We start from the raw sequence: 648,198 nt of genomic DNA on the forward strand, positions 1-648,198 counted from the left end.
AGCGCAACAGCATGATTGGCGAGTTGCTGCCACATCGCTGGACGCCGCCAACCGCGTCACCCTGACTGTCACCACCACTGCAGGGCCGCGGTCAATATGGGTTTGCCGCGCGCTTACCCATTACTTTCTTCACCCTCACGCTATGGCATGAGCTCGAACTGACCAACTTAAATGTTTTATTCTGGCGACTTGAAGGCGGCACAACACTTCGAATGGAACGGGTGTGTTTGCTTGGCTGCTTTTTTTTCAGTAGTTCACTGTTGGCATTCTGGTGGCCCAAGAGAGGCGCTGGCTTACTCGCAACTGTAAGCATGTTGATTATTCTGGCGTGCCGCGAAACTGCACTCTTCAGACCATTTTCTGCGCTATTACTTCCACTGATCGTTATTTACGTCGCACAGAAATGGGCATTCTTTTTGCGGGCACTTATTCCTCGTCACGATCTGTCCTATGGCATCTATCTCTACGCCTTCCCGGTCCAGCAAGCAACTGCTTCAATGGGTTTCGTTGGACCACATTATTGGCTGATTACGCTTATAGTCTCCATTTTGGCGACAGTGGGCTTAGCTTACCTGTCGTGGATACTCATCGAGCGCCCCGCGCTCAGTCTGAAAAGACGTTTCGTTTAGTCACTTTCTAGTCAGATCCAATGGACCCTTATGATTCATCAAGAAAAGGCTGTGTGATGAAAAGTACATTGTTTATCACGGCAGAGAAAATCAGCGTAGATAAATACAGTGGATCGTAACTCTAAGTAGACTAATGGCCAGATTCTTTCGTGCGAACGAAATCAACGCATGTAGAGACCTCGCATGCTTAATGTGCTGTAGCAGCTGAATCCAATTTCAATGGAACAAACACAACACCGACATACTCAGCGCCTGTCGCAGGTTGATGCGTTACGCGGAGTGGCGGCGCTTGCCGTTGTACTTTTCCACTACACGACTCGCTTCACCGAGCTTTACCAGCCTGGCTACGTCCCGCTATTCTCGGTTCCCTACGGCTATTACGGCGTCAATCTTTTCTTCATCATCAGTGGTTTCGTGATCTTCATGACTCTGGAGCGCACCACGCGACCGATGGACTTTGTGGTGTCGCGCTTCAGCCGTCTGTTCCCGAGCTACTGGATTGCGATCATCTTGACGTTTGCGGTGACGCATTGGCTTGGGTTGCCAGGCAAACTGGTGGACCTTGGGCCAGCGATGGCCAACGTTTTCATGATTCACAGCATTTTTGGTGTGCCGCATGTGGATGGCGTGTATTGGACGCTGGAAGTAGAAATGCTCTTCTATGTCGGCATGTTCACCCTGTTTCGCCTAGGGTGGCTCGACAAGATCCATTGGGTGCTGCTCGCCTTTTTGGCGCTGCGCCTGCTCTACGTAATTATGGCAAAGGGTTTTGGTATCGACTTGCCATGGATCGCCTACAGGTTACTGATCCTGCAGTACATCCCGTGGTTCACCCTGGGCATTTGTATCTACCAAGTCACTCTACGGAAGAAAGAAATGTCCAACCTGCGGCCGCTGTTGACCGCTGCCGCTGCCGTGCTGACCCTTGCAATCGCGGAGTCGGCGCTTGTTGGGGGACTCGCCCTTGCGTTTGGATTGCTGGTTTACGCCGCCGCGCTTGGCCGCTTGCGGATGCTTGACACCCGCGTGTTTCTTTGGTTGGGGGCCATCTCTTATCCTCTTTACCTCATTCACGAAAACATTGGGTGGAGTATTCAGTTGCAGGCGTTGGCGCATGGCATCCCCTTTGAGGTGACCGGCTTGTTGGCGCTGGTCTTCAGCTTGGCAAGCGCCACGGCGTTGACACGCTGGGTTGAGCAACCCGCCCTGCGCTGGATCCGAGCACGCTACCGTGAGCGCAAGCATCCATTGGCAGCGTAGTGCCGCATGTTCAAGCGCCTGTTGCTCATCTTTTTTCTTGGCGTGGCGCTGCTGGTTGCCTACAGGGGCTATCGCCACCACCAACTTCAGAATTCACTCGATACCAGGCTTTCGTCAATAGTGGCCCCCTGGCCAGAGCAAGTCGTGGACTGCGCTCCATTGATACAGCAGCGACCATTGATTTTGCTGGCGATTGGCCAATCGAACGCGGCCAACCACGGCACTTTGGTCAAGTCCAGCGATGCGCCGATTGCAATGGTGGTTGGCGCTGATTGCGTGGTGGCTGATGACCCCTTGCCAGGGGCAACCGGCACGGGCGGCAGCATTTGGCGTCACTTGCCAGCGATATTGAGCCAAGGGCTTGCCGGGCGCAAGGTTTTGCTCTCGGTTCTGGCCGTCGACGCCACCACCATCAATGACTGGACCAAGCCTGGCAGCAGATTGGCCAGTCGCCTCGTCGATCAGGTCCAAGCCCTGCAACAACGTGGCCTGAAGCCAGACTTCGTGCTCTGGCAGCAGGGCGAGGCTGATGCCCGCATCAACACCGGAAGCGTCGAGTACCAGCAAGGACTTGCCAGGCTTGCAGCCTTGCTAGATAAGGCCGGCACGCAGGCGCCTGTGATGCTGGCTCGCTCAACCGTGTGTCGCGCGCCGCCCCATGCGGCCATCCGGTCTGCGATTGAGCAAGCCACTGCTGCGGAGGGAAACCCCCGTTTCGTATTGGGCCCGGATACCGATTTGCTGCTCGGTGATGCGTATCGCAGCGACGGTTGCCATCTGAACGAAGGCGGTTTGAAACTTGCTGCAGAGGCATGGGCAGCGGTGCTCAACCATCGACTCAGAGTTCAGGGAAAATGAAACTTAGTATCAAGCAATCTCCCTGTGACATATCAAGCTTAGCCAGGATTCCCGCCTGCACCGGCAACGACAACGACAGCAACGTTGAATTGCCCGTTGTTTTGACATATCATGATTTTTTGTTGTAACTAAACGGGGTTGCGTACATGGGCAAGCTTTTAACGGCGCAAATATGATCACCACTTATAGCTACGCAGGCAGGGCGCCTTGTAGCTTCAACGTCTGCCAAATTGGGGCCAACCTGGGCTTCTACCTTCGCGGGACGAGCACCCCTACTGTCAACGCCACATTGAAAGCCGGTTGGGCGGCGGCTGAGTAGGTAGCCTGTGCGCCGCAGCCTGTGTGCAATCCAGATTCAAAACCCAGTGTTGGTCCACTGGGTTTTGTTATTTCCACAAAGCAAGTCACACAATCGATGCGCAGTTCTGGCAGATTCTTAGTTGCTTGGTTAGCCTACATCACATTCGTGGTGTATGGCAGCCTGCTCCCATTCGACTTCCATCCCCTGTCGCTTGATACTGCACTTGAGGCATTTCGGCACATTCGGTTTTTGAGGCTCGGCATCGAGTCTCGGGCGGATTGGGTCGCCAATGGCGTGCTGTACGTACCGGTTGGACTGGTCACAGTCAAGCTGTTGATCAATGTATTTAACGGCCAGGCACGGTCGTTGGCGGTCGCGCTGGCGATCGCCTTTGGTGCTGCGCTGGCCTTTGCCGTTGAATTCACACAGCTATTTTTTCCAGCGCGCACCGTCTCGCAAAACGATCTGATGGCCGAATGCATCGGAACGGTCATCGGCGCGCTGGTTGCGCCAGCGCTGGCGCCTTGGGTTGATCGTCTGCTGGGCGCTTGGCAAAGTGGTGGCCAGCGGCTCGCACAGCGCCTGCTGGAGGCCTATGCCCTGGTGTATTTTCTGCTTTGCCTGTTTCCCTACGACCTGCTGTTATCGGCGCAGGAGTGGCAAACCAAGCTCGGTTCTGGCCAATGGGGCTGGCTGCTGGCTGACTCCTCGCTGCGGCGCGGCTGGGTGGCCGGTTTACTGCTGGGTGTAGAGGTGCTGTTGGCAGCACCCTACGGCGTGCTGTTGGCGTCGCGACGCGGGGCACGGGGCCGCGGTGTGGGCGTCTGCCTGGTGCTCGGTTGTGGCTTGGGATTGGCGATCGAGGTGGGGCAACTGGCCATGGCCTCAGGCATCACGCAGGGCGCGTCCGTGATCACCCGCGGAGTGGGCATGGCGCTGGGCGCCTGTGTTTGGCGAGCGTGGGTTGGCCGCGGCATTGCCCCGCTCCAAAAGGCAGTGGGTCGCCATGCATTTGTGCTGGGGCTGGCCTACTTGCCTGTGTTGTTAGGCACTAACGGCTGGTTTGCCCATGCTTGGATTGACATGGCGGCCGCTTCGGAAAAGTGGGCGGTACTGCACCTCATGCCGTTTTATTACCACTACTTCACGACCGAGGCCTTCGCGCTGTTCAGCCTTGGCAGTGTGGCGCTGATGTACCAGCCGGTAGCGGTGATCGGCTGGTCGCGGCAATGGCGACCAGCCACCACATTGGCAACGGTAGCAGCCCTGGCATCGGTGGTTGAGACGGGCAAGCTGATGCTGGAGGGACTGCACCCGGACCCAACCAATGTCATCATCGCCGCGGCCGCCTGCTGGGTCGTACTTCGTCTACTGGCGCTTATCGAACATCCTCCTGCGGCTGCGCAACAGCGTACAAGCCCGGTGCAGCTATCGCGCGATGTGCTGCCTGCAGGCGCAGGGACACCAGCTTGGCCAGCTTGGGCGTTGACGGCGCCCACTCTGACATTTGCGGCGCTGTCGGCCTGGTGGCTACCGTCTTTCGCGTGGTTCGTGCTGGCGGTCTTGACGGGCGCTGCTGTCCTGGTGTGGCGACGACCCGTGCTGGGGCTGGCTCTGGTACCAGCGGCACTGCCAGTATTTGACCTGGCACCTTGGACCGGACGGTTCTTCTGGGACGAGTTCGATCTGCTGATGCTGGTGGTGCTGGCCATTGGCTGGCAGCGCACCCAACCGCCACGACGAGGTACCGCGCGCGGACTGGCACAGCTCCAGGCGGTATTGCTGGCGTTGTTTGGCGTGAGCCTGGCCACCAGTGCATTGCGGGGTCTGATGCCCTGGCAGTGGCCTGACGTGAACAGCTTTATCAGCTACTACAGTGGGTTCAATGGTCTGCGCATCGCCAAGGGCGCCGTCTGGGCGGCTGGCTTCATTGCGTTGTACCGACGTTTGAATCAGCCTGATACGGACAAGCAGCGCGTCTTCGCGTGGGGCATGAGCATCGGCCTGTTGTTGACGGTGGCTGTGGTCGTGTGGGAACGACTGGCCTTCGTGGGCCTCTTTGACTTCAGCGCTATCTACAGAGTCACCGGGCCGTTCTCGGCGATGCACACCGGGGGCGCTTACATCGAGTGCTACCTGGCAGTGGCAACCGCCTTCCTGCTGTGGCTCGTTCTGCGAACACCGCGCCCGCAGTGGCGTTGGCTGGGCGCGCTGTTGGTGCTGGGCGCCGCCTACGCATTGATGGTGACCTACTCGCGTAACGGGTACGCGGCGTTGCTCATGGTGGTGATGGTCATGCTTGGCGCCACGTTATTCCGGCCGGAGAGTGACAGGCCTACAAGTGCCAGGCACCCACGTTTGACCGCGTCGCTGGTGGGAATCTCGATCGTGGCGGTGGCCACGCCGGTGTTGCTGGGCCCATTTGCGTTGCAGCGGCTAGCTCAGGTTGGACGCGACCAGGCCATTCGGGTTGCGCATTGGCAAGACGCCCTGCAAATGCGCGACAACGACTGGTCTACAACCATATTCGGCGTAGGCCTGGGACGCTTTCCGGTCACCCACTATTGGCGTAGCGCAGAACCGGTACACGCTGCGCCCTATGGCCTCGCCAACGACAAGACAGGACCCTTTCTGCGCTTGGGAACCGGCGCGGCGGTTTATATCGAGCAGTTCGTCAAGGTCAGGCCGGGTGAGCGCTACCGGCTGTCGCTGGACCTTCGCTCCGATAGCACTGCCACGCTCGGTGTGGCCCTGTGTAAAAAATGGATGCTGACGTCAGCTGCCTGCACTGGCCTCAAACTGGATGCCAATGCATCCCCGGGGGGCTGGCGCCATGCCAATGTGACTATGAGCACTGAGCGCTGGCCACCGCAGGCGTGGTACCGCCCCCCCCCCGTCAAGCTGGCGTTCTTCAACAGCGGCGGCCCGAGCTCGGTCGACGTTGCCAATATCCGGTTTGAGACCGAAGCAGGTTCGACTCTGTTGACCAATGGCAGTTTTCAAGCCGGACTGGACAACTGGTTCTTCAGCACCGATGTCGATCCTCCTTGGCACATTCACAGCCTGCCAGTGACGATACTTTTTGAGCAAGGTTGGCTGGGTTTTCTGGCTGGGGCGGCAGCGATGGCCATGGCCATCGGCGTAGCCGCATTGCGAACTTGGCGCGGCGATCCCTTGGCAGCGCCGGTACTTGCCGCCTTGCTCGCCATGATGGTGTCGGGTGTTGCCAATACCTTGATTGATGCACCAAGATTCCTGACCTTGCTGCTGGTTCTGATGTGGCTGGGCAGCCAAGAAAACATCCGCAAGTCCGACCCGGCCAGGACTCAGCGGACAAAGGGGTGAAGCCATGAGGTATTTTGCCGCCTGGTTTTTCCTGTTGTCGATGTTTTGGCCTCTGGTGAGCCATGGTGCGCCCCCGGACCCATCATCAGTCACAGCATCCGTGATTCGCGTCGGCCCCAAACACGCTATCAAAACAATAGCTGAGGCTGCTCTTATGGCGAGGGCGGGAGCCACTATTAATGTTGATTCTGGCGTTTACACCGGTGACGTAGCAGCGTGGACAAAAGACCAGCTCACATTGCGGGCAGTTGGTGGGCGCGTCAAGCTAGTTGCCGCTGGCGCGGCCGCTGAAGGCAAGGGCATTTGGGTCGTTCGCGCCAAAGGCATGCGAGTGGAGGGCTTTGACTTTGAAGGCGCAGCGGTACCCAGCCGTAACGGCGCGGGCATCCGTCTGGAGACAGGCTCGCTGCATGTGAAAGACTGCAGCTTCAAATTCAACGAGATGGGGCTACTCACCAACAACGAGCCCAACACGGTGCTGGAAGTAGAAGACAGCGAGTTCGCCTACAACGAGCGGCCTGATGGCCACAACCACAACCTGTATGTGGGGCAGATTGCACGCTTGTCCGTCAAAGGCAGCTACTTTCATCATGCGCGTACCGGCCACCTGCTCAAGAGCCGTGCTGCGCTGAGCGACATTTACAACAGCCGATTGGTTGACGGGGAAGGTGGCACCGCCAGCTATGAGCTGGAGTTCCCCAATGGCGGCGTGGCCAACTTAGTGGGCAACGTCATTGGGCAAAACACCACCACAGAAAACCCGATCCTGATCTCCTTTGGGGCTGAGGGCTACAAGTGGCCACGCAACGCGATCTATCTGCAGAACAACACGCTGATCAACCCCCTGCCCCGCGGCGGCACGTTTTTGCGCGTGGTGACGGGCGCGGACTCTATACGGGCGATGAATAACCGTCTGCTGGGTTCCGGCACGCTTGAATCCGCCGGTCCGGGCGAGTACAGGAACAATGTCTCGATTGATTTGCGCGACTACCCGCAGGCGACCGGTCGCACCACGCATAATTCGGGAGCGTTGCAGCGCGTAGCGCCGCCCTCCCCAAATTGAATTCAAAATAACCACATGCCCGTGACCGAATCATCCCTGACCCTTGGCTCTCCTCGGTTTTCTGATGCTCGTTTGGCCAATCTGACAAGCAGCCAAGGGGTACTTGCAAGCTGGCGTGAAGCATTCACTCAGAATGGCATAAATAGCGTCAAGGGCGTGACTGGCGACTTCGCTGTGGGCCTGCGGGAGCCCGGCGGTCGCACCTTTCTGGCCGTGGACCGCTTTGCAATACAGACCCTTTGCTACAGTGTGGTGGACGGCCAGTTGCGATTTTCCGCTCGCGCCGATGAGCTGGCTGATGCCAGCACCGAGATTGACCCGCAGGCGATTTTTGACTACCTGTACTTTCACGTCATCCCTTCGCCGCGCACCATTTACAAAGGCATTTTCCGGCTGCCGCCAGGCCACTACGCATTGTTTGAAAATGGGCGACTTACTGTCGCACCGTATTGGATGCCGGCCTTTGACGAGCAGCGAGGTGCCTCTTTTGATTCACTAAAAGATGAATTCCGCCAACTGCTGCAAGACGCTGTAGCCACCCAATTGGATGGTAGCAAGCCCGCGTGTTTTTTAAGCGGCGGCACTGACAGCTCTACCGTGGCCGGCATGATGGCCCGCGCCAGTGGCAGCCAAGCCGCCAGCTACTCCATTGGCTTTGATGCCCAGGGCTATGACGAGATGGATTTTGCCCGCCTAGCAGCCCGTCACTTCAAGACCGAGCACCACGAGTATTACGTGACGCCTGACGACCTGGTGCGCAGCATCCCTGCCATGGCGGCCCATTTTGACCAGCCCTTTGGCAACTCTTCCGCCCTACCCGCCTACTACTGCGGCAAGATGGCGCGAGAAGACGGCGTGAGCAAGCTGCTGGCCGGCGACGGCGGCGATGAACTTTTTGGCGGCAACTCCCGCTATGCCAAGCAGCGGGTCTTTGGCTGGTATGAGCACGTACCAGGCTTCCTGCAAAAGGGCCTGATGGAGCCACTGCTGGGCACCCGTGCTGCGGCGGCTTTTCCGCTGACGCGCAAGGCGGGCAGCTACGTGGAACAAGCCCGAGCCCCCATGCCGGACCGGCTGCAAATGTACAACCTGATCATGCGGCTCGGGGTGAGTGAAGTGCTAACACCGGGCATGATGGCGCAGATTGACACTCGCCTGCCTCTGCAATTGCAGCGTGAGGTCTGGCAAGCAGCAAGCGGCTGCAGCGCGCTCAACCAGGAACTGGCCTTTGACTGGCGCTTTACCCTGGCCGAGAGTGACCTACCCAAGGTGGTGGGCGCCACCAGGTTTGCGGGGATTGGCGTTGGCTTTCCGATGCTGGACGATCGGCTGCTCGCCTTCTCGCTGAAGCTGCCCACTGCATACAAACTCAAGGGTTTGAAGTTGCGTTGGTTCTTTAAAGAGGCGCTTCGTGGCTTTCTGCCGGACGACATTCTCACCAAAAAGAAACAAGGTTTTGGCTTGCCGTTTGGCGTGTGGGCCAATCAGACGCCAGCACTCAAGGCGCTGGCGAGAGACTCGCTGGAAAGCCTGGCCGCACGGGGTGTGGTGCGGGCCGACTTCATTCAGACCTTGCTGAACGAGCGACTCCCCGAGCACCCGGGCTATTTTGGTGAAATGGTGTGGATTTTTATGATGCTAGAGCAGTGGCTTGCGGCCAAGGCGCCGCAATTCACTCTGAATCAAAGTTAAGTCCCTATGCACCAGGAACAAAGCATGGCGCACCAATCTGAAAGACTGTCGCACTTTGCGGTCGCAAGGTATTTGTCAATTTAGTGCTGATTTTGGTTGCCAATGGTTCTGGCAACGCCGCAAAGGTGGCCACCAATGCGTCAACGATATACCGGCCATATCCCATTGCAGCGGGCACCAGTTCGGCGCCGCGCACAAGACACGGTGACGACTGACGCTTCGACCAACGTGAATCCTCAGGTGCACCCCAATCAGCAGTTTGAGGGTCCATTATGGCAAACGCTTGCTTCACATTGGTCACCTCCTTGGATGGGGGATTAGTCGGACTTACCTTGCTCTCCAACAACGCATCCAGATCGGACAACGACATCATTGACGGCCGCTGCACGTGCAGCTGGCCCAGTGCTTTCTGATAGATCTCAGCACGCACAGCACCTGTCCCTGCAAACACAACAGCATCCGGGTGCAATTCTGCAAAAGCCACGCTGGCCCGAGAATTGGCGGTAAACGACTGCACCGCCTGCTGCTCAAACGCCGCTAACACAACACCACCAACAATTACCGATCCAATCAGCGCAACCTGAAACTTACGATTCAAACTTGATATGAAATATGCAGAAAATAATATCAGTGGGGCAACAAATATCAGCATGTAGTTGACTTGTTTCAGCGAAAGCATCGAAAGCAAAACAATAAAACCAAAAGCCCATAAAAAAATAAATCCCTCAGACGTTTTCATTACCGGGCTAAACTTATTTTCTCTCAAAGCTAAGAAAACCCCACCCAAAGCAAGATAAAACAAAAGAAATGTATGCTTAATATCTATTAAGAGATATAAAAAATAGAATTCCGGGGGCTTCTTTTCTGCAGCCGATAAGCTATTTGCACGACCAAAACTATTAAAACTAACAGATAACAAATAAAATGGATTATCATAGATTATCCACATTAGAAGACAATTTAAGAGTACAACAATCAAAGCGCCAAGGGCCATCCAAAACCAGCGGATATGCCAGCGGTGAGCCAGCAGCAAATATGCACCAAGCAGTGCTATAGTCAAATAAAACACCGCATCTTTAACCCAAAAGATGCTACCCACTGAAATACCAGCTAACAAATATAATGCTGCAGAGTTCTTTTTCTCAGCCATCCAGACTGCAATAAAGCACAGACTTACGAAAAACGCCAAGGGCGCATCCGCCATCAATCGGCCAGCATAATGAACATGAAGTGGCAAAGCAGCAAGCAAGAGTCCTGCAACTAACGCAGGCTTCACACCCCACATATGCTTTGCGGCCAAACAAACCAATATTACTTCAGTCAAAGAAGTTAATAAACTCCAAAAATTGGCCGCGAATTCTGAAACACCAAAAAATTTTAAAAATACGGCAATCGGTATATTTACGCCGTAGCGAATCGAACCAATATAGTCAGAGCGCTCCCAATTTCCATCCTGTATGCTTCGAGCCATCTGAAAATAGGTGACTTCATCAGATCCATAAAATCCGGTAAAAAATACCAATCGCAGAATAAGTGCAAAGATTACTATGAGGAACAGGATTTGAAAGTCTTGCCTAGTCCAACGTGGGGCGGTTTCAAATTCAGGTACGGCGGCGCTGTAATTCATCTTAATTCAACGTTTCAAGAATCGTCTGCATCACCTCAGCCTGCTTCTCCTCCAACCCCACCCACAGCGGCAACCGCACCAAGCGGTCACTTAAATCACTGGTGACAAACATATCGCCGTGCGTGCGTGCTGCCTGCTGGCCAAACGGTGAGCTATGCAAAGGAACGTAGTGAAACACAGCACCAATGCCCGCATCCTTGAGCCCGCTGATAAACCGGGTGCGATGAGCCAAGTCTGGCAACAGCAAGTAGTACATGTGCGCGTTGTGCGTGCAACCTACGGGTATCACCGGGCGGCGCATTTTGCCGGCCGCTTCGGCCTGGCCCAAAAAGCGATGGTACGTGTCCCAAATATCGAGCCTGCGCCGGGTGATGGCATCGGCCTCGTCCATTTGCGCCCACAAGAAGGCTGAAATCAATTCACTGGGCAAGTACGACGAGCCACAATCAACCCACGTATATTTGTCCACCTGCCCGCGGAAAAACTGGCTTCGGTTGGTACCTTTTTCACGAATGATTTCGGCGCGCTCTACAAAGCGCGGGTCATTGATCATCAGCGCCCCACCTTCACCAGAAATGATGTTCTTGGTTTCGTGAAACGAAAATGCCGCCATGTGGCCGATGCTGCCCAGTGGTCGGCCTTTATAGCTGGCCATTACGCCCTGAGCGGCGTCCTCAATCACCAGCAGCGAATGTCGCTTGGCAATATCCATGATCACGTCCATCTCACAACCCACACCGGCGTAATGCACCGGCACGATGGCTTTCGTTTTGGGGGTAATGGCGACCTCGATCTTGGTCTCGTCAATATTGAGCGTGTCGGGTCGAATATCCACAAAAACCGGCACCGCCCCACGCAACACAAAGGCATTGGCAGTAGACACAAAGGTATATGACGGCATGATGACTTCATCACCCGGCTGAAAGTCTGCCAAGATGGCGGCCATCTCCAGGGCAGCAGTGCATGAATGCGTAAGCAGCGCCCGCTGAGAGCCCGTGCGCGACTCCAGCCAGCCTGCACATAGTTTGGTAAAATCTCCGTCACCCGCCAGATGGCCTTTGGCATGCGCCTGGGAGATGTACCAGAGCTCTTTGCCAGTCATGTAAGGTTTGTTGAAAGGGATATTCATAGCTTTGATCCTGTAAGCGATGGTGGTGCAGATATGAAATTGAAGACCCAAAGCTTTTGAAGCAAAAATAACAAGACGGCCGTTGCAAGTATTAACAAACCTTGGATGATCTGATGTGGATAACCAAAGTGATCAACCAGCACGAATAACCCCACCAAGTTAAAAAGGTATCCTATTCCGTGGGCTATGCAATAGCGTACAAAAGCTGGTGTTTGCGCGCCCTGATGCTTAAAAGTCCAACGTTTATTGAAGAAAAATGTCTGGCCCACACCAACGGTGTAAAGCAAAGTCATTGCCAGTTTTGATGCCAACCCAATTTGCGTCAAGGCAAGATAGGCCAGATAAAGGACAGCATTGGAAACTAGGCCAACCACAGCATATCGAACCAACTGACTTATGGCGTGCGCATTCATTCTTCCTGTACCCAATGAAAAGTCATCATTGGCGGTGGAAACTTGAACCCCAGTCGCGCGTAAAGGTTGAGCACACGGTGATTCCTGGCAACGATGCTGGTTTCCACCCGCTTTACCCCTTCTGACCGGGCATGTTCCAACATCGCCTGCCACGAACGTTTGCCGTAGCCTTTACCCTGTGCCTCTGGTGCAACCGCGTTCAGATGCCAATAACATGTGCCGTTGGCAAGATTTTCTGTTACAAAGAAAGCAATGACCGACAGCCCATCGCGCACAACATACAACCGCTGGGCTGGGTGATTTGCTGCGCTACGGACCCAGTTTTGATAGCGTTGGTCACCCAACGTTGCGGACAGCCTGGGGTCGACATGAAAGCGTTCATTGCGAAAGGCAACGCCCGCAATGGCTATCACGGTGGACATGTCTGCCGATTCAGCGCGCGCAACCGTCAGATCATGCCCACTGAATGGGGCACAAGTTTGTAACCCATTCAATCCTGGGTGGTAAATCATCTCAATGAATTTGAAACCAATGCTCTCCAACAACATCGATTCACGGAGCCGTTCATGCGACAAACGGCAACTGACCAACTTACTGCCAGATGCATCCAGTGCACGCTCAAACTGCTCAATGGCATCGGCTGCGTTAGGGCCACGCACTTCAATGCCGGTGATCTGCAACACGGGATAGCCAAATATCACGCTATCCCACGGTGCCTCCGTCCAGGTCAAACTGAGATCAGCGGTGTCGATGAAACCGGTTAGGTCGCGAACACTGGCCTTGGAATCAATGCTGATTGACATAGCTGTTCAACGGCATTTGAATTTGTGCAGTGTCGTGCAATAGGGCATAAGGGGGCCGCTCCATTGACCTGAAGTGCATACGCGCTAAGTATTCGCCAAATATGCCCAACGTAAAGAGCTGTACACCCGAAAAAATAGAAATCATCGACGCGAGAAAGGCGAACCCGGGGACACTGCTGCCGTGAACCAAGTAATTGAAAAGCACGTACGCCAATATCAGAAAACCCATAAAGCCAAACCCAAGCCCCAGCACACTGGCGATTTGTAGTGGCAGTGTTGAAAACCCGGTCATCATGTTGATGGCGTGGGTGATCAACTTTTGCAGGCTGTAACCAGAGTCGCCAACAGTGCGCTCGTCCTGACGCACGTTGACCGCCGCAAAAAGCGTGGTGCCCCAGGTTAACAACACATCAATATTGACTGTGGGGCTACGGTAAGCACTAAACGCATCACGCAGGCGGGTACGAAAAAGCCGGAAGGCGCTGACCTTGCTGGCTGATTCCATTCCCATTGCACCTTGAAGCGCAAGTTTGGTGATACGTGACGCTTGGTTACGAAAAAACCCATGAGTTTCGTTTTGTGGCGAGCCATAAACAACGTCATGGCCTTCTTCCAGCTTTGCCAGAAGCCTGGGTATTTCTTCAGGCGGGTTTTGCAGGTCATCGTCAATGGTGACGATCAACTCACCATTCGCTGCCCGAATGCCGCAAAGCAGGGCATTGTGCTGGCCATAGTTGCGAGCCAGCTTCATGCCGCGCACACGGCTGTCCTGCTGTGCGAGCTGTTGTATGACCGGCCAAGAGCCGTCGCCCCCGCAGTCTTCAACCAAGATGATCTCGAATGACGGCTCGACGGGTTCCAGTGCAGCCACCAAACGGCGGTGTAACTCGGGCAGCGTAGCCTGCGAGCGGTAGACGGGGATGACGACAGATAGACGAGTGGACAAATCAGCGCCTCGTAGGTTTTACATACTACTTTAAGCGATTCAGCCCGATGAGGCTATCCCCCGTTTGGGGGATATCAACCACTGCATTGCAGCATTAAATATTAACAAAATCATGCTTTAGCCCTTATTCAATGGGCGCAAGCAGCTATGTATTTAATAGCACATTGGTCATCAGCCGGGCGCCAAAGCGAATCTTGCCTTTGTCCCAAGGGGTGAATCGGGGCAGTTGAAACATATCGGTACCCGGTCTGGCCGCGCCCCAATGCGTGCTGACTGCGGCGTCAAACTCCAGGCCGCGCACCACCGCAACTGTTTGTGGGCTGTAGTCGTCCCCTGGCTTGCCGTTGGGATACGCAAACAGACCTATTCGTTCACCCAACAATTGCTCAAGAAACTCTTTGCTACCTTTGATTTCGTCTCTGGCCTGCTCATCACTTAGGCGTGCCAATATGGGGTGAGATACGGTATGGGCACCAATCTGCATGCCAGCTTGGCGCATGGCTTTGACTTGGGCTGAGGTCATCATCAAATCATTAGCCGGGGTTACCTGGGCCGCATCGGCGATGCGGTGCGCAGCTACCAGGCGCTCCGCCACGGGCAGGTATTTGATTTTGCCGATGATGGCGCCTATGGCGGCGGCTTTTTCGGCAGGCGTGTTCACGGAAAAGCACCCAAGTTGGTCCAATTCAAGCATGCTGGCCTTGGTGTGTCGCACGGATTCAATCACCGTGTCATTCCACATGCGGCCGCCGTCCAAAAAACCCGTGGCAATGAAAAAGGTGGCTGGCAAGCCGTGCTTATTAAGAATGGGCAGGGCCACGGCGTGGTTGTCTGCGTAGCCATCATCAAAGGTGATGCAGGCGGCGCGCGCTGACAATGTGCCCGCCTTCAGATGTGCGACTGCAGCATCCAGCGGCATCACGTTGAACCACGACTTGAGCCAACTACACACCGCATCGAAACGACGAGCATGCATTTCCTGGGGAAAGATGGGGTCTGGCTCGGCAAACACTCGATGAAAAATGAGAATGGAGAGGTGCCCTCGTCGACCCTCAGGGGAACTGACACGCAGCAAGGCCTTGATCAACACTTCATTCGCCCTTTCTTGGCTGGGTCAGCCCCAGCACGGTCATCCATCGTGGTGACTCAAGCGGCTCTGTCTTCCAGCTTTGCTTTTCAACCCAGACCCTCGTTAGCACGACCATGGCCATGATGTTGTACGGCAAATCGAAATAGGCCAAGTTCAGGAAAGCGCCGCCAACCGCATAGCCCGCTAACGCAACTTGACACATAGCCCCAAGGTCTGCACACCATTTGGCCTCTGGTACAAGGTTCTTATGGGTGCGCAGCCACCCCGCCGACCGCCAAGTGGCTATCCAGATGCCAAGGAAAAATGCCAACCCGATAAATCCGTGATTGCCCAATGGTTGAAAATAGATGCTGTGGGCGACGAGAACACTGTCCGGATTAGGAGAAAATTTGGCGGCTAACTCCCGCGTTGCAGCGTTGAATCCGACACCCAAAGGGTAATGCAGGGCAATGTTCCAAGCCATCCACCAAGCGCCGATTCGCCCCATGGCTGACCCGTCGTCTTCATAAGTTCGCATGGTTTCCATCCGCGCCGTCCACTGATCCGGCATAAAGGCGATGAGTGGAATCGCCACGGTGATCAATATGATGCCGATTCGCAACTTGTTTGCACCCCGCAACCACAAGGTAACCGCCATTGCAGCGATGGCTAAAAAGGCCCCACGCGATTGAGAGCCCAGTGCCGAAACCGCACACAAGAGCATCACAACCGTCAAGGCAAATCGACCGCGCCAAGACTTAACTTGTAGCTGCAAAAAACGTAGCAGCGGGATGGTCATCACCAATGCCAATGCAAAAGCATTATTGTCTTGAATGAATGAGCCGGGCGGACCCCAAACGCGGCCACCGCCACCAGCGAGCAAGGTGTATACGCCTCCTTTGGCTCCGAGCAAAGCCAGAGATCCCGCACAAACCGCAGTTAACGCCATGATGTGCTGCCTGCTATGCAGCAGCATGAAACCGACAAGCAACATCCCATCAATCTTCATGACTTTTTTCCACTGCTCGTAGTCACCGGCCACATTAAGACCCAGCAGCCATGAGAGCGTCATCCACGCCATAAAAACCACAAGCCAAGTCACAGGGCTACCTTTGAATGGTGACGCACGCTCCCGGGTCCAGAGTAATCCCAGTACAGTGCAACTAACCGCTAGAGCGGCAAGTGGCGCACTGTAAGCAATTCCATAGGTATAACGATGCGGGTTCATGATGCTAAGCCAGGTCCAAAGTATTACCCCGGTCCACGGCCACCTGATGGCTGCAACACACCACGGCAGCACAATGCTGAGCAAGAGAATGTCGCGCATGAATCAGCCTCGGTTTGAGCCAGCCACATGACTGATGATGTAACGGAATTTGCCAGACTTCTCTGCCGGAATGCTGTCCACTTGCTTAACCTCGATTTGAACCGCTGCGCCTAGCCGCTTCTTGAAGCCATCCACAATCAGCTGAGCAGATGCTGGGCTAAAAGATGCATCAGCCACTAACAGCACGCGCGTGAGCTCAAGACTTTCCTGCACAACTTTGAAAGACTGCATACCCGGCAGGTCGCGCAGAATATAAACGAGCGAGAGGCCGTGCATCACGGTGCCGTCGGCCGCCACCACAAAGTCGGTGGTTCTGCCCTGAATCTCCTTGAGCAAGGGCAAGCCACGACCACACGCACACACACTCGTATCAAGAATCCCAATGTCACCGGTGCGGTATCGGATGAAGGGAAAGTCGTTGGTACCCAGGTGAGTGACAACAATCTCGCCGGCCACCCCGGGGAGCTGCACTTCACCCGCATCATTAATGATTTCGACAATCAAGTCATCAGCGGTTATGTGCATACCGCCTGCTGGGCACTCGTGAGCAATAAACCCTGCATCTCGCCCGCCGTAGCCATTGGCCACCGGGCACCCGAACACCTGAGTGATGATGGCGCGCTGATCATCGTACAGCCGCTCAGAAGTCACGAACGCCACCTTTAGCCCAAGGCCATTCAACGCCACACCGCGCTTTTGCGCATGGCGGGCAATGTGGCTTAACGCAGAGGGGTAGCCAAACAGCATTTTGGGGCGCACCGAACGAATGGTGGCAATGAATTGATCGAGCTTGGCCTCTGACATCTCGAACGCAGGTAGAAGCTGCGTTCGCAGCAACTTGTCGCGCCAGGCTTTGATGTGGTCTTGCTTGCCCAATTCGATGGGTGAACCCCAGACGACGACCTCTGGGTCGCCTATGTCGACACCCCACCATCTGGTGGCACGCCACTTGGCCGCCACGTCGTGACTGACGCGCTTCTTTCCGATGAAGAAGATGAGCGGCTCACCGGATGAGCCGCCAGTGTTGTAGCGAGCAAGGTTTTGGGCCCGCGCATGCTTGAGGGCTTCGGTATTGGCGCGAATGACGGACTTGGTGAGAAACGGCAGGCGCTGCAGGTCGGCCACACTGGTCACCGCGCTTGGATCGAAGCCGGTGGACTGAAACAGCTCTCGATAGTAAGGGACATGTGTGCCCACATCAACCAGCAACTCACGCAGGCGCGCGGATTGGAGCGCGGCACCCTGGTCACCGGGCAACCACTGCGCCTGCTCCATTTGTCGGCGCACTTCAACGCTGTCGTGCCCCTTGAGACGCTCATGCAACGGAAACAACAGCGAAGAGACGAATTCAGTGTATAGACTCATGGCGTGCCGATAGATGTTGGCTGGGCGCCGGTGATGGCCTGGCGGTAAACGTTTGCGAGCAGAGGCGCTACGCGCGCCCAAGTGTAGCGCTGCACTTCAGCCAAACCAGCGTCCGACAACTGGCGCCACAGATCATCACTTTGCAGGATTTTCAGACAGGCTGCCGCCATGGCCTGTGGGTCGGCGGGTGGCACCAGCAGCGCGGTAACACCATCTTGAACGATATAGGGCACGCCACCCACGTTGGTAGTGACGACGGGTACGCCACTGGCTAAGGACTCCAGAACCGAGTTGGGCATGTTGTCGGCAAGGCTGGGATTGAGCACAATGTCTGCGGAGCGGTAGAGTGCCGCCATGGCATCGCGATCAAGACGACCGGCAAACCGCACGACATGGGCCAGACCCAATTCCTCTACCAATTGCTTGAGATAGTTAGCATGCGGGCCACTGCCAGCAATGGTTAGCTGCGCGCTCGGATATTGCGACAGCACGATTTCGAAGGCCCGCACGGCCGTCGCATTGTCGTAAAGCGGCTCCAGATTGCGGGCCACCACCAGGTGGGCGGAACCAGTGCATCTGGCACTGCGGGGATGAAACCGTGCCAGGTTGATGATATTCGGCACGATAGCCGCAGGCATGCCATGGTGTGCAAACACCTCCTGCAAAAATGCAGACGGAACGATAAGCCAGGCAACGCGGCGCATGGAAAATCGCACCAGACCTTGTGAACGGGACAGGAATTGCTCGGCCTCACCACCGCGATAGTTCACTACCACCGGCACACTCCGAAACCGGGCCATCCAGATGGCAGGTACGGCAAAGAGGTGCCAAGCCCAGCCTGAATTCGCCATGAGATGCATGACTTGGGTTTGACCCAGGGTGCGCCAGAGTGACCACAAATAAGGCACTAGCCTGAACACTGCACGCACAGCGGGGATCCGCCCAACCCATTCGGGGCGATAAGGTGCATTGGTTTGGACCAGGGCGACATTGGCCTGTGCAGCGCGCAACAACTCCGTCAACTGACGGGTTTGGTTCGCCATGCCTCCAGCAGGTGGTGGCAGTGGCCCCACAACAACAAGCTTGCCGAACTGACTCAGGTCGAGCTTCTGCGGTAGCTCAGCCATGCAACTGCTTGAGCCCACTTTTGCGACGACGCAACTGCACCCAGCACACCAATGCACTCAATACGCCCAAGGGCACTGTTACCAAAACCACAAACAATTGCCAGCGCAGGCGCCGCAAAGACTCGTGAGCAGCACGATTCTCTGAACTCGACAAAATCACCATCCTGGGCATTACGCCTGCCACGATCCCACCCAACTGCTCCAATGAACGCGACACTTTGCCCGGCTCATGCACTAACCAAGTCCGGTCGTAAGCAAAAACATTGGTGCCGCGCCATCGGTACCATTCCGACAGCCCCCGGCGATAATAGTCCCAAGCCTTTGCCTCAATGGCGAAGCGACGCGCCTCCGCCCCTTCATACAAGGGCCGCATCCGCAAGTCCTTGGACTGCCCCAGCAAAGCGCGGCGAAATTCAAACGCGGACAAAGGCCTGCCATCCTCCAGGACAAAGTAATTGTTAATAAAGATGTCCACCAATTGCCATGCTTGTACTTGCCGGTTCCAGATCTCGACCCAGATGTGGCCATGGCCGCCAAAGCCGTCAAAAGAAAAGGCCCAGGGCCGGGTGGTTATGCCTGCAACATTCGCAAGGCCAATGAACACATCCACAAAATCGCCGCAATAGCCTTCACCGTGCTTAGTGATGCGCCGGTAGGTGTCCAGCAAATCGGACTGGATAGCGCCACCCGTCGGGACCGGAACACCGCCCAGCAAGTGCTTACTGATGGCAAGAACGCGGTCCCAATCGTTGGGCATCGATGCCAAACCCATTTGCTCGACTGCAGTTACAAACTCCGGGTAGGGGTCAGCACGGTCTAGCTTGAACTCTGGCGGGAAACTGGGCGGAGCCCAATCTTGCGCCGCGTCGAACCGATCATCGAGTAGCAAGGCATTGCGCATGCGCACCAACTCGGTCGAACTTGTCATATAGGGCGCGAGCGACAAGGCTGCCAACATCACCAGCGCGAGGCTCAACCAGAGCCCCCTGCGCCATCGCTTTTGTGGGTCAGCGGCCTTGTCGGTGGTCACCAGCAGAGTCCTTCGACCTCGGATTTGAAGTCAGCAACATTCGGTAGGTTGACCAGGTCCAGGAGGTACTGGTCCGGTCGCGCCAGTTCGGCAACTTGCTTGGCGACATCGGCGCCCGACAAACCCATAACCAGCAGTTCAGAACCAGCAATCACTTCAGACAGATCTGCTTTAAGCATTTGACCAATGTGTGGAAGGTGCTTTTCAACAAAGCTGCGGTTGGCGCCCAGCAGGCTGGCCAGGTGGACCTCGGGGTCGTAGATAGACAGCTGCACGCCCTTGCCGATTAACTGCTCAGCCAGAGTTACCAACGGACTTTCCCGCAAGTCGTCAGTACCCGTTTTGAAAGACAGTCCAATGAAGCCAATTTTGCGCTTGCCTCTGGCTAGCAGTTTGCTCAACGCCAGATCCAGATGCTGACGGTTGGACGATAGAATGCCCGCCAGCATGGGCAGCTCCAGATCGTGGGTCTTGGCCAGATAGGTTGTGGCACGTAAATCTTTGGGCAAACAGGAACCGCCAAAGGCAAAACCGGGCTTGAGGTACGCCTTGGAGATGTTGAGCTGGGTGTCCTGGCACATCAGGTCCATCACCTCGAAAGGATCGACGCCCAATGCATCGCACAGGCGGGCGGTCTCGTTGGCGAAAGTAATTTTGAGCGCATGAAAATTATTACAGCTGTATTTCATCATCTCCGCCGAACGCACCGAGGTGGGCAGGAACTTGCAGGGCAAATGGCCGAACAGGGCTTGTAGCCGCTCCACCGGATAGGCGTGGTTGGCCCCTATCACCGTGAATGGTGGCTTGTCGTAGTCGCGTATGGACGAGCCTTCACGCAAAAACTCGGGCTGAAAGCACAGAAAAAAACCCTCACCATCTATCTTGCCAGATGCCTCCTCAATAATGGGGCGTAACACGTCTTCCACGGAGCCCGGCACCAGGGTAGAGCGGAACACCACCACATGCGGAGCTTGCTTTTGGCCGATGGCTTGGCCAATTTCGGCTGCGAGGCGCAGGATGGCGCCCTGGTCTTGGCTGCCATTGGCGGCAGACGGCGTGCCCACGCAGATAAGCGAAATTTCGCTGTCTTGCACGGCCTGCTGGGCATCACTGGTCACGGTGACACGGCCACTGGCGGCAACCTGTGCCATCAGCTCGACCATGCCTTCTTCCACCACCGGCGTTTTGCCGGCCTTGATTAACTCCAGCTTGGCGGGTTCGATGTCGACACCAATCACCTCATGCCCATCGCGCGACAAACAGGCCAGCGAAACGGCGCCGACATAGCCCAAGCCAAAAATACTGATCTTCATGCAACACCTCTTTTTTTATTATCAAAGTTTTTCACCGCCCGGGCAATGATGCCGTCCAGGCGATCCATGGAGCGCGGCCATGCGTGGTGGCTAAGCATGCGCGCCCGCCCAGCTTGGGCGAGCCGCTCGCGCTCTTGCGGGTCTTCGGTAATCCGAAAGATGGCTTGAGCGTATTCCTTCGCTGTATCACCCACCAGAAAATGACTTTCTGCCTGCGCATCCACGCCACCGGCCGCGATGGTGCTGGTAACCACAGGCACGCCCATGGCCATGGCTTCCAGAATCTTGTTTTGTGTGCCACGCGCAATATTAAGCGGCGCCACCATCAGGGCCGACTTTCGAATGAACGGGCGCACGTCGGGTACCGAGCCAGTCACGGTGACGCCGGGCAACTCGCCGAGCCTTCGCATGGCGGGCGACGGGTCAGCCCCGACGATCAGCAGCTTCATTTCGGCGCGGCGCGCCTTGATGAGGGGCCAGACCTGCTCGCAAAAGCGTGACATGCACTCCTGGTTGGGGTAGTAGTCCATGCGACCAATAAAGCTGATGGTGTCTGCGTCGTAGCCCTCGGTGCCAGGGCTGAAGAAGTCGGCGTCGACGCCATTCGGAAACCAGTCGGTGTCGGCACCCGTGCCATAGGCATTGAGCGTTTCCCATTCGGCACGCGTGGTGGCTGTGCACAGGTCAAAACGCCTGGCAAGGCGCTTCTCGGCGGCCAGCATCTTGTAGCCCTCAAAACGATAGCCCAGCGACAACGGAAACGGCTTGTAGTTGGCATATTCCAGCCACTTTTGGGAGTCCATGTCGCCAAAATCCAGAATTTTCGGAACATTGGTCACATGCTCAACATACTGGGCAACGGACGAGCAGTGCACAAAGATCAGGTCCCATGATTGGCTGTCCAATAGTTGTTGAACGCGCGCCTTCAGGTCTGGGGCGTAGAAAAACCCCATGGACGAGGGCGTCCGCACGGGCATGCGCACGACCATACGCAAGGCCTGAATGGGCCCGTGTACATGCCCCATATGAAAGGCGGCGCAATAGGGTGAGATGCCCTGCCCTTCAGCCGCCTCGGCCGCAGAGCGGGCCAGGGAACAGACCGTCACGTTGTGGCCATGGTCCGTGAGGTGGCGGATCATATTAAACGGCCGGATCTTGCCCCCGCGCTTGGGCGGAAAGGGAAAGCGGTGGCACAGGTAGAGAATATTCATGCGATGTAGGTCTTCAACTCAAGGGCTACATCGCCAGGCTCGCGCCCGTCGAGGTAGACGCGACTCCAGATTTCCAGGTTCATCAGGGCCAGCAGGGCATCGGTACCATCGATGCGGTTGGACTCGTGGTCGGCCATGAGGGTGGTCACCACCTCTGGCCGGAACAAGCCTCTTGCACGCACCACTTCAGGCGCCAGCAGTTGGCGCAGCAGAGGGGCCAACTCACGCTTGAGCCAGGCGCCCATGGGGGTGCCGAAGCCGCGTTTTTTGCGGTTCAGGATGTCGTCGGGCAGCATGTCGCCCAACGACTGCTTCAATATGTGTTTGAGGCGACCCCCTTTGACCTTGATGGCACTGGGCATGGCGGCGGCAAGCTCCACCAGATTGTGGTCCAACAAGGGCACGCGGCATTCCAGCGATACCGCCATGCTCATCTTGTCTGTCAGCATGAGCAGGTCATCAGGCAACTGCGTCTCGGCATCCACCGCAAACATGCGGTTGAGTTCGTCTTGATTGCCTGCGCTGGCAAACGCGGTAGCCAATGGATCTTGGTCTGGTGCCACTGACTTCAGCATCAGTTGCGAAACTATGTCAAGCCCCAGCACCTGCAGATAGCTGCGATAGCGGTCATCCGGGTTCATACTGGCACTGGCAACAAAGCCCTTGGCCAGGCGCAAGGTATTCAACAGGCCTGAATGCCGGTCAGCAGGCAGACGTTGTGCGGCTGCAGAGACCATACTTCTCAGCCAGGTTGGCAGCGTATTGAACCGCTTGGCATAGTGGCCGCCCAGATAGCGGCGGTAGCCACCAAACAGCTCATCGCCCCCCACACCAGAGAGGATGACCTTCACGTCCTGCCGTGCAAACTGCGACACCAAGTAGGTGGTGATAAAGGCGGTGTCGGCCAGCGGCTCGTCCATGTGCCAGAGCAGTTGCGGCAACAAGCCGACCACATCGGGCTTGACGACAATCTCACGATGCTGGGTACCAAAGAGCTGGGCCACCTGGCGCGCATAGGGTAACTCGTTGTACAGAGCCTCGGCCTCGCCGCCCTCAAAGCCAATGGAATAGGTGCGAATGGGCTGCTGCGAATGCCGGGCCATGTAGCCCACCACGGCGCTTGAGTCGACGCCACCAGAGAGAAACGCACCAATCGGCACATCGCTGACCATTTGCATGCGCACCGACTCTTCTAACTGGGCACGTACCCCCTCCACCCATTGCTGCTCGGACCAGCCATGCTCAATGCGCGAGGGGAGGCGCCAGTAGCGCCACTCGCGAACGTTGCCATCTTCTACGGCAAGCAGCGTGGCGGGCGGTAGTTTGCGGATACCTTTGAAGATACAGCCGGGAGCGGCCACGTACCCCAGATGCAGGTAACTGGCGACAACGCTGTGATCAAGTACAGGCTTTACGCCCGGGAGCGCCAGCAGCGCCTTGGCCTCGGTTGCAAAGGCCAGACGCTGGCCGTCTTGCAGCACGTAAAGCGGCTTGACGCCAATGCGATCTCGGCCAATGAGAAGGCGGCGACGGCGTGCGTCCCACAAGGCGAAGTCGAACATGCCATTGAGGCGGTGCACAAACTCATCGCCTTCGGCATCGTAGAGATGAAGCAACACCTCGCTGTCAGAACCCGTCTTGAAGTGGTAGCCCTTCGCCTGCAATTCGACGCGCAATTCGCGGTAGTTGTAGATCTCGCCATTGCAGACCAGCCAGAGGCTGCCATCGTGGTTAGACAAGGGTTGATGGCCGCCCGCGAGATCAATGATGGACAGGCGACGCATGGCGATGCCGCAGGCACCGTCGATATGCATGCCCTCGTCGTCCGGCCCCCGGTGCCGGGTAACGTTCCCCATGGCGGACAGTAGGCTGGGCTCAACTGCCTGACCGTCCAACCTGTAAATACCATGAATACCACACACGATGGATGTACCTCAGGCTCGGATTGTTTGGGGCTGATAGCGGGCCAACGCCCGCTCGTACACCCCGCTGTAGCGGGCCACACTGGACGTCCAGGTACGCTCGACTTCCACAAAACGGCGCGCTTGCAGACGTATTTCCGGCCAGCGCTCGCGCTGACCCAGTACGTCTTCCAACGCCGTCTCGAGCGCCGAAACGTCGCCCGCCTTGAACAGAAAACCCGTTTCGCCATGGCGCACCAACTCACGATGACCACCCACATCGGAGGCAACGAACATGCGGCCCTGGGCCATGGCTTCAAGTGGCTTCAGCGGCGTGACCAACTCGGTCAGCCGGATCGGCAAGCGGGGATAGGCCAACACGTCAATAAGCTCGTAGTAGCGTTGTACCTGATGGTGTGGCACACGGCCGGTAAAGATGACGCGATCTTGCATGCCATCAGCCGCGACCTTGGCGCGCAGCGCGGCATCCTGCGGGCCACCGCCGACCATCAGCACGCGCAGATTGGGATGCCGCGGAAGCATGCGGCGTGCCGCCTCCAGCAACAAGTCCAACCCCTCGTAACCATAGAAGGATCCGGCAAAACCCAGCACCATGGCGCCGTCCAGGCCCAGTGTGTGACGCAGCTGCGCATCAGGTTCAACGCCGAACTTGAACACCGAGGCATCGACTGCATTGGGAATCACGGTGATACGGTCTGACGCAATCCCACGCGCTGCGATATCGCCCCGCAACCCTTCACAAATCGTAGTAATCTGGTCGGCGCGGGCCAGTGCAAACGATTCCAGCGCGCGCGAGGTGCGGTAGCGCAGGCTGCCTTCGGTGGTCGTGCCGTGATCCACCGCTGCGTCCTCCCAGGAGGCACGCATCTCATACACCACGGGCAGACGCTGCTGGCGCCCCACCCACAAGCTGGGAAAAGCATTGAGAACCGGTGAATGGGCGTGAATCAGGTCTGGCTTGGTGACACGCACAACCTCGGCCAGTCGTTTGGCTGTCAGTCGCATCTGCATCAACAAGCCTGTGCCGGGTGGGCTGGGTGTACGGTAGAAATGCCAGCCATCCACCTCCTCTTCGGGCACGCTGCAATTGATTTGCTTGGGGCTGGTGAGATGAAATGTTTCCCACCCGAGCTTGCGTTGCTCCCGCAAAATGGACAAGGTGCGAAAGGTGTAACCGCTGTGGAGCGGAATGGAATGATCGAGAACGTGGAGTATGCGCGTCATGCGGGCTCCCCCGCTTCCATGACATTGCGCAGAAAAGCCTCAAACATCAGTAGCGTCCAGATCGAGGCACTATAGTCACGCGCACCAGTGTTATGGGCGTCGATCAGATGCTCAAGATAGTTCCGATTGAACCAACCGGTGGCAGCCAGGCGCGGCCCCAACAAGGCATCGCGTACGCGCTGTTTAAGCGGGCCGCGGAACCAGCGCGCCAAGGGTACCGAAAACCCCATCTTGGGCCGATAGAGCACATCGTTGGGCAAGTAAGGCTCCATCGATTTCTTGAAGATGTATTTGCCTTCCTGCCCTTTGATCTTGTGGCTGGTGGGCAGGGTGGCGAGCCAATCGATCAACTCATGGTCCATTAGCGGCTCGCGTACTTCGAGCGAATGGGCCATGCTGGCGCGGTCTACCTTGGTATTGATGTCGCCCACCAAGTAGGTTTTGTAATCGAGGTATTGGATCAGTGCCAGGGAATCATCTGTGCCGGCGTTGGCAGCATGGCGGTTGAAGACTTCCTGAGCGTTATAGCCGGCCAGTTCGGTCTTGAAGCGGTCGCTGAACAAGGATTCGCGCATGGGGCCGCGCAGAATGGACACCGAGCTGAAATACGCCTCCACCGAACTGCGTGCCAACCCCTCAAACGTGGTCTTGGCGCGAAACATACGCGGCGCCCAGTCTGCCTTGGGGTAGAGCTTGCCCAAGACACCAAAGAGCGGCCGGCGCAGGCCCAGTGGTAAAGCGGAGCGCATGCGGTCTTCCATCAAATGCATACGGTAGCGGCGGTAGCCGCCAAGGGACTCATCGCCGCCATCTCCGGAGAGTGCCACGGTGACGTGCTTGCGCGCGAGTTGGCAAACACGGTAGGTTGGTATGGCGGAACTGTCGGCATAAGGCTCGTCGTAAAGGCGGGCCAAAGTGTCGATCAAATCGAAGTCGTCGCTCTTGACGGTATCAACGCGGTGGTTGGTGTGGTAGCGGTCGGCCACCATCTTCGCAAATTCGGACTCATTGAAGGCAGGGTCGTCAAAGGCCATGGAGCAGGTGTTTACCGGTTCGCTTGACAAGCCTGCCATGACGGCCACGACTGCGCTGCTGTCGACGCCGCCCGATAGAAATGCCCCCAGCGGAACTTCTGCAATCATACGCAGACGCACCGATTCCTTCAGACGCTCAACCAGCTCGGCTTGCGCATCGAGCTCAGAAATAGGGTTGTCAAGGCTAAAGCGTACATCCCAATACGCCACAGGCTCAGGGATTGGTTGGCCACGCCGAATAGTGAGTGTGTGGGCTGGGGATAGCTTGCGAGCTTGTTTGAAAATGGTGCGCGGCTCGGCCACATAACCAAACGCAAAATACTCCTCTACAGCCAGGGGATCAATATCACGCTTGAGGCCGCCATGCGCCATGACCGATTTGAGTTCGGAGCCAAACAGCAGAGTACCGTCGTCCAGCAGCGCGTAATACATGGGCTTGACGCCCATGCGGTCGCGCGCCATGAAGAAGGTTTGTTCATTGCGGTCCCACAAAGCAAAAGCAAACATGCCGCGAAAGCGCTTGACACAGTCTGCGCCCCACGACTCCCACGCGTGAACAATTACCTCGGTATCACTCTTGGTATGAAACACATGACCCAACTCCTGCAACTCGGGGATGAGTTCCAGGTAGTTGTAGATTTCGCCATTGAACACAACCACCACCGAGCCGTCTTCGTTAAAAAGCGGCTGTTGGCCAGTCGCGATGTCGATGATGGACAAGCGCCTGTGGCCCAGGCCTACGCCAAGCTCGATATGCAGGCTGCCTTCGTCAGGGCCGCGATGCAACTGTGAGTCATTCATGCGCTGAAGCACTGCGCGGCTTATGTCGGGGCGCGTGCCACGTGTGTCAAAAATTCCGGTGATTCCGCACATGGTGTGTCTTTATAGAAGAAGCTGTTTCAGCCCTTGGGCTGAGGGCCGCCAACGCGGCGAAGCTGATCGTCGTAAACCCGCTGGTAAGTGGCAACCATGGCCTGCATACTAAAGCGCGCCAATACGCGCTGGCGGCCAGCTAGACCCATGCGCTTGGCAACGCCCGGATCGGTAGCCAGTTGCACAAGGCACCGTGCCAAAGCACCAGGATCAGAGGCGGGCACGATAAAGCCAGTTTCACCATCGACCACCAGATCAGCACTACCCCCAACGCGCGTAGCGATAACGGGCAGAGCCGTGGCCATTGCTTCTAGAATGGTGTTGGAAATGCCTTCGGCAAGCGAAGGTAAAGCAAAGCAGTGGAGCCCACGCATGACATCGGGAATGTCGTGACGCTCGCCGGGCAACCAAGCCAAGCCGGCCACACCCGCCCCATCCAGAATCGTTTGTACCTGGGTACGCAGCGGCCCGTCGCCCACGATCACCAGGCGCATGCTGGCTTTGAGCGCGGGTGCCAACTGCAACGCCAATACAAAAGCCTGTGCCAACAGCGTTTGGTGCTTAACGGGTTGCATGCGCCCTACCGTGCCCACCAGCCAATGCTCTACAGGGTTGAACGGGCAACCTGCTATCGGCTGAACACCGGCCTCTGTGGGTGTGAAACGGGCAGTGTCAACGCCGTTGCACGCCTCGGTGATGCGTGGCAGTGGCACATGCACCTTACAAACCAGATAGTCGGCCAAGTCGCGCGAAAGAGCCAAGTAGTGCTGAACAAAGGGCTTATAGAAACGGCGGATGCGCTGATAGGTGACGTTGCTGCCATCCAGGTCGCCCATATCGCGCCCATGCTCGCCATGAATGCGCACCGGCACACCTGCGAGCCACGCTGGCAATTGAACTTCAAGTGCAGCGAGATTGCGGCTATGCACAATGGCCGGTCGCAGCTGGCGGAACATTTTGTACAGCTTCGGAAACTGCCAGAAGCCCTGCCCAGGTGGCTTGTGCAAGGCAATGAATTCGACGTCGCGGCGCGTGATACGTCGTTTGAAATCGGTCACATCGGTCAGCGCCAAAACAACATGCCGATAGGCGCTAGCAGGCATGTTGTTGATGAGGTTAACCACGCCGTTTTCCAGGCCACCGGTGTCGAAGCGGTACATCACATGCACAACTACGGGGCGGGTGTCAGGCGGCGCGGTCAAGACCAAAAACCATGAGCAGCACTACAGGCGCCAGAGCTTGTAGCCCGCACCAGTAATGGCAGACTGATCAAACGCCGCCTTCACATCGATGAACGCCCCACCCTTGACCAGCTTCTTGCCAAAGTCTTCCACTGACAACAATGCGTACTCGTTATGGGCCACCGCGGCCACAATAGCGTCAGCGCGGGGCAGGTCATCCCAAGTATGCAGCTTGACACCGTATTCGTGCATGGCCTCGTCAGCTTCCGCCTGGGGGTCAGTCACAAATACTTCAACACCATAGGTATTGAGTTCATGAATAATGTCAATCACCTTGGAGTTGCGCAGATCGCCACAATTCTCCTTGAAGGTAAGCCCCAGCACGTTGACCTTGGCTCCCTTGATGTAGCTTCCCGACGCAATCATGTGCTTGATGGTTTGCTCGGCAATGAACTTGCCCATGCTGTCGTTGATGCGCCGACCGGCCAGAATAACCTGCGGGTGGTACCCAATCATGTCGGCTTTGTGAGTCAAGTAGTACGGGTCCACACCAATGCAGTGACCACCCACTAACCCGGGCTTGAACTTCAGGAAGTTCCACTTGGTACCGGCGGCTTCCAAAACTTCAGTGGTATCGATATCGAGCTTGTCAAAAATGATCGCCAACTCGTTCATGAGCGCGATATTGAGATCACGCTGGGTGTTTTCAATGACTTTAGCGGCTTCTGCAGCTTTGATGCTCGACGCGCGGTGCACGCCTGGCACGATGATTTTTTCATACAACTGCGCCACACGTTCCAGCGTGTCCGGGGTGTCGCCAGAAACGATCTTAAGAATCTTGGTCAGAGTGTGCTCTTTGTCGCCAGGATTGATGCGTTCGGGCGAGTAGCCGACATAAAAGTCCTGCTTCCACTTGAGGCCCGATTCGCGCTCAAGCACCGGGATACACACCTCTTCAGTAGCGCCAGGATACACAGTGGATTCGTACACCACAGTCACCCCTTTTTTCATGTGGCGGCCGACGCTGGTGCTGGAGCCGATGAGGGGCCTGAAGTCAGGAATGTGCGCGTTATCCACCGGCGTAGGCACTGCCACAATGATGATGTCGGCTTCAGCCAGCAATGCAGGGTCTGACGTGTAAACGGCTAACGTGGCGGCGGACATCTGCTCGTCTGCCAACTCACGGGAGGGGTCAACACCCCGCAGACACGAGTCGACCTTGGACTGAGAGATATCGAACCCAATGGTTTTGACCTGCTTGCCAAACTCCACCACCAACGGCAAACCAACATAGCCCAGACCGATAACAGCAACTACGCTCATACATTGACCTCCCTATCCAAATATTTAATACGATTGTGCCTTACGACAAAAGCCTTTCGACATACCAATCCATGGCCTCTACGACCCCATCTCGAATGCGGTGGCTTGGCTCGTAACCCAACAGAGTGCGCGCCTTGGAAATATCGGCTAACGAGTGCCGTACGTCGCCCGCACGAAAGTCCCGATACACCGGGCAGTAACCCTTCAGGTGCGGAAACTGCGGCTCCAGCTTTGCACGCATGGCTTCGAACAATTCGTTGAGAGTGGTTCGGTCACCCACCGCAATGTTGTAGATCTGATTGGTGGCCTCTTCTGATTCCACGGTAGCAGCCAGCAAATTGGCCTGAACGGCATTGGCGATGTAACAAAAATCACGACTGGTCTCGCCATCACCGTTGATCCACACCGGCTCATTTTTAATCATGGCGGCTGCCCATTTAGGTACCACCGCAGCATAGGCGCCATTGGGGTCCTGTCGGGGACCAAAGATATTGAAGTACCGCAGTCCAATGCACTTGAAACCATAAGCCCGGGCAAATACATCGGCGTATTGCTCGTTCACGAGTTTGGTTACCGCATAGGGAGACAGCGGTTTACCAATGCGATCTTCCAACTTGGGCAGACCTGGATGGTCGCCATAAGTGGAGCTGGACGCAGCGTACACAAAGCGGGTAACCTTGGCATCACGGGCGGCAACCAGCATGTTCAAAAACCCGCCAATATTGGTGGCATTGGTGGTTATGGGGTCATCCAGAGAACGGGGCACACTGCCTAGGGCCGCCTGGTGCAGAACGTATTCAGCTCCCGCGCAAGCCTTGCGGCTGTCATCAAGGTTGCGAATGTCCCCCTCTAGGAAGCTGAAGCGAGCCCATTGCTCAGGAGCGACGGCTGCCTCAACCTGGTCAAGATTGGCGCGATGGCCGGTGGCAAAGTTGTCCAAGCCAACCACTGTCTGGTTCAGTTTGAGCAAGGCTTCGAGCAGGTTGCTGCCAATGAAACCCGCCACACCGGTAATTAGCCAGTTATGTGGCTCCACGAGCAGCCGGGCCTGAAGGCGATCAAACGGTGATTGAGCCATCATGACAGCCATTTCCACAGGTCGGCGGCAATGCGTTCACCGGCATGGCCATCCCAGAGTTCGGGCACGCGGCCTTTTTTCCCCCGTCCGCCAAGAATGTCGGCAACCGCATCCAGAATGGCTTTTTTGTCACGACCCACCAGCGTGTTGGTGCCCTGCGAAATGGTGATGGGGCGCTCGGTATTTTCGCGCAGCGTGAGGCACGGTACGCCCAGCGCAGTGGTTTCTTCCTGCAGGCCGCCCGAATCGGTAAGCATCAGGGTTGCTCCAGCCATCAAACCCAGCATTTCAAGATAGCCCTGAGGTGGCAAGAGCACCATCCGCTGGGGATTGATCAGCTTCATCAAGCCAAAGCGCTCGATGTTGGCCCGCGTGCGTGGGTGCAAAGCAAAGACCAAGGAAACTTGCGCGGCAACTCCGCCAAGCACAGCCAATAAGTCCGACAGGGTTTGTGCATCATCAACATTGGATGGACGGTGCAAAGTAACCACCCCGTAGCCATTGTTGCCATCCAGCATGGCGGGATCCATGGCATGGTTGATCAATGTTTGGTGTGCGTCAACCGCCTTGGATTTACTGTCCAGCAAGGAATCGATCATGACGTTACCAACGAAACAGACGCGCTCTTCGGCTATGCCTTCACGGGCCAGGTTGTCGGCCGCGCTGCGCTCGGTGATGTACAGGCGGTCTGAGATTTGGTCCGTGAGTATGCGGTTGATTTCTTCGGGCATGGCCCGATCGTTGCTGCGCAGGCCGGATTCAACATGGGCTACCGGGATACCTTTTTTGGTAGCCACCAACGCGCAAGCCAAGGTGGAATTGACATCACCCACAACCAGAACACAGGAGGGCTGATGGGTGTCGACCACTGGCTCGAAGCGACGCATAACCTCTGCAGTCTGGACTGCGTGTGTGGCCGAGCCGACCTCCAGATTTATATCGGGATGGGGTAGGCGAAGATCTTCGAACAGGCGGTCGCTCATGTCACGATCGTAGTGCTGCCCTGTGTGGACAAGCAGCATGGGGATGGGCGGCACGTGCAAAGCCATAGCACGAAGAATAGGTGCCATTTTCATAAAATTGGGTCGCGCGCCGACGATGCAAATGACAGGTCTCATGCTTTTCTTTATTCCACGATGAATCAACTATTTGACTTTAGCATTGCGCAACAGCGCCTCGATGACTGATGTGTTGGCCTGCATAAATGCAGCCAAGGTCGCCTCGCCCAGTCCATCATCCCCCTTGGGTGCATAGACAATAATGACGGCGGAGTCGTCACCCCGTCCCAGCAAACTGTTCAGGGCCGTGTAGGCTTTGGCCAAAATGTCGCTGGATGTCAGAGTGCCGTTGATCCAGTAGATGTGCCAAACTGTGAGGCGCTCGTCTACTACTTGTCCGGAGTGTGCTGATTTACGCAACTCGGCCGTCCGCACTGCGATGCTTCTGTCAGGCAGATCCACTACGCGGCTGCCGCCGAGTAACGGTGTCCACTGGGTATCATTCGTCTTTGCGAGAGCGTTTTCTGAACTGACGAGTTTGCGGTGAGGTCCTTGGTGGTGATAGAAAGCCAGGTACAGCCCGACGGACTGATCGCCCAATGTGTATCCCGTCTGGAATTGAGCCGACGGATTTTGAAACGCCGGCTGCCAACCCAAACCCGGCGCAACCGAGGCAGTCCAACCCTGCGACAAAGTTTGCGGCACAGCCAGTTGCGGAGTGGCGGTAGTGCTATCCGACTGGTCTATGACTCGAAGGGCAACACGGGGTAAGACCAGGATCACAAGTAGCAGGGTTGCTAACAAACCATACTTAATGGGCGAAATGGAAGGCGACGCCGCGGGTACCTTGGCATTGACTGCTGTGATCTCGGGTTCGGGTTCAGACCAGCGAGAACCGATCATAAACATCAGCAGGATGACAACACCAAAGAAAACCCATCCATAAATCAGGTGATCTACCCCCGCGGCGAGCTTGTTGCCGGAAAGGTGCCCCAACAGCACAATCAGATACGCACGCAACCAGTTGGCAACGATCGGAACAACCAGGGAGACTGCGATAAAAACGACCCTTCTGCTCGTGGACTGGTAGTTCAGATACGCGAACAAAGTACCCACGGTCAGCGAGGCAATGAGGTAGCGCACACCGCTACACGCTTCTACAACTGACCAGTTGCCCGAAGGGATAACAAACTGCAAGCCCTCTCGAAACACGGGTATGCCGGATAGGCGCAGCGCCAGCACCGTGAAATCGGCCGTCCACACCATCAGTTGCGGCATCGCGAACTCGCCAATAGGAACGGCGAAGAACAGGAACGCCAGCGGGAAAGCAATCGCGCGGGCTACTGACACGCCCAGTAAGGCAGGAACCAGCAGGACAACCATGCTGACAAAGGCTATCTGCATCACGGCATCAATGGCCGCCAGATCGCCCAACAACCAAGCGAACGCTGCGCCTGTTAGCAGTAGAAAACCCACAGCACTGGGTTTGGGCGTGAGATGTCTCAGCGCCTGCCGCTGTCGCCAAATCAGCCAGACAACAATGGGGGGAACAACAAACCCATGAGTAAAAGTTTCAGATCGGCTCCAGATCAAGACTATTGCTTTGGCTGTGTCAAAGTAAAGGAACCCAAGACAGGTCAGAAACAACAGAAACACAGGGGAGACGAACCGCCATTGGTGACTTGAAGGAGTACTAAGGGAGGTGTTCATGGCGCATTGTGCTGATTTGATGTGACGATCAATACGACCCGCTCGACCCGTTCAAACAGATCAGTCGACGCACCAGGAAAAGCAGATTACCCATTGCTGCAACTAGCCCAGATTTCGCACAACAAATGGCCCCAGCCAGTTGGCTAGGGGCAAGGGCATGCGTCGCCACATGCTGATCATGAGTTTGTACTTGGCGTTGTTGGGGTTGTTTTGCGGAATGGAGTCTCGCTTGTACAGGCAGTATTCGTAATGCAGCGGCTTGGGCTCGAAGCCCCAATTTTTCTTGAACGCATAGGGCCCGGTGCCCTGCTTGCTGCGCCCATAGTCAAAAACCTTGAGGCCTCGGGAACAGGCACGGCGCATGAGTTCCCAGTACTTGAAATCATTGGCCGCAAGGTCGCGAGCAGCCTCATCGTCGCCCGCATAGTAGGGGAGGACTTCGTCACGAAAATAGAAGCTCAATACGCTACTCAAGGGGCGACCATCGGATGTGGTGATGGTCAGTACTTCACAGTCCGCACCAAACTCCTCCTGAAGTGCCTTGAAGTATTTTTTGGGCATAGCTGGTGTGCCATGGCGGTGAACGTTGTCTGCGAAAAGTGCAAAAAAACGGTTCACGTTCCCATCAATATGGCTCACAAGTCCATTCTTGATACCCTTGCGCACCATGGCCCGTTGCTTGCGCGGAATGGCCAGCATATTGGCCTCTTCTTCAGCCAGGATTTCTTTACGGAAGGTGACATAAAGATCCTGCGTAGGCCAGTCGGTGTGGCGAGAGTTGACATTGCGTAGCTCGAGGTGTGCAACATCCAGCCGCTTCGCAATTTGCTGCGCCTCTTGCTCCAGCGCGTCCGCCGCCTCCGCATTGATTGCGGCAACGCCGCCATACACAGCAAACGGCAACCCCGTCAGTGACGTGCCAAAAAGCCAACTGTTGATATGCCCCAAGGGCAACACGCCCTGGATGCATCCGTCAACCATGGCGTAAAGAAAATAAGTGTCGTGCTTGTATATATTGCGCACGATGTTCTGCCAGCCAGCACGGTGGAAAAACGTGGCGGTCGGGCAACCCATTACAAACGCGTCCCATAACGCAGCATTCACGCTGTCATGGGGATCCAATCGTCTAATTGACAGCCCCTGCAGGCTAGGAAAGTCGGACATCGTGGGCCAGTTTATCCAAGAAGGTTTGATCCATGCGACCCCACTTGAAGTCTTGCAGCAATTGATTCAAACGCCCTTCCATACGGTCAATGTTGACGTAATGGCGGAAGCGGGTTTTTTGGCTTATACCTTCAATGCGGGGCTGCTCGGTGTCAATTTCCCAAGGGTGAAAATAGAAAATTCCCGATTGCTGGTCACCCGTATTCACGCGATTCAGCATCCAGCGCGAAAGTGCATAGGGCAACAGACGAAAGTAACCGCCGCCACTGGATGGAAAGTTACGACCAAAAGCCCGCAGGGTTGTGATGGGTATCTCTAGCAGGCCCGGACGCACTTCGTAGGAAAAACGGGGCGAGTCTGGCATGCCATAGTGGTCATGGGCAATGGGGTAAATGCTGGAACTGTAGCGATACCCGGCGCGTAAAAGGCAATCAAAGGCCCAGAGGTTGTTGGACCCTATTGAGAAGCTGGGCGCACGGTAGCCTTTGACCTCTTGCCCAGTAATATCTTCCAGGATAACTTTGGCAAGCTGAATGTCGGTAAAAAACGCTTCTTCGGTCTGCTCGCTCGCGCGTTCATGACCGTAACCGTGGCTGGCAATCTCGTGTCCTTGCACCGCAATTTGCCTGACCAAGCCCGGGTAACGTTCTGCAATCCAGCCCAGTGTAAAAAAAGTAGCCTTGGTGTTGTGGCGTTCAAGCATCTCCAGAATGACCTCCACATTGTGCTGCACCCGACACTCACGCGTATTCCACTCGGAACGAGCGATGTGCGGAGCAAACGCAGACACCTGAAAGTAGTCTTCCACGTCGATGGTCAACGCGTTAGTAATCATGGATCGGACTGCGGCGGCGGCTTGGCAATAGCTGAAACAAGCTTTTGTAACATGACAAGCACTTCGAGGTTGATGCGTTCCAGACGCAACACACTTTTCTCGAGGCGGCGCATTCGGCCATCGTATTGTTCGGCTCCCAGCCCTCGAATCTGACTGGTGATACTTTCCGCCACACCGGGCGCCAAGTGCAGCTTGGTGAGGTCGATATCCACATCACCGCCTGCTGTCAAGCTGGGGAAAACCGAGTCCTCCCATGGGGCACTGTCGCGAGTCGACGCGGTAGCTGCTACGGCGGACTCGCCCTGTATTTCATTGACCACTTCGTTGACGTCGCCACTGCCAAAGGCATCTTTGCTTCCCAAAAAGCCCAGCAGCAACAATCGATCACAAATCAGGTTGATGCGCCGCGGTATTCCGCCGGAAGCCTTGAAGATTGCCTCGTAGGCAGCGCTGTCGAAAGAAGGGCGCCCGTTTGACCCGACACAATGCAGGCGATGCTCAATGTAGCCTTGAGTTTCTTCAAGGTCCATTGGGCCCAAATGGCAAGTGGCAGTGACGCGTTGGCGGAGCTGCTGCATAGACGGACTTTGCAAAATCGCCCGAAACTCGGGCTGCCCCACCAGAAAAGTTTGCAGCAACGCTTGTTGGCCGTACTGAAAATTGGACAGCATGCGCAACTCTTCCACAGCCCGCGGGGTCAGATTTTGAGCTTCGTCCACAATCAGCAGGCAGCGCTTGCCCTGACTGGCCTGACTCACCAAAAACGCCTCCAGCGAGAGCAGTACATCGGCTTTGGAAAGGTCTTTGACACGGACCCCAAACGCGGCCCCGACCAGGCGCAAAGTATCCTCTGCATCAAGCTGGGTGGTAACAAGGTTGGCCGCCAGCACCTTGTCGCGATCAAGGCTAGCCAGCAGGCCCCTTACCAGGGTCGTCTTTCCCGCGCCGACCTCTCCAGTGATAACAATGAAACCTTCGTTTCTTTGCACACCGTATTCGAGGTAGGCACGCGCACGCTTGTGCTGCTTGCTCCCGAAATAAAAGCTAGGATCCGGATTGAGCTGAAAGGGCTTTCCGCTCAAGCCATAAAAAGCTTCATACATGGGCTAAAACTGCACGTTAAGACTGCCTGTAACGGCATTTTCGACATAGGAAGACACGCCACCATCAGACTCCACACGTCGCACACCGACAGTTGCGCTTGAATTTTTCCCCACCTTGCCGGTAACATTCAAGCTAAGCAAGCGCAACCGCGATTCTTGCAGGCTGGTCGACCCGGAAGTGTTTTGCTGGGATAGCAGCGCGCCAAGAGAATAGTCAGGAGTAAGACGGTGCGTCAGATTGGCGCTCAGGCCTTGCTGGCGCACCACGTTGGAGGTGTTGAAATCGTCCGCACCGGTGGAAACAGTATCCAGCCGGCTGCTCTCGCTTTGTGAAGCAATGAACGTAACAGTGCTACGCACTCCCAACAGCGCAAAAGACAAAGCCTGACGACGCTGCAGGGAAACAGCCGATGTCAAGAAACCCAAGGGGACAATGGTGTTGGGTGCCAATTGATTGATCTGCAAATAGGTATTGACCAGTTGTGCAACCAAAACAGGATCGGCCAGTGGCAATTGCGCTGAGAATTGCCTAAAAAACAAATCGTACAACGAACCTACTACGGCCTGCCCACTTTGAATGGGAGTGGTCGAGACGTCTTTGGAGTCAGTGAACGACCAGGCTGTGCGTGGTGTGCGGTGTTCAAAGCTCAAATTGTGGGCCGTGCCAAACGACCGCTGGTCTACTGAACCAGAGAGCCGCGTCGCCTCTGAAGGCCTCCAGCCGAAGCCCCAGCCACTCGTAGCGTAGCTTTCCTTGTTGAGGCTGGTGTAGTTATTGGCCTCACGCCCCACCCTCGCATTCACTGTCAGCTGGGGAGTTATGCCATAGGTCAAACCGACATTGGCGCGTTCACTTTCTGTAGGACGCCCGTTACTGTAGTCCACAATTTGTCGACTTGCATCAGCGGTCCATCCCAAATCTTTAAACGCGCTTGCGCCGCTCACGGAGCCGCTACCGTCAGTCGTACCAACCCCCGAGGCAACAGCAGAATTGGAACTGGTAACCGACCGACTGAACCGGGCTTGGTAATTTGCATTGCTGCCCAAACGACCTTGTATATACGGTGAAATCCGATAGCTTGAAACCTCAGCCCGATTGGCATTGATGGAGGTGTTATCTACCGATTGCAAGCCAAAAGCTGAAACAGACTGCTGCGATATGGAAGCGCTGAAATCCATAAAGGCAAAATTGTCAATGGCCTCCACGGTTCCGGACGAGCTGAGCGCATTTTGAGATCGCGCAGGCGCCGTCGACTGGGCATAAACTATTTGATTCAATGCATAGTCCAGATATGCCTTGACGCGTGCACCTTGCAAATCGACCCGGATACCCGGACTCACTTCGGTGATTTGCTCCGATTGGGCGCCCGTGCTGCTTAAGCGAACGTTGTCCGTCAAGGTTTCTGTAACGGATACCCGCGGGGTGACCGTCAACAGTTGCTTGGGCCCAGCAGCAGTCTCTTGCGCCTGGGCAGCGGCTCCCACCCATGAAGAACCGACAACCAACGCCACCGCCCAAGCACGATCAGACCCGCTGTTCGTTTTTTTCATACCCGTACCCATATCCAGAGCCGTAACCATAGCCATAACCACCCTTGAAGGATGTATTTGCCTGATTCAGAAGCATCAACTTGACCGGGCATGCCTCAATCGTGGCCAGAGCGTGGTGAACATCGGACTGCAACGTCTGTTCCGCCCGAACCACCATCACTATTTGACCCATGTGCGAGGCCAAGACTCGAGCTTCGGTGGTTAACAGCAGAGGAGGAGAGTCAAAAATTATGATGCGGTCAGAGTAACGTTTACCCATGTCTTCAACAAGCCGCGTCATTGCATCACTGGCGAGCAGTTCTGTGGCGCGTGGATGTGGCGTGCCACTTGGCAGTACCGTAAGCTTGTCAATATTCGTTTTCAGGAGCACATCGGATAGATCGAGTGTTTCGTCCTGAACGAGATCAAGCAACCCTCGGGAAGGCTTCAAACCCAGAACACTGAGCACGGAAGGCCGGGCTACGTCAGCATCTACCAGCATGACCGTGTAGTCCAACTCTGTCGCAATGCTCAAAGCAAGGTTAATGGCCGTAAAGCTCTTACCCTCCCCGGGCAGGGCGCTGGTCACCATGATCAAGTTGCCGTTGGCAATGACCGATGCCCCTTTGCCCATCGCGTTGGAGATGAGCGGCCGCTTGACCACGCGAAATTGGTCCGCGATCTGGGAACGTGGTGCATTCGGCGTCACAATTCCCGCCGCAGCCAGTGCATCGAGGTCGATCTCTACATTGCGAGACACTGCAACCGGTCGCGCTTCTTCAGGCTTTGCAGTTGCCACGCCCGCGACCTCGACCCGTGAAACTGCTGGCGCGCCGAGAGGCATTTCAACCCCCGCGCTGCGTAGTTGCTCAAGGCGTTGCGCCGCTTGCTCAATCAAGCTACTCATATTGATTCATCCTGCCAGCCCCGATAAAAGTGCGACCACAGCCATCCCGATGGCAAAGACGCCAACAAGCCCTCCTGTTGCCGCCAAAAACTTCTTCAAGTCAGTCTTCCTGGCACGCGCTGCTGCTTCATCTATCACCATTGTGACCACGCCAAGCGACGGCAAGCCGACCGAAAGACTCAATGAACGTGCATCGTGGTACACCGCTCGGAGTTGGCTCATGACAAAAGTTGCACCGAGGCCCGCACCTATCGCAGCCAAAAGAGCCAAAGGTAGCAATAACAACCGATTGGGCGCAACCGGCTTCGGTGATGCGCGGGGCGGATCAATTAAACGAAAGTCCGCCACGCCTGCCGCGCTCTCGAGGTCACCAGAGAGAGACGCCGACTCCCGCCGGGAGACCAAATCGTTGTAATTCTTTTTATTGATGTCATAGTCGCGATTCAACTGGGAATACTCAGCCTCAAGTTGAGGCGCAGACTTAAGCAGTCCGCGCGCTCTTGCGTAGCGTGACTCATACTCGCTGACCCTCGCACTCAAAGAGGCCACCTGAACCTCGGCGGTCGCCAGCATGCGGCTCAACTCCTGCATCGCAAGATTATCGTTACCAGAGGATGGCGACGGATTTGCCATGGCCTGCTTGCGTAACTCTTGAACTTCCTTACGTTTTTGATCCTCCAGGTCTTTAATCAGTTTCCGGGCGCTCACCACATCGGGATGCTGGTCTGTAAAACGCTGCAGCAGTCCGTCAAGATTGCGCTTTTGTGCATCGATACGTCCATCAAGCTCCGGCGTGGAAATGACGATGGCCGACTCCTGCAGAATACTACGCGTTGCAACATTCCCACCGCCCGTTTTTTCTGCGAGCAGCTGTTTCTTTGCAGCGTCACGCGCGTTGACCGCTTCCCGCAATTCAAGTTGAGCCTGGCTCAACTGGACGCCAACGGAGCCAATCTGGTCAACAATCCCCTTACCCTCTCCGACCTGCGCTTCAATATTGCGAAGCTTGAACTCTTTCAGCCGCGTTTCCGCTTCCTCAAGTTTGGTTTCGTAAGTCTTAATCTGCTCATCGATAAACTTCTTGGCAGTATCCGTATCTTTGCGGGTATCACCCAAACTGGATTCCACAAAAATGGAGACAAGCGACTGAATTACACGCTTGGCTCTATCCGGACTCGTGTCCCGGTATGACAATATATAGAGGTTGTCGCGGCCTACATTCTTGATTTCAAGCGACTTCATCAAATCGTCAATCAGGGCGTCCTGAGCAGTCTTGGACTTGACCCCCAAATCCAGATCGGCCATCCGCACCAATTTTTCAACATTGGGGCGACTGATCAACGTGCGGCTGAGCATCACCACTTGCTGCTCAACGTTTGGCTGCACTGCCAACCCGGACATCAATGGCTTCAGAATAGACTGGGTGTCTACAAAAATACGGGCCGTTGCCTCATATTTGTCCGGCACTACAAGCACAACAACCGTTCCGATAACGGCCACAATCCAGGCGACCAGAAGGCCAGCCCAGCGGTGCTTCCACATGCCCCGGATAACGGTGTACAACTGACTGACTAGCTCATCCATCGAATAGTCTCTTTTTGGTTCACAAAGTGGGGCTCTTCAACACCCGTTTTAGGCGTTGCGGCCGGCAGAGAAAAACTGCGATTAGAACCAGCCTTGCGGGATGATGAGAATGTCGCCCGGCTTCATTTCCACGTTGGCAGAAATATCGCCGCGCTTGATCAAATCTTTGATCCTGACCGAATAGCGCTTGTCGCCTTCAGCAGCGCGGGTGATGGATGCCCCATTTCCGTCAGCGAAGTCAGTTAAACCACCGACAGCAATCATTACATCCAGCAAGGTCATGTTCTGCTTGTAAGGCAATGCCTGCGGCTTGGCGGCCTCTCCAACAACGCGAATCTGCTCACTGTAGGGGCCGACAAAGGCTGTGACGATTACCGTTACAACGGGGTCCCGAACAAACTTGCCCAACGCCTTTTCAACTTCACGGGCAATCTCAGTGGACGTCTTGCCCTGAGCCACTAACTCGTCGACCAGCGGCGTTGACACTTTTCCGTCAGGACGAACCGGAACCGAAAGAGAAAGTTCGGGGTTGCGCCAGACAATAATATTCAAGTTGTCGCCGGGTCCAACGATGTAGTTGTAGTCCGGCGTCGCCGCAAAAGTCGGCGCAGCGCGCAGAACCGCCGAGTTCCCGGCACATCCGACCACAAGGCCAGCCAACAAACCGAAAGCAGCCCAACGGGATGCGGTTTTGACAATGGTGTAAATGGCTTTCAAAGCGTATCCCCTGTACAAGTTGCATGCAATTTTTTTCTACACGTTGGATGAATATAGCGCATTTGAATGACGGCCAACGCAAAAATCCTTGCGATGCCGCAAGGCCCTGAACGATCTAAATGCCAATTTCAGAATCTAAAATGAGGCCGATATGACAAAGATTTTGATCGTGTGCACTGCCAATATCTGCCGATCTCCGATGGCAATGACAGTAGCAACAACGATGGCAAAAGAAGACCGTCTTACGCGCAAAATTCAATTTGATTCGGCGGGCACGCACGCGCCACGCGTGGGGCAAACGGTGGATGCAAGAGCAATTGCCAGCTTGGTGCAAAGAGGATATACACCAGGGCGCAACCAGTCGCGCCGGATTGAACCGCGCGACTTCAACGACTTTGATCTGGTTTTGGCAATGGACAGCGACAACCTCTCCGCCTTGAAAAGAATCTGCCCCACTGAACATGCGAACAAGCTGAGGCTTTTTTTAAGCTTTTCACCAGCCCTTGACGTGACCGAGGTTGCCGACCCTTATTTTGGCAATCTGGCAGGCTTTGAACGGGTACTGGACTTGTGTGAGGCCGGCGCACGCGGCTTGATCCATCACTACTCCACCCGGTAGTCGCGGCCATACCGTTAACGCTTAGGGCCGCCACGCAAGACAGGTCGAATGAACTTCAGCAAAAGTTGCTGCAAGGGATTGGCGTTGCCAAAGGGCCGCCAAGTGAATTTAAGCTTCTGGTGATAGGCGTCAAAATGCATCCCCCAAGGCGCGGCCTTGACGTCACCCCTGCCCAAGAGAACCTTTAAAACAGAAGCACCCATCACCCCAGCGCAGAGGTCGCAGGCCATGATGGTCGACGGCCCCCTCTTCTCCTGAAAATTCACAGCCTCCGGCGCCACCAGATAGTCGCGATTCAGCATGGAGGGGGACAGCCCCGCAATGAAACGGGCATATTGCTCCTGCGAATCATGCCCCTCCCATCTGAAATAGTCTTCAGCGCTCATTCCGGTGGGCGAGAAATACAAGAATGCAACGCCAATACCCAGGGGCGCCGCCGTGAGCACCGGAATGCCTTTTTCGCGGCACTTGGCAAAGACCATGCGGCGTGCTGGCAAGGCGAAGAAGTCCAGCCCATCCACATAAATATCCACGCCATTCAGAAACTCATCGACATTGTCGGACTGAACCCCCTTTGGAAACAATCGCAAGTCAGTCTCTGGATTAACGTCCTTGGCCATTTGAGCCATGATGTCAATTTTGGGCCGTCCCATAAAGGGCATGAAAGCACCGGCTTGGCGGTTGATGTTGTGCACATCGAAATCGTCGAAGTCTGCAATGTTGAAATGGCTGATGCCAAGCCGACTGAGTGTTAACAAATGCGCCCCACCCACGCCACCAAGACCGGCAATGGCGATACGCGCATTGCGCAGCTTGGTTTGCTCGGGTTCGCTGACCCAGCCAAAGTTGCGGGAGAAAGCGCGGGAGTAATCAAACACCGGCAACATGGCCATCGGATAATTCCATTCTTGTCAAATTTACTGCGTTGATCGTGACGAGAAAACAGGCGGCGACAACAACTGTCGTGAAATATAACGGGATTACCGCAATCACGAGGCCCCAATTCTGATGCAAAAAATACGTCGATTTCTTTTACAGGATCGATCTGCCCGGCGAGCAAAATGATCGCAACTCGTTGATTTTTAATGAGATAAGACTTCTGGCATACAACCTGCTTTAGTGAAAGCATTCGAGGTAACTCGGAATTAGTAACCCCTCACTTAACGGAGTGTCATCATGAAAAAATCACTTATCTCCCTTGCGGCGGTGGCAGCTCTTGGGCTGACCGCAGCCGCATCTGCACTTGCAGCGCCTATCACGCTGAATAACGGCATAGACGTCAACACCATTCTTTTCCCCGCAAATGGCAGTACGAAAACTGGTGCTTTTGACGAGTTGGGCTACAGCGGAACCAAGGCAACCTCAATTTATTTGGGCAATCCAGCCACCGCGGGTACAGTCGTAATTGATACCAATATCACTAGTGTCATGAACTCCTACGGTTTTTCCGCAGGTGCGAAGACGGCTGTGGCGGGAAACACATTGAATTTTGCATATCCAATTGTTCCAGGCGGGTTGAATATTGATACGCTCAACACACCTACTGATGGCAATGGATTTACACAAGGACAAACCTCACCAACCTACGGAACCCTCGGCGCTTGGGGCTTGACCTACCAGTACAAGATCAATGGTGTCTCGACTGGAACGAGTGTTCAATTTACGTCAGGCTATTTTGATGTGTTCTATGAAAACGGTGGCGCTTCCAAACAAGTTGCGCGCTTGAACGTCAAAGGATCAAAGCTGGATCTAACTAATCTCGCAGTTTTCGGCACGGTCTCATTTGACTTTGATGGCAATGGATCGGACGACTCCGATGCTTTTTCGCAAAACTTCTGGGCGACCGCAGCTGACAACAAGTCTTTCTACCAGGCTTGGTTGCTGGATCCCAATGCTGTGCAATGGGCACTCGACACGAACGTGAATCCTCCGATTCCAACCACTGATTTGTTGTGGGTGTCCCCAACGGGAGCTTTGATTCGCCAGTCCACTTCGGATGGTAGCGTTGCGTTCAATATACCTGAGCCAGGTTCCCTTGCTTTGTTGGGTCTTGGCTTGGCCGGTCTAGGTTTGGCGCAGCGCCGCCGTCGGGCAGCTAAATAATTAGTTGGCTTGACTAGCCGTTTGAGGCCCGCTTCGGCGGGCCTTTTTGTTGGTAATTCGGGCCTGAATGCAGTCCGACTGGATTCAAACCTGGGCATCCGAAGGGATGAAACCACCTCCTTCACCCAACATCGGTCTGCAGGAATCGGAGACTTGTTGCCTTAACAATCTATGGTTGGCGACTACCCTGCAAACCGTCCCTCCAATGCCCGCCTATAAATAACTGAGAACTGCACACAGGGGTGCTGCAGCCCAGTATGTCTCAGGAACTCTGGAAAGCACAGACGGTATTTGTGCAGTCAAATGGACAAGCACTTTGGGGAAAGGCCGTCAAAAATAATACGCTCCGAGTACCTGCATCACTCGGCGGTCTGGCAATACTCCGAACTCACTATCGGCGCTACCAATATTCTGCTGATACTGAAGCGTGAGATCGAATTTTGGCCAGTGATGACGGAGTTCGACCCACGCCAATTTGCTGTTGTCGACGGCGTTGACGCGCAGATAAGCAGTTAAATCCAGGTCCTTAAGCCACAGTGCTTTTTGGGTGACGTAAACCAAGTAGGCGGCCCGAGGAGCCAGCTCCTGCAGACGCAATGCTTCACTCAGATAGGCCAACTGTGTCGTTGGTAGGCCTCCTAGCGCTGCCCAGCCTGATTGATCGAGCCCGAATCCGTTGTACTGGTATTCGGCGGTAATGGAGGTTTTTCCCATTGTCGTGTAAGTAACACCGCCTACAAAGCGGTCCCCTGTCACCCGGTTGGTCGACGTGCCCAGTACCCGGCTGAGCAAGTCGATCTCGCTGCCATGCGTCCATTCCAGGTGCGCTACGGCTGCATCCGACAACAATGCTGTCATGTTCGCGCCAAAGGTCGGCGACACAGCGTCTTGCGAATAGAGCAAAACCTGGCTGTTGACGTTTTGGGAAATCTGGGTGCCGAGTGTGAACAAAGCCCGGTCGCGGTTGTTGGTGGACCCCAGATCAAGATTCCAGCCTTCGGCACTGGGGCGGTCGGCCAACTTGGGCGAGTAGGCCGCTGAAAACGAACCGCCATTCCACAAGCGTTGAGCGCGCACCATCACCGAACCGATCCGATTCTGCCGCAGAGCGAATGGGTCGGCGCTGGTGATGACTCTTAAACTACCATCACGGAAAAAGTCTGTTGGGTTGTACCCATAGCCGGGCCCGTTACGCAGATTGATGCGCCCAAAATCGACCACGTTATCACCGCCGTCGGGCTGCCAACTCAGGTAGGCTTCGCGCAGGCTGTTGACCGGCCCATCTGCCCCCACGGCGGCCGGGTGAATCGCATCAAGGCGATCTGAGAATACCGCACGCAAACCGGCTCCGATGCGCTCGGAATACATCAGGTCAACCGAAGCGCGCCGGGTGTCCACGCTGTCTGGCAGGTAGCGTTGGCTGGCGTTGCCAACGGCGCCTTCAATGAATATTTTGGTGCTGTTCGATAACTCGAATTTTTCGGCTGGCGCACTCTCCAGGCTGAGTGCGTCTTCTTGTGCATGGGCAACGGATACTGATAGCACCAAAGACACAGCTGCGGCAAGGCACGGGTAGTGAGGAGAGCGACGGGAGTATTGGGGCATTGGTTTAGTCCGGTTGAAACCGAGGCAGGTAGTCCCGCTGCATCCAGGTTTCAGGAATGGTGCGTGCGGCGTAATCTGAAAAACGCATAAGCGTGACCAACTGCGGGTTGAGGCCGTCAATGATCACGGACTCCGTTGGACGCTCGGCGCCCAGTTGGGTCTGAAATTTCCGGTAATAAACGGTCTTGAGCAAACGCGACGATTCCGCGAAAAAGCGTGCCTTGATGGGTCGGCTATTCTCTGCATCAACCCACATTTCCACGCTGGCATAAGTGACATCGGGCGTTGCCGCCGTCAAGGCCAGTTTGTATGCCTTGCGCGTTCGTCGCTCCCCATCCTGCACGTCTTCTTCACCCACCAGGGCAGGTTTGTAATCCTTACCCAGATTTACTGTGGCTACATCGCCGTTGGACGCCTGCCCAAGCAAGCGCTGTTGCGGCGACAGGCGAACGCTGGCTTTGTTGGTGGGGTCATAGAACCACATATCATTTCCGTTTTTCAGCATCAGCTTGCCAGCATCCCGCGCTGGCAAAACAAACCGGACCAAACTGGAATACTGCCCCCCCTGCTGCTGCAAACGGGAGTAGCTCGTCAGCGTGCTGGTATCAACCTGCTTGCCATTTTGAAATTCAGTGAGCGTGACGGTCACGCTGAACGATCGCCCCGGATTGCGAATGGCATCACTGGCAGCAAGGATGTCGTCCGCGCTGGGCGCGGACCGTGCCGCACCACACCCCAATAGAGCTGAAATCAGAAAGAGCAAAATTGATTTCATGATGGCCGCATCTCCTAAAGTCAAACGTGGCGAAGTGCCTCAACCACGTCCAGCCGCGCAGCCCGGTACGCTGGCCACCATGCAGAAATGGTCGCGATACAAACAAGACCCATCGTGGTCCCAAGAATCATGCCGGTTTCACCCCAGACCGCCACAGTGAAAGGCATGGGCGCTACGCTGGCCGGCGGTAGCCAGAGGATCCCGGATTGATTGATCACCGCTGACAGCACAAGTGCCAATACCGCACCGAGCAACGCACCAGCCAAGCCAAGCAGTGCGCCTTCGGCCACGAACAGTTTCAGAATGCCGCTGCGCCTCAAACCCATGGCGCGCAGGGTGCCAATTTCGACGGTGCGCTCGACAACGGTGGTATTCATCGTATTGCTGACCGTGAAGAGGACGATGCCTCCGATCAGCAGAAAGACGAAACCGAAAATAGTATCAAACATCAACATGGTCTGAACAAAGAAAGGATTCAATTCCCGAAAGTCGAGCACGGCAAGTGGCTGGGTGGCTGAGATGCCTGCCAAGAGGGTCACCAGTCGGGCGCGAGCGACCGGAATCTGGTCGGAGTGGCGCAACTGGATCATGATGGAGGTGGCTTTGGGTGGCGCCGCCCCGTAAACCAACTGCTGCAATTTCGCAAGATGCATGATCATGGAGACTTCATCAAGCTCTTTGATGCCCTGGTCTTCGGCTCGCACTACGGAGAGAGACGTCACATTCGGCGCGCCGCGGGCGTTCACCACCAACACCTCGATCTTGGGCACAACGGTTCCTGGCACTGCCAAAGTTGCAGGCGCCTCTTGCAAGCTGAGTTGTGCAATGTCATCGGGCAGTGCCGCACCACTCGCCGTTGCTTGTTTTTCTGGTTTGGGGCAGCGCTCGATCTTCAATGCTTCGCATAACTGCAACACTCGCGCAACGCCTGTTCCGACCACGGCAGCATCCGCAGGAGCGCCCTCCATTGCGGAGATCGGTGCCGAGCTGCGAAGCCCAAAGTCATTCCAGCGGCGCATGCGGTTGGTGTCTTCTGCAACAAATCCATTGCCGATTACTGTGCGCGACACGCTAGCCGCGTAGTTTCCGGCGATACCGCCGAACTGCAAAGCGGGCGTCGCAACGAGCACTATGTCGCGCAACACTTCGTCTTTCTGGATCGCCTCCAGGATTTTTTTATAGTCCGTAATTCCATAGGCCGTTGGGTTACCGCTGCCATACAGGTAAAAGTCCCGATGCTGTATTTGGAGGTGGCCGTCTTTTCGCACATGGGTCGTGTGCATTTCGTAGCCGATGTTGATTTTGAACCCGCCAAACAGAAGAATCGCAACCGAACCGATCGCCATCGCGAGCAGTGTGGCCAATGACCGCCGGCGGTTCCGCAGCAAATTGCGGAGGGCCAAGTTGAAAGTCATCATGACGCGGCCTCCATCCCTTTACGGCGAGTTCCCTGAATCAACCCGTCCTTCAGGAAAATGGTGTCATCTGCGGCCTTGAGAACTTCTGGGTCATGGGAGGAAAAAATAAATGAAACGTGATATCGATCCACCATGCGCCGCATCAGGGTCAGGATGGCCGCTCCAGTTTGGCTGTCCAGGTTGGCAGTAGGTTCGTCGGCAATAACCAGCTTGGGTTTGCGGGCCAGCGCTCGGGCAATCGCAACGCGCTGACGTTGGCCTCCCGACAATTGGCCGGGAAGATTCTTGGCCTTGTCACCCAGGCCCACAGCATCGAGAAGTTTGGGTACACGCTCGCCCCGCTTTTTTGCCGAAACGCCCGCAAGAAGCAATGGATATTCGATGTTTTCGTAGGCACTCAGAACCGGCAACAGATTGAAGTTTTGAAAAATGAATCCGATATTTTTCGCGCGGAAGTCCGACAACGCATCGTCGGTCAAGTCACCGACCCTGCAATCGGCCACTATGATCTCGCCTTTGTCCGGCTTGTCAATGCAGCCGATCATGTTGAGCAGCGTTGTCTTGCCGCTGCCGGATGGGCCCAACAGCACAGTAAAGCAGGCTGGGCGGACAATGACATCGACCCCTCGAATCACAGGAACGCTGATTGAATCCAGATGGTAGGTTTTTTCGACCTGCGTGAGAACAGCCACAGGAAGGGGATTGACCGTCTGTTTAGCACAATTTCCCGTCACCGCTGTCCCCCTGTTGAATCACGACCGCACACTGCCCGATTATTACCCCATCCGGGTTAAGTTGGTTTGGAAATCGGGTGAACGGCGTCAACTGGCCATTTACACATCAAATCAGGCTGTAGCCCCCGTCAATTGTGCGCTAGACGCTACTATTGTTATAGCAAAGTTCAATCAAACCCAGAAAGCAAAAAGCCCATCGCAATGGACGGGCTTGGTGCATATTGGGCCATATGGAGCGGGAAAAGAGGCTCGAACTCTCGACCTATACCTTGGCAAGGTATCGCTCTACCAACTGAGCTATTCCCGCATATGGATCAAAGAAAAACCCATCAAAAAGATGGGTTGATCAATTTGGTGGCCTGGGGCGGAATCGAACCACCGACACAAGGATTTTCAATCCTCTGCTCTACCGACTGAGCTACCGGGCCTGAGCCTGAAATTATAGCAGCAAGAACCGCACTATCTGCGATTTGCCAGTCAGATACCGTTCCTTTTGCCGCGGGTCAGATCCACGCCAAGCTGCTTAAGCTTCCGATAGAGGTGGGTGCGCTCCAACCCGGTCTTTTCAGCCACGCGCGTCATTGATCCATTTTCCTTGGCGAGGTGATACTCAAAGTATGCTTTTTCAAACTCGTCACGTGCTTCGCGCAACGGCTTATCGAGCATAAAGTTCTGACTGGCCTGGAGCCCGGTATCCGCAATCCCTGCAGCAACCGACTGCACCAAGGTCACTGTTTCAATTGAGGAAACTGACACAAATGTCTCCAGCATTGGCATCGGCTTGCGCAAACTTCCGCGTGCGAGGCCCTGCTCGACCGCTTTCAACAGTTTTTGCATCGTAATGGGTTTCTCCAGAAACGCCATTGCCCCGATCTTGGTCGCCTCTACTGCTGTGTCGATGGTGGCGTGGCCGCTCATCATGATGACCGGCATCGTTAGTACACCGGTGGACGACCACTCCTTCAGCAGCGTCACCCCGTCGGTGTCGGGCATCCAGATATCCAGCAACACGAGGTCTGGACGCTCACGCAACCGCGCAGCCCGTGCCTGCGCCGCATTTTCCGCAAGTTCTACCGTGTGACCTTCGTCGTTCAAAATTTCCCAGAGCAGGTCACGAATACCGTGCTCGTCGTCAACAACCAGAATGTTTGCCATGGTGTACGCATTACCCCTTAGATGCCATTGCTTGCGCTCAAGTCTGAGCGCTGTTATCCGCGGCCAATGATAACGACACTTGTGCACCCGCCACGACGCCACCCACCATGCGATTGGCGATGTCTACGCGCGAGCCGTGTTCGTCAGCAATTTTCTTGACGACTGCAAGCCCCAGACCAGTCCCTTTGACTTTGGTCGTGACGTAGGGCTCAAAAGCACGTTTAAGAATATGGTCCGTAAAACCAGTCCCACGGTCCAGCACGCTAAGGCGAACACGCCCTGTATTCTTTTGCCATTGGGTGCGCACGATCACTGCGCGATCTTCCATCGAAATGGCATTGGCAGACTCCGTGGCATCCTGGGCGTTTTGTAATAAATTGTGTATGACTTGGCGCAACTGGTGGGCATCTCCCATCACTAAAGGGCACGCAGCATCCAGCTCCAGGCGCACGGGTACCGCCGTACTGCCAGCATCATAAAGTTGCACGACATCCTGCACCATCGCATTGAGATCCAACGGCACCAGTTCTGCTGCGGGCAAGCGGGCGTAGTCACGAAACTCATTGACCAGCCGCTTCATGGCGTCCACCTGGTCGACGATTGTTTTGACGGATTTGGTCAGTATGGCTTGATCGGCCGACTCTAATTTTCCGTTCAGTTTCATTTCCAATCGCTCGGCGGATAACTGGATGGGCGTGAGGGGGTTCTTGATTTCATGGGCGAGACGCCGGGCCACTTCACCCCAAGCCTGCGCCCGCTGCGCTGAGACAATTTCTGAAATATCGTCAAACACAAGCAATCGCGCACTGCCAGGCAACTCAGCCCCACGCGCAACCAGTGTGAGCGCGCGACCAAACGGGCCATGCGACGAGGCCCCATTACCCCCCAGCTCGAAGGACTGCTGCCAATGATCCAGGCCAAGCTCTGCACGTTGCGTCAAAAAATCAGCAAACTGTAATTGCACCGCGCGTCCAAAATCCTGCAGACCTTCAATGTTCGACAACAATTCCCCCTCATGGACGACGAGTGGAACCCCCAGAATACGGGTAGCACCGGGGTTAGACGACCGTATTTCACCCCGCTCCCCCAGCACCAGCACGCCGGCGGTCAGGTTATCGAGGATGGTCTGCAGGTTGGCCCGCGCAGCATCAACCTGCTTCATGCTGTTTTGCACGGCTTGGCGCGCGTCTGCCAGCTGCTCTGTCATGGAAGCAAAAGCGCGGGTCAAGCCGCCCAGTTCGTCCTTGCCTTTCATGGCGAGCTTGGGCGTAAAGTCTCCGGCAGCGACTTGGCTGACACCCTCGGCAAGCAACAGCAGTGGTCGGGCAATCTGGTTACCCAGAATTACAGCCAGCAGGATGGCGCCAAAAACCGCCAGAAACAAGCTGAGAGTCAGCGTTCCAATGTACATGCGCTTGAGGCCTTGTCGACCCAATGCCCGCTCTTGGTATTCGCGATTGGCACTTTCAACCGCCAGTGCATTTGCCACAAGATTAGGAGGCAGAGCCTTCGAAACCAACAAGAATCGTGCATCGGCAGTCAGTCCCAACGCCGTGCTCGAAATAGGCATCAGAACTTTGATTCGGGCATTCGCTACCGCTCCCGGAACGATATCCTCGAGACCTTCAACCCAGGACAACACCCTGTCACTCCGCGCCGAACGAAATTGACTGGTTGACGGCTTGTCTGGGCTCAGCTGCAAGCGTGATTGCCCGGCACTGGCGATCAGCTTGCCCGACGCTCCCCACACCGTGAGGTCAGCCGCACCCAGCTGATCTACCAGCCGGTCCAAAAGCAGTCCGGTTGTCGTATCTGGATTCTCTGAAATTTGCGAGGCTGCAGACCGCGATTTTCCGATCAGGTCATTGGAAAGGGTGTCCAGCGTTACCCGCCCAAGGTTCAATCCAGCTTCCAGTGCACCTTCAACCTTTACGTCAAACCATGTTTCGATGGAGCGGGACACAAATTGGTAGGACACCACATAGATCAACAAACCGGGCGCAAAGCCAACCAATGCAAAAATGGTGGCCAGTTTGACAAGTAATCGACTGCCGAACTTGCCTTCGCGCAGACGGACCAGCAATCGGTAACCCACCCACACAATTGCAAAAAAGAGGAGCGAAGCGACTACGACATTGATGGCAAAAAGTCGTGCGTAGTTGGCCTCGTACATCTCCCGGTTATTGGTTGCCTGCATCAACAGATACAACAGAACGAACCCAATCACCACCATGGTTATCGCCCCGACAGAAATAGCCCAACGCGTGGCGCGGGAACTATGCCGAACTGCGGCCGTGCGGGGAGGCTCGGGCGTCATTTGACAGAGCTCAAAGACAGCGGTGCAATGACCGTTGCGGCTAGATCCCAGTCGGATTGGCCCAGGGTTCCAATTTGAAACGGCCTGGGCAATTGGTTGAGATCAAGCCGAAACCGGAACTCCACCTTGTACTTAATCGACAGGTCCAGTTCAGATGCGTCAGCAATCTTCCAGCGTGATACCCGCTTGATAGCAGCAAGTGCCTGCGCCAACGTGTCATAGCTTTGGTTGAGGGCAAGGCCCAGCACAGCGTCTCGACCTGCGCCAGTCGCAACATTCAGTCGCCACCGGCGGGTGAGTGGCTGGTAGGCCAGCCGCATGTGGCGCTCCGCGCTACCCACCTGTTTGTCGTACCAGTACCACCGTTCGCGAAGAAGGCTCGTCTCTGTCACAAAAAACAGGGGTACCCCCTTCACAAGGGCGTCTTCAACTACCGTGGGAAGTTCAAAAAGAACCTGCGCGGAAACCAAAATATCATCGTCCGAACGCTCAACCTTGAACTGGGAGATTTCAGTGACGTTCTGGGCCTGTGCATGGACGGCCCCGGCCAATATCCCCACAATGCAGAACAAACGGATGGCCCGGTCAAGCCATCCGTTTTTGCAGCAGTGCGTAATAAAAGCCATCATGATCAGTACGCTGATTGTCCGGGACGACACCCGCTTTGGCGCCATTTTGGGGCATTAAATGCCCCGGTGAAGGCAGCAAAACTGCCTCGGTGTTGTGCGCAAGGAACGTTTGAACCTGGTCTTGGCCTTCGGCGAGAAACAGGGAGCAGGTGCAATACAGCAATCGGCCGCCCGGTTTCAACAAAGTCCACAAGGTCTTTAACATTTGTTTTTGTAGCGCGGCCAGCTTCGCGATATCGGCTTCACGGCGCAACCAGCGCACGTCCGGGTGGCGGCGAACAATACCGGAAGCGGTGCAAGGAGCATCCAGCAGGATGGCGTCAAACAGCTGCCCGTCCCACCAGCCCTGCGGACGTGACGCGTCTGCGGCCAATACGTGGGCGTGAAGCCCAAGACGACCAAGATTCTGCGTAATCCGCACACAACGCTTGGGATCGATATCGAGGGCGCTCACATCACACTCCAACAACTCAAGCAAGTGCCCTGTTTTGCCCCCCGGCGCGGCGCAAGCGTCCAGAATACGAAGGGCTGAGCTTGTTGTCAGGCCATCCAGCAGGAGGGGCGCTGCAATCTGGGCAGCCGTATCCTGCACAGATACCATTCCCTGATCGAAACCAGGTATGCGCTGCACAGGTATGGCCTTATGCAAAACAACCGCGCCGCTGACCTCCACATGGGCGTCAATGCCAGCCTGCGTCAGCTGGGTCAAATAGTTCGCCTGGCTGGTTTTACGTGCGTTGAGGCGCAGTGTCATTGGCGCGTGGGAGTTCGATGCGTCCAAAATCTCACGCCAACGCGTGGGGTGTTCGTGCTGCACGCGCTTGATCCACCACAGCGGATGATTCCAGAATGCAACGGGATCCGAGTCGGTCGCAGCAACCAGGGCCGCGCGCTCGCGCAGAAAACGTCGCAAACAGGCATTCAGAAAGTTCGCCTGGGCCTTGGTCGCCGCGCCTCGCTTAGCCGCCTCCACCGCCTGGTTGACCAAGGTGAACATGTCATAGGGTACATCTGTGTCACGCCACGCCAGCGCGAGTGCAACACACAGGAGCGCATCAGCCGCTGGAGGTGGTAATTTGGTCGCCAGCTTCTTCCGGAGTGCTTCAGCGCGCCCCAGATTGCGCCAAACATAAAACGCGAGTGCCTGCACACCAGGGCGCAGCTCGGCAGATACGTCCTCTATGGCAGCAGTACCAGACACGCCGTTGCGCACGGCTTGAATAACGGTGGCTGTGGCCTGCAACTGGCGCCACAAAGGTATGGTTTGTTCAGGGTAATTCATGGTGCTTTCACAACAAGCCTGCGGGCTTGAAACCCAAAATGCCGACAATGAGTCGAGCTGGGAATTGGACAATAGCTTCGTTGTATTTAGTCAAAATCTGATTTAAGCCACCGCGCGCGGTTTGCACCTTGACCGTGGCGGCGTCCCATTGCAACTGCATTGCTGCGGGCACTGCGGGTCCGACCAAGTCCGCGGGTACTTCGCGTAAATTCAGCCATCCGTTTTGGACCGCATCGAACGCTTCTGAGACAAAGGCAAGGGGCTCAGGCGACAACGGTGTGCTCTTGGCGTCCTTTAGCGCGTGGTCCAGCGTATGCAAGAGGGTGAGCATTTGCGCCCACTCAGGCGGCAAATGTTCAGCCACGGGTGCTGTCGCCACACCGGGAACAGCGAGATGCGCACTGACCAGCTCGCCATACTGCTTCATGTGTTTTTCGACCGACCCCAATGCGGCAAATCCGCGCGCGCGCATACGCATCAGCCGGTTATATACGCCAACGCCCCAAAAAATGGCCAGCGCCAGCAAGATCCAAAGCAACACGGAACCGCTCATGACTTTCCAATAAAAAAACCCCAAGCCCCTCGTGAAACGGGCTTGGGGCGCTACGTTTAGTGTAGCAGTTTGAGCTTACTCGCTGGCCGACCCGTCGCCGGTGGGCTCCTCGCCAACCGTCTCGGTCTCGCCCGCCAACTCAGCAGCTTCTGCATCGGCGATAGCCCGACGCTCGGCATCATCCATGCTCTCGCGCACTTTGCGGGCTTCATGGTATGCCAAACCGGTACCTGCTGGAATCAGCCGGCCGACAATGACGTTTTCCTTCAAGCCGCGCAGCTCATCGCGCTTGCCCATGATGGCCGCCTCGGTCAGCACACGGGTCGTTTCCTGGAAGGAAGCGGCGCTGATAAAGCTGTCAGTGGACAACGAAGCCTTGGTGATACCCAGCAGCAGGTTGGTGAAGGTGACTGGAATCTTGCCTTCACCGCGCAGTGCGTCGTTGGTATTGAGCATTTCAGAGCGCTCAACTTGTTCACCATTGATGTAGCCGGAGTCGCCTGCATTCTCGACCACCACACGGCGCAGCATCTGACGAACAATGACTTCGATGTGTTTGTCGTTGATCTTCACACCCTGCAAGCGATACACGTCCTGAACTTCGTCCACGATGTATCGAGCGAGTTCCTCGGAACCCAGCAAGCGCAAGATGTCTTGCGGGTCGGCAGGTCCGTCCACAACGCTTTCGCCCTTGTTCACAACCTGGCCTTCGTGGACCAGAATGTTCTTTTCCTTTGGAACCAAGTCTTCCCAGACCTTGCCATCCGGATCTGTGATCTGCAGGCGAATCTTGCCCTTGGTCTCTTTACCAAACGACACGGTACCGGTGATTTCAGCCAGTGTTCCCTTGTCCTTGGGGGTACGGGCTTCAAACAACTCGGCCACACGCGGCAAACCACCGGTAATGTCACGGGTTTTCTGACCTTCGATTGGAATACGGGCCAGCACTTCGCCTGGGCCCACATCCATACCGTCACGCACCTGCACCAGCGAACCGACAGGGAAGCCAATGGTCACCGAGTGATCGGTTCCAGGAATCTTCACCTCGTTACCAGACGCATCAATCAGCTTGACCTGTGGGCGAACGATCTTGGTAGCGCCACGGCGCTTGGGATCGATAACCACCATGGTCGACAGACCGGTAACCTCGTCCACCTGCTTGGCAACAGTCAAGCCCTCTTCCACATTCTCGAAATGTGCCTTACCGGCAAATTCGGTAATGATGGGACGGGTCAGCGGATCCCAGTTGGCAAGAATGGCACCCGCCTTGACGGCCTGGTCAACCTTGACATTCAGAATCGCACCGTATGGCACTTTATGACGCTCGCGCTCGCGGCCATGCTCGTCGTGAATGACGATTTCACCGGAACGGGAAATCACCACCAACTCCTTCTTGCTGTTGGTCACATAACGCATCGTCGCGTTGAAACCAATATTTCCGTTGGACTTGGCTTCCACACTGGAGGCGATAGCTGCACGTGAGGCCGCACCACCGATGTGGAACGTACGCATGGTCAGCTGGGTTCCAGGCTCACCAATGGACTGGGCAGCGATCACACCGACGGCTTCGCCGAAGTTGATCAAACCACCACGGCCCAAATCGCGTCCGTAGCACTTGGCACAAATGCCAAAGCGGGTTTCACAAGTCAATGCAGTACGGACTTTGACTTCGTCAACACCGGCGATTTCCAGCATGTCGATCAGGTCTTCGTCCAGCATGGTTCCGGCATCCGCCAGCACCGAACGGTTCTCTGGGTGCAACACGTCATCGGCAGCGGTACGACCCAAAATGCGGTCGCGCAGTGATTCAATCACTTCTCCGCCTTCAACGATCGCGCGCATCAGGTAACCGGCATGGGTACCGCAATCCTGCTCAGTAACGACCAGATCCTGGGTCACGTCGACCAGACGGCGCGTGAGGTAACCGGAGTTGGCTGTCTTCAACGCCGTATCCGCAAGACCCTTACGCGCACCGTGGGTGGAGATAAAGTACTCCAGCACGTTCAGGCCTTCGCGAAAGTTCGCGGTAATAGGCGTCTCGATGATGGAGCCGTCCGGCTTGGCCATCAAGCCCCGCATACCAGCCACCTGGCGAATCTGCGCGGCAGAACCACGGGCGCCGGAGTCGGCCATCATGTAGATGGAATTGAACGACTCTTGCTGCACCTGGTTGCCATGGCGGTCAGTTACCATCTCTTTGGACAGTTTGGCCATCATCACCTTGGACACTTCGTCGCCCGACTTACCCCAGATGTCCACCACCTTGTTATATCGCTCGCCGGAAGTCACCAAGCCCGACACATACTGCTGCTCAATTTCCTTGACCTCGCGTTGCGAGCGGGCAATGATTTCATGCTTTTCGTCAGGTACCAGCATGTCGTCAATACAGATCGAGATGCCGGCTTTTGTAGCCAGACGGAAACCCGCCTGCAACAGCTTGTCGGCGAATACGACCGTATCCTTCAAGCCGCACTTGCGGAACGACACATTGATCAGCTTGGAGATTTCCTTCTTCTTCAACGCCTTGTTGATGTTGGAGAACGGCAAACCCTTAGGCAGAATCTCGGAAAGCAGCGCACGGCCTGCAGTGGTTTCCCACAACTGGGTGGACGGTGTCAGCTCGCCGGTTTCCTTGTCTTTTGTGTATTCCGTCAAGCGCACGTTGATGCGTGCGTTCAACTCGACCTCACCTGCATCAAAGGCGCGCTGAACTTCGCCGGTATCGGAGAAGATCAGACCCTCGCCCTTGCCATTGATACGCTCGCGGGTTGTGTAGTACAGACCCAGCACCACGTCTTGCGAAGGAACGATGGACGGCTCGCCGTTGGCAGGGAACAAGATGTTGTTGGATGCCAGCATCAGTGTGCGGGCTTCCATCTGTGCTTCTACCGACAGCGGCACGTGAACAGCCATCTGGTCACCGTCGAAGTCGGCATTGAATGCCGCGCAAACGAGAGGGTGCAACTGGATGGCTTTGCCTTCAATCAGGATGGGCTCAAACGCCTGGATCCCCAACCGGTGCAGCGTAGGCGCGCGGTTCAGCATGATCGGGTGTTCTTTGATGACCTCTTCCAGAATGTCCCACACCACGGGCGTGCCGGATTCAACTTCCTTCTTGGCGGCCTTGATGGTGGTCGCAATGCCCATCGACTCAAGACGCGCAAAGATGAAAGGCTTGAACAACTCCAGCGCCATCAACTTGGGCAAACCGCACTGGTGCAGCTTGAGGGTTGGGCCCACGGTAATAACCGAGCGACCCGAGTAGTCGACGCGCTTACCCAACAAATTCTGACGGAAACGACCGCTCTTGCCCTTGATCATGTCGGCAAGGGATTTGAGCGCACGTTTGTTGGCACCCGTCATGGCCTTGCCACGGCGACCGTTGTCCAGCAAGGAGTCCACGGCCTCCTGCAACATGCGCTTCTCATTGCGTGCAATGATTTCAGGCGCTTTCAGTTCCAGCAAACGGCGCAGACGGCTGTTGCGGTTGATGACGCGACGGTAAAGATCGTTCAAATCGGAGGTTGCAAAACGACCGCCGTCCAGTGGAACCAGCGGACGCAAGTCCGGTGGCAGCACAGGCAACACATCGAGCACCATCCACTCGGGCTTGATGCCCGATTTTTTGAAGGCTTCCAGCACTTTGAGGCGCTTGGAGTTCTTCTTGATCTTGAGCTCGGAACCGGTCAGGTCGTTGCGCAGACGCTCTATCGAGCCATCAATGTCAATGCTTTGCAGCAAATCCTTGATGCCTTCGGCGCCCATCTTGGCCTGGAATTCGTCGCCATATTCCTTGAATTTGGCGTCATAGTCGTCCTCAGACATGATGCTGAATTTCTTCAGCGGTGTCATGCCGGGATCGGTCACCACATACGCTTCAAAGTACAACACGCGCTCGATATCGCGCAGGGTCATGTCCAGCACCAGGCCCAAGCGGCTTGGAAGGGACTTCAGGAACCAGATGTGGGCACATGGTGCAGCCAGATCAATGTGGCCCATGCGTTCGCGACGCACCTTGGTCTGCGTGACTTCAACGCCGCATTTCTCACAGATGACACCGCGGTGCTTGAGGCGCTTGTACTTGCCGCACAGGCATTCGTAGTCTTTGATAGGTCCAAAGATCTTGGCGCAAAACAGACCATCACGCTCTGGCTTAAACGTGCGGTAGTTGATGGTTTCAGGCTTGCGCACTTCGCCGAAAGACCATGAGCGGATCTTTTCGGGCGAAGCCATGCCAATCTTGATGGCACCGAAGTGCTCATCGGGCGTGAACTGCTTGAACAGGTCGAGTAATGATTTCATGGGTTAAATCCTTTTCTTGTTCGCGATCAGCTACGCTCAAGTTCAATGTCGATGCCCAAGGAACGAATTTCCTTGACCAGCACATTGAACGACTCTGGCATACCGGCTTCGATCGAGTGTTCGCCCTTGACGATGCTCTCGTACACCTTGGTTCGGCCCTGCACGTCATCTGATTTGACGGTGAGCATTTCCTGCAGGGTATAGGCAGCGCCGTACGCTTCAAGTGCCCACACCTCCATCTCGCCAAAACGCTGTCCACCAAACTGTGCTTTACCACCCAACGGCTGCTGGGTAACCAGGCTGTAAGGCCCGGTCGAACGGGCATGCATCTTGTCATCGACCAAGTGGTGCAACTTCAGGAAGTGCATGTACCCAATGGTCGTGGGGCGCTCGAACGGTTCACCCGTACGACCGTCAAACAGATTGGCCTGCGTGCGTGCAGCCGTCAAGCCCTTGGCTTTGACAATATCTTCGGGGTACGCGAGTCTTAGCATGCCGCGGATCTCTTCTTCGGAAGCACCGTCAAAAACGGGAGTCGCAAAGGTTGCACCGCCCGATAGATTGGCTGCCATCTCGAAGACATCGATGTCGCTCAGCTTGGCGAGCTCTTCCTTGCGGCCGGAACCGTTGTAGAGATCTTCCATGAAACTGCGCAGTTCTGCCACTTTCGCCTCCGCCTGGAGCATGTCCCCAATGCGCTGGCCAATGCCCTTGGCAGCCCAGCCCAAATGCACTTCCAGCACCTGACCCACGTTCATACGTGAAGGCACACCCAGCGGGTTGAGTGCAATGTCGCATGGCGTGCCGTCGGCCATATAAGGCATGTCTTCGACCGGAACGATCTTGGAAACCACACCCTTGTTGCCGTGACGGCCAGCCATCTTGTCACCCGGTTGCAAGCGTCGCTTGACAGCAATGTAGACCTTGACCATTTTGAGAACGCCCGCAGGCAGTTCGTCACCTTGTGTCAATTTCTTGCGCTTCTCTTCAAAAGCGAGGTCAAAGCTGTGGCGTGTCTGCTCCAGGGAGTTCTTGATGCTCTCCAGTTGGCTCGCGACTTCGTCCTCGGCAGGGCGGATATCAAACCAGTGAAATTTCTCCACTGAAGCGAGATAGGCCTTGTCAATTTTTGTACCCTTGGCCAGCTTCTGAGGACCACCATTGGCCACCTTGTCGCTCAGCAACTTCTCGATACGGTCAAACGCGTCGGCTTCCACGATCCGGATTTGATCGTTCAGGTCCAAACGGAAACGCTTGAGTTCGTCGTCAATAATTTGCTGAGCGCGGCGGTCACGGGTGATCCCTTCACGGGTAAACACCTGCACATCGATCACGGTGCCTTGTGAACCTTGATCCACACGCAGAGAGGTGTCCTTCACATCGCTGGCTTTTTCGCCGAAGATGGCTCGCAGGAGCTTCTCTTCGGGAGTCAGCGTGGTTTCACCCTTGGGCGTGACCTTGCCAACCAGCGTGTCACCAGGCTGCACTTCTGCACCCACGTAAATGATGCCGGATTCGTCCAGGCGATTCAGCTGCTGCTCGCTCAGATTAGGGATATCACGGGTAATTTCTTCGGCACCCAGCTTCGTGTCGCGCGCCATGACCACCAACTCCTCGATGTGAATCGAGGTGTAGCGGTCTTCGGCAACCACGCGTTCGCTGATCAAAATCGAGTCTTCGAAGTTGTAGCCGTTCCATGGCATGAACGCAACCAGCATGTTCTGACCCAGAGCCAATTCACCCAGATCGGTGGAAGCGCCGTCGGCAATCACGTCGCCCTTGGCGAGCATGTCGCCCTTTTTGACGATAGGACGCTGGTGGATGTTGGTGTTCTGGTTGGAGCGTTGGTACTTGATCAGGTTGTAGATGTCCACACCGACTTCGCCAGCCTGCGCTTCTGCGTCGTTGACCCGGATCACGATACGGGTGGCATCGACATAATCGACCAAACCGCCGCGGGTCGCAGTGACGACCGTCCCGGAGTCAATGGCGGCAACGCGTTCAATACCCGTACCAACGAATGGCTTTTCCGGACGCAAAATCGGGACGGCCTGGCGGGACATGTTGGCGCCCATCAAGGCGCGGTTCGCATCATCGTGCTCGAGGAATGGCACCAGCGATGCGGCAACCGACACGATCTGCGCAGGAGACACGTCCATGTACTGCACGCGCTCGGCGCCCACCAGAATGGATTCGCCTTTTTCACGGGCAGACACCAGGTCGCCGGTCAACTTGCCGTCTTTGTCCAGAGCCGCATTGGCCTGTGCAATGACGTACTTGCCTTCTTCAATGGCGGACAGGTAATCAATCTGGTTGGTTACTTTGCCATCACCTACGCGGCGATACGGTGTTTCGATGAACCCATATTCATTCAAACGCGCATACAGAGCCAACGAATTGATCAGTCCGATGTTCGGACCTTCAGGCGTCTCAATAGGGCACACACGACCGTAATGGGTCACGTGCACGTCACGGACTTCAAAACCAGCACGTTCACGGGTCAAACCGCCCGGGCCAAGAGCCGAGACGCGACGCTTGTGCGTGATCTCGGAAAGCGGGTTGGTCTGGTCCATGAATTGGGACAACTGGGATGCACCAAAAAACTCTTTCAGTGCGGCAGAAATCGGCTTGCTATTGATCAGATCGTGGGGCATCAGCGGCTCTTGCTCGGCCTGACCCAGACGTTCCTTCACAGCCTTCTCGATACGCGCCAGACCCGTACGGTACTGGTTCTCGGCCAACTCGCCAACGCAACGCACACGGCGATTGCCAAGGTGGTCGATATCGTCAACATCCCCGCGTCCGTTGCGCAGGTCTACGAGAATCTTGACCACGGCCAGGATGTCTTCGTTAGCCAGCACTTTAGGGCCGGTGGATTCAGAGCGACCCATCTTGGCGTTGAACTTCATGCGCCCCACACGCGACAGATCGTAGGTGTCCGGGTTGTAGAACAGGCGCTGGAACAGGGCTTGAACTGCATCTTCTGTAGGTGGCTCACCTGGGCGCATCATGCGGTAGATGGCAACCCGTGCGGCAAACTCGTCTACGGTTTCATCGGTACGCAGAGTCTGCGAGATGTAGGCGCCTTGATCGAGTTCGTTGGTGTAGATGCAGGGGAGGTCCTGCACACCAGAAAGACGGAGCTTCTTGAGCAGTGCCTCAGTCAACTCTTCGTTGGCCTTTGCCACGATCTCACCGGTGTCACCATCGATGATGTTACGAGCCACGACTCGGCCGACCAAAAAGTCTTCTGGCACGCTGATATGCGTGGTAGCAGACTGCTCCAGTTCGCGGGTGTGGCGTGCGGTAACGCGTTTGTCCTTGGCGACCACCACCTTACCGCTCTTGTCGGTAATGTCAAAACGTGCTACCTCACCGCGCAGACGCTCAGCCACAAACTCCATCTGGGCCCCGCTGTCCATCAGGCGGAAGTTGTCGTTGACAAAGAAGTTGGCAAGGATCGACTCATTGGTCAGGCCGATGGCTTTGAGCAAAATCGTAACCGGCATTTTGCGGCGACGGTCAACACGGAAGTACAGCAAATCCTTGGGATCGAACTCGAAATCGAGCCATGAACCGCGGTAAGGAATGATACGAGCGGAGAACAGCAACTTACCCGAGCTGTGGGTCTTGCCCTTGTCGTGTTCGAAGAACACGCCAGGAGAACGGTGCAACTGGGACACGATCACGCGCTCAGTACCATTGATGATGAAGGAACCCTTGCCAGTCATCAGAGGCACTTCGCCCATGTAGACTTCTTGTTCCTTGACCTCTTTGACCACCTTGTTCTGGGAAGTCGACGACTCGCGGTCATAAATGATCAGTTGCACCTTGGCGCGCACAGCCGAGGCAAATGTCAAGCCACGGGTCTGGCATTCACGCACGTCGAAGCCTGGCTTGGCGAGGTTGTACTCAAGGTACTTCATCTCCACAAAACCATTGTGCGAAACGATGGGGAATGCGGCCTCAAAAGCGGCCTGCAAACCTTCAGCGGTTCTCTTCTTCGGAGCGACATCTGCCTGCAAAAATGCGGTGTACGCATCTTTTTGCATTTGCAGCAGATAGGGAATTTCAAGCACGCTATCGCGATTACCGAAATTTTTGCGAATGCGCTTGCGTTCAGTGTATGTATAAGCCATTAGATCTCCGGGCAAAGACTGAGGAATCCTGGGGGTCCTAGGCGACTGTCGCGCTGAGCATCACACTCAACTATTCTTGGCGATTGGCCACTACCAATCACTGGCGGACGGTTGCGCATTGCACACAACCCGTACCAAGGCGTCTTCTGCAGTCGGGGTCAGAAGACACTAAAAAGAAGTGAAACCACTACTTTTTGGTGTGCACTAACAACATGTCCACAAGCGGGAAAGGCTGGGAGCCCTTTGGGAGCTCCCAGCCCAATCACACGAGGCGATTACTTCAGTTCGACCTTGGCACCTGCGTCGACGAGCTTCTTCATTGCGGCTTCAGCGTCAGCCTTGGAGACGGCTTCTTTGACAGCCTTTGGAGCGCCGTCAACCATGTCCTTGGCTTCTTTCAGACCCAGACCCGTGATTTCGCGCACGGCCTTGATGACGGACACTTTGTTAGCGCCAGCTTCCAGCAGAACGACGTTGAATTCAGTCTTCTCTTCCACTGCAGCAGCGGCTCCGCCACCTGCAGCAGGTGCAGACATTGCTGCAGCGCTTACGCCAAATTTCTCTTCGATGGCTTTCACCAGGTCGTTGAGTTCCATGACCGTCATGCTGTCCAGCGCGGTCAAAAATGCGTCTTTATCGAATGCCATTTTTATTTCCTAACAATATTGGTTACTACAGACAGGAGGCTGTTACGCCTCAACTGCCTCTGCGGGTGCAGCTTCTTCTGCTGCACCAGCGCCTCTTTGTTCCGCCAGCGCCGACAGCACACGTGCCGTACGGGAGATGGGGGACTGCATCAAGCCCAACAACATAGCCAACAACACTTCCTTGGAAGGGATGCTTGCCAATTGCTTAACGCCGTTCACGTCCAGAACTTTTCCACCGTATGCGCCAGCACGGATCACCAACTTGTCATTGGTTTTCGCGAACTCAGCCACCACTTTTGCAGCGGCTACAGCATCTTCGGAAAAGCTATAGATCAGAGGACCGGTCATCTGGTCGGCCACAACGTCAAATGCGGTACCGGCAACAGCGCGGCGAGCCAAGGTGTTTTTCAACACGCTCAGGGTCACACCACTGTTACGCGCGGCAGCACGCAATTTGGTCATGTCAGCGACCGTGATGCCACGGTATTCCGCGATCACGAGCGTTTGAGCTTTAGCGGCGAGGCCGGTCACATCACTGATGACCGCTTCTTTCTCACTGCGATTAAGACTCAAGGTCTACTCCTTTAAATCGCGCCTTGCGACTCTCGTCACGCGGCGCACACATTGCAGCGACCAACTGTTTGAAGGAACATGTTCCATCTGCAGCGGGATCGCCATCTGCGTTGGCGGCCTTTCAGGGTGAATCCCCAAAAGTCTGATTAAGCGCAGCGAGCTGCGCACCAACGGTCTTGGATGACCTGCGGGAGATTTAAAACCCCAACAGCCCACCACATCGGACACCCTTTGCAGAGCATCCAAATTCTCTATTACGCCGTGATGGACTGAAGGTCCACGCGAACGCCCACACCCATGGTTGACGAAACGGCAACCTTGCGCAAATAAACACCTTTGCTGGAAGCTGGCTTGGCTTTGGTCAACGCATCAACCAATGCAGCCAGGTTGCCCTGCAACTGTGCCGACTCAAACGAGCGACGGCCAATGGTGGAGTGAACAATACCGGCCTTGTCGACGCGGAACTGAACCTGACCCGCTTTGGCGTTCTTGACAGCTGTAGCAACATCCGGCGTAACCGTTCCAACCTTTGGGTTAGGCATCAAACCGCGTGGGCCCAAAATCTGACCCAGCGTACCCACAATGCGCATGGCATCAGGAGCAGCAATCACGATATCGAACGGCATGTCACCGGCCTTGACCATCGCAGCCAAGTCATCCATACCGACGATGTCAGCACCGGCGGCACGGGCTTCATCCGCCTTGGCACCTTGTGCAAACACCGCGACACGCTTGGTCTTACCGGTGCCATTTGGCAGCACAACGGCGCCGCGGACGACCTGGTCAGATTTCTTGGCGTCGATGCCGAGTTGCACAGCCACGTCAATCGACTCATCGAACTTGGCAGTAGCAAACCCCTTGACCAAGCCGAGCGCATCGCTCAACGGGTACAGCTTGTTGCTATCAATCTTGCCTTGCTGGGCTTTTTGTTTTTTGGTGAGCTTGGACATTTAAACGCCCTCCACATTCACGCCCATCGAGCGGGCTGTACCAGCGATCGTGCGAACAGCAGCGTCCAGATCGGCCGCAGTCATGTCCTTCATCTTGGTTTTTGCAATTTCTTCGAGCTGAGCCCGGGTGATCTTGCCGACCTTGTCTTTCAGGGGATTGGCAGAGCCCTTGTCCAGCTTGATCGCCTTCTTGATCAAAACGGTCGCAGGCGGCGTCTTGATGATGAAGGTAAAGCTCTTGTCCGCATAAGCGGTAATGACCACCGGCAACGGCAGACCGGGCTCGACACCTTGCGTCTGCGCATTGAATGCCTTGCAGAACTCCATGATGTTCAGGCCACGTTGACCCAAAGCTGGGCCGATGGGGGGGGATGGGTTGGCCTTACCAGCTGGCACTTGCAGCTTGACAAAACCGACGATTTTTTTCGCCATGATTTCTCCTTGCGGGTATTAGCGCATTGGCATTGCACAACGCAGGCCGCAGCTCCCCGGGGTTAACGACTCTTGAACTTGTTTCGCACCGAGTCGGGAAGCGCGAAACCAAAAACCAAACTGACTGTGTGAAACTTACGTTTTCTCTATCTGGGAAAACTCAAGCTCGACAGGAGTCGAACGCCCAAAGATGGTCACGGCGACGCGTACCTTGCTCTTTTCGTAATTCACATCTTCCACGGATCCGTTGAAATCCGTGAATGGGCCTTCCTTGACACGCACGAATTCGCCCACAATAAATTCCACCTTGTGGCGCGGCTTCTCTGTGCCCTCCTGCATTTGACTGACGATTTTCATCACCTCAGCCTCAGAGATCGGTGCTGGTCGGTTTTTTGCACCACCGACGAAACCGGTTACCTTATTGGTGTGCTTGACCAAATGCCAGCTGTCGTCATCCATCACCATTTCCACCAGCACATAGCCTGGGAAAAATTTACGCTCAGTCGTTTTCTTCTGACCGTTTTTGATTTCTACCACTTCTTCCATGGGAACAAGGATGCGGCCGAACTTGTCCTGCATGCCAGCCCGGGCAATACGCTCAAGGATATTGCGCTCTACCGCTTTTTCCATGCCGGAATAAGCATGCACCACATACCAACGCAAGTCGGGATTTACTGGAGTAGCCGGCACCTGTTCAGCTGAGGGGGTATCTACAACATCAGTCATTATTTTTTCCACCCCAGAATCAAATCGTAAAAAAGCCACTCAAGCGTCTTGTCCGTCAACCAGAGGAACAAGGCCATGATCAGCACGAATCCAAACACATAGACCGTAATCTGGATTGCTTCCTTGCGTGAAGGCCAAACCACTTTTTTGACTTCGCGCCACGCATCCCGGCCAAATCCGACCAACTGCTTTCCGGCCTCAGATGAAAAGAAGACTCCTGCAGCAGCCAACAGGCCCGCAATAAGCGCACCCCACTGAACGAGAGGCCCCTGCTTACCCAGCAGATAGAAGGCAGCCAACGCAGCCACCACCAAGACGGAGGCAGTAGCCAACTTGGCTTTGTCTGCGCCCGTATTGACGGTTTGAATTTGTGACGTGGCCATAATTTGTGTAATTCGCGTTTCTAGTTCAATTCAAACCTACCAAGCTCTAGACGCCAAAGCCCGCTACAGCGTAGCGGGCCTGAGTGCCACCAGTTTCAGACCAACTGGTTGGCAGGGGCAGTAGGAATCGAACCTACAACCTTCGGTTTTGGAGACCGACGCTCTGCCAATTGAGCTATACCCCTACAACTTCTTACGCAATGATTTTGGCAACCACACCGGCACCAACCGTACGACCGCCTTCGCGGATCGCAAAGCGCAGGCCTTCTTCCATGGCGATCGGGTTGATCAGCTTCACCGTGATCGACACGTTGTCACCCGGCATCACCATCTCTTTGCCCTCTGGCAACTCGATCGCACCTGTCACGTCCGTTGTACGGAAGTAGAACTGGGGGCGGTAGTTGTTGAAGAAAGGCGTGTGACGGCCACCTTCGTCTTTGGACAAGACATAGATCTCGCCCGTGAAGTGGGTGTGGGGCTTGATGGAGTTGGGCTTGCACAGCACTTGGCCGCGCTGCACATCTTCCCGCTTGGTGCCGCGCAGCAAGATGCCGACGTTGTCGCCCGCTTGACCTTGGTCGAGCAGTTTGCGGAACATTTCGACGCCGGTACAGATGGTTTTCTGGGTGTCAGAGATGCCGACGATTTCGATTTCTTCGCCGACTTTGACAATACCGCGCTCGATACGGCCAGTCACCACGGTGCCACGACCGGAGATCGAGAACACGTCTTCGACGGGCATCAGGAATGCGCCATCCACTGCACGCTCAGGCATGGGGATGTAGGTGTCGAGTGCTTCAGCCAGCTTCATGATGGCTTCTTCACCCAATGGACCCTTGTCACCTTCGAGGGCGAGCTTGGCGCTGCCGTGGATGATGGGGGTGGAGTCACCTGGGAAATCGTATTTGTCGAGCAGCTCGCGAACTTCCATTTCAACGAGTTCGAGCAATTCGGCGTCATCCACCATGTCGCACTTGTTCAGGAACACGATGATGTAAGGCACGCCAACCTGACGGGCCAGCAGGATGTGCTCGCGGGTCTGGGGCATAGGGCCGTCAGCAGCGGAGCAAACCAGGATCGCGCCGTCCATCTGGGCAGCACCGGTGATCATGTTTTTCACATAGTCAGCGTGTCCTGGGCAGTCAACGTGGGCGTAATGGCGATTCGCGGTTTCGTACTCGACGTGGGCGGTGTTGATCGTGATGCCGCGGGCTTTTTCTTCCGGTGCTGCGTCGATCTGGTCGTAAGCACGGGCGGTGCCGCCGAACTTGGCCGCCAACACGGAAGTGATGGCTGCAGTCAGCGTGGTTTTGCCGTGGTCAACGTGGCCAATAGTGCCGACGTTGACGTGGGGCTTGGTACGCGTGAATTTTTCTTTTCCCATTTTGAACTCCGCTAAATGACGAAAAACAAGAGACGACTAATGCGTCAAATCAAAACTGGTGCCCTTTGCGGGAATCGGACCCGCGACCTCCCCCTTACCAAGGGGGTGCTCTACCACTGAGCCAAAAGGGCATTAAAACATTCACAACAATCCAACAACAAACCAACTGTGGAGCGGGGTAGGAGAATCGAACTCCTCGCTTTAGCTTGGAAGGCTAAGGTATTACCACTATACGAACCCCGCATAGGCTCAACCAAAAACAGTTAACTCATCACTGGTGGAGAGGGCTGGATTCGAACCAGCGTACTCGTAAGAGGGCAGATTTACAGTCTGCTGCCATTAACCACTCGGCCACCTCTCCTAAGGTGAACCCCGGATTATGCCACCGTTTTGCGGGTCTGGCGATCGGGCCGAAAACAATTACCAGTCCACGGACGTTTCGCCAGACTGTTTCAGCCATGCATTGGCTTCGCGGAAATGTCCGCACCCGATAAAAGGTTGTGGCGGGCGCAGGGCGGAGAGTGGGGAGGGGTGATTGGCCGTCAACACTTTGTGATTTCCTGCTGCTGCCTGTACTTGCCCCGCCATTTTCTGCGCGTGTGCACCCCACAGCAGAAAAATCACCGGGTTTCGATTGCCCAGAACGGCCTGAACCATCGCGTTGGTGAGCGCCTCCCAACCTTGATTGGCATGGCTGGCCGGCAGCCCTCGCTCCACCGTCAGGCATGCATTGAGCAACAACACGCCTTGGTCGGCCCAATTGACGAGAGATCCGCTCGCGGGCAAAGGCTTTGGCGGAGCGCCGGGATAAGCCTGCGCCGCCTCCTGCGCCAACTCCTTGAAGATATTGCGCAGGGATGGGGGTAACCGAAGCCCCGGAGCCACGGAAAACGCCAGGCCTTCGGCCTGCCCCGGACCATGGTACGGGTCCTGCCCCAGAATGACCACCTTGACACGGGACAGCGGCGTCAGCGCCAGTGCCCGCAATGGCTGTGGTGGGTAGATGACGGCCCCGGCAGCCAGGCGCTGGCGGATGAAATGACCCAACTGCTGTCCCGCCGGGCCCTTCAGGAACAGGTCAACCGTGGGCTGCCAGTCCGGGGCAACCCTCCAGCGTTGCGGCTCCCACTCGGTCAAGCGGGCCCCAGAGGGATCCGTCGAACCCACGATTTCAGCCAAACAACTCAGCCAAAGCCAGGCCCGGATCGGGCGCGCGCATGAACGCTTCGCCCACCAGGAAGGCGTTGACCCCGGCCGCCCCCATGCGCAGTACGTCTTCGCGGGTCTGAATGCCGCTTTCGGTCACCAGCAGGCGATCCGCAGGAACCAGCGTACGCAGAGCCAGCGTGGTGTTCAGCGACACCTCAAAGGTTTTCAAATTGCGGTTGTTCACGCCAATCAAGGGGGTTTTGAGCTTCAGCGCCCGCTCCAGCTCCGGCTGGTCGTGCACCTCCACCAGGACCGCCATATCCAGGCTGCGGGCGATGGCTTCCATGTCCTTCATCTGCGCGTCATCCAGGCAGGCGGCGATCAGCAAAATGCAGTCCGCCCCCATGGCGCGGGACTCGTAAATTTGGTAGGGGTCCACCATGAAGTCTTTGCGCAGCACCGGCAACTGACACGAGGCACGGGCCTGCTTGAGAAAGTCAATCTCGCCCTGGAAGAACTGCACATCGGTGAGCACCGACAAGCACGCGGCACCATTTTCGGCGTAGCTCTGCGCAATGTCAGCCGGGATGAAATCGGCACGCAGCACGCCCTTGCTGGGGCTGGCCTTCTTGATTTCAGCAATAACCGCCGGGCGACCTGCTTCGATTTTGGCGCGCATCGCGCCGACGAAATCGCGCGTGAGCACCCGCGACTCGGCATCCGAGCGCACCAAGGCCAATGACTTGCGTTTGAGCGCGGCTGCCACCTCTTCTCGCTTGACGGCCACAATTTTGTCCAGAATGTCACTCATGATGCGGGAGCTCCTCGGAGCCATTTTTTAAAATTTTGATGAAAACGCGGTGCATGACCAGCCCCACGAAGATAAAAATAACCGACACGCCCAGTGCAATCCAGGTGCCGGAGTCTTGCCAGATGCCCGACACGTCAGACTCCGCCCAGTGCGTGCGACTGGGCGATCAACTGCTCCAGTTTGGCCTTGGCTGCTCCTGATTCGATAGCTGCTCGCGCAAGCTGGATGCCGGCTTCCATGCTATTGGCTACATTGGCCGCGTAGAGCGCAGCGCCGGCGTTGAGCAGCACAATATCCTTGGCCGGGCCAGGCTGGTCGTTCAGCACCCCCAGCAACATGGCTTTGGAGTCTTCTGCCGTTTCCACTTTCAAGGCGCGGTTGCTGGACATCACCATTCCAAAGTCCTCCGGATGCACTTCGTATTCGGTGATCTCGCCATTTTTCAGCTCCCCGACCAGGGTAGCGGCACCCAGCGACACCTCGTCCAACCCATCGCGGCCGTAGACCACCAGAGCGTGTTCGGCGCCCAGGCGCTGCAGGGCGCGTACCTGAATGCCGACCAGATCGGCGTGAAACACGCCCATCAGGATGTTGGGAGCACTGGCCGGATTGGTCAGCGGCCCCAGGATGTTGAAGATGGTCTTGATGCCCAGCTCACGACGTACCGGGCCGACATTTTTCATGGCGGGATGGTGGTTGGGCGCGAACATGAAGCCCACCCCCACCGTTTCGATGCATCGGGCAATGGCCGCGGGCGACAGATTGATGTTCAGTCCCAGCGCCTCCAGCACATCGGCGCTGCCGCTTTTGCTGCTGACACCCCGCCCGCCGTGCTTGCTGACCTTGGCCCCCGCTGCAGCGGCCACAAACATGGAGCAGGTGGAGATATTGAAGGTGTGCGAACCATCGCCACCGGTGCCCACAATATCCACAAGATAGGTTTTGTCGGCCACGTCCACCTTGGTGGAAAACTCGCGCATCACCTGGGCTGCGGCGGTGATCTCGCCAATGGTTTCCTTTTTGACACGCAGACCGGTGATGAGTGCTGCCATCATCACGGGTGACATCTCGCCCGACATGATTTGCCGCATGAGGTGCAGCATTTCGTCATGAAAAATTTCGCGGTGCTCGATGGTGCGCAACAGCGCTTCCTGGGGGGTTATCTTGCTCGCCTGGGGCATATCGATGATTCCTTAAGTACCTGGATTGTCGGTCAGGGCCAACTTGACGCCAAAGCCGATGAACAGGCAGCCAGCCAGGCGCTCCAACCCCTGCAGCCGGCGCTGGACGGCACCCATCCGGGTCGCCATCCAGGCAGCGACCAGTGCCCAGCCGATATTGACCCACAGACCATTGAAATTGAACAGCAGCCCCAGCAACAGGAAGGCCAGTGCCTTCTGCTCCACCTCGGGCGCGATGAACTGGGGCACAAAGGCCAGAAAAAACAGGGCCACTTTCGGGTTCAGCGCATTCGTCCAGAAGCCTCTAAAAAATATGCCTTTCAGGTCGCTAGCCCCGGTATTACCTGCGGGAGTAGCTTCCAAATTGATAGCAGATGGCGTGCGTGCCAGCAACATGCGCAGACCCACATAAACCAGGTAGGCGGCCCCCGCCCACGTGAGAAGGGTGAAGGCGGTGCTGGAGGCCGCCATCAGGGCGCTCACGCCCAAGGCGGCGGCAAAAATATGCACAAAGCAGCCTGCGGTGATGCCCAGTGCGGCAATCACGCCCGCCCTTGCGCCTGAACGCAGGGCGTTGGTCACGATGTACAGCACATCCGGCCCGGGCGTAAGGTTCAGCAGCAAGCCCGCCGCGATAAACAAAAGCAATTGATCCAGAGGCATGGTCAGGACACAGCCTGAAAAAACCCGCGAATGGCGGCCACGGCGCGATCGATCCCGGCCTCATCCACATCCAGGTGCGTCACAAAGCGCAGTCGGTACAGGCCGGTGGCCAAAATGCCGCGCGCGGCCAGGTGCGCCAACAGGCCGGCCGACTGCGCGCGTGCGGCTCCGGTCAAGTCGACAAACACGATGTTGGTGTGCGGCACTTCCACCTGCACGCCTTCCAGTCCACCCAGGCCATCGGCGAGCCGACGCGCCCGCGCATGGTCATGGGCCAGACGCGCAATATGGTGGTCCAGCGCATAGCGGGCCGCCGCCGCCAGCATGCCCGACTGGCGCATGCCACCGCCCGCCATCTTGCGGATGCGATGGGCACGGGCGATGAAGTCGCGGCTGCCACACAGCGCCGAGCCCACCGGTGCGCCCAAGCCTTTGCTGAAGCACACGCTCACACTGTCAAAGCATTGGGCGATGCGCCGGGCTTCCCGCTGGATGGCACTTGCTTCTAAATTGATACCTGCCTGTGCCGTGGCCGCATTGAACAGCCGTGCCCCGTCCAGATGGCGACTCAAACCCTTGTTCAGGGCCAAATCGGTGGCGGCCTGAATGTAGTCAAAAGGCAGCAACTTGCCACCGAGCGTGTTTTCCAGCGTCAGCAGGCGGGTGCGGGCAAAGTGGGCGTCGTCGGGCTTGATGGCCGCTTCAATGTCGGCCAGGGCCAGCGTGCCGTCGCTCTGGTGGTTCAAGGGCTGCGGCTGCACGCTACCCAATACGGCGGCACCGCCGCCTTCCCATCGGTAGGTGTGGGCCATCTGACCCACGATGTATTCGTCACCGCGCTGGCAGTGCGCCATGATGGCGCACAGGTTGCTCTGCGTGCCGGTGGGCATGAACAGCGCGGCTTCAAAGCCCAGCATCTGCGCGATCTGGTCTTGCAATGCGTTCACGCTGGGGTCGTCGGCAAACACGTCATCACCCAGGGGGGCTGCCATCATGGCTGCGCGCATGGCGGCCGTGGGTTGCGTGACGGTGTCACTGCGCAGATCAACTATTGTGGTCATATTGGCCTCTAGCCCCCGTAGATACTGCACAAGCAGCTATTTAATTTATAGCAAAAAATTCTTCAGCATGGCATGGCCGTGCTCAGTGAGGATGGACTCAGGATGAAACTGCACCCCCTCCATGCGCACCGCTTCGGGCAAACCGGTGTGGCGCACGCCCATGATTTCGCCATCAAGGGTCCAGGCGGTGATTTTCAGTTCCTTGGGGCAGGTCGCGCGCTCGATCGCCAGCGAATGGTAGCGGTTGACGGTGAACTTTTCTGGCAATCCGGCAAACACGCCCTCCCCGGTCGTGGTGATCACACTGGTCTTGCCGTGCATGAGTTGCTGTGCCCGCACGATCTTGCCGCCGAGTGCCGCGCCGATGCTCTGGTGCCCCAGGCACACGCCCAGAATGGGCAGCTTGCCAATAAAGTGCTGGATGGCGGCCACCGAGATACCCGCCTCGGCCGGTGAGCACGGCCCTGGCGACACCACCAGCCGGTCGGGGTTGCGCGCGGCAATGCCCTCGACGGTGATTTCATCGTTGCGAAACACCTCGACTTCGGCACCGAGTTCACCAAAATACTGGACGATGTTGTAGGTAAAACTGTCGTAGTTGTCGATCATCAACAACCGGGGTTTTGCGGCGCTCATTCCAGTCCCTCCTCAACCAGTTCGCTGGCACGCAGCAGTGCGCGCGCCTTGGCCTCTGTTTCTTTCCACTCCAGCTCGGGCACGCTGTCGGCCACCACGCCGGCAGCCGCCTGCACATACAGAGTCTGGTCCTTGATGATGCCGGTGCGGATGGCAATGGCCACATCCATATCACCGGCGTAGCTGAGGTAGCCACAGGCACCGCCATAGAGGCCGCGCTTGGTCGGCTCCAGCTGGTCAATCAGCTCCATGGCATGCACCTTGGGTGCGCCAGTGAGGGTGCCCGCAGGAAAGGTGGCCTTGAGCACGTCCATGCTGGTCATGCCGTCCAGCAGGGTGCCTTCGACATTGCTCACGATGTGCATCACATGGCTGTAGCGCTCCACGCAGAATGCATCCGACACCTTGACACTGCCAATCTTGGCGATGCGGCCAATGTCGTTGCGCGCCAGGTCAATCAGCATTACATGCTCAGCGCGCTCCTTGGGGTCGTTCACCAACTCCACCTCGGCGGCCTTGTCGAGCTCGGGCGTCGCGCCACGGGGGCGGGTTCCGGCCAACGGGCGAATGGTTACCCTGGTTTCCAGGGTTCCGTCTACATTGACCTGCTCCTGGCGCACCAGAATCTCCGGGCTGGCGCCCACCACATGGAAATCTCCAAAGTGGTAGTAGTACATATACGGGCTGGGGTTGAGCGAACGCAGCGCACGGTACAGGCTGAGGGGTGACTCGGTGTAGCGCTTCTTGATGCGCTGCCCCACCTGCACCTGCATGAAATCGCCTCCGGCAATCAGCTCCTTGGCACGCTCTACGGCGGCAATGTAATCCGCCTTGGCAAAGTCACGCTGGGCGGGGTAGCCCGGTGTCGGCTTGACGGCCGGAATACTGACGGCCTGCGCCAGCCGGTCCTTGAGCTCCCGCAGGCGCCGCTTGGCCCGCGAGTAGGCCTCAGGCTGTCCGGGGTCGGCGTACACAATCAAATACAGCTTGCCCGACAGGTTGTCAATCACCGCCAGTTCTTCACACTGCAACAGCAGAATGTCGGGGCAGCCCAGCTCGTCGGGCGGACATGTGGCTTCGAGCTTCTTTTCGATGTAACGCACCGCGTCATAGCCAAAGTAGCCAGCGAGCCCACCGCAAAAGCGCGGCAAACCGGGGCGCAGGGCCACTCTGAATCGCTTTTGGTAATCGGCAATAAAGTCCAGCGGGTTGGCGCTGGATGTTTCCACCACCACGCCGTCGGTCACCACCTCGGTGCGGGCGTCCTTGCCAAAGCCACTGGCACGCACCAGTGTGCGGGCGGGCAAACCAATAAAGCTGTAGCGACCAAAACGCTCGCCACCCACCACCGACTCCAGCAAGAAACTGTATTTGCCGGTATCCAGGTCATCCACGATGGTGGCACCGGGCATGTGGGCCAGCTTGAGATACAGGGACAGTGGCGTCTCCAGGTCGGCAAACGCCTGGGCCATCAAAGGAATGCGATTAAAGCCTTGTGCGCTTAACGCCAGGAATTCTGGTTCAGAGATCACGGGTATTTACCTCTCAATGCGCAGTGGCCGCCGGGGCCACCAGCGCCTCATGGGGGAAGACGGGGTGCGCGCAAGATGTCGGAAAGGAAGTCCGTGCCGCTTGACCGCGCAAAACTCACCAGGGAGCCGCGCATTGCCGTCTGGTGATCAGACGTGGCGCGCAGCAGTGAGCTCAGGCATGACAGTCGGCGTACGCCAGGGCCAAGCCCCCCGGTCGCTGCAACCTGTAATGCTGATGTAGTGGATAAACATGGTGCCAGTGTAGCAAACCTGAAGACACCCGCTGCCGGCAAACCCACGCAGGCTTCCCTGTCGGTACTCTCGAAAACCCGCATACACAGCGCCTGGGAAAAAGTGCAAAATAGCGACTCAAAAACGAACGACCGTTCTTTTTTTTAATCCGGGAATACAACATGCAATTGAAGAAACACCTTCTCACTGGCTCCCTGGCTCTTTGTCTTAGTGGGGCCGCTTTGGCCGCCCCCATGGAAATCAATGGCGTGAAAGTGGAAGACAGTGCCGTGGTGGCCGGAGCCAAACTCCCGCTCAATGGCGCAGGCACGCGGTACAAAGGTCCTTTCAAGGTGTATGTTGCCGAGCTGTATGCGAGCAAGAAGGTGTCTTCGCTGGATGAGCTGGCTGGAGCCCAAGGCCCCAAGCGCCTGACTATGACTTTTGTCCGGGACATTGACGCCGGCGCCTTTGGCAAGCTGATGACCCGCGGGGTAGAAGACAACGTGCCCAAGCACGAAATGTCCAAGCTCGTCCCCGGCCTGATCCGCATGAGTGATGTCTTTTCAGCCAACAAGCAACTGGTCGTTGGTGACGTCATCACACTGGACTGGATTCCCGGTACAGGAATGGTCGTCACGGCAAAGGGCAAGGTCCAGGGAGACCCCTTCAAGGAGCCCGAATTCTTCAAGGCCATCATGTCCATCTGGCTGGGCCAGGTGCCGGCGGACTTCAAGCTCAAGGACGCATTGCTCAGCGTCAAATAGTCGGCCAGAACCCTGAAGGCCACTAGTCGGCCCAGGGGATCTCCGCCAAAGAATCAGCAAAGGCGTCTGCATCCACCGCGTGCACCGGTTGTCCGTGGTTGTAGCCATACGTGACCATCAACACCGGACAACCTGCAGCGCGCGCAGCCAGTGCATCGTTGCTGGAGTCGCCCACCATCAAGGTGCGCTCTGGCAACGAGCCCAGTAATTCACAGGCCTTCAGCAGAGGCATGGGGTCGGGCTTCTTGCGCTCCACCGCGTCGCCACCCAGGGTGACTTCGAAGAAACCATCGAGCGCCTTCATGCGCAACAAGTCCTTTGCAAAAGCGGTCGGTTTGTTGGTGACGCAAGCCAGCCGCAAACCCATGGACTGCAGTCGTATCAACCCCTCCAGCGCGCCGGGGTACACCTGCGCATACTGGCCGTTGATGGTTCGGTAATGCAGCTGATAGCTCTGCCATGCCTTCTCATAAATTGCTATGAATTGTGTAGCTGCCAGCGCAGTATCCACGTGGGCTAGAAGGCTTTTTATCAGATGTTCGGAGCCACGCCCCACCAAGCGCTCCACGACGTTGCGTTCCACCACGTAGTCCGCAAATGGTGCAGGCAGGTCATGCAGCATGCGCTGCAATGCCACGACAAAGTCACCCAGGGTGTCGACCAGAGTACCGTCCAGGTCGATGATGGCAGCGGAAAATTTTTGCGGGGAAAAAGTCATGGCGTTGAAATGAGAGGGGGGCTGCAATAGCAAAAAAACAGGGGATGGAAAGTAGTTGACCCAAATCAATACCGCCTGGGCGCAGCACCTTAGGATGCATCCCTTTACGACAATCTAAGGGTTTTCCATTATGTCCATTGAACTGTACCGGGACAAAACCCATGCGTGTCTGATGTTCACTGACCTCATTGACGGGTACGGAGAAGCGGTACAGGCCAACCAGTTCCTGATCATGGACGGCGATACCGGTGCCATCATCGACCCGGGCGGCAACCTGGCGTTCAACGAGCTTTTTTTGGGCATGTCACGGCACTTCGCGCCGAACAAACTTTCCTACATTCTCGCCTCGCACGCCGATCCCGACATCATTGCGTCGCTGGATCGCTGGATGACATCCACCCCCGCCAAGCTGGTTATTTCCAGAATATGGGAGCGTTTTGCGCCCCACTTTACCAAGGCCGGAAAAACCGAAGACCGGGTCATTGGTGTTCCGGATGCGGGTGGAAAGCTGGCCTTGGGCCACCATGAAATCTGGTTGCTGCCAGCGCACTTCATGCATTCTGAAGGCAACTTTCATTTCTATGACCCCGTAAGCCGCATCCTGTTCACCGGCGACTTGGGCGCCTCCATGACCACCGGGCAGCAGGCCCAGCAATTTGTCACCGACTTGAAAGCCCACATTCCATTAATGGAAGGCTTCCACCGCCGCTACATGGTGTCCAACAAGATCCTGCGGCTCTGGGTGCGCATGGCCCGTCAGCTGGATATATCCATGCTGGTTCCCCAGCACGGCGCACCGATCGTGGGACCTGTGGCCATTGCGCAATTCTTTGAGTGGATTGAGTCCCTGAGTTGCGGCATCGACTTGTTTGATGACCGGGCCTACCAACTCCCCACCTTGAAAATCGATCCCCTGCGTGGCGCAAAGCCGGCCTTGCACGCGGTCAGGGCGTGAACACCGTCGACTGCACCCAGTCCACCAGCGCTTCGGCTTCGAGGGGTTTGCTGTACAGGTAGCCTTGTCCCTTGTCGCAGCCCAGCGTCGCCATGAGCACGGCCTGCTCGGCTGTTTCAATGCCTTCGGCCACAGTTCCCAGCCCCAAGGTCTGCGCCATGCGGATCGTGGCCTCGATCAGCACGCGCCGGTAATCACTGCTTTGCGCGAGACTGACAAACGAACGGTCAATCTTCACAAAGTCCACCGGCATTTCATGCAGGCACGACAGGGACGAGTAACCCGTACCAAAGTCGTCCAGCGACAGCGCCACGCCGAGCGCCCGCAGTTCATGCAGCGTGTGGATCACCCGCTCGTCCTGCGCCGCCAAGCTCTCGGTCACTTCCAGAACCAGTTGGCCGGAGGACATTCCGTTGGCGCGCAGCGCATCCTGCACTTGCCCAACCAAACCGGGCAGGTGCAACTGGGCCCGAGAGAGATTCACAGCAATGGAGGGCGGCGCCGCACTGCCCAGAACAGTCTGCATGGACGCAAATGCATGGCAAGCCGTTTGCAGCACAAACTGTCCCAGCGCACCAATCAGACCGCAGTTCTCGGCAACGGGAATGAACTCCACTGGCGGCACCAACCCGCGCTGGGGATGGCGCCAGCGCATCAGCGCCTCCAGGCCGCCAAGCGCACCGGTAGCCAGATCAACCAGCGGCTGGTAGACGACAAAAATCTGATGCTGGTCCAGCGCTTGGCGTAAATCGTTTTCCAGCGCGACTGAGGCGTTGACCATCTGACGCATGGACGGATCAAACAGGACATAGCGGGCACGGCCCGTGCGCTTGGCCTCGTACATGGCGATGTCCGCGTCGCGCAGCACGCTGTCGGCGTCCTCCGCGGCGTGGTTGCTGGTGACAATACCGATGCTGACAGTTGACGTCACCTTGCTCAATCCAATGGTGTAGGGCATGGCCAGTACATCCAGCAATCGTCCGGCTACGATTTCCGCCTCCAGATCCCCCCGAATATCGTCCAGCAGCACGACAAACTCATCCCCCCCTATCCGCGCAGCAAGGTGGGAAAAATCACTGGTCTGCATGAAGCTGTCACCGGGACGCATACTGTCCTGCAATCGCTGGGCAATCTGGCGCAGCAACTCGTCTCCCACGCTGTGACCCAGTGTGTCATTGACCTGTTTGAAGCGGTCAAAATCCATGAAGAGGACGGCAAAGTTATAGCCAGGCGCTGAACGACCCCGCTCAATGGCGGCATTGATCCCGTCCAGAACCACCGTACGATTGGGCAACTGAGTGAGGCCATCGGTTCGGGCTGCCGCACGCAGCTGCTGCTCCATCACTTTTTGCGCCTGCACGTCCATGGCAACACCCGCCATATGCAATGCCCGGCCATCTGCCGAACGGTCCACAGCGGTACCGGCAAGCATCATCCAGACCCACCGTCCATTGCCATGGCGCAGGCGCACCGACATCCGAAGGGGCGCTGCCGGATCGCGCAAATGCGCCGTTACCGCGGCAATCCAGGGTGCAAAATCATCCGGGTGAATGAGGGCATTCCAGTCTCTTGCTGTCATGGCCAGTTCGCGTCTCTGGTAACCCATGATCTCCAGCATGCGACTGTTGCACTGCATGGTGCCGTTTTCAATGTCCCAGTGCCAGATACCCAGACCCGCACCTTCCACCGCCAGCTCCAGCACCTGCTGCTGCGCACGCACGTCGGTCAGGTCGGTCGCTACCAGAACCCAGCCAGACAAACCGCCCGCATCGGTAAAAATCGGTTGCACGTCCACCAGGGCCCAACGCCGCTCCCCGCCGGCCGCGCTGATCTTGATTTCCCGCTTGAGGCCGCGACCCTGCTGCACCGCTTCACCAAACGCCTCAAAGGTGGCAGGGTCCGCACTCCCTTGCCTCAAAAGGTCACCAAACCGCTGCCCCAAGGCCTTGTCTTCGGGGTAGCCCATCATCTGGGTAAACGCCTCGTTGACCCACACCACACGGCGCTCGGCATCGGCCAGCACGACCGCGTTGGAACTGCGCTCGGCCACCAGCGCGAGGCGTTTGAGGCGCATCGCCTGGCGCGATAGCGCAAGGTGCTGTCGACGCACCGCACGTGCCGTGGGCTCCACCACCGCCAGAGCCATCAGGAGCAGGAAAACCAGCGCAATGCCGACCTGCACCCGGATTTGCCGTGCCGCGGTCATGCTACGGGCCTGCGCTGCCGATTGCACCTCCAGCACGAGCACATCAATCGATATGAGGGTTGTCTCCAGGTCATTGTGCAACGCCTGAGTCGCCCGCATCAGGGCGCTTGTATCAGTGCGGTCTGGCTGCGACAGTACGGCCTGAGCGCGGCTCCACAAGTGCGCGCGGCTCTCTTGCCAGACCTTCAACGCACTCTGGAGGCTTGTGGGCGTATCTGACTGCAATGCTGCCTGGGTTTTGAGCAAGGTTTCCAGCCGCATGGCCTCTGATCTGGCAAGTTCAAGACTATCGCTCAACGCACTGCGACGCTCGTCACTGTCAAAGTCTGGAACGGCCAGCATCACGGCCAGGGTGCCCATGCGCTGGCTCAGGGTGCTCTGCTCGGCAGCTACCCGAATGATCTCCACATCGACTCGGCGCACGACCTCCGCCTGCTCGGAACGCCAAGCCTGAACCAATGCCAGCCCCGCCACCAGGCCCAGCATGGTGTACATGGCGATTCGGACCCACCGATAGGCGGCGTCATCCCCCTGCATGCGCACCAGAAGGCGGCGCAAAAGACCCGGACTTGCCCTCTTTCGGGTTGAAGTCAGGGCTTTCCCCGGAGTATCGCTGCCAATGGCAGCCTCATACGCATCCAGCCCCACATGCGACGTCGGAATATTGCCCGTGTGGTCGATTGGCATGACTGGCTTGCGCTGTGCCTGGGGTGGCGACGCTAATTTTTCAGCGCCAGCCGCATGGCGTCCACCACACTCTTGTAGTCCGGCTTGCCAAAAATGGCGCTGCCCGCGACGAAGGTGTCGGCCCCGGCATCGGCCACACGGCGGATGTTGTCCACCTTGATGCCGCCGTCCACCTCCAGGCGAATGTCCTTGCCGCTGGCGGTAATGCGTTTGCGCACGTCTTCGATCTTGCGCAGTGCCGAGTCAATGAAACTCTGTCCGCCAAAGCCCGGGTTGACGCTCATGATGAGGATCAGGTCAATGTCATCAATCACCCAGTCCAGCACATCCAGTGGCTCTGCGGGGTTGAACACCAGCCCAGCCTGGCAGCCCTTGGCCTTGATGGCCTGAATGCTGCGGTGCACATGGCCCGAGGCATCCGGGTGAAAGCTGATGAGGTCAGCCCCTGCATCGGCAAAAGCACCCGCCAGCGCATCGACGGGCGAAATCATCAAGTGCACGTCAATCGGCACGGCTACACCCGCAGCGGTTTTGGCGTGCGACTTCAGGGCCTGGCACACCATGGGGCCGAAAGTGAGATTCGGGACGTAATGGTTGTCCATCACGTCAAAGTGAATCCAGTCGGCCCCAGCAGCGATGACATTTTTCACCTCTTCGCCCAGTCGGGCGAAGTCGGCAGACAGGATGGAGGGGGCAATTCGGTACGTCATGGCGGGGGGCATTCCAGAGAGGGGTGGGAGATGGGGCATTTTCGCAGGTAGCATTGCGGAATGTCCAAGTATCAATTATCCGTGGAAGTTGTGCCCCAGTACCTGCACGACCAGTCCAACCCCGAACAAGACCTGTATGTGTTTGCCTACACCATCACCATCACCAATACCGGTGAGGTGCCGGCACAACTGATCTCGCGCAACTGGAACGTCAACGACGCCAACGGCCACACCGAAAAGGTCAAAGGCCTGGGCGTGGTGGGCCAGCAACCCCTGCTCAAACCCGGTCAGGCCTTCGAGTACACCAGCGGAACCCGCCTGCGCACCCCCACGGGCACCATGCACGGCAGCTTTTTCTGCGTGGCCGAAGACGGCGAGAAGTTCGACGCCGACGTCCCCATGTTTGTTCTTGATGCGCTCAGCGGCGATTCCAGCGCCGGCGAAAGGCGCACACTGCACTGATGACTTCTCCTTTTGAATCCCCCCCGGATCTGGCCGTTCTGCTGGACGCTCTGGATCCCGATGCCGATCTGGTGCACCGGCACTTGTGGCTGATTGCCCTGCTGGACTGGATTCGCGGCAACGGCAAATCGGCCCCGGCGGCGGCGGCCCGCGTCGATATGATTCTGGACGTTCTGGACGCGCGGCCCCACACCAAGGCCCGGCTGCAGCGCTGGTGGCGCAAGCTGATCGACACCGTGGACGGCACCATCCTGTTGTCCGACTATGGATTTGCCTCCCGCAATGCCTTTGTCAGCGAATTCGTGGAGCGCCTGCACAACAAACTGCTGCCCGCCACCCCGGAAACCGCAGATGCCTCCGAGCTGTTTGCGCTGGTGATGCCGACCGAGCTGGATGCCCAGTGGGTATCCGCCCTCGCACCCGTCACGCTGGAGCGCCTGGCCCAGTTGCTAACCGCTGCGTCCAACGAAGGTGCGGCACTGAACGCCTCCCACCTGACCTACTGGCAAAGCGCCTTGCTGGAAGCCATCACGTTTTGCACCAGCCAGATCAGCGCAGCCGGGTTTTCCCCTGAAATACGCCTGCGCATGAGCACGCCGGCACGCGCCTCCGGGCCGTTTCACACGCTTTCTGCCGATTTTGATGCGGTGCGGGATGCCTGGCTGAGCGGCCAGGGGCTGGATGAAGCGGCGCAGCGATTTCGAACCCAGCTGGATGCCTGCCGCCAAGCGGCGTCCTCGGTCTACACCCACCTGGACGCCCACGGCATTTCGCTGGATCTGGTGTTTCGGCTGCGCCAATTGCGTGCGCGGGTGCTGCGCATTCGCGCCCTGCTGGACTGTCTGCTGAATGACCCTGCCCACGCCCACTGTGCCCGGCTGTTCTCCCACCTGGCCGCTGTCGGCCAGACGCAGCGCAGCCTGGGCGCGCTGGTGACGGCCAGCACCTCGCTACTGGCAGCCAAAGTGGCCGAGCGCAGTTCGGAAACGGGCGAACACTACATTACCCGTAACCGGCAAGAGTACCGCACCATGCTGGGACAGGCCGCTGGCGGCGGTGCGTTGACGGCGGTGACCACGTTGCTGAAATTTGCGGTCATGGCCGTGGGCTTGTCGGCGTTCTGGTACGGCTTCTGGTCGGGCGTGGTGTACGCCGTCAGCTTTGTCGTCATCCAGTTGCTGCACTTCACGCTCGCCACCAAGCAGCCGGCCATGACAGCGCCTGCCATGGCCGCCAAACTCAAGGACATTGGCGACTCCCAGCAGCTGGGCGCCTTTGTGGACGAGGTCACGCATCTGGTGCGCTCGCAGGTGGCCGCCGTGCTGGGCAATGTGGCGGTCGTTTTTCCAGCCATCGTCCTGTTGTCATTCATCATGCAATATGTCAGCGGGCAACCCATGATCAATGCGGCCGACGCCGAGCATGTACTGCACTCGCTGGACCTGTGGGGGCCCTCCGCCCTGTTTGCCGCCTTCACCGGCGTGCTGCTGTTTTCCAGCAGCATCATCGCGGGCTGGGTGGAAAACTGGTTTGTGCTGCACCGGCTGGATTCGGCGTTGCGCTACAACCCGCACATCACCCGGCGCCTGGGTGTGGCACGGGCAGACCGCTGGGCGCACTTCATGCGCCACAACATATCGGGCTTCGCCTCGAATATTTCACTGGGCTTCATGCTGGGCCTGCTACCGGCCATCTTCGGATTCTTCGGACTGGCCATGGAGGTGCGGCACGTCACCCTCTCCTCAGGCCAGCTAGGCGCCGCCTGTGCCAGCATGGGCTGGGACATCGTGCGCAACCCTGCACTGTGGTGGGCGGTGGCCAGCATCCCGGTGATCGGTGCGCTAAATCTCGGGGTCAGTTTTTACCTGGCATTCCGGGTCGCCCTGCAAGCCCACAGCGTGTCCGGCCTGGGCCGTGCCCGCATACGTGGCGCAGTCCTCCAGCGCCTGTGGCAAGCACCCATGAGTTTTTTGTGGCCCGCTCATATGAGCGACACTGACACGAGATGATGGGCGAATTTGAGCTGATCGATCGCTACTTCACACGCCCCACACGCAAGGCCGTGCTGGGCATCGGGGACGACTGCGCCCTGCTGCAGCCAGCCCCCGGCATGCACCTGGCCATATCCACCGATATGCTGGTGGCGGGTCGGCATTTCTTTGCCGATGTAGCCCCCCGCACCCTGGGCCACAAGGCGCTGGCGGTCAACCTGAGCGATCTGGCCGCCTGCGGTGCGCGGCCGCTGGCCTTCACGCTGGCGCTCGCACTGCCCGACGCCACGGCCCAGTGGCTGGAACCTTTCTCACAAGGCCTGCTGGCACTGGCCGATGCCCACGACTGCGAACTCATCGGCGGTGACACCACCCAGGGGCCTTTGAACATCTGCATCACCGTTTTTGGCGAGGTGCCCGCAGGCGCTGCCCTGCTGCGCAGCGGCGCCCGGGCAGGCGACGACCTGTACGTCAGCGGCACGCTGGGTGATGCGCGGCTGGCCCTTGAAGCACTGCAAGGCACGCACCCGCTACCGCCCGAAATGCTCGCGCAAGCCCGCCTGCGCCTGGAGCAACCCACACCCCGCGTGGCGCTGGGTCTTGCCTTGCGTGGCGTTGCCAGCGCGGCGGCCGATGTGAGCGACGGCTTGCTGGGCGACCTGGGCCACATCCTCGACAAATCGGGAGTAGGGGCAACAGTTCATACGCAATGCACTATCAATTTGATAGCTGCCAGCGCATATCTTGCGCGGGCCAGTGGCATTTTTAACTCGTATCTTGATGAAAAACGCGTTCTGCAATGCGTGCTGGCCGGGGGCGATGACTACGAACTCGTCTTCACCGCGCCACCGTCGCACCGCGACGCAGTTCAGGCGGCCGCCCAAGCGAGCGGCACGGCCGTCACCCGTATCGGACAGATCGACCGCGCGCCCGGATTGCGCCTGGTCGATGCCCAGGGCGCCGAGGTAGCGAACACCTTCACGTCCTTTGATCACTTTGCCCCATGAGCAAACTCTCCCTTACCCGCGACAAAATCTACAAAACCGTAGCCCGCCAGTTGCACGGCGTGGTGCCCTGTTGGGTGTGCGGCCTGCACGTGGAGCCGGTGGATGCCACGCTGGAACACATGCAGCCCCTGAGCGAAGGTGGCAATAGCCACGCAGAAAATCTGGCCATCAGCCATGACCAGTGCAATAACCAGCGGCATATCAAAAGCGCGACAAGGGTCTGAAAACGCCGCCGATAATTCCCGCATGAACGACCCGTTTTCCTCCCCCGTTACCGTGTTTCCCGCCGACCCCGGGCAACCGGTGCCGGTTGTGCGCCCTTCCGTGCGCTTCCTGTTTTCGCACCCGGCCCACTTCCTGGCGCTGGGTTTTGGTTCGGGCCTCTCGCGTCTTGCGCCCGGTACCTCGGGGACGCTGTGGGCGTGGATTGCCTTCATTGCGCTCTCGCCCTGGATGAACGATGCCCGCTGGGCGATGCTGATTGCCGCCTCCCTGCCCATCGGCTGGTGGGCTTGCAGCGTCACCGCCCGCAACATGGGCGTTCTGGACCCCGGCAGCATCGTGTGGGACGAGGTGGTGGCCTTCTGGCTGGTGCTGTGGCTGGTCATGCCCGCCGGGCTGGTGGGGCAGGCACTGGCCTTTGGCCTGTTCCGTTTTTTTGATGCGGTCAAACCCGGCCCCGTGGGCTGGGCCGACGCGCTGTACCACGACCTGGACCCGGCCACCGACCCGGCCGCCTGGCGCAAGGCCGGCTTTGGCATCCTGTTCGACGACTTGGTGGCCGCCGGCTGCACCCTGCTGGTGGTAGCCGTGTGGAGGTTTGTGTAATGCCATCGAGGGCGGGCAGACTGCTATCAAATTCAGAGCTGTCTGCGCAATTCCTGTGCGGGCTATTGGCCGATTGGATGATGAAAAAGCAATGCAAGCTGGCTACCGCCGAAAGCTGCACGGGCGGCCTCATTGCCGCCGCCTGCACCGATCTGGCGGGCTCCAGCAACTGGTTTGAACGCGGCTTTGTGACCTACTCCAATGAAGCCAAAACCGAGCTGCTGGGCGTGGACGCTGCGCTGATCGAACGCGTGGGCGCCGTCAGCGAAGAAGTCGTGCGCGCCATGGCGCAAGGCGCCGTGCAGCACTCCCGTGCCCAGGTGGCCGTCGCCGTGACCGGCGTCGCCGGGCCCACAGGCGGCAGCCCCGCAAAGCCGGTAGGCACCGTGTGGTTTGGCTGGGCCACGCCCGACGGGGTTTTCAGCGAAGTGCAGCACTTTGATGGCGACCGCGCCGCGGTGCGCGCCGCCACCGTGGTCCATGCTTTGCAGGGCCTGTTGACCCGGCTTTCTACTGCCGCATGAGCGCAGATTTCTGGGCAGGCTTTGCGACGGGTCTGGCGCTGATTGTGGCGATTGGTTCGCAAAACGCCTTTGTGCTGCGCGCGGGTCTGCGGCGTGAACATGTGCTGCCCATTGTCCTGTTTTGCGCGCTGTCGGACGCCTTGCTAATCCTGGGTGGCATTGCCGGCGCAGGTGCGTTGATTCGCGGCAATGACGTGTTGCTGGACCTTGCGCGATGGGGCGGCGCCTTGTTTTTGGCCAGCTACGGTGCACTGGCCCTGCGTCGCGCCTGGAAGGGCGGGCAGTTGCAGGTGGAAACGGCTACCAGTACAAGCCTGGCGACCGCACTGGCAGCCTGCTTTGGCTTCACTTTCCTCAATCCCCATGTTTATCTGGATACCGTCATCCTGCTCGGCTCCGTGGCCAGTCAGCGTGCCGACCCCGGCCAGTGGGTGTTTGGTGGGGGTGCATGCCTGGCAAGCGTGCTCTGGTTTTCAGCGCTGGGTTTTGGTGCCCGGCTGCTGCAGCCGGTATTCGCAACCGCCACGGCCTGGCGAGTGCTGGACGGCGCCATTGCCGTCATCATGTTCGCCCTGACGGCCTCGTTGCTCATGCGCGGATGAAGTCTTCCAGCCGCCGCCGGGGTGCAGGTTCCACAGCGGGTGCATAGCCCACACGCGCCCACATCTGCACCGTCTGATCGGGGGGCGTGACGCCCAGCAGCGCATGGATGTCTGCATAGGGTTGCGCCTGCTCCGGGTACTCCTGCAGCGCCTGTGACAGCGGCTGCATGCCCAGGCCCTGCGCCGTGGCTGCGAGCTGCACCCGCGCGTAGGCACGGCCGGCATGGATCTGCGTCACCCGGTCATTGCCCTGGGTCACCATCCACACAAAGCCAGGCGTGGCCTCCAGCTTGTTGCCAAAGTCCTTGATCTGGCTGGTGGTGGCGTAGGCATCGGGCGCGGGGGCCTTGCTGCGGTCAAACAGGCCCAGCTTGTCCAGCGCCACGACCAACGGGTCTGTCAGCGACAGGCCATCGCGGTGTTGTGCAATCTCGCCAGCGCCCACGCGCAGCACCTCAAAGGACTCCATGACGGTGCGCGGTGTCGTGAGCTCGATGCGCCAGGCCTCGGCAGCAATGACACGGTGCACAGCCAGAATCTCGGGCTGCTCCAGTCCAGCCACCCCCAATTGCACGATGGAGGGGTCCACGCTGGTGGCCATTGCATCCCAGGCGGCTTTTGGCACGGCACGGGCGATGTCGTAGCCACTGCGATTCGTATGGCGTTTGAGGATTTGCGCAAACAGCGGGTCTTTGCTGACGCCGGCGTCGGGCGTCAGGCGGACCTGTGCCACGGGGCGCGTATCGAGCTTTGCGGGGCCAAAGCTGCCTTGCGGAAACAGGCTAATCTCCGCCCGCAAACCACGCTCGCGGGCCGCCAGGTCCAGCAATTCCAGAAACGTGCCATGGCTCATCATGATCTGGCGCGACAGCGGGTCGGTCTGCGGCAGCAGGCGCTGCAAATCGCAATACAGGGAGATCTCCCCGGGCGTTCCGAGGTCGGCAATCCACGACTGCAAATTGTGCGAGTGCGGCGCAAGGATGGCGTAGCTCAGCAGCCATCGGCGCATATCGCCGTCGGCAGCGAGCGCACTTGCGGGGCCCTGCCACGCCTCAATGGCCTCCGCGGGCATGGAAGAACTGCATCCGGCCATCCCTGCGGACGAGACGACAGCGGCTGCCGATACGGCACCACCCCCGACAAGGCGAATGAAGCGACGGCGTTGCATGGGTGCTCTCCTAAAAAGATTCATTGCACTGCAGTGACAGGCCTTTGTCCTTGCGCCAGCGCAAGGGGCGTTGCAGAAGGCAGCAGGCCCAGACCGCCCAAAGCGGCCTCAGCTGCGACAGCCAAGTGCGTATGCGGCTCGGTGCCCATCAGCGCGGTCAGCTTGTCATTTGCCAACGCGTGGGGCGTGTCCCACAGGTAGCGCATTTCCAGAAGGGCGGCCCAGGTGGGCACCAACCATGCACTTGCGCGGATCAAGGCCCAGGGCAGCCGTTTGAATGTGATGTGCGCACCCGGCCTGACCCAGCCTTGCGACCGCGCCACCGGGTCGAGCGCATCCAGCCATTGCTGACCGGTGAGCCGGTAACCCGCAAAGTGGAAGACCTCAAAAGGCTTCAACTCCGCGCGTTTTTCGGCTACGGCCACAAAGGTGCGCGCCAGATCGGGCAAATAGGCCCAGGCGGTCGCAACGTCCTTGCGGCCGGGATAGGTGAACACGCCCTTCTGGATGTCCTTGACGATGACCGAATCAAACCAGGTGCCTTTGCCACTGCCAAAGAAGTCGCCGGCGCGGATGACCACACCGCGCACCCCGGAGCGCGCCAGCTGTGCCTCCATCGCAATGCGGATATGGCCTTTAACCGTGCGCGCTGCCTGGGGCGTGTCTTCCCGCAACACGGAGGGCATGGACTCGCCAAAGTTGTAGATATTGCCGGGCACCATCAAGGTGGCGTTGAGCTTGCGGGCAACGGCAATGGCCGCCTCCATCATGACCCCAACCTGTGCGCGCCATGCCTTGTGGGTATACGCAGGATTGAGCGCATGCACCACCACACTGGCACCCTGTGCCGCCGCCGCCAGTGCGGACGTGTCCGCCAATTCGAGATCCAACCACTCCACAGGCGCGTTGGCCAGCACAGAAGCGCCGGGGCGGGTCTGGCCCAGCACACACCATCCGGCATCGGCAAAAGCGCGTGCCGCCGCCATTCCAAAACGTCCGCGGGCTCCCAGAATCAGAACAGTTGTCTGCATGCTTGCACTCCTTAAGGTTGATTGGTGGATGCATTGTGAAAACAATCGACTTGCACCACAATTGCATAAATCTTCACACCAGTTATGCAAATTTGAATATCTTTGCAAAGCCGTTCATGCAACACCCATTCGACTGGAGCCTCGCCCGATCCTTCCTTGCTGCCCTGGACCAGGGCAGCCTGCTGGGTGCCGCGCGGGTGCTGAAAACCAGCCAGCCCACGGTGGGGCGGCATATTGCCGAACTGGAGAGCCAGCTCGGCGTGGTGCTGTTTGAGCGCACCGGGCGCGGGCTGGTGCCTACCGCTACCGCTCTGCAGTTGGCTGACGCGGCGCGCGACATGGAAGCCGGTGCCCTGCAACTGGTACGAACGCTTTCCGGCGTGCAGGAACAGGCAGCAGGCACCGTCCGCATAACGGCCAGCACGCCGGTGGCGGTGCAACTCATGCCGCCTTTACTCGCGCGCATGCGCCAGGAATTGCCAGACATCCAGGTGGAGCTGGTGTCCAGCAACCAGGTCAGCAACCTGTTGCGACGCGAGGCCGACATTGCCGTGCGCATGGTGCGCCCCGAGCAGTCGTCTTTGATCGCCAGGAAGATCGGCAATGTGGGCCTGGGCGCCTACGCACACCGGAGCTATCTGGCGCGCCGCGCACCTTTACGCAAGCCGACTGATCTGCTGACTCACGACCTGATTGGCAGCGACACAGACCCGGCCATCTTGCAGGGGTTCCAGGCTATGGGCTACCCCGTAACCCGCGAGGCCTTCGCCCTGCGCACTGACGACTTCATCGTGCAATGGCAGGCGGTGCGCGCTGGCCTGGGCGTGGGCTTTGTGGCCGACTACATGGCGCGCACCGATCCCGATGTGGTGCGTGTGCTGCCCGGTCTGCTGACGATTCCGGTGCTGCCCATGTGGCTGGCCGTGCACCGCGAGATACGCACCAACCGCCGCATCCGGGCGGTCTACAACTTTCTGGCAGATGCCCTGCCGCACCTTATTTAGGAATCCATCCTCATGCTCTCGTCCATACCACCCGGCGGACTCGCCGTCGTCATCGGCGCCACGGGCGGCATTGGGGCAGCCCTGTTACAACAGCTGCAGGGTGACGCCACGTTTGCCGACGTTACAGGCCTGTCACGGAGCAGCGCGCCGCCGCTGGACCTGCTGGATGAAGCCTCCATCGCTGCTGCTGCCCGCTACGTGGCAAGTCAGGCTGCGGATCAGAACAGGCCTGTGCGCCTGATCATTGACGCCACCGGCACGCTGCACGGCAACGGCCATCAGCCCGAAAAAAGCTGGCAGCAACTCGACCCGGTGCACATGGCGCAGTCCTTCGCCGTCAACGCCATTGGCCCGGCTTTGCTGATGAAACATTTTTTGCCTATGCTCCCGCGTCAGGGCAAGGCCGTGTTTGCCACGCTGTCGGCCAAGGTGGGCAGCATCGGTGACAACCGGCTGGGCGGCTGGTACAGCTACCGCGCCAGCAAGGCCGCCCTGAACCAGCTGGTGCACACCGCGGCCATTGAGCTGCGCCGCCGCCAGCCGCTGGCGCTGTGCGTCGCCTTGCATCCCGGCACGGTTCACACCGCCTTGTCGGGGCCGTTCGCCAAAACCGGACTGGATGTCGTGACGCCAATGCAAGCGGCGCAGCGCCTGCTCGCCGTGCTGGAGGGAATGAACGCAGACGATTCAGGCGGATTCTTCAACCACGATGGCGGTGCGCTTCCGTGGTGACCCTGCTCACGCGCCATGGCACTTCTTGTATTTTTTCCCGCTGCCGCAAAAGCACGGGTCATTGCGGCCCGGCGTGTCTGCGCGCTTGAGCGTCTCCACGCGCGGGCCAATGCCGCGCCAGATTTCACGCAAATCGTACACCGACCAGACGGCATCGGCGAAGGCATTCAGGCGGGCCTTGCTCATGGTCGGCGGGCCGTCTTCGCTAAAGGGTGACAACTCGGGCTCGCCCTCGTCGTCTTCGGTCATGGCCACCATGGCCTGCAAGGCCACGTCGTGCCATTTGGCTGCTTTTTTGTCGCTGGGCTCGGCCCATTCATCGGGCCAGGCCTCGACGGCATACATGAAGCCCAGCGCCCACACCTGGCCAAAAGACGGAAGCGCCTCGTCTGGCAGATCTGCACGCTCGGCCTCGGACAACTCGGCCATGGCGCCCCGAACGTCCATCACTTCAGGGTGGTACGCGGTGTCGTCCTCCAGCGACTCAATGGGGGTGTCCAGCGCGGTGAGGACCTCGGTCCAGCGCTGGTTCCAGATGTCCATGAATCGCTGTTTCTGGGCTTCGTCGGCAAATGAGCCTTCCCCCGGCTCAGCGCCCTCACCGCCCTCGCCCAAAGCCAGCAGCACGTCAAAGTACTCGGTGGGCGGTATGGCTTTGCGGCAGCAGATCAGTGCGGCCATGAAGCCTTCACAAAACTCCCACTGGGGGGTCTCGTCGTAGCGGGTGCGCAGGTCATCCAGGATGGCGTCGATTTCATCAAACGCTTCAGAAGATAGGGGTTCAGTGGTCATATCAGGTTCTATCGTAGCCAATGGGGCCGTGTAAACCCCATTTTGCCCTGTCGGCTTTGACGGTATCGTCAGGCGTCAGGAGCACGCGCACATGCTGAACTATCTCGATACCCTTTTCCCGATTCGCTACACCGCCATGGGCCTTTGCGTTCTGGGGCTGCTACTGAGTCTTTTCAGCCTGGTAGCGTTTGGCGCAGGGGCGCTGGTCTTCCTCCTGTGCGCCGTGCTGGTCGGCGTGGGCGTGTATGACCTGCGCCAGAGCAAACGCTCCATCCTGCGCAACTACCCCATCATTGGCCATATCCGCTTCATGCTGGAATTTGTGCGGCCCGAAATTCGCCAGTATTTCATTGAAAACGACAACGAGGCAACACCTTTTTCGCGCGCCCAGCGGGTCCGCTACCGCGCAACCCTACAGCGCCAGCATCTTCAACATATCAGCCATGAGCTTTGGTGCCCTGAGTGCCAACGCGATTCTGGCCCTTAACGCGGGGGCCAAGCGCGGCGGCTTCATGCACGACACGGGCGAAGGCTCGATCTCGGTCCACCACCGCGTGCATGGGGGTGACCTGGTCTGGGAAGTGGCTTCGGGCTACTTTGGTTGCCGCAACGACGACGGCAGCTTCAACCCCGAAAAATTTGCTGCCAACGCGCGCGACCCACAGGTCAAGATGATTGAGATCAAGCTTAGCCAGGGCGCCAAACCGGGACACGGTGGCATGCTGCCCGGCCCCAAGGTGACGGCGGAAATTGCCCAGGCGCGCGGCGTGCCCGAAGGGGTGGACTGCGTGTCCCCCGCATCGCATAGCGCATTTTCGACGCCCACCGAGATGATGCACTTCATCGCCCGCTTGCGCGAGCTCTCGGGCGGAAAACCCACCGGCATCAAGCTGTGCATTGGCCATCCGTGGGAGTGGTTTGCCATGGTGAAGGCCATGATGGCCACCGGCATCACGCCTGACTTCATCGTGGTGGACGGCGCCGAAGGCGGCACGGGCGCTGCCCCCATGGAGTTCACCGACCACGTGGGCTCACCGCTGCAGGAAGGGCTGCTGCTGGTCCACAACACGCTGCGCGGTGTGGGCCTGCGCGAGCGCATCAAGATTGGCTGCGCCGGCAAGGTCGTCACCGCCTTTGACGTGGCCCGCCTGATGGCGCTGGGCGCCGACTGGTGCAACAGCGCGCGCGGCTTCATGTTTGCACTGGGCTGCATTCAGGCCCAGCATTGCCACACTGGCGCCTGCCCCACAGGGGTATCGACGCAGGACATCACGGCCCACCACATCGTGCGCCGCGGTAATGATCACAAGGTCCGCTCACTGGCGCAGTTGATCCTCACCCAATTGCAAAACGGCGCGTTGCTCCATGATGATTTGCGCAAACTGCCAATGATTTACCAGCACACCTGGCCGCTGGCGCGCGCGGAGAGTTTTGCCTTGGCCGCTGCCTGAGCTGTGTGCGCCCGCAGGCGCATTTACGCTATTGTTTTGATAGCTGCCTGCGCAATAACGCCGAGGGCCAACAGCCTTTTCTTCATGGAAGTAACGGCTTTGTCCTTGCTCAGCAGCATGACCTGGTGCGCCACAGCCAGGTCAATGAAAACCTGGTCATCCGGGTCTTTGCAGACAGCGCTGGCGCGGGGTGCAGCGTCCACCATGTGCACCAACTTATCAAACTGCGCCAGCACGTCGGCCGCACTGACCGCGTAAAACGCCATGCGCGGAACGAGGTGGGCGTAAGTCAGTACCCGCTCCAGTTCATCCCGCATGCGTGGGGTGGCAATCCAGCGCAGGTGCCCGCTGTCGAGGGCTGCCCGCAATGCGTGGGTGGCGGGGTCGCTGAAGATGAACAGGTCGAGGACGATGTTGGTGTCCAGGACAATACCCGGCGTGGCGGCTTCAGGCACCACGGTCAATGTGCTTGCGGTAATCGCGCGCGGCTTTGGCCTTGCGGTCGGCGCGTTTCTTGTCTTCATGGGCCTGGTTGCCCGTTGCGCCACTTTTGGGAGCGGATTGTTCAACGCCCGCACCCGCATCACCCACGGGCTTGGCGCGGGCCGCGCCCTTGACCATGTCGAACTTGAACATGCGGCATTCAATCGGGCCGTTCCACATCGGCACGCGGCGGGACTCTTTCAGGCGCATCTTGCTGGGCAATTTGAGGTCGGGCGTGAGGATCCAGCCGGTCCAGCCCGAGAAGTTTTTCTTCCAGTGCGTGGCCAGCTGGCTGAAGAATTCGCCGCCGTCTTCGGTATGCGCCTGCTCGCGCGCACCCGCACCAGCAATACCGCCGACTTCAATCCGTTCGCCGTAGGGCGGGTTGAGCAGCATCACCCCAGGCAACTCGGTTGGTGGCATGCGCTGCAGCGCATCGCCACCGCGAAACTCGATGACGTCGGCCACGCCGGCACGCTCGGCATTGCGCTGGGCAAAATCGACCATACGGTGCGACACATCGCTGCCGTAAATCAAGGCGCTTTGACCTGCAGCCGGCTTGACGACTGCGTCAGCCGCTTCTGATTTGATAGCAGACCAGACGTGTGCCTGAAACGGCAAATATTTCTCGAAGGCAAAGTGGCGCAGCGAACCGGGGGCGATGTTGCAGGCAATCTGCGCGGCCTCAATGGCAATGGTGCCGCTGCCACAGCAGGGGTCATACAGCGGCAGCAAGTCGCCATCGCCATCAGCCCAGCCACTGGCGGCAATCATGGCCGCGGCCAGGGTTTCTTTCAACGGCGCCTCGCCCTTGTCTTCGCGCCAGCCGCGCTTGAACAGGGGTTCGCCCGAGGTGTCGATGTAGAGCGAACAGGTTTCGGTGGTCAGGTGGGCGTAGATGCGCACGTCAGGCCACTGGGTATTGACATCGGGGCGCACGCCGTGGGCCTTGTCGCGAAAGCGGTCGCACACCGCATCCTTGATTTTGAGCGCGGCAAAATTCAGGCTGGTGAGCGGGCTGTGCTGCGCCGTCACTTCGACCTTGATGCTTTGTTTGGGTGTGAACCAGACCTCCCACGCCACATCGGCCGCCGCCCGGTACAGGTCCTGTTCGCTGCGGTAGTCGGTGTACGACAACTGCACCAGCACGCGCTGCGCCAGGCGGCTGTGCAAATTGAGCCGCATGGCGTCGCGCCAGGAGGCGCGGGCCATCACGCCGCCACGGCGCGTGAGCAGGTCCTCACCCTTCAAACCCGTGAGGTCGTGCACCTCGGTGGCCAGAAAATCCTCCACGCCCGCGGCGCAGGGGAGAAAAATTTGGAGTTGGTTCATAGGTCTTTTCTCAGCGACGCGGGCGCAATCTTGAGCCCTTCGCGGTATTTGGCTACAGTGCGGCGGGCGCAATCAATTCCCTGCTCTTTGAGCATCTCGGAAATCTGGTTGTCGCTCAGGGGCTTTTTCAGGTTCTCGGCACTGATGAATTGTTTGATGAGGGCGCGCACCGCCGTGCTGGAGGCATTGCCACCCGATTCGGTGCCCAGCCCCGAGCCAAAGAAATACTTCAGCTCGAATGTGCCAAACGGCGTGGCCATGTATTTGGCGGTGGTGACCCGGCTGATGGTGGATTCGTGCAGGCCCAGCTCATCGGCAATTTCACGCAAAACGAGGGGGCGCATGGCCAGTTCGCCGTGGGTGAAGAAGCTCTTTTGCCGCTCCACGATGGCCGTGCTCACGCGCAGGATGGTGTCAAAGCGTTGCTGGATGTTCTTGATGAACCAGCGTGCCTCCTGCAGGCGCTGCTGCAAGCCGGCGTAGCTGGCGGCGTCTTTGCCACCCCGGTGGTTGCGCAACACATTGGCATAAATATCGTGCACCCGCAGCTTGGGCATCACCTCGGGGTTGAGCATGACGCGAAACTTGGGCGTCATGCCCGGGCTGGTCTTCGCCACCGGCAGCACCAGCACGTCGGGCACCACAATATTGCGCTCCACATCCACAAAACGCCGCCCCGGCTTAGGCTCCAGCCGGCTAATCAGGGCAATCGCGTCACGCGTCTGCGCATCGGTGCCGCCGCAGCGCTGCATCAGGGTTTTGACGTCCCGGCGGGCGAGCAAGGTCATGGGCTGCTCACAGATGCCCAGGGCCACCGCCAGTACGGCCCGGCGTTCCGGCGACTCCGATTCCGCTTTGGCCAACGCCATGAGCGCGCGCAACTGCAGACGCAGGCATTCACCCAGGTCGCGTGCGCCCACGCCTACGGGCTCCAGGCTGTGAAGCAGGCCCAGTGCCACGGTGAAGTGGTGCACCAGGTTTTCGACCTGCTCTTCATCGTCCCCGGCCAGCCCGCGGGCCAGCTCTTCCAGTGGCTCTTCCAGGTAGCCATCGTCATTCAGGGACTCGATCAGAAAGCGCAGCGCGCCGCGGTCTTCTTCGCTCAGGCGCAGCCGCAATGCCTGGCGATGCAGGTGCGATTGCAGGGACTCCTGTGAGCGCGCCAGCTCGGTGGCATCCACGTCTTCGCCATCACCCAGGTTGTTCGCTTTGGCCTTGGCGTCGGTGCCCCATTCGCCATCGTCGGGTACCAGCTCGGTCGTGCCGTCGCCATCCCAACTGGGCTCATCGTCCGAAGACAGCGGCGTCGCTTCATCGTCTTTTGTGCTGCTAGCCCCCGTGGAATCTGCGTACTCAGCTATCGAATTAGGAGCATGCTCCATCTCGCGCTCCCCTTCGCTCACGGGCGTGTCGGCCTGGGGCAGACCGAAATCCTCACGCGGGGCCTCGTCCTGGGTTAACTCCAGAAACGGGTTCTCGTCGAGCATCTGCTCCACTTCCTGGCTGAGTTCCAATGTGGAGAGTTGCAACAAGCGGATGGACTGCTGCAACTGGGGCGTGAGCGCCAGATGCTGGGAAACGCGCAGTGAAAGACCGGGTTTCATTGCGCTGGCCTACATTTTGAAGTGTTCGCCGAGATACACGCGACGCACATCGGCGTTGTTCACGATCTCGGTCGGGGTGCCTTGGGCCAGCACCACACCTTCGCTGATGATGTAGGCGTGGTCGCAAATACCCAGGGTCTCGCGCACGTTGTGGTCGGTAATCAGAACCCCGATGTTGCGGGATTTCAGGAAATTGATGATGCGCTGGATTTCGATCACGGCAATCGGGTCAATACCGGCAAAGGGCTCATCCAGAAGAATGAAACGCGGACGTGTCGCCAGTGCGCGGGCAATTTCCACCCGGCGGCGTTCACCACCCGACAGGGCCAGCGCTGGCGAATCACGCAGGTGCTCCACCCGCAGGTCTTGCAGCAGGGCGGTCAGGCGCAGCTCAATCTCGGGGCTCTTGAGCGGCTTGCCTGCGTCATCGAGCTGCAACTCCAGCACGGCGCGCACGTTGTCTTCGACATTGAGTTTGCGAAAAATAGAGGCCTCTTGCGGCAGGTAACCCAGGCCCAGGCGCGCGCGGCGGTGGATGGGCATGTGCTCAATGCTTTGTCCGTCAATGGTGATTTCGCCCGCGCTGGCGCGCAGCAGGCCCACAATCATGTAAAACGACGTCGTCTTGCCCGCCCCATTGGGGCCCAGCAAACCCACCACTTCGCCGGTGCGCACGGTCAGGGAAACATCCTTGACCACCTGGCGCTTGCCGTACGACTTCTGCAGGTGCCGTGCTTCAAGCCGGCCAATGGCGGTGTCCGGCCCGGTGTCAGGGGTGCTTTCTGCGAATGGCTCCAGTAGCGCGGTCACTTGGGCGCGCCCCCCAGGGTGGTGGTGGAGCGCAGCGGGGGAATCGGCGTGGCCGGAGTGGGGGCCGCGGCGGCCCCCTCGGGTTTGGGTATCAGCATGGCGCGCACACGGCCGCTGGGCGCTGCACCGGCGGCCTTGCTGGCAGAACCATCCACAGTGAACATATCGGTGAGGTTTTCATAAACAATCAGGCCACCGGTGATTTCGTCACCCACCGTGGTGCCACGCAGGCGGCGTAGCAGGGCTTTCTTGATGAATTTGACCGTGTCTGCGCGGCTGTCGTACTCAATGGATTCGCCCTCGCCTTCAATGTATTCCTCCAGCGCCTCCCGCTTTTGACGGAAAAAGGCCAGCTTGTCGGCCGTGCCCGTCACCACGCCAAACTGGTAGCCCTCAGGGTCTTGGCGCACTTCAAGCCGGGCGCCCCGAATCACGATGGTTCCTTTGGTCAGGACGACATTCCCCGTAAACAGGCTGACCTGCTTCACGTCGTCGTACCGCAGCGCGTCCGCCTCAATGTTCATGGGCTTGCTGCGGTCCGCTTTTTCGGCCCACGACGAGGGCGCAAACCCGATACAGGTCGCCAGCAAAAACAGGAATAAATAGATGTTTTTCATAAAGGCACGAAACTTGCTCGAAAAGAGCTGTTGCCATTGTACTGAGAGCATGGCACGAATTGCGAGGCCGTCACGCTAATCTCACCCGTTGTGGCGGCGTTACGCAATAATTGCGTCGAAATGGCTCCAAACGCGTTTTTCAGGCTCGTCCGGCACCGTGCGCTTGTGATGCTGCTCTGCTGGCTGTGCAGTGCGGCAGTGCAGGCTCGCGAAGTGCGGGTGGGCGTCTATGCCAATGAGCCCAAGATTTCTCTGGGCGCCGATGGCCAGCCCTCCGGGATTTTTGGTGATTTGCTGCGCGAGATAGCCCGGGATGAAGACTGGACGCTCGTGCCGGTCGTGTGCGAATGGCAAGCCTGCCTTGAAGCGACGCAGGCGGGCCGCATTGATCTGATGCCCGATGTGGCTTTCAGCGAGCAGCGCGCCCAGCTATTCGATTTTCACAAGACACCGGCACTGCACAGCTGGTCTCAGCTATACCAGCGCAAGGGAACGGACATCCGGTCGCTTCTGGACCTGCAAAACTTGCGGGTTGCCGTTCTGCAAGGGTCCGTTCAGCAAGAGCACCTGGCCAGCCTGCTGGCCAGCTTTGGGGTTGCTGCGCAATGGGTGCCTGTTGGCAGCCTGCCCGACGGCTTCGCCAAAGTCGCATCGGGACAAGCAGACGCCGTGGTCGCCAACCACCAGTTCGGCGAGCTCCAGGCGCCGCGCTACTAGCTGGTGGAGACACCCATCATGTTCCAGCCCAGCCGCTTGTTTTACGCTGCGGGCAAAGGCCGCAATGCGGACCTGCTGGCTTCTATCGACCAGCATTTGCAGAGCTGGCGCGACAAGCCGGGGTCGGCATATTTCGACGTGTTGGCACGCTGGGGTGGCGAGCCGCCCCGCACGCTGGTCCCTGCCGCCTTGTGGTGGACCCTGTCGGCCGTAGGCGGATTACTGATGTTCGCAGTGGGATTTGTATTGCTTTTGCGCCGCCGGGTCGCTGAAAAAACCCGCGGACTGCGGGAGAGTGAAGACCGACTCGCCACCATCCTCAATAGCGTCGAGTCCCATATCTACATCAAAGACCCGGACCTGCGCTACACCTACGCCAACAGCAGGATGTACGAAGCCACCAACCGCTCCGAGGCGGATGTCGTGGGCCATGGAGATGCCGACCTGTTTGATGCCGCCACCGCAGAACAACTGCGCCGCAACGACCTGCGCGTGCTGGAGCGCGGCGAACGGGTTTCTGACGAGGAAATCGTCACCACCCAGGACGGCGCAAGCTCTCGCACCTACCTTTCAGTGAAACTGCCGCTGCGCCAGGCCGATGGCCGCATATATGCACTGTGCGGCATCTCCACGGACATTTCCGAACTCAAGAGAAACCGCGAGGCCATTCACCAACTGGCGTTTTACGACCCGTTGACCCAGCTTCCCAACCGCCGCCTGCTCATGGACCGCATGCAGCAAACCCTGGCAGCACACGACCGAACCGCACACGACGGTGCCTTGCTGTTCATTGACCTGGACAACTTCAAGGCCCTCAACGACACGCTGGGGCACGACATGGGCGACTTGTTGCTGCAGCAGACCGCCAAACGCCTGAAGGAATGCATCCGGGAACAGGACACTCTGGCCCGGCTGGGCGGCGATGAGTTCGTGGTGATGCTGCACGACCTGAGTCCCGATCTGCAGGAAGCCGCCCGCCAGGCCAACCTCGTAGCCCAGAAAATCGTCGTATCGCTCGCCGATCCCTATGTGTTGGGCAATGTGAACCACCAGAGCACGGTGAGTGTGGGAATTGCGATGTTCTCAGACCCCCACAGCACACTGGAAGAACTGCTCAAACGGGCCGACCTCGCCATGTACCAGGCCAAGACCGACGGACGCAATACCTTGCGCTTCTTCAACCCGGACATGCAGGCCCAGATGTCGGCCCGCGTGGCCCTGGAGGCGGATCTGCGCGAGGCGCTGGCCCGAAGAGAATTCCTGTTGCACTACCAGCCCCAAGTCGATAGCCAGGGCCGCCTGTTGGGAGCCGAGGCACTGGTGCGCTGGGCGGCCCAGCCGGCCATGGTTCACCTGTACATCTCGGTCAATGTGAGCGCACGGCAGTTCCGGCAACCTGATTTTGTGCAGGAGGTGCTGGATGTGCTGTCTGAAACGGGAGCGGCACCGTCGCAACTGGAGCTGGAACTGACGGAGAGCCAGTTGATTGACGATGTGGCGGGCGTCATCAGCAAAATGAATGCGCTGAAAGAGCGGGGGGTGCGCTTTGCGCTGGACGATTTCGGCACCGGCTATTCCAGCCTGAGCAACCTCAAACGCCTGCCGCTGGACAAGCTCAAGATTGACCAGTCGTTTGTCAGTGACCTGCTGAGTGATCCAGACGATGCCGCCATTGTCAAAACGGTTGTTGCGCTGGGCCGGTCGCTGGAGCTGGAAGTCATCGCCGAAGGCGTTGAAACCGGCGCGCAACTGGAGGCGCTTCGGGAGTTGGGCTGCCTGCAATACCAGGGCTACTTGCTGGCGCGCCCGGGTCTGGCTGAGGCGCTGGAGCGCTGGCGCATGCCCGATCAGACGGCCCTATCGGGCTGAGAGATACAGCTCCGCCAGCCGCGCCTGCTGCAGGGGGCCCAGCCCCAATGTCTGCTCCATATAGCGCGGTATACCCCCAAAATCTGCATCCACGGCATTCCATGCTGCCTGCAGAAAAGCCGCTTGCACGCCCCACAACACGTTGAGCACTTCCTGCGGCGCCTGCGTGGCGGGGGCATGGGGCACGGGATAGAAGTCGTTGCTCAAAAGGTAGTCCTGCATGACCACCGGACGCGGCACGCCCAGGGCCAGCAAAATCAGCGCGGCAGCGAAACCGGTGCGGTCCTTGCCGGCGGTGCAATGAAAGACCAGCGGCGCATCGTGCTCCAGCAAATGGCCAAACAGCGCGGCAAAGCGCGGGGCGTTGTCGTGCACAAACGCGCGGTAGGTTTGCTGCATCAGCCCCACCGTGTCCGAGGCCGTCAGCGGTTGCCCGGCTTCCATCCGGGCTTGAATCGCCTTGAGCACGGTGGGTTCCACCGGCAAGGAGTGCACGGCCACGCCAGGCAGCGCGCAGGCCAGCGGCGCGCGCTCTGCCACGCCCCGAAAATCGCACACCCGCGCCAACCCCAGGGCGGCCACCGCCGCCGTGTCAGCCGCCGTCAGATCAGCCAGATGGTCGGACCGGAAGATGCGGCGCCACACCACCGTGCGCCCGCCATGACCCGTGTAGCCACCCAGATCGCGGAAATTGGTAGCGCCAATGAGGTTGAGGGAGCGGGTAGGCGTGGTCATAGCTCAGCCACCTCGCCACCCAGGTCGCCTGCAATCAGCTTGAACTGCTCCAGCGCGGCTTGCAGGTCTTCCACAATCTCTTGTGCAATGACGGCGGGCGCGGGCAGGTTGTCGCTGTCAGCCAGTGAATCGTCCTTGAGCCAAAAAATATCCAGACTGGCTTTGTCTCGGGCAATCAGCTGGTCATAGCTGTACATGCGCCAGCGGCCGTCCGGGTTTTCGGCGGACCATGTCGCCTGCCGCAGGTTGCGATTGCCTGCGTTGTACAGCGCCACAAACTCATTCAAATCATCACGGCGCAGCGGGCTGGTCTTCAGGGTGAAGTGCTTGTTGGTGCGCAGGTCGTAAATCCACAGCTTCTTGGTCCATGGGGTTTCGGACGCGCCCTTTTTTTCCAGGAACAACACATTGGCTTTGACACCCTGCGCGTAGAACAAGCCCGTTGGCAAACGAAGCAGCGTGTGCACATCACACTCGTGCAGCAGCTTCTTGCGAATGGTCTCGCCCGCGCCGCCTTCAAACAGCACGTTGTCGGGCAACACCACGGCGGCGCGGCCGTGGGTCTTGAGCAGGGTCTTGATGTGCTGCACAAAGTTGAGCTGTTTGTTGCTGGTGGTGGCCCAGAAGTCGTCGCGCTCAATGGTGTCTTTCTCGGTGCTGCTGCGGCCGTCTTCGCCCATGATGACGGTGCTGCTCTTCTTGCCAAACGGCGGGTTGGCCAGCACCACGTCAAAACGCTCGCCGGGGTCGGCGGCCAGTGCGTCGCCCACCACCACGGGCACCGATTTTTCAGAGCCAATGCCGTGCAACATCATGTTCATCGCACACACACGCGCCGTGGCCTGCACCAGCTCGTAGCCGGTGAAGGCCTTTTCTTTCAGGTGCTTGAGCTGGTCACGCGTCAGGCTTTTGTTGTGGCCGGTAATAAAGTTGTGCGCGGTAAACAAAAAACCGCCAGTGCCGCACGCGGGGTCGCAAATGGTCTCGCCGGGTTGCGGCGCGGTGCAGTCCACCATGGCCTGAATCAGCGCACGCGGCGTGAAGTATTGGCCTGCACCGCTCTTGGTGTCTTGCGCGTTTTTCTCCAGCAGGCCCTCGTAGGCGTCGCCTTTTACATCCGCACCCAAAATAGTCCACGTCTCGGCGTCGATCAAATCGACGATCACGCGGCGCAGTTTGGCCGGGTCCTGAAACTTGTTTTGTGCCTTGCCAAAGATCAGGCCTAGCGTGCCTTTCTCCTGGCCCAGCTTTTCCAACGCGTGGCGGTAATGGTCAAACAACGCGTCGCCGTCCTGCGCCAGCAGCGTGGGCCAGGCGTAGGCGGCGGGCACGATGCTGACCTGGTTGTAGGGTGGCGCGCTGCGCTCGTCGGCCATCTTGAGGAACAGCAGGTAAGTGAGCTGCTCCACATAGTCGCCATAGCTCATGCCGTCGTCGCGCAGCACGTTGCAGTAGTTCCAGAGCTTCTGGACGAGGGAGTTGGTGGTGGTGTTCATGGGTGTTCTATAGCTCGGAAATATGTGTAAACCGTTGCAATACCAGGCCGGTGCGTGTGCTTTGTGAAACGATGCCGGGCAGCACGTTGGTGAAATCCGTGTGCCGCAAGATGCCACTGAGCGTTTGCGCAACAAAGTCGCGCACATCAGGTGGGGCGGAGGTTAGCTCGCTGATCAACTCTTCGCGCCCGTCCACCACGGTGATGACGTCTTCCAAATCGTGGCTAAGGTAAACGTCGTTGTTACCCCGGTCTTTAAATGCCTCCAATTTGGTGGCCATAAAGTACGGTGCCGAAAGGTGCCTTAGCTGCAGGCCCGAAGGCAAAGTAGCCATAGCTGCCGCTTCAAAACCCGGCTTGTACCAGCGGTTGGCGAAACCCAGCACCCGCTCATCGAGCGGAACCAAGTCGAGCTGCATGCCATTCCAGTACCAGCGGAACGGCGGCGTATTGTCCGCCATGGTTTGCTTGAAGCCTTGCTCCATCAACTGCGCAGCCAACGCGTGGTAGCCCACCAATGAAGCCACTTCCACGATGGCGTCCACGTCCTCTGTGGCTCGTGCGTCCGCAACCAGCGTCTGTGTAATGAGTAGCCCAGTGGCACAGCCGCCCACAAACACCACTTGCTCCCGCAGCGCGCCCATCGCGTGAGCAATGGAGGTAAGCAATTCAATGTTCGGATTAGCCATGCATGGGCCTCTCGAGGGGTTTGGGGCCGTCTGGGTAAATCAACAGCGGCAGCCGCTTGAGCGCCATGCCGCGTTCACGCGCACGGCCTACACGCAAGGCATCAAACAAGGCCAGCATTTCGTACAACTTCGCATCTTGCATGGCTGCAAACGGCACGCTGGGGTGCAAAGGCTCCACACCCTGCCCCCGCACCGCCCCATTGGGATGCGGCCACACCCAATCGTCCGAACCCGGGGCAAACACACCCGCAAAAGCCGGCGCGCTGTGGCTGGTGGGCACCCCAACGGAGACAGGCAGCTTGTCCGCCGGGAAAGCATATTTGGCCCCGTGCACTGCAAACTCAGCCAAGTTACGACTATTCACGCGTACCGGGTTGTCGGCGTTGGTGGCCATCGCCGCCTTGGCCCGGCGGGGTCTGGCCTGCACGCGATACACAGCCACGGCCTCCTGCACTCCCGGCGCAGCCTCGGGCGGTGGAGCCAGCAAGGCGGTATCAACCAGCAGCCCCGCCTGCAACCCGCGCTTGATGCAGGCATGCGCCTCTGAGACGCTAATGCCCAGCTCCTGCGCCAGCCGTGCATACGTCCAGCGCTGCTCACCCCAAGCCACAAGCTTGAGGGCTACCAGGAAATCTTGTGGTTTGAGTTGCATTTACATTCAGTATTCGTGAATCGCGAATACTGAATGTAAATGAATTGCCTTGTAAAGGCAAGTTCTGAATGGAACAGGCCTCTAGCCCTCGTATTCATTGCGCAAGCAGCTATAACTTTTGCAGCAACCCCAAGGACAGCGGATGCCTGAACAAGGCATCCAAAGTCAAAATAGGGCAGCCACTGGCCTGCTCAAACTCTTCGGCAATGGCCAGCAGGTCCCTGTCGCCAGACACCAGCACTTGGGCTTTTCCCGCCACGGCGAGGTGCATAAAAGGCTCGTCGAGCACATCGCGGCACGCGGGCACCAGGGGTGGCGGTTGGGGGATGCGCACTGTCTGGGTGTAAGGCAGGTAGTCGGCTAGCAACTCATCCTGCTCCGCTTGGGACAGGCGAAACTTGGGGTAGGACAACACCCGCACCAGCTCTTGCACCGTGGCGGTGCTGGCCAATGGCAGCAGCGCACCCTTCTGCCAAGCGCGCCGCACCCGCCCTGCTGCCCCGCCGCCGAATACCAGCGCGGACAAAACCACGTTGGTATCCAGCACCACGCGCACAAGCGCGCTCATGCTTTGGACTGGGCCTTTTTGGCAGCCGCCTTCTTGGGCTTGGCAGGCTCTAACGCATACGCAGCCACCGGCTCGGCGGCCATGGCTGGTGCGGCTTGCGGCGCTCTGGCCCAGGCCACGGCGTCGGCCATGTCGGCATCTGTCAAATTCAGCTCCGCCAACTTGGCCCGCACCGCGTCACCGCGCTGAATGCGCACGGGCGTGAGGATGATCTGCCCTGCCCGGGCCTCTACATCAAAGTATTCCGTGGCACCCACGGCCTGCGTCACGCTCTTGGGCAGCGTGAGCTGGTTTTTGGAAGTGATTTTGGCGAGCATGGCATTTGGTGCAAAGTAAGGATTCCTTACTTTAGCCAAATACATGAACGCAGGCAAGTTATGAATGAAATTGGCCTCTAGCCCTCGTACTGATTGCGCGAGCAGCTATCAAACCAGTAGCAAAAGTCAGCCTCGCGCCCGGATTACCAGCTCGTCGTAGCCGGTTTGCACATCCGACTCGCGGGTGAACTGCCAGTCGGGCAGCAGGGCCAGCAGCACCTCGGCCGTGGTGAGCACGATGCAGCCCGGCGCCACATGCCCGCCCAGCACCTGCCCGGTGGCGGTGGAGATGGCCATGTGCATGTGGGAGACGGTTTTGTCGCCATCCACCGCCACCGTGCCCGAGAGGGTGAGGATCTCCATGCTCTCCGTCAGCCGCGTGGGCTGCGCCGCCCCCGCCAGGCGGATGCCCGCTGTGGACAGGCTACCGATGCCGGACAACACAAAGGCAGCGTGGCAGTTTTGGGCTTGGACTGCGGCTTCCAGGGCAGCGCGTAGATCTTGGCCGGGGGTGAGGCGGATAGGGAAAGTCTTCATAGATTCCATAGTAAATCAGCCTCTAGCCCTCGTGGAATGTCCGCAAGCAGCTATGAAAACAGAAGCAAGTTATTTGGGATAAGTCACCACTTTTCCCAGCACTTGCACCACACCCTTGTCTTGCAGTTTCTGCACCATGGCTTCGGCATCTGCACCCGTGCTGTTCTTGTCCAACATGGGCTTTAGCGCATTAAGAAGTGACTTGAGCTTAGCGGGCGCCTTGTCGCCCATTTTGGCCAGGCCCTTCGTAATGCGGTCGAGCAGCTTGGCTTCGGGTGTGGTTACAGGTTTTGGGGCGGACTTTGGTGGCTTTGCAGGCACCACTGCTTTCGCTGGCTTGGGCTTTGCGACTTTTTTTGCAGCTGCCTTTTTGGCGGGCGGCGCTTTCTTGGCTGCGGGTGCCTTTTTGGCAGCTACCGCTTTGACCGGTGTTTCGGGCTTGGGTGCAGCCTGCTTTGCCACCGCCTTTTTCACCACAGCTTTCTTGGCTACCGCCTTCTTGGCTGCCAGCGGCGGGGCCGCTTGCGCAGCGGGTTTCACTACAACTGCCTTTTTGACAGTGGGCGCCTTGTAGCCAACACGGCGGGCACGGAACTTGAGCATGCGGGCGTGCGCCAGCATGGGGTCGTAGCCGCGGTCGTTGGCTACCACCACCAGCTCGGCGTCCGGGTGCTTGGCCGCCACGTAGCCCAGATAGAACGCCACATGGAAGTCCAGCGCATTGGGCCCCTGGCCCGAGCGCGGCACCAGCGTGACCCGCTCATGGCTGGCAGCGAAAGCCTGCGCCTGCTTGGCCTGGTGCGGGCCATGGAACAGCCATACATCGGTAAACCCCGGCGCCAGTTTTGCCAACGCCTCCAGAGACGGCTGGACGTTTGCATAGTCCACCAAAGCGTGCAACTCTTTCATGCTCTTCCTCCCAGAAGAAATAGGGCTCTAGCCCCCGTAGTTATTGTGCAAGTAGCTATCAAAACAGAAGCAGATTTGAAGTCGAAATTTGCGACCTCAAACGACTATCACCTTGCGATACGCCTGATCAGGCCGATTCGGCACATCCGGGAAGCGCAGCTCCAGCAGCCCCTTCTTCACCATCCCGCCAAGAATGCGGCCCTGCAAGTTTTCCGCATCGCGGTTCAACAACGTGGCCAAATCCTTGGACGTGAGCCACCGGCTATCGCACAGGCGCATAACCAAAGCCTGCATTTCAGCCGCAGGCAGCTTTCCTTTGAGCCGGGCTGGTTCCGCCAATGACAGGAGTTCCGGGGGCAAATGAGGGGAGTTCGCCGTCAAATGAGGGGAGTCCCCGCCCAATTGGGGGGAGCTTTGAGGGAAGTTCTCCTCCAAATGAGGGGAGTCCTCGCCGGATTGGGGGGAGTCCTCCGCCACACGGTAGCTGGCCCAACGCCGCTGGTTTTGCTGCGTCAGCAGGCCATCGCGCACCAGGTTTTGCAACACGCCAGTAATGTCTTTGGAGTGCTCACCGGTGATTTCCTGCATGCGGCTGTTGGTAACACTGCCTTCCACCTGCGCCGTCACCACCGCCTGCACCGCTGTCTTGTCCAGCTTGGCAAACCGGTCGCCAAAGCGCAACCGCAGCGCCTGGTCCACCTCGTCGGGGATCAGGCTGACCATGGGCAGCACCAGCTTTACCCGGTCGGGCTGCAAAGATTCTTCCAGCCGGGGCGAGCGCCAGTGCTGCGCGCGCCAACCGGCGCGAATCTTGTCCATGCCCGAGCCCGCCTTGTCGCCGCCACCCATAAGCTGGAACAGCATCTGCAAACTCTTGTTGCGGCACTCACTTACGCCGCCTTGTAGCAACTGCACCCTTGATACCAGCAGCGAGCCGGGGTTGGACAACTCGATCCGATCCGGATAGCGCTCAATCACCACGCCACCCTGCCCGCGATGGTCCGCGTGCACCAGCGCATTGACCACCGCCTCGCGCAGCGCCTCATGCACGGCAGAATCGTCCTTGCGGTACAGCTCGCGGTCCAGTTGGAAAGGCATTTTCAAGTCGCCCGACAGGCGCTGCATCACCCGTAGATAAAACTGGAACAGGTTGTTTTCCCAAGTGCCATCGGGCACCACGCGGTCGGTCCAGCGCACGGCAGGGTCGTCGGACAGGCGCTCGCGGTAGTCCACATGAAAGGCCGGCAGTGCATCGCGCAAGGCTTCAAACCGGCCAAACATCAGCAAGCCCGCCACAGTAGCACCTTCAAAACCCGTGGCGCGGTCACGCCGCAAGGCGCTCAACTTGGTGAGCAGGGGCGCATCGTCCAACAGCAGCCACGGATGGTCTGGCGCGCGGGAGGCAAAGCGGTTGCGGTACTGCTTAACCGTCTCAGGGTCAAAGTCTGGCTGGCCAAAGCGCTCCACGATTTGTGAATCTGCTGGCGTGTCAGACTGGTCGGCCAGCATGCGGCGCACCTCGTCATCCGAGCAGCGGTAGTCGCCCTCTTCCGCACGGCGGTAGGTGCCCGTCATGGGGTTGGGCCCCACAAAAACCGGGCGCTGCAGCCGCGAGGCACGCGGCACATTCACCGCCACAAACTGGCGGCCCTCGTCTTCCACCGTGCGCACATCGTCATCGCGCAGCAGATTGGCGCTGACCTTGTGCCGGTCATTCAACTGGCCCCACAGCACGTTGCGCAACTGCGCGGCATCGGGCACGCCCTCCCACACCAGGCCGGTGGGCTTTTCGGCCACGCCCAACACGATGGTGCCGCCCTGGGTGTTGGCCATGGCGGAATAGGACTCCCAAAAACTGCCAGGCATGCCACCGCGCGCCGACTTGAATTCGGTGTCGATGCCCTCGGTGCTGGACTGCAGGGCGGAGAAGAGGTCAAGCTGGCGCATGTTATTTCTTCAATGATTTCTTTGCCGTTTCACGAGCTTTGACGAAAAAGTCCGGATCTTGCTTCACACGCTCAAACATCCAATCCACAAAGGCTTGGCTGTATTGCGCTGGTGAACCAGCAACTTTCCCTTGATAAAACCACTCTGCTCGCTTTCTAACGCCATGAACTTTATTAACACATTGGATGTCATGCGTATTTGCGGTAGCAGCGCCACCAAGGGCAGTCGTCAGAGCAGCCAACAACTCCTTTTGACGGTGAGGATGGCTAACACTGGGGTCTTTTGCAACTTGTACGACCGTGGCAGACGTGCCCTTTTCGCCGGTGCTGAGGACAATATCTGCGTCACCAGGTTTCTTCGTCAGAACCAGCTTGTATTCCACGCCGATTGAAAACTCCGGCGATCGCTGTAGCGTAGTGAACTCGGCTTGAATCTTCTTCTGCATTTGAGCAAGGTATGCCGCCACATCTTTACCAAGGCGGCGCTTCACAGCAGGACTACCCAAATCAAAACTGCCAGGTGACAGGTCGTACACGATCGTCATCATCCCAACTGTGACTCGATCAGAAAGTGATATTCCAAACCATTCGTTCAATTTCTTGTGATAGTTGATCACGCAAGCCTGAAACAACAGAAGCACATCGTTTGGCACCTCGCTGATGACGAAATGCATTGCTTCATCACGAAGATCTGCCACTACCTCAAGGTTTCTGCGAAGTGCTTCTTTCTCATTGGGAACCACCTTGATCAAGGCATCACGCAAAGAAATGGTGCGCTTGGGCTCCCCGCGCTTAGTCTTGTAATAGATCGCGTCCCGAGAAGTCTGCACATCCAATACCCGAGCTTTCAGAAGCAACTCCCATGCATTGCAGATGAGGTGTGTGAAGCTCTCAACACGATATTTGATTGACAACCTATTAATGGTTTCAAGGGCAAGCACATACGCATCGACACTCTTTTCGACCAGTTGGCCCTTTAGTCCCGAGCGCCCCTTGCGACCTTTCATCTTCGATCTCCAGAAAAAGCCTTTGCCAGCGTCGCCTGCCGCAGCGCCTGCGCGCGCTGGAGGTTGGCGTCGACCTCGGCTTCGACTTCGCGGATGATGGACAGGTGGCGATCGACTTCGGCGACGATACGCACCTGTTCCGCGAGTGGCGTAACAGGGATAGGCATTGGACGCACGTCGCCAATATTTACTCCCTTGACAGCAACGCCTCGGGCAACCTGTTTGAAATAGCGTTGCGCATCCTCCGACCGGAGAAACGCTGCAACAAATCCAGCGTTGTATTCATGACTCACGGCGATACGCGCGGTATCTTGCGTGATGTTGCCGCCATCCAGCAGAGGCGGCACAACCGCGACACGGCCATAGGTCCCGCGGATTGACAAAAGGATATCGCCAGTCCTCAAAGAAGCGCGTGCATATTGGGCAGCAATCTCACGTGACGTCCTATGCAATGCGTTCAAATCAATCGAATCGCCGCGCATGTCACGAACTTTGACAAAAAGCACCCCGTCTTCCAAGTTCTCTTTAGGCATAAGAATGCCGTAACAAATAACCCGATTTGCATCAGTTATTGTTTCCAGAGTAGTACTCGACCAACCCTCCGGCAAAGGAAAATTAACGCCGCCAGCTGCATTCACCGGGTCTGCATACTTGCCGCGCCCTTTCCACGATCCACGCCGCTCCTCAAGAATCCGATGCAAAAGCTGCTCGCCGGTTTCGTAGGTGCGACCTTCGCGGCGGGCCAGGGTGGCTTCGGTTTCTACGAGGCGGCCTTCGACGGCGGCTTTGAGGACGGAGGCTTTGTAGCGTTTGAGGTTGGCTTTGACCCGCTGGAGGTTGGCGACGGCTTCGTCGAGGCGGGAGAACTGTTTTTCGAGTTCGGCGACGATTTCGCGCTGCTCATCCAGCGGCGCCAGCGGGAAACGTGCCTGCTGAAACTTGCCTTTGTTGACGATTGGGATGGTGGTCGCCGACGACTCGCCATACAGCCATGGCTTCAACGTCTGCGCGTAATAGAAACCGAACTCGGGAACCACGTTCTCGTTGAACACCACGGCATTTATCTGTTGATTGAACGCCACGGGAACTTTGGCAATGCCGGTCTTGCCTAGGTTGCCAATGCAGGAAACGAGCACTGCTCCAGCTGGAACTACGCGAGCCTTTCCCATTGCTTGGGGCGCGAGGCCACTTGGAGCGGAGCGGATGCCACGATCTACAAGCTCTGTGGGTTTGACGAAGGGAATTGCGTCGCCATAGTTATCGGAATCGGCTGTCGGCGGAGTATTTCCAGTGATTACTTTGCCAACATCTGCAAGCGTCACCCATTTCCAAGCCGACCGCGAACGCGCGGGCGCTGCAACGGTTTCACTCACGCCGCCAACTCCCGATTCAGTTCCTCAATCACCTTGGGCAGTTCCGCGCCAAAGAGCTGGTGCACCTTGCCCAGGCCGCCTTGGGCGTTGAAGGGGGCGTATTCAAAGTCGTCTATTTCAATGCCGAGGTTGGCGGCGATGTGGTCGCGGATCATTTCTAGCCAGTGTTGTTGTTCTTGGGTGAACGGGTTGTTGTCTGTCTGCTGGTGCTGGGCCAGCCAGGCCTTGAAGTTGGCCTGCACGCGCTCGGGGTAGGGCACCAGTTCGTTGGTCTGCTGCATGGCAAAGCGCACCAGGCTGACCAGGTCGGTGAGCAGGCGGCGCTGCGTGGCGCCTTTGACCTTGTCTTTGCGCAGGGTGGCATAGGCCTGCCACAGGGCGGTCTCAAAGATGTTCAGCGGAGGGGCGTGCAGGGCATCGGCCAAGGCTTGCACGTCTGCAAACTTGAGCGGCGCGCGCGTGGGGCGGCTGTACAAAATTTGCAGGGCGGTGATTTCGTCTTTGTGCTGGGCGATGAACTGCTCAAAGCTTTGCACCAGCGTGGTGGCCCTGTCGCTGCCTTCGCTAAAGCCGGCGTGCAGCAGGCTATCTTGGGTGACCACGTCGATCACCAGGTCTGCCTTCTGCTTCATTTTTAATAGCTGCTCGCGCAATGCTGGCGAGGCGAAGGGCCGGGTTGCCTCGCTTAACAGCCCTTCGACAAGCCCAGGGCGAGCGGCATTGTCGGGAAAAAGATCGGTGGCATCGTTCGCTACGTTCAGCGCGGCCACCAAGCCACGGGCCAGGTCACGCAGGGTTTTGCCGCCACTCAGTTCGATCACCTTGGCTTGGTCGGCATCGCTGGCGTCGCGGTCCAGCCGGGCCAACCTGGCGGCAATGCTGCTCAGCACGTCGTCTTCCACATTGCCCAGGCTCACGGCTTGCAGCAGTTTGTCCAGGGGCACACTCTTCTTCTGGTCCATGGGGCGGCTGTCGGTTTTGTCGCGCTCGCACACGCCCACGGCGTCGACGATGACAAAGTGGTCTTTTTTGACGCCCTCCCCCGGGTTGACGGCCGCCAGGTCGGTGGAGTTGCAGATGCGCACGCCCCGGCCTTTCATCTGCTCAAAGAAGCTGCGGCTTTTGACGCTGCGCATGAAGGCAACGATTTCCACTGGCTTGATGTCGGTGCCGGTGGCGATCATGTCCACGGTGACGGCCACGCGGGGGTAGTAGCTGGTGCGGAAGTCTTTAATGAGTTGCTCGGGGCTGGTGCCTCCACCCTGGGCACTGCGGTAGGTGATCTTTTGCGCGAACTCGTTACCCCGGCCAAACTCTTCGCGCAATATCTCCACAATCTTTTCGGCGTGGTTGTCGTCTTTGGCAAAGACCAAGGTCTTGGGCAGCTCTTGCCGCTGGGGGAAGAGGTCTGCCTGCCAGTTGTCGCGCAGTGTGCGCACCACGGTGCGGATTTGGTCGGGCGTTTGCACGGCGCGGTCTAGCTCGGCGGGGTCGTATTCAAAGTCTTCGTCCAGCTGCCAGGCGGTTTTGCGGCGGGTGGCTTTGTCTTGCGTTTCCAGCCAGTAGCCTTTGTCGACCTTGGCACCGGCCTCGGTGATCTCGGTTTTGATGCGGTACACGTCGTAGTTCACGTTCACGCCATCGGCCACGGCCTGGGCGTGGTCGTATTCCATCACCAGGTTTTGGTTAAAGAAGCCAAAGGTTTGTTTGTTGGGCGTGGCGGTCAGGCCAATGAGATACGCGTCAAAGTACTCCAGCACCTGGCGCCACAGGTTGTAGATGCTGCGGTGGGCCTCGTCCGTCACCACGATGTCAAAGCTCTCGATGGGGATGGCCGGGTTGTAGCCAATGGGCTCGGGGTCTTTGAACAGGGTTTCGATTTTTTCGGTGGATTCTTCGTCAGCCTCTTCAGCCAGCTCGCGCCCCTTGAGCATGCTGAACATGCGCTGGATGGTGCAGATGACCACGCGGGCGCTGGTGTCGAGCTGGTTGCCCTGCAGGTGCTGGACGATGTATTCCTCGCCAAACTTGTAGGCGTTGTAGGGGCTGGCGTAGGCGTCAAACTCTTTTTTGGTTTGGCGGGCCAGGTTGCCACGGTCCACCAAAAACAGCACGCGGCGCGCGCCGCCAAACTTGATGAGTCGGTAAATGAAGCCAATGCTGGTAAAGGTTTTGCCGCTGCCGGTGGCCATTTGGATGAGGGCCTTGGGTTTGTTGGCGGCCAGGCTTTTCTCCAGGTTGGTGATGGCGCTGATTTGGGCGGGCCACAGCGCATAGTGGGCGCCGCCGCTGCCCCATTCCGTCACCAACTTGGGCATGCTGCGCATGCGGGCCAAAAAAGTGCCTGCGGCTTCCTGTGCGGTATTGGAAGCCGCTGCGGTCGGCAAATACGCCAGCCACTGCACCAGCAGCTCGGGGCGGAAGAAGGCGAAAACACCTCGGGCACGCGGCTCGGGGTCCAGGCCGTTGGTGAAATGGGTTTCTACCCCCGTGGATTCCCACAGAAAGGGCATGGGCCTGCGCCATGCGGGCAAGGTGGCGGGCAGGCCCTGGGCGTAGCGGCCCGACTGCACTTCGACGCCGGTCAAAGTAGCTCCCTCTTTTTTGGCCTCGATCACGCCGCAGGCTTTGCCGTTGACATACAGCAGGTAGTCGGCAAAGCCAAAGCCGTTGTTCAGGGGGAATTCGCGGATGGCCACGCCCACAGCCGCATGGATATTCGCATCCGACACGCCGCAGACGTGCCAGCCCGCCTGCACAAGCAGTGCGTCGATGCTGACTCTGGCTTTTTGCTCTGGCGTCAATGGCTTCTCCCTGCGCAGCATTCTAGGTTACAAGCCAAATTCGCCCTGAGCCCCCGTGGAATATGCGCCAGCAGCTATGTTTGTTATAGCAAGTTACAGGATTCTGAGCGCCAGGAATGCGCTAACCGGTGGCTGCCAGCGCGGTCGTAAGCTGCTGTGGTGATTGCGCTTATGGCCTAATAGCGGTTTTCCACTCTACAGCCGAGAAATTTCATGGGCAATCAAATCGTTACCGAAGCAGACCGCAAAGCCACTCCCGCACCCAAGCCAATGCCCGGCGTGGCGTTGACCACCGGTGGTCGCGGCCAAAAGGTGAGCCTTGAGCGCGGCACATCGACCCGCAGCAAGAAGAACCCCGGCAAGCGCTCCAAAAAAGGCGGTTAATCGCTTAGTTGGGCGGAATCGGGGCTTGCTCATAGCGGTCCCGCCCGCTCTGCTTGCCATGCAGCAGTGCTGCATCGGCCCGGCTGACCGCTGACACCAACGTGTCCGTTGGGCTCACCGGTGTCACACCGGCGGTCACCGTCATGGACAACTTGGCGCCACCGCCCATCAGCATGGGATGCGAGCGCACCTCGTCCAGAATACGCTGCACCACTGCCTCGGCTTCATGCCCGAGCAGCAGAAACAAAAACTCCTCACCTCCGTAGCGCACACCGATGTCGTTGTCGCGCAGGCAGCCTGTCATCAGTTTGGACAGGTGCTGCAAGGCTTTGTCGCCTACCGGATGGCCCCAGGTGTCGTTAACCACTTTGAAGTGATCCACGTCCACCATCGCCAGGTGCAGGGGAACAGACTGGCGGGCGGCGTCTTTCTGGCGAATCTGGAACGCATAGTCCAGCCCATTGCGCAGTGGAAGTCCGGTCAGCGCATCCATTTGCAAAACGGATTCGGCCACGCGCTGGCGCAAAACGTTCAGGCAATCAACCATGGTGGTCTGCGCCGCTTCATAGGTCTGCAAGTCTTCCACCCGGGCAGGCAGGCCGCGCGATGCCTGCTCGCAAAGCATCCGAACGGCATCGTGCATGGCACGATGGTGGTGCTCAACGTCACGGGTTGTCTTCGGGTCAAAACCGGTCAATGTGGCTCTTTCTGCCACGAGCCATTTCCCGAATTGGCAATGCTGGTGGGCCTCCAGATGCAATATGTCGTCGCCCGGCGGATCGCGCAGCAGGGCACACCGCAGGAGGCGCTGGTTCCAGGCCAGGTGGTCCTGAATGCCACGGTCAATTCCGGCAAGCAGTTTTTTGAACTGGTCCTGCTGTGTCGCTAACTGGTTTACAAGGTCCATGAAACTTCCTTCGCCGCCAGTTTAGTTAGCTAAAAGGAATGCGCAAGCGGATCCCGTCACGAAACACGCAGATTGGTCTTGCTAACCTAAACCGGCTCGCAGAGTCGCTGATTTGACTGGCGTTCTGCACGCATGCGGATCAAATCCGTCGTCTCGACCCGCCCAAACCTGAACACCATGACACCTGCATCCACTTTTCCCGTGCAATCCGAGCAGGACATTGAGCGCCTTGAGCAGATACCGCTGCGAGAGGCGATTCCCAGCAACAGCACCTATGAGCTGATCAGCCGCTCGGCGCGCGCCCGCCCGGACCACCCGGCACTGACCTTTCTGCACACCGGCAACCCCGACGACACACCCACCCGGTGGAGCTACCGCACCTTGCTGGAGGGCATCCACCAGACTGCCAACCTGTTGCACACGCTGGGCATGCGCCATCAGGACGTGGTGGCGGTGATGCTGCCGGGCGGGCTGGCCTACCACCTGGCCTTGTGGGGAGGCGAGGCGGCAGGCATTGTCCAGCCGCTGAACCCCATGTTGAGCGACGACAAGCTGCTGTCGCTACTGCGTGCCAGCGGCGCGCGTGTGCTCATGGCACATGGTGCAGAAGACGACAGCGGCATGCTGGCCAAGGCGATGCGTCTGAAGGCGGCATTGCCGCAACTGAGCACCGTGCTGCTGGTCAGCCCCGATGGCCAGGCGCTGCGCCATGACGGACCACTGCCCGACGGCGTATGGGACTTTCACGCCATGCGCGCCAGTCAACCCGATGACCGACTGGTGAGCCAGCGGAGCTTTGCTGCCACCGACATTGCCGCCTACTTTCACACCGGGGGTACCACGGGTGCGCCCAAGCTGGCGCGGCACAGCCATGCGGCCCAGGTGTTCACCGCGTGGGCGAATGCCGCGATGCAGGGCTTCACGCCCGACGATGTTCTGATCAACGGCTACCCACTGTTCCATGTAGCGGGGGTGTTGCCCGGCTCACTGTGTTCACTGGCGGTGGGCATGGAAACCGTCATTCCTACCGCATCGCTGTTTCGCAACCGGGAGGTCATCCAGAACTACTGGCGACTGGTCGAAAAATACAAAAGCACGCTGGTGTCTGGCGTGCCGACTGCGCTGGCCGCGTTGGCTGCAGTGCCGCTGAACGGTGCAGATATATCCACCGTGCGTTCGGTTCGCACCGGCGCTGCACCCTTGCCGCCAGAGTTGGCCGCCCGCTTCAAACGCCAGTTTGGCCTGCAAATCAATGAGAGTCTGGGTATGACGGAGATGGCGGGCTTGTCCACCGTCGCACCCCCAGGAGGGAATGCACCGGCTGGCTGCGTCGGCTGGCGGCTGCCCTACACACAAATCCGCATTGTGGCACTGGACGCCAATGGCGCACCAACGAATAAGGACCAAGGCATTGGGGAGAGCGGCATGGTGCTGTTCAAGTCGCCCAACCTGTTTTCAGGCTACCTGGACGCGCAAGAGACCGCCCGCACGTTCACGCCCGACGGCTGGCTGATCAGTGGCGACCTGGGCTGGCAGGATGCGCAGGGGCGCTTGCACCTGTCGGGCCGGGCCAAGGACCTGATCATCCGCGGCGGCCACAACATCGACCCCAAGGTCATTGAGGACGCACTGGGTGCGCACCCTGCGGTAGACCTGTGTGCCGCAGTGGGGGCACCCGACGCCTATGCGGGTGAGCTGCCAGTGGCGTTTGCGTCGTTGCGCCCGGGTGCCACAGCCACCGAGGCAGAGCTTTTGGCATTCACCGCTGAACGGGTGGATGAAGCACCTGCCCAGCCCAAATCCATCACCATTTTGGCGCACATGCCGGTGACCAATGTGGGCAAAATTTACAAGCCAGAGCTGCGCACCATGGCCACTGCAGCGGTGGTGCGGACGATGGTGAACCAGGTATGCGATGGCCTGGCAATTGCCAAGGAGGCTCGCCCTGAAGTGCTTGCTGTGGCGGACACCCCCGTGCGCGTGATGCTCGACCTGCAGCGTCAGGGTGCGTCGCTGGCAGCTTTGGAAAAACAACTCTTGCCACTGCTGTCCGCGCTGCCCGCTCAGGTTCTGGTGGAGCATGCGGTCACCTAGCGCCGGCGGTGTACGATTTCGGGTAACGCGCCCGTTCCGAAGGGCGCGAAAAGAGGTTATGCACATGCATCCGAATGAACAGACTCTTGCGCGGCTTTACACCGCATTCGCCAAGCTGGACGCTGACGCGATGGCCCTGTGCTACGCCGATGACGCGACCTTTGACGACGAGGCTTTTTCACTGCGCGGCAAGCGGGAGGTCATGGGCATGTGGCGCATGCTGACGGACGCAACGCGGGCCAAAGGTCTGAGCGACTGGGACCTGCAATTCAGCGACATTCATGCGGATGCCGCCACCGGTCAGGCGCACTGGGATGCACACTACCGCTTCAGTACCACTGGGCGCCAAGTGCTTAACCGCATTGATGCGCGATTTACCTTCAATAGTCAGGGCCTGATCCAGACCCACCGCGACCGCTTCAATTTCTGGGCGTGGTCACGCCAGGCACTGGGCATGCCAGGATTGCTGCTTGGCTGGACCCCGTTCTTGCGTAACAAAGTGCGGCAAACCGCGGGCGCCAATCTGAAGAAATATCTGACTGCGCGAGGGGGCGTATGAGCTGGTTCGAGGGCTTTGAAACACGCAGGCTGTCCGTCAATGGCGTCGACAGTTTCATCCGCTTTGGGGGCAACCGCAATAAGCCAGCGCTGGTGCTGTTGCACGGGTTTCCGCAAACCCAGGTGATGTGGCACCGGGTTGCGCAACAGCTGCGCGACGACTACTTTTTGGTAATGCCTGACCTGCGAGGCTATGGTGATTCGTCTCACGCACCCGGCTTGCCCGACCACAGCAACTACAGCAAGCGCGCAATGGCCTCTGATGTGGTTGCGGTGACCCAGGCGCTGGGCCTTGACGCATTTTTTCTGTGTGGCCATGACCGGGGCGGCCGGGTCGCGCACCGACTGGCGGTTGACCACCCACAGCGGGTCAAGAAACTCTGCGTGATTGACATTGCGCCGACGCTCGACATGTACGCCCGAACCGACATGGATTTTGCGCGCGCCTACTACCATTGGTTTCACCTGATTCAACCCAGTCCGTTGCCCGAGAACATGATTGGCGGCAACGCAATGGCGTACCTGCACAACAAGCTGGGGGGCTGGGGAACGGGTGGCATGGCGCACATTGAACCGCAAGCCCTGGCCGAATACGAGCGCTGCTTCTGCACGCCTGAAGCCATCCACACGGTCTGTGAAGACTACCGCGCCAGCGCAGGCATTGACCTGGAGCACGACCGCGAAAGCCGTGCACGCGGTGACAAGATTGCCTGCGACACGCTGGTGCTGTGGGGCGACCGGGGCGTGGTGCAGCGCATGTTCAAGCCGGTTGCGCTATGGCAGGCGCAATGCGCAGGCACCGTGACCGGAGAGGCCGTGCCCGCCGGTCACTTCATTCCAGAGGAGCTACCTGAATTGACGGCCACTGCGCTGCGCACTTTCATGCGCTGACACGGCATGGCAGAGCGGCTAGCGTCCGGCGCGGGCGTCTGCCACCAGCGAATCCACCACCTGCAGGGCGCGCTCCATGCTTTTGGCAATGGAGCCGTCGGTGTAAAACCGGCCGGCTACGCCCAATGCGGGTACGCCTTCCACCTTGTAGGCGTTTTGCAACTGGGCTGCGCGCGTGGCCTTCGTAGCGACAGAGAACGAGTTGAACTGCTCGGTGAACTTGGCCTTGTCCACGCCTTGTTTGCCGACCCATTCAATGATCGCATCGGCCTTGGCGAGGTTCAGCTTTTCAACATGGATGGCCGCAAACACTTTGGTATGCAGCTTGTCGACGAGGCCCATGGCCTCCAAGGTGTAATACAGGCGTTGTTGCGGCACAAAGCTGTCCTGAAAGGACACGGGAGCCCGTCGGAACGCCACGTCTTTGGGAAGCTTTTTGACCCATGCGTCCAGCGTAGGCTCAAACACGTTGCAATGGGGGCAGCTGTACCAGAAAAACTCCACCACTTCAATCTTGCCCGCTGGTGCTTCAACCGGCGCACGGGGGTCAAGAACCTGGTAATCGGTACCGGCCTGAGGCTTCTTGGCCTGCGCGTGGGCCAGGGGCGAAAGCAAGGCGGTGGAGGCTAGTGCAACGCCTGCAGCAGCCTGGGAAAACTCACGACGTTTCATGTTCATGCAAAACTACTCCAAATGTTTTTCTGTGACTGTTGCGCGCGGAAGAAAGTTCCCGCGTGATGCCTGTACCCCGCGATCTGCGTTAGCGCTGCACACGCACCAGGGAGGTTTCCAATCCGGCCTTCGCCAGTTTTTCCTTGGTGCGCTCGGCCTCATCCTTATTGCTGATAGGCCCCACCCGCACGCGGAAAACCGTACGCCCGGATTGCTCGCGTTCCGAAATTTTGGTCTCTATCCCGCTGAGCGACAGCTTGGCGCGCTGGCTCTCGGCATCTTCAGCCGTCCGGTAAGCCCCCAGTTGCACGAAGTACAGAAACGGCTCAGCGTCGGCCGCGGCTGACTTGGCCTTGGCCAGATCACCCAGCGGGTCAGCTGACACCGCCGGTTTGGACTCGGCTTTTGCCGCCGCTTTGGAATCGGCCTTGGTCGGCGGAGTCACGGCTGGCGCGGCGGGTGTAACTGCCACATCTGGCACGGCAGGTGGCGCTGCCTTGACCGGGTTTTTGCCATACAAGGGCGCATTCGGATCCCAGTCTTTGTTCTTCTTGGCCTCCGCTTCGTCCTTGTCCGCAGAGCGGCTTTGCCCTTTGTTCATGAATGGCACCGGAACCTTGGTGATGTAAACCGCCACGGCCAGGGCCATTGCCAGTCCGACCACTACCCCAATAATGAAACCCAAAAAGGTCCCGCCACGCTGCTGCTTCATGCGCTGCTTTCTTGATTGATTGATTACATTTTTTGCGGGGCACCAACGCCCAGCACGGCCAGACCATTGTGCAACACCTGCGCAGTCGCAGCGACCAGCGCCAGGCGGGCCAGCTTGACCGTTTCGTCGTCCACCAGAATCCGCTCGGCGTCGTAGTAGCTGTGATAGCAAGCGGCCAGTTCGCGCAGATAGAAGGTCACATCATGTGGTGCAAAGTCAACCGCTGCCGCGGTGAGCATTTCAGGGTATTTGGCCAGCAGCAGCATGAGCGCCTGCGCCTGTGGGCTTTGCAGGGGCGACAGATCCACCTGCAGCAACGCAGTGGCATCGCCACCCCACGCGGCCAGCACCGAGCAAATTCGCGCGTGCGCGTATTGCACGTAGTACACCGGGTTGTCGTTGTTTTTGGCGACCGCCAGATCCACGTCAAACGTGTATTCCGTGTCAGGCTTTCGGCTGAGCAGGAAGAAACGCACAGCGTCCTTGCTGGTCCACTCGATCAAATCGCGCAGGGTCACGTAGCTGCCGGCACGTTTGGAAATTTTGACCTCTTCCCCACCCCGAACGACACGCACCATGGTGTGCAACACGTAGTCCGGGAAGCCTTGCGGAATGCCCAGCCCCACCGCCTGCAACCCGGCACGCACGCGGGAAATGGTGCCATGGTGGTCCGTGCCCTGAATGTTCACCACCTTGTGAAAGCCACGCTCCCACTTGGTGATGTGGTACGCCACATCAGGCACGAAGTAGGTGTAGGTGCCATCGCCTTTGCGCATGACGCGGTCCTTGTCGTCGCCGTATTCGGTCGACTTGAGCCACAAAGCGCCATCCAGCTCGTAGGTCTTGCCGGCGTCGTGCAGCTTTTTCACCACGTCATCAACCTTGCCGCTGAGATAAAGACTCGATTCCAGGTAATAGTTGTCAAATTGGACGGAAAACGCTTTCAGGTCCAAATCCTGCTCGTGGCGCAGGTAGGCCACAGCGAACAGGCGGATGTCGTCCAACGCGTCCACATCGCCCGAAGCAGTGAACTCACGGTCGTCTGATTTGACCGTCTTCCTGGCCAAAAAGTCGGCGGCAATGTCGGCAATGTAGTCGCCGTTGTAAAAGCCTTTGCTCAGCGGATTTTCCGGGTCGATGGGCCAGCAGTCGTCACCCGGTTTGAAGCCTCGGGCCCGCAGCTGGGTGCTGGTAGCCAGTGTGTTGATTTGCACGCCGGCGTCGTTGTAATAAAACTCGCGACACACCTCCCAGCCCTGCGTCTGGAACAGGCTGCAAATGGCATCGCCCAAAGCCGCCTGACGGCCATGGCCCACGTGCAGCGGGCCGGTGGGATTGGCAGAGACAAACTCCACCATCAGGCGCTGGCCACTGGTGGGACGCGACCCAAACTGTACCCCCTGCCCCAGGACCTCACGCACCACCTGTTGCTTGCTTTCCGGCTTCAGGCGAATATTGATGAAGCCCGGGCCTGCAATCTCCACAGACTCCACCCAGCGCTGGAATGCGCCCTGGGCCATTAAATCGGCACACAGGTTTTCGGCCAATTGGCGTGGGTTGAGCTTGAGCGGCTTGGCCAGTTGCATGGCGGCGGTGGTCGCCAGATCACCGTGGGCGGCGACCTTGGGCGACTCAAAGGCCGCTTTGGCGCCCGCACCGGGTGACAGTTTTTCGAGGGAAGCGCTCAGGGCTTCAAGGAGTTCGTTTTTTACAGACAGCATGCAGGGATTTTACGGGGCGCAGGGGCCGGTCATCCAGATTGTCATTTGGGGCGTTGTGTGTTTGAATTCCATGGGGATTTTTCCGCAACGGCGGCTTGACTGCCACACACTTGATAGGACAACCGATGAAAAAACTGTTTACCTTGCTGGCTTTGGGTCTCTCGCTGTCGTTGGGTGCTGCGCACGCTGCAGATGCGCCCGCTGCAAAAACAGCACAACAATCCAAGATGACGACTTGCAACAAAGATGCCACCGGCAAAACCGGTGACGAGCGCAAAGCCTTCATGAAGGAATGCCTGAGCGCCAAGACAGCCGCTCCGGAAACACAACAAGGCAAGATGAAAACCTGCAATGTCGATGCCAAAGGCATGAAGGGTGACGAGCGCAAGAAATTCATGAGCGAGTGCCTGAAGAAGTAAGCATTCAGTGCGGCGCTCAGGCTACCGCCACAGCGCCGCCACAATACCCGCAAACAAAGCAAACCCGACCCAGTGATTCACCCGAAAGGCTTTGAAGCACCCCTCGCGCGACCGGGTCCGAATCAGCCAGCCGTGCCACACCACCTGTGCACCCGCAGCCGCCACACCCAGCCACCACCAAGGGGCGTGAACCAGTGGCGCAACCACCGCGCTCCACACCAGTAAATACGTACCGTAAAACGCCAGCACCGCCGGCACATCCCAACGGCCCAGCGTAATGGCCGAGGTCTTCATGCCAATGCGCAGGTCGTCGTCCCTGTCCACCATGGCATATTCAGTGTCGTAGGCCAGCACCCAGAACAGGTTGCCCACCAGCAAGACCCACGCCTGTAGTGGAACATGCCCCCCCACAGCTGCATAGGCCATGGGTATGCCAAAACTGAATGCAACACCCAGCACGGCCTGGGGCATGGAGACAAAGCGTTTGGCATAGGGGTAGATCAGCGTAACCGCCAAGGCGGCAAACGACCAGGCTACCGTCGCCGCATTGGTGGTCAGCACCAGTGCAAAGGCCACCAGCGCCAGCACAGCGCCGAACAACAGCGCCTCGCGGGCCGACACGGCGCCCCGGGTGACCGGCCGCTGGGCCGTTCGCTTGACGTGCTTGTCAAACTCGCGATCGGCCACGTCGTTGATACAGCAACCCGCACTGCGCATGAGGATGGTGCCCAGCGTGAACACCGCCACCAAATGCCAGCCAGGGAAGCCGCCTGCGGCCAACCAGAGCGCGCTCAGGGTCGGCCACAGCAACAGCAGCCAGCCCGCCGGGCGATTCCAGCGGATGAGATCAAGATAAAGGGTTAATTTAGGCGGCACGAAACGCTATGATTTCAGTAGCTGCTAACGCTATAGGCACGGGGCCTGGCGGCAGATTTAGTATCAATTTACGACAGCCGGTCCACGCCGGGCAATTCGCAGGCATAGATCGCATTGCGCAGCGCTGCGATCGCTTCGTAGCGGGTGAAACTGCGGCGCCAGACCAGTACGACACGGCGGGAGGGCGGCTCACCGCCAGGCCCGTCCTCCACCGGCAAGTATTTCACCAGGGAATCCGCCTTGCGCCGCGTCTTGGTCGCCAGGGCATCCGCAGGGACACTCAGTCGCGGCACCAGGGTAATGCCCATTCCGGCCGCCACCATGTGCTTGATCGTCTCCAGCGACGATCCTTCAAAGCTCTTGCGAATGCCTTCGGTGTCGCTGGAAAAACGGGCGAACTCGGGACACACTTCGAGCACGTGGTCGCGAAAACAATGCCCGTTGCCCAGCAGCATGGTTTCTTTTTTGAGCGCTTCGGTGGTCACACTGGTGCGCGCCGCCAGCGGATGTTGCATGGGCACGGCAGCCAAAAAGGGCTCGTCGTACAGCGGCGCCGAGGCCAGACCCGTGTCGGGAAAGGGTTCCGCGAGGATGGCGCAATCAATCTCGCCGGTGCGCAGCATTTCCATCAGCTTGACGGTGAAGTTCTCCTGCAGGATCAGCGGCATCTGCGGCGTTCGCTTGATTACCTGGCGCACCAGGTCGGGCAAAAGGTAGGGGGCAATGGTGTAGATGACGCCAAGCTTCAACGGCCCGGCCAGCGGGTCCTTTCCGCGCTTGGCAAGATCCTTGATGCTGGCGGCCTGCTCCAGCACGCTTTGGGCCTGGCGCACGATTTCCTCACCCAGCGGGGTGACTGTGACCTCGTTGGCGCTGCGCTCGAAGAGTTTGACGTCCAGCTCCTCTTCGAGCTTCTTCACCGCCACCGACAAGGTGGGTTGCGACACATAGCAGGCCTCGGCTGCCTTGCCAAAGTGCCGCTCACGCGCCACGGCGACGATGTATTTGAGTTCGGTCAGTGTCATGCCAGTGCCTTCAAGGTAAGCGTCATGTTATCGCGGCGGCCAGCCGTTTGATCCAGACCAGCCGGTCTTGCGCGGGCGCCCCCAGGAGGATGCGAAACGCCACCAATTGCGGGGACTCGGGCGTCCAGGACTCATCCCGAACGGCCACTTCCAGCTCGGTGCTGAGCGCATTCAAACGGCCCCCCTTGAGGCTGCCGTGAAAGGTGCGCCGCCCCCCGTGCAGGGTAACCTGACCGGCCGGATCCAGGTCAACAAACCATTCAATCTGTCCGCGCGCGTCGATGCTGACCTTTGAGAATGCGCCGGTAAAGCCCGCGGCCTGGCGCCACAGGGCAATCTGTTTCGCCGCCCGGGCTTCGCGTTCAGCCTCGCTGAGGACCACAGCCGGGTCGTCCAACCCCAGAGCAGCATTTGCCGCTGCCGCTGCCGCCCTGGCTTCGTCTTCCGCACGTTGGCGCTTGTCCTGAACGTCAGCAGCCAGCCGACACTCGACCTTGGCAATCCAGTCGTGCATGCCGTTGGCAAAGCCTGCAAATTCCCGGGCGATCGGGTCGGGCACATGGTCCAGCCGCAATTCTGAGCGCTCGGAAGCCGCGTGGCCTCTTGCCTGCTGGGTCAGCTCGTCGGAGGTTTTGAAATAGACCGTGCTGAAACCCGTCTCTTTTGGTTTTTCCTCGCCCCCGACCGCACCCAGAGTACGAAAAACTTCCATTCGCAAACCTACTGCATCGAACGTGACCGTCTGCGCACCCGTTTGCACCTGCTCATCGCCTCCAGTCAGAGGCTGACGCACGTAATGGCCGCCCTTGGTCTGCACCACCAGTTGCTTGGCGCTTGTGCGTGACTCCACCGAAAAACGGTGCGATTGAAACCGCAATCCGCCAGGCACGCTGCTGACACTGGTACGCAGCAGGTACGCCTGGTACTCAATAAACAGGTACACGCTCCCACCCACCGCACAGGCGCCTGCCAAGCTCCACCACAACAGTGGAAAAAATCCCGTCATCGCCATGCATCAAGCCTTTAAATATTCTGATTTTGTGCCCAGCCAGCGCTGCACGTGCTTTTCAGCCAGCGTGGGGTGGTGATCCAGCATCATGGGCGCCTCTTTGCGCGCCCACTCCAGCAATTCGGTGTCGGTCGCCAGATCGGCAAAACGCAACATGGCTTCACCGCTTTGGCGAGCGCCTAAAAACTCACCGGGGCCACGTATTTCCAGGTCGCGCCGGGCAATCTCAAAGCCGTCATTGGTTTCCACCATGGCCCGCAAACGCTCGCGCGCCGTCTCGCTCAGGCGCGGTGCATCACCCGTGGAATACAGCAACACGCAGGCCGATGCCGCAGCGCCCCGCCCCACCCGGCCGCGCAACTGGTGCAGCTGGCTCAGGCCGAAGCGCTCGGCGTGCTCGATCACCATCAATGAGGCGTTGGGCACGTCCACGCCCACCTCAATCACCGTGGTGCTCACCAGCACCGCCAGGTGGCCTTGCACAAAGGCGGCCATAACAGCCTTCTTTTCATCGGGCGGCATGCGCGAATGCAGCAGGCCCACTTGCGCTTTTTCACCGTTGGCCATGGTCACATCATGCACGGCATCGCTGAGTTCGCCATGCGTCTGGGTGGCATTGGTCAGGTCCAGCGCTTCGCTTTCTTCAATCAGCGGGCACACCCAGTACACCTGCCGGCCCTGGGCGATCTGGGCGCGAATGCGCTCCACCACCTCGTCGCGCCGCGCCTCGTTCACCACCTTGGTGACGATGGGTGTGCGCCCGGGCGGCAGTTCGTCCAGGGTCGATACATCCAGATCGGCGTAGTAGCTCATGGCCAGCGTCCGCGGAATCGGCGTGGCCGTCATCATCAGCAAATGCGGCTCCATGCCCTCGTGGCGCAGCTTGCTGCGCAGGGCCAGGCGCTGCGCGACGCCAAAGCGATGCTGCTCGTCAATGATGGCCAGCGCCAGATTGTGAAAATGCACCTTCTCCTGAATGATGGCGTGCGTGCCCACCACCAGCTTGGCCTCGCCGCTCTCGATCAGCGCCAGCATGGTGCGCCGGTCTTTGGCTTTTTGCGTGCCCGTGAGCCAGGCGGTGGTGATGCCCAGCGGCTCCAGCCAGCCCAGCAACTTGCGAAAATGCTGCTCGGCCAGAATTTCGGTCGGCGCCATCAGGGCGCACTGCCAGCCCGCGTCCATGCAGATGGCGGCGGCCAGTGCGGCCACCACCGTTTTGCCGGCGCCCACGTCGCCCTGCAGCAGGCGGTGCATGGGAATGTGGCGGGCCATGTCATTGGCAATCTCGGCGCCCACGCGGCGCTGCGCGGCGGTCAGGCCAAACGGCAAGGCCGCCAGCAGGCGGTTGTGCAGCGAACTTTTGGGCTCGGGGAACGCCATCTTGAGCACTGGGGCGCGCAGCGCGGCACGCGCCCGGCGCGACATCAGCTGCGAGAGTTGCTGTGCCAGCAGCTCCTCGGCCTTCAGGCGCTGCCAGGCCGGGTGGCTGTGGTCTTGCAAGGTGTCCAGCGACACATCAGGCGTAGGGTGATGTAAAAATGATAGCGCCTGGCGCAGTGTCCATAGGGGGTGCGAGCCAATTCCATTACCAAGCTGGCTCAAATCGCCTGGCGCAAAGGTATCCGACAGCTCGGCCTGCGCCAGGCCCGCCAAGACGGCCTTGCGCAAGTAAGGCTGGGCCAGACCGGCCACGGTGGGGTAAATGGGCGTGAGCGCGGTAGGCAGGTCACCCCCGGCGGTACGGAAACTGGGGTGCAGCATGGTCCAGCCCAGAAAGCCGCCTTTGGCCTCACCCCGGGCCCGAATCCGGTTGCCCACGGCCAGCGCTTTTTGCTGCGAGGGGTAGAAACTGAAGAACCGCAGGGTGCAGGTGTCGGTGCCGTCGTTCACCGTCACGATGAGCTGGCGCCGGGGGCGAAAGCTCACCTCGCACGCGGTCACTACGGCTTCAATCTGTATGGTGTCGCCCTCGCGGGCATCGCCCAGCCGGGTGATGCGGGTTTCGTCCTCGTAGCGCAGAGGCAAGTGCAGGGCCAGATCAATGTCACGCTTGAGGCCCAGTTTCTCCATCGCCTTTTGCGCCGGGCTCTTGGGCGCAGGCGTAGCCGCAGGAACTGCAGCGGCTTTGGCCGGGGCTTGGGCGTGTGACGGGGCGGACGGCGTGGGCATCAGGTGATTTTGCCCGTAGTTGGGCCACGCAACTGCTCGCCCTTGGGGTTTGGGCCGACAACCGATTTGCGGTAACCGTATGAGGGCGTCGGCCCAAGCCCCAAGGGCAGGCCACACGACACCCATTTACTATCAAATCCATAGCTGTCTGCGCAATCTACACGGGGGCTACAGGCCCAAATGACTCTAATTTTTTTGCACCACCGGCACCCCGATCACGCCATCCACCGATAATCCATAACTTTCCATTGGAACGGGTCCGTCCGGCCCTCAAGCAGCATGCGCACTTATCACTTAAGCGACTTCGACTTCGAACTCCCCGAAACCCTCATTGCCCAACACCCCGCCCCCGAGCGCAGCAGCTCGCGCCTGCTCGATGGCACCGTCACTGACACAGCGCCCATTGACCGCATCTTTCGCGACCTGCCTGGCCTGCTGAAAGCAGGCGACCTTCTGGTATTTAACGACACCAAAGTGCTGAACGCCCGCCTGTTTGGCGAAAAGGCTACGGGCGGCAAAGTGGAGTTGCTGGTGGAACGCGTGCTGGGCGGCAACCAGGTAGCCGCCCACATGCGGGTCAGCAAAAAGCCCGAAGTGGGCGCCACTTTGAAGCTGGTGTGCGCCCCCGGCCACGCCGATGGCCTCTGCGCCACCATGCTGGGCCGCTGGCCGGATGCCGACGGCCCCTTGTTCCGTTTTGTGCTCAGCAACGATGCCGGTGACGACCCTTACACCCTGATGGAAACCCACGGCCACGTGCCGCTGCCGCCCTACATCACCCACACCGACTCGGCAGAGGACGCACAGCGCTACCAGACCGTGTTTGCGAAAAACCCCGGGGCGGTAGCCGCCCCTACTGCCGCGCTGCATTTTGACGAGGCGCTGTTGGCGCAGCTGGACGCCATGGGCGTGCAGCGGGCGCATGTGACGCTGCATGTGGGTGCCGGCACCTTTCAGCCCGTCAAGACCGAAAACCTGGCCGAGCACCAGATGCACAGCGAGTGGTACGACGTGCCAGCAGCCACCCAGCAGGCCATTGCCGCCTGCCGCGCCCGCGGTGGCCGCATCGTGGCCGTGGGCACCACCACCGTGCGCACATTGGAGAGCTGGGCGGCCACCGGAGTCGCCACAGGTGACACGCGTATTTTCATTACCCCCGGGTTTGAATTCAAGTTGATTGACCTGCTGATCACCAACTTTCACCTGCCCAAATCGAGCCTGATGATGCTGGTGAGCGCGTTTGCAGGCTACGAACCCATCAAGGCTTTGTACCAGGCCGCCATTGCGCGCGGCTACCGTTTCTTCAGCTACGGCGACGCCATGTTGCTGGCGCGCCAACCTTAGAACCCCCATGCTGCAATTCGACCTCCTCAAAACCGACCCCGCCCGCGTAGGCTATGACGGCACCCATGCCCGCCGTGGCACGCTGACTCTGAACCATGGCGTGGTGCAAACACCCATCTTCATGCCGGTGGGCACCTACGGCACCGTCAAGGGCGTGATGCCGCGAAGCCTGGAAGAAATGGGCGCGCAAATCATTTTGGGCAACACCTTCCACCTGTGGATGCGCCCCGGACAAGACGTGATGGCCAGCTTTGGCGGCCTGCACGCATTCGAGAAGTGGAACAAACCCATCCTCACCGATTCGGGCGGCTTCCAGGTGTGGTCGCTGGGCGAGATGCGCAAGATCAGCGAAGAAGGCGTCAAGTTCGCCAGCCCCGTGAATGGCGACAAGCTGTTTTTGACGCCCGAGATCAGCATGCAGATCCAGACGGTGCTCAATAGCGACATCGTCATGCAGTTTGACGAGTGCACGCCCTACGACATCAAGGGCCACATCACGACCGAACGCGAAGCGCGCAATTCGATGGAGCTGAGCCTGCGCTGGGCCAAGCGCTGCCAGACCGAGTTTGCCAATCTGGAAAACCCCAACGCGCTGTTTGGCATCGTGCAGGGCGGCATGTTCGAGAACCTGCGCCAGGAGTCGCTGGACCACCTGGTGGAGATGGACTTCCCCGGCTACGCCGTGGGTGGCGTCAGCGTGGGCGAGCCCAAGGTCGAAATGCTGCGCATCATGGCGCACACGCCGCACAAGCTGCCAGCGCACAAGCCGCGCTACCTGATGGGCGTGGGCACGCCTGAAGACCTGGTGCAGGGCGTGGCCGAAGGCGTGGACATGTTTGACTGCGTGATGCCCACCCGCAATGCGCGCAACGGAACCATCTTTACCCGCCATGGCGACCTGAAGCTGCGCAACGCGCGCCACAAAATCGACCCACAACCGCTGGACCCCAGTTGCACTTGCCACGCCTGCGCCGGCACATCGGGCGTGTCATGGGACCAGGGCGGACGCGAGGGCTTCAGCCGGGCCTACCTGCACCACCTGGACCGCTGCGGCGAAATGCTGGGGCCCATGCTGGCCACCATCCACAACCTGCACTACTACCTGAACCTGATGCGCGAGGTGCGCGAAGCGCTGGATACAGGCACCTTTGGCACGTTTCGGACGCAGTTCAAAGCCGAAAGAGCCCGGGGCATTTAGCCGGTTACCCCGCTCAGCCGGCTGTTTGCGTCGCATGGGGAAACGAAGTAGCATGCCCCCACACAGGGGGTTGAATGAACCGTCCACACGAGGAGTTGCTGGCTTGCGCCGTTGACGCGATCTTGTCCAACATTTGCGTACTGGACGGCGCGGGCAATATTGTTGCCGTCAATCAGGCGTGGCGTGACTTTGCATCGCGCAATAATGCGGCCGTCAGCGACGGCTTCCTTGGCGAAAACTACCTCACCCTGTGTGATGCGGTCGTGGGCGATGACGCCCCCGTAGCGGCGGCAGTAGCCGCCGGAATTCGCGGAGTCCTGCGTGGCGACATCCATGAATCCTCACACAACTACCCGTGCCACAGCCCCAGCGAGCAGCGCTGGTTCAGCGTGCGGATCACCAAATTTCAGGGCGATGACCCCCACGTGGCGATCTCGCACGTCAACATCACCGACCTGATGCAGGCGTCAGTCGTCAAGGACGCCCACCAGCAGAAGCTGCTGCGGTTGCAAAAACTTTATGCAGCCATTACCGAAGCGGACCAGGTCATTTACCAGTCCAGCGACCTGCCTGTGTTGTTCACGGAAATCTGCCGCATTGCCGTGGATCTGGGGGGCGTGACTATGGCGTGGGTGGGGGAACCCAACCTGGAGACCGAACGCATTGTTCCGGTGGCCAGCTACGGAACCGGTCGGTCCTATTTGGACGGTATTTTCATCTCCACGCGGGCGGATGCCCCCGAGGGGCTAGGCCCCACGGGAATCGCGTTTCGGGAAAATCGGACCACGATCAACCAGAACTTCCAGGTCGACGCCAACATGCAGCCCTGGCACGGACGCAGCACGCCTTTCCATTGGCAATCGCTTGCCGCGTTTCCGGTGCGCCGCGCTGGAGCGGTTATTGCCGTGCTGGTGGTGTACAGCACCGAGGCCAACGCCTTCGATCAGGACGAGGTCCTCCTGCTGGAAAAGTTGAGTGCCAACGTGAGCCAGGCCGCTGATGCCATTGCGATTGCCCAGCAGAAGCAGGTCCTGGAGCAGCAGCTCAAGCAATCCGAGGAAACCTACCGCACCTTGTTTGAGACCGTGCGCCAGGGCGTCGTGTTTCACGACAAGGAGGGAAAGATCATCGCCGCCAATCCGGCGGCCGAATGCATTCTGGGCCTGTCGTTGAAGCAGATGCAGGGCCGGACGTCGATGGACCCGCGCTGGGGCACGATACGGCCTGACGGATCGCCCTTCCCCGGCGAACTCCACCCGGCCATGCTGGCGCTCAAGTCGGGGCGACCCGTGTACGGCGTGGTGATGGGCATATCAAAACCCCAGGCAGCCGACGTCGTATGGATCAACATTCACGCGACGCCCATCTTCGCAAAGGGCACGGACGCGGTGGAATGTGTGTACGCGGTGTTTGACGACATCACCGAGACAGTGCATCTTCAACGCGAACTGGAAAATCAGGCCAACCGCGACTTTTTGACCGACGTCGCCAGCCGCCGTTATTTTTTCACCCTGGGCATTCAGGAATTGGCCCGTGCCGAACGCTATGCCAGCGATGTCTCCCTGCTGATGCTCGATATTGACCATTTCAAAGGGGTCAACGATACGTATGGCCACGCCGCAGGGGACCTGGTACTCAAGGGCGTGGCCCAGCTGTGCCAAGAGGCGCTGCGCGAGGTGGACGTTCTGGGCCGCATTGGTGGCGAGGAGTTTGCAATTTTGTTACCGCAGACGTCCGGCGAGGTCGCGCTTGAAGTGGCAGAGCGCATTCGCCAGGCCGTGAAGAACGCCGGCATCCGCATCAGCACGCAGGCCGACGCCCCCCCGATTCACGTCACGGTGTCCATCGGGGTGTCGACCCTGGGGACTGCGGGCATTACCCTCGACGGGCTGCTGCAGGCTGCGGACACCGCGCTATACCAGGCCAAAAAGTCGGGGAAAGACAGGGTGTGCTGTTCGTTTGACAGCGCGACTTACGCGGTAAAAACCGTCAGCACCCCGGTATAGCCATACAGGTGGTGGTGCGCTATTTCGCCCGCAGCGAAGAACCCGACCAGCGGCACATCGCCCAAGGCGCGCCGCAGCAATTGCAGTTCGGCACTGGTCCCACCAAAGTGGGGGCCACCGCGACCCGTGCAGCTCACATACACAGCGCCCGCAATGCGCCGCGCCGGGTGCGGAGCCGATTCCAGCTCAGAGGCCTGTAGCGCATGCGCGGTTTCCAGCGCCTGCTCCTGTGGCTCCAGTTCCTCACGGATTTCTGCACAAATGCGGGTCAGATCCGCGCGGGCGGCCTGCATGCTGCGCTGGCAAAACACCAGTTGCGCACCCACGTCCACCCGGTCGGCCACAGCCACTCCCCGGCGGGCGGGATCCAGTCCAATAATGTGGCGCACGACGACATCGTCACCAAAATTGCCGGTGTTCCGAATGGCCGTGCTTAGCGTCGTTGGTGCGTCGTCGTCCTGAGGCCGCACAAGGCCCACCAGCGTCGCACGCACCGCTTCCAGTGCTTCCTGAGGCTTGTCCAGTGACACTGAAAGATCGCCCAGCATCACATCCAGGGCGGGCACGCCATCCAGTGCGATCACCAGATTGTGGTCCGCCTCGGTCACCACCCGCACTTTGGAAACCGGCATGCAGCCCTGGGTCACTCGGGACACCAAGCCGATACCCGGGCCAAACGCTACCCCACTCAGGCCACCACTAAAAACGCCACTCGCCGCTCCGTGGCCGCGAATGTTGCCGTCGCCACCGACCGCAAACTGGAGTGCCTGGGTACGGCTGCTCGAAAGCCCGCCAAACAGATAACCGGAATCGGTCCGGGCCGCCATTTCGTCTATGAGCTCCCCCAGATCGGCCGTTTCCGGATCGGCGTGAACCAGCGCTGTGTGGGCTTCAAAACCCAACCCCAAAGGCGCGATGCCGGAGAAAACACGGTACTGGTCGGTCGGCAACTCCAGCAACATGAGGGCCATGGCGGGCTCGTCCCAATACTCCACGTTGTTGGACACAATGCCCACGCCCACCGTGCCAGACCAGTCCGTCACCAACGGCAATTCCGCCTGCAAGTGTTCCAGAATGTCCGGTGCGGCTCCCGCGTAATGATCGGTCATGTAGAGCAGCGCCAGCGTGGGCGACTGCGCGTAGCCATGCAGCGCCATCTGTGCGCGCAACTGCGCCAGGACCAGTGCAGCCGCCATCTGCCACTGCGGATGGGTGGCGTGCGCGTAGGGAAACAGCTTCATAACCGCACCATCGACTGCGTTATCCTGCGCACCTAACGGCTGCGCGGAGCGGTTTTGCGGGCAGCGGGTTTGGTGGCGCGCTTGACTGCACCGGTTGCCGCTTTTTTACCCGCTGCTTTGGCGGACTTGATGGCCTCTTTGGCCATGCCGGTTGCCATGTGCCTCGTGGCATCGACCGCCGTCTTGGCGGTTGCCTCTTTGAAAGCGCCCGCCGCAATCTGCTGGAATTGCTGGGTCAAGGCACCCCACAAATGCAGGGGGTCCACTATGGCGCCCACGCCGGCGGCCGCCTTGCCCACGGCGGCACCCGCACTGGTGGTGCCGGAGGCCACGTCGGACACCGTCTTGGCAGCAGACGCGGCCCTGTCGGTCACGCTCTGCACACCGGAATAAATGGAGTCAGCTGCCTTGAGTTTCAGGGCGTTGGCTACATCACCGATGTTGAAGTTCATGCCCTTGAGCGTGGCCAGCGTCATTTTTTGTACTTCCAGTGCCTGGATGGTGGCACCCAGCGCGCGGGAGTTTTGCTCCAGCCAGAAGTGCACCGCCTTGAGTTCGTCAATGCGCTTTTCCAGTTCGTCCACATTCAGCGTGGGTGCGACCCAATTGCCCAGATTGGGCATTTGCGGAATGTTGGTGCTTGCACCCTTGGCCAGATTTTGCAAAAAATCAAAGCCAGGGACATATTTGCCAAAACCGGTGGTGTCTGCGTCACTCATTTTTTCGCTCCAATGGAGGTTGTCAACTCTGAACGATTAACAGCTTACTCCAATGTGGCGAGGCTGGCGAACACGGATCAATGGTTGTGTTCGCCCATGCCCATACCAGCCGCGCCGGCCGGTGCAGCAGTGGCCACCGGCACCTTGATTTCAGTCTTGGTCTCCACGCCTTTGGCATCCTTGAAAATAAGGGTCAGTGGGATGGTTGTGTCTTTCTTCAGGTCCGTTTTCAGGTCCATCAGCATGACGTGGTAGCCCCCGGGTTTGAGTTCAACGGCTTTGCCTGCGGGCAAGTCCAGGCCACCTTGCACAGCGCGCATTTTCATGACGTCGCCGTCCATTTTCATTTCGTGGACTTCGACCACACCGGCTACGGGGCTGGCAACAGACACCAGCTTGCCCCCCTCTTTGGCGGTGAGTTTCATAAAGGCGCCAGTGGCCCTTTGGCCCTGCACAGTGGCGCGTGCCCAGGCGTCTTTCACGTCGATCGTCTGGGCAGACACAACACCTGCGGACAGGGCGAGGATGGCAGCAATGGCTTTGAGTTTCATGGTGTTTCCTTGGTTAAAAATAATTTCAGTGCGTGTTTTGCGAGGGACATGAATGCCCAGCTCGTCCAGCAATGCGGCTGGAGAGTGCCTGTCGCTATGAATTGAATAGCAAAATGTGTTTCATGATTTTCCTGAAAAGCAACGACAGATTCGGCTCCCCGCCCCCTGTGAAACAGGCGACGGGCGCAACAGAATCCAATACAACGAAGGATCAGGAAAACGCAGGAGGCCCGCGCGCCGGCAGGGGCGCAGCGGTGCGCGCAGCAATGTGCGCGGCGGGAATGCCCAGCAGGGCATAGGAAAGGGATTGGTACACCGCAACCCGTGCGTTGACGGCGGGCGGCGGCGGTGCAGCCATGGGCGCGCACAGCGGGCAGTCCATGGTCTTGCTGCCCGACTCGCTGGTGCTGCCGTCATCGGCCTTGACGAGCACCTTCATGGCGCCGGAGCCCGAACAGACCAGCAAAATATCCTGGGGCTTGACGATGGGCGAGGCCACTGCAACGCCCAGCGACAGCACAAACCACGCCAGCACGAGGCGGGACAGGAATGTGAAATGGCGCAGGGTTCGCATGGCCGCATTATCCGCGATGCAGTTAGCATTGGCCCATGCAAAGCCTGTTTCACTTCGCTTTTAACGTCACCGACCTGGATGCGGCGCGCCGTTTTTACGGTGGCGTTCTGGGCTGTGCCGAGGGCCGCAGCACGGACACCTGGGTCGATTTCGACTTTTTCGGCCACCAGATCTCGCTGCATCTGGGTACTCCATTCAAGACGGAAAACACCGGCCATGTCGGCGAGCACCTGGTGCCCATGCCCCACTTTGGTCTGGTGCTGGCGCTGCCTGACTGGCAGGCGCTGGCGGCGCGGCTGGAGGCGGCAGACCTCTCCTTCATCCTCAAACCCCAGCTGCGATTTGAGGGACAGCCAGGTGAGCAATGGACTATGTTTTTTTGCGACCCGTCGGGTAATCCGATCGAGATCAAGGGATTCCGGTCGCTGAACACGATTTACGCAGCCTGAGTCGGCCTGAACAGCGCCTGACCCCCAACCACCATGATGAATTACACGTTCTTGTCGGCCACCATTTTGCTGGTCCTGATTACCGACCCGGTCGGCAATATTCCCATATTTGCCAATGCACTGAAGCACGTGGCGCCCGAGCGGCGGCCACGGGTCATCCTGCGCGAAATCCTGATTGCCTTCTTCCTGCTCCTGACTTTCATGTTTGTGGGTGAGAGCTTTTTGCGGGTGATGAACCTGAGCGAGCTGGCCCTGCAGATTGGTGGCGGGGTCATCCTGTTTCTGATCGCCTTGCGCATGGTGTTTCCGCCGCCGCAAACCGTCGAAACCGAAACATGGGAAGAGCCCTTGATCGTGCCCCTGGCGGTACCCGCCATTGCCGGGCCGTCCGCGCTGGCTACGGTGTTGCTGCTGGTGTCCCAGCAGCCGGAGCGCCGCATGGAGTGGATTGGCGCGCTGTGCGTCACCATGCTGATCAGCGCCGTGGTGCTGGTGTCAGCCGAGCGCATTCAGCGCATCATCGGCACCCGCCTGGTCACCGCGGTTGAGCGGCTGATGGGACTGGTGCTGGTGTCGGTGGCGATTGAAATGATGCTGCGCGGCGTCAAGACTTTTGCATTGCAACTGACGCGCGGCTAGGCTTTCCCGGAGGTGCCGGGCACCACTTCCTGCTCAATGGCGCCAAAAATGCTGTGGCCATCGGGGCCTTTCATCTCGATGCGGATGGTGTCGCCATACTGCATGAATTCGGTGCTGGGCTGGCCATCCTGGATAGTCTCCATGGCCCGCTTCTCGGCGATGCAGCTGTAGCCTTTGGGCCACTCGGTACGGGCTTTGGCACCGACACCTTTTGTCACCCCCTTGTTGCTGACCGTACCGGAACCAATGATGGAGCCCGCCCGCACATTGCGCGTTTTGCACAGGTGGGCGATCAGCTGGCCAAAATGAAACGTCATGTCCGGCCCGGCATCGCACAGGCCCACCTTGCGGCCATTCCAGGTGCTTTGCAGCGGCAGGTGCACGCGTCCTTTGACCCAGGCGTCGCCCAGTTCATCCGGGGTCACCGCCACGGGACTGAAGGCGGTGGCGGGTTTGCTCTGGACGAACCCAAAACCTTTGGCCAATTCAGCAGGAATCAGCTTGCGCAGGCTCACGTCGTTGGCCAGCATGATCAGGCGAATGCCGTCCAGGGCACGGTCGGCCGGGCAGCCCATAGGAATGTCACCGGTCACAACGGCCACTTCGGCCTCAAAGTCAATGCCAAAGTCCACGCTCGCGCACACCACCGGGTCGCAGGGTCCCATCAGGTCATCGCTGCCGCCCTGGTACATCAGCGGGTCGGTATAAAAACTCTCGGGCACCTCGGCCCCCCGGGCCTGGCGCACCAGCTCCACGTGGTTGAGGTAGGCCGAGCCGTCGACCCACTGGTAGGCGCGTGGTAGCGGCGCCATGCATTGCTGGGGATCGAACGGGAAGGCGTGGCGGGCGCGCCCATTGTTCAGGGTGTCGTACAAATCCTGCAACTGGGGCGAAAGGTAGTTCCAGTCGTCCAGCACCTGCTGCAGGCGGTTTGCAATATTCGAGGCGTAATGGGCCTGGCTCAGGTCGCGGGAGACCACGACCAGCTGGCCGTCGCGGGATCCGTCTTTGTACGTTGCGAGTTTCATGGCGGAATTGTCGCTCTGATTTAAACTGGAACTGTTGCACCGGGATTGACTCCCACCGCCAATGCCACTCCAGCCCCCCAACCCAATCCCACCTCGACCGCCCAGGACACACCGCCACCCCTTGCGGATGCTGACCCTGCTGACGGCAGCCGTGTTGCTGGCGCACTGGGCACTGCTGCACGGAGCGCCGCTGGCAGTCGCTACGGTCGAGAGCCCGAGTTCGGAAGCCACACGACCCTTCATCACCCGCACGATCACCGTGCCAGCGCCTGTAGTCGAGGAGATCAAACCCAGGAAGGAGCCCGCCCCAGCCACACGGCCACGGGTGGTGGCTACCAAGGCATTGCCGCTGCGCCCTCAGGCGCCGCCACTGGAGGCAACCTCTGAATCAAATGGGCCTCTAGCCCCCGTTGATGTTGCGCAAGCAGCTATTGAAACCATAGCAACCAACCCGGAGCCCGACCCGACACCCAAGCCACCTGCGGCCCAAGCGGCGCGCAACTACGCCTTTCCGGCGTCAGCCCGCCTGAAGTACGACATCAAAGGGGAGGTCAAGGGCTTCCCCTACTTTGCCTACGGTGAGTTGCTGTGGCGGCAGGACGGCAAAACCTACGACGCCCGGATGGAGATCAGCCACTTCCTGCTGGGGTCGCGGGTGCAAACCAGTACGGGCCAACTCACACCCCATGGCCTGGAGCCGATCCGTTTCGGCGACAAGGTTCGCAGCGAAGTGGCTGCCCACTTTGATCACATCCAAAACAAGGTGAGTTTCAGCGCCAACACACCGGACGCCCCCTTGTTGCCTGGCGCGCAGGATCACTTGAGCGTTTTCATGCAGCTGGCGTCGATGCTGGGCGGTGCGCCGGGAAGCTTCCCGAAAGATACGACACTGCCTTTTCAGGCCATTGGGCCCCGGTCGTCCGAATCCTGGGTTTTTCTTGTCGGCGAGCTGGAAAACCTGTCCCTGCCCGGCGGGGAAATCAAGGCACTCAAGCTGTCACGCCCTGCCACTGGCGAGTTTGACCCCAGGGTAGAAGTCTGGCTGGCCCCGGATGTGGGCTACCTGCCGGTGCGCATCCGGCTGACCCAGGGCAATGGCGATTTTGTCGAGCAACAGTGGAGTGCCACCCAGAAGCCCTAGCGCATCCCTTGAATTACCGCCAACCGCAACCAAGTGATCTACAAGCCCTATCATTCAGCACCATGCACACGCTCTACGATTCAGAAACCTATTCCGTGACCCACATGCTCGCCAACGCCGAGTTGGACGGTAAAACGGCGGTGGGCGCGCACAAGACCGTGCAGTACCCCGGCGGCGTACCGTTGATGGCGCGCCATGGTTTCGAAATCGTCGACAAGCGCTCGGGCAAAGAGGTGTACCTGGATGGCTCCTGGGCCGAATTGTTTCAGCAGCACATCATGGCCTGGCAGGTCAACACGCCCACCCAGGAAGAGGTTGAAGACACGCTGGAGCAGTACGCCGAACTGGCGCAGAACCCGGTGTTGGTCCACTAAGACTGCGCCGTCTTGCGGGCACTGGGTGCCGCTGTCTTGACTTTCGTCAAAGACAGATGCGCATCCCACGCGCATGATGACTCCAGAAACACCAAGGAGTCGTCACCATGAACAAACAACAAGCCGCACCCTACCAACATCAACTGCTGGATTTGCGCGCAGCGTTGCTCTCACAGATTGCCGAGCAGCGCGGCGGAGTGGTCAGCCGTGCAGACGTGGCCGCAGAGCATTTTGGCCGGCCGGAAGACTCCAGCGCCCAGCTGGCCACGGAGCGTGAACTGGAATTTGCGATGGGCGAGCGCGAAACAGCCGAGTTGGGTGCCATTGACGCTGCGTTGGCCCGCATTGAAGCAGGCACTTATGGAGATTGCACCGATTGCGGCGTGCATATCTCGGCCGCGCGCCTGCATGCCACGCCCGAGGCCCCCCGCTGCATTCCCTGCCAGGAAAAGGTTGAGCAGCACAGTGCCGCCTGACCCGTCCTTACAATTTTCAACCTTTTAAAAAGACCTGCAATGAGTACTTTTCACGCCGTCGTCTGGATGGACCATTCCGAAGCCCATGTGGTGATGTTTGACCGCGAGCACATGGAGACCCAGCGCATCAAGTCCCGCAGCCACCACAAGCACCAGGGCAAGGCCGAAGACAGCGCCCCTTTCTTTGCGGAAGTGGCCAAGGCGCTGGTCGGCACCCACGAAGTTCTGCTCACCGGCCCCGGCTTGGCGCGCAACCAGTTTCGGGACTGGTGCACCAGCCACCAGACCGCGGTTGCGGCCTGCATTGTGGACTCGGTCACCGCCGACCACCCGACGGATGGCCAGCTGGTCGCGCTGGCGCGCCAGTATTTCAAGAAATTTGACAATATGGCGGCCGACCCGTCCATGACCTGAGTTCAGCAGACTAAACCCTGAAGGGGCGACGATTGGGGGTGCCTATGCTGCGACAATTGGAGCACCATGAGCAAGACCTACGTTCTCACCCTTTCGTGCCCTGACCGCCTCGGGCTGGTTCACGCCGTATCCGGCTTCCTGCTGGAGCGAAACGGCAATATTGAAGAAGCTGCGCAATACAACGACCCGGATACGGGTCTGTTTTTTATGCGCGTGCAGTTCACCTGCGTGCGGCTGACCCATGAGGACCTGCGCGCCCAACTCGGTTTTTTTGCCAAGCCGTTCTCCATGCAATGGAGCTTGCATGCCACCGCGCTGCCCATGCGCACCGTGTTGATGGTGAGCAAGGAAGGCCATTGCCTCAACGACCTGTTGTTTCGCTGGAAGAGCGGGCTGCTGCCGGTCGACATCCGTGCCATCATCTCCAACCACCGCGAGTTCTACCAGCTGGCCGCCAGCTACAACGTGCCGTTCCACCATATTCCGGTCAGCAAGGATGCCAAGGAACAAGCCGAAGCCCGGCAATTTGAGATCATCGAATCCGAAGGCGCAGAACTGGTGGTGCTTGCCCGCTACATGCAAATTTTGAGCGACAACTTCTGCCGCAAACTGGCCGGCAAGGCCATCAACATCCACCACTCATTCCTGCCCAGCTTCAAGGGTGCCAAGCCCTACTACCAGGCGCACGACCGGGGCGTGAAACTGATTGGGGCTACCGCCCACTACGTGACGGCTGACCTGGACGAAGGCCCGATCATTGAGCAGGATGTGGCCCGGGTGGACCACAGCAAAACGGTTGAGGATCTGACGACCCAGGGCCGCGACACCGAAAGCCAGGTACTGGCCCGGGCTGTCAAGTGGCACAGCGAGCACCGCGTGCTGCTCAACGGCCACAAGACCGTTATTTTCAAGTAGGCAGTTCGTTGCGGTTGGCCATCTGCTCACCCAGACGGATGGATCGGGCTTCCGCCCACGCGGGGTTGAATGCCATTGACCCTTTGGGGAACAACATGACTACGGTAGAGCCGAGCAAGAAGCGGCCCATCTCTTCACCCTGACGCAAGTTCACGGCGTCGCCGCTGTAGGTCTTCTCCCAGATTTTCCCCGGACGCGGCGGGTTCACGACGCCGTGCCATACCGTCGCCATGCTGCCCACGATGGTGGCACCCACCAGGGTCAGCACAAAGGGGCCGTGGGCTGACTCGAACACACAGACCACCCGCTCGTTGCGGGCAAACAAGCCCGGTACGCCACGCGCTGTGGTCGGATTCACCGAGAACAGGTCGCCGGGCACGTAAATCATGCGCGTCAAACGACCGTCGCACGGCATGTGAATCCGGTGGTAGTCCTTGGGACTCAGGTACAGGGTGGCAAAGTGGCCATCCTGAAACTGCGCCGCCAGCGCGGCATCGCCACCCACCAGCGCCGTGGTGGAGTAATGGTGGCCTTTGGCCTGAAAAATCTGGTCACGCTCAATCCGGCCGAACTGGCTGATGGCCCCATCCACCGGGCAAATGAAGTCGGCTGGCGCCAGTGGCCGCGCCCCATTTTTTAACGCGCGGGTGAAGAAGTCGTTGAAGGTGGCGTAGCTGGCAATGTCAGGATTGGCCGCTTCGGCCATGTTGACCTGGTAGCGCTGCACAAACCACTGAATCAGCGCTGTGGTCCAGCGGCCCCCACGGGCGCCGGCCACTTTGCCGGCAAAAGCAGTCAATGCCTGTTTGGGAATTAGGTACTGCGGCAGTACCGCTAGGGTGTCAGACAAGGCATTTCCCGGTAGATTGTGAAGAGATTGGAGGGGCGGCCGATTATAGTGAGCGCATGACCGCTGCCCGCATTCCCCCCATCCAGTGCCTGTTGACCTTTGAGGCCCTGGCCCGCTTGCGCAGCGTCACGCAGGCCTCAGAGGAACTGTGCGTCACGCCCAGCGCCGTGAGCCACCGCGTCAAGCAGCTGGAGCAAATCATCGGCACCAAGCTGTTTGGTCGCGCTGATTTTTCGCTCACCACGGAGGGCAGCGAATACCTGGCCCATGTGCGCCAGGGCTTGGCCATCCTGCAAAAATTCCCCAGCTCAGCCGCAGCGCCGGGCAAGCGCAAGCTGCGACTTGCCGTCACCCCCACCTTTGCACGCTCCATTCTGATTCCGCGGCTGCGCCAGTTCACGGATGCGTACCCCGAGATTGACCTCACGCTGCAGGTATCCATTCCCTTGCTGGACGTGGTGGCCGAAGATGCCGACCTGGTTGTTCGCTTTGGTGCCGGGCGCTACGCTGACATGGAGCACATATGCCTGTCCAAGGACGAGGTGACACCACTGGCCTCACCTGCCTTTGTGCGTGAACGGGGTCCGTTTGAGGTGCCACAGGATCTGGAGAACGTGCCCTTGCTGCGCAGCCCGCTGGAGCCGTGGCGCACCTGGTTTGCGGCCAATGCGCTGGACTGGCCGGAACCCATTGACGGTTCGCAGTTCAACGACATCGGACTGATGTGCGACTGTGCAGCGGCCGGCATGGGTGTGGCGCTGGTTCGCCTCAAGCTGGGAGCCCCCTGGCTGGAGAATGGATCACTCGTTCGCCTGGGCACCAACGAACTGTTTGGGCGCAGCATACCCAGCCCACATGCCCATTACCTGTGCTGGCGCACCGGCATGATGGACCGCTGGGAAGTGGCCGCGTTTGCCGACTGGCTGAAAAAAGCGGTGATCTGAACCGGGAAATTTCACAAGGGCGAATAAGTTTCTTCACGCCACGACAGAGCCGTTTGCCGTAAAGTGGCGTCATGAATGCAATAACCACTTCTTCAGAAGCCTCCTTGCTACAAAAAGCAGAGCTGCAGGCGCAGGTAATACGGGGGCTAGAGGCCCATTTGCCGAAACATGCGCTACTCTGGAACACAGAGGACACCACTCCTTACGAATGCGATGGTCTGACCGCCTACCGCGAGCGACCACTGGTGGTGGTTTTGCCCGAGACCGAAGCGCAGGTGGCGGCCGTGTTGCGCACCTGCCATGCCATGGGGGTGCCGGTAGTGGCGCGCGGTGCAGGCACCGGCCTGTCGGGCGGTGCCATGCCGCACAAGATGGGCGTGACCCTGTCCCTGGCACGATTCAACAAGATTGTGAAGATCGACAAACGCAGCCGCACGGCGGTGGTGCAGTGCGGCGTACGCAACCTGGCCATCAGCGAGGCGGCGGCGCCCTATGGGCTGTACTACGCACCCGACCCATCGAGCCAGATCGCCTGCACCATTGGCGGCAATGTGGCCGAAAACTCGGGTGGCGTGCACTGCCTGAAATACGGGCTGACACTGCACAACGTGCTGAAGGTGCGTGGCCTGACCATCGAAGGCGAAGAAATTACGTTTGGATCGGACGCGCTGGACAACCCCGGCTACGACCTGCTCAGCATCGTGGTGGGCAGCGAAGGCATGCTGGCCGTCACGCTGGAAGTCACCGTCAAACTCATCCCCAAACCCATGCTGGCGCGCTGCATCATGGCCAGCTTTGACGACATGCGCAAAGCCGGCGATGCAGTGGCCGCGGTGATTGCCGAAGGCATCATCCCCGCCGGCCTGGAAATGATGGACAAGCCCATGACCGCGGCGGTGGAAGACTTTGTGCACGCGGGCTACGACCTGACGGCCGAGGCCATTTTGCTGTGCGAGAGCGATGGCACACCGGAAGAGGTGGAGGAAGAAATTGGCCGCATGAGCGACGTGCTGCGCCGCTATGGCGCCACCGCCATCGCCGTGAGCCAGAACGAGGCCGAGCGCCTGCGCTTCTGGAGCGGCCGCAAGAACGCCTTCCCCGCCAGCGGGCGCATCAGCCCCGACTACATGTGCATGGACTCCACCATTCCCCGCAAGCGTCTGGCCGACATTCTGCTGGCGATTGCGGAGATGGAGAAAAAATACCAGTTGCGCTGCGCCAACGTGTTTCATGCGGGCGACGGCAATCTGCACCCGCTGATTCTGTTTGATGCGAACGACCCCGACCAGATGCACCGCTGCGAGTTGTTTGGTGCCGATATTCTGGAAACCAGCGTAGCCATGGGCGGCACCGTAACCGGCGAGCACGGTGTGGGCGTGGAGAAGCTCAACAGCATGTGCGTGCAGTTTTCAGCGGAAGAAAACGCGCAGATGTTTGGTATCAAGCGCGCGTTTGATACCCAAGAGTTGCTCAACCCCGGCAAGGTGATTCCTACCCTGCACCGCTGTGCCGAGTACGGCAAGATGCTGGTACGCGGGGGCAAGATCAACCACCCGGACCTGCCCCGGTTTTAGCCCGCCATGAACGGCCTGCGCGGCTTGGCCTGGCTGCTGGTGTTGCAGTCACTCGGTGAATTGCTGGCGCGCGGTCTGGCCCTCCCGTTTCCCGGCCCGGTCGTGGGCATGGTGTTACTGCTGCTGGCCCTGCGCTGGCCTCTGGTGCGAGAGCCGATAGCCGCCTGTGCCGACTTTCTGCTGGGCCATCTGTCCTTGCTGTTTGTTCCCGTGGGGGTGGGCGTGATGACGCACCTGGCGCTCGTCAGTCAATACGGCGGGCGCATGCTGCTGGTGATTGTGTTGTCCACCTGGATCGGACTGGCCGTCACCGCGCTGGTGTTGTTCAGGCTCAGCCCTTCCCCGAAAGCGGACGATGCCCCGCTTCGTTGAACTCTGGGTCTACCTTTCCGCCACACCCCTGTTTGGCCTGACGGCCACACTCGCGGTCTACGTATTGGCCCAGGCGTTTTACGCGCGCGTACACCAGGCACCGTGGGCCAACCCGGTGCTCTGGAGTGTGGTGCTCATCGCCAGCGCGCTGCTGCTCACCGGTGTGCCCTACCCCACCTATTTCTCCGGTGCGCAGTTCATCCACTTCCTGCTGGGCCCAGCCGTGGTTGCACTGGGCTGGCCGCTCTGGCAGCGCCGCGCGGAACTGCGCCAACGCTGGGGGCGCCTGTTGCTCGCCTCTCTGGCTGGGGGCGCTGCGGCTAGCGGTTCGGCATTGGCGCTGGGCTGGGCCTTCGATTTGCCCGCTGATGTGGTGTTGTCGCTGGCGCCCAAATCGGTCACCGCCCCCGTGGCCATGGGCATTGCCGAAAAAATTGGCGGCATACCGGCGCTTTCCGCCGTATTTGCCGTCATCACCGGTCTGGTGGGTGCGCTGAGCGGCAAGTACCTCTTTGGAGTTCTGCGCATTCCGATGGATACCGCCGGCTGGACCGCGCGGGGCTTTGCCCTCGGCACGGCCGCCCATGGCATCGGCGCGGCAAGAGCCATGCAGGTCAACGCCGATGCGGGCGCCTACGCCGGCCTGGCACTGGGCCTGCAGGTCGTGCTGGCCTCGGTGCTCATGCCCTTGATCTTCCGGTGGTTCTGATCAGCCGGGGACGAGGATATGGTCCAGCGCAGCGGCGAGCTGGGCCACGGTGCGGTCCACGTTGTGCAGCTTTTCCAGCCCGAACAGGCCGACCCGGAAGGTCATGAAGTCGGCAGGCTCGTCGCACATCAGCGGCACGCCGGCGGCCGTTTGCAGGCCTTGGCCCAAAAATTTCTTGCTGGACTGAACGCCCGGGTCTTCGGTGTAGCTCACCACCACGCCTGGCGCCTGGAACCCCTGGGCCGCGACGCTGCGGATGCCCTTGCTTTCAAACAGCGCACGCACCTTGCTGCCCAACTCCATCTGCTCGGCACGCACCTTGTCAAACCCGTAGTTGCGCGTCTCCTGCATCACTTCGCGCAGGCGCGTCAGGGCATCGGTAGGCATGGTGGCGTGGTAGGCGTGGCCGCCAGCCTCGTAGCTCTCCATGATCTGCAGCCACTTCTTCAGGTCACAGGCAAAGCTGGTGCTGGTGGTGGAGTCAATAGCCGTGCGGGCGCGCTCACTCAGCATCACCATCGCACAGCAGGGCGATCCGCTCCAGCCTTTTTGCGGCGCGCTCACCAACACGTCCACACCCGTGGCTTCCATATCCACCCACATGGCGCCCGATGCAATGCAGTCCAGCACCAGCAGGCCACCTACGGAATGCACCGCATCCGCTACGGCGCGCAGGTAATCGTCGGGCAGGATCATGCCCGCTGCGGTTTCCACGTGGGGTGCGAACACCACCGAAGGCCTTTCGTGCAGGATGGTGGCAACCACATCTTCAACCTGGCAGGGCACCCACGGCGCCTGCTTCTCGGAACCCACGCGCCGCGCCTTGAGCACAGTGGAATGCGCCGGAATGCGGCCCAAGTCAAAAATCTGCGTCCAGCGGTAGCTGAACCAGCCGTTGCGAATGACCAGCACGTTTTTGTCGGTCGCAAACTGGCGGGCCACCGCCTCCATGCCGAAGGTACCGCTACCGGGCACCAGAATGGCGGATTGGGCGTGGTATACCTCTTTGAGAATGCTGGAGATGTCCTTCATCACGCCCTGAAAGCGCTGGGACATGTGGTTCAGGGCCCGGTCGGTGTACACCACCGAAAATTCGAGCAGCCCATCGGGGTCAATTTGGGGCAATAGGCCGGGCATCGTCATCTCCTGTTGTTATGGATGTTCAAAGCAAGGAAGTCAGCTTAGCATGCACCGCCAACCTTCATGACAGGCTTTTTCGGCGGTTATTTGCGGGGAGCTTGCAGCCGGAAATTCGCCAGCGCCTTGGCAAGGTCTTCGTACTCTTCACAGGACTTGCTGCCGCAGATTTTCTCCAACTGCACCAGATGCTTCTGCGCCTCGTCAGGCTGGTTGTCCATCAGATACGCCTCGCCAATGTACTCGTGGGCACCCTTGTGATTGGGGTTCAGCTTGAGGGCCATCTGGTAGCACTCGAACGCTTTGGGCAGATTGGGCTGGGCCTGCTTTCGGTAGCTGTAGCCAAGCAAGTTATAGGCATCGGCGTTGCGGGGCTCGTCCCGCACCATCTGATTCAGCAGGCCGATGGCCTTTGTCCAATCTTTCGCATCCACGGCCGCGCGCGCGGCGACCAAGGGGGAGGCCGCAGGGCGGGCCGGCTCAAACACGATAGTGTCTGCGGCGAATACGCTGAACGCTGCGAATATCAACCCGGCCAATACAGACTTTTTCATGGGGGACTCCTTGTTCGGAAATGCGCGTGCCTGGCAAGCATACCCAGGTGTCACAGGCGGGCATGGCCCACGACAAAAAAACCCTTACTTCTTCGGAACCCGACGGATCAACCCTTCTTGTGTGACGCAGGCGACCAACCGCCCGTCGCGGCTGAAGATGCTCCCGTGGTTCAAACCACGCGCATGCCCGGCGACCGGGCTTTCGCACACGTACAGCAGCCAGTCGTCTATCCGGAAGTCATCGTAAAACCACATGGCATGGTCCAGACTGGCAGTCACCATGTCCGGCTGGTAGTAGCTGGCGGCATGCGGGCGCAGGGACGTTCCCAGCAAGCCAAAGTCCGAAGCGTAGGCGAGCAGACACTTGTGTAGCGCCTGGTTGCCCGCTACCGGGCCGGCTGCACGAAACCAGATGTGCTGGCTGGGCGCTGACTTGCCGGGATTGAGGTGGTCCACCGGGTCCACCGGGCGGATTTCGATGGCAAGGTCCGGGGTGACACGGGCTGAAGGCTGTGACGGAATCAACTCCGGAACCGGGCGCGAACTCCTGACAGCCACCGCCAGCGACTCGGGTGACGGCACATCAGGCATCACCGCCTGGTGCTCAAAACCCTGCTCATCGGCCTGGAAGGAGGCCGACAAAATGAGAATGGCCTTCTCGCCCTGCGAGGCGACGACCCGGCGCACGCTGAAGGTGTTGCCGTCGCGGATTCGGTCCACGTGGTAATGAATGGGGGCGAGCGGGTCGCCGCCCCGGATGAAATAGGCGTGCAGGGAGTGCGCATCGCGCTGTTCACAGGTATTGCCCGCTGCCACCAAGGCCTGACCCAGAATATGCCCGCCAAACAGGTTGCGAAATCCCAGGTCCAGGCTTTGCCCGATGAAATGATCGGACGTGAGGCTTTCGAGGGTGAACAGGCCCAGCAGCTGCTCCAGCGCAGCAGGTGTGTGGGTCGTTGAATCGGCGCGGGCCTCGGCGTGTTTCTGCATGGGTATTTCAGTCTTTGGAAGCGCTCTATTGTCGGTCACTCTCAAAAACCAGCGACGCCGCGCCCAGGTCTTCCAGCGCGGTACCGACCGACTTGAAAACGGTTCGCTCACTTGGTGTCTGGCGCCCCACCACCGTACCGCGGCACAGGTCTGCCAAGGTGCCAAGCACATCGGTTTTCGAAATGACACCACGGGACAAAGGCCCGAGCAGGTCGCCGCTTTTTAGCAGTGCTTCGTCGGTATCCACAAACAGTCTGGCGCCTGCGAAGCAGGCATCGTCGGCCTCACGCATGGTGGGCGTGAAGCTGCCGATCAAGTCCAGATGGCTGCCTGCCTGCAGCCAGCTTCCCTGAATGACGGGCTCGGTGGCCAAGGTGGCACAACTGATGATGTCGGCCTGTGCAACCGCCTCGGCCAGGTGGCTGGCCACGCTGGCAGACACGCCCGCAGCACGCCATTGCGCCACCAGCGCTGCCGCCTGCGCCGGGTTACGGGCCCACACCTGAACCGTTTCAATGGGCAACACCTGACGGTAGGCGTGCGCAATGAGGGCCGCAACGCGCCCTGCGCCCACCACCAGCAGGCGCTTTGAATCGGGTCGCGCCAGACTGGATGCTGCCAGTGCCGATGCGGCGGCGGTGCGCCGCGAGGTGATTTCGTTGCCATCCATCTGGGCCAGTGGTTCGCCGGTCCGCGCATCAAACAGCACATACGTCGCAAACAAGCCCGGCAACCCCCGGGCGGAATTGCCAGGAAAGATGTTGACCGTCTTGATTCCCAGATAGCCGTCGGGGCGCCATGCCGGCATGATCAACACCGTACCCTGACTGCCATCAGGAGCCGTCAGGGTGTGGGTGTGGCGCAACGGCACTTCGCAGCCTTCCACAAACATGCGGCGAAGCGCGTCGATCAGACGGTCAAAGGGCAAGGCGGACCGGGTATCGGTTGTGTTGAAAACTTTCATGCGTGCGCCAGGCCTCACCAGGTGTCGATGCTGAAGCGTCCGCCCCCATCGACCGTGGCGCTCACCCGTCCAGCCTCCAAGCCCCGCACCAGCCAGGCACGCGTGTGCGCCGGGTCAATCACGGCATCAATCTCCAGCGTGGCGGCCATGTTCATGGCGCTGCCGTTTTCATATTGGCGTGCCACCAGCTGGTCATAAAGTGCCTCGCGTTGTGACCCTTCCGACGCCGCCTCCAGCTCCTTGCGAAAGCCCAGGCGCACGGCGCCTTCCAGCCCCATGGCGCCAAATTCACCGGTCGGCCAGGCCACGGTGAACAGCGGGGAATGAAAGCCGCCCGCCGTCATGGCCATGGCACCCAAGCCGTAGCCTTTGCGCAGAACCACGCTCAAAAAGGGCACGCGCAAATGCGCAGCGGCAATGAACAGGCGGCTGACATGGCGCACCTGCGCCGTGGCCTCGGTGTCCGGGCCCACCATGAACCCCGGGGTATCCACCAGGCTCACCATGGGCAGGCGGTGGGCGTTGCACAGTTGCATGAAGCGCGCCGCCTTGTCCGCCGCATCGGCGTCGATGGCGCCACCCAGGTGCATCGGGTTGTTGGCCAGCAAGCCGACCGGACGGCCTTCAATGCGCGCCAGCGCGGTGTGAATGCCCTTGCCAAAACCCGTGCGCAGTTCCAGCAGTGAGCCCACATCGGCCATGCCTTGCATGGCCACGCGCGCGTCATACACACGCAACCGGTTCTGGGGCACCACGTCGCGCAGGGCGTTGGCGGGCGGTGGCGTGAAGTCGGCGGCCATGCCCTGGAAAAATGACAGGTAGTGCTTGGCGGCAGCGACCGCCTGCGCTTCGTCGTCCACCAAAATATCAATCACCCCATTGCCGTGCTGCACGCTGGCCGGGCCAATCTGTTCGGGCTTGAAAACACCCAAGCCCCCGCCCTCCACCATCGCCGGGCCACCCATGCCGATGTTGCTGGAGCGGGTGGCGATGATCACATCGCTGCAACCCAGCAGCGCGGCGTTGCCGGCAAAGCAGCGCCCCGCCACGATTCCCACCACCGGCACCTGGCCGTTGAGCCGCGCATAGCTGGCAAAGGTGGCCACATGGAGCCCCGCCACGATGGGCATGTCCACATCCCCAGGCCTGCCGCCACCGCCTTCAGCAAACAGCACCACCGGCAATTTGTTTTGCAGGGCGATACCGAGCAGGCGATCGGTCTTCTGGTGGTTGCGCATGCCTTGCGTGCCCGCCAGCACGGTGGCGTCGTAGGACATCACGGCCACTTGGGCGCCGTTGATGCAACCCAGCCCGGTGACCATGCCATCGGCGGGGGTGTTCTGAATCAGGTCCGCCTCGGTGCGGCGGCTGCGCTGGGCAGCGACGGCCAAAGCGCCGTATTCAATGAAGGTGTCGGCATCGCACAGGTCGGCGATGTTTTCGCGCGCGGTGCGCAGACCTAGGGCATGGCGCTTGGCTACGGCCTCAGGGCGGCTGGCGTCCTGGGTCAAGGCTTCGCGCTGCTGCAGGCGCTGCAGGTCGGCGCGCACGGTTACAGGGCCAGAATCCTGGGCGGCGTCAGCGCGGGCAGGCGCAGGCTCCTCTACAGCACTATTTTGAGCATTTTCGGCCTCCAGCCCCCGTGGATGCTGCGCGAGCCGCTCCGAAATACATAGCAAATCACCTTGGTGCACCATGTCGCCCGCAGCAAACAGCAGCTCGGTAATGCGCCCAGCGGCTTCGGCACGGACCTCGTGCTCCATCTTCATGGCTTCCAGAATCACGACGACATCGCCGGCGTTCACCGTTGCGCCGGGGGCTATCAGCCATTGAACAATCTGGGCCTGCAGGGGGGATCGAATGGGGTGCATGCGGGCATTGTGCGGCAGGGTGGGCACACCCGGCGTCAAGCCGGTGACAGAACGGCAGGAAATCCAAATTACGGGACAATGCCGGTATGCAACATGTTTCCCTGATTGAACTCACCCGCGGTGGCACGCTGGAGAACCAGCATTTTGGATCGGTGGCCGTGGTCAACACGGCTGGCAAGCTCGTCGCTCAGGCCGGTGATCCGAACTGGTTGACTTTTACCCGCTCCACGCTCAAGGCACTGCAGGCCCTGCCGTTTATGGAAGCCAATGGCCCGCAGCACTTTGGTTTCACGACCGCTCAGGTCGCCATGCTCTGCGCCAGCCACAACGGCGAAGACATGCACGTAACGCAGGCGGGCGACATGCTCGGCAAGGCTGGTCTCGGCACCCGCGCATTGCGTTGTGGTTGCCATGTGCCACTGCAATTCACCTTCTTTGAACAGTCCGCGCCACCAGGTGCCGTGTTTGACGAACTGCACAACAACTGCAGCGGAAAACATGCCGGTTTCTTGGCCCACTGCGTGCAGCACGGTCTGCCGCTGGAAGACTACATTGCCCCCGCACACCCCCTGCAACAAGCCATTCGCCGCGATGTAGCCCGCGCCGTCGGCATGGAGGCAAACGCCATGCCAATGGGCATTGACGGCTGCTCGGCACCCAACTACGCCATGCCGCTTGCGCGCCTTGCCTATGGCTACGCACGCTTGGCCAGTGGCTTGCGCGACAGCGAATTTGGCAACAGCTTTGCCCAATTGAGCGAAGCGATGACCAGCCATCCGGAACTGGTCAGTGGCACGGGCCGCAACGACCTGGCGTTCATGCAGGCAGGTGGCGGTGACTGGGTCAGCAAAGTCGGCGCAGATGGCGTGCAGGTGGTGGGCAGCAAGAGCCGCGGCGAGGCCTTTGCCATCAAGATCATTGATGCCAACAAACCCGCCTTGTTTGCCGCCAGCGTTGCCGTCATGGACCAACTGGGCTGGCTGAACGGCGCGCAGCGCGACGCACTGGAACCTTGGCGCGCCCAGCCTTTGATCAACGCACGCGGCGTGCAAGTGGGCGAACGCCTGCCGGTTTTTACATTGCAGACGCACTGAGTGTTTTTGCCTTTTTAGCGATTCACCATGAACAACAAAATCAGCCTGATTGGCGCCCCCACCGACATTGGTGCAGGCACCCGCGGCGCCAGCATGGGGCCCGAAGCCCTGCGCGTGGCCAACATCGCCAGCGTTTTAAGCAGCCACCGACTCGAAGTGCTGGACCGGGGCAACGTAGCCGGCCCCGCCAACCCCTGGCTCCCACCTGTCGACGGCTACCGGCACCTGGCCGAAGTAGCTGCCTGGAACCAGGCGGTGCATGACGCCATGTATGCCGAGCTGACGGCGGGGCGTCTGCCCATCTTGCTGGGCGGCGACCACTGCCTGGGCATCGGGTCAATCAGCGCCGTGGCCCGCCACTGCCGCGACACCGGCAAGAAGCTGCGCATTTTGTGGCTCGATGCCCATGCCGACTTCAACACCAACGCCCTCACCCCCAGCGGCAACATCCACGGCATGCCGGTGGCCTGCCTGTGCGGCTTTGGCCCGCGCGAGCTGACGGAGATCGGCGGCCAGGTACCTGCCATTCAAGCCAAATGGATTCGCCAGATTGGCATTCGCAGCGTGGACGAAGGCGAAAAACGCTTTGTGCACGAGCAGGATCTGGAAGTATTTGACATGCGCTACATCGACGAGATGGGCATGCGCGCCGCCATGGAGTTGGCGCTGGCGCTGGTGGATGCCAACACCCATTTACATGTGAGCTTTGATGTCGATTTTCTGGACCCCGACATCGCCCCCGGCGTGGGCACCACGGTGCGCGGCGGCCCCAACTACCGCGAGGCGCAGTTGTGCATGGAGATGATTGCCGACACCGGCCGCCTGGCCTCGCTGGACGTGATGGAACTGAACCCCGCGCTGGATGAGCGCAACCGCACCGCACAGGTGGCGGTGGACCTGATTGAGTCGCTCTTTGGCAAGAGCACGCTGATGCGCAAATAAATTTTAGAACCCTTACAGAACCTTTGGAACCTTTGGAACTTTTGATATGAAAACCCTCGGCACCCCCCTGTCCCCCAACGCCACCAAAGTCATGCTGCTGGGCAGCGGCGAACTGGGAAAAGAAGTCCTGATTGCGCTGCAGCGCCTGGGCGTGGAAACCATTGCGGTGGACCGCTACGAGAACGCGCCCGGCCAGCAAGTGGCCCACCATGCGCGCACCATCACCATGAGCGACCCGGCGCAACTCAAGGCGCTGATCGAGGCGGAGAAGCCCGACCTGGTGGTACCCGAGATTGAAGCCATCGCCACCGCCATGCTGGAGCAGCTGGAAGCCGCTGGCACCGTGCGCGTGATCCCCACCGCCCGCGCTGCGCGCCTGACCATGGACCGCGAAGGTATCCGCCGCCTGGCCGCCGAGACGCTGGGTTTGCCCACCAGCCCCTATAAATTTTGCGACTCGCTGGCCGAACTGCAAGCCGCGATTGACGGCGTGGGCGGCAAGCCGGGCATCGGCTACCCCTGCATCGTCAAGCCGGTGATGAGCAGCTCGGGCAAAGGCCAGAGCAAGATCAGCGGCCCGGCCGACGTGCAAAAAGCGTGGGACTACGCCATGGCCGGTGGCCGGGTGAGCCATGGCCGTATCATTGTTGAAGGCTTTATTGACTTTGACTACGAAATCACCCTGCTGACCGTGCGCGCGAAAGCCGCTAGCGGCTCCGTAGAAACCCAATTCTGTGAGCCCATTGGCCATATCCAGGTCAACGGCGACTATGTAGAAAGCTGGCAACCCCACCCCATGCACCCCGCTGCGCTGTTGCGCGCACAAGAAATTTCCAAAGCCGTCACCGACAACCTTGGCATGGGCCTGGACGGCCAATCCACGGGCTTGGGCCTGTTTGGTGTCGAGCTGTTCGTCAAGGGCGACCAGGTGTGGTTCAGCGAAGTGAGCCCGCGCCCGCACGACACCGGCATGGTGACGATGTGCACGCAATTGCAAAGCGAGTTTGAGCTGCACGCCCGCGCGATTTTGGGCCTGCCCGTGAACACCGCGCTGCGCAGCCCCGGCGCCAGTGCCGTGATCTACGGCGGTGTCGACGCACAAGGCATTGTGTTTGACGGCGTGGCCGACGCCCTGCAAGTGCCCAACTCCGACATCCGCCTGTTTGGCAAGCCCGAAAGCTTTGTCAAACGCCGCATGGGCGTGGCGCTGGCGTTTGATGCCGATGTGGAAGTGGCGCGCACCAACGCCAAGCTGGCGGCGTCCAGGGTGAAACCCCGCGTGGCATAGACAAGTGGGTGACAGTGCTGAACTTCCTGATTCGTTAAGGTCCAACTTTCAACTACGCAGGAACTCCACCCCATGTCTCCACTACAAGCACTGCTCGGGTTTGCCGCTTGGACATTGCTGCTCATTGCGGCCGTCTTTCTCTATCGGGGCCTGAAATTCGTCACCGGTACGCCCATCAATCACTGGCCGCGGGGTGCCAAACCAGCTGACGACGCAGCACTGGTCAAGCGCATAGAGGACGCACATGCCAATTGCCTGGAGAACCTTCCGGTGTTCGCCGTGATCGTGCTCGCTGCAGCTGCCATGGGTCGGCTGGATGCCATTGCCCTGCTGGCTCCCTGGGTGCTGTACGCCCGCGTTGGGCAGACCGCGGTTCATTTGCTGGGCGTTGGACAGCTCCATGTGCTGGTGCGCGCCAGCTTCTGGAGCGTTCAGCTGGTACTGTTCTTCTGGATGCTGCTGAAACTGCTGGCCTGACTACTTCAGGACAGCGGAATAGCCCGCGTCTCGCCGTGGCGCATCAGCCAGACAGAGTCCTGCGGCAAGCCACGCGCACGCAGGGCAATGGCCAGATCACGCGGCGGGTGGTCAAACGCCTCTTGCGTGAGCATGAAAGTGCCCCAGTGCACGCCCATGGCCTGTTTGGCTTCCACGTCCAGCATCAGCTGCACCGCGTCGGCCGGGTTGACGTGCATGTTTTTCATGAAGTCACGCGGCAAATAGGCGCCTATGGGCAGGGCCAGAAAATCCACCGCGCCCAGCCGTGCGCGGATGGCCTTGAAATCGGCGCTGTAGCCGGTATCGCCGGGGAACAGAAACCGCCAGGGCTCCGCCTCTTTGCGGTTCCACTCCAGCAGGTAGCCACCCCATAGTGATGCATTGGTGTCCCAGGGTGTGCGCCGGCTCCAGTGCTGCGATGGCGTGAAGTGCAACTGCAACCCGTCGTTGATATGCGCCTGGCCCCACCAGTCGAGTTCGGTCACGTGGGGAATGTTGCGCGTATCGAACCAGGGCTTCAGGCCAAGGGGTACAAAGAATCGCGGCTGATGACCCGCGGCCATAAGCCGCCCAATCGTGTCGTCGCACAGGTGATCGTAATGATTGTGGGAGATCAGTACCACGTCGATGGGCGGCAGTTCCTCGGGTGTTAGCGGAGCCGGTACCCGGCGCGGTGCGCCAAAGCGGCCATAGGGCCCGGCAAAGCCTGCCAGCGTGGGGTCCAGGAGTATGTTCAAGCCACCGACTTGCAACAGCATGGACACATGCCCCAGCCAGGTCATCACCGGGGCCGTTTGCCGCGGCGCGAGGCGCGCGTGGTCTACCGGTGTCACCCATTCACGGGCAAATGCCGCATAGCCTCCCGCTGGCTCGGCCAAGGGTTTGAAGTCGCCGCGCAACGAGCGCCAGACCATCTCGTACCAGGGAAAATCTCCAATGACAACACGGGCGTCACTGTTGCCAAAGCCCCCCTTCCGATGGTGCGCAGGTTTTAGATTCAAAAAGTTTCCCAATCATCATCGCCACCTCGGCCCGCAGGCTTGGGTGCGGCGGCCTTGGGTGCGGCCAGTTTCGGCGCGGGCGCCCCCACTCTTGGGGCCGTGCGGGCGGGCGCAGCGACTGCTTTTGCCGTCGTTTTGAATACTGGGGGCTGCGCCCGAACGGGTGCCTGAAAGCTGGGCCGTGCGCGTTGCCCTTGCTGTGCACCCTGACCATCGCCCGCAGTGAACACCGCAACCGTTTGCACCAGCTCTTGCGCCTGCGAATTCAGGCTGCTGGCAGCGGCTGCCATCTGCTCTACAAGCGCGGCATTCTGTTGGGTCGCCTGGTCCATCTGCGTGACGGCTTCTCCCACCTCAGCCACGCCGGCAGCCTGTTCACTGGTAGCCGCACTGATCTCACCCATGATGTCGGTGACACGGCGAATGCTGCTCACCACCTCGGTCATCGTGGTGCCCGCCTGGCCCACCAACACGGTGCCCTGCTCCACCCGCTCCACGCTGGCGCCAATGAGGCTCTTGATTTCCTTGGCCGCTTCGGCGGAGCGCCCGGCCAGTGATCGCACCTCGGATGCCACCACCGCAAAACCCCGGCCCTGCTCACCCGCGCGGGCGGCTTCGACCGCTGCGTTCAGCGCAAGAATATTGGTCTGAAAGGCAATGCCATCAATGACGCTGATGATGTCTGAAATCTTGCGCGACGACTCATTGATGCCCTGCATGGTCTGCACCACCTGGGCCACCACATCGCCACCCTTGGCGGCCACCGCGCTGGCGCTCATGGCCAGCTGGTTTGCCTGACGCGCACTCTCCGCCGATTGCCGAACCGTGGTGGTCAACGCCGTCATGTTGCTGGCGGTGCGCTGCAGGTTGCTGGCCGTCTGCTCGGTTCGGTTGCTCAGATCCTGGTTGCCGCTGGCAATTTCGGAGCAAGCCACCTCAATGCCTGAAGCGCCCGTACGCACGGTCGACACAGCCAACTCCATGCGACTCAAAGTGGACTTCAATGCATTGCCTCCCTCGGTCGCGGTGACCACACCGGCCACATTGAGCGAGATACCGTCCGCCCGGTTGACGCTGGCCACCAACTGCCCCAGCTCATCGCCTTGTTGTGCCGCACGATTCATATTGATTGCCAGCACCACCTCCACGCCAGCCTGAATAACTACATACACCGCATGCAGCACGATGACCATGAAATCTGCTTGCGTGGTGCAATAGAAGCCCCAACCGGCCGCCTGCATGCGGTCGAACGCAACATGGTGCACCGCAATCAGCGCGGCTCCAAAGACAATGATCTTCCAGTCGAGATACACCAGCAGAAAAGCCAGCACCACGAATACCCCGAAGTGAAGCTCCAGCATGCCCCGTGCCAATTGAATTTGAAGCGCAACGAACGCCACCAACACAAAGGTCAGCACATAGCGGCTGACCTGGCTGCCACTGCCAGCCGAGTACCCCACCCCCGCCAGAACCAGCAACGCCGCAGCAGCGCCTAACGCCAAGCCTGAATCAACAAACTGCAATCCCAAAATAACGCTGGCGATGGCACTTAAGCCAATGGCTACCAGCAGTACCCGGTCGCCCAGTAGGGCGCGCGCAGCCGCTCCGTTGGTGATTTTTTGTTCTGACATATCTACTCCGAATAACACGGGTTTTTTGCAACATAGCAGGAAAAGTTTACCCCCGAACGCGGGCTGTAGGGTACGTAAATTCCCCTAGTGGAGGCGGCCGCCCTCCAGGCGGAATACCGCCACGGCTTCAGCCAGGCGATGGGCTTGCTCGCGCAGACTTTCCGCTGCGGCGGCAGACTGCTCAACCAGCGCCGCGTTTTGCTGTGTCATCTGGTCCAGCTGACTGACCGCCGTATTGACTTCACTGATGCCTTCCGACTGTTCTGCTGCGGCTGACGAAATCTCGCCAATAATGTCCCCAACACGTTGAACCGAGCCCACGATTTCGTCCATGGTGGCACCCGCATTTTTTACCAGCGTGGCACCGGACGTAATTTTGTCCACCGAAGCGGTAATCAGCGTCTTGATCTCTTTGGCCGCTTCGGCACTGCGCTGTGCCAGACTGCGCACTTCACTGGCCACCACGGCAAAACCCCGCCCCTGCTCCCCAGCGCGCGCCGCTTCCACGGCAGCATTGAGCGCCAGAATGTTGGTTTGAAAGGCAATGCCATCAATCACACTGATGATGTCCGCAATCTTGCGCGAGCTGTGGTTGATGTCGTCCATGGTGGCAACGACCTGCCCGACCACGGTGCCGCCACGCGCGGCGACTTCTGCTGCCGACGCCGCCAGCTGATTGGCCTGGCGAGCGGAGTCTGCAGACTGTCGCACGGTAGCGGTCAGCAACTCCATGCTGGACGCCGTACGCTGCAGGTTGCTCGCCGTCTGTTCGGTGCGCACGCTCAGATCCTGGTTGCCACTGGCAATCTCGGAACTGGCGGTACTGATGCTGTCCGCAGACGACCGCACCTGTGACAGGGCGCCCTGGTAACGCTGGCGCAGGCCTTCGACCTCTTGCACCAAAGCGCCAATCTCATCACGCCCTGCGGACTGGAAGGAATGCGTCAAGTCACCGTCGGCAACTGCCTTGACCACGGTCGTCAACTCGCTCAAAGGTTGGCTGACCGTGCGCCGGACCACCAGGAAGATAGCGGCTCCCAGCAACAGCACCGCCACCGCCATGAGGCCCCAGATAACGGCCATATTGGTCCAGTGCTGCCGGAGTGACTCGGACCGGGAAACCTCTGCCACCACCCACCAGTTGCCTGTTTTGACCTTGCGTATGACCGCCCATTTCCCGGAGGATGCAGGGTCCAGCAAGGACGTGGCATTGTCAACGTAGCCGTCCGTGGATGCAGCCATGGCGCCCAGGAAGTCAACAGCCTGCGGAAAGGCCTCGGTCACCTTTTTGCCTTTGGCTGTGGGGTGGACCACAAAGACTGCATCGGCAACCGCCGCGCGCGGGTCAAGCACATAGACACCGCCGGTTTCAAAGAAACGGGTCTCGGCGACCTGCTTGTCCAGCGCCGCCTGAAAAAGGGAAATGTCATTGCCGACGAAAAGAATGCCGACAATCTTCCCATCCGCGTTCTTGATGGGCTCGTAATGGGTCATATAGGGTTTGCCAAACAGCGCGGCGCGCCCGGTGTAGGGCTGCCCCGCCAGCATGAGCTTGTAGGCCGGGTGGGCGTGATCGAGCACGGTGCCCATGGCGCGCTCGCCATCCTGCTTCAAAAGGGATGTCGTGACGCGCAGAAAATCATCGCCTTTTTTGACAAAAATCGTTCCCACGCCGCCCGTGTTCCGGGTGAATTCGTCCACCGGTCCGAATTGGTTGTTGACTGCAACGCCATAGCTCTTGAGCTCGCCGCTCGCCTCATCGAGCGACATGGTGGCTTCATACGCCTGCTGAAGGGTCTTGAACGACCGCTTGATCAGCTCGCGCGCCGTGGCATCCGTCGCGTCCACTGCATTGGCGATGCCTTGCACCTTTTCGGCCACGGCGTCCTGAACCTGCTGGCGCGCAGTTCGCCCGGACACCACACTGATACCAATGGCCAGCAGCAAGAGCACCGCCGCGATGATGCCAATGGACAGCAAAGCCAGTTTTCGTGCAACCGACTGGCTTTGGGTGGGGTTATCTTGCATTGGCAGGCCTTTAAATCCGTATTTTTGGTGCGACCGCCAACCGGATGGAGACGGACGCTGTTCCTTTTACGACAGCTTAGCATTGCGCGACGGCGGTAGATATCAGGAAAAGCGCGGGGTTTTGGTGTGAATACTGCGGCCAGCTTCTTGCGGTTATGAACCAACCGCATGAACCCGCCCTGACCGGGCTGTGTCGCATTGGGGCCACCGGCTAACCGAAGGCCCCGATACCATTTATGTTTCTAAACCACCCGCCGGACCGCCGGTCACGAGGAGTTGCCCATGCATTCGTTCCGCTTTCTCAAACCCCTGCTGTGTGCAGCCGCCTTCACGGTGGCCACTGCCTGTGGTGCCGCCGAAACCGTCAAGATCGGTTTTATTGACGTGCTCTCGGGCCCCTTTGCGCTGACCGGCCAAAACTCGCTCAAGCAACTGCGTGAAGTGGTTTTGCAGCTCAACGACAAAAGCGCGGCCACAGATCCGAAGTTTGAAATCGTGCCGTTCGACAACAAGGGCTCACCCCAGGAGAGCGTCTCGGCCCTGAAGTCGGCCTCGGACCGGGACATTCACTTCATCACCCAGGGCGGTGGCTCGGGTGTTGCCCTCGCACTGGTGGAGGCACTCAACAAGCTGGGAGACCGGGAGCCGGACAAAGCCACCGTGTTTCTCAACTACTCGGCCATGGACCCGTCCCTGACCAACGACCGTTGCAGCTTCTGGCACTTCCGCTTTTACCCGTCCAGCGAGATGAAGATTGAGGCGCTGACCACCTACCTGAAGGACAAGCCCAACGTCAAGAAGGTGTACCTGCTGAACCAGGACTACACCCATGGCAAACAGGTGTCCAAGGCGGCGAAGGAATATTTGGCACGTAAGCGTCCTGACGTGCAAATTGTTGGTGATGATTTTGTGCCGATCGCCCAGATACGCGACTTTGCTCCCTACGTGGCGAAGATTGCCGCATCAGGCGCCGACACGGTGATCACCTCCAACTGGGGTAGCGATCTGACGCTGTTGTTCAAATCCGCGCGCGACTTCGGCCTGAACATCAACTTCTACACCATGAATGCCAACAACCCCGGAACACCCGCCCAGATGGGATCCTGGGGCGCTGACAAGGTGGGAGTGATCTGGAACTGGGGCCACAACGCGCCCACACCGGAACTGGAAAAAATCTACGTGGGTTACAAGAAAAAGTACAACGAAGACTTCATCTTTGCAGCCCACTGGAACACCATGAACATGCTGCTGGAGGCGATGCGCAAGGCCAAGTCCACCAACCCCAAGCAGGTGGCATTCGCACTGGAAGGCATGAACTACAAGAGCCCGATCGGCGATGTGCAAATGCGCAAGACCGATCACCAGTTGCTGGCGCCTTTGTTTCTCGGCGTCTGGGCCAAGCAGGGCACCAAGGGCGTGAAATACGACGCCGAAAACACCGGTTATGGCTTCCGTTCGGAAGTGGTCTGGGATTCGTACATCAGCTCCCAACCCACCTCGTGCCAGATGAAGCGGCCCTCGTAACGTCCTTGTAGCGCCCATCACCGTGCCAATCAGGTTGCGGTTGATGTCGATGTTGCCCGCATGCGCGGCGGTCTGATTTGCTATGGATTTGGTAGCTGCTTGCGCAGTCTGCGCCGGGGCTACAAGCACTTTTTACTCTGACTGGAGGTGCTCGATGTGCATGTGAAGGGCGTCAAACGCCTCCCGCCCAATCACCGGACATGCGTCGGTTGCCAGATCGGAGCCCGCCCCACACGAGGGGCTGGCACCTTTTATGGGCGGGTGTCGCGCAGGGGACTTTTCAATTTGCCGCGCAAAGCCTATAAAGCGGGACGCAGCAGTGCGAACCCCAAAAAAAACCAGGAGACAACGTCATGCGTATTTCAACGCGCCCGATCGCGCCCGGCCTTTTGCTTTCCGCGAGCTTCGCGGTATTGACAACCTTGAGTCCGCTGGTTGTCCAAGCGGATTCGCCCTCATCGGGCGTGCGGGTGAAGTTCGAAACCGGCGACCTGGCCGGCAGCCCTTTCCCCAGCGACCGCTACACGCAGCGCGACTGGGGCAACCGCAGCTATCGCCGCGTGAACCTGCCCACGCCCGATTGCGCCGTGCGGGTGAGCGACTGCGAAGACATCGCGGTCATCAACGGCCTCGACGGGTTTTCCACCCAGCCGCGCATTACCGTGCCGTTCACGGGCGCTATCGACGTGAACAGCGTGACGAGCGACACGGTGTACCTGCTGAACCTGGGCGACGTGCTGACGGCGCGCGGCTTCGGGCAAAAAGTCGGCATCAACCAGCGCCTGTGGGACCCGGCGACGAACACGCTGGTGTTCGAGCCCGATGAGCTGCTGGCCGAGCATTCACGCTATGTGCTGATTGTGACCAGCGGCGTGCGCGATGCCAGCGGCAAGCCAATCAAGCGCGCGCATCTGGATGACGACGACAGCGACGAGGGCGCGCGCAGCCTGCGCAGCCAGGGCAGCGACGAATACCGCCGCGAGCTGCGCGATGCGTCGCGCCTGCATCGGGGTGCGGGCCGCGTCACGGCCGCCACGGTGTTTACCACACAGACGGCCACCAGCGACCTGGCCAATATCATGCGGCAGATCAAGGCCAGCACCCCTGCAGCCGCCAGCTTCATGATTGGCACCTCGGGCGGTGCTGCAGTGCGAGCGGTATTTCCACTGGCCGGCCTGCAAGGCGTTCAGTTCAATCGCCAGACCGGCACGGCGCCGGCTTTCACACCTGGCTTTTTGCCGACGCCGGCGCTGAACATCGTGCCCGGCGCGGTCGCGCAACTCGCCTATGGCAAGTTCAGCTCGCCCAGCTATCTGACGACCGGCCAGTTCATTCCCGCCACGCCCACGCTCAGCGGCAGCCCGCGTGCGCAGGGTAGCAACGACATCATCTTCCAGCTCTTTGTGCCGGCGGGGATCAAGCCCGCGGGCGGCTGGCCGGTGGCGATTTTCGGCCACGGGTTCACCGACAGCATGTATGGTGCGCCGTGGACAGTCGGCTCGGTATTTGCCTCGCAAGGCATCGCGACGCTGGCGATCAATGTGGTCGGCCACGGTGGCGGGGCGTTGGGCTCGCTCAATGTGCTGCGTACGGTTGGCGCACCGGTCAGCGTGCCAGCGGGCGGGCGCGGTTTTGACCAGGACGGCAATGGCACCATCGACAGCACCGAGGGCGTGAACGCCGCGGCGCCGCGAACCATTATCAGCAGCCGCGACGGCCTGCGTCAGACCGTGATCGACCTGATGCAGCTGGTACGCGAGGTGGAGGTCGGCATGGACATCGACGGTGACGGCACGCCCGACCTGAACGCGCAGCGCATCTATTACGCGGGCCAGTCGTTCGGCGGCATCTACGGCACCAAGCTGCTGGGGATCGAACCCAACATCAAGGCCGGCGTGCCGAACGTGCCCGGTGGCTCAATCGCCGAAGTGGCGCGACTGGGCGCGTTCCGCTTCCTGACGGCTGCCGCCCTGGCGACGCGTCAGCCACAGTTGCTGAACCTGCCGCCCACACCGGGCGTGCCAGTGCCGTTCAATCTGAACTTCAATGAAAACATGCCGCTGCGCGACCTGCCGCCGGTTGTCAACAACGTGCCGGGTGCCACCGCCATTGCGCAGTTCCTCGACCGCTCCGAGTGGGTGCAGCAAAGCGGCAACCCGGTGTCGTACGCGCCGCTGATCCGCAAGTCGCCGCTGCCGGGCAGCGCGGCCAAGCCGGTGATCGTGCAGTTCGCCAAGGGCGACGTGACGGTGCCCAATCCGACCACCAGCGCTATCCTGCGGGCCGGTGCGCTGCAAGACCGCGCCACGCTTTTCCGCAATGACCTGGCCTTTGTCGCCAGCCCCGGCGTACCGAAGAACCCGCACACATTCCTGACAAATATCGGGATACCTGCTTCGGCACCCTACGCCATCGCCGCCCAGCAGCAGATTGCCGCGTTCTTTGCCAGCAACGGCGCGCTCACCATCGACCCGGATGGTCCGGGAGCATTCTTTGAAACGCCAGTCGTGCTGCCGCTGCCAGAAAGTTTGAGCTTCATTCCCTGAACGGGGGGCCAGCGTGAGATGCCGCCACTGCGGCAGCCCGTGGTTAACTCAATGCTGCGCTGCAAGCAGCGCCGCGTTACCCCCGGCTGCCGTGGTGTTCACCGTCACCGTTTGTTCCGCACAGAAGCGATAGAGGTAGTGCGGGCCACCGGCTTTGGGGCCGGTACCTGACAGGCCTTCTCCGCCAAAGGGCTGCACACCCACCACGGCACCAATCATGTTGCGGTTGATGTAGATGTTGCCCACCTGCGCGGCGGCAGCCAGAGCTTGGGCTCTGGAATCAATGCGGGTCTGGATGCCCAGGGTGAGGCCGTAGCCCAGCGCGTTGACCTGGGCAATCACCTCGGCAGGGTCACCACTCCAGCGCACGATTTGCAGCACCGGTCCGAAGATCTCGGCCTTCACGTCGGCGATGCTGCGCACTTCAAAAGCCTGTGGCGCGATCAGATTGGGCACGGGCCCCACCATGAAACTTGCTATTGAATTAGTAGCTGCTTGTGCATTTTCCACGGGGGCTAGCAGTGGTTTTGCCTCTGCATGGAGCCGCGCAATGTGGCGCTGGATGGTGTCATACGCCTCCACGTCAATCACCGGGCCGACATCGGTTGCCAGGTCAGCGGTGTCGCCCACTACCAGCTCAAGGGCTGCGCCCTGCAGCATCGCGATCACGCCATCGGCAATGCCTTCGTGCACGCACAGCAGGCGCAGCGCCGAGCAGCGTTGTCCGGCCGAGCGAAAGGAACTTTGCACCACCGCATCCACCACCTGCTCGGGCAGGGCGGAGGAGTCCACCAGCATGGCGTTAATACCGCCGGTCTCGGCAATCAGCGGCACGATAGCGCCGTCTTGGGCGGCCAGCGCCCGGTTGATGATTTTCGCGACCTGCGTGGAGCCAGTGAACACCACCCCGGCTACACCGGGCTGCGCCACCAGCGCCGCGCCCACGGTTTCGCCAGCGCCGTGCAGCAGCTGCAGCGCGTCAACGGGCACGCCTGCTGCGTGCAGCAGTTGCACCACCATCTGCGCGACGCCAGGGGTTTGTTCGGCGGGTTTGGCCAGCACGGTGTTGCCGGTAGCCAGCGCGGCGGACACCTGGCCGGCAAAAATCGCCAGCGGAAAATTCCATGGACTGATGCACACCCACACGCCGCGGGCGGTGAGCGACAGGGTATTGGTCTCACCGGTCACGCCCGGCATCGCCAGGGGCTGCATGATGCGCTGGGCTTCATCGGCGTAGTAGCGCAAAAAGTCGACCGCCTCACGCACTTCGCTCACGGCGTCGCCCCAGGTCTTGTGGGCTTCTTTGACCAGCACGGCGCAGAACTGCGGCGTTTGCGCCAGCAAGGTGTCGGCGGCTTTGCGCAGGATGGCGGCGCGCTCGGCCACAGCGGTCTTGCTCCACTTTTGGTAGCTGCTTGCGCAGGCGGAATAAGCTTTGGCGATGGATTGGACATCAAACTCGGGCACCACGGGTACGGCTACCGACTCGCACGCCGCCAGGAGTGGCGCACGCATGGCCGGTACGGTCAAGTCCAGCCCGGTGCTGTTTTTGCGCGCACCAGTATGCGTGCCAAAGAGGTCAACCGGCAGCGGCAGGCTGGGGTGCGGCTCCAGGCGCAGAGGTGAAATCAGCAGCTCCTGCATGCCCACCGATTCGTCCGCCAACTGGTGCACAAACGAGGAGTTGGCGCCGTTTTCCAGCAGGCGGCGCACCAGGTAGGCCAGCAGGTCTTTGTGCGCGCCCACCGGGGCGTAGACGCGGCAGGACACCAGCGGATTCTTCAGCACTTCGCGGTAGACGCCTTCGCCCATGCCGTGCAGGCGTTGCAACTCAAATGGCGCGCCGGTCTTGGCGCCCATTTGCAAAATGGCGGCAATGGTGGCGGCGTTGTGCGTGGCGAACTGCGGGTAGATGGCGTCGGGCGCCTCCAGCAGCGCGCGGGCGCAGGCCAGGTACGACACATCGGTGTGGTGCTTGTGGGTGAACACGGGATAGTGGGGCAAACCCATCTCCTGGGCGCGCTTGATTTCAGCGTCCCAGTACGCACCCTTGACCAGGCGGCACATCAGGCGCACCTGGTAGCGGCGCGACAGCGCGGTGACGTGGGCAATGAGCTCCAGCGCCCGGCTCTGGTAGGCCTGCATGGCCAGACCCAGGCCACGCCACTGCGGGCAGTGCTGGGCCACCCGGCGGATCAGTTCTTCCAGTACCTCCAGCGACAGCTCCAGGCGGTCGACCTCTTCGGCGTCGATGGTGAGGTTGATGTTGGCGGCAGCGGCGCGCTGGCACAGGTCCCACACACGGGGTACCAGCTCATCCATCACGCGCTGGCTCTGCGCGTCTTCATAGCGCGGGTGCAGGGCGCTGAGCTTGATGGATATACCGTCATTGACCTCGATAGCCCCCGTATTGCTTGCGCGAGCAGCTATGGAATCAATAGCATCGGTATAGCTTTTCAGGTAATGCCGCGCATCGTTATCGGTGCGGGCGCCCTCGCCCAGCATGTCGTACGAGAAGCGCACACCCAGGCGCTTGCGCGCAATGTCGGCCTCCTGCTGTGCCTCTTTCATGGTCTGGCCCAGCACAAACTGGCGACCCAGCAGCTGCACGGCGCGCAGCGTGGCGGCCACCACCGTTCGGGCACCCAGCTTGACCAGGAGGCCGGGTTCGGCTTGCGGGCCTGCGCCGGTCTGCGCGTCAGGCAGGAAGTGCTTGGACATGGCAATGGCCGTGCTCGAAAGACGCGCCAGCACCTTGTCGCCACTGCCATCAAAGTCGGCGCGGCCCAACTGATCGGCAGTGAGCGCAATGGCGGTTTCGGCATCGGGCACGCGCAGCAAGGCCTCAGCCAAACGCATCAGGGCCAAGCCTTCGGCGCTGGAAATCGGGTATTCCTTGAGCAGGCTTTCCATGGCCCAGAACGGCGGCGGATTGTCGCGCACGGCTTGTACCCAGGGAGCAGCCACGCGAGCGGCCGCGGCCCAGTCCAGCGTATGGCGGACGCTTTGCAGGCGATCCGCCACCACATCGGCCTCGGGACGGTAGGGAAACGGCAGGCGCTGGACGACGGTCATGGTGGGCTCCAAATAATTGCCTATGTTCTCGCAAGCAAACCCTTATATTTCACTAAAATTAATCTTCGAACTAGATACTTAGTTGGTATTTACGCGATTCAATCCTTGAAACTGCGGGCGACCCCTACGGACAGCGGAAGCCGCCAAGACACAGACAAATGTAAAAAAATGTAATTGTTGCGCATGCAAACCCTGACCCCCTCCCTGGACCGCATCGACCTGAAAATCCTCACCTGCCTGCAAGAGGACGGCCGCATCTCCAATATCAAGCTCGCAGAAACCGTCACCCTGTCCCCCACCGCCGTGCTGGCCCGTGTGGCACGGCTCACCAAAGACGGCTACATCCTGGGCTATGAGGCGCGGCTCAACCCGCTGAAACTGGGCGCCGGAATGATGGTGTTTGTGGAAGTGTTGCTGGACCGCACAACCCCCAATGTGTTTGAAGCCTTCAAGGCGGCGGTGCAGGTGCGCGACGAAATCATGGAGTGCCACATGGTGGCGGGCGGCTTTGACTACCTGCTCAAAACCCGCATGGCTGACATGGAGGCCTACCGCGCCTTCGCCGGCACCGTGCTGTGGCAGTTGCCCGGCGTGCGCGAGACCCGCACCTATGCCGTGATGGAAGAGGTAAAGAACACGACCCGACTGGCCTTGCGGTAGATACAAACCCTTTATTGGGAGGGTCAGCAATCAGTCAGAATGGCGGTCATGATTACTCGCCGCCAATTTTCTCTCTCCACCGCAGCCGTCGCCCTGGGTGGATTCCCGGCTGTTCACGCACAGTCCGACAAAATCATTCTGGGACAGTCGGCCCCCTTTACCGGCCCCACCGCGCAGCTGGGCATCCAGTTTCATGCGGGTGCCAAGCTGTACTTTGACCTGCTCAATGCCGACGGCGGAGTGGGTGGCCGCAGTGTGGACATCCGGCATCTGGACGACGGATATGAACCCGATCGCTGCGCGGAGAACACCCGCAAGTTCATCGACGACGAAGTGTTCAGCCTGTTTGGCTACATTGGTACGCCCACCAGCGTGGTGGCCCTGCCACTGGCCACCAAGGCAAAGATGCCATTCGTGGCACCGTTCACAGGCGCAATGGCGCTGCGTGCCCCCCTGAACCGCTACGCCTTTCATGTGCGCGCGTCGTACAACGACGAGACGGCACTCATCGTCAAACACCTCACCAACCTGGGGCTCAAGAAGATTGCGGTTTTTCATCAAAACGATGCCTATGGCAAGGCGGGCCTGGACGGTGTCACGCTGGCTCTGGCCGCACTGAACCTCAAGCCGGTAGCCACCGCCACAGTGGAGCGCAACTCGGTTGATGTTGCCAAGGCAGTAGAAGCCATCAATGCCGCAGCACCAGATGCCGTCGTGCAGGTTGGCGCTTACAAGGGATGCGCCGCCTACATCAAGGCGGCGCGCGCAGCTGGCTATGGCGGCGTGTTCTACAACGTGTCATTTGTTGGCACACAGGCCCTGTCCGACGAGCTGGGGAAAGCCGGGGCTGGCGTGGTGGTCTCTCAGGTAATGCCCTCGCCCTACAACAACACCCGCGCCGTCACGCGTGAATTCAATGAGGCGGTGCGCAAGACCAATGGCGCCGTGCAGGTCAACTTCTCCAGCATGGAGGGGTTTGTGGCAGCCAAAGTCATGGCCGAAGGCCTGCGCCGCGCGGGCGGCAGGGGCGGGCGCGAGGGTTTGATCAGCGCGCTGGAGAGCGTCTCCAACCAGTCTTTTGGCGGATTCCAGGTGGACTTTTCACGCACGGATCACGTGGCCTCCAGTTTTGTCGAGCTGTCCATGCTGACCGGTGACGGGCGGGTGCGCACCTGAGTCTGAACCCCGTTATTTCCATTCATGAACCAGGAGGCGCCATGCAACTTCGATCGTTCATCACCACGGTGGTACTGACTGCCAGCGCAGCCTGCGTTAGCGCACAAACCATGAAACCCGGGCTGTGGGAGATGACCAGCCAAATCCAGGGTGGCTCGGGTGCGTCGGCCAACGCCATGGCGGAGGTGCAGAAGCAATTGGCCAACCTGCCCCCCGATCAGCGCAAGATGATGCAGGACATGATGGCCAAACAGGGCGTTCAAATGGGCACGGCACCGGGCGGCGGCGTGGCGGTCAAGCTGTGCATGACGCAGGAGATGGTGGACCGCAACGAGGTGGCTACCCAGCAGGGTGACTGCACCCAGACCACGGCGCCGCGCGTGGGCAACACCATGAAGTTTTCATTTGTCTGCACCAAGCCACCCGGCAGCGGCGAGGGACAAATCACGTTTGCCAGCCCCGAGGCCTACACCATGAAGATGGTGGTCACCAGCACCGCCAAAGGCAAAGCCGAGACCATGGACATGCAGGGCAGCGGACGCTGGCTGACGAAAGATTGCGGCAACATCAAACCGCTGGTGATGCCGAAAAAATAGACGGAAGCCGTCAGCGCGCCGGGTAGGTGCGCGCACCGAAGATGGCGCTGCCCACACGCACCAGGGTGCTGCCCGAAGCAATGGCGGCGTCCAGGTCGCTGCTCATGCCCATAGAGAGCGTGTCCAAAGGCAGGCCCGCCTGGTTTACTGCATCAAACAGGGCTCTAGCCCGCGCAAACACTGCGCAAGCAGCTACAAAATCAGGAGCAGGCTCGGGAATGCACATCAGGCCGCGCAACTGCAGGCGGGGCAATGCCGCCACCGCGCGCGCCAGCTCCAGCGCATCGTCAGGCACCACGCCAGATTTGGTGACCCCTCCATCCACATTGACCTGAATGCACACCTGCAACGGTGCCAGATGCGCAGGGCGCTGCTCGCTCAGGCGCTGGGCAATCTTCAGACGGTCGACCGTGTGCACCCAATCGAAATGCTCGGCCACCAGCCGCGTCTTGTTGCTTTGAATCGGGCCAATGCAATGCCACTGCAGTGGCAAGTCGTGCAATGCGGTGATTTTGTCCACCGCTTCCTGAATGTAGTTTTCGCCAAAAGCAGTCTGGCCTGCCGCATGGGCCTGGGCCACCGCGTCGGCACCGAATGTCTTGGAAACGGCGAGCAGCGCCACGGCGTCAACCGGTCTGTTGGCCTGTGCACACGCCTGTGCAATGCGCGCGCGCACGTCTTGGAGATTGGCTGCAATCATGGTCATAATCTGTCAAGCGTAACAAACAACGACCAACCCTGAAGAGGACTCCGTGGACATTACCCAATTGCTGGCTTTTAGCGTCAAGAACAAAGCCTCGGATTTGCACCTCTCGGCCGGGTTGCCACCCATGATTCGTGTACACGGCGACGTTCGCCGCATCAACGTGGAAGCGCTGGACCACAAGCAGGTTCATGCCATGGTGTACGACATCATGAACGACACGCAGCGCAAGCACTACGAAGAGTTTCTGGAGATTGACTTCTCGTTTGAAATTGATGGTCTGGCACGTTTTCGGGTCAATGCGTTCAACCATAACCGCGGTGCGGGTGCCGTGTTCCGGACCATTCCCAGCAAGATCCTGTCGCTGGAACAGCTCAATGCCCCCAAGATTTTTGCCGACCTGGCGTTGAAGCCGCGCGGCATGGTGCTGGTGACGGGCCCCACGGGCTCCGGCAAATCCACCACGCTGGCGGCCATGGTCAACTACCTCAATGAAACCGAGTTCGGTCACATCCTGACGGTGGAAGACCCGATCGAGTTCGTTCATGAATCCAAAAAGTGCCTGGTGAACCAGCGCGAGGTCGGACCGCACACACTGAGCTTTGCCGCCGCCTTGCGGTCGGCCTTGCGTGAGGATCCTGACTGTATTTTGGTGGGCGAAATGCGCGATCTGGAGACCATCCGCCTGGCCATGACCGCGGCTGAAACCGGCCACCTGGTGTTTGGTACCTTGCACACGTCCAGCGCTGCAAAAACCATCGACCGGATCATTGACGTTTTCCCGGCGGACGAGAAAGAAATGGTGCGGGCGATGTTGTCCGAATCGCTGCAGGCGGTCATCTCCCAGACCCTGTGCAAAACCAAGGATGGCCAGGGCCGCGTGGCCGCGCACGAGATCATGCTCGGCACCAGTGCCATCCGCAACCTGATCCGCGAGGCCAAGGTCGCGCAGATGTACTCCAGCATCCAAACCGGCAACAGCGTCGGCATGCAGACGCTGGATCAAAACCTGACCGACCTGGTCAAGCGCAACATCATCAGTCCTGCCGAGGCCCGCAGCAAGGCCAAGATTCCTGAAAACTTTCCTGGTTAACAGAGGCGCACATGAAAGGAATTCTTGCACTCCTCCGGGCCAAGATCGGGCCCGCGGCCAGACCGGACGAAGACACCACCGACACCACGCTGTTCGCCTCCGCCTTTGCCGGCCAGGGGGTCAACCCTTCACTGCTGATGCCCTGGGATGCCCGGGCGGTGGAAATCGGCGCCGCACGCATGAGCCCCAGTCAGGGCGTAAAAATGATGCAGAAGCTCTGGATCAAAGACCGCTTCATGAGCCAACTGGATGGCAAAGCCGTTCTGAATCTGCAGCGTTTCTTTGAATTTGCGAGCGTGCCATCCGGACGCGATGTGATTCGCCAGGATGAATACGGCAATTACATGATGGTGCTGTTGGCCGGCACCATGCACATCGACCGGCGCCAGCCCTGGGGCGAGAATCTGCGACTGGCCGAGTCACATCCCGGTGATATTTTGGGAGAAATGTCCTTGCTCGACAGCGGCATCCGGTTCTCCAGCTGCACCACCATTACGGACTGCAAGATCGCCATCCTGAGTGCCAGCGCCATGGATGAAATGATGGAGGCCGAACCCCTGCTGGCTGCCAGCCTGGTTGCATTGCTGGCACGCAAGTTGTCGTTGCGATTGCGCGCTGTCAGCGCACGGCTGAGCGACCCCGGCGTCACCCCATAAATCAAGCGCAAGGACTAATCCATGGAACGCGACCAGGCAACGAAATTCATCAACGATCTGCTCAAGCTGATGGTCAGCCGCAATGGCAGTGACCTGTTCATCACGGGTGATTTTCCGCCCGCCATCAAGGTGGATGGCAAGGTGACGAAAGTCTCACCCCAGCCCTTGAATGCGGCGCACACACTGGCCCTCGCGCGCTCCATCATGAGCGACAAGCAGATCGCCGATTTTGAGCGGACCAAAGAAAGCAATTTCGCCATTTCTCCACCCAACGTGGGTCGTTTTCGGGTCAACGCCTTCATCCAGCAGGGCAAGGTAGGCATGGTGCTGCGGGTCATTCCGGCCATCCTGCCCACGATTGACGGTCTGGGTGTGCCCCAGATTCTGAAAGAGATTGCGCAGTCCAAACGCGGCTTGTGCATCATGGTGGGCGCCACGGGCTCGGGCAAGTCGACCACGCTGGCGGCCATGGTCGACTGGCGCAATGAAAACTCCTACGGACACATCATCACGATTGAAGACCCGGTGGAATTTGTGCACATGCACAAGAACTGCGTGGTGACCCAGCGCGAAGTGGGGCTGGACACCGACAGCTGGGAGGCGGCTCTCAAGAACACGCTGCGTCAGGCACCCGATGTGATCTTGATGGGCGAGATTCGCGACCGTGAAACCATGGAGCACGCCGTGGCGTTCGCAGAAACCGGTCACCTGTGCCTGGCCACACTGCACGCCAACAGTGCCAACCAGGCGCTGGACCGCATCATTAACTTCTTCCCGGAAGAAAGACGCAGCCAGTTGTTGATGGACCTGTCGCTCAACCTGAAGGCGCTGGTGTCACAGCGGCTGATTCCCAAGCAGGACGGCAAGGGGCGCTCCGCAGCGGTGGAGATCATGATCAATTCGCCGCTGATATCGGACCTGATCTTCAAGGGTGACGTCACCGAGATCAAGGAGATCATGAAAAAGAGCCGCCAGGCCGGCATGCAGACCTTTGACCAGGCGCTGTTTGACATGTACGAGAAGCAGATGATCACCTACGAGGACGCGCTGCGCAACGCCGACTCCCTGAACGACTTGCGCCTGCAGATCAAGCTCAACAGCCAGCGCGCCAAATCGAGTGATTTGAGCGCCGGTACCGAAAACTTCGCCATTGTCTAAACACTTTCCACTCACTCCATGTCCAGCACCAACCCCAAAACATACGAAGCCACCCCTCCTTTGACCGTCGCCTTTCTGGGCTTGGGCGTCATGGGTTACCCCATGGCGGGCCATCTGGCGCTGGCAGGCCACCAGGTTACGGTGTACAACCGGACTGCTAGCAAATCAATAGCATGGTGCGCAGAATACACGGGGGCTAGCAGCACAAAAGGCGCGCATTCGCATGCCGCAACGCCCCGACTGGCCGCACACAACGCCGATATCGTTTTTTGCTGCGTAGGCAATGACGCTGACTTGCGCAGCGTCACGCTGGGGCCAGACGGCGCGTTTGCCGGCATGAAGCCCGGTGCCATTTTTGTCGACCACACTACGGCATCCGCCAGCGTGGCCCGCGAGCTCGGCGCCACCGCGCAGCACATGGGTCTGCAGTTTGTGGATGCGCCGGTTTCCGGTGGCCAAGCGGGTGCGCAAAACGGCATGCTGACGGTGATGTGCGGCGGCAGCAGCGCTGCGTTTGGCGTCGCGCAGCCGGCGGCCATGGCATTCTCGCGGGCCTTCACCTTGCTGGGCGAGAACGGCGCGGGTCAGCTGGCGAAGATGGTCAACCAGATCTGCATTGCCGGGCTGGTGCAGGGCCTGAGCGAGGCCGTCGCCTTTGGGCAGCAGGCCGGGCTGGACATGAACCAGGTGCTGGACGTGATTGGCAAGGGTGCGGCCCAAAGCTGGCAGCTCGACAACCGCGGCAAGACCATGGTGGCTGACAAATTCGATTTTGGCTTCGCGGTGGACTGGATGCGCAAAGACCTCGGGCTGGTGCTCGACGAGGCCAAACGCAACGGTGCACGCCTGCCGGTGACCGCACTGGTAGACCAGTTTTACGCCGACGTGCAGCACATGGGCGGCAACCGATGGGACACTTCAAGCCTGATCAAGCGGCTGAAGTAAAAAAGCCCCGATCGTTGATCACACCCCGCTCACCACCGCATCCAGGGCTGCAACAATTTCACTGGCTTGGGCCTTGGCAGATCCCGACTTTCTCTTGAGCAGTTTTTTGTCAAGCGGTGCCGCTTCGTAAGGTATCAGCATGAATGTTTGGCCCAGTAAGCCAATCATGGGGCACAGTTTGCGCGGCACCTTGCTCGCTGGAAGTTGCGTCACTGACATCGGCATAACCATACGGGTCGGGAGAGAACCCAGCAATTCGCTTTGAATGTCGACGACGTAAGGGTAGATGTCCCGCATGCGGGGACTGGGGTTTTGGTAGATGTCGTATTGCACTTACCAGACCCGCATGTCATCGCACCACAGGCCATGCTTTTCAAAGCGTGCATTCTGCTCACTCAACCACTCCTGGTGATCCCGCTCAAATTGCCGCTTTTTTTGTGGAAGCGCCAAATTTGCGGAAGTCAGGGCTTCGAATTGTCGAAGCGACAAAATCACCGTGTCGATACGACCGTCCTTCTCTACAAAGACGGGTTCAGACTTGGCGCTGGCACAAATGGCACCAAACCGGTTTTTTGCTTCAGTTGCGGTAACTTGCATTGGGTTCTCCCCGTTCCGTGATTAGCCATTTTAGCTAATAAAAAAGGCCGCAACCTCAGGAAGAACCCGGATTACTGGGTGGTATTTATTTGCTGGTGGCAGCCGGTTGCGCTTGCGGCAACTGGCGCGCCAGCTCGTCTTCGCTGATGATTTCCATCACGCGCACGACGCGCTGCACGCCTGAAATGCCGCTGATGATTTCGGTCGCCCGCGTGGCTTCGCGTTGCGTCACCCGGCCCATCATGTAAACGGTGCCTCGTTCGGTGGTGATCTTGAAGGAATTGGAAAACAGGTCTTTGGCATCCAGCAGCGAGGCTTTGACTTTGCCAGTCACCAGGGTATCCGACGAGCGCTGCGTATAGTTGGACACGCCCATGATGGCCAGTTCGTTCACGATAACGCGCACGTTCTCGACACCGGAGACGATTTGCTCCACCAACTGCTTGTCCTGCGCACTGGGTACTTCGCCCGTGATCAGTACCTGGCGGTTGTAGCTGGTGATATTGACGTGCGCGCGCTCACCCACGTTCTCGCGAACGCGGTTGCTGGCCTTCAGCTCGATGCCTTCATCCTCCACCACCGCGCCTGAGGTACGGCGGTCGGTTGCGACCATTCCGCCGACGACTGCGCCACCCATCACCAAAGGAAAGCAAGCCGTCAGACTCACCACACTGCCGGCCAGTACCAGCGCAAGGCCTGCGCTTCGCAATGAAATACTCATGTGTTGGATTCCTGTTCGCCCAATAGCTGGGCATCGACCGCATCACAAATGCAATGCAAGACCAAAAGGTGTACTTCCTGAATGCGTGCAGTGCGCTCATGCGGCACACAAATATGCACATCGGTGTCGCGCAGCACCTGCGCCATCTTGCCGCCACCACGCCCGGTCAAGCCTACCACCACCATCTCACGCGCATGCGCTGCTTCAATGGCCGCCAGCACGTTGGCTGAGTTGCCGCTGGTGGAAATCGCCAGCAGCACGTCGCCGGGCGAGCCCAGCGCCCGCACTTGGCGGGAGAAGATGACGTCAAAGCTGTAATCGTTGGCAATGGCGGTGATGATGGAGGTGTCGGTGGTCAAGGCGATGGCCCCCAGCTCGGGGCGCTCGCGCTCGAAACGGCCAACAAATTCAGCGGCAAAATGCTGGGCATCCGCAGCCGACCCGCCATTGCCACACGCCAGCACCTTGCCGCCGCTGGTTACGCATGCCAGCATGGCCTGCACCGCAGCCGCTATGGGTTTGCTCAAGACTTGCGCCGACTGGTATTTCAGATCAGCGCTGTCGATAAAGTGTTGTTGAATTCGTTGTTCCAGCATGTCTTGGATGATACCGCGCTGCAGCAAACCAGGGTGAATGACCTAAATTCGCTAATAAGCGTCAAAGGCGGCCTGCAACCACTGCACCCCGGCGGCTTCCAGCACCACCACATCAAACCGGCAAGGCGGCAGCGCGGGCAGGCGCATCAGGTAGTGGCGTGCTGCAAAGATGATGCGCCGCTGCTTGATGCCGCCCACGCTGGCGGCGGCCCCTCCGTGGCGCGCCGATGCGCGTTTGCGCACCTCCACAAACACCGTGGTGCCGTCGGGCGCACGCATGATGAGGTCAATCTCGCCGCCGCCGCGCCCGGGGGTCCGATAATTGCGCGTTATCAACCGCAGGCCCTGCGTCTGCAGATACTGCAGGGCCTGGTCTTCAGCGGCGTCGCCTACCTGTTTGGTTGTTAGGATTCCCATATGAGCGCTCTATTTACTTCCGCCTTGGCCGCCTCAGCCGAGGCTGCGTCTGGTCAGCATTATCCGCAGAGCACGCTCTACGTCGTAGCCACGCCGATTGGCAACCTGGCTGACATCAGCTTGCGCGCACTGCATGTGCTGGGTTTGTGCGACGCCATCGCTTGCGAAGATACACGCCACACCCAGGCTTTGCTGCGGGCGTACGGCATTGACAAAAATTCAAGCCAGCTCATTGCTGTGCACCAGCACAACGAGGCGCAGGCCGCTCACACAGTGATCGATCACCTGCGACAGGGCCAGCGGGTGGCCTATGTCAGCGACGCCGGCACACCCGGCATCAGTGACCCCGGTGCGCGCCTGGTGGCGGCCGTGCATGCGCAAGGATTACGGGCGCTGCCGTTGCCCGGGCCGAGCAGTGTGACAACCTTGCTGTCGGTAGCAGGCATTGCCGAGGACGCCTCACACTCTGGAGGCTTCGTGTTCATCGGGTTTTTGCCCACCAAATCCGGAGAGCGCGATAAGGCCGTACAGGTTCTGGCAACCCAGGAACGCGCGGCAGTGATGCTGGAAGCGCCCCACCGCATCGAAGCGCTCGCGCGGGCATTGGCGGTGCTGGGGCCACGCAAAGTCACCGTGGGCCGTGAACTGACCAAGCAATTTGAAGAAATTGCCACTGTCACCGCGGAAGGACTGACCGCTTGGCTGGATGCGGACGCGAACCGGCAGCGCGGCGAATTTGCACTGGTGCTGCACCCTGCGCCACGAGCAGAACAGAGTGGCCCCGACACCCGAATTTTGAAGCTGCTGCTGGAACAGCTACCACTCAAAACGGCTGTCAAACTGGCCGCCGACATCACCGGAGAGCCACGCAATATCCTTTATGAGTTGGCGCTGGCCGTTAAGGGCGCAGGGGCGGACTCTGGGGCTGTGTCGTCATAACCCTGCACGCATACCCTCAACACGGTTTTGATCTGGTCCACATCACTGGCCTGCGCGGCAGCCAGCAAGGTGTCGAGGTGCTGCTGGAGCACGGGCCACGCCAGAAAATCTTCCTGGGCTTTCATGATGCGGCGGTGGGCGGTGGGCGTGGGGTTATCGCCAATCAATAGCTCTTCGTAGAGCTTCTCGCCTGGGCGCAAGCCCGTGATTTCGATTGCAATGTCACCGTCAGGCGAGGCTTCGTCGCGCACTTTCATGCCGGACAGTTCCACCATGCGGCGGGCCAAGTCCACAATCTTGACGGGCTCCCCCATGTCCAGCACAAACACTTCGCCCCCCACGGCCATCGCCCCGGCTTGCAATACCAGCTGAGCAGCCTCGGGAATGGTCATGAAATAGCGGGTTACGTCGGCATGGGTAACCGTCAGCGGGCCACCCACGGCTAACTGGCGACGAAACAAAGGCACCACACTGCCGCTGGAACCCAGCACATTGCCAAAGCGGACCATGCCGAAGCACGTGCTGGATTGCGCGGCCAGCGCCTGCAATACCAACTCGGCCATGCGCTTGCTCGCGCCCATGACATTGGTCGGTCGAACGGCCTTGTCGGTTGACACCAAAATGAACTGCGAAACGCCGCTGTCCATGGCCGCGCGGGCTATATTCAGCGTGCCAAACACGTTGTTGACAATGCCCTCAGCAGGGTTGCTCTCCACCAGCGGTACATGCTTGTAGGCCGCCGCGTGGTACACCGTGTGGGGGTGGTAAATGCGGCAAATCTCAAACATGCGCACCAGGTTGGTCACGCTGCCGAGCAAGGGCACCAGTTCGGCATCCAGGCTCTTGACTTCGCATAGACCCTGCAATTCCTGGTGAATGCTGTACAGATTGAATTCACTGTGGTCCAGCAGCAGCAGTTGGCGTGGTCGCTGTGCCAGGATCTGGCGGCACAGCTCGCTGCCGATGCTGCCGCCGGCGCCGGTAACCAGCACCACCTTGCCCGCCAGATTGCGCGCAATCAGTTCGGTATTGGGAGGCACGGGCTCCCGGCCAAGCAGGTCTTCAATATCCAGTTCCCGAAAATCCTGTACCGTGACGCGGCCACTGGCCAGGTCAGCCCAATCCGGCAAGGTGCGGACATGCACCGGCAGCGCCCGCAAATTCCCCAGAATTTCGTTTCTCCGGGCCCGCGTTGCACTGGGCAGCGCGAGGACAATATCGGTAACCCCCTGGTTTGCAACCATGTCGGGCACGCGAGATGGGGAGAAAACCGCAACGCCATTGATACTGCGCCCTATTTTCTTGAGGTCATCGTCAACAAAACCCAGCAGGGTGAACTGCCTGGAGACACCCATGGCTGTTGCGGTTTGCACGCCCGCAGTACCTGCGCCATATATGAGAAGTATGCCTTCGGCATTTGCGCGCGAGCCACTTATGTCAGCCAGCCAAAATCGGGCGAAAGCACGGCTCGCCCCAACCAGCACCAGAAAAATGAGCGGCTGCAACACCCCCATACTGCGCGGCACGCCGGGCCATCTGTGCCAAAACAAAACTGCTGTCAACAACCCTGCATACAGCGCTACCGCGCGGCCAGTTGCAACCAAAGCCGCCTGCCCGGTATAGCGGAAGATGGCGCGGTAAAGCCCAAACCGGATGAATATCGGCACTGCCAGTAAAGGGCACAGCCCATAGAGCCACCACTGCGCTCCGGTTGGAACATTCAAGGCATCGAGCCGCAGCGTAAAAGCCAACCAAGTGGATAGCAGTGCCAAGACCACATCCAACACCACTACCACCGCGCGCTTGACTGCGCGCGGCCATTTTAAAACCCAACTTTGCATTTAGCTCCCTTGATTCGCGTCAGTGGGTGATCGCGAATTCTTCTTTTGTTTTACCCTGTGCCACCAGAGCCGACAACCACCGTGGCATGAGCCCGCGACCGCTCCAAAGCTCGCCATTGGGGCCGCGAAATTTTGCAGCGGCGGGGCTTGACGTCTTGACCTTGCCTTTAGTCTTGCGAACACTGGCGCCTGAACCCTGCAAGTCTGACACTGTGATACCAAACGCTTGCATCTTGGCCTGAATCTCTCGCACCGTTTTGTCGAATTCTTGGGCTTTGATCTCGTCAGCCTGCTTTTGCAATGCTTGAATCTGATTCTGGATATCAATTAATTTGTTCATGGTGAATGTCTGAGTTGCAATTTGTAAAATAAGATTAAATTCCCTGACCAGCGCTGCCATATTCTTCTGGCAGTCATTTAATGCGTAACATTATCCCGTCGAATGACCTTCAAGGCAGTCAGAAATAATATTTTTATATCAAACCAAAAAGATTGATTGCGCAAATACTCAACATCCAATGCGACCTTTTGCGGAATAGGAAGCTCATCACGCCCATTAATTTGTGCCCATCCCGTTAAGCCCGGCACCAATTCATGAACGCCCTGTTGCGTGCGCAGCGCAATCAAGTCATTTTGATTAAACAGCGCGGGCCGGCAAAACTCATGTCGCCCATTAATATGCTCCACAACTGAGGCAACTCATCCAGACTGCTTTTACGCAGAAAACTGCCAATAGGAGTTAGATAAGCATCTGGGTCTGCCAACAAGTGCGTGGCAACAGCTGGGGTACCTACCCGCGACAAACAGCTTGTCAGATACCAACTTGGTGGACCCATGCAAATTGACGGGGCTGCTCGCCTTGTCTGTTGAAAGCGCCACAACCCGCTTGATTCCTTTGTCGATGCAGGCATCAATCAGATTCATTGCGCCATTGATATTGGTCTTTACGCATTCAAAAGGGTTGTACTCGGCTGTGGGAACAATTTTTGTTGCAGCCGCGTGAACGACATAGTCCACGCCATCAAGCGCGCGATGCAGGCGCTCTTTGTCACGAACATCGCCAATAAAGAAACGAACCCGCTTATCGCCTTGAAATAGCTTCGCCATTTCCCACTGTTTCATTTAATCACGCGAATAGATGATGATTTTCTATGGGTTGTATTTCCCAAGGGTCATAGGCACGAATGTGTTGCCAAAGGAGCCCGTGCCGCCGGTAATTAGGATAACTTGATTGGTAAGCATAAAGATTTGAATTCGAATGTGGTTTTCGAAACCAAGCAATAGTGAAGAAATTCAGGAAACATTTATGCCCTGTAGGGGCCACAAATTCAACTCAATGCGGCGGCTAACCGACGGCACTTCTCAGCCATTCGCGCATCTTGAGTAGCGCGTCTCCAGGCTTGCCGCACAAACACCCACAGCAAAAGCACAAAACCTGAGGCTATGGCCGCCAGCGCAGCAATCAATCCCTTTTTAGGCGAAACGGGCTCAGTGGGCAAAGTGGGCGGCTGCTTGACTACATCACGACTCAAGCCCTGCAGCTCCCGCGGAATGCTGAGCACATCACCAAGGTAGCGCGACTGCAACTCACCCAAGCCAACAAAAGATGTACCGGCTTCGCCGCGTGCGAGGGGCTTATTGAGGCTGGCTGCGCCCCCGGCATCCAGCCGGCTAATAAGTCGGGTAACTGCGTCCAACGAAGTCTGGGCGTAAGACAGGCGCTTTGCAAGGTCTGCCCGTGCTTGCTCGCCTGGCACAGTACTTTTAAGCCAGGTATCAATCACTGCATTGGCGATGGTTTGCGCTTGTGCCGGCGAATGGGCCGTCACATCCAATCGCAGGAGGCCGTCTTTGCCCACCGCCGCCTTGATTTGATTGGCAAGCCCGACGCGTGCAACTTGCGTGGAGCGCCCTTCGGACAGATTTAAAGACTCGATGATGGAGTCCAACACCAGCGGTGAAACCATCATGGCAGCTGCAGCCTGCGTCGCAGCCGCAGCCGCAGTAGCAGTTGGCAGGGCCAGAATTGCCTGGCTGGTGTAGCTTTGTGGCACAAGGTACGCGCCAGCCAACGCCAGCAAACCAACCAGAATAGGCCCAAAGATCAACAGCTTGAGGTTTTCGGCAACCACAAGCAACAAATCCAACACACTGATTTCACTCTCTTCTGCATTCATCTGTTAGCTTCCCTGTTTGCCCCCGAGTTTAACCGGGCGGTCATTTTAGAGACGCAGCCCACCAATCCTGCCAAGTTAGGAAGCTCAACCTACACAGAAAACCCCTTCACGCGTAAAGTCTCGCCCATACATTGTTTTGCACCCGGCAACAGTGTGAAAACCCTAATTTTCTGGAGCATCCCATGGTCAAAAAACTGCAAAAAACCAAATCACCCAAAACCGCCAGCGTTCACCTGACCGGCTCGGTGAAGGACTCGGCCCAGCAAATCTGGCAAGCCGGCTTGGGCGCATTTACCCGCGCGCAGGCTGAAGGGTCCAAGGCCTTTGAGTCTTTGGTCAAGGAAGGCGTGAGCATCCAGCGCAAAACCCAAGCCGCTGCGGAAGAGAAAATTTCCGAGGCGACCAGCAAAATGTCGACCATGGCTACCGACATTTCATCCAAAGCCTCCGGCCAGTGGGACAAACTGGAAAACATTTTTGAAGAACGCGTTGCCAAGGCGCTGAACAAGCTGGGCGTTCCTTCTGCCAAAGATGTCAACTCCCTGATCTCGCGGATTGAAGAGTTGAACAAGGCCGTGCAGAAATTGTCGCCCAAGGCACCCACCCCGAAAGCACCTGCAAAAAAAGCAGCCGCACCGAAGGCCGCCGCTCCAAAGGCAAAAGCAACAGCCAAGGCAGCGACACCCAAAGCCAATAAAGCCAAGGTTGCTGCGCCCAAGCCAGCCGCCAAAGCTGCTGCAAAACCAGCGGCAAAGCGTGCCGCTCCGGCTCGCAAGGTTGCGGTCGCCGCCGCTTCAGAGCCCGCAGCTCCCGCGCAGGCCTGATGACCATATTGGTGGTCACACCGCAAAGGGGCGCTGAGGCGCCCTTTTTTTGGCCTGCTGCAATGCAACAAAAAACCCTACCGGGCCACTCTACACTTTACGACTATGAACGCTAATACAAATACTCCACCAAAGATCGCCTTGGCGTTGGCTGGCGGGGGGCCTTTGGGCGCGATTTATGAAGTAGGCGCCATGTGCGCGCTGGAAGAATCCCTGCACGGACTGGACTTCACCAAGCTGGACCATTACGTTGGGGTGTCGGCTGGCGGCTTCATCGTGGCGGCATTGGCCAATGGCATGTCACCACGCGAGTTGTGTGCGTCGTTCATAGAGAACGACAGCGAGCCCTCGGAAACGTTCGATCCATCGTGGTTGATGGAACCCGCCTATGGCGAATTTGTCCGGCGCGCAATCATGCTGCCAAGCCTGGTGCTGTCCGTCTTATGGCACGTGTCTTTGGGTCGCAAGTCCATGCTGAGCGCTCTGGAGCAGCTTGCCCCGGCTTTGCCCACGGGTGTGTTTTCGAACAAGCAAGTCGACACCCAGTTGGCCCGATTGTTCAGCCGCGATGGCCGAACCAATGATTTTCGCAAACTCAAAACCAAACTGACCTTGGTTGCCACCAACCTCGACAGCGGAGAGGCAGCCCCCTTTGGGCGCCCCGGATGGGACCACGTTCCCATCTCGCAGGCTGTGCAGGCCAGCTCGGCCTTGCCCGGACTTTTCCCGCCCGTTGAGATTGATGACCAGTATTACGTGGATGGGGCTTTGAAAAAAACCATGCACGCGTCCGTTGCACTGGACGATGGTGTTGATCTGATGATTTGCCTGAATCCGCTGGTGCCGTTTGACGCAACTTCGCCCCAGGTGGCCAAGGTGATGCAGCGGGACTTGCCCACCCACAAGCGCGAAATCCCCCGCATTGTCGACGGCGGCCTGTCGGCAGTGCTCAGCCAGACCTTCCGGTCCATGATCCACTCCCGCCTGGAGCTGGGCATGAAGCACTACGCGCACAGCTACCCCCATACCGACATTATTCTGATCGAGCCCGATCACCGAGACCCCGAGTTGTACCTGGCCAACACCTTCAGCTATGCCCAGCGCCGCCACTTGGCCGAGCATGCTTACCAGCAAACGCGCCAGATGCTGCGCTCTCGCAAGACCGGCCTGTCGGCCAAACTGGCGCGCCACGGCATCAGCCTGAACCATGATGTGCTGGACGACCCCAAGCGGCATTTGTCGGCGCCTGCCAAGTCGCCGACCCGGTTGGGCCGTGCCATTGCGACGCTGCAGGAGGTCATGGATGACCTGGATGATGCGGTAAAAACCGCCGCACATCAGCGGGTTCATTGAGTAGCACCCATGGTTAAAAAAGCACCCCGCCGCACGGCTGAACGCATTCTGGAGGTGACGCTGGAGTTGTTCAACCGGTTTGGGGAGCCCAACGTGTCCACCACGCTGATTTCTGCCGAATTGGGCATCAGCCCCGGTAACCTGTACTACCACTATCCGGCCAAAGACGAACTGATCAACTCGCTGTTTGACCGCTATGAAAAGGCGCTCAACGAGTTGCTCAATGCCAGCGACAGCGTGCGCGATGTGGAGGATGCCTGGTTTTTCATGCACACCCTGTTTGAGTTGATCTGGCAGTACCGGTTTTTGTACCGCGACCTGAATGATTTGCTGAGCAAGAACCGGCGGCTGGAGACCCATTTTCAGTGGGTGTTGAAAAACAAGACCCGCTCGGTCAAAGCGCTGCTGGACAGCATGAGCCGCGCTGGAGCCATTCAAATTGATTCCCGCGAGGTGGAGCCTACCGCCACCAGCATGGTGGTGGTGTTGACCTACTGGCTGAGTTTTGAGTACGTGAAGGACCCTCGCAACGCATTGGAGCCAGCGAGCGCGCAAGCGGCCCTGATGCGGGGTGCCCACCATGTGCTGAATTTGCTGGTGCCGTATCTGGAAGCCAGTCAGCGCACCCACCTGCTTAATCTGGCAGGCGCGTACAGCACGCCGGCCGCACCCTGACCCACAACATGCACACCACGGCCCCATGGACTGCGTTTGCCCACGCCGGCGACTTTCCGTTTGATGCGGACAGCGTCTTGGCGCAATGGGCGCAGCTGCATGCGGGTGACCAGGAACCATTACCCCAGGATCCCAAGGTCCTTGCCGCCTGGGTACTGTTTCATCAGGGTGCTTTTCAGAATGCCGTCGAGGCCGGGTTGGCGGCTGGACCCGCGGGTATGACGGTCGCCAACAAGGCCACCTGCATCTACGCCAACTATCTTGAACCCAAAGAAAGAACCCGGCTTGATCTGTTTTTGCAAGTTGCGGAGCGCGCTGCGGCGCAAGCCCTGGCAGAGCCCGGCAATGCCAACGCGTTCTACTGGCAGGCCTATGCGCTGGGCCGCTACAGCCAGGGCATCAGCGTGGCCAAGGCGCTGGCGCAAGGGCTTGGAAGCACAGTCAAATCCACGCTGGAGGTAGCGATTCGCCTGCAACCCAACCACGCCGACGCCCACATTGCATTGGGCGCATTCCACGCCGAGGTCATCGACAAGGTAGGGGCGCTGATTGGCAACATGACGTACGGCGTCAAAAAAGACGCGAGCCTGGGGCTTTTTCAGCGGGCGCTCACTCTGACACCGCAATCCGCCATCGCCAGGATCGAATTGGCCAACGCCCTGGTGATGCTGGAGGGTGACGACCGCGTGGCAGAGGCGACGGGCTTATACGAACTGGCCGCAGCCAGCAAGCCGTTGGATGCCATGGAGCGGCTGGATGTGGCGTTAGCCCAGACCGAACTGGCGGATTAGGCGGGCTCTCCCCACGGCAGCATCAGGGTCACCGTCGACAACCGGACGAACTCGGGCTCGAACTTGTCGATGATGTTTTGCGGGTCCGGGCACAGGGTGGCGTCGGACACCACGCCAAACTGGACACCGCCGCCGTAGCTGAGGATAGAAACGCCCAGCCCCACGGTTCCGCTTTGTGGCACCCAAACCAGGTTTTCCTCTACGGTTGAGCCGCACAGTTTCAGCTTTTCGCGGGGGCCCGGCACATTCGTCATCACGGCAGTCGTCTTTTTGGAAAACAGGCCCAGCATGGCATCCTGCAAGGGCTTCACCAGCATACCGGCCACCGCCAGCAAGCCAAAGGCAAGCAAGGGCTGCATGCTGCCCTTGAGCCCTTGCATGCGCCGGCGCACTTCATACACTCGCTCAATCGGGTTTTCGATACCCAGGGGCAGCACCAACGGAGCCAAGCCGAACTGGTTACCCAACTGGTAAGCCTTGCCAGCGGCGCGCAGGTTCACCGGGACCATCGCACGGATCTCCTTGCCGTCTACGGAGTCACCATGTTCCTTCAAGTACGCGCCAATGGCGCCGGCGACACAGCTGAGCAGCACATCGTTGATGGAGCAGTTCAACGCCTTGCCCACCGCCTTGACTTCGGCGAGTGGAATCGGTGGACACCACGCCACGCGCTTGGTGCGACCCGGAACCCCCTTGAGGCGGGTCGGCGAGTCGTCTTCCATCAGCGCCAGCGCAGCCATGTCAGTGACCGCCCGGTAGGCCAGTCTGGCCAGGTCCGCCGTACCATGCAAGCCCTTTTCCATTCCCTTTTGCGGCTCCATCAGCAAGCCCATGGACCGCACCGCACCTTCGCCCGCGGCGCCCAGCGCTTTGACCGTCATATTGGTGAAGGGCTTCAAAAGGGAGTCGGCCACCCACTCCTCAGCACCTTCAAGTCCCTCTCTATGTGCTGCGTGGTGCGGCCGCTCAGGGGGTAGCGCCCCACCGTCCACAAGCGACTGGGTCACCTGCACCAAGGCGATGCCGTCGGCGATGCAATGGTGGATACGCACCATCATTGCCGAGCCGCCCTTGTAGTGTTCAACCAGATGGAATTGCCACAACGGGTACTGTTTGTCCAGTGGTTGCATGGTCAGCTCGGCCAGACGGTCCTGCAGAGCCTCCTGCTCCCGACCGGCAGGCTTCTTCGGAAGCTTTTCAATGACCAGGTGGTTTCCCATGTCAAACGCGGGGTCGTTGATCCAGGTGGCCCCAACCGGGTCTTCTACCGCGCACTGCATAAAGCGCGGGTACCTGAGCAGGCGCTCCTGAATACGCTGGCTCAGATCGTCGTAGCGAATGCCGGGCTTAACAACCCAGACACCCACAATCATCATCAAGTTGGATGGTGAATCCATGCGAAGCCAGGCCGTGTCGACCTTGCTCATGCGTTCGCCGTGCAAACCCAGGGCGCCCACTACCGCGTCGGTCACGCCCTTCTGGATCACCTGTGCGGTGGTTTGGTGTGGGATTTTTGGCGCAACTTTTTTGGCTCTGACTCGGGTAACCATAAAGACTCCATGAACACGGATTCCTGATTTTGCAGGCAAAACGCACCTTAAGATACGGGGAAAGTCCCCTAACCCAAACGGAGAGCCCCATGGCCAATCTGAAGAAGCAATTCGAAGCCGCTGTCGCCAATTCCAAGAATCTGACCGAGCGCCCTGACAACAGCACCCTGCTCAAGATTTACGCCCTCTACAAGCAGGCTAGCACCGGTGACAACACAGAAAAAAAACCCGGATTCACCGACATGGTGGGGCGCGCCAAGTGGGATGCATGGAACGGCTTCAAGGGCATCAGCACAGACGATGCCATGCAGCAGTACGTCGACTTGATCGAATCTCTGAGCTAACGAATTCTTGCGCTAGCGCGGGGCCAGCAAGTCGTCGAGATTTTTGACGATTTCGGCTTCAATCCGGGCTTTGAACGCACCGAGCAAAAAGCCCAGTCTGGCGTCCAGATCAAAATGGTCGGGCGTGACGTGCAAAGTGCCGCTGACCCCCGAGCGCGTGAAGGTGACATGATCCGCCTTGGCACCTTTCTCGTAGCTGCACTCCATACCAAATTCTTCTTCCACCTGCGCCGCCCAGGCGAGTGCAATTTTTCGTGCGGCAGCCAGGCTAAGGGAATGTTCACGTCGAATGTGAAGGTTTGCCAATGTGATACTCCAGTGCTATTCTTGTTTGCATGCTCTACAAATTCAAATCCCAGGCCGCCGGTGACATCATCATGCTGGAGACCAACGGTCGCCAATTGTTGAAGATCATCGGCAAGGACGATGAGGCAAGCCTGATTAAGGGTATTTTGCTACCAGAGCAGATGTCGGCTGCGGTTGCTGCGCTGGAAAGTGCCATTGCAACAGAGGAATCAACCCTTCAGCAGCGCATCAAAGAGGCGCAGGCCGCCGGAGAAGTTGTGCCCCGGCCCGAGGCCATCACCTTGCGCCAGCGTGCCGTGCCATTCATTGACATGATTCAGCGTTGCCACAAGGCGCAAAAAGAGATCGTCTGGGGGGTGTGAACCCCCGCCGATCGCCATTCGCGCAATGTCAGTCGGCGTAGACGCCGGCCGCCTTGATGATCGGGCTCCATTTCGTAATTTCCGCCGCGACAAACTTCTTGTGCTCGGCCGGCTCCATGCGCTTGTCGGTCATCACCACGGCGCCCAGCGCTTCCTCTTTCTTTATGAAATCCGCATCTTTCAGGGCTATTTTCAGAGCCGCGTTCAGCTTGGCCAGCACCTCAGGCGGGGTTCCCTTGGGTGCATACAAACCATGCCAGACCGATACTTCAAAGCCCTTAAGCCCAGAACCCTGCAGAGTGGGTAAATCCTTCAGTGCTGGCGTGCTCAGTGGCTTGGCCGTGGTCACAGCGTAGGCGGTGACCTTTTTGGCTTCAATCTGCGACGACGTATTGGTAGTTTGGTCGCACATCAAGTCGATTTGCCCGCCAATCAGGTCGGTCATGGCGGGTGCAGTTCCTTTGTAGGGCACCGTGGTCATCTCCACCTTCACGGCATTCTGAAACAGCAGCCCACACAGATGGGAGGCAGACCCGACGCCGGCGTTGCCCAGATTGATCTTGCCCTTGTTCTGATCGATCCAGACAACCAGCTCCTTGAAATTTTTTGCAGGCAGGGAGGGGCGTCCAATCAGGGTCATCGGCACTTCATTGATCATGCCCAGATATTCGAAATCGTTCTCCACCTTGAACGGTATGTTGCGCACCAGCGTAGGCATGGTGGCCATACCGATATGGTGCAGCAACAACGTGTAGCCGTCCGGTGCGGCCTTGGCCACCTTGTTGGCCGCGATGGAGCCGCCAGCGCCCGCCGCGTTGTCCACCAGAATAGTGCCGCCTCCCAGGGGCTTGCGCATGGCCTCTGCCAGATCGCGGGCAACCCGGTCGGTCGGTCCACCCGCAGCAAACGGCACGACGATGGAAATGGGTTTGGACGGATAGGTGTCTGCGTGGGCAAACACGGCAGAAACGGCGGCAACAACAACGAGTAATTTTTTCATGAAAGGATCTCTAAAGAATAGGACCCTCACAGTCTATCGGCAACCCCCTTTCCGAGCATGGCGGAAACTACCTAGGAAGCCCCTCCATCGCGTGTATGGCGCTACTGCTACTTGTAGCTTCGGGCGTCTTCAATGACCTTGCCGTCATTCGGCAAACTGCCGGGAGCCAGAATTTCGACCTGGCCGCGCAATTTGGTTACATCGCGAATGGCTTCACCGATACGGGCTGAAAGGCCCTCCGTGTCACCGGTCGCTTCTACCTTCAGGGTCATGATGTCATTGGCCATTTCTCCGCTCACCACCAGGCGCGCGCGCGCGACATCGGAAAAACGCTTGACGATGTCATCCACCTGCTTGGGGTGGACGAACATGCCCCGGATTTTGGTAGTCTGGTCCGCTCGGCCCATCCAACCCTTGATACGGGTATTGGTTCGCCCGGTTGGGCAATGCCCCGGCAAGACGGCCGACAAGTCACCCGTGCCAAAACGGATGAGCGGGTAGCCGGGGCTGAGCGTGGTCACCACCAGTTCGCCGACCTCGCCCTCTGCCACCGGGTCGCCGGTTCCGGGGCGGACGATTTCAACAATCACGCCTTCGTCCAGCACCAATCCCTCACGGGCCGATGTTTCATAGGCAATCAGGCCCAAGTCTGCCGTGGCGTAACACTGGTAGGCGTCAATGCCGCGTGCCAAAAACCAGTCGCGCAAACTGGGGGGAAAGGCTTCGCCGCCAAACATGGCCTTGGTCACGCTGGGCAAGGCCACACCCATCTCGGCGGCCTTGTCCACAATGATTTTCAGAAAACTGGGGGTACCGATGTAGCCGGCCGGTTGCAGGTCGCGCATGGCTTGCACCTGTTGCTCGGTCTGTCCGGTGCCACCGGGAAACACGGTGCAGCCCAATGCATGCGCGCCGGTTTCCATCATGGAGCCTGCGGGTACAAAATGGTAGCTGAAGCTGTTGTGAATAAGCTCACCCGGGCGAAAGCCGGCCGCATAAATGGCCCGTGCCATGCGCCAGTAGTCACGACCCATGCCTTCGGGCTCGTAAATCGGTCCCGGGCTGGCAAACACGCGTGGCATGGCTGCGCCAAACCCCAAAGCACTGAACCCGCCGAACACATTGCCTGCGGCCACTGCACCCAACGCACCATCCCGGGCCGCCTGCTGGCGTTCCTGCAACTCATGCTTGCGGATGACAGGCAACTGGGCCAGCGCAGCCCGGCTCACCACCTCAGCCGGGTTGACGCCTTGCAGCAGGTCGGCAAAGGCCACGCTGTGGTTTTTGGCGTGCGCTACCTGGGCCGGCAATGCCGCCATCAGGGCCGCTTCGCGCAGCGCAGGGGTTCGGGTTTCGAGCGCGTCAAACGCAGAAGTCATGCGGGCCTCCACAAGCCAAGTCAAATGCTATAAAAACAATAGCTGCTTGCGCATATTCCATGCGGTCTACAGCCATAAAAGACATTAAATAAATAGATCAGGCAAGCCAGCGCTTGCGCCGCTTGTAGCTCTTGACGTCTTTGAAACTCTTGCGCTCGCCACCGCCCACGCCCAGATAGAACTCTTTGACGTCTTCGTTGCTGCGCAGGTCTTCGGCAGCGCCGTCCATTACCACCCGGCCGGATTCCATGATGTAGCCGTAGTCGGCGTATTTCAGGGCCATATTGGTGTTCTGCTCCGCCAGCAAAAACGTGACGCGTTCTTTGGCGTTGAGGTCTTTCACAATCTCGAAAACCTCTTCCACGATCTGGGGAGCCAGCCCCATGGAGGGCTCGTCCAGCAGCACCATGGTGGGGTTGGCCATCAGGGCACGGCCAATCGCGCACATCTGCTGCTCGCCGCCCGAGGTGTAAGCCGCCTGGCTGGTGCGCCGTGTTTTCAGACGCGGAAAGTAGTTGTAAACCTTCTCCAGATTGGCAGCCACTTCACCGCGGCTCTTGCGGGTGTAGCCGCCGGTCAGCAGGTTTTCTTCAATGGTCAGGTGGGCAAAGCAATGCCGCCCTTCCATCACTTGCACCACGCCGCGCTGCACCAGGTCGGCAGGCGAGAGGTTTTCAATACGCTCACCCCGCAGCTCGATCGAGCCTTTGGTCACCTGGCCGCGCTCGCCCGCCAACAGGTTGGAAATGGCACGCAGCGTCGTGGTCTTGCCGGCGCCATTGCCACCCAGAATAGCCACGATGCCGCCCTCAGGCACCTGCAGCGACACACCCTTGAGAACCAGAATGACGTGGTTGTAAATGACCTCGATGCCATTGACGTTGAGAACAATTTTTTTAGGTTCCATTTGCATTACCTTGTGACCAAATGAAAGGCTCGCAGTGCGACCCTTTCATTTGGCGGCTCTTGCGAGAGCCGCTACCCGGTGGCAAGCCGGGCGTGTGCTCAATCAGGACTGGCAATCCGCAGGCGTGCGGGGTGTCAGCTTCTTGTCGGTCGCGTACTTGGCGGCAGTAGCCTTCACCAATGGCTTGATGATCTGCTCGTCACCCTGCAGCCAGTCGGACGTGAACTTCCAACCCTTGCCATCCCACGTATGGATACGTGCCCACGATGCACCCATGTGGTCTGCACACGAAGTGCTGATGGGGCGCATGACGCCAGCAAAGCCCAGGGCATCGAGTTTGGGTTGGGTGAGGTTCAGGTTTTCCAGACCCCAGCGCACTTGTTCGCCGGTCATGACCTTGCCCTTGCCGAAGCGTTCCTGGGCCGCGCGAATGCCTTCAATACCCAGCATGGCGCTCATGGCTCCGCGCATGTACAGCACTTGGCCGACTTCGTCCTTGGGTCCGGTGCCCTGGCCCTTGTCGTGCACCATGGACATCACGTCTTTCACCAGTTTGGACTGGGGCTCTGCACCGTGTTGCATGGTGACCGCGTTGTAGCCCTTGGCACCCTCGGCCACGTCCTTGACGTCTGGCTCCGCACCGGCCCACCACACGCCATACATCTTTTCGCGGGGGTAGCCGGTGGCTTGCGCTTCCTTGATGGCAGTGGAGTTCATCACGCCCCAGCCCCACAGCACGACATAGTCAGGCTTGGCTTGGCGCACTTGCAGCCAGGTTGCTTTTTGCTCTACGCCAGGCGCAGTCACCGGCAGCATTTGCAGGGTAAAGCCATGCATCGCTGCGCGCTCTTGCAGCAGGGGAATGGGCTCTTTGCCAAACGGGCTGTCGTGGTACACCAGCGCAATTTTCTTGCCCTTGAGCTTGTCCAGTCCGCCTTCTTTTTTGCCGATGGCCTGAATGATCGCGTCGGCTGCCACCCAGTAGGTACCAGCGATGGGGAAGTTCCACTTGAAAACGGATCCGTCCGCGCTTTCGCTGCGGCCATAGCCAACCGTGACTACGGGAATCTTGTCAGCAGGCGCCTTCTCGGTGATGGCAAAAGTGGCACCGGTCGACAAAGGCTGTACCAACGAGGCGCCCTTGCCCTTGAGACGCTCGTAGCATTCCACGCTGCGGGCAGTGTCGTAGCCGGTCTCACACTCTTCGTAGGAAAGTTTCACGCCGTTGATGCCGCCGCGGGCATTGGTCAACTTGATGTAGTCCACATAGCCGTTGGCCCATGGCACACCATTGGGCGCATAAGGACCGGTGCGGTATGACAGCACGGGAAGGAATTGCTCTTTGGCTTGTGCGAATGCCGTGCCTGTGACCAGGACCGAAGCACCAGCTGCCACCAGGGCGGTTGCGAGTACGAGTTTGCGAAGCTTCATTTGTCTCTCCTGTTAATAAATATGGAAGCGCGAAAAAAAACCAGCTGTCGATGCAGCGATCAGTGCGGGAAAGGCCACAGCCGCAGCTTTTGTTTACCAATGGACCACAGCTTGGCCAAACCATGGGGCTCAACGATGAGGAACCAGACTATGAGTCCACCAAAAATCATGAGTTCCGCATGGGATACACCGGCCGTTGAAATTTCAAACCCCAGCATAGTGGCCAACGCCGGCAAAAACTGGCTGAGGAAAATGGGCAGCAACACGATGAAGGCGGCGCCAAAGAAGCTGCCCATGATGGAACCCATGCCCCCAATAATGACCATGAACAGCAGCTTGAACGACTGGTCTACCGAGAAGGCAGCAGGCTCCCACGCACCGAGGTAGATAAAGGCCCACAGGGCACCGGCAATGCCCACAATAAAAGAGCTGACCGCAAAGGCGGTGAGCTTGGCGTACATGGGGCGAATACCGATCACCGCAGCCGCCACGTCCATATCGCGAATGGCCATCCACTCGCGCCCCACGGCACCGCGCACCAGGTTCTTGGCCAGCAGGGCGATGACCGCCAGCAGCGTCAGACAAAAAAGGTATTTGGCCAGCGGGCTATCCAGAGACAGACCAAACACCTGCAAGTTGGACACGGACACTGAGCCGGACGGCGAGTAGTTGGTGAACCATTGAATCCGCAAGAACATCCAGTCCGCGAAGAACTGCGCGGCCAATGTAGCCACCGCCAGGTACAGGCCTTTGACCCGCAAGCTGGGTAGACCAAACAAGATACCAAACAGCATGGCGCAGATGCCACCGAGAATCAAGGCGACGATCAGCGGAATGCCCTCCACGCGCACAAAAAAGTTGTAGGCGGAATAGGCTCCCACCGCCATGAAAGCGCCCGAACCCAGCGAAATCTGGCCACAGTAGCCGACCAGAATATTCACGCCGATGGCGGCCAGCGAAAAGATCAGGAAGGGAATCAGGATATTGGTCAGCCAATAGTTACTGGCAAGGGCAGGCACCGCGACAAACGCAACGGCCAGCAGAGCATACAAAGCCATGCGGTCCTGCGCGATGGGAAATATCTGCTGGTCCGCGCGGTACGTGGTTTTGAATTGACCGTTTTCTCTGTAGAACATGTTTCTTCTCAATCAGTTGGAGGTCAGACGCGGTCAATGATTTTTTCGCCAAACAGGCCTTGCGGACGGATCAGCAAAAACCCGAGCGCCAGCACATAGGCGAACCAGATTTCTATACCGCCGCCCACAAAAGGCCCGAGGTAGACCTCAGACAACTTCTCGCCGACACCAATAATCAGGCCACCCACAATGGCACCCGGCACCGAAGTCAGGCCACCCAGAATCACCACCGGAAGCGCGCGCATGGCCACCGTGGTCAAAGAAAACTGTACGCCCAGCTTGCTGCCCCAAATCATGCCGGCGACCAGCGCCACCACACCGGCGACGCACCACACAATGACCCAGATGCGGTTCAGCGGAATGCCAATGCTTTGTGCCGCCTGGTGGTCATCGGCCACCGCCCGCAGAGCACGGCCGGTTGCGGTTTTCTGAAAGAACATGCTGAGCAGCGCAACCAGTGCAGCGGCAATGACGGCGGCGTACAGGTCTTCCTTGTTGATCAGGATGCCGCCTTCAAACGCACGCTCCAGAATCAGCACCGGATCTTTGGGCATGCCAATATCGATCTTGTAAATGCTGTTGCCGAAAATGGTCTGGCCCAGGCCTTCCAGAAAGTAGGTGATGCCCAGCGTGGCCATCAGCAGCGTGGTGCCTTCCTGGTTAACGAGGTGGCGCAGCACCAGGCGCTCAATCACCCAGGCGACCACAAACATCACCACGCCCGCACCAATGAAGGCCAGCACGTTGGCAATCAGCGGGTCAGAAATTCCCGTGAGAGCGGGAATCCACTCGGCCAGGCGCGCCATGGCCAATGCCGCAAACAGCACCATAGCGCCCTGTGCGAAGTTGAAGACGCCGGATGCCTTGTAGATCAGCACGAAACCCAGTGCGACCAGTGAATACAGCATGCCGGCCATCAGGCCGCCCAGCAGTGTTTCCAGAAAAAATGCCATCTCAATAGTCCTTTAGTGGGAGGTACCCAGGTACGCGCTGATCACGTCCGGGTTGTTGCGCACTTCATCAGGCGTTCCGTCACCAATTTTTTTGCCGTAGTCGAGCACCACCACGCGGTCAGAGATGTCCATCACCACACCCATGTCGTGCTCGATCAACACCACGGTGGTTCCAAACTCTTCGTTGACGTCGAGCACAAAGCGGCACATGTCCTGCTTCTCTTCCACGTTCATGCCGGCCATCGGCTCATCCAGCAGCAGCACTTGCGGCTCCATGGCCAGTGCGCGTCCCAGGTCGACCCGCTTTTGCAGGCCGTAAGGCAACTGGCCGACCGGAGTTTTGCGAAAGGCCTGGATTTCCAGAAAGTCGATGATGCGTTCCACCGCCTCGCGGTGCATGATTTCTTCGCGCTCCGCCGGACCAATACGAATCGCCTGCATCAGGATGTTGCTTTTGATCTTGAGGTTGCGCCCGGACATGATGTTGTCCAGCACACTCATGCCCTTGAACAGCGCCAGATTCTGGAAGGTGCGGCCAATGCCCATCACGGCCACCTGGTGGCTGTCCATGTGCTTGAAGGTCTGCCCCCGAAAGCTGATGGCACCCTGCTGCGGCGTGTACACGCCATTGATGCAATTCAGCATGGAGCTCTTGCCGGCACCATTGGGCCCAATGATGGCGCGCACTTCATGCTCGCGCACATCAAACGAAATATCGGTCAGTGCCTTGACGCCACCAAAACTCAAACTGATGTTTTTGACGTCCAGAATGACGTCGCCAATTTTCTTGCTCATGCTGCCACCTTCACCGGCGCAAATGTCTTTGCGTCGTCAATCTTCAAAGTGGCGCTCACCTTGCCGGTGCGCCCGTCTTCAAACTTGACCTGGGTTTCAATAAACTGCGATTTTTTGCCGCCATACAGCGCATCAATCAACTCGAGGTACCGTTCAGCAATGAAGCCACGGCGAACCTTGTTGGTGCGGGTGAGCTCGCCGTCATCGGCATCGAGCTCTTTGTGCAACACCAGGAAGCGGCTCACCTGGCTACCCGCCAGCAGCGCGTCTTCGCTCAAATCGGCGTTGACCTTTTCCACACATTCTTTGATGAGCTGGTAGACCTCGGGCTTTTGCGCCAGATCGGTATAGCCCGCATACGGCAGGTTGCGCCGCTCGGCCCAGTTGCCCACGGCATCAAAGTCGATATTGATCATCACGCACACCTGATCGCGGCCATCACCATAGGCCACCACCTCTTTGATGTGCGAGAAGAACTTGAGTTTGTTCTCCACATACTTGGGCGCGAACATGGCGCCGTCGTTGGTACCGCCCTTGATACGGCCCACGTCCTTGACGCGGTCAATGATCTTCAGGTGACCATGGGCGTCAATGAAACCGGCATCGCTGGTGTGGTACCAGCCTTCCGCGGTCAGCACCTCGGCCGTGGCCGCCGGATTTTTGTAATATTCCTTAAGCAGCCCGGGTGACTTGACCAGAATTTCACCGTTGTCGGCGACCTTGATCTCCACACCTGCGCAGGGTACACCCACGGTATCCGCGCGGGCCTCGTGGTCGGGCTGCAGGCACACAAACACAGCGGTCTCGGTCGAACCGTAGAGTTGCTTCAGGTTGATGCCGATGGAGCGGAAGAAACTGAACAGGTCCGGCCCAATGGCCTCACCCGCCGTGTAAGCCACCCGCACGCGGCTCAGACCCAGGTTGTTGCGCAGGGGACCGTACACCACCAGGTTACCCAGCTGGTAGAGCACGCGGTCCATGAACGCAATGGACTTGCCGTCCATCAGCGTGGGACCGACGCGCTTGGCGACATCCATGAAGTAATGGAAAACGCCGCGCTTGATGCGGGACGCATCTTCCATGCGAATCATCACACTTGTGAGCAAGCCTTCAAACACGCGGGGTGGCGCAAAGTAGTAGGTGGGCCCGATTTCCTTGAGGTCGATCGTGACCGTGGCGGCCGACTCAGGGCAATTCACCACGTAGCCGCACGCCAGCCACTGTGCGTAGCTGAAAATGTTTTGCCCAATCCAGGCCGGCGGCAGGTAGGCCAACACCTCTTCAGCATGGGTAAGGTGATCAAACGCGGCCCCTACGCTGGCACGGTTGAGCAGCGAGTTGTGCGTGTGCACCACACCCTTGGGGTTGCCGGTGGTGCCCGAGGTAAAAAACATGGCGCCCACATCCGAGGGCTGAATCTGCTTGACCTGGTCAGCATAAAAATCCGGATGAACGGCAATAAATGCACGCCCGGAACCCAGAAGCTCATCCAGCGCAGCCAGGCCCGATTCGTCGTACTGGCGCAAGCCACGCGGATCGTCAAAGTAAATGTGCGTCAGCTGCGGGCAGCTCTCGCGGATTTCGATCAGCTTGTCGACCTGCTCCTGGTCTTCCGCAAAGGCGAAGCGGACCTCGGCATTGTTGATGGGGAACACGCACTCGGCCGCGGCGGCGTCCTGGTACAGCGGCACAGGGATCGCACCCAGTGATTGCACGGCCAGCATGGTGGCGTAAAGGCGGGGCCGGTTGGCCCCCACCACCACCATGTGTTCACCACGGCGCAGGCCGGCCTGGTGCAGGCCTGCGGCAAGTTGCTGCACCATGGTCGCCAAATCGGCCCAGGACAGCGACTGCCAGATGCCGTATTCCTTCTCACGCATGGCGGGCGCCGTCGGGCGCTGACTGGCGTGCTTCTGAAGTAATTGCGGGAAAGTCGTTTGCATTCCGGTTCCTTGTCACCTTTGCGTAACCCTGTTGCCGTGCAGCAGGGTTTTGTATGGCGTGATTATTGATCTGGCATTTGACGTCAAGTTGTCGTTTGGACGACAATTGAAATCTTTCCGAATAGGTGTTTTCCCTTCACTTATACGCAACTTACAGCCAACGCCATGCAATCTGATTCCGCACTCCACCAGCGCCGACGCAGTCTGACGGTGGCTGAACTCGACGCCATTCCCTGGATCCACCTGCTGTCACCCGCTGAACGGGAAAGGGCGGTGGATGACCTGAAAATTGCAGATGCCGACCCTGGGGATTACATCTGTCGCACGGGCCGCCCAGTCACCTATTGGTTTGGCGTAGTGGATGGCCTGCTCAAGATGAGCAGCGACAACGCCGAGGGTCAGACCATGACCTTCACCGGAGTGCCCCCCGGTGGCTGGTTTGGCGAGGGCACGGCCATGAAACGCGAAACCTACCGCTACAACATCCAGCCCCTGCGCAAGAGCCGCGTGGCAGGTCTGCATGTGGACACGTTTCACTGGTTGCTGGACCACTCGATTGGCTTCAACCGCTTCGTGATGAACCAGCTCAATGAACGGCTGGGGCAGTTCATTGCTGCCCGCGAGATTGACCGCATGACCAACCCCGACATCCGGGTGGCGCGCAGCTTGGCGTCCTTGTTCAACCCGGTTCTCTACCCGGGCGTAGGTGAGGTGCTGCGCATTACGCAACAGGAGCTAGCCTATCTGGTGGGCCTGTCACGCCAGCGCGTCAACGAAGCCTTGACGGCACTGGCTGCACACGGCGCGATACGGGTGGAATATGGCGGCTTGCGGGTACTGGACCTGCAGGCACTGCGCAGCCATATCTTTAAATAAAATAGGCCTCTAGCCCTCGTCGATATTGCGTAAGTAGCTATATTTTTAATAGCTTACTGAAGTGCATCCTGCACGGGAAGATGCTGTTCGAGCCGGGCAGCAGGCGATGAGTTGCACAAGGGGCCCGCGCGTTTACCGAATCAAATTGATTAAACGCAAGGTACCTCGGCAACGGTGGATTTAGTATTTTCATACGGTTAGGGGTGACTGCCTGTCTTGGCTTCAATCAGGGAGAATCGTTACATGAAGATTGTGTACTTGGCTATCGGCCTGTCGCTGCTGTGCGGCACTGCTTATGTATCCGCAGCTGGGCCCACATATGTCGAAGGCGAGACGATTTTTGTGGAAACTGGAGTCGAAGCGCCTGATCGTGCGCCGACTTGGTACGCATCCATGGTGGCCAAGCCCTATGCGCCCGTGTTTGAAATGCTGGCCACGCAAGGCACCCAGGGCCGCTACTCTCCCTATACCTATCCGGTCACACTCAAAGACCTGGTCCGGTTCCATGGACACGATTGCGAAGGCACTACCACGGCAGCCAATTCGGCTTGGGTCGCGTTTAAGATCCTTTTTCCAGACGGGATCATTGACCGTAGCGTACTCTGGGGTATCAGCGGCGAATCACCTTGCTGGTCGGACGCAGTCGCCTTTCTCACCGGCGCTCGCCTGCAATACGGAAACCTTGGCTACTTCAAGGACAAACTTTACAGCCATGCCATCGTGCTCTACCGCGAGGACACCCAGATGGCCGTTCTGGCCACCTGGAAAGAAGGCATCAACAACATCCCGGGCGAGCCGGTGATGCTGCCCGGCAAGACCAGCTGGACGCCCAAGATCACGATGAAAGAAGTTGAGGCGCTGAAGGCCGTCGTCAAACAGGCCGGTGGTACCCCGACGCCTTATCAGGTGGACCTCATGCGATTCCAGCAATGGGCCCACATCAACGACATCCTCGACCGGCCGCTGCAGGAGAGCGACCAAGCGAAAGTCATAGAAAATTTCAAGTGGGAGGACTGGATCGATCCTGCTAAGGTGATTGAAAAAACACACACGCGCAGCGACGTGCGGCTCAAAAACTACCCCTACCGTGGCAGTCCTGTGGAGGGGCCGACGTAGCGTAGCTGCGATGGGTATTTTTCTTAACCCACTCGCGCTTTTCAGCGTCGCCCGCCGCCCGGGTTTGCTCGAATATACGGACTAGGTGCGTACGAAGTTCAGGCATGACGCGCTAGCAATCCTAGGTGGGTAGGAATATTGTGCACGTTTTGACGATTAAAAAGGCCACGTCTCCGTAGAAACGTGGCCTGTGTGAATCAACTAATTAGGCAGCCAGTAGTAATCTCTCATGCATTACTGCCCGTCCAGATGCCTGCCTCAAGTCAGCAGCCTCCACGGTGGACACACCGATGGTGTTTCCGTCAAGGCTAAGAAATTCGACCTCATACGCGTCGCCTTTTCCGTACGTGTGTACCACGATACCAACATCGCCCGGCTCCAAGCCAAGGCTGGGCAAGGCGCTCTTAAGCACCACCTGTGAATGTTCATCAAACATATTCAACTCCTTCCCGGGTAAGCTGTAACAAATCGAACTTCCTCTTGGCCCTCGTCCTGTATCCACACAGCTTTAACGATGGGTCGAGGATTCCGACCATCAGGGGTACCCAACCCACCGATGACAATGTACTTCGTTCCGTACTTTGACGCAACAGTCTCGGATACGGGCAACGTTTGCGCCTGCTCCATCAAAGCGTTGTAAAGCAGCTCCCACTTTTCTAGCGTAAAGCCGAAATTGTAGAAAAAGTGGGCTTTGCCATGACTCTTGTCAGGATGCAGCAGATATTCCAGCAACTTAGCTGGGTCGATTCGCCTCTCTTGAGGGAGGCGCAACTCACTCATATGGACGTCCTTTCAAAATATCGAGGGCTAAAGCCCTTCTGTAACAGGACCTCCAAGGGTATAGGGACGTCAGCAAAACTCATACTCGTTATGAACCGCTATGAAGATATCCAGCTTGTCCTGCAGCTTTGGGAGGGACTTCGTGGTTGTCCAGGTCTTGCGTGCCATCACTGCGATGCCTGCACGAATCTTCGCGCACGTGTGATTAAGCCGGAACATCGGGTCAAAGGAACCTGTGGCCTTTGACCGCTTGCTCGAATCGACCACGGCGTGCGGTATCGTGGCGGCGATAAGCTTTGGGTAACTGGTAGCCTTGTCACACGAGACTACGCAAACCTTTTTGGCTGCCCTGGACGCCTCGGTCAAGGCTTTGCGACAAGCCAAAGGAGACTCATTCATGGTCCAGCTGTATTTGGACCTGCCTTTGACCGCCAGATGTCCATTGGAAGGGATTTGCCCCACTTTCATAGACAGAATTTCCCCGGTCTTGCCCCGCACAACCATAGGGATGGTCACTGCTTTAGACCGTGCGTGAACGAAGGTGACCATTTCATCGAACTGCATCCACCCTGTGGAGAGCCTGCCCTCGTTCAGCGCCTGTTCGTGGGCTAATCGTGCCTGCTCAGCCAGCCAGGTGCATCGAGCTTTAATGGTGTCGTACGACACATGCAGCACGCGAGCGCAACCGCGCATTGTGACCCCTTCGCAAAGTAGCCTCGCAAGGGTGCCGTTGATGTCGGGGCGCTTCTGGCCGCATTCTGGAGCAAGGCTTTGGTCAGAGAAGACACGACCGCAGCCCTTGCACTCGTATCGGCGAATTGGTATGCCGGCCTGGAGCTTCGTTGAGTAGGCGCCTCTGCGCCGAAAAAATCCCTCATGCAAACCTTTGTGATAGGTGCAAATTTCATTGGGGCAATATTTCGGGTCGTTGCTCACTGCATGATTTTACGCATTTTTAAGCACCTGAAGAGCCTAATGGATACATAACATACTGATTTTTAAGGGATTCTCTGGTTTTCCGCTAGAAATTTCTGCACAATATTCCTACCCACGTAGCTAGCAATCGCTGCATTGCGAATCAGGGGTGTGGTTTCGCATCCGCGCCAAGGCGGCCTGACGCCGGCAGCTTGACAGCCCGCAATCTGTCAACCGTGCCAACGTCTAAAGTAAAGTCGTAACCAAGTCCATTGCGGTTCACCGTTGTCGGGTGTATCGCGCTGTATTTGCCGCTACGTTATTCCATCCTCTACGGAGGTCCCAAATGAAAACCAGAATTTATATTCCCACGACCTTGGTGTTGGCAATTGGAATGGCCCTGAGTGCATCCACTTATGCGGCGGGAGCTGGGGCCGCAGGCAGTGCGGGAACGGACGGGGATGGTACGCATGACCCGTTGCTGCGTGTCCGGCTGGCCGGTGAAGTTAAGCAGGAGCAACCTATTGCCAATGGCCTGTCCAATAAAACGTTTGTATTGTCCTGGCTGGCAAACCCACCCGTTGGCGTTGATGCGCTATCGAAATTGGTCACCAGGCCGGTATAAAGTGCAAAGTATCCATATAGTTCAAACCATGAATTGCCTTACTTCTGCCTGGACAGCGCATGAGTCCGAGTTGCGCGGCTGGGCGCGCAAGCGTTTGCACAACACGGCTGAGGCCGACGACCTCTTACAAGACATTTTTCTCAAGTCCTTGCGCCAAGGTGAGCGGTTTTGCTCCGTGCAAAACGCCCGTGCCTGGCTATTTGAGGTAGCACGCAACACCCTGGCTGACCATCTGCGCGTGTCACGGGAAATGGTAGAACTGCCGGACGATCTGGCCGAATCGGAGATGGATATTGACGCTGTGGACGGCCTGACAGCCTGTCTTCCCCGTGTGCTCTCTGAGCTGAGCCCGCAAGACCGCGATGCCATCACCCAGTGTGATTTGCTGGGTGTGCCACAGGCCGACTTTGCCGCAGCCCATGGATTGAGCCTGACGGCAGCCAAGTCCCGCATTCAGCGCGCACGGCAGCGCCTCAAACAACACATGTCACACGCTTGCCAGGTGCAGTTGAACGATACAGGCAAGGTATCGGACTTTGTGCCGCGCAAGTGACGCTATATTATTGATAGCTACGTGTGCAGTGTCCACGCGGGCCAGTGGCATTTTTTATGGAATTTTTGAGAATTCACGCGTCTTTTCAGTGTTTCGTTCGTCTCCACTGATATGAACACCCTAGTCACCCCGCAGAAATCCTGGCCCCTGCGCCAGCCCATTGTCTTTTTGGTATTGGCTGCCATCGCTTGGTTGTTGCTCTACCAGACGCTGATCCCGGCCTCCGAGGTGCTGGTTTCCGCTCTGCCGGTAAACCGCGCCAGCCACTTGGGCGGTGCCCTGCAGTTCTTCTTTTATGACACGCCCAAGGTCTTGATGCTGCTGACCGGCGTGGTGTTCGTCATGGGCATGGTCAACAGCTACTTCACCCCAGAGCGGACGCGTGCCTTGTTGGCCGGGCGGTCTGAGGGGGCGGCCAACGTGATGGCTGCCTCATTGGGCATCGTCACCCCGTTTTGCTCGTGCTCGGCGGTGCCGCTCTTTATCGGCTTTGTGCAAGCCGGTGTGCCGCTGGGGGTGACATTTTCGTTCCTGATCTCGGCGCCCATGGTCAATGAAGTAGCGCTCACGCTGCTGTTTGGCATGTTTGGCTGGAAAGTCGCACTGCTGTACTTGAGCCTGGGTTTGAGCGTTGCCATTGTGGCCGGCTGGATCATCGGCCGCCTGAGAATGGAAGCCTATCTGGAAGACTGGGTGCGCGACATGCCCAAGATGTCAACCCAGTTTGAAGAAAGCGGGGCCACACTGGCCGACCGCATTCAGGGTGGCTTTGCGGCGGTACGCGAAATTGTTGGCAAAGTCTGGCCCTACATTTTGGTGGGCATCGCAGTCGGCGCAGGCATTCACAGCTATGTCCCAGAAGACTACATGGCCAGTTTCATGGGCAAGGACGCCTGGTGGTCGGTGCCGCTGGCCGTCATCATTGGTGTGCCTTTGTACAGCAATGCAGCCGGCATCATCCCGATTGTTCAGGCACTCCTGGCAAAGGGTGCAGCCTTGGGCACGGTGCTGGCGTTCATGATGAGCGTGATTGCATTGTCCCTGCCCGAGATGATCATCCTGCGCAAGGTACTCAAAGTGCGCTTGATTGCCACCTTTGTGGCCGTCGTGGCCAGCGGAATTTTGCTGGTGGGCTTTGTCTTCAACGCTGTTTTGTAACCAGGAATTGACTTCCATGCTGAAACTCATCCGTCCATTGCTTTTCGTCGGTTTGGGGATTGCCCTGCAGGCGCAAGCCGTAGAGATCATCTTCAAACCGGTAGCCCCAGACGTCTATGCCTACATCGGCGACATCGAAGGCCGCACCTATGACAACGAAGGTCTCAACGCCAATATCGGCCTGATCGTGACACCGGTGGGCGCGGTGCTGATCGACAGCGGCTCCAGCTTTCAAGTGGCAGGCAAGCTGGAGGCCGCCGCCCGGCAAGTCACCCCCCAGCCGATCAAATGGATTATTAACAGCGGAGACCAGGATCACCGCTGGCTGGGCAACGGTTACTTCAAGGCCAAAGGCGTTGAGATCATCGCCCACCAGGATGCACAGGCGGACATGGGCGCCCGCGCCGCCGAGCACCTGCAAGGCCTCAAGGTATTGAAAGAGCGGCTGGACGGCACGGTGCCCACCCTGCCTACGCGCTTTGTCACTGAGCCCGATACCCGGCTGGAGTTGGGAGGCACAGTCATTGAACTCAAGCACCGCCATGGCGGGCATACACCGGGCGACACCCTGGTGTGGTTACCGCAAAAAAGCGTTCTTTTCAGCGGAGATGTGGTCTACGTGGAGCGCGTGCTGGGTCTGCACCCCGTCAGTAGCACGAAAAACTGGCTGGAATCGTTTGTAGTGATTGATGCACTCAAGCCGAACATCATCGTGCCCGGCCATGGCCAAGTCACCAATCTGGCCACTGCACAGGCGCAAACGCGTGACCTGCTGCTGGCCCTGCGCGCCCACATGAAAAAAGCCGTGGACGACGGCGTGGACATGAGCGCTGCGGTCAGGAGTTTTAACGCCACACCATTTGCCCATCTGAAGCACGCTGAGGTATGGATTCCACAACTGGCCAACCAGGTTTATCTGGAAGTGGAGCGCGAATAGCGCTATTTTTTGAAGCTGCTGCGTCTTTTAGGGGACTTTGCCGTCTTCACTCACAAGGACTACCAATATGAGGTGGCTCACTTACCAAACCAAACTCTTGGAGATTTTTCATGACTGTTAATCGCGCTGTCAGTATTTTTGCTGGATTCATGATCATGGCCAGCCTCGCGGCGGCTCACTTCAGTGGTCAGATCAATCTGGCTCAGATGAGCTGGCTATGGCTGACCGCCTTTGTCAGTGCCAATCTGTTCCAGATGGGCTTCACGGGTTTTTGCCCCGCTGCCAAAATTTTTGCAGCCCTGGGCCTGAACAGTGCCGGCGCCAACTGCTCAACCGACAGCAAAGTCGGCAAGTGCTGCTAAGGTTTTAACCCCTCACAAGGAAACACCATGGACATCAAAGTTCTCGGCACAGGCTGTGCCAATTGCAAAACCACCATTGCCCTCATTGACCAGATCGCCAAGGCCAAAGGTGTGGAAGTCAAACTCGAAAAAGTGGAAGAGCTGCGCGACATCATGGGTTACGGCGTGATGAGCACGCCCGGTGTCGTGATCAATGGCAAGGTTGTGCATGCCGGTGGCGTGCCCAGTCGGGACAAGATCGAGCAATGGCTCGCGGCTTGAATTAGCCCCCCTGCTACTTGAATTTCAAAAGGAAATAACCATGCTTGCAGAAGCGAAAGAGGTGTGCCCCACCACCGCCCGTCGGCTGACCAATGAAGGTGCCCTGCTGGTTGACGCGCGTGAGTTGAATGAGGTTCAGGCGCTGGCGTTTGACGTTCCCGACGTTGTGAATATCCCATTAGCGGAACTGGAAACCCGCTGGAACGAGCTGCCCAAAGACCGGGAACTGGTAATGGTGTGCCAGGAGGGAGGACGTAGCCTGAAAGCCACTTATTTCATGCAGTACAACGGCTACACCCAGGTGAGCAATATGGGTGGCGGCATTTTGAAGTGGATGCAAAAAGGCTTTCCGGTCATTGGCAAGCGTGCAGAAGTGCCAGCTTGCGCCACTGGATGCTGCGCGCCTGCAACTGCATCCAGCGCCGCATCAGGCTGTTGCTGAGACTCCGTCGCCGATGCAGCAACCCGTCACCCGGGCAGCCTGATGGCGAACCCCAAAAAACTGCGGCTGGAGGTTCCCCTTCTGCTGCCCGATATTCCCAATGCAAGGGACCATTGTGTCCGTTCGTTGATTGCTGCACTCACTGGGCGCACCGGCATCTCTGAGGCCCATGTGGTGGAGGAGGCCGGTAGCTTGGCGCAGCTTTGCATTCACTATGATGCCGGCGTCATTCCATTGGGGCGGGTGCGGGAGCTTGCGCAAAGCGTGGGGGCCGAAATCACCGGGCGTGTGGGCCATCTGATCCTGCGGACAGACGAAACCTTTGACGCACGCGAGGCCAGTAGCCTGGGCGCTGAAGTGCGCAAAATTGAAGGGGTTGTGGAGGCTGAGGTGGCTGGTTCCGGCGTCGCTCGACTTGAGTTCGATCGCCACCTTGTGACTGAGTTCACGCTACTGGCCAAACTCGCTGAGCTGGGAATTCGTCCTGTGGCGCCGATCGCTGAGGCAACGCATGCCCATGATGAACATGAACATGCGGGACTGTTCGGAGAAAAGTCTGAACTGGCATTTGCGCTGATTTCGGGCCTTTTGCTGGTCAGTGGCTGGACTTTGGGCTGGCTGTCGCATGCGCCAGCTTGGGCGGCGACGGCTTGTTATGTTGGCGCTTATGGTTTTGGCGGCTTTTTTATACTGATCGAGGCAGTAGAAAATCTACGCGCCCGTCGTTTTGAAATCGACACTCTCATGCTGGTAGCGGCAGCCGGAGCTGCTGCGCTGGGCCAGTGGGCAGAAGGTGCCTTACTGCTGTTTCTGTTCAGCATCGGGCATTCGCTGGAGCACTACGCCATGGGCAGGGCGCGGCGCGCCATCGAAGCGCTGGCCGAACTCGCGCCCGAGCGGGCGATGGTGCGCCGCAATGGGAGCACAGTAGAAGTGCCCGTGGCGGAACTGGTGGTTGGCGATGTGGTGGTTGTCCGCCCGAATGAGCGCTTGTCTGCCGATGGGCTGGTCGTGCTGGGCCATACCAGCGTGAATCAGGCACCCGTAACCGGTGAGAGCGCGCCGGTGGACAAGAGCGCGGTTGAAGACCCTCAGGCAGCACTTGCCGCAATAGCTCAGTTTGACCGAATGGAGGCGAAGTTTCGGGTGTTTGCCGGAACGATCAACGGCGCAGGCGCTATCGACGTCATGGTGGCGCGCCCAGCCAATCAGTCCACCATGGCGCGGGTGGTCAAGATGGTTACCGAAGCACAGGCCCAGCGCTCGCCCATGCAGAGTTTTACCGAGCGCTTTGAGAAATGGTTTGTGCCCGCAGTGTTGGCCATGGTGGGCCTATTGCTGTTTGCCTGGGTGGTGGTGGACGAGCCCTTTGCTGCCAGCTTCTACCGGGCCATGGCGGTGCTGGTGGCGGCCAGTCCATGTGCGTTGGCGATCTCCGTGCCCAGCGCCGTACTCAGCGGCATTGCGCGCGCAGCCCGTGGTGGTGTCCTCATCAAGGGCGGCGGCGCGCTGGAGAACCTGGGCACCTTGAGCGCCATTGCATTTGACAAGACAGGCACCCTCACCGAAGGCCGGCCGCGCCTGACCGACGTTGTGACGGCCGAGGGGGCTACCGAGCAGGAACTGCTCAACCTGGCACTGGCGGTGGAGCAGCTCAGCGACCACCCTCTGGCCAGCGCTGTGGTAGCTGGCGCGCGGGAACGCCTGGGCGCATCGGCCGAGGCGCTGGCAGTTACAGACATTGAAAGCGTCACCGGGAACGGGGTAAAGGCGCGCATGGGGAATGACGTGGTGTACCTTGGCAAGCCGGATCGCGTGAGTGCAGACAGCATGACTTCACCCTTATCCAGTCTCATGGTGGCCAACAAACGCTTGATTGAGACTGGACGCACCACCATGATCGTACGACGCGGCGATCGCTACCTAGGCGTGCTGGGTCTGATGGATACACCGCGTGTCGGCGCGTCCGAGGTGATGGCTGAGTTACGCGCACTCGGCATAGAGCGCCTCATCATGATTTCCGGCGACAACCAGCGCGTGGCCGAGTCAGTGGCCCGGGAAGTGGGCCTGACCGAGGCCCAAGGTGATTTGCTGCCAGAGCAGAAAGTCGAAGCCATCCAGAAGCTGCGTGCAAGTGAGGGTAAAGTAGCGATGGTGGGTGATGGGGTGAATGACGCACCCGCCATGGCCAACGCGACCGTGGGTATTGCCATGGGCGCTGCGGGCTCCGCCGTCGCCCTAGAAACGGCAGACGTCGCCCTGATGGCCGACGACCTGGCGCAGCTTCCCTTTGCGGTCGGACTGGCGCGCCAGGCGAGCCGCATCATCCGGCAAAACCTTTGGATCAGTCTGGGTGTTGTGGCATTGCTAGTGCCTGCCACGTTGTTGGGATTGAAGATGGGAGCGGCGGTGATCTTTCATGAAGGCTCGACGCTAGTGGTGGTAATCAATGCGCTGCGTTTGCTTGGATACAAAAAATCATAGAACTAGGGTCGAACATTCTGACTGTCCGCATCGGGTCGGTTGTTCGCGTTCACGATACAAAGTTGGGTGACTGCAAACGCAGCATCGCAGTCATAAAAACTACGGCGACGAGCCCCCGCAAAGGGCTCCACAGTTGCCAGTCCCAAGCCGAACGAACATCGATAGCACGGATTCAAACACACTCCTCCCGGCCCAACTCCCGTCCAGAAAGGTAGGCGGGGAGGTTTGCGGGCGCGGGCTCCATTCGCGGTTGCCACAGAGCATGCGCGCCAGCCACGGCGTTCACGCAAAACCATCCGCCCGGCAGTAACAGCCGCCCGCGCGGTGAGCCGGAGAACGCAAACCCCGCCGCCTGCCTTGTGCACAGGGCCACCCGCAGCGGGCTCTAGGTATCCAATCGGCACCCAGCCCCCGTAAAATATGCGCAAGCAGCTACAAAAGATATAGCAAATGACCACTCCTCCCGACCACAACAAACCGCCCTCCACTTTCCGCCGCGCGGCACCCCCGCCCGGACGCGCACCGACAAGCCGCGCCGCCATTCCCGCCGGGCAAGCCAACACGGCGGCCATCGGCCCCAATGGCACCATGCGCCTGAACAAACGCATGGCCGAGCTGGGCCTGGCCTCGCGCCGCGAGGCCGATGAATGGATTGGCAAGGGCTGGGTCAAGGTGAATGGCACAGTAGCTGAAATGGGCATGCAGGTGCGCCCGGACGCGCGCATTGAAGTGAACAAGCAGGCGCAGGGCCAGCAGGCCAACCAGGTCACCGTGCTGATCAACAAACCCCTGGGCCTGGTCAGCGGCCAGGCCGAAGACGGCCACGAGCCCGCCATCACCCTGGTGCAGCCGCAAAACCGCTGGAGTGAGGACAACGCACGCTTCTTCTTCCACCCCAGCCAGCTCAAAAGCCTGGTGCCCGCCGGGCGGCTGGACATTGACTCCACCGGCCTGCTGGTGCTGACGCAGGATGGCCGTGTGGCCCGCCAGCTGATTGGCGAAGACGCGGTGATGGAAAAAGAATACCTGGTACGCGTGGTCTACACCGGCACCGAAAATGCGGCGGCAGCCCTGTCGGCGGCGGCCACCTATGGCGGCAAGGTCACCCAACTCAGCCGCATTGACGATGACGACCCCATCAGCACCGATGTGCAGTCGGTTTTCCCGGCCGACAAATTGCGCCTGCTACGCCATGGCCTGAGCCTGGACAACCAGCCCCTCAAACCGGCCAAGGTGGAGTGGCAAAACCCCGAGCAGTTGCGCTTTGTGCTGACCGAAGGCAAAAAGCGCCAGATCCGCCGCATGTGCGAACTGGTGGGCCTCAAAGTGGTGGGCCTGAAACGCGTGCGCGTGGGCAATGTGATGCTGGGCAACCTGCCCGTGGGCCAGTGGCGCTACCTGGCACCGCACGAAAAGTTCTAGAACCATCCTGCAGCGAGGACGTCCATGCCAAAGAAGCCCATCAAGCCCCACAAGCACCTGCACCCGTCCGACGTGCGCGCGGTGGTCCAACTGGCCACGCAGGCGACCCAGGGCGTGGCTCGCATGGCCGAAGGGGTGCATCAGTCGATCTGGAGCACGCTGGGACTGCCCGGCGGCCCGGACCAGACGGCCCGTGGCCTCACCGGGCTGGTGTACCGCACCGTCAACGGGGTCACCCAACTGATTGGCAAGGGCGTGGAAGCAGCCCTGATCCGACTTGAACCCTTGCTGGGATCGGCGCTGGACACGCCCGCCGGAACGCCCCAGCGCGAAGCCTTTGTGGCTGCACTCAACGGCGTCATGGGCGACCACCTGGCCGAGACCCACAGTCCACTGGTCACCCGCATGACGCTGCGCTACCAGAACCAGGCACTCGACTGGCAGGCGCCGACGCCACTGCCCGCGGCTACCGGAAAAGTCCTGCTGCTGATCCACGGTCTGTGCATGAATGACCTGCAGTGGCACAACCCGCCCAGTGGCAACGACATCCCGGCGGTGGACCACGGCGCGACGCTGGCAGACAGTCTGGGCTACACGCCCATTTATGTGCGCTACAACACCGGCTTGCACACTTCGCAAAACGGCCATGAACTCAGCGCCCAACTGGAGCAACTCGTGGCCCACTGGCCCGTGCCGTTGACGGAGATCACCGTCGTCGGCCACAGCATGGGGGGCCTGGTTACGCGCAGCGCCTTCCACTATGCCAAGCAGGATGCGTTGCGCTGGCCGCAGTATGTGAAAAACATCGTGTTTCTTGGCACGCCCCACCATGGCGCGCCGCTGGAACGGGCGGGCAACTGGGTTGACGTGATTCTGGGCAGCACGCCCTACACCAAGCCACTGGCCAAGCTGGGCCAACTGCGCAGTGCGGGCATCACCGATTTGCGTTACGGCCACGTGCTGGACGTGGACTGGGAGGGCCATGACCGCTTTCACCGCAAGCCCGACAGCCGCCAGCCCCTGCCCCTGCCAGAAGGGGTGAATTGCTATTGCGTTGCGGCCACCACGGCCTCCCAACCCGGCACGCTGGCCGACCGGCTGATAGGCGACGGCCTTGTGCCACTGAAGAGCGCGCTGGGACAGCACGAAGACCCACGCCGCCAACTGGAGTTTGCCCCCGAATCGCAGTGGATCGCCTTCAGCACCAGCCACATGGCACTGCTCAGCAGCGCCGGGGTGACGCGGCAACTGGTGGCGTGGCTGACGCCTGCGGCTGCCGCTGCCTCTTGAAATAGCATCTCTTCGCCCATAATTGAAGGCTTCGCGCGTCGCCTGCTTGGCGCGCTGCATTTGTTTTTATTGAAGCTTTACCGAAAGACTCCATTTCCCATGACCAAGCAAACCCTTTCCTTTCAAGCCGAAGTCGCGCAGTTGCTGCACCTGGTGACGCATTCGCTGTACTCCAATAAAGAAATTTTCCTGCGCGAACTGATTTCCAACGCGTCAGACGCGTGCGACAAACTCCGCTTTGAGGCCATCAACGACAGCGGACTGTACGAGACCGACTCCGAACTGAAGGTCAAGGTCACGTTCGACAAGGACGCCAAAACACTGACCATCACCGACAACGGCATCGGCATGAGTGCACAGGAAGCTATTGACCACCTGGGCACCATCGCCAAGAGCGGCACCAAAGACTTTGTGAGCAAGCTCAGTGGTGACCAGAAGGCCGACTCGCAGCTGATTGGCCAGTTTGGCGTGGGCTTTTACTCCGGCTTTATCGTGGCCGACAAGATCACCGTCGAATCCCGCCGCGCTGGCATGCAAGAGACGGAAGGCGTGCGCTGGGTCAGCGGTGGCGCGGGCGACTTTGAGGTGGACACCATCACCCGAACCCAGCGCGGAACCAGCGTGACCCTGCACCTGCGCGAAGACGCCATGGACTATGCGTCGGCCTGGAAGGTCAAGGGGATTATCAACAAATACTCCGACCACATCAGCCTGCCCATCCTGATGGAAAAGGAAGAGTGGAAAGACGGCGAGCTGATCAACGCCAGCGACGAGCAAGGCGGCCGCCAGCCCGGTGGCATGGTCAAAACTGGCGAATGGGAAACCGTCAACAAGGCCAACGCCATCTGGGCGCGCGCCAAGAAGGACATCAGCCAGGAACAGTACGACGACTTCTACAAGCAGATCAGCCACGACTTTGAAGCGCCGCTGGCCCACACCCACAACCGCGTGGAAGGCAGCACCGAGTACACGCAGCTGCTGTACATCCCCGGCAAAGCGCCCATGGACCTGTACAACCGCGAAAAATCTGCGGGTGTGAAGCTGTACGTCAAACGCGTGTTCATCATGGACGACGCCGAGGCGCTGTTGCCCACCTACCTGCGCTTTGTCAAAGGCGTGGTGGACTCCGCTGACCTGCCACTGAACGTGAGCCGCGAGCTGCTGCAGGAGAGCCGCGATGTGAAAGCCATCCGCGAAGGTTGCACCAAGCGCGTGCTGGGCATGCTGGAAGACTTGGCCGCGCACGACAAGACACCGGAAGCGGCTGCAGACGGTGTTACCGATGTCGTCAGTGCGGAAGACAAAGCGGCAGCGGATGCAGCCATCGGCAAGTACTCACGGTTCTATTCCGAGTTTGGCGCTGTGCTCAAGGAAGGCCTGGGCGAAGACTTCGGCAACAAGGAGCGTCTGGCCAAGCTGTTGCGCTTTGCCAGCAGCACCACGGATTCCGTCAGCGTGAGTTTTGCCGACTACAAAGCCCGCATGAAAGAAGGCCAGGAAGCCATCTACTACATCACGGCCGACACGCTGGCGGCAGCCAAAAACAGCCCCCAGCTGGAAGTGTTCAAGAAAAAGGGCATTGAAGTGCTCTTGATGACGGACCGCGTGGACGAGTGGGCATTGAACTACCTGCAGGACTTTGACGGCACGGCGCTGCAGAGCGTGGCCAAGGGTGCGGTGGATCTGGGCTCATTGCAGGACGAAACCGAGAAAAAGGCCGCCGAAGAAGCCGCAGAGACCTTCAAGCCCCTGCTGGCCAAGCTGAAGGAAGCACTGAAAGACAAGGCCGAAGATGTGCGCGTGACCACCCGCCTGGTCGATAGCCCTGCCTGCCTGGTAGTGCAAGACCACGGCATGAGCACCCAGCTGGCCCGCATGCTCAAGCAGGCCGGCCAAGTTGCACCCGAAGTGAAACCTGTGCTGGAGGTGAACGCCGAGCACCCGCTGGTCAAGAAGCTGGACGGGTCGGTGCACTTCAACGACCTGGCGCACATCCTGTTTGACCAGGCTTTGCTGGCCGAGGGCGGCATGCCCGCGGACCCGGCGGCGTATGTGAAGCGGGTGAATGCCTTGCTGGTTTAGTTGTAGCTATTGAAACAGGTGCGCTCTAGTCGGTGTTGACATCGCTGGAGCGCCGTTTGCTTGCACGCTGCAATAACAGGGTGACCAGCACGGTTGCCGCCGCAGAGCTTGTCAATGTGGGCGAGGCCGTCAACAGGTGGGCCAGCCCATTGATCGCGTCGCCGCTCACTTGCAAGACATAGTCCACCAGCGTCACCACGTCACCCGACTGGATGTTTTGCACCTCATCGAGGGGAACGCTCTTGTCAAGCCAGTTCCCCCTGGACAGGACCTTTGCAAAGGCCCCATTCGCCACTGCGGCGATGGACAACAGTCCGAGGGGTCTGAGCAAATGCTCCAGCAGTTTTCGTCGGGTCGCGGGCGGGGCTGACTCATAGACTCTGCCGACCAACCGGGACAGGATACGGCTGCGCACACTGACGTGCGCCGTCGCATAGACCTCCAGAATCAATTGCTCGACGGGAACCAGCGGTTTACTGTGTGTAGTCTGACCGGATGGGTCGCTGCCTGTATCGGATTGATGCATGGGGGTTCTCCTTCTTGCCGGGGAAAGCCACAGTGTGTGCCAGGACATGTAAACGAATTGTGTACTTCGTGTTAGCAGACGTAATCCAGCGCTCAAAATTTGCTGGGTTTTGTGCGCCACGGCGTCAAAAGCGCTCTACTATTGATAGCTGCCCGCGCAGTCCCCACGGGGGCAGCGGGCATTTAATTGTTGCGAGGCACCGATGAACTCCTTTACAGCGTCCTACCTGTCCACTTTCTGGTCCCTCCCCGTGATGGAGGTGAATTTGCTGGTGTTCCTGAACCTGGCGGGCGCCCTGCTTTTGGGGCTGCTGGTAGGGTACGAACGGTCCTACCACGGGCGGGCTGCCGGCATGCGCACCTACGGCATTGTCTGCATGGCCTCTGCCGCATTGACCGTGCTGGCTGGTTACCCCGGCTTCTGGTGGGGCGGCGCGGCGCACGGCATGGCGCCGGTGGACCCCACGCGGGTCATCCAGGGCATCGTGACGGGCGTGGGTTTTCTGGGCGCGGGCGTCATCATGCGGGAAGGGCTGAACATCAATGGTCTGACGACCGCCGCGTCCATCTGGGCCTCGTCAGCGATCGGCGTGATGGTGGGAATCGGCTTTTTTGGGGCCGCCATTTTGCTGTCGCTGCTGTCGGCCTCGTTGATGATGTGGGGCCCCAAGCTCGAAGCCCGGCTGCCCTCACGCCGCGCCATGGGCGTGATGCTGAATTTCAAGGCGGACTTTGAGCCCAGCGAAGTGGTGCTCAAGAAGACGCTGCGCCACTGGGGCTACGTGGTGGCCGAAGGCGCACTCAACATCACCAATAACAACAACACCGTGAGCTGGCATTTCGTGATGGTGGCGCGCACAAGCCGCCCATTGATCAACTCGCTGTTTGAACTGTCTCGCCAACTGCGGATGGTCGATGGTGTTGCCAACCTGCAGATCAGCCACGCGCGCAATTAGTTCTGCTCCACCACCTTGACCAGTTGCCCGGCGTTGGGCTCGCCGCCGCTGTAGTAGCCATTGATCAGGCGCAGCTGTTTTTCGGGGTTTTCAATGGGCGAGGTTCTCGCCAGTTCGGCAAAGCCGCCCCGAGGGTAAGGCACCGTCCTGAGCACCCAGGGGCGAGCCGCGTTGCGGTCTTGTGCCGTCATGGCGCGAAAGCTGCCTTCCGCCTCCCGCAGCGCGGCGCGTGCACGTTGCAGCGCCTGCGCATCTTTGGCACCCCACTGCAACAGGTATGAGTTGGTGCCTGGCCCGGTAACCACAGTCGCCTCCACGGACTGCGCCTGCCCCTGTGCGTTCTGGCGGGTGCCCGCAAAACGCGTAGCCTGAAGGCCATTGATCACCGCGGACTCGGTACGCCCATCCGTAGGCTTCAGCAAGGTGCGGATGATGGCCGCAGGGTCGCGCCCCGCCTGGGCTGGCACCACACGCACCACCAGCATCGCGTCCCCGGCGGCATTGACCACGCCTAGCTTGTCGGCGTCATTCTGGATCTTCCAGCCCGGAGGTGCCGTCAGTGCAAATCCCATTGGCCCATGAAAAAAGTTGCGCCCCCGGGTCAATCCCTGCCCCGCACTTTCACCAAACGCAATGCCTTGAATCGCCTTCTGGTAGCGGACCCGGCCCTCGTCACTGTAGTTGCCTTTGTTGTACTGGCTGGCCAGCTGCGTAATGGTGCTCAGCCGCTGGTCATTGGACGGATGGGAAGCCAGCCAGCCACCCTGCGCAGGTGCGGGTCGGCCTTCGGCCTGGGCCAGATCGGCTGCAAAGCGCTCCTGGTCTTTGAGCACCTTGATTACATCAATCATGTTGCGCGGGTCAAAGTTGATGCGGGAGAGGTATTCCGCGCCCAGGGTGTCCGCCTGAAGTTCCTGGTCGCGTCCATACGAGGCGATATACCCGGCTGCCACGGATTGCGACACCTGCCCGGCCAGTTGGCCCGCACCACTCAGGCCCTGGCTCTCCAGTACGGCACCGAGCACGCTGGCGGCAAAGACGCCCAGCCCCGCATTCTGTTCACTGGTGGCGCGCTGGGCACCGTGCCGCGCGGTGACATGGCCAATCTCGTGGCCCACAACGCCCGCCAGGTCCGCCTCGCTATCCATATAAGCCATGATGCCGCGCGTCACGTACACGTAGCCACCCGGCAGCGCGAAGGCGTTGATTTCCGGGCTGTCGAGGACCGTGAAATGCCACTGCAACTGTTTGCGGTGCGAGAAAGACGCCAGGCGTTGCCCCACACTGTTCACATAGGCCTGAACGGTGGGATTGTTGTAGGCGCCGTATTCCTGCAGCACTTGTTCATGCTGCCTTTTCCCCTCGGCGATCTCGGCGCCTTCGTCCATCACCGTCCGCTCGGCCTGCCCCGTGACCGGGTTGACCACCGTGGTGCCGCAGCCCGACAGCAACGCGGCTGCCAGCATGGAAGTAGCAAGAAGGGTACGCATACGAACTCCTGGAAGAAACCATGAAAAGTGGCCCGATTCTAGGGCCGCACCGCAGGTGGTATGGGCACTATGATTGCGCTATTTTTAACGGCAACTCCGAGTTTCAGCAAGGCCCTGCATTGGACGCAAGCAAAGACTATTTCAGTGAACGCGACACCATGCGGTACGCCGGCTTGCATCTGCTGGTGGACCTGTGGGGTGCCGTACGGCTGAATGACTGCGCCTGGATTGAGGCGGCACTGCGCGAAGCGGCAACGGCCGCCGGTGCGACGGTGCTACACGGTCACTTTCATGTTTTTTCGCCGCATGGGGGCGTGACCGGTGTGTTGCTGCTGGCGGAGTCGCACATCTCGATCCACACTTGGCCCGAACGTCAGTTTGCAGCCATTGATCTCTTCATGTGCGCACAGTGCGATCCCCGGGATGGGCTACCCGCGATTCAGCGCCTGTTTCAGCCCGAGAGACTGTCAGTCCAGGAAGTGCGCCGTGGCCTCCTGCCCTGACCCCAAAACCGCGTAAAAAGGGGTCGGCCCGATAATCGGAAGATGACTACCTCGACACCTACGCCTTCCGCTGCAGAAGCGCCCACCAAAAACAGCTTTGCCACACTGGCTCTCAACCCGGCCGCCCTGGCCAATTTGCAGCAACTGGGCTACCTGGAAATGACGCCCATTCAGGCCGCCAGCCTGCCCATTGCCCTGGCCGGCAAGGACCTGATTGCGCAGGCCCAAACCGGCAGCGGCAAAACCGCCGCGTTCGCGCTGGCGCTCCTGGCCAAGCTCAACCCCCGCTGGTTCGCCGTGCAATCGCTGGTGCTGTGCCCCACCCGCGAGCTGGCGGACCAGGTCACAGTAGAAATTCGCCGTCTGGCGCGTGCCGAAGAAAACATCAAGGTGGTGACGCTTTGCGGTGGTGTGGCCCTGCGTGGCCAGCGCGCCTCGCTGGAGCACGGTGCGCACGTGGTGGTGGGAACGCCAGGGCGCGTGATGGACCACCTGGAGCGTGGCTACCTGACGCTCGAAGGACTCAACACCCTGGTGCTGGATGAAGCGGACCGCATGCTCGACATGGGCTTTTTCGACGACATCGTCAAGGTCGCCAAACAGTGCCCTGCAGAGCGCCAAACCCTGCTGTTTTCGGCGACCTACCCCGAGGGTATCGAGAAGCTGGCCAACCAGTTCATGCGCGACCCCCAGCGTGTGGAAGTGGCACCGCCCAAGACCGAGGCGCTGATTGAGCAACGCTTTTATGAGGTGACCCGCCCCAACCGTCTGCATACCGTGGGCCAGCTGTTGCGCCACTTTCGCCCGGTGAGCACCCTGGCGTTTTGCAACACCAAGCAGCAGTGCAAAGACCTGGTGACCCTGCTGCAAGAGGAAGGCTTTTATGCGCTGGCGCTGTACGGCGAGTTGGAGCAGCGCGAGCGCGACCAGGTGTTGGCGCAGTTTGCCAACCGCAGTTGCTCGGTGCTGGTGGCCACCGACGTCGCATCCCGCGGGCTGGACATTGCGCAACTGGAGGCGGTGATCAACGTGGACATCACCCCCGACCCCGAGGTGCACGTGCACCGAATCGGCCGCACCGGACGGGCCGGGGCCACGGGCCTGGCGCTCAGCCTGGCCATCCTCAATGACATGGGCCGGGTGGGCAAGATAGAACAGTACCAAAACCAGCCCTCAACCTGGTACCCGCTGGACACGCTCACCGAGACCAGCACCGAACCCTTGCTACCCCCCATGGTGACGCTGCAGATTCTGGGCGGACGCAAAGAGAAGATTCGCCCCGGCGATGTGCTGGGCGCGCTGACCAGCGAAGAAGGCGGTCCGGCCTACACGCGCGAGCAAATCGGCAAGATTCAGGTGACCGAGTTCTGTACCTTTGTGGCCGTGGCGCGCGAAGTGGCCAAAGCCGCCTGCGCCAAACTCAATGCCGGAAAAATCAAAGGCAAGAGCGTACGTGTGCGGCTGATGACCGTGGCTGATAACGCCGGATAACGCATGCCACTGGCAGGCGTGTAAGGCAAACACCTACGCGCTTTCCATCCTTTTGCTGACTCCAGTTTCTGAGGTTCATGGCTACAGTTGATTCAAGCGCCAAAGCATTCTTGCAAGGCACCGATTCCACTGGAGAAGCACCATGAACACAATCGCACTGTCCCTCAATCCCTTCAGCCTGATGATGGAGCCCGAGCTGGTATTGCAAACCATGGAGCGCTCGCAGCAACTGCGCGGCCTGCGCCGCCACAAGCTGCGCCCGCTGGACAAACCCCTGATCCCCTACACCAAGGAAGCGCTGGCCAGCCGTGCCGCCTTTGACGCAGCCATTGATGCGGATGATCTGGAAGACCTCGCGGATGCGCATTTGCTGAACTGACGCTTAGGGCAGCAACTTGCCCCAAGTTCCGACGTTGTAGACGTTCGGGTAGCCGTTCTTCTTGAGCATCATTTTTGCCATGCCACTTCGCGTTCCGCTGGCACAGCAGAGAACCACGGGCGAGGACTTGGGTATCTCACCCAGTCTGCTCCCCAGTTCCTGCAGGGGAATGTTGATGGTTCCCGGAGCATTGCCGCTGGCAAACTCCCCCGCGGACCTGACGTCCACAAAGATTGCGCCATTCTTCTTGAGTTCGGGCAGCATGGCGACGACTCTTTTTGAATTCCACCACTTGTACGCAAACCATAGACCCAAGGCCATGAATGGCCAATAGTTTTCAAAAAATCCCGGTAAATTCATAGAACTCCTTGTCAGACTGAACCGCTGAAGCAGCGGTGAATGGGTGAAGCCACACCCGCACCAATATACCCCATAGAGTATATTTTAGCTTTTCGCGACACCTCGGCCTCCGCTGCGCTGCATATCCAGGTCAATCCCCGGATAATTCCCCCTTCAGCGAAGGAACCCTCTGCTATGCGCCCCCTGTACCGCGACTTTGAAACCCAGGCGCAAATCGACGCGCAATACAACCCTTCGCTGGCGCTGCCCGACCCCACCGCCCCGGGTCGCCATTTCGCAGCCCAGGCCCAGCGCGCCCGGGAACAATTGCGCTGTGTGCTGGACGTGCCTTTCGGCCCCACGCGCGAAGAAACGCTGGACATCTTTCCCGCCGATGTACCCAACGCACCGGTTTTTGTATTCATTCATGGCGGCTACTGGCGCGCGCTTTCCAGCAAGGAGTTCAGTGGCGTGGCACTGGGCCTGCAGCCCCTGGGCATCACCACCGTGGTCATCAACTACGCCCTGTGCCCAAGCGTCAGCATTGACGAAATCACCCGCCAGGCACGTGCGGCCACCGCCTGGGTGCTTCGCAACATTGCCCAGTACGGCGGCGACCCGGCCCGGGTTGCCATCGGCGGACATTCGGCGGGCGGACATTTGACCGCCATGTGTTTGCAAACCGAGTGGGAACGCGACTATGGCCTGCCGCAAGACCCACTGGCCGGCGCCATTCTGGTGAGCGGTCTGTATGACCTGGCGCCCCTGCGTTACAGCTACCTGCAACCCATGATCCAGCTGGATGACGGCATCATTCGCCGCAACTCGCCCGCTTTTCAGGTGCGCCCGTGTGCCACGCCGGTGTGGATCACGTGGGGTGGTGCAGAAAGCACGGAGTTTGAGCGCCAGGCGCAGACGCACTATGCGGCCTGGAAGGCTGCGGGCAACCACGCCCAGCTACTGGACCAGCCGGACGCCAACCACTTCACCGTGATTCATGGATTCGAGCACTCCAGCAGTGCGCTATGCCAATGGCTGGCCCGAACGCTGCAGGCCAAAACACCGGATTGATCGGGTCTGGCCGCTACGGTATGGCGGAAACTACCGATTGGGTTCATCGGTGATTTGCCGCACAATGTCCCCGCCCCGCGCACACGCAGGCAGAAAAGGGACACCCCATGCATACCACGACATCGACTTCTCCAGCTGAACCGTACCGGGACCGCAAGCGTTACGCGTGGCTGCTTTCCATACTGGTCCCGTGCACGGTGGGTTTTGGCCCCTTGCTAATGCTGGCCACCGGCGACCCGCGGGCCTTGTGGATTCCGGTGGCTTTTTTCTACGTGGTCGCCCCCATGCTGGACTGGCTGATGGGCGAGGATCGCAGCAACCCGCCCGAAAGCGCCGTTCCCGCACTGGACGCCGACGTGTATTACCGTCGCGTCACCTACCTGCTGGTACCGGTGCTGTGGGCGGCGTTCATCTTCAGCGCCTGGTTTGTCGTGCACTTCAACCTGCCATGGTTCGGCGTACTGGCCATGATAATGATCACCGGTTCGGTGGGTGGCTTCTGCATCAACCTCGGACATGAGTTGGGGCACAAAAATACCCCGCTGGAGCGCTGGCTGGCCAAGATCGTCCTGGCTCCCACGGCGTATGGACACTTCTTCATCGAACACAACCGCGGCCACCATCGCGACGTCGCCACACCCGCAGACCCCGCGTCGTCCCGCATGGGGGAATCAATTTATCGCTTTGTTCTGCGCGAGATGCCGGGCGCCTTCAAGCGGGCGTGGAAGCTGGAGTCGGATCGCCTGCGTGCCGCTGGGCAACCGGTGTGGTCGTTGCAGAACGAAATTCTGCAACCGGCCCTGATTACGCTGACATTGTGGACGGCGCTGACCCTGTGGTTGGGCGTGCAAATTCTGCCGTTCCTGGTCGTGGCGTCGTTCTGGGCCAATTTCCAGCTGACCTCGGCGAACTACATTGAGCACTATGGCCTGCTGCGCCAGGAGCGTTCGCCCGGCAAATACGAGGTGTGCCAGCCCTACCATTCCTGGAACAGCAACCATATCTTCTCCAACTGGGCGCTGTTCCATTTGCAGCGCCATTCCGACCACCATGCCCACCCGCTGCGCCGCTACCAGTCATTGCGGCACTTCGACAATCTGCCCACATTGCCAAGCGGCTATTTCGGCATGTTCACCATTGCGTACTTTCCGCCGCTATGGCGCTACGTCATGGATGAGCGCCTGCTGGGGGTGGTGGGGCGCGACGCGTCGCGCATCAATCTGGATCCGCGCCAACGCAGCGCGTTGATTCAGCGCTACCATTTGCGAGACAACGCCGCTTGACCGCCTCCCGATCGCCCCTGAACGCATGTCAATCAAAACAAGTCTGATGCCCCCGGTGATGGAGTTCCTGCTCTCGCCAGGGCGTTTGCAGCGCCAGCGTGACACGTTCGAAAAGCGGCGCGCTGCACGGTATGAAGCCCCGATCGTTCACTACTTCCATCAGCCTGGCGACCCCTACAGCGCGTTGCTGGCGTCAGTATTGCCACAGTTTCAGTCACGCTACCGGGTCACAGTGCAAACACACATCGTCAGCCCGCCCGGCGATGCGGCGGCTCCCGAGCGCGCCAAGCTGGAGGCCTACAGCCATCTGGACGCCGCCCGGTTGGCTGCGCACTACGGTTTGCAACCCAGCCCCCATGCGCCTATGCCATCACGCGCCAGCGAGGCGCGCGAGGACGCCGACCGCTTGCGCCAGAAACTGGGCCACTACCTGGGTGCGATGCTGTACTACGGTGGCGAATGGTACTGGGGCGTAGACCGGCTGCATTACCTCGAATCGCGTCTCCAATCATTGGGCCTGCAGACGCAAGGCGTGAGTGGCTGTCTGCTCCCGCCCGGCGCGGACCTGGGTCAACCGGTGGCGTTGAGCAACCCGCCACCCATTGATTTTTTCTTCTCATTTCGCAGCCCCTACTCAGCCATCGTTGCACCGCGCGTATTTGAGCTGGGGCGTCTTACCGGAGCCGAAGTTCGCTTGCGCTATGTGCTGCCCATGGCGATGCGAGGGCTGCCGGTGCCGCGTGAAAAGCGCTTGTACATCGTGCACGACACTGCGCGCGAGGCGCGCCTTCGCGGCATCCCGTTTGGCCGCATGAACGACCCCATCGGCAAGCCTACCGAGCGGGGTCTGTCGCTCATGCCACTGGCAATCGCCAACGGCAAAGGCACGGCTTATGTGCTGTCGTTCATGCGTGGCGTGTGGGCACAGGGACTGAACGCCGGCAGCGATCGGGACCTGAAAAGCATGGTGGAACGCGCTGGCCTCAGCTGGACGCAAGCCCAGGAAGCCCTGCGTGACCCAGCATGGCGGGTGACCGCTGAGAACAACCGTGAAGAATTGTTTGCGCTGGGATTGTGGGGAGTCCCCTCGTTCAAGGTGGACGACACCGCCGTGTGGGGCCAGGACCGCCTCTGGGCGGTGCAAGAGGCTTTGCTACGATCATTGGATAAGAATTGCGCCTCCAGCCCGCGTCCAATATGCGCCGGCAGCTATTAATAACGTAGCAAATAGAGTCTGGCGCAAGGCCTCAGGGCAAAGTCCAATAGCGCTCAGCCAGCGCCAGGAAGCCCTCTACCGGCACCGGGGCTCCCAACTCGTCACTTAACACGGCAGCCACCGCCGGAGCCGCGGCTGCAGCGGCACGGGCGTCCAGAAACAACAGCCGGTTACGGCGGGCCAGCACATCTTCCAACGTGCGGGCGTACTCAAAGCGTGCGGCAAAGCGCACCATGGCTTCCGTCAGGTGGGGCGCCAGCAGGGTGGTGACGCCGGGTAGCTGGCTCAGCAGTGGCTGCTCTTGGCCATACAAATGCGCACCCGGTGGCTCGCTGATGGGGGTAGTGGGCGCACCGGCCATGGGTGCGCCCACCAGGCGGTGGTGCGCCGTACTGGAGGCGGGCAAGCCCGTCAGCAAACCGGATTCCTGGCATTTGTCCAGAACGTCCTCGGCCATGGCGCGGTAGGTGGTCCATTTGCCTCCAGTCACGGTCACGAGGCCGGACTTGCTGACCGCCACCGTGTGTTCACGGCTGATGCCCTTGGTGCTGGAGCCGTCATCCTCGGCGGGCTTGACCAGCGGACGCAAGCCCACCCAGACACTGCGCACATCTTGGCGCTGCGGCGCACGGCGCAAATACCGGGCTGATTCGTCCAGGATGAAAGCTACCTCTTCGGCAAAGGGCTCGGGTTCAAAAGCGAGGTCTTTGCGCGGGGTATCGGTGGTGCCCAGGATGACTTTACCCAGCCACGGAACGGCAAACAGCACCCGGCCATCCGCGGTTTTGGGAACCATCAACGCGTGGTCTCCAGGGAGAAATGCGCGGTCCACCACCAGATGCACACCCTGACTGGGCGCGACGATGGGCGTGCTGACCCGCCCGCAGGCCTGCCCATCGAGCTTGCGCAGGGCATCCACCCACACACCGGTAGCATTGACCACACACGATGCGCGAACCTCAAGCGCTTGACCGGACTCGGTGTCGCGGCAGTGCACCCCGGCCACACGACCCGATTCGTGGATCAGGCCGACCGCCTCGCAATAGTTGACCAGCAATGCACCGTTGGCAGCCGCTGTGCGGGCCAGCGTGAGCGCCAGTCGGGCGTCATCGAACTGCCCATCCCAGTATTTCACCCCTCCCCACAAGTTGTGCTCGTTGACCGCGGGCAGGCAGGCGCGTGTGCGCTCGCGGCCCATGAACTCGGTTGGGCCCAGCCCGGCCTTGCCCGCCAGAACGTCATAGGCTTTGAGGCCTACGCCATAGAACGGGGTCTCCCACCAGTGGTAGGACGGCATGACGAACGGCAGGCGTTGCGCCAGATGCGGCGCATTGTTCAGCAGATTGGTGCGCTCGTGCAGCGCCTCGCGCACCAGCGAAATATTGCCCTGTGCCAGGTAGCGAACGCCACCGTGCACCAGCTTGGTAGCACGGGAGGACGTGCCCTTGGCGAAATCATGGGACTCCAGCAGCACGACGCTCAAACCCCGCAACGCGGCGTCCAGCGCCACCCCCAGACCGGTGGCCCCACCCCCAATAATGGCGAGGTCATATTGACGCGGCTGCGCCAACTGCGCCATCAAAGCCACGCGGTCGGTTCGTAATGGTTGGGAAATATCACGCATATCTTCAGGTGGACGGTCCAGAGCCCTGCTCTGGAAGATCCTGCACAGTTAGTGGATACGCCAGCGCACGCCAACGTACCGCATTGGTTGAATCCGGCCGCCCCATGTGCGGCAGCCGGAGCCTCTCACCCAACCCGAAGGTCAGCGAACTTTGCCATCCTTCCAGGCTTGCAGCAGTTTGTCGTAGGCCACGGTTTCGCCCTTGGGCTTCTCGTTCGCCAGCTTCTTCCACGGTGCGTGTGAATCGCTCAGCATCTTGGCAGGATCTTGCTTGGGCGCGAGCTTGGGTGCGCAATGCGTCATGCCCGCGCGTTCCAGCCGCGCCATGACCTGATCCATTTCCTCGGCCAGGTTGTCCATGGCAGCCTGCGGAGTCTTCTCGCCCGTCACGGCTACTGCCACGTTCTTCCACCACAGCTGGGCCAGCTTGGGATAGTCAGGAACGTTGGTTCCAGTCGGCGTCCAGGCCACGCGGGCCGGACTGCGGTAGAACTCGATCAGGCCACCGTATTTGTTGGCATTTTGCGTGAAGTAGTCGGCGCGGATGTCACTGTCACGAATGAAGGTCAGACCCACAATGGATTTCTTGAGTGACACCGACTTGCTGGTGACAAACTGGGCATACAGCCAGGCTGCAGCGGTCTTGTCTGCATCATGGCCCTTGAAGAAGGTCCACGAACCCACGTCCTGGTAGCCGTTTTGCATACCCTGTTTCCAGTACGGTCCGTTGGGGCCTGGGGCCATGCGCCACTTGGGTGTGCCATCGTCGTTCACCACAGGCAAGCCCTTCTTGACCATGTCGGCCGTGAAGGCGGTGTACCAGAAGATTTGTTGTGCGATCTGGCCTTGGGCGGGCACAGGGCCGGACTCGCCGAAGGTCATACCCATGGCTTCTTTGGGTGCGTACTTCTTCATCCAGTCGATGTACTTGGTCAGCGCGTAGACGGCGGCTGGCGAATTGGTGGCGCCACCGCGCGAAACGGATGCACCCACGGGAGTGCACTTGTCGGCGCCCACCTTGATGCCCCATTCATCCACGGGCATGCCATTGGGAATACCAATATCCGCGGTACCTGCCATCGACAGCCAGGCATCGGTGAAACGCCATCCCAGCGAGGGGTCTTTTTTGCCGTAGTCCATGTGGCCATAAATGGGCTTGCCGTCGATGGTTTTCACATCCTCGCTGAAGAAAGCGGCGATGTCTTCATAGGCAGACCAGTTTTGCGGAACGCCCAACTCGTAACCATACTTGGCCTTGAACTTGTCCTGCAAGTCCTTGCGCGCGAACAGGTCGGCACGGAACCAGTACAGGTTGGCAAACTGCTGGGTGGGCAACTGGTAGAGCTGGCCATCGGGTGCCGTGGTGAAGCTGGTGCCGATGAAGTCTTTCAAGTCAAGAGTAGGGCTGGTGTATTCCTTGCCCGTGCCCTTCATGTACTCGGTCAGCGACATGATCTTGCCGTAGCGGTAGTGCGTGCCGATCAAATCGGAGTCAGAGATCCAGCCGTCATAGATGCTTTTGCCGGACTGCATCGAGGTTTGCAGTTTTTCAACCACATCGCCTTCCTGAATGATGTCGTGCTTGACCTTGATACCGGTGATCTCTTCAAACGCCTTGGCCAGCGTTTTGGATTCGTACTCGTGGGTCGTCAGGGTCTCGGATACGACCGAGATCTCTTTCACGCCCTTCGCTTGTAGCTTCTTGGCAGCGTCCATGAACCACTTCATTTCGGCCAGCTGCTTGTCCTTGCTTAGCGTGGAGGGCTGAAATTCGCTGTCGACCCATTTCTTGGCCTCCGCTTCACCCGCATGAGCGAACTGACCGGCAGCCAGAGCCGCCGCCAGCGCAATCGCTGTGTAACGCATCTTCATAACATGTCTCCTCAAGTGCACATCCCCGGTTTTAGTAAAAGGTGTCCGGCTCCGGGGAATGGTCGAGCCGAATTCCTGCATGCGTGTCAGCCCTTGCTCATGATCAGGGCCAGTAGTCCCATGGAGAGCACAAAACTGATCCATACAGAGGGCTCTGCCTCCAGTTGCAGCAGCTCTGCCAGTCGGGCGCTGATTCCCACAAAAATCAGGTTCAGGTAGGCGGCTGCCAGCAAACCCACAAACAGTCGGTCGCCACGGGTTGTCTTCATGGGAAGAAAGCCACGCCGCTCCACCGTAGGCGAACGAATCTCCCACACCGTCATGCCGACCAGCATCAGCACAATGGAGATAAAGAACACGGCAACGGGCAAAGTCCAGGCCATCCATTCCAGCATGTCAAACTCCTTAAACACGGCCCATCGCGAAACCCTTCGCGATGTAATGGCGAACAAACCAGATGACGATGGCACCCGGCACAATGGTCAGCACGCCGGCAGCCGCCAGCGTGGCCCAGTCCATGCCGGAGGCTGACACGGTGCGCGTCATCGTGGCCACGATGGGTTTGGCATTCACACTGGTCAACGTGCGCGCCAGCAGCAATTCCACCCAGCTGAACATGAAGCAAAAGAATGCGGCTACACCCACACCGGCTTTGATCAAGGGCAGGAAGACCGTCAGGAAGAACCGGGGAAAGGTGTAACCATCGATGTAGGCCGTCTCATCAATCTCGCGTGGAATACCGCCCATGAAACCTTCCAGAATCCAGACCGCGAGGGGCACGTTGAACAACAGGTGCGCCAGGGCCACGGCAATGTGCGTGTCCATCAAACCCACCGTGGAATAGAGCTGGAAAAACGGCAGCAAGAATACGGCGGGCGGCGTCATCCGGTTGGTCAGCAGCCAGAAGAAAACATGCTTGTCACCCAGGAAGCGGTAGCGCGAAAAGGCATACGCAGCGGGCAACGCGACCGACACGGAAATGACGGTATTGATCGCCACATAAATCATGGAATTGATGTAGCCCGAGTACCAGGAAGGATCGGTAAAGATCGTCTTGTAGTTGCCCCAGGTGAAGTGCTGTGGAAAGAACGAAAAACTCGACAGAATTTCTTCGTTCGTCTTGAAGCTCATGTTGATCATCCAGTAGATGGGCAACAACGCAAACACCAGATACAGCGCCAGAAAAATGGTGCGCTTGTGAAAGCGGTTTTCATGCATGACCGGTCTCCTCGGCATTTTGGGTGCCCACGCTTTGCATCCAGTTGTAGAGGATGAAACACATCAGCAAGATGATCAGGAAATAAATCAGGGAGAACGCTGCAGCGGGCCCCAGATCAAACTGGCCTACGGCTTTTTGCGTAAGGTACTGGCTCAGAAAGGTGGTGGCATTTCCCGGGCCACCACCGGTCAGCACAAAGGGTTCGGTGTAGATCATGAAGCTGTCCATGAAGCGCAACAGAACACCAATCACCAGCACGCCGCGCATCTTGGGCAGCTGGATGTAACGAAAGACCGCGAACTTGGAGGCGCCGTCAATGCGGGCCGCCTGGTAATAAGCATCGGGAATGCTGCGCAGCCCGGCAAATCCGAGCAGGGCCACCAGCGGCGTCCAGTGCCACACATCCATCAGCAGCACGGTCAACCAGGCGTGGGTCGCGTTGCCGGTGTAGCTGTATTCGAACCCCATGCGGTGCAGCATGACGCCGAAGAGACCAATATCACTGCGGCCAAAAATCTGCCAGATGGTGCCCACCACATTCCACGGGATCAGCAGGGAAAGCGCCACCAGAACCAGCACGGCCGATGATTTCCAGCCCTGCGCCGGCATCGACAAGGCCAGCAGAACACCCAGTGGTATCTCGACGGCCAGAACCGCGAGTGAGAACAGAATCTGGCGCCACAAGGCGCTGTGTAACTCTTCGTCGCGCATCACCGCTACAAACCATTCGGTGCCCACAAATACCCGCCGCTCTGGCGAAATAATGTCCTGCACCGAGTAGTTCACCACCGTCATCAACGGGACGATGGCAGAGAAGGCCACGCACAAGATGACGGGCAGAATCAGAAACCAGGCTTTCTGGTTCACGGGTTTGCTGATGGCACTCATGGCACGAGTTCCTCATTTTTATAGAAACAGGTGTGGGGACCCAAGATCTGTAGCCACACGTTGGATCCCTCCTCAAGGCCCGTCATGTCGGGACTCAGGCGCGCCTTGACGACGTGACCGTCCACAGCAGCAGTCAGCATCAGGTGGGTACCAATATCCTGCAGCTTGGTCACGCTGGCAGAGACCGCGCCCGGCGCAGCCTGTGTGCTCACCTCCACGTATTCCGGGCGAATGCCCAGCTTCAATGGTCCTGCAGGTACATTCAGGCCGGGTGCCAAAGGCAGCAACTGGCCGGCTACCGCCAAACCGGTTCCTGATTTTTGAACAGGCAGAAAATTCATGCCCGGCGAGCCAATGAAATGCCCCACAAAGGTGTGCTCGGGGCGTTCGAAGAGCGCATCGGCCGGACCGATCTGCACCGCCCGTCCCCGTGTCATCACCACCACCTGATCGGCAAACGTCAAGGCCTCCACCTGGTCATGGGTCACATAGATCAGGGTCAACTTGAGTTCGTGGTGAATCTGCTTGAGCTTGCGACGCAGTTGCCATTTGAGGTGCGGGTCAATCACCGTCAGCGGTTCGTCGAACAGCACCGCAGACACGTCAGAACGCACCAGCCCCCGGCCCAGGGAAATCTTCTGCTTGGCATCGGCGGCCAGCCCTGCGGCGCGCTGATTCAGCTGCCCGCTCATGTCCAGCATCTCGGCAATTTCGCCCACGCGCTTGCGAATCTGGTCCTCTGGCACCTTGCGGTTGCGCAAGGGAAATGCGAGGTTCTCTGCGACTGTCATCGTGTCGTAGATCACGGGAAACTGGAACACTTGTGCAATGTTGCGTTCTTGTGGGCTGTGGCGGGTCACGTCCCGCCCGTCAAACAGCACTTTGCCCTCGGAGGGCACCAGCAGACCCGACATGATGTTGAGCATGGTGGTCTTGCCGCAGCCTGAGGGTCCCAGCAAGGCATACGCGCCGCCGTCTTCAAATGTCATCTTCAGCGGCAGCAGCGCGTAGTCGCTGTCCTGGGTCGGATTCGGCCGGTAGGCGTGCGCCAGATCAAGTTCTATGCGGGCCATCTTTAGTGTCCTGGAGTTCGCGATGGGGCCACCAACAGGTCCCCGCTGGCATCAAATAAATACACATGGGACGGACTGAAATGAAGCGCAATCGGCGCACCTAACGCAAAGTAATGGACGCCGGTCAGTTGGGCCACCATATCGCCCACCGGGGTGTGCACATGCACAAACGTGTCCGAGCCGGAAATCTCCGCCAGCTCGACGGTTCCGGACAACGCCACATCCCCCGGGTGCGCCTGCACCCGCAGGGCACTGGCCCGCAAACCCAGAGTAACTCCGGGGCCCGCTGGCTTGGCGACGCCACTCCAGCCCGGCACAGGACAATCCGGGCCGCCCCGCAGGCGCACACCCTGTGGTGATAGATCTCCGGGCACCAGGTTCATGGGAGGGTCGCTGAACGCACGCGCGACGCGCAGCGAGAGTGGTCGATGAAAAACCTCCGCGGTCGGGCCGTACTGCAGGAGCTCACCACCGTCCAGTACTGCCGTGTAGCCGCCCAGCAGGAGCGCTTCACCGGGCTCGGTCGTGGCGTACACCACGGTGGACTCCCCGCTGGCAAACAGCGCCGAGAGTTCCTCGCGCAGTTCCTCGCGCAACTTGTAATCAAGATTGACCAGGGGCTCGTCGAGCAGCATCAAGGGCGCTTTCTTGGCCAAGGCACGCGCGAGTGCCACGCGCTGCTGCTGCCCGCCTGAGAGTTCTGCGGGCAAACGGTCCAGAAACATATCGATATGCAGGCGAGTGGCGATTTCGCGTACGCGCTGATCAATGTTCGCTTCGTTTCGCAGGCGTAAAGGCGACGCTATATTGCGCGCTACGGTCATTGAGGGGTAGTTGATGAACTGCTGGTAGACCATGGACACATCGCGCTTGCGCACGGGCACACCTGTGACGTCTTGGCCATCCACTCGCACGCGACCTTCCGTCGGGGTATCCAGACCCGCCATGATGCGCATCAAACTGGTTTTACCCGCCTGCGTTGCACCCAGCAGCACGGTCACTGCACCGCCGTGCAAGGCAAGACTCATGGGGTAGAGCCAGGTTTCGGCACCCACCGTCTTGCTGACGCCATCCAATACCATCTGCATCTCACTGCCTTTCGCCCTGTTTGCCACCAATTTCGAACACAAGCCTCTTCGTTATCTTTCTATTATTGTTCTTTTGTTTTCTTTTTTGATTATGGTTTTCCCTTAATAATTTCCTTTTGATTCGATTTAAAGTCTCCTACCTTTGCCATCCTCCTGCGCGCGCCATGAACTTCAACCCCCGCCAACTCAAATTGATTGACGCCGTCCGTGCCCGAGGCTCCGTCACGGTGGAGCAGTTGGCTGACGAACTCTCGGTCACCCTTCAAACCGTGCGCCGCGATGTTCAACGGCTGGCGGAAGCCGGAACCTTGACGCGCTTTCACGGCGGTGTGCGCGTACCCAGTTCCACCACAGAGAACATCGCGCACCCCCAGCGCCAGGGGTTGCATGCTGAAGGCAAGGCCCGAATAGCACGGGCCGTCGCGCGGCAGGTACCCAATGACTGCTCGCTGATACTTAACATCGGAACCACCACCGAGGCCATTGCGGAAGCATTGCTGCACCACCGCAGCCTGCGCGTCATTACCAACAACCTGAACGTGGCTGCCATCCTGAGTCGCAATGCCGGCTTTGAAGTGATCGTGGCAGGCGGCGTGGTCCGCGCCCGTGACCGCGGCATCGTGGGCGAAGCGGCGGTGGACTTCATTCGCCAGTTCAAGGTGGATATCGCGCTGATCGGAATTTCAGGCATCGAATCGGATGGCTCGCTACGGGACTACGACTTCCGGGAAGTGAAGGTGACGCAAACCATCATCGAACATGCACGCGAAGTCTGGCTAGCCGCCGATACCAGCAAATTCAACCGGCCTGCCATGGTGGAAGCGGCCACCTTGTCGCAAATTGACCGACTCTTTACCGATGCCACGCCGCCAGACCCCTTCCCGGCCTTGCTGGAGGAAGCGAATGTCCGCCTGGATGTCTGCCTGAATTGACTTCCTCACCCTCCTCTTAGACGGAAGCCCCCATGACTTACCTGCTTGCCCTTGACCAGGGCACCTCCAGCTCGCGCAGCATCGTGTTTGACCCGCATGGAACCATCGTCGCGCAGGCCCAACTGGAACTGCCCCAGATCTATCCCCAGCCAGGGTGGGTGGAGCATGACCCCATGGCGATCTGGCGTACCCAACTGGCCACGGCACGTGAGGTGCTGGTCAAGGCCCAACTGAACGCGCGGGACATTCACGCCGTCGGTATCACCAACCAGCGCGAGACCACGGTGGTGTGGAACCGCAAGACCGGCCAACCCGTACACAACGCCATCGTCTGGCAAGACCGGCGGGCAGAGCCCGCCTGCGTCCGCCTGCGCGCCGATGGCAAGGCAAATCTCATTCAGGCGAAAACCGGCTTGCTGGTAGATGCCTATTTCTCGGGCACCAAGCTGCAATGGATTTTGAACAATGTCCCCCATGCGCGCGCGCAGGCTGAAGCGGGTGAACTCGCATTTGGCACCGTCGACAGCTGGCTCATGTGGCAACTCACCGGTGGTAGCGATGACAGCACGCGCGGCCAGGCGGTGCACGCAACCGATGTGAGCAACGCCTCGCGCACCATGCTGTTCAATGTGCACACCAACCAGTGGGACGCGGAACTGATGCAGTTGCTGGACATTCCTGCGAGCCTGATGCCGCAGGTGCACCCCTCCAGTGCGGATTTTGGAAGCGTGAGGGCTGACGTGCTGGGCGCACCGATTCGCATCGGAGGCGTGGCAGGCGACCAGCAAAGCGCCTTGTTTGGTCAGGCGTGCTTTCGCGCCGGCATGGCCAAGAACACCTATGGAACCGGTTGCTTCATGCTGATGCACACGGGCGAGCGGTTTCAGACCTCCCGCAACGGACTGCTCACCACCAGCGCCGCGCAACCGGGAAGCACGCCCGAGTTCGCCATGGAAGGCAGCGTCTTTGTGGGTGGGGCCGTGGTGCAGTGGCTGCGCGACGGCCTGCAAGCCATTCAGGCCAGTGGTGAAGTGCAGGCCCTTGCGCAGAGTGTTCCTGACTCTGGCGGGGTAATGATGGTGCCGGCCTTCACCGGGCTGGGCGCCCCCTATTGGAATCCTGAAGCCCGTGGCACCATTACCGGCATTACCCGGGGAACCACGGTGGCCCACATTGCGCGCGCGGCGCTGGAGAGCATCGCGTTTCAAAGCGCTGCGCTGCTGGACGCCATGAGCCGCGACGCGGTGGCCAATGGCGGCCGTGCAGTCAATGAATTGCGCGTGGACGGAGGGGCCTGCGCCAATGACCTGCTGATGCAGATGCAGGCCGATTTGCTGGGCATTCCGGTGGTGCGCCCCGCTGTCATCGAGACCACGGCGCTGGGCGCCGCCTATCTGGCCGGACTGGGAACCGGGCTGTACGCCGGCACCGACGAACTGAGCGCACAGTGGCGCGCCGAGCGGACCTTTCTGCCAACCATGCCGCGCAACAAAGCGCTGGAGCGCATGGCCGAGTGGGAGCACGCGGTGCGCAAGGCCACGGCCCCGTAACCCCAGCCCCCGTCGATGCTAGCATCGACGGGATGAACTTCTGGCCCTCCAGCGCCTTTGGCCAGCTCACGCGCAACCCGCGCGGGTGGCTTGAGCCCACTGACAACTACCTCCGTCTTTTTCTCGCACGCCCCGAATTGGCTCTGGTGCCGGAGTCCTGCGTGGCCGAGATCGCACTGCACCATGCGCTGATCGCATCGCCCACACGCCCGGTGCCCACTGAGGACCTCCATGCGCTGGAAGATGCAGATGCGCGCGACAACTACGCTGTGTATTTGCGCTTTCGTGACGCACTGGTGCAGGCGGGGTCTCTGGAAGCCTACTACCTGAGCCTGGTACGTGGCGGCTCCATCACCATTCCACCGTTGTTCGTGGATTTGATGGTGCAGGCGATCTTGCGCAATGTGCTGGACGACACGAATGACGCCTTCGAAGTGCGCGCCGCAGAAATGCTGTTTCGTCCCCAGCGCATCTCGGTTCAGGACGGACAGGTTCTGAGTGGTGACCGCGCTGTGCTGGACCTGCTGACCGAAACAGGCGGCCTCGGGGAAGTCGGCCGCCTGCTGGTGCAAAGCAATGCGCCACTGGCCGCCATCCATCTGGAGGTGCTGACTACGGACAACATGCACCGCTACTGGGAAGCCAATGAACGCCACAACTTTTTGCTGGACCTCACGCATGAAGTCAAACAGGACCTGAGACACGGACTGGTCTTCACCATGACGCGTGCACGCTCCGGTCTGACAGCGCTGGCCCAGGTACTGGAGAAATGGATTTTCCATTTGCTGGGGGTGCAGGTGCACATCAAACCCGAGCAAAAAATTGACGACCCGGCGTGGCGATGGCATGTCGGACTGGATACCGAATCCAGCGCCATCCTCAACGATCTGTACGAAGACCGCCCGGTGGAAACCAGTCGCATGCAACGCATGGTCAGCCTCTTCAGGCTGGAGTTTGAAAACACCGCGGATATGCGGGCCGATGTGGCCGGTAAACCGGTCTACCTCGGACTGACCATGGATGCCGACAAGGTGGTCCGCCTCAAACCGCAGAACCTTCTGATTAATCTGCCGCTGGGCAAGGCGATGTAGCCGCCCTGCCCAGGCGCATCACATATTGCGACGGTACTGCCCACCCACTTCAAACAGTGCATTCGTAATCTGGCCCAGCGAGCACACGCGCACAGCATCCATCAGCACCTCGAACACGTTCTGGTTGTCGATGACGGCCTGCTGCAACCGCTTGAGCGCTGCGGGCGATTCTGCGGCGTGCCGCGTGTGAAAATCTTCCAGACGGTGCAACTGACTTTGCTTCTCGTCATCGGTGGAGCGCGCCAGTTCCAGCTTGTCCATCACCTGATCGCCATGCGGGTTGCGAAAGGTGTTGACGCCGATGATGGGCAGCTCGCCGGTGTGCTTGAGCATCTCGTAGTGCATGGATTCATCTTGAATCTTGCCGCGCTGGTAGCCGGTTTCCATGGCACCGAGCACACCACCGCGATCGGCTATTGCCGTGAACTCGGCCAGCACGGCTTCTTCCACCAGTTCCGTCAACTCTTCGATGATGAACGCGCCCTGCGACGGATTCTCGTTCTTGGCCAGGCCCCATTCGCGGTTGATGATGAGCTGAATCGCCATGGCACGGCGCACCGAGTCTTCGGTGGGCGTGGTGATGGCCTCGTCAAACGCATTGGTGTGCAGGCTGTTGCAGTTGTCGTAAATGGCGATAAGCGCTTGCAACGTCGTGCGGATGTCGTTGAACTGAATCTCCTGCGCATGCAGACTGCGCCCGCTGGTCTGGATGTGGTATTTAAGTTTTTGTGAGCGCTCGTTGGCACCGTATTTCTCCTTCATGGCCACCGCCCAGATGCGGCGTGCCACCCGGCCCATTACGGTGTATTCGGGGTCCATACCGTTGCTGAAGAAGAAGCTCAGGTTGGGCGCAAAGTCGTCGATGTGCATGCCGCGCGCCAGATAGGCTTCGACAAACGTGAAGCCGTTGGACAGCGTGAACGCAAGCTGGCTGATGGGGTTGGCCCCGGCCTCGGCAATGTGGTACCCGCTGATGGACACGCTGTAGAAATTGCGCACATTGTGGTGCACAAAATACTGGGCAATGTCGCCCATCACCTTGAGTGAAAACTCGGTGCTGAAAATGCAGGTGTTCTGGCCCTGGTCTTCTTTCAGAATGTCGGCCTGCACGGTCCCGCGCACATTGGCCAGCACCCATTCACGGATTTTGGCGGCCTCGGTATCCGTGGGCTCGCGGCCATTGTCTGCCTCGAATTTTTCCAGATTCTGGTCGATGGCCGCGTTCATGAACATGGCCAGGATACTGGGCGCCGGGCCGTTGATGGTCATCGACACGCTGGTGGCCGGGTTGCACAAGTCAAAGCCGCCGTAGAGCACCTTCAGGTCGTCCAGCGTGGCAATGCTCACGCCGCTGTTGCCCACCTTGCCGTAGATATCCGGGCGCACATCAGGGTCGTTGCCGTACAGCGTGACCGAGTCGAACGCGGTGCTCAGGCGCTTGGCCGCCATGCCGGAGGACAGCAATTTGAAGCGCTTGTTGGTACGAAAGGCATCGCCCTCCCCGGCGAACATGCGTGTGGGGTCTTCGCCCTCGCGCTTGAAGGCAAAGGTGCCTGCGGTGTAGGGGTAGCTGCCGGGCACGTTGTCGAGCATCAGCCACTTCAGAATTTCGCCGTGGTCCTCATACTGCGGCAGGGCCACTTTGCGAATGGTGGTGCCGCTCAAGCTCTTGGTGGTGAGTGCGGTGCGGATTTCCTTGTCGCGGATTTTCACCACGTATTCGTCACCGGCATAGGCTCGCTGCATTTCCGGCCACTGCGCCACCAGTTTTTTGGCAGACGGGTCTTGCGTTTCTTCACGTTGCACCGCGAGGTCAATCGCCGCTTCCGCGGCACGGGCCTTGCCGGGCTTGCCCACTTCGAGCATGGCCGCCGCCGCACGCAACTGCTGAATCTCACGCGCCAGGCGGGACTGTGCCCGGGCATGCTGCTTGTAGCCGCGCACGGTGTCGGTAATTTCGGCCAGGTAACGGGTGCGTGCTGCGGGCACCACCGGCGTCTGGTTGGAACTGAATCGCACCGTCACTTTGGGCAACAGGCCACTTGCGTTCACCGGCAAACCCAATTCCTGCAGGCGGGCCAGCAGGGCCTGGTACAGCGCGGTCACGCCATCGTCGTTGAAGCGCGCCGCCATGGTGCCAAACACCGGCATCTGGTCGGCAGGCGTGTTCCACGCCTCTTTGTTGCGCTGTACTTGCTTGGACACATCGCGCAGCGCATCGCTGGAGCCCTTGCGGTCAAACTTGTTGATGGCGACGAACTCGGCAAAGTCCAGCATGTCAATTTTTTCCAACTGACTGGCGGCGCCAAACTCCGGTGTCATCACATACATGGGCACGTCCACATGCGGCACGATGGCCGCGTCGCCCTGGCCAATGCCCGAGGTCTCGACCACGATCACATCAAACCCAGCCACCTTGCAGGCGGCAATCACATCGGGCAGGGCCTTGCTGATTTCGGAGCCAAAGTCCCGTGTGGCCAGGCTGCGCATGAACACGCGCTGACCCGAATCGTCGGCGCTGGTGCGCGGCGTTTGCGTCCATGGACTGATAGCGTTCATGCGGATGCGGTCACCCAATAGTGCGCCACCGCTCTTGCGCCGTGACGGGTCAATGCTGATAACCGCAATGTGCAGCTGGTCACCCTGGTCCAGCCGCAAACGGCGAATCAGCTCGTCGGTCAGTGACGACTTGCCCGCACCGCCGGTGCCCGTGATGCCCAGAACCGGTATTTTTTTGATAGCAGCTTGCGCACGCAGGGCGGGGCTTAGCGGGTGATTTTCTCCCAAAGCTTCGAGCCCGGTGATGAGCTGGGACAGGGCGCGCCAGGCGCCGGTGCTGTGGCCGCCAATGCCATCCAGGGCGGTGGGAGCCAACTGGGTGAGGTCGGTGTCGCAACGCATCACCATCTCACCGATCATGCCGGCCAGTCCCATGCGCTGGCCGTCCTCGGGGCTGTAGATGCGGGTGACACCATAGGCCTGCAGCTCGGCAATTTCGCTGGGCACAATGACCCCGCCGCCGCCGCCAAACACCTGGATGTGCGCGCCGCCCCGGGCTTTGAGCAAGTCCACCATGTACTTGAAATACTCGACGTGACCACCCTGGTAGGAGCTGATGGCAATGCCCTGCGCGTCTTCCTGCAAGGCGGCCGTCACCACCTCGTCCACGCTGCGGTTGTGCCCCAGGTGAATCACCTCGGCGCCCATGCCCTGCAGGATGCGGCGCATGATGTTGATGGCCGCATCGTGCCCGTCAAACAGGCTGGCAGCGGTTACAAAACGCACCTTGTGGGTGGGGCGGTAGTTGGCAAGGGCCTTGTAGTCAGCAGAGAGGTTGGTCATGGCAGAAGCTTTCAGCGGTTTGTCTCAGGATTTTTGTTGGAAGAAGATCAGTCAATGGTGAGTCCGGCCTGTGCCGGATCGTCGGGTGGATAGCGCAGGTCCAGTGACTGGAGCTTGTCGCGCACCAGCGTGGCGATCATCAGGTTGCGGTGCGTTTTTGATTCGGAAGGCACCACCGTCCACGGTGCCCAGGGCGTGCTGGTGGCACCCAGCAGCCCCGCATAGGCTTTCTGGTACTCGGCCCACTGTTTGCGCACCTGCAGGTCACCCATGCTGAACTTCCAGCGCTTGGTCGGGTCGTCCACCCGCTCCTGCAGCCGTCTGCCCTGTTCTTCAAAGCCGATATGCAGCATGAATTTCAGGATCACGGTACCCGTCTCGGCCAGCATGCGCTCAAAATCGTTGATGTGGGCGTAGCGCTGGCGGGTCTGCTCGGGCGTGACCCAGCCGTTCACCACGGGGACAAGCACGTCTTCGTAATGGCTGCGGTTAAAGATCTTGGTCTCGCCTGCCGCGGGCATCTGGTGGTGAATGCGCCACAGGTAGTCGTGCGCGCGTTCGTCTTCGGTGGGCGCCTTCCACCCGACCGCGTGCACCCCCAGTGGGCTGGTGCGGCCAAACACCGAGCGAATGGTGCCGTCCTTGCCGGCGGTGTCGGTGCCTTGCAAAACCACCAGCAGCTTGTAGCGCTTGTCGGCCCAAAAAAGATTCTGCAGCACATCAAGCTCCATGGCCAATGCATCCACAGTCAGTCTGTCCTGCACTTTGTCCTTGCCAGAGAATGGCTTGGCGGACGGGTCCAGCGCGGACAGCAAAAACGGCTTGCCATGCCCCTCCATTGACGGCTGCCACGGCTTGAGCAGGGCTGCGCTCTGCTTCGCGCCATTGGCAGGGGAGGAATCTTTCGGCATGACGAACCTTTCAGTTGACGTTTACGTAAACGTCAACATTATCACCGCACTGCGGTCCAAAGCACAGCCCCAACGGGATCTCCCATAAACTACCCTCGTATTGCATCGGGAGTTGAGGCAACCCCCATCACTGCACGCACTGCCACCCGCGAGGAAACCATGCAACCCATTCAGCTTTTTGACCAGGCATCGAGCACCTTCACCTATGTGTTGTTCGACGAAGTAACGCGCGATGCCGTCATCATCGACCCCGTGGATGACCAACTGGAGCGCGATCTCGCCACCCTTCGGCAGTACGGGCTCAGGCTGCTGTGGACAGTCGAAACCCACGCCCACGCCGACCACATCACCAGCGCCGCACAGCTGGCTGAGCACACCGGCGCGAAAACGGCCGCCCCCCAGGGCTGCGGCATTGACACCGCCGCCATGCAAATTGCCGATGGCGACATCCTGCGTTTTGGCGACGAAGCGCTCAGGGCCTTGCACACGCCGGGGCACACCAGCGGCAGCATGAGCTACCTGTGGCGTGACCATGTTTTCACCGGTGACACGCTTCTTGTCAATGGCTGCGGCCGCACCGATTTCCAGTCCGGCAGTGCCGAGGCTCTGTACGACAGCATCACCCAGGTTCTCTTTGCGCTGCCCGATGCCACCACGGTGTGGCCGGGCCACGACTACCACGGGCACACCCATTCAACCGTGGGCGCCGAGAAATCAGGCAACCCGCGGATAGCCGGCAAGACGCAGGCGGAATTTGTCGCCATCATGGCGGCCCTGAACCTGCCCAAACCCAAGCGGATAGACGAAGCCGTACCCGCCAACCGGGTATCCGGTGTGCGCCACGATGCGGGCGGCGGTGATGCGCAAACGGTGCTGCCGGCATCCGGCTACGCGGGTGATGTGTCAGCCACTCTGGCCTGCGCCTGGTGGCAGGCCGGCGACGCCGTACTGGTGGATGTGCGCTCGGATGCCGAACGCGAATGGGTCGGGTTTGTACCCGGCGCGGTCGCATTGTCCTGGAAGCAATGGCCGGGCATGGCCATGAACCCGTCATTTGATGAAAACCTTCGCGCAGCCGTTCCTGCCGGGAAAAAAGTGGTGTTGCTGTGCCGCAGTGGCGTGCGGTCCATCGCGGCCGCCAGACGCGCGACCGCACTGGGCATGGAGGCCTACAACATCCTCGAAGGTTTTGAAGGCGACCCTGACGCCCATGCGCACCGCGGTGCCAAGGGTGGATGGCGCATGCGTGGCCTGCCGTGGCGCCAGGGATAATAGGCACCCATGACCTTTCTTGCCCTGGACATTGGTAATACCCGCCTCAAGTGGGCACAGTACGCATCCCCCCAAGCCGACGCGCCCCTGCTGGCCCAGGGAGCCGAATTTCTGGAAAACATCGACAAACTGGCAGAAGGCGCCTGGAGCGGCCTCACTGCACCGGCACAAGTGCTGGGGTGCGTGGTCGCGGGCGATGCCGTCAAGCGCCGTGTGCAAGAGCAAATGGAATTATGGGATGTGGTGCCCCAATGGGTGGTTGCCAGCGAAGCCGAAGCGGGATTGCGCAACGGCTATGACCACCCTGCCCGCCTCGGGGCCGACCGCTGGGTTGCCATGATTGGCGCCTACCACCGCATGCTGTCTCAAGGTGCGCCGCGACCCATGGTGGTCGTGATGGTCGGTACAGCCGTCACCGTGGAAGCCGTGGACACCAATGGCAAATTTTTGGGCGGCTTGATATTGCCCGGCCACGGCATCATGCTGCGCGCCCTCGAATCCGGTACAGCCGGTCTGCACGTGCCCACGGGCGAAGTGCGGGAATTCCCCACCAACACCAGTGACGCGCTCACCAGCGGAGGCACCTATGCGATTGCCGGGGCGGTGGAGCGCATGGTGCAGCATGTGCGCGCCCATTGCGGATCCGAGCCCAAATGCATCATGACCGGTGGTGCCGGCTGGAAAATGGCTCCCAGCATGGCAGGGCCGTTCGAGCTGGTCGACAACCTGATTTTCGACGGCCTTCTGCACATGGCCAAAGGCCGGTTCGCCTCCTGATCCAGCGCCCGCGCCCTGCGTCTTTACATATCCAGGAGCTGGGAAAAGTCCGTGTTGCTGGAGCGGGCGTTCTCATTGCCCAGCACCGCACTGGACTCAAACGTGTGATCGATAATTCTGGCGTCGGTTTCGCCCGGCAGGGTGCCTTTGACGATGGCGCGGTCCACCATGCGCATCAGCATGGTTCGGGCCACCTCAGGGGACTCTCCATGCAGATCGAAGGTCGCATTGATGACCAGACGAACCGTGGTCAGGTCCGTCGGGCGCTGCGGACTGCGCCGCACAATACCGCTGTCCTGAAGCACTTCGCCATCGGCGCCAATGAACAATATCCGCGATGCCACTTTGGGCGACAAAACGTGGGACAGTCCCTCCGCATTGACCACCAGCATCGTGCCATTCTCAAAGTCACGCGACCAGGCGGTCTTGCCTCCCTGAAAGCCACGGATGGAAAAACCGTATTCCCGCGGCGACACGAAGAACCGGCCCGTGACATCGACGGACGGGTCGTCAATTTCCAGGTCATCGTGGACAAAAGTGAATCGGTCACTGCCGGGCGGATTCGACCTGCGGACAGCGGTGGGCAGGCCCGTCGCTTTTTCGCGTGGATTCAATTCGCTCCAGTTGGTCATCGACTGCTCCCTTTTGCGCTTTAAAAGCCCATCATACTAAGCTGCAACGGGCACAGCGAGCCATGCCTCCGCAAGGCGAACCCAATAGGTCGCACCCAGGGGAATCAGCTGGTCATTGAAATCGTAGCTGGGGTTGTGCAGCATGCACGGCCCACCGCCAGGACCACCACTGGCATCGTGCGTGCGGTGCGCGCCATCGCCATTGGCAATGAAGCTGTAACAGCCCGGCTTGGCCATCAGCATGTAGGAAAAATCTTCGGCGCCCATGGTGGGATCCTGCGGGTCCACATGGTCCTCGCCCACAATGCTGGCCATGACCTTGCGGGCAAACGCAGCCTCGTGGGCAGAGTTGATGGTGGGCGGGTAGTTGCGCGCAAATTCGAAAGTGCAATCCATGCCAAAAGCGGTAGCTGTGTGGTGGGCCATCTCGCGCATGCGCTGCTCGATCATGTCCAGCACCTCAATCGTGAAAGTACGCACCGTACCCTGCAACTCGCAGCTGTCGGGAATGACATTGGTAGCCTCCCCCGCGTGAATCATCGTGACCGAGATCACACCCGCATCAATAGGCTTCTTGTTGCGGCTGATAATGGTCTGGAACGCCTGCACCATCTGGCAGGCCACCGGCACCGGGTCCAGCGCGAGGTGCGGCATGGCCGCATGGCCGCCCTTGCCACGAATCGTGATTTTGAATTCGTTGCTGGATGCCATCACCGGCCCGGCACTGGCGGCGAACTTGCCCACCACGGAGCCCGGCCAGTTGTGCATGCCAAAGACGGCTTGCACGGGAAACTTTTCGAACAACCCGTCCTTGATCATTTCGCGGGCACCGCCACCACCCTCTTCCGCTGGCTGAAAAATCAGGTACACGGTGCCATCAAAATTGCGATTCGTCGCCAAGTGCTCGGCCGCAGCCAGCAGCATGGCCGTGTGGCCATCGTGGCCGCACGCATGCATCTTGCCAGCGTGCTTGCTGGCATGGGCAAAGGTGTTGAACTCCTGCATGGGCAGTGCATCCATGTCGGCCCGCAGGCCGATCGCGCGGTCTGATGTGCCCGCCTTGATTGTGCCCACAAGGCCCGTGGTGCCCATGCCCCGGTGCACGGGAATGCCCCATTCGGTCAATTTAGCCGCCACCACATCGGCGGTGCGGACCTCGGCAAAACACAGCTCGGGGTGCGCATGCAGGTCGCGGCGAATGGCAGCAATAGCCGGTGCGGCAGACACCAGCGCCTCGATCAATTTCGGTTTTATGGCGTTCATGTCTCCATATTACGCTGCAGGCTTTACCATTGTTGGCATGAATGATTCCACTGTGATTGGCGCCTGCCCCCACGATTGCCCGGACACCTGCTCCATGGTCACGACCGTACAGAACGGCATTGCCATCAAGGTGCACGGCAACCCGGCCCACCCCCACACCGACGGCGCGCTGTGCACCAAGGTGTCGCGCTACACCGAGCGCACCTACCATCCCGAGCGCATCCTGTACCCGCTCAAGCGCACTGGCCCCAAGGGCTCAGGTCAGTTCGAGCGGGTCAGCTGGGACGCCGCGCTGACCGACATTGCGTGCAAGCTCACGTCCATCGCCGCACGCGGACCAGACGCCGCGCAGGCCATTCAGCCCTACAGCTACGCAGGAACCATGGGCCTGGTGCAGGGCGAGAGCATTGCGGCGCGCTTTTTCCACACTCTGGGCGCATCCCTGCTGGACCGCACCATTTGCGCCGCTGCTGGTGGCGAGGGCATTACCCAGACGCTGGGTGGCAAGGTGGGCATGCGGGTGGAGTTTTTTGCCGAAGCCAAACTCATCCTCATTTGGGGCAGCAATTCCATTGCCAGCAATTTGCACTTCTGGCGCTATGCCCAGGTGGCCAAACGCAACGGCGCCAAGCTGATCTGCATCGACCCGCGCAAGAGCGAAACGGCCGACAAATGCCACGAACACATTGCCTTGCTGCCGGGTACCGACGCCGCGTTGGCACTGGCGGTGATGCACCAGCTGATTACCCACCATTGGCTGGACCTCGAATACCTTGAAAAGTACACCCTGGGTTGGGACGCCCTGCGCGAGCGCGCCCTGCAATGGCCGCCCGAGCGCGCCGCCGCAGTGTGCGGTATTGCGGTGGATCAAATCCTGTCTCTGGCCCGTGACTACGGCGAATGCGGCCAACGCGGCGAGCCTGCCGCCATCCGCATGAACTACGGGCTGCAGCGCGTGCACGGAGGCGGCAACGCGGTGCGCGCCATTGCCAGCCTGCCCGCACTCATTGGCGCCTGGCACCACCGCGCGGGCGGTGTGCTGCTGTCCAGTTCAGGCGCCTTCCCGGTAGACAAAGCCACCCTGCAGCGTCCTGATTTGCTGGCGGGCCGCACGCCGCGCACCGTCAACATGGCCACCATTGGCAACGACCTGCTGCGCCCCGCCTCGCCCGAGTTTGGCCCGGCCATTGAAGCGCTCATTGTTTACAACAGCAACCCGGTGGCTATCGCGCCCGAGTCCAGTAAAGTGGTGGCAGGCTTTGCCCGGGAAGACCTGTTCACCGTGGTGCTGGAACACTTTCAGACCGACACTGCCGACTACGCTGACTACATCCTGCCGGCCACCACGCAGCTGGAGCACTGGGATGTGCACTCCAGCTACGGCCACACGGACGCCCTGCTCAACCGCCCCGCCATTGCGCCACTGGCTGAGGCCAAGCCCAATACCCAAATTTTTCGCGAACTGGCTGCCCACATGGGCTTGACCGACGCCTGCTTTGCCGACGATGACGAAGCGCTATGCCGGATGGCCTACGGTACGGCGGTCGATTTTGGGCTGCTGCTGAAGCAGGGCTTTACGACCCTTGCGCAGGCAGAAGCGCCGTTTGCGCAAGGAGCATTCCCCACCCCCTCCGGTCGCTGCGAGTTTTTCAGCGTCCGCCTGGCCGCGCAGGGACTCGACGGCCTGCCCAGCCATGTACCCAACCACGAGGCACCGGGCACCAGCACCGCCTACCCGCTGGCCATGATCTCGCCACCGGCCCGCAACTTCCTGAATTCAACCTTTGTCAACGTCAAAAGCCTGCGCGACATCGAAGGAGAACCGATTCTGGAAATGCATGCCGACGACGCGCTGGCCCGCAGCATTGCTTCAGGTGATGTCGTACGGGTGTTCAACCCGCGCGGGGAGTACCGCTGCAAGGCCATCGTGTCTCAACGCGCACGCGCTGGCGTGGTGAACGGTCTGGGCATCTGGTGGCGCAAGCTGGGGCTCGATGGCACCAACGTCAACGAACTGACCAGCCAGAAATTGACCGATATGGGCCGGGGACCTACGTTCTATGACTGCCTGGTGGAAGTCGAGCGGTCCGCGTCCGAATGATGCGGGCGGAGATCCACGACAGGGCTCCTTAACTGAACAAGGCCCGGCAGGTCAATAACAAACCGGAGGGCGACGTCGGCCGGTCTGCTGACACCGCAGGCAGAAATGAGCGACAGCTTCGCGTCACGGGTGGCGGCCGCAGACCGCGCTTTGCTGCCTCGCATGGCGACTGCAGCGGCAAGAGCCTGGTGAACCGGACCGATTTCGATCCCGTTTCGCACCGCGACCATTCCATAGATCAAATCACACAGCGGTTGTGGAATCAGATCCCGCGCGGCCATCAAAGCCGCTACGAAGTTCAGTGATGACTTGGGCAATTGATCCACCCGAATCTGCAATGTGCGAAGCAGCGGGTGTGAGTTGATGCCAAAGTGCATTTTGCTTGTATCAGGCGTCATACCCAGCCCCCTATGGTTTCAGTTTCTGCAGGTGACAGATTCATGACTGGAGTTGTCCCCTATTTCGCCGGGCTACTTGTTGACGATTCGCAAATAACACCATCCCCCCTATAATAATGACCAACTGGTCAGCAAAACGCCGGCCTGTTTTGTTCTACGCACACATTCCCCCATGAGCGACGCCACACAAGCCCCCACACCCCTCACGGCGACCCCCTTGTTGCCTGCCTCCCCAGCCGCCCGCCCCAACAACCGCGCCCGGCTGATCGTGCTGGTAACCGTGCTGGCCATTGGTGGCTGGATGGGCTGGAAGTGGTACTGGGCACTCTCGCACATCAGCACCGACAACGCCCAGGTGGACTCGCACATCGTGCCGGTGCTGCCCCGCGTAGGCGGTTTTGTGGCCGAAGTGGTGGTGCAGGAACACCAGAGTGTGAAAGCCGGTGACCTATTGGCCCGCATTGACGACCGCGACTACCGCGCGCGACTGGCCCAGGCCGAAGCCGACCTGGCGTTGGCCATCGCCGGTGCCGGCAGTGCCCAGCAAACCGGCCAGGCCGGTGCCCAGGTGTCTGCCGCCCGCGCCAATGCTGCCGCGGCGCGCTCGACCGTTGAACAGGCGCTGGCCAATGCCGACAAAGCCCAAAAAGACCTGGAACGCATGCGCGATCTGGTGGCCCAAAAGATGATGTCGCCCCAGGCGCTGGATGCCGCGCAAGCCGCTGCCCGTGCGGCCTTGGCCCAGGTAGAAGCCAGCAAACAAAGCGCCAACTCCGCCGGTGACCAGATCACCGCCAGCAGCGCCGCGCTCACCGCCGCACAAGCCAAGGTGGAAGCCGCCCGCGCCGCGCGCGACCTGGCTGCCAACCAGCTGGCCGACACGCGCATCGTGGCCCCCACCAGCGGCGTGGTGGCCGCCAAAAATGTGGAGCCCGGCCAGCTGGTGCAAGCCGGCCAGCCCCTGCTCTCCGTAGTGCCCCTGGCCGACCTGTGGGTCACGGCCAATCTGAAAGAAACCGAACTCAAGGATGTGAAGCTTGGTGCTGCTGCCCGTGTCGAAATTGATGCGTATCCAGGCCTGGAGGTGCAAGGCAAAGTGGAGTCCATCAGTCCGGCCACTGGTGCCCGCTTTGCGCTGCTGCCCCCCGACAACGCCACCGGCAACTTCACCAAAGTCATCCAGCGGGTGCCTGTGCGCATTCGCATCCAGCAGTCCGAGGATGCGACACGCGTGCTGCGCCCCGGCATGAGCGTGACCGTGGTCATCACCACCCGCTAACCTGCCCAGGCCCGCGTGAAACCGCTCGTTCCTTCGCTGCGGCGGGTTCAAACCGCCGAAGAAATTTACCGTGCCCGCATCATCATTGCGCTCACGGTCACGCTGGCCGCCGTGCTGGAGCTGGTGGACACCAGCATCGTCAACGTGGCCATTCCGCACATGATGGGCTCGCTGGGCGCCACGCTGGACGAAATCACCTGGGTGTCGACCGGCTATGTGGTGGCCAATGTCATCGTGTTACCCATCTCCAGCTGGCTAGCCAACTGGTTCGGGCGGCGCAACTACTTTGCGCTGTCGATCATGCTGTTTGTGTTCTCCAGCTTCATGTGCGGCAATGCCGACACGCTGGGCGGCCTGGTGTTCTGGCGCATCGTGCAAGGGTTGGGTGGTGGCGGGCTGATCTCGACCGCGCAGGCCACGCTGTTTGAGACTTTTCCGCCCGAAGAGGCGGGCACGGGCATGGCCATCTTTGGCCTGGGCATCATGACTGGCCCGATGCTCGGGCCCACGCTGGGCGGCTACATCACCGATGCGGCCTCATGGCCGTGGATTTTCTACATCAACATTCCGCTCGGCGCCATCTCGCTGTTGCTGGCGCTGATGTACGTGCCCGAGCAGAAATTTGGCAGTCGGGCCGAGGAAGTGGACTTTGGCGGCCTGCTGCTGCTGACCATTGCCATTGGCTGCCTGCAAACCATGCTGGAGCGCGGCGGCAAGCTCGACTGGTGGGACTCGCGCGAGATCGTTTTCTATGCCGTGACCAGCGTCAGCGCCATGGGCCTGTTTGTGTGGCAAGAGCTGCGCCATCCGCATCCGGTGGTGGATCTGCGCATTCTGAAAAACAGCCAGTTCGCAGTATCGCTGGTACTGAGCTTTGTGGTGGGTGCAGCGCTGTTCAGCACGGTGTTTATCTTCCCCGTGTACGTGCAGACCTTGCTGGGATTTACCGCATGGGAAACCGGCATGGTCGTGCTGCCGGGCGCCATTGCCTCGGGCGTCACCATGGCGCTGATGGGCAAGCTGATGCCCAAAATCCGCTTCGACCTGCGGCTGGTGGTGGTGGCCGGCGCGTTGGTGTTTGCCTATTCGATGTGGGCGCACTCCTTGTTCACCATTCAATCGGGAACCGACGACTTCTTCTGGCCCATGGTGCTGCGCGGCATTGGACTGGGGCTGGTATTCATTCCGCTCAACAACATGGCGCTGGGCAACCTGCCGCCCCAGCAGATTGCCCCGGCCAGCGGCCTGTACAGCCTGCTACGCCAATTGGGCGGCTCAGTGGGTATTGCCATGTCGGCCACGCTGTACGCACAGTTTCAGGAAACCAACCGCGGCGAGTTGCTGCGCCACGTGGGCCAGTTCACCGACGCAGCCACCTACCGCTTGAGCCAGCTGGAGCACCTGATGCTGTCGCACGGGTTCAGCGCGCAGGTAGCGCACCAGAAAGCCCTGATGCTGATGGACGGCATGCTGCGCAAGCAAGCCGCCATGCTGGCGTTCGAGCGGCTGTTTCTGGCGTTTGGCGTGATGATGCTGGTGGCCCTGCCCCTGTTGCTGGTCATGCGGCGCCCGCGCATCAACCGCCAGGGACCGTCTGGCGACCATTGAGGCCGGTCGTTCACAATCAAATCAGCCTGTAGCCCTCATGCAATATGCGCAGGTAGCTACTAATTTGATAGCGAATAAAACCCGGGACCATCCAAGGCTGCAAGGCGATGGCATGCTAGTTGCGTAGTTGACCTCACCCCGACTGTGAAGATGCTTCATGCAGAACGACTTTCCCCTCCCCCTCGACACTTTTTTGCCCTACATGCGCGATGTCATTCGCTGCGAGCAGTCTTTGCATGAGCTCAACCTCATGTGGCGCATGATTGAGTCATCCGCCAAGATGAACTGCCCGGTGGAGGCCAAAACCATACTGCCCACCATGGCCGCGACGCGCGCGGGCTTCAACCGGCTGGAGAAGGAACTGGTCTCCAGCCTGGTAAGCGAAAAAGTGTCCAACGCACTGGACGCCATTGGCACCAAGGCCCAGTACGTGATTGACATCGTGGTGCGCAATCTTTTTGAGCGCACGGCCGACGTCGGCTTTCTGGCGACCGACCGCGAGCTGTGCGCGTTCGTGGCCGGTCTGCACGACGCGCCGGATGCCATCCGGCTGCGGCTGCGCGCCTACCGCAGAAAATACACGGTCTACGACGAGATCATCCTGCTCGATACCGCGGGCAATGTGCTCGTCCAGATTGACGAAAGCACACCGATAGAAGGCAGCGTGGACCCGCTGATTGCCCAGGCTCTGGCGAGCGACACTTATGTAGAAACCTTTCGCTTCACCGACCTGCGGCCGGGCAAGTCCAAATCACTGATTTACGCGCGGCGCATGCTGCACCCGGATACCGGCGCAGTCGTGGGTGTGCTGTGCCTGTGCTTTGGTTTTGAGGAAGAAATGGCGGGCATCTTCCGCTCACACCGCGACCCCGAAGGACGCTCCAACATGTTGCTGCTGGACGCACACAACCGCGTCATTGCAAGCGCCGACACCGGCTGGATTGCGCTCGACGCCGTGGTGCCGGTCAACCGCACGGCCAGCCCGCAACTGATGGTGTACGGAGGGCGTGAATATCTGGTGCGAACCTTTGCCGCCGAAGGCTACCAGGGCTATGGGGGGCCGCAGGGTTGGCAGGGGCAGGTCATGCTGCCAGTGGAGCTGGCGTTTTCCGGCCGTGTGCGCAACACGCTGGCCCAGCTCGATCCGGCCGTGGCCAATGGTCTGCTATCGCACGCGAGTTCCTTCAGCCCGCCACTGTTTGAGATCATGACCGCCACCGAAACCATTCAGCGGGTGGTCTGGAATGGGCAGGTGATTACGGCTGGGCAGCCTGGCGAGCGACAAAAGTTGAAATCGATTCTGGAGCAGATCAGTGAGACCGGCACGCGCAGCAGTGAACTGTTTTCGCAGTCCATCCGCGACCTGTACGAAACCGTGCTGGAATCCAGCCTCAGCCACGCCGAGTTTGTGTCGCGTCTGCTGGTCGACCTGCTGGACCGCAACCTGTACGAGCGCACCGACGATTGCCGCTGGTGGGCGCTCACGCCCGAGTTGCGAAGCGCCTTGGCCGCACCCTTGCAGACCGCCGACAGCGTGCGGCGCATCACCGGCATCCTGGAATACATCAACAAGCTCTACACCGTCTACACACGCATCTTTGTGTACGACCAGGGCGGTGTGATCCTTGCCAGCACGGGCCCGTCGTCCGGGGCCGCGGCCGATGGGGGCGTAGTGGGCCAGTCGGTGGATGCCGCTACGTTGAACCAGGTGCTGGCCTTGCCCACCGAGCAGTCCTACCATGTCACGCCGTTCCAGGCATCGCCGCTGTATGGCAGCGAGCCCACCTACATTTACCACGCAGCCATCCGTGATCCGGCAGACGAGGCGCGTGTGGTCGGGGGCATCGGCATTGTGTTTGATTCGTCGCCTGAATTGCTGGCCATGCTGCGCGGGGCCCTGGAAGACAAGGCCGGCGTCACCGCCTTTTATGTGGACCGCAATGCCAGCATTCTCTCCAGCACGGACCCCGCCAAGCTAGTGGGTACCACGCTGGAGCTGCCCGCCGATCTGCTGGCCCTGGCCAACGGCAGCAGCGTCGCCCGCACCGTGGTCTACGACGGGCACTACACCATACTGGGTTGCTCCGTATCCAGCGGCTACCGCGAATTCAAGGTCACAGATGGCTACCGCGAAGACGTGCTCTCGGTGGTCATTACCCAACTGGGGGCCGTGCAGGAGGGCGCCACAGGGCACCACGCCGCCTTCGCTTTGGCAGACGATTCGCCCCCTGCTGGCGGGCACGAATTTGCCACTTTTTACAGCGCAGGTGCACTCTTCGCCCTGTCAGCCGAGCATGTGCTGGAGGCAAGGCCCGCCAGTGAAATCACCCACGTCAGCACGACCGATCGCCCGGAGCGCATCGGCATGCTGGTTCCGCGGAGCAACCCCTCCGAGCACCCGCACCCGTTTGTCTGGGCCTACGATCTGGGTTTTTTGATTCATGGCAAGCGGTCGACCGTGGATGGTCGAAGTCAGGTCATCATCGTGCGTTACGGCATGCACACCATTGGACTGCTGGTCGATGCGCTGCACGCCGTACCCGAGTTCAGTGCGCCGCACATCATGCCGTCCCCCTTCGCCGGCCAGGCCCATGGACAGCTGGTGCCCCGGTTGATCAAAGCCAATGGAGGCACCCTCTTGATCCAGGAAATCGATGTTGAAAACTTGGTTGAGGTTCTGACGGGACAGCGCACCCCCATGAAGGCGCTCAGGGTGGCCTAGCAGGGTTGCACCCTTTCAGTGCAGCGCACCAATACAATCTACCCGAACATGGACATAGCACCCACATTGCGGCTCTCACTGGAGTCGGCACCCGCAACCGATGCGATCGAAAACGCGGCGGGCTTCGGTCGCTGGTGGCTCGACGGACCGACCGCCCAAATGGGGGTGTCGGGCGTGGCCGCGCGATTTCTGGATGTCGATGTGGGGTGGCACGCTTCACTTGAAGCGTGTTTTGCGCAAGTCGTGCCTGAAGACATGCTGATGTTGAAAGTGGCCCTGGAGCGGCGCGACGCGCCAGGGGTTCCGATCGATTGCGAATTTCGCATCATCAATGAAGTCGAGGGTTTGCGCTGGCTGCGCATCAAGTCGGTATTGGCAAATCCATCCAGCGCGGGAATGCCCCTGGTTCACAGTGGCGTGCTGACGGACATTACGTCCTCCAAACACGCGGCCATGCGGGAGCGGTTCAGTTTTGAGTCGACGCAACTCGTCATTGGAACGCACAGCGAGACCGAAGCGGTCATCCAGGTGATTCAGCTCGTGTGCGAGAACCTGGGCTGGGAGTGGGGTGCCTACTGGTCGATGGAAGCAGATTCGAGGGGCCTACACCAACTCGCGTGCAAGCACTATTGGCACACACCGGACCCATCTCTCAAGGCGTTCACACAGGACAGCTGCTCAATCACAATGGCGCCGGGTGAAGGCCTGGTCGGTGAAGTCTGGTCCAGTGCACGAGCATGCTGGGTAGAGGACGCACCCAATGACCCCGGCTTCTTGCGCCGCAAGAGCGCGCAGGGAAGCGGTCTGCAATCGGGCTACGCATTTCCGGTCTCGTATGTCACGGCTGACGGCCAGCGCCATAGCCCGGGTGTGCTGGAATTTTTCAGCAGCCTGTTTCGCCAGCGCGAAGCGCAATTGCCCAATTTGTCGGCATCGATTGGCAGCCTCATAGCGCAAACCGTCCAGCGTCTTGAACAGCAAGCGTACGTCCGCCATCTTGCGCAGATCGATGACCTGACCGGTTTGAACAACCGGGGGCATTTCCACCATCTTCTGGAAGCGGCCTGTACGGGCGCCACGGCGTCGCAGGCATCGTTTGGTGTGCTGTATATCGATCTGGACCGCTTCAAACCCATCAACGATGCCTTCGGCCACGATGCCGGCAATGGGGTACTGCACGCGTTCGCGCAGCGCCTGCTCGCGCTGGCGCCCAAAGGCTGCCATGTGGGTCGCCTGGGGGGCGATGAGTTCGCGATCCTGACGGCGCCCATGACCGGATCCATCGTGCAACTGCGCACGCTGGCCGAGTGTGTGTTGCAAGCTGCGCTGACGCCATTCCAGTTTGAAGGGCACACGCTGACGGTCTCAGCGAGCGTGGGCATCAGCATGTTTCCGGTGAACGGGTGTACCGCGCAGGCACTTTTACGGGGTTCGGACGCGGCGATGTACCGCGTCAAGCAAGGCGGACGCAATGCTGTGGGATTTCTGAACAGCCTGTCCAAAGCGATGGATGTGCAGCAGTCGTCAATGGCACGACAACTGGCGATGGAAGCCGAGTTGCATCGCGCCTTGGTCGACGATGAATTTTTCCTGGAATACCAGCCCGTGTTTGACTGCAGCCGTGACCGCATGGTCGCAGTCGAGGCCTTGGTTCGCTGGCGTCGGCCCAACGGCGAAGTCGTCCGCCCCGATGTGTTTATTCCGATCGCAGAGCAGAGTCACCTGATTGTGCAGATTGGGCGCTGGGTGCTTGAGCATGCCTGCCGCGACTTGGCCTTGCTGCACGCATCAGGGTTTGCGCACTTGCAGCTCAACGTCAACATGGCCGCATCCGAATTCATCACCGCCAGCTTGCCGGACGAGTTGGCCGCCGTGGCGCACGCATCTGGCATTCCATCGCATTGTCTGTGCCTTGAGTTGACGGAAAGCATGGTGATGAAGGAACCCGATAAAGTGATTCCGGTAATGCGCCGATTGCGCCAACGCGGCTTCAAGATCAGCCTGGACGATTTCGGCATGGGACATTCATCCCTGTCGCGCCTGAAGAATCTGCCCATCACTTCGCTGAAGATCGACAGGTCCTTTGTCAGCGGCCTGCCGCAGAATTTGGGCGATGGCGCCATCGTGCGCACCATCCTGGATCTTGGAAAGCACATGAAGCTGCAGGTGGTTGCCGAGGGTGTGGAAACAGATGCCCAGATGAGCTTCATGCTTCAGTTCGGCTGCAGCCTCCTTCAAGGTTTTTTGCTGAGCCGCCCCATGCGCCTTGCCGCCCTGATGGAGAGGAACAAAAAACCCGCGTCAGTTGCCTGATCGCGGGTTTCGTTGGCCCCGCTAGCCACGGGAAGTTGCTACTAAATAGATAGCTGCTAACGCATATTACACGGGGGCTAAAGGCACTGTTTGTTTAGAACAAGGCTAGTGCACCACCATCAGGGTGAACGGGTACACATAGGCCTGCAGCGTCACCAACACACCGACCAGACAGGCCAGTGCGATGGAGTGGAAGAACACAAAACGCAGGATGTCGCCTTCGTGGTTGAACCAGCGGGTGGCGGTGGACGCGACCACAATGGACTGCGCATCGATCATCTTGCCCATGACGCCGCCCGAGCTGTTGGCGGCACCCATCAGGTTAGCGCTCAGGCCCAATTGCTCAGCCGCGACCTTTTGCATGCCGCCAAACAGCACATTGGATGCGGTGTCCGAGCCGGTCATGGCTACGCCAATCCAGCCCATCAGGGTACCGAAGAACGGGTAGAACACGCCGGTGTTGGCAAACGCCAGGCCCAGCGTGGTGTCGGTGCCCGAGTAACGGGTGAGTGTGCCCAAGCCCAGCATCAGCACGATGGTGATGAGCGAGTAGCGCACCAGCCACAGGGTGCGAACGAAAGTGCGCACAATCTCGACCACCTTGTATTTCATCACCAGCGCACCCACGATGGCGGCCAGCAAGATGCCGGTGCCGGTGGCAGACAACAGGTTCAGCGTGTAAACCGCGGCTTCCTTGGTGGGTTTGGTGACGACGGGCGCCACTTTCTCAATCATGTTGTGCAGTCCGGCCATGGGAAAGGTCGGTGCATAGAGGCTGTTGAGCCAGGCTTTGACCGGTGGCAGGCCCCAGATGAAAACGAACACAGTCAGGATGACCCAGGGCGTCCACGCGCTGATCAGGGCTGCGCGCGAGTGGATGACGGTCGCGACTTCGGGCTTCGCGTCGCCGCCATCGTGCTCGTGGCCCTTGAGCGAGGTGGAGCGCCAGATGGTCTTGGGCTGCCAAACACGCAGGAAAAGGACCAGGGCAACCATGGAAACGATGGCCGCAATGATGTCCACCAACTCAGGGCCGATGAAGTTCGACACCAGGTACTGCGGAATGGCAAAAGACAAACCGGTCACCAAAATGGCCGGCCAGATTTCCATCATCGCCTTGCGACCCGCAAACGCCCAAATCAACCAGAACGGCACCAGGAGTGAGAAGAAAGGCAACTGGCGACCGATCATGGCAGTCACTTCCATCAGGTCGTAACCGTGCACCTTGGCCAGCGTGATCACCGGTGTACCCAAAGCGCCAAAGGCGACGGGCGCCGTATTGGCAATCAGCGACAGACCCGATGCGGCCAGCGGTGAAAAGCCCAGGCCGATCAGAATACCGGCGGTCACCGCGACAGGGGTGCCGAAGCCCGCAGCGCCTTCAAAGAAAGCGCCAAAGCAAAACGCAATCAGCAGCAGTTGCAGGCGGCGGTCTGCAGTGATACCCGACAAGGAGTCCTGCAACACCGTGAAGCTGCCATTTTGCTCGGCCAGCTGCTGTAAGAAAATGATGTTGAGCACAATCCAGCCGATAGGCAACAGGCCGGTGAAACCACCGAGCAAAGCGGCCTTGCCCGCCATTTCAGCCGGCATACCGTAAGCCAGCACCGCAATCGCCAATGCGCTGATCAAGCCCAGCCCCGCCGCAATGTGCGCCTTGATGTGCAAAAAGCCAAGGCACACCAGCATGACCACCACCGGCACAGCAGCCAGCAAGGTGGAAATGATCATGTTGCCGAACGGATCGTAGATTTGTTGCCAGATCATGTTTGTCTCCAAAAATTGTTGTTTCCCTGTTTGTGACGATCACCTGACGCGCCGCACCGAGCCCGCAATGTAAGCAAGTGAGATCGGTCCCAAGTTGAAATGAATGGGGGGAATATTGAAAAAATATCCCTCTCCAACGAGAGTCCATCCCTAACGGTGACGCGGGGCAGCATTAGCGTCAGCCTTTCGCAAGCCTTGCGGCCGGAATGCGCTGGGCGCGTTGGCGCTGCGTGCCATGTCTGAGCGCAAGCGTCGTGTTTACGGTTCGCAGTAGACTGCGGCCACGTCCATCTTGGCGTCGAACACTCTTCTTGAGAGACCTCACATCATGACCACCAATCGCAGAACCTTTGTCATTCAATCCCTCGCTGGTGCAGGCCTTCTGGCTGCAGCCACGCTGAGCACCCAGGCGCAGGCGCAAGCCGCATTGCTGGAATCTGACCCGCAAGCCAAAGCACTGGGCTACGTCGCAGACGCTACCAAGGCCGACAAGGTCAAGTTCCCCAAGTACGCGGCAGGCCAGGCATGCACCAGCTGCGCATTGTTCCAGGGCAAGGCGACTGACGCGGCAGGTGGCTGCCCGCTGTTTGCCGGCAAGCAAGTAGCTGGCAAAGGCTGGTGCAGTGCCTACGCCAAGAAGGCTTGATAGTTAAACCTTAGTACTGCCCATGTGCCCGATAAGTCGCGCGACTTACGGGCATGTTCACCGCTGCCAGGCAACCCACCCGGCCAGCCGCTCAAAAGCCATGTCCACGGTTACCGCCAGGAGGCCGACCAACACCGCGCCCTGAATCACATACGCGGTGTTGAAGCCGCTCAGGCCCACAATAATGGGCGAGCCCAGTGTTTTTGCGCCCACGGTGGAGGCGATGGCCGCAGTACCGATATTGATGATCACGGAGGTACGAATGCCTGCCACCCACAACGGGAGTGCCAGCGGCATTTGTACGCGCCACAGTAATTGGGCGGGCGTCATTCCCATGGCCTGGGCCGACTCGTTCACGGGCTTGGGGACGGACTCCAGCCCCGCAATAGTGGACTGCACGACCGGCAAAAGCCCGTAGAGCGCCAGAGCGATCAGCGCCGGTAACTCACCAAACCCCACTACGGGCACTGCGACCGCCAGCACGGCGATGGGCGGGAAGGTTTGCCCCATAGACACAATAGCTTCCACCAACGGACGAAATGCCCGACCTGCAGGGCGCGTGACCGCAACACCCGCCGCAATGCCCACAACCACTGAAAACGTGCTCGATGCCAGCACCAGCCAGACGTGTTGCCACAGCAATTCAATAAACGGCTCCTGCCGGTAAACCGGCCTGTCCAGCTCCGGAAACAGCGCAGCAAACCACCCCTGTGAATGCGGCAGCCACAAGGCCAAAACCAGCAGCAGGGCCACGGCCCACATCAGTCGGTCACACAGCACGCGCCTGGTCCGAGAGGCCCCGTCTTCGCTGGGTTCAGCCATGGCGCACAGGCAACAACAAATCAGCGGCCTGCACGCTGCCCACCACACGCCCGTCGCGATTGCACACGCCCAGCACCGCCACTCCGGCCGCAGCCATGCAGGACACCGCTTCCCGCACGGTGGCGGTAATCGCGATGCTGGGCGCGTCGGGCGCTGCGGGTGCGCTGCCGACATAGGGCTCAATGGCGCGCAAGGACAAGAGCTTGATGCCCCGGTCGGCACGCCCGATGAAATCGGCCACAAAGTCATTGGCCGGCTTCGACAGCAACTCCAGCGGCGAGCCGACCTGCACCACGCGCCCCCGGTCCAGCACCACGACTTTGCTGGCCAATAGCAGCGCCTCGTCAATATCATGGGTGACCAGCACGATGGTCTTGCCCGAATTCTCGTGCACGCGTTTCATTTCCAGCTGCAAGGCGGCTCGCGTCACCGGGTCCAGCGCGCCAAACGGTTCGTCCATCAACAGCACTGCGGGGTCTGCTGCCAGCGCGCGCGCGACCCCCACCCGCTGCTGCTGACCGCCCGAGAGCTGGTGCGGGTAGCGCGTGCGAAAGATCGCGGGATCCATGGCGAAAAGCGTCAGCAACTCCGTCACCCGCTGGTCGATGCGGCTGCGCTCCCAACCCAACAATTGAGGCACGGTGGCAATGTTGCGCTCAACAGTCCAGTGCGGAAACAGGCCGACCGACTGAATCGCATAGCCCATGCGTCTGCGCAAGTCGCGCACGTTGAAGCTGTAAATCTCCTTGCCTTCGAACAAAATGCGGCCCGAGTCGTGGTCCAGCAGACGGTTGATCAACTGCAAGGCCGTCGTCTTTCCCGAGCCGGAGGGACCAATCAGCACCACAAACTCCCCGCGCGCGATAGTCAGGTTCAAACCATCGACGGCCTTGATGCCGTCATACGACTTGCTGATATTCTGGAACTCAATCACGCGACAGGCCCCTTCAACACGGCTGAAAGCGCCTTGAACATCCCATCGGCCAGCACCGCGAGCACGACAATGGGCACCACGCCGAGCAACACCAATTCATTGGCTCCACTGAAGAGTCCCTCGAACATCAGGGAACCCAGACCGCCAGCACCCACCAGGGCCGTCACCGCAGCCAGTCCAATGGTCTGCACCACCGCGGCACGCAACCCCAGTAGCAAAACCGGCAAGGCCAGTGGCACCTCCACCCGCCAGAAGATGGCACCGGCTCCCATGCCCATTCCGCGTGCAGCCATCTTGACCGCCCCCGGCACCTGCTGCAACCCGGCGACCGCAGATCGCACCACAGGCAAGAGGGAATACAGGAACAAGGCCAGAACCGCGGGTGCGAGCCCCACGCCGCGGATGCCCGCGCGGCCGAGCAGGGGGTAGCTCTCTGCCATCCAGGCCAAAGGCGCCATGAAAAGGCCAAAAAGGGCAATGGAGGGAATGGTCTGTACCAGGTTGAGGAATGGAAACATCAGCGAGTGCACGCGCGCGTGGCGGTAAGCAGCCCAAGCCAGCGGCAAGCCCAACAGCACAGTCGGCACGATGGCGGTGGCCACAATTTGCAGATGCCGCAGAACCGCAGTGGCAAACACATCGCTTCGGTTGGCGTATTCCTTCAGGATGGACAGTTCATCGCAATACCCCAGACCAACGACGCTCGCCATAGGGACTGCAACCGACGCCACCAGCGCCATGCGCGGAAGGAAACCGATCTGCAATCGTTCCACCGCATCCAGACACAGAAGCCAGGACAGGGCGAACAGACTCCAGAATCCCGCGCCCAGCGCGGTGCGTGCCAGTGGGGACTCCGTCAACGCTGTGGCGCTGGCGTGGTGGCCCGCAAGCCAGACAAGCGTCGCCATCCAGACGGCGGCAATCCCGACTACGCCCCAATGAACCCAGCGCCGTGCAGACCCAAAAATAGCCGCGACCATTGCCGCAACGATGAGCACGACCCAACCCGCTGGGAAAAGGCCCCTTGAAGGAGTTTGCAGCAATTCCGCCAGGTAGACCGGGTCACCCGACACGAGCCGGTTGGGGGCGACCCGTAACAGCGGAAGGGCCAGTGCGGCCCATAGGCCCAACACGTTAATCAGCGCCAGAACGGGATTGAAGCTCACATCATTCCCATCACGCCCTGCGCCAAGCTACTTGATAAAACCCTTGGAACGCAGGTAATCGCCCGCGACTTTCTTCGGGTCCTGTCCTTCCAGCTGGATACGCGCATTGAGTTGCTGCAAAGTAGGCCCATCCAGCGACTTGAAAATCGGCGCCAAAATTTCGGCAATTTTGGGTTGCCGCTTCAAGGCCTCTTCGCGAATCAGCGGGGCCGGTGCATAGACGGGCTGCACACCTCGGGGGTCTTCCATGATCAACAAGCCCAAGGCCGCCAGCGGACCATCGGTACCGTAGGCCATGGCGGCGTTCACGCCTGACGTCTTTTCGGCAGCGGCCCGTATCGTGGCCGCTGTGTCACCCCCTGCCAGTACCAGCGTCTGTTCAGGACGCAATTTGAAGGCGTAGGCCGACTGAAAAGCGGGCAAGCCATCCGGGCGTTCCATGAATTCCGCGGAAGCCGCCAGTTTGAAGGCGCCGTTACCCGCCACATAGCGGGAAACGTCATCCAGCGAACGCAACTTGTTGGCTGTTGCCACATCTTTACGCACGGCAATGGCCCAGGTGTTGTTCGCATTGGCGGGCTCCAGCCAGACAATTTTGTTGCGTTCAAAGTCCATTTTTTTCGCCAGCTCATAGCCTGACCGCAGGTCTTTCCAAGCCTTGTTACTCTCATCACCCAGCATGAAGGCGCCGTTGCCGGTGTATTCGGGATACATGTCAATCTCGCCGGCAAGCAATGCCGTTCGAACCACTTTGGTGTTGCCCAAGGAGACGCGGTTTTCGGTCTTGATGCCGCGGGCTTCCAGCGCCAGCACCATCACATTGCCCAAGAGCTTGCCCTCGGTGTCGATTTTGGAGCCGATGCGTATCGGGCTGACTTGCTGGGCATGCAGCCCCAGGGCCAATACGGAGCCCGCCAGCACCAGAAACGCGCGTTTTGAAAAGTGTGTCATGTCAATCCTTTGTGCATACAAGGCAACAGCATATTCCAGGATTCAACTTTGGGTTGACCCAAGGACTAATCGAGAGGTGTCCAGTCCAGCAACTCCGACAGGCGACGCACGACCCAGACTGCCTCGGTTCCACTAACCCCTGACTCAACACCATTCAAGCCTTGAAGGCATCGCTGCAAAACTGCGTCTTCAGTGATGCCCAAACCAAATAACTGGTCTTTGGCCGTTTCCGTGAGCATGCACGCAAGGTCTTCGCAGAATTCATAGCGTTGCGCGATGACTGCCCGCGACGCGTTGGGCTTTGAGCGCCCGGGATCCAGGTACAAAGCCACAAACGAATGAGGAATTTCTATCTGGTTGTCTTCTGACATGAAATGAAATGGTGCGGCTGGCGGGGATCGAACCCACGACCCTTGGCTTCGGAGGCCAATACTCTATCCACTGAGCTACAGCCGCAAACCGAAGGCTACATTGTAGGTGCTTTCAAAGAGGTGACCGCTATAATCGGGCGCTGATTCCGAAGCCCCCGACTTTTTGAGGACACCATGAGCGACAACAGCCCCGCAACTGTTCACGATGAGGACCATACTGGCCCCATCAAAAATCCCAAGCAATTGTTGCTGGCAGTATTTTTCTCTTTTGTTATTCCAATTTTCATCATCATTGGCCTGGTTTATTTCGTCACCTCGGCCAACAAGCCAGCTGCCGGTGCTGTAAACCCTGAAAAGGACATCGCAGAGCGCATTCAAAAGATTGGTATGGTCGAAATACGCGACGCCAATCGTGAAATGAAAACCGGCGAACAGGTGTTCAATGCCCAGTGCACGGCCTGCCACACAGCCGGCGTAGTGGGCGCACCCAAGTTTGGCGATGCAGCCGCTTGGGGCCCCCGCATCAAGACGGGCTATGACGCATTGTTGAACTCTGCACTCAAGGGCAAAAATGCCATGGGCGCACAAGAAGGCGGAGATTTCAGTGACTTTGAGATTGGTCGTGCCGTGGTTTATATGGCCAATGCAGGTGGCGCCAAGTTTGCAGAACCGGCGAAACCCGAAGCAGCGAAATAGTTCGGTAAATTCACTCCCAAAAAAGCCGGCGACTTACACCGGCTTTTTTTGTGCGTGCAGGGAAACCGGGCTGGTGACATACCCATAGATTACAGACAAATCACTGCGCTGTATTTCTTCCACCGCCCACTGCCCAGAATCTACCGCCACGACCGCCAGCACCATGTCCTGCGTGTGCACAAGACCCAAGCCCAATGGAGTTTCCAGATACAGCCACCCAAACTCGTCCATCAGGCATCGCGTGCAAAACGTAGCTTGGCCAGAGTGGGCTCGCAACGAAAAATCGGGCTGCACGCGCCATACCCAGGGTGTCGCCTCCAGTTCCACGTAGACCCGCTGCGGGCCATTCTGAAAGAACCACTGCCCACGGTCGTCGCACGCGTAATTGCGCTGGATGAAGTCAATGAGTTTTTCGTGCTGCAGCAACGAGCCTTTGGCACCAGGCAGTCCGCTCGCAAAAGCGCCCAGCGCCTGCACGCGGTCGTCGCGCATGTACCAGTTGCCCCGCGCATCCAGCCCCAGCCAGCCATAGCAGTCGGGCACATTGGACCATTTGGCCATGGCTTGTTTGACGATGTCGTCCATGGTTCTAATCCACTGTGGCGTGTATGGGGCGGGCAAACTGCATCAGCCAGCCCCCCACCGCTTCGGGCATGGCGCGGACACGGCCCGGCGGACGACCATGGGGAAAGCCAAAGTGTCCCCCGTGCGCGGGCTGCCACAGTGTGACATGCCTGCCCACTTCATGCGGGGCGGGAAGGCTCCACGCCGGCACAAAGGGGTCGTTGAGGGCATTGACCACCAGCGCAGGAATCCGGATGCGATGCAGGTGCGGCCGGGCGGATGCCCGTTTCCAGTAGTCCTCCGTGTTCTTGAAGCCATGCAGAGGTGCTGTGAACAGGTTGTCAAACGCGTAGAGGTCTTTGACAGCCATCAGGGCATCGCGGTTAAACAGTCCGGGATGCTGGGCGAGTTTTCTCAGCGCCTTGGGCTTCATGGTGTTCAAAAACATGCGGGTGTAGACCTGCCGGTTGAATCCGCGGCCAATGGCATGGCCGCCTGCAGCCAGATCAATCGGCGAGCTGACGGCGGCAACGGCCGAGACGACCCGAGCGGCTTCCTCACCCATTTCCTGCGCCCACCGCAGCAACGCATTGCCCCCCAGCGACACACCCACTGCGACGATCGGGCCGGTATGCATTTTCCGAAAGCGCTCCAGCACCCAGCCAATCTCCTCAAAATCCCCGGAGTGGTAGGCGCGCGGTCCCAGATTGAGTTCGCCACTGCAGCCCCGAAAGTGCGGCACGGCAAAAGCCATTTTGTGTTCGCGGGAAAAATCGGCGAATGCTTCTGCGTAATGGCTCCCCGACGATCCTTCGAGACCATGGAACAGTACCAGCAGTACCTCGCCCGGAGGGCCGGCCAGCCAGTCGACATCGATGAAATCTGTATCCGGGGCGGTCCACCGCTCACGGCGATACACCGGCTGCGGACCAAACACCCGGCGTGCGTACAGGGCAGGCCATATCGTCTGCAAATTGCCGCCGGGCAGCCAGGAAGGCGCTATATATTTCATAGCTTCTCACGCAGACTGCATGGGGGCCAATGGCACTTTTGACTCAATGCAACACCTGCGTAGTCTGGTTGACCTCCTGGGCCTCGCTCTCGTCACCAGGGCTTGCGTGGTGGACCACCATCCTCCAGCCCTGGGGTGTCTTGTGGTACACGTTGGTGGCCTGTACGTAGGCTTGGACCGGGCCCTCTGGCGTCATGACCTCGACCCGTTCCAGCAGGTTATGCACCGCAGCAGCAAGAGAATCGATACGGCGTATCGACTCTGGCCGTGCCAGTATCGCTCCGCCATTGGAAAACATGGCGTCAAAAGCCGCACGGACCGCACTGAAGCCCACCACCCGCGGACCGCCGGGATGAATGCAAACGACGTCGTCTTCATCCGCCCAGCAGGCCATTAGTTTCTCAATATCCGCCGATTGCAGCGCTTCGTAAAAGGTGGCTTCCACCTCATCCGGGGTTCCACCGAGGGTGGCGACTTGCTGGCGTGCTTTGGGCATGGGTTCTTTGTAGGGGTCGCGGAGTGGATCATTTTGCCGTGTTTGGCGGCGGACGCGTCCCCATGTATGCTAGCGTGGTCATATTTGTGGGAGATCAGAATGCAAAAGTGGATTTTGGCTTTGCTGGCGGCACTTGCCCTGACGGGCTGCGGCTACAACGATTTTCAGCGGCTGGACGAACAAAGCAAGTCCGCATGGAGCGAGGTGCTGAATCAGTACCAACGGCGCGCCGACCTCGTGCCCAATATTGTGGCCACCGTGAAGGGGGAAGCGTCCTTCGAGCAGGACACCCTCACGAAGGTCATCGAAGCCCGGGCCAAGGCGACATCCATTCAGGTTACGCCAGAGACGTTGAACAATCCCGAGGCGTTCCAGAAGTTCCAGGCGGCCCAGGGTGAACTCAGCAGTGCGCTGAGCCGCCTGATGGTGGTCAGTGAACGCTATCCCGATCTCAAGGCCAACAAGGGATTCAGCGACTTACGGGTGCAACTGGAAGGGACTGAAAACCGCATCACGGTGGCACGCAATCGCTACATCCAGACCGTGCAGGAATACAACGTACTGGCACGCAGTTTCCCCACCAACCTGACGGCGATGGCCTTCAGTTATCAGCCCAAGCCGGCCTTTTCTGTCCAGAACGAGGCGGCCATTTCGTCACCACCAGTCGTCGACTTCAACAAGAAGTAGGCACCCCGTGCTGTTTCGCTGGCTTTTCACACTGCTTTGGATGCTGGCTACTTCGGTTGCCAGTGCGCAGGGCGTGCTGCCGGTTCCACCCCTTACCGGGCACGTGATTGACGGAACCGGCACGCTGAATGCGGATCAACGGCAATCTCTGGAAACCAAGCTCTCATCGTTCGAAGCCTCCAGTGGTTCCCAGGTTGTCGTGCTGATGGTTCCCACAACCCTGCCAGAGGACATTGCGAGCTACGCCAATCGCGTGGGCAATGTCTGGAAGATTGGACGCAAGGAGATCGGTGACGGGCTGTTGCTGATTGTTGCCAAGGACGACCGCAAACTCCGCATTGAAGTGGCGAAGTCACTGGAGGGTGCCATCCCCGATCTGGCCGCCAAGCGGGTCATTGACGACGCCATCACCCCGCGATTCAAACAGGGCGACTATGCCGGTGGTCTGGACGCCGGTGCGGAGCAAATCATGGCGCTGATAAGGGGTGAAGCGCTGCCTGCGCCGGCCCAGCGTGTGAACGGCAGAGGAGCCATCGCTGGTTTTCAATGGCAGGACCTCGCCATCTTTCTGTTTTTCGGTGTGCTTGTTGTCGGATCGATTGCCCGCCAGGTCGCAGGCAACAAGCTGGGTGCTTTTTTAACGGGCGGTGTCGTTGGAGTAATCGCAATGGTCATGACCGCAAGCCTCTGGGTTGCCATCCTGGCAGGCGTGGTGGCCGTGGTCTTCGCATTGGTCTCCGGCATGCGGGGAGGCCGCGGCGGGCCGGGCGGCATGGGCGGCTTTGGTGCGGGCGGCGGATCAGGCTGGGGTTCCGGTCGCGGTGGCGGCGGAGGCGGATTTAGCTCTGGCGGTGGCGGCAACTTTGGCGGCGGTGGCGCGTCAGGGAATTGGTAATGATTGAGCAGCTCAAACGCGTTTTCAAACACCGGTGGACGGACGATTCGGCTCGAACGATTCCGCCTGCCATGGTCGAGCGCCTCATGCACAAGGTGGCTGCCAGCGAAACGCGCCATAGCGGCGAAATCCGCATTTGTATTGAGGCTGGCTTACCCAATAGCTACTTGCTGCGAGATGAACCTACGAGCACACTGACACGCCAACGTGCAGTGATGCAATTTGGCAAGCTGCGGGTGTGGGACACCGAGCACAACAATGGCGTACTGATCTATCTTTTGCTGGCGGAGCATGCGATTGAACTGGTAGCGGACCGGGGACTCAACCAATACGTATCAGCCGTTGAGTGGCATGCCACGGTGACGCGCCTGGGTGCATCCATGCGTGCCGGCCGCATTGAAGAAGGCCTGAACCAGGCCCTGGAAGATGTTTCAGAGCAGTTGATTCGGCATTTTCCCGTGCAGCCCGGAGACGCGAACGTCAACGAGTTGCCTGATCGTCCCAGTTTGTCCTAGAAAAGCAAAAGCCGCCCTAAGGCGGCTTTTGTGATCCGCAAATTGCGGTTTACCGCTTTTGGCGGTACTTGCGCAATGCCGCAATCTGAGCAGCCATCAGAGCCAGTTCAGAGGTCGCCTTGGCCATATCAATTTCGCTTTTGGCGTTCTTGAGGGCCTCTTCCGCGGCCGCTTTGGCGGCATTGGCTTTCTCGTCATCGAGGTCTTTGCCGCGAACCGCTGTATCCGACATTACAGTCACGCAGTTGGGTTGCACTTCCAGAATGCCTCCGGCCACGAAGACAAATTCCTCGGTGCCGTCAGCTTTTTCGATGCGCACCGAACCGGCCTTGATGCGGGTAATCAGTGGCGTGTGGCGGGGGTAAATGCCAAGCTCTCCAGCCTCTCCAGGAAGGGCCACAAACTTGGCCTCACCGGAGAAGATGGACTCTTCTGCACTAACCACATCAACATGGATGGTGGACATAGGGTTTCCTTTTGCCGTTCAGGGACAGTCCGGCGATTAAACCTTCTTGGCCTTTTCGATGGCTTCGTCGATCGTACCGACCATGTAGAAAGCCTGCTCAGGCATGTGATCGCACTCGCCGTTCACAATCATCTTGAAACCACGGATGGTTTCCGACAAGGGAACATATTTGCCAGGCGAGCCGGTAAACACTTCAGCCACGTGGAACGGCTGGCTCAGGAAACGCTGGATCTTGCGGGCACGTGCCACAGCCAGTTTGTCTTCTGGAGCCAAGTCATCCATACCCATGATGGCGATGATGTCGCGCAGTTCGCGGTAGCGCTGCAGCGTACCCTGCACGGCGCGGGCTGTGTTGTAGTGGTCTTCGCCCACCACGTTAGGAGACAACTGACGGCTGGTCGAATCCAGTGGGTCAACCGCAGGGTAGATACCCAGCGATGCGATATCACGGGACAACACCACAGTGGAATCCAAGTGCGCAAACGTGGTCGCAGGCGATGGATCGGTCAAGTCATCGGCAGGGACGTAAACGGCCTGGATCGATGTAATGGAGCCCACCTTGGTCGACGTAATACGCTCTTGCAAGCGACCCATCTCTTCAGCCAGTGTAGGCTGATAACCCACGGCGGAAGGCATACGACCCAACAAAGCGGACACTTCGGTACCGGCCAGTGTGTAGCGGTAGATGTTGTCCACGAAGAACAGCACGTCCTTGCCTTCGTCGCGGAACGACTCGGCAATGGTCAGACCAGTCAACGCCACGCGCAGACGGTTGCCTGGAGGCTCATTCATCTGACCGTAAACCATGGCCACTTTGGATTCTTCGAGGTTCTCGAGGTTCACCACACCCGAGTCAGCCATCTCGTGATAGAAGTCATTACCTTCACGGGTACGCTCGCCCACACCAGCAAACACGGACAAGCCACTGTGTGCCTTGGCGATGTTGTTGATCAATTCCATCATGTTCACGGTCTTGCCCACGCCGGCACCACCGAACAGACCCACTTTGCCGCCCTTGGCGAACGGGCAAACCAGGTCAATCACCTTGATGCCGGTCTCCAGCAGCTCTTGCGAAGGGCTCAGCTCATCGTAAGCGGGAGCTTTGCGGTGAATGGGCATGGTCAACTCGGCGCTGACGGGACCGCGCTCGTCAATGGGCGCACCGAGCACGTCCATGATGCGGCCGAGGGTTGCCTTGCCGACGGGAACCATAATGCCTTGGGCCGTATTCTTGACGATCATGCCGCGACGCAGGCCGTCGGATGAGCCCAAAGCAATGGTACGCACGATGCCGTCACCCAATTGCTGTTGCACTTCGAGAGTCAGCGTAGAGCCATCCATCTTGAGCGCGTCATAAATCTTCGGCATCTGGCTGCGTGGGAACTCCACGTCCACCACGGCACCGATACACTGGACAATTTTTCCCTGAACGCCTGCGTTCACATTTGCTTGAGCCATTACGTTTGCTCCAAAAATAAATTCATTTAAACCGCTGCACGTGACCCGGGGGTCACACCGCTGCTGCACCAGCCACAATTTCCGAAAGTTCTTTCGTAATTGCCGCTTGCCGCGTCTTGTTGTAGATCAGCTTGAGCTCGGCAATCACATTGCCGGCGTTGTCGGTCGCAGCCTTCATGGCCACCATGCGCGCCGCATGTTCGGAAGCCATGTTTTCAGCAACCGCCTGCAGCACCAGTGCCTCGGCATAGCGCACCAGCAACTCGTCGATCACTGTTTGCGCGTCCGGCTCGTAGATGTAGTCCCAGCCAGGCTGCGAACCACTTGCCTTGGTCTCTGCCTGCATTTTTTCTGCAGACAGGGGCAACAATTGCTCGACCACAGGCTCTTGGCGCATCGTGCTGACAAACTTGTTGTAGCAGAGGTAAACCGCAGAGACTTCACCCTTGGTGTAAGCATCGAGCAGCACCTTGACAGGGCCAATCAGCTTGTCCAGGTGTGGTTTGTCACCGAGGTGGGTGACGTGGGATACGACTTTTGCACCGATACGGCTCAAAAACCCCAGCCCTTTTCCACCGATCGCAACCGACAGCGGTGATTTGCCTGCGCTTTGAGTCTCGCGTAACTTCAGAGTTACGGCACGAAACAGGTTGGTATTCAAACCGCCACACAAGCCCTTGTCTGTCGACACCACAATGTATCCCACTGACTTGGCGTCGTGGGCTTTCATGAATGGATGAACATACTCGGGGTTGGCTTTACCCAAGTTGGCGGCGATGTTACGAACCTTTTCGCTGTAAGGACGGGCAGCGCGCATGCGCTCCTGTGCCTTGCGCATCTTGGACACGGAAATCATTTCCATGGCCTTTGTGATCTTCTTGGTGTTTTCCACCGATTTGATCTTGGTGCGTAGTTCCTTGCCTGATGCCATATTTGCCCCTTTTGCTTAAAGTGATTCGTGACTCTGGATGGAGACGGTGATGTCTACGGAATCAGAATCAGGCAAATGACTTTTTGAAGGCCGTCGTAGCAGCGGTCAATTCGGCTTCAGCCTCTTTGTCCATCGCCTTGACAGCTTCCAGCTTGGCCAACAGGGCAGCGTGCTTGTCTTTCAGATAGCCGTGCAAACCATGCTCAAACGCCAGAACCTTGTTCACTGCGATGTCATCCATGAAACCCTTGTTCACTGCGAACAGTGTGGATCCCATCAGGCTGATTGGCAGCGGGCTGTACTGTGCTTGCTTGAGCAACTCAGTCACGCGGGCACCACGATCGAGCTGCTTGCGGGTCGCTTCGTCGAGGTCAGAGGCGAACTGGGCAAAAGCAGCCAATTCACGGTACTGGGCCAAGTCGGTACGGATACCACCAGACAGGTTCTTGATCAGTTTGGTCTGAGCGGCGCCACCGACGCGAGAAACCGAGATACCGGCATTGATAGCGGGGCGAATGCCGGCGTTAAACAATGAGGTTTCCAGGAAAATCTGACCGTCCGTGATCGAAATCACGTTGGTTGGCACGAAAGCAGACACGTCGCCAGCTTGCGTTTCAATGATTGGCAACGCAGTCAACGAACCGGTCTTGCCTTTGACTTCGCCTTTGGTGAAGTCTTCAACATACTTTTCGTTCACGCGTGCGGCACGCTCCAGCAGACGGCTGTGGAGATAGAACACATCGCCAGGATAGGCTTCGCGGCCTGGTGGGCGGCGCAACAGCAACGATACCTGGCGGTAAGCGACCGCTTGCTTGGACAGATCGTCATACACAATCAGCGCGTCCTGGCCACGATCACGGAAGTACTCACCCATGGTGCAGCCGGAGTAGGCCGACACGTACTGCATGGCGGCCGATTCAGACGCGGTAGCAGCCACCACAATGGTGTACTCCATCGCGCCGGCCTGCTCCAGGGAGCGCACCACGTTCTTGACGGAAGAAGCTTTTTGACCGATAGCCACGTAGATACAGGCTACGTTTTGGCCCTTTTGGTTGATGATGGCATCAATCGCCACAGCCGTTTTACCGGTCTGGCGGTCACCAATGATCAACTCGCGCTGACCACGGCCCACGGGCACCATGGAGTCAATGGACTTCAGGCCGGTTTGCATGGGCTGATCAACCGATTTACGGGCGATAACACCAGGCGCGACTTTTTCGATCACGTCGGTCATCTTGGCGTTGATAGGGCCCTTGCCATCGATAGGCTGACCCAGTGCGTTCACCACGCGGCCAAGCAACTCAGGACCAACCGGCACTTCCAGAATACGACCCGTACATTTGACGGTATCGCCTTCCGAGATGTGCTCGTACTCACCCAAAATCACGGAACCGACGGAGTCGCGTTCCAGATTCAAGGCCAGACCGTAAGTAGGCAAACCGTCGCTGCCAGCCGGGAATTCGAGCATTTCGCCCTGCATCACGTCGGACAAACCATGAATACGGCAAATGCCGTCGGTCACGGACACAACAGTGCCTTGATTGCGGATGTCTGCGCTAGCGGACAGTCCTTCAATACGGCTCTTGATCAGTTCAGAAATTTCTGCTGGATTGAGTTGCATGACTCTTTCCTTCTTTCGTTAAATTAGGCCAACAACCCAAGGCAATGCCTTCAGGCTGTGAGGGCTACTTTCATTTGTTCCAGACGGGCTTTGACAGAGGTGTCAAGCACCTCGTCACCGACCACCACGCGAATGCCGCCAATCAGCTCGGGTTGCAGTACAACCGATGCGTTTAGCTTGCGGCCAAAACGCTTTTCGAGCATGACAGCCACTTCAGCCAATGCCGACCCGTCAATAGGGAAGGCGCTGTACACCACTGCATCAGAAGATCCGCTTTGGGCGTTCTTCAATGCGCGAAACTGGGAAGCAATTTCAGGCAGCGCGTTCAGACGGCCGTTTTCTATGACGGTGCGCAAAAAGTTTTTGGCTTTCTCTGGCAACGCCGTTTTCGTAACGGAACCGATCAACTCAAAGACCTGATCGACCGTTACCTTCGGATTGTCAGCAAACTGCAGCAATTGCGCATTGGCGGCAATCGACCCCAGCTCGTCAACCCAGACAGCAGCAGACGACAGCTTAGCCGCCGAAGCCTTGAAAAGCGCTTCGGCGTAGGGCCGGGCAATAGTGGCAAGTTCAGCCATGGTGACCCTTTAAAGCTCAGTCTTCAGCCGGCCAAGCAGCTCGGCATGAACGCCAGCATTGACTTCCTTGCGGAGAATCTGCTCAGCACCCTTGACCGCCAGTGCGGCAACCTGCTCGCGCAGTGCCTCACGGGCCTTGACCGCCTGCTGGTCGGCTTCCACCTTGGCAGCAGCGATGATCTTGTTGCCTTCTTCAGTGGCTTTGGCCTTGGCCTCTTCCACCATGGCCTGACCACGACGCTCTGCATCTGCCAGACGCGCAGCGGTTTCGACGCGCGATTTGGCCAGTTCGTCTTCTACGCGCTTGTTGGCAGACGAGAGCTCGGAGCGGGCTTTATCAGCCGCTGCCAGTCCGTCAGCAATCTTGCTGGCACGCTCATCCAATGCTGCCGCGATAGGCGGCCACACGAATTTCATCGTGAACAACACAAGCAATGCGAAGACGATGGCTTGCGCCACCAATGTTCCATTAATGCTCACAGTAGATCTCCCTCAACGAGGCGTTGTGGATAGGTCTTACTTGACCAGGCGTGCGATTTGAGCCAGGAACGGGTTAGCCGTTGCGAACCACAAAGCGATACCGGTACCGATAATGAAAGCCGCGTCGATCAGACCGGCCAACAAGAACATCTTGGTTTGCAGTTCACCCATGAGTTCGGGCTGACGCGCAGCGGACTCAAGGTATTTGCTACCCATGATGCCGATACCGATACAAGCGCCCAATGCGCCCAGACCAATGATCAGGCCAGCAGCCAAGGCAACAAAACTAATGACTTCCATGATGACTCCTTAAGATACTAAAAAAGAAAACAAAAACAACTCAAAACAAACTCAACCAAACCGAAACTCAATGCGAGTCATGCGACTGACCGATATACACCAGCGTCAGCATCATGAACACGAAAGCCTGCAGGGTAATGATCAGGATGTGGAACACTGCCCACGCCCAGCCCGCCACCACATGCAAGAGCAACAACATCAAACCCGAAGGCTCGAATGAAAATGCCCAAGCGCCACCCAGCAGGGCAATCAGCATGAACACCAACTCACCAGCGTACATGTTGCCAAACAGTCGCATGCCGTGTGACACGGTCTTGGCGACAAATTCGATCAACTGCATCGCAAGATTCACGACACCCAGAAGCACGGCAAAAATCGGGTTCTTGCTGGTACCAAACGGAGCCGATACCAACTCATGCGCCCAGCCGCCAACACCCTTGATCTTGACGTTGTAAACCAGGCAAACCAGCAGCACCGACACTGACATACCCATGGTGACGGACAGGTCAGCAGTAGGAACGCTACGCAAATAGGCATGCTCCGGGTCATGACCGGCTGCTTCAAAAATCAGGGCCCAGATGGACGGCAGCAAATCGAGCGGCAACAAGTCCATCGCGTTGAGCAGGAAAATCCAGACAAAAATCACCAGCGCCAGCGGAGCAACCAGCTTGCGGCTTTTGGCATTGTGAACAATACCCTTGGCTTCCGACTCCACCATTTCAACCAGTATTTCTACCGCAGCCTGGAAACGCCCTGGCACACCTGCAGTCGCTTTGCGCGCAGCGCTCCACAACAACAGGCAACCCACGACACCGATGACGATGGAAAAGAACAAGGAATCGATATTGAAGACCGAAAAGTCAACAATTTCTGTTTGCGGCTTGTTTTGCCAGTGAGTCAGGTGGTGAACAATATATTCACTGGCTGATGGTGCATGCGCTTCTGCGGACATATATAACTCTTTCAAGCTCTCAAATCTGTTTAGGCTTGGGGCGCATCAACAGCGCCAGCCAATACATTTTTAAAGTCACAAACAGGCCAGCCAACATGGCCAACCAGCTCAAATCCGGGATCAGGCGCGGTGCAGCAACAATCATTGCGACACTCACCGCCATCTTTACCGCTTCCCACACAAAAAATCCGAATCCTGCGGTTGCAGCATTCAACGAAGAAAACTGACTCATCAGGCCCCGGGCAAACAACGCCGCCGGGATTATCACCGCAATTGCGCCGTAAGCCGCCGACCAACCCACCACCGCCTTGCCTGAAACACCCCAGGCAACCAGCGCGACCAACAAACCCGCCACGCACTGCAAACCCACAACCGACCAAGGCGACAAGGCTGGGTCGCTTTGACGCAACGCCTGCGCTTCTTGTCGCGTCAGCCGCTTGATTTCCGGCTCTTCGGACTTATCTGTATCAAAACCGTGTGCAAGCGCCATTATTGACATCTCAAATTACAGCCAGGTTACAGAAGGGTTACGGTCAGCAACCGCTACAAAGCCTTCGATTATACGTAGAAACCCGCGTCCGCCAGACAACTTCTTGGTAGAAGTTGATGGAATATCCCACAGCGATAATCAGCCCATGACATATCTGCCGCCCTTGCCGTGTTATCTCAATGGCGAATTCACGCCGCTTGCGGATGCCAAAATCAGCGTCATGGACCGGGGCTTCATCTTCGGCGATGGCGTGTACGAGGTGGTCCCCGTCTATGCCGGTCAGCCTTTCCGGTTTTCACAGCATATGGCTCGGCTGAAACGAAGCCTGACCGAACTCCGCATACCCAACCCCCTGTCCGCTGCGCAATGGCAGGCGGTTATATCCCGATTGATCGCCAGCTACGCCGAGTCGATGGGAATGGAGGCCCAGCGCACGGATCAATTGGTCTATATCCAGATTACCCGGGGCGTTGCCTTGCGCGACCACGCAATGCCTGCGCACATTACGCCCACGGTCTTTGCCATGACCAACCGAATGCCGGTATCAACTGTCGAGCAGCGGGCGAACGGTGTGGCGTGTGTCACCGCCGATGATTTTCGCTGGGAGAAAGCCCATATCAAGAGCACCAGCCTGCTGGGTGCCGTGTTCGCCCGCCAGATCGGCGTCGATGCCGGCGCAGTGGAAACGGTGATGTTTCGGGGCGATTGTCTGAGCGAAGCGGCCACCAGTAATGTGTGGGTGGTCAAGAACGGCGAGGTGCTGGGCCCGCCCCCGGACAATCTGGTCCTGGAGGGCATTCGCTACGGACTGATAGCGGAAATCTGCCAGGAGCTGGGCCTGCCCTTTGCGTTGCGCCGCCTCAGCCGTGGCGAAGTGGAGTCAGCAGACGAACTGCTGCTTTCCAGCGCCACCAAGGAGGTGCTGGCCATCACCCTACTGGATGGAAAGCCCATTGGAACGGGCCGTCCTGGCCCCATCTACCACCAGCTGTATGCTGCCTACCAGGCGGCAAAACAGCGGCCAACCGAATCATGAACAAATGACAAGCTCCCCACCACCGCTCCCCCCTTCGCCCGACTCCCCCGCGCCGCGCAAGGACTCGCTCATTGAATACCCTTCGCAGTTCCCCATCAAGGTCATGGGCCTCAAGGTGGACGGGTTGGTGCAGGCCATCACCCACGTGGCCCACCAGTTTGATCCGGCTTTTGATGCGACCACCATCGAACTGCGCGAGAGCAAGGGCGGGAAATACCTCGGCATCACCATCACCGTGACAGCCACCAGCCGCGAGCAGCTCGACGAGCTCTACCGCACGCTCTCCACGCATCCGATGGTGAAAGTGGTTTTGTAAAGCGCACGAGAGATACCGCCATGCCAATGGACATTCGAGCGCTGGGACGCGTGGACTACCTGCCCACCTACGCGGCCATGCGGGAATTTACAAGCCAAAGAGGCCTGCAGCCCCCGTCGGATATGCCTGACCAGCTATGGATTTGTGAGCATCCGCCAGTCTATACACAAGGCCTGGCGGGTAAGGCTGAGCATATTTTTCTGCCCGGAGACATCCCGGTGATTCAGACCAACCGGGGCGGGCAAGTGACCTACCATGGCCCGGGGCAGGTGGTGGCGTATCCGCTGATCGACCTCAAGCGCGCAGGCTATTTCGTCAAGGAATACGTGTACCGCATTGAAGAAGCCGTCATCCGCACGCTGCTGCACCTGGGGGTGACCGGCCACCGGGTCACGGGCGCACCGGGCGTTTATGTGCGGCTGGACGACCCCACCGGCCATGCGCCGCTGGAACGGAACAACGGGCCCGAGCCCGACTTTTCGGGCCTCGGCAAGATCGCGGCGCTGGGTATCAAAGTCAGCCGCAACTGCACCTACCACGGGGTCGCGCTGAATGTGGCCATGGATCTGGAACCCTACTCCCGTATCAACCCTTGTGGGTACTCCGGACTGCAGACGGTGGATCTTTCTACAATCGGGGTCTCCGTTGGCTGGGATGAAGCCGCCCACGTTTTGAGCCAAAAGCTCGCAACCTACCTCGCGCCGTGACCCCGTGCGCACCGTTCACACCATGAGCCAAAACCACGACACCCCCACCACCAGCCCCACCGTGCGCGAAGCCCAGTCGCAGGCGGACTACAACCCGTCTGCCAAACAAAAGGCGGGGGCCAAGCTGTCGCGCATACCGGTCAAGGTGGTGCAGGGCGAGATTCTGAAAAAACCGGACTGGATCCGCGTCAAGGCGGGCTCGCCCAGCACCCGCTTCTACGAGATCAAGGAAACCCTTCGCGCCAACAAACTGGTCACGGTATGTGAAGAGGCCAGCTGCCCCAACATTGGCGAATGCTTTGGCAAGGGAACGGCCACCTTCATGATCATGGGTGACAAGTGCACCCGCCGCTGCCCGTTTTGCGATGTGGGCCACGGCCGCCCCGACCCACTGGATGTGATTGAGCCCGAAAACCTGGCCAAGACGATTGCTGCGCTGAAGCTGAAATACGTGGTGATTACCAGCGTGGACCGCGACGATTTGCGCGACGGTGGCGCCCAGCATTTTGCCGATTGCATCAACCGCATCCGTGAGCTGTCTCCCACCACACAGATCGAGGTGCTGGTGCCCGATTTCCGTGGCCGTGACGACCGCGCGCTGGGCATCCTGAACGCCGCGCCGCCTGACGTGATGAACCACAATCTGGAGACCGCACCGCGCCTCTACAAGGAAGCCCGCCCAGGCTCTGACTACCAATTCAGTCTGAACCTGCTCAAGAAGTTCAAAGCCCTGCACCCCGGCGTGCCCACCAAGAGCGGCATCATGGTCGGACTGGGTGAAACCGACGAAGAGGTGCTCCAAGTGATGCAGGACATGCGCGACCACGGTATCGACATGCTCACCATCGGCCAGTACCTTGCCCCCAGCACCAGCCACCTGACGGTGAAGCGCTATGTGCACCCCGACACCTTCAAGATGTTCGAGAAGCGCGCGTACGAAATGGGCTTCAGCCACGCCGCCGTGGGCGCCATGGTCCGCTCCAGCTACCACGCGGATCAGCAAGCCGAAAATGTGCTTCGTTTTTGATAGCGGCCTGCGCAATTTCTACGGGGCTTAGAGCCTGATTTGATGCATAAAGATCCAGATACCAAACATCTCTGGTTCAACCCCAACCGACTGGAAGATTTCACATCCGAGGCGACCTGGGAGCGCGGAAGGTTTCTCTACGCCTCCCAAAAAGTGCGGGATCTGCGAATTGCGCCGCAGACCGACCATTGGCTACTGCAAGGCGATGTGCAAGGCAGTCAGCGCATGCCCTACCAGCTGTCCATTGAACTCACCCTGACAGCGGACGGTGAAATGGATACCTGGGACAGCGATTGCACCTGCCCGGTGGGCTACAACTGCAAGCACGGCGTCGCCCTGACCCTGAAGGCGGCATACCAGGGCCTGCACATGCTCGGGGCCGATGCTGCTTACACAGCCGTGCGCAGCGCCTCGCGCACCCCTCCCACGCCCGAAGAACTGGAAGCATCCCGCAAAGCAGCCCAGGCCCGCGCAGACGAAGTTGACCGCCAGCAGGCTGAGGCCCAGCTGCTCAACTGGTTTCATGACCTCGACCGCGCGGGTGGCAAACACACGCCGGCCACCGACAGCGCGCGCAGCCCGAGCCGCCCGGAGCAGTACCTTTTTTTGCTGAAATCTGCGGGGCCGCGGACACAACCCCAGCAGTTGCAACTGGAAGCGGCCGTGTCGTACCCGAAGGCCGGCGGTGGCTGGGCCAAACCCAAGTCGGTGCGCACCCAGCCCCACCCGGGTCTGCCCGTCTATGACCAGGCCAGCGATGCCGACCGCGAGATACTGCAACTGCTGCTGGCCATGCCGAACAACAGCCACAGCTACTACTCGGCCTACAGCGGCAGCCCCAGCGCCATCCTGCATGGCCAGATCGGCTTGCTCGCTTTGCAGCAGGCCGCCCAGACGGGCCGCTTGTTCGCGTGTGATGCGGACGGCAACCCCGGCCCCGCCATCCAGTGGGGCCCTGCGCAAACGCTGGACTGGAGCTGGCACGAGGTGGCTCCCGCTGCCGGTGGCGCAAAGGGTTCTGGCGACTCGGGCGACACGCGTGGCTGGGCCTTGCGCGCCAAACTGCATGCCAGCAACGACGCCAAGCTGTTCCTGAACACCCCAGCGCTGTATCTGGACATGGTGCACGGCCAGTGTGGTGCGGTTCATGTCCCCGGCATTCCCGACGCCCAGCTCGCGGTGCTGCTCAAGGCGCCGCCGTTCAAGCCGTCGGCTCTGGAAAAGCACCAAGTGCATCTGATGCAACGGCTGGGCCATCTGCCCCTGCCGCCGGTGCTGCAAAACCTGACCCAGATCACGGGCGTTGCGCCAAAAGCCTGCTTGCATTTGTCGCCTAACCCGCCAGACCTGGTACCCCAGCGCGGCCTCATCCAGGCGCAGCTGTGCTTTGACTATGCCGGGCACCGTGGCTGGTGGGCCGGGCAAGGTACTTCGGTCGTGGTGGAGAGCCCCCAAGGCCGGGTGCTATTGCAACGCAACACCGAGGCCGAGCTGGTCGCCATCACCCGACTGATGGAGTTGGGCCTAAAGTCCAGCGACGATGGCCGGTTCAGCCTGCAAGGCAATGGGTCCAAACAGACCTGGCCGTATTGGGCGGACCACGATTACCGGGCCCTGCGCGATGCCGGCTTTACCGTGACGCTGGATGACCGCCTGAAAGGCTGGATCACCCACGCCGAGGCACTCCGGGTACAACTGCAAGGCCATGACACGGAAGACCAGGCCACCTCCCCGTGGTTTGACCTGTCACTGGGCATGGAAATCAACGGCCAGCGCCACAACATCCTGCCCTGGCTACCCGACCTGATTGCAGCAGCCGCCACCGGTCCGCTGGATCCGGACACCGGCCAGCCCAACATTCCGCCGTTTGTGTACCTGCCCGCCTTGGGCGCGCAAGGCTTTGTCCGCCTGCCGACCGATGCCCTCAAGCCCTGGATGGTCGCGCTGCTGGAGCTGGTGGGCGACCGCACCCACGACTTCACACAGGAGAGCCTCAAGCTGTCGCGCATGGACGCGTTGCGCACCAGCGCCTCCTTGGGCGAAGGCGCCGTATGGGACGGCGCGCAGGCGCTGCGAGGCCTCGTTGAACAACTCCACGATCACACGGAGATGGTGGAGGTGCCCGTGCCCGCCAGCGCGCAGGCCAGCCTGCGGCCCTACCAGCAGCAGGGCGTCAACTGGCTGCAGTTCTTGCGTGCCCACAGCTTGGGCGGCATATTGGCCGACGACATGGGCCTGGGCAAAACGCTGCAGACGCTGGTGCACATCCAGATTGAAAAAGACGCCGGCCGCCTCACGCACCCGGCGCTCATCATTGCGCCGGTCAGCCTGATGGGCAACTGGCGGCGCGAAACCGAGCGCTTTTGTCCGCAGCTGCGCGTGCTGGTGCTGCACGGCAAAGACCGCCACGAGGTGGCAGACACCATGGGCGAGCACGACATCGTGGTTGCGCCCTACTCGCTCCTGCAGCGCGACCGCGACCGCTGGCTGGAGGCGCAATGGCACCTGGTGGTGCTGGACGAAGCGCAAAACATCAAGAACGCCAGCACCCACGCCGCGCAAGTGGTCGGCCAGCTGAAAACGCGCCACCGACTGTGCCTGTCGGGCACACCCATGGAAAACCATTTGGGCGAAATCTGGAGCCTGTTCCATTTTTTGATGCCGGGGTTTCTGGGCAGTCAGGCGCGCTTCAAAGAGCTGTTTCGCAACCCCATCGAGAAGCTGGGCGATTCGGAGCGGCTTACCCAACTGCGCGCCCGCATCACGCCCTTCATGCTGCGCCGCACCAAGGCAGTTGTGGCCGACGAATTGCCGCCCAAGGTGGAAACCGTGATGCGCGTGGAGCTGTCGGGCAAGCAGGCCGACCTGTACGAAACCATCCGTCTGGGCATGGAAAAGTCGGTGCGCGAAGCGCTCAACACCAAAGGCCTGGCCAAGTCGCAAATCACCATTCTGGATGCGCTCTTGAAGCTGCGCCAGGTGTGCTGCGACCCCACCTTGGTGAAGCTGGAGGCGGCACAAAAAGTCAAAGAGTCTGCCAAGCTGGAGCAGCTGATGGAGATGCTGCCCGAGATGGTGGCAGAGGGGCGGCGCATTTTGCTGTTCTCGCAGTTCACCAGCATGCTCACCCTGATTGAGGCCGAGCTCAAAAAACGCAAGATCGGCTGGGTCAAGCTCACTGGTCAAAGCCAGAAGCGGGACGAGTTGATTGCGCAGTTCACCAGCGGCCAGGTGCCGATATTCCTGATCAGCCTGAAAGCTGGTGGCGTGGGCTTGAACCTGCCGCAAGCCGATACCGTTATCCACTATGACCCGTGGTGGAACCCCGCCGTCGAAGCCCAGGCCACCGACCGCGCGCACCGCATTGGCCAGACGCACAGTGTGTGGGTGGTGAAGCTGGTGGCACAAGGCACGATTGAGGAGCGCATTCTGGCCCTGCAAGAGCGCAAAGCGGCGTTGGCGGATAGCATGTATAGCGGAGCGGCGGCACGCAAGGAGCCGCTGTTCAACGAGAATGATCTGGCCGAGCTTTTGAAACCCTTGGGGTAGCGTGGCAGTATATTTATGCCAAATCGGCCGCTAGCCCCCATGCGCTATGCGCAAGCAGCTCCTGTTTTTATAGCACTAACTCCTAGGTTTCACCATGTACCAAGCAGCCCCCCAACGTTACGACACCATGCCCTACCGCACCTGCGGCAAGAGCGGCCTGAAACTGCCCGCCGTGTCCCTGGGCCTGTGGCACAACTTTGGCGATGCCACGCCCATGGAGACGCAGCGCACCATGCTGCGTACCGCGTTTGATCTGGGCATCACCCATTTCGACTTGGCCAACAACTACGGCCCACCCTATGGCAGCGCGGAAACCAACTTTGGCGAGCACCTGCGCCGCGATTTCAAGCCTTACCGCGACGAGCTCATCATCTCCAGCAAAGCGGGTTGGGACATGTGGCCCGGACCCTACGGCCAGGGTGGCGGCTCGCGCAAGTATGTGCTGGCCAGCCTGGACCAGAGCCTCAAGCGCATGGGCCTGGACTACGTGGATATCTTCTATTCGCACCGCTTTGACCCCGACACCCCTCTCGACGAAACCATGGGTGCGCTGGCCAGCGCCGTGCAGCAGGGCAAGGCGCTGTATGTGGGTATCAGCAGCTATTCAGCCACCAAGACGCGCGAGGCTGCGGCCATCCTGCGGTCCATGGGCGTGGCACCGCTGATTCACCAGCCGTCCTACAGCCTCATGAACCGCTGGGTGGAAGAAGATTTGCTCAATGCGCTGGACGATACCGGCATGGGCTGCATTGCATTCAGCGCGCTGGCGCAGGGCCTGCTGACCAACAAATACCTCAATGGCATTCCGGCCGATTCCCGCATCAACCGCCCCGGTGGCGGCTCCCTGAAGGCAGAGCACCTGAATGCGCAGAACATCAAGCATGTGCGCGCGCTCAACGACATCGCCATGGCGCGCGGCCAAAGCCTGGCCCAGATGGCCACGGCCTGGGTGCTGCGCGATGCGCGCGTGACATCGGCGCTGATCGGCGCCAGCCATCCGGAGCAGATCACCGAACTGGTAGCGGCCATGCAAAACCTGCATTTTTCCGCCGCCGAGTTGGCCGCCATCGACCAGCATGCCGTGGACGGCGGTATCAACCTCTGGCAACGCCCGTCAACGGACCAGCGGCCGGGCTGATCAGGCCTTGTCGGGTGCCATTTTCTCCCAGGCGGTAATAGCTTCGGCGGCATACATCAAGGCTGGGCCACCGCCCATGTAGACACACACCGACAACATTTCTTCCAGTTCTGCACGCGTGCATTCCAGCCGGTGCAGGGCCTTAACATGAAAGCCAATGCAACCCGAGCAGCGCTGTGTGACGCCAATGGCCAGGGCTATCAGCTCTTTTTGCTTGGCGCTCAGCACACCATCGGTGATAGCGGCGCGCGCCAGTTGGCCAAAGCCCGCCATGGCATCCGGCTGGGCCTTGCGAAAAGGTGCCAGACTCTCGTTGATATCCTGAATCAAACCACTGTGATCAAACGTACTCATTGCCCATCCTTGTGTTGCGCCGCATGCAAGGCTGCAGCGTGAAAGCCAATCTCTATGCATTGGGTGCCATCGCGCTGTGGGCCACGCTGGCCGCCTTAAGCGTGTCGCTCACCCATATCCCGCCCTTCCTGCTGACGGGTCTGGCATTGCTGATCGGTAGTGTGATCGCACTGCCCCTGTCCGGGTTTGACCTGCGTCAATGGAGAATCCCGGGAACGACGCTGGCGCTGGGTGTCAGCGGCCTGTTTGGTTATCACTTCCTTTTTTTCATCGCGCTGCGCAATGCCCCTGCCGTGGAGGCCAACCTGGTCAACTATCTGTGGCCCTTGCTGATGGTGGTGCTGGCGCCGGTGTTTCTGGCGGGAACGCAGCTGCGCACCGTGCATGTGGTGGCCGCGCTGCTGGGTTTTGTCGGCGCAGCCATCGCCATTCTGGGTAGCCAGGGCAGTGGGTCAGCGGGCACGCCTGGCCTTGCGGGCTGGTCCTGGGGTTTCCTGCCTGCCCTGGCATCGGCGTTTATTTGGGCCAGCTATTCGCTGCTGTGCCAGCGCGTCAAGCCATTCCCGACAGCCGCAGTTGGCCTGTTTGGGCTGGTCTCAGGCTTGCTGTCTCTGGTTTGCCACTGGGCACTCGAACCCTCTGTGGTCTTGAACGGACGCGACTGGCTGCTGATCAGCGTCCTGGGGCTGGGTCCGCTGGGCGCTGCCTTTTTTCTCTGGGACCAAGCGCTCAAGCGGGGCGATGCCCGCCAGATTGGCATCCTGAGCTACCTGACGCCACTGGCCTCAACCGCACTGCTGATGGCAGTCAATGGACGCGCCTTCACCTGGAACATTGCGCTATCTGCTGTCATGATCATCGGAGCAGCACTTTTGGGTACGCGGACCCGCTAACGCATTCAATACGGCTCAGGGCGCGCCATCAGCATAAAACTGACCTGTAGCCCGCGTATGTATTGCATTAGCTGCTCCTGATTTGGTAGCAGCCAGAGGGCCAGCAACGCGAAATGCTAGGTGGCCACCATGGCAAATGCCGGGTCTTCCGCCTCCAGGACCCGCTTTGCCCACGGCACCAGCTTGGTGGTATCGGCCCGCAGGATTTCCTGTTTGACCGCCAGAATCTGCGCCGGATGCATGGAGAAACTGCGCAACCCCAAGCCCAGCAACAGGCGCGTCAAACTCACGTCCCCGGCCATCTCACCGCACACACTCACGGCCTTGCCTTGCGCACGGCACTCGGAAATGGTGTCGGCTACCAGGCGCAACACCGCGGGGTGCAGGGGGTCGTAGAGATGGGCAACTGACTCGTCTGCGCGGTCAATCGCCAGGGTGTACTGAATCAGGTCGTTGGTGCCGATCGACAGGAAATCAAAGTACTTCAAAAACAGCCGCAGGCTCAAGGCAGCCGCAGGAATTTCGATCATCGCCCCAATCTTGACCGGACCGTAGGCCACGCCCCGGTTGTCCAGCATGGCACGCGCATGGTCGATATGTGCCAGCGTCTGGCGAATCTCGCGCGCATGGGCCAGCATCGGCACCAGCAAGTGGACTTGGCCGAAAGCGGCCGCACGCAATATGGCCCGAAGTTGGGTCAAGAACATGGCGGGGTCGGCCAGGCTCCAGCGAATGGCGCGCAAACCCAAGGCGGGGTTCAGGTGTGCGTCGTCGCGCAGGGCTACGTCCAGCGGCTTGTCCGCCCCCACGTCCACGGTGCGAATGGTAACGGGTAACCCTTTCATGCCTTCCACCGCGGACTTGTAGGCCTGAAACTGCTCCTCTTCGTCAGGCAGTCGGCCCTGACGCCCCATAAACAAAAACTCGCTGCGAAACAGCCCGACACCCAAGGCACCTGCCCGGAGTGCGCCCGGTGCATCGTCGGGCATCTCGATATTGGCAAGCAGTTGCACTTTTTCACCATCCATGGTGACCGCAGGCGTGTGCAGCAGGCGCTGCAGGCGTCCCCGCTCCAGTTCCAGCTGGCGTTGCTTGAAGCCGTACTCGGCCAGGATGATGGACGAGGGGTCGACTATTACCACCCCGGCATCGCCGTCGATGATGACCCAATCGTCCTGTCGCACCAGCTGGCTGGCAAGCCGCGCACCAACTACTGCGGGAATGTCCATGCTGCGGGCAACGATGGCGGTGTGGGATGTTTTTCCGCCCACATCGGTAATGAAGCCGGCAAACACACTTTGCTTGAACTGCAGCATGTCGGCGGGCGACAGGTCGTGGGCGATCAGAATCAGCGGGACATCCACGGTATCGTCGAGCAGCAGGTCTTGCTGCGACGGTTTGCGCGACGGGCGGTGACCAGGGGGGTGTGCTGCGATCGGCGACCCGGTCCCCTTCATCGCACGCAGAACCCGCTCGGCAATTTGCTCCAGATCGGCCTTGCGCTCGCGCAGGTACGCGTCTTCCATCTCATCAAACTGGCGGGCAATGATCTCAAGCTGGGTGGTCAGCGCCCACTCGGCGTTGTACAGGCGATCTGTAATCCAGTGTTTGACTCCGTTGACGAGTTCCTGATCCTGCATCAGCATGAGGTGCACGTCCAGCAGAGCGCTGAGCTCATGTGGCGCCTCTTTGGGCCCCATGCGGGTGATGGTTTCCTGCAGCCGGTGAATTTCGTCTATGACGGCGTCACGCCCTGCGCGAACCCGGTCGATCTCTGCGTCTACTTCATCTGCTTTGATGAAATAGTGCGCCACATCGACGCGACTCGACGCCACCAACACGGCCCGCCCGATGGCAATGCCGCGGGAGACTGTCAGGCCGTGGATCGCAAATGTCATTCACCTTCACCAAATTTGTCAGCAATCAAAGCCAGCAATGCATCCATAGCTTCCTGGGCGCGCTCACCCTCGGTATCCAACTCCACCTCAGACCCAAGTCCCGCTGCCAGCATCATCACGCCCATGATGCTCTTGGCGTTGACGCGGCGTTCGCCCTTGGCTATCCACACCTCACAAGGAAAACTGCCTGCGAGTTTGGTCAGCTTGGCCGACGCCCGGGCGTGAAGGCCCAGTTTATTGTTGATGGTCGTGGTTGTTTTTATCATGCGGTTTTCTAACCTGGTTTTGTGGAGCCGTCACCGCGACTTGCATGATGCATTGCGCGCCACCGGCAAGCGCCCGTGTTACCAGCACATCCAGTGGCTCCTGACGGTAATTGACAGTGCGCAGCAGCATGGGCAGGTTGACACCGGCCACCAGCTTGGAGTGCGTTCCATCCACCACTTTTTGGGCAACATTACAGGGGGTAGCGCCGAACATGTCGGTCAACACCAAGGTATTGGGGGTGTTGAGTTCGGCCAGAAGAATTTGCGCGGCCGCACGGGAGGCGTCGGTCGGTTCGTTGGGGTGAACGTCCAAGGCCAGAACACCGCTGGCTGCATCCGGGTACACATGCAACACGCAGGCGCGTAAAGCGCTGGCAAGCGGTGCGTGGGCGATGATGAGGATGCCGGTGTTCATAGATTGTCAGAAGATCATTATGGCTTTTTTGTCAGGACAAGACACGCGCAAGTACCGATGCAGCACCAGCCAAACGACACGCGGGTATTTTCACTGGAGTCTGAGTTCTGAAAACAGGGTTTCTGTCATGTCGGTTGTGAGCCGCGGCGCATAGACTGCGATGTGAAAGACATCAGCCCCGGATGAGAACCAGAGAAGGCGAGCCTGCAAGGCGTCACCGTTGGGTTTTTGCCCTTGGGCCTCTACCATCACGGGTTCAATGCCTGGGGTCGTCGCCAGTGGCCCAGCCGCCGACTTTCCGGCAGTGGCAGCCGGATTGGTCCCCGCAAAAGCGCGCTCATCCGCTGCAGTGGCCCGCATATTTTCCAACGCTGCCACTCGCCATGCACGTAAGACAGCGCCGACCTGTGTCGGGTCTTTTAACCGGGTGTGGCTGACGGCGAACAGCGCGCCAGACGATTCACAGCCAATCATGTCCAGCGCCACGTCCTGCGAAGCCAGATGAACATTTCGCTGGCCTTGGTCGGGTTTGCACGGTAGCCAGACGGCTAACCGATCCAGACGTACTTCGCGCCAATTCAGCGCCGGACTGCAGGCTGCCATAACAACAACCGCAGCGCCAATAAGCTTGCGCAGCCTCACTGTAGCGCGCCAAAAACCTTGGTCAGAATGGCGCTCCCGTATGCCACCGGGTTTTGGCGAATTTTCTTCTCTTCTTCTGAAATCATGAAAAACAGTCCGTCAAGGGTCTTTCCTGTGACGTATTGCTGAATATTTGCGTCTTCTTTTTTGACCAATCCGAGTTCTGCGGCCTTGCCGGCCAATTGGTTGTATTTGTCCGCCAGCCCCACCTTTTCAGTGGCCTTGGTCACCACGGGCAGGAACTTGGTTGCGAGCGCAGGGCGCGTTTTGGATGCGAAAAACTCGGTCACCGCGGTATTTCCTCCCGCCAAGATGCCTTTGGCGTCGGTCACGCTCATGGTGCGAACTGCATTGACCAGCAGGTCTTTGGCCATCGGCACAGCGGACTCCGCGCCCCGGTTCATGGCGGTGATGAGTTCGTCCACACGGGCACCCTGGCCGAAAGTACGCATCAGATTGGCAGCATCGTTCAGGTAACCAGGCAAAGGAATGCGAACTTTTTCGTTTCCCAGGAATCCATCAGGAGCGCTGAGGAGACCGACGGCTGACAGCGCCCCTTTTTCGAGAGCAGTTTTGAGTCCCCTGGATGCATCCGCATTGGAGAGGTCAGCAAGTGTCAACGCATGCGCCTGGCGCAGCGCGAGAGCCCCCAACAAGGCCACCGCAGACAGGGAAACAGAATTAAACTGGCGACGATCCATGAATGGCACCTTTTTATGAAACAAAAAATAGTCTGGGCCGCCATCGTAGCGTCTTGCGCGGTGCTGGCTGTCACTTATTTATGGAGTGGCAACACGGTTGCTCCTGCTTCCACTTTTGTGTTGCTGGATGGTTCCAAAAAGCAGACGGCTGATCTGAAGGGTCGGGTCACGCTGGTGAATTTCTGGGCAACCAGTTGCGTGACCTGCGTGGCGGAAATGCCCAAAATTATTGCCACCTTTGAAAAATACAAAGGCATGGGTTATGGCACCCTTGCGGTAGCCATGGACTACGACCCCCCTAGCTATGTCGTCAACTTTGTACAAACACGCAAACTCCCATTTGACGTCGCCATTGACAACACGGGGTTGGTCGCAAAATCATGGGGCGATGTGAAGCTGACGCCAACGAGTTACTTGGTCAACAAACGGGGCGAGATTGTCAAACGGTACGTTGGCGAGCCCAACTTTGCTGAATTGCACCAGTTGATTGAGAAGCTGCTGCAGGAGTCCTGAGCGTATGCGGGCCTCTGCTCAGGCCAGCCGGCCGCGCCTTGTCTATCCGTCAAATGAATAGGAGACAGACGGAGTAAGGGACCTCTTTCGGCAATACGCACAATCCCTCAAGGTTGACTGGTGTTTTCAAAATTGTGCACATGAGCTCCAGACGCTTCCAGGGCAATATCGCCCGCCTCGGGGTGCGCTGGTTGCTGCAATGGTCCAGGGCCACATGGCGGGTTGCTGCGCCATGCGCCCGTTGGTTAACGTGAACTATCCCAACGCATGCGAGATGAAACGGCTGTTCGTTCGAGCAAACTACCAACGACCGGGCTTAAAAGACATGCCGCCGTATTACTTCAATCCGATTGGAGGAGCCCACTACATGAAAGCGGACTTGTGGGCGGTTGATGCCATTGGCTGGCAACCGCCATTGCGTTGGGCGTTCAGGCCTTCACTTGACCCAGAAGCGTCGTCGCATCACTGACCTCAAATTTACCCGGGCCTTCAATGTTGAGCGCCACAACTTTTCCATCCTTCACCAGCATGGAATAGCGGTTGCTGCGCAAGCCCATGCCGCGGCTGGTCAAATCCAGCGTCAAGCCAGTCGCTTGCGCGAAAGCGGCACTTCCATCAGCCAGCATACGCACTTTTCCGTCTGTCTTCTGGTCTTTTGCCCAAGCACCCATGACGAATGCATCATTGACACTGACACACCAGATCTCATCAACGCCGGCAGCGCTGAAAGCTGCGGCACTGTCGACGTAACCCGGTACATGTTTTGCCGAGCAGGTTGGCGTGTACGCACCAGGCAACCCAAACAATGCAATGGTCTTTCCAGCCGTAGCACGGGTCACGTCGACAGGATTGGGGCCGATGCTGCATCCGTTTCCTTCCACCTCCACGTACTCCATCAGAGTTGATGCGGGAAGGGTGTCGCCTACTTGAATCATATTCGCTCCAGAAAAATCGTTTTCACAAATAAAAACGGCTCACAATTGTGAGCCGTTTTTTAGAGACCTACGGCCTGAAAGGTTGAACCCTCTCAGACAGCAATAGCCTTTTGAACCAAACGGGTAGCAACCCAATTCTTGGTCTTGGAGATCGGCCGGCTTTCGGTGATCTCGATGGTGTCACCCATTTTGTACTCGCCCTTTTCGTCGTGGGCGTGGTACTTGCTGGATTTACCAACGATCTTGCCGTAGAGCTCGTGTTTGACACGACGCTCAATCAACACAGTGACCGTCTTTGCACGCTTGTCGCTGACCACCTTGCCAACCAAGGTGCGCTTGAGGGATTTTTTAGCTTCCGTCATTTATCGCTCCTTATTTGGCGGATTTGTCGGCGCTTTGCTTCTCGACAAGAATAGTCTTGGCGCGAGCAATATCACGGCGCGCAGAGCGCAGCAAAGCGTTATTGGTGAGTTGTTGCGTGGCTTTCTGCATACGCAGGCCAAAGTGTGCTTTTTGCAGCGCTTTGACTTCCGTCTTCAGACCATCAACGTCTTTTGTGCGCAGTTCAGTAGTTTTCATTGCTTCAATCTCCTGATTACTGGCCAATCATGCGAGCCACAAAAGTGGTACGCAAAGGCAGCTTGGCCGCAGCCAAACGGAATGCCTCGCGCGCCAACTCTTCAGTCACGCCGACGATTTCAAAAACGATCTTACCTGGCTGAATTTCAGCCACGTAGTACTCGGGGTTACCCTTGCCGTTACCCATACGCACTTCAGCAGGCTTCTGGGAAATTGGCTTGTCAGGGAACACACGGATCCATATACGACCACCACGCTTCACGTGGCGGGAAATTGCACGACGTGCAGCTTCAATCTGACGGGCCGTCAGACGACCACGATCCGTGCATTTGAGACCGAAGTCACCGAATGCGACCGAGCTGCCTCGGGTCGCAATACCGGTGTTACGGCCTTTTTGCTCTTTGCGGTATTTCCGGCGAGCGGGTTGCAACATAGTTATTCTCCTTTGCCGTCAGCTGTTGCAGCTGGCGCGGCGACTTTGCGTACGCGCTTAACGGCGGGTTGATTGGCGTCAGCACCAGATGCCGCAGCCGGCTTGTCACTGCCATCGGCCGGTGCCGTATTGCCGCCAACGGGGCGACGATCGCCACGTGGTGCAGGACGGTCCGAACCAGGGCGAGCGCCGCCACGGTCATCACGGCGTGGGCCGCGAGGACGACGTTCTTCTTCAGCGCGGGGCTCAACAGTAGCAGGCAGATCATTACGACCCAACGTGTCACCCTTGTAGACCCAAACCTTGACACCAATGATGCCGTAGGTTGTTTTTGCTTCAGAAGTACCGTAGTCGATGTCCGCACGCAAGGTGTGAAGTGGCACGCGACCTTCGCGGTACCACTCGCAACGAGCGATTTCAATACCGTTCAGACGGCCAGACGACATGATCTTGATGCCGAGGGCACCCAGACGCATGGCGTTTTGCATGGCGCGCTTCATGGCACGGCGAAACATGATCCGCTTTTCGAGCTGCTGCGTAATCGAATCGGCAATCAGCTTGGCATCGATTTCGGGCTTGCGCACTTCTTCGATGTTGACCGCGACAGGAACGCCCAATTGCTTGGTCAGTTCGCGCTTGAGGTTCTCGATGTCTTCGCCTTTTTTGCCGATCACAACACCCGGGCGAGCCGAGAAAATTGTGATGCGGGCATTCTTGGCTGGACGCTCGATGAGCACCTTGGAAACCGAAGCATTTTTCAGCTTGAGCTTCAGGTATTCACGAACCTTGATGTCTTCTGCCAGCATGCCGGCAAAATCTTTATTGCTGGCGTACCAGCGTGAAGACCAGTTACGGCTGATTGACAGACGAAAGCCGGTGGGGTGGATTTTTTGTCCCATATCTTCCTGGCCTCTTTCAGTTACCAACCGTCACGTACACATGGCACGTGGGTTTTCTGATTTGGTTGCCGCGGCCTTTGGCGCGGGCCGTGAAGCGACGCAGCGATGCACCTTGCTCGACGTAGATGGTTTTCACCTTCAATTCATCGATATCTGCACCGTCATTGTGCTCAGCGTTGGCAATGGCGGACTCCAGAACCTTCTTGATGATCACAGCAGCTTTTTTCTGCGTGAACTGCAAGATGTTCAAGGCTTGATCCACCTTCTTGCCGCGAATCAAATCCGCGACCAAACGGCCTTTGTCGACCGATAAACGAACGCCACGAAGGGTTGCACGAGTTTCCATGGTCACCTCCTTATTTCTTTTGGACTTTTTTGTCCGCAGGGTGACCCTTGAAAGTACGGGTCAGAGCGAACTCACCCAACTTGTGGCCAACCATTTGATCGGTGATATAGACAGGTACGTGCTGCTTGCCGTTGTGAACAGCAATGGTCAAGCCGATGAAATCGGGCAGGATCATGGAGCGGCGCGACCAAGTCTTAATCGGCTTTTTGTCCTTGGTAGCAACGGCCTTTTCGGTCTTGGCTACCAGGTGATGGTCAACAAAGGGACCTTTTTTGAGAGAGCGAGTCATTTACGTTCCCCTTACTTCTTGCGACGCGACACGATCATGACCTGCGTGCGCTTGTTGTTACGGGTACGGTAACCCTTGGTGAGATTACCCCAAGGATCGACTGCATGACGGCCTTCACCAGTCTTGCCTTCGCCACCACCGTGCGGGTGGTCAACCGGGTTCATCACCACACCGCGAACGGTTGGGCGAATACCCATCCAGCGCTTCACACCGGCTTTGCCGAGTTGACGCAGGCTGTGCTCTTCGTTGGCGACCTGGCCAATGGTTGCGCGGCAGTCAATATGAATCTTGCGAACTTCGCCAGACCGGATACGAACCTGAGCGTATGTGCCTTCACGTGCCAAAAGCGTTGCAGACGTACCCGCCGAACGGATCATCTGGGCACCCTTGCCAACTTGCAACTCGACGCAATGGATGATGGAACCCACTGGAATGTTGCGAATCGGCAGTGTGTTTCCAATGCGGATTGGCGCTTCGGAACCACTCATGATCGATGCACCGACTTCAAGGCCACGGGGGGCAATGATGTATGCGCGCTCGCCGTCTGCATAACACACCAAAGCGATGTGCGCGGAACGGTTAGGGTCATACTCGATACGCTCGACTTTTGCAGGAATGCCATCCTTGATGCGACGGAAGTCAACCACACGGTAGTGGTGCTTATGACCACCGCCTTTGTGACGGGTAGTAATGTGCCCGTTGTTGTTACGACCGGCATGCTGGAATTGTGGCTCCAACAACGCTGCGTGCGGTGCACCTTTGTGAAGGTGGTCCCGCGAAATCTTCACCATGCCACGACGGCCTGGTGAAGTAGGTTTCATTTTAATAACAGCCATGATTAAGCAGCCTCCCCGCCGAGGTTCAGCTCTTGACCCGGCTTGAGCGTCACATATGCCTTACGGACATTGTCGCGACGACCCACCGATTTGCCAAAACGCTTGGTCTTGCCCTTGGTGTTCATTACGGAAACACCCTTGACTTCAACCTTGAACATCAATTCCACAGCGGCTTTGATTTCATACTTGGTCGCGTCCTGCAGCACCTTGAAGGTCACTGCATTGCTTTTCTCTGCGACCATGGTTGCCTTTTCAGACACGATGGGTGCAACGAGAACCTGCATCAGACGGCCTTCGTCAAACTTGGAAAGATTAGGACCGTGGCTCATGCGAACATCTCCTTGAGTTTGTCCATTGCAGCCTTGGTCACCAAGACCTTACGGTAATGCACCAGCGACACCGGATCGGCGTAACGGGGCTCAACCACAAGAATGTTGACCAGATTGCGGGAAGCGAGGTACAGGTTTTCATCAACCTCGTCAGCAATCACCAAAACCGACTGCAAATTCATGGCTTTGAACTTGTCTGCCAATGGCTTTGTCTTCGGAGAATCGACTTTCAGCGAATCAACAACAGCCAGACGGCCTTCACGGGCCAACTGGGACAAGATGGCCGCCATACCGGCACGGTACATCTTCTTGTTGATTTTCTGGGTGAAATTCTCATCAGGCATGTTCGGGAAAATCCGACCGCCTCCGCGCCACAATGGCGACGAAGTCATACCGGCACGGGCACGGCCCGTTCCCTTTTGCTTGAAAGGCTTCTTGGTTGAGTGCTTGACCTGCTCGCGATCCTTTTGAGCGCGAGTGCCTTGACGGGCATTGGCCTGGAAAGCAACGACCACTTGGTGGACGAGGTCTTCGTTGTAAGCACGACCAAACACGGTCTCAGGAGCTTCGTATTTCGAAGTGGCCTGACCTTGGTCATTCAGGAGTTCGAGCTGCATCAGTTCGCCCCTTTCGCGGTTACGCTTTTAGCTTTGACAGCTGGACGCACGGTGACAAAACCACCAGCCGAACCAGGGATAGCACCCTTGATCAACAGCAATTGACGGGCTTCATCGATACGGATGACGTCCAGATTTTGCGTGGTGACTGTATCAACACCGAGGTGTCCGGTCATGCGTTTACCTGGAAACACGCGACCGGGGTCCTGCGCCATACCAATTGAGCCAGGCACATTGTGCGAACGGCTATTGCCGTGCGACGCGCGCTGCGAGCTCATATGGTGGCGCTTGATGGTGCCGGCGAAGCCTTTACCAATGGAAGTACCTTGCACATCCACCTTCTGACCAACTGCAAAAACCGCAGACACCGGAACAACAGAACCAGCTTTGTACTGGCTTGCTGCGTCGGCAGTGATACGGAATTCCTGGATGATTTCACCAGCTTCAACACCTGCTTTTGCGAGGTGACCAGCGATCGGCTTGGTAACACGCGAAGCTTTTCGCGAACCAAATGTCACCTGCAAGGCAACATAGCCGTCGTTCTCCTGGGTTTTTATCTGTGTCACCCGGTTGTTCGACACATCTACCACCGTAACAGGAACTGCATCCCCGTCGTCAGTGAATAGGCGCATCATGCCAACCTTGCGACCCAGCAACCCTAAGTGATTGCTAAGACTCATTATTTTCTCCGTAACTCTCGCCGCTGCAACTTCAATTGGCTGCTGCGTTTTTACCGAGAGACTGTTAATAAAACTTCATGGAAAATGATTGCTCAAATTCAATGAAGCCTGCGAGTATAACGCGAGCCTGCTAAATATGCAAGCCACGCCTCACACTCAACCCATGGACATCCGCCACCCGAAAGGGCTACGAATGTCACTCATCACTTACTGCAGCTTGATTTCGACGTCGACACCGGCGGGCAGGTCGAGCTTCATCAGTGCATCCACTGTTTTGTCAGTAGGATCAACAATGTCCATCAGGCGCTGGTGCGTCCGAATTTCAAACTGATCCCGACTGGTCTTGTTCACGTGGGGCGAACGCAGAATGTCAAAACGCTTCATGCGGGTTGGCAAAGGCACGGGGCCCTTGACAATCGCGCCGGTACGCTTTGCGGTGTCCACAATTTCAGCGGCCGATTGGTCGATCAATTTGTAGTCAAATGCCTTCAGGCGGATGCGGATTTTTTGTTTGGTAGCCATGGTAATTCCTTGGTTTAGTGCGAATTACGCAATGATTTTGGCAACCACACCGGCACCAACCGTACGACCGCCTTCGCGGATCGCAAAGCGCAGGCCTTCTTCCATGGCGATCGGGTTGATCAGCTTCACCGTGATCGACACGTTGTCACCCGGCATCACCATCTCTTTGCCTTCTGGCAACTCGATCGCACCCGTCACGTCCGTTGTACGGAAGTAGAACTGGGGGCGGTAGTTGTTGAAGAAAGGCGTGTGACGGCCACCTTCGTCTTTGGACAAGACATAGATCTCGCCCGTGAAGTGGGTGTGGGGCTTGATGGAGTTGGGCTTGCACAGCACTTGGCCGCGCTGCACATCTTCGCGCTTGGTGCCGCGCAGCAAGATGCCGACGTTGTCGCCCGCTTGACCTTGGTCGAGCAGTTTGCGGAACATTTCGACGCCGGTGCAGATGGTTTTCTGAGTGTCAGAGATACCGACGATTTCGATTTCTTCGCCGACTTTGACAATACCGCGCTCGATACGGCCAGTCACCACGGTGCCACGACCGGAGATCGAGAACACGTCTTCGACGGGCATCAGGAATGCGCCATCCACTGCACGCTCAGGCATGGGGATGTAGGTGTCGAGTGCCTCAGCCAGCTTCATGATGGCTTCTTCACCCAATGGACCCTTGTCACCTTCGAGGGCGAGCTTGGCGCTGCCGTGGATGATGGGGGTGGAGTCACCTGGGAAATCGTATTTGTCGAGCAGCTCGCGAACTTCCATTTCAACGAGTTCGAGCAATTCGGCGTCATCCACCATGTCGCACTTGTTCAGGAACACGATGATGTAAGGCACGCCAACCTGACGGGCCAGCAGGATGTGCTCGCGGGTCTGGGGCATAGGGCCGTCAGCAGCGGAGCAAACCAGGATCGCGCCGTCCATCTGGGCAGCACCGGTGATCATGTTTTTCACATAGTCAGCGTGTCCTGGGCAGTCAACGTGGGCGTAATGGCGATTCGCGGTTTCGTACTCGACGTGCGCGGTGTTGATCGTGATGCCGCGGGCTTTTTCTTCCGGTGCTGCGTCGATCTGGTCGTAAGCACGGGCGGTGCCGCCGAACTTGGCCGCCAACACGGAAGTGATGGCTGCAGTCAGCGTGGTTTTGCCGTGGTCAACGTGGCCAATAGTGCCGACGTTGACGTGGGGCTTGGTACGCGTGAATTTTTCTTTTCCCATTTTTCAATTCTCCAAAAGAGCATTTCCCGTGTGTTGATTTAATGTTTGCACGATGTTGCTGATTCGCCCCGCACGGGAACAGGGCGGCACACCGTCGCAGACAATTCTGTTTACTTGGCGCGTGCAGACATGATGGCTTCAGACACGTTACGCGGAGCTTCCGTGTAGTGCTTGAATTCCATCGTGTAGGTCGCACGGCCTTGCGACATCGAGCGCAGAGTTGTGGAGTAGCCAAACATTTCGGACAATGGAACTTCAGCCTTGATAGCCTTGCCGCCACCGACCATGTCTTCCATACCCTGAACCATACCGCGACGCGAGGCCAGATCGCCCATCACGTTACCCGCGTAGTCTTCTGGGGTCTCCACCTCAACGGCCATCATGGGCTCAAGAATGACGGGGCCAGCTTTACGGCAACCTTCTTTGAAGCCAAAAATGGCAGCCATCTTGAACGCCAATTCGTTGGAGTCCACATCGTGGTACGAACCGAAGTGCAGAGTAACCTTGACGTCAACGACGGGATAGCCAGCCAATACACCTTGCGTAACCGCCTCGTTGATACCTTTTTCAACCGCAGGAATATATTCCCGTGGCACGGTACCACCCTTGATGGCGTCAACGAACTCAATGCCCTTGCCTTGCTCGTTGGGCTCAATCTTGAGCACCACGTGTCCGTACTGGCCCTTACCGCCAGACTGACGCACGAACTTGCCTTCGGCATCTTCAACCGTCTTGCGAATGGTTTCGCGGTAAGCGACTTGGGGCTTGCCCACGAGCGCCTCGACACCGAATTCGCGCTTCATACGGTCAACAATGATCTCCAGATGCAACTCGCCCATACCAGCAATCAGCGTTTGGCCAGACTCTTCGTCGGTCTTGACGCGGAAAGAAGGATCTTCCTGCGCCAGACGCTGCAAAGCAATGCCCATCTTTTCCTGGTCAACCTTGGTCTTGGGTTCCACGGCCTGGGTGATCACGGGCTCAGGGAAAATCATGCGTTCCAGCGTGATAAGCGCTGTTGGATCGCAAAGGGTTTCACCCGTGGTGACGTCTTTCAAGCCCACGCATGCAGCAATGTCACCGGCGCGAATTTCGCTGACCTCTTCCCGGTTGTTGGCGTGCATTTGCACGATACGTCCGATACGCTCTTTTTTGCCACGTATCGGGTTGTAAACGCTGTCGCCCTTCTGCAGAACGCCGGAATACACGCGCACAAAAGTCAACTGACCCACAAACGGATCGGTCATCAGCTTGAACGCCAATGCGGAGAATTTCTCGGAGTCGTCCGCTTGGCGAACCACGGGCTGGTCATCTTCGTCCAGACCCTTGACTGGAGGGATGTCAACGGGCGATGGCATGAATTCAATCACCGCATCCAGCATACGCTGAACACCCTTGTTCTTGAACGCAGAGCCACAGTACATCGGCTGGATTTCACTGGCGATGGTGCGGGTACGGATACCGAACTTGATCTCTTCTTCGGACAAGTCGCCTTCTTCAAGGTACTTGTTCATCAACTCTTCAGACGCTTCAGCCGCAGCTTCCACCATCTTTTCGCGCCATTCCTTGGCCAGCTCGACCAGCTCCGCAGGAATTTCCTTGTAGTCAAACAACATGCCTTGCGACGCCTCATCCCAGATGATGGCTTTCATCTTGATCAGGTCAACCACGCCGGTGAAGTTCTCTTCAGCGCCGATTGGGATAACCATTGGCACGGGACTAGCCTTCAGACGCAGTTTCATCTGGTCAACGACCTTGAAGAAATTCGCGCCCGTACGGTCCATCTTGTTGACGAAGGCCAGACGCGGCACTTTGTATTTATTGGCTTGGCGCCAGACAGTCTCCGACTGTGGCTGTACGCCGCCCACGGCACAGTACACCATGCAGGCACCGTCCAGCACGCGCATGGAGCGCTCAACCTCAATCGTGAAGTCAACGTGTCCCGGGGTGTCGATGATGTTGATGCGGTGCTCAGGCAGGGACTTGTCCATGCCTTTCCAGAAACAGGTGGTCGCAGCAGAAGTGATCGTGATACCACGCTCTTGCTCTTGCTCCATCCAATCCATGGTGGCCGCGCCATCGTGCACTTCACCAATTTTGTGGTTCACGCCGGTATAGAAAAGAACGCGCTCGGTGGTGGTAGTCTTACCAGCGTCAATGTGAGCCGAAATACCGATATTGCGGTAGCGCTCAATGGGGGTATGGCGAGCCATGATGGATCCTTAGATGTTCTGTATGTTCTGATTGCCAGAACGCAAAGCCTCAGCGGCTTCACGATCCTGACGGGCGGGGCCTTTGTGGGGCCCGCGCCAGTACCGCATTTAGAAGCGGAAGTGGGAGAAGGCCTTGTTGGCTTCTGCCATGCGGTGAACTTCGTCACGCTTTTTCATGGCACCGCCACGGCCTTCAGTAGCCTCCAGCAACTCATTGGCCAGACGCTGGGCCATGGACTTCTCGCCACGCTTGCGAGCGGCTTCCTTGATCCAGCGCATGGACAAAGCCAGGCGACGAACGGGACGCACTTCAACGGGCACCTGGTAGTTGGCACCACCCACGCGGCGGGATTTAACTTCCACCATGGGCTTGACGTTGTTGATAGCAACCGTAAAGGCCTCAACAGGGTCTTTATCAGGATGCTTTTTCTCAATCAGTTCCAGCGCACCGTAAATGATGCGCTCTGCAACTGCTTTTTTGCCGCCTTCCATGATCACGTTCATGAATTTGGACAGCTCGATATTGCCGAACTTAGGATCCGGCAGGATTTCACGTTTAGGGACTTCGCGACGACGTGGCATTTTTTCACCTCATATTGCTTCAGTTGGCATCTTTTCAGACACCGCGAGAGTTATTAAAAACCCCCACTTACTCGACCCACACAGACAATTCCGCGCTTCGGGTCACTACGCCGATTCACCGCGCCACGCGGGAAACAGCACCGATTGATCTCAACAAACCAGGGCTTATTTGGCCTTTGGCTTCTTTGCACCGTACTTGGAGCGCGACTGCTTGCGGTCTTTCACGCCTTGCAAGTCGAGCGAACCACGAACGATGTGGTAACGCACACCGGGCAGATCCTTGACACGACCGCCACGAACCAGCACCACGCTGTGTTCCTGCAGGTTGTGGCCTTCGCCGCCGATGTAGGAGATAACCTCAAAACCGTTGGTCAAGCGCACTTTGGCAACTTTACGCAGGGCGGAATTGGGCTTTTTAGGCGTTGTGGTGTACACACGGGTGCACACACCACGACGCTGCGGAGAGTTCTGCATAGCAGGGCTCTTCGACTTGATCGTCTCGACCTCACGGCCTTGACGCACTAGTTGATTGATGGTTGGCATGTAAAAACGTCCCTAAACGTTTGATATCTAAAACGAAAACGTGAATCCCCTCGGAAATTCCGAAAAGCCTTCTAATGTATCAGATCAAGGGTTTCCCCGCAATACCTGTCGCATGGGCTGTTGATTTCCGTCGATCAGCGGATCCACAAGCGCAGAGCGTCCCAGGCTCGACCCACAATCCCGGCCTGCTCCACTGCTTCCAGTGCCAGCAGAGGAACTTCCGCTACGGTCTGCTCACCCGACAGCACCTTCAGGGTGCCCAGTTGCTGCCCCTTGGAGAAAGGTGCCACCAAAGGCTCGGATCGCACCACCTGGGTTTTGAGTTTGCCCGCGCTACCGGCAGGCACTGCCACCACAATGGCCTGAGGCCGCCCGAGCTTGACCACGGACGAGGCACCCTTCCATACGCTCGGAGTGACGACCGCCTGCCCTGCATCAAAGAGTTTTACCGCCTCAAAAGCGGTAAAACCCCAATTGAGCAATTTCTGGGATTCATTGGCCCGGGCGTTTTCGTTGGCGGTTCCCAACACGATGGACAACAGGCGACGGGTGCCGCCCACCGTGGGCGAGCCGGCGGGCACGCCAGGTGCGGCCAAGTTGGGGAATTCGCGTTTGGCCGTTGCGACCATGCAATATCCTGCAGCTTCAGTAAACCCGGTTTTCAAACCGTCCACCGTGGGGTCACGAAACAACAGCAGGTTGCGATTGCTGTCGTTGGCCGCCGGCGTGCCGGGATAACGGTATTTCTTGATGGCGTAGAAACCGACGTAGTCGGGAAAGTCGGCCATCAGGCGGGTCGCAAGGATGCTCAAGTCACGCGCAGTTGTGATGTGACCCGCTTCTGTCAACCCTTCGGGATTCCTGTAACCCGTGGATTTCATGCCCAGAACCTTCGCCTGGTCGTTCATCATCTGCACAAAGCGCTCGGCAGAGCCCCCCACCCCTTCGGCAAGGGCCATGGTCGCATCGTTGCCGGACTGCACGATCATTCCCTTGATCAGGTCTTCGACAGGCACCTGCATTTTGGGATCGATGAACATGCGCGAACCGGGCATCTTCCACGCACGCTCGCTGACCGGAAGGGTTTGCTTCAGATCCAGCTTTTTGCTGCGCAAGGCGTCGAACACCAGATACGCCGACATCAGCTTGGTCAGCGATGCGGGCTCCACCGGCATATCCATATCCTTGGAAGCCAGAATCTGGTTGGCAGTTACGTCCAGTAACAGATAGGCGCGTGCGGCAATTTCCGGCGGCTGCGGGGCTTGGGCAGCCACCGAAAAACAGACGGTGGCCATTAGGGCTGCAAAAAATGATTTCATGGGTTGGGGGTAGTCGTCGATCACTTTCAGGGGATCGGCTGGGGGCAAGCGGATGGGCTAAGAAGTAGAGAGTGATCGTGCATTCAGGTGGCGCACCACCAAACTGCGCAAAAGAGGTAATTGTCCATGAAAGAAGTGGGCAACTCCGGGAATTACGGTTACAGGGAGTGTCTGAGGGCGCGCCCAGTTCAGGACGTCGGTCAGCGGCACTGTGTCATCCAGCTCTCCATGCAGTACCAGCGTCCGCTCGTGCAATGCGAGCGGAACGGGGGCTACCTCAAAACGGGTCGCAGCGGTGCCTACAAGAACCAGCTGACGGAGGGCGCGCTCAGCCCCGAGCGCAGCAGGAGCGTGGCTGGTCACAAACGCACCAAACGAAAAGCCGGCCAATGCCAAGGGGACCGTCCCATTCTCGGTGCTGTGTGCAATGACGGCCAGCAAGTCCTGCAGTTCACCGCGCCCGGCGTCATGAACGCCTTCGGTAGCACCTACACCGCGAAAATTGAACCGCACCGCACGCCAGCCGCACTGCACAAAGGCACGCGCCAGGGTTTGCACCACTTTGTTGTCCATGGTGCCGCCAAACAGGGGGTGCGGATGGGTAATAATCGCCACGCCTTGCGCAGTGACCCCCTGCGCAAGAGTCGGCGCATCTTCCAGTGCCTCGATAGAGCCAGCCGGGCCCTCAATGGTGAACTTGCGCGTCTGGGAATTCATGAACTAGCGGCCGACATTGGCTGGCGTCAGCAAACGCTCCACCACGGTACCGTTCTTCAGGTGGGACTCGACAATCTCATCAATATCTTCTTCATCGACATAGGTGTACCAGACACCTTCGGGGTAGACGACTGCAATGGGACCTCCGGCGCAGCGGTCCAGGCAACCGGCCTTGTTCACGCGCACCTGGCCGGGACCGGCAAGACCCGCTTCCCGGACACGCTGCTTGCAGCGGTCGAACCCCTCTTGCGCACGGTGCTGGGCGCATGACTCTTCGCCGTTCTTGCGCTCGTTGAGGCAGAAAAAGATATGTCGCTCGTAGTACTGGGGAATTGGGGGGAGTTTTTCGGTCATAGGGGGATTTTAGTTTTTTGCGTCACGGACCCAGATGAGCGACAGGACGTAGACCAGCGCAGCGTAGGGCCACAGCCAGCCAAGCCATTGGGCCAAGCCATGGAAACGGATGAATCTTCCCTGTTCCCATGCCTGAAGAGTCTGGGCAAAGTAAGGACTCTCGGGAGCCTGATTCAAAACACTCAAATAAATACCCAAAGCCAGCAGCAACAGGGCGGCACTGGTCCGCCAAGGGACAAATGCCATTGCCACGGCCAACAAAGTGGCCCCGGCCATACCGATTTGCGCAGGCAAACCCAGCCAAGCCCAAGCATGTGCAGGCCCCCAGCTCAGCGCCGCAGACAGTGCGCTGACCGCAAGACCTACAGCAAGCGTCATCAGCACAAACAACACACGCCGAAAGGGTGTCCGGATGACACAAAATCCCAACAGGCAGGGGATAAGCAATCCGAGCAGAACACACACCATCTCGGCACCGGGAACCAGGGGCTCCAACGCCGTAGTGCGCGCAGGAAGCCACTCCAGAAAGGGCGTTCCCTCCAGTTGGGCTCCCAGCGCTTCTTCAAGGCGCTCCAGAACCTGCCCCAGCCCAAACGGCACGGCAGCCGGAAAAAGCAGGGCCACTGGCCAGGTGGCCAGCAGCACAATGCCACCTCGAGAATGCGGTACGAACCAGCGCGCCCGAATCCGGCTCCAGCGGTCTATAGCCCCCAGTTTCTCCAGCATCAGTGCAGAGACTGCACCTACACTGGCCCCCAGTGAATTGAGCAACAGGTCTTCCCGGGACGAAACCCGCACCGGCAGGTAGCTTTGCAGGCCTTCCATGACCAGGGATAGCAGTGCACCCGCCAAGGCCGCCAACAGGATGGCATGGCGCACCCGACGGGTTCGCAGCGCGCTGAGCGCGAGTAGTCCGCCCAGAGGTATGTAGCCCGCGACGTTGATGGCAACATCAAAGCCGGTCCAATAGCGGGGCCAGGGGCCCGTCAGAAAAGACCATGGATCAATTCCCTGGTCACGCCAATCCGTAAACGGATACAGGCTGGCATACACAATAAGACCCGCATACATGAGGGCCAGTGGCCAAGCTGCCGTTTTGTGCATCCAGGCTTCTTTCAGAAGGGCTTGACCACCACCAAAATGACGGCCGCCACCAACATCAATACCGGAATCTCATTGAACCAGCGAAACCACACGTGGCTGCGGGCGATGGCATTGGTTTCGAATTTTTTCAACATGACGCCGCAGGCATGGTGGTATCCCAGCGACAGCACCACGACGCCCAACTTCGCGTGCAACCAGCCGTTGCCAGGGCCGCTGCCGATGCCATAACCCAGCCACAGCCAAAGGCCCAGCCCCACGGCAGGGACCGCCAAAATGGTGGTGAAACGCAACAGCTTGCGTGCCATCAGCAGCAGGCGCGCACGTTCGGCGTCTGATCCGGCAGGAACCATCGCCAGATTGACATAGATACGCGGAAGATAAAACAGACCGGCAAACCAGCTGGCGACGAAAACGATGTGGAATGATTTGACCCAAAGCATGCCGGCAGTTTAGGCCAAAAAAAACCCCAGCACGGAGCTGGGGTGGTAAGCCTATTTGCTGTCACACATCAAGGCTCCGCTCAGGGAGGAAAAGCGGAAGGTAGCAAGCTACCCGGGGATGAATTTACCAAGGTTACAGCGCTGTGACAAGAAGAATTTAGAAATATTTTGAAATAAGGCACAATTTTCCCCATGACGCCTTACGCCCCCTACCCCCTTGGTCGCCCCCGCCGCCTGCGCCGCGACAGCTTTACCCGAAATCTCGTGCGCGAAAACACGCTCACGGCCCACGACCTGATTTATCCAGTATTCGTGGTGGACGGCCAGGGCCAGCGCGTGCCCATTGGTTCGATGCCCGGCGTGGAGCGACTGAGCCTGGACCTGCTGCTGCCGGTGGCAGAAGACTGCGTGAAGCTGGGAATCCCGGTTATGGCCCTGTTTCCGGTGGTGGACCAGTCGCTCAAAACATACGACGGCAAAGAAGCCATGAACCCCGATGGCCTGGTGCCCCGGGTAGTGCGGGCGCTGAAAAAGGAATTTCCCGACTTGGGCGTGATGACCGATGTGGCGCTGGACCCGTTTACCAGCCACGGCCAGGACGGCCTGCCCGACACCCGCCCCGAGGAAAACGGCTACATCCTGAACGACGAAACCATCGCCGTGCTGGTGCAGCAGGCGCTGACCCAGGCCGATGCCGGCGTGGACATCGTCGCCCCCAGCGACATGATGGACGGCCGCATTGGTGCCATCCGTGCCGCGCTGGAGGCCAAGGGCCACATCCACACCCGCATCATGGCCTATAGCGCCAAGTACGCCAGCGCGTTTTACGGCCCGTTCCGCGATGCGGTGGGCTCCGCCAGCAACCTGGGCAAGAGCAATAAAAAGGTCTACCAGATGGACCCGGCCAATACCGACGAGGCCCTGCGCGAAGTGGCCATGGACATTGCCGAAGGCGCTGACATGGTCATGGTCAAGCCCGGCATGCCCTACCTGGACGTGGTGCGCCGCGTCAAGGACGAATTCAAGGTTCCCACCTTTGCCTACCAGGTCAGCGGTGAATACGCCATGCTGAAGGCCGCCGCACAGAACGGCTGGCTCGACCACGATGCGGTGATGATGGAAAGCCTGCTGGCATTCAAGCGTGCCGGGGCCGACGGTGTGCTCACCTACTTTGCCCGTGATGCCGCCCGGTTGCTACAAAAATCATAGCCCATGCGCATCTTCAACATCCAGACCAGCAGTGTGACCGAAACCCAGGACCTGGAGGCGCTGACCCACGGCGGCCTGCCGGCCCAGGGCTTTGTATGGGTGGCCTGCGCGCGGCGCGAGTTTGAAGTGCTGCAAACCCAGGTCCAGACGATGCTGCAAGCCCTGTGTGGCCAGCAGCTGGTGGATCTGCACATCTCCGACCTCATCAACAACCAGTTGCCATCGCACTACGACTACACCTCGCAATACGATGTGCTGGTGTTCCGCCGGCTCGCCGCCGGCAACAGCCCCACCGATCTGGAAAACCCCGGCCAGCCCCTGCACCACGCGCCGCAGCGGGGCGGTCCGCCGATTTTGCGGCGCATTGACACCAGCCCGGTGGGCTTTGCTGTCTTTGACCGCGTGCTGCTCACGGTGCACCCCACCGATTGCGCGGTGCGCGATGCCTATGCGAGTAAGCTGCTGCAGGCCGCCACCGTCGAATCCCGGGCGGTGGGTGCGCGCATGCCGGCCAGTCCCGCTGATTTGATGTTGCGCATCATCAACCAGATGGTGGACGGCTTTCTGGAATTACGCCGTGAACTGACCCACCAACTGGACCACTGGCAAACGGAACTGATCAACCCCAAAACCCGTTTCAACAACTGGGGCGCGCTGCTGGAAGCGCGGCTCTCGCTGCACCACCTGGACGAAATCTGCGAAGACCAGCGGGCCTCCCTTCAGGACTGGACTGAGGCCCTGAAAACCTGGCCCGACGCGGACACCCCGGCAGGCCAGCGCGAGCGCGATTTGCTGCAGGTGCGCAGCCGTGATGTGCTGGAGCACATTGAGCGCGTGGTGCACCATGTGCGCCGCCTGGAGCAAAGCGCGGAAACGGCAGTGCAGATGCACTTCAGCGTGCAGGGCAGCCGCACCAACGAGATCATGCGCACGCTCACCGTGCTGACCGCCATCTTTTTGCCGCTGAACCTGATTACCGGCTTCTTCGGCATGAACTTTGACGCCTTGCCCTTGATACACCAGCAGACCGGTCTGTGGATTGCCATGGGTTTTATGACGGTGATTGCATCCGGGCTGGTGGTGCTGTTCTGGCGCAAGCGCTATCTGGCCCGCTCCACCCGTTAGACCGGCAAGCTGAGTCAACCGGCCAAACCGGGGCTACACAAAGGGCGCGCTGAGCGCTTCGCTGGCCAGTACGCGCTGCACCGCGGGTCGGGCCAGCATGCGCTGCAGATAGGGTCCGATGTGCAACCTGGAACGCGCCGGGTCGCTGGAAAAATTGCGAGTCCATCGGCACAGGGTGAACACATAGGGGTCCAGTGCACTGAATGAATCGCCCATGAACCACGGGCCGCCGTGCCGCGCAAGTTCCGCGTCCAGCTGGTCAAGCAAGTTGGAGACCCGGGTTTGCGCATGCGCCTTGACTTCTATCGCACCACTGGCGTTGCCCTCGTTCACCCAGCGCTCAGGATAAAAATAAATGATCAGCGTGCTTTGCAGAGTGTTGGTCAGCCAAACCAGCCATTTGTAAAACTGGGCTCGCTGCACCGTTCCCACGGAAGGGGCCAGCCCGGCGTGTGGTTGGGTGTCGCACAGGTGGAGGCAGATGGCCGCGGTCTCGTACAGCACCAGGTCACCGTCGGTAAGCGCGGGCAGCAGGCCGTTCGGATTCAATTGCAGATAGGCTGGCTCCTTGTGGGCATTCACGGTGCGGTCCACCAGCACACGCTCGAAAGGAACGCCCAACTCTTCCAGCAGGATATGGGGAACCATGCTGGCAGTGCTGGGGTAGTAGTGCAGTTGAATCATGCTCATTTTTCCAAAAGCGGCAGGCCAAAGAGGGCGGCGCCGCTATTCCACGCAATGTTCCGGGCCACGTCCGGTGGCAAATCACCCAACCAGGTGCGGTAACCTTTCATCAGGTCGTCGTAATACAGCCAGCGCTGGTTGACCCAGGTGTCCGAGCCAATCAGGAAGCGGCCGGGGTACTTGAGCAGCAGCGTGCGCCACTCGGGACACAAACGCTCTGCACCCTGGGTGTCGGCGCAGGTCAGACCCGGGCGGTAGGACAGTTCTCCCATGAGCAAGGGGTATCGGGCCAGCAGCGCATCGACCCGGGCCACCGGCGCCCCGCCAATACCCGTGTGCGCCCAGATGAGCCGCGTTTTCTGGCCCCTGGAAGGGGTGTTGGCCATCAGCAGGTCGATGGCCACATCGTCCACGTGGGCCAGCACGGCCAGGTTTTTTTCCTCGGCAAACACCATCAACTTTTTGGCGACCGCTCCATTGGCATTGGCACTGTCGTACAGGTGAAACTCGCCTATTCCCTGGTACGGGCCGCTGGCCGTGCCCTTGGCGAATTCGGTTTGCACCAGGTCGTAAATGGACTCATCCCTGAACCAGTTGTCGTAGTCGGCCCGGTTGCGGTACAGGCGGATGAAGGGAACCACCGTGACGTCGCGTGCAGTCGAGGCCAGCCGTTTCGTGCCGTCATTGGGACGGGAGTTGGAGACGATGGCCCGCACGCCATTGCGTTGCATGCGCGCCAGCACGTCGCTGACCGGGTGCGGGCCGGCCTGGCCGTTCCAGGCCTCTTCGTTGTAGTGCAGGTGCGCGTCCAGCAGAGGCCCGGTGTAGTCGGCAGCGGTGGCCGGCAGCACGCATGCTACACAAATGATAGCTTCTTGCGCAATGAATACGGGGGCCAGCGCCAGAAAATCCTTCAAACCTCGAACCCCTTGCTGCGCCGCCACGGCATTACCCCAGGTGCTGGGCAAAGAACGCCAGCGTGCGTTCCAGCGCCAGTTGGGCGGCTGGCGCGTTGTATGCACCCCGGTGGTCGCAATTGAAGCCGTGCGAGGCCTTGTAGATTTCCACCTGCACGCCGGGCTGCGCCGTTTGGAAGGCCAGCGCACCATCCAGCGGAATGGACTGGTCCTGGTCCCCAAAGTGGACCAGCACCGGGCATAGCGGCACGCGCGCCACCTCGGCAGCCATGGTCATGCCGCCGCCATAGTAGGGCACGGCCGCACTGATGCCGGTGAGCGTGCACGCCGCACGCCAGGTGAGCAGGCCGCCCCAGCAATAGCCCACCACACCCACCTTGCCAAACTGCGCGGCGTAATGCACCGTGGCCTGAATGTCCTGCAGAACACCGGGCGCAGGCAGCGCCTCGACTGCGGCCTTCAGTGCGACTCCCGCACTGATGTCGTCCGGCGTATAGCCCAGCTCGACATCGGCTTGGACCCGGTGGAAGGTGGCCGGTGCAATGGCCAGGTAACCCTGCGCAGCATAGCCGTCCGCTACCGTACGGATGTGCGCATTGACGCCAAAAATCTCCTGCAACACCACAATGGCGCCTTGGGGCTGGCCCGCCGGTTTGGCGACGTAGGCGGGAAAGGAAAAGCCGTCGGCGGCAGTGAGCTGCAAGGCAGTTGTCATAAAAATCCTTTAAATGAAATGAATACCCAGGCGCTAAACGAAGTTCAAACGGTGCTGAACAAAGTCGAGCCGGTCCTGGCCCCAGAAAATCTCGCCGTCGACCACATAACTGGGCGCGCCGAACACACCGGCGTCCATAGCGGCCTGGGTGTTGGCTTCGTAGCGCTGCTGCACCGCTTCGCTGCGTGATTCGGCCAAGCGCCCGCCGTCCAGGCCATTCTCCGTCAGCAGCGCAGCCAACGTGGAGGCATCGGCAATGTCGCGCTGCTGTTCCCATACAGCGGCAAACACGGCGCCACTGAGCCGCATGGCCGCGTCTACTCCATCCTGCAGATCAACGGCAATGATCAGACGCGAAGCGTCGTCCCCCACCACCGGAAAAAACGTAGGCTGCACGTGCAGCGGCAGATTCAGCGCGTCCCGAAACCGGGCCAGCTCCACCAAGCGATAGGCCTGGCGCTGCGGGGCACGCTTGCCCAGAGGCAACCCGCCCGAGACCGCAAACACCTTGCCAAAGTCCACCGGAAAGATGCGCACGCTGGCACCGGCAGCACGCGCCATGGCCTGAAAGCGCGCATGGCCCAAATAGGTCCAGGGGCTTTGCGGTGTGAAATAGTAGTCAACGGTCGTGCTCACAATGTCTCCTTGTTTTGGGGTTGCAGCGGGGCCGGGTTGCACGGTGGTGTATCGTTCCGCTCGCCCCTGTTTTTAACCCGAATCCCCAAACCGTGCAGACCCCGATCTCCATGAACCCATGAACCCTATCGTCCTGATCACTGGCGGCTCGCGCGGCATAGGTGCTGCCACCGCCCTGCTGGCGGCGCAGCATGGCTACGGCGTGGCGGTGAATTACACCGCCAATTCGCTCGCGGCCGATGAGGTGGTGCGCCAGATCCGCGCAGGCGGAGGCACCGCCATCACGGTGCAGGCCGATGTGGCCGTCGAGGCGCAGGTGATGGCCATGTTCGAGAAGATCGACGCCAAGCTGGGCACCCTCTGCGCGCTGGTCAACAACGCCGGCGTGGTAGATGTGGCATCCCGGGTTGATGCAATGGACGTGGCGCGACTCAAGCGCATGTTTGACACCAACGTGCTGGGCGCGTTTGTCTGCGCCCGCGAAGCGGTCAAGCGCATGAGCACCCGGCATGGCGGTGTGGGCGGCACCATTGTCAACGTATCCAGTGCGGCCGCCCGCCTGGGTGGTGCCGGGCAGTATGTGGACTACGCCGCCAGCAAGGGCGCCATTGACACCTTCACCGTGGGTCTGGCCAGGGAAGTGGCCACTGAGGGCATTCGCGTCAATGCAGTGCGTCCAGGCATCATCGAGACCGACATCCACGCCAGTGGCGGCCAGCCCGACCGGGCGCGCCAGATGGCACCGCTAGTGCCCATGCAGCGCTCCGGCACTGCACTGGAAGTGGCCCAAGCCATCCTGTGGCTGATGGGCGCGGACTCCAGCTACACCACCGGCGCCATGATTGATGTGGCCGGTGGCCGCTGAATGGCGACTGAATCGCTACGTTAAAAGGCAAACCATGGATTTCAAACCCCTCATCACGCTGCTGGCCATCGTGAACCCGCTGGCCATCGTGCCATTTTTCATTCACTACACGCACGGCTTTTCACGCGAGCAGCGCCAGCGGACCATTCTGATCTCATCGTTCAGCTGCTTTGTGGTGATTGCCGTCTGTGCGCTGGCAGGGCTGCATATTCTGGAGTTTTTTGGCATTTCGCTGGCCAGCTTTCAGGTGGGCGGCGGCATGCTGCTGCTGACCTCCGCGCTCAACATGCTCAACTCCCGACCCGCCGAGGCCAAGACCACCTCGCACGAGCTGGAAGACGGCGCAGAAAAAGCGGCTATGGGTGCCAGCATTGCCGTGGTGCCGCTGACCATTCCGCTGCTCACGGGTCCGGCCACCATGTCCTCCGTCGTGATCTATGCGGAAAAGGCCAAGACCTTTCTGCAACTAAGCACCCTGGTAGGTTATGGCGTGGTGATTGCACTGGCCACGGCCCTGTGCTTCGCAATGGCACAGCCCATTGCGCGGGTACTGGGAAAAACCGGTATCAACGTGATGACCCGGCTGATGGGGCTGATACTGGCCGCACTGGCGGTGGAAGTGATGTCGGACGGGCTGGTCAAGCTGTTTCCGGCCCTGGGGCGCTAGGCCTGCGCCCCTTCAGCGTTCCGTGCCGGCCGCTTCCACTTGCTGCACCCAGGCATCGATTTCCCCAATAGCGGCGTCGGCTGCCGCGGTCAGTGCGCGCACGCCGCCTGCCGCGTCTGCGCTGGCTGCGGGTCGCGTCACCACAAAGCTGCGCTGGGCCAGCAGCTTCTCGCCGACCGCACCCGCCTGACCCAGGGTCGCACGCACACGCAGCAACCCTCTGCTCTGGTTGGGCGATTCGAATAACTGGCTGAACTCTTCCAGCTCCACGCGCAAAACCATCACTGGCACACGCGCTGCCGCGCCTTGCGCCGGGTTGAGCACGGTGCGGCGCTGCCCCAGTTGCTCGCGCAGCCGTTGGCGCATCAGCTGGGCCGGCGCCATGCTCCAGCGGGCCTGCGCATAGGCGCTGAGTTGCTGGGTTTCGGTGTAGGCCAAGCGGTAGAGCATGGCCGAGGTGTCCAGAAATGGGGGCGCCTCCACATCGGCGACCGCCAGCGTGGGCAGAGGCGCCATGCGGTTGGCGGCGACCGGCGCCACCGGGCCAGGCCCAAAGTCATAGGCCAGCGGGCGCACCGGCGTCTTCAGCACCGAGCAGGCCGACAGCCCGGCAAAAATCAAGACAAATAGGCCTCTAGCCCCCGTAGATACTGCGCAAGCAGCTATTGATTTCATAGCATCTTTCAAGAATTCAGACGGACGATTCATCGGCCACCCGGGGCAGCAAAGCCGGGCTCACCGGGGCCAGGGGGTGCCGTGCCCCGGCCCAGAATCAGCGACTGCGGGTTCTCGTTGACGGCGTCGGCGGCGCGGCCCACCTGGCGCACCGCACGGGCGGTGTCATCCACCGTGCGATTGAGGCGGGGAACCAGCGAGGCGCTGAGCGTCTGCCCGGTAACCACCAAGGCCTCGGTGCCCTGGGCAATCTTGTCCAGCGTGCCGCCCGGCTCCGCCATGCGGCTGGACATGCGCTTGAACGCGTCGGCGGAGGTTCTGGCGGCATCCGCACTGTCGCCCAGCCGCACTGACGTGGCCTGCATGCTCTTGAGCGTGACGCCTGCGTCCTGCACCAGTGCCGGCAGGTTGGCCTGGTCCACCTTGCGCACCAGCTGGTTGATGCTGGCCGCCGCCTGGCCCAGGTTGCCCACGGCGTCCATCAGCTGCTTCTGGTTTTGCTCGGCCAACAACTGGTTGGCGCGGCGGCTGGCTTCTTCCATCTGGGTCAGCAGGCTGGCCCCCTGATCGGACAGACGGGAGAACAGGCCCGGCTGCATGGGTATGCGTGCCGGCTTGGCGGCGTTGGTAGCCAAAACTTCGGTCGACTTGCCTGAATCGTCGAGCTGAAGGAAGGCCAGGCCGGTCACCCCCTGAAAGCCCAACGAGGCAAAGGTGGACGGGGTAATGGGCGCGCTGTCATTGACACCAATGCGCACCAGCACGTTGCCTTTTGCCACGGGGTCCAGCCCTATGGATGTGACGCGGCCGACCAAAACGCCTTTGTAACGCACGCCCGCCTGCGGCTGCAGGCCGGTCACACCTTCGCGGCTGGAGAGCTCGAACACGCGCTGCTCGGCCGTGTCGCGGGTCAGCCAGACGGCCAGCGCCACCAGCAGGGCGGCGACCGCCACCACAAAGGCGCCTGCGGCCATGGCATGTGATTTGTTTTCCATAGGTTTCTCTTTTTACACGGCACCGGGGGGCTGGCGCAACAATTCCATGGCGCGAAGGCCCCGGCCACCCAGAAAAAATTCGCGCACAAACGGATGTTCAAAGCCGATCACATCCGCAATGGGTGCATCCACAATCACATGCTTGTCGGCCACCACGGCCACGCGCGTGCTGAGTTCGTAAATGGTGTCCAGATCGTGCGTCACCATCACCACCGTCAGGTCCAGCTCCTGGTGCAAGGAGCGCAGCAGAGTGCAAAAAGCATCGGCGCGGTCGGGGTCCAGTCCGGCGGTGGGTTCGTCGAGCAACAGCAAGGGCGGATCCATGATCAGGGCCCGCGCCAGCGCCACCCGCTTGACCATGCCGCCCGACAAATCGGCCGGCATCTTGTGCGCATGGGCAGGGTCCAGCCCCACCATCTGCAGCTTGACCATGACGGCATCGCGCACCAGGTCTTCGGGCAGGTGGCGCAGCTCGCGCAGCGGAAAGGCAATATTCTCCAGCACGGTAAATGCGGAGTACAAGGCGCCCTGCTGGAACAGCATGCCCACCCGGCTGGCCGCACCGGCACGCGTCAGCTCATCTGCAGGATGCCCCAGCACGGTGACACTGCCGCGCGTGGGCGTCTCCAGCCCCAAAATCTGGCGCAACAGCACCGTCTTGCCGCCGCCCGAGCCCCCCACGATCGAGAGCAGCTCACCCTGCGCAATGGTGAGGTCCAGGTCCTGGTGCACCACGGAATCCACGCCCGCTGTGCGGAATACGGACCACAGTTTTTTGATTTCAACGACGTTCATATGCCAACGTTCTTGAACACGACGGCAAACAGGGCATCCACCAGAATGACCATGGTGATGGAGGTCACCACCGATGCCGTGGTGCCCTCACCAAGGCTCTGCGTGTTGGGCTTGATACGCAAGCCGTAATGGCAGGCGATCAGCGCGATCAGGAGCCCGAAGACGGCCGACTTGCCCACCGCCAGCCACAGGTTGGACACCTCCACCGCCTTGGCCAGTGCGGTCACAAAATAGGCGGGAGTAAGCCCCATGACCAGGTCGGATGCCAGCATGCCCCCCAACAAGGCAGCCACCGTCGTCCATACCGCCAGCAAGGGCATGGCCACCGACATGGCGATGGCGCGTGGCATCACCAGCCGGAAACCGCGCGGGATACCCATGACCTTCATGGCATCGAGCTCTTCGGTCACCCGCATCACGCCAATCTGCGCGGTGATGGCCGAACCCGACCGGCCCGCAATCAGAATGGCGGCCAGCATCGGTCCGAGCTCACGAATCAGCGCCATACCCAGAATGTTGACGATGAAGGCATCGGCCCCAAACTGGCGCAGCTGCTGCGACATCAAATAGGCCAGCACCACGCCAATCAAAAAACCCACCAGTGCGGTTATCGGCAATGCCGTGGCACCAATGCGGTACAGATGGCCTGAAATGTCGCGCCACGGCGCCTTCTCCGGCGCACGCCACAGGCGCAGGTTGTCGATCAGCAGTTGCCCGAGCAGTCGCAGTGCATCCGCTACGTGCCCTTCAATGCGGTAGACCCAGACGCCAAGCGCCAGCAAAAGACCCCAAGCGGTCTGGCGGCCACGCGGCGGCGGCGCTACCGAAAACCGCGCAACGCGCTCCAGCACGGCGCGCTGGGCTGGCAGGGTGTGCACCTCGCTTGGCCATTGGCGCCCCCAGGTGTTCCACAGGAGCTGTGCACCCGTGTGGTCCAGACGCTGAATCTGGCGCAAATCCCACGGACCAGCCGTGCCTGCACCCCGCAACCCCTGCAGAGCCTTCTGCACGCCCGCCCAGTTTGCCGGGTCTGCCAGGTCTGCAGCACCCCAGCGGCCGAGCAGCACCGCGCGCACGCCGTCGGCTGCGTTCTCGATTGCAATGCGGGGCTGGGAATCCTCCACGGTCGGGTGTCTTTCAGAATTTGTTGCCCGCATGGTACCCGGTGCTGCACAGGGAAAATCAGCAGATTGCCCGCCGCGCCGGGTACCGCCCGTCAATATGACCGCACAGGATCAGTTCACAACCGACCAGCCACCGATTTTTCCTGTGCTGGTCAGCAAGTTTTCATGGAACCAGGCATCCAGCTGCTCAGAGTCCATGGCGCGGGCATAGAGCCAGCCTTGTGCGTAAGTCACGCCCAGCACGCGGAGATAGTCTGCCTGCTCCTGTGTTTCAACGCCTTCGGCAACCATCTGCAAATCAAGCTCCTTGCCAATGCTGACCATGGCACGCAGAAGCGCATGGGCCTTGTCGTCCTTGCCAATGGGGGAAATGAACGAGCGATCCAGTTTGATCATCGTGAGCGGGAGACTGTGCAGGCGGGAAAGGGACGAATACCCGGTACCAAAATCATCCAGATGAACGCCAAAGCCCATTTCACGGCACTTGGAAATGAACCGCATGGATTCGTTTTCGTTGTGCGCAAGGCAGCTCTCGGTCAGCTCGATGTCCAGTAGCCCATCGGCCGTTTGTTGTGCCGCTTCCAGGCATGCGAGCAGCCCTTTGTCGTTCAGTTGCCTGGCGCTCAGGTTGATGGCGACGCGAACACGGCGTCCACGCGATGCCCATGCAGCAGCATGCTTTGCTGCAGTGTCGATGACCCATCGACCGAGGGGAATAATCATCCCATTGACTTCTGCCCGGCCAATGAATTGATCTGGATTGATGTTTCCACGCGCGGGGTGTTTCCACCGCAGCAGTGCCTCCACACCCTCGGCCATGCCGTTGGCCATCAATAGTTTGGGCTGGTAATGCAACTCGAATTGCCCCGAATCGAGCGCGGCGCGAATATTGTGATCGAGCCAGACATGCGTCTGAAGCACCAGATCCATCCACGAATCAAATTCACAAACACAGCTACCCCCGATGCGCTGTGCTTCGTGTAAGGCGACGTCAGACATTCGAAACAGCTCGTCAACACGGGTCGAGTCCACGGGGTATTTGGCAACGCCAACAGACAGGGTGACATAGACGTTCAGCGCTTCGTAGTGAAGCGGCGATGCCAAGGTTTCAAAAATTCCGCTTGCCATTTGCGTTAACGAAGTTGCATCGCTGCGGCTCTCGACAAGCACCGTGAATTCAGCGCCCGTTCCGCGCGCGACCTCGCCAGACTGTCCGGCAAACCTGGCAATGACCTTGCCCACTTCGGCAATGACCGCATTTCCGCCTGCCGGCCCCAGGTTGTCATTGACCAGCTGGAATTCATCCAGATTGATCGTCATCAGGGAAAACGCTGCTTTACGTTCCAGCAATTCTTCCATCCGTACACGCTGTGCATGCGCGCTGCGCAGGCCAGTCACTTCGTCGTGGTAAACCAGTTCACGTAATTTTTCGTCGGCCCGCTCAATCTGGCGCAACTGCCCCGACAACAGACCATGAGAGCGAAAGAATCCGACAAATAGAACCATGACCCCAATCAGGGCAAAGGGAATGCCGAGCAGTTGCCGCTGGTCTTCGACGCCAACGCCAAGAACATGAATGGCAATGCAGGTCAGGGGGTAAGAAAACAAGGCAATCGCTATCGGCAGATAGCCGGCCTCGGGTGCTTTTCGATGCAGCATGAGGCAATACACCCCACCGCTGCCAATGACGATTGACAGTATCAAATCAGTGGCCCACCGCGGCCCACCGGCTACCCAGATCAAATTGGTCGTGAAAATCTGCAAAATCACCGCGCTCAGCAATCGCTTCCATGGCGTGCTGCCCTGCGCAATAAAGTTCAATAGCCCAACGATCAGGCAGGAGACTGCCAGCAGTGCCGGCACCACTACGACCAAAAATGGGACCATGAAACCCCGGTAGACAAAGTGGCCATAGACCGCGGAGGTGAACCAGGCAAAGCCGCCCAGCACCATCGCAAGCGACAGCAAGCCCGTACTCGGGCTGTGGCCAATCAGCCGCAGGCGTGAAAACGCCCACGCAAGGAAAAAAGCGATGCAGCTTGACGCGATTGCCACACCGTCAAAAAAGTTCAAGTTTGTGAGCGTCACAACGATTCTGTGAAATGCCTGGTTAGAGAGAATGGGTGGCCGAACGACAGCTTCTGAATATTTTGGATAAATGTACAGGAAAGAACCAGGCGCAAAATAGCGATCAGGAGACTCCATGAACAACAACGCCAGCCCATCCCCCACCTTCTTATCCACCGCCGAGTTATCGGCAGAACAACGCGGCCCCGTTTTGTGGCTGACCATCACCCGCGAAGAGCGGCGCAATGCCATGAGCCACACTGTGCTTGCTGGCATGGCGCAGGCCATCAGCGCGGCGCAGATCCGGCGCGACATCCGCGCCATCGTGATCACCGGCGCGGGCAGCAAGGCGTTTTGCGCCGGGGCTGATTTGCAATCGGCCAATGCCTTCACCACCGACTACTCCGAACCCCACGGCCACCTGGCACAGTTGCTGCGCGTGGCCAAGGCCAGCCATGTGCCACTGATTGCGCGCGTCAACGGCGCCTGCATGGCGGGCGGGATGGGGCTGATGAGTATGTGCGACATGGCGGTCGCGGCCAGCCACGCCGTATTTGGCCTGCCCGAAGTCAAAGTGGGCGTTTTCCCGGCGCAGGTGCTCAGCGTGTTGCAGCATTTGATACCCCGGCGCAAGCTGGCCGAGATGTGCCTCACGGGCGAGCCCATCACCTCGGCGCAGGCGCTGGAATACAACCTGGTGAACTACGTGAGCGATGCCGATAGCGATGTCGATACGAAGCTGCAATGGCTGCTAGACCGCATGCTCGATAAATCGCCCGCCGCCATTCGACGGGGTCTGTACACCATGAAGAAGGTGGAAGCCATGGCGTTTGAAGAGAGCATGGCGTTTACCGAAAGCCAGATTGCCCTGTTCACCCTGACCGAGGACGCCAAAGAAGGCCAGAAGGCGTTTCAGGAGAAGCGCAAGCCGGTGTGGAAGGGTCAGTAAGGTCCGTGCACCCGACTGAAAGGCTGCGTCATTTGCCCTGCACCACGCGAACGTGCGCCCGCTTGAGCGCCTGGTAGATACGCATGCGCCGGACCAGCGGCCACCAGTCGTAGAGAAAAATCTGCAGTGGCCGCCACATGGCAACCCAGCCAACAATCGTCAAACTTTCGCGCGCGATGGTGAAGGCGGTACCCTGGCCCAGCTGTGCCATGCCGTCCGCAGCAATCAGGCACACGGCAACGAATACAAAACCGATCAGCAGGCTCGCCCTGCCCTGCCTGAAGAGATCAGCGAGGTCGCCCCGCACGCGGTCTGCCTTGTAGGAATAATGGTTGTGAACCGCCTCGGTCACCAGCGCGCCGGGGTCGCCTTCGGCAGGAAGGTGCTCCAGGTGGATCGTGAGATGCAGGCGGCTGTCGGTGGGCAACCCCATTGCCCAGGTCTCGATGAACGCTTCCGCCTCGCGGTCCAGGTCTTTATTCAGAAAGGGCGTTGGGTCCATGGAGTTGAACAACTGCCCGAGTTCGCGCACGCGAAGCTCCAGGTGGTGAACGGGGGAGGATTTTTTTGTCATGGTGCCACACGAAGCCGCCGCCACGCCTTCTCCAGTTCGACCGCCGCATAGACAAACAGCGAGGCGGTCAGGCAAATCACCAATTCGGGCAGGCTGAGCGGCGCGGTCTTGAATATCGGGTTGAGCACCGGCACGTAGATGGTGGCCATTTGCAGCACAAAGGTCAGGAGCACGGCGCCCAGCAGAGGACGGTTACTGGCCACACCGATGCGCCACAACGGGTCCTGCTCGGACCGTATGGCCATGACGTGCGCCATCTGCGACAAAGTGAGCACGGTGAACACCATCGTCTGCCAGTGCGCATGCCCCGTTGAAATGGCCCAGGCCTGCACGCCCAGACACAGGCCACCGATCAGCAGGCCAATGCCCAGAATGTGCTGCCACATGCCGTTGGCAAACAGATTCTCGGTCGGTGGCCGGGGTGGGCGCTGCATGATGCCGCGCTCGGCGGGCTCGGCCGCCAGCGCCAGACCCGGCAGCCCGTCGGTGACCAGGTTGACCCACAGAATGTGGATGGGCAACAAGGGAATCGGAAGCAACAGAAGCGGCGCGAGAAAGATGGTCCAGATCTCGCCAGAGTTGCCGGTCATGGCGTAACGCACAAACTTGCGGATGTTGTCGTAAATGCGCCGCCCCTCGCGCACGGCACCCACGATGGTGGCGAAGTTGTCATCCAGCAGCACCAGGCTGGCGGCCTCGCGGGCGACGTCCGTGCCGCCCTTGCCCATGGCGATGCCGATGTCGGCCCGCTTGAGAGCAGGGGCATCGTTCACGCCGTCGCCGGTCATGGCGACACATTCACCCTGGGCTTGCAGAGCCAGGACGATACGGATTTTTTGCGCCGGGTCTACGCGGGCGTAGACGCGCACGCGGCGCACCTTTGCCATCAGGGCCTCTTCGTCCAGGCTTGCCAGATCGGCGCCAGTGAGCACCGGTGCCTGTGCGTCGTCCACGATACCCAGCCGATGCGCAATGGCGCGCGCGGTGGCGGGGTGGTCGCCGGTAATCATCACCGGCGTGATGCCTGCCGCCTTGCATTCAGCCACCGCCGCCGCCGCCTCGGGGCGCGGCGGGTCCATCAACCCCACCAGCCCGATGAAACACAGATCGCTCTCTACCGCCCCGATTTCGCCGCCCGCCTCGGGCAGATGTTCATGGGTTCGCCGGGCTACCGCCAGCACCCGCAGTCCCTGCGCGGCCAGCGCCTCGGCACGTGCCAGCCAGGCAGCGGCGTCAAGGGGGTGTGTTCCGCTCCCATGGGCTTGCTGCCATTGGGTGGTGCACACGGGAATGACGGACTCGGGTGCGCCCTTGGTGTAGGCCACAAAGCCCTGTTGCGTGCGGTGGAAGGTGGTCATGCGCTTGCGCACCGCGTCAAACGGCTGCTCCAGCACCCGGGGCCACTCGGCGTCCAGCACGGCTTTATCCAGCCCCGCGCCAGCGGCTACATCGGTGAGAGCAGTTTCTGTGGGGTCGCCTTGCCAGCTGCCGTCCTGCGACCGGGTGGCATCGTTGCACAGAGCAATCCCGCGCAGTAGTTCGGTGTGGGCGGCCTGACTGGCATCGGGTGGCGCCAGGCCCGGCGTCCAGGCGGTGCCATCGCCATCTCCGGCCACCAGGCACTCGGCCTGCATGCGGTTCTGCGTCAGCGTGCCGGTTTTGTCGGAGCAAATAGTGGTGACCGAACCCAGCGTTTCAACCGAGGGCAAACGGCGGATCAACGCGTTGAACGACACCATCTTGCGCGCGCCCAGCGCCAGCAAAACGGTAACCACGGCAGGCAGTGCCTCCGGAATGGCGGCCACGGCCAGGCTGATCGCCACCAGAACCATTTGCAGGGGAGCCTCGCCGCGCAGCACACCCACGACAAAAATCACACCGCAAATCGCCAGCACCGCCAACGCCACCCGCTTGCCAAACGCGGCCAGGCGCAGTTGCAGGGGCGTGCTGCGGTTGTCGTCCTGCTCCAGCAAGCCCGCCACCTTGCCCAGCTCGGTGGCCCTGCCGGTGGCCACCACCAGCCCACGGCCGCGTCCGTGGGTAGCCGTGGTGCCCTTGAAGGCCATATTGAGCCGGTCACCCAGCGCGTGCACCGTGCCCATGAGTACGCCAGCGTGTTTATCCACCGTGACTGACTCGCCCGTGAGGGCCGATTCATCCAACTTGAGCTGTGCAATCTCGATGAGCCGCAGATCGGCCGGCACCTTGTTGCCAGCCTCCAGCAACACAATGTCACCCGGCACCAGCACATGGGCTGGCACCTGTTGAACCTGACCGCTGCGCAGCACCGTAGCCTGGGCTGCTGACAGGCGCTGCAGCGCAGCCAGCGCCTGGTCGGCACGCCAGGCCTGAATAAACCCAATGACCGCATTGAGCAGCACGATGACCAGGATCACGAGGGTGTCCACCAGATCGCCCACCACGCCCGAAATGACAGCCGCCGCGATCAGCACCAGGATCATGAAGTCGCTGAACTGGTCCATCACCAGGGACCACACGCTGCGGCCTGCACTGGTCGGCAGCTGGTTGGCGCCATGCTGGAGCGCGAGGTGGGCAATCTGGTCCTCGCGAAGACCCTGCTCCGGGTCCACACCGTGCGCGCGGGCAAGCTCACGGGCATCACGCAGGTGCCAGTCATCGGGCATCTGTACTTTGGGTGGGGGTGACTTATTCGCCATACAGATAGAGAACGTAGGTGTTAAGCAGGTACATGGCCACCAGCCCCAAGCTGACCCAACCTACGGCACGCAGCACGCGGGAGGAAGGTTTGAAGAACAGACCAATCGTGGCCAGGCCGGTCATGATGATGGCGGAGCCTGCGGTGACGGCATGCACCATGGACACATCGACTAGCAGCGAACCGGGGCTGTAAAACAAGTCGTCCACCGCGATGATCGCCACATTGAACAGGTTGCTGCCCAGGAGGTTGCCGATGGCCATATCCAGCGCGCCAATGCGCAGGGCCGACAACGTAACGGCCAACTCAGGCAAGGATGTGATCAACGCAACGAATAGGCTGCCTACAAAGGTCCGGTTCCAGCCCATAGCGGCGGCCATCGCAAAACGGGTCACGGCCTGTCGCAGTGGGGGGATGGATTCTCCCAACGCATCGACCACCGGCACCGCATGCGCACGTTCATAGGTGAAGACAGTGCGCATGGCCACCATGTACAACAACAGCACGGGTGTACCCAGACCAAAGCCCATTTGCGGTACCGAGGCGCGCAGTCCGCCACCCAACGGCACGATCTGACTCATCAGTAGGTTGACCAGCGTAAAGCCTAACATCACCACACCGAACGCTGCGGCCAGCACATGCCCTTGACTGGCGCGGCGCCAGACCGGCTCTTGCCGATAAATGGAATCGATGATCACCAGAAAAACCAGATTCACCACACAACTACCCAGCGCATCACCCACCGCCAGATTCGGCGCATGGGCAAGCGTGACGCTAGTGATACCCGTAGCCAGTTCGGGCAGGGATGTGACGGTAGCCAACAACGCCATTCCAATCCAGCTGCCAGACAAGCCTGTACGCTGCGCGATGGCATCGCCATATCGCGAAAGCTGATAGCCAGCCAGGCCAATCAGGAGGGCGCATAGGCCAAATTGCAGCCAAATACCACTGACGCCATTCATTGCGTGACCTCTCAAATTAGGGCAAAGGGCCACAGCCTGCGGGCGTTCAGCCCCTTGCCAAGGGCGAGCCCCTGCAGGTTACCATGGCACCCTCGCAACGGAGCACGTAATGCATACTGACATGATCCACATCATTGGCGCCGCTCTTTTTGGCGTGGCGCTGCTGCATACGTTTGGCGCCAAGTATTTCGAAGTATTGGCCCACCGCCACCCCAAGCACGCGGGCCTGCTGCACCTGCTGGGCGAAGTGGAAGTGGTCTTTGGCTTCTGGGCATTCGTCCTGATAGCAACCATGGCCGTGGTCGCTGGCCCCAGTCAGGCCATGGACTATGTCGAATCGCGGCATTACACCGAGCCCCTGTTTGTGTTTGTGGTGATGGTCGTTGCGGCATCGCGGCCGGTGCTGGAAGCCGTTCGACAACTGCTGGGCGCGCTCGCGCGCTACATACCGATACGCACACCTGTCGTGCTGGTTTGGCTCGGCTTGGCAGCGGTTCCCCTGATGGGGTCATTGATCACAGAACCCGCTGCCATGACACTGGCCGCGCTAATGCTGGCGCCGCAGATCTTTCGACCCGGCATCCCCGAACGCCTCAAGTACGTGGCTCTTGGCGTGCTCTTCGTCAACGTATCCGTGGGCGGAACGCTGACTTCGTTTGCGGCACCCCCGGTACTGATGGTGGCCACCACCTGGAACTGGGACTCGGCCTTCATGGCCAGCACACTGGGGTGGAAGGCGGCTGTCGCCGTAGTCATCAACGCCACCGGCATTGTGGCGCTGCTACGCCCCCACATCACGGACACCAGTGCGGCGACCAAAGCGCTGGCTGGGACGCCAGTGCCCTGGTTTGTGAGCCTCATACACCTCATCTTTCTGGGAGGGGTTGTGGCATTGGCCCATCACCCTGTTCTGTTCATCGGACTTTTTTTGTTCTTTCTGGGCTACACGCAGGCCTACGTGCGCTTTCAAAGTCCGCTCATCCTGAAAGAAGGATTGCTGGTGGGGTTTTTTCTGGCAGGCCTCGTGGTGCTGGGTGGCATGCAACAGTGGTGGTTGCAGCCTATCGTTTCCAGCCTCGAACCCACCGCCCTGTTTTTTGGCGCGACCGCATTGACCGCCATTACGGACAACGCGGCGCTCACCTACCTGGGCTCGCTCATTGAGGGCATCAGCGACACGTCCAAATACATGCTGGTTGCGGGCGCCGTGGCGGGTGGTGGACTCACCGTGATCGCCAACGCACCCAATCCGGCAGGCGCCGCCCTGCTCAAACTGGGCTTCAACGATGGCTCCATCGGCGCAGGGGGACTTTTTCTGGGTGCCCTTCTGCCCACTTCAGTCGCCATCGTCTGTTTCCTTCTTTTGTAAAGCTCCTTCCGGCCCCATCGCATCCACACCATTGAACTGAAAACAGAAGAATGACCGACACCACTTTCGACTACATCATCATCGGCGGCGGCACCGCAGGCAGCTTATTGGCCAACCGCCTGAGCACCGATGCCTCCAAGCGCGTCCTGCTGATCGAAGCCGGACGCAAAGACGACTACCACTGGATTCACATCCCCGTGGGCTATCTGTATTGCATTGGCAACCCGCGCACCGACTGGCTCTACAACACAGAGCCCGATGCGGGGCTGAACGGCCGCTCCCTGCGCTACCCGCGCGGCAAGACACTGGGCGGCTGCAGCAGTATCAACGGCATGATTTACATGCGTGGCCAGGCCCGTGACTACGACCAATGGGCCCAGCTGGTGGGCGACGCCAACTGGACCTGGGACAACAGTCTGCCCTACTTCAAGTTGCATGAAGACCATTACAAAGGGGCCAACGCACTGCACGGCGCACGCGGAACGGCACCGGCGCTGATGCAGGACGGCAACACTCTGTACCGCAAACTGCTGCGCCACCACAATGCGGGCGGCGAATGGCGGATCGAGAAACAGCGTCTGCGCTGGGACGTGCTGGATGCCTTTGCACAGGCTGCCGTGCAGGCCGGGATACCCGCTACCGATGACTTCAACCGCGGCGATAACGAAGGCGTGGGCTACTTTGAAGTCAACCAAAAAGCGGGTTGGCGCTGGAACACAGCCAAGGCTTTCTTGCGCCCCACCTGCTATGCGCGGCCCAATTTCGAGTTGTGGACCAGCGCACAGGTTGCCAAACTGTTGATTGAACCCAGCGACACGGGTGCACCCCTGCGATGCACCGGTGCCCAGGTGTGGGACGGGCACGAGATGGTCCACGTCACGGCACGCCTGGAAGTGATTGTGTGCGCCGGTGCCATTGGCTCGCCACAGATTCTGGAGCTATCGGGCATTGGCTCCGCGCAACGTCTGCAAGCAGTGGGCGTGCCGGCGGTCAAAGACCTGCCCGGTGTGGGTGAGAATCTGCAGGACCACCTTCAGATTCGCGCAGTGTTCAAGGTGCACAACACGCCCACGCTCAACACGCAAGCCAACTCGCTATGGGGTAAGGCAAAAATTGGCCTTGAATACGCCTTCAAGCGCACCGGCCCCATGAGCATGGCGCCTAGCCAGCTGGGTGCCTTTACCCGCAGTGATCCAGCCCAGCCCTACCCCAACCTGGAATACCACGTACAACCACTGAGCCTGGAGGCTTTTGGGCAGCCGCTGCACAGCTTCAACGCCATGACGGCCAGCGTGTGCAACCTGAACCCCACCAGCCGGGGCACGGTGCACATCAAGACTGCGCGCTTTGAAGATGCGCCCGCCATTGCGCCCAACTACCTGAGCACCGACGTGGACCGCAAAATTGCGGCCGACTCGCTGCGTGTGACACGGCGCATCATGGCGCAGCCAGCCCTGCAGAAGTACCAACCCGAAGAATACAAACCCGGACTGCAATTCCAGACGGATGCCGAACTGGCGCAGTTGGCGGGCGACATTGCGACAACGATCTTTCACCCGGTTGGCACGACCAAAATGGGACGCGAAGAAGATGCCATGGCGGTGGTCGATGCACGACTCAAAGTGCATGGTGTTGCAGGCCTGCGGGTGGTAGATGCCGGGGTGATGCCCCTGATCACCAGCGGCAACACCAACTCGCCGACGCTGATGATTGCGGAGAAGGCGGCGCAGTGGATCGTGGAGGATGAAATTCTCAGATCAAAAAGCGCTACGTAGAGGGTAAATCCTTAGACGAACGCGGGCATTCCTCGGGTACAGTCCTTTCACTTTACGCGAAGCGGCAACTGCGAAGCGACTGAAGGAAGAGAAGCCGAGGAGATGGCTAACGAAGACCAATAATATCTGCATCCGCCAAGAGGTGCAGTTCCAAAAAGCACTGGCTGGTCCAGTGCTTTTTTTATGCCTGCGCGCAAGCGACACACACCGGTGACAACCCCTCTAGGCGGCCTCGCTGTCTTCCACCATGTGCTCAAAAGAGGATGGCTCCGGCAACAGTGTGTCCAGCGTCCGCGTCACGCGCAGCAAACGCGGATCGTCGTCCGGGGCTTCGTCACAGGTGTCATTGAGGCAAAAGAAAGGCAGCTTGCCAAATCGGCTACGCAAGGTATCTAGCTGCTGCCTGGCCATACGGTCGCCGGTGCTGATGTGCAACGGGTCCAGAACGATTTGCTCGGCATACCCGGTATGCACCATCCAGCGCGGCACCAGATCGGATACGAGGGGCGGACTGCGCCAGGACCGGAACGCGGTGGAACGCACGTGCGCAAAGAGTTCGGACGCCAGAGCTTCCAGCTCATACATGGCGCTTTTGAGCATGGGCCTGGGTGCGTGCGAGTACACCCGCGGGTCGTGGCGGTACTCGGGGTAACGCTGGGTCATCCAGTCTTTTGACAGGATGGACGCATTCACCAGCGCAGTCTCCTGGGGCTGCAGGCAGGCGAATTCAGGCAGCATGTCTGATTGCGCAAACACCTTCAAACGGTTGCCAAACCACCACGCAGGATCGACCGTGGCCCCAAAAAAAACATCATCATTCAAATACAGGTATCGCTCGGACAAACCGGGAATACGGTGCAGATAGGACTCAATGTTTCCAGAATCAAACACGGCGCCGGCCGATGGCGGAATCAGGGCTCCATGGTCCACAACCGTGATCCGCCGCGACGGTTGCAACCAATGCGGTACCTGCCCATCGGTGACGATGTAAACATGCCCATGATCAGGGAAGAAGCGCTCTAGCGCACGCAAATTGAACAGAAGTTCGCCGTTGTCACGAAAGCGCCCGGCCGCGTTGCCAAATACGGCCAATTCGTTCGGATTCCGCTCACTCCACGCGCGGTACGCACGCTGCCGCTTTTTTTGCCAGACGGCGTCAGAACCGTCGACCCAGAGGTAGACGATATCGATCTGGTCCGGATTGTCTGGCGCAACGCGCATGGGTGTTCCCTTGGCTAATCGGCGAATTATCTCTAACCGGGGCCGCTTTCACGCGAGCGCGTTTGCTTGCCCTGACATCGCACTGCACCTTTCCCGTCCAAAGTCGAATGAGACAATGGTTCATGGAACTACTTTTTGCGTCACTGGCCTCGTTGATGGCAGGCTTTGTAGACGCCATCGTCGGCGGGGGCGGACTGATTTTGGTACCGGCACTGTTTGCCATTTTTCCAACGACCCACCCGGCCACGCTGTTTGGCACCAACAAGGGCGCCTCCATCTGGGGAACCGGCATGGCCACCGTGCAATACAGCCGTCGGGTCGATATGCCCTGGCATGCACTGGGGCCTGCGGCACTGGCGGGCTTTGTTGCATCGCTGGGTGGTGCGTGGCTGGTGACGGTGATATCCCCTGAGTTTTTGCGCAAGGTGCTTCCCGCTGTGCTGCTTGCGGTATTGGTCTACACCCTGGCCAAGAAGGAACTGGGGAGACACCATGTTCCGCGCTTCGCCGGTACGCGTGAGGCGCTGGTAGCCAGCGGCATCGGTGCGGTGATTGGTTTCTATGATGGATTCTTCGGACCGGGCACGGGCAGCTTCTTTGTTTTCTTGATGGTGCGTGTATTGGGCTACGATTTTCTGCACGCGTCGGCCAGTGCCAAGCTGCTCAACACCGCAACCAACCTGGCGGCGCTGCTGCTGTTCACCCTGAAAGGCCATGTGTGGTGGCACTTCGCGCTGGTCATGGCAGTGGCCAATGTCGTGGGCAGCCTGGCGGGTACGCACCTGGCACTCAAGCACGGCACGGGATTTGTTCGCTGGGTATTTATTGCCGTTGTCAGCGCTCTGATTCTCAAGACTGGCTACGATGCCTACCTGCGATGAACGCTATGGTTTTAATAGCTGCTTGCGCAATATCTACGGGGGCTAGCGGCCTGCTTTGCCTGAAGTCGCCGCACTGACGGCAGGTACCGGTGCGGGTGCAGCAGCCGCCCCACGCGGCCAAGGCACTTCCGCAGCAAGACGGGGTTTGCCCATCGGCGCAGTCGCTTGGCCTTTGCTCACGGCAATCAGGTCTTCCGCATTCGGGTATTGGCCCAACAGCCAATAGTCAAAGGCGCGTCGTGCAATGGGTGCAGCCGACGTGGAACCAAAGCCGGCATTTTCCACAATGACTGCCAGCGCGATTTTTGGATCTTCCGCGGGCGCAAACGCGATGTACAGTGAATGGTCGCGCTGGCGTTCTTCCATCTTGGCCGCGTTGTATTTTTCCTTTTGGTTCAGGGACACGGCCTGCGCTGTTCCGGTCTTGCCCCCGCTGAGGTAGCCCGCACCGGCAAACACCCGGGCCGACGTGCCCTCCTGCGTCACGCCCACCATGGCGCGTCGAATGATGTCGACATTTTCGGGTTTGAAACCCAGGTCTTCCGGTGCTGCCGGAGGCACCGGTTCCCGCACGTGGGACGTGGCGTCTTGTGTGGCGATCACCAGTTGCGGCTTGTGTTTGACCCCGGCGTTAGCCAGCGTGGAAACCGCCTGGGCCAGTTGCAGCATGGTGAAGCTGTTGTAGCCCTGGCCGATGCCCAGCGAGATGGTTTCCCCTGCGTACCATTTTTGCTGCTCCGGGCGTTTGTAATACTTGCGCTTCCATGCCTGGCTGGGCAACACGCCACGCACCTCGCCATTGATATCAATGCCTGTGATCTGTCCGAAGCCGAGCGGCTTCATGAAGTCGTGCATGGCATCCACGCCCAACTCATTGGCCAACGAGTAGAAATAGGGGTTACTGGATTCGACGATGGCGCGGCGCATATCCATGATGCCGCCCTTTTCATTTTCCGGACTGCCAAAGCGGTGGCCGCCAAACATGTAAAAGCCAGGGTCGTTGATCAGCGTCGTGGCCGAGCGGGTTCCCGTCTGCAATGCTGCCAGGGCCATGAATGGCTTGTAAGTGGAGCCCGGAGGGTAGGTACCCCGCAAGGCACGGTTCAGCAAAGGCTTGTCCAGGGACTCGTTGAGCATCTGCCAGTTTTCCTGGTCAATGCCTTCGACAAACAGGTTGGAGTCGAAGGTGGGTTTGCTCACAAAGGCCAGCACCTCACCGGTCTTGGGGTCCAGCGCCACGAGCGCGCCACGGCGATCGCCAAACATGTCTTCAATCAGCTTTTGCAACTTGATGTCAATCGACAGCACGACCACATTGCCGGGGGTGGACGGATTGCTGGCAAGCTTGCGCACCGCTCGGCCACCCGCCGAGGTTTCGATGCGCTCCACACCGGTGATGCCATGCAACTGGCTCTCAAAACTCTGCTCGACGCCGAGCTTGCCCATGTATTCCGTACCACGGTAATTGGCCTGGTCGTCGTCGTCCTCGATCTTCGCTTTTTCGGCCTGGTTGATGCGTCCGATATAACCAATCACATGGCTGGCCAGCTCGCCGTACGGGTAACTGCGAAACAGCCGGGCCTTGATCTCTACGCCGGGAAAACGAAAACGCTGCGCGGCAAACCGGGCTACTTCCGTATCCGTCAGACGGGTGCGAATCGGCAGGGACTCAAAGCTTCTGGATTCTTCCATCAGCTTCTTGAAGCGCCTGCGGTCGCGCGGGGTGATATCCATCACGCTGGAAAGATCGTCCAGCGTCTGCTCCACGCCGCCCGTTTTTGATGGCGTTATTTCCAGGGTATATGCTGAATAGTTGCTGGCCAGCACCACGCCATTGCGGTCCAGAATCAGCCCCCGGTTGGGCACGATGGGGACGATGGATGTGCGGTTGCTCTCGGCCTGCGCACGCAAATCATCGTGGCGTATGACTTGCAGGTAGGTGAGGCGCAGCGCCAGCAACACGAAGCACGCCAGCACCACCACGCTCACCACATAGACACGGGTACGAAAGCGCGCCAGATCGGCTTCGACGTTGCGTAGTTCAGTCATCCTACAGAGGCCGGTTGGCGTCTGGATTCGGCGCCCGCAGCTGGGGTGCCAGCAGCACAATACTGGCCACGGGCCACAGCACGGCTTCAATCACGGGTGCCAGCAACATCAACAGGCCGGGAAACGTGCCGCCGCCGACCATGCCCAACGCCAGCTCAACCGCATGCGCAGCAACGAACAAGGGGAGCACCTGCGCGGCCTGCGAAGGAACCGTAAACCACAGCAACCGCCGGTGGATGGTGATGGCCAGAAAGCTCAGCACCGTGTAGGCCAAGGCATGTTGCCCCAACAAACCACCCTGATGCACATCCAGCAGCAAACCAAACACAAAGGCCGTCACAATTCCGACCCGCAAGGGCTGGTGCACAGCCCAAAAGACCAGCACCACGGCCAGAACATCGGGAGTCCAGGCGGCGCGCCCCCAGAGGCCCATGTTTTGCACCATGTTGAGCAACAGGGCAACCAGCAGGCTACCCCAGACAAACAGGGGGTTGGCTGGCAACAGCAACTGCTGACCGGGCCGCATGATCATGAGGATGACTCCGTGCGCACAGAGCAAAAGCGCGAAGCACTCATTTCAAGGTACCTCGTTTGGACGGCGCGGCTGGCAAGTCAGCCGGTGGCCGTGCCGGGATCTGGGTGGACAAGGGCTCCAGCACCATGACATGCCCTGAACCAGAAACCAACGCCAGCGGAACGCAATAAATGCGGGCGAACACCGCGTCAACGCGGCGCTCCACTTTCTCGACTCGCGCGACAGGAAGACCGGGTGGATACACGCCGTCGACGCCACTGGTTGTCAACAGATCGCCAGCCGCCACATCGGCGTTGGCCGCCATGAAGCGCAACTCCAGAGCGTCAGCATGCGTGCTGATATCGCCAAAAGCCACACCCCGCGCGCCGGTTCGGGTGTTAAGGACCGGAATGGCGTGGTCCCTATCGGTAATCAGGGTCACCTCGCTGACCAATGGATAGACCCGGGTGACCTGCCCGAGCACACCGGCCTCATCGAGAACCGGAGAACCCAAACCCACCTTGTCCGCCATGCCTTTGTCAATGAAGACTTTACGACTGTAGGGGTCGGCTGCGTCGTAAAGAACTTGCGCCGCCATACCGGGAGACTGCAAACGCTCCCGCAATCCGAGCAGCTTGCGCAACCTCGCATTTTCCAGCGACAGTTGCTCCACCTGATTGGCCCGTTGCGATTGCAAATTGCGCTTTGTCAGCGCCTCTTCCTGAACCGCCTGGGCGGCGGTCATGGAAGAAAAATACTGGCTTCCGGCCTGGATCAGGACTACCGGACGCAGCGCCAGCCACTGCACTGGGTAAAGTACGGTAGCCAGTGCCACACGCAAGGGCTGCATGACCTTGAACCGCGCGTCCGCCACCATGAGCAAGAGTGCCAAAGCGCTGCACACGGCCAGTTTTGACAGGGCCGAAGGCCCTTGGCGGAAAAAGGGAGGCGGCGCTCTGTCCAGCGTACCAAGTGGCATCGCTGATTCCGACGATTATTCGCTGGTGAAAATGGAGCCCAGACGCTCCATCTGCTCCAGCGCAATGCCGCAACCGCGCACCACACAGGTCAGAGGATCTTCGGCCACCAGCACCGGCAGGCCTGTTTCTTCAGCCAGCAGACGATCGAGGTCGCGCAACAGGGCGCCGCCACCGGTGAGCATCATGCCGCGGTCGGCAATGTCAGCACCCAACTCTGGCGGGGTCTGCTCCAGCGCGTTCTTGACCGCGGAGACAATGTTGTTCAGCGGATCGGTCAGCGCTTCGAGAATTTCGTTACTGGAGATGGTGAAGCTGCGTGGCACGCCCTCGGACAGGTTACGCCCGCGCACTTCCATTTCCTTGACCTCGGAGCCGGGGAATGCCGATCCGATTTTCTTCTTGATGGACTCTGCCGTGGGCTCACCGATCAGCATGCCGTAGTTGCGGCGGATGTAGTTGATGATGGCTTCGTCAAACTTGTCGCCGCCCACGCGGACAGACCCTTTGTAGACCATGCCGCCCAGGCTGATGACACCCACCTCGGTGGTGCCGCCGCCAATGTCGACCACCATGGAGCCGCTGGCCTCCGATACGGGCAGGCCGGCGCCAATTGCGGCGGCCATGGGCTCTTCAATCAGGTACACATCACTGGCACCCGCGCCCAACGCGGATTCACGAATGGCACGACGCTCAACTTGGGTAGAACCGCAAGGCACGCAAATGATGATGCGCGGACTGGGGCGAAAAATGCCGCGCGGATGCACCATCTTGATGAACTGCTTGAGCATTTGCTCGGTCACCGTGAAGTCGGCAATCACGCCGTCTTTCATGGGGCGAATGGCTTCAATATTGCCGGGGACCTTGCCCAACATGGCTTTGGCTTCCTTGCCGACGGCCTGAATCGTCTTTTTACCCTGGGGTCCGCCTTCGTGGCGAATGGCGACTACGGAAGGCTCATCCAGAACAATGCCCTGTCCGCGCACAAAAATCAGGGTGTTGGCTGTACCCAAGTCAATCGCCAGATCGGTAGAAAAATACCGACGAAATGCACCAAACATCAAAATTCCTCTCGGGCACAACAGGCACTTCGGCCAGCCATCACCACAGTTTTATCGTTAAAAATCGTAAGATTAGTGTCAAGTTTCGGGTTTTTGCGAGACTTGGACCAAAGGCAGGATAATAACCGATTGCCTGTGAATAACCCGCCCAGAAGAGCGCGTTCAGGCTCGATTTACCTTTGGTTTCAACTCTAAACGCACCATGTCCCTGACATCTACCGATATCGCGCGCATTGCCAATCTGGCGCGCCTGGAACTGCAGCCCGCCGAGAGTGATCGTCTGCTGGGTCAAATGAACGATTTTTTCGCGATTGTGGAGAAGATGCGGGCAGTGGACACCACCGGCATCACGCCGCTGGCCCACCCCGTCGTCGTTCTGTCCGACATCGCATTGCGCCTGCGGGAAGACCGGGTGAGTGAGCCCAATCAACGCGAAGCCAACCAGCGCAGCGCGCCAGCGGTGGAGCGCGGGCTCTTTCTGGTGCCCAAGGTGATTGAATAATTTAAAAAGCACACGATGACGTCCTTCAAAACCACTGACTCCCAGGACCTTCACGACCTGAGCGTCCACGCATTGACCGAGGCGCTGCGCAGCAAGCAGGTTTCGGCTGTTGAACTTGCCAGCCACTTTTTAGAGCGAAGTCGCGCCCATTCAGACCTCGGCGCGTATGTCGAGATCCAGGAAGAAACGACGCTGGCGCAAGCACGCGCGGCTGACGCCCGCATTGCCAACGGCACAGCCGGGGTACTGGAAGGGATACCCATCGCCCACAAGGACATCTTTGTCACCAAAGACTTTGTTTCGACGGCTGGGTCACGCATGCTGAAGAACTACCACTCGCCCTTTGATGCGACCGTGGTCGCCAATCTGGCCGCGCAGGGCGTGGTCACACTGGGCAAGCTCAACTGCGATGAGTTCGCCATGGGTTCGAGCAATGAAAACTCGGCGATTGCGCCCGTCGGCCACAGCGCAGTAGAGCCCGTGCGCAACCCGTGGAACCTGGACCGTGTCCCCGGTGGCTCGTCCGGCGGTAGCGCCGCCGCCGTCGCAGCGAGGCTCGCGCCAGCCGCGACCGGCACCGATACCGGCGGCTCCATTCGCCAGCCCGCCGCGTTTTGTGGCATCACGGGCATCAAGCCTACCTATGGCCGTGCATCACGCTACGGAATGATTGCCTTTGCCTCCAGCCTGGACCAGGCAGGCCCCATGGCCCGCTCGGCGCAGGATTGCGCCATGCTGCTCAGTGCCATGTGCGGCCCGGATCTGGACCGTGACTCCACATCCCTTGATGTGCCCGCTGAAGACTTTTCACGGAGGCTATCGGACTCCCTCGAAGGCCTGCGTATTGGCATTCCCCAGGAGTTTTTTGCGGACGGCTTGTCGAGCGACGTGCGAACCGCCATTGATGCGGCTCTGAAAGAATACGAAAAGCTGGGCGCCAAGCTGGTGCCCATCAGCCTGCCGCGCACCGAGCTGTCGATCCCCGTGTACTACATCATTGCGCCCGCAGAGGCCAGCTCCAACCTGAGCCGTTTTGATGGCGTCAAGTTTGGCCACCGGGCCGAGAAATATACCGACCTGTCGGACATGTACAAAAAGACCCGCGCCGAAGGTTTCGGCGACGAGGTCAAGCGCCGCATCATGATTGGCACCTATGTGCTGTCACATGGCTACTACGACGCCTATTACCTACAGGCACAAAAAATTCGCCGCATGATTGCCGACGACTTTCAGAACGCCTTCCAGCAGTGCGACGTGATTGCCGGCCCCGTGGCCCCCACCGTCGCGTGGAAGTTGGGCGAAAAATCAAACGATCCGGTGGCCAACTACCTGGCCGACATCTACACCCTGCCCGCCTCGCTGGCAGGCCTGCCCGGCATGAGCGTGCCGGTCGGTTTTGCGCAGAATGCCACCGACAAAGGCATGCCGATTGGTATGCAACTGATTGGCAATTACTTTCAAGAAGCCAAGCTACTCAACGCGGCCCACCGCTTCCAACAAGCCACGAACTGGCACGCACACACGCCGGAGGGCTTCTGACATGAGCGAGACCCTGAACACATTTGAAGCACAGCAACAGGGCCGCCCAACGGGCCCACTGGTGTCAGGCTATGAAGTCATCATCGGCTTCGAGACGCACGCCCAGCTGTCCACCGCGAGCAAGATCTTCAGCCGCGCATCCACCGCGTTTGGTGCCGAGCCCAACACCCAGGCCTGTGCCGTGGATTTGGCATTGCCCGGCACCTTGCCCGTCATGAACAAAGGCGCGGTAGAGCGCGCCATCGAGTTCGGGCTGGCCATTGGTGCGCACCTAGCCCCGGTCAGCGTTTTTGCGCGCAAAAACTACTTCTACCCCGATCTGCCCAAGGGCTACCAGATCAGCCAGTTTGAAATCCCGGTGGTGCAAGGCGGCAGCGTCGAATTTTTCATGCCTGAAGTGAAAGGCGTGGCCGAGAAAAAATCGGTGCGGCTGGTGCGTGCCCACCTGGAAGAAGACGCGGGCAAATCGCTGCACGAAGACTTCATCGGGCAAACGGGTATTGACTTGAACCGCGCAGGCACGCCCCTGCTGGAGATCGTGACTGAGCCCGACATGCGGTCCTCGGTTGAAGCGGTGGCCTATGCTAAAGAGTTGCACAAAATCGTGACCTGGATCGGCATCTGTGACGGCAACATGCAGGAAGGCAGTTTCCGCTGCGACGCCAATGTATCGGTGCGCAAGCCCGGTGATCCGCTGGGTACACGACGCGAAATCAAGAACCTGAACAGCTTCAAGTTCATGCAGCAGGCTATCGACTATGAAGTTCGCTGGCAGATTGAACAGATCGAAGACGGACATGCGATCCAGCAGGCTACCGTGCTGTTCAACCCCGACACGGGTGAGACCCGCGCCATGCGCAGCAAAGAAGACGCCGCCGATTACCGCTACTTTCCTGACCCCGATCTGCCTCCGCTATGCATTTCAGAGCAGTGGATCGAGCAAATACGGGGGCTAATGACCGAATTGCCGCGTGTGATGGCGACGAGGTTTGCAGCGGAGTATGGTTTAAGCGAATACGACGCAACGCTTCTAACTCAGTCCAAAGAAATGGCCAGTTACTTTGAAGCGACTGCACAAGCAAGCGGCCAGCCCAAACTCTCTGCAAATTGGATATTGGGCGAACTCAGTGCTGCCTTGAACAGCGCCAACCTCGCGATTCAGCACTCTCACGTTGACTCAATGCAACTGGCTTCAATCATCTCAGCGGTGTCGATGGGCGACGTCAATGGATCAGGCGCAAAAGCGCTTTTCAAGGAGCTGTGGACCAACGAAAAAGAACGGTTTGATGATGCGGTGCAAGCATTCGAAAGAATACTGGCTGCCCAAGCGCAGATTAAACGTCTAATTCGCGAAAACGACTTGGGCCAAATGAACGACACCGGCGCACTCGAGAAAATCGTAGAAGAAGTGATCGCCGCCAACGCCAAGAATGCGGCCGAATTCAAGGCGGGAAACGAGAAGGCGCTCAACGCGCTGGTCGGCCAAATCATGAAAGCCAGCAAAGGCAAGGCCAACCCGCAACAGGTCAACGACCTGTTGCGCAGCAAACTCTCAAACTGAGCTAGCGGGCGGGAGACGGTGAAATCGTCGTCCAAAGCTGGCGCAGGCGAACCAGTTCGTCGTCAAAGCGCACATTGACACGGCGAATCTCGCCTTCCTGCTCGGCGATGAACCGCTTCTGCACGGCCTGACTCTGGATATTCTCGTCCAGCTGACGTCGCACATAGGCCGGCGCTTTGCTGGGGTCCTTCTTGTAGAACTCCATCTCTTCGTCGATTCCTACGCGCTGGCGGCCCAGCTCTTCGAGGCGATTGGTCGCTGCTTTAATAACCACGGCAATCTGGGCCAGTGCTTCCGCGCGCTCCTGATCGTGAACTGCCCGGTTGGGATAGCGCGTGAGCAAGGCCCGGTCGCGCCGCTTCTCCTCCGCCACGCGTCCGCGGTCTTCGATTTGCCGTTTCTCTTTCTGCTCGAGCTGGGCCTGCTCCTGCGCCGTCAGTGTGGGCCCAACCTTGGTCTTGACGGTGCCGCTCGGGTTCAGTACCTTTTGCTCACGATCCGTGCACTCAGGAATCGGACGATCTGCCGTCAACTTGCGTCCTTTGGCATCCACACAGGTGTAAACCCCCGAAATGACCGGCGAATTCTGTGCCCACGAAGCCACGCCCGCGCTGGTCAAAACCAGTAGGGCGCATGCTGAACCGATAATATTGATTTTCATTCTCACCCTTCATCAACACCGTAGCGCTCGCGATAGGCCAGCACGCGCTGGTGCTCCTGCCCGGAAGAACCTCCACCGCGCTTTTCCAGATAGTGCATTAAATCGCCCAGCTTCGCAATTGCGCAGACCGTCAAGCCCAGCTGGCGCTGCACATACTGAACCGCGCTGTAAGGGACATCCTCGCCATTTTCGGTCGCTTTTTCCTGTCGATCCAGGGCAATCAGCACCGCGTGGGGCGTCGCACCCGCCGCCGCAATGATGGCGATGGACTCTCTCGCAGCAGTTCCTGCTGACATCACGTCATCCACAATCAACACACGTCCCTTGAGCGGTGCGCCCACCAGTGTGCCGCCCTCCCCATGGTCTTTGGCTTCCTTGCGGTTGTAGGCAAACGGCACGTTGCGCCCGCGGCGCGCCAATTCCACCGCCAGGGCGGCACCCAATGGGATGCCCTTGTACGCGGGGCCAAAAACCATATCGAACTCAATGCCGCTGGCCAGCAGCCGCTGCGCATAAAATTCGGCCAAACGCCCCAGCTTGGCACCGTCGTCAAACAGGCCAGCGTTGAAAAAGTACGGGCTGATACGACCCGCTTTGGTCTTGAACTCACCAAAGCGCAGCACCCCGCATTCCACTGCAAATTCAACAAACTCCAGGGCTAAAGCGTCATGCTGAGGGTCTTGGTCCGACATGGGGAATTTCCTTGTTTAAGTTAACCAGCCTGAATCTCAATGGCATCCGCTCCGCCACCAGCAAAGGACTGGAAGCCTGGCTTGCGCAGGCACAGCCTGATTGTATTTGCGTGCAAGAGGTGAAGGCACAGGCCACCGACATCGCCGGGCGTTTCGAACAATTGTCCGGCCTGCACGGACACTTCCACTTTGCAGAAAAGAAAGGGTATTCGGGCGTTGGCATTTACAGCAAGCGCACGCCCAGCGATGTCATTGTTGGCTACGGTTCGCCAGAGTTTGATGCCGAGGGGCGATACGTGGAACTTCGCTTTGACACCCCTTCTCGCAAACTGTCCATCATCAGCGCGTACTTCCCCAGCGGCTCATCGGGTGAAGAACGCCAATTGGCCAAGTTCCGGTTTTTGGCGGAATTTCAGCCGCACCTGGCGGCGCTCAATTCGCAACGGGAGTTCATCCTGTGCGGCGACGTCAACATTGCGCACCAGGAAATGGACCTGAAAAACTGGAAAGGTAACCGCAAGAACTCCGGCTTCCTGCCGGACGAGCGGGGTTGGATGACCCGTATGCTGACCGAACACCAATTGGTGGACGTGTACCGCCATCTGGAACCTACTGCCACTGAAGACTGCTACACATGGTGGAGCAATCGGGGCCAGGCGTACGCCAAGAACGTAGGGTGGCGGCTGGATTACCACTTGGCGACTGCGGAGTTGGCGTCGACCGCAAAGTCAGTCAGCATCTACAAGGCCGAAAAGTTCTCCGACCACGCACCGATCTCCATCGACTACGACTTCAAGTTCTGATCGGTTTCTGTCGCGCAGCGGTCAGATCAATACAAGCGGATGGCCGTATCGAAGGTCCAGGTCCTGCGGATTTCTATCACGTCAAACTCGCGAGCCAGACCCGGCGAGAACTGGGCATAGGGCGCCTGGCTTTGCACGATACGACGTATCGCTTCGTCAATTCCCGCCACGCCGCTGGAGCGAACAAATGTCACCGACTCGACGGAGCCGTCGCTTCGGAGTGCCACGGTCACCAAGGGATCGGCGTGAGGTTGCTTCGCCGCTTCTCGAACCATGTCAATGGTCATGTTCAGCTGGAACTTCCGGCCCCAGGCTTCTGCATACAGGATGAGTTCGGAGTTGGCGTCGGTGCGACCGAAGAGCCTGCCTCGACGTGCGCTACTCGACGTGGCGGGTAGCAGGGGTGACGGGGGCGCTGCAAGCGAAGCCGCTTCACGCCGGGCGGCCTCTTCATCCAACTGTCGTCCCATCGCCCGGCGTGCTGCATCGCGTCGCGCCTCCTGCTCCTCCCGTGCCGCGACTTGCCGCGCCGCCGCCTGACGAGCGGCCTCCAGGCGCTCAGCGTCCAGACGCGCCGCCTCGCCCCGTTCAATTTCCTGGCGGGCGGCCACCTGTCGCACCGCCTCTTGCTGAGCGGCCGCCTTCCGTTCCGTCTCAAGCTGCTTCGCAAGATCAAGCTTGGCCGTTTCAACAGCTCGCTCTTGTGCTTCCGCGTAGATCTGCGATTGCGCTGCATCGCCCGCATCTCGAGACGCCGGCACCGCGGTCTCTGCAGTCGACGCGGTCGGCGCTACAGCGATCACGGGCATCGGTGCCGCCGGAGCGACAGGGACGACGGGAACGACCAAGGCCGCAGCGTCGGACCGCTCCAATGCAATTACTTCCGGCCGAGGGACTGACGCGGGCGCTACATCACCCGGCCCATCCGCGAGCAACGGCACGTTCGCAGAGACCACGCCGGACACACTCTTGTCCATTGCATTGCCCGCTGCGGTTGGCTTGTGATTTTCCAGCGGCTCGGCGCTGGCAGTCATCGTAGGCTCGCGTACGATCACGGCCACTTTCTGACGCGGAGCCAGGGATGGGAACACGGATGGCATCAAAGCCAGCCCACCGACAATTGGCGGCTCAGTCGATACTGCATCAGCGGCGGGGGCCTGTGCCGCAATGAGTACCACGCGCAGATCGGGCACCTCAATGCGTCGATCTTGCCATGGGAAGCCAAAGCCCGGAAAGCCCAATCCCTGGCCGCCAAAACTCAAACTCAAGAGAAGCGAGTGAATCAGCAGGGAGAGCAACAACGCAGCGCTCAGTCGCCAGCGCTCACGGTGAATCGAATGACTCCGCCGCGGAGTGCCGCCTGAGGCCCCCGCAGCGTTGGAACTTGTGGAACTCAAGTACGCTCCGACGTCGATACTCGACCAATGCCGCTGGCAAGGGGCACGATGAATCCGTACACAGCACGCCAGCCGAGATGACGAGCCCGCCCGCCAGAGCCTTGCCAAAACACCTCAGGTAGATCCGTGAACTTCATCAAGTCCATTCTCCTCCATACACCCATAAGACTCGGTGTTCAATTCCCGCGGTTCCGAAAGTGCGGTCGCGCTTCGACCGGACCCAGGCAGTTCACGCCCGCGGCGGCCACCACACTGCCCCCGCCCACAACTCGACCCCGATCGTGGCGGGCACCTGCCCGTCGGCTGACTGGAAACTACAAGCTGGCTTGAAAGAAGCAGTGCATGGTGCCCAAACAAGCGAGGCACGCCGGGTTAGCTGAAAACGCCGCCGTACTCTTTGCGCAGGTCGCCTTTTTGGACCTTGCCGGTACCGCCTACTGGCAACGCATCCAGAAAGATGACGTCATCGGGCACCCACCACTTGGCAACGCGCTCGGCCAGGAAGGCCAGCATCTCTTGCTTCTCCACACTCTGCCCTGGCTTGCGGACCACAAACAGCAGCGGGCGCTCATCCCACTTGGGATGCTTGACGCCAATCACTGCGGCCATCGCCACGGCCGGGTGGGCGATAGCGGCGTTTTCCAGGTCGATGGAGCTGATCCATTCGCCACCGGTCTTGATTACATCTTTGGTGCGGTCGCGGATCTGCATGACGCCATCGGCATCAATCGTCGCGATATCTCCAGTGGGAAACCAGCCGTCCACCAGTGGGGAGCGCTCACCCTTGTAGTAGGACGCCAGGATCCACTGCCCGCGCACCATCAGTTCACCCTGTGCCACACCATCGCGCGGCAGCGTGGCGCCCTGCTCGTCCACCACCTTGATTTCTACACCAAACGCGCTCTTGCCCTGCTTGGCCAGCAAGGCATGCTTTTGCTCTGGCGTCCAGTCCTTGTGTTTGGGCATCAGGGTGCCCATGGTACCGATGGCTGTGGTCTCCGTCATGCCCCAGCCGTGGCGCACCTCCACATCGTAGGTGTCCATGAATTTGGCAATCAGTGACTTGGGCATGGCCGAGCCGCCCACGCCGGTGCGGCGCATGGTGCTAAAGCGCAAACCATGTTGTTCCACATGGGCCAGCAACGACAGCCAGATGGTCGGCACACCGGCGCTGACCGTCACGCGCTCGGATTCCATCAATTCGTACAGGGACTGCCCATCCAGGCGCGGTCCCGGCAAAACCAGCTTGGCACCCGCAATGGGCGCCGCGTACGGAATGCACCAGGCATTGATGTGAAACATGGGCACGACCGGCAAGATGGCCTCATCGGCTGACAGCGACAGAATACCCGGCAGGCACCCCGACATGGCATTGAGCACAATGGAGCGGTGTGAATACAGGGCCCCTTTGGGGTTGCCGGTGGTGCCGGATGTGTAGCACAGTGCGGCACCGGTGCGTTCGTCAAACTCGGGCCAGTCAAACTGCTCGCTACACGGTGCAATCAAGTCTTCGTATGACATCACATTGGCGACGCCCTCAATGGCGGGCATGTGGGCCGCCTCCGACAGACACACCCAGGCGCGCACCTTGGGGCAGTGGGCCGCAATGCCCTTGATCAGCGGCGCAAAAGTGGCGTCAAACAGCATCACGCTGTCCTCGGCGTGGTTGATGATGTAGATCAGCTGCTGCGAGTGCAGGCGCGGGTTGCAGGTATGCATGACCATGCCGCTGCCCGAGACCGCGTAATACGCTTCCAGGTGACGATGGTTGTTCCACGCAATGGACCCTACCGCGCTCCCCTCTTCCAGACCCAAAGTGGTCAGGGCGTTGGCCAACTTTCGGGCCCGCGCCGCACATTGGGCATAGGTATAGCGGAACAAGGGACCATGGGTCTCTCGGGAAACAACTTCAGCGTCGCCAAACTGGGCGGCAGCGTGTTCGATCACGCTGGATAAAAGCAAGGGGCGGTCCATCATGAGGCCGGGCTGTAGCATGGGATATTTCTCCTGTTTGTTATGGGTAGCGAACGCGCGTGGTCGTGGTGATTATTGTGGAGCAAATGCGGCCAGACGTTTGCCCATTTCTACCCCCAGCGCTTGCAGGCCACTCATGGGGCGCACCATGACCTCGAATTCGACGATTTTTCCATCCGCATCGAACTGAACCATGTCGATTCCCTTGAGCATCTTATCGCCGACGTTGGCACTGAATTCCAGCACCACACTGAGGCCATCGGCACTGGCCAGTTGGCGGTGGTAGGTGAAGTCGCTGAACACAGCCATGACGGTGTTGAGGATCAGTGAAACCGCCTTCGCGCCGGGATAGGGCTTGTACGCCATGGGGGAACGAAAAACGGCATGCGGGTGCAGCAAGGTGCCCAGTTCGCTCAGATCACGCCGGGCGACCATGGCATGCCACTGTTCAAGGGTGGCCAATGCGGCGCTCTGGAGTGGGGGGTTGGGATGCATGTGTGTTTCTCCTGATCGGTTTTCGGGCGGGCGTTACAGCGCGACAGCAAGTTCAGTGCCCTGCTTGATTGCCCGCTTGGCGTCCAGCTCGGCGGCGACATCGGCGCCCCCTATCAGGTGAACGGCGCAGCCTGCGGCGACCAACTCGGCTTGCAAAGCACGCTGTGGCTCCTGGCCTGCACACACCACCACGGTGTCGGCGGGTATGACCATCTCACGATCGCCCACGGTGATGTGCAAACCCGCTTCGTCGATCTTGCGGTAGGTGACACCTGCCAGCATTTCGACCTGGCGGTTTTTCAGGGATGTACGGTGAATCCAGCCGGTGGTTTTGCCCAGTCCGTCGCCCACTTTTTTCGCTTTGCGCTGCAGAAGATAAACCTTGCGTGGACTTTTTTCAATGTGTTCGGGGGTCAGGCCACCACGGGTGGCGTAGCTGGTATCCACACCCCACTCAGCGAAGAACTTGGCAGGGTCCTGGCTAGGGCTGGTGCCACTGTGCAGCAGGTATTCGGCCACATCAAAGCCAATGCCGCCGGCACCGATCAGCGCCACGGTTTTGCCCACGGCGCATTTGTCGCGCAGCACATCGAGATAGCCCACCACCTTGGGGTGGTTGATGCCCTCAATGTCAGGCGTGCGCGGGCTCACGCCGGTCGCCAGCACCACATGCGCATAGCCGCCGGCAGTGAGCTCCTGCGCGGTGACGCGGTGGTTCAGCGCCAGCTTGACGCCCGTGAGTTCGATCTGGCGGCCAAAGAAACGCAGAGTTTCAAAGAACTCTTCCTTGCCCGGAACCTGTTTGGCAATATTGAACTGCCCGCCGATCTCGGATGCCGAGTCGAACAGAGTCACCTCGAATCCGCGCTGGGCGGCGGTCGTGGCGAAGGCCAGGCCTGCGGGGCCCGCACCCACCACAGCGACGCGCCCGCGGGTGGCCGATGGAATGATGTTGAGCAAGGTTTCGTGACAGGCACGCGGGTTCACCAGGCAGGAAGTGATCTTGCCGCCAAAGGTGTGGTCCAGGCAGGCCTGATTGCAGCCGATACAGGTGTTGATCTCGTCGGCTTTCCCTTGCGCTGCCTTCTGGATGAACAGGGGGTCCGCCAGAAACGGCCTCGCCATGGACACCAGGTCGCAAAAGCCGTCCGCCAGCAGTTGCTCGGCCACGTCAGGGGTATTGATGCGATTGGTGGCGACCAGCGGAATACCCACCTTGCCCATGAGTTTCCGCGTCACCCAGGCAAACGCTCCGCGCGGCACCTTGGTGGCAATGGTGGGAATGCGTGCCTCGTGCCAGCCAATGCCGGTGTTGATGATGGTGGCGCCCGCCGCTTCCACCGCTTGGGCGAGTTGCACCACCTCCTCCAGGGTCGAACCCCCTTCCACCAGATCCAGCATGGAGAGGCGGTAGATGATGATGAAGTTCTGGCCCACGCGCGCACGCGTGCGGCGCACGATCTCCACGGGAAAGCGGATGCGGTTTTCATAGGATCCGCCCCACTCGTCGTCACGGTGGTTGGTGCGCGTAGCAATGAATTCGTTGAGCAGGTAGCCTTCGGAGCCCATGATTTCCACGCCGTCGTACCCTGCGGACTGGGCCAGTGCGGCGCAGCGCACAAAGTCGTCAATGGTCTGATGAACCTCTTCGGTACTCAGGGGGTTGGGGCGAAACGGGTTGATGGGCGCCTGCAGGGCGCTGGGGGCCACCAGTTCGGGATGGTAGGCGTAGCGGCCAAAGTGCAGGATCTGCATGGCAATCTTGCCGCCCGCGTCGTGCACCGCCTGGGTTACCACGCGGTGCTTTGCAGCCTCTTCCTCGGTGGTCATGCGGGCGCCGCCGGGCATGGGGCGACCCCGGTCGTTGGGGGCAATGCCGCCGGTCACGATCAGACCGACGCCACCGCGGGCGCGCTCGGCGTAAAACGCAGCCATGCGGTTGAAACCGTCTTTGGCCTCCTCCAGCCCCACGTGCATGGAGCCCATGAGGACGCGGTTGGGCAAGGTAGTAAAGCCCAGATCAAGCGGGGCCAACATATGGGGGTAAGCGGTCATGGATAACTCCTCAAAAAGGGGGCAAAACAGCGCGACTATGCAACCAGTTGCAGCACTGTATGGCATATCGGATATTTATGCAACTGGTTGCATAGTTTGATGCCTGCACGTAGACTCCCACCATGTCTTTGTCGCACGCCGTGCTTACCTCTCTGCTGGAAAAATCTTCTTCCGGGTATGACCTCGCGCGTCGTTTCGACAAGTCCATCGGCTTCTTCTGGCACGCCACGCACCAACAGATTTATCGGGAACTGGGCCGCATGGAGGCCGCCGGCTGGATTGAGTCCAGCAGCGCGCCTGACGCGGGCAAAACGCGCAAGCGCATGTACCGAGTGCTGCCGCTGGGTCAGCAAGAACTGTTGCGCTGGGTGGCTGAGCCGTCTGCGCCGATTGATCTGCGCGACGAGTTCATGGTGCGCCTGCGCGCCGACGCTGCGATGGGGCCGCTGGGGCTGCACGTGGAGCTGCAACGACGCATTGCCCTGCATCAGGAAAAACTGCAGACTTACCGCGCGATTGAGGCGCGGGACTTCTCCCAGGAGCAAGTCCTGTCCCGGGAGGCCCGCATACACCACATGATTCTCAAAAAAGGCATCTTGTACGAGGAGGCCTCCATCCAGTGGGCACAGGAAATGTTGCCGATTCTGAGTGGGCCATGAACCGGTCTAACGGGTACGCGCCCGCTCGTACAAGGGCATGACGCGGGGCAAATTGGCCTGAATATCGGCGATGCGGGTGGCGCCAGCCGGGTGGGTAGACAGCCATTGCGGAGGCGCCGAGCGGTTGGCTGCTCCCATTTTTTGCCACAGGGTGACACCGGCGCGGGGGTCAAACCCGGCGCGGGCGGCCAGTTCCATTCCCACCAGATCCGCCTCGGACTCATCGGTCCGGCTGAACTCCAGCGTCAGCAGTTGGGCGCCATAGTGGGTCACGGTCTGTCCTACCTGCCCCAGGCCCAGCACCTGGCTGAGCAAATTGGCACCGATGCCGGTAGCGGCGTTTTTGCCCATGCGCTCACGCGCGTGCTCCCGCAAAGCATGGGCGATTTCGTGACCCATGACCATGGCGACTTCGTCGTCAGTCAACTTGAGCTTTTGCAGGATACCGCTGTAAAAGGCAATCTTCCCGCCCGGCATGCAAAAGGCATTGATCTGGCTGGAACCAATCAGATTGACCTCCCAGCTCCATTGCCGGGCACGGGGATTCCATTCCGCCGTAAACGGAATGATTTTGCGGGCAATGCCGCGCAGGCGTTGCACCTGTGCGTTGTCCTTGGGGCCCAACGCATTCTTGCTGGCCGCCTGGCTGAGCATCTGCGCATATTGCTGCGAGGCCGATTGCTCCACCTGATCAGCCGAAACAAGGTTGGCAAAAGCCGAGTTGCCGCCCACGTCCACCCCGTCACGCGCCTGGACAGGCGGCACCCCACTCAACAAGACGAGCACGAGCAGCAGCTGGGGCAGCACCCATGCCTCGGGCTTCTTTGGTTTGCAGACAGACTCAGACTTCATCACGGTATTATTCCTCTATGACCACACCAACGCACGGCACGGCTCCACCGGCTGACAAGCCCACCTGGATTGCCACCCTGAAGGTGTACCTGGAGCCCGCATCCCTGCGCATGCTGTCACTGGGATTTTCAGCCGGACTGCCCTTGCTGCTGGTGTTTGGCACCCTGAGCTTCTGGCTGCGCGAAGCGGGCATTGACCGTACCACGATCGGGTTTTTGAGTTGGGTGGGCCTGGCTTATGGCTTCAAGTGGGTGTGGTCACCCCTGGTGGACCGCATGCCCATCCCGGTTTTGACGCGCCTGCTGGGGCGGCGGCGCAGCTGGCTGCTGCTGTCGCAAGCGGTCATCATGGCTGCGCTGGTGTTCATGTCCCTGAACGACCCCAAGCTGGCGCTGGCGCCCATCGTGTGGGGTGCACTGGCGGTGGCCTTTGGCTCCGCCACGCAGGACATTGCACTGGACGCCTTTCGCATCGAATCGGCCAGCAACGAACGCCAGGCCGCGCTGGCTGCCACCTACCAGACGGGCTACCGCCTGGCCATGATCTGGTCCGGTGCCGGCGCACTGTGGATTGCCGCCCGCGCTGAAGTGCCCAATGCCGTCGCTGGCGCGGCCGCCGCCTACCAGCAAGGTGCCTGGCAAACCGCCTATTGGGTGATGGCCGCCAGCATGCTGCCCGGCGTTTTGACCGTGTTGTTCTCGCCAGAACCCGCCCAGCGGGCCATGCCTGCCGCCAAAAACGCCGCAGACTGGATACGCGGCGCGCTGGTGGAGCCGTTTTCCGAATTCATGGGCCGCTACCGCTGGCACGCGGCGCTGATTCTGGCGCTGATCGCCACCTACCGCATCAGCGACGTGGTAATGGGCATCATGGCCAATCCGTTTTATGTAGACATGGGGTACACCAAGGACGAAGTGGCCGCGGTGACCAAAATCTACGGCGTGGTCATGACCCTGGCGGGTGCCTTTGTGGGTGGCGCCATGGCCATGCGCATGGGAGTGATGCGGGTGATGATGCTGGGCGCGGTGCTGAGCGCGGCCACCAACCTGCTCTTTGCCTGGCTGGCGGGCCAGGGACATGACGTGCATGCCCTGATTTTTGTGATCTCAGCCGACAACCTCGCCAGCGGGATTGCCTCGGCAGGCTTCATTGCCTACCTGTCGTCCCTGACCAATGTGAATTACTCCGCCACCCAGTACGCACTGTTCAGTTCCATGATGCTGCTCTTGCCCAAGTTCGTGGCGGGCTACTCCGGCGTGTACGTGGACCATTTCGGCTACAGCAGCTTCTTTACCGTTACCGCCCTGCTCGGCGTTCCGGTACTAGGGCTGGTGTGGCTGACTTCCAGGATCAAATAAGCACCTGGCCCACGTAGAATACGCGCATCTAGCTATTTATTTGATAGCAAAATTGCATTTACCCAACTTTACCGTGGCTTCAAGTGCCGCGCATATGCCTGGCAACGGGCAGGGATAGACTGTGCGCATGAGCCAACACCTATTGATGATTGAGGACGACGCCCGCCTGGCCGCCATGGTGGCGCAATACCTGGAGCAGTCCGGCTACACCGTGAGCTGCGCAGGCGACGGCCTGACTGGGTTGGCACAACTGGGCAATCCCGCCAATGGGGTGGCCATCGATCTGGTTCTCCTGGATTTGATGCTGCCCGACATTGACGGGCTGGAAGTGTGTCGCCGTATCCGCGCACTGCCCAACAGCCAGGCGCAGGTGCCGGTCTTGATGCTCACCGCCAAGGGCGATGCCATGGACCGCATCATCGGTCTGGAGATTGGCGCCGACGATTACCTGCCCAAACCGTTCGAGCCCCGGGAGTTGCTGGCGCGCATCCGCGCCGTACTGCGCCGCCGTGGCGAAGGCCCGACGCCCGACAGCAAGTCGTTGCACTTTGGCTCGCTGGAGATCGACCGTGATGCACGAACCGTATCGGTCAGTGGCGCGGTCTGCGATCTGACCTCATATCAGTTTGACCTGCTGGTTGCGCTGGCTGAACGGGCCGGGCGGGTGCTGACCCGCGACCAGATCATGGAAGCCGTGCGCGGCCGGGAGCTCGATGCATTTGACCGGTCGATTGATGTGCACATGGGCCGTATCCGCGCCGCCATTGAAGTCGACCCCAAAGCACCCAAACGCATTCTGACCGTGCGGGGTGTGGGCTACGTTTTTGCCCGGCAGCAAGACTGACATTGTCCAGTCCACGTTGACCCATGTTCTTCCAGAAACTGTATGTGCGCATCTGGCTGGCCGTCGTGCTGGCCGTGGCCGTGCTCACGCTGATGGTGGGCTGGGCCTGGCGCATGGCGGCCGATCCGCCGTTGCGGGAAGTGGTCGTGCGCAACGAAACCGGTGAGGTAATTGGCAACGGCCTCGTTCGCTTGGGGCACCCCAATGGAGCACCCGGCGGCCACGTGCGCGAAGGCCCGGAATTTGAGGTGCGCATGCATGACGGACAGACGATGCACCTGCATCTGCCCCGGTCGCCGCAGTCGTCATGGCGCGCGCCATTCGGTTTTTTCTGGACGCTTGGCCTGGTCGGAGTGGCCGTGGCGCTGGGAACCTATCCCATCATTCGTCGACTCACCCGCAGGCTGGAGGTCCTCCAGCACAGCGTGGAGCAATGGGGTGACGGCAACCTCAGCGTGCGCGTGCCGGTAGCAGGGAATGACGAGGTCGGCTTTTTGGCCAGTCGCTTCAACCACGCAGCGCAGCAAATTGAAACGCTGGTGAAAGCGCGCGACGCCTTGCTGGCATCACAAAAATCGCTGTTGGCCAACGCCTCGCACGAATTGCGTTCGCCGTTGACACGTATCCGCATGGGCCTGGAATTCATGGGCGGTGCGCGCGACACAGCATCCGGCCAGGCAAAGGATGAAATTGCCCGCAACATTGGTGAGCTGGATCAGCTGATCGAAGAGATCCTGCTGGCAAGCCGCCTCGATGCCAAAGAGGCGGATCTGGGCACGATCGAACCGGTCGACCTGATGGGCTTGACTGCGGAGGAATGCGCGCGCACGGGCGTCGCACTGGATGTGCAGATTGCCGGTGGCGAGCTCCTGGTACCGGGCGTCAGCAAGCTGCTGCGCCGTGCAGTTCGCAACCTGCTGGAAAACGCCAGTCGCTATGGCCACGGTGACGCCACCCTGACGCTGACCCAGGAGCGCCAAGTCGCGGTCATCCGGGTGTGCGACAACGGCCCCGGTGTGCCTGCTGCATACCAGGATCGCATATTTGAGCCCTTTTATCGCTTGCCAGGCGCATCCGAGCGCGATGGCGGAGTGGGTCTGGGTTTGGCCTTGGTGAAATCCATCGCTTTGCGCCATGGTGGCTCCGTCGGCTGCAATAACCAGCCCCAAGGCGGCGCGTGTTTCGACATTCGATTGCCCATGGCGGCCTGAAAACGCTCTCAGGGCGTGGCTTTGAGAAACACATCCCGGTCTGGAGCGAAATTCGCATGCAAGGGCAACAAGGCACCCCCCAGTGCCCGTGCGTCAGAACCCACACTCCCGGCAATCACCCGGGTTGGCCACAGGCCCTCCCAGTTGTACCGGCCCAGTGCGTCATTCGTTCTTGCGATCAGGCGTTGCAGCATGGTGATGCTGAATGAGCCGTCAATGACCACCGCCCCCACATCCAGAAACGCAGTCCCACTCACTACACACTGGGCCAGTCCCAAGGCGGCGCTGGCAATCCATTCATCGGTTTGCGCCAGATAGGGCGGCGACAGGGCACGGTCATCGTAGGCCGCGCTGGGCTCCAGCCCCACGCTCTTGAATCGCTGCTCCAGCTCCCACAGCGAGGCATGGGCAATCAATTGCTCTGGGGCACCGCCCGTGCCGCTGGCAACTTGCAGCGGCAACGAGGCCACGGCCCCCGCGTTGCCGTGCACACCATCATGCAGATGAGAATTGATCACCAGACCGCCACCCACAAAAGTATCGACAAACAGGTACAGAAAACTCTTCAGGTCGCGGCCACGGCCCGCCACCAGCTCGGCAATACAGGCCGCAGAGGTGTCCTTCACGAAACTCACCGGCGTGTCGGTCATGGCCTGCACTTGCGCGCAGAGGTCGATCTGGTTCCAGTGGTCGGACGTGGCCTGCGAGAGGCCCAGCATCTTGTGCCAACCGCCCATGTTGAACGGGGCGGCAACGCCCACACCCACCAGACGCGATCCCAAGGCCCCCAGCCCCGCCTGAATGGCATGCATCCGCGTGCGGATGACGGGCAGAAGAGTCTGCGCGTCAGGGAAGTCATAGTTCAGGGTTTCACGTTTGCGCACGGCGCCGGTGAAGTCAACCAGCAGCCAGTCCGCACTGCGCCGCCCGATCTTGATTCCCAGAGAGAAGGCCCCATCCGGATTCAGCGCCAGTGGCACCGAAGGCTGACCAATGCGCCCGCGCACAGGGTCATGGCGAATGAGCAATCCGTCGTCTTCCAGCCGCGTGGTGATCAGGCCGATGGTTTGGGCTGTCAGTCCTGTCAGCCGGGCCAATTCTGCTTTGGGTACGCTGCCATTGAGCCGAATGGCCTGCAACACCACGCGCTCATTGAATTGCCGCATGCCCACATGGTTGGAACCGCGCGGGCGCAGCAGTGTTGGCGAGACCATTTCAACCCGTGGTGGCGAGGGGGGTGAAACAGCGGGTGTGGGATCGGCAGAGGTCATGGTCGGAGATTTTCACCGATCACGCCCTTTCGCAGTACGAAGTTACCAAATGGCTGCAGCTCGCCAGTGATGACGATTCCAAACGCCTTGCGCGCGCGCTCGTAAAACGCGTACCGCTCAATGGGCTCTGCCGACTGCTCTGGCAAAAAAAACGGCTCCACGTGGGCCAACACCTCACGCTGCAATGCGGAGCGGTAGTCCGCCGGGGTGTCACTGACCTGCATGTACCCCACCGGGTGGCGCTCGTCTGCCACCAGTGGCAAAACCGATGTAATGGCCTGAATGGCGCGCAGCATGCCAGTGCCCGGCAGGCGCAGCAAAGGCTTGCCCGCTGCCAACTGGACCGCTGTGAAATTGGCGTCCACCAGCACCAGACTGTCATCATGACCCATCTCCATCAGGAGTTTGAGCAGATCGGGCGTCAGCAGGGGGTTGATGCCTTTAAGCAAGGGCGTTCTCCGGTAGCTCTTCCACCGTCTTGGCGCCCGTCATCACGGCAACGGTATCGCTCATGCTGATGTATTTGGGGTTAACCACCGCGGCGCGCTTGCCCAGACGGGCGATGTGGATGCGGTCTGCCACTTCAAACACATGGGGCATGTTGTGCGAGATCAGCACCACCGGCAGTCCCTTGTCGCGCACCCGGCGAATCAACTCCAGCACCATGTTGCCTTCCTTCACACCCAGCGCTGCCGTGGGTTCATCCATGATCACCACATGCTGCGCAAAAGCTGCCGCTCGGGCCACGGCCACGCACTGGCGCTGGCCGCCGGAGAGCGTTTCCACCGCCTGCGTCATGGAACGAATGCCGACCTTGAGGTCGTTCATTCTTGAGATGCTCTCTTCCAGCATCTTCTTCTTGTCCAGCAGGCGCAGGAACTGACCCATGAATCCGGGGCGCAGCAACTCGCGGCCCATGAAGAGGTTTTCCGCAATCGTCATGGCGGGAGCAACGGCCAGATCCTGGTAGACGGTTTCGATGCCGGATCGGCGTGCGTCAATGGGGCTGCGGAAATGAATCGGCTTGCCATCCAGCAGAATCTCGCCTTCGTCAGGAATGGTGGCACCTGACAGGCACTTGATCAGCGAGGACTTGCCCGCGCCGTTGTCGCCAATGACGGCCAGAATTTCACCGGCGCGCAACTCGAAGTCCACACCGTCCAGGGCCGTCACCTGGCCATAGCGCTTGACCAGGCCTTTGGCCTGCATCACGATTTGAGGTGTTTTCGGGCTCATCAACGGACTCCCTTACGCGACATTTGATCAGTGGCCACAGCCAGAATCACCAGAATGCCGGTGACCAGAATTTGATACACAGACGACACTCCCATGAGCGTGAGGCCGTTGCGGAACACGCCCACAATCATGGCGCCCACCAGGGTACCCAAAATGATGCCGCGCCCGCCGAACAGGCTGGTGCCGCCCAGCACCACGGCGGTGATGGCGTCCAGATTTTCGGTTTGCCCCGCGTTGGGGTCACCGGCGCCGGTGCGCGCTACCGACAAAAGCGATGCAATGCCATAGAACACGCCAGCGAGCACATACACGCCCAGCAGGACGCGGTCGGTCGGGATGCCGGTGAGGCGCGTTGCTTCCGGGCTGTTACCCACGGCATAGATATGGCGGCCCGGCGCGGTTTCCCGCAGCCAGAGCCATGTGACCAGATAGAGCGCCAGCATCAGCACCACGCCGTAGGCAATCGAGGTACTTCCCATCTTGAGGGTGTTCCCCAGGAAGGTCATGCCTTCGGGGATGTCCGTCACCGTTTGCGACTTGGAGTAGAGCTGCGTGATGGCAAATGCGATATTGAGGGTGCCCAGTGTCACGATGAACGGTGGCAGCTTGATGCGCGTCACCAGCAGGCCATTAAGCAAGCCGAAAAGGGTGGTCGCCGCGATGCCGCAGGCAATGGCCACAGGCGCGGAGAGCCCGTAGTCGGCAGCGAACTTGGTCATCACAATGCCGCCCAGGGCCATCACCATGCCACACGACAAGTCAATACCGGCGGTCAAAATGATCAGTGTCTGGCCGATAGCGATCACACCGACCACCATGACCTGCTGCAGGATCAGCGAGAAATTCTGGGGCGACAAAAACCGGTCGCTCTGGGTTGCAAAGAAGATGCAGGCCAGCAGCAGGGCAATGAAGGGGCCCAGCGTTGCGATGGGCGGGAGCTTGAGAGTGGACGTGTTCATGTCAGATCATGGCTCGTTGAGGGGGGAGTCCGGTGGACCGTCGCAGCGCCCCCGTTTAGGAGGCGCCGCATATCAAACTTACTTGTTACCCCAGCACAGGTCGGTGCCGGTTTTCACGTCTTTGCTGTCCACGCCGGGCATGGATTTGGCGGCAATCAGGGTCACACCCGTATCGGTGTAGCCGCTGACCTTTTTGCCGGTCTTGGCGTATTCCACACCCGCGGCTACCCCCATGGAAGCCATCTTCAAGGGGTATTGCTGCGAGGTTGCGGTGATCACGCCAGCGCCCACGTCCTTGATACCCGCGCAGCCGCCGTCCACCGACACGATGACCACATCTTTCTCTTTGCCAGCGGCCTTCAAAGCCTTGTAGGCACCGGCTGCTGCTGGCTCATTGATGGTGTACACCACGTTGATACCAGGGTTCTTTTGCAAGCAGTTTTCCATACCGGTCTGGCCCTTGGCTGCGTCGCCAAAGCTGTCCGCCATGCAGACCACTTCGGATGGTTGCGCCAGGTCGTTGCTCTTGGCGTCCAGCGATTTCAGGCCATAGCCCTGCAGGAAACCATTGTGGCGCTGTGCTCCCACGGGGTGGCCCGGGAACAGGTCGAGCGTAGCAATCACGGGCTTCTTGCCGCCCAGAGCTGCTTTGGCGTATTGTCCAATCAGCACGCCGGCCTTGAAGTTGTCGGTAGCAAACAATGCATCCACGGCGCTGACCGGATCCGTCGGGCTGTCCAGCGCGATGACCATCACGCCTTGGGCTTGCGCTTTCTTGATGGCGGGGATGATGGCTTTGGCGTCGCTGGGGGTGATCAGGATCGTCTTTGCTCCTGCTGCAATCATGTTTTCCATGGCAGTGATCTGGCCAGCGTTGTCGCCGTCCATTTTGCCTGCGCCGCTGAGTACTTTGGCACCCAGTTTCTTGCCTTCGGCTTCGGCACCTTCCTTCATCTTCACGAAGAAGGGGTTGCTGTCGGTCTTGGTGATCAATCCGATCACGGGATCAGCAGCAAATGCGCTGGACGCAGCCAGTGCCAGAGCGGTCAAAGTCAGTACGGTAGCTTTTTTCATCTAGTGTCTCCTAGGAGGATATCCAATCAGGTTTTGCTTGTCAGGTGCCTTGGCCCCTGGGTTTTTACGCTTTACGTCTTAGCGTGGCTGAACTATAGTTGGAAACTACTTACTAAATCAAGTTGCTTTAGTTATGGAAAACCCTAATATGACACAAAATAAATCGCTTCTACAAGTTGCCACCGCTGGCGAGGCCTTGATCGACCTGATTCGCAACGCTGACGGCCGTTTTGACCCGTGCCTGGGCGGTGCTGTCTACAACCTCACGCGCGCTCTGGCGCGCCAGGGGGTCGAAACGCTTTATCTCAACCCCCTTTCACGCGACCGCTTTGGGCGCCAGCTGGAAGCCGGCTTGCGGGAAGATGGCGTGCACCTCGCGGTCCCGACCCCGGTATCGCAAGTGACGTCTCTGGCAGTGGTGGGCGTCAATGCAGAAGGGCACCCGGACTATTCCTTTTACCGCGAAGGAGTGGCTGACCGGGCCACCACGGCAATCGATATGGTGCAAGCCTGCGCGCAGGCCGAGTCCCTGTCGGTGGTGTGCACGGGCGCGCTGGCTTTGTCCCCCGACGACGCTGCGACCTACCTGCCGTGGTTGTCCGCACAGCGCCAGGCTGGGCGCACGGTGGTAATTGATGCGAACTTGCGACCTTCCGTGATGCCTGACCTCGATCTGTATCGCCGCCATGTGCTCTCTGCGCTGCACTATGCAGACATCATCAAGGTGAGCGATGAAGACCTGGAGTGCCTGAACCTGCCAGGGGCCAACGCCATCGAGCGCGCCCGCTATTTGCTTCGCCACAGCAGCGCACACTTCGTGGCACTCACTCGCGGAGGCGATGGCGCCAGCCTGCTGACCCGTCACGGACAGATTTTTCATTCCCACGAGACCGAAAAAATCGCGGTGGTTGACACGGTGGGCGCGGGCGACTGCTTTTTGGCCGGACTGGTTACTGCATTGCTGGAAAGCACACTTCCCCGGGGCTGGGGTTCTGCCGAAGTGACCGCCAAACAGGCCTATGACCTGCTTTGCAATGCCATCGCCAGTGCCAGCATTTGCGTCATGCGCCGCGGCTGCGTGCCACCCACGCGAGACGAAGTGCGGCGGCGGCTGGGCAGCACCGCCCTGGAATGTACGCAAGGCATTTTCTCACCTGCCGCGCCATGACATTGCCCCCCGAGTGCCTGGTTCGCACACAGCAGTTGATTGCGTCCGGCCAACGCAAAATCCTGGGCATTGTCGCGCCACCCGGAGCCGGAAAATCGACGTTGGCGGCCACTTTGGCGTCGGCCTTTGCGCAGGACACCTGTATCGTGCCCATGGATGGATTTCATCTTGCCAACACCGAGCTGGCTCGTCTTGGCAAAGCCGCACGCAAGGGTGCACCCGATACCTTTGACAGCGCCGGCTATGTCGAACTGTTGCGCCGTATCAAAACGCAGCAACTCGGTGAAACCATTTACGCCCCGGAGTTCCGGCGCGAATTGGAAGAGGCTGTGGCAGGCGCCATTGCCGTGCAAGCCCACATTCCGTTAGTCATTGCGGAGGGCAACTACCTTCTGCTGGAGGACGCGCCCTGGGCCCAGATTCGCGGCGTTCTGGATGAAGTCTGGTACCTGGAAGTAGATGGTGCGGTGCGTCTGGAGCGGCTGTTGAACCGACACATGCACTTTGGTCGGAGCCGCGAACAAGCCCTGGAGTGGATTGCCCTGACTGATGAGCCGAACGCACGGCGTATTGAAATAACGCGCCATCGCGCCGACCTGATAGTTAAAGTCAATGAAGATTCGGTAGACCTCACAAATATCAAATGACTTCTTTGCGTTTTCGCAAAAAAATGTCCCAAATTCACCCGAATGGGGGATACCGCGAAAGCCGCAAACCCCCTACAGTACACCCAGCTGCTGTCACAGTTCACAAGGATCGAAGCCAAACCAGCCAATAGGTTTGCTTCAACAGGTTCCAACGACGTCCCTTCGGGGACTTTTATAAAGCCACCCTCGGGTGGCTTTTTTTTGTCTGCCTGTCGACCGGTCTAGCGACCCGCCTTGAAGTTGGTAAAAGTGCGGGTCTGCACCTTGCGCACTGCCTGCGGCAAGGCATCGGGCGCCACCATGGTTTTGGTTGCGGCAGCATCCAGGAAAATGGTCTTGTTCTCCGCGACATCCTTTTTCACGAACTTCAGAGAAGCCGCGTTGGGGTTGGCATAAAACACCTTGTTGGTCAGCGAAGCATGCACTTCAGGGCGCAGGATGTAGTTGATGAACAGGTGGGCGTTCTCGACGTGCTTCGCATCCTTGGGAATGGCCATAGTGTCAAAGAACAACGTGGCGCCCGTCTTGGGCACTAGCGCCTCAATCACGACAGGGGTCTTGCTCTTGGTCTTGGCCTCTGCCGCACGGCTGCGGGCAATGTTGATATCACCCGAGAAACCCAAAACCAGGCAGGTAGCACCGCTGGCCATTTCCTCAATGTACCCGGACGACGAGAAGCGCGTCACATAGGGGCGAATCGCCTTGAGCACGCCAGCCGCCGCCGCGTAGTCGGCCGGGTCCTTGCTGAATGCGGGCTTTCCGGCATACATCAACGCCGCCGGAATCACCTCGGAGGCCGAATCCAGCACGCTCACTCCGCAGCTTTTGAGCTTGCTGACATACTTGGTGTCAAACAGCAGGCTCCAGGCGTTCTCCGGCATCGGCATGTCGCCCAGCGCGGCCTTGACCTTGTTGACGTTGATACCTACCGTCACATAGCCCCACAGCCAGTCCACCAGGTATTCGTTGCCCGGGTCCACCTTGGCGAGTTGCTCCAGCAAGCCCTTGTCCAGGTTGCCCCAGTTAGTGAGCTTGCTGCGGTCCAACTTCTGCAGCAGGCCGCCTTCAATCTGCGTTTTGGCAAAGTGCGAACCGGGCACCACGATGTCATAACCCGAACGGCCCGCCACCAGCTTGGCGTGCAGGATTTCGTTGTTGTCGTAGTTGTCGTAACGGACCTTGATGCCCGTCTCTTTCTCGAAATTCTTGATCGTGTCTTCGGCGATGTAGTCCGACCAGTTGTAGATGTTGAGCTCCTTGGGCTCGGCGGCGTGCGCGCCGACGGCGGCTAACACGGCACTCGTGACGAGCGCCAGGGAGACGCCTAACTGTTTCAAACTCTTGGCCATGGGAATCAGTCCTTTCGGTCGGGTTGGTAAAAACAACGGGCAGCTGCCCTGCGGGAATCGACAAAATGATAGCAAAGCGGATGCGGGTTGCGAACTTCATGGAAAAAAAGGCCGTAGCCCCCGTCGCTACTGCGCAAGGAGCTATAAAAAATGTAGCACCCGCTCCGGCTTGATATCCACCAGGCACCGCGTGTGGCCCAGCGGGCACTCCCGCGCAAAGCACGGTGCGCAGTCCAGCGGTGGCTGGTAGTCTGGGTCATTTTTGAGCCACAGTACGTGGGCTTGCGGACTGAGCGGCGGCGTGTGCAGCGGGCTCGATGAGCCGAACAAGGCGACCTGGGGTACACCAAAAGCCGCCGCAACGTGCATCAGACCCGAGTCATTGCTGACCATGGCCTTGGCAGCAGAGATGGCAGCCAGTGCCTTATCCAGCGACGTGCGCCCTGACCAATCCAGGCAGTGCCCGCCCTGCCCTGCATTCGCCGCATGGGCAATTTCGGCGCACAGCGCGGCCTCTTTTGCGGAGCCCAACAGCACCACAGGAAGGGGCAACTGCCGTGCCAACTCAGAAAAATGCCGTGCGGGCCAGCGCTTGGCCGGGCCGTATTCGGCACCCGGTGCAAAAACGTAGTAGCGGGCGCGCTCCAGCTGCAAACCCGCCAACACGCCGTCCACACCCGATGCGCCCAGATGCAGCTGGGGGCGGTCGTTGGCCACATCGCTCTCGCCGCTCAACGCAGAATAGAAAGCCACCATGGGCGGGCGCTGGCCTTTGGGCGGGTTTGGCAGGCGGTGCGTGAGCACCCCCACGCGCGCCTCACCCCGGTAACCCACCCGCTTGGGAATGCCCGCCCACCAGGGCAGCAACGCGCTTTTCAAGGAATTCGGGCAGACATAAGCCGTGTCGAACTGCCCACGCAACTGACGCGCCAAGGTTCGCCGGGCACCCCATTGCAGACCGCCATGGGCAAACGGCAATGCAATCACCGCAGCCACCTGGGGCATGGCCCGGTAAACCGGGGCCACCCAGGGCAACGCAGCCACCGTGAGGGTTTGGCCCTGCGCGTGCAGGCGCCGCATGAGCGGCTCGGTCATCACCGCATCCCCAATCCACTGGGGGGCAATGACCAGTGCCGAGCGTCGTTGCAAGGTCAATGCCCTGCGAAGTGCTCGCCGTCCTTGAGTTTGTACACAGTGCCGCAATACGGGCATTTGGCCTCACCCGTGTGCGCCACATCCAGGTACACCTTGGGATGCGTGTTCCAGGTTTGCATGTGAGCCAGCGGGCTGGGGCAAAACACACCACCCTGGTGGTTCAGGTCTTTGGCCAGCAGTTCAATCGGTACTTGTGTCATGGGTATCAGACTTTGGTGAGCCAATGGGCGTACTTGGGGTTGCGGCCGTTGACGATGTCAAAAAACGCCGCCTGGATTTTTTCGGTAATGGGGCCGCGCGAGCCGCGGCCGATTTCAATGCGGTCGAGTTCGCGAATCGGGGTCACCTCGGCGGCGGTACCGGAGAAAAACGCTTCGTCGGAGATGTAAATCTCATCCCGGGTGATCGGCTTTTCCTTGAGCTCGATGCCCAGATCCTGGCAGATTGCGAAGATGGTGTTGCGCGTGATGCCGTTGAGCGCACCCGCGCTGGAGTCGGGGGTGTAGACCACGCCCTTGCGCACGATGAACAGGTTTTCGCCTGCGCCTTCCGAGGCAAAGCCTTGTGGGTCCAGCAACAAGGCTTCGTCATAGCCCTCGTCGGTGGCTTCCATGTTGGCCAGGATGGAGTTGGTGTAGTTGCTCACCGCCTTGGCGTGGATCATGGTGATGTTGACGTGGTGGCGGGTAAAGCTGCTGGTCTTGACACGAATGCCGCGCTTCATGCCGTCCTCACCCAGGTACGCACCCCAGGTCCAGGCCGCCACCATCAGGTGAATCGAGTTGCCCTTGGGGCTCACGCCCAGCTTCTGCGCGCCGATCCATGTGAGCGGGCGAATGTAGCCGCTCTCCAGATGGTTTTCACGCACCACGGCGATCTGGGCGTCCATCACCTCTTGCGGGGTGAACGGAATTTTCATGCGCAGGATTTTGGCGCTGTTGAACAGCCGCTCGGTGTGCTCTTCCAAGCGAAAAATCGCTGTGCCATTGACCGTGTTGTAGGCGCGCACTCCCTCAAACGCGCCGCAACCGTAGTGCAGCGTGTGGGTCAGCACGTGAATCTTGGCATCGCGCCATTCGACCATCTGGCCGTCCATCCAGATTTTGCCGTCGCGGTCAGCCATTGAGGGAGGTAGGGAGCTCATCGATTGTGTCCTTGGGGTCGTGGTCTTTGAAATACCGATTTTACGGCTGGCAAGGATCGGCTTCTGGGTCAACCAGAACTCTTCGCGTCAGGGACGCAGCAATTCCCACTGGGCGAGCGCGCCCCGGGCGAACATGCAGCGCACCCGCACGTTTCCGCCATCGGTCCATTGGTAGACCTCGGGGTCGCCGTTCGGTGGAGAAACACATTGCCCCAGCGCGCGGGTAAGGGCCAGCACCTGCAACAGGGTCATGCCGCGCTGCAAGCGCGCATGGAGCATGACAGCGCTGGTGACCGAACCCACCGGGCGACCGGCCGTACGCCGCAAGACCAGCAGCATGCGGGTCATGTGCAGCAAAACCCACATCACCAGGCCGCCAGCCGCCAAGGCAACGCCGCCCCAGCCATAAGAGCGATAACCGAGCACCGCCAGCGCGACGGCAACCAGCGCTGCACCGCCCTGCGCAACGACAGGGTTATTGCGAAAATTCAGAAAAGGCACGGGTTAAAACGTTTCCCAATCGTCATCACCCTTGCTGCCGCTCGCCTTGGTCGACGCGTGGTTGAGGGCAGGTGTAGCCACCTTGGCATGCAGAACCGGCGCCATCGGGTGTGCAAGGGCTGGTTTGCGTGCGGGTGCTGGCATCGCCTTGGGACGTGCAGGGGAAGCCACTGGGCGGGGAGCTACACGGGGAGCGGCCCGCTTCGCCGCAGGCTTCGGTGCCCGCACGGCACTGGAACCGTCGAGCTTGAAGGCAGCCACCACGCCGGCAAGACGGTGCGCCTGATCTTTCATGCTGGTTGCGGCGGCGGCGGACTGCTCCACCAAGGCGGCGTTCTGTTGCGTCATCTGGTCCAACTGGCTGACTGCCGCGTTGACTTGCGCGATGCCGTCAGCCTGTTCGGACGCAGCCGCCGTGATTTCGCCCATGATGTCCGTGACCCGCTGCACCGAACTGACGATTTCCGTCATGGTCTGCCCCGCTTGCGCTACGAGTACAGATCCGCCTTCCACCTTTTCGACGCTGCTGTTGATCAGCAACTTGATTTCCTTGGCCGCATCCGCCGATCGGCCCGCCAGACTGCGCACTTCGCTGGCGACCACCGCAAAGCCCCGGCCTTGCTCTCCGGCGCGCGCCGCTTCCACGGCCGCGTTCAGCGCCAGGATGTTGGTCTGAAAGGCAATGCCATCAATGACGCTGATGATGTCGGAAATCTTGCGTGAGCTGACGTTGATGTCGTTCATGGTGGACACCACCTGGCTCACCACCGTGCCACCCCGCTGCGCCACCTGCGCAGCCGAAGCGGCCAACTGGTTGGCTTGCCTTGCGGAATCCGCGGATTGTTTGACGTTGGAGGTGAGCTCCTGCATGCTGGATGCGGTCTCTTCCAGGTTGGCCGCAGTTTGTTCGGTGCGCGCCGACAGGTCGTTATTGCCTGCCGCGATTTCCTCACTCACGTCCGCAATGCTTTCCGTACCCTGGCGCACATCGGCGACCAGATGCACCAGCTGATCCCGCATGTGGGCGATCGCGCGCATCATGTCACCAAACTCGTCACCCCGACTCACCTCCACCTTGACGCTGAGGTCACCACTGGCAATGGTTTCAGCCACGGTGATGGCGTCACGCAAAGGCTGTCGAATCTGCTTGATGAGAACCCAGTTGCCCAGCACCAGCAGGAGAAGCAGCGCCAGGACCAACCCACGGGTCAACCAGTTATTGACAACGCGCTCCGCCTGGAATTCGTCGGTCATGCGCGCGTTGGCACCCTTCTGCAAATCACTGAATTCCTGCAGGGAACTCACGTACTTGTCCACCATAGGCTGCAAGTTGGACTTGAGCTCAGCTGCCGCTGCAGCCTGGTCGCCGGCACCCTTGAGTTCGCGTACCTTGGCCAACGACACCAGCGCCAGCCGCCGCTCCTCGGCGATACGGTCAAACAGCGTTTTTTCGGGTGCATTCAGCCCAATGGCTTCAACCTGCTTCTGGATCTCGGTAATCCGCGCACTGGTAGCAGGTATCTGCGCCTTGAACAACTCATCGACAGCGGGGTCCGGGGTCGCCGCGCTGGCAATGATTCGCGTCAGCTGGGTTTCCACCAAACCTGACCATTGAAGGGACAAATTGGTCTTTTTGCTCTGGGTCTCAAAAGCCAAGTCGGCGCGTGATTGCACCGCACTGCTTCTCTGAGTGGCAAACACCAGGGTAAAGACCAGCAGCGCCATGACAACGCCAATAAAGAGCCACAGCTTGGCCCCCAACGAAAGATTTGTGCTTTTCATAATATTCAATGCCAGATGGAGATGCATATTGAAGCATACGCAGGTCAGCGCCGAGGCGCAAGCACAAGCCGGCCGGGACTTATCCCAGCCCGCGCACTACTTCCATGGCCTGCTCCACCCGCTCCACCGCGTGAATGGTCAAGCCCTCGATGGGCTTCTTCGGCACATTGGCTTTGGGCACCACGGCCACACTGAACCCGAGTTTGGCCGCTTCTCTGAGCCGCTCCTGCCCGCGCGGCGCGGGGCGCACCTCGCCCGCCAGACCCACTTCTCCGAAGGCAAAAAAACCCTTGGGCAGGGCCTTGCCGCGCAAGCTGGACGTAATGGCCAGCAGCACAGCCAGGTCTGCTGCGGGTTCGCTGATGCGCACACCGCCGACCGCATTGACAAACACATCCTGGTCCATGCAGGCCACCCCGGCGTGGCGGTGCAGCACAGCCAGCAACATAGCCAGCCGATCCTTGTCCAAGCCCACCGAGAGGCGTCTGGGAGAAGGTCCGCCACTGTCGACCAGCGCCTGTATCTCCACCAGCAGTGGGCGCGTGCCCTCCAGCGTAACCATGACGCAGCTTCCAGGCACCGGTTCGCTGTGCTGGCTCAGAAAAATAGCACTGGGGTTGGAGACGCCCTTGAGCCCTTTCTCCGTCATGGCAAACACGCCAATCTCGTTGACTGCGCCAAAACGGTTCTTGATGGCGCGCACCAGGCGAAAACTGCTGTGGGTGTCGCCTTCAAAGTACAGCACGGTGTCGACCATGTGCTCCAGCACCCGTGGCCCGGCCAGCGCACCCTCCTTGGTCACATGCCCCACGAGCACGATGGCGGTTCCACTGGACTTGGCGCAGCGGGTCAGGTGCGCCGCGCATTCGCGGACCTGCGCTACGGAGCCGGGAGCGGAGGTGAGTTGGTCGGAATACACGGTTTGAATGGAATCAATCACCGCCACATCGGGTTGCAGCGTCTCGATCGTGGCGAGTATTTTGTCCAGTTGAATTTCTGCCAGCACCTTGACTTGCGAGGCGTCCAAACCCAATCTGCGCGAGCGAAGGGCCACCTGCGCGCCGCTCTCTTCTCCTGTCACATACAGGGTGGACTGGCCGCTGCGCTGCAGGGAATCCAGCGCCTGCAGCAGCAGCGTGGATTTGCCGATTCCGGGGTCGCCGCCAATGAGGACCACCGCGCCTTCGACCATGCCACCACCCAGGACCCGGTCCAGTTCATCCTGGCCGGTGGGCGTGCGCTGCACATCCGTGGCATCAATATCCGCCAGCGTGGTCACTTCAGCCGTTTTGGCGAGCGACTGAAACTGGGAGGTATAGCGGTTTTTGGTGGGTGTAGCCGTCTCGGCAACCGATTCCACCAAGGTATTCCAGGCACCGCAACTGGGGCACTTGCCCAGCCATTTGGGTGTAATGCCGCCGCACTCGTTGCAGGTGTAGATCGTCTTTTCTTTGGCCATAGCCTGATATTACTGTATAAAAATACAGATCAATCCAGAAAACCCGGCAACACAGGCGGCAGGACGTTCGCCCAATTACCGAGGGATTCGGTCTCGGGCCCGGCGAACCTTGTCGGCATTCACCACTACCCGCACCGCCTCAAAATTGAGGGGCGCCTGAATCGCGTAGGCGGCACCGGAGGTGTTCTTCGCCGTATAGCTCACGATGGGCATACCCACCTTGTCCACAATGCTCACCACCCAGGGGGTGTTGGCGCGCTCACCGCGCTGCACTGACACCGCAGTCTCGCCATTGACCAGCATGACGTAGCTCCCCGGCGGGTAAAAGCCCGCCGCCTGCGCCATGGCCGATCCCACACCCACGGCATCGCCCGATGCGCCCATGACCATGGATTTGACGGCTTTCACAGGCGAAAGCGACGCACGGGATTTGCGGGCGGCCATTTTGGCCACAAAACTGTCCGCCATGGCCAGAATACGCCGGGATGCCAACGTCCGTGGAGCGGCCTCAGGGGAGTCGGGGTCATGGTGCCACCGCACGATGTCGATCTGGTCGGCGTCATCAACGTCAAATCCACTCAGAATTTCCGCGCTCTTTTGCGGATGTTCCTGTATCAGCGTGCGCTGCCAATCGGTCGGGTCTGCACTTTGGCGGGTCAGGCTGTCCTGGTCTCTCGCCATGCCAATGTTCATGGTCAGGGCCGCATTCATGAGGGACTGCCGCTGCAAACTGTCAATCCCGACCTTTTGGGCTGTCAGCTCGCACACCACCGAACACAATAAGGCGTGCGTGGCGCAATAGCCCAGCGCGTTGTCTGCCAGTGCCTGGAACAGACAGAACAAACTGTCATCAGGATCTTTACGCAACAGTTCCAGGGCTTTCTTCTCGATGTTGGCAAGCCGCTGCAAGGGACTGATGGCGAGACCGCCCTGGTACAGAATGCCCCGGAGCATTTCCTGCAGGTCAAGCCAGCCCCCGCTGAGTTGCTCGGCGGTGACGTAGTCGCGTTGCAGTATGGCGCTGGGCATCGGAGCGCGCGCAATGGTTTGCAAATCTACCCCGTCGCGCAGCATGGCATGCACCATGCGTTCATAGGCACGCTGCCAGGCCTGCGCGTCTTCCGGGGTTGAGGATGCATTGTGGGAATGCAGCCGTTCCCGGTGCTGCTCAGACACCACGGCCTGGCCACGGCGCAACAGCAATTGCCCCGTCGGACTCCACACATTGACCGGCAGTGGCTTGCCCACTTCCAGCATGGCGACCGGGATCGGGTGGTACTTCACGCTGACACCTCCACAGGCACACGGGTCGCCAGGGCGCACATCAGCTCATAGCCCACGGTCTGGGCACTGGCCGCTACTTCATCAATAGACAGGACTGCACCATTGGCTGCGATGCCCCACAGCGTAACGTCACTGCCGGGACCGGCCAATGGAACGGGCCCCAGGTCCACCGCCAACATGTCCATGCTGACGCGCCCAAGCGTACGTGTCCGGACGCCGTCCACCAGTATGGGCGTGCCCGTGGGGCAAATGCGGGGGTACCCGTCGGCATAGCCGCAGGCCACCACACCAATGCGCATCGGCTCCTGCGCCACAAATGATGATCCATATCCGACACTAGCCCCCGTATTGATTGCCTGGACTGCTATGATTTTTGTAGCAAGCGTCATGGCGGGCTGCAGCCCCCAGTGTGCCGCCGTGTGCTCGGGGAAATCCGGTGCGCTGCCGTAGATGGCAATACCCGGGCGAACCCAGTCCGACACCACCAGGGCCTCGGGGTGCTGCGCGGCCAGCGTCGGGTCGACCGGGAACCGCAACGTGGCCGCACTGTTGCTCAGGGTCCGCTCACCCGGCAGATCACGGGTCACCGCCGCAAAGACCGCCATTTGCGCCGCCACCCCTTTGGGGCCATCGGCATCGCTGAAGTGGGTCATCAGCGAGATTTCGTCCACTTGTGGCAACGCATTGAGCCGGGCCCAGGCGGACCGGTAACGGTCCGGGGCGAAGCCCAGACGGTTCATGCCCGAATTCATCTTCAGGAATATGCGGTGCGGCACATTGGTCTTGTGCGCGGCCAGCATGTCGATCTGGGCATCGCAGTGCACGGTGTGCCACAGGTCCAGACGGGAACACAGTTCCAGGTCACGCAACTCAAACGCGCCTTCGAGCAACAAAATGGGCCCGCGCCAGCCCAGGTCGCGCACCCGCTGCGCCTCCGCCAGATCCAGCAGCGCAAAGCCATCGGCGCCCCGCAGGCCTTCAAAAACCCGCTCGATTCCGTGCCCATAGGCGTTGGCCTTGACTACTGCCCAGACCCGGGCATCCGGCGCAGCACGGCGGGCAAGCTCCAGATTGTTGCGAAAGGCCTGGGTATGGATGGTGGCGAGTATGGGACGGGGCATGGCGGTATGTGGGATCAATGGGCTGGACGGATTTTGACACTGCCCGGCATGCTATAACCGCAGCACGTTTGGAGACACCCCACAATATTCGACGCATTAGCCACACTAGTGCGCGCACCCCTCACGAATGAAACGCGGTTTTTACACCATCATGTCAGCGCAGTTTTTTAGCTCGCTGGCAGACAACGCCCTGTTTGTGGGGGCTGTTCAATTGCTGCGAACCAGTGGCGCCCCTGAATGGCAGCAGGCAGCGCTGGTGCCTATGTTCGCCTTGTTCTATGTGGTGCTTGCGCCGTTTGTCGGGGCATTTGCCGACGCCATGCCCAAAGGCAAAGTCATGCTGTTCAGCAATGGCATCAAGGTGGTAGGCTGCCTGATGATGCTGTTTGGCACTCACCCGCTCATGTCGTACGCCATTGTGGGCTTGGGGGCCGCGGCGTACTCGCCGGCAAAATACGGCATCCTCACCGAGCTGCTGCCCTCTTCCCAGTTGGTCAAGGCCAATGGCTGGATTGAGGGCCTCACCATCGCATCCATCATCCTGGGTGTGTTGCTGGGCGGGCAATTGGTGAGCCACGCAGTGTCAGCACGGCTTTTGTCGATCGACTTTCCATTTTTTACGACCAGCATTGACACCCCCCCAGAGGCGGCCATCAGTGTGCTGATTTTTGTGTACATCCTGGCAGCCTGGTTCAACACCCGCATTCCAGCAACCGGCGTGCCCATGCGCCCGCTGCCCAAACACCTGATCACCTTGCTGCCTGACTTCTGGCACTGCAACCTGCGGCTGTGGCGCGACCGCCTGGGTCAAATCTCTCTGGCCACGACGACGCTGTTTTGGGGCGTCAGCGGCAATCTGCGCTACATCGTGCTGGCCTGGGCGGCAGCAGCCTTGGGCTACAGCGTCACACAGGCCTCCGCCTTGGTGGGGGTGGTTGCCATTGGCACGGCCGTTGGGGCAGTTGCTGCATCCATGCGCATGCGGCTGGACCAGGCCACCAACGTGATGCCACTGGGCATTGCCATGGGCGTGCTGGTGATCCTGCTGAACTTCATTACCAACGTGTGGGTTGCAGCGCCGTTTCTCGTGCTGCTGGGCGGTTTGGGCGGTTTCCTGGTGGTGCCCATGAATGCGCTGCTTCAACACCGGGGCCACAATCTGATGGGCGCAGGACGCTCCATTGCAGTTCAGAATTTCAATGAGCAGGCATGCATCCTGGGCTTGGGTGGCTTCTATGCCCTGTCCACTGGCATGGGCCTGTCAGCCTTTGGCGCCATCACGGTCTTTGGCGTGGTGGTCGCCGGGTTCATGTGGGTCATCAAACGCTGGCACGCGCGCAATTGCGTCGACCATGCCGTAGAAGTGAATCACTTGCTGGACATTGCCCGCAGCGACAACCTGCACGGTTAAGACAGCGTTTGCGGATGCCGGCCCCCGCTGAGGCCGGGCATCCACTCAGGCAAGGCTGCGCAAATAGCTGCGCCATCCACCAAAGTGGCTGATGTCCTGCGCGTCGGCTGTTGCATAGACTTCACAAACAAAGCCCTGCACCTGGGTGCCGTCTTCCAGTGCAACCATGCCAATGCCCAGGGGCGCGGGTATGCCCGCTACAAACGAGCCGAACTCCCGGCCTGGCAACTCCCAAACCTCCAGTTCGATAGCGGTACCGCCGCCGTCCACCCGCACCATACCGGGCCGCTTGGGTGGCCCGCCGGGCAATGCGAACAATTTGTAGCACGGCGCACTGCGCACTGCACGCACCAGCCGGGCACCGCGCTGGGTCAACTGGCCATTCAGCGGAAGTCCGCTCAAGTGCGCGCCACACACCGCCACCTGCACCAGACCCGAGGGGAATGGCGTGGCATCCGGCGTGGCGCTGGGCAACCGGTGCGGCGCGTGCGATGTAGCACCCACTGTCGGCACGGTGACGGCATGCAGACGCGCGGCCAGCGACAGCAAGGGCAGATCCTGACCCGCACGCGCCACCAGTGTCACACCCCAGGGCATGTGGTCCATGGCTGCGGTCATCAAGCCCGTGGGCACGGCAATGGCGGACAGGTCCAGCAAATTCACATGGTTGGTGTAGTGGCCCAGATTGGAGTTGAGGCGAATCGGATCGGCCTCTACGGCCTCAATGGTGTAGACCGTGCTGGCAGTGGGGGTGACCATGCAATCGATAGTGTCCCAGACCGTGCGCGTTTGTCGCTCCAGGTCCTTGAGCCGGTACAAAGCGGCAAAGGTGTCAGGCGCTGAGATATGAATGCCTTTTTCGGTGATGGCGCGGGTAACCGGGTGCAGTGCTTCTGGCTTGGCCTCAATAAAGGCCCGAATAGCCTGGTAACGCTCGGCCACCCAGGGACCTTCGTAGAGCAGGGTCGCCACCGCGCGGAATGGCGTGAGGTCGACCTCCACAGGTGTCCCGCCCAGCGCGCACAAGTGCGCAACGGCCTGCGCAAACTGGGCCGGACCCTCGGAGTTGCCATGGAACTCCAGATCCACCTCGCGCGGAACACCAAACCGGAACGCACCTGCTGCGCCAAAGTTAGTCCCATGCGGCGCCAGGTTGCGCGAATACGCATCCTGCGGGTCTTCTCCCTGCGCAGCTGCCAGCACGGCGGCCGCATCGCCTGCAGTCAAGGCAAACACCGACACCGCATCCAGCGTACGACAAGCCGGCACCACCCCGGGTGTAGGGATACGACCGCAGGTGGGCTTCAGGCCCACCAGATTGTTGAACATCGCGGGCACGCGGCCTGAACCTGCGGTGTCGGTGCCCAGTGAAAAACTCGCCAACCCCAAGGCTACCGAGACGGCCGAGCCGGCCGAAGATCCGCCCGACACATATTTGGGGTTGATGCTGTTGCGGCATGCGCCATAAGGCGAGCGCACGCCGACCAGGCCGGTGGCAAACTGGTCCAGGTTGGTCTTGCCCACCGGAATGGCGCCAGCGGCTATCAAGCGCTGCACCACGGTGGCACTGACCTCCGGCGTGTAGGCAAACTCCGGACACGCCGCGGTGGTGGGAATACCCGCCAGATCAATGTTGTCCTTGATTGCAAACGGAATGCCATACAGCGGCAGCGTCGCCGGGTCGCGCCCTTCCAATGCAGCGGCATAGACGCGCATCTCGTTGAGCGACAGGCGCCGGATCCAAATATGGCGATCCAGTGCGGCATCTTCCCGCTGCATCTCTGCATCAAGAAGCGCTACCAGTTGCACAGGTGTCAGGCTGCCATCCAGGTAACGGGCCCGCAGGGCGGGAATGGAAAGATCAAGTCGCATCGTCATCTCCTGGTTCAAAGTAGGTTTGCGTGGAATTCACGGGGTTTAGCGCATCAATACCAACGGCTGCCCGGCAGTCACCGACTGGCCTTCGACACAGAGCAACTGTTCTATGCGGCCATCGCAGTGGGCGTGCACCGTAATTTCCATCTTCATGGATTCAATGACCAACAGTGCCTGCCCGGCCTTCACCTCGGCGCCCACGGCCACCTGCACAGCCCATACGCCGCCCGACACCTGCGACGCAATGACCTCGCCGTCAAACGCCTGGGCCGCCGCGTTGCGGGCCACGGCATCGTCGTCGGTGCCGACATCGGGCGCCTCCGAGACACCGGCAATACGCCAGCGTTCGCGCTCTGCCTCAAAGGCCGCCTGCTGACCCTGCTTGAAACTCTGGATGGAAGCCGCGTTGTCATCGAGAAAGCGCTGGTAATCCGACAGGCGGAATACGCCCTCTTCGATGCGCAAGGACGCGCGCCCGGCAATGAAGTCCTTGCGGTACGCCAGCAACTCCTCTGCCCCCATGGGGTAGAAGCGAATCTGGTCAAAAAATTGCAGCAGCCACGGCTTGCCCTTTGTGAATTCACGGGTCTCACGCCAGCGGTTCCACATCTGCGCGGTGCGGCCGACAAACTGGTAGCCGCCCGGGCCTTCCATGCCGTACACACAGAGGTAGGCGCCACCAATGCCCACTGCGTTTTCAGGGGTCCAGGTGCGTGCCGGGTTGTATTTGGTGGTAACCAGCCGGTGGCGCGGATCCAGCGGTGTGGCAACGGGAGCCCCCAGGTACACGTCGCCCAATCCGAGCACCATGTAGCTGGCGTCAAACACGATGTCATACACCGCCTGGATATCGGGCAGGCCGTTGATTCGGCGTATGAACTCAATGTTGCTGGGGCACCAGGGGGCATCGGCGCTAACCGATTGCATGTACTTCTCAATCGCCAGCTTGGTGGCGGGGTCGTCCCACGAAAGTGGCAACCACACGGTGCGACTGGGCACTTCAATATCCTGCGCCGCGCTCAGCCCGGCTTGCGCCTGCAGCAAGCTGTCCATCAGGTGGGGCAAGGGCAGCGTCATGGGGTCATAGTGCACTTGCAGCGAGCGGATGCCGGGCGCTAAATCAATCACACCCGCCAAGTGGCCTTCATCGCGCAGGGCCTGCACACGCACCATCAGGGCGTGCACCAGAAAGCGCAGGGTCAGATCCAGCTGGAGCTCGCCAAATTCAATCAATACGTAGGCATCACCCGCGCGGCGGAACACGACCTCGACCCCCTCGCCCCCTGCGGCCACCCGGTGCAGTACCGGGCCGTCCTGCGGCTGGCTCGTAGCAACCCCGAGAGCCGATGGAATGGCTTCAACGCGCACCGGAACCGCCAGCGCTGCCTGCTGGGTCTTCGCCATGGCCACCGCCTCATCGTGACGCAGTGGAACAAACCGCACGGTGTTACCTGGCGAGAGTTGGCCGAGCTTCCATAACTCGGCCTGCACCACGGTGGCCGGGCAGACAAAGCCGCCCAGACTGGGACCATCCGGCCCCAGAATCACCGGCATGTCACCCGTGAAGTCAATCGCGCCAATGGCATAGGCGTTGTCGTGGATGTTGGAGGGGTGCAGACCCGCCTCGCCTCCATCGCGCCGGGCCCACGTCGGCTTGGGGCCAATGAGTCGCACGCCGGTGCGGCTGGAGTTGTAGTGCACCTGCCAGTCCGTCGCAAAAAACATCTCGATATCGGAGGGCGTAAAGAAATCGGGCGCAGCGTGCGGCCCGATGAGGACGCCAATATCCCAGTGACTCTGGTAGGTGGGCACCAGACCGGCCGCAGTCGGAGCCTCCATGACCGGCAGGTCCATCGCCTGACCCACATGCAGTACATCGCCCGCGCGCAGTACACGCCCGCCATGGCCGCCAAACTGACCCAGGGTGAAGGTCGATGCGCTGCCGAGATAGCTGGGCACATCCACCCCGCCGGCAACGGCCAGGTAAGAGCGGCAGCCCGCGCCCGTGACGCGGCCTATGCGGAGCATCTGACCGGACTGAACGGTGAATGCGCTTGCCAGGGGAACGGGGGCGCCATCGAGCGTCAGCTCCATCGGCGCACCGGCAACGGCCAGTGTCATCGCACTACGAAAACTCAGGGTGGGCCCAGCCACCGTGATCTCGAGCGCGGCATCGCCCTCGCGGTTACCCACCAGCCGGTTGGCCAGGCGCAGCGCCAGACTGTCCATAGGGCCCGACGGCGGAACGCCCACCGCCCAGTAGCCCAATCGTCCCGGCCAGTCTTGTACCGAGGTTTGCACGCCGGGGCTGAGCACGTCAATGGCATGGCTGGGCGCGACGAAGGTCGACAAGCTGCGCGTGGTGTGCTGCCCTTGCACAAAGGGTGCAAAGTGCATCACGGAGCGCAGGTAATCGAGGTTGGACTCCAAACCGGCGATGCGCGTGTCCACCAGGGCTTGCTCCAGCTTCAGAAAGGCCTGCTCACGGTCGTCACCATGCGCAATCAGCTTGGCCAGCATGGGGTCGTAATGCGCGGTGACTTCGGTACCCCGTTCAATCCAGGTGTCCACCCGCAGGTTGGACGGGAAATGCACGTCCGTCAGCAAACCAGTGGATGGCTGAAAGTTCTTGGCCGGATCTTCGGCATACAAACGGGCCTGCACCGCGTGGCCGCGTGACACGATTGTCAAAGTGTCCAGCGGCGGCATATCGCCCGCGGCGAGCCGCACCATCCATTCCACCAGATCCACGCCGGTAACCGCCTCGGTCACGCCGTGCTCCACCTGCAGCCGGGCATTTACTTCCAGAAAGTAGAACTCCTGCGTCGCCGCATCCACCACGAACTCTACGGTGCCCGCCGAGCGGTAGGCCGCCTTGCTGGCAAGCGTGCGGGCCGTGTTCAGCAGCGCTTGGCGAACCTCTTCACGCAGATGGGGTGCGGGTGTTTCCTCCACCACCTTCTGGTTGCGCCGCTGCAGCGAGCAATCGCGCTCACCCAGCGCCAGCACCTGGCCGGCGCCGTCGCCAAAAATCTGCACCTCGATATGGCGGGCATCGGTGATGTAGCGCTCCAGGAAAACACCCGCATCGGAGAAGTTGGACTGCGCCAGGCGGCGCACGGAATCGAAGGCCGCGCTGAGATCATCCGGATGGCAGCACATCTGCATGCCAATCCCGCCCCCGCCTGCACTGCTCTTGAGCATCACGGGGTAGCCGATGATTTCTGCCTGCAGCAGCGCGGTATCGAGGTCCGCCAGCAAGCCGGTGCCGGGCAACAGCGGTACACCGGCCTCCATTGCCAATGCCCGCGCCGTGTGCTTCAGGCCGAAGACCCGCATTTGCTGGGGTGTCGGCCCGATAAAGGCCAGTCCGGCAGCCTCGCATGCCTCCACAAACTGCGCGTTTTCCGAGAGAAAGCCATAGCCAGGATGAATAGCCTGTGCTCCGGTAGCCAACGCCGCCTCAATGATGCGGTGCATGGCGAGGTAGCTGCCCGCTACGGCCGCCGTACCTACGCAAACCGCCTCATCCGCCATGGCGACGTGGGCCGACTCGGCATCGGCATCCGAATAGATGGCGACCGCCCCGACACCCATCTGGCGCAGGGTGCGGATGATGCGGCAGGCAATCGCACCGCGGTTGGCAACAAGTACTTTTTTGAACATGGTCAGCTCAGTGCAAAGAGCAGGTCGTCCTGCCGTTCAAGAAATAAGCGCCGGCCGTCCGGCACTTCGGGCCCTTTCAGGCCGGGTCCCAGACCAGGCAGCGCACCGGCGTCGGGTTGTAGGCGTTGCACGGGTTGTTGAGTTGCGGGCAGTTGGAGATCAGCACGATCACATCCATCTCCGCGCGCATCTCGACGTACTTTCCCGGGGCCGAGATACCGTCTTCGAACGTCAGGCCGCCTTGCGGTGTGACCGGAACATTCATGAAGAAATTGATGTTGGATGCGATGTCGCGTTTATGAAGGCCATACGGGTTGTGGGCAATGGCCGCCATGAAGTTGTCGCGGCAACTGTGCATGGTGCGCTTCTCCAGCGCATACCGTACGGTATTGCTTTCGCAGGAGCAGGCACCGCCCAGCGTATCGTGACGCCCGCAGGTATCGGCCACGACGGTCAGCATGGGCTTGCCTTCGCTCGACATCAGCGTGGTTCCCAAACCCAGATACAAAGCGCCTTGCGCCTGAATGGTGTGCGTCAGGCTGTAATGCTCTTCGGGATCGTGGGCATTGAAAAATAGCGTGTCGACAGCCTGGTTTCCTTCCAGATCGACGATGCGGAAAATCTGTCCTTTGGACAGGCGCTGCATCCAAGGCTCACCGGCTGGAACGATGGCGTCCACGGTGGCGTGCGCCGGGTCAAGCGCGCTGGTCTGGGTAATGGCAGACATGGTGAATTCCTTGGGTAATGGAGTCGAAAGAATCAAACGTGGATTGGCGCGCCGGTTTACAAAAACCAGCGTTCGGTGTTGATGAAGCCACGGTCGTTTTCGGGGCAGGACAGGCGACATACATCGCTGGCACCGGCGGTGCCCGAGCGCCAGGCGGTCAGGATCACCGACCCAGGGGCATAGAGAGGCGCAGGGTCCAGCGGATGGGGTGCTGCGGACAGCACCACCAGCACATTCATCTCGAAACGCAGGTCCACATGGTGGCCGGGCTGGCGGTGGCTGGTGTCGAACTGCAGCTTTCCTTCTGCATCGGCCGTGACCTTGCTGAAAAAGTTGACGTTGGCACCGACATCGCGGCGGCCCAGACCCCATTTGTTGAGTTCCACCAACAAGCCATCCTGAGCGCTTCGGAACATGCCGTTGCGGTGCTCCTGGTAGCGCGCTTCGCCATATTTTTTCCGAACGCCTTCGGCATCGAGCACGCCGGAAAAAGTGTCATGCCAGCCACAGGTATCCTCCGGAATGGAGCACAGCACGCGACCCATGTCGGAGTAGCACACATGGCCCGTAGTGAGGAACGCGGTGTGCTGTGCCTTGAGCGTGTCGGGCATGTTGTAACGCTCGGTCTTTTCTTCCTGATTGAAGAACAGGGCCGCCACATTGGCACTGCCACTCAGGTCGGTCAGTCGCAGGGTGTTTCCGCGGCGCAGGATGCCCGACCAGTGACACCCACCGGGCAAGGCTTCCTCCCACAGCACACGGTCTGGCGCGAAGGTGGACGAAGTCTCGGGCACGGCCGCACGGGCCATTGGAGGTAAATTGGCGAAAGACGTTTGCATGGCGGTATCGCTTAAATGAGTGGATGAAGCAGGTGGCAATCGGCTCAGACCGCTGTGCTCTGCACATTGAGCTTGTCTAACATGTCCAGGTCGGTAGTGATGCCGGTGCTTTCACGAATACGCGCCAGAATCTCGGCGCGCAATTCGCGAAAGGGAGTCGAGTACTTCATGTCCTGGGTGCGCTGGGCAGGCAGGGGCACCGGAAAAATGCTGTGGATGCGGCCCGGACGCGGCTGCATGAGTACCACGCGCTGACCCAGGTACACCGCCTCCTCCACGTCGTGCGTCACAAACACAATGGTGGTTTTCTCGACCCGGTGGATGTGCAGTATCAGGTCGTGCATGACCTCACGCGTCTGCGAGTCCAGCGCGCCAAACGGCTCATCCATCAGCAGAACTGACGGACGGCCCATCAACGCACGGGCAATCGCCACGCGCTGCTGCATGCCGCCCGACAGCTGGTTGGGATAGGCGTTGCGCACCTTGCTCAGGCCGATCAGGTTCAGCAAGGCGTCGGCACGGCCCGAGGCGGCCTCCACATCGGACGAGGTGAGGTTTTCGCGGTTGATCTGGAGCTGCCGGCTGAACTTGATGTTGTCGATCACACTGAGCCAGGGATACAGGCTGTAGTGCTGAAACACCATGGCCCGGTCTGCGCCCGGGCTGTTGATGCTCTTGCCGTCGCACAACACCTCCCCGCTGGTGCGGTACTCCAGCCCCGCCAAAATGCGCAGGAGTGTGGACTTGCCGCAACCGGATGCGCCAACCAGCGTGATGAACTCGTTGTCTTCAATGCTGAGGTTGACGTTGTCGAGTGCAGGCACCGGACTGGCCGCGCGCTCAAACACCTTGCCGACATTTTGGATACTGACTTTGGACATGATTTACCCTCTCGCTTGTGCCCAGGGATAGAGCCGCCGGTGTAACCAGCGAAAGCCCTGATCCATCAACAGACCAATCACCCCGATGAGGATGATTCCGCCAAAAATAGTGTCGGTCTTGAGGTAGCGCTGCGCCTTCAGAATGGCGTAGCCCAGACCGGAGTTGGCAGCCACCAGTTCGGCCACGACCAGGTAGGTCCAGGCCCATCCCATGGTGATGCGCAAGGTATCCAGAATGGCCGGGCGGGCCGACTGCGCCAGCACCAGGCGGATCATCTCGAAGCGGGTGGCACCCATGGTGAGTGCCGCTTCAATCTGCGCCATGGGAACCAGGCGAACGTTTTCCGCCACCATCAGCACCATCTGGAAAAACGTGCCGATGAAAATGATGGAAATCTTGGCGCTTTCTCCAATACCCAGCCACAGCATCACCAACGGAATGAACGCCACGGCCGGCATGTAACGGATGAAATCAGTCAGCGGCTCCAACAGCGCTTCCACCGGGCGGAATGAACCGATCAACAAGCCCAGTGGCAAGGCCAGCACCGCGGACAGTGCAAACCCGGCGGCAACCCGATAGATGCTGATGGCCGCGTCGCCCAGCAAGTCATCCTCGAACAGCCAGGACACCAGGCGGGTGAACACCTTGAGCGGCCCCGGCAAGAAAACGGGATCGACCCAGCCCGACGCGGAGAAAAGCGCCCAACCGGCAAAAGGGAGGAACAAGCCCAGAGCGGCAAACATCCAGTACTGCCGACGGGACAGCTGGCCGGCGATGCGCCAGATGCCCGGTCGTGCGGGCGGCGAGGTGGGGTCTGACATGGGCGGGCTCCAAAAGTAAAAGGACCAAAGCAAGAGAGGACGGCGCAGCGCACCATCTTCTCCCGGGCTTTTGTCCCTCCGTGGAGCCGCATTGAATGCGGCCGACAGCTCTCGGACCAGACAGCGCCATGCAACATGGCACCCGGAACCCTAGCGGTCTAGCAAGTCAAGCGATGTGCGGTGCACGACGCCCTCTCTTGTATGAAACTACGCAAGTTCGGTGCCAGAAAATTCGCGTTAAAGTGCACCAAAGTGGTGTGGTCGCACGTTTTCCGTGCGAATGGGCTCATAGCGTGGCATCCATGCAGGTCCACTCGATGATCTGCCACGCGGTGCCGGAAAAACACCCCTCGGCGATCACCCCCGATTTCCCATCCCGCTGCAGCACACAGGGCAGGCTGCGGCCCTCCCGCTCCGGCAGGGTCGAATGCCCAATCGTCCAGCAACCTGCATCCAGTTTGCCAACCGAGATTTCAAAGTCCAGCAGCTCCTGCGCCATAGCGGGATGGCGGGCGACCACGCTCGCCAACGACAGGCCGGCTTCCAGTCCTTGCGGCCAGGCCACGGTCCGGGGACGCACATGCATCAGGTAGCGCCCGGCCACCAGCACCCGCTCCCGGGTATCACCACCCGTGCTGTCCACGCCGCCCAGCACGATGGTTCGACCCGTAGAGTCCGGCAACCGTTCCCAGACTTCCAGATACGTCGCGTGCACGCCCGTCTCAATGACGCGCTCTGGCGTTTCAAACACCATCACACCCGCGTCGACTTCCGCACGGGGTGGTTGAAAGTCCAACTGGCGATGCCAGGTACACACCTCGCCTGGCGCGTCCTGCGTCACTTCTGTCACACCGCAGAACCCCTGCTGAGATGACAGCATTTCCAAGGTCGGCATGCTGCCATGCCGGGCCGACGCGGGAATGCGCAAATCGGCATGCCAGGCACTGGTCTGCATCCAGCACACAAAGGTGCTTTCATCGCGCAGCGTCGGGGTCTCCAGAAGTTTGCGAACCCAAAGCCCTCGGTAGTGATCCGGCACGGCCGTCATTCGCAAGCCAGCGGAAAAGGTGGCAAGGAGCGATAGAACGCCATGTCATGGTTCGGCCAGATCTGCGCACCGGTCTCCAAAGCCAACGCCTTGAGTTTGCGGATGCTGTCTATTGCCTGCTGCTCGCGCCCCTGCCACAGGGTGCCGGGCGCCACTTCATCGTCCAGGTTCTCCTGCAGGTCCGCAGCGTCGCCCGCCAGCAAAACGGGCGCACCCTTGGGCAATTCGATCAACATGGACATATGACCGACCGTGTGCCCGGGTGTGGCAATCGCCTGCACGCCGGGCAGCAGCGTGTATTCGCCGTGTTGCAGGCGAAACTGCAGGGGCGCACCCGCGTCGTCGATGAGGTCATCGCCGAACACGGCTCCGTCTGCACCGCTGCGCGCGACCTCCATTTCATCCCGCTGCACGTGAATCTCGGCGCCACAACCACAGCGCCGCAACTCCTTGAGGCCGCCCGCATGATCAAAGTGCAGGTGGCCGATAAAGATCACGTCCACATCGGCGGCCGTGAGCCCCAGGCGCGCGAGATGGTGGGGAATGTGTTGCTCTTCGCGCATTTCAGGCGCGCCCAGCGGGAACACGGCCGGATCGTAGTAACGGGCACGCGCCACAGGGTCGCTGATCTTGGCGTGGTCACAGCCCACGTCATACAGAATGCGGCCGTTCGAAGTTTCAAGCAGATAGGCCAGTATCGGCGCCTCAATCTGTTCACCGCGCCCGCGGTTGAACGTGGAGATCGATTTGTCGTAGCGGTGCGTTGCCGTCAACAGCGGCCACAATTTCTTAACCTGGGTCATGCGATGCCTTGGTGGGTAGATGCCGCCCGCAGGGCGGCGAGCAGTTGATCCGTTGTGACCACAGAGCCGAAGATTCCGCCCTCGACACCCAGCATGGCCAGTGCGGGTGCCTGCATCGCCGGGTCACTCGCGGCGGTGGCGTCACCCACCGTCATGCAAGCATACCCGCGGTCCACCGCTTCGCGCAACGTGGAGTGCACGCACACCTCGGTGGTCACGCCGCACAGGATGAGCTGGCGAATTGTGCGGTTGCGCAACACCTGGTCCAGATCGGTCTGGTGAAAGGCGCCATATCCCGGCTTATCGATGACCACTTCACCTGCGACGGGCTGCAATTCATCCATGAAGTCATGGCCATACTCGCCGCGTATCAGCAGGCGCCCCATCGGCCCGGTGCTGCCAATGGCCGCGCCCGCCCTCAGGCTGCGACGCATCTTCTCGGGCGGGCAATCGGAAAGATCAGGTCTATGGCCTTCACGCGTGTGTACCACGGGCATGCCCGCTGCGCGCGCCGCATCCAGCAGACGGCGTATGCAAACGATGGGCTGCGCCAACCGCGCCACATCCAGCCCGGCGCGCGCTGCATAGCCTTGCGGACTGCAAAAATCACGCTGCATGTCAATCACCAGCAGCGCCGTCGTTGTCAGATCCATCGGACCGTCAGGGTGCTCCACCATCGCCCGACCTTAACGAAAGCCGGTTTTGATCGCCTGTGCAATGCGTACAGACACTTCCTGCGCCAACAGGCGACCCTTGTCGGCGTCTGAACCCCTTGCCGAAGACAGCACGCCGGACGGCGGAACCCAGTCCGTGCGTGTGGGGTACAGGTCATAAGGTGGGAAGTCGGCCGGGCCATCGTCGGGAATCAGGTCCAGGCGCACCAGCGAAGGGTGGTAATGCAGCATCATGGAAGTCTCCAGCACCGCTGCGTGCTCCAGCGCAAACCCGGGAAAGCCCTGTGGAAAAACGTCCGCCAGCGTTTCGGGTGTCATGAAGTCCCAGTATTCCAGACGCATGACTTCCAGTTGCGTGCCGGGGCCGGCATCGCGCAAGCCCAGGTCAATGCCTTCAATCAAAAACCACTGGTTTTCATAGTGCCCATTCACGATCACCAGCTTGGTAACACCGTGACGCGCAAACTCGCGCACGGCATCGCGCACCGAGCCAATCAGCGTGGCGGCGTCCACACTGGTAGTGCCGCAAAAATGCTGACCCCCACCGCATTTGGGTTGTGACTTGTAGCCATAGGACAGCGTGGGTGCGACCAGTCCGCCCACACGGGCTGCCGCATCAGCAGCCACCGCAGCCGACAGCAAGCCATCCGTGCCCAACGGCAGGTGCGGACCATGCTGCTCCAGCGCCCCCACGGGCAGCAGGATGGGCGGCTTGTCAGTCGCCATGCGGGCCTGGTAATCCAGCCAGGACAGTTCGTTCATCCATACGGTACTCATGGTGCTTCCTTCATTAAAGTGTTTGAAGACGGCGGTGCGCCCGTGTCCGTTGCCTCGATCAGGGCGGCGCAGGCAATCAGGGCACCGCCTACCCATTCCATGGCGGAGAGTTGACCGCCTCCCCACCAGGTGGCGGTCAACACGGCCACCAGCAGCTCCGCCAGCATGACCACGCCCGCGCGCCCGCTCTCCATGTGGGTGACGCCAAATTGCCAGGTGGCCGTGGCCAGCAGCATCCAGCCAAAGCCGTAGGCCAACACCGCCAGTAAGACCAATAGTGAAACGGCAGGAATGGCAGCACCCTGGCCCAGCGCCCAAGCGGCCGACAGCACGCCACAGCCCAGAAAAACGGCAGCCGTCTTGGAGCGGATCGGAATGGACTGCCCGGCGCGCGCGATGACGTTGTTGCCCGCAAACGCCAGTCCTGCGGAGAGCGCCAACAGGTCGGCAACACTCAGCGCAGTGGCCAATGCCTTGGTGCCGCCCAGCACCAGCCAGAGGCCGGCAACGGCCACCGCCACAGCCGCCTTGCGCCGCGCACCTACCCGCTCGCCCAAAAACAACCAGCCACCCAGAACGGACCACACCGGCGAGAGGTAAAACAGGAACATCACCCGCACCACATCGCCCAGCATCAGGGCGTTGACAAACGAGGTGTTGGCCCACCCACCCACCAGCGCCAGCGCCACCAGCAGACCGGCTTGCGGCCGCCACGCGGCCCGCTCACGCCAGAGCAGTACGGAAAGGGTCAGGCCTACCGGTCCATACACCAACAGGGATAAAACCGGGCCTGCCAGCCCCACGCCCACAAACTGCTTTAAAGGCCACCAGGACAGCCCCCACAAGGACGAGGAAAACAGGAGCACCAACAGAGGCAGTGCAGGTGATCGGACAAGCGTGGGCGATACAGACATGAAAATTTCAATTCGTACCGAGTCAAGGCATCACCGAGCCACCGTTGGGGCCCAGCACTTGCCCGCAATAGAAGCGCGATAAATCAGACGCCAGAAACAACGCCGTGGCCGCAATCTCCTGCGGCTCGGCAACGCGGTGTTGCGGAATATCCAGCTCTTTGGCCATCCATTCGGGGCTCATGGCCTCCAGCGACACCATGGCTGTATTCACCGGCCCCGGTGCAATGGCGTTGACGCGGATCGCTGGCGCAAACTCACGCGCCAGGGACCGTGTGAGACCGAGCACACCGGCTTTGGCCGCGCAATAAGGCGCGTATTGCGCGCGACCCAGCACCGCGAGATCAGATGCGATGTTGATGATCACCCCCGCCTTGCGTGCCACCATGGCCGGCAGGAAGGCGCGTGAGGTCAGAAATACCGATTTCAGATCGGTCGACAGCATCCGGTCCCAATCGTCTTCGGTGGTTTCCAGAAACGGTTTTTCCTGGATGATTCCGGCGTTGTTGACCAGCACATCCACCAGCCCACAGTCCCTCTGAATCTGTTCGGCCATGCGGGCTACATCGACGGCCCGACTCACATCGGCCTCAACAGCCCACGCCCGTGCGCCCAAGGCTTCAATCTCTTGCACCGCCTCACGCGCCTGTCCCTCACGGCCCAGGTGGTTGATGATGACCTTCGCACCCGCCTGTGCAAATGCCAGGGCAATGGCCCGGCCAATGCCGGTACTGGCACCGGTGACCAGGGCGGTGCGTCCGGCCAGCGACAGGGCCCATGCGGCGGCCATCAGCTCATTACCTCGCCGTTACTCACCACGATGGCCTGACCGGTCAGCGGCGCGGCGTCGGCACTGGCCAAAAACAGGTAGATGCCCGTTATGTCCGCTGGCGCCAGCATGCTGGGCAAAGCCTGCTGCGACAGCACCTCGCGCTCAATCTCGGCTTCGCTGCGCCCTTGCTGCTGCGCCATGCTGGCCAGCGAACGCATGGCCGCATCGGTGCGAATCCACCCCGGGCACACGGCATTGACGCGAATGCCGCGCCCAGCCAGTTCAAATGCCAGCGAACGCGTGAGCCCGATCACCGCGTGCTTGCTGGCCACGTAGGCCGAGAAGTCGGCAACACCGGTCTTGCCCCAGATGGAAGACTGGTTGACGATGCTCGAGCCGAACCGCATCAGCGGCAACAACGCACGCGTCAGGCGCACCATGCTGACGACATTGTTGTCGAGCAGGCTGGCCCAACGCGCGGTGGCATCGGGGGCACTGCTGTCCAGCGGCGTCGGGTACTCCGCACCGGCGTTGTTAATCAAACTGTCCACCGAACCCCACTGACTCTGCAAACGGGCGGCCAGTGCGGCCACCTGCGCGTCATCACCCAGGTCACATACAGCCGTGTCCACGTCGGCATGCGATGCCAGTGCATCGGCCACACGTTGCAGCGGTGCGGCATCGCGGTCCAGCAACATCAGGCGTGCGCCCTGCTGCGCGAACGCGTGCGCCAGCGCACTGCCAATGCCGCCGCCCGCGCCGGTGATCACCACGGTTTTGCCGTGCAAGGCGTAGCTGGATTTCAACTTACACCGCCGTGAGAAACGACACACCCACGGCGCCGACAAAGCCATCGGCGCGCCCGTTCACGCCTGCAGGCTGAACCACACCGTAGTCACCGGACAGCACGCGTTTGACCCGGTTGATGTGAAAGCTGTGCAGCAACTCGCGCACCGTGATCACCTGCGCACAGGCTGCAGGGTAGAGCTCGCGATGGAAGGCCGGCAAACGATGCCACGGCGCCGTAGGCCGCTCATGGTGCGCATTGTGGTAACCAAAATTAAGCAGGATCAGGTTAAGCACCGTGCTGCCGAGGCTGAATATGTCGCTGTAGGTATTGGCTTGCTCATAGGCGCGGTCGCGCACTTTGTCTGCGGGAATCGGTGTTTCGTCCAGGATCGGATACGCATCGTAGGTGTGCTGGAAGCAATCTGCAAAACGCAAGGCGGTGACAAAAACCAGGTAGGCACCAAAGTACAACAGCAGCGCCTTGGGTGACCACCAGCCCAGTGCCGCCCACGCCGTCAGGCGAACCGCGGCAATGCCCAGCACCCGGCCCCTGGCAGCGCTCTTTCGGTCATCGCGAAATGGCAGCACCACCACAAAGGCACGCATCAGAAATTCCACAACGGGAATGTAGGCCCACTCCAGCGCCAGCACCGTGTTGCGCACCCAGGCCGGTGCGGCCAGCAGGTAGGCGCGCACATCAAACGTGATCACATCTGCGCGTTCCACATGGTGGCGCATGTGCTTGCGCCGCAAGTCCGCGAATCGGGCATAACAGCTGCCATTGATCCAGCTCATCAGCGTTCCCCAGCGCTCATTGGCCGCTGGGGTCTTGAAGATCGCGTAGTGCGCAAACTCATGGATGAAGTAAGCCGACCAGATCAGGGTCTGCGCCACCATCACAAAGCCCAACGCATTCAGGGCCCCGTGCGACGCACCGAGCAGGGCCACACCGCCCGCGTAGCCGAGCACTGTAAAACCGATGTCCGCCACGTTGGGCCACATACCGTCGGGGTAACGAAAGATTTGCGCCATCATGCGGCCCTCGAATGAAGGACTCGGCGCTGCAGGCACCGAGTCGGTTGGATTACTTCTTGGTCAACGCGGTCACGAATTGCGCGTCAAATGTGGCTTCGGTTGCCGGGATCGTGGTGATCTGGCCCTTTGCCTTGAGCAGCTGGGAAATGATCTCGCCGCTGGCGTAGTAGGACGTGGTTTCCTTGGCTTTTACGAAGGCCTTGGGCATCTCGGCCAGCGGGATGTTGTACACACCGGAGAGTTGCTCTTTCACCTCTTTGGGTGTCACGCCCATGAACTTGCCAATGATCTTGGCAGACTCATCGGGCTTGGCCTTCATGTAGGCCAGGCCATCCAGATAGGCCTTGATGATGCCGGCGATCTCGGTGGGCTTGGCCTTGATGACCTTGTCGTCAAACACCATCACGTCCGCGATCAGGCCCGGGGCATTCTTGGAGGAGTACACCACCTTGAACTTCTTGCCGCCGCCCTGGCCCAGAATCTGGGAAAGACTGGGCTCGTAGGTCACGCCAATGGGCATCTGGCCCGAGGCCATGGCAGCCGGCACGGCTTCGGGCGTCATGCTGACGGCTGTGATGTCCTTGTCCGTCAGGCCATTGGTCTTGAGGGCATAGGACAGCAAAAAGTCGGACGGCGACAGCGGATTGAAACCCACCTTCTTGCCCTTGAAATCCTTGACCGTCTTGATACTGGCGTCCGCCACGATGGCATCGCCTCCATTGGAATAGTCAATGGGCATCACCACTTTTTGCATGGTTCCGCCAGCGACCTGACCCACCACCTGGTCATAGGTCAAATGGCCGCCATCAATGGCGCCCGAGGCGATGGCCGGTGGAATCAGCGCGGGGTCGGTGAAGACCTGCAGGGAGACTTTGAGGTTGTACTTCTTGTACATGTCCAGCGCTTCGGCCACGTAGAAAGGACCGTAGCCGATCCAGACCACCGTTCCGATTTTCATCGACGTGGGGCCCGCAGCAAAGCTCGAAGCCGCCACAAGGGACACTGCCAATCCCACGGCGGGCTTGAACAGACGGCCCAGCAAAGACTGGGTGTTGGTGAGGGAAAAACCTGATGAGTGCATGGCGAGGCTCCTGAAGTAAATGACGGGCGCAGGAAGAGACGATTGGTACATCGTTCTCCCGGGCTTTTATCCCTCCGTGGAGCCTCTTGCGAGGCCGGAGCACTCTCGGACCAGACATCACACGAATTCACTATTCGGCGACCGGAACCCTAGTGCCCCTACGCTAGCGCGTTCATGCCTCTATGCACAAATCGCCCTTCTTGCGAAAGTGGAGCACGCAAAACGCGTGCCAGTGTTTTGAGTTCCAAATGGCTTCTGCATGAGCCATTGCGCACCAACACCAGCCGTCATGCCTCGAAATAGTGCACTCACAAGAATGCAGGTAGGCCCACCCGTGCAAATGGCTTTTACTGCTGTTACTGTCGCCATTCAAACCACTTTGCACCAGGGACTGCCCATGACCACTGTCTACGACTTTGAAGCGCTCACCATCACCGGCCAGTCTGTGCCGCTTGATCAGTACAAGGGCAAGCCCCTGCTGATCGTCAACACGGCGAGTGCCTGCGGCTTTACCCCGCAATTTTCCGGACTGGAAGAGTTGCACAAAACCTACGGCGCCAAGGGCCTGGTCGTGCTGGGCTTCCCGTGCAACCAGTTTGGCGCGCAAGACAAGGGCAGCAACGATGAGATTGCCGAGTTTTGCCAGCTCAACTACGGCGTGAGTTTTCCGATGATGGCCAAGATCGACGTCAACGGCAGTGGTGCCCACCCGCTGTACCAGTGGTTATCCAAGGAAGCACCAGGCTTGCTGGGCTCCAAAGCCATCAAATGGAACTTCACCAAGTTTCTGGTGGGCCGCGATGGACAGGTCATCAAGCGCTACGCGCCGACCGACACCCCGAAGAGCATGGCCCAAGACATTGAGGCGGTACTGGCCGACTGATCCGCCGCAGGCGGGTCGCTCAGGCCACCCCGGCAAGAGCTGCGTCCAGCACTTCGACCCAGTGCCGGACCGGCGTATCGGTGCCACTTTGCAAATGGGTGATGCAGCCGATGTTGGCCGACACAATCACTTCGGGATGCAGTTCGTTCAGGTGGCCGAGCTTGCGGTCGCGCAACTGGTAGGCAATTTCGGGGTTGAGCACACTGTAGGTTCCGGCTGAACCGCAGCACAGGTGGGCTTCGCACGTCGCGGTGCGAATGCTGAAGCCCAAGGCACCCAGGTGCTGCTCCACACCGCCTTTGAGTTGCTGGCCGTGCTGCAAGGTACAGGGCGGATGAAACGCGATGGGGGTGGACCGCTGGGTCACCCTGTCGACCAGACCCGGGAAGGCCGCTTTCAATGCGGGTACGAGTGCAGGCAGCAGTTCGCTCAGGTCTTTGGTCAGCGCGCTGATACGTTGAGCCTTCTCTGCGTAGAGCGCATCGTCCTTCAGGATATGGCCGTATTCCTTGACCGTCACACCGCAGCCCGAGGCATTCATCACAATGGCTTCCACGCCGTTTTGCACATGGGGCCACCACGCGTCGATGTTGGCGCGCATCTCGGCCCGTCCGCCATCCTGGTCGTTCAGGTGGAACTTGACCGCGCCGCAACACCCCGCCTTGGGCGCGATCACGGCCTGAATTCCCGCCGCATCCAGCACGCGGGCCGTTGACGTATTGATGTTGGGTCCCATGGAGGGCTGCGCGCAGCCGGCCAGCATGAGCATCTTGCGGGCGTGTTGCCGGGTCGGCCAGGCGCCTGCGTCCTGCTTGGCAGGCACTTTGTTTTTCAGGCTCGCAGGCAGCAGGGGGCGCACCAATTGCCCCATCTTCATGGCCGGACCAAACAGGGGGGATGGCAAGCCTTCTTTCAACGCCCAGCGCACCGCGCTCTCCATGGCGGGACGCTGGACCTTGGCGTCCACCAGCTTGCGGCCAATGTCGATCAGGTGCCCGTAGTCGACCCCGCTGGGGCAGGTGGTTTCACAGTTGCGACAGGTCAGGCAACGGTCCAGGTGCAGCTGCGTTTTGCGGGTCGGTGTTTCACCTTCGAGCACCTGTTTCATCAGGTAGATGCGCCCACGCGGGCCATCCAGCTCGTCGCCGAGCAGCTGATAGGTGGGGCAGGTCGCAGTGCAAAAACCGCAGTGCACGCATTTGCGCAATATGGCTTCGGCGGCCATGCCGTCGGCCGTGTTCTGGTATTCGGGAGCGAGCTTGGTTTGCATGAATGGGGTGTCTCAGATCGCTTCGAGCAAGCGGCCAGGGTTGAAGAGCCCCTGGGGATCAAACGTCTCTTTGAGGCGGCGTTGAATTGCTGACTCTGCCGAATTTTGCAAAGAAAATAGGCCGCCAGCCCCCGTGGATGTTGCACCAGCAGCTACAAAAAGTGTAGCGTGACCGCCATTTTCGCGCGCCAGCGCCTGCAGCTTGGAGGCCGCATCGACCGGTGCCCACAGCCAGCGCAGCCCGCCGTGCCATTCCACCAGTTGGGGCCAGGGCAGATTGAAGGCTGGCGCAGTTTGCGCGACGCTTAAGCGCCACAAGGCCAGGTCACTGGCGGGCTTCGCCACGAAAAAGGGCAATTGCTGGTTGCGGCACAAGGCCCAGTCACCCTGCGCCTGTGGATTGTCCATGCGGGTGCCCGTCTGCTCGGCCAGCATCTTCTGGCACGCGGCCTCCACCGCAGCCACTGCGCCGCGCAGGCGCACAAACAGCAACTCACGCCCCCCTTTTGGAGCCGTGGTATCGGATTCGTCACAGACCCAGCAACTGGCATTGAGCGGCAGCGGCTGGCCACCCCAGGTGTGCAGTTGCTCCAGTGCCTGTGCCTGCGGCATCTCAAACACCAGCGTGGCCTCGGCAGGTGCCACAGGTAACACTTTCAGCGAGATCTCGGTCAACAGGCCCAAGGTGCCCATAGCGCCCACCATCAGGCGCGACACGTCGTACCCGGCCACATTTTTCATGACTTGGCCGCCAAAGGTGAGTGCTTCGCCACGGCCATTGATCATCTTCAGGCCCAGCACGTAATCGCGCACGCCGCCGACACTGGCGCGTGCGGGCCCCGACAGTCCGCAAGCCACCATGCCGCCCACGGTGGCACGCGCGTTGCCCGACCAGGCAAAGTGCGGGGGCTCAAAAGGCAGACACTGCCCTTTTTCAGCCAGCAAGGCTTCCAGCTCGGCCAGCGGCGTTCCCGCGCCAGCGGTGACGACCAACTCGCTGGGCTCATAGCTGACGATGCCGCTCAGGCCAGTCGTGTCCAGCACCTCACCCTGTGGGCTTTGGCCGTAAAAGTCTTTACTGCCACCGCCCCGGATGCGCAGAGGGGTGCCGTCGGTCATCGCCGCGTGAATGCGGTCGGTAATGTGAAGAAGCGAAGAGTCCATGGTTTGCATGGTTGGGATGGTAAGGGGCTGCGTCACAGGCCGCGTGAATTTTTTGAAGCACGCTGCCTCAAAAATTTACTCAACGAAGAAATTGACCGGCAAACCCGCCACATCCACCCGCATGGAGAACACCGCGCCCGAGAGAGGAAACTGCTGCAATTCGGCGGCGCTGCGTCCATGGCGCGCGGTCGTAATAAAGAGTGTCTTCAGGTCTTCTCCGCCAAAACAGGGCATGGTGGGGCATTGCGCGGGCGTGGGGTACTCGGCCAGCAACGCGCCGCTGGGCGCAAACTTGCAGATGCGGCGGCCTTCGAACATGGCGCAGTAGTAGTTGCCTTTCACATCCACCGCGGCGCCATCGGGGCGTCCGCGGTAATCCGTCTGCTCGAACTGCCACAGTGCCGGCTTGGGGTCGAACTGCTGAAAATGGCGGTGTGCCGACACCGCGTTGTCCATCACGTCATAGGTCCAGGCGTGCACCACATGGCTGGGGGTGTCGGCCCAATACACCGTGCGGCCATTGGGACTCCAGGCCAGGCCATTGCCCGTCAACGCATGGTCAGCCATGCGCTGGATAACGGGCGCGCGGCCCTGGCGGCAGTCGATGGAATACAGGGCCGCGCTGCGGTTGACCTTGGTTTCGTCAATCGTTCCCACCCAGAAGCGGCCCAGGGCATCGCACTTGCCGTCGTTGGCGCGCACGGTGGCGGGGTCATACGGCAAGGTGGCGACATGCTGCAGGGGGCCACCCCATTCGCGCGCCCGGAACACACCGTGGCGCAAGGCCATCACAAGGCCGCCGCTGGCTGCCGGTGCAATGCAACCCGGCTCGGTCGGCATATCCCACGACTCTACGGACCCCATCGCCACGTCAGCGCGCAGAATTTTTTTACCGGGAATATCTACCCAGTACAGCATGCGGTCCTGCGGATGCCAGAATGGCGACTCACCCAGTGCGTACGTAAGCGGGCTGAAGGTTTGCCAGCTCATGGGGCACGCTTCACTTCAATGCGCATTTCGCATGAAAAAGTCTGACCGGGCTGCAGAATGCACACGCCCAGATCCTGCGCACTGGCGCCGGTGCGGGCCATCAGGTGGAGTGCGTTATTGACATGGCTGACCGGCTCGATGGCAATGTCGCCACGCTCCGGTGTGGTGAACACCACCAGACGACTCAAGTTGGAGCTGACATGGGTGTGCAGGACGTGATCATGCAGGTGCAGCACCCCGCTCCAGCCATCAAAACAATGGTCCACCGCCAAGGTGCCGCAGTCAGTGTTGAGACCCGGGTTGGCAACACGCTGTGTGGGCAATTTATCCGCACCCATTTCCCAGCGGCCCGTGGAGTCAAAGGCAATATGGCTGTTGGGGCGTTTTTCAAAATAGGGATGCCAGCCCAGCCCCACCGGCGCCGACACGGCGGACTGGTTGGTGATGCTCAGACCCATCTCCAGCGCGTTACCACTCAGTTTGAAGGCCTGCGAGCTGTCAAAGTCAAAGGGCCAGGCGGTATCGGCCTTGTGCTCGTAGGACAAGAGTGCAAACCGGTCATTGGATTCCAGCACCGCCCAGGGCCGCTCCCAACCCACACCGTGGATGGCATGCGGCTCGGGCTCAAAATTCTTGACCAGCGGGTGGTCGGTACCCTGCCACTGCAGGCTGGCATGCCCCACCCGGTTGGAAAACGGCACCAGCGGATAACTGGCCGACTGGCGCACCGAATGCAGGTCCTGCGCGCGGGTGGAGTGCAGCACAGGATCACTGCCCAGCCACAAACCGGCAATGCAGCCGCCCAGCTCGGGTTTGATTTCGCAGAGCAGTTCATCACAGCGCAGGATCAGCGGGGAAGTCATGGTGAAGGGTCTCGGTTGGGGCATTCCGGCGGGAACGCACTGCACAAGTGAAATTGTGCACCGGGATTACCAAAAAAAAAGGCCCGGAAGAACCGAAGTTCTACCGGGCCCCCGCAGGAACGCAGTCTTAGCGGTTGTAAGCGGTCTCGCCGTGTGACGTGATGTCCAGGCCTTCGCGCTCGTCTTCTTCGCTCACCCGCAGGCCGATGGTCAGGTCAACCAGCTTGAACGCAATGACCGACACCACACCCGACCACACGATGGTCGTCAGCACGGCTTTGGCCTGGATCCACACTTGTGCGCCGATGGAGTAATCCGCAGCAGTGATGCCGGTGGCAGTAACCCAATCCGCCACGTAGCCCGGGCCACCCAGGGAAGGCGATGCGAACACGCCGGTGAGCAAGGCGCCCACGATACCGCCGACACCGTGCACGCCAAACACGTCCAGCGTGTCATCCGCACCCAGCATCTTCTTCAGACCCGTCACACCCCACAGGCAGGCAAAGCCACCCACTGCACCGATGACCAGCGCGCCGCCGATGCCGACGTTGCCGGCAGCCGGTGTAATCGCAACCAGACCGGCCACTGCACCGGATGCAGCACCCAGCATGGAAGCCTTGCCTTTGTGCAAGGACTCACCAATCGACCAAGCCAGCACAGCGGCAGCGGTAGCACCAAAGGTGTTGATGAACGCCAGAGCAGCGAAGCCATTGGCTTCCAGAGCGGAACCGGCGTTGAAACCAAACCAGCCCACCCACAACAGGGACGCACCGACCATGGTCAATGTCAGGCTGTGAGGCGCCATGGATTCTTTTCCGTAGCCGATACGCTTGCCAACCATGTAAGCACCCACCAGACCTGCAACGGCCGCGTTGATGTGAACCACGGTACCGCCAGCAAAGTCCAGCGCGCCCGACTGCCACAGGTAACCGGCAGTGGCATTGAGCTTGTCGACCACTTCCTTGCTGGTGTAGGCATCAGGACCCGCCCAGAACCAGACCATGTGCGCAATGGGCGCATAGCTGAAGGTGAACCACAGCACCATGAACATCAGCACCGCGGCGAACTTCATACGCTCGGCGAATGCACCCACAATCAATGTGCAGGTAATTCCGGCGAACGTGGCCTGGAAGGCGGCAAACACGATCTCGGGAATGACCACGCCCTTGCTGAAGGTAGCTGCATTGGCGAACGTGCCAGCCGCGTTGTCCCAGATGCCCTTCATGAACAGCCGGTCAAAGCCACCGACGAAGGCATTGCCCTCGGTGAAGGCCAGGCTGTAGCCATAGATGAACCACAGCACCACGATCATCGAGAAGGTGACCATGACCTGCATCAGCACGGACAGCATGTTCTTGCTGCGCACGAGGCCGCCGTAGAACAGAGCCAGGCCAGGCACAGTCATCAGAATGACCAGCAGGGTGGAAACCATCATCCAGGCGGTGTCGCCTTTATTCGGGACGGGTGCAGGTGCTGCAGCGGCCGGTGCAGCTTCAGCTGCGGCGGGTGCTGCAGCAGCCATGGGTGCAGCAGCGGGGACAGCCGCGTCTGCGGGTTTGGCTTCGGCGGCAGATGCGGTTGCCGCTGGAGCCTCCGCAGGAACCGCGGTTTGCGCCAGTGCCAGGGAACCTGCGGTCAGGATGCCCCAACCCAGAGCGAGGGATACGAGTAGTTTTTTCATGATGTTTCCTGAGTCTTGATCAGTGGGATGTCACAAGGCTTCGTTGCCGGTTTCGCCGGTGCGAATGCGAACAACCTGCTCCAGGTTGTAGACAAAAATCTTGCCGTCTCCGATCTTGCCGGTGCGCGCTGCACCTTCAATGGCTTCGATCACGCGTTCCACCAAGGCGTCGTCAATGGCCGCCTCGATCTTGACTTTGGGCAGAAAGTCCACCACGTATTCGGCACCGCGGTACAGCTCGGTGTGTCCTTTTTGACGACCGAAGCCCTTGACTTCAGTCACGGTGATGCCTTGGACGCCAATACTGGACAAGGCTTCTCGCACCTCATCGAGCTTGAACGGTTTAATAATGGCCGTTACGAGTTTCATGTGTTCACCTCAGCTTATGAATAGTGGGTTGCAGGCACCAGATCTGACTGATCTGCTTCTCCAGTAGATCGGGAGATATTTCGAATAAGCATGCTCCGTGCCAACTGCAATTTGCCAACCACATCTCTTTCTGTCCACCAACAAACTGCGGCTTGCGTTAAGATAACTGTATAAAAATACAGCATGCACCTTGCTGGTGCTTTGCATTCCTGTGCACCGCAATATTGCGCACCGTTTTTGGGAGAGTTGTGAATGAGCTTATCTTTGGTGCAGAGTCGCGCTCTGCTGGGACTGGAAGCCGCCAAGGTCACCGTCGAGGTGCATCTGGCCAACGGATTACCCAGTTTTACCCTGGTCGGCCTCGCGGATGTGGAAGTGAAGGAAGCCCGCGAGCGGGTGCGCTGCGCCATCCAGAATGCGGGCCTCACCTTTCCCCACAACCAGCGCATCACCGTGAATTTGGCCCCGGCCGACCTGCCCAAAGACTCCGGCCGGCTGGATTTGCCGATTGCGCTGGGCATCCTGGCGGCCAGTGGCCAGATCGACGGGACGCGCCTGGCTGACTACGAATTTGCGGGGGAACTGTCCTTGTCGGGCGAACTTCGCCCGGTGCGCGGCGCCTTGGCCACCGCCCTGGCCTTGCACACCGGCAAGGTGGTAACCCGCCTGGTGCTGCCGCCCGGCAGCGCCGAAGAAGCTGCCCTGGTGCCCGGCTCCCATGTCTACCGTGCCCGGCATCTGCTGGACGTGGTGCGCCAGTTTGTGCCCGCAGGCGCCTCGCAAGACACGCTGGCGGCGATGGGCCTCCATGAGGTCAACCCTGCAGATGACGGATGGGCACGGGTATCCCAGGTGCCGCCCGTCGCGCAAGCGCATGGGGCCGATATGGCCGACGTCAAAGGCCAGGCCGCTGCCAAACGCGCACTGGAGATTGCCGCCGCCGGCGGCCACAGTGTGCTGCTGAGCGGGCCACCGGGCTCGGGCAAGTCCATGCTGGCCCACCGTTTTGCGGGCTTGTTACCCACCATGTCGTGCGATGAAGCCCTGCAAAGTGCGGCTATTGGATCCTTGAGTGGCCGGTTTTCCATCGCGCGCTGGGGGCAGCGCCCCACCTGCAGCCCCCACCACTCGGCCAGCGCCGTGGCCATGGTGGGCGGCGGCTCCCCACCCCGCCCAGGTGAAATCTCGCTGGCCCACCATGGGGTCTTGTTCCTCGACGAAATGCCCGAATTCCCCCGCGCAGCGCTGGAGGCTTTGCGTGAGCCGCTGGAGACGGGCACCATCACCATCTCCCGCGCGGCACGGCGCTCCGAATTTCCCGCACGGTTCCAGCTGATTGGCGCGATGAACCCCTGCCCGTGTGGCTATCTGGGCTCCACCAGCCATAGCTGCCGCTGCACACCCGACCAGGTGCACCGATACCAGTCCAAGCTCAGCGGACCTTTGATGGACCGCATTGATTTGCATGTGGAAGTGCCCGCCTTGCCCAGTGCCGAGCTGTTGAATGCCCCACCGGGCGAGTCCACTGCCGGAATCCGTGAGCGCTGCACCGCGGCGCGCCAGCGGGCGCTGGACCGGCAAGGCAAAACCAATCTGGCGCTTCAAGGCCAGGAGCTGGACCTGCATGTGTTGCTGGACGACGCTGCCGCCAAGTTCTTGAACGTGGCCGCCGCCCGGCTGGGTTGGTCGGCCCGCGGTACGCACCGAACCTTGAAGGTAGCCCGCACTATTGCGGATCTGGCCGGGGCACAACACACCCAGGTGAGCCATCTGGCCGAGGCGATGCAATACCGCAGAACATCGGCACGGCCTTTATAAATGCTACTAATTTAATAGCTGCTTGCGCATATTCCACGGGGGCTAACGGGTGATTTTGCTTGGATAATCTCCATAATTGACCCGTACCCATGCCCATGCAAGACACCCCAAGCACCCCCTACAACCCGCGCCTGGTCGGCTGGCTGTCGCTGGGGCAGCTCATCAGCTGGGGCAGCTTGTTCTACACCTTCACCCTGATCATGGGGCCGGTGGAACGCGAGCTGGGTCTCAGCCGGGCGCAGTCCTCCCTGGCGTTCAGCCTGGCGTTGCTGGCCGAGGGGCTGATGGCTTACCCGGTGGGCCGCTGGATTGACCAGGGGCATGAGCGCAAGGTCATGACCGCCGGGTCAGTGCTGGCCGGCCTGTGCCTGCTGGCCCACGGCTGGGTGAGCAACCTGGCCGGGTTCTACGCCGTGTGGCTGGGCCTGGGTGTTGCCATGGCCGGCGTTTTGTACTCGCCCGTATTTGCGGTGGTCACTCGGCGCTTCCCCGGCGACTTTCGCCGCGCCATCATCACCATGACGTTTCTGGGCGGGCTGGCCAGCACGGTGTTCATTCCGTTAACCGCCTGGCTGATGAATGCCACCGGCTGGCGCCATGCGCTGGGCTACCTGGGCGTGCTGCATCTACTGGTGTGTGCGCCGCTGCATTTCTTGAAACTGCGCAACGCGCCCCGGCGCCGCTCCGCGCCCGCGCACGGCGGCACGCAAACCGCATCCAGGCTGGCACACCACGTTTTTAGCGCACCGTTTCTGTTCATTGGTGCCTTTGTGGTGCTGATGATGGCCGTCACCGTCGCATTGCCCGCCCACATGGTCAGTCTGCTGCGTGAGCACGGCCTGAGCGAGGCCTGGGTGATTGCGCTGCCCGCAAGCATTGGAGTCATCCAGGTACTGGGGCGGTTGTTGCTGTATTTCTTTGAGCGCCATGTTGATTTGCACCTGGCCAACCGGCTGATCCCCGGTCTGATTCCGCTGGCACTGGTGGCTTTGCTGGTGGCGCCCTGGGCCGGGAGCGCCCACATAGCGGTGGTGCTTCTTTTTGTCGTCTTGTGGGGCACCGGCAATGGCATGCTGACCATCGTCAAGGGCAGGGCGATTGCCGAATATGTGAACCGCGAGCATGTGGCCTCGCTCAATGGGGCGCTGGGCGTGCCCCTGGCGCTGGCACGGGCCGCCGCACCGCTGGCCTTGGGCTTGCTCTGGAGTCCGCAGGGCGGCTACACCCCAGGCTTGTGGATGCTGCTGGGCCTCAGCGTGCTGGGAGTGGCGGCGCTGACGCTGGCACAACAGTTCTCCCAGCGCACCCGGTTGCTACAAAAATAGTAGCTGCTTGCGCATATTCCACGGGGGCTGCAGCCCTTATTTATCCTTCAATGGCACGCCCATCTGCCGCAGATAGGTCAGTACATCACGGCTGACTTCACCGACGGCGCGGGCCTTCTCGGCCATTTCGGCGGCACTGGCCGTCTGGCCCAATGCCGCCAGTGACACGGCCGAGCCCAGCAGCCAGCGCTGCTCGTCGGGACGGGATTGCAAGGCCATCATGTACGCGTGCACGCTTTCCTGGTGGCGCCCCAGGCGCTGCGCCGCGTTGGCGCGAATCGCCCACAAGTCAGCCGGGTTGCCCAGCACCGGCTCCAGGCGACCGAGCAAGTCGGCCACGGCGCCATAGCGGCTCTCAGTCAGCTGCATTCTGGTGAGTTCCCGCACCAGAGACAGCAGCACCGGGTTACCGGCCTGGCTGGTACCGGCTTTGACAGATCGCTCTGCTGCGGAGACCGATTGCTGCATCAAGTCGAGCGCCGTGTCGCGGGACCCGGAATTCCACAGGCTCTGTGCCTGGGACAGCGCATCGCTGCCCGCCTGTTGCTGGCGTTGCGCCGTTGGCACCGTTTCAGCGGAGGCTGTGGTCGCCGTCACCTGTGGGGCTCTGGAGGACGCTACTACAGCGGGTGTGGGCGCCACAGATGGAGCTGCCGGGGCCGGGGCCGGGGAGGGCGATGGCGTTCGCGGCAGGTTGCGCAGCCCCAGCCTGGAGTCCATGCGCAGAGCCATAGGCTGCGAAACGGCCGCCACAGCAGAGGCGAGCGACTGGGAAGGGGTTGGGTCTGCTGCAGCGGGTGGTTGACTCTCTGGCGCGGAAGCTTGTGCTGCCGGCACGGATTCTGGTGCTGAAGCAGCCACGACTGCAGGCGCTGGAACCGTGGCGGGCGACACGGTGTTCGGAGTAGGTGCCTCCACGCGCGCAATGGACACAACGGGTTTCTGCCAGTACCACCCAGCGGCCGCGAGCACAGCCACCACTCCCAGCAACGCAACCCAAAGCCACCGCCGAGTGCCTGGCTCACCCTTTGGGGCAGCAAAATTCGGTGCTACCGGCGCGGTGCCGCGCTGCAGCGCCGCATCGGCCAAGGGAGCAGCGGCCGCAGCCGGGAACGGGCTGGCCGCCTGGCGCTGGTCCAGATCCCGCAGCATCTTGTTGATCACACTCACGGCTTGCTCCTTGGACTGCTGCCCACCACGACTTCAGCCCGGCCGCGCTGCCAATGCCGCAGGTTCCAGGACTGCCGAAACCGCCGCCACCAGGGTGCGGGCGCCGCCACGCCGGGCGTATCTTTTGCGGCCAGGCGCACGTGCTGGACCGTGACGCGGTGCACATTCTCGCCATAGGCCAGCATCAGGCATTTATGGGCCAGCACATTTACCAGGCGCGGCACACCCGCGCTGAAGCGGGCAATGGCGGCTGCAGCGGCGGGTTCAAAAATCTGGATATCGGTGTTGGCGTCCACGGCGGCCGTCGTCAGGCGGTGGGCCAGGTACACCGGCACGCGGTCGGCGTGCATCGGGCCCAGGTACTCGCTGAAGGTAATGCGCTGCAGCAACTGGCGGATCTCCGGGCGTGCCAACTTGTCGTCCAGCTCAGGCTGCCCCAGCAAAACCAGTTGCAAGAGCTTGCGTTTTTCGGTTTCCAGGTTGGACAACAGGCGCAAACTCTCGACGGTGCGCACCGGAATGGCCTGCGCCTCGTCGATACAAACCACCACACGGCGCCCGGCCTCGACATGACGCATCAGGCAATCGCGCAAGGCGGTGTGCACCCCGTGGCGACTGACGGGCGGCGACAGCACAATGTTCAACTCGTGGGCCAGTGTCATCAGCAGGTCATCGGGCCCCATGTCCGGGTTGGGAATGTAGGCCGTGACGCACTCGCCCTGCAGCGTCTTGAGGAGCTGGCGGCACAACACGGTCTTGCCGCACCCCACCTCACCCACAATTTTCAGGAAGCCTTCGCCACTGCGCAGCGCCACCAGCAGGGTGTTGAGCGCGGCCTGTGCGCCCTCATGCGGATAGAAAAAGGCGGTGTCCGGCGTGATCGAGAACGGGGCTTCACGCAGCGAGAAATGCCCCAGATACATTATTTGGCAGTGCCATCCAACTGGATGACGCGGGCGCGGGTGGCGTCCATGTCGTCCAGTGCTGCGCGTGAGCGGCGATTTTGGGCTTCCCAGTCTTCGGCAGTGCGAATGATGGTGGGCTTGAGCAACACAATCACCTCTTTCTTGCGCCCCATCACCGCCTTGTTGCCCAACAGCGCGGAGAAGAAGGGCACGTTGGTGGAGCCTGGCAAGCCGGACGACGTGCGGCTGGATTCCGCCTGCATCAGGCCGCCGATGGCCACGATACGGCCATCCGGAATGCGCACCATGGTGTCGGTCTCATTGACGTTGCTGGAGGCCAGAGGCAGCTTGTAGTTGCCAATGCTCCCCAGGTCAATCTGCTTGCTTTTTTCGGTGACCGTGGTCACGGAAGGGTGCACATGCAGGGTCACATTGGTGCCTTCGTCCACCTGGGGTGTGACGTCCAGCGAGATACCCGAGAAGAACGGCGTGAGTGTCACCGTCGGCAAAGTCGTGGTGCCTGCGGCGGTGGACGTGCCACTGGACACCGTTCCCCCGGACACGCTGGTCACGAAAAATTCATCGGTGCCCACCTTGAGCACGGCTTTCTGGTTGTTCAAGGTGGCTACGCGCGGGCTCGACAGGGTCTGCACGTCGCCTTGCGTCTCCAGGAATCCCAGCACGGCGGCAAACTGGCTGGTAGCCAGTGCCAGGCCAAACAGGCCTCCACCCGTGGCAACCCCGGGGAACGGCACAGCGCCCGACAGTACCGTGGTACCACCCTGCAGCAAGGCATTGGTACTGGCCACAGCGCTACCCAGCACACCGGCGGCCACAGAGGTCGTGCCTTCCACGTTGAATGCAGCCCAGTTCACGCCGCTTTGATAGCCGTCGCGCAGTTCCACTTCAACCACCTTGGCTTCGAGCATTACTTGACGCTCCACGGCAATTTGGGCCGCCTTCAGGAATTTGTCCACCTGACGCAACTCTTCCGGCATGGCGCGCACGGCCATGATGCCCGCCTGCGGGCTGGTAATCACGCTGCGACCCGGCCCATCGCCCACCAGGCCGCGCACGGCGCCAGAGAGCTCGGACCAGAAATCGGTCTTCGATGTTGTGGAAACCCGGCTGTTCTCGGGTTGCGCGGAGGTGGTGCTGGTTGGCGCAGTGGTTGTGCCGGTTGTGGTGCTTTGCAAGCCGGCGCCCGAAGACACCCGCGTTTCACTCGAGCCCACACGCTGGGAGTTGGGGTAGTTGACGGTGAACACGCGCGTCTGCAGCGTGGGCGCGTAAATGGTGATGCGGCGGCCTTCAATCTTGAAGTCGTAGCCATACACGTCGCGAATGGCTTCCAGCGCCTCGGTAACCGTCACGCCCCGCAGCGTGACCGACAGGGTGCCAGCGACGTCCGGGTGCATCAGCATGCTGTAGCGGGTATCGGCCACGATAGCCAGAAACACCTCACGGGCCTGCGCGTTGTTGACCAGCAGATCCAGCCGCGGTTCCGGCGGCGGTGCAATGGCTTTGGGGGCCGGCTCGGCCAATGCCGCACTGACACTCGCAGGCACCGCAGCAGGCGCTTTGGCTGCGGGCGGGGCCAGATCGGCGCGCACGGAGGCCATGACATCAGGCGTACTCAACGGCCGGTCGCTCGCGCAGCCGGCCAGCAAGCCCACACCAAGCAAAATGCAGGCACTGGAGCCTGCCCATGCGCGGCGGATAGCGGCGTCACCCGACACGGCGGGGGAGAACAGTTCATTCATGGTGCGATTGCCTTCTTCAAATTTTTGGCGGCTCTGGGCGCGCTGGCGGCACGCGCGGGTGCGGCCACAGGGGCCGCCACGGTGCGCTGGATGCCGGCAAACCGGGGTATTTTTTTCAGTCCGCTGCTGTCGCGCAACCAGACTTCGGTTTCGGTAATGCGATCGACACGCTGCTGCCCCACTTTTTGCCCGGGTGCGTACAAACGGGTGCCAATAACCAGAAACGGTTTCCCATTACGTACCACCACGGCCATTCCGTCCGTTCCCAGGGGCGATTGGGGCGCTGCCCCACCGCTGGAGACACTGGCTTCAGGCGGCGGCTGGGTCGGGTCGCGCTGGGCATGAACCGGCAAGGACGCACAGGCCAGCAACAGCGCCAAAGCGGCAATCCACATCGGCACAGACTGACGGCTCTTCACGGCTGGACTCCCACCACGTAGACCTGCAGCGTCAACTCAGGCGGCTGCTTTTCGCTCTTGAGTTGCAGGGCGCCCCAACGCAGGGCTGGCAGCGCAATCTCCAGGGTCTTCACATACCGGACCAGCTCGGGATACGGCCCCGCCACCCTCAATTCCATTCCCCGCCTGGACAAACCGGTTGGCGCAGCAACGGTTGCCGGGGCAACCGGGATCGCAACATCCTGCTTCAGGGTGCCAGTACTCAGCAGGGTCAGCCCCTCCTGTCGCCGCAAAAACTGCACCAGTACTTGCTCCAGAGCAGGCCCACCATCGGCAAGCGGCGCCACCTCTTTGATTTCCTGATTGACAGCTTCCAGCCGCGCATTGGCGGCCGCAATGTCGTCCCGCACGGCCTTGCTGGCGTCTAGCGGCTGGGCGGTTGACTTGAGCTCATCACGCAGCCGGCTCAACTCGGTTCCCTGCGCGGCAAATCGCTGCGTGGCCTGCTGGTGCGCCACCTGCGCGGGCGACAACCACAGCACATCGGCCAGTGCCATACAAACCACGATCACTGACAAAAACAAAAAGGCCCGCTCGCGCAGACTCAGTGCATCAATACGAACCACCTGCTGCTGCCACCATTGCTTCATGGCTTGCTCCCTGGCGCACCGGGCGCTTTGGCTGCATCCACCGGCGGTGGCTCGACGCTAACCAGATTGAACGACCAGACAGGACGCACCGGTGTGGCGGGAGCCGAAGCTACAGAAACAGCCCCTGGCAACCGAACCGGGGCCACAGTCGCACTTTCGACCTTGACGGTGGCCAGCTTCAAGCCCTGCATTAGCGGGCTGGCACCCAGTTTGGCCACCCAATCGTTCAGGGCCGCGGGCTCCAGCGTGAACCCGGACACCTCAAATCGGCCGCCGTCCACACGCACCTCGCTCACCCACACCGGAGCCGGAATGCTGCGTGCCACCCATTGCAGACGATCCGAATGAGCCCAGCCGGGTCGCGAAATGCCCTGCTGCAGGGCCGCCAGCAACTGCTCACGCTGAATCACGGCGGCACGCCGATCCTGCAACTGGACCATCAATGCCGCATCCACTGGCGCCGCGTTGGCACGGCTGCGTTGAATAGCCGACTTGAGACTTTCGACTTCACCCGACTGGACGCCCATGGCCTGGCTGAATCCGATGCTGGCGCGCTGCAGGTTCCAGACCCACGCAGCGCACAAAATGCCGCCCAGAACCACGAACACACCCATTGCGCTGACCATGGTGTGCGCCGAAAAGTAACGCTTTTGCGTTAGCAGGATCGGTGAACAAAGATTGATTTGCTGGGCCATGGTCGCTCGGCTTACAGTTTTCGGCTCTCGGTGCGCAAGAGCACACCCAGGAGAGGCAGGCATAGAGCCCGGTCACCAGCGGCTGCCGCCTGCAAACCGGGAAACTGGGTGTCCATATCCATGGCCGACACCGATTGCCCCATCTCTCGGCTGAGCCAGCCCGCCAGCTCGGCCGAACGCTCCCCGGCAAAGACGCGCAATCCGCCCAGCGGCATGCTGGACCAGGACCGGTCCCACAAATCCAGCGAGCGCTGCACTTCAACCAGGAAACGCTGCGCGCGATCGCTCTCCGCAGGAGCGCCCGTCGTACCCGCATGGATCGCCTGCGTGGCGGTGTAATCGTTTCCGTACGACACCCCGCCCACGTTGTAGTCGGGCACATATTCACCCACGGGCATGAACGTGTCGCCAGCCACCGCAGCATGGTCCAGACTCCATTGCATGCCCATAAAGCCCTCGGGCAGCTCCAGCCTGCGGGTGTAAAACAACTCTTCATTGGCGCTGATGGTCAGAACCGCCTGGCGGTCATCTGCAATAACCAGGGCGGCGTCGGCGCGCTCCAGACGGCCATCGCGGCGCGCCAAAACGCTTTGCAGATTGCGCTGGGCCGTCTCCTGAATGTCGATGACGGTAATCGGCCAGTCCATGGACTTGCCCAAGTCAAGCACCTCACGCACCACTGCCGTCGCCGCAGTCACAACAAACAGATGGGGTGTTCCTTTTTGCTGGCCGTCGCCCACGCGCATCACATCGAGCGTCAGGTCGTCCAGGTGGGTATCCACCATTTCGCGAATCTGGTAGCGCGCAGCCGAGCGCAACTCTTCTGGCGCAACCGGTGGTGCGTCAATCTGCAACAACTGGTACTGCTCGGGACGCAACATGACGCATGCGCCGTACCCCTTGAGGCCCAAAGCCTGCAGGCGGCGCACGAAATCGTCCATGCTATCAGCGCCCTGGCGCTCCACGCCCATCTGCCGCACTTCAAAGAGTCCGTCCAAATTGATGCGCGCGCGTACGAACGCGAATGTCTTCCCCGACCAGGACACGATGAGCTGGTCTTGCGACGCCTTGCGTTTCCAGGGCCAACGCATGCTTAGCCGTGCGCTCGCGACGGGGTGAGGCCAGTGGTGGTGCTTGCTTCAATCATGGATGGGGTGACGGGAGAATTGTCTGCTCTCATTTTAATAGCTGCTGGCGCAATCATGACACCGATCTACGGCCTATCGTGCATTGTCCAACAATTCCGGGAGATTCAAGCGTTTAGTAGTTTTCACGGCGGTAAATCAGAGGGCTTTTGTACACGCCAAAGGTGGCTCGGGCAGATGGGTTACCCACTGTGCCGGTCCAGTTGTATTGGAGCCAGGGCGCATTAGCGGTCGTGGCCACGCCTGAATAGCCGGTGCCGGCATTGACGGTCGTGCATGCGCTACCCGTGGCGGTGGCACCCAGGTTGAGTGTGAGATCGGCCCAGCCGGCATTGCCGGTGCCCGGCTTTGAAAGCGTGACCGTCGGCGATGGATTCGAACCCGCAACCGAAATTGCAGTTTCGCAAGCTGCCAGATTGTTTTTTGCACTGATTGGAAAAACGAACGCGAAGTTGCCAGCGGTCAGCACGGTGCAGGTATCGACACCCGTTCTCCAGCCGGAAGTGGGCGCGGAGTCGTAGTACTCAATACTGGTCAGCACCGGCAACGCAAGCATTTCCGAGCCGTAGGCATTTGCCAGACGAATTCGGCCACTGCGTATTGCCGCAGTGCCCTCGGTAAACCCGGTTGAGCCTACCTCGCCGTCACCCGCACGCAGTGTCAAAGTGACCGGCGCGGTCTGTTTGCTGGTAAATGTGAAAGTGGGCGCGCCAGTGGCGCTGCCAACAACAAATGACGCAGCTGCAATGGTATTGTTCGTCAAGGCACCGGTCGCGGACGCACTGGCATCGGTCAGGGCAACCAGTCGAGCGAAGTCCCCTTTGTAGTTTGGCGTGACCGCGGAAACACCCGCGCCATCCATGGCCTTCACCGTCACCATTGCAATGGGCTGCCCCGAGTAAGTGAACGCACCGCAGCCTTGCATGGTGACGGCCGTCGTGAAATTTTTGGGCGAAAATCGCCCGAGAACCGCACTTTGACCCGCGACCGTTTGCAGAAAGTAACTGGCAGTGGCCGAAATTCGCATCGCCCCGGCTTGCGTCCAACTCTGCACAGCATTGGTGCTGGTCCCTGCGGCCAAGGTGGTCGTGACGGTCGCCAGGGCCCCTGCGCTCCCGCCCACAGGCCCTACCAGTGTCGGGCTGAGAGTCACCGCACCCGCGTAACTGGGTGCCACCGGGTTGTCAGTCAGATCGGCATCGCCATCCACTGTCCACAGCGCAGCCGTGACCGTATTGGAAAAGGCCCCTCCAGCCGAGGCCACCCTCGCATCACCACCGGCTGAGGCGTCGCATGCGGCCGACGGAAAACTGACGCAATTCGTTTGCGTTGCAACAGAAGCCCTGACCGAATTGGCGGCTACTCCAAAGCCCACGGGAACCGCCGTCACGCCAGTAGTACCGGCTAGCGAAAGAGCGGCAGTCGTACTGGTCGCTGGTACATCAAGGGTTGCCTTGAGCGTGAACTGTCCGGTGTCCATGTGCTTGAGCCACAAGGCTGTGGTTGCAGTGGCATCAAAGTTCAAGCCGGTCACGTTGTCGGAACCAGGCAAAGCTTGCGGGGTCGTTGCGTAAGCTCCAGCGGATGCATTGGCAACTTGCGGCGCACCACCAACCGTGACCAACCCAGAAATGGATGTTGCAGGGAAGCTGACGGGGGTGACAGGAGTGCTCCAGACTTTGAGGCCCGTGGAGCCGAGGTTTTTCACCGGTATGCAGGCTGCGCCCGGCGTTGACCCCGAGGACTGTACGGCCTGTACCGCCACCGCGAGGGGTTTGCCACCGGTGATGACGCCCGAACTGGGTACCGTCAACAGGAGGCCGCCATTGGCCGACGTCCAGTTACAGGAGCCACTGACGCCGCCAACAATACATTTGGTTGGGTTGGGAATGGCGACAGGCACGCCCGTACCTGCAGCACCCAGGGTGGCCGTGCCAACCGCTGCGTAAAACGTCTTGCTTGCGCTGGATTGTCCATTTCCGATCGTGATCGCTGCCCCCCCTGACGTGGGATCCCAGACGACGGCCGCACCCGAGGAAGACAGCGTGGCTGTCAATCCTTGCGTGTATTTGGTAGTGCACGCTGCATTGGCACACGCCACCAGAGTCATGGCGCTGGGCGCACAAGAAATGCCGGCCCAGACGGTGGACTGGAGCTCCAGGTGGTCGATGGTGAAGGTGTTGCACGCATTTGCAACGGTGCTGGCCGCCAGCACCTGTCCTTGCAGCAGCTCCGAGTTGTAAAAACGAAGCTCGTCAATCGTGCCGTTGGCCGAGTTCAACGTGCCCTTGGTGCCAGTAAAGCCGGATGGGTTGTCACCCGCATAAACGTAGTCCAGCGCTGCTAGATTGCCTGCGGATGAAAAAGCGCTGATTGTTGGAGCGCCCCCATTCACAAAAATTTGCAAATGATCACTGTTTGCAGCGGGCAAGGCATTGAAATTCCACGAAATCGCAATGTGTACCCAGGTATTGGCGGCAAAGCCTTGGGCCGCAGTCTCCACCGACCTGGTAACACCGGCACTATCCGTGACCTGAAAGTACAGTGTGCCCGTCGCAGTCTTTGTCAGATAGAACCAGTTTCCGTTGATCAATGTGGCATCCAGCAATTGCGCTGCGGGCCCTGTGTTCCAGGCAGCATTCGAATTGAACCAGAGCATGGCCGTGCCCTGACCTGTCATGTTGATGCCTGCGTCAGAGAATCTCAAACCAGTCTGAATTGCGTCAACCGTTGCACTCGTATTTGCAGGGATAGATGCGCCCCTGCACACCTTGCCAGCGGCGGTTTCTTGGGCCGCACCCAATGCCGTCCCGTGCAATAGCTTGATCCCCGAATCAGTAACCTGACCGGCACCCGACGGGGACCAGGCACCCTGCTCAAACCGATATTCCGCCAGCGGAGGCACCGAAGGCACATAAAACAGAATTGCCGCAGGAGCTCCGGGTTCTGTGGCGGCACCAAAGGTCAGCACGTCGTAGTCGGTCGTCGTCAGCTGCCAACCAATCTGGGCTTTTCCGGTACCCCCGTGAACAATGCTTTTGTATTGGTAGATAAAGGTGCCGTCTTCGTTGAGGATGATCTGAAAAGTGAAGGACCCACTCGTATTTGAGGCAGTCACCCACTCTGGCACATTGACCCAGCTCACCACAAATTGCCGGTTGGGTGCAGTTCCGAGGCTAGCGTAAGTTATGTAGCAAGTTGCAATGCTGGCACAGGACGTCTTACTTGAGGCAGCAGGGTAGTTGGGTTTATCCACCAGATTGGTGGGGTCAAGGTCCACACCAAATGCCTTCATCGTGTTGTTCACACTGGCATTGGGGTAGGTGTAGGTATAGGTTTGCGGGGGTCCAATACCTGCAGTACCGCTCGTGCAGTTGGCGTTGTTAAATTGCACCCGCCCGTTGGACTCGATCCGCAGCGAGTTGTAGTTCGTCGCGCCATAGAGGAAGTTCCACCCGATAGGAATCACTTCGCTAATGGTGTCGTCCAGTGTGGGCACCGCCGTACCACAACTGGTGAACTTATAAGGGACAGTGTTGTACCCCACTTTGGTGTGACCTACAGGGTCGATCCAGTTGTAGGTAGTACTTGAGTTGATATAGGTCGCAGCGTGCAGGCTGGGAACCCAACATGCCAGCCAAAGCCAAAAGAGCCCAGCCAGCCAACGCAGAAATCGTCCGTGACAAAGAGCCGACTGTTTCACTTCTATTTCTCCAAGGATGCTGACACGCTACGCTCGACAAATCCAATGCCCCCCACACCCCCTGCAGAAGCCGCTACGGCCGTCAGTTGGAAAATCTTGGGTGATGCAGCCTCTTCCGCATAAGTCTGCATGGTGCAGGTGATCGCCACTGAGAAGCCATCAATTGTCAAAGTGGTTGGCGAAGCCGGGCAGGCCGACGCAGCTACGGCACTGGAACCCCCCCACTCCAGCCCGGCCCGCGCGGCCCAGTAGGCGCGTGAACCCTGCACATCCTGCGCTGAAGTCAGCTGCTGCGTGTTGGAGAACGTAACCATGAACGCCCCCAGGGCGGCCAGCACCACCACCAGAAAGACGGCGACGATGGCAGCAAAGCCTTGTTGGCGGGCGCGCGGTGTCTTCATGGCGTGTTATTCACATGCACTTCATGCTGCAGCGTGACCGTTTCGCTGCTCTCCGTCATTTGTAGCACCATGCGCACCAGAGCGTTGCGCTGCAGGTCGGAGCCGGTGTAGTCAAAATTGCAGCTTGCGTTGCGCGCCAGAACGGACCCGGTTGCGAGACAGCTCGTTATGGGGAAGCTCGTAGATGCTGTGCGGTGCAGATCGCCGCCGCTGCACACATAGGCCACAGCGATCTCATTAGCCGGCAGCACATGAAAACGGTTGCTGCCTGAGGCCAGCGGAAACTTCTTGCTGTTGATGGCAATGGTGGTCTCGGGCGGCACACCGGCCTCGGAAGGCGCTGGCGCAACGACCGCCGAGGTGTTGTCCTGACTGTAGGCATCAGACCCTGTGATACCCAGGTTGTAGACCACGATCACATCGCCAACACTGATGCGCTGGTCTGCAGGCAAGGCCGCATTGCTGCCCAGCATGTTGAAGCTGGTATCCGCCGCGCTGAAGTTCAGCCCCGCAGCGGTGTCATCCGCCCGATAACGCCCACCGGTTTTGGTGGGCATAAATTCCAGGCACTGGTTATTGGGTGTGCGAATGCTGTTGGGTAGTGCCTTGCGAATATCGCGGCCCATGCGGCGCACGGTAGTGTCGGCTACATCGGTGAGCGCGGCGCGCCGGGCACTGGCAATGTAGGCATCAATAGGCCCGCGCATGAAAACCGCCACCATGCCGCCAATTGCACCCAGAATGACGATGACCATCACCATTTCAATCAGGGTAAAGCCGCGCTGGCGGTTCATGGTTTGCATGGCTAGTAGTTGCCGCGGTAACCCGAGAGGCTGACCGTGCCGCCGGAGCTGGTCACGGAAACAGTTACTTTTTTGGAGGTAGTACCTCCCAAATCCGTATTCGTCACTACGGTCACGGCAGGCGCAATGTTGTAATTCTCTAGCCCCACCACCGTAGTGCCAAGCACATCCTTGATGCCACCACTAGTTGTGTAACCAGCATATTGGTCCACATCGTCAAACTGGGCGCGCACCGTCCCTGTATCACCGCCTGCAGGATTTGCATATTCCTTGAGCAAAATTTCTTCCAGCAAGGACTCTGCAATGGCAATGGCCTGCTTGCGCACCATCGGGTCTGCGCTGGATTTGACGACGGTGTTGGTGACCGAAAGAATACCCGCCAGCCCCGCACCCACCACCACGATGAAGATGATGACTTCGATCAGGGTGAACCCCCGGTGGCGCTGTCTATTCATGGACATAGCCCGTGGCCGTTTCCACCGTGATGGATTGCGCAGCACCCGTAACCTGGATTGTTTGTTTGCCCACGGCCGCGCCTGCGCTGGTGATGGGCTGGCCCAGTCCGTCAAAATTGAATGCTGCCGGGGTCGATGCGTACGCCACGCCTGACTTCGCCGTGACCGTGACCGGGGTATCGCCTTTCGGGCCCTTGAGGGCTCCAGCCGCGGCGCAATCAAACGTTGCTGGGGCGGACGCAATGGATACCGTGACTGCGTTGGAGCCAAAGGTCACGCACACGGTGCGCCGCTGGGCGATGGCTGTTTTCTGCGCGTAACGCAAATACGCCAGCGTTTCGTCATGGAAACCCCGTGCGTTGAAGTCGTTGCTATTGAAAATGCGCGGCGCAGCCACGACCGCCAGCACACCCATGAGAACGATCACCATGATCAGTTCGATCAGCGTGAAGCCCGACTGAAAAGCAAAACGCGAGGGTTTCATGAAGAAAGCCTCGCGTTCCATGGGGGTGATATCACAAGTTGTCAGTTACACCAGTGTATCGAACCTGTGGAACTAACAAAGCTAAATGTTACTAATTGCCTGCGCCGACCACTTCAAAAGTCACGGCCGTTGTTGGGGTATATCCCGAGAGAGTTAGCGTGCAAGTTTTGGTTAAACCGTTGGAAGCCGGGACTGCTGCCAACTCGGATGTAGCAGCCGCTGAGTATCCAGCAGGCCAAAGGCCACCGCTCAATGCTTGCTTAATGGTATCGCACGTATTAACGATCTTGCATTTGGCAGGAGCGCTTGCAGCCGTAGCAATCGAACAGCCAGCGTAATTGATAGCTGATGCAGAGGCAGCAGCACCTGCAACACCCTGCATGGAAGCAAGCTGCGCATCCCCCTTCAAGTCAACAAACTTAGGGATCGCTACCGCGGCCAGCACGCCGAGGATCACGATGACCATGACCAACTCAATCAGAGTAAAACCACGTTGTACTTGTTTCATTTCATCTACCTTTAAATTTCGGGGTTCACCGCGACTGGCGGTTTCACCAGGCTCCAACGGCACATTATTCACAATACTGTGCGCAAATTTTAGTCTTATGACATCGCGCTGTGCGTGAACTTTACGCGCTAAACGTATGAATTAGTTCACATATTGGCTGCAAATCTGGCCTTTGGAGCTAGCCACTCTTGCCCATGGCCGCCTGTCCCATGTTCCACAAGGGCAGGAAAACACCCAACGCCAACAACAAAACCAGCACGGCGATGACGGCCAGCAAGATGGGCTCGATGGCCGCCGACAGACCCTTGATGCTGTAGTCGGTGTCGCGCTCGTACATCTCGGCAATCTCAAACAAGAGCGAATCGAGCTCCCCGGTTTCTTCTCCCACCGAGATCATTTGCAGCACCACCGGCGTAAACACGCCTGTGGCTGCCGCGCAGCGCGAAATGCTCTCGCCACGTTCAATGCCGTCGCGCATTTGCTCGATGCGGCTGCCGATATAAGTGTTGTCCACCGTCTGCGACACCACCGTGAGCGCCTGCACCAGCGGAACGCCGCTTTGGCTGGAAAGCGCAAAGCTGCGTGCAAAGCGGGCCAGGGTGGCCTTGAGAATGATTTCGCCCACAATAGGCAGCTTGAGCTTGCGGGCATCCCACCGGTAGCGGCCCTCCGGTGTGCGCAAATAGCCCCGAATCAACACCACCGAGACAAATGCCAACGCCACCAGCAAGGGCCACCAGGCCAGCATCCAGCTGGAAAAGGCCAACAAACCGCGGGTAATCAGGGGCAGCTGGGCATTGAAGCCAGCAAACACTTTGGCAAAGACGGGAATGACGAAGATGTTGAGAATGACCACCGCAACGGCCATGGCAATCATCACAAAGATGGGGTAGCGCATGGCCTGCTTGATGCGCTCGCGCACATCGCGCTCAAACTCCATGTGCTCGGTCAGGCGCAAAAACACTTCAGTCAAACGGCCGGTCATCTCGCCCACCCGGATCATCGAAATATAGAACGCACCAAACAGCTCGGAGTGGCGCGCCAGCCCGGCCGACAGCTCACGCCCCTGATCCAGGCTGGAGCGAACGTCTTTGAGCATCTCCACCATGGCGGGCTTGGTGGCCGATGCCTGCAAACCTGCAAAGGCCCGCAAGATGGGCACACCGGCTTTGTTCAGGGTGTACATCTGGCGGGAAAAGACCATCAGATCTTCGTCCACGATGGGTTTGCGGGTAAGCCGCGCAAGCCAGCCCTCCGTTTGTGTATCCGTGGTCACTTTGGCCAACGCAATGTGCACGGGCGCCACGCCGATGGACAACAACTGGTCGGCTACGCCGCCTTCGGTCATGGCATCGAGCTGACCCTGAACCACCTCGCCGCGGTTGTTACGCCCGCGCCAGTCGTAGATTGCCATGGCGGGTTAATCCTGCGCGTCAGAGTCTTCGATGTCGAAACCGACGCGCAGCGCCTCGGCCATCGACGTGCGCCCCTGGCGCACCAGCTCCAGCGCGTGGTAGGCCATGGTGTGGCCCTTCATGCGGTCTCGCGCGGCGCGCATGAAGGCAGCAGGGTCAGAGTGCGAGGCGGCCTGCGTCAGCACCGCATCCATCTCCAGCAACTCATACACGCCCTGACGACCCGAATAACCGGTTCCATTACAGGACGAGCATCCACGCCCCCGCTTGGGGATCACCGTTTCACCGGCTTCCAGCAAAGACTGCAACCAGGACTCTTCTTGCGGTGAAGGCGCATGTGGCTCGGCACACTCCACACAATTCAGCCGCACCAGGCGCTGGGCAATAACGGCCTGCAGCGACGTGGACACCATGAAGGGTGGCACACCCATGTCCAGCAAGCGAAACGGCGTGCTCATGGCATCGCGGGTGTGCAGGGTGGACAGCACCAGGTGACCCGTGATGGCTGCACGCATACCAATCTCGGCTGTTTCAGCGTCACGCATTTCACCAATCAAAACCACATCCGGATCCTGGCGCAGCACGGAGCGCAGCACCCGCGCAAACGTCAGATCGATCTTGTCATTGACCTGCACCTGGGTGAGGCCCGGCAGGCGGTACTCAATAGGGTCTTCAACTGTAATGACTTTCAACTCGGTGGCATTGATTTCCGCCAGCGCGGCGTACAGCGTGGTGGTCTTGCCGGAGCCCGTGGGTCCCGTGACCAGCACCATGCCCGCGCTACGGCCCAAAATCTCCCGAAACCGCGCCAGCATGTCGGTCGGCATGCCAATGCTGTCGAGACGGCGCATGCCGGCGCCCTGGTTGAGCAGACGCATGACCGCAGATTCGCCATAGGCCGTGGGTAGCGTCGACAGGCGCACATCAATCGTGTGGTCTTTCAGACGCACGCTGAAGCGACCGTCCTGCGGCAGGCGCTTCTCGGAAATATCGAGTCCCGCCATGAGCTTGAGCCGCTGGGCCAGTGCGGCACCAATGCGCTTGTCGGCCTGGGTCTGGGTTTGCAGCACGCCGTCCACCCGCACACGCACCTGCAGACCCGCCTCTTGCGGCTCGATATGCACATCCGACGCGCCCACCTGCATCGCATCTTCAAACAGGGATTGCAGCAGGCGCACAACGGGCGCGCCTTCAATGCCGGCGGAGGCAGTGAGTTCGCCAAAGTCGACAGTGTCACCGAGGTCTTTTTCCAGTGCGCGGGCCAGGCCGCTGATCTCTTCGGTACGGCGGTACAACCGGTCAAACGCGAGGGCCAGCTGGCTCTCGGGCACCGCAGCGATGCCGATGTTGCGTTTGAGAATGCGGGTGAGTTCGTCAAAGGCGAATAGATCCAGTGGATCGCCCAGCGCCACCAACAACGTGTCGCCCTTGTCCTCCAGCACCAGCGCCCGAAAGCGTCTAGCCGCTGATTCGGGCAGCAGCTTGACGACTTCAGCGCGAAAGGGGAAGGTCTTGAGGTTGACAAACGGAATACGCAACTGGCGCGCCAGGCCGTTGGCCAGCAACTCTTCCGTGATGATGCCGGTCTCAATCAGCAAGCGGCCCACTTTTTTGCCGGTGGTGCGCTGCAGTTCCAGCGTTTGCTGCAGTTGCTCCTGGGAAATCAGGCGTTGCTGCACCAGCACGTCGCCCAAGCGCAGTTTCTCGGGGCGGCCTGGGGCCGGTCGCGGCGCGTCCGGCGCGGCGGGCGCTGCAGCTGCCATGTTCATGTCGGGCTCCTGTGCCTGATATCAATTGTTACGACAGGGCCACTCCCGTGGCGCAACAAGTACTTCGCTTTTGAGCGCAACGTTCAAGAACAATTTGCGGCCGTCACAGCGGCATTGCTATAGGTTGGGACAGCGCCCACCACAGCCGTAGTTGTGTAGGTAATGGCGCAAGCCGCATGTGTTGCATCCGGCGTCACCGTGAAAACGGTGGCAGACGTTGCAACGGGCACATAGTCTGGCAACGCTACACCGGCCGTTGTGGCCAGACCCGCGGCGTAGCCGATTGAGGCCAGTGCAGTGGTGGGGTAACCGTTTGCCATCACAACAGTGTTCCCGTCCATAGTCACCGGACTACCCGCAGCCAATTGTTGCGTCAGCTGAACGGAATGGGCGAGAACTGCCGCCGCTTTAATAGAAGCAAGTGCGCCATTCATCTTCGCAATTCTGGCGTCCGCTTGCAGTGCGACAAATTTGGGCAAGGCGATAGCGGCCAGTACACCGAGGATGACGATGACCAAAACCAGTTCAATCAGGGTAAAACCTTTTTGCTTGCCAACCATCTTTGTGTTCATTTGAACTCCATTGCGTAATTATTGGGTGCCGTAAATGTCCCAGAAGCGGCATTTCTGCTCGGTGCTCACACCAGTTTCGCATTATGGGCCAGTGGCGAAGCTTCTCAAATACGCGGGCAAATATCCGCTTCTTCCGGCTTTCGTTTAGAGATTCGGCGCCAGCAAGCGCTGCAACTCCGTCTGGTTCAGGTTGCGCCGTTTCGCAAGATCCTGCACCTGGTCATCACCGATCTTGCCTACGTTGAAATAGGTGCTGTCGGGGTGCCCAATGTAGAAGCCGCTCACACTGGCGGCGGGCGTCATGGCCAGGCTTTCGGTTACGCCCATGCCGATTTCTTCGCAACGCAGCAGGGCAAACATGTCTTTCTTGACGCTGTGGTCCGGGCACGCCGGGTAGCCGGGTGCCGGGCGAATGCCCTGGTATTTTTCGGCGATCAGGTCCCCGGTCTCCAGGGCCTCCTGCGGCGCATAACCCCACAGGTCCGTGCGCACGCGGTGGTGCAGCGCCTCGGCAAAGGCTTCGGCCAGGCGGTCGGCCAGCGCCTTGAGCATGATGGACGAGTAGTCGTCATGGTCATCCAGAAAGTACTTTTCCTTCTTCTCCGCGCCAATGCCGGCCGTTACGGCAAACATGCCGGCATAGTCCTTCGCCACACCGTGCGGCGCCACAAAGTCAGCCAGGCAGCGGTTGGGCATCATGACGCCGTCAATCACCTGCTTTTGCGTTTGCTGGCGCAGGCCATACCAGGTCATGGCGCGCTCGGTGCGGGTCTCGTCGGTATAGAAAGCAATGTCGTCATCGTTCACCGCGTTGGCCGGGTACAGGGCCACCACTGCATTGGCAGTGAGCCAGCGGCCTTCAATCAGACGCTTGAGCATGCGCTGGCCGTCGGCATAGACGCGCACCGCCTCTTCTCCGACCACCTCGTCTTTCAGAATGGCCGGGAACGGGCCTGCCAGATCCCATGTCTGGAAGAACGGGCCCCAGTCGATGAACTTGGCCAATTCGCTCAAGTCAAAATTCTTGAACACCCGGCGGCCAATGAATTTGGGTACCGGTGGCGCGTAGTGGCTCCAGTCCACCACGGTCTTGTTGGCGCGGGCCTGCGCCAGCGGCCAGATGGGTGTCTGCTTTTTGTTGGCATGCTGGTGGCGCACGCGCGCGTAATCCGCATTGATCTCGCCAATGTACGCGGCCGCCTGGTCGCTCAACAGGCTTTGCGCCACGCTGACGCTGCGCGACGCGTCCGGCACATAGACCACCGGGCCTTCGTAGTGCGGGGAAATGCGCACGGCGGTGTGCACGCGCGAGGTGGTGGCACCACCAATCAGCAAGGGGATCTTCTTGATGCGGAAGTAGTCGTCCTTTTGCATCTCGCCCGCCACATACTGCATTTCTTCCAGACTGGGGGTGATCAGGCCGGAGAGGCCGATGATGTCGGCACCTTCGACCTTGGCGCGCGCCAGAATCTCGTGGCAGGGCACCATGACGCCCATATTGACGACGTCAAAGTTGTTGCACTGCAGGACCACGGTGACGATGTTCTTGCCGATGTCGTGCACATCACCCTTGACGGTGGCAATCACGATCTTTCCTTTGGTGCGCACATCGCGCCCCGCGGCTTCATCCAGTCGCTTTTCTTCTTCAATGTAGGGAATCAAATGCGCCACGGCCTGCTTCATGACCCGCGCGCTTTTCACCACCTGGGGCAAAAACATCTTGCCCTGACCAAACAGGTCACCCACGATGTTCATGCCGTCCATGAGCGGACCTTCGATCACATGCAGAGGACGGCCACCCGTGGCCAGCACCGCCTGATACGCCTCTTCGGTGTCTTCGACAATAAAGTCGGTAATGCCGTGCACCATGGCGTGGCTCAGTCGCTGACCTACGGATGCGGGCGCCTCGGCAGTACCGCGCCACTCCAGCTTTTTGCTGTCGTCTTTGGCGCCGCTCTTGGCGGTGTCGGCAATCTCGACCAAACGCTCGCCGGCGTCGGGTCGGCGGTTCAGCACCACGTCCTCGACCCGCTCGCGCAGTTCGGGCTCCAGCGCGTCGTACACCCCCACCATGCCGGCGTTGACGATGCCCATGTCCATACCGGCCTTGATGGCGTGGTACAAAAATACCGTGTGAATGGCTTCGCGCACCGGGTCGTTGCCGCGGAATGAAAAGCTCACATTGCTGACGCCGCCAGAGACTTTAGCCCCCGGCAGATTGGCCTTGATCCAGCGCGTGGCTTCGATAAAGTCGACCGCATAGTTGTTGTGCTCTTCAATGCCGGTGGCAATGGCAAAGATGTTGGGGTCGAAGATGATGTCTTCTGCGGGGAAGCCGACCTCGTCCACCAGAATACGATAGGCGCGCTCGCAAATTTCGGTCTTGCGCGCGTAGGTGTCGGCCTGGCCTTTTTCATCAAACGCCATCACCACGGCGGCGGCACCGTAGCGGCGCACCAGCTTGGCTTGCTGCTTGAAGGCGTCCACGCCCTCCTTCATGCTGATGGAGTTCACGATGCCTTTGCCCTGCACGCAGCGCAGCCCGGCCTCAATCACGCTCCATTTGCTCGAATCAATCATCACCGGCACGCGCGAAATATCGGGCTCGCTGGCGATCAGGTTCAGGAAACGCACCATGGCGGCCTGGCTGTCGAGCATGGCCTCGTCCATGTTGATGTCGATGATTTGCGCGCCGTTTTCCACCTGCTGGCGAGCGACGGCCAGAGCCTGCTCAAAGTCGCCATTCAGGATCATGCGGGCAAAGGCTTTGGAGCCCGTGACGTTGGTGCGCTCACCGATATTGACGAACAGGGATTGTGCGTCGACGATGACCGGCTCCAGGCCGGACAGCATCATGGGGAGAACCATAGGGTTGGACATGGGATTGACCTGTTCAGCAGCCATCAGGCGGCTTCTTTGTAGAAGAAATTGCGCTGCAGTGAGCGCGCCGCGAGCGGAGCCACTGCCTGGCCGATGGCACCAATGTGGTCGGGCGTAGTGCCGCAGCAGCCACCCACAATGTTGACCAGTCCCTCGGCGGCAAACTCGCGCACTAGGCGCGCAGTCACATCGGGTGTTTCGTCAAAGCCAGTATCGCTCATGGGGTTGGGCAGACCCGCGTTGGGATAGCAGCTAATAAAAGTGTCCGGCGCCACGCGCGCCAGTTCCTGAATGTAAGGGCGCATCAAGGCCGCACCCAGCGCGCAATTCAGTCCAACGGCCAGGGGCCGTGCGTGGCGCACGCTGTGCCAAAACGCCGTGACGGTCTGGCCACTCAGAATGCGCCCGGACGCATCGGTCACGGTGCCGCTGATGATCAGGGGCAGGCGCTCGCCCGATGCCTCGAAGTACTCGTCAATGGCAAACAGCGCGGCTTTGGCGTTGAGGGTGTCAAAAATGGTTTCCACCAGCAGCACGTCGCTGCCACCTTCGACCAGGGCCTTGGTCTGGTCGTAATAGGCGGCGCGCAACTCTTCAAAGGTGACATTGCGTGCGCCGGGGTCGTTGACGTCAGGGCTGATGCTGGCGGTTTTGGGCGTGGGGCCCAAGGCACCGGCGACCAGGCGCGGTTTGTCGGGGGTGGAGAACTTGTCGCAAGCGGCGCGGGCCAGTTTGGCGGATGCCAGGTTCATCTCGATAGCCAGATCGGCCATGTCGTAATCGGCCTGGGCTACCGTGGTGGCACCAAAGGTGTTGGTCTCGATCAGGTCGGCGCCAGCAGCCAAGTAGGCTTCATGGATGTCGGTGATGACATCGGGGCGCGTGAGGCTGAGGAGCTCGTTATTGCCTTTGATGTCGCGGTGAAAATGCGTGAAACGATCGCCCTGGCTGAGCGGCCCGGTATAGCCCGCGCCTCGGTACTGCGCTTCGCCCAGCTTGAAGCGCTGAATCATGGTGCCCATGGCGCCATCCAGAATGGCGATGCGTTGGGCCAGAATGCCCGGCAATGCCTGACCGCGGGTGTAACGGGCGGCAGAGGAAACAGCAGAAGAAACGGGATTCATGGAAGCGGCTCACCTTGTAGTTTGAACAAGTGAGCGCAGTTGACAAACCCAAGCCTGGTGGCCTTTGGAATCTGCTGAAAAACAGGTCCTGGCCGCTGCAGCGCTCCTTGGGAAGCCGCTATTTTAATGCACTCCACCAATCGGCGTTCGCCACCGCTTTCGCCAGGTCGCGCCAGGACCGGTGGCGACTTGCCCGACAATAGAGGCCTACCGTGAACGGGCGCCGGCTCGTTTAGCATCATTTTTGCCTCTAGCCCCCGTAAACACTGCGCAATCAGCTACTGTTTTGATAGCAAACGACTCTTCCATCTCCAGCCAGACCTGCCACTCCATTTTGGAAGAGGTGTTTGGCTACGCGCAATTCCGCGGCCCGCAGCAGGCCATCGTGGAACACGTTGCCAACGGCGGGGACGCGCTGGTTCTGATGCCTACGGGGGGCGGCAAGTCGCTGTGCTACCAGATTCCCGCCATTGCCCGGGAGCGCGAGGGGCTGGGCCTGACCATCGTCATCTCGCCGCTGATTGCGCTGATGCACGACCAAGTGGGCGCCCTGCACGAGGCGGGGGTGAGTGCGGCCTTCCTCAACTCCACCCTGAGCAGCGAAGAGGCCTACCAGGTCGAGCAGCGCATGCTGCGCGGCGAGATCACGCTCTTGTACGCCGCGCCTGAGCGCATTACGACGCCCCGGTTTCTGGCCCTGCTCGACTCACTGTATGACCGCCACAAGCTGAGTCTGTTTGCCATTGATGAGGCCCACTGCGTGAGCCAGTGGGGCCACGACTTCCGGCCGGAATACCGCGCGCTGACCGTGCTGCACGAGCGGTATGCCGGCGTGCCACGCATGGCATTGACGGCCACGGCCGACGACCTGACGCGCGAAGACATTCTGGAGCGCCTCCAGTTGCAGGATGCGCGGGCCTTCGTCAGCAGCTTCGATCGTCCCAACATCCGTTACAGCATTGTCGAAAAGACCGATGGCACCCAGCAGTTGCTACGCTTTATTGCCCGCGAACACGAAGGCGATGCGGGCATTGTGTATTGCCAGTCGCGCAAGAAAGTGGAGTCCATCGCCCAGACGCTGGTGGACGCCGGTATCAACGCCCTGCCCTACCACGCTGGGCTGGACAGCAAGCTGCGCCAGAACCACCAGGACCGCTTTTTGCGCGAAGAAGGTGTCGTCATGGTGGCGACCATCGCCTTTGGCATGGGCATCGACAAGCCCGACGTGCGCTTTGTGGCCCACCTGGACATGCCCAAAAACATTGAAGGCTATTACCAGGAAACCGGGCGCGCCGGGCGCGACGGCCTGCCTGCGAATGCGTGGATGGGGTATGGGCTGCAGGACGTGGTGAACCAGCTCCGCATGATTGACGAAAGCCCGGCGGGGGAAGAATTCAAACAGGCCCTGCGCGGCAAGCTCGACGCGCTGCTGGGTCTGGCCGAAGCCACAGACTGCCGCCGCGTGCGCTTGCTGGCCTATTTCGGCGAAGCCAGCCAGTCCTGCGGCAACTGTGACAACTGTTTGAATCCCCCAGCGGTGTGGGACGGCACCGATGCCGCGCGCAAGCTGCTCAGCACCATTTACCGCATTCAGCAGTCCAGCGGTATGTCGTTTGGAGCCGGGCATGTCATGGACATCCTGCGCGGCAAGACTACCGAAAAAGTCACCCAGCATGGGCACCAGGCCCTGAGCACCTTCGGCATTGGCGCCAGTTTTACCGAACTGCAGCTGCGCGGCGTGTTGCGCCAGCTCATTGCCATTGAAGCCGTTGCCGTGGATGCACAGGCCTACAACACCCTGCAGCTCACGGAGCAATCGCGGGCGGTTCTCAAGGGTGAGGTGGTGGTGCAGTTGCGTGAGTCAGTGTCGGCGCCTGCGGATCGCAAGCGGCGGTCCGGGGCCGGATCTGCGGTGGTCAAAGCCCCTATCGCGCTGGATGGAGCGGGTCTGGAGCGCTACTCCGCTTTGAAAGCCTGGCGCGCCGACGTAGCGCGAGAGCACAATTTACCGGCGTACGTGATTTTTCATGACGCCACGCTGGCTGCAATTGCCAAGCGAGCCCCGCAAACTCTGGATGACCTGCAGGGCATCAGCGGAATTGGCGCCAAAAAACTGGAAGCCTACGCGCAGGAAGTGTTGCGCGTGGTATCTATCGACTGATTAGTGGCGCTGGAAGCAGCTCTCGTAGGACATGGCTGCACCACTCATGGTGTTCTGCAAGCGCGCAAGGGCGCGGCTGTGGCGATCGCCACCGGTTTTGTCGGCCACATGCTTGCGGTGGTACTGGACCAGCGCATGCAGTTTGGTGCGACAAGCATCCAGAACACCTGCAAAATTGAGCGCAATGTAGGCCGAGTGGTCTGCATTGGTATGGCGGAACTCGTCGGCCCAATAATCAAACAATTGGCCTTTGTAGGTACCTTTTTCAGGGACTTTTATCGTTTCTTTGTGCATATCAACTGGTCAAAATGAAAGAAATAGATACTTTCAAAGCCGTTCAGTCTCTTTTCCAACGAGCTGGCGCTTTCGGGCATCTGCTGCGCTATATGACGGCCGGCGCATCCCGGCGGTTGACAAAGGTCATAAATAAAACGAAGTGACTTAACCGTCGATTGACTGGTTCACTGCAAAAACCCCATGCCGCGGGCTTCCCTTACCTCCGGTTTGATACGGTGCTCCGCCTCCAGCTGGTCCAGATATTCGTCCGCCTCCAAGGTGGCATCCAGTATGAGTGCCTGCCGTTTGACGGCGGCAAAGTCACCCAGACAGAGCTGATCCAGGGCGGCCAACCGGGTTTTCAGGTCTGAATGCAGGCCGGACATATCGCCAGCGCAGGCCTCGGTGACAAACAAGGCTTCCCGCTGCGTCCGGGTCAGCGGCTTGAACTGAATCTTGAAGGTGAACCGGCGCAAGGCCGCCTGGTCAATGCGGTCCATCAGGTTGGTGGTGCAGATGAAAATACCGTGAAAACGCTCCATGCCCTGCAGCATTTCGTTCACCTCGGTCACTTCGTAACTACGCTGGGCACTCCGGCGGTCCTGCAAAAAGCTGTCGGCCTCGTCCAGCAGCAACACTGCGTTCTCGGTCTCGGCCTCCCGGAACATGGCGGCCATGTTCTGCTCGGTCTCACCGATGTACTTGCTCATCAGATCGCTGGCCTGGCGCACGATGAGGGGCTGGCTCAGGGTAGTGGCGATGTGTTCGGCCAAAGCGGTTTTTCCGGTGCCCGGAGGGCCGTAAAAACACAGGGTTCCATGGCCGCGCGACTGCAGCGCCTGCACGATGCGGGGGATCTCAAAGCGGCTGGCTACATTCAACAGCGCCGGATCGTAGCGGGTGACGGCCTGCTGGCGTGCACCGTCCAATGCCCGGTTACCCAAGGCCAGGTCGGCATTTTTGAGCTGTCGCTCGATCAGGCCTTCCAGTCCCTCGTTCTCGGGCTTGAGAGAGGCCAGCCCCGCAAAACGCACCGCGGTGCGGATTTGCGCCGGTGTCAGCCCCTTGCGCCGGGTCAGCCGCGCCACGAACGCGTCTGACACCGGCACCCCCGCCAATGTCTTGCGCACCAGTTCTTCGCGCGCGCCGGGCGGCGGCGATTTCAGCTCCAGGTGGTAGGCAAAGCGGCGGCGAAAGGCCGGGTCAATCTGCTCAATGCGGTTAGTCACCCAGATGGTGGGCACCACGTTGGACTCCAGCACCTGGTTGACCCATGCCTTGCCGCTGACACTGCTGTTGGGCGGCGCAGCGGCGGCGTCCGCACGGGCCATCCAGTGTGCCGCTTCGCTGGACAGCGGGGGAAATACATCCTCCACCTCGTCAAACAAGAGCGCCGCCTGGGCGCTGCCCTTGAGGAACACCTGAGCGATTTGCAGCGACCGGTACCGGTCCCGACCGCTCAGGGAGTTGCCATCGCGGTCGGCGTACTCCACTTCAAACAGCTCCAGGCCCGCGGTTTGCGCCACCACCTTGGCCAGTTCGGTCTTGCCGGTTCCCGGCGGGCCGTACAGCAACACATTGATTCCCACTTCCTTGCGCGCCACGGCATGGGCCATCAGGGTGCACAGCACCTGCGCGTCTTCGGCGACAAAGGCGAAGTCGTCGAGCGCGAGGGTGCTCTTCGTCGACAGCCGGGTGAACACCGCCATCAACTCGGCTTGGTCGCGGTACTGGCGCATCAATACGGGGGGAAGCTTCTCGCTGACTTTCATCAGGTCAGCCAGGTCGGTAATATTGTGCTCGGATATCAGGTTTTCGACCAAGCCGATGCGCTCCAGCCGGGAGCCGGCGCGCAACGCCTCGGCTACCTGCTCGGGGTTGACGCCCGCCACCTCGGCAATGGCGGCGTAGGCTTCGGGAGCGTTGTTGACCTTGAACTCAACCAGAATGCTGCGCATGTCGCGCTGGTAGCGGGCCAGCGTGCCGTACAGCAACAGCGCGCGCTCGGCCTTGTTGAGCTGCAGCAGGCCCGCCAGCGCGTTGATGTTTTTCTCGACCAGCGTGGACTGCCGCTTCAAGGAGTGGCTCAGCCAGTCACCGGTTGCGGACAGGACCGAGATCAGGTCCTTGGGCTGGTCTTTGGCGTATTCATCCAGAAAAAAATACAGCGTGGCTTCGTCATACGGGCCACGCCACACTCCGTAACGCGCCAAAAAATCCGTAGCACCCAGTGCATCGTGACCGCGCCAGAGTTCATTGCCAGCGCAGCGGCGCGCCAAAAACTCCCGCAAGCGGGCCAAAACCGATACCGGCCACACGAGGTGCCGCCCAGCCAAACCCACAATGCCATTGAAATCACGGCGCACGTTCAGGCTGGCGCCCTGGCGCGCAGCCAGGGTGAGCACGAAGTGTGAACACATCAAGTCCAGCACCGGCGCTTCGAGCAGACCGGGCGAAGGGATCAAGTGCCCCTCAAGGGGCTGCAACAACGAACGCTTGGCCATCCAACGCCTCCAGCACAGTTGTGTGACGCATTCACCATACCGCAGACTGGCGGAAGATGGAAGCATTGGGGGGAAAGATTTACCCCAAACCGGATGACAATGGCGCCATGGTTGAATACAACGACATCGTCCTGGCCGCACAACGGCTGCACGGGCACCTGCTGCAAACACCCTTTGTGGCATCCAAGACGCTCTCCGACATCACGGGGGCACACGTCTTTCTGAAGTTTGAAAATCTGCAGTTCACCGCCTCGTTCAAGGAGCGTGGTGCCTGCAACAAACTGGCCCAGTTGACCCCCGAGCAATCGGCGCGCGGCGTGATTGCCATGAGTGCTGGCAACCATGCGCAAGGAGTGGCATATCACGCCCAGCGCCTGGGGCTGCATGCGGTCATCGTCATGCCGCGCTTCACACCCGGCGTGAAAGTGGAGCGGACGCGGGGCTTTGGTGCCGAGATCATTCTGCATGGCGACACGCTGGACGAAGCCCGCAGCCATGCCCTGGCCGTAGCGGAGCAACGACAGCTCACGTTTGTTCATCCCTATGACGATGCTGCCATTGTGGCTGGCCAAGGTACGGTCGCCCTGGAAATGCTGCAGGAAGTGCCTGATCTGGACACGCTGATCGTGGCAGTGGGCGGCGGGGGCCTGATTGCCGGCATGGCCACCGTGGCCAAGGCACTCAAGCCTACCATTGAGGTGGTGGGTGTGCAGACCGTGCGCTTTCCGGCGATGTTCAACGCAGTCAAAGGCACCCACCTTGCGCAAGGTGCCAGCACCATCGCCGAAGGCATTGCCGTGGGCACCCCCGGGCATATTCCGCTGGACATCATCCGCCGCAGGGTGGACGACATGGTGCTGGTGGACGAAGGTGACATCGAGCAGGCTCTGGTGATGCTGCTCGAAGTGGAGAAAACGTTGGTGGAAGGCGCGGGCGCTGTTGGCCTGGCAGCTTTGCTGAAATACCCGGAGCGCTTTCGAGGCAAGCGCATCGGCCTGGTGCTGTGCGGCGGCAATATCGACCCTCTGCTGCTGGCAGCCATCATCGGACGCGGCATGGTGCGGGCGGGGCGTCTGGCGCGCATTCGCGTGGGTGCCCGCGATATTCCCGGTTCGCTGGCGCAGATTACCGCCACCGTGGCAGAAGCGGGAGCCAACATCGATGAAGTGCACCACCAGCGCGCGTTCTCGGCGCTCTCCGCCCAGAATGTGGAGATTGAACTGGTCATTCAGACCCGCGGGCATGCCCATGTGGAGGATGTTCTGGGCGTCTTGCGCAAGGCCGGGTTTGACGCACAACTGGTTTAGGCGGGCTTGTAGGTAAAATCAGTCTCAATAATCCAAGTCATTACCAGAAAGCTCTTCATGTCCGCACCCACCCCCCACACGCCTGACCACGAAGTTGATGCGGTTGAGGCAGTTTTGCCCATGATCCCAATCGTGCTGCCAATCGTCGGCGGCGTACTGATGTTTCTTCTGGCGTTTATCGCCGTCTCAATGGCCTGAGGGTTACCCCGAAACCGCCCACATCAGGTTCGCAAGGGCATGATGTGAATGGCCTGCGGTGCAAAACGCACCGCCAGCCGGGAGCCCGAGCCCACACCCATGGCGCGCAGGTGCGCCGTCGACAGCGTCAGCGTGAGACGCTCCGACGGCAGGTTGTTTGGTACCAGCGTGCACAAGCTTGTTTCGCCGAGTTCCAGTACCTCCCGCAAATTGCAGTCCAGCATATTGACCGGCTCTGCCACTGGCACATTTCCCGAGGCTGGGACGGCTGTTGGCCACGGCATGACTTCCATGGATTCTCCGGCCAATACCCATCCCACTTCGACCCCGTCATCAATGCGGCTTTTGTCAACCGTGTGGAGCACCAGGGTTTGGGCTTGCGGGTCTGCCGGATGGCCTGACCAATGCAGGGCGCCCCAGCCGGTCTGCGTCTGGTGGAAGCGCCCCTTGAACAGATTTTGAATGCCCACCAACTGCGCCACGCGGGCGTTGCGCGGCTGGGAAAAAACCTTGGCGGGCGTGCCATTCTGCAGCGTGGTCCCCGCATCAAGAATCACCACCCGGTCGGCCAGTCGACGGGCTTCCAGCAGGTCGTGGGTTACCAGCACCATGGGGGTCGACACGTGCTGGCGCAAGGCAGCCAGTTCTCGGTAAAGGGTTTGACGCGTGGGTGCATCCACCGCAGAAAAGGGCTCATCAAGCAGCAGGACACCTTGTCCGGCCACGCCCTTTGCTGCGGTGTTTTGCCCTGTGCGCTGCGGCATTTGAATGCGCATCAACGCGCGCGCCAGCGCGACGCGCTGCTGCTGGCCCCCCGAGAGTTGGGCTGGCAGGCGCCGCTCAAGACCGGCCAGCCCCAATCGTTCGAACAGCGCCTTGATTTGTGCGTTGTATTGGCTTCCAGCCCCCGTGGATGCTGTGCCAATTGCTACGTTTTCCATAGCATTCAAGTGCGGAAACAGGGCGTAGCTCTGAAACACCAGGCCCGCTCGCCGAGCCTGGGGTGACCAATCAATGCCGCGATCACTGTCAAACCATGCGTCCTGGCCCACCCGCACTGACCCGCGCACGTGGGCGCCCTTCAACAGGCCGGCAACCGCACGCAAGACCGAGGTTTTACCGCTGCCCGACGGGCCCACGAGCGCGACGAGCTCACCCGGTTGGCAGTCGAAGGTGGCCTCGAGCGGAATCGCTCCGCTATTGTGAAGTTGAACCTGGAGAGCAGGCATGGCGCTGGCGCCGGCGGGCTAGTGCGTGACCGGTGTGCGCCGGTCGGTAGCAAACACCAGCGCCAGCGCCAGCAATGAAAGTCCCACCAGCGCCAGCGCCATGGTGTGGGCACCGGCAAGGTCAAAAGCCTGCACACGGTCATAAAGGGCGATGCTCAGCGTTCGCGTCTCCCCGGGAATGCTTCCTCCGACCATCAGCACCACGCCAAATTCACCCAGCGTGTGAGCCAGCGTGAGGGCGGCGCCAGCTACGAGGCCCGGCCATGCCAGTGGCAACTCAATCTTCAGGAACGTGCGCCATTGGCTCAGACCCGACACCCAGGCCGCCTCGCGCAGCGTGTGGGGTATGGCGGTAAACGCACGCTGAATGGGTTGAACCATGAAAGGCAGATTAACCAGCACACTGGCCAGCAGCAGCCCTTCAAAACTGAATACCAGGCGCAAATTGGCATGCTGGACCAGCCAGGCGCCCAGCGGCGAGGCTTGGCCCAGGGTCAGCAGCAGGTAGAACCCGATGACGGTCGGCGGCAGCAGCAGGGGCAGCATCAGCAGTGCTTCGGCCAGCGGCCGCCACCGGCTGGGAGTCAGCGCCAGCCAACGCGCAAGCGCCACCCCAACCGGCAACAATAAGAGGGCCGTTAGCGTGGCCAGCCAAAGTGATACGCGTGCAGCTTGCCAATCCATAGGGCGATTATGGGGGCGGAACAAATCCGTACTCGGCCAGCACCGCGCGGGCTGCGGGCTGCTGCAGGTACGCATAGAAGGCAATGGCTGGCGCCCTGGCGGATTGGAGCAAGACCATGCGCTGGCGCAAGGGTTTGTGCAAATGCGCAGGCAAGGCGACGTAGCGGCCTTGCCCTTTCAATTCGGGCGCCATCACCAGCGACAGGGCGGTAATGCCCGCCTGGGCAGCGCCAGTTCCCACAAACTGCGTGGCTTGGGCGATGTTGTCACCGAGCACCAGTCGGGGTTGAACCAGGCTCCAGAGGTTCAGGGTTTGCAGCGCCTCTCGCGCAGCCCTGCCATAAGGCGCATGGTCAGGGTTGGCGATGGAAAATTTGTGGACTTGATCCCAGTCCCGGCGCAGGCCCAGCAACTGAACGTCCGGCTCGACCGACACGCCCGGGGCAATGTAAAGAGCGAGCCGCCCGAGGGCATACAAAACGCCCGTATCGCTGGCGCGCGTCACCCCCGCCTTGGCCAATTGCAGCACCAGATCCTCATCGGCAGACATGAAGATGTCGGCCGGCAGTCCCTGTTGAGTTTGACGTGCCATGTTGCCAGATGAACCATAGCTCACGTCAATGGCCTGGCCGGTTTCTCGTTGGTATTGGTCTGCAATGCGGGTTAGTGCGAACTTCAAATCGCTTGCCGCCAGAATCTTGACGGCGCTCGCAGGGCCTGGTTGCGCCACAACACCTGGCGGCACCAACCAAGGCAACGTCCACGCGGACAACACGCCCCACCGCAGCCAACGCCTTCTTGATTGCATAAACCTATGCATGTTTTGCATAACTTTCGAGGGTAATTCGTTGGTAACTTCGGTACGAGTTCATAAAATGGCCATCCTGCCCGCATTGTCGTTGAGGCAAGTTCATGTTGCAGCATCCGCAAGGTTTGGTGGAAACCGTTTTCTCAAAGTCAAAGCACTGCTTTCATTTTGAAAAGACGATTTTCAAACTAGGAGCTTTTTTATGAACTCACCCGTCATGCAGGGATTGAATCTCAATACCCCCAGCTATGTCAAAAATCCCAAGCTGATCGCATGGGTCGCCGACATGGCGGCCCTGACCAAGCCCGACACCATTTACTGGTGCGATGGCTCGGACGAAGAATACCAGCGCCTGTGCCAACAGCTGGTCGATGCGGGAACTTTCAAAAAGCTCAACGCCGCCAAACGCCCCAACAGCTTCCTGGCCTGCTCCGACCCCAGCGACGTGGCCCGCGTGGAGGACCGCACCTACATCTGCTCCGAGAAAAAAGAAAACGCCGGCCCCACCAACAACTGGATGGCTCCCGCCGAGATGCGCACATTGCTGCAAAGCGGGCAGGCTGACGGCACACCCGCCCTGTTTGATGGCTGTATGAAAGGCCGCACCATGTATGTGGTGCCGTTTTCCATGGGCCCACTGGGCTCCCACATTGCCCACATCGGTATCGAACTGAGCGACAGCGCCTATGTGGCCGTCAACCAGAAAATCATGACCCGCATGGGCAAAGCCGTGTTTGATGTGCTGGGCGTAGACGGCGCCTTTGTGCCCTGCGTGCACACTGTGGGCGCACCGCTGGCGGAAGGCCAGGCCGATGTGAAATGGCCTTGCAGCAAGACCAAGTACATCGTGCATTACCCCGAAACCCGTGAAATCTGGTCGTATGGCTCCGGCTACGGCGGCAACGCCCTGCTGGGCAAGAAGTGTTTTGCACTGCGTATTGCGTCCAACATGGGCCGCGATCAGGGCTGGCTGGCCGAGCACATGCTCATCCTGGGCGTAACCAACCCCCAGGGCAAAAAGTACCACGTGGCAGCGGCGTTCCCCAGCGCCTGTGGCAAGACCAACTTCTCCATGCTGGTGCCACCAGAAGGCTTCGCCGGCTGGAAGGTCACCACCATTGGTGACGACATTGCCTGGATCAAGCCGCACGCTGACGGCAAGATGTACGCCATCAACCCCGAAGCCGGTTACTTTGGTGTGGCCCCAGGCACCAACATGCACACCAACCCCAACTGCATGCGCTCGCTGGACAAGAACGTCATCTTCACCAACGTGGCCCTCACCGATGACGGCGATGTGTGGTGGGAAGGCATGGAAAAAGACGGTGGCGGCGTGCCCGAGCACCTGATCGACTGGCAAGGCAAGGACTGGACACCAACAATAGCCCGTGAAACCGGTGCCAAAGCGGCCCACCCCAACTCCCGCTTCACGGTGGCTGCGGGTAACAACCCCGCACTCGACCCCCAGTGGGACGACGCCAATGGCGTAGCCATCGACGCGTTCATTTTTGGTGGCCGTCGCTCGACCACCGTGCCGCTGGTGACGGAGGCGCGCAACTGGATGGAGGGCGTCTACATGGCAGCCACCATGGGTTCTGAGACCACCGCAGCAGCTGTAGGCCAGATGGGCGTGGTGCGCCGTGATCCGTTTGCCATGCTGCCCTTCTGCGGCTACAACATGAGCGACTACTTCCAGCACTGGCTGGACATGGAACACAAACTGGAGAACCTGGGACACACCCTGCCCAAGATTTTCTGCGTGAACTGGTTCCGCAAGGGTGACGATGGCAAGTTCGTCTGGCCCGGCTACGGCGAGAACATGCGCGTGCTCAAGTGGATGATCGACCGTCTGGAAGGCACGGCCAAAGGCAGCGAGAACGGCTTTGGCGTGAGCCCTGCCTATGAAGAAATCACCTGGACGGGCCTGGACTTCAGCAAAGCCCAGTTCAACAGCGTGACCAGCCTGGACAAAGACGCGTGGAAGCAGGAGTTTGTCCTGCACACCGAGCTGTTCAACCAGTTGGCGTACCACTTGCCGCAAGAACTGGCAGAAACCAAAGTTCGGCTCGAAGCCCGGCTGACCGCTTGATGCGTGGGGGCTCACTGCCCCTTCGCCCCAAGAAAAAAGCCATCGTCAAGGTGGCTTTTTTCTTGTTGAACAAAACGGGGTTCAGTCTTCGCGCTCGCTGCGCAGTACGGCCATCTGAATGTCACCCATGATGCGGGAATCGCGCTGGGCCAGCTGCCACATGGCTTCCTGCGCGCGCTGCTCAGAACGAACGCGGGACCAGCGCGCCAGCGCTACGGCAACCGAGTTGCTCAGTTGGCGCAAAGGAGGCGCCAGCAAAGCCAGTGCGGCAAACGTCACCGTCCACAGTCCGACCCAGACCACCAGCAGGTGGCCATCGGCCCACGTTTCGATCAACTGATCCGCCACCACCATCAGCGCCGCCACGACCGCAGCCAGCAACATGCCGGCCAAAGGCTTGGCGCTGTCAAAGTCGGACAAAGCAGGCCGCTTGCCCGCGGTGCTGCCGGTGCGCTGGGTTGCAGCATCGGACCGGGCGAAGTATGACGGGGCAAAACGTGTCATGGCAAGCTCCCTGGACAGGTTGATGGAGGATGGATTACGGCTATACATGCGCACGATACTAGGGTTTTTACTAATACGATTCAACTTTATGTTGGTGATGCCACCCATTCACCCCGTTTATGATGACGTATGCCTCCCGTTTCACTTCGTACGCTGGATCTGAACCTGCTCAAGGTCTTCGATGTGATCATGTCTGAGCGCAGTCTGACCCGCGCTGCCCACCTGTTGTCGCTGACCCAACCGGCGGTGAGCAATGCGCTGCGGCGCCTGCGCGAAACACTGGGCGACGATTTACTGGTTCGAAACGGGCGTTCTCTGGAGCCTACCGCGCGGGCCCGGGAACTGTGGCCCCCCGTGCGCGCGGCGCTGCAACAGTTGCAGGCCTCCCTGGCGCCCAGCCGCTTTGAGCCCGCCAGTGCCAACACCACCTTTGTGCTGACCATGGCCGATGCCACCGCCGCCGAGCTGATGCCCGGACTGGTCGGAGTGATCACCGCCCAGGCGCCCGACGTCTCCCTGCACGTGGTCCCGCTCACCACGCGGGACCCGCGCCGCTTGCTGGACGAGGGACACGCGGATCTGGCGATTGGCAATTTCCCTGCCGTGCTGGCCGATCTCACGGCGCGCGCCCAAACGGGCGAAGCGGTTTCGTATTTGCACCAGCGCTTGTTTGCGGGTGATTACGTTTGCGCCATGCGCAAAGGTCATCCACTGGCCAGCGGCCCCCTGACCCTGGACCGCTACTGCGAAGCCCGCCACATGCTGGTGAGCTTTTCAGGCCGCCCCTTCGGCTTTATTGATGGCGCACTCGCGTCCCTGGGGCGTACCCGGCGGGTGGTGCTGACGGTGAACCAGTTTTTCACCGCCGGCAAAGTGGTCACGCATTCCGACCTGCTGACGGTGCTGCCGCGCCACTTCATTGCGGTAACGGGCTTCGCCAGCCAGTTGGTGCTGCGCGAGTTGCCCTTTGCAGCCCCACCGATTCAGGTAGACGCCCTGTGGCATGTACGCCATGACGACGCCAGCGCCCATGTGTGGCTGCGCTCGCAGATTGCCGCCCTGGCCGCCCAGGCGTTCGGCACATGAAGATTCAACTGCTGTCCGACCTCCATCTGGAGGCGCATCCCCACTGGGTGGCACAGCCCCTGCCGGGTGCCGACCTGCTGGTGCTGGCGGGCGACGTGGGCTCCTACCAGACCGGCTCGCAGCTCACCGACGCCGATTTTGGACTCGGCCGGTTTTCCCCGAAAGCCGGCTGGCCTACACCGGTGCTCTTCGTGCCGGGCAACCATGAATACGATGGCATGGACTTTGATGAGGCCCATGCCCGCCTGCGTGCAAGCTGTGAGCGGCTGGGCATCCTCTGGCTGGAGCGGGAGACCATCGTCCTGGATGGCGTGCGCTTGGTGGGCACCACCCTGTGGACCGACTTTGACGCCCTCTCGGACGCCAGCACACTGGCACAACAGCTCAAAGCCCGCGACAAGGCTTTTCGCGCGGCCAACTACTACCTGCGCAAAACCCTCACGACCCGCAACCAGGAACCGTTTCTGGCCGAACAGGTGCGGGCACAGGCATTGGTGTGCCAGGATTGGCTGCGCGACGCGCTGGCCGTACCTTTTGACGGACCCACCGTGGTGGTGACCCACTTCGCACCCAGCTTGCGCAGCGCCGACCCCCGCTATGGCCAGGTGCCCGGCACCGCCGGGTTTTGCAACGCGTTAGACGACTGGTTGCCACAGGCCCAACTCTGGCTACACGGCCATCTGCACGCCCCCAGCGATTACCGGCACAACGGGTGCCGCGTGGTGGCCAACCCGCTGGGCTATGCGCGCAAAAACGAACAAGTCACCTTTCAGCCCGACATGTTGATTGAAATTGGCCGATAGCCCCCGTGGAATATGCGCAAACAGCTACTTATTTGATAGCAATTTGTGTTGGAGCCTGATCGGCGGCCACGCGCATGAAGCTGGCAAAGCGTGGAATTCCTCCGTCCGTCAGACCCCTGAACCGGTAGGTCACCACCGATCCAAGGGCTGGCGGGTCTTGCCGCTGCGCATCCGTGAAACCCGTACCCAGCTTGAAGCGCCGCGCGGGTTGTCCTTGTGCAGCAGGCAGTTCGACCAGCAAGGCCCCCAGCTGGCCCGCGTATTTGCCTTTGCCAGCGATGTGCCCAACCACAGTTGCTTCGCTGTCCTCGTGGGTTTTGAATTTGAGCAGATCGCCATTGCGCTGCGCGGTGTACAGCGAGGCCCCGCGGTGCAGGGCCAGACCTTCGCCACCGGCCTTCACGGTGGTGCCGAGCAGGCTCTGCAAAGCGCCGTGGCTGGCGACCTTGGTCTGGGAAACGGCCAGCACCCATGGCTGGTTAATCCGGCTGACCTGCGTGTGCAAGACCGCCAGGCGCGCGGTGAAGTCTCCTCCCTGTGCGGGCAGGTCGAACACCATGAAACGCATGACGCGCCATGCCGCGTCGTCGGGAACCTGCATGCGCACAGTAGAGACGGCTCTGGCAAACTGCGCACGCCCGGCCCACAACTCGCCATCCATCGCAACCCGGGGCCAGCCCGCGGTAAACCAGGCGGGCACGGCAATGCGCTCGCCGCCCCGCGTCAGCAGTTGTTCCCCATCCCAGTACCCGCGCACGCCATCGTATTTTTCACTGACCCAGTAGTCGGACAGCGGTACGCCCGCGTGGTACACCTTGGCCAGCATCAAGGGTGGCGCCTCCGAGGCCGCGACCGGCAAGAGGGGTGTGAGCAGGCCGGCCAGCGCGAGCATCAGATACAGCGTGCGGGCGCGCAACGGATACGCGACGGGATTTTGCAGGGGCATGGCAGGGCCTGTTGAAAAGGGGTTTCAATTGAACCGCTCAAAGTATGCACCGCCGGTCAGTGGGGCCCGCGTTTTTTGATATAACTCAATTCGCAGCCAGCGTGCTTCGTTACACTGCCACCACACATTGAGGAGTGCACCATGAAAATTCTTCTGGCCGTAGACGGCAGCCCGTACAGCAAGAAAATGCTGGCCTACCTGATCACCCATGAGAGTCTGTTCAACCCGGGCAACGAGTACACGCTGTTGACCGTGCAGCCGGCTCTGCCGCCCCGGGCACGCGCCGCGGTGGGCAAGGAAATCGTGGACCAGTATTACGCTGACGAAAGCGAAAAAGTACTGGCACCCATCGCCAAATTCCTGCTGCGCCATGGCGTCGATGCGAAGAGCAGCTGGAAGATCGGCCCTGCCGGTGCAACCATCGCCAAGATTGCGACCGACGGCAAATTCGACATGGTGGTCATGGGTTCACACGGTCACGGTGCCGTGGTCAACTTGGTGATGGGCTCCGCAGCCACGCAGGTGTTGGCACACTGCAAAGTGCCGGTTCTGCTGGTTCGCTGAAGCGTTAGCGCGCGTTCAGCCCCTCAAAGCAGGTAGACATCACCAGGTCCACGATTTGGGCGTCGTCATGCAAACCGCCCATTTTCAGGAATTCCAGCACCGGGTCGCAGGCCCGGGCATACAGGGTGTAGAGCACGGCAATGGCCGGTAGCGCGGGGTTGATGGCGCCCTGCGCCTGGGCGGCCTCGATCCACGCACCCAGACGGTCACTGATGTCCATCAGTCCGTCCATGTAATCCTTGTTACCCATCAGCGTGGCACGCAGCGTGGAATTCTGGCTGGGCAGCGACGGCATTTCGCCCGCCAGCTTCAGCTCCATGGTCCAGCGAACCACCGCACGCAGGTTTTCCAGCGGTGGCGCCTGCTCAGGCAGGCTCGACAGGTAGTCCTGTGCGCGGCGCATGACTCCCACCATGGCGGCGGCGGCCAGGTCTTCCTTGCTGGAAAAGTGCTTGTACAGGCTGGCTTTGGCGATGCCGACGTTGGCGGCTACTTCGTCCACCGTCATGGCTTCAAAGCCTTTTTCGGCCAACAAGCTGTTCACAACGCGGATGATGGCGTCCTCGCGGGCCTGGAGCATTTGCTCTTTAAAAGAGATTTTGACGACATTGCTGGATTTCATGGTGCTATTTTAGCCCCTGCCGTCAATAAATAGATAGGGAGGCCAATTCATGACCGCACAGTTTTTAGCGCCAACGCTGCGGCGCCTGCCAACGCCGCCGTGAGCCGGTCAATGACCGCAGAGTTCAGGTTCCAGCAATGCCAGTACAGGTCCACCGGCAAGGTCACGTTCGGGGCCAGATTGACCAGCACGCCGCTGTCCAGCAGGCTGCGCACCTGCAACTCGGGCACGACACTGGCGCCCCAGCCGGCCAGCACCGCGCGCACCTGCCCCTCGGAGCTGGGTACAAACCGCTGACTCAAGGTCACCCGCCGCAACCCACTGGCGCGGCTCACGAACTCGGCCTGCAGATCGTCTTTGCGGTTGAACGCAATGAAAGGAATCTCGCGGAAGTTGTGTTTGTTCAGCCCTTGTGGGCAACGGTCGGCGGCATACGACGCGCTGGCCACCGCCACGTACGGCATGGCCCCCAAAGGCAACACCTTGCAGCCGCGCAAGGCCTGTTTGAGTGTGGTGACGCAGCCCAGAACCAAGCCTTCGCGCAACCACTCGTGGGTAAAGTCCTGATCATCCGTGATTATTTCCAGGGGTAAGCCTTCACTAACCAATGGACTCAATGCGGGCAGCACCCAGGTGGCAATGCTGTCGGCGTTCACGGCGATGGAGATGCGGTCTTCCTCGCCCACGGCACCAACGCCCGGCGTCAGGTCCCGCAAGTCGGTGTCCAGGTCGGCGCGCAGCAGGCGCATCTGCATGGCGTGTTTGATCAGCAGGCGCCCGGCCGAGGTGGGCTTGACGGGGCGACTGCGCACCAGCAGGACGGTGCCCACCTGCGCTTCGAGCGCACGCAGGCGCTGCGAAACTGCGGACTGGGTGACCGACAGGCGCACGGCGGCGCGCTCGAAGCCGCCCTCTTCCACAATGGCGGCCAGGCACTCCAGGGCGTCGCTATCAAAGGTTCGGAAGGCTCGCATCTTTATTAGTTTACCTAATGTTTTCGCAAACTATGTAATCCTGCTTTTATTCAGTACCGGTTTCCACCACACTGCGCTTATGAAAATTATTGTTTTGGGCGCAGGCATCATTGGCATCAGCACGGCATGGCATTTGGTAGAACGCGGGCATGACGTCACGGTCGTCGACCGCCAGCCCGACGCGGCGCTGGAAACCAGCTTTGCCAATGCGGCACAAATATCGGTCAGCTACTGCGAGCCGTGGGCCAACCGCGATGCGCCGCTGAAGGCGCTCAAATGGATGTTCAGCAAAGAGGCGCCTCTGTTGTTTCGCCCCCAGTTTCCGCTGGGCGAGGGCTGGCAGCAATACCGCTGGGGACTGCAATTCCTGGCCAACTGCAACGACACGGCTTTTGAGCGCAACGTCCAGCAGCTGGTCGCTCTGGGTGCCTACAGCCATGCCGCGCTCAAGGAGGTGGTGGCCCGCACCGGCATCGACTACCAGCGCCTGGAACGCGGTATTGCCCACTACTACACCGACCAGAAATCCTTTGACACCGCTGGCGATGCCGCCGCACTCATGCGCAAATACGGCGTAGCGCGCCAGGTCGTCAGCAAAGACGAACTGCTGCGCATTGAGCCGGCCCTACGCTCGTTTGCGGACCGCATCGTGGGCGGCACCTTCACCCCGAGCGACGAATCGGGGGATGCCCGGGTGTTTACGCAGGAACTGGCCAAGCGCTGCGCCGAGAGCGGCGTGCAATTCCTGTACAGCCACGACATTGAACGTCTCGACGTGACCGATAGTGCTATTAAATCAGTAGCTGTTCGCGCACTGCCCACGGGGGCTAGCGGCCAAAATAGCCCTGGAAAATCTCAACAGCTTCATGCCGACCAAGTGGTGGTCGCCTGTGGCTCCTACACTGCGCCGCTGCTGCGCACGGTAGGCGTTGACCTGCCCATTTATCCCGGCAAGGGCTATAGCGCCACCTTCAAGATATTGCGTCCTGAGCGGGCGCCCATGGTTTCCACGATTGACGATGAAAAGAAAATCGCCATCAGCCGCCTGGGCGATCAGCTGCGCGTGGCGGGCACCATTGAAGTCGGCAGCTACGACTTGACGCTGGATTCCTCCCTGGCGCGCGCGCGCTGCCAGATGCTCTCCAACCGCATCGAACAGGTACTGCCCGGCGTGTGCGACACCCGCAACGCGGCGCAAGGGGGCACCCCCAACTACTGGACCGGCCTGCGACCCGCAACACCGACCAACATTCCCTACATCGGCAAGACCCGCGTGGGCGGCCTGTGGGTCAATGCCGGCCACGGCACACTGGGCTGGACACATGGTGCGGGTTCTGGCAAAGCGCTGGCCGAGCTGATCAGTGGCAAGAAGCCGGAAATGGCTTTCAGTTTCTACGGCACCTGAAGTTACCACCCCGTTTCAGGCGAAATACCCGTGCAAATCGGCTGACGGGTCCTATACTCTTTTGGCGGGTTCGTCTGGCATCTGACCGAGGGCCGCAGATCAAGGGAGTCCCGTGTCACCAACCCATCAATTACACCTGCTTGCCGGGGCGCTGTGCTTCACGGTTTGCTCGGCCATGGCACAGGACAGTGTCATTGGTTACGTGAAGACCACGCAGGCCAACGCCAGCCTGGTCATGGGCAGCGAGCAGGTTCTAGCAGAGCCCGGTATGCCGCTCATGCGGGGCCACGTATTGAAAACGGGTAACCCCGGCAGCATGGGTGTGACCCTGAAGGACAACACGCAGCTGTCCATAGGGCCGGATACCGAGCTGGCCCTCGACAGCTATGCTTACTCGCCCGGCAAAGGCGACCTCAAATTGAACCTCAATGTCTTCAAAGGCTCGCTCTACTATGTGTCCGGCGTTATCGCCCGCCTCAAACCGGAAGCTGTTTCGATCAAAACGCCGACTGGACTGATTGGCGTGCGTGGCACCCGGTTTCTGGCCAAGGTTGACCCGCAGGATCAGGAATGAGCACCCTCACCATGCGCCGTGTGGCCGAGATCGCAGCCGTGCTGGCTTTGACAGGGTGTGCCGTCCCGCAGTCCTATGTCGTCTTGCTGGGCAATGATGATGGTACGGTCGGCAAAGTGAGTGTGACCGGAAGCAAAGGAAGCACACTGCTGGAGCGGGCACAGGAAGCGACCTTTGTCGCGGCAGATCCAGGCACCTCATTTGACGCCACGAGCGAACAAATTCAGAAGGATTTTGGTGCGGCTTTGACTGCCAGCCCCCCCAAACCGGCCCGTTTTTTGTTGTATTTCCAGGCTGGCGGGGCCAATCTCACGCCGGAGTCAGAGGCTGAGCTGGCGCGCGTAAGGGCTGAAATTGGAGCGCGCGAGTCCCCGGATATATCGATCACCGGACATACTGACACCATGGGAGACAGCGACGTGAACGAACAGCTCGGTATGGAGCGTGCCCGCCAGGTGGGCACCCTCCTGACAGGCCTCAACCTCACCGTCGACAAAGTGGCGATTGAATCCCACGGCGAGAAGAACCTGCTGGTGGCCACCCCGGATAACACCGACGAGCCGCGTAACCGGCGGGTTGAAATCACCGTCCGTTAGCGGGCTACTTCTGATCCAGCACCACCAGGTCACCGGTCTGGCCCTCACGCAAACGGGCGAGATGCATGGCCGCCAACTTATCGGTTGGGTGCTGGCCCAGCAGTACTTCAAACGCCTGCACCGCCTGCGGCGCACCGTGTTGCATCAATGCATAGGCGTCCGTGTACGCGGCTTGGTAGGCTCCGTCGGTCGGTGCCGTCGCAGGATCCAGTGGCTCAAACACCATCAACGGGTGTAATTTACCCTTGAGCACGAGTCTTCCAATCGGGCGGGCGGATGCTCCGGGGCACGCACTCAACACGGCAGCCGACATGCATATCCGGGTACCCAGGTGCCGGTTCGCCCCCCTCCAGCCGTGACGCCGTGTTGACTGCGTCACCCAGGGCGCGGTAATCAAACATGGTGGCCCCACCAAAGTTGCCCACGATCACCTCGCCCGTATGCACACCCATGCGGGTCTGACCAAAAGCAATGCCCCTGGCATGAACCTCACCGGCGTATTGCTGGGCGAAACGCTGCATTTCCAGTGCACATTGCAACGCCCGCCGGGGATGGTCGGGCTGCGCAAGCGGGGCAGAAAACACAATCGCCAGGCTGTCGCCCACAATGCGGTCCAGCGTACCCTGGTGTGCAAAGGCAATGGCAATCATGCCCTCGAGATAACCATTGAGGAGTGCGACCGCCTGGCTGGGGTCCAAGTCCTCCATCAGGTGCGTGAAGCCTTCCAGGTCGGTGAAGACAAAGCTGCAGTGCTGGCGCCGCCCGCCCAGTTGCAGTGCATCGGGATGCGCCATCAGGTGGTTCACCAGGTTGGGAGAAACATAGCGCGAGAACGCCTGCTTCACCCACCTCTGACGCTGCTCTGCCCGCACGTGGTGCACAACGCTTGTCATAACAAAGCTCAGAAGCAGCGCCATGCCCGGCATAACCGGATCCAGCAGCAGGCCGCTTGAGGAGAACGCGCTCCAGGCGACCCCGCAGACCCATGCAAGAAGCAAAATGGTCAGCGCCGCCGACTGCAGTGCCCGTCCCCGCAGGGCCACCGCGCCAACAAGCAGCCCACCGAAAATTATTCCGGTCAACTCGACCATTTCGGCCCAGGCCGGGCGTTTAAGGCCCCCGCCCGTCAACACCTGCTCAAGTGCCTGCGCATGGATTTCAACCCCTGGAATCACCGTGCCCAGCGCGTTGAAACGCAAGTCCATCAACCCCTGCGCAGATGTCCCCACCAGCACGATATGGCCAGCCAGTTCTGAAGCCGGCACCACGCCGGCCAGCACTTTCCAGGCCGGGATATACCGCTGGGGAGCGGGCCTGGAATAGTGAACCCAGAGCTCGCCTTGCGGGGTGATTGGAACCACCAGCGAGCCGATGCGCAAGGCCTCCAGCCCCTGGCTCGCGGTGGCCACGGTGGTGATGTTTTGTGACCCTTGCGCCACACGCAAGGCTTCCGTGGACAAGGCGGGTAGCAGCGTGTCTCCCTGCCGCACGAGCAACGGCACCCGACGGATCACGCCATCGGCATCCGGCACAAAACTCAGCGCGCCATAGCCATCCGCGGCTGCCTCCAGCGCAGGAAGCGCAGTCACGCTGCCGGTGAACGCCGAGACAAAGGGCAGTGCCGGCGCATTGAGCGTGACAAAACGCGCTTTGGCCCGCGGTGGCTCCGCCGGCCCGCGCACCTGCCGGTCCAACGCAAAGCCCAGCACGACGCGCCCGTTCGCCACCACACCAGCCAACACGGCGTCATGGTCGGGTAGACCGCTGATTTCACGGGCGATGTCGGCAGGGGGTTGCCACAATGCCAGCATGGCGGCGGGTGAGGTGCGATCGGGCTCGGCAAACACCATGTCAAATGCGATGGCGGTGGCCTGGCTTTTTTGAAGCACCGTGGTCAGTTCAGCGATCCGGGTGCGAGGCCACGGCCATTGGCCCAAACGCCGCAGGCTCTCGTCATCAATGTCGATAATCCGAACCGGTGCGGGCTGGTACGCGCGCGGCTGCCAACGTTGAAACTGGTCAAACACGGCATGGCGAGCGGTTTGCACCACCAGCGGATCCCACAGATAGGCGAAGGCGACCAAGGCCACCATGAGCACCGGAACAAGAAGTCCCGCAGCCCGCCTAAGCCGCTCGGTCCGCATGAGAATCAGGCCGCAACAGGCCCCAAATAGACGCTGATGTCAATGGCATCTATCTGCTCGGGCAGCATGAACTTTTCGGCGTACTGCAAATACACGCCCGAGGTCAGAAACAGGTCAAACAGGTCTGCGTCAATCTGGCCACTGACCTTCATCGCGTGGAGAATGCCCAATGATTCGGAGAATTTCTTGGGTTGCTTGTAAGGCCGGTCCGCTGCCGTGAGTGCCTCGAAAATATCCGCAATCGCCATGATGCGGGCGGGTACCGAGAGCTGCGCCGCAGACAAACGCCGAGGATAGCCGGTGCCATTGAGTGTCTCGTGGTGCGTGCCCGCATATTCGGGCACCCGCTTGAGCGAATCCGGAAAAGGCATGCGCTCCAGCATCATGATGCCGTGAATCATGTGCTCGTTGATCTTGAAACGGTCTTCGGCTGTGAGCGTGCCACGCCGAACCAACAGGTTGTAGATTTCACCCAGGTTGTACAAATGCTCGGGGACTTCCACCTTGAAGCCAAAACTCTCGTTCAATACATCGGCCGCGCCACGTGCAATCAAATGGTGGGGCTTGTCGTCCAGAAGCCGCTCCCGCGCGGGAACCGGCACAGCAGGCTCTCTGGTACGCAGGAACATTTCTTCATTCGACAAGCCGAGCTGGTCATCAAAATTGCGCAGCCAGGGCGTCTGCCCAATCTGCCGCACCCGCGCCATCTGCGCGTCGCTCATGGACTCGGCACCGATATTGCACTGCGCGATGAAGGCAAAGTCCTCCAGCAACTGCGCCTTGCGACGCGAGAAATCTGCGTTCGCGGTCGCCGCCTGGGCTTTGTCAGAACGGGCCAGCGCCTGCAGCCGCTCGATCTCCGCATCCCGCAGCAGGACTTCAAACCGCATTCGTATCTCGTGGATCCGGTTGTAAATCGTCTCCAGTTTGGTTGCCTTGTCGATTACATATTCCGGTGTGGTGATTTTTCCGCAGTCATGCAGCCATGCACCGACCCTGAACTCGTGCCACTCGTCGTCCGACTTGAAGCTGAAATCAGCCAGGGGACCCTGCGTTGTGACGCACGCCGCTTTCGCCAGCATCAGCGCCAATTCCGGCACGCGCTCGGAGTGCCGCCCGGTATAAGGGCTTTTGGCATCGATCGCGGTCGCAATGGTGTGGATCAGGCTTTCCATGAACGCCTTGCGTTCGTCGATCAAGCGCAGGTTCTCATAGGTCACAGCAGCCTGTGCCGCCAGCGCTTCCACCAGACCCACCAGATCAGGGTAAAAGGGAATGATTTCGCCGGTTTCGGGGTCCTTGCAATTGATGAACTGCAAAACGCCCACCACTGCGCCCCCACGTGCTGCCATGGGAACGGTCAGCATGGAGACCGTTCGGTAATGCGTTTCCGCATCAAACCGCTTGGTTCCAGACACGTCGAACCGGGTTTCCTGGTAAACATCGTCAATCAGCACCGAGGTCCGGTGCGTCACCGCGTGGACCGCGATGTAATGGTCGTTGGTACCGCCACCGACCGGATCAACCAAGGGAAGTTCAAAACTCGGCAAGGCATCGCCACGCGTTCTCATCGTGAACCGCAAAGTCTGGTGGTCGGTGAGCAAATAGAGCGTTCCGGCATCGCAGTTGAGCAAGCGCTGCCCTTCAAAGAGCGCATGGTGGAACAGCCGGGAAATGTCGTGGGTGGCCGCCATCAGCAAGCCGTTTTCGATCAGGGTGTCGAGCTTGGCCGTCCGTATCTTGACCTGCTGGGTGAGATTCTGGTTGACGGCCTGATGGGCTGCGTAACTGGTGCGAATGGAGAGCAGGTTTCTGGCCCGAAGTGCCGTTTCTACGGCATCAATTGGTTTGTTCAGGTAATCGTTGGCGCCTGCAGCAAGGGCGGCATTGCGGGTCTCGCTGGCCTGCGTGGCAGTGATGACGAGAATCGGCAACTCTGCGGGTGAAAAGCGCTTTCGCACCTGACATATGACCTCCAGCCCGCTCATGTGCGGCATATTCAGGTCCAACAGCAAGAGGTCGTATGCACCCTGCTCGAGCGTCGGCATGACTTGCCGGGGATCCATCAGGGCGATGACGCCGGTGTAGCCTATCGACTCCAGCAAGTCCTTGGCAAGCGTGGCGTCTGCCGTCGAGTCATCGCATACCAAAATACGGCAATGCACATGGTCAGGAAACTTCAGATTCTCGATGTCTGTCGTCATTGCGATTCCGGTTCTTGGAGCAGGCGCACACAAGATGTGAGACGCGACGGCTGCAGAGTGGTGGACTAAACCCGCAAGATGGTAGCACCGCTTTGACTGGCGGAGGTGACCGTTACCGCTCCTGTGCGACTGTGCGTTTGCTCAAGACAATCCTGAAACGCCCGGGTCGCCCGGGCTGGCTGGGGCGTGCGGCGGGAAATAGCAAAAAACCGGCATTCGTAGTGAAACAACGCTGGCTGAACGGTCCGCATCTGCCCCAGACGCACGAAGCTTTCGGCGTAGTGGTCCGGCAAAAAGCCGAGGAACTGGCCCGACAAGATCAGCGTGGCGATGGACTCCTGATCAAACCCCGTGGCCGCCCGTGTCAAGCGCACGCGCTGGGTGATCTCCATATTGGGTGAGTGGTAGCCCAGGCCTGCAAACCGGTGTGCGCTCAGACCATCCCAGTCCAGCGGCGCCTGAACGTAAGCAAACAGCGGATGGTCCTGACCGCAATACAGATTCATGGCCTCGTCAAACAGTGCGGTGTATTCCAGAAGGTCCGAATTTCGGTGCCCGGGAATGATGCCGATCTGGTAGACACCGTCCAGCACGCCGCGCTCAATCGCAGTCAGTGTGCCCACATGCAGGTTCAGCGCCACATCGGGAGCCAGGCGCGTAAACAGGGCAATGGCTTGCGCAATATGCGAGGCCGGGTTGCTCGCGGTTTTATCGAATACCGCAACGTTGAGTTGCCCGCCCATGCGTTGGTGTATTTCATCAACGCCGCTGCGAAAGGCATCGGTGGCCACCATCAACTGGGTGGTTTGTGCGTAGATTTTTTCACCCTCCGGCGTGAGCGAAAAACCCGCACGGCCCCGCCGGCACAAGGTCAGGCCCAAACGGGTTTCCAGGTCCTTGATGTGGCGGCTCACGGTGGAGGTGCCAATGTTGAGTTCCAGCTCGGCCGCGGCCATGCCGCCGCAGTCCACCACCGCACGGAACACGCGCAGCAGGCGCAAGTCCATGTCGCTGATCTGACCCAGCACGGCGCGACTTTTTACTTTCATAAATTGGCAACTGAATAGTGATATTTGTAGCTATATAAGAGTAACAGAGCCGCCCACAATAGCCTATTCATCTTTGGAGAACCGCATGAAGCGCAATGACACCCCCTCTTCGCACCCCGTGACCAGCACTGACGCGTTCCCCAAGGATGCTGCCTGGCTCGAATCACACTGGATGCCGTACACCGGCAACCGCAACTTCAAGGCGTCGGCTTCCAATGGTTCGCGCATGATCGTCAGCGCCCAGGGCGCCTACCTGACCGACAGCCACGGCAAAAAGATTTTTGACGGCCTCTCGGGCCTCTGGACCACGGGTCTGGGCCATGGCCGGCGGGAAGTCGCCGAGGCGATCGGCCGCCAGGCCGCCACACTCGACTTCTCGCCCGCCTTCCAGTTTGGCCACCCGCTGTCGTTCGAGTTGGCCAACAAGATTCGCGACCTCACACCCGAGGGGCTGGACTATGTGTTTTTCACCGGCTCGGGCTCCGAGTCGGCCGACACCTCCTTGAAGATGGCCCGCGCCTACTGGCGTGCCAAGGGCCTGGGCACCAAGACCCGACTGATCGGGCGCGAAAAGGGATACCACGGCGTCAACTTCGGCGGCATCTCGGTCGGCGGCATGGTCGGCAACCGCAAGGCCTTTGGCCAGGGCATCGAGGCCGACCACCTGCCCCACACCCAGCCGCCAGCCGGCTCGTTTTGCAAGGGCATGCCGCCCACGGGGAAGGAGCTGGCCGACGAGTTGCTCAAACTCATTGCACTGCACGATGCCTCCAACATTGCGGCCGTGATCGTCGAGCCCATGTCCGGCTCGGCCGGTGTGGTGGTGCCGCCGGTGGGCTATTTGCAGCGCCTGCGCGAGATCTGCACCGCCAACAACATCCTGCTGATTTTTGATGAAGTCATTACCGGCTTTGGCCGCATGGGGGCTTACACAGGCGCTGCCGCCTTCGGCGTAACCCCTGACATCATGAACGTGGCCAAGCAAATCACCAACGGCGCGCAGCCGCTGGGCGCGGTCATCGCCAAGAAGGACATTTACGACACCTTCATGGACCAGGGCGGACCGGAGTACATGGTCGAATTTCCGCACGGCTACACCTACTCGGCGCACCCGGTCGCCTGCGCGGCGGGCATTGCCGCGCTGGATGTGCTGGTCCAGGAAAACATGGTGGAGCGCGCGGCGGCCTTGGCCCCGTATTTTGAAAAAGCCGTGCATAGCCTGCAGGGCGCCCGGCATGTGGCCGACATCCGCAACTTCGGTCTGGCCGCCGGTTTTACCATTGCGCAGGTGCCCGGCGAGCCCGCCAAGCGCCCGTATGAAGTGGCGATGCGCTGCCTTGAAAAAGGTTTCTATGTGCGCTATGCGGGTGACTGCATTGCGCTGGCGCCGCCCTTCATCAGCACACCAGCCGAGATCGACAGCCTGGTCAACGCCTTGGGCGAATCCCTGAACGCCAACGACTGATTCGCCACCCAACAGGGGCGCCCCCATGCGCGTGGGCGCCCACAAGGGATAATCGGTGCCACATGGCACTTATTACTTTACTTGACGCCCAGCTGGCTTTTGGGCACGTTGCCCTCCTCGACCACGCTGGTTTTTCACTCGAAACCTCGGAACGCGTTGGCCTGATTGGCCGCAACGGCGCCGGAAAATCTTCACTCCTCAAAATTCTGGCGGGTATGGAAAAGCCCGACGACGGCAGCCTGCAGGTGCAAAACAACACCCGCATCGCCTACGTGGCGCAGGAACCCCAACTCGACGCCGATGCTACGGTTTTTGTAGCTGTCAGCGCAGGTCTGGCGCGGGTTATATCCCTGATTGATGAATATTCGCAGGGCCATGGCGATCTGGACGCCATGCAAAGCGAGATTGAGGCGCTGGACGGCTGGAACTGGGAGCAACGGGTCACCGAGACCCTGCACCGCCTGCACCTGGACCCTGAGGCGATTGTCAAAACCCTCTCTGGTGGTACCAAAAAGCGCGTAGCGCTGGCGCAAGCCCTGGTGGCCCAGCCCGACGTGTTGTTGCTCGACGAGCCGACCAACCACCTGGATCTGGACTCCATCGAATGGTTAGAGGGCCTGCTGGTCGAGTTCAAGGGCAGCATCATCACCATCACCCACGACCGGACCTTTCTGGACAAGGTGGCCACCCGCATCGTCGAGCTGGACCGCGGGCTACTGCTCTCCTACCCCGGCAACTTTGCCGCCTACCTGCTGCAAAAAGAAGAGCAGATGGCGCAAGAGGCCGTCATCAACGCCCGCGCCGACAAGCTGCTGGCGCAAGAAGAGGTGTGGGTGCGCAGGGGCGTGGAAGCGCGTCGCACCAAGGCGCAGGGGCGCATCAACCAGCTCGAAGTGCTGCGCGCCACGCGGGAAGCGCGCCGCGAAGCCGTGGGCAGCGTGAACCTGGACGTGTCCAGCGGCGCCTCCAGCGGCAAGCTCGTGTCGGAGCTCACGCATGTGTCCAAAACTTTTGGCGAGCGCTGCATCGTGCGCGACTTTTCGGCCACCATTTTGCGCGGCGACAAGGTCGGCCTGCTGGGCCCCAATGGTGCCGGCAAGACCACCCTGCTCAAGCTGATTCTGGGCGAGTTACAGCCTGATCCCGCGCCCGCCAACGCTCCCAAACCCGAACCCGGCCACAGCCCCTGGGGCAGGGTGCGCCTGGGCTCCAGCGTGACGGTGGCCTACTTTGACCAGATGCGCAACGCGCTGGACCTGGACGCCACACTGGAAGACTTCATCAGCCCTGGCAGCGAATGGATCGAAATTGGCAACCAGAAGAAGCACGTCAAGAGCTACCTGGCCGACTTTCTGTTCTCCCCGGCCCGCGCCAACTCGCCAGTACGCAGTTTGAGCGGTGGCGAGCGCAACCGCCTGCTGCTGGCCCGCCTGTTTGCTAGACCCGCCAACGTGCTGGTGCTGGACGAGCCCACCAACGACCTAGACATTGACACGCTGGAACTGCTGGAAGAACTGCTGCAAAACTACGATGGCACCGTGTTCCTGGTCAGCCACGACCGCACCTTCATGGACAACGTGGTCACCAGCACCATTGCCTACGAAGGCGATGGCCGCTGGCGCGAATACGAAGGCGGCGTGAACGACTGGCTGACGCAGAGCAAGCGCGCCAACGACATCGCCAAAGGCAAGGGCCAAAAAGGCTCCAACCCCTTTAACTACGGGCGCGACCAGCTATCAAAAAATGAGCAGGCTACAACCCCGGCGAGTGCTGCAACCCCAGCCGCAGCACCGGCAGTCAAGGCGCGCAAGCTCAGCTTCAAGGAGCAGCGCGAACTCGACAGCCTGCCCGAATTGATCGCCTCACTGGAAACCGAGCAGCAATCGATTGCAGAAGCTCTGGCCGATGGCAGCCTGTTTTCCAGCGACAACGCACGGGCCATGCAACTCAGCAACCGCAATGCGCAGATTGACGACCTGCTGTTGGCTGCGCTGGACCGCTGGGAAGCCCTGGGTAAGTAACCGGGCGAACCGCGCTTACAGCCCCCACCCGTCGGGATCCATCCAGGCGGGATCGGGTTGCCAGGTGGCCACCCAGGCGGGCAGCTCCCCGGCCGGCATGGGGCGCGCAATACCGTAACCCTGGGCCAGTTCGCAGCCCAACGACAGCAGCATCTGGCCATGGGCTGCTGTCTCGACACCTTCGGCGATCACCTTGCGCCGGAAGGCGGCGGCCAGCCCGATGACGCCCCGCACGATGGCCAGATCGTCCGCGTCGGTCAGCATGTCGCGCACAAAGCTCTGGTCCACTTTGAGCAGCTCGGCTGGCAGGCGTTTCAGGTAGGTCAGCGACGAGTAGCCGGTGCCAAAATCGTCCAGCGCAAAGCGCACCCCAATGGCCTGACAGGCATACATGATCCGCGAGATGTGGGCCATGTCTTCCAGTGCGCTGGTTTCCAGAATTTCCAGTTCCAGGCTACCCGGCGACACCGTGGGATGGGCCGCCAGCAGCGCGCTCAGCCGGGTGGAAAATCCATCCTGCTGCAGTTGCAGGGCACCGATATTGACGCTGACCGGCATGTCCAGCCCCAAAGCGCACCACGCAGTCATCTGCAACAACGCGGCATTGATCACCCACTCGCCCACTTCCACACTCAGCAAGTGGCCCTCCATGGCGGGTAAAAAGGCCCCCGGCGCGAGCAGGCCGCGCTCAGGATGTTGCCATCGGATCAGCGCCTCTGCACCGATGACCACACCGGTGCGCATGTTCACCTTGGGCTGGTAGTGCAGCACAAACTCCTGCCGATTCAGGGCGCGGCGCAGGTGTTCAATGTCCTCCCGCTGGGTTTGTACCGCCACGTCATGGGCGACATCAAACAGGTGGTACCGGTTTTTGCCTGCCTGTTTGGCCTGGTACATGGCCTGATCGGCATGGCGCAGCAACTGGTCAGCGCCTGCCCCGTCCTGGGGGTACAGCGTGACGCCCACGCTGGCCGATACCTGCAGCTCCACATCGCCCATTGAAACCGGATCCGCGGCGGCCTTCAGCAGCCGCTGCAGCACCGGCTCACAATCCCGGTTGTGTTCCAGATCGACCAACAGGGCCACAAACTCGTCTCCCCCAATGCGGGCCAGCGTGTCGCCCTCGCGCAAGGCCGCCTTCATGCGGCGGGACAAGGCAATCAAGAGCTGGTCACCCACCTCGTGGCCGTGCGCATCGTTCACCGCCTTGAAGCCATCCAGATCCAGAAAAGCCACCGCCAGCGACTGATTACGCCGCTGGCTCTGCAGCATGGCCTGCTGCAAGCGGTCGGCCAGCAATACGCGGTTGGGCAGACTGGTCAGCGCATCGAAGTGGGCTATGTGTTCCAACTGGCTCTGGTGTTCCTTCATCAGCGTGATGTCGGTGAACAGCGCCACGTAATTTTGCAATGCACCCGCCGCATCGCGCACCACGCTGATGGTCACGGTTGCTGCATAGACCTCGCCGTTCTTGCGGCGATTCCAGACCTCGCCGTCCCAATAGCCCTTTTCGTCCAGCACCTTCTGCCGGTTGGCGAAAAAATCTTTCGAGTGCCGGCCCGAGTTGAGGAGCTGGCGCGGGTTCTGGCCCACCGCTTCGTCGTGGCTGTAGCCCGTAATCAGGGTGAACATGCCATTGACATCCACAATGTCACCCTGGGGATCGGTAATCACCACACCCTCCCTGGCATGGGTGAAAACACTGGCCGCCAGCTGCTGTTTGCTCTCCGCGGCCTTGCGGGCGGTGACATCGGAATGGGTACCCAGCATCCGCAGCGGTTTGCCCGCCGCATCCCACCCGATGAGCTTGCCTTTGGAAAGGACCCAAATCCATTCATTGTTGCGGGTGCGCTGGCGAAACTCCATCCGGAATTCCGCAATTTCACCGGCAAGGTACCTGCGCAAATGCGCAACGGCACCCTCACGGTCCTCCGGATGCAGGCGCGCCGTCCACGCAGCATAGGTTTCATGAAAACCGTCCGGTGAATAGCCCAGCATGCTGGCATATTCCGGACTGACGATGGCCACCCCCGTGCGGATGTTGAGGTCATAGGTGCCATGGTTTCCCGCAGCGAGCGCCATGCGCAATCGCTCTTCATTGACAACCAGGGCCTGCTTGGCCCGCTGGCGCTCCTGGGCTTCTTGCTCCAGCAAGGCGTTCGCGGCATTGAGCCGCTGGTAAGGCACGTGAATGTTGTCGACAAAAATGCTTTGGTAGACAAACCAGTAGGCAATGACTTTGTAGATGTGGCCCAACAAATTGAAGATGTCGGAAACATCCGAGTACAGCGTGAAAAACAGCTCGCTCAACGCCATGGTGCAAACCGCAGCAAACAGTCCCACCACATCGTAGGGTTGCACGGTGCGCATATTGCGCAAAAAGAAGAAGGCCGCGCCCAGGAACAGGGCAACAAGGAAATATTCGAACACCACCTTGAATGGGGTCAGCCCTTGTCCGGTAACAAAAGTGCGGGGCAGCCAATCCGTTTGAAACAGCCCGATCCAGGTTGTCAATGCAACCAGCACCAGCACGCCGAGCACGCCCCACCACCGGATTGACTCCTTGTTCAGCGGCCGCCATGGCAGCACCGCCACGGCCAGCAGGCCACAGGCAGACAGCAGCCGGGCTGCCAACCAGAAGTTAATGGCTTTCTCGGGGCTGCTCGGCGTGACAAAGTCCGGCATGCCCGCGTAGCCGATGGTGTGCAGAAAATCCAGCAGGGCGACACCCAGAAAAACGCAGGCTAACAGCAGCAGGTTACCGGGCCGCTCTCGGGAGTAAGCACCCCAGCCTACGCTAAACACCATCATCGACACGACAATGGCGCCGGTTTCCATCACGGTGTGCAAAGGCACATAACCCGCGATGCCTTTGGCCGCCTGTACTGCAGGCGCCAACCAGCTGATGGCCAAGACTGCACTTAAACCCAGCAACAACCACAAAACAGGTCGGAGCCGGGTTTTGTAACTGGGGTGAAGTTTCATGGCTCCGTGCCTCCCGCATATTTGCGCAGTGTTGCGACCAGATCATCCAGATTGAACGGTTTGCCCACATGGTCGTTCATGCCGGCTGCCAGGCATTCCTCGCGGTCAGACGCCATGGCGTTGGCTGTCATGGCGATGACGGGCAGCGTAGTCAGCCCCAGCTCCTGGCGAATGGCGCGGGTGGCCGCAAAGCCGTCCATCACCGGCATTTGCACATCCATCAGCACCACATCAAAACCCGACGGCGCGGCGGCCACTGCAGTGACGCCCAGTTGCCCGTTGTCTGCCATGGTGACCAGCGCGCCTTCTTTCATCAGAAAAGTTTTTGCGACCAGCTGGTTGATCATGTTGTCTTCCACCACCAGCAAACGCAGGCCGGCCAGACGCTGTGGCCGGCCGGAATTGGCAGCCGTTGAAGGCAACGGCGCCTCTGCGGGCGCGTCAGCCACCGCAAAACGCAACTGGAAGTAGAACCGGCTGCCTTTGCCTAGTGTGCTGTCCAGCATCAGCTCGCCGCCCATCAGTTCCACCAGCCGCCGGGATATGGCCAAGCCCAGGCCGGTGCCGCCAAAGCGGCGCGTGGTGGACGCTTCTGCCTGCGAGAAACCGTTGAAAATAAAGGCCTGGTTTTCAGGCGCAATACCGATACCGGTGTCCTGCACCGAGAACTCAAGCAGCGTGTCAACTGCCGTACGCTCCACCATGCGAACCCGCACGACGACCTCGCCCCGGTGGGTGAACTTGATGGCATTGCCACCCAGGTTGATGAGCACCTGCTGCAGGCGCATGTCGTCACAAAGAATGCCCACTGGCACGGACCGACTCAGATCCAGACGCAAGGTAATGTCTTTGGTGCCCATGTTGGCAGACAAAACCACCGACACATCGCGCAGCAGCTTTTCTACCCGGAACGGCCGGGGGTCCAGCGTCATTTTCCCGGCTTCCACTTTGGAGAAATCCAGAATGTCGTTGAGCAGCCCTAGCAGCGACTTGGCAGCGCCATCGGTCTTGCGCACGTAATCGAGTTGCAGCGCTTCCAGTTCTGTGGTTTGCAGTAGCGCGAGCAAGCCCAGAATGGCATTCATGGGCGTGCGGATCTCGTGACTCATATTGGCCAAAAACTGGCTCTTGGACACATTGGCCAGTTCGGCTGCTTCCTTCGCCGTTTTCAGCGAGCCCTCAATGCCTTTTTGCCCGGTGATATCGGTCCGGATCGTGATGTACTGGACCTTCTGGTGGTCATCGCCCTGCAACGGGACGATAGTGGCATTGACCCAATACAGCGCCCCGGCGCGATTGCGGTTGCAGATTTCGCCATGCCAGACACCGCCTTCAGAAAGGGTTTTCCAGATGCCGTCGTAGAAAGACTGCGGATGGAACCCGGAGCGAATCTCGCGCTGGTTGCGGCCCAAAACTTCATCAGAACGGTAGCCACTGATCTGGCAAAACTTGTCGTTGGCGTAGGTAATGACACCATCGGCATCGGCAATGCTGACAATCGCATGCTGGTCCAGGGCAAATTTCTGTTGGTCCAAAGCCCGGCGTGATGATTCGCGCTCCTGCACCAGGACAGCCGTCTGGTTGAACATCTCCACCACGCGCCGTATTTCAGTGGGCGCATCGTTGGGTATCAACTCGCGGGCATGGAGGGTACCTTTGCCCAGCGCTTCCACCAACCTGCGCAACTGGTCCAGGCCGCCCAACCAGCGCACCAGCAGAAACCGCATCAGAACCAAGCCCCCCACCAGGCTCAACAGCCCCAGGCTGAGTGCCCATACCAACAGCGACCAGAGCTCGCCTGCCACGTGGGGGGCATCAAACTGCAGCCGCAAAATGCCGTAATCCTTGCCGCCCACCGACACCGTGCGATTGACGTCATACAACTGTTTCTCTACCCAGGTGACCAGCCTGCGCGGAGGCGCTCCGCTGACGGGTGTTCGGCTCTCTGCACGGATGGTTCCACCACCCACATCGATAAACGAGGCGGTTGCGAACATCGGCCCCAAAACGGCTTTGTCCAGCGTTTTGCGAACGGTGTCGTAGTCGCCAATCACCACGCTGTCCTGCACGGCCTGGGCCACCACCTCGACCAGCATGACCGATGCCAGTTGCGGGTCCACCACCTCCTGCTCGTACTCCCGCCTGAGAAAAAGCGCGAGACCCACGCCAACAAACACGACCAGGGTCACGCTGTACAACAGGTAAACCCGGTTGGTCAGTGACGCGGGCAGCAGGCGCCCGAGAATACGTACAAGTGCGGTCATCTGGACTTAGCGCAGATTCGCTGGCGCAGTCTGGTAGAAATTGCGATAGGCGCTGTACTCGGAACCGTTGGACGCTGCGAATGCGGTGGTGGAAGGCAAGCGGACGAGGGCCGATGCGCGGGCCAGAATGTTTTGGCCCTGCGGGTCCCGGGCCATCTCCAGGAACGCACGGCTCACCGCCTGCAAATCCTTGTCCGGCACCTTTTTGGAGGCCATGAGGGCCAGGTCGTGCAGTGGCTCGGACTCCCACAGTACCCGCACTGATCTATTTTCGCGTTTGGTCCAGCCCTCTGTCAGTTGCGAGTTGGCGCCTACCGCTTTGACCCTGCCGCTGGCCAGTTGGGCAAATGCGCCATCCATATTGCCGGCAAACACCACCTGCACCGGAATCTTCCGGTTGACCAGGTGGGCGTAGGGAAACTTGTACGCCACCAAGGCCTCGGGACCCGCAAAGGCCATGGGCTCGTTGGCCAGTTGCTCCAGTTTCTGGATGGGTGAGTCCGCCAGCACCACGATCTGGCTGTGCAATGGCGGCGTCTGGCGGCGACCAAACACTTTCCAGCCCAGGCTATCGCGATCCGGGCTGAACAGATGATTGGAGAACACAAACTCCACTTCATTGGCAAGCACATAGGCTGTGGTGTCCGCCGAAGTCCGCCCAATCTTGAGTTGGAGCTTGATGCCGCTTTTGGACGACACGTAGTCGATGATCGGGTTCCAGTAACTGGCGGTCAGTTCAATACCGTACTGGTTGACGGGCGAGAAACGGTAGACCCCGTTTTCCTGCGCGTAACCGGACCCCGCACATGCCAGGGTTGCCAAAGCCAGCACGCTGGTCGTGAAATGTCGTCTGTTCAATGTCATGTTGCGGTTTCCAAAAGAAGTGTTTTGCAGTGTGCCAATGCGGTCTCAAAATCCAGCGCGGCCATGGCCGCATTCAGCGGATCCATCACCAGCCCTATCGATGCGGCGTGAAATTGCCTCAGGCGCGCGTGGGCGTCGAGGGCCACCATATCAGAGGCCTGCAGCAAGGCGATCAGCGCCTCCAGGTCCAACGCCAGTTGCGCGCGGTCAAGCGCCGTTGCGGCGCCGGGTTTCTCCGTTGCGACGGTCTGCACCGGGCCATACCGCTGCAACACGGGCTGCAAGCTTTGCGCCGTTGCGTCGACTGCTGCGTTGACTTCCTGCATCAGGGCCGCATGGTCGTGCGCCGCCACGCCTTCCTTGGCGCGTTGCTCCAGCTTTGCTGCAACCGCAGACAGATGGCGAGCGCCAACCGTGGCGGACAAGCCCTTGAGGGTGTGCAGCACGCGCGCGACCTGCTCCACGTCATTTGCGGCCAGCAAACCCTGCAACTGTCCGGGCACGCTGGCCATCTCCGTGACAAAGGCATGCAGAATGTTCGCGTAAAGGGTGGTGTCGCCACCGACCCGCTGCAGCGCACCGGGCACGTCCAGCTCGCCAGGCTGCGGCTCGGGTTGGGCCACCGCAGGCGCCATCAGCGCAACGGACATTGCAGCCCGGCGGCTGAACCGAAGCAAGGTAGCGACCAGATGATCCAGTTCGAAAGGCTTGCCCACGTGATCATTCATGCCGGCGGCCAGACAGGCATCACGGTCCGACGCCATGGCGTTGGCGGTCATGGCGATGATGGGCAACTCGGTCAGCCCCAATTCTTCCCGAATTGCGCGCGTGGCCGTGTAGCCGTCCATCACCGGCATCTGGATATCCATCAGCACCGCATCGAAGCCGGGCTGTGTGCCGGATACCGCGTCCACCCCCAGCTGCCCGTTGTCGGCCAGGGTCACCTGGGCACCCTCTTCCGACAGCAAGCCTTTGGCCACCATCTGGTTGATCTTGTTGTCTTCCACGACCAGCACGCGCAAGCCCTGCAAGCGACGGGGCTTCGCAGTCGCCACCCGTGCAGCAGGGCTTTTGCCAGATGCCGCCAGAACCGCGGCGGCGCGGGCATCCATCACCGAGTCCAGCAGCATGGAAGCCGTTACCGGCTTGACCAAATAACCGTTGAGCGTGGCCTGCTCCTGCGCAGTGCGCTCGGCCATCATCTCGCGCCCGTGCGCCGTGACCATCATCACCAATGGCGGCGTGCCGGAGGTCGTTGCCAAGTCACGGATTTGCTGGCTGGCCTGCCAGCCATCCATGCCGGGCATTTGCCAGTCCATGAAGATCGCCTGGTAGGGCCGACCCGTGGCCGCACTGGCTTGCACCCGCTCAACCGCCTCGGCACCGCTGGCCACCACGTCGGCCTGCCAGCCCAGCGACTGCACCATGCTGGTCATCAGGTCGCGGGCGACCGCGTTGTCATCCACGATCAGCGTGCGCAGTGCATGGGTTTGCTGCAGGCGCAAGCCGTGCGATGGCTCGGCCGGCATCTCGGCCAGTGCAAGGCGCAGCTGGAAATGGAATGTGCTGCCATGGCCCAGCACGCTGTCGAGTCTGAGCTCGCCACCCAGCAGAGTCACCAGACGGCTGGAGATAGCCAGCCCCAGCCCGGTGCCGCCAAAACGCCGCGTGGTGGAGGCCTCAGCCTGCGAAAAACCACTGAAAATGTGCCCCTGATTTTCGGGTGCAATGCCGATGCCACTATCGCGCACCGAGATCTCCAGCAGCACGTCGTCATCCGTACGTTCCAGCACCTTGAAGCGCACGATCACTTCACCTTCGCTGGTGAACTTGATGGCATTGCCACCCAGGTTGATCAGCACCTGCTGCAGGCGCATGTCATCACCCAGCAGACTGCGCGGCATCGCCGGGTCCACGTCAAACAGCACTTCAATGGACTTGTTGCCTGCGTTGGACGACAGGATGACCGACAGGTCCCGCAGCAGCTTATCAACCCGGAACGGCCGGGGGTCCAGCGTCATCTTGCCGGCTTCCACTTTCGAGAAATCCAGAATGTCGTTGAGCAAGCCTAGCAGCGAGCGCGCAGCGCCTTCGGTCTTGAGGGTGTAGTCAAGCTGGCGGGCGGTGAGCTCGGTGTTTTGCAACAGCTTGAGCATGCCCAGAATGGCGTTCATGGGCGTGCGAATTTCGTGGCTCATGTTGGCCAGAAACTGGCTCTTGGAACGCGAGGCTTCTTCGGCCGTCCGGGTTGCCTGAACCAGTTCGGTGATATCGACCCGAAAACCTACGGTAAGGCCCTCTTGCGTACGGCGCTCTACGACCCGCAGAATCCTGCCGTCCTTGAGCTCCTGCTGCATCCGCGAAATCCCCTGCCGGTGCAGGGCCAGTCGCTCCTGAATCCAGGCCTCCCCCCGGTTTTCGGCTGCGGAATACTGCGCGTGTTCGACACCGAAGCGGATGATGTCTTCAAAGGTATTGCCGGGCACCAACATGTCTGCGCTGGCCGGATAAAAGTCCCGGTAGCGCTGGTTGCACATGAGCAACCGGTCATCGGCGTCATACAGCACAAAGGCGTCGTCCAGGGCTTCAATGGACGAGCGCAACACATCCTGGGAGCGGCGTGCTTCCTCGCTGGACTGCTCGGCGCTGGCGAGGGCGTCGCGCAGCTTGCCTTCACTGCGGCGGCGCTCGCTGATGTCCACATAGGTGGTAATGAATCCGCCACCTGGCAGGGGGCCCCCCCGAATCTCCAGAGGCATGCCATTGGGCCGGTCCCGCTCGAACATATGGGGAGCGGGATGGCGCGCGCGCTCGACAATCGTTGCGACCAGTTCGTCAACAGGCCCGCTGCCGTATTCGCCGCTTTCTGCGTTGTAGCGAATGATCTGCTCGAACGTTGTCTGCGCCCCGGTAAACAAGCGATCCGGGAGATTGAGCAAGCTTCGGAACTGCGAATTTTGTGCCACCAGCATCAAGTTGCCATCAAAGACACTCAGGCCGCACGGCAGGTTCTCCAGCACGTTGGCCATCAACTCGTTGCTGCGGCGCAGCTGCGCGTCCAGTGCGCGTCGCTCAGTGATGTCCTGAAAGATGCCGGTGAGCTTGGAGGGCTTGCCATCTTGCATGGACACGGTGCAGGTAGTGCGTACGTCGATCCTGCGGCCCTTGGTGGTCAGGGTTTCCAGCTCCAGGTCATAACCCACGCCGTGCTCCACGGCGGCCTGCAGAGCAGCGTTGAGAATGCGCCGTGACTCCGGTAGAAAGTAGTCCACGCCCGCGTCCACTGTGGGGTTGAATTCCTCAGGCGTGGTCTCGTGGATGCGGTAGGTCTCGGCGGTCCAGAAGAGCTTTTTGGTAGCGAGATCCAGCTCCCAGCCACCCAGTTTGGCGATGGACTGCGAATACTCCAGCAAGTCGGTGCTGCTGCGCAAGGCCTCTTCGGCCTTTTTGCGCGCCGTGATGTCGGTGGGTATGGAGATGTATTTTTCTATTCGGCCATCGGCGCCCACAAAGGGCGCCAGCATGCTGTCGACCCAATAGAGCGATCCATCTTTGGCCCGGTTGCAGATTTCGCCGTGCCACGATGCACCGCTGGCAATGGTTTGCCACATTTCCACCCAGAATTCAGGGGGTTGAACACCCGAGTTGACCAGACGGTGGTTGGCACCCACAAGCTCCTCGCGGCTGTACCCGCTGATGCGGCAGAACGCGTCGTTCACTTCAGTGATCCTTCCTGCACGATCCGTCATCGACACGATGGCATGCTGGTGCAGCGTTTGCAGCAGCGCGTGCGTGTCCCGCAGGGCCGCTTCAAGCTTCAGCTGGCTGCGTTTCTGGTCTGAAACATCCGAACCCACTTCCATGAAGCCCACCAGGGTGCCCGCTACATCGTGCGTGGGCTGCACTTCAGTGTCCTGCCAGTATTCGTGTCCGTCTTTGGCGCGGTTGATCACCTCCACCCGGCACGCCACACCCGCCTCGGCCGAACGGATCAGGGTTTCGATGGCGGCCGGGTCGGTCTTGCCGCTGCCCAGCAAGTCGCCCGGTGAGTGGCCGCGCGCCTCTTCCAGGGTGTAGCCGCTGATGCGGGTAAATCCGTCGTTGACCCAGGTGATTTTCAGTTGGGCATCGGTGATGACCACTGCGTTGGAAGTGGTTTGCACCACGCGGGCCATGGTGTCCAGCTCGGCGGTCATGCGCTGCGCCAAATTTTGCGCACGCACACGGCCCGAAGCCAGCAGCCACACCGCCAGTGCCATCAGAAAACTGGCCAACACGCCGCCGATACCCATGAAGGTGACACCGGAGTAGTCGGTCGCCGCATCAAATGCCGGGGTGGTACCCAGCCGCAGTGCCAGATTCGTACCGCCCGCAGTGAAGTTGCGGGTTGTCTGATGCCGCTGGCCGGCAAACTGCTCAGGTGTCAGCGTGCCTGTGGCGCCGGCCAGATGGTTGTCGGAATCAAAAAGCAGGTTGCTGGCCTGAGTGGTATCGCCCTGGAACAGCTCGATATCAATGGTGCCGTCGGCGACCCCGTCCACGCCCTTCATCAACTCGGCCGTGGCGATGGGCGCGTACAGCAACCCCGCCAGTGCAGCGGCCCGCTGGGCTGGCGTGGCGGGATCGGTCCCGGGCCGGTAGATTGGAAGATAGTAGAGAAAGCCTAGGGCCTTTTTGCCGTCCTGAACCAGGGTGATGCTCCCGGTCAGAGCGGGCTTCCCGGTGGCAACCGCGCGCTCGGCACCCTCGCGGCGCACCGGCTCCTGGCCCACATCAAAACCCCATGCGGCTACGTTGTCAGCCAGCGGTTCGAGGAATTTGATGACAAACAGGTCTGGCGCATTGCCACTGGTGCGCACGCTGAAGTAGGGGGCATCGTCCGCACGCTCTGCGGCTACAAATTGTTCCAGCTCGGAACGCTGCACCCGTTGGATAAACCCGAACCCCCGAATGCCGGGGAATTCGGAGGGGAGGTCCCTGGAATCCACGTAGGCCCGAAACTCGCCGCGTTCCACGGATTTGCTGGCGGCATAGACACCGGCGGCACCCCGCAGACCGTACAAGGGTTGCGTAAATCGGCGTTTCACCTCGGTCTCGATGCGTTCGGCGCCCTGCTCAAACCGGGTCTTGCCGAGTGTCTGAACTTCGCTCTGCTGCCATACCACGCCACCCGCGGTCAGCACCAAGCCCACCGCTTGGGCTATCGCAGTCAAAAGAACAGGCGACTTGCGTGGGTTGCGCGCATTGTCCGGCGTGGCATTTTTCCCGGAAATCACCACGCGGGAGATCGCCATGCAGCGCCAGTAGACCAGGGGCCCAGCCAGCAGGATCAGCATCACGACGTCAATCAACCCACTTGTCAGGCCTCTGGCTCCAGGGGCCAGCGCGGGCAGCAGCAGCATGACCAGCACCTCGGCCAACGCCACGATGGCGAGAATTTCGACAAAGAGCCGAATGGGAATACTGCTTTTCTTCATGCCACCGTGCTCTCGGTTGCTGCGCGGCAGAGCAGGTGTCTGGCGCAGGGTAGTCGGCCTGTCAGGCTTGGAAAAGCATGATAAGCGACTTGCTCTGCGTATTAACCCGAATGATGGGCGGTCATTTCTCGGCTTCAGGGGCTAAAGCACCCCGCCTTCGCGCAGTGTGGCAATGCGCTCGGCCGACAGGCCTAGCCCCAGCAATACCTCTTCGGTGTGCTCACCCAGCATGGGCGGCGCGCGGCGCAGCACCGGCGGCGTGTCCATCAAACGCAGCGGGCTGGCAACAGTTGCTATGCTTTCAATAGCTGTTTGCGCAACAACGGCGGGGGCTAGAGGCTGATTGAGCTTCAAACCACGGGCCAGGACCTGGGCATCGTCAAACGCCTGACCGATATCGTTGATGGGGCCACACGGCACGGCCTTGTCTTCCAGCAGCGCCACCCACTGGGCGGTGGTGCGGGTGCGGGTGATGGCCTCCATGGCCGGAATCAGAATCTCGCGGTGTGTGACGCGCAAGGTGTTGCTCGCATAGCGCGCATCGGCCGCCCACTCTGGGCGGTCCACCGCCGCGCAAAAACGCGCGAACTGGCCGTCATTGCCAATGGCCAGCAGCATGGAGCCGTCTTGGGTGGGAAAGTCCTGGTAGGGCGCCAGGCTGGGGTGGCTGTTGCCCTGGCGTTGCGGCACCTTCCCCGAATTCAGAAACCCACCCGCCTGGTTGGCCAGCGTGGCCATGCCCACGTCCAGCAAGGCCATGTCAATCTGCTGGCCTACACCGGTGCGGTGGCGCACTTCAAGCGCCGCAAGGATGGCGCTGCAGGCGTAGACGCCGGTAAACAAATCCGTCAGCGCAACGCCCACGCGCAGCGGGCCGCCGCCGGGCACGTTGTCGGGGCGGCCGGTGATGCTCATCATGCCGGTCATGGCCTGGATCATCAGGTCGTAGCCCGCACGCTCGGCATAGGGGCCGTCTTGCCCGAAGCCGGTGACCGAGCAGTAAATGAGGCGCGGGTTGAGCGCCTGGAGGCTCGCGTAGTCCAGCCCGTAGTTGGCAAGACCCCCGACCTTGAAGTTCTCCACCAGCACATCGCTCTCCAGCGCCATCTGGCGAATCAGTGCCTGGCCTTCGGGCTGGGCCATGTCGATGGTGATGGAGCGTTTGTTGCGGTTGCAGGCGGTGAAGTAGGTGGCCTGGTTGGTGTCGTTGCCGTGGGCGTCCTTGATGAAGGGCGGGCCCCAGTGGCGGGTGTCGTCGCCCGCGCCGGGGCGCTCGACCTTGATGACGTCTGCACCCAGGTCGGCCAGCATCTGGGTGCACCAGGGGCCGGCCAGAACGCGCGACAGGTCTAGCACTTTGATGTGGGGCAGGGCGGCTTGTTTTTCGGTCATGGGGTTCCTTCTTTCGATCTGCTGTTTGTGCCTGCCACGGGGGTTCAGGCCGGGGTTCCTCAACCTGTCAAAGGCCCAGAAATCGGGCCCCCGGCCTGAACCCCCATGGCGAATAGCGACGCACTTTTTTACGCAGCACCAAAGCCCATTTGATTTAACTAGTCTTGCCTTGCCTTAATTCGCAAACGCCGCAATCCCGGTCTGTGCACGGCCGAGAATCAGCGCATGGATGTCGTGCGTGCCTTCATAGGTGTTCACCACTTCCAGGTTCACCAAATGCCGCGCCACGCCAAACTCGTCCGAGATACCGTTGCCACCCATCATGTCGCGCGCCAGGCGGGCAATGTCGAGGGACTTGCCGCAGGAGTTGCGCTTGAGGATGGAAGTGATTTCGACCGAATCGGTGCCCTCGTCCTTCATGCGGCCCAAACGCAGGCAGCCTTGCAGGCCGAGTGCGATCTCGGTTTGCATGTCGGCCAGCTTTTTCTGGATCAACTGGTTGGCCGCGAGCGGGCGGCCGAACTGTTTGCGGTCCATGGTGTACTGGCGGGCGCGCAGCCAGCAGTCTTCGGCAGCACCCAATGCTCCCCAGGCAATGCCATAGCGGGCGCTGTTGAGGCAGGTGAACGGGCCCTTGAGGCCGCGCACTTCGGGGAAGGCGTTTTCTTCAGGGCAGAACACGCCGTCCATCACGATTTCGCCGGTAACGGAGGCGCGCAGACCGACCTTGCCGTGGATCTCGGGGGCAGAGAGGCCCTTCATGCCTTTTTCCAGCACAAAGCCGCGAATCGGGCCGACCTGACCGCCCTCGCTCACCTCTTTGGCCCAGACCACAAACACGTCGGCCATGGGGCTGTTGGAGATCCACATCTTGGCGCCTGACAGCTTGTAGCCGCCTGCCACCTTGTGGGCGCGGGTGGCCATGGAACCGGGGTCGGAGCCGTGGTCGGGCTCGGTCAGGCCAAAGCAGCCAATCCACTCGCCGGTGGCCAGCTTGGGCAGGTATTTTTGGCGCTGGGCTTCGGTGCCAAATTCAAAGATCGGCACCATCACCAGCGAGCTTTGCACGCTCATCATCGAGCGGTAGCCGCTGTCGACGCGCTCCACCTCGCGGGCAATCAGGCCGTAGGCCACGTAGTTGAGGCCGGGGCCGCCGTAGGCTTCGGGGATGGTGGGGCCGAGCAAGCCCAGTTCACCCATTTCGCGGAAGATGGCCACGTCGGTCGTGCCTTCGCGAAAGGCCTTGACCACGCGGGGTTGCAGCTTGTCCTGGCAGTAGGCGGCGCTGGCGTCACGCACCATGCGCTCGTCGTCGCTGAGTTGGCTGTCGAGCAGAAAGGGGTCTTGCCAGTTGAAAGTTGCGTGGGCCATGAAAAGTCTCCGGGTGTGAGCGTTGGGGGGAAGCAGCCAGACCGCTATGGTAGCCCCCGGCATACGGCTTTGACAAACGACTTGTTTGCACCCAGTTATTTGATTTACGCATGTGTAAACTTCCGAAAGCAGGGCATTCTTGGCCATAAAAAGTGGCATTAGCCCCCATAGCCAATGCGCAAGCAGCTATTAATACCATAGCTATTTTTCTGACAGTCAATTTCAGAATGTGTATATTTGGCACACCATGCGCAGAAAAATACCCTCCTTGCAGGCATTGGCCTGCTTTGATGCCGCCGCCCGCCACCAGAGCTACACCCGTGCAGCGCAAGAGTTGTCGCTGACGCAAAGCGCCATTTCACGCCAGATTGGCGCGCTGGAGGCCTACCTGAGCGTGCCCCTGTTTCGCCGCACGCGCCACGGCGTGGTGCTGACAGATGCGGGCAGCCAGTACGCGCGGCAAATCGCCCCGCGGTTGCAGGCGCTGGAGCGCGACACGCTGGATGCCATGTCGGGCCAGGGCGCTGGCGGCGCCATTACCCTGGCGGCCGTGCCCACCTTTGCAGCCCGCTGGCTGATTCCGCGGCTGCCCACCTTTCGCGCGCGCCACCCGGATGTGGTGGTACACATCGAAACACGAACCCGTCCGTTCATGTTCTCCGACTCGGAGTTTGATGCGGCACTGTATGCGGGCACCCCCGCGCAGACTGCCCATTGGGCTGGTACCCGCGCAGTGGCCCTGATGCCCGAGGTGGTCATACCGGTGTGCGCACCTGCGCTTTTGCAGGGCAAGCCCGTTCTGGATGCCGCCGCATTGGCCGGTATGCCCTTGCTGCAACAAAGCACCCGACCCGAGGCCTGGCGCCTGTGGTTTGAGGCGGCCGGCCTGGGTGATGACATGGCCGCATCTGCCGCTCTCGCGGGGCCGCGTTTTGAGCAGTTTTCCATGACCGCCGCGGCTGCGGCGTGCGGCTTGGGCGTGGCCCTGGTGCCGCGATTACTGATTGAGGCCGAACTCGCGCGCGGCGACCTGGTGGTGGCCAACCCGCTGGCGCTGCCCGACGAACGCTACTACTACCTGGTGCAGCCCGATGGGGTGGTCGCACAACCGGGAATGCTGTTCTTCTCAGCCTGGCTGGCGGAGGCGAGCCAGGGCGCCTGACGCTACGCCGCAGCGACCACGGTGTTGCGACCCCGCGCTTTGGCCTGATAAAGGGCGGCGTCGACCCGCTGGTACCAGGCAGCGGTGTCTTCCTCTGGCCGCAACTGCGCCACGCCAAAGGATGCGGGCAGGCTGATGGTGGCGCCGCCTTCCTGCAGTTGGGTGTCCGCCAGAGTCTGGCGCAATCGCTCGGCCAGCAACAAGGCGCCGGCCTGGTCTGTCATGGGCAGCAGCACCAGGAACTCCTCGCCGCCAATACGGGCCAGCAAGTCGCCTTCACGCAACACACCCGTGACCGCACGGGACGCGGCGCTCAGGGCCCGATCCCCTACAGGGTGGCCGTATTGATCGTTCACCCGCTTGAAATGATCCAGGTCCAGCATGACGATGGACACGGGCGTGCCGTGGCGCCGCAGGTTGGCGACGTGACGGTCCAGCAGCTCAAAGACGTACCGGCGTGAGTAGGCGCCCGTCAGGGGATCTATGGTGACCAGCTGGTTGAGCTGGACCATGGCCTGTTGCAGATCGGCCCGGGCCTCTGTCAGCAAGCTGACCAGCGCCTGGTTTCGCGCCGTGGCATCCAGTTGCAGAACCATTTCCCGCTTCAGATCCCTGGCATACGTCACCTGCACGGCGAACATGACGAGCCAGCCACCCATGATTTGAAGACCCACCGCGTTTTCCGACCAGGCAATCTGCGCCAAAGGGGGCAGGAGCAGACCCAGTGAAAAAAAGAAGTTTGCACGTCCGACGGGTGACACCACCATCATGGCAATGCCTGAAACCCCCACCAGCACACACAAATTGAGCACATAGAGAAGGAAATGTGCGTCAGACCAAACGAACCAGACGGATGCGCTCCAAACCAGCCCGGAGACAAGTGTTGAAAAAATCAGGGCCTGGGTCCACGGTTGGGCCTGCGCCCCGTGGCCCTCGGCTGTGCGATGGCGGTGACCAATCCAGACCACGCTGAGCTCGAAGACCACCATCAAAGCGACCCAAGCCACGGCCCGCTGCCAACCGGTCGAAAGATAAATGATCCACCCAATGAGCGCGATTCCCAGGGGGGAGGACCGTGCTGCTCCGACCCAACGGTCCCGGAAAACACGAAAACGCTGCGCCCGAACCTGGTCTGCGATAGCGGCTTCGTTCAACTGAAAGTCGCTCATGCTGCTGGTGTCATTCATGCGCTGCGGTCAACTGCCCTCCAGCGCGCCACGTAACGTGCAAATTAATTCGGCACGGCTTATATGGCTTGATTATTGACGATTAAGCACGGCGCCCACGGCTGACGGGTCGTGGTGGCGACCCGTTTTAACCGGAAATCAGGGCTGACGCACGATCACCGGCTGCACCTGAAAAAGCGCCTCCGATGCAGGGTCCACCGTCACCTTGACCCAGTGCAGCGACGGGCTGCCAAAGGTTTGCACCCGGGTCAGGTTGGGCAACAGCTTGGTGGGGCTGTAAAGCGGCTTGTCCATCTTGAAGAAGTGCGTGTCACCGTGCACCAGCATCACCTGCCCGCCAAACTGCTCAGTCTGGCGGATGATCTGGGAAATGAAGTTGCGGTAGCCACTGAAGCCGGGCTGCAGGCTCTCATCCACCTCTTCGGTTTCGGGCAAGTCAAAGCCGGGGTCGGCCTGGAACACCAGCACCACGCCCCGCGCGTCGGCCTTTTTGGCGGCGGCAAAGGTCTGCTCCAGCCAGCTCACGTTGGCAGCGTCGCGCTCCAGGTATTCGGCGTTGGAAGCATCGCACTGGGCGGTGTCACGGGCGCTCTTGCTCGTGCACTCCTTCGCATTCAAAATCACGTTGTTGTTGCTGCCGGGCACATTGAAGCCCGCAAACACCACGCTGCCGTGGCTGAAGCGCGTGTTTTCCACATACTTTTCGCCCAGCTTGCCCTGGTGCTCCAGCGGCATCTGGGTTTGGCCCAGGCTGCGCTCGGTCGGGAACATCACGCGGCGGATGTGGGCCAGGCGCTCCAGGCCATTGAAGCCGCCGTTGTTCAGGCGGTGGCAATCGGTCCATTCGTTGTCACCGGGAATGTAGACCACGGGTTTGACCATGCTGCCAAACATGGTGAGGGCATCGGTGTAAATGCCATCCGTGCATTGGGAGCTGCCGTCCTTGATGTCGCCGTCATACAGAGAAAACGCGATGTCCGACTGGTTGATGCTTTTCAGGACGGCGGGCAGCTTGGGGTCGTCACCGGCTTTTTTGTAGGGCATGTCGCCCCACAGGCCAAAGGAATACGCCGATGCAGACCCCGATGGGGTTGACGCGCAAGAAATCAGACTGAGAGCCGCAAAAACCGTCGTCAAGCTACGCAAAAACATGAAGTCACCTCGCATACACACAAGCCAAAAGGGTTTACGGTATCCGCTGCGTGTGACAGCGGGATGACGAAGGGGCTTGCGGTAGACCTCTTCGGATAAACCCCTAGTTACAAACTGGCACTGGTATTGCTAGCATTCACTCCAGAAGTTGACTAAACGGTCAGATTTTTTCAATCAGGAGTAGTCCAGTGCCCACCTCTCTCCAACCGGACGTTCGCCCCGGGCGCCTCAGCGCCGCCGAATATGCCCTGCGTTTCGCCGACGCATCCCCCCGCCTGACCCATTCGCAAGCCCTATTGGAGGCCGAGCGCTGCCTCTACTGCTTTGACGCACCCTGCGCCATCGCCTGCCCCACCAGCATTGATGTGCCCAGCTTCATCAAACGCATTGGCGACGAGAACCTGCGTGGTGCGGCCCGCACCATTTTGGAGTCCAACCCGCTGGGCGGCATGTGCGCGCGGGTGTGCCCCACCGAGAACCTGTGCGAGGCGGTGTGCGTGCGCAACACGCAGGAAGACCGACCGGTCGCCATCGGCCGGCTGCAGCGCCATGCGGTAGACGCCCTGATGGAAAGCGCCAGGCCGCAGATCTTTACCCGCGCTGCCGCCACCGGCAAAAAGATCGCCGTGGTGGGCGCAGGCCCTGCCGGCCTGGCCTGCGCCTACACGCTGGCACGCCATGGCCATGATGTGCAGGTGTTCGACGCAAACCCCAAAGCCGGCGGTCTGAATGAATACGGCTTGGCCAGCTACAAAACACCGGACAACTTTGCGCAAGCGGAAGTGCAGTGGCTGCTGGACATCGGCGGCATCACCGTGCGCCACAACTGGAAACTGGAAACCACCGAACAACTGGAAACCCTGCGCAAAAACTACGGCGCGGTTTTCCTGGGCATGGGCCTGTCCACCACGCAGGCACTGGGCATTCCCGGCGAGGCACTGGCGGGCGTGCAGGACGCCGTGGACTTTATCGCCACCCTGCGCCAGACCGAAGACCGCGCCACCCTGCCTATCGGGCGGCGCGTGGTGGTAATTGGGGGTGGCATGACGGCCGTGGACGCGGCCGTGCAATCGAAACTGCTGGGCGCCGAGACCGTGCACATGGTGTACCGGCGCGGACCCGAAGGACTGTCCGCCTCCACGGCCGAGCAGGAGTGGGCGCAAACCCATGGCGTGACGATTCACTACTGGCTGGCCCCGGTAGAAATTGTGGGAACCGGAAACCATGCCAACGCCGTGCGCTTTGCCCGCCAGACCTTCGCCAACGGTACGCTCAGCCCTACGGGTGAGACAGAGGTGATGGAAGCCGACATGGTGCTCAAAGCGATTGGCCAACAACTGGGCAACCCGGTGCTGGCGCACGCCGGTCTGGCGCTGGAGGGGGGACGCATTGCCACCGACGCACAAGGGCAAACCAACCTCCCGGGTGTCTGGGCCGGTGGCGACTGCCGCGCCGGGGGTCTGGACCTGACGGTTGAAGCGGTCGAGCACGGCAAGCAATCCGCACTGGCCATCCACGCACACCTCTGTGCACATTAAGACATTCGGAGCACACCATGGCCAATCTGCAAACCACTTTTGCCGGCATACAAAGCCCCAACCCTTTCTGGCTGGCGTCTGCGCCGCCCACCGACAAGGCCACCAACGTCAACCGTGCGTTTGAAGCCGGCTGGGGCGGCGTGGTCTGGAAAACGCTGGGTGAAGCCGGTCCACCCGTCGTCAACGTGAATGGCCCACGTTATGGCGCGCTGCTCACCCCCGACCGCCGCTTGATGGGCTTCAACAACATTGAACTCATCACCGACCGCGATCTGGAAATCAACCTCAAAGAGATCATCCAGGTGAAGAAGGATTGGCCCGATCGCGCCATGATCGTGTCGCTGATGGTGCCGTGCAACGAGCCTGCCTGGAAAGCCATTCTGGAACGCGTGGCCGACACGGCGGCCGACGGCATTGAACTCAACTTTGGCTGCCCGCACGGCATGAGCGAACGCGGCATGGGCGCGGCGGTGGGCCAGGTGCCCGAGTACATCCAGATGGTGACCGAGTGGTGCAAGCAGCACAGCAAGTTGCCGGTGATCGTGAAGCTGACGCCCAACATCTCTGACATCCGCCTGCCCGCACGTGCGGCCAAAAAGGGCGGGGCCGATGCGGTGTCGCTCATCAACACCATCAACTCCATCATGGGCGTGGACCCCGCCACGCTGACCATGAGCCCCTCCACCGGCGGCAAGGGCTCGCACGGGGGCTACTGCGGCCCCGCCGTCAAGCCCATTGCCTTGAACATGGTGGCGGAGATTGCGCGCGATCCGCTCACCGCCGGTCTGCCCATCAGTGGCATTGGCGGCATTGGCAACTGGCGCGATGCACTGGACTACATCGCGTTGGGCTCCGGCACGGTGCAGGTGTGCACCGCCGCCATGGTGTACGGCTTCAAGATCGTGCAGGAGATGAGCGACGGCCTGTCCAACTACATGGACGAAATGGGCTTCACCAGCGTGAGCCAGATCGTGGGCAAAGCCCTCCCCACGGTTACCAACTGGCAGTACCTGAACCTGAACCACATCAGCAAGGCCGTCATCAACCAGGACAGCTGCATCCAGTGTGGGCGCTGCCACATTGCCTGCGAAGACACCTCGCACCAGGCCATCACGTTTCAGAAAGATGGCAAGCGCCACTTCGAGGTCAAAGAAGACGAATGCGTGGGCTGTAACCTGTGCGTGGTGGTGTGCCCCGTGCCCGAGTGCATCTCGCTGCGCGATCTGGCGCCGGGTGAAAAAGACTTGCGCACCGGCCTGCTTGTGAGCGATAAATACGCCAACTGGACGACCCACACCAACAACCCGATGCGGGCTTGATCAGGCCGCGTTTCAGCATCAAAATGGCCTCCGGACCCCGATTTCATTGCGCAAGTAGCTATTATTTTAGGAGCAGACATGACCACTCTCTTGATTCGCGGCGGCACCGTCGTCAACGCCGACCGCGCTTTTCTGGCCGACGTCATCACCCAGGATGGCAAGATTACGGCAGTCGGTGACAAGCTGAGCGCCCCCGCAGGCGCCACCGTGGTGGATGCGGGCGGCCAGTACGTCATGCCCGGCGGCATTGACCCGCACACGCACATGCAGTTGCCGTTCATGGGCACCACCACCATGGACGACTTCTACACCGGCACGGCGGCGGGTCTGGCGGGCGGCAACACCACCATCATTGACTTCGTCATTCCCAACCCGCAGCAGTCGATCATGGAGGCCTACCAGACCTGGCGCGGCTGGGCCGAAAAATCCGCCAGCGACTACAGCTTCCACGTCGCCATCACCTGGTGGGACGAGACGGTGAAGCGCGACATGGGCACCCTGGTGCAAAGCGAGGGCATCAACAGCTTCAAGCACTTCATGGCCTACAAAAACGCCATCATGTGCGACGACGAAACCCTGGTGAACAGCTTCAAGCGCTGCATGGAGCTGGGCGCGATGCCCACGGTGCACGCTGAAAATGGCGAGCTGGTCTTCCTGCTGCAAAAGGAAGTGGCGGCCATGGGCATCACCGGACCCGAAGGCCACCCGCTCTCACGCCCGCCCATGGTGGAAGCCGAAGCCGCCAACCGTGCCATCGCCATTGCCGATGTGCTCAATGTGCCCATCTACGTGGTGCATGTGAGCTGCATTGAAGCGGCCGAGGCCATCGCCCGCGCCCGCATGCGTGGCCAGCGGGTGTACGGCGAAGTGCTGGCCGGCCACCTGGTGATTGACGACAGCGTGTACCGCCACCCCGACTTTGCGACGGCTGCCGCGCATGTGATGAGCCCGCCGTTTCGCCCCAAGGGAAATCAGGAGTTTTTGTGGCGCGGTCTGCAAAGCGGCAACCTGCACACCACGGCCACCGACCACTGCACGTTTTGTGCGGCGCAAAAGGCGGCAGGCAAAGACGACTTCAGCAAAATACCGAACGGCTGCGGCGGCGTGGAAGAACGTCTGGCCGTGATCTGGGATGCCGGTGTCAACACCGGGCGTTTGACCCCTTCAGAATTCGTTGCCATTACGTCGGCCAACACCGCGAAGCTGTTCAACATCTATCCGCAAAAAGGCAGTGTGTCGGTAGGCGCCGATGCCGACCTCGTGGTGTGGGACCCGGCGGGCACGAAAACCTTTTCCGCCAAGACGCAGCACAGCAAGGGCGACTTCAATATCTTCGAGGGCCGCACGGTCAAAGGCACCCCCAGCCACACCATCAGCCAGGGCGAGCTGGTATTTGTGCAAGGCGATTTGCGCGCGGTGCAGGGCAAGGGCCGCTATCTCAAACGCCCGGCATTTGGCTCCAACTTTGCGGCCAACAAATTGCGCGCAGAGACACTGGCACCCACCGCTGTTACCCGTTAAGTTATTTGCATTCAGGAGTTCACCATGACCACCGCAACCGCCATCGATATTGAAAACGTCCGCATCAACGGCGAACGCCTCTGGGCATCGCTGATGGAGCTGGCCAAAATTGGCGCGACGCCCAAGGGGGGGGTGTGCCGCCTGACGCTGACCGACCTCGACAAGCAGGGCCGCGACCTGGTGCTGGGCTGGGCCAGGGAGGCGGGCATGAGCGTCACCATCGACAAGATCGGCAACGGCTTCATGCGCCGCGCCGGGCGCAACAATGCCCTGCCCCCCATCGTGACTGGTAGCCACATCGACACCCAGCCCACCGGCGGCAAGTTCGACGGCAACTACGGCGTGCTGGCCGGCATCGAGGTGGTGCGCACGCTGAATGATTTGGGTATTGAAACCGACGCACCCATCGAAGTGGCCTTCTGGACCAACGAAGAAGGCTCGCGCTTTGTGCCGGTGATGATGGGCTCTGGCGTATTTGCCAAGGCCTTCACGCTGGAGCACGCCTATGCCGCCACCGACACCGAGGGCAAGACGGTGAAAGGCGAGCTGGCACGCATTGGCTACATCGGTGCGCAGGAGCCGGGCGACCACCCGATCGGTGCGTATTTCGAGACCCACATCGAACAAGGCCCGGTGCTGGAAGACAACGACAAGACCATTGGCGTGGTGAGCGGTGTGCTGGGTATCCGCTGGTTTGACTGCACCGTGACCGGCATGGAAGCCCACGCCGGCCCCACGCCCATGGCGCTGCGCAAGGACGCACTGCAGGTGGCCACGCACATCATGCAGGAGACGGTGGCGGCAGCCCTGCGCCACCAGCCGCATGGTCGCGGCACCGTGGGCATGGTGCAGGTGTTTCCCAACAGCCGCAACGTGATTCCGGGCCGGGTGAAGTTCAGCATCGACCTGCGCAACGCCACCGACGCGCTGGTGGACCAGATGGCCGACGAGGTGAAAGCCTTTGCCGCCAAGGCGGCCAAAGACAGCGGCCTGGATGTGAAGATTGAAATGGTGTCGAGCTACCCCGCGCAAATTTTCCACAGCGACTGCGTGGACGCCGTGGCGCGCGCCGCGAAGAAGCTGGGTTACTCCAACATGCCGGCTGTGTCAGGCGCCGGACACGACGCGGTCTACATGGCCAAGCTGGCACCCAGCGGCATGATCTTCATCCCCTGCAAAGACGGCATCAGCCACAACGAGATTGAAGATGCCAAGCCGGAACACATCACCGCCGGGTGCAATGTGTTGTTGCATGCGATGCTGGAGCGGGCTGGCCTCTAGCCCTCGCCAAATATTCGCAGACAGCTCCTGATTTGATAGCAAACCAGAAGCTCAACGCTTGAAGCAGTCGTGGGCGTGGTCGTTGACAATACCCACCGCCTGCATCCAGGCATACACAACGGTAGGGCCGACAAACTTGAAGCCGCGGCGCTTCATCTCTTTGGATATCTGCTCGGAAAGCGGCGTGGTTACCACCCGGCTGTGGCCATCTCCTGTGAGCACTTTGCCGTGGGTGAAGGACCAGCAGAAACCGTCAAAACTTTCACCCTGCTTTTGCATCTCCAGGTAGATTTGCGCTCCGCGGATCGTGGCCTCAATCTTGGCCCGGGCGCGGATGATGCCGGCGTCCAGCATGAGGCGCTCGATGTCCTGTTCATTGAAACGGGCCACCTGCGCCGGATCAAACCCGGCAAACGCTTTGCGAAAGGCCTCGCGCTTGCGCAGCACCGTGATCCAGGACAGGCCGGCCTGAAATCCTTCCAGCATCAGCATCTCCCACAGCATGCGTGAATCGTGCTGTGGCACACCCCACTCGGCGTCGTGGTAGGCCTGCATGAGCGGGTCGCTTTGGGCCCAATTGCACCGTATTGGCAGGTGGTCTTCTTTCATGGTCTGGCTCCGGGTTTTGGTTGGATCGGTTCGCCATAATGCAGCATGCGAACCCTTCTGCTGTGTCTGGTCATCTGGTTTGCACCTTCGCTGCACGCGCAGGTGCAAAACCAACCCCTGCTCATTGGCGCGGAGGACGACTGGGCGCCTTTTTCAAGCGCGGAAAATGGACAGCCCACGGGCATGGCGGTTGACATTGTTCGTGCCATTTTTGCCGATGCCAATATCCCCATCAAGCTGGTTTCCGTTCCCTATGCCCGGTGCATGCGTGAAACCAAGTCCGGGCGATTGGCAGGCTGCTTTGATACGCTGCCTGACGCACAGATGCTGCGCGATTACCTGTTTCACGCCAAGCCGCTTTTTTCTGATCCGCTGCTGATTCTGGCCCGGGCCGACAGACCGGTTGCCTCGGTGCAGGTGCGGGATCTTGAAGACACCCGCGTGGTGATCACCCATGGCTACAGCTATGGGGATGAATTTGAAAACAACAACAAAATTCAGCGGATCGAAGGCGTGGCCGATATCAGCAATCTGCGCATGCTGGTTGCGGGTCGTGCTGACTACGCAATCGTTTATCAGCGCATCTTGCGGCACCAGATGCGGAACAAGGGCCACGATCTTTCCGGACAGCTGAAAACCGTGGGTCAACTGTCTGACGCCAAGCTGTACCTTTCGTTTTCACGCAATTGGGCCGATATGCCAGGTGTCATTGAGCGATTCAATGCAGCCCATGCCCGCCTGGCGCGCAATGGCGCTATCGCGGCCATCCATAAGAAGTGGGACTGAGCGGCAGACGAGTCAGGTGCCTGCAGGCCAACCCTGTGCCAATGCAAAAACCGAATTGGGCACGGTGGGCCGCTGCACCGTCTGCTTGGGTTTCTGGAATACGCCCTTTTGGGGGGTCTTGCGTTCCTCCGCCTGAAAACCCTTGGCCTGTTGCTCGGCCGCCAGGCTCTGCAGGCTGATGGTCTTCATGTAAGCCACTACGGTGGACTGCAGTGCGTCCCACAAATCCTGTGTCATGTCCTGGGCACTTTGCGAGCTTTCGCGTTGCGTCCCTGTGCCCGTGCCACGGTCATCGGATGGGTCTTCAATCGCGCCGATGATGTCGGCCACGGTAATGGCAGCAGCACTCTTGGCCAGCGCATAACCGCCGCCCGGGCCACGGGTGCTTTCCACCAGCCCCCGCTGACGCAGGCGGGCGAACATCTGCTCCAGATAGGACAAGGAAATTCTGTGGCGCAACGCAAGGTCCACCAGCGGCACGGGGTGGGAACTTTCGCGCGAAGCCAAGTCAATCATCGCGGTAATGGCAAATCTGCCTCGGGTACTGAGTCGCATGGTGGTCTCTCCTGTCAGGTAAGCACGTGGGTGCTTATGAAGAACCAACTATAGGCATTGCTTTCCTTCGCGTAAATTCGTATTTATTACAATTTAACTTCGGAAAAAACGAAGGATTACACATGAACTTCAAACATTTGCACTACTTCTGGGTCACCGCACGGGCGGGCGGCGTGATGCGTGCAGGCGAGCAGCTGCACACCACGCCGCAAACGCTGTCGGGCCAGATCAAGCTGCTGGAAGACTGGCTGGGGCGCAAACTGTTCCAGAAAAGCGGGCGCAACCTGGAACTCACGGACGACGGCCGTCTGGCGCTGGGCTATGCGGACCAGATATTCGCCCTGGGAGCGGAGCTGGAAACCGCGGTCCGCCAGGCCCACGGTGGCCAACGTGTGCTGAATTTTCGGGTGGGCGTGGCAGATTCGGTGACCAAATCAGTGGCGTACCGCCTGCTGGAGCCGGCGTTAACCGTAACCGAGCCGGTGCGGCTGATTTGCAGTGAAGGCAAGTTTCCGGATCTGGTGTCGCAACTGGCACTGAACCGGCTGGATCTGGTGATTGCAGATGAGCCCATGTCGCGGCGCATCAGCGTCAAGGCGTTCAATCATTCTTTGGGCCGCACGGCCATGAGCTTCTTCTGCGCTCCCGCCTTGAGAGTGACACTGCAGGGCGATTTTCCGGCCTGCCTGAACGACAGCCCGATGCTGATTCAAGGCGCGCAGGCGTCTGTGCGCCAGCAACTGGAAGGGTGGCTAACCCGGCACCAGATTCACCCCCGGATCATTGGCGAATTTGATGATGGCGCGCTCATGACCGCATTTGGACGTGAAGGGCGCGGCGTGTTCATGGCGCCGACCGTCATGGAAGCGGAAACGGTCGCCCAGTTTGGCGTGGAAGTGATTGGCCGCACCGATGAGCTGGTGGAGGAGTTCTTTGCCGTATCGGTCCAACGGCGCATTACACACCCTTGTGTTGTGGCTATTACTGACGCAGCGCGCGGCCAACTTTTTGGTTAACAACGACAATCGCCGCTTCATTCATTTTTGCAACCCCGAGGCCACCCATGTACGACGTTGTCAAACTCACTCACCTTGTAGCCGCCATCTTCTGGATGGGTGGTATGGCCTTCATGCTGCTGGCGCTGCGCCCTGCGGCGCTTGCCGTGATGGATCCGCAATCCCGCGCACGGCTGATGGGTGCGGTATGGCAGCGGTTTTTCCTGATCGTGATCGTGTCCATCGTGGCGCTCTTCACGACCGGTACCAACCTGTACACCACCGCGTTCCGTGCGGCCAAGGCCGCCACCGGATCAGGTAGCGTACCGCTGGGATGGAATCTGATGCTGGGCATCGGCATCGTCATGATGCTGATTTTTGGTCATATCTATTTTGCAGGTTTCCGGAAATTCAAACGCGCCGTGGCGGCAGCCGAGTGGCCCGTGGCGGCCAAGGCAGCCGCACAGGTTCAAACCCTGGTGTTGGCCAACTTTGTGCTGGGCTGGCTGGCCATCGCTGCAGTGCGGTTGGTACGATGAAAGCGCCGGTTGTCATGGCCGCCTTGTGCGCGGCCACCTTCACGGCACAAGCCCAAGACAGTGGCCTGCCTTTATGGGAAGCCGGCGTGGTGGGCGGCACGGTATCCACGCCGGCCTATCCCGCGTCGGCGGACCGTGCGGTCCGTTCGTTGGTTCTGCCGTTTTTTGTCTACCGCGGTGAGGTGCTGCGGGCTGACCGGGGTGGTCTGGGTGCGCGTCTGGTACGCAAGGATGATTTTGAATTCGATGTCGGATTTGCGGCGTCTCTGCCCGCGAGCTCCAATGACATTGCGGCACGCAAAGACATGCCGGATCTGGGCACACTGATCGAGTTTGGTCCCCGCCTGAAAATGACGCTGGCCAGCCCGACGCCCACCAGCAAGATCCGCCTGGAACTCCCCATTCGCACGGTGCTGGAATTTAACAACGGTGTGCGCCAGCAGGGCACCGCGTTTGAACCCGAACTGGTGCTGGAGTCCCGCGACGTGGGTGCGGGGTGGAGTGCCTCCGTGAGTGGAAGTCTGGTTTTTGGCGACAGCCAGCTGAACCAGTACTTCTACGGTGTGGCGGCCCCCTACGCTACGGCCACAAGGCCTGCGTACGATGCGCAAGCGGGGCTGATCACCGCCCGGTTAACGGTGAACGCCTCCAAAGCCGTCACACCGGATGTGCGGGTCTTTGGTTTTGTCCGCTATGACAATTACAGCAGCTCAGCCAACCAGGCCAGCCCGCTGTTCCTGCAGTCCAACGGCACGTCTGCGGGGGTGGGGCTGACATGGACCTTGGGCCGATCCGAGCGGCGCGCCCAGAACTGATCTGTAGCCCAGGCGGCGTGTTGCCGCCTACAGGCCGCAGCCCCGCAAAATCAGCGACACCACATGCTCGGTGGCCCGGGTATGGTCGCGTGCAATCAGCGCCTTGCGCCCCAGCACCGCACACACCTGCACATCAAAATCCGCATAGGTTTGCGTGGCAGCCCAGATCGTGAAGAACAGGTGCATGCTGTCCACGGGTGCCATGCGCCCCGCATCAATCCAGCCCTGCACGACCGCCGATTTTTCCAGAACCATCTGGCGCAGCTCGGTACTGAGCAGGCCATGGACAACCGGCGCTCCATGTAACAGCTCATTGGCAAAGACCTTGGAGCCATCGGGGCGCTGGGCGGACAGGGCCATCTTGGCCCGAATGTACTGCTCAATGGCCGCACGCGGATTGGCATCTTTAGTGATGCCGTGCGTGGGCACCAACCAGTCATTCAGAATGCGCGCCAGTACCGCGCGGTACAGCACGTCTTTACTCCCAAAATAATAGTGGAGATTGGCCTTGGGCAAACCACTGGCTGTTGCGATAGCCGCCATGGTGGCGCCGCCAAAACCGGCACGGGCAAACACTTTTTCTGCGGCACCCAGAATCCGCGTCTCGTTCACCTTGCGGATCTGGCTTTTGGATCCATCGTCCTGTGACTCCTGCTGTTCACTGGCGGAGAAGAGGGGTTTCAGTTTCTTCATGAAAAAAGATGGGAAGGGGTCGCACCCGGAAGGACGCGACCCCATTCAAGCACTTACTTGCTGGCCGCTTCCCACACCACGTGCGACATGGCGGCTTTACCCGGATCCTTCTTGATCACGGGCGAGCTGCCACCGGCCAGCAGCACCTTGATCGTGCGCTCATAAGCGGCAGGTTCCAGGTAGCCAATTTTTGCAGTGCCCGCATTCGTGATCAACTTGGCAACGTTTTCCATCTGGCGCTTTTGCACCTTCATGGTGGCGCTGCCCGAGGTGTCGGCGGCGACCACCGCTTTAGCCGCTTCCTCGGGATTTTTAACGGCGTCATTCCAGCCCTTGAAAGTGGCTTTCAAAAACTTGCCCATGCGTGCCACAAAGGCGGGGTCTTTCAGCTTGGCTTCCATCACATACAGACCATCTTCCAGCGTGGCCACGCCTTCTTTTTCATAGAAAAAGGTGACGAGATCACTCTCCTTGACGCCCGCATCCACCACTTGCCAGTATTCGTTGTAAATCATGGTGGAAATACAGGCGGCCTGGTTTTGCAACAGCGGGTCGACGTTGAAGCCCTGCTTGAGGATCTTGATGTCGGAATCGGTCTTGTAGCCGAGCTTGCTCATCCAGTTGAGGAACGGGTACTCGTTGCCGCCGTACCAGACGCCCAGAGTCTTGCCCTTGAGGTCTTTCGGACTCGCCACACCACTGGACTTTTTGCAGGTCAACATCAGGCCGGACTGGTTGAACACTTGGGCAATATTGACCAGCGGAACACCGGCTTCGCGGGAGGCCAGGGCAGAGGGCATCCAGTCGACGATCACGTCTGCGCCATTGCCGGCAATCACCTGCGCGGGAGCAATATCCGGGCCGCCGGGCTTGATGGTGACGTCCAGACCCTCAGCCTTGTAGTAGCCCTTGGCCTGCGCCACGTAGTAGCCCGCAAACTGCGCCTGGGGCAGCCATTTGAGTTGCACGGTTACTTTGTCAGCGGCATGCGCGGTCATGCCGCACACGGCCACGACAGCGGCCAGCACGGTTTTACTGAGCTTGAAAGAACGGGTCATGAAACACTCCTGGAGGTTGAGGAAAGAACAAAACTGCGGGGCACTACTTGCCACGCACCGACGGATGCCAAAACGCCGCGCGGCGCTCCAGCTGCACCAACAAGGCATAGGCCAGCGACCCGGTGACCGCAGCCACCACAATCGCGCCCCATACCAGCGACATATTCATGCGAGCGGCTTCGGTGGAAATGCGGAACCCCAGCCCCACGGTGGGTGAGCCAAAAAACTCGGCCACGATGGCGCCAATCAACGCCAGCGTGGCATTGACCTTGAGCGCGCCAAACATGAAGGGCGTGGCCGCTGGCAGGCGCAGCGACCATAGTGTGCGGCTGTAGCTGGCTGCATAGCTGTGCATCAGCTCACGCTCCAGCTTGCCCGAGGCCTGCAGGCCTGCCAGCGTGGACACCAGCATCGGGAAGAAGGTCATCAGCACCACCACCGCCGCTTTGGATGGCCACTCAAAGCCAAACCACATCACCGCAATAGGCGCTACGGCCACCAGCGGCACGGTGCTGGTCAGCGATGCCAGCGGCAGCAGGCCACGTTGCAGAAAGGGCAAGCGGTCAATGGCGATGGCAACCAGAAAACCCAGGCCACTGCCCAGCACCCAGCCAACCACCACGGCTTTCAGCACCGTCTGGGTGAAGTCGCCCCACAGCTTGGGGTAGTTCTCCAGCAGGGACTGCGCGATCAGGGTGGGTGCCGGCAACAGCACACGGGGCACTTCAAACGCCACCACCAGCACCTGCCAGAAGTACAGCACCCACAAACCAAAAAGGCCGGCGGTGAGCACCCCGTCAAAACGCGGACTCTGGATCGCCGCGACACGCCGAATGGTCCACAAGGCGGCTCCCGCCAGCGCCCCGATCAGCAGCCAAAACAGCGCAGTTGGCGGGCTATCGCCTTGAGCCGCGGGATGCAGCAACAACAAGCCGGCGGCGACAGCCGACACAACGACGGCCATCAACGTTGTGGTGCTGGACTGCCCCAATGAGGGAGAGGAAGAGGGCTTCATGGCTGCCTCCGGTGGCGCAACACTACGCGCTCCACAGCCGCCACCAGGGTGGTCAGCACCAGGCCCAGCAGCGCCGACATCACCAGTGCAGACCAGATCGCCAGGGTGTTGCCGTAGTACGAGCCGGTCAATAGACGCGCACCCAGACCCGCTGTGGCACCGGTCGGCAGCTCGGCCACCATGGCCCCCACCAGACTGGCAGCAATACCCACCCGCAATGCAGGAAACAGAAACGGCAGCGCGGCTGGCAAACGCAGCATCCACAGCGACTGCCAGCGTGATGCGGCGTAGGTGTGCATCATCTCGGTCTCAATGACCTGAGGTGAACGCAAGCCCTGCACCATGGCCACCGTGACCGGGAAAAAACTGAGGTACATGGCAATCACGGCCTTGGGCGCAAGGCCCGACAAACCCAGACTGCCCAGAATCACCAGCACGATGGGAGCAATGGCCAGCACCGGCACGGTTTGCGACGCCACAATCCAGGGCAGCAAAGCGCGGTCCAGCGTGCGGGAGTGCACGATCAACACCGACAACAACAAGCCCAGCATCGTTCCCAGCACGAAGCCCACCAGGGTGGTCTCGCCCGTCACGGCCACGTGGTAGAGCAGGTTGCGGGGAGAATCAACCGGCCAGTCCACAAGGCTGGACCAGAAGTCCAGCGCAATCTGGTGCGGCGCCGGCAACACCGGGCGTTCCATGTTCATCGTGGCCGCAAAGAGGTCTTGCCAGTTCCAGGGTTTGTCCAGCGGGTCGAGAACGCGTTCAATGGCACCGGGGGCGTTCATGGCCCAGGCCCCCGCGTACCAGAGCAACAGCACCGCCAACAACATGACCGCCACAGGCAGCGCCTGCTCCCAGAAACGGGAAGCGCGTAAAGTCCGCACCGGTTTACGCGTGGTGGCCATCGGCAAGCGCCTCGCGCACCGCGTGCGCCACATCCATGAAAGCCTGCGTGTCACGCAAGCCCAAATGCCGCTCATCGGGCAACGGGGATTCAATCACTTTGACAATGCGACCGGGGCGCGGCGACATCACCACAATGCGTGTGGACAGGTACACGGCTTCGGCAATGGAGTGCGTCACAAACACCACCGTGCGGCGCTCGCGCTGCCACAGCTGCTGCAGCTGCTCGTTGAGCCGGTCACGGGTAATTTCATCGAGCGCGCCGAAGGGCTCGTCCATCATCAGAATGCGGGGCTCGAACGCCAGTGCACGCGCAATCGACACCCGCTGCTGCATGCCACCCGAGAGTTGCCACGGGTATTTGCCCTCAAAGCCCGTCAAGCCCACGCGAGCCAACTGCTCCAGGGCAATGGAGCGGCTCTGCGCGGCCCCACGCCCCTGAATCTGCAACGGCAGCATCACATTGCCCAACACCGTACGCCACGGAAACAAGGCGGGAGCCTGAAACACATAGCCATAGGAGCGGGCCATGCGGGCCGCGTGCGGGCTCACGCCATTGACGAGCACAGCGCCATCACTGATTTGCTCCAGATCGGCAATCACGCGCAGCAGCGTGGTCTTGCCACAGCCGGACGGGCCGATGAGCGATACGAACTCGCCTTCGCCGATTTGCAGGTCGATATTGCTCAGTGCCTGCACCGGCGTGTCTGCGGTCTGGTAAATCACACTGGCGTTGCGAACCTCCACCGCAAGCCGCGCCCCGGGTGATCCAGAGGAAGGGAGGGTAGCGGGCTTTGTGGCGCTTGGAGGGGTATTCGCTAGGGCGGAATTCATGAATTAAAAAGCTAACCGATTGGTCAAGTTATTGTAGATGTGCATGCGAGTTTCGTGCCAGAAAAAATCTGCGCATCCGGATATACCCTTGCCCGGCTACTGACCGTCTATCCGCAATTGAAGCGCCTGGTAGGCCGGCAAGCGGTTGCCGCCCAGCGCTATTGCTTTTGAAATGGCCTCTGCAGCCTCTTTGCGCTTGCCCTGCTCCAGCAGCACTTGCGCCAGATTGTTCCAGCTATCTGCAAAATCCGGATGCACTTGCACAGTGCCACGGTAGGCCGCAACCGCTGCATTCAGATCACCCGCCGCATAGGCGGTGTTACCCGCGCCCAGCATCAGAACGGGTTGGTCCGGCCACTTCTGGAGAGCCGTTGCGTAGGCGGTCCGGGCAGCGGCCGGGTTGATGCGTTCAAGCGCGGCCACAGCCCGCGCAAACGGTTCGGGCTGTGCCGTTGCGGGCAGCCGTGAGGGTGACAGAGCCACGGCGGCCCAGTAGTCACCCCGTGCCCAGGTGCGCTCAAACGCAAACAGTGACATCTCCAGACGGGGCGTTCGCCCGGAGTGCAGCATCAGCAGGTTGCGGTCCCGGTCAAAACCGGTCACCACAGCGTAGTGCCACACCGGATAGACCGGAAAGGAAAGGTTCTGAAACACCAGCACCGGGTTGCCCGCTGCCACTTCGCGCAACACGGCTTCCACGGTTGGCGCCAGGGGATAAGCCGGCAAGCCCTGACGGCGGATGGCCACCAGCATCTCGACCTGTAAAGAGCCTTTGCGCCCTGGCACATAGACCTGGTCCACCAGCTGGTCCGGCAAAACCCGCACGCCCGCAGTTTGCAGGACCATGGCCAGGGAGGCCGGGCCACACTCGTAATCTTCCTGCGGAAAGAAGGGTACGTTTTCCACCTCGGCATGGTTCGGCAGGTCCGCAGGCCATTGCTGGGACAGCGCGCCCACCTGTTGCGTGGCGCAGCCTGACACCACGAGCGCCGCACAAACAAAAACCCCCGCCAGGGCGGGGGCAGCAAGACGGCGCCAGAAGCGACTCATCGAACCGATCGGGTGAACGGGAAGACTTTGGTCAGACCGAGAATATCGGTCACCAACAACACGATGAAGATGGTGAACAGGACACCCAGAATATCGCCGCCTGCAGGGGCCTGGTCGATACGGCCAGCCAGCTGCGCGACCTCGGTGTCCGACATGGCATTGACGCGTTCCAGCGCGGCATCGCCATTCACGCCCTGGTCCTGCAGGGTCTGGCGCACATCGGCACGGCTCAAAAAGGTGGTGACACGTTCGCGGCTGGAGGTTTGGGCCGCGGAAGACAGCACCTCGTCGGTGGATACGATACCCGCCTGGGCCGTCAGGGGCAGGCCCATGGCAGTGCAGGAAACAATCAGGGCAGAGGCAACAAGGCGTTTGAAAACGGTCATAAGTTCAATCCAATAAGTGTGCCCCAGTGTAGGGGACGATCGCGAGTTGGGTCAACCCGGATTACAACTGGTCACCATGGCATTGCGGCCCTGTGCCTTGGCCTGGTAGAGCGCGGCGTCTACGCGCCGAAACCAGGCGCCCACATCTTCTCCGCGGCCCAGTTCGGCCACCCCAAAGGAGGCTGGCAGATAGATGTGGTCGCCGCCTTCTGAAACGAACGTGGACGAAAGTGTCACACGCAGGCGCTCGGCCAGCAGAGTGGCGGAATCCCGGGGCGTCATCGGCAGCAGCACCAAGAACTCCTCACCCCCAATACGGGCCAGCATGTCGCCGTCGCGCAACTGGGCGGCCACCGCGCGCGATACCTCCTGCAGGGCCCTGTCGCCTACCGGGTGCCCATGCCGATCATTGATCGATTTGAAATGGTCGAGGTCAAACATGATGATGCACACAGGAGCGCCGTGGCGCACCTTGATGGAGACTTGCCGTTCCAGCTGAGCGAAGATGAACCGGCGGCTGTAGGCACCCGTCAGCTGGTCCTGGGTGACCATCTCATTGAGTCGACCCAGCGCCAATTGAAGCTCCGCGTTGCGGGCCGTGACCTTGGCATTGGTTTTATGCAGACTGCCCCGCGCCTGTGACAGCAGTTTGACCAGAGCTGCGTTGCGCACCGAGTTGTCGAGCTCGCGAAACAACTCCTGCTCCAGCTGCCGCGCATACCCGATCTGAACTACCAGCAGCCCGACCAATCCCACTGCAACATAGCCACCAATCGGGTTGTTGACCAGCGCCAATTGCACCAGAGGCGGCAGAAAAATTCCACAGGAAAACAAGACCGACGCACTGCGAAACGGCGACATGGTCACCAGGCTGATACCGGCCACGCTGACCAGAATCGTCAGGCCGGCAAGGTAAAGATCCAGCCGCCCGTCGGCCCAGAGGAACCACAAAGAGAAACCCCACACCAGACCGGCGAAGCCCGCGGCACTTATCTGGGCTCTGGCCCATTGGCGCGCATCTTCGTGTCGGAATACGCTGAGCCGATACCGGTAGCCAATCCCGGCAATAGTGAGTTCGATGGCAGTTGCCAGACCCACCCAGATGGCCGCATTCCCCCAACCCGCCACGTTGACCTGAATCCACCCGAGCAGCAGTATGGCCAACGGCGAAAGCAGTGCCCCCGTTACCGAGCGGTTGTGAAACACCCGCGTGCGCTCGGCCAAGACCTTTTCCGCAATCGATGCCTCATCCAGATCTATATCCGGTGCGGGTTCAACGACGGGAAATCTCTTTCGATCCATTGCTTCCTAGGGGAATAGCCTCCCAAAGGGGCTACTTTATCAGCGCAAAAAGATCTATTTGACCATTTTTTCACGGTTTTAGCGAGAAAACAGACCCCGTGGGCTTTACATGTACGCAGATACCAGCCGTTGCTGCGCAAACGCCACGTACCAGTCCAGGCAGGCCGGGTTGGCCATGGCGTCCTTGTTGACCACCTTTTCCAGCGGCTGGCCCAGCAGGAGTTTCTTGATGGGCAGCTCCTGTTTTTTGCCGGACAAGGTGCGCGGGATCTCTGCCACCTGAAAGATGGCATTGGGTACGAACCGCGGGCTCAGGGCGACCTTGATGGCCTCGTTGAGTTTGGCCTTCATGGCCTCGTCCAGCACCACGCCGGCACGCAACACCACGAACAGCGGCATGTAGCTTTCACGCCCCAGGTATTCCAGATCCACCACCAGGCTGTCCATAACCTCGGGCAGCACTTCGACTGCGCTGTAGAGCTCGCTGGTACCCATGCGCAGGCCGTGGCGGTTGATGGTGGCGTCGCTGCGGCCAAAGATCACGCAGCCTTCGCCGCCACCTTCTTTGGTGCCCACGCGCAGCCAGTCGCCGTGACGCCAGACGCCGCCGACTTCCGGGCCCAGGTCGCCACCGCCCGGCTTGCGACCGTGGCCGGGGGGGTACATCTTGAAGTAGCTGGACAGGTAACGCACGTTGTCGTGGTCGCCCCAAAAGAAGAGGGGCATGGACGGAATCGGCTGGCTGCAGACCAGCTCGCCCACGTCACCCAGCACCGGCAGGCCCTGCTCGTTCCATGCTTCGACCGCACAACCCAGCAATCGGCATTGCATGACACCAGGCTCCTGCGGCAACTCGCGGTTGCCGCCAATGAAGGCACCACAAAAGTCAGTGCCACCCGAGATGTTGCACCACCAGATGTCACGCTGGGCTTCGCTGCGGGCGATGCGCGCAAACTGCTCCGTCCCCCAGGCCTGTGCCTCCGGTGAAAGGGGAGACCCGGTGGTGCCCAGCGCGCGAATGGCAGAGAGGTCGCCGCAGGTGGACAAATCCATGCCCGACTTGAGGCAATTGGCAAAGAAGGCAGCGCCCGCGCCGAAGAAGGTAACGCCGGTTTCACCCGCAAAACGCCACAAGGTGGTCCAGTCGGGATTATCTTTGGTGCCGCCGGGGTTGCCATCAAAAATCACGCAGGTGGTGCCGTTGAGCAAGCCGGCCAGCTGCGCATTCCACATCACCCAGCCGGTGGAGCTGTACCAGTGGAAGCGCTCACCCCAGCTGTTGGGCTCGTAGCTGCAGCCAATGTCGTTGTGCAGGGTCTTGAGTGCCAACGCCACCAGCACTGTGCCGCCGTGGCCGTGCACGATGGGCTTGGGCAAACCGGTGGTACCACTGGAATAAACAATCCACAGCGGGTGGTCAAACGGCAGCCAGAGCGGCTCAAACGCCACAGTATTTTTATCATTTCGGCCTGTAGCTCCCGTGAAATCTGCGCAAGCAGCTATGAAATCAGGAGCATTTTGTGCCGCACGGGTGGCTTGGACCGTTCCCAGGTTGTCATGCAGGATCACATGCTGCACCGTCGGCAGGGCGTCCACCAACTCCTGCACCACGGCCAGGCGGTCAAAGTCACGCCCACCGTAACGCACGCCGTCGCAGGCAATCAGTACCTTGGGCTCAATCTGTTTGAAGCGGTCCAGCACGGCGTGGGTGCCCATGTCGGGTGCGCAAATACTCCACACCGCGCCGATGCTGGCCGTGGCCAGAAATGCCACCATGGCCTCAGGAATATTGGGCAGGTAGGCGGCGACCCGGTCGCCGGGCTGCACGCCCTGGTCCAGCAGGTGCAGCGCCAGTGAGGCAACCTGGCGGCGCAACGCGGGCCAACTCAGCTCGCGGTGTTCCCCTTTTTCATTGCGGCTGATGATGGCCTGAAACCCCGCCGCGTCGGCCGGGACCACATGGCGAAACACCTGCTGCGCGTAGTTGGCCTGCGCGCCCACAAACCACACCGCACCGGGCATGGCGTTGCGCGCCAGCACCGCGGTGTGCGGCGTGGGCGACTGCATGCCGAAGTAATCCCAGATGCTCTGCCAGTAGGCATCCAGGTCGGTGATCGACCAGCGCCAGAGGTCGTTGTAGGTCTCAAAGTGCAGACCCCGCGTATCGCGCAACCAGTTCTGGTACAGGCGGATTTGGGGAACGTAGGGGGCCGGCAGTGTCTCGTGCATAGTGCTCTCTTGGGTGGCTTTTTTTGCAGCCATGAGCGTAGCAGTGTCACACGCGCGGGTCTGGCGGGCGCGCACTCAGGTGACACGCCCGTCCACCAGCTCAATCATGCGGTCGCAGCGCGCGGCCAGGCGCGGGTCGTGGGTGACGATGAGGCAGGCGCTGCCATGGTCGCGGTTGAACTCGCGCAGCAAGCCAAACACCTCGTCAGCCGATACGGTGTCGAGGTTGCCCGTGGGCTCGTCGGCCAGGATGAGACGCGGTTTGAGCGACAGCGAGCGCGCAATGGCCACGCGCTGCTGCATGCCGCCCGAGAGTTCACCGGGGCGCTTGTATTCCGATCCCTGCAGGCCGACGCGCGCCAGCAACTCCAGCGCCATGGCCTCGGACTCGGCAGTCGCCGTGCCGTGCGCAATCAGGGACGGCAGCAACACGTTCTCCAGCGCGGTAAACGCGGGCAGCAGGTGGTGAAACTGAAACACGAAACCAATGGTGGCGCCGCGCAGCGCGGTGAGGCCTGCGTCATCCAGCGACTGGGACTGCTTGCCCGCAATCGTCAGCGTGCCGGCGGTGGGCGGCTCCAGCAGGCCAATGATGTTGAGCAGCGTGCTTTTGCCCGAGCCGGATGGCCCTTTGAGCGCGACAAACTCGGCCTCCTGCAGTGCCAGCGTGATGCCGTGCAGCACCTCGGTCTCCACCGGGGTGCCTACGTTGTAGCTCTTGCGAATGTCGTCGAGCTGCAGGATGGGACTGTGGTTCATGCACGAATCGCCTGCACCGGGTCCATGCGCGCCGCACTGCGGGCCGGCACCACGGCCGCAGCCAGGCCCACACCACAGGCCACGACGGTGGCCAACCCCACCAGCACGGGGTCCAGCTGGGCGGCAAACATGGCACTGCCGTCCGGGCTTTTGAACACATGGGAGAACACCACCAGCAGGGCATAGGCCAGCAGGGAACCCAGAACCGAGCCCACCAGCCCCACCAGGCCGCCCTGCAGTAAAAAGATCGCCATGATGCGCCTGCGCCCCGCGCCCATGGCCCGCAGGATGCCGATCTCGCGCTGCTTTTGTACCACGCTGACCACCAGCACACTGGAGATGCCCAGCGCGACGATCACCACCACGAAACTGCGAATCAGGTTGTTCGACACCGTCTGGTTGGCCAGCGCGTTGAGCAGGCCCGAGTTGGTCTGCATCCAGCTGTCGACGGTCAGGCTGGTCTGAGCGCGCAGGGTGTCGGCAATGGTGTTGGCACCAAACAAGTCCTTGACCGTGAGGTCGATGTTGGACACGCCCCCCGGCAGGTCCAGCAGCGTCTGCGCCAGCTTGAGGGTGACGAACACCCAGCGGCGGTTGAGGTCGCGGTTACCCATGTCAAACAGACCGGTGATGTCCAGTGTTTCGCTGCGTCCATTGGCGGTGGTAACGCGTATCTTGTCGCCCACGGTGACGCCCAGGTCGGCCGCCAGATCGGTGCCGATCAGGGCGCGCGTGCCGGTTATCTCAAAACGCCCCCGCGTCATGTAACTGTCCATGCGCACCACGCGGCGGTAGGCATCGGGCTGCACCCCCAGCAAGGCCACGCTTTTGCTGCTGCCGCCCCGCGCGGCAAACGCAGGGCCGGTGACCACAGGCGACACCGCCAGCACACCGGGTGTCGCCCCGGCGAGCGCGGCCACGCTCTCCCACTGGTCAACCGAACGCAGGCGCTGGGCGCGCGGCTGCACCACTGCCGCCACGGCCTGGTCGGCCTTGGGCGCCAGCACCCGCTGGGTGACTTCTTCCAGCGGACGAATCACCACATGGGCCTGCGAGCCCATCACCCGGTCGATGATGGTGCTCTGCAGCTGGTTGATCAGCTGGGTCAGAAAAATGATGACGGCCACGCCCCCGGTGACGCCGGCCAGAATCAGCGCGCTCTGCATGCGACCTTCGCGCAGGAAGCGCAAGGCCACAAGCAGTTCAAAAGGCATCCAGCGGGCCCAGGAACTGACGGCGGGGCGATGGCGGGAAGAGGACATGGCGAAGCGCAGCGGGCTCAGCGCGAAATGAACGAAGGCACTTCAAACCCCTTGCCAACGGCGGCGTCGGGGCCCCGCCGCACCCGGTCGCCGGCCAGCGCTTTCTCGGTCTGCAGAATGGCAAAGTCCCCCGCTTTCAGACCCTCGGCAATCTCCACCGAACCCACGCCATGCAGACCCAGCTTCACCGGCGCGCGGACCGCGCGACCCTCCTGCAGCAACAGGACCCACGGTGCTCCGCGGTCGGCATCCCGCACGGCCGCCGACGGCAGCACCAGTGTGCTGTCCCGCCTGCCGCCTATCAGCTCCACCGACACCGTCATGTCCGGCTTCAAAAAGGCCGGGGGCGATGGCACGTCCAGGCGCACGTCCACCGAGCCGCGCTGGGGGTCCACCACCGGCGCAATGTAGCTCAGCTTCGCATCAAAGGGCTGGCCTGGAAACGCGTCCACCACCGCACGCGCAGCCATGCCCAGGGTGAGCATGCTCAGGTGTTTTTCGTCCACCGCCGCGTCAATGCGCGGGTTGCCTTGGGCTGCGAGCGACAGCAGCACCCGCCCCGGCTGCGCCATGCTGCCGGGCTCCACGCTACGGGCCAGCACCACCGCATCCACCGGGCTGGTGATCTGCAATCGGTCCAGCCGTGCCGCCGCGGCGTCGACCGCACCTTGCGCCTGCGCCACCCGGCTGGCCGCCAATGCCGGCTCAACCCCCCGTGTTTGATTGGCTTGCGCCTGCACCCGCGCCGATTCCAGCGCGCTGCGTGCGGTGTCGAGCGCACGCCGGGCGTCATCGAGTTTTTGTTGGGAAAAGAAACCTTGTGCCACGAGGTCCTGTGCCCTCTGGTGTTCACGGTCGGCCGACTGAAAAGCCGCCTGCGCCTGCACCACGGCCTGGCTGGCCACCGGCGCTGACACGGTGGCTTGCTGGACCGCCCGTTCCCGGGTCTCGACCAGCGCCGCACGCGCCTGGGCGAGCGCCGCCCGGGCTTCGGCGTCCTGCAAGCGCACCAGCATGTGGCCGGCCTTGACCCGGTCGCCTTCGCGAACCCGCACCTCCAGCACGGTGGCAGTCACGTCGGCACCCACGTCCATGCGGGCAGGGGCGTTGAGTCGCCCCGTGGCGGCGATTGACTGGACGATGCCGGTTTGCGCCACGGTCGCCACCTGCACCAGCGTGCCACGCCGGCTGTTGACCACGACGGCCGCGACGACGATTGCGACCAGCACCGCACCGGCGGCCCATTTGAAATGCACTTTCATGGGTGCAGATTAGCAGGGTCTCGCGCGGCTCACTTGACGCATATCAAGCGCGGTGGAACGAGGTATAACTTCAGGAAAACAAACTCAAAACCCAACGAAAGCGCCCACGCACATGTCTATCTGGAAGAAACCGATTTCGGTTGAAGAACTCAACCGCATCAGCGCCAACACCGCGTTCACGCACCTGGGAATGGAGTTTCTGGAAGTGGGTGACGACTTCATCAAGGCCCGCGTGCCCGTGGACGAGCGAACCCGACAGCCCTATGGCCTGCTCAACGGCGGCGTGAGCGTGGTTCTCGCCGAAACGCTGGGCTCCTGCGGTGCGGCCTACTCCAGCCCCGAAGGCTGGCGCGCCGTGGGCCTGGACATCAACGCCAACCACCTGCGCGGCACGACCAGTGGCTGGGTCACTGGCACCACACGCCCCGTCCACATTGGCCGCACCACCCAGGTCTGGCAAATCGACTTGCACAACGATGCGGGAGAGCTGACCTGCGTCTCGCGCATCACCATGGCGATGCTGGCGCCTAGATAGTAGCCAAATAGGCCTCTAGCCCCCGTATTCATTGCGCAGGCAGCTATTGATTTTGTAGCGAATTCACATTGTTCGGTGCATGGTGCGCCCACCCCCGCACCATGCAGTCACAACGAAGGGTATCTAAAGCCCCGGGAAATTACTCAGCCGCAGCCTGCGCCATGCGTTCGCTCTTCCAGTACACATCGTCACCCACCGTGCCATCCGTGCGGTGACGGTTCAACACCCTGGACAGCACAAACATCAGGTCTGAGAGGCGATTGAGGTACTGGCGCGGCGTGTCCTTCAACGCTTCTTCGTTCCCCAGCGCGACGACCGCGCGTTCGGCTCTACGGGCAACCGTGCGGCACACATGGGCTTGCGACGCGGCCCGGGTACCAGCCGGCAGGATGAACTCCTGCAGGCGCGGCAAGTGTTCATTGTGGGCATCCAGAGCCTCGTCCAGCGCCATCACGGCTTCCGGCTTGAGCAACTCATAGCCGGGGATGGACAACTCACCGCCCAGGTTGAACAGCTGGTGCTGAATCTCCACCAGCAGCGTGCGCACGGGCTCAGGCATGTCCTCACACAGCAGCACACCGATGTGGGAGTTGAGCTCGTCCACCTCACCCATGGCGTGCACGCGCAGGCTGTTTTTGGAGACCCGGGTGTTGTCTCCCAGGCCGGTGGTGCCGTTGTCCCCGGTGCGGGTGGCGATTTGTGTCAGGCGGTTGCCCATAGTGGTGCTCCAGGGAAGGACATTGGAAGAGCGCTATCGTAAACTGCAGCCCATTACCCCTGTTGAAGTACCCCCATGAATACCCTTGCGACGCCCTTGCATTTGCTGCCTGCCGTGAACCAGCGTGCGACTCCGCCCGAACTGGTTGCGGCCCTGCAGGCCCGCCTGGGCGATCGCTGCACGACGGCTCTGGTGGTGCGCGAGCAGCACGGGCGCGACGAATCGTCGTTCGATGTGCCGCCCCCCGGAGCGGTGGTATTCGCCCAAAGTTCAGCAGAAGTCGCCTTTGTGGTGCAGCAGGCCGCACGTTTTGGCGTGCCGGTGATTCCCTTTGGTGTGGGCACCTCGTTGGAGGGGCACCTGCTGGCCGTGCAAGGCGGCATCAGCCTGGACGTGAGCCGCATGAACGAGGTGCTGCGCATCAACGCCGAAGACCTGACGGTGACGGTGCAACCCGGCGTGACACGCAAGCAACTCAACGAAGCCGTCAAATCGACCGGTCTTTTCTTCCCGATTGACCCGGGTGCTGACGCGACTTTAGGCGGCATGGCGGCCACGCGCGCCAGCGGCACCAACGCCGTGCGTTATGGCACCATGCGCGAAAACGTGCTGGCACTCGAAGTGGTGACAGCCAGCGGCGAAATCATTCGCACCGGCACACATGCCAAAAAGTCGTCCGCAGGCTACGACCTGACGCGCCTGATGGTGGGCTCGGAAGGCACGCTGGGCGTGATCACTGAAGTCACGGTCAAGCTCTACCCGCTGCCCGAAGCGGTGATGGCGGCCACTTGCTCATTTGCGTCGCTGGCCGATGCGGTCAACACCACCATCCAGATCATTCAATTGGGCGTACCGATTGCACGGTGCGAGTTGCTGGATGCCAACACCATTCGCATCGTCAACCAGCATTCCAAATTGAGCCTGCGCGAGGGCGCCATGCTGCTGATGGAGTTTCACGGCTCCCCCGCCAGCGTGCAGGAGCAGGTGGACACCGTGCAGGCGATTGCCAGCGACTTTGGCGGTGAAACCTTTGAGTGGGCCAAAACCCCTGAGGAGCGCACCAAGCTCTGGACCGCGCGCCACAACGCCTACTTTGCCGGCGTGCAGTCGCGCCCGGGCTGCCGGGCCATTACCACCGACACCTGCGTGCCAATTTCGAAACTGGCCGAGGCGCTGCTGGACTCGGTGACCGAGGCGCAGGAATCGGGCATTCCCTACTTTCTGGTCGGCCACGTGGGCGACGGCAACTTCCACATGGGCTACCTGATTGACCCCACCATTCCAGCCGAGCGCGAAACGGCCGAGCGGCTCAACCACCAGCTGGTGGAGCGAGCACTCGAGTTGGGAGGCACCTGCACCGGTGAGCATGGCGTGGGCCTGCACAAGATGGACTTCCTGATGGATGAGACGGGCGCAGGCGCGGTGGACATGATGCGCACCATCAAGCGCGCCTTGGACCCCCTGAATATCATGAATCCGGGGAAGATATTTTTGCTATAAAAATAATAGCATTCTGCGCATACTGGGCGCGGACTAGCGCCTGAACTAGCTTAAATCTGCAACGCAGACTCCGGCCTACAGCTCGGCGTGGTCTGCAATGGCGTTGGCCATGTATTCCATCTTGCGTTGCATGTCGGAGTCCGTATCGGCATGGCGCCGTGCAATGCTTTCAAATTCATCCTGAATTTCGATGAAGGCGTCGACCATGTCCGGGTCGAAATGTGCACCGCGCTCGCCAAAGATCACCTGCACGGCCTTGTCATGCGGTACGCCTGCCTTGTAGACCTTGTTGGAGATGAGTGCGTCGTACACATCGGCAATGGCCATGATGCGTGCGGAGACCGGAATCCGTGTGCCCGAGAGGCGCTGGGGGTAGCCGCTGCCATCCCATTTTTCCTGGTGTGACAACACCAGTTCCTTGGTGATGGCCAGAAGTGGCGAAGGCCTGCCCAGTGTTTTTTCGGCGCGCACAATGGCTTCAAAACCAATGGTCGTGTGGGTGCGCATGATGGCCACTTCATCGGGTGTCAGACGCCCCGGTTTCAGCAAAATCCGGTCCGGGATGCCCACGGAACCCATGTCATAGAGTGGCACGCTGGTGCACAAAACGTCAATCGTCTCCGGGCTCAGGACGTCCGTGAACGCGGGGTTGCTGCGCAGTTTGGTAGCCAGTGCGCGCACATAACGCTGCACCCGCAGAATATGGCTCTCGGTGTCCGACTCCCGCTGCTCGGCCAGGGTCGCCATCGCAAACACCACTACCTGCTGCGCGTGCTGGATTTCAGCGGGGTCGGTTGGTACGTGGATTGGTGCGTCGGGCGGTGGCGAATGGGGGGATAGCATGGTCAAGCTCCAGAAGACGTTACCAAGGGGGCGCGGTACAGCCACACCATTTTGCCACCGGGCGCGCGGTATTGGGCGGTTGGCTTCAGTGTGGTGGCTTCAAATTCCAGACTGACCAGCCAGGCACCGGCGCGCAACTCGGCACGGGCTTTTTCCGCGGCGCGGCCCATGCTCTCGGGCCGTTGAAACAGGTACACCAGGTCGTATGCAGACCAGTCTTGCTGCCAGATGTCACCCTGACGCACCCGCGCCCACGGGCAGCGCAGGGCACACAACCAGCGCAAGGGCCAGCTCCACTCCAGCCCCTGCAGGCGGACTTGCGGGTAGGCGCGGCGCAAGGCGGTCAAGCCATGGCCGAGACCGCAGCCGGCATCGAGCACCAGCGCGCCGGGTGCCAGGGTGGCATGGTCAGGCAAGCTGTCCAGGGCCTGCGCGGGGGTGGGAAACAGAGGTGCGTCACGCCAGGCGTTGATGGGATAGACCAGCAGCAGCAAGGCCAGTGGAACCAGCCATGCCCACGCAGGCAAGGTGGCAACGCCGGAGACCGCCAGTGACAGCGGAAACCCCGCTCCAATCATGAGGCGCCGCCACCAGGTTTGCCCCAACAAACTCCAACCTACGCCCAGAACAGATGCCGAGGCCACCGCAGGCAGAATGCCCATACCCGCACCCGATAGCAGTGCGAACAAGCCCCAAGCGCCGCCCCACGCCAGCAATGCCGGGGCGGGCCAAGGTAAGCGCAACGCCATGCTCGCGATTCAACCCGTGTTCAGCCGCCGAACAGGCCACGAAACAGGTTGACCGGATTGACCGGCAAGGTAGAACGTGGCTTGGCAGCTTCCTCCGGGGCCGTCTGGTTTTCAGGCGTCGCAGCGCCGGTTCCCTGCGGGCGGTTTGACGGCTCTTGCCCCAGCATCGCCATCGTGTGGGACTTGACCCGCAGGCGCACCGACCATTCAGGCTCCCACGGAGTTTTGGGGTTGATGGAGCGCGGGGGGTAGGCCAAGTTGTGCTCGCCCCCATAGGCCATCATGCGGACAAAGGCGGTCCCGGCCTGCCCGCCCAGAATCCCCTTGGGGATGCTGCATCGCGTCACGTCCGCACCGAGCAGTATTTTGTCGCGTGTCCAGCGCTCGATGCTGCTGTTGGACAGGTAGTCAAACAGGCCCATGCCCGAATCACTGCTTTCGCTGCTGGACCACAAGATGACGTCATCGCCCTGCGTGGCCATGGCGTGCAAATAGTAGGCCCGGGCATTGGCCACACGGCCCCAAGTCAGGGCAATGCTGTCCTGCAAGGACCCACGGCTTTGCAAATCAATGGCAGACATGATGTCCTGTGGGCCAGCCAGGCTGAACTTGAAAGAGTCAGGAATGCCTTCCCCAACAATTCGGTGGTCCCCCACGAGTGAGCCGTCTTTGGGCAGAGTCTTCTGCTCGCGCTCATTGGGATAGACATCGTATCCCGGCTTGATGCGTGCGCCACGATCGGCCGCATACCGGCCGGAGAAGGCGGTGCCAAAAGCCTGCATATTGCCGCTGCTGAGTGGGGTGAAGTCCACTACGCGGGGTTGACCAGGACGCACGGATTCACCGCACCCCCAGTACATCAGGAGTCGGCCTTTGGGAGGCTCATGGTCATTGGAGTACTCGCCGGGCTCACGCCCTGCGGACTGCTCCTGCTTCAGCGGCACCAGCGGCAGGCTTTCGCCCATTCGCATGCCGGTTGGTATTTGCTGCACAGCCTCCACCCCTGGCTTGTGGCTGTTCCACAGGGCGATATCCACAATACGGGGCGGCGTGACGTGCAGACTGCGGGCGTCACCATAGTGCGCGGGAGGGCTCGGGATTTCCATCTCGGGCAACCCGGCGATACCCCCGGTAGACACATCCATCCACAACTGCACTTTGGCGGGCTTGACCACTTGCGTTTGGGCCTGTGCCGTGTTCAAGGCACACAGGACCGCAACCGCGCAAAGCATGGAAACAGACATCGGAACGGTCACCACGGGAAGACTGACAGCCATAAACTCTCCTGATTGGGACATGCCCCACTGTAGGCCAACGCGGGGCCTACCGGCAAGTCGCCAGATCAATTGTTGGAAGGGTTTAGCCTGCGCGCAAGCGGTCAATCAGGCCATTGAGCTCGTCGAGCGAACCAAACTGGATCACCATTTCGCCCATGTCCTCCATGCGCCCTGCCCGTTTGACCCGTTTCTTGATGTGGATTTCGACCTGCGCCATGAGCAAATCGGACAATTCTTCCTCCACCCGCTTGAGGTCGCGGGACTTCTCTTTTTTGGGCTTGGAGGAGGTGAGCGTGAATTCGGCACCGAGTTTCTTGACCAGGCTCTCGGCTTCGCGCACCGACATCTTTTTGGCAATGATCTGGGTGGCCGCCGTGATCTGGGTGGCGCGCTCCAGGGCCAGCAGGGCGCGGGCATGGCCCATATCCAGATCACCGGCCATCAGCATGGTCTGCACGGCCTCGGTCAGGTTCAGCAGGCGCAGAAGATTGCTGGCGGCGCTGCGCGACCGTCCCACCGCCTGCGCCGCCTGCTCGTGAGTGAGCCCAAACTCTTTGATCAAGCGCTGCAGGCCGTGGGCTTCTTCCAGCGGGTTGAGGTCCTCCCGCTGCATATTTTCAATCAGCGCCATGGCGGCGGCGGCCTCGTCAGGCACGTCGCGCACCAGCACCGGAACACGGTCGAGCCCGGCCAGTTTGGCCGCACGGAAGCGGCGCTCACCGGCGATGATCTCGAACTTGCCTGTGTTGGGACCCTGCGCCAGTTTGCGCACCAGAATCGGCTGCATGATGCCCTGGGCCTTGATGCTCTCGGCCAGTTCATACAGCGCGCCCTCGTCCATGTGGGTACGGGGTTGGTACTGACCCGCCACCATATCGTCAAGCATCAAGGTGCTGGACAGACCCGAGTTGGCTTCGGCAATCTCTGCTGGCGCGCGGTCTTTGACCTTGGGGCCCAGCAGTGCTTCCAGACCCATTCCCAGGCCCTTGGGTTTTTTGGTAACCATTGCTTTTTCTTTCTTTACTTCGCTAATTTCATCAAGATCGCGTGACCATCGGGCCAGTCGTCCAGACCGGATTCAGCATTGATATGTCCCGCGGCACCGCAGTCCACCCACTCGGAGTTCCAAGCGCTGGCGAAAGCTTGCGCACGCGCCAGGCTGCAATAGGGGTCGTTGTGACTGCCCATCAGAACACTTTGGAAGGGCAGTGGTTTCATCGGTATCGGCGCCCAACTGGTAAGCACCGGGCGCAGTTCTTCCCGTTCAGCATCGCCCGGGGCCACCAACAGCGCGCCTGTGACCAGATGGGTGTTGCGCGAGTGCGATGCCCAGGCTGCAGCCAACAAGCAGCCCAGGCTGTGTGCCACCAGAATGCTGGGGCCGTCCTGCGCCAGCAGCACCTCTTCGAGGCGAGCAATCCAGTCGCCCCGCAGCGGGCGCATCCAGTCGTGCTGGTCTACGCGCACATAGCCGTGCAACACCTCCCAGCGGCTTTGCCAATGATCTGGGCCGGAGTTTTGCCAGCCTGGCAGGACGAGAACGTGCGGAGGCTTCATTTACATCGCCTTGATGCGGTCCACCATCTCTTGCGCAAACATCACAAACGCCTGCGCTCCCTTGGAGGATGGGTCGAACACCACACCTGGAAGCCCATAGCTCGGAGCCTCTGCCAGCCGCACATTGCGGGGAATCACGGTGTTGAACACCTTGTCACCAAAGTGGGTCTTGAGTTGGTCACTTACCTGCTGCTGCAGCGTGATGCGGGGGTCAAACATGACGCGCAACAAACCAATAATTTGCAGGTCGTCGTTCAGGTTGGCCTTGACCTGCTTGATGGTGTTCACCAGATCGGTAAGCCCCTCCAGCGCGAAATATTCGCATTGCATGGGCACGATGACCCCATGGGCGCAGCAAAGACCGTTGAGCGTGAGCATAGACAGGCTGGGCGGGCAATCGATGAGCACAAAGTCGTACGCGTCGCTGACCTCGGCCAGTGCCAGCTTGAGGCGCTTCTCGCGGCGCTCCACTTCCACCAGTTCCACCTCGGCCCCTGCCAGTTCGCGGTTGGCACCCAGAATATCGTAGCTGCAGCCGCCCTCCTTCAATTTGTCGCTTTGCACGCGGGCCTCGGCGATAGACGCGGATTCGAGAAGCACGTCATACACCGTCAACTCCAGCTTGCGCTTGTCGACCCCGGAGCCCATGGTGGCATTACCTTGCGGATCAAGATCAATCATCAGCACCCGCTGCCCCACCTTGGCCAACCCAGCCGCCAGATTGACGGTGGTAGTGGTTTTGCCGACGCCACCTTTTTGATTGGCAACACAGAAGATTTTGGCCATGGAGTGCTAATTAGGAGAAAAATGGAAACCGTTCAAGGGCCGTGTTTCACGTGAAACCAAATCAGGCGTCATGCTAGCGCGAGACGGCTAGCTTGATGCCGAAACCAATCAGGAACAAGCCCGCCACTTTTTCAAGAATACGAGAAACCAGGGGGTTGGCCCGCACGCGCTCGGCCAGAAAATGGGTCAACAAAACAGCGATCAATCCATACACAAAGGTCAGGACTGCAATCGTCGCCGCCATGAACGCGTAGGTGGTTAGCCCCTGCTGGCGAACCGGATCGACAAACAACGGGAAAAACGCCATATAAAACAAAATGGCCTTGGGGTTGAGCAAGGTAATCATGAGTGCCTGGCGCAAGTAATGGTGCGGCTTGATGTGCAGCACCGGCGCGGAACCTGGCTTGGCCAGCAACATTTTGCCGCCCAGCCACGCCAGATAAACGGCACCCAACCACTGCACCGCATGAAAAGCATCGGGGTAGGCACTGAGCAAGGCCGCCACACCGGCAACCGCAGACCACATCAAGACCTGGTCACCCAGTATCACACCCAAGGTTGCCGCCAGTCCACCCCGGATGCGACCCTTGCTGGTCGAGGTAATCAGCGCCAGGTTTCCCGGACCGGGAATCAGCAGAAATACGATGATGGTGACAACAAACGTGCCGTAGTCGGTGACGCCGAGCATGGGGGTTCCTTGGAGCTTGGCCCGGAAAGCCTTCCAGACGCAAACCGCAAGTTTACGTCACCTTGCTGCGCATCCAGACAATGCAGCGCTCGGCATCCAGGCCGGGCACAAGCAGCTGTTCCACGTGAAACACCTCTACGGCGCCCGGCACCATGGCCATCTCATCGGCAGGATGCTTACCCTTCATGGCCATCCAGATGCCCTGCCCGCCCAATGCTGCACCCGACCAGCGCGTGAAGTCCGCCAAGGACGCAAAGGCCCGGGAACTCACCACGTCGTACGGCTCCGTGAGGGACTCCACCCGCGCATGCAGACCCCGCAAGTTGGGCAACTTCAAGCTGGCCGCCACTTGCTGAATAAATGCGGCCTTTTTGGCCACCGTGTCCACGCAGTGCACCGTGATATCAGGGCAGCAAATGGCAATCACAATCCCCGGCAAGCCCGCACCCGACCCGACATCCAGCAATCGACATGCTACCGCCGTGTCCACAGACGGAACCACTGCTTGCAACGCCCTATTGACCAATTGCTTTCGCAGCGGCACCACCACGGCCAGGCTGTCCAGCAAATGGTGCGTGAGCATCTCATTGGGGTCACGCACCGCCGTCAGGTTGTAGACCTTGGTCCACTTCTGTATCAAGTCCAAATAGTCCAGCAGGCGGTTAACCTGGGCGTCGTCCAGCACAAGCGCCAGGTCAACCAGGCCTTGACGCAGCCCCAACTCCAAAGGGCGCATCAAACAATCACCTCGCCAGCAACCGCTGGATTACCCACAAATCCGCGGAAGTTACCTTTTTTCAAATGAATCAATAGCAGCGAAATGGTGGCTGGTGTAATGCCTGACATGCGGGAAGCCTGCCCCAGAGTTTCAGGCCGCTGCTTACTCAAACGCTGGCGCGCCTCGATGCTGAGAGCGGTCACCTGCAGGTAGTCCAGCTCGTCCGGCAGGCGCAGGTTCTCAAAATGCGCCGAACGCTCCACCTCGTCGCGTTGACGATCGATGTAGCCGGAGTACTTGGCGGCAATCTCCACCTGCTCCACCACGGAGCCCACGAACACATTCTGCGCAATGGCTGCAGCACGGGCCACACTATCGGCAACCACCTCTGTTTCACGTGAAACACCTGGCACGACAGGCAACTCCGGGCTGGCGTAGCGCCCGCCATCCAGCGACATCAATGCCGCGTACACAATATTGGGACGCCGCAACAAATCCGCGAGGTTGTATTCGTGCTCAATAGTCTTACCCAGCACGCGCTCCGACTCAGCCGCCGCCAGATTTTTCGGACTGACCCAGATGGAGCGCAGTCGCTCTGTTTCACGTGAAACAGCATCGCGCTTGCGGCAAAACGCCTCCCAGCGCGCATCGTCCACCAAGCCCAGCTTGCGACCCGTTTCGGTCAAGCGGGCATCGGCATTGTCCTCGCGCAGCTGCAGCCGGAACTCCGCCCTGCTGGTGAACATCCGATACGGCTCCGTCACACCCTTGGTAATCAGGTCGTCCACCAGCACCCCCAGATAGGCCTCGTCACGCCCGGGAACCCATGTGTCCTGCCCCCATGCAGGAGAGCTGGCAGCAGAGGCACCGGCTTGCAGCGCGGCGTTCACTCCCGCAAACAAACCCTGGGCAGCCGCCTCTTCATACCCGGTAGTGCCGTTAATTTGTCCAGCAAAGAACAGCCCATTGATCTGCCGGGTTTCAAAACTGCTTTTGAGCGCGCGCGGGTCAAAGTAGTCGTATTCAATGGCGTAGCCCGGCCGCAGAATGTGGGCGTTCTCCAGCCCCGCCATGCTGCGCACCAGGTCGTACTGAATATCAAACGGTAGGCTGGTACTGATCCCGTTGGGGTAGTACTCGTTGGTGGTCAGGCCTTCGGGCTCCAGAAAAATCTGGTGACTGTCCTTGTCGGCAAACCGATTGATCTTGTCTTCCACGCTGGGGCAATAGCGCGGGCCTACGCCTTCGATCTTGCCGGTGAACATGGGGCTGCGGTCAAACCCGCTGCGAATGATGTCGTGCGTGCGCTCGTTCGTATGGGTAATCCAGCACGGCATTTGCTGCGGGTGCATCTCCACGCGGCCCATGAAGCTGAACACTGGCATGGTGGAACTCATCCCGCCGGGCATGCCATCGCCGGGCTGCTCCTGGCATTTGCTGAAATCAATCGAACGACCATCCAGCCGCGGTGGCGTACCGGTTTTCAGTCGCCCCTGTGGCAGCTTCAACTCCTTGAGTCGTGCACTCAGACTCACCGCCGGTGGGTCTCCTGCCCTGCCAGCCGCATAGTTGTTCAGGCCCACGTGGATCTTGCCATCCAGAAACGTGCCCGCCGTGAGCACCACGGTCTTGGACCGAAACTGGACGCCCACCTGCGTGACAGCGCCCACCACGCGGTCGCCCTCCACCATCAGGTCATCCACGGCCTGCTGAAACAGCCACAAATTGGGCTGGTTCTCCAGCATGCGGCGAATGGCGGCCTTGTACAAAACCCGATCGGCCTGCGCACGGGTGGCACGCACTGCAGGACCCTTGCTGGAGTTGAGGATGCGAAATTGAATGCCGCCTTCGTCTGTCGCCAGGGCCATGGCGCCACCCAGCGCGTCCACCTCTTTGACCAGGTGGCCCTTGCCAATTCCGCCGATAGAGGGGTTGCAACTCATCTGCCCGAGGGTCTCGATGTTGTGGCTGAGCAGCAGGGTTTTGCAACCCATGCGGGCAGCCGCCAGTGCAGCCTCGGTTCCGGCATGGCCGCCGCCAACGACGATGACGTCAAAAATCTGTGGGTAGAGCATGTGGCGATTTTACCGGGCACCCCGATTTAGGGGGCAGGAATGAGGACAATGGGTGCTATGAAGCTATTACTCTTTGCGGGGAGCACCCGCCAAAAATCGTTCAATCGCCAACTCGCGCGCGCCGCCGCCGGGATGGCGACCCAAGCAGGAGCTGACGTCACGCTGCTCGAATTGTCCGACCTGGACATCCCGATGTACAACGCGGACCAAGAAGCGCAGGGCACACCACCCGACGTGATGCGTCTCAAGACGATCATGGAAGCGCACCCGGCCTGGATCATCTGCTCCCCAGAGTACAACGGCAGCTACACCGCCTTGCTCAAGAACACCCTCGACTGGGCCTCCAGCCCGGTGAAGGGTGATCCGGTTTGGGGTGACGGCAAAAAACCGTTCACAGGCAAAGTGGTGGGGCTACTCAGCGCGTCGCCGGGGGGCCTCGGAGGCTTGCGATCGCTCAGCCATCTGAATCCCCTCCTGATGGCGCTGCAGTGCTGGGTCTGCCCGCAACAGTTTGCCCTGGCCAAAGCCGGCGAAGCCTTTGATGCCCAGGGAAGCCTGCAAGGCGAGGCCAGCCGCAACGGGGTCCAGGCCGTTGTCAGTCAGGTCCTGTGGGCAGCCGGCCGCCTCAGTCACTGACCGGCGAAACGGGGCACTGCGCTGCCCGAAATCCCGTCACGCCAAGGCGCCGCGCAATTCCAGCTCGGCCAACGACGCGATCTCGATGCGGCCATATCCCAGGGTCACGACGCCATCGCGTACCAGAAGCTTCAGCTCTTTGGAGAGCGTCTGACGGGTAATGCCCAGCATCATGGCCAGTGCTTCCTGAGATACCGCAACACCCGCCCTGGCGTCTGGCTCCATGGCGGAATCACCGCGCACCAGAGCCAGCAGACGCCGTGCGATGCGGGTTCGAGTTGAACGCAGCATGGCATCCTCTACCAGCCCATAGAGCCCCCGCACCCGGATACACAGCAAGCCAGCAATCGCCCGCGCAAAGGGGGGGCGTTGCATCAGCCGATCAAAGGCCGAAGCACTGATCAACAACACTTCGCAGCCCACCATCGCCGTCACATCGTGCGGCCTTGGAAAACCATCCAGTAGCGACGACTCACCAAACCAGTTACCGACCTCCATCATCGACAGGATTCCCTCGCGGCCATCTTCCCCCAGCGTAGACACCTTGAAGGCACCCTGCACCACGCCGAAAAATCCGCCGGTAGTGTCACCCTTGCGGTACAGCATCTCGCCCGCTCCCACACGGTGCAACTCTGCCGCCGCCAGCATCGCCCGACGTTCCGCTATAGGTAAGGCACCAAACCACGCATTTCTGGAAAGGGTCTGCAATAGTTCGGCTTTTGAGTAAGTCATCCATTTCCTCTCAGTGATTACCCTAAATTGTAAATTTATTAACAGTTTAGCAGCAACCAGACGGGTAAGGTAGGCCCACCAAATACAAGGAGTCCGCGCATGAACATCCCATCTCTCAAAGACCAGGTCAGCCCCGAAGAGTGGCAATTGCGGGTTGATCTGGCCGCCTGCTACCGCCTGGTGGCGGCCTATGGCTGGAGCGATCTGGTCTTTACCCACATCAGCGCCCGCATCCCCGGCCCCGAGCACCACTTCCTGATCAACCCCTACGGGCTGATGTTCGACGAAATCACCGCCAGCAGCCTCGTCAAAGTGGACCAGCAGTGCAACAAGCTGATTGAGTCGCCCTTCCCTGTCAACCCGGCCGGCTTTGTGATCCACAGTGCGGTACACGAGGTACGCGAAGACGCTGGCTGCGTTTTGCACACCCATACCCGTGCCGGTGTGGCCGTCAGCGCCCAGCAATGCGGTGTGCTGCCCATCAGCCAGCAGTCCACCTTTGTGCTGGGATCGCTGGCGTACCACACCTACGAAGGCGTCGCGTTCCGTGACGACGAAAAGCCACGCCTCCAGGCCGATCTGGGCAATGCCAACTTCCTCATGTTGCGCAACCATGGCTTGCTGACGGTGGGCAAGACCATTGCTGATGCCTTTCTGGCAATGTACACATTTGAGTCCACCTGCCAGATCCAGATTGGTGCGCAGGCGGGTGGCGCGTTGACGCAGGTTGACCCGCGTATTGTCCAAGGCGTGGCGGAAGCCATGCGGGTGCAGACCGGCGGACTCGGTGGCGCGTTTGCCTGGCCCGCACTGATCCGCAAGGCGGACCGCCTGGACACCAGCTACCAGACCTGACCCCCTGTTTGAGGCCCTGCCCATGCCCGCTATCCCGATTCGCAAAACAGCGCCTGCTGACAACAGCCGCAATGACCTGGAAGAAACACTGCAACTCCAGCGCAATGCATTTATGGCGCACCCTTCCCCCAGCTTTGCTGAACGCAAGGCGGACCTGCTGGCGTTGCAACGCTTCGTTCGTGACCACCGCGACGCCCTGATCGAAGCAATCAATCTGGACTACGGAAACCGGTCACGGCACGAAACCCTGTTTGCCGAGATCTTCAGTGTGATCGACGGCGTGCAGCACACCATCAAGCACCTGAAAAGCTGGATGAAGCCGCAGCGCCGCAGCGTCGACCTGAAGAACTTCATGGGGGCGACCAACAAGGTCATTCCACAGCCACTGGGAGTCGTGGGGGCCATCATTCCCTGGAACTTTCCGATCTGGACCAGCTTCAATGGCCTCATCTGCACCTTCGCAGCGGGCAACCGGTCCATGGTCAAAATGTCCGAAAATTCGCGGCACACCGCTGCGTTACTGATCGACAAAATACCCCACTACTTTCCCAGAGAGAAGCTGGCCTTTTTCGACGAAACCGGCGGTGTGGGCATCGCGTTCTCGAAACTCAAGTTCGACCACCTGATCTTCACCGGTTCGGGTCAGACCGGTCGCTCGGTAATGGCCGCAGCCGCAGCCAACCTGTGTCCGGTAACGCTTGAACTCGGCGGCAAATCTCCAGCCGTTATCTGCCATGATTTCCCCCTGCGCACTGCTGCTGAACGGCTGCTGTTTACCAAATGCTTCAACGCGGGTCAGGTCTGCACTACGGTCGACCACCTGTATGTGCCCCATGAGAGGATCAATGAATTCGTGACGCTTGCCAAGGAGATCGTGACGGGCCGTTATCCTGCCCTTGGCAGCGTGGACTACAGCTCCATCATTGATGCACGTTCTTTCGATCGCATCACGGCTGCCCTTCAGCAGGCCGAGTCAGGTGGCGCCACGCTAGTCCCCCTCATTCCCGGCAAACCCTGGGATGCCAGCACGCGCAAGATTGCGCCGCACATCGTGCTCAACGCACCGGTCGACTGCGATTTGCGAACACGCGAGATTTTTGGCCCGGTGCTGCCCGTGATTGGATACCAGCATGTGGACGAGACGATAGACGCCATCAACGCGGGTCCCCGCCCCCTGGCCTTCTATCCGTTTAGCAACAGCAAGCAACAAATCCATCATCTCATCACCCATGTGATGTCCGGTGGGGTGACCGTGAACGACAGCCTGCTGCACACGGCTCAGCATGACTTGCCGTTCGGCGGCGTAGGCGACAGCGGCATGGGCCATTACCACGGCTACGAGGGCTTTGTCACCTTCTCCAAAATGCGTCCGGTCTTCTACCAGGCGCCGTTTAGCGCAGTGAAGTTTCTCTGGCCTCCCTACGGCAAATTCGCCACCAAATATCTCGACTTTCTCACCAAATAAGAACCTATGAACTTGCAAGAATTTGACTATGTGGTCGTCGGCGGCGGCGCCGCAGGTTGTGCGGTGGCGGGGCGTCTCAGTGAGGATCCGGATGTGTCCGTCTGCCTGCTCGAAGCCGGCAAGCCTGACACATCGGTCTTCATCCACGCACCACTGGGTTTTGCCGCCACGGCGCCCCTGAAGATCAACAGCTGGGGCTACGAGACGGTGCCGCAACCCGGGTTCAATGGCCGCCGGGGTTTTCAGCCGCGCGGCAAAGTGATGGGCGGATCGAGCTCCATCAACGCCATGGTCTACACCCGCGGCAACCGCAACGACTACGACGGCTGGGCTGCCCAGGGCAACACCGGCTGGAGCTTCCAGGATGTACTGCCCCTGTTCAAGCGTTCTGAAAACAACGAATGCTTTGGCGCCACCGACTACCGCGGCGTTGGAGGACCCTTGAATGTCAGCTACCTGCGCAGCCCCAGCATCCTCAACGAGGCATTCATCCAGGCATGTGAACAGCAAGGCATTCCCCGCACCCCCGATTACAACGGCCCCCAGCAGTTTGGTGTGGCACCGGCGCAGGTCACGCAAAAGAACGGCGAACGCTGGAGTGCCGCCAAAGGCTACATCACGCCCCACAGCAGCCGCCCCAACCTGCGCATCATCTCCGAAGCACACACCAGCCGCGTGCTGCTGGACGGCAAGCGGGCCACGGGCGTGGAGTACCTGCAGGGCGGGAACACACAGCAGGTCAAGGCACGCCGCGAAGTGATCCTGAGTGGTGGCACCTTCGGGTCACCCCAGTTGCTCATGCTGTCCGGCATTGGCCCGGCAGCGCATCTCAAACAGCATGGCATCCCCGTAGCACATGAACTTCCGGGTGTTGGTCAAAACCTGCAGGATCACCTCACCACCGTGCTGATCTACCGCACCCACCGTGTGGACGCCACGCTGGGCGTTTCTCTTCGAGGCGGCTGGGCACTGATCAAGTCCATTTTTGAGTGGCGTAACAGGCGCACCGGCTTGGTCACCACCAACGTGGCCGAAACCCAGGGCTTCATTTCCACCGAAGGCAACCAGGAACACCCCAATATCCAGCTGGCGCTGTGCACCGGCATTGTGGACGACCACACGCGCAAGACCCACCTGGGCCATGGCTACACCTTGCATGTCACCCTGATGCGCCCCAAGAGCCGCGGCTCGGTCACCCTGGCCAGCGCCAAGCCCACCGATGCCCCCTTGATCGACCCCGCGTTCCTGCAGCACCCGGACGACCTGGCCACCCTGATCAAGGGCACGCAAATGGGCTACGACATCATGGAGTCGGCCGCCCTGAAGCCCTACCGCGGCAAGATGATGTACCTGGTGGAGCGCAACAACGTGGCGCAGATCGAGCAGTTCTTGCGCAAGAACTCCGACACCGAGTACCACCCCGTCGGTACCTGCAAAATGGGCCCCATCAGCGACCCGATGGCCGTAGTAGACGCCACGCTGCGCGTGCATGGCCTGCAGGGCTTGCGGGTGGTGGACGCGTCCATCATGCCCAACCTGGTGAGCGGCAACACCAACGCGCCCACCATGATGATTGGCGAAAAGGCGGCTGACATGATCAAGGCCGGGGTTTAAACCTATGCAACTGCATGCGGCGGCAAATCCCGCTAGCATGCAGTTCCATTTTTTCAAGCATTCCCTCACCCATGAATCTCTATTACTCCCCCGGCGCCTGCTCACTGTCCCCTCACATTGCACTGCATGAGTCCGGACTGGCCTTTGAAGCCATCGCCGCACCCACCAAAACCCACAAGCTGCCCGACGGCACCGACTACTACACCGTCAACCCGCTGGGCTATGTGCCCTTCCTGACGCTGGACAACGGCAAGAGCCTGCGCGAAGGTCCGGCCATTGTTCAGTACATTGCCGACCAGGTTCCCGACAAGCACCTAGCCCCTGCCAATGGCACGTTTGAGCGCTACCAGTTGCAGGAATGGCTGACTTTCATCGGCACCGAACTGCACAAAACCTTTTCACCCCTGTTTGTACCGACCACGCCAGCAGAGACCAAGTCAGCATCCATGGAGCGATTGCAGTCGCGTCTGAAATGGGTCGATGGCGAACTGTCGGGCAAGCAATATCTGATGGGCAACACCTTCACCGTCGCCGATGGCTACCTGTTTGTAGTGACCAACTGGGCTCAATATGTGGGCCTGGACCTGAATGGCTACCCCAATCTGGTGGCCTTCCGCGCCCGCGTCGCGGCGCGTCCTGCCGTTATCGCAGCCATGAAGGCTGAAGGCTTGATCAAATAGCCACGGCGCCCCCTGCATTTGGGTCAGGGGGCAAAAAACATCTTGCCGCTAAACCCCTCGCCGCGGACTATTGCGGCGTGCCACTGCGCTATGATTTGTGACATTGGTTCATCTCACCAGCAGAACTGCAAAGTAGGCAGACAGAGCGGAGAACAACATCACGACGCAGCAGCCGTTGGCGCCGCACACCGGTGACGAAGAAGCCTACAACCCAGTGACCTGGGAGCCCTCGATCGCCTTCGTTAAATACGCGATCTGGGCGATTCTGGTCAGCTCGGTGCTGGTCTCGCTGACCATGTACTACATGGTACCCACCATGAAAGATCGCGCTTCATGGACCGTACCCATGGTCCTGGTGGCTCTGGCCGGTTGGTATCTGTTACGGCGCGGCAACCTTCAGGCGGCCATTGGCGTTCTGGCGATTGGAATGTGGGCCTGCGTTGCCGCAATGGTCATTTTGGGCGGTGGACTGAGTGCGCCCGCCCACTATATCTTCCCGCTCATTATCTTCATGATGGGATGGCTGGTCAGCACCAAAGCAGCCGTTATCACCGCTGGGCTGACTTCGGCCCTCACCATTGCCGTAATCATGATGGGCGAGCGCGGCACCCTTCCCGAGTCGCCGGTCTCCCCGCCAGCACTCCAAGGCCTGATTCAAATATGCGTATTTGTCACGGCAACAGTTCTCGTCCACTCGCTGGTGCGCGCCTACAAGAAACGTCTGATGGAAGTTCACGCGACCAACATTGGTTTTACCCAGCGCACGCGCGACCTGGAAATTGCCAAAGCCGAGTTGCACCAGGCCCAGGCCCAAGCCAAGGTGGGAAGCTGGATCTACACCGTGGCGACAGACACCATGCAATTGTCCGATGAAGCCTGCCGCATATTCGGCCAGCCCATCGGAACCACCCTCAATCGGGAGACGTACCTTGAGCTGAGTCCTCCTGAAGACCGCGAAGCCTTGCAGATCAATTGGCGAAACGCGTCAGAAAGCCAATCCATTTTTGAGGACGAGCACCGCGTTCTGGTGAGCGGCGCCATCTTCTGGCTCCGCCAGAGAGCTGAATTCGAGCTTGCACGCGACGGTAGCATCACGCGCGTTTTTGGTATCGCACAGGACATCAACGAGCGCAAACTCGCGGAGCTCAGCCTGCGACAATCCGAGAAAAAATTTGCTACCGCGTTTCAATCCAGTCCGGTAGCTGCCTCCATCGCCACCTTGCAGGAAGGCCGCTTTGTGGAGGCCAACGACAAGTACGAACGCGATTTCGGTTGGGCCCGTGATGAGCTGATCGGACGGACTACGGGTGACATCAACCTGTGGCCAAGCCCCGACGTGCGGGAGCAATGGGCTGTCGCCCTCCAAGCCCATGGCAGCATCGTGGACTACGAAACCACCTGGATCCACAAAAACGGCGAGCGACGCAGCGTCAGTATTTCGGGCGAAATCATTGACTACGCCAGCACCCCCTGCATCCTCGCCTACATCACCGACATTACCGAACGCAAGGCCGCAGAAGAACAAATTCAAAGCCTGGCATTCTTCGACTCTCTGACCAGCCTGCCCAACCGTCGCCTACTGATGAACCGGCTCGAACAGGCCCTGGCGTCGACCCACCGAGATCAACGCCATGGCGGGTTGCTGTTCATCGACCTTGACAACTTCAAAACCCTCAACGACTCCCATGGGCATAACAAGGGCGACTTGCTGCTGAAACAAGTTGCAGACCGGCTAAGCGCCTGTGTGCGTGAGGGCGACACCGTGTCACGCTTGGGTGGCGATGAATTTGTGGTCATGCTCAACGGCCTCAGCGAAGACCCGCTGCTGGCAGCCAGCCAGGCGGAAATGGTGGCTGAGAAGATTCTGGTCAACCTGAACCAGCGCTACGACTTCATCGATTTCCAGTACCACAACACCCCCAGCATCGGCGTGACCCTGTTCGGCGAACAGGAGGAAAGCCTCGATGAGCCCTTAAGACGGGCAGATGTCGCCATGTACCAGGCCAAAGCTGCCGGGCGCAACACCATCCGCTTTTACGACCCCCAGATGCAGGCTGCCGTCTCCGCACGGATGCAGCTGGAGACGGATCTGGCGTATGCCGTTCGTCAAAACCAGTTTCTGCTGCTGTACCAACCCCAGGTCAATGCAACAGGATGCGTTACCGGAGCAGAGGTGCTGGTGCGATGGCAGCACCCTCAACGCGGGATGGTTTCCCCGGCCGAGTTCATCCCTGCCGCGGAAGAGACCGGTCTTATCCTGCCACTGGGCGCATGGATTCTGGAAACTGCCTGCTCTCAATTGGCAAGCTGGGCAGACCAGCCAGCCTTTGAGCCCTTGAACATCGCCGTCAACGTGAGCGCGCGCCAGTTTCAGCAAGTCGATTTTGTGCCCCAGGTTCTCGCGGCGCTGGAACGTACCAACGCCAATCCCAAGCGCCTCAAGCTGGAGCTTACCGAAAGCATGCTGATCGACAACGTCAGTGCGGTCATTGAAAAAATGACGGTACTGAAAGAGCATGGAGTCGGTTTCTCGCTGGATGATTTCGGCACAGGCTACTCCTCCCTGTCCTATCTCAAACAGCTGCCCCTTGATCAGCTCAAGATCGATCAAAGCTTTGTGCGCGACGTGCTGACCGATACGAATGACGCGGCCATTGCCCGCATGGTCATTGTCCTGGCCGAAAGCCTCGGACTCACGGTGATTGCGGAAGGTGTGGAGACCATCGCACAGCAAGAACTCCTTCTGAGCCAGGGCTGCAAGAATTTCCAGGGCTACCTCATCAGCCGTCCGGTAGTCGTCGGGCTTTTTGAGGACTTTGTGAAGTCCCGCGCGTGAGCTAGCCGGGTTCCTCCCCGCATGGTGTTTGGAGCGCTTTCTGCTGCCATGCCAGCACAGCGCCAACCCACAGGGCGAATGCGGAGAACACCAAGCCGCGAGACAGTCCACCAGAGCCATCAGCGATCCAGCCCACGATGGTGGGCCCAATGATTTGCCCCGCCGCAAACACCGCCGTAAACGCGCTGATGCCTGATGCCCATGCGCTGTGCGGCAGGTTGTGGCGCACCAGGGCCGTAGTCGACGCCACCACCGACAGAAACACCCCGCCAAACAAAAGGCCGGACGCCAGCACCACGGGCCAGGCCTGTGTCAGCGCGGGCAATACCGTTGCCAGGCCCAGCAGCGTATTCAAAATGGCCAGGGCGCGGCCATTCTTGTAGCGGTCCAGCAGCCCCGCCCAAATGCGGGAAGACGCCACCACCGCCACGCCCAGCAGGCCATAGAACACCGTCACCGCCAGCGTGCTGCTGCCCCGCTCCCGCAGCAACGCCACCACAAAGGTCATGTAGCCGATGTAGCCCACACCAAACATGGTGTAGCCCGCCAGACTGAAGCCAAACTGCCGCCATCGAAAGACGACGGACGCAGCATCGGTTGCGGCAACCGGTGGTGCCCACTGCGCCATCACGCGGGCGGGCCACAACAGCACGGCACTGGCAAGCCCGCACACCAGCGCCAGGCTCCACCAGGCCCAGCGCCAGCCGTGCAGCGAGCCTTGCGCCAGATCCAGCACCCACGGAACCAGACCGGCCGAAACGACGATGCCCAGCCCGGTGCCACCGTAATACAGGCCAATCAGGAATCCACCCCGGGCCGGGTCGCGGGCGCCCAGGCGCGTAGCCATCAAGCCCCCGGCAATGAAGACCAGCGCACTGGCCACCCCCGCCAGCAGCCGCTGCAGCAGCAAGGGCTCCGCCGAAGTAAAAAATCCGCTCAATCCCATGAACACGCTGGCCAGCACCGCACCGGACCACAACAGGGTAGAAGCACCTACGCGCCGCAACAGCCAGGGCGTCATCAGCGCACCCAGAAAGTACCCCAGCGCGTTGGCCGTGTTCATGGCGCCTGCCTGGGTATAGGACCAACCCAGGTCAGCGCGCATGGCTGGCAGCAGCAAGCCGTACGCAAAACGCGTAATGCCCAGAGACACCGCAGCACCCAACGAGAGCGCCAAGGCTAATTTCCACAAATGTCGCGCAGGGGTCAGCAAAAGGGCATCCTATTGAATCGATTGCCTTGCATTTTGCGGTATCAGCAGCAGATACAAACATCCACTATCAAAACACCTTTCCAATGACCACTTTGTTTGATCCCATCCAGGCCGGCCAACTGTCCCTGGCCAACCGTGTCGTCATGGCGCCGCTCACGCGCAACCGCGCGCCCGACGCCATCCCCACCGCACTCATGGCCGAGTACTACACCCAGCGTGCCACGGCAGGGCTGATCATTACCGAGGCCACCGCCATAAGCCACCAGGCACAGGGCTACTCGGACGTACCCGGGCTGTACGGAACGGAACAGCTCGACGGCTGGAAACAGGTTACCCATGATGTGCATGCCGCGGGCGGCAAGATTGTGGTGCAGCTCTGGCATGTGGGCCGCGTGTCGCACACCGACCTGCAGCCCGATGGTGGACGCCCGGTGGCTCCCTCGGCCATCGCCGCCAAAACCAAGACCGTGTTGATCAAAGACGGGGTCCCCGCCTTCGTGGACACCTCCATGCCCCGCGCGCTGACCGCCCGGGAGCTGCCCGACATCGTGCACACCTACCAGGCGGCCGCCCGCAACGCCGTGGATACCGCCGGCTTTGACGGCGTGGAAATCCACGGTGCCAATGGCTACCTGCTGGACCAGTTCCTCAAAAGCAATTCGAACCAGCGCACTGATGACTACGGTGGCAGCATGGAAAACCGGGCGCGATTGATGCTCGAAGTGACCCGCGCAGTCACCAGCGCCGTGGGCGGTGGACGCACCGGCATTCGTCTCTCCCCGGTGACGCCGGCCAACGACGTGCACGATTCCGATCCACAACCCCTGTTTGAGTATGTCGTGCGCGAGCTCGCGTCCCTGCAACTGGCCTACATCCATATCATCGAGGGCTCCACTGGCGGCCCACGCGAGTTGCCTGACCGCCCGTTCGACTACAACGCCCTGAAGACCGCCTACCGCGATGCCGGAGGCAAAGCGGCCTGGATGGTGAACAACGGATACGACAGGGAAAGCGCCGAGCAGGCCGTCCATGCCGGTGCCGACCTGGTTGCGTTCGGCCGCCCCTTCATTGCCAATCCGGATCTGGTGGAACGCCTGCGTCGCAATGCACCCCTCAATGCGCCCGACAAAACCACCTTCTACGGCGGTGGCGCCAAGGGTTACACCGACTATCCGGTGCTATCGAAATAATAGCTACTCGCGCACAATCGGCGGGGGCCAGGTGCCGATTTGGCATCAAACCTTCCGCCTGACGACTTGCTGACGAACGGGCATTCTTTCCGGATAAGCAGCCTTGCTCCGGCTCCGCTGCGTGCATAGACTGGAAGGCTTAAAACAAAGCTGGGCACAGACCATGCAAGACATGAAACGTTGGATCATCGCAATGGCGGGCGCGGCCACCTTGGCTATGGCACTGCCTGCGCTGGGGCAATCGGCGCCCAACCTGAAAATTGGGGTCATCGGTCCCTTCACTGGACCCTCCTCCGACTTCGGTCTGCAAATGCTGCAGGGCGTGCAGCTGGCGACGGACGAAATCAACGCAGTGGGCGGCTACATGGGTCGCCAACTGACGCTGGTGGTCAAGGACGATCAAGGCAACCCGGACGCCGGTCTCAAAGGCTCCCAGGAACTGGTGGCTGAAGGCGTAGCCGCCACACTGGGCTTCTGCAATACCGGCGTGGCACAGAAGTCACTGGAAGTGTTTCAGAACGCCAAGTTGCCACTCATCATTCCGTGCGCCACGGGCACGCCGCTGACGGCCAAGTTCCCGGCACCTGCCAGCTACATCTTCCGCACCTCGGCGCGCGACTCCATTCAGGCCCCGTTCGTGGTGGACGATATCCTCGCACGCGGCTGGACCAAAGTGGCCATTTTTGCCGACACCACCGGCTATGGTGAGGCGGGCCTGAAGGACGTCGAAGCCGCACTCGCCGCCAAAGGAATGAAAGCGGTCTACGTGGCGCGTTTTGCGCTAGGCGTAAAAGACCTGCGGGAGCCGTTGCAGGCCGCGCGTGATGCGGGTGCAGACGTGGTGTTCAGCTACACCGTGGGCACCGAGAATGCCGTGATCGCCAATGGCCGCAAAGAGTTGAAGTGGAAAGTGCCCCAAGTGGGGCCCTGGACACTCTCGTTCCCATTCTTCCTCAATGGCGCCAAAGATGGGGCAGAGGGCGCACTGATGGTACAAACCTTCATCGGCGAGCCCAGCAACGAACGCCGCGCAGCGTTTTTGACGGCGTACAAGCGCAAGTTCAACAAGCCCATGGCGGTGCCTATGGCGGCCGCGCAGGCATACGACAGCACCTACCTGCTGGCGTTTGCGATGTTCAGCATTCGCGATGGCAACCTCTCTGGCGCTCCCATCAAGGCGGCGCTGGAGAACATCACGCGCGTGTACTACGGGGTCGTGGGAACCTATGACCACCCGTTCACCCTGGACGACAAGGACGCCATCACCCAGAACATGCTGGTCATGGGCAAAGTACAAAACGGCAAAGTTACGTTCGCGCACCCCGAGGATGCGAAACGCAACCTGGTTGTTCAACGCAAGAAATAAACCACCCCGGACGACAGCGCCTCAACCGGGTCAGGCGTCACCCAGCCCGATAGGGGCAGGTGCCTTCATCACAATGCGGGTAAACAACCGGTCGTAGGCGGGGTCAGGCGGATATTTGCCAGTCAACGGGTCGCAGTTTTTCTCAAAGGCCGAGTCCAGCTCCGTCCAGTCCGCTTCGGACAGCACCTTTTCAGCCTCGGGGAGGATCACCGTTTCTTCCAGGCGCATGTGGTCCTGGTAGAAGGTCACATAGCGACTGCACTGCTCCGCAAAAGGCGCCCTGCGGGACTCGCCCAACAACTCCCACGCAAGCAACAAATGCTGCAACTCCCGCACCGCCTTTTCGCCGTTCATGTGGTCCCGGTCCAGATGCGCCACGGCCTCGGCCAGCCCGGGTGCAGCGCGGAGCACGCGCGGAAACAGCAACTCGGTCTCTTTGGTGTGGTGCAACCGCTCCGGAAACTCGTCGATGTAGAACAGCATGGCACGCAGCACGTCAAAGAACTGCTGTGGGTTGTCGCCCGGGCCTCTCTCCACCATCATGCGCATGGATTGCAGCATGGCGGCGAGCGACGCGTGCTCGTCACGGATGATTTGCAGACTGGTATGTTTCATGGCGGTCTCCGTAATATTTCTTTGAATGAAGACCCAAGAATGCCCACGCGCAGCCTTCCAGGCCATGACACAGGTCAAGTTGTTGGCAATTAATCCCGAGCAGCGAAGCACCCGGAACGCCGGTGTGGGCATGTCGCAGACAAGAAAACGAGCCCCAATGTCGATTTGATCAATTTTTTTTGGCGAAAAAAATCCGAGAATTCACCCCACTGCCACATCTTCTGGCGACTCTTTTTTTGCAATGAAAGGTACACCATGCCCGAATTCACAGCCGCTGCCATGCGTTCCCAGGAAACACTGGTGAACGACATCAAATCCATCATCACCGATGCCGAGGACATACTCCATGCCACGGCGGACCAGACCGGCGAAAAAATCGCGAGTCTGCGCGCCCGCGTTCAAAACCGCCTCAAGGATGCCAAAACCCGGCTGGTTGCGGCGGAAGCCGTGCTGGTAGACAAGACGCGGGCCGCGGCCCGGGCTACCGATGCCTACGTACACGAATCTCCTTGGCAGGCCGTGGGCGTGGGCGTCGGGGTCGGGTTCCTGTTGGGATTTATCCTGGGCCGTCGCTAGGCTCTTGCTCTGGATATAACCCGCATGAGTGACCCCTCGGCCCGCCCGGGCGCTTTTGGCGCCGCCCGGGCTCAAATCGTCACCCTTCTGGCGTTGTTACAAACACGGCTGGAATTGCTGGGCAATGAAATCGAAACGGGTCGGCTCAACGCGATGCGCCAGTTCGTGCTGTCGCAGGCGCTCCTGTTCTGTGCTGCATTGGCTGTGCTGCTGACGGTTGCCGGCCTGGCGCTCGTATTCTGGGAACAGCGCGTAATCGTGGTGGCAATTGCAGGTGCGCTGGCGTGGGCGCTTGCCGTGTACTTTTATATCGCCATGCGCCAAAGTGCCGAGAAAAAGGATCACCTGTTTGCCTCCAGCCTGGCCGAATTGCAGGAAGACCTGCGCCAACTCAAAGCCGCAACGGGCCATGGACCAGCGGCTGATTGAACTCCATGTGCAGCGCGGGCGCCTGCACGAGCGCATCGGCGCGCAACGCGCCCAACTGGCACGCGAGCTGGCTCCCTTGACCAACACCCTGCACGCGCTTGACCGCGCGCAAGCGGGCTACCACCGAGTGCGGGCATGGATGGCAGAGCATCCGGTGGCCGCTACCGCAATTGTCGTGGCACTGGTCGTGTGGCGGCCGCGTGCGATCGTACGGTCTCTGCGCTGGGGGCTTTCAGCCTGGCGCCGCTGGCACCATGTGCGCAGCTGGATGCCTTAGCTTTCAAGCACCCGGCGGTTTCCAGCGCTTGAGCAACAGTGCGTTACTCATGACACTCACCGAGCTCATCGCCATGGCCGCACCGGCCACCACCGGGTTCAAAAAGCCCAAAGCCGCCAGGGGAATACCCGCCACGTTGTAGGCAAAGGCCCAGAACAGGTTTTGCCGGATTTTCGCTACGGTCCGGTCCGAAATATCCAGCGCCGCGGCCACCAGCGCCACGTCACCGCGCATCAGCGTGATACCCGCTGCGTGCATGGCCACGTCCGTGCCGTTGCCCATGGCAAGGCCCACATCGGCGGCAGCCAGCGCGGGGGCATCATTCACACCATCACCCACCATGGCCACCACGTGCCCGCCTTCTTTCAGTTTCGCCAAATGCGCGGCCTTGTCGCCCGGTAGCACTTCTGCCATGACCTCGCCGTCTTCCGGGCGCAGCCCCAGGCGTCGCGCCATGGCTTCTGCCGCACCCCGGTTATCCCCGGAAATCATCACGGTCTTGATGCCGCGTGCCCGCAACGCCGCCAGCGCCTCCTTGGCGCCGGGCTTGGGCTCATCACCAAAAGCCATGAGGGCTCGCAAGGTGAGGCCGGCGGTGGTGCGCTCGGCCATGGCCGATACCGTCGCGCCCTGTGCCTGCAACTCGGCAGACCGGGCTGCCAGCGCACCCAGCGAAACGCCCAGCTCGTCCATCCAGCGCAGGCTGCCAATCAGGTAGCTCTTCACCCCGACCTCTCCTTCGCTGCCCCGACCGGGCACGGCGCGCACGTTGTCGGGCGCCTCAAACACAAGGTCCTTTTCCTTGGCCGCCGCCAAGGTCGCGCGGGCCAGCGGGTGCTCGCTGCCGCTCTGTAGACTGGCGGCGATGCGCAGGGCCACATCCTCACTCAAGGCCTCGGCTCCCGCGGCGCTATCGGCAAGCACCAGCGCAGTCAACCGGGGCTGGCCCAGCGTCAGGGTACCGGTCTTGTCAAAGGCCACGATGTCCACCTTGTGCGCCAACTCCAGTGCCTGCGCATCCTTGATCAAAATGCCGTATTTCGCCGCCACGCCGGTGCCCGCCATGATGGCCGCGGGCGTGGCCAGCCCCAAGGCGCAGGGGCAGGCAATCACCAACACCGCCACGGCATGGATCACCGCCGTCTCGAACGCATGGCCGGTCAGCCACCAGCCCAACAGCGTCACGATGGCCAGCACCAGTACCACGGGCACAAACACGGCGCTGACCTGGTCCACCAGGCGCTGGATCGGCGCCTTGGCCGCCTGTGCATCTTCTACAAGGCGGATGATGCGCGACAGCACCGTCTCGCTGCCCACCGCGCCCACCTGCAGCACCACACGGCCCTCGCCGTTGATGGAGCCACCGGTGAGCTTGTCGCCGGCATCCTTGGCCACCGGCAGAGGCTCGCCCGTCAGCATCGATTCATCCACCTGCGTATGCCCTTCCAGCAGCGTGCCATCCACCGGAAAGCGCTCGCCGGGCTTGACCACCAAGCGGTCGCCCACCAGAACTTCGGCCACCGGCACATCCACCTCACCATCCAGTCCAATCAAGTGCGCCACATCGGGCCGCAGCGCGTGCAGGGCACGAATCGCCGCCGTGGTCTGGCGCTTGGCGCGGGTCTCCAGCCATTTGCCGAGCAGCACGAGGGTGATCACCACCGCCGAGCCTTCAAAGTACAGGTGCACCATGGCACCCGGCTCGGCCGTAAGCCACAACCACATCGACAGCAACCAGCCCGCCGTGGTACCGATGGATACCAGCAAATCCATATTGCCGGTGAACGCTTTCAGGGCATGCCAGCCAGCCTTGTAAAAACGCGCGCCCAAAATGAACTGCACCGGCGTCGCCAGTGCAAACTGCATCCATGCGGCAAGCATCCAGTGCTGGCCAAACAGGTCACCAATCATGGGCAGCACCAGCGGGGCCGACAGCAGCAGGCCAATAGCCACCGGCCCAAAGCCCGCCCAGGGCGAGGCGTCTTCCACGGCGTCCATTTGCTCAGGGCTGCGCGGCTCGTAACCGGCATCGCGCACCGCACGGCGCAACCGAGCCTCCATCTGTTCGCCACCGGCGAAGGTGATGCGGGCCGACTCGGTTGCCAGGTTGACAGTGGCGTCGGTCACGCCGGGTACTTTTTTCAGCGCTTTTTCCACGCGGCCTACGCAGGACGCGCACGTCATGCCGCCAATACCAATGTCGAGTGCCGGAGCGTGGGGCGCCGTGTTGATTGCAGTAGTCATGGGGTGTAGCCTAATCGTTCCCACCGTGGCAAGGTCAAGACGTACTTGACTCTCCCGCCGTGGCAAGGTTCAGACTATGCTCTTGAACTCACTACTTAACCACCACTACCACAAGGATTTCTCATGAACCAGACCTTCACTGTTACCGGCATGACCTGCGGTCACTGCGAAAAAGCCGTCACCCGCGCGGTCAAACAGATTGATCCGCAAGCGGAGGTCAAAATCGACCGTGCACAGAATCTGGTGCAGGTCGAGTCCACACAGGCCCGTGACGCGCTGGCCAAAGCCATCGCCGAAGAAGGCTATGCCGTCGCGGCCTGACACGCAGGGCGCAGGAGCCAGCGTCACCATCGGCGAAGCCGCCCGACAGTCCGGCGTGTCGGCCAAGATGCTGCGCCACTACGAATCGCTGGGACTGCTGGCCAATGTAGCCCGCACGGACAGCGGCTACCGCCTCTACACCGCGGCCGACGTGCATACGCTGCGCTTCATCAAGCGCAGCCGGGATCTGGGATTTTCGATGCTGGAGATTGCAGAACTGGTGAACCTGTGGCAAAACCACAGCCGCGCCAGCGCAAGCGTCAAGCAAATCGCGCAAAAGCACCTGGAAAGTCTGGCGCAACGCATTGAGGGCATGCAGGCCATGCAGCGCTCGTTGCAAACGCTGCTGCAACACTGCCACGGCGACGACCGGCCCGACTGCCCGATTCTGGATGACCTCTCCGGGGTCTCCAAACGGCTTCCATGATCGACCCCGCCCATTTGTATCCTGCCTTGGGACAGGTTGTTCCCACGCTGGCGGACGCGGGCCCCTGCGCCGCCCCCATGACCGTACCCGCAGGAACGGTTCTGTTCGATGAAAACGCACCGTGCCAGGGCTTCCCGATGGTGCTGGAGGGTGAAGTCAAGGTATCGCGCCACTCCAGCGACGGCCGCTCGCTGGAGCTGTACCGCGTCGTCCCCGGCGAGCTGTGCCTGGTCTCCAGCGCCAGCCTGTTTCGCAGCGCCCCGCTGTCGGCCCACGGCATCACCACCCGCCCGACCACATTGCTGCTGATTCCACCGACTGTTTTCAGGCAATGGCTCGAAACACCGGCGTTTCGCAATGGTGTGCTGGGGCTTTTCGCGGAGCGCATGGCCGACCTCACTGGCCTCATCGATGCGGTCGCCTTCCAGCGACTGGACCAGCGTCTGGCCGCGGCCCTGCTGGGCCGTGGGCAGAACCTGTCACTGACCCACCAGGACCTGGCGGATGAACTGGGTACGGTGCGCGAGATCGTTTCCCGCCTGCTGCGCCGCTTTGAGCGGGAAGGCTGGGTCGAACTGTCACGTGAACGCATCCACATCCACAACAGCACGGCCCTGCGCGCCGTCGCGGCGGCCCTGCCAGCCTGAGCCCGGTTACCTGGGCTTGACTGTGTGACCCAAGTCACAGACCATCCGGTAGCCAACGCGTCCAATACCTCCATCAACCACTTATATCCAGGAGTCAATCATGAAAACCAATGAAGGCACTATCGATCGGGCCATGCGTGTCATCGCGGGACTCGTCCTGATCGGGCTTACGCTCACCGGCAATATCGGCGTTTGGGGCTGGATTGGCATTGTTCCGCTGGCCACTGGCGCACTGGGCTGGTGCCCTCTGTACAGCATGCTGGGCCTCAACACCTGTCCGATGAAGTGATAGGGGCTTTTCGCAAATGCTATTATTTTGATAGCTACTTGCGCATATGAAACGGGGGCTACGGCCCCTTTTTGCGTTTATGTAAGGCATTGTTACGCGCGTCATCGCCAGGCAGCCGCTTGCGTTAAAGGGTGACAAACCGCTACGTTTAGTGGTACGGGCTCAGGCCCAACCAAACCATGGCAGCTTCACGCTCACGCATTCTTCTGACCCCGGCGCCTGCGCAAACCGCACACCGTGTTGGTACTTTGGTATCCCTGCTGGCCCTCACGGCAGGCCTCCTGGCGCTGGCGCCGTCCGCACGGGCAGACGATATGAACACCATCCTGGGTGGTGGTGTGGGCGCGGCGGCCGGTGCGGTGCTGGGTCAATCCATGGGCGGCAGACAGGGCGCCGTCATCGGCGGAGCCCTGGGTGGTGCCACCGGTGCCGCCGTCACCACCCGGGGTTCAGGCCAAAACGGCGCCATTATTGGTGGTGCAGTGGGTGGCGCGGCCGGTGCGGCCGTTGGCGGCTCTGCGGGCGGGCGCAATGGCGCCATATTGGGCGCGGGTGTGGGCGGTGCCGCCGGTGCCACTATTGGCAAAGGTGTGACGCAACAGCGGAGCGGCGGCTACGCCGAGGCGCGAGACCCGCGCTACCAGACCACCTACCGTCCTGAGCCCGTATATGTGCGTCAAGGCTACGAACGCCCTGGCTACGACTATGGACGTGACGACCGACACGGATGGCGGGATGACCGCCGCCATGACAATGGCCACCATTACGGTCACGGCAAGCACCACGACCGGGGCGATGAGCGCGGCCGTGATGGCTACCGCGACTAGGTCCTAACGTTCCTCAGGTGGCGGCCATTTCGCCACCGAGGGCTTCCAGCAAATCCGGAATCAGCTTGCGCAGCTCACCTGTGGCAATGGCCACATCGGCATCAAAATTGTCGTCCTTGGTATCCCCCGGGGACGCTGCATTGCCTTCAAACACCGTCTCCAGAAACGCGATCTTCTTGAGCTGAAGCGCCTCGGTCAGCACGAACGACACCCGGTCTTCCCAGGTCAGCGCCAGGCGCGTGGGCACTTTGCCCATGGCGATGTGCTGGCAGACCTCATCGGTATCCAGCGCGTGGCGGGTGTAGCGCACCACCGCCTTGGACTCGTCGGACGCCTTGAGCTCGCACTCTCGGTCCACGCTGAAACCGGGCGGCGCTTCCTTGGTGGATAGCCAGGTCGACATGGCCGCTGCGGGCGAAACCTGGGTGTTGATCAACTGCACGGCCAGGCCGTCGATGGCCTTGACCAGCCAGGTGGTTACCTCGTCGGCCTTGGCCTGGCTGCCTGCATCGGTCAACAACAAACCGGCAGCCGGGTCCACCCACACCTGCACGCTCGACTGCTTGGTAAACGCCATCGGCAACAGCGCCAGCCGGGCATCATCAGTAAGCTCTTTTTTCTCTTTCTTGCCGGGCTTGCGCCCCGTGGTGGCCTCAATGTGATCGAGCTGGTCCTGCACCTTGCGCTTGACCACCGAACCGGGAACCACCTTGACTTCCATCATCAGCTTCAGCAGCCACTGCCCGCCCACGACTTCTACCAGCGGGCCATTGGCGTGGCCACGGGGTTCCAGCCAGCCGACGGATTTTTCCTGCGAGGCACCGCACTCCACAAAGCGTGCGGTCTCCAGCGCGCCTTCCAGCGTCGCCACCTCGGTTGGCCAGGCGGACACGACGCGGTACATCATCAAATTCTTGAACACTTGCTTGCCTTTTGCTAATGGTTTTCTTGGGGTTGAGGACTGTATTGTCAACGCAGGGCGAAGCGTCTTTTTTCACGCAACTTTACAAAGCCTCATACAGGCGCAATAGGTCCGATACACAAGGCGCCCACACTTGCATCCAAGCCTGAACGCGATTCCCGCCTCAGACCCCACCCTAAAAGGAAGTTACATGAAACCCGTATTCAAATCCCTCATCGTTGCAGGCTTGCTGGCTACGGCCGGACTGGCTGCTTTCTCCCAGCCCATGATGGGCGGCGCTGGCCCCATGGGCTATGAAGGCGGCATGGGCATGCACGGACGGCAAGACCCCGCCAAAATGGAAGCCTGGATGGCCAAGCGCAGCACCGAACTCAAAGCCAAACTCAAAATCACCGCCGCACAGGAAGGTGCCTGGACCGCATTCACCGCGGCCATGAAGCCACCCGTTGGCATGCTGGAAAACCGTGCGGATCGCGCCGAGCTCGACAAGCTCACCACACCCGAGCGGATTGACAAAATGCACGCCCTGCGCACCCAGCGCATGGCCGACATGAGTACCGCCATGGACAAGCGCGAAGAAGCCACTAAAACCTTCTATGCCACGCTGAGCGCCGAGCAGAAAAAGACGTTTGATGCCGAGCACGCCCGCATGGGCGGCTACCGTGGTGAGCACCACCGCGGTTGGGGTCGTGGCGACAGCAGCAGCACCGAAAAGCCCGCTGCCAAGTAAGTAAGGTCAGGCCAGCAGCGTCTTGAGTTCGCCGCTGGCTATCAGTTTCTTCACATCGTCAGCACCCCCGACCAGGGTGCCTTTGACAAACACCATGGGAAATGTGGGCCAGCCGGTCCACATTTTCAGTGCGTTGCGCTCGCGCCAGGTGTTCAGGTAGCTGCCGTAGTCCAGGTCATGGTGCGCAACACCGGCGGCGTCCAGCAGCTTGCGGGCTTTTTTGGGAAACGGATTAAGCCCCATTCCGACCACCACGACCGCATGCTTGGCCACGGCCGCCTGCACTTCTTTCACAATCGCCTGCTGGTGATTGGCCACCCGCTCGCGGATGGCGGGGTGGATACTGAATTCGCTGAGAACGGGACGCGGCATAAGGTGCCTCCTGATAAATCAAAGTGTCCATTATGGGCAGACACCGTAAAAACCCGCCCTCTTGATTGAGATCAAGGCGATATAGTGGTTCACGACCTACACTGCGCTGCGGAAACGCCCACTATCCATGTCAAACAACTCCGCGACTCTCCCTACAGTGCGCACCGTCACTCTCATGCACCCGCTGATCTGGCTGGTAATGGGCGCACGCGATACGGTCCGCGCAGGGTGGATCAGCCTTGCACATGGCCTGGTTCTGGCGATCGGCGGTGCAGTCATCGTTGCCATGGCACACGACCGGTTCTGGTTGCTCTCCGGGGCCCTGTCCGGCTTTCTGGTGATTGCGCCAGTGCTGGCCACCAGCCTGTACGCCCTGAGCCGCGCCCTGGAGCGCAATGAGGAGGCCAATTCCAGCGTGGTCGTCAAAACCTGGCTCAACTGGCAGAACAGCCACTTCAACAAGTGGGGCAACGACTACTGGTGCATGGTGCAATTTGGTGCCCTGCTGGCGTTGGCCGCCACTGGTTGGGTGTTGACCTCGGCCGCCCTCATCACCCTGCTGGCACCTGCGCCCATTCACACGCCGCTGGACTTTGTGCACCACGTCGTGCTGGCCCGAAACGGATACCTGTTTGAACTGTGGCTGGCCCTGGGCGGCGTCATGGCTGCACCCCTTTTTGCCTCCAGCGCCGTGGCCATGCCCTTGCTGCTGGACCGGCGTGTCACGCTGATGCAAGCCGTGCTGACCAGCTGGAAAACCGTATTGACCAACCCGATCCCTATGGGCCTGTGGGCTGCGATCATCATGATTTTTACCTTGCTGGGATTGGGCTCACTGCTGCTGGGGCTGATTCCCGTCATCCCGATGCTGGGCCATGCCAGTTGGCATGCTTACCGTGATCTGGTGGATGCGTCTTCCCTGCCCGCGCGCGAAACCCTGGACGGAAAACGCTGATGTTTGGATACTCGGAAGAACAGATTGCGGGCTTTGGCCTCACCTTCGGGGTGGGCGGCTTCATGCTCTACATGCTGTTCATTATTGGCCACCTGGCTTGGGAATCCAAGGCCGGGAAATTCGGCACATTTGTGATTTTTCTCGGGCTGGCATTCGGAATGGTGGGCTTTGTAGCGAAGTTTGCCATCCAGTGGTATCTCGACCGGTAGACTTCATCCAAACGGCCGGATGCCAATGAGCAGGCCGTGCAGTAAAAACGCAAAAGCGCCCCAGGCACCCAAGCCCACCAATACCGTCGTTACCGTTCCGGTCGATGTACCCGCCGGGTAGACCGTACCGTTGATGCGGTCACGTCGGCGCGCCGCGATGAAGTCCAGCACACCCCAGGCCAGAAACGAGCCAAAAAGCAGCACATGGGCCACGCTTCCGGTGGCCAGCAAATGCGCCAGTGCCCACGCCTTGACGCCCAGCACCATGGGGTGGTGCAGACGCGCCTTGATGGCGTTACGCGGCACATAGGCGGCTGCCAGCAACACAAATGCAACCAGCGTCAGTAACGAGGCAGCGTGGCGCATGCCCACCGGCGGTATCCACAGCATGACCGGCTTTTCACGCGCCAATCCGAAGCCCCAGACGATGAGCGCAAAGCCCAGCAAGGACAGCAGGGAATACACACTTTTGTAGGCCATCTCGCCCGAGCGCTCCAGCATGTGTGTGCGCCAGCCATCGGCCACGATTCGCACCGAATGCACGCCAAGAAAGAGGATGAGTCCGAAAATCAAATATTGCATGGTGGTATTCCCTTCAGGCGCCCAGCACCCGGTTTTTGCCCGCGCGCTTGGCCAGATACATCGCCTGATCGGCCCGCTTGATGGCATCGGCCCCCGACTCATTGGCCACGAGTTGTGCCACACCTGCGCTGAACGTGATCAGCACTTTTTCTGCTCCGGACAGGAAGAATTTTTTGGTCAGCTCACGCTGCAGACGGGTCATCGCCTCAATGCCCTTGTCCAGTGGCGTGTCAGGCAACAGGATCACGAATTCTTCCCCGCCATAGCGGGCCAGAGTGTCCTGCGGCCGCATGCACCCGCGCGCCACCGTCGCCAGGTGGGTCAAAGCCGCATCCCCCGTCGCATGCCCCAGTGTGTCATTGAGCTTCTTGAAGTTATCGATGTCCAGCAAAGCCATGCACAGCGGGGACTCTTTGCGACGCACGCTGGACAGCTCGCGGTCCAGCGCTTCATCCAGACCTTTGCGGTTGAGCGCGCCGGTCAGTGTGTCGTGACGCGCCTGGGTACTGACCCGGTCCAGCTCCTGGTGCAGTTTAGTGAGCTCGGCATCGGTATGGCTGGCGCGCTCCCGCATGGCCTGCAGCTCGTCGCTGGTCGACTGACTTTGATGGGCCATATGGCGCGTAGCCCCCACGACTTCCTTGAGCACCGGCGCAATTTCTGCCATGGTCTTGGCCTGCTCGATCTGGCGGGCATTTTCTTCGAGCTTTTCGTGAAAACTGCCGGTGGACCGGGCCATGTCAGACAGCCGGTCAATAAACGTGGCCAGCATCTGGCGCATCTCTTCCTGGGCCAGAAGCGCGCGCTCCTTGGCTTCTTTTTGCTTGAAAATAACGTCCTTCAAACGGCTGGCCACATCGTCCAGGCGTCGCAGCGACAAAGGCGGTGTGGAGGCGGTCATCAAGGCATCCATCTGCCCTTTCATCCATTGCTCTTCCAGACTCAACTCGCCAATATTCTCAAACACCATGTGCAGCAGGTTGAGCAGTGTTTTCTTGATCTCGGCCTGGTCTTCTGCGGCAAAAGACAGGCGGTGGCTGTAATTGGCCAGCATCAGCTTGACAGAAGCCACATCGGCACCGGGCTCGCGCAAGGCCTTGAGCAAACTGTCCGTCTGCTCGGCGAAGCGGGGGTCATCCGTTCCCAGCGCGGGCTGTGCATGTTCAATCAGCCGGCCAATCTGGGCCAAAAATTCAGTCGTTAATGCGGGGGCGCTGGCGCCGTTAACCGGCGTGCCGGCCAAGGCAGCGACCGGTGAACCGCCAGGGCCGCTATCGGTGAGCGGAACAAATCCGCCATAGGCTACCAATGCCGTCTTAACGCCCTCCCAATTCAGGCGGTCAATCGCGTATTCCATCAGACTGCGCTGCTTTTGCTGGCCTGGCGTTTTTGCAGGCAACGCTTTGGCGATGTCGCGCAAGGCATCCGCCGGGAACAGCGGCGCCTGAGGAATGCCCGCTATTTCGTTGTAGAGCGTCTGGTAGTTGATGGGGGTCGGGGGCAGCTTTCGAACGGTCAGCTGCTTCAGCGTTTCACGCGCGATTTCAAACGGTTTCTTTTCACTCATCACCACAGTACCTGCTATACATTTAATAGCTGCTTACGCAGTATTTACGGGGGCTAAAGCCTTATTTAACCACTAAATTGTGAAACAGAGCTACCCGGCATTCATGGCAACGCCAGGAACACCTTGAACGCATCCACGGTTCGTTGGGCGTCTTCCTCATGGGGAACATGGCCCAGGTCCGCAAACACCACCAGTCTGGAGCCGGCAATATCGGCCTCAAACCGCTGGGCGTTCTGGGGTGGAATCAAGCGGTCTTTGGCACCCCAGAGTATGAGCGTGGGTACCTTCAGGGTCTTGATTGTGGCCTCGTCACTGCTCAGTACCTGCTCAAACCGCTTGCCCAACGCCTGACGGTTCCCGGCACGCAAGGCCATGTCGTAGTAACGATCCACCAACTCGGGCGTTACCCTGGACGGATCGCCATACACATTGCGCAGACTGCTCTGAACCACGCCGCGCGGCAATACCTGCCTCATCACCTCGCGCAACCCCGGTGTTCGCGCAAGCCAAAAACCAAGGGGCACCGACTTCGACTTGAACGAATAACCCGCTGCGTCAATGAGCACCAGCTTGCTGACCCGCTGGGGCATGGCTGCAGCCGTCTCCCATGCGATCTGGCCACCCAGTGAATTACCCGCCAGCACAAAGGTTTTGACGCCCAGCGTATCCATGACGGCACCGACAAAGCGCACATAAGCGGCCATCGAATAGTCGTTTTGCGGGTCTGGCCCGGTCAAACCGAAGCCCGGCAAGTCAAAGCGAATTACCCGGCGCTGGCCCGTCAGACTGTGTGCCCAGCCATCCCAGGTGTGCAAACTTGCCGATGTTCCATGTAACAAAACAATGGGCATGGGGTCGCTCCTTGGACCCTCATCGCGCACATGCACCTGCATTCCATTGACCGCCACAAACCGCGATGGAGCCTGTGCCCAGCGTATGGACAACTGCTCAACCGATTGATCAGGCGCCCAGGTGGCGATCACGCCCGCCACCGCAAAAACCAGACATGCAACCAAAAGCACGACAAAGAGGCGGAGAATGAGTTTCATGGCTCTGGACTCTACACGCGTCTTTTCGGACTTTGTCAAAGAATAACTCTGTGCATAGTTCTGGCATAAGACACTAGTTATCCACAGGATTCGTCAAAAGGTCAAAGTTGTTCATTTAAGCGGTACACCACCGACGCAGGGTGGCGCACAGGGGTCAAGCATACGCAAGTACATGATCCATAAGGAATTAATGGACTTATCCACAGTTTTCTGCACCCTCTATCTACTACTACTATCTTATAAATAAGAAAATAAGAGATAGAGAGCAACAAGCCTTCTTCCGAAAAAAAAATTGTGGCGGGTGTTGCATCGCGACTCGACGGGAAAAGAAGCAGCCAGCACCGCGTGTTTCTTCGCCGCAATCAAGTAAGATTTGCGGATACCCGGAGCACCGTCATGGCATTTACTGTCATCTTGCTGATCCCTATCTGTCCTTTCCTGCCCTTTTTTCCTTCATGCCATCCCCTCAAGCAGGTTCTTCCACCGGCCCAGTGCCTGCATCGTTTGAAATCAAAAGCGCACAGTTGCCTCTGGTGGCAATGCTGCTGAAAACCAGCGACTGGAATGTGCTGACGGCGGATTTGTTGCGCCAACATGGTCCCGACGGCGAAAGCCCTGATTTTTTTGACCACGACGCGTTGGTGATTGATTTTTCGCAGCTGGATGCGCAAACGCCGGTTTCCGACATCGTGCCTTTGCTCAAGGTGCTTCGTTTGTGTCATCTGATTCCGGTTGCCATGCGGGGTGCAAGCCCCGACTGGATGGCGGCGGGTCTGGCGGTGGGCCTGGTGGAAGCCCCAGTCGAAATCCACCGGGCGCGGTCGGCTGCTGCGGTTACCGTGCAGGAAGTGGAACGGGAGGTCGTTCGCGAAGTGGTTCGTGAGGTTGCGGGTCCGACCACCATGGTGGTGGACAAACCCTTGCGATCCGGTCAGAAAATCTATGCGCGTGGTGGCGATCTGGTCGTGCTGGCCATGGTCAACCAGGGCGCAGAGGTGGTGGCGGATGGCAATATCCATGTCTATGCCCCGCTACGGGGAAAAGCCATGGCCGGTGCGCGTGGCAACACCAACGCCCGGATTTTTTCCCTGTGTCTGGAACCTGAATTGATTTCCATCGCCGGTGTGTACCGCACCAGCGAAAACCCTTTGGCACCGGAGGTGCGCGGCAAGGCGGCCCAAGTCCGCCTGAGCAACGACGGGCAGGACAAACTGCTCATTGAAGCTTTGAAAACCTGATTAGAAAGAAGTCTTATTTATGGCAAAAATCATTGTGATTACGTCTGGCAAAGGCGGCGTTGGCAAGACCACCACCAGCGCCAGTTTTGCAACCGGACTGGCCCTGCGCGGCCACAAAACTGCGGTGATCGACTTTGACGTGGGCTTGCGCAATCTGGACTTGATCATGGGTTGCGAGCGCCGCGTGGTGTACGACCTGATCAACGTCATCCAGGGAGAGGCCAACCTCAATCAGGCCCTCATCAAGGACAAGCAGTGCGACAACCTGTTTGTGCTGGCTGCCTCCCAAACCCGCGACAAAGATGCATTGACGCAAGAAGGCGTTGAAAAAGTGCTGAATGACCTGGGTGCGATGGACTTTGAATACATCGTTTGCGACTCCCCTGCCGGTATTGAAACCGGTGCTTTGATGGCCATGCACTTTGCCGATGAAGCGCTGGTGGTGACCAACCCCGAAGTGTCCTCGGTACGCGACTCAGACCGCATTCTGGGCATGCTGGCCAGCAAGACCAAGCGTGCCATCGAAGGCTTGGACCCGATCAAGGAGCATTTGCTCATTACCCGCTACAACCCGGCGCGTGTGGACCAGGGCCAGATGCTCTCGCTGGACGACATTCAGGACATTTTGCGCATCAAGCTCATCGGGGTCATCCCCGAGAGCGAATCGGTGCTGCAGGCGTCGAACCAGGGCGTTCCTGCGGTGCATATGCAGGGCAGCGACGTGTCAGAAGCCTACAAGGACGTAATTGACCGGTTTTTGGGCGACGAGAAGCCCATGCGCTTCACCGAAGCCCCCAAACAAGGGTTGCTGAAGCGTCTCTTTGGAGGGAAATAAGACCATGTCCATTTTCTCTTTTCTGCTCGGCGAGAAAAAGAAAACCGCCAGTGTTGCCAAAGAGCGTCTGCAAATCATTCTGGCGCACGAACGCAGCGGGCGTAATGCGGCTGAGCCGGATTACCTGCCGGCATTGCAGGCGGAGCTGGTCGCGGTGATTTGCAAGTACATCAAGATCGACCCCAAGGACATCAAGTTGAATCTGGAGCGCCAGGACAACCTGGAGGTTCTGGAAGTCAAGATCGAACTGCCGGACGCACGGTAGACCGTTCGGACAGAGCACCGCGATAAGACAAACAACCCCGCGGGTTCAGGACCTATCATTCAACCATGTGGATCGAGACGCTTGGCGCTGCCCGCGACATGGGGCGCCTCAATGAAATAGCCGGCGTGGCCATTCGCCATGGCTTTGGCGACAGCGTGCGCCGCATGGGTCTGGCTGACAAGCTGGCACGTGCAGGCCATGCCCTCAAATGGGATCATGCAGCTGACCTGGCACGCCTGCAGCCGCCGGTGCAAGTGCGACTGGCTCTGGAAGAACTGGGGCCTACCTTTGTCAAATTGGGCCAGATTCTGGCGGGTCGTGCCGACATCTTTGGCGCCGAGTGGATTGCCGAATTTGAAAAACTCCACAGCCACGTGCCGCCCGTGGCCATGGATCTCTTGCGACCCCAGTTGCGCGAGGATCTGGGCGCGGAACCCGAAGACATTTTTGCCCGTTTCGATGTGGAACCACTGGCAGCAGCCTCCATAGCGCAGGTGCACCGGGCACAGCTGAAGGACGGGGCGGAAGTGGTCGTGAAGATCCGCCGACCCGGTATCACCGAAATTATCGAGGCGGATTTGCGTTTGCTTAATCGGCTCGCGGCGCTTGCCGAGGCCGAAATGCCCGCCCTCAAGCCCTATCGGCCTCAGCTGCTGGTGCGTGAGTTTGCAAAATCCTTGCGCCGTGAACTGGACTTGGCTACCGAGTGCCGCAGCGCGGAACGTATCGCCGCCAACATGGTGGCCTTGCCCCACATCGTGATACCTAGGGTGTACTGGGCCCACACCGGCCCGCGGGTCAATGTGCAGGAATTCATTGGCGGAGTGCCGGGAGGCGAGCTTGATCAGCTGACCTTAGAGGCCGGTTTTGATCGCAACCTGCTGGCCCAACGCGGTGCCCAGGCGGTGCTGAAAATGATTGTGGAGGACGGTTTCTTCCATGCCGATCCGCACCCCGGCAATGTGTTCTACCTGAGCGGAAATCGCATTGCTTTCATTGACTTTGGCATGGTGGGCCGCTTGTCCGACCGGCGTCGGGAAGAACTGCTCCAGCTTCTGCTGGGCCTGGTCGAGCGCAATCCGCAGACCGTGGCCGATGTGTTGCTGGACTGGACCGGCGACGACCATGGCGTCAACCTTTCGCAGCTGGAAGCCGAAATCGAGACCTTTGTGGACCAGTACCACGGCACGCCGCTGGCCGAACTCAGCCTGGGTCAAATGCTGTTGGACGTCACTTCCATTTTGCGGGACCACCACCTGGGTTTACCGTCCGACCTGGCGCTGTTGATCAAGGCCTTTATCTCGCTCGAGGGCATGGGCCGCGGGCTGGACCCCGGCTTTCACATGGCCACCGAGGCCACCCCCATGCTGCACCAGGTGGTGCGTGCGCGCTACCAGCCCCAGTTGCTGGCTACCCGAGCCTGGCAAACCCTGCGTCGCACACTGGCGGTGGCCGAGCAACTGCCGCACGATCTGTCGCGCCTGCTGCGCAATGCACGACGGGGTCGTGTGCATGTGGGCATTGAGCTGGCGCACCTCAAGCGCGTCGGCGACCAGATTGACCGGGCGGCCAACCGGCTGGCCATGTCCCTGGTCATTGCTGCGCTGATCATCGGTTCATCCATCGTCATGAACGTTCAGGGTGGGCCCACCCTGTTCGGTCTGCCGCTGTTCGGATTTTTGGGCTTTTCAGGGGCCGTTTTAGGCGCGCTCTGGCTGGTTCGGGCTATCTGGCGCAGCAGCCGCGCAAACACCATCGACGACGAGGATCGCTGAGAAAAGACTCAGGCCCTGACCAGCCGCAGGTGCGTGATCTCGGAAGGCGCGCCAAAGCGCTTGGGCGGCCCCCAGTAGCCGGTACCCCGGCTGGTGTACACCCACAGTGCTTCCAGCTTGTGCAGACCGGCAGTAAACGGCTGTTGCAGTTTCACAAAATGCATCCAGGGCCAGAACTGGCCGCCATGGGTGTGGCCTGATAGCTGCAGGTCAAACCCTGCTTTCGATGCCTCTGCAGCGCTGCGGGGCTGGTGGGCCAGCAACAGCTTGAAAACCGCATGGTCCGGTGCATTGGCCATTGCCGCATGGGGGTCACTTCGGTGGGCTTCATCAAAATGGTGCGCGCTGAAATCAGCCACACCCGCCACCACGATCACGGCGGGCTCGGGGTCCTGGGTGTCGGTGCTGTGGTGAATCAGCACATGCTCGTTCATCAGTACCTGAATACCCAGCCCGCGCAATACGTCAATCCAGCCGTGCGCGCCCGAGTAATACTCGTGGTTTCCGGTCACAAAAAACGTGCCATGGGTGGATGCAAGCTGTGCCAGCGGCGCCACATGGTGGCCCAGTTCACGCACGCTGCCGTCCACCAGATCACCGGTGATGGCGACCATGTTGGCGTTCAGGCTGTTGACCCGGTCCACAATGCGCTGCACATACTGCGTCTTGATGGTGGGCCCGACATGGATGTCGCTGATTTGTGCCACGGTAAAACCATGCAAGGCCTCTGGCAGGTTGGTGATGGGAACGTCCACCTGCACGACTGTGGCGGTGCGCCGTGCGTTCCAGAAACCCAGCACGGTCAACAACAGGCCCACTGCGGGCAAAGCCAGCGCAGTGTCCACCCGCAGCGCGGGAATGGACACGACGGCGGGCCAGATCCAGTCAATCGCCAGCGCCAGCAACAACAGCACTTCCCGCAGCACCGTCAACACAAAAAGGGTGGAAAAAAGGCCCATGCACAGCAAGCCCACCCAGGTCAGTACATCGGCCAGCGGCGGCTTGGCGACGCGGCGCGCCAGCACGCCCATGGGTACGAGCACGGCAGAGATCAGCAGCACCGCCCACAGGGCAAGCCCCAGCGGGGCGTAAACGGCAAATAAATCGGGCGCTACGCGCCAGCCCACCAAGCCATGCAGCAGCAGGGAAAAAAGCAAAACAGGGACCAACGCCATAAAAAAGTTCGCGCACCAAAGGTGCGCGACAAAGCCTCAATGAACATACATGGTGGGAGAGTACGCAAGATCAATGCCCTGAATCACATCAGGGCTTAAGGCCCTACAGATGACACATCAGCTGTTGTGACCCCACGAGCCCCCGTGCGTCAAAACTCTGTTCGATAAATTCGGCATGGGTCTGATGAAGGGCGATCACGCTGCAAGCGCGTGTGCCGTAGTCGGGAGAGGCGATAAAAGCCGCCGACAAGATCCGCTCCAGCGCCTGCGGCACACCGGTTTGCGGCAATGCAGCGTCCGCTGCCATGGCCTTGTCGTGCAGTAGGGGCAGCAGGCTTTGCGGGTCGGTCGCCTGGCGATCCACCTGCGTTTGCAGGCGGGCCTTTAACTGCGTGAGCTTCGGCCAAGGTGTCTGAAAGTCGGCATTCGATACCCCGCCTACGCCGGCTTGCAGGGTCAACACTTTGGCGCCCCGGCTTTCCAGCCCCAGTAGCTGCTTGCCATCGAACACCAGCAGATTGAAGGGGTTGTAGTCGCCCGCATGCTGCGCCAGCTGCTCCAGGTAGTCCCTGGCGTCCAGGTCGCTTTGCAAAAACCCCGCCACCAGTTCACCGCGCGAGGGCGTGTTGGTGCGCGCAGGTACTACCGTGCGGTAGTTGGTCAATGCGGCCAGCCGCCCACTTTGGCTCAGGCCCAACCACGTGCCCCCGGCCTGCAAGTCCTTGCCAGCCAATACGGCAGCTCCGTCCCGGGTGGGCTCCCACCAATGCACCGGCGTTGCCGTCCGGGCGTAAAACTCGTCGCGGTTGCCCAGCAGCAGCAACGGCGTGGCGCTGTCAGGCTGCCAGTTCCAGGCAATCAGGCACATGCGGGTCAGCCCCCGCCCGCCGACACCGTCAGATCGGTCTTGACCGCCACCTGGCGCAGTACAAAGCTGGAGTGCACGCCGGTTACGCCCTCTATGCGGGTAAGCTTGTTGAGCAGCAGCGTCTGGTAGTGGTCCATGTCGCGCACGGCCACCTTGAGCTGGTAGTCGGCGTCCTGCCCGGTGATCAGCAGGCACTCCAGCACCTCCGGCTGCAGACCCACCTGCGCCTCAAAGTTGGCAAACCGTTCGGGCGTGTGCAAGTCCATGGAGATATGGATCAGTGCCATCAGGGTCAGGCCCAGTTTCTTGGCGTCCAGTTGCGCGCGATAGCCCATGATCAGGCCCGACTCTTCCAGTGCCCGCACCCGGCGCAGGCAGGGCGAAGGCGACAGGCCAATGCGGTCCGCCAGGTCCTGGTTGTTGATGCGGCCATCCTGTTGCAGCACCTGCAATATTTGCTGGTCATACCGGTCAAGTTTCATATTTATGCCAATATTTGCATCATTAAAAGCAGAGTATGCCAAATAGTCTGAAATGATGGGCAACAACGCAATCATCTGCCGGCACGCCTGACTTACACTTGTTTCACCTGTTACCCACAGCCCAAAGCAACACCGGCTACCCGCCACCGTTGCGCAGACCGGCCCCACAAAGGCTGGCATTGCAAAGCCCAACCCCGGGCGCATAAACCGCCCGGGGTCATGTCTTTTCCTCTTTTACGGACCTGGTTCATACTGCAGCCATGCTCCACGAACCCCGCCTCACCCAAGCCCTGCGCACCCTGCTCAGGGCCCACCGCGTTGCCGCTCTGGGCACGCTGGGCGGCGATGGCCTGCCCTTCGTCTCCATGGTGCCTTTTGCGGTCGACCCGGAGGCTGCTTGCATCATCATCCACGTCAGCGCGCTGGCGCCGCACACGCGCAATCTGCAGCAGTCGCCTCGGGTCTCGCTGCTGGTCATGCAGGCGGAAGTGGCGGGGGAACCCGTGCATGCCCTGCCCCGCGTCACGCTGGAAGGAACGGTCACCGCGCTGGTGGTGGACAGTGCGGGATGGCTAAGCGCCCGTAGGGCTTACCTCGCGCGCTTTCCCGAGGCCGAGCCGATGACGCAGCTGGGAGACTTCATGTTTGTGGGCATTGCGCTAGCCGGTGCCCGCCAGGTAGCCGGTTTTGGCGCCGCACGCTCGCTGGACGCAGAGGCGGTGGCGCAAGCCCTGCGCTAGGCGCTTTCTACAAACGCCACCACCATACGGGCGATGTGCTCGCCTTCGTGGCCCAGCGTCAGGCTGTTGACACTGGCGCTGTATTTTTCTTCACCCAGCAAGTCCCTCCGCTTGTCGATCAGGTAGGCGCTCAAACTGGTCTCGAATTCAGGATGTGGCTGGATGCAGAACACCTCCTGCCCCACCGTGAACGAGGCCACCGGGCAAAACGCGCTGCTGGCCACCAGCGTGGCGCCGGGTGGCAGTTCAAACACCTGGTCCTGGTGGCTTGCCAGCAGCGAAATCTCGGTGCGGTCAGCGGAATGCGGCAGGTCAGGCCGGTGCCAGTCGTAGGTCATGCGGCCTGCGCCCCAGCCTTGCGGTGCACGCCCCACCGGAGCCCCCATACACAAGGCAATCAGCTGGTGGCCAAAGCACACGCCCACCATCTTTTTACGCGCCTGCAATAGCTGGGTGACTTGCCTGCGCAGCTCCACTACCCAGGCTTCGTCCGAGAACGAATCCGCGCGGCTACCCGTCAGCAACACCGCATCAAAGTCGTCAAAGGAAACCGGGTATTGCCCCCGCTGGGTGTTGAACACTTCGGTGGTCCAGTTGGCACCGACCCGCTCAAAGAGGCGAATAAACAGATCGCCAAAGCTGGAATAGGTGGTCGCCAGGTGACCTTCAAGAATGTCGTTGTCAAGAATGCAGATTTTCATTGCTATAAATTTAGTAGCGGCTTGCGCATGATTGGCGGGGGCTGGGTGCCAATATACATGGGTAAAAGTGAAGAATTGCCAGTAAAAAACAGAGGAGTAGCCCGCATCCTGACCTAGTCATCGAGATTGCTGCGCTGCTCGCTGCATGTGGTGGCGACTCCGCTCAACGAGATTCCCCAGCTGGGTTATTGATGAGCAACACTTTCAACCGCCTTTCAATCGTTCCAGCGTTTCCAGAACCGCGAGATCCTGGTTGCGGCCAACCGTTTTTTTGTTGATCTTGAAGTCTTCAATGGCAATAAAACCCAGCTCGGCCCGGTGGATAGCCGAGTTGGATAACCTGGTTGGGGGATGTGAAATCTTCCTTGCGAATGCCCAATGCACCAAAGCCAAATTGCCCTAACGCGGTCAGAAGCCGGTCCGCATTGTCGGGGTCTACGCCCACCCAGAAATCCAGATCGCCGGTGTAGCGGGGATGCCCATAGGCCGCCAAGGCGTAGCCGCCCACGACCAAATACTCAACCTTGTTTGAGTTGAGTAATGCGGCAAACTCTTTGAAGTCGGATGTCAGCATCGGGCTGCCCTGCAATAGGTTGGTGGCGCAACGCCTCCAGCGCGTCAATGCGCGCCTGCACAGGCTGCGTTGGCCAATAGGCGACGTCAGCTACCTGTTGCGCAGTGTGCAAAGTGGTTCGGGTTGCGGTGCGTTGCATGGTCAGACTCTACACCCGCCGCGCCCGCACTGCCGCAGCCAGCTGCTCCAGCACCGGCACCGTTTGCGCCATGCTGATGCAGGCGTCGGTCACCGACACGCCATGCTTGAGCGGCACGCCGGGCACGATGTCCTGGCGACCTTCGTTCAGGTGGCTCTCGATCATGATGCCGGTGATGCGCGCCTCACCCGCCGCAATTTGTGCCGCCACTTCGCCCGCCACCACAATCTGGCGCTGGTGCTGCTTGCTGCTGTTGGCGTGGCTCACATCAATCATCACCTGCTCGCGCAGGCCTGCGCCTTTGAGCAGCGCGCAGGCAGCATCCACATCGGCCTTGGCGTAGTTGGTTTGCTTGCCGCCGCGCAAAATCACGTGGCAGTCGTCGTTACCCCGGGTCTCGAAAATGGCGGCCTGGCCCATCTTGGTCATGCCCATGAAGGCATGCGGTGCCTGTGCGGCTTGAATTGCGTCTGTGGCCACCTTGATGCCGCCATCGGTGCCGTTCTTGAAGCCCACCGGGCACGACAGGCCGCTGGCCAGCTGGCGGTGGCTCTGGCTCTCGGTCGTGCGCGCGCCAATGGCGCCCCAGCTCACCAGGTCGCTGATGAATTGCGGTGACAGCAGGTCCAGAAACTCGGTGCCCACGGGCAGGTCAATCGCCAGAATGTCCAGCAGCAGCTTGCGCGCCATCTCCAGCCCCTCGTTGATGGCAAAGCTGCCGTCCAGCATCGGGTCGTTGATATAGCCCTTCCAGCCGACGGTGGTGCGGGGTTTTTCGAAATACACGCGCATCACCACCAGCAGGTCGTCCTTCAGGGCGTCGGCCTGGGCCTTGAGCTGCCACGCGTAGTCCATGGCCTGCTCGTGGTCGTGAATGGAGCACGGCCCCACCACCACGATCAGCCGGTCGTCCTGACCATGCAGAATTTTGGAAATGGCCGCGCGGCTGCTTTCCACCAGCGCCTGCGCCTCTTCGGGCACTGGCAGCCACTCTTCCAGCAGCGCGGGGGTAATGAGGGGCCGCACCGCGCCGATACGCGTGTCGTCAATGCGGGTGGTGTCCTGGGTGGTAAGTTCGGTTTTCATCACTATGAATTTTATAGCAGCTTGCGCAAGTTACACCTACCGCCCTTTGCGTATCCGCAATGACAAAGCGTAGCCACTGCGCCTAATATGCACAAGCGGACGTTGCCTTGAAGAGCAACGCGCGGGTCAAAACGTTGGACGGGCATCAGTACAGGAGGAAATCATGAGCGAAATCATCAGATTGGCAGAAGAGCACATCAAGATGTCGGAGTTGAGTCTTCGTCACATTGACGAAATGATGGCGCGAGCCAACGAGTCACGCGCAAAAACCCCGATAGCTGCCGATGTGGAGGCGCAACTTGCGCAGGCCCGGCAAGACCGTGACCGGATTGCCCAACAACTCACCGATATGCGTGAAAAGCCCCCGCAAGACGCGTCTGATCTGGCCAAACGCGGCGAGGGGCTGAAAGGCCTGTTCGAGGCCGTGGGCCTGCAGCTTGAACAAGCGTTGGGCGCCATTTTTCCGCAAGGCGGCCGCTAGGAAGCCTGCGGAAGGTGCTTTTATTGACCAGCCAGCTCGTGGCGGTCGGCAGCGCAATACAGATCCTGCGCAAAGCGCGGGTCGGTCCTGTATTGCTCGTCGGCAAAGGCGCGCAGTTGCGCAGCCTCTTCAAACACCGTGAGAACGCGAGGCTCTGCCTTGTTGCGCTGCGTCGTTGCTGCCCACAGGGCGGTTGCCAGCCGGTGAATGGCCGTGCCGAGCTCGTGAAGCGCTGCGCCGACGTTGTTGGGCTGCGTGGTGGCGAGGGGGGATGGGTTCAGAGTCGCGGTTGTCATAACAATTTCTCCTTCAGAAGTGAGTTATGTTGCACTGCAGTATAGGGTAAACCCTAGGTTTTTGCTTGGGGTGAGGGAAATGCCACGGGGCGAGTCGGCTTAACTGCGTTGTTTTGCTATTGATTTAGTAGCTACTCATGCAGTTTTGACGAGGGCTAGGCGTTGATTTGATTGATAACTACCGCACCACAGTCTGTGATGAACCCAGGCAAAGCCCTGGGTTGCAAATAGAAAGTGAAAACTGTTCAAGCGTGGGACGTGACGCTGTCACCCCATTGGGACATTTGACGCGGCTACGGATGGCGTACTGACCTTTCTACGCCTGGCATACTGAAACCTCTTACCCGAGGGAGCACTATGGCCACAGAAGCCACCGCGCGCGTGAACTGGACGCGGCCACAAACGTTGGCGGCACTGCATATTTATTTGCAGTTGTCCTTTGGCCAGCTGCACCAGCGCAACCCCAAGTTGATTCAGCTCGCGCATTGGATTGGCCGCACGCCCGGGGCCATCGCACTCAAGCTGGTGAATTTGGCCAGTCTTGATCCCGTCATCGTGGCCAGCGGTCGCAGCGGCATGGGCAATGCGTCCGCGCTTGACCGCCAAATCTGGGACGAGTTGCAGGGTAATTGGGATACGGTGGCGCTTGCCGCTGCCGCCGAATACGAGCATCTGGCCCAAAGCAATGGTTTGCAGGCAGACCAAGACCTATTGGAAGAAGCGCAAGCGTCTGTAGATGTTTCTCCTTTGGAAGAGGGAAGAACCCGTAGTGCCACCGTGCAGGTTCGCGTCAATCAAGCGCGTTTTCGTAAAGCAGTACTCACCAGCTACAACGCCACGTGTTGTATCAGCGGCCTCCAAAACGAAAAACTGGTCATTGCGAGTCACATCGTTCCATGGAGTACCGACACAAAAAATCGTCTCAACCCACAAAATGGCCTTTGCTTGTCTGCGTTGCATGACCGGGCCTATGACCAAGGATTGATTACGGTACTGCCCGATTTCACCGTGCGCGTTTCGCCCCAACTGAGAGCCAAACCAAGCGACAGCTATATCTCCGAAAGCCTGCTGCGGTTCGATAGGCAACCCATTCGCTCCCCGGAGCGATTCGGTCCTACCCCTGCATTTCTGGAATGGCACGCGCGCCGTTTCGGGTTCCTGGTTTAAGCACCGGCGAACTCAAATTGCTATTATTTCAATAGCTGCTTGCGCATATTCCACGGAGGCTAGAGGCCTATTTGCTGTTAAACAAGTCAAATCAAGTCCACATTGCGGCTATCGGAAAAATCCCCCGCTGGACACGACCCGGAACAGCGGAGTAAGATTATTTTCCCCAGACGTTGAGGCGTGTCATGGCAGACATCTTCATGAGCTACACCGAGAAGGACCGCGACGCGGTGAGTCGCCTCGCTGACATGCTCAAGTCGGTGGGCTGGTCGGTGTGGTGGGATCGCCGAATTCCGGCGGGGCAGACGTGGCGCAGCGTGCTGGACAAAGAGTTGCAGGGCATGCGCTGCATGGTGGTGCTCTGGTCCACCCACTCGGTGGAAAGTGAATGGGTGTCCGAAGAGGCCGCTGAGGGCCGAAACCTGGGCCGACTGGTGCCCGTATCCATCGAACGGGTGCGCCCGCCTGCCGGGTTTCGCGAGATTCAGGCCGCAGACTTGGTTGACTGGGATGGCTCGCGCGATTTCATTGGCCTGCAGCGCTTGATCGAAGACCTCGAACGCATGATCGGCAAGCCCGGTGCGCCACTGCCGCAAGCGAAAGCGTCGACACTGCAACCCGACGAACTTCCCCCATACATTGATCCGGTTGATTCCAAGGCACCGCCGTACGGCGGATCACAGCCGCTTGCGACAAAAGCCCGCCGACTGTTGCCGTGGGGCGCTGCGGCGTTGGCCGTGTCAGTTGCTGCGGGTGTCTATTGGGGTGCATCGCAACGCCGCGTGACGCCAACACCACCGGTTGCGCTGCCCGCTGCTCTGCCTCCTGCTTCCGCCGCCAAGCCTGCCACCGCGGCGGTAGTGGCTCCGGTACCCCGTGGTGATCCCGTTAAACCGCCGGAAAAACATACGCAGGTGGGTGTCAAAAAGCCGCCGCTGAAAACCTCCGCACTGGATGCCCGCTGTGCCGCTTTGACGGAGCGGGTGGCGCTGGGCGAGGCCTTGTCCAGCGAGTCGCAGTTGTTTCTTCGCAAGGAGTGCCAGCCATGAAAACGCCCTACTGCCGTCTCGTCCGTTTCCCGGGCGCTTGCCTGGTCGCGGCTGTTGCTTTGAGCGCTTGCAGCGGTTTGCAGGCACCGCTGGTACCGATGGCACCGCCCGCGCCCTCGGCGGCGCCCGCAGCAGCGGCAGCCCCGGTCGCACCCGTCGCCGCGCAACCTGCGCCACCACCACCGCCACCGACGCTGTCTTACGACCAGGCGGTGCTCAGTGCCGCAACCACCCTGCTCAAGAACGCGCAGCTGGCGCCAGACGGTACGGCGGCTAAGCCCCGCTATGCCGTGGTGATCGATCCGCTGGTGGATGGCATGACCGGAGCCCAGTCCACGGCCACACGGGCGATGGGCGAGCGGCTTGCGGCACTGATCCGCACGCAATATCCGCAGTACGAGGTTCAGCCGTTTTCAGCCGCCAATGTTGCACGCAGTCCGCTGGTTCTGATTGGCACGTTCACGGGCGTGAACGCGCAGCGGCAGACCGCAGGTGCGCGGGAGGCTTACCGCATCTGCTTTGCGCTGGCGGACCTGAAAACCGGCAAGCTCGTCAGCAAAGGGCTGGCTTTTTCTCAAACCGAAGGGGTGGACACGACACCGTTGGCCTACTACCGTGATGCACCCGCCTGGACGGAAGACCCCGCCACGCTGGGCTACATCCGTACCTGCCAGGGCACGAAGGCGGGCGACCCGATCAACCCGATGTACATCGAGCGCATCGTCGCGGCAGCGCTGGTGTCCGACGCCATCGAGGCGTATGAAGCAGGGCGTTACCAGGAGTCGCTCGACCTCTATGCCGGCGCGCAGCGCACCAGCGCGGGTGACCAGTTTCGGGTGTACAACGGCATTTATCTGGCCCACTGGAAGCTGGGAAACCGCGACAAGGCCGACGCCGCGTTCGGGAAAATTGTTGACTACGGCCTGGCGCACCAGCGGCTGGCGGTCAAGTTCCTGTTTCGCCCGGGCTCCACCGCTTTTGCCGCCGACCCGAAGTTGACAGGGCCTTATACCGTGTGGATCCGGTCCATTGGCACGCGGGCCGCAGCGACGAAGGCCTGTCTGGAAGTCAGCGGCCACACCAGCCCCACGGGCCCGGAGCCACTCAATGAGCGGCTTTCGCAGTTGCGCGCGGAATATGTGAAGGGGCTGCTGGAAGCCAGCGCACCGTCGCTTGCCCAGCGCACCATCGCCAGCGGCATGGGTTCGCGCCAGACGATGGTGGGCACCGGGCGTGACAACGCCTCTGACGCCCTTGATCGCCGGGTGGAGTTCAAGGTGATTGGCTGCTGAGGCACACCGGTTTGGGGGAGAATCCATAAAACCCTGAAACTGCCATAGTCAACACCATGATTCTCAACGACGATTTTTCACTGCGCTGCGTGGTCGATAGCGCGCAGATGCCTTGGCAACCATCCCCCTCGCCGCTGGTGCAGCGTCGGCTGCTGGCGCGCAACGGCGATGAGGTGGCACGCGCCACTTCGGTCGTTCGATACGAACCGGGGGCGCAGTTCGATTCTCACCTGCATGCGCTGGGGGAAGAGATTTTTGTGATGGACGGCACGCTGAGCGATGAAGCGGGCGATTACGGCCCTGGCACCTACATCAAGAACCCGCCAGGTTCCAGCCACGCACCTTTTTCAAAAGACGGCTGCACCCTGTTTGTGAAATTGCGGCATCTGGACCCCCAGGATAACGAACGCGTGGTCATCAACACCCGGACCGAGACCTGGTTTCAGGGAATGGTGCAGGGGTTGACCGTGTTGCCGCTGAGCGAGTTTGGCACCCAGCACACGGCAATGGTGCGCTGGGCCCCTGGCACGTTTTTTAACCCGCACCGGCATTTTGGTGGTGAAGAGATACTCGTCGTGGAGGGTGTTTTTTCGGACGAATACGGCAACTACCCGGCAGGCAGCTGGATTCGCAGCCCCCATCTCAGCCAGCACCAGCCCTTTAGCCGCGAAGGTTGCCTCATTCTGGTGAAAACCGGACACCTTTTATGACAGATTCACCCAAACGGGTGATGGACACGCTTGCCTAAGCCCATTAACGTTGTGCCCGTACTCGAAAAATCAAAGAGTTAATCGACAAAGGGTGGTCATGTTCAAGTTTTCCCGGTCCAGTAAAGAGCCATCGCCATCCCAGTTTGCCAATAGCGCGTTGAACAACTCAGTCAGTTCCAGCCTGGCCACCACAGACATTCGGCGGGAGTTGGTGCGGGTGGCATTCAAGGACACCATGCGTATTACCGGGGTGCCGTTGAAGTGGCTCGATTGCAAGGTTATCTACGTACCGGCAGCGGGCGGTGGCGAGCGCATTCAGGTCCATCTGGTGATCAGGAAATGGAGTGGCCACCTGCTGCGCTACGCGGTCGCTTTTGAAAAACAGTTGGCGCTGTGTCTGGACCGGTATGAGCCCCATGAGGACCACTCAACGGTTGAGTGGGTCTGGAAGTTCGCGGAAGATTGCGAATGCCCGTTTCCCGCCATGCCCCCTGCGGAAGAGTGGGCGCAGAAAGACGCCAGCAGCCAGGACCGCAAAGCCGCCCCGGCTGCGCGGCTCAAACCCATGCCTCGAACGGCTGCGACGGCCACGAAAGCAGAACCCGCGAGGGAATTCGACCTGCGCGATGTTTTTTCCGATCTGAGAGCCGAGGACTTGGGACCGCGCTGAAATTGCTGTCATGCGGCATCCGCGACAATCGTCGCAATGAATGACTCTTTGCGTCTCTGGTTTCGACTGGTGCCGGCCTACGCTGCCGGCTATTTTTTGTCTTATGGGCTGCGCAGCGTCAATGCGGTCATAGCGCCCGAGCTGATGCAGGAGCTCAGCATCACCGCCGCAGGGCTGGGCATGCTGACCTCTGCCTATCTCCTGGTCTTTGGACTGTTTCAATTGCCGCTTGGTCTGTTGCTGGACCGTTTTGGCCCGCGCCGCGTGGAAGCAGTGCTCTTGTTGGTGGCCGCCGCAGGGTGCGCCCTGTTCGCCGTCGGCACAACGCTGGAAACACTGGCCGTTGCCCGCGCGCTGATCGGGCTGGGTGTGTCAGCCTGTTTGATGGCCAGCTTCAAGGCGTTCAGCCAGTGGTTTCCCGCGGAGCGCCTGCCATCGCTTACCGCCACGATCATGGTGGCGGGTGGTCTGGGAGCGCTATCGTCCAGTATTCCGGTTGCAGCCGCGTTGCCGGTGTTTGGATGGCGTGGCGTGTTCTTTCTGGTTGCCGGGCTGCTGGTGCTGACTGCCGGGTTTCTGATGACCGTGCCGGACAAAACCGGGGGAGCGAATCGCGAGACCTTCGGCCAGCAGATTCGCACGCTCGGTGGCATCTACGGCAACCGTGTTTTCTGGCGTTTTGCCCCGCAAGGCTGCCTTACCGGTGGCGGATTCACGGCCATTCAGGGCCTCTGGGCGGTGCCCTGGCTAATGGAGGTGAACGGCGCCACGCGCGCGGATGCTGCTGGCATTTTGTTTCTGCTGGCGCTGGCCATGCTGTCGGGCTTTTTGTTTGTTGCGACCTGCTCGGGCTGGCTGGCCCGTCGCCACATCACTCCCATGATGCTGCTGACGGCCGGCATGGGCCTGGCTCTGCTGGTGGAGCTGGCCATTATTTGGGGCCTTGCCCCGCCGGTCTGGCTGTGGCCCTTGCTGGGCTTGTCATTCAGCTTGGGCAATATTGCGTATTCGCAGCTGACGGCGGCATTTCCGATATCGCTTTCGGGCCGGGTCAATACCGCCCTGAACCTGATGGTGTTCATTGGTGCATTTGGTCTGCAATGGGGCATTGGTGCCGCAGTGGATGCCTTTGCCACCCGCGGAATGGTCCGGGCTGATGCGTTTCGGGCCACGTTTGGCGTGTTGCTGGCAGTGCAAGTGCTCGCGTTTGTGTGGTTTTTGGTGCCTGTGAAGAGGGTGAAGTCATGATTGTTCGCCCCCGCCCCCACTGGATTCGACTGCTGTTTGTGCGCCGTGGCTCGCTGGTGCACCGCATCGTTGGCCAACAGCTGTTTATCTTTGCGCTCTCCGTTGCCGTGGTCATGGCGCATGGCCAGCTTTTTCTCTGGAAGGTCACCCTCAACTCCAGTCCTTTCTCGCTGATGGGCGTGGCGCTGGCCATTTTTCTGGGGTTTCGCATCAACGCCAGCTACGACCGCTACTGGGAGGCGCGCAAGCAGTGGGGCAGTGTGCTGGTGGAGGCGCGCAATCTCAGTCGCCAAGCCCTGACCTTGATTGCCGCCGGGCGTGATGTGCGCCCCTTTGTACTGGGTCTGGTGGGCTTTGCCACCACCATGCGCAACCAGTTGCGCGGCCAGCCCAGCACCGTGCAAACCGAGGGCTTGCTGCCTGACGACCTGCGCGCGCAACTGGCGGGTGCCCGCTCGGCCCCGACGCTGGTGTTGTTGTGGCTGGGCCGGTGGTTGCAGGAGTGCCGTCAAAACCAACAGCTGGATTCCACGCTGGCGCACAAGATGGAAGGTTCGCTCGACGGCCTCTCCCTGGCGCTCGGGAGTTGCGAGCGCATTGCCAACACGCCCTTGCCCTTCACTTATTCGGTCATCCTGCACCGCAGCGCCTACCTGTATTGCACGCTGTTGCCCTTCGGACTGGTGGACACGATTGGCCTGATGACGCCCTTGGTAGTGACCTTTGTGTCCTACACCTTCTTCGCGCTGGAAGCCTTGAGCGACGAAATTGAGGAGCCTTTTGGCATGGCCGCCAATGATCTGGCCCTGGACTCCATGGTGGCCGGCATCAACGCCAGTCTGCGCGAGATGCTGGGCGAAACGCCGCCCCCTGCTCCAATGCCGGATGCGAACTTTGTGCTAACCTGAGTCGGGTCGGCGGACCCTTGGTTTTCGGGTGGTTGAAGTAGCGCTTTCTTGCGTAAATCGGGGTTGACAGAGTCAATTTTCTGCCAGGATACTGGCAGTTGTTGCGTCCTGTCAGATCTTCTTCCGTTCAACCTTTTGTTAGATCGCCATGAAACAAGTTGTCAGCATCAGTCTGGGCTCCAGCAGCCAGAATTTTGATTTCACTACGGACTTGCTTGGCGAAAAGCTGCATGTGCGCCGCATCGGCACCGACGGCAGCACGGCGACAGCCATCAAGCAGATCAGGCTGTGGGACAAAAAGGCTGCGGCCATCGGTTTGGGGGTTCTCAAGGACAGCTACAAGGTGGGTTCGCGCCGCTTTATTGAAAAAGACAGCGCACGCCTCAAAGCCGTAGCCACGCATGTGCCGGTTACCACGGGCGGGCGCTTGGGCGACATTTTTCAGGAGTGGGCGGTGCGCCACGCCCAGACGCAGCTGGGGCATTTCTTCACCAATGCGCGGGTCCTGTTTTTTTCAGGCATGACGGACTACAAGCTGGCGCTCGCCATGGCGGAGTACTCCAGTAACTTGCAGTTTGCCGACCCCCTTCTGCAGTTGGGCGTGCCCAAAATGCTCACCACACTGGATGCATTGAACCTTTACGCCACCGGCGCGCACTACGTCAAGGACTGGACCCTGCCGTCGGCCATGCCATCCGGTCCGGTCAAGGAGTGGACGCGCTTTGTCCTGCGCAAAGCCATGCAGAAAGCGTCCGTCATCGTGGCGCCAGTGCATGAGCTGGACGACTTTGGCCTGGAAGAGCTGGCGGGAAAAACCATCATTACCTCCACCGTGAATGAGGAACGTGTTGCCCAGTTGCGGGACAAGGGCGTGGCCACCATCGTCGACGGTTCGCCCTTTATGCATGGCCATGTACTGGGTGCCAACCTGCTGGACGCCATGATCATTGCCGCGATGGGCAAAAAACCGCAAGACATTCTGGAGGACGACTATCTGGAAATCATCACGGGGCTGCAGTCCGAACCGCGCATCATCCACCCCAATGGTTTTCACCGGATCAACCGCTTCGCGTTTGTGATTCACCCGCTGTCTCAGGAGTATTTCAAACAAGTCAAACCCATTGAGTTGCTGTCGCAAGTGTCACCGCCGGTGTTCATGAACTCGCTGGAAAAAGTGCTGGCCTATGCCCCTCCTTTTGTGTACTCACGGGTTACAGGTATTCAGTCGCCGACCGGCGTCGAGGCGGAAGGCTGGCTGATTTCGGTGGGCGGTACACCCAGGGAGATCATGGCCCACGACCCCGAGTTCACTTACCGTCGCCTGCTGGACGCCGCGGCAATGGCCCAGCGTCTGGGTGCACAGATCATGGGGCTGGGTGCATTTACCAAGGTGGTCGGGGATGCCGGGGTCACCGTGGCCAAACGCTCGCCGCTGCCCATTACGACCGGCAACAGCTACAGCGCGTCAGGTGCTCTCTGGGCCGCACACGATGCCCTCCTGCGCATGCGCCTGCTCCCCGCTCCCAAGGGCAAGGGGCGAGTCAAGTTCAAGGCCATGGTGGTGGGTGCTACGGGCGCCATTGGCTCGGTATGTGCCCGGCTCATGGCCCGCGTGGCGCAAGAGGTGTACCTGGTGTCGCCCGAAGCGGCCAAGTTGCTGGCGTTGAAGGAATCCATATTGAAGGAGTCCCCCGACGTCAAAATTTTCCTGTCGGCGCACGCGGACAGGGACATTGCCGAGATGGACATGATTGTTACTGCCACATCCGGCGCCGGGAAAAAAGTGCTGGACATCATGAAGGTAAAACCGGGATGCGTGATCACCGACGTGGCGCGCCCTCTGGACCTGCCGCCTTCAGAAGTGGCCAAGCGCCCGGATGTGCTGGTGATCGAATCCGGCGAGATTCAGTTGCCGGGCGATGTGCACATGAAAAACATCGGTCTGCCCAAGGGGGTTGCCTATGCCTGCCTGGCCGAAACGATTGTGCTGGCGCTGGAAGGCCGGTTTGAAAACTTTACCGTGGGCCGCGCCATTGAGTGGGAGAAAGTGCGCGAGATCTACCAGATGGGCTTGAAGCACGGCATGAAACTGGCCGCCATTTCAGGTGTGAACGGCCCGTTCAGTGACGCCGACATTGAGCGTGTACGGCAACTGGCTCTGGCAGCGCGCAAGACCGCACACGGCACCAAAGCGACGCCAGCCAAAAAACCCATGCCGGTGAAGAAGGTGGCTGCAGCCTCCAGAAAAGCGGTCGCCTGACGCGTTTTTCGCAGACGTGTTACATTTACGGGTTCGCTTTTGGCGATTGGCCGCATCCCCGCATCTGTGCAGGGACGCAAACACCCCCGGCAGAGGGGTTGCCAGTCCAGCCCCTCAATAGCGTTCACGCTACCCATCTCACGGCGTAGTGGCTTTTTCCCTCTGTATACGACGCCCCTGCTATGGCGCGTACCCTGACTCTCCGTTTCATGTGAACGGGCCGTCAGGATGATTGGATGGGTACCTCGGCATGAGGGCATGCCAATTTTGCTTTCGGGCGCTACGAGCCAAACTGCTCCCGCCCAGTTAACTTTTTAATGATTTTTACTACAACAACAAAACAAACGCCCATCACAATGGGTAAATACCGCATCGCAGCCTGCCCCCGTCAACTACCATGTGGGCAGTTTGCCGCACAGGTCTCCATTGCCAGCGGCCGCGGCAGCGCGTCCACCGACCGTGTGATGCGTTTCCACGATGAATTTCCCTCGCATGACGCAGCAGCGCGTTATGCCATCGCACAGGGCATAGACTGGGTGCGTGACGTCACGCGCCCTCAATGACAGTTACTTTTACAGGAGTTACACCATGGCCAAAGAAGACCTGATCGAGATGATGGGCGTAGTGAATGAAGTGTTGCCCGACACGCGTTTTCGGGTAACGCTGGAAAACGGACACCAGCTGATCGCCTATTCCGCTGGCAAGATGCGCAAGAACCACATCCGCATTTTGGCGGGTGACAAGGTATCGCTGGAACTGTCGCCCTATGACCTGAGCAAGGGGCGTATCAATTTCCGCCACATCGAAGGCCGCGGCCCGATGACTCCACGCCGTTAAGACCCGGTCTTAACCCCGTCGATCGGAAGGTCGGCGGAATGCATCATTTGCCCAGTTTTCGGCGCTCTGGTCGTTCAGTTTGAACGTCGGGGCTACCCGGATTTGCGCCAGTTGATCGCCAGCGGCGTCACACGCCGTTAGCAGTGCGTAAGGATCATCGTCATCCGGGATGATGTCCAGAGTGACGTGTAGCGCGGCACCGTTCACTTTGATATGGGCGCTTTTGTGCAGTTGGGCATGCAATTGCTGCTCGTGTCGCCGGACGATCTCATTGGCCGTTTTTACCCACGTATAAAACGCAGCCGAATCGAGTGGTTTCGGGTTCTTCTTGTCGCGACCCATGGTCCAGGCCGCCACCAATGCGGGTTCGGCCTGGCCGTCCATCAGCATCTCAACCGCCCAGCCGTCATCCTCTTCGTTTTTGATGACCCGAGCGGTCCAGCCATCATCCTGCCACAGGCGCGGTTCCTGAATCACAGCAGACGCATCGTTTTGGCCGCAGCGCGCAGTTCGCCTCTGAAGTCGGGGTGTGCGATCGAGATCAGTGCCTCGCAGCGCTGGCGGGCGGTCTTGCCCCGCAACTGGGCGACACCGTGTTCGGTGACCACATAGTTGATATCGTTTTTGGTGGTGCTCATGTGCGTGCCCGCAGACAAGGTGGGCACGATGCGTGAGATGGTGTCATGCTTGGCCGTAGAAGGCAGAACAATGAACGCTTTGCCTCCATTGGAGCGGTTGGCGGCCCGCACGAAGTCCGTTTGCCCTCCCGTGCCTGAATAGGGTGCCGAGCCCAGGCTCTCTGACCCGCATTGGCCCATGAAGTCAATTTGCATGGTCGCGTTGATGGCGTGCAAATTGTCGTTTTTCCCCGCCAGGTAGGGGTCGTTGGTGAAATCGACCGGGTGCATTTCGATCGACGGGTTGCGGTGCAGGAACTGGTACAACTTTTTGGAGCCCAGCGCAAAGGTGGCCACCATCTTGCCGGGCAGATAGTTCTTTTTCCGGTTGGTGACCACACCCGCTTCCACCAGACTCATGATGCCGTCGCCGATCATCTCGGTGTGAACGCCCAGGTCGTGCTTGTCGGTCAGTTGCATGACGACCGCATCGGGAATACCACCGTAGCCGATTTGCAGCGTCGCACCATCAGGAATCATGTCGGCCACATACCGCCCGATGGCTTCCTGCACTGGACCAATTTTGGGAAGTCCGACTTCAAGAATGGGGTCGTCGCTCTCGGTCAGCGCGGCGATCTGCGAAATATGGATGTGGCAATTGCCGTTGGCAAACGGGACATTCGGGTTGACTTCCAGCACCACAGCACGCGCTTTTTCGATCGCGGCCATGGTGTAGTCAACGCCCAGTGACAAAGAGAAGTAGCCATGCTCGTCCATCGGCGACGCCATGGAAAAAACCACGTCAGCCGGAAGTAGATGACGACGGAGCAAATCCGGCAACTCGGAAAAATTGGCGGGAATGAAGTCCGTCCAGCCTTCCTGACCACCTGCCCGCGATATACCGCTGAAAAAATAGGCAATGTGGCGAACGCAATCGGTCGTTTCGGGGTCGAAGTAGTCGTATTTGCGCACCGGCAATATCTGGGAGACGCGCACATTGCGGAAATTGCGTCGCGCATCTGACAGTGCTGTCAGCAATGCCGGCGTCTCGCCCACTGCCGTGGGAACCACAATCGTGTCGCCGTTGCTGATGACGCCAATGGCATCAGCAGCGGACATGCACTTTTGTTTGTACAGCGCTTGAATAGACACTGTCTTAGACGTCAATGTTGCCGGCTCTAAGCGCGTTCGCCTCGATGAATTCACGGCGGGGCTCCACCTCGTCGCCCATCAGCATCGTGAACACGCGGTCCGCTTCAATCGCATCGTCGATCTGCACCTTCAGCAAGCGGCGCACGGTTGGGTCCATGGTGGTTTCCCACAGCTGGGAGGGGTTCATTTCACCCAGCCCTTTGTAGCGCTGGCGGCTGGTCGCGTGCTCCGCTTGAACAATCAGCCAAGCCATCGCTTCGCGGAAGTCGGACACTTTTTCTTCTTTGGCCCGTTCGCCTTCACCGCGCATCACGCGGGCACCTTCGCTGAGCAGGCCCTTGAAGGTGTTGGCCGCTTCGGCCAGCGCAGCATAGTCGGAACCATGCACAAAGTCCTGCGTCAGCACGCTGCTCTTGACGTTGCCGTGGTGGCGACGGCTGATGCGCAAAATGGGTTTGTCGGTACGCACGTCGAACTCGCCAGCCACTTCGGCGTCAGGCAAGCGGGCTTGCAGGGCGGCAGCCGATACTTCGGCATCCGCCACGGTATCAAGATTCAGGGCCACGCCATCTGCCACCGAGCGCAAGGCTTCGGCATCCATGAAGTTTTTCAGACGGGCAATGACGCTTTGTGCGATCTGGTGTTTGCGCGCCAACTCGGCCAGCGTATCTCCGGCAATAGTGGTGCCATTGGGGCCACCCGTGAAGACGGAGGCATTCACCAGGGCAATGCGCAGCAGGAAGCTGTCGAGTGCGCCACCATCCTTGAGGTACAGCTCTTCCTTGCCAGCCTTGACCTTGTACAGCGGAGGCTGCGCAATGTAGATGTGGCCACGCTCCACCAGTTCGGGCATCTGGCGGTAAAAGAAGGTGAGCAGCAGTGTGCGGATGTGAGCGCCGTCAACGTCGGCATCGGTCATGATGATGATGCGGTGGTAACGCAGCTTGGCGACATTGAAGTCGTCATTGCCCGTAGTGCCGCCGGCCTTGCCGATGCCGGTGCCCAGTGCGGTGATAAGCGTCAGGATTTCGTTGCTGGTCAGCAGCTTTTCATAACGGGCTTTTTCCACGTTCAGGATCTTGCCGCGCAGGGGCAAAATAGCCTGGAACTTTCTGTCACGGCCTTGCTTGGCAGAGCCTCCGGCGGAGTCGCCCTCGACGATATAGATTTCGCACATCGCCGGGTCTTTTTCTTGGCAGTCAGCCAGCTTGCCCGGCAGGCCCATGCCGTCGAGCACGCCTTTGCGCCGCGTCATGTCGCGGGCCTTGCGGGCGGCTTCGCGGGCGCGGGCGGCTTCGATGATCTTGCCGACGATGATTTTGGCGTCTGCCGGGCGCTCTTGCAGGTAGTCAAACAGCAGCTTGCTGACAATGTCTTCCACCGGGCCGCGCACTTCGCTGGATACAAGCTTGTCTTTGGTCTGGCTGCTGAATTTCGGCTCAGGCACCTTCACGCTAAGCACGCAGGTCAGGCCCTCGCGCATATCGTCGCCCGTGACTTCCACTTTGGCTTTTTTGGCGATCTCGGAGTCGTCAATGTATTTGTTGATGACGCGGGTCATCGCAGCGCGCAGGCCGGTCAGGTGGGTACCGCCATCGCGCTGGGGGATGTTGTTGGTGAAGCACAGCACCTGCTCGTTGTAGCCGCTGTTCCACTGCATCGCCACTTCGACGCCGATGTTGGTTTGCTGGTCGCTCTGCCGATCGCCCATGGCGTGGAAGATGTTGGGGTTCAACACCGTCTTGCCCTTGTTGATGAAGTTCACAAAGCCCTTGACGCCACCGGCACCCGAGAAGTCGTCTTCCTTGCCGCTGCGCTCGTCCTTGAGCCGGATCTTGACGCCGTTGTTCAAAAAGCTGAGTTCGCGCAGGCGCTTGCTCAAGATCTCGTAATGGAAATCCGAGTTGGTTTGAAAGATCTCCAGATCGGGCGAAAAATGCACTTCGGTGCCGCGCTTTTCGGTATCGCCAATGACCCGCATGGGGGAGACTTCAACGCCGTTTACGGTCTCTATCAGGCGGTTTTGCACGAAGCCTTTACTGAACTCCATGACGTGAACCTTGCCATCACGCCGGATGGTCAGGCGCAGCATTTTGGAGAGGGCGTTGACGCAACTCACGCCCACACCGTGCAAGCCACCGGACACTTTGTAGCTGTTTTGATTGAACTTGCCGCCTGCGTGCAACTCGGTCAAGGCAATTTCAGCGGCCGAGCGCTTGGGCTCGTGTTTGTCGTCCATCTTCACGCCGGTGGGAATGCCGCGTCCGTTGTCCACCACGCTGATGGAATTGTCGGAGTGGATGGTGACCAGAATGTCGTCGCAATGGCCCGCCAACGATTCATCAATGGAGTTGTCCACCACTTCGAAGACCAGGTGGTGCAAACCAGTGCCGTCGGAGGTGTCGCCAATGTACATTCCGGGTCGTTTGCGCACGGCCTCCAGTCCTTCCAGAATCTGAATAGAGCCTTCGCCGTAAGCCTCGGATGCACCCGCCTGATGCGCATCAATGGTGGGCTGAAAGTTGGAACTCTCAGCACCACCCTCGCCAGTGCGTACGGCTTCGCCACTGGTTTCTGTGGGCAGATTGGGTTTGTTTTCGTCGGTCATGGCTAACTTCTCTCGCTAAATCTCAAACTCTGGAATGACCAAACCCCCGAAGACCGGGGGTTTGCGTCATGTGGCGCTACTGTTTTGGTAGCATTAAATTCTCATTGGCATCACCACGTACTTGAACGTGGCGTTGTCGGGAATGGTGAAAAGGGCGGAACTGTTGCCGTCAGACAACTCCAGCTTTACCATTTCCTGGCTCATATTGGTGAGTGCATCAATCAGGTACGTCACGTTGAAACCAATTTCAATGCTGTCGCCGCCGTAGTCAATATCCAGCTCGTCCACGGCTTCTTCCTGCTCGGCGTTGTTGGACGCGACACGCAGGGTGCCGGGGTCAATGTTCAGGCGAACACCCTTGAACTTGTCGCTGGTCAAAATAGCAGTGCGTTGCAGCGTGGCCAGCAAGGCGGCACGTCCGAGCGTGATGCTGTTTTTGTGGTTTTTCGGGATGACCCGGTTGTAGTCAGGGAACTTGCCTTCAACCAGTTTGGTGACAAATTCCATGCCGCCAAAAACGAACTTGGCTTGGTTGTTGGCGAATTGCATCTCAATCGCGCCTTCGGCATCGGACAGCAGGCGCTGCAACTCGACGACGGTCTTGCGCGGCAAAATAACTTCCTGTTTGGGCACTTCGACGTCCAACGTGGCAGACGCAAACGCCAGTCGGTGACCGTCTGTTGCAACCAGGCTTAACTGCTTGCCTTCGGCTACAAACAAAATTCCGTTGAGGTAGTAACGGATGTCGTGAACGGCCATGGCGAAAGACACCTGGCTCAAAAGGCTCTTGAGCGTTTTTTGCGGTACGCTGAACACGGGGCCAAAGTTGGCAGATTCTTGCACCAGCGGGAAGTCCTCAGCCGCCATGGTTTGCAATGTGAACTTGCTCTTTCCACCCTTGAGAATGACCTTGCTTTGGCTGGATTCCAAAGACACGGTTTGGTCCGCAGGCATGGTGCGCAAAATGTCGATGAGTTTTCGTGCACCGATCGTGCTGGTGAAGTTGCCGGTATCGCCGCCGAGTTCCGCTGTTGTGCGGATCTGGATTTCGAGGTCGCTGGTCGTGACTTGCAGGGAGGTTCCCGTTTTGCGCACAAGGACGTTGGCCAGAATGGGCAACGTGTGACGGCGCTCAACAATTCCGGCTACGGATTGCAGAACCGAGAGAACCTTGTCCTGCGTTGCCTTCAATACGATCATGTCAACCTCTTATAAATATCTGTCGTTTGAATCGGTAGCCAGCAGCTCCGATTTCTGGTCAATCCAGCCATTTTCCCAGTTTTATTCACTACTTTTGGTGCTTTTGCGTTTTATTCCTCGTCAGCCTTTGAGCGTTTGCTCCAGCACATGCAGTTGCTGGTTGAGCTCGGTCATCTGCTGGCGTTCGCCGCCAATTTTCCGAACGGCGTGCAAAACAGTGGTGTGGTCCCGCCCGCCGAACAATTCTCCAATTTCTGGAAGACTTTTTTGTGTCAGTTCCTTGGCAAGGTACATGGCAATCTGACGCGGCCGGGCAATGCTGGCCGGCCGCTTTTTTGAATACATGTCTGCGACTTTGATCTTGTAATAGTCTGCGACTGTCTTCTGGATGTTCTCCACAGAAATCTGCCGGTTTTGAATGGACAGCAGGTCCCGAAGTGCCTCGCGGGCCAGCTGGATGGAGATTTCTTTCTGGTTGAAACGCGAATAGGCCAGTATCTTGCGCAGCGCACCTTCCAGTTCCCGCACGTTCGAGCGTACGTTTTTTGCAACAAAAAAAGCCACTTCTTCAGGCATTTCAGAGCCTTCGACGCGCGCCTTGTTGATCAAAATGGCGACCCGCATTTCCAACTCAGGCGGTTCAATAGCCACTGTCAGCCCGGAGTCAAAACGGGAAACCAGGCGTTCATGGATGTCGGTTAGGCCCTTTGGGTAGGTGTCGCTGGTCATCACGATGTGTGATTTCTTGGCGAGCAGCGCTTCAAAGGCGTTAAAAAACTCTTCCTGGGTCCGATCTTTGTTGGCAAAAAATTGCACATCGTCAATCAGGAGCAAATCCAGTGAGTGATAACGGTCCTTGAATTCGTCAAAAGTCTTGCGTTGGTAGGCCTTAACCACATCTGAAACAAACTGTTCCGCATGGATGTAGAGAACTTTGGAGCCAGGCTTGTCCACCAGCAGTCGGTTGCCCACCGCGTGCATCAGGTGGGTCTTGCCCAAACCGACACCGCCATAGATGAACAGCGGGTTGTAAAGATGCCCTGGCATGGTCGCTACATGCATGGCGGCTGCGCGTGCCATGCGGTTGGCCGTGCCCTCCACCAAGGTCTCAAAAGTGAGCATCGGGTTGAGGCGATTTTTGGGTAGGCCTGAGGGAGTGGATTCACCTGGGCTGCTACTTTCCTCCGTCGGAACCATTTCAGCGGCAGGAAGTGTAAAGGTACTTCTGACAGCGTTTTCTCGCGGAGTGATCGCTAACTCAACTTGCACGGACTGGCCATACATTTTTTCCAGCAAGGCCGATATACGACCGCTGTATTGGGCGCGAACCCAGTCCAGTTTGAACCGATTTGCGACAAAAATCGTTACTTTGGAAAAGTCTTCCTGCACCTGGGCGGTGAGGGGTTTTATCCAGGTGTTGAACTGCTGTTCCGGCAGCTCTTGGGCGAGCTGGTCGACACAGCTTTGCCATAGACTTTGGCCTATGTCATGGCTGGGTGACATGGCTTGTTTGGGTAGGGGTCCCTCGGACATTTTCTTTTCAGCTTCTGTGGATAGTTATAAATTGCTGTGTCGTCAATTGTAATTTATCAAACGCTTATCCACAATTTGGAACGGAATGCCCAAGTTACAGCGATACGCCGCATTTCCGACGTAAGGTGTTGCCGTGATTCAGAAAATTTGCGATAATCGACGGTTCCCCTGATTGTGATCGGGGTGATTTGACTGAGGTCCGCATATTTAAAGCTGCTGGATCTGAACTGAGCCCATTAGGAATTTGACATGAAACGCACCTACCAACCCTCCAAAATCCGCCGCGCACGTACCCACGGTTTCCTGGTTCGCATGAAAACCCGTGGCGGCCGCGCCGTGATCAATGCGCGCCGCGCCAAGGGCCGTAAGCGTCTGGCTGTCTAAGTTCGGATTTCGGGCGAACGCCATCAAGCCCACCGCGAGTCTGCTGGTGTGCTGCTTTGCTGTTCTCCAAATGGTGTCCTGAACCGTGCAGCGATTGAAGACGCGCCCACAGTTTCAGGCTGTTCTGGCTGGAACTACGCTTGCCAGAACGGCGCATTTTGCTCTGCATTGTTGTGTGCTGGAGCAGCCCGTGGCGATGGTGAATAAGACTGTGCTACCCGCCTTGTTCCCGGTTCAGGGTGTCTGGTTGGGTGCCATGGTCCCCAAACGCTGGGCCAAGCGTGCCGTAACCCGCAATGCCATCAAACGCCAGATTTACAACGTGAGTGCTGAATTTGAATCTGCCTTGAATGATCGCGCGCATCTCGTGCGTTTGCGTTCGGGTTTCGATCGCGCCCAGTTTGTCAGCGCCACGTCGGAGGCGTTGAAATCGGCTGTGCGTGCCGAGTTGGTGCAATTGTTTTCCCGTGTCAAAGCACCTGTTGCATCATGATGCGTGCGTTCCTCATGGGTGTCGTCAAGGCTTACCGACTGGTTTTGAGTCCCTGGTTGGGATCCTCTTGCCGGTTTGAGCCTACTTGCTCGGTTTATGCGTTGCAGGCACTGCAGGCCCACGGGGCGGGTGCCGGTAGCTATTTGACCGCGTCGCGTATCCTGCGTTGCAATCCCTGGTGTTCCGGTGGACACGACCCCATACCGGCCAATCCTCCCCGGCTGTTTACCCGGCTGCTCTCTTCTCCCTCTGAAAAGAAACCTTCATGAACGACATTCGCCGCACCATTTTGTGGGTGATCTTTGGCTTTTCCATGGTTTTGCTGTGGGACCAATGGCAAGTGCATAACGGAAAGAAAGCCACTTTTTTCCCAAGCCCAGCCCAGCAGACGACGCCTGCTGCGGTCAATGTGCCCGCGGTGGTTTCCGGCGGACCGGACTCCAGTGTGCCCAGCGTTGGCGGTCAGCCTGCTCCGGTTGCAGCGGTGCCTGTTGCGCCAGCCGTTGCCGCTGCTCCCAAAGAGCGTTTCGAGGTAACAACCGACGTGCTGAAGATGACGTTCGATACCGAGGGTGGGTCCCTGGTCCGCACCGAGTTTCTCAAGCATTCCGATATGGCGGACAAATCCCGCAATTTTGTTTTGCTGGATGACAGCAAGGAGCGCATTTATCTGGCGCAGACCGGTGTGATTGGCGGCGGTGCCGCGGGCGTCTTTCCGAACCACAAGACCCCCATGACGGTGAGTGGTGCACGTGCGCTGAAGGACGGAGAGAACGAACTGGTCATCAAGTTCACCTCTGCGGATGTCGGCGGCATCAAACTGGTCAAGACCTACACGATTCGTCGCGGTGCGTATGACATGGCGGTCAAACATGAGTTGACCAACGTCTCATTGGCTCCTCTCGCCCCTCAGCTGTACCTGCAACTGGTGCGTGATGGCAACAAGCCACTGGGCGAGTCGTCGTTCTACTCCACATTTACCGGGCCCGCGGTCTACACCGATGCCAAGAAGTACCAAAAAGTGGAGTTCAGCGCAATCAAGAAGAAGAACGCAGACTTTGAGAAGCAGTCTTCGAACGGTTATGTCGCGATGGTGCAGCATTACTTTGCAAGCGCCTGGATGTTGCCTGAAGGCGTACAGCGTACGATCTCCCTGGATGCGGTGGACATCGGCTCTACGGTTGCAGATTGCTGCTATCGCGCTACGATGATTACTCCGGTTGACGCCATTGCGCCCGGCGCGACCAAGGCGGTTGACGCCAAGTTCTTCGCCGGCCCACAAGAAGAGAAGATGCTGGAAGCCCTGGCCCCTGGTCTCGAACTGGTCAAGGACTATGGTTGGCTGACCATTCTTGCCAAGCCCCTGTACTGGTTGCTCGACAAGCTGCACAGTTTCATTCAGAACTGGGGTTGGTCCATCGTGGCACTGGTGGTGTTGCTCAAGGCCGCTTTTTACTGGCTCAACGCCAAAGCGTATGCCAGCATGGCCAAGATGAAGGCGGTCAATCCGAAGATCACCGAAATGCGGGAACGTCTCAAAGACAACCCGCAGCAGATGCAGCAGGAAATGATGCGCATCTACCGCGAAGAGAAGGTCAACCCCATGGGTGGCTGCTTCCCGATCATGATCCAGATTCCGGTGTTTATTGCGCTGTACTGGGTGCTGCTCTCCAGTGTGGAAATGCGCAATGTGCCGTGGATCTTGTGGATCAAGGACTTGTCTTCGCCTGATCCGTTTTACATCCTGCCGCTCTTGATGACAGCCACGTCCATGCTGCAGACGGCTTTGAACCCCGCGCCACCGGATCCTATTCAAGCGAAGATGATGTGGTTCATGCCACTGATCTTCAGCGTGATGTTCTTCTTCTTCCCGGCTGGCCTGGTGCTGTACTGGATCACGAACAACACCCTGTCCATTCTGCAACAGTGGGTCATCAATACCCGCATGGGCGTGCCGCCGCAGTTCAATCTGCCGAAGTTTCGGTAAGTAATCCACAAGGGCCGCTGATTGCGGCCCTTCACCATTGGGCCTTGTGTTTCCACTATGTTGACTCGCCACAGCCAACCCATTGCTGCCATCGCCACCGCGCCTGGGCGCGGGGCGGTGGGTATTGTGCGTATCAGCGGCAAGAATCTGGGCGGACTGGTGTTGCAGCTGTTCGGCCGAACCCTGCGTCCGCGCGAGGCGACCTACCTTCCTTTTAATGATGGCTTGGGGGTGCCCATTGATCAGGGTCTCGCGCTGTTTTTCCCCGGCCCCCACTCGTTTACGGGCGAAGATGTCCTCGAGCTTCAGGCCCATGGCGGTCCCGTGGTGCTGCAGTTGCTTCTGGCGCGCTGCCTGGAAGCCGCGCATCAATTGAATCCGGTTTCCGGAGTGGCGTCATTGCCGGCGTTGCGCATCGCCCAGCCCGGAGAGTTTTCCGAGCGAGCCTTTCTGAACGACAAGATCGACCTGGCGCAAGCCGAAGCCATCGCCGATTTGATTGACGCCAGCACGGAGGCCGCAGCGCGGAGCGCCACACAATCGTTGTCTGGTGCTTTTTCGCGTGAAATCCATACCTTGCGCGACGCGCTCATCCACTTGCGCATGTTGGTGGAAGCAACCCTGGATTTTCCGGAAGAGGAAATCGACTTCCTGAAAAAAGCCGATGCCCAAGGGCAGCTGGACCGGTTGCAGGAGGCGTTGCGCACCGTGATGCAGCGGGCGTCGCAGGGCGCGTTGTTGCGCGAAGGCATCATCGTGGTGATTGCCGGGCAGCCGAACGCGGGCAAGTCGTCCTTGCTTAACGCACTGGCCGGTGCCGAACTGGCCATCGTGACGCCGATTGCGGGAACGACCCGGGACAAGGTGCAACAGACGATCCAAATCGAAGGGGTACCAATCCATGTGGTCGATACCGCCGGTTTGCGCCCCAGCGAGGATGACGTTGAAAAAATCGGCATTGCACGCGCCTGGGAAGCCATAGAAAGCGCGGATGCAGTCTTGTTCTTGCACGACCTAACGCGTTCAGATGCTATGAATTACATAGCTGCTGACGCAGACATTACGGGGGCTATCGCCCTAAAACTCTCAAAGAATGTTCCCGTGATTGATGTGTGGAACAAGGCTGATGCGGTCGCGGTTGCCAATAGCACTTTGCCCCGCCCCGGCATCACGCTGTCCGCCAAAACGGGAACCGGGCTGGATCAACTGCGGCGCATCCTGCTGGAGACCGCGGGCTGGCAGGCCTCCACCAGCGGCATATTCGTTGCCCGTGAACGACACATCCAGGCGCTGCGCCGGGTAGATGGGCATTTGATGGAGGCCGCCGGCCATTTGGCGGCACAAGCCCAGTCTCTGGATTTGCTGGCCGAAGAGCTGCGGCTGGCGCAGAATGCCTTGAGTGATATCACCGGTGAGTTCACGTCGGATGATCTGCTTGGCGTGATCTTTTCCAGCTTTTGCATTGGAAAATAGCCTGCAGTACACTGTTTTTTTCGTTGGCTTCGAAAGCAATAAGCATGTCCCTTTTCAACTGGTTTTCAAAAGCACCGCAAGGCAAATACTGCGATGCGGCAGTGAGTTCGGGTCTGGGTCACATAGACCCCACGATTCCGCTGAGTACCTCCCCGAGGGGACGGGTGAGAATGCCGGCTTCTGCGCCAGGCAGTGCAGCCAATCGCAAGGGCGAGCGTCTGGAGCGGCGGGAGCAACTGTACGGCGTGGTACGTGAATCCCTGACCGGCGCGGGGATATTGTCGTCGAGCTACAAGTTCAAGGTGCTGTCGCTGGACTCGCGCGGCCGGCAGTATTTGATCATGATGGACATTGCGCGCCACTATCTGGGTGAAACGACCCGCTTGGCTGAAATTGAAGGCTTGATCGCACAAAGCGCCAAAGCGCGTTACGACATCCTGGTGACGGCGGTTTACTGGCGGGTGAACGAGCACGTCACGGCAGGACTGACTCGCATGTCCGCTCCGGCGCCGCTGAGCCATGGCCCCTCCACCGCAACACCCCAATCACCTCACGAACCACTGCTACCCGATGAGGTCGCCGCGTTCAAACAAGCACTGGCATCGGTAGCTTCAGCGAAACCAACACCAACACCATCACCGGAGCTGGCTGCGGTTCATGTGGTCCGTCCAGGCCGGAACAGCCCCGCGTCCTATCCGGTTTTTGCCGATACGGAACTCGAAGAGCGCCCATCGCCTTTGAGTGGCACCCAGTACGGTGATTTGAACTAGGTTCCGCTGAAATCGACCAGCGTAAACAGCGGCAACCCGGAATCCCTGAGTTTTTGCGAACCACCCAACTCGGGCAGGTCAACAATGGCGGCACCTTCCATCACGTGGGCACCGAGTTTCTCGAGTAGCCTTCTGCCCGCCATCATGGTGCCGCCTGTCGCGATCAGGTCATCAATCAACAGCACGCGGTCACCGGCTTTGACCGCATCGGTGTGCAACTCGACCGTCGCACTTCCGTATTCGAGCTCGTAAGTTTCTTCTACGGTCGTGAAGGGCAGCTTGCCTTTCTTGCGAATGGGCACAAAACCGACGTTGAGCTCATAGGCGACAACGGCCCCCAGAATGAAACCCCGTGCATCCAGACCCGCAACCACGTCCGGGCGCATCGCAGGGTCCATATACCGGTGGACAAAAGCATCGATGAGGATGCGAAACACCTTGGCGTCCTGCAATAGCGGTGTGATATCGCGAAATTGCACACCTGGCGCCGGCCAGTCAGGTACGGTGCGTATGTGGTCTCTTAGGTACTGATTGACGCTGAGGTGCTGCATGGATGAACCACAAAAGAAGGGTCGAAAATCGGATTGGACTGCCATTGTGCCCTTAGGCCGCGCTGGCTGTCGCTAGCTCTTGAGCAATTTGTGCTCGGCGACCGCCAGTGCTTCGGCCTTGCCAGAGAGCACCAGGATGTCGCCACTTTCCAGCACGGAATCATCTGAGGTGAGCGCACTCTTCCCGTTTCCGTGCCGAAGGCTGACGACACGCACGCCCAACGCGTGCAAAGCAAAAGACCGCAGCGGTCGCCGGGCGGCGTTGGAACCCGCGGGCAAGGTGACGGATGCAAGCCGTTCATGCTGGAGTTCGTCTGCAGAATCGTCGTCAGAGCCTCGAAAAAAACCGCGTAGCAGGTTGTACCGCGCGTCGCGCTGGTCCTGAACAATACGAATCACCCGGCGCATGGGGACGCCAACCAGGGCCAGCGCATGGCTGGCCAGCATCAGGCTGGCTTCAATGGCTTCGGGCACCACCTCGGTTGCGCCGGCCTGTCGGAGCTTCTCCAGATCCACGTCATCAATAGTGCGAACCACCACCGGTACGTTGACCGCCTGCTCGTGGGTGTGGTGCAGTACCCGCAGGGCATTCGCGGTATCAAGGTAGGTTATTACTACAGCGCTCGCACGGTGAAGGCCGGCTGCCATCAAAGCCTGAAGACGTGCGGCATCGCCGTACACCACGGAGTGACCGGCCGCAGCAGCATGGCGGACGCGGTCGGGGTCCAAGTCCAGTGCCATGTAGGGAATACTTTCGGCTTCAAGCAGGCGCGCCAGATTCTGGCCGCATCGGCCGTAGCCGCAAATAATCACATGTTTGTCGGCATTGATGGCCTTGCGCGCGATGCTCGTCATCTGGACTGATTGCATCAGCCAGTCGCTGCTCACCAGCCGCATGACGATTGTGTTGGTGTAGAGAATGACGAACGGGGTTGCCAGCATGGACAAAACCATGGATGCCAGGATGGGGTTGAACAACTGAGGGGGTACGAGGTTGTATTGGCCCGCAAGCGTGAGCAGCACCAGACCAAACTCGCCCGCCTGCGCAAGGTACAGGCCCACGCGCAGGGCCACGCCCATGGATGCACCAAAAGCCCGTGCGAGGGCGGTGATCAGCGCAAGCTTGAACGCCAGCGACAGCGTGAAGAGCAGAAGCACCAGGGGCCAGCGTTCCAGAACCAGGCGCCAGTCGAGCATCATGCCAATGGTGATGAAGAAAAGGCCAAGGAGCACGTCGTGAAACGGCCGGATATCGGTTTCGACCTGGTGCTTGTATTCGGTCTCTGAAATCAGCATGCCCGCAACAAAGGCCCCCAGCGCCAGCGACAGGCCGGCGTGTTCGGTCAGCCAGGCCAAGCCCAGCGTAATGAACAACAAGTTAAGCATGAACAGCTCATCGCTTTTGCGCCGCGCCACGATCGTGAGCCACCAGCGCATGACTTTCTGCCCGCCAGTAAGCAATACGCCCAGCAGCACAACCGCCTTGAAAAAAGCCAGCGCGAGCGCCGGCAGCAGGTTCTCCGGGGCGGCACCCAGTGCGGGAATCAGCACCAGTAGCGGCACCACCGCCAAATCCTGAAACAGCAGAATACCGACCACGCGTTTGCCGTGTTCGGACTCTAGCTCCATCCGTTCTGCGACCAGTTTGATCACGATGGCCGTGCTGCTCATGGCCATAATCCCGCCGAGTGCTACCGCCACCTCCCACGACACGTTCCACCAGGCTGGCAATACCAACCCGAGCCCCAGAGAAGCCAGTGTGGTTAGCAGCACCGTGAGCGCTACCTGAGACAAGCCCAGTCCAAACACGTGGCGTCGCATGGCGCGCAATTTGGGAAGGCTGAACTCCAGCCCGATGACAAACATCAGAAACACCACACCGAATTCCGCCAGGTAGCGGATGCCACTGGAATCCTGAGCAAGCGCCAAGGCATTGGGTCCAATCAGAATCCCCACCACCAGATAACCCAGCATGGGCGGGAGCTTGAAAGACCGGCACACCACTACCCCCAGCACAGCGGCCATCAGGTAGAGCAGTGTGATTTCAAGACCGGTCATGCCAACATACTAACAATGCTTGTGGTGCTCTATAAAATACGCGCATGACCCATCAAGTACCGACCAATTCAGTCGCCTCAGCCCAACGTGCCATTGCGCTGGCGCATGAGACATTTGATATTGAGGCAGCCGCTGTGTTGGGACTGAAAAGTCGCGTGGGGGCAGCCTTTGCCCAAGCGGTCTTTATGATTCTTGCAATCCAGGGCCGCGTTGTAGTGATGGGCATGGGGAAAAGCGGTCACATTGGTCGCAAGATCGTTGCGACCCTCGCGTCTACCGGCACACCAGCCATGTTTGTGCACCCGGCGGAAGCCAGCCACGGAGATTTGGGCATGATCACCGCAGCAGACTTGGTGCTGGCGATTTCCAACAGCGGTGAATCCCAGGAAATGGCGGCCATCCTGCCAGTCCTCAAGCGACTGGGCGCGCCGCTGGTTGCCATGACGGGCAATGCCGAGTCCACCATGGCCAGGCATGCGGACCTCTGGCTTGACAGTGCCGTCGACAAAGAAGCCTGTCCATTGAATCTGGCGCCTACCGCAAGTACGACCGCGCAGTTGGCGCTGGGCGACGCGTTGGCCTTGGCGTTGCTGGACGCGCGAGGTTTTCGCGCGGAAGACTTCGCGCGGTCCCATCCGGGTGGGGCCTTGGGTCGCAAGCTGCTGACCCATGTAAGCGACGTGATGCGCACAGGGGATGCTGTTCCGCGGGTGCTGCAAGACGCGAGTTTCAGCGCCCTGATGCGCGAGATGAGCGCCAAGGGACTGGGTGCAACGGCGATCGTGGACAACACGAACCATGTGCTTGGCATTTTTACCGATGGCGATTTACGGCGCCTGGTGGAAGAGGGCATCGACTTGCGTGCCAAAACAGCGCAGGAAGTCATGCACCCCGCACCCTGCACCGTCGATGCGAAAGCACTGGCCGTCGACGCTGCTGATCTGATGGAGCGCAAGCGCATTACCAGCGTGCTGGTGGTCGACAACGAAGGCCGTTTGTGCGGCGCACTGAACAGCAACGATTTGATGCGCGCGAAGGTGATTTGATGAAACCGGTTATCCATTTCGATCCGGCGCTGTTGCTGCTGGCACAGGGCGTAAAGGTTGCCTTCTTTGATGTCGATGGTGTGTTGACCGACGGCGGGCTGCTTTTCTCCGAGGCGGGTGAAACCCTGAAGCGCTTCAACACCTTGGACGGCCATGGTCTCAAGCTGCTGATGCAGGCGGGCATTACGCCAGTGGTTATCACCGGGCGTGACTCCAAACCTTTGCGGGTACGACTGCAGGCACTGGGCATCGAACATGCCCATTTTGGAACCGAGGACAAACGCCCTGCGGCCGAAGACACGCTCCAGGCGCTCGGACTGGACTGGACTCAGGCCGCTGCCATGGGGGACGATTGGCCGGACCTTGCGGTGATGCGACGTTGTGCTTTTGCCTGCGCCCCAGTCAATGCCCATGTGGAAGTGCTAGCGGCAGCGAACTACGTCACCAAAGCGCGCGGGGGCTATGGAGCCGCACGCGAGTTCTGCGACATTCTCATGGTTGCGAGTGGTCGTTACGTTAACTTGCTGGAAAAGTACACCCAGTAATGGCAATCCTCAAAGATGCCTGGGACCGGTTTCTGCTGTATCTGCCTGTGGCGTTCATGGCCTTGCTGGCATTGGGCACATATTGGCTGGTTCGCAGCGCTCCCCCCGTCAGCGGACCGCTGGTTGAGAAGCCGCTCAGTCACGAGCCCGACTATTTCATGGAAGGGTTTTCAGTCAGAACGTTCGATTCGGTCGGCCGTATCCGAACGGAAGTGGTGGGCGAGAAGGCCCGCCACTACCCGGACACCCAGTGGATGGAGATTGACAGTATCCGGATCCGCTCGTTTGATGAAAAAGGCCGCCTGACCACCGCTACGGCCAACCGGGGGCTGACAAATGAGGATTCTTCTGAGGTGCAGTTGCTTGGCAACGCTATCGTGGTGCGTGAGGCTGATGCAGGCAATCGTGCTCAAGCGGCGCCCCGCATGGAATACCGGGGTGAGTTTCTGCATGCCTTCATGAAGACGGAGCAAGTGAAATCACATAAACCTGTTGAATTATTGCGAGGTAACGATCGTTTTACCGCCGACAGTCTGGACTTTGACAATGTGGATCAGGTCTTGCAGTTGCACGGGCGTGTGAGAGGTACTCTGGTTCCCGGCAACAAATGATCTTTCGTGAGAGGCATCCATGTCCAAGCTGATATTCATCACCGGCGCCTCCAGCGGTATTGGCCAAGCGATGGCATGGCGTTTCTACCAGGCGGGCTATTCTCTGGCGCTGGTCGCCCGGCGCACACAAGAAATGGAACAATGGGTAACCCAGCGCGGCGTCACCGCAGAACGCCATCAAATCTATAGTGCCGACGTGTCCTCCATTGACAGCATCGTCGCGGTAGCCCAACGGTGTCTACAAAACCAGGGTGTGCCGGATGTGGTCATTGCTTGTGCAGGTGTGAGCATTGGGATGGATACCGCTGAGCGGAGTGACCTGGACGTGATGGCGCGCACCTTTGCGACGAACAACATCGGAATGGCCGCGACTTTTCATGCCTTCATTGATCCTATGGTTCAGCGAGGTTCCGGGACCTTGGTGGGTATTGGCAGCGTAGGCGGCATCCGTGGATCGCCAGGGCACGGCGCCTATTGCTCCAGCAAGGCGGCTGTGATCAGCTACTGCGAAAGCCTGCGCGGCGAGTTGCGTCCGAGCGGCTTGAAGGTCGTTACGATCTGCCCGGGGTACATTGATACGCCCCTGACTGAAAAAAATCGCTACACCATGCCGTTTTTGATGCAGCCAGATGTCTTTGCTGACAAAGCATTTGCCGCAATCGAAGCGGGTGCAACCTACCAAGTGATTCCCTGGCAGATGGGCTGGGTTGCCAAGTTGATGCGCGCACTCCCCAATTGGGTGTTTGACAAGGCGTTCGCGGGTCGGCCGAGAAAGCGGCGAAGCAACGAGATTTGAGTCGCACCAAATGGGCCCAGCTATTGTATTTTGGCTTGATCAGGCAACAAAAAAGGACCCGAAGGTCCTTTTTTTGATTGGGGAATTACCCCGGTAGCTGCTTAGTAGCTGCTACGGCCACCGCCGCCGCCGCCGTAACCACCACCACCGCCGCCGCCGCTACGGCCGCCGCCAGCGCCGCCGCCGTAACCGCCGCCACCGCTACGGCCGCCGCCAGCGCCGCCGCCGTAACCGCCACCACCGCCGCCACCGCCGCCAGCACCACCACCGAAGCCGCCGCCGCCAGTGCGGGGAGGACGTGCCTCCATTGGGCGAGCTTCGTTAACGACCAAACCACGGCCGCCGAACTGTTGACCATTCATACCGTTGATGGCAGCTTGTGCCTCAGCGTCGCTACCCATTTCCACAAAGCCGAAGCCCTTGGAGCGGCCGGTGTCACGTTCCATCATGACTTTGGCGCTGGTAACGGTACCGTGTGCTGCAAACGATTGCTGCAGATCTTCGTCACGGAAAGAATAAGGCAGGTTGCCTACGTAAAGTTTGTTGCCCATGTAAGGACTCCTCAAAATAACTCAAAACGCGATGGAGTCCAAACCCGCAATCAACAAACCAATGAAGACTTAAAGCAGACGCGAAACTGGCAAATCACCGCAAACCCGCATCACCGAACTTCCGGCAATACAACTGCATTATGCGGCAGATTGAAAATTATTGCCAATAATTTATTTTTGATGGCTTTTTATCGCGCGCCGAAGTCACTTTTCCGCCGTAATTGCGCATCGGAGTGCGGGTTATTTTGCGGCCAGGAGCTACGTGAAATTGAAAAGAGGAAGCATGGCTTGTAAGAATGCTGCCTGTACCCTGACTAAACCGCAACCAGCATGGCGGCGCATGACTTGCTCCTGCTCCCTGGTTGTTTATCAACTTGTCCAACTAAGGAGTTCTCCAAATGAACCAACGTGCAATGATTGCTGCAACTGCAGCTGCGGTGATGTCCCTGTCCATGATGGCGGTGCCCGCTGCCGCACAGGAAAAAGAGAAATGCTTTGGTATCGCCAAAGCAGGCCAGAACGATTGCGCTAGCATCTCCGGCGCCCATTCCTGTGCGGGCCAGTCCAAAGTGGACATGGACAAGATGGAATGGAAATACGTGGCCAAGGGCACTTGCAAAGACATGAAGGGCCTCTCGATGGACGAAGCCAAGATGATGAAGAAGGGCTAAGGTGGCCGGCATCGGTTGGCGCCACCCGCATTACGGCGAACTGCTTGAGCGGCGCCCGGGCCTTGATTTTCTGGAAGTCCATTCCGAGAATTTCTTTGCCAGCGGCGGGGCGGCGCTGGCTGTGCTGGAGCAAGGGCGGGCGCACTACCCCATCAGCCTGCATGGAGTGGGCTTGTCGCTGGGATCGGCCGTGGGGCTGGACCCGTGGCATCTGGATCAGTTGGCCAAGCTGGTGGAGCGCATCGACCCGGTGCGTGTGAGCGACCATGCCTCGTTCGCCCGTGGCCATTTTCAGGGCGCCGTGGTGCATGCGGCAGATCTGCTGCCTTTGCCCTTCACCACAGAGGCACTGGATGTACTGTGTGCCAACGTGGGTCAGGTGCAAGATCGCCTGCAACGCCCGATCCTGGTGGAGAACCTCTCTGCCTACCTGACCTGGAATGCCTCGGACGAAGAACAGGCGTGGTCAGAGACCTCATTTCTAGCGGAACTGGCGCGTCGTTCCGGCTGCCAATTGCTGGTGGACGTGAACAATATTTACGTCAACACCCTGAATGCCCAAAGAGACGGGCGCGTGACCGATCCCGTGCGCTGCTGTCGTGATTGGCTCGATGCCATTCCTGTGGGTGCCGTGGGTGAGTTGCACCTGGCCGGACATTGCCATGTGAGCGATGCGCATGGCGTCATCGTGATCGATGACCATGGCAGCCGCGTGTGCGATGCCGTCTGGGATTTGTACCGGCATGCCGTACACCGCTTCGGTGACGTGCCCACGCTCATCGAATGGGACACGGCTATTCCCGCACTCGACGTGCTGTTGGACGAGGCCAGCCGCGCGCGCACCGTCTGCGCTGCTGCCTTGGCGCAGGCGTCCGCATGAGCGCCCTGGCCATTCAGCAGCAGGCCTTGCTGAATGCGCTGTTTGCCAGGCCTGCTGCAAATGCTATGAAAACAATAGCTGCTTGCGCAATGGATACGGGGGCTAGAGGTCTGAAAGCCTATCAAACCAATGGCCACATGCTGGCTGAACGCGCTTTGCAATCAGCCTACCCGGTGCTGGCGCAGCTGATGGGGGAGGAGAGTTTTGCCGACCTGGCCCGCGCCCTGTGGCATGCGCAGCCGCCCGTGCTGGGTGATGTGGCCTGCTGGGGCAATGCCCTGTCTGAATTTGTGCGAAGCAGTGCGCAGTTGCAGGACGAGCCCTATTTGTCCGATGTGGCCGCAATCGAATGGGCGCTGCACCGGTGTGCCACCGCCCCTGACGCAGACCTCCAATTGCACACGCTGGCCTTGTTGACCACGGTGGATCCGGCTGATCTGCAATTGAAGCTGACTCCGGGTTGTGCGGTGTTGCGCAGCCCCTGGCCAGCCGCCAGCGTTGTGGCGGCTCACCTGTATGAGTCCCCTTCCTTTGCAGAGGTTGGTGCCTTGTTGCGTGGACCGGTTGCACAGGACGCTATTGTCTGGAGGGACGGATTCCGTCCCCGGGTGCGCGTGGCACGGGCGGGTGAGGCGGACTTTTTGGCGGCGCTCTTGCTGGGTCGTTCGTTGGCGGACGCACTCGATGCCTCTGCGGCGCTGGAATTCAGCGCCTGGTTACCCCTCGCCGCGCAAAGCGGTCTGATATCCGCGGCCATTCACTCCCCCTTTTCTCTCTCCTGACAGGACCTGTCCCATGGCGATTTCCACCACCCCGACAGGGCTTCGGCCCCCACGCAATTTCTTCATGCGCTTGCTGCACGGCTGGGACAGGCTGGATCGCCTGCTGGACGCTCTGCAGCCGTTGGCCAGTTTGCTGGCCCGTCTGTACGTGGCTCAGGTTTTCTTTGCTTCAGGGCTTACCAAATTGCGCGATTGGGACATCACCTTGTCCTTGTTTGCCGACGAGTACCACGTGCCGCTCCTGTCGCCAGCCGTGGCGGCCGCCATGGGGACTGCGGGCGAACTGGTTTTGCCTGTTTTGCTGATACTGGGTCTGGGTGGGCGTTTTGCTGCGCTGGGGCTCTCGGTTGTCAATGCCGTGGCCGTAATTTCCCTGAGCGAAATCGCACCCGCTGCCCTGCAGCAACATGTCACCTGGGGTGTGTTGTTGGTGGCCTTGGTGGTGTTTGGTTGCGGTTCGTGGGCCGTCGACCCTTACTGGCGCAGGCGGCTGGCGTGAAGTGGACAGGGGGTGCGAAAATGGGGCCATGCCCAACACACCTCCGCAATTGCCATTTCAACCCCAGCCGCCCAAGCCAGTTCCCCAGGCCCGCAACCCCTTGCACGGCCTGACGCTGGAAACCATCGTCACCGCGCTGGAGGCGCACTACGGTTGGGCCAAGCTGGGGGAGCTGGTGCCGGTGCGTTGCTTTACGCACGAGCCCAGCGTCGGATCCAGCCTGAAGTTTTTGCGCAGGACTCCGTGGGCGCGCGAGAGGGTGGAGGGGCTCTACCTGTTCATGCAGCGCGAGGCCCGCCGCGCCAAGTCCAATCCAGGTAACTGAGCCCCTTCGAGGCGGAGTCAGCGGCGGTAGAGGCGCTCCATATCGGCTGAAAAATGGGCTGCCAGGTTGTTACGCTTGAGCTTGAGCGTGGGCGTCATCAGTGTGTTTTCGCCAGTCCAGGGCTCCAGTGAGAGGGCAACGGCGCGCGGCTGTGCATAGTGCGGAAACCCACGAGTCAGTTCGCGAATGCGTTGCAAGGCGGCTTCGCGTGCGGCGGGCGCCAGCAGGCTGTCGCTGGCATGGGGGTCCAGATGCAGTTCTTCGGCCATGCGCTCCCATCCGGATCGGCCCAACACCACAATGCAGCCGATGAACGGCCGGTTGTCGCCAAATGCATAGGCCTGTTCGAACAAAGGGTCGCTGGTGATGGCGAATTCCAGATCAGCCGGTGCAATCTTCTCGCCAGTGGAGGTCACAATGATCTCCTTGATGCGGCCCAGTATGCGAATCCGTCCGTTCTCGATGGCCGCCTGATCGCCAGTGTGTAGCCAGCCGTCGATGAAAGCCGCCGCGGTGTCGGCTTCACGCTTCCAGTACCCGCGCATCACGCTGCGGCTGCGCACTTGCAGCTCCCGGTTATCGCCAATCCGGACGTCTACCCCTGCCAGCGGCCGGCCAATGGTGGCCGGGTCGTTGTCATCGAGTCCGTTGACAGCCACTACGGGTGACGTTTCCGTCATGCCGTAGCCCTGCAGAATGGGCAAGCCCAGACCCAGAAAACAATGGGCGATGGGCTGCGACAGTGCGGCCCCACCGCTGACCGCCACGCGCAGGCGGCCGCCAAACCGTGCCAGCAGTGGCGTGGCCACCAGCCTGTTGAGCAACGGCCAAATCAGCGCATCGAGCAGCGCGGGCGTGTGGCCATCTACCGGCAAATGCTGCGTGCGGCAAAAGCGCCTCCAGCCCACGGCCTGGGCCCACTGGAACAGCTGCGATTTCAGTATCGAACCAGCCAGCATGCCTTTGAGTGCGCTGTAGACGCGCTCGTAGATGCGCGGCACAGAAATCAGGACGGTGGGCCGCACGGTGATGAGGTCTTCGGACAGCAGCGCGACGGAGCGCGCATACGCCACGCAGCAGCCCGCTGCGATGGGCAGGTAGTAGCCGGCGGTGCGCTCGAACGTGTGCGACAAGGGTAGAAACGACAAAAAAACGTCTTCGGGCACAGGGGCCACGCGCTGCAATGTGGCCTTCACGTTCTCCAGCACATTGTCATGCGTGAGCATCACGCCCTTGGGCTTGCCGGTGGTGCCTGATGTGTACACCAGAGCAGCCAGCTCGTCGTGTGCAGGCCCTCGTACTGCGGGTGGTCCATTGCTCGCGGCTGCGGATGAGGCCAGCCAGTCGCACCAGGAGACCACGGATGGCGCGCTCGCGCAAGCCAGTGCCTGTGGCATGGGTTCTGTGATCACCACCTGTCGCAGCGAGGGCAGCGGTACACCGGTGGAGGCAATGGCTTGCCACTGTGCCTGCGACTGTGCGAACAGCACTGAGGTGTCACTGTCGCTCAGGATGTAGGCAATGCTTGCCGGGTTGTCCAACGCGTGCAGGGGCACGGGAACACAGGCCAGCGCCAGCGCAGCCTGGTCGATACAGACCGCGTCCATGCCATTGGGCAGGAGGATGGCAATGCGCGCTTGGCGCGGCAGCTGCAGGTGATCCAGAGCGGCCATCACACGCTCTACGCGTGCGCTGGTCGCTTTCCACGATATATGGGTCCAGCTTCGGGTGGCTGGGTCGTACGCCTGGTACGCGTCAGCCTGCGGCGTTTGGGCCACACGCCATGCAAAGAGTTCAGCCAGGGTGTGAATGCCATCCAGTGGCTGCGAACGGCGGTTGACGGGAAAAGGTTCCATGAAGCAGGTGCAGCGCGACGCTTACCAGTTGGCTTCGCGCTCCGGCGTGGCACTGATTTTGTGGATGGACAGGTCAGCGCCGTCATACTCTTCTTCCTGGCTCAGGCGCAAGCCGGTGGTTGCTTTGAGAATGCCGTACACCAGCAAGCCACCCAGCACGGCCCAGACGACGCCCATGGCGGTGCCTATCAGCTGGGCACCCAGCGAAACGCCGCCCAGACCACCCATTGCTTTGCTGCCAAAAATGCCGGCGGCCACGCCCCCCAGTGTGCCGCAGAGCCCGTGCAGTGGCCACACGCCCAGCACATCGTCAATCTTCCATTTGTTTTGGGTCAAAGTGAACATCACGACAAAAATGGTACCTGCTGCAGCGCCCACCACCAGTGCGCCCAGTGGATGCATCAGGTCGGAGCCCGCACACACCGCCACCAAGCCTGCCAGGGGGCCGTTGTGCACAAAGCCAGGGTCGTTTTTGCCAGCCACCAATGCGGCCAGCGTGCCGCCGACCATGGCCATCAATGAGTTGACGGCCACCAGACCCGAAATCTTGTCCAGCGTTTGTGCACTCATCACGTTAAAGCCAAACCAGCCCACGGTCAGTATCCAGGCGCCCAGCGCCAGAAACGGAATGCTCGATGGCGGGTGGGCCGAAATGGCGCCATCCTTGCGGTAGCGATTGCTGCGCGCGCCCAGCAGGATCACCGCCGGCAGGGCAATCCAGCCGCCCACGGCATGCACCACCACGCTGCCGGCAAAGTCATGAAACTCTTCACCCGTCAACGCCTTGATCCACGCTTGCACGCCAAAGTGCTGGTTCCACATGATTCCCTCAAAGAAGGGGTAAATGAAGCCGACGATGATGGCGGTTGCAATCAGTTGAGGCCAAAAGCGCGCGCGTTCTGCGATACCGCCCGAAATAATGGCGGGAATGGCTGCCGCAAACGTCAGCAGGAAGAAGAACTTCACCAGTTCGTAGCCGTTTTTGGCCGCCAGCACCTCGGCGCCCACAAAGAAGCTGGTGCCATAGGCCACGCCGTAGCCCACCATAAAATACACCACCGTGGAGACCGAGAAGTCCACCAGAATTTTGACCAGCGCATTCACCTGGTTCTTGCGCCGCACGGTGCCCAGTTCCAAAAATGCAAAACCGGCATGCATGGCCAGCACCATGATGCCGCCCAGGAGAATGAACAAGGCGTCTGCGCCCTGTTTAAGTGCTTCCATGTGAACCTCTTTATTTAAAATGCTGTGTATTGGTGCAATTTTGATGAGATTTTCAAAATTGCACCAAATACAAGCAAGAAATGCGCCAAAAGAGGACAAAGACGCCCTTCGTGGGGTCAACGTACAATGCAAGTTGTCATTGGGGAGTAGCCGCCCTTCTTCATTGAGAGGGGCTTGCGTCAACAGACTTGTTTTGTCACTGCGTGACCAACATGGCGCAAGCAGGGTTCACGAACGTGAATCTTGGCGAGACCTTTGGCTGCACGCCTCCGATTCAGGCCGGGGGTGTCGTGCAGTCATTGGTTTGTCCCCGGCCGGAGATTTTCATGGAAGCATTCCTCGTATCAACCGGTATCGTCGCTCTGGCAGAGATGGGCGACAAAACCCAACTCCTTGCCCTCATTCTGGCGGCGCGCTTTCGCAAGCCCTGGCCCATTGTTCTCGGCATTCTGGTGGCCACCATTGCCAACCATGCTCTTGCCGGTGCCGCGGGCGCCTGGGTAACCACGGTAATGGGCCCGGATGTGCTGCGTTGGGTGTTGGGCGCCTCATTCCTTGCCATGGCCGCGTGGATGCTGATTCCCGACAAGATGGACGACGAAGAGGCCTCGGGAACCCCGCGTTTTGGCGTGTTCGGCACCACCGTCATTGCGTTCTTCCTGGCGGAGATGGGCGACAAGACCCAGATTGCCACCGTCATGCTGGCAGCGCAGTACCACGCTTGGGGTTGGGTTGTAGCAGGCACCACGCTGGGCATGATGCTGGCCAATGCGCCAGTGGTCTGGCTAGGCGACAAGATCACCAAGCTGGTGCCGCTTCGGGTGGTGCATGTGGTCTCGGCCGCTATTTTTGCGGTGCTGGGTGTTGTCGCGCTGTGGCCGCAGTCCTGATTGGGCCAAAAGTAATGGCGTTGCTATACTTCTGGCAGCGCCAATTTGCTCCAGCTTGCGGGCGCTTTATAAATACAGCTAAAGACGGACCGACACCAGCACCCGGCCTCGTTTTTTAGCGACGCCGGGTTTTTTATTGGGTTTGAGTTGGGAATTCCGTTGACCATGCCATTGATCGCAACACCGCAGTCCATGCACTTCGACGCCCCTTTGCCTTTGCAAAGCGGCGCATCGTTGCGCGACTATTCGCTCAGTTTTGAGACCTACGGCACGCTCAATGCGGATCGCTCCAATGCTGTGCTGGTCTGCCATGCCCTGAATGCATCGCACCACGTGGCGGGTGTTTATGCGGGGCAGGACAAATCCGAAGGCTGGTGGGACAACATGATCGGGACCGGCAAGCCCGTCGACACCGACCGCTTCTTCGTGATTGGCGTCAACAACTTGGGCTCCTGCTTTGGCTCCACCGGCCCCATGCACCCCAATCCGGATGCGCCCGCGGGCAGCGGACGGGTCTATGGCGCGGATTTTCCGGTGGTTACCGTGGAAGACTGGGTGGACGCCCAAGCCCGTTTGCTGGACGCGCTCGGCATCCAGACGCTGGCGGCCGTGCTGGGTGGGTCGCTGGGCGGCATGCAGGCCCTGAGTTGGACGCTGCAATATCCCGCGCGGGTGCGCCATGCCGTGGTGGTCGCCAGCGCGCCCAACCTGACCGCTGAAAACATTGCTTTCAACGAAGTGGCACGCCGCGCCATCGTGACTGACCCCGATTTTCATGGCGGACATTTTTACGAATTTGGCACGGTGCCCAAACGTGGTCTGCGCATCGCCCGCATGATTGGCCACATCACGTATTTGAGTGATGACGTGATGAACGAAAAGTTTGGACGACAGCTGCGCGAGGCCGTTCTGGAGAGCGCCACCGGTTACCGGTATTCCACGCAGGACGTGGAGTTCCAGATCGAGAGTTACTTGCGCTACCAGGGCGACAAGTTCGCCGAATACTTTGACGCCAACACCTACCTGCTGATTACCCGCGCGCTGGATTACTTTGACCCGGCCCGCGCCTTTGGTGGTGACCTGAGTCAGTCGCTGGCCCGGGCGACCTGCAAGTTCTTGCTGGTGAGCTTCACCACCGACTGGCGCTTTGCACCCAAGCGCAGCCGCGAAATCGTCAAGGCCTTGCTGGACAACAAGCGCGACGTCAGTTACGCCGAGATCGATGCGCCGCACGGACACGATGCATTTTTGCTCGATGACCCCCGTTACATGGGCGTAGTGCGCTCCTATTTTGATAGCATTTCCAAATCCATGGAGGCCGCCGCATGACCGACATCAGCACGATGGAAGCGTTGGCCCGGTTGGTGCCCCCAGGCTCGCGGGTACTGGACCTGGGGTGTGGCGACGGCGCCATGCTGGCCTACCTGCAGCAAACGCGCGGCTGCACCGGCTATGGTGTGGAGATTGCCGATGCCAATGTGCTGGCGTGTGTGCAGCGCGGTGTCAACGTCATCCAGCTCAACCTCGACGAAGGCTTGGCCATGTTCGATGACGCCAGCTTTGATGTGGTGCTGCAGATCGACACACTGCAGCACCTGCGCAACGCCGAAGTCATGCTGCGCGAGACGGCGCGCGTGGGCCGCGTGGGCATTGTTGCCTTCCCCAACTTTGCCCACTGGCCCAACCGCCTGAGCGTGCTGCGCGGGCGCATGCCGGTCACGCGCCGCCTGCCTTACCAGTGGTATGACACGCCCAACATCCGCGTGGGCACCCATGCCGATCTGGCGGCACTGGCCGAACGCACCGGGCTGCAGGTGCAAGACAGCTTTGGTCTGCAAAACGGCAAGGTGGTGCGCTTTGCACCGAACCTGCTGGCGGGAACATCGGTTTTCCAGTTGACACGCTAACGCCCGTTTGCATGTCGCCCGGTGGCGGGGGCGTGTAGGTCGTGCTACATTGCGGCCGTCGGGGTGTCAGCTCCCCGGCATCGGGCCCAACAGGGCTCCAAGACGGTGTCCCGTCCAATGGCTGCAACCTTCAATGGACTCATCATGGACACCACAAAACCGTCTGCCGTTTTCACTTCACTGTCGCCTTTGCCTTTCGGCTGGTCGCCTGCCGAATTGTCCGAACAACTGCAATCCGATGCGCCGGCGCTGGTCATTGACGTGCGCAAGAATGAAGCCTTTCTGGCATCGACCTACGCGCTGCCTGGCGCGTTGCGGCGCGACCCCCAACGGGTGGAGCACTGGGCGCTCACTTTGCCGACTGCACGCACCGTGCTGGTGGCTTGCGTGCACGGGCACGAGGTTTCGCAAAACACTGCGGCTGCCTTGCGCCAGCACGGCATCCACGCGCAATTCCTGGAGGGTGGCATCGAGAATTGGCGGGAGCAGGGTCTGCCGGTGTTCGCCAAGGCAGCGGACAGTGCCACCCGCTGGGTCACCCGCGAACGACCCAAGATTGACCGCATAGCCTGCCCCTGGCTGGTCCGCCGCTTCGTGGATGCGAATGCGCAGTTTCTGTATGTACCGGCCGCGCATGTTCAGGCCGTTGCCGCGGCGGAACAGGCCACCGCGTATGACGTGAATGCAGCAGTGGCCGATACACCATTTACCCACGACGGCGCGCTGTGCAGCTTGGATGCCTTCATCAAAATCTACCGACTTGGTGGGGACGCCGCGTTGGCCCGGCTGGCGCACATCGTGCGCGGTGCGGACACCGACCAGCTGCAGCTCGCGCCGCAGGCGGCGGGTTTGTTGGCGCTGTCATTGGGCATGTCGCGCAGCCATGCCGATGACCACGCCATGCTGGATGCCATGATGCCCGTCTATGACGCGCTCTACACCTGGTGCCGTGATGCCGTGGCCGGTCAGGACGAACCCCATAACTGGAAGCCCGCATGAGCACACAACCCTCCGCAGAACCCGTTGCTTTTCGGGATGCCTTCCGGTTCTGGCTCAAGCTGGGCTTCATCAGCTTTGGCGGCCCGGCGGGCCAAATTGCCATCATGCACCGCGAGCTGGTGGAGCAAAAACGCTGGATCTCCGAGGCGCGTTTTCTGCACGCGTTGAACTACTGCATGCTGCTGCCGGGCCCCGAGGCGCAGCAGCTGGCCACCTTCATCGGCTGGCTGATGCACCGTACACGGGGCGGCATCGTGGCGGGGGTTTTGTTTGTGTTGCCGTCCTTGTTCATTCTGATTGCCCTAAGCTGGATTTATGTGGCCTTTGGCAACGTGCCGTGGGTGGCCGGGCTGCTCTACGGCATCAAGCCTGCTGTGGCTGCGATTGTGTTGCAGGCAGTGCACCGCATCGGCTCAAAAACATTGAAGAAACCTGCGGTAGCCCCCGTATTGTGGGCGGTTGCAGCTATGAGTTTCATAGCAATTTATGCGTTTGACGTACCATTTCCATGGATTGTGTTGTGCGCGGCAATCGTGGGCTGGTTGGGGTCGAAGTGGGTGCCTGCCCAATTTTCGGGCGCTGCGGGCCATGGTGCCGCCAAGACCCTTGCGCTGGCCCCCGGCGAGCGCGACTGGGTGATTGGCGACTACACGCCCACGCCCGAACATGCCCGTTTCAAACCGTCCCGCCTGGCCACCGTGCTGGCCATCGGCTTGGCGCTGTGGCTGCTGCCTATGGGGCTGTTGGTCGCTTGGCAAGGCTGGCACGGCGCGCTCACGCAGATGGGCTGGTTTTTCACCAAGGCCGCATTGCTGACCTTTGGTGGTGCCTACGCCGTGTTGCCCTATGTGTACCAGGGCGCGGTGGAGCAGTTTCAGTGGCTCACCGGCTTGCAGATGATCGATGGCCTGGCGCTGGGCGAAACCACGCCCGGCCCACTGATCATGGTGGTGGCGTTCGTGGGCTTTGTCGGCGGCTGGACCAAGCAGGTGCTGGGGCCGGAGGCGCTGTTTTTGGGTGCGGCGCTGGCGGCTACCGTGGTGACCTGGTTCACCTTTTTGCCCTCATTCGTGTTCATTCTGGCGGGTGGGCCGCTGGTGGAGTCGACGCACGGCAAGCTGCAATTTACCGCGCCGCTGACGGCCATCACTGCCGCCGTGGTGGGTGTGGTCGCCAGTCTTGCTCTGTTTTTTATAGCGCATATCGCAATTCGGACGGGGACTACCGGCCCATTTGTTTCCCAACTGGACTGGGTGGCGCTAGCGATTGCTGCAGCCGCAGCCCTTTCACTGCTGCGCTACAAGCAGGACGTGATACCCGTCATTGCGGCGTGCGCGCTGGCGGGTCTGGGCGCCCGGTTGCTGGGCTGGGCGTAGCCGGGTCCCGTTATTGGGGCACAAAGCCGCTGGATTTGATGATGCGTGCCCAGGTATGGCTGTAGGCCTGTTCGCGTGCCGTGAGTTGCTGGGGTGTCATGTAGCCCACGGTCAGGCCCATGGCGGTCAGGCGGTCATGCACCTCCGGCAGCGCCACCACCTTGGCCAGAGCCCCGGAGATGCGGTCAATGGTGGCTTGTGGCGTGCCCGCCGGGGCGAAGATGCCGTAGTAGGGCAGGTCTTCAAACCCGGGCAGACCCAGTTCCGCAAACGTGGGTACCTCGGGCAGCAAAGCCTGGCGTGTTTTGCCCATGACGGCCACAACACGGATTTTTCCGGCCTTGTGGTTCTCGATGAAGTCGGGAATGGAGCCGGTGCCTGCGGCAATCTGGTTGCCCAGCATGTCGCCCATCATCGGGGCGCTGCCGCGGTAGGGTGCGGATTGTAGGTCCAGCTTATATTTCTCGCCAATCACCTTGACCAGAAATTCGGGCACCGAGGCCGGCGCGGGCACGCCGACCGTGCCTTTGCCTGCGCCCTGGGTGCGCACCCAGCCCACGTACTCGTTCATGGATTTGGCCGGCGTGCCGCCCGATAACGCCAGCGCATTCACGAAGGTGGCAAAACCACCCACCGCGACAAAGTCACGCGCCGGATCAAAGCCCGGGTTCTTCACCACCAGCGGCAGGATCGAGATGGTGTGGTCGTGCGACAGAAACAGCGTGGTGCCGTCCGCGGGGGCCGCCTTGAGCGTCTGCGCCGCAATCTGGCCACCCGCCCCGGCCTTGTTGTCCACAATGACGGGCATTCCCAACTGGTCCTTGAGCTTGTCGGCCAGCGTGCGGGCAATCGCGTCGGTTCCACCGCCAGGAGGAAAACCCACCATCAGTTTGATGGCGCCGGTTTGTGCCTGGGCCAGGCTGCCAAGGCACAGGGCGGAAAGGGCAAAAAGGGTGCCCGTGGAAAGGGTGGCGCTGAGGGTGCGCCGCAGGCGGCTGGGGAGCGAGTGGGTCATGGCGAAGTCCGGAGAGTTGAAAGTGAAGTGGTGAATGGCGCCACTTTATCAACCTTTTTTCGGTGTTCCCGCGTCCCTCGCCCCCCCTCGCCCCTTTGTGCCTCCATATGCCCCTTTACGCCCGGTGTGGCGCCAGCGTCTTGGCGTAGAGCGATGCCCCGGTCAAGTCCTTCAAGGTGACCGTCATGGCGTGGGTCCTGGCATCAATGTCCACCTGGCCAAAGAACTGCAGACCTGCAGTGGGCGCGGTGTTTTGCTCTTGCGGGGCTTTTTGGTACACGACCTGCATGCCAAAGGTGGCATCGGTTTTGTTGGGTCCGAAGCTGCCGGCATTCAAGGGGCCGGACACAAATTCCCAGAACGGATTGAAGTCGCTGAATTGCGCGTGTGCCGGGTCGAAGTAGTGGGCAGCGGTGTAGTGCACATCGGCCGTCAGCCACACGACGTTCTGGATGCCCGCGCGTTTGATTTCCCGCAACAAGCGGGAAATTTCAATTTCACGTCCCAGCGGAGGGCCATCGTTGCCATTGGCAACGGCTTCCCATTTGTCGCGTCCTTCGGCATCTTTGCCGTCGGCCACGTGCAGGCCAATGGGCATGTCGGCGGCGATGACTTTCCAGACCGCTTTGGAACGCTTGAGGCCATCCAGCAGCCAGGCAATCTGCGGGCGGCCCATGAAGGCGCTCTCCGAAGTCTCGGCGGTCTGCAGATTGGCGGAGTTGGGGCCGCGGTAGCTGCGCATGTCCACCACGAACATGTCCAGTAGCGGGCCCTGCGGCAGGTGGCGGTACACCCGCTCGCTTTCTACATCGGCCGTGCGGCGCAGCGGGGCATATTCGTGGAATGCCTTGGTGGCACGCGCCACCAGCAGGGGTACGTTCTTCTCGGTGTAACGCTTGTCACCGCTGACGTCCTTGGAATCGGACCAGTTGTTGCTCACTTCATGGTCGTCCCATTGCCAGATCTGGGGCACGTCGGCACCCATGCGGCGCACGTTGGCATCCATCAGGTTGTAGCGATAGCGCCCGCGGTATTCGTTGAGGGTCTCGGCCACTTTGCTTACTTCTTCGGTCACCAGGTTGTTCCAGAGGGTGCCGTCAGCCAGCTTGACCTGTGCTGTGATCGGGCCGTCGGCGTAAATGGTGTCGCCGCAGTGCAGAAAGAAGTCCGGGTTGACCTTGCGGATCCGCTCATAAATCTTCATGCCACCCCAGGCTTCGTTGATGCCCCAGCCTTGCCCCGCAGTGTCGCCGCTCCAGGCAAAGCGCACATCGCGCAGCGCTTTGGATCCGATGGACGCGGGCAGGCGCAGGTGCCCCTGCATGGCTTCGGACAGCACACGTTCGTTGTGCAGGTCCTGCAGTACGACGCGGTAAAAAATTTCCTGCCCGGCGGGCAGGCCGGCAAGATCGAGGCGTCCGGTGTAGTCGGTGTCTTCCATCAGATACGGGCCACGCACGCGGGTGGCGTTGGCAAAGCTGGCGGTGGTGGCCCACTCGACCCAGAGGCGTGCCGGGCGGTCGCTGCGGGTCCAGATGAGGGCGCCATCGGCTTGGGGGTCGCCGCTCTGGATGCCATGGGCCATTTGCGGACGCATGGCGTCGCGGGTGATGAGGGCGGGGGCGGTTTGGGCCAGTGCGATGGCGGGAGCCACCATGGCTGCGCTGCCCAAAATGGAGGTGGTGCTGAGAAAATTGCGACGATCCATGAAGATGCTCCGGTGGTCAAAGGATGTCGGCATTGCAAACCATCTGCGTGTCAGGCGTGTGACGCATCCGGCAGGGGTTGGCCTGGATGCAGCACGGGTGCTGACGGCGGGTTCCTGGCGTGGCATGATGCTGGAATGCCCGCCATCGTGACGTGACCGTGACGCGATCGTGGCGTAAAGGAGCCCCACGTGAATGACCGTATACCCCCTTCCGTGCTGAACGAAGCACACATCCTGAGCCAGGTCAGCCAGCTGTGGGATGACCAGATCGTCCCCCAGCTGGAGGACTACATCCGCATCCCCGCCAAGTCCCCCCTGTTCGATACCGACTGGGCTGCCAACGGTTACATCGACACCGTGGTGCGCAACACCGCGGCGTGGATCGAGGCGCAAAAAGTCAGCGGCCTGACGCTGGAAATTGTTCGACTACCCGGACGCACGCCCGTGCTGTTCTTTGAAGTGGCCGCTACCAAGCCCCAGTCCACCCAAACCGTGTTGATGTATGGGCACCTGGACAAGCAGCCCGAGTTTTCCGGCTGGCGCAACGATCTGGGTCCCTGGACGCCTCACATGGAAGACGGCCGCCTGTATGGCCGTGGGGGCGCCGATGATGGCTACGCGGCTTACGCCGCCATCGCCGCCATTCAGGCACTCAAAACCCAGAACGCACCCCACCCGCGCATCGTCGGCCTGATCGAGACCTGCGAAGAAAGCGGCTCTTACGACTTGATGCCGTACATCGACGTGCTGAAAACCCGCTTGGGTGAGGTGGCGCTGGTGGTGTGTCTGGACTCGGGCGCGGGCAACTACGACCAGCTGTGGATCACCAGCAGCTTGCGTGGCATGGCCAGTGGCGTGCTGAAGGTTGAAGTTCTGACCGAAGGCGTGCACTCGGGTGACGCCAGCGGACTGGTGCCATCGAGCTTTCGCATCATGCGCCAGGTGCTGGACCGCCTGGAAGACAGTGCTACCGGCCGCCTTCTGCCAGCCAGCTTTTATTGCGACGTGCCGCCGGACCGGATGCGCCAGTCGCAGGCCACCGCCGACATTCTGGGCGACGAAATTTACAAGCGCTTTCCCTGGGCGCACTACGATTGCGGGGGCTCCACCGCATTCGCCTTGCCGACCACGACGGACCCCTTGCAGGCCTTGCTCAACCGAACCTGGATGCCGACCTTGAGCGTGACCGGAGCGGATGGTTTCCCCGAGCTCAGGAATGCGGGCAATGTGCTTCGGCCGTACACCGCGTTCAAGCTCAGCTTGCGCCTGCCTCCCTTGGTGGAAGCCGACGTGGCGGTGCAGCAACTCAAGGCCCTGCTCGAGGACAACGCACCCTACCAGGCCCGCGTCACGTTTGAAGGCGCTGCCGGCGCGACCGGGTGGAATGCCCCCGACACCGCACCCTGGTTTGAGGCCGCCCTGAATGAAGCGTCGCAGGCGCACTTTGGCGCACCCTGTGGTTACATCGGTCAGGGCGGAACCATTCCCCTGATGAATATGCTCTCCCGGGGTTTCCCGGCGGCGCAGATGATGGTGTGTGGGGTGCTCGGGCCCAAAAGCAATGCCCACGGTCCTAACGAGTTTTTGCATGTTCCGTATGCGAAGAAGCTGACGGCCGCTGTGGCGCAGGTCATTTCCCGTTTCCCCTGAAATCAGGACCTTGTTTTCATGACTTCTGAAGCCAGACTCTCCATTTTTACCGCCAACGATGGCGACAACATCGTCATCCATGATTGGCCGCTTGAAGAGGGCGCTGCGATGCGGGGTGTCGTGATTCTGGTGCACGGCCTGGGCGAACATGCCGGACGCTACAACGATGTAGCCGAGCAACTCAATCAATGGGGTTTTGCGGTGCGGGGCTATGACCAGTGTGGCCACGGCGAGTCGGGTGGTGATCGTGGCAGCCTGCCATCCGATACGCGCCTGCTTGATGATCTGGCGGACATCGTGGACGGTATCCGGGCCCGTGTGGACAAGAAGATACCGGTGATTCTGCTGGGTCACAGCATGGGCGGCCTGGTGGTGGGCCGGTTTGTGTCCCTGGGCATGCGTCCGGTGGACGGCCTCATCATGTCCTCGCCGGCGCTGGACCCGGGTTTGAGCGCGTTCCAGAAGTTTTTGGTGGCCGTGTTGCCCAAATTTGCCCCGAATTTGCGAGTAGGAAATGGCGTCAAGCCGCAGTTCATTTCGCACGATCCGGCGGTGGTTGCCGCCTACCGCAATGACCGCTTGGTGCACGACCGTATCTCGGCCCGATTGGCCCGATTCATTGCCACAGCAGGGCCTCAGACCGTGGCATTGGCCAGCCAATGGAAGGTGCCGACCCTGCTGATGTACGCGGGGGACGACCGCTTGCTCAACCCACAGGGCAGCCGCAGTTTTGCCGCTGCAGCCCCTAAAGAAGTGGTGACTGCCGTGTGTTTCGGGGCGCTGTACCACGAGATATTCAATGAGCGCGACGCCGAGCCGGTGTTTGCCACCCTCAAGCGGTGGCTGGACCAGAAATTCTGAGCTACGAGCGCTTGGCGCGCTGATTCATGGCCAGCCAGCCCAAGGCAAGAGCGGTCAGAGCGACCGGGACCAATGAGCCCCAATTCAGCATCGACCAACCCCGGGTGGTGACCAGGGCACCGGATGCAAACGAGGTCAGTGCCATGACCGCAAACACACAAAAATTGATGGCGGCCTGTGCGCGGTCTTTTTCCTCGGGTCGGTAGGCGCCCAGAGACAGGGTGGTGCTGCCCGTGAACAGGAAATTCCACCCTACGCCCAGCAGAAACAGCGCGATCGCAAACTGGTGCAATTCCACTCCGGTCAGCGCAATAGCGATACAGGCGAGGTTGAGCAAGACACCCACCCCCATGATCGGCAAAGTGCCAAAGCGTTTGATGAGGTTGCCGGTGAAAAACCCCGGCGCAAACATGCCAATCACATGCCACTCCAAAACGAAGGCTGCGTCGTCAAAAGACAACCCGCACTGTTGCATGGCCAGGGGTGTGGCAGCCATCAACAGGTTCATCACGCCATAGCCCAGCGCCGCGCTGGCGCAGGCGACCATGAAGACCGGCTGGCGCATGATGTGCGACAAGGGTCGCCCGGTGTTGCCGCTCTTGTGTTGCACGGGCTGCGCGGGAAACTGGATGAAGGCCATCAGCACCATGGCCACCAGTGCCACGGCGGCTAGCGCGACATAGGCGCCGGCAAAGGGCGTCGCCATCAGCCCGCGCGACTGGGCGGCCAGATTGGGTCCGGCAATGGCGCCAATCAGCCCACCCGCCAGCACCAGTGATACGGCTTTTTCGCGGAAAGCAGGCAGTGCCAGTTCCGCGGCGGCAAAGCGATAGAGCTGCCCGTTGGCGCTGTAATAGCCAGCCACCACCGTGGCACCCACCAGCAGCCAGAAGTTGTGGCTAGCTACTGCCCAGGCGCCCACGCAAGCCGAGACAAGGGCAACGGCCAGCCCGATCTGAAACGAGGTACGCCGCCCAAAAAGCGACTGGGTGCGCGCCACCAGCGGCGTGCTCAATGCGCCACCCACCACATAGCCCATCACGGGCAGGGTAGACATCCAGCCAAAGGGAGCAAGACTCAGCCCTACCAATCCGTTGATGGCGATAAAGGTGACGTTGTTGGTGAGGAAAAGGCCCTGACACAGGGCGAGCAGCCAAAGGTTACGGTTCATGCCCGCAGTTTAATGGGCCGCTCATGCGCAACTCCGGCTTCCTGCAGGCGCTGCATCAGCTCCTCCACGGCTGGCAGCATTTGCCAAGACGGGTCAGCGGGGTCATGTCGTTGCAGCGCGTCGGCAGAATGTTGAAGGGGCCTCACCATGAAGGCGTAGCGCGCGGTGATTTCGGGGTCGTCCAGCAGTTCGAGAAAGCGCAGATGGATGTACAGCGCGAACAGGTTCTTGGTGTGATGGGTGCCGATGCTGGTGCCACCCACATGCATCACCGGCGCATTCTCCTTTTGTGGCTCGAAGCGCAGCTTCAGGCCCTCTGCCAGGCCCACCGCCAACAGCACATGCAGCGTGTCAAAGAACGCGTGGTAGTCCTTCAGGTAGCTGCGCGGGCCGAGCCCCATGCGGGCCAGTGGCGCGGCCACCTGGGGCGGTGCACTACGGTACTGGCGGGCATCGATGCGCCAGTTCTGCATCAGCGTGCGCAGCGCCTCTGTGTTGAAGTAGAGCAGATGGGTCAGCGGATAGGTCAGGCCGGTGCGCTGGCTGCTCTGCGGGAATACGCCGACCATGCATTCGTCGCGGGTCGCGCGCAAGCGCAGCAGCAGCGTGGGATCGAAAACATAGGCATCGTGGTCGATGACTCCAAAGTCACTGCGGTGGTGGGTCAGCAAAAAACTCAGCAATTCGCCATGCGGGGTGCTGGAGGCGGGAAGCGTTGCCAGCACGAACAGCGGTAGTCCGGGAAACCGCTGGTTCAGCAGCCGACGCTCCCAGGCTTTCGCGCCATTGGCCAGCAACACCAGTTGGGCCTGACCTTGCACCAGCGCCAGGCAAGGCAACAGAAAATGCAGGGTGTGCGGCATCACGATGACCACCAGCCGCGGCAAGGGGCTGGTGGGTATCTGATCCTGGAAGGCGGCGAAGCGCGCCACGTTGCGTCGGCCGTTCAGCCAAGCCACGTTGGCTCGCTGGGCGACCACACGCCAGCCGCGCAGCGCCACCGCGGCTGGCAACTGCAGCAGCACTGCGTTGGCCACCGATTGGCCACGCTGGCGCATCGGGGCCAGTGCAGCACGCAACTGGCGAAGGTGGGCGCGCAGCCAACGCACGGGCTGCATCGCTTCAAGCGCCGGTGGCGGCCTTCTTGCGTGCAGGCGCCTTTTTTGCGGCGGCTTTGGGTGCCGAGGTTTTGGTGGGTGCTGCCTTCACGGCTACCGGTTTCCTGGTTGCCGGTTTAGTAGGCTTGGTTGTGCCTCCGCCGGTCCAGGTCAGGCGCGCCTTCCTGGCCAGCGCGACCACCTTGGCGATGTCTTCATCGGTATACACGCCCTTCACGCCCGAGATGGCGGCGAGTTTCATACCGTGTTTGAGGCCGAGCTTGTAGATCTCCTTGACCTTTTCCCACTCGGTGTCGCGGCCCACGGTAAAGACCTCAAAGCGGCCTTCGAGCGCCAGCACAATGGTTTCTGCCAGGCAGGCGTATATGACGTTCGGCGGCAGGCCAATGCTCTTCATTCCCTTGACCTTGGTGGGCAACTCGATCTCGCCGGATTCGATCACCAGTACATCGGGGCGCTTCGCCACATCGGATGCAGGCAAGTCAAGCGGGCGGGCCACGTCGGTAATGACGCAGCCGGGTTTGACCTTCATGATGTCGAGAATTTCTTTGCCCGCGCCGGAAGTGGACGTGACAATCATGTCCATTTCCGAAAGCAGGGAGTTGTAGTCGATGGTGGTGAAGACTTTGGCGTCAGGGGTCTCTGCCAGGATGGAGGCCTTGAGCTCATCCAACTTGCTCAGGGTGCGCCCCGCCAGATAGACCTCGTCGAATGACATGGCCAGCAGCCGCGCACTGACCGAGCCAATAGAGCCAGAGGCGCCAATCACCATGGTCTTGGCTGCAACCTTTTTGTTGTGTTTGTTGATGGTTACCAAGCCCATGCGGCGCATGGCATCGGCTGCCGCCCACAATGCGCCCGAGGCCGAGTAGCTGTTGCCGGTGGTGATGGGGATGCTGGAGCGCCGGGCGACCGTCACGCCCGCATCGCCCACCACTTTGGTGAAGGCACCCAGGCCCATGATTTGAGCGCCCATCTTCTCGGCAATTTTGGCGGCGTGCAGCAGGCGGCGGTAGGTGAATTCGGGGCTGCGCGACAGCATCTCTTTGGGCGTGCCTCCTACCGATATCAGCCAGCCCTCGGCCTCGGCGCCGGTAGGTGAAATGATGTTGTCCATCTTGCAATAGACCATCGGCGGCATGTGGGCGGCAAACGCTTCGACCTTGTCCATGACGAACTTGGGCGTCCCCTTGGGAATGGGGAATGCCTTGCGGATGTAATCCTGGCTCAGCGGGTGAATCACAAACGCAAACCGCCGGATGTTGCGGAATGCGCCCATGGGGTGCAGCAGGCGGGGTGTGATGTCGAGTTCATCCAGAATTTCTTCAAAATCATCGTCTGACACTTCCTGTGGCGGCTTGTCCAGCGCAGCCAGGATCATGGCTTCAATCGTGTTGATACCCACCACTTTTTCGAACAGCTTGGGGGACACGTCCACCACCAGATTGACCTTGCACTTGGTGAAAAATGCCATGCGCTCATCGTCCACGGCGGAGGTGATCAGGGTCTTGCCCTCCAACGTGGCGGCGCTTCCAATAGCCTTGATTTCGGCAAACGTGCCCACGATGACATGCGACTTGGCGGCGACGCTGGCCGCACGCTGGTTTTTGAAGTGGCTCAGCGATGATTCCAGCATCTCGCCCCGTTTGCCCGTGAGCATCAATTCGCTGCCCTTGGCATACAGCTCCAGCTGCTCCAGTGACGTCAGCATGGCCGGTGCGCCGGTCTGAAACAGGGCGTCGGCAAAACTCAGGTTCTTGGTGTAGTCGGACAGGGCCACGGCCATGTCGTAGTTGCGCATGCCGGACAGAAACAGCACCAGGTTGTTGTTGAAATAGTGGCCCAGCTCTTTTTGCACGTAGCGCACCGCACGCACCTGCAGCAGGCGGCGCAAGGTGGCGCCGGTGGTGACCGGCACCCGGGTAACGACATTGGTGAGGCGCTCGGTTTCCTTGTTGACCACCGAGCGCAGGCCCACGTGGTAGTGGTCGCTGGCCTCACCCAGGCCGATCGCGTCAGCCGTGGCCTGCTGGCGGCGCATCAGTTCCCAGGCTTTGCCGGAATCCTGGTCCGCGCCCATACGGCGCACGGAAAACTGCTGGCCCAGAAATTCGGTCTTGAATTCAAAATCCTGTTTGGAAGAACCCAGCGTGACGGTGACTACTTTTTTCATTCGATTGCTCCTCTTATTGTTTCGGCTGCTTGCTGCCACTCTGCGTTGGCACGCATCTCATTCGCGCGGATACCTTCAATCCGCTTTCTTGCGCTTGCGCGCGGGCGCGGCTTTTTGGGGTAGCGCCAGGCGGATCAAGTCTTCGCATTGCTCCTGGGACATGTAGCGTGGCACCGGGTAGCCGGTATGGGCCTCCCAGCAGGCGGCCTTGGCCAGTGCAGGAATGTCGGCTTCCTGCAAGGCTTCCAGAAAAGCGGGAATGCCCAGATCGTGGTTGAGCTGGTCGACCGCGTCCAGAAACTTTTGCGCCAGTACGTCAGTGGCCTCACCGTCACTGCCCACTTTGGCCGCGACTGCCAGCAAAGCCAGCCGTTCGGTGATGGCGGGGCGGGAATACTTCAGCACATACGGCAGCATGATGGCATTGGCCAGTCCGTGCGGCGTGTGGTACAGCCCCCCGAACTGGTGGGCGATTGCGTGCACATAGCCCACATTGGCGCGGGTGAACGCGAAGCCGGCATACGTGGAGGCCAGTGCCATCTTCTCGCGGGCTTCCAGGTTTTTACCGTTCGTGTACGCCGTGCGCAGGTTATCGAAAATCAGCCCTACCGCCGATAGCGCCATGCCGTCGGAATAGGGTGTGGCCCAGTGGCCCACAAACGCTTCAATGGCGTGCGTCAGCGCATCGATGCCCGTGGCGGCGGTGATGTGCGGTGGCAGACCGGTCATGAGGCTGGGGTCCAGCGCGGCCATTTTTGGCACCATGCGCGGGTCAACGATGACCAGTTTTTTGTGCGCCTCGGGGTCGGAGATGACGGCTGCCACAGTCACCTCGGAGCCCGTGCCAGCGGTGGTGGGTACGGCATAAATCGGGACCGGCGCGCGCAGACCCTTGAGATAGCCCGCCAGCTGGCGCAGAGGCTTGGGGTTGGACACGGCCACTGCAATGGCTTTGGATGCATCCATGGAGGAGCCACCACCAAAGGCCACGATGGCATCACAGCCCTGGCGTTGGTAAAAGGCAATGCCTTTTTCAATCAGTGGAATCGGCGCATCGGGGGTGATCTCGTCAAACACCACAAACTGTGCGCCGCCCGCGGTCAGCGCATCGGTCAGGCCTTTGAGCAAGCCGAGTTTGGCGATGATGCTGTCGGTGACGATGAGGATTTTGCGGTGCCCAAAGCCGGCAACGGCTTGCCCCAGGCGCGCACTGGAGCCTGGGCCCACCAGCAGCGTGGGTTGGGGTATGGGAATGAAACGGGTGATCAGGCCAGCGCCCCGCATCAGGGCGCCGAGGCCAGCGGCACGAAACGAGTTGCGCATTGAATCGGATATCACGAGGGTTCTCCCGGAGGGTTGGGCCCATAGGGCAAAGACGCCACTGTAGTATGCCCATGCGCGCGCGTTTTGGGGGCCCACCTTAAACGCGTACAAACCCTGATGTCGGCTATGCAACCGGCACCGAGCGCCCTACACCAACAGGCGTGCGAGGGCGGTCAGGGCGGCCGTTTCGGCGCGCAGCACCCGCGGGCCCAGCGTGACGGGTGCGAACCCGCATTCGGCCGCGGCCGCCTCTTCGGTGGCGCTCAAGCCACCCTCGGGTCCGGACAGAAACGTGGTGGGCGAGTGCGCGCCGTGGGCCATGTGCTGGTGTAGCGGGCCAGAGCCTTCGCACAGCGACAGAAGCAGGCGGGTGTTGGGCGCCTCAGTCGCCTGTGCTTTGAGCCAGTGGCTCAGGGTGGCGACGGGGTGGATGCGTGGCACGCGGTTGCCGCCACACTGCTCGCAGGACGCAATGGCCACGCTTTGCCAGTGTGCGACTTTCTTTTCAGCGCGTTCACCTGACAGGCGCAGCACACTGCGCTCGGTCATCAGGGGTTGGATGCTGGTCACGCCGAGTTCAGTGGCTTTCTCCACCAGCCAGTCCATACGGTCGTTGGCGGGCATGCCCACGGCCAGGTGCACTGCGACGGCCGCTTCGCGCTCCACGGAGTGGTGCGCGCCGACCTGTACCTGCACGTCGCTGCGTCCCATGTGGGTGATGGTGGCGTCAAACTCGCCGCCCACCGCGTTCGCCGCATCGGGCCCGCCGTTGAACAGGGTGATGGTGTCCCCCGGCTGCATCCGCAGCACCTGCACATGGCGCGCCGGGCCTGGGGGCAGGTCCAGCGGCGCGCCGGTGGCAAGGGGAGCGGGGCAATAGAAGCGGGGCATGGTGATTTGCTATGAAATAAGGAGCTGCTTGCGCAATGAATACGGGGGCTAGCGGCTGATTTGGCTTAGTTTTTTTTAGGTTCGGCCAAACGCGTAGGCGTTGGGGACTGGTATGCCTTCGACTTTTTCGACCAGGCGCAACAACGGTTTGAGCTCCATGTAGCGCGCGCAGGTGGTGCGGATGTAGTCGATGAAGCGTGGCGTGTCGGCCAGGTACTGGGGTTTGCCGTCGCGCAGGGTCAACCGGGCAAAAATACCTGCTACCTTGAGGTGGCGCTGCAGGCCCATCCACTCGACGCCTTTGTAAAACTCGCCAAAGTCGTCGCCCACGGGCAGGCCGGCCTTGCGGGCTTTTTGCCAATAGCGAATGGTCACGTCCAGGCAAAAGTCTTCTTCCCAGCTCAGGAATGCGTCGCGCATCAGGCTGGCAATGTCGTAGGTGATGGGGCCATAGACGGCATCCTGAAAATCCAGGACACCGAGCTTTTCATCATGCACCCGGGCGACGCCGCCTGCGCCCACCATCAGGTTGCGGGGCATGAAGTCGCGGTGCACATACACGCTGGGCCAGGACAGGTTGTATGTCACCAGGGTGGCAAAGGCGTCGTCCAGTGTTTTGCGCTGGGCGGCGTCGAGTGTGACCTGGCGGTGTGCGCCGATGTACCACTCGGGAAACAGCTCCAGTTCGCGCAGCAGCAAAGGCCGGTCATAGGCGGGCAACACGCCCTCGCGCGAGGCGAGCTGCCACTGGATCAGGGTCTCAACCGCCTCCAGATACAAACTCAGCGGTGGGGGCTCGTTGGGGCGAATCACCTGCATCATGGTTTGTGCGCCCAGGTCGGTCAGCAGCATGAAGCCATTGGCTTCGTCCCAGGCCAGAACCTCGGGGGCTTTGAGTCCCGCTTGCGCCATCAGTTGCGCCACGTGCACAAATGGTTTGCAATTCTCCTTGTCCGGCGGCGCGTCCATGATGACCAGGCTGGTGGAAGGGTTTGTGCCATGGCGGTCTACCCGCAGATAGCGGCGAAAACTCGCATCGGCAGACGCCAGGCGCACGGTGTCCGGTGCCAGCTGGTGGGAGGTTTGTACCCGGGCAAACCAGGCTTCAAACAGGGCCTGGCGCTGCGGGTCGGCCCACAGTGGGAGGGATGCGTTTGCGGTTGCGGATGGTGTGGAGGTTGGGCTCATGGATAATCCATTCTACAAAGACACCTGGCCCGTCCCGGTAGGTACGTTCCAGCCCCTTGTTTATTCACTACGCCCTTCACGCTCCCCAGCGCCGAACCGTTTTTCCTTGCCTTCCAAGCCCCTACTGTCCTACTACCATGCGTGAGCCGATAAGCGATTTGCGAGGCCCGACGGCGCCCTTTCCATTGGCAGTGCTGCCCCGCATGGTGGTGCTTGCCTGCCTCGCGGGTGGCGGTTTGGCGGCCCACGGACAGGCGGTCGAGCCAGTCGGGGAGGCGATACCGGAGAGTGCGCTGATTCTCAAGCCCAGTGGAATGCTGGAAGAGAAAATCGCGCCAGCCCAAACCGGGGGAGCTCCGGTATTTCTGATCGGGGACCGGATTTCTGGCCGCACCGATCTGGAGACCGTGATTGAGGGCGATGCCGTGATGCGCAAACCGGGCACCGTGATCCATGCCGACCGGCTGGAGTACTACCAGCCCACGGACTTGGCCAAAGCGACCGGGAATGTGCGGATCAACCGGGGCGGCAACGTCTACGAGGGTCCCTTGATGGAGCTCAAAGTCGAGGCGTTTGAGGGCTTCTTCAACCAGCCGCGTTACCATTTTCTTCAGAACGATGCCCACGGTGAGGCAGACCGGGCGGACTTTCTGGACGAAAGCCACACCGTTATCCATAACGCCACCTACACCACCTGCCGCCGCAAGCCCGGCCCCGACTGGTTGCCGGACTGGATTTTGCGGGCCACCACTATCAGTCTGGACAATGATGAGGAAGTGGGCATTGCCCAGGGTGCCGTGCTCAGTTTCAAGGGCGTCCCCATATTGCCGGTTCCCGCCATCAGCTTTCCGCTCACCGACAAACGCAAGTCGGGAGTGCTTCCGCCCAACATTGGTGTGGACACCGTCAATGGTGTGGAATTGACGGTTCCGTACTACTGGAATATTGCCCCCAACCGCGACGCGACGATTACCCCGACACTGATGTCCGCTCGCGGCGTCAATGTGGGGGGAGAATTTCGCTACCTGGAGCCTACCTACACGGGGATGGTGCGCGCGGATTACATGCCCAGCGACCAGTTGCGCGGTGCCGATCGCTGGGGGTTGGCCTACACGCATGTGGGCACCGTCGCGACCGGCTTGCCGACCATCGGAACGGTGGCGGTGAATGCCAACATCAATCGCGTGAGTGACGACAACTACTGGCGCGATTTCACCCGCTCCAGCGCCACGCTGACCCAGCGCTTGTTGCCCAGCACGGTCAGTGCGGCATGGGCCAGTGGTGCAGTTTCCACGACAGCCAGCGTTCTCAAGTGGCAAACGCTGCAAGACCCAACGGCACCCATCGTGCCTCCCTATGACCGCGTACCGCAATTGACAGCGCGCTATGCGCAGACCAATGTGCGCGGATTCGACTGGTCGGTGGACGGCGATTTCACCCAGTTTGATGCGGACCGGCGCCTCACATTGCAGCCCAACGCGCAGCGCGGGTTTGCGTTGTTGCAGGCCAGCCGTCCCGTGTTGGGGCCCGCCGGGTTCGTTATCCCCAAAGTGCAACTGCACGCGACCGCCTATCAATTCGATGCAGCGTTGTCCAATGGAGCACAGTCCGCTAATAGTGTGGTGCCCACGTTCAGCCTGGACAGCGGCCTGGTGTTCGAGCGCGAAACCAATATGCTGGGGCGCAACCTGGTTCAGACGCTGGAGCCCCGGGCCTTCTACGTCTATACCCCCTACCGCAACCAGAGTGTGCTGCCCAACTACGACACCGGTGTCAACGACTTCAACTTTGCCACCATCTTCACCGAAAACGCCTTTGTGGGGCACGACAAGATATCGGACAACAACCTGTTGACACTGGGACTGACCACGCGGCTGCTGGACGCCGATAGCGGCGCCCAACTCGCCCGTTTCGGAATTGCCCAGCGGCTTCGGTTTGAAGACCAGCAGGTCACCATCAACACCGCCACCGCTCCGGCTATTGCCGGATTCAGCGATGTGCTGCTGGGTGCATCGGTCAATGTGGTCGACAGCTGGGCGCTGGACTCCACCGTGCAGTACAACGCCAGAACCGACCAGTCCGTGCGGTCCACCCTGGGTGCGCGTTATAGCCCGGGCAATTACCGGGTCATTAACGCAGCCTACCGTTTCCAGCGGGACGTGAGTGAGCAGATTGACGTCAGCTGGCAGTGGCCGCTCAACAACCTGTGGGGGGACCGGGGCCAGGACCTGGGAGCCGGGCGCGGCCAGGGTGAGGGGCGCTACTACAGTGTGGGCCGCTTGAACTACAGCCTGAACGAAAGGCGCCTGGTCGACACGATTTTGGGGGTCGAGTACGATGCGGGCTGCTGGCTGGGCCGTGTCGTGCTGGAGCGGGTGCAGACCAGCACCTCTTCCGCAACCCAACGCCTGATGTTTCAGTTGGAGTTTGTTGGCTTCACCCGCCTGGGTATCAGCCCGCAGCAAACCCTGAAGCAAAACATTTCCCGCTACGAGAACTTGCGTGAAACGGTTGGAACCAACAGCCGTTTCAGCAACTACGATTGAGATACCCATGAAACTACGCCTTTGGGCCCCAGCCCTTTTCTGTATTGGCAGCTTGCTGGTGTCGGGCGTGCATGCCCAGACCGCACAGCAGGCGGACTTTATTGTGGCGGTGGTGAACTCCGAGCCGATCACGAACAGTGAGGTGCGCGCCGAGGTGCTGCGTGCTTCCCAGCAATTGGCCCAGCAGCGCCAGACGGTTCCGCCACCTGCGGAGCTGCGTCGGCTGGTGCTGGAACGCATGGTCAACGACCGGGCCCAGTTGCAGATGGCCCGCGAGACCGGCATTCGTGTGGACGATGCGGCCATCGACCAGGCCGAACAAGCCGTGGCGCGCCAAAACCAGGTCGATGTAGCCGGGTTGCGCCTGCGCATGGCCAAGGATGGAATGGATGCAACCCGCGTTCGCGAGCAGCTGCGGGATCAACTGTTGTTGACCCGTCTGCATGAGCGCGAAGTGGATGCCCGGATTCGCATTTCGGACGTCGATGTGGACCGTGCACTTCAGGACCAGCAAGCCAACAATGCCGACCCTTTTGCGCAGGACATCAATCTGGCACATCTACTGGTGGCAGTTCCCGAAAAAGCCAACGCGGAGCAGGCGGCTGCCTTGTTTTTGCAAGCGAAGAAGATACTGGACCGCATTCGCGCTGGAGAAGACTTCGCCCTTCTGGTACAGGAATTATCTGCGGCAGACCGCACCAATGGGGGCCAGCTGGGCCTGCGCCGGGCGGACCGCTATCCTCCTTCGTTTGTTGTGGCAACCCAGAACCTCAAAGCGGGTGAGGTGTCGGAAATCGTGCGTTCCGGTGCCGGCTTCCATATACTGAAAGTCTTGGAGAAGCGTGCGCCTGCCGCTATGACACGAACTGTGGTGCAAAGCCACGCACGGCACATTTTGTTGCGGGTAACGCCCCAGTTGACACAGGCTGCAGCACTGGCCCGCCTGGCGGACTTCAAGAAACGTATTCAGGCCGGCACGGCCACGTTCCAGAGTCTGGCGCGCGAGAATTCCCAGGATGGCAGCGCAGCCCAGGGGGGGGATCTGGGTTGGGCCAGCCCGGGCATGTTTGTGCCAGAGTTCGACGAGGCCATGAACCGGCTGACAGAGGGTCAGGTCAGCGACCCGGTCGTGTCGCGTTTCGGTGTGCACCTGATTGAACTGATCGAACGCCGTCGGGTGGAGTTGAGTCCGCGCGAGGTGCGTGAGCTGGTGCGCAACCAGTTGCATGAAGCCCGCTATGAAGAAGCCTTCACTACATGGGCCCAGGACGTGCGTGCCCGCGCGTTTGTCGAGTTCCGCGAGCCACCCCAATGAAGCACATTGCGCGCAAGCGGTTTGGCCAGCATTTTCTGACGGATCGCAGCATCATCGGTGCGATCGTCGATGCGATCGGCCCCAAGCCTGGACAGCGCATGGTGGAGATTGGGCCTGGCCTGGCGGCGCTGACACAGCCGCTGGTGGAGCGCCTGGGCCATTTGATCGTCATCGAACTGGACCGGGACCTCGCGCAGCGGCTGCGCGCGCATAGCCAGCTCACAGTGATTGAGTCGGACGTACTCCGGGTGGACTTTGCCCATCTCCATGCACAACCCATTGCTCCAGCAGCAGTAGACAGTGCCGAAGCGTCAGCGATGTCTTCCGGCAAACTGCGGGTGGTGGGCAATCTGCCCTACAACATCTCAACTCCGATTCTTTTTCATTTGCTGGGCTTCGTGGATGCGATTGAAGACCAGCACTTCATGCTGCAAAAGGAAGTGATCGACCGCATGGTGGCCAAACCGGCTACTTCGGCATTTGGGCGCCTCAGTGTGATGCTGCAGTGGCGCTACGCGATGGAGAACGTGCTGCATGTTCCGCCGGAGAGCTTTGATCCGCCGCCCAGAGTTGATAGCGCCGTGGTGCGCATGGTGCCGTTGGCCACGCCCCCGCTTCTAGATGAAAGACTGCTCAGCGAATTGGTGCAGGTCGCTTTCAGTCAGCGTCGCAAGCTGCTACGCCATACACTGGGTCGGTGGCTGGAAGAAAAAGGGTTTGGTGGGACTTTTGACGTTCAGCGCCGCGCCGAAGAAGTGCCGGTTGCGGCTTATGTGGAATTGGTGCAGCAGCTCAAGACAGCGCCCTGAAGACGGCCACCACGTCAAGTGGTGCTTTCCAGTAATTCTGGGGCGCACAGAGGCAGGGTCAGCGTGAACGTGGCCCCGCTGCCGGCCTCGCTGCTCACGTCGATCGAGCCGCCGAGTACGCCAGTCACAATGCTGTGCGCTATGTGCAAACCCAGCCCGGAGCCACCCTGCCCCAGCCGGGTTGTAAAAAAGGGCTCAAAAACCCGGTGAAGGTCGGCTTTCTGAATGCCACGACCAGCGTCCCGAACCTGGATCACAACCTGGCTTACACCCTCAGCGCGCGCAACGAGCGTGATAGTGCCCGGAATCTTGCCCCCATCAAACCCGTGAATTATGGCGTTATTGATCAGGTTTGCCAGCACCTGACCCAAGGGTCCCGGGTAACTGTCCATTCGCAAATCGTTCTGCATATCCATTGAAACGGCGCATGCGGATTTTCGGATAGCCGGATTGAGCGTAATCAATATTTCTGATGCCACGCTTGAAAGCGAGAAGCGCCTGCGCTGTGAGCTGGTCTGGTCTACCGCCACCTGTTTGAAGCTGGCCACCAAGGCGCCAGCACGCATGAGATTGCGTGACAGGATGTCGGCGGCCTGCCGGGTGTCGTCAATGAAGCTTTGCAGGTCGGATCGTTTCAATCCGCTGGCCATCAAGCGGTCAAACTCCTGAACCCGATACTCAAGGGAGCTCGCCACGGTCAGGCCATTGCCAATAGGCGTGTTGAGTTCATGCGCCACGCCCGCAACGAGGGCACCCAGAGCGGCGAGTTTTTCAGACTGCACCAACTGGTCTTTGGCCATGTTCAGTGTCCCCAGCGTTTGTGACAACTCGAAGTTGGCGCTTTGCAGATCCGACGTGCGTTGTGCGACGCGGGCTTCCAGCTGGGTGTTGAGTTCCAGAATCTCTTGCTGTGCGCGCCGTCGCTCGGTGATGTCAAAATAGGTGAACAGGACCAAGGTTCGTTGTGGCTCAACAAATGTGCGGCTGGACATGGAAATCCAGCGCAACTCACCGTCGGCCCGCCGCATCAGCATCTCTGCATCCGTCGTGTCCTCGCCGCGCAGCGACCGCTCCAGCCAGCGTGCGCGATCCGCCTGGTTCACCCAGATTCCCAGTGCCAGTCCGGATTTTCCTTGCGCAGTGGCGGCATCAAAACCAAAAGTGTCAAACCAGGACTGGTTCCATTGGGCCGTCGAGAAGCCGTCGCTATCGCTGGAGTAGCACATGGGCATCGGGGACTGTTCGAACAGGCGGGAGAAACGCGCTTCGCTTTCTTCCAGCGCCTTGAGCGCCCGTTGGGTCTCCGTCACATCGCGCTGCACGACAAACATGTACTGCTCACCGCCCGCTTCAAATTTGGCGGACGACAACAATGCCTCGCGCACCTGGCCGTCCCGGGCGTTGAGGAGTACGCTGTGTTCGAGGACCTGTCCTTGACTCTGAATCAACCCAAAAACCTCAGCGCGTTGCTGCGGGTCGTGCCACAGATTCAGTTCAGCGGAGGTCTTGCCAATAGCCTGTTCGCGGCTCAGACCGGTGATTCGTTGAAAAGCGGCGTTCACTTCCACGATTCGGGCGTCGCGCAAACGTGTGATGGACATGAATTCTGGCGTGAGCTGAAAGGCAGCCTTGAACTGCTCATGGATGACGTTCTGGTCGGTCACGTCCCGGGCAATCCATACCGCATGGGTATGGGTGTGGCCTTGCAGAGTGATCAGCGTGGCGTTGACCATGAAATCACGAATCTGGCCATCGCGGCGGCGCGCCTGCGCCAGCGTGTCGCGGACCATGCCAGTCCGCATGAGTTCGGCGACCATATTGGCGCGCTGTTCTGGATGCAGCCAGATGTTGAACTGCGAAATAGGACGCCCAATGACCTCGGCTGCACGGTAGCCGCTGATGGCCTCGAAGCCCTGATTGGCATCCACAATCATGCTGTCGCTTAGCCGCGTGATGACAATCCATTCCGGGCTGGCATGGAATATCCGGGCGAACTTGTCTCCGCTGGGATCGCCAAGCGATGCCAGCAGCCAGCGCTTGAGTGCTGAAGGAAGTAGTCTAGCCAGTAGTCCCATGGCGGTAGGGGGATTCGAGTTGAATAGGAGTGATGTTACAGCGCCATGTGCATAAAAAAAGCCCATCAAAGGGATGGGCTTTTTTATTGGCACGGGAACGGAGACGCACAGAGCGGCCCCGACGGGCTGACCGGTTTCAGGCGGCCGCTAACCAATATCCGGCATTGAATGGACTGCTCATGCGCAGAGCCAGAGGAGATACGTCCAACAACTTGTCCGTTGGCATTTTCTCGCCGCTTTCCGTCATCAGACTGATCCCCGCGACTGCCTCAGTCTGCGTGGATGTGCTGCTTGCCTCGTTAGCCCGTTCTGCTTGGCTGGTGTGTGCAGAACGGGCTACAGAAAAGAATAGAAGCATCGGAAGGGTATCTTCCGGTCTCCCCAGTAATCAGCCGTGTCGCGGAAGATGTCCAGGAGTTGCTCGCGCGCCTCTTTGTCAAACTTGGCGTTGGCAGGAATGTGCTCCAGCACGGCAATGAAGCCGGGCTGTGGGCCCGACTTGTGCACCGGGTCGGTCATGCTGTCATACAACGCATCAAAGTTCTTGCCGCTGTTGGCTGGCAGGGTGAACTGCTGTCCGATCAGGTCAAGCACATCCTGTTTGGTTTGTGCGTTGGCCAGGTTGGCGTACAAAAAGTGATGCCCCAAGCCCTGTGCGGCTTCCTGAAGCTCTGGCACCCTGAAGGCGCGAATCGACTGAACGATATTAGGTCTGACTGTTCGAAGTGGCATTTCCATCGCCGCGTCTCTTTCTTTAAAAATACAAATTCAATTCAGGGCACGATCCTGCGAAAACTCGCATAGTGATCGGCCGTGTAGTAACAGGCTTCTGGCGTGGTGGCCTGGCCACCACAAACAATGCGCCGCGCTCCCCGGTCACGCGACTGAGGCGTTTTTACGGTGTATTCACGGTAGTAGCCCCGTTTATGGGCAGGAAGCAAACGCTCCCGGTTGCCAAAAACAACACCGTCTTTCTCAAAAGGGAAAGGACCGCCTTGGCGAATCAGCTGGTAAGTTTCCTGGCCCTGCTTCGGCAAACCGTCCAGGGAGACCGATATTTCTTCAGTCTGTGAACCCCACCGTTTTGCCTGTACCCCACTTCCTACGAAGGGAAGCGTCAGCAACAAGCTGGTGAGTACTAACTTTAAAACACCTTTGCGCACCGTGAAACCTCTCAAGCGACTCCGGGTAAACCCGATAAATCCAGAGACGTGAGTGTCGCGTATTTGGTGCAAAAAAGCAAGGCCTTGCCCAATAATTAGGCAAGGCCCTCAAGGTCTTTGCGTTTGTGAGTGTGTGCCAACTAAGGGCTAAAGCGTTAGCGGCTCACGTTTGCGTCGGCTACGGTCAAGGCTGTCATATTGACGATGCGTCGCACCGTGGTGCTGGCCGTCAGTACATGCACCGGTTTGGCCGCTCCCAACAGCACCGGTCCGATGGCAATGTTGCCGCCCGCAGCGGTTTTGAGCAGGTTGTAGGCAATGTTTGCCGAGTCAATATTGGGCAGGACCAGAAGATTGGCGTCACCGTTGAGCGTGCTGTTGGGCATGAGCACCTTGCGGGCTGCGCCGTCCAGCGCCACGTCACCATGCATCTCACCGTCTACCTCAAGCCAGGGGGCTTGTTGCTGCAACAAAGCCAGGGTCTGGCGCATTTTGACGGCGCTGGGCTCGTTGCTGCTGCCGAAGCTGGAATGGCTCAAGAGTGCAACCTTGGGCTTGAAGCCAAAACGCATCATTTCCTCGGCCGCCATGATGGTGATCTTGGCCAACTCGGGGGCTGTCGGGTCGTAATTGACGTGGGTGTCAACCAGAAACACCTGGCGCCCTGGCAGCATCAGGCCATTCATGCAGGCGTAGATGGGAACGTCCCGCGAAGCGTCCTGACCGGTGGTCTGGCGCTTGCCAATCACCTGATCAATATATTGCAGGTGCAATGCTGTTGTGCCCCAGGTACCGCAAATGAGGCCGTCGACATCACCCTTGTGCAGCAACATGGAACCAATGAGTGTGAGGCGCCTGCGCATCTCGATCTTGGCGACCTGTATGGTCACGCCCTTGCGCTCCGCCATGCGGTGGTAGGTCTGCCAGAAGTCGCGGTAGCGGTGGTCGTTTTCCACGTTGACTACGTTGTAATCCTTGCCTTGTTCCAGGCGCAGACCGAACTTTTCGATGCGCTCGGCAATCACCGCCGGGCGCCCGATGAGGGTGGGCAGCGCCAAACGCTCATCGACCACGATCTGGGCGGCGCGCAGGACGCGCTCGTCTTCACCTTCCGCGTAGGCCACCCGCTTTTTCAAGGCCTTCTTGGCGGCCGTGAAGATTGGCTTCATGGTGGTGCCGGATGCATAGACAAAGCTTTGCAGCTTGTCACGGTAGGCGTCCATATCGGCAATGGGGCGCAAGGCCACGCCGCTGTCAGCCGCTGCTTGTGCGACGGCCGGGGCAATTTTGATCATCAGACGCGGATCAAATGGCTTGGGGATCAGGTACTCCGGACCAAAGGCAAGCTGCTCACCCACATAGGCGGCTGCAACCACTTCGCTTTGCTCGGCCTGGGCCAGGTCGGCAATGGCGTGCACTGCGGCAATTTCCATTTCCAGCGTGATGGTTGACGCGCCCGCGTCCAGCGCACCGCGGAAGATGTACGGAAAGCACAGGACGTTGTTCACCTGATTGGGGTAGTCGGTACGGCCCGTGGCCATGATGGCGTCGTCGCGCACCGCATGCACTTCTTCTGGCAGGATCTCGGGCGTAGGGTTTGCCAGGGCAAAGACCAGTGGTCTTGCAGCCATGGTTTTCACCATGTCGGCTTTCAGCACGCCACCGGCCGAGAGGCCCAAAAAGATGTCGGCGTCTACCATCGCTTCGCGCAGGGTGCGGGCATCGGTTTTCTGGGCGTAGACGATTTTGTCCTCGTCCATCAACTCGGTGCGGCCCTCGTACACCAAGCCTGCCAGATCGGTGACCCAGATGTTTTCGCGGGGAATACCCAGCTTGACCAAGAGGCCCAGGCACGCCAGAGCGGCGGCGCCAGCGCCCGAGGTGACCAGCTTCACTTTTTTGGGGTCTTTGCCAACGACCTTGAGGCCGTTGAGAATGGCCGCGCCCACCACAATGGCGGTGCCGTGCTGGTCGTCATGGAAGACCGGAATCTTCATGCGCTCGCGCAGCTTGCGCTCCACATAAAAGCAGTCGGGCGCCTTGATGTCCTCTAAATTGATGCCGCCAAAGGTGGGCTCCAGCGAGGCAATGATGTCGATCAGTTTGTCCAGATCGTGCTTTTCGTTGATCTCCAGATCGAACACGTCGATGCCGGCAAACTTCTTGAACAGCACGCCCTTGCCTTCCATCACCGGCTTGGCGGCCAGCGGTCCAATGTCGCCCAGGCCGAGAACGGCAGTTCCGTTGGTGATGACCGCCACCAGATTGCCGCGGCTGGTGTACTTGAACGCGTTGTTGGGGTCTTTGACGATTTCTTCGCACGGCGCCGCTACACCGGGCGAATAGGCCAGCGCCAGATCATGCTGATTGACCAGTTGCTTGGTGGCGGTAACCGAAATTTTTCCGGGGGTGGGGAATTCGTGGTATTCGAGTGCTGCCTGGCGCAACTGAGCCGCTTTTTCAGCCGAGTTGGAAACCGGCGCATTGCTTGAAGCGGGGGACTGGTCTGTCATCTTGCATCCTCTAAGGCTTGGGGCCGTGCGAGGTCGCATGGCCTTGGGCTTTGTCATGGGCTTTGGATTGTAGACCTCGCATGCCCTGGGCTACGATGTCTACCCATGTGGTTGTCCACATATCAGATGTGACTTTTTATCCCTCAAACCCGATCCTCAGCCATTCAGGCAATGGTTGCCTTGACTTGCTCCATTCGCCTGGCAGTGTGTTTTCCGGTCAGCGTAAAGCCGCGCTGCACGCCGTCCGTGTCGACGAATCGCCAGAGACCTTCTGCGCCATCTTCCGGCGTTGCCCATGTGCCCACGTGGCTTGGATGAGGAGGTGAGACCACCACCGGCATGGCCGGGGTTTTGATCGACACCGGCATCAGCGGAAACACCAGCGGTGTGGGGGTTCCGGCCAGCGTGGCGGCCAGTGCCCGGGCAGCGTTCATGATCGGCATTACATAGGGCAGGGTGCGTTGCCCGGCCGATGCGTACTGCGCGCAGTCGCCCAGCGCATAGATGTGCGCCACCGAGGTTTGCAGCAGGGCGTCCACCACAATGCCGCGCTCGCATGCCAGACCCGCTGCGGTGGCCAGTGCCATGTCGGCGTGCAAGCCGATGGCGCTCAGCACCGTGTCTGCACGAACCGTTTCCCCTGTCGACAAACGCACAGACAACGCGGGCGCCTCTTCATTCACCGCCTCCACCGTGGCGCCAAAGTGCCACACCACACTGGCAGCCGTCAGCGCATCGCGCAGCTGCAGGCCAGCCGCCTCCGGCAACAGTGCCGCCAGCGGCCGTGTGGACGGATCGACCACATGCACGCGGTACCCCACTTGCGCCAGATCATTGGCGAACTCGCAGCCAATCAGGCCCGCACCCATGATGACGACGGTTTTGCTATCGATTTCAGAGCTGTCTGCGCCCGCTGCACGGGGGCTCAAGGCCGAATGGAACACCGAGAAGTCGTCCAGTGAGTTAACCGACAGCACCCGGTTGGCGGCAGTGCCCTGCACGGGTACGCGTATGGGCTGTGCGCCTGTGGCCAGCACCAGTTGGCTGTAGACCAGGGTTTGCTGGACACCATTCTGGGCTGTCTGAACGGTTTGCTTTTCCACGTCCAGGGCCTCTGCCCGCGTATGGGCCAGGAGCGCCACATTCAGCGTTTGCGCCATCGTGGCGGCCGGCGTGCTGATGAGCTGGGCCGGTGCGCGTTTTTGCGCAAACGCATTGGAGAGCGAGGGCTTGGCATAGAAATCACCGCTGTCGCCCGTGATCAGCACCACCGGCGTGGTCGTGTCCAGCTTGCGGAACTCGCGTGCCGTCGTCCAGCCCGCCAGACCCGCGCCAATGATGATGATCGGCTCCATCAGATTTCCACCGCCTCAAAGTCGGCCTTGGCGACGCCACAGTCCGGGCAGGCCCAGCTCTCGGGCACATCAGCCCACCTGGTACCTGGCGCAATGCCATCTTCCGGGCGGCCGGCCGCTTCGTCATACACAAAGCCGCAAACGATACAGATATAAGTTTTCATGGTGTCTTTCAATTTTTGAATCAAATGGGGCTGTAGCCCCCGTGAAATATGCGCGAGCAGCTATTAAAACAATAGCGATCAGGCGGTGATTTTGGCCAGTTGCTCTTTGTAGTGGTTGGCGTGGCGCTCTTCCACCCTGGCCAATGCGGCAAAGCGTTTCTGGGCTTTTTGCAGCATGGCGGTGAACTGGGCGGCGTGCACTTTGGACTCGGCGATCTGCTCGTCCATCTCAGCCGCGGCAGCGGCGTTGCCCTCGGCCTCGGCGGTTTTGCGAAAGCCGGGGTACATCTCGGTGTATTCGTAGGTTTCGCCGTCAATGGCGATCTGCAGGGCCTTGGCGGGCGTCATGCTGGCCTTGGGGTAAAGCAGGTCCAGGTGACCAAAGGCGTGCATCACTTCCTGGTCTGCCGTTTCTTCAAAGGTACGTGCGGTTTCTTCATCGCCCATTTCACGGGCCAGCTTGGCGAAGTAACGGTACTTGATGTGTGCCATGGACTCGCCGGCAAAGGCGGACTCCAGGTTGGCAATGGTCTTGATCTCGGGGCGTTGGCTTGCAACAGTCATGGTCAGCTCCTTGGGCTAGGTTAAACGATTGGTAGTTAATTTCTATCAATATGAACTGAATGTTAGATGAAATCTAAATATATCGCCAATCGCTTTTGGCTAAATCGCCGATAGTCCGCTAAGCCTGTGGCCCCAAAAACCGCCGCTCCCACGCGCCGACCTCATACAGGTAGCTGTCGTACTCCACGGTCTTGGCGGCGCAGAAGCCGGTCACGAACGCATCGCCCAGAAGCCTGCGCCCCGATGCACTGGCGGCCATCTGCGCGTGCGCGGGCAAAAAGCTGCGGGGCAAGGTGTGGCCCAGGGCGCTGCTGTTGGCGTGGATGGGCAGGGGTTCGGTGGGCACCAGGTGCTCGTCCATGCCGGCCAGCCCGGCCGCCAGCGAGGCGGCAATGGCCAGATAGGGGTTGGCATCCGCACCGGCAATGCGGTTCTCTACCCGGCGCGCGGCGGGGCCGCTCACGGGAATGCGCAGGCCGGTGGTGCGGTTGTCGTAGCCCCACTCCAGATTCACCGGCGCCTGGCTGCCCGATACATAGCGGCGGTACGAGTTCACAAAGGGCGCGAAGATCAGCATCAGGTCGGGCACATAGGTTTGCAGCCCAGCGATGAAATGGCGAAACGACGCGCTCTCTGCGCCGTCGTCGGTGCTGAAAATATTGCGCCCGCTGGCGTCCACCACACTCTGGTGCAGGTGCATGGAGCTGCCCTGCGCGCCCGAAATGGGTTTGGCCATGAAGACCGCGGTGAGCCCGTGCTGGATGGCGATTTCTTTCGCCGCGTACTTGAACAAAAAGGCCTGATCCGCCACCGCCACCGGGTCGCCGTGCATCAGATTGATCTCGTATTGCGACTGGCCGACCTCATGGATCCACGTGTCGGCCTGAATGCCAAGGCCATCGAGCGCGCTGCGAAACGCGTCCCAGAACGGGGCCAACGCGTTGAGCATGTTGAGGCTGAAGGCCGACTGCCCGGCTTCCGCCCGCCCGCCGCGTGCAACCGGCGCGGTGAAGGGCTGGTCAGGGTCCACATTGGGTGCCGTGAGGTAGAACTCAATCTCGGGCGCCACCACCGGGGTCAGCCCTTGCTCGGTGTAGCGATCGAGTACGCCCTTCAACACAGAACGTGCCGCGAACGCGCAGGGTTGGCCGTCCAGCTCCACGCAGTCATGGATGGCAAAGGCGCGTGGCACGCTGGACCAGGGTGTGCGCTTGACGGTGCGGTAGTCGGGCACCAGCCGCACATCGGGGTCGGAGTCCGGAAAGATGGGATCGTAGGAGTAGTCACCGGTGATGCACTGCATGGGGATGGCCTGCGCAATGCGCAACTCGCCACCAGCTGCAAAACTGTGTGCGGGCATGAGTTTGCCGCGCGGGTAGCCAGAAATATCCGGAAAAATGCACTCGACATCGCGGATGCCATGCTGATCAAAAAAGGCCTTGAGTTCGGCCCCGGGGGCGTGGTGCATACAACGGTGGGGCTCCGGCGGTGCCGCCGGGAACCCGGGTCCAGAGTGGGTCAAGGCCGAAGTTTAAGCCAAACAGGCCGCTAGCCCCCGGATAATATGCGCAGACAGCTATCTTTTTGATAGCGCATTCACGCAGATGGTGTGGTGGCTGGAGCGGCCCGGAAACCCGACGCCGCGCAAAAACACCGGTGACCAGTCACAGCCGTCCCATCAAAAGCAGCACGATGAGGATGATCACGACCAATCCCAAACCACCCGTTGGCCCGTAACCCCAATTCCTGCTGTGCGGCCAGGTCGGGAAGGCGCCAATGAGCATCAGGATCAGAATGATCAACAGGATGGTTCCCAGGCTCATAAGGTTCTCCTTGAAATAGCGGGTAAGTCGAATTAGTGGGCCGACGCTGAAACCATAGGCCGCACGATGACAGCAGTGCCGTCGTCGGAATGTCGCGTATTGCGAGCAGCGCCCAGGCCCGCATTGAATTTTTGATGACTGCCCTGGCTGCTCTGGGTGTTGGGCAGCAGGCGGCTGAATTCTTTCCTGACCACGCCGTAGCATTCGCAGGTACTTTTCTCCAGCCCGGCGCGGTTCAGCACCGAGATATGACCCCGGCGGTAGCGAATATAGCCCGCCAACTGCAGCTTGCCTGCAGCCGCGGTAACGCCTTCACGGCGCACGCCCAGCATGCTGGCAACCAGTTCCTGCGTCATGACCAATTCCCCTGAAGGGATGCGATCCAGGGTTACCAGCAACCACCGCGACAGTTGCTGCTCGACGGAGTGGTACCGGTTGCAGACGGCGGTCTGGCCCATTTGGGTCATCAGCGCTTGGGTGTACCGCAGCAGCAGGTGATTCAGGGCTTCCAAACGATCAAACTCCTGCTTCAACACGCTTCGATTGAGGCGGTAGGCGTGGCCTGCCGTTTGCACCACGGCTGAACTGGGTGTGGTGTCACCGCCCATCAGCAGTGTGACGCCCACCAGGCCTTCGTGGCCTACGCCAGCAATTTCCGATGCTGCACCGGATTCGGTGACGTATTGCAGGGACACGATGGCGGTGGTGGGAAAGTAAGCGTGGCGCAGGGGCCCACCTGGCTCATACAGGACTTCACCCAGTGACATTGCCACCAGTTCGAGTTGCGGAACCAGCCGCTCGAAATCCTCCGCTGGCAGAGCGGCAAGGAGATGATTCTGGTTGGGATGGTGGGGTAAAAACATCGGTGGCAACACGTGCGTTTCAGTACCCGGTCGTCCGCTCTCTGCGCATGCGTCTCAGCCTTTTTTTGCGGCATCCTTGAGCGCGTCTCTGGCATCCTTGACGACTTCTTTGACATCACCCAGCCTCTTCTCGGCTTTACCCTCAACCTGTTTCTGCACACCTTTGGCTTGTTGCTCCTTATTTCCCACTAATTTCGCGGCTTCTTCTTGCACTTTGCCGACGGCACCTTTGACAACACCCTGGACTTGATTCTTGTTTGGACTCATCGTCTTCTCCTGAAGTGAATGATTGCTGAACCTGCCCCGGAAACCAGGTCCCGAGAAGGTGATTACATTCAATGCGCAGAAAGTGCAGATTGAGAAAACGCAAGGCCTGACCAGACTGGTGCGAAGAAAGCCACGGAATGCGAAGGGGGCTGCGGTGCGGCGCGAACACCCCCGCCGCAGCCGTGGTGGCGATTTTGAACAAACCCCTCAGGTTCTGATGCCTGCGCCCCGTGTTCTTGCAGCACCACTGCGTGCCGCAGGGCGCTTGCTGGCCGCAGACGCCACCTTCTTCAACATCTTCTCGAATTCGTCGTTGAAAGCTTCGGTGATGACTTCGGGGTCGGGCAGCAAATGGGCGTCGCTGATGACGGTGAGTGTGGCGGTTCCGCGGTAGCTCAGAATGCTGACCGCCATGCCGAGCTGCTTGCCGGGATGGGGCGCCCAGGCCAGCATGCGCTCAATGGGCGCCCCGGCAAAGTACATCTCATCGCGTGGACCGGTCACGTTGGTCATGACCAGGCTGGCCTTTCGGCCAAACAGTTCGTTGGAGAAATCTTCCAGCACCTTGGGGCCATTGCCCAGCAACTCCAGAAGGGCGCGCGTGGCGAGCGGCTCTGGCGACCGCTTGAGCGCGTCCATGCGCGTCTTGGTCAGTGCCAGCCGTCGGTCTGCGCGTGCTTCGTTCACCGCCAGGTCCAGCAGCACCAGACCGAACTCGTTGCCCAATTGACCGATGCGTTCGGGTGGACGCAGGTCCACCGGAACCATGGCGCACAACGTGGTACTGTTCACATCAATACCGCGTCCTTTGAGGTAGGTGCGCAAGGCACCAGTCATGGCCGCCACCAGCACGTCGTTCACTTTGGCACCATGCTGCAAGCCAATCGCCTTGGTATCTGCGATCGCGACCGGTCGGGACCACGCCACATGCTTTCCGAGCGCGAATTCGCCTTTCATGGGTGACTGCGGGTCGTCTGGCCGCAGCAACTCGCCTGCCAGCATGCCCGCACCACTGGCAAGGGCTAACGCACCGCGTGCCGTGGCCGTGATGGCATTGAAGGCGGATGCGAGCAAACCATCGTCATCCACATGAGCAATGCTCTTGCCGCGCGCACGCGGGTCTGGCAGGGGCGGTGCGCCAGGTGCCGTGTCAAAGAGCGTCTGGGCCACCCGCATCATGGCGGTTCCGTCGCCCATGCAGTGGTGGCAGCGCAGGACCATGGCACTGCCGCTGCCGACGTTGTCCACCACATGCATCTGCCACAACGGTTGGGTGTGGTCCAGCGGTGTGCTGGCGATGTCGTTGATCAGCGTGGTTAAGGCGGCCTGGTCGTGTGGCGCAGCCAGCGCAATGTGGTGCACGTGCTGGTCGATGCTGAAGTGCGGCATGTCCTCCCAGTGGGGTGTGGCCAAAGGGAAGCCCGTCTCGACAACGCGCTGGCTGAAGCGCTCCAGCTTCAGCAGCCGGTCACTGCAGATTTTGCGCACTTTTTTGAAGTCCAGCGGGCTGCGGGTGAGCGCGACGCCCATGACAACCGCCAGGTTGGCTGGTCCGTCGTTGTGAAACCAGGACGCATCAGCCGCAGACATCGGGTGGATAGCCATTTCAGTCTCCTCTTTTGATTTGCGTCCATGCTAGACCTCGCAGGATGATTTTTATTGACCGGAATCAACCTTCCTGCGGGAAATGGGCGCTCTCAGGTTGGGCGACCCGCGATGACCTCCACCGCCAGGCCACCGAGTTCCGCCGACCGCTCCACCTGCAGCTCCAGCCGGTGCACCGCCGCAATGCGTTTGACGATCGACCAGCCCAGACCGCTGCCGTTCTCATTGCTTCCCGTGACGCGAAAGAACCGTTCGCCCAGCCGGTTGTGGTCTGCATCCTGCAGCCCTGGCCCGCTGTCTTCCACCCGCAAGACCACATGCCCGTCCCGTTGCTGCACCGAGACCCTGATTCGCGCCAGGCGGGGGCTGTAGCGCACGGCGTTGTCCACCAGATTACGCACCAGCACCGCCAGCAGCACTTCAACGCCGGGAATGCGGCAGGGCTGTGGCGCGTCCAGCTCCAGTGTCTGGCCCTTGCCAATGGCCTTGGGCGCGAGATCGGCGACCACCTGCCGGGCGAGCGCGCTGAGGTCGATGTCCGCCATCTCCGGCACAGCTGCGGCTTCCAGCCGTGAAAGGGTCAGCAACTGGTCCACCAGCCGGATGGCGCGGTCGCAGCCAGCCAGGGTGTTGTGCAGCGCGTGGCGGCGCAGGGCATCGTCCGTTTCACCGAGCGCAACCTGTGCCTGGGTGCGAATGGCGGCGATGGGGGTGCGCAGCTCATGCGACGCATCGGCGGTAAAACGCCGCTCGGACTCCATCAGCGAACCAATGCGTTCAAACAGATTGTTCAGCGCGTCGATCATGGGCGCCATCTCGGCCGGCGCGCCGTCCAGCGCCAGCGGCTGGAGCGAATCAGGCCGTCGCTGGGCCAGCATGTGTCCCATCTGGCGCATGGGCCGCAAGCCGCGCGACACCGCCCACCACAGCGCGAGCGCCAACAGAGGCAGTGCCACGGTCATGGGCCATAGCGTGCTGCGCAGCACCGCCCACAGAATATTGGTGCGTGAGTCGACCTCTTCACCGACATAGACCTGCACATCGTGCTCGGCACCGTAGGCCGCAAAAATGCGCCAGGGTGCGCCTGCGATTTGCACGGTCTCAAAGCCTTCGCGGAAGTTCTTTCCCGGTTTCATCATGGGCGTGGTGGGCGCGCTCGCGGACCGCAAGGCCAGGCGCCCATCGTGAAAAACCTGGAAGGCCACTTTGGGCGCGTAGCGGTGCAGCGAGGGGGCGTCCACACCATGGCCATCCTCATCAATCTCCTCAGCCTGCTGCACCACCAGAATGGCGGCGGCCTGCGCCAGATGGCCGTCCAGCAGCTCATCGAGTTCGTGGCGTGCGTCAAACCACGTCATGGCCGCGGTGGCGATCCAGACACTCACCACAACCCCCAGCGCCAGCGCCAGAAGCCGGCGTTGCAGGGACCGGGGTCGGGGCGTCATGGTCGGGGGGCTTCGCGTTGCAGCATGTAACCGACGCCACGCACGGTGTGGACCAGGCCGGTGCCGAGTTTGCGACGCAGATTGTGGATGTGCACTTCGATGGCGTTGCTGTCCACCTCCTGACCCCAGCTGTAGAGGTGTTGCTCCAGCTGCTCCCGCGACAGCACGCGGTCGGGGTTAAGCAGAAACGCGTGCAGGAGATCGAATTCACGGGTGGACAAGGTAACGGGTTCCCCTGCCTGCTGTACGGAGCGCGATGCGGGGTCGAGTGTCACGTCCTGCGCGCTCAGGCATTCCTGTGGCTGGCCGTGGGAGCGGCGCACCAGCGCACGCAGGCGCGCGCCCAGCTCGTGCAGGTCCACCGGTTTGATCACGTAGTCGTCCGCACCCAGATCGAGGCCGCGGACGCGGTCGGGAACGGTATCGCGCGCTGTCAGCACCAGAATGGGTACCGACACGCCGCAGCGGCGCACGGCAGTCAGCACATCCAGACCGTCCTTGCGCGGCAAGCCGAGATCCAGCACGGCGGCGGCGTAGGGTTGCGCGCGCAACTCCCGCTCGGCGGCTTCGCCATCGCGCACCCAGTCGACCTGAAAGCCCATCTGGCGCAAGCCCGCCCGCAGGCCGTCACCTAACAGGGGGTCGTCTTCAGCGAGCAGGATGCGCATGGTGGGGATTGCCTCGTGGGTTAATTTATATCGGCGCACTTTGCCACTGAAGGTACCAGAAGCCCACCACGGAAGCCAGCATCACGATGGCCAGAATGCGCCACGCACTGCGGATGCCGTCTTCAGGGCTGCCCAGTTTGCGGCCCGTGACCATGGCGCGCACCAGATTCTCTTTGTGTAGCCAGCTCGCCACCACCACACCGGCGACGTGAATGCCAACCACCAGCAGCATCGCATTGGCGACCAGCTCATGCAGTTCGGCAACCCATTCACCGCTGATGTCGTTGTAGGCAGCCCAGCCCGTGGCGCCAGTAGCCGCCGTCAGACCCAGCATGGCCACGATGGCAATGGCACCCGCCGGGTTGTGGCCGGTGGCGTGTTCGGGTTGGCCGCGCAGCAGGGCGTGCAGGGAACGGGCCACCGCTTTGGGGCCGCGCACAAAGGCCGCGAAGCGCGCGTAACGCGTGCCTGTCAATCCCCAGACAAGGCGAAAGGCCACCAGCCCGGCCATGGTGTAGCCCAGCGTGACGTGCACCAGCCGCCAACTCTCACTCTCCGCAGTGAGGTAGGCGCCTGCAAAGCTCAGCACCATGAGCCAGTGGAAGATGCGTACCGGCGCATCCCAGACCAGAATTTTGGTGGGGTTCTTAACGGGGGATGCGGACATTGTGCTCATTGAAGTCTCCTTTGTCGGCGGTGGTGTGGCAGGCGGAGCAGTTGGACGCGCTCTTCACTGATGCGCGCTTCCAGGTGGCAGCAGACACTTCGTCGTGCTTGCGCACAAACCAGGCGGTGCGGGTGATGCGGTCTTGCGGGGGTTCTTCACTGACGCGCTTGTAGGTTCCGGCATGGGCGTTGATCCAGCCCGAGAGTTCCTTGACGGTTGCCGGGTCCAGCGAGGCGTCGGTGCCAAAGTGATGGGGCAGGTTGTTCATGATGCGGCTCCACGATGCAGCGGGCATCATGGTGGGCGGGTAAGCCGTGTGGCAGGCGGCGCATTCCTGCTGGTATTTGGGCAGCAGGGGCACCATGCGGCCGTTGCCCTCAGCCATGGCCGATTGCGCAAATCCAATGGCTGCAATCATGCCGAAAGCAAACGGGTGAAGGGGGAAGCGGGAATGAAGGGGCATGGGGTGTTCTCCAGACAGGGGGGTATGGTGATGAAACATCAAGGCTTGAGGGTCATCAGCCAGCTCAGTACATCGGCCTTCTCCGCGACGGTGCATTCGCGGCCCACCACGTCATTGCAATTGCGGCGAAACCATTTCTCGGTCTTGGTGGCATCGGTGAATCGTTCGGGGTTGAAGGCGGGGGCCATCGCCCCAATGGGTTTGCCGGTGGATGCATGCTTGCCCGTTTGCGTGGGCACTGCACCATGGCACGACGAACAGCTCCACTCCTTGCCGTGGGTTGTTGTGAAGAACTTCTGGCCCCGGGCTGGAACAGCGGGCGAGCCTGCCTGGGCGGTGTAGCCGGACAGCTGCTCTGCAGGCGTGGCGCCGTAGGCGGCCGGTGCGAGTGCGGCACCGGCCAAGCCGATACCGGCTATCAGTCTGCGAAGCGCCGATGACGAAGAGGGGTAAGCGGTTGACGGTTTCATGGGGACTCCTTGGCCGCAAGAATGCCCTGGCGTTCTTAGGGCTTTCTTAAGAGAGGGTGGGTTCCCTCAGGCCCCCTTAAGCAGCAGTGCGCAAGATGCAGTCATTGTTTCACTGTAAAAAAGGAATCTTCCATGCACCCCGTTCTCTCACACTTCATTCGCCAGTACCTTGGCATCGTCTGCATCGCCCTGGTGCCTGTCATCCTGACCGCCTTTTTATCCATCCCGTTCACACTGGAAGGGCACCCGGGCGATACACGGCCAACCGGGCCCGTTGTCAGCCAGCACATGAGTTGAGTTGCGCCCCTATCCATACACCACAAGGAAAAACCATGAAATGCCCTGTTTGCCCTGACGCGACCCTCTTGATGACCGATCGCCAGGGCGTTGAAATTGATTACTGCCCCCAATGCCGGGGCGTGTGGCTGGACCGTGGCGAACTCGACAAGTTGCTGGAGATTGCGTCAAAAGCAACCGTCGCGTACCCTGCCAACGGAAACAACAGGGGTCATGGGATGGACCGACAGCCTGATTTTCAGCACTCTGATCACCATGGAGCCCAAGACCAATACTACAAACGCAAGAAATCATGGCTCAGCGAGATGTTTGATTAGCTACGCGGCCAATGATTCTTGCCGTGACTTGAATCGATTCCGTCTTGGTTGATACCTGTCATTGTTTGAAATGATCCCCATCCCTAGAATTCATTCTTGGGGACCGTTTCTTCGGCCTGTGCTCTGAATTTGTGTTGGGACCTGATGACCGCTCTGTCGCTTCTCGCCTGGATCGTGTCGGTTCTGCTACTTCAACTTGCCGTTGGGATTGGTGTATTTGCTTGGCGGCGGCGTGGTGGGCTAACCCGCTTGGCGCCTGACCTGGCCGCGCCAACCGTTGCGACTCCACCGGGTGCATGGTCTGGCTGGCGAGAGTTCCGGGTGGTTCGTCGTGAGTTCGAGGACCGTGGGAACACCCAATGTTCCTTTTATCTGCAGCCGCTGGATGGCGCGACGTTGCCGCCCTTCTCGCCCGGTCAATACCTGACATTTCAACTCGATGTGGCTGAATCGGTGTCCGGGGGGCAGGGCGCCCGAAAGCCCATAACCCGTTGCTATTCCTTGTCGGACAAACCGCAATCCGCAGCCCATCGCATCACCATCAAGCGCGCGCTCGCGCCCGCCGGCCTAAACGATGTGCCACCAGGGGTTTCGTCGAGTTACTTTCACGACCATGTTCACGAAGGTGATGTGCTGAAAGTAAAAGCGCCTTCTGGGCACTTCTTCCTCGACGCCAACTCGCGCGCCCCGGTGGTTTTGGTGGGGGGTGGCATTGGCATCACGCCAATGATGAGCATGCTACGCTGGTGTCTTGCCGAGCAGCCCGGTCGCACGGTTCACCTGTATTACGGGGTTCGACACAGCGGTGAACACGCGTTCAAGACCGACCTCGAACAACTGGCGCAGGCACATTCGGACTTTCATCTGAACGTCGTGTACAGCCGACCGGGGCCCGTTGACGCGCAAGGCCAGGACTACCAGCACGGCGGATACGTGGACGTGGAACTCCTAAGACGCACCCTGCCACACGGTCCGCATCAGTTCTATGTGTGCGGACCTGCCGCGATGATGGAAAGCCTGGTTCCGGCGTTGATTCAATGGGGCGTACCAAGGGAAGATGTTCATTACGAAGCCTTTGGACCTGCGTCTGTGCGACTGGAGCCCACCACGTTGACGCAAGCGACACCCCACCCTGCGGCCACGATGGAGGTCCGATTTGATCGTTCTGGCCGTACCCTTGTTTGGGATGGACAGGATGCCAATTTGCTCGATTTTGCCGAACGCCATGGCGTGCTCATCGATGCGGGTTGCCGTTCGGGAAGTTGCGGAAGTTGTGAGACGCCGTTACTCGCCGGAACGGTTCATTACCTTCACAAACCGGACCACGACGTGGCGCCGGGCCACTGTCTGTTGTGCGTGGGCACGCCAACATCCGCATTGACACTCAAGGCTTGACACAAATGAAAGCCAACCTGCTGCGCCGTGAAGTCCTGCCATTCTTTCTGGCACTGCTGGCGCTGGCGTCGACGGCACTGCTGCTGGATGCGCTGCTGCATGTGTTGAACGTGGTCTGGATAGGTCGCTACCTGGGGATTGCCGGCACATTGCTCATATTGGCTTCATCCGGCTATTCGATGCGCAAACGCAAACTGATTCAAGCGGGCACTGCAGCCCAGTGGCTGCGATGGCATGAAGGCTTGGCGTGGCTGGGTTCGCTGCTGGTTCTGGTGCATGCGGGTATTCACTTCGACGCGATCCTGGGTTGGCTGGCGGTGTGGGCCATGCTGGTCAATGTGGCCAGTGGACTCACGGGCAAGTTTTTGCTGAACCGGTCTCGGCGTCGGCTGGAGGAAGCGCAAAAAAACCTGCGCCAGCAAGGGCTGAATGCCGAGGAGCTCGAAGAGCGCATGTACTGGGACAGCATGACCTTTGACACGGTCAAGCAGTGGCGGGCGGTTCATCTCCCGATCACGCTGGCATTTGGCGTGCTTGCCCTGGCCCACATCATGGCAGTCTTCTTGTTTTGGGGCTGGAAATGAAGCGCCGCTGGTTTCTGATGCTGATCGCTGCGAACCTGCTGGTGCTGATTGCATTGGTGTTCATTTACCCGCAGTTCATGGTGAGCCCAGGGCCGCTGGTGTCGGGCCATGCCGAACTGAGCACTGACTGCTTCGCCTGCCACGCCCCATGGCGCGGCACGCCATCCAAACTGTGCATCAGTTGCCATGCCTTGCCGGATATCGGCTTGCGCACGACCAAGGGTGTGCCGCTGCTGAAGAAGGCGGCCAAGGCGGCGTTTCATCAGGATTTGATGGAGCAAAACTGCATGGCCTGCCACAGTGACCACGAGGCACCCAAGCTCACGCAACGAGCGCGCAAGCCATTTTCCCACCTGCTTTTGCGCACTGAAGTGCGCGACCGCTGCGACAGCTGTCACGTGGCACCCAAAAACAAATTCCACAGCAAACTCACCGCGGGTTGCGGGGACTGCCACCAGACCAAAGGCTGGAAGCCCGCCACTTTCGACCATGACAAGTTGTTCGTGCTGGATGGCGACCATGACACCGAATGTGCGACCTGCCATACCAACAACGACTACAGCCGGTACACCTGCTACGGGTGCCATGAGCACACACCCGAAAAAGTAAGGTCAGATCACGAAGAGGAAGGTATCCGCAACTTTGACAATTGCGTGGAATGCCACACCAGTGCCCGTGATGAGCCCCGAAAAAAGGGATCACGTTCGGGGGGCGAAGACGATTGACGGAGGCGTCTTGATGACCGGGTTTCATTGATCCGTCTTCATTCTTCCTTAAGATGTCGAGGGTAAGCTGTTGCGTTGTGCGCTTGCGGCTTCCCTTTCAAACTCTACCTGTCCAACATGAATTTTTCTGATATTGCCGACGACTCCGAAGACACGCAACACACCGCAGCTGAGCGTTCTGCTGCCGCGTCACGCAGCACCTGGGTCAGTGTGGGGGTCAATCTGGTTTTGACGATCACGCAAATTGCGGTCGGTGTTTTCGCCAAGTCGCAGGGTTTGATTGCGGACGGTATTCATTCGCTGTCCGATCTGGTGGCCGACTTTGTGGTGCTGTTCGCCAGCCACCACAGTAAAAAGGACGCAGACGAGGACCACCCCTATGGTCACCAGCGTTTCGAGACCGCAGCTTCCCTCGTGCTGGGTTTGTTGCTGCTGGCGGTTGGCGTGGGCATGTTGTGGTCGGCTTTTCGCAAGCTCGAATCGCCTGAAACGGTACAGCAGGTGCACGTGATTGCACTGTGGGTGGCCGCAGGGGCACTGGTTGCCAAAGAGCTGCTGTTTCGCTACATGTTGTCGGTGGCCAAGCGGGTGAAATCCAGCATGTTGGTAGCCAACGCCTGGCATGCCCGATCGGACGCCGCGTCGTCGTTGGTGGTCGGTATCGGCATCATTGGCAATCTGGCGGGGTACCCGATTCTGGACCCGATTGCCGCACTCATCGTGGGCTTTATGGTGACCAAAATGGGTTGGGGTTTTGGCTGGGATGCCATGCACGATTTGATGGACCGAGCCGTGGATGAGCAAGAGGTTGAAGCCATCCGCCAGACACTGGTGCAGACGCCGGGCGTGAGCGGTGTGCACGACGTACGAACCCGCAAGATGGGTGACATGATTGTGGTGGACGCGCACCTTGAAGTCGATTCTTCCATTACCGTGGAAGAGGGCCACGACATCGCCGTGGAAGCCCGCCAGCGGGTATTGCAACGCCACCGTGTGCTCAACCTGATGACGCACGTGGATCCGTGGAAACGCCCCGATCTGGATCATGCCTCGCCTACCTGATGAACTCGTCGGCGGGTTGAGTGCGCTAGAGGCGCGCCAGCGCCTGGAGCGGGACGGCTCGAACGAACTGCCCACCTCCAAACCGCGCGGCGTATTGCGCCTTTTGGCCGATGTCGTGTCAGAGCCCATGTTTTTGTTGCTGGTGGCCTGTGGGGCCATTTACATGGTGCTGGGGGACCGAAATGAAGCTCTGATGCTGCTCGGTTTCGTTTTTGTCGTGATGGGCATCACGTTCTTTCAGCAGCGGCGTACTGAGCGTTCGCTGGACGCTTTGCGCGACCTGTCCAGCCCGCGTGCATTGGTTGTTCGCGGCGGCCGGGTGGTTCGTGTCGCCGGGCGTGAACTGGTATGTGGAGACCTGGTTTTGCTGGCCGAGGGGGACCGCGTTCCGGCGGATCTGGAATTGGTGGAATCGTCCAACCTCACAGTGGATGAGTCACTCCTCACCGGTGAATCGGTGCCTGTGGACAAGCAGGCCGATGCGGATCAGGTGTTTGCTGGAACGCTCGTGACCCAAGGCACCGCGCGGGGACGCGTGGTGGCTACGGGTTCCCGCAGTGCGTTGGGCCGCATTGGCCAGTCGCTGGCCGCGCTGGGTGGCGAGAGCACACCCATCCAGCAAGAGACCCATCGCATTGTTCGGCGCATTGCGGTTGTGGGACTGGTTCTCGCCGGCGGTTTGGCCGTGGCCTATGGGGTGAGTACGGGCGACTGGTTGCGTGGTCTGCTGGCCGGTCTTACGCTGGCCATGGCGATTCTTCCTGAAGAACTGCCCGTGGTGCTGACGATTTTTTTGGGTTTAGGGGCGTGGCGTCTTGCGCGGGAAAATGTGTTGGCGCGCAGCATTCCTGCGATTGAATTGCTGGGTGCCACCACCGTGCTGTGCGTCGACAAGACCGGTACGCTGACCGCCAATCGCATGGCGGTGCGGCGACTGTGGTCCGAAACCGCGCAGTACGACACCGTGCAGCAGCTCGCCGATCCGTTGCGGGAAGACTTGCATGGCGTGCTGGAGTTTGCCGTACTGGCCAGCCACCGTCGGGCGTTTGACCCGATGGAAACCGCCATCAGCCATGCGGGTCAGCGGTTGCTGGCCGACACTGAGCATCTGCACTCCGACTGGACGCTGGTCAATGACTACCCGCTCTCACGCGAAATGCTGGCGATGTCCAGGGTCTGGCAATCGCCCGACCGGCGCGAGCGGATGATTGCAGCCAAAGGTGCGCCCGAGGCCATCGTTGATTTGTGCCACATGAGCACCGTCCGCGGCGCAGCCATTGCCCATCAGGTGACCCTGATGGCTGGCGCAGGCTTGCGCGTATTGGGCGTAGCACAGGCGACCTTTGGTGCCGAGGTGTTGCCGGGCAATCAGCATGATTTTGAGTTTGAGTTTCTGGGTCTTGTTGCGCTGGAAGATCCGGTGCGGGCAGACGTTCCACAGGCCATTGCCGAATGCCACGCAGCCGGCATTCGGGTTGTGATGATTACGGGTGACCATCCGGCCACCGCGGTATCCATTGCGCGCCAGGCTGGTTTGAGCGCGGACGGCGCGGTCGTGACGGGGCCCGAGTTGGCCGCCATGAATGACGAAGAATTGCGCGTGCGGCTGGCCGATACCCAGGTGTTCTGCAGAGTGCAGCCGGAGCAAAAGTTGCGACTGGTGCAGGCCTTTCGTGCCCGGGGAGATGTGGTGGCCATGACGGGCGATGGCGTCAACGACGCCCCTGCGCTGAAGGCGGCCCACATCGGTGTGGCCATGGGCGCGCGGGGTACCGATGTGGCGCGTGAGGCGGCAGCGCTGGTGCTGCTCAACGACGATTTTTCGTCACTCGTCACCGCGGTGCGTTATGGCCGTCGCGTATTTTCCAACTTGCGCAAAGCCATTGTTTTTGTCATTGCAGTGCATATACCCATCATCGGTCTGTCGATCATGCCGGTATTGCTGGGCTGGCCCTTGCTGCTGATGCCGGTGCACATTCTGTTCCTGCAACTCATCATTGATCCGGCTTGCTCGGTCGTCTTTGAGGCGGAGCCGCTGGAGGCCGACGCCATGAAAGCCAAGCCGCGTGATCCTGGGCTGCATCTGTTTGATGCAGCGGTGCTGGTGCGCGGGTTCTGGCAAGGTGTTGGCCTCTTGGTGATTCTTGTGGCCGTGTATGCAGGCACCCGTTTCATGTACCAATCGGACGACCTGGCGCGGGCCATGACGTTTACGGTACTGGTGTTGTCCAACCTGGGGCTGATACACGCCAATCGATCCTGGAGCCGGACATCCTGGCGTGGCCCGGATGTGGCGAACCATTATTTTGGCTGGATCAGTGGCCTCACGCTGGCCTTGCTTGCTGGCGTGCTTGGCATTGCACCTATCCGCACGCTGTTTGCTTTCGCTGAGCCCACGCCCATCCTGTTGCTGGCAGGAGTGGGTGTGGCGTTGTTAGGCGTATTGTGGTTTGAGTCGGTCAAATGGGCACTGGGCCGCAACGAGAAACGCGTGGAGTGTCAGCCTTTGCGCTGCGGATGAAACCGGATCACTTGCGTTTCTGGCTTGGGTGGATGGTCCGCAGCCTTGTCGCATCCACTGCAGTCGCAACCGGATGATTGGCTTGCCGTCCGATGGAGCATGGCCAACCACGCGTTGGGCACAGGAAATCTCAGCAACCGGGATGCGAGAAAACGGCGCGCTACAGCGGGCATCAACACCCAGCCCGCATAGGCGCTGCAGGCCAGCACGATCAAAGTGACGATGAAATACTGTACTGTCATGGTTAGCTGGCCCCCAGCCACAACGTGAGACGGTAGGTCACAAACGACGCCAGGTAAGCCAGCGCAAACATGTAGGCCGCCATCAAAATGGGGTAGCGCCAGGAGTTGGTTTCGCGTTTGACGACGGCCAGGGTCGAGATGCATTGTGGTGCAAATACATACCATGCCAGCAATGAAAATGCAGTTGCCAACGACCAACCTTGCGCGATCACCGGTGCCAACGAATCGGCCACCGAGTCGCCTGCCGCAGACAGTGAATATACCGTTCCCAAAGCTCCCACGGCCACTTCACGCGCGGCCAGACCGGGTACCAGTGCGACGGAAATCTGCCAGTTGAAACCAATGGGCGCAAAGATCGGCTGCAGTGCATGGCCCAGCATGCCGGCCATGCTGTATTGAATGGCCGCACCGGTAGCACCCTCAGGAGGTCCGGGGTAGGTGGACAGAAACCACAAGACCACCATCAGGGAAAAAATGATGGTGCCCACGCGCCGCAGGAAAATCCGCGCGCGTTCCCACAGGCCGAGTACCAGGTTGCGGATGCCCGGCACGCGGTAGGGCGGTAGTTCCAGCATCAACGGCTGGTACCGATTCTTCATCCATACCCGCTTGAATACCCAAGCGACACCCATCGCCGACACGACGCCCGCCACGTACAGGGTAAAGAGTGTGAGCCCCTGCAGGTTGAAGATGCCGATGCTGCGGTCCGGCACAAAAGCGCCAATCAACAGCGCGTAAACCGGTAGTCGCGCCGAGCAGGTCATCAGCGGCGCCACCATGATGGTGGCCAGGCGGTCTTGCCAGTTGGCAATGGTGCGGGTGGCCATGATGCCGGGAATGGCGCAGGCAAAACTCGACAGAAGCGGAATGAAGGCGCGCCCGGACAAACCGACCTTGCCCATCAGCGTGTCCAGCAGAAACGCGGCGCGCGGCAGGTAGCCGGAGTCTTCCAGAAGCAGGATGAAGAAAAACAGAATCAAGATCTGCGGCAAGAAGACCACCACGCCACCCGCACCGGCAATCACCCCGTCCACCAGCAGGCTGCGCAGAGGCCCGTCGGCCATGTGGGAAGTGGTCCATTCCGCCAAAAAGGCCATGCCGGACTTGATGGCATCCATCGGTACATTGGCCCAGGAAAACACCGCCTGAAACACCAGGAACAGGATGACCGCCAAAATCAGCAAGCCCCATATCGGGTGCATTGCCAGCGCGTCGATCCGGTGATGAAAGCGCTGGAACTGCGTGGCGTTCGGCGCGGCAATGGCCAAAATGCGTCGCACTTCCCGCTGTACTTCTGCGCTGCCCCGGGGTATGGGTCTTTTTGGTTTCACCGCTGACGACGGAGCCGTCTCGGTTGCAAGCGATTGCTCGATTTGTGTCACAAGCTTCTGGTGGCCGTTGTGCCGCACGGCCACGGTCTCCACCACGGGGCAGCCGAGTTCAGCCGACAGCTTGGAGACGTCAATGTCCAGACCGCGTGCTCGTGCCACATCCGTCATATTGAGGGCGACGATGACGGGTTGGTTCAGTCGCCGCAGTTCCAGTACCAGGCGCAGGTTCATGCGCAAGTTGGTGGCATCGATCACCGCAACGATGGCGTCCACCGGGGCTTCGCCCGCGCGGCGCCCGTCAATCACCTCCATGGTGACCTCTTCATCGGGCGTCGCCGGGTTCAGGCTGTAAACGCCTGGCAGGTCGATGACCGATACGGTTTTTCCGTTGTTGAGTCGGGTGAGCCCGATCTTGCGCTCAACGGTGACGCCGGCATAGTTGGCGACCTTCTGGCGGGCACCAGTCAGCAGGTTGAACAGGGCGGTCTTGCCGCAGTTGGGGTTGCCTACCAGCGCCACATTCCAGGCGGCAAGCTGGGGAATCGCCGACACAGTGCTCATGCCAGGGTGACCTCGATGCAGTTGGCTTCTATCCAGCGCAAGGCAAACATTGTCTCGCCGATCACAACCGCGAGCGGCTCACGGCCGCCTGGCCCGCGTCGGAGCAGCTGAACGGGTTCTCCCGGAATGAATCCGAGTTCTCCGAGTCGGTCCAGTGTGGCTGTATTCGTGTCGGCTGAGGTGCCTGTTACGTTCAGCACGGTGGCGTGGGCCCCAGTGGAAAGATCTGTCAATCGCATAGTGGTTCGGCGCCAAGCCTGGACTTTAGCCGTTTTGAATCAATCTAAATGAGAGTGTATCTCATTTAGATTGATTGAGCTATTGTGACTAACCGTAGACTGGCGTAAACGATGAAAGCCACCATGACACAAACAAAACCCAATCCAGCGGCGTCCGTGCGTGACCCGGCTGCAGTCGATCATCTCCGCTTTCATCGTCGTCATGCGCATTTGGCGCCCACATTTGGTACCGACCGCTTTGCACTCAGGGCGGAAGCATTCGCCCGATTCTTTGGAACCCCTGTTTTTCTGGGCGCACAGACACTGATTGTTGCCATCTGGGTTGTCGTCAACGTTGTGGGCCTCACCCGGTTCGACGTGTATCCCTTCATTCTGTTGAATCTGGCCTTCAGCCTGCAGGCGGCGTACGCGGCTCCGCTGATCTTGCTGGCACAAACGCGCCAGGCGGCGCGTGACAAGGCGCACGCCGACGCCGACGCACAGCACCGTGAAGCACTTGCCGTTGCCAATGATCAGCGGCAAGCCATCGCAGCCCAGACTGCTGCGCAGATGCTGGAACTGTTACAGCAAAATACAAAACTGACCGAGCTCACCAAAGCGCTGACTGAACGTGTTGAACACCTGACGGTTGAGATGCATGCCCGATTTCTAGCGGGGTAGGCGTGCGCGTGCAAGCAGTGTGGCCACCTCAGCCGAGGAGCGCACCCCGAGCTTGCCAAACACCCGCGCCCGATGAACCTCCACCGTCCGCACGGAAACGCACAGCTCATCTGCGATCACTTTGTTGAGCTTGCCTGCGGCAACCAGCTGCATCACAGCGTATTCACGTTCCGTCAGGCTGGCCATGCGTTCCTTCTCATCGCCGAGTTCTGCCCGTAGCGAATGGCTGGACTCTTCCAGGGCGAGCGCACGCTGCACACGCTTGACCAGTGCATCACCGCTGAACGTTTTTTCGATGAAATCAAAGGCACCCTTTTGCAGTGCGTCCACTGCCATGGAAATGTCCCCATGGCCGGAAAGAAAAAGGACAGGCAATGTGATCTGACGCGCCAGCAATTCGTCGTGCACTTGCAGGCCTGACATAGGCTCCATGCGCACATCCAGCACGATGCAGCCTCGCAGAACACGGGCGGAAAGTGCCTCCAGCAGCTCCCGACCGGAGGCATAGGTGCACACATTAAAACCGTGAGACTGCATCAAGAAGCCCAGTGCATCGCGAACCGGTGCCTCATCGTCCACCAGATGCACGGCTATCTGCCGCGTTGCGTAACAGGTTAATCAGCACCTGCTCCACAAGAACGGGGTCGGCCAGAACCGCCGGCAACGGGAAGGCGTCCGAGATTTCAACCTGAACGCCCTGGCCCTGAAGGTCGCGACGCAACAGGGTCAGTGCCCGCTGAACAATATCAGCCAGGAAGCAACGCTCCCTCTGGGGTGCGCGCCGGGTAAGAAAACCGCGTATGCGCTGCACGATTCGGCCTGCCTCTGTCACTTGCTCACCGGTCCGGCGAACCGCATCCAGAACCAGTTGATCGTCAAAATTGCGTCGCTCCAATGAACGAAGGACACCTGCGTTGTAACCAGCGATAGCCGCCAGCGCCGAGGCCACTTCGCCCAGCGTGGTCAGCCGGCGCAGCAAGTTCGTTATTTTGGGCTTGCTGGCGGGTGCGCTTTTTACCGGAATCGTAGGCACGCTGGGCCTGCGTTTCGTTTGGGAAAACGGCATGCACTACTTTGTGTCGACCGCCTTTGGTATGGCGCCTGCTGATTTGCCTGAAGGCCCCACCACACCGGATCTCGAATGGCCCACCTGGATGGTTTACTCGGTCATTCCGCTGGGTTCCTATTTGATGTGCTTTCGTTTCCTTCAGGTTACGGCCAACTTCCTGCGGACCGGTGAGTTGCCGCACCATGATCACGGTCACGTCGATGGTCTGGATGAAGACATGCCATTGGAGCCTGGCAAAGACGATGCGATTTATCGCATGGACGACAACCTGCATCCCCATGGCCTGGATCAGAACAAAAACAAGGGTGGCCAGAAATGAACGCGTTAATCATTTTGAGCCTGCTGGTGGTGCTGATGCTCACCGGCATGCCCATCTCCATCTCGCTCGGTCTCACCGTGCTGTCCTTCCTGTTCTTTTTGACGGAGGTGCCCATTGAATCGGTTGCGTTGAAGCTGTTTACCAGTATTGAGAAGTTCGAGATCATGGCGATTCCGTTCTTCATATTGGCGGGCAACTTCCTGACCCACGGCGGTGTGGCGAAACGCATGATTGCGTTTGCCACATCGATGGTTGGCCACTGGCATGGCGGACTGGGTTTGGGCGGCGTGCTGGCTTGCGCCTTGTTCGCTGCAGTGTCGGGCTCCAGCCCGGCTACGGTGGTGGCTATTGGCTCGATTCTGATGCCTGCCATGGTCAAGGCGGGATTCCCCAAAGGCTTTGGTGCCGGGGTGATCACGACGTCGGGTGCCCTCGGCATTTTGATTCCGCCATCCATTGTGATGGTGATGTATTCGGTCTCGACCAACACTTCGGTGGGTGCCTTGTTCATGGCAGGCGTGGTTCCTGGAATCGTGTTGGCCTTTTTGCTCGGGCTCACCACCTGGTACCGCGCCAAGAAGAACAACTACCCGTGCCAGCCCAAGGCCACCTGGGGTGAACGCTGGGTATCGTTTCGCAAGGCGATCTGGGGCTTGTTGCTCATTGTGGTCGTGATGGGTGGCATCTACTCCGGCATGTTCACGCCTACTGAGGCAGCTGCCATGAGCGCGGTTTATGCGTTCGTTGTCGCGGTATTTGTTTACAAAGACATGGGCCTCAAAGACGTGCCGCGGGTGTTGCTCTCATCGGCCAACATGAGCGCCATGCTGTTGTACATCATTACCAACGCCGTACTGTTTTCTTTTCTGCTGACCCATGAAAACATTCCACAGCAAATGGCAGATCAGATGATTGGAACAGGCATTGGGATGATTGGATTTCTGTTGATCTCCAACGTGCTGCTGCTGATTGCGGGTAACTTCATGGAGCCCTCCAGCATTGTGTTGATTCTGGCACCCATTCTGTTCCCGATTGCCATGAAGCTGGGCATCGACCCGGTGCACTTTGGCATCATCATGGTGGTGAATATGGAAGTGGGAATGTGCCATCCACCGGTGGGGCTGAACCTGTACGTGGCGTCCGGCATCACCAAGATGGGCATTACCGAGCTGACCATTGCGGTCTGGCCTTGGCTGCTCACCATGTTGGGCTTTCTGGTTGCGGTGACTTACTGGCCGACCTTGACGCTCGCCTTGCCCAGGGCGCTCGGGATGGTGGCTGGCTAGCGGGTAACGGTCCGGCCCGCTGTCAGGTGGGTCGGGCTTCATTCAAAATTATTGAATCATTGCGACAAGCGATTTGAAATCTGTAGCGAATCCAGTCTAATAAACTACGATTCTCTTTCGGTAATTCACAGGTTTTCCTGTGATATTTATTCAAATTTTTGCAATGAAGTCCAACGTCACCATTTCCCGCTATAACGGGATTTCCATCGCGCTGCACTGGATCCTGGCGATCGCTTTGGTGGCAATCTTTGTGGTCGGCCTTTACATGGCCGATTTGCCGTTTTCGCCCCAACGCCTCAAGCTCTATAACTGGCACAAATGGGCTGGCATATCGATACTTTTCCTGTCGATCGTCCGACTGGCCTGGCGCCTGACCCACCGTCCGCCGGTGCTGCCCCAGTCCGTAGAGTTTGGCATGCCGCAGTGGCAACTTCGGGTGTACCACGCTACGCATTTCCTGTTCTATGCACTTTTCTTTATCGTGCCTTTGGTTGGCTGGGCGTACAGCTCAGCTGCCGGTTTTCCAATAGTTGTGTTTGGCGTTCTGCCGCTGCCTGACTTTGTGGAAGCGAACAAAGAACTTGCCGAACTGATCAAACCATGGCATCAGATTTCTGCCTTTGCATTGGCTGGATTAGTAGTGCTGCATGTGGCAGCAGCTCTCAAGCACCACTGGATTGACCGCGATGGCTTGCTCCAGCGCATGCTTCCAGGGCGCAGCTGAACCCCGTCTTTTCGATGTTGAAAACAAGGAACCATTCCATGAAATCTTTCATTCCCGTCGCTCGCGCAACCGGCGTCATGCTGCTGGTTGCCGCAGGTGCGTTGTCGGCGCAGGCCGACCAGAAGCTGGTGCCAGCGCAAAGCGAGATTACGTTTGTGAGTAAGCAGATGGGCGTCCCGGTTGAGGGGCGCTTCAAGAAGTTCGACGCACAAATTGTTTTTGATCCGGCCAAGCCGGACGCTGGCAAGATTGCCTTTACGGTGGACATCGCCAGCGCAACACTGGGCTCACCCGAGCCCGACGCCGAGTTGCCGAAAGCGACCTGGTTCAACACAGCCAAATTCCCGCAGGCCACCTTTCAGTCCAGCGCCATCAAAGGCCTGGGTGGTGGCAAGTTCGAGGTGGCAGGCAAATTGGCCATCAAGGGCAACATGCGGGACGTTGTGATTCCTGTGGCGCTCACCCAAAATGGAGCCGCCACAGTGGCTAGTGGCGTGTTCACGATCAAACGTCTGGCCTTCAAAATCGGCGAAAACGACTGGGCTGACACATCCATGGTGGCCGATGACGTTCAGGTCAAATTCAAGTTAGCTTTGGCTGGCGTCGGTAAATTCTGATTTCTTTAACCTTCTATTTTTTCTGGAGTAAACACAATGCGTAAATCCCTTCTTTGCCTGGCAGTTGCAACCACTTTTTTCGCCGGCGTTGCCCAAGCTGAAACATCGACTTACAACATCGACGGAACCCACACGTTTCCCCGTTTCTCTTACAGCCACTTTGGGATGTCCACCCAGTTGAGCCGCTTCAACAAGACGACGGGTGTTGTTCAGCTTGACAAGGCGGCAAAGACGGGCTCGGTCGATGTCGTGATCGACATGAAATCTGTTGACACTGGCTTTTCCGTCTTCAATGGCCATATTCAGGGTGAAGACTTTCTTGATACGGCCAAGTTTCCAACTGCGACGTTCAAGTCCACCAAAGTTGTTTTCGAAGGCGAGAAACCCGTCGCTGTGGATGGCAATCTGACCATCAAGGGTGTGACCAAGCCCGTCACGTTGAAGGTAACCAGCTTCACGAATATGGCACATCCGATGTTGAAGAAGGACGCCATCGGTGCCGATGCCAGCGTTGTTATCAAGCGCAGCGAATTCAATGCGGGTAAATATGCGCCCAACGTGGGCGACGATGTCACCATCACCCTCTCGCTCGAAGCGGTAAAGATCGACTGACCTCTATGGTCAACAGGCCGTAACCCCACAGGTTATGTCCAAGCACTGCCCCGGTGACCTGTATCAGTTTGCCGGGGCAGTGTCAGTTGTATAGTGAGCTGATGCACACCAGTCGTCCTCACCACCGCGCGGACCTCATCCGCATTGCCACCAGCACCATGTCCGAGCGGGGACTGGAGCCCGAGTTCTCTGCTTTGGTTGAAAAACAACTCAGGTCCATCACCGAACCCGCTCGCGAGCGTGGACCGCAGATCCAGGATCTGACCGGACTGCTGTGGTGTTCCATTGATAACGACGATTCCCTCGACCTCGACCAGCTCACCGTGAGCGAGGAGCTTCCCCAGGCTGCCACCCGTCTGTGGGTGGCCATTGCCGATGTCGATTCGCTGGTTGCCAAGGGCTCGCCCATTGATGACCACGCCCGTACCAACACCACGTCGGTCTACACCTCGGCCCGCATCTTTCCGATGTTGCCCGAGCGCTTGTCTACCAACCTGACGTCGCTCAATGCGGGTGAAGACCGACTGGCCCTGGTAACCGAGATGGTCTTCAGCGCCGACGCCACGCTGACCGGATCCACGGTCTACCGTGCTTTGGTGCGAAACAAGGCCAAGCTGGCGTATGACGCAGTCAGCGCCTGGATGGATGGTAGCGGCGCATTGCCCGGTTCGGTTGCAGCCGTGCCTGGCATGGAGGCCCAGTTGCGCACGCAAGACACGGTTGCCCAGAAGCTGCGCTTGCGCAGGCATGCAGCGGGCTCACTGGAGTTCGAAACGTTTCAACCCCGCGCCGTGTTTGAGGGTGACGAAGTGGTCGATATTCGCCAGCAGGTGCAAAACCGGGGGCGTCAGCTGATTGAGGAAGTCATGATCGCCACCAATGGTTGCACCGCACGCTATCTTGCCCAGGTGGGCGGAGCCAGTTTGCGGCGGGTGGTGCGTTCACCGGAGCGCTGGTTGCGCATTGTGGGCGTGGCAAAGGAATATGGTGAATCCTTGCCGACCGAGCCTGATTCGCAGGCGCTGGCGGCCTTTCTCGCCAAGCGCCACCAGGCCGATCCGCTGCGTTTTCCAGACTTGTCGCTGGTCATTGTCAAGCTCATGGGTTCGGGTGAATATGTTGTCGAGGTACCCGGTGGCCCGCCAATCGGCCACTTTGGTTTGGCTGTGCGCGATTACACCCACTCGACCGCACCCAACCGGCGTTTTCCTGACCTCATTACTTCAAGGCTACTCAAGGCCGCACTTGCGGGAACACCGCCACCCTACTCCCATGCTGAACTGGGTGAATTGGCGCTGCATTGCACCCGCCAGGAAGACGCCTCCCAAAAGGTGGAGCGCAAAATGCGCAAGTCGGAAGCGGCGCTGTTGCTCGAATCCCGCGTGGGCGAGCAATTTGACGCCATTGTGACCGGCAGCACCACGCGCGGCATCTGGGTTCGCGTGATCAATCCGCCAGCCGATGGCAAACTGGTCGTCGCCAACAGCAACCTCCAGGTGGGCGACAAAGTGCGCGTCAAACTGGTCGCTACCGACGTGGAACACGGCTTTATCGACTTTGTGCCGTTGGGCGGATCACGGCATGCCTGACACCGTTGGGAATCCTGCCATCGCCACCCTCGGCTTGTCCAAGCGTTTTGGTGATTTTCTGGCGCTGGACCAGTTGAGCCTGACGGTGGCACGGGGTCGGATTTTTGGCCTGCTGGGTCCCAACGGCGCGGGCAAGAGCACGGCAATCAAGATCCTCACCACGCTGCTCGATGCGAGTTCCGGAACCGCTGCCGTCGCAGGGTTCGACGTGGCGACGCATCCGGTCGAAGTGCGGCGGCGTATCGGTTACGTGCCGCAGCTGTTGTCGGCCGATGGGGGGTTGACCGCGGTTGAAAACCTGAACCTGTCTGCCCGCCTTCACGGGCTGCACGGTGCAAAACGCACTCAGCGCGTGGACGAGGCGGTGGCCTTTGCCGGCATTGAGACCGTGGCGCACAAACTGGTGCGAACCTATTCTGGCGGCATGGTCCGAAGACTGGAGATCGCGCAGGCAACGCTGCACTATCCAGAGGTGCTTTTTCTCGACGAGCCGACCATTGGCCTGGACCCTGTGGCGCGCCGCACGGTGTGGGATCGCCTGTTGCAACTGCAGCAGGACAAAGGCATCACCATTTTGCTCACCACCCACGACATGGAGGAGGCCGATGTTTTATGCAATGTACTGGCAGTCCTCCACCAAGGGCGACTCGCCGTTACGGGCAAGCCTTCCGATCTCAAAGCCCAACTAGGACCGGATGCGACACTGGGTGATGTGTTTGCCCATTTCAGTGGTGCAGTCATCGACCACGGTGGCCACGACCGTGATGTGCGTGAAAGCCGCGCTGCGGCCCAAGGGCGCGGGTGACACGCATGTTCGATTTCCTATTGGAGACCGCCGCCGTCGCTGAGGCTGAGGTGCGCAAGCTGATGCGCGACCCGTCGGATCTGCTCTCACGCGCGGTGCAACCGGTGTTGTGGCTGGCGGTGTTTGGGCAGGTCTTTAGCCAGATCCGTGGCATGCCCACCGGCAATCTGCGATACCTAGACTATATGGCGCCCGGCATTTTGGCGCAAAGCATTTTGTTCAGCGCGATCTTCTACGGCATTGCCATCATCTGGGAGCGCGACCTAGGTATCGTGCACAAGCTCCTGGTCACACCAGCGCATCGCAGTGCGCTGGTCATGGGCAAGGCGGTGGCGGCTGGCCTGCGGGGCTTGGTTCAGGCCGTCGTCGTGTACCTGGTAGCCGTCGCGTTGGATGTGGATATTCGCTGGGAGTTTTTCTCGATGCTGACAGTCGCATCCGGCGTGGTTCTGGGGTCCTGCATCTTCGCGACGTTTTCGTTGGTGATTGCGTGCATCGTCAAGACCCGGGAGCGCTTTATGGGCATCGGGCAGGTGCTGACGATGCCCTTGTTCTTTGCCTCCAATGCGCTCTATCCGCTGGAGCTGATGCCCGGTTGGCTAAGGACAATTGCAGGTTTCAATCCGCTGACGTATCTGGTGGACGTGTTGCGCGGCGCCATGATTGTGGGCGGCCACAGCAACTTCGCTACCAGCACCAGCTTTGGCGTGATGCTGCTGGTTTTCGCCGCGCTGCTGGCTTTGGCATCCCGGCTTTACCCTGGACTGGCGCGTTGACATGACACCCAAAAATGAGAACCCCTTACCCCTGGACCCGGTCAAGTCGCGACAGCTTCATCCGGATATTCTCAAGCTGGGGCTGGTGAGCTTTCTCACCGATCTCAGCTCGGAGATGATCTTTTCGGTATTCGCGGTCTTTTTTACGACTGTCGCGGGTGCGTCGGCCGCATTGCTGGGGCTTATTGAAGGGCTGGCCGACCTGTCATCCTCATCCCTGAACTACCTTGCAGGCTGGCTGTCCGACCGCAGTGGCAAACGCAAGGCTTTTGTCATCGCAGGCTATGGTTTCTCAACGCTTGCCAAGACCATTTTGCTGGTGGCAAATGGAATTGTGGGTCTGAGTCTGTTTCGCGTCATCGAGCGGCTCGGAAAGGGCTTTCGCGGGCCACCCCGTGATGCGTGGCTCTCCAGCATTGCTGACCCCAAGACGCGCGGTTACTCCTTTGGCGTGCACAAAGCGCTCGACAAGGCCGGTGCTGTCCTGGGGCCACTGGTCGCCTATGCATTGCTGTCCTCGTTGGGTGAATCCGCCAGCACGTACCAGACGCTTTTTCTCGTGGCATTTGTTCCTGCTGTGCTCAGCGTTGTCGTACTGGCGTTCGTCAAGGACAAGCCCGGTGCCTGCCACGAACGCGAAAACATTGCCCAGAACTGGCGCGCCCTCAGCCCCGCCTTCAAGCGTTTTCTACTCCCGGCGGGTATCTTCGCGCTGGCGTACTTCAGTCTTGGGTTTTTGTTGTTGAAGGCACATGACGTGGGCTTCAGTGTGACCGATATCGTGTTGCTCTACGCCTTGTTCAATACCACCTGCGTGATCGTTGCGCCGATGGTTGGAACAATGGGAGATAGGGTGGGCCGAAGCCGAATCGTTGTGCTGGGGTACGCACTCTACGGTGTGATCAATGTCGGCTTGATTTTTGCCAGCAGCCGGTGGGAACTGATCGTGCTGTTTGCGTTTTACGGTTTTTTCTACGCCATCGAAGACTCGCAGAGCAAGGCCTTCATCGCCGATCTGGAGCCCGATCGCCGTGCCACAGCGGTGGGTGTCTACAACTTCGTCACCGGGGTGCTCTACCTTCCCGCTTCGCTGGTAGCGGGTGCGCTATGGGCCTTTGCACCCGGTCTCGCCTTTTCCTTTGGTGCGGTCCTGTCACTGGCTGCAATCGTGGCCTTCGTGGTGATCAAGCCAGCGGCCGTTCGCTGAACGGCTTGCAGTTTGCTACGCTATCGGAATGAATCAACAATATAACCATCCACTCAATCTCGCCTTGCAGGGTGGTGGCTCGCATGGTGCATTCACCTGGGGCGTACTCGACGCCTTGCTGGAAGATCGCCGCATCGACATTGAAGGGATCAGCGGCACCAGTGCCGGGGCCATGAATGCAGTGGCGCTGGCCCACGGATTTGCGCAAGCCCTGGGCAAGCCAGAAATCGAGGCGCGCGAAGCGGCCCGCGAGTCTCTGGCCAATTTCTGGAATGGTATTGTGGGCATGGGTGCAGGGGGCCAGGCCCAGCGTGCCCCCTTTGATTTGCTTTTAGGTCGCACCGGCGCCGACAGCTCACCCACTGCGCGCTGGGCGGACGCCATGACCCGGGCGTGGTCCAACACCCTGTCGCCCTACCAGAGCAATCCGTTTGATCTGAACCCGCTCAAAGACTTTGTGGAGCGGCAAGTGGATTTCGAACGCCTCACACAACTCAAAAAACTGAAAGTATTTGTAGTAGCGACGCGTGTCAGTACGGGCAAGGCCGAAGTCTTCTCGGGCAAACGCCTCACCGCAGAAGCGGTGATGGCGTCTGCGTGCCTGCCCATGGTGTTTCAAGCCGTGGAAATTGAAGGCGATCATTTCTGGGATGGTGGCTACTCCGGTAACCCCGCCATTCACCCGTTGATCTATGAATGTGCAAGCCCCGACATCATGCTCGTGCAGATCAACCCCATTCGCCGCGACAAGCTGCCCACCAGTGCCAGCGACATCATGGATCGCCTCAATGAAATCACCTTCAATGCTGCGCTGATTGCGGAAATGCGCGCGATTGATTTTGTCAAACGGCTGCTCGCCGAGGGCAAGCTGGACCCGACGCATTACAAGAATGTCCTGATGCACCGTATTGATGGCGGCGAGACGCTCGAGCAGTTCCATGCCGCAACCAAGGCGTCCACTGATGCGAAGTTGATCAAAACACTGCACGATTTGGGTCGGGAGTCTGCGCTCGCGTGGATAGAGAAGCACCATCAATCGCTTGGCGTGGTGTCTACCGTCAACATCGCGAGAGATTACCTGGATGACCTGCGCGTGCCTGTTCATGCGCCCTGAAACGGAGAGCATGCTGCCATGTCCGATGCACTGACACTTACCTCGCTTCCGCTCTTTCCGCTGGGCACCCTGCTCTACCCGGGCGGAACGCTCCCGCTGCAAATTTTTGAGGTGCGCTACCTCGACATGATTGGCAAGTGCCACAAGTCGGGGGCACCGTTTGGAGTCGTCTCGTTGACTGAAGGAAGCGAGGTGCGCCAGCGCAATGCCGGGTCATCCCAAGAAGCGGCTTCCCCCGGTGACGGTTTTGTCAACGAGGTGTTCAACAACGTTGGCACGCTGACCCACATTACCGAGTTTGGAATGCCGCAGCCCGGCCTGATGGTCATTACTTGTGTTGGCGCGCAGCGCTTTGAGATAGCGCGGCGCGAAAAACTCAAGCACGGTTTGTGGATTGCAGATGTCACCTGCCTAGCAGCCGATCAGACTATTCCCATTCCTGACGATTTGCAGCGCACCGCGAATGCCTTGGGCAATGTGATCCAGAGTCTGCAACTGCGCGGCGTGACCGCAGCGCAAATGCCCATGCGCGCACCCTACCAGCTCGATGACTGCAGCTGGGTGGCCAACCGGTGGTGTGAATTGCTGCCTATTCCCACCGACCTGAAACAGCGACTGCTGGTGCTGGACAACCCGCTGCTGCGGCTGGAGCTGGTGAGCGATATTCTGGATCGCACTGGGATTGCGACCTGAGCAGGCCCCATCGGTTGCGCCTTTACGGTCGCATCAGCGCTTCAATCTCATCTGCCCCCACCGGCACACCACGCGAGATCAATTCACAGCCTTCGGCCGTGACGATCGCATCGTCCTCAATCCGTATCCCTATATTGTGAAATTGCGCGGGCACGCCTTCTGCCGGGCGCACGTAGATGCCGGGCTCAACCGTCAGCACCATGCCGCTTTGCAGAATGCGCGCGGGGCGATCCTTGATGGTCTCGCCGGTCAGCGCATCTTTGCGTTCGCTGATCTGGCCGCGCTGGCTCGGCTCGGTGTAAGTGCCGCAGTCGTGCACGTCCATGCCCAGCCAGTGGCCCGTGCGGTGCATGTAGAACTGGAAATAGGCGCGCTTCTCGATCACGTCCTGCAGGGTGCCGACCTTGTTCTTGTCCAGCAGGCCCAGATCCAGCATGCCTTGTGCCAGCACTTTGACCGTGGCGTCGTGCGGGTCGGTAAAGCGCGCCCCCGCCTTGGTGGCTGCCACTGCGGCATCTTGTGACGCCAGCACCAGCTCGTAGAGCGCACGCTGGGGACCCGCAAATCGGCCATTGGCCGGGAAGGTGCGGGTGATGTCGCTGGCATAGCCGTCGAGCTCGCAGCCAGCGTCAATCAGCACCAGTTCGCCGTCGCGAATGGGCGCCGTATCGGCGCGGTAATGCAGCACGCAGGCATTGGCACCGGCCGCCACAATCGAGCCGTAGGCGGGGTACTGGGAGCCGTGCATGCGGAATTCGTGCAGCAGCTCCGCATCCAGGTGGTATTCGCGCACATCCTTGCCGTTGCGCAGCATACGGGCGCTGAGCTGCATGGCGCGGATATGGGCCCCCGCGCTGATCTGCGCGGCGTGGCGCATGGTGGCTTGCTCACTGGCGTCCTTGAAGAGGCGCATTTCGTCCAGGGGTCCGCACAAGTCGCGCTGCTGCTCGGGGCACAACGCGCCGTAGCGCACGCGGCCGCGCACCGGTTGCAGCCATCCGTCCACACGGGTTTCCAGGCCCTTGTGGGTCGCAAACGGGTACCACACCACGTCGCGGTTTTCCAGCATCTTGGGTAGCCGGGTGTCCAGCTCGGCTACGGAGAAAGCAGCGTCTACGTCCAACGCAGCAGGCGCAGCATCCGGCCCCAGGCGGAAGCCATCCCAGATCTCGCGTTCCAGGTCTTTGGGTTGGCAAAACAGGGTGGTTTTGCCGTCACCGGTGATGACCAGCCAGGCGTGGGGCTCGGCAAAGCCGCACAGGTAAAAGAAGTAGCTGTCTGGGCGAAACAAGAAATCGCTGTCGCGGTTGCGTTGTTGCTCTGGCGCGGTCGGGATGATGGCGATGCCGTCCTTACCCAGTTGGGCTGCCAAAGCGGCGCGGCGCTGGGCATAGGGGGGAGTTGTGTGGGGTGTGTTCATATGCATGTTGAAAATGTTCAGGCGTTGATTTGTGCCAGCCTTTGGGGCGTTCCCACATCGGTCCAGCTACCAGTGTAAATCTCGGCGCTCACTTGCTGGTGCGCCATGGCGGCACGCAGCAGTGGTGCCAGCGGTGCCTTGATGCCTTGTGGGTTGCCTGTGGGTATATCGCACCATGGCGGCGCAAACAGGGCGGCGCGGTACAGGCCGATGGTGCTGTAGGTGTATCGGGCTTGTGGGTCATTGGCGGGCAGGCTCTGGGCGAGGCCCACCCCGTTGGCGTCAGTCGGGCCCAAACCAAAGTCGCCCCGCAGGTTGTGCTCGGGGTTGGGCACCAGCCAGAGATGCGCCAGCTTGTCGCTGGCCACAAAACGGTCTACCGCTGCCTGGCTGAACACAAAGTCGGGTGCATACACGTCACCAGCCAATACCCAGAATGCGTCGCCGAGCAGCGGCAGCGTGCGGGCTATGCCGCCTGCGGTTTCCAGAGCGCCGCCAAAATCATGCCCTTCGTGTGAGTAGGCAATCTGCACGCTATCAGGAATATGCTCCTGATTTGATAGCTGCTCGCGCATATTCGACGGGGGCTGGAGTGCGAAAACGTTCCCAAATTGCTCCGCAATTCTGTCCCCCAGCCAAGCCGTGTTGACCACCACACTGGCAAATCCGCCACGCGCCAGCGCCTCCATGGGCCACTGCATCAGCGGTTTGCCGTGGACGGTCAGCAGAGGCTTGGGTACGGTGTCGGTCAGCGGGCGCATGCGCTCGCCGCGGCCAGCGGCCAGAATCAGGGCGGCAATGCGGTCGGGTGAGGGGGGCAGGAGTGCGGAAGAGGGGGGTGAGGTCATTGACACCAATTTTGCCTTGTCCACGGAAAGCGTGTGCCGGACTGACCCAACTTCTTGCGCCACCCGGTTAGTCGCCTCACCGCATGGTGAACTCAGCTGAGATCCTGCATTTCAGACGACAGGTTCTTCCATGGGAAGTCAAATGTCTTTCGCGCTTGTGCGGCGTCCGTCGCTGCGCGATCCACCGCGCAGGTCGTTGCAGACACGACGCTGTCAATCAACCTGGCCCTTACCAGCGGCTGGATCAACTCGGCCATGCCAGCCAGACCGGCACCACCCAGAATGATCACTTCTACACCGTAGCGACTCGCCGCCGCATTGCAGGCTTGGGCGAGCAGCGTCTGCGCCGCAATGGGGTCTGCTGCCAGTTGCGCACCGCTAGGGGCTACTGTGTGGATACCGGCAAGAAGCGCAGAGAATCCAAGGGCATGGGCCAGTCGCTCCAGAATGGGTACCCACCGGGCTCCGCCTGTCACGATGGCAAATCGCCCGCTTCTGGCAGCCTCGGTAAACGACGCTTCGGCGAGCCCCGTAACCGGCACCTGGCTGACTTCGCGCAGCGCAAGCAGTCCCGGGTCTCCAAAACAGCCAATCAGCACCGAGTGAAAGCGCTCTTTTTGCGGGGACAGAGCACAAGCCCATGCGTCCAGCACCGCGTGGCCGGCCACCGCGTAGCTGGCCTCGCAGGCAATATAGGGGGCGCCAAAGCGCGCGGTACACACGGCGACGGCACTTGCAGGTCCGGCGACGCGCGCGGCGTGCAGTTGGAGCAGTTCGCTGATGGACTGCGAGGTGTTGGGGTTGATGATCAAAATGCGTTTCATACGTCCTCACGCAAGGTCGGTGGTGCTGGGGTTTCGTCAGGTGTGCCGAACAACGACAAGAGGTCGGGAGCGCCCCAGTCAGGTTGGTTGAACTGCAGTTGCGCTTCCAGCCCCACCAGATGCGTGTGCATCAGGCGCGATGCTTCGTCGGCAAGGCGCAGGCGAATGGCATCGAGTAAAGCGCGGTGCTCGTGGCAGTCGCAACCACCGGCCCGTGAAGCTGAGCGCAAGTGGCTCACGCCATATGCCATCAAAATAAGCGAAGTGCGCGATACCAGCTCCCGCAGCATTCTGCCCATCGTCTGGTGCTGGGACGCGTTCGCAATGTGCAAGTGGAAATCACCGGCCAGTCGAATGGCGCGGTGGTAATCGCCCCGAAAGCGCGCCTCCTCTTCCTGCACGATGCTCTGCGTCAACACGTCGAAGTCCGAAGGGTTGGCTTTTTCCATGAAGCACGCAATCAGCGGAGGCTCAATCAGGCGACGCACCTGAAACACCTCGCGTGATTCCTGTTCGGTGGGTTGCGCCACGGTGGCACCGCGATTTGGCGTCAGTGTGACGACCTGCTCGTTGGCCAGTCGCACCAGCACGGGACGGATGCGCGTGCGGGAAACACCGAACGCAGAGGCCAGGCGGTCTTCACCCAGTTTGGTGCCTGGGGGCAAACGGTGGTCCAGAATCGTGGCGACCATCCGCGCGTAGATATCGTTCTCGGTTAATGCAAAAGATTCAGTCATCGGGTCGCTGTCTTGTTCTCTAGTGCACCACACGCGGATGCTTGCCCAAGGATTCTTGAAATACCTCAAATGACTGCCTGATCTGAACACTATCGATGCCGATGACAATGAACACCAGCTTGGATTGGCGCCTACCGGGGGGCCACGCCTGCAAATGCGATGCTGGATGCACGAGATGTTGAACGCCGTGGATGACAACGGGGGTGTCGCATCCCTGCACATCAAGCAGCCCCTTGATGCGCAGGATCCTGTCACCATGGGACTGCAGCAGCAAGGTAAGCCAGACACCAAAAACGATCCAGTTCACGGCATCGTCGAATTCAAGAACAAAGGACTCCACTCCCTGCGCATGCGCGCTGCCGGACGAGCGCGCCAAAGTACGAGATGCGCCCAAGGGAGCCCGCTCGAACCACCGCTCCACCTCACGGTCCTTGTTGGCCACGGTGAACACATCTTCGCCCAACAATTGCGCTGCGGTTGCGTTCCCTGGGTTCGCATTAATTAGTACTGCACCCGGGTTCAACCGCGACAGATGCGCCTGCAAGACCACAACGTGCGCAGCATCAACGAGATCGGTTTTGGTCACGACAATGCGGTCCGCAACAGCAATCTGTTTCAGGACCTCAGGAAACTTGCGCAGCTGACTTTCGGCATTCACTGCATCGACGGTCGTGATCACATTACCGACACGGAAATGGTACTGAATCACCCGTTCATGCAGGATGGTGGAGAGCACCGGTGTGGGATCTGCCAAGCCCGTGGTTTCAATGACCAGTCGGCGAAAACGCGGCACCTGACCGGCTTCACGTTTTTCATACAGCAAGCGTATGGCCGCAGCCAGATCGCCGCGCACGGTACAACAGATGCACCCTGACTGCAACAGGACGATGTCGCCTTGTACCGATTCGATCAGGTGATGGTCGACGCCTACTTCACCAAACTCGTTGATGAGAACGGCGCAATCGGAAAAGTCGTCACTGCGCAGCATGCGGTTGAGCAAAGTGGTCTTGCCAGAGCCCAGAAATCCCGTCAGGATATTGATCGGTATCCGCTCACTTGGATCCATGGACTTGCCCCAGCTTCATCAGAAATTGAGGGTCCAGTGGATCCATGGCGCGGCCTGTCATTTGGAGAGCGCAGCGCCAGATATCGGGCAGACTGTCCACGATCTCCCGTTGACCGGTAGGCCCGTTGAGCACAAAGCTGCTCCCCTGCCAGTCATCCAGCTTCAAATGAAAAATTGCCAGCACGCCGTTGGCGACGCGGACTCTTTCCGCCCTTTCGCCGCGCCGCGTAGCCGCCATATCCAATCGCCCCACCCCCGCCGTCCAGTGCTCCGATCCGCCAGGGGTTCAACATAGACCGCACATGGGTACACAGACCTGACGACGGTTTATGTGGCGCGCGGGAAACGCTTGGCGAAATCGTCAGCCATTTCGTTCATGGTGACAAACCGCACGCCAGGGTGTTTGCTCATGTAGGCAAAGAGTCGCTCCAGCATCATCAGAACCTGGGGTCGCCCGGCCACGTCGGGGTGAATGGTGATGGGGAACACGGCGTAATCATTTTCGCGGTAGACCCAGTCGAACTGATCGCGCCACATTTCTTCCAGATGACGCGGGTTGACAAAGCCGTGGCTGTTCGGCGCCTTTTTGATAAACATCATGGGGGGCAAGTCGTCCAGATACCAGTTGGCGGGAATCTCGATGAGGCCGGTCTCTACCCCACGCTGGAGCGGCTTCATCCAGGTTCCGGGTTTTTGGGAATAGTCGATCTTGGTCCACGAATCACCCACACGCACATAGTAGGGATGGAAATCGTTGTGCATGAGTGAGTGGTCGTACTTGATGCCTTTCTTTAAAAGCAATTCATTGCTGACCCGGGAGAACTCCCACCAGGGAGCCACGTATCCGGTCGGGCGCTTGCCCGACAACTGGGTCACGAGTTCGATGCATTTGTCGAGTACTTCTTCTTCTTGCGAAGGTGTCATGGCAATGGGGTTCTCATGGGTGTAGCCATGAATGCCGATCTCATGCCCCGCATCCGCAACAGCCTGCATTTGCTGGGGGAAGGTCTCTATGGAATGGCCCGGAATGAACCAGGTGGTCTTGATTCCGAAGCGCTCGAACAACTGGAGAAGGCGGGGTGACCCCACCTCCCCGGCAAACAGGCCGCGCGAAATGTCGTCAGGTGAATCTTCACCCCCATAGGAGCCGATCCATCCAGCGACAGCATCGACATCCACACCAAAACCACATAATATTTCTTTAGCCATAGGTCAACCTTTTTAAGAGTCAGTGAACGGAATTTGGGTTGAGCATCAGCGACTCCACTGCCAATGCCGCCGCCAGTAAGGCGTCATCGTGTCCCCATGGCGCCGACACCAAGAGGCTGGTCGGGAGCCCCTGACGGTCCATACCCATGGGCAGAGCGACTCCACACCAATCCAGAAAATTTCCAAACAGGGTGTTTCGCAACGTCAAGAGGTTCGTGCGATGAAACAGCGCAGGATCAGCCTCGAGGGGAGCTAGCTCCGGTGCAACATGCGCCACGGTCGGCATCAGCACCAGCGCACCATTCAGATCCTGTGCGACAGCCGCGGCCAATCGAGTGCGCCCCGCCTGAATTTCCAGCAAGTCCAGCGCCATCATGGTTTTGCCGCGCGCGATCCGGCTCACCACCCGCGCATCCACCCTGGCTTTGTCAGCGCTTTCCATCCAGTGCCTGTGGAGTCGGTAGGATTCAGCTGCAGCGAGGGTTCCGTGTGGCAGCGTCAGGCGCTGCACTTCATCGAGTTCCGGCATGGGTCGCCGCGCGATATGGGCGCCCGCTTCTGCCAACCGCTGCAGAGCGGCTTCGAAGTGTGCCGAAACGTCAGGTTCCAGTTCATCCAGCACGACCGTGGTGGGAACTACGAATCGCATGCCGACCAAAGAACATGCCTGAATGGCGACCACGGGTACTCCGCGCAGGGCGGCGTCAAGGGCTATGCAATCGGCCACTGAATGGGCCAAGGGGCCGACAGAATCAAGACTCTCACTCAGTGGGAAAACACCGGTCTTGTCGATTCTTCCGGTGCTGCTCTTAAAGCCGACCAGTCCGTTGAAGGCTGCAGGCACTCTCACGGAACCGCCAGTGTCGGTGCCTATGCCCACAGGAACCAGTCCGCGGGCAACCGCCACCGCCGTACCACTGGATGAGCCACCCGGAACGCGCACGGAGCCCGTGCTGCAAGGGTTGGCAGGCGTGCCAAAGTGAGGGTTCAGTCCAAGGCCGGAGAAGGCGAACTCTGACAGATTGGTTTTGCCGATGCTGACCATGCCACAGTCTTTCAGGCGGGACGCCACGAGGCAATCGTGGGCCGCCACGGGGGCATTGCGCCGGAGGATTGATGCGGCCGTGGTGACCGTGCCTTCGAGGTCAAAGAGGTCTTTCCACACCATGGGCACGCCGTCGAGTGGGCCCAGCGGGCATTGATCCCGGTAGCGCTGGGTGCTGGCTTGGGCTTCCCTGCGAGCGCGCTCTGGCGTCAGGGTGATAAAGATCGACGGATCGGACAACGCGCACGCTTCGAGGGCCTGTTCGGTAACCTCCGCTGGAGTGGTTTGACCTTTGGCATAGGCCTGAGCCAACGCAAGCGCCGTTGAAAAAGCGGGGACGGAGGTCATCTTCTGCCTGCAGCAGCTTTTCGGCGGTTGAGTAAAGCAGCCAGACCCACTGCGGCACCGAGAACCACAAATGAGACGACTGTCGTTACCGTGCCAAGCGCATAGATGGACGGTGTGGTGACGGTGGTGGTCAAGCCCTGGAGTTCAAGGGGCAGCGTGTTGACATCGCCGATGGCCTGCGAAGTCCGCGCGATTTCATCCCAGCTCAAGGTAAAACCGAACATTCCGATGCCCACAATGGAGGGGGCGATTAGCGGTAGCACTACGTAACGGAAACTCTGCCAGGGTGTTGCCCCCAGATCGCGAGCAGCCTCCTCATAGGCCGGATTGAATCGGTTGAACACGGCAAACATGATCAGCAGCCCAAACGGCAGCGTCCATGTCAGGTGCGCGCCCAGTGCCGACGTAAACAGGCCCAAGGCGGATCCGTAGTTTTCCAACGCGTCGGTCATCCCAAGCAGTTCGAGCAGCTTCTTTACCCCCGTATCGAGCAGTCTGAACTCCAGCCCGATACCCAGTGACACAATGATGGAGGGCATGATCAAGCTCGCCACCACCACATAAAACAGCGCGTTTCCGCCCACCAGTTTTTTGCGAAACGCCAGACCCGCCAGAACTGAAAGCACAACGGTGAACGCCAGGACGGCGAAGCCCAGTCCCAGGGACCGCTTCAGGGCAGCACCAATATCCACAACCCCCAGCCCGTCGGCCAGTTTGTAAAACCAGTGCAGTGACAGTCCGCGCATGGGGAACGTCAAACCCCCTTCGGGGCCCTGAAAGCTGAGCACCACGATGACCAGCATCGGCCCATACATAAAGATTACAAACAGCGCAAAAAAGGCTGAAAGCAACCAGAAACTGCCGGAGCGATGATCGCGATTCATGTCAAAGTTCCTTGCGGATATCAACCAGTCGGGTCAGGCCCCAAATGATCATCAGCACCAGCGTCAACAGAATGACGGCGTTAGCGGCTGCCAGCGGGAACTGGATGTAGGAGGTCTGCACCTGAATGATTTTCCCGATGGACGCAATCTGTTGCCCGCCCATCACGCCGACCGTAACGAAGTCGCCCATGACGATGGTGATCACGAAGATGGAGCCAATGACGATTCCCGTGCGGGATAGCGGCACGATGACATTCCACAGCGTTTGCCAGCCCGATGCACCGCTGTCACTGGCAGCCTCGATGAGGCTGCGGTCGATGCGCATCATGGAGTTGAAAATGGGCACGATCATGAACATGGTGTACAGATGCACGAACGCCAGCACCACAGAAAAATCCGAAAAAAGTAACCACTCCACGGGGTGGTCTACCAGCCCCAGGCCGACCAGTCCCTGATTAACCAGACCGTTGCGTCCCAACAGCGGCACCCATGAAATCATGCGTATGACATTGGAGGTCCAGAAAGGAACGGTGCACAGGACGAATAACAGCGTTTGTACGTTGGGTGAGCGCACATGAAACGCGACAAAGTACGACACCGTGAAGCCGATCACCAGAGTAATCAGCCACACCAGAAAGCAGAACTTGAAAGTGGAAACATACGTCTTGAAGGTGACGCACATTTCGCCGGTATTGCCGCAGCCTTCAAAAATGGTAACGTAGTTTTTGAAGGTGAAGTCGGGCAACAATTCATACTCGGTGAAGCTCCAGAAGCTCACCATCAGGATCAACACCAAGGGCAGCAAAAAGAACAGTACGAACACGAGCGATAGAGGCGCAGCCTGCCACCACGCGCCCGAATTTCTCCGGGTGGCCTGGAGGGATTGGTGGTTCGGGGTGGTGGCAGGTGCGCTCATTTTGGGGAGACTTGCTGCAGGTCAGGCGGCAACAAACTCATTCCATTTTTGGACCATGTAGGTGTTCTCGTCCATCAGAGCATTCCAGCAGGCGACGGCTCCCATGCGTTGCTCATAACTGCCACCATCGCGCAGTTCGCCGGTCTTGGCCAGCAGGTCACCTTGTGGGCTCTTGATGTCCTGCGTCGCGGGTTTGCCTTCCATCCAGTAGGCCCATTCGTAGGCATCCATCTTGGACTTGGCCGTTTCCAGCACCGCGCTGTAATAGCCCTGGCGGTTCAGATAGGCACCCGCCCAGCCGTCGAGGAACCAGTTGATGAACTCGTAGGCGCCATCCAGCTTGCGTCCAGACAACGTGGTTGGCAGACCAAAGCCCGACGCCCACGACCGGTAGCCCTCTTTGAGTGGCTGGAATGTGCACGCTACACCCTTGGTGCGCACGGCGGTTACGGCAGGAGACCACATCGACTGGATCACGACCTCGCCTGAGGCCATCAGGCTTACTGATTCGTTAAAGTCCTTCCACAGGCTGCGGAACTGGCCTTGCTTCTTGGCTTCAATCAGCGTTTTGATGGTGAGGTCGATTTCCTTCTTGGTCATATTCCCTTTGTCCGGGTACTTGTAAATGCCCATGGCTTCGACCACCATGGCAGCGTCCATGATGCCAATCGACGGGATGTTCAGAATCGAGGCCTTGCCTTTGAACTCCGGATTCAGCAACTCTGCCCATGACGAAATGGGCCGCTTGATCAGGTCAGGACGAATGCCCAATGTGTCTGCGTTGTAGGTTGTAGGGATCAGCGACATGTACTGTGTCGGGCTGGTGGCAAAAACCTTGCTTTTTTCGCCCTCGAGAAAGATGACTTTCTTGGGTGCAGTGCCTTGGTCACCAATCATTTTTCCAGCAACCTTCCCGGTTGTGAACACAGACGTAATCTTGTCAGCGTTCTTGATGCGCTTGGTGTCGATGCCCTTGATGTTGCCGGTGGGGACCAGCTTCTTGAGCTGGAAATATTCAGAGTCGAGCAGGTCAAAGCTGTTGGGCGCCGTAATGGCGCGTTTGCTCACATCATCAGTCGTCACGGCCACATACTGAATCGTGATCCCTGTGTCCGCCTTGAATCTCTCGGCAATCGCCTTGTCCTGGTTTACTGCAGTGCCCAGGTAGCGCAAGACGATCGGCTCAGAAGAATGAACCGCCGGGAAAATACCGGCTGCCAAAATGCCTGCGGTGCCCTTGAGGAGGGATCGACGGGCTACCAAAGTATTGAGTGGAAGTTGTTTTTCCGAAGGGGTATCAGACATGGTGAAAGCTCCTTGTGGCGTGGTGAAGTCTTCTGTTGAAGACGGGTTGAGAAAATCAGGTGAAAAGCAAGTTAAGAATCAGCTGACAAGGCCACCCGAATGCAATGGGTGTGCTGCCTCGGGGGCCCATGACAGTTGTACGGTTTCGCCCAGCGCGTATGGGCGGGACGCAAAAGTGGCTTCCGGAACCATGACGGATAGCTCGGCAGTACTTGCTGCGTTCTGCGTGATCCCCGGGTTCTGCAGGCCCACCAGCACATAGGTGCCTTGGTACTCGACGTCCGTGATCGTGGCATCGCGGTTGCGTGTCGCGTCGGCGGGCTCAGAGCCGGCGGTGCGTATCAGAATGCGGTCGGTACGCACCCCGATTTTTCCTTTCGGCGTATCCATGATGTTGTGGCCACCCATGAATCGGGCTACAAACTCGCTCACCGGGCGGTTGTAGATTTCGTGGGGCGAGCCCCGCTGTTCAATCTTTCCGTGGTTCATTACCACCATGGTGTCGGCCAGAGCCATCGCCTCTTCCTGGGAATGTGTCACATGGATGAAGGTGAGTCCCAATTCTTTTTGCCAGCGGCGCAATTCGGCTCGCATCTGGATACGCAAGAACGGGTCCAGCGCAGACAAGGGCTCGTCCAGCAGCAGCACTTTGGGTTGTGTGATCAGCGCCCGCGCTAGCGCCACGCGTTGCTGCTGGCCGCCCGAGAGCTCTGCGGGCTTGCGGTCGGTCAGTTGTCCCATGGCGACCCTCTCCAGCAAATCGCCCGCTTGCATGTGGCGCTGCTTCTTGGCTACGCCTTTCATCTTCAGGCTAAAGGCTACGTTGTCCAGCGCCGAGAGGTGTGGGAACAAGGCGAAACTCTGGAACATCATCGCTGTGCCCCGTTCGGCCGCCGGCAGGTTGGTGATGTTCCGGTTTTCCAGCAGGATATCGCCCGCACTCACGGACTCGTGTCCGGCCACCATGCGCAGCGTCGTGCTCTTGCCACATCCCGACGGGCCTAGCAGGCAGCAGTAGCTCCCACTGGCGACGCGCAGATTGATGTTGTCCACTGCAGGTTTGCCGGGGCCATATTGCTTGCTCAGGCCTATGACTTCAATGGCGTTTGCGGTTGGGGCTGCTGCATTCATGCCTTGACATACGCAAAGGGCGTGCCAGCCTTTGTATGCAATTTAGTGGCAGCGTGTACGCAAAGTGCCCTTGAATTGTGCTGCGCTGCACCGCATCAGGGCGCACCGTATCGAATCGGCTCAATCTGGAAGGCCCAGTGCCACGCCGTCACTGCGCGGGTCGTGGGCGCCCGACATCAGACCGGTCACCGGATCGATCACGATCGCCCCCGGGTGTCCCATCAATGGATTTTTTCGGGTCATTGCGTTGAGTTGATGGCCTCGTCTTTTCAGCTCGGCGCGGGTTTCTACCGCAATGTCGTCTTCTAACTTGAGTGAGTCGCTTGCATCGGAAAACGTCTTTCCCAGCAGGAATCGGGGTTTGGACAGGGCTTCCATCGGGTCCATCCCGTAGTCGATGCACCGTGTGAGTACGGCGGCTAGCGTCTGCGGTTGTCCATCCGCCCCTTGTGTGCCGTAGAGAAGATTCACCTTGCCATTCTTTGTGTACATCCCCGGGTTGAGTGTGTGAAATGGCCGCTTGCCTGGAGCCAGAACATTCGGGTGCTGGGGGTCCAGGGAGAACGATGCACCGCGGTTGTGCCAAATCAGTCCTGTGTCACCCACCATCACGCCGCTACCCCAGTCGTAGTAGACGGTGGCGAGCATTGACACGCAATTGCCCGACGGGTCTGCAGCACCTACGTAGACCGTATCGCCGGTCCTGAGTGCGTGCGGCCAAGGTAGCGCTCTGTCCATTTGGATGGCGCCAGCTTTCTGGTCGAGGTACTTGTCGGAAAGTAGCATTCCCGTTGGCACCTCGCCAAAGTCGGGATCTGCGACATAGCGGTTTCGATCCATGAACGCCTGCTTGACTGCTTCCACCAGCAGGTGGTAATAATCCGCGCTGCCTTCAGGAATGCTTTGCAAATCAAAGCGCTGCAAGATACCCATGATTTCCAGCGTTGTCACACCTTGTGTTGGTGGTTGGTGCGCCAGCAGATGGCCTCCGCGGTATGCAACACGGAGAGCTGGCTCCAGACGTGATCGGGTGGCGCCCAAATCGGACAGTGTCAGCGGCGAGCCTGCCGCAGCAAGGCCACGCGCGATGCGCTCTGCGAGCTTGCCTTCATAGAAGTCGCGCGGGCCGCGTTCGGCGAGTATTTCAAGCGTATTCGCAAGAGCTACCTGCGTCAGGACGTCGCCTTGGCGTGGCATGTGACCATTGACCTGATAGGCGCGGTAAACGTCGGCTAGGCACGCACGTTCACCTAAGCGAAAATTCAGCCAAAAGCGCTGTGATTCAGTCACTGGAAATCCATTGCGCGCGAGTTCAATGGCAGGGGCTAACAGCTCTCCCCAGCTTTTCTTCCCCGCAAGCTGTGAATGACTGATTTCAAATGCCGTGCCCAAGGCATCCACGGTCGCTGCACTGGTCAAGGTAGAGCGCGGTCCGCGAAAAGGAATGGCACCTCGGTAATCCGACGTGTCGATAGCCGCCTGTCCGATACCCGAGATCGTTTGCACCTTGCCGGTTGCGTCTGAAATCAACAGGAAGGCATCTCCACCGAGTCCACAGAAATGGGGGTATGTCACGCACAGGCAGGTCACCGTGGCAATCGCCGCTTCTACCGCGTTGCCACCTGCGGCCAATACGTCAAGCCCTCGTTGGGTTGCCAGCGCGTGGGGGCTGGTAACCATTCCCCTGCTGGACTTTGCAGAGCCTGGTGTTGTCATGCGTGAACTGACTGCGCGTGCTCACCAATGCGTCCGGGGGTTGTCAGCCAGATTTCGCCGCGATCGCGCAGTGTCGCAATATGGGCAAGTGCCCGGCGCAAGTGCCGCAGTCGATACGGTTGACCAACGATGTAGGGGTGCAGTGCAATGCCCATTGCCAGCGGTTGATGCTGCGACTGATGCAACATTTCATCGAAGTTATCGATGATCAGGTCTGCGAACGCCGCGCCATCCATCAGTCTTCCGATCACCATGGGAATGTCATTCACTTCTTGGGGGTACGGAACAGCCCAGAGGGTCTTACCGTTGCGGGTGTTCAGACGTGTGGGCTGATCGTCATGGCACCAATTCAAGGTGTACGTGTACCCTTCCTCTGCCAATAAATCGCTGGTGGAGTTGCTCTCGGAGATCCAGGGTGATAGCCAACCAGTCGGCGGCTTGCCGCAAAAATCTTCTATTCGCTGGCGACAGCCGGCCACTAATTCCCGCTCTTCGTCTTCGGTCAAGCTGGACTGGCGAAAGGAGTTGCTGTGACCGTGGCCAATGAATTCATCGCCACGTTCGACGAGTGCCCGCAGAAGCGCCGGGCAGTGCTCAATCAGGGCCGTGTTGATCAGCGCACCGGTAGGTATGCTCAATTGGTCAAACAGCTCCAGGCAACGCCAGGCGCCGACCCGGTTGCCATATTCGCGCCAGCTGTAGTTGAGCACGTCTGGCTGCGGCGAGGCAGGGCCTATGCAAGCGCCCAAACCCTCACCATAAGCGAAATGTTCCAGGTTGAAGCCGATGTACACCGCCAGGCGCGCACCGTTTGGCCAGCAGTAATCTTTGCGCCCTGTTACGGGGCTGTAAGTGAAACGTGCGCTGTCCGGAATGGGGTCGAATACCGACATCTCACAACTCGCATAACCCGGCACGCGCGAGAAGCCACTCGGCGCTGTCGTTCCACACATCCATCTGAACAATCTTGCCGTGACGCACTACGTACCGATCCACATAACGATTGCCTTCAAATGCAGTGCGGTCAAGCCATTCCCCGTGCAAGGTCCCGATGTTGTAGACAATGGCCTCTTCATCGTTGGCCCCCTCCACCACATCGGTGCGCTCAAAGCGCTTCTTCACCCAGGCATAACGACTTGCATTGAATGCGCTGCATTCGGTCGGGTCACGCATTTCACGGCCACCGGTAAAGCGGATGCGCAACTCTGGCGATGTAAAGACCCGTGCGCCAGCCGGGTCAGGAATCATGATGATTCTTAGAAATTTCTCAACAATTTCTCTCGGCCCTGCGGACTTTTCCAGTGTCATTTCTGTTCCTTGTAATTTACCCAGATAGACGACGCGCAGACGTCGACTTCATCCAGATTGCTGTCGGCAATGGAGCCGGCCCTGTCAATTACCAAAAAGTCTGTCGCCTGCTTCACAGCGATCAATGGATGGTGCCAGATGCCACGGGCATAGTTCACGCCCTGCCCCGGATTCGCCAGGAAGCAACGAATGTCAATGACCTCCAGCGCCTCGGCTGCTGGTGCAACCACGACCAGGAAGGGCATACCTGTCATGGAGACAAATGCCTGGCTACCCAGGGGATGCCGCTCCATGACCTGCAGTTGAAATGGCATGGTTCGAGGCCTCGCCCTAAAAATGCTGACGATGGCGCGCCCACCTTCGTGTGACACATCCAATTTTGCAAGGTCGTGAAAGCGCTCCGCAAAACCTCCATTGATCGTAAAGTGGCGGGCGGTTTCGCTGGCTTCAATCACCTCTCCAAAAGCAGAAAACGATTCAGAGCGCAGTGGTTCGATCCGGAGCGTTTTCGGGAAGTTCGTCATCGAGCGTCAGCAATCAATATCAAGCAAATCAGGCACATCCTTGGCATTGCCCTTTGCCGGCTTTCTTCGTTTGTTACGCTTGCCAAATGCCAGTCCCATTGCCAGTGTTTGCGCCAGGCACATCGCGCTGGTAAGCGACCTGAAACCTCTGAGCTCTGCATCATTCACCTCCAAAACCACCTCTGCGCCTTTGGCGATCGGGCTCAAGATGGCGTTGGTGATGGCTAGCAGCTTGGCGCCCTTGGCAATAATCTGCTCACACACCAGTAGGGTATCCGCGGCATAGGGCGGGAAACTGATCGCAATCAAAAGGTCCTGTTCATTGGCAATGCTGGCCTGCTCAGCAATTGCGCCTCCAAGTCCGGTAATGTGTACGGTCGGCTGCCCGACGCGGTTCAGTGCATAGGCCAAGTAGGCTGCGACCGCGTATGAGCGTCTGAGTCCAACTACATGGACAATCCTCGCCTTCTGAATCAGAGCGATGGCTTCCTTCAATGGCAAAGTTGCAGCATCCGCCTGCAAGTGCTCCAGCGAAACAATGTTGGCTTGGCTGAACGCCTGCAATACGTCAACCGGATTGTCAGGGTGGTTCAACGTTTGCTCGCCGCCGAAATGCCGGATGCGTTCACGGTAAGTGGGCTTCACGGGGCGTTGCAGGGGTTCCCGGAAAAGTCGCTGCAATTCAGAATAACCGTCAAAGCCCAGCGCTTTAGCCAAACGAATGAATGCCGCCGGGGCAATGCCCGCACGCAGTGCGACCGTCGCTACAGGACTCAATGCCACGTCATTGGGATGTTCCAAGGCGTATGTCGCCGCGTCGCGCATACGTGGAGTTAGACGCGCACTCTCCTGATTGATGAGCGAACGAAGGCCTTCCAGTGTGGTGGGTTTGGCGTTAATCATGGGTTGATCATAGCCAGCAGATTTGTCTAAATCTTTCAAAAGGCACGCACCTGGCCTCGGGGAACAAAGCGTCCCATGCCTTCGCGACCATGCCAGTTCTGGCCGTCAACGATCAGGGTACCGCGCAAAAAAACCTTCTCGACGCGGCCTTGTAACGTGCGCCCCTCCAACAGCGTGTGGTCGCAGTTGCTGTGCAAATGCTTGGCCTGAATCGTCTGAGTGACAGCCGGATTAAAAAGCACGATATCGGCATCACTTCCCACCGCGACGGTCCCCTTTTTCGGGAAAAGCCCGAACAGCTTGGCGGGCGTTGTGGAAGTCAGCTCGACAAACCGGTTGAGTGAGAGCCTGCCTTGCATCACGCCGATATCAAAAAGACTCACCAGGCGCGTCTCAATTCCAGGCGCGCCGTTGGGGATCATGGAAAAGTCATCTTTACCTCGCATCTTCTGAAGGCGGTAACCCAAGTGGCCTTCTTTCATGCAAAACGGGCAATGGTCAGTCGCAATCACTTGCAGATCGTCATATCGCAACGCGCGCCAGAGATGCTTCTGATCATGCGGGGTGCGCAGAGGCGGTGTCATCACGTATTTGGCAATTTCAAAGTCATCTGACGCATAAACCGAATCGTCAAATAGCAAGTAGTGTGGACATGTCTCCGCAAATACCGGGATGCCTTCCGCACGCGCCGCTACGATGTGCTTGAGTGCCTCGTTGCTGGATACGTGAACAAAATAAATGGGCGCTTGTGCCAATTCCGCCAGGCGAATTCCGCGGTGGGTGGCTTCGCCTTCCAGGATGGCTGGCCGCGTCATGGCGTGGTAACGCGGTGATGTATGTCCTGCTTCCAGTGCTTCCTTGATCAACAGATCGATCACCGTGCCGTTTTCCGCGTGTAGCGCGACCATACCGCCATCGGCACCCACTTGCCGCAGCATCCGGAAGATGGCGGCATCGTCGGCCATCATGACGCCGGGGTAGGCCATGAACATTTTGAAGCTGGTCACGCCCTCATGGTGCATGGCAAATCGCACGTCCTTGAGCACCTGGTCGTCTACCCGGGTCACGATCACATGCAAACTGTAGTCTACCGCCACCTGGGATTCAGCGCTGCGCTGCGCCCTGGCGATGGCGCCCAGAGGTGAGTCGGTTTGGGTTTGCAATGCGAAATCAACTATGGTCGTCGTGCCGCCAAATGCTGCTGCACGTGTGCCGCTTGCAAACGTGTCGCAGGTGATGGTCGGGCCAATCACATTCTCAAGGTGGACATGGGTGTCCACACCTCCGGGTAGCACATAGAGTCCGGTTGCGTCGACCACGGTGACATCTGGGCCTACTTCTACGCTTTTGCCGATCGTGTGGATGATGCCATCCTGCATCAGCACATCCGCTACGTAGTCGTCGGTTGCGGTAATGATCCGACCGTTGCGTATCAGTGTTGCCATCACCCGATGGCCTCATCCAGGTGGCGGATCAGACGTTCGATTTCATCGGCCGAGTTGTAATGGGCAATCGACACCCGCACCACACCGCCCTGCGTATGCAAGCCCAGACTCTCGATCAGGCGCTTGGCATAGAAATCACCAAAACGAATGCCGATCTGAAAGCGGTCCACGTGACGGACGATAGATTCGGGGGATCGCCCCTTCACGACAAAACTGATGGTGGGCACCCGACCTCCATCGCCAACGGAAGTGCGGCCAATCACTTTTACCGACTGCTTGCTGGCAAGGAACGCCAGCAAACGCGCTGCGAGAAGGTCCTCATGGGATTCAAAGGCAGCAAACGCAGCCTGCATTTTTTCGCGTGGGGTACCGAAAGACCCCAGGCGGCTGCCCATGTCGACCAGGTAGTCGCAAATACCAATGCAGCCGTAGGACAACTCGTAGTTCACATTGCCCGGTTGCAGCTTGTAGGGGATGGTCTCCCTGGTGATGAAGTAATGGTTAAGACTTGCCAAACTTAGAAGCAGTTCGCGTTTACCCCAAAGCACCGCGTAATGCGGGCCAAAAACCTTGTAAAAACTGAAGACGTAGAGGTCGGCGCCACTGGCCTGCACGTCCACCAGTCGGTGCGGCGCATAGGCAACTGCGTCCACGCAAAGCCGCGCACCGACGGCATGTACCAGCGCTGCCACTTCGCTGACCGGGTTCACCGTGCCCAGGATGTTGGAGGCATGGGTCATCGCAACCCACTTCACTTTGGAGGACAGCATCGCTTGGAGGTCCGGCAAATCCAGCTCCAAAGTCTGCGGATTCACATTCCAGAATCGAACAACGGCACCTGCACTTTGCAGCCTTAGCCAGCAACCGATATTGGCCTCATGGTCCGTGTTTGTAACGATGATTTCGTCACCGGGTTCAATGCTCGGCAAGATGGCATGGGTGACCTGGAACATCAGCGCCGTGGTGGCGCCACCCATCACCACTTCATCATCGAACGGTGCATTGATAAGCTCTGCCACCGCCTTGCGCGCAGCCAGCACTTTTGAGCTTGCATCCTGCGAGTGCGCATAGCTCGCGCCCAGTTGAACGCTGCTGGTGAGGAGGTAGTCCCGGATGCGGTCTGCAACCCGACGCAAAACCAGTGAGCCACCTGCGTTATCAAGAAAGGCAAAGTCACTCGCTAGCGCCGGAAACTCCGCGCGGACGTGGTCGATGTTGAGGTTCAGTGTGGATATGGGCATAGAGGTTCAGTGTTGAAGGACGGCCTTCAGGAAGGCCTGGGTACGCGCCTCTTTGGGCGCATTGAAGAAGAGCTCCGGGGCACCCTGTTCGACCACACGTCCCGCTTCCATAAAGACGACCTGGTTGGCAACACGCTTGGCGAATCCCATTTCGTGGGTCACGATCACCATGGTCACGCCGGTTTTTGCCAGGTTCTGCATGACTTCAAGGACCTCGCCGACCATCTCTGGATCGAGCGCCGACGTCGGTTCGTCAAACAGCAGGACCTTGGGCTGCATGGCCAGTGCCCGGGCAATGGCAACACGTTGTTGCTGTCCACCTGACAATTGCGCCGGGTATTTGTGGGAATGCGCAGCGAGTCCGACTTTTTCCAGAAGTTCCAGGGCCAGACGCTCCGCTTCTTCTCTGTGCGCGCCGCGCACACGCAGTGGACCCAGTGCAACGTTGTCCAGAGCCGTCAAATGCGGGAAGAGGTTGAAGCTCTGGAACACCATTCCTACTTCCGCGCGGACTTTGCTGAGATCTGCGCCGCGTTGCACCTTGTTGCCGTCCACCCGGATCGTGCCACCTTGGTATTCCTCAAGGAGATTGATGCAGCGGATCAAGGTGGATTTTCCTGAACCCGAGGGGCCCACCACCACCACCACTTCTCCGGACTGCACTTCCAGATCGATGTCATGCAACACCTCTACCACTCCGTAGGATTTTCGGAGTTTTTCGATTTGAATCAGGGCTGGCATCGGCGGCATGGTCAATGGGTGTTTTTACGATGGTTCGACTCGAAATAACTGACCAGACGAACCAGCGGAAGAAGAATGAGAAGGTACAAAAATGCGGCCCCAATCAGGGGCGTGGGGTTAGCCGCTAACGCCTGTGCCTGTGTTGCCTGCTTCAGCAAGTCAGGCATGGCCACTACCGATGCAAGGGCGGTATCTTTGAGAACATTGATGCAATTGCTGGTGAGTGGAGGCGTCACAATTCGGAAAGCCTGGGGCAAGACAACGTAGCGCATGCTGCGAATAAAGCTCAAGCCAATGGCGTCTGCTGCTTCAAACTGCCCCTTGGGAACTGCCTCAATACCGGCCCGGAAAATTTCGGCCGTATAAGCACACGAGACCATGGTGATCGCCACCGCAGCCGATACAAATGAGGACATCCTGATGCCGACGAATGGCAAGGCGTAGTAGACCAAAACCAGCAAGACCAGGAGTGGGATTGATCGCAGTACATCAATGTAAATACGCGCCACCGTCTGTAGGGGTGTTGGACCATAAAGCCGTGCCAGCGCCGTCAATAGCCCGGCTACCATGCCCGCAACGATGCTGACGGTACCCAGCAGGATGGTGATCCAGAGCCCCTCCAGCAAAGATGGCAGGGCGCCCAGAAAGACCGACCAGTTGAAAAAAGTGTCAATCAAACTCATATATGCGTGAGGGTGGAATTACACGGCGGAGTGACGGGAGCCGCTCGCCGCGCACGGGCAGAAAATCGGCGCTTAGAGTTTGGGAACATCCATCACCTTGACACTGGATGACGAGTCAGGTGGGGTGCTTCCAAACCATTTCTTGTGGGTTGCGGCGACGAAACCTTCCTTCTTCAGCAAAGTCAGGATGTCGTTGATCTTGGCTGCGTCAGCGAAGTTCTTGGCGAACATGAACGAGTAGCGCTCGTTGGTTGGAATACGCGCCGCGATCTTGTACTGGGGCTTGTCCTTGATGTAGTACTCCACCGCCGGGATGTCGCTGATGTAACCATCAATGCGGCCCGCTGCCAGATCCAGCATCGCGGGTGCGAGACCCTCATAGCGGGAGATTTTCGCGATCTTCAATTTGGCGGTGTTTTCAGTGGCGTACATGTCGCCGGTGGAAGCCGTGTCTACGCCGACCGTCTTGCCGCCCAAATCCTCCAGTTTGTCGATCTTGGTGGTCTTCAAAACGGAGAGCGACTGGTCACTGTCGTAGTAAGGTTGCGCGAAGGACAGCGACTCCAGACGCTTGGGTGTAATGGTGATGGACGAGATGGCAATTTGAATCCGACCGGATTGAACTGCGGGGAACAGCCCGTTGAAAGGAATGTTTTCAATTTGAATGGTCTTGCCGGCGCGTTTGGCCACTTCGGTGGCCAAGTCGATTTCAAAGCCGACAAACTTGCCGGAGGCATCCTGAAACTCCCAGGGGACGTTTCCGATGTTGGCACCCACGACCCAGTCTGCGGCAGTGGCACTGCCGGCGGCGGACACTGCGGCCACCAAGCTCATTACCAGGCGTCCTGCTATTCGATTGAATTTCATAGTACGTTACTCCAAATATTCGGTTGTGTGAAAAGTGTCTGCGGTGACACAGATGGCCCGATCCACCAGCCGCTTCGCAAGCAATTGACGCGAATATCCAATGGATGTGGAACGATACCGCAATGAATTATTTAAATCAAGATTTATTTTTTTGAAATATTTGCGTCACTTTGGTGCGCAAAAATTGCATTGCACAAAAAGGATGCACGATAAGCACCAATACCGAACGGGATGGGTCTCAAGGCTGCCCAGGCCTTGCCCGTTAGCGTGAAACGCTGCGGTGCAAGCAGCGTATTAGCCTGCGCCGGTGCAGCCTAATCCAGCCTGCAGCGGTAGAGCGCCTGGCACAGCGCCAGTGCGCGCGGGGAGCGGATGCGCCAGTCGCAGCGATTCATGGTGTAGGCAAAGGCCAGCTGGGCTTGCGGGTCACACCAGCCCAAAGCGCCGCCCATGCCGGGGTGCCCAAACGATGCGCGGTTGGGCGAAAAGACACCGTCGTCCTCTTTCAAGAAGCCCTGTGCCCAGCCCAGGGGCTTGCCCAGCACCAGGTCACGCGAACTCCAGCCCTGGCGGCGTAAAAGGGGCGCAATGGTTTCAGATGCCACGTAGCGCCGACCCTGCCACTGGCCACCCAGCGACCACGGAACATAGGCGCGTGCCAGTCCGCGCGCCGTGGCGGTGGCCGATGCCCAGGCCAGACTGTGACGGCGCACCGGCGGCTGGTTGTAGATGCCCATGCCGCCGGGTGCCGGTGGATTCATGAAGGCCTGTTTGGCGTGGCCGCCGCGCAATAAAGAGCGGGCCACGTGGGCTTCGGTGCTGTTCCCAAGCAGGGCTGCCCAGACCATCTTGCCTACGCGTGCGGTCATGGAGCCGGGGTACAGCGTGGCCACCCGGTGGTCCTGCCCGGGTGGCGTGCCGAGAAAAACGTCGGCGCCCAGCGGGTCCAGGTATTCGCGGTGCAAAAACGTGTGCAGCGGCTCGTGGCAGACCTTCTCGAAAAAAGTGCTGGCGTACATGCCGTAACTCAGTGCGTGGTAGCCCTGCTGCGTATCGACGGCCCACGCCGGCGCCTGGGTCTCCAGAGCCGTACGCACGTCCGACGCCTGGTCCGGGCCACACAGTTGCGCCAGGGTTAATGGAGTCGCAATAGCAGCTAGACCGGCGCGGTGGTTGAATAGCTGGCGCACCGTGATGTGCGCCTTGCCCGCTTGGCCGAATGCGGGCCAATACCGGGCGACCGGTGCATCCCACGCAAAGGCGCCGCGCTCTGCGGCCAGATTCAGCGCCATGGCGGCCAGGCCTTTAGTGGCAGAAAACACGACGATCAGGCTGTCAGCCGTCCACGGGGTTTGCAATGCCGTGTCGGCCAGCCCGCCCCACAGGTCGACTACCTTCTCACCCCGGTGATACACGCACAGGCTCGCACCGATTTCCTCCCCTTGTGCAAAGGACCTAGCGAACTGCGCCGCCAGGGGCTCAAAGCCAGGTGCAACCTGACCCTGCACAGGACCACTCATCGCATGCCAATGGACACTTTGCCAAACACAGCCTGGGCCTCCCGCGACAGGCAGCGCCAGTAGTTTTCCTGCGCCTTGACTTCGCCGCCGAGTGCCGCCGCAGCATGCCAGCCCCAGCGCGGCTCATACAAAAAGGCACGGGCCAGCGCAATCAGGTCGGCGTCACCCGCCTGCAATATGGCTTCGGCTTGCTGCGCGTCGGTGATCAAGCCCACTGCCATGGTGGGCAGGCCGCTGGTGTCGCGTATGTCGCGTGCAAAGGGCACCTGGTAGCCGGCGCCCAAAGCAATTTTCTGTGCGGGTGAAATCCCGCCAGAGGACACGTGAATGAAATCGCAGCCCAGTGATTTCAATCGCTTGGCAAGCTCTGTACTTTGCGCCACGTCCCAGCCGCCCTCCACCCAATCGCTGGCCGACAGTCGCAAGCCCAAAACGCCATCAAAAGCCTTCCGTACGGCTGCAAACACTTCCAGTGGATAGCGGATGCGGTTCTCAAAGCTGCCGCCATAGGCATCGCTGCGCTGGTTGGAAACGGGTGACAAAAACTCGTGCAGCAAATAGCCGTGTGCCGCGTGGAGCTCGATGGCGTCAATGCCCATGCGGTCTGCGCGTTGCGCCGCGGTGACGAAAGCGTCGCGCACCTGAGCCATACAGGCTGGCGTCATTTCCGCTGGCGGAGATTCGCCGGGCAACTGGGGCAGTGCGGAGGGACCAAACGTTTCCCAGCCGCCGTCCGCCGGGGCAATCAGTTGCCCGCCTTTCCATGGCACGGCGCTGGACGCCTTGCGCCCCGCATGGGCCAGTTGGATGCAGACGGCAGTGGGGGGTGCCAGTTTCCGTGCGCGCTGCAGGGTGTCGGCCAAGGCGTTTGCGGTGCGGTCGTCCCACAGGCCCAGGCAGCCGGGGGTGATGCGCCCCTCGGGCACCACGGCCGTGGCTTCGATGGTGAACAGCCCGGCGCCGCTGTTGAGCAGGTTGCCCCAGTGCATCAGGTGCCAGTCAGCGGCCTCGCCGTCCTGGACCGCATATTGGCACATGGGCGCGACCACGATGCGGTTGGGCAAAGCCAGGCCACCGCGGGGCGACGGGAGGTGAAAAGGGGTAAAAAGAAGGCTCATGGGAGCGAGCATATCTCAGGCGTGTGGCAGGCGGTTTTCCTTTGTCGTCGCTGTGTATCATTCTCCCTGCAACCCCCAATCACCCGAGGAGACCTTGCCATGGCCCTGATGGATTTCATCAAGAAACAGTTCATAGACGTTATCCAGTGGACCGAAGAAGGCGATGGCACGCTGGCCTGGCGCTTTCCCATGGCGGGCATGGAGATTCAGAACGGCGGGCAACTCGTGGTCCGCGAATCGCAAATGGCGGTGTTCGTGAACGAAGGCAAAGTGGCCGATGTGTTTGGCCCCGGCACCCACAAGCTCACCACACAGACCCTGCCGGTGCTGACCTACCTGCAGAACTGGGACAAGCTGTTTGAGTCGCCCTTCAAAAGCGATGTGTACTTCTTCAGCACGCGCCAGCAGATCGACCAGAAGTGGGGAACGCCGCAGCCCATCACCATCCGCGACAAGGACTTTGGTGCGGTGCGCCTGCGCGCCTTTGGCAACTACGCCTTCCGCATTACTGACCCCAAGCTGTTCCACACTGAAATTTCGGGCACGCGTGACATCTATTCGGTGGCGGATGTCGATGGTCAGTTGCGTGGACTGGTGCTGCAAAACATCAGCAATGCGATTGCCGCCAGTGGCATTCCGTTCCTGGACCTGGCCGCCAATCAGATTGAGTTTGCCAAGGCCCTGAGCACGGCCCTGCAGCCCGAAATGGCGAAGCTGGGCCTGAAGCTGGAGGCCATGACGGTACAAAGCGTTTCGCTGCCCGAAGAGCTGCAAAAAATTCTTGATCAGAAAATTGGCATGGGTATGGTCGGCAACGACATGGGCAAGTTCATGCAGTACCAGACCGCGCAGGCCATACCCAAATTTGCCGAAGGCGGCGGTGGAGGCAGTGGCATTGCAGGCGATGCGATGGGCCTGGGTGCCGGTGTCGCGTTGGGCCAGGTGCTGGCGCAAAACCTGCAGGCTGGTTTGCAGGGTCATACACAGGCTGCTGCGCCCGCGATCGCCCCGGCTGTGGGGGTGAAAGCTGAAGACGTGATGGCTACGCTTGAAAAACTGGGCGAGCTCAAAAGCAAAGGCATCCTGACCCAGGAAGAGTTCGATGCCAAAAAGGCGGAGTTGCTGAAAAAACTGGTTTAGGCCGGCTGCTTTGCATCGGATCCAGGCAGCGCCTTGGCAACTCTGACACCCGGCCCCCAACGCCGCTACACCGCGCCCTGTCCGGGCTGCGGTGCGCCGGTCGAATTCCGCTCGGCGCAGTCTACGCACGCAGTGTGCGGCTATTGCCAGAGTACCGTCGCGCGCCAGGGGGAAGTGCTGTCGCGCATCGGCAAGATGGCCGAACTGTTTGACGACCACAGTCCGCTGCAGCTGTTTGCCACAGGTCAGTACAACAAGCGCAACTTCACGCTGATCGGGCGTTTGCAATACAAAATTGCAGAAGGAACATGGGCCGAGTGGAATGCCCTGTTTGACGATGGCGAGTCAGGCTGGCTGGCTGAGGACAACGGAGCCTATGTTTTCACCGTGCCGCTGCAGACACAGCGCGATTTGCCCGAAGCCGGACGCTTCCGGGTGGGTGCTACCACGGCCATCAACGGCAAGCCCTACAACGTCGCCAGCAATGTGCGGGCGGTGCTGATCAGTGCGCAAGGCGAGGTACCCACGCTGCCGCCCCTGGGGCAAGCCTTTGACATGGTGGAGTTGCGCAGCGAAACCGGTGAGGTGCTCAGCATTGATTACGCCAGCCAGCCGCCGACCGTGTCGCAAGGCAGGGCCGTGTTGCTGGATGACTTGCAGCTCAAGGGCATGAAGGACGAGTCGGTCAAAAATGAGAAAGGCCGCCAGTTCAACTGCCCGCATTGCGGCGCACCGGTCACGGTGGCGCTCGCGACCAGCAAGAGCATCACCTGCGGCAGCTGCAACAGTTTGATCGACTTGAGTCAGGGCATTGGCGGCGAGCTGAAGGCCGCCATGCAGGACGAACCCGTCCAGCCCCTGATTCCCCTGGGTACGCTGGGCACCTTGCAGGGCGTGCACTGGCAGGTGGTGGGCTTTCAGCACCGCATGGGCGTAGCCCCCGGAGATGACGAGCACTTTGGCTGGAGCGAATACCTGCTCTACAACCAGAAGCGGGGCTTCAGTTTTCTGGTCGACTCGGAAGAAGGCTGGAGTCTGGTGCGCCCCACGACTGGTGCGCCCAAAATGGCCAGCGCCAACGCGGGAACGGCATCGTATCTGGGCACTCACTACACCATCAAATACAGCTACAACGCAGAAACCAATTACGTGTGCGGCGAGTTCTACTGGCGCGTACAGCGCGGCCAGAAAACCTTCAACCGAGACTTTACCAGTGGCAAACGCTTGCTGTCGCAGGAGCAAAGTGGCACCGAAGTGGTCTGGTCCAGCGGTGACCAGATAAGCAGCGATGCCGTTGCCACTGCGTTTGGCCTTCAGGAAAAGAAAGACCTGCTCAAGCGCGACGATGTGGCCCCCTTCAATGCCGCGTCCAGCATGGGCGTTGGCACCATCATCGTGGTGGTGTTGGTCACCCTGCTGCTGTTGGTGCTGCTGAGCCGCTGCTCCCGTTGTGATCCGCGGGTGGAGAATTGTTCCTCATCGAGTTCGCGCAGTTCAGGCGGTTCGTTTGGCGGGTTTTCCGGTGGCGGAGGCCACAAGTAATGCAACCCATTTTTTCTAGGAGAGTCCCATGGGCTATGAACTGTTGAAACCGGGCGCCATCGTCGCCTCGCTGGTATTTGCGCTCATCGGCGTGGCGGTGTTCTGGCTGTGCTTTGTCATCATCGACAAGATCACACCCTACGATTTGTGGAACGAAATCGTGGAGAAGCAAAACGTGGCGCTGGCGCTGGTGGTCGCGGCCATGAGCCTGGGCATTTGCATCATCGTGGCGGCGGCCATTCATTGAACACCCCCCGGCGCGCACCCCGTCCCCTCGAAGTCACGCTCTTAGCCAGCGTCTTCGTGGTGGCCGCCTGCGGGCTGGTGTACGAACTGACCGCGGGCGCCCTGGCCTCCTACCTGCTGGGCGATTCGGTGCTGCAGTTCTCTACGGTGATCGGCAGCTACCTGTTTGCCATGGGCGTGGGCTCATGGTTGTCGCGCTTTCTGGAGCGGCAACTGCCGGCGTATTTTTTGCGCATTGAACTGCTGGTCGCGCTGGCCGGCGGTGCACTCCCCGCCGTCCTGTTTCTGGCTAATGCCTACACGCCGGGAGCGTTTCGCTTTTTGCTCTACGCCATGGTCGGTGTGGTGGGCGTGCTGGTGGGGCTGGAGATTCCGCTGGTGATGCGCATCCTCAAGCGGGAGGTGGCGCTCAAGGATCTGGTGTCACAGGTGCTCACCTTTGACTACCTGGGCGCGCTGGCCGTGTCCATTGCCTTTCCGCTGCTGTTAGTGCCACAACTGGGGCTGATCCGCACGGGCCTGCTGTTTGGGCTGCTGAATGCGGCGGTGGCGTTCTGGACGCTGTGGGTATTTCGCCATGAACTGCGACGCTTTGGCGCGCACGCAGTGGCCTGTGCACTTACTGTGGCGGTGCTCGCCGGGGGCTTTGTTGTCGCAGACCAGATCACCACCTTGGCCGAAGACAAGTTCTACCATGACCGCATCGTGCTGGCCGCAACCTCGCCTTACCAGCGCATCGTGGTGACAAACGGTCGGACCGGGCACAAGCTGTTTCTCAATGGCAACTTGCAGTTTGCCGAGCGTGACGAATACCGTTATCACGAAGCGCTGGTGCATCCCGCCATGGCAGCCTTTGGCGCGCCGCGCAGAGTGGCGGTGCTGGGCGGTGGCGATGGCATGGCCGTGCGCGAAATCCTCAAATACCCGAGCGTGGAAAGCGTGACCCTGGTCGAACTGGACCCCAACATGACGGGCCTGTTTGCCAAAGACACAGCCATGGTGCGGCTCAATGCCGGATCGCTCAGTTCACCCAAGCTGCACATCGTCAACACCGACGCATTCCAGTGGCTGCAGAGCGGTGAAAAAGACGGCTCAGATATGTTCGACGTGATCGTGGTGGACTTCCCCGATCCCACCAACTTCTCCATCGGAAAGCTCTACACCAGCAGCTTCTACGCCCTGCTGGCGCAGCGCCTCTCCGCCAGTGGCTACGCGGTCATCCAGACCACGTCGCCCCTGGTGGCGCGCCAGAGTTTCTGGACCGTGGTTACCACCATCGAATCCGTGGGCCTGCACGCCACGCCCTACCACGCCAATGTGCCCAGCTTTGGCGAGTGGGGCTACATCATCGCCAGCCACCGGCCCTGGCACATGCCCAAGGCGTTACCTGAAGGCCTGCGTTTCCTGAGCCCGCAAACCCTGCCCCTGTTGTTTGATTTTCCGAACGACATGGTGCGGGTACCGGCAGAGGTAAACCGGTTGTCGAACCAGGTGCTGGTGACGACGTATGAAGCAGAGTGGGGGCGGGTGCAACCTTGAAAAAAGTGTCTCAGCAGTTATCACAGGCTGTTTGCGCGCGCGATACCTTCAGCCGGGTCTGATCGGTCAGGTATTCCAGGAACACCCGGGTACGTTCCGGCAAAAACTTGCGACTGGGAAGTGCGGCATAAATGGTGAACTGCCCCGTGATCCAGGGCCGCAGAATCCGCACCAGTTGACCGCTGGCCAGTTCATTGGTCACCCGGTCTACGGAGGTGGATGTGATACCGGCCCCGTTCAAGGCGGCATGCAGTAGCGTGTCCGTGTGGTTGGCCCATAGCACCGGCTCCACTTCGAGGTCCAGATACTCGTCGGGGCGCTCCGCCTGAAACAGGTGCCACACGCGCGGGCGCGAACCGGGGGCCTTCACGCGCAGGCATTCATGCTGTGCCAGCTCTTGCGGTGTCTGTGGCGTGCCCTTGCGTTTGAGGTAGGCTGGGGACGCGACCAGAATGGCCTCAGTGGAAATGATCTTGCGCGCAATCACATCGCCATTGAACGTTGCATCCGCGCCCATCAAAGTGATGTCGTAATCCTCCACGGCGGGCTCGGAAAAAGACTCCACGTCAATGTCCAGGCGGATCTTGGGGTACAACACGCGAAACCCCCCCACCAGTGGCGCCAGCACATGGGTTGCCAGCACCGGCAGCGACAGCAGGCGCAGCACGCCCGACAGCTCATGCGTATGAGAGCTGGCCATTCCGTGGGCTTCGTCAATGTCCTGCAAAATGGCCCGCACCCGGGTTAGATAGGTCTCCCCCGCCTCGCTCAGAGACAGGCGGCGTGTGGTGCGGTGCAATAGGCGGGTGCCCAGATGCTCCTCCAGATCGGCCACCAGCCGGGTTACCACCGCGGGCGACATATCCAGGGCCCGCGCGGCGGCGGCGAAGCCTCCTTCATCGATCACCCGCTGAAAAACCCGCATCGACATCAAGCGATCCATAGCGTACTTTCTTCGTGATTACCGGCTCTATTATTTCTTATTCCGCAATGTATCGATGCTGAAAAGGCTATTTCTCTTTGTCCGTAGAAATTTTAAAGTTCACCCATCGACGAGACGAAACGTTAAACGCCCCTTCGATGCTGCTCTGACGGCCCGCCGCCACCCCAGCAGGATCTTCAACTTAAAAAGGATAGTCATCATGAAAACGTCTTACACAGCCACCATCGTTCTTGCACTCGCCACATTGGCTGCCGGTCAATCCATGGCAGCGGATATGTCGGCCTCCACAACCCGCGCCCCCATGCGTTCTGGCGGTGACGTCATTGAGCCCGCAACCGGCCAAAAGCTCAGCGAACTGTTCCCCGCTGTCTACTCCAGCGCACCTGCCGCACCCCGTGCCCAGGTGACTGCCGAGACCGTGAAAGCCCAAAATGCTGACAACAGCGGTGATGTCATTGAGCCCGCTACTGGTCAGAAGATGCGTGACCTGTTCCCCGCTCGCTACCCAGCTCAAGCCGGCAAGTAATCGGCATTTGGCTGAAAAGCCTACAAAAGGGCGCGGTGTCGTGGACACCGCGCCCTTTTTGCGTTGTACCCGGTTGACTGCACGGGCATCGTCGACGGGTGTCCAGCAGCCGTCTTTGTATATGACAGGCTGCCCTATTGTTTCTAATTCCGCAATGTATCGATGCTGAAAAGGCTATTTCTCTTTGTCTGTAGAAATTTTAAAGTTCACCCATCGACGAGACGAAACGCTAAACGCCCCTT

The 648,198-nt window shown here is 60.0% G+C and carries 617 protein-coding genes, 7 tRNA genes, 4 pseudogenes and 4 riboswitches; of the genes and pseudogenes, 234 read left to right on the forward strand and 394 right to left on the reverse strand.

Going from position 1 to position 648,198, the window contains the following annotated elements:
* The first annotated feature begins 311 nt into the window (after positions 1-311).
* The 6 genes from AC097W_RS05390 to AC097W_RS05415 all read left to right on the forward strand — a co-directional run bounded on the left by AC097W_RS05390 (position 312) and on the right by AC097W_RS05415 (position 9,148).
* Positions 312-629 carry a hypothetical protein gene (locus AC097W_RS05390; RefSeq protein ID WP_479601330.1) on the forward strand — a complete coding sequence of 106 codons (318 nt, stop codon included), beginning with the start codon at positions 312-314 and terminating at the stop codon, positions 627-629.
* 219 nt (positions 630-848) lie between these two features.
* On the forward strand, positions 849-1,889 hold the full coding sequence (locus tag AC097W_RS05395; protein WP_479601334.1) for an acyltransferase family protein: 1,041 nt from the start codon (positions 849-851) through the stop codon (positions 1,887-1,889).
* A 6-nt stretch (positions 1,890-1,895) separates the two neighbouring features.
* A complete protein-coding gene (locus AC097W_RS05400) occupies positions 1,896-2,747 on the forward strand; it encodes a sialate O-acetylesterase (RefSeq protein WP_479601336.1) in 852 nt (283 codons plus the stop codon).
* A gap of 466 nt (positions 2,748-3,213) precedes the next feature.
* On the forward strand, positions 3,214-6,393 hold the full coding sequence (locus AC097W_RS05405) for a VanZ family protein (RefSeq protein WP_479601338.1): 3,180 nt from the start codon (positions 3,214-3,216) through the stop codon (positions 6,391-6,393).
* A 4-nt stretch (positions 6,394-6,397) separates the two neighbouring features.
* Positions 6,398-7,456, forward strand: coding sequence for a right-handed parallel beta-helix repeat-containing protein (locus tag AC097W_RS05410; RefSeq protein WP_479601340.1), 1,059 nt, complete (start codon positions 6,398-6,400; stop codon positions 7,454-7,456).
* A 156-nt stretch (positions 7,457-7,612) separates the two neighbouring features.
* On the forward strand, positions 7,613-9,148 hold the full coding sequence (locus AC097W_RS05415) for an asparagine synthetase B family protein (protein ID WP_479601342.1): 1,536 nt from the start codon (positions 7,613-7,615) through the stop codon (positions 9,146-9,148).
* Positions 9,149-9,152: 4 nt separating this feature from the next.
* Here AC097W_RS05415 and AC097W_RS05420 read toward each other — a convergent pair whose 3' ends face one another.
* From AC097W_RS05420 to AC097W_RS05550, 27 genes are all read right to left on the reverse strand, one after another.
* Entirely contained in the window at positions 9,153-10,775 is a 1,623-nt protein-coding gene (locus tag AC097W_RS05420; protein WP_479601345.1) for an ArnT family glycosyltransferase, read from the reverse strand.
* 1 nt (position 10,776) lies between these two features.
* Positions 10,777-11,904, reverse strand: a complete 1,128-nt coding sequence (rffA, locus tag AC097W_RS05425; protein WP_479601348.1) for a dTDP-4-amino-4,6-dideoxygalactose transaminase — start codon at positions 11,902-11,904, stop codon at positions 10,777-10,779.
* Complete coding sequence (locus tag AC097W_RS05430; protein ID WP_479601351.1) at positions 11,901-12,317, reverse strand: GtrA family protein; 417 nt, start codon at positions 12,315-12,317, stop codon at positions 11,901-11,903. The genes rffA and AC097W_RS05430 overlap by 4 nt, the downstream gene beginning before the upstream one ends.
* Complete coding sequence (locus AC097W_RS05435) at positions 12,314-13,000, reverse strand: N-acetyltransferase family protein (protein WP_479601354.1); 687 nt, start codon at positions 12,998-13,000, stop codon at positions 12,314-12,316. Before AC097W_RS05435 ends, AC097W_RS05430 begins: the two co-directional genes overlap by 4 nt.
* A 103-nt stretch (positions 13,001-13,103) precedes the next feature.
* Entirely contained in the window at positions 13,104-14,066 is a 963-nt protein-coding gene (locus tag AC097W_RS05440) for a glycosyltransferase family 2 protein (protein ID WP_479601357.1), read from the reverse strand.
* Positions 14,067-14,211: 145 nt separating this feature from the next.
* Positions 14,212-15,156: a polysaccharide deacetylase family protein gene (locus AC097W_RS05445; RefSeq protein ID WP_479601359.1), complete on the reverse strand. Its 945-nt coding sequence runs from the start codon at positions 15,154-15,156 to the stop codon at positions 14,212-14,214.
* A gap of 1 nt (position 15,157) precedes the next feature.
* Complete coding sequence (locus tag AC097W_RS05450; RefSeq protein WP_479601361.1) at positions 15,158-16,462, reverse strand: putative O-glycosylation ligase, exosortase A system-associated; 1,305 nt, start codon at positions 16,460-16,462, stop codon at positions 15,158-15,160.
* 3 nt (positions 16,463-16,465) lie between these two features.
* Positions 16,466-17,827: a phenylacetate--CoA ligase family protein gene (locus AC097W_RS05455; protein WP_479601363.1), complete on the reverse strand. Its 1,362-nt coding sequence runs from the start codon at positions 17,825-17,827 to the stop codon at positions 16,466-16,468.
* Entirely contained in the window at positions 17,824-18,954 is a 1,131-nt protein-coding gene (locus AC097W_RS05460; protein WP_479601365.1) for a glycosyltransferase family 4 protein, read from the reverse strand. Before AC097W_RS05460 ends, AC097W_RS05455 begins: the two co-directional genes overlap by 4 nt.
* Complete coding sequence (locus AC097W_RS05465) at positions 18,947-19,984, reverse strand: transglutaminase domain-containing protein (protein WP_479601368.1); 1,038 nt, start codon at positions 19,982-19,984, stop codon at positions 18,947-18,949. The genes AC097W_RS05460 and AC097W_RS05465 overlap by 8 nt, the downstream gene beginning before the upstream one ends.
* Complete coding sequence (locus tag AC097W_RS05470; protein WP_479601371.1) at positions 19,981-21,297, reverse strand: nucleotide sugar dehydrogenase; 1,317 nt, start codon at positions 21,295-21,297, stop codon at positions 19,981-19,983. The genes AC097W_RS05465 and AC097W_RS05470 overlap by 4 nt, the downstream gene beginning before the upstream one ends.
* Positions 21,294-22,508 carry a TIGR03087 family PEP-CTERM/XrtA system glycosyltransferase gene (locus AC097W_RS05475; protein WP_479601373.1) on the reverse strand — a complete coding sequence of 405 codons (1,215 nt, stop codon included), beginning with the start codon at positions 22,506-22,508 and terminating at the stop codon, positions 21,294-21,296. The genes AC097W_RS05470 and AC097W_RS05475 overlap by 4 nt, the downstream gene beginning before the upstream one ends.
* Positions 22,505-24,430: an asparagine synthase (glutamine-hydrolyzing) gene (gene asnB, locus AC097W_RS05480; protein WP_479601375.1), complete on the reverse strand. Its 1,926-nt coding sequence runs from the start codon at positions 24,428-24,430 to the stop codon at positions 22,505-22,507. The genes AC097W_RS05475 and asnB overlap by 4 nt, the downstream gene beginning before the upstream one ends.
* Before the next feature lie 12 nt (positions 24,431-24,442).
* Positions 24,443-25,654 (reverse strand): TIGR04063 family PEP-CTERM/XrtA system glycosyltransferase, encoded by a 1,212-nt coding sequence (locus AC097W_RS05485; RefSeq protein WP_479601377.1) that lies wholly within the window; start codon positions 25,652-25,654, stop codon positions 24,443-24,445.
* Positions 25,651-27,561: an XrtA/PEP-CTERM system amidotransferase gene (locus AC097W_RS05490; RefSeq protein ID WP_479601379.1), complete on the reverse strand. Its 1,911-nt coding sequence runs from the start codon at positions 27,559-27,561 to the stop codon at positions 25,651-25,653. The genes AC097W_RS05485 and AC097W_RS05490 overlap by 4 nt, the downstream gene beginning before the upstream one ends.
* A 26-nt stretch (positions 27,562-27,587) precedes the next feature.
* Entirely contained in the window at positions 27,588-28,763 is a 1,176-nt protein-coding gene (locus AC097W_RS05495; RefSeq protein WP_479601381.1) for a TIGR03088 family PEP-CTERM/XrtA system glycosyltransferase, read from the reverse strand.
* A 21-nt stretch (positions 28,764-28,784) separates the two neighbouring features.
* Complete coding sequence (locus tag AC097W_RS05500) at positions 28,785-30,065, reverse strand: nucleotide sugar dehydrogenase (protein ID WP_479601384.1); 1,281 nt, start codon at positions 30,063-30,065, stop codon at positions 28,785-28,787.
* 40 nt (positions 30,066-30,105) lie between these two features.
* Positions 30,106-31,143: an NAD-dependent epimerase/dehydratase family protein gene (locus AC097W_RS05505; protein ID WP_479602061.1), complete on the reverse strand. Its 1,038-nt coding sequence runs from the start codon at positions 31,141-31,143 to the stop codon at positions 30,106-30,108.
* Entirely contained in the window at positions 31,143-32,261 is a 1,119-nt protein-coding gene (gene wecB, locus AC097W_RS05510) for a non-hydrolyzing UDP-N-acetylglucosamine 2-epimerase (protein ID WP_479601386.1), read from the reverse strand. Before wecB ends, AC097W_RS05505 begins: the two co-directional genes overlap by 1 nt.
* 27 nt (positions 32,262-32,288) lie before the next feature.
* A complete protein-coding gene (gene xrtA / locus AC097W_RS05515) occupies positions 32,289-33,851 on the reverse strand; it encodes an exosortase A (RefSeq protein WP_479601388.1) in 1,563 nt (520 codons plus the stop codon).
* 102 nt (positions 33,852-33,953) lie between these two features.
* Positions 33,954-35,015 carry a FemAB family XrtA/PEP-CTERM system-associated protein gene (locus AC097W_RS05520; protein WP_479601390.1) on the reverse strand — a complete coding sequence of 354 codons (1,062 nt, stop codon included), beginning with the start codon at positions 35,013-35,015 and terminating at the stop codon, positions 33,954-33,956.
* A complete protein-coding gene (locus AC097W_RS05525) occupies positions 34,999-35,850 on the reverse strand; it encodes an XrtA system polysaccharide deacetylase (protein WP_479601392.1) in 852 nt (283 codons plus the stop codon). Before AC097W_RS05525 ends, AC097W_RS05520 begins: the two co-directional genes overlap by 17 nt.
* Positions 35,847-36,953 carry an XrtA/PEP-CTERM system-associated ATPase gene (locus tag AC097W_RS05530; protein ID WP_479601394.1) on the reverse strand — a complete coding sequence of 369 codons (1,107 nt, stop codon included), beginning with the start codon at positions 36,951-36,953 and terminating at the stop codon, positions 35,847-35,849. Before AC097W_RS05530 ends, AC097W_RS05525 begins: the two co-directional genes overlap by 4 nt.
* A 3-nt stretch (positions 36,954-36,956) precedes the next feature.
* A complete protein-coding gene (locus tag AC097W_RS05535; RefSeq protein ID WP_479601397.1) occupies positions 36,957-38,504 on the reverse strand; it encodes a TIGR03016 family PEP-CTERM system-associated outer membrane protein in 1,548 nt (515 codons plus the stop codon).
* Positions 38,479-39,390, reverse strand: a complete 912-nt coding sequence (locus AC097W_RS05540) for an XrtA-associated tyrosine autokinase (protein WP_479601399.1) — start codon at positions 39,388-39,390, stop codon at positions 38,479-38,481. The genes AC097W_RS05535 and AC097W_RS05540 overlap by 26 nt, the downstream gene beginning before the upstream one ends.
* 6 nt (positions 39,391-39,396) lie before the next feature.
* Complete coding sequence (locus AC097W_RS05545; protein WP_479601401.1) at positions 39,397-40,974, reverse strand: XrtA system polysaccharide chain length determinant; 1,578 nt, start codon at positions 40,972-40,974, stop codon at positions 39,397-39,399.
* 81 nt (positions 40,975-41,055) lie between these two features.
* Positions 41,056-41,682 (reverse strand): XrtA/PEP-CTERM system exopolysaccharide export protein, encoded by a 627-nt coding sequence (locus tag AC097W_RS05550; protein WP_479602062.1) that lies wholly within the window; start codon positions 41,680-41,682, stop codon positions 41,056-41,058.
* A 160-nt stretch (positions 41,683-41,842) separates the two neighbouring features.
* On the opposite strand from AC097W_RS05550, the gene AC097W_RS05555 reads away from it, so the two are divergent.
* Positions 41,843-42,310, forward strand: a complete 468-nt coding sequence (locus AC097W_RS05555; protein WP_479601403.1) for a low molecular weight protein-tyrosine-phosphatase — start codon at positions 41,843-41,845, stop codon at positions 42,308-42,310.
* 14 nt (positions 42,311-42,324) lie between these two features.
* On the opposite strand, the gene AC097W_RS05560 is transcribed toward AC097W_RS05555, so the two are convergent.
* On the reverse strand, positions 42,325-43,203 hold the full coding sequence (locus AC097W_RS05560) for a ThiF family adenylyltransferase (protein ID WP_479601405.1): 879 nt from the start codon (positions 43,201-43,203) through the stop codon (positions 42,325-42,327).
* Positions 43,204-43,486: 283 nt separating this feature from the next.
* On the opposite strand from AC097W_RS05560, the gene AC097W_RS05565 reads away from it, so the two are divergent.
* Complete coding sequence (locus AC097W_RS05565; protein ID WP_479601408.1) at positions 43,487-44,413, forward strand: PEP-CTERM sorting domain-containing protein; 927 nt, start codon at positions 43,487-43,489, stop codon at positions 44,411-44,413.
* A gap of 330 nt (positions 44,414-44,743) precedes the next feature.
* Here AC097W_RS05565 and AC097W_RS05570 read toward each other — a convergent pair whose 3' ends face one another.
* From AC097W_RS05570 to AC097W_RS05725, 32 genes are all read right to left on the reverse strand, one after another.
* Positions 44,744-46,018, reverse strand: a complete 1,275-nt coding sequence (locus AC097W_RS05570; protein ID WP_479601410.1) for a hypothetical protein — start codon at positions 46,016-46,018, stop codon at positions 44,744-44,746.
* 4 nt (positions 46,019-46,022) lie between these two features.
* Positions 46,023-46,793, reverse strand: a complete 771-nt coding sequence (locus AC097W_RS05575; protein ID WP_479601412.1) for an outer membrane lipoprotein-sorting protein — start codon at positions 46,791-46,793, stop codon at positions 46,023-46,025.
* A gap of 20 nt (positions 46,794-46,813) precedes the next feature.
* Positions 46,814-48,211: an ABC transporter permease gene (locus AC097W_RS05580; RefSeq protein WP_479601414.1), complete on the reverse strand. Its 1,398-nt coding sequence runs from the start codon at positions 48,209-48,211 to the stop codon at positions 46,814-46,816.
* A complete protein-coding gene (locus AC097W_RS05585) occupies positions 48,208-48,945 on the reverse strand; it encodes an ABC transporter ATP-binding protein (RefSeq protein ID WP_479601416.1) in 738 nt (245 codons plus the stop codon). The genes AC097W_RS05580 and AC097W_RS05585 overlap by 4 nt, the downstream gene beginning before the upstream one ends.
* A 231-nt stretch (positions 48,946-49,176) precedes the next feature.
* Positions 49,177-49,252: transfer RNA gene (locus AC097W_RS05590), tRNA-Gly, on the reverse strand.
* Positions 49,253-49,297: 45 nt separating this feature from the next.
* Positions 49,298-49,373, reverse strand: a tRNA-Phe gene (locus AC097W_RS05595).
* Positions 49,374-49,422: 49 nt separating this feature from the next.
* Positions 49,423-50,100: a response regulator gene (locus tag AC097W_RS05600; RefSeq protein WP_479601418.1), complete on the reverse strand. Its 678-nt coding sequence runs from the start codon at positions 50,098-50,100 to the stop codon at positions 49,423-49,425.
* 37 nt (positions 50,101-50,137) lie between these two features.
* On the reverse strand, positions 50,138-52,417 hold the full coding sequence (locus tag AC097W_RS05605; RefSeq protein WP_479601420.1) for a sensor histidine kinase: 2,280 nt from the start codon (positions 52,415-52,417) through the stop codon (positions 50,138-50,140).
* Positions 52,414-53,046, reverse strand: coding sequence for a DUF4390 domain-containing protein (locus AC097W_RS05610; protein ID WP_479601422.1), 633 nt, complete (start codon positions 53,044-53,046; stop codon positions 52,414-52,416). Before AC097W_RS05610 ends, AC097W_RS05605 begins: the two co-directional genes overlap by 4 nt.
* A complete protein-coding gene (rsmB, locus tag AC097W_RS05615) occupies positions 53,003-54,328 on the reverse strand; it encodes a 16S rRNA (cytosine(967)-C(5))-methyltransferase RsmB (RefSeq protein ID WP_479601426.1) in 1,326 nt (441 codons plus the stop codon). Before rsmB ends, AC097W_RS05610 begins: the two co-directional genes overlap by 44 nt.
* Before the next feature lie 7 nt (positions 54,329-54,335).
* Positions 54,336-54,881: a hypothetical protein gene (locus AC097W_RS05620; RefSeq protein ID WP_479601428.1), complete on the reverse strand. Its 546-nt coding sequence runs from the start codon at positions 54,879-54,881 to the stop codon at positions 54,336-54,338.
* A 75-nt stretch (positions 54,882-54,956) separates the two neighbouring features.
* The gene (gene rpoC, locus AC097W_RS05625; RefSeq protein WP_479601430.1) at positions 54,957-59,183 is read right to left on the reverse strand and encodes a DNA-directed RNA polymerase subunit beta'; all 4,227 of its coding nucleotides are present in this window, start codon (positions 59,181-59,183) and stop codon (positions 54,957-54,959) included.
* Positions 59,184-59,209: 26 nt separating this feature from the next.
* Positions 59,210-63,322 carry a DNA-directed RNA polymerase subunit beta gene (rpoB, locus tag AC097W_RS05630; RefSeq protein WP_479601432.1) on the reverse strand — a complete coding sequence of 1,371 codons (4,113 nt, stop codon included), beginning with the start codon at positions 63,320-63,322 and terminating at the stop codon, positions 59,210-59,212.
* A 275-nt stretch (positions 63,323-63,597) separates the two neighbouring features.
* A complete protein-coding gene (rplL, locus tag AC097W_RS05635) occupies positions 63,598-63,969 on the reverse strand; it encodes a 50S ribosomal protein L7/L12 (RefSeq protein ID WP_479601434.1) in 372 nt (123 codons plus the stop codon).
* Positions 63,970-64,011: 42 nt separating this feature from the next.
* Positions 64,012-64,542 (reverse strand): 50S ribosomal protein L10, encoded by a 531-nt coding sequence (gene rplJ / locus AC097W_RS05640; protein ID WP_479601437.1) that lies wholly within the window; start codon positions 64,540-64,542, stop codon positions 64,012-64,014.
* Between the two features lie 254 nt (positions 64,543-64,796).
* The gene (gene rplA / locus AC097W_RS05645; RefSeq protein WP_479601439.1) at positions 64,797-65,492 is read right to left on the reverse strand and encodes a 50S ribosomal protein L1; all 696 of its coding nucleotides are present in this window, start codon (positions 65,490-65,492) and stop codon (positions 64,797-64,799) included.
* Positions 65,493-65,924 (reverse strand): 50S ribosomal protein L11, encoded by a 432-nt coding sequence (rplK, locus tag AC097W_RS05650; protein WP_304765815.1) that lies wholly within the window; start codon positions 65,922-65,924, stop codon positions 65,493-65,495.
* A 135-nt stretch (positions 65,925-66,059) separates the two neighbouring features.
* Positions 66,060-66,650, reverse strand: coding sequence for a transcription termination/antitermination protein NusG (gene nusG / locus AC097W_RS05655; protein WP_479601443.1), 591 nt, complete (start codon positions 66,648-66,650; stop codon positions 66,060-66,062).
* Entirely contained in the window at positions 66,650-67,033 is a 384-nt protein-coding gene (gene secE / locus AC097W_RS05660; RefSeq protein ID WP_479601445.1) for a preprotein translocase subunit SecE, read from the reverse strand. The genes nusG and secE overlap by 1 nt, the downstream gene beginning before the upstream one ends.
* Positions 67,034-67,142: 109 nt before the next feature.
* A tRNA-Trp gene (locus AC097W_RS05665) sits at positions 67,143-67,218 on the reverse strand.
* Between the two features lie 8 nt (positions 67,219-67,226).
* Positions 67,227-68,417: an elongation factor Tu gene (tuf, locus tag AC097W_RS05670; protein ID WP_479601447.1), complete on the reverse strand. Its 1,191-nt coding sequence runs from the start codon at positions 68,415-68,417 to the stop codon at positions 67,227-67,229.
* Positions 68,418-68,473: 56 nt separating this feature from the next.
* Positions 68,474-68,548 (reverse strand) — tRNA-Thr (locus tag AC097W_RS05675).
* 38 nt (positions 68,549-68,586) lie between these two features.
* Positions 68,587-68,660, reverse strand: a tRNA-Gly gene (locus AC097W_RS05680).
* A 32-nt stretch (positions 68,661-68,692) separates the two neighbouring features.
* A tRNA-Tyr gene (locus tag AC097W_RS05685) sits at positions 68,693-68,778 on the reverse strand.
* A 59-nt stretch (positions 68,779-68,837) separates the two neighbouring features.
* The gene (locus tag AC097W_RS05690; RefSeq protein ID WP_479601450.1) at positions 68,838-69,596 is read right to left on the reverse strand and encodes a uracil-DNA glycosylase; all 759 of its coding nucleotides are present in this window, start codon (positions 69,594-69,596) and stop codon (positions 68,838-68,840) included.
* Complete coding sequence (gene trpC / locus AC097W_RS05695; RefSeq protein ID WP_479601452.1) at positions 69,589-70,377, reverse strand: indole-3-glycerol phosphate synthase TrpC; 789 nt, start codon at positions 70,375-70,377, stop codon at positions 69,589-69,591. The genes AC097W_RS05690 and trpC overlap by 8 nt, the downstream gene beginning before the upstream one ends.
* Complete coding sequence (locus tag AC097W_RS05700) at positions 70,370-70,510, reverse strand: hypothetical protein (protein ID WP_479601454.1); 141 nt, start codon at positions 70,508-70,510, stop codon at positions 70,370-70,372. Before AC097W_RS05700 ends, trpC begins: the two co-directional genes overlap by 8 nt.
* 1 nt (position 70,511) lies before the next feature.
* Complete coding sequence (gene trpD / locus AC097W_RS05705; RefSeq protein WP_479601456.1) at positions 70,512-71,558, reverse strand: anthranilate phosphoribosyltransferase; 1,047 nt, start codon at positions 71,556-71,558, stop codon at positions 70,512-70,514.
* 12 nt (positions 71,559-71,570) lie between these two features.
* Entirely contained in the window at positions 71,571-72,221 is a 651-nt protein-coding gene (locus AC097W_RS05710; protein ID WP_479601458.1) for a LysE family translocator, read from the reverse strand.
* A gap of 2 nt (positions 72,222-72,223) precedes the next feature.
* Positions 72,224-73,282 carry a low-specificity L-threonine aldolase gene (gene ltaE / locus AC097W_RS05715; RefSeq protein ID WP_479601461.1) on the reverse strand — a complete coding sequence of 353 codons (1,059 nt, stop codon included), beginning with the start codon at positions 73,280-73,282 and terminating at the stop codon, positions 72,224-72,226.
* Between the two features lie 45 nt (positions 73,283-73,327).
* A complete protein-coding gene (locus tag AC097W_RS05720; protein ID WP_479601463.1) occupies positions 73,328-73,918 on the reverse strand; it encodes an anthranilate synthase component II in 591 nt (196 codons plus the stop codon).
* The gene (locus tag AC097W_RS05725; RefSeq protein ID WP_479601465.1) at positions 73,915-75,450 is read right to left on the reverse strand and encodes an anthranilate synthase component I family protein; all 1,536 of its coding nucleotides are present in this window, start codon (positions 75,448-75,450) and stop codon (positions 73,915-73,917) included. The genes AC097W_RS05720 and AC097W_RS05725 overlap by 4 nt, the downstream gene beginning before the upstream one ends.
* A 413-nt stretch (positions 75,451-75,863) precedes the next feature.
* On the opposite strand from AC097W_RS05725, the gene AC097W_RS05730 reads away from it, so the two are divergent.
* Positions 75,864-76,448, forward strand: coding sequence for a chalcone isomerase family protein (locus AC097W_RS05730; RefSeq protein ID WP_479601467.1), 585 nt, complete (start codon positions 75,864-75,866; stop codon positions 76,446-76,448).
* 22 nt (positions 76,449-76,470) lie between these two features.
* Here AC097W_RS05730 and gph read toward each other — a convergent pair whose 3' ends face one another.
* Positions 76,471-77,166 carry a phosphoglycolate phosphatase gene (gene gph / locus AC097W_RS05735; protein WP_479601469.1) on the reverse strand — a complete coding sequence of 232 codons (696 nt, stop codon included), beginning with the start codon at positions 77,164-77,166 and terminating at the stop codon, positions 76,471-76,473.
* 130 nt (positions 77,167-77,296) lie between these two features.
* Between gph and AC097W_RS05740 the strand changes: the two genes are divergently transcribed.
* Positions 77,297-78,121, forward strand: a complete 825-nt coding sequence (locus AC097W_RS05740) for an oxygen-binding di-iron domain-containing protein (protein WP_479601471.1) — start codon at positions 77,297-77,299, stop codon at positions 78,119-78,121.
* Here the strand turns inward: AC097W_RS05740 and AC097W_RS05745 are convergent.
* Both AC097W_RS05745 and rpe read right to left on the reverse strand, forming a co-directional pair.
* A complete protein-coding gene (locus tag AC097W_RS05745) occupies positions 78,111-81,014 on the reverse strand; it encodes a putative bifunctional diguanylate cyclase/phosphodiesterase (RefSeq protein WP_479601473.1) in 2,904 nt (967 codons plus the stop codon). The two genes, AC097W_RS05740 and AC097W_RS05745, sit on opposite strands and share 11 nt — an antisense overlap.
* A gap of 32 nt (positions 81,015-81,046) precedes the next feature.
* Positions 81,047-81,724 carry a ribulose-phosphate 3-epimerase gene (gene rpe / locus AC097W_RS05750; protein WP_479601475.1) on the reverse strand — a complete coding sequence of 226 codons (678 nt, stop codon included), beginning with the start codon at positions 81,722-81,724 and terminating at the stop codon, positions 81,047-81,049.
* Between the two features lie 60 nt (positions 81,725-81,784).
* Here rpe and apaG point away from each other — a divergent pair, with 60 nt between their 5' ends.
* From apaG to AC097W_RS05785, 7 genes are all read left to right on the forward strand, one after another.
* Positions 81,785-82,186, forward strand: a complete 402-nt coding sequence (apaG, locus tag AC097W_RS05755) for a Co2+/Mg2+ efflux protein ApaG (RefSeq protein ID WP_479601477.1) — start codon at positions 81,785-81,787, stop codon at positions 82,184-82,186.
* Entirely contained in the window at positions 82,186-84,195 is a 2,010-nt protein-coding gene (locus AC097W_RS05760; RefSeq protein WP_479601479.1) for a site-specific recombinase, read from the forward strand. The genes apaG and AC097W_RS05760 overlap by 1 nt, the downstream gene beginning before the upstream one ends.
* Entirely contained in the window at positions 84,195-85,184 is a 990-nt protein-coding gene (gene thiL, locus AC097W_RS05765; protein WP_479602063.1) for a thiamine-phosphate kinase, read from the forward strand. Before AC097W_RS05760 ends, thiL begins: the two co-directional genes overlap by 1 nt.
* Complete coding sequence (locus AC097W_RS05770) at positions 85,181-85,408, forward strand: HNH endonuclease (RefSeq protein WP_479601482.1); 228 nt, start codon at positions 85,181-85,183, stop codon at positions 85,406-85,408. The genes thiL and AC097W_RS05770 overlap by 4 nt, the downstream gene beginning before the upstream one ends.
* A 22-nt stretch (positions 85,409-85,430) precedes the next feature.
* The gene (locus AC097W_RS05775) at positions 85,431-86,012 is read left to right on the forward strand and encodes a phosphatidylglycerophosphatase A family protein (protein ID WP_479601484.1); all 582 of its coding nucleotides are present in this window, start codon (positions 85,431-85,433) and stop codon (positions 86,010-86,012) included.
* A gap of 80 nt (positions 86,013-86,092) precedes the next feature.
* Positions 86,093-86,536 (forward strand): CinA family protein, encoded by a 444-nt coding sequence (locus AC097W_RS05780; RefSeq protein ID WP_479601487.1) that lies wholly within the window; start codon positions 86,093-86,095, stop codon positions 86,534-86,536.
* A complete protein-coding gene (locus AC097W_RS05785) occupies positions 86,533-87,138 on the forward strand; it encodes a LysE/ArgO family amino acid transporter (protein ID WP_479601490.1) in 606 nt (201 codons plus the stop codon). The genes AC097W_RS05780 and AC097W_RS05785 overlap by 4 nt, the downstream gene beginning before the upstream one ends.
* Here AC097W_RS05785 and AC097W_RS05790 read toward each other — a convergent pair.
* Both AC097W_RS05790 and AC097W_RS05795 read right to left on the reverse strand, forming a co-directional pair.
* Positions 87,125-88,306 (reverse strand): Acg family FMN-binding oxidoreductase, encoded by a 1,182-nt coding sequence (locus tag AC097W_RS05790; protein ID WP_479601492.1) that lies wholly within the window; start codon positions 88,304-88,306, stop codon positions 87,125-87,127. The two genes, AC097W_RS05785 and AC097W_RS05790, sit on opposite strands and share 14 nt — an antisense overlap.
* Positions 88,307-88,326: 20 nt before the next feature.
* Positions 88,327-89,337, reverse strand: coding sequence for a sugar nucleotide-binding protein (locus tag AC097W_RS05795; protein ID WP_479601494.1), 1,011 nt, complete (start codon positions 89,335-89,337; stop codon positions 88,327-88,329).
* Between the two features lie 116 nt (positions 89,338-89,453).
* Here AC097W_RS05795 and AC097W_RS05800 point away from each other — a divergent pair, with 116 nt between their 5' ends.
* Complete coding sequence (locus AC097W_RS05800) at positions 89,454-90,341, forward strand: LysR family transcriptional regulator (RefSeq protein WP_479601496.1); 888 nt, start codon at positions 89,454-89,456, stop codon at positions 90,339-90,341.
* A 12-nt stretch (positions 90,342-90,353) separates the two neighbouring features.
* Entirely contained in the window at positions 90,354-91,073 is a 720-nt protein-coding gene (locus AC097W_RS05805; RefSeq protein WP_479601498.1) for an SDR family NAD(P)-dependent oxidoreductase, read from the forward strand.
* A 6-nt stretch (positions 91,074-91,079) separates the two neighbouring features.
* On the opposite strand, the gene AC097W_RS05810 is transcribed toward AC097W_RS05805, so the two are convergent.
* Positions 91,080-91,865 (reverse strand): UPF0149 family protein, encoded by a 786-nt coding sequence (locus AC097W_RS05810; RefSeq protein WP_479601500.1) that lies wholly within the window; start codon positions 91,863-91,865, stop codon positions 91,080-91,082.
* 91 nt (positions 91,866-91,956) lie between these two features.
* On the opposite strand from AC097W_RS05810, the pseudogene AC097W_RS05815 reads away from it, so the two are divergent.
* Positions 91,957-93,316: pseudogene (locus AC097W_RS05815) on the forward strand (FMN-binding glutamate synthase family protein).
* Between the two features lie 23 nt (positions 93,317-93,339).
* On the opposite strand, the gene AC097W_RS05820 reads toward AC097W_RS05815, so the two are convergent.
* Genes AC097W_RS05820 through lptA form a run of 5 tightly spaced genes read right to left on the reverse strand, consistent with a single transcriptional unit; the run spans position 93,340 to position 98,162 of the window.
* Positions 93,340-93,771, reverse strand: coding sequence for a putative toxin-antitoxin system toxin component, PIN family (locus AC097W_RS05820; protein WP_479602064.1), 432 nt, complete (start codon positions 93,769-93,771; stop codon positions 93,340-93,342).
* Positions 93,764-95,131 (reverse strand): THUMP domain-containing class I SAM-dependent RNA methyltransferase, encoded by a 1,368-nt coding sequence (locus AC097W_RS05825; RefSeq protein WP_479601503.1) that lies wholly within the window; start codon positions 95,129-95,131, stop codon positions 93,764-93,766. The genes AC097W_RS05820 and AC097W_RS05825 overlap by 8 nt, the downstream gene beginning before the upstream one ends.
* Positions 95,128-96,735: an RNA polymerase factor sigma-54 gene (rpoN, locus tag AC097W_RS05830; protein WP_479601505.1), complete on the reverse strand. Its 1,608-nt coding sequence runs from the start codon at positions 96,733-96,735 to the stop codon at positions 95,128-95,130. Before rpoN ends, AC097W_RS05825 begins: the two co-directional genes overlap by 4 nt.
* Before the next feature lie 9 nt (positions 96,736-96,744).
* Entirely contained in the window at positions 96,745-97,533 is a 789-nt protein-coding gene (lptB, locus tag AC097W_RS05835) for an LPS export ABC transporter ATP-binding protein (protein ID WP_479602065.1), read from the reverse strand.
* 8 nt (positions 97,534-97,541) lie between these two features.
* Positions 97,542-98,162, reverse strand: a complete 621-nt coding sequence (gene lptA, locus AC097W_RS05840) for a lipopolysaccharide transport periplasmic protein LptA (protein WP_479601507.1) — start codon at positions 98,160-98,162, stop codon at positions 97,542-97,544.
* A 168-nt stretch (positions 98,163-98,330) separates the two neighbouring features.
* Here lptA and AC097W_RS05845 point away from each other — a divergent pair, with 168 nt between their 5' ends.
* Together AC097W_RS05845 and AC097W_RS05850 are read left to right on the forward strand one after the other, a co-directional pair.
* Positions 98,331-98,879: a transporter substrate-binding domain-containing protein gene (locus AC097W_RS05845; protein WP_479601510.1), complete on the forward strand. Its 549-nt coding sequence runs from the start codon at positions 98,331-98,333 to the stop codon at positions 98,877-98,879.
* Between the two features lie 18 nt (positions 98,880-98,897).
* On the forward strand, positions 98,898-100,748 hold the full coding sequence (locus tag AC097W_RS05850) for a putative bifunctional diguanylate cyclase/phosphodiesterase (protein ID WP_479601512.1): 1,851 nt from the start codon (positions 98,898-98,900) through the stop codon (positions 100,746-100,748).
* On the opposite strand, the gene AC097W_RS05855 is transcribed toward AC097W_RS05850, so the two are convergent.
* The 12 genes from AC097W_RS05855 to AC097W_RS05910 all read right to left on the reverse strand — a co-directional run bounded on the left by AC097W_RS05855 (position 100,737) and on the right by AC097W_RS05910 (position 113,780).
* Positions 100,737-101,483 (reverse strand): tyrosine-protein phosphatase, encoded by a 747-nt coding sequence (locus tag AC097W_RS05855; protein WP_479601514.1) that lies wholly within the window; start codon positions 101,481-101,483, stop codon positions 100,737-100,739. The genes AC097W_RS05850 and AC097W_RS05855 overlap by 12 nt on opposite strands.
* Complete coding sequence (locus tag AC097W_RS05860; protein WP_479601517.1) at positions 101,480-102,979, reverse strand: type I restriction-modification system subunit M; 1,500 nt, start codon at positions 102,977-102,979, stop codon at positions 101,480-101,482. The genes AC097W_RS05855 and AC097W_RS05860 overlap by 4 nt, the downstream gene beginning before the upstream one ends.
* Positions 102,980-102,986: 7 nt before the next feature.
* On the reverse strand, positions 102,987-103,667 hold the full coding sequence (locus tag AC097W_RS05865) for a hypothetical protein (RefSeq protein WP_479601520.1): 681 nt from the start codon (positions 103,665-103,667) through the stop codon (positions 102,987-102,989).
* Complete coding sequence (locus AC097W_RS05870; protein WP_479601524.1) at positions 103,660-104,319, reverse strand: hypothetical protein; 660 nt, start codon at positions 104,317-104,319, stop codon at positions 103,660-103,662. Before AC097W_RS05870 ends, AC097W_RS05865 begins: the two co-directional genes overlap by 8 nt.
* Positions 104,320-104,428: 109 nt before the next feature.
* Positions 104,429-104,887: a putative toxin-antitoxin system toxin component, PIN family gene (locus AC097W_RS05875; protein ID WP_479601528.1), complete on the reverse strand. Its 459-nt coding sequence runs from the start codon at positions 104,885-104,887 to the stop codon at positions 104,429-104,431.
* Positions 104,884-105,204 (reverse strand): AbrB/MazE/SpoVT family DNA-binding domain-containing protein, encoded by a 321-nt coding sequence (locus tag AC097W_RS05880; RefSeq protein ID WP_479601530.1) that lies wholly within the window; start codon positions 105,202-105,204, stop codon positions 104,884-104,886. Before AC097W_RS05880 ends, AC097W_RS05875 begins: the two co-directional genes overlap by 4 nt.
* 126 nt (positions 105,205-105,330) lie before the next feature.
* Positions 105,331-105,741: a PPC domain-containing DNA-binding protein gene (locus AC097W_RS05885; protein WP_479601533.1), complete on the reverse strand. Its 411-nt coding sequence runs from the start codon at positions 105,739-105,741 to the stop codon at positions 105,331-105,333.
* 69 nt (positions 105,742-105,810) lie between these two features.
* Positions 105,811-106,650: a PIN domain-containing protein gene (locus AC097W_RS05890; RefSeq protein WP_479601536.1), complete on the reverse strand. Its 840-nt coding sequence runs from the start codon at positions 106,648-106,650 to the stop codon at positions 105,811-105,813.
* A 96-nt stretch (positions 106,651-106,746) separates the two neighbouring features.
* Positions 106,747-108,597 (reverse strand): ATP-binding protein, encoded by a 1,851-nt coding sequence (locus AC097W_RS05895; RefSeq protein ID WP_479601539.1) that lies wholly within the window; start codon positions 108,595-108,597, stop codon positions 106,747-106,749.
* A 1-nt stretch (position 108,598) separates the two neighbouring features.
* Entirely contained in the window at positions 108,599-109,603 is a 1,005-nt protein-coding gene (locus AC097W_RS05900; protein ID WP_479601540.1) for a DUF3644 domain-containing protein, read from the reverse strand.
* Positions 109,600-110,976: a restriction endonuclease subunit S gene (locus AC097W_RS05905; RefSeq protein ID WP_479601543.1), complete on the reverse strand. Its 1,377-nt coding sequence runs from the start codon at positions 110,974-110,976 to the stop codon at positions 109,600-109,602. The genes AC097W_RS05900 and AC097W_RS05905 overlap by 4 nt, the downstream gene beginning before the upstream one ends.
* Complete coding sequence (locus AC097W_RS05910) at positions 110,973-113,780, reverse strand: type I restriction endonuclease subunit R (RefSeq protein WP_479601545.1); 2,808 nt, start codon at positions 113,778-113,780, stop codon at positions 110,973-110,975. The genes AC097W_RS05905 and AC097W_RS05910 overlap by 4 nt, the downstream gene beginning before the upstream one ends.
* A 213-nt stretch (positions 113,781-113,993) precedes the next feature.
* Here AC097W_RS05910 and AC097W_RS05915 point away from each other — a divergent pair, with 213 nt between their 5' ends.
* Entirely contained in the window at positions 113,994-114,164 is a 171-nt protein-coding gene (locus AC097W_RS05915; RefSeq protein ID WP_479601548.1) for a hypothetical protein, read from the forward strand.
* Between the two features lie 4 nt (positions 114,165-114,168).
* Here the strand turns inward: AC097W_RS05915 and AC097W_RS05920 are convergent, their stop codons facing one another.
* A complete protein-coding gene (locus AC097W_RS05920; RefSeq protein ID WP_479601550.1) occupies positions 114,169-115,071 on the reverse strand; it encodes a diguanylate cyclase in 903 nt (300 codons plus the stop codon).
* A gap of 177 nt (positions 115,072-115,248) precedes the next feature.
* Between AC097W_RS05920 and AC097W_RS05925 the strand changes: the two genes are divergently transcribed.
* The 3 genes from AC097W_RS05925 (at position 115,249) to AC097W_RS05935 (ending at position 118,614) form a co-directional block, all read left to right on the forward strand.
* Positions 115,249-117,165 (forward strand): acyl-CoA synthetase, encoded by a 1,917-nt coding sequence (locus AC097W_RS05925; RefSeq protein WP_479601552.1) that lies wholly within the window; start codon positions 115,249-115,251, stop codon positions 117,163-117,165.
* Positions 117,166-117,229: 64 nt separating this feature from the next.
* Positions 117,230-117,724, forward strand: coding sequence for a nuclear transport factor 2 family protein (locus tag AC097W_RS05930; RefSeq protein WP_479601554.1), 495 nt, complete (start codon positions 117,230-117,232; stop codon positions 117,722-117,724).
* Entirely contained in the window at positions 117,721-118,614 is an 894-nt protein-coding gene (locus tag AC097W_RS05935) for an alpha/beta fold hydrolase (RefSeq protein ID WP_479601556.1), read from the forward strand. Before AC097W_RS05930 ends, AC097W_RS05935 begins: the two co-directional genes overlap by 4 nt.
* 18 nt (positions 118,615-118,632) lie before the next feature.
* On the opposite strand, the gene AC097W_RS05940 is transcribed toward AC097W_RS05935, so the two are convergent.
* From AC097W_RS05940 to argS, 3 genes are all read right to left on the reverse strand, one after another.
* The gene (locus AC097W_RS05940) at positions 118,633-119,286 is read right to left on the reverse strand and encodes a thiol:disulfide interchange protein DsbA/DsbL (protein ID WP_479602066.1); all 654 of its coding nucleotides are present in this window, start codon (positions 119,284-119,286) and stop codon (positions 118,633-118,635) included.
* Positions 119,287-119,374: 88 nt separating this feature from the next.
* Entirely contained in the window at positions 119,375-119,998 is a 624-nt protein-coding gene (locus AC097W_RS05945) for an SPOR domain-containing protein (protein WP_479601558.1), read from the reverse strand.
* Between the two features lie 23 nt (positions 119,999-120,021).
* Positions 120,022-121,719, reverse strand: a complete 1,698-nt coding sequence (argS, locus tag AC097W_RS05950) for an arginine--tRNA ligase (RefSeq protein ID WP_479601561.1) — start codon at positions 121,717-121,719, stop codon at positions 120,022-120,024.
* 125 nt (positions 121,720-121,844) lie between these two features.
* On the opposite strand from argS, the gene AC097W_RS05955 reads away from it, so the two are divergent.
* Complete coding sequence (locus AC097W_RS05955; protein ID WP_479601564.1) at positions 121,845-122,138, forward strand: PsiF family protein; 294 nt, start codon at positions 121,845-121,847, stop codon at positions 122,136-122,138.
* A 21-nt stretch (positions 122,139-122,159) separates the two neighbouring features.
* Here the strand turns inward: AC097W_RS05955 and ubiA are convergent, their stop codons facing one another.
* The 4 genes from ubiA to recG form a co-directional block, all read right to left on the reverse strand.
* Positions 122,160-123,014 (reverse strand): 4-hydroxybenzoate octaprenyltransferase, encoded by an 855-nt coding sequence (gene ubiA / locus AC097W_RS05960; protein WP_479601567.1) that lies wholly within the window; start codon positions 123,012-123,014, stop codon positions 122,160-122,162.
* 68 nt (positions 123,015-123,082) lie between these two features.
* The gene (locus AC097W_RS05965; RefSeq protein ID WP_479601571.1) at positions 123,083-124,039 is read right to left on the reverse strand and encodes a LysR substrate-binding domain-containing protein; all 957 of its coding nucleotides are present in this window, start codon (positions 124,037-124,039) and stop codon (positions 123,083-123,085) included.
* 22 nt (positions 124,040-124,061) lie between these two features.
* A complete protein-coding gene (locus tag AC097W_RS05970) occupies positions 124,062-125,051 on the reverse strand; it encodes a hypothetical protein (RefSeq protein ID WP_479601574.1) in 990 nt (329 codons plus the stop codon).
* A 3-nt stretch (positions 125,052-125,054) separates the two neighbouring features.
* Positions 125,055-127,217: an ATP-dependent DNA helicase RecG gene (gene recG, locus AC097W_RS05975; protein ID WP_479601576.1), complete on the reverse strand. Its 2,163-nt coding sequence runs from the start codon at positions 127,215-127,217 to the stop codon at positions 125,055-125,057.
* Positions 127,218-127,496: 279 nt separating this feature from the next.
* On the opposite strand from recG, the gene queA reads away from it, so the two are divergent.
* From queA to AC097W_RS05990, 3 genes are all read left to right on the forward strand, one after another.
* Positions 127,497-128,561, forward strand: coding sequence for a tRNA preQ1(34) S-adenosylmethionine ribosyltransferase-isomerase QueA (queA, locus tag AC097W_RS05980; RefSeq protein WP_479601577.1), 1,065 nt, complete (start codon positions 127,497-127,499; stop codon positions 128,559-128,561).
* Positions 128,562-128,568: 7 nt separating this feature from the next.
* On the forward strand, positions 128,569-129,759 hold the full coding sequence (gene tgt / locus AC097W_RS05985) for a tRNA guanosine(34) transglycosylase Tgt (RefSeq protein WP_479601578.1): 1,191 nt from the start codon (positions 128,569-128,571) through the stop codon (positions 129,757-129,759).
* A 74-nt stretch (positions 129,760-129,833) separates the two neighbouring features.
* On the forward strand, positions 129,834-131,765 hold the full coding sequence (locus tag AC097W_RS05990) for a sensor domain-containing diguanylate cyclase (RefSeq protein WP_479601579.1): 1,932 nt from the start codon (positions 129,834-129,836) through the stop codon (positions 131,763-131,765).
* Here AC097W_RS05990 and AC097W_RS05995 read toward each other — a convergent pair.
* The 4 genes from AC097W_RS05995 to AC097W_RS06010 all read right to left on the reverse strand — a co-directional run bounded on the left by AC097W_RS05995 (position 131,732) and on the right by AC097W_RS06010 (position 134,850).
* Positions 131,732-133,006: an FIST signal transduction protein gene (locus AC097W_RS05995; RefSeq protein WP_479601580.1), complete on the reverse strand. Its 1,275-nt coding sequence runs from the start codon at positions 133,004-133,006 to the stop codon at positions 131,732-131,734. The two genes, AC097W_RS05990 and AC097W_RS05995, sit on opposite strands and share 34 nt — an antisense overlap.
* 32 nt (positions 133,007-133,038) lie before the next feature.
* A complete protein-coding gene (locus AC097W_RS06000; RefSeq protein WP_479601581.1) occupies positions 133,039-133,725 on the reverse strand; it encodes a PhaM family polyhydroxyalkanoate granule multifunctional regulatory protein in 687 nt (228 codons plus the stop codon).
* 77 nt (positions 133,726-133,802) lie between these two features.
* On the reverse strand, positions 133,803-134,276 hold the full coding sequence (locus AC097W_RS06005) for a copper chaperone PCu(A)C (protein WP_479601582.1): 474 nt from the start codon (positions 134,274-134,276) through the stop codon (positions 133,803-133,805).
* Positions 134,277-134,487: 211 nt separating this feature from the next.
* Entirely contained in the window at positions 134,488-134,850 is a 363-nt protein-coding gene (locus tag AC097W_RS06010; RefSeq protein ID WP_479601583.1) for a DUF2946 domain-containing protein, read from the reverse strand.
* 35 nt (positions 134,851-134,885) lie between these two features.
* Here AC097W_RS06010 and AC097W_RS06015 point away from each other — a divergent pair, with 35 nt between their 5' ends.
* Together AC097W_RS06015 and AC097W_RS06020 are read left to right on the forward strand one after the other, a co-directional pair.
* Entirely contained in the window at positions 134,886-135,299 is a 414-nt protein-coding gene (locus AC097W_RS06015; RefSeq protein WP_479601584.1) for a VOC family protein, read from the forward strand.
* 36 nt (positions 135,300-135,335) lie between these two features.
* The gene (locus tag AC097W_RS06020) at positions 135,336-135,938 is read left to right on the forward strand and encodes a MarC family protein (RefSeq protein WP_479602067.1); all 603 of its coding nucleotides are present in this window, start codon (positions 135,336-135,338) and stop codon (positions 135,936-135,938) included.
* Here AC097W_RS06020 and AC097W_RS06025 read toward each other — a convergent pair.
* A complete protein-coding gene (locus AC097W_RS06025) occupies positions 135,935-136,966 on the reverse strand; it encodes a fumarylacetoacetate hydrolase family protein (RefSeq protein WP_479601585.1) in 1,032 nt (343 codons plus the stop codon). The two genes, AC097W_RS06020 and AC097W_RS06025, sit on opposite strands and share 4 nt — an antisense overlap.
* A gap of 127 nt (positions 136,967-137,093) precedes the next feature.
* Between AC097W_RS06025 and AC097W_RS06030 the strand changes: the two genes are divergently transcribed.
* The 5 genes from AC097W_RS06030 (at position 137,094) to purU (ending at position 140,286) form a co-directional block, all read left to right on the forward strand.
* Positions 137,094-138,107 carry a DUF3108 domain-containing protein gene (locus AC097W_RS06030; RefSeq protein WP_479602068.1) on the forward strand — a complete coding sequence of 338 codons (1,014 nt, stop codon included), beginning with the start codon at positions 137,094-137,096 and terminating at the stop codon, positions 138,105-138,107.
* A gap of 62 nt (positions 138,108-138,169) precedes the next feature.
* Positions 138,170-138,481, forward strand: coding sequence for a BTH_I0359 family protein (locus AC097W_RS06035; RefSeq protein ID WP_479601586.1), 312 nt, complete (start codon positions 138,170-138,172; stop codon positions 138,479-138,481).
* 107 nt (positions 138,482-138,588) lie between these two features.
* Complete coding sequence (locus AC097W_RS06040) at positions 138,589-138,957, forward strand: TraR/DksA family transcriptional regulator (RefSeq protein ID WP_479601587.1); 369 nt, start codon at positions 138,589-138,591, stop codon at positions 138,955-138,957.
* Positions 138,958-138,996: 39 nt separating this feature from the next.
* Positions 138,997-139,371 (forward strand): hypothetical protein, encoded by a 375-nt coding sequence (locus tag AC097W_RS06045; protein ID WP_479601588.1) that lies wholly within the window; start codon positions 138,997-138,999, stop codon positions 139,369-139,371.
* A gap of 66 nt (positions 139,372-139,437) precedes the next feature.
* Positions 139,438-140,286, forward strand: coding sequence for a formyltetrahydrofolate deformylase (purU, locus tag AC097W_RS06050; protein WP_479601589.1), 849 nt, complete (start codon positions 139,438-139,440; stop codon positions 140,284-140,286).
* Here the strand turns inward: purU and asd are convergent.
* Positions 140,279-141,136, reverse strand: coding sequence for an archaetidylserine decarboxylase (asd, locus tag AC097W_RS06055; protein ID WP_479601590.1), 858 nt, complete (start codon positions 141,134-141,136; stop codon positions 140,279-140,281). The genes purU and asd overlap by 8 nt on opposite strands.
* Before the next feature lie 56 nt (positions 141,137-141,192).
* Here asd and AC097W_RS06060 point away from each other — a divergent pair, with 56 nt between their 5' ends.
* The 4 genes from AC097W_RS06060 to AC097W_RS06075 all read left to right on the forward strand — a co-directional run bounded on the left by AC097W_RS06060 (position 141,193) and on the right by AC097W_RS06075 (position 144,735).
* Complete coding sequence (locus AC097W_RS06060; protein ID WP_479601591.1) at positions 141,193-142,080, forward strand: LysR substrate-binding domain-containing protein; 888 nt, start codon at positions 141,193-141,195, stop codon at positions 142,078-142,080.
* 71 nt (positions 142,081-142,151) lie between these two features.
* Complete coding sequence (locus AC097W_RS06065; protein WP_479601592.1) at positions 142,152-143,654, forward strand: FAD-linked oxidase C-terminal domain-containing protein; 1,503 nt, start codon at positions 142,152-142,154, stop codon at positions 143,652-143,654.
* 6 nt (positions 143,655-143,660) lie between these two features.
* Positions 143,661-144,026: a CidA/LrgA family protein gene (locus tag AC097W_RS06070; RefSeq protein ID WP_479601593.1), complete on the forward strand. Its 366-nt coding sequence runs from the start codon at positions 143,661-143,663 to the stop codon at positions 144,024-144,026.
* Complete coding sequence (locus AC097W_RS06075; protein WP_479601594.1) at positions 144,010-144,735, forward strand: LrgB family protein; 726 nt, start codon at positions 144,010-144,012, stop codon at positions 144,733-144,735. Before AC097W_RS06070 ends, AC097W_RS06075 begins: the two co-directional genes overlap by 17 nt.
* On the opposite strand, the gene AC097W_RS06080 is transcribed toward AC097W_RS06075, so the two are convergent.
* The 5 genes from AC097W_RS06080 to AC097W_RS06100 all read right to left on the reverse strand — a co-directional run bounded on the left by AC097W_RS06080 (position 144,736) and on the right by AC097W_RS06100 (position 150,242).
* A complete protein-coding gene (locus AC097W_RS06080; RefSeq protein WP_479601595.1) occupies positions 144,736-145,872 on the reverse strand; it encodes an aminotransferase class V-fold PLP-dependent enzyme in 1,137 nt (378 codons plus the stop codon). It lies immediately after the preceding gene.
* 86 nt (positions 145,873-145,958) lie between these two features.
* Positions 145,959-146,426, reverse strand: coding sequence for a tetratricopeptide repeat protein (locus AC097W_RS06085; RefSeq protein WP_479601596.1), 468 nt, complete (start codon positions 146,424-146,426; stop codon positions 145,959-145,961).
* An 84-nt stretch (positions 146,427-146,510) separates the two neighbouring features.
* Complete coding sequence (locus AC097W_RS06090; protein WP_479601597.1) at positions 146,511-147,416, reverse strand: acyl-CoA thioesterase; 906 nt, start codon at positions 147,414-147,416, stop codon at positions 146,511-146,513.
* A 25-nt stretch (positions 147,417-147,441) separates the two neighbouring features.
* Positions 147,442-148,380 (reverse strand): bifunctional Delta(1)-pyrroline-2-carboxylate/Delta(1)-piperideine-2-carboxylate reductase, encoded by a 939-nt coding sequence (gene lhpI, locus AC097W_RS06095; protein WP_479601598.1) that lies wholly within the window; start codon positions 148,378-148,380, stop codon positions 147,442-147,444.
* A 14-nt stretch (positions 148,381-148,394) separates the two neighbouring features.
* On the reverse strand, positions 148,395-150,242 hold the full coding sequence (locus tag AC097W_RS06100) for a carboxyl transferase domain-containing protein (protein ID WP_479602069.1): 1,848 nt from the start codon (positions 150,240-150,242) through the stop codon (positions 148,395-148,397).
* Between the two features lie 95 nt (positions 150,243-150,337).
* Between AC097W_RS06100 and AC097W_RS06105 the strand changes: the two genes are divergently transcribed.
* The 4 genes from AC097W_RS06105 (at position 150,338) to AC097W_RS06120 (ending at position 154,052) form a co-directional block, all read left to right on the forward strand.
* Positions 150,338-151,345, forward strand: coding sequence for an asparaginase (locus AC097W_RS06105; RefSeq protein ID WP_479601599.1), 1,008 nt, complete (start codon positions 150,338-150,340; stop codon positions 151,343-151,345).
* Between the two features lie 27 nt (positions 151,346-151,372).
* Positions 151,373-152,287: an arginase gene (rocF, locus tag AC097W_RS06110; protein ID WP_479601600.1), complete on the forward strand. Its 915-nt coding sequence runs from the start codon at positions 151,373-151,375 to the stop codon at positions 152,285-152,287.
* A 46-nt stretch (positions 152,288-152,333) separates the two neighbouring features.
* The gene (purT, locus tag AC097W_RS06115) at positions 152,334-153,575 is read left to right on the forward strand and encodes a formate-dependent phosphoribosylglycinamide formyltransferase (protein WP_479601601.1); all 1,242 of its coding nucleotides are present in this window, start codon (positions 152,334-152,336) and stop codon (positions 153,573-153,575) included.
* 72 nt (positions 153,576-153,647) lie between these two features.
* On the forward strand, positions 153,648-154,052 hold the full coding sequence (locus tag AC097W_RS06120; RefSeq protein ID WP_479601602.1) for an MAPEG family protein: 405 nt from the start codon (positions 153,648-153,650) through the stop codon (positions 154,050-154,052).
* Positions 154,053-154,057: 5 nt separating this feature from the next.
* Here AC097W_RS06120 and AC097W_RS06125 read toward each other — a convergent pair whose 3' ends face one another.
* The 3 genes from AC097W_RS06125 to AC097W_RS06135 form a co-directional block, all read right to left on the reverse strand.
* Entirely contained in the window at positions 154,058-155,074 is a 1,017-nt protein-coding gene (locus AC097W_RS06125) for an MBL fold metallo-hydrolase (RefSeq protein ID WP_479601603.1), read from the reverse strand.
* Positions 155,071-156,705, reverse strand: coding sequence for a methyl-accepting chemotaxis protein (locus AC097W_RS06130; RefSeq protein ID WP_479601604.1), 1,635 nt, complete (start codon positions 156,703-156,705; stop codon positions 155,071-155,073). Before AC097W_RS06130 ends, AC097W_RS06125 begins: the two co-directional genes overlap by 4 nt.
* A gap of 84 nt (positions 156,706-156,789) precedes the next feature.
* Complete coding sequence (locus AC097W_RS06135; RefSeq protein WP_479601605.1) at positions 156,790-158,733, reverse strand: methyl-accepting chemotaxis protein; 1,944 nt, start codon at positions 158,731-158,733, stop codon at positions 156,790-156,792.
* Positions 158,734-159,015: 282 nt separating this feature from the next.
* Between AC097W_RS06135 and AC097W_RS06140 the strand changes: the two genes are divergently transcribed.
* Both AC097W_RS06140 and AC097W_RS06145 read left to right on the forward strand, forming a co-directional pair.
* The gene (locus AC097W_RS06140) at positions 159,016-160,257 is read left to right on the forward strand and encodes a branched-chain amino acid ABC transporter substrate-binding protein (protein ID WP_479601606.1); all 1,242 of its coding nucleotides are present in this window, start codon (positions 159,016-159,018) and stop codon (positions 160,255-160,257) included.
* Positions 160,258-160,610: 353 nt separating this feature from the next.
* Positions 160,611-162,803 carry an Ig-like domain-containing protein gene (locus tag AC097W_RS06145; RefSeq protein ID WP_479601607.1) on the forward strand — a complete coding sequence of 731 codons (2,193 nt, stop codon included), beginning with the start codon at positions 160,611-160,613 and terminating at the stop codon, positions 162,801-162,803.
* A gap of 48 nt (positions 162,804-162,851) precedes the next feature.
* Here AC097W_RS06145 and AC097W_RS06150 read toward each other — a convergent pair whose 3' ends face one another.
* Positions 162,852-165,878, reverse strand: a complete 3,027-nt coding sequence (locus AC097W_RS06150; protein ID WP_479601608.1) for an L-glutamate gamma-semialdehyde dehydrogenase — start codon at positions 165,876-165,878, stop codon at positions 162,852-162,854.
* A gap of 183 nt (positions 165,879-166,061) precedes the next feature.
* Between AC097W_RS06150 and AC097W_RS06155 the strand changes: the two genes are divergently transcribed.
* Genes AC097W_RS06155 through AC097W_RS06165 form a run of 3 tightly spaced genes read left to right on the forward strand, consistent with a single transcriptional unit; the run spans position 166,062 to position 168,310 of the window.
* A complete protein-coding gene (locus tag AC097W_RS06155; RefSeq protein WP_479601609.1) occupies positions 166,062-166,538 on the forward strand; it encodes an Lrp/AsnC ligand binding domain-containing protein in 477 nt (158 codons plus the stop codon).
* 48 nt (positions 166,539-166,586) lie between these two features.
* Complete coding sequence (locus AC097W_RS06160) at positions 166,587-167,714, forward strand: ABC transporter substrate-binding protein (protein ID WP_479601610.1); 1,128 nt, start codon at positions 166,587-166,589, stop codon at positions 167,712-167,714.
* A gap of 41 nt (positions 167,715-167,755) precedes the next feature.
* Complete coding sequence (locus AC097W_RS06165; RefSeq protein WP_479601611.1) at positions 167,756-168,310, forward strand: DUF3617 domain-containing protein; 555 nt, start codon at positions 167,756-167,758, stop codon at positions 168,308-168,310.
* A gap of 10 nt (positions 168,311-168,320) precedes the next feature.
* Here the strand turns inward: AC097W_RS06165 and AC097W_RS06170 are convergent, their stop codons facing one another.
* Positions 168,321-169,016 carry a YggS family pyridoxal phosphate-dependent enzyme gene (locus tag AC097W_RS06170; RefSeq protein WP_479601612.1) on the reverse strand — a complete coding sequence of 232 codons (696 nt, stop codon included), beginning with the start codon at positions 169,014-169,016 and terminating at the stop codon, positions 168,321-168,323.
* 46 nt (positions 169,017-169,062) lie between these two features.
* Between AC097W_RS06170 and AC097W_RS06175 the strand changes: the two genes are divergently transcribed.
* From AC097W_RS06175 to AC097W_RS06190, 4 genes are read left to right on the forward strand one after another with little or no spacing between them, the layout of a single operon-like run.
* Complete coding sequence (locus AC097W_RS06175) at positions 169,063-170,106, forward strand: type IV pilus twitching motility protein PilT (protein ID WP_479601613.1); 1,044 nt, start codon at positions 169,063-169,065, stop codon at positions 170,104-170,106.
* A gap of 11 nt (positions 170,107-170,117) precedes the next feature.
* On the forward strand, positions 170,118-170,762 hold the full coding sequence (locus AC097W_RS06180) for a cyclic nucleotide-binding domain-containing protein (protein ID WP_479601614.1): 645 nt from the start codon (positions 170,118-170,120) through the stop codon (positions 170,760-170,762).
* A gap of 21 nt (positions 170,763-170,783) precedes the next feature.
* Positions 170,784-171,920, forward strand: coding sequence for a PilT/PilU family type 4a pilus ATPase (locus tag AC097W_RS06185; RefSeq protein WP_479601615.1), 1,137 nt, complete (start codon positions 170,784-170,786; stop codon positions 171,918-171,920).
* Positions 171,921-171,938: 18 nt separating this feature from the next.
* Positions 171,939-172,865 (forward strand): NAD(P)-dependent oxidoreductase, encoded by a 927-nt coding sequence (locus AC097W_RS06190; protein ID WP_479601616.1) that lies wholly within the window; start codon positions 171,939-171,941, stop codon positions 172,863-172,865.
* 18 nt (positions 172,866-172,883) lie between these two features.
* On the opposite strand, the gene AC097W_RS06195 is transcribed toward AC097W_RS06190, so the two are convergent.
* From AC097W_RS06195 to AC097W_RS06215, 5 genes are all read right to left on the reverse strand, one after another.
* On the reverse strand, positions 172,884-173,198 hold the full coding sequence (locus AC097W_RS06195) for a CcdB family protein (protein WP_479601617.1): 315 nt from the start codon (positions 173,196-173,198) through the stop codon (positions 172,884-172,886).
* Positions 173,199-173,462, reverse strand: a complete 264-nt coding sequence (locus tag AC097W_RS06200) for a prevent-host-death protein (RefSeq protein WP_479601618.1) — start codon at positions 173,460-173,462, stop codon at positions 173,199-173,201. It lies immediately after the preceding gene.
* A gap of 85 nt (positions 173,463-173,547) precedes the next feature.
* Positions 173,548-174,183, reverse strand: coding sequence for a BON domain-containing protein (locus AC097W_RS06205; RefSeq protein WP_479601619.1), 636 nt, complete (start codon positions 174,181-174,183; stop codon positions 173,548-173,550).
* Entirely contained in the window at positions 174,180-174,779 is a 600-nt protein-coding gene (locus AC097W_RS06210; RefSeq protein ID WP_479601620.1) for a phosphoheptose isomerase, read from the reverse strand. Before AC097W_RS06210 ends, AC097W_RS06205 begins: the two co-directional genes overlap by 4 nt.
* A gap of 51 nt (positions 174,780-174,830) precedes the next feature.
* A complete protein-coding gene (locus tag AC097W_RS06215; protein WP_479601621.1) occupies positions 174,831-175,196 on the reverse strand; it encodes a YraN family protein in 366 nt (121 codons plus the stop codon).
* Here AC097W_RS06215 and rsmI point away from each other — a divergent pair, their 5' ends adjacent.
* Positions 175,197-176,135 (forward strand): 16S rRNA (cytidine(1402)-2'-O)-methyltransferase, encoded by a 939-nt coding sequence (rsmI, locus tag AC097W_RS06220; protein ID WP_479601622.1) that lies wholly within the window; start codon positions 175,197-175,199, stop codon positions 176,133-176,135.
* On the opposite strand, the gene AC097W_RS06225 is transcribed toward rsmI, so the two are convergent.
* The 5 genes and pseudogenes from AC097W_RS06225 to AC097W_RS06245 all read right to left on the reverse strand — a co-directional run bounded on the left by AC097W_RS06225 (position 176,075) and on the right by AC097W_RS06245 (position 180,153).
* A complete protein-coding gene (locus AC097W_RS06225) occupies positions 176,075-177,976 on the reverse strand; it encodes a polysaccharide biosynthesis protein (RefSeq protein ID WP_479601623.1) in 1,902 nt (633 codons plus the stop codon). The genes rsmI and AC097W_RS06225 overlap by 61 nt on opposite strands.
* Before the next feature lie 19 nt (positions 177,977-177,995).
* Complete coding sequence (locus tag AC097W_RS06230) at positions 177,996-178,376, reverse strand: H-NS histone family protein (RefSeq protein WP_479601624.1); 381 nt, start codon at positions 178,374-178,376, stop codon at positions 177,996-177,998.
* Positions 178,377-178,393: 17 nt separating this feature from the next.
* Positions 178,394-178,779 (reverse strand): annotated as a pseudogene (locus tag AC097W_RS06235) (sugar transferase).
* A complete protein-coding gene (locus AC097W_RS06240; RefSeq protein WP_479601625.1) occupies positions 178,691-179,083 on the reverse strand; it encodes a polysaccharide biosynthesis protein in 393 nt (130 codons plus the stop codon). The pseudogene AC097W_RS06235 and the gene AC097W_RS06240 overlap by 89 nt, the downstream one beginning before the upstream one ends.
* Positions 179,084-179,304: 221 nt before the next feature.
* On the reverse strand, positions 179,305-180,153 hold the full coding sequence (locus AC097W_RS06245; protein WP_479601626.1) for a Wzz/FepE/Etk N-terminal domain-containing protein: 849 nt from the start codon (positions 180,151-180,153) through the stop codon (positions 179,305-179,307).
* Between the two features lie 182 nt (positions 180,154-180,335).
* On the opposite strand from AC097W_RS06245, the gene AC097W_RS06250 reads away from it, so the two are divergent.
* From AC097W_RS06250 to AC097W_RS06265, 4 genes are all read left to right on the forward strand, one after another.
* Entirely contained in the window at positions 180,336-180,977 is a 642-nt protein-coding gene (locus AC097W_RS06250; protein ID WP_479601627.1) for a phasin family protein, read from the forward strand.
* Positions 180,978-181,082: 105 nt separating this feature from the next.
* Positions 181,083-182,330 carry a patatin-like phospholipase family protein gene (locus AC097W_RS06255; protein WP_479601628.1) on the forward strand — a complete coding sequence of 416 codons (1,248 nt, stop codon included), beginning with the start codon at positions 181,083-181,085 and terminating at the stop codon, positions 182,328-182,330.
* 9 nt (positions 182,331-182,339) lie between these two features.
* A complete protein-coding gene (locus AC097W_RS06260; protein WP_479601629.1) occupies positions 182,340-183,005 on the forward strand; it encodes a TetR/AcrR family transcriptional regulator in 666 nt (221 codons plus the stop codon).
* Positions 183,006-183,013: 8 nt separating this feature from the next.
* On the forward strand, positions 183,014-183,796 hold the full coding sequence (locus tag AC097W_RS06265) for a hypothetical protein (RefSeq protein WP_479601630.1): 783 nt from the start codon (positions 183,014-183,016) through the stop codon (positions 183,794-183,796).
* Here the strand turns inward: AC097W_RS06265 and AC097W_RS06270 are convergent.
* Positions 183,793-185,346 carry a wax ester/triacylglycerol synthase family O-acyltransferase gene (locus tag AC097W_RS06270; protein WP_479601631.1) on the reverse strand — a complete coding sequence of 518 codons (1,554 nt, stop codon included), beginning with the start codon at positions 185,344-185,346 and terminating at the stop codon, positions 183,793-183,795. The genes AC097W_RS06265 and AC097W_RS06270 overlap by 4 nt on opposite strands.
* Positions 185,347-185,435: 89 nt before the next feature.
* Here AC097W_RS06270 and AC097W_RS06275 point away from each other — a divergent pair, with 89 nt between their 5' ends.
* Positions 185,436-185,690 (forward strand): acyl-CoA-binding protein, encoded by a 255-nt coding sequence (locus AC097W_RS06275; RefSeq protein ID WP_479601632.1) that lies wholly within the window; start codon positions 185,436-185,438, stop codon positions 185,688-185,690.
* A 12-nt stretch (positions 185,691-185,702) separates the two neighbouring features.
* Here AC097W_RS06275 and AC097W_RS06280 read toward each other — a convergent pair whose 3' ends face one another.
* Positions 185,703-185,996, reverse strand: a complete 294-nt coding sequence (locus tag AC097W_RS06280) for a polyhydroxyalkanoic acid system family protein (RefSeq protein WP_479601633.1) — start codon at positions 185,994-185,996, stop codon at positions 185,703-185,705.
* A 29-nt stretch (positions 185,997-186,025) separates the two neighbouring features.
* Here AC097W_RS06280 and AC097W_RS06285 point away from each other — a divergent pair, with 29 nt between their 5' ends.
* A complete protein-coding gene (locus AC097W_RS06285; protein ID WP_479601634.1) occupies positions 186,026-186,358 on the forward strand; it encodes a DUF1840 domain-containing protein in 333 nt (110 codons plus the stop codon).
* Positions 186,359-186,386: 28 nt separating this feature from the next.
* On the opposite strand, the gene AC097W_RS06290 is transcribed toward AC097W_RS06285, so the two are convergent.
* The 8 genes from AC097W_RS06290 to AC097W_RS06325 all read right to left on the reverse strand — a co-directional run bounded on the left by AC097W_RS06290 (position 186,387) and on the right by AC097W_RS06325 (position 195,902).
* Positions 186,387-187,358 (reverse strand): tripartite tricarboxylate transporter substrate-binding protein, encoded by a 972-nt coding sequence (locus tag AC097W_RS06290; RefSeq protein WP_479601635.1) that lies wholly within the window; start codon positions 187,356-187,358, stop codon positions 186,387-186,389.
* Positions 187,359-187,465: 107 nt separating this feature from the next.
* Positions 187,466-188,737 (reverse strand): phenylacetate--CoA ligase family protein, encoded by a 1,272-nt coding sequence (locus tag AC097W_RS06295; protein WP_479601636.1) that lies wholly within the window; start codon positions 188,735-188,737, stop codon positions 187,466-187,468.
* Positions 188,738-188,834: 97 nt separating this feature from the next.
* The gene (locus AC097W_RS06300) at positions 188,835-189,644 is read right to left on the reverse strand and encodes an ABC transporter ATP-binding protein (protein ID WP_479601637.1); all 810 of its coding nucleotides are present in this window, start codon (positions 189,642-189,644) and stop codon (positions 188,835-188,837) included.
* Positions 189,645-189,746: 102 nt separating this feature from the next.
* Positions 189,747-191,075: an ABC transporter substrate-binding protein gene (locus AC097W_RS06305; protein WP_479601638.1), complete on the reverse strand. Its 1,329-nt coding sequence runs from the start codon at positions 191,073-191,075 to the stop codon at positions 189,747-189,749.
* A 59-nt stretch (positions 191,076-191,134) separates the two neighbouring features.
* Complete coding sequence (locus AC097W_RS06310; protein ID WP_479601639.1) at positions 191,135-192,211, reverse strand: branched-chain amino acid ABC transporter permease; 1,077 nt, start codon at positions 192,209-192,211, stop codon at positions 191,135-191,137.
* Between the two features lie 23 nt (positions 192,212-192,234).
* On the reverse strand, positions 192,235-193,164 hold the full coding sequence (locus AC097W_RS06315; protein ID WP_479601640.1) for a branched-chain amino acid ABC transporter permease: 930 nt from the start codon (positions 193,162-193,164) through the stop codon (positions 192,235-192,237).
* A gap of 12 nt (positions 193,165-193,176) precedes the next feature.
* A complete protein-coding gene (locus AC097W_RS06320; RefSeq protein ID WP_479601641.1) occupies positions 193,177-193,959 on the reverse strand; it encodes an ABC transporter ATP-binding protein in 783 nt (260 codons plus the stop codon).
* Entirely contained in the window at positions 193,956-195,902 is a 1,947-nt protein-coding gene (locus AC097W_RS06325; protein WP_479601642.1) for an AMP-dependent synthetase/ligase, read from the reverse strand. The genes AC097W_RS06320 and AC097W_RS06325 overlap by 4 nt, the downstream gene beginning before the upstream one ends.
* A gap of 165 nt (positions 195,903-196,067) precedes the next feature.
* On the opposite strand from AC097W_RS06325, the gene AC097W_RS06330 reads away from it, so the two are divergent.
* Both AC097W_RS06330 and AC097W_RS06335 read left to right on the forward strand, forming a co-directional pair.
* Positions 196,068-196,778, forward strand: a complete 711-nt coding sequence (locus AC097W_RS06330; RefSeq protein WP_479601643.1) for a Crp/Fnr family transcriptional regulator — start codon at positions 196,068-196,070, stop codon at positions 196,776-196,778.
* 243 nt (positions 196,779-197,021) lie between these two features.
* Positions 197,022-197,894: an FmdE family protein gene (locus AC097W_RS06335; protein WP_479601644.1), complete on the forward strand. Its 873-nt coding sequence runs from the start codon at positions 197,022-197,024 to the stop codon at positions 197,892-197,894.
* A gap of 205 nt (positions 197,895-198,099) precedes the next feature.
* On the opposite strand, the gene AC097W_RS06340 is transcribed toward AC097W_RS06335, so the two are convergent.
* From AC097W_RS06340 to AC097W_RS06350, 3 genes are all read right to left on the reverse strand, one after another.
* Complete coding sequence (locus AC097W_RS06340; protein ID WP_479601645.1) at positions 198,100-198,330, reverse strand: DUF4926 domain-containing protein; 231 nt, start codon at positions 198,328-198,330, stop codon at positions 198,100-198,102.
* A 2-nt stretch (positions 198,331-198,332) separates the two neighbouring features.
* On the reverse strand, positions 198,333-198,674 hold the full coding sequence (locus AC097W_RS06345; protein ID WP_479601646.1) for a DUF6883 domain-containing protein: 342 nt from the start codon (positions 198,672-198,674) through the stop codon (positions 198,333-198,335).
* A gap of 69 nt (positions 198,675-198,743) precedes the next feature.
* Positions 198,744-199,610, reverse strand: a complete 867-nt coding sequence (locus AC097W_RS06350) for a transposase (protein WP_479601647.1) — start codon at positions 199,608-199,610, stop codon at positions 198,744-198,746.
* A 325-nt stretch (positions 199,611-199,935) separates the two neighbouring features.
* Between AC097W_RS06350 and AC097W_RS06355 the strand changes: the two genes are divergently transcribed.
* From AC097W_RS06355 to htpG, 11 genes are all read left to right on the forward strand, one after another.
* Positions 199,936-200,214, forward strand: coding sequence for a hypothetical protein (locus AC097W_RS06355; RefSeq protein WP_479601648.1), 279 nt, complete (start codon positions 199,936-199,938; stop codon positions 200,212-200,214).
* Between the two features lie 28 nt (positions 200,215-200,242).
* On the forward strand, positions 200,243-200,767 hold the full coding sequence (locus tag AC097W_RS06360) for a sigma-70 family RNA polymerase sigma factor (RefSeq protein ID WP_479601649.1): 525 nt from the start codon (positions 200,243-200,245) through the stop codon (positions 200,765-200,767).
* A gap of 111 nt (positions 200,768-200,878) precedes the next feature.
* Positions 200,879-201,925 carry a permease gene (locus AC097W_RS06365; protein WP_479601650.1) on the forward strand — a complete coding sequence of 349 codons (1,047 nt, stop codon included), beginning with the start codon at positions 200,879-200,881 and terminating at the stop codon, positions 201,923-201,925.
* Between the two features lie 16 nt (positions 201,926-201,941).
* Complete coding sequence (locus AC097W_RS06370) at positions 201,942-202,862, forward strand: MBL fold metallo-hydrolase (protein ID WP_479601651.1); 921 nt, start codon at positions 201,942-201,944, stop codon at positions 202,860-202,862.
* Positions 202,863-202,972: 110 nt separating this feature from the next.
* The gene (locus AC097W_RS06375; protein WP_479601652.1) at positions 202,973-203,224 is read left to right on the forward strand and encodes a YgaP family membrane protein; all 252 of its coding nucleotides are present in this window, start codon (positions 202,973-202,975) and stop codon (positions 203,222-203,224) included.
* Positions 203,225-203,251: 27 nt separating this feature from the next.
* The gene (locus AC097W_RS06380) at positions 203,252-203,485 is read left to right on the forward strand and encodes a thioredoxin family protein (protein WP_479601653.1); all 234 of its coding nucleotides are present in this window, start codon (positions 203,252-203,254) and stop codon (positions 203,483-203,485) included.
* 40 nt (positions 203,486-203,525) lie between these two features.
* On the forward strand, positions 203,526-203,927 hold the full coding sequence (locus tag AC097W_RS06385) for a rhodanese-like domain-containing protein (protein ID WP_479601654.1): 402 nt from the start codon (positions 203,526-203,528) through the stop codon (positions 203,925-203,927).
* Positions 203,928-203,969: 42 nt separating this feature from the next.
* The gene (locus tag AC097W_RS06390; RefSeq protein ID WP_479601655.1) at positions 203,970-206,411 is read left to right on the forward strand and encodes a heavy metal translocating P-type ATPase; all 2,442 of its coding nucleotides are present in this window, start codon (positions 203,970-203,972) and stop codon (positions 206,409-206,411) included.
* Between the two features lie 450 nt (positions 206,412-206,861).
* Positions 206,862-207,833 (forward strand): pseudouridine synthase, encoded by a 972-nt coding sequence (locus AC097W_RS06395; RefSeq protein WP_479601656.1) that lies wholly within the window; start codon positions 206,862-206,864, stop codon positions 207,831-207,833.
* A gap of 24 nt (positions 207,834-207,857) precedes the next feature.
* A complete protein-coding gene (locus AC097W_RS06400; RefSeq protein ID WP_479601657.1) occupies positions 207,858-209,123 on the forward strand; it encodes an alpha/beta fold hydrolase in 1,266 nt (421 codons plus the stop codon).
* A 99-nt stretch (positions 209,124-209,222) separates the two neighbouring features.
* The gene (htpG, locus tag AC097W_RS06405) at positions 209,223-211,205 is read left to right on the forward strand and encodes a molecular chaperone HtpG (RefSeq protein WP_479601658.1); all 1,983 of its coding nucleotides are present in this window, start codon (positions 209,223-209,225) and stop codon (positions 211,203-211,205) included.
* Between the two features lie 25 nt (positions 211,206-211,230).
* On the opposite strand, the gene AC097W_RS06410 is transcribed toward htpG, so the two are convergent.
* On the reverse strand, positions 211,231-211,731 hold the full coding sequence (locus AC097W_RS06410) for a hypothetical protein (protein ID WP_479601659.1): 501 nt from the start codon (positions 211,729-211,731) through the stop codon (positions 211,231-211,233).
* 202 nt (positions 211,732-211,933) lie between these two features.
* Between AC097W_RS06410 and AC097W_RS06415 the strand changes: the two genes are divergently transcribed.
* Positions 211,934-212,686 (forward strand): MgtC/SapB family protein, encoded by a 753-nt coding sequence (locus AC097W_RS06415; protein ID WP_479601660.1) that lies wholly within the window; start codon positions 211,934-211,936, stop codon positions 212,684-212,686.
* Here AC097W_RS06415 and AC097W_RS06420 read toward each other — a convergent pair.
* Positions 212,683-214,176, reverse strand: coding sequence for a M48 family metalloprotease (locus AC097W_RS06420; protein WP_479601661.1), 1,494 nt, complete (start codon positions 214,174-214,176; stop codon positions 212,683-212,685). The two genes, AC097W_RS06415 and AC097W_RS06420, sit on opposite strands and share 4 nt — an antisense overlap.
* A gap of 119 nt (positions 214,177-214,295) precedes the next feature.
* Between AC097W_RS06420 and speD the strand changes: the two genes are divergently transcribed.
* The 3 genes from speD (at position 214,296) to AC097W_RS06435 (ending at position 216,549) form a co-directional block, all read left to right on the forward strand.
* Positions 214,296-214,679, forward strand: coding sequence for an adenosylmethionine decarboxylase (gene speD, locus AC097W_RS06425; RefSeq protein ID WP_479601662.1), 384 nt, complete (start codon positions 214,296-214,298; stop codon positions 214,677-214,679).
* 42 nt (positions 214,680-214,721) lie between these two features.
* Positions 214,722-216,170: an ATP-dependent RNA helicase DbpA gene (dbpA, locus tag AC097W_RS06430; protein WP_479601663.1), complete on the forward strand. Its 1,449-nt coding sequence runs from the start codon at positions 214,722-214,724 to the stop codon at positions 216,168-216,170.
* A 142-nt stretch (positions 216,171-216,312) separates the two neighbouring features.
* Positions 216,313-216,549 carry a hypothetical protein gene (locus tag AC097W_RS06435; protein ID WP_479601664.1) on the forward strand — a complete coding sequence of 79 codons (237 nt, stop codon included), beginning with the start codon at positions 216,313-216,315 and terminating at the stop codon, positions 216,547-216,549.
* A 3-nt stretch (positions 216,550-216,552) separates the two neighbouring features.
* Here the strand turns inward: AC097W_RS06435 and AC097W_RS06440 are convergent, their stop codons facing one another.
* The gene (locus tag AC097W_RS06440) at positions 216,553-216,813 is read right to left on the reverse strand and encodes a rhodanese-like domain-containing protein (RefSeq protein WP_479601665.1); all 261 of its coding nucleotides are present in this window, start codon (positions 216,811-216,813) and stop codon (positions 216,553-216,555) included.
* Positions 216,814-217,083: 270 nt separating this feature from the next.
* Here AC097W_RS06440 and AC097W_RS06445 point away from each other — a divergent pair, with 270 nt between their 5' ends.
* From AC097W_RS06445 to AC097W_RS06455, 3 genes are all read left to right on the forward strand, one after another.
* The gene (locus AC097W_RS06445) at positions 217,084-217,959 is read left to right on the forward strand and encodes an alpha/beta hydrolase (RefSeq protein WP_479601666.1); all 876 of its coding nucleotides are present in this window, start codon (positions 217,084-217,086) and stop codon (positions 217,957-217,959) included.
* Positions 217,960-218,066: 107 nt separating this feature from the next.
* A complete protein-coding gene (locus AC097W_RS06450; protein ID WP_479601667.1) occupies positions 218,067-219,242 on the forward strand; it encodes an alkane 1-monooxygenase in 1,176 nt (391 codons plus the stop codon).
* A gap of 25 nt (positions 219,243-219,267) precedes the next feature.
* Complete coding sequence (locus tag AC097W_RS06455; RefSeq protein WP_479601668.1) at positions 219,268-220,458, forward strand: DsbA family protein; 1,191 nt, start codon at positions 219,268-219,270, stop codon at positions 220,456-220,458.
* A 31-nt stretch (positions 220,459-220,489) separates the two neighbouring features.
* Here AC097W_RS06455 and AC097W_RS06460 read toward each other — a convergent pair whose 3' ends face one another.
* From AC097W_RS06460 to AC097W_RS06490, 7 genes are all read right to left on the reverse strand, one after another.
* The gene (locus tag AC097W_RS06460; RefSeq protein WP_479601669.1) at positions 220,490-222,082 is read right to left on the reverse strand and encodes a glycerol-3-phosphate dehydrogenase/oxidase; all 1,593 of its coding nucleotides are present in this window, start codon (positions 222,080-222,082) and stop codon (positions 220,490-220,492) included.
* 141 nt (positions 222,083-222,223) lie between these two features.
* Positions 222,224-223,954, reverse strand: coding sequence for an ABC transporter substrate-binding protein (locus tag AC097W_RS06465; RefSeq protein ID WP_479601670.1), 1,731 nt, complete (start codon positions 223,952-223,954; stop codon positions 222,224-222,226).
* Between the two features lie 86 nt (positions 223,955-224,040).
* Positions 224,041-224,349, reverse strand: coding sequence for a DUF2160 domain-containing protein (locus tag AC097W_RS06470; protein ID WP_479601671.1), 309 nt, complete (start codon positions 224,347-224,349; stop codon positions 224,041-224,043).
* A 10-nt stretch (positions 224,350-224,359) separates the two neighbouring features.
* Complete coding sequence (locus AC097W_RS06475; protein ID WP_479601672.1) at positions 224,360-225,172, reverse strand: carbohydrate ABC transporter permease; 813 nt, start codon at positions 225,170-225,172, stop codon at positions 224,360-224,362.
* On the reverse strand, positions 225,165-226,061 hold the full coding sequence (locus AC097W_RS06480; RefSeq protein ID WP_479601673.1) for a carbohydrate ABC transporter permease: 897 nt from the start codon (positions 226,059-226,061) through the stop codon (positions 225,165-225,167). The genes AC097W_RS06475 and AC097W_RS06480 overlap by 8 nt, the downstream gene beginning before the upstream one ends.
* A complete protein-coding gene (locus AC097W_RS06485; protein WP_479601674.1) occupies positions 226,058-227,134 on the reverse strand; it encodes an ABC transporter ATP-binding protein in 1,077 nt (358 codons plus the stop codon). Before AC097W_RS06485 ends, AC097W_RS06480 begins: the two co-directional genes overlap by 4 nt.
* Before the next feature lie 2 nt (positions 227,135-227,136).
* Positions 227,137-228,222: an ABC transporter ATP-binding protein gene (locus AC097W_RS06490; protein WP_479601675.1), complete on the reverse strand. Its 1,086-nt coding sequence runs from the start codon at positions 228,220-228,222 to the stop codon at positions 227,137-227,139.
* A 164-nt stretch (positions 228,223-228,386) separates the two neighbouring features.
* On the opposite strand from AC097W_RS06490, the gene AC097W_RS06495 reads away from it, so the two are divergent.
* Genes AC097W_RS06495 through AC097W_RS06505 form a run of 3 tightly spaced genes read left to right on the forward strand, consistent with a single transcriptional unit; the run spans position 228,387 to position 231,795 of the window.
* Complete coding sequence (locus AC097W_RS06495) at positions 228,387-229,154, forward strand: DeoR/GlpR family DNA-binding transcription regulator (protein WP_479601676.1); 768 nt, start codon at positions 228,387-228,389, stop codon at positions 229,152-229,154.
* Between the two features lie 32 nt (positions 229,155-229,186).
* Positions 229,187-230,704, forward strand: a complete 1,518-nt coding sequence (glpK, locus tag AC097W_RS06500; RefSeq protein ID WP_479601677.1) for a glycerol kinase GlpK — start codon at positions 229,187-229,189, stop codon at positions 230,702-230,704.
* Positions 230,705-230,736: 32 nt separating this feature from the next.
* On the forward strand, positions 230,737-231,795 hold the full coding sequence (locus tag AC097W_RS06505; protein WP_479601678.1) for a DUF6352 family protein: 1,059 nt from the start codon (positions 230,737-230,739) through the stop codon (positions 231,793-231,795).
* Between the two features lie 18 nt (positions 231,796-231,813).
* Here AC097W_RS06505 and icmF read toward each other — a convergent pair whose 3' ends face one another.
* Positions 231,814-235,137, reverse strand: a complete 3,324-nt coding sequence (gene icmF / locus AC097W_RS06510; protein ID WP_479601679.1) for a fused isobutyryl-CoA mutase/GTPase IcmF — start codon at positions 235,135-235,137, stop codon at positions 231,814-231,816.
* Positions 235,138-235,184: 47 nt separating this feature from the next.
* A complete protein-coding gene (locus AC097W_RS06515) occupies positions 235,185-236,048 on the reverse strand; it encodes a PPK2 family polyphosphate kinase (RefSeq protein ID WP_479601680.1) in 864 nt (287 codons plus the stop codon).
* A 159-nt stretch (positions 236,049-236,207) separates the two neighbouring features.
* Between AC097W_RS06515 and AC097W_RS06520 the strand changes: the two are divergent.
* The 3 genes and pseudogenes from AC097W_RS06520 to AC097W_RS06530 form a co-directional block, all read left to right on the forward strand.
* Positions 236,208-236,708 (forward strand): annotated as a pseudogene (locus tag AC097W_RS06520) (MBL fold metallo-hydrolase); the annotation flags it as partial.
* A gap of 174 nt (positions 236,709-236,882) precedes the next feature.
* Complete coding sequence (locus AC097W_RS06525; RefSeq protein ID WP_479602070.1) at positions 236,883-237,320, forward strand: rhodanese-like domain-containing protein; 438 nt, start codon at positions 236,883-236,885, stop codon at positions 237,318-237,320.
* 9 nt (positions 237,321-237,329) lie between these two features.
* A complete protein-coding gene (locus AC097W_RS06530) occupies positions 237,330-238,097 on the forward strand; it encodes a type III pantothenate kinase (RefSeq protein ID WP_479601681.1) in 768 nt (255 codons plus the stop codon).
* Between the two features lie 23 nt (positions 238,098-238,120).
* Here the strand turns inward: AC097W_RS06530 and AC097W_RS06535 are convergent, their stop codons facing one another.
* Both AC097W_RS06535 and AC097W_RS06540 read right to left on the reverse strand, forming a co-directional pair.
* The gene (locus tag AC097W_RS06535) at positions 238,121-238,729 is read right to left on the reverse strand and encodes a hypothetical protein (protein ID WP_479601682.1); all 609 of its coding nucleotides are present in this window, start codon (positions 238,727-238,729) and stop codon (positions 238,121-238,123) included.
* Positions 238,730-238,765: 36 nt separating this feature from the next.
* Positions 238,766-239,992, reverse strand: coding sequence for a M20 aminoacylase family protein (locus tag AC097W_RS06540; protein ID WP_479601683.1), 1,227 nt, complete (start codon positions 239,990-239,992; stop codon positions 238,766-238,768).
* A 37-nt stretch (positions 239,993-240,029) separates the two neighbouring features.
* Here AC097W_RS06540 and AC097W_RS06545 point away from each other — a divergent pair, with 37 nt between their 5' ends.
* Positions 240,030-242,093 carry a molybdopterin-containing oxidoreductase family protein gene (locus tag AC097W_RS06545; protein WP_479601684.1) on the forward strand — a complete coding sequence of 688 codons (2,064 nt, stop codon included), beginning with the start codon at positions 240,030-240,032 and terminating at the stop codon, positions 242,091-242,093.
* On the opposite strand, the gene AC097W_RS06550 is transcribed toward AC097W_RS06545, so the two are convergent.
* Positions 242,051-242,491, reverse strand: a complete 441-nt coding sequence (locus tag AC097W_RS06550; RefSeq protein ID WP_479601685.1) for a hypothetical protein — start codon at positions 242,489-242,491, stop codon at positions 242,051-242,053. The genes AC097W_RS06545 and AC097W_RS06550 overlap by 43 nt on opposite strands.
* Before the next feature lie 172 nt (positions 242,492-242,663).
* Between AC097W_RS06550 and AC097W_RS06555 the strand changes: the two genes are divergently transcribed.
* From AC097W_RS06555 to AC097W_RS06570, 4 genes are all read left to right on the forward strand, one after another.
* A complete protein-coding gene (locus AC097W_RS06555; protein ID WP_479601686.1) occupies positions 242,664-243,770 on the forward strand; it encodes an HlyD family secretion protein in 1,107 nt (368 codons plus the stop codon).
* 15 nt (positions 243,771-243,785) lie between these two features.
* Positions 243,786-245,378: a DHA2 family efflux MFS transporter permease subunit gene (locus AC097W_RS06560; protein WP_479601687.1), complete on the forward strand. Its 1,593-nt coding sequence runs from the start codon at positions 243,786-243,788 to the stop codon at positions 245,376-245,378.
* 157 nt (positions 245,379-245,535) lie between these two features.
* Positions 245,536-248,100 (forward strand): chemotaxis protein CheW, encoded by a 2,565-nt coding sequence (locus AC097W_RS06565; protein ID WP_479601688.1) that lies wholly within the window; start codon positions 245,536-245,538, stop codon positions 248,098-248,100.
* Between the two features lie 48 nt (positions 248,101-248,148).
* The gene (locus AC097W_RS06570; RefSeq protein ID WP_479601689.1) at positions 248,149-250,413 is read left to right on the forward strand and encodes an EAL domain-containing protein; all 2,265 of its coding nucleotides are present in this window, start codon (positions 248,149-248,151) and stop codon (positions 250,411-250,413) included.
* A 105-nt stretch (positions 250,414-250,518) separates the two neighbouring features.
* Here the strand turns inward: AC097W_RS06570 and AC097W_RS06575 are convergent, their stop codons facing one another.
* A complete protein-coding gene (locus tag AC097W_RS06575; RefSeq protein WP_479601690.1) occupies positions 250,519-252,180 on the reverse strand; it encodes an L-lactate permease in 1,662 nt (553 codons plus the stop codon).
* A gap of 328 nt (positions 252,181-252,508) precedes the next feature.
* Between AC097W_RS06575 and AC097W_RS06580 the strand changes: the two genes are divergently transcribed.
* Entirely contained in the window at positions 252,509-252,826 is a 318-nt protein-coding gene (locus tag AC097W_RS06580) for a high-potential iron-sulfur protein (protein WP_479601691.1), read from the forward strand.
* A gap of 57 nt (positions 252,827-252,883) precedes the next feature.
* Here AC097W_RS06580 and AC097W_RS06585 read toward each other — a convergent pair whose 3' ends face one another.
* The 6 genes from AC097W_RS06585 to AC097W_RS06610 form a co-directional block, all read right to left on the reverse strand.
* A complete protein-coding gene (locus tag AC097W_RS06585; RefSeq protein ID WP_479601692.1) occupies positions 252,884-253,648 on the reverse strand; it encodes an ABC transporter permease in 765 nt (254 codons plus the stop codon).
* A complete protein-coding gene (locus AC097W_RS06590; RefSeq protein WP_479601693.1) occupies positions 253,641-254,582 on the reverse strand; it encodes an ABC transporter ATP-binding protein in 942 nt (313 codons plus the stop codon). Before AC097W_RS06590 ends, AC097W_RS06585 begins: the two co-directional genes overlap by 8 nt.
* The gene (locus tag AC097W_RS06595; RefSeq protein ID WP_479601694.1) at positions 254,579-255,748 is read right to left on the reverse strand and encodes an ABC transporter permease; all 1,170 of its coding nucleotides are present in this window, start codon (positions 255,746-255,748) and stop codon (positions 254,579-254,581) included. The genes AC097W_RS06590 and AC097W_RS06595 overlap by 4 nt, the downstream gene beginning before the upstream one ends.
* Positions 255,749-255,775: 27 nt before the next feature.
* Entirely contained in the window at positions 255,776-256,705 is a 930-nt protein-coding gene (osmF, locus tag AC097W_RS06600; RefSeq protein WP_479602071.1) for a glycine betaine ABC transporter substrate-binding protein OsmF, read from the reverse strand.
* Positions 256,706-256,764: 59 nt separating this feature from the next.
* A complete protein-coding gene (locus AC097W_RS06605) occupies positions 256,765-257,070 on the reverse strand; it encodes an ATPase with chaperone activity (protein WP_479601695.1) in 306 nt (101 codons plus the stop codon).
* 9 nt (positions 257,071-257,079) lie between these two features.
* Positions 257,080-257,155 (reverse strand) — tRNA-Arg (locus AC097W_RS06610).
* An 89-nt stretch (positions 257,156-257,244) separates the two neighbouring features.
* Here AC097W_RS06610 and AC097W_RS06615 point away from each other — a divergent pair.
* Positions 257,245-257,766 carry a c-type cytochrome gene (locus AC097W_RS06615; protein ID WP_479601696.1) on the forward strand — a complete coding sequence of 174 codons (522 nt, stop codon included), beginning with the start codon at positions 257,245-257,247 and terminating at the stop codon, positions 257,764-257,766.
* Positions 257,767-257,799: 33 nt separating this feature from the next.
* On the opposite strand, the gene AC097W_RS06620 is transcribed toward AC097W_RS06615, so the two are convergent.
* The 3 genes from AC097W_RS06620 to AC097W_RS06630 are packed head-to-tail and all read right to left on the reverse strand — an operon-like array spanning position 257,800 to position 259,838.
* Positions 257,800-258,351: a DUF2946 family protein gene (locus tag AC097W_RS06620; protein ID WP_479601697.1), complete on the reverse strand. Its 552-nt coding sequence runs from the start codon at positions 258,349-258,351 to the stop codon at positions 257,800-257,802.
* Positions 258,352-258,355: 4 nt separating this feature from the next.
* Positions 258,356-259,342 carry a YheT family hydrolase gene (locus AC097W_RS06625; protein ID WP_479601698.1) on the reverse strand — a complete coding sequence of 329 codons (987 nt, stop codon included), beginning with the start codon at positions 259,340-259,342 and terminating at the stop codon, positions 258,356-258,358.
* 43 nt (positions 259,343-259,385) lie between these two features.
* Positions 259,386-259,838, reverse strand: a complete 453-nt coding sequence (locus AC097W_RS06630; protein ID WP_479601699.1) for a YybH family protein — start codon at positions 259,836-259,838, stop codon at positions 259,386-259,388.
* Between the two features lie 99 nt (positions 259,839-259,937).
* Between AC097W_RS06630 and AC097W_RS06635 the strand changes: the two genes are divergently transcribed.
* From AC097W_RS06635 to AC097W_RS06645, 3 genes are read left to right on the forward strand one after another with little or no spacing between them, the layout of a single operon-like run.
* A complete protein-coding gene (locus AC097W_RS06635) occupies positions 259,938-260,525 on the forward strand; it encodes a LemA family protein (protein ID WP_479601700.1) in 588 nt (195 codons plus the stop codon).
* Positions 260,526-260,565: 40 nt separating this feature from the next.
* Positions 260,566-261,420: a TPM domain-containing protein gene (locus tag AC097W_RS06640; protein ID WP_479602072.1), complete on the forward strand. Its 855-nt coding sequence runs from the start codon at positions 260,566-260,568 to the stop codon at positions 261,418-261,420.
* The gene (locus AC097W_RS06645) at positions 261,420-261,935 is read left to right on the forward strand and encodes a TPM domain-containing protein (protein ID WP_479601701.1); all 516 of its coding nucleotides are present in this window, start codon (positions 261,420-261,422) and stop codon (positions 261,933-261,935) included. The genes AC097W_RS06640 and AC097W_RS06645 overlap by 1 nt, the downstream gene beginning before the upstream one ends.
* Before the next feature lie 49 nt (positions 261,936-261,984).
* Here the strand turns inward: AC097W_RS06645 and AC097W_RS06650 are convergent, their stop codons facing one another.
* The 9 genes from AC097W_RS06650 to AC097W_RS06690 all read right to left on the reverse strand — a co-directional run bounded on the left by AC097W_RS06650 (position 261,985) and on the right by AC097W_RS06690 (position 269,214).
* Positions 261,985-262,401 (reverse strand): F0F1 ATP synthase subunit epsilon, encoded by a 417-nt coding sequence (locus AC097W_RS06650; protein ID WP_479601702.1) that lies wholly within the window; start codon positions 262,399-262,401, stop codon positions 261,985-261,987.
* Positions 262,402-262,437: 36 nt separating this feature from the next.
* The gene (gene atpD / locus AC097W_RS06655; protein WP_479601703.1) at positions 262,438-263,859 is read right to left on the reverse strand and encodes a F0F1 ATP synthase subunit beta; all 1,422 of its coding nucleotides are present in this window, start codon (positions 263,857-263,859) and stop codon (positions 262,438-262,440) included.
* 52 nt (positions 263,860-263,911) lie between these two features.
* Positions 263,912-264,790 (reverse strand): F0F1 ATP synthase subunit gamma, encoded by an 879-nt coding sequence (gene atpG / locus AC097W_RS06660; protein ID WP_479601704.1) that lies wholly within the window; start codon positions 264,788-264,790, stop codon positions 263,912-263,914.
* 67 nt (positions 264,791-264,857) lie between these two features.
* Entirely contained in the window at positions 264,858-266,411 is a 1,554-nt protein-coding gene (atpA, locus tag AC097W_RS06665; protein ID WP_479601705.1) for a F0F1 ATP synthase subunit alpha, read from the reverse strand.
* Positions 266,412-266,461: 50 nt separating this feature from the next.
* Entirely contained in the window at positions 266,462-266,992 is a 531-nt protein-coding gene (locus AC097W_RS06670; protein WP_479601706.1) for a F0F1 ATP synthase subunit delta, read from the reverse strand.
* A gap of 9 nt (positions 266,993-267,001) precedes the next feature.
* Entirely contained in the window at positions 267,002-267,472 is a 471-nt protein-coding gene (locus AC097W_RS06675; protein ID WP_479601707.1) for a F0F1 ATP synthase subunit B, read from the reverse strand.
* A gap of 36 nt (positions 267,473-267,508) precedes the next feature.
* Entirely contained in the window at positions 267,509-267,772 is a 264-nt protein-coding gene (gene atpE, locus AC097W_RS06680) for a F0F1 ATP synthase subunit C (RefSeq protein ID WP_479601708.1), read from the reverse strand.
* Positions 267,773-267,839: 67 nt separating this feature from the next.
* Positions 267,840-268,724 (reverse strand): F0F1 ATP synthase subunit A, encoded by an 885-nt coding sequence (gene atpB / locus AC097W_RS06685; protein ID WP_479601709.1) that lies wholly within the window; start codon positions 268,722-268,724, stop codon positions 267,840-267,842.
* 19 nt (positions 268,725-268,743) lie between these two features.
* Entirely contained in the window at positions 268,744-269,214 is a 471-nt protein-coding gene (locus AC097W_RS06690; protein ID WP_479601710.1) for an ATP synthase subunit I, read from the reverse strand.
* 145 nt (positions 269,215-269,359) lie between these two features.
* On the opposite strand from AC097W_RS06690, the gene AC097W_RS06695 reads away from it, so the two are divergent.
* From AC097W_RS06695 to mgrA, 6 genes are all read left to right on the forward strand, one after another.
* The gene (locus AC097W_RS06695) at positions 269,360-270,250 is read left to right on the forward strand and encodes a D-amino acid aminotransferase (protein ID WP_479601711.1); all 891 of its coding nucleotides are present in this window, start codon (positions 269,360-269,362) and stop codon (positions 270,248-270,250) included.
* A 4-nt stretch (positions 270,251-270,254) separates the two neighbouring features.
* Positions 270,255-270,566 (forward strand): YbeD family protein, encoded by a 312-nt coding sequence (locus AC097W_RS06700; protein WP_479601712.1) that lies wholly within the window; start codon positions 270,255-270,257, stop codon positions 270,564-270,566.
* The gene (gene lipB, locus AC097W_RS06705) at positions 270,464-271,273 is read left to right on the forward strand and encodes a lipoyl(octanoyl) transferase LipB (protein WP_479602073.1); all 810 of its coding nucleotides are present in this window, start codon (positions 270,464-270,466) and stop codon (positions 271,271-271,273) included. Before AC097W_RS06700 ends, lipB begins: the two co-directional genes overlap by 103 nt.
* A 22-nt stretch (positions 271,274-271,295) precedes the next feature.
* Positions 271,296-272,300 carry a lipoyl synthase gene (gene lipA / locus AC097W_RS06710; protein WP_479601713.1) on the forward strand — a complete coding sequence of 335 codons (1,005 nt, stop codon included), beginning with the start codon at positions 271,296-271,298 and terminating at the stop codon, positions 272,298-272,300.
* Positions 272,301-272,342: 42 nt separating this feature from the next.
* Positions 272,343-275,849: a DEAD/DEAH box helicase gene (locus AC097W_RS06715; protein ID WP_479601714.1), complete on the forward strand. Its 3,507-nt coding sequence runs from the start codon at positions 272,343-272,345 to the stop codon at positions 275,847-275,849.
* Between the two features lie 94 nt (positions 275,850-275,943).
* The gene (gene mgrA, locus AC097W_RS06720) at positions 275,944-276,987 is read left to right on the forward strand and encodes an L-glyceraldehyde 3-phosphate reductase (RefSeq protein WP_479601715.1); all 1,044 of its coding nucleotides are present in this window, start codon (positions 275,944-275,946) and stop codon (positions 276,985-276,987) included.
* Here the strand turns inward: mgrA and AC097W_RS06725 are convergent, their stop codons facing one another.
* The gene (locus AC097W_RS06725; protein WP_479601716.1) at positions 276,988-277,341 is read right to left on the reverse strand and encodes a carboxymuconolactone decarboxylase family protein; all 354 of its coding nucleotides are present in this window, start codon (positions 277,339-277,341) and stop codon (positions 276,988-276,990) included.
* A 38-nt stretch (positions 277,342-277,379) separates the two neighbouring features.
* On the opposite strand from AC097W_RS06725, the gene AC097W_RS06730 reads away from it, so the two are divergent.
* Positions 277,380-278,234: a DMT family transporter gene (locus tag AC097W_RS06730; protein WP_479601717.1), complete on the forward strand. Its 855-nt coding sequence runs from the start codon at positions 277,380-277,382 to the stop codon at positions 278,232-278,234.
* A 116-nt stretch (positions 278,235-278,350) separates the two neighbouring features.
* On the opposite strand, the gene ptsP is transcribed toward AC097W_RS06730, so the two are convergent.
* The 5 genes from ptsP to AC097W_RS06755 form a co-directional block, all read right to left on the reverse strand.
* A complete protein-coding gene (gene ptsP, locus AC097W_RS06735; protein WP_479601718.1) occupies positions 278,351-280,132 on the reverse strand; it encodes a phosphoenolpyruvate--protein phosphotransferase in 1,782 nt (593 codons plus the stop codon).
* Positions 280,129-280,398, reverse strand: a complete 270-nt coding sequence (locus AC097W_RS06740) for an HPr family phosphocarrier protein (protein ID WP_479601719.1) — start codon at positions 280,396-280,398, stop codon at positions 280,129-280,131. The genes ptsP and AC097W_RS06740 overlap by 4 nt, the downstream gene beginning before the upstream one ends.
* Positions 280,367-280,813 (reverse strand): PTS sugar transporter subunit IIA, encoded by a 447-nt coding sequence (locus AC097W_RS06745; RefSeq protein ID WP_479601720.1) that lies wholly within the window; start codon positions 280,811-280,813, stop codon positions 280,367-280,369. The genes AC097W_RS06740 and AC097W_RS06745 overlap by 32 nt, the downstream gene beginning before the upstream one ends.
* Before the next feature lie 90 nt (positions 280,814-280,903).
* Positions 280,904-281,416: a hypothetical protein gene (locus AC097W_RS06750; protein ID WP_479601721.1), complete on the reverse strand. Its 513-nt coding sequence runs from the start codon at positions 281,414-281,416 to the stop codon at positions 280,904-280,906.
* Between the two features lie 35 nt (positions 281,417-281,451).
* Complete coding sequence (locus AC097W_RS06755) at positions 281,452-282,156, reverse strand: DUF4197 domain-containing protein (RefSeq protein WP_479601722.1); 705 nt, start codon at positions 282,154-282,156, stop codon at positions 281,452-281,454.
* A gap of 15 nt (positions 282,157-282,171) precedes the next feature.
* Between AC097W_RS06755 and AC097W_RS06760 the strand changes: the two genes are divergently transcribed.
* Positions 282,172-282,669 carry a TlpA family protein disulfide reductase gene (locus AC097W_RS06760; RefSeq protein WP_479601723.1) on the forward strand — a complete coding sequence of 166 codons (498 nt, stop codon included), beginning with the start codon at positions 282,172-282,174 and terminating at the stop codon, positions 282,667-282,669.
* Positions 282,670-283,097: 428 nt separating this feature from the next.
* Here AC097W_RS06760 and AC097W_RS06765 read toward each other — a convergent pair whose 3' ends face one another.
* From AC097W_RS06765 to AC097W_RS06865, 21 genes are all read right to left on the reverse strand, one after another.
* Entirely contained in the window at positions 283,098-283,604 is a 507-nt protein-coding gene (locus AC097W_RS06765) for a redoxin family protein (RefSeq protein ID WP_479601724.1), read from the reverse strand.
* A gap of 92 nt (positions 283,605-283,696) precedes the next feature.
* Positions 283,697-283,966 carry a 30S ribosomal protein S17 gene (gene rpsQ / locus AC097W_RS06770; RefSeq protein WP_479601725.1) on the reverse strand — a complete coding sequence of 90 codons (270 nt, stop codon included), beginning with the start codon at positions 283,964-283,966 and terminating at the stop codon, positions 283,697-283,699.
* Positions 283,967-283,976: 10 nt separating this feature from the next.
* A complete protein-coding gene (gene rpmC, locus AC097W_RS06775; RefSeq protein WP_479601726.1) occupies positions 283,977-284,183 on the reverse strand; it encodes a 50S ribosomal protein L29 in 207 nt (68 codons plus the stop codon).
* A 16-nt stretch (positions 284,184-284,199) separates the two neighbouring features.
* A complete protein-coding gene (gene rplP / locus AC097W_RS06780) occupies positions 284,200-284,616 on the reverse strand; it encodes a 50S ribosomal protein L16 (RefSeq protein WP_078364573.1) in 417 nt (138 codons plus the stop codon).
* 2 nt (positions 284,617-284,618) lie between these two features.
* Entirely contained in the window at positions 284,619-285,515 is an 897-nt protein-coding gene (gene rpsC, locus AC097W_RS06785) for a 30S ribosomal protein S3 (RefSeq protein ID WP_479601727.1), read from the reverse strand.
* Positions 285,516-285,531: 16 nt separating this feature from the next.
* Complete coding sequence (gene rplV / locus AC097W_RS06790; RefSeq protein WP_075585605.1) at positions 285,532-285,861, reverse strand: 50S ribosomal protein L22; 330 nt, start codon at positions 285,859-285,861, stop codon at positions 285,532-285,534.
* A gap of 10 nt (positions 285,862-285,871) precedes the next feature.
* Positions 285,872-286,150, reverse strand: coding sequence for a 30S ribosomal protein S19 (gene rpsS / locus AC097W_RS06795; protein ID WP_094476242.1), 279 nt, complete (start codon positions 286,148-286,150; stop codon positions 285,872-285,874).
* 11 nt (positions 286,151-286,161) lie between these two features.
* Complete coding sequence (gene rplB, locus AC097W_RS06800) at positions 286,162-286,986, reverse strand: 50S ribosomal protein L2 (protein WP_479601728.1); 825 nt, start codon at positions 286,984-286,986, stop codon at positions 286,162-286,164.
* A gap of 2 nt (positions 286,987-286,988) precedes the next feature.
* Positions 286,989-287,315 (reverse strand): 50S ribosomal protein L23, encoded by a 327-nt coding sequence (gene rplW / locus AC097W_RS06805; RefSeq protein ID WP_479601729.1) that lies wholly within the window; start codon positions 287,313-287,315, stop codon positions 286,989-286,991.
* Positions 287,312-287,932 (reverse strand): 50S ribosomal protein L4, encoded by a 621-nt coding sequence (gene rplD / locus AC097W_RS06810; RefSeq protein WP_479601730.1) that lies wholly within the window; start codon positions 287,930-287,932, stop codon positions 287,312-287,314. The genes rplW and rplD overlap by 4 nt, the downstream gene beginning before the upstream one ends.
* Positions 287,932-288,612, reverse strand: a complete 681-nt coding sequence (rplC, locus tag AC097W_RS06815) for a 50S ribosomal protein L3 (RefSeq protein WP_479601731.1) — start codon at positions 288,610-288,612, stop codon at positions 287,932-287,934. Before rplC ends, rplD begins: the two co-directional genes overlap by 1 nt.
* A gap of 207 nt (positions 288,613-288,819) precedes the next feature.
* Positions 288,820-289,134 (reverse strand): 30S ribosomal protein S10, encoded by a 315-nt coding sequence (gene rpsJ / locus AC097W_RS06820; protein ID WP_028250951.1) that lies wholly within the window; start codon positions 289,132-289,134, stop codon positions 288,820-288,822.
* Positions 289,135-289,158: 24 nt separating this feature from the next.
* Positions 289,159-290,349 carry an elongation factor Tu gene (tuf, locus tag AC097W_RS06825; protein ID WP_479601447.1) on the reverse strand — a complete coding sequence of 397 codons (1,191 nt, stop codon included), beginning with the start codon at positions 290,347-290,349 and terminating at the stop codon, positions 289,159-289,161.
* A gap of 110 nt (positions 290,350-290,459) precedes the next feature.
* Entirely contained in the window at positions 290,460-292,562 is a 2,103-nt protein-coding gene (fusA, locus tag AC097W_RS06830; RefSeq protein WP_479601732.1) for an elongation factor G, read from the reverse strand.
* Positions 292,563-292,670: 108 nt separating this feature from the next.
* Positions 292,671-293,144 carry a 30S ribosomal protein S7 gene (rpsG, locus tag AC097W_RS06835; protein WP_479601733.1) on the reverse strand — a complete coding sequence of 158 codons (474 nt, stop codon included), beginning with the start codon at positions 293,142-293,144 and terminating at the stop codon, positions 292,671-292,673.
* A gap of 165 nt (positions 293,145-293,309) precedes the next feature.
* Positions 293,310-293,687, reverse strand: a complete 378-nt coding sequence (rpsL, locus tag AC097W_RS06840; protein WP_011466063.1) for a 30S ribosomal protein S12 — start codon at positions 293,685-293,687, stop codon at positions 293,310-293,312.
* 134 nt (positions 293,688-293,821) lie between these two features.
* Entirely contained in the window at positions 293,822-295,006 is a 1,185-nt protein-coding gene (locus tag AC097W_RS06845; protein WP_479601734.1) for a D-alanyl-D-alanine carboxypeptidase family protein, read from the reverse strand.
* Positions 295,007-295,063: 57 nt separating this feature from the next.
* Positions 295,064-295,723, reverse strand: coding sequence for an alpha/beta hydrolase (locus AC097W_RS06850; protein ID WP_479601735.1), 660 nt, complete (start codon positions 295,721-295,723; stop codon positions 295,064-295,066).
* Between the two features lie 3 nt (positions 295,724-295,726).
* Positions 295,727-296,077 (reverse strand): (2Fe-2S) ferredoxin domain-containing protein, encoded by a 351-nt coding sequence (locus AC097W_RS06855; RefSeq protein WP_479601736.1) that lies wholly within the window; start codon positions 296,075-296,077, stop codon positions 295,727-295,729.
* Between the two features lie 9 nt (positions 296,078-296,086).
* Positions 296,087-297,181 carry a VanZ family protein gene (locus tag AC097W_RS06860; RefSeq protein ID WP_479601737.1) on the reverse strand — a complete coding sequence of 365 codons (1,095 nt, stop codon included), beginning with the start codon at positions 297,179-297,181 and terminating at the stop codon, positions 296,087-296,089.
* Positions 297,182-297,192: 11 nt separating this feature from the next.
* Positions 297,193-297,621: a CopD family protein gene (locus tag AC097W_RS06865; protein ID WP_479601738.1), complete on the reverse strand. Its 429-nt coding sequence runs from the start codon at positions 297,619-297,621 to the stop codon at positions 297,193-297,195.
* 192 nt (positions 297,622-297,813) lie between these two features.
* Between AC097W_RS06865 and hemB the strand changes: the two genes are divergently transcribed.
* Both hemB and AC097W_RS06875 read left to right on the forward strand, forming a co-directional pair.
* Positions 297,814-298,830 (forward strand): porphobilinogen synthase, encoded by a 1,017-nt coding sequence (hemB, locus tag AC097W_RS06870; protein ID WP_479601739.1) that lies wholly within the window; start codon positions 297,814-297,816, stop codon positions 298,828-298,830.
* Between the two features lie 3 nt (positions 298,831-298,833).
* Positions 298,834-299,955 carry a magnesium transporter CorA family protein gene (locus tag AC097W_RS06875; protein ID WP_479601740.1) on the forward strand — a complete coding sequence of 374 codons (1,122 nt, stop codon included), beginning with the start codon at positions 298,834-298,836 and terminating at the stop codon, positions 299,953-299,955.
* Positions 299,956-299,988: 33 nt separating this feature from the next.
* Here AC097W_RS06875 and AC097W_RS06880 read toward each other — a convergent pair whose 3' ends face one another.
* From AC097W_RS06880 to AC097W_RS06895, 4 genes are all read right to left on the reverse strand, one after another.
* A complete protein-coding gene (locus AC097W_RS06880) occupies positions 299,989-300,639 on the reverse strand; it encodes a glutathione S-transferase family protein (RefSeq protein WP_479601741.1) in 651 nt (216 codons plus the stop codon).
* A gap of 2 nt (positions 300,640-300,641) precedes the next feature.
* On the reverse strand, positions 300,642-301,523 hold the full coding sequence (locus AC097W_RS06885; RefSeq protein WP_479602074.1) for an amidohydrolase: 882 nt from the start codon (positions 301,521-301,523) through the stop codon (positions 300,642-300,644).
* 64 nt (positions 301,524-301,587) lie between these two features.
* Positions 301,588-302,271, reverse strand: coding sequence for a dienelactone hydrolase family protein (locus tag AC097W_RS06890; RefSeq protein ID WP_479601742.1), 684 nt, complete (start codon positions 302,269-302,271; stop codon positions 301,588-301,590).
* 33 nt (positions 302,272-302,304) lie between these two features.
* Positions 302,305-302,907 (reverse strand): DsbA family protein, encoded by a 603-nt coding sequence (locus AC097W_RS06895; RefSeq protein ID WP_479601743.1) that lies wholly within the window; start codon positions 302,905-302,907, stop codon positions 302,305-302,307.
* 118 nt (positions 302,908-303,025) lie between these two features.
* On the opposite strand from AC097W_RS06895, the gene AC097W_RS06900 reads away from it, so the two are divergent.
* Complete coding sequence (locus tag AC097W_RS06900; protein ID WP_479601744.1) at positions 303,026-303,772, forward strand: SDR family oxidoreductase; 747 nt, start codon at positions 303,026-303,028, stop codon at positions 303,770-303,772.
* Positions 303,773-303,806: 34 nt separating this feature from the next.
* Complete coding sequence (locus AC097W_RS06905) at positions 303,807-304,439, forward strand: MarC family protein (RefSeq protein ID WP_479601745.1); 633 nt, start codon at positions 303,807-303,809, stop codon at positions 304,437-304,439.
* A gap of 12 nt (positions 304,440-304,451) precedes the next feature.
* Here the strand turns inward: AC097W_RS06905 and AC097W_RS06910 are convergent, their stop codons facing one another.
* The 5 genes from AC097W_RS06910 to AC097W_RS06930 form a co-directional block, all read right to left on the reverse strand.
* Positions 304,452-305,114, reverse strand: coding sequence for an ABC-type transport auxiliary lipoprotein family protein (locus tag AC097W_RS06910; protein WP_479601746.1), 663 nt, complete (start codon positions 305,112-305,114; stop codon positions 304,452-304,454).
* A 29-nt stretch (positions 305,115-305,143) separates the two neighbouring features.
* The gene (locus AC097W_RS06915; protein ID WP_479601747.1) at positions 305,144-306,109 is read right to left on the reverse strand and encodes an MlaD family protein; all 966 of its coding nucleotides are present in this window, start codon (positions 306,107-306,109) and stop codon (positions 305,144-305,146) included.
* 12 nt (positions 306,110-306,121) lie between these two features.
* Positions 306,122-306,904 carry an ABC transporter ATP-binding protein gene (locus tag AC097W_RS06920; RefSeq protein ID WP_479601748.1) on the reverse strand — a complete coding sequence of 261 codons (783 nt, stop codon included), beginning with the start codon at positions 306,902-306,904 and terminating at the stop codon, positions 306,122-306,124.
* On the reverse strand, positions 306,901-308,028 hold the full coding sequence (locus AC097W_RS06925; RefSeq protein ID WP_479601749.1) for an MlaE family ABC transporter permease: 1,128 nt from the start codon (positions 308,026-308,028) through the stop codon (positions 306,901-306,903). Before AC097W_RS06925 ends, AC097W_RS06920 begins: the two co-directional genes overlap by 4 nt.
* Positions 308,029-308,139: 111 nt before the next feature.
* A complete protein-coding gene (locus tag AC097W_RS06930; protein ID WP_479601750.1) occupies positions 308,140-310,116 on the reverse strand; it encodes a putative bifunctional diguanylate cyclase/phosphodiesterase in 1,977 nt (658 codons plus the stop codon).
* Positions 310,117-310,231: 115 nt separating this feature from the next.
* Between AC097W_RS06930 and AC097W_RS06935 the strand changes: the two genes are divergently transcribed.
* Positions 310,232-311,044: an enoyl-CoA hydratase/isomerase family protein gene (locus tag AC097W_RS06935; RefSeq protein WP_479601751.1), complete on the forward strand. Its 813-nt coding sequence runs from the start codon at positions 310,232-310,234 to the stop codon at positions 311,042-311,044.
* A gap of 28 nt (positions 311,045-311,072) precedes the next feature.
* On the opposite strand, the gene AC097W_RS06940 is transcribed toward AC097W_RS06935, so the two are convergent.
* From AC097W_RS06940 to AC097W_RS06950, 3 genes are read right to left on the reverse strand one after another with little or no spacing between them, the layout of a single operon-like run.
* Entirely contained in the window at positions 311,073-311,618 is a 546-nt protein-coding gene (locus tag AC097W_RS06940) for a hypothetical protein (RefSeq protein ID WP_479601752.1), read from the reverse strand.
* Positions 311,615-314,296 (reverse strand): cation-translocating P-type ATPase, encoded by a 2,682-nt coding sequence (locus AC097W_RS06945; RefSeq protein ID WP_479601753.1) that lies wholly within the window; start codon positions 314,294-314,296, stop codon positions 311,615-311,617. Before AC097W_RS06945 ends, AC097W_RS06940 begins: the two co-directional genes overlap by 4 nt.
* A complete protein-coding gene (locus AC097W_RS06950; protein ID WP_479601754.1) occupies positions 314,286-315,257 on the reverse strand; it encodes a sodium:calcium antiporter in 972 nt (323 codons plus the stop codon). Before AC097W_RS06950 ends, AC097W_RS06945 begins: the two co-directional genes overlap by 11 nt.
* Before the next feature lie 109 nt (positions 315,258-315,366).
* Here AC097W_RS06950 and AC097W_RS06955 point away from each other — a divergent pair, with 109 nt between their 5' ends.
* Both AC097W_RS06955 and AC097W_RS06960 read left to right on the forward strand, forming a co-directional pair.
* A complete protein-coding gene (locus AC097W_RS06955; protein WP_479601755.1) occupies positions 315,367-316,626 on the forward strand; it encodes a putative Na+/H+ antiporter in 1,260 nt (419 codons plus the stop codon).
* A gap of 50 nt (positions 316,627-316,676) precedes the next feature.
* Positions 316,677-318,401, forward strand: coding sequence for a GMC family oxidoreductase (locus AC097W_RS06960; RefSeq protein WP_479601756.1), 1,725 nt, complete (start codon positions 316,677-316,679; stop codon positions 318,399-318,401).
* Positions 318,402-318,623: 222 nt separating this feature from the next.
* Here AC097W_RS06960 and AC097W_RS06965 read toward each other — a convergent pair whose 3' ends face one another.
* Complete coding sequence (locus AC097W_RS06965) at positions 318,624-319,622, reverse strand: Stealth CR1 domain-containing protein (protein WP_479601757.1); 999 nt, start codon at positions 319,620-319,622, stop codon at positions 318,624-318,626.
* Between the two features lie 122 nt (positions 319,623-319,744).
* On the opposite strand from AC097W_RS06965, the gene AC097W_RS06970 reads away from it, so the two are divergent.
* Entirely contained in the window at positions 319,745-320,503 is a 759-nt protein-coding gene (locus AC097W_RS06970) for a sulfite exporter TauE/SafE family protein (RefSeq protein WP_479601758.1), read from the forward strand.
* A 42-nt stretch (positions 320,504-320,545) separates the two neighbouring features.
* Here AC097W_RS06970 and mrdA read toward each other — a convergent pair whose 3' ends face one another.
* Genes mrdA through AC097W_RS06990 form a run of 4 tightly spaced genes read right to left on the reverse strand, consistent with a single transcriptional unit; the run spans position 320,546 to position 325,104 of the window.
* On the reverse strand, positions 320,546-322,552 hold the full coding sequence (gene mrdA / locus AC097W_RS06975) for a penicillin-binding protein 2 (RefSeq protein WP_479601759.1): 2,007 nt from the start codon (positions 322,550-322,552) through the stop codon (positions 320,546-320,548).
* Between the two features lies 1 nt (position 322,553).
* Positions 322,554-323,084 carry a rod shape-determining protein MreD gene (mreD, locus tag AC097W_RS06980; protein ID WP_479601760.1) on the reverse strand — a complete coding sequence of 177 codons (531 nt, stop codon included), beginning with the start codon at positions 323,082-323,084 and terminating at the stop codon, positions 322,554-322,556.
* A gap of 40 nt (positions 323,085-323,124) precedes the next feature.
* Positions 323,125-324,045, reverse strand: coding sequence for a rod shape-determining protein MreC (mreC, locus tag AC097W_RS06985; protein WP_479601761.1), 921 nt, complete (start codon positions 324,043-324,045; stop codon positions 323,125-323,127).
* Between the two features lie 15 nt (positions 324,046-324,060).
* Positions 324,061-325,104, reverse strand: coding sequence for a rod shape-determining protein (locus tag AC097W_RS06990; RefSeq protein WP_479601762.1), 1,044 nt, complete (start codon positions 325,102-325,104; stop codon positions 324,061-324,063).
* 202 nt (positions 325,105-325,306) lie between these two features.
* Here AC097W_RS06990 and gatC point away from each other — a divergent pair, with 202 nt between their 5' ends.
* Genes gatC through gatB form a run of 3 tightly spaced genes read left to right on the forward strand, consistent with a single transcriptional unit; the run spans position 325,307 to position 328,706 of the window.
* Complete coding sequence (gene gatC, locus AC097W_RS06995; protein WP_479601763.1) at positions 325,307-325,606, forward strand: Asp-tRNA(Asn)/Glu-tRNA(Gln) amidotransferase subunit GatC; 300 nt, start codon at positions 325,307-325,309, stop codon at positions 325,604-325,606.
* Positions 325,607-325,621: 15 nt separating this feature from the next.
* On the forward strand, positions 325,622-327,145 hold the full coding sequence (gatA, locus tag AC097W_RS07000; protein ID WP_479601764.1) for an Asp-tRNA(Asn)/Glu-tRNA(Gln) amidotransferase subunit GatA: 1,524 nt from the start codon (positions 325,622-325,624) through the stop codon (positions 327,143-327,145).
* Position 327,146: 1 nt separating this feature from the next.
* On the forward strand, positions 327,147-328,706 hold the full coding sequence (gatB, locus tag AC097W_RS07005; protein WP_479601765.1) for an Asp-tRNA(Asn)/Glu-tRNA(Gln) amidotransferase subunit GatB: 1,560 nt from the start codon (positions 327,147-327,149) through the stop codon (positions 328,704-328,706).
* Position 328,707: 1 nt separating this feature from the next.
* Here gatB and AC097W_RS07010 read toward each other — a convergent pair whose 3' ends face one another.
* Together AC097W_RS07010 and pyrE are read right to left on the reverse strand one after the other, a co-directional pair.
* A complete protein-coding gene (locus AC097W_RS07010) occupies positions 328,708-329,367 on the reverse strand; it encodes a DUF4124 domain-containing protein (RefSeq protein WP_479601766.1) in 660 nt (219 codons plus the stop codon).
* A gap of 2 nt (positions 329,368-329,369) precedes the next feature.
* Positions 329,370-330,059 carry an orotate phosphoribosyltransferase gene (pyrE, locus tag AC097W_RS07015; RefSeq protein ID WP_479601767.1) on the reverse strand — a complete coding sequence of 230 codons (690 nt, stop codon included), beginning with the start codon at positions 330,057-330,059 and terminating at the stop codon, positions 329,370-329,372.
* An 11-nt stretch (positions 330,060-330,070) separates the two neighbouring features.
* Here pyrE and AC097W_RS07020 point away from each other — a divergent pair, with 11 nt between their 5' ends.
* Positions 330,071-330,862, forward strand: a complete 792-nt coding sequence (locus AC097W_RS07020) for an exodeoxyribonuclease III (protein WP_479601768.1) — start codon at positions 330,071-330,073, stop codon at positions 330,860-330,862.
* Positions 330,863-330,888: 26 nt separating this feature from the next.
* On the opposite strand, the gene AC097W_RS07025 is transcribed toward AC097W_RS07020, so the two are convergent.
* The 4 genes from AC097W_RS07025 to AC097W_RS07040 all read right to left on the reverse strand — a co-directional run bounded on the left by AC097W_RS07025 (position 330,889) and on the right by AC097W_RS07040 (position 336,783).
* Positions 330,889-332,259 (reverse strand): TonB C-terminal domain-containing protein, encoded by a 1,371-nt coding sequence (locus tag AC097W_RS07025; protein ID WP_479601769.1) that lies wholly within the window; start codon positions 332,257-332,259, stop codon positions 330,889-330,891.
* A 372-nt stretch (positions 332,260-332,631) separates the two neighbouring features.
* On the reverse strand, positions 332,632-334,254 hold the full coding sequence (locus AC097W_RS07030) for a 3-(methylthio)propionyl-CoA ligase (RefSeq protein ID WP_479601770.1): 1,623 nt from the start codon (positions 334,252-334,254) through the stop codon (positions 332,632-332,634).
* A gap of 51 nt (positions 334,255-334,305) precedes the next feature.
* Entirely contained in the window at positions 334,306-334,728 is a 423-nt protein-coding gene (locus tag AC097W_RS07035; RefSeq protein ID WP_479601771.1) for a nuclear transport factor 2 family protein, read from the reverse strand.
* Between the two features lie 33 nt (positions 334,729-334,761).
* Positions 334,762-336,783: an oxidoreductase gene (locus tag AC097W_RS07040; RefSeq protein ID WP_479601772.1), complete on the reverse strand. Its 2,022-nt coding sequence runs from the start codon at positions 336,781-336,783 to the stop codon at positions 334,762-334,764.
* Between the two features lie 122 nt (positions 336,784-336,905).
* On the opposite strand from AC097W_RS07040, the gene AC097W_RS07045 reads away from it, so the two are divergent.
* A complete protein-coding gene (locus AC097W_RS07045; RefSeq protein WP_479601773.1) occupies positions 336,906-337,442 on the forward strand; it encodes a PadR family transcriptional regulator in 537 nt (178 codons plus the stop codon).
* Between the two features lie 6 nt (positions 337,443-337,448).
* On the opposite strand, the gene AC097W_RS07050 is transcribed toward AC097W_RS07045, so the two are convergent.
* On the reverse strand, positions 337,449-338,294 hold the full coding sequence (locus tag AC097W_RS07050; protein WP_479601774.1) for a M48 family metallopeptidase: 846 nt from the start codon (positions 338,292-338,294) through the stop codon (positions 337,449-337,451).
* Positions 338,295-338,311: 17 nt separating this feature from the next.
* Between AC097W_RS07050 and AC097W_RS07055 the strand changes: the two genes are divergently transcribed.
* From AC097W_RS07055 to AC097W_RS07065, 3 genes are all read left to right on the forward strand, one after another.
* Entirely contained in the window at positions 338,312-339,652 is a 1,341-nt protein-coding gene (locus AC097W_RS07055; RefSeq protein WP_479601775.1) for an AmpG family muropeptide MFS transporter, read from the forward strand.
* A gap of 127 nt (positions 339,653-339,779) precedes the next feature.
* Positions 339,780-340,496 carry a response regulator gene (locus tag AC097W_RS07060; protein ID WP_479601776.1) on the forward strand — a complete coding sequence of 239 codons (717 nt, stop codon included), beginning with the start codon at positions 339,780-339,782 and terminating at the stop codon, positions 340,494-340,496.
* A gap of 23 nt (positions 340,497-340,519) precedes the next feature.
* On the forward strand, positions 340,520-341,707 hold the full coding sequence (locus tag AC097W_RS07065) for a sensor histidine kinase (protein WP_479601777.1): 1,188 nt from the start codon (positions 340,520-340,522) through the stop codon (positions 341,705-341,707).
* Positions 341,708-341,715: 8 nt separating this feature from the next.
* On the opposite strand, the gene AC097W_RS07070 is transcribed toward AC097W_RS07065, so the two are convergent.
* The 5 genes from AC097W_RS07070 to AC097W_RS07090 all read right to left on the reverse strand — a co-directional run bounded on the left by AC097W_RS07070 (position 341,716) and on the right by AC097W_RS07090 (position 346,247).
* Entirely contained in the window at positions 341,716-342,921 is a 1,206-nt protein-coding gene (locus AC097W_RS07070; protein WP_479602075.1) for an ROK family transcriptional regulator, read from the reverse strand.
* 53 nt (positions 342,922-342,974) lie between these two features.
* A complete protein-coding gene (locus AC097W_RS07075; RefSeq protein ID WP_479601778.1) occupies positions 342,975-343,427 on the reverse strand; it encodes an RbsD/FucU family protein in 453 nt (150 codons plus the stop codon).
* Positions 343,420-344,214 carry an ATP-binding cassette domain-containing protein gene (locus AC097W_RS07080; RefSeq protein WP_479601779.1) on the reverse strand — a complete coding sequence of 265 codons (795 nt, stop codon included), beginning with the start codon at positions 344,212-344,214 and terminating at the stop codon, positions 343,420-343,422. The genes AC097W_RS07075 and AC097W_RS07080 overlap by 8 nt, the downstream gene beginning before the upstream one ends.
* Positions 344,214-345,173, reverse strand: a complete 960-nt coding sequence (locus tag AC097W_RS07085) for an ABC transporter permease (RefSeq protein ID WP_479601780.1) — start codon at positions 345,171-345,173, stop codon at positions 344,214-344,216. The genes AC097W_RS07080 and AC097W_RS07085 overlap by 1 nt, the downstream gene beginning before the upstream one ends.
* 78 nt (positions 345,174-345,251) lie before the next feature.
* Complete coding sequence (locus AC097W_RS07090) at positions 345,252-346,247, reverse strand: substrate-binding domain-containing protein (protein ID WP_479601781.1); 996 nt, start codon at positions 346,245-346,247, stop codon at positions 345,252-345,254.
* A 148-nt stretch (positions 346,248-346,395) separates the two neighbouring features.
* Here AC097W_RS07090 and AC097W_RS07095 point away from each other — a divergent pair, with 148 nt between their 5' ends.
* The gene (locus AC097W_RS07095; RefSeq protein WP_479601782.1) at positions 346,396-347,415 is read left to right on the forward strand and encodes a PfkB family carbohydrate kinase; all 1,020 of its coding nucleotides are present in this window, start codon (positions 346,396-346,398) and stop codon (positions 347,413-347,415) included.
* Positions 347,412-348,062 carry a nucleoside/nucleotide kinase family protein gene (locus AC097W_RS07100; RefSeq protein ID WP_479601783.1) on the forward strand — a complete coding sequence of 217 codons (651 nt, stop codon included), beginning with the start codon at positions 347,412-347,414 and terminating at the stop codon, positions 348,060-348,062. Before AC097W_RS07095 ends, AC097W_RS07100 begins: the two co-directional genes overlap by 4 nt.
* Before the next feature lie 221 nt (positions 348,063-348,283).
* Here the strand turns inward: AC097W_RS07100 and AC097W_RS07105 are convergent, their stop codons facing one another.
* The 9 genes from AC097W_RS07105 to alr all read right to left on the reverse strand — a co-directional run bounded on the left by AC097W_RS07105 (position 348,284) and on the right by alr (position 357,857).
* A complete protein-coding gene (locus AC097W_RS07105) occupies positions 348,284-349,411 on the reverse strand; it encodes a polyamine ABC transporter substrate-binding protein (protein ID WP_479601784.1) in 1,128 nt (375 codons plus the stop codon).
* A gap of 141 nt (positions 349,412-349,552) precedes the next feature.
* Complete coding sequence (waaF, locus tag AC097W_RS07110) at positions 349,553-350,560, reverse strand: lipopolysaccharide heptosyltransferase II (RefSeq protein WP_479601785.1); 1,008 nt, start codon at positions 350,558-350,560, stop codon at positions 349,553-349,555.
* A 2-nt stretch (positions 350,561-350,562) separates the two neighbouring features.
* Positions 350,563-350,766, reverse strand: coding sequence for a zinc-finger domain-containing protein (locus AC097W_RS07115; RefSeq protein ID WP_479601786.1), 204 nt, complete (start codon positions 350,764-350,766; stop codon positions 350,563-350,565).
* A 5-nt stretch (positions 350,767-350,771) separates the two neighbouring features.
* A complete protein-coding gene (locus tag AC097W_RS07120; RefSeq protein WP_479601787.1) occupies positions 350,772-351,710 on the reverse strand; it encodes a branched-chain amino acid transaminase in 939 nt (312 codons plus the stop codon).
* Between the two features lie 87 nt (positions 351,711-351,797).
* Positions 351,798-352,211: a glycerate kinase gene (locus AC097W_RS07125; protein WP_479601788.1), complete on the reverse strand. Its 414-nt coding sequence runs from the start codon at positions 352,209-352,211 to the stop codon at positions 351,798-351,800.
* Between the two features lie 3 nt (positions 352,212-352,214).
* Positions 352,215-353,993: a methyl-accepting chemotaxis protein gene (locus AC097W_RS07130; RefSeq protein WP_479601789.1), complete on the reverse strand. Its 1,779-nt coding sequence runs from the start codon at positions 353,991-353,993 to the stop codon at positions 352,215-352,217.
* Between the two features lie 79 nt (positions 353,994-354,072).
* Complete coding sequence (radA, locus tag AC097W_RS07135; RefSeq protein WP_479601790.1) at positions 354,073-355,452, reverse strand: DNA repair protein RadA; 1,380 nt, start codon at positions 355,450-355,452, stop codon at positions 354,073-354,075.
* 75 nt (positions 355,453-355,527) lie between these two features.
* On the reverse strand, positions 355,528-356,736 hold the full coding sequence (locus AC097W_RS07140; protein WP_479601791.1) for an HD-GYP domain-containing protein: 1,209 nt from the start codon (positions 356,734-356,736) through the stop codon (positions 355,528-355,530).
* Positions 356,733-357,857 carry an alanine racemase gene (gene alr, locus AC097W_RS07145; protein WP_479601792.1) on the reverse strand — a complete coding sequence of 375 codons (1,125 nt, stop codon included), beginning with the start codon at positions 357,855-357,857 and terminating at the stop codon, positions 356,733-356,735. The genes AC097W_RS07140 and alr overlap by 4 nt, the downstream gene beginning before the upstream one ends.
* 127 nt (positions 357,858-357,984) lie before the next feature.
* Between alr and lplT the strand changes: the two genes are divergently transcribed.
* Entirely contained in the window at positions 357,985-359,268 is a 1,284-nt protein-coding gene (gene lplT, locus AC097W_RS07150; RefSeq protein ID WP_479601793.1) for a lysophospholipid transporter LplT, read from the forward strand.
* Positions 359,269-359,313: 45 nt separating this feature from the next.
* Here the strand turns inward: lplT and atzF are convergent, their stop codons facing one another.
* The 15 genes from atzF to AC097W_RS07225 form a co-directional block, all read right to left on the reverse strand.
* A complete protein-coding gene (gene atzF / locus AC097W_RS07155; RefSeq protein ID WP_479601794.1) occupies positions 359,314-361,140 on the reverse strand; it encodes an allophanate hydrolase in 1,827 nt (608 codons plus the stop codon).
* Between the two features lie 45 nt (positions 361,141-361,185).
* A complete protein-coding gene (gene uca / locus AC097W_RS07160; protein ID WP_479601795.1) occupies positions 361,186-364,809 on the reverse strand; it encodes an urea carboxylase in 3,624 nt (1,207 codons plus the stop codon).
* Between the two features lie 76 nt (positions 364,810-364,885).
* Positions 364,886-365,536 carry an urea amidolyase associated protein UAAP2 gene (locus tag AC097W_RS07165; RefSeq protein WP_479601796.1) on the reverse strand — a complete coding sequence of 217 codons (651 nt, stop codon included), beginning with the start codon at positions 365,534-365,536 and terminating at the stop codon, positions 364,886-364,888.
* 56 nt (positions 365,537-365,592) lie between these two features.
* Positions 365,593-366,345: an urea amidolyase associated protein UAAP1 gene (locus AC097W_RS07170; protein WP_479602076.1), complete on the reverse strand. Its 753-nt coding sequence runs from the start codon at positions 366,343-366,345 to the stop codon at positions 365,593-365,595.
* A gap of 74 nt (positions 366,346-366,419) precedes the next feature.
* Positions 366,420-367,256, reverse strand: coding sequence for an ABC transporter ATP-binding protein (locus AC097W_RS07175; RefSeq protein WP_479601797.1), 837 nt, complete (start codon positions 367,254-367,256; stop codon positions 366,420-366,422).
* Between the two features lie 3 nt (positions 367,257-367,259).
* Positions 367,260-368,078, reverse strand: coding sequence for an ABC transporter permease (locus AC097W_RS07180; RefSeq protein ID WP_479601798.1), 819 nt, complete (start codon positions 368,076-368,078; stop codon positions 367,260-367,262).
* 57 nt (positions 368,079-368,135) lie between these two features.
* Positions 368,136-368,243: riboswitch (guanidine-I (ykkC/yxkD leader) on the reverse strand.
* Between the two features lie 121 nt (positions 368,244-368,364).
* Positions 368,365-369,117, reverse strand: a complete 753-nt coding sequence (locus AC097W_RS07185) for a hypothetical protein (RefSeq protein WP_479601799.1) — start codon at positions 369,115-369,117, stop codon at positions 368,365-368,367.
* Between the two features lie 5 nt (positions 369,118-369,122).
* Positions 369,123-369,929, reverse strand: coding sequence for an N-acyl homoserine lactonase family protein (locus AC097W_RS07190; protein WP_479601800.1), 807 nt, complete (start codon positions 369,927-369,929; stop codon positions 369,123-369,125).
* Positions 369,926-370,606: a cysteine hydrolase family protein gene (locus AC097W_RS07195; RefSeq protein ID WP_479601801.1), complete on the reverse strand. Its 681-nt coding sequence runs from the start codon at positions 370,604-370,606 to the stop codon at positions 369,926-369,928. Before AC097W_RS07195 ends, AC097W_RS07190 begins: the two co-directional genes overlap by 4 nt.
* A gap of 9 nt (positions 370,607-370,615) precedes the next feature.
* Positions 370,616-371,380 (reverse strand): creatininase, encoded by a 765-nt coding sequence (locus AC097W_RS07200; protein WP_479601802.1) that lies wholly within the window; start codon positions 371,378-371,380, stop codon positions 370,616-370,618.
* A complete protein-coding gene (locus AC097W_RS07205) occupies positions 371,377-372,294 on the reverse strand; it encodes a DMT family transporter (RefSeq protein ID WP_479601803.1) in 918 nt (305 codons plus the stop codon). Before AC097W_RS07205 ends, AC097W_RS07200 begins: the two co-directional genes overlap by 4 nt.
* A gap of 22 nt (positions 372,295-372,316) precedes the next feature.
* Complete coding sequence (locus AC097W_RS07210; RefSeq protein WP_479601804.1) at positions 372,317-373,081, reverse strand: SDR family NAD(P)-dependent oxidoreductase; 765 nt, start codon at positions 373,079-373,081, stop codon at positions 372,317-372,319.
* Positions 373,081-373,869 carry an SDR family NAD(P)-dependent oxidoreductase gene (locus AC097W_RS07215; protein ID WP_479601805.1) on the reverse strand — a complete coding sequence of 263 codons (789 nt, stop codon included), beginning with the start codon at positions 373,867-373,869 and terminating at the stop codon, positions 373,081-373,083. The genes AC097W_RS07210 and AC097W_RS07215 overlap by 1 nt, the downstream gene beginning before the upstream one ends.
* Position 373,870: 1 nt before the next feature.
* Complete coding sequence (locus tag AC097W_RS07220; RefSeq protein ID WP_479601806.1) at positions 373,871-374,887, reverse strand: fatty acid desaturase family protein; 1,017 nt, start codon at positions 374,885-374,887, stop codon at positions 373,871-373,873.
* A gap of 49 nt (positions 374,888-374,936) precedes the next feature.
* Complete coding sequence (locus AC097W_RS07225) at positions 374,937-375,968, reverse strand: ABC transporter substrate-binding protein (RefSeq protein WP_479601807.1); 1,032 nt, start codon at positions 375,966-375,968, stop codon at positions 374,937-374,939.
* A gap of 53 nt (positions 375,969-376,021) precedes the next feature.
* Positions 376,022-376,132: riboswitch (guanidine-I (ykkC/yxkD leader) on the reverse strand.
* A 233-nt stretch (positions 376,133-376,365) separates the two neighbouring features.
* Here AC097W_RS07225 and AC097W_RS07230 point away from each other — a divergent pair.
* Positions 376,366-376,851: a glutathione peroxidase gene (locus tag AC097W_RS07230; protein ID WP_479601808.1), complete on the forward strand. Its 486-nt coding sequence runs from the start codon at positions 376,366-376,368 to the stop codon at positions 376,849-376,851.
* 19 nt (positions 376,852-376,870) lie between these two features.
* On the opposite strand, the gene glcF is transcribed toward AC097W_RS07230, so the two are convergent.
* The 6 genes from glcF to glnK form a co-directional block, all read right to left on the reverse strand.
* Positions 376,871-378,121: a glycolate oxidase subunit GlcF gene (gene glcF, locus AC097W_RS07235; RefSeq protein ID WP_479601809.1), complete on the reverse strand. Its 1,251-nt coding sequence runs from the start codon at positions 378,119-378,121 to the stop codon at positions 376,871-376,873.
* 12 nt (positions 378,122-378,133) lie between these two features.
* The gene (gene glcE / locus AC097W_RS07240; protein ID WP_479601810.1) at positions 378,134-379,294 is read right to left on the reverse strand and encodes a glycolate oxidase subunit GlcE; all 1,161 of its coding nucleotides are present in this window, start codon (positions 379,292-379,294) and stop codon (positions 378,134-378,136) included.
* Positions 379,295-379,360: 66 nt separating this feature from the next.
* Positions 379,361-380,275: an SMP-30/gluconolactonase/LRE family protein gene (locus AC097W_RS07245; protein WP_479601811.1), complete on the reverse strand. Its 915-nt coding sequence runs from the start codon at positions 380,273-380,275 to the stop codon at positions 379,361-379,363.
* Positions 380,272-381,138 carry an aldose epimerase family protein gene (locus tag AC097W_RS07250; protein ID WP_479601812.1) on the reverse strand — a complete coding sequence of 289 codons (867 nt, stop codon included), beginning with the start codon at positions 381,136-381,138 and terminating at the stop codon, positions 380,272-380,274. Before AC097W_RS07250 ends, AC097W_RS07245 begins: the two co-directional genes overlap by 4 nt.
* A 127-nt stretch (positions 381,139-381,265) precedes the next feature.
* Positions 381,266-382,819 (reverse strand): ammonium transporter, encoded by a 1,554-nt coding sequence (locus AC097W_RS07255; protein WP_479601813.1) that lies wholly within the window; start codon positions 382,817-382,819, stop codon positions 381,266-381,268.
* A 30-nt stretch (positions 382,820-382,849) separates the two neighbouring features.
* Positions 382,850-383,188, reverse strand: coding sequence for a P-II family nitrogen regulator (gene glnK, locus AC097W_RS07260; protein ID WP_479601814.1), 339 nt, complete (start codon positions 383,186-383,188; stop codon positions 382,850-382,852).
* A 252-nt stretch (positions 383,189-383,440) separates the two neighbouring features.
* Here glnK and AC097W_RS07265 point away from each other — a divergent pair, with 252 nt between their 5' ends.
* Together AC097W_RS07265 and AC097W_RS07270 are read left to right on the forward strand one after the other, a co-directional pair.
* Positions 383,441-385,006, forward strand: coding sequence for a YifB family Mg chelatase-like AAA ATPase (locus AC097W_RS07265; protein WP_479601815.1), 1,566 nt, complete (start codon positions 383,441-383,443; stop codon positions 385,004-385,006).
* 95 nt (positions 385,007-385,101) lie between these two features.
* Positions 385,102-386,331, forward strand: a complete 1,230-nt coding sequence (locus tag AC097W_RS07270; protein WP_479601816.1) for an MFS transporter — start codon at positions 385,102-385,104, stop codon at positions 386,329-386,331.
* Positions 386,332-386,367: 36 nt separating this feature from the next.
* Here AC097W_RS07270 and AC097W_RS07275 read toward each other — a convergent pair whose 3' ends face one another.
* The 18 genes from AC097W_RS07275 to AC097W_RS07360 all read right to left on the reverse strand — a co-directional run bounded on the left by AC097W_RS07275 (position 386,368) and on the right by AC097W_RS07360 (position 407,171).
* Positions 386,368-387,501, reverse strand: coding sequence for a hypothetical protein (locus tag AC097W_RS07275; protein WP_479601817.1), 1,134 nt, complete (start codon positions 387,499-387,501; stop codon positions 386,368-386,370).
* Positions 387,498-388,424 carry an ExeA family protein gene (locus AC097W_RS07280; RefSeq protein WP_479601818.1) on the reverse strand — a complete coding sequence of 309 codons (927 nt, stop codon included), beginning with the start codon at positions 388,422-388,424 and terminating at the stop codon, positions 387,498-387,500. Before AC097W_RS07280 ends, AC097W_RS07275 begins: the two co-directional genes overlap by 4 nt.
* A complete protein-coding gene (locus AC097W_RS07285; RefSeq protein ID WP_479601819.1) occupies positions 388,424-390,169 on the reverse strand; it encodes a secretin N-terminal domain-containing protein in 1,746 nt (581 codons plus the stop codon). Before AC097W_RS07285 ends, AC097W_RS07280 begins: the two co-directional genes overlap by 1 nt.
* Positions 390,166-390,588, reverse strand: coding sequence for a hypothetical protein (locus tag AC097W_RS07290; protein ID WP_479601820.1), 423 nt, complete (start codon positions 390,586-390,588; stop codon positions 390,166-390,168). Before AC097W_RS07290 ends, AC097W_RS07285 begins: the two co-directional genes overlap by 4 nt.
* Positions 390,585-391,217, reverse strand: a complete 633-nt coding sequence (locus AC097W_RS07295; protein ID WP_479601821.1) for a hypothetical protein — start codon at positions 391,215-391,217, stop codon at positions 390,585-390,587. Before AC097W_RS07295 ends, AC097W_RS07290 begins: the two co-directional genes overlap by 4 nt.
* A complete protein-coding gene (locus AC097W_RS07300) occupies positions 391,214-391,912 on the reverse strand; it encodes a PilN domain-containing protein (RefSeq protein ID WP_479601822.1) in 699 nt (232 codons plus the stop codon). Before AC097W_RS07300 ends, AC097W_RS07295 begins: the two co-directional genes overlap by 4 nt.
* 11 nt (positions 391,913-391,923) lie before the next feature.
* Positions 391,924-393,003 carry a hypothetical protein gene (locus AC097W_RS07305; protein WP_479601823.1) on the reverse strand — a complete coding sequence of 360 codons (1,080 nt, stop codon included), beginning with the start codon at positions 393,001-393,003 and terminating at the stop codon, positions 391,924-391,926.
* A gap of 169 nt (positions 393,004-393,172) precedes the next feature.
* Positions 393,173-396,604 carry a DUF6701 domain-containing protein gene (locus tag AC097W_RS07310; protein ID WP_479601824.1) on the reverse strand — a complete coding sequence of 1,144 codons (3,432 nt, stop codon included), beginning with the start codon at positions 396,602-396,604 and terminating at the stop codon, positions 393,173-393,175.
* Between the two features lie 158 nt (positions 396,605-396,762).
* Positions 396,763-397,161 (reverse strand): hypothetical protein, encoded by a 399-nt coding sequence (locus AC097W_RS07315; RefSeq protein ID WP_479601825.1) that lies wholly within the window; start codon positions 397,159-397,161, stop codon positions 396,763-396,765.
* Entirely contained in the window at positions 397,158-397,964 is an 807-nt protein-coding gene (locus tag AC097W_RS07320; RefSeq protein WP_479601826.1) for a prepilin-type N-terminal cleavage/methylation domain-containing protein, read from the reverse strand. The genes AC097W_RS07315 and AC097W_RS07320 overlap by 4 nt, the downstream gene beginning before the upstream one ends.
* Positions 397,965-397,966: 2 nt before the next feature.
* Entirely contained in the window at positions 397,967-398,419 is a 453-nt protein-coding gene (locus tag AC097W_RS07325) for a type IV pilus modification PilV family protein (RefSeq protein ID WP_479601827.1), read from the reverse strand.
* The gene (locus AC097W_RS07330) at positions 398,412-398,924 is read right to left on the reverse strand and encodes a prepilin-type N-terminal cleavage/methylation domain-containing protein (RefSeq protein ID WP_479601828.1); all 513 of its coding nucleotides are present in this window, start codon (positions 398,922-398,924) and stop codon (positions 398,412-398,414) included. Before AC097W_RS07330 ends, AC097W_RS07325 begins: the two co-directional genes overlap by 8 nt.
* 70 nt (positions 398,925-398,994) lie before the next feature.
* Entirely contained in the window at positions 398,995-399,411 is a 417-nt protein-coding gene (locus AC097W_RS07335) for a type II secretion system protein (protein ID WP_479601829.1), read from the reverse strand.
* Between the two features lie 178 nt (positions 399,412-399,589).
* On the reverse strand, positions 399,590-400,825 hold the full coding sequence (locus AC097W_RS07340) for a type II secretion system F family protein (protein ID WP_479601830.1): 1,236 nt from the start codon (positions 400,823-400,825) through the stop codon (positions 399,590-399,592).
* 6 nt (positions 400,826-400,831) lie between these two features.
* On the reverse strand, positions 400,832-402,595 hold the full coding sequence (locus AC097W_RS07345; protein WP_479601831.1) for a GspE/PulE family protein: 1,764 nt from the start codon (positions 402,593-402,595) through the stop codon (positions 400,832-400,834).
* An 83-nt stretch (positions 402,596-402,678) separates the two neighbouring features.
* Positions 402,679-403,167: a pilin gene (locus AC097W_RS07350; protein WP_479601832.1), complete on the reverse strand. Its 489-nt coding sequence runs from the start codon at positions 403,165-403,167 to the stop codon at positions 402,679-402,681.
* 144 nt (positions 403,168-403,311) lie between these two features.
* Positions 403,312-406,071, reverse strand: a complete 2,760-nt coding sequence (gene metH, locus AC097W_RS07355; RefSeq protein ID WP_479601833.1) for a methionine synthase — start codon at positions 406,069-406,071, stop codon at positions 403,312-403,314.
* On the reverse strand, positions 406,071-407,171 hold the full coding sequence (locus tag AC097W_RS07360; RefSeq protein WP_479601834.1) for a homocysteine S-methyltransferase family protein: 1,101 nt from the start codon (positions 407,169-407,171) through the stop codon (positions 406,071-406,073). Before AC097W_RS07360 ends, metH begins: the two co-directional genes overlap by 1 nt.
* A gap of 24 nt (positions 407,172-407,195) precedes the next feature.
* Positions 407,196-407,286: riboswitch (S-adenosyl-L-homocysteine riboswitch) on the reverse strand.
* Positions 407,287-407,457: 171 nt separating this feature from the next.
* Here AC097W_RS07360 and recQ point away from each other — a divergent pair.
* A complete protein-coding gene (gene recQ / locus AC097W_RS07365) occupies positions 407,458-409,332 on the forward strand; it encodes a DNA helicase RecQ (protein ID WP_479601835.1) in 1,875 nt (624 codons plus the stop codon).
* On the opposite strand, the gene AC097W_RS07370 is transcribed toward recQ, so the two are convergent.
* Positions 409,333-409,626, reverse strand: a complete 294-nt coding sequence (locus AC097W_RS07370; protein WP_479601836.1) for a hypothetical protein — start codon at positions 409,624-409,626, stop codon at positions 409,333-409,335.
* A gap of 167 nt (positions 409,627-409,793) precedes the next feature.
* The gene (locus AC097W_RS07375; protein ID WP_479601837.1) at positions 409,794-412,112 is read right to left on the reverse strand and encodes an ATP-binding protein; all 2,319 of its coding nucleotides are present in this window, start codon (positions 412,110-412,112) and stop codon (positions 409,794-409,796) included.
* A gap of 107 nt (positions 412,113-412,219) precedes the next feature.
* On the opposite strand from AC097W_RS07375, the gene AC097W_RS07380 reads away from it, so the two are divergent.
* Both AC097W_RS07380 and AC097W_RS07385 read left to right on the forward strand, forming a co-directional pair.
* Entirely contained in the window at positions 412,220-413,419 is a 1,200-nt protein-coding gene (locus tag AC097W_RS07380; protein ID WP_479601838.1) for a threonine ammonia-lyase, read from the forward strand.
* Between the two features lie 57 nt (positions 413,420-413,476).
* Entirely contained in the window at positions 413,477-413,617 is a 141-nt protein-coding gene (locus tag AC097W_RS07385) for a hypothetical protein (RefSeq protein WP_479601839.1), read from the forward strand.
* A 23-nt stretch (positions 413,618-413,640) separates the two neighbouring features.
* On the opposite strand, the gene AC097W_RS07390 is transcribed toward AC097W_RS07385, so the two are convergent.
* The 3 genes from AC097W_RS07390 to modA are packed head-to-tail and all read right to left on the reverse strand — an operon-like array spanning position 413,641 to position 416,338.
* On the reverse strand, positions 413,641-414,846 hold the full coding sequence (locus tag AC097W_RS07390; RefSeq protein ID WP_479601840.1) for an ABC transporter ATP-binding protein: 1,206 nt from the start codon (positions 414,844-414,846) through the stop codon (positions 413,641-413,643).
* An 18-nt stretch (positions 414,847-414,864) separates the two neighbouring features.
* Positions 414,865-415,530, reverse strand: a complete 666-nt coding sequence (gene modB, locus AC097W_RS07395; protein ID WP_479601841.1) for a molybdate ABC transporter permease subunit — start codon at positions 415,528-415,530, stop codon at positions 414,865-414,867.
* A 7-nt stretch (positions 415,531-415,537) separates the two neighbouring features.
* Positions 415,538-416,338: a molybdate ABC transporter substrate-binding protein gene (gene modA / locus AC097W_RS07400; RefSeq protein ID WP_479601842.1), complete on the reverse strand. Its 801-nt coding sequence runs from the start codon at positions 416,336-416,338 to the stop codon at positions 415,538-415,540.
* Between the two features lie 202 nt (positions 416,339-416,540).
* On the opposite strand from modA, the gene AC097W_RS07405 reads away from it, so the two are divergent.
* Positions 416,541-418,427 (forward strand): phosphoenolpyruvate carboxykinase (GTP), encoded by a 1,887-nt coding sequence (locus tag AC097W_RS07405; protein WP_479601843.1) that lies wholly within the window; start codon positions 416,541-416,543, stop codon positions 418,425-418,427.
* A gap of 81 nt (positions 418,428-418,508) precedes the next feature.
* On the opposite strand, the gene AC097W_RS07410 is transcribed toward AC097W_RS07405, so the two are convergent.
* Entirely contained in the window at positions 418,509-418,931 is a 423-nt protein-coding gene (locus AC097W_RS07410) for a hypothetical protein (protein ID WP_479601844.1), read from the reverse strand.
* A gap of 129 nt (positions 418,932-419,060) precedes the next feature.
* Between AC097W_RS07410 and AC097W_RS07415 the strand changes: the two genes are divergently transcribed.
* Positions 419,061-420,017: a LysR family transcriptional regulator gene (locus tag AC097W_RS07415; protein WP_479601845.1), complete on the forward strand. Its 957-nt coding sequence runs from the start codon at positions 419,061-419,063 to the stop codon at positions 420,015-420,017.
* Complete coding sequence (locus AC097W_RS07420; protein WP_479601846.1) at positions 420,014-420,820, forward strand: metallophosphoesterase; 807 nt, start codon at positions 420,014-420,016, stop codon at positions 420,818-420,820. Before AC097W_RS07415 ends, AC097W_RS07420 begins: the two co-directional genes overlap by 4 nt.
* 28 nt (positions 420,821-420,848) lie before the next feature.
* Here AC097W_RS07420 and AC097W_RS07425 read toward each other — a convergent pair whose 3' ends face one another.
* Positions 420,849-421,766: a DNA ligase gene (locus tag AC097W_RS07425; protein WP_479601847.1), complete on the reverse strand. Its 918-nt coding sequence runs from the start codon at positions 421,764-421,766 to the stop codon at positions 420,849-420,851.
* Between the two features lie 141 nt (positions 421,767-421,907).
* Between AC097W_RS07425 and AC097W_RS07430 the strand changes: the two genes are divergently transcribed.
* Positions 421,908-422,330, forward strand: coding sequence for a universal stress protein (locus AC097W_RS07430; RefSeq protein ID WP_479601848.1), 423 nt, complete (start codon positions 421,908-421,910; stop codon positions 422,328-422,330).
* 4 nt (positions 422,331-422,334) lie between these two features.
* Here AC097W_RS07430 and AC097W_RS07435 read toward each other — a convergent pair whose 3' ends face one another.
* The gene (locus AC097W_RS07435; protein WP_479601849.1) at positions 422,335-422,952 is read right to left on the reverse strand and encodes a TetR/AcrR family transcriptional regulator; all 618 of its coding nucleotides are present in this window, start codon (positions 422,950-422,952) and stop codon (positions 422,335-422,337) included.
* Positions 422,953-422,999: 47 nt separating this feature from the next.
* A complete protein-coding gene (locus AC097W_RS07440; protein WP_479601850.1) occupies positions 423,000-423,926 on the reverse strand; it encodes a LysR family transcriptional regulator ArgP in 927 nt (308 codons plus the stop codon).
* A gap of 79 nt (positions 423,927-424,005) precedes the next feature.
* On the opposite strand from AC097W_RS07440, the gene AC097W_RS07445 reads away from it, so the two are divergent.
* The 3 genes from AC097W_RS07445 to AC097W_RS07455 all read left to right on the forward strand — a co-directional run bounded on the left by AC097W_RS07445 (position 424,006) and on the right by AC097W_RS07455 (position 426,501).
* Entirely contained in the window at positions 424,006-425,331 is a 1,326-nt protein-coding gene (locus tag AC097W_RS07445) for a D-amino acid dehydrogenase (RefSeq protein WP_479601851.1), read from the forward strand.
* A 112-nt stretch (positions 425,332-425,443) separates the two neighbouring features.
* Positions 425,444-425,905: a FecR family protein gene (locus AC097W_RS07450; RefSeq protein WP_479601852.1), complete on the forward strand. Its 462-nt coding sequence runs from the start codon at positions 425,444-425,446 to the stop codon at positions 425,903-425,905.
* A complete protein-coding gene (locus tag AC097W_RS07455) occupies positions 425,902-426,501 on the forward strand; it encodes an OmpA family protein (RefSeq protein ID WP_479601853.1) in 600 nt (199 codons plus the stop codon). Before AC097W_RS07450 ends, AC097W_RS07455 begins: the two co-directional genes overlap by 4 nt.
* Positions 426,502-426,505: 4 nt before the next feature.
* Here the strand turns inward: AC097W_RS07455 and AC097W_RS07460 are convergent, their stop codons facing one another.
* From AC097W_RS07460 to AC097W_RS07475, 4 genes are all read right to left on the reverse strand, one after another.
* Positions 426,506-426,754: a hypothetical protein gene (locus AC097W_RS07460; protein WP_479601854.1), complete on the reverse strand. Its 249-nt coding sequence runs from the start codon at positions 426,752-426,754 to the stop codon at positions 426,506-426,508.
* Entirely contained in the window at positions 426,741-428,645 is a 1,905-nt protein-coding gene (locus AC097W_RS07465) for a CHASE2 domain-containing protein (protein ID WP_479601855.1), read from the reverse strand. Before AC097W_RS07465 ends, AC097W_RS07460 begins: the two co-directional genes overlap by 14 nt.
* Positions 428,646-428,650: 5 nt before the next feature.
* A complete protein-coding gene (locus tag AC097W_RS07470; RefSeq protein WP_479601856.1) occupies positions 428,651-430,849 on the reverse strand; it encodes an HD domain-containing phosphohydrolase in 2,199 nt (732 codons plus the stop codon).
* A gap of 65 nt (positions 430,850-430,914) precedes the next feature.
* On the reverse strand, positions 430,915-431,898 hold the full coding sequence (locus AC097W_RS07475) for a LysR family transcriptional regulator (protein WP_479601857.1): 984 nt from the start codon (positions 431,896-431,898) through the stop codon (positions 430,915-430,917).
* Between the two features lie 85 nt (positions 431,899-431,983).
* Here AC097W_RS07475 and aptA point away from each other — a divergent pair, with 85 nt between their 5' ends.
* On the forward strand, positions 431,984-433,363 hold the full coding sequence (aptA, locus tag AC097W_RS07480) for an omega-aminotransferase AptA (protein ID WP_479601858.1): 1,380 nt from the start codon (positions 431,984-431,986) through the stop codon (positions 433,361-433,363).
* A gap of 62 nt (positions 433,364-433,425) precedes the next feature.
* Positions 433,426-435,384 carry an ATP-binding cassette domain-containing protein gene (locus tag AC097W_RS07485; RefSeq protein ID WP_479601859.1) on the forward strand — a complete coding sequence of 653 codons (1,959 nt, stop codon included), beginning with the start codon at positions 433,426-433,428 and terminating at the stop codon, positions 435,382-435,384.
* Positions 435,385-435,399: 15 nt separating this feature from the next.
* Here the strand turns inward: AC097W_RS07485 and AC097W_RS07490 are convergent, their stop codons facing one another.
* From AC097W_RS07490 to AC097W_RS07515, 6 genes are all read right to left on the reverse strand, one after another.
* Entirely contained in the window at positions 435,400-438,369 is a 2,970-nt protein-coding gene (locus AC097W_RS07490; RefSeq protein ID WP_479601860.1) for a bifunctional diguanylate cyclase/phosphodiesterase, read from the reverse strand.
* Positions 438,366-440,633 (reverse strand): PAS domain-containing hybrid sensor histidine kinase/response regulator, encoded by a 2,268-nt coding sequence (locus AC097W_RS07495; protein ID WP_479601861.1) that lies wholly within the window; start codon positions 440,631-440,633, stop codon positions 438,366-438,368. Before AC097W_RS07495 ends, AC097W_RS07490 begins: the two co-directional genes overlap by 4 nt.
* Positions 440,634-440,639: 6 nt before the next feature.
* On the reverse strand, positions 440,640-441,497 hold the full coding sequence (locus tag AC097W_RS07500; RefSeq protein ID WP_479601862.1) for a phosphate/phosphite/phosphonate ABC transporter substrate-binding protein: 858 nt from the start codon (positions 441,495-441,497) through the stop codon (positions 440,640-440,642).
* Positions 441,494-446,974, reverse strand: coding sequence for a CHASE domain-containing hybrid sensor histidine kinase/response regulator (locus AC097W_RS07505; RefSeq protein ID WP_479601863.1), 5,481 nt, complete (start codon positions 446,972-446,974; stop codon positions 441,494-441,496). Before AC097W_RS07505 ends, AC097W_RS07500 begins: the two co-directional genes overlap by 4 nt.
* Positions 446,975-447,115: 141 nt before the next feature.
* Positions 447,116-448,366 carry a CaiB/BaiF CoA transferase family protein gene (locus tag AC097W_RS07510; protein ID WP_479601864.1) on the reverse strand — a complete coding sequence of 417 codons (1,251 nt, stop codon included), beginning with the start codon at positions 448,364-448,366 and terminating at the stop codon, positions 447,116-447,118.
* Between the two features lie 174 nt (positions 448,367-448,540).
* Complete coding sequence (locus AC097W_RS07515) at positions 448,541-449,737, reverse strand: acyl-CoA dehydrogenase (RefSeq protein WP_479601865.1); 1,197 nt, start codon at positions 449,735-449,737, stop codon at positions 448,541-448,543.
* Between the two features lie 247 nt (positions 449,738-449,984).
* On the opposite strand from AC097W_RS07515, the gene AC097W_RS07520 reads away from it, so the two are divergent.
* Positions 449,985-450,899: a LysR substrate-binding domain-containing protein gene (locus tag AC097W_RS07520; protein WP_479601866.1), complete on the forward strand. Its 915-nt coding sequence runs from the start codon at positions 449,985-449,987 to the stop codon at positions 450,897-450,899.
* Between the two features lie 2 nt (positions 450,900-450,901).
* On the opposite strand, the gene AC097W_RS07525 is transcribed toward AC097W_RS07520, so the two are convergent.
* Together AC097W_RS07525 and AC097W_RS07530 are read right to left on the reverse strand one after the other, a co-directional pair.
* Positions 450,902-452,086 (reverse strand): GGDEF domain-containing protein, encoded by a 1,185-nt coding sequence (locus AC097W_RS07525; protein WP_479601867.1) that lies wholly within the window; start codon positions 452,084-452,086, stop codon positions 450,902-450,904.
* 138 nt (positions 452,087-452,224) lie between these two features.
* Positions 452,225-453,238 (reverse strand): hypothetical protein, encoded by a 1,014-nt coding sequence (locus tag AC097W_RS07530; RefSeq protein ID WP_479601868.1) that lies wholly within the window; start codon positions 453,236-453,238, stop codon positions 452,225-452,227.
* Between the two features lie 188 nt (positions 453,239-453,426).
* On the opposite strand from AC097W_RS07530, the gene AC097W_RS07535 reads away from it, so the two are divergent.
* From AC097W_RS07535 to AC097W_RS07550, 4 genes are all read left to right on the forward strand, one after another.
* Positions 453,427-454,776 carry an NAD(P)-dependent oxidoreductase gene (locus AC097W_RS07535; protein WP_479601869.1) on the forward strand — a complete coding sequence of 450 codons (1,350 nt, stop codon included), beginning with the start codon at positions 453,427-453,429 and terminating at the stop codon, positions 454,774-454,776.
* A gap of 17 nt (positions 454,777-454,793) precedes the next feature.
* On the forward strand, positions 454,794-456,095 hold the full coding sequence (preA, locus tag AC097W_RS07540) for an NAD-dependent dihydropyrimidine dehydrogenase subunit PreA (RefSeq protein ID WP_479601870.1): 1,302 nt from the start codon (positions 454,794-454,796) through the stop codon (positions 456,093-456,095).
* Between the two features lie 78 nt (positions 456,096-456,173).
* Positions 456,174-457,616 (forward strand): dihydropyrimidinase, encoded by a 1,443-nt coding sequence (hydA, locus tag AC097W_RS07545; protein ID WP_479601871.1) that lies wholly within the window; start codon positions 456,174-456,176, stop codon positions 457,614-457,616.
* Positions 457,617-457,640: 24 nt separating this feature from the next.
* The gene (locus AC097W_RS07550; RefSeq protein WP_479601872.1) at positions 457,641-458,897 is read left to right on the forward strand and encodes a Zn-dependent hydrolase; all 1,257 of its coding nucleotides are present in this window, start codon (positions 457,641-457,643) and stop codon (positions 458,895-458,897) included.
* 51 nt (positions 458,898-458,948) lie between these two features.
* Here the strand turns inward: AC097W_RS07550 and AC097W_RS07555 are convergent, their stop codons facing one another.
* On the reverse strand, positions 458,949-459,506 hold the full coding sequence (locus AC097W_RS07555) for a DNA-3-methyladenine glycosylase I (RefSeq protein ID WP_479601873.1): 558 nt from the start codon (positions 459,504-459,506) through the stop codon (positions 458,949-458,951).
* Positions 459,507-459,551: 45 nt separating this feature from the next.
* Between AC097W_RS07555 and AC097W_RS07560 the strand changes: the two genes are divergently transcribed.
* Positions 459,552-460,292: a substrate-binding periplasmic protein gene (locus AC097W_RS07560; RefSeq protein WP_479601874.1), complete on the forward strand. Its 741-nt coding sequence runs from the start codon at positions 459,552-459,554 to the stop codon at positions 460,290-460,292.
* 12 nt (positions 460,293-460,304) lie between these two features.
* Here AC097W_RS07560 and AC097W_RS07565 read toward each other — a convergent pair whose 3' ends face one another.
* Positions 460,305-460,847: an Rrf2 family transcriptional regulator gene (locus tag AC097W_RS07565; RefSeq protein WP_479601875.1), complete on the reverse strand. Its 543-nt coding sequence runs from the start codon at positions 460,845-460,847 to the stop codon at positions 460,305-460,307.
* Positions 460,848-460,969: 122 nt separating this feature from the next.
* Here AC097W_RS07565 and nhaR point away from each other — a divergent pair, with 122 nt between their 5' ends.
* Genes nhaR through AC097W_RS07580 form a run of 3 tightly spaced genes read left to right on the forward strand, consistent with a single transcriptional unit; the run spans position 460,970 to position 463,196 of the window.
* A complete protein-coding gene (gene nhaR / locus AC097W_RS07570) occupies positions 460,970-461,863 on the forward strand; it encodes a transcriptional activator NhaR (protein ID WP_479601876.1) in 894 nt (297 codons plus the stop codon).
* Positions 461,864-461,910: 47 nt separating this feature from the next.
* Complete coding sequence (locus AC097W_RS07575) at positions 461,911-462,381, forward strand: hypothetical protein (RefSeq protein ID WP_479601877.1); 471 nt, start codon at positions 461,911-461,913, stop codon at positions 462,379-462,381.
* Positions 462,378-463,196 carry a MipA/OmpV family protein gene (locus AC097W_RS07580; protein ID WP_479601878.1) on the forward strand — a complete coding sequence of 273 codons (819 nt, stop codon included), beginning with the start codon at positions 462,378-462,380 and terminating at the stop codon, positions 463,194-463,196. The genes AC097W_RS07575 and AC097W_RS07580 overlap by 4 nt, the downstream gene beginning before the upstream one ends.
* Before the next feature lie 27 nt (positions 463,197-463,223).
* On the opposite strand, the gene AC097W_RS07585 is transcribed toward AC097W_RS07580, so the two are convergent.
* The 12 genes from AC097W_RS07585 to AC097W_RS07640 form a co-directional block, all read right to left on the reverse strand.
* Positions 463,224-463,889, reverse strand: coding sequence for a TetR family transcriptional regulator C-terminal domain-containing protein (locus AC097W_RS07585; protein WP_479601879.1), 666 nt, complete (start codon positions 463,887-463,889; stop codon positions 463,224-463,226).
* A gap of 53 nt (positions 463,890-463,942) precedes the next feature.
* A complete protein-coding gene (locus AC097W_RS07590) occupies positions 463,943-464,947 on the reverse strand; it encodes an ABC transporter substrate-binding protein (RefSeq protein WP_479601880.1) in 1,005 nt (334 codons plus the stop codon).
* Positions 464,948-464,990: 43 nt separating this feature from the next.
* On the reverse strand, positions 464,991-465,962 hold the full coding sequence (locus tag AC097W_RS07595) for an ABC transporter permease (RefSeq protein ID WP_479601881.1): 972 nt from the start codon (positions 465,960-465,962) through the stop codon (positions 464,991-464,993).
* Positions 465,959-466,870, reverse strand: a complete 912-nt coding sequence (locus AC097W_RS07600) for an ABC transporter permease (RefSeq protein WP_479601882.1) — start codon at positions 466,868-466,870, stop codon at positions 465,959-465,961. Before AC097W_RS07600 ends, AC097W_RS07595 begins: the two co-directional genes overlap by 4 nt.
* On the reverse strand, positions 466,854-467,702 hold the full coding sequence (locus AC097W_RS07605; RefSeq protein WP_479601883.1) for an ABC transporter ATP-binding protein: 849 nt from the start codon (positions 467,700-467,702) through the stop codon (positions 466,854-466,856). Before AC097W_RS07605 ends, AC097W_RS07600 begins: the two co-directional genes overlap by 17 nt.
* Before the next feature lie 96 nt (positions 467,703-467,798).
* The gene (locus tag AC097W_RS07610; RefSeq protein ID WP_479601884.1) at positions 467,799-468,752 is read right to left on the reverse strand and encodes a PA2778 family cysteine peptidase; all 954 of its coding nucleotides are present in this window, start codon (positions 468,750-468,752) and stop codon (positions 467,799-467,801) included.
* On the reverse strand, positions 468,749-469,138 hold the full coding sequence (locus tag AC097W_RS07615) for a PA2779 family protein (RefSeq protein ID WP_479601885.1): 390 nt from the start codon (positions 469,136-469,138) through the stop codon (positions 468,749-468,751). Before AC097W_RS07615 ends, AC097W_RS07610 begins: the two co-directional genes overlap by 4 nt.
* A 51-nt stretch (positions 469,139-469,189) precedes the next feature.
* Positions 469,190-470,440: a GGDEF domain-containing protein gene (locus tag AC097W_RS07620; RefSeq protein ID WP_479601886.1), complete on the reverse strand. Its 1,251-nt coding sequence runs from the start codon at positions 470,438-470,440 to the stop codon at positions 469,190-469,192.
* Between the two features lie 105 nt (positions 470,441-470,545).
* Positions 470,546-472,669, reverse strand: a complete 2,124-nt coding sequence (locus AC097W_RS07625) for an acetoacetate--CoA ligase (protein ID WP_479601887.1) — start codon at positions 472,667-472,669, stop codon at positions 470,546-470,548.
* Positions 472,670-472,744: 75 nt separating this feature from the next.
* Complete coding sequence (locus AC097W_RS07630) at positions 472,745-473,428, reverse strand: ABC transporter ATP-binding protein (RefSeq protein ID WP_479601888.1); 684 nt, start codon at positions 473,426-473,428, stop codon at positions 472,745-472,747.
* On the reverse strand, positions 473,425-474,690 hold the full coding sequence (locus AC097W_RS07635) for an ABC transporter permease (RefSeq protein ID WP_479601889.1): 1,266 nt from the start codon (positions 474,688-474,690) through the stop codon (positions 473,425-473,427). The genes AC097W_RS07630 and AC097W_RS07635 overlap by 4 nt, the downstream gene beginning before the upstream one ends.
* A gap of 17 nt (positions 474,691-474,707) precedes the next feature.
* Complete coding sequence (locus AC097W_RS07640; protein WP_479601890.1) at positions 474,708-475,952, reverse strand: efflux RND transporter periplasmic adaptor subunit; 1,245 nt, start codon at positions 475,950-475,952, stop codon at positions 474,708-474,710.
* A 112-nt stretch (positions 475,953-476,064) separates the two neighbouring features.
* Between AC097W_RS07640 and AC097W_RS07645 the strand changes: the two genes are divergently transcribed.
* Positions 476,065-476,487, forward strand: a complete 423-nt coding sequence (locus AC097W_RS07645; protein ID WP_479601891.1) for a hotdog fold thioesterase — start codon at positions 476,065-476,067, stop codon at positions 476,485-476,487.
* A 139-nt stretch (positions 476,488-476,626) separates the two neighbouring features.
* Here the strand turns inward: AC097W_RS07645 and AC097W_RS07650 are convergent, their stop codons facing one another.
* Positions 476,627-477,205 (reverse strand): cob(I)yrinic acid a,c-diamide adenosyltransferase, encoded by a 579-nt coding sequence (locus AC097W_RS07650; protein WP_479601892.1) that lies wholly within the window; start codon positions 477,203-477,205, stop codon positions 476,627-476,629.
* A gap of 75 nt (positions 477,206-477,280) precedes the next feature.
* On the opposite strand from AC097W_RS07650, the gene AC097W_RS07655 reads away from it, so the two are divergent.
* Positions 477,281-478,705, forward strand: coding sequence for an FAD-binding oxidoreductase (locus AC097W_RS07655; RefSeq protein ID WP_479601893.1), 1,425 nt, complete (start codon positions 477,281-477,283; stop codon positions 478,703-478,705).
* A gap of 75 nt (positions 478,706-478,780) precedes the next feature.
* On the opposite strand, the gene AC097W_RS07660 is transcribed toward AC097W_RS07655, so the two are convergent.
* The 9 genes from AC097W_RS07660 to mnmG all read right to left on the reverse strand — a co-directional run bounded on the left by AC097W_RS07660 (position 478,781) and on the right by mnmG (position 487,398).
* Positions 478,781-479,548: an HD-GYP domain-containing protein gene (locus AC097W_RS07660; protein WP_479601894.1), complete on the reverse strand. Its 768-nt coding sequence runs from the start codon at positions 479,546-479,548 to the stop codon at positions 478,781-478,783.
* 2 nt (positions 479,549-479,550) lie between these two features.
* Entirely contained in the window at positions 479,551-480,297 is a 747-nt protein-coding gene (locus tag AC097W_RS07665; protein WP_479601895.1) for a class I SAM-dependent methyltransferase, read from the reverse strand.
* Between the two features lie 20 nt (positions 480,298-480,317).
* The gene (locus AC097W_RS07670) at positions 480,318-481,574 is read right to left on the reverse strand and encodes a hypothetical protein (RefSeq protein WP_479601896.1); all 1,257 of its coding nucleotides are present in this window, start codon (positions 481,572-481,574) and stop codon (positions 480,318-480,320) included.
* Positions 481,575-481,656: 82 nt separating this feature from the next.
* A complete protein-coding gene (locus tag AC097W_RS07675) occupies positions 481,657-482,580 on the reverse strand; it encodes a ParB/RepB/Spo0J family partition protein (protein WP_479601897.1) in 924 nt (307 codons plus the stop codon).
* A gap of 14 nt (positions 482,581-482,594) precedes the next feature.
* Positions 482,595-483,131 (reverse strand): RBBP9/YdeN family alpha/beta hydrolase, encoded by a 537-nt coding sequence (locus AC097W_RS07680; RefSeq protein ID WP_479601898.1) that lies wholly within the window; start codon positions 483,129-483,131, stop codon positions 482,595-482,597.
* Positions 483,132-483,917, reverse strand: a complete 786-nt coding sequence (locus AC097W_RS07685; protein ID WP_479601899.1) for a ParA family protein — start codon at positions 483,915-483,917, stop codon at positions 483,132-483,134.
* Between the two features lie 73 nt (positions 483,918-483,990).
* Positions 483,991-484,605 carry a LysE family transporter gene (locus tag AC097W_RS07690; protein WP_479601900.1) on the reverse strand — a complete coding sequence of 205 codons (615 nt, stop codon included), beginning with the start codon at positions 484,603-484,605 and terminating at the stop codon, positions 483,991-483,993.
* A gap of 52 nt (positions 484,606-484,657) precedes the next feature.
* A complete protein-coding gene (gene rsmG, locus AC097W_RS07695) occupies positions 484,658-485,341 on the reverse strand; it encodes a 16S rRNA (guanine(527)-N(7))-methyltransferase RsmG (protein ID WP_479602077.1) in 684 nt (227 codons plus the stop codon).
* Positions 485,341-487,398, reverse strand: a complete 2,058-nt coding sequence (gene mnmG, locus AC097W_RS07700) for a tRNA uridine-5-carboxymethylaminomethyl(34) synthesis enzyme MnmG (protein ID WP_479601901.1) — start codon at positions 487,396-487,398, stop codon at positions 485,341-485,343. The genes rsmG and mnmG overlap by 1 nt, the downstream gene beginning before the upstream one ends.
* Positions 487,399-487,446: 48 nt before the next feature.
* On the opposite strand from mnmG, the gene AC097W_RS07705 reads away from it, so the two are divergent.
* Complete coding sequence (locus AC097W_RS07705; protein WP_479601902.1) at positions 487,447-488,034, forward strand: NADPH-dependent FMN reductase; 588 nt, start codon at positions 487,447-487,449, stop codon at positions 488,032-488,034.
* 36 nt (positions 488,035-488,070) lie between these two features.
* Here AC097W_RS07705 and AC097W_RS07710 read toward each other — a convergent pair whose 3' ends face one another.
* Positions 488,071-488,766, reverse strand: a complete 696-nt coding sequence (locus tag AC097W_RS07710; protein ID WP_479601903.1) for a Crp/Fnr family transcriptional regulator — start codon at positions 488,764-488,766, stop codon at positions 488,071-488,073.
* A gap of 99 nt (positions 488,767-488,865) precedes the next feature.
* On the opposite strand from AC097W_RS07710, the gene AC097W_RS07715 reads away from it, so the two are divergent.
* From AC097W_RS07715 to AC097W_RS07735, 5 genes are all read left to right on the forward strand, one after another.
* On the forward strand, positions 488,866-489,621 hold the full coding sequence (locus AC097W_RS07715) for a class II aldolase/adducin family protein (RefSeq protein WP_479601904.1): 756 nt from the start codon (positions 488,866-488,868) through the stop codon (positions 489,619-489,621).
* A gap of 22 nt (positions 489,622-489,643) precedes the next feature.
* Positions 489,644-491,086, forward strand: coding sequence for a coniferyl aldehyde dehydrogenase (locus AC097W_RS07720; RefSeq protein WP_479601905.1), 1,443 nt, complete (start codon positions 489,644-489,646; stop codon positions 491,084-491,086).
* Positions 491,087-491,092: 6 nt separating this feature from the next.
* Entirely contained in the window at positions 491,093-492,700 is a 1,608-nt protein-coding gene (locus AC097W_RS07725; protein ID WP_479601906.1) for a GMC family oxidoreductase, read from the forward strand.
* Between the two features lie 71 nt (positions 492,701-492,771).
* Entirely contained in the window at positions 492,772-493,380 is a 609-nt protein-coding gene (gene gstA / locus AC097W_RS07730; RefSeq protein WP_479601907.1) for a glutathione transferase GstA, read from the forward strand.
* A gap of 175 nt (positions 493,381-493,555) precedes the next feature.
* Positions 493,556-496,216, forward strand: coding sequence for a putative bifunctional diguanylate cyclase/phosphodiesterase (locus AC097W_RS07735; RefSeq protein WP_479601908.1), 2,661 nt, complete (start codon positions 493,556-493,558; stop codon positions 496,214-496,216).
* A 1-nt stretch (position 496,217) separates the two neighbouring features.
* On the opposite strand, the gene AC097W_RS07740 is transcribed toward AC097W_RS07735, so the two are convergent.
* A complete protein-coding gene (locus AC097W_RS07740) occupies positions 496,218-497,393 on the reverse strand; it encodes a YbfB/YjiJ family MFS transporter (protein WP_479601909.1) in 1,176 nt (391 codons plus the stop codon).
* Positions 497,394-497,512: 119 nt separating this feature from the next.
* Between AC097W_RS07740 and AC097W_RS07745 the strand changes: the two genes are divergently transcribed.
* Positions 497,513-498,619 carry an alkene reductase gene (locus AC097W_RS07745; protein ID WP_479601910.1) on the forward strand — a complete coding sequence of 369 codons (1,107 nt, stop codon included), beginning with the start codon at positions 497,513-497,515 and terminating at the stop codon, positions 498,617-498,619.
* Positions 498,620-498,782: 163 nt separating this feature from the next.
* Positions 498,783-499,985 (forward strand): ABC transporter substrate-binding protein, encoded by a 1,203-nt coding sequence (locus AC097W_RS07750; RefSeq protein WP_479601911.1) that lies wholly within the window; start codon positions 498,783-498,785, stop codon positions 499,983-499,985.
* Positions 499,986-500,015: 30 nt separating this feature from the next.
* Here the strand turns inward: AC097W_RS07750 and AC097W_RS07755 are convergent, their stop codons facing one another.
* A complete protein-coding gene (locus AC097W_RS07755) occupies positions 500,016-500,600 on the reverse strand; it encodes a hemerythrin domain-containing protein (protein WP_479601912.1) in 585 nt (194 codons plus the stop codon).
* Positions 500,601-500,855: 255 nt separating this feature from the next.
* Between AC097W_RS07755 and AC097W_RS07760 the strand changes: the two genes are divergently transcribed.
* From AC097W_RS07760 to AC097W_RS07770, 3 genes are read left to right on the forward strand one after another with little or no spacing between them, the layout of a single operon-like run.
* Positions 500,856-501,176, forward strand: a complete 321-nt coding sequence (locus tag AC097W_RS07760; RefSeq protein WP_479601913.1) for an ElaB/YgaM/YqjD family protein — start codon at positions 500,856-500,858, stop codon at positions 501,174-501,176.
* 24 nt (positions 501,177-501,200) lie between these two features.
* Entirely contained in the window at positions 501,201-501,605 is a 405-nt protein-coding gene (locus AC097W_RS07765; protein ID WP_479601914.1) for a phage holin family protein, read from the forward strand.
* On the forward strand, positions 501,586-501,882 hold the full coding sequence (locus tag AC097W_RS07770) for a YqjK family protein (RefSeq protein ID WP_479601915.1): 297 nt from the start codon (positions 501,586-501,588) through the stop codon (positions 501,880-501,882). The genes AC097W_RS07765 and AC097W_RS07770 overlap by 20 nt, the downstream gene beginning before the upstream one ends.
* A 3-nt stretch (positions 501,883-501,885) precedes the next feature.
* On the opposite strand, the gene AC097W_RS07775 is transcribed toward AC097W_RS07770, so the two are convergent.
* The gene (locus AC097W_RS07775; RefSeq protein ID WP_479601916.1) at positions 501,886-504,126 is read right to left on the reverse strand and encodes a heavy metal translocating P-type ATPase; all 2,241 of its coding nucleotides are present in this window, start codon (positions 504,124-504,126) and stop codon (positions 501,886-501,888) included.
* 123 nt (positions 504,127-504,249) lie between these two features.
* On the opposite strand from AC097W_RS07775, the gene AC097W_RS07780 reads away from it, so the two are divergent.
* The 5 genes from AC097W_RS07780 to AC097W_RS07800 all read left to right on the forward strand — a co-directional run bounded on the left by AC097W_RS07780 (position 504,250) and on the right by AC097W_RS07800 (position 506,637).
* Positions 504,250-504,447, forward strand: a complete 198-nt coding sequence (locus AC097W_RS07780; protein WP_479601917.1) for a heavy-metal-associated domain-containing protein — start codon at positions 504,250-504,252, stop codon at positions 504,445-504,447.
* The gene (gene cueR, locus AC097W_RS07785; protein WP_479601918.1) at positions 504,431-504,874 is read left to right on the forward strand and encodes a Cu(I)-responsive transcriptional regulator; all 444 of its coding nucleotides are present in this window, start codon (positions 504,431-504,433) and stop codon (positions 504,872-504,874) included. The genes AC097W_RS07780 and cueR overlap by 17 nt, the downstream gene beginning before the upstream one ends.
* Positions 504,871-505,521, forward strand: coding sequence for a Crp/Fnr family transcriptional regulator (locus tag AC097W_RS07790; RefSeq protein ID WP_479601919.1), 651 nt, complete (start codon positions 504,871-504,873; stop codon positions 505,519-505,521). The genes cueR and AC097W_RS07790 overlap by 4 nt, the downstream gene beginning before the upstream one ends.
* A 100-nt stretch (positions 505,522-505,621) precedes the next feature.
* Positions 505,622-505,810: a YgaP family membrane protein gene (locus AC097W_RS07795; RefSeq protein WP_479601920.1), complete on the forward strand. Its 189-nt coding sequence runs from the start codon at positions 505,622-505,624 to the stop codon at positions 505,808-505,810.
* A 179-nt stretch (positions 505,811-505,989) separates the two neighbouring features.
* Positions 505,990-506,637: a glycine zipper domain-containing protein gene (locus AC097W_RS07800; RefSeq protein WP_479601921.1), complete on the forward strand. Its 648-nt coding sequence runs from the start codon at positions 505,990-505,992 to the stop codon at positions 506,635-506,637.
* Positions 506,638-506,650: 13 nt separating this feature from the next.
* Here AC097W_RS07800 and AC097W_RS07805 read toward each other — a convergent pair whose 3' ends face one another.
* Positions 506,651-507,559, reverse strand: coding sequence for a recombination-associated protein RdgC (locus AC097W_RS07805; RefSeq protein WP_479601922.1), 909 nt, complete (start codon positions 507,557-507,559; stop codon positions 506,651-506,653).
* A 190-nt stretch (positions 507,560-507,749) separates the two neighbouring features.
* Between AC097W_RS07805 and AC097W_RS07810 the strand changes: the two genes are divergently transcribed.
* Positions 507,750-508,289, forward strand: coding sequence for a Spy/CpxP family protein refolding chaperone (locus AC097W_RS07810; protein ID WP_479601923.1), 540 nt, complete (start codon positions 507,750-507,752; stop codon positions 508,287-508,289).
* Between the two features lie 6 nt (positions 508,290-508,295).
* Here the strand turns inward: AC097W_RS07810 and AC097W_RS07815 are convergent, their stop codons facing one another.
* Entirely contained in the window at positions 508,296-508,661 is a 366-nt protein-coding gene (locus tag AC097W_RS07815) for a glutaredoxin domain-containing protein (protein ID WP_479601924.1), read from the reverse strand.
* Between the two features lie 127 nt (positions 508,662-508,788).
* On the opposite strand from AC097W_RS07815, the gene AC097W_RS07820 reads away from it, so the two are divergent.
* Complete coding sequence (locus AC097W_RS07820) at positions 508,789-509,616, forward strand: DUF2189 domain-containing protein (RefSeq protein ID WP_479601925.1); 828 nt, start codon at positions 508,789-508,791, stop codon at positions 509,614-509,616.
* Positions 509,616-509,825 carry a DUF2788 domain-containing protein gene (locus AC097W_RS07825; RefSeq protein ID WP_479601926.1) on the forward strand — a complete coding sequence of 70 codons (210 nt, stop codon included), beginning with the start codon at positions 509,616-509,618 and terminating at the stop codon, positions 509,823-509,825. The genes AC097W_RS07820 and AC097W_RS07825 overlap by 1 nt, the downstream gene beginning before the upstream one ends.
* A gap of 3 nt (positions 509,826-509,828) precedes the next feature.
* On the opposite strand, the gene AC097W_RS07830 is transcribed toward AC097W_RS07825, so the two are convergent.
* The 3 genes from AC097W_RS07830 to AC097W_RS07840 form a co-directional block, all read right to left on the reverse strand.
* Entirely contained in the window at positions 509,829-510,407 is a 579-nt protein-coding gene (locus AC097W_RS07830) for an NnrU family protein (RefSeq protein WP_479601927.1), read from the reverse strand.
* A 13-nt stretch (positions 510,408-510,420) separates the two neighbouring features.
* Positions 510,421-511,974 (reverse strand): sensor domain-containing diguanylate cyclase, encoded by a 1,554-nt coding sequence (locus AC097W_RS07835; RefSeq protein WP_479601928.1) that lies wholly within the window; start codon positions 511,972-511,974, stop codon positions 510,421-510,423.
* Positions 511,975-512,075: 101 nt separating this feature from the next.
* Entirely contained in the window at positions 512,076-513,023 is a 948-nt protein-coding gene (locus AC097W_RS07840) for an alpha/beta fold hydrolase (RefSeq protein WP_479601929.1), read from the reverse strand.
* Positions 513,024-513,478: 455 nt separating this feature from the next.
* On the opposite strand from AC097W_RS07840, the gene minC reads away from it, so the two are divergent.
* The 4 genes from minC (at position 513,479) to AC097W_RS07860 (ending at position 517,136) form a co-directional block, all read left to right on the forward strand.
* Positions 513,479-514,261: a septum site-determining protein MinC gene (minC, locus tag AC097W_RS07845; RefSeq protein ID WP_479601930.1), complete on the forward strand. Its 783-nt coding sequence runs from the start codon at positions 513,479-513,481 to the stop codon at positions 514,259-514,261.
* Positions 514,262-514,280: 19 nt separating this feature from the next.
* Positions 514,281-515,096, forward strand: a complete 816-nt coding sequence (gene minD / locus AC097W_RS07850) for a septum site-determining protein MinD (RefSeq protein WP_479601931.1) — start codon at positions 514,281-514,283, stop codon at positions 515,094-515,096.
* A 4-nt stretch (positions 515,097-515,100) separates the two neighbouring features.
* Positions 515,101-515,361: a cell division topological specificity factor MinE gene (minE, locus tag AC097W_RS07855; protein ID WP_479601932.1), complete on the forward strand. Its 261-nt coding sequence runs from the start codon at positions 515,101-515,103 to the stop codon at positions 515,359-515,361.
* A gap of 65 nt (positions 515,362-515,426) precedes the next feature.
* Positions 515,427-517,136, forward strand: a complete 1,710-nt coding sequence (locus tag AC097W_RS07860; protein ID WP_479601933.1) for an ABC1 kinase family protein — start codon at positions 515,427-515,429, stop codon at positions 517,134-517,136.
* Positions 517,137-517,144: 8 nt separating this feature from the next.
* Here the strand turns inward: AC097W_RS07860 and AC097W_RS07865 are convergent, their stop codons facing one another.
* The 3 genes from AC097W_RS07865 to AC097W_RS07875 all read right to left on the reverse strand — a co-directional run bounded on the left by AC097W_RS07865 (position 517,145) and on the right by AC097W_RS07875 (position 519,661).
* Complete coding sequence (locus tag AC097W_RS07865) at positions 517,145-518,311, reverse strand: metallophosphoesterase (RefSeq protein ID WP_479601934.1); 1,167 nt, start codon at positions 518,309-518,311, stop codon at positions 517,145-517,147.
* Positions 518,312-518,414: 103 nt separating this feature from the next.
* Positions 518,415-519,179: an NRDE family protein gene (locus AC097W_RS07870; RefSeq protein WP_479601935.1), complete on the reverse strand. Its 765-nt coding sequence runs from the start codon at positions 519,177-519,179 to the stop codon at positions 518,415-518,417.
* Positions 519,180-519,184: 5 nt separating this feature from the next.
* Positions 519,185-519,661 carry an Lrp/AsnC family transcriptional regulator gene (locus AC097W_RS07875; protein ID WP_479601936.1) on the reverse strand — a complete coding sequence of 159 codons (477 nt, stop codon included), beginning with the start codon at positions 519,659-519,661 and terminating at the stop codon, positions 519,185-519,187.
* Between the two features lie 260 nt (positions 519,662-519,921).
* Here AC097W_RS07875 and AC097W_RS07880 point away from each other — a divergent pair, with 260 nt between their 5' ends.
* Positions 519,922-520,401: a HugZ family pyridoxamine 5'-phosphate oxidase gene (locus AC097W_RS07880; RefSeq protein WP_479601937.1), complete on the forward strand. Its 480-nt coding sequence runs from the start codon at positions 519,922-519,924 to the stop codon at positions 520,399-520,401.
* Here the strand turns inward: AC097W_RS07880 and AC097W_RS07885 are convergent.
* The 3 genes from AC097W_RS07885 to AC097W_RS07895 all read right to left on the reverse strand — a co-directional run bounded on the left by AC097W_RS07885 (position 520,398) and on the right by AC097W_RS07895 (position 522,901).
* Positions 520,398-521,102: a glutamine amidotransferase-related protein gene (locus tag AC097W_RS07885; RefSeq protein ID WP_479601938.1), complete on the reverse strand. Its 705-nt coding sequence runs from the start codon at positions 521,100-521,102 to the stop codon at positions 520,398-520,400. The genes AC097W_RS07880 and AC097W_RS07885 overlap by 4 nt on opposite strands.
* Before the next feature lie 289 nt (positions 521,103-521,391).
* A complete protein-coding gene (locus AC097W_RS07890) occupies positions 521,392-521,676 on the reverse strand; it encodes a hypothetical protein (RefSeq protein WP_479601939.1) in 285 nt (94 codons plus the stop codon).
* Positions 521,677-521,824: 148 nt separating this feature from the next.
* Positions 521,825-522,901 (reverse strand): 3-deoxy-7-phosphoheptulonate synthase, encoded by a 1,077-nt coding sequence (locus tag AC097W_RS07895; protein WP_479601940.1) that lies wholly within the window; start codon positions 522,899-522,901, stop codon positions 521,825-521,827.
* A gap of 163 nt (positions 522,902-523,064) precedes the next feature.
* Here AC097W_RS07895 and AC097W_RS07900 point away from each other — a divergent pair, with 163 nt between their 5' ends.
* Positions 523,065-523,382, forward strand: coding sequence for a hypothetical protein (locus tag AC097W_RS07900; protein WP_479601941.1), 318 nt, complete (start codon positions 523,065-523,067; stop codon positions 523,380-523,382).
* 20 nt (positions 523,383-523,402) lie between these two features.
* Here AC097W_RS07900 and AC097W_RS07905 read toward each other — a convergent pair whose 3' ends face one another.
* A complete protein-coding gene (locus AC097W_RS07905; RefSeq protein ID WP_479601942.1) occupies positions 523,403-523,678 on the reverse strand; it encodes a hypothetical protein in 276 nt (91 codons plus the stop codon).
* A gap of 357 nt (positions 523,679-524,035) precedes the next feature.
* On the opposite strand from AC097W_RS07905, the gene AC097W_RS07910 reads away from it, so the two are divergent.
* The 9 genes from AC097W_RS07910 to infA all read left to right on the forward strand — a co-directional run bounded on the left by AC097W_RS07910 (position 524,036) and on the right by infA (position 533,819).
* Complete coding sequence (locus tag AC097W_RS07910) at positions 524,036-524,845, forward strand: HNH endonuclease (RefSeq protein WP_479601943.1); 810 nt, start codon at positions 524,036-524,038, stop codon at positions 524,843-524,845.
* Between the two features lie 185 nt (positions 524,846-525,030).
* Positions 525,031-525,894 carry a toll/interleukin-1 receptor domain-containing protein gene (locus AC097W_RS07915; RefSeq protein ID WP_479601944.1) on the forward strand — a complete coding sequence of 288 codons (864 nt, stop codon included), beginning with the start codon at positions 525,031-525,033 and terminating at the stop codon, positions 525,892-525,894.
* Positions 525,891-527,186 carry an OmpA family protein gene (locus AC097W_RS07920; RefSeq protein WP_479601945.1) on the forward strand — a complete coding sequence of 432 codons (1,296 nt, stop codon included), beginning with the start codon at positions 525,891-525,893 and terminating at the stop codon, positions 527,184-527,186. Before AC097W_RS07915 ends, AC097W_RS07920 begins: the two co-directional genes overlap by 4 nt.
* 56 nt (positions 527,187-527,242) lie before the next feature.
* The gene (locus tag AC097W_RS07925) at positions 527,243-527,896 is read left to right on the forward strand and encodes a cupin domain-containing protein (RefSeq protein WP_479601946.1); all 654 of its coding nucleotides are present in this window, start codon (positions 527,243-527,245) and stop codon (positions 527,894-527,896) included.
* 97 nt (positions 527,897-527,993) lie between these two features.
* Positions 527,994-528,566, forward strand: coding sequence for a hypothetical protein (locus tag AC097W_RS07930; RefSeq protein WP_479601947.1), 573 nt, complete (start codon positions 527,994-527,996; stop codon positions 528,564-528,566).
* A gap of 36 nt (positions 528,567-528,602) precedes the next feature.
* Entirely contained in the window at positions 528,603-529,814 is a 1,212-nt protein-coding gene (locus AC097W_RS07935) for an MFS transporter (protein WP_479601948.1), read from the forward strand.
* Positions 529,811-530,722 carry a bestrophin family protein gene (locus tag AC097W_RS07940; protein WP_479601949.1) on the forward strand — a complete coding sequence of 304 codons (912 nt, stop codon included), beginning with the start codon at positions 529,811-529,813 and terminating at the stop codon, positions 530,720-530,722. Before AC097W_RS07935 ends, AC097W_RS07940 begins: the two co-directional genes overlap by 4 nt.
* Before the next feature lie 148 nt (positions 530,723-530,870).
* Entirely contained in the window at positions 530,871-532,982 is a 2,112-nt protein-coding gene (locus tag AC097W_RS07945; protein ID WP_479601950.1) for a dehydrogenase, read from the forward strand.
* Between the two features lie 588 nt (positions 532,983-533,570).
* Positions 533,571-533,819: a translation initiation factor IF-1 gene (gene infA / locus AC097W_RS07950; RefSeq protein ID WP_479601951.1), complete on the forward strand. Its 249-nt coding sequence runs from the start codon at positions 533,571-533,573 to the stop codon at positions 533,817-533,819.
* A 9-nt stretch (positions 533,820-533,828) separates the two neighbouring features.
* Here infA and AC097W_RS07955 read toward each other — a convergent pair whose 3' ends face one another.
* The 5 genes from AC097W_RS07955 to dnaA all read right to left on the reverse strand — a co-directional run bounded on the left by AC097W_RS07955 (position 533,829) and on the right by dnaA (position 540,929).
* Positions 533,829-534,296, reverse strand: coding sequence for a hypothetical protein (locus AC097W_RS07955; protein WP_479601952.1), 468 nt, complete (start codon positions 534,294-534,296; stop codon positions 533,829-533,831).
* Entirely contained in the window at positions 534,293-535,588 is a 1,296-nt protein-coding gene (locus tag AC097W_RS07960) for an acetyl-CoA hydrolase/transferase family protein (RefSeq protein ID WP_479601953.1), read from the reverse strand. The genes AC097W_RS07955 and AC097W_RS07960 overlap by 4 nt, the downstream gene beginning before the upstream one ends.
* Before the next feature lie 4 nt (positions 535,589-535,592).
* Positions 535,593-538,196, reverse strand: a complete 2,604-nt coding sequence (gene gyrB, locus AC097W_RS07965) for a DNA topoisomerase (ATP-hydrolyzing) subunit B (protein WP_479601954.1) — start codon at positions 538,194-538,196, stop codon at positions 535,593-535,595.
* Between the two features lie 93 nt (positions 538,197-538,289).
* Positions 538,290-539,396, reverse strand: a complete 1,107-nt coding sequence (dnaN, locus tag AC097W_RS07970) for a DNA polymerase III subunit beta (protein WP_479601955.1) — start codon at positions 539,394-539,396, stop codon at positions 538,290-538,292.
* A gap of 120 nt (positions 539,397-539,516) precedes the next feature.
* A complete protein-coding gene (dnaA, locus tag AC097W_RS07975) occupies positions 539,517-540,929 on the reverse strand; it encodes a chromosomal replication initiator protein DnaA (RefSeq protein ID WP_479601956.1) in 1,413 nt (470 codons plus the stop codon).
* Between the two features lie 249 nt (positions 540,930-541,178).
* Between dnaA and rpmH the strand changes: the two genes are divergently transcribed.
* The 6 genes from rpmH to AC097W_RS08005 all read left to right on the forward strand — a co-directional run bounded on the left by rpmH (position 541,179) and on the right by AC097W_RS08005 (position 546,036).
* Positions 541,179-541,313, forward strand: coding sequence for a 50S ribosomal protein L34 (rpmH, locus tag AC097W_RS07980; RefSeq protein ID WP_006299042.1), 135 nt, complete (start codon positions 541,179-541,181; stop codon positions 541,311-541,313).
* A gap of 85 nt (positions 541,314-541,398) precedes the next feature.
* Positions 541,399-541,806 carry a ribonuclease P protein component gene (locus AC097W_RS07985; RefSeq protein WP_479601957.1) on the forward strand — a complete coding sequence of 136 codons (408 nt, stop codon included), beginning with the start codon at positions 541,399-541,401 and terminating at the stop codon, positions 541,804-541,806.
* The gene (yidD, locus tag AC097W_RS07990) at positions 541,803-542,075 is read left to right on the forward strand and encodes a membrane protein insertion efficiency factor YidD (RefSeq protein WP_479601958.1); all 273 of its coding nucleotides are present in this window, start codon (positions 541,803-541,805) and stop codon (positions 542,073-542,075) included. The genes AC097W_RS07985 and yidD overlap by 4 nt, the downstream gene beginning before the upstream one ends.
* Positions 542,072-543,793, forward strand: coding sequence for a membrane protein insertase YidC (yidC, locus tag AC097W_RS07995; RefSeq protein ID WP_479601959.1), 1,722 nt, complete (start codon positions 542,072-542,074; stop codon positions 543,791-543,793). The genes yidD and yidC overlap by 4 nt, the downstream gene beginning before the upstream one ends.
* Positions 543,794-543,850: 57 nt before the next feature.
* Positions 543,851-545,266, forward strand: a complete 1,416-nt coding sequence (gene mnmE / locus AC097W_RS08000; RefSeq protein ID WP_479601960.1) for a tRNA uridine-5-carboxymethylaminomethyl(34) synthesis GTPase MnmE — start codon at positions 543,851-543,853, stop codon at positions 545,264-545,266.
* Between the two features lie 44 nt (positions 545,267-545,310).
* On the forward strand, positions 545,311-546,036 hold the full coding sequence (locus tag AC097W_RS08005) for a hypothetical protein (RefSeq protein WP_479601961.1): 726 nt from the start codon (positions 545,311-545,313) through the stop codon (positions 546,034-546,036).
* Here the strand turns inward: AC097W_RS08005 and AC097W_RS08010 are convergent.
* Both AC097W_RS08010 and AC097W_RS08015 read right to left on the reverse strand, forming a co-directional pair.
* Positions 546,033-546,587: an adenine phosphoribosyltransferase gene (locus tag AC097W_RS08010; protein WP_479602078.1), complete on the reverse strand. Its 555-nt coding sequence runs from the start codon at positions 546,585-546,587 to the stop codon at positions 546,033-546,035. The genes AC097W_RS08005 and AC097W_RS08010 overlap by 4 nt on opposite strands.
* Before the next feature lie 72 nt (positions 546,588-546,659).
* Complete coding sequence (locus tag AC097W_RS08015) at positions 546,660-548,645, reverse strand: cation:proton antiporter domain-containing protein (protein WP_479601962.1); 1,986 nt, start codon at positions 548,643-548,645, stop codon at positions 546,660-546,662.
* 44 nt (positions 548,646-548,689) lie between these two features.
* On the opposite strand from AC097W_RS08015, the gene AC097W_RS08020 reads away from it, so the two are divergent.
* From AC097W_RS08020 to AC097W_RS08035, 4 genes are read left to right on the forward strand one after another with little or no spacing between them, the layout of a single operon-like run.
* Positions 548,690-549,691: a KpsF/GutQ family sugar-phosphate isomerase gene (locus AC097W_RS08020; protein WP_479601963.1), complete on the forward strand. Its 1,002-nt coding sequence runs from the start codon at positions 548,690-548,692 to the stop codon at positions 549,689-549,691.
* Positions 549,691-550,236: a KdsC family phosphatase gene (locus tag AC097W_RS08025; protein ID WP_479601964.1), complete on the forward strand. Its 546-nt coding sequence runs from the start codon at positions 549,691-549,693 to the stop codon at positions 550,234-550,236. Before AC097W_RS08020 ends, AC097W_RS08025 begins: the two co-directional genes overlap by 1 nt.
* Positions 550,236-550,847, forward strand: a complete 612-nt coding sequence (lptC, locus tag AC097W_RS08030) for an LPS export ABC transporter periplasmic protein LptC (protein ID WP_479601965.1) — start codon at positions 550,236-550,238, stop codon at positions 550,845-550,847. Before AC097W_RS08025 ends, lptC begins: the two co-directional genes overlap by 1 nt.
* Positions 550,848-550,866: 19 nt before the next feature.
* Complete coding sequence (locus AC097W_RS08035) at positions 550,867-551,643, forward strand: SDR family oxidoreductase (RefSeq protein ID WP_479601966.1); 777 nt, start codon at positions 550,867-550,869, stop codon at positions 551,641-551,643.
* 101 nt (positions 551,644-551,744) lie between these two features.
* On the opposite strand, the gene AC097W_RS08040 is transcribed toward AC097W_RS08035, so the two are convergent.
* Positions 551,745-552,194: an RNA recognition motif domain-containing protein gene (locus tag AC097W_RS08040; protein WP_479601967.1), complete on the reverse strand. Its 450-nt coding sequence runs from the start codon at positions 552,192-552,194 to the stop codon at positions 551,745-551,747.
* Between the two features lie 398 nt (positions 552,195-552,592).
* Between AC097W_RS08040 and AC097W_RS08045 the strand changes: the two genes are divergently transcribed.
* Genes AC097W_RS08045 through AC097W_RS08065 form a run of 5 tightly spaced genes read left to right on the forward strand, consistent with a single transcriptional unit; the run spans position 552,593 to position 555,351 of the window.
* The gene (locus tag AC097W_RS08045; protein ID WP_479601968.1) at positions 552,593-552,865 is read left to right on the forward strand and encodes a BufA1 family periplasmic bufferin-type metallophore; all 273 of its coding nucleotides are present in this window, start codon (positions 552,593-552,595) and stop codon (positions 552,863-552,865) included.
* A 1-nt stretch (position 552,866) separates the two neighbouring features.
* A complete protein-coding gene (gene bufB, locus AC097W_RS08050) occupies positions 552,867-553,745 on the forward strand; it encodes an MNIO family bufferin maturase (RefSeq protein WP_479601969.1) in 879 nt (292 codons plus the stop codon).
* Positions 553,742-554,527: an HvfC/BufC family peptide modification chaperone gene (locus AC097W_RS08055; RefSeq protein ID WP_479601970.1), complete on the forward strand. Its 786-nt coding sequence runs from the start codon at positions 553,742-553,744 to the stop codon at positions 554,525-554,527. Before bufB ends, AC097W_RS08055 begins: the two co-directional genes overlap by 4 nt.
* A 13-nt stretch (positions 554,528-554,540) precedes the next feature.
* Complete coding sequence (locus tag AC097W_RS08060; protein ID WP_479601971.1) at positions 554,541-555,026, forward strand: DoxX family protein; 486 nt, start codon at positions 554,541-554,543, stop codon at positions 555,024-555,026.
* Between the two features lie 28 nt (positions 555,027-555,054).
* Positions 555,055-555,351: a VF530 family protein gene (locus AC097W_RS08065; protein ID WP_479601972.1), complete on the forward strand. Its 297-nt coding sequence runs from the start codon at positions 555,055-555,057 to the stop codon at positions 555,349-555,351.
* A gap of 17 nt (positions 555,352-555,368) precedes the next feature.
* Here AC097W_RS08065 and AC097W_RS08070 read toward each other — a convergent pair whose 3' ends face one another.
* The gene (locus AC097W_RS08070) at positions 555,369-557,207 is read right to left on the reverse strand and encodes an AMP-dependent synthetase/ligase (RefSeq protein WP_479601973.1); all 1,839 of its coding nucleotides are present in this window, start codon (positions 557,205-557,207) and stop codon (positions 555,369-555,371) included.
* A 21-nt stretch (positions 557,208-557,228) separates the two neighbouring features.
* Positions 557,229-558,431, reverse strand: coding sequence for an ammonium transporter (locus AC097W_RS08075; protein ID WP_479601974.1), 1,203 nt, complete (start codon positions 558,429-558,431; stop codon positions 557,229-557,231).
* Between the two features lie 129 nt (positions 558,432-558,560).
* Positions 558,561-558,756: riboswitch (yybP-ykoY riboswitch) on the forward strand.
* A gap of 1 nt (position 558,757) precedes the next feature.
* Between AC097W_RS08075 and AC097W_RS08080 the strand changes: the two genes are divergently transcribed.
* The 5 genes from AC097W_RS08080 (at position 558,758) to chrA (ending at position 563,603) form a co-directional block, all read left to right on the forward strand.
* Entirely contained in the window at positions 558,758-559,321 is a 564-nt protein-coding gene (locus tag AC097W_RS08080; protein WP_479601975.1) for a TMEM165/GDT1 family protein, read from the forward strand.
* Positions 559,322-559,486: 165 nt separating this feature from the next.
* Complete coding sequence (gene metX / locus AC097W_RS08085; protein WP_479601976.1) at positions 559,487-560,650, forward strand: homoserine O-succinyltransferase MetX; 1,164 nt, start codon at positions 559,487-559,489, stop codon at positions 560,648-560,650.
* Positions 560,647-561,228 carry a methionine biosynthesis protein MetW gene (gene metW, locus AC097W_RS08090; RefSeq protein WP_479601977.1) on the forward strand — a complete coding sequence of 194 codons (582 nt, stop codon included), beginning with the start codon at positions 560,647-560,649 and terminating at the stop codon, positions 561,226-561,228. Before metX ends, metW begins: the two co-directional genes overlap by 4 nt.
* Positions 561,229-561,372: 144 nt before the next feature.
* Positions 561,373-562,227, forward strand: coding sequence for a chromate resistance protein ChrB domain-containing protein (locus AC097W_RS08095; RefSeq protein WP_479601978.1), 855 nt, complete (start codon positions 561,373-561,375; stop codon positions 562,225-562,227).
* Positions 562,224-563,603 (forward strand): chromate efflux transporter, encoded by a 1,380-nt coding sequence (chrA, locus tag AC097W_RS08100; RefSeq protein WP_479601979.1) that lies wholly within the window; start codon positions 562,224-562,226, stop codon positions 563,601-563,603. Before AC097W_RS08095 ends, chrA begins: the two co-directional genes overlap by 4 nt.
* 10 nt (positions 563,604-563,613) lie before the next feature.
* Here the strand turns inward: chrA and AC097W_RS08105 are convergent, their stop codons facing one another.
* Both AC097W_RS08105 and AC097W_RS08110 read right to left on the reverse strand, forming a co-directional pair.
* Positions 563,614-564,618 (reverse strand): Bug family tripartite tricarboxylate transporter substrate binding protein, encoded by a 1,005-nt coding sequence (locus tag AC097W_RS08105; protein ID WP_479601980.1) that lies wholly within the window; start codon positions 564,616-564,618, stop codon positions 563,614-563,616.
* A 115-nt stretch (positions 564,619-564,733) separates the two neighbouring features.
* Complete coding sequence (locus AC097W_RS08110; protein WP_479601981.1) at positions 564,734-566,326, reverse strand: alkaline phosphatase D family protein; 1,593 nt, start codon at positions 566,324-566,326, stop codon at positions 564,734-564,736.
* Between AC097W_RS08110 and AC097W_RS08115 the strand changes: the two genes are divergently transcribed.
* The 3 genes from AC097W_RS08115 to AC097W_RS08125 are packed head-to-tail and all read left to right on the forward strand — an operon-like array spanning position 566,325 to position 568,837.
* A complete protein-coding gene (locus AC097W_RS08115; RefSeq protein ID WP_479601982.1) occupies positions 566,325-566,477 on the forward strand; it encodes a hypothetical protein in 153 nt (50 codons plus the stop codon). The two genes, AC097W_RS08110 and AC097W_RS08115, sit on opposite strands and share 2 nt — an antisense overlap.
* A 38-nt stretch (positions 566,478-566,515) precedes the next feature.
* The gene (locus AC097W_RS08120) at positions 566,516-567,976 is read left to right on the forward strand and encodes a M20/M25/M40 family metallo-hydrolase (RefSeq protein ID WP_479601983.1); all 1,461 of its coding nucleotides are present in this window, start codon (positions 566,516-566,518) and stop codon (positions 567,974-567,976) included.
* An 18-nt stretch (positions 567,977-567,994) separates the two neighbouring features.
* Positions 567,995-568,837 (forward strand): lysophospholipase, encoded by an 843-nt coding sequence (locus tag AC097W_RS08125; protein WP_479601984.1) that lies wholly within the window; start codon positions 567,995-567,997, stop codon positions 568,835-568,837.
* A 1-nt stretch (position 568,838) separates the two neighbouring features.
* Here the strand turns inward: AC097W_RS08125 and AC097W_RS08130 are convergent, their stop codons facing one another.
* The 6 genes from AC097W_RS08130 to AC097W_RS08155 all read right to left on the reverse strand — a co-directional run bounded on the left by AC097W_RS08130 (position 568,839) and on the right by AC097W_RS08155 (position 576,701).
* Positions 568,839-570,008, reverse strand: a complete 1,170-nt coding sequence (locus AC097W_RS08130; RefSeq protein ID WP_479601985.1) for an MFS transporter — start codon at positions 570,006-570,008, stop codon at positions 568,839-568,841.
* Positions 570,005-571,117, reverse strand: a complete 1,113-nt coding sequence (locus tag AC097W_RS08135) for a hypothetical protein (RefSeq protein WP_479601986.1) — start codon at positions 571,115-571,117, stop codon at positions 570,005-570,007. The genes AC097W_RS08130 and AC097W_RS08135 overlap by 4 nt, the downstream gene beginning before the upstream one ends.
* Positions 571,118-571,130: 13 nt before the next feature.
* Complete coding sequence (locus AC097W_RS08140) at positions 571,131-573,299, reverse strand: saccharopine dehydrogenase NADP-binding domain-containing protein (RefSeq protein WP_479601987.1); 2,169 nt, start codon at positions 573,297-573,299, stop codon at positions 571,131-571,133.
* A gap of 75 nt (positions 573,300-573,374) precedes the next feature.
* On the reverse strand, positions 573,375-574,637 hold the full coding sequence (locus tag AC097W_RS08145) for an iron-containing alcohol dehydrogenase (protein ID WP_479601988.1): 1,263 nt from the start codon (positions 574,635-574,637) through the stop codon (positions 573,375-573,377).
* Between the two features lie 132 nt (positions 574,638-574,769).
* Complete coding sequence (locus AC097W_RS08150) at positions 574,770-575,513, reverse strand: 16S rRNA (uracil(1498)-N(3))-methyltransferase (protein ID WP_479601989.1); 744 nt, start codon at positions 575,511-575,513, stop codon at positions 574,770-574,772.
* 75 nt (positions 575,514-575,588) lie between these two features.
* Positions 575,589-576,701: an aminoglycoside phosphotransferase family protein gene (locus AC097W_RS08155; protein ID WP_479601990.1), complete on the reverse strand. Its 1,113-nt coding sequence runs from the start codon at positions 576,699-576,701 to the stop codon at positions 575,589-575,591.
* Between the two features lie 137 nt (positions 576,702-576,838).
* On the opposite strand from AC097W_RS08155, the gene AC097W_RS08160 reads away from it, so the two are divergent.
* The 3 genes from AC097W_RS08160 to rsmA are packed head-to-tail and all read left to right on the forward strand — an operon-like array spanning position 576,839 to position 581,371.
* Positions 576,839-579,247, forward strand: a complete 2,409-nt coding sequence (locus tag AC097W_RS08160) for an LPS-assembly protein LptD (RefSeq protein WP_479601991.1) — start codon at positions 576,839-576,841, stop codon at positions 579,245-579,247.
* 7 nt (positions 579,248-579,254) lie between these two features.
* Positions 579,255-580,562 (forward strand): peptidylprolyl isomerase, encoded by a 1,308-nt coding sequence (locus tag AC097W_RS08165; protein WP_479601992.1) that lies wholly within the window; start codon positions 579,255-579,257, stop codon positions 580,560-580,562.
* Entirely contained in the window at positions 580,559-581,371 is an 813-nt protein-coding gene (gene rsmA / locus AC097W_RS08170; protein ID WP_479601993.1) for a 16S rRNA (adenine(1518)-N(6)/adenine(1519)-N(6))-dimethyltransferase RsmA, read from the forward strand. The genes AC097W_RS08165 and rsmA overlap by 4 nt, the downstream gene beginning before the upstream one ends.
* Positions 581,372-581,385: 14 nt before the next feature.
* On the opposite strand, the gene AC097W_RS08175 is transcribed toward rsmA, so the two are convergent.
* The 17 genes from AC097W_RS08175 to AC097W_RS08255 all read right to left on the reverse strand — a co-directional run bounded on the left by AC097W_RS08175 (position 581,386) and on the right by AC097W_RS08255 (position 597,476).
* Complete coding sequence (locus AC097W_RS08175; protein WP_479601994.1) at positions 581,386-583,446, reverse strand: PAS domain S-box protein; 2,061 nt, start codon at positions 583,444-583,446, stop codon at positions 581,386-581,388.
* Between the two features lie 336 nt (positions 583,447-583,782).
* Positions 583,783-584,184, reverse strand: coding sequence for a barstar family protein (locus AC097W_RS08180; RefSeq protein ID WP_479601995.1), 402 nt, complete (start codon positions 584,182-584,184; stop codon positions 583,783-583,785).
* A gap of 35 nt (positions 584,185-584,219) precedes the next feature.
* Positions 584,220-584,609: a guanyl-specific ribonuclease gene (locus AC097W_RS08185; RefSeq protein ID WP_479601996.1), complete on the reverse strand. Its 390-nt coding sequence runs from the start codon at positions 584,607-584,609 to the stop codon at positions 584,220-584,222.
* A 155-nt stretch (positions 584,610-584,764) separates the two neighbouring features.
* Entirely contained in the window at positions 584,765-587,122 is a 2,358-nt protein-coding gene (locus tag AC097W_RS08190; protein ID WP_479601997.1) for an NADP-dependent malic enzyme, read from the reverse strand.
* A 164-nt stretch (positions 587,123-587,286) separates the two neighbouring features.
* Complete coding sequence (locus AC097W_RS08195; RefSeq protein ID WP_479601998.1) at positions 587,287-588,477, reverse strand: NAD(P)/FAD-dependent oxidoreductase; 1,191 nt, start codon at positions 588,475-588,477, stop codon at positions 587,287-587,289.
* A complete protein-coding gene (locus AC097W_RS08200) occupies positions 588,477-588,641 on the reverse strand; it encodes a rubredoxin (RefSeq protein WP_479601999.1) in 165 nt (54 codons plus the stop codon). The genes AC097W_RS08195 and AC097W_RS08200 overlap by 1 nt, the downstream gene beginning before the upstream one ends.
* 78 nt (positions 588,642-588,719) lie before the next feature.
* Positions 588,720-589,205: a rubrerythrin family protein gene (locus AC097W_RS08205; protein WP_479602000.1), complete on the reverse strand. Its 486-nt coding sequence runs from the start codon at positions 589,203-589,205 to the stop codon at positions 588,720-588,722.
* Positions 589,206-589,323: 118 nt separating this feature from the next.
* Positions 589,324-590,673 (reverse strand): glutamine synthetase family protein, encoded by a 1,350-nt coding sequence (locus tag AC097W_RS08210; RefSeq protein WP_479602001.1) that lies wholly within the window; start codon positions 590,671-590,673, stop codon positions 589,324-589,326.
* A 196-nt stretch (positions 590,674-590,869) separates the two neighbouring features.
* Entirely contained in the window at positions 590,870-591,028 is a 159-nt protein-coding gene (locus AC097W_RS08215) for a DUF3309 family protein (protein WP_479602002.1), read from the reverse strand.
* A 32-nt stretch (positions 591,029-591,060) separates the two neighbouring features.
* Positions 591,061-591,891 carry a Crp/Fnr family transcriptional regulator gene (locus tag AC097W_RS08220; RefSeq protein ID WP_479602003.1) on the reverse strand — a complete coding sequence of 277 codons (831 nt, stop codon included), beginning with the start codon at positions 591,889-591,891 and terminating at the stop codon, positions 591,061-591,063.
* 54 nt (positions 591,892-591,945) lie between these two features.
* Positions 591,946-592,158 carry a CsbD family protein gene (locus AC097W_RS08225; protein ID WP_479602004.1) on the reverse strand — a complete coding sequence of 71 codons (213 nt, stop codon included), beginning with the start codon at positions 592,156-592,158 and terminating at the stop codon, positions 591,946-591,948.
* A gap of 207 nt (positions 592,159-592,365) precedes the next feature.
* Positions 592,366-593,763 (reverse strand): wax ester/triacylglycerol synthase family O-acyltransferase, encoded by a 1,398-nt coding sequence (locus AC097W_RS08230; protein ID WP_479602005.1) that lies wholly within the window; start codon positions 593,761-593,763, stop codon positions 592,366-592,368.
* Positions 593,764-593,855: 92 nt separating this feature from the next.
* Positions 593,856-595,208: an ATP-binding protein gene (locus AC097W_RS08235; protein WP_479602006.1), complete on the reverse strand. Its 1,353-nt coding sequence runs from the start codon at positions 595,206-595,208 to the stop codon at positions 593,856-593,858.
* Positions 595,205-595,876 carry a response regulator gene (locus AC097W_RS08240; RefSeq protein WP_479602007.1) on the reverse strand — a complete coding sequence of 224 codons (672 nt, stop codon included), beginning with the start codon at positions 595,874-595,876 and terminating at the stop codon, positions 595,205-595,207. Before AC097W_RS08240 ends, AC097W_RS08235 begins: the two co-directional genes overlap by 4 nt.
* A gap of 25 nt (positions 595,877-595,901) precedes the next feature.
* On the reverse strand, positions 595,902-596,552 hold the full coding sequence (locus AC097W_RS08245; RefSeq protein ID WP_479602008.1) for a cytochrome b/b6 domain-containing protein: 651 nt from the start codon (positions 596,550-596,552) through the stop codon (positions 595,902-595,904).
* Complete coding sequence (locus tag AC097W_RS08250; protein WP_479602009.1) at positions 596,524-597,006, reverse strand: diheme cytochrome c; 483 nt, start codon at positions 597,004-597,006, stop codon at positions 596,524-596,526. Before AC097W_RS08250 ends, AC097W_RS08245 begins: the two co-directional genes overlap by 29 nt.
* A gap of 38 nt (positions 597,007-597,044) precedes the next feature.
* Entirely contained in the window at positions 597,045-597,476 is a 432-nt protein-coding gene (locus tag AC097W_RS08255) for a DUF1924 domain-containing protein (RefSeq protein WP_479602010.1), read from the reverse strand.
* A gap of 132 nt (positions 597,477-597,608) precedes the next feature.
* On the opposite strand from AC097W_RS08255, the gene AC097W_RS08260 reads away from it, so the two are divergent.
* The 7 genes from AC097W_RS08260 to AC097W_RS08290 all read left to right on the forward strand — a co-directional run bounded on the left by AC097W_RS08260 (position 597,609) and on the right by AC097W_RS08290 (position 604,377).
* Positions 597,609-597,773, forward strand: coding sequence for a hypothetical protein (locus AC097W_RS08260; protein ID WP_479602011.1), 165 nt, complete (start codon positions 597,609-597,611; stop codon positions 597,771-597,773).
* Positions 597,774-597,808: 35 nt separating this feature from the next.
* Positions 597,809-598,090 (forward strand): TFIIB-type zinc ribbon-containing protein, encoded by a 282-nt coding sequence (locus AC097W_RS08265; RefSeq protein WP_479602012.1) that lies wholly within the window; start codon positions 597,809-597,811, stop codon positions 598,088-598,090.
* Positions 598,091-598,234: 144 nt separating this feature from the next.
* Entirely contained in the window at positions 598,235-599,485 is a 1,251-nt protein-coding gene (locus AC097W_RS08270; RefSeq protein WP_479602013.1) for a 2Fe-2S iron-sulfur cluster-binding protein, read from the forward strand.
* Positions 599,486-599,490: 5 nt separating this feature from the next.
* Positions 599,491-600,069: a hypothetical protein gene (locus AC097W_RS08275; RefSeq protein WP_479602079.1), complete on the forward strand. Its 579-nt coding sequence runs from the start codon at positions 599,491-599,493 to the stop codon at positions 600,067-600,069.
* Positions 600,066-600,794 carry a cytochrome c3 family protein gene (locus AC097W_RS08280; protein WP_479602014.1) on the forward strand — a complete coding sequence of 243 codons (729 nt, stop codon included), beginning with the start codon at positions 600,066-600,068 and terminating at the stop codon, positions 600,792-600,794. Before AC097W_RS08275 ends, AC097W_RS08280 begins: the two co-directional genes overlap by 4 nt.
* 117 nt (positions 600,795-600,911) lie before the next feature.
* Entirely contained in the window at positions 600,912-601,856 is a 945-nt protein-coding gene (locus AC097W_RS08285; protein ID WP_479602015.1) for a cation diffusion facilitator family transporter, read from the forward strand.
* Positions 601,840-604,377 (forward strand): cation-translocating P-type ATPase, encoded by a 2,538-nt coding sequence (locus tag AC097W_RS08290; RefSeq protein ID WP_479602016.1) that lies wholly within the window; start codon positions 601,840-601,842, stop codon positions 604,375-604,377. The genes AC097W_RS08285 and AC097W_RS08290 overlap by 17 nt, the downstream gene beginning before the upstream one ends.
* Here AC097W_RS08290 and AC097W_RS08295 read toward each other — a convergent pair.
* Genes AC097W_RS08295 through AC097W_RS08305 form a run of 3 tightly spaced genes read right to left on the reverse strand, consistent with a single transcriptional unit; the run spans position 604,356 to position 606,750 of the window.
* Complete coding sequence (locus tag AC097W_RS08295) at positions 604,356-604,619, reverse strand: DUF6587 family protein (RefSeq protein WP_479602017.1); 264 nt, start codon at positions 604,617-604,619, stop codon at positions 604,356-604,358. The two genes, AC097W_RS08290 and AC097W_RS08295, sit on opposite strands and share 22 nt — an antisense overlap.
* A gap of 2 nt (positions 604,620-604,621) precedes the next feature.
* Positions 604,622-606,511, reverse strand: coding sequence for a ferrous iron transport protein B (gene feoB / locus AC097W_RS08300; protein WP_479602018.1), 1,890 nt, complete (start codon positions 606,509-606,511; stop codon positions 604,622-604,624).
* The gene (locus AC097W_RS08305; protein ID WP_479602019.1) at positions 606,508-606,750 is read right to left on the reverse strand and encodes a FeoA family protein; all 243 of its coding nucleotides are present in this window, start codon (positions 606,748-606,750) and stop codon (positions 606,508-606,510) included. Before AC097W_RS08305 ends, feoB begins: the two co-directional genes overlap by 4 nt.
* 123 nt (positions 606,751-606,873) lie before the next feature.
* On the opposite strand from AC097W_RS08305, the gene AC097W_RS08310 reads away from it, so the two are divergent.
* Positions 606,874-607,410: a DUF1003 domain-containing protein gene (locus tag AC097W_RS08310; RefSeq protein ID WP_479602020.1), complete on the forward strand. Its 537-nt coding sequence runs from the start codon at positions 606,874-606,876 to the stop codon at positions 607,408-607,410.
* On the opposite strand, the gene AC097W_RS08315 is transcribed toward AC097W_RS08310, so the two are convergent.
* Both AC097W_RS08315 and AC097W_RS08320 read right to left on the reverse strand, forming a co-directional pair.
* The gene (locus tag AC097W_RS08315) at positions 607,399-607,998 is read right to left on the reverse strand and encodes a response regulator transcription factor (RefSeq protein WP_479602021.1); all 600 of its coding nucleotides are present in this window, start codon (positions 607,996-607,998) and stop codon (positions 607,399-607,401) included. The two genes, AC097W_RS08310 and AC097W_RS08315, sit on opposite strands and share 12 nt — an antisense overlap.
* On the reverse strand, positions 607,979-608,476 hold the full coding sequence (locus AC097W_RS08320; RefSeq protein WP_479602081.1) for a hypothetical protein: 498 nt from the start codon (positions 608,474-608,476) through the stop codon (positions 607,979-607,981). The genes AC097W_RS08315 and AC097W_RS08320 overlap by 20 nt, the downstream gene beginning before the upstream one ends.
* On the opposite strand from AC097W_RS08320, the pseudogene AC097W_RS08325 reads away from it, so the two are divergent.
* The 11 genes and pseudogenes from AC097W_RS08325 to AC097W_RS08375 form a co-directional block, all read left to right on the forward strand.
* Positions 608,382-608,798: pseudogene (locus AC097W_RS08325) on the forward strand (TRAP transporter small permease); the annotation flags it as partial. The gene AC097W_RS08320 and the pseudogene AC097W_RS08325 sit on opposite strands and share 95 nt — an antisense overlap.
* Positions 608,795-610,084, forward strand: a complete 1,290-nt coding sequence (locus AC097W_RS08330; RefSeq protein ID WP_479602022.1) for a TRAP transporter large permease — start codon at positions 608,795-608,797, stop codon at positions 610,082-610,084. The pseudogene AC097W_RS08325 and the gene AC097W_RS08330, both read left to right, overlap by 4 nt.
* Positions 610,085-610,247: 163 nt before the next feature.
* The gene (locus AC097W_RS08335; RefSeq protein WP_479602023.1) at positions 610,248-610,808 is read left to right on the forward strand and encodes a cytochrome b; all 561 of its coding nucleotides are present in this window, start codon (positions 610,248-610,250) and stop codon (positions 610,806-610,808) included.
* A 77-nt stretch (positions 610,809-610,885) separates the two neighbouring features.
* Positions 610,886-611,425: a YceI family protein gene (locus AC097W_RS08340; protein ID WP_479602080.1), complete on the forward strand. Its 540-nt coding sequence runs from the start codon at positions 610,886-610,888 to the stop codon at positions 611,423-611,425.
* A gap of 36 nt (positions 611,426-611,461) precedes the next feature.
* Positions 611,462-612,037: a YceI family protein gene (locus tag AC097W_RS08345; protein ID WP_479602024.1), complete on the forward strand. Its 576-nt coding sequence runs from the start codon at positions 611,462-611,464 to the stop codon at positions 612,035-612,037.
* Between the two features lie 101 nt (positions 612,038-612,138).
* Positions 612,139-613,626, forward strand: a complete 1,488-nt coding sequence (locus AC097W_RS08350) for an RNB domain-containing ribonuclease (RefSeq protein ID WP_479602025.1) — start codon at positions 612,139-612,141, stop codon at positions 613,624-613,626.
* Complete coding sequence (locus tag AC097W_RS08355) at positions 613,619-614,431, forward strand: ABC transporter ATP-binding protein (protein ID WP_479602026.1); 813 nt, start codon at positions 613,619-613,621, stop codon at positions 614,429-614,431. The genes AC097W_RS08350 and AC097W_RS08355 overlap by 8 nt, the downstream gene beginning before the upstream one ends.
* Before the next feature lie 5 nt (positions 614,432-614,436).
* Positions 614,437-615,207, forward strand: coding sequence for an ABC transporter permease (locus AC097W_RS08360; protein WP_479602027.1), 771 nt, complete (start codon positions 614,437-614,439; stop codon positions 615,205-615,207).
* A 1-nt stretch (position 615,208) separates the two neighbouring features.
* Positions 615,209-616,414, forward strand: a complete 1,206-nt coding sequence (locus AC097W_RS08365) for an MFS transporter (protein ID WP_479602028.1) — start codon at positions 615,209-615,211, stop codon at positions 616,412-616,414.
* Between the two features lie 28 nt (positions 616,415-616,442).
* Complete coding sequence (locus tag AC097W_RS08370; protein WP_479602029.1) at positions 616,443-617,528, forward strand: patatin-like phospholipase family protein; 1,086 nt, start codon at positions 616,443-616,445, stop codon at positions 617,526-617,528.
* A gap of 18 nt (positions 617,529-617,546) precedes the next feature.
* Positions 617,547-618,221: an LON peptidase substrate-binding domain-containing protein gene (locus tag AC097W_RS08375; RefSeq protein WP_479602030.1), complete on the forward strand. Its 675-nt coding sequence runs from the start codon at positions 617,547-617,549 to the stop codon at positions 618,219-618,221.
* 22 nt (positions 618,222-618,243) lie between these two features.
* Here the strand turns inward: AC097W_RS08375 and AC097W_RS08380 are convergent, their stop codons facing one another.
* The 24 genes from AC097W_RS08380 to AC097W_RS08495 form a co-directional block, all read right to left on the reverse strand.
* Entirely contained in the window at positions 618,244-619,641 is a 1,398-nt protein-coding gene (locus AC097W_RS08380) for an aminopeptidase P N-terminal domain-containing protein (RefSeq protein WP_479602031.1), read from the reverse strand.
* Between the two features lie 17 nt (positions 619,642-619,658).
* Positions 619,659-620,489: a nucleotidyltransferase family protein gene (locus AC097W_RS08385; protein WP_479602032.1), complete on the reverse strand. Its 831-nt coding sequence runs from the start codon at positions 620,487-620,489 to the stop codon at positions 619,659-619,661.
* Between the two features lie 92 nt (positions 620,490-620,581).
* On the reverse strand, positions 620,582-621,313 hold the full coding sequence (locus AC097W_RS08390; protein ID WP_479602033.1) for an aspartate/glutamate racemase family protein: 732 nt from the start codon (positions 621,311-621,313) through the stop codon (positions 620,582-620,584).
* Positions 621,310-622,050: a GntR family transcriptional regulator gene (locus tag AC097W_RS08395; protein ID WP_479602034.1), complete on the reverse strand. Its 741-nt coding sequence runs from the start codon at positions 622,048-622,050 to the stop codon at positions 621,310-621,312. The genes AC097W_RS08390 and AC097W_RS08395 overlap by 4 nt, the downstream gene beginning before the upstream one ends.
* 19 nt (positions 622,051-622,069) lie before the next feature.
* The gene (locus AC097W_RS08400) at positions 622,070-623,116 is read right to left on the reverse strand and encodes a CobW family GTP-binding protein (RefSeq protein WP_479602035.1); all 1,047 of its coding nucleotides are present in this window, start codon (positions 623,114-623,116) and stop codon (positions 622,070-622,072) included.
* A complete protein-coding gene (locus AC097W_RS08405) occupies positions 623,103-623,354 on the reverse strand; it encodes a hypothetical protein (RefSeq protein WP_479602036.1) in 252 nt (83 codons plus the stop codon). Before AC097W_RS08405 ends, AC097W_RS08400 begins: the two co-directional genes overlap by 14 nt.
* 89 nt (positions 623,355-623,443) lie before the next feature.
* On the reverse strand, positions 623,444-624,325 hold the full coding sequence (locus AC097W_RS08410) for a polysaccharide deacetylase family protein (protein ID WP_479602037.1): 882 nt from the start codon (positions 624,323-624,325) through the stop codon (positions 623,444-623,446).
* A 19-nt stretch (positions 624,326-624,344) separates the two neighbouring features.
* Entirely contained in the window at positions 624,345-625,718 is a 1,374-nt protein-coding gene (locus AC097W_RS08415) for an amidase (RefSeq protein WP_479602038.1), read from the reverse strand.
* On the reverse strand, positions 625,715-626,602 hold the full coding sequence (locus AC097W_RS08420) for an ABC transporter permease (RefSeq protein ID WP_479602039.1): 888 nt from the start codon (positions 626,600-626,602) through the stop codon (positions 625,715-625,717). The genes AC097W_RS08415 and AC097W_RS08420 overlap by 4 nt, the downstream gene beginning before the upstream one ends.
* A 1-nt stretch (position 626,603) precedes the next feature.
* Entirely contained in the window at positions 626,604-627,518 is a 915-nt protein-coding gene (locus AC097W_RS08425; protein WP_479602040.1) for an ABC transporter permease, read from the reverse strand.
* Between the two features lie 21 nt (positions 627,519-627,539).
* Positions 627,540-628,823: an ABC transporter substrate-binding protein gene (locus AC097W_RS08430; protein WP_479602041.1), complete on the reverse strand. Its 1,284-nt coding sequence runs from the start codon at positions 628,821-628,823 to the stop codon at positions 627,540-627,542.
* A gap of 78 nt (positions 628,824-628,901) precedes the next feature.
* Positions 628,902-629,954 (reverse strand): ABC transporter ATP-binding protein, encoded by a 1,053-nt coding sequence (locus AC097W_RS08435; protein WP_479602042.1) that lies wholly within the window; start codon positions 629,952-629,954, stop codon positions 628,902-628,904.
* Positions 629,955-630,074: 120 nt separating this feature from the next.
* Positions 630,075-631,670 (reverse strand): gamma-glutamyltransferase, encoded by a 1,596-nt coding sequence (gene ggt, locus AC097W_RS08440; protein ID WP_479602043.1) that lies wholly within the window; start codon positions 631,668-631,670, stop codon positions 630,075-630,077.
* Entirely contained in the window at positions 631,667-632,563 is an 897-nt protein-coding gene (locus AC097W_RS08445; protein ID WP_479602044.1) for a polysaccharide deacetylase family protein, read from the reverse strand. The genes ggt and AC097W_RS08445 overlap by 4 nt, the downstream gene beginning before the upstream one ends.
* A 1-nt stretch (position 632,564) precedes the next feature.
* On the reverse strand, positions 632,565-632,978 hold the full coding sequence (locus AC097W_RS08450; protein WP_479602045.1) for a nuclear transport factor 2 family protein: 414 nt from the start codon (positions 632,976-632,978) through the stop codon (positions 632,565-632,567).
* Positions 632,975-633,502 carry an ureidoglycolate lyase gene (locus tag AC097W_RS08455; RefSeq protein WP_479602046.1) on the reverse strand — a complete coding sequence of 176 codons (528 nt, stop codon included), beginning with the start codon at positions 633,500-633,502 and terminating at the stop codon, positions 632,975-632,977. The genes AC097W_RS08450 and AC097W_RS08455 overlap by 4 nt, the downstream gene beginning before the upstream one ends.
* Before the next feature lie 6 nt (positions 633,503-633,508).
* Positions 633,509-634,405, reverse strand: coding sequence for a MurR/RpiR family transcriptional regulator (locus AC097W_RS08460; RefSeq protein WP_479602047.1), 897 nt, complete (start codon positions 634,403-634,405; stop codon positions 633,509-633,511).
* Positions 634,406-634,440: 35 nt separating this feature from the next.
* The gene (hydA, locus tag AC097W_RS08465) at positions 634,441-635,850 is read right to left on the reverse strand and encodes a dihydropyrimidinase (RefSeq protein WP_479602048.1); all 1,410 of its coding nucleotides are present in this window, start codon (positions 635,848-635,850) and stop codon (positions 634,441-634,443) included.
* Entirely contained in the window at positions 635,850-637,091 is a 1,242-nt protein-coding gene (locus AC097W_RS08470; RefSeq protein ID WP_479602049.1) for a cysteine desulfurase-like protein, read from the reverse strand. The genes hydA (AC097W_RS08465) and AC097W_RS08470 overlap by 1 nt, the downstream gene beginning before the upstream one ends.
* Before the next feature lie 6 nt (positions 637,092-637,097).
* A complete protein-coding gene (locus AC097W_RS08475; RefSeq protein WP_479602050.1) occupies positions 637,098-637,841 on the reverse strand; it encodes an amino acid ABC transporter ATP-binding protein in 744 nt (247 codons plus the stop codon).
* A 2-nt stretch (positions 637,842-637,843) separates the two neighbouring features.
* The gene (locus AC097W_RS08480) at positions 637,844-638,515 is read right to left on the reverse strand and encodes an amino acid ABC transporter permease (protein WP_479602051.1); all 672 of its coding nucleotides are present in this window, start codon (positions 638,513-638,515) and stop codon (positions 637,844-637,846) included.
* Between the two features lie 72 nt (positions 638,516-638,587).
* Positions 638,588-639,382 carry a transporter substrate-binding domain-containing protein gene (locus AC097W_RS08485; RefSeq protein ID WP_479602052.1) on the reverse strand — a complete coding sequence of 265 codons (795 nt, stop codon included), beginning with the start codon at positions 639,380-639,382 and terminating at the stop codon, positions 638,588-638,590.
* Positions 639,383-639,696: 314 nt separating this feature from the next.
* Positions 639,697-640,902, reverse strand: a complete 1,206-nt coding sequence (locus AC097W_RS08490) for a serine hydrolase domain-containing protein (protein WP_479602053.1) — start codon at positions 640,900-640,902, stop codon at positions 639,697-639,699.
* On the reverse strand, positions 640,899-642,020 hold the full coding sequence (locus AC097W_RS08495; protein WP_479602054.1) for an NADH:flavin oxidoreductase/NADH oxidase: 1,122 nt from the start codon (positions 642,018-642,020) through the stop codon (positions 640,899-640,901). Before AC097W_RS08495 ends, AC097W_RS08490 begins: the two co-directional genes overlap by 4 nt.
* A 99-nt stretch (positions 642,021-642,119) precedes the next feature.
* On the opposite strand from AC097W_RS08495, the gene AC097W_RS08500 reads away from it, so the two are divergent.
* Genes AC097W_RS08500 through AC097W_RS08515 form a run of 4 tightly spaced genes read left to right on the forward strand, consistent with a single transcriptional unit; the run spans position 642,120 to position 646,487 of the window.
* The gene (locus AC097W_RS08500) at positions 642,120-643,160 is read left to right on the forward strand and encodes an SPFH domain-containing protein (protein WP_479602055.1); all 1,041 of its coding nucleotides are present in this window, start codon (positions 642,120-642,122) and stop codon (positions 643,158-643,160) included.
* A 33-nt stretch (positions 643,161-643,193) separates the two neighbouring features.
* The gene (locus AC097W_RS08505; RefSeq protein WP_479602056.1) at positions 643,194-644,702 is read left to right on the forward strand and encodes a DUF4178 domain-containing protein; all 1,509 of its coding nucleotides are present in this window, start codon (positions 643,194-643,196) and stop codon (positions 644,700-644,702) included.
* A 28-nt stretch (positions 644,703-644,730) separates the two neighbouring features.
* Complete coding sequence (locus tag AC097W_RS08510) at positions 644,731-644,949, forward strand: DUF350 domain-containing protein (RefSeq protein ID WP_479602057.1); 219 nt, start codon at positions 644,731-644,733, stop codon at positions 644,947-644,949.
* Positions 644,946-646,487: a polyamine aminopropyltransferase gene (locus AC097W_RS08515; protein ID WP_479602058.1), complete on the forward strand. Its 1,542-nt coding sequence runs from the start codon at positions 644,946-644,948 to the stop codon at positions 646,485-646,487. The genes AC097W_RS08510 and AC097W_RS08515 overlap by 4 nt, the downstream gene beginning before the upstream one ends.
* Before the next feature lie 10 nt (positions 646,488-646,497).
* On the opposite strand, the gene AC097W_RS08520 is transcribed toward AC097W_RS08515, so the two are convergent.
* The gene (locus AC097W_RS08520) at positions 646,498-647,430 is read right to left on the reverse strand and encodes a LysR family transcriptional regulator (RefSeq protein ID WP_479602059.1); all 933 of its coding nucleotides are present in this window, start codon (positions 647,428-647,430) and stop codon (positions 646,498-646,500) included.
* Positions 647,431-647,629: 199 nt separating this feature from the next.
* Between AC097W_RS08520 and AC097W_RS08525 the strand changes: the two genes are divergently transcribed.
* A complete protein-coding gene (locus AC097W_RS08525; protein ID WP_479602060.1) occupies positions 647,630-647,956 on the forward strand; it encodes a hypothetical protein in 327 nt (108 codons plus the stop codon).
* Positions 647,957-648,198: the final 242 nt, after the last annotated feature.

Source organism: Rhodoferax sp. GT1R46 (genome assembly GCF_056521285.1).

Coding starts and splice junctions, on each gene's coding strand:
- AC097W_RS08005 (WP_479601961.1), top strand. CDS start 545,311: ATGTCCCTTTTCAACTGGTTTTCAAAAGCACCGCAAGGCAAATACTGC.
- AC097W_RS08395 (WP_479602034.1), bottom strand. CDS start 622,050: ATGACTGAATCTTTTGCATTAACCGAGAACGATATCTACGCGCGGATG.
- AC097W_RS06615 (WP_479601696.1), top strand. CDS start 257,245: ATGAGCGACAACAGCCCCGCAACTGTTCACGATGAGGACCATACTGGC.
- AC097W_RS07780 (WP_479601917.1), top strand. CDS start 504,250: ATGAACCAGACCTTCACTGTTACCGGCATGACCTGCGGTCACTGCGAA.
- hydA (WP_479601871.1), top strand. CDS start 456,174: ATGACCACTCTCTTGATTCGCGGCGGCACCGTCGTCAACGCCGACCGC.
- AC097W_RS06035 (WP_479601586.1), top strand. CDS start 138,170: ATGCACACGCTCTACGATTCAGAAACCTATTCCGTGACCCACATGCTC.
- AC097W_RS05570 (WP_479601410.1), bottom strand. CDS start 46,018: ATGCCCCAATACTCCCGTCGCTCTCCTCACTACCCGTGCCTTGCCGCA.
- AC097W_RS07870 (WP_479601935.1), bottom strand. CDS start 519,179: ATGTGCCTGATTGCCTGGAACTGGCAGCCTGACAGCGCCACGCCGTTG.
- tuf (WP_479601447.1), bottom strand. CDS start 68,417: ATGGGAAAAGAAAAATTCACGCGTACCAAGCCCCACGTCAACGTCGGC.
- AC097W_RS06105 (WP_479601599.1), top strand. CDS start 150,338: ATGCAACATGTTTCCCTGATTGAACTCACCCGCGGTGGCACGCTGGAG.
- AC097W_RS05855 (WP_479601514.1), bottom strand. CDS start 101,483: ATGACCACGCCTACCCGCTCCCTCAACCTCATTGGCGCTACCAATTTC.
- gph (WP_479601469.1), bottom strand. CDS start 77,166: ATGACTTTTTCCCCGCAAAAATTTTCCGCTGCCATCATCGACCTGGAC.
- AC097W_RS07165 (WP_479601796.1), bottom strand. CDS start 365,536: ATGTCTGCCATTACCCAGACCAGCGCGCTTGACCCGGCGCACGCCACC.
- gatC (WP_479601763.1), top strand. CDS start 325,307: ATGTCCCTGACATCTACCGATATCGCGCGCATTGCCAATCTGGCGCGC.
- rpsJ (WP_028250951.1), bottom strand. CDS start 289,134: ATGGCTACCAAACAAAAAATCCGCATCCGCCTGAAGGCATTTGACTAC.
- AC097W_RS05865 (WP_479601520.1), bottom strand. CDS start 103,667: ATGGCTAATCCGAACATTGAATTGCTTACCTCCATTGCTCACGCGATG.
- hemB (WP_479601739.1), top strand. CDS start 297,814: ATGACGCCTTACGCCCCCTACCCCCTTGGTCGCCCCCGCCGCCTGCGC.
- mgrA (WP_479601715.1), top strand. CDS start 275,944: ATGTACCAAGCAGCCCCCCAACGTTACGACACCATGCCCTACCGCACC.
- AC097W_RS08150 (WP_479601989.1), bottom strand. CDS start 575,513: ATGCCCCGCTTCTATTGCCCCGCTCCCCTTGCCACCGGCGCGCCGCTG.
- AC097W_RS06890 (WP_479601742.1), bottom strand. CDS start 302,271: ATGACAACTGCCTTGCAGCTCACTGCCGCCGACGGCTTTTCCTTTCCC.
- AC097W_RS05470 (WP_479601371.1), bottom strand. CDS start 21,297: ATGAAGATCAGTATTTTTGGCTTGGGCTATGTCGGCGCCGTTTCGCTG.
- alr (WP_479601792.1), bottom strand. CDS start 357,857: ATGCCCCGTCCCATACTCGCCACCATCCATACCCAGGCCTTTCGCAAC.
- AC097W_RS08040 (WP_479601967.1), bottom strand. CDS start 552,194: ATGGGCAACAAACTTTACGTAGGCAACCTGCCTTATTCTTTCCGTGAC.
- trpC (WP_479601452.1), bottom strand. CDS start 70,377: ATGAGTGACATTCTGGACAAAATTGTGGCCGTCAAGCGAGAAGAGGTG.
- feoB (WP_479602018.1), bottom strand. CDS start 606,511: ATGAGCACTGTGTCGGCGATTCCCCAGCTTGCCGCCTGGAATGTGGCG.
- AC097W_RS05460 (WP_479601365.1), bottom strand. CDS start 18,954: ATGGCTGAGCTACCGCAGAAGCTCGACCTGAGTCAGTTCGGCAAGCTT.
- AC097W_RS06690 (WP_479601710.1), bottom strand. CDS start 269,214: ATGGCGCTTGCACACGGTTTTGATACAGATAAGTCCGAAGAGCCGGAA.
- AC097W_RS07055 (WP_479601775.1), top strand. CDS start 338,312: ATGACCACACCAACGCACGGCACGGCTCCACCGGCTGACAAGCCCACC.
- AC097W_RS07255 (WP_479601813.1), bottom strand. CDS start 382,819: ATGAAAAAACTACTCGTATCCCTCGCTCTGGGTTGGGGCATCCTGACC.
- AC097W_RS07085 (WP_479601780.1), bottom strand. CDS start 345,173: ATGAACACGTCCACTCTCAAGCTCCCGCCCATCGCAACGCTGGGCCCC.
- AC097W_RS08435 (WP_479602042.1), bottom strand. CDS start 629,954: ATGAATGCAGCAGCCCCAACCGCAAACGCCATTGAAGTCATAGGCCTG.
- purU (WP_479601589.1), top strand. CDS start 139,438: ATGAGCAAGACCTACGTTCTCACCCTTTCGTGCCCTGACCGCCTCGGG.
- AC097W_RS07475 (WP_479601857.1), bottom strand. CDS start 431,898: ATGAAAGTAAAAAGTCGCGCCGTGCTGGGTCAGATCAGCGACATGGAC.
- aptA (WP_479601858.1), top strand. CDS start 431,984: ATGAAGCGCAATGACACCCCCTCTTCGCACCCCGTGACCAGCACTGAC.
- AC097W_RS06290 (WP_479601635.1), bottom strand. CDS start 187,358: ATGAAAAAATTACTCGTTGTTGTTGCCGCCGTTTCTGCCGTGTTTGCC.
- AC097W_RS07300 (WP_479601822.1), bottom strand. CDS start 391,912: ATGGCCCAGCAAATCAATCTTTGTTCACCGATCCTGCTAACGCAAAAG.
- AC097W_RS07900 (WP_479601941.1), top strand. CDS start 523,065: ATGAGCGAAATCATCAGATTGGCAGAAGAGCACATCAAGATGTCGGAG.
- AC097W_RS06440 (WP_479601665.1), bottom strand. CDS start 216,813: ATGCTGCCCGAACTCAAGAAGAATGGCGCAATCTTTGTGGACGTCAGG.
- AC097W_RS07415 (WP_479601845.1), top strand. CDS start 419,061: ATGCCTCCCGTTTCACTTCGTACGCTGGATCTGAACCTGCTCAAGGTC.
- minD (WP_479601931.1), top strand. CDS start 514,281: ATGGCAAAAATCATTGTGATTACGTCTGGCAAAGGCGGCGTTGGCAAG.
- AC097W_RS07370 (WP_479601836.1), bottom strand. CDS start 409,626: ATGCACAAAGAAACGATAAAAGTCCCTGAAAAAGGTACCTACAAAGGC.
- rffA (WP_479601348.1), bottom strand. CDS start 11,904: ATGAATATCCCTTTCAACAAACCTTACATGACTGGCAAAGAGCTCTGG.
- AC097W_RS07070 (WP_479602075.1), bottom strand. CDS start 342,921: ATGGTCTCGCCAACACTGCTGCGCCCGCGCGGTTCCAACCATGTGGGC.
- tuf (WP_479601447.1), bottom strand. CDS start 290,349: ATGGGAAAAGAAAAATTCACGCGTACCAAGCCCCACGTCAACGTCGGC.
- dnaN (WP_479601955.1), bottom strand. CDS start 539,396: ATGATCGTATTGAAGGCAACGCAGGACAAGGTTCTCTCGGTTCTGCAA.
- AC097W_RS05880 (WP_479601530.1), bottom strand. CDS start 105,204: ATGCTCGCCAAAATCACTTCCAAAAACCAGCTCACGCTGCCCAAGAGC.
- AC097W_RS07915 (WP_479601944.1), top strand. CDS start 525,031: ATGGCAGACATCTTCATGAGCTACACCGAGAAGGACCGCGACGCGGTG.
- AC097W_RS05800 (WP_479601496.1), top strand. CDS start 89,454: ATGCAACACCCATTCGACTGGAGCCTCGCCCGATCCTTCCTTGCTGCC.
- AC097W_RS08495 (WP_479602054.1), bottom strand. CDS start 642,020: ATGAGCCTTCTTTTTACCCCTTTTCACCTCCCGTCGCCCCGCGGTGGC.
- AC097W_RS06700 (WP_479601712.1), top strand. CDS start 270,255: ATGACAAGCTCCCCACCACCGCTCCCCCCTTCGCCCGACTCCCCCGCG.
- AC097W_RS07920 (WP_479601945.1), top strand. CDS start 525,891: ATGAAAACGCCCTACTGCCGTCTCGTCCGTTTCCCGGGCGCTTGCCTG.
- AC097W_RS06065 (WP_479601592.1), top strand. CDS start 142,152: ATGAATGCAATAACCACTTCTTCAGAAGCCTCCTTGCTACAAAAAGCA.
- AC097W_RS07195 (WP_479601801.1), bottom strand. CDS start 370,606: ATGGTGGAGCACCCTGACGGTCCGATGGATCTGACAACGACGGCGCTG.
- AC097W_RS08045 (WP_479601968.1), top strand. CDS start 552,593: ATGAACCAACGTGCAATGATTGCTGCAACTGCAGCTGCGGTGATGTCC.
- icmF (WP_479601679.1), bottom strand. CDS start 235,137: ATGACCAACCTCTCTGCTGACTACAAGGCCCTTGCCAACTACCGCCCC.
- rplL (WP_479601434.1), bottom strand. CDS start 63,969: ATGGCATTCGATAAAGACGCATTTTTGACCGCGCTGGACAGCATGACG.
- mreC (WP_479601761.1), bottom strand. CDS start 324,045: ATGCCACTTGGTACGCTGGACAGAGCGCCGCCTCCCTTTTTCCGCCAA.
- secE (WP_479601445.1), bottom strand. CDS start 67,033: ATGGCCACGTCACAAATTCAAACCGTCAATACGGGCGCAGACAAAGCC.
- AC097W_RS07250 (WP_479601812.1), bottom strand. CDS start 381,138: ATGACTTCCCCGCTGATCCTGCGCTGTGATGAACTGCTCTGCGAAATC.
- rpsC (WP_479601727.1), bottom strand. CDS start 285,515: ATGGGACAAAAAATCCACCCCACCGGCTTTCGTCTGTCAATCAGCCGT.
- AC097W_RS07285 (WP_479601819.1), bottom strand. CDS start 390,169: ATGAATGAACTGTTCTCCCCCGCCGTGTCGGGTGACGCCGCTATCCGC.
- AC097W_RS08080 (WP_479601975.1), top strand. CDS start 558,758: ATGGAAGCATTCCTCGTATCAACCGGTATCGTCGCTCTGGCAGAGATG.
- AC097W_RS07360 (WP_479601834.1), bottom strand. CDS start 407,171: ATGAATCCCGTTTCTTCTGCTGTTTCCTCTGCCGCCCGTTACACCCGC.
- AC097W_RS06185 (WP_479601615.1), top strand. CDS start 170,784: ATGGAACGCGACCAGGCAACGAAATTCATCAACGATCTGCTCAAGCTG.
- rocF (WP_479601600.1), top strand. CDS start 151,373: ATGAACAACAAAATCAGCCTGATTGGCGCCCCCACCGACATTGGTGCA.
- AC097W_RS08245 (WP_479602008.1), bottom strand. CDS start 596,552: ATGAGCACAATGTCCGCATCCCCCGTTAAGAACCCCACCAAAATTCTG.
- AC097W_RS08370 (WP_479602029.1), top strand. CDS start 616,443: ATGAATCAACAATATAACCATCCACTCAATCTCGCCTTGCAGGGTGGT.
- AC097W_RS07115 (WP_479601786.1), bottom strand. CDS start 350,766: ATGACACAAGTACCGATTGAACTGCTGGCCAAAGACCTGAACCACCAG.
- AC097W_RS06945 (WP_479601753.1), bottom strand. CDS start 314,296: ATGGCGAATAAGTCACCCCCACCCAAAGTACAGATGCCCGATGACTGG.
- AC097W_RS05720 (WP_479601463.1), bottom strand. CDS start 73,918: ATGAGCGCCGCAAAACCCCGGTTGTTGATGATCGACAACTACGACAGT.
- AC097W_RS07065 (WP_479601777.1), top strand. CDS start 340,520: ATGTTCTTCCAGAAACTGTATGTGCGCATCTGGCTGGCCGTCGTGCTG.
- AC097W_RS05535 (WP_479601397.1), bottom strand. CDS start 38,504: ATGAAAAAAACGAACAGCGGGTCTGATCGTGCTTGGGCGGTGGCGTTG.
- AC097W_RS06940 (WP_479601752.1), bottom strand. CDS start 311,618: ATGACAAAAAAATCCTCCCCCGTTCACCACCTGGAGCTTCGCGTGCGC.
- AC097W_RS06170 (WP_479601612.1), bottom strand. CDS start 169,016: ATGACCATGATTGCAGCCAATCTCCAAGACGTGCGCGCGCGCATTGCA.
- AC097W_RS07905 (WP_479601942.1), bottom strand. CDS start 523,678: ATGACAACCGCGACTCTGAACCCATCCCCCCTCGCCACCACGCAGCCC.
- AC097W_RS05410 (WP_479601340.1), top strand. CDS start 6,398: ATGAGGTATTTTGCCGCCTGGTTTTTCCTGTTGTCGATGTTTTGGCCT.
- AC097W_RS07635 (WP_479601889.1), bottom strand. CDS start 474,690: ATGTCCTCTTCCCGCCATCGCCCCGCCGTCAGTTCCTGGGCCCGCTGG.
- AC097W_RS06130 (WP_479601604.1), bottom strand. CDS start 156,705: ATGTCAGAACAAAAAATCACCAACGGAGCGGCTGCGCGCGCCCTACTG.
- modB (WP_479601841.1), bottom strand. CDS start 415,530: ATGGATTGGCAAGCTGCACGCGTATCACTTTGGCTGGCCACGCTAACG.
- AC097W_RS07435 (WP_479601849.1), bottom strand. CDS start 422,952: ATGAAATCCAGCAATGTCGTCAAAATCTCTTTTAAAGAGCAAATGCTC.
- yidD (WP_479601958.1), top strand. CDS start 541,803: ATGATGCGTGCGTTCCTCATGGGTGTCGTCAAGGCTTACCGACTGGTT.
- radA (WP_479601790.1), bottom strand. CDS start 355,452: ATGGCCAAAGAAAAGACGATCTACACCTGCAACGAGTGCGGCGGCATT.
- AC097W_RS06765 (WP_479601724.1), bottom strand. CDS start 283,604: ATGATTCAAGTAGGCGACACCCTTCCCGCATCAACTCTGATGGAGTAC.
- nhaR (WP_479601876.1), top strand. CDS start 460,970: ATGAACTTCAAACATTTGCACTACTTCTGGGTCACCGCACGGGCGGGC.
- AC097W_RS06060 (WP_479601591.1), top strand. CDS start 141,193: ATGACCGCTGCCCGCATTCCCCCCATCCAGTGCCTGTTGACCTTTGAG.
- AC097W_RS07645 (WP_479601891.1), top strand. CDS start 476,065: ATGTCTATCTGGAAGAAACCGATTTCGGTTGAAGAACTCAACCGCATC.
- AC097W_RS08065 (WP_479601972.1), top strand. CDS start 555,055: ATGCCCAACACACCTCCGCAATTGCCATTTCAACCCCAGCCGCCCAAG.
- AC097W_RS06570 (WP_479601689.1), top strand. CDS start 248,149: ATGGACATAGCACCCACATTGCGGCTCTCACTGGAGTCGGCACCCGCA.
- AC097W_RS05540 (WP_479601399.1), bottom strand. CDS start 39,390: ATGAGTAGCTTGATTGAGCAAGCGGCGCAACGCCTTGAGCAACTACGC.
- AC097W_RS07330 (WP_479601828.1), bottom strand. CDS start 398,924: ATGGAACGCGAGGCTTTCTTCATGAAACCCTCGCGTTTTGCTTTTCAG.
- AC097W_RS07720 (WP_479601905.1), top strand. CDS start 489,644: ATGCCCGCTATCCCGATTCGCAAAACAGCGCCTGCTGACAACAGCCGC.
- AC097W_RS05530 (WP_479601394.1), bottom strand. CDS start 36,953: ATGTATGAAGCTTTTTATGGCTTGAGCGGAAAGCCCTTTCAGCTCAAT.
- AC097W_RS06250 (WP_479601627.1), top strand. CDS start 180,336: ATGGTCAAAAAACTGCAAAAAACCAAATCACCCAAAACCGCCAGCGTT.
- AC097W_RS06515 (WP_479601680.1), bottom strand. CDS start 236,048: ATGCCGAAAGATTCCTCCCCTGCCAATGGCGCGAAGCAGAGCGCAGCC.
- AC097W_RS08475 (WP_479602050.1), bottom strand. CDS start 637,841: ATGCCGCCGATGCCAGCCCTGATTCAAATCGAAAAACTCCGAAAATCC.
- AC097W_RS06200 (WP_479601618.1), bottom strand. CDS start 173,462: ATGCAAGTTACCGCAACTGAAGCAAAAAACCGGTTTGGTGCCATTTGT.
- rpsS (WP_094476242.1), bottom strand. CDS start 286,150: ATGACTCGCTCTCTCAAAAAAGGTCCCTTTGTTGACCATCACCTGGTA.
- AC097W_RS06620 (WP_479601697.1), bottom strand. CDS start 258,351: ATGGACGACATCGTCAAACAAGCCATGGCCAAATGGTCCAATGTGCCC.
- AC097W_RS08195 (WP_479601998.1), bottom strand. CDS start 588,477: ATGGAGCCGATCATCATCATTGGCGCGGGTCTGGCGGGCTGGACGACG.
- AC097W_RS06295 (WP_479601636.1), bottom strand. CDS start 188,737: ATGACTTCTGCGTTTGACGCGCTCGAAACCCGAACCCCTGCGCTGCGC.
- AC097W_RS06225 (WP_479601623.1), bottom strand. CDS start 177,976: ATGCAAAGTTGGGTTTTAAAATGGCCGCGCGCAGTCAAGCGCGCGGTG.
- AC097W_RS07105 (WP_479601784.1), bottom strand. CDS start 349,411: ATGGCCAAGAGTTTGAAACAGTTAGGCGTCTCCCTGGCGCTCGTCACG.
- AC097W_RS07555 (WP_479601873.1), bottom strand. CDS start 459,506: ATGAAAGAAGACCACCTGCCAATACGGTGCAATTGGGCCCAAAGCGAC.
- lplT (WP_479601793.1), top strand. CDS start 357,985: ATGAAACGCGGTTTTTACACCATCATGTCAGCGCAGTTTTTTAGCTCG.
- AC097W_RS06390 (WP_479601655.1), top strand. CDS start 203,970: ATGGCGAACCCCAAAAAACTGCGGCTGGAGGTTCCCCTTCTGCTGCCC.
- AC097W_RS05560 (WP_479601405.1), bottom strand. CDS start 43,203: ATGGCCATGTTGCCGGTGTTTGATTACTCCCGCGCTTTCTCCCGCAAC.
- AC097W_RS07440 (WP_479601850.1), bottom strand. CDS start 423,926: ATGCGAGCCTTCCGAACCTTTGATAGCGACGCCCTGGAGTGCCTGGCC.
- AC097W_RS07495 (WP_479601861.1), bottom strand. CDS start 440,633: ATGACCGCACTTGTACGTATTCTCGGGCGCCTGCTGCCCGCGTCACTG.
- AC097W_RS07790 (WP_479601919.1), top strand. CDS start 504,871: ATGATCGACCCCGCCCATTTGTATCCTGCCTTGGGACAGGTTGTTCCC.
- rsmA (WP_479601993.1), top strand. CDS start 580,559: ATGAAGCACATTGCGCGCAAGCGGTTTGGCCAGCATTTTCTGACGGAT.
- AC097W_RS06330 (WP_479601643.1), top strand. CDS start 196,068: ATGCAATCTGATTCCGCACTCCACCAGCGCCGACGCAGTCTGACGGTG.
- AC097W_RS06905 (WP_479601745.1), top strand. CDS start 303,807: ATGGATTTCAAACCCCTCATCACGCTGCTGGCCATCGTGAACCCGCTG.
- AC097W_RS07820 (WP_479601925.1), top strand. CDS start 508,789: ATGTCAAACAACTCCGCGACTCTCCCTACAGTGCGCACCGTCACTCTC.
- AC097W_RS08385 (WP_479602032.1), bottom strand. CDS start 620,489: ATGACCTCACCCCCCTCTTCCGCACTCCTGCCCCCCTCACCCGACCGC.
- AC097W_RS08470 (WP_479602049.1), bottom strand. CDS start 637,091: ATGCCCATATCCACACTGAACCTCAACATCGACCACGTCCGCGCGGAG.
- AC097W_RS06010 (WP_479601583.1), bottom strand. CDS start 134,850: ATGCGAACCCTGCGCCATTTCACATTCCTGTCCCGCCTCGTGCTGGCG.
- AC097W_RS07295 (WP_479601821.1), bottom strand. CDS start 391,217: ATGAAGCAATGGTGGCAGCAGCAGGTGGTTCGTATTGATGCACTGAGT.
- AC097W_RS07615 (WP_479601885.1), bottom strand. CDS start 469,138: ATGACCGTTTTCAAACGCCTTGTTGCCTCTGCCCTGATTGTTTCCTGC.
- AC097W_RS06310 (WP_479601639.1), bottom strand. CDS start 192,211: ATGTTCTACAGAGAAAACGGTCAATTCAAAACCACGTACCGCGCGGAC.
- AC097W_RS08485 (WP_479602052.1), bottom strand. CDS start 639,382: ATGAAATTCAATCGAATAGCAGGACGCCTGGTAATGAGCTTGGTGGCC.
- AC097W_RS08095 (WP_479601978.1), top strand. CDS start 561,373: ATGGACACCACAAAACCGTCTGCCGTTTTCACTTCACTGTCGCCTTTG.
- AC097W_RS05710 (WP_479601458.1), bottom strand. CDS start 72,221: ATGCCTCTGGATCAATTGCTTTTGTTTATCGCGGCGGGCTTGCTGCTG.
- AC097W_RS07455 (WP_479601853.1), top strand. CDS start 425,902: ATGAGCACCCTCACCATGCGCCGTGTGGCCGAGATCGCAGCCGTGCTG.
- AC097W_RS07880 (WP_479601937.1), top strand. CDS start 519,922: ATGCTCCACGAACCCCGCCTCACCCAAGCCCTGCGCACCCTGCTCAGG.
- AC097W_RS06935 (WP_479601751.1), top strand. CDS start 310,232: ATGAACAACAACGCCAGCCCATCCCCCACCTTCTTATCCACCGCCGAG.
- AC097W_RS07830 (WP_479601927.1), bottom strand. CDS start 510,407: ATGCAATATTTGATTTTCGGACTCATCCTCTTTCTTGGCGTGCATTCG.
- AC097W_RS08220 (WP_479602003.1), bottom strand. CDS start 591,891: ATGTTTTTACCCCACCATCCCAACCAGAATCATCTCCTTGCCGCTCTG.
- AC097W_RS07345 (WP_479601831.1), bottom strand. CDS start 402,595: ATGAACATGGCAGCTGCAGCGCCCGCCGCGCCGGACGCGCCGCGACCG.
- AC097W_RS08105 (WP_479601980.1), bottom strand. CDS start 564,618: ATGACCCACTCGCTCCCCAGCCGCCTGCGGCGCACCCTCAGCGCCACC.
- xrtA (WP_479601388.1), bottom strand. CDS start 33,851: ATGAACACCTCCCTTAGTACTCCTTCAAGTCACCAATGGCGGTTCGTC.
- AC097W_RS06005 (WP_479601582.1), bottom strand. CDS start 134,276: ATGAAACTCAAAGCCATTGCTGCCATCCTCGCCCTGTCCGCAGGTGTT.
- AC097W_RS07520 (WP_479601866.1), top strand. CDS start 449,985: ATGCGCAGAAAAATACCCTCCTTGCAGGCATTGGCCTGCTTTGATGCC.
- AC097W_RS06120 (WP_479601602.1), top strand. CDS start 153,648: ATGTCTCCACTACAAGCACTGCTCGGGTTTGCCGCTTGGACATTGCTG.
- AC097W_RS07835 (WP_479601928.1), bottom strand. CDS start 511,974: ATGAGTGAAAAGAAACCGTTTGAAATCGCGCGTGAAACGCTGAAGCAG.
- AC097W_RS06000 (WP_479601581.1), bottom strand. CDS start 133,725: ATGAGTGACGCAGACACCACCGGTTTTGGCAAATATGTCCCTGGCTTT.
- AC097W_RS06760 (WP_479601723.1), top strand. CDS start 282,172: ATGAAACAAAAAATAGTCTGGGCCGCCATCGTAGCGTCTTGCGCGGTG.
- AC097W_RS08070 (WP_479601973.1), bottom strand. CDS start 557,207: ATGGAACCTTTTCCCGTCAACCGCCGTTCGCAGCCACTGGATGGCATT.
- AC097W_RS07675 (WP_479601897.1), bottom strand. CDS start 482,580: ATGGTTACCAAAAAACCCAAGGGCCTGGGAATGGGTCTGGAAGCACTG.
- AC097W_RS08430 (WP_479602041.1), bottom strand. CDS start 628,823: ATGTCTGATACCCCTTCGGAAAAACAACTTCCACTCAATACTTTGGTA.
- AC097W_RS07385 (WP_479601839.1), top strand. CDS start 413,477: ATGTCCGCACCCACCCCCCACACGCCTGACCACGAAGTTGATGCGGTT.
- AC097W_RS07575 (WP_479601877.1), top strand. CDS start 461,911: ATGTACGACGTTGTCAAACTCACTCACCTTGTAGCCGCCATCTTCTGG.
- atpE (WP_479601708.1), bottom strand. CDS start 267,772: ATGGAAGTCATTAGTTTTGTTGCCTTGGCTGCTGGCCTGATCATTGGT.
- AC097W_RS08255 (WP_479602010.1), bottom strand. CDS start 597,476: ATGAAACCGTCAACCGCTTACCCCTCTTCGTCATCGGCGCTTCGCAGA.
- rplW (WP_479601729.1), bottom strand. CDS start 287,315: ATGAGCCACGGTCCTAATCTTTCCAAGTTTGACGAAGGCCGTCTGATG.
- argS (WP_479601561.1), bottom strand. CDS start 121,719: ATGCTGTCTGTAAAAAACGAACTCCTTGAAGCCCTGAGCGCTTCCCTC.
- AC097W_RS08310 (WP_479602020.1), top strand. CDS start 606,874: ATGACACAAACAAAACCCAATCCAGCGGCGTCCGTGCGTGACCCGGCT.
- AC097W_RS06435 (WP_479601664.1), top strand. CDS start 216,313: ATGAACACAATCGCACTGTCCCTCAATCCCTTCAGCCTGATGATGGAG.
- AC097W_RS08380 (WP_479602031.1), bottom strand. CDS start 619,641: ATGAACACACCCCACACAACTCCCCCCTATGCCCAGCGCCGCGCCGCT.
- AC097W_RS05565 (WP_479601408.1), top strand. CDS start 43,487: ATGAAAAAATCACTTATCTCCCTTGCGGCGGTGGCAGCTCTTGGGCTG.
- AC097W_RS07810 (WP_479601923.1), top strand. CDS start 507,750: ATGAAACCCGTATTCAAATCCCTCATCGTTGCAGGCTTGCTGGCTACG.
- AC097W_RS07650 (WP_479601892.1), bottom strand. CDS start 477,205: ATGGGCAACCGCCTGACACAAATCGCCACCCGCACCGGGGACAACGGC.
- AC097W_RS05500 (WP_479601384.1), bottom strand. CDS start 30,065: ATGAGCGTAGTTGCTGTTATCGGTCTGGGCTATGTTGGTTTGCCGTTG.
- AC097W_RS08320 (WP_479602081.1), bottom strand. CDS start 608,476: ATGCCGTTTTCCCAAACGAAACGCAGGCCCAGCGTGCCTACGATTCCG.
- AC097W_RS07815 (WP_479601924.1), bottom strand. CDS start 508,661: ATGCCGCGTCCCGTTCTCAGCGAATTCAGTATCCACCCCGCCATCCGC.
- cueR (WP_479601918.1), top strand. CDS start 504,431: ATGCCGTCGCGGCCTGACACGCAGGGCGCAGGAGCCAGCGTCACCATC.
- AC097W_RS06340 (WP_479601645.1), bottom strand. CDS start 198,330: ATGTTTGATGAACATTCACAGGTGGTGCTTAAGAGCGCCTTGCCCAGC.
- AC097W_RS07325 (WP_479601827.1), bottom strand. CDS start 398,419: ATGAATAGACAGCGCCACCGGGGGTTCACCCTGATCGAAGTCATCATC.
- AC097W_RS08445 (WP_479602044.1), bottom strand. CDS start 632,563: ATGTCGGTATTCGACCCCATTCCGGACAGCGCACGTTTCACTTACAGC.
- dnaA (WP_479601956.1), bottom strand. CDS start 540,929: ATGTCCGAGGGACCCCTACCCAAACAAGCCATGTCACCCAGCCATGAC.
- AC097W_RS06030 (WP_479602068.1), top strand. CDS start 137,094: ATGCTGACCCTGCTGACGGCAGCCGTGTTGCTGGCGCACTGGGCACTG.
- AC097W_RS07050 (WP_479601774.1), bottom strand. CDS start 338,294: ATGAAGTCTGAGTCTGTCTGCAAACCAAAGAAGCCCGAGGCATGGGTG.
- rplP (WP_078364573.1), bottom strand. CDS start 284,616: ATGTTGCAACCCGCTCGCCGGAAATACCGCAAAGAGCAAAAAGGCCGT.
- dbpA (WP_479601663.1), top strand. CDS start 214,722: ATGACTACCTCGACACCTACGCCTTCCGCTGCAGAAGCGCCCACCAAA.
- AC097W_RS06530 (WP_479601681.1), top strand. CDS start 237,330: ATGACCTTTCTTGCCCTGGACATTGGTAATACCCGCCTCAAGTGGGCA.
- AC097W_RS08155 (WP_479601990.1), bottom strand. CDS start 576,701: ATGAGCCCAACCTCCACACCATCCGCAACCGCAAACGCATCCCTCCCA.
- AC097W_RS07315 (WP_479601825.1), bottom strand. CDS start 397,161: ATGAAGACACCGCGCGCCCGCCAACAAGGCTTTGCTGCCATCGTCGCC.
- AC097W_RS08235 (WP_479602006.1), bottom strand. CDS start 595,208: ATGACGCCCCGACCCCGGTCCCTGCAACGCCGGCTTCTGGCGCTGGCG.
- AC097W_RS07210 (WP_479601804.1), bottom strand. CDS start 373,081: ATGGCCGCCGCATGGGCCCTGTCGCTGGCCGGACGCACCGCCCTGGTC.
- AC097W_RS06015 (WP_479601584.1), top strand. CDS start 134,886: ATGCAAAGCCTGTTTCACTTCGCTTTTAACGTCACCGACCTGGATGCG.
- gstA (WP_479601907.1), top strand. CDS start 492,772: ATGAATCTCTATTACTCCCCCGGCGCCTGCTCACTGTCCCCTCACATT.
- AC097W_RS07445 (WP_479601851.1), top strand. CDS start 424,006: ATGAAAATTATTGTTTTGGGCGCAGGCATCATTGGCATCAGCACGGCA.
- AC097W_RS08340 (WP_479602080.1), top strand. CDS start 610,886: ATGCTGCTGGTTGCCGCAGGTGCGTTGTCGGCGCAGGCCGACCAGAAG.
- AC097W_RS08250 (WP_479602009.1), bottom strand. CDS start 597,006: ATGCCCCTTCATTCCCGCTTCCCCCTTCACCCGTTTGCTTTCGGCATG.
- AC097W_RS05395 (WP_479601334.1), top strand. CDS start 849: ATGGAACAAACACAACACCGACATACTCAGCGCCTGTCGCAGGTTGAT.
- AC097W_RS06240 (WP_479601625.1), bottom strand. CDS start 179,083: ATGGCGAAGCTATTTCAAGGCGATAAGCGGGTTCGTTTCTTTATTGGC.
- AC097W_RS07320 (WP_479601826.1), bottom strand. CDS start 397,964: ATGCAAACCATGAACCGCCAGCGCGGCTTTACCCTGATTGAAATGGTG.
- AC097W_RS07945 (WP_479601950.1), top strand. CDS start 530,871: ATGAAACAAGTTGTCAGCATCAGTCTGGGCTCCAGCAGCCAGAATTTT.
- AC097W_RS05545 (WP_479601401.1), bottom strand. CDS start 40,974: ATGGATGAGCTAGTCAGTCAGTTGTACACCGTTATCCGGGGCATGTGG.
- AC097W_RS06495 (WP_479601676.1), top strand. CDS start 228,387: ATGAACTTCAACCCCCGCCAACTCAAATTGATTGACGCCGTCCGTGCC.
- AC097W_RS07490 (WP_479601860.1), bottom strand. CDS start 438,369: ATGAAACTTCACCCCAGTTACAAAACCCGGCTCCGACCTGTTTTGTGG.
- AC097W_RS06160 (WP_479601610.1), top strand. CDS start 166,587: ATGATTACTCGCCGCCAATTTTCTCTCTCCACCGCAGCCGTCGCCCTG.
- AC097W_RS06630 (WP_479601699.1), bottom strand. CDS start 259,838: ATGCCCAAAGCACGCCAGCAAGTCGCCACCCTCGGTGGAACCCCGGAT.
- trpD (WP_479601456.1), bottom strand. CDS start 71,558: ATGCCCCAGGCGAGCAAGATAACCCCCCAGGAAGCGCTGTTGCGCACC.
- AC097W_RS06670 (WP_479601706.1), bottom strand. CDS start 266,992: ATGGCTGAACTTGCCACTATTGCCCGGCCCTACGCCGAAGCGCTTTTC.
- AC097W_RS08270 (WP_479602013.1), top strand. CDS start 598,235: ATGACCGCTCTGTCGCTTCTCGCCTGGATCGTGTCGGTTCTGCTACTT.
- AC097W_RS06180 (WP_479601614.1), top strand. CDS start 170,118: ATGAAAGGAATTCTTGCACTCCTCCGGGCCAAGATCGGGCCCGCGGCC.
- glcF (WP_479601809.1), bottom strand. CDS start 378,121: ATGCAAACCAAGCTCGCTCCCGAATACCAGAACACGGCCGACGGCATG.
- AC097W_RS07665 (WP_479601895.1), bottom strand. CDS start 480,297: ATGGCGTTGCGCTTACCTTGGCCCGCCCCGGCATTGCTGGCGTGGGGC.
- AC097W_RS06245 (WP_479601626.1), bottom strand. CDS start 180,153: ATGAATGCAGAAGAGAGTGAAATCAGTGTGTTGGATTTGTTGCTTGTG.
- AC097W_RS08520 (WP_479602059.1), bottom strand. CDS start 647,430: ATGGATCGCTTGATGTCGATGCGGGTTTTTCAGCGGGTGATCGATGAA.
- AC097W_RS07640 (WP_479601890.1), bottom strand. CDS start 475,952: ATGAAAGTGCATTTCAAATGGGCCGCCGGTGCGGTGCTGGTCGCAATC.
- AC097W_RS05525 (WP_479601392.1), bottom strand. CDS start 35,850: ATGATTACTAACGCGTTGACCATCGACGTGGAAGACTACTTTCAGGTG.
- AC097W_RS06650 (WP_479601702.1), bottom strand. CDS start 262,401: ATGTCCACCATCCATGTTGATGTGGTTAGTGCAGAAGAGTCCATCTTC.
- AC097W_RS07685 (WP_479601899.1), bottom strand. CDS start 483,917: ATGGCCAAAATCTTCTGTGTTGCCAATCAAAAAGGTGGCGTCGGCAAA.
- AC097W_RS05845 (WP_479601510.1), top strand. CDS start 98,331: ATGCTGCTCTGCTGGCTGTGCAGTGCGGCAGTGCAGGCTCGCGAAGTG.
- AC097W_RS05475 (WP_479601373.1), bottom strand. CDS start 22,508: ATGAATATTCTCTACCTGTGCCACCGCTTTCCCTTTCCGCCCAAGCGC.
- AC097W_RS07095 (WP_479601782.1), top strand. CDS start 346,396: ATGACACAAAATAAATCGCTTCTACAAGTTGCCACCGCTGGCGAGGCC.
- AC097W_RS08450 (WP_479602045.1), bottom strand. CDS start 632,978: ATGACACTGGAAAAGTCCGCAGGGCCGAGAGAAATTGTTGAGAAATTT.
- preA (WP_479601870.1), top strand. CDS start 454,794: ATGGCCAATCTGCAAACCACTTTTGCCGGCATACAAAGCCCCAACCCT.
- AC097W_RS06345 (WP_479601646.1), bottom strand. CDS start 198,674: ATGAGTGAGTTGCGCCTCCCTCAAGAGAGGCGAATCGACCCAGCTAAG.
- AC097W_RS06375 (WP_479601652.1), top strand. CDS start 202,973: ATGACTGTTAATCGCGCTGTCAGTATTTTTGCTGGATTCATGATCATG.
- AC097W_RS06145 (WP_479601607.1), top strand. CDS start 160,611: ATGCGTATTTCAACGCGCCCGATCGCGCCCGGCCTTTTGCTTTCCGCG.
- AC097W_RS06585 (WP_479601692.1), bottom strand. CDS start 253,648: ATGGCTGAACCCAGCGAAGACGGGGCCTCTCGGACCAGGCGCGTGCTG.
- AC097W_RS07245 (WP_479601811.1), bottom strand. CDS start 380,275: ATGAGCTGGCAAACCTTCAGCCCGCTTACGTACGCACTGGGTGAGTCG.
- AC097W_RS06860 (WP_479601737.1), bottom strand. CDS start 297,181: ATGCACAAAACGGCAGCTTGGCCACTGGCCCTCATGTATGCGGGTCTT.
- AC097W_RS06855 (WP_479601736.1), bottom strand. CDS start 296,077: ATGACCGAAAAACTCCCCCCAATTCCCCAGTACTACGAGCGACATATC.
- lptC (WP_479601965.1), top strand. CDS start 550,236: ATGGCAATCCTCAAAGATGCCTGGGACCGGTTTCTGCTGTATCTGCCT.
- AC097W_RS06755 (WP_479601722.1), bottom strand. CDS start 282,156: ATGGATCGTCGCCAGTTTAATTCTGTTTCCCTGTCTGCGGTGGCCTTG.
- infA (WP_479601951.1), top strand. CDS start 533,571: ATGGCCAAAGAAGACCTGATCGAGATGATGGGCGTAGTGAATGAAGTG.
- AC097W_RS08165 (WP_479601992.1), top strand. CDS start 579,255: ATGAAACTACGCCTTTGGGCCCCAGCCCTTTTCTGTATTGGCAGCTTG.
- atpG (WP_479601704.1), bottom strand. CDS start 264,790: ATGGCATCAGGCAAGGAACTACGCACCAAGATCAAATCGGTGGAAAAC.
- thiL (WP_479602063.1), top strand. CDS start 84,195: ATGGGCGAATTTGAGCTGATCGATCGCTACTTCACACGCCCCACACGC.
- atzF (WP_479601794.1), bottom strand. CDS start 361,140: ATGCGACTTGATCTTTCCATTCCCGCCCTGCGGGCCCGTTACCTGGAT.
- AC097W_RS05730 (WP_479601467.1), top strand. CDS start 75,864: ATGCAATTGAAGAAACACCTTCTCACTGGCTCCCTGGCTCTTTGTCTT.
- AC097W_RS06850 (WP_479601735.1), bottom strand. CDS start 295,723: ATGAATTCCCAGACGCGCAAGTTCACCATTGAGGGCCCGGCTGGCTCT.
- AC097W_RS06355 (WP_479601648.1), top strand. CDS start 199,936: ATGAAAACCAGAATTTATATTCCCACGACCTTGGTGTTGGCAATTGGA.
- AC097W_RS06475 (WP_479601672.1), bottom strand. CDS start 225,172: ATGCATGAAAACCGCTTTCACAAGCGCACCATTTTTCTGGCGCTGTAT.
- AC097W_RS07380 (WP_479601838.1), top strand. CDS start 412,220: ATGGTTGAATACAACGACATCGTCCTGGCCGCACAACGGCTGCACGGG.
- AC097W_RS06490 (WP_479601675.1), bottom strand. CDS start 228,222: ATGCAGATGGTATTGGATGGCGTCAGCAAGACGGTGGGTGCCGAAACC.
- purT (WP_479601601.1), top strand. CDS start 152,334: ATGAAAACCCTCGGCACCCCCCTGTCCCCCAACGCCACCAAAGTCATG.
- AC097W_RS06305 (WP_479601638.1), bottom strand. CDS start 191,075: ATGAAGCTTCGCAAACTCGTACTCGCAACCGCCCTGGTGGCAGCTGGT.
- AC097W_RS07840 (WP_479601929.1), bottom strand. CDS start 513,023: ATGAAACTCATTCTCCGCCTCTTTGTCGTGCTTTTGGTTGCATGTCTG.
- AC097W_RS06550 (WP_479601685.1), bottom strand. CDS start 242,491: ATGACGCCTGATACAAGCAAAATGCACTTTGGCATCAACTCACACCCG.
- AC097W_RS07175 (WP_479601797.1), bottom strand. CDS start 367,256: ATGTCCAAAGTCAGTATCCAAAATGTCGGCAAGGTGTTTGAGCGCGCG.
- AC097W_RS07080 (WP_479601779.1), bottom strand. CDS start 344,214: ATGAGCCCGAAAACACCTCAAATCGTGATGCAGGCCAAAGGCCTGGTC.
- rsmI (WP_479601622.1), top strand. CDS start 175,197: ATGAGCGCTCTATTTACTTCCGCCTTGGCCGCCTCAGCCGAGGCTGCG.
- AC097W_RS08280 (WP_479602014.1), top strand. CDS start 600,066: ATGAAGCGCCGCTGGTTTCTGATGCTGATCGCTGCGAACCTGCTGGTG.
- rpsL (WP_011466063.1), bottom strand. CDS start 293,687: ATGCCAACCATCAATCAACTAGTGCGTCAAGGCCGTGAGGTCGAGACG.
- AC097W_RS06205 (WP_479601619.1), bottom strand. CDS start 174,183: ATGAGTATTTCATTGCGAAGCGCAGGCCTTGCGCTGGTACTGGCCGGC.
- AC097W_RS06085 (WP_479601596.1), bottom strand. CDS start 146,426: ATGAAAAAGTCTGTATTGGCCGGGTTGATATTCGCAGCGTTCAGCGTA.
- AC097W_RS05930 (WP_479601554.1), top strand. CDS start 117,230: ATGCATCCGAATGAACAGACTCTTGCGCGGCTTTACACCGCATTCGCC.
- AC097W_RS05925 (WP_479601552.1), top strand. CDS start 115,249: ATGACACCTGCATCCACTTTTCCCGTGCAATCCGAGCAGGACATTGAG.
- AC097W_RS06300 (WP_479601637.1), bottom strand. CDS start 189,644: ATGGAACCTAAAAAAATTGTTCTCAACGTCAATGGCATCGAGGTCATT.
- AC097W_RS05915 (WP_479601548.1), top strand. CDS start 113,994: ATGGGCAATCAAATCGTTACCGAAGCAGACCGCAAAGCCACTCCCGCA.
- AC097W_RS05580 (WP_479601414.1), bottom strand. CDS start 48,211: ATGATGACTTTCAACTTGGCCCTCCGCAATTTGCTGCGGAACCGCCGG.
- AC097W_RS07375 (WP_479601837.1), bottom strand. CDS start 412,112: ATGGCCAAGCGTTCGTTGTTGCAGCCCCTTGAGGGGCACTTGATCCCT.
- AC097W_RS07825 (WP_479601926.1), top strand. CDS start 509,616: ATGTTTGGATACTCGGAAGAACAGATTGCGGGCTTTGGCCTCACCTTC.
- modA (WP_479601842.1), bottom strand. CDS start 416,338: ATGCAATCAAGAAGGCGTTGGCTGCGGTGGGGCGTGTTGTCCGCGTGG.
- AC097W_RS07425 (WP_479601847.1), bottom strand. CDS start 421,766: ATGCCCCTGCAAAATCCCGTCGCGTATCCGTTGCGCGCCCGCACGCTG.
- AC097W_RS06215 (WP_479601621.1), bottom strand. CDS start 175,196: ATGGGAATCCTAACAACCAAACAGGTAGGCGACGCCGCTGAAGACCAG.
- AC097W_RS06605 (WP_479601695.1), bottom strand. CDS start 257,070: ATGTCAGAAGACAACCAGATAGAAATTCCTCATTCGTTTGTGGCTTTG.
- AC097W_RS07765 (WP_479601914.1), top strand. CDS start 501,201: ATGAGTGACCCCTCGGCCCGCCCGGGCGCTTTTGGCGCCGCCCGGGCT.
- AC097W_RS08025 (WP_479601964.1), top strand. CDS start 549,691: ATGAAACCGGTTATCCATTTCGATCCGGCGCTGTTGCTGCTGGCACAG.
- AC097W_RS05860 (WP_479601517.1), bottom strand. CDS start 102,979: ATGAACACCACCACCAACTCCCTCGTCCAGAAGCTCTGGAACTACTGC.
- AC097W_RS08350 (WP_479602025.1), top strand. CDS start 612,139: ATGCACACCAGTCGTCCTCACCACCGCGCGGACCTCATCCGCATTGCC.
- AC097W_RS05785 (WP_479601490.1), top strand. CDS start 86,533: ATGAGCGCAGATTTCTGGGCAGGCTTTGCGACGGGTCTGGCGCTGATT.
- glnK (WP_479601814.1), bottom strand. CDS start 383,188: ATGAAACTCGTAACGGCCATTATTAAACCGTTCAAGCTCGATGAGGTG.
- AC097W_RS06460 (WP_479601669.1), bottom strand. CDS start 222,082: ATGCGTGATATTTCCCAACCATTACGAACCGACCGCGTGGCTTTGATG.
- AC097W_RS05745 (WP_479601473.1), bottom strand. CDS start 81,014: ATGCCAATCGACCACACGGGCAATATTCCGACGTCGCATGTGGGGCTG.
- AC097W_RS05945 (WP_479601558.1), bottom strand. CDS start 119,998: ATGAAGCAGCAGCGTGGCGGGACCTTTTTGGGTTTCATTATTGGGGTA.
- AC097W_RS07760 (WP_479601913.1), top strand. CDS start 500,856: ATGCCCGAATTCACAGCCGCTGCCATGCGTTCCCAGGAAACACTGGTG.
- AC097W_RS08330 (WP_479602022.1), top strand. CDS start 608,795: ATGAACGCGTTAATCATTTTGAGCCTGCTGGTGGTGCTGATGCTCACC.
- rplC (WP_479601731.1), bottom strand. CDS start 288,612: ATGAGTCTTAGCAATCACTTAGGGTTGCTGGGTCGCAAGGTTGGCATG.
- AC097W_RS07190 (WP_479601800.1), bottom strand. CDS start 369,929: ATGACCCAGGTTAAGAAATTGTGGCCGCTGTTGACGGCAACGCACCGC.
- rpmH (WP_006299042.1), top strand. CDS start 541,179: ATGAAACGCACCTACCAACCCTCCAAAATCCGCCGCGCACGTACCCAC.
- AC097W_RS07550 (WP_479601872.1), top strand. CDS start 457,641: ATGACCACCGCAACCGCCATCGATATTGAAAACGTCCGCATCAACGGC.
- AC097W_RS07910 (WP_479601943.1), top strand. CDS start 524,036: ATGGCCACAGAAGCCACCGCGCGCGTGAACTGGACGCGGCCACAAACG.
- AC097W_RS05965 (WP_479601571.1), bottom strand. CDS start 124,039: ATGACACTGACCGAACTCAAATACATCGTCGCCGTGGCGCGTGAGCGG.
- rpoB (WP_479601432.1), bottom strand. CDS start 63,322: ATGGCTTATACATACACTGAACGCAAGCGCATTCGCAAAAATTTCGGT.
- AC097W_RS05575 (WP_479601412.1), bottom strand. CDS start 46,793: ATGAAATCAATTTTGCTCTTTCTGATTTCAGCTCTATTGGGGTGTGGT.
- AC097W_RS08020 (WP_479601963.1), top strand. CDS start 548,690: ATGACCCATCAAGTACCGACCAATTCAGTCGCCTCAGCCCAACGTGCC.
- gyrB (WP_479601954.1), bottom strand. CDS start 538,196: ATGACCGACGAAAACAAACCCAATCTGCCCACAGAAACCAGTGGCGAA.
- AC097W_RS08490 (WP_479602053.1), bottom strand. CDS start 640,902: ATGAGTGGTCCTGTGCAGGGTCAGGTTGCACCTGGCTTTGAGCCCCTG.
- AC097W_RS06165 (WP_479601611.1), top strand. CDS start 167,756: ATGCAACTTCGATCGTTCATCACCACGGTGGTACTGACTGCCAGCGCA.
- rpmC (WP_479601726.1), bottom strand. CDS start 284,183: ATGAAAACTACTGAACTGCGCACAAAAGACGTTGATGGTCTGAAGACG.
- AC097W_RS08240 (WP_479602007.1), bottom strand. CDS start 595,876: ATGCGCATCCTGCTCGCTGAAGACGACCCCCTGTTAGGTGACGGCCTG.
- AC097W_RS06695 (WP_479601711.1), top strand. CDS start 269,360: ATGACATATCTGCCGCCCTTGCCGTGTTATCTCAATGGCGAATTCACG.
- AC097W_RS07670 (WP_479601896.1), bottom strand. CDS start 481,574: ATGGCTGTCAGTCTTCCCGTGGTGACCGTTCCGATGTCTGTTTCCATG.
- AC097W_RS06315 (WP_479601640.1), bottom strand. CDS start 193,164: ATGGCATTTTTTCTGGAAACACTGCTGGGCGGCCTGATGGCCGGCATG.
- AC097W_RS05620 (WP_479601428.1), bottom strand. CDS start 54,881: ATGAGCGGTTCCGTGTTGCTTTGGATCTTGCTGGCGCTGGCCATTTTT.
- AC097W_RS07265 (WP_479601815.1), top strand. CDS start 383,441: ATGAGCTTATCTTTGGTGCAGAGTCGCGCTCTGCTGGGACTGGAAGCC.
- AC097W_RS08390 (WP_479602033.1), bottom strand. CDS start 621,313: ATGAAACGCATTTTGATCATCAACCCCAACACCTCGCAGTCCATCAGC.
- AC097W_RS05810 (WP_479601500.1), bottom strand. CDS start 91,865: ATGACCACTGAACCCCTATCTTCTGAAGCGTTTGATGAAATCGACGCC.
- yidC (WP_479601959.1), top strand. CDS start 542,072: ATGAACGACATTCGCCGCACCATTTTGTGGGTGATCTTTGGCTTTTCC.
- rpsQ (WP_479601725.1), bottom strand. CDS start 283,966: ATGACGGAAGCTAAAAAATCCCTCAAGCGCACCTTGGTTGGCAAGGTG.
- AC097W_RS06150 (WP_479601608.1), bottom strand. CDS start 165,878: ATGACCGTCGTCCAGCGCCTGCCGTTTCCCTACCGTCCCGAGGCCGAT.
- AC097W_RS06900 (WP_479601744.1), top strand. CDS start 303,026: ATGAACCCTATCGTCCTGATCACTGGCGGCTCGCGCGGCATAGGTGCT.
- AC097W_RS05400 (WP_479601336.1), top strand. CDS start 1,896: ATGTTCAAGCGCCTGTTGCTCATCTTTTTTCTTGGCGTGGCGCTGCTG.
- AC097W_RS05780 (WP_479601487.1), top strand. CDS start 86,093: ATGAAAAAGCAATGCAAGCTGGCTACCGCCGAAAGCTGCACGGGCGGC.
- AC097W_RS06025 (WP_479601585.1), bottom strand. CDS start 136,966: ATGAAACTCGCAACGTACAAAGACGGATCCCGCGACGGCCAGCTGGTC.
- AC097W_RS05490 (WP_479601379.1), bottom strand. CDS start 27,561: ATGTGCGGAATCACCGGAATTTTTGACACACGTGGCACGCGCCCCGAC.
- rpoC (WP_479601430.1), bottom strand. CDS start 59,183: ATGAAATCATTACTCGACCTGTTCAAGCAGTTCACGCCCGATGAGCAC.
- AC097W_RS06745 (WP_479601720.1), bottom strand. CDS start 280,813: ATGAACACCGGCATCCTCATCATCGCCCACGCACCGCTTGCCAGCGCT.
- AC097W_RS07220 (WP_479601806.1), bottom strand. CDS start 374,887: ATGATGGCGCAAATCTTTCGTTACCCCGACGGTATGTGGCCCAACGTG.
- minE (WP_479601932.1), top strand. CDS start 515,101: ATGTCCATTTTCTCTTTTCTGCTCGGCGAGAAAAAGAAAACCGCCAGT.
- AC097W_RS08410 (WP_479602037.1), bottom strand. CDS start 624,325: ATGGCTAAAGAAATATTATGTGGTTTTGGTGTGGATGTCGATGCTGTC.
- AC097W_RS08525 (WP_479602060.1), top strand. CDS start 647,630: ATGAAAACGTCTTACACAGCCACCATCGTTCTTGCACTCGCCACATTG.
- AC097W_RS05900 (WP_479601540.1), bottom strand. CDS start 109,603: ATGAAAGGTCGCAAGGGGCGCTCGGGACTAAAGGGCCAACTGGTCGAA.
- AC097W_RS08125 (WP_479601984.1), top strand. CDS start 567,995: ATGACTTCTGAAGCCAGACTCTCCATTTTTACCGCCAACGATGGCGAC.
- AC097W_RS05420 (WP_479601345.1), bottom strand. CDS start 10,775: ATGAATTACAGCGCCGCCGTACCTGAATTTGAAACCGCCCCACGTTGG.
- AC097W_RS06465 (WP_479601670.1), bottom strand. CDS start 223,954: ATGAAGATGCGTTACACAGCGATTGCGCTGGCGGCGGCTCTGGCTGCC.
- AC097W_RS06320 (WP_479601641.1), bottom strand. CDS start 193,959: ATGAGCAAGAAAATTGGCGACGTCATTCTGGACGTCAAAAACATCAGT.
- rpsG (WP_479601733.1), bottom strand. CDS start 293,144: ATGCCACGTCGTCGCGAAGTCCCTAAACGTGAAATCCTGCCGGATCCT.
- rsmG (WP_479602077.1), bottom strand. CDS start 485,341: ATGCGCCCTTTGGAGTTGGGGCTGCGTCAAGGCCTGGTTGACCTGGCG.
- AC097W_RS08275 (WP_479602079.1), top strand. CDS start 599,491: ATGAAAGCCAACCTGCTGCGCCGTGAAGTCCTGCCATTCTTTCTGGCA.
- AC097W_RS06740 (WP_479601719.1), bottom strand. CDS start 280,398: ATGATAAAAACAACCACGACCATCAACAATAAACTGGGCCTTCACGCC.
- AC097W_RS07875 (WP_479601936.1), bottom strand. CDS start 519,661: ATGAAACTTGACCGGTATGACCAGCAAATATTGCAGGTGCTGCAACAG.
- AC097W_RS08160 (WP_479601991.1), top strand. CDS start 576,839: ATGCGTGAGCCGATAAGCGATTTGCGAGGCCCGACGGCGCCCTTTCCA.
- AC097W_RS08175 (WP_479601994.1), bottom strand. CDS start 583,446: ATGGGACTACTGGCTAGACTACTTCCTTCAGCACTCAAGCGCTGGCTG.
- AC097W_RS06565 (WP_479601688.1), top strand. CDS start 245,536: ATGCAGAACGACTTTCCCCTCCCCCTCGACACTTTTTTGCCCTACATG.
- recG (WP_479601576.1), bottom strand. CDS start 127,217: ATGCCCACGCCGTCCGCCCCGTCACACGCCCAAGCCCCGGCCAAAGCC.
- pyrE (WP_479601767.1), bottom strand. CDS start 330,059: ATGTCGGACCAAGACCCTCAGCATGACGCTTTAGCCCTGGAGTTTGTT.
- AC097W_RS06485 (WP_479601674.1), bottom strand. CDS start 227,134: ATGGCCCGCATAGAACTTGATCTGGCGCACGCCTACCGGCCGAATCCG.
- AC097W_RS07620 (WP_479601886.1), bottom strand. CDS start 470,440: ATGGATCGAAAGAGATTTCCCGTCGTTGAACCCGCACCGGATATAGAT.
- AC097W_RS06285 (WP_479601634.1), top strand. CDS start 186,026: ATGCTCTACAAATTCAAATCCCAGGCCGCCGGTGACATCATCATGCTG.
- AC097W_RS07800 (WP_479601921.1), top strand. CDS start 505,990: ATGGCAGCTTCACGCTCACGCATTCTTCTGACCCCGGCGCCTGCGCAA.
- AC097W_RS05740 (WP_479601471.1), top strand. CDS start 77,297: ATGTCCATTGAACTGTACCGGGACAAAACCCATGCGTGTCTGATGTTC.
- AC097W_RS08115 (WP_479601982.1), top strand. CDS start 566,325: ATGAAGATGCTCCGGTGGTCAAAGGATGTCGGCATTGCAAACCATCTG.
- lhpI (WP_479601598.1), bottom strand. CDS start 148,380: ATGAAAGTTTTCAACACAACCGATACCCGGTCCGCCTTGCCCTTTGAC.
- AC097W_RS05990 (WP_479601579.1), top strand. CDS start 129,834: ATGAACCGTCCACACGAGGAGTTGCTGGCTTGCGCCGTTGACGCGATC.
- AC097W_RS08510 (WP_479602057.1), top strand. CDS start 644,731: ATGGGCTATGAACTGTTGAAACCGGGCGCCATCGTCGCCTCGCTGGTA.
- AC097W_RS07200 (WP_479601802.1), bottom strand. CDS start 371,380: ATGAGTACCGTATGGATGAACGAACTGTCCTGGCTGGATTACCAGGCC.
- AC097W_RS07745 (WP_479601910.1), top strand. CDS start 497,513: ATGACCACTTTGTTTGATCCCATCCAGGCCGGCCAACTGTCCCTGGCC.
- apaG (WP_479601477.1), top strand. CDS start 81,785: ATGTCCAAGTATCAATTATCCGTGGAAGTTGTGCCCCAGTACCTGCAC.
- AC097W_RS05890 (WP_479601536.1), bottom strand. CDS start 106,650: ATGAAAGAGTTGCACGCTTTGGTGGACTATGCAAACGTCCAGCCGTCT.
- AC097W_RS05430 (WP_479601351.1), bottom strand. CDS start 12,317: ATGAATGCGCACGCCATAAGTCAGTTGGTTCGATATGCTGTGGTTGGC.
- AC097W_RS05505 (WP_479602061.1), bottom strand. CDS start 31,143: ATGGCTCAATCACCGTTTGATCGCCTTCAGGCCCGGCTGCTCGTGGAG.
- AC097W_RS08215 (WP_479602002.1), bottom strand. CDS start 591,028: ATGAGCCTGGGAACCATCCTGTTGATCATTCTGATCCTGATGCTCATT.
- AC097W_RS05555 (WP_479601403.1), top strand. CDS start 41,843: ATGACAAAGATTTTGATCGTGTGCACTGCCAATATCTGCCGATCTCCG.
- AC097W_RS07680 (WP_479601898.1), bottom strand. CDS start 483,131: ATGAAGCCTCCGCACGTTCTCGTCCTGCCAGGCTGGCAAAACTCCGGC.
- AC097W_RS06450 (WP_479601667.1), top strand. CDS start 218,067: ATGCATACCACGACATCGACTTCTCCAGCTGAACCGTACCGGGACCGC.
- queA (WP_479601577.1), top strand. CDS start 127,497: ATGCGCACTTATCACTTAAGCGACTTCGACTTCGAACTCCCCGAAACC.
- AC097W_RS06635 (WP_479601700.1), top strand. CDS start 259,938: ATGCAAAAGTGGATTTTGGCTTTGCTGGCGGCACTTGCCCTGACGGGC.
- AC097W_RS07940 (WP_479601949.1), top strand. CDS start 529,811: ATGATTGTTCGCCCCCGCCCCCACTGGATTCGACTGCTGTTTGTGCGC.
- AC097W_RS08365 (WP_479602028.1), top strand. CDS start 615,209: ATGACACCCAAAAATGAGAACCCCTTACCCCTGGACCCGGTCAAGTCG.
- AC097W_RS07605 (WP_479601883.1), bottom strand. CDS start 467,702: ATGAATTCCGCCCTAGCGAATACCCCTCCAAGCGCCACAAAGCCCGCT.
- AC097W_RS05875 (WP_479601528.1), bottom strand. CDS start 104,887: ATGAGCGCGCTTGTGCGCGTGGTGCTGGATACCAACGTGGTTTTGTCC.
- AC097W_RS05775 (WP_479601484.1), top strand. CDS start 85,431: ATGAACGACCCGTTTTCCTCCCCCGTTACCGTGTTTCCCGCCGACCCC.
- AC097W_RS07705 (WP_479601902.1), top strand. CDS start 487,447: ATGGGTGCTATGAAGCTATTACTCTTTGCGGGGAGCACCCGCCAAAAA.
- fusA (WP_479601732.1), bottom strand. CDS start 292,562: ATGGCTCGCCATACCCCCATTGAGCGCTACCGCAATATCGGTATTTCG.
- AC097W_RS08180 (WP_479601995.1), bottom strand. CDS start 584,184: ATGGAAATGCCACTTCGAACAGTCAGACCTAATATCGTTCAGTCGATT.
- AC097W_RS07630 (WP_479601888.1), bottom strand. CDS start 473,428: ATGAACCACAGTCCCATCCTGCAGCTCGACGACATTCGCAAGAGCTAC.
- AC097W_RS06865 (WP_479601738.1), bottom strand. CDS start 297,621: ATGCTTTGGGTCAAATCATTCCACATCGTTTTCGTCGCCAGCTGGTTT.
- uca (WP_479601795.1), bottom strand. CDS start 364,809: ATGTTCAAAAAAGTACTTGTTGCCAACCGCGGTGCGATTGCCTGCCGC.
- AC097W_RS08035 (WP_479601966.1), top strand. CDS start 550,867: ATGTCCAAGCTGATATTCATCACCGGCGCCTCCAGCGGTATTGGCCAA.
- AC097W_RS06455 (WP_479601668.1), top strand. CDS start 219,268: ATGTCAATCAAAACAAGTCTGATGCCCCCGGTGATGGAGTTCCTGCTC.
- AC097W_RS06230 (WP_479601624.1), bottom strand. CDS start 178,376: ATGGCAGCGCTGGTCAGGGAATTTAATCTTATTTTACAAATTGCAACT.
- AC097W_RS07795 (WP_479601920.1), top strand. CDS start 505,622: ATGAAAACCAATGAAGGCACTATCGATCGGGCCATGCGTGTCATCGCG.
- AC097W_RS07625 (WP_479601887.1), bottom strand. CDS start 472,669: ATGCACGAGACACTGCCGGCCCCCTACGTTCCCCAAATCCGCCTGTAC.
- AC097W_RS08345 (WP_479602024.1), top strand. CDS start 611,462: ATGCGTAAATCCCTTCTTTGCCTGGCAGTTGCAACCACTTTTTTCGCC.
- AC097W_RS07655 (WP_479601893.1), top strand. CDS start 477,281: ATGAATACCCTTGCGACGCCCTTGCATTTGCTGCCTGCCGTGAACCAG.
- AC097W_RS08295 (WP_479602017.1), bottom strand. CDS start 604,619: ATGACAGTACAGTATTTCATCGTCACTTTGATCGTGCTGGCCTGCAGC.
- AC097W_RS06505 (WP_479601678.1), top strand. CDS start 230,737: ATGAACTTCTGGCCCTCCAGCGCCTTTGGCCAGCTCACGCGCAACCCG.
- AC097W_RS06380 (WP_479601653.1), top strand. CDS start 203,252: ATGGACATCAAAGTTCTCGGCACAGGCTGTGCCAATTGCAAAACCACC.
- AC097W_RS08230 (WP_479602005.1), bottom strand. CDS start 593,763: ATGGCTATCCACCCGATGTCTGCGGCTGATGCGTCCTGGTTTCACAAC.
- AC097W_RS08335 (WP_479602023.1), top strand. CDS start 610,248: ATGAAGTCCAACGTCACCATTTCCCGCTATAACGGGATTTCCATCGCG.
- AC097W_RS07120 (WP_479601787.1), bottom strand. CDS start 351,710: ATGAGCTCCCTACCTCCCTCAATGGCTGACCGCGACGGCAAAATCTGG.
- AC097W_RS06155 (WP_479601609.1), top strand. CDS start 166,062: ATGCAAACCCTGACCCCCTCCCTGGACCGCATCGACCTGAAAATCCTC.
- AC097W_RS08360 (WP_479602027.1), top strand. CDS start 614,437: ATGTTCGATTTCCTATTGGAGACCGCCGCCGTCGCTGAGGCTGAGGTG.
- AC097W_RS07045 (WP_479601773.1), top strand. CDS start 336,906: ATGTCTTTGTCGCACGCCGTGCTTACCTCTCTGCTGGAAAAATCTTCT.
- wecB (WP_479601386.1), bottom strand. CDS start 32,261: ATGAGACCTGTCATTTGCATCGTCGGCGCGCGACCCAATTTTATGAAA.
- rplK (WP_304765815.1), bottom strand. CDS start 65,924: ATGGCGAAAAAAATCGTCGGTTTTGTCAAGCTGCAAGTGCCAGCTGGT.
- AC097W_RS06555 (WP_479601686.1), top strand. CDS start 242,664: ATGAGCGACGCCACACAAGCCCCCACACCCCTCACGGCGACCCCCTTG.
- AC097W_RS08455 (WP_479602046.1), bottom strand. CDS start 633,502: ATGACGAACTTCCCGAAAACGCTCCGGATCGAACCACTGCGCTCTGAA.
- AC097W_RS05955 (WP_479601564.1), top strand. CDS start 121,845: ATGAAAAAACTGTTTACCTTGCTGGCTTTGGGTCTCTCGCTGTCGTTG.
- AC097W_RS05790 (WP_479601492.1), bottom strand. CDS start 88,306: ATGCAACGCCGTCGCTTCATTCGCCTTGTCGGGGGTGGTGCCGTATCG.
- rpe (WP_479601475.1), bottom strand. CDS start 81,724: ATGACGTACCGAATTGCCCCCTCCATCCTGTCTGCCGACTTCGCCCGA.
- lptA (WP_479601507.1), bottom strand. CDS start 98,162: ATGAAAAACATCTATTTATTCCTGTTTTTGCTGGCGACCTGTATCGGG.
- AC097W_RS07930 (WP_479601947.1), top strand. CDS start 527,994: ATGTTCAAGTTTTCCCGGTCCAGTAAAGAGCCATCGCCATCCCAGTTT.
- AC097W_RS07405 (WP_479601843.1), top strand. CDS start 416,541: ATGAACTCACCCGTCATGCAGGGATTGAATCTCAATACCCCCAGCTAT.
- AC097W_RS07565 (WP_479601875.1), bottom strand. CDS start 460,847: ATGCGACTCAGTACCCGAGGCAGATTTGCCATTACCGCGATGATTGAC.
- atpB (WP_479601709.1), bottom strand. CDS start 268,724: ATGTCCGCAGAAGCGCATGCACCATCAGCCAGTGAATATATTGTTCAC.
- AC097W_RS07205 (WP_479601803.1), bottom strand. CDS start 372,294: ATGTCTGTATCGCCCACGCTTGTCCGATCACCTGCACTGCCTCTGTTG.
- AC097W_RS05885 (WP_479601533.1), bottom strand. CDS start 105,741: ATGAAGACTTTCCCTATCCGCCTCACCCCCGGCCAAGATCTACGCGCT.
- AC097W_RS07090 (WP_479601781.1), bottom strand. CDS start 346,247: ATGAAAAAAGCTACCGTACTGACTTTGACCGCTCTGGCACTGGCTGCG.
- metX (WP_479601976.1), top strand. CDS start 559,487: ATGCCATTGATCGCAACACCGCAGTCCATGCACTTCGACGCCCCTTTG.
- AC097W_RS05920 (WP_479601550.1), bottom strand. CDS start 115,071: ATGGACCTTGTAAACCAGTTAGCGACACAGCAGGACCAGTTCAAAAAA.
- AC097W_RS06360 (WP_479601649.1), top strand. CDS start 200,243: ATGAATTGCCTTACTTCTGCCTGGACAGCGCATGAGTCCGAGTTGCGC.
- AC097W_RS08205 (WP_479602000.1), bottom strand. CDS start 589,205: ATGACTGTTGCAAGCCAACGCCCCGAGATCAAGACCATTGCCAACCTG.
- AC097W_RS07710 (WP_479601903.1), bottom strand. CDS start 488,766: ATGACTTACTCAAAAGCCGAACTATTGCAGACCCTTTCCAGAAATGCG.
- AC097W_RS08285 (WP_479602015.1), top strand. CDS start 600,912: ATGAATTTTTCTGATATTGCCGACGACTCCGAAGACACGCAACACACC.
- AC097W_RS06040 (WP_479601587.1), top strand. CDS start 138,589: ATGAACAAACAACAAGCCGCACCCTACCAACATCAACTGCTGGATTTG.
- AC097W_RS05605 (WP_479601420.1), bottom strand. CDS start 52,417: ATGACGCCCGAGCCTCCCCGCACGGCCGCAGTTCGGCATAGTTCCCGC.
- rplV (WP_075585605.1), bottom strand. CDS start 285,861: ATGGAAACTCGTGCAACCCTTCGTGGCGTTCGTTTATCGGTCGACAAA.
- AC097W_RS05520 (WP_479601390.1), bottom strand. CDS start 35,015: ATGTCCGACTTTCCTAGCCTGCAGGGGCTGTCAATTAGACGATTGGAT.
- AC097W_RS05895 (WP_479601539.1), bottom strand. CDS start 108,597: ATGCGCCAGCTTGACCTCTTCTCCGCCCTGCAGTCCAGCACCGAGGGC.
- AC097W_RS05870 (WP_479601524.1), bottom strand. CDS start 104,319: ATGCAACTCAAACCACAAGATTTCCTGGTAGCCCTCAAGCTTGTGGCT.
- AC097W_RS05610 (WP_479601422.1), bottom strand. CDS start 53,046: ATGATGGCTTTTATTACGCACTGCTGCAAAAACGGATGGCTTGACCGG.
- glcE (WP_479601810.1), bottom strand. CDS start 379,294: ATGCAAACCATGGACTCTTCGCTTCTTCACATTACCGACCGCATTCAC.
- atpD (WP_479601703.1), bottom strand. CDS start 263,859: ATGGCTCAAGCAAATGTGAACGCAGGCGTTCAGGGAAAAATTGTCCAG.
- AC097W_RS07715 (WP_479601904.1), top strand. CDS start 488,866: ATGAACATCCCATCTCTCAAAGACCAGGTCAGCCCCGAAGAGTGGCAA.
- AC097W_RS06400 (WP_479601657.1), top strand. CDS start 207,858: ATGCCAAAGAAGCCCATCAAGCCCCACAAGCACCTGCACCCGTCCGAC.
- AC097W_RS08055 (WP_479601970.1), top strand. CDS start 553,742: ATGAGCGCCCTGGCCATTCAGCAGCAGGCCTTGCTGAATGCGCTGTTT.
- rpoN (WP_479601505.1), bottom strand. CDS start 96,735: ATGAAACCCGGTCTTTCACTGCGCGTTTCCCAGCATCTGGCGCTCACG.
- AC097W_RS08060 (WP_479601971.1), top strand. CDS start 554,541: ATGGCGATTTCCACCACCCCGACAGGGCTTCGGCCCCCACGCAATTTC.
- hydA (WP_479602048.1), bottom strand. CDS start 635,850: ATGGCAACACTGATACGCAACGGTCGGATCATTACCGCAACCGACGAC.
- AC097W_RS06275 (WP_479601632.1), top strand. CDS start 185,436: ATGGCCAATCTGAAGAAGCAATTCGAAGCCGCTGTCGCCAATTCCAAG.
- AC097W_RS08260 (WP_479602011.1), top strand. CDS start 597,609: ATGCACCCCGTTCTCTCACACTTCATTCGCCAGTACCTTGGCATCGTC.
- AC097W_RS08015 (WP_479601962.1), bottom strand. CDS start 548,645: ATGACCGGTCTTGAAATCACACTGCTCTACCTGATGGCCGCTGTGCTG.
- rplA (WP_479601439.1), bottom strand. CDS start 65,492: ATGTCCAAGCTCACCAAAAAACAAAAAGCCCAGCAAGGCAAGATTGAT.
- AC097W_RS07860 (WP_479601933.1), top strand. CDS start 515,427: ATGTGGATCGAGACGCTTGGCGCTGCCCGCGACATGGGGCGCCTCAAT.
- AC097W_RS07410 (WP_479601844.1), bottom strand. CDS start 418,931: ATGACACGTTTTGCCCCGTCATACTTCGCCCGGTCCGATGCTGCAACC.
- AC097W_RS08400 (WP_479602035.1), bottom strand. CDS start 623,116: ATGGATCCAAGTGAGCGGATACCGATCAATATCCTGACGGGATTTCTG.
- AC097W_RS06910 (WP_479601746.1), bottom strand. CDS start 305,114: ATGAAATCAATAGCTGCTTGCGCAGTATCTACGGGGGCTAGAGGCCTA.
- AC097W_RS07530 (WP_479601868.1), bottom strand. CDS start 453,238: ATGTTTTTGCGTAGCTTGACGACGGTTTTTGCGGCTCTCAGTCTGATT.
- gatA (WP_479601764.1), top strand. CDS start 325,622: ATGACGTCCTTCAAAACCACTGACTCCCAGGACCTTCACGACCTGAGC.
- AC097W_RS06960 (WP_479601756.1), top strand. CDS start 316,677: ATGACCGACACCACTTTCGACTACATCATCATCGGCGGCGGCACCGCA.
- AC097W_RS05455 (WP_479601363.1), bottom strand. CDS start 17,827: ATGAGTCTATACACTGAATTCGTCTCTTCGCTGTTGTTTCCGTTGCAT.
- ggt (WP_479602043.1), bottom strand. CDS start 631,670: ATGACAACACCAGGCTCTGCAAAGTCCAGCAGGGGAATGGTTACCAGC.
- AC097W_RS07895 (WP_479601940.1), bottom strand. CDS start 522,901: ATGAAAACCGAACTTACCACCCAGGACACCACCCGCATTGACGACACG.
- AC097W_RS06965 (WP_479601757.1), bottom strand. CDS start 319,622: ATGCGCGTTGCGCCAGACAATCCGGACCAGATCGATATCGTCTACCTC.
- rplD (WP_479601730.1), bottom strand. CDS start 287,932: ATGCAGCTCGAACTCCTGAATGACCAAGGTCAGGCCACTTCGAAATAC.
- AC097W_RS06415 (WP_479601660.1), top strand. CDS start 211,934: ATGAACTCCTTTACAGCGTCCTACCTGTCCACTTTCTGGTCCCTCCCC.
- minC (WP_479601930.1), top strand. CDS start 513,479: ATGCCATCCCCTCAAGCAGGTTCTTCCACCGGCCCAGTGCCTGCATCG.
- AC097W_RS06020 (WP_479602067.1), top strand. CDS start 135,336: ATGAATTACACGTTCTTGTCGGCCACCATTTTGCTGGTCCTGATTACC.
- AC097W_RS07595 (WP_479601881.1), bottom strand. CDS start 465,962: ATGAAGCCCTCTTCCTCTCCCTCATTGGGGCAGTCCAGCACCACAACG.
- AC097W_RS07890 (WP_479601939.1), bottom strand. CDS start 521,676: ATGCTGACATCCGACTTCAAAGAGTTTGCCGCATTACTCAACTCAAAC.
- AC097W_RS06845 (WP_479601734.1), bottom strand. CDS start 295,006: ATGAAATCATTTTTTGCAGCCCTAATGGCCACCGTCTGTTTTTCGGTG.
- AC097W_RS05970 (WP_479601574.1), bottom strand. CDS start 125,051: ATGGCGATGACGGGATTTTTTCCACTGTTGTGGTGGAGCTTGGCAGGC.
- AC097W_RS06260 (WP_479601629.1), top strand. CDS start 182,340: ATGGTTAAAAAAGCACCCCGCCGCACGGCTGAACGCATTCTGGAGGTG.
- AC097W_RS06950 (WP_479601754.1), bottom strand. CDS start 315,257: ATGAATGGCGTCAGTGGTATTTGGCTGCAATTTGGCCTATGCGCCCTC.
- AC097W_RS05450 (WP_479601361.1), bottom strand. CDS start 16,462: ATGCGCGACATTCTCTTGCTCAGCATTGTGCTGCCGTGGTGTGTTGCA.
- AC097W_RS07505 (WP_479601863.1), bottom strand. CDS start 446,974: ATGAAGAAAAGCAGTATTCCCATTCGGCTCTTTGTCGAAATTCTCGCC.
- AC097W_RS06955 (WP_479601755.1), top strand. CDS start 315,367: ATGCATACTGACATGATCCACATCATTGGCGCCGCTCTTTTTGGCGTG.
- AC097W_RS07925 (WP_479601946.1), top strand. CDS start 527,243: ATGATTCTCAACGACGATTTTTCACTGCGCTGCGTGGTCGATAGCGCG.
- AC097W_RS07030 (WP_479601770.1), bottom strand. CDS start 334,254: ATGCTACAGCCCGGCCTCATGATGGACCGCCCCTTGCTTTTATCCAGC.
- AC097W_RS06325 (WP_479601642.1), bottom strand. CDS start 195,902: ATGCAAACGACTTTCCCGCAATTACTTCAGAAGCACGCCAGTCAGCGC.
- AC097W_RS07580 (WP_479601878.1), top strand. CDS start 462,378: ATGAAAGCGCCGGTTGTCATGGCCGCCTTGTGCGCGGCCACCTTCACG.
- AC097W_RS07590 (WP_479601880.1), bottom strand. CDS start 464,947: ATGACCCGTTCTTTCAAGCTCAGTAAAACCGTGCTGGCCGCTGTCGTG.
- AC097W_RS08075 (WP_479601974.1), bottom strand. CDS start 558,431: ATGGAAGCACTTAAACAGGGCGCAGACGCCTTGTTCATTCTCCTGGGC.
- AC097W_RS08140 (WP_479601987.1), bottom strand. CDS start 573,299: ATGAAAAAAGTAGTCACCGTCACGCTGGGTTCTTCCAAACAGGATTTT.
- AC097W_RS06480 (WP_479601673.1), bottom strand. CDS start 226,061: ATGAGTGCCATCAGCAAACCCGTGAACCAGAAAGCCTGGTTTCTGATT.
- AC097W_RS08480 (WP_479602051.1), bottom strand. CDS start 638,515: ATGAGTTTGATTGACACTTTTTTCAACTGGTCGGTCTTTCTGGGCGCC.
- AC097W_RS05935 (WP_479601556.1), top strand. CDS start 117,721: ATGAGCTGGTTCGAGGGCTTTGAAACACGCAGGCTGTCCGTCAATGGC.
- AC097W_RS06420 (WP_479601661.1), bottom strand. CDS start 214,176: ATGCGTACCCTTCTTGCTACTTCCATGCTGGCAGCCGCGTTGCTGTCG.
- AC097W_RS07485 (WP_479601859.1), top strand. CDS start 433,426: ATGGCACTTATTACTTTACTTGACGCCCAGCTGGCTTTTGGGCACGTT.
- AC097W_RS07525 (WP_479601867.1), bottom strand. CDS start 452,086: ATGAATGACACCAGCAGCATGAGCGACTTTCAGTTGAACGAAGCCGCT.
- AC097W_RS07690 (WP_479601900.1), bottom strand. CDS start 484,605: ATGCTCGGCGTCACCGACTACGGCACGTTTGTTGTCACCATCATCGTA.
- AC097W_RS05390 (WP_479601330.1), top strand. CDS start 312: ATGTTGATTATTCTGGCGTGCCGCGAAACTGCACTCTTCAGACCATTT.
- tgt (WP_479601578.1), top strand. CDS start 128,569: ATGCTGCAATTCGACCTCCTCAAAACCGACCCCGCCCGCGTAGGCTAT.
- AC097W_RS08110 (WP_479601981.1), bottom strand. CDS start 566,326: ATGGATCGTCGCAATTTTCTCAGCACCACCTCCATTTTGGGCAGCGCA.
- chrA (WP_479601979.1), top strand. CDS start 562,224: ATGAGCACACAACCCTCCGCAGAACCCGTTGCTTTTCGGGATGCCTTC.
- metW (WP_479601977.1), top strand. CDS start 560,647: ATGACCGACATCAGCACGATGGAAGCGTTGGCCCGGTTGGTGCCCCCA.
- AC097W_RS05825 (WP_479601503.1), bottom strand. CDS start 95,131: ATGAACCAACTCCAAATTTTTCTCCCCTGCGCCGCGGGCGTGGAGGAT.
- AC097W_RS06470 (WP_479601671.1), bottom strand. CDS start 224,349: ATGCTGGAATGGATGGCCTGGACTTTGCCCGTTGCCGTGTTCTTTATC.
- AC097W_RS07180 (WP_479601798.1), bottom strand. CDS start 368,078: ATGTCAGACCCCACCTCGCCGCCCGCACGACCGGGCATCTGGCGCATC.
- AC097W_RS08190 (WP_479601997.1), bottom strand. CDS start 587,122: ATGACAGACCAGTCCCCCGCTTCAAGCAATGCGCCGGTTTCCAACTCG.
- AC097W_RS06335 (WP_479601644.1), top strand. CDS start 197,022: ATGAAGATTGTGTACTTGGCTATCGGCCTGTCGCTGCTGTGCGGCACT.
- AC097W_RS07270 (WP_479601816.1), top strand. CDS start 385,102: ATGCAAGACACCCCAAGCACCCCCTACAACCCGCGCCTGGTCGGCTGG.
- AC097W_RS06045 (WP_479601588.1), top strand. CDS start 138,997: ATGAGTACTTTTCACGCCGTCGTCTGGATGGACCATTCCGAAGCCCAT.
- AC097W_RS07775 (WP_479601916.1), bottom strand. CDS start 504,126: ATGACTACTGCAATCAACACGGCGCCCCACGCTCCGGCACTCGACATT.
- AC097W_RS06410 (WP_479601659.1), bottom strand. CDS start 211,731: ATGCATCAATCCGATACAGGCAGCGACCCATCCGGTCAGACTACACAC.
- nusG (WP_479601443.1), bottom strand. CDS start 66,650: ATGACTGATGTTGTAGATACCCCCTCAGCTGAACAGGTGCCGGCTACT.
- AC097W_RS08425 (WP_479602040.1), bottom strand. CDS start 627,518: ATGAGCGCACCTGCCACCACCCCGAACCACCAATCCCTCCAGGCCACC.
- AC097W_RS08200 (WP_479601999.1), bottom strand. CDS start 588,641: ATGAAAACTTATATCTGTATCGTTTGCGGCTTTGTGTATGACGAAGCG.
- AC097W_RS06075 (WP_479601594.1), top strand. CDS start 144,010: ATGCCCCGCTTCGTTGAACTCTGGGTCTACCTTTCCGCCACACCCCTG.
- AC097W_RS05600 (WP_479601418.1), bottom strand. CDS start 50,100: ATGGCAAACATTCTGGTTGTTGACGACGAGCACGGTATTCGTGACCTG.
- AC097W_RS06645 (WP_479601701.1), top strand. CDS start 261,420: ATGATTGAGCAGCTCAAACGCGTTTTCAAACACCGGTGGACGGACGAT.
- AC097W_RS06875 (WP_479601740.1), top strand. CDS start 298,834: ATGCGCATCTTCAACATCCAGACCAGCAGTGTGACCGAAACCCAGGAC.
- AC097W_RS08290 (WP_479602016.1), top strand. CDS start 601,840: ATGCCTCGCCTACCTGATGAACTCGTCGGCGGGTTGAGTGCGCTAGAG.
- AC097W_RS06580 (WP_479601691.1), top strand. CDS start 252,509: ATGACCACCAATCGCAGAACCTTTGTCATTCAATCCCTCGCTGGTGCA.
- AC097W_RS07750 (WP_479601911.1), top strand. CDS start 498,783: ATGCAAGACATGAAACGTTGGATCATCGCAATGGCGGGCGCGGCCACC.
- AC097W_RS06265 (WP_479601630.1), top strand. CDS start 183,014: ATGCACACCACGGCCCCATGGACTGCGTTTGCCCACGCCGGCGACTTT.
- AC097W_RS07585 (WP_479601879.1), bottom strand. CDS start 463,889: ATGAAGAAACTGAAACCCCTCTTCTCCGCCAGTGAACAGCAGGAGTCA.
- AC097W_RS07335 (WP_479601829.1), bottom strand. CDS start 399,411: ATGAAACAAGTACAACGTGGTTTTACTCTGATTGAGTTGGTCATGGTC.
- mnmG (WP_479601901.1), bottom strand. CDS start 487,398: ATGCTCTACCCACAGATTTTTGACGTCATCGTCGTTGGCGGCGGCCAT.
- AC097W_RS05485 (WP_479601377.1), bottom strand. CDS start 25,654: ATGACGCGCATACTCCACGTTCTCGATCATTCCATTCCGCTCCACAGC.
- AC097W_RS06445 (WP_479601666.1), top strand. CDS start 217,084: ATGCGCCCCCTGTACCGCGACTTTGAAACCCAGGCGCAAATCGACGCG.
- glpK (WP_479601677.1), top strand. CDS start 229,187: ATGACTTACCTGCTTGCCCTTGACCAGGGCACCTCCAGCTCGCGCAGC.
- AC097W_RS06640 (WP_479602072.1), top strand. CDS start 260,566: ATGCTGGCTACTTCGGTTGCCAGTGCGCAGGGCGTGCTGCCGGTTCCA.
- rplB (WP_479601728.1), bottom strand. CDS start 286,986: ATGGCTGTTATTAAAATGAAACCTACTTCACCAGGCCGTCGTGGCATG.
- AC097W_RS08210 (WP_479602001.1), bottom strand. CDS start 590,673: ATGCACCACGCCCCCGGGGCCGAACTCAAGGCCTTTTTTGATCAGCAT.
- AC097W_RS08130 (WP_479601985.1), bottom strand. CDS start 570,008: ATGAACCGTAACCTTTGGCTGCTCGCCCTGTGTCAGGGCCTTTTCCTC.
- AC097W_RS07420 (WP_479601846.1), top strand. CDS start 420,014: ATGAAGATTCAACTGCTGTCCGACCTCCATCTGGAGGCGCATCCCCAC.
- AC097W_RS08375 (WP_479602030.1), top strand. CDS start 617,547: ATGTCCGATGCACTGACACTTACCTCGCTTCCGCTCTTTCCGCTGGGC.
- AC097W_RS05795 (WP_479601494.1), bottom strand. CDS start 89,337: ATGCAGACAACTGTTCTGATTCTGGGAGCCCGCGGACGTTTTGGAATG.
- AC097W_RS07430 (WP_479601848.1), top strand. CDS start 421,908: ATGAAAATTCTTCTGGCCGTAGACGGCAGCCCGTACAGCAAGAAAATG.
- AC097W_RS07305 (WP_479601823.1), bottom strand. CDS start 393,003: ATGCGTTGGCCCTGGAAACGCAAGGCGTCGCAAGACCAGCTCATCGTG.
- AC097W_RS07770 (WP_479601915.1), top strand. CDS start 501,586: ATGGACCAGCGGCTGATTGAACTCCATGTGCAGCGCGGGCGCCTGCAC.
- AC097W_RS07465 (WP_479601855.1), bottom strand. CDS start 428,645: ATGCGGACCGAGCGGCTTAGGCGGGCTGCGGGACTTCTTGTTCCGGTG.
- AC097W_RS07390 (WP_479601840.1), bottom strand. CDS start 414,846: ATGCCTGCTCTCCAGGTTCAACTTCACAATAGCGGAGCGATTCCGCTC.
- AC097W_RS06750 (WP_479601721.1), bottom strand. CDS start 281,416: ATGGCAGCCTGCAGTCCGGCGCTGAATTGGCGCGAAGTACGTCTGGAT.
- AC097W_RS07100 (WP_479601783.1), top strand. CDS start 347,412: ATGACATTGCCCCCCGAGTGCCTGGTTCGCACACAGCAGTTGATTGCG.
- AC097W_RS06395 (WP_479601656.1), top strand. CDS start 206,862: ATGACCACTCCTCCCGACCACAACAAACCGCCCTCCACTTTCCGCCGC.
- AC097W_RS08305 (WP_479602019.1), bottom strand. CDS start 606,750: ATGCGATTGACAGATCTTTCCACTGGGGCCCACGCCACCGTGCTGAAC.
- lipA (WP_479601713.1), top strand. CDS start 271,296: ATGAGCCAAAACCACGACACCCCCACCACCAGCCCCACCGTGCGCGAA.
- AC097W_RS07470 (WP_479601856.1), bottom strand. CDS start 430,849: ATGACGACAGACATCGAGAATCTGAAGTTTCCTGACCATGTGCATTGC.
- AC097W_RS06135 (WP_479601605.1), bottom strand. CDS start 158,733: ATGCAAGATAACCCCACCCAAAGCCAGTCGGTTGCACGAAAACTGGCT.
- AC097W_RS07935 (WP_479601948.1), top strand. CDS start 528,603: ATGAATGACTCTTTGCGTCTCTGGTTTCGACTGGTGCCGGCCTACGCT.
- AC097W_RS06970 (WP_479601758.1), top strand. CDS start 319,745: ATGGAACTACTTTTTGCGTCACTGGCCTCGTTGATGGCAGGCTTTGTA.
- AC097W_RS08460 (WP_479602047.1), bottom strand. CDS start 634,405: ATGATTAACGCCAAACCCACCACACTGGAAGGCCTTCGTTCGCTCATC.
- AC097W_RS06210 (WP_479601620.1), bottom strand. CDS start 174,779: ATGCTGGAACAACGAATTCAACAACACTTTATCGACAGCGCTGATCTG.
- AC097W_RS07885 (WP_479601938.1), bottom strand. CDS start 521,102: ATGAAAATCTGCATTCTTGACAACGACATTCTTGAAGGTCACCTGGCG.
- AC097W_RS06385 (WP_479601654.1), top strand. CDS start 203,526: ATGCTTGCAGAAGCGAAAGAGGTGTGCCCCACCACCGCCCGTCGGCTG.
- AC097W_RS08415 (WP_479602038.1), bottom strand. CDS start 625,718: ATGACCTCCGTCCCCGCTTTTTCAACGGCGCTTGCGTTGGCTCAGGCC.
- AC097W_RS07280 (WP_479601818.1), bottom strand. CDS start 388,424: ATGTATCTGGGGCATTTCTCGCTGCGTGAAGCCCCGTTCTCGATCACG.
- AC097W_RS08225 (WP_479602004.1), bottom strand. CDS start 592,158: ATGAGTCCAAACAAGAATCAAGTCCAGGGTGTTGTCAAAGGTGCCGTC.
- htpG (WP_479601658.1), top strand. CDS start 209,223: ATGACCAAGCAAACCCTTTCCTTTCAAGCCGAAGTCGCGCAGTTGCTG.
- AC097W_RS07515 (WP_479601865.1), bottom strand. CDS start 449,737: ATGGCCCACGCAACTTTCAACTGGCAAGACCCCTTTCTGCTCGACAGC.
- AC097W_RS05995 (WP_479601580.1), bottom strand. CDS start 133,006: ATGAAGCTGTTTCCCTACGCGCACGCCACCCATCCGCAGTGGCAGATG.
- AC097W_RS06370 (WP_479601651.1), top strand. CDS start 201,942: ATGCTGAAACTCATCCGTCCATTGCTTTTCGTCGGTTTGGGGATTGCC.
- AC097W_RS07225 (WP_479601807.1), bottom strand. CDS start 375,968: ATGCACTCATCAGGTTTTTCCCTCACCAACACCCAGTCTTTGCTGGGC.
- AC097W_RS07060 (WP_479601776.1), top strand. CDS start 339,780: ATGAGCCAACACCTATTGATGATTGAGGACGACGCCCGCCTGGCCGCC.
- AC097W_RS08355 (WP_479602026.1), top strand. CDS start 613,619: ATGCCTGACACCGTTGGGAATCCTGCCATCGCCACCCTCGGCTTGTCC.
- AC097W_RS06920 (WP_479601748.1), bottom strand. CDS start 306,904: ATGAACGTCGTTGAAATCAAAAAACTGTGGTCCGTATTCCGCACAGCG.
- AC097W_RS06140 (WP_479601606.1), top strand. CDS start 159,016: ATGCATTCGTTCCGCTTTCTCAAACCCCTGCTGTGTGCAGCCGCCTTC.
- AC097W_RS06575 (WP_479601690.1), bottom strand. CDS start 252,180: ATGATCTGGCAACAAATCTACGATCCGTTCGGCAACATGATCATTTCC.
- AC097W_RS06915 (WP_479601747.1), bottom strand. CDS start 306,109: ATGGAAAACAAATCACATGCCATGGCCGCAGGCGCCTTTGTGGTGGCG.
- AC097W_RS06540 (WP_479601683.1), bottom strand. CDS start 239,992: ATGAACGCCATAAAACCGAAATTGATCGAGGCGCTGGTGTCTGCCGCA.
- AC097W_RS06990 (WP_479601762.1), bottom strand. CDS start 325,104: ATGTTTGGTGCATTTCGTCGGTATTTTTCTACCGATCTGGCGATTGAC.
- AC097W_RS07725 (WP_479601906.1), top strand. CDS start 491,093: ATGAACTTGCAAGAATTTGACTATGTGGTCGTCGGCGGCGGCGCCGCA.
- AC097W_RS05770 (WP_479601482.1), top strand. CDS start 85,181: ATGAGCAAACTCTCCCTTACCCGCGACAAAATCTACAAAACCGTAGCC.
- AC097W_RS06625 (WP_479601698.1), bottom strand. CDS start 259,342: ATGAAATATATAGCGCCTTCCTGGCTGCCCGGCGGCAATTTGCAGACG.
- AC097W_RS06725 (WP_479601716.1), bottom strand. CDS start 277,341: ATGAGTACGTTTGATCACAGTGGTTTGATTCAGGATATCAACGAGAGT.
- AC097W_RS07865 (WP_479601934.1), bottom strand. CDS start 518,311: ATGGCGTTGGTCCCTGTTTTGCTTTTTTCCCTGCTGCTGCATGGCTTG.
- mrdA (WP_479601759.1), bottom strand. CDS start 322,552: ATGACTGAACTACGCAACGTCGAAGCCGATCTGGCGCGCTTTCGTACC.
- AC097W_RS07040 (WP_479601772.1), bottom strand. CDS start 336,783: ATGACCGCTTACCCCCATATGTTGGCCCCGCTTGATCTGGGCTTTACT.
- AC097W_RS07170 (WP_479602076.1), bottom strand. CDS start 366,345: ATGGCCCGTGCGGCCGTGCCCGAGACTTCGTCCACCTTCGCGCCAGAC.
- AC097W_RS07610 (WP_479601884.1), bottom strand. CDS start 468,752: ATGAGTCGCTTCTGGCGCCGTCTTGCTGCCCCCGCCCTGGCGGGGGTT.
- ptsP (WP_479601718.1), bottom strand. CDS start 280,132: ATGACATTTGCGATCCACGGCCTGACAGTCTCCCGCGGCATTGCCATC.
- AC097W_RS05940 (WP_479602066.1), bottom strand. CDS start 119,286: ATGAAACGTCGTGAGTTTTCCCAGGCTGCTGCAGGCGTTGCACTAGCC.
- ltaE (WP_479601461.1), bottom strand. CDS start 73,282: ATGACCACAATAGTTGATCTGCGCAGTGACACCGTCACGCAACCCACG.
- AC097W_RS06270 (WP_479601631.1), bottom strand. CDS start 185,346: ATGGTTACCCGAGTCAGAGCCAAAAAAGTTGCGCCAAAAATCCCACAC.
- AC097W_RS05850 (WP_479601512.1), top strand. CDS start 98,898: ATGTTCCAGCCCAGCCGCTTGTTTTACGCTGCGGGCAAAGGCCGCAAT.
- AC097W_RS08420 (WP_479602039.1), bottom strand. CDS start 626,602: ATGAATCGCGATCATCGCTCCGGCAGTTTCTGGTTGCTTTCAGCCTTT.
- AC097W_RS07035 (WP_479601771.1), bottom strand. CDS start 334,728: ATGCATCCCAACCCCCCACTCCAGAGCGCCGCATTGGCCACCCTTGAA.
- AC097W_RS06255 (WP_479601628.1), top strand. CDS start 181,083: ATGAACGCTAATACAAATACTCCACCAAAGATCGCCTTGGCGTTGGCT.
- AC097W_RS06880 (WP_479601741.1), bottom strand. CDS start 300,639: ATGATTCAACTGCACTACTACCCCAGCACTGCCAGCATGGTTCCCCAT.
- AC097W_RS07660 (WP_479601894.1), bottom strand. CDS start 479,548: ATGCTATCCCCCCATTCGCCACCGCCCGACGCACCAATCCACGTACCA.
- AC097W_RS07755 (WP_479601912.1), bottom strand. CDS start 500,600: ATGAAACATACCAGTCTGCAAATCATCCGTGACGAGCACGCGTCGCTC.
- rsmB (WP_479601426.1), bottom strand. CDS start 54,328: ATGAATTACCCTGAACAAACCATACCTTTGTGGCGCCAGTTGCAGGCC.
- AC097W_RS07350 (WP_479601832.1), bottom strand. CDS start 403,167: ATGAACACAAAGATGGTTGGCAAGCAAAAAGGTTTTACCCTGATTGAA.
- AC097W_RS07510 (WP_479601864.1), bottom strand. CDS start 448,366: ATGACCGAAAAACAAGCCGCCCTGCCCCACATCAAAGTGCTAGACCTG.
- AC097W_RS06080 (WP_479601595.1), bottom strand. CDS start 145,872: ATGCCCGGCCTATTGCCCCAAATTGACCCCGATGGGCTGCTCGAATTT.
- AC097W_RS07560 (WP_479601874.1), top strand. CDS start 459,552: ATGCGAACCCTTCTGCTGTGTCTGGTCATCTGGTTTGCACCTTCGCTG.
- AC097W_RS05760 (WP_479601479.1), top strand. CDS start 82,186: ATGACTTCTCCTTTTGAATCCCCCCCGGATCTGGCCGTTCTGCTGGAC.
- AC097W_RS05805 (WP_479601498.1), top strand. CDS start 90,354: ATGCTCTCGTCCATACCACCCGGCGGACTCGCCGTCGTCATCGGCGCC.
- AC097W_RS07500 (WP_479601862.1), bottom strand. CDS start 441,497: ATGACATTGAACAGACGACATTTCACGACCAGCGTGCTGGCTTTGGCA.
- AC097W_RS08500 (WP_479602055.1), top strand. CDS start 642,120: ATGGCCCTGATGGATTTCATCAAGAAACAGTTCATAGACGTTATCCAG.
- AC097W_RS06070 (WP_479601593.1), top strand. CDS start 143,661: ATGAACGGCCTGCGCGGCTTGGCCTGGCTGCTGGTGTTGCAGTCACTC.
- metH (WP_479601833.1), bottom strand. CDS start 406,071: ATGGCTGCTGAACAGGTCAATCCCATGTCCAACCCTATGGTTCTCCCC.
- AC097W_RS06715 (WP_479601714.1), top strand. CDS start 272,343: ATGCATAAAGATCCAGATACCAAACATCTCTGGTTCAACCCCAACCGA.
- gatB (WP_479601765.1), top strand. CDS start 327,147: ATGAGCGAGACCCTGAACACATTTGAAGCACAGCAACAGGGCCGCCCA.
- AC097W_RS06190 (WP_479601616.1), top strand. CDS start 171,939: ATGTCCAGCACCAACCCCAAAACATACGAAGCCACCCCTCCTTTGACC.
- AC097W_RS06545 (WP_479601684.1), top strand. CDS start 240,030: ATGAATGATTCCACTGTGATTGGCGCCTGCCCCCACGATTGCCCGGAC.
- AC097W_RS07010 (WP_479601766.1), bottom strand. CDS start 329,367: ATGAAAATCAATATTATCGGTTCAGCATGCGCCCTACTGGTTTTGACC.
- mreD (WP_479601760.1), bottom strand. CDS start 323,084: ATGATCATGCGGCCCGGTCAGCAGTTGCTGTTGCCAGCCAACCCCCTG.
- AC097W_RS07230 (WP_479601808.1), top strand. CDS start 376,366: ATGACCACTGTCTACGACTTTGAAGCGCTCACCATCACCGGCCAGTCT.
- atpA (WP_479601705.1), bottom strand. CDS start 266,411: ATGCAACTCAATCCAGCAGAAATTTCTGAACTGATCAAGAGCCGTATT.
- mnmE (WP_479601960.1), top strand. CDS start 543,851: ATGTTGACTCGCCACAGCCAACCCATTGCTGCCATCGCCACCGCGCCT.
- AC097W_RS08405 (WP_479602036.1), bottom strand. CDS start 623,354: ATGGCGGCTACGCGGCGCGGCGAAAGGGCGGAAAGAGTCCGCGTCGCC.
- AC097W_RS06365 (WP_479601650.1), top strand. CDS start 200,879: ATGAACACCCTAGTCACCCCGCAGAAATCCTGGCCCCTGCGCCAGCCC.
- AC097W_RS06535 (WP_479601682.1), bottom strand. CDS start 238,729: ATGACCAACTGGAGCGAATTGAATCCACGCGAAAAAGCGACGGGCCTG.
- AC097W_RS07130 (WP_479601789.1), bottom strand. CDS start 353,993: ATGAAAAGCACAAATCTTTCGTTGGGGGCCAAGCTGTGGCTCTTTATT.
- AC097W_RS06090 (WP_479601597.1), bottom strand. CDS start 147,416: ATGCAGAAACACGCCGAGGCCCGCGCCGATTCAACGACCCACACACCT.
- AC097W_RS08010 (WP_479602078.1), bottom strand. CDS start 546,587: ATGCAGCACCTCAGCGTCAATCAGTACCTAAGAGACCACATACGCACC.
- AC097W_RS07340 (WP_479601830.1), bottom strand. CDS start 400,825: ATGGCAATCTACGACTGGCGCGGGCGTAACAACCGCGGCGAGGTGGTT.
- AC097W_RS08265 (WP_479602012.1), top strand. CDS start 597,809: ATGAAATGCCCTGTTTGCCCTGACGCGACCCTCTTGATGACCGATCGC.
- AC097W_RS07600 (WP_479601882.1), bottom strand. CDS start 466,870: ATGGCCACCACGCGTAAACCGGTGCGGACTTTACGCGCTTCCCGTTTC.